Annotated in this window: 910 protein-coding genes, 11 tRNA genes and 7 pseudogenes (2 of these 928 only partly in view); 461 read left to right on the top strand and 467 right to left on the bottom strand. The window is 66.1% G+C overall.

Annotated features, from left to right (window positions below):
• A protein-coding gene (locus tag NGM06_RS15485; protein ID WP_254267829.1) for a metal-dependent hydrolase crosses the window boundary here: on the bottom strand, window positions 1-651 show its 5' portion. 342 nt of this gene lie to the left of the window's left edge; only the first 651 of its 993 coding nucleotides appear in the window; its start codon is at window positions 649-651; its stop codon lies beyond the left edge, outside the window.
• Window positions 652-1247: 596 nt separating this feature from the next.
• Between NGM06_RS15485 and NGM06_RS15480 the strand changes: the two genes are divergently transcribed.
• Window positions 1248-2438, top strand: coding sequence for a pyridoxal-phosphate-dependent aminotransferase family protein (locus NGM06_RS15480; protein WP_254267828.1), 1191 nt, complete (start codon window positions 1248-1250; stop codon window positions 2436-2438).
• A gap of 79 nt (window positions 2439-2517) precedes the next feature.
• Here the strand turns inward: NGM06_RS15480 and NGM06_RS15475 are convergent, their stop codons facing one another.
• Genes NGM06_RS15475 through NGM06_RS15465 form a run of 3 tightly spaced genes read right to left on the bottom strand, consistent with a single transcriptional unit; the run spans window position 2518 to window position 3698 of the window.
• Entirely contained in the window at window positions 2518-2838 is a 321-nt protein-coding gene (locus tag NGM06_RS15475) for a DUF7116 family protein (RefSeq protein ID WP_254267827.1), read from the bottom strand.
• A gap of 44 nt (window positions 2839-2882) precedes the next feature.
• Window positions 2883-3416, bottom strand: coding sequence for a hypothetical protein (locus NGM06_RS15470; RefSeq protein ID WP_254267826.1), 534 nt, complete (start codon window positions 3414-3416; stop codon window positions 2883-2885).
• Window positions 3417-3458: 42 nt separating this feature from the next.
• On the bottom strand, window positions 3459-3698 hold the full coding sequence (locus NGM06_RS15465) for a DUF5816 domain-containing protein (RefSeq protein WP_254267825.1): 240 nt from the start codon (window positions 3696-3698) through the stop codon (window positions 3459-3461).
• Window positions 3699-3813: 115 nt separating this feature from the next.
• Between NGM06_RS15465 and NGM06_RS15460 the strand changes: the two genes are divergently transcribed.
• Complete coding sequence (locus NGM06_RS15460; RefSeq protein ID WP_254267824.1) at window positions 3814-5184, top strand: bifunctional metallophosphatase/5'-nucleotidase; 1371 nt, start codon at window positions 3814-3816, stop codon at window positions 5182-5184.
• Window positions 5185-5211: 27 nt separating this feature from the next.
• Window positions 5212-5616, top strand: a complete 405-nt coding sequence (locus tag NGM06_RS15455) for a universal stress protein (protein WP_254267823.1) — start codon at window positions 5212-5214, stop codon at window positions 5614-5616.
• On the opposite strand, the gene NGM06_RS15450 is transcribed toward NGM06_RS15455, so the two are convergent.
• Entirely contained in the window at window positions 5613-6554 is a 942-nt protein-coding gene (locus NGM06_RS15450) for a mechanosensitive ion channel family protein (RefSeq protein WP_254267822.1), read from the bottom strand. The two genes, NGM06_RS15455 and NGM06_RS15450, sit on opposite strands and share 4 nt — an antisense overlap.
• 130 nt (window positions 6555-6684) lie before the next feature.
• Between NGM06_RS15450 and NGM06_RS15445 the strand changes: the two genes are divergently transcribed.
• Both NGM06_RS15445 and trmB read left to right on the top strand, forming a co-directional pair.
• Window positions 6685-7428, top strand: coding sequence for a proteasome assembly chaperone family protein (locus NGM06_RS15445; RefSeq protein WP_254267821.1), 744 nt, complete (start codon window positions 6685-6687; stop codon window positions 7426-7428).
• A 255-nt stretch (window positions 7429-7683) separates the two neighbouring features.
• Complete coding sequence (trmB, locus tag NGM06_RS15440; RefSeq protein ID WP_254267820.1) at window positions 7684-8739, top strand: HTH-type sugar sensing transcriptional regulator TrmB; 1056 nt, start codon at window positions 7684-7686, stop codon at window positions 8737-8739.
• Between the two features lie 76 nt (window positions 8740-8815).
• Here the strand turns inward: trmB and NGM06_RS15435 are convergent, their stop codons facing one another.
• Window positions 8816-9670 (bottom strand): DUF8054 domain-containing protein, encoded by an 855-nt coding sequence (locus NGM06_RS15435; protein WP_254267819.1) that lies wholly within the window; start codon window positions 9668-9670, stop codon window positions 8816-8818.
• Between the two features lie 181 nt (window positions 9671-9851).
• Here NGM06_RS15435 and NGM06_RS15430 point away from each other — a divergent pair, with 181 nt between their 5' ends.
• The 7 genes from NGM06_RS15430 (at window position 9852) to NGM06_RS15400 (ending at window position 17042) form a co-directional block, all read left to right on the top strand.
• Window positions 9852-10829, top strand: coding sequence for an aldo/keto reductase (locus NGM06_RS15430; protein WP_368410495.1), 978 nt, complete (start codon window positions 9852-9854; stop codon window positions 10827-10829).
• Window positions 10830-11014: 185 nt separating this feature from the next.
• Complete coding sequence (locus NGM06_RS15425; RefSeq protein WP_254267817.1) at window positions 11015-12478, top strand: extracellular solute-binding protein; 1464 nt, start codon at window positions 11015-11017, stop codon at window positions 12476-12478.
• A 95-nt stretch (window positions 12479-12573) separates the two neighbouring features.
• Window positions 12574-13506 carry a carbohydrate ABC transporter permease gene (locus tag NGM06_RS15420; RefSeq protein ID WP_368410494.1) on the top strand — a complete coding sequence of 311 codons (933 nt, stop codon included), beginning with the start codon at window positions 12574-12576 and terminating at the stop codon, window positions 13504-13506.
• A 1-nt stretch (window position 13507) separates the two neighbouring features.
• Window positions 13508-14431, top strand: coding sequence for a carbohydrate ABC transporter permease (locus NGM06_RS15415; protein ID WP_254267815.1), 924 nt, complete (start codon window positions 13508-13510; stop codon window positions 14429-14431).
• A 6-nt stretch (window positions 14432-14437) separates the two neighbouring features.
• Window positions 14438-15634, top strand: a complete 1197-nt coding sequence (locus tag NGM06_RS15410) for an ABC transporter ATP-binding protein (protein ID WP_254267814.1) — start codon at window positions 14438-14440, stop codon at window positions 15632-15634.
• Window positions 15634-15837, top strand: a complete 204-nt coding sequence (locus NGM06_RS15405; protein WP_254267813.1) for a DUF8005 family protein — start codon at window positions 15634-15636, stop codon at window positions 15835-15837. The genes NGM06_RS15410 and NGM06_RS15405 overlap by 1 nt, the downstream gene beginning before the upstream one ends.
• Before the next feature lie 131 nt (window positions 15838-15968).
• Window positions 15969-17042, top strand: coding sequence for a Gfo/Idh/MocA family protein (locus NGM06_RS15400; RefSeq protein WP_254267812.1), 1074 nt, complete (start codon window positions 15969-15971; stop codon window positions 17040-17042).
• Window positions 17043-17169: 127 nt separating this feature from the next.
• Here the strand turns inward: NGM06_RS15400 and NGM06_RS15395 are convergent, their stop codons facing one another.
• Window positions 17170-19722 carry a PAS domain-containing protein gene (locus NGM06_RS15395; RefSeq protein WP_254267811.1) on the bottom strand — a complete coding sequence of 851 codons (2553 nt, stop codon included), beginning with the start codon at window positions 19720-19722 and terminating at the stop codon, window positions 17170-17172.
• Window positions 19723-20001: 279 nt separating this feature from the next.
• On the opposite strand from NGM06_RS15395, the gene cyaB reads away from it, so the two are divergent.
• The 7 genes from cyaB to NGM06_RS15360 all read left to right on the top strand — a co-directional run bounded on the left by cyaB (window position 20002) and on the right by NGM06_RS15360 (window position 25737).
• Window positions 20002-20559 carry a class IV adenylate cyclase gene (gene cyaB, locus NGM06_RS15390; protein ID WP_254267810.1) on the top strand — a complete coding sequence of 186 codons (558 nt, stop codon included), beginning with the start codon at window positions 20002-20004 and terminating at the stop codon, window positions 20557-20559.
• A 155-nt stretch (window positions 20560-20714) separates the two neighbouring features.
• A complete protein-coding gene (locus NGM06_RS15385; protein WP_254267809.1) occupies window positions 20715-21926 on the top strand; it encodes a methionine adenosyltransferase in 1212 nt (403 codons plus the stop codon).
• A 340-nt stretch (window positions 21927-22266) separates the two neighbouring features.
• The gene (locus NGM06_RS15380) at window positions 22267-23469 is read left to right on the top strand and encodes a tRNA sulfurtransferase (protein ID WP_254267808.1); all 1203 of its coding nucleotides are present in this window, start codon (window positions 22267-22269) and stop codon (window positions 23467-23469) included.
• A gap of 62 nt (window positions 23470-23531) precedes the next feature.
• Window positions 23532-24026, top strand: coding sequence for a CHRD domain-containing protein (locus NGM06_RS15375; RefSeq protein ID WP_254267807.1), 495 nt, complete (start codon window positions 23532-23534; stop codon window positions 24024-24026).
• A 52-nt stretch (window positions 24027-24078) separates the two neighbouring features.
• Window positions 24079-24537, top strand: a complete 459-nt coding sequence (locus NGM06_RS15370) for a DUF5804 family protein (protein WP_254267806.1) — start codon at window positions 24079-24081, stop codon at window positions 24535-24537.
• Between the two features lie 70 nt (window positions 24538-24607).
• Complete coding sequence (locus NGM06_RS15365; RefSeq protein ID WP_368410448.1) at window positions 24608-25030, top strand: DUF6884 domain-containing protein; 423 nt, start codon at window positions 24608-24610, stop codon at window positions 25028-25030.
• A complete protein-coding gene (locus NGM06_RS15360; RefSeq protein ID WP_254267804.1) occupies window positions 25027-25737 on the top strand; it encodes a GIY-YIG domain-containing protein in 711 nt (236 codons plus the stop codon). The genes NGM06_RS15365 and NGM06_RS15360 overlap by 4 nt, the downstream gene beginning before the upstream one ends.
• On the opposite strand, the gene NGM06_RS15355 is transcribed toward NGM06_RS15360, so the two are convergent.
• The gene (locus NGM06_RS15355; protein ID WP_254267803.1) at window positions 25734-26813 is read right to left on the bottom strand and encodes a PLP-dependent cysteine synthase family protein; all 1080 of its coding nucleotides are present in this window, start codon (window positions 26811-26813) and stop codon (window positions 25734-25736) included. The genes NGM06_RS15360 and NGM06_RS15355 overlap by 4 nt on opposite strands.
• Window positions 26814-26966: 153 nt before the next feature.
• Here NGM06_RS15355 and NGM06_RS15350 point away from each other — a divergent pair, with 153 nt between their 5' ends.
• From NGM06_RS15350 to NGM06_RS15340, 3 genes are all read left to right on the top strand, one after another.
• The gene (locus NGM06_RS15350; protein ID WP_254267802.1) at window positions 26967-28529 is read left to right on the top strand and encodes an ATP-binding protein; all 1563 of its coding nucleotides are present in this window, start codon (window positions 26967-26969) and stop codon (window positions 28527-28529) included.
• A gap of 103 nt (window positions 28530-28632) precedes the next feature.
• A complete protein-coding gene (locus NGM06_RS15345; RefSeq protein ID WP_254267801.1) occupies window positions 28633-29097 on the top strand; it encodes a CBS domain-containing protein in 465 nt (154 codons plus the stop codon).
• Window positions 29098-29120: 23 nt separating this feature from the next.
• Window positions 29121-29393, top strand: coding sequence for a hypothetical protein (locus tag NGM06_RS15340; protein WP_254267800.1), 273 nt, complete (start codon window positions 29121-29123; stop codon window positions 29391-29393).
• Between the two features lie 24 nt (window positions 29394-29417).
• Here the strand turns inward: NGM06_RS15340 and tpiA are convergent, their stop codons facing one another.
• The 7 genes from tpiA to NGM06_RS15305 form a co-directional block, all read right to left on the bottom strand.
• Window positions 29418-30062, bottom strand: coding sequence for a triose-phosphate isomerase (tpiA, locus tag NGM06_RS15335; RefSeq protein WP_254267799.1), 645 nt, complete (start codon window positions 30060-30062; stop codon window positions 29418-29420).
• Window positions 30063-30264: 202 nt separating this feature from the next.
• Window positions 30265-30792, bottom strand: coding sequence for a multiprotein bridging factor aMBF1 (locus tag NGM06_RS15330; protein WP_254267798.1), 528 nt, complete (start codon window positions 30790-30792; stop codon window positions 30265-30267).
• Between the two features lie 122 nt (window positions 30793-30914).
• Window positions 30915-31169, bottom strand: coding sequence for a hypothetical protein (locus tag NGM06_RS15325; RefSeq protein ID WP_254267797.1), 255 nt, complete (start codon window positions 31167-31169; stop codon window positions 30915-30917).
• 102 nt (window positions 31170-31271) lie between these two features.
• Window positions 31272-31880 carry a CDP-alcohol phosphatidyltransferase family protein gene (locus NGM06_RS15320; RefSeq protein WP_254267796.1) on the bottom strand — a complete coding sequence of 203 codons (609 nt, stop codon included), beginning with the start codon at window positions 31878-31880 and terminating at the stop codon, window positions 31272-31274.
• On the bottom strand, window positions 31877-32461 hold the full coding sequence (locus NGM06_RS15315) for an adenylate kinase family protein (RefSeq protein WP_254267795.1): 585 nt from the start codon (window positions 32459-32461) through the stop codon (window positions 31877-31879). Before NGM06_RS15315 ends, NGM06_RS15320 begins: the two co-directional genes overlap by 4 nt.
• Window positions 32458-33585 (bottom strand): histidinol-phosphate transaminase, encoded by a 1128-nt coding sequence (gene hisC, locus NGM06_RS15310; RefSeq protein ID WP_254267794.1) that lies wholly within the window; start codon window positions 33583-33585, stop codon window positions 32458-32460. The genes NGM06_RS15315 and hisC overlap by 4 nt, the downstream gene beginning before the upstream one ends.
• Before the next feature lie 354 nt (window positions 33586-33939).
• On the bottom strand, window positions 33940-34479 hold the full coding sequence (locus NGM06_RS15305; RefSeq protein WP_254267793.1) for a hypothetical protein: 540 nt from the start codon (window positions 34477-34479) through the stop codon (window positions 33940-33942).
• Between NGM06_RS15305 and NGM06_RS15300 the strand changes: the two genes are divergently transcribed.
• From NGM06_RS15300 to NGM06_RS15285, 4 genes are all read left to right on the top strand, one after another.
• Window positions 34450-34848, top strand: a complete 399-nt coding sequence (locus NGM06_RS15300) for a hypothetical protein (RefSeq protein WP_254267792.1) — start codon at window positions 34450-34452, stop codon at window positions 34846-34848. The genes NGM06_RS15305 and NGM06_RS15300 overlap by 30 nt on opposite strands.
• 191 nt (window positions 34849-35039) lie before the next feature.
• Window positions 35040-36719, top strand: a complete 1680-nt coding sequence (locus tag NGM06_RS15295) for an NADH-quinone oxidoreductase subunit D (protein WP_254267791.1) — start codon at window positions 35040-35042, stop codon at window positions 36717-36719.
• Between the two features lie 76 nt (window positions 36720-36795).
• Complete coding sequence (locus NGM06_RS15290; RefSeq protein WP_254267790.1) at window positions 36796-37761, top strand: TIGR03557 family F420-dependent LLM class oxidoreductase; 966 nt, start codon at window positions 36796-36798, stop codon at window positions 37759-37761.
• Between the two features lie 84 nt (window positions 37762-37845).
• On the top strand, window positions 37846-38829 hold the full coding sequence (locus NGM06_RS15285) for a DUF4349 domain-containing protein (protein WP_254267789.1): 984 nt from the start codon (window positions 37846-37848) through the stop codon (window positions 38827-38829).
• Between the two features lie 44 nt (window positions 38830-38873).
• Here NGM06_RS15285 and NGM06_RS15280 read toward each other — a convergent pair whose 3' ends face one another.
• Together NGM06_RS15280 and NGM06_RS15275 are read right to left on the bottom strand one after the other, a co-directional pair.
• A complete protein-coding gene (locus NGM06_RS15280; RefSeq protein WP_254267788.1) occupies window positions 38874-40496 on the bottom strand; it encodes a GMC family oxidoreductase in 1623 nt (540 codons plus the stop codon).
• Window positions 40493-41116 carry a gluconate 2-dehydrogenase subunit 3 family protein gene (locus NGM06_RS15275; protein ID WP_254267787.1) on the bottom strand — a complete coding sequence of 208 codons (624 nt, stop codon included), beginning with the start codon at window positions 41114-41116 and terminating at the stop codon, window positions 40493-40495. The genes NGM06_RS15280 and NGM06_RS15275 overlap by 4 nt, the downstream gene beginning before the upstream one ends.
• Before the next feature lie 268 nt (window positions 41117-41384).
• Here NGM06_RS15275 and NGM06_RS15270 point away from each other — a divergent pair, with 268 nt between their 5' ends.
• The 6 genes from NGM06_RS15270 to NGM06_RS15245 all read left to right on the top strand — a co-directional run bounded on the left by NGM06_RS15270 (window position 41385) and on the right by NGM06_RS15245 (window position 45102).
• Window positions 41385-42029 carry a hypothetical protein gene (locus NGM06_RS15270; protein WP_254267786.1) on the top strand — a complete coding sequence of 215 codons (645 nt, stop codon included), beginning with the start codon at window positions 41385-41387 and terminating at the stop codon, window positions 42027-42029.
• 217 nt (window positions 42030-42246) lie between these two features.
• Window positions 42247-42516: a hypothetical protein gene (locus NGM06_RS15265; protein WP_254267785.1), complete on the top strand. Its 270-nt coding sequence runs from the start codon at window positions 42247-42249 to the stop codon at window positions 42514-42516.
• Window positions 42517-42578: 62 nt separating this feature from the next.
• A complete protein-coding gene (locus tag NGM06_RS15260; RefSeq protein ID WP_254267784.1) occupies window positions 42579-43313 on the top strand; it encodes a metal-dependent hydrolase in 735 nt (244 codons plus the stop codon).
• A gap of 164 nt (window positions 43314-43477) precedes the next feature.
• The gene (locus NGM06_RS15255; RefSeq protein WP_254267783.1) at window positions 43478-43873 is read left to right on the top strand and encodes an OsmC family protein; all 396 of its coding nucleotides are present in this window, start codon (window positions 43478-43480) and stop codon (window positions 43871-43873) included.
• Between the two features lie 108 nt (window positions 43874-43981).
• Complete coding sequence (locus tag NGM06_RS15250) at window positions 43982-44440, top strand: DUF5799 family protein (protein WP_254267782.1); 459 nt, start codon at window positions 43982-43984, stop codon at window positions 44438-44440.
• Window positions 44440-45102, top strand: a complete 663-nt coding sequence (locus NGM06_RS15245) for a protein sorting system archaetidylserine decarboxylase (RefSeq protein WP_254267781.1) — start codon at window positions 44440-44442, stop codon at window positions 45100-45102. Before NGM06_RS15250 ends, NGM06_RS15245 begins: the two co-directional genes overlap by 1 nt.
• On the opposite strand, the gene NGM06_RS15240 is transcribed toward NGM06_RS15245, so the two are convergent.
• Window positions 45099-45254, bottom strand: a complete 156-nt coding sequence (locus NGM06_RS15240; RefSeq protein ID WP_438267634.1) for a DUF7557 family protein — start codon at window positions 45252-45254, stop codon at window positions 45099-45101. The genes NGM06_RS15245 and NGM06_RS15240 overlap by 4 nt on opposite strands.
• Window positions 45255-45644: 390 nt before the next feature.
• Here NGM06_RS15240 and NGM06_RS15235 point away from each other — a divergent pair, with 390 nt between their 5' ends.
• Complete coding sequence (locus tag NGM06_RS15235) at window positions 45645-45878, top strand: DUF7563 family protein (RefSeq protein WP_115863977.1); 234 nt, start codon at window positions 45645-45647, stop codon at window positions 45876-45878.
• A gap of 41 nt (window positions 45879-45919) precedes the next feature.
• Here NGM06_RS15235 and NGM06_RS15230 read toward each other — a convergent pair whose 3' ends face one another.
• The 8 genes from NGM06_RS15230 to NGM06_RS15195 all read right to left on the bottom strand — a co-directional run bounded on the left by NGM06_RS15230 (window position 45920) and on the right by NGM06_RS15195 (window position 54679).
• Window positions 45920-46930 carry an isocitrate/isopropylmalate dehydrogenase family protein gene (locus tag NGM06_RS15230; protein ID WP_254267780.1) on the bottom strand — a complete coding sequence of 337 codons (1011 nt, stop codon included), beginning with the start codon at window positions 46928-46930 and terminating at the stop codon, window positions 45920-45922.
• Entirely contained in the window at window positions 46927-47556 is a 630-nt protein-coding gene (gene leuD, locus NGM06_RS15225; protein WP_254267779.1) for a 3-isopropylmalate dehydratase small subunit, read from the bottom strand. Before leuD ends, NGM06_RS15230 begins: the two co-directional genes overlap by 4 nt.
• On the bottom strand, window positions 47553-48992 hold the full coding sequence (leuC, locus tag NGM06_RS15220) for a 3-isopropylmalate dehydratase large subunit (protein WP_254267778.1): 1440 nt from the start codon (window positions 48990-48992) through the stop codon (window positions 47553-47555). The genes leuD and leuC overlap by 4 nt, the downstream gene beginning before the upstream one ends.
• 67 nt (window positions 48993-49059) lie before the next feature.
• Window positions 49060-49371, bottom strand: coding sequence for a DUF7989 family protein (locus NGM06_RS15215; RefSeq protein ID WP_254267777.1), 312 nt, complete (start codon window positions 49369-49371; stop codon window positions 49060-49062).
• Window positions 49372-49375: 4 nt separating this feature from the next.
• A complete protein-coding gene (ilvC, locus tag NGM06_RS15210; protein WP_254267776.1) occupies window positions 49376-50422 on the bottom strand; it encodes a ketol-acid reductoisomerase in 1047 nt (348 codons plus the stop codon).
• On the bottom strand, window positions 50415-51101 hold the full coding sequence (ilvN, locus tag NGM06_RS15205; RefSeq protein ID WP_254267775.1) for an acetolactate synthase small subunit: 687 nt from the start codon (window positions 51099-51101) through the stop codon (window positions 50415-50417). Before ilvN ends, ilvC begins: the two co-directional genes overlap by 8 nt.
• Window positions 51098-52978 carry a biosynthetic-type acetolactate synthase large subunit gene (gene ilvB, locus NGM06_RS15200; RefSeq protein WP_379793564.1) on the bottom strand — a complete coding sequence of 627 codons (1881 nt, stop codon included), beginning with the start codon at window positions 52976-52978 and terminating at the stop codon, window positions 51098-51100. The genes ilvN and ilvB overlap by 4 nt, the downstream gene beginning before the upstream one ends.
• A 444-nt stretch (window positions 52979-53422) precedes the next feature.
• A complete protein-coding gene (locus NGM06_RS15195; RefSeq protein WP_254270039.1) occupies window positions 53423-54679 on the bottom strand; it encodes a LeuA family protein in 1257 nt (418 codons plus the stop codon).
• Between the two features lie 268 nt (window positions 54680-54947).
• Between NGM06_RS15195 and NGM06_RS15190 the strand changes: the two genes are divergently transcribed.
• Complete coding sequence (locus NGM06_RS15190) at window positions 54948-55400, top strand: ferritin-like domain-containing protein (protein WP_254267774.1); 453 nt, start codon at window positions 54948-54950, stop codon at window positions 55398-55400.
• A gap of 144 nt (window positions 55401-55544) precedes the next feature.
• Entirely contained in the window at window positions 55545-55850 is a 306-nt protein-coding gene (locus tag NGM06_RS15185) for a DUF5779 family protein (protein ID WP_254267773.1), read from the top strand.
• Window positions 55851-55945: 95 nt separating this feature from the next.
• Here NGM06_RS15185 and NGM06_RS15180 read toward each other — a convergent pair whose 3' ends face one another.
• Window positions 55946-56623, bottom strand: a complete 678-nt coding sequence (locus NGM06_RS15180; protein WP_254267772.1) for a VOC family protein — start codon at window positions 56621-56623, stop codon at window positions 55946-55948.
• 140 nt (window positions 56624-56763) lie between these two features.
• Here NGM06_RS15180 and NGM06_RS15175 point away from each other — a divergent pair, with 140 nt between their 5' ends.
• On the top strand, window positions 56764-57441 hold the full coding sequence (locus NGM06_RS15175; protein WP_254267771.1) for an MBL fold metallo-hydrolase: 678 nt from the start codon (window positions 56764-56766) through the stop codon (window positions 57439-57441).
• Window positions 57442-57607: 166 nt separating this feature from the next.
• Entirely contained in the window at window positions 57608-59698 is a 2091-nt protein-coding gene (locus NGM06_RS15170) for a CHAT domain-containing protein (RefSeq protein WP_254267770.1), read from the top strand.
• Between the two features lies 1 nt (window position 59699).
• On the opposite strand, the gene NGM06_RS24165 is transcribed toward NGM06_RS15170, so the two are convergent.
• Window positions 59700-59834: a DUF7503 family protein gene (locus NGM06_RS24165; RefSeq protein WP_256567936.1), complete on the bottom strand. Its 135-nt coding sequence runs from the start codon at window positions 59832-59834 to the stop codon at window positions 59700-59702.
• 184 nt (window positions 59835-60018) lie between these two features.
• Between NGM06_RS24165 and NGM06_RS15165 the strand changes: the two genes are divergently transcribed.
• The gene (locus NGM06_RS15165; protein ID WP_254267769.1) at window positions 60019-60432 is read left to right on the top strand and encodes a JAB/MPN domain protein-containing protein; all 414 of its coding nucleotides are present in this window, start codon (window positions 60019-60021) and stop codon (window positions 60430-60432) included.
• Window positions 60433-60458: 26 nt separating this feature from the next.
• Here NGM06_RS15165 and NGM06_RS15160 read toward each other — a convergent pair whose 3' ends face one another.
• Both NGM06_RS15160 and NGM06_RS15155 read right to left on the bottom strand, forming a co-directional pair.
• Window positions 60459-60668, bottom strand: coding sequence for a ribbon-helix-helix domain-containing protein (locus tag NGM06_RS15160; RefSeq protein WP_254267768.1), 210 nt, complete (start codon window positions 60666-60668; stop codon window positions 60459-60461).
• 215 nt (window positions 60669-60883) lie between these two features.
• Window positions 60884-61159: a DUF7111 family protein gene (locus tag NGM06_RS15155; protein ID WP_254267767.1), complete on the bottom strand. Its 276-nt coding sequence runs from the start codon at window positions 61157-61159 to the stop codon at window positions 60884-60886.
• A gap of 270 nt (window positions 61160-61429) precedes the next feature.
• On the opposite strand from NGM06_RS15155, the gene NGM06_RS15150 reads away from it, so the two are divergent.
• Window positions 61430-61738, top strand: coding sequence for a helix-turn-helix transcriptional regulator (locus tag NGM06_RS15150; protein WP_254267766.1), 309 nt, complete (start codon window positions 61430-61432; stop codon window positions 61736-61738).
• A 26-nt stretch (window positions 61739-61764) separates the two neighbouring features.
• Complete coding sequence (locus NGM06_RS15145; RefSeq protein WP_254267765.1) at window positions 61765-62169, top strand: hypothetical protein; 405 nt, start codon at window positions 61765-61767, stop codon at window positions 62167-62169.
• A 23-nt stretch (window positions 62170-62192) separates the two neighbouring features.
• Here NGM06_RS15145 and NGM06_RS15140 read toward each other — a convergent pair whose 3' ends face one another.
• The 3 genes from NGM06_RS15140 to NGM06_RS15130 all read right to left on the bottom strand — a co-directional run bounded on the left by NGM06_RS15140 (window position 62193) and on the right by NGM06_RS15130 (window position 64010).
• A complete protein-coding gene (locus NGM06_RS15140; RefSeq protein WP_254267764.1) occupies window positions 62193-62384 on the bottom strand; it encodes a hypothetical protein in 192 nt (63 codons plus the stop codon).
• 6 nt (window positions 62385-62390) lie between these two features.
• Window positions 62391-63533, bottom strand: a complete 1143-nt coding sequence (locus tag NGM06_RS15135) for an acyl-CoA dehydrogenase (protein WP_254267763.1) — start codon at window positions 63531-63533, stop codon at window positions 62391-62393.
• 81 nt (window positions 63534-63614) lie between these two features.
• On the bottom strand, window positions 63615-64010 hold the full coding sequence (locus NGM06_RS15130) for a DUF7347 domain-containing protein (RefSeq protein ID WP_379793562.1): 396 nt from the start codon (window positions 64008-64010) through the stop codon (window positions 63615-63617).
• An 82-nt stretch (window positions 64011-64092) separates the two neighbouring features.
• Here NGM06_RS15130 and NGM06_RS15125 point away from each other — a divergent pair, with 82 nt between their 5' ends.
• Entirely contained in the window at window positions 64093-65373 is a 1281-nt protein-coding gene (locus NGM06_RS15125; protein WP_254267761.1) for an MFS transporter, read from the top strand.
• On the opposite strand, the gene NGM06_RS15120 is transcribed toward NGM06_RS15125, so the two are convergent.
• Window positions 65370-65609: a hypothetical protein gene (locus NGM06_RS15120; protein WP_254267760.1), complete on the bottom strand. Its 240-nt coding sequence runs from the start codon at window positions 65607-65609 to the stop codon at window positions 65370-65372. The two genes, NGM06_RS15125 and NGM06_RS15120, sit on opposite strands and share 4 nt — an antisense overlap.
• A gap of 168 nt (window positions 65610-65777) precedes the next feature.
• Here NGM06_RS15120 and NGM06_RS15115 point away from each other — a divergent pair, with 168 nt between their 5' ends.
• Window positions 65778-66848: a phytoene/squalene synthase family protein gene (locus NGM06_RS15115; RefSeq protein ID WP_254267759.1), complete on the top strand. Its 1071-nt coding sequence runs from the start codon at window positions 65778-65780 to the stop codon at window positions 66846-66848.
• 31 nt (window positions 66849-66879) lie between these two features.
• Here NGM06_RS15115 and NGM06_RS15110 read toward each other — a convergent pair whose 3' ends face one another.
• A complete protein-coding gene (locus NGM06_RS15110) occupies window positions 66880-67740 on the bottom strand; it encodes a 3-hydroxyacyl-CoA dehydrogenase family protein (RefSeq protein WP_254267758.1) in 861 nt (286 codons plus the stop codon).
• 49 nt (window positions 67741-67789) lie between these two features.
• Window positions 67790-68386 (bottom strand): cysteine hydrolase family protein, encoded by a 597-nt coding sequence (locus NGM06_RS15105; protein WP_254267757.1) that lies wholly within the window; start codon window positions 68384-68386, stop codon window positions 67790-67792.
• A gap of 269 nt (window positions 68387-68655) precedes the next feature.
• On the opposite strand from NGM06_RS15105, the gene NGM06_RS15100 reads away from it, so the two are divergent.
• From NGM06_RS15100 to NGM06_RS15090, 3 genes are all read left to right on the top strand, one after another.
• Window positions 68656-69288, top strand: a complete 633-nt coding sequence (locus NGM06_RS15100; protein ID WP_254267756.1) for a helix-hairpin-helix domain-containing protein — start codon at window positions 68656-68658, stop codon at window positions 69286-69288.
• A 288-nt stretch (window positions 69289-69576) separates the two neighbouring features.
• Entirely contained in the window at window positions 69577-70371 is a 795-nt protein-coding gene (locus tag NGM06_RS15095; RefSeq protein WP_254267755.1) for a class I fructose-bisphosphate aldolase, read from the top strand.
• Complete coding sequence (locus tag NGM06_RS15090) at window positions 70368-71228, top strand: class 1 fructose-bisphosphatase (RefSeq protein ID WP_254267754.1); 861 nt, start codon at window positions 70368-70370, stop codon at window positions 71226-71228. Before NGM06_RS15095 ends, NGM06_RS15090 begins: the two co-directional genes overlap by 4 nt.
• A gap of 68 nt (window positions 71229-71296) precedes the next feature.
• Here NGM06_RS15090 and NGM06_RS15085 read toward each other — a convergent pair whose 3' ends face one another.
• A complete protein-coding gene (locus tag NGM06_RS15085) occupies window positions 71297-72775 on the bottom strand; it encodes a phytoene desaturase family protein (RefSeq protein WP_254267753.1) in 1479 nt (492 codons plus the stop codon).
• Window positions 72776-73116: 341 nt separating this feature from the next.
• Here NGM06_RS15085 and NGM06_RS15080 point away from each other — a divergent pair, with 341 nt between their 5' ends.
• Together NGM06_RS15080 and NGM06_RS15075 are read left to right on the top strand one after the other, a co-directional pair.
• Window positions 73117-73665 carry an NUDIX domain-containing protein gene (locus tag NGM06_RS15080; protein ID WP_254267752.1) on the top strand — a complete coding sequence of 183 codons (549 nt, stop codon included), beginning with the start codon at window positions 73117-73119 and terminating at the stop codon, window positions 73663-73665.
• Window positions 73666-73744: 79 nt separating this feature from the next.
• Complete coding sequence (locus tag NGM06_RS15075) at window positions 73745-74170, top strand: hypothetical protein (protein ID WP_254267751.1); 426 nt, start codon at window positions 73745-73747, stop codon at window positions 74168-74170.
• A gap of 77 nt (window positions 74171-74247) precedes the next feature.
• Here the strand turns inward: NGM06_RS15075 and NGM06_RS15070 are convergent, their stop codons facing one another.
• On the bottom strand, window positions 74248-74682 hold the full coding sequence (locus NGM06_RS15070) for a hypothetical protein (RefSeq protein WP_254267750.1): 435 nt from the start codon (window positions 74680-74682) through the stop codon (window positions 74248-74250).
• A 121-nt stretch (window positions 74683-74803) separates the two neighbouring features.
• Window positions 74804-75979, bottom strand: coding sequence for a D-xylose 1-dehydrogenase Gfo6 (gene gfo6 / locus NGM06_RS15065; RefSeq protein ID WP_254267749.1), 1176 nt, complete (start codon window positions 75977-75979; stop codon window positions 74804-74806).
• A gap of 54 nt (window positions 75980-76033) precedes the next feature.
• Between gfo6 and NGM06_RS15060 the strand changes: the two genes are divergently transcribed.
• Together NGM06_RS15060 and NGM06_RS15055 are read left to right on the top strand one after the other, a co-directional pair.
• Window positions 76034-77821, top strand: coding sequence for an acyl-CoA carboxylase subunit beta (locus NGM06_RS15060; RefSeq protein ID WP_254267748.1), 1788 nt, complete (start codon window positions 76034-76036; stop codon window positions 77819-77821).
• 343 nt (window positions 77822-78164) lie between these two features.
• A complete protein-coding gene (locus NGM06_RS15055) occupies window positions 78165-78539 on the top strand; it encodes a DUF5658 family protein (RefSeq protein WP_254267747.1) in 375 nt (124 codons plus the stop codon).
• 193 nt (window positions 78540-78732) lie between these two features.
• Here NGM06_RS15055 and NGM06_RS15050 read toward each other — a convergent pair whose 3' ends face one another.
• Window positions 78733-79110, bottom strand: coding sequence for a hypothetical protein (locus NGM06_RS15050; RefSeq protein ID WP_254267746.1), 378 nt, complete (start codon window positions 79108-79110; stop codon window positions 78733-78735).
• A gap of 155 nt (window positions 79111-79265) precedes the next feature.
• Window positions 79266-79748: a MaoC family dehydratase gene (locus tag NGM06_RS15045; RefSeq protein ID WP_254267745.1), complete on the bottom strand. Its 483-nt coding sequence runs from the start codon at window positions 79746-79748 to the stop codon at window positions 79266-79268.
• Window positions 79749-79909: 161 nt separating this feature from the next.
• On the opposite strand from NGM06_RS15045, the gene NGM06_RS15040 reads away from it, so the two are divergent.
• A complete protein-coding gene (locus NGM06_RS15040; RefSeq protein WP_254267744.1) occupies window positions 79910-81115 on the top strand; it encodes an outer membrane protein assembly factor BamB family protein in 1206 nt (401 codons plus the stop codon).
• 159 nt (window positions 81116-81274) lie between these two features.
• Here the strand turns inward: NGM06_RS15040 and NGM06_RS15035 are convergent, their stop codons facing one another.
• Window positions 81275-81532, bottom strand: coding sequence for a hypothetical protein (locus NGM06_RS15035; protein ID WP_254267743.1), 258 nt, complete (start codon window positions 81530-81532; stop codon window positions 81275-81277).
• A 177-nt stretch (window positions 81533-81709) separates the two neighbouring features.
• Here NGM06_RS15035 and NGM06_RS15030 point away from each other — a divergent pair, with 177 nt between their 5' ends.
• Window positions 81710-82573: an HpcH/HpaI aldolase/citrate lyase family protein gene (locus NGM06_RS15030; protein ID WP_254267742.1), complete on the top strand. Its 864-nt coding sequence runs from the start codon at window positions 81710-81712 to the stop codon at window positions 82571-82573.
• Window positions 82574-82614: 41 nt separating this feature from the next.
• Here NGM06_RS15030 and gdhB read toward each other — a convergent pair whose 3' ends face one another.
• On the bottom strand, window positions 82615-83916 hold the full coding sequence (gene gdhB, locus NGM06_RS15025; protein WP_254267741.1) for a glutamate dehydrogenase GdhB: 1302 nt from the start codon (window positions 83914-83916) through the stop codon (window positions 82615-82617).
• Window positions 83917-84233: 317 nt separating this feature from the next.
• Between gdhB and NGM06_RS15020 the strand changes: the two genes are divergently transcribed.
• Together NGM06_RS15020 and NGM06_RS15015 are read left to right on the top strand one after the other, a co-directional pair.
• A complete protein-coding gene (locus NGM06_RS15020; protein WP_254267740.1) occupies window positions 84234-85490 on the top strand; it encodes a Glu/Leu/Phe/Val family dehydrogenase in 1257 nt (418 codons plus the stop codon).
• Between the two features lie 195 nt (window positions 85491-85685).
• A complete protein-coding gene (locus NGM06_RS15015; protein ID WP_254267739.1) occupies window positions 85686-86273 on the top strand; it encodes a flagellin in 588 nt (195 codons plus the stop codon).
• A 192-nt stretch (window positions 86274-86465) separates the two neighbouring features.
• Here NGM06_RS15015 and NGM06_RS15010 read toward each other — a convergent pair whose 3' ends face one another.
• The gene (locus NGM06_RS15010) at window positions 86466-87608 is read right to left on the bottom strand and encodes an acyl-CoA dehydrogenase family protein (protein WP_254267738.1); all 1143 of its coding nucleotides are present in this window, start codon (window positions 87606-87608) and stop codon (window positions 86466-86468) included.
• A gap of 108 nt (window positions 87609-87716) precedes the next feature.
• Between NGM06_RS15010 and NGM06_RS15005 the strand changes: the two genes are divergently transcribed.
• Both NGM06_RS15005 and NGM06_RS15000 read left to right on the top strand, forming a co-directional pair.
• Window positions 87717-89180, top strand: coding sequence for an arylsulfotransferase family protein (locus NGM06_RS15005; RefSeq protein ID WP_254267737.1), 1464 nt, complete (start codon window positions 87717-87719; stop codon window positions 89178-89180).
• Between the two features lie 62 nt (window positions 89181-89242).
• Window positions 89243-90052 (top strand): RIO1 family regulatory kinase/ATPase domain-containing protein, encoded by an 810-nt coding sequence (locus tag NGM06_RS15000; protein ID WP_254267736.1) that lies wholly within the window; start codon window positions 89243-89245, stop codon window positions 90050-90052.
• A 14-nt stretch (window positions 90053-90066) separates the two neighbouring features.
• Here NGM06_RS15000 and NGM06_RS14995 read toward each other — a convergent pair whose 3' ends face one another.
• On the bottom strand, window positions 90067-90837 hold the full coding sequence (locus NGM06_RS14995; RefSeq protein ID WP_254267735.1) for an FRG domain-containing protein: 771 nt from the start codon (window positions 90835-90837) through the stop codon (window positions 90067-90069).
• A gap of 92 nt (window positions 90838-90929) precedes the next feature.
• On the opposite strand from NGM06_RS14995, the gene NGM06_RS14990 reads away from it, so the two are divergent.
• Window positions 90930-92468, top strand: a complete 1539-nt coding sequence (locus NGM06_RS14990; RefSeq protein WP_254267734.1) for an aldehyde dehydrogenase family protein — start codon at window positions 90930-90932, stop codon at window positions 92466-92468.
• A 160-nt stretch (window positions 92469-92628) separates the two neighbouring features.
• Here the strand turns inward: NGM06_RS14990 and NGM06_RS14985 are convergent, their stop codons facing one another.
• The 6 genes from NGM06_RS14985 to NGM06_RS14960 all read right to left on the bottom strand — a co-directional run bounded on the left by NGM06_RS14985 (window position 92629) and on the right by NGM06_RS14960 (window position 95902).
• Window positions 92629-93210, bottom strand: coding sequence for a DUF7344 domain-containing protein (locus NGM06_RS14985; RefSeq protein ID WP_254267733.1), 582 nt, complete (start codon window positions 93208-93210; stop codon window positions 92629-92631).
• A gap of 138 nt (window positions 93211-93348) precedes the next feature.
• Window positions 93349-93972 carry a hypothetical protein gene (locus tag NGM06_RS14980; protein ID WP_254267732.1) on the bottom strand — a complete coding sequence of 208 codons (624 nt, stop codon included), beginning with the start codon at window positions 93970-93972 and terminating at the stop codon, window positions 93349-93351.
• A 100-nt stretch (window positions 93973-94072) separates the two neighbouring features.
• The gene (locus NGM06_RS14975) at window positions 94073-94876 is read right to left on the bottom strand and encodes a nitrilase-related carbon-nitrogen hydrolase (protein WP_254267731.1); all 804 of its coding nucleotides are present in this window, start codon (window positions 94874-94876) and stop codon (window positions 94073-94075) included.
• Entirely contained in the window at window positions 94873-95295 is a 423-nt protein-coding gene (locus NGM06_RS14970; RefSeq protein ID WP_254267730.1) for an SRPBCC family protein, read from the bottom strand. The genes NGM06_RS14975 and NGM06_RS14970 overlap by 4 nt, the downstream gene beginning before the upstream one ends.
• A gap of 91 nt (window positions 95296-95386) precedes the next feature.
• Window positions 95387-95611, bottom strand: coding sequence for a DUF7123 family protein (locus NGM06_RS14965; protein ID WP_163521939.1), 225 nt, complete (start codon window positions 95609-95611; stop codon window positions 95387-95389).
• A gap of 105 nt (window positions 95612-95716) precedes the next feature.
• Window positions 95717-95902, bottom strand: coding sequence for a DUF7525 family protein (locus NGM06_RS14960; protein ID WP_254267729.1), 186 nt, complete (start codon window positions 95900-95902; stop codon window positions 95717-95719).
• A gap of 89 nt (window positions 95903-95991) precedes the next feature.
• On the opposite strand from NGM06_RS14960, the gene NGM06_RS14955 reads away from it, so the two are divergent.
• The 3 genes from NGM06_RS14955 (at window position 95992) to NGM06_RS14945 (ending at window position 99015) form a co-directional block, all read left to right on the top strand.
• Window positions 95992-97209: an LEA/WHy family protein gene (locus NGM06_RS14955; protein ID WP_254267728.1), complete on the top strand. Its 1218-nt coding sequence runs from the start codon at window positions 95992-95994 to the stop codon at window positions 97207-97209.
• A gap of 196 nt (window positions 97210-97405) precedes the next feature.
• Complete coding sequence (locus tag NGM06_RS24325) at window positions 97406-97804, top strand: DUF7528 family protein (RefSeq protein ID WP_368410493.1); 399 nt, start codon at window positions 97406-97408, stop codon at window positions 97802-97804.
• Between the two features lie 107 nt (window positions 97805-97911).
• Window positions 97912-99015 (top strand): sensor histidine kinase, encoded by a 1104-nt coding sequence (locus tag NGM06_RS14945; protein ID WP_254267726.1) that lies wholly within the window; start codon window positions 97912-97914, stop codon window positions 99013-99015.
• 289 nt (window positions 99016-99304) lie between these two features.
• Here NGM06_RS14945 and NGM06_RS14940 read toward each other — a convergent pair whose 3' ends face one another.
• From NGM06_RS14940 to NGM06_RS14880, 13 genes are all read right to left on the bottom strand, one after another.
• Window positions 99305-100333 carry a phosphate uptake regulator PhoU gene (locus NGM06_RS14940; protein WP_254267725.1) on the bottom strand — a complete coding sequence of 343 codons (1029 nt, stop codon included), beginning with the start codon at window positions 100331-100333 and terminating at the stop codon, window positions 99305-99307.
• A 57-nt stretch (window positions 100334-100390) separates the two neighbouring features.
• Window positions 100391-101473, bottom strand: coding sequence for an ATP-NAD kinase family protein (locus tag NGM06_RS14935; protein WP_254267724.1), 1083 nt, complete (start codon window positions 101471-101473; stop codon window positions 100391-100393).
• A gap of 138 nt (window positions 101474-101611) precedes the next feature.
• The gene (locus NGM06_RS14930) at window positions 101612-102385 is read right to left on the bottom strand and encodes a four-helix bundle copper-binding protein (RefSeq protein WP_254267723.1); all 774 of its coding nucleotides are present in this window, start codon (window positions 102383-102385) and stop codon (window positions 101612-101614) included.
• A 458-nt stretch (window positions 102386-102843) separates the two neighbouring features.
• Entirely contained in the window at window positions 102844-103536 is a 693-nt protein-coding gene (locus tag NGM06_RS14925) for a competence/damage-inducible protein A (RefSeq protein WP_254267722.1), read from the bottom strand.
• Between the two features lie 97 nt (window positions 103537-103633).
• Complete coding sequence (locus NGM06_RS14920; RefSeq protein ID WP_254267721.1) at window positions 103634-104404, bottom strand: DUF5803 family protein; 771 nt, start codon at window positions 104402-104404, stop codon at window positions 103634-103636.
• Window positions 104401-105129, bottom strand: a complete 729-nt coding sequence (locus NGM06_RS14915) for a DUF2110 family protein (RefSeq protein ID WP_254267720.1) — start codon at window positions 105127-105129, stop codon at window positions 104401-104403. The genes NGM06_RS14920 and NGM06_RS14915 overlap by 4 nt, the downstream gene beginning before the upstream one ends.
• Window positions 105130-105666 (bottom strand): transcription factor, encoded by a 537-nt coding sequence (locus NGM06_RS14910; protein ID WP_254267719.1) that lies wholly within the window; start codon window positions 105664-105666, stop codon window positions 105130-105132.
• Window positions 105667-105853: 187 nt separating this feature from the next.
• The gene (locus NGM06_RS14905; protein WP_254267718.1) at window positions 105854-106426 is read right to left on the bottom strand and encodes a tRNA (cytidine(56)-2'-O)-methyltransferase; all 573 of its coding nucleotides are present in this window, start codon (window positions 106424-106426) and stop codon (window positions 105854-105856) included.
• 324 nt (window positions 106427-106750) lie between these two features.
• A complete protein-coding gene (locus NGM06_RS14900; RefSeq protein WP_254267717.1) occupies window positions 106751-107557 on the bottom strand; it encodes an arylamine N-acetyltransferase family protein in 807 nt (268 codons plus the stop codon).
• A 97-nt stretch (window positions 107558-107654) separates the two neighbouring features.
• Window positions 107655-107987 (bottom strand): BsuPI-related putative proteinase inhibitor, encoded by a 333-nt coding sequence (locus NGM06_RS14895; protein WP_254267716.1) that lies wholly within the window; start codon window positions 107985-107987, stop codon window positions 107655-107657.
• A 41-nt stretch (window positions 107988-108028) separates the two neighbouring features.
• Window positions 108029-109165, bottom strand: coding sequence for a S8 family serine peptidase (locus NGM06_RS14890; protein ID WP_254267715.1), 1137 nt, complete (start codon window positions 109163-109165; stop codon window positions 108029-108031).
• Between the two features lie 221 nt (window positions 109166-109386).
• The gene (locus NGM06_RS14885; RefSeq protein WP_254267714.1) at window positions 109387-110517 is read right to left on the bottom strand and encodes a S8 family peptidase; all 1131 of its coding nucleotides are present in this window, start codon (window positions 110515-110517) and stop codon (window positions 109387-109389) included.
• A 182-nt stretch (window positions 110518-110699) separates the two neighbouring features.
• Window positions 110700-111875, bottom strand: coding sequence for a S8 family serine peptidase (locus tag NGM06_RS14880; RefSeq protein WP_254267713.1), 1176 nt, complete (start codon window positions 111873-111875; stop codon window positions 110700-110702).
• A 218-nt stretch (window positions 111876-112093) separates the two neighbouring features.
• Here NGM06_RS14880 and NGM06_RS14875 point away from each other — a divergent pair, with 218 nt between their 5' ends.
• Window positions 112094-112849 carry a DUF2797 domain-containing protein gene (locus tag NGM06_RS14875; protein ID WP_254267712.1) on the top strand — a complete coding sequence of 252 codons (756 nt, stop codon included), beginning with the start codon at window positions 112094-112096 and terminating at the stop codon, window positions 112847-112849.
• Between the two features lie 240 nt (window positions 112850-113089).
• On the opposite strand, the gene purM is transcribed toward NGM06_RS14875, so the two are convergent.
• The gene (gene purM / locus NGM06_RS14870) at window positions 113090-114079 is read right to left on the bottom strand and encodes a phosphoribosylformylglycinamidine cyclo-ligase (protein WP_254267711.1); all 990 of its coding nucleotides are present in this window, start codon (window positions 114077-114079) and stop codon (window positions 113090-113092) included.
• Window positions 114080-114286: 207 nt separating this feature from the next.
• On the opposite strand from purM, the gene NGM06_RS14865 reads away from it, so the two are divergent.
• A complete protein-coding gene (locus NGM06_RS14865; RefSeq protein WP_254267710.1) occupies window positions 114287-114529 on the top strand; it encodes a DUF8593 domain-containing protein in 243 nt (80 codons plus the stop codon).
• A 134-nt stretch (window positions 114530-114663) separates the two neighbouring features.
• Entirely contained in the window at window positions 114664-115959 is a 1296-nt protein-coding gene (locus NGM06_RS14860; protein WP_254267709.1) for an MFS transporter, read from the top strand.
• A 44-nt stretch (window positions 115960-116003) separates the two neighbouring features.
• Here NGM06_RS14860 and NGM06_RS14855 read toward each other — a convergent pair.
• Together NGM06_RS14855 and NGM06_RS14850 are read right to left on the bottom strand one after the other, a co-directional pair.
• Window positions 116004-116548, bottom strand: a pseudogene (locus NGM06_RS14855) (zinc metalloprotease).
• 68 nt (window positions 116549-116616) lie between these two features.
• Window positions 116617-117921 (bottom strand): TraB/GumN family protein, encoded by a 1305-nt coding sequence (locus tag NGM06_RS14850; protein WP_254267708.1) that lies wholly within the window; start codon window positions 117919-117921, stop codon window positions 116617-116619.
• A gap of 527 nt (window positions 117922-118448) precedes the next feature.
• Between NGM06_RS14850 and NGM06_RS14845 the strand changes: the two genes are divergently transcribed.
• Complete coding sequence (locus NGM06_RS14845; RefSeq protein WP_254267707.1) at window positions 118449-118673, top strand: hypothetical protein; 225 nt, start codon at window positions 118449-118451, stop codon at window positions 118671-118673.
• A 123-nt stretch (window positions 118674-118796) separates the two neighbouring features.
• Here NGM06_RS14845 and NGM06_RS14840 read toward each other — a convergent pair whose 3' ends face one another.
• Complete coding sequence (locus NGM06_RS14840) at window positions 118797-119252, bottom strand: acyl-CoA thioesterase (protein ID WP_254267706.1); 456 nt, start codon at window positions 119250-119252, stop codon at window positions 118797-118799.
• Window positions 119253-119426: 174 nt separating this feature from the next.
• On the bottom strand, window positions 119427-120203 hold the full coding sequence (locus NGM06_RS14835; protein ID WP_254267705.1) for a DUF4397 domain-containing protein: 777 nt from the start codon (window positions 120201-120203) through the stop codon (window positions 119427-119429).
• Between the two features lie 210 nt (window positions 120204-120413).
• Between NGM06_RS14835 and NGM06_RS14830 the strand changes: the two genes are divergently transcribed.
• Window positions 120414-120878, top strand: coding sequence for a DUF7992 family protein (locus NGM06_RS14830; protein WP_254267704.1), 465 nt, complete (start codon window positions 120414-120416; stop codon window positions 120876-120878).
• Between the two features lie 33 nt (window positions 120879-120911).
• On the opposite strand, the gene NGM06_RS14825 is transcribed toward NGM06_RS14830, so the two are convergent.
• Entirely contained in the window at window positions 120912-121796 is an 885-nt protein-coding gene (locus NGM06_RS14825) for a DUF7551 domain-containing protein (protein ID WP_254267703.1), read from the bottom strand.
• A 42-nt stretch (window positions 121797-121838) separates the two neighbouring features.
• Window positions 121839-122714 carry an extracellular solute-binding protein gene (locus NGM06_RS14820; RefSeq protein ID WP_254267702.1) on the bottom strand — a complete coding sequence of 292 codons (876 nt, stop codon included), beginning with the start codon at window positions 122712-122714 and terminating at the stop codon, window positions 121839-121841.
• 390 nt (window positions 122715-123104) lie between these two features.
• On the opposite strand from NGM06_RS14820, the gene NGM06_RS14815 reads away from it, so the two are divergent.
• The 6 genes and pseudogenes from NGM06_RS14815 (at window position 123105) to NGM06_RS14790 (ending at window position 128990) form a co-directional block, all read left to right on the top strand.
• Window positions 123105-124895 (top strand): ABC transporter substrate-binding protein, encoded by a 1791-nt coding sequence (locus NGM06_RS14815; protein ID WP_254267701.1) that lies wholly within the window; start codon window positions 123105-123107, stop codon window positions 124893-124895.
• A 68-nt stretch (window positions 124896-124963) separates the two neighbouring features.
• Window positions 124964-125134 (top strand): HEWD family protein, encoded by a 171-nt coding sequence (locus NGM06_RS14810; protein WP_254267700.1) that lies wholly within the window; start codon window positions 124964-124966, stop codon window positions 125132-125134.
• Window positions 125135-125412: 278 nt separating this feature from the next.
• Window positions 125413-126681 (top strand): cation:proton antiporter domain-containing protein, encoded by a 1269-nt coding sequence (locus NGM06_RS14805; protein WP_254267699.1) that lies wholly within the window; start codon window positions 125413-125415, stop codon window positions 126679-126681.
• A 12-nt stretch (window positions 126682-126693) separates the two neighbouring features.
• The gene (locus tag NGM06_RS14800; protein ID WP_254267698.1) at window positions 126694-127380 is read left to right on the top strand and encodes a MinD/ParA family ATP-binding protein; all 687 of its coding nucleotides are present in this window, start codon (window positions 126694-126696) and stop codon (window positions 127378-127380) included.
• A 27-nt stretch (window positions 127381-127407) separates the two neighbouring features.
• Entirely contained in the window at window positions 127408-128034 is a 627-nt protein-coding gene (locus tag NGM06_RS14795; protein ID WP_163521908.1) for an RAD55 family ATPase, read from the top strand.
• 216 nt (window positions 128035-128250) lie between these two features.
• Window positions 128251-128990, top strand: a pseudogene (locus NGM06_RS14790) (HFX_2341 family transcriptional regulator domain-containing protein).
• 508 nt (window positions 128991-129498) lie between these two features.
• On the opposite strand, the gene NGM06_RS14785 reads toward NGM06_RS14790, so the two are convergent.
• Window positions 129499-130458 carry an FKBP-type peptidyl-prolyl cis-trans isomerase gene (locus NGM06_RS14785; RefSeq protein WP_254267697.1) on the bottom strand — a complete coding sequence of 320 codons (960 nt, stop codon included), beginning with the start codon at window positions 130456-130458 and terminating at the stop codon, window positions 129499-129501.
• Between the two features lie 195 nt (window positions 130459-130653).
• Here NGM06_RS14785 and NGM06_RS14780 point away from each other — a divergent pair, with 195 nt between their 5' ends.
• The 10 genes from NGM06_RS14780 (at window position 130654) to NGM06_RS14735 (ending at window position 142466) form a co-directional block, all read left to right on the top strand.
• Window positions 130654-130833 (top strand): HVO_2753 family zinc finger protein, encoded by a 180-nt coding sequence (locus NGM06_RS14780; protein WP_163521904.1) that lies wholly within the window; start codon window positions 130654-130656, stop codon window positions 130831-130833.
• 2 nt (window positions 130834-130835) lie between these two features.
• Entirely contained in the window at window positions 130836-131102 is a 267-nt protein-coding gene (locus NGM06_RS14775; protein WP_163521903.1) for an elongation factor 1-beta, read from the top strand.
• Window positions 131103-131551: 449 nt separating this feature from the next.
• Window positions 131552-132913 carry a diaminobutyrate--2-oxoglutarate transaminase gene (locus NGM06_RS14770; protein WP_254267696.1) on the top strand — a complete coding sequence of 454 codons (1362 nt, stop codon included), beginning with the start codon at window positions 131552-131554 and terminating at the stop codon, window positions 132911-132913.
• Window positions 132910-134400 carry a pyridoxal phosphate-dependent decarboxylase family protein gene (locus NGM06_RS14765; RefSeq protein WP_254267695.1) on the top strand — a complete coding sequence of 497 codons (1491 nt, stop codon included), beginning with the start codon at window positions 132910-132912 and terminating at the stop codon, window positions 134398-134400. Before NGM06_RS14770 ends, NGM06_RS14765 begins: the two co-directional genes overlap by 4 nt.
• Entirely contained in the window at window positions 134397-136235 is a 1839-nt protein-coding gene (locus NGM06_RS14760) for an IucA/IucC family protein (RefSeq protein ID WP_254267694.1), read from the top strand. Before NGM06_RS14765 ends, NGM06_RS14760 begins: the two co-directional genes overlap by 4 nt.
• Window positions 136232-136819, top strand: coding sequence for a GNAT family N-acetyltransferase (locus NGM06_RS14755; protein WP_254267693.1), 588 nt, complete (start codon window positions 136232-136234; stop codon window positions 136817-136819). Before NGM06_RS14760 ends, NGM06_RS14755 begins: the two co-directional genes overlap by 4 nt.
• Window positions 136816-138255 carry a lysine N(6)-hydroxylase/L-ornithine N(5)-oxygenase family protein gene (locus NGM06_RS14750; RefSeq protein WP_254267692.1) on the top strand — a complete coding sequence of 480 codons (1440 nt, stop codon included), beginning with the start codon at window positions 136816-136818 and terminating at the stop codon, window positions 138253-138255. The genes NGM06_RS14755 and NGM06_RS14750 overlap by 4 nt, the downstream gene beginning before the upstream one ends.
• A gap of 2 nt (window positions 138256-138257) precedes the next feature.
• Window positions 138258-140180 carry an IucA/IucC family protein gene (locus NGM06_RS14745; RefSeq protein ID WP_254267691.1) on the top strand — a complete coding sequence of 641 codons (1923 nt, stop codon included), beginning with the start codon at window positions 138258-138260 and terminating at the stop codon, window positions 140178-140180.
• Window positions 140181-140321: 141 nt separating this feature from the next.
• A complete protein-coding gene (locus NGM06_RS14740) occupies window positions 140322-141497 on the top strand; it encodes an ABC transporter substrate-binding protein (RefSeq protein WP_254267690.1) in 1176 nt (391 codons plus the stop codon).
• Between the two features lie 3 nt (window positions 141498-141500).
• Window positions 141501-142466 carry an aldo/keto reductase gene (locus tag NGM06_RS14735; RefSeq protein ID WP_254267689.1) on the top strand — a complete coding sequence of 322 codons (966 nt, stop codon included), beginning with the start codon at window positions 141501-141503 and terminating at the stop codon, window positions 142464-142466.
• A 52-nt stretch (window positions 142467-142518) separates the two neighbouring features.
• Here the strand turns inward: NGM06_RS14735 and glnA2 are convergent, their stop codons facing one another.
• From glnA2 to NGM06_RS14705, 6 genes are all read right to left on the bottom strand, one after another.
• Window positions 142519-143856 (bottom strand): gamma-glutamylputrescine synthetase, encoded by a 1338-nt coding sequence (gene glnA2, locus NGM06_RS14730; protein WP_254267688.1) that lies wholly within the window; start codon window positions 143854-143856, stop codon window positions 142519-142521.
• 111 nt (window positions 143857-143967) lie between these two features.
• Entirely contained in the window at window positions 143968-144585 is a 618-nt protein-coding gene (locus NGM06_RS14725; RefSeq protein ID WP_254267687.1) for a class I SAM-dependent methyltransferase, read from the bottom strand.
• A gap of 107 nt (window positions 144586-144692) precedes the next feature.
• Window positions 144693-145322, bottom strand: a complete 630-nt coding sequence (locus NGM06_RS14720) for a VOC family protein (RefSeq protein WP_254267686.1) — start codon at window positions 145320-145322, stop codon at window positions 144693-144695.
• Window positions 145323-145424: 102 nt separating this feature from the next.
• The gene (locus NGM06_RS14715; protein ID WP_254267685.1) at window positions 145425-146093 is read right to left on the bottom strand and encodes an MBL fold metallo-hydrolase; all 669 of its coding nucleotides are present in this window, start codon (window positions 146091-146093) and stop codon (window positions 145425-145427) included.
• An 88-nt stretch (window positions 146094-146181) separates the two neighbouring features.
• Complete coding sequence (locus NGM06_RS14710; RefSeq protein ID WP_254267684.1) at window positions 146182-147348, bottom strand: cystathionine gamma-synthase; 1167 nt, start codon at window positions 147346-147348, stop codon at window positions 146182-146184.
• Between the two features lie 96 nt (window positions 147349-147444).
• Window positions 147445-148008 (bottom strand): metal-dependent hydrolase, encoded by a 564-nt coding sequence (locus NGM06_RS14705; RefSeq protein WP_254267683.1) that lies wholly within the window; start codon window positions 148006-148008, stop codon window positions 147445-147447.
• Window positions 148009-148183: 175 nt separating this feature from the next.
• Between NGM06_RS14705 and NGM06_RS14700 the strand changes: the two genes are divergently transcribed.
• The 6 genes from NGM06_RS14700 to NGM06_RS14675 all read left to right on the top strand — a co-directional run bounded on the left by NGM06_RS14700 (window position 148184) and on the right by NGM06_RS14675 (window position 152250).
• Window positions 148184-148474: a 50S ribosomal protein L21e gene (locus tag NGM06_RS14700; RefSeq protein WP_254267682.1), complete on the top strand. Its 291-nt coding sequence runs from the start codon at window positions 148184-148186 to the stop codon at window positions 148472-148474.
• A gap of 1 nt (window position 148475) precedes the next feature.
• Window positions 148476-148832: an RNA polymerase Rpb4 family protein gene (locus NGM06_RS14695; protein WP_163521886.1), complete on the top strand. Its 357-nt coding sequence runs from the start codon at window positions 148476-148478 to the stop codon at window positions 148830-148832.
• A gap of 44 nt (window positions 148833-148876) precedes the next feature.
• Window positions 148877-149458, top strand: coding sequence for a DUF655 domain-containing protein (locus NGM06_RS14690; RefSeq protein WP_254267681.1), 582 nt, complete (start codon window positions 148877-148879; stop codon window positions 149456-149458).
• Between the two features lie 148 nt (window positions 149459-149606).
• Window positions 149607-150503 (top strand): 16S ribosomal RNA methyltransferase A, encoded by an 897-nt coding sequence (locus tag NGM06_RS14685; RefSeq protein ID WP_254267680.1) that lies wholly within the window; start codon window positions 149607-149609, stop codon window positions 150501-150503.
• The gene (locus NGM06_RS14680; protein ID WP_254267679.1) at window positions 150500-151672 is read left to right on the top strand and encodes a mechanosensitive ion channel family protein; all 1173 of its coding nucleotides are present in this window, start codon (window positions 150500-150502) and stop codon (window positions 151670-151672) included. The genes NGM06_RS14685 and NGM06_RS14680 overlap by 4 nt, the downstream gene beginning before the upstream one ends.
• Window positions 151669-152250 carry a HemK2/MTQ2 family protein methyltransferase gene (locus NGM06_RS14675; protein WP_254267678.1) on the top strand — a complete coding sequence of 194 codons (582 nt, stop codon included), beginning with the start codon at window positions 151669-151671 and terminating at the stop codon, window positions 152248-152250. The genes NGM06_RS14680 and NGM06_RS14675 overlap by 4 nt, the downstream gene beginning before the upstream one ends.
• Here NGM06_RS14675 and NGM06_RS14670 read toward each other — a convergent pair.
• Window positions 152239-152781, bottom strand: coding sequence for a hypothetical protein (locus tag NGM06_RS14670; protein ID WP_254267677.1), 543 nt, complete (start codon window positions 152779-152781; stop codon window positions 152239-152241). The genes NGM06_RS14675 and NGM06_RS14670 overlap by 12 nt on opposite strands.
• Before the next feature lie 153 nt (window positions 152782-152934).
• Between NGM06_RS14670 and NGM06_RS14665 the strand changes: the two genes are divergently transcribed.
• Both NGM06_RS14665 and NGM06_RS14660 read left to right on the top strand, forming a co-directional pair.
• Window positions 152935-153942 carry a 5-methyltetrahydropteroyltriglutamate--homocysteine methyltransferase gene (locus NGM06_RS14665; RefSeq protein ID WP_254267676.1) on the top strand — a complete coding sequence of 336 codons (1008 nt, stop codon included), beginning with the start codon at window positions 152935-152937 and terminating at the stop codon, window positions 153940-153942.
• Complete coding sequence (locus NGM06_RS14660; protein ID WP_254267675.1) at window positions 153939-155006, top strand: methionine synthase; 1068 nt, start codon at window positions 153939-153941, stop codon at window positions 155004-155006. The genes NGM06_RS14665 and NGM06_RS14660 overlap by 4 nt, the downstream gene beginning before the upstream one ends.
• Before the next feature lie 406 nt (window positions 155007-155412).
• On the opposite strand, the gene NGM06_RS14655 is transcribed toward NGM06_RS14660, so the two are convergent.
• Window positions 155413-155739, bottom strand: a complete 327-nt coding sequence (locus tag NGM06_RS14655) for a DUF5789 family protein (RefSeq protein ID WP_254267674.1) — start codon at window positions 155737-155739, stop codon at window positions 155413-155415.
• 438 nt (window positions 155740-156177) lie between these two features.
• On the opposite strand from NGM06_RS14655, the gene NGM06_RS14650 reads away from it, so the two are divergent.
• The 4 genes from NGM06_RS14650 (at window position 156178) to NGM06_RS14635 (ending at window position 159818) form a co-directional block, all read left to right on the top strand.
• The gene (locus NGM06_RS14650) at window positions 156178-157341 is read left to right on the top strand and encodes a thiolase C-terminal domain-containing protein (RefSeq protein WP_254267673.1); all 1164 of its coding nucleotides are present in this window, start codon (window positions 156178-156180) and stop codon (window positions 157339-157341) included.
• Window positions 157338-157742 (top strand): Zn-ribbon domain-containing OB-fold protein, encoded by a 405-nt coding sequence (locus NGM06_RS14645; protein WP_254267672.1) that lies wholly within the window; start codon window positions 157338-157340, stop codon window positions 157740-157742. Before NGM06_RS14650 ends, NGM06_RS14645 begins: the two co-directional genes overlap by 4 nt.
• Window positions 157743-157868: 126 nt before the next feature.
• Window positions 157869-158972, top strand: coding sequence for a S1C family serine protease (locus NGM06_RS14640; RefSeq protein ID WP_254267671.1), 1104 nt, complete (start codon window positions 157869-157871; stop codon window positions 158970-158972).
• A 159-nt stretch (window positions 158973-159131) separates the two neighbouring features.
• On the top strand, window positions 159132-159818 hold the full coding sequence (locus NGM06_RS14635; protein ID WP_254267670.1) for a PepSY domain-containing protein: 687 nt from the start codon (window positions 159132-159134) through the stop codon (window positions 159816-159818).
• A 71-nt stretch (window positions 159819-159889) separates the two neighbouring features.
• On the opposite strand, the gene NGM06_RS14630 is transcribed toward NGM06_RS14635, so the two are convergent.
• Together NGM06_RS14630 and NGM06_RS14625 are read right to left on the bottom strand one after the other, a co-directional pair.
• The gene (locus tag NGM06_RS14630) at window positions 159890-160846 is read right to left on the bottom strand and encodes an alpha/beta fold hydrolase (protein ID WP_254267669.1); all 957 of its coding nucleotides are present in this window, start codon (window positions 160844-160846) and stop codon (window positions 159890-159892) included.
• A 124-nt stretch (window positions 160847-160970) separates the two neighbouring features.
• Window positions 160971-163007 carry a prolyl oligopeptidase family serine peptidase gene (locus tag NGM06_RS14625; protein WP_254267668.1) on the bottom strand — a complete coding sequence of 679 codons (2037 nt, stop codon included), beginning with the start codon at window positions 163005-163007 and terminating at the stop codon, window positions 160971-160973.
• Window positions 163008-163059: 52 nt separating this feature from the next.
• Between NGM06_RS14625 and mvk the strand changes: the two genes are divergently transcribed.
• The 4 genes from mvk to idsA3 all read left to right on the top strand — a co-directional run bounded on the left by mvk (window position 163060) and on the right by idsA3 (window position 167985).
• Window positions 163060-164211: a mevalonate kinase gene (mvk, locus tag NGM06_RS14620; protein WP_465260981.1), complete on the top strand. Its 1152-nt coding sequence runs from the start codon at window positions 163060-163062 to the stop codon at window positions 164209-164211.
• Window positions 164212-164976, top strand: coding sequence for an isopentenyl phosphate kinase (locus NGM06_RS14615; protein ID WP_254267666.1), 765 nt, complete (start codon window positions 164212-164214; stop codon window positions 164974-164976).
• 593 nt (window positions 164977-165569) lie between these two features.
• Window positions 165570-166922, top strand: coding sequence for a ribonuclease J (locus NGM06_RS14610; protein WP_254267665.1), 1353 nt, complete (start codon window positions 165570-165572; stop codon window positions 166920-166922).
• A gap of 1 nt (window position 166923) precedes the next feature.
• A complete protein-coding gene (gene idsA3 / locus NGM06_RS14605; RefSeq protein ID WP_254267664.1) occupies window positions 166924-167985 on the top strand; it encodes a geranylfarnesyl diphosphate synthase in 1062 nt (353 codons plus the stop codon).
• 330 nt (window positions 167986-168315) lie between these two features.
• On the opposite strand, the gene NGM06_RS14600 is transcribed toward idsA3, so the two are convergent.
• Window positions 168316-168717 carry a DUF7344 domain-containing protein gene (locus tag NGM06_RS14600; protein ID WP_254267663.1) on the bottom strand — a complete coding sequence of 134 codons (402 nt, stop codon included), beginning with the start codon at window positions 168715-168717 and terminating at the stop codon, window positions 168316-168318.
• A gap of 208 nt (window positions 168718-168925) precedes the next feature.
• Window positions 168926-171013 (bottom strand): bacterio-opsin activator domain-containing protein, encoded by a 2088-nt coding sequence (locus NGM06_RS14595; RefSeq protein ID WP_254267662.1) that lies wholly within the window; start codon window positions 171011-171013, stop codon window positions 168926-168928.
• 114 nt (window positions 171014-171127) lie between these two features.
• On the opposite strand from NGM06_RS14595, the gene NGM06_RS14590 reads away from it, so the two are divergent.
• Window positions 171128-172858 carry a glutamate--tRNA ligase gene (locus tag NGM06_RS14590; protein ID WP_254267661.1) on the top strand — a complete coding sequence of 577 codons (1731 nt, stop codon included), beginning with the start codon at window positions 171128-171130 and terminating at the stop codon, window positions 172856-172858.
• 105 nt (window positions 172859-172963) lie between these two features.
• Here the strand turns inward: NGM06_RS14590 and NGM06_RS14585 are convergent, their stop codons facing one another.
• The 3 genes from NGM06_RS14585 to NGM06_RS14575 form a co-directional block, all read right to left on the bottom strand.
• On the bottom strand, window positions 172964-173410 hold the full coding sequence (locus NGM06_RS14585) for an ester cyclase (protein WP_254267660.1): 447 nt from the start codon (window positions 173408-173410) through the stop codon (window positions 172964-172966).
• A 210-nt stretch (window positions 173411-173620) separates the two neighbouring features.
• Entirely contained in the window at window positions 173621-174472 is an 852-nt protein-coding gene (locus tag NGM06_RS14580) for a cupredoxin domain-containing protein (protein ID WP_254267659.1), read from the bottom strand.
• A 111-nt stretch (window positions 174473-174583) separates the two neighbouring features.
• Window positions 174584-175435: a helix-turn-helix transcriptional regulator gene (locus tag NGM06_RS14575; RefSeq protein WP_254267658.1), complete on the bottom strand. Its 852-nt coding sequence runs from the start codon at window positions 175433-175435 to the stop codon at window positions 174584-174586.
• Between the two features lie 181 nt (window positions 175436-175616).
• On the opposite strand from NGM06_RS14575, the gene NGM06_RS14570 reads away from it, so the two are divergent.
• On the top strand, window positions 175617-176831 hold the full coding sequence (locus NGM06_RS14570; protein ID WP_254267657.1) for a cyclase family protein: 1215 nt from the start codon (window positions 175617-175619) through the stop codon (window positions 176829-176831).
• Between the two features lie 12 nt (window positions 176832-176843).
• Here NGM06_RS14570 and NGM06_RS14565 read toward each other — a convergent pair whose 3' ends face one another.
• The 3 genes from NGM06_RS14565 to cysK all read right to left on the bottom strand — a co-directional run bounded on the left by NGM06_RS14565 (window position 176844) and on the right by cysK (window position 180389).
• Window positions 176844-177005: a DUF8014 family protein gene (locus tag NGM06_RS14565; protein ID WP_254267656.1), complete on the bottom strand. Its 162-nt coding sequence runs from the start codon at window positions 177003-177005 to the stop codon at window positions 176844-176846.
• A gap of 23 nt (window positions 177006-177028) precedes the next feature.
• The gene (gene tmcA / locus NGM06_RS14560; RefSeq protein ID WP_254267655.1) at window positions 177029-179386 is read right to left on the bottom strand and encodes a tRNA(Met) cytidine acetyltransferase TmcA; all 2358 of its coding nucleotides are present in this window, start codon (window positions 179384-179386) and stop codon (window positions 177029-177031) included.
• A 67-nt stretch (window positions 179387-179453) separates the two neighbouring features.
• Complete coding sequence (gene cysK / locus NGM06_RS14555) at window positions 179454-180389, bottom strand: cysteine synthase A (RefSeq protein WP_254267654.1); 936 nt, start codon at window positions 180387-180389, stop codon at window positions 179454-179456.
• Between the two features lie 122 nt (window positions 180390-180511).
• On the opposite strand from cysK, the gene NGM06_RS14550 reads away from it, so the two are divergent.
• From NGM06_RS14550 to NGM06_RS14525, 6 genes are all read left to right on the top strand, one after another.
• Window positions 180512-181048, top strand: a complete 537-nt coding sequence (locus NGM06_RS14550) for a GNAT family N-acetyltransferase (protein ID WP_254267653.1) — start codon at window positions 180512-180514, stop codon at window positions 181046-181048.
• Between the two features lie 171 nt (window positions 181049-181219).
• Window positions 181220-181582, top strand: a complete 363-nt coding sequence (gene rpl7ae / locus NGM06_RS14545; protein ID WP_163521861.1) for a 50S ribosomal protein L7Ae — start codon at window positions 181220-181222, stop codon at window positions 181580-181582.
• A gap of 12 nt (window positions 181583-181594) precedes the next feature.
• Entirely contained in the window at window positions 181595-181822 is a 228-nt protein-coding gene (locus tag NGM06_RS14540; RefSeq protein WP_137287534.1) for a 30S ribosomal protein S28e, read from the top strand.
• A gap of 3 nt (window positions 181823-181825) precedes the next feature.
• Window positions 181826-182017 carry a 50S ribosomal protein L24e gene (locus NGM06_RS14535; protein WP_163521860.1) on the top strand — a complete coding sequence of 64 codons (192 nt, stop codon included), beginning with the start codon at window positions 181826-181828 and terminating at the stop codon, window positions 182015-182017.
• Window positions 182014-182478: a nucleoside-diphosphate kinase gene (gene ndk / locus NGM06_RS14530; protein WP_163521859.1), complete on the top strand. Its 465-nt coding sequence runs from the start codon at window positions 182014-182016 to the stop codon at window positions 182476-182478. The genes NGM06_RS14535 and ndk overlap by 4 nt, the downstream gene beginning before the upstream one ends.
• 149 nt (window positions 182479-182627) lie before the next feature.
• Entirely contained in the window at window positions 182628-183275 is a 648-nt protein-coding gene (locus tag NGM06_RS14525) for a glycerophosphodiester phosphodiesterase (RefSeq protein ID WP_254267652.1), read from the top strand.
• An 85-nt stretch (window positions 183276-183360) separates the two neighbouring features.
• Here the strand turns inward: NGM06_RS14525 and NGM06_RS14520 are convergent, their stop codons facing one another.
• The 4 genes from NGM06_RS14520 to NGM06_RS14505 are packed head-to-tail and all read right to left on the bottom strand — an operon-like array spanning window position 183361 to window position 186104.
• Window positions 183361-183681: a hypothetical protein gene (locus tag NGM06_RS14520; RefSeq protein WP_254267651.1), complete on the bottom strand. Its 321-nt coding sequence runs from the start codon at window positions 183679-183681 to the stop codon at window positions 183361-183363.
• A 54-nt stretch (window positions 183682-183735) separates the two neighbouring features.
• A complete protein-coding gene (locus NGM06_RS14515) occupies window positions 183736-184242 on the bottom strand; it encodes a hypothetical protein (RefSeq protein WP_254267650.1) in 507 nt (168 codons plus the stop codon).
• Window positions 184232-185977 carry a sodium/proline symporter gene (locus NGM06_RS14510; protein ID WP_254267649.1) on the bottom strand — a complete coding sequence of 582 codons (1746 nt, stop codon included), beginning with the start codon at window positions 185975-185977 and terminating at the stop codon, window positions 184232-184234. The genes NGM06_RS14515 and NGM06_RS14510 overlap by 11 nt, the downstream gene beginning before the upstream one ends.
• Window positions 185967-186104, bottom strand: coding sequence for a hypothetical protein (locus NGM06_RS14505; protein WP_254267648.1), 138 nt, complete (start codon window positions 186102-186104; stop codon window positions 185967-185969). The genes NGM06_RS14510 and NGM06_RS14505 overlap by 11 nt, the downstream gene beginning before the upstream one ends.
• Before the next feature lie 199 nt (window positions 186105-186303).
• Here NGM06_RS14505 and NGM06_RS14500 point away from each other — a divergent pair, with 199 nt between their 5' ends.
• Both NGM06_RS14500 and NGM06_RS14495 read left to right on the top strand, forming a co-directional pair.
• A complete protein-coding gene (locus tag NGM06_RS14500; RefSeq protein ID WP_254267647.1) occupies window positions 186304-188682 on the top strand; it encodes a penicillin acylase family protein in 2379 nt (792 codons plus the stop codon).
• Window positions 188679-189020, top strand: coding sequence for a hypothetical protein (locus NGM06_RS14495; protein WP_254267646.1), 342 nt, complete (start codon window positions 188679-188681; stop codon window positions 189018-189020). The genes NGM06_RS14500 and NGM06_RS14495 overlap by 4 nt, the downstream gene beginning before the upstream one ends.
• Before the next feature lie 72 nt (window positions 189021-189092).
• On the opposite strand, the gene NGM06_RS14490 is transcribed toward NGM06_RS14495, so the two are convergent.
• On the bottom strand, window positions 189093-190790 hold the full coding sequence (locus tag NGM06_RS14490; protein WP_254267645.1) for an acetate--CoA ligase: 1698 nt from the start codon (window positions 190788-190790) through the stop codon (window positions 189093-189095).
• Between the two features lie 78 nt (window positions 190791-190868).
• The gene (gene aglJ / locus NGM06_RS14485) at window positions 190869-191774 is read right to left on the bottom strand and encodes an S-layer glycoprotein N-glycosyltransferase AglJ (protein ID WP_254267644.1); all 906 of its coding nucleotides are present in this window, start codon (window positions 191772-191774) and stop codon (window positions 190869-190871) included.
• 204 nt (window positions 191775-191978) lie between these two features.
• Here aglJ and NGM06_RS14480 point away from each other — a divergent pair, with 204 nt between their 5' ends.
• The 9 genes from NGM06_RS14480 (at window position 191979) to NGM06_RS14440 (ending at window position 203921) form a co-directional block, all read left to right on the top strand.
• Window positions 191979-192608, top strand: coding sequence for a flagellin (locus NGM06_RS14480; protein WP_254267643.1), 630 nt, complete (start codon window positions 191979-191981; stop codon window positions 192606-192608).
• A gap of 103 nt (window positions 192609-192711) precedes the next feature.
• The gene (locus tag NGM06_RS14475) at window positions 192712-193854 is read left to right on the top strand and encodes a glycosyltransferase (protein WP_254267642.1); all 1143 of its coding nucleotides are present in this window, start codon (window positions 192712-192714) and stop codon (window positions 193852-193854) included.
• Window positions 193855-193927: 73 nt separating this feature from the next.
• Complete coding sequence (locus NGM06_RS14470) at window positions 193928-195049, top strand: glycosyltransferase (RefSeq protein ID WP_254267641.1); 1122 nt, start codon at window positions 193928-193930, stop codon at window positions 195047-195049.
• A complete protein-coding gene (locus NGM06_RS14465; RefSeq protein ID WP_254267640.1) occupies window positions 195046-196017 on the top strand; it encodes an alkaline phosphatase family protein in 972 nt (323 codons plus the stop codon). Before NGM06_RS14470 ends, NGM06_RS14465 begins: the two co-directional genes overlap by 4 nt.
• Window positions 196014-196988 carry a hypothetical protein gene (locus NGM06_RS14460; RefSeq protein ID WP_254267639.1) on the top strand — a complete coding sequence of 325 codons (975 nt, stop codon included), beginning with the start codon at window positions 196014-196016 and terminating at the stop codon, window positions 196986-196988. Before NGM06_RS14465 ends, NGM06_RS14460 begins: the two co-directional genes overlap by 4 nt.
• A gap of 5 nt (window positions 196989-196993) precedes the next feature.
• Window positions 196994-198112 (top strand): sulfatase-like hydrolase/transferase, encoded by a 1119-nt coding sequence (locus tag NGM06_RS14455; RefSeq protein ID WP_254267638.1) that lies wholly within the window; start codon window positions 196994-196996, stop codon window positions 198110-198112.
• A 3-nt stretch (window positions 198113-198115) separates the two neighbouring features.
• Window positions 198116-199579 (top strand): lipopolysaccharide biosynthesis protein, encoded by a 1464-nt coding sequence (locus NGM06_RS14450; protein ID WP_254267637.1) that lies wholly within the window; start codon window positions 198116-198118, stop codon window positions 199577-199579.
• Between the two features lie 81 nt (window positions 199580-199660).
• Complete coding sequence (locus tag NGM06_RS14445) at window positions 199661-202816, top strand: oligosaccharyl transferase, archaeosortase A system-associated (protein WP_254267636.1); 3156 nt, start codon at window positions 199661-199663, stop codon at window positions 202814-202816.
• Window positions 202817-202946: 130 nt separating this feature from the next.
• Window positions 202947-203921 carry a DUF368 domain-containing protein gene (locus tag NGM06_RS14440; protein ID WP_254267635.1) on the top strand — a complete coding sequence of 325 codons (975 nt, stop codon included), beginning with the start codon at window positions 202947-202949 and terminating at the stop codon, window positions 203919-203921.
• A gap of 28 nt (window positions 203922-203949) precedes the next feature.
• Here NGM06_RS14440 and NGM06_RS14435 read toward each other — a convergent pair whose 3' ends face one another.
• Entirely contained in the window at window positions 203950-204594 is a 645-nt protein-coding gene (locus NGM06_RS14435) for a helix-turn-helix domain-containing protein (RefSeq protein WP_254267634.1), read from the bottom strand.
• Between the two features lie 85 nt (window positions 204595-204679).
• On the opposite strand from NGM06_RS14435, the gene NGM06_RS14430 reads away from it, so the two are divergent.
• The gene (locus tag NGM06_RS14430) at window positions 204680-205705 is read left to right on the top strand and encodes an NAD-dependent epimerase/dehydratase family protein (RefSeq protein ID WP_254267633.1); all 1026 of its coding nucleotides are present in this window, start codon (window positions 204680-204682) and stop codon (window positions 205703-205705) included.
• Entirely contained in the window at window positions 205706-206122 is a 417-nt protein-coding gene (locus tag NGM06_RS14425) for a hypothetical protein (RefSeq protein WP_254267632.1), read from the top strand.
• An 11-nt stretch (window positions 206123-206133) separates the two neighbouring features.
• On the opposite strand, the gene NGM06_RS14420 is transcribed toward NGM06_RS14425, so the two are convergent.
• The 4 genes from NGM06_RS14420 to glpA are packed head-to-tail and all read right to left on the bottom strand — an operon-like array spanning window position 206134 to window position 211756.
• Window positions 206134-207288, bottom strand: coding sequence for a Cdc6/Cdc18 family protein (locus NGM06_RS14420; RefSeq protein ID WP_254267631.1), 1155 nt, complete (start codon window positions 207286-207288; stop codon window positions 206134-206136).
• 6 nt (window positions 207289-207294) lie between these two features.
• On the bottom strand, window positions 207295-208656 hold the full coding sequence (locus tag NGM06_RS14415) for an anaerobic glycerol-3-phosphate dehydrogenase subunit C (RefSeq protein ID WP_254267630.1): 1362 nt from the start codon (window positions 208654-208656) through the stop codon (window positions 207295-207297).
• 6 nt (window positions 208657-208662) lie between these two features.
• Window positions 208663-210018, bottom strand: coding sequence for a glycerol-3-phosphate dehydrogenase subunit GlpB (glpB, locus tag NGM06_RS14410; protein WP_254267629.1), 1356 nt, complete (start codon window positions 210016-210018; stop codon window positions 208663-208665).
• The gene (gene glpA / locus NGM06_RS14405; protein ID WP_254267628.1) at window positions 210008-211756 is read right to left on the bottom strand and encodes an anaerobic glycerol-3-phosphate dehydrogenase subunit GlpA; all 1749 of its coding nucleotides are present in this window, start codon (window positions 211754-211756) and stop codon (window positions 210008-210010) included. Before glpA ends, glpB begins: the two co-directional genes overlap by 11 nt.
• 243 nt (window positions 211757-211999) lie before the next feature.
• Here glpA and glpK point away from each other — a divergent pair, with 243 nt between their 5' ends.
• From glpK to NGM06_RS14380, 5 genes are all read left to right on the top strand, one after another.
• Entirely contained in the window at window positions 212000-213544 is a 1545-nt protein-coding gene (gene glpK / locus NGM06_RS14400) for a glycerol kinase GlpK (RefSeq protein ID WP_254267627.1), read from the top strand.
• On the top strand, window positions 213545-214732 hold the full coding sequence (locus NGM06_RS14395; protein WP_254267626.1) for a DUF7973 family transport facilitator: 1188 nt from the start codon (window positions 213545-213547) through the stop codon (window positions 214730-214732). It abuts the gene before it with no gap.
• A gap of 129 nt (window positions 214733-214861) precedes the next feature.
• A complete protein-coding gene (locus NGM06_RS14390; protein WP_254267625.1) occupies window positions 214862-215254 on the top strand; it encodes an ArsR/SmtB family transcription factor in 393 nt (130 codons plus the stop codon).
• On the top strand, window positions 215251-216303 hold the full coding sequence (arsB, locus tag NGM06_RS14385; protein ID WP_254267624.1) for an ACR3 family arsenite efflux transporter: 1053 nt from the start codon (window positions 215251-215253) through the stop codon (window positions 216301-216303). Before NGM06_RS14390 ends, arsB begins: the two co-directional genes overlap by 4 nt.
• Window positions 216304-216355: 52 nt before the next feature.
• A complete protein-coding gene (locus NGM06_RS14380) occupies window positions 216356-217030 on the top strand; it encodes an HAD hydrolase family protein (protein ID WP_254267623.1) in 675 nt (224 codons plus the stop codon).
• Window positions 217031-217141: 111 nt separating this feature from the next.
• Here NGM06_RS14380 and cutA read toward each other — a convergent pair whose 3' ends face one another.
• Window positions 217142-217459, bottom strand: coding sequence for a divalent-cation tolerance protein CutA (cutA, locus tag NGM06_RS14375; protein ID WP_254267622.1), 318 nt, complete (start codon window positions 217457-217459; stop codon window positions 217142-217144).
• 331 nt (window positions 217460-217790) lie between these two features.
• Entirely contained in the window at window positions 217791-219128 is a 1338-nt protein-coding gene (locus NGM06_RS14370) for a cytochrome P450 (RefSeq protein WP_254267621.1), read from the bottom strand.
• 228 nt (window positions 219129-219356) lie between these two features.
• Between NGM06_RS14370 and pyrB the strand changes: the two genes are divergently transcribed.
• The 4 genes from pyrB (at window position 219357) to NGM06_RS14350 (ending at window position 222522) form a co-directional block, all read left to right on the top strand.
• Window positions 219357-220271 (top strand): aspartate carbamoyltransferase, encoded by a 915-nt coding sequence (gene pyrB / locus NGM06_RS14365; RefSeq protein WP_254267620.1) that lies wholly within the window; start codon window positions 219357-219359, stop codon window positions 220269-220271.
• Complete coding sequence (gene pyrI / locus NGM06_RS14360) at window positions 220268-220729, top strand: aspartate carbamoyltransferase regulatory subunit (RefSeq protein ID WP_254267619.1); 462 nt, start codon at window positions 220268-220270, stop codon at window positions 220727-220729. Before pyrB ends, pyrI begins: the two co-directional genes overlap by 4 nt.
• Window positions 220730-220881: 152 nt before the next feature.
• The gene (locus NGM06_RS14355; protein ID WP_254267618.1) at window positions 220882-221607 is read left to right on the top strand and encodes a hypothetical protein; all 726 of its coding nucleotides are present in this window, start codon (window positions 220882-220884) and stop codon (window positions 221605-221607) included.
• Between the two features lie 93 nt (window positions 221608-221700).
• Window positions 221701-222522 carry a glycoside hydrolase family 18 protein gene (locus NGM06_RS14350; protein ID WP_254267617.1) on the top strand — a complete coding sequence of 274 codons (822 nt, stop codon included), beginning with the start codon at window positions 221701-221703 and terminating at the stop codon, window positions 222520-222522.
• Between the two features lie 447 nt (window positions 222523-222969).
• On the opposite strand, the gene NGM06_RS14345 is transcribed toward NGM06_RS14350, so the two are convergent.
• Window positions 222970-223533: an NUDIX domain-containing protein gene (locus NGM06_RS14345; RefSeq protein ID WP_254267616.1), complete on the bottom strand. Its 564-nt coding sequence runs from the start codon at window positions 223531-223533 to the stop codon at window positions 222970-222972.
• Window positions 223534-223816: 283 nt separating this feature from the next.
• Here NGM06_RS14345 and NGM06_RS14340 point away from each other — a divergent pair, with 283 nt between their 5' ends.
• Both NGM06_RS14340 and NGM06_RS14335 read left to right on the top strand, forming a co-directional pair.
• Complete coding sequence (locus tag NGM06_RS14340; RefSeq protein WP_163521825.1) at window positions 223817-224017, top strand: DUF1918 domain-containing protein; 201 nt, start codon at window positions 223817-223819, stop codon at window positions 224015-224017.
• A 187-nt stretch (window positions 224018-224204) separates the two neighbouring features.
• The gene (locus NGM06_RS14335; protein WP_254267615.1) at window positions 224205-224630 is read left to right on the top strand and encodes an RNA-binding protein; all 426 of its coding nucleotides are present in this window, start codon (window positions 224205-224207) and stop codon (window positions 224628-224630) included.
• Between the two features lie 61 nt (window positions 224631-224691).
• Here NGM06_RS14335 and NGM06_RS14330 read toward each other — a convergent pair whose 3' ends face one another.
• Window positions 224692-224847, bottom strand: a complete 156-nt coding sequence (locus tag NGM06_RS14330) for a hypothetical protein (protein WP_163521823.1) — start codon at window positions 224845-224847, stop codon at window positions 224692-224694.
• 105 nt (window positions 224848-224952) lie between these two features.
• A complete protein-coding gene (locus NGM06_RS14325) occupies window positions 224953-225549 on the bottom strand; it encodes a DUF2391 domain-containing protein (RefSeq protein WP_254267614.1) in 597 nt (198 codons plus the stop codon).
• A 61-nt stretch (window positions 225550-225610) separates the two neighbouring features.
• Between NGM06_RS14325 and NGM06_RS14320 the strand changes: the two genes are divergently transcribed.
• Complete coding sequence (locus tag NGM06_RS14320) at window positions 225611-226372, top strand: SDR family oxidoreductase (protein ID WP_254267613.1); 762 nt, start codon at window positions 225611-225613, stop codon at window positions 226370-226372.
• A 320-nt stretch (window positions 226373-226692) separates the two neighbouring features.
• Here NGM06_RS14320 and NGM06_RS14315 read toward each other — a convergent pair whose 3' ends face one another.
• The 4 genes from NGM06_RS14315 to NGM06_RS14300 form a co-directional block, all read right to left on the bottom strand.
• Entirely contained in the window at window positions 226693-227547 is an 855-nt protein-coding gene (locus NGM06_RS14315) for an enoyl-CoA hydratase/isomerase family protein (protein ID WP_254267612.1), read from the bottom strand.
• Window positions 227544-228431 carry a 3-hydroxyacyl-CoA dehydrogenase family protein gene (locus tag NGM06_RS14310; RefSeq protein WP_254267611.1) on the bottom strand — a complete coding sequence of 296 codons (888 nt, stop codon included), beginning with the start codon at window positions 228429-228431 and terminating at the stop codon, window positions 227544-227546. The genes NGM06_RS14315 and NGM06_RS14310 overlap by 4 nt, the downstream gene beginning before the upstream one ends.
• A gap of 148 nt (window positions 228432-228579) precedes the next feature.
• Window positions 228580-230052: an OB-fold domain-containing protein gene (locus tag NGM06_RS14305; protein WP_254267610.1), complete on the bottom strand. Its 1473-nt coding sequence runs from the start codon at window positions 230050-230052 to the stop codon at window positions 228580-228582.
• On the bottom strand, window positions 230049-231227 hold the full coding sequence (locus NGM06_RS14300) for a thiolase domain-containing protein (protein WP_254267609.1): 1179 nt from the start codon (window positions 231225-231227) through the stop codon (window positions 230049-230051). The genes NGM06_RS14305 and NGM06_RS14300 overlap by 4 nt, the downstream gene beginning before the upstream one ends.
• Before the next feature lie 268 nt (window positions 231228-231495).
• Between NGM06_RS14300 and paaK the strand changes: the two genes are divergently transcribed.
• Window positions 231496-232791, top strand: a complete 1296-nt coding sequence (gene paaK, locus NGM06_RS14295; RefSeq protein ID WP_254267608.1) for a phenylacetate--CoA ligase PaaK — start codon at window positions 231496-231498, stop codon at window positions 232789-232791.
• 39 nt (window positions 232792-232830) lie between these two features.
• On the opposite strand, the gene NGM06_RS14290 is transcribed toward paaK, so the two are convergent.
• The 3 genes from NGM06_RS14290 to paaI form a co-directional block, all read right to left on the bottom strand.
• The gene (locus tag NGM06_RS14290; RefSeq protein ID WP_254267607.1) at window positions 232831-234189 is read right to left on the bottom strand and encodes a DUF8130 domain-containing protein; all 1359 of its coding nucleotides are present in this window, start codon (window positions 234187-234189) and stop codon (window positions 232831-232833) included.
• Window positions 234190-234290: 101 nt separating this feature from the next.
• Window positions 234291-234503 (bottom strand): hypothetical protein, encoded by a 213-nt coding sequence (locus NGM06_RS14285; protein WP_254267606.1) that lies wholly within the window; start codon window positions 234501-234503, stop codon window positions 234291-234293.
• A 90-nt stretch (window positions 234504-234593) separates the two neighbouring features.
• Window positions 234594-234995: a hydroxyphenylacetyl-CoA thioesterase PaaI gene (paaI, locus tag NGM06_RS14280; RefSeq protein ID WP_254267605.1), complete on the bottom strand. Its 402-nt coding sequence runs from the start codon at window positions 234993-234995 to the stop codon at window positions 234594-234596.
• 239 nt (window positions 234996-235234) lie between these two features.
• Here paaI and NGM06_RS14275 point away from each other — a divergent pair, with 239 nt between their 5' ends.
• Entirely contained in the window at window positions 235235-235693 is a 459-nt protein-coding gene (locus NGM06_RS14275; RefSeq protein ID WP_254267604.1) for a MaoC/PaaZ C-terminal domain-containing protein, read from the top strand.
• Between the two features lie 9 nt (window positions 235694-235702).
• Here NGM06_RS14275 and NGM06_RS14270 read toward each other — a convergent pair whose 3' ends face one another.
• Window positions 235703-236014, bottom strand: coding sequence for a hypothetical protein (locus tag NGM06_RS14270; RefSeq protein WP_254267603.1), 312 nt, complete (start codon window positions 236012-236014; stop codon window positions 235703-235705).
• Window positions 236015-236185: 171 nt separating this feature from the next.
• On the opposite strand from NGM06_RS14270, the gene NGM06_RS14265 reads away from it, so the two are divergent.
• On the top strand, window positions 236186-237067 hold the full coding sequence (locus NGM06_RS14265; protein WP_254267602.1) for an amidohydrolase family protein: 882 nt from the start codon (window positions 236186-236188) through the stop codon (window positions 237065-237067).
• Between the two features lie 22 nt (window positions 237068-237089).
• Here the strand turns inward: NGM06_RS14265 and NGM06_RS14260 are convergent, their stop codons facing one another.
• Together NGM06_RS14260 and NGM06_RS14255 are read right to left on the bottom strand one after the other, a co-directional pair.
• Window positions 237090-237410: a hypothetical protein gene (locus NGM06_RS14260; RefSeq protein WP_254267601.1), complete on the bottom strand. Its 321-nt coding sequence runs from the start codon at window positions 237408-237410 to the stop codon at window positions 237090-237092.
• Window positions 237411-237514: 104 nt separating this feature from the next.
• Entirely contained in the window at window positions 237515-237913 is a 399-nt protein-coding gene (locus NGM06_RS14255; protein ID WP_254267600.1) for a DUF8062 family protein, read from the bottom strand.
• An 87-nt stretch (window positions 237914-238000) separates the two neighbouring features.
• Between NGM06_RS14255 and NGM06_RS14250 the strand changes: the two genes are divergently transcribed.
• On the top strand, window positions 238001-238366 hold the full coding sequence (locus NGM06_RS14250; protein ID WP_254267599.1) for a DUF8064 family membrane protein: 366 nt from the start codon (window positions 238001-238003) through the stop codon (window positions 238364-238366).
• A gap of 58 nt (window positions 238367-238424) precedes the next feature.
• Here NGM06_RS14250 and NGM06_RS14245 read toward each other — a convergent pair whose 3' ends face one another.
• A complete protein-coding gene (locus NGM06_RS14245) occupies window positions 238425-239189 on the bottom strand; it encodes an enoyl-CoA hydratase/isomerase family protein (RefSeq protein WP_254267598.1) in 765 nt (254 codons plus the stop codon).
• Between the two features lie 149 nt (window positions 239190-239338).
• Here NGM06_RS14245 and NGM06_RS14240 point away from each other — a divergent pair, with 149 nt between their 5' ends.
• Window positions 239339-239731, top strand: a complete 393-nt coding sequence (locus tag NGM06_RS14240; protein WP_368410491.1) for a methylated-DNA--[protein]-cysteine S-methyltransferase — start codon at window positions 239339-239341, stop codon at window positions 239729-239731.
• Here the strand turns inward: NGM06_RS14240 and NGM06_RS14235 are convergent.
• The 6 genes from NGM06_RS14235 to paaA all read right to left on the bottom strand — a co-directional run bounded on the left by NGM06_RS14235 (window position 239728) and on the right by paaA (window position 243065).
• Window positions 239728-239934 (bottom strand): DUF2196 domain-containing protein, encoded by a 207-nt coding sequence (locus NGM06_RS14235; RefSeq protein WP_163521806.1) that lies wholly within the window; start codon window positions 239932-239934, stop codon window positions 239728-239730. The two genes, NGM06_RS14240 and NGM06_RS14235, sit on opposite strands and share 4 nt — an antisense overlap.
• A 312-nt stretch (window positions 239935-240246) precedes the next feature.
• Window positions 240247-240414 (bottom strand): 1,2-phenylacetyl-CoA epoxidase subunit PaaE, encoded by a 168-nt coding sequence (gene paaE / locus NGM06_RS14230; protein WP_205427413.1) that lies wholly within the window; start codon window positions 240412-240414, stop codon window positions 240247-240249.
• A gap of 2 nt (window positions 240415-240416) precedes the next feature.
• On the bottom strand, window positions 240417-240866 hold the full coding sequence (paaD, locus tag NGM06_RS14225; protein WP_368410490.1) for a 1,2-phenylacetyl-CoA epoxidase subunit PaaD: 450 nt from the start codon (window positions 240864-240866) through the stop codon (window positions 240417-240419).
• 80 nt (window positions 240867-240946) lie between these two features.
• Window positions 240947-241786, bottom strand: coding sequence for a 1,2-phenylacetyl-CoA epoxidase subunit PaaC (gene paaC / locus NGM06_RS14220; protein WP_254267595.1), 840 nt, complete (start codon window positions 241784-241786; stop codon window positions 240947-240949).
• A complete protein-coding gene (paaB, locus tag NGM06_RS14215) occupies window positions 241786-242121 on the bottom strand; it encodes a 1,2-phenylacetyl-CoA epoxidase subunit PaaB (protein WP_254267594.1) in 336 nt (111 codons plus the stop codon). Before paaB ends, paaC begins: the two co-directional genes overlap by 1 nt.
• Before the next feature lie 2 nt (window positions 242122-242123).
• Window positions 242124-243065: a 1,2-phenylacetyl-CoA epoxidase subunit PaaA gene (paaA, locus tag NGM06_RS14210; protein ID WP_254267593.1), complete on the bottom strand. Its 942-nt coding sequence runs from the start codon at window positions 243063-243065 to the stop codon at window positions 242124-242126.
• A 327-nt stretch (window positions 243066-243392) separates the two neighbouring features.
• Between paaA and NGM06_RS14205 the strand changes: the two genes are divergently transcribed.
• Window positions 243393-244034: a helix-turn-helix domain-containing protein gene (locus NGM06_RS14205; RefSeq protein WP_254267592.1), complete on the top strand. Its 642-nt coding sequence runs from the start codon at window positions 243393-243395 to the stop codon at window positions 244032-244034.
• 17 nt (window positions 244035-244051) lie between these two features.
• Here the strand turns inward: NGM06_RS14205 and NGM06_RS14200 are convergent, their stop codons facing one another.
• Entirely contained in the window at window positions 244052-244255 is a 204-nt protein-coding gene (locus tag NGM06_RS14200) for a hypothetical protein (protein WP_254267591.1), read from the bottom strand.
• A 92-nt stretch (window positions 244256-244347) separates the two neighbouring features.
• On the opposite strand from NGM06_RS14200, the gene NGM06_RS14195 reads away from it, so the two are divergent.
• Window positions 244348-244542 carry a hypothetical protein gene (locus NGM06_RS14195; protein ID WP_254267590.1) on the top strand — a complete coding sequence of 65 codons (195 nt, stop codon included), beginning with the start codon at window positions 244348-244350 and terminating at the stop codon, window positions 244540-244542.
• A 51-nt stretch (window positions 244543-244593) separates the two neighbouring features.
• Here the strand turns inward: NGM06_RS14195 and NGM06_RS14190 are convergent, their stop codons facing one another.
• On the bottom strand, window positions 244594-245943 hold the full coding sequence (locus NGM06_RS14190) for a bifunctional metallophosphatase/5'-nucleotidase (protein WP_254267589.1): 1350 nt from the start codon (window positions 245941-245943) through the stop codon (window positions 244594-244596).
• A gap of 29 nt (window positions 245944-245972) precedes the next feature.
• A complete protein-coding gene (locus NGM06_RS14185; RefSeq protein WP_254267588.1) occupies window positions 245973-246356 on the bottom strand; it encodes a PaaI family thioesterase in 384 nt (127 codons plus the stop codon).
• A gap of 150 nt (window positions 246357-246506) precedes the next feature.
• Between NGM06_RS14185 and NGM06_RS14180 the strand changes: the two genes are divergently transcribed.
• The 5 genes from NGM06_RS14180 to NGM06_RS14160 all read left to right on the top strand — a co-directional run bounded on the left by NGM06_RS14180 (window position 246507) and on the right by NGM06_RS14160 (window position 250597).
• Window positions 246507-247439, top strand: coding sequence for an NOP5/NOP56 family protein (locus NGM06_RS14180; RefSeq protein WP_254267587.1), 933 nt, complete (start codon window positions 246507-246509; stop codon window positions 247437-247439).
• Complete coding sequence (locus NGM06_RS14175; RefSeq protein ID WP_254267586.1) at window positions 247436-248068, top strand: fibrillarin-like rRNA/tRNA 2'-O-methyltransferase; 633 nt, start codon at window positions 247436-247438, stop codon at window positions 248066-248068. The genes NGM06_RS14180 and NGM06_RS14175 overlap by 4 nt, the downstream gene beginning before the upstream one ends.
• Window positions 248069-248191: 123 nt before the next feature.
• Entirely contained in the window at window positions 248192-249274 is a 1083-nt protein-coding gene (locus NGM06_RS14170; protein ID WP_254267585.1) for a glutamate--cysteine ligase, read from the top strand.
• Window positions 249275-249546: 272 nt separating this feature from the next.
• Window positions 249547-250047 (top strand): winged helix-turn-helix domain-containing protein, encoded by a 501-nt coding sequence (locus NGM06_RS14165; RefSeq protein ID WP_254270038.1) that lies wholly within the window; start codon window positions 249547-249549, stop codon window positions 250045-250047.
• Window positions 250048-250108: 61 nt separating this feature from the next.
• The gene (locus NGM06_RS14160; RefSeq protein ID WP_254267584.1) at window positions 250109-250597 is read left to right on the top strand and encodes a phosphopantetheine adenylyltransferase; all 489 of its coding nucleotides are present in this window, start codon (window positions 250109-250111) and stop codon (window positions 250595-250597) included.
• Between the two features lie 87 nt (window positions 250598-250684).
• Here the strand turns inward: NGM06_RS14160 and NGM06_RS14155 are convergent, their stop codons facing one another.
• Complete coding sequence (locus tag NGM06_RS14155) at window positions 250685-251005, bottom strand: hypothetical protein (protein ID WP_254267583.1); 321 nt, start codon at window positions 251003-251005, stop codon at window positions 250685-250687.
• Between the two features lie 71 nt (window positions 251006-251076).
• On the bottom strand, window positions 251077-251406 hold the full coding sequence (locus NGM06_RS14150; RefSeq protein WP_254267582.1) for a transcription initiation factor IIB family protein: 330 nt from the start codon (window positions 251404-251406) through the stop codon (window positions 251077-251079).
• A 148-nt stretch (window positions 251407-251554) separates the two neighbouring features.
• Here NGM06_RS14150 and NGM06_RS14145 point away from each other — a divergent pair.
• From NGM06_RS14145 to NGM06_RS14125, 5 genes are all read left to right on the top strand, one after another.
• Window positions 251555-251639, top strand: a tRNA-Leu gene (locus NGM06_RS14145).
• Window positions 251640-251836: 197 nt separating this feature from the next.
• Entirely contained in the window at window positions 251837-252427 is a 591-nt protein-coding gene (locus tag NGM06_RS14140) for a cell division protein CdpA domain-containing protein (protein ID WP_254267581.1), read from the top strand.
• 141 nt (window positions 252428-252568) lie between these two features.
• A complete protein-coding gene (dacZ, locus tag NGM06_RS14135; protein ID WP_254267580.1) occupies window positions 252569-253384 on the top strand; it encodes a diadenylate cyclase DacZ in 816 nt (271 codons plus the stop codon).
• Window positions 253384-254160 (top strand): mechanosensitive ion channel domain-containing protein, encoded by a 777-nt coding sequence (locus NGM06_RS14130; RefSeq protein ID WP_254267579.1) that lies wholly within the window; start codon window positions 253384-253386, stop codon window positions 254158-254160. Before dacZ ends, NGM06_RS14130 begins: the two co-directional genes overlap by 1 nt.
• A gap of 4 nt (window positions 254161-254164) precedes the next feature.
• Window positions 254165-254668 carry a hypothetical protein gene (locus NGM06_RS14125; RefSeq protein WP_254267578.1) on the top strand — a complete coding sequence of 168 codons (504 nt, stop codon included), beginning with the start codon at window positions 254165-254167 and terminating at the stop codon, window positions 254666-254668.
• A gap of 2 nt (window positions 254669-254670) precedes the next feature.
• On the opposite strand, the gene NGM06_RS14120 is transcribed toward NGM06_RS14125, so the two are convergent.
• The 4 genes from NGM06_RS14120 to NGM06_RS14105 all read right to left on the bottom strand — a co-directional run bounded on the left by NGM06_RS14120 (window position 254671) and on the right by NGM06_RS14105 (window position 258035).
• Window positions 254671-255213 carry an acyltransferase gene (locus tag NGM06_RS14120; protein WP_254267577.1) on the bottom strand — a complete coding sequence of 181 codons (543 nt, stop codon included), beginning with the start codon at window positions 255211-255213 and terminating at the stop codon, window positions 254671-254673.
• Window positions 255214-255266: 53 nt separating this feature from the next.
• Window positions 255267-255620, bottom strand: a complete 354-nt coding sequence (locus NGM06_RS14115; protein ID WP_254267576.1) for a DUF7344 domain-containing protein — start codon at window positions 255618-255620, stop codon at window positions 255267-255269.
• 146 nt (window positions 255621-255766) lie between these two features.
• Window positions 255767-257110 carry a phosphoribosylamine--glycine ligase gene (purD, locus tag NGM06_RS14110; RefSeq protein ID WP_254267575.1) on the bottom strand — a complete coding sequence of 448 codons (1344 nt, stop codon included), beginning with the start codon at window positions 257108-257110 and terminating at the stop codon, window positions 255767-255769.
• A 157-nt stretch (window positions 257111-257267) separates the two neighbouring features.
• Window positions 257268-258035 carry a helix-turn-helix transcriptional regulator gene (locus NGM06_RS14105; protein ID WP_254267574.1) on the bottom strand — a complete coding sequence of 256 codons (768 nt, stop codon included), beginning with the start codon at window positions 258033-258035 and terminating at the stop codon, window positions 257268-257270.
• A gap of 153 nt (window positions 258036-258188) precedes the next feature.
• Between NGM06_RS14105 and NGM06_RS14100 the strand changes: the two genes are divergently transcribed.
• The 5 genes from NGM06_RS14100 (at window position 258189) to NGM06_RS14080 (ending at window position 264971) form a co-directional block, all read left to right on the top strand.
• On the top strand, window positions 258189-259196 hold the full coding sequence (locus tag NGM06_RS14100; protein ID WP_254267573.1) for a hypothetical protein: 1008 nt from the start codon (window positions 258189-258191) through the stop codon (window positions 259194-259196).
• 40 nt (window positions 259197-259236) lie between these two features.
• Complete coding sequence (locus NGM06_RS14095) at window positions 259237-259422, top strand: hypothetical protein (RefSeq protein WP_254267572.1); 186 nt, start codon at window positions 259237-259239, stop codon at window positions 259420-259422.
• Window positions 259423-259626: 204 nt separating this feature from the next.
• A complete protein-coding gene (locus NGM06_RS14090; protein ID WP_254267571.1) occupies window positions 259627-261855 on the top strand; it encodes a thioredoxin domain-containing protein in 2229 nt (742 codons plus the stop codon).
• A gap of 137 nt (window positions 261856-261992) precedes the next feature.
• Window positions 261993-262754: a DUF7504 family protein gene (locus NGM06_RS14085; RefSeq protein WP_254267570.1), complete on the top strand. Its 762-nt coding sequence runs from the start codon at window positions 261993-261995 to the stop codon at window positions 262752-262754.
• Between the two features lie 36 nt (window positions 262755-262790).
• Window positions 262791-264971 carry a CHAT domain-containing protein gene (locus tag NGM06_RS14080; RefSeq protein WP_254267569.1) on the top strand — a complete coding sequence of 727 codons (2181 nt, stop codon included), beginning with the start codon at window positions 262791-262793 and terminating at the stop codon, window positions 264969-264971.
• 25 nt (window positions 264972-264996) lie between these two features.
• Here the strand turns inward: NGM06_RS14080 and NGM06_RS14075 are convergent, their stop codons facing one another.
• From NGM06_RS14075 to NGM06_RS14060, 4 genes are all read right to left on the bottom strand, one after another.
• Complete coding sequence (locus tag NGM06_RS14075) at window positions 264997-265368, bottom strand: thioredoxin family protein (protein WP_254267568.1); 372 nt, start codon at window positions 265366-265368, stop codon at window positions 264997-264999.
• Window positions 265369-265427: 59 nt separating this feature from the next.
• Entirely contained in the window at window positions 265428-267092 is a 1665-nt protein-coding gene (dinB, locus tag NGM06_RS14070; protein WP_368410446.1) for a DNA polymerase IV, read from the bottom strand.
• A 71-nt stretch (window positions 267093-267163) separates the two neighbouring features.
• Window positions 267164-267574, bottom strand: coding sequence for a hypothetical protein (locus tag NGM06_RS14065; protein WP_254267567.1), 411 nt, complete (start codon window positions 267572-267574; stop codon window positions 267164-267166).
• A 77-nt stretch (window positions 267575-267651) separates the two neighbouring features.
• Window positions 267652-268161, bottom strand: coding sequence for a hypothetical protein (locus NGM06_RS14060; RefSeq protein ID WP_254267566.1), 510 nt, complete (start codon window positions 268159-268161; stop codon window positions 267652-267654).
• Between the two features lie 145 nt (window positions 268162-268306).
• On the opposite strand from NGM06_RS14060, the gene NGM06_RS14055 reads away from it, so the two are divergent.
• Both NGM06_RS14055 and NGM06_RS14050 read left to right on the top strand, forming a co-directional pair.
• Window positions 268307-268993, top strand: coding sequence for a PHP-associated domain-containing protein (locus tag NGM06_RS14055; RefSeq protein ID WP_254267565.1), 687 nt, complete (start codon window positions 268307-268309; stop codon window positions 268991-268993).
• Between the two features lie 286 nt (window positions 268994-269279).
• Complete coding sequence (locus tag NGM06_RS14050; protein ID WP_254267564.1) at window positions 269280-269525, top strand: hypothetical protein; 246 nt, start codon at window positions 269280-269282, stop codon at window positions 269523-269525.
• 320 nt (window positions 269526-269845) lie between these two features.
• Here NGM06_RS14050 and NGM06_RS14045 read toward each other — a convergent pair whose 3' ends face one another.
• The 5 genes from NGM06_RS14045 to NGM06_RS24525 all read right to left on the bottom strand — a co-directional run bounded on the left by NGM06_RS14045 (window position 269846) and on the right by NGM06_RS24525 (window position 271988).
• Window positions 269846-270010: a hypothetical protein gene (locus NGM06_RS14045; protein WP_254267563.1), complete on the bottom strand. Its 165-nt coding sequence runs from the start codon at window positions 270008-270010 to the stop codon at window positions 269846-269848.
• A 265-nt stretch (window positions 270011-270275) separates the two neighbouring features.
• A tRNA-Trp gene (locus NGM06_RS14040) sits at window positions 270276-270455 on the bottom strand.
• Between the two features lie 45 nt (window positions 270456-270500).
• A complete protein-coding gene (locus tag NGM06_RS14035) occupies window positions 270501-270728 on the bottom strand; it encodes a DUF5795 family protein (RefSeq protein WP_254267562.1) in 228 nt (75 codons plus the stop codon).
• A gap of 114 nt (window positions 270729-270842) precedes the next feature.
• Window positions 270843-271772, bottom strand: a complete 930-nt coding sequence (locus NGM06_RS14030; protein WP_254267561.1) for a DUF5794 domain-containing protein — start codon at window positions 271770-271772, stop codon at window positions 270843-270845.
• A gap of 6 nt (window positions 271773-271778) precedes the next feature.
• Window positions 271779-271988: a DUF8099 family protein gene (locus NGM06_RS24525; protein WP_465260994.1), complete on the bottom strand. Its 210-nt coding sequence runs from the start codon at window positions 271986-271988 to the stop codon at window positions 271779-271781.
• Window positions 271989-272239: 251 nt separating this feature from the next.
• Between NGM06_RS24525 and guaB the strand changes: the two genes are divergently transcribed.
• From guaB to NGM06_RS14010, 4 genes are all read left to right on the top strand, one after another.
• Window positions 272240-273733 (top strand): IMP dehydrogenase, encoded by a 1494-nt coding sequence (gene guaB, locus NGM06_RS14025; protein WP_254267560.1) that lies wholly within the window; start codon window positions 272240-272242, stop codon window positions 273731-273733.
• A gap of 375 nt (window positions 273734-274108) precedes the next feature.
• The gene (locus NGM06_RS14020; protein WP_254267559.1) at window positions 274109-275137 is read left to right on the top strand and encodes an LLM class flavin-dependent oxidoreductase; all 1029 of its coding nucleotides are present in this window, start codon (window positions 274109-274111) and stop codon (window positions 275135-275137) included.
• A 111-nt stretch (window positions 275138-275248) separates the two neighbouring features.
• Entirely contained in the window at window positions 275249-275716 is a 468-nt protein-coding gene (locus NGM06_RS14015) for a GNAT family N-acetyltransferase (RefSeq protein ID WP_254267558.1), read from the top strand.
• Between the two features lie 33 nt (window positions 275717-275749).
• On the top strand, window positions 275750-276193 hold the full coding sequence (locus NGM06_RS14010) for an AAA family ATPase (protein WP_254267557.1): 444 nt from the start codon (window positions 275750-275752) through the stop codon (window positions 276191-276193).
• Between the two features lie 255 nt (window positions 276194-276448).
• Here the strand turns inward: NGM06_RS14010 and NGM06_RS14005 are convergent.
• Window positions 276449-276522 (bottom strand) — tRNA-Lys (locus tag NGM06_RS14005).
• 185 nt (window positions 276523-276707) lie between these two features.
• On the opposite strand from NGM06_RS14005, the gene NGM06_RS14000 reads away from it, so the two are divergent.
• Entirely contained in the window at window positions 276708-278159 is a 1452-nt protein-coding gene (locus NGM06_RS14000) for a DHH family phosphoesterase (RefSeq protein ID WP_254267556.1), read from the top strand.
• A gap of 124 nt (window positions 278160-278283) precedes the next feature.
• On the opposite strand, the gene NGM06_RS13995 is transcribed toward NGM06_RS14000, so the two are convergent.
• Both NGM06_RS13995 and NGM06_RS13990 read right to left on the bottom strand, forming a co-directional pair.
• Window positions 278284-278580 carry a PRC-barrel domain-containing protein gene (locus NGM06_RS13995; protein ID WP_254267555.1) on the bottom strand — a complete coding sequence of 99 codons (297 nt, stop codon included), beginning with the start codon at window positions 278578-278580 and terminating at the stop codon, window positions 278284-278286.
• 93 nt (window positions 278581-278673) lie between these two features.
• Window positions 278674-279840, bottom strand: a complete 1167-nt coding sequence (locus tag NGM06_RS13990; protein WP_254267554.1) for a pyridoxal phosphate-dependent aminotransferase — start codon at window positions 279838-279840, stop codon at window positions 278674-278676.
• 117 nt (window positions 279841-279957) lie between these two features.
• Between NGM06_RS13990 and NGM06_RS13985 the strand changes: the two genes are divergently transcribed.
• Window positions 279958-280413, top strand: coding sequence for a DUF7344 domain-containing protein (locus NGM06_RS13985; RefSeq protein WP_254267553.1), 456 nt, complete (start codon window positions 279958-279960; stop codon window positions 280411-280413).
• 75 nt (window positions 280414-280488) lie between these two features.
• Here NGM06_RS13985 and NGM06_RS13980 read toward each other — a convergent pair whose 3' ends face one another.
• A complete protein-coding gene (locus NGM06_RS13980) occupies window positions 280489-281157 on the bottom strand; it encodes an anthranilate synthase component II (protein ID WP_254267552.1) in 669 nt (222 codons plus the stop codon).
• A gap of 261 nt (window positions 281158-281418) precedes the next feature.
• Window positions 281419-282915, bottom strand: coding sequence for an aminodeoxychorismate synthase, component I (pabB, locus tag NGM06_RS13975; protein ID WP_368410444.1), 1497 nt, complete (start codon window positions 282913-282915; stop codon window positions 281419-281421).
• Window positions 282916-283102: 187 nt separating this feature from the next.
• Here pabB and NGM06_RS13970 point away from each other — a divergent pair, with 187 nt between their 5' ends.
• Entirely contained in the window at window positions 283103-283774 is a 672-nt protein-coding gene (locus tag NGM06_RS13970) for a DUF47 domain-containing protein (RefSeq protein WP_254267551.1), read from the top strand.
• A 169-nt stretch (window positions 283775-283943) separates the two neighbouring features.
• On the opposite strand, the gene NGM06_RS13965 is transcribed toward NGM06_RS13970, so the two are convergent.
• Together NGM06_RS13965 and NGM06_RS13960 are read right to left on the bottom strand one after the other, a co-directional pair.
• Entirely contained in the window at window positions 283944-284441 is a 498-nt protein-coding gene (locus NGM06_RS13965) for a type IV pilin domain-containing protein (protein ID WP_254267550.1), read from the bottom strand.
• Window positions 284442-284444: 3 nt separating this feature from the next.
• Window positions 284445-284924 (bottom strand): type IV pilin domain-containing protein, encoded by a 480-nt coding sequence (locus NGM06_RS13960; RefSeq protein WP_254267549.1) that lies wholly within the window; start codon window positions 284922-284924, stop codon window positions 284445-284447.
• 308 nt (window positions 284925-285232) lie between these two features.
• Here NGM06_RS13960 and NGM06_RS13955 point away from each other — a divergent pair, with 308 nt between their 5' ends.
• Complete coding sequence (locus NGM06_RS13955; protein WP_254267548.1) at window positions 285233-285946, top strand: homing endonuclease associated repeat-containing protein; 714 nt, start codon at window positions 285233-285235, stop codon at window positions 285944-285946.
• 36 nt (window positions 285947-285982) lie between these two features.
• Here the strand turns inward: NGM06_RS13955 and NGM06_RS13950 are convergent, their stop codons facing one another.
• The gene (locus NGM06_RS13950; RefSeq protein WP_254267547.1) at window positions 285983-286528 is read right to left on the bottom strand and encodes a plastocyanin/azurin family copper-binding protein; all 546 of its coding nucleotides are present in this window, start codon (window positions 286526-286528) and stop codon (window positions 285983-285985) included.
• 83 nt (window positions 286529-286611) lie between these two features.
• Between NGM06_RS13950 and NGM06_RS13945 the strand changes: the two genes are divergently transcribed.
• The gene (locus tag NGM06_RS13945) at window positions 286612-287625 is read left to right on the top strand and encodes a DUF7972 family membrane protein (protein ID WP_254267546.1); all 1014 of its coding nucleotides are present in this window, start codon (window positions 286612-286614) and stop codon (window positions 287623-287625) included.
• Between the two features lie 9 nt (window positions 287626-287634).
• Here NGM06_RS13945 and NGM06_RS13940 read toward each other — a convergent pair whose 3' ends face one another.
• Window positions 287635-288585, bottom strand: coding sequence for a M48 family metallopeptidase (locus tag NGM06_RS13940; RefSeq protein WP_254267545.1), 951 nt, complete (start codon window positions 288583-288585; stop codon window positions 287635-287637).
• Between the two features lie 106 nt (window positions 288586-288691).
• Between NGM06_RS13940 and leuS the strand changes: the two genes are divergently transcribed.
• The 5 genes from leuS to NGM06_RS13915 all read left to right on the top strand — a co-directional run bounded on the left by leuS (window position 288692) and on the right by NGM06_RS13915 (window position 295659).
• Window positions 288692-291397: a leucine--tRNA ligase gene (leuS, locus tag NGM06_RS13935; protein WP_254267544.1), complete on the top strand. Its 2706-nt coding sequence runs from the start codon at window positions 288692-288694 to the stop codon at window positions 291395-291397.
• Between the two features lie 198 nt (window positions 291398-291595).
• Window positions 291596-293404: an SLC13 family permease gene (locus NGM06_RS13930; RefSeq protein WP_254270036.1), complete on the top strand. Its 1809-nt coding sequence runs from the start codon at window positions 291596-291598 to the stop codon at window positions 293402-293404.
• 166 nt (window positions 293405-293570) lie between these two features.
• Complete coding sequence (locus NGM06_RS13925) at window positions 293571-294119, top strand: DUF5789 family protein (protein WP_254267543.1); 549 nt, start codon at window positions 293571-293573, stop codon at window positions 294117-294119.
• Between the two features lie 137 nt (window positions 294120-294256).
• Window positions 294257-295225: an AAA family ATPase gene (locus tag NGM06_RS13920; RefSeq protein ID WP_254267542.1), complete on the top strand. Its 969-nt coding sequence runs from the start codon at window positions 294257-294259 to the stop codon at window positions 295223-295225.
• A 140-nt stretch (window positions 295226-295365) separates the two neighbouring features.
• On the top strand, window positions 295366-295659 hold the full coding sequence (locus NGM06_RS13915) for an Htur_1727 family rSAM-partnered candidate RiPP (RefSeq protein ID WP_254267541.1): 294 nt from the start codon (window positions 295366-295368) through the stop codon (window positions 295657-295659).
• A gap of 53 nt (window positions 295660-295712) precedes the next feature.
• Here the strand turns inward: NGM06_RS13915 and NGM06_RS13910 are convergent, their stop codons facing one another.
• The 5 genes from NGM06_RS13910 to NGM06_RS13890 form a co-directional block, all read right to left on the bottom strand.
• Window positions 295713-297575 carry a S9 family peptidase gene (locus NGM06_RS13910; RefSeq protein WP_254267540.1) on the bottom strand — a complete coding sequence of 621 codons (1863 nt, stop codon included), beginning with the start codon at window positions 297573-297575 and terminating at the stop codon, window positions 295713-295715.
• Between the two features lie 83 nt (window positions 297576-297658).
• Window positions 297659-299299, bottom strand: a complete 1641-nt coding sequence (locus tag NGM06_RS13905; protein ID WP_254267539.1) for a DUF7519 family protein — start codon at window positions 299297-299299, stop codon at window positions 297659-297661.
• A complete protein-coding gene (locus tag NGM06_RS13900) occupies window positions 299296-300765 on the bottom strand; it encodes a DUF58 domain-containing protein (protein WP_254267538.1) in 1470 nt (489 codons plus the stop codon). The genes NGM06_RS13905 and NGM06_RS13900 overlap by 4 nt, the downstream gene beginning before the upstream one ends.
• Window positions 300762-301451, bottom strand: a complete 690-nt coding sequence (locus NGM06_RS13895) for a DUF7269 family protein (RefSeq protein WP_254267537.1) — start codon at window positions 301449-301451, stop codon at window positions 300762-300764. Before NGM06_RS13895 ends, NGM06_RS13900 begins: the two co-directional genes overlap by 4 nt.
• Entirely contained in the window at window positions 301451-304495 is a 3045-nt protein-coding gene (locus NGM06_RS13890; protein WP_254267536.1) for a transglutaminase TgpA family protein, read from the bottom strand. Before NGM06_RS13890 ends, NGM06_RS13895 begins: the two co-directional genes overlap by 1 nt.
• Before the next feature lie 210 nt (window positions 304496-304705).
• On the opposite strand from NGM06_RS13890, the gene NGM06_RS13885 reads away from it, so the two are divergent.
• Together NGM06_RS13885 and NGM06_RS13880 are read left to right on the top strand one after the other, a co-directional pair.
• Window positions 304706-305902 (top strand): outer membrane protein assembly factor BamB family protein, encoded by a 1197-nt coding sequence (locus NGM06_RS13885; RefSeq protein WP_254267535.1) that lies wholly within the window; start codon window positions 304706-304708, stop codon window positions 305900-305902.
• Between the two features lie 123 nt (window positions 305903-306025).
• Window positions 306026-306559: a nitroreductase family deazaflavin-dependent oxidoreductase gene (locus NGM06_RS13880; RefSeq protein ID WP_254267534.1), complete on the top strand. Its 534-nt coding sequence runs from the start codon at window positions 306026-306028 to the stop codon at window positions 306557-306559.
• A gap of 62 nt (window positions 306560-306621) precedes the next feature.
• Here the strand turns inward: NGM06_RS13880 and NGM06_RS13875 are convergent, their stop codons facing one another.
• Together NGM06_RS13875 and NGM06_RS13870 are read right to left on the bottom strand one after the other, a co-directional pair.
• Entirely contained in the window at window positions 306622-307770 is a 1149-nt protein-coding gene (locus NGM06_RS13875) for an ATP-binding protein (RefSeq protein WP_254267533.1), read from the bottom strand.
• A 139-nt stretch (window positions 307771-307909) separates the two neighbouring features.
• On the bottom strand, window positions 307910-309343 hold the full coding sequence (locus NGM06_RS13870; RefSeq protein ID WP_254267532.1) for an FAD-binding oxidoreductase: 1434 nt from the start codon (window positions 309341-309343) through the stop codon (window positions 307910-307912).
• A gap of 95 nt (window positions 309344-309438) precedes the next feature.
• Here NGM06_RS13870 and NGM06_RS13865 point away from each other — a divergent pair, with 95 nt between their 5' ends.
• The 3 genes from NGM06_RS13865 (at window position 309439) to NGM06_RS13855 (ending at window position 310931) form a co-directional block, all read left to right on the top strand.
• On the top strand, window positions 309439-310371 hold the full coding sequence (locus NGM06_RS13865) for a winged helix-turn-helix domain-containing protein (protein ID WP_254267531.1): 933 nt from the start codon (window positions 309439-309441) through the stop codon (window positions 310369-310371).
• 114 nt (window positions 310372-310485) lie between these two features.
• On the top strand, window positions 310486-310719 hold the full coding sequence (locus NGM06_RS13860; RefSeq protein ID WP_254267530.1) for a zinc ribbon domain-containing protein: 234 nt from the start codon (window positions 310486-310488) through the stop codon (window positions 310717-310719).
• 35 nt (window positions 310720-310754) lie between these two features.
• On the top strand, window positions 310755-310931 hold the full coding sequence (locus NGM06_RS13855; RefSeq protein ID WP_254267529.1) for a DUF8143 family protein: 177 nt from the start codon (window positions 310755-310757) through the stop codon (window positions 310929-310931).
• 20 nt (window positions 310932-310951) lie between these two features.
• Here NGM06_RS13855 and NGM06_RS13850 read toward each other — a convergent pair whose 3' ends face one another.
• The 8 genes from NGM06_RS13850 to NGM06_RS13815 form a co-directional block, all read right to left on the bottom strand.
• Window positions 310952-311773: a hypothetical protein gene (locus NGM06_RS13850; RefSeq protein ID WP_254267528.1), complete on the bottom strand. Its 822-nt coding sequence runs from the start codon at window positions 311771-311773 to the stop codon at window positions 310952-310954.
• Between the two features lie 54 nt (window positions 311774-311827).
• Complete coding sequence (locus NGM06_RS13845; protein WP_254267527.1) at window positions 311828-312856, bottom strand: DUF7972 family membrane protein; 1029 nt, start codon at window positions 312854-312856, stop codon at window positions 311828-311830.
• Window positions 312849-313091 (bottom strand): DUF4177 domain-containing protein, encoded by a 243-nt coding sequence (locus tag NGM06_RS13840; protein ID WP_254267526.1) that lies wholly within the window; start codon window positions 313089-313091, stop codon window positions 312849-312851. The genes NGM06_RS13845 and NGM06_RS13840 overlap by 8 nt, the downstream gene beginning before the upstream one ends.
• 231 nt (window positions 313092-313322) lie before the next feature.
• Entirely contained in the window at window positions 313323-313661 is a 339-nt protein-coding gene (locus tag NGM06_RS13835; protein ID WP_254267525.1) for a hypothetical protein, read from the bottom strand.
• A gap of 49 nt (window positions 313662-313710) precedes the next feature.
• Window positions 313711-314451, bottom strand: a complete 741-nt coding sequence (locus NGM06_RS13830) for a hypothetical protein (protein ID WP_254267524.1) — start codon at window positions 314449-314451, stop codon at window positions 313711-313713.
• A gap of 75 nt (window positions 314452-314526) precedes the next feature.
• The gene (locus NGM06_RS13825) at window positions 314527-315573 is read right to left on the bottom strand and encodes an ABC transporter permease (protein ID WP_254267523.1); all 1047 of its coding nucleotides are present in this window, start codon (window positions 315571-315573) and stop codon (window positions 314527-314529) included.
• A complete protein-coding gene (locus NGM06_RS13820; RefSeq protein WP_254267522.1) occupies window positions 315566-317425 on the bottom strand; it encodes an ABC transporter permease in 1860 nt (619 codons plus the stop codon). Before NGM06_RS13820 ends, NGM06_RS13825 begins: the two co-directional genes overlap by 8 nt.
• Complete coding sequence (locus tag NGM06_RS13815; protein ID WP_254267521.1) at window positions 317422-318309, bottom strand: ABC transporter ATP-binding protein; 888 nt, start codon at window positions 318307-318309, stop codon at window positions 317422-317424. The genes NGM06_RS13820 and NGM06_RS13815 overlap by 4 nt, the downstream gene beginning before the upstream one ends.
• Before the next feature lie 636 nt (window positions 318310-318945).
• Between NGM06_RS13815 and NGM06_RS13810 the strand changes: the two genes are divergently transcribed.
• Window positions 318946-319692, top strand: a complete 747-nt coding sequence (locus NGM06_RS13810) for a DNA-directed RNA polymerase subunit epsilon (RefSeq protein WP_254267520.1) — start codon at window positions 318946-318948, stop codon at window positions 319690-319692.
• Between the two features lie 113 nt (window positions 319693-319805).
• Here NGM06_RS13810 and NGM06_RS13805 read toward each other — a convergent pair whose 3' ends face one another.
• The 3 genes from NGM06_RS13805 to NGM06_RS13795 form a co-directional block, all read right to left on the bottom strand.
• Complete coding sequence (locus NGM06_RS13805) at window positions 319806-321251, bottom strand: acyl-CoA thioester hydrolase/BAAT C-terminal domain-containing protein (RefSeq protein ID WP_254267519.1); 1446 nt, start codon at window positions 321249-321251, stop codon at window positions 319806-319808.
• A 198-nt stretch (window positions 321252-321449) separates the two neighbouring features.
• On the bottom strand, window positions 321450-322016 hold the full coding sequence (locus tag NGM06_RS13800; protein ID WP_254267518.1) for a response regulator transcription factor: 567 nt from the start codon (window positions 322014-322016) through the stop codon (window positions 321450-321452).
• A gap of 142 nt (window positions 322017-322158) precedes the next feature.
• Window positions 322159-323256: a helix-turn-helix transcriptional regulator gene (locus tag NGM06_RS13795; RefSeq protein WP_254267517.1), complete on the bottom strand. Its 1098-nt coding sequence runs from the start codon at window positions 323254-323256 to the stop codon at window positions 322159-322161.
• Window positions 323257-323529: 273 nt separating this feature from the next.
• Between NGM06_RS13795 and glmU the strand changes: the two genes are divergently transcribed.
• Window positions 323530-324711 (top strand): bifunctional sugar-1-phosphate nucleotidylyltransferase/acetyltransferase, encoded by a 1182-nt coding sequence (gene glmU / locus NGM06_RS13790; protein WP_254267516.1) that lies wholly within the window; start codon window positions 323530-323532, stop codon window positions 324709-324711.
• 95 nt (window positions 324712-324806) lie between these two features.
• On the opposite strand, the gene NGM06_RS13785 is transcribed toward glmU, so the two are convergent.
• The 3 genes from NGM06_RS13785 to NGM06_RS13775 form a co-directional block, all read right to left on the bottom strand.
• The gene (locus tag NGM06_RS13785) at window positions 324807-326498 is read right to left on the bottom strand and encodes a thiamine pyrophosphate-binding protein (protein WP_254267515.1); all 1692 of its coding nucleotides are present in this window, start codon (window positions 326496-326498) and stop codon (window positions 324807-324809) included.
• Between the two features lie 119 nt (window positions 326499-326617).
• Window positions 326618-327073, bottom strand: coding sequence for a DCC1-like thiol-disulfide oxidoreductase family protein (locus NGM06_RS13780; protein ID WP_379793558.1), 456 nt, complete (start codon window positions 327071-327073; stop codon window positions 326618-326620).
• Between the two features lie 70 nt (window positions 327074-327143).
• Window positions 327144-327506, bottom strand: coding sequence for a 2Fe-2S iron-sulfur cluster-binding protein (locus NGM06_RS13775; RefSeq protein ID WP_254267513.1), 363 nt, complete (start codon window positions 327504-327506; stop codon window positions 327144-327146).
• Window positions 327507-327655: 149 nt separating this feature from the next.
• Here NGM06_RS13775 and NGM06_RS13770 point away from each other — a divergent pair, with 149 nt between their 5' ends.
• Window positions 327656-329005: an FAD-dependent oxidoreductase gene (locus NGM06_RS13770; protein WP_254267512.1), complete on the top strand. Its 1350-nt coding sequence runs from the start codon at window positions 327656-327658 to the stop codon at window positions 329003-329005.
• Between the two features lie 71 nt (window positions 329006-329076).
• Here the strand turns inward: NGM06_RS13770 and dps are convergent, their stop codons facing one another.
• A complete protein-coding gene (gene dps / locus NGM06_RS13765; protein WP_254267511.1) occupies window positions 329077-329736 on the bottom strand; it encodes a DNA protection during starvation protein in 660 nt (219 codons plus the stop codon).
• A gap of 177 nt (window positions 329737-329913) precedes the next feature.
• Between dps and NGM06_RS13760 the strand changes: the two genes are divergently transcribed.
• A complete protein-coding gene (locus NGM06_RS13760; protein WP_254267510.1) occupies window positions 329914-331053 on the top strand; it encodes a citrate synthase/methylcitrate synthase in 1140 nt (379 codons plus the stop codon).
• A gap of 52 nt (window positions 331054-331105) precedes the next feature.
• Here NGM06_RS13760 and NGM06_RS13755 read toward each other — a convergent pair whose 3' ends face one another.
• On the bottom strand, window positions 331106-332005 hold the full coding sequence (locus NGM06_RS13755; protein WP_254267509.1) for a hypothetical protein: 900 nt from the start codon (window positions 332003-332005) through the stop codon (window positions 331106-331108).
• A gap of 382 nt (window positions 332006-332387) precedes the next feature.
• Between NGM06_RS13755 and NGM06_RS13750 the strand changes: the two genes are divergently transcribed.
• The 6 genes from NGM06_RS13750 to NGM06_RS13725 all read left to right on the top strand — a co-directional run bounded on the left by NGM06_RS13750 (window position 332388) and on the right by NGM06_RS13725 (window position 338089).
• Window positions 332388-334718 carry a DEAD/DEAH box helicase gene (locus tag NGM06_RS13750; protein ID WP_254267508.1) on the top strand — a complete coding sequence of 777 codons (2331 nt, stop codon included), beginning with the start codon at window positions 332388-332390 and terminating at the stop codon, window positions 334716-334718.
• A gap of 213 nt (window positions 334719-334931) precedes the next feature.
• Complete coding sequence (locus tag NGM06_RS13745) at window positions 334932-335666, top strand: DUF7847 domain-containing protein (RefSeq protein WP_465260983.1); 735 nt, start codon at window positions 334932-334934, stop codon at window positions 335664-335666.
• Window positions 335667-335814: 148 nt separating this feature from the next.
• Window positions 335815-336210 (top strand): thioredoxin family protein, encoded by a 396-nt coding sequence (locus NGM06_RS13740; RefSeq protein WP_254267506.1) that lies wholly within the window; start codon window positions 335815-335817, stop codon window positions 336208-336210.
• Window positions 336211-336329: 119 nt separating this feature from the next.
• Entirely contained in the window at window positions 336330-336776 is a 447-nt protein-coding gene (locus NGM06_RS13735) for a DUF7552 domain-containing protein (RefSeq protein ID WP_254267505.1), read from the top strand.
• A complete protein-coding gene (locus tag NGM06_RS13730; RefSeq protein WP_254267504.1) occupies window positions 336773-337561 on the top strand; it encodes a DUF7260 family protein in 789 nt (262 codons plus the stop codon). The genes NGM06_RS13735 and NGM06_RS13730 overlap by 4 nt, the downstream gene beginning before the upstream one ends.
• Window positions 337562-337666: 105 nt before the next feature.
• On the top strand, window positions 337667-338089 hold the full coding sequence (locus NGM06_RS13725; RefSeq protein WP_254267503.1) for a DUF7552 domain-containing protein: 423 nt from the start codon (window positions 337667-337669) through the stop codon (window positions 338087-338089).
• A 39-nt stretch (window positions 338090-338128) separates the two neighbouring features.
• On the opposite strand, the gene NGM06_RS13720 is transcribed toward NGM06_RS13725, so the two are convergent.
• The 3 genes from NGM06_RS13720 to NGM06_RS13710 all read right to left on the bottom strand — a co-directional run bounded on the left by NGM06_RS13720 (window position 338129) and on the right by NGM06_RS13710 (window position 343242).
• Window positions 338129-339166, bottom strand: a complete 1038-nt coding sequence (locus NGM06_RS13720) for a DUF7544 domain-containing protein (protein WP_254267502.1) — start codon at window positions 339164-339166, stop codon at window positions 338129-338131.
• Between the two features lie 165 nt (window positions 339167-339331).
• Window positions 339332-340102, bottom strand: a complete 771-nt coding sequence (locus NGM06_RS13715) for a TrmB family transcriptional regulator (protein ID WP_254267501.1) — start codon at window positions 340100-340102, stop codon at window positions 339332-339334.
• On the bottom strand, window positions 340102-343242 hold the full coding sequence (locus tag NGM06_RS13710; RefSeq protein ID WP_254267500.1) for an MMPL family transporter: 3141 nt from the start codon (window positions 343240-343242) through the stop codon (window positions 340102-340104). The genes NGM06_RS13715 and NGM06_RS13710 overlap by 1 nt, the downstream gene beginning before the upstream one ends.
• Before the next feature lie 242 nt (window positions 343243-343484).
• On the opposite strand from NGM06_RS13710, the gene ddfA (NGM06_RS13705) reads away from it, so the two are divergent.
• On the top strand, window positions 343485-343769 hold the full coding sequence (ddfA, locus tag NGM06_RS13705; protein ID WP_254267499.1) for a DdfA family disk-determining factor: 285 nt from the start codon (window positions 343485-343487) through the stop codon (window positions 343767-343769).
• Window positions 343770-343870: 101 nt separating this feature from the next.
• Here ddfA (NGM06_RS13705) and NGM06_RS13700 read toward each other — a convergent pair whose 3' ends face one another.
• From NGM06_RS13700 to NGM06_RS13680, 5 genes are all read right to left on the bottom strand, one after another.
• Window positions 343871-344668 (bottom strand): rhodanese-like domain-containing protein, encoded by a 798-nt coding sequence (locus NGM06_RS13700; protein WP_254267498.1) that lies wholly within the window; start codon window positions 344666-344668, stop codon window positions 343871-343873.
• Window positions 344669-344761: 93 nt separating this feature from the next.
• On the bottom strand, window positions 344762-345292 hold the full coding sequence (locus NGM06_RS13695; protein WP_254267497.1) for a DUF7504 family protein: 531 nt from the start codon (window positions 345290-345292) through the stop codon (window positions 344762-344764).
• Window positions 345276-345620, bottom strand: a complete 345-nt coding sequence (locus NGM06_RS13690) for a hypothetical protein (protein ID WP_254267496.1) — start codon at window positions 345618-345620, stop codon at window positions 345276-345278. Before NGM06_RS13690 ends, NGM06_RS13695 begins: the two co-directional genes overlap by 17 nt.
• 5 nt (window positions 345621-345625) lie before the next feature.
• Window positions 345626-345910: a hypothetical protein gene (locus NGM06_RS13685; RefSeq protein WP_254267495.1), complete on the bottom strand. Its 285-nt coding sequence runs from the start codon at window positions 345908-345910 to the stop codon at window positions 345626-345628.
• 112 nt (window positions 345911-346022) lie between these two features.
• Window positions 346023-346553: a GNAT family N-acetyltransferase gene (locus NGM06_RS13680; RefSeq protein ID WP_254267494.1), complete on the bottom strand. Its 531-nt coding sequence runs from the start codon at window positions 346551-346553 to the stop codon at window positions 346023-346025.
• A gap of 161 nt (window positions 346554-346714) precedes the next feature.
• On the opposite strand from NGM06_RS13680, the gene NGM06_RS13675 reads away from it, so the two are divergent.
• From NGM06_RS13675 to NGM06_RS13655, 5 genes are all read left to right on the top strand, one after another.
• The gene (locus NGM06_RS13675; protein WP_254267493.1) at window positions 346715-347083 is read left to right on the top strand and encodes an ArsR/SmtB family transcription factor; all 369 of its coding nucleotides are present in this window, start codon (window positions 346715-346717) and stop codon (window positions 347081-347083) included.
• The gene (locus NGM06_RS13670) at window positions 347076-347942 is read left to right on the top strand and encodes an arsenite methyltransferase (protein ID WP_254267492.1); all 867 of its coding nucleotides are present in this window, start codon (window positions 347076-347078) and stop codon (window positions 347940-347942) included. The genes NGM06_RS13675 and NGM06_RS13670 overlap by 8 nt, the downstream gene beginning before the upstream one ends.
• A gap of 82 nt (window positions 347943-348024) precedes the next feature.
• Entirely contained in the window at window positions 348025-348315 is a 291-nt protein-coding gene (locus NGM06_RS13665) for a hypothetical protein (RefSeq protein WP_254267491.1), read from the top strand.
• A gap of 57 nt (window positions 348316-348372) precedes the next feature.
• The gene (gene arsN2, locus NGM06_RS13660; protein ID WP_254267490.1) at window positions 348373-348822 is read left to right on the top strand and encodes an arsenic resistance N-acetyltransferase ArsN2; all 450 of its coding nucleotides are present in this window, start codon (window positions 348373-348375) and stop codon (window positions 348820-348822) included.
• A gap of 80 nt (window positions 348823-348902) precedes the next feature.
• On the top strand, window positions 348903-349934 hold the full coding sequence (locus NGM06_RS13655; RefSeq protein ID WP_254267489.1) for an NAD(P)-dependent alcohol dehydrogenase: 1032 nt from the start codon (window positions 348903-348905) through the stop codon (window positions 349932-349934).
• 2 nt (window positions 349935-349936) lie between these two features.
• Here the strand turns inward: NGM06_RS13655 and NGM06_RS13650 are convergent, their stop codons facing one another.
• Both NGM06_RS13650 and acs (NGM06_RS13645) read right to left on the bottom strand, forming a co-directional pair.
• Window positions 349937-351046, bottom strand: coding sequence for a phosphotransacetylase family protein (locus NGM06_RS13650; protein ID WP_254267488.1), 1110 nt, complete (start codon window positions 351044-351046; stop codon window positions 349937-349939).
• Complete coding sequence (gene acs, locus NGM06_RS13645) at window positions 351043-353178, bottom strand: acetate--CoA ligase alpha subunit (RefSeq protein WP_254270035.1); 2136 nt, start codon at window positions 353176-353178, stop codon at window positions 351043-351045. Before acs (NGM06_RS13645) ends, NGM06_RS13650 begins: the two co-directional genes overlap by 4 nt.
• A gap of 319 nt (window positions 353179-353497) precedes the next feature.
• Between acs (NGM06_RS13645) and NGM06_RS13640 the strand changes: the two genes are divergently transcribed.
• The gene (locus NGM06_RS13640) at window positions 353498-355024 is read left to right on the top strand and encodes a phosphoenolpyruvate carboxykinase (ATP) (RefSeq protein ID WP_254267487.1); all 1527 of its coding nucleotides are present in this window, start codon (window positions 353498-353500) and stop codon (window positions 355022-355024) included.
• Between the two features lie 29 nt (window positions 355025-355053).
• Here the strand turns inward: NGM06_RS13640 and NGM06_RS13635 are convergent, their stop codons facing one another.
• The 4 genes from NGM06_RS13635 to NGM06_RS13620 all read right to left on the bottom strand — a co-directional run bounded on the left by NGM06_RS13635 (window position 355054) and on the right by NGM06_RS13620 (window position 357244).
• Window positions 355054-355269 (bottom strand): YgaP family membrane protein, encoded by a 216-nt coding sequence (locus NGM06_RS13635; RefSeq protein ID WP_254267486.1) that lies wholly within the window; start codon window positions 355267-355269, stop codon window positions 355054-355056.
• A 109-nt stretch (window positions 355270-355378) separates the two neighbouring features.
• The gene (locus tag NGM06_RS13630; RefSeq protein WP_254267485.1) at window positions 355379-356269 is read right to left on the bottom strand and encodes a mechanosensitive ion channel family protein; all 891 of its coding nucleotides are present in this window, start codon (window positions 356267-356269) and stop codon (window positions 355379-355381) included.
• Window positions 356270-356362: 93 nt separating this feature from the next.
• Complete coding sequence (locus NGM06_RS13625) at window positions 356363-356797, bottom strand: GIY-YIG nuclease family protein (RefSeq protein WP_254267484.1); 435 nt, start codon at window positions 356795-356797, stop codon at window positions 356363-356365.
• Between the two features lie 30 nt (window positions 356798-356827).
• Window positions 356828-357244 (bottom strand): DUF4149 domain-containing protein, encoded by a 417-nt coding sequence (locus tag NGM06_RS13620; RefSeq protein WP_254267483.1) that lies wholly within the window; start codon window positions 357242-357244, stop codon window positions 356828-356830.
• 165 nt (window positions 357245-357409) lie between these two features.
• Here NGM06_RS13620 and NGM06_RS13615 point away from each other — a divergent pair, with 165 nt between their 5' ends.
• Window positions 357410-358033, top strand: coding sequence for a trimeric intracellular cation channel family protein (locus tag NGM06_RS13615; protein WP_254270034.1), 624 nt, complete (start codon window positions 357410-357412; stop codon window positions 358031-358033).
• Between the two features lie 40 nt (window positions 358034-358073).
• Here the strand turns inward: NGM06_RS13615 and NGM06_RS13610 are convergent, their stop codons facing one another.
• From NGM06_RS13610 to NGM06_RS13590, 5 genes are all read right to left on the bottom strand, one after another.
• A complete protein-coding gene (locus NGM06_RS13610; RefSeq protein ID WP_254267482.1) occupies window positions 358074-358550 on the bottom strand; it encodes a YbaK/EbsC family protein in 477 nt (158 codons plus the stop codon).
• A gap of 124 nt (window positions 358551-358674) precedes the next feature.
• The gene (locus NGM06_RS13605) at window positions 358675-360015 is read right to left on the bottom strand and encodes an MFS transporter (protein WP_254267481.1); all 1341 of its coding nucleotides are present in this window, start codon (window positions 360013-360015) and stop codon (window positions 358675-358677) included.
• A 45-nt stretch (window positions 360016-360060) separates the two neighbouring features.
• Entirely contained in the window at window positions 360061-361542 is a 1482-nt protein-coding gene (locus tag NGM06_RS13600) for an alpha,alpha-trehalose-phosphate synthase (UDP-forming) (protein ID WP_254267480.1), read from the bottom strand.
• Between the two features lie 189 nt (window positions 361543-361731).
• The gene (locus tag NGM06_RS13595; protein WP_254267479.1) at window positions 361732-362709 is read right to left on the bottom strand and encodes a carbohydrate kinase family protein; all 978 of its coding nucleotides are present in this window, start codon (window positions 362707-362709) and stop codon (window positions 361732-361734) included.
• An 85-nt stretch (window positions 362710-362794) separates the two neighbouring features.
• Window positions 362795-363625 carry a carbon-nitrogen hydrolase family protein gene (locus NGM06_RS13590; protein WP_254267478.1) on the bottom strand — a complete coding sequence of 277 codons (831 nt, stop codon included), beginning with the start codon at window positions 363623-363625 and terminating at the stop codon, window positions 362795-362797.
• A gap of 214 nt (window positions 363626-363839) precedes the next feature.
• Here NGM06_RS13590 and NGM06_RS13585 point away from each other — a divergent pair, with 214 nt between their 5' ends.
• Window positions 363840-365270, top strand: coding sequence for an aldehyde dehydrogenase family protein (locus NGM06_RS13585; RefSeq protein WP_254267477.1), 1431 nt, complete (start codon window positions 363840-363842; stop codon window positions 365268-365270).
• Between the two features lie 45 nt (window positions 365271-365315).
• On the opposite strand, the gene NGM06_RS13580 is transcribed toward NGM06_RS13585, so the two are convergent.
• Window positions 365316-366611 (bottom strand): glycoside hydrolase 5 family protein, encoded by a 1296-nt coding sequence (locus tag NGM06_RS13580; protein WP_254267476.1) that lies wholly within the window; start codon window positions 366609-366611, stop codon window positions 365316-365318.
• Window positions 366612-367079: 468 nt separating this feature from the next.
• On the opposite strand from NGM06_RS13580, the gene NGM06_RS13575 reads away from it, so the two are divergent.
• The 3 genes from NGM06_RS13575 to NGM06_RS13565 all read left to right on the top strand — a co-directional run bounded on the left by NGM06_RS13575 (window position 367080) and on the right by NGM06_RS13565 (window position 371716).
• Entirely contained in the window at window positions 367080-368294 is a 1215-nt protein-coding gene (locus NGM06_RS13575; RefSeq protein ID WP_254267475.1) for a Cdc6/Cdc18 family protein, read from the top strand.
• Between the two features lie 209 nt (window positions 368295-368503).
• Window positions 368504-368797 (top strand): hypothetical protein, encoded by a 294-nt coding sequence (locus NGM06_RS13570; protein ID WP_254267474.1) that lies wholly within the window; start codon window positions 368504-368506, stop codon window positions 368795-368797.
• A 357-nt stretch (window positions 368798-369154) separates the two neighbouring features.
• A complete protein-coding gene (locus NGM06_RS13565; RefSeq protein ID WP_379793554.1) occupies window positions 369155-371716 on the top strand; it encodes an efflux RND transporter permease subunit in 2562 nt (853 codons plus the stop codon).
• A gap of 46 nt (window positions 371717-371762) precedes the next feature.
• Here the strand turns inward: NGM06_RS13565 and NGM06_RS13560 are convergent, their stop codons facing one another.
• From NGM06_RS13560 to NGM06_RS13550, 3 genes are all read right to left on the bottom strand, one after another.
• Window positions 371763-374693, bottom strand: coding sequence for a hypothetical protein (locus NGM06_RS13560; protein WP_254267473.1), 2931 nt, complete (start codon window positions 374691-374693; stop codon window positions 371763-371765).
• A 745-nt stretch (window positions 374694-375438) separates the two neighbouring features.
• Window positions 375439-377784, bottom strand: a complete 2346-nt coding sequence (locus tag NGM06_RS13555; RefSeq protein WP_254267472.1) for a COG1361 S-layer family protein — start codon at window positions 377782-377784, stop codon at window positions 375439-375441.
• A gap of 75 nt (window positions 377785-377859) precedes the next feature.
• Window positions 377860-378501 carry a cupredoxin domain-containing protein gene (locus NGM06_RS13550; RefSeq protein ID WP_254267471.1) on the bottom strand — a complete coding sequence of 214 codons (642 nt, stop codon included), beginning with the start codon at window positions 378499-378501 and terminating at the stop codon, window positions 377860-377862.
• Window positions 378502-378641: 140 nt separating this feature from the next.
• On the opposite strand from NGM06_RS13550, the gene NGM06_RS13545 reads away from it, so the two are divergent.
• The 3 genes from NGM06_RS13545 (at window position 378642) to NGM06_RS13535 (ending at window position 381045) form a co-directional block, all read left to right on the top strand.
• A complete protein-coding gene (locus NGM06_RS13545; protein WP_254267470.1) occupies window positions 378642-379439 on the top strand; it encodes a sugar phosphate isomerase/epimerase family protein in 798 nt (265 codons plus the stop codon).
• A gap of 151 nt (window positions 379440-379590) precedes the next feature.
• A complete protein-coding gene (dpsA, locus tag NGM06_RS13540; protein WP_254267469.1) occupies window positions 379591-380124 on the top strand; it encodes a DNA starvation/stationary phase protection protein DpsA in 534 nt (177 codons plus the stop codon).
• Window positions 380125-380205: 81 nt separating this feature from the next.
• Complete coding sequence (locus NGM06_RS13535) at window positions 380206-381045, top strand: hypothetical protein (protein ID WP_254267468.1); 840 nt, start codon at window positions 380206-380208, stop codon at window positions 381043-381045.
• 28 nt (window positions 381046-381073) lie between these two features.
• On the opposite strand, the gene NGM06_RS13530 is transcribed toward NGM06_RS13535, so the two are convergent.
• Complete coding sequence (locus tag NGM06_RS13530; RefSeq protein ID WP_254267467.1) at window positions 381074-381772, bottom strand: DUF7504 family protein; 699 nt, start codon at window positions 381770-381772, stop codon at window positions 381074-381076.
• A 126-nt stretch (window positions 381773-381898) separates the two neighbouring features.
• On the opposite strand from NGM06_RS13530, the gene NGM06_RS13525 reads away from it, so the two are divergent.
• Entirely contained in the window at window positions 381899-382987 is a 1089-nt protein-coding gene (locus NGM06_RS13525; protein ID WP_254267466.1) for an NADH:flavin oxidoreductase/NADH oxidase, read from the top strand.
• A gap of 17 nt (window positions 382988-383004) precedes the next feature.
• On the opposite strand, the gene NGM06_RS13520 is transcribed toward NGM06_RS13525, so the two are convergent.
• A complete protein-coding gene (locus NGM06_RS13520) occupies window positions 383005-383235 on the bottom strand; it encodes a hypothetical protein (RefSeq protein WP_254267465.1) in 231 nt (76 codons plus the stop codon).
• Window positions 383236-383348: 113 nt separating this feature from the next.
• Between NGM06_RS13520 and NGM06_RS13515 the strand changes: the two genes are divergently transcribed.
• Window positions 383349-384548, top strand: coding sequence for a GNAT family N-acetyltransferase (locus NGM06_RS13515; RefSeq protein ID WP_254267464.1), 1200 nt, complete (start codon window positions 383349-383351; stop codon window positions 384546-384548).
• A 53-nt stretch (window positions 384549-384601) separates the two neighbouring features.
• A complete protein-coding gene (locus NGM06_RS13510) occupies window positions 384602-385600 on the top strand; it encodes a DUF7547 family protein (protein ID WP_254267463.1) in 999 nt (332 codons plus the stop codon).
• On the opposite strand, the gene NGM06_RS13505 is transcribed toward NGM06_RS13510, so the two are convergent.
• On the bottom strand, window positions 385601-386155 hold the full coding sequence (locus tag NGM06_RS13505; RefSeq protein ID WP_254267462.1) for a metal-dependent hydrolase: 555 nt from the start codon (window positions 386153-386155) through the stop codon (window positions 385601-385603). It lies immediately after the preceding gene.
• Window positions 386156-386292: 137 nt separating this feature from the next.
• Entirely contained in the window at window positions 386293-386673 is a 381-nt protein-coding gene (locus tag NGM06_RS13500) for a MaoC/PaaZ C-terminal domain-containing protein (RefSeq protein WP_254267461.1), read from the bottom strand.
• Window positions 386674-387009: 336 nt separating this feature from the next.
• On the opposite strand from NGM06_RS13500, the gene NGM06_RS13495 reads away from it, so the two are divergent.
• Complete coding sequence (locus NGM06_RS13495) at window positions 387010-388443, top strand: alpha/beta hydrolase (RefSeq protein ID WP_254267460.1); 1434 nt, start codon at window positions 387010-387012, stop codon at window positions 388441-388443.
• Window positions 388444-388477: 34 nt separating this feature from the next.
• On the opposite strand, the gene NGM06_RS13490 is transcribed toward NGM06_RS13495, so the two are convergent.
• On the bottom strand, window positions 388478-388843 hold the full coding sequence (locus NGM06_RS13490; RefSeq protein WP_254267459.1) for a Zn-ribbon domain-containing OB-fold protein: 366 nt from the start codon (window positions 388841-388843) through the stop codon (window positions 388478-388480).
• Complete coding sequence (locus tag NGM06_RS13485; protein ID WP_254267458.1) at window positions 388844-390001, bottom strand: thiolase family protein; 1158 nt, start codon at window positions 389999-390001, stop codon at window positions 388844-388846. It abuts the gene before it with no gap.
• A 97-nt stretch (window positions 390002-390098) separates the two neighbouring features.
• Between NGM06_RS13485 and yciH the strand changes: the two genes are divergently transcribed.
• Window positions 390099-390404, top strand: a complete 306-nt coding sequence (gene yciH, locus NGM06_RS13480) for a stress response translation initiation inhibitor YciH (protein WP_254267457.1) — start codon at window positions 390099-390101, stop codon at window positions 390402-390404.
• Here yciH and NGM06_RS13475 read toward each other — a convergent pair.
• Complete coding sequence (locus NGM06_RS13475; RefSeq protein WP_254267456.1) at window positions 390336-390857, bottom strand: hypothetical protein; 522 nt, start codon at window positions 390855-390857, stop codon at window positions 390336-390338. The two genes, yciH and NGM06_RS13475, sit on opposite strands and share 69 nt — an antisense overlap.
• Before the next feature lie 117 nt (window positions 390858-390974).
• Between NGM06_RS13475 and NGM06_RS13470 the strand changes: the two genes are divergently transcribed.
• Window positions 390975-391976: an asparaginase gene (locus NGM06_RS13470; RefSeq protein ID WP_254267455.1), complete on the top strand. Its 1002-nt coding sequence runs from the start codon at window positions 390975-390977 to the stop codon at window positions 391974-391976.
• 32 nt (window positions 391977-392008) lie between these two features.
• On the opposite strand, the gene NGM06_RS13465 is transcribed toward NGM06_RS13470, so the two are convergent.
• The 4 genes from NGM06_RS13465 to NGM06_RS13450 form a co-directional block, all read right to left on the bottom strand.
• On the bottom strand, window positions 392009-393190 hold the full coding sequence (locus NGM06_RS13465) for an ATP-binding protein (protein WP_254267454.1): 1182 nt from the start codon (window positions 393188-393190) through the stop codon (window positions 392009-392011).
• 95 nt (window positions 393191-393285) lie between these two features.
• Window positions 393286-394923: an acetate--CoA ligase gene (locus tag NGM06_RS13460; protein ID WP_254267453.1), complete on the bottom strand. Its 1638-nt coding sequence runs from the start codon at window positions 394921-394923 to the stop codon at window positions 393286-393288.
• A gap of 102 nt (window positions 394924-395025) precedes the next feature.
• A complete protein-coding gene (locus tag NGM06_RS13455) occupies window positions 395026-395205 on the bottom strand; it encodes a hypothetical protein (RefSeq protein ID WP_254267452.1) in 180 nt (59 codons plus the stop codon).
• 96 nt (window positions 395206-395301) lie between these two features.
• A complete protein-coding gene (locus NGM06_RS13450; RefSeq protein ID WP_254267451.1) occupies window positions 395302-395484 on the bottom strand; it encodes a hypothetical protein in 183 nt (60 codons plus the stop codon).
• Between the two features lie 112 nt (window positions 395485-395596).
• On the opposite strand from NGM06_RS13450, the gene NGM06_RS13445 reads away from it, so the two are divergent.
• From NGM06_RS13445 to NGM06_RS13420, 6 genes are read left to right on the top strand one after another with little or no spacing between them, the layout of a single operon-like run.
• Entirely contained in the window at window positions 395597-396760 is a 1164-nt protein-coding gene (locus tag NGM06_RS13445) for an alpha-1 4-glucan-protein synthase (protein WP_254267450.1), read from the top strand.
• A gap of 59 nt (window positions 396761-396819) precedes the next feature.
• Window positions 396820-397968, top strand: coding sequence for an extracellular solute-binding protein (locus NGM06_RS13440; RefSeq protein ID WP_254267449.1), 1149 nt, complete (start codon window positions 396820-396822; stop codon window positions 397966-397968).
• A complete protein-coding gene (locus tag NGM06_RS13435; protein WP_254267448.1) occupies window positions 397968-399620 on the top strand; it encodes an ABC transporter permease in 1653 nt (550 codons plus the stop codon). The genes NGM06_RS13440 and NGM06_RS13435 overlap by 1 nt, the downstream gene beginning before the upstream one ends.
• Entirely contained in the window at window positions 399613-400836 is a 1224-nt protein-coding gene (locus NGM06_RS13430; protein WP_254267447.1) for an ABC transporter ATP-binding protein, read from the top strand. The genes NGM06_RS13435 and NGM06_RS13430 overlap by 8 nt, the downstream gene beginning before the upstream one ends.
• 22 nt (window positions 400837-400858) lie before the next feature.
• Complete coding sequence (locus NGM06_RS13425) at window positions 400859-403033, top strand: ArnT family glycosyltransferase (RefSeq protein WP_254270032.1); 2175 nt, start codon at window positions 400859-400861, stop codon at window positions 403031-403033.
• Window positions 403034-403061: 28 nt separating this feature from the next.
• The gene (locus NGM06_RS13420) at window positions 403062-403580 is read left to right on the top strand and encodes an NUDIX hydrolase (RefSeq protein WP_254267446.1); all 519 of its coding nucleotides are present in this window, start codon (window positions 403062-403064) and stop codon (window positions 403578-403580) included.
• Between the two features lie 188 nt (window positions 403581-403768).
• Here NGM06_RS13420 and NGM06_RS13415 read toward each other — a convergent pair whose 3' ends face one another.
• Together NGM06_RS13415 and NGM06_RS13410 are read right to left on the bottom strand one after the other, a co-directional pair.
• Complete coding sequence (locus tag NGM06_RS13415) at window positions 403769-404710, bottom strand: ring-cleaving dioxygenase (RefSeq protein WP_254267445.1); 942 nt, start codon at window positions 404708-404710, stop codon at window positions 403769-403771.
• Between the two features lie 72 nt (window positions 404711-404782).
• On the bottom strand, window positions 404783-405547 hold the full coding sequence (locus tag NGM06_RS13410) for a dolichyl-phosphate hexose transferase (RefSeq protein WP_254267444.1): 765 nt from the start codon (window positions 405545-405547) through the stop codon (window positions 404783-404785).
• Between the two features lie 382 nt (window positions 405548-405929).
• Here NGM06_RS13410 and NGM06_RS13405 point away from each other — a divergent pair, with 382 nt between their 5' ends.
• Genes NGM06_RS13405 through NGM06_RS13390 form a run of 4 tightly spaced genes read left to right on the top strand, consistent with a single transcriptional unit; the run spans window position 405930 to window position 407493 of the window.
• Complete coding sequence (locus NGM06_RS13405; RefSeq protein ID WP_254267443.1) at window positions 405930-406685, top strand: DUF7124 domain-containing protein; 756 nt, start codon at window positions 405930-405932, stop codon at window positions 406683-406685.
• A gap of 43 nt (window positions 406686-406728) precedes the next feature.
• A complete protein-coding gene (locus NGM06_RS13400) occupies window positions 406729-407007 on the top strand; it encodes a hypothetical protein (protein WP_254267442.1) in 279 nt (92 codons plus the stop codon).
• 1 nt (window position 407008) lies between these two features.
• Complete coding sequence (locus NGM06_RS13395; protein ID WP_205427403.1) at window positions 407009-407158, top strand: hypothetical protein; 150 nt, start codon at window positions 407009-407011, stop codon at window positions 407156-407158.
• The gene (locus NGM06_RS13390) at window positions 407155-407493 is read left to right on the top strand and encodes a hypothetical protein (protein ID WP_368410489.1); all 339 of its coding nucleotides are present in this window, start codon (window positions 407155-407157) and stop codon (window positions 407491-407493) included. The genes NGM06_RS13395 and NGM06_RS13390 overlap by 4 nt, the downstream gene beginning before the upstream one ends.
• Window positions 407494-407527: 34 nt before the next feature.
• Here the strand turns inward: NGM06_RS13390 and NGM06_RS13385 are convergent, their stop codons facing one another.
• Window positions 407528-407725, bottom strand: coding sequence for a hypothetical protein (locus NGM06_RS13385; RefSeq protein ID WP_254267441.1), 198 nt, complete (start codon window positions 407723-407725; stop codon window positions 407528-407530).
• Between the two features lie 89 nt (window positions 407726-407814).
• Here NGM06_RS13385 and NGM06_RS13380 point away from each other — a divergent pair, with 89 nt between their 5' ends.
• Window positions 407815-407988: a hypothetical protein gene (locus tag NGM06_RS13380; protein WP_254267440.1), complete on the top strand. Its 174-nt coding sequence runs from the start codon at window positions 407815-407817 to the stop codon at window positions 407986-407988.
• 3 nt (window positions 407989-407991) lie between these two features.
• On the opposite strand, the gene NGM06_RS13375 is transcribed toward NGM06_RS13380, so the two are convergent.
• Window positions 407992-409218: a DUF7405 family protein gene (locus NGM06_RS13375; RefSeq protein WP_254267439.1), complete on the bottom strand. Its 1227-nt coding sequence runs from the start codon at window positions 409216-409218 to the stop codon at window positions 407992-407994.
• A 143-nt stretch (window positions 409219-409361) separates the two neighbouring features.
• Here NGM06_RS13375 and NGM06_RS13370 point away from each other — a divergent pair, with 143 nt between their 5' ends.
• The 3 genes from NGM06_RS13370 to NGM06_RS13360 are packed head-to-tail and all read left to right on the top strand — an operon-like array spanning window position 409362 to window position 410061.
• Window positions 409362-409502: a hypothetical protein gene (locus tag NGM06_RS13370; RefSeq protein ID WP_254267438.1), complete on the top strand. Its 141-nt coding sequence runs from the start codon at window positions 409362-409364 to the stop codon at window positions 409500-409502.
• Window positions 409503-409505: 3 nt separating this feature from the next.
• On the top strand, window positions 409506-409829 hold the full coding sequence (locus NGM06_RS13365) for a hypothetical protein (protein WP_254267437.1): 324 nt from the start codon (window positions 409506-409508) through the stop codon (window positions 409827-409829).
• Complete coding sequence (locus NGM06_RS13360) at window positions 409822-410061, top strand: hypothetical protein (RefSeq protein ID WP_254267436.1); 240 nt, start codon at window positions 409822-409824, stop codon at window positions 410059-410061. The genes NGM06_RS13365 and NGM06_RS13360 overlap by 8 nt, the downstream gene beginning before the upstream one ends.
• Before the next feature lie 13 nt (window positions 410062-410074).
• Here the strand turns inward: NGM06_RS13360 and surE are convergent, their stop codons facing one another.
• The 3 genes from surE to NGM06_RS13345 all read right to left on the bottom strand — a co-directional run bounded on the left by surE (window position 410075) and on the right by NGM06_RS13345 (window position 413828).
• The gene (surE, locus tag NGM06_RS13355) at window positions 410075-410872 is read right to left on the bottom strand and encodes a 5'/3'-nucleotidase SurE (RefSeq protein WP_254267435.1); all 798 of its coding nucleotides are present in this window, start codon (window positions 410870-410872) and stop codon (window positions 410075-410077) included.
• A gap of 67 nt (window positions 410873-410939) precedes the next feature.
• Window positions 410940-411566: a TorD/DmsD family molecular chaperone gene (locus NGM06_RS13350; protein ID WP_254267434.1), complete on the bottom strand. Its 627-nt coding sequence runs from the start codon at window positions 411564-411566 to the stop codon at window positions 410940-410942.
• 42 nt (window positions 411567-411608) lie between these two features.
• A complete protein-coding gene (locus NGM06_RS13345) occupies window positions 411609-413828 on the bottom strand; it encodes a 4Fe-4S dicluster domain-containing protein (RefSeq protein WP_254267433.1) in 2220 nt (739 codons plus the stop codon).
• Window positions 413829-414014: 186 nt separating this feature from the next.
• Here NGM06_RS13345 and NGM06_RS13340 point away from each other — a divergent pair, with 186 nt between their 5' ends.
• Genes NGM06_RS13340 through NGM06_RS13325 form a run of 4 tightly spaced genes read left to right on the top strand, consistent with a single transcriptional unit; the run spans window position 414015 to window position 419636 of the window.
• A complete protein-coding gene (locus NGM06_RS13340; RefSeq protein ID WP_254267432.1) occupies window positions 414015-417314 on the top strand; it encodes a molybdopterin-dependent oxidoreductase in 3300 nt (1099 codons plus the stop codon).
• A gap of 59 nt (window positions 417315-417373) precedes the next feature.
• Window positions 417374-418021 carry a 4Fe-4S dicluster domain-containing protein gene (locus NGM06_RS13335; RefSeq protein WP_368410488.1) on the top strand — a complete coding sequence of 216 codons (648 nt, stop codon included), beginning with the start codon at window positions 417374-417376 and terminating at the stop codon, window positions 418019-418021.
• Window positions 418018-418644 carry a hypothetical protein gene (locus tag NGM06_RS13330; protein WP_254267430.1) on the top strand — a complete coding sequence of 209 codons (627 nt, stop codon included), beginning with the start codon at window positions 418018-418020 and terminating at the stop codon, window positions 418642-418644. Before NGM06_RS13335 ends, NGM06_RS13330 begins: the two co-directional genes overlap by 4 nt.
• On the top strand, window positions 418641-419636 hold the full coding sequence (locus NGM06_RS13325) for a cytochrome b/b6 domain-containing protein (RefSeq protein ID WP_254267429.1): 996 nt from the start codon (window positions 418641-418643) through the stop codon (window positions 419634-419636). Before NGM06_RS13330 ends, NGM06_RS13325 begins: the two co-directional genes overlap by 4 nt.
• Window positions 419637-419674: 38 nt before the next feature.
• Here NGM06_RS13325 and NGM06_RS13320 read toward each other — a convergent pair whose 3' ends face one another.
• Window positions 419675-420073, bottom strand: coding sequence for a hypothetical protein (locus tag NGM06_RS13320; RefSeq protein ID WP_254267428.1), 399 nt, complete (start codon window positions 420071-420073; stop codon window positions 419675-419677).
• A gap of 2295 nt (window positions 420074-422368) precedes the next feature.
• On the opposite strand from NGM06_RS13320, the gene NGM06_RS13315 reads away from it, so the two are divergent.
• Window positions 422369-422785: a DUF5805 domain-containing protein gene (locus NGM06_RS13315; protein ID WP_254267427.1), complete on the top strand. Its 417-nt coding sequence runs from the start codon at window positions 422369-422371 to the stop codon at window positions 422783-422785.
• Window positions 422775-423836 carry a tyrosine-type recombinase/integrase gene (locus NGM06_RS13310; RefSeq protein WP_254267426.1) on the top strand — a complete coding sequence of 354 codons (1062 nt, stop codon included), beginning with the start codon at window positions 422775-422777 and terminating at the stop codon, window positions 423834-423836. The genes NGM06_RS13315 and NGM06_RS13310 overlap by 11 nt, the downstream gene beginning before the upstream one ends.
• A gap of 117 nt (window positions 423837-423953) precedes the next feature.
• On the opposite strand, the gene NGM06_RS13305 is transcribed toward NGM06_RS13310, so the two are convergent.
• Together NGM06_RS13305 and NGM06_RS13300 are read right to left on the bottom strand one after the other, a co-directional pair.
• Complete coding sequence (locus tag NGM06_RS13305; protein ID WP_254267425.1) at window positions 423954-424862, bottom strand: ABC transporter permease; 909 nt, start codon at window positions 424860-424862, stop codon at window positions 423954-423956.
• Entirely contained in the window at window positions 424859-425971 is a 1113-nt protein-coding gene (locus tag NGM06_RS13300; protein ID WP_368410442.1) for an ABC transporter ATP-binding protein, read from the bottom strand. Before NGM06_RS13300 ends, NGM06_RS13305 begins: the two co-directional genes overlap by 4 nt.
• 84 nt (window positions 425972-426055) lie before the next feature.
• On the opposite strand from NGM06_RS13300, the gene NGM06_RS13295 reads away from it, so the two are divergent.
• Window positions 426056-426676, top strand: coding sequence for a TetR/AcrR family transcriptional regulator (locus NGM06_RS13295; protein WP_254267424.1), 621 nt, complete (start codon window positions 426056-426058; stop codon window positions 426674-426676).
• A 65-nt stretch (window positions 426677-426741) separates the two neighbouring features.
• On the opposite strand, the gene NGM06_RS13290 is transcribed toward NGM06_RS13295, so the two are convergent.
• The 3 genes from NGM06_RS13290 to NGM06_RS13280 form a co-directional block, all read right to left on the bottom strand.
• Window positions 426742-427641 (bottom strand): phosphoribosyltransferase HisG-related protein, encoded by a 900-nt coding sequence (locus tag NGM06_RS13290; RefSeq protein ID WP_254267423.1) that lies wholly within the window; start codon window positions 427639-427641, stop codon window positions 426742-426744.
• Between the two features lie 120 nt (window positions 427642-427761).
• Complete coding sequence (locus tag NGM06_RS13285) at window positions 427762-428784, bottom strand: sensor histidine kinase (protein WP_254267422.1); 1023 nt, start codon at window positions 428782-428784, stop codon at window positions 427762-427764.
• 42 nt (window positions 428785-428826) lie between these two features.
• On the bottom strand, window positions 428827-430899 hold the full coding sequence (locus NGM06_RS13280) for an AAA family ATPase (RefSeq protein ID WP_254267421.1): 2073 nt from the start codon (window positions 430897-430899) through the stop codon (window positions 428827-428829).
• Window positions 430900-431128: 229 nt separating this feature from the next.
• Between NGM06_RS13280 and NGM06_RS13275 the strand changes: the two genes are divergently transcribed.
• Window positions 431129-432112: a WD40/YVTN/BNR-like repeat-containing protein gene (locus NGM06_RS13275; RefSeq protein WP_254267420.1), complete on the top strand. Its 984-nt coding sequence runs from the start codon at window positions 431129-431131 to the stop codon at window positions 432110-432112.
• Between the two features lie 225 nt (window positions 432113-432337).
• On the opposite strand, the gene NGM06_RS13270 is transcribed toward NGM06_RS13275, so the two are convergent.
• The 4 genes from NGM06_RS13270 to NGM06_RS24320 all read right to left on the bottom strand — a co-directional run bounded on the left by NGM06_RS13270 (window position 432338) and on the right by NGM06_RS24320 (window position 435662).
• On the bottom strand, window positions 432338-433171 hold the full coding sequence (locus NGM06_RS13270; protein WP_254267419.1) for an MBL fold metallo-hydrolase: 834 nt from the start codon (window positions 433169-433171) through the stop codon (window positions 432338-432340).
• Between the two features lie 48 nt (window positions 433172-433219).
• Window positions 433220-434758: a DUF8593 domain-containing protein gene (locus NGM06_RS13265; RefSeq protein ID WP_254267418.1), complete on the bottom strand. Its 1539-nt coding sequence runs from the start codon at window positions 434756-434758 to the stop codon at window positions 433220-433222.
• Window positions 434759-434845: 87 nt separating this feature from the next.
• Complete coding sequence (locus tag NGM06_RS13260) at window positions 434846-435247, bottom strand: YlbF/YmcA family competence regulator (RefSeq protein WP_254267417.1); 402 nt, start codon at window positions 435245-435247, stop codon at window positions 434846-434848.
• Window positions 435248-435386: 139 nt separating this feature from the next.
• Entirely contained in the window at window positions 435387-435662 is a 276-nt protein-coding gene (locus NGM06_RS24320) for a CPBP family intramembrane glutamic endopeptidase (protein WP_368410487.1), read from the bottom strand.
• A gap of 73 nt (window positions 435663-435735) precedes the next feature.
• Between NGM06_RS24320 and dph2 the strand changes: the two genes are divergently transcribed.
• Window positions 435736-436785, top strand: coding sequence for a diphthamide biosynthesis enzyme Dph2 (gene dph2, locus NGM06_RS13255; RefSeq protein WP_254267416.1), 1050 nt, complete (start codon window positions 435736-435738; stop codon window positions 436783-436785).
• Here dph2 and NGM06_RS13250 read toward each other — a convergent pair whose 3' ends face one another.
• Window positions 436786-437781, bottom strand: coding sequence for a hypothetical protein (locus tag NGM06_RS13250; protein WP_254267415.1), 996 nt, complete (start codon window positions 437779-437781; stop codon window positions 436786-436788).
• 124 nt (window positions 437782-437905) lie between these two features.
• Here NGM06_RS13250 and NGM06_RS13245 point away from each other — a divergent pair, with 124 nt between their 5' ends.
• Genes NGM06_RS13245 through NGM06_RS13235 form a run of 3 tightly spaced genes read left to right on the top strand, consistent with a single transcriptional unit; the run spans window position 437906 to window position 439183 of the window.
• Window positions 437906-438304, top strand: coding sequence for a DUF7961 family protein (locus NGM06_RS13245; protein ID WP_254267414.1), 399 nt, complete (start codon window positions 437906-437908; stop codon window positions 438302-438304).
• Window positions 438305-438364: 60 nt separating this feature from the next.
• Window positions 438365-439003, top strand: coding sequence for an METTL5 family protein (locus tag NGM06_RS13240; protein WP_254267413.1), 639 nt, complete (start codon window positions 438365-438367; stop codon window positions 439001-439003).
• Window positions 439004-439039: 36 nt separating this feature from the next.
• Window positions 439040-439183: a hypothetical protein gene (locus NGM06_RS13235; RefSeq protein ID WP_163521627.1), complete on the top strand. Its 144-nt coding sequence runs from the start codon at window positions 439040-439042 to the stop codon at window positions 439181-439183.
• A gap of 4 nt (window positions 439184-439187) precedes the next feature.
• Here the strand turns inward: NGM06_RS13235 and NGM06_RS13230 are convergent, their stop codons facing one another.
• Entirely contained in the window at window positions 439188-440834 is a 1647-nt protein-coding gene (locus NGM06_RS13230; protein WP_254267412.1) for a rhomboid family intramembrane serine protease, read from the bottom strand.
• Window positions 440835-440889: 55 nt separating this feature from the next.
• Window positions 440890-441108 carry a hypothetical protein gene (locus NGM06_RS13225; RefSeq protein WP_254267411.1) on the bottom strand — a complete coding sequence of 73 codons (219 nt, stop codon included), beginning with the start codon at window positions 441106-441108 and terminating at the stop codon, window positions 440890-440892.
• 168 nt (window positions 441109-441276) lie between these two features.
• On the opposite strand from NGM06_RS13225, the gene NGM06_RS13220 reads away from it, so the two are divergent.
• Window positions 441277-441561: a DNA-directed RNA polymerase subunit L gene (locus NGM06_RS13220; RefSeq protein ID WP_254267410.1), complete on the top strand. Its 285-nt coding sequence runs from the start codon at window positions 441277-441279 to the stop codon at window positions 441559-441561.
• 284 nt (window positions 441562-441845) lie between these two features.
• Window positions 441846-442667, top strand: coding sequence for a hypothetical protein (locus NGM06_RS13215; RefSeq protein ID WP_254267409.1), 822 nt, complete (start codon window positions 441846-441848; stop codon window positions 442665-442667).
• A 60-nt stretch (window positions 442668-442727) separates the two neighbouring features.
• On the opposite strand, the gene hisF is transcribed toward NGM06_RS13215, so the two are convergent.
• Together hisF and NGM06_RS13205 are read right to left on the bottom strand one after the other, a co-directional pair.
• The gene (hisF, locus tag NGM06_RS13210) at window positions 442728-443543 is read right to left on the bottom strand and encodes an imidazole glycerol phosphate synthase subunit HisF (protein ID WP_254267408.1); all 816 of its coding nucleotides are present in this window, start codon (window positions 443541-443543) and stop codon (window positions 442728-442730) included.
• Between the two features lie 98 nt (window positions 443544-443641).
• On the bottom strand, window positions 443642-444067 hold the full coding sequence (locus tag NGM06_RS13205; RefSeq protein ID WP_254267407.1) for a hypothetical protein: 426 nt from the start codon (window positions 444065-444067) through the stop codon (window positions 443642-443644).
• Window positions 444068-444240: 173 nt separating this feature from the next.
• On the opposite strand from NGM06_RS13205, the gene NGM06_RS13200 reads away from it, so the two are divergent.
• A complete protein-coding gene (locus NGM06_RS13200) occupies window positions 444241-444567 on the top strand; it encodes an EthD family reductase (protein ID WP_254267406.1) in 327 nt (108 codons plus the stop codon).
• A 324-nt stretch (window positions 444568-444891) separates the two neighbouring features.
• Here the strand turns inward: NGM06_RS13200 and NGM06_RS13195 are convergent, their stop codons facing one another.
• On the bottom strand, window positions 444892-446658 hold the full coding sequence (locus tag NGM06_RS13195; RefSeq protein ID WP_254267405.1) for a glycoside hydrolase family 13 protein: 1767 nt from the start codon (window positions 446656-446658) through the stop codon (window positions 444892-444894).
• Between the two features lie 72 nt (window positions 446659-446730).
• Between NGM06_RS13195 and NGM06_RS13190 the strand changes: the two genes are divergently transcribed.
• The 3 genes from NGM06_RS13190 to NGM06_RS13180 all read left to right on the top strand — a co-directional run bounded on the left by NGM06_RS13190 (window position 446731) and on the right by NGM06_RS13180 (window position 449694).
• Window positions 446731-446970 carry a DUF7550 family protein gene (locus tag NGM06_RS13190; RefSeq protein ID WP_254267404.1) on the top strand — a complete coding sequence of 80 codons (240 nt, stop codon included), beginning with the start codon at window positions 446731-446733 and terminating at the stop codon, window positions 446968-446970.
• Between the two features lie 219 nt (window positions 446971-447189).
• A complete protein-coding gene (locus NGM06_RS13185) occupies window positions 447190-448578 on the top strand; it encodes a hemolysin family protein (protein WP_254267403.1) in 1389 nt (462 codons plus the stop codon).
• A 246-nt stretch (window positions 448579-448824) separates the two neighbouring features.
• Complete coding sequence (locus NGM06_RS13180) at window positions 448825-449694, top strand: universal stress protein (RefSeq protein ID WP_254267402.1); 870 nt, start codon at window positions 448825-448827, stop codon at window positions 449692-449694.
• A 141-nt stretch (window positions 449695-449835) separates the two neighbouring features.
• Here NGM06_RS13180 and purL read toward each other — a convergent pair whose 3' ends face one another.
• Entirely contained in the window at window positions 449836-452043 is a 2208-nt protein-coding gene (gene purL, locus NGM06_RS13175; RefSeq protein WP_254267401.1) for a phosphoribosylformylglycinamidine synthase subunit PurL, read from the bottom strand.
• A 681-nt stretch (window positions 452044-452724) separates the two neighbouring features.
• Here purL and NGM06_RS13170 point away from each other — a divergent pair.
• A complete protein-coding gene (locus NGM06_RS13170; protein WP_254267400.1) occupies window positions 452725-453411 on the top strand; it encodes a CehA/McbA family metallohydrolase in 687 nt (228 codons plus the stop codon).
• Window positions 453412-453428: 17 nt separating this feature from the next.
• Window positions 453429-454541, top strand: coding sequence for an asparagine synthase C-terminal domain-containing protein (locus tag NGM06_RS13165; protein WP_254270029.1), 1113 nt, complete (start codon window positions 453429-453431; stop codon window positions 454539-454541).
• Between the two features lie 81 nt (window positions 454542-454622).
• Here NGM06_RS13165 and NGM06_RS13160 read toward each other — a convergent pair whose 3' ends face one another.
• Window positions 454623-455144 (bottom strand): hypothetical protein, encoded by a 522-nt coding sequence (locus NGM06_RS13160; RefSeq protein ID WP_254267399.1) that lies wholly within the window; start codon window positions 455142-455144, stop codon window positions 454623-454625.
• 223 nt (window positions 455145-455367) lie between these two features.
• Here NGM06_RS13160 and NGM06_RS13155 point away from each other — a divergent pair, with 223 nt between their 5' ends.
• Complete coding sequence (locus tag NGM06_RS13155; protein WP_254267398.1) at window positions 455368-455616, top strand: hypothetical protein; 249 nt, start codon at window positions 455368-455370, stop codon at window positions 455614-455616.
• 17 nt (window positions 455617-455633) lie between these two features.
• Here the strand turns inward: NGM06_RS13155 and NGM06_RS13150 are convergent, their stop codons facing one another.
• The 3 genes from NGM06_RS13150 to NGM06_RS13140 form a co-directional block, all read right to left on the bottom strand.
• A complete protein-coding gene (locus tag NGM06_RS13150) occupies window positions 455634-457439 on the bottom strand; it encodes an asparagine synthase-related protein (RefSeq protein ID WP_254267397.1) in 1806 nt (601 codons plus the stop codon).
• Window positions 457440-457844: 405 nt separating this feature from the next.
• Window positions 457845-459338 carry a hypothetical protein gene (locus NGM06_RS13145; protein ID WP_254267396.1) on the bottom strand — a complete coding sequence of 498 codons (1494 nt, stop codon included), beginning with the start codon at window positions 459336-459338 and terminating at the stop codon, window positions 457845-457847.
• A 115-nt stretch (window positions 459339-459453) separates the two neighbouring features.
• Window positions 459454-460935: a flippase gene (locus NGM06_RS13140; protein ID WP_254267395.1), complete on the bottom strand. Its 1482-nt coding sequence runs from the start codon at window positions 460933-460935 to the stop codon at window positions 459454-459456.
• Between the two features lie 371 nt (window positions 460936-461306).
• On the opposite strand from NGM06_RS13140, the gene NGM06_RS13135 reads away from it, so the two are divergent.
• Window positions 461307-461942 carry a hypothetical protein gene (locus NGM06_RS13135; protein WP_254267394.1) on the top strand — a complete coding sequence of 212 codons (636 nt, stop codon included), beginning with the start codon at window positions 461307-461309 and terminating at the stop codon, window positions 461940-461942.
• Window positions 461943-461959: 17 nt separating this feature from the next.
• On the opposite strand, the gene NGM06_RS13130 is transcribed toward NGM06_RS13135, so the two are convergent.
• Both NGM06_RS13130 and NGM06_RS13125 read right to left on the bottom strand, forming a co-directional pair.
• Window positions 461960-462442 (bottom strand): NUDIX hydrolase, encoded by a 483-nt coding sequence (locus NGM06_RS13130; RefSeq protein ID WP_254267393.1) that lies wholly within the window; start codon window positions 462440-462442, stop codon window positions 461960-461962.
• Window positions 462443-462687: 245 nt separating this feature from the next.
• A complete protein-coding gene (locus NGM06_RS13125; protein ID WP_254267392.1) occupies window positions 462688-463656 on the bottom strand; it encodes a transcription initiation factor IIB in 969 nt (322 codons plus the stop codon).
• Between the two features lie 288 nt (window positions 463657-463944).
• Here NGM06_RS13125 and gatC point away from each other — a divergent pair, with 288 nt between their 5' ends.
• Together gatC and gatA are read left to right on the top strand one after the other, a co-directional pair.
• On the top strand, window positions 463945-464223 hold the full coding sequence (gatC, locus tag NGM06_RS13120; protein ID WP_254267391.1) for an Asp-tRNA(Asn)/Glu-tRNA(Gln) amidotransferase subunit GatC: 279 nt from the start codon (window positions 463945-463947) through the stop codon (window positions 464221-464223).
• Between the two features lie 31 nt (window positions 464224-464254).
• Window positions 464255-465529, top strand: a complete 1275-nt coding sequence (gatA, locus tag NGM06_RS13115; protein WP_254267390.1) for an Asp-tRNA(Asn)/Glu-tRNA(Gln) amidotransferase subunit GatA — start codon at window positions 464255-464257, stop codon at window positions 465527-465529.
• A 58-nt stretch (window positions 465530-465587) separates the two neighbouring features.
• Here the strand turns inward: gatA and NGM06_RS13110 are convergent, their stop codons facing one another.
• Both NGM06_RS13110 and NGM06_RS13105 read right to left on the bottom strand, forming a co-directional pair.
• Window positions 465588-466274, bottom strand: a complete 687-nt coding sequence (locus NGM06_RS13110) for a ZIP family metal transporter (RefSeq protein ID WP_254267389.1) — start codon at window positions 466272-466274, stop codon at window positions 465588-465590.
• A gap of 131 nt (window positions 466275-466405) precedes the next feature.
• Window positions 466406-466588, bottom strand: a complete 183-nt coding sequence (locus NGM06_RS13105; protein WP_254267388.1) for a hypothetical protein — start codon at window positions 466586-466588, stop codon at window positions 466406-466408.
• A gap of 51 nt (window positions 466589-466639) precedes the next feature.
• Between NGM06_RS13105 and NGM06_RS13100 the strand changes: the two genes are divergently transcribed.
• A complete protein-coding gene (locus NGM06_RS13100; RefSeq protein ID WP_254267387.1) occupies window positions 466640-467455 on the top strand; it encodes a hypothetical protein in 816 nt (271 codons plus the stop codon).
• Window positions 467456-467492: 37 nt separating this feature from the next.
• Here NGM06_RS13100 and NGM06_RS13095 read toward each other — a convergent pair whose 3' ends face one another.
• The 3 genes from NGM06_RS13095 to NGM06_RS13085 all read right to left on the bottom strand — a co-directional run bounded on the left by NGM06_RS13095 (window position 467493) and on the right by NGM06_RS13085 (window position 469649).
• Entirely contained in the window at window positions 467493-468410 is a 918-nt protein-coding gene (locus tag NGM06_RS13095) for an MOSC domain-containing protein (protein ID WP_254267386.1), read from the bottom strand.
• Between the two features lie 98 nt (window positions 468411-468508).
• Window positions 468509-468853: a helix-turn-helix transcriptional regulator gene (locus NGM06_RS13090; protein WP_163521607.1), complete on the bottom strand. Its 345-nt coding sequence runs from the start codon at window positions 468851-468853 to the stop codon at window positions 468509-468511.
• A 25-nt stretch (window positions 468854-468878) separates the two neighbouring features.
• Window positions 468879-469649 (bottom strand): NRDE family protein, encoded by a 771-nt coding sequence (locus NGM06_RS13085; RefSeq protein ID WP_254267385.1) that lies wholly within the window; start codon window positions 469647-469649, stop codon window positions 468879-468881.
• A 149-nt stretch (window positions 469650-469798) separates the two neighbouring features.
• Between NGM06_RS13085 and NGM06_RS24160 the strand changes: the two genes are divergently transcribed.
• Entirely contained in the window at window positions 469799-469921 is a 123-nt protein-coding gene (locus tag NGM06_RS24160; RefSeq protein ID WP_256567935.1) for a hypothetical protein, read from the top strand.
• Window positions 469922-470017: 96 nt separating this feature from the next.
• On the opposite strand, the gene menE is transcribed toward NGM06_RS24160, so the two are convergent.
• The 6 genes from menE to NGM06_RS13055 form a co-directional block, all read right to left on the bottom strand.
• Window positions 470018-471580, bottom strand: a complete 1563-nt coding sequence (menE, locus tag NGM06_RS13080; RefSeq protein ID WP_254267384.1) for an o-succinylbenzoate--CoA ligase — start codon at window positions 471578-471580, stop codon at window positions 470018-470020.
• Complete coding sequence (locus NGM06_RS13075) at window positions 471573-472691, bottom strand: mandelate racemase/muconate lactonizing enzyme family protein (protein WP_254267383.1); 1119 nt, start codon at window positions 472689-472691, stop codon at window positions 471573-471575. The genes menE and NGM06_RS13075 overlap by 8 nt, the downstream gene beginning before the upstream one ends.
• Before the next feature lie 5 nt (window positions 472692-472696).
• Window positions 472697-473629 carry a 1,4-dihydroxy-2-naphthoate polyprenyltransferase gene (locus tag NGM06_RS13070; protein WP_368410441.1) on the bottom strand — a complete coding sequence of 311 codons (933 nt, stop codon included), beginning with the start codon at window positions 473627-473629 and terminating at the stop codon, window positions 472697-472699.
• Between the two features lie 160 nt (window positions 473630-473789).
• On the bottom strand, window positions 473790-474815 hold the full coding sequence (locus NGM06_RS13065; protein WP_254267381.1) for an NAD(P)/FAD-dependent oxidoreductase: 1026 nt from the start codon (window positions 474813-474815) through the stop codon (window positions 473790-473792).
• A gap of 159 nt (window positions 474816-474974) precedes the next feature.
• On the bottom strand, window positions 474975-475280 hold the full coding sequence (locus NGM06_RS13060) for a hypothetical protein (RefSeq protein ID WP_254267380.1): 306 nt from the start codon (window positions 475278-475280) through the stop codon (window positions 474975-474977).
• A gap of 132 nt (window positions 475281-475412) precedes the next feature.
• Window positions 475413-476306, bottom strand: a complete 894-nt coding sequence (locus tag NGM06_RS13055; RefSeq protein WP_254267379.1) for a 1,4-dihydroxy-2-naphthoyl-CoA synthase — start codon at window positions 476304-476306, stop codon at window positions 475413-475415.
• 383 nt (window positions 476307-476689) lie between these two features.
• On the opposite strand from NGM06_RS13055, the gene NGM06_RS13050 reads away from it, so the two are divergent.
• Window positions 476690-477895, top strand: a complete 1206-nt coding sequence (locus tag NGM06_RS13050; RefSeq protein ID WP_254267378.1) for a pyridoxal phosphate-dependent aminotransferase — start codon at window positions 476690-476692, stop codon at window positions 477893-477895.
• A 270-nt stretch (window positions 477896-478165) separates the two neighbouring features.
• On the opposite strand, the gene NGM06_RS13045 is transcribed toward NGM06_RS13050, so the two are convergent.
• From NGM06_RS13045 to NGM06_RS13030, 4 genes are all read right to left on the bottom strand, one after another.
• Complete coding sequence (locus NGM06_RS13045; protein WP_254267377.1) at window positions 478166-478540, bottom strand: DUF7522 family protein; 375 nt, start codon at window positions 478538-478540, stop codon at window positions 478166-478168.
• A gap of 93 nt (window positions 478541-478633) precedes the next feature.
• Window positions 478634-480502 (bottom strand): 2-succinyl-5-enolpyruvyl-6-hydroxy-3-cyclohexene-1-carboxylic-acid synthase, encoded by a 1869-nt coding sequence (gene menD / locus NGM06_RS13040; RefSeq protein WP_254267376.1) that lies wholly within the window; start codon window positions 480500-480502, stop codon window positions 478634-478636.
• Window positions 480495-481847: an isochorismate synthase gene (locus tag NGM06_RS13035; RefSeq protein ID WP_254267375.1), complete on the bottom strand. Its 1353-nt coding sequence runs from the start codon at window positions 481845-481847 to the stop codon at window positions 480495-480497. Before NGM06_RS13035 ends, menD begins: the two co-directional genes overlap by 8 nt.
• Before the next feature lie 126 nt (window positions 481848-481973).
• Window positions 481974-482570 (bottom strand): sulfite oxidase-like oxidoreductase, encoded by a 597-nt coding sequence (locus tag NGM06_RS13030; protein ID WP_254267374.1) that lies wholly within the window; start codon window positions 482568-482570, stop codon window positions 481974-481976.
• Between the two features lie 229 nt (window positions 482571-482799).
• Here NGM06_RS13030 and NGM06_RS13025 point away from each other — a divergent pair, with 229 nt between their 5' ends.
• The 4 genes from NGM06_RS13025 to NGM06_RS13010 all read left to right on the top strand — a co-directional run bounded on the left by NGM06_RS13025 (window position 482800) and on the right by NGM06_RS13010 (window position 486654).
• A complete protein-coding gene (locus tag NGM06_RS13025) occupies window positions 482800-483084 on the top strand; it encodes a hypothetical protein (protein ID WP_254267373.1) in 285 nt (94 codons plus the stop codon).
• Between the two features lie 196 nt (window positions 483085-483280).
• Window positions 483281-483499, top strand: a complete 219-nt coding sequence (locus NGM06_RS13020; RefSeq protein WP_115795808.1) for a ribbon-helix-helix domain-containing protein — start codon at window positions 483281-483283, stop codon at window positions 483497-483499.
• Window positions 483500-483570: 71 nt separating this feature from the next.
• Window positions 483571-483849 carry a UPF0058 family protein gene (locus NGM06_RS13015; protein WP_163521594.1) on the top strand — a complete coding sequence of 93 codons (279 nt, stop codon included), beginning with the start codon at window positions 483571-483573 and terminating at the stop codon, window positions 483847-483849.
• A 390-nt stretch (window positions 483850-484239) separates the two neighbouring features.
• Window positions 484240-486654 carry a DUF7527 domain-containing protein gene (locus NGM06_RS13010; protein WP_254267372.1) on the top strand — a complete coding sequence of 805 codons (2415 nt, stop codon included), beginning with the start codon at window positions 484240-484242 and terminating at the stop codon, window positions 486652-486654.
• Here NGM06_RS13010 and NGM06_RS13005 read toward each other — a convergent pair.
• On the bottom strand, window positions 486651-486956 hold the full coding sequence (locus tag NGM06_RS13005; protein ID WP_254267371.1) for a hypothetical protein: 306 nt from the start codon (window positions 486954-486956) through the stop codon (window positions 486651-486653). The genes NGM06_RS13010 and NGM06_RS13005 overlap by 4 nt on opposite strands.
• A gap of 260 nt (window positions 486957-487216) precedes the next feature.
• On the opposite strand from NGM06_RS13005, the gene NGM06_RS13000 reads away from it, so the two are divergent.
• From NGM06_RS13000 to cysS, 6 genes are all read left to right on the top strand, one after another.
• Window positions 487217-488581, top strand: a complete 1365-nt coding sequence (locus tag NGM06_RS13000) for an adenylosuccinate synthase (protein WP_254267370.1) — start codon at window positions 487217-487219, stop codon at window positions 488579-488581.
• Window positions 488582-488745: 164 nt separating this feature from the next.
• Complete coding sequence (locus NGM06_RS12995) at window positions 488746-488979, top strand: UPF0058 family protein (protein ID WP_254267369.1); 234 nt, start codon at window positions 488746-488748, stop codon at window positions 488977-488979.
• A 324-nt stretch (window positions 488980-489303) separates the two neighbouring features.
• On the top strand, window positions 489304-489495 hold the full coding sequence (locus NGM06_RS12990; RefSeq protein ID WP_254267368.1) for a methytransferase partner Trm112: 192 nt from the start codon (window positions 489304-489306) through the stop codon (window positions 489493-489495).
• Window positions 489496-489528: 33 nt separating this feature from the next.
• A complete protein-coding gene (locus NGM06_RS12985; RefSeq protein ID WP_254267367.1) occupies window positions 489529-490104 on the top strand; it encodes a DUF7524 family protein in 576 nt (191 codons plus the stop codon).
• 46 nt (window positions 490105-490150) lie between these two features.
• Window positions 490151-490648 (top strand): DUF7523 family protein, encoded by a 498-nt coding sequence (locus NGM06_RS12980; protein WP_254267366.1) that lies wholly within the window; start codon window positions 490151-490153, stop codon window positions 490646-490648.
• Window positions 490649-490740: 92 nt separating this feature from the next.
• Complete coding sequence (gene cysS / locus NGM06_RS12975; RefSeq protein ID WP_254267365.1) at window positions 490741-492189, top strand: cysteine--tRNA ligase; 1449 nt, start codon at window positions 490741-490743, stop codon at window positions 492187-492189.
• A gap of 129 nt (window positions 492190-492318) precedes the next feature.
• Here the strand turns inward: cysS and NGM06_RS12970 are convergent, their stop codons facing one another.
• Window positions 492319-493671 carry a DUF8593 domain-containing protein gene (locus NGM06_RS12970; protein ID WP_254267364.1) on the bottom strand — a complete coding sequence of 451 codons (1353 nt, stop codon included), beginning with the start codon at window positions 493669-493671 and terminating at the stop codon, window positions 492319-492321.
• Between the two features lie 220 nt (window positions 493672-493891).
• On the opposite strand from NGM06_RS12970, the gene NGM06_RS12965 reads away from it, so the two are divergent.
• Window positions 493892-494359 (top strand): SPW repeat domain-containing protein, encoded by a 468-nt coding sequence (locus tag NGM06_RS12965; RefSeq protein WP_254267363.1) that lies wholly within the window; start codon window positions 493892-493894, stop codon window positions 494357-494359.
• Window positions 494360-494399: 40 nt separating this feature from the next.
• On the opposite strand, the gene NGM06_RS12960 is transcribed toward NGM06_RS12965, so the two are convergent.
• Window positions 494400-494633 (bottom strand): hypothetical protein, encoded by a 234-nt coding sequence (locus tag NGM06_RS12960; protein WP_254267362.1) that lies wholly within the window; start codon window positions 494631-494633, stop codon window positions 494400-494402.
• A 210-nt stretch (window positions 494634-494843) separates the two neighbouring features.
• Here NGM06_RS12960 and NGM06_RS12955 point away from each other — a divergent pair, with 210 nt between their 5' ends.
• The 3 genes from NGM06_RS12955 (at window position 494844) to corA (ending at window position 496685) form a co-directional block, all read left to right on the top strand.
• Window positions 494844-495482: a DUF6517 family protein gene (locus NGM06_RS12955; protein WP_254267361.1), complete on the top strand. Its 639-nt coding sequence runs from the start codon at window positions 494844-494846 to the stop codon at window positions 495480-495482.
• Between the two features lie 64 nt (window positions 495483-495546).
• Complete coding sequence (locus NGM06_RS12950; RefSeq protein ID WP_254267360.1) at window positions 495547-495708, top strand: hypothetical protein; 162 nt, start codon at window positions 495547-495549, stop codon at window positions 495706-495708.
• Window positions 495705-496685 carry a magnesium/cobalt transporter CorA gene (corA, locus tag NGM06_RS12945; RefSeq protein ID WP_254267359.1) on the top strand — a complete coding sequence of 327 codons (981 nt, stop codon included), beginning with the start codon at window positions 495705-495707 and terminating at the stop codon, window positions 496683-496685. The genes NGM06_RS12950 and corA overlap by 4 nt, the downstream gene beginning before the upstream one ends.
• Window positions 496686-496695: 10 nt before the next feature.
• Here corA and NGM06_RS12940 read toward each other — a convergent pair whose 3' ends face one another.
• The 3 genes from NGM06_RS12940 to NGM06_RS12930 all read right to left on the bottom strand — a co-directional run bounded on the left by NGM06_RS12940 (window position 496696) and on the right by NGM06_RS12930 (window position 498987).
• Entirely contained in the window at window positions 496696-497025 is a 330-nt protein-coding gene (locus tag NGM06_RS12940) for an ATP-binding protein (protein WP_254267358.1), read from the bottom strand.
• A 57-nt stretch (window positions 497026-497082) separates the two neighbouring features.
• Entirely contained in the window at window positions 497083-497811 is a 729-nt protein-coding gene (locus NGM06_RS12935) for a sensor histidine kinase (protein ID WP_254267357.1), read from the bottom strand.
• Window positions 497812-498126: 315 nt separating this feature from the next.
• Window positions 498127-498987, bottom strand: coding sequence for a DMT family transporter (locus NGM06_RS12930; RefSeq protein ID WP_254267356.1), 861 nt, complete (start codon window positions 498985-498987; stop codon window positions 498127-498129).
• Window positions 498988-499055: 68 nt separating this feature from the next.
• On the opposite strand from NGM06_RS12930, the gene NGM06_RS12925 reads away from it, so the two are divergent.
• Together NGM06_RS12925 and NGM06_RS12920 are read left to right on the top strand one after the other, a co-directional pair.
• Window positions 499056-499970 (top strand): DMT family transporter, encoded by a 915-nt coding sequence (locus NGM06_RS12925; RefSeq protein ID WP_254267355.1) that lies wholly within the window; start codon window positions 499056-499058, stop codon window positions 499968-499970.
• A 388-nt stretch (window positions 499971-500358) separates the two neighbouring features.
• On the top strand, window positions 500359-505116 hold the full coding sequence (locus NGM06_RS12920) for a PKD domain-containing protein (RefSeq protein ID WP_254267354.1): 4758 nt from the start codon (window positions 500359-500361) through the stop codon (window positions 505114-505116).
• An 89-nt stretch (window positions 505117-505205) separates the two neighbouring features.
• Here NGM06_RS12920 and NGM06_RS12915 read toward each other — a convergent pair whose 3' ends face one another.
• Window positions 505206-505784: a hypothetical protein gene (locus tag NGM06_RS12915; protein WP_254267353.1), complete on the bottom strand. Its 579-nt coding sequence runs from the start codon at window positions 505782-505784 to the stop codon at window positions 505206-505208.
• A gap of 302 nt (window positions 505785-506086) precedes the next feature.
• On the opposite strand from NGM06_RS12915, the gene NGM06_RS12910 reads away from it, so the two are divergent.
• Entirely contained in the window at window positions 506087-509359 is a 3273-nt protein-coding gene (locus tag NGM06_RS12910) for a COG1470 family protein (protein ID WP_254267352.1), read from the top strand.
• A 34-nt stretch (window positions 509360-509393) separates the two neighbouring features.
• Here the strand turns inward: NGM06_RS12910 and queC are convergent, their stop codons facing one another.
• Window positions 509394-510092: a 7-cyano-7-deazaguanine synthase QueC gene (gene queC, locus NGM06_RS12905; RefSeq protein WP_254267351.1), complete on the bottom strand. Its 699-nt coding sequence runs from the start codon at window positions 510090-510092 to the stop codon at window positions 509394-509396.
• Between the two features lie 195 nt (window positions 510093-510287).
• Between queC and NGM06_RS12900 the strand changes: the two genes are divergently transcribed.
• A complete protein-coding gene (locus NGM06_RS12900) occupies window positions 510288-511133 on the top strand; it encodes a DUF7847 domain-containing protein (protein ID WP_254267350.1) in 846 nt (281 codons plus the stop codon).
• Window positions 511134-511224: 91 nt separating this feature from the next.
• On the opposite strand, the gene NGM06_RS12895 is transcribed toward NGM06_RS12900, so the two are convergent.
• The 6 genes from NGM06_RS12895 to NGM06_RS12870 all read right to left on the bottom strand — a co-directional run bounded on the left by NGM06_RS12895 (window position 511225) and on the right by NGM06_RS12870 (window position 516493).
• Window positions 511225-512037: a 7-carboxy-7-deazaguanine synthase QueE gene (locus NGM06_RS12895; protein ID WP_254267349.1), complete on the bottom strand. Its 813-nt coding sequence runs from the start codon at window positions 512035-512037 to the stop codon at window positions 511225-511227.
• Between the two features lie 2 nt (window positions 512038-512039).
• A complete protein-coding gene (locus NGM06_RS12890; RefSeq protein WP_254267348.1) occupies window positions 512040-512492 on the bottom strand; it encodes a 6-pyruvoyl trahydropterin synthase family protein in 453 nt (150 codons plus the stop codon).
• 103 nt (window positions 512493-512595) lie between these two features.
• On the bottom strand, window positions 512596-513576 hold the full coding sequence (locus NGM06_RS12885) for a hypothetical protein (protein WP_254267347.1): 981 nt from the start codon (window positions 513574-513576) through the stop codon (window positions 512596-512598).
• Between the two features lie 165 nt (window positions 513577-513741).
• Window positions 513742-514176, bottom strand: coding sequence for a DUF3006 domain-containing protein (locus tag NGM06_RS12880; RefSeq protein ID WP_254267346.1), 435 nt, complete (start codon window positions 514174-514176; stop codon window positions 513742-513744).
• A complete protein-coding gene (locus NGM06_RS12875; protein ID WP_254267345.1) occupies window positions 514169-515692 on the bottom strand; it encodes a lamin tail domain-containing protein in 1524 nt (507 codons plus the stop codon). Before NGM06_RS12875 ends, NGM06_RS12880 begins: the two co-directional genes overlap by 8 nt.
• A gap of 150 nt (window positions 515693-515842) precedes the next feature.
• Entirely contained in the window at window positions 515843-516493 is a 651-nt protein-coding gene (locus NGM06_RS12870) for an AIM24 family protein (protein ID WP_254267344.1), read from the bottom strand.
• Window positions 516494-516784: 291 nt separating this feature from the next.
• Between NGM06_RS12870 and NGM06_RS12865 the strand changes: the two genes are divergently transcribed.
• Window positions 516785-517243 (top strand): RDD family protein, encoded by a 459-nt coding sequence (locus NGM06_RS12865; RefSeq protein ID WP_254267343.1) that lies wholly within the window; start codon window positions 516785-516787, stop codon window positions 517241-517243.
• A gap of 306 nt (window positions 517244-517549) precedes the next feature.
• Here NGM06_RS12865 and NGM06_RS12860 read toward each other — a convergent pair whose 3' ends face one another.
• From NGM06_RS12860 to NGM06_RS12840, 5 genes are all read right to left on the bottom strand, one after another.
• Complete coding sequence (locus NGM06_RS12860) at window positions 517550-518272, bottom strand: hypothetical protein (protein ID WP_254267342.1); 723 nt, start codon at window positions 518270-518272, stop codon at window positions 517550-517552.
• Between the two features lie 405 nt (window positions 518273-518677).
• Window positions 518678-519934, bottom strand: a complete 1257-nt coding sequence (locus tag NGM06_RS12855) for a hypothetical protein (RefSeq protein WP_254267341.1) — start codon at window positions 519932-519934, stop codon at window positions 518678-518680.
• 371 nt (window positions 519935-520305) lie between these two features.
• Window positions 520306-520380 (bottom strand) — tRNA-Glu (locus tag NGM06_RS12850).
• 284 nt (window positions 520381-520664) lie between these two features.
• Entirely contained in the window at window positions 520665-521894 is a 1230-nt protein-coding gene (locus tag NGM06_RS12845) for a helix-turn-helix transcriptional regulator (protein WP_254267340.1), read from the bottom strand.
• Between the two features lie 51 nt (window positions 521895-521945).
• Window positions 521946-523103 (bottom strand): metal-dependent hydrolase family protein, encoded by a 1158-nt coding sequence (locus NGM06_RS12840; protein ID WP_368410486.1) that lies wholly within the window; start codon window positions 523101-523103, stop codon window positions 521946-521948.
• Between the two features lie 134 nt (window positions 523104-523237).
• Here NGM06_RS12840 and NGM06_RS12835 point away from each other — a divergent pair, with 134 nt between their 5' ends.
• Both NGM06_RS12835 and NGM06_RS12830 read left to right on the top strand, forming a co-directional pair.
• Window positions 523238-524089 carry an alpha/beta fold hydrolase gene (locus tag NGM06_RS12835; RefSeq protein WP_254267338.1) on the top strand — a complete coding sequence of 284 codons (852 nt, stop codon included), beginning with the start codon at window positions 523238-523240 and terminating at the stop codon, window positions 524087-524089.
• Between the two features lie 106 nt (window positions 524090-524195).
• Window positions 524196-524936 (top strand): annotated as a pseudogene (locus NGM06_RS12830) (SDR family oxidoreductase).
• A 38-nt stretch (window positions 524937-524974) separates the two neighbouring features.
• Here NGM06_RS12830 and NGM06_RS12825 read toward each other — a convergent pair.
• The gene (locus NGM06_RS12825; protein WP_254267337.1) at window positions 524975-528043 is read right to left on the bottom strand and encodes an FAD-binding and (Fe-S)-binding domain-containing protein; all 3069 of its coding nucleotides are present in this window, start codon (window positions 528041-528043) and stop codon (window positions 524975-524977) included.
• 101 nt (window positions 528044-528144) lie between these two features.
• A complete protein-coding gene (locus NGM06_RS12820) occupies window positions 528145-529137 on the bottom strand; it encodes a DMT family transporter (protein WP_254270028.1) in 993 nt (330 codons plus the stop codon).
• Between the two features lie 261 nt (window positions 529138-529398).
• Here NGM06_RS12820 and NGM06_RS12815 point away from each other — a divergent pair, with 261 nt between their 5' ends.
• The gene (locus tag NGM06_RS12815; protein ID WP_254267336.1) at window positions 529399-529884 is read left to right on the top strand and encodes an Lrp/AsnC family transcriptional regulator; all 486 of its coding nucleotides are present in this window, start codon (window positions 529399-529401) and stop codon (window positions 529882-529884) included.
• 31 nt (window positions 529885-529915) lie between these two features.
• Here NGM06_RS12815 and NGM06_RS12810 read toward each other — a convergent pair whose 3' ends face one another.
• Both NGM06_RS12810 and thyX read right to left on the bottom strand, forming a co-directional pair.
• Window positions 529916-530599, bottom strand: a complete 684-nt coding sequence (locus NGM06_RS12810) for a hypothetical protein (protein ID WP_256567934.1) — start codon at window positions 530597-530599, stop codon at window positions 529916-529918.
• A gap of 43 nt (window positions 530600-530642) precedes the next feature.
• Window positions 530643-531386, bottom strand: a complete 744-nt coding sequence (gene thyX, locus NGM06_RS12805; protein WP_254267334.1) for an FAD-dependent thymidylate synthase — start codon at window positions 531384-531386, stop codon at window positions 530643-530645.
• A 102-nt stretch (window positions 531387-531488) separates the two neighbouring features.
• On the opposite strand from thyX, the gene NGM06_RS12800 reads away from it, so the two are divergent.
• Both NGM06_RS12800 and NGM06_RS12795 read left to right on the top strand, forming a co-directional pair.
• Window positions 531489-532067, top strand: coding sequence for an MBL fold metallo-hydrolase (locus NGM06_RS12800; protein ID WP_254267333.1), 579 nt, complete (start codon window positions 531489-531491; stop codon window positions 532065-532067).
• A 43-nt stretch (window positions 532068-532110) separates the two neighbouring features.
• Window positions 532111-532620 (top strand): Rieske (2Fe-2S) protein, encoded by a 510-nt coding sequence (locus NGM06_RS12795; protein WP_254267332.1) that lies wholly within the window; start codon window positions 532111-532113, stop codon window positions 532618-532620.
• A gap of 168 nt (window positions 532621-532788) precedes the next feature.
• Here NGM06_RS12795 and NGM06_RS12790 read toward each other — a convergent pair whose 3' ends face one another.
• Together NGM06_RS12790 and NGM06_RS12785 are read right to left on the bottom strand one after the other, a co-directional pair.
• On the bottom strand, window positions 532789-533604 hold the full coding sequence (locus NGM06_RS12790) for an ATPase (RefSeq protein ID WP_254267331.1): 816 nt from the start codon (window positions 533602-533604) through the stop codon (window positions 532789-532791).
• Window positions 533601-533879 carry a DUF5827 family protein gene (locus tag NGM06_RS12785; protein ID WP_254267330.1) on the bottom strand — a complete coding sequence of 93 codons (279 nt, stop codon included), beginning with the start codon at window positions 533877-533879 and terminating at the stop codon, window positions 533601-533603. Before NGM06_RS12785 ends, NGM06_RS12790 begins: the two co-directional genes overlap by 4 nt.
• 184 nt (window positions 533880-534063) lie before the next feature.
• On the opposite strand from NGM06_RS12785, the gene NGM06_RS12780 reads away from it, so the two are divergent.
• Entirely contained in the window at window positions 534064-534495 is a 432-nt protein-coding gene (locus NGM06_RS12780; protein ID WP_254267329.1) for a DUF7522 family protein, read from the top strand.
• Between the two features lie 156 nt (window positions 534496-534651).
• On the opposite strand, the gene NGM06_RS12775 is transcribed toward NGM06_RS12780, so the two are convergent.
• The 3 genes from NGM06_RS12775 to NGM06_RS12765 form a co-directional block, all read right to left on the bottom strand.
• Complete coding sequence (locus NGM06_RS12775) at window positions 534652-535755, bottom strand: PstS family phosphate ABC transporter substrate-binding protein (RefSeq protein ID WP_254267328.1); 1104 nt, start codon at window positions 535753-535755, stop codon at window positions 534652-534654.
• 305 nt (window positions 535756-536060) lie between these two features.
• Window positions 536061-536672 carry a superoxide dismutase [Mn] gene (sod, locus tag NGM06_RS12770; protein ID WP_163521549.1) on the bottom strand — a complete coding sequence of 204 codons (612 nt, stop codon included), beginning with the start codon at window positions 536670-536672 and terminating at the stop codon, window positions 536061-536063.
• 193 nt (window positions 536673-536865) lie between these two features.
• Window positions 536866-537498, bottom strand: a complete 633-nt coding sequence (locus NGM06_RS12765; RefSeq protein WP_254267327.1) for a superoxide dismutase — start codon at window positions 537496-537498, stop codon at window positions 536866-536868.
• A gap of 188 nt (window positions 537499-537686) precedes the next feature.
• Between NGM06_RS12765 and NGM06_RS12760 the strand changes: the two genes are divergently transcribed.
• Complete coding sequence (locus NGM06_RS12760; protein ID WP_254267326.1) at window positions 537687-537917, top strand: hypothetical protein; 231 nt, start codon at window positions 537687-537689, stop codon at window positions 537915-537917.
• Window positions 537918-538041: 124 nt separating this feature from the next.
• Window positions 538042-538524 carry a peroxiredoxin family protein gene (locus NGM06_RS12755; protein ID WP_254267325.1) on the top strand — a complete coding sequence of 161 codons (483 nt, stop codon included), beginning with the start codon at window positions 538042-538044 and terminating at the stop codon, window positions 538522-538524.
• A gap of 24 nt (window positions 538525-538548) precedes the next feature.
• Here the strand turns inward: NGM06_RS12755 and NGM06_RS12750 are convergent, their stop codons facing one another.
• The 4 genes from NGM06_RS12750 to NGM06_RS12735 form a co-directional block, all read right to left on the bottom strand.
• Window positions 538549-539988, bottom strand: coding sequence for a cryptochrome/photolyase family protein (locus tag NGM06_RS12750; protein WP_254267324.1), 1440 nt, complete (start codon window positions 539986-539988; stop codon window positions 538549-538551).
• Between the two features lie 74 nt (window positions 539989-540062).
• A complete protein-coding gene (locus tag NGM06_RS12745; RefSeq protein ID WP_254267323.1) occupies window positions 540063-541292 on the bottom strand; it encodes an alpha-hydroxy-acid oxidizing protein in 1230 nt (409 codons plus the stop codon).
• A 25-nt stretch (window positions 541293-541317) separates the two neighbouring features.
• Window positions 541318-542460, bottom strand: coding sequence for a putative sulfate/molybdate transporter (locus tag NGM06_RS12740; RefSeq protein ID WP_254267322.1), 1143 nt, complete (start codon window positions 542458-542460; stop codon window positions 541318-541320).
• A gap of 84 nt (window positions 542461-542544) precedes the next feature.
• A complete protein-coding gene (locus tag NGM06_RS12735; RefSeq protein WP_254267321.1) occupies window positions 542545-543177 on the bottom strand; it encodes a S26 family signal peptidase in 633 nt (210 codons plus the stop codon).
• A gap of 165 nt (window positions 543178-543342) precedes the next feature.
• Here NGM06_RS12735 and NGM06_RS12730 point away from each other — a divergent pair, with 165 nt between their 5' ends.
• Together NGM06_RS12730 and NGM06_RS12725 are read left to right on the top strand one after the other, a co-directional pair.
• The gene (locus NGM06_RS12730) at window positions 543343-544347 is read left to right on the top strand and encodes a TIGR04024 family LLM class F420-dependent oxidoreductase (protein ID WP_254267320.1); all 1005 of its coding nucleotides are present in this window, start codon (window positions 543343-543345) and stop codon (window positions 544345-544347) included.
• A gap of 192 nt (window positions 544348-544539) precedes the next feature.
• Window positions 544540-545004: a VOC family protein gene (locus NGM06_RS12725; protein ID WP_368410485.1), complete on the top strand. Its 465-nt coding sequence runs from the start codon at window positions 544540-544542 to the stop codon at window positions 545002-545004.
• Here the strand turns inward: NGM06_RS12725 and NGM06_RS12720 are convergent.
• The gene (locus tag NGM06_RS12720) at window positions 544974-545279 is read right to left on the bottom strand and encodes a hypothetical protein (RefSeq protein WP_254267318.1); all 306 of its coding nucleotides are present in this window, start codon (window positions 545277-545279) and stop codon (window positions 544974-544976) included. The two genes, NGM06_RS12725 and NGM06_RS12720, sit on opposite strands and share 31 nt — an antisense overlap.
• 185 nt (window positions 545280-545464) lie before the next feature.
• Here NGM06_RS12720 and NGM06_RS12715 point away from each other — a divergent pair, with 185 nt between their 5' ends.
• Complete coding sequence (locus NGM06_RS12715; RefSeq protein WP_254267317.1) at window positions 545465-546436, top strand: quinone oxidoreductase family protein; 972 nt, start codon at window positions 545465-545467, stop codon at window positions 546434-546436.
• A gap of 124 nt (window positions 546437-546560) precedes the next feature.
• On the opposite strand, the gene NGM06_RS12710 is transcribed toward NGM06_RS12715, so the two are convergent.
• From NGM06_RS12710 to NGM06_RS12690, 5 genes are all read right to left on the bottom strand, one after another.
• A complete protein-coding gene (locus NGM06_RS12710; RefSeq protein WP_254267316.1) occupies window positions 546561-546875 on the bottom strand; it encodes a HalOD1 output domain-containing protein in 315 nt (104 codons plus the stop codon).
• Between the two features lie 102 nt (window positions 546876-546977).
• Entirely contained in the window at window positions 546978-547628 is a 651-nt protein-coding gene (locus tag NGM06_RS12705; RefSeq protein ID WP_254267315.1) for a helix-turn-helix domain-containing protein, read from the bottom strand.
• Window positions 547629-547772: 144 nt separating this feature from the next.
• Entirely contained in the window at window positions 547773-548483 is a 711-nt protein-coding gene (locus NGM06_RS12700; RefSeq protein WP_254270027.1) for a 6-hydroxymethylpterin diphosphokinase MptE-like protein, read from the bottom strand.
• A 105-nt stretch (window positions 548484-548588) separates the two neighbouring features.
• Window positions 548589-549740: a dihydropteroate synthase gene (gene folP, locus NGM06_RS12695; RefSeq protein ID WP_254267314.1), complete on the bottom strand. Its 1152-nt coding sequence runs from the start codon at window positions 549738-549740 to the stop codon at window positions 548589-548591.
• Between the two features lie 78 nt (window positions 549741-549818).
• Window positions 549819-550316: a hypothetical protein gene (locus NGM06_RS12690; protein ID WP_254267313.1), complete on the bottom strand. Its 498-nt coding sequence runs from the start codon at window positions 550314-550316 to the stop codon at window positions 549819-549821.
• A gap of 211 nt (window positions 550317-550527) precedes the next feature.
• Between NGM06_RS12690 and NGM06_RS12685 the strand changes: the two genes are divergently transcribed.
• The 4 genes from NGM06_RS12685 (at window position 550528) to NGM06_RS12670 (ending at window position 555353) form a co-directional block, all read left to right on the top strand.
• Window positions 550528-552672, top strand: a complete 2145-nt coding sequence (locus tag NGM06_RS12685) for a DEAD/DEAH box helicase (RefSeq protein ID WP_254267312.1) — start codon at window positions 550528-550530, stop codon at window positions 552670-552672.
• 336 nt (window positions 552673-553008) lie between these two features.
• Window positions 553009-553611 carry a DUF8114 family protein gene (locus NGM06_RS12680; RefSeq protein WP_254267311.1) on the top strand — a complete coding sequence of 201 codons (603 nt, stop codon included), beginning with the start codon at window positions 553009-553011 and terminating at the stop codon, window positions 553609-553611.
• Entirely contained in the window at window positions 553608-554369 is a 762-nt protein-coding gene (locus NGM06_RS12675; protein WP_254267310.1) for an RNA methyltransferase, read from the top strand. Before NGM06_RS12680 ends, NGM06_RS12675 begins: the two co-directional genes overlap by 4 nt.
• A gap of 162 nt (window positions 554370-554531) precedes the next feature.
• The gene (locus NGM06_RS12670; protein WP_254267309.1) at window positions 554532-555353 is read left to right on the top strand and encodes a phosphatase PAP2 family protein; all 822 of its coding nucleotides are present in this window, start codon (window positions 554532-554534) and stop codon (window positions 555351-555353) included.
• Between the two features lie 524 nt (window positions 555354-555877).
• Here the strand turns inward: NGM06_RS12670 and gatE are convergent.
• The 4 genes from gatE to NGM06_RS12650 all read right to left on the bottom strand — a co-directional run bounded on the left by gatE (window position 555878) and on the right by NGM06_RS12650 (window position 560385).
• The gene (gene gatE / locus NGM06_RS12665; RefSeq protein ID WP_254267308.1) at window positions 555878-557749 is read right to left on the bottom strand and encodes a Glu-tRNA(Gln) amidotransferase subunit GatE; all 1872 of its coding nucleotides are present in this window, start codon (window positions 557747-557749) and stop codon (window positions 555878-555880) included.
• Window positions 557750-557785: 36 nt separating this feature from the next.
• Window positions 557786-559294, bottom strand: a complete 1509-nt coding sequence (locus tag NGM06_RS12660; protein WP_254267307.1) for a PH domain-containing protein — start codon at window positions 559292-559294, stop codon at window positions 557786-557788.
• The gene (locus NGM06_RS12655; RefSeq protein WP_254267306.1) at window positions 559291-559755 is read right to left on the bottom strand and encodes a PH domain-containing protein; all 465 of its coding nucleotides are present in this window, start codon (window positions 559753-559755) and stop codon (window positions 559291-559293) included. The genes NGM06_RS12660 and NGM06_RS12655 overlap by 4 nt, the downstream gene beginning before the upstream one ends.
• A gap of 105 nt (window positions 559756-559860) precedes the next feature.
• A complete protein-coding gene (locus NGM06_RS12650) occupies window positions 559861-560385 on the bottom strand; it encodes a hypothetical protein (RefSeq protein ID WP_254267305.1) in 525 nt (174 codons plus the stop codon).
• A gap of 129 nt (window positions 560386-560514) precedes the next feature.
• Between NGM06_RS12650 and NGM06_RS12645 the strand changes: the two genes are divergently transcribed.
• The 3 genes from NGM06_RS12645 (at window position 560515) to NGM06_RS12635 (ending at window position 564133) form a co-directional block, all read left to right on the top strand.
• Entirely contained in the window at window positions 560515-562446 is a 1932-nt protein-coding gene (locus tag NGM06_RS12645; RefSeq protein WP_254267304.1) for an ABC transporter ATP-binding protein, read from the top strand.
• A gap of 41 nt (window positions 562447-562487) precedes the next feature.
• Window positions 562488-563255 carry a hypothetical protein gene (locus NGM06_RS12640; protein WP_254267303.1) on the top strand — a complete coding sequence of 256 codons (768 nt, stop codon included), beginning with the start codon at window positions 562488-562490 and terminating at the stop codon, window positions 563253-563255.
• A 176-nt stretch (window positions 563256-563431) separates the two neighbouring features.
• The gene (locus tag NGM06_RS12635; RefSeq protein WP_254267302.1) at window positions 563432-564133 is read left to right on the top strand and encodes a TMEM165/GDT1 family protein; all 702 of its coding nucleotides are present in this window, start codon (window positions 563432-563434) and stop codon (window positions 564131-564133) included.
• Between the two features lies 1 nt (window position 564134).
• On the opposite strand, the gene NGM06_RS12630 is transcribed toward NGM06_RS12635, so the two are convergent.
• Together NGM06_RS12630 and NGM06_RS12625 are read right to left on the bottom strand one after the other, a co-directional pair.
• A complete protein-coding gene (locus NGM06_RS12630; RefSeq protein WP_254267301.1) occupies window positions 564135-564530 on the bottom strand; it encodes a hypothetical protein in 396 nt (131 codons plus the stop codon).
• Between the two features lie 173 nt (window positions 564531-564703).
• Complete coding sequence (locus NGM06_RS12625) at window positions 564704-566119, bottom strand: class II fumarate hydratase (RefSeq protein ID WP_254267300.1); 1416 nt, start codon at window positions 566117-566119, stop codon at window positions 564704-564706.
• A 285-nt stretch (window positions 566120-566404) separates the two neighbouring features.
• On the opposite strand from NGM06_RS12625, the gene NGM06_RS12620 reads away from it, so the two are divergent.
• The 5 genes from NGM06_RS12620 to NGM06_RS12600 all read left to right on the top strand — a co-directional run bounded on the left by NGM06_RS12620 (window position 566405) and on the right by NGM06_RS12600 (window position 571787).
• Complete coding sequence (locus NGM06_RS12620) at window positions 566405-567025, top strand: hypothetical protein (protein ID WP_254267299.1); 621 nt, start codon at window positions 566405-566407, stop codon at window positions 567023-567025.
• A gap of 139 nt (window positions 567026-567164) precedes the next feature.
• Window positions 567165-568541: an ABC transporter substrate-binding protein gene (locus NGM06_RS12615; RefSeq protein WP_254267298.1), complete on the top strand. Its 1377-nt coding sequence runs from the start codon at window positions 567165-567167 to the stop codon at window positions 568539-568541.
• Between the two features lie 27 nt (window positions 568542-568568).
• Complete coding sequence (locus NGM06_RS12610; protein ID WP_254267297.1) at window positions 568569-569636, top strand: carbohydrate ABC transporter permease; 1068 nt, start codon at window positions 568569-568571, stop codon at window positions 569634-569636.
• Window positions 569633-570574 (top strand): carbohydrate ABC transporter permease, encoded by a 942-nt coding sequence (locus NGM06_RS12605; protein ID WP_379793550.1) that lies wholly within the window; start codon window positions 569633-569635, stop codon window positions 570572-570574. The genes NGM06_RS12610 and NGM06_RS12605 overlap by 4 nt, the downstream gene beginning before the upstream one ends.
• 49 nt (window positions 570575-570623) lie before the next feature.
• On the top strand, window positions 570624-571787 hold the full coding sequence (locus NGM06_RS12600) for an ABC transporter ATP-binding protein (protein WP_254267296.1): 1164 nt from the start codon (window positions 570624-570626) through the stop codon (window positions 571785-571787).
• A gap of 22 nt (window positions 571788-571809) precedes the next feature.
• Here NGM06_RS12600 and NGM06_RS12595 read toward each other — a convergent pair whose 3' ends face one another.
• The 3 genes from NGM06_RS12595 to NGM06_RS12585 all read right to left on the bottom strand — a co-directional run bounded on the left by NGM06_RS12595 (window position 571810) and on the right by NGM06_RS12585 (window position 573328).
• Complete coding sequence (locus NGM06_RS12595; protein ID WP_254267295.1) at window positions 571810-572355, bottom strand: hypothetical protein; 546 nt, start codon at window positions 572353-572355, stop codon at window positions 571810-571812.
• A gap of 223 nt (window positions 572356-572578) precedes the next feature.
• Complete coding sequence (locus tag NGM06_RS12590) at window positions 572579-572833, bottom strand: BolA family protein (protein ID WP_254267294.1); 255 nt, start codon at window positions 572831-572833, stop codon at window positions 572579-572581.
• A gap of 219 nt (window positions 572834-573052) precedes the next feature.
• A complete protein-coding gene (locus NGM06_RS12585; RefSeq protein ID WP_163521511.1) occupies window positions 573053-573328 on the bottom strand; it encodes a MarR family transcriptional regulator in 276 nt (91 codons plus the stop codon).
• Between the two features lie 174 nt (window positions 573329-573502).
• Between NGM06_RS12585 and pan1 the strand changes: the two genes are divergently transcribed.
• Window positions 573503-574717, top strand: a complete 1215-nt coding sequence (gene pan1 / locus NGM06_RS12580) for a proteasome-activating nucleotidase Pan1 (protein WP_254267293.1) — start codon at window positions 573503-573505, stop codon at window positions 574715-574717.
• Between the two features lie 111 nt (window positions 574718-574828).
• Here the strand turns inward: pan1 and NGM06_RS12575 are convergent.
• The 3 genes and pseudogenes from NGM06_RS12575 to NGM06_RS12560 all read right to left on the bottom strand — a co-directional run bounded on the left by NGM06_RS12575 (window position 574829) and on the right by NGM06_RS12560 (window position 576604).
• Window positions 574829-575818: pseudogene (locus NGM06_RS12575) on the bottom strand (bile acid:sodium symporter family protein).
• Between the two features lie 303 nt (window positions 575819-576121).
• Complete coding sequence (locus tag NGM06_RS12565) at window positions 576122-576259, bottom strand: hypothetical protein (RefSeq protein WP_170977446.1); 138 nt, start codon at window positions 576257-576259, stop codon at window positions 576122-576124.
• Window positions 576260-576406: 147 nt separating this feature from the next.
• Window positions 576407-576604: a DUF5800 family protein gene (locus tag NGM06_RS12560; protein ID WP_163521508.1), complete on the bottom strand. Its 198-nt coding sequence runs from the start codon at window positions 576602-576604 to the stop codon at window positions 576407-576409.
• A 114-nt stretch (window positions 576605-576718) separates the two neighbouring features.
• Here NGM06_RS12560 and NGM06_RS12555 point away from each other — a divergent pair, with 114 nt between their 5' ends.
• The 8 genes from NGM06_RS12555 to NGM06_RS12520 all read left to right on the top strand — a co-directional run bounded on the left by NGM06_RS12555 (window position 576719) and on the right by NGM06_RS12520 (window position 586587).
• Entirely contained in the window at window positions 576719-577969 is a 1251-nt protein-coding gene (locus tag NGM06_RS12555) for a polymer-forming cytoskeletal protein (protein ID WP_254267290.1), read from the top strand.
• A 251-nt stretch (window positions 577970-578220) separates the two neighbouring features.
• Window positions 578221-579072, top strand: coding sequence for an electron transfer flavoprotein subunit beta/FixA family protein (locus NGM06_RS12550; protein ID WP_254267289.1), 852 nt, complete (start codon window positions 578221-578223; stop codon window positions 579070-579072).
• Between the two features lie 2 nt (window positions 579073-579074).
• Window positions 579075-580700: an electron transfer flavoprotein subunit alpha/FixB family protein gene (locus NGM06_RS12545; RefSeq protein ID WP_254267288.1), complete on the top strand. Its 1626-nt coding sequence runs from the start codon at window positions 579075-579077 to the stop codon at window positions 580698-580700.
• On the top strand, window positions 580693-582360 hold the full coding sequence (locus NGM06_RS12540) for an FAD-dependent monooxygenase (RefSeq protein WP_254267287.1): 1668 nt from the start codon (window positions 580693-580695) through the stop codon (window positions 582358-582360). Before NGM06_RS12545 ends, NGM06_RS12540 begins: the two co-directional genes overlap by 8 nt.
• Before the next feature lie 39 nt (window positions 582361-582399).
• Window positions 582400-582789: a DUF8055 family protein gene (locus NGM06_RS12535; RefSeq protein ID WP_254267286.1), complete on the top strand. Its 390-nt coding sequence runs from the start codon at window positions 582400-582402 to the stop codon at window positions 582787-582789.
• Between the two features lie 109 nt (window positions 582790-582898).
• Window positions 582899-583630, top strand: coding sequence for a bifunctional helix-turn-helix transcriptional regulator/GNAT family N-acetyltransferase (locus NGM06_RS12530; RefSeq protein ID WP_254267285.1), 732 nt, complete (start codon window positions 582899-582901; stop codon window positions 583628-583630).
• A 152-nt stretch (window positions 583631-583782) separates the two neighbouring features.
• Window positions 583783-584211 carry a hypothetical protein gene (locus tag NGM06_RS12525; RefSeq protein ID WP_254267284.1) on the top strand — a complete coding sequence of 143 codons (429 nt, stop codon included), beginning with the start codon at window positions 583783-583785 and terminating at the stop codon, window positions 584209-584211.
• Window positions 584212-584433: 222 nt separating this feature from the next.
• On the top strand, window positions 584434-586587 hold the full coding sequence (locus NGM06_RS12520) for an alkaline phosphatase PhoX (RefSeq protein WP_254267283.1): 2154 nt from the start codon (window positions 584434-584436) through the stop codon (window positions 586585-586587).
• A 107-nt stretch (window positions 586588-586694) separates the two neighbouring features.
• Here NGM06_RS12520 and NGM06_RS12515 read toward each other — a convergent pair whose 3' ends face one another.
• The gene (locus tag NGM06_RS12515; protein WP_254267282.1) at window positions 586695-586910 is read right to left on the bottom strand and encodes a dodecin family protein; all 216 of its coding nucleotides are present in this window, start codon (window positions 586908-586910) and stop codon (window positions 586695-586697) included.
• Window positions 586911-587065: 155 nt separating this feature from the next.
• On the opposite strand from NGM06_RS12515, the gene NGM06_RS12510 reads away from it, so the two are divergent.
• Both NGM06_RS12510 and NGM06_RS12505 read left to right on the top strand, forming a co-directional pair.
• Window positions 587066-588247 carry a redox-regulated ATPase YchF gene (locus NGM06_RS12510; protein WP_254267281.1) on the top strand — a complete coding sequence of 394 codons (1182 nt, stop codon included), beginning with the start codon at window positions 587066-587068 and terminating at the stop codon, window positions 588245-588247.
• A gap of 166 nt (window positions 588248-588413) precedes the next feature.
• Complete coding sequence (locus NGM06_RS12505) at window positions 588414-588959, top strand: hypothetical protein (RefSeq protein WP_254267280.1); 546 nt, start codon at window positions 588414-588416, stop codon at window positions 588957-588959.
• 1 nt (window position 588960) lies between these two features.
• Here the strand turns inward: NGM06_RS12505 and NGM06_RS12500 are convergent, their stop codons facing one another.
• The gene (locus NGM06_RS12500; RefSeq protein WP_254267279.1) at window positions 588961-589893 is read right to left on the bottom strand and encodes an alpha/beta fold hydrolase; all 933 of its coding nucleotides are present in this window, start codon (window positions 589891-589893) and stop codon (window positions 588961-588963) included.
• A gap of 53 nt (window positions 589894-589946) precedes the next feature.
• On the opposite strand from NGM06_RS12500, the gene NGM06_RS12495 reads away from it, so the two are divergent.
• Together NGM06_RS12495 and NGM06_RS12490 are read left to right on the top strand one after the other, a co-directional pair.
• A complete protein-coding gene (locus NGM06_RS12495) occupies window positions 589947-590378 on the top strand; it encodes a hypothetical protein (protein ID WP_254267278.1) in 432 nt (143 codons plus the stop codon).
• A gap of 60 nt (window positions 590379-590438) precedes the next feature.
• Window positions 590439-590705 (top strand): hypothetical protein, encoded by a 267-nt coding sequence (locus tag NGM06_RS12490; protein ID WP_254267277.1) that lies wholly within the window; start codon window positions 590439-590441, stop codon window positions 590703-590705.
• A 60-nt stretch (window positions 590706-590765) separates the two neighbouring features.
• On the opposite strand, the gene NGM06_RS12485 is transcribed toward NGM06_RS12490, so the two are convergent.
• The 4 genes from NGM06_RS12485 to NGM06_RS12470 form a co-directional block, all read right to left on the bottom strand.
• The gene (locus tag NGM06_RS12485) at window positions 590766-591443 is read right to left on the bottom strand and encodes a DUF7282 domain-containing protein (protein ID WP_254267276.1); all 678 of its coding nucleotides are present in this window, start codon (window positions 591441-591443) and stop codon (window positions 590766-590768) included.
• Between the two features lie 162 nt (window positions 591444-591605).
• Window positions 591606-592235 carry a DUF7282 domain-containing protein gene (locus NGM06_RS12480; RefSeq protein WP_254267275.1) on the bottom strand — a complete coding sequence of 210 codons (630 nt, stop codon included), beginning with the start codon at window positions 592233-592235 and terminating at the stop codon, window positions 591606-591608.
• Window positions 592236-592529: 294 nt separating this feature from the next.
• Window positions 592530-593381 carry a UbiA family prenyltransferase gene (locus NGM06_RS12475; protein ID WP_254267274.1) on the bottom strand — a complete coding sequence of 284 codons (852 nt, stop codon included), beginning with the start codon at window positions 593379-593381 and terminating at the stop codon, window positions 592530-592532.
• Between the two features lie 159 nt (window positions 593382-593540).
• On the bottom strand, window positions 593541-594662 hold the full coding sequence (locus NGM06_RS12470) for a pyridoxal phosphate-dependent aminotransferase (RefSeq protein WP_254267273.1): 1122 nt from the start codon (window positions 594660-594662) through the stop codon (window positions 593541-593543).
• Window positions 594663-594892: 230 nt separating this feature from the next.
• Here NGM06_RS12470 and NGM06_RS12465 point away from each other — a divergent pair, with 230 nt between their 5' ends.
• Entirely contained in the window at window positions 594893-595645 is a 753-nt protein-coding gene (locus tag NGM06_RS12465; protein WP_254267272.1) for a M23 family metallopeptidase, read from the top strand.
• 120 nt (window positions 595646-595765) lie between these two features.
• Here NGM06_RS12465 and NGM06_RS12460 read toward each other — a convergent pair whose 3' ends face one another.
• Together NGM06_RS12460 and NGM06_RS12455 are read right to left on the bottom strand one after the other, a co-directional pair.
• The gene (locus tag NGM06_RS12460; RefSeq protein ID WP_254267271.1) at window positions 595766-596305 is read right to left on the bottom strand and encodes a CBS domain-containing protein; all 540 of its coding nucleotides are present in this window, start codon (window positions 596303-596305) and stop codon (window positions 595766-595768) included.
• Between the two features lie 247 nt (window positions 596306-596552).
• Window positions 596553-596930 carry a DUF555 domain-containing protein gene (locus tag NGM06_RS12455; RefSeq protein ID WP_163521488.1) on the bottom strand — a complete coding sequence of 126 codons (378 nt, stop codon included), beginning with the start codon at window positions 596928-596930 and terminating at the stop codon, window positions 596553-596555.
• A gap of 322 nt (window positions 596931-597252) precedes the next feature.
• On the opposite strand from NGM06_RS12455, the gene NGM06_RS12450 reads away from it, so the two are divergent.
• Both NGM06_RS12450 and psmB read left to right on the top strand, forming a co-directional pair.
• Window positions 597253-597420 carry a hypothetical protein gene (locus NGM06_RS12450; RefSeq protein ID WP_254267270.1) on the top strand — a complete coding sequence of 56 codons (168 nt, stop codon included), beginning with the start codon at window positions 597253-597255 and terminating at the stop codon, window positions 597418-597420.
• A 117-nt stretch (window positions 597421-597537) separates the two neighbouring features.
• Window positions 597538-598266: an archaeal proteasome endopeptidase complex subunit beta gene (gene psmB, locus NGM06_RS12445; protein ID WP_163521487.1), complete on the top strand. Its 729-nt coding sequence runs from the start codon at window positions 597538-597540 to the stop codon at window positions 598264-598266.
• 66 nt (window positions 598267-598332) lie between these two features.
• On the opposite strand, the gene NGM06_RS12440 is transcribed toward psmB, so the two are convergent.
• From NGM06_RS12440 to NGM06_RS12415, 6 genes are read right to left on the bottom strand one after another with little or no spacing between them, the layout of a single operon-like run.
• Window positions 598333-599145 (bottom strand): hypothetical protein, encoded by an 813-nt coding sequence (locus tag NGM06_RS12440; RefSeq protein ID WP_254267269.1) that lies wholly within the window; start codon window positions 599143-599145, stop codon window positions 598333-598335.
• On the bottom strand, window positions 599142-600371 hold the full coding sequence (locus NGM06_RS12435) for an outer membrane protein assembly factor BamB family protein (protein ID WP_254267268.1): 1230 nt from the start codon (window positions 600369-600371) through the stop codon (window positions 599142-599144). Before NGM06_RS12435 ends, NGM06_RS12440 begins: the two co-directional genes overlap by 4 nt.
• 44 nt (window positions 600372-600415) lie before the next feature.
• A complete protein-coding gene (locus NGM06_RS12430; RefSeq protein WP_254267267.1) occupies window positions 600416-601963 on the bottom strand; it encodes a glutamate-cysteine ligase family protein in 1548 nt (515 codons plus the stop codon).
• Between the two features lie 49 nt (window positions 601964-602012).
• A complete protein-coding gene (locus NGM06_RS12425; protein ID WP_254267266.1) occupies window positions 602013-602570 on the bottom strand; it encodes a DUF7965 family protein in 558 nt (185 codons plus the stop codon).
• Complete coding sequence (locus NGM06_RS12420) at window positions 602563-603060, bottom strand: hypothetical protein (RefSeq protein WP_254267265.1); 498 nt, start codon at window positions 603058-603060, stop codon at window positions 602563-602565. The genes NGM06_RS12425 and NGM06_RS12420 overlap by 8 nt, the downstream gene beginning before the upstream one ends.
• Entirely contained in the window at window positions 603061-603213 is a 153-nt protein-coding gene (locus NGM06_RS12415; protein WP_254267264.1) for a hypothetical protein, read from the bottom strand.
• A gap of 170 nt (window positions 603214-603383) precedes the next feature.
• On the opposite strand from NGM06_RS12415, the gene ligA reads away from it, so the two are divergent.
• On the top strand, window positions 603384-605288 hold the full coding sequence (gene ligA / locus NGM06_RS12410) for an ATP-dependent DNA ligase LigA (protein ID WP_254267263.1): 1905 nt from the start codon (window positions 603384-603386) through the stop codon (window positions 605286-605288).
• Between the two features lie 202 nt (window positions 605289-605490).
• Here the strand turns inward: ligA and NGM06_RS12405 are convergent, their stop codons facing one another.
• Window positions 605491-606468, bottom strand: coding sequence for a sodium:calcium antiporter (locus NGM06_RS12405; RefSeq protein ID WP_254267262.1), 978 nt, complete (start codon window positions 606466-606468; stop codon window positions 605491-605493).
• A 126-nt stretch (window positions 606469-606594) separates the two neighbouring features.
• On the opposite strand from NGM06_RS12405, the gene NGM06_RS12400 reads away from it, so the two are divergent.
• Window positions 606595-607329, top strand: a complete 735-nt coding sequence (locus NGM06_RS12400) for a class I SAM-dependent methyltransferase (RefSeq protein WP_254267261.1) — start codon at window positions 606595-606597, stop codon at window positions 607327-607329.
• Between the two features lie 102 nt (window positions 607330-607431).
• On the opposite strand, the gene NGM06_RS12395 is transcribed toward NGM06_RS12400, so the two are convergent.
• Complete coding sequence (locus tag NGM06_RS12395; protein ID WP_254267260.1) at window positions 607432-607785, bottom strand: hypothetical protein; 354 nt, start codon at window positions 607783-607785, stop codon at window positions 607432-607434.
• A 195-nt stretch (window positions 607786-607980) separates the two neighbouring features.
• Between NGM06_RS12395 and NGM06_RS12390 the strand changes: the two genes are divergently transcribed.
• The 6 genes from NGM06_RS12390 (at window position 607981) to NGM06_RS12365 (ending at window position 612420) form a co-directional block, all read left to right on the top strand.
• Window positions 607981-608754 (top strand): MBL fold metallo-hydrolase, encoded by a 774-nt coding sequence (locus NGM06_RS12390; protein ID WP_254267259.1) that lies wholly within the window; start codon window positions 607981-607983, stop codon window positions 608752-608754.
• A gap of 58 nt (window positions 608755-608812) precedes the next feature.
• On the top strand, window positions 608813-609151 hold the full coding sequence (locus NGM06_RS12385) for a DUF8070 family membrane protein (RefSeq protein WP_254267258.1): 339 nt from the start codon (window positions 608813-608815) through the stop codon (window positions 609149-609151).
• A 56-nt stretch (window positions 609152-609207) separates the two neighbouring features.
• Window positions 609208-610029, top strand: coding sequence for an alpha/beta fold hydrolase (locus NGM06_RS12380; protein WP_254267257.1), 822 nt, complete (start codon window positions 609208-609210; stop codon window positions 610027-610029).
• Between the two features lie 74 nt (window positions 610030-610103).
• A complete protein-coding gene (locus NGM06_RS12375) occupies window positions 610104-610544 on the top strand; it encodes a hypothetical protein (RefSeq protein WP_254267256.1) in 441 nt (146 codons plus the stop codon).
• Between the two features lie 182 nt (window positions 610545-610726).
• Window positions 610727-611299, top strand: a complete 573-nt coding sequence (locus NGM06_RS12370; protein ID WP_254267255.1) for a hypothetical protein — start codon at window positions 610727-610729, stop codon at window positions 611297-611299.
• Window positions 611300-611463: 164 nt separating this feature from the next.
• Entirely contained in the window at window positions 611464-612420 is a 957-nt protein-coding gene (locus NGM06_RS12365) for a zinc ribbon domain-containing protein (protein ID WP_254267254.1), read from the top strand.
• Between the two features lie 90 nt (window positions 612421-612510).
• Here NGM06_RS12365 and NGM06_RS12360 read toward each other — a convergent pair whose 3' ends face one another.
• The 3 genes from NGM06_RS12360 to NGM06_RS12350 all read right to left on the bottom strand — a co-directional run bounded on the left by NGM06_RS12360 (window position 612511) and on the right by NGM06_RS12350 (window position 616956).
• Window positions 612511-613602, bottom strand: coding sequence for a DNA topoisomerase IV subunit A (locus NGM06_RS12360; RefSeq protein WP_254267253.1), 1092 nt, complete (start codon window positions 613600-613602; stop codon window positions 612511-612513).
• On the bottom strand, window positions 613599-616007 hold the full coding sequence (locus tag NGM06_RS12355; RefSeq protein WP_254267252.1) for a DNA topoisomerase VI subunit B: 2409 nt from the start codon (window positions 616005-616007) through the stop codon (window positions 613599-613601). Before NGM06_RS12355 ends, NGM06_RS12360 begins: the two co-directional genes overlap by 4 nt.
• A gap of 160 nt (window positions 616008-616167) precedes the next feature.
• On the bottom strand, window positions 616168-616956 hold the full coding sequence (locus tag NGM06_RS12350) for a hypothetical protein (RefSeq protein WP_254267251.1): 789 nt from the start codon (window positions 616954-616956) through the stop codon (window positions 616168-616170).
• Between the two features lie 226 nt (window positions 616957-617182).
• On the opposite strand from NGM06_RS12350, the gene NGM06_RS12345 reads away from it, so the two are divergent.
• From NGM06_RS12345 to NGM06_RS12335, 3 genes are all read left to right on the top strand, one after another.
• Window positions 617183-617992, top strand: a complete 810-nt coding sequence (locus NGM06_RS12345; RefSeq protein WP_254267250.1) for a DUF6498-containing protein — start codon at window positions 617183-617185, stop codon at window positions 617990-617992.
• Between the two features lie 253 nt (window positions 617993-618245).
• The gene (locus tag NGM06_RS12340) at window positions 618246-619049 is read left to right on the top strand and encodes an ABC transporter ATP-binding protein (protein ID WP_254267249.1); all 804 of its coding nucleotides are present in this window, start codon (window positions 618246-618248) and stop codon (window positions 619047-619049) included.
• A 31-nt stretch (window positions 619050-619080) separates the two neighbouring features.
• Entirely contained in the window at window positions 619081-619836 is a 756-nt protein-coding gene (locus NGM06_RS12335; RefSeq protein WP_254267248.1) for an ABC transporter permease, read from the top strand.
• A 6-nt stretch (window positions 619837-619842) separates the two neighbouring features.
• Here the strand turns inward: NGM06_RS12335 and NGM06_RS12330 are convergent, their stop codons facing one another.
• Genes NGM06_RS12330 through NGM06_RS12320 form a run of 3 tightly spaced genes read right to left on the bottom strand, consistent with a single transcriptional unit; the run spans window position 619843 to window position 622323 of the window.
• A complete protein-coding gene (locus NGM06_RS12330; RefSeq protein WP_254267247.1) occupies window positions 619843-620244 on the bottom strand; it encodes a hypothetical protein in 402 nt (133 codons plus the stop codon).
• Between the two features lie 58 nt (window positions 620245-620302).
• Window positions 620303-621196 (bottom strand): ABC transporter permease, encoded by an 894-nt coding sequence (locus NGM06_RS12325; protein ID WP_254267246.1) that lies wholly within the window; start codon window positions 621194-621196, stop codon window positions 620303-620305.
• The gene (locus NGM06_RS12320) at window positions 621196-622323 is read right to left on the bottom strand and encodes an ABC transporter substrate-binding protein (RefSeq protein ID WP_254267245.1); all 1128 of its coding nucleotides are present in this window, start codon (window positions 622321-622323) and stop codon (window positions 621196-621198) included. The genes NGM06_RS12325 and NGM06_RS12320 overlap by 1 nt, the downstream gene beginning before the upstream one ends.
• A 177-nt stretch (window positions 622324-622500) precedes the next feature.
• On the opposite strand from NGM06_RS12320, the gene NGM06_RS12315 reads away from it, so the two are divergent.
• The 4 genes from NGM06_RS12315 to gyrA all read left to right on the top strand — a co-directional run bounded on the left by NGM06_RS12315 (window position 622501) and on the right by gyrA (window position 628890).
• Window positions 622501-623217, top strand: coding sequence for a hypothetical protein (locus tag NGM06_RS12315; protein ID WP_254267244.1), 717 nt, complete (start codon window positions 622501-622503; stop codon window positions 623215-623217).
• A gap of 224 nt (window positions 623218-623441) precedes the next feature.
• On the top strand, window positions 623442-624335 hold the full coding sequence (locus NGM06_RS12310) for a mechanosensitive ion channel family protein (protein ID WP_254267243.1): 894 nt from the start codon (window positions 623442-623444) through the stop codon (window positions 624333-624335).
• Between the two features lie 132 nt (window positions 624336-624467).
• Window positions 624468-626387 carry a DNA topoisomerase (ATP-hydrolyzing) subunit B gene (gene gyrB / locus NGM06_RS12305; RefSeq protein WP_254267242.1) on the top strand — a complete coding sequence of 640 codons (1920 nt, stop codon included), beginning with the start codon at window positions 624468-624470 and terminating at the stop codon, window positions 626385-626387.
• Window position 626388: 1 nt separating this feature from the next.
• Complete coding sequence (gene gyrA, locus NGM06_RS12300; protein ID WP_254267241.1) at window positions 626389-628890, top strand: DNA gyrase subunit A; 2502 nt, start codon at window positions 626389-626391, stop codon at window positions 628888-628890.
• Window positions 628891-628912: 22 nt separating this feature from the next.
• On the opposite strand, the gene NGM06_RS12295 is transcribed toward gyrA, so the two are convergent.
• A complete protein-coding gene (locus tag NGM06_RS12295) occupies window positions 628913-629578 on the bottom strand; it encodes an HAD family hydrolase (protein ID WP_254267240.1) in 666 nt (221 codons plus the stop codon).
• 157 nt (window positions 629579-629735) lie between these two features.
• Here NGM06_RS12295 and NGM06_RS12290 point away from each other — a divergent pair, with 157 nt between their 5' ends.
• Entirely contained in the window at window positions 629736-630248 is a 513-nt protein-coding gene (locus tag NGM06_RS12290; protein ID WP_254267239.1) for a hypothetical protein, read from the top strand.
• 64 nt (window positions 630249-630312) lie between these two features.
• Here NGM06_RS12290 and rocF read toward each other — a convergent pair whose 3' ends face one another.
• On the bottom strand, window positions 630313-631233 hold the full coding sequence (gene rocF / locus NGM06_RS12285; RefSeq protein ID WP_254267238.1) for an arginase: 921 nt from the start codon (window positions 631231-631233) through the stop codon (window positions 630313-630315).
• A gap of 155 nt (window positions 631234-631388) precedes the next feature.
• On the opposite strand from rocF, the gene NGM06_RS12280 reads away from it, so the two are divergent.
• Entirely contained in the window at window positions 631389-631616 is a 228-nt protein-coding gene (locus NGM06_RS12280; RefSeq protein WP_254267237.1) for a hypothetical protein, read from the top strand.
• Between the two features lie 91 nt (window positions 631617-631707).
• Here the strand turns inward: NGM06_RS12280 and NGM06_RS12275 are convergent, their stop codons facing one another.
• Window positions 631708-632637 carry an NAD-dependent epimerase/dehydratase family protein gene (locus NGM06_RS12275; RefSeq protein ID WP_254267236.1) on the bottom strand — a complete coding sequence of 310 codons (930 nt, stop codon included), beginning with the start codon at window positions 632635-632637 and terminating at the stop codon, window positions 631708-631710.
• A gap of 150 nt (window positions 632638-632787) precedes the next feature.
• Here NGM06_RS12275 and NGM06_RS12270 point away from each other — a divergent pair, with 150 nt between their 5' ends.
• Window positions 632788-633321, top strand: a complete 534-nt coding sequence (locus NGM06_RS12270) for an Rrf2 family transcriptional regulator (RefSeq protein ID WP_163521454.1) — start codon at window positions 632788-632790, stop codon at window positions 633319-633321.
• Between the two features lie 169 nt (window positions 633322-633490).
• Window positions 633491-634648, top strand: coding sequence for an NAD(P)/FAD-dependent oxidoreductase (locus NGM06_RS12265; protein WP_254267235.1), 1158 nt, complete (start codon window positions 633491-633493; stop codon window positions 634646-634648).
• A 6-nt stretch (window positions 634649-634654) separates the two neighbouring features.
• On the opposite strand, the gene NGM06_RS12260 is transcribed toward NGM06_RS12265, so the two are convergent.
• The 3 genes from NGM06_RS12260 to NGM06_RS12250 form a co-directional block, all read right to left on the bottom strand.
• Window positions 634655-636238: an outer membrane protein assembly factor BamB family protein gene (locus NGM06_RS12260; RefSeq protein ID WP_254267234.1), complete on the bottom strand. Its 1584-nt coding sequence runs from the start codon at window positions 636236-636238 to the stop codon at window positions 634655-634657.
• A gap of 200 nt (window positions 636239-636438) precedes the next feature.
• On the bottom strand, window positions 636439-636873 hold the full coding sequence (locus NGM06_RS12255; protein ID WP_254267233.1) for an FAD synthase family protein: 435 nt from the start codon (window positions 636871-636873) through the stop codon (window positions 636439-636441).
• Window positions 636874-636889: 16 nt separating this feature from the next.
• Window positions 636890-637402 (bottom strand): Mov34/MPN/PAD-1 family protein, encoded by a 513-nt coding sequence (locus NGM06_RS12250; protein WP_254267232.1) that lies wholly within the window; start codon window positions 637400-637402, stop codon window positions 636890-636892.
• 285 nt (window positions 637403-637687) lie between these two features.
• On the opposite strand from NGM06_RS12250, the gene han reads away from it, so the two are divergent.
• On the top strand, window positions 637688-639631 hold the full coding sequence (han, locus tag NGM06_RS12245; RefSeq protein WP_254267231.1) for a Hef-associated nuclease: 1944 nt from the start codon (window positions 637688-637690) through the stop codon (window positions 639629-639631).
• A gap of 47 nt (window positions 639632-639678) precedes the next feature.
• Here the strand turns inward: han and NGM06_RS12240 are convergent, their stop codons facing one another.
• On the bottom strand, window positions 639679-641469 hold the full coding sequence (locus NGM06_RS12240) for a phospholipase D-like domain-containing protein (RefSeq protein ID WP_254267230.1): 1791 nt from the start codon (window positions 641467-641469) through the stop codon (window positions 639679-639681).
• Window positions 641470-641548: 79 nt separating this feature from the next.
• Between NGM06_RS12240 and NGM06_RS12235 the strand changes: the two genes are divergently transcribed.
• Window positions 641549-641791 (top strand): hypothetical protein, encoded by a 243-nt coding sequence (locus NGM06_RS12235; protein WP_254267229.1) that lies wholly within the window; start codon window positions 641549-641551, stop codon window positions 641789-641791.
• On the opposite strand, the gene NGM06_RS24465 is transcribed toward NGM06_RS12235, so the two are convergent.
• From NGM06_RS24465 to NGM06_RS12225, 3 genes are all read right to left on the bottom strand, one after another.
• Window positions 641780-641935 carry a DUF7837 family putative zinc-binding protein gene (locus NGM06_RS24465; RefSeq protein ID WP_438267627.1) on the bottom strand — a complete coding sequence of 52 codons (156 nt, stop codon included), beginning with the start codon at window positions 641933-641935 and terminating at the stop codon, window positions 641780-641782. The genes NGM06_RS12235 and NGM06_RS24465 overlap by 12 nt on opposite strands.
• A 132-nt stretch (window positions 641936-642067) precedes the next feature.
• Window positions 642068-643354, bottom strand: a complete 1287-nt coding sequence (locus NGM06_RS12230; protein ID WP_254267228.1) for a HEAT repeat domain-containing protein — start codon at window positions 643352-643354, stop codon at window positions 642068-642070.
• Window positions 643355-643411: 57 nt separating this feature from the next.
• Complete coding sequence (locus NGM06_RS12225; RefSeq protein ID WP_254267227.1) at window positions 643412-644152, bottom strand: protein sorting system archaetidylserine synthase; 741 nt, start codon at window positions 644150-644152, stop codon at window positions 643412-643414.
• Window positions 644153-644248: 96 nt separating this feature from the next.
• Here NGM06_RS12225 and NGM06_RS12220 point away from each other — a divergent pair, with 96 nt between their 5' ends.
• Entirely contained in the window at window positions 644249-644788 is a 540-nt protein-coding gene (locus tag NGM06_RS12220) for a pyridoxamine 5'-phosphate oxidase family protein (RefSeq protein WP_254267226.1), read from the top strand.
• A gap of 63 nt (window positions 644789-644851) precedes the next feature.
• Window positions 644852-645283, top strand: a complete 432-nt coding sequence (locus NGM06_RS12215) for a plastocyanin/azurin family copper-binding protein (RefSeq protein ID WP_254267225.1) — start codon at window positions 644852-644854, stop codon at window positions 645281-645283.
• Window positions 645284-645285: 2 nt separating this feature from the next.
• On the opposite strand, the gene NGM06_RS12210 is transcribed toward NGM06_RS12215, so the two are convergent.
• From NGM06_RS12210 to NGM06_RS12190, 5 genes are all read right to left on the bottom strand, one after another.
• Window positions 645286-646023 (bottom strand): LolA family protein, encoded by a 738-nt coding sequence (locus tag NGM06_RS12210; RefSeq protein ID WP_254267224.1) that lies wholly within the window; start codon window positions 646021-646023, stop codon window positions 645286-645288.
• Between the two features lie 162 nt (window positions 646024-646185).
• Entirely contained in the window at window positions 646186-646821 is a 636-nt protein-coding gene (locus tag NGM06_RS12205; protein ID WP_254267223.1) for a 30S ribosomal protein S3ae, read from the bottom strand.
• The gene (locus NGM06_RS12200) at window positions 646818-647138 is read right to left on the bottom strand and encodes a KEOPS complex subunit Pcc1 (protein WP_368410440.1); all 321 of its coding nucleotides are present in this window, start codon (window positions 647136-647138) and stop codon (window positions 646818-646820) included. Before NGM06_RS12200 ends, NGM06_RS12205 begins: the two co-directional genes overlap by 4 nt.
• A complete protein-coding gene (locus tag NGM06_RS12195; protein ID WP_254267222.1) occupies window positions 647135-648343 on the bottom strand; it encodes an exonuclease RecJ in 1209 nt (402 codons plus the stop codon). The genes NGM06_RS12200 and NGM06_RS12195 overlap by 4 nt, the downstream gene beginning before the upstream one ends.
• Window positions 648344-648811, bottom strand: a complete 468-nt coding sequence (locus NGM06_RS12190; RefSeq protein ID WP_254267221.1) for a 30S ribosomal protein S15 — start codon at window positions 648809-648811, stop codon at window positions 648344-648346.
• Between the two features lie 501 nt (window positions 648812-649312).
• Between NGM06_RS12190 and NGM06_RS12185 the strand changes: the two genes are divergently transcribed.
• The 8 genes from NGM06_RS12185 to NGM06_RS12150 all read left to right on the top strand — a co-directional run bounded on the left by NGM06_RS12185 (window position 649313) and on the right by NGM06_RS12150 (window position 655127).
• Window positions 649313-649384: transfer RNA gene (locus NGM06_RS12185), tRNA-Ala, on the top strand.
• Between the two features lie 278 nt (window positions 649385-649662).
• Complete coding sequence (locus tag NGM06_RS12180; RefSeq protein ID WP_254267220.1) at window positions 649663-649923, top strand: hypothetical protein; 261 nt, start codon at window positions 649663-649665, stop codon at window positions 649921-649923.
• Window positions 649920-650429, top strand: coding sequence for a PD-(D/E)XK family putative nuclease (locus tag NGM06_RS12175; protein ID WP_254267219.1), 510 nt, complete (start codon window positions 649920-649922; stop codon window positions 650427-650429). Before NGM06_RS12180 ends, NGM06_RS12175 begins: the two co-directional genes overlap by 4 nt.
• On the top strand, window positions 650426-650941 hold the full coding sequence (locus tag NGM06_RS12170) for a DUF488 domain-containing protein (protein ID WP_254267218.1): 516 nt from the start codon (window positions 650426-650428) through the stop codon (window positions 650939-650941). Before NGM06_RS12175 ends, NGM06_RS12170 begins: the two co-directional genes overlap by 4 nt.
• Window positions 650938-652620 (top strand): DNA cytosine methyltransferase, encoded by a 1683-nt coding sequence (locus NGM06_RS12165; RefSeq protein WP_254267217.1) that lies wholly within the window; start codon window positions 650938-650940, stop codon window positions 652618-652620. Before NGM06_RS12170 ends, NGM06_RS12165 begins: the two co-directional genes overlap by 4 nt.
• Window positions 652613-652936 carry a hypothetical protein gene (locus tag NGM06_RS12160; protein ID WP_254267216.1) on the top strand — a complete coding sequence of 108 codons (324 nt, stop codon included), beginning with the start codon at window positions 652613-652615 and terminating at the stop codon, window positions 652934-652936. Before NGM06_RS12165 ends, NGM06_RS12160 begins: the two co-directional genes overlap by 8 nt.
• Entirely contained in the window at window positions 652933-653271 is a 339-nt protein-coding gene (locus NGM06_RS12155; protein ID WP_254267215.1) for a hypothetical protein, read from the top strand. The genes NGM06_RS12160 and NGM06_RS12155 overlap by 4 nt, the downstream gene beginning before the upstream one ends.
• Window positions 653268-655127 carry a hypothetical protein gene (locus NGM06_RS12150; protein WP_254267214.1) on the top strand — a complete coding sequence of 620 codons (1860 nt, stop codon included), beginning with the start codon at window positions 653268-653270 and terminating at the stop codon, window positions 655125-655127. The genes NGM06_RS12155 and NGM06_RS12150 overlap by 4 nt, the downstream gene beginning before the upstream one ends.
• Before the next feature lie 571 nt (window positions 655128-655698).
• Here NGM06_RS12150 and NGM06_RS12145 read toward each other — a convergent pair.
• From NGM06_RS12145 to NGM06_RS12060, 18 genes are all read right to left on the bottom strand, one after another.
• Window positions 655699-656100 (bottom strand): helix-hairpin-helix domain-containing protein, encoded by a 402-nt coding sequence (locus tag NGM06_RS12145; RefSeq protein ID WP_254267213.1) that lies wholly within the window; start codon window positions 656098-656100, stop codon window positions 655699-655701.
• Window positions 656097-656384 (bottom strand): hypothetical protein, encoded by a 288-nt coding sequence (locus NGM06_RS12140; protein ID WP_254267212.1) that lies wholly within the window; start codon window positions 656382-656384, stop codon window positions 656097-656099. The genes NGM06_RS12145 and NGM06_RS12140 overlap by 4 nt, the downstream gene beginning before the upstream one ends.
• 4 nt (window positions 656385-656388) lie before the next feature.
• Window positions 656389-659721 (bottom strand): hypothetical protein, encoded by a 3333-nt coding sequence (locus NGM06_RS12135; RefSeq protein ID WP_254267211.1) that lies wholly within the window; start codon window positions 659719-659721, stop codon window positions 656389-656391.
• A gap of 180 nt (window positions 659722-659901) precedes the next feature.
• The gene (locus tag NGM06_RS12130) at window positions 659902-661200 is read right to left on the bottom strand and encodes a hypothetical protein (RefSeq protein WP_254267210.1); all 1299 of its coding nucleotides are present in this window, start codon (window positions 661198-661200) and stop codon (window positions 659902-659904) included.
• Window positions 661197-662207: a hypothetical protein gene (locus tag NGM06_RS12125; RefSeq protein ID WP_254267209.1), complete on the bottom strand. Its 1011-nt coding sequence runs from the start codon at window positions 662205-662207 to the stop codon at window positions 661197-661199. The genes NGM06_RS12130 and NGM06_RS12125 overlap by 4 nt, the downstream gene beginning before the upstream one ends.
• Complete coding sequence (locus NGM06_RS12120) at window positions 662207-663898, bottom strand: hypothetical protein (RefSeq protein WP_254267208.1); 1692 nt, start codon at window positions 663896-663898, stop codon at window positions 662207-662209. The genes NGM06_RS12125 and NGM06_RS12120 overlap by 1 nt, the downstream gene beginning before the upstream one ends.
• Window position 663899: 1 nt before the next feature.
• Window positions 663900-664112, bottom strand: coding sequence for a hypothetical protein (locus tag NGM06_RS12115; RefSeq protein WP_254267207.1), 213 nt, complete (start codon window positions 664110-664112; stop codon window positions 663900-663902).
• Window positions 664112-664549: a hypothetical protein gene (locus NGM06_RS12110; protein ID WP_254267206.1), complete on the bottom strand. Its 438-nt coding sequence runs from the start codon at window positions 664547-664549 to the stop codon at window positions 664112-664114. Before NGM06_RS12110 ends, NGM06_RS12115 begins: the two co-directional genes overlap by 1 nt.
• 2 nt (window positions 664550-664551) lie before the next feature.
• Window positions 664552-664986 (bottom strand): hypothetical protein, encoded by a 435-nt coding sequence (locus NGM06_RS12105; protein ID WP_254267205.1) that lies wholly within the window; start codon window positions 664984-664986, stop codon window positions 664552-664554.
• A 60-nt stretch (window positions 664987-665046) separates the two neighbouring features.
• A complete protein-coding gene (locus NGM06_RS12100; protein ID WP_254267204.1) occupies window positions 665047-665349 on the bottom strand; it encodes a hypothetical protein in 303 nt (100 codons plus the stop codon).
• 4 nt (window positions 665350-665353) lie between these two features.
• Window positions 665354-665854 (bottom strand): hypothetical protein, encoded by a 501-nt coding sequence (locus tag NGM06_RS12095; protein WP_254267203.1) that lies wholly within the window; start codon window positions 665852-665854, stop codon window positions 665354-665356.
• A gap of 49 nt (window positions 665855-665903) precedes the next feature.
• Window positions 665904-666290 carry a hypothetical protein gene (locus NGM06_RS12090; RefSeq protein WP_254267202.1) on the bottom strand — a complete coding sequence of 129 codons (387 nt, stop codon included), beginning with the start codon at window positions 666288-666290 and terminating at the stop codon, window positions 665904-665906.
• Between the two features lie 37 nt (window positions 666291-666327).
• The gene (locus tag NGM06_RS12085; protein WP_254267201.1) at window positions 666328-666756 is read right to left on the bottom strand and encodes a hypothetical protein; all 429 of its coding nucleotides are present in this window, start codon (window positions 666754-666756) and stop codon (window positions 666328-666330) included.
• 13 nt (window positions 666757-666769) lie between these two features.
• A complete protein-coding gene (locus tag NGM06_RS12080) occupies window positions 666770-668305 on the bottom strand; it encodes a hypothetical protein (protein WP_254267200.1) in 1536 nt (511 codons plus the stop codon).
• Window positions 668302-668448, bottom strand: coding sequence for a hypothetical protein (locus tag NGM06_RS12075; protein WP_254267199.1), 147 nt, complete (start codon window positions 668446-668448; stop codon window positions 668302-668304). Before NGM06_RS12075 ends, NGM06_RS12080 begins: the two co-directional genes overlap by 4 nt.
• On the bottom strand, window positions 668445-668876 hold the full coding sequence (locus tag NGM06_RS12070) for a hypothetical protein (protein ID WP_254267198.1): 432 nt from the start codon (window positions 668874-668876) through the stop codon (window positions 668445-668447). The genes NGM06_RS12075 and NGM06_RS12070 overlap by 4 nt, the downstream gene beginning before the upstream one ends.
• Window positions 668873-669295: a hypothetical protein gene (locus NGM06_RS12065; protein WP_254267197.1), complete on the bottom strand. Its 423-nt coding sequence runs from the start codon at window positions 669293-669295 to the stop codon at window positions 668873-668875. Before NGM06_RS12065 ends, NGM06_RS12070 begins: the two co-directional genes overlap by 4 nt.
• The gene (locus NGM06_RS12060) at window positions 669292-669453 is read right to left on the bottom strand and encodes a hypothetical protein (RefSeq protein ID WP_254267196.1); all 162 of its coding nucleotides are present in this window, start codon (window positions 669451-669453) and stop codon (window positions 669292-669294) included. Before NGM06_RS12060 ends, NGM06_RS12065 begins: the two co-directional genes overlap by 4 nt.
• A 158-nt stretch (window positions 669454-669611) precedes the next feature.
• Here NGM06_RS12060 and NGM06_RS12055 point away from each other — a divergent pair, with 158 nt between their 5' ends.
• Both NGM06_RS12055 and NGM06_RS12050 read left to right on the top strand, forming a co-directional pair.
• On the top strand, window positions 669612-669839 hold the full coding sequence (locus NGM06_RS12055; RefSeq protein WP_254267195.1) for a DUF8053 family protein: 228 nt from the start codon (window positions 669612-669614) through the stop codon (window positions 669837-669839).
• Between the two features lie 2 nt (window positions 669840-669841).
• Window positions 669842-670129 carry a hypothetical protein gene (locus tag NGM06_RS12050; protein WP_254267194.1) on the top strand — a complete coding sequence of 96 codons (288 nt, stop codon included), beginning with the start codon at window positions 669842-669844 and terminating at the stop codon, window positions 670127-670129.
• A 615-nt stretch (window positions 670130-670744) separates the two neighbouring features.
• Here the strand turns inward: NGM06_RS12050 and NGM06_RS12045 are convergent.
• Window positions 670745-671377: a tyrosine-type recombinase/integrase gene (locus NGM06_RS12045; RefSeq protein ID WP_254267193.1), complete on the bottom strand. Its 633-nt coding sequence runs from the start codon at window positions 671375-671377 to the stop codon at window positions 670745-670747.
• Between the two features lie 131 nt (window positions 671378-671508).
• Here NGM06_RS12045 and NGM06_RS12040 point away from each other — a divergent pair, with 131 nt between their 5' ends.
• Both NGM06_RS12040 and NGM06_RS12035 read left to right on the top strand, forming a co-directional pair.
• Entirely contained in the window at window positions 671509-672153 is a 645-nt protein-coding gene (locus tag NGM06_RS12040; RefSeq protein WP_254267192.1) for a hypothetical protein, read from the top strand.
• A gap of 48 nt (window positions 672154-672201) precedes the next feature.
• Entirely contained in the window at window positions 672202-672777 is a 576-nt protein-coding gene (locus NGM06_RS12035; RefSeq protein ID WP_254267191.1) for a hypothetical protein, read from the top strand.
• A 24-nt stretch (window positions 672778-672801) separates the two neighbouring features.
• On the opposite strand, the gene NGM06_RS12030 is transcribed toward NGM06_RS12035, so the two are convergent.
• Window positions 672802-673059, bottom strand: coding sequence for a winged helix-turn-helix domain-containing protein (locus NGM06_RS12030; protein WP_368410484.1), 258 nt, complete (start codon window positions 673057-673059; stop codon window positions 672802-672804).
• Window positions 673060-673716: 657 nt separating this feature from the next.
• On the opposite strand from NGM06_RS12030, the gene NGM06_RS24155 reads away from it, so the two are divergent.
• The 6 genes from NGM06_RS24155 to NGM06_RS12000 all read left to right on the top strand — a co-directional run bounded on the left by NGM06_RS24155 (window position 673717) and on the right by NGM06_RS12000 (window position 677216).
• The gene (locus NGM06_RS24155; RefSeq protein WP_368410439.1) at window positions 673717-674604 is read left to right on the top strand and encodes a helix-turn-helix transcriptional regulator; all 888 of its coding nucleotides are present in this window, start codon (window positions 673717-673719) and stop codon (window positions 674602-674604) included.
• Window positions 674601-675014: a DUF7344 domain-containing protein gene (locus NGM06_RS12020; protein WP_254267189.1), complete on the top strand. Its 414-nt coding sequence runs from the start codon at window positions 674601-674603 to the stop codon at window positions 675012-675014. Before NGM06_RS24155 ends, NGM06_RS12020 begins: the two co-directional genes overlap by 4 nt.
• A 152-nt stretch (window positions 675015-675166) precedes the next feature.
• Window positions 675167-675412: a hypothetical protein gene (locus NGM06_RS12015; protein ID WP_254267188.1), complete on the top strand. Its 246-nt coding sequence runs from the start codon at window positions 675167-675169 to the stop codon at window positions 675410-675412.
• Entirely contained in the window at window positions 675409-675612 is a 204-nt protein-coding gene (locus NGM06_RS12010; protein WP_254267187.1) for a DUF7835 family putative zinc beta-ribbon protein, read from the top strand. The genes NGM06_RS12015 and NGM06_RS12010 overlap by 4 nt, the downstream gene beginning before the upstream one ends.
• The gene (locus tag NGM06_RS12005; protein ID WP_254267186.1) at window positions 675605-676189 is read left to right on the top strand and encodes a J domain-containing protein; all 585 of its coding nucleotides are present in this window, start codon (window positions 675605-675607) and stop codon (window positions 676187-676189) included. Before NGM06_RS12010 ends, NGM06_RS12005 begins: the two co-directional genes overlap by 8 nt.
• Window positions 676182-677216, top strand: a complete 1035-nt coding sequence (locus tag NGM06_RS12000) for a tyrosine-type recombinase/integrase (RefSeq protein ID WP_254267185.1) — start codon at window positions 676182-676184, stop codon at window positions 677214-677216. Before NGM06_RS12005 ends, NGM06_RS12000 begins: the two co-directional genes overlap by 8 nt.
• A gap of 358 nt (window positions 677217-677574) precedes the next feature.
• Here the strand turns inward: NGM06_RS12000 and eif1A are convergent, their stop codons facing one another.
• The 3 genes from eif1A to NGM06_RS11985 all read right to left on the bottom strand — a co-directional run bounded on the left by eif1A (window position 677575) and on the right by NGM06_RS11985 (window position 678629).
• Window positions 677575-677862 carry a translation initiation factor eIF-1A gene (gene eif1A / locus NGM06_RS11995; protein WP_163521405.1) on the bottom strand — a complete coding sequence of 96 codons (288 nt, stop codon included), beginning with the start codon at window positions 677860-677862 and terminating at the stop codon, window positions 677575-677577.
• Between the two features lie 139 nt (window positions 677863-678001).
• Entirely contained in the window at window positions 678002-678193 is a 192-nt protein-coding gene (locus NGM06_RS11990; protein WP_254267184.1) for a hypothetical protein, read from the bottom strand.
• Window positions 678194-678299: 106 nt separating this feature from the next.
• The gene (locus NGM06_RS11985) at window positions 678300-678629 is read right to left on the bottom strand and encodes a HalOD1 output domain-containing protein (protein WP_254267183.1); all 330 of its coding nucleotides are present in this window, start codon (window positions 678627-678629) and stop codon (window positions 678300-678302) included.
• A gap of 228 nt (window positions 678630-678857) precedes the next feature.
• On the opposite strand from NGM06_RS11985, the gene NGM06_RS11980 reads away from it, so the two are divergent.
• Window positions 678858-680666, top strand: coding sequence for a DUF7289 family protein (locus tag NGM06_RS11980; protein WP_254267182.1), 1809 nt, complete (start codon window positions 678858-678860; stop codon window positions 680664-680666).
• A 78-nt stretch (window positions 680667-680744) separates the two neighbouring features.
• On the opposite strand, the gene NGM06_RS11975 is transcribed toward NGM06_RS11980, so the two are convergent.
• The 7 genes from NGM06_RS11975 to NGM06_RS24315 are packed head-to-tail and all read right to left on the bottom strand — an operon-like array spanning window position 680745 to window position 690307.
• Complete coding sequence (locus NGM06_RS11975; RefSeq protein WP_254267181.1) at window positions 680745-681518, bottom strand: DUF7289 family protein; 774 nt, start codon at window positions 681516-681518, stop codon at window positions 680745-680747.
• Window positions 681518-682039, bottom strand: coding sequence for a DUF7266 family protein (locus tag NGM06_RS11970; RefSeq protein WP_254267180.1), 522 nt, complete (start codon window positions 682037-682039; stop codon window positions 681518-681520). Before NGM06_RS11970 ends, NGM06_RS11975 begins: the two co-directional genes overlap by 1 nt.
• Complete coding sequence (locus tag NGM06_RS11965; RefSeq protein WP_254267179.1) at window positions 682036-683034, bottom strand: DUF7261 family protein; 999 nt, start codon at window positions 683032-683034, stop codon at window positions 682036-682038. Before NGM06_RS11965 ends, NGM06_RS11970 begins: the two co-directional genes overlap by 4 nt.
• Window positions 683022-683624: a DUF7288 family protein gene (locus NGM06_RS11960; RefSeq protein ID WP_254267178.1), complete on the bottom strand. Its 603-nt coding sequence runs from the start codon at window positions 683622-683624 to the stop codon at window positions 683022-683024. The genes NGM06_RS11965 and NGM06_RS11960 overlap by 13 nt, the downstream gene beginning before the upstream one ends.
• A gap of 1 nt (window position 683625) precedes the next feature.
• Window positions 683626-684168: a DUF7287 family protein gene (locus NGM06_RS11955; protein WP_254267177.1), complete on the bottom strand. Its 543-nt coding sequence runs from the start codon at window positions 684166-684168 to the stop codon at window positions 683626-683628.
• Between the two features lie 2 nt (window positions 684169-684170).
• Entirely contained in the window at window positions 684171-686192 is a 2022-nt protein-coding gene (locus NGM06_RS11950) for a type II secretion system F family protein (RefSeq protein WP_254267176.1), read from the bottom strand.
• A complete protein-coding gene (locus tag NGM06_RS24315; RefSeq protein ID WP_368410438.1) occupies window positions 686189-690307 on the bottom strand; it encodes a type II/IV secretion system ATPase subunit in 4119 nt (1372 codons plus the stop codon). Before NGM06_RS24315 ends, NGM06_RS11950 begins: the two co-directional genes overlap by 4 nt.
• Before the next feature lie 348 nt (window positions 690308-690655).
• Here NGM06_RS24315 and NGM06_RS11940 point away from each other — a divergent pair, with 348 nt between their 5' ends.
• The 4 genes from NGM06_RS11940 (at window position 690656) to NGM06_RS11925 (ending at window position 692141) form a co-directional block, all read left to right on the top strand.
• Window positions 690656-691036, top strand: a complete 381-nt coding sequence (locus NGM06_RS11940; RefSeq protein WP_254267175.1) for a hypothetical protein — start codon at window positions 690656-690658, stop codon at window positions 691034-691036.
• Between the two features lie 159 nt (window positions 691037-691195).
• Window positions 691196-691381: a hypothetical protein gene (locus tag NGM06_RS11935; RefSeq protein WP_254267174.1), complete on the top strand. Its 186-nt coding sequence runs from the start codon at window positions 691196-691198 to the stop codon at window positions 691379-691381.
• 1 nt (window position 691382) lies between these two features.
• Entirely contained in the window at window positions 691383-691919 is a 537-nt protein-coding gene (locus NGM06_RS11930; protein WP_254267173.1) for a hypothetical protein, read from the top strand.
• Window positions 691920-691928: 9 nt separating this feature from the next.
• The gene (locus NGM06_RS11925; RefSeq protein WP_254267172.1) at window positions 691929-692141 is read left to right on the top strand and encodes a hypothetical protein; all 213 of its coding nucleotides are present in this window, start codon (window positions 691929-691931) and stop codon (window positions 692139-692141) included.
• A 29-nt stretch (window positions 692142-692170) separates the two neighbouring features.
• On the opposite strand, the gene NGM06_RS11920 is transcribed toward NGM06_RS11925, so the two are convergent.
• From NGM06_RS11920 to NGM06_RS11870, 11 genes are all read right to left on the bottom strand, one after another.
• Window positions 692171-692431 carry a hypothetical protein gene (locus NGM06_RS11920; protein ID WP_254267171.1) on the bottom strand — a complete coding sequence of 87 codons (261 nt, stop codon included), beginning with the start codon at window positions 692429-692431 and terminating at the stop codon, window positions 692171-692173.
• Window positions 692432-692469: 38 nt separating this feature from the next.
• A complete protein-coding gene (locus NGM06_RS11915; protein ID WP_254267170.1) occupies window positions 692470-692916 on the bottom strand; it encodes a hypothetical protein in 447 nt (148 codons plus the stop codon).
• Window positions 692909-693391, bottom strand: a complete 483-nt coding sequence (locus tag NGM06_RS11910; protein ID WP_254267169.1) for a hypothetical protein — start codon at window positions 693389-693391, stop codon at window positions 692909-692911. Before NGM06_RS11910 ends, NGM06_RS11915 begins: the two co-directional genes overlap by 8 nt.
• Window positions 693392-693480: 89 nt before the next feature.
• Entirely contained in the window at window positions 693481-694848 is a 1368-nt protein-coding gene (locus tag NGM06_RS11905; RefSeq protein WP_254267168.1) for an ABC transporter ATP-binding protein, read from the bottom strand.
• Window positions 694824-695969, bottom strand: a complete 1146-nt coding sequence (locus tag NGM06_RS11900) for an ABC transporter ATP-binding protein (RefSeq protein WP_254267167.1) — start codon at window positions 695967-695969, stop codon at window positions 694824-694826. Before NGM06_RS11900 ends, NGM06_RS11905 begins: the two co-directional genes overlap by 25 nt.
• Window position 695970: 1 nt before the next feature.
• Complete coding sequence (locus NGM06_RS11895; protein WP_254267166.1) at window positions 695971-696930, bottom strand: ABC transporter permease; 960 nt, start codon at window positions 696928-696930, stop codon at window positions 695971-695973.
• Window positions 696930-697919, bottom strand: coding sequence for an ABC transporter permease (locus NGM06_RS11890; RefSeq protein WP_256567933.1), 990 nt, complete (start codon window positions 697917-697919; stop codon window positions 696930-696932). The genes NGM06_RS11895 and NGM06_RS11890 overlap by 1 nt, the downstream gene beginning before the upstream one ends.
• A 182-nt stretch (window positions 697920-698101) precedes the next feature.
• Window positions 698102-700174 carry an ABC transporter substrate-binding protein gene (locus NGM06_RS11885; RefSeq protein ID WP_254267165.1) on the bottom strand — a complete coding sequence of 691 codons (2073 nt, stop codon included), beginning with the start codon at window positions 700172-700174 and terminating at the stop codon, window positions 698102-698104.
• A 144-nt stretch (window positions 700175-700318) separates the two neighbouring features.
• Window positions 700319-700597 carry a hypothetical protein gene (locus tag NGM06_RS11880; RefSeq protein ID WP_254267164.1) on the bottom strand — a complete coding sequence of 93 codons (279 nt, stop codon included), beginning with the start codon at window positions 700595-700597 and terminating at the stop codon, window positions 700319-700321.
• A 51-nt stretch (window positions 700598-700648) separates the two neighbouring features.
• Complete coding sequence (locus NGM06_RS11875; protein WP_254267163.1) at window positions 700649-701341, bottom strand: type 1 glutamine amidotransferase domain-containing protein; 693 nt, start codon at window positions 701339-701341, stop codon at window positions 700649-700651.
• A 469-nt stretch (window positions 701342-701810) separates the two neighbouring features.
• A tRNA-Met gene (locus NGM06_RS11870) sits at window positions 701811-701885 on the bottom strand.
• Between the two features lie 295 nt (window positions 701886-702180).
• Between NGM06_RS11870 and NGM06_RS11865 the strand changes: the two genes are divergently transcribed.
• Window positions 702181-704556: a DUF2298 domain-containing protein gene (locus NGM06_RS11865; RefSeq protein WP_254267162.1), complete on the top strand. Its 2376-nt coding sequence runs from the start codon at window positions 702181-702183 to the stop codon at window positions 704554-704556.
• Between the two features lie 206 nt (window positions 704557-704762).
• On the opposite strand, the gene NGM06_RS11860 is transcribed toward NGM06_RS11865, so the two are convergent.
• The 9 genes from NGM06_RS11860 to NGM06_RS11820 form a co-directional block, all read right to left on the bottom strand.
• Window positions 704763-704984 carry a DUF7576 family protein gene (locus NGM06_RS11860; RefSeq protein WP_438267626.1) on the bottom strand — a complete coding sequence of 74 codons (222 nt, stop codon included), beginning with the start codon at window positions 704982-704984 and terminating at the stop codon, window positions 704763-704765.
• Window positions 704985-705031: 47 nt separating this feature from the next.
• Window positions 705032-705361, bottom strand: a complete 330-nt coding sequence (gene ddfA / locus NGM06_RS11855; protein ID WP_254267160.1) for a DdfA family disk-determining factor — start codon at window positions 705359-705361, stop codon at window positions 705032-705034.
• Window positions 705362-705473: 112 nt separating this feature from the next.
• A complete protein-coding gene (locus NGM06_RS11850; protein ID WP_254267159.1) occupies window positions 705474-708779 on the bottom strand; it encodes a PAS domain S-box protein in 3306 nt (1101 codons plus the stop codon).
• 223 nt (window positions 708780-709002) lie between these two features.
• Window positions 709003-709551: an iron transporter gene (locus NGM06_RS11845; protein ID WP_254267158.1), complete on the bottom strand. Its 549-nt coding sequence runs from the start codon at window positions 709549-709551 to the stop codon at window positions 709003-709005.
• Window positions 709552-709864: 313 nt separating this feature from the next.
• Window positions 709865-709935, bottom strand: a tRNA-Gly gene (locus NGM06_RS11840).
• 42 nt (window positions 709936-709977) lie between these two features.
• The gene (locus tag NGM06_RS11835; protein ID WP_254267157.1) at window positions 709978-710697 is read right to left on the bottom strand and encodes a class I SAM-dependent methyltransferase; all 720 of its coding nucleotides are present in this window, start codon (window positions 710695-710697) and stop codon (window positions 709978-709980) included.
• 95 nt (window positions 710698-710792) lie between these two features.
• Window positions 710793-712940, bottom strand: a complete 2148-nt coding sequence (locus NGM06_RS11830; RefSeq protein WP_254267156.1) for a type II secretion system F family protein — start codon at window positions 712938-712940, stop codon at window positions 710793-710795.
• On the bottom strand, window positions 712940-714595 hold the full coding sequence (locus NGM06_RS11825; RefSeq protein ID WP_254267155.1) for a type II/IV secretion system ATPase subunit: 1656 nt from the start codon (window positions 714593-714595) through the stop codon (window positions 712940-712942). The genes NGM06_RS11830 and NGM06_RS11825 overlap by 1 nt, the downstream gene beginning before the upstream one ends.
• Before the next feature lie 204 nt (window positions 714596-714799).
• Window positions 714800-715300 (bottom strand): DUF7549 family protein, encoded by a 501-nt coding sequence (locus tag NGM06_RS11820; protein ID WP_254267154.1) that lies wholly within the window; start codon window positions 715298-715300, stop codon window positions 714800-714802.
• 232 nt (window positions 715301-715532) lie between these two features.
• Between NGM06_RS11820 and NGM06_RS11815 the strand changes: the two genes are divergently transcribed.
• Complete coding sequence (locus tag NGM06_RS11815) at window positions 715533-716006, top strand: DUF5793 family protein (RefSeq protein ID WP_254267153.1); 474 nt, start codon at window positions 715533-715535, stop codon at window positions 716004-716006.
• Window positions 716007-716095: 89 nt separating this feature from the next.
• On the opposite strand, the gene NGM06_RS24150 is transcribed toward NGM06_RS11815, so the two are convergent.
• Window positions 716096-716218: a hypothetical protein gene (locus tag NGM06_RS24150; protein ID WP_256567932.1), complete on the bottom strand. Its 123-nt coding sequence runs from the start codon at window positions 716216-716218 to the stop codon at window positions 716096-716098.
• Between the two features lie 193 nt (window positions 716219-716411).
• Here NGM06_RS24150 and NGM06_RS11810 point away from each other — a divergent pair, with 193 nt between their 5' ends.
• The 7 genes from NGM06_RS11810 to cdd all read left to right on the top strand — a co-directional run bounded on the left by NGM06_RS11810 (window position 716412) and on the right by cdd (window position 724893).
• Window positions 716412-717773 (top strand): phosphohexomutase domain-containing protein, encoded by a 1362-nt coding sequence (locus NGM06_RS11810; RefSeq protein ID WP_254267152.1) that lies wholly within the window; start codon window positions 716412-716414, stop codon window positions 717771-717773.
• Between the two features lie 123 nt (window positions 717774-717896).
• Entirely contained in the window at window positions 717897-719027 is a 1131-nt protein-coding gene (locus NGM06_RS11805; RefSeq protein ID WP_254267151.1) for a BMP family lipoprotein, read from the top strand.
• Between the two features lie 117 nt (window positions 719028-719144).
• The gene (locus NGM06_RS11800; RefSeq protein WP_254267150.1) at window positions 719145-720221 is read left to right on the top strand and encodes a BMP family lipoprotein; all 1077 of its coding nucleotides are present in this window, start codon (window positions 719145-719147) and stop codon (window positions 720219-720221) included.
• 103 nt (window positions 720222-720324) lie between these two features.
• Window positions 720325-721881: an ABC transporter ATP-binding protein gene (locus NGM06_RS11795; RefSeq protein WP_254267149.1), complete on the top strand. Its 1557-nt coding sequence runs from the start codon at window positions 720325-720327 to the stop codon at window positions 721879-721881.
• On the top strand, window positions 721878-723158 hold the full coding sequence (locus NGM06_RS11790; protein ID WP_254267148.1) for an ABC transporter permease: 1281 nt from the start codon (window positions 721878-721880) through the stop codon (window positions 723156-723158). The genes NGM06_RS11795 and NGM06_RS11790 overlap by 4 nt, the downstream gene beginning before the upstream one ends.
• Window positions 723155-724210, top strand: a complete 1056-nt coding sequence (locus NGM06_RS11785; protein WP_254267147.1) for an ABC transporter permease — start codon at window positions 723155-723157, stop codon at window positions 724208-724210. The genes NGM06_RS11790 and NGM06_RS11785 overlap by 4 nt, the downstream gene beginning before the upstream one ends.
• A gap of 296 nt (window positions 724211-724506) precedes the next feature.
• Window positions 724507-724893, top strand: a complete 387-nt coding sequence (gene cdd, locus NGM06_RS11780) for a cytidine deaminase (RefSeq protein WP_254267146.1) — start codon at window positions 724507-724509, stop codon at window positions 724891-724893.
• A gap of 33 nt (window positions 724894-724926) precedes the next feature.
• On the opposite strand, the gene NGM06_RS11775 is transcribed toward cdd, so the two are convergent.
• On the bottom strand, window positions 724927-725862 hold the full coding sequence (locus tag NGM06_RS11775) for a DMT family transporter (RefSeq protein ID WP_254267145.1): 936 nt from the start codon (window positions 725860-725862) through the stop codon (window positions 724927-724929).
• A gap of 110 nt (window positions 725863-725972) precedes the next feature.
• Here NGM06_RS11775 and NGM06_RS11770 point away from each other — a divergent pair, with 110 nt between their 5' ends.
• Window positions 725973-726794, top strand: coding sequence for a nucleoside phosphorylase (locus NGM06_RS11770; protein ID WP_254267144.1), 822 nt, complete (start codon window positions 725973-725975; stop codon window positions 726792-726794).
• 6 nt (window positions 726795-726800) lie between these two features.
• Here NGM06_RS11770 and NGM06_RS11765 read toward each other — a convergent pair whose 3' ends face one another.
• From NGM06_RS11765 to ribH, 4 genes and pseudogenes are all read right to left on the bottom strand, one after another.
• The gene (locus tag NGM06_RS11765; RefSeq protein ID WP_254267143.1) at window positions 726801-728222 is read right to left on the bottom strand and encodes a sugar porter family MFS transporter; all 1422 of its coding nucleotides are present in this window, start codon (window positions 728220-728222) and stop codon (window positions 726801-726803) included.
• Window positions 728223-728369: 147 nt separating this feature from the next.
• Window positions 728370-728884 (bottom strand): annotated as a pseudogene (locus NGM06_RS11760) (universal stress protein).
• A gap of 85 nt (window positions 728885-728969) precedes the next feature.
• Window positions 728970-730112, bottom strand: a complete 1143-nt coding sequence (locus NGM06_RS11755) for a pyridoxal phosphate-dependent aminotransferase (RefSeq protein ID WP_254267142.1) — start codon at window positions 730110-730112, stop codon at window positions 728970-728972.
• A 1-nt stretch (window position 730113) separates the two neighbouring features.
• Window positions 730114-730515 carry a 6,7-dimethyl-8-ribityllumazine synthase gene (gene ribH, locus NGM06_RS11750; RefSeq protein ID WP_254267141.1) on the bottom strand — a complete coding sequence of 134 codons (402 nt, stop codon included), beginning with the start codon at window positions 730513-730515 and terminating at the stop codon, window positions 730114-730116.
• Window positions 730516-730595: 80 nt separating this feature from the next.
• Here ribH and NGM06_RS11745 point away from each other — a divergent pair, with 80 nt between their 5' ends.
• The 24 genes and pseudogenes from NGM06_RS11745 (at window position 730596) to NGM06_RS11630 (ending at window position 756351) form a co-directional block, all read left to right on the top strand.
• Entirely contained in the window at window positions 730596-732365 is a 1770-nt protein-coding gene (locus NGM06_RS11745) for a flippase activity-associated protein Agl23 (RefSeq protein WP_254267140.1), read from the top strand.
• 82 nt (window positions 732366-732447) lie between these two features.
• The gene (locus NGM06_RS11740) at window positions 732448-733719 is read left to right on the top strand and encodes a 5-(carboxyamino)imidazole ribonucleotide synthase (protein ID WP_254267139.1); all 1272 of its coding nucleotides are present in this window, start codon (window positions 732448-732450) and stop codon (window positions 733717-733719) included.
• Window positions 733716-734348 (top strand): 5-(carboxyamino)imidazole ribonucleotide mutase, encoded by a 633-nt coding sequence (gene purE, locus NGM06_RS11735; RefSeq protein WP_254267138.1) that lies wholly within the window; start codon window positions 733716-733718, stop codon window positions 734346-734348. The genes NGM06_RS11740 and purE overlap by 4 nt, the downstream gene beginning before the upstream one ends.
• Window positions 734349-734813: 465 nt before the next feature.
• The gene (locus NGM06_RS11730; RefSeq protein WP_254267137.1) at window positions 734814-735224 is read left to right on the top strand and encodes an NADH-quinone oxidoreductase subunit A; all 411 of its coding nucleotides are present in this window, start codon (window positions 734814-734816) and stop codon (window positions 735222-735224) included.
• Window positions 735221-735925 (top strand): NADH-quinone oxidoreductase subunit B, encoded by a 705-nt coding sequence (locus tag NGM06_RS11725; protein ID WP_368410483.1) that lies wholly within the window; start codon window positions 735221-735223, stop codon window positions 735923-735925. The genes NGM06_RS11730 and NGM06_RS11725 overlap by 4 nt, the downstream gene beginning before the upstream one ends.
• Window positions 735922-737592, top strand: a complete 1671-nt coding sequence (locus NGM06_RS11720; RefSeq protein ID WP_254267135.1) for an NADH-quinone oxidoreductase subunit D — start codon at window positions 735922-735924, stop codon at window positions 737590-737592. The genes NGM06_RS11725 and NGM06_RS11720 overlap by 4 nt, the downstream gene beginning before the upstream one ends.
• Window positions 737592-738692, top strand: coding sequence for a complex I subunit 1/NuoH family protein (locus NGM06_RS11715; protein ID WP_368410437.1), 1101 nt, complete (start codon window positions 737592-737594; stop codon window positions 738690-738692). Before NGM06_RS11720 ends, NGM06_RS11715 begins: the two co-directional genes overlap by 1 nt.
• Window positions 738692-739153: a NuoI/complex I 23 kDa subunit family protein gene (locus NGM06_RS11710; RefSeq protein WP_254267134.1), complete on the top strand. Its 462-nt coding sequence runs from the start codon at window positions 738692-738694 to the stop codon at window positions 739151-739153. The genes NGM06_RS11715 and NGM06_RS11710 overlap by 1 nt, the downstream gene beginning before the upstream one ends.
• Before the next feature lie 52 nt (window positions 739154-739205).
• Entirely contained in the window at window positions 739206-739472 is a 267-nt protein-coding gene (locus NGM06_RS11705) for an NADH-quinone oxidoreductase subunit J (protein ID WP_254267133.1), read from the top strand.
• 32 nt (window positions 739473-739504) lie between these two features.
• Window positions 739505-739900, top strand: a complete 396-nt coding sequence (locus NGM06_RS11700; RefSeq protein WP_368410482.1) for an NADH-quinone oxidoreductase subunit J family protein — start codon at window positions 739505-739507, stop codon at window positions 739898-739900.
• Window positions 739900-740202 (top strand): NADH-quinone oxidoreductase subunit NuoK, encoded by a 303-nt coding sequence (gene nuoK / locus NGM06_RS11695; protein WP_254267131.1) that lies wholly within the window; start codon window positions 739900-739902, stop codon window positions 740200-740202. Before NGM06_RS11700 ends, nuoK begins: the two co-directional genes overlap by 1 nt.
• Before the next feature lie 4 nt (window positions 740203-740206).
• Entirely contained in the window at window positions 740207-742261 is a 2055-nt protein-coding gene (nuoL, locus tag NGM06_RS11690; protein ID WP_254267130.1) for an NADH-quinone oxidoreductase subunit L, read from the top strand.
• Entirely contained in the window at window positions 742262-743791 is a 1530-nt protein-coding gene (locus NGM06_RS11685; protein WP_254267129.1) for a complex I subunit 4 family protein, read from the top strand.
• Window positions 743792-745282 (top strand): NADH-quinone oxidoreductase subunit N, encoded by a 1491-nt coding sequence (locus NGM06_RS11680; protein WP_254267128.1) that lies wholly within the window; start codon window positions 743792-743794, stop codon window positions 745280-745282.
• Between the two features lie 255 nt (window positions 745283-745537).
• Window positions 745538-747055: a DHH family phosphoesterase gene (locus NGM06_RS11675; protein ID WP_254267127.1), complete on the top strand. Its 1518-nt coding sequence runs from the start codon at window positions 745538-745540 to the stop codon at window positions 747053-747055.
• Between the two features lie 72 nt (window positions 747056-747127).
• Window positions 747128-747955, top strand: coding sequence for a CBS domain-containing ParB/RepB/Spo0J family partition protein (locus NGM06_RS11670; protein WP_254267126.1), 828 nt, complete (start codon window positions 747128-747130; stop codon window positions 747953-747955).
• 203 nt (window positions 747956-748158) lie between these two features.
• Window positions 748159-749175, top strand: coding sequence for an ABC transporter ATP-binding protein (locus tag NGM06_RS11665; RefSeq protein WP_254267125.1), 1017 nt, complete (start codon window positions 748159-748161; stop codon window positions 749173-749175).
• The gene (locus NGM06_RS11660; protein WP_254267124.1) at window positions 749172-749951 is read left to right on the top strand and encodes an ABC transporter permease; all 780 of its coding nucleotides are present in this window, start codon (window positions 749172-749174) and stop codon (window positions 749949-749951) included. Before NGM06_RS11665 ends, NGM06_RS11660 begins: the two co-directional genes overlap by 4 nt.
• 37 nt (window positions 749952-749988) lie before the next feature.
• A pseudogene (locus tag NGM06_RS24145) lies at window positions 749989-750192 on the top strand (ATP-binding cassette domain-containing protein); the annotation flags it as partial.
• Window positions 750193-750380: 188 nt separating this feature from the next.
• Window positions 750381-752081 (top strand): acyl-CoA mutase large subunit family protein, encoded by a 1701-nt coding sequence (locus tag NGM06_RS11650; protein WP_254267123.1) that lies wholly within the window; start codon window positions 750381-750383, stop codon window positions 752079-752081.
• A gap of 93 nt (window positions 752082-752174) precedes the next feature.
• On the top strand, window positions 752175-753014 hold the full coding sequence (locus NGM06_RS11645; RefSeq protein ID WP_254267122.1) for a DUF7537 family lipoprotein: 840 nt from the start codon (window positions 752175-752177) through the stop codon (window positions 753012-753014).
• Window positions 753015-753074: 60 nt separating this feature from the next.
• A complete protein-coding gene (locus NGM06_RS11640) occupies window positions 753075-753293 on the top strand; it encodes a DUF8015 family protein (RefSeq protein WP_254267121.1) in 219 nt (72 codons plus the stop codon).
• A gap of 172 nt (window positions 753294-753465) precedes the next feature.
• A complete protein-coding gene (acs, locus tag NGM06_RS11635) occupies window positions 753466-755457 on the top strand; it encodes an acetate--CoA ligase (protein ID WP_254267120.1) in 1992 nt (663 codons plus the stop codon).
• Window positions 755458-755556: 99 nt separating this feature from the next.
• Entirely contained in the window at window positions 755557-756351 is a 795-nt protein-coding gene (locus NGM06_RS11630; protein WP_254267119.1) for a hypothetical protein, read from the top strand.
• Between the two features lie 15 nt (window positions 756352-756366).
• Here the strand turns inward: NGM06_RS11630 and NGM06_RS11625 are convergent, their stop codons facing one another.
• Entirely contained in the window at window positions 756367-756666 is a 300-nt protein-coding gene (locus NGM06_RS11625; protein WP_254267118.1) for a hypothetical protein, read from the bottom strand.
• A 308-nt stretch (window positions 756667-756974) separates the two neighbouring features.
• On the opposite strand from NGM06_RS11625, the gene NGM06_RS11620 reads away from it, so the two are divergent.
• The 7 genes from NGM06_RS11620 (at window position 756975) to NGM06_RS11590 (ending at window position 764655) form a co-directional block, all read left to right on the top strand.
• Complete coding sequence (locus NGM06_RS11620) at window positions 756975-758594, top strand: long-chain-fatty-acid--CoA ligase (protein ID WP_254267117.1); 1620 nt, start codon at window positions 756975-756977, stop codon at window positions 758592-758594.
• Between the two features lie 236 nt (window positions 758595-758830).
• A complete protein-coding gene (locus NGM06_RS11615; protein ID WP_254267116.1) occupies window positions 758831-760156 on the top strand; it encodes a substrate-binding protein in 1326 nt (441 codons plus the stop codon).
• A gap of 128 nt (window positions 760157-760284) precedes the next feature.
• Window positions 760285-761238 (top strand): branched-chain amino acid ABC transporter permease, encoded by a 954-nt coding sequence (locus NGM06_RS11610; RefSeq protein ID WP_254267115.1) that lies wholly within the window; start codon window positions 760285-760287, stop codon window positions 761236-761238.
• Window positions 761235-762419 (top strand): branched-chain amino acid ABC transporter permease, encoded by a 1185-nt coding sequence (locus NGM06_RS11605; RefSeq protein WP_254267114.1) that lies wholly within the window; start codon window positions 761235-761237, stop codon window positions 762417-762419. Before NGM06_RS11610 ends, NGM06_RS11605 begins: the two co-directional genes overlap by 4 nt.
• Entirely contained in the window at window positions 762419-763177 is a 759-nt protein-coding gene (locus NGM06_RS11600; RefSeq protein ID WP_254267113.1) for an ABC transporter ATP-binding protein, read from the top strand. Before NGM06_RS11605 ends, NGM06_RS11600 begins: the two co-directional genes overlap by 1 nt.
• 13 nt (window positions 763178-763190) lie before the next feature.
• Window positions 763191-763943 (top strand): ABC transporter ATP-binding protein, encoded by a 753-nt coding sequence (locus NGM06_RS11595; protein WP_254267112.1) that lies wholly within the window; start codon window positions 763191-763193, stop codon window positions 763941-763943.
• A 40-nt stretch (window positions 763944-763983) separates the two neighbouring features.
• Window positions 763984-764655, top strand: coding sequence for a thioredoxin (locus NGM06_RS11590; RefSeq protein WP_254267111.1), 672 nt, complete (start codon window positions 763984-763986; stop codon window positions 764653-764655).
• A gap of 26 nt (window positions 764656-764681) precedes the next feature.
• Here the strand turns inward: NGM06_RS11590 and NGM06_RS11585 are convergent, their stop codons facing one another.
• The 7 genes from NGM06_RS11585 to NGM06_RS11555 all read right to left on the bottom strand — a co-directional run bounded on the left by NGM06_RS11585 (window position 764682) and on the right by NGM06_RS11555 (window position 770299).
• Window positions 764682-765080, bottom strand: coding sequence for a universal stress protein (locus tag NGM06_RS11585; RefSeq protein ID WP_254267110.1), 399 nt, complete (start codon window positions 765078-765080; stop codon window positions 764682-764684).
• Window positions 765081-765244: 164 nt separating this feature from the next.
• A complete protein-coding gene (locus tag NGM06_RS11580; protein WP_254267109.1) occupies window positions 765245-765517 on the bottom strand; it encodes a DUF7520 family protein in 273 nt (90 codons plus the stop codon).
• 362 nt (window positions 765518-765879) lie between these two features.
• Window positions 765880-767652: a cbb3-type cytochrome c oxidase subunit I gene (locus tag NGM06_RS11575; RefSeq protein ID WP_254267108.1), complete on the bottom strand. Its 1773-nt coding sequence runs from the start codon at window positions 767650-767652 to the stop codon at window positions 765880-765882.
• Between the two features lie 173 nt (window positions 767653-767825).
• A complete protein-coding gene (locus NGM06_RS11570; protein ID WP_163521336.1) occupies window positions 767826-768053 on the bottom strand; it encodes a DUF6684 family protein in 228 nt (75 codons plus the stop codon).
• An 81-nt stretch (window positions 768054-768134) separates the two neighbouring features.
• Window positions 768135-768494 carry a DUF7541 family protein gene (locus tag NGM06_RS11565; protein ID WP_163521335.1) on the bottom strand — a complete coding sequence of 120 codons (360 nt, stop codon included), beginning with the start codon at window positions 768492-768494 and terminating at the stop codon, window positions 768135-768137.
• A 114-nt stretch (window positions 768495-768608) separates the two neighbouring features.
• Window positions 768609-768920 (bottom strand): DUF7410 domain-containing protein, encoded by a 312-nt coding sequence (locus tag NGM06_RS11560; protein ID WP_254267107.1) that lies wholly within the window; start codon window positions 768918-768920, stop codon window positions 768609-768611.
• Between the two features lie 2 nt (window positions 768921-768922).
• Complete coding sequence (locus NGM06_RS11555) at window positions 768923-770299, bottom strand: hypothetical protein (RefSeq protein WP_254267106.1); 1377 nt, start codon at window positions 770297-770299, stop codon at window positions 768923-768925.
• Window positions 770300-770401: 102 nt separating this feature from the next.
• Between NGM06_RS11555 and NGM06_RS11550 the strand changes: the two genes are divergently transcribed.
• On the top strand, window positions 770402-770671 hold the full coding sequence (locus tag NGM06_RS11550) for a hypothetical protein (protein ID WP_254267105.1): 270 nt from the start codon (window positions 770402-770404) through the stop codon (window positions 770669-770671).
• Here the strand turns inward: NGM06_RS11550 and NGM06_RS11545 are convergent, their stop codons facing one another.
• On the bottom strand, window positions 770672-770935 hold the full coding sequence (locus NGM06_RS11545) for an MTH865 family protein (RefSeq protein ID WP_254267104.1): 264 nt from the start codon (window positions 770933-770935) through the stop codon (window positions 770672-770674).
• A gap of 416 nt (window positions 770936-771351) precedes the next feature.
• Between NGM06_RS11545 and NGM06_RS11540 the strand changes: the two genes are divergently transcribed.
• Window positions 771352-772860: a hypothetical protein gene (locus NGM06_RS11540; protein ID WP_254267103.1), complete on the top strand. Its 1509-nt coding sequence runs from the start codon at window positions 771352-771354 to the stop codon at window positions 772858-772860.
• A gap of 242 nt (window positions 772861-773102) precedes the next feature.
• On the top strand, window positions 773103-774197 hold the full coding sequence (locus tag NGM06_RS11535) for a DUF354 domain-containing protein (protein ID WP_254267102.1): 1095 nt from the start codon (window positions 773103-773105) through the stop codon (window positions 774195-774197).
• 124 nt (window positions 774198-774321) lie between these two features.
• Here NGM06_RS11535 and NGM06_RS11530 read toward each other — a convergent pair whose 3' ends face one another.
• Window positions 774322-775311 carry a glycosyltransferase family 2 protein gene (locus tag NGM06_RS11530; RefSeq protein ID WP_254267101.1) on the bottom strand — a complete coding sequence of 330 codons (990 nt, stop codon included), beginning with the start codon at window positions 775309-775311 and terminating at the stop codon, window positions 774322-774324.
• A gap of 271 nt (window positions 775312-775582) precedes the next feature.
• On the opposite strand from NGM06_RS11530, the gene NGM06_RS11525 reads away from it, so the two are divergent.
• Together NGM06_RS11525 and NGM06_RS11520 are read left to right on the top strand one after the other, a co-directional pair.
• Window positions 775583-776623, top strand: coding sequence for a M42 family metallopeptidase (locus NGM06_RS11525; protein ID WP_254267100.1), 1041 nt, complete (start codon window positions 775583-775585; stop codon window positions 776621-776623).
• A 156-nt stretch (window positions 776624-776779) separates the two neighbouring features.
• Window positions 776780-777355: a plastocyanin/azurin family copper-binding protein gene (locus NGM06_RS11520; RefSeq protein ID WP_254267099.1), complete on the top strand. Its 576-nt coding sequence runs from the start codon at window positions 776780-776782 to the stop codon at window positions 777353-777355.
• A 65-nt stretch (window positions 777356-777420) separates the two neighbouring features.
• On the opposite strand, the gene NGM06_RS11515 is transcribed toward NGM06_RS11520, so the two are convergent.
• The 3 genes from NGM06_RS11515 to NGM06_RS11505 all read right to left on the bottom strand — a co-directional run bounded on the left by NGM06_RS11515 (window position 777421) and on the right by NGM06_RS11505 (window position 778750).
• Window positions 777421-777951 (bottom strand): SRPBCC family protein, encoded by a 531-nt coding sequence (locus NGM06_RS11515; protein WP_254267098.1) that lies wholly within the window; start codon window positions 777949-777951, stop codon window positions 777421-777423.
• Window positions 777952-778111: 160 nt separating this feature from the next.
• On the bottom strand, window positions 778112-778492 hold the full coding sequence (locus NGM06_RS11510; RefSeq protein ID WP_254267097.1) for a DUF8159 domain-containing protein: 381 nt from the start codon (window positions 778490-778492) through the stop codon (window positions 778112-778114).
• 36 nt (window positions 778493-778528) lie between these two features.
• Window positions 778529-778750 (bottom strand): hypothetical protein, encoded by a 222-nt coding sequence (locus tag NGM06_RS11505; protein ID WP_254267096.1) that lies wholly within the window; start codon window positions 778748-778750, stop codon window positions 778529-778531.
• A gap of 114 nt (window positions 778751-778864) precedes the next feature.
• Here NGM06_RS11505 and NGM06_RS11500 point away from each other — a divergent pair, with 114 nt between their 5' ends.
• Together NGM06_RS11500 and NGM06_RS11495 are read left to right on the top strand one after the other, a co-directional pair.
• On the top strand, window positions 778865-779296 hold the full coding sequence (locus NGM06_RS11500; protein WP_254267095.1) for an SHOCT domain-containing protein: 432 nt from the start codon (window positions 778865-778867) through the stop codon (window positions 779294-779296).
• A gap of 81 nt (window positions 779297-779377) precedes the next feature.
• Complete coding sequence (locus tag NGM06_RS11495; protein ID WP_254267094.1) at window positions 779378-779752, top strand: hypothetical protein; 375 nt, start codon at window positions 779378-779380, stop codon at window positions 779750-779752.
• Between the two features lie 50 nt (window positions 779753-779802).
• Here NGM06_RS11495 and NGM06_RS11490 read toward each other — a convergent pair whose 3' ends face one another.
• Both NGM06_RS11490 and mvaD read right to left on the bottom strand, forming a co-directional pair.
• The gene (locus tag NGM06_RS11490) at window positions 779803-781011 is read right to left on the bottom strand and encodes an NAD(P)/FAD-dependent oxidoreductase (RefSeq protein ID WP_254267093.1); all 1209 of its coding nucleotides are present in this window, start codon (window positions 781009-781011) and stop codon (window positions 779803-779805) included.
• A 291-nt stretch (window positions 781012-781302) separates the two neighbouring features.
• A complete protein-coding gene (mvaD, locus tag NGM06_RS11485) occupies window positions 781303-782283 on the bottom strand; it encodes a phosphomevalonate decarboxylase MvaD (protein WP_254267092.1) in 981 nt (326 codons plus the stop codon).
• A gap of 143 nt (window positions 782284-782426) precedes the next feature.
• On the opposite strand from mvaD, the gene NGM06_RS11480 reads away from it, so the two are divergent.
• Together NGM06_RS11480 and nth are read left to right on the top strand one after the other, a co-directional pair.
• On the top strand, window positions 782427-783221 hold the full coding sequence (locus tag NGM06_RS11480) for a right-handed parallel beta-helix repeat-containing protein (RefSeq protein ID WP_254267091.1): 795 nt from the start codon (window positions 782427-782429) through the stop codon (window positions 783219-783221).
• A gap of 58 nt (window positions 783222-783279) precedes the next feature.
• Window positions 783280-783966, top strand: coding sequence for an endonuclease III (gene nth / locus NGM06_RS11475; RefSeq protein ID WP_254267090.1), 687 nt, complete (start codon window positions 783280-783282; stop codon window positions 783964-783966).
• Between the two features lie 95 nt (window positions 783967-784061).
• Here the strand turns inward: nth and NGM06_RS11470 are convergent, their stop codons facing one another.
• On the bottom strand, window positions 784062-784550 hold the full coding sequence (locus tag NGM06_RS11470) for a DUF7321 family protein (RefSeq protein WP_254267089.1): 489 nt from the start codon (window positions 784548-784550) through the stop codon (window positions 784062-784064).
• Between the two features lie 143 nt (window positions 784551-784693).
• Here NGM06_RS11470 and NGM06_RS11465 point away from each other — a divergent pair, with 143 nt between their 5' ends.
• The 11 genes from NGM06_RS11465 (at window position 784694) to NGM06_RS11415 (ending at window position 791658) form a co-directional block, all read left to right on the top strand.
• Window positions 784694-785635, top strand: a complete 942-nt coding sequence (locus NGM06_RS11465) for a GAF domain-containing protein (protein WP_254267088.1) — start codon at window positions 784694-784696, stop codon at window positions 785633-785635.
• Window positions 785632-786297 (top strand): DUF7504 family protein, encoded by a 666-nt coding sequence (locus NGM06_RS11460; protein WP_254267087.1) that lies wholly within the window; start codon window positions 785632-785634, stop codon window positions 786295-786297. Before NGM06_RS11465 ends, NGM06_RS11460 begins: the two co-directional genes overlap by 4 nt.
• Window positions 786298-786363: 66 nt before the next feature.
• The gene (locus tag NGM06_RS11455) at window positions 786364-787260 is read left to right on the top strand and encodes a DUF7319 domain-containing protein (protein ID WP_254267086.1); all 897 of its coding nucleotides are present in this window, start codon (window positions 786364-786366) and stop codon (window positions 787258-787260) included.
• A gap of 85 nt (window positions 787261-787345) precedes the next feature.
• The gene (locus NGM06_RS11450) at window positions 787346-788005 is read left to right on the top strand and encodes a plastocyanin/azurin family copper-binding protein (protein ID WP_254267085.1); all 660 of its coding nucleotides are present in this window, start codon (window positions 787346-787348) and stop codon (window positions 788003-788005) included.
• 2 nt (window positions 788006-788007) lie between these two features.
• Window positions 788008-788394, top strand: coding sequence for a DUF7318 family protein (locus tag NGM06_RS11445; RefSeq protein ID WP_254267084.1), 387 nt, complete (start codon window positions 788008-788010; stop codon window positions 788392-788394).
• 2 nt (window positions 788395-788396) lie between these two features.
• Window positions 788397-789245 (top strand): ubiquinol-cytochrome c reductase iron-sulfur subunit, encoded by an 849-nt coding sequence (locus NGM06_RS11440; protein ID WP_254267083.1) that lies wholly within the window; start codon window positions 788397-788399, stop codon window positions 789243-789245.
• Between the two features lie 3 nt (window positions 789246-789248).
• Window positions 789249-790052, top strand: a complete 804-nt coding sequence (locus tag NGM06_RS11435; protein ID WP_254267082.1) for a cytochrome b — start codon at window positions 789249-789251, stop codon at window positions 790050-790052.
• Window positions 790053-790055: 3 nt separating this feature from the next.
• Window positions 790056-790835, top strand: coding sequence for a cytochrome b family protein (locus NGM06_RS11430; protein WP_254267081.1), 780 nt, complete (start codon window positions 790056-790058; stop codon window positions 790833-790835).
• A gap of 19 nt (window positions 790836-790854) precedes the next feature.
• Complete coding sequence (locus NGM06_RS11425) at window positions 790855-791175, top strand: DUF7315 family membrane protein (protein ID WP_254267080.1); 321 nt, start codon at window positions 790855-790857, stop codon at window positions 791173-791175.
• On the top strand, window positions 791168-791422 hold the full coding sequence (locus tag NGM06_RS11420; protein WP_254267079.1) for a DUF7314 family protein: 255 nt from the start codon (window positions 791168-791170) through the stop codon (window positions 791420-791422). The genes NGM06_RS11425 and NGM06_RS11420 overlap by 8 nt, the downstream gene beginning before the upstream one ends.
• A gap of 89 nt (window positions 791423-791511) precedes the next feature.
• A complete protein-coding gene (locus NGM06_RS11415) occupies window positions 791512-791658 on the top strand; it encodes a hypothetical protein (RefSeq protein WP_254267078.1) in 147 nt (48 codons plus the stop codon).
• 152 nt (window positions 791659-791810) lie between these two features.
• Here the strand turns inward: NGM06_RS11415 and NGM06_RS11410 are convergent, their stop codons facing one another.
• The 3 genes from NGM06_RS11410 to NGM06_RS11400 form a co-directional block, all read right to left on the bottom strand.
• The gene (locus NGM06_RS11410) at window positions 791811-792251 is read right to left on the bottom strand and encodes a DUF7313 family protein (protein ID WP_254267077.1); all 441 of its coding nucleotides are present in this window, start codon (window positions 792249-792251) and stop codon (window positions 791811-791813) included.
• A 95-nt stretch (window positions 792252-792346) separates the two neighbouring features.
• Window positions 792347-793177: an NAD(+)/NADH kinase gene (locus tag NGM06_RS11405; RefSeq protein ID WP_254267076.1), complete on the bottom strand. Its 831-nt coding sequence runs from the start codon at window positions 793175-793177 to the stop codon at window positions 792347-792349.
• Window positions 793178-793403: 226 nt separating this feature from the next.
• A complete protein-coding gene (locus NGM06_RS11400; protein ID WP_254267075.1) occupies window positions 793404-794714 on the bottom strand; it encodes a M28 family peptidase in 1311 nt (436 codons plus the stop codon).
• 209 nt (window positions 794715-794923) lie between these two features.
• Between NGM06_RS11400 and pdhA the strand changes: the two genes are divergently transcribed.
• On the top strand, window positions 794924-795994 hold the full coding sequence (gene pdhA, locus NGM06_RS11395; RefSeq protein ID WP_254267074.1) for a pyruvate dehydrogenase (acetyl-transferring) E1 component subunit alpha: 1071 nt from the start codon (window positions 794924-794926) through the stop codon (window positions 795992-795994).
• A 189-nt stretch (window positions 795995-796183) separates the two neighbouring features.
• A complete protein-coding gene (locus NGM06_RS11390) occupies window positions 796184-797035 on the top strand; it encodes a cytochrome c oxidase subunit 3 (RefSeq protein ID WP_254267073.1) in 852 nt (283 codons plus the stop codon).
• Window positions 797036-797050: 15 nt separating this feature from the next.
• Here NGM06_RS11390 and NGM06_RS24310 read toward each other — a convergent pair whose 3' ends face one another.
• From NGM06_RS24310 to coxB, 3 genes and pseudogenes are all read right to left on the bottom strand, one after another.
• On the bottom strand, window positions 797051-797380 hold the full coding sequence (locus NGM06_RS24310; protein ID WP_368410480.1) for a prolyl oligopeptidase family serine peptidase: 330 nt from the start codon (window positions 797378-797380) through the stop codon (window positions 797051-797053).
• A gap of 65 nt (window positions 797381-797445) precedes the next feature.
• Window positions 797446-799125: pseudogene (locus tag NGM06_RS11385) on the bottom strand (prolyl oligopeptidase family serine peptidase); the annotation flags it as partial.
• 120 nt (window positions 799126-799245) lie between these two features.
• Window positions 799246-799968, bottom strand: coding sequence for a cytochrome c oxidase subunit II (coxB, locus tag NGM06_RS11380; protein ID WP_254267072.1), 723 nt, complete (start codon window positions 799966-799968; stop codon window positions 799246-799248).
• 170 nt (window positions 799969-800138) lie between these two features.
• Here coxB and cyoE point away from each other — a divergent pair, with 170 nt between their 5' ends.
• The 3 genes from cyoE (at window position 800139) to NGM06_RS11365 (ending at window position 802910) form a co-directional block, all read left to right on the top strand.
• Window positions 800139-801518 carry a heme o synthase gene (gene cyoE / locus NGM06_RS11375; protein ID WP_254270022.1) on the top strand — a complete coding sequence of 460 codons (1380 nt, stop codon included), beginning with the start codon at window positions 800139-800141 and terminating at the stop codon, window positions 801516-801518.
• 18 nt (window positions 801519-801536) lie between these two features.
• A complete protein-coding gene (locus NGM06_RS11370) occupies window positions 801537-802208 on the top strand; it encodes a DUF7546 family protein (protein WP_254267071.1) in 672 nt (223 codons plus the stop codon).
• 81 nt (window positions 802209-802289) lie between these two features.
• On the top strand, window positions 802290-802910 hold the full coding sequence (locus tag NGM06_RS11365; protein WP_254267070.1) for an SHOCT domain-containing protein: 621 nt from the start codon (window positions 802290-802292) through the stop codon (window positions 802908-802910).
• Window positions 802911-802934: 24 nt separating this feature from the next.
• On the opposite strand, the gene NGM06_RS11360 is transcribed toward NGM06_RS11365, so the two are convergent.
• Window positions 802935-803204, bottom strand: a complete 270-nt coding sequence (locus tag NGM06_RS11360; RefSeq protein ID WP_254267069.1) for a hypothetical protein — start codon at window positions 803202-803204, stop codon at window positions 802935-802937.
• An 84-nt stretch (window positions 803205-803288) separates the two neighbouring features.
• Here NGM06_RS11360 and NGM06_RS11355 point away from each other — a divergent pair, with 84 nt between their 5' ends.
• Together NGM06_RS11355 and NGM06_RS11350 are read left to right on the top strand one after the other, a co-directional pair.
• The gene (locus tag NGM06_RS11355; protein ID WP_254267068.1) at window positions 803289-804257 is read left to right on the top strand and encodes an ABC transporter ATP-binding protein; all 969 of its coding nucleotides are present in this window, start codon (window positions 803289-803291) and stop codon (window positions 804255-804257) included.
• Window positions 804254-805054 (top strand): ABC transporter permease, encoded by an 801-nt coding sequence (locus NGM06_RS11350; RefSeq protein WP_254267067.1) that lies wholly within the window; start codon window positions 804254-804256, stop codon window positions 805052-805054. Before NGM06_RS11355 ends, NGM06_RS11350 begins: the two co-directional genes overlap by 4 nt.
• Before the next feature lie 79 nt (window positions 805055-805133).
• Here NGM06_RS11350 and NGM06_RS11345 read toward each other — a convergent pair whose 3' ends face one another.
• The 3 genes from NGM06_RS11345 to NGM06_RS11335 all read right to left on the bottom strand — a co-directional run bounded on the left by NGM06_RS11345 (window position 805134) and on the right by NGM06_RS11335 (window position 807243).
• A complete protein-coding gene (locus tag NGM06_RS11345; protein WP_254267066.1) occupies window positions 805134-805664 on the bottom strand; it encodes a hypothetical protein in 531 nt (176 codons plus the stop codon).
• A 62-nt stretch (window positions 805665-805726) separates the two neighbouring features.
• Complete coding sequence (locus NGM06_RS11340) at window positions 805727-806626, bottom strand: fructosamine kinase family protein (RefSeq protein WP_254267065.1); 900 nt, start codon at window positions 806624-806626, stop codon at window positions 805727-805729.
• Window positions 806623-807243: a DUF420 domain-containing protein gene (locus NGM06_RS11335; RefSeq protein WP_254267064.1), complete on the bottom strand. Its 621-nt coding sequence runs from the start codon at window positions 807241-807243 to the stop codon at window positions 806623-806625. The genes NGM06_RS11340 and NGM06_RS11335 overlap by 4 nt, the downstream gene beginning before the upstream one ends.
• Before the next feature lie 260 nt (window positions 807244-807503).
• Between NGM06_RS11335 and NGM06_RS11330 the strand changes: the two genes are divergently transcribed.
• The gene (locus NGM06_RS11330) at window positions 807504-807920 is read left to right on the top strand and encodes a cobalamin B12-binding domain-containing protein (RefSeq protein ID WP_254267063.1); all 417 of its coding nucleotides are present in this window, start codon (window positions 807504-807506) and stop codon (window positions 807918-807920) included.
• Complete coding sequence (gene meaB, locus NGM06_RS11325; protein WP_254267062.1) at window positions 807917-808966, top strand: methylmalonyl Co-A mutase-associated GTPase MeaB; 1050 nt, start codon at window positions 807917-807919, stop codon at window positions 808964-808966. Before NGM06_RS11330 ends, meaB begins: the two co-directional genes overlap by 4 nt.
• Before the next feature lie 17 nt (window positions 808967-808983).
• Here meaB and NGM06_RS11320 read toward each other — a convergent pair whose 3' ends face one another.
• From NGM06_RS11320 to moaA, 16 genes are all read right to left on the bottom strand, one after another.
• A complete protein-coding gene (locus tag NGM06_RS11320; protein ID WP_254267061.1) occupies window positions 808984-809577 on the bottom strand; it encodes a hypothetical protein in 594 nt (197 codons plus the stop codon).
• 166 nt (window positions 809578-809743) lie between these two features.
• On the bottom strand, window positions 809744-810535 hold the full coding sequence (gene rpsB / locus NGM06_RS11315; RefSeq protein WP_254267060.1) for a 30S ribosomal protein S2: 792 nt from the start codon (window positions 810533-810535) through the stop codon (window positions 809744-809746).
• Complete coding sequence (gene eno, locus NGM06_RS11310; protein WP_254267059.1) at window positions 810532-811743, bottom strand: phosphopyruvate hydratase; 1212 nt, start codon at window positions 811741-811743, stop codon at window positions 810532-810534. The genes rpsB and eno overlap by 4 nt, the downstream gene beginning before the upstream one ends.
• Window positions 811740-811919, bottom strand: a complete 180-nt coding sequence (locus tag NGM06_RS11305) for a DNA-directed RNA polymerase subunit K (RefSeq protein ID WP_254267058.1) — start codon at window positions 811917-811919, stop codon at window positions 811740-811742. Before NGM06_RS11305 ends, eno begins: the two co-directional genes overlap by 4 nt.
• Entirely contained in the window at window positions 811919-812119 is a 201-nt protein-coding gene (locus tag NGM06_RS11300) for a DNA-directed RNA polymerase subunit N (RefSeq protein WP_163521271.1), read from the bottom strand. Before NGM06_RS11300 ends, NGM06_RS11305 begins: the two co-directional genes overlap by 1 nt.
• Window positions 812120-812166: 47 nt before the next feature.
• Complete coding sequence (locus NGM06_RS11295) at window positions 812167-812565, bottom strand: 30S ribosomal protein S9 (protein ID WP_254267057.1); 399 nt, start codon at window positions 812563-812565, stop codon at window positions 812167-812169.
• Window positions 812559-812996 carry a 50S ribosomal protein L13 gene (locus NGM06_RS11290; protein ID WP_163521269.1) on the bottom strand — a complete coding sequence of 146 codons (438 nt, stop codon included), beginning with the start codon at window positions 812994-812996 and terminating at the stop codon, window positions 812559-812561. Before NGM06_RS11290 ends, NGM06_RS11295 begins: the two co-directional genes overlap by 7 nt.
• Entirely contained in the window at window positions 812993-813346 is a 354-nt protein-coding gene (locus tag NGM06_RS11285) for a 50S ribosomal protein L18e (RefSeq protein ID WP_254267056.1), read from the bottom strand. Before NGM06_RS11285 ends, NGM06_RS11290 begins: the two co-directional genes overlap by 4 nt.
• 33 nt (window positions 813347-813379) lie before the next feature.
• Window positions 813380-813464, bottom strand: a tRNA-Leu gene (locus tag NGM06_RS11280).
• A gap of 164 nt (window positions 813465-813628) precedes the next feature.
• Window positions 813629-814375: a DNA-directed RNA polymerase subunit D gene (locus NGM06_RS11275; protein ID WP_254267055.1), complete on the bottom strand. Its 747-nt coding sequence runs from the start codon at window positions 814373-814375 to the stop codon at window positions 813629-813631.
• 3 nt (window positions 814376-814378) lie between these two features.
• Window positions 814379-814771, bottom strand: a complete 393-nt coding sequence (locus tag NGM06_RS11270; RefSeq protein ID WP_128477869.1) for a 30S ribosomal protein S11 — start codon at window positions 814769-814771, stop codon at window positions 814379-814381.
• The gene (locus tag NGM06_RS11265) at window positions 814768-815292 is read right to left on the bottom strand and encodes a 30S ribosomal protein S4 (RefSeq protein WP_254267054.1); all 525 of its coding nucleotides are present in this window, start codon (window positions 815290-815292) and stop codon (window positions 814768-814770) included. Before NGM06_RS11265 ends, NGM06_RS11270 begins: the two co-directional genes overlap by 4 nt.
• On the bottom strand, window positions 815292-815813 hold the full coding sequence (locus NGM06_RS11260) for a 30S ribosomal protein S13 (RefSeq protein ID WP_254267053.1): 522 nt from the start codon (window positions 815811-815813) through the stop codon (window positions 815292-815294). The genes NGM06_RS11265 and NGM06_RS11260 overlap by 1 nt, the downstream gene beginning before the upstream one ends.
• A gap of 18 nt (window positions 815814-815831) precedes the next feature.
• Window positions 815832-815916, bottom strand: a tRNA-Ser gene (locus tag NGM06_RS11255).
• Window positions 815917-816061: 145 nt separating this feature from the next.
• A complete protein-coding gene (locus NGM06_RS11250) occupies window positions 816062-816370 on the bottom strand; it encodes a hypothetical protein (protein ID WP_254267052.1) in 309 nt (102 codons plus the stop codon).
• Between the two features lie 95 nt (window positions 816371-816465).
• Window positions 816466-817503, bottom strand: coding sequence for a GTP 3',8-cyclase MoaA (gene moaA / locus NGM06_RS11245; protein ID WP_254267051.1), 1038 nt, complete (start codon window positions 817501-817503; stop codon window positions 816466-816468).
• A 141-nt stretch (window positions 817504-817644) separates the two neighbouring features.
• Here moaA and NGM06_RS11240 point away from each other — a divergent pair, with 141 nt between their 5' ends.
• Together NGM06_RS11240 and NGM06_RS11235 are read left to right on the top strand one after the other, a co-directional pair.
• A complete protein-coding gene (locus NGM06_RS11240) occupies window positions 817645-818679 on the top strand; it encodes an Mrp/NBP35 family ATP-binding protein (protein WP_254267050.1) in 1035 nt (344 codons plus the stop codon).
• 3 nt (window positions 818680-818682) lie between these two features.
• Window positions 818683-818895, top strand: coding sequence for a DUF7976 family protein (locus NGM06_RS11235; RefSeq protein WP_254267049.1), 213 nt, complete (start codon window positions 818683-818685; stop codon window positions 818893-818895).
• 6 nt (window positions 818896-818901) lie between these two features.
• Here the strand turns inward: NGM06_RS11235 and NGM06_RS11230 are convergent, their stop codons facing one another.
• The gene (locus NGM06_RS11230; protein ID WP_254267048.1) at window positions 818902-819834 is read right to left on the bottom strand and encodes a hypothetical protein; all 933 of its coding nucleotides are present in this window, start codon (window positions 819832-819834) and stop codon (window positions 818902-818904) included.
• A complete protein-coding gene (locus NGM06_RS11225; protein WP_254267047.1) occupies window positions 819831-823196 on the bottom strand; it encodes a PKD domain-containing protein in 3366 nt (1121 codons plus the stop codon). Before NGM06_RS11225 ends, NGM06_RS11230 begins: the two co-directional genes overlap by 4 nt.
• Before the next feature lie 236 nt (window positions 823197-823432).
• On the opposite strand from NGM06_RS11225, the gene NGM06_RS11220 reads away from it, so the two are divergent.
• The gene (locus tag NGM06_RS11220; protein ID WP_254267046.1) at window positions 823433-825331 is read left to right on the top strand and encodes a 2-oxoacid:acceptor oxidoreductase subunit alpha; all 1899 of its coding nucleotides are present in this window, start codon (window positions 823433-823435) and stop codon (window positions 825329-825331) included.
• A gap of 2 nt (window positions 825332-825333) precedes the next feature.
• Complete coding sequence (locus NGM06_RS11215) at window positions 825334-826269, top strand: thiamine pyrophosphate-dependent enzyme (protein WP_254267045.1); 936 nt, start codon at window positions 825334-825336, stop codon at window positions 826267-826269.
• A gap of 67 nt (window positions 826270-826336) precedes the next feature.
• On the opposite strand, the gene NGM06_RS11210 is transcribed toward NGM06_RS11215, so the two are convergent.
• The gene (locus NGM06_RS11210) at window positions 826337-826543 is read right to left on the bottom strand and encodes a hypothetical protein (protein ID WP_254267044.1); all 207 of its coding nucleotides are present in this window, start codon (window positions 826541-826543) and stop codon (window positions 826337-826339) included.
• Between the two features lie 209 nt (window positions 826544-826752).
• Here NGM06_RS11210 and lrpA1 point away from each other — a divergent pair, with 209 nt between their 5' ends.
• Window positions 826753-827181, top strand: a complete 429-nt coding sequence (gene lrpA1, locus NGM06_RS11205; RefSeq protein ID WP_254267043.1) for an HTH-type transcriptional regulator LrpA1 — start codon at window positions 826753-826755, stop codon at window positions 827179-827181.
• A gap of 211 nt (window positions 827182-827392) precedes the next feature.
• Here lrpA1 and NGM06_RS11200 read toward each other — a convergent pair whose 3' ends face one another.
• Complete coding sequence (locus tag NGM06_RS11200; RefSeq protein ID WP_254267042.1) at window positions 827393-828550, bottom strand: pyridoxal phosphate-dependent aminotransferase; 1158 nt, start codon at window positions 828548-828550, stop codon at window positions 827393-827395.
• A gap of 201 nt (window positions 828551-828751) precedes the next feature.
• Between NGM06_RS11200 and NGM06_RS11195 the strand changes: the two genes are divergently transcribed.
• The 6 genes from NGM06_RS11195 to NGM06_RS11170 all read left to right on the top strand — a co-directional run bounded on the left by NGM06_RS11195 (window position 828752) and on the right by NGM06_RS11170 (window position 833774).
• Window positions 828752-830008, top strand: coding sequence for a substrate-binding domain-containing protein (locus NGM06_RS11195; protein ID WP_254267041.1), 1257 nt, complete (start codon window positions 828752-828754; stop codon window positions 830006-830008).
• 36 nt (window positions 830009-830044) lie between these two features.
• A complete protein-coding gene (locus NGM06_RS11190) occupies window positions 830045-830971 on the top strand; it encodes a carbohydrate ABC transporter permease (protein WP_254267040.1) in 927 nt (308 codons plus the stop codon).
• Window positions 830968-831888 (top strand): carbohydrate ABC transporter permease, encoded by a 921-nt coding sequence (locus NGM06_RS11185; RefSeq protein WP_254267039.1) that lies wholly within the window; start codon window positions 830968-830970, stop codon window positions 831886-831888. Before NGM06_RS11190 ends, NGM06_RS11185 begins: the two co-directional genes overlap by 4 nt.
• A 10-nt stretch (window positions 831889-831898) precedes the next feature.
• Complete coding sequence (locus tag NGM06_RS11180) at window positions 831899-833026, top strand: ABC transporter ATP-binding protein (protein ID WP_254267038.1); 1128 nt, start codon at window positions 831899-831901, stop codon at window positions 833024-833026.
• A complete protein-coding gene (locus tag NGM06_RS11175; protein ID WP_254267037.1) occupies window positions 833023-833208 on the top strand; it encodes a hypothetical protein in 186 nt (61 codons plus the stop codon). The genes NGM06_RS11180 and NGM06_RS11175 overlap by 4 nt, the downstream gene beginning before the upstream one ends.
• Window positions 833209-833279: 71 nt before the next feature.
• Entirely contained in the window at window positions 833280-833774 is a 495-nt protein-coding gene (locus NGM06_RS11170) for an SRPBCC family protein (RefSeq protein ID WP_254267036.1), read from the top strand.
• A 13-nt stretch (window positions 833775-833787) separates the two neighbouring features.
• Here NGM06_RS11170 and NGM06_RS11165 read toward each other — a convergent pair whose 3' ends face one another.
• A complete protein-coding gene (locus NGM06_RS11165) occupies window positions 833788-835029 on the bottom strand; it encodes a tripartite tricarboxylate transporter permease (protein ID WP_254267035.1) in 1242 nt (413 codons plus the stop codon).
• Between the two features lie 157 nt (window positions 835030-835186).
• Between NGM06_RS11165 and NGM06_RS11160 the strand changes: the two genes are divergently transcribed.
• Window positions 835187-835432 (top strand): hypothetical protein, encoded by a 246-nt coding sequence (locus tag NGM06_RS11160; RefSeq protein WP_254267034.1) that lies wholly within the window; start codon window positions 835187-835189, stop codon window positions 835430-835432.
• A gap of 139 nt (window positions 835433-835571) precedes the next feature.
• Here NGM06_RS11160 and rpl12p read toward each other — a convergent pair whose 3' ends face one another.
• Genes rpl12p through NGM06_RS11145 form a run of 3 tightly spaced genes read right to left on the bottom strand, consistent with a single transcriptional unit; the run spans window position 835572 to window position 837627 of the window.
• Complete coding sequence (gene rpl12p, locus NGM06_RS11155) at window positions 835572-835916, bottom strand: 50S ribosomal protein P1 (protein ID WP_254267033.1); 345 nt, start codon at window positions 835914-835916, stop codon at window positions 835572-835574.
• Window positions 835917-835940: 24 nt separating this feature from the next.
• Window positions 835941-836987, bottom strand: coding sequence for a 50S ribosomal protein L10 (locus NGM06_RS11150; protein WP_254267032.1), 1047 nt, complete (start codon window positions 836985-836987; stop codon window positions 835941-835943).
• A gap of 1 nt (window position 836988) precedes the next feature.
• Window positions 836989-837627 carry a 50S ribosomal protein L1 gene (locus NGM06_RS11145; protein WP_254267031.1) on the bottom strand — a complete coding sequence of 213 codons (639 nt, stop codon included), beginning with the start codon at window positions 837625-837627 and terminating at the stop codon, window positions 836989-836991.
• Between the two features lie 155 nt (window positions 837628-837782).
• Between NGM06_RS11145 and NGM06_RS11140 the strand changes: the two genes are divergently transcribed.
• The gene (locus NGM06_RS11140; RefSeq protein ID WP_254267030.1) at window positions 837783-838517 is read left to right on the top strand and encodes a hypothetical protein; all 735 of its coding nucleotides are present in this window, start codon (window positions 837783-837785) and stop codon (window positions 838515-838517) included.
• Between the two features lie 46 nt (window positions 838518-838563).
• Here NGM06_RS11140 and NGM06_RS11135 read toward each other — a convergent pair whose 3' ends face one another.
• Window positions 838564-839652, bottom strand: coding sequence for a pyridoxal-phosphate-dependent aminotransferase family protein (locus NGM06_RS11135; RefSeq protein ID WP_254267029.1), 1089 nt, complete (start codon window positions 839650-839652; stop codon window positions 838564-838566).
• A gap of 409 nt (window positions 839653-840061) precedes the next feature.
• On the opposite strand from NGM06_RS11135, the gene NGM06_RS11130 reads away from it, so the two are divergent.
• Window positions 840062-842698, top strand: coding sequence for a methyl-accepting chemotaxis protein (locus tag NGM06_RS11130; protein WP_254267028.1), 2637 nt, complete (start codon window positions 840062-840064; stop codon window positions 842696-842698).
• A gap of 54 nt (window positions 842699-842752) precedes the next feature.
• On the opposite strand, the gene NGM06_RS11125 is transcribed toward NGM06_RS11130, so the two are convergent.
• Window positions 842753-843670 (bottom strand): glycosyltransferase family 2 protein, encoded by a 918-nt coding sequence (locus tag NGM06_RS11125; RefSeq protein ID WP_254267027.1) that lies wholly within the window; start codon window positions 843668-843670, stop codon window positions 842753-842755.
• 87 nt (window positions 843671-843757) lie between these two features.
• Between NGM06_RS11125 and NGM06_RS11120 the strand changes: the two genes are divergently transcribed.
• The 5 genes from NGM06_RS11120 (at window position 843758) to NGM06_RS11100 (ending at window position 848764) form a co-directional block, all read left to right on the top strand.
• A complete protein-coding gene (locus NGM06_RS11120) occupies window positions 843758-845263 on the top strand; it encodes a sulfatase-like hydrolase/transferase (protein WP_254267026.1) in 1506 nt (501 codons plus the stop codon).
• 131 nt (window positions 845264-845394) lie between these two features.
• A complete protein-coding gene (locus NGM06_RS11115) occupies window positions 845395-846528 on the top strand; it encodes a glycosyltransferase family 4 protein (RefSeq protein WP_254267025.1) in 1134 nt (377 codons plus the stop codon).
• 76 nt (window positions 846529-846604) lie between these two features.
• A complete protein-coding gene (locus tag NGM06_RS11110) occupies window positions 846605-847159 on the top strand; it encodes a hypothetical protein (RefSeq protein ID WP_254267024.1) in 555 nt (184 codons plus the stop codon).
• Window positions 847160-847212: 53 nt separating this feature from the next.
• Window positions 847213-848355, top strand: a complete 1143-nt coding sequence (locus NGM06_RS11105; RefSeq protein ID WP_254267023.1) for a Gfo/Idh/MocA family protein — start codon at window positions 847213-847215, stop codon at window positions 848353-848355.
• 112 nt (window positions 848356-848467) lie between these two features.
• Window positions 848468-848764, top strand: a complete 297-nt coding sequence (locus NGM06_RS11100; protein WP_254267022.1) for a HalOD1 output domain-containing protein — start codon at window positions 848468-848470, stop codon at window positions 848762-848764.
• Window positions 848765-848789: 25 nt separating this feature from the next.
• Here NGM06_RS11100 and NGM06_RS11095 read toward each other — a convergent pair whose 3' ends face one another.
• From NGM06_RS11095 to NGM06_RS11070, 6 genes are all read right to left on the bottom strand, one after another.
• Entirely contained in the window at window positions 848790-850025 is a 1236-nt protein-coding gene (locus NGM06_RS11095) for a glycosyltransferase family 4 protein (protein WP_254267021.1), read from the bottom strand.
• A gap of 1 nt (window position 850026) precedes the next feature.
• Entirely contained in the window at window positions 850027-851316 is a 1290-nt protein-coding gene (locus NGM06_RS11090; RefSeq protein ID WP_254267020.1) for a glycosyltransferase family 4 protein, read from the bottom strand.
• Window positions 851317-851318: 2 nt separating this feature from the next.
• A complete protein-coding gene (locus tag NGM06_RS11085; protein WP_254267019.1) occupies window positions 851319-852623 on the bottom strand; it encodes an inositol-3-phosphate synthase in 1305 nt (434 codons plus the stop codon).
• 365 nt (window positions 852624-852988) lie between these two features.
• Window positions 852989-854383 carry a glycosyltransferase family 4 protein gene (locus NGM06_RS11080; RefSeq protein WP_254267018.1) on the bottom strand — a complete coding sequence of 465 codons (1395 nt, stop codon included), beginning with the start codon at window positions 854381-854383 and terminating at the stop codon, window positions 852989-852991.
• Window positions 854383-855933: a sulfatase gene (locus NGM06_RS11075; RefSeq protein WP_254267017.1), complete on the bottom strand. Its 1551-nt coding sequence runs from the start codon at window positions 855931-855933 to the stop codon at window positions 854383-854385. Before NGM06_RS11075 ends, NGM06_RS11080 begins: the two co-directional genes overlap by 1 nt.
• An 83-nt stretch (window positions 855934-856016) precedes the next feature.
• Window positions 856017-856952 (bottom strand): glycosyltransferase family 2 protein, encoded by a 936-nt coding sequence (locus tag NGM06_RS11070; RefSeq protein WP_254267016.1) that lies wholly within the window; start codon window positions 856950-856952, stop codon window positions 856017-856019.
• Window positions 856953-857120: 168 nt separating this feature from the next.
• On the opposite strand from NGM06_RS11070, the gene NGM06_RS11065 reads away from it, so the two are divergent.
• A complete protein-coding gene (locus NGM06_RS11065; RefSeq protein WP_254267015.1) occupies window positions 857121-857720 on the top strand; it encodes a hypothetical protein in 600 nt (199 codons plus the stop codon).
• 134 nt (window positions 857721-857854) lie between these two features.
• Here NGM06_RS11065 and NGM06_RS11060 read toward each other — a convergent pair whose 3' ends face one another.
• Window positions 857855-858136 carry a hypothetical protein gene (locus NGM06_RS11060; RefSeq protein ID WP_254267014.1) on the bottom strand — a complete coding sequence of 94 codons (282 nt, stop codon included), beginning with the start codon at window positions 858134-858136 and terminating at the stop codon, window positions 857855-857857.
• 180 nt (window positions 858137-858316) lie between these two features.
• Here NGM06_RS11060 and NGM06_RS11055 point away from each other — a divergent pair, with 180 nt between their 5' ends.
• Window positions 858317-859633, top strand: a complete 1317-nt coding sequence (locus NGM06_RS11055) for a phosphoribosylamine--glycine ligase (RefSeq protein WP_254267013.1) — start codon at window positions 858317-858319, stop codon at window positions 859631-859633.
• Between the two features lie 45 nt (window positions 859634-859678).
• On the opposite strand, the gene NGM06_RS11050 is transcribed toward NGM06_RS11055, so the two are convergent.
• Window positions 859679-861196 (bottom strand): PAS domain-containing sensor histidine kinase, encoded by a 1518-nt coding sequence (locus NGM06_RS11050; protein WP_254267012.1) that lies wholly within the window; start codon window positions 861194-861196, stop codon window positions 859679-859681.
• 202 nt (window positions 861197-861398) lie between these two features.
• Between NGM06_RS11050 and NGM06_RS11045 the strand changes: the two genes are divergently transcribed.
• The 5 genes from NGM06_RS11045 (at window position 861399) to NGM06_RS11030 (ending at window position 867125) form a co-directional block, all read left to right on the top strand.
• A complete protein-coding gene (locus tag NGM06_RS11045; protein WP_254267011.1) occupies window positions 861399-862436 on the top strand; it encodes a hypothetical protein in 1038 nt (345 codons plus the stop codon).
• Between the two features lie 139 nt (window positions 862437-862575).
• The gene (locus tag NGM06_RS11040; protein WP_254267010.1) at window positions 862576-863337 is read left to right on the top strand and encodes an SDR family NAD(P)-dependent oxidoreductase; all 762 of its coding nucleotides are present in this window, start codon (window positions 862576-862578) and stop codon (window positions 863335-863337) included.
• Between the two features lie 283 nt (window positions 863338-863620).
• Entirely contained in the window at window positions 863621-863752 is a 132-nt protein-coding gene (locus tag NGM06_RS24140; RefSeq protein WP_256567931.1) for a hypothetical protein, read from the top strand.
• Window positions 863753-864008: 256 nt separating this feature from the next.
• Entirely contained in the window at window positions 864009-865469 is a 1461-nt protein-coding gene (locus NGM06_RS11035; protein WP_254267009.1) for a PAS domain S-box protein, read from the top strand.
• A 258-nt stretch (window positions 865470-865727) separates the two neighbouring features.
• A complete protein-coding gene (locus NGM06_RS11030; RefSeq protein ID WP_254267008.1) occupies window positions 865728-867125 on the top strand; it encodes an FAD-binding oxidoreductase in 1398 nt (465 codons plus the stop codon).
• A 214-nt stretch (window positions 867126-867339) separates the two neighbouring features.
• Here the strand turns inward: NGM06_RS11030 and NGM06_RS11025 are convergent.
• The 3 genes from NGM06_RS11025 to NGM06_RS11015 form a co-directional block, all read right to left on the bottom strand.
• Window positions 867340-867414 (bottom strand) — tRNA-Arg (locus NGM06_RS11025).
• 73 nt (window positions 867415-867487) lie between these two features.
• Window positions 867488-867661 (bottom strand): hypothetical protein, encoded by a 174-nt coding sequence (locus tag NGM06_RS11020; protein WP_254267007.1) that lies wholly within the window; start codon window positions 867659-867661, stop codon window positions 867488-867490.
• A gap of 141 nt (window positions 867662-867802) precedes the next feature.
• Window positions 867803-869095 (bottom strand): geranylgeranylglyceryl/heptaprenylglyceryl phosphate synthase, encoded by a 1293-nt coding sequence (locus NGM06_RS11015; RefSeq protein WP_254267006.1) that lies wholly within the window; start codon window positions 869093-869095, stop codon window positions 867803-867805.
• 166 nt (window positions 869096-869261) lie between these two features.
• On the opposite strand from NGM06_RS11015, the gene NGM06_RS11010 reads away from it, so the two are divergent.
• From NGM06_RS11010 to NGM06_RS10985, 6 genes are all read left to right on the top strand, one after another.
• Window positions 869262-870377: a BTB/POZ domain-containing protein gene (locus NGM06_RS11010; protein ID WP_254267005.1), complete on the top strand. Its 1116-nt coding sequence runs from the start codon at window positions 869262-869264 to the stop codon at window positions 870375-870377.
• 147 nt (window positions 870378-870524) lie between these two features.
• On the top strand, window positions 870525-871181 hold the full coding sequence (locus NGM06_RS11005; protein WP_254267004.1) for an RAD55 family ATPase: 657 nt from the start codon (window positions 870525-870527) through the stop codon (window positions 871179-871181).
• Window positions 871182-871277: 96 nt separating this feature from the next.
• Window positions 871278-872567 carry an OFA family MFS transporter gene (locus NGM06_RS11000; protein ID WP_254267003.1) on the top strand — a complete coding sequence of 430 codons (1290 nt, stop codon included), beginning with the start codon at window positions 871278-871280 and terminating at the stop codon, window positions 872565-872567.
• A gap of 504 nt (window positions 872568-873071) precedes the next feature.
• Window positions 873072-873305, top strand: a complete 234-nt coding sequence (locus NGM06_RS10995) for a DUF8015 family protein (RefSeq protein WP_254267002.1) — start codon at window positions 873072-873074, stop codon at window positions 873303-873305.
• 239 nt (window positions 873306-873544) lie between these two features.
• Entirely contained in the window at window positions 873545-874543 is a 999-nt protein-coding gene (locus tag NGM06_RS10990) for an ornithine cyclodeaminase family protein (protein WP_254267001.1), read from the top strand.
• 376 nt (window positions 874544-874919) lie between these two features.
• Window positions 874920-875195 carry a hypothetical protein gene (locus NGM06_RS10985; RefSeq protein ID WP_254267000.1) on the top strand — a complete coding sequence of 92 codons (276 nt, stop codon included), beginning with the start codon at window positions 874920-874922 and terminating at the stop codon, window positions 875193-875195.
• Window positions 875196-875235: 40 nt separating this feature from the next.
• Here the strand turns inward: NGM06_RS10985 and NGM06_RS10980 are convergent, their stop codons facing one another.
• Entirely contained in the window at window positions 875236-876255 is a 1020-nt protein-coding gene (locus tag NGM06_RS10980; RefSeq protein ID WP_254266999.1) for a presenilin family intramembrane aspartyl protease PSH, read from the bottom strand.
• Window positions 876256-876431: 176 nt separating this feature from the next.
• Here NGM06_RS10980 and NGM06_RS10975 point away from each other — a divergent pair, with 176 nt between their 5' ends.
• On the top strand, window positions 876432-879245 hold the full coding sequence (locus NGM06_RS10975) for a DUF7282 domain-containing protein (protein ID WP_254266998.1): 2814 nt from the start codon (window positions 876432-876434) through the stop codon (window positions 879243-879245).
• A 49-nt stretch (window positions 879246-879294) separates the two neighbouring features.
• On the top strand, window positions 879295-879615 hold the full coding sequence (locus NGM06_RS10970) for a hypothetical protein (RefSeq protein WP_254266997.1): 321 nt from the start codon (window positions 879295-879297) through the stop codon (window positions 879613-879615).
• A 28-nt stretch (window positions 879616-879643) separates the two neighbouring features.
• On the opposite strand, the gene NGM06_RS10965 is transcribed toward NGM06_RS10970, so the two are convergent.
• The 3 genes from NGM06_RS10965 to NGM06_RS10955 all read right to left on the bottom strand — a co-directional run bounded on the left by NGM06_RS10965 (window position 879644) and on the right by NGM06_RS10955 (window position 881374).
• Window positions 879644-879871, bottom strand: coding sequence for an H/ACA ribonucleoprotein complex subunit GAR1 (locus NGM06_RS10965; RefSeq protein WP_254266996.1), 228 nt, complete (start codon window positions 879869-879871; stop codon window positions 879644-879646).
• Window positions 879871-880152, bottom strand: a complete 282-nt coding sequence (gene srp19, locus NGM06_RS10960; protein WP_254266995.1) for a signal recognition particle subunit SRP19 — start codon at window positions 880150-880152, stop codon at window positions 879871-879873. The genes NGM06_RS10965 and srp19 overlap by 1 nt, the downstream gene beginning before the upstream one ends.
• Window positions 880153-880213: 61 nt before the next feature.
• Window positions 880214-881374 carry a PGF-CTERM-anchored ABC transporter substrate-binding protein gene (locus NGM06_RS10955; RefSeq protein ID WP_254266994.1) on the bottom strand — a complete coding sequence of 387 codons (1161 nt, stop codon included), beginning with the start codon at window positions 881372-881374 and terminating at the stop codon, window positions 880214-880216.
• Between the two features lie 61 nt (window positions 881375-881435).
• Here NGM06_RS10955 and btuC point away from each other — a divergent pair, with 61 nt between their 5' ends.
• The 3 genes from btuC (at window position 881436) to NGM06_RS10940 (ending at window position 885127) form a co-directional block, all read left to right on the top strand.
• On the top strand, window positions 881436-882536 hold the full coding sequence (btuC, locus tag NGM06_RS10950; RefSeq protein WP_254266993.1) for a vitamin B12 ABC transporter permease BtuC: 1101 nt from the start codon (window positions 881436-881438) through the stop codon (window positions 882534-882536).
• Window positions 882537-882804: 268 nt separating this feature from the next.
• Window positions 882805-884082, top strand: a complete 1278-nt coding sequence (locus tag NGM06_RS10945) for an ATP-binding cassette domain-containing protein (protein ID WP_254266992.1) — start codon at window positions 882805-882807, stop codon at window positions 884080-884082.
• 49 nt (window positions 884083-884131) lie between these two features.
• Window positions 884132-885127 (top strand): hypothetical protein, encoded by a 996-nt coding sequence (locus NGM06_RS10940; protein ID WP_254266991.1) that lies wholly within the window; start codon window positions 884132-884134, stop codon window positions 885125-885127.
• Window positions 885128-885194: 67 nt separating this feature from the next.
• On the opposite strand, the gene NGM06_RS10935 is transcribed toward NGM06_RS10940, so the two are convergent.
• A complete protein-coding gene (locus NGM06_RS10935) occupies window positions 885195-885503 on the bottom strand; it encodes a hypothetical protein (RefSeq protein WP_254266990.1) in 309 nt (102 codons plus the stop codon).
• A 147-nt stretch (window positions 885504-885650) separates the two neighbouring features.
• Here NGM06_RS10935 and crtID point away from each other — a divergent pair, with 147 nt between their 5' ends.
• The 3 genes from crtID to cruF are packed head-to-tail and all read left to right on the top strand — an operon-like array spanning window position 885651 to window position 888868.
• Entirely contained in the window at window positions 885651-887156 is a 1506-nt protein-coding gene (gene crtID, locus NGM06_RS10930; RefSeq protein WP_254266989.1) for a bifunctional phytoene desaturase/3,4-desaturase, read from the top strand.
• Window positions 887157-887160: 4 nt separating this feature from the next.
• Window positions 887161-888021, top strand: coding sequence for a prenyltransferase (locus tag NGM06_RS10925; RefSeq protein WP_254266988.1), 861 nt, complete (start codon window positions 887161-887163; stop codon window positions 888019-888021).
• Window positions 888014-888868, top strand: a complete 855-nt coding sequence (cruF, locus tag NGM06_RS10920) for a bisanhydrobacterioruberin hydratase (RefSeq protein WP_256567930.1) — start codon at window positions 888014-888016, stop codon at window positions 888866-888868. Before NGM06_RS10925 ends, cruF begins: the two co-directional genes overlap by 8 nt.
• 42 nt (window positions 888869-888910) lie before the next feature.
• Here the strand turns inward: cruF and NGM06_RS10915 are convergent, their stop codons facing one another.
• Window positions 888911-889867 carry a phytoene/squalene synthase family protein gene (locus NGM06_RS10915; protein ID WP_254266987.1) on the bottom strand — a complete coding sequence of 319 codons (957 nt, stop codon included), beginning with the start codon at window positions 889865-889867 and terminating at the stop codon, window positions 888911-888913.
• Window positions 889868-890158: 291 nt separating this feature from the next.
• On the opposite strand from NGM06_RS10915, the gene NGM06_RS10910 reads away from it, so the two are divergent.
• The 3 genes from NGM06_RS10910 to NGM06_RS10900 all read left to right on the top strand — a co-directional run bounded on the left by NGM06_RS10910 (window position 890159) and on the right by NGM06_RS10900 (window position 892499).
• On the top strand, window positions 890159-890902 hold the full coding sequence (locus NGM06_RS10910) for a hypothetical protein (protein ID WP_254266986.1): 744 nt from the start codon (window positions 890159-890161) through the stop codon (window positions 890900-890902).
• Window positions 890903-890951: 49 nt separating this feature from the next.
• Window positions 890952-892040 (top strand): saccharopine dehydrogenase family protein, encoded by a 1089-nt coding sequence (locus tag NGM06_RS10905; RefSeq protein ID WP_254266985.1) that lies wholly within the window; start codon window positions 890952-890954, stop codon window positions 892038-892040.
• A gap of 120 nt (window positions 892041-892160) precedes the next feature.
• Window positions 892161-892499, top strand: a complete 339-nt coding sequence (locus tag NGM06_RS10900) for a twin-arginine translocation signal domain-containing protein (RefSeq protein ID WP_254266984.1) — start codon at window positions 892161-892163, stop codon at window positions 892497-892499.
• Window positions 892500-892620: 121 nt separating this feature from the next.
• On the opposite strand, the gene NGM06_RS10895 is transcribed toward NGM06_RS10900, so the two are convergent.
• The 3 genes from NGM06_RS10895 to NGM06_RS10885 all read right to left on the bottom strand — a co-directional run.
• The gene (locus NGM06_RS10895) at window positions 892621-893088 is read right to left on the bottom strand and encodes a GNAT family N-acetyltransferase (RefSeq protein ID WP_254266983.1); all 468 of its coding nucleotides are present in this window, start codon (window positions 893086-893088) and stop codon (window positions 892621-892623) included.
• Between the two features lie 164 nt (window positions 893089-893252).
• Window positions 893253-893327: transfer RNA gene (locus tag NGM06_RS10890), tRNA-Thr, on the bottom strand.
• A gap of 65 nt (window positions 893328-893392) precedes the next feature.
• Window positions 893393-894075: the 3' portion of a class I SAM-dependent methyltransferase gene (locus NGM06_RS10885; RefSeq protein ID WP_254266982.1), read on the bottom strand. It continues 340 nt past the right edge of the window; 683 of the gene's 1023 nt are visible here — the last part of the coding sequence; the start codon falls outside the window, past its right edge; it ends in the stop codon at window positions 893393-893395.

Raw genomic sequence — 894075 nt, 5'->3', positions numbered from 1 at the left:
GACCGCCAGCAGGTTGAGCGTCGGGTCCGACAGCAGGACGACGCGCTCGGTCAGGAGTCGCAGGTCGAACGGGTAGAGGAACCGGGGCGGCCCGCCGGTGAACACGTCGCCGAACGGGTGACTGAGGAGACCGAGCAGCGCGGCGGCGAGCACCTCGCGCGGTCCGAGGGCGGCGGTTCTCGCGGCGACCGCGGCGACTACGAGACCCGCGACGAGGAACGCGAGCACGACCGCGCCGCCGAGCGCGCCGCTCTCGACGTACGCGACGGCGGTGAGACCCGCGACGAGCGAGACGGCGAAGAGTCGCGACCACCGACCGGCGACAGTGCTGGTCGCGCTGTCACCGTCTGTCGGACCGCGACCGGCGACGCTCGCGGCGAAGGCCGCGGCCCCGACCACGCCGACGACGAGCGAGTGGGTCACCGCGCGGTGGACGACGTGGGAACTCGACCAGAACGCGTCGGTCATGGTCCAGACGCCCGCCAGACCGACCTGCGCCAGTCCGAACACGGCGTAGAGCATGTCCACGTCCGGGACCGCCGCGAACGCGCCCGCGGCGACGCCGAACGCCAGCGCGCGCTCGCCGGGCCACCGCCGGGCCGTCAGGGCGGTGGCGAGGGCGAACGCCAACATCGCGTGTCCGACCATCATGGGTGCGACTGTTGACGCTCGGGAGATATAAGCCTCTCCCCGCGAGCGTGGCTCTGTGTCGCACAATTCGGGACGAGAGACTCCGAGACGCCGAATTTGGCCTTCCGACCGACGTACTCGGTCGTACGGGACACGGTAAGACAGACTCTGGCCTCGCGGGCAGAACCTCCGAAAAGACGGCTCGGGACGCCCCCGAGGACGGCAGCGGCCGACGAATCGGCCCGGCTACGGGCCGTGGTCGTCGTGCCCGCACGGGGCCGAACCAACCTCCCCCGTTTAGCTCGGCCCTCGTGCGCGCGTTCTCGGCCGTCCGTCGGACTGCGGTCCTCGAATCCGGTCGTGCCGTTTCGAATTTCTCGCCCGGCGAACGCGCCCCCATCGCGTCCGTCGGGGCGTTACCTCGTACAGCGGAGTGCCGAATAAACCGGTGCGACTGTTTTGTTCGTTCAGTCCGGGAAACGACCTGTTTCCTCGCGGTCCGTGGCTTCACGGCGGGTCAACGCCGGGTTACGACCGCGCGAGCGGCCCACAACAACGGGATAACGCGCGACGTCGGGTGGAACTTTTTAAGTCCTCTCGGGTGGATACCACGCACCATGGTGGAGAAACCGGACGTTGGCGAGTTGACACCGCCGGACAGAACGCTCATGGGTCCCGGACCGAGCGAGGTCCACCCGCGAGTGCTTCGCGCGATGAGTACGCCGCTGGTCGGCCACCTCGACCCCTCGTTCATCGAAATCATGAACGAGGTGCAGGACCTCCTGCGGTACACCTTCAGGACCGACAACAAGTGGACGATTCCGGTGTCGGGCACCGGGTCGGCCGCGATGGAGGCGGCCATCGGCAACGTCGTCGAACCGGGCGACACGATGCTGGTGCCGACCAACGGCTACTTCGGCGGTCGGATGGAGGAGATGGCGACGCGCGCTGGCGGTGAAGTCGTCCACGTCGATGCGCCGTGGGGCGAACCGCTGGCCCCCGCCGACGTGGCCGAAGCGATGGACGAGTACCAACCCGACGTGTTCGGGTTCGTCCACGCCGAGACGAGCACGGGAGTTCTCCAACCGCAGGTGTCCGAGTTGACCGACGTGGTCCACGACCACGACGCGCTCGTCATCGCGGACACCGTGACGTCGCTCGGCGGCGTCGAGTTGAAGGTGGACGACTGGGGCATCGACGTGGCGTACTCCGGCCCGCAGAAGTGTCTCTCGTGTCCGCCCGGCGCGGCCCCGCTCACCCTCAACGACCGCGCGATGGACAAGGTGCTCTCACGGGAGGAGGACGCCCGGTCGTGGTACCTCGACCTCTCGCTGCTCGAAGGCTACTGGGGCGACGACCGGTCGTACCACCACACCGCGCCCATCACGAACGTCTACGCGCTCCGGGAGGCGCTCCGCCTCGTCGCCGAGGAGGGCATCGAGGAGCGCTGGGAGCGCCACCGAGAGAACGCCAGCGCGCTCAAAGCGGGCGTCGAGGCGATGGGACTGGAGATGAACGCGCCCGACGACTACTGGCTTCCGAGTCTCAACGCGGTTCGGGTGCCCGACGGCGTCACCGACACCGACGTGACCGACTACCTCATCGACCGGTACGACCTCGAAATCGCCACCGGTCTGGGCGACTTGGACGGCGACATCTTCCGCATCGGATGCATGGGTTACTCCTCGCGCGCCGAGACTATCTCGTACCTGATGGCGGCGCTCGGCGACGCCCTCGACACGCAGGGCGCGGACGTGGACGTGGACGCCGGACTCGCCGCAACCGCCCGGGCGCTGGGCGAGCAGTGACCTCGGCGAGTCAGGAACGCACGGTGTGTCAGAAATAGCGCGGCGCGTCGGCAGGGTCCGCTGGTCGGAAGGGTCGGCGTTACACTGCCGCCGTCGCGCACGGCGGCGCGCGAAGGACTTCGTAGTCGCCGCCCTCCCGGACGCTGATTACCGCCCACTCGTACTCGGGGTCGCTCCGTCGGAGTCGATTACGGAGCTGTGACGCGTACTCGTTCCACGTGACGAAACATCGGAGGTCACCGTCGTCGGGCGTCTCGTCCGAATCGGTTACCGCCGTGACGCGGACGACTCGCCACTTCCGTTCGGCCCGGAACTCCTCGCCGTCGCCGGAGACGGTGTATCCCAAATCGTCGAAGATAGTCTTCGCGTGGTCGATGGGCGGTGTGCTAACAGTGGCCATCCACGTGGGGCTACCACCGACCGGGTAATAAACCTTCTTGCGACCTACGCGAGCTTGATGGTCGGATTGCGGTGTTGGGACGCGAACTCCTCTATCTCACCGTTCTTCCGCAGTTCTTTGATTCGGTCGCGGGCGTCGTCTCGGTCGATGCCCGCCACGACTTCTCCGACGTGGAACACCTTCTCCTCCGGGACGCCTCGCTCCTCGCTGACCGCCTCCCACATGTCGCCCTCGGCCGCCGTGACCTCGCGCTGGATTATCTCGACCACGTCGCGGATGTCGTCGGTGCTGGCCATCGTCTCGTGCCAGTCTCGGGGGTAGATGCTGATGCGACCCTCGCCGAGGTCGTAGAAGCGCCCGCCCTCGCGCCACTCGTCGCTGTCGGTCGTGCGGTCGTCCAGCGAGTCGAGGTCCACGTCGTACCGCACCGCGTCGGCGTACTCCTCGACGAGTTCCCGCGGGACGCCGCGGCCCTCGTTCGCGTGGTGTGTCTCGATGACTCGGACGAACTCTCGGAGTGTCATGACCTCGCTCTCGTGGTCGAGTTCGGCGACCACGTCCTCCCGTACTTCGGTCATAGTGGGACGTTCGGGAAACCCGGCCAAAAGCAGACTGGCCGACTACTCGTGGGCGGCGTCCCACTCGGTCGGCTTGCGGATGTTGCCACAGACGTTGCACTCGATGCGACCCATCGAGTCCATCGCGTTGTCGATGCGCTCGCAGTTGCCACAGAGGTACCCGTACCGGTTCTCGCGGTTCTCGTCGCCGTAGACGACGAAGAAGGGACCCTTCGAACCCCGGTCGCCCTCGTCGCGGGAGACGTAGACCGTCCGTCCCTCGGTCGTCGTGGTCGCGTCCATCACCCGCCAGTTGTTCTTCGAGGGGTTTAGGCGTGCTGACTCCCGGCTGGGTCCGGAGAGAGTCGGCGGTTCCGTGCCGAAGGAATCATACTGCCCGCATCGAAATCCCGAACAAATGGCTCCCCGTCTCGTCCACTACTCCGACGTGGAGAACGTCTACGACTCCCCCGAGCGCGTCGGTCGCCTCGCCGGACTCCTGCGGGACCTCCGGGGCGACGACGCGATTCTGGCCGGGTCGGGCGACAACACCTCGCCCGGCGTCCTCGCGCTGGTCGAAGACGGCGCGCAGGCCCTCGACCTCTTCGACGCCGTCGCGCCCGACGTGGAGACCTTCGGCAACCACGAGTTCGACCACGACCTGTCGGCGCTCCGCCGACTCGTCGCCGACTCGCCCCAGACGTGGGTCAGCGCGAACGTCTGGCGCGACCGAACTTCCGGCGAGCGATTCGGCGCTGACGCCGGTGTCGTCCCCGCGACCGTCGTCGAGGCCGACGGCGCGTCGGTCGGGTTCGTCGGCGTCACGACCGAGCGAACCGCCTCGATAAACCCCGCCGCCACGGCCCTCGAATTCACCGACCCGATCGAGGCCGCACGCGACGCGCTCGCGGACCTCGACGCCGACTACACCGTCGTCCTCTCGCACCTCGGACAGGGAGACGAACGACTCGCCCGGGAGGTCGAGGCCGACGCCATCCTCGGCGGCCACGTCCCGACCGAGCGCCGCGACCGAATCGGCGACACCGTTCTGACTCGACCCGGAGACGGCGGGTCGGTGGTCCTCGAAGTGGACCTCGCTGGCGACGTGACCCGCCACCGCGTCGCGGACGCGCCGGTCCACGAGGGCGTGGCCGACGCGATGCGCGAGCGACTCGCCGAGACCGGCCTGAACGACGTGGTCGGGACCGTCGAGGAACCCATCGACCGCGCGGAGACGACGCTGTTCGGCGGCGAGTGCAGACTCGGGAATCTGGTCGCCGACGCCTACCGGTGGGAGACCGGCGCGGACGTCGGTCTCCAGAACAGCGGCGGAGTCCGGACCGGCGAGGCGCTGGCCGGGGAGGTCACGGCCGGGGACCTCGTGAGCGTCACGCCGTTCGAGGAGCGCGTGGTGGTCGCGGAGGTGCCCGGGGAGGCCCTCCGGGACGCCTTCGAGTGGGCCGCCGGTCCGGACCTCGGGTTCGCCGAACCCGACTGGTGGCACGCGCAGGTCAGCGGCGCGTCGGTGGCGTGGAACCCGGAGACCCACGCGGTCGAGTCCCTGCGCGTCGGCGGCGAACCGCTCGACGACGACCGGACCTACTCGGTGGCGCTGTCGGACTACGTCCTCCACACCGACGACGAGTTCCCTTCACTCCGAGAGGACCACCGCGTCACGACCGCCGGAATCCAGTACGAGGTGCTGGTCGAGTACGCCCGCGAGACCGGAATCGACCCCGAACTCGACGGCCGAATCGTCGAGGTCGGGACGCCACCGACCGAGAGGTAGAAGGGTGCGGATTCCCTCGTTTCGAACGTGACCCGCGTCGTCGTTCCAGTCCGCTATCCGCTGACAGACCACTCGGAGCGAACGCTGTCGGAGGCGGTCCGAATCGCCGAGGACCGCGACGCGGCGCTGACCGTCCTCCACGTGAATCTCTACCATCACGGCGGAGAGGTGTCCCGTGCGGACCTCAAGCGCGCGGTCGAAGCCGAGTTCGGTCGGGTGCCGAACGCCATGTACGTCGTCCGCGACGGGTTCCTCGTCGAGGAGACCATCCTCGAAGAGGTCGCCGCCGAGGAGGCGGACGTGGTGGTCATCGGTCACAAGCAGGCCGGGCGTTGGCGGCGCGCGCTTCGGAAACTGACCGCCGACCCGGGCGTCGAAGCGTACCTCCGCGAGAAACTCGACGCCGAAATCGTGACGGTCGGGCGCGACTAGTCGGGCGCGTCGAACTCCTCGGGGCGGGGGTTGCGCTCGTCCTGTCCGAGTTCGACGCGTGCGGTGCCGCTGTTCTCGTCGAACACGAGGTGGCTGTGGGGGTAGGCTATCTCCACGTCGGCCTCGTCGAGGTCGTCCCAGATGCGTTCCTGAATCTTCGACCGGACGCGGGGCATGTAGTAGGGGTCTTTCACCCAGTACCGGAGGTCGAGCAGGACGCCGTGGTCGGCGAAGTCCTTGATGTACGCGACGGGCGCGGAGGGGTAGCGCGCGCTCCCGATGCGGATGTCCGGGCCGCCCTCCACGACCTCCTTGGTCTCTCTGGCCGCCCGCTCCATGATGGCGCGGGCCTCCTCCACGTCGCCCTCGTAGGTCACCAGCACTTCGAGCGAGAGGCGCGACCGGGTGTCCTCGGCCGAGTAGTTGATGACGTCCCGGTCGCGCATGTTCGAGTTCGGAATCACGAGGAACGTGTTTTCGAGCGTGAATATCTTGGTGTACCGGAGCGTGATGTCCTCGACGTAACCCCGCTTGTCCTTGTCCACGAGTTCTATCATGTCGCCGATTTCGTACGGCTGGTCGGCCAGCAGGAACAGGCCGTTGATGACGCTCCCGATGATGGGCGCGAGGACCAGACCGAGGACGGCCGAGAACACCGTCACCGACAGCAGGATGTCGCTCGCGCGGAAGCCGAACCCGACGTTCACCGCGACCGACGCGGCGACGACCATCACGACGGCCCGAATCCCGCCGAGGACCGTCTTGGTCAGACTCGGCCGCTGAAACCGTCTCGCGACCGGACGGCCGAGAAACCGGATGAGCAGTCGGCTGCCGTACCAACTGACGACGAGTATCACCACGGCGTAGAGGACGCCGCCGACCGGCGACGCCAGTATCTCGTCGGCGACCGACTGAATCCGGTCCAACACGCTCGCCATGGCGGTATCTCTCTCGCGGTTGAGGAAAACGTTAGGGGTCGCCGTGGTCGGAGGTCGGCAGTCGAAGGACGCCGAATCCGGGGACTCCGTCCCGCAAAGAGATAAGGAGCGCGTGGACGTAGCCCCCGGCATGAACGGACAATCGGGTCCCGCGAGCGCTTCGTTCGAGATAACCGCCGAGAATCCTCAAGAGACGGTCGTCGCCGGGTTCTCCCACTTCGGTCTGGCGGGATTGACCGCGGCGAACTACCTCGTGGATCACCTCGAATTCGAGCAGGTCGGTCACATCACCGCCGACCAACTCCCCGCCATCACCCCGTTCGAGGACGGCCACCCGCGCCACCACACCCGCGTCTTCTCCCACGAGGAGGCCGGACTGTCGGTCCTCGTCGGCGAACTGTTCGTCCCGCCGTGGGCCGCCCAACCGTTCAGCGAGGCCGTACTGGAGTGGACCGAGACCGAGGGCGTCGACGAGGTCACGGTCCTGCAAGGTGTAACGATGCCCCACGCGCCCGACGACCATCAAGTGTTCTACGTCGCCACCGACGACTACCGGGACCACCGCCTCGCGGACGCCGACGTCCCGCCGATGGGGCAGGGGTTCCTCGACGGGATGAACGCCGAACTCGTGGCACGGGGGATGGAGTCGGACCTCCGGACCGCGGTGTACGTCACGCCCGTCCACGAGCAGGCCCCGGACGTGGACGCCGCGATTCGCCTGCTGAACGCGGTCGGTCGGGTGTACGACCTCGAAATCGACACCGGACCGCTGGAGGAGTTCGCCGCGGAGATTCGCGGCTACTACGAGGAACTCGCCGAACGGCTCTCCGAGCGCACCGAGACCGAGGGGTCGGAAAACCGGATGTACATGTGAACCGGTCGCTGCGGTCGAACGACTCGAATCGAGAGTCACGCCGCTCCGAGGAGTTATAAACAAAGCCGCGGCAACCCCGTAACGTGCCGACCTTCCGGTTCGTCGTCGAACTCGATTACGCGCTCTTTAGACGCTCTCGACCGCGAACAACCGGCGAGCGTCCCGAGGTTACGGGAAGGATGAAACGCGTTTTCGCAAACCGGTGCTACTCGAAACCGGATAAATCATTTACCCCTCGGGAGTATGTCGTCGTATATGACCTCCGACGACTTGCGCGTGACCATGGAGCAGGTCGGCGACCGGTTCGACCTCGGGGAGTACGAAATCGACGCGTACCTCACCGTCCTCGAACACGGCGACCTGACCGCCAGCCAAATCGCCGACCGGACCGACATCCCGCAACCGCGGGTGTACGACACGGTCCGGAGCCTCAGCGACCGCGGACTCGTGGAACTGCGCGAGTCCCGACCGATGAAGGTCATCGCGGTGGACCCCGAAGAGGCGTTCTCCGGCGTCCAGACCTCGCTGATGGACATGGTCTCGGAGTTGGAGGCCAGATACACCGCGCCCGCCCGCGACACCGAGGCCGTCTCGCTGGTCAAGTCACGCTCGACCATCCTCCGGTACCTCGAAGAGGTCATCGACGCGGCCGAGTTCGAACTCGCGCTGTCGCTGACGCCCGACCTCCTCGACCGATACGAGGACGAACTCAGTGCCGCCATCGACGCGGGCGTCAGCATCGAGTTGCTGGTCACGCCCGCCTCGGAAGCGCCCGACCCCGACGAGTTCGACTACCACGACGTGGCGACGACGGCCCGCGCTCGGCGGGGCATCACCACGCCGGTCATCGCCGTCGCGGACGGCGAGTACTCCATCTACGCCACCCAAGACGCGCTCCGGGACGACGAGGACCGATACGGCGTCATCTTCAACCGCTCGGCGCTGGGGTTCCTCGTCTCCGGGTTCTTCGGCACCGTCCTCTGGACCACCGCCGAGCGCACGCTCGCCGCCAACGGCGAGGACCGCCCGTTCCCCCGACGCTACTCGTCCATCCGGCGCTGCGTCAAGGAACTGCAGGAACTCGAAGGCGACTTCTACGCGACGATAGAGGGCCGAGACATCGAGACGGGGTCCTCGCGCGTCGTGCGAGGCGAAGTGGTCGGCTTCTCGTTCGAGGCGGGCGAGCGCGTCGCCGGGATGAAGATTCGGACCGACGACGGCGTCGTCACGGTCGGCGGGCAGGTCGCGGCACTGGAGGACGTGGAGGCCCACGAAATCCGGGTCGGGCGGAACAGTCCGCCCGAGCGGTGAGCGCGACGGGGTCGTCGGTCGCGCGCCGACCACGCGGACGATTCTGATTACTACCGGCCGCGGGGAAGAGTACCGACTACTGGAACGTGTAGAGGCGAGCACCGCAGTCGTCGCAGGCCAGCACCTCGTCGGGGGCGTCGGGCCGCGTCCCGCCCGGTCCGCCGCAGCACTCGACCGCGGTCGTCTCCACGACCGGCCCGTCACAGACCGGGCAGCGTTCGATGAGAGTCCGAAGCGGTCCCGCGGCCTGCGCCCGACGAGTCGCGGGCAGGTCGGTGTCGTCGGCCAGCGCCCGCACCGCGGCCGTCTCCGCGACGGCGACGGGCCGTGTGAGCCACTTCTCGTTCGCGGGGTCGTCGCTGCCGTCCGAGACAACGAACCAGCGGTCGCCGTCGGGTTCGAGCGGGGCGTTCGCGCTCGGGGTCACCACTTCCACGACCCGGCCCTCCGGGGCGGCCGCTCGGAGCGCGCCCGCGAGACCATCGTCGTCGCGCTCCCGGAGGTCTCGAATCTCCGCGCGCCACGACTCCCGGAAGTCGTCGTCGAGCGACACCCTCTCGCCGTCAGCGACGACCGCACCGGCGTCCACGAGGGCGGCGAGGACCGCTTCGCCGGGGTCGTCGTCGTCGCCGAGCGACCCCGAGGAGTCGGGGGTCTCGCGGCCGTCGCCGCCGTCGGCGTGAAAGAGGTTCGTCGGGAGCCGCGAGGCGAGTCCGGGCGCGAACCGGGGTGTGTAGGGGACCAGATAGCCGCGGAGCGTGATGGCGGCCGCGCCGCCGACGCCGAGCGCGGCGGCGAGCGCACGTGAGCGCCGCCGCGCGACGCCCGCGCAGGCGAGGAGCAGTAATACGGCGTTGACTGACGTGCAGGGCCAGCATCGACGCTCGCCCGTGTGGTCCGGGTTCCGAAGGTGGTCGTAGAGCGACCGCATACCTCGCACGTGGAGGTCGCGCGGCTTGAGGCTTTTCCGTGAACTGGTAGTTTCTCGTGGCGAGGTCGTCTGCTGAAGACTGGTCGCCCGGAAGTCGGTCGCTCTCGGAAGCGGTCGCGGCGATTCACCCCGCACCGTTTTGTCGGCCTCCGTCGTACACTGCGTCATGCCCGACACGGAGATGGAGTACACGACTCTCGGCGACACGGGTCTCGAAGTCTCTCGGTTCTGCCTCGGATGCATGAACTTCGGGAGCGACCGCGAGTGGATGATCGGCGACGAGGACGAGAGCCGCGAGATAATCGACCGCGCCATCGACCTCGGCGTCAACTTCCTCGACACCGCGAACGTCTACTCTCACGGCGAGAGCGAGGAGATAGTCGGCCGGGCCATCGAGGAGTACGACCGCGAGCAACTGGTTATCGCGACGAAAGTCTACGGGTCGATGGGCGAGGGACCGAACAAACAGGGCCTCTCGCGCAAGCACGTCCTCGACCAAGTGGAGGGGAGCCTCGAACGCCTCGGCACCGACTACATCGACCTCTACCAGATTCACCGCTGGGACGAGTCCACGCCGATAGCGGAGACGCTCCACGCGCTCGACCACCTCGTGGAGACCGGAAAAGTGCGGTACATCGGGGCCTCCACGATGGCGTCGTGGCAGTTCACGAAGGCGCTCTACGAGAGCGACCTGAACGACTACGCCCGGTTCACGTGCATGCAACCGCAGTACAATCTGGTGGACCGCCAAGAGGAGGAGAACGTCCTCCCGGTCTGCGCCGACCAAGGAGTCGGCGTCATCCCGTGGAGTCCGCTCGGCGGCGGGTTCCTGACCGGCAAGTACGACCGCGACTCGGAACCCGAGTCGGGCCGGGCGGCCACCGACGAACACACCTACGAGCGATTCACCGACGAGAACTGGGCGGTGCTGGACGCGGTCCGAGAGATAGCCGACGAGAAGGACGTCACGCCCGCGCAGGTCAGTCTCTCGTGGCTGCTTCACAAGGAGGTCGTGGACGCACCCATCGTCGGTCCCCGGAGCATCGACCACTTGGAGGAGAACGTCGCGGCGCTCGACGTCTCGCTCTCTCGGGACGATATCGAGCGACTCGAAGCGCCGAAAGACCCGGTGTGGTCCCGAGACATCGCGGATACGTAACACGCCCGCGAGTAAATATTACGGGACGGCGGGGCGATTAGGCCGCGCTGACCCTGACACAATGCCGACAGCCGAGACGAAATCCCCGTCCCCAGCCTAGTTTTTTTCCAATCACTTCCGTTGGAGGCTGGCCAAAGCTGTTATACGGAGGTTTGCCGTTACAGCGTGTGGGGGAGTGAGAGATAATGACAAATGAGGGTAGCGGAACTTCTAGGCGACGGTTCGTCAAAGCTGTCGGTGCGTCGGGAGCGGCGGCGGGCCTGACAGGATACGTAGACGACGGGGCGGTCGGCGACGTTCAACAGGGCGGGACGACCACGGTCCAGTGGGCGACGGACCCGGACTTCCAGGGTTCGACGTGGAACCAAGAGCTACAACCGGTTCTGCACAACAACGGTCTCTCGAAGGACATCGAGGTCGAAGTTCTCGCGGGACCGTCGGTGACCGACAACCGCCGCGCGCAGTACCAGCAGTGGCTGTCGGCGGGGCGGTCGAACCCCGACATCCTCTACATGGACAGCGGGTGGACGATTCCGTTCGTCGTCCGGAATCAGTTGATGAACCTGAGCAAGTCGGGGAGCTTCCCGCAGGAGCGGATTCAGCGCATCGAGAACCAGTACTTCGACGCCAGCGTCTCGACTGCGAAAGGGCCGAACGGCGACCTGTACGCCGTGCCCCTGTTCCCGGACTTCCCGACGATGCAGTACAACCAGAACTACTTGAAGAACGCCGGGTTCGGGCAGTCGGACTTCGACAAGTGGGCCACCGACTCGATGACGTGGCAGAAGTTCTCGCAGGTGACCAAGCAGGCGATGAACAACAACGACGTCGAGTACGGCTACACCTTCCAAGCGAAGGCCTACGAGGGGCTGTCGTGCTGTGACTTCAACGAGTTCATGTCGAGTTGGGGTGGGGCCTACTTCGGCAACCCCGAGCAGTACCTGTTCGGGCCGGTCGGCGACCGACCCATCACCGTGGACGAACCGCAGGTGGTCAACGCCATCAAGATGGTGCGGACGTTCATCCACGGCTCGGACGCCAACAACACGCTCGACAAGTATCAGGGCGGCATCGCACCGCAGGCCGTGATGCAGTGGGTCGAGGAGCCGTCCCGGAAACCGTTCACCAACGGCAACGCCGTCATGCACCGCAACTGGCCCTACGCCATCAACATCAGCGGTGCCGAGGACGCGCTGGGTCAGGACCTCGGCGTGATGCCGATTCCGTACGCCAAGACGCCCGACGAGGCCCAGTACCCGATGACGGGAGGGCCGGTGGCGGCGCTCGGCGGGTGGCACAACGCCATCAACCCCAACTCGAACAAGACGGAGGCGGCCGCCGAGGTGCTGAAAGCGATGATGAGCGAGGAGTTCAAGTACAAACTGTTCGAGGTGCTGGGATTCCTCCCGCCGGAACCCAAACTGCTGACCACCGACCGGGCCAAGCAGGTGCCGATAATGGGTCGATACCTCGAACCGCTCCGCGTCGCGGGCGAGAACGCGATTCCGCGCCCGGTCACGCCGGTCTGGCCCTCGGAATCGTCCAAAATCGCCCAGCAGGTCAACGGCGCCTTCGCGCAGGGTGGCAACCCCAGTCGGGCGATGAGCCAACTCAAAGCGCAGTTAGAGGTGATCGAGAGCAGCGCGTGAACTAGCGTCAGACCTCACAATCTTCAATGGCAACAACCGAAGAGGAGGCCCCGGACTCCCGGCGGTCGGGACCGTACGTCTCGGCAGTGCGCTGGATGGAGAACCTGAGCGACACGCAGTTCGCGTACCTGCTGCTGACGCCGGTACTGCTGTTGCTCGGACTCATCGCGTTCTGGCCGCTACTGAGCACCTTCCGGATGTCGCTGTACGCCGACAACCTCGTCGGGAGCGCTCCGCTCGGCGAGTTCGTGGGTCTGCAGAACTACGTCGCGCTGTTGACGGGCGAGCGCAACGCGCTGTTGGTCCGGCCGTTCTTCGACCTCTCGACGCCGTTCAGGAGCGCGCTCACCGTGACGCTCATCTTCACGCTGTTCAGCGTCTTCTTCGAGACCATCGTGGGGTTCGCACAGGCGCTGGTCCTCGACCAGGACTTCCGCGGGCGACGGTGGGTCCGGGTCGCTATCATCATCCCGTGGGCGGTGCCCATCGTGATTCAGGGGATGATCTTCTTCCTGATGTTCCAGCCGGGCATCGGGTTCCTCGTCGGCACGCCGGAGAACCCGGCGTTCCTCAACCAACTCGGAATCCTCGGATTCACGCCGCTATCGACCCCGTCGGAGTCGATGCTGATACTCATCGTCGCCGACGTCTGGAAGACTTCGGCGTTCATGGCGCTCATCATCCTCGCGGGACTCCAGAGCGTGGACCGGAGCCTCTACGACGTGGGGAGAGTCGCGGGGGCCTCGAAGTACCAGCAGTTCAAGATGATAACCCTGCCGCTGGTCCTGCCGTCGGTGCTGGTGGCGATGCTGTTCCGGACCATCGGCGCGATGCGAATCTACGGCCTCATCGAGACGGTCGTAGGATGTAACACGGTGCCGTCGCTGTCGTGTCTGGTGGTCACGACCTTCCGCGGGTCGCGGATGTACGGCACGTCGGCGGCGGTGGCGTTCATCACGGCGGGACTCATCGGTCTCGTGGTCTCGGTGTACATCGTCAAGTACGCGGACACGGAGACGGGAGGATAACATGGCTACGGAAACAGATTCCAGTCGAGGCGCGTTCTCGCGGTGGGTGAACTCGGCGATACAGAACCCCAAGAAGGTGTACAGGGCGATGTTCTACGTCGCCATGCTGTTCTTCCTGTTCACGACGCTGTTCCCGTTCTACTGGCTACTGGTGCTGGCGCTCACTCCCAACGAGGCCATCACCAGTTTCGGCTTCCCGCCGGTGCCACACGGGTTCAATCCGGAGGCGTTCGTGACGGTGTTCACGAAGGTGCCGTTCCACATCTACATGTTCAACAGCTTCGTGCTGGGCATCGCCACGACGGTCGTCGTGCTGATACTGGCGAGTCTCGCGGGCTACGTGTTCGGCAGACTCGACTTCCCGGGGAAGGGACCGCTGATGCTGCTGATACTGGCGGTGTCGTACTTCCCGCCAGCGGCGTTCATCATCCCGCTGTTCCGGCTGTTCACCGGCAACGTCTCCGTGCTGGGCGTGTCGAGTCCGAGCCTGTTCAACACGCCGTTCGCCATGATACTGCCGTTCAGCGCGCTGTTCATGCCGCTGTCCATCTTCATCCTCTCGACGTTCTACGGCCAGATTCCGGACGGGTTGGAGGACGCCGCGCGAATCGAGGGGACGACGCGTCTGGGCGCGCTGTTCCGGGTCATCATGCCGCTGTCGGCACCGGGCGTGGCGACGGCGGGGGTGCTGACGTTCATCTCGGTGTACAACGAGTTCTTCTTCTCGTTCCTGATGACCTCGGGCGAGGCGCGCAGTTGGGCACCCATCGTGTGGGGCATCCTGAGCTATCAGGGCCAGTACACCCAACTGTACAACCTCATGGCGGCCGCGAGCATCGTCGGGGTCCTGCCCGTCGCCATCCTCGTGGTCGTGGCACAGGAGAAGATAGTCAGCGGACTGACCGCGGGAGCGCTCAAGGAGTGATTCACAATGGGTAAAGTTATCTTAGACGGCGTCACGAAACGCTACGCGGACGTAACGGCGGTCGACGACATGAACCTCGAAATCGAGGACGGCGAGTTCGTCACGCTCGTCGGTCCCTCGGGGTGCGGCAAGTCCACGACGCTGGAGACCATCGCGGGGTTGACCCTCCCCAGCGAGGGGACCATCACCATCGCCGACAGGGACGTCACGAACCTGCCGCCGAAGGACCGGGGCATCGCGATGGTGTTCCAGAACATCGCGCTGTTCCCGCACATGGACGTGTACGAGAACATCAGTTTCGGCCTGCGGCTGCGCGACTACCCGAAGGACGAGATCGAGCGCCGCGTCGAGCGCGCGACCGACATCGTCCAGTTGGAGGGGATGCTCGAACGGATGCCGGACGAGCTCTCGGGCGGGCAGCGCCAGCGCGTCGCCATCGCGCGGGCAATCGTGCGCGAACCCGAGGTGTTCCTGATGGACGAACCGCTGGCGAACCTCGACGCGAAGCTCAGAGTCCACATGCGGACGGAACTCCAGCGCCTCCACAAGGAACTGGACACCACCATCATCTACGTCACTCACGACCAAGCCGAGGCGATGACGATGTCCGACCGCATCGCGGTCATCGACGGGGGTCAACTCCAACAGATCGCCCCACCGCTGGTCTGCTACAACGAACCCGCGAACCTCTTCGTCGCGGGGTTCATCGGGTCGCCCTCGATGAACTTCGTCGAGGGCGAGGTCACCGCCACCGGTCTCACGACGCCCAACTTCGACGTGGACTTCGACCCCGGACAGTTGCCGGGAGTCGCGGAGGGCGACCACCTCACGCTCGGGGTCCGACCCGAGGACGTCTACCTCGACCACACCGGCGGGGACATCAGTAATCCGACCCAACCCATCCCCGCGAGGACCGACGTGTTGGAGCCGATGGGCGACGAGATATTCGTCTACCTGTTGACCGGCGAGGCGGCCGACACGAGTATGGAGGGCGACCCCGCAGGGGCCGAGAACCAACTCCTGATGAGCATCGACCCCTCCTCGGACATCGAGTCCGAAGAGGACGTCGAGGTGGTTCTGGACCGCGAGCGCGTCCACCTCTTCGACACCCAGTCGGGCGACGCCATCAGTCACACCCTCGACTTCGCGGCGGTCGAACCGGGCACGCGAGAGACCGAGCGGGAAGCGGAGGGCGACGACTGATGGTCACGCCCCTCGGGTGGTTCTATCTGGTCGGCGGGACGGTGCTGTTCTTCTTCTGGGCGTACGGCATCGTCTCGTTCGCGCTCGACTGCAAGCGCAAGTTCCTCCCCGCGATTCGGGCGTGGCTGTCCGCACGACGGAGCGCCGAACGAGAGGCGGAACGCGAGACAGAACGGGACGAGACCGAGCGGCAACTCTACTGAGATGCACGGCGGTCGGACGACGCCGGACGTAGCGCAACCGACGTATCACGCCGCGTCAGGTTCCCGAATCCTGATAGACCACCGAACAGAAAAACCTAACAACGACTCACGGTTGGCTACCACTAGTAACTATGTCTAGAACGAATGAGCCGGTCCGAGTCGGCTTCGTCGGTCTCGGGAACATCGGTCACTATCACGCCGACCGTCTCCTCGACCTCGGCGGCATCGAAATCGTCGGCGGCGTGGACATCAACCCCGACGCGCGCGCCCGCTTCGCCGAGAAGTACGGCGTCGAATCCTTCGAGAACTACGAGGAACTCTACGGGACGGCGGTGGACGCCGTCATCGTCACGACGCCCAACAAGTTCCACGAGGAGTACGCGGTGGCGGCCCTCCAGTCGGGACTCGACGTGCTACTGGAGAAACCCCTCGCCCACTCGCTGGAGAGCGCCGAGCGCATCGCGGAGGCGGCCCGCAACGCCGATGGCTTCTGCATGGTCGGGTTCCACAACCGGTTCCGGAACCCGGTCGAGGTCGTCAAGTCGTATCAGGAAGAGGGTCGGTTCGGCCGGACCCGCCACGTCGAGGCCAACTTCATCCGGCGGCGCGGGATTCCGGGCCGCGGGTCGTGGTTCACCAACCAAGAGATAGCGGGCGGCGGCGCGCTCATCGACATCGGCGTCCACGCCATCGACCTCGCGCTCCACTTCCACGACTTCCCGACGGTGCAGGAAGTGTCGGGCACCATCCGGTCGCAGTTCGGGTCGCGCGACGACTACGCCTACCTCGAGATGTGGGGCGAGGACACCAACTCCGGCGAGTTCTCGGTGGACGACTCCGTCAGCGCGTTCGTCCGGTGCGAGGGCGGCAAGACGTTCTCGCTGGAAGTGGCGTGGGCCGCCAACCGCTCGCCGAACGAGGAGTTCGTCGTCCGAGGGACCGAGGCGGGCGCGAACTTCGACAAGGCCGACGACTCGCTGACCATCTACGAGTCGGGCCGACAGGGAACCGACCACTTCTCGGACTCCGAGATTCAGACCCGCCACGAGGACCCGCACAAGGCCGAACAGCGCGTCTTCTTCGAGGCGGTCCGCGACGGCGTCGCTCCGGCCCGCAACACGGTCGAGCAGGCGCTCGAAGTCCAGCGCGTCATCGACGGTATCTATCGGTCTCACGAGCAACAGCGCGCGGTTCAGTTAGGGTAGTCCACTTCGTCGCTCCCGGCGACTCTCGTCTCCGTTTCTCGGCCGGGACCCGCGAGCGTCACAGTTCTCCGCGAACGTCGGGAGACGTTCGGCCAGAGCAGGCCCACAGCGGGACCGACCCGACTCGTCATCGGTCGCGTTCGACGTTCCTGAACTCGAACCGCGCCCCGCCGTCCGCGCTCTCGGTCACCGCGCACTCCCACTCGTACACCTCGGCCAACTCCCGGACGAACGCCAGTCCCAACCCGGTTCCACCGTGTTCGCCCGCGGTCGTGTACCCCGCCTCGAACACGGTGTCCCAGTCGTCGGCGGGGATACCGCACCCGTCGTCGGCCACGTAGAACCCCGACGGGAGTTCGCCGACCGTAATCGTGACGCCGCTTCCGCCGTGTTCGACGGTGTCATCGTCCTGCGGACGATTGCCCGTGGAGCCATGCTCCACGGCGTCCTCGTGAGCCTGCGAACGAGGACTCGTCGAACCGTGTTCGACGGCGTTCTCGAACAGGTTCCGGAACAGGTGTCGGATGTACGTCTCGTCGGCGCACATTTCGAGGTCCAGAGCGACGTCGAGGGTCGCCTCGGGGGCGTCCACCTCGGCCCACCCCGCTCTCGCCACGTCCGCGAGGTCCACCGGCGTCTGCTCGCCGACCGCCTCGCGGCCCCGCGTCAACACCAGCATGACGTCGATGATGTCCTCGATGCGGTCGAACGCCTCAGTGACGTACTCGACCGCTTCCGTGTCTACACCGGCTTCCTCCGAGTCCGCATCGACCGATAACTGCTGGCTGTATATCTGGCCGACCGTGACCGGGTTCCGAAGTTCGTGAGCCAGCATGCTGGCGAACGATTCGAGTCGCTCGTTCTGCTCCTGCAGTCGCCGCTTGCGCTCCTCGCGCTCGGTGACGTCGGTCAGGGTGACGACCGCGCGATTGACTTCGCCGTCCGCGTCCCGGACCGGCATGCCGTGGTTCAGGACGGTGCGACGCTCTCCGTCGAACCCCTCGATTTCGACCACGGCGGGGTCCGTGACCTCCTCGCCCCGTAGCGCCCGAGCGAGCGGCCACTCCTCGGGGTCGAGGGGTTCGCCCGTGTCGGCCCACCAGCCGTCGTACTCCTCGTACTCGGCGACCGACTCGGACTCGGCGACCTCCCCGCCCCAGATTTCCTCGGCGGCCTCGTTCCACTCGACGATGCGACCGTCCGCCTCGGCCACGAAGACGGCGACCGGGAGCAGTTCGACGAGCGCCCGAAGCTGATTCTTGTTCTTGCGGAGCGCCTGCTCGCGCTCGATACGCTCGGTGATGTCCTGCACTATCAGTATGCCCGCGGAAGCGTCGCCGTCGTCGTCGCTGACCGGGACCGTGTGTGCCAGCCAGTGCCGGTCGTGTAACTCGAACTCGAAGGTGCTCGTCTCGCCGTCGAGGGCGGCCCGGAACCTCGGTTCGAGTTGGTCCGCGACCGCCGCGGGATAGCGTTCCGAGACTGTCTGACCGATGACCTCGTCGGCAGAAACGCTGATGTCGTCCAGAACCTCCCCGCCGGTGACCGTGTACTGGATGTCCTCGTCGAAGAGCGCGACCGCCCCGTTCGGGAAGTGTTCGACCAGCGTCCGGTACCGGCGCTCGGACTCCGCCAGTTTCCGCTCGGCTTCGACGCGTTCGGTGACGTCCTGAGACATCCCCAGCGCCGCGAAGATGTCGCCGTCGTCGTCCCGAATCGGTACGACACGGAACTCGAAGGTTCGGCCCTCGAACGCGGCCTCGAACGTACTCGACTCGCCCTCCAAGGCGGTCTCGTACCGCGGGACGAGTTCGTCGGCCAGCGTCGGCGGGAGCGCCTCCCGAACCGTCTGGTCCGCTATCTCGTCGGCCGTGACGTCTGCGACGTCGTGGGGAGTACCGCCGACGGTGCGGTAGCGTAGGTCCCGGTCGACGAGGGCGACCGCACCGTTCGGGAAGTGTTCGACGAGGGCGCGGTAGCGGCGCTCGCTCTCGTCGAGTTTCCGTTCGCGCTCCTTGCGCTCGCTGACGTCCTGAAAGTACACCGACAGGCCGGTCTCCGAGGGATACGCGTGGACCTCGTACCACGACGCCAGCGGTTCGGGGTAGTAGAACTCGAAGGTGGTCGGCTCTTGGGTCCGCATCGCGGTCCGGTACTCCTCGCCGAGTTTCGACTCGGCGGCCCACTCGAACACCTCCCAGAAGTCCCGGCCGACGAGACCCTCGCCCCGATAGTCGATGAGTTCCTCGGCGCGTTCGTTGACGTGGGTGAACTGCCACCGGTCGTCCAGCGCGTAGAAGCCGTCCGAAATGCGACCGAAGACCTCCGCGAGTTCGGTTTCGAGGCGCTGGCGCTCGGCGGCGTCCGAGACGATGCCTTCGAGCGTGACGGGAGTCGCTTCGAGAGCGTCGTCGGAGGTACCACGCTCCGGATGGGCAGCGACCGCACCGTCCGAGAGCCGTTCGGGGTCCGCGGGTCGCCACCACACGCGACTCCGCGAACCGACCTTCTTGCTCCGGACGTCGCCGCGCTCGGCCAACTCGTCGAGTTTGTTGTACGCGGTGCGCCGGGTACAGTCTAATTCCTCCGCGATATCGTTCGTCGTGACGGGTTCGCGGACCAGCGCCTTCTCGTCACAGATGGCGAGCACGTCGTCGGTCGTAATCCGACCGGAATCCATTGTCCTCCGTTCGGTTGTAGAGCGCATAAGAATTTCCCTCGTGGGAAATTCGGTCACGGCCTCCGATATCCGGAGTAGCTAGAACGACTGGTCCGGGACGAGAGTCGGACATCTCCGCCTCACGGCGAGCGCGCCGGTTCGCGTATCGGCGCTGGGCGCAACGAGTGCGGTTCATGAGATGTCTCGCGCGACCGGACCGCGTGAGTCGGACCGAGCAGAAGCGCAGGACGCTCAGAAAGCGCAACCCCGAAACCCCGGAGGACCGAACCACCGCGTAGCATGTACGAGGTCGAAGTGAAGGTCCGAACAGACCACGCCAGCGTCCGCGAGCGCCTCGTCGAACGCGGGGCCGAACCGGTGAACGAAGTCACCCAGGAGGACACATACTACGACGCGCCCCACCGCGAGTTCGCCGAGACCGACGAGGCCCTGCGCGTCCGCCGCGAGACCCCGGTGGACGCCGAGTCGTTCGCGGAACTCACCTACAAAGGTCCCCTCGTCGAGACCGAGTCGAAGACCCGTCGGGAGGTCCAGACCGGCGTCGAGGACGGCGGGGCTACCGCCGACATCCTCTCGGCGCTCGGGTTCGACCCGGCGGCGACCGTCCGGAAGGAGCGCGAGCGGTTCGCGCTCGACGGGTTCACGGTCACGCTCGATTCGGTGACCGGACTCGGCGAGTTCGTGGAAGTCGAGACCGAAGTTTCCGGCGAGGACTCCGTCGAGTCGGCCCGCGAGGACGCGTTCGAGATTCTACGGGACCTCGGTCTCGACCCCGACGACCAGATTCGGACCTCCTATCTCGGTCTCCTACTCGACGCCGAAGACGCCGACGAGTAACGCCGACCGTGAGGGTCCCCGAGAGGACGGTCTCAACCCCGCTGTTCGACCGCGACGTGAGACTACTGCTAACTCGGGAGATAACTGTTGGTAATTCCCGGTACCCGACTTCGTTTCCGCAAGTTATAGAGTCCGTGACCCGATAGGTGGGAGTAATGACCGACCGGAACATCGAGGTCGAACCCATCGACCGACCCGCGGTAGAGGACCAAGAGATAGAGATTGTAGAGCGAAAGGGACTCGGACACCCCGACTCCATCTGCGACGGTATCGCCGAGAGCGTCTCGCAGGCGCTGGCCAACGCCTACCTCGACCGGGTCGGCAAAGTCCTCCACTACAACACCGACGAGACACAACTGGTCGCCGGACGGTCGAACCCGCAGTTCGGCGGCGGCGAGATGATAGAGCCAATCTACCTCCTCATCGTCGGTCGCGCGACCACGCAGTACGGCGACCAGACCATCCCGACCGAGACCATCGCGCTGGAGGCCGCCCGCGACTACCTCGACGAGAACTTCCCCGAACTCGAGTTCGGCACCGACATCGTCGTGGACGTGAAGATGGGCGAGGGCAGCGGGGACCTCAAAGAAGTCTTCGGCGAGGACGGCGTGACCGTCCCGATGGCGAACGACACGAGTTTCGGCGTGGGCCACGCGCCCCTGACCGAGACCGAGCGAATCGTGCTGAACGCGGAGCGCCGTCTCAACGGCGAGTTCGCCGAGGAACACCCCGCTCTGGGGCAGGACGTGAAGATAATGGGCAAGCGCGAGGGCGACGCCATCGACATCACGGTCGCGGCCGCGATGATAGACCGCTACGTCGAGGACCGCGCCGACTACGACGACGAGGTCGAGAGCGTGCGCGAATTCGTCCGCGACGTGGCCCACGAGTACACCGACCGCGACGTGAGCGTCTACGTCAACACCGCCGACGGCGACGGAACCGACGAAGAGAGCGTCTATCTCACGACCACCGGCACAAGCGCCGAGATGGGCGACGACGGGTCGGTCGGCCGCGGGAACCGCTCGAACGGTCTCATCACGCCCAACCGCTCGATGTCGATGGAGGCGACCTCCGGCAAGAACCCCGTCAACCACATCGGGAAGATATACAACCTGCTCGGGACCCAAATCGCCGAGTCGGTCGTGGCCGAGGTCGACGGGATTCGGGACCTCCGGATTCGCCTGCTCAGCCAGATCGGCCGCCCCATCGACCAACCGCACGTCGCCGACGCCGAAATCGTCACCGAGGAGGGCGTCGCCCTCTCGGACATCGAGAGCGACGTGGTGGACATCGTGGACCGCGAACTCGCCGACGTGACCTCCATCACCGAGCGCGTCATCGACGGCGAACTCACGACGTTCTGACGGCATTCGGCCGTCAGAGCACGGGAGAGGTGTCTCCCGACGTTTTGACCGACCGCTCGTACTCGGACCTTCTTCGGCCCCCGGACCGCGAACCGCGCCGAAGTGATAGCGCGACCGTTTCGACCCCGCCAGTCCGAGGCGGTTTTCCGTAGTGTTCGAGGTGGTTTGCCCGCCTCGCGTTACGAGGCGGTTTTCCGTAGTGTTCGAGGTGGTTTGCCCGCCTCGCGTTACGAGGCGGTTTTCCGTAGTGTTCGAGGTGGTTTGCCCGCCTCGCGTTACGAGGCGGTTTTCCCACCTCGCAACCGAAGCCCGTTTATTCGCCTCGCGTCTATCCCCGGCCATGAAACCGCCGGGAGCCGACACCGTCCTCGTTCGCCACGCCGACATCGGCGTCAAGAGCGGGAAGGTTCAGGCAGAGATGGAGCGACGGCTCCGGGACAACATCGAGGCCATCGTTCGCGACCGCGACGTGGACGCCGAGGTCGAACGACGCTGGTCGCGCATCCTCCTCCACGCCGACGCCGAGAGCGTGGACGCCGCGACCGACGCCGCGGCCGACACCTTCGGCGTGCGGTCGGCCAGTCCCGCGGCGGTCGTCCCGGCCGAGAAAGGACCTATCGTGGACGCGCTGGCCGGGACCGCCCGGGAGTACGCGGACGCCGCGGCGCGCGGAGACGAGGACCTCGGCGACACGTTCGCCGTGCGCGCCCGTCGCGCCGGTAACGCGGACGCTCACCCCTTCACGAGCGAGGACTTGGAACGGGATGGCGGCGCGGCCGTCTTCGAGCAACTCCCCGACCCCGAGGTGGACCTGACCGACCCCGACGTCACTTTCTCCGTCGAGTGTCGCGAGGACGAAGCGTTCGTCTACACCGAGCAGCGGCCCGGTCCGGGCGGTCTCCCGCTCGGGTCGCAGGCCAAGGTAATCGCGCTGGTCAGCGGCGGCATCGACTCGCCCGTGGCGGCGTGGGAAGTCATGAAGCGCGGGGCACCGATCGTCCCGGTCTACCTCGAACTCGGCGACTACGGCGGGCCGGACCACGAGGCCCGCGCGATGGAGACGGTGCGGCGTCTCGCCGACTACGCCCCGAACTTCGACACGCGCGTCCGGAAGGTACCCGCTGGCGACGTGATGGACCTGCTCGCCGCGGAGGTCGGTCCCGCCCGAATGCTGGTCTACCGCCGGTTCATGTACCGCGTGGCCGAACACGTCGCCCGCGAGACGAACGCAACCGGAATCGTGACCGGGGAGGCAATCGGCCAGAAGTCCTCGCAGACCGCCCGGAATCTGGGCGTGACGAGTCGGGCCGCCGACCTCCCGATTCACCGACCCCTGCTCTCGATGGACAAGAGCAACATCACCGAGCGCGCCCGCCGAATCGGCACGTTCCGCGACTCGACGATTCCGGCCGGATGCAACCGCATCGCGCCCGACTACCCCGAGACCAACGCCACGCTCGAAATCGTGGAGAACGCCGAACCCGACGACCTCTTCGAGCGCGCCGAGGAGGCGGCCGCGAACGCGACCCTCGTGGACATTTAGCCCCCGAACCCGGGGGAACTGCTTTCACGCCGACCGTCGGACCTCCGGTCGGGGGAAGGGGAATGACACGGACATCCAGACGGCGGGTCCTGACGCTGCTCGGAACCGGCGCGTTCGGTCGGTCGGCGCTCCGACGGCGACGAGGACTCCGCACCGAAACGTTCGGCGCGTGGCTGACCGGCGCGAACGAGGTCCCGCCGGTGGAGACCGACGGTTTCGGCTTCGCGCTCTTCAGAATCAGACCGGAGGAGCGAGCCATCGACTATTGGCTGGTCGTGGCCGACGTCGAGAACGTCGAGGAGTCGCACGTCCACAAGGGACCGCCCGACCTGAACGGTAACGTCGTGGCGTACCTGTTCGGTCCAGCACAGGACCCGGTGACGAGGACCGGCCTGCTCGCGTCGGGGCGACTGACCGACGACGAGATGATATGGCCGCTGACCGACGTCGCCGACATGGTCGAACAGATGCGCGCGGAGAACGTCTACGTGAACGTCCACACCACCGCGCGTCCGGCGGGCGAGATTCGGGGACAAATCCGGCCACTCGACGGCTGAGCCCTCGCCACGGAACGAAATCGCTTTACGACGGTGGTGCCTTCGACGACGTGTGACTCAGGTCTGTCTCGTCGGTTCCGAGGGCGTGGACCTCCGCACCGAACTCGTCTCGCGCGAGACCGCCCGCGAGGCGCTGGCGACCTACGACCTCCGGGAGGAGTACGAGAACTCGCTGACCGTCGAAACCATCAGCCTCGGCTCCGCGGTGGCGCTGTTGAACGACCTGAACTGGTATCTCGTCCGGTTCGCCGACGACTCGCTGGTCCTCGAACCGAGTGTGAGCGAGACCGAGTGGCTCTCGCGTGACCTCGCGGAGGCGGTCCGGGACGGCGGAGTGGAACCGGAGACGACAGACCGCTATCTCAAGGTTTACGGCCTGACCGCGGAAGGCCGACTCGTCGAACCGATGTTCGTCGCCCGCCGCGAGGACGGCGAGATACCGACCTACGACCTGCGGGACGTGGAGGACACCGTCGTCGTCCGAGTCGCCGAGGACGAGTTCGGCGGCTGAGAGTCGGTCCGGATTTCTCAGTTCCGGAAGACCGGAAGGTTAAACTACTGTCATTGGGGTGTGTGGACGTATGGCTGTCGGTCTTGTGAGTTGTTCGAGTTCAAAATCATCAGAAGCAAAACGTCCGAAAGAGCTCTACATGGAATCGGTTCTCTTCGAGAAAGCTCGTAACCACTGCGAGCGATTCCACGATAGTTGGTACGTTCTCTCGGCTAAACACGGTCTACTAGAGCCCGATGGTTCGAAGATAGAACCGTACGACCTCGCCCTTTCGGATCTCGACGCCGAGGAGCGACGCAAGTGGGGTTCCGAGGTTGTGACGGAACTCCGCCAGCAGAACGTGACCGACGACCGACTCGTGATTCACGCCGGAAAAGACTACTACGAACCGCTGTTAGAGGCCCTCGGTGAAGTCGAGTACGAGATTCCGACGGAGGGGCTTCGGTACGGTGAGTCGCTCGCGTGGTACAACGAACAGATTGAGGACCTATGACTCGACGAACGGACCTCGACCGATTCTACGAGCTACTTCGCGAGCTTCGAGAGCGGGTCGGTGGATACCGCTTTCTGGCGAACTCGACCGGCCGTATGGACTGGCCCGAGCGCGGCGTGTACTTCTTCTTCGCTCGCGAAGTGACCCGCGCCAACGACGACCAGCCCCGGGTCTGTCGAGTCGGTACGCACGCCGTCTCGGTGGGGAGCGGTACCACGCTGTGGGACAGACTCAGAAGCCACCGCGGGACGTTCCGCGGCGGTCACGAGGACGGAGGCAACCACCGAGGCTCCGTCTTTCGACTGCGAGTCGGAGAAGCACTCATCGACCGCGAGGGGTTGGCCGACGAGTATCCGTACTGGGGTGAGGGTTCTAGCGCCCCTAAAGAGGGACTCAGAGACGAGGAGTACGACATGGAGAAGCGGGTCAGCTTCTATGTTCGCGGCATGCCGCTGCTCTGGGTGGAGATAGACGACGACCCGGGTCCCGAGAGTGACCGTGCCTACGTCGAACAGAACGCGATAGCGCTACTGAGCAACTATCGGCGCGAGTCGCTCGACTCCCGTGATACCCGGTGGCTGGGGACGAACAGTTCGAGTCCGGAGATTCGTCGCTCGGGCCTGTGGAACGTGAACCACGTCGAAGAAGACTACGACCCCGCATTTCTGGACGTCCTCGAACGCTACGTCGGCGAGATGGGCGGCTAGTCGAACATCCCGGTCGAGAGGTATCGCTCGCCGCTGTCGGGGAACACCGTCACGACCAGCGGGCAGTCGTCGTAGCCGTCGAGCGCGCCACCGTCGGGCCGCAGCCCCGACGAGGCTCGCACCTCACCGAGGTGCTCACCGCCGTCCGATTGAACCTCGGTAGCGGTGCCTGCGGCCGACCCCGATTCGCCGCCGTCGGAGGCGACGAGGTCCTCGATTTCGTCGGGGGTCTCCGGGCAGTTCAGTTCGGGTTCGGCGATGCGCTCGGCGACGCGACGGGCCGCGACCGCCGCCGCGCCCGACGACTGGCCGACGAGGATGCCCTCCTCGCGGGCGAGTCGCCGGGCCTCGCGTTCGGCGTCCTCCAGCGCGACCGTCTCGACGCTCGTGAGGAGGTCGGTGTCCAGCAGGTCGCTGACGAATCCCGGTCCCATCCCCTGATACTCGTCGTGGCCCGACTCGCCGGTCGAGAGGACCGCGTTGCGCTCGGGTTCGACCGCGACCACCTCCATCTCGGGGAACTCCTCCAGCAGGCGCGAGGCGGTGCCCGTGATGGTGCCGCCGGTGCCGACCCCGGCGACGAAGGCGTCGATTTCCCGGCCCTCGACCTGTTCGAGTATCTCCTCGGCGGTCGTCCGGTAGTGGGCCTCGGCGTTCGCGGGGTTGGCGAACTGCCCCATCTGGACGACGCCGTCCGCCTCGGCGAGTCGGTCGGCGCGCTCGCGGGCGTCCTCCATCTCGCCTTCGACCAGTTCGAGGTTCGCACCGTACGCCTGCAGCAGTTTCCGACGCTCGGGTGACTTCGACGCGGGCATCACGATGGTGAGGTCGTAGCCGCGGGCGGCGGCCGCCACGGCGAGACCGATACCGGTGTTGCCGCTCGTGGGTTCGACGAGGTGGTCGCCCGGCGAGACGTCGCCCGCCCGCTCCGCGGCCGCTATCATCTCGCGTGCGGGACGGTCCTTGGCCGACCCGCCGGGGTTGAAACCCTCGACTTTCGCCGCTATCGTCGCGCCCTCGGGAGCAGAGACGCTGACGAGCGGCGACCCCACTGCGTCGAGGATTGAATCCTTCATTACCTCCGTCTACGCAGGCGACGTATAAACGAATGGCGACTGCCGACACTTCGTGCCGGGAATGTCAGTATTTGCCGGTTTTCGGAGTCCGGCCCGCCGGTCCCGCGACCCCCGACCGTTTATGAGGGGTCAGTGAGAGGTAGCCGCCAAGAGATGTCCCAGGAGACCATCGACGTGGCCGAGGTGAGCGCCGGGAAGGGCGGCGAGGACGGCGAACCCGGCGACCCGGTCGAGTTGCCCGTCGTGGAGGTGCTGACCGGTCGGGCGTTCATCACCGGCAAGTCCGGGTCCGGAAAGTCCAACACCATGAGCGTCGTCGCGGAGAAGCTCTTAGACGGCGGCTACCCGGTGATGCTGGTGGACACGGACGGGGAGTACTACGGTCTCAAGGAGGAGTACGAACTGCTCCACGCGGGGGCCGACGAGGAGTGCGACATCCAAGTCGAACCCCAGCACGCCGAGAAACTCGCGTCGCTCGCGTTGGAGGAGAACGTCCCCATCATCCTCGACGTGTCGGGCTATCTGAACGAGGACGACGGCAAGGAACTGCTGAAGGCGGTCGCCCAACAGCTGTTCGCGAAGGAGAAGAAGCTCAAGAAGCCGTTCCTGATGGTGGTCGAGGAGGTCCACGAGTACATCCCCGAGGGCGGCGGGATGGACGAGTGCGGCCGGATGCTCATCAAGATCGGCAAGCGCGGGCGCAAGCACGGACTCGGCATCGCGGGCATCAGCCAGCGCCCGGCCGACGTGAAGAAGGACTTCATCACCCAGTGCGACTGGTTGGTGTGGCACCGTCTCACGTGGAACAACGACACTAACGTCGTCGGGCGCATCCTCGGCACCGAGTACGCCGACGCCATCGAGGACATGGGCGACGGCGAGGCGTTCATGACGACCGACTGGTCCGAGGAGACCCGCCGGGTCAAGTTCCACCGCAAGCAGACGTTCGACGCCGGGGCCACCCCCGGTCTCGACGACTTCGAGCGCCCCGACCTCAAGTCGGTCAGCGACGACCTCGTAAGCGACCTCCGAGAGATAAGCGAGGAGGAGTCCCGGAGGGAGGACCGAATCGAGGAACTCCAGCAGGAACTCCGCGAGAAGGAGAACCACATCGAGGACCTCGAACGCCAACTGGAGGAGGCCCGCGAGATGGAGGAGGTCGCCGACAAGTTCGCCAAGGCGATGCTCGACACCTCCCGGAACCAGCGCGCCAACCCCTACGTCGATACCGGCGGGGCGAACTCGGGCGGGCGAGTCGTCGGCGGCGGCCAGCGGGTCCAGCAGGCCGACCTCGGCGGCTTCGAACAGGCCGAGGCGGAGGACGCCGAGAGCGAGACGGACGACGACCCGGCCGAAGCGGACGAGACCGACTCCGGGGACCGCGAACCGCTCGAAGCGATTCGAGCGGAACTCGACGCGCTCGACCCCGTCGAGCGCGGGATGCTGGCCTACTACCTCGGCGAGGGACCGGCGAGTCCGGTCGAGGCCCACGTCGTGGCGGGCGGGGCGGAGGACCGCGAACTCGCCTACAACCACAACCGGACGCTCCGTCAGCGCGGGTTCGTCCAGCACGCCGGGCACGGCGAGTACGTCGCCGCGTTACCGAGTCTGCTCGCGGCGCTGACCGACGGCGAGATGGACGACGACACCCGGAGCGAGGCGCTGTCGGAGGTCGCCGCGGAACTCCCCGACGTGGAAGCGGAGGAGTCGGCGTAGAGACGCTCCGCGACTCGGCAGGCCGGTTCTCAGTCGATAGAAATCCGAGTGGGGTTTTTAAGACCGGACCGTCCATCACCCAGACATGTTAGTCAGGGAATTGATGACTGAATCTGTCGTAACGGTCGAGAGTGGTTCTTCGGTCCAGCAGGCGGCGACCCAGATGCTCAGGCACAGCGTCGGCAGTGTAATCGTGACTCACGCGGGGACGCCCGCGGGCATCGTCACGAAGTCCGACATTCTGTACGCGGGGGTCGCGACGGGACGGCCGTACGACCGAATTCCGCTCGACTCGGTCGTGAGCCATCCCGTAGTGACGATTCGGCCCGACGACACCGTCGTCCGGGCGGTCGCGGTGATGAAGGAAAACGCGACGAAGCACCTCCCCGTGACGGTTGACGACGAACTGAAGGGCATCGTGACCACCACCGACATCGCCACGCACCACCGAGACCTGTTCGACGACGTTCGGCGGATTCAGTCGGGCGGCCGGGAGTTGTCGGACGCGGAGGGTCGCCCTCTCGACGGAGACGACCAGCAGGTGGGCCACACGCCGGGGGAGTTTTAGGTCGGTTCCGGCTATCTGTTCCCATGAACACGCTGGCTCGGGCGGGCGAGGACGAGTGGAGGCTTCCCCAGCACGCCTACGTGGTCGTCTACGACGAGCGGGAGACCGAACTGCTGACCATCTACGACTGCGGCGCGGCCCAGAAACCGCCGTCGGCGCGGGTCCTCGGGAACCTCGTCCGCGTGAAAGCCGACCACGAACTGGAGAACACCGTCACGGGGTACGTCGTCCGGATGCGGGAGGAGTCGATTCTGGAGAAGCAGGACGACGACCACTGGATAATCGTCGCCGAGTAGTACGGCGGTTCGTCTGCTCGGTCTCTACAGCGGAGCCACCAAGTCCTCCAGCGCCGCCTTCGGGTCGTCGGCCTTCGCCACGCCGCTGGCCAGCAGGACGCCCTCCGCGCCCAACTCCCGCGCGGAGGTCAGGTCCTCGCCGGTCGAGATTCCCGCGCCGCAGTACACCGCTACCGAGTCGTCTACCGCCTCGGCGGCCTCGACGGCGTCGGTGACGACGTCGGGGTCGGCCTTGCTGACGGGCGTGCCGGTGCCGATGAGTTCCGGGGGTTCGACGGCCACGGCGTCCGGGCCGAGCGCAGCGACCGCCCCTATTTGGTCGGGATTGTTCGCGCAGACGCACGTCTCGAGGTCCGCGCGCTCGGCCGCGTCGAGCGCGCCGTCGATGTCCGCGAGTTTCAGGCGGCGCTCGGAGTGGTTGAGCAGGGTTCCGGTCGCGCCAGCCTCGGCGGCGGCCTCGGCCAGCGTCGAACCAGTGTGACTGCCGTGTTCGACCGGGCCGACGTGCTGTGCCCACGTCTCGACGCCCGTCTCGGCGACGCGTTCGAGGTGCGCGGCCTGCGGCGCGACGGCGATGTCCACGCCCGACGCGTCGCTGACCTCGCGGGCGGCGGTGGCGACTTCGACCGGGTCACACGGGTACGCTTTCAGATTGACGACGACCTTCATGTCCGAACCGACCGCCGGGCGCGACTAATAGGTTGCGAGACTTCCCGAGAGACACCAGCTATCGGAGTGGAAAAAGCGAACGGATAAAACCGACCGTAACGACCGAACGGGCGTACGGTCGGCGGGCGGAGTACCGTGCCGTGAGTGCGGCCGACGACTCTCGGAAGCGGGTCCGTCCTCCTGTTTCGTCGTCGCGGCGTCTCTAGTCCTTGCGCTTGACCACGTCGCCGAGCGTGTACTCGCCCGACGAACTGCCGCCGCTCCACTCCTCGTCGTCGGCGGAGCTACCGGCGGTCAACCGGATGTCGAGTTCGCTCTCGAGTTTCTGGCGTACTTCGTCGCTGGGGAGGACGTCGCCGCGCTCCAGTTTCCGGATGAGGCTCGCCTTCTCGTTGAGTTCGTCGGCGAGGTCCTCTTGGGTCATGCCCTCGCTCTCGCGGGCGTTTCGGATGCGGTCGTCGTAGTCCTGCGCGATTTCGTCCATGTCGTCGAACATGTCCGAGCGCCGCGACTGGGACGAACTCGAAGACGTACTCGACGAGGAGGACGACCCGGAACTCCCCGACGACGAGGAGGTCGAGTACTTGGTCGAGGTGGAACTGGAGGTGTCCTGCGTCTTGACCTCGGTCCCGAAGTCCGAGCAGTTGTCGCAAACGTCCAACTCGGCCCCCTCGACCTTGATGGTCTTCGGGGACCCCGTCTCGGCACCGCACATCTCACACTGTACCATGAGGGAAGGTAGTCTGTCGCCGCTCTTAAATTCCACGCCGTGGTGACCGGTCCGACGGCCGTCCGTTCGAGTATCGTCGTCCGGTCGCTCGCAGAGAGTCCGCGTATCGAACGAACCGGGGTCTACGGCAATCGGTCGTCGTCCTGCTGGTCGCGGAGATAACTGAACCCCTGTTTGACCTCCTCGCTCCGCTCGAAGTACTTCAGGACCCGTCGGCAGGTCTCACGCGAGAGTCGCGTCTCGCGGCTCAACTCGAACAGCGAGTCCACCTCCTCGGCGACTTCGAGAAACTCGTCCATGCTGATGTGGCTGTTCGCCGGTAGTATGTCGTCCAGGTCCACGCTGATACCCGATTCACCCGGTCGTTCGTCCGTCATAACACTTCGCTACCTCTGTTCCTTTCGACATTACCGATTGTGAAAAAGCTAACTAACCGACAATCAATTAAATCGGTTGCACTGCCGGAAGTTGCCGTCAGCCTACGACAGCGCTCGCCAGGAGTAGTAGAACCGCTGCACCGCAGTGAAGTGGCCGACGACAGCGAAGACGACGAGTAACCATGCGACGACCGAAAGCCCCGCGGGGGTCGCCGATACGACGGCCGCGAGGACCCCAGTCACGCCGACGAGCGCGAGTCGGTCGGCGCGCCCGAGCAGGCCGCCGTACACCCGGTCGAGTCCGACCGCCTGAGCCTGTGTCCCGAGGTAAGAGGTCATCAGCACGCCGGTCACGGCCGCGAGACCCAGCGCGTAGCGGTCGATTCCGGCCGCGAGTCCCGCGATGATGACGATGTCGGCGTACCGGTCGAGGACGTGGTCCAGCAGGTCGCCCGCCTTCGAGTCGGTGCCGAGCTCCCGCGCCAGCGCGCCGTCGAGCAGGTCGAGCCACCCGTTCAGGAAGACGAGAACGGCCCCCGCGAAGTACCAGACCGGGTCTTGGCCGCCGAGGTAGAACGCTCCCCCCGCCCCACCGGCGAGCGCGAACGCGACGACGCTGACCGCGTCGGGGGTCAGGCCGAGTCTCGTCGAGAGCGAGACGAACGGGTCGAGCATCCGGTCGGCCACGTGACGGAACTGGTCGAGGGTCATAGGTAATCGAGGTAGGACACCGTTCCGGCGCTGGGTTCCCGGTCGCCCGAGACGACTGCCGCGATTTCGGCGGCCACCTCGTCGGGGTCGCGGTCGGTCGTCTCGATTTCGTACACGTTCTCGACGCCGTGTTCGTTCACTGCCTCGGAGAGAATCACGTCGAGCGCTTCACTCTCGGCGTTCTCGCGCGCTTTCGCTTCGGACTCTCCGCGGCCGGTGAGCCTCCGCTCCAGTTCCTCGGGGTGACACCGAAGGACGACCACTCTGTCGGCGTCCTCAGAAACGTCCGTTTCTGATGGGCTGCGAGAATCGCCCCGCGATTCTCGAACGTCGAGGTGGTGGGCGAGGTGCGACTCCACGAGCAGGTCGTCGCGGTCAGCCAGTCGCTCGGCGACCGCGTCGAGGTCGGCGACGAGACTGTCGCGCTCCTCGTCGCGCTCGCTCCAGAGGTCCTCGTCCCGAATCAGTTCGTTGAGGTGGACGACTTCGAGACCGGCGTCGGCGAACTCGGGGTCTGCTTCGAGCGCCTCGACCGCGGAGGTCTTGCCGGTGCCCGGCGTCCCGGTGACGACGACTCTCACGACGATAGCACCTCGTTGAGTTCGGCGACCGCGCGCTCGGTCTCGGCCTCGGTGCCGCAGGTGATGCGAACGCACTCCGGGAGGCCGAAACTCGTGCAGTCCCGGACGATGACCCCGCGGTGCTGGAGTTCGTCGGCGACTTCGCTCGCCGGGCCAGAACGCTCCGAGTTCTGGCTGGCTCTCGAATCGTCTGATTCGAGAACATCTCCGACCTCCGCCAGCACGAAGTTCGCGTGGCTCTCCCACGTCGGCGCGTCGAGGTTCTCGTAGACGTACTCGCGCGCCCACGCCGCCGTCTCGACCGTCTTCTCGGCGTGGTCGTCGTCGTCCAGCGCGGCGAGTCCGGCCCGACAGGCGATTTCGCTCGCGGCGAACGGGGTGTTCACTCGGGCGTACGCGTCGGCCCACTCCTCGGGCACGATGCCGTAACCGAGGCGGACCCCGGCCAGCCCGTACACCTTCGAGAACGTCCGGATTACCGCCACGTCGTCGCGCGTCCGGACGAGTTCGACCGCGCTGGGCGCGTCGGCGAACTCGCCGTACGCCTCGTCCACGACGACGAGGGTGTCGTCGCTCGTCTCGTCGGCGATCGCCTCGACCGCGTCGAGGTCGAACCGCTTCCCGGTCGGGTTGTGCGGACTCGTGAGGTGGACGATTCGCTCGCCGTCGTAGTCCGAGAGGACCGTCTCGGCCGTCAGCGCGAAGTCGTCGTCCTTCGAGAGGTGGTACTCTTCGACCTCGCCGTGGTGGAAGCGCGCGCTCATCCCGTAGTAGGCGAACCCGGGGTCCGGGACGAGGACGGCGTCGCCCGGTTCCAGCGTGGCCCGAGCGAGGTAGTCGAGGACGCCGTCCCCGCCGTTGCCCAACCAGACCTGTTCGGACGCGACGTCCCAACGGTCGGCCAGTTTCTCGGTGAGGTCGGCGTGCGACGCTTTGGGGTAGGAGCTAGCCGACGCGGCCGCCTCCCGGATGGCCTCGACTGCGGCCGGACTCGGGCCGAAGGGGTTCTCGTTCGAGGCGAGTTTCACGAGGTCGTCGGGGTCGAGACCGAGTTCCCGAGCGACCTCCTCGATGCCCCGTCCGGCCTGATAGACGGTGTGCGCGGAGAGGTCCCGTGGTTGCATGTGAGAGAGGTGTGGGCGACTCGCCTTAAGAGTGCTTACCTCGGGTAGCTCCGCCCCGGAGGCGAAGGGACGGCGGCGCGACTGCACACCGCTCCTGCGCGGAGTGGGACGCCGGTGAGAAGCGGACCGAGGAACTGGCAGACTCTCGACCGCCGTCGGACTGTGCAGAGTCACGCTCGGTCGCCGAAGTACCGAATCGGGGCGTACAACCGTTAGAGGCGGTTTAAACCCGACTTAGAGGCAGTTCTGTCAATATCCGCCCAGTACAAATAAGGAGAAACCTGCCGACTACCCGACGGGGAGACAACGATGGCACGAGACAATAGTAACCGGTGGGGAAGAGGGAGTCACGAGTCAGACCGTCAACAGCGAAGCGAACAGGGCGAAGGCGACACCCGGGGCGGCCGATACTCCGCGGGCGGCCGAGAGTCGGCGGGTGGCGGCGACCGACGAGGCGAGTCCGAGCACCGACAGTCCGGTCAGCAGAACGTGCCCGGCCAGCACCAGACCGGCCAACATCGAACCGACCAGCGACAGGGCGGTCAACACCAGACCGGCCAGCACCAGACCGGTCGCCACCAGATGGGTGAGCACGACATCGAGGAACACGGCGGCCAGCAGACGGGCCGACAGTCCGGCGAGCAGCACCACCACCATCATCACCATCATCACGGGAGCGACCAACAGCAGGGCCGACAGGGCGGCCAACAGATGGGCCGCGGCCAGTCCGGCCAGCGTCAGCAGTCGGGTCGAACCGGCAACCGATACGGCAGTAACCGCCAGCAGTCGGGCCAACGCGGAGGACAGCACCGGCAATCCGGCCAGCGCAGCAGTCAGCACCAGCAGTCGGGACGCGGCCAACAGATGGGCCGCCACGAGAGCAGTCAACGCCACGAGGTCGGACAGAATCAGGGACGCGGTCAGTCCCGGCAACAGGGAGGTGACGTACACGAACTGAGCCAGCACGGCGGAAGCGGCGGCCAGTACACGGGGCACGACCGCCAGCAGTCCGGACAGCACGGCGGCCAGCAGCAGCAATCCGGACGACACCAACAGTCGGGACAGCATCAGCAATCCGGACAGCACCAGCAGACCGGTCGCCAGTCCCGACAGCAGGGCGAACAGGGACAGGAACAGAACCAGTACGGCGGTAGCTCCGAGAGCGAGTTCAGCCCGGTTCAGCAGACCATGATGCGCGGTCAGGAGCAACACGGCCGCCAGAGCGACCGAGAGCGCGGCGACGAGTCACAGCGCCGACGGTAACCACCGAGACCGGAACGGTCACCCGCACCACCAGTAGCGACGCTACCGCCCGGGACTGCCTTTTTACACGGTATCCGACCACGGTGACAGACGTTAGCCCTAATGGCGTTCGGGGCCGAGGAAGGGTAGGGGATGGGAATGTTCGAGCTATATACTACTGACAGCCGAGTGCGGCGTCGAGGTGGGATACGATGAGCGACGCTACGGAGACCGACTCCGAGGTACCGGCGTCACAACAGCGCGGGGCCGTCGATTACGACGAACTCGAAGCGCTGCTTGGCGACCGAGCGACTCGACGGGAGGACCACGTCAACTCCGGCGGGTTCGTCGTCCGACCCGACGAGGTGGAGGAAGTCTTGGCGACGCTCAAGGAGGAGGCTGGCTTCGACCACCTCTCGTTGCTGACCGCCCAAGAGTACGAGGACCGCTACGAGAGCATCTACCACCTGACCAAGTACGACGACCGGACGCAGGAGGTCAACGTCATCGTCCCGACCGGCAAGGACGACCCGTGGAACGAGTCGGCTGCGTCGGTGTACAAGACGGCGGAGTGGCACGAACGGGAGGCCTACGACCTCGTGGGCATCGAGTACGAGGGCCACCCGGACCTGCGGCGCATCCTGCTGCCCGAGACGTGGCAGGGCCACCCGCTCGCGCTCGACTACGACCAAGACCGGCCGCAGGTCGTCTCGCTGGAGGCACACGTCAACCCGATAGCCGAGAGCCAGAAGGGCACCGAGACGGAGTCGGACACGATGTTCCTCAACATCGGACCGCACCACCCGGCGACACACGGCGTCCTCCACCTCAAGACGGTGCTGGACGGCGAGCAAGTCGCGGACGTCGAACCCGACATCGGCTACCTCCACCGCTGCGAGGAGCAGATGTGCCAGACCAAGAACTACCGCTACCAGATAATGCCGTACCCCGACCGGTGGGACTACACGGCCAACATGCCCAACGAGTGGGCCTACGCGCGTGTGGCCGAGGAACTCAACGACATCGACGTGCCCGAGTACGCCCAGATACTCCGGACGATGTCGGTCGAGTTCGGCCGCATCATGGGCCACATGCTGGCGCTCGGGACCTTCGCGCTCGACGTTTACGGCGACTTCACGGCCATCTTCATGTACGCCATCCGCGACCGGGAGATCGTCCAGAACATCTTGGAGGACCTGACGGGCCAGCGCATGATGTTCAACTACTTCCGCCTCGGCGGGGTCGTCTGGGACCTGCCCGAACCCCGCGAGGAGTGGTTCGACAAGGTCAGGGAGTTCCTCGACGGTCTCCCCCGGCGCATCGAGGAGTACCACGACATGATGACCGACAACGAGATATTCCAGAAGCGGACCGTCGATACCGGGGTCATCTCCGCGGAGACGGCCAAGGCGTACGGTTGCACGGGACCGGTCGCCCGCGGGTCGGGCGTGGACTACGACCTGCGTCGCGACGACCCGTACGGCTACTACGACGAACTCGACTGGAACGTCGTCACGGAACCGTACGGCGACAACTACTCGCGCGTGCTGGTCCGGATGCAGGAGGTCGAGGAGTCGGCCAAGATAATCGGTCAGTGCATCGACCTGCTCGAAGACTGGCCCGAGGACGAGCGCAACATCCAGAGCAACGTCCCGCGGACCCTCAAGCCCGAACCCGACACGGAGATTTACCGTGCGGTGGAGGCCGCCAAGGGCGAACTGGGCGTGTACATCCGGTCGGACGGCACCTCCCAACCCGCGCGGTTCAAGATTCGGAGTCCGTGCTTCAACAACCTCCACTCGCTGGAGGCGATGGCCGAGGGCGAGTACGTCCCCGACCTCGTGGCCGCACTGGGGAGTCTGGACATCGTGTTGGGGTCGGTAGACCGGTGAGAGAGGGGCGGGTCGCCGACTCCGCCGCTCTGCGGGTGGCCACAACCGCCTTACCGAGGACTGCCGTGCCACTTCTATGGTCGAACTCGGTTACGCGCTCTCCAGCGAGGAGCATCGCCCCAACGACCTCGTGGATTACGCGGTCCGCGCCGAGGACGTGGGCTTCGACTTCGTCTCGATTTCGGACCACTACCACCCGTGGCTGAGCGACCAAGGCGAGTCCCCGTTCGTGTGGTCCACGCTCGGCGGCATCGCTCGCGCGACCGTCGACATCGACGTGGGCGTGGGCGTGACCTGTCCCATCATCCGGTACGAACCGGCGGTCCTCGCGCAGGCCGCGGCGACCGTAGCGACGATGCTCGAAGACGACGGCCAGCAGTTCTACTTCGGCGTCGGAACCGGAGAGAACCTGAACGAACACGTCACGGGCGATCACTGGCCGCCCCACCACGTCCGACTGGAGATGCTCGAAGAGGCCGTCGAGGTGATTCGCAAACTCTGGACCGGCGAGATGGTGGGCTATCACGGCGACCACTACACCGTCGAGAACGCCAAACTGTTCACCCTCCCGGCGGAGAACGCACCCATCTGCGTGTCGGCCTACGGCGACCAGACCGCGAAGAAGGCCGCAGACATCGGCGACGGCTTCTGGTCGGTCGGTCCCCAAGACGTGGTCGAGACCTTCGAGGAGGAGGGCGGCGAGGGACCGAAGTTCAGCCAGTTGACGGTCTGTTACGCCGACGACGAGGACGAGGCGGTCGAGACCGCTCACCGGGTGTGGCGCAACAGCCTCCTGCCCGGACAGTTGGCCACGGAACTGGAGACCCACAAACTCTTCGAGCAGGCCAGCCAACTGGTCACGAAGGAGAAGGTGCGCGAGTCCGACAGCATCGTGACCGACCCCGACCCGCAGACGCACGTCGAGAACCTCCGGAAGTTCACCGACGCGGGCTACGACCACGTCTACGTCCACCAAGTCGGTCCGAATCAGGAGCAGTTCTTCCAGTTCTACGAGGACGAGGTGGTGCCCGAGTTCGAGTGACTCGGTCGCCCGTTTCGAGCGAATACTGAAACGGTCCTTTCACCCATCCGGAACTTTACGGGGTCTCGATATGATGGGTACTTTATGGCACGCGACACGCGACGATGGCTGGTTCCCGTGGCGCTGGCACTCCTGCTCGTTCTCGCGGGATGTTCCGGCAGCGGTAGTGACGCTTCGCGGCAAGCGACCGCCGCAGGCGACCCGAGTCTCTCCAGCGACGAGGCGGCGACGCAGGCGGCGTCGGACACCTCGAATCCCGACTTTCGGGGTCAGAGCGCGCAGGTCGGCCAGCGAGCGCTGATTCGGACGGGCACGGTGTCGGTCGAAGTCGAGGACTACGACGACGCTCGGCGGAACCTCTCGCGGGCGGCGGAGCGACTCGGCGGGTTCGTCGGAGACTCGGCCGAGGAGGTCCACACTCGCGGGAATCGGTCGTGGACTACCGGAAAACTCGTGGTCAAGGTCCCGAAGGGGAACTTCTCGGCGCTCGTCTCGCGGGCCAAACGAACCGGCGAGGTCCGGAAGGCCAGCACGAACACGAAGGACGTGACGAAGAAACTCGTGGACGTCGAGGCCCGACTGAAGAATCTGCGGGCCCAGCGCGAGAAACTCAGGAGCCTCTACGAGGAGGCCAACGACACCGAGAACGTCCTCGAAATCCAGCAGCGACTCTCGGAGGTCCAGTCCGAAATCGAACAACTTCAGGCCCAGCGCAAGTCGCTGAAGCGGCAGGTCGCCTACTCGACGCTGACGGTCCGACTGAACGAGCGCCCGCCCGACTCCGAATCGCCCGACGAGGACCGGGACGCGTGGTACGACACGGGGTTGGTCTCGGCGTTCCTCGCGTCGGCCGACGGCGTCGTAGTCGTGGTGCGCGGTCTCGCGGTGGGACTGGCCTACGCGATGCCGTACCTGCTGGCGTTCGGCGTTCCCGTCGGCGGCGCGGTCGCGCTCTGGCGACGACGGTCGGCCGACCCCGCGGGCGCGAGTGCAGGTGCAAATCTCCCCGACGCGCCGGAACCTTCGGAGGCCACCGACGCGCCGGAGACGCCCGACGAGGACGACTGACTGGAACGAACGACAGTCCTCCGAAGGCCGAATCCGAGTTTCGACTACAACCGCTCGTCCACGTGGTCGGCCGCCTTCAGTGCGAGCGCCGCGATGGTCAGCGTCGGGTTCAGCGCACCGCTGGTGACGAAGACGCTGCTCGACGCGATAGCGAGGTTCCGGAGGTCGTGGGTCCGCAGTCGCGGGTTCACCACGCTCTCGTCGCTATCGGTCCCCATCCGCGTCGTACCCATGTGGTGGAACGCCGGGCCGGTGTTCTCCGGACCGACGGACCACGAGACGTCCGCGCCGAGTTCGTCGAGTATCGCGCGCTGGATTTCGTTCGCCCGCCGGAGCGACGACTTCGTCCGGGCGTCCACCGACCAGTGTATCTTCGGGACGGGGTTCCCGTGGTCGTCCGTCGTGGAGGAGTCGAGCGTGACCCGGTTGGCCTTCCGCGGGCGCTGGCCGACGAGTCCGCCCATCGCTATCGAGTTGCCGTACCCCTCCCGGAGGGTGTCGAGCAGGTCGTCGCCCCACTGGTCGCCCGAGAGCGCCATCTCGACCGGCGAGGGACCGGCGTAGTTCAGGAACTCCAGTTTGATGCTGTCGGGGGCCGGTTCGTCGCCGGAGTCGGTCCACTCGGGGACGCCGCCGTCCCGACCCTCGGTCCCGCGGGTCGGGTCGTCGTAGAACTGGTGGCACTCGCTGGTGATGAACCCGACGTGGTTCTGGCGGGTCTCTCGGTCCAGCGTCCCGCCGACGCCCGCGAACAGGTGGTCCATGAAGTACCGGCCCACCGCGCCCGAGGAGTTGGCGAGTCCGTCCGGGTACTGGGCCGACTTCGAGAGCAGCAGGAGGCGGGGAATCTCGACGCCGCCCGCCGCGAGGACGAACTCGCGGGCCTCCTGCCGGTGGCTCTCGCCGTCGGGGGTGGCGTAGACCGCCGCGGTGACGCGTTCGCCGGAGTCGTCGTGTTCGAGTCGCTGGACCGGCGCTCGGTCGACGACTCGCGCCCCTTCGCTCTCGGCCTTCTCGACGTGGTGGTCTGCCGAGTACTTCGCGCCGGAGGGACAGACCGGCTTGCAGGTACCGTAGCCCACGCAGGCGCTCCGGTCGTCGTAGGCCTCGGAGTTCCGCGCGTTGGGCACCGAGTGCATCGTGACGCCGAGGCGCTCGCAGGCGGCCGCGAACAGCGAGTCGCTGTGCGAGGGCGGGAACGCCGACATCGGGAACGGTTCCTCGCGGGGCGGGGCGTAGGGGTTGTCGTCCGCGCCCGCGACCCCCAGCGCTCGCTCGGCCTCGGCGTAGTACGGCCGGAGGTCCCCGTAGTCGAGCGGCCACGACTCGAAGTCCGACTCGTGGAGACGCATCACCATCCCCTGCCAGTGGAGCGTGGTGCCCCCGACGCCCTTGACGCGGGCGCGGTTCAGCGGGTAGAACCGCTCTCCACTGGAAGTGTAGGCGTCTCGCGGGCCGCCCATCTCCCAGACCGACAGCGGGTCGTGACCGGGGCGAATCGCGCGCTCCATCCGCCGCTTACGGTCCTCGAAGTCGAAGCGCTCTCCGACTTCGAGGACGACTACGTCGTAGCCCCGGTCCGCGAGTCGGTGGGCCGCGAGCGCGCCCGCCGGTCCGGCCCCGACCACGCACACGTCGGCGCGTTCGGACGGGTTCCTGTCCGTCATTCTCCGCCCCCACCGGTGTTCGGTTCGCTATCGCCGGCGCTCGATTCACTCCCGTCGGCCTTCGACCTGTCCTCGTCGGCGCTCGGTCCGCGCCGATAGCTTCCGGTTCCGCCGGGGTGGCCCTGCGGGTTCTCGATGCCGACCGACCTCCCGCCGGTCGGCGAAGTGTAGAGCGCGTACAGCAGTTCGTTGACGAGGTAGTACCGGACGCGGGCCGGGTCGCTCCCCTCCGGGTCCGGCTTTGCGGTGTCCACGCCCATCTGGTCCAGCACCGACTCGCGTGTCTCGGCGTCGAGGTCGCGGAAGTCGGCACCGTGCCACGTCCGCGCGTACTCGTCGAGCGTCGAGAGGGCTTCGACCATCCCCTCGCGGTAGTCCGCCCGGTCTTTCGTCCGGCCGAGTGCGTAGGTCCGGACGAACTCCTCGACGCCCGCGACTGCGGAGGGGTAGACCACGTCGGCCACTGCGAGCAGCGTGGCCATCCGGTCCTCCGGCGAAGGGGTCTCGGCGAAGGGATTCCGGAGTCGCCCGTCCGCGTCGGTCCCGACGACCGCGCCGGTCCCGACCGCGACGCCGCTGGCCGCGAGGGCGGCCAGCGCGTCCCGACGAGTCAGTTCCATCTGGGCCGAGTTAGGTCAGCCTAAAACTTAGGGGTTGCTACTTCAACTGAAGACAAATTGGTGCTCTGGCACATCGAATCATGTAATGTATAGGTGCGGAATAGCGCAGTAAATATTATCCACGCAATATAGAAAAATACATTCCTATGCAGTTAGGAATCTTATATGCAAGTCTGAAAAGACTACCCGACGTAACGTCCTGAAGACGCTCGGCGCGTCAGCTATCGCAAGTTCCGTGGCCGCTTTCCCCGCTAGCGCGGCAAGTACTGTGGACTATCCGATCGTATACATCTCCCAGAACGTCAAGAGTAAATACGAAAGAGGGGATGTCATTCGACCCGTTACGGGTACGATGCTGGATGCCCTCGTCGACGCCGGAAACTACCAAGTGGGTACTGCACAGGGGGACAAGAAGCCCGACGTTTCATCGGCTTCCTCCCTCAGTGAGGCACATAGTCAGTTCAAGACGTATCTGAGCAACACAGCGGATAATCCGTCGAGCGAGACGAACGTCCTCATCGTCGACGAGACGAAGTTCGATAGTGACGTGGTCGAGGCCGACGCGTTCGGAGGAAACGCGACCACCGTCGCTGGAGCGAAAATCTTCGGAGAGTACTATCGACAAAACGGAAGTCCGGACAAGCACGGTGACAGTGAAGTCTACGAGATCCTCTGGAAGATGCTCGGTGGTGTCGGACAGAACTACAACTGCTCGTACGGGCAGGGCGTCACTTACAAGGACAGTTCGGTCACGGACCAGTACGACTACGTTCGAACGCCGATGGCGAAAATCGGTTCGGGAGGCGAGACGACGAACGAATGCGGTGACGCGACGACGCACACCAGCAAGATTGCGACGAAGGAACTCCGATACTCCGACTGTTCGCTAACGACTATCGAGCAGAACGTCTGACGGAAGAGACGGACGGTATCGGGGTTCTATCGAGTACACAACCAAATCCTTATTTCGAGCGATTGATTGCGATATTAGGTAGCATTCCGAAAGTCGGTCGTTTCAGACTCTTTATCTGCTAACAAAGAGGTTGTTCAGTTCGGTTGAAGCCGGTAGAGTGATTGTCAGACAAACATTTATCGGCGGTAGCGACGAAGCCCTCCGTCAGGGAACGACCATGAGTGACTCACTCCGGACGGCGAGTCGGTTCCTCGACGACCACTGGGTGCTGAAGTGGTTCGTCGCGCCGATACTGTTCATGGCCACGATACTGTTCGTCCTCGGCATGTTGGTTACGGCGACGGCGGGCGAAACTGCGCAGTTAGCGGGACTGTTCGTTGCCACCTCGTTCGCGGTAGTCACGCTCGGACTCGTCCTCGATTGGGTAGCCCGAAACGTCGTCGGGTGGAATCTCTTCACGTCGAACCGGGACCGCGAACGCCAGTGAGGGCCTCCGGTCTCTCGCGCCAACACCCTTTAAGTGCCAAACGAGTGTAGTTCGAACCGCATATGAAACTCACTTGGTACGGCCACTCGACGTGGCACGTCGAGGTAGACGGAACCGACCTCCTCATCGACCCCTTCTTCGACAACCCGAAGACCGAGACCGACCCCGAGGAACTCGACCCGGACTACCTGTTGCTCACCCACGGCCACGCCGACCACATCGGCGACGTGGACCGCTACGAGGGGACCGAACTGGTCGCCACGCCCGAGGTGGTGGAGTACTGCCGCGACGAGTTCGGCGACTTCGAGGCCGTGGGCGGCATGGGGATGAACCTCGGCGGGACCGTCGAGTGCGACGACGCCTTCGTCACGATGGTCCGGGCCGACCACACGAACGGCATGGACACCTCCTACGGCGCCTCCGGCGGGATGCCCGCCGGGTTCGTCGTCAGCGACACCAAGCCCACCCAGATTAGCGACGAGGAGAGCCAGTCGTTCTACCACGCTGGCGACACCTCGCTCCAGACGGAGATGCGCGAGGTCGTCGGTCCGTTCCTCGAACCCGACGCCGCCGCGGTTCCCATCGGCGACCACTTCACGATGGGACCGATGCAGGCCGCCGTCGCGGTCGATTGGGTGGACGCCGACTACGCGTTCCCGATGCACTACGACACCTTCCCGCCCATCGAACAGGACCCCGAGGACTTCCGCAAGGAGGTCAAAGGAGCAGGAAGCGACGCCGACGTGCAGATTCACGACGGCGACGAGACGTTCGACCTCGGCGCCGAACTCTACTGACACACCGGTGCTCGACTCCGAACGGTTTCGCTCTCGTTTCTTTCCTGTCCGGCCGTGCTATGGTCGTCGTACTCGCGGCGTACTCGGTCCGAACGTCACGTATCGTTTCACGCACCTCGGCCGAGAGCAATACTTAGGGGTCTGGCGGGCGAACGTCCGGGCGCATGACGAAGGAAGTCACAACTGTCTCCGAGGAGGGGTACAAGTCCGAGAATCAGGTACGCGACTTCGAGGTCACCATCGACGCGACGGGCGAAGACGCGCCCGACACGCTCGAAAGTCTGCTGGCGGCGTACGGTTCGTGCTACGTCCCCGCGCTCCGGGTCGGCGCGGAACAGCGAGACGTGGGCGACCTCGGCCGCATCGAAATCGACGTGAGCGGCGACCTCAACGACGACGACAAACTCGACGCCGTGCAGTTCACGGTCAGGACCGAGGCCGAAATCGACGGCGGGAAGGCCGACGAGGTCGTCGAGCGCGCCGACGAACTCTGCAAGGTCCACGACGCGCTGAAGGGCGAGTTGGCCGCCGACGTCACGGTCGAAGGCGGCGCGTTCTGAAGACCGGCGTTGGACTCTCCGTCGGAACGCTCTTTTTCCGAACCCCGAGTTCGCGGGTCCCGTCACGCAGGAAAACCCTCATACCATCTCCAACCGAACAGTCCGGATATGACCGAACGCGCGTGGCAGGACCTCATCGTCGGCGACCGGATGACAGTCGATCAGGAGTTCGCACAGCGGATCACCGACTCGCAGTTCTCCCGTCAGGAGTGGGGTCTCATCATGACCGCGGTGGAGTTCGAGATCGAGAACCCCGGAGACGACGAGCAGGCGCGAATCGTCGCCGACACCTCGAAGGTCGAGCAAGTGATGCCGGAACTGGAGAACATCCGGAACCAGATGAACTCCATGACCGGTGGCGGCGGTGGCGGTAGCGGCGGCGGCGGCGGCGGTGGCGTCTTCGACTCCGTGAAGAGCGCCCTCGGTCTCGGCGGCGGCGGTGGCGGTGCGGACCGCGACCGAATCGAGGCGGCCGACCGTCTCGCGCAGGAGTACGCGGGCGAACTCCAGCAGCGACTCGAATCGCAGGGCAAGTGGTCGCAGGTCCGCGACGCGGCCGCCGAGTGATGGACAGCCAGCGAAGAGACGGTCGCCAGCGACTGCGCAGTCGATTCACGCCGGGAGCGTGGCGGTACGCCCTGCTGGCGCTGGCACTGGCGATACCCGTCACGATACTCTCGCGTCTGACCGACCGGTCGCGGCGCTGGAGCGTCGCGGCCCCGCTTCTGGCGGTCGGTGCGCTGCTGTTCCACCGCGACCCCGACCGAACGCCGCCGGACTCCGGCGTCCTCGCGCCCGCCGACGGTCGCGTCTCGGTCGTGCGCGAGGAGGACGGTCCGGACGGAGCGGGCGAAAGAGTTCGAATCGGCGTGTTCATGAACGTCACCGACGTCCACGTCAACCGCGCGCCGTTCGGCGGCCGCGTCGAGGCGGTCGAACACGAACCCGGCAAGCACCGCCCGGCGTTCTCGAAGGAGTCGGACAACAACGAGAAACTCCACGTCCGGTTCCCGGACCACGAGGTGACGCTCATCGCCGGAGCGTTCGCTCGCCGCATCCACCCCTACGTCGAACCGGGTGACGAACTCGACCGCGGCCAGCGACTCGGCCACATCTCGTTCGGCAGTCGCGCGGACGTGTTGCTCCCGGAGTCGTACGACCCCGCGGACGTGGCCGTCGAACGGGGTCAGAAAGTCCGGGCGGGCGAGACGGTAATCGCCGAGCGCTAATCGCCGCTGTAATCGCCGCCGTGGAACAGCGTGCGCTCCTCGGCCTCGTAGATGTTGATTAGCTCGCTGACTATCTCGTCGAAGGACTCGTCCTCCACCCGGAGACTGTCGAGACGCTCTATCGTCTCCTCGTCGAGTTGTATCTCGGGCATCGTCACGAGGTATGCCATCAATCCTCTTAAGCGACCGGGGGCGTCTCACGGCCGAGACTGCGAGCGCCACGCGCCGCCGTGCGCGAACGACGACCACGGGGAGTCGGTCGCTTGTGGACACAGACTCGGTCACGCGGTTCCGACGTCGGACGCTACCGAATCAGCCTCGGACCGTTCTTCGACTCCCGTCACGGCAGGCCGGACCTCGCTCGCGGAGGCGGTCGTCTCGATTCACACCCCTCTGTGTTAAATTACGGGGTCGTTTGCGGAACATCCCGAGGGGTGGATGACCGCGTAACAATCGGTTACTGGGTCCGCTAAGGCCCGGTTACAGGGGTGTAGGTACTGGATAACAAAGTGGGTAGGATTGTGTGTATCTATCGCGCAGACATGACCACGACCGACAACCGACTCACCAACGGCGACGACACGATGGCCGAGAACCGATGCCAGAGCTGCGGCTCCTTCGTTACGCGCGACTTCGCTCGCGTCTTCGGGAACAACCACAACGAAGTCTTCGGCTGTCTGGAGTGCATGACCGCGACAGAGGTCAAGAAAGGAGGCGCGCGGGCCGACGAGGTAGACACGACGAACCTCATCGGCGGCCGCGAACCGCTTCGATAACCGCTCGGAACGATTTCCGGAACGGACTACGTTCTCCTAGGTCAGAGTTTCGCCAGCACCGCCTCGGTCACGTCGCTCGTCGTCGCGTCGCCGCCGAGGTCCGGCGTGTGCGGTCCGGACTCCAGCGTGGCCGTCACGGCCGAGCGGACGCGCTCTCCGGCGTCGTCGTAGCCCAGATACTCCAGCAGCATCGCGGCCGACAGCATCACCGCGGACGGGTTTGCGACGCCCTGCCCCGCGATGTCGGGCGCGGTGCCGTGAACCGGCTCGAACAGCGCACGCTCGTCGCCCACGTTCGCGCTCGGCAGGAGACCGAGACCGCCGACGAGACCCGCCGCGAGGTCCGACAGCACGTCGCCCGCGAGGTTCGGACAGACCACGACGTCGTACTCCTCCGGACGCTGGACGAGGTGCATCGCCAGCGCGTCCATCAGCGCCTCGTCGGCGTCCACGTCGTACTCGGCTCCGACCCGGCGCGCGGTGTCGAGGAACAACCCGTCGGTCGTCCGCATCACGTTCGCCTTGTGGGCTATCGTGACGCGCGACCCGCGCTCGGCGGCGTACTCGAAGCCGTAACGCGCGATTTCTTCGGACGCCGACTCGGTAACGACCCGTGTCAGCGTCGTCACGCCCGGCGCAATCTCGGACTCGTGTCCGGCGTAGACGCCCTCGGTGTTCTCCCGGACGAACACGAGGTCCGTGCCCGGTTGTAGGGCGTCCGTACCGGGGTAGGCCCGGACCGGTCGGACGTTGGCGAACGAATCGACCGCTCGCCGGAGCGGGATGATGACGTCGGCCGCGGTCTCACCCGCCGCGCCGAACAGGGTGGCGTCCGCGTTCGCGGCGAGGTCGCGAGTCTCCTCGGGGAGGGCCTCGCCGGTCTCCGCCTTCACCGCGTCTCCGGCGTCGGCCTCCTCGAACTCGAAGTCCGGCCCGACCGCTTCCAGCACCTCGCGGGCCGCGGGGACGACTTCCTTCCCGATTCCGTCGCCGGGAATCACGACGATTCGCTCGGGTCCGTCGGCCGCAGTCCCTGCGGAGTCGTCGGTCATTCGGCTTCCTCCACGTACGGCAGGTCACGGGCTGTCTGGGCAACCGACTCCGGGTTCGACCCGAGCAGTGCAGTGGTGTCCCAGACGCCCTCGACCAGCGCCTTCCGCTGGGCGTCGTCCACCGTGGCGTCGATTTCGGTCCCTCCGTAGCTGACCGTCTCGGCGGTCACGTCGACGTCTATCTCGGCGTCGGGGTTCTCGTCCACGAACGCCTGCAGGGCCTCTATCTCGTCTTGGTCCGCAGTGACGGTCGGAATCCCCAGCGCCAGACAGTTCCCGGCGAAGATTTCGGCGAAGCTCTCGCCGACGATGGCGTCGATTCCCCAGCGCATCAGCGCCTGCGGGGCGTGTTCGCGCGAGGAGCCACAGCCGAAGTTGGCGTTGACGACCAGCACCGAGGCGTCGCGGAATCGGTCCTCGTTGAAGGGGTGGTCTTTCGGTTCGTCGTCGTCGGTGAACCGCTGGTCCTGAAAGGCGAACTGGCCGAGACCGTCGAACGTGACGGCCTTGAGGTAGCGGGCCGGGATGATCTGGTCGGTGTCGATGTCGTTGCCGCGGAGCGGGATGCCGGTCCCGGAGACGCGCTCGACCGTCGCGATGTCGGTCTCGGTGGTCTGTCCGCTCATGCCCGCGTCACCTCCGAGTCGTCGACGTCGGTCGCAGGCAGTTCGCGGGCGTCGGTCACCTCGCCCTCGACGGCGGCGGCGGCGACCATTCTGGGGTTCATGAGGACCGTGCGGCCCTCCTTGCTCCCCTGTCGCCCGACGAAGTTGCGGTTCGAGGAGGAGGCCGACGCCTCGTCGCCCTCCAGTTGGTCGTCGTTCATCCCGAGGCACATCGAGCAGCCCGCGCCGCGCCACTCGAATCCGGCCTCGCTGAATATCTCGTCCAGTCCCTCCGCCTCGGCGGCGGCCTTGACGCGCTGGCTGCCGGGGACGACCATCGCGCGCACGTCGTCGTGGACCTCTCGGCCCTTCACGAGGCGGGCGGCCCGCCGGAGGTCCGGCAGGCGCGCGTTGGTGCAGGAGCCGAGGAAGGCGACGTCGATGGGGTAGCCCTCCATCGTCTCGCCGGGTTCGACGCGCATGTGCTCCTGCGCGCGCCGAGCGGTGTCCTGTTTGTCCGCGGGCAGGTCCTCGGGTTCCGGAATCGGTTCGGTGATGCCGACGCCCTGCCCGGGCGTGGTACCCCACGTCACCATCGGTTCGAGGTCGTCGCCGTCGATGACCACCTCGTCGTCGTACTCGGCGTCGTCGTCGGACGCGATGGACTCCCAGTAGGGTTTCAGTCGCTCGAACTTCTCGGGGTCGTCGCGGAACGCGTCGGTCTCTTCGAGCCACTCGTAGGTGGTCTCGTCGGGGTTGACGTATCCCGCGCGAGCGCCGCCCTCGATGGACATGTTGCAGATACTCATCCGGCCCTCCATGTCGAGGCTCTCTATCGCCTCGCCCGCGTACTCGTAGACGTAGCCGACGCCGCCGTCGGTACCGAGTCGCCGGATTATCTGGAGAATCACGTCCTTGGCCTCGACGGCGTCGCCGAGTTCGCCCGTGACTCGAACTCGGCGCACGTCCTTCTTCTCCATCGCCACGGTGCCGGTCGCCAGCACGTCCCGAATCTGGGAGGTGCCGATGCCGAACGCCAGCGCGCCGAACGCGCCGTGAGTCGAGGTGTGGCTGTCGCCACAGACCACGGTCATCCCGGGTTGGGTCAGGCCCTGCTCCGGACCGATGACGTGGACGATGCCCTGATTCCCGGTGTCGGGACTGGAGAACTCGATGCCCGCGTCGCGGACGTTCTCCTCCAGTTCGGCCATCATCTCCTCGGCCGCGCCCTCGTACGGTCGGTCGCGGCCCTCGGTGGGCACGATGTGGTCCACGGTGGCGTGGGTGCGCTCGGGGTAGGCGACGTCGAGGTCGCGCTCGCGCAGCATCCCGAAGGCCTGCGGACTCGTCACCTCGTGAATCAAGTGGAGGCCGACGAACAGTTGGTCCTGCCCGGTCGGGAGTTCCGTCACCTTGTGGCGGTCCCAGACTTTGTCGTACAGGGTGGCTTCGCTCACGCGGACCACCCGCTATGCGTCTCGTCGTCGAAGAAATCGGTTCGTACGTTCATCGGTAGCTACTGGCTCACTCTTCGGACTCTACGGGTTCGTTCTCGTTCCCTCTCACGAAGACGCGGTCCACGCCGTCGCCGTGGGGCGGGGAGTGGTTCACGTCCTTCATCCGGTCGGAGTCGTCCTCGTCGTCCTCCTCGCGGGCGTCGGCGTCGTAGGCGTCTCTCTCACCGCCGTCGGCGGCGACTATCGGTCCGCGCTCGAAGGGCCGGTTGACGGTGCCGCGGTCGGCGTGGGGATGGGTGTGGCTCACCTCGCCCATCTGAGTCGATTCTCGGTCTGTCGGGTCGTCGGTCGTCGGGTCGTGTCGGTCGGTTCGGTTCATGGTCTCAGTCGTCCGCAGTCACTTTCTCGGTCGATTCGTCGTTCTGCTCGTCGTCTGCCCACGCGAAGAGGTCGCGGAGTCGCGCGCCGACGTCCTCGATGTCGTGGTTCACGTCCGCCTGCTTCCGCTGGCGGTACACCGGGCGTCCGGTCTGGTTCTCGGTGATCCACTCGCGGGCGAACTCGCCGTTCTGTACCTCTTCGAGCGTCTGCTCCATGTTCTCGCGCACGCCCTCGTCGATGATTTCGGGTCCCTGAGTCAGGCCGCCGTACTCGGCGGTGTCCGAGACCGAGTCCCACATCTCGCGCATCCCGCCCTCGTACATGAGGTCCACGATGAGCTTCATCTCGTTCAGACACTCGAAGTAGGCCATCTCGGGGCTGTAGCCCGCGTCCACGAGCGTCTCGTAGCCGACCTTGATGAGTTCGGTGATGCCCCCGCAGAGGACGGCCTGTTCGCCGAACAGGTCGGTCTCGGTCTCCTCGCGGAAGGTGGTCTCGACCACGCCCGCGCGCGTACATCCGATAGCTTCCGCGTACGCGAGGGCCTGCTCCTTGGCGTCGCCGGTCGCGTCCTGATACACCGCCAGCAGGCCGGGCGTGCCCTCGCCGTTCTCGTAGTTGCGCCGGACGAGGTGGCCCGGCGACTTCGGGGCTATCATCGTCACGTCCACGTCTTCGGGGGGTTCTATCTGGCCATAGTGGATGTTGAACCCGTGGGCGAACTGGAGGGTGTCGCCCGACTCCAGTTCGCTCTCGATGTCGGCGTAGACGCTCGGTTGGACCGTGTCGGGCACGAGGACCGACACGACGTCGGCCTCGCTCGCGGCCTCCGTCGGCGTCGCCACGCGGAGTCCGTCCGCTCGGGCGGCGTCGCGCGACGAGGAACTCTCTCGCAGGCCCACGATTACGTCTACCCCGCTGTCGGCGAGGTTCTGGGCGTGGGCGTGGCCCTGGCTTCCGTACCCGAGGACCGCGACCGTCGCGTCCTCGATTTCGGTGCTGTCCGCGTCGTCGTCGTAGTAAACCGTGGTGTTGAATTCGTCAGTCATCGTTGTCGGTGTTCTCCGCCGTCTGTTGAGTGTTCGCGGTACTCTCTGCGGACGCCGCGGGCGACTCGCCCGGCGTGGTCGGCGTGTCGCCGCGGGCCAACGCGGTCTGGCCGGTCCGGGCGATTTCGATGATGCCGAACTGCCGGAACGCGTCCACCGCGTCGTCTATCTTCTGCTGGTCGCCGGTTATCTGGACCGTGATGGTCCGGGGTCCGGCATCGAGCGTCTGGCCCTCGTACATCTGGGTGATGGCGTGAACCTTGTCGGGTTCCTCGCCCCGCACCTTCAGCAGGACCAACTCGGCGCAGACGGCGTCGTCGCCGAGTTCGCCCGCCGCGATGACGGGGACCAACTTCTCGACCTGCTTCTTGACCTGTTCGATACCGGCGTCGGTCTCCTCGACGACCAGCGTGATTCGGGCGTGGCCGTCCACCGTCGTCGGACCGACCGTCAGGCTCTCGATGTTGAACTGCCGCCGGGAGAACAGCCCCGACACCTTCGCCAGCACGCCGGGTTCGTGTTCGACCAGCACCGAGACTTCCGCGGTCCGGGTGTCCTGCTCGGCGTCGGTCGCCGAATCGACGCGCTCGCCGTGTCGGTTCCGACGACCCTCGGGTTTCGGTCGCTCGTCGGGCGTCGGTCCGCGCAGCCCTGACGTTCGGTTCTCGCTGTCGCTCATAGCTGGTCCTCCGACAGTGCGAACTCGCCGTTTGCTCCGCCCGAGGGAACCATCGGGTAGACGTTCTCGTCGGGGTCGATGCGGAAGTCCACGACGGAGGGACCGTCGTGGGCCATCGCGGACTCGATGGCGTCGGGCACCTCGTCGTACGAGGAGACCGAGAGGCCCTGCGCGCCGAACGCCTCGGCCAACTTGTCGAACTCGGGGCACCACGAGTACTCGGAGGCCGAGTGGCGGCCCTCGAAGAAGGCGTCCTGCCACTGGCGGACCATCCCGATGTACTCGTTGTTGAGGACGGCGACCGTGATGTCCAGATTCTCGCGGACCGCCACGGCCAGTTCCTGAATCGTCATCAGGAACGAGCCGTCGCCCTCGAAACTGACGACCTCCCTGTCGGGGGCGGCCAGTTTCGCGCCGATGGCGGCGGGCAGGCCGTAGCCCATCGTGCCGAGTCCGTGACTCGACACCCACGTTCGGGGTTCGCGGAAGGTCCAGTACTGGACCGCCCACATCTGGTGCTGGCCGACGCCGGTGGTGACGATGGCGTCGTCGTCGGTCGCTTCGTCCAGCGCCTCCACGACGAACTGCGGCTTGAGCGGTTCGCCGTCGGGGCGTTCCGCGGTCTTCGACGAAGTCGAAGGCTCGTCAGAACTCGTCTCTGACGGCGTCCGGTAGTCCATCGGGTACTCCGCTTTCCACTGCTGGCACTGGTCGCGCCACTCCCGATAGCCGTCGGCGATGTCGTCCGGGTCGGCCCCGGTTTCGCCGCCCATCTCGTCGTCCAACTGTTCCAGCACCGTCGCGGCGTCACCGACGAGGGGAACGTCCGCGTAGACGTTCTTCGAGATTTCCGCGGGGTCGATGTCCACGTGGACCACCTCTGCGTCGGGCGCGAACGTCTCCACGCCGCCGGTGAGTCGGTCGTCGAACCGACAACCGACCGCCAGCATCACGTCGCAGTGAGTCGTGGCCATGTTCGCGTAGCCCGTGCCGTGCATCCCCACCATCTCGACGGCGAGGTCGTCGTCCTCGGGGAACGCTCCCACGGCGGGCATCGAGGTGGCGACCGGAATCTGGTATCGCCGGGCGAACTCGCGCAGTTGCTCGCTGGCCTCGCCCTTGACGACGCCGCCGCCCGCGAGGACGACGGGTTTCTCCGCGCGTTCGAGCGTGCGCGCGGCAGCGGCCACCGACTCCTCCTCGGCCACCGTCTGCGGGTTGTAGGTCTCGGGCGTCTCCGCCTCGCCCGGTTCGGCGTCGGTCTCGGCCTGCGTCACGTCCTTCGGCAGGTCCACCAGCGTCGGTCCGGGTCGGCCCGCGCCCGCCAGCGCGAACGCCTCGCCCACGGTGTCGCCGACGTCGTCGGCGCGCTGGGCGAAGTAGTTCGTCTTCGTGATGGGCGCGGTCAGGCCGGTGGTGTCGGTCTCTTGGAAGGCGTCGTTGCCGACGAACTCCGTGGGCACCTGACCGGTCAGCGCGACCATCGGGTCCGAGTCCATGTCGGCGTCTGCGATGCCGGTCGTGAGGTTGGTCGCGCCCGGCCCGGACGTTGCCAGACAGACGCCCGGCGTCCCCGAGACGATGCCGTAGGCGTCTGCGGCGTGGGCCGCGGCCTGCTCGTGGGCCATCGTGACGTGCCGGAGGTCCGAGTCGTAGAGCGCGTCGTAGACGGGCATGATGGCCCCGCCCTGCACGCCGAACAGCGTCTCGGCTCCGGCGCGTTCGAGCGCCGTGACGACGGCCTCCGCGCCGGTCGTGGGACCGGATTCGGTCGTCTCGGGTTCGGTGCGCGCGTCGTCCGCCGTCACCTCGGTCGATGACTCCTCGGCGTCGGCGTCGTCGGTCTCGGGGAACCGCGGTTTCGCGGGTTCACTCACGGTAGCCACCTCCCCGAACGGTTCGTCTGCGGGTGGTCTCTGTCGATGCGTCTTGGGTTATCGGCGTCGTGCGATTTCGTGTCACTGGTGGTCGAGCGCGTGCTGGTCGGTCTGAAAACGGTGCGAAAACGCGGTTCGGAGAAGTGGTAGTGTAGGGGCTCAGGCCCCTACAATAATCACGCGCTCGACAGTCGCACTGCTCGCGGCGTGGGCCGCTCGCGCGCCGACCGACGCGAGACGCCCCGCGTCGGTAGCAGTGGGTGACTGTCGCATCGTTATTGCGTACGTTCTGGCGGCGACGCTCATAACCTTTGCGTGCCGTGCAACCTTTGCGCGAAGGTCGCGGGCGTCCCACACCGGCGACCGCTCGCCGACGGGGTCGCGCTCCTCGTTCGGTCTCCGCCGCGCGCGGCTGGCGGGCGGAGGCGACTCCGACGGTCGTCATCAGGCGCGGACCTCCGATTCCTCGTGGGTGATGCCCACCTCGCGGGCGAATCGTTCGAGGTCGGCGACCGTCACGGCGTTCTTCTCCGCGCCGTAGTCTTTGACTCGGCGCGTCACCGTCCGGACCTCCTCGTCGGTCGGGACGAACCCGCTCTCCTCCAGTCGCTTGCGGACGGAGTTCGCGCCGGTGTGTTTCCCCAGCACGAACTCGCGCTCGGCACCGACCATCTCGGGGGTCATCACGCCCGGTTCGAAGGTGTCGGAGTTCTCGATGACTCCGGCGGCGTGGATGCCGGACTCGTGGGCGAAGGCGTTGTCGCCGACCACCGGCTTGTTCGCCGGGACCGGCACGTCGCTGTACTCCTCGACCATCGCCGAGAGTTCGGAGATGCCGGTCGTGTCGATGCCGGTATCGACGCCGTACACCGACTCGACCGCCATCGTGACCTCCTCGTAGGCGGCGTTACCGGCCCGCTCGCCGATGCCGTTTATCGAGACTTGGGCTTGGTCGGCCCCGGCCTCGAATCCGGCGATGGCGTTGGCCGTGGCCATGCCGAAGTCGTCGTGGGTGTGAACGTCGATTCGCGCGTCGCTGTGTTCGTCCACCGTCCGCACTACGTCGCCGAACCGACTCGGCGTGGCGACGCCGCACGTGTCGGGGATGTTTATCCAATCGACGCCGACCGCCGAGACCGCTTCGACGACCTGCTTCAGGTAGTCTTCGTCGGTCCGGGTGGCGTCCATCGGCGAGAACATCGCCGTCGCGCCCGCCTCCTTCACGCGTTCGACCGCGGCGACGGAGCGTTCCACGACCTCCTCGCGGGTGGCGTGCATCGAGTCCTCTATCTGCACGTCGCTGGTCGAGGCGAAGACGTGGACCATCTCGACGCCGGAGTCGAGCGCGGCCTCCACGTCCTTCTCCACGATGCGCGCGAGACCGCAGGTGGTCGCGGACGTGCTCGCGGCGATGTCGCTGACGGCCTCGAACTCGGCGTCGGAGTTGACCGGGAACCCCGCCTCTATGACGTGGGTGCCCATCCGGTCCAAGGCCTCAGCGATAGTTCGCTTCTCGTCGTATGAGAAGGAGGTGCGGGGAGCCTGTTCGCCGTCGCGCAGGGTCGTGTCGAAGACCCGTGCGGACTCGAACTCGGTCTCAGTAGCTAACGTGCCATCGAAGAACTCGACCCGCCCGGCTGGTACCGGACGAGCCCATGTCGTTGTCGGACATCGTAACTCAGGGTGGCGCCCTTCTCCTATTTAAGAATGTCGCTGAAACAGGTGGTTTCGGACGGGTGACATCACGACGGGAACCGGACGGATCGCAAAACCGCCCGACTGAAACGTCCTGTAATCATTCGCATCCCCTTAATTCTCCTAATATACATTTTATCACCGCGGACTTGCGAGACGTGGCGAGAGAGTTAATTGCTCACACACCGAGCGGGAAATCTCTCGGGCGCGGGTTCGGCCGACTCGTTGTCGTCGCCGGAACAGTAAGAAGGCTGGCGGACGTACTACCGGTCGTATGACATCTCAAGAGGTCACGGACCTGCTCAAGAAGGCGTACAGCGACGAAATCGAGACGGTGATGAACTACCTGACAAACTCCATCATCCTCGACGGCGTGAGTGCCGAGGAGGTCAAGGAGAGCCTCGAAACCGACATTCAGGAGGAACTCAACCACGCCGAGATGCTGGGCCAGCGACTCAAGCAACTCGACGAGCGTCCGCCCGCGTCCTACGACTTCGAGGCCCGACAGGAGAGTCTCCAACCGCCCGAGAACAGCACCGACGTGCTGTCGGTCATCGAGGGCGTCCTCGACGCCGAGGAGGACGCCATCGAGACGTACCGCTCGCTCATCACGGCGGCGGGCGACGAGGACCCCGTGACGGAGGACATCGCGGTCACCATCCTCGCGGACGAGGAGGCCCACCGGACCGAGTTCCGCGGGTTCAAGCGCGAGTACGACGAGGACTGACGACTCTCGCTGTCGCTCGTTCTCTCGGTAGCGAAACCGTCTACCAGTGACGACTCCGGTCGGCGATTCGCGCCTCGGGACAAAACGAGCGTCGGCCGACCGCCGGGGGCAAGGACTTTCCCGAGGGAGTGTGAGCGAGCGGGTATGACCAGTGGTTTCGACCTCGACCTCCAGACAGTCGAACAGGAGATAGAGGACAGCGACGACGACCGCGAGCAGGGCGACCGGCGAATCGTTCTCGGCGAACTCGACGGGAGTACCGACGAGCGCGAGTGGTTCGAGGTCATCGAACGCGGCGACGTTCTCGTGCTGGCGATCGAAGGGGACCTGCCGGAACTGGCGGCCGACCTCGCGCCGCGAGTCAAGGAACGCGGCGGGAACCTGATTCACTTCCGCGACTTCCTCATCGTGACCCCCACCGACGTGAGCGTGGACGCCGACCGGCTCTGAGGCGATTCCTCCCGCCTACCGGGGCGTGTCGGACCACGACCGACGCGACGGTCCGAGTACGAACGGGCGACCAGTCCGGACTCCGGTCTCGACCCTCACTGAAACGTCAGGTAGTGGCCGTCCGGGTCGCGCACCCGGACGCCGTCGTCCCTGCGCTCGACTTCGCAGACGCGGTCGCGCACCGTTTCGGCCGCCGCGTCCGGGTCCTCGGCCGCGAACCCGACGTCGACGTGGAGACCGCCCCGAGCGTCGGCGATTCCCAACTGGGGTTCCCAGAGTTCGAGGTCCACCGGACCGCCGAGGCGAACCCGGCGGCGCTGGTCGCCGCGGTCCACCACCTCGAAGCCGAGCGAGCGATAGAGCGACTCGGCGCGCGCGAGGTCCTCGACTTCGAGGACGATTTCGAAGACCTCGGTGATGTCGGCGTCGCCCTCGCCGACGCTACCGATTTCGACGCAGTTGCCGTCCGGGTCGTAGAAGTACAACGACTTCGCACCGCCGAAGTCGAACTCGGTGAGGTCGAACGACTCGTCGAGGCGGTCGTACCACGCGTCGTAGCGGTCGGGCGGCGCGGCGAACGCGTAGTGGGTGTGGACACCGCCCCGAGGGACCTCGCCCGGTTCCCGGAGGACGAGGTCGGTTTCGCCAGCGTCGAGGACGACTTCGCCGTTCCCCTCCCGGACCACCGTCATGTCGAGGTGCGTCGCGTAGAACTCGCGGGCACGGTCGAGGTACTTCGCTTCGAGCGCCAGCCATCGCAACCCCGAGAGCATGGATTCGAGGTACGCGGTCCCGGCGCATAAAGCCCGCGCGTGACGAAGCGTCGAGAGAGCGATCTCCGCCCGCGCATCCGGTTTCCCCGTCTCTCGTCCGCGTCGGTGGGGATTTGTGGCTTCGACCCGTACCCACGAGCATGCCACTCAAGAAGTCGCAGCCAGCGACGGACTACGAGGAGATAGATCGCTGGGAAGACGGCGTCGGCTGGATTGCCCACCCGAACGAGGCGATGTTGCGTGCCAGTCACGCTCTCGCCACCGAATCGGGCGTCTGGGTGGTAGACCCCGTCGATGCACCCGACATCGACGACCTGTTCGCGGAGTTCGGTGACGTCGCGGGCGTCGTCGTCCTCCTGAACCGCCACTACCGGGACGCGGACGCTATCGCGCAACGCCACGACGTTCCGGTCTACGTCCCCTCGTGGTTCGACGACGTCCCGGAGACCGAGGCCGAACTCCGGCGGTTCGACGCCACTTTGCCCGGGACCGACTTCCGGGTCCTGAAGATCTTCGACTCGTTCGGGTGGGCGGAGGCGGCGCTCTACGACGACGAGAGCGGGACGCTCGTCGTCCCAGAGGGCGTCGGCAACGCGCCGTACTTCACCACGCCCGGTGAGCGAATCGGCGTCCACCCGATGCTGCGACTGACGCCGCCGTCGGCGCTTCGCGGTCTCCGACCGGAACGCGTCCTCTTCGGTCACGGACGCGGCGTACTGGACGACGCGACGCGTGCGCTCGACGACGCCCTCAGCGGGGCGCGACGAGCGACGCCGAAACTCTACGCGGAAAATCTGCGACTGTTACTTCAGCGGTAGCACGAGTTGGCTATCGTGCGGGCGACGAGTTTAGTGAACGAAAGGCGATAGTGTAACGACGCAGAAACGTAACGGACGATAAATTTTTGGAGTAGGACGTTAAATTGAATCCTATGCGTTTCCTCCGAGGGGTGGATTCGGCGCAGAGACGGCGGGAGGTGTGGCCGTGAGCCTCTCGTTCGAACCGACGTCGGAGCGACCGGGAATCGAGATTCGGGACCACATCGAACACCGAACGTACGCCGTTCGCACTCCGTCGGTCGTCTCGCCGACGCCCACGGACACCCGACGCTTCCGGTTTCCGGTGGACGAAGCGGTGACCATCACGACCGATGCCGTCACGCTTCCGACGTTCGTGGCGTCTTACGTCCGGAACACGGACGGTGAGATGCGCCTCGAAGTGAACCCGGGGACCGACCGACGACTCCCGTCGGGCGCGTACGACGTGGAGTTGTGTACGCCGATGAAACTCTACCTCGCAGTCGAGGGTGCACTGTCGGTGACGGCGACGGACGACCGGATTCGGTTCGAGTTCGACCCCGAGACGGAGGTCCGAGTCGGTGCGCGCTCGCACCACGCGCGTCCCGCGGCGACGGTCATCACGACCGAGAACCCCCGTGACGTGATGACTGCGCTCTCGACGTTCGGGTCAGCGTTGAAGACCACGTCGCCCGAACGGAGTTTCCCGACGCTACGAGGGCACCCACCGCTGGTCGAAGTGGGCGAACAACTCCACGTCCCGGACGAACTCGACGTGCCCGACACCGGCGTTCGCGTCGAACTACCGCCGGACCTGAGCCACGCCTACGTGGCCGCACCGCTCGCGTTCTATCTCGGTGCCGAGTTAGTCCCCAGTAGTACCCCTCGAATCGCCACCGACAGGGGGTTCGAGTACTCGCTCGACGGGCCGCAGGGGTTCGAAGAGGAAGTGGCCAGAACGCTTCGACAGACGTTCCTGCTGGACTGCGTCACGCGAACCGAGGGGTACTATCCGGTGGAGTTACACGAGCGGGCGGCAGTCGAACCGCTGGTCGAGTTGGACTTCGCCGACCTCTACGACCGGCCGCTGGCCGAGCGGGTCGAAGCCTACCTCTCGGTCCCGTTCGAGGTGGTCGCCGACCACGTTCCGTCGTGGAAGCTGACCACTCACGTCGAACCTGCGCTGGAGAACGTCTCGTCGCTCCCGTTTCTGGTGGACGACCTCGCGGTCGTCCGAACGCCGGACGTCCGCCAGACCACGGCTCAGACTTCGGCCGCGACCGTCGGGGAAACCACCCGCGACGGCGACGCGGCGAACGACGGTGATTTCACTCGGAGTACGGCCGAGTCCGGCGAAGACCTTCCGGTGGTCGAACCGGAGCGAACCGACTCCGTGGAACAGGCGTGGCTCGGCGACCACGCTCCGGTGGACGCCAGCAAGGCGACGACGACCGCGTTTCGGAACCGCCTCGAACAGGAGACCGAGGCCGACGACGTCGAAATCGCGGTGGTGTGCAACGACGTGGAGATGGACGAGGAGCGCGACATCGCCGCCGAGGTGTACGGGTCCCGCGAGAACCTCCCGTTCGAGGTGACGGTCCACCGAGACCTGACGACCGCACAACTCCGAGCGGTGCTGGCCGAGGAGACCGCGTTCCTCCACTACATCGGCCACATCGACGACGACGGGTTCCAGTGTGCGGACGGCCACCTCGACGCGGCCGAGTTGGAGTCGGTGGGTGCCGAGGCGTTCGTGCTGAACGCCTGTCGCTCCTACGAGCAGGGGATGGCGCTGGTCGAGGCGGGGAGCGTCGGCGGCGTCGTCACCCTGAGCGACGTGATAAACAGCGGCGCGGTCAGAGTGGGCAAGACGATGGTTCGACTGCTGAATCGCGGGTTCCCGCTCCGGGCCGCGCTGTCCATCGCTCGGGGCCGGAGTATCGTCGGCAACCAGTACATCGTCGTCGGCGACGGGAACGTGGACATCGCTCAGACCGAGAGCGGGGTGGCGGTCCTCTGCGCCATCGAGACAGGCGACGGAGGGACCGACGAGTTCGAGCTGTCGGTCCAGAGCTACGTCTCGGGAGACGGTGGCATGGGCGGCTTCTTCAAACCGCAGTTGGAGGACTCCGGGCGGTATCGACTGGCCTCGGGCGAACACGGTCCCTTCACGCTGACTCGGGACCAGTTACGGACGACGCTCGCGCTGGAGAACATTCCGCTGAAAATCGACGGTCAGTTCACGTGGAGTCGGTCGGTCGACGTGGACGAACTCTGATTTACGGCCCGTAGCACGCGACTGCGAATCCTCCCATCGCGCTTCCTGCTTGTGAGAGCAGTAGCAGCATCGCGAACAGGACACCCATCATCCGGGGATTCTCGACGAGGTACGAGGTCATGTCAGTGTCGGCCATTGCAATTAGCAGTAATAGCTATTATAATATAAAAAATTCTATATATTTCGAAACATGTCTGCGTCTGACGTAAGTCAGACGCACGTCGTCATAAATGAAAGGAGTTACCATTCGGCACGCGGACCGCCGGTCGAGAGCCTCCTCAGGGCAGTATCGTTAAACACCGAGGCCCCCAAGGTCGAACGTGGTGTACGTAACTCGGGGGTTGGTGAACGTGTTACTCGACTTCGCGGCGGAGTCGGAACCGGACGAGTTGACCGTCTCCCTCGCAGTAACGCCCGCCGCGGAACTGGAGGGCATCGAAGACGTACCGCCGGAGGCCCCCGTCTTCACGCACTTCTATCCGCCGGACGCCGGAAAGTCACTGACCGCCGTGTTCGGCGTCGACCTGTCGGTCCCCGCCGGACAGACGCAGGGCCGGTTCGTCTCTCATCCCCGCGGCAACCTCGAAGTCGCCAAGACCGACGACCTCCACGAGGCGATATTCGTCGCGGTGCCGCCGTGGGACGAGTCGTCGCTGGCAGCGTTCGACCGTTCGGGCCGCAGGCAACCGCTGGAAATCGTGGACGCGGAACCGCCTACGGAGTCGCTGGTCTGAGACCGAATCCGTCGCTGGACGGGGCGTTACTCCAGATACCCCAGTTCTCGAAGTTGACCGGTAATCTCCTCGAACTCGGACTCGGTCAGCTGGCCCTCTTTCTGATGCTGGATGACGATGCTCCGGAGCAGGAACCGCACGAGGTCGCTCGTACTTGAGAAACTCGTCCCCTCGATAGTCTCGTCCACGCGGTTCGCGAGGTCCTTCGGAATCGAGACGGTGGTGTACTCTGTCATGCGAGAGAATGGGGCCGCACGCGGGATAGATGTTGTGTCCTCCGGCGCGCTGGCGTCGTCCTCCCTCTAACGTGATTTCCCGGGCGACGCGAGTCTCCCGGTGGTGCGCCAACCCGCAGTAGCGACGAGAGGTGGGTTCCCCGAGCGAGTGAATCGGTCGGGTCGATACGGCACCTCCGCCGGGTCCGACACTCGGAGTCGAGACTCCGCCTCGGTCACATCCCCATGTCTTCGGCGTCGGCCGGAACCGGCAGGTCGTGCGGCGCGACGCCGAGCAGTTCGGCGGCGTGGTCCAGCGCCATGTCGAACCCGTAGTAGCGTTCGAGTTCGTCGCCGTCGGCGCTCGGCCGGACTTTCAACATGGCGTACCCCTCGACGTTTTGGGCGATGGCCGCTGTCGCGCGGTCCCCGTCGAACTCCAACACGCGCTCGTCGTCGGTCTCGTAGTACCGTGCGGTGACGCCCGCGTTCTCGGCTTCCTGCTCGGTCATGAGTGGAGGTTTGGGGTGGTGACAGTCGAAGGTACCGATTCGTCTCTCGGGAATGTGGAGAAACTCGATCGGGCGTAGAACGACGGTCAGAGTGATAGTGACGGTCTATCGAAGCCCCCGCCCGGTCGCGGTCGTCTGAGCGACCCCTTCACCCCACTCACGGGAATTGGTCGGTCGGGCGCATCCCGGCGGTCGGTCGGGCGTCCGTTCGCCTCGTGGGTCCGCCGCCGAAGCGCAAGCGTCGTAGTCGTTCGGTCCGACGCCACGACCATGACCAGATGGCTCCAGAGCGGGCGGCGACGCGACCTCTGCGTCCTGCTGTACGAGACCGACCAACTCCGCGGCCAGAGCCTCAAGACCCGACTCGAAGACCACTACGACGCCCACTTCGACTCGAAGTCGTTCTACGGCGCGCTCGACTGGCTGATTCAACAGGGGTTCGTCGAGAAGCGCACCGAGGGGATTCACGAGGCGTACTCGCTGACCGAAGCGGGCGAGCGCCGGGTCGAGGAACACTTCGAGTGGATGCGGGAGAAAATTGAGCCAGCGGCAGACACCTCCGACGATGCACAGCATTAACCGACAGTCGGTGAGTAACCGAAGTCATGTGCCGAGGCGTCGAGTACGACGATTTCGAGCAACACGTCCGCGACATCCTCACGGAAGCGACGGGTTACACCTGTGAGAAGCAGTTCGAGGTGGGAAAGTCCGGCAATCGGTGGAAGGTCGATTGCGTTCTCCTCGACGAACACGACCTTCGGAAGGGCTACGTCGAGGTAAAGGAGACCTCGCGCTCGTCTAACAAGAGTACCTACATCAACCACATGCGGCGGGCCTACGCGGAAATGGGCGACTTCAGGGACATGGAGGTACCGAAAGCCGTCGTCGTGGCCGAGAAGTGGGATTCCGGACGGATGGACTGGGATGCGATGATGGACTCTATCGACTGTATGCTCGTGGATATAGACGAAATCGAGCGGTTCGTCGCCGAAATCGACCCCAGGGAGTAATCACCCGGGAACGACTCCCCGGCCTACTGGGAGAAGACGGATAGCAACCCCGCAACCAGCATCACAGAAACGGTCAGCGACCCCGCGGCCACGATTCCGACCCCGCCACTGACCGGAAGGAAGCCCACGCCGACCAGCACTGAACCGAACAGCAGACCGACCGCCGGGAGCCACAGCAGGCGGACCCGCAGAAGCGACCGAAAAAGGGGAGACACCGCTTCTCAGTCCAGTAGTTCGTTCGCGATGGTGTTCCGCAGAACCTCGCTCGTCCCTTCGTAAATCTCGTTCAGTTTGGCGTCCCGGTAGTAGCGTTCGGCCGGGAAGTCCTTGGTGTAGCCGTAGCCGCCGTGAATCTGGATGCCCTCGTTGGCGACCTCGCGGCTGACCTCCGAGGCGTAGAGTTTGGCCTGCGCGGCCTGCTTGATGTAGTCCTCGCCGCGCATCTTGCGGTCGGCCGCGCGGTGCATCAGCATCTTGGCGGCCTGCACCTTGGTGTCCATGTCGGCCAGTTTGTGCTGGATGGTCTGGAACTCCGAGATGGGCTGGTCGAACTGCTCGCGGTCCTGCGAGTATTCGAGGGCGTCTTCGAGCGCCGCGCGGGCGAGACCGATGGACCGCGCCGCGATGGTGATCCGCCCGCCGTTGAGCGTCTTGAGCGCGTGGACGAACCCGCGGCCCTCCTCGCCAAGCAAGCGGTCCTCGGGGATGCGCATCTCGTCGAACCGGAGTTCGGCGGTCGGACAGCCCTTGTCGCCGAGTTTGTCCTCGGTGCCCTCGACGTGGAAGCCGTCGTCCTCCTCGGGCCGGACGACGAACGAGGAGATGCCCTTGTTGCCCGCGTCGGGGTCGGTCTTGGCGAACAGCGTGACCGTGTCCGCTACCGAACCGTTGGAAATCCAGAGCTTCCCGCCGCTGACGACGTACTCGTCGCCGTCCTTCTCCGCGGTGGTGTCCATCGCGGGCACGTCCGACCCCGCGCCCGCCTCCGAGAGCGCGAACGCCCCGATCTCCTCACCGCGGCTCAGCGGCGTGAGGTACTCCTGCTTCTGGTCCTCGTCGCCGAACTCGTAGAGCATGTTGCCCGCGAGACTGGTGTGGGCCGCGACGACGGTGCCCAGACCGCCGGACCCGCGCGAAATCTCCTCCAGTCCGATGGCGTAGGAGTGGTAGTCGAGTCCGGCCCCGCCGTACTCCTCGGGGAACGGCATCCCCATCAGGCCGAGGTCGGCCATCTGGTCCACGAGGTCCTGCGGGAACTCGTCGTTCTCGTCGATTTCGGCTGCGCGGGGCTTTATCTCCTCGTCCGTGAACTCCGCGACCATGTCGCGTATCTGGGACTGCTCGGCTGAGAGACTGAAATCCATGGGCGAAAATTGGGGAGGAACCGCCCTTTAGTTTTCCCTTCGAAGCGCGAGTCGGACCCCGGTCGGGCGACGAGTCCGCCCTCACCGCCACGGGGGCGTCAGGTGGACGTGGAAGAGTTTCTCGCAGTTCTCGTCGCCGCAGACCGGACAGGTCTCCTCGGCGGCGGTCGATTCGCCGGACGCTTCGGCCGCGGCGTGGGGGTCTGCAGCGGCGACGACCCGCGACCCGGCGTGGCCGAGTTCGTACCCGCCTTCGGTGTCGCGGACGAAGTACGAACAGAGTTTCGTGAGGTGGTAGTTGAACTTCCCCGTGTCTCGGATACCCACTCGCTCCCGGAGTTCGGTGAACGACAGCGGACCGTCGGCGTCCGCGAGTTCGCGCAGGATGGAGACGCGAATCTCGTTGCCGAGTACTTCGAGTGCGTCCGTCACGTCCTCCGAGTTCGCCATGCCGGTCGTTGCTTCCGCCACGGCCATCAAACTCACGAAAATAGTTATTTAATTTACAGAAGTTCAGTTCGCCGAACGCTGAAGGTACCGCCGGGCGTCGGCCACGACCGTGACAGGACACGGACTTCGCGCGGCGGCCCGCCGCAGGACGGCGGTCCTCCGCAACGCGGACCTGCGCAGGATGCTCGCCGGACACGCGGTGAGCGTCCTCGGCGACGGTCTCTACGCTGTCGCCGCGATGTGGCTCGTCTACGACCTGACCGGTTCCACGGCGTACACCGGACTCGCGGGGTTCCTGACCCGAGTTCCGGGCGTGCTGAAACTCTTCGTCGGCCCGGTCGTGGACCGACTCCCCCTCGGTCGGGTGCTCACGCTCTCGGAGTTCGCGCAGGCCGTCCTCGTCCTCGGCGTGCCCCTCGCGGCCGCGCTCGGACACCTGAGCGTCGCCGTCGTGCTGACCGTGATGCCGCTGCTCGCGCTGGCGAACCTCCTGACTGGACCCGCCCAGAACGCCACGCTACCCAGACTCGTCTCGGACGAGAACTTAGTTCGGGCGAACTCGGCGGCTCAAGTCACCGCGAAGACCGTGGACGCCGCCGCCCGAGGCGTCGCCGGGGCGCTGGTCGCCGTCGGCGGTGCGGTCGCGCTCTACGTCGTCGACGCCGCTACGTTCGTCGTCGCGGGTATTCTGTACTGGTCGCTGTCGGTTCCGCCGCGCGACGGAGAGAACACCGTAGAGGGTCTCGACCTCGATAGCTACCTCACGGACCTCCGAGAAGGCGTGGCGCTCCTCGGCGAGTCGGTCGTCGGCAAGATGCTGGTCGCGAGTCTGTTCGCCAACTTCCTGACCGGCGTCACGCTGGCGGTCCTCCCGGCGTTCGCCGACGCCGTCGGCGGTCCCGAGACCTACGGGCTGCTGCTGGCGGCGACCACGGTGGGAATCGTCATCGGGTCGGTCGCGGCCTCGGCGGTCGACGAGTTCCCGCTGGGCGCGACGACCATCGTCGGGTTCGCCTCCTCGGGCCTCCTCTGGACGCTCGCGGTGGTCGTCCCCGGCCGACTCGCCACGGTCGCGCTGTTCGCGCTCTCGCGGGTTCCCGCTGGTGTCTACAACGTCTCCGTCTCGGCGACGATTCAGACCGGCGTGCCCGACGACCTGCTCGGGCGCGTGACCGCGGTCGTCGGGAGCGCGTCGAGTCTCGTCGTCCCGGTGGGGATGCTCCTCGGCGGTCTCGCCGGGTCGCGGTTCGGCAGTCGAACCGTCATGCTCGCCAGCGCCCTCGGGTCGGTTCTGGCCGGGGCGTACTGGCTCGGCGTCCCCTCGCTTCGGCGATTCGGGCCGCCGACGCGCGTCTCGTCCGGTGAGTTCGGCGGTTCCGGGGCGAGTTAGAACAGCTTCCGGCGGATGTCGTCGGCGGTGAGCGCGCCCTGGAGCAGCCACGACGCCGCCGGATGTTTCGGTGCGACGCTCGCCGCGCCGAGCAGGAGGAACGCCCGCTTGTGGTTCCCGTTTCGGAGCGCGAGCGCGGCCTGCAGGACGAACGACGCGACGTTGAGCCTGTTCTTGTGGAACTTCAGGGGTTTGCCGACGAGGACCTTCGCGGCGTCTTTCGGCGTCGGTATCATACCTACTCCGACGCGCCGAGTCAGAATAAACGTTGGGTAGCCGACCTGTCTCGCGGCAGAACGTCGCCACTCCGTTCGGATTGGGGGCTACCTTGTGCCGCGTCGGCGGTAAATCCTATGGTATTTGCTCAAGCTTTTCACTCTCGGGTCCTAAGGACCCAAAAGTCAATGGACACGGAGCCGCCTACCGAACGTCTCGCCGACAGCGACATCGACTGGTGTTTCGACGCTGTGCAGGGCGTTTCGAGGACGTTCGCCATCACTATCGACGTGCTGGAAGAGCCGATGGCCTCGTACATCTGTGTCGGGTATCTGCTCTGTCGCGTCGCCGACACCGTCGAGGACGCCGGACACATCTCGCCCGACGAACAGGCGCGACTCCTCCGTCTGTACGACCGGGCGCTCGACCCCGACGACGAGGCGAGCATCGAGGAGTTCCGAACTGCAGTCGAACCGTGGCTTCCCGCCAACACCGACGAGGTCGATGCCGACGAAGACTGGGAGGTCGTCGCCGAGTCGCCCCGCGTCGTGGCCACCTTCCGGTCGCTCGGCGAGGACGCCCAGTCGGCCATCTATCCGCCCGTGAGCGAACTGGTCTGCGGGATGGCCGAGTTCGTCCAGCGATACGAGGACGACGGAGGACTCAGAATCGGCACCATCGACGAACTGGAGGAGTACTGCTGGTACGCCGCGGGGACGGTCGGCGAACTCATCACCAATCTGGTCGCCCAGGACGTGGACGACCGGCGCGCGGAGATTCTCCGGGCGAACGCGAGAGGGTTCGCACTGCTGCTGCAGTTGGTCAACGTCGCCAAGGACGTGTCCGACGACTTCCGCGAGGAGAACAACGTCTACCTCCCCGCGACGTGGCTCCGCGAACGCGGCGTCAGTCCGGCGAACGTCACGGCCCCGGAGAACCAGACCGCGGTCGCTGGCGTCATCCAGCGCGTGACTCGCCACGCGCGGGGGTACATGGACGACGCCCAGCGGTACCTCGAAGCCCTGCCGGAGTCGCGGGGCAACACCCTCGAAGCGTGGGCCATCCCGTTCCTGCTCGCGGTCGGCACCAGCCGCGAACTGCTGGAGCGACCGGAGGACGTCGTGCAGGAGGGCGGCGTGAAGATATCGCGCGCCGAGGTGATGGCGGTCATCCAACTGTTCCAGTCCGGCGGCGTCGAGCGCGAGAACATCGGCGAACTCCGTGCGCAGTTGGAAGAAGAACCGTACTCGCCGTCCTGAGAACGGTCGCCGCGGCCGTCCGAGACGACTCTCAGTACTCGTAGAAGCCCTTCCCCGTCTTCTTCCCGAGGTCGCCCGCGTCAACCTTCCGCTTGAGCAGGTAGGCCGGTTTGTAGCGGTCGCCCAACTCCTCGTGGAGCGTCTCGCTGGCGTCGAGACAGATGTCGAGTCCGATGTGGTCGGCGAGTTCGAGCGGTCCCATCGGGACGTTCGTGCCGAGTTTCATCCCCTTGTCGATGTCCTCCTTGGTGGCGACGCCCTCGTCGTAGGCGCGGATGCCTTCGTTGAGCCACGGCATCAGGATGCGGTTGGTGACGAACCCGGGTTTGTCGTCGGACTCCCACGTCTCCTTGCCGAGGTCCTCCGCGAACGCGTGGGCGAACTCGACCACCTCGTCGTCGGTCTTCTCGCCGACGACGACTTCGACGCCCGTCATCACCGGAACGGGGTTCATGAAGTGGAGACCGACGATTTGCTCCTCGCGCTCCGTCGCGGCGGCGATGGTCGTGATGGAGAGCGTGGAGGTGTTGGTCGCCAGCACCACGTCGTCGGGAATCGCCTCGTCGAGGTCGGCGAAGATGTCCTGTTTGACCGCCATGTCTTCGACGGCGGCCTCGACCACCACGTCGCAGTCCGCGAGGTCCGCGAGGTCGGTGGTGCCCGTGATACGCTCGGTCGCCGCCTCGGCCTCCTCCGCGGAGAGTTTCTCCTTGCTCACGAAGCGGTCGAGGCTGTCCTCGATGGTGTCGAAGCCGTTCTCGACGAACTCCTGCTTCACGTCGCGCATCACCACGTCGTAGCCCGACTGGGCGGCGACCTGCGCGATGCCGCTGCCCATCGTTCCCGCGCCGACGACGCCGATACTGTCGATGCTGTCGAGGTCCCGTACCATGTCCGGCAATTCTTGCGGTCGGGCCGTAAGCCTACCGAAGGGCGGCGGGTCACTCCAGCGACCGAACGACCGCGTCGCTGTCCGCGATTCGGGCGAACTCCCCCCGGAGGTGCGCCAGCGCGACTCGGTGGCTCAGGTCGGCCGGAATCTCCTCGCCGTCGGGTGCCTCGCGGTCGAAGGTCGCCGTGGCGTCGGAGACGACGACGGGTCGAAAGCCGAGGTTGTCGGCCATCCGGGTCGTCGTCGAGACGCAGTGGTCGGTCGTCAGTCCCGCGACCACGAGCGTCTCGCACTCGCGCTCGCGGAGCCACGACGCCAGTTCCGTGCCGACGAACGCGCTGTTGACCCGTTTGACGATTTCGACCTCCACACTTCCGTCGTCAGACTCACTGCCCCCGGACTCGGCCGGTTCGAGACCGGGCTTGAACGCGAACCCCTCGCGGTCACCTCGCAGCGGCGAATCGGTCTCCTGCGAATCGTGTCTGACGTGGACCACCGGCAGTCCCCTTCGACGCCACGCGTCGAGGAGGTCCCGCGCGCGTTCCTCCGCGTCGGGGTTGTTCCGGTCGCCCCACGACGGCGCGTCGAACCCGCGTTGGAAGTCCACGAGGATCAGCGCCGCGTCGTCGGGGAGTTCGGTAGTCACGCGTCCACCCCGGTAGGACGGTTCACCGTCGGGTGATTCCGGGTCGCTCGAATCGGGGATTTCCCGGGGACCCGCGTCTGGTCGCGCGGTCGGTCTACGGGCACGTGAGACCTGTATCCGTTCACGGCCGTTAGTCCTGAACGCGCGATTGTGTATGTTTCGCCGCGAGGCCACGGATAATTTCGTCCGTCGTTCTCGGAATTCGATTCGCCCCATGCAAAACATTCAAGCCGTGTCAGTGTGAGTCGGATACAAACTGGTGACGCCCCGTGAGCCAAAACGACGCCCCCGACGACGAATCGACTGACGGCGTGGCGGAGCTGACAGACATCCACTTCGTCGGCCCCGCGACCGCGGAGGTGCTGGCGGACGTGGAGTTCGACGCGACCGGTATCGTGGACAAGTCGGTCTCCTACGAGATGCTCGTCGAGGCGGGCGTGAACCCCGGCGTCGCCACCCGCCTCCGGAAGGAACACTCGCTGCACTGGTCGTTCGGCGGCAGCGACGAGAACGAGGACTCGCTCGAACGCCGCTCGGAGAAGGTCCGCGGACTGCAGGACAACGAGCGCGCGTGGGTCGCCGCGAGTAGCGGCGACTGGGAGTCGAACGAACCCGAGACGGCCGACGTGACGAGCGGCGACTGGACGCCGACCGGGGAGGCGTCCACCGACGGAAGCGGGGCCGCCGAGGAGGCCGAGGCCGCGTGGCGCGAACGGAGCAAACCCGACCCCGTGACCGACGTTCCCGGCGTTGATAAGCGGACTGCCGAAATCCTCGCCAACGGCGGCGTCACTTCCGTCCGGAGCCTCGCGACCGCCGACCCGGAACACGTCGCCGACTCGCTGGGACTCGACAGGGAGCGCGTCGCCGAGTGGCGCGACGCGGCCCGCGACCTCGCGTAGCTGTTTCTCGGTGCGATTCGTCACGGAGTATCGGTCAGCTTCGTCCGTTCGACAGTCGTTCGTGGTGTCGACTGGCGGGTCCCTCTCGACCGAGCCGGTGTCGCCCGGCGTTCGATTGCCGCGTTTCGACCACGGTCGCTGGATTTTAACTATCTAAGTAGTAATACTCTCTACGAGTATCCGGCGTCTCAGGGGATTCCTTACGCCCCGAAAACGGTTCTAAGGTAGTTTATGAAAATATGGGCCGACCATTAGACTCTTATACGATGTTATCGGAGATTGAAACGGATGATACCACTCGAAGACTCCCCGGTAACGCGCGACGGCAAGGCCCTCATCCTCGCTTACGACCACGGTCTGGAACACGGTCCCTCCGCGGACTTCGACTCGGTGCCCGAGACCCTCGACCCCGAGCAGGTCTTCGACATCGCCACCCACGACGCGGTCACGTCGCTGGCGGTCCAGAAGGGGGTCGCCGAGACCTACTACCCCTCCTACGACGACGACGTGAACCTGCTGGCGAAACTCAACGGGACCAGTAACCTCTGGATGGGCGAACCCCACTCGCCCCAGAACTGGTCGGTCGAGTACGCCGCGGAACTCGGCGCGGACGCGGTCGGCTACACCGTCTACTCCGGGTCGAACAACGAGAAGGACATGTACGAGGACTTCCGCGACGTGCAGGAGGAGGCCCACAGCGAGTACGACCTGCCGGTCGTCATGTGGTCGTACCCGCGCGGACAGGGACTGAAGAACGACACGAAGGAGAGCGTCATCGCCTACGCCACCCGCATCGCGCTCGAAATCGGCGCGGACATGGCGAAGGTGAAGTATCCCGGCAACCGCGAGTCGATGGAGTGGGCGGTCCGGTCGGGCGCGGAGATGCCGGTCGTGATGTCGGGCGGGTCGAAGGTCAGCGACTACGAGTTCCTCTCGAGCGTCGAGGCCGTCATGGACGCTGGCGGTGCCGGTCTCGCTGTCGGTCGGAACGTCTGGCAACGCGACGAACCCGAGCGCATCCTCGACGCGCTCGAACAGGTCATCTTCGAGGAAGCCACCGCCGACGAAGCGCTCGACGAATGAGCGACGCGGTTACCGAAGTCGTCGAGACCGTCGCTCGCGCGGCCCCCGAAGTTCGCGGCGGTCTCTCCGGCCGTCGGCGGAAGACCGACGCCGAGAACGCAAGCGGCGAGACCCAACTGGCCGCCGACGTCTGGGCCGACGAACTCCTCGCCGAGCGCCTGACCGCCATCGACGGCGTGAGTCAGTTCGCCAGCGAGGAGCGAGAGGACGTCCTCGAATGCGGAGAGAGCGGTGGGTACGCCGTCACCGTGGACCCCCTCGACGGCTCCTCGAATCTGAAGTCCAACAACTCGATGGGGACCGTCCTCGGGGTGTACGACGCGGAACTTCCCGCGAAGGGTTCCCACCTCGTCGCCGCGGCTTACGTCCTCTACGGCCCCATCACGACGATGGTCGTCGCACGCGACGGCGAGGTGACCGAGTACGTCGTCGAGGAGACCGACGAGGGAACCGCCGAGCGACGCGCGGTCCGCGAGGACGTGACGCTGCCCGACGACCCGACGGTCTACGGGTTCGGCGGGCGCGTCCCGGACTGGACCGACCGGTTCGCCGACTACGCTCGCGACGTCGAGGACGAACTCAAACTCCGGTACGGGGGTGCGATGATAGGCGACGTGAATCAGGTGCTGACCTACGGCGGCGTGTTCGCCTACCCCGAGTTGGAGTCCCGACCCGAGGGCAAACTGCGCCTCCAGTTCGAGGGCAACCCCATCGCGTACGTCGTGGAGTCGGCGGGCGGCGCGTCCTCGAACGGCGAGGAGTCGCTGCTGGACGCCGAGGCCGACGAAGTCCACCAGCGCACGCCGGTCTACGTCGGCAACGAGGAGCTAATCGAAAGGCTCGAATCGCGGTTCTGACCGGCCGACCCTGTCCGGGTTCTCTGGGGTCACCGGTCCGGGTGGTCTTCCAGTCGGAGAGTCTACCTTCAGTTCAGGACGTGGTTCGCGGCGATGCGGCTACCCGTGAGACAGGCGACCGTGCCGAGTCCCGGCCACGTCGTGTCCCCGGCCAGATAGAACCCGTCGATGCCGACGTCCTGCGGAACCGCGTTCTGGTTCGCGTTCGTCACCGTCTGTCGATAGCCGCCGATCGCTCCCCTCGGCCTGTTCGTGAACGCCTCGTACGTGACCGGCGTTCCGATTTCGTACACGACCGGGTCCGTGGCGAGGTCGGGGTACACCGTCCGAGCCACCGATATCAATCGCTCGCCCGCGTTCTCCTTCTTCAGTTCGTACTCCGATTCGTCGAGGTCGCGCCAAGGTTCGACCTCGCAGTGGGTGGAGAGGATGACCGCTCGATGACCGTCCGGGGCGCTCGTCGTGTCGCCCGGGGCCGAAACGGAGACGAACATGTTGTTCCCGTTCCCGAGCGGTTCGTCGTAGTCCTCCAGTATCTGGTGGTGCGTTACCTCGCGATGGGCGACCTCCTCTTCCGGGACGCCGAGCAGCGCGACGATGGCTCCGCCTTCGTGTCCGCGCAACCTCGAGACGTGTTCGTCCAGTCTGGTCCCGACGACGGAGGGCGCGATTCGCCTCGTCAGTTCGATGGGAACCGCGCTCACGACCTGATTCGCGCGATACCGCCCGGTGTCGGTGACCACTCGGAAATCGCTCTCCCGACCCGCGACCTCGGTGACCGTCTCCCCGGTCTCGACCGTCCCGCCCATCTCGACGTAGCGGTCCACGAACGCGGTCCAGAACCCGTACATCCCGCCGGTCGCTCTGCCGAGACCCGCCTTCCGGATGGTGACCCCGAGTACGGCGTTGAGCAGGGGTGCTTCGTCGAGCGTGGCGTGAACGGTGTCTTCGACCAGAACGGCGAGCATCTTCCGAAGCGCGACGTCGTCGTACACGCCGAACTTCTCGAGGGCGTCCTTCATCGTCCACCGGAGATATCGGACCAGCGGCAGGTTCGTCACCCCCACCGCCCGGCAGTTCCGGACGACGTCTCCGACGCTCTGGACCGGGAGTTTCACGTCCCGTCGAGTGATGTCCCAGAGCGTCTCGGATGTCCGGTCGAGGAACCGATAGAACTCCCGGTGGTTCGCGTCGTCGCCGAACGTGTCGCGCAGTTCGGCCCGCCACTTCTCCGGGTCGTGATAGAGCCTCACCGTCCGGTCGGGTAACCACAGGTCGTACGCGTCCTGAACGTCGATGTCGGGCGGCTCTAACCCGATCTGGTCGAGCAGTTGCCCGCCGATGCCGCCCGGTCCGAAGTCCACGAGCGTCGTCGCGCCGACGTCGAACGCGAAGCCGTCGCGACGGTAGTATCCCGCGCACCCGCCGACGTGGTCGTGTTGTTCGAGTACCACGGTCGATAGCCCCTCGGACTGCAACCGGGCCGCGGTACTCATGCCAGCGATGCCGCCTCCGACAATCGCCACGTCGAACTGGTGGTCGGTCACGCGTCACCCGCTCCTCGCGTCCGTGATTGCCGTCCTCGGTCTCTCACGGAGGAGGAGGAGTCGAACCCGGAACCACGGTTGTCTCTCATCGTTGTGACAGGTGTTCAAAACCGACACTCTTCAAACTGTCTACGCGTTCGGCGACTCACCTACCGATCGGTGCCCGCCGAGTTCTCGTTCCACTCGATGATACCGAGTCCCCTCCGTTTCCGACGACTCGTAATTCGGTCCGACGAATCCCGTCTCGACTCGATGTTGAATGACCGTCTGATACTGTCGTCTCGCCCGAAATTCTAGCTGAACCGATACGTTATTGTAATATCCGAGACGTCGGGACACGCATGGCTGACGACGCCGAACCGTTCGTCGGGAAGATAACGCAGAAAGCGATACTGTTCGGCCCGGACGGCGACGTTCTCGTCACTCGGGTCGGCGACCACTGGGAGCCACCCGGCGGGACCTTCGAGTTCGGGGAGACGCTCGTCGGCGGACTCCGACGAGAACTCCGCGAGGAACTCCACGTCGACGCTGCGGTCGGGCCACCAGTCGAGGCGGTGTACGGCGGGTGGCTCGACAGCGAGACCGCGGACCCGATGGTGACGCTCGTCTATCGGTGTGAAACCGACCAGCGCGGCGTCTCGCTGAATCACGAACACGACGATTACGAGTGGGTCACGGTCGAGACGGCGGCCGACCGACTCACCCCGCCGTTAGGTGAGCGATTTAGTCGCGCGATAGAGCGCGCGGCCGAACTCGACGACTCCGAACCGTTCGACGCCGTAGACGACCCTTATGCCGGGTCCGACGACACGGCCACCGAGGACGTGCTGGCGGAACTCGCCGCCGCGCGGGCCGCCGACGGACCCGAGGACCTCGAACTGGAGGAGTAATCGGGCGACCCGACCGCCGTGCCGTCTCTCGGATTCCGAAACAGTTGAGTAAGCCCGACCGACACCGCTGTCAACGTCGATGCAAAGCGTCCTCCACGCGTTCAAAGTCGGTCTCGCCCTGCTCGCCACCCTCGCCGTGGGAATCTGCGTCCACGAACTCCTCCACGTCGTCCCGCTCTCGCTGACCGACGCCGAGTACGCAGTTCACGTCCTCCCGTCGGGCGACGGGTCCTCGCTCCAGACGGCGTTGACTGGGGGTCTGGTACGCGTCGAGGTCACTCACCTGCCGGACGCGACGCCGGAGTGGCTGCTCCGCGGGAGCGCGCTCGCCCCGCTCCTGTTGGCGCTGCCGCTCGCGCTGGTCGCGGCGGGGGTCTTGCCGAACCCCCTCGCGGCGGACGACCACCTCCGGACTGCCGTACTCGTCGCGCTCACTGGCTGTGGCCTCCCGAGTCCGGCCGACTGGTCGGTGGTCTGGCACGGGTCCGACCTCGCCGAGAGCTAACTACGAGCGCGTCAAGAGTTCGTCTTCCCGCTTCGAGACTCACGGAGAATTTTCCAGCGCCCTCGACAGTCGAGCGCTCAGGCGCGCGACCTGCGGAAGTGGCCCACTGCGGCCCCGGCGAGACCGTAGAGACCGATGGAGACGCCTTTCGTCACCGCACCGTACCCCACTCCGAAGATGACGGTGACGAGAAAGCCGTCGAGTCGGACGGGCGCGACGAGGAGAGTGGCCGCGCCGCCGACCAGAAAGCCGAGTCCACCGGCGGCACCTGCGGTCGTCGCGAATCGGCCGAACTCCGCGGGGAGATCGACTCGCCGACCGGTCCGGTAACCGACCCACGCCACGACGACCGTCGAGAGCAGGAAGAGGACACCGCCGAGCAGGGCCACGCCGGGGCCGAGCGTGGCTAGCCTCGGTCCCTGCAACAGCGCCGGGGCGAGACTGTTCAGTTGACCGACCGCGCCGAGAACGACGCCGAGGAGAGCGAACGCGAGGGGGACTGTTCGGTCCATGGCGTTGCGGTGGGGTCGTAATGATATAAATCCAAGAGTAATCCGGGGGTATGAGGATGGTTCCCGCCGCGGAGAATGGAACTCGACGAGAGCGAGTCCGGGAACCGAGAACCGCGGAGCGTCACGGGCCGACCTCTACTCGCCGACCGGTTTCCGCCGACTCGTAGATGGCCTCGACCGCCTCCATGTCGGCCACGCTGTCGCGGCCGTCGGGGTCGGGTCGGGCGTCCGTCAGCACGCAGTGGGCGAAGTAGTCGAACTCCTCGGCCACCTCGTTGACGAACGGGCCGGTGTACTCGACGCGCTGGTCGCCGCGTTCGACGGTCAGCGTCGGGGCGATCTCGGAGTCGAACGCGGGAGCGAGTTCGGCCTGCCCCTCGGTGCCGACGAGTCGGAGGCGGTCGTCGGCCTGCGCGTGGTAACTCGCCGAACAGGAGGCGCTCCCGCCCTCGGGAAACTCCAACTGGAAGGCGACGTGCTCGTCCACCCCCTCGAACTGGTCGTGTGGCGTGGTGGTCGTCGCCCGGACCGCGACCGGTTCGGCGTCGAGCAGGAACCGGACCGCGTTCAGGGGGTAGACGCCCACGTCCATCAGCGCGCCGCCCCCGGCCATCTCGGGGTCGAGTCGCCACTGGTCGGGACCGCCCGCGTCGAGGATGTGGCCCGTGAACCAGCCGTGGAACGTCACCGGGTCACCGAGGACGCCGTCCCGGACCATCTCGCGGAGACGACGCATCGCGGGTTCGATCTGCGGGCGGTAGCCGACCATCAGGGTCACGCCCGCGTCCTCACAGGCCCGGACCATCTCGCGGGCGCGGTCCGCGCTCGTCTCGATGGGTTTCTCGCAGAGGACGTGCTTGCCGTGGTCGGCCGCGGTCCGGGCGTAGTCGAGGTGGAGCGCGTTCGGTCCCGCGACGTACACCGCGTCGAAGGCATCGGCGCCCTCGCCCGCTTCGAACTCGTCGTAGGTGAGGACGGTGCCGACGCCGTGCCGGTCGGCGACCGAGTCGGCCTTCTCGGGCGACCCGCTGTTCAGCGCCGTGACCTCGCAGAACCGCGTGCGGTCGGCAGCGGCGTCGCTTCGAGCACCGACGTTACTCGCGTCGCTCGCCAGCGCAGGCAGGACGTGCTCGCGGGCGAACCCGCCGAGTCCGAGCAGGGCGATTCGGACCGTCCCCTCCGCGGCGGTCTGCCAGTCGCGGGCCGCGAAGTTCCCGAAGTAGTCGTCGAGGTTCACGTCCGACTCGTCGGGCCGGACGCCGGAAAGCCTACCGGCGTCGCGTTCGGGCGGCGGCAAAATTCGCCAACCTAAAGGGAAAACTGTTTGAAATCGCTAACCGGAGTCATTCACATGAAAGTCCGCGTCAGCGACGGTGCGACCGACGAAGAGGCCTCCGCCATCGCGGAGGCGCTCGCCCAACACGTCCGCGACGAAGTGGAGGTGTTCGTGGGCGACGCCGATTCGCCCGCGGTCGTCCGGCGAGCGCCCGTCGCCGCGACGGCGTCAGACGGGTCCGCCGCGGAATCGACCGACGGGGCCAGCGACTCCGACGACCTCGGACCGACCGAGCGCGAGGAGGCGCTCTGGGCCGAAATCGAGGACATCGAGTTGGGCGGTCCCGAGAAGTACAAGCGGCGACTCGAAGAGCAGGGGAAACTGTTCGTCCGCGACCGCCTCGACCTCTGGTTCGGGGAGGACGGGATGCTGTTCGAGGACGGCAAGTTCGCCAACTTCGACGCGTGGCACTCCGACAGCCCCGAAGTAGACGCCGAGGACAACGACGACCGACTCCCCGGCGACGGTCTGCTCACGGGCGCGGCCGAGTTCGAGGGCCGCGAGGTCCACTTCATGGCGAACGACTTCACCGTCAAGGCGGGGAGCATGGCCGAGAAGGGCGTCGAGAAGTTCCTGCGGATGCAACAGCGCGCTCTGAAGTCCGGCAAGCCGGTCCTCTACCTGATGGACTCGTCGGGTGGGCGCATCGACCAGCAGACCGGGTTCTTCGCCAACCGCGAGGGCATCGGGAAGTACTACTACAACCACTCGATGCTCTCCGGGCGCGTCCCCCAGATATGCGTCCTCTACGGTCCCTGTATCGCCGGGGCGGCCTACACGCCGGTGTTCGCCGACTTCACCGTCATGGTCCGGGACATGTCCGCGATGGCCATCGCCTCCCCGCGGATGGTCCAGATGGTCACGGGCGAGGACATCGAGATGGAGGAACTCGGCGGTCCGGACGTTCACGCCAAGCACTCCGGCAGCGCCGACCTCGTGGCCGACGACGAGGAACACGCCCGCGAACTCGTCGCCGACCTCGTCTCCTACCTCCCGGACAGCGCCGACGAGAAGCCGCCGAAAACCGAGGGCAGGGAACCGCTGAAGTCCCCGAAGGGTATCGACTCCATCGTCCCGCAGGAACCGAACAAGGGCTACGACATGACCGACGTCATCGACCGCGTGGTGGACGAGGACTCCTACTTCGAACTCAAGTCGGAGTACGGCAAGGAGATCATCACCGCGTTCGCCCGCATCGACGGCCGTCCAGTCGGCATCGTCGCCAACCAACCCGCCCAGCGCGCGGGAGCCATCTTCCCCGACGCCGCCGAGAAGGCCGCGGAGTTCATCTGGACCTGCGACGCCTACGAGATTCCCCTGCTCTACCTGTGTGACACGCCCGGGTTCATGGCCGGGTCGCAGGTCGAGAAGGACGCCATCCTCGAAAAGGGCAAGAAGTTCATCTACGCCACGTCCTCCGCGACCGTCCCCAAGCAGACCGTCGTCGTCCGGAAGGCCTACGGCGCGGGCATCTACGCGATGGGCGGTCCTGCCTACGACCCCGAGAGCATCATCGGACTCCCCTCCGGCGAAATCGCGATAATGGGGCCGGAGGCGGCCATCAACGCGGTGTACGCCCGCAAACTCTCCGAAATCGACGACGAAGAGGAGCGCGCGCAGATGGAGCAGGAACTCCGCGAGGAGTACCGCGAGGACATCGACATCCACCGCATGGCGAGCGAAGTCGTCGTGGACGAAATCGTGCCGCCGAGCACGCTCCGGACCGAACTGGAGAACCGCTTCGAGTTCTACGAGGGCGTCGAGAAGGAACTGCCGGACAAGAAGCACGGCACGATTCTGTAGTCCGGCGGCTCCGCGGTCGCTCTGCCGACAGCCGTCGGGTCGCACACTTCCGACCCGCCGTCGCAGGTGTAACGCTTGCTGACGTAACGCTTGCAGATGTAGCCACAGCAGTTGCTCGTACAGTCGGCCTCGTAGACCACAATTGTGCGACGTTATCGCCGCGATAACGGTCGACGCGGTGTCCGACGTACTCGTCGTCCGAATCCGAATACTCGGTTCGCGGCGCGAAGGCGACCTATCGCTCGATTACCGCTCCCCGTCGAGAGCGAAGGAGCCGTATAACAATAGCTCGTCTCGTCGTCCGTTCGTCCGTGATTGGGCGCACCTCGCGCCGGTTCTCTCCATGAGTTCGGACGGACGCTACTGGCCGACGCTGACTCGCACGGGCCGACGGCGAGTGACCGCCGCGGTGGCGGACGTTTCGAGGACTGAGCGACTGCTCTGGCTTCTCGTGGCGGTCGCGCTCGTCGGGGACCTGCTCACCACGTACTACGGTCTCCAGATGGGGCTGTCGGAGTCGAACCCCGTCGCCCGCGCCGCCATCGAGACGTTCGGTTTCTCGGCGATGGTGGGTCTGAAACTGTTCGCGGTCGGGGTCGGACTGGGTTGTCGGCGACTCCTGCCCGACCGACACGGCCTGCTCGTGCCCGCAGGACTCGCAGTCCCGTGGACGGGAGCGGTCCTCGTCAACCTCACGCTGTACGCGATGGTGGTATGAGTCGGCGCGGACCCACCTCGCTCTCGTCTGGGCCGTCGCTGCTGTCCCCGACGACAACGTCGTCTCTCGTCTCGGCGGAGCCATCGTCCGCCCTCGCCGCCGAGTCCTCGCCGACCGCGAATCGGTTCGGTTCCGGTCGATAGCTTCGGGGCGACCGGACCGGTCACCGCGAGCTAATTGGCGGCGGTTCGATTCAACAGTCGGGACAGCACGTGGTCTGCTCGGGGTTGTCCACCTGACTGCAGCACGAACAGATGTTGCTGCCGGTATCACAGCAGTAACACGCACACCCGCAACTACTGCAATCCGGCGGACAATCCTGACAACACTTCGGGAAACAGGTGCCGTCGGGCGTCACCACCTGCTCGTCCTCGCTGATTTCGTCGTGGAGTCGGTCGAACTCCTGCATAGTCGGGTTCTCCACGGTCCGAACCCGCTCACCGTCGCGGACGACGTGAATCGCGTCGAGGTCTTCGGGGTCGATGAGCACCGGTTCGGCACTGGCGATACCGCTTCCGAGGCCGAGGACGCTTCCGGCCGCCACGCTCTTGACGAGTTGTCGCCGTTTCATGGCCAAGAGACGTTACGCACCATTATTACATAAGATTTTTCTAGAAATTAATTTATTTGGTCGGTGTTGCGGAGTCGCCTCGGACGGCCCGCTCACCGACGGTGTGACAGCCAACTGTTCCGGCGAGCCGATTCGACCCGGCCTCGGAGTGTCCGTCAGGCGTACTCGCGCTTGAGCGACAACACCGTCCGGTCGAACTCGCAGACCAGCGTCTCGCCGTCTCCCTCGGTACCTTCCTCGTCGCGGTTGACGACGAACGCCTCGACGCGCATCGTCACGACGCCGCGTTCCCCGTCGCTGGTCTCGCGCTTGTCGGTCACGGTCGACTGAGCGCGGACGGTGTCGCCGTGGAACACTGGGTTGGGATGCTCCACCTCGTCGTACGAGAGGTTGGCGACGATGGTCCCGTCGGTGGTGTCGGGAATCGAGAGTCCGACCGCCAGACTCATCGTGTAGAGTCCGTTGACCAACCGCTCGCCGAACTGCGTGTCCGCGGCGAACTCCGCGTCGAGGTGGAGCGGTTGCTGGTTCATCGTCATATCGCAGAACTGCTGGTTGTCGCTCTCGCTTATCGTCCGGCGCTTCTCGTGGTCGATGGTCTGGCCGACCTCGAACTCCTCGTAGTAGAGTCCGCTCATGGCCGAGAGGTCGGCGCGATTCGGCAAAAATCCCGCCGGTTCGGGCCGTCCGCTTCGGCCGCGACCGGGAGTAGGTCTCGCCTGAGGCCCAGTAATGGGAGCATAACAAAGGCTAACACGCGAATACGTCGGGGCGCAGTCAGTCACAGTCGAGGCTTACCATGTCTGAAGACGCAAGCCGGTTCGAGTGGGCGCGACCGCGAACAGGGGACGAAAGCGTCGGCTCGGCCACCGGACGCGAAACGGCGCAGGGGACGCCGCGGGGCGCGATGCCCTCGTCCGGTGGGTCGGACGCACGCGAGTCGCACGCGCGACCGTCGCGTCGGCGTCCGACGAACTCCGACGCACCGCACGACCGGCGACCGACGGACGACGGGACCGACCGGCGACTGTCGCCGGACCGGGTGCGATTCCGGTTTCGGGCCGACGGCCCGGCCGAAACTGCGCCCGTGGTCCGAGACGGGACGGTGTACCTCGGCTGTGCGAACGGCTGCACGTACGCATTCGACAGTGATAACGGGACGAAACGCTGGGCAGTCCGAGCGGGCGGTCGGGTCACCGGTCCTGCTCTCTCGGACGACGTGGTGTACACCGGAACGAGTCGCGGCACGGTCCTCGCGCTCGATGCGGCCACCGGCGACCCCCGGTGGCAGTTCACGGTCGATGGCGACGTACAGGCGTCTCCGGCAGTCGCCGACGGGACGGTGTTCGTCGCGGCCGACGACGGCCGCGTGGCCGCCCTCCACGCCCGAGACGGGTCCCCGCTCCGGACGTTTCGGAACGCCTCGCGGGCGCTGTGTGCGCTCGCCGTGGACGACGAGCGACTCCTCCTAGCGAGTCTCGACGGCGGCGCGTACGCCCACGACCGGACCGACGGCCGCGAGCGCTGGCGGTTCGTGCCCGACGTCGCAGTCCGCGGTGCGCCCGCGGTCGGCGACGAGACGGCGTACGTCGGGACGGTAGACGACGGCCGGGTGTACGCCGTCTCTGCGGTCACGGGACGCGAGAAGTGGCGCGCCGAGACCGGCGCGGGCGTGTGGGCGTCGCCGACGGTGGCCGACGGGACTGTCTTCGCGGCCAACGGAGACGGCTTCGTCTACGCCTTCGACGCCGCCGACGGGACGGTGGCGTGGCGGGCGGACCTCGGTGCGCGAATCTGGGCGTCGCCGACGGTGGCCGACGGGACAGTGTTCGTCGGTACGGACGCGGGAGCGGTGTACGGGATAGACGCCGCGGACGGGACGGTGCTGTGGTGGTACCGGGCGGACGACGTCGTGGTTGCCCCCGTGGCCGTCGCGGGCGAGACGGCCTACGTGGCCGACTGCGGCGGGACCGTCACTGCGCTTTCGCTCACTGACGCGAACTGAAGCGACCGACGAACGGGTCTCCGCGAGGTCGGCGAAACGCGTTACGGTGAAGCGAAAGAACGAGTCGGTCCGCTGGTGACCGGACGTTCCGGTCCGGCGCTACGGACGGGTTGTCGCTCCTGTTCGGCACTCGGTGCGCTTCTGTTGGCCAACACTACCTCAACAGATGCAGCAGTAACACGGGCACGCACACCCGTCTTTCACCAGACAACAGTCAGAGAGCGTCGCGTCGGTCTGGGACAGGGGCTTCTCGACTCGCTCGCCGGTCTCCTCCTCGACGACGGACACCATCGGGTCGTCGTCGAGTTCCTCGGGGTCGAACTCTCCCTCGGCGGTCGCGGCCGCGGCGACGCTCGTCGCGCCCAACGCCAGCAGGCCGGTCGATGCGGTGTTTCTGAGTAGCTTACGTCGTTTCATGACTGCATCCCCGGATACAGGATAAATTACAATAAATTATTCTATAATATAAACTAGGCTCGTTTCGTGCGTTCGATGCAAGCACCGACCGCCGCTCCGGCCGAATCCGCGGAGAGCGCTCTGCACTTCGTGAGCTATTCCACGAAGTTGAAAGCCCACGCCGTCGTTCCCACGCACATGCCACGACGAAGCCTACTGTTCACGCCGGGCGACCGCCCGGAGATGATGCGGAAAGCGCCGACCGCGGGGGCCGACGTCATCGCGTTCGATTTGGAGGACGCGGTCGCTCCCGGGAGCAAGGCCGACGCCCGAGAGTCGGTGCGGGCGGTCCTCTCCGACCCCGAGTTCTCGCCCGACTGCGAGGTCTGCATCCGGGTGAATCCGACGGGTATCGCCGCGGACGACGACCTCCGAGGCGTACTCGGCGACGGCGACGACGCGGCGGCGACGCTCGACGCGGTGATGCTCCCGAAGGCCGAGTCTCCCGCCGACGCCGAGACGCTGGCCGACCTGTTGGCCGAACACGACGCCGAAGTACCGATTATCGCGCTCGTGGAGACGGCCGCCGGAATCCTCGCCGCCGAAGACATCGCGGCAGTCCCCGAAGTGGACGCGCTGGCATTCGGCGCGGAGGACCTCGCGGCGGACATCGGCGCGACCCGGACCGACGAGGGAACCGAAGTCCTCCACGCACGCGAGCACGTCGTGCTGGCGGCCAGCGCCGCCGACGTGGACGCTATCGACACGGTGTACACCGACATCGAGGACGCGGAGGGTCTCCGCGAGGAGACCCGGTTCGCGGTCGAGTTGGGGTACGACGGGAAGATGGCGATTCACCCCGGACAGGTCGGGCCCATCAACGAGTCGTTCACGCCCGACCCCGAACGCGTCGAGTGGGCCGAGCGCGTACTGGCGGCAAAGGCGGAGGCCGACGCCGAGGGCCGGGGCGTCTTCCGCGTGGACGGCGAGATGATAGACTCACCGCTGATAGCGCAGGCCGAGCGCGTGCTGGCGTACGCCGAGGCCGCCGACCGAGACTGACCGCAGAAGCGGAGACGTTTCGTCTCTCGAACGGCCGACTATCAGGGCCAGAGACCGCGGGTCGTCTTGGCCTCGGCGATGCGCGACAGCGCGACGACGTAGGCGGCGTCGCGCCAACTTACGTCGCGGGCCTCGACTTCGCTCCGCACGTCGCCCCACGCCGAGAGCATGTGTTTCTCCAGTTCGTCGTTGACGCGTTCGAGCGACCACTGACGGCGGTTGATGTCCTGCAACCACTCGAAGTACGAGACGGTGACCCCGCCCGCGTTCGCGAGGATGTCCGGGATGACCTCGACGCCGTTCGCTTCGAGGATGGAGTCGGCGGCGAACGTGGTGGGTCCGTTCGCGCCCTCGACCACCACGTCGGCCTGCACGTCGTCGGCGTTGTCGGCGGTGATGACGTTACCGATAGCCGCAGGAATCAGCACGTCCACGTCAAGTTCGAGAATCTTCTCGTTCGAGAGTTCCTCGGGCGCGTCGTGGGTCATCACGGCCTCGGGTTCCTCCTCGTGGGAGGGGACCGCGTGCGTGTCGAGTCCGTCGGGGTCGTAGATGGCCCCGTTCACGTCGCTGACCGCGACCACGTTCGCGCCCCAGTCGTCGAGCAGGCGGGCCGCGTTCGCGCCGACCGACCCGAAGCCCTGCACGGCGATAGTGGTGTCTTCGAGGTCGTAGTCGTAGTAGTCCGCGGCCTCGCGAGCGATGATTGCGACCGAGCGACCGGGTGCCTCCTGACGACCCTCGCTCCCGCCGACGACCGGCGGTTTCCCGGTGACGACGCCGGGGATGGTCTCGCCCTCCTGCATCGAGTAGGCGTCCATGAACCACGCCATCGTCTGGGCGTCGGTTCCCATGTCGGGGGCCGGGATGTCCTTCTTCGGACCGACGAACTTGCGCAGTTCCTCGGCGAACCGGCGAGTGAGTCGTTCGGTCTCGTCGTCGCTCAGGTCCTTGGGGTCCACCACGATGCCGCCCTTCCCGCCGCCGAACGGCAGGTCCATCACGGCGCACTTCCACGTCATCCACATCGACAGGCCGACGCACTCCTGTTCGCTCACGTGGGGGTGGAAGCGCAGGCCGCCCTTGTACGGACCGCGCACGTCGTCGTGCTGAGCGCGGTACCCCGTGAACACTTCGACCGACCCGTCGTCTCGCTTCAGCGGGACTGCGACCCGGTGGACCTTCGTCGGGTGCTTGAGTCGCTCGATGACGCCCTCGTCCACGTCGAGGTGGGCCGCGGCGTGGTCGAGTTGCCGCCGCGCGGTTTCGAGCGCGGACTCCGGTTGTTCGGTCGTTTCGTCGCTACTCTTCTGGTCCGTGGTTTCGACAGTTCCTGAAGGCATGGTGTAGTCGTCACGTCGACTGCTCGACTCGTTTGTCGGGCCGTCTCCCCCGCCGTATTTCGCGGAGACCCCCGAATCCGACACGAGTCGTCGCGGCGACGCATCGTAGCCGTAGATTCCCGCAGGCGTATAAAATATTAATGCTATAGATTCATCTTAGGACCTTATACACACACTTACGCTGCCACGCAGATGGGGGATTGGTTAGACAAAACCGCGAAATTGCGGCCGGACGACGCCGCAAATAACGGTATCGTTCCGGAAACTGTATGAGTCGCTACGGAGAAATCGTAAGACGACGGTAGAGTTTACCACTCATGTCCGAGCAAGCAAATCCCTTCGAGAGTCTACAGGAACAGATAGACGACGCGGCCGAGTACATGAACGTCGGCGACGACGTGCTGAATCGGCTGAAACACCCCGAGCGCGTGTTAGAGACGAACCTCTCGGTCGAGACCGACGACGGTGACGTCGAGGTGTTCAAGGCGTTTCGGTCGGAGTTCAACGGCGACCGCGGTCCGTACAAGGGCGGCATTCGCTACCACCCGAACGTCTCGCGCGACGAGGTGAAGGCGCTGTCCGGGTGGATGGTCTACAAGTGCGCCATCGTGGACATCCCGTACGGCGGCGGGAAGGGCGGTATCATCATCGACCCCGACGACTACAGCGAGGACGAACTCGAACGCATCACCCGGTCGTTCGCCAAGGAGCTTCGACCGTTCATCGGCGTGGACAAGGACATCCCGGCCCCCGACGTGAACACGGGCCAGCGCGAGATGAACTGGATAAAGGACACCTACGAGACGCTGGAGAACACGACCGAACCCGGCGTCATCACCGGGAAGTCACCCGACAGCGGCGGGAGTGCGGGCCGCGTCGAAGCGACCGGACGCTCGACCATGCTCACCGCCCGCGAGGCGTTCGACTACCTCGACCGCGACATCGAGGGCGCGTCGGTCGCCGTGCAGGGGTACGGGAACGCCGGATGGATAGCGGCCAAACTCATCGACGAACTCGGCGCGAACGTCGTCGCCGTCTCGGACTCCAGCGGGGCCGTCTACAAGGAGGGCGGCTTCGACCCGGTAGACGTGAAGCACCACAAGAAAGAGACCGGCAGCGTCGCCGGATACCCCGGTGCGGACGACGAGTTCTCCAACGAGGACCTGCTGACGCTCGACGTGGACCTGCTCGTGCCCGCCGCGCTCGAAAACGCCATCGACGGCGACCTCGCGCGAGACGTGCAGGCAGACGTGGTAGTCGAGGCCGCGAACGGCCCGCTCACGCCCGAGGCGGACGACGTCCTCTCGGAGGCGGACACCTACGTCTTCCCCGACATCCTCGCGAACGCGGGCGGGGTCACCGTCTCGTACTTCGAGTGGGTCCAGAACCGTCAGCGGTTCCACTGGACCGAGGAGCGCGTCAACGAGGAACTCGAACGCATCATCACCGACGCCTTCGACAATCTGGTCGAGACCTACGAGGAGACCGGCGCACCCAACATGCGGACGGCCGCCTACGTGGTCGCCATCCAGCGCGTCGTCGATGCGTACGAAGAAAGCGGTAACTGGCCCTGAGACGACGGCCACTCCGCGCCGGATACATTTTCTTCCGAAGTAACGTATTTGACCGGCCCTTGACACCATCTCTGCAAAATCGGACGCTACCACGGATTTAGACTCTGAGACGGAGGTTCAGTCCTATTTTCAGCTGTGATAATGATATCGGGGTTTTATGTCCTACGTCCGAGAAAAGAAGGCCAGAAGAGAACCATGTTCGACATCGAAAACGGGCGGGTCGACCGCGGTCAGGTCGGCATCGGCACCCTCATCGTGTTCATCGCGATGGTGCTGGTCGCCGCAATCGCGGCGGGCGTCCTCATCAATACGGCGGGCTTCCTCCAGACGAAGTCCGAGCAGACAGGCGAGGAATCGACGGCACAGGTAACCAACCGCGTAAACGTCGTCAGTACGACCGGGACCGTCGGTAACGACGATTCGATCCACACCGTGGACTTGACGGTGATGAAGAGTTCGGGGTCCGGCCACGTGAACCTCTCGACCGCCACGGTCGAGTGGCTCGGTCCCGACAACGCGGCGATTCTGACGAAGGGCGACACCGCGACCGACACCAACTTCAGCGTCACGGCGATCAAGGACATCGGCGACACCGCGCCGGTCCTCGTCGATCAGGCCGACAGGTTCCGAGTCACGCTCGACGCCACGCAACTGACGGACAAGTCCCACGGTCTCAAGGAGAGCGAGGACTTCACCATCAAAATCGTCACCTCCGCGGGTGCGGTCACGTACCAGCACAGTGTGCCCCAGACGCTGACCGACCAGAAGGCAGTGCAGTTGTAGGCCGCAGTGCGTTTCCGTTTTTACTTCTCCTTTCCCGGGCGAATAGTAGTACCGCCGGACGGCAACCCGTTCTGAGATACCGAGTTACCAGACGTAACTGGTCGAACGGATACAGTCGCCTCAATAGTGGTTTCTTGGTCGAAAACGCCGACAACGTTTCTAATCGGCTCGTTTCCACGAGGACGCAGACGTTCAGAGACCGAGTTCGCGACCGATGACGAGATGCTGGATTTCGCTGGTTCCCTCTCCGATTTCCATCAGTTTCGCGTCGCGGAAGAACCGCTGGGGCGCGAAGTCCTCGGTGTATCCGTACCCGCCGAGGGTCTGGACTGCCTCCTCGGCTACTTCCCGAGCGGCCTCGCTGGCGTCGAGTTTGGCGAGGGCGCTCTCGTGACTGACCGACTCGCCCTGATCGTACTTCCACGCCGCCCGGTGGGTCAGCAGGCGGGCGCGCTCGATTTTGCGGTCCATCGAGACGACCTTGTTGCGAATGGCGTCGAACTTCGATATCGGCTGCCCGAACTGCTCGCGCTCCTTGCTGTACTCCTTGGCGGCCTCGTACGCGCCCTGCGCGAGACCCGTCGAGAGCGCCGCGATGGAGATGCGGCCGCCGTCGAGGGTCTTCTTCGTCTGGTCCCAACCGTCGCCCTCCTCCCCGAGCAGGCGGTCCTCCGGGAGACGGACGTTATCGAGTTTGATCTCGCAGGTCGGCGAGGCGTTCAGCCCCATCTTGTCCCAGACGGTCGTGACCTCGAAGCCGTCGTCCTCCTCGGGGTCCACGATGAACGTCGAGATGCCGTCGTAGCCCGCGTCGGAGTCGGTGACGGCCTTGACGAGGACCGACCCGGCGACGTTGGCGTTGGTGATGAACTGCTTCGTGCCGTTCAGTACCCACTCGTCGCCCTCCTTTTCGGCCATCGTGTCCATGTCGCTGGCGTCCGACCCGCTCCCGGGTTCGGTCAGCGCCCACGACCCGAGGTACTCGCCCTCCGCGAGCGGGCGGAGCCACCGTTCCTTCTGCTCGTCGGTGCCGAACAGTTCGATTGGCTTGGAGGCCAGCGAGACGTGCGCGGCGTACGAGAGACCGATGGAACCCGAGACTCTGCCGAGTTCCTCGGTGACGAGCGCGTACAGCAACTGGTCGCCGCCCAGTCCGCCGTACTCCTCGCTGACGGGCACGCCCATCATGTCGAGGTCGGCGAGTTGGTCGAAGATTTCCTCGGGGAAGCGGTGTTCGTCCTCGATGTCCTGCGCGATGGGTTCTATCTCCTCGTCGCAGAACCGACGCACCTCGTCCCGAATCATCTGATGTTCGTCGGGAAGGCTGAAATCCATACGCAATTTTTGCGCGAGTGGCGATATAAAATCTCCGAACCCACACACAGGTTTCGGCCGCCGACACCGCCGAAACGCTGTTATCGTCCTTCGTCGTATCCCGCCCTCGTGAACGTTCGTACGCCGACTCGCGCCCTCCTCGGCGTCGTCGCCCTCGGACTCGTCGTCGCGCTAGCGTCGGGGTTCGTGACCGCCGGAGTATCTCCGAACGAGCAGTACGACCGGTCGGCCGACCGGCAGGCGGGAGCGCGCGAGCGCGTCGTCGGTTCCCGGTCGGGCGTCACCGTCGTCACGGTCCAGCGCGGCGATATGCGCGACCTGTCGGGCGAAATCGTCGCGTTTCGTTCCAACGGAACCGTCCTCTACCACTCCGACCGATACAGTTCCTATTGGGACGTGGACCCGACTCCCAACCGCACTCGCACGGTCACCTACGTCGCCACGAAGTGGCTCAACGAGTCGGTCTGCGGCGGTGGCCCCCTCCTCGAAGACCGGGGCGACTGCCGCCGGAACGTGGTCGAGCGTCTGAACCTGACAACCGGCGAGCGCACACGACTCTACAGCCACCGGATGGAGGGCGGTCGATGGCACGACGCGGACGTGATTAACGACACCCACGTTCTCGTCGGCGACATCGGCAACGAGGCGGCGTTCGTCGTCAACACGTCCTCGGGCGTGCGCGAGTGGACGTGGACCGCCGAGAGCGACCTGCCGATAACCAGCGGCGGGAGCTACGACGAGGACTGGGTCCACCTCAACGACGTGGAGATGCTCCGCGACGGCCGGGTCATGGTGGACCTGCGGAATCAGGACAGAGTGGCCTTCCTCGACCGGAGCCGCGGTATCGTCGGCAACTGGACTCTCGGAAGCGAGAACGACTACAGCGTCCTCCGCGAACAGCACAACCCGGACTACCTCCCGGCGTCCGCGGGCGGTCCGGCGGTCGTGGTCGCCGACTCCGAGAACGACCGCCTCGCGGAGTACCGGCGAACCGGCGAGAACGGAACCGAGGCCGGGTGGGAGCGAACGTGGGTCTGGTCCGACGACCGGATGCAGTGGCCCCGCGACGCCGACCGCCTGCCCAACGGCCACACGCTCGTCACCGACACCATCGGCGACCGCGTGTTCGAGATCGACCGACAGGGCGAAATCGCGTGGACGCTCCCGATAGACCGGGCCTACGAGGCCGAACGCCTCGGGACCGGCGACGAGAGCGCGGGCGGACCGAGCGCCACGAAGGCGGGCCTCCGCTCCCATACCTCGGTGAGTACCGACGGCGTCGCCGACCGCTTCGAGGAGGCGGTGCGCGGAGTGGTCCCAATCGGGGTTCAGAACGGTCTGCTGGGCTACTTCTTCCCGTGGTGGATGGGGTTCTACGACGTGCTGGCGGCGCTCGCGCTAGCCGGTCTGCTCGGAGTGTGGGGTGGTCTGGAGGTGTGGTGGTCGTCGGTCACCGTCTCCGTCCGGTCGTGGCTCGGAACCGACTCGCTTCCGTCGCTCCGGTCGATTCTGTTCCTGACGGCACTGGCAGTCCTCGGCTACGTCGCGTCGGTCGTCGCCTCGCTGGTCTGACTCCGGGTCGGAACCGACACGGGCAAGTGGCTTTTTCACGGCCGGACGCATAGTCGCCCCCGATGAGCATCCGGCGGCTGGTTCGAGGAACTATCGAGTGGGAGCGACTCGAAGCCGTATTCGACGAGATGGCACGGCGCTACGACCAGCCGCAACTCCGTATCGAGTTCCTCGACGCCGACAACTGGCTCTCGACGCCCTGCGTGGTCAACGACGAGTGGTTCGTCAAAATCGTGACCGGCCAGAACTCGCTGGTCCACGCCCTCTTCACCGGCGCGCGCAACCTCGGGGCCTTCTCGTCGGGCACCGAGGGCTTTTTCGAACACTTCGCGGACCCGATGGAGATGTGCGAACACGAACTAGACGCGACACGGCGGATGCGCGAAATCGGACTGAACGTCCCCGCGCCGATAGAGGCGTTCGAGGTGGACGGCATGGGCGTCCTCGTGATGGAGTACCTGCCGGAGTTCCAGATTCTGGACGACCTCGCGGCCGAGGAGGTCGAACGCTTCGCGCCCGAGGTGTTCGGGGCGCTGTCGGTGATGCACGACAACCGACTCGCTCACGGCGACCTCCGGGGCGAGAACGTCCTGCTACAGGACGGGGAGGTCTACTTCATCGACGCGACCAGCGTCCGGGAAGACGCCATCGAGGAGGCCCGGTCGTACGACCTCGCGTGCGCGCTCGCGGCGCTCGAACCGCTCATCGGTGCGCGGACGGCGGTCGAGTCCGCCGCCGAACACTACACGCCCGAGCAACTGCTGGCGGCCCGGGAGTTCCTCGACTTCGTGAACATCAGGCCCGACCACGACTTCGACGCCGTGAGCGTCAAAGGCGAAATCGAAAAGCTGGCCGAGGCCGAGCGTCACTGATTCGAGCGTCCGTCCTACCGTTGCAGGCGGTCGGGATGGTAGTAGCGAGTGAGCCAGTCGGTCAGTCCGTCCAGACCGGGAAACAGGACGCGCTCGTTGACGTTCGCCCGGTCGAGGTTGTTCCGAATCTCCCACTTCACCTCGGCGGGGATGCGTATCTTCCGGACGAACTCGGGGTGGTCTTCGAGCCAGTCGTCCAGCAACAGTTCGGGGTCCGACGTGAGCGAAGACAGGGCGTACTGATTGACGATGCGCTGGTCGAGCGAGGGCGGTTCGAAGAACAGCGGGAACGGTTCGTCCGCGAGACTCCCCAACTCGTCGAGTGACTCGGCGACTTCGTCCAGCATCTCGACCGTGAACACGTTCGCGCCCTCGCGGTCCAGTTGCCGCCGTAACGGCCGGGGGAGTTGCAGATTCACCTCGCGGGCGTCTATCTCCCAGACGAGGCCAGAGGTCGAGGAGTCGGGACTGGGGAGGTCCGCGGTGGCGAAGTGGGCCGCGACCAGCGGCGAGTAGGTCCAGTCGAGCAACCGAGTCGGCAGACCGTGGTGTTGGGCCACGGAGAGCCAGTGCCAGACCGAATCGGCGTCCACGTCCTGACGGGCGTACTTCCGGAAGTTTCGCAGGAGGTGGCGCTCTACGTCTTTCGTCTCACCGCCGAGTCGGAGGAGGCTGGTCTCCAGTCGGTCGAAACCCGCGCTCGGGACGCCGCGGTAGGCGTACCACTCGCCGGTGAACAACTCCTCCTGAAGGTCGACCCAGCCCTCCACGCGTACTTCCTCCATGGTCGGACGTTCGGCGAGCACGGTCTTACGATTCCGGGCCGGTCTGAAGTGAGAGTCTTTTTTATTGTGGCCGTCCCAAATTTCGCCAGAGCATGAGCCAGCAAACCAGCGAACAGACGTACGGCCACTACATCGGTGGCGAGTGGACAGAAGGTTCGGGCGACGAGACGTTCGAGAGCGTGAATCCGTCGAATCAGGAGGTCCTCGGCGAGTTCCATCGCGGAACCGAAGACGACGTGGACGCCGCCTTCGCGGCCGCGAAGGCGGCCGAAGACGAGTGGGCAGACCTCTCGTACATCGACCGCGCGGAGTACCTCTGGGACGTGTACCACGAACTGAAAGACCGCACCGACGAACTCGGCGAAATCGTGACCAAGGAGTGCGGTAAGGAGATTTCGGAGGGGAAGGCCGACGTGGTCGAGGCCGCCCACATGGTCGAGTGGGCCGCGGGCAACGCGCGTCACCCCCACGGCGACGTGGTCCCCAGCGAAATCGGGAGCAAGGACGCCTACATGCGCCGGAAGCCCCGCGGCGTCGTCGGTTGCATCACGCCGTGGAACTTCCCGGTCGCCATCCCGTTCTGGCACATGGCGCTCGCACTGGTCGAGGGCAACACGGTCGTCTGGAAACCCGCCGAACAGACGCCGTGGTGCGGCCAGATCGTCGCCGAGATGATGGTCGATGCCGGTATCCCCGACGGCGTGTTCAACATGGTACAGGGCTTCGGCGACGCGGGCAACGCCATCGTCGAGGACGAGCGCGCCGACACGATTCTCTTCACCGGGAGCAGCGAAGTCGGCCACAAGATTGCGGGCAAGGTCGGCGGCGAACCCGGCAAACTCGCGGCCTGCGAGATGGGCGGCAAGAACGGTATCGTCGTCACCGAGAACGCGGACCTCGACATCGCGGTCCACTCTGCGGTGATGTCCTCGTTCAAGACGACGGGCCAGCGCTGCGTCTCCAGCGAGCGCCTCATCGTCCACGAGGACGTCTACGACGAGTTCAAGGAGCGATACGTCGAACTCGCCCGGAACGTCTCCGTGGGCGACCCCCTCGACGAGGACACCTTCATGGGTCCGATGGTCAACGAGGAGCAGGTCGAGAAGTTCGGTAAGTACAACGAACTCGCCCGCGAGGAGGGCGCGAACGTCCTCGTGGACCGCGAGGAACTCGACGCCGACGAGATTCCGGACGGCCACGAAGACGGCTACTGGGTCGGCCCGTTCGTCTACGAGATCGACTACGACGAGGACCTCCGCTGCCTGCAGGAGGAGGTCTTCGGACCACACGTCGCGCTCGTCGAGTACTCCGGCGACATGGACCGCGCTATCGAAATCCACAACAACACGCCCTACGGACTCGCGGGCGCAGTCATCTCCGAGGACTACCGGCAGGTCAACCAGTTCCGCGACGAGGCGGAACTCGGACTCGCGTACGGTAACCTGCCGTGCATCGGCGCGGAGGTCCAACTGCCGTTCGGCGGCGTCAAGAAGTCCGGTAACGGCTACCCCAGCGCCCGCGAGGCCATCGAGGCAGTCACCGAGCGCACGGCGTGGACCGTGAACAACTCGAAGGACATCGAGATGGCGCAGGGACTGTCCGCAGACATCAAGACCGAGAGCGACGATTAGACTACGAAACCCGCCGTCGCGTGGTTGAGTAAGTCTAATCGGCGTTCTCGCAGAATCCGACGACTGACGGAGTAGACTATTTCGTTTCGTCCGGACGCGCCGGTTCGGACGCGGGGCCCACGCCCATCCGTACGGACTCGCCGCGAGAAGAGGGAAGGGGTCAGTCTCCGACGCCCAACAACTTCTGGCCTTCGACGGCCATCACGAACGAGACGCTGAGCATCATGAACGTCACCGTGAGCAGGCCGTAGAGTTCGCCGGTGCCGAGATGGGTCGCCGGGGTCGTGCCGAGCCAATTCCCCGCGATGGCGGCGCTCCCGACGACGGCGGTCCAGAGGAAGTAGCGACTCCACTGATACGAGAAGTGGCCGCGTTCGGGTCCGTCCACGTCGAGGAACCGGCGGAGTCGGTCGGCGTCTCCAGTCAGTCTGACGATTCGGTCGTCGGCGTCGTACGCGACGATGCCGTGTTCGCTCAGTCGCGGGATGTGCGTCTGGTAGAGCGACGAGTACACTTGCTTTCGCTGGCGCGACGAGAGGTCCGGAACACTGGTGTCGTTCTCCCACGCCGCGATGCGTGCGCTCAGGTCGGTCAGGGTTATCTCGCGTTCGTCCAGCAAGTGCCGGAGGACTCGCCGACGCCGCGAGTTGCCGAGCAGGTCGAACATCACCTCCCGTGAGGGACTCGGCGGGGTCTCCCCACCCACGTCGGGAGCGGCGGTACCGGTTGTTGCGTTAGCCATTTACCTATTATTGTCTATATTATTCCGGCGCGTAATTAATGTTGGGGATTTCATTCTTGTGGCCGCGAGATAGAGAGCGAGAGCGTCGTTACGGCCGATTGGCGGATTTCGATTCGCAGACGCGTCGTGCCACCTCGCTCACTGCGTGACCTCGTTCGGGAGTTCGTGGACGTAGAGCCGGACGTACCCGCCGTCGCAAGACTCACCGCCTGCCGACCGATACCCCTCGTCGGTCGGCAGACGACCGACGGTAGCAGGTGCGAAGATTCGCGTCCCGACGATTGCACCGACGTTGCCGGTGAGGGCAGTCGGGAGGTCTATGCCCTCACCGCCGAGTATCTGGCGGAGACGTTCGACGGCTTCGTCGTCGCCACCGAACAACTGGAACGCTTCGGTCGCATCGATCAACACGCCGTCGTAGACGTTCGATCCGCCTCGGAACTGGTCTTCGACCTGTTTTTCGGCCTGGGCGAAACAGCCAGAGAACGGGTTCTCGTCTATCTGTCGTCTGAACTCTGTCACGAAGAGGAACTTGTTGACGTAGTCCGACTCGACGATTCCTCGGTCGGGGACCACGAAGTTGTAATACTGGACACCGGGTTCCTCCTGCGTCTGGACGCTGGAATCGCCTCCGGGGACGATACTGGAAGTCGCTGTCTCGCCGAGACCGAGTCCGATTCCCACGGACGCGACGGCACTTCGCTCGACGAACGTCCGACGGTCCATCGACTTCGCGTTCTCGCTTGGTGTCTCTCGTGTCATTCTCTTCCCACCCGAGTCTGCGTAACCGACACACGCGAAAAGTCGTTTCCGTAGCCGAACTAAAGTTACCAGAAGTCCGAACGATAACTCGACCGCAACGTTACGTCCGCCGGTCGTGCCACGCCGGGAACTCCTCGCGAACGGTCTCCACACGGTCGAGGTCCACGTCGGTCACGACGAGGTCCGGGTCGTCGCCCGTCCCCGCCAGCGTCGTGCCCCACGGGTCGTACACCGTCGAGCGACCGAGCAGCGACGCGTCCTCGAAGTCGCCCGACCCGTTGACGGTCGCCACGAAGAACTGGTTCTCGACCGCACGGGCGCGCGGCAGGAGTTTCCAGTGCTCGACCCGGGGGTACGGCCACGCGCTCGGGACCAGAACGAGGTCCGCGCCTTCGGCGGCTATCGAGCGGTAGAGTTCGGGGAACCGGAGGTCGTAGCAGGTCGTCATCCCGACCGTCGCGCCACCGAATTCGGCGATACCGAGGCTCTCGCCGGGCACGAGAAGCTGGGCCTCCGCCGACTCGTAGCCGAACAGGTGGTGTTTGCGGTAGACCGCGAGTCGCTCGCCGTCGCGGTCGAAGAAGACGGAGGTGTTGGCGAGTCCCTCGTCGGCGGGCGTCTCGACGCTCTCGGTCCGGGCGAGGTCCTCGACGATGCTTCCCGCGAGCACGCCGATATCGTGTTCGCGTGCGGCGTCCGCGATGCGAGTGAGCGTGGATCCTTCGACGGGTTCGGCCGCGCGTCGGTAGGTGTCGAACGAGAAGTACCCCACGTTGAAAATCTCGGGGAGCGAAACGAGGTCCGCGCCCGCGTCGGCGGCCTCGGCGATGGCCGCCTCGGCGCGCTCGCAGTTGTCCTCCACCGCGCCGTCTTCGATGTCCAGTTGGGCGAGCGCGAGTCTCACGCCGTCGCCTCCCCTCGAAGCGCCGTTTCGAGGTTGTCGAGTTCCTCGTCCAGATTCTTCTTGAAGTAGCGTTCGATGCCGGGGACTCGGCCCTCGACGGTGAACCGGTTGACCAGTCGGCTCCCGGTCTCGGTCTCCTGAATCTCGTGTTCGCCGGTCACGCGGAGCGCCGACGACCGCCCCACGAACTTCACGTAGCGAGGCGGGTCGCGCTCCACGTCCTCGGTCTCGACGGGGACGGTCCTGTCGAGGAACGGAATCGGAAGTTCGATGTGCCAGATAGACGTGTTCTCCCCCGTCTTCTCGTAGTCCGAGACCACGCTGATGACGCTCGCGCGTTTCTCCGGGTCCGCGATGAAGTTCCACACGTTCTCCGGCGAGACCGCGAGATCGAACGTTCGCTCTACCCGGACTGTCATAGGTGTAGTTCGGACCGCGGTGTCAAAAACCCGCCGGACCTCCCGTCGCTTTCGCCCCGGACAATCTTATCCATCGGACCCCCTCCCCGAACTAGCCCGGCGTGACCTTCCAAGTGGTGGAGCGCGCCCGCCCCCACTTCTCGATGTCCACCTCTTCGGTCTTCTCTGCGAGTTCCGGGAGTCTGACACCGACTTGCTTGGACGAGAGACCGAGTTGTTCGGCGATGTTCTTCGAGCGGAAGTAGCGCTCGCCTTTGGAGACGCTCTCGCGGAGATACGCGACGATTCGTCGCTCTTCGTCGGTGTAGTCGGTCATCTTCGATACCGTCTAGGGGATTAGGACCCTTAACGATTTCCCGGCAAAAGTGAATCGCGTTTTGCGGCGACCAACGTGCCAGTGACGACGTGGAACACCCCGTTACTACCAGTAGATGTGGACCGCGGCGACGGCGAGGACGCCCGCGGTCACGGCGGCGGCGAATCCCCACGCGGCGAGTTCAGTGCCCGGTGCGACGAACATCGCGATAGTGGCCCCGGCCGCCAGCAGCGTGAACAGCGTGGCGAGTCCGATACCTTTGTCGCTCGCAACCGTCTCAGTTTCGGCCATACCCAGCGTTTCCCGCGGGCGCAACTTAGTTCATTCTACTCCGAGTCGGTGTCGGTAGCTTTTACCCGACCCAGCGACGGCTACCGGATATGGCGGGGATGTTAACGTCGGCGTTACTGGGGAGTAAGCTACGTGTACTGTTGACGCTACTGCTGACCGTCGGCGTCGTGGTCGGCGGCGGTCTCACGCTGGGCGTCCTCGGGACGCCGAGCGTCACCAGCACGCAGAACAGTTTCGGCAACGTGACCGACGAGACGACCGAGATTCGGACCGAACTCGTGGTCGAGAACCCGAATCCCGTCGGCGTCAATCTCGGCGGCGTGTCGGTGTCCTACGACGTGCGGATGAACGACGTGGCGATGGCGACCGGGACCAAAAACGGTCTCTCGTTCGACAGCGGGAACAACACCGTCGAGTTCAGCACGCAGATGGACAACGACGAGATTCCGACGTGGTGGGCGAGTCACGTCCGGAACGGTGAGCGGACGACGCTTCGGGTGGACGCTTCCGTTCGCTCGAACACCCTCGGCCGGACGGTTCAGGCCCCGCCCGTGAAACGACAGATTTCGACCGACGTCATCTCGCAGTTCAACTCCTCGGAGTCTCGGCCCATCGACGCGAACCAACCGCTGGTCTCGGACCCGGTCGGGTACGTCAACGAGACCAGCGGTCGGTGGGGCGAGGTCACGAAATCCGAGACGCCCATCGACATGCGTTTCACGGTCTACAACGCCAAGCGACTCCCGATGGCCGTCACGGAACTCGGGTACACCATCAACATGAACAACGTCACGGTCGGGAACGGGTCGAGTCAGACCGGCCATCTCATCGAGGGCCGCACCACCGAGACCATCGAGACCCGGACCGCGATTCGGAACCAGCGACTCGACGAGTGGTGGGTCTCGCACCTCGAGAACGAGCAGGTGACCCACCTCCGTATCGACTTCTACGCGAAAATCGAGTTGGGCGGCGAGACGGTCCGCGTCCCGCTCGACGGGATGACCTACACCGAGACCATCGAGACGGACATCTTCGGGACGAAAGGCGAGTCCGACGACGCGAGCGACGCCAGCGAGGCGACCGCTGACGGCGAGGAGACAGGGTCGAACGAGACGACCGGCGACGAATCGACCGACACCACCGCGACGACCGGCGACGGAACTGCGACGACCCCGGACGGCGGAACGGTGACGACAGCGGACGAGACGACGACCGACTCGGACGGAGACGTGACTTCCACGTCCGACGGTGAGACCACGACCACCGACGACGGTCTCCTCGCGCGGAACCCGTCCGGCGTTCGATGACGACGTGGACGACCGACGGCGAGCGCAGAAATTCGCACTCGTCGATAGAATTTTATACCCGGCAACGCGAGATACGTTCGTATGACACGGAGTGTAGACGCTCCTGATCGCGTTCTTCTCGGGCGATGAGAACGACGTATCGATCCGACGAGACGGTGAATCGATAGTTCTGGCGGTCGACGGCCACGACTACGAACTGAGTAGAGACGAGGCTACCGACCTACAGGAGGCGGTCGGCGACGCGCTGACCCGGCGACGAGAGTTCTTCCGGACCGCGGGCGTCCACCGCGAGGACGGGAGCTACGAGGTCGCACGGAGGGGCGCAGACTCGGCGGGGAACTCGAAGGTGTTCGAGAGCTTCGAGGTCCTGCGCCGGATGTTCGACCGACTCCCCGACGAGTTCACGGCCGACGACGTCGGTCGGACCGGAATCACGGGGTCGCGTCGCCACATGCTGGTGCGCCACTTCGCCGAGCATCCGGCCTTCGACTGCGGTATCACGCGCCGCAACCCCCTGACCGCCGAAAAGACCGCGGAGACGGCCGAGGAATCCGACACTGATACGGAGGAGGTCGAAGTAATCAGCGCGGACTGAGGCTCTGCCGCGTCCGAAAGCGTAGAATTTCAGCGTGGAATCGTATTTTATCGACAACTTCCGCTATCCATCAATGGTTTAATGGAGAATCGTCGCCACCGCCACGTATGAGTAGTCGCGAGACCGTCCTGCAGTGGTCCGTTACCGCTCTGGGATGTCTCCTGTTGGTCGTCGTGGTGGCGGACTTGCTGACGGCGTCGGGCAGCACGGCCGTGAAGGGGGTCGAGCGAGCGCTTCCCGCTCTGCTGGCGCTCCTACTCGCCGGTCTGGGCGTCTGGCTTCGGCGTCGAGGAGTCGCAGGACGCGACGTGGGAATCGTGTCGCTCGGAGTAGTGGGAGGCGCTGCGCTGTTCGTCCTCATCGACTTCTGGCTCGTGTTCATCATCAGTCTCGGCGGTCCGATTCCGAAGATGACGGCGTACCCGACGCTAAACCTCGTCGCCATCGGCGCGACGGGAAACGCGGTGTTGACTGCACTGTATCTCCGACTCCGCCGCCAGAACGAGAAACTGCAACGACTGACCGAGCGACTGGAGGAGCGAAACGAGCGGTTAGACCACCAGACTGCCAAGTTGGAGTCCCAGAACGAGCGTCTGAACCAGTTCGCGGGTATCGTGAGTCACGACCTCCGCAACCCGCTCAACGTCGCCGCCGGGCGTCTGGGTCTGGCCCGCGAGACCGGCGACGAGGAACACTTCGAGGCCGTCGAGCGCGCTCACGACCGCATGGACACGCTCGTCACCGAGACGTTGTCGCTGGCCCGTCACGGAAAGACCGTCGAGGAAACTGCTACGGTCTCTCTGGCGTCGGTCGCGGAGTCGGCGTGGGGAACCGTTCCGACCGGTGAAACGACGCTCAGCGTGGTCACGGACGGTCGCTTCGAGGCCGACGCGAACCGACTTCAGCGCACGTTCGAGAACCTCTTCCGTAACGCCGTCGAACACGGCGGCACCGTTGGGACCGTCCGCGTCGGTCTCCTCGACGCTGGCGGATTCTACGTCGAGGACGACGGCGACGGAATTCCCGCTGCCGACCGCGAGGCGGTGTTCGAGTTCGGTCGTTCGAGCGCGTCCGACGGGACCGGCTACGGACTCGCGGTCGTCGAGGCCATCGTGGCGGCTCACGGCTGGAGCATCGACGTGACCGAGGGTACGGACGGCGGTGCGCGCTTCGAGGTGACGACCGACGGAGCGGACGCGTTCGGCGTGTAGCAGTGACGCGTCCGGACGCGTGTCGAATCTGCCGACCGCCTCCACGTCGTCGGACCCGCAGTTCGGACAGTGGTCGAGCGGTCGCTCGAACGTCTCGCCGCAGTCGGTACGCTTCGGTCCGACGCCGGTCTCGGCGTCCGAAGTCAGCATCTCTTCGAGCGAATCGACGATACCTATACGAACGCCTGCGCATCCGGCGCGAAAGCGATTGTTGCCGGGTGGAGTACCCCGGAGGAGCGCCGAACCCTCGTCGGCGAGGCGGAGTAGTGACGGCCGAAAAGAGGTCGGGTCAGTTGATGGTCGTGTGTTCGCTCTCCTCGTTGAGGGCGAGGTTGGCCGCGATTTCGGCGTTCCGCATGGCGTACTGGGCGGTCTGCTGGAGACTGACCAGCACCTCGCGGACCGCCAGCAGGGCGTCGTTGTCCATCTCGGGCAGGTCGGAGAGAATCTCGCTCTCTCGGTCGCCGATTTCGTGGAACAGCGCCCGGACTTCGAGGGTCTTGTCGTAGTCGCGTTCGACCGCGGCCTGAACCGCCTTCGCGGTGATCTCGTCCACTTGGTCGGTGAACTCCCGGATGCGGCGCATCGTCTGGCCGTCCACTTCGAGCGTGTGGCCCTCCGCTTCGAGCGCGATTTCGGCGATGTCCTCGGCGTTGTCCGCGGTGAGTTCGAGGTTCTTCGCGATGGAGCGGTAGCCGATGAGCGGGAACCCGCTGTCGAGGTCCACTGCCCGGGCGAGCGTCGGATTCTGGTAGGCCGTGAAGATGAGGCGTAGTAACAGGACGAAGATCTTGTTGGCCTGTCGCTCCCGGTTCAGCGCGCGTTCGGCGAGGTCCGGGTTCCCGTGCGCGAGCGCCTTGACCGCCTCGCCGCGCATGGTCGAACCGGTGTTCTCGAGACGTTCGAGCAGGTTGTCGAGGCTGAAGTCCTCGGGGTCGACCGAACACCGGATAGCGATGCTGTCGGGCGTCTCCTCGACCACGCCGAGACCCATCAGTTGGGTCTCGGCCTTGTACACCGCGTTGATGTGGGCGCTCTCCAGCGTCTCCTCGCTCTCGACGTGGATGACGCGCCGTCCGAGGACGTACTGGGCGACGATGGCCCGCTCGACCGCGTCCGCGTCCAGATTCTCGGCGTGGATGACGGCCTCGGACTCCTCGGTGTGAGCGGACTCGGGCAGGACGGTCAGCGTCCCCTTCCCGCCCATGCGCAGCGAGACTTCGTCGCCCTTCTCGACGTTGTTCTCCGACGCCCACTCCGCTGGCAGGGTCATCGCCAGCGTCGAGGGACCCAACCGCTGTACCTTTCGGGTTTCCATGTGTGTTCTCTCGACCCCCCATGACCTTAAACTTCACTGGGAAACGATTAGTGTCCCTTAAACGACCTTCATCATACGGCGCTCGAACCGACCGACCCGCACCTTCCGCCACCCGCGCAGGGAGTCGTCCACCTCGTCGTCGCCGGTATCGACGCGGAGAACGCCGATACCGTCGAGTTTCGGTTTCGAAGCGACGACCTCCACGTCGGCCCGACGAATCACCGCGGGAGAAATCTGGTCGTTTCCGCGGCCGAAGACGAACCCCTGTCCGCCGATGGGCGACACCACGACGACGTTGCGCTCGCCGAGGTGCGTCAGAATCTCGTCCGCGCTGGCGTCGGTCGCGAGGACCTCCCCGTCGCGCCACACGTCCACCCCGAGCGGCGACCCCTCGAAGCCGAGTTCGGATTTCACCGCGCCCACGGTGCCACCCGGTCCGAGAACGTACGTCGTCCCCTCGTCGGCCCGGGCGTCCTCTGCGACACCGAGGGCGAGACTCTCGACGGTGCCGCCGCCGACCTGCTTGCTCGACTGGAGGTCCTCGGCGACGGGCACCTCGGCCACCGCCTTCAGTTCGGCCCTGACCTCGCCGTCGCGGTAGGCGTCCTCGTCGATGTCGTTGACCTCGCGGGTCTCGGACCGGTCGAAGTCTGCCGCGACTCGGCCCGCGGCCTCGGGCGTGACCGCGAAGACCGCGGAGTAGACCTTCACGCCCGCCGGAACGCCCAGTATCGGAATCTCGGAACCGTCCTCGTCCAGCGTCTCGGCCACGTCCACCGCGGTCCCGTCGCCGCCGACGAAGAGTATCAGGTCCGCCCCCTCGGCGACGAATCGCCGGACCGCCTCGCGGGTGTCCTCGGCCGTCGTATCGTCTCCGCCCGCGGGACCGCCGACGACTCGGGGGTCGAGTCCCGCCGCCCGGGCCTCGCGCTCGCCCATCTCGCCGCGGTAAGTCAGGAGTTCGACGCCCTCGGAACCGACGCGCTCGGCCAGCGCGCGCAGGGCCGCGACGGCGCGGTCGGGCGCGCGCGCCTCCGCACCGCGCTCGCGGGCCTCCTCGACCTTTCCGTCGGTGCCTTTCAACCCTACTCGGCCGCCCATTCCGGCGATGGGATTGACGACGACGCCGATGGTTCGCATGGCCGAGAGTACGCGCGTCGGGCGCAAAAACCGTCCGATACCGGGAGTTCCGATTCCCGGGACCCTGTCCTCCGTCAGTAACGCCCACGAGCGCACGGGGCCGAAAAAAGACGCTATCGACGCAGTCTCAGCCGGTATTCAGTACGACTGAGCGCCCTGAAAGGACTGGCCCTGCGGCTGCTGGAACGACTGACCCATCTGTCTGCCCTGCTGACCCGTCTGTCCGCCCTGCTGGCCCATCTGTCCGCCCTGCTGGCCCATCTGTCCGCCCTGCTGACCCGTCTGTCCGCTCTGTTGACCCGTCTGTCCGCCCTGCTGGCCGACCTGCTCGCGGATGCCGACAGTCTGGCCGGTCTGACCGCCGCCGATGGAGTGCAGGAGCTTCTCCGTCGCGTCCATGGCCTGCGTGACCGCCTCGTACGTCTCTTGCACGTGGGGCATCTGCTGGTGTTGCTGGAGAATCGGGAGTCCCTGCTGGGCGACCCGCAGGAACGCTTCGGCGATTTCCGGACCGTTGATGGAGTCGCGCGCGATGAACTTCTCGTTCAGCGACGCGAGGTCCGAGAGGTCCTCGCACAGTCGCGCGCACTCGGCCATCTGCGGCCCGCTCTCGATGCACTTGTCGGCACACCACTCGGCGATTTCGACCACGCGGTCGAAGGATTCGAGCGCCTCGGTGAGTTCGGGAGTCATCTCGGACTCGAACTGCTGGCCGACGCGATGGTGGGTCATCTGGTGGCTCTGGCCGGTCTGCGTTCCGCCCATCTGGCCGGACTGCGTTCCGCCCATCTGGCCGGACTGCGCGCCGCCCATCTGTTGTGACCCCTGCATCGGTTGTGTCTGGTGCTGGCCCGTCTGACCGTGTGTTTGCTGTCCCATGCTCCCCGTCGGCTGTTGGTACTGTTCTGACATGATTTCTCACTCCCCGCGTAAGCGTCTCCTAACCGCCGAGACGCCGCTCACGGGCAGTCGGTGGTTCGTCGGAAATAGGGATAAACCGGACCGACCGTTAGCGATTGTTCAATCGGGCAACCGTGTATTTCCGACCGTACGGCGTCGAAAAAACCGATTTCGAGCGAGAAAGAAACGGCGGGTTACACCGACGTTTCCCGACTGTTCGCGCGAGAAACGAGACGTTTCGACCGGGGGAGGCCGTGCGTGTCGGCGGGCTTGGTAAGCGTTAAGGGACCGGCACCGGAAACGTCGGGCATGTTCGTACTCGCAGAATCGGCGGCGGTTCCGGCCAACGCCGCAGGTATCGCTACTGGCGTCCTCGGACTCCTGATTACCGCGGCGTGGCTGGCGTACTTCTACCGATAGTCCGCCCGCACCCCGGAATCCGGAACACGGACCCGCGGTCGAGAGACGACTCAGTTTTCGGTCGGTTCGACGCGCTCGCGGAGCCACGCGGCTGCGCGTTCGAGTTCCGCTTCGTCCGTACTCTGTAACTTGAGGCGCACGTGGTCGCCGGGGTAGCTTCCCACGGTCACGTCGAATCGGTCCCGGAGGTCCGCCAAGCGCTCGACCAGCGCGCTCTCGGGTTCGTCGGCCTCGACGGTCCTGACGTGGCGGTACTCGCCGGAGAACTCGTCGGCGACGGTCTCGAACATCGCCTGCATCTCCTCGGGGACGCCCGGCAGAACGTAGACCCCTTCGATGGCGCACCCCGGAGCCACGCCCTCCTCGTTCGGGAGCATCCGGGACCCCTTCGGGAGGTGGGTCGTCCCCTCGACGAGGTCGCCGCGTTCGTAGTCGGTGTGGTCGGTCACCCACGCCACGGCCTCGTCGTGTTCCTCGACCGGGACGCCGACCGCGGCCGCGACCCCCTCCATCGTCAGGTCGTCGTGAGTCGGACCGAGACCGCCGGTGACCACGACCGCGTCGTACTCGGCCCGGAGTTCGTTGACCACGCGAGCGATGTCGCCCACGCGGTCGGGGACCACGACGACGCGCTCGACGCTCGCGCCGCGGTCGGCGAGTCGCTCGCCCAACCACGCGGCGTTCGTGTTCACGGTGTCGCCCGTCAGCAGTTCGTCGCCGACGGAGACGAGGGCTACCTGCATGGCGTCGGGTAGGGGTTCCGAAGATAAAAAGTGGGTGTTACCGCGACCGACTGCCGAAGATTACGAAGATAGCGCGACCGACTACCGACGGGAGGCTCTACCCCATTCCCGGCGGCGGGCCTTGGTCGAACTCGTCGTCGCCGGTATCGACGTTGAGGCCCATCTCCTCGCGCTCGCGTTCGAGTTGCCGAATCTGGAGGCGGAAGTAGGCCACCCCGAGCAGCGCGACGAGGATGCTCGCGCCGATGATGCCCACGAAGATAGTGAGGTCGCGGGCGAGGTAGTACCGAACGACCACGTTGTCGGCGGTCACCTCGGCCCACGTGAGGTGGACGCGACCGTCTATCGTCGTGGTGTCGTCGGCGGTCGGCCGAACCTGACTCAGAATCGGCGTCCCGACTCGCATCCCCTTCGGGAGGATGACCTCGTAGGAGTCCTCGACGTAGACCGGCGTGCTGAAGGACTTCCCGCGGTGGTCCGCGGTGTAGGCGAGTTTCCCGCTATCGGCGGGCAGCGAGACCACCGTCTTGGACTTCTTCTTCTGGACGTGTTCCTGCCCGAGCGAGACGACGGTGCCGTTCGGGTACCGGAACCGGACCGTCCCGATTGGAACCGGCGTGCGCTCGCCCAGCGACTCGCGCTCGAAGAGGCTGAGTTCCGACCGGTTCGAGAAGGTGTACACCGCCTTGTACTCGCCCCCGGTCACGTTCAGCGTGACCGCTGCGGAGTTGTTCCAATTGTAGGTCGCGTTCGAGTCGCCTGCGAGACGCTTCTCGCTTATCTGGTCGCCGCCGAAGATGCCCGTGCATCCCGCGGTGGCGGCGAGCAGCGCGACCGACGCGAGGGCGAGTAGCAGTCGTCTGTTCATGGAATAACGCAACGAATCTCCGCCGGGAGATAGTCGCCGATGGCCGCCAGTAGCCCCGGCGGGTCGGTCTCGTCCTTGCAGACGATACTCTGTTCGAGGAGGCCGAGTCGTTCGACCGTCACGATGTCACGAGCGTGGCCCGCGCGGTTGACCGTCGCGCGCACTTCCCCGCGGGTCGCGCTGTTGACGTTGACCCGGCCCGCGCCGCGCGTCCACTCGTAGAGGCGGTCGCGCTCCTCGTCGGCGAGTCGGTGGCGACCCGTCTCGCTCGCGTCAGCGCCATCCGCGTCGGCGTCTTCCGCCTCGGAATCGTCCGCGTCGCCGCCGTAGACGAACCGGAGCGGCACGTGCTGGACGAGGCCGAAGCGCTCGACGATCTGTACGGGCGTCCCCTGTCCGAGTCCGAGTTCGCTCGCGGGAATCCGAACGTCCTCGCCCGCGTCGAGGACGAACCCGTCCTCGTCCCACGATTCGAGGGTCCCGACGTACGTCTCTCCGGCCTCGAAGTCGGGGGTAATCTCGCCGAACTCCTCACGGAGGACGTTGCGGGCGACGACCTCGTCGTCTCCTTCGATGGTGACGACCGCGAAGTCGTCGCGGCGCACGCCCACGGTGTACTCCACGTCGAGGTCCTCGATTTCGTTACCGACGAGCGACCGGAGCGCGTCGAGCGAGCGCTCGCGCGCGTCGCCCTGTACGTACACCTTGGTAGCGAGTACGACCATCTATGCCTCGGCCTCTTCGAATTTCTCGACGTTGAGTTCCTCGCGGAGGTTCTCGATTCGGTGCTCCATCGCGTCGATGAGTCGACTGTTCTCCATGGATTCGAGCGGCGACCCGCACTCGGGACACTCGAAGCCGAAGTCCATCGCCTCGCCGAACTCGAACCGAATCGAACAGACTTCGCACAGGTAGAACTGGTGCTGGTACTCGTACTCCTGGCGCTTTTCGAGCGCGTCGAGCAGTCGGTACATCTCCTCTTCGAGGTTGTCCGGGATGTTCTCGTACTGGAACGTCCAGAGGTACGTCAGCCACCCGGAGTCCTCGTCGCGCAGGCGGCGGTACGTGGCGAGGTCGTTCTCGTAGAGGATGAACAGCGCACGCCGGACGTCGTTCAGTTCGAGGTCCAACTCCTCGGCGAGTTCCTCGTCGGTAACTTCGCCGTCCGGCGGGGCCGCGGCGACGGGCATCCCCTTCGGACCGACCAATTCGTGAAGATATTTCTGAATTACTGGGTCCTCCAGTAAGTCCTCAAAAGCCATTATCGTACACTGGGGCGTTGGAGCGTTTAAAACCATCGGGTACGCGACGTTCTCGGCGACGCTGGACGCTGTGACCCGTCGACCGACCCCGGTCGGTCCAGATTGCCGACGGTTCGACTGACGGAGCTCTCGGGTCCGAACTCCGCCCTCCCGCGAGAGTGTTCGTCGTACCTCGACGTGACGGGGGCTACTCCTCGTCGGTCGGAACGACCTTCTTCCCGGTCGCCTTCGGAATCACGGTCCGGTCGGCGTCCTCCCACTCGCGGTCCAACTCCCGGCCCTCGAACAGTCGGTCCAGAAACACCGCGAGTCCGGCCACTTCCGAGTGGGGTTGGTTCGTCACGCCGACGTTCCAGTCGGCGGCCTCGTACACGTCGAACGAGACCTTCTGGGACCCCACGACGACGAGGACGGGGTCGCCGCCCGCGCTCCCACTGTCCGCGCTCCCGCCGCGGTGGGCCGTCCGAATCTCGTCCTCCACGTCCTGTACACGCTCGCCGTACATCGTGAGGTGGACGACCTGTCCCTCCCAGTCCCGGATGACGGCCTTCGGACTGTCGGTGAGTTCCACCTCGAAGGGACCGCCGAAGCGGTCGGTGATGTCCGTGACGGTGCCTCGGGACTTGCTGGCGTCGCCCGCCAGAATCGCGCGGTCGGCCCCCAGCGCCCGCGCGGTCAGACCGACGTGGGTCGTCATCCGCTCGTCGCGGCCCGGTCGATGGCCCAGTCGGAGGACCGCCACCTCGGGTTCGCCTTGCATGTCAGGGCGTCGGTGGTCCGCGGGTTAGGGGGTTTCGGAACGCGGTTGAGACGACGCGAGTAGGCGGCGCAGTAAGGTGAGGATGACGAGGAACCTGAACAGTAGGGCGTGCAGTCAGAGCTGAGTGACTAGAATTCGACGGAAGAGCTAGCTACTGCCGACTCCAATGAGTACCCCACCGCCCATCACCGCAACCGTGTGCCTCGTGCCTCCCCAACCTCCTGCGCTTCTCGCTCCCTCCGGTCGCTGTGATGCTCGTCCCCCGCGCGGATGGACGCGACCACGAGGGTCGCGCTCGCACGCGCCGGTGGAGTCGCAGGGGACTCACGCCGAGTCGTATCGCAGGCCGAACGCCGATTCGAGCAGGTCGTGCCACTCGTCCTCGGTAATCTCGCGCTCGCTCCGGTCGCCGCGCTCCGAGCGCGTCAGTTTCGCCGGGGAGAGTTTCAGGTGGCCGCGCTCGGTCGCAATCGAGACGGTCGGGTCGCCGGTGAACCCGGACTCGGGCGCGGTGGCGAGGTGGTCGCAGGTGGCCTCGAAGTAGCTGAGTTTGCGGGGCGTCGTCTCGAAGACGTAGCGGTCGGTCCACTCCTCGTCGCCGGGACTCCAGTACTGGGTCAGGAACTCGGCGTCGGGGCGTTCGCTCTCGACGACGCGCCACTCGACGCCCGCGGCGTCCGAGACGGCGGTTCCGTCGAGCGGGAGCGGTCGTCGCATCGACGGGACTCCGCACCCCACGTCCGCGACGTACCGCCGGTCTAGGTTTACCACGTGTGAGTGGTGGTTCGCGGGCGGTCGGGGGTCGCCGTCGTCGCTCAGCATCCGAGCGGCGATTCGGTCGGCGTCGAACCCGAGTTCCGCGAGCAACCACCCGAACAGTCCGTTGAGTTCGAAGCAGAATCCGCCGCGCTCGCGTTCGACGATTTTCTCGTAGAGACGGGGCAGCGTCAGCGTCACTCCCTCTCCCGGGTCAGGGCCGAAGGGGTCGCCGGTCACGGCGAGCGTCTCGAACGGGACCGACGTGACGTGCGCTCGCTGGACGGTTTCGAGGGTGTTCCGGTCGGCGGTCCGGACCGGTCTCGGGTCGAGTCCGATGCGCGAGAGGTACGATTCGATGTTCGGTGACGACACGTGTCACTCCTCCGGTCGAACCTTCGGGGACGACCCCCTTCAACTCTCGCTGAAACGCGGCTTGGTAATCATATTGATAACTCAACCGAGTCAGCAATCACACCGAGAAGTCGGTCCGCGCTTCCGCGTCGCCGTCTGTCGTGTTCAGTTCCGCGACGACCGCGTAATCGCCGGGAGACGGGTCGTCCCACTCGCCGGAGAAGGTCTCGCTGTCACCGGGGTCGATAGTCTCGGTCTGGAGCATCTGGGCGAACATCTGTCCCTCGCTCGCTCGCCAGACCTCCTCGCCGCCGTCGAGAACGGCGAAGTCGGCGGTCAGGGTGCTCCGGAACGTCAGTTCGACGGGGTCGTCGCCGACGTTCTCGACGGTGTACTCGAAGGCGACGCGGTCGGACTCGACCGTCGCGCTGACGGAACTCTGGAGAGTCATACTTTCTACTGCAGTTCGAGGGTCTGAAAACTTTTCGTCGGTCAGTCGTCGCTCGAATTCAGACCCAGCGCCGCGGCCGCGTCCACCAGTCCGTAGCCCTGCTCGTCGCTCGACAGGCCGAGGTCCTCGGCGGTGTCGCGCAACCGAGTTCGTGCGTCGGTGTTGGAGCGTCCCTCGGCCATCAGGAGGGCGGCGACGCCCGAGACGTGGGCGGTGGCGAACGACGTGCCCGAGAGGGTGGTACAGGACCCGTCGGACCCCACCGTACGGAGGTCTGTTCCGGGCGAGACGACCTCTATCTCCGGCCCTCGACTGGAGAACGACGCGAGCGCGTCGTTCCGGTTGGTCGCGCCAACGGCGACGACCTCCGAGTAAGCGGCGGGATAGCCCACGCAGTCGTCGCAGGGACCGCTTCCGCCCGCCGCACCGACGAGCAGGACGCCGTGGTCCTGCGCGTACACGCAGGCGTCTTTCAGCACCGACGACCCGGAACTACCGCCGAGGCTGAGGTTGGCGACGTCCCAACCTTGGTCGGCGACGTACTCGATACCGGCCGCGATGTCGGAGTACGAGCCACCGCCCCAGTCGTTCAGCACCTTCACGGCGTGGAGCGTTGCGTCGGGCGCGACGCCGGTCGTACAGTCGCAACTCCGACTCGCCCCGATGATGCCCGCCACGCTCGCCCCGTGTCCGTTGTCGTCGTTCCACGGCGCACAGCAGTTCGAGGCGCAGTCGGTGAACGCCTTCCCGGTGCCGACGTTCGGGAGGCAGGGGTCGTCACACGGCAGTCCGGTGTCGATGATGGCCACGTCGGCACCGTCGCCCGTGACGCCGTTCGCGTTCGCCACGTCGGCGTCGATACGGTCGTACCCCCACGATGTCGAGAGTGCGTGGGCGGTTCCGTCGCGTTCGACGTATCGGACGTCCGCGCGTTCGGACAGCGCGGTGGCGGCGCGCTTCGGCAAGCGAAGCGTCGCGGCGTCGAAGGCGTAGTCGCGGACCACCTCGTTCGCGGCTTCCCGGGCGGCCAGTCGGCCACTCTCGGACTCGAACCCGACGTTGACTCGTACTGGGTCACCGGGGTCGGCGGCGGCGAGACCGGCCGAACCGATGGCGAGGAGCGACCCGCCGGTCGTCTTCAGCACGGTGCGTCGCGTGAGTGGGTGCTCGGGGGACATCTATCGACTAGAGAGACTCGGACGACAAAATAATTTCGGGAATAAATGTTGGAAATTAATACAGAGCGCCTCTCGGCGGTAGACACGCACGGAAAACAGAGTGGGAGTACGCCGACGGAGTTACGGTCGGAAGCTTGCGCCGACGGAACCTCACGTCGAACCGAGTCGGCGGGCACACTCCCGGGTCGCGAATCGGTTAGCGGGTGGAGCCGTCGCGGAGGTCAGTTCGCCGCTCGCTCCACGTCGAGCAGTCCGTTGCCCTGCTCGTTGCCGGACAGACCGATGTTCTCGGCGGTTCGCAGGAGACGGTCCTTCGCCGCGGCGTTGGAGTAGCCCTGCGCACGCAGGATGCCCGCTGCACCCGCGACGTGCGGACAGGCCATCGAGGTGCCCGAGAGCGTGTTGTAGCCGCCACCGACGTAGGTGGAGTAGATGCTGCTACCGGGCGCAGCGATGTCCACTTCGGGACCCGTCGAGGAGAAACTCGACAGGTCGTCGTTGGAGTTGGTCGAACTGACCGCGATGGTCTCGGGATAGGCGGCCGGGTAGCCGACACAGTCGGTACAGGGTCCGGAGTTCCCGGCCGCGGCGACGAGCGTGACGCCTCGGCTGTCGGCGTACTGCACGGCGTCGCGAATCGTTCTGGACGCGCTCCCGCCGAGCGAGAGCGACCCGACGTCCCAGCCCTGGTTGGCGACGTACTCGATACCGGCCGCGATGTCGGAGTACGAGCCACCGCCGTTGGAGCCGAGGACTTTCACGGCGTGGAGCGTGACGCCGGGAGCGACGCCGACGATGCCCCGACCGTTATCGACGCCACCGGCGATACCGGCGCAGTGGGTGCCGTGGCCGTTGTCGTCGCCCCAGTTGTAGGTGCACTCGGCCGAGTAGGAACTACAAGAGACGGCGGCCGCACCCGCGCCGAGGTTCGCTTCGAGGTCGGGGTGATTCCCGTCGATACCCGTGTCGATGATAGCCACGTCCGCGCCGCTCCCGTCGGCGGCCGTGCGGTCGGCGTCCACTCGGTTGACGCCCCACGGGACCGACTGAGCCAGCGCGTGCATCGTCCCGTTCTCTTCGACGTAGCGGACGTTCGGACTCGCGTCGAGTGCGGTCGCCGCTCGCTTCGGAACGCGAACGGTAACGACGTCGAGGGAGTCGAACTCCCGGACTACGTCGTTCGCGGCCGCGAGCGCCTTCTGACGGCCCTCGTCGGACTTGAAACCGACGTTGATTTCGACCGTGTCGTCGGGTTTGGCTGCGGCGAACCCGGTCGCACCCATGGCGGCCAGCGAGCCACCAGCAGTTTGCAGAACTTTCCGTCGAGACACGCCGTTATTTACATCGAGCATCGCATTTTTACTATTATCAAGTTGTGCAATAAAGTTTTATTCTAGTTCTAGACATTGTAATTTATAGTGGGCCGGTCGTCGCGACGTGAACCGACGGCGGAGAACACGCCGACTCGAAGGGACGTGACGTCCAGACCGGCTGTCCCAACATCGAAAAAGAAGCCGTGGCAGAACGGCGGCGCTTACGTGTCGTCACTGGAGTCGTACCCGAGCGCGGCCGCGGCGTCGAGCAGGCCCGCGCCGGACTCGTTGCTGGCCAGACCGACGTTCTCGGCGGTGTTCTTGAGTTGGGTCCGAATGTCGCTGCCGGTCGTCCCGTTCGACGCGAGCTGACCCGCGACGCCCGCGACGTGGGGCGTCGCCATCGAGGTGCCCGAGTAGGTGTCGTATCCCGCGTTCGACGCGATGGTCGAGTAGATGTCGGTACCGGGAGCCGCGATTTCGATTTCGGGACCCGTACTGGAGAAGTCCGAGAGGCTGTCGTCGCTGGCGGTCGAACTCACGGCCATCACCTCGGAGTAGGCGGCGGGGTAGCCGACGCAGTCCGAGCAGGGGCCGGAGTTACCCGCGGCGGCGACGAGGAAGACGCCCTCGTTGGTGGCGTACTCCACGGCGTCCTTCAGCGCGGAGGAACCTGAACTGGCACCGAGCGACATCGACCCGACGTCCCAGCCCTGATCTGCCACGTACTCGACACCGGCCGCGATGTCGGAGTACGTACCGCTGCCGCACTTGTCCAGCACCTTCACGGCGTGGAGCGTCGCGTCGGGTGCCGCACCGACGATACCCTGACTGTTGTCGTCGCCCGCCGCGATACCGGCGCAGTGTGTGCCGTGGTTGTTGTCGTCGGTCCACGAGTAGTTACACGTGTTGTCGGCGGGTTTCGCGCCGTACCGACAGCCACCTTTGGTGTTGCAGGAGACGAACGCCTTCCCCTTGCCGAGGTGGTCGGTCAGGTCCGGGTGGTCGTCGTCGATGCCCGTGTCGATGATGGCGATGTCCGCCCCGCTTCCGAGTTCGCCGTTGGCGTGCAGGACGTCGGAATCGACCCGGTCCTGTCCCCACGGCAAGGTCTGGGCCAGCGCGTGCATCGTCCCGTTCTCCTCGACGTAGCGGATGTTGGGGTTCTTGTCCAACGCCTGCACGGCGCGTTTGGCGGCGCGGATGGTCACGACGTCGATGGAGTCGAACTCTCGAACCACGTCGTCCGCGGTCGCGAGCGCCTTCTGGCGGCCCCGTCCGGACGCGAACCCGACGTTGACCTCGACGGTATCGTCGGATTTCGCCGCCGCGAGTCCGGACCCCGCCGCCGTGGCGACGGAGGCACCGGCGACTTTGAGAACGTTTCGCCTCGACATTTTATTGTCATTATTTAGCATCGCATTCGTAAAATAGGGTTCCTAGCACATAATATTTTCCTAAAAGTAAGAAAAATAACTGCGCTAAGGTTAATTAACCTACTTTCCCCCTGTTATTATTGGGGGAGAGAACCGAACGACACGGGGGTACCGCGGAGTCCGAACACCGCGTCCGAACAAACGGCACGTCTATAGGAGGCAAGCCCGTAGCCGCGGGCGTGCAAATCGTCGGTTACGAGACGGAGCGCGACGGCGAATCGCCGGGGCTGCTCGTGGCGGACGACCGGGAAGTCCGCCGGGAGTCGCTGGAGTCGGGTGAGAGCCTCGGCTACTCGCTGGGCGAGCGCCGGTGCGCCGGGGCGCTCGACGGGACGACCCACTTCGACTGCGAGAACGACGACGCGCCTCACTGCGACCACCACACCAGCACGTGGGTCTGCGCCCGGTGTACCGGCACCTGTCTCAAGGACGAGATGGACTGTTACGACGACCACGCCGTCTACCTCGCGGCGTTCGCGCCCGCGACGTTCAAGGTCGGCGTGACCAAGGAGTGGCGACTCCGCACGCGTCTCCGCGAACAGGGTGCGGACCGCGCCGCCCACCTCCGAACCGTCGAGAACGGCCGCGTCGCGCGCGAAATCGAGTTCCAGATTGCCGAGGCGTTCACCGACCGCGTGCGCGTCCCCGCAAAGATTTCGGGACTGCACCGCGAGGTGGACCCCGAAGCGTGGGAGTCGACGCTTGCCGAGTTCGACGCCATCGAGACGTACGGCTTCGACTACGGGTTCGAGTTGGACGCCGCGCCGGTGGCCGAGACGCTGGCGACGGGCGAGATAGTCGGCGTTCAGGGCCGCGTGCTGGTGCTGGAGCGCGGCGGGACCACCTACGCCGTGGATATGCGGGACTTGGTGGGCTACGATATTCGCGAGGAGGAGAGCGAGCGGGAGTTACAGTCGAGTCTGGCGGCGTTCTAGGACGAGATTTTGATGCGTGGCGCAGTTGACGGGGCATCGGAGTGACGTAGTCGAGTTCTCCGGCGGGGTTTCGGCGGTCGAATCGTTGGTTGTGTTTCGCCGGTAGTCTCGTTGGCGGTGTCTTCGGAAGCAAGGACGAGTAGAAGCTAGCTTCAGGCTCGAACGAAGGAGTCTCCGCACCGCCGAGCGTTTATACCCGAGAACGGGACGAACCCGTAACGTGCCCACCGACGCGACGACTCAGTTCAGTTCGAGTCCGCGAACCGCGACTGCATCGCCTTCCGCGACCTCGCCGATGATTCGGCCGTCGGTCTCGTCGGCCAGCGACTCGGCGTCGTCGGCGGGGAGCGCCACGACGAACCCGGTGCCCATGTTGAACGTCCGGTGCATCTCCTCGTCGCTCACGTTGCCCTCCGCCTGCACGAACTCGAAGACCGGGTGGGCGTCGAACGGGTCGGTAATCTCGTACCGGAACTCGCCCATCCGCGAGAGGTTGGTCCATCCGCCGCCAGTGACGTGGGCCGCGGCGTGGACCTCCCGGCCTCGGAGGTGGTCGAGCAGGTAAGTGTAGATGCGGGTGGGTTCGAGGAGAACCTCGCCGACCGACCGGCCTTCCTCGCCGTCCTCCGCGTCGAGCGGGAACGGGTCGTCGTAGTCGTAGTTGCGCGTGGCGGCCTCGCGGGCGAGCGTGAGTCCGTTCGAGTGGATGCCGCTGGCGGGGAAGCCGACCAGCGCGTCGCCCGTCTCCGCCTCGCCGGGGAACACCGCGTCCTTCGGCGCGAGTCCGACGCACGCGCCCGCGAGGTCGAGTCCCTTGATGACTTCGGGCATCACGGCCGTCTCGCCGCCGACCAGCGCGACGCCCGCCTCCTCCGCGCCCGCCGCGAGACCGTCGCCGACCTGCTGGGAGAACGCTTCGCTCGGTTCGTCCACCGCGAGGTAGTCCACGAAGGCGACCGGTTCGACCCCGGACGCCACGAGGTCGTTGGCGTTCATGGCGATGCAGTCGATACCGACCGTCGAGTAGTCGCCCAGCGCCTCGGCCACGAGCAGTTTCGTGCCCACGCCGTCGGTCGCCAGCGCGAGGTACCGGTCGCCGATGTCGAGCAAGCCCGCGTACTCGCTCTCGTCGATGTCGCCGACAGCGCCGACCAGCGCCGACGTTGCGGCCTCGCTCGCCTCGATGTCCACCCCGGCGTCCGCGTAGGTGAGTTCCTCGTCGTCGCTCATGGTCGAAGCGGCGCGACGCGCGAGTAAAGTTCCACCGTTTATGAGTCGGGTCGCGCACGCCACGTCGGAGCGTACCGTCGCTTCGACCGACACCACCCACACCCGGTGAGAACGCCCGCGCACTCACCAACGTCGTCCGCGCGCCGAGTCGGTTCCTACCAGCTAACGCCCACAGTACTCTTGGCCGGACCGAACGGCAATTCAACTATGAATCCGACACTCACCGAGGACGACGAAGGGAAGCGAGTGGTCGGTTCCGAGGGCGAGGTGCTCGGCACCGTGGACAAAATCGACGCGGGCGTGGCCCACGTCGAACCCGACGCGGGGGATTACGATACCGTCAGGCGATACCTCGACGTGGAGGACCCGGACGCCGAGGTCTACACGTTCCAAGAGACAGCGGTCGAGGAGGTGACCGCCGAGAAGATAGTCCTGCGAGGGAAGGAGTGAGTTCAGACCGACCGTCCCGACGACCGACCGACTGCTACGCCGACCCGCTCGCCGGTCTCCCCGTCCGCAATGGTGTTCCGTGTCGATACCGGAACGTGTAGTATGATGGGGCCAGACGCGGTGAATCACGGCTGATGTCGAACCGGCTGGGAGTCGATCCGCAAGTCGTGACGCTGGCACTGGCGCGCATGACCGAGTCCGTCGGCAACTCGTTTCTCATCGTCGTCCTGCCGCTGTTCATCGGGAACGAGGCCATCTCCGGGGCCACTTTCGGACTGAACGAGGTCGCCGTCACCGGCATCGTGCTCTCGCTGTTCGGGTTCGTCAACAGTCCGTTACAGCCCTTCACGGGACGACTGTCCGACCGAACGGGACGCCGCAAGGTGTTCGTACTCGCTGGCCTCGTCCTCATCGGTACCGCGAGCTTCTCGTACTCGCTGGCGTCCACCTACTGGCACCTCGTCGGACTCCGGGCGCTGCAGGGAGTCGCGGGCGCGCTCATCATCCCGACGACTGTCGCACTCGTCAACGACCTCGCGTCCTCGTCGAATCGCGGCGGGAACATGGGGACCTACAACACGTTCCGTCTGGTCGGCTTCGGCGTCGGCCCCGTCGCGGCGGGCGTCGTGGTCTCGGCCGGGCCGTACGCTATCGACCTCGGCGCGCTACGAGTCGCGTTCAGCGGGTTCGACGCCGCGTTCTACTTCGCCACGCTGACGGCGACCATCAGCTTCTTCCTCATCCTGTTCCTGATTCGGGACCCCGAGGTCCCGGCGACCGACGAGGACGACCGCGGTCTTGGTGGAATCGCTATCCTCGACCGTCGCGGTCGCGGGATACTCGACCCCGTGTTCACGCTCGGCGTCGTCTCCTTCTTCATGGCGGTCGGCATCGCGCTGTTCGCCACGCTGGGCGACATCATCAACGCTCGACTCGACCAAGGGCCGACGCTGTTCGGTCTCCAGTTCGCGGCGTTCGTCCTCGCTCAGATACTGCTGCAGGTCCCCGTCGGACGCGCGACCGACTTCTACGGGCGGAAGGGCTTCATCGTCGTCGGGACGATACTGCTCGTCCCCACGACGTTGGTCCAAGGGTTCGTCTACGACCCGTGGCTGATGTTCTCGGCCCGGTTCGTCCAAGGCGCGGCCGGAGCGATGGTGTTCGCGCCCGCGCTCGCGCTCGCCGGTGACCTCGCGCCCGAGGGGCGGTCGGGGACGACGCTCTCGGTGTTGACGATGGCGTTCGGGTTCGGCGTGGCGTTCGGTCCCCTCGTGTCCGGATTCCTCGTCTCGTTCGGCTTCGCCGTCCCGTTCGCGTTCGGCGCGGCGCTCGCGGCCGTCGGCGTCGTGCTGGTCTGGACGCAGGTGGAGGAACCGACCACGCCCCAACGGTCCCTCTCCTCGCTCTTCTCGTTCTCCTCGGGCGACTAACCGCCGTTAGCGAAGTAGTACGGAGGAGGAAAAGCGACCGCCTCTCAGACGAACGAGAACCCGAAGAGCGCCCACGCCGCCAGCGCGAAGCAGGGGAGACCGAACCCGACGAACGCGCCGAGACTCCACTTCTTGACGGTGTTCCCGTCGAGCGGGCCGAACGGAATCATGTTGAACCCCGCCAGCAGGGAGTTGATGCGGACGCCCAGCGCCGCGACGCTCCCGAGCGCCCCGCCGAGAAGGAGTTCGAGCGGGAAGAACGCAATCCCGAGCGCGACGTTCGTCAGCGGCCCGGCCAGCGCGATGAGACCGTTCTCCCGGAGCGTGGCCCGGCCACGGTGATACACCGCGTCTGGCGCGGCGAACAGGAACCCGGCGAGCGCCCCGGCGACAGCCAGAAACAGCATGCCGTAGTCCGCGCGGAACTCCGCGACCTGCCCGAACCGGATCGCGGTGACCTTGTGGGCATCTCGTGGAGCAGGAAGCCGAGTCCCGCCGTCACGAGACTCGCCGGGAGCAGACCGAGCAGGACGGTCGGCCGGTAGATGACCGTCCGGCCGCCGCCCGCGAAGAACAGCGCGAACGCCACGCTCAGGGCGGCCCACGCCACCGCGATGTCGAGCAGTTCGCGAGTTCCGAACCGGATGGTTCCGACCTTCATGTGAGCGTCCGGACGATGAGGTCCGCGCTGTTCTGCGCGCCCTGTATCATCAAGTCGGGTATCTGGTCGACGCCGACCTGCGACCCCAGCAGCGGCAGGACGACGAACGGGAACGCGAAACTCGCTATCATGCTGCCGACGTTGGTCATCGCCACGATGGCGATGAGTCGGAACAGCGGGACGTCTATCATCTGCCGGAGGAGGTCCCGAATCGGGGTCTCTTGGTCGCTCAGAATCTCGTTGAGTTCGGCGATGTCGCCGACGTTGACCGAGGTGTACCGGAGTTCGACGTACCCGGCGAACCACCCCGGCGCGAGCAGGGGGTTGACGCTGGTGAGCCACGCCACCGCTCCGCCGACGCCCGCCGAGGTCCAGCGCGCGCCCGCCAACTTCGCCAGTCCGAACGCGAAGATACCGTTGAACAGGAACCACGCCCCGAACACCTTCAGCAGGAGGGTGTTCTGGACGCCAGCCATGAACAGCAGGAAGAAGAACGTCAGAAATCCGGCCGCCATCAGGTAGCCGAAAATCTTGAACGGGGAGAACCGCCGCCCCGACTCGGTCCCGACGAGGTCCTCCATCGGCGGCAGGCGCTCGGGGTGGTCGAGGTACTCTTCGATGCCCGCGCGGTGGCCCGCGCCGACGACCGCGACGACGTCGTGGCCCGCCCGTCGGAGCGCCACGAGTCGGTGGGCGATGAAGGCGTCGCGTTCGTCGATGAGGGCTTCTGCCCCGCCGGGAGAGAACTGGCGGAACTCCTCCATCATCGCGGTCACCACGTCGCCGTCGGTCAGTTCCCCGACGTCGAAGTCCTCCTCTTCCTCTCCGGCACCACCGACGCCGACCATCGCCAGACAGAGTTCCCAGACCATCCGGAGTTTCTCGAGGACCGACATCCGCGCCCAGAAGCGCTGGATGGTCATCTGGATGTCGCGGTCCACCAGCGCCACCTCGCTACCGATAGCCTCGGCGGCGTCGATGGCCGCCTCCATGTCCGCGCCGGGTTCGATGTCGAACCGGTCGCCCATCTGGGCCTGCACGTACGACAGCATCCAGTAGGCGATGAACTGGAAGACGGTGTTGCCTTCGAGCAGGTCCGAGGGTTCGAGGTCCTGAGCCACTTCGCCTTTCATCTGGCGGTAGCGCCCCTCGTCGAGTTCGACGGCGACCACGTCGGGGCGTCGCTCGTCGATGGTCTCGCGGACCTCCTCGACGCTGTCCGCGGAGACGTGGGCGGTCCCGACGACGTGGACGCTGCCGCCTCCGTCGTCGCCGGCGTCTAACTCGGCTGAATCGCTCATCGTTCGCCTTACACGCTATCCCTTTTTACCGTTGTCGGTGCCGAGAGAATTACCAACGGTCCGAGGGTTCCGCCGGGCCAGACCGAAGGGGTTCCGTGACCGTGCAGTTAACGAACGAACAACCGACGAGAGTCCCGTCGGCGACCGGAATCTGTCAGTCTCTGCCCAGTACCCCTAAGGACAGTCCGGTGGTGCAACCGACCGGAGAGACGACTATGGCACGGAACACTCGGAGCCGTTGGGGAGGCCGTCGAGGACACAGACAGTATCAACGCGAAGAGATGGACGACCGGGAGCAAGGAACGCAGAATAGCTCGGGTGGTCGGGACCGGTCGCGGGGGGCCAGACCGGAGGGAACGAGCCAACACCACGAGTCCCACCAGCACCAGAACGTCGGGCACGGACACGCCCAGCACCAGCAGTCCGGCCACGAAGACGCCCAGCACCAACAAACCGCGCACGGACCCACCCAGCACCAGCAGTCCGGTCAGGGTCTAGAGAGTCACCAGACGAGTCAACACCGTCCGGTGCAACGCGGTCCGCAGCAGACCGACCAAGGACAAGCCGAAGCGAGGCGGGCCGAGGCGGGCCAGACCGACACGCGCCAGATGCGCGAGGGCGAACACATGAACCGCCAGTACGGCGGCGGTGACGACACGCAGCGCAGGCAGGGCCGACAGGGCGGTGAACAGCACCACCATCACCATCACCACCACCATCATCACCACGGTCGAGAGAGCACCGAGAACTAGCAGGGCCGACAGCGATAGCGCGGCCACCTACTCCGAGTAGTGGAGTGCAGGTGGCCGAGACAGGGAAGGGGGAGAGCGAGAAGAGGAGTATCGAGTCCGGGACTACCACCGCAGGAAACTACGCTACGCCCCGTTCGGAATCTCCGCTTCGCCGCTGAGCGCTTCCTCGCGGAGTCGCTCGCCCTTCTCGCTGTTCACCGTCAGTTCCGGGACCGGCGACGGGTCGTGGTCGTCGTCGATGGCGACGTAGACGAAGAACGATTCGGTCGTCAGTTCGGTCTCGCCGGTCTGGGGGTTCTCGCGGAAGGCCTTGAGACGAACCCGAACGCTCGTCTCGCCCGCCCCGTACGCGTACGCCTGTATCAGCGCCGTCTCGCCGACCGGAATCGGCTGAACGAAGTTCATCTGGTCCATGCGGGCCGTGACGCAGGTCTGGCCCGCGAATCGCATCGCCGAGAGCGCCCCGTCCACGTCCATCCACTTCATGACGTTTCCGCCGTGGGCCATGCCGAGGTTGTTGGTGTGGTTGGGCTGAATCAGGTGGCGGTTTTCGATGTAGGTGTCCATCAAGTCGGTCATGGTAGCGGGTTACGCCAGCGGAACAATGAACGTACTGAACTCCCCCGAGCGAACGGCGGTGGTCGAATCGCTACCGGAGCCCGCCAACGATGCCGGGAGCAGGCGAGTGCGGTATCCGAAAAATTGAACGGCGACTGCTGTGCGCACGCCGTAGTCGATTCCGTCTCGTCGTCGTTACATCTCGGCCGTCGTCTCGTTCGCCATCGTCTCACCGCCGCCGTCCGTCGTCACGATGAGATCGAACGGAACGTTCGCCGGTTCGTCGTCGGGCGTGAGGTACCCCGACGCTATCGCCGAGTACGCGGTTCCGCTCTCCAGCGAGACGTTGTACGTACCCACGACTTCGCCGTCGTTGTTCTCGGTCGCGGGTCGGACTTCGAGCGTGTAGTCGCCCGCGGGCACTTCCACGTAGTCGGTCGCGTTACCGAACGTCACGTTGTCGTAGAGGACCGCGCCGGACCCCGCGACGGTCACGTCCACGGTGGGTGCGTCGGGTGAGGCGTGAATTAGCCGGACCGAGGCGTTCTCCTGTGTTTCCTCCGCGTCGTCGACGAATATCGCCGGTCGGAAGGTCTCCTCGCTGACCTCGCCGATGGCCGCGACGGTGTACATCGTCCCGGCCTCGACGCTGACGTTCCCCTCGAAGACGACCGTCTCGTTCTCGTCGGTCCGTATCGTCACCGTGTGTTCGCCCGCCGGGACCTGCAAGTAGTCGCTGATTGTACCGTACTCGACGCCATCGAGCGCCACGTTCCCGTCGACCAACACGTCGACGGCAGGCGCGTCCGGCGAGAGGTGCGCCACTCGGACCTGCGCTGCCCCCGAGTCGGTCGCTCCCGAGTCAGTCGCTCCCACTGTTACCATGCCGACCCCCGCGAATCCAGTCAACACCAGCACGGCGACGCTTATCGTCGCCAGTCGTCGTGTCGTGTTTCTCTCCGTTTCAAGCATACTGCGACCGGCCCTCAGGACGAAGTCTCCTTAAATCTCCACGACCATTTATCGAGTAATGGGCCGTAGCGGTCGAGAAACGTGGATTACGCCCGGATTAGTCGTTCAACCCGGACCCTCACGCACTCCGGCGGAAATCACCCCGTAACGCGAGTTGTTGGTCTCCTCGGTAGACGAACGTTTATCCGCGTTCCGCACTATCTGGCGACCATGGGACTCGACGCTGCCGTTCCGGACCCGCCCGAACTGTCCGAAGGGACCGACATGCAGGAGTACGACGACGTGGAGGTACAGGGCGACACCGACTACCGTCGGGAAGAACTGGAGGCGTTCCTCCGGGACGGCGCGTGGGACGAGGCGTTCGGCGAGTGGTCCGAACACACCGACCTCGACGAGTCGGAGTTCGAAATCGCCCGGGAACTCGGCCTGTTCCGCGAGTTCGACTTCTTCTGGGACGACTTCGCCGACAGGGTCGGCTACCACGCGCCGGGCATCCCCGAGGACTGGAAGGAGCGAGACTACCACCCCGACCTCGACTCGTGGAACGCGGTTTCGGGCATCAACGCCGCGATGACCGAACTCGGCCAAATCGTCTGCGACGTGCTGGAGTCCGACTACATCGACTGGGAGGCCGACTACGAAGCACCAGAGGACCTCCCCGATTTCGAGACGTGAGGTCTCCAGACGCCGCCGTCGCGAGAGCGGCGTTCAGCGGTTCTCCGGGACGGCGAGACTGACCGCCCGAGCGCGGTCGGGGTCGGTCGAGACGACGCACTCCCACCGACTCTCGGTCATCGCCCGCAGGTCCGCCACCGCGACCGTCTCCGCCGGGAGGTGTCGGAAGAGTTCGACCGCGAACGGGAGCGTCGGAACTCGACCCTCGGACGCTTCGAAGGCGTACTCCTCGACCGTAATTCTCCACGAGCGCCCGGTATCACCCTCCGAATCGGAATCCGCGGCGGTATCGCCGTTCGGGACGACCGCGTAGTCGCCGACCAGCGAGAGACCGTCGAGACGTGCCAGCGTCGCGCGCATCGGGTCGTCCAACCGCGACGGCGTCCCGAGTCGATTCGCGGCGGTTCGGAGGACTCGTGCCTGTCGCCCGGGGTCGAGTCTGGCGTCGATTTCGGTCGCCGCGGTCGAGAGCAGAACCAGACACAACTCGTCGGGGTCGGTCACGGACTCGGCCGAGTGGAGATACGCCTCCAAGACGGCGCGCTCGACGCTGTTCTCGCCGAGTTCCGAGAGCGCCTCGAACACCGCGGCGGCCACGTCGTGACAGAAGTCCGAAGCGGTCGCAGCGTCCAACGAATCCTCGGCCGACGGGACCGGGTCCACCGAGTCGCGGTCGCCGGGGTCCTCCGAGACCACGAGGTCGTAGTGGGGTAGCCGTGGGTCGTACCGCCGGAGTTCCGCGCGGTACTCGGCGGCGAGTTCGGCGGCCGCGACGGCGGTCTCCCGGTCGGGGAATCGCTTGCCCGCGACCGGCACCGGCCGTTCGCCCGTCCGGGCGCAGTTCACGTAGTACCGACCGCCGTCGTCGTGGTGTTCTGCGATGCGCTCTCGCAGGTCGCTCAGAGTTGCGCCGACCATTTTAGGCTAGCCTAAAAATCCGGTTCGTAAGTAAATTCCGGTTCAGTGTCCCCGTATCTTTCGCGTCCGCGGATAGCCGTCCGGCACGACAAACCCTGCGTTTCGGAGGGTCTCGCGCGCCGAGGTGAGGGTCCGAACCCACCGGCGTCCGCGGTCGGTCCGGGCGTGGGCGGCGTACCGAATCGGCGACCCCGAGACCGTTCGGTCGTCGAGCGACACGCTCGCGCTGGCGTACTCGTCGGCCAGTCGGGGGTTCGAGAAGTCGATACCGTCGGGAAGCGCGAGGAACGGGAGGTCGTGTTCGACCGCCATGTTCCGGTAGGCGAAGGCGGCGTCGAGTCCGCCCGCTTCGAGCGTCCGGAGCAGTCCGGTCTCGGGGAAGACCTGCGACCGTGCGCGCACGGCCGCGGCGTCGATTCCGTCGGCGAGGTCGAGCGCCATCACCGTCCGATAGCCGAGGGGGTCCCGGTCGGGGTCGGTCCGACCCAGCGCGAGGGCCGGGTCTGCGAGCAGGCCGCGCCAGTCGTCGCGGTCGGTCGTCTCTCCGCCACTCGCAGCGTACTCGGCCGCGGGAGAGTCGGGGTTGACCGCCACGACCAGCGCGTTCGCGGCGAAGACGGTCGCGCGCTCGGCCAGACCGTCGAACAGGCGCGGGTCCGCCAGCGCCACCGCGTCCGGGTCGCGCAGACCGTCTTCGAGGAGTCGGCGGCAGGCGACGCTGCCGTGTGCCTCGACGGTCGCGCCACCGACCCCGGTAGCGACGGTCTGGAGGCTTCCCGCGACGAGAGCGTTCGCAGTGCGGGAGTCGGCGCTCCGCTCTCCGTCGTCAGAACCGACCGAGAGCGAACCGACGCCCGCGGCGCTTCCGACCGCGAGCAGGCCCGCGCCGCGCCGGAGGACGTTGCGACGACTCGACACGAAGGTAACGATAATACGCTACGGAAAAAGGATTTCGTAACCAGTTTCACTTACACGCGGTCCTATCGCGACGATGGGCCACTCTTTCAGTCTCGAACGCGCCCCCGATTCGCGAGAGGTCGCGTCGAGTGACGCCGACTCAGCGAACGCGCTCGAAGTTACTCGACGCCCCCGATGACCGGATATTCACGTACGACGACGGAAGACTCCCTTCCAGCGACCGGACTTCTGTCGGAGAGACGGTCCTCTATCGAGGTCAGTTCTCCGGTGGTACCGTTTTGGGTGACCGCACCGTGATTTTCAGTCCCATACTCCGACGAATTAGGTAGATATTTGTCTCGAAGTTAAAATTAGAACGTACGTCCGTCGTTCGAGACGGGAGATTCCACCATGAGACCCAACGAACCCGCCACGCCGTCCTCCACGTCGCGTCGCGCCTTCCTCGGAACCGCCGGGAGCGTCGCAGTGGGTGTCGGCCTCGCCGGATGCTCCGGTAGCGCACCGACGGCCGACGACTCCGACCGAGACCGGACCTTCCAGATGGTCGGAGAACCCATCCAGACGCTCGACCCCGCTGCCACCAACGACTCCGCGACCACCACGGTCATCACGCAGTTGTTCGACGGCCTAGTCCACTATCCGAAAGGGAACATCGGCCCCGAACTGCTGTTGGCCGACGACCACAGTGTCTCCGACGACGGCACCGTCCACACCTTCGAACTCGACCCGGAGGCGACGTTCGCCGACGGGCGACCGGTTCGGGCCGACGACGTGGTCTACTCGTTCGAACGCGCCGTCGCCTCGGAACACTCCGCCTCGGCGAGCAAACTGCTCGACGTCCTCGGCGTCGAACACCGGACTGAGACAGTCGAAACCGAGGACGGCAGCGCCGAGCGCTACGAACCCGGCACGCTCGGCGTCGAGGCGATAGCCGACCGGACCGTCGAGATTCGACTCTCCGAACCGTTTCACGCCGCTATGGGCGTGCTGGCCTATCCGTCGCTCTCGGTCGTCCCGGAAGGCATCGTGGGCGACGTCGAGGGCTACGACGGCGAGATGTCCTACTCGGAGTTCGCCACCGAGAACCCCGTCGGTGCGGGTCCCTTCGAGTTCGAGACGTGGACGAAGGACGTCGAGTACGCGGTCTCCGCGCGCGACGACTACCGCGGCGACGGGCCGTACGTCGATGGGATTCGTTGGGAGGTCACCAGCACGCCCTCGGCCGAGTACACGTACGCCATCAACAAGAACGCCGACGCCTTCTGGATACCGAGCGGGAAGTTCGACCCCAACCTCGTGTCGATAGAGACTACCGACGAGAAGGGCCGGAAGGTCGGCACCTACGGACCGCTGCCGGAGAACGGCGAGACGGTCCAATACCACCAGATTCCCCAGACGTGGACCTTCTATCTCGGGTTCAACGCCGAGCGCGTCGCCAAGCCAGTGCGGCGAGCGGTCGCCTACGTCCTGAACCAGCAGATGCAGGTCGAGAAGGTCCACGAGGGTCGCGGCGAGCGGGCCGCCCACCTCACGCCGCCGAACGTCTACCCCGGCGGGAACTCGGCGTATCAGTCGGACGCCGAGGAGTACCCGTACGGACTCGACGAATCGCGATTCGAGGCGGCCCGCGACGCGCTCGCGGACGCGGGCCACGGACCTGACGACCCCGCGGAGGTCACGCTCACGGTCTACGACGCGGCGGCGTGGTTCGAGACCGGGAAACTCCTGCGCGACAAACTCGCCCGCGTGGGCGTCGACCTCTCCGTCGAGCGCGCCCCGTTCCCCACCATCGCCGAGCGCGGTCGGAACGGCAAACTGGAGGCCTTCTCCTACGGGTGGGTGATGGAGTACCCGGCCCCGGACAGTTTCCTTGAGATACTTTACCCGCCGTCGTCGGACGAGCAGTTCTTCAACTGGGGCGGCACGCCCGCCGCCGACCGCGCGAAGCAGGCTTGGGAGCGCGTGCTGTCCCACTCGTCGGCGAGCGAGGCAGACCGGCAGGCGCGGGTCGAGGCCTACCGTCAGATGGAGACGGCCAACTGGGAGGACGTAGTCGCCCTCCCCGTGTATCACCCCGTCGGAGAGGGGTTCTACTACGACTGGGTGGACGTGCCGAAGACCGGGGCCGCCGGATTCTCGATGCACAAGTACGACGACGTCCGCGTCGGGTCTCGCGACTGACCGGCGACTCCCGGAAAACCTTGTGAGAGGGGACTGGCTTAAGTGCCCGTGCGTCTTCCTCCCACGCAATGACCGAACTCGACCCGCCGAGCGAACGAGAGTGCCAGCGGTGCGGACGACGCGACGTGTGGGACGACAGCGAACGTAACTGGCGAATCGAGAGCGAAGCGTACACCGGAGACCCGTTCTGTATCCACGAGTGGGACATCAACGGCGCGTATCGACCGATTCGGGAGTAGGCGCGAACCGACACGGGGTCGGTCGCGCGAATACCCGGTTGGTTCGCGAGAGTCCGTGACATCGCCGCCAGCCGATTTATACGTTCGTCCGTGTTCACGATTCGAGACGATGAGTCCTATCGAGGGTGGTTTCGATGGACCGACCGGGACTGTCGATGGACGAACGGGGGGCGTCGATAAGCGGGCGACGCGACTACCGATTTTCGGAGGGGGTCGGGATCGCTCGACACCCTCGAAACGCCGTCTCGTAGAACCGGCGGCAGGGCCGAACTGAGACGATGGTAGCGCTGTACCGCTGGTTGTTCGCCGCCGGGGTGTTGATTCTGCTGTTGGGACTGCTACAGAAGTGGTTCGAGCAGAAGTGGTATCTCACGGAACCGCTGACGGCCGTCGCGTTGGGCGTGGCTCTCGGACCGGCGGGAGTCCAACTGCTCGGCCTCCCTTCGGCGGCCGATTCACCCCGCGTCCTGACGCAGGTCACGCGGGTGACGCTCGCCGTCGCCGACATGGGTGTCGCACTGCGACTCCCGCGGGGGTATCCCGTCGAACACTGGCGGTCGCTCGCGGTCATCCTCGGTGCGGGGATGGTGCTGATGGCGCTGGTCAGCGGTCTGCTCGTGTGGGGCCTGTTGGGCGTCTCGTTCTGGGTCGCGATGCTCGTCGGGGCCACCGTCACCTCCACCGACCCCATCGTCGCCACCACGATAGTCACGGGACCGGTGGCGGAGAAGAACATCCCGGCGCGCGTCCGTCACTTCATTTCGGCCGAGTCCGGGGCCAACGACGGTGCCGTGTACCCGCTCGTCCTCCTCCCGATACTGATGCTCACCCGGCCGACGGGCGAGGCGCTGACGCGCTGGGCCACGTACGTCGTCGGATGGCAAGTCGTCGGGGCCGTCGTCCTCGGGGCGGCGCTCGGGTTCTCGGCCGCGCGACTGTTCCAGTGGGCTGACCTCGCCGATATCGTCGAAGAGCGGGGGTTCGTGGCGTACACCCTCGCGCTCACCTTCGCGGTACTGGGTGCGGCACGACTGCTGAGCATGGACGGCATCTTGGCGTCGTTCGTCGCGGGCATCGCCTACCGGATGGCACCCGGCACGCAACAGCCTTCGAAGGAGAAGAACGTCCAGAAGGCGATGACCAAGTTCTTCGTCCTCCCGACGTTCGTCCTCTTCGGCGTCGCGATTCCGTGGGGCGGGTGGCTGACCCTCGGTTGGCGCGGAATTCTGCTCGCCGTACTGGTTCTCCTCCTCCGTCGGCCACCGGTCGTGGTGGCCCTCGCCAGCGGACTCGCTCCCCTTCGCACGCGGAAGGACGTCGGGTTCACGGCGTGGTTCGGACCGATAGGTATCTCGACGCTGTTCTACGTGATGTTCGCCGTCCAGCGGACCGGCCTGCGCCGGATTTGGCCCGTCGTCTCGCTGCTGGTGTTCGCCTCGTTGTTGGCCCACGGACTCTCGGCAACACCCCTGTCTCGTCAGATGCCGCCGGACACGGCGTCGGAGCGCGGACGGGACCGTCCACAAAGTTCAAATCCGAGAGGGTGACGAAGCGCGGGTATGTTAGCCGTCGCCGGAGGGAAGGGCGGAGCAGGGAAGACGACCACCACGCTCGGACTCGCGGCCGCGCTCGTCCGCCAGCGAAGGAGCGTCCTCGCGGCCGACGCGGACCGGGAGATGCCCGACCTCCACGCGATGGCCGGGGTGGCGCGCGACCCGGGTCTCGACGCCGTGGCCGCGGGGTGGCCGCCGCGAATGGTCGCGGGAATCGCAGACGAACCCGCGCCCGGCGTCGGTGTGATTCCCGCCGAGACCGGTCCGCCGACCGCGGACCGAACTCCCCCCGAGACGGGGACGCCCCTCGGGCGCGTCCGGGGGTGCGCCGACGCCGCCCTCTTCGACTGTCCGGCCGGGGCGGGACCGGACGCCGTCGCGCCGCTCCGGGCCGCCGACGCCGCGGTAGTCGTGACCACCGCCGAACCCGCCTGTCTGCGCGACGCGGCCAAGACCGCCGCGATGGCCCGCGAACTCGATACGCCGGTCGCGGGCGCGGTCGTAACACGCGCCGCCGACCCGCCGGACGGGGTCGGCCGCCTGCTCGACGCTCCGGTCCTCGGCGTCGTGCCGGAGGTTGAAATCGAGGCAGCCGTGACCGACGACGCCTCGGGAGGAAAACCGCTGTCCAGCGAGCGGGTGCGCGCCGCTCACGACGGCATCGTGTCAGCACTCCAGCCCAAATACTTATGAAACAACGTTCCTTAATCGTGCAAATACGTGTCACGGCGTCTTTCGACGGGTATCGAGGTGTTAGATAGGAAACTCGACGGCGGACTGCCGAGGGGGAGCATCGTCTCGCTGTCGGCACCGCCCGCGAGTCAGGCGGAGTTACTGCTTTACGAGTTCACCTCTGCCCGCCAGACCCTCTATCTCTCGACCGACCGCGACGAGACCGCCGTGACCAAAGCGCTGGAGCGCACCCCCGGACACACCGGGTCGCCCGACGTGCGCCACGTCCCGGGGGATGCGCCGCTGGACCACTCCCAGCGCCTCTTCCGTCGTCTCCCTGAGGACTCGAATCTCGTCATCGACCCGGTAGACCTGCTGGAGAAACGCGACGAAGGTCGCTACCGGAATTTCCTCAACGACCTCCAGAACCACCTCCACAACACCGAAGGCGTCGCAATTCTGCACTGCCTCGACGGCCGGTCGGTGCCCGACACCCGCGACGTGACCGAACACGTCGCCGACGTGGTGTTCCAGTTGCACACGGAGTACTCGGGCGACACCGTCGAGACCCGCCTCGCCGTGCCGAAGTTCCGCGGCGGCCGGGCGCTCCCCGAGACCATCAAACTCGAACTCGCGGAGTCGGTGCGCATCGACACGAGTCGCGACATCGCGTGAACGGACGAGAGTTCGGGTTCTCCGTCGCCGAGCGTAGCAGACGGTACTTTGGAATGGCAGTCCGCCAGACACCGCTCTCCGGGTAGACTGAAAGAGGCCTCCTGAGCGCCGTTCGTCTCTCGCTGACGGCTACGCCGGAAATCGGCTACTCTCACCCTTCGCCGACTCGAAGCCGAGAACTTAAGCCAGACGCCTGCGGCCATCGACCTGTCCCCCATGCAGACGATAGACGAGGTCCACATCGCTCCGCTCGGGTTCGAGTACGACCGCATCGTCGGTCCGGTTCGCAGACACAACGTCGACGTACTCTACCTCCTCGAACACGACGACCCCGGAAGCGGGCCCGCGTTCCACGACGACTTGCGGTCGGAGTTGGACGACCTCGAGGTCTCGGTTCGGTCTCGGAGCGTGGACGTGTTCGACATCTACGACGTATTGGGCGTCGTGACCACGCTGACCGCAGACCACGCCGACGACATCGTCCGCGTGAACGTCTCCAGCGGGTCGAAACTCTCGGCGGTCGGCGCCGCCATCGCGTGCATGGCGACCGACGCCACCGCGTACTACGTCCACCCCGAGGAGTACCCCGACCGCGAACGACTCCGGAGTCACGGCTACGAGGACGACGAAGTCCTCCCGTCTACCCCATCGAGTCGCCGACGACGGACCAAGTCGCGGTCATGGACTTCCTCGCGGACGCGAACACCGAGGCCTACACCGTGAAGAAGAAGGACCTCATCGAGTACGCCGAGGAACAGGAACTCGCGTTCATCGCCGACAACGACCCCGCGAACGACAAGGCCAAGTTCGCGCTCCTGAACGCGAACGTCGTCGATCCGCTGCTCGAAGACGGCTACGTCGAAATCGAGGACGTCGGCCGCCGCAAGCAGGTACTCCTCACCGAGACCGGCGCGGACGCCCTCCGCGCGTTTCGCCACAAAGTTCGAGACCTCTAAGCCCGTCTTCTGGCTTCGACGCGTCCCACTCGCCCCGTCGGTTCCGATAGTATGGATTGTATCTATACTATCTCTCGTTAGCGTAGTTTCGATAGTATCCGGACAGAGTTGAATACGACCGGCGGTGTAGACAGAAGTGGAGGTCGCAACCGACCTCCCCCGAACCGACCCGCCCGTCCCCCTCTCGACCAGTCAGGTCGCCCTGCGGTCCCCGCAGGTCTCTCAGGGCCCTCGTTCGCCCTCCTTCGCGCGGCACCGTCGCCGTCTGCGACACCGCCCGCGGTTTGGTCCCCGCTGGCGCGGCCACCCTCGTTCGGCCCGTTCCCCGTAGAATCGTTCGGTCCGGCCCCGAGATTCGCTCGGCCCTCCGACCCGCTGACGGTCGGCCCTCCCTTCGAAAGATTCGATTCTCCTCCGGTCGCGCGTTCGGGACTGTCGAAGAGTTACGACCGGCAGAGCGGTCGAGACGCGACGCTATCGGCGAAAAAGAAACGAAAACGAGTCGGAGTTACTCCTCGGTCGTTTCGGCGTCGCCCTCGAGTTCCTCGACGATCTCTTCCTCGTCCATGTCGGCGTCTTCGAGCGCTTCTTCGAGGTCAACGTCGCCACCGCCCATGCCGCCCATCATGCCGCCCATCGGACCCATGCCGCCGCCCTCGATGGTCTCCTGCACGATGACGCGGTCGAGGTCCAGTTGGTCCATGACGTTCTGAGCGATCTGCTGCTTCTGGAACATCCACTGCTGGTTCATCGCCAACTGCGGCGTGCTCTCGATGTAGAGGGTCTCCTTCTCGACCGTCTCGGTTTCGGTCTCGGGTTCGGCGTCCTCGTCGTCCTCGTCGGGTTCGACGACCGTCTCCTCTTCGACCTCGTCGGTCTGGATCCACATGTCGAGGTCGGCGTCGATGTACATCGAGATGAGACCTTGGGCCTGCTCGACTCGGTCGTCGACCTCGCCGACGATCTCGTAGTCGTACTCGATGTCCTCGCCCGCGAGCGGGTGGTTGAAGTCCACGCGAGCGCGGCCGCCGATGATGGTCTCGACGTGCCCGTGCTGGCCGTCCACGTCGACGTGCGCGCCGGGGTAGCGCTCGTCTTCCGGAATCTTGTTGGCGCTGACGGTCTTGACTTCGTCGGCGTCGTACTCGCCGAACGCCTCCTCGGCGGGGATGGTCGTGCTGCCCGAGTGACCGATTTCCTCGCCGATGATGGCCTCTTCGACGCTCTCGAAGATGTGACCCTCGCCGAGAACGATGACGCGCGGTTCGAACTCGCGCTCCTCTTCGTCGAGACCCTCTTCCTCGGCGACCTCGGGGTCGGTCGTGTCTACGATGTTGCCGTCCTCTACGGTGCGCGCAGTGTAGTCCAGACGGACGAAGTCGCCTCGCTGGAGTCCCTCGGTAGTCTCGTCTTCGACGTCGGTTTGTTCCTCGTCGTCGGCCACGTCGGCCTCTTGTTCTTCACTCATACCCGAAACGTCGCTCGTTCGCCCCTTAAGAATCACGTTTCGCGTTTCTGACCGACTTTCGGGGTAAATCGGGGGAGAACCACCGGCAGGGAGTGGGTCGCGTCGGGGCGTAGCGGCCACGCTCGCCTCGAACGTCGGTCGCCCGGCGGACGGGCTATCGAAACGGTTTAAAGTCGCGCACGGGAAAGAGAGGGTATGAGTCAGTCCAAACAGACGCAGGCGCGACGGTGCGTCTCCTGTGGGATCAACATCTCCGGGACGAACGCCGCGTCGTTCAAGTGCCCCGACTGCGGGCAGCAGATTTACCGCTGCGCTAAGTGCCGCAAGCAGAGCAACCTCTACGAGTGCCCCGACTGCGGGTTTATGGGACCGTAACCATGGGAAAGGTAGCTGCTAAAATCAAGGTCATGCCGCAGAGCCCCGAAATCGACCTCGACGAACTCCAAGAGACGCTCGAGGATTCGCTCCCCGAGGGAGCCAAAATCAACGGCTTCGAGCGCGACGACGTCGCGTTCGGACTCGTCGCCCTCCTGCCGACGGTCATCGTCCCCGACGACACGGGCGGGACCGAGGCCGTCGAGGAGAACTTCTCGAACGTCGAGGGCGTCGAGAGCGTGGAAGTCGAGAACGTCGGCCGAATATAAGCGAACTCCCGTTTTGCGGACTTTGAAGCCGTCTCGTCAGTAATTTCTCCACGGTCGCGATGCCAGTGCGAGGTTGGTCCCTGAACCTCCACAGCCACCTCGTGTTTTCGCGGTCCCCGGACCAGATATTTAAAGGGAGACAGGAACCCCTCTGCGCACGTCGGTGTGTCTTTCCGAGCTATTCGCCGGTTGAATCAGCACCGTTCGGTAGATTCCTCAAAGCGAATCCGTGAGCGCACGGAATTCGGAGATCCGGTCCCGCCGCGACGTTGCGTCCGAACGACTCGCCGACGATAGCCATATTTTAGGGCGGCCTAAAATACAAATACCCGAACGGAGGGAAATACTTTTCAATTTTTAGGTCAGCCTAAAATCTGTGACGCGACGAACCACGTTCCGAAACGGACGGACGACGCACCGACCACCGACCGACACGGAGTTGGTCTGAGATGGACTACTCCGACGCGTCGAACGACCGACTGCTCGACAGACAGGCCGAGCGAGAGTCGGGAGCGCGGAGTTACCCGCGATACCTCCCGATGGCGATACGAGAGGCGCGCGGCGTCGAAGTCACCGACGCCGACGGGAACACCTACTATGACTGTCTCGCCGGAGCGGGCACGCTCCACCTCGGTCACAACCATCCGGTCGTGGTCGAGGCCATCGAAGACGCGATGGCGGCCGACCGGCCGATGCACACCCTCGACATCACGACGCCGATCAAGGAGGCGTTCGTGGACACACTCTTCGACAGCCTCCCCGACGAGTTCGCCGAGTCAGCCAAGATCCAGTTCTGTAGCCCCGCGGGCACCGACGCCGTCGAGGCCGCCCTGAAACTCACCAAGACCGCGACCGGCAACCGGTCGGTCCTCTCGTTCCGCGGCGGCTACCACGGGATGACCCACGGGTCGCTCGGTCTGATGGGTGACACGGATCCCAAGGAGTCGATACCCGGGACGATGGGGAACGTCCACCACTTGCCGTACCCCTACCCGTACCGCTGTCCATTCGGCGTCGGCGAGGACGGCCACGAGGTCGCCAGCGAGTACGTCGAGCGCCTGCTCGAAGACCCGGAGCGCGGGTTCACCGACCCCGCAGCGATGGTCCTCGAACCGACGCAGGGAGAGGGCGGGTCCGTCGCCCCGCCCGCCGAGTGGCTCCGGGAGATGCGCCGAATCACGCGCGAACACGACGTGCCCCTCGTCGTGGACGAAATCCAGTCGGGGCTGGGCCGGACCGGCGAACTCTACGACTTCGAGCGCGCCGACATCACGCCCGACGTGGTGACGCTCTCGAAGGCGGTCGGCGGCGGTCTCCCGCTGGCGGTGACGCTCTACGACGAGGAGTTGGACGAGTGGGAGTCGGGTGCCCACACCGGCACCTTCAGGGGCAACCAGTTGGCGATGGCCGCCGGGAGGGCGACCATCGAGTACATCGTGGACAACGACCTGCCGAGTCACGCCGAGCAGATGGGCGCACGCCTGCGCGACCACCTCGACGCCGCGGCCGACCGATTCGCCGCGGTCGGCGACGTTCGGGGCCGGGGGCTGATGCTCGGAGCCGAGATGGTGGACGCATCGGCCGACGCCGACGCCCTCGGCGCGCGTCCGCCCGCCCCCGACCTCGCGGAGACCGTCCAGTCGGCGTGTTTCGAGCGCGGGCTACTCGTCGAACGCGGCGGCCGCGAGGTCGCGACCGTCCGGTTCTTACCCCCGCTAATCGTCTCGAAGGAGCAGGTCGAGGACATCGGCCGCATCTTCCGCGAGGCGGTCGAAGCCGCCGTCTCCGAAGCCACCGGCGGGTCGCCATGACGGACGCCGAGGACCTGTTCCTCGGCACCGAGTCCGGGAACGACGCCTATCGAGAGGCCGTCGAGCGGGCCAGCGCGGCGGTCGTCGAAGCGGTCTCCGAGAGCGCGACGCCCTACTCGGGGGCGTCTCCCGACCGCCTCGACGACCGGTTCGGTGGGGTCGAGTGCCTGCCCGACGAGGGCCAACCCCTCGCCGAGACCGTCGAGGAGGTCGGCGACCGAATCCTGTCGGACTCGGTCGGCGTCTCGGACCCGAGTTGCGTCGCCCACCTCCACTGCCCGCCGCTGGTGCCCGCGCTCGCGGCCGAGACCGCTATCGCCGCCACGAACCAGTCGCTCGACTCGTGGGACCAGAGTCCCGCTGCGACCTACGTCGAACGTCGGATGGTGGACCGACTCTGCGACCTGTTCGGCTACGGTCCCGAGGGCGACGGCGTGTTCACCAGCGGCGGCACCCAGTCGAACTTCGAGGCCCTCCTGCTGGCCCGCAACTGGTTCGGCCGCGAGCGGTTCGGTCGCCGCGTCGAGGAGACGGGCCTACCGCACAAGGCCAAGGCGATGCGCATCCTCTGCTCGGAGGCGGCCCACTTCACCGCGAAGCAAGCCGCCGCCCACCTCGGTCTCGGCGAGAACGCGGTCGTGACCGTCCAGACCGACGGCGACCACCGGATGGACACCGCGGCGCTCGACGCGACCCTCGCCGACCTCCGCAAGCGCGAACGCGAACCGTTCGCGCTCGTCGGGACCGCGGGCACGACCGACTTCGGGAGCATCGACCCGCTCGACGCGCTCGCCGACCGGGCCGACCGGCACGACCTCTGGTTCCACGTGGACGCGGCCTACGGCGGGGCGCTCGCGCTCTCGGAGACCCACCGCGAGAGACTGGCCGGAATCGAGCGCGCTGACTCGCTGGCGGTGGACTTCCACAAACTGTTCTACCAACCCATCAGTTGCGGGGCGCTCCTCCTCCGGGACGGCGACCGCTTCGACCTCGTCGAGCGGTCGGCGGCGTACCTCAACCCCGAGGACGGCGACCTCGCCGCGCCGAACTTGGTCTCGAAGTCGGTCCAGACCACCCGGCGATTCGACGCCCTCAAGCCCTACGTGACGTTCCGGACGCTCGGCCGAGAGCGACTCGCCGAACTGGTCGAGTCCACCCTCGCCCTCGCCGACGACGTTGCGGCCCTGCTGGCCGACGCGTCCGACTTCGAGGTACTCAACGACCCGACGCTCAACGCGGTCGTCTTCCGGTATCGCCCCGAGAGCGTCGGCGACGAGGAGGTCGGCCCACTCAACGCCGCGGTCCGGGAGGCGCTGCTCCGGAACGGCGACGCCGTGGTCGGGCGCACCGAGGTCGGGGGGACGACCGCCCTGAAGTTCACCCTGCTGAACCCGAAGACGACCGTCGAACGCGTCGCCGACGTGCTCGACGCCGTCAGGAATCGCGCGCGAACCATCGCGGTCGCAGACAGACAACTCCGACGATGAATCCGACAGCAATCGCAGAGTCCGCCACGTTGCACAGCTTCCTCAACTGCTACCTCCGGGAGACCGGCGACTACGAGGTCGCGGACGCCGCGGACACGCCCGCGCCGACCCACGGCCGCGAGCGCGTCGTCCGCGCGCCCCTGCCCGAACAGGGAATCACTCTGTTCGTCCCGCTACGGTATCGGTCGCCGACCGACCGCCACCTGTTCGACCTGCCGGGTTACTACCGACGGGGCGACCAGACGCTCGAACTCGACTACGTCACGCTGGCGTCGCTCGTGACCGAGGAACTCTCGCTGGCGCGCGACGACGCCGGGAACCGCAACGAACTCCTTCTGCGGGTCGTCCGGAGTTGCAAGAACGTCGCCCGGTTCGTGGAGGCTCGAAGGGACGACACCGAACAGCTCTACGGCTTCGACACGACGTTCCGCGAGGCCGAGCAGTCGCTGGTGTTCGGCCACCTGCTCCACCCGACGCCGAAGAGCAGGCAGGGCATCCCGCCCCACGAGTCGCCGACCTACGCGCCCGAACTGGAGGGGTCGTTCTCGCTCCACTACTTCCGGGCCGACCCCGACCTCGTCTGGCAGGACTCGGCGCTCGGCGCGACCGTCGAGGTCGATGCCGGGAGCGCCGACGCCGCGAGCGAGTGGGTGAAGTCGGCGCTCCGGGAGGACCCCGCGGTGCCCGAGTCGTTCGTCGCCGCCCACGTCGAGAGCGACGACGTGCTGATTCCGGTCCACCCGTGGCAGGCCGACTACCTGCTCGAACAGGACCACGTGCAGGCGCATCTGGGGGACGGACTGGAGTCGCTGGGCCGTGTCGGCCGGGAATTCCACCCGACGAGTTCGGTCCGGACGCTCTACGCCCCGGACGCCCCGTTCATGGTCAAGGGGTCGCTCAACGTCCGGATTACCAACTCCGAGCGCACCAACAAGCGGCCGGAACTCGACCGCGGGGTCGCCGTCGCGGAACTGCTGGACACCGAACTCGGCGACGACCTCCGCGAGCGCTTCCCCGACTTCCACGTCGTGCGCGACCCGGCCTCGCTCACGCTGACCGTCGGCGAGGGCGCCGAGTCTGGGTTCGAGGTCGTCCTGCGCGAAAACGCCTTCCGGGGCGCGGACGCCGAGAACGCGGGTCCGGTGGTCGCGCTCTGTCAGGACCGCATCGCGGGCGACGGGTCGCGGTTGGGCGAGATAATCGAGACCCTCGCCGAGCGCGAGGGGCGCTCGACGGAGGCGGTCAGTCGCGATTGGTTCCGTCGGTATCTCGAACGCTCGCTCCGGGCGATTCTGTGGCTCTACCTCGAACGCGGGGTCGGCGTCGAGGCCCACCAGCAGAACAGCGTCCTCGCGCTGGAGGACGGCTACCCGGCCGAGTTCTACTACCGGGACAATCAGGGCTACTACTTCCCGGAATCCCAGTACGACGACGTGGACGCCCTGCTCCCCGGCGTGGGCGAGCGCGCCGACACCGTCTGTCCCGACGCGGTCGCCGACGAGCGCATCCGGTACTACGTCGTGCTGAACAACCTGTTCGGCGTCGTCAACGCCTTCGGGACCGCGGGGCTGGCCGACGAGCGCGACCTGCTCGGGATTCTCCGCGAGGAACTGGAATACTGCCGGACGTTCGACCGCGAGTCGTCGTCGCTGTTGAACGGCCTGCTCGAAGACGAGACCCTGCCGTGCAAGGCGAACCTGCTCACGCGGTTCCACGACATGGACGAACTGGTCGGGTCGCTGGAGAACCAGTCGGTGTACGCCGACGTGACCAACCCGCTCGTGACCGAGACCGAGCGCGGCCCCGCGACCGAGTCGGAGGTGAGTCGGCGATGACCGGGGCCGGTGGCGTCGTCGCCGCGCCGTACGACTTCCAGACGTACGACCGGAAAGTCGAGAAGGCGATTTCGTTCCGGCAGGCCGAGATGGCCGACCTCGGGATGCTCCACGCGTGGCTCAACGAGGACCACGTACTGCCCTACTGGCAGTTGGCCGACCCGCTCCCCGAGTTCCACGACGCCTTGGCCGAGAAGTTGGCCGACGACCACCTGACCTCCTACGTCGGCCACCTCGACCACGTGCCGATGAGCTACTGGGAGTGCTACTGGGCGGCGGACGACCCCGTCGCGGACCACTACGACGCCGACGCCGCCGACCGAGGCGTCCACCTGCTCGTCGGGCCGCCCGAGTATCTCGGACAGGGCTACGCCGAACCCCTCCTCCGCGCGGTCGTCGAGATGCAGTTCCGGCACGGCGAGACCGAACGCGTCGTGGCCGAACCCGACGTGCGAAACGAAATCGTCCACCACGTCTTCGAGCAGTGCGGCTTCGAACCTCGGCGCGAAATCGAGATGGACGAGAAGACGGCGCTGCTGATGGTCTGCGAGCGCGACCGGTTCGAGCGGGAGGTGGTGGCGTGAGCCGGATTCGAGACGTTGTCGGCGTCGGACTCGGCCCGTTCAACCTCGGACTCGCCGCGCTCCTCGACGGCGCAGAGGCCGATGTAGACGCGCTCTTCCTCGAACAGGACGACGAGTTCGCGTGGCACGAGGGGATGCTGATAGCGGGGACCACGCTCGAAGTCCCGTTCCTCGCGGACCTCGTGACGATGGCGGACCCGACCAACCCCCACAGCTACCTCAACTACCTCCGGGAGCGCGACCGCCTCTACGAGTTCTACTTCTACGAGACGTTCCAGATTCCCCGCCGGGAGTACGACGACTACCTCCGGTGGGTCGCCGAACGCCTCGGGACCTGCCGGTTCGGTCGCCGGGTCGAGGACGTGGCGTGGCAGAACGGTAGTAGGGACGACGCCAGTGAGGACGGCCACTTCGTCGTGACCGCCCGGAATCCCGAGACGGGCCAGGAACGGACCTACCGCGCCCGGAACCTCGCGCTCGGCGTCGGAAGTCGGCCCTACGTCCCCGAGACCCTGCGTGGTCACCCACAGGCGGACGTGTTCCACACCGCCGAGTACCGGTTCCGACGCGACCGGTGTCTCGACGCCGACTCGATTACGGTGGTCGGGTCGGGCCAGAGCGCGGCCGAGGTGTTCCACGACCTGCTGGACCGCCAACCTGACGCCGGATACCGCCTCGACTGGCTCACGCGCTCGGAGGGGTTCTTCTCGATGGAGTACTCGAAACTCGGGCTACAGCACTTCACGCCCGAGTACGTCGAGTACTTCTACGACCTCCCCGACGACCGGAAAGACGAGATTCGGGCGGACCAAGACCTGCTCTACAAGGGAATCGACCCCGAGACCAGCGCCGCCGTCTACGACCTGCTCTACGAGCGGTCGGTCGGCGACCGGGACCCTGACGTGGGACTGTTCGCCGTGACCGAGGTCGAGGACATCGACGCCATCGACGCGGGAGAGGCGAGCGAAACGGGCGCGAACTACCGACTCGACTGCCGCCAGTGGCAGACCGACGAGTCGTTCGTCCACGAGAGCGACGTGGTGATTCTCGGGACGGGCTACCACCGACCGGTCCCCGAGTTCCTCGACCCCATCGAGGACCGAATCGCGTGGGACGAGAAGGGCCGGTATCGAGTCACCGAGGACCACCGCCTCGTCCTCGACGACGTGGCTGGCGACGTGTTCGTCCAGAACGGCGACCTCCACAGTCACGGCGTCGGCGCGCCCGACCTCGGACTGGGGTGCTACCGCAACTCCCGCATCGTGAACCGACTCGTCGGCCGGGAGGTCTACCCCGAGGACGCAGACACGGTGTATCAGGACTTCGCGGTCGAGGAGTTCGTGAACCGGCGCGGCCGCGGTCGGGGCGACGCGGACACGGGGAGCGGAGGCGGGGACGCGAGCCACCCCGAGTCCGCCGCCCCGGAGGGCGAGTGACGATGGACGACTTCGACGCGCTCCGGTCCGCGCTGAACGCCGAGACGTGGGAGACGGTCGAACGCGACCTGCTCCGGAAAATCCTCGCGGAGTTCCTCTACGAGGACCTGATCGCTCCCGCACGCGCCGGGACGGTCCCGGCCGACGAGTCCGACCCCGGCGAGTCGTGGACGCGATACCGCCTCCGACTCGACGACGGCGTCGAGTACCGCTTCGACGCGCAGTCTCGCCCCCTCGACAGTTACCGGGTTCGCGACCGGTCGGTGTTCCGCCGAACCGTCGGTGAAACGGCAGGCAACTCGGCCGACGCGACACGACCTGACGGCGAGTCGGCGGACGCCGACGAGTGGACCGAGGCGACCGACCCGCTTCGGTTCCTGCTGGACGCCCGCGGGTACGTCGGCATCGACCCGACGACCGCGGCCCACCTCGTCCGCGAGTACCGCAACACGCTCGTCGCGGACGCCCACATCCGGGCGCGGAAGGCAGACGCGCCCGCCGACGCCTCGATACTCGACCTCCCGTACGCAGCGGTCGAGGGCGAGATGGAAGGTCACCCGTGGTTCACCTACAACAAGGGCCGGGTCGGGTTCGGCTACGACGACTACCTGCGGTACGCCCCGGAGTCCAAGCGACGCCAGCGCCTCTCGTGGGTCGCCGCGCGGCGGGACCGGGCGACGTTCTCCGCGGTCGAGGGACTGGACCGCGACGGCCTGCTCGAATCGGAGTTGGGCGACACCGTCGGCGCGTTCCGGGCGACGCTGGCCGACGAGGGACTCGACCCGGCGAACTACCACTTCCTGCCGGTCCACGACTGGCAGTGGAACGACAGCGTGGTCCAGTTGTTCGCGGGCGACATCGCCGACGACGCCATCGTTCCGCTCGGCGAGGCCCCGGACGAGTACCTCCCACAGCAGTCGATTCGGACGTTCTCGAACGTCTCGGACCCGACGAAGCGCCACGTCAAACTCCCGATTCGGGTGCTGAACACCAACGTCTACCGCGGGATTCTGGGCGAGCAGGCCGAGGCCGCCCCGCGCGTGACCGAGTTCGTGAAGGGGGTGCGCGACGGCGACGCCTTCCTCCGAGACGACTGCGACCTGCTCCTGCCGGGCGAAGTCGCCAGCGTGAACTACGAACACCCGTACTTCTCGGCGTTCGACGACGCACCGTACCAGTTTCACGAACTCCTCGGGTGCGTCTGGCGCGAGAGCGTCGTCTCGATGGTCGAGGACGGCGAACGCCCCCTGACGCTCGCGGCGCTCATCCACGAGGACTTCGACGGGACGCCGCTGGTCTCGAAACTGGTCGAGCGCTCCGGACTGGGACTGAGCGAGTGGCTCGACCGGCTATTCGACGTGCTGCTCCACCCGCTGGTCCACTACCTCTACAAGTACGGCACGGTGTTCATGCCCCACGGGACGAACGTCGTCCTCGTCCACGAGGGCGGCGTGCCGACCCGCATCGCGGTCAAGGACTTCGTGGACGAGGTCGCCATCACCGACCGCGACCTGCCGGAACTGGACGAGGTACTCGCGGACGACCTGCGCGACGACGAGCGGTACAAGCACCACATCCTCCACCGCCTCCCGCCCGAACCGCTCTGCCAGCACGTCTTCGGGACGCTGTTCGTCGGCGTCTTCCGGTACGTCGCCGACCTGCTGGCCCGCCGGGAAGACTACGCCGAAGAACGATTCTGGCGGCAGGTCCGGTCGGCCATCGAGCGCTATCAGGCCGAGTTCCCCGGTCTCGCCGACCGGTTCGAGACGTTCGACCTGTTTCGACCCCGGTTCACCAAGCACTGTCTCAACCGGAACAGAATCGTGGACTACGGCTATCAGGACTTCAGCACCCGGCCGAAGGTGCGAGGCCACGGCACCGTCTCGAATCCGCTGTCCGAGTTCGGCGACCGTGGAGGCCACTAACGAGCCCTCACGGTCGAGCATCACCGAACGCGGCGAACGGTTCCGGGAGACTTATCAGTCCGTTCTGGAAAGTAGGATGTAACGTATTTTAGGCCGACCTAAATCGAAGCGATTAATTGTTTTTAGGTCGGCCTAAAAACTATGGTCGATAGCTCAGACGGTGACTCGACGCGGCGACGGTTCCTCAAAGGTAGCGTAGCAGTCGGTAGCGCGGCGCTCGCGGGCTGTACCGGCGGGTCCGGTGGCGACTCGACGACGACCCACGCGACGACCACGACCGACACTACGACGACCGAAACGACCGAAGAGACGACGCAGGACGCCTCGTACTCGGTCACACTGCCGCCGGTCGGCGACGTGTCGTTCGAGCAGGTCCCGGAAGCGTGGGTCGCGGAGAACGCGAGTTGGGCGGACATGGGCATCGCGCTCGGGTTGGAACCGCCGCTCGCCGTCGTTCTCACGGGCGAGTACCGCACTCACCACTACGACGACGTTCCGCAGCTTTCGGTCGATACCGACGAGATGACCTCGCTCTGGCAGGACGGCATCTCGAAGGAGTTGTTCTACGACCTCGACGCCGACGTCCACTTCATCGACCCGAACTACATGACGAACCTCATCCCGAACTGGAAGCAGGCCGACGTCGAGGAGATAGCTACGAACGTGGGTCCGCTCTGCGGGAACACGAGTTTCTCGACCTACTCGTGGCACGAGGACTACCCCTACTACGACCTCTACGAGGCGTTCGAGAAGGTCGCGCAGGTGTTCCAGCGGACCGACCGATACGAGGCCTTCTCGCAGTATCACGACGAAGTCATCGGCGGAATCACGGACCGACTGCCGGACGAGCGACCCTCCGTCGCGCTACTCTCCCCGGCGTCTACCGAACCCGAAAAATACTACCCGTACCGACTCGGCGACCGGACGGCGTACAAACACTGGAACGACCTCGGCATCGGCGACGCGCTGGCGGGGTCGGACATATCGACGTTCACCTCCGACCGGGGGACGATAGACTACGAACCGCTGCTGGAGATAGACCCGGAGGTGCTGATGTTCTACACCGACCAGCACCGGACCGCCGAGCAGTTCCGCTCGACGTACCTCGAATTCCTCCGCGGGCACGACACCGCGAGCACCCTGACCGCGGTCCAGAACGGGGACGTCTACCCCGCGGGCAGCATGTATCAGGGACCGATTACGAACCTCTCGAAGACCGAGCGGACCGCCAAGCAACTGTTCCCCGACGAGTTCGGCGAGGACGAGCGACTCTACGACCGTCAGCGCGTCGCCGACATCCGGAGCGGAGCGATTTGAGCCATGGAGTACACGACCCTCGGCGACACCGGCCTGTCGGTCAGTCGCATCTGTCTCGGCTGTCTCGGGTTCGGTGACGGGAAGGAGTGGATGCTCGACTCGGACGAGAGCCGCGAGATTATCGACCGGGCCATCGACCTCGGCGTCAACTTCTTCGACACCGCGAACGTCTACTCGACGGGCGGGAGCGAGGAGATTCTCGGCGAGGCCATCGACGGCTACGACCGCGACCGACTCGTCGTCGCGACGAAGGTGTTCGGCGAGATGGACGAGTCGAACCCGAACGCTCGCGGTCTCTCCCGAAAGGCCATCGAGCAGGAACTCTCGAACAGTCTGGACCGCCTCGGCGTGGACACCATCGACCTCTATCAGACCCACCGCTGGGACGACGACGTGCCCGTCGAGGAGACGCTCCGGACGCTCGACGACGCGGTGCGTCGGGGGTCGGTCCGGTACGTCGGCGCGAGCACGACGCTGGCCTACCAGTTGGCCGAGGCCCGACGCCGGAGCGAGGCGCTCGGACTCCAGTCGTTCGTCTCGATGCAGAACCACTACAACCTCCTGTACCGCGAGGAGGAGCGCGAGATGCTCCCGTACTGTCGCGAGAACGGCGTCGGAGTGCTGCCGTGGAGTCCGCTGGCGAAGGGGTATCTGGCTCGGCCCCACGCCGAACTGGAGACCACCGCGAGAGGACGGACCAACGACTACACCGACCTCTACCCGTATCTGGAGGGGAACGGCCGCGAAATCAACGAGCGCGTCGCGGAACTCGCCGACGAGAACGGAGTGACGATGGCACAGATCGCGCTCGCGTGGCTGTTCCACAAGGACGTCGTGGACGCGCCGGTCGTCGGAACGACCAGCATCGAACACCTCGAACAGGCCGTCGAAGCGCTCGACATCTCGCTGTCGGACTCCGACGTGGAGTATCTCGAAGAGCCGTACGAGCCGGTCCGTCACACTCTGTGACGGCCAGTGCGGACGGGACACGGAGTATCGCGCGAAACGCCGCCAACTCGTCTCAGTACACGTCTCGGAGTCGCTCGCGCTCCCAAGAGACCGCACTGTCCGTGAACGCCTTCCAATGACTCCGCTTGACGCCGAGGTACGTCTCGAAGAGGTCCGCGCCGAGCGCGTCGCGCAGCACCTCGTCGCCTTCGAGCGCGTCGAGCGCCGCGCCGAGCGTCCGCGGGAGTCGGTCGATGTCCCGCTCTCGGCGCGCCGCCGCCGAGAGGGTGCCGGGGTCGATGGAGACCGACTCCGGAGGCGCGAGTTCGCGTTCGATTCCGTCGTACCCGGCCGCGAGCAATCCCAGCAGGGCGAGGTACGGGTTCGCGGTGTTGTCGGCCGCGCGGAACTCCACCCGCGTCGCCTCGGGGTCGTCGGACTGGCCCGTCGCGGGCACGCGGACGAGGGCCTCGCGGTTCCCCCGTCCCCAGCAGACGAACGCCGTCGCGCCGAGTTGGGGCCGCAAGCGGGCGTAGGAGTTGACGGTCGGGGCCGTCAGCGCGACGAGACCGGGCGCGTGGTCGAGGACGCCCGCGACGAACTGTCTGGCCGTCCGACTCAGCCCCTCGTCCTCGTCGTGGAAGCGGTTGGTCTCGTCCCACAGCGACAGGTGGACGTGACAGCCGTTCGTCGCGTGGTCGAACGGTTTCGGGAGGAACGTGGCGCGGTAGCCGTGGTCGCGCGCGACGCTATCGACCGTCTCGCGCAGGAGGACGTGTTCGTCCGCCGCCCGGACGCCCGGCGCGTGGCCCGTGACGATTTCGTGTTTCCCGGCCGCGTACTCGGGGTAATACTTCTCCACGGCGACGTCCTGTGCCTTCAGCGCGTCTATCGTCGCCAAGACGGTCTCGTGAGTCTCGCGCGTACTCTTGGTCAGGTACGCTCCGCGTTCGTCCACGTTGCGGACGGTGCCGTCGTCGTCGGTCTCGAACAGGTGAAACTCGCTCTCGAACGCGACTTCGGGCGCGAGTCCGTCGGCCCGCAGTCGCTCGACGAACGCCCGGAGCGACGAGCGCGGGTCCACGGTCCACGGGTCGCCGTCGAGCGTTTCGACGTCGCAGAGCATCGCCCCCGTGCGTTCGGCGTAGGGGAGCGCCCGGAACGTCTCTGAGTCGGGGCAGAGTCGGACCTCTCCGGCGGCGTCGAACCGTCCGTCCTTGTCTCGGACGCCGAGCGCGTTGTACGTCTGCACCAGTTGGGAGAGCGTCACGCCGTCCTCGACGGCGGTTTCGACCTTCGAGGCGTCCACCGCGTGGGCGCGTATCGCCCCGCTCTGGGTCACGAACAGCAACCGCACGAGGTCGCAGTTCGCGTCCCGACATCGTTCGGCAATCGACTGGTTCTCCGTCATCAGTATCTCCTTGCAACGCGGTTATTTTAGGCTGGCCTAAAAACCTGTGGGATGCGTGAAACTGTCCGGAGAGCTATCGGACGCGAGTCCCTGTTCCGGCGGTGTAACGAGTCAGAGGACTCGGAATACGCGAACCGTGTCGCGCTTGCCGGGTTCGCAGAGGAGTTGGGCGGCCCCCAACTCCGAGAACACCTGTTCCCAGTCGCGGTGGTAGAGCGGAAAGTCGTCGTGGACGTGACTCACCTCGGCACCTTCGCGGCCGCGCCGGGGACTGTTACCCTCGTTCTCGGCGGTTATCAGTAAGTCGTCGGTGACACGGGTCAACTCCTCGAACACCCACGTGTTCTCGGGGTGAACGTGCTGGAGCGTCTCCACAGAGTAGACCACGTCGAACGCGTCGTCGTCGAACTCGGGGACGATGTCCTCCATCGCACCGGTGTGGAACGTCCCCGTCTCCGCGAGGCGCGGATAGTGGTCGGCCATCACGTCGAAAGAGTCGTCGTTGATGTCGATTCCCGTGAGGTTCTCGTACCCGTCGTCGAGCAGGTGCGCGAGGTGACGGCCGGAGCTACAGCCGACTTCGAGAATCGCGGCGTCGTCGTTCACGTAGTGGTCGAACACGGCGGCGAGGGTCTCCGTCACCTCGTTCTGTCCGATGTTGGCGTAGTACTCGGGGGAGAACTCCGTCGAGCGATCGGCCCAGTACTGGTGGTTTTCCTCCGGTTCCATACGCGACTCCAGTGGGCCGAGAGTAAAGAGTCCGCGGAGTCGCGCCCGAACTCGCCCGGTCGTATCGGCGTCTCGGACTCGATTCGTCGCGCCTACTTCCGGTGTCCTCAGACGCCCGACCCGGTGTCGGCGTCCGGCAGGTCGTACTTCTCGACGTCCATGCCGAGTTCGTCGAGCGCCTGTTCGATGTGGCGTTCCTCGGCGAAGTCCGCGCCGTCCTCCTCGCGGATGCGCTGGGCGGTCGCCAGTACCTCTCCCCGTCGGTCATCCGGAATCGCCCACTTGTCGGTCGAGAGTTCGATGACCAGTCCGTTGTGGTCCTGCGTGTACAGCGAGTGGAAGATGCCGCGGTCGAACTCGTTGCACCCGCGCCACTCCTCGTTGAGCGTCTCGCGAATCTCCACGAACTCCTCGGGGTCGATGCTGAACGAGAGGTGGTGGACAGCGCCCACGCCGGTGCGCTGGGGCCGCGGGTCCGAGTCGCGGTCCTCGTTCACGAAGAACGTGACGATGCGACCGTCGCCCGTGTCGAAGAAGAGGTGGGTCTGGGAGGGGTCGTCGAGGTTCGGTTGCCGGAGGACGAGCGGCATCCCGAGGATGTCGCGGTAGAACTCGACGGTGTCCTCGGTGTTGCTCCCGATGAGCGTGATGTGGTCGGTTCCGGTGGTGTGCATCGGACTGTCCGGGAGGTCGGCAGTTATCTCGAAGTCGTCGGCCTGTCGGCGTCTGTTGGACATACGTCCGGGTAGCCGCCGGGACCTAATAGGTCTCAGGTAACACCCGCGTCACCCCGCCCCCGGAACCCGTCCCGCGACTGACACTCGACCCGCGACCGACGCTCACTCCGCGAGTTCGTCGTGGATGCGGGCGATGGAGTCGGTGCCCTCGTCAACGAGTCCGCCGTGATAGCAGAGGGTCCGGTCCACGTCGTACTCGGCGAGCGTTCCGACGGACTCGGTCGCTTCGTCCATCTCCGGCGTGAACCCCTCGTTCGGTCCGGAGAGGTCGCCTTCCGGAGCAGTCAGCGCGTCGCCCGCGACGAGCAGGTCGGCCTCCGGGAAGACCAGCGAAACGTGGCCCGGCGAGTGGCCGGGCGTCCCGACGACCCGCATCGGTCCGGCCTCGGTCCGGAACGTGACGCCGTTCTCGATTTCCACGTCCACCGGGACGCCGACCGAGTCGCCGCCCTTCACGGGGTCCTTCCGGCCGTCGATGTAGGGCGTCTCCTCGCGCGCGGCGAACACCGCCGCGTCGGTTCGGTCGAGAACGTCGGGGAGCGACCCGACGTGGTCGCCGTCGTGGTGCGTGACGAGGACGGCCCACACGTCGTCCCACCCGAACCCGAGGTCGTCGAGGTGGACCGACAGTTGTTCGATTGCGCCGGGGAGTCCCACGTCCACGAGAACGAGGCCGCGCGGCGTCTCGACCGCGGCGGGGTGGACGACAAACTCGCCCTCGTCGCGCTCGAACGACAGCGGCAGTGCGTGTACCGCGGAGGTCTCCGTCATGCGCCCGGATACGGAGTCCCGCGTGGTAGTTCTACTGGACTATCGGGGTAGTGTCAGCCTCACCGAAAACGACCGTCTACGACGCGTCTCACTCCAGCGACTGCTCGAACGCTTGCTGGAGGTCGGCCTTCAGGTCTTCGACGTTCTCGATGCCGATGCTCGCCCGAATCAGGCCGTCGCGGAGGCCCGCGGCCTCGCGCTCTTCCTTCGGAATCGCGGCGTGGGTCATCGTCGCGGGTTGTTCGATGAGGCTCTCGACGCCGCCCAGACTCTCCGCGAGGGTGAACACCTCCGTCTCGCTCACCACGTCGGCGGTCTCGTCGAGCGAAGCGTCCATCTCGAAACTGACCATGCCGCCGAAGTCGTCCATCTGCGACGCGGCGAGGTCGTGGTCGGGGTGGCTCTCCAGTCCGGGGTAGTAGACCCGCGCCACGTCCTCGTGGTCTTCCAGCCACTCGGCCAGCGCGTGGGCGTTCTCGCAGTGGCGGTCCATCCGGACCGGGAGCGTCTTCGTGCCGCGGAGGACGAGGAAGCACTCGTGGGGGCCGGGCGTCGCGCCGACGCTGTTCTGGTAGAAGCCGAACTCCTCGTCGAGTTCCTCGTCGTTCGTCACGAGCGCGCCGCCGACCACGTCGGAGTGGCCGCCCATGTACTTGGTCAGCGAGTGAGTCACGAGGTCAGCGCCGAGTTCGAGCGGGCGCTGGAGGTACGGCGTGGCGAACGTGTTGTCCACTGCGCAGAGGGCGTCGTTCTCGTGGGCGATGTCGGCGGTGCCCGCGATGTCCACGACGTTGAGCAGGGGGTTCGTCGGCGTCTCGACCCAGACGAGTTCCGTGTTCTCTCGCATCGCGGCCTCCGTCTCGTCGAGGTCGGTCATGTCCACGAAGTCGAATTCGAGGTCGTACTTCTCGTAGACCTGCGTGAAGATGCGGTGGGTGCCGCCGTACACGTCCTCGCTTGCGACCACGTGGTCGCCGGATTCGAGCAGGTTCAGCACCGTGTTTATCGCGCCCATCCCGCTGGAGAACGCCCGGCCGTAGTCGCCGCCTTCGAGGCTGGCGACGTTGGCTTCGAGGTCCGTCCGCGTGGGGTTGCCCGTCCGGGAGTACTCGTAGCCGCGGTGTTCGCCGGGCGCGTCCTGCTCGTACGTGGAGTTGGCGTGAATCGGGGTCATGAGCGCCCCGGTCTCCTCGTCGGGTTCCTGTCCGGCATGAATCGAACGCGTCTCGAAGCGGAACTCGTCGTCGTCGGTCATACCCGTAGCGACGCACGGGCGGCAGGTTACTCTTGCCCTTTCGACACGCAGGACCGGTTTTCTACTCGCGGGGCGAAGGCGAACCCCGTCAGTCCGTCACTCTGAAACGGCCCCGGGTTCTCGAGCGTTCGGTTGCTCCGATTTCCAGAACCACGCTACGACGTTGATCCCCGCGCCGAGGAGGAACAGCGCGGTCGTCGCCCAGAACGATTTGTACCAGAGCAGGTCCATGTAGATGACAGGGCCTTTGACGAGGGGCCAGAGCGGTTCGATCCGGGTCGAGGCGTCGGGGGCCGACAGCATGTCGGCGAACAGGTGCGAGAGTCCCGCGACCCAGACCGCGATGACGCCCATCTCGTAGGCGTGCCTCGCGGCCCGGTCCGTGAACAGGTCTGTCTGGTTGTTCACCTTCGTGAAGACCCATCCGAGTAGCGGCCCGAAAACTAACGACAGGAGGGTGACGACGAGGACCGTGTGGAAGACGCCGTGGTGGTGGATGCCCGCGAACCAGTTCGAGAGGTAGAGGTCCACGTCCGGCAACATCCCGAACCAGAAGCCCAGTCCGACGAACACCGCCGCCGTCTTCCGTCGCTCGATGAAGTACCACGCGGGTGCGAGCCATATCAGCGCCATCCCGAGGTGTCCGAGTACGTCGACCATGCAGACGTTTCAGGGCGGCTACCGGCATAGGGCTGGTGGCAGTGCCGTGAAACGGCGGCTAGTTAGGCTGGCCGTACGTAGTCGGCGACCGGCGACGGCCGTCGTCACTAGCACCTTTTGGGAAGCGCGGAACGCACCATTTATAACGGAGACAGAACAAGAGGGACGTACGACTATGCCGAGTTCGAACGGACCCTACCACAGCACTCGTGACAAGCTCTCGAACGACCCCCGCGAGAGCGGTACGTCTCCGCCCCAGCGGGCCGTCCAGCAGTACGAGGAGGGCCAGAAGGTCCACCTCAAGATAGACCCGAGCGTCGAGAAGGGTCGCTTCCACCCGCGGTTCGGCGGCCAGACCGGTGAAATCGTCGGCAAACAGGGCGCGGCCTACAAGGTCAGCGTCAACGACCGCGGCAAGGAAAAGACCCTCATCGTCACCCCGGCGCACCTGAAAGCGCAGGAATAGCATGACGATATTCAAGGAGAAGGTCGAGGAGGAGTACCTGACCACGGCCGAGGCCAAGGACCTGCTCGCGGGCATCGAAGAGGAACGCGCTCTCGACGAAGACCGCGAGATGCGCTACGAACTGGCCCGTGCCATCGAACACGTCAACCGCTTCGCCACGCTCGAAGCCGAGGAGTCCCGCGAACTCGTCGAGGAACTGCTCGAACTCGACAAAGTGGACGAACCGACGGCGTACAAGATCACCGACATCCTCCCGAAGGACCGCGACGAACTCCGCGCGGTGTACGCCCAAGAGCGCTACACCCTCTCGGGCGAGGAACTCGACGACATCCTCAACGTCGTCGCAAAGTACGACTGATTGCCACCTACTCTTTAAGTGGGTCGTCGCCGTATTCTATGACAATGATCGAACAGAACGACGGCGACGAGCGAGTGCCAGCGGTCGTGCTGGACTATCTCCCGCACGGCCGGGCCGACGACGACCGGCCGCAGTACCAGAAACCCGCGCTGACGTACGCTCTCGGAGTCGAGGAGTTCCGACTGTTCGAGGTGACGCTCGAAGAGGACGTGAGCCTCACCATCACCGACCGCTTCGACGCCGACCGGTCGAACGAACTGGTCGCCAGCGTCCGCGAAATCGAGTTCGAGGACCTCTCCGGGGCGGCCCAGTCGGAACTCGAACACGCCATCCGAGACGTGGTGGAGTCGAACGAACGGCGGTTCGTCGACTTCTACAGCGACGCCCAACCCATCACGCTACGCCTCCACCAGCTAAATCTCCTCCCGGGCGTCGGGAAGAAACTCCGGAACAACATCCTCGAACAGCGCAAGCGCAAGCCCTTCGAGAGTTTCGACGACGTGGAGGACCGGGTGTCTGGGTTTCACAACCCCAAAGAGGTGCTGGTCGAGCGCATCCTCGAAGAAATTCGGGAGGACGACCTGAAGTACCGGACGTTCGTGCGAGTCGAAGAACAGCAGCAGTAGTCGTCCCTTTTCGTCTCCCCGGACACTCCCGTAATCAAACCTTTCGCCTCTACAGTCGTGTCTAACCGTCGTCCTCGAAATCAGTTCTCAGACACGTTCCGGCGGACTCGGTGGCTTTACCCACCTCCGGTTTCTATCCGGGGACAACATGACCGATTCACGCGATTCGGGGACCGGCCCCCGAGACCCGGACGCCCTGCTCAGGCGGGCGGGGGTCCGCGGCAACCCCGACCGCGACCAGCACTTTCTGATAGACGATAGGGTTCTCGACCGACTTCCCGACTACGCCGCGCAAGCGGGGTTCGACCTGTCTCACGTCCTCGAAATCGGGCCGGGGACCGGCGCGCTGACCGACCGACTGCTCGCGGTGGCCGACGAGGTGACCGTCATCGAGCGCGACCCGGACCTCGCGGCGTTCCTGCGCGAGGAGTTCGCCGACGACATCGCGGCCGGACGCCTGACGGTGATTTCCGGCGACGCGCTCGCGGTCGACCTGCCAGACTTCTCGGTCTCGGTCTCGAATCTCCCCTACGGCGTCTCCAGCGAACTCACGTTCCGTCTGCTCCCCCGCGGCAAGCCGACGGTCCTCATGTTCCAGAAGGAGTTCGCCGAGCGCATGGCGGCCGACGTGGGTACCGACGACTACGGCCGCCTGTCGGTGAGCGCCCAGCACTACGCCGACGTGGAAGTGGTCGAACCCGTGCCCAAGGAAGCGTTCTCGCCCCCGCCCGACGTCGAGAGCGCGGTCGTCCGAACCACGCCACGCGACCCCGACTACGAGGTCGGAGACGAGGAGTTCTTCCTCCGGTTCGTGAAGGCCGTGTTCACCCAGCGCCGCAAGACCCTCCGGAACGCGATTCGGAACACGGGTCACATCTCCGGTCTAGACGACGCCGACGCGCCCGTCGAGGCCATCGCCGACGGAAAGACGGACCTCGACCCGGACGTCCTGAGCAAACGCGCGGGCAAGATTCCGCCGAAGACGTTCGCGGCGCTGGCGACGGTGGCCGACGAGTACGGCCGCGGCGGAGGTGAGACCGAGTGAACAGCACCGACGGCGGGATTCTCGCTGCCATCGACCAGTTGGCGAACTTCACTCGGACTCAGCAGGTGGCAGCGACGGTCGGCATCCTCGTCGGTCTCGCCGTCGCGGTCTGGGCCGTCCGTCGCGTGCGGCCGGAACTCCGCAAGCGGTTCCCCCGACACGTGGGCGACGTGGTGTTGCTCGCCGCCTTCGGGACGCTCCTGTTCGGGGCGGCGGTTAGTCTGCTCGTCCTCTGGGACCGGGCGACGACCGCTACCGTCGCGCTCGACCAGATCAACGCCACCGTGGGTAAGGGCTTCAGAGTCGTGTTCGCGTTGGCAGTGGTGGCTGGTGCGTACATCGTCACCGGATTCGTCAAGAAGGCCATCGACCGGTTCACCGACGGTCACGACACGATCAGTCAGCACCAGAGCGAAATCGTCTATCGGGTCTCGCAACTCACGGTGTACGTCTCGGCCGTGGCCATCATCCTCGGAATGTGGAGCGTGGACCTCAGCGGCCTGCTGGTCGGGGCCGGGTTCCTCGGTATCGTGGTCGGGATGGCCGCCCGCCAGACGCTCGGTGCCCTGCTCGCCGGGTTCGTGCTGATGTTCTCGCGGCCCTTCGAGATCGGCGACTGGGTCGAGGTGGACGACGAGGAGGGCATCGTGACCGACATCTCCATCGTCAACACCCGCATCCAGACGTTCGCTGGCGAGTACGTGATGATTCCCAACGACATCGTGAGCGGCGAGAAGATAGTCAACAAGAGTCGGAAGGGGCGACTCCGCATCGAGGTCGAGGTCGGCGTCGATTACGAGGCCGACGTGCGGTACGCGGCCGACCTCGCCGAGGAGACGATGAAGGACTTGGACGAGGTGCTGACGGTGCCGACGCCGAAGGTCGTCCTCAAGGAGTTCGGCGACTCCGCGGTCACGCTGGTCCTGCGCTTCTGGATAGACAAACCGAGTGCGCGCAGGCAGTGGCGCGCCCGGACCGCGGTCATCGAGTCGGTCAAGGCGGCTTTCGACCGCGAGGGCGTCAAAATTCCGTACCCTCAGCGCGAACTCACCGGACGCGAGGAGTCGGGCGGGTTCCGCCTCGCCGGTGAACCCGGCATGCGTGAAGCCACCGCCGACGGTGGCCTGACCGACGACGCGTCCGACGCGAGCGAGGTGAGTCGAGAGTGACCGACCTCGCCGACCGACGCGACGTCGAAACCGAGGTGTACCAACCGGCCGAGGACTCCCACCTTCTCGCGGAGACCGCCGTCGCCGACCTCGGAGACGCCCCAAAATCGCTCGCGCTGGAGGTCGGCACCGGGTCGGGGTACGTCGCGGAGCGAGTCGCCGACGAGACCCACGCCCGCGTTCTCGGGTCCGACGTGAACCCTCACGCTTGCGTACAGGCCCGCGAGCGAGGCGTGGAAGCGGTCCGAGCCGACCTGCTCGAACCGTTCCGCTCGGACGTTTTCGACGTCGTTCTGTTCAACGCGCCCTACCTTCCGACCGACCCCGACGAGGAGCGCGACGACTGGATGGAGGTCGCGCTCTCGGGCGGCGAGGACGGCCGGGAGGTCATCGAACCGTTCCTCGAATCCGTGGGTCGAGTCCTCGACCCTGACGGAGCGGTCTACCTGCTGGTCAGCAGTCTCACTGGCGTAGACGAGGTCGCGGAGTTAGCCGCCGCCGAGGGGTTCTCCGCGGTGGCGCTCCGGGACGAGTCGTTCCCCTTCGAGACGCTGACGGTGCTGAAGCTACTCCGCTGAGGCGGTCGCGTTCACCGGGTTCGGCAACTGGTAGAGGTCTCCGGTGGTATCCTCGTTCTCGACGGTCAGCAGCAGGTGACCGTTCACCGTCACGTCGAACTGCCGGTAGTCGGTGGGCAGTCCGGTACCGAGGCGGACGTGGGTTGCGACTCGACAGCCTTCGCGGCGCGAGTCGTTCGCCGCCGCTTTGGAAACTTCCCTTCCGTCCGCGACCGTTTCGAGGGCGATTCGGTACGTCCCCGGCGTCGTCCGACTCACGTTCGCCGAGACGGTCCGGCCCGGGTCGTGGACGACGGTGGCGTTCAGCGTGACTGCGAAGGACTCGCCGACCGCGACTTCGTGGACCCATCCGCCGTGCGGGCGGACGTCGAGGCAGTCTGGACCCGACGTGCTCAGCGAGTACCCCGGCGACTCTGCGTCGGGACCGGAGTCTGCCGTTCCGACCGGCGCGCCGAACCCGGCCCATCCTATCGCCCCGGCGACGAGTCCGAGGACGAACGCGCCCGCGACTGCGGTAGTGAACTTCTCCATCAGTTAGTCGTCTGCCACGTCGCTGAAATACTTTTCTCAGTAATCGAGACGTGGCACCGCGTCGATTGTGGTGTATGGTACCACTGCACTATGATTGCGGGTAATTTCCTTAGAGGAAAATATTAAGCACCAGCATTCCGTAGGTCGGAGTACATGACCGAACACGTCGCGACGACGCCGGGGGTATACCCGCTTCCCGACTGGGCGAAAGGCGACTTAGCCGACTTGAAAGGCCACCAGAAGCACGACCTCGTCGACGGTGACGAGGGCGAAGCGGTAACCGAGGTCTACGAGCAGGCCCGCGAGGAAGTTATCGACAGCCAGCAGTCCGCCGGGCTCGACCGCGTGGTCGAAGGGCAACTCCGATGGGACGACATGCTCGCCCATCCGCTCGCAGTCCACGACTCGGTGGAGACCCGCGGCATCGTCCGGTACTACGACAACAACAACTTCTACCGCGACCCTGTCGTGACCGACGACCTGACCTTCGACGGCGACATCGCCGGAGAGTTGGACGCCGCGAGCGAGTTCGTGGACGCCGACGAGTTGCAAGCGGTCGTCCCCGGTCCCTACTCGCTCGCCGACCTCGCCACCGACGAGCACTACGGCGACGACGACGAGTTCCTCGACGCCATCGCCGACTTCCTCGCAGGCGAAGTCGAGGCGTTCCCCGAGGTGGAGACGCTGTTCGTCCTCGAACCGTCGCTGGTGGAGAACTCGCCGGACGACGGCGAGGACGAACGCGCCAGCGAAGCGGTCGATGCGGTGACGAGCGCCGCCCCGGCCGACACCGACGTCGTGGTCCACACCTACTGGGGCGCGCTGGACGAGAAGGTCCACGCTCACCTGCTGGACGCCGACTTCGACGCGCTCAGTTACGACTTCGTGAGCAACCACGAGGACAACCTGTACAACATCAACGAGTACGGCACCAAGGACTCCATCGCCGCGGGCGTCGTGGACGGCCAGAACACGCTGGTCGAAGACGCCGAGGCCATCTCCGACCGTGCCGACTGGTTGCAGGAGAACACGCCCGCGAGCGACTTCGAGACGATCTACCTGACGCCGAACACCGAACTGTTCTACCTGCCGTACTCGACGTTCGAGGAGAAACTCGCCGCGCTCGGCGAAGCGACCGACCTCGCGGAGGTGAAAGCATGACCGACACCCGAGACCAGTTCCGACCCGAGAATCACCCGACCGACCACTTCCTGCTGACGACCGTCGTCGGAAGCTACCCCAAGCCGAAGTGGGTGGACCGCGCACGCGACCTCCACGAAGACGAGGACGCCGACTTCGACGACGACGCGTGGCGGGAGGCCAAGGACGACGCCGCCCGACTCATCACAGGCGAACACGAGCGCGCCGGTCTCGACGTAATCGTGGACGGCGAGATGCGCCGCAACGAGATGGTCGAGTACTTCGCCCATCGCATCGACGGCTACGAGTTCAACGGACCGGTGAAGGTGTGGGGCCACAACACCTTCGACAAGCCCTCCGTCGTCTCGGACGTCGAGTACGACGAGACGTGGCTCGTGGACGAGTACGAGTTCACGGCCAGCGTCTCGGACCGCCCGGTCAAGGTTCCCATCACGGGACCGTACACGCTCGCGAACTGGAGTTTCAACGAGGCCTACGAGGACACCGAGGCGCTCGCCAACGACCTCGCCGACCTCGTGAACGAGGAGGTCGAGAAACTGGTCGAAGCGGGCGCTCGTTACATCCAGATAGACGAACCTGCGCTGGCCACGACGCCAGACGACCACGCCATCGTCGGCGACTGTCTCGAACGCATCGTGGACGGGATTCCGGACGACGTGCGCATCGGACTCCACGTCTGCTACGGCGACTACTCGCGCATCTATCCGGAGATTCTGGACTTCCCGGTGGACGAGTTCGACCTCGAACTCGCCAACGGCGACTACGAGCAGTTGGACGTGTTCAAGGACCCCGAATTCACGGCGGACCTCGCGCTCGGCGTGGTGGACGCCCACGTCGCCGAGGTGGAGTCGGTGCCCGAAATCAAGGAGAACATCCAGAAAGGGCTGGAAGTCGTCCCGCCCGAGCAACTGACCGTCAGTCCGGACTGCGGCCTCAAACTCCTCCCGCGCGAGGTGGCCTACGAGAAGATGGTGAATCTCGTGCGCGCCGCCCGAGAGGTCGAGCAGGAACTCGACGCTGGCGAAATCGAGGTCGAGCGGTCGGCCGTGACCGCCGACGACTGACCGATACCGACTGAATACGCCCTCGCGACGAACGTCTGCTGGCGCTCCCAGAGGTGGCTGACAGGCGGCGCGCTTGCGGACGGGAGTCCGGAACGTCGCGCGCCGCGCGACCGCAGACGCGTCCCGGCCCGGTTCAGGTCACGGGCCGGGTTCGTCCCGTCTTCGTACTTGAAACTTGGTTCTCTGAAGGGGTGTAATCTGACGGACGAGTATCCGTTCCGCCTGTCGGTACGCACTGTTGTCGTAACGGTCACCGCGCGATTGCTCGGCGGACGCGATTCGTCTTCCCTTCCGGTACTTCTCTCCACGTTCTCGTCTTCCGCGCGGTTTGCGCTTCGCCACGCGACCCGATACTAGACGCGTCACTGCCACCCGAGTACGTACGGACCAAACAGAGAGGATTCCCTCAAAGCGGAAGCGCGGCCCGAACGCGTTCGATGACGCCCGGCGTCCGGGAGTTGCGGTACCGCTCGAACACCGGGTGAAGCGCGTTCAGGAACTCCTGTTTGCTGTCGAATCGCTCGCGCTCGACCTCCGAGACGGCCTCCGAGAGCGGAACGGTGTGACCGTCCACGTCGTACTTGATTCGCGGGTCCGCCAGCGACTCCACGACTTCCGTGCCGGTCGCCGGAAAGGAGAGGTCGTCGTCGAGTTCGGCCGCCACTTCGGCGATGCCGAACTCGATGACGTCCGGTCCCTCGTCCGAGTTCGACGGCGGTGGCCTCATTCCCATGGTCGCAGGTTCAGGCTCCCGAAATGAAAAACTCACTACTCGGAATTCCAATGGATACGCACGAGACAGACGGTCTGTCGAGCGCATCAGTCGAACTACCGATTGTCGGTCGTCGTTTGGAAACGGAGCGTCCGATTCGAGTGGGTGACGGGAGAGTGGGGTCACAGCCAGAACACAGACCACCACCGACGGCCTTCTTCCCTACCGATGACTGGGACCGCAGAAGGGGGACGTCGATAGAGACGGCGTCGAACGTCCGACATCGAGGAAATGGTCGCCGCCCTCGCGCCCGCGCGGTCGGTGGAGCAGCGTCCGGCCGAACGCGGGAACCGACAGACCGGCGTCTTCGCTCGGCGACGCTGCATGGTTCCCGCCCGGAACTGACACCCGACCGATACACCGATGCCTTTCTTAACTGTCCCTCACGTAGTTACGCGCATGACAGGCGTACGAGTCGCCGGGGTCGGTCTCACCCACTTCGGCCAGCATCCCGAACGGACGGGCCGGGACCTCTTCGCGGAGGCCAGTCAGCGCGCGTTCGAGGACGCGGGCGTCCCCCGCGCCGACGTGGAACAATTGAACTACGGCAACTTCATGGGGGAACTCAGCGAGCATCAGGGCCATCAGGGACCCCTGATGGCCGAGGCCGCGGGCCTGACCGCGCCCGCGACGCGCTACGAGAGCGCGTGCGCGTCCTCGGGCGTGGCCGTCCGCGAGGCCGTCAAGGACATCCGAAACGGCGAGGCCGACGTACTGCTCGTCGGCGGGGCCGAGCGCATGAACAACCTCGGCACCGCGGGGACGACCGAGGCCCTCGCGATAGCGGCCGACGACCTCTACGAGGTCCGGGCGGGCATGACCTTCCCGGCGGCCTACGCGCTGATGGCCCGCGCGTACTTCGACCAGTACGGCGGGAGCAGGGAGGACCTCGCCGAGATAGCGGTGAAGAACCACGACAACGCGCTCGACAACGAGTTCGCGCAGTTCCAGAAGGCCATCTCGGTGGAGGACGCCCTCGACGCCCCGACTATCGCCGCCCCGCTGGGACTCTACGACGCCTGCCCCATCACCGACGGCGCGAGCGCCGCGGTCCTCGTGAGCGACGAGTACGCCGACGAACACGACCTCGACGCGCCGGTCTCGGTCACCGGGACGGGACAGGGCGGCGACAAGATGGCCCTGCAGGACAGGCAGTTCCTCGCGCGGACGCCCGCGGCCGAGCGCGCCGCCGAGGAGGCCTACGACGACGCAGGCGTCGGCCCGCGGGACGTGTCGGTCGCCGAGGTCCACGACTGCTTCACTATCGCGGAGGTCCTCGCGCTCGAAGCGCTCGACTTCTACGCGCCCGGCGAGGGTATCGGAGCGGCAGCGCGCGGCGAGACCACCCGCGACGGCGACCGGCCGGTCAACCTCTCGGGCGGCCTGAAGGCCAAGGGCCACCCGGTCGGCGCGACCGGGACCAGCCAAGTCGTGGAGATGACGCGACTGCTCCGGGGAGACCACCCCAACAGCGACGCCGTGCCCGGAGACGTCGGCGTCACGCACAACGCGGGTGGGACGGTGGCCAGTACCACGGTTCACGTGCTGGAGGTGGAAGAATGAGCGACGAAACCGGCGACGCCGAGCGCGTGCGCGACGAGGGGTTCGACGACTTCCTCGACGCTATCGAGTCGGGGGAAGGCTTCTACCTCGAATGTCCCGAGGGCCACGGATCGCTGCCGCCGCGGCGGGTCTGCCCGCACTGCGGCGCGACCGACCTCCGCGAGGCCTCGTTGCCCGAGACCGGCGACGTCGAGACGTTCACCACGGTCCACGTCGCCGCCCCCGAGTTCGTAGACGACGCCCCCTACGTCACGGCGGTCGCTGACTTCGGGGGGATTCGACTGACCGGAATCGTCCGCGGCATCGACACCGACGACGTCACGGTCGGCACCGAAGTCGCGCCCGACGTGGGCGAGACGGAGACCGCGGACGAGCGCGTGCTGATCCTCCGCGCACCCTGAGAGGAACGTCGTCACGTCCGAAATCGCGGTTTCTGTCCTCGCGGTCGTTATTCTCCCTCGGTCGGTGCTGTCGTCGCAACTACTGGCCATCACCCTTACGCATCGTTCCGTTGGCTAGCTGACTGCATGGTGGGGAGACACGAACTGACACTGCTTTTCGTGGTCGCGGCCGTCGCCGTCGCACCGATGGCGGCGCTCGGCGCGACGACGCCGACAGACAGTCGCGTGCAGGCGACGAGTCCGTCGGCCGTAGGTGGGGGACAGCTATACCAACAGGGAGAGGCCGCGTCCTGCGACTACTCGCGGCTGTACAACCAGACGATAGACTCGGTCGTCCAGATTCAGACCGCTCAGGGGAGCGGTTCCGGCTTCGTCTTCGACGCCAGTGACGCGCAGAGTTACGTCGTCACCAACCAGCACGTCGTCAACCAGACGACGAGCGTCGGCGTCCGGTTCGCCCGCGGCGAGACGCGGACCGGCACCGTGGTCGGGGCGACCCAGCTCGCGGACCTCGCGGTCGTCCGCGTGAACCAGACGCCGGGGTACGTCGAGGCGCTTCCCGTGGCGAACGCGACGCCGAATCCGGGCGACCGCGTCGCCGCTATCGGGAGTCCGTTCGGCTTAGAGACGACTATCACCTCGGGTATCGTCAGCGGGGTCAACCGAACGTCGCCGGTCGGGTTCCCGCTGCCGAACACCGTCCAAACCGACGCGCCCATCAACCCCGGGAACAGCGGCGGACCGCTCATCGCGTGCGACACCGGGTCCGTGGTCGGCGTGAATCAGGCCGGTGGCGCGGAGAACATCGGGTTCGCAATCGGCGCGTCCATCGTCACCCAAATCGTGCCCGAACTCATCCAGCAGGGCGAGTACGCGTTCCCGCTCCTCGGAGTACAGGGGGTCACACTCACCCAACCGCTCGCCGAGGCGAACGACCTCGACGTGACACGCGGCGTCTACGTGCTGGACACCATCGAGGGGACGCCCGCCGCGGAGGCGATACAGGGTGCGAACGACAGTACCGTCGTGAACGAACAGCGGATTCCCGTCGGCGGTGACGTCATCGTCGCCATCGGAAACCAGAGCGTCACGTCGCGCGAGGACCTGCTCTCGTACCTGTTCACCGAGACTCGTCCCGGCGACACGGTGGAAGTGACCCTCCTGCGCGACGGGGAACGCCAGACCATCAACGTCACCGTCACCGAGCGCCCGAGTCAGGAACAGCAGTAGTCGCGGACACTCACTCGTTTTTCGGAGGTCGTCCACAGTTCGAACGTCACTCGTAATCGCTCTCTGGCCTCCGCTGGAGACACTCTCGAGCCACGACAGCGGAATTGGCCAGCACGCTCTTGCGAGCGTTCGTCGAAGCAGGGAGCGGGATTACAGCCGATGGAGTACCACAGAATCGCGTCGCTCGGTCTCGTACTCCTCGTGGTGGGGAGTCTGGGCGGGGTCGGCGCTGCGACTTCGCTCTCGACGGACGCACAGTCTCAGTCGCACGCACTCGACGTAACTGAACGGCACGAACGTCAGGCAGGTGCAGACAGCGCCGCTAGCCGTCCGGGCGACCGAGGAACGAACGCGGCCCAGCAGGGCGGGCAGGTGAACTTGAGCGCGGTCGAGGTCCCGGCGCTCGAAGCGGTCCGACTCGCCCAGAACAGAACTGGAGGGAAGGCGGTCGTCGTGTCGCTCGGGACGCGGAACGAGACGCCGGTGTTCAACGTGAGCGTCCTTCACCGGAATCTCAGCGTCTCGCAGGTCACGGTGGACGCCACCGACGGGACCGTCACCTCGGTTCGCCCCAACACTACGGTCGTCAGAGCGCAGTTCCTCGGCGGCGAGGCGTTCGACTTCTCGAAGCTACGCACGGCGGGAGAGGCCATCAGGTTGGTCCGGAACCAGACGACCGGCACCGTGGTCAACGTGGGGCTCAGACGGGGAGAACTCGTCTACGGAGTCGCGCTCCGGACGCCCGAGGGACGCCAGACGCAGGCGCTCGTGACCGCGACGAGCGGTCCCGTTCTCGGAATCCAGACGAGGAACGCGACCACGACGCCCACGACGAACAGTTCCTGACCGCCGCATAACCTGCCGAGAATTCGCCGAAATCGTACCGAGACGGGCGACGGAACTGTAGCAACTCGTCTCTACGCTCGACCGGGTCCGGTCTCGACTTCCTCCTCGGTCAGTTCGTCCAACAGCACGTCGAGGAACGGACCCGGATGCTCGGCGTGGGGGAGTAGCTTCGCGTCGTCGAACACCACCAGTTTCGCGTCGGCGCGTTCGGCCAACGCCTCGCCATCTTCGAGCGGAGAGACCGTCGCGTCGCGTCCCCAGACGATAGTCACCGGCACGTCGAGTCTGGCGAGTTCCTCGCCCAAGTCCACGTCGGGGTCGAGGTAGCCGGAGACGAACGAGGCGGGCGCGAACCGCGCTCCGGGTTGGTGTGAGGTCTCCCACTGGTAGTCCACGTCGCGTTCGGTGTAGGAGGCCTCGGTCGAGTAGGCCTCCCGGTTGTCGAAGAAGTAGAGCGACCGCTTGCTGGTCAGGATGTTGAATAGCCCTTGCCCGACTACCGGCGACCGGAACAGCGACCGGAGCCACGTCCTGCGCGACCCGGTGTCGGCCGTGGGCGCGACGAGGACCAACCGCGAGAACACGTTGGACTGGTGTTGGGCCAGCGTCGCGTACGCGCCCGACAGCGACGTGGCCACGCAGGCGGCGTCCTCGGTTACGTCCTCGGCGAAGTCGGTGACGAAGGCGGTGTACAGCGCCGCGGAGTACGTCAGCGGCGGGCGGTCAGAGCGGCCGAATCCCGGCAGGTCCGGCGCGACGACGTGGTACGTCTTGGCGAGTTGGTCGAAAACCTGGTCGAACTCCTTGTTCGACGCCGCGGCGTGAACGCCGTGCAGGAGCAGGAGGTCGGGGTCCTCCGGGTCGCCCGCCTCGGTGTACGCCACGTCGAACCCTCGCCATCGGTAGGTCCGCTGTCGCCCGTCCAGCGCGGGTTCGAGGTCGCCCGCCTTCCAGCCCAGCAGTCGGTTGCCGAGCGCGGCGGTTCCGAGTCCGCTTGCGACTCCGACAAGCAGTTTGCGTAGCTTCATACCTGAATACTCGGCGTCAGGTAAGTTAGCCGTTGTGCCGTGGCGCACTGTGGCCCGACACAATCGCGGAGCGGTTCACCGCACCGAAACGACGTAGCCGAAAGCAGTTTTGTCTGATGTCAGGTTACGTCTCCGATACGTCTAGCTGGTCGTAGAGGAACGCCCACCTGTCGAGTTGCTCAGACACGGTCATCGAAGTCGGCTTGCCGACACCGTGGCCCGTCTCCGTCCGGGTCCGGAGGAGAATCGGCTCCTCGCCGGTGTTGGCGGCCTGCATACGGGCGGTCATCTTCCGGGCGTGACCGGGATGGACGCGGGTGTCGCCCGCTGCGGTCTCGAAGTAGACCGCCGGATACGCGCGCTCTTCGACGTTGTTGTACGGCGAGTACGCCCGGAGGTACTCGAAGGCCTCGGGGTCCTCCGGCGACCCGTACTCGACGGTCCACGACTCCCCGAGTAGGAACTCGTGGAATCGGAGCATGTCGAGCAGGGGGACGCCGCACGACGCCGCGCCGAAGAGGTCCGGACGCTGGGTGACGGCTGCGCCGACCAGCAGACCGCCGTTCGACCGGCCCATCGCCGCCAGTCTCTCCGGTCGGGTGTAGTCGGCGTCTACGAGACCCTCGGCGACCGCGTAGAAGTCGTCGAAGACGTTCTGCTTGTTCTCGCGCATGCCCTGTCGGTGCCAGTCTTCGCCGTACTCCGCGCCGCCGCGGAGGTTTGCCTGTACGTAGACGCCGCCGTCTTCGAGGAACGGAACACGGAACCGGTCGTAGCTCGGCGTGAGGTTGATGCGGAACCCGCCGTAGCCGTAGAGGACGGTCGGGTTGTCGCCGTCGCGCTCGACGCCGTCGCGGTGGACGACGAAGGCCGGGACCTCGGTACCGTCCGCGGACTCGAAGAACCGCTGTTCGACTACGAGGTCGAGGTCCGACTCGGGGTCGCGTTCGCTGATAGTGGTCGTCTCGCCGGTGTCGGTCCGGCCGTGTGCGACCCACGGCGGACGGTCGAACGTCTGAGCGCGGAAACAGAACTCCGGGGCTTCGGGGTCGCCGGTCAGGTCTCCCCGACCGACGGCGGTGTCCTCCGGCAGGTCGACCTCGCCTCGGTGGTCGCCGTCGCGGTCGTAGACGGACAGCGACGACCGGGCGTCGCGCTGGCTCTGGACGACGAGCGAATCGCCCGCCACGACCAAGTACGTCAGCGTCTCGTCGCTCTCTGGCACGAGTTCGGCGAGGTCGTCCGGGTCGGTCTCGGTCGCTGTCGCGTCGCAGGCCACCACGCGCGAACGCGGAGCCTCGTAGTCAGTCAGCATGTAGACGGTGCCGTCCGCGACGTTCGGTCGGAACGAGGCGTCGGTGTCGGCGACGAGTCGAACCAGTTCGCCGTCGGCGGGGGCGGGACCGTCCGACTCCCAACGGTACACGTCCGAGTGCGTCCACCCTGCGTGGAACGCGACGACGAGCGTGTCGTCGGTGTAGCCGAGTGACGGCCAGACGTGTTCTCCCACGTCGTCGGTGAGAACCGGATCATCGACCGCCCGGGACTCGCCAGCGTCGAGTTCGTGGTAGCGAATCTGCTTCTCCAGTTGGGTGCCTTCGTCGGCGGACCCGGAGGTGACGTAGTAGAAGTTCTCGTCCGACCACGCGAAACCTTCGGGACCCGCCCGCCCGCAGTCTCGGAGTACCTCCACTGTCTCGCCGGTCTCGGCGTCCAGCACGGTCACGTCGTACTGCTCTTCGCCGCCTTCCGCCCGCCCGTAGGCGACGAGCGACCCGTCGGGCGAGGGCGTGTACCAGTCCAATGACTCCCCGTCGGGCCACTCGTTCGGGTCGGCGAGGACGGTCGGTGCGGCGTCGAGGTCCGACCGGACGCAGAGTTTCGCGTGGTCCTCGTCGGCGGCCTCGATAGTCTGGAAGTAGCCCCGCTCGCGCGGCGTGACGACGCCGTACTCCGGGACCGCGGCCCGGGTCTCCAACCGCGGCGCGAGTTGGTCGCGGGCGTCGCTACCGAGGACTCGGTCGGCGTACTCGTTCTGACGTTCGACCCACTCGTGGACACCCTCGTTGTCGTCCTCGAGCCAGCGGTACGGGTCACGTATCTCCTCGCCGTGCATCTCCTCGACGACCTCGCGTCGCTCGGTAACGGGTGGGTCGTGCATACCACGCTTTGGGCAATGTATCGTCCTTAACGTTCCGGGAGTCTGCAGGTCGATGACGTCGGTCCGACTGGATCTCTCCGTCACTCGCGCCGAACTCGGCGCTTCTCGCACTCCGTCACCTGCAGTCGCCTTCGCAAACGAATTAACCCCCGGAGCGGAACCCTCCAACATGGTCGTTTCGAGCGCTCCGGGCAAGGTCTACCTGTTCGGAGAGCACGCGGTCGTCTACGGCGAACCGGCGGTGCCGTGCGCCATCGAGCGCCGGGCGCGAGTCACCGTCGAAGCGCGGGACGACGACCGCATCCGAGTGCACGCCGAGGACCTGAGTCTGGACGGGTTCACGGTAGAGTACAGCGACGAGAACGACGACGCGCCCGACGTGGACGTCTCGGAGTCGCTCATTCAGGCCGGAATCGGGTACATCGACGCCGCGGTCGAGCAGGCGCGCGACGCCGCGGACGCGCCCGACGCTGGCTTCGACATCACCGTCGAGAGCGACATTCCGCTGGGCGCTGGGCTGGGTTCCTCGGCGGCGGTCACCACGGCGGGTATCGACGCCGGGACCCGGGAGTTGGGCGTCGAACTCCCCGCCGAAGAGGTCGCCGAGCGAGCCTATCGGGCCGAACTCGAGGTACAAGACGGCGAAGCCTCTCGGGCCGACACCTTCTGCTCGGCGACGGGCGGCGCAGTCCGAGTCGAGGGCGACGACTGCCGGTCCATCGACGCACCCGACCTGTCGTTCGTCATCGGGTTCGACGGCGGCGAGGGCGACACCGGCGAACTCGTCGCGGGCGTGCGGGCGCTCCGCGAGGAGTACGACTTCGCGGCCGACACCGTCGAGAGCATCGGCGACATCGTCCGCCACGGCGAGCAGGCCCTCACCGAGGCCACCGGCGAGCAAGGCGGCGCGAGCGAGTCGGAGTCGCTCCGCGAAACCATCGCGGAACTCGGCGAACTGATGAACTTCAACCACGGTCTGCTCGAAGCGCTCGGGGTCTCCTCGCGGTCGCTGGACCAGATGGTCTGGGCCGCCCGCGACGCGGGCGCGCTCGGAGCGAAGCTAACCGGTGCGGGTGGCGGCGGCTGCATCGTCGCGCTGGACCCGACCGAGGGGACCGAGACCGCGCTGGAGTACACGCAGGGCTGCGAGACCGCGTTCCGTGCGCGACTCGACACCGACGGCGTGCGCGTGGAGGACGAGTAGATGGCGGGCCGCGAAACCACCGTCGTCAAACTCGGCGGGAGCGTCGTCACCGACAAGGACCGCCCCGAGGCGCTGGACGGCCCGGCGCTCGACGCGGCCGCCGACGCCATCGCCGACGCAGTCACCGGGGGCGACGTTTCGGACCTCGTCGTGGTCCACGGCGGCGGAAGCTTCGGCCACCACCACGCCAGCGAACACGGCGTCTCGAAGACCCGCGGCTCCGGAGACGCAGCGGCGGCGGTCGAGATACACGGCGCGATGAAGACGCTGAACGACTTCGTCCTCGCGCGCCTCCACGACCGCGACGTCCCCGCGGTTCCGGTTCACCCCTTCTCGGCGGCCTATCGGGACGCGGCGGCCGACCTGACGCTGTTGACAGAGCAGGTCGAGACGATGCTCGGCGAGGAGTTCGTCCCGGTTCTCCACGGCGACGTGGTGTCCCACGAGGGCGAGGGCGTGACCATCCTCAGCGGCGACGAAGTGGTCACTGCCGTCGCTACCGGTATCGACGCCGACCGCGTTGGGTTCTGTTCGACTGTTCCCGGCGTGCTGGACGACAGCGACGACGTAATTCCCGAGATTAGCACGTACGACGAAGTGGCCGAGTATCTCGGCGAGAGCGACGCGACCGACGTGACCGGCGGGATGGCCGGGAAGGTCCGGGCGTTGCTGTCGCTGGGTTCGCCAGCGACGATTTTCGGTCCCGACGACCTCCGGGACTTCCTTGCGGGCGAGGACCCCGGTACGCGAATCGACGGGCGATGAACTCGTCCCGAGTGTACTGAAGATACCCCGACGTGCGTGGCGCTGACCTTCTCTCGGTTAGCGCGGTGAATTCTGGCTCAGCTCTTTCGAGTTAGTCGGACTGGCGGTTCGCGGCCCGCACCGAGCGACCGCACGAAGCGTCCGTACCGAGTTACCTCCGTTTTCGCATTTAAACTTCGGCGAGTAGTTAGAGAGACCGGGCGAGACGGCCTATCGGTCCTTCTGCTCGTGGCTGACGGTCGTTCTCGGACTCCGAGACGGTGCCGGTCTCTACTGGATTCGTTCCGGTTCGGCTCGGTGCGTACCAACCGCAACCTTCATCACGCGATTAACTCGGTCAATCCCGGCAGTTTTTATTACCGGAGTGCGTAAAGCCCCCATAGACCGATAGCTCGGGAGTACGTGGCTGTTGCCACCCCGAGGTCCCGCCGACGGCTGCAAGACGCCGCGGACGGGACCTCGCGCCCGAGCAGGTTTACGTACGTACGGACGCCACGTGGCGTGGCTCTGCCACGAACCGACGCGGCCTTGCCGCGGGAACGGCGTGGCTTCACCACGGAAACGGCGTGGCTTTGCGTACAAAAGGTGAAACTATGGAAATCGAAATTGCAACCATCGGCGGTTACGAAGAAGTCGGACGGCAGTGTACTGCCGTGCGCGCAGGCGACGACGTTGTCATCTTCGACATGGGGCTGAACCTCTCGAAGGTTCTCCTCCACGACAACGTCGAGACAGAGAAACTGCACAGTCTGGACCTCATCGACATGGGGGCCATCCCGGACGACCGCGTCATGTCGGACCTCGAAGGCGACGTGCAGGCCATCGTGCCGACCCACGGTCACCTCGACCACATCGGTGCCATCAGCAAGTTGGCCCACCGATACAACGCGCCGGTCGTCGCCTCGCCCTACACTATCGAGTTGGTGAAACAGCAGATTCAGGGCGAGCAGAAGTTCGGCGTCGAGAACGACCTCGTGAAGATGGAAGCGGGCGAGACGATGTCCATCGGCGACTCCGGACAAGTCGAGTTGGAGTTCGTCAACGTGACTCACTCCATCATCGACGCCATCAACCCCGTCCTCCACACGCCCGAAGGGGCCGTCGTCTACGGTCTCGACAAGCGGATGGACCACACGCCGGTTCTGGGCGACCCCATCGACATGAAGCGCTTCCGCGAAATCGGCCGCGAGGGCGAAGGCGTGCTGGCCTACATCGAGGACTGTACCAACGCGGGTCGGAAGGGTCGAACGCCGAGCGAATCGGTCGCACGGCGTCACCTCAAAGACGTTATGACCTCCATCGAGGACTACGACGGCGGCATCGTGGCGACGACGTTCTCCAGCCACATCGCTCGCGTCAAGAGCCTCGTGGAGTTCGCCCAGGACATCGGGCGCGAACCCGTCCTGCTCGGCCGGTCGATGGAGAAGTACTCCGGCACCGCAGAGCGACTCGACTTCGTGGACTTCCCCGAGGACATGGGGATGTTCGGTCACCGTAAGTCCGTGGACCGGACGTTCAAGCGAATCATGAAGGAGGGCAAGGAGAACTACCTCCCCATCGTCACCGGCCATCAGGGCGAACCCCGCGCGATGCTCACCCGGATGGGCCGCGGCGAGACGCCGTACGAACTGGAAGACGGCGACAAGGTCATCTTCTCGGCCCGCGTGATTCCGGAACCGACCAACGAGGGCCAGCGCTACCAGTCCGAGCGCCTCCTGAAGATGCAGGGCGCGCGCATCTACGACGACATCCACGTCTCGGGCCACCTCCGCGAGGAGGGCCACTACGAGATGCTGGACGCGCTCCAGCCTCAGAACGTCATCCCGGCCCACCAGGACATGAAAGGATTCTCCCCGTACGTGAGCCTCTGTGAGAGTCAGGGCTACAAACTAGGCCGCGACCTCCACGTGACGAGCAACGGCAACATCATCCAACTCGCCGAGTAACATGACTGACGCGAGCGCCGAGACATTGGAAGAGCAGGTACTCGGAGCGGTCGAACACCGACGCGAAATCGTCAACGCGGCCATCGACGAGGACCTGCCGATAGACGAACCGGAGCGTCTCTACGAGGCCGTTCGGTACCTGCTCGACGCGGGCGGGAAACGCCTGCGGCCGACCGTGTTGTTACTCGTCGCCGAAGCGCTCGCGGACGTAGACGCGAACCCCGGAGACGTGGACTATCGGGACTTCCCGGACGTCAACGGTGAGGACGTGGACGTGATGGCCGCCGCGGTCAGTATCGAGGTCATCCAGTCGTTCACGCTCATCCACGACGACATCATGGACGACGACGACCTGCGCCGAGGCGTCCCCGCGGTCCACCGGGAGTACGACACCGGGACCGCGATTCTCGCTGGCGACACCCTCTACTCGAAGGCGTTCGAGATTCTCATCGAGGGCGACGCGCCCGCCGACCGCGTGGTCGAGTCGGTGGACGTGCTGGCGACGACCTGCACGAACATCTGTGAGGGGCAGGCCCGCGACATCGCGTTCGAGGGGCGAGACGACGTACTCCCCGAGGAGTACCTCCAGATGATAGAACACAAGACCGCCGTGCTGTACGGCGCGGCGGCGACCATCCCGGCCATCCTGCTCGGTGCCGACGACGAGACCATCGAGCAACTCTACCAGTACGGTATCGACGTGGGCCGGGCGTTCCAGATTCAGGACGACGTCCTCGACCTGACGGTGCCCAGCGAGAAACTCGGGAAACAGCGCGGGAGCGACCTCGTCGAAGGCAAGCAGACCATCATCACGCTCCACGCCCGCGAGCAGGGCGTGGACGTGGACGGACTGGTCGGCACCGACGACGTCGATGCCGTCACCGAGGCCGAAATCGAAGCGGCGGTCGGTCGTCTCGAAGAGGCCGGAAGCATCGACTACGCCAAGGAGAAAGCGCAGGAGTTGGTCGAGACCGGGAAGAACCGCCTCGAAGTCCTCCCCGACAACGAGTCGAAGGAACTCCTCGAAGGAATCGCGGACTACCTCATCGAGCGCGGTTACTGACCCCTCCGAATTTTCCGTCTTGTCGATGACGCAGTAGCCACGGCTAGCTGTCGTTGCGTTCATCTGTCTCTCGTCCCCTCCCTACTTGCCGTCCGTGTCCACCTGCCCGCTCAGAGGCTATCGGGACGTGTCACAGACAGAAGTCGCGCGTTAGCAGTCTGCGAGAAGCAAAGACCGGTTGGTATGAGAGAACGTGACGTCCGGAGAGCGCAGTACCAAGAGAGTCGATGAAGACGGACGGAGGGAGAAGACAGGGAAATACGGAGAACCGCGTGCGGGGAACAGCGTCAGCGGGGGACGATTCCCAGCGTGGATTGTTCGTAGCGGGGACTATTCGTCAGGAAATTCCTTGTAGTGGGTGTGTTCGAGGTACTCCTCTAGCGTCGGTTGTCGCCAGTAGCGGACGACGTCGCTTCGAGCGTCGTACTCGACGACGTCCGCATCGGCGAGACGCGGAAGGTGTTCCTCCCGGAGTTCGTCGGCAATCTCCTCTCGGAGGGACTCGGTGATCGGGTCGTCGTCGGTGCGGGCTTCCCACATCGCGACTTCGTCGGCCACCGTTTCAACGTCGGCCAACCCGTCCCCGGTTCCGAGGAGCGTGTACAGTGCGTACCGACGGCGACTCTCCGCGAGGATGTCGAAGAGCGTGTCGAACGAAGGAGTCCTGACTGCGCGACCGTTCTGGAGGGCGTGGTCGCTCTCGTTTCTCGACCGAATGGAATCGTAGTTCATGGCGGCTGACCTCCACTCGAATCGTTCGCCTGAAGGGACTAACAAACCCATGCCTCAACATTAAGGTAACCCCGAGAGAGAGTGTCAAACGCCGAATATCAACGGTTTTAGAGGTAGAACGAACGTTCACTCAACGGGTGAAGACCCTGCCGAACGAACGGTCGTTCACCCGGGCGTGAAGCGCCGAACGGACGGCCGGTACGAGCGGTCAGTTGTCGAGAAAGCTACCGACGAGTTTCCGCTGGGCGGCCCGGAGGTGCTGGTGGAGCGTCGGCGACGAGATGTCGAGCGATTCGGCGACGTCTTCGCCTGTGCTCTCGCGAGGATACTCGTAGTAGCCCGCGAAGTACGCCGCTTGGAGCGCGGTTCGCTGTTTGTCGGTCAGGTCTTCGCCGAGTCGCCGGCGGAACCCCTGCGACGTATCGACCGGTCGGTCGGCCTCCTGCTTGCTCACCAGTTCGGCGTCCGGGTACGTCGTTCGGAAGGTTTCGACGAGGTTCCGGACGTTCACGTCCGAGGACGCCTCCACGACGTACCGCGCCACGCCGTCCTCGGCCACCGCGGATTCGACGACGGTACCGGCCTCGACGAGTTGGTTGACGCCGGACTCCGGGAGGTGGAGTTCGATGAAGCTCTCGGTGTCGTCCTCGCTCACGATTCGACTCTGTTCGACCGTAGCGATGTCGTCCAACCGGTTCAACACCGTCGATGCCGACGCGCCTTCGACCGCGACGTATTCGAGCAGTCTGTCCTCGGCGACGGCGACGACGCCTTCGAGGGTGAACTTGCAGTCGAGTTCGGACGAGAGTCGGCCGAACCCGGAACTCGACCCCTCGACCCGGAACTCCAGTTCGACCGCGGTGTCCGACAGCAGCAGGTTCCGGTTCTTGACCGCGTTGATGGCGAAGGCGACGATTTCCCCGAGCGTTTCGAGTGCGGTCAGTTCGCGGTCGCTGTACGCACCGGTACACGCTCCACTGATGCCGAGGATACCGTGGTTCGTGTTCCCGTACGTCAGCGGGACGAGGACCGCGGAGGACATCTCCATGTCGAGCATCATCTCGCGCTCTCGCTCGGCGAGGAGTTCGGACTCGGCCGGGTCGCGGACGACGACCGACTCCCCATCGCGGACGACGCGCGCGAAGGAGTTCTCCTCGTCGGAGCGGGCGCTGGTCGCCGCCACGAGTCGCTCCAGTTCGCTGCGGTCGGTGCCGACGACGACGTCCGGATGCATTCGCTCGTCTTTGACCCACGGTCCGCCGGTCCACGCGAACTGGTAGAACTCCGAGTTGGCTAGCTCCTCGCAGACCGTCCGTTCTATCTCCTCGCGGGTCGCCGACCCGACCAGCGACTGGACGATGCTGTGAATCAGGCCGTTGATGCGGTTCAGACGAGTCAACGCGTCCCGACTCTCGGCGAGTCGGCGCTCGTTGTTCCGGCGGTCGGTCACGTCCCGGGCCACCCACACCACCGCCTCGCGGCCGTCGATGGTACCGCCCAGCGGTGCGACTCGGCCCTCGAACCAGCGTTCGCCCGACGCGGTCTCGGTCTCGTACTCCGTCGTCTCCACGCCGCCGGTTTCGAGCGTCTTCCGGACGAGACCGAGGAAGCGGTCGGCCTGCGACTCGGGGAAGGCGTCGTGGAGGTGCGTCCCGACTAGTCGCTCCTGTTCGACGGTCCGGAGGTCCTGCGTGTCCGGGCCGGTCATCACCTCCAGATACCGGCCGTTCTCGTCGATGACGAACGCCACGTCGGGGAACGCGTTGGTCAGTTCGCGGAGTCTGTCCACGGAGATACCCGATTCGGTCTCGACGCTGGCGGTGGCGACGGCCCGCCCGACTCGCTCCCGGAGGCGGTCGCCGCAGGTCCCTTTGGGCAGGTAGTCCGTCGCGCCCATCCCGATGGCCTCGCTGGCCACCGCCTCGCTGCCCGACCCGGTGAAGAGGACGAACGGCAGGTCCGGGTAGTGGTTCCGGACGGATTCGAGCAGGTCGAGTCCGTCGCCGTCGGGGAGGTCGTACTCGCTGACGACGCAGTCGACGCGCTCGTCGGCCGCGAGGACCTCGCGCGCGGCGGTGGCCGTCGAGACGGCCGACACCGACACGTCCTCGTCGTCCGACAGCGCCGACGGCGGGCCGTCCTCGTCCACGGAGAGGACTCGCACCGTCTTCCGCGCGCGGTCGCCCGGCGGTCGGTCCCCCGTCGGTCCGGCTTGGGTCGTTCTGTCTTCGGTCACCCGTTCGGAACGTTGTCGGTCGAGGTTCGCCCGTTCGGGGGTCTGGCGTTCGGAGGTCACTCTCTGGGTGTCCGTACGCTCCGGCGAACCTAAGGGTCCCGGTTAGTACGTCGAGGCGTTCGGGGTGAACAGAATCCGGACGAGTTTTCCCGACGACCGTCCAATCGCAACGTAATGAACGACGAACTCCGAGAGCGAATCGAGACGGAGGCAGAGAAACACGCCCTCGTCAACGCGGTCAAGCACGAGAGCGAGGCCGACGTGGGCGCAGTCATGGGACCGCTGATGGGCGAGAACCCCGACTTCCGCCAGCACGGCGACGAGATACCCGGCGTCATCGCCCCGGTCGTCTCGCGGGTCAACGAGTCGAGCGTCGAGGAGCGCCGCGAGCGACTCGCCGAACTCGCGCCCGACTGGTTGGAGGAGATAGAGAGCGAGGACGAGGGCGAGGACCAGATTCTCCCCGACCTGCCAAACGCCGAGGAGTACGACGACATCCGAATGCGCTGTGCGCCCAACCCCAACGGTCCGTGGCACATGGGTCACGCCCGGATGCCCGCGGTCATCGGTACCTACGCCGAGGAGTACGACGGCGAGTTCATTCTGCGATTCGACGACACCAACCCCGAGGCCGGAGTCGGTCGCCCGATGCTGTGGGCCTACGACGAGATTCTGGACGAAATCGACTACCTCGGCTTCGAACCCGCCGAGGTCTACCGCGCCAGCGACCGCCTCGAAACCTACTACGACCACGCCCGACGCCTCATCGAGAAGGGCGGGGCCTACACCTGCTCGTGTTCTGGCGAGGAGTTCTCCGACCTGAAGAACTCCGCGGAGGCCTGCCCCCACCGCGACAAGGACGCCGAGACGACGATGGAGGAGTTCGAGGCGATGGTCGAGGGCGAGTACGAGTCCGGCGAGATGGTCCTCCGCGTGCGCACCGACATCGAACACAAGAACCCGGCGCTGCGCGACTGGGTCGGCTTCCGCATCATCGACACGCCCCACCCGCGCGAGGAGGCCGAGGAGTACCGCTGTTGGCCGATGCTCGACTTCCAGTCGGGCGTGGACGACCACCTCACGGGCGTCACCCACATCATCCGCGGCATCGACCTGCAGGACTCCGCGAAGCGCCAGCAGTTCGTCTACGACTACTTCGACTGGGAGTACCCCGAGGTCATCCACTGGGGCCACGTGCAGGTGGACGAGTACGACGTGAAGATGTCCACCTCGACCATCCGGGAACTCATCGAATCGGGCGAACTCGACGGGTGGGACGACCCGCGCGCCCCGACCATCCCGAGCGTCCGCCGACGCGGCATCCGCGGGGAAGCCATCGTGGAGGCGATGGTCGGTCTCGGCACCTCGACGAGCAATGTGGACCTCGCGATGAGTACGGTCTACTCGAACAACCGCGAACTGATAGACGACGACGCCGACCGCTACTTCTTCGTGCGTGAGGACCACGCCGACTTCACGCTCGCCGGGGAGTTCCCGGACGCGGCCCACCCGCCGGTCCACCCCGACCACGAAGAGCGGGGCACCCGGGACATCGACCCGGGCAACCGCGTCCGCATCGAGGAGTCAGACGTGCCCGCCGACGGCGAGCGCATCTGGCTCAAGGGCTTCGGGTGCTTCCGCAAGGAAGGCGAGAAACTCGACTACGTCGGCGACGACATCACCGCGGTCCGCGAGGAGGGCGTGGACGTGATTCACTGGGTGCCCGCCGACAGCGCGACGCTGACGCAGATGCGGACCCCCGACGGCGACGTGGTCGGCTACGCCGAACCCGGATTCCGCGAGGCCGACCCCGACGAGATGGTCCAGTTCGAGCGCGTCGGGTTCGCGCGAGTGGACCGCCAAGAGGCCGACGACGAGACGGTCGTCTACTTCGCCCACGAGTAGCCGTCTCGGAACCGACGGTCGGCCGTCTCCGAGTCCAACTCCCGGCACGAAAGAGTCGAGGTTACGCGCAACGACTTCCCGGTTCGAACACCCAGCGATTCGTTCTCAGTCCTCCGTGAGTCCGAGTTGTTCGTAGATTTCCTGCTGGTCGAAGTAGGCTCGATGCTCCCGTATCGCACCGTCCGCCACGCGGAACTTGGACATCTCTCGGAACTGCGCCGTGCGTCCGGTCGGCGGGATTCCGTCGAACTCCCCCTCGTGAGTCATCGAAATCTCTCCTTCGTACATCACCAGTCCGTCGGTCGAAACGAGGTCGAGAATCGTCACCTCGAAGTCGGGGAAGCCGGTCGTAACCTCGCGAACGAACTGCTCCAGCCCCTCGGGTCCGTGAATCTCGCCCGCCGAGCCGGGAACTCCTTCCTCGGGCGCGGCCCGGTCGTGCATCACGAACGACTCCGAGACGATGTCCGGTAGCTTCGAGTAGTCCCGTTCGTTCCAGACGTCCACGTAGGTTCTCACGAGCTGTTCCGCGGTCGATTTCGCTTCCGACATCTGTTAGCTCACCCTCGTCTACCTACGGGAGAGCCTCCCATACCCTTACCCCGTGAGAATCTGTTCACGGCGTGACTGCCGGACGTGTCCCGTCTAACTGGGAGACGGGAGTACCCCCGACTCATCGGCCGTTCGACCGACACGCCCGTCGCCGTCGAGTTCACCGTCACCGTCGTCGGTTCGTTCGCGCGTTCGACAGTACTGCGCCGCTCAGTGCTCCTCGTCGGGGTCGAACGCGATGCCGAGTTCGTTGGCGACCGCCTCGAACGGTACCGACCCGCTCTCCTGTACGGCCATCGGCTTCAGCGCGTTCGTTTTGAGGACCTCGGGCGCTGTCAGCCACGTCCACTCGACGTTCTTGTTGCTGTCGCTCGTCGCGTTCAGTTCGGTTTCGAGGAGTTCCTTGCTAACCGGCGGGAACAACGGTGGCTCGGCCTCGAACGTGTCCACGTACGCCGGAACGTCGTTCTTGCCGATGTCGCCGACGACGATTCGCATCACCATGCCCGTGACCTCGTGGACGCCACAGAACAGGTCGTAGACGCCCTCGTGGTCGAACCGGTAGAGCCACGCGCCGTCCTCCGCCACGAGCGGCGACGAGAACGGCGGGACCCCCTTCGGAACTCGGCGCTGGAAGCCGTGGTCGGGATGGTACGGCGAGATAGTGTGGTTGGGGCTGGTGTAGGTGAACTGCACGATGTCGCCGGAGTGAACCTTGAGACCGCTCGGCTCGAAGTGGAAGAGAGAGGGGCGCTCGGGGTTCTCCGGGTTCTCCGGGAAGTTCCTGTGCAGTTCGACTTCGTGATCCGGTTGGATGGACGCCGGAATGGAATCGACGTCCGTCGTGGGGTATCCGAACACGGGGTCGATCTGGTGGGACGCCCTCCCCGCGTCGGCCCGGACGTTCGACGCCTCGCGGGAGGCGGTTGCGAGGCCGGTTCCGAGCGGCAGTGCCGTACCGATGCCGAGTGCCCTCAGAAGGGGTCGTCGCTCGACGCCGAACCAGTCGCGTTCGGTTCGTTCGCGCGGTTCTCGTGTCTTTCTCTCGTTGGGTTCTGTCATCGCATCACGCCCAGAATGTGGTATGGTACGGTTTGTCATACCCTTACTCCGTGAGAATCTGTTCACGGCGTGAACACGGGCACCGTCCGACCCGATTCCGTCGGCGGACCCTCACGAGGTATGCTCGGCCGACATCCGAGACTCTTCCGTGAACGTCTCGGGGGTGAGCCGTTCGGAGTTCCGTCTGTACGTTTCGATCAGTTCCCGGCCCCACGACCGTACCGTCTCGTCCGTCGTTTCGATGAACTCGCACGGGTGGCCCGAATCCGGGTCGTTGTTCGCGATGAGCACCGTCTCGTCCACGACGAAAACGTTACACGGAATGTGTCCTCGGTAGCAGTAGATGCGCGCTCCGGCTTCCACGTATTCCCGCCAGTAGGGCGTCTGTTCGGGTCTCTCACGGAGGTACCCGACGAGGTCGTCGGTGAGCACGTTCGTCGCCGTCATCCGCCCCTCGACGACGCTGTCGCGCATGCTCTGTAGCAGTGACAGTGGCGGTGCGATGTAGGTGAGAGTGCGGAACACGGAGGCCTCTCGCATCAGTTCGAGGAGATAGGTGGCTTCCGCCATCGGACTGTTGGGGGTCGTCCGTCTGACCGTCGCGTCGTCGAAGTGATGGAGACCGATGGATAGCTCCTCGTCCGGGAGCCACGCGACCGCCTCTCCGAGCGTTCGGATGGACCCCATCGCCGTGACGACTGGCCGGAACTCGCCGATAACTCGCTCGCCGACCGGAGTCGTCACGTACCCGTCGGGACTCCGTTCGGCCCAACCGCGCTCTTCGAGTTCCGTGAGGATGCGCTCTAACGTCGAACGGGACGCCTGCGTTCTCTCCTCCAAGCGTCCGGAGGGATGCGGTCCCGACCTGAGCGCCTCCAGTATCGTGATACGGTTTCTCGACCGAGACAGGTAAGCCACGTCCGCCAACGCGTCGTCGGATATCGCCTCGGTTTCCGTGGTCATACCTAGCCGGTCCATGCCAATTGGTATCAATGTTCGGCCGACGCGGTAACCCATCCAAAAAATCATAGGTGTTCGCGCAGTCGGTACGTGTGGCATTCCGTCGCGCACGGTCGTGAGGTGCAGGTCGGATGCGCGATGTATTGGGGCTGGAGCGTCTCTACGGGGGAATGCTGGGGGAGATATGACAGAGGAGAACACGGAGTCGACCTGCGACTGCACGGATAGCGACATCGACCGCCGGGAGTTCCTCCGGGGGTCGGGTGCGATGCTGGCGTTCGCGGCCGCCGGGGTCGCACCGAGCGAGGTCGTCGCCCAGTCCGACCGACCGGAGGGCGACCTCGAAGCACTGCTCGAAGACGCGCCGCGGAACTGGGGACGCTGGGGCGACGACGACGAACTCGGGGCGTTCAACTTCCTCGGGAGCGAGGAGGCGCTCGCCGGGATGGAGGCCGCCACGAGGGCCGACGCGGACGGAGTCGAGACGTTCACGCTCCAGATTTCGATGACCGGCGAGGTCGCGAACGACCCCATCTTCCCGACGAGAACCGTCGCGAGACGAACGAACACGCAGGACGAGCAGTCCTACGAGGAGGGTGAGGCCGACCCGTCCGCCGGGGGCCTGAAGTTCAGCGACGACCGATTCGTCAACCGACTCTACCCGCAGGGGACGAGTCACGTGGACGCGCCGGGCCACGCGTGGTACGGCGACCGGATTTACAACGGGTTCGACGCCAGCACGACCGCGGCGACCAAGGAGTTCGACGAACCGCTGGAGAGCTGCGACGGCGAGCAGGTGAGCGAGACCCGCGGGCTGGGGAGAGCCGACATCTCGCCCGTCGCCGACCACGGCATCGTCGGCCGGGGCGTCCTGCTCGACGTGGGCCGGGCGCTGGGCGGGGAGACCGACCGACTGGAACCCAACGCCTGCGTCTCGAAGGAGGACCTACAGCGGACCGCCTACCAGCAGGACGTGACGCTCGGGAAGCGCGACGTGCCCCTGATTCGGACCGGGTCGGCCGCGCGCGCCCGCGACGACGACCCGGAGTACGAGTGGAAACCGCTCGAAGAACCGGGAATCTGCTACAGCGAGGAGTTGGTGAACTGGGTCCACGAGATGGAGTTCCCCGTCGTCGGCGGCGACACGCTCAGCGTGGAGAAGAACGTGCAGGTCATCGACGGCGAGCAGTATCTCGTCCCGCTACACGGGGCGTTCCACCGCAACCTCGGGGTCCCGTTCGCGGAGGTGCTGTGGCTCGAAGAACTCGCGGAGAACTGCGCGACCGACGGGGTGTACGACTTCCTCTTCGCGGGCGCACCGCTGAACATCGAGCGCGCGACCGGCGCGCCCATCAATCCGGTCGCCGTGAAAGCGACGATGGACGACGAGTCAGGCTGACCGACGCCGGTCTCACGGCCACTCGTCGTCCCCGGCTATCGGGTCCGCGACCACGCCGTCCTGCTGGGCCAGCACGCGGGCGTGGGCCGCGCAGACCTCGCGGTTCTCGGCCCACGGGACGTGGAGTCTGACGGTCGCGGGTTCCGAGCAGTCCGACTCGGCGCACTCGGCCATGGCGGCGTTCTACTCGCTCCCGACTAATCGGTGTACCGGCGTTTCTCCGCCGTCGCCGCCTCGGTGCCGTACCGGTCCACCAGCGGTTCGTAGGCGTCGCCGAGCGCGCGCATGCACTGGCCCGCCGAGTGGAATCCGAGTCCGTCGGCCACCTGTCGCCACGGGTGGCCCTGCAGGACCTTCCGGACCAGCAGGCGCTCCTCGCGCGGGGAGAGCGCGTCCGAACCCTCCCGCGGGTCCACGAAGTGCTTCAGCGCCACTCGCCGGAACGGTCTCGGCGCGGCGTCGTACAGCCCCGGTCCGTACGCGCTCGACGCGACCGTTCGCCAGTCCCAGTCCGAGAGGTCGAGTTCGACCGGCGCGTCCACCGACCGCAGGAGTTCGCACACCACGTCGGCGTCGGCGTCGCGCAGGGGGTCGGCCAGCATCGACGCGACGCGGGAGGCGAACCACCGGGCGTGGCGGTCGTGGAGGGCCGCGCCCGCCTCGCTCAGCGGGTCGAGCATGAGCGCCGAGTACTCCCCGCTGGTGTCGTTGCGGGTGGTCGAGAGCTGAACCGCGCGGTAGCCGTTCTCGCGCCAGAACCGGAGGAGTTCGGGCGTCGCGCCGTAGCCGACGCCGAGCCAGTCGAGTTCGTCCGCGAACTCCCGGCGAATCTCGGCCAGCAGGCGCGACCCGAGTCCGCGGGACCTGACCGCGTGGTGTGTTGCGATGCGCATGACCCGCATCCCCGCGGTGACTCCGGCCCGTTCGTCGCGGAGTTGAGAGGTCAGCACGTCCGGGAGCATGTTGCCCCGCACGCGGCCGCCCTCGTACATGTGTTCGCGCACGTCCGCGGGGAGGTCGCCCTCCCGGGCCAGCAGCGCGACCCCGACGACGTGGTTCCGCGCGCTCGGGGACGCGGAGTCGGGGCGGACCAGCGCCCGGACCGCGAGGTTCGGCGCGTCGAGCAGTCGCGCGAGGTCGTCGGGTTCGGTCCGGTAGTGGGCCAGCACCAGCAGGCCGAACACCCCCCGGAGCAGCGTCTCGTCGGCGAGCAGGTCGTCTGGCGAGAGCGCGCGGTACTCGACGGACTCGGCGCGGGCGTCCCGAACTACCTCCTCGACCGGCGGCCGGGCGTCCAGCAGCAGTGCGTCGAACGCCCAGACCTCTACGGGGTCGCCCGCGGCGTACCGAATCGGTTCCTCCAGTCGGGTCTCGACGACCTCGTGGTCGCTCTCGGCGAGTCGGTCGCGGAACCTGACCGAGAACCCTCTCCCCGCCCCCTCGTAGCCGTGGATGGTCGTCGTGAACGCGACTCGCGGCGCGGCCAGAAATCGCTCGAGCAGTCTGACCGACAGCGCCGCGGCCTCGTCCACGAAGACGGCGTCGGGCGCGTCGTCTCCGGGGTCGCCGAGTAGGTCGGCGGCCTCGGTGGGTTCGGCGAAGCGAACGCGACCGCCGCCCCGTTCGTCTCCTCGTCCGTCTCCCCGTTCGCCCTCGCCGCGACGTTCGCCCGTGACTCGAATCTCGCGGGGCGGGTCGCCGACAGTCTCGATTTCTTCGCCCAGCGTCTCCAGCAGCGCCTCGGCCCGGACGAACACCTCGCGGGAACTCCGGTACTCCGGGGCCGTGACCAGCACGTCCGCGCCCTCGGCGGCGAGGCTCCCCGCCGCGATGCCCGCCGCGCTGGACTTGCCCCTGCCCCGGTCGGCCTCCACGACCACCGCGGCCGGGGACGCGGACGGCCCGGACCCCCGGAGCGCCTCCAGTTCCCCGACCACCGCCATCTGGTCTCGAGTGAGGCAGGCGTCGTAGGCCGCGTCCGGGAATTCGCGATTCTCGGGTAACTGCGGTACGTCGGTCCCCGTCGAGAGTCGCGGAGCGGGGCGGGTCAGGCCGTCGCGCTCGACGCGCCCGGAGTCCGCGTCCACGATTGCGACGCCGGGATGCGACCGGAGCGTCTCGGCGAAACGCCGTCGGAACCGTCCCGTCACGTCGTCGAGGTCGGCGGGCGGGACCGCCAGCGCCCGGTCGAAGTCAGTCCGGCGGTCGGGCCACTCGTCGAGCGTCGGGGTCAGGAGGACGAACAGACCGCCGCCGTCCACCGCGCCGACGACTCGGCCGACCGCGTTCGGCCGGAAGTCGGCGTGGGCGTCGAAGACGACGCAGTCGCGGGTCGTCCCGAGCAGGCGGTCGGCGCGCTTCGGGCCGACGCGCTCGCAGCCCAGTTTCCCCGTCCCGACCAGTGTGGTCGCCTCGCGGTCGATTCCGGCGGCGTCGAGCGCCCGGTCGGCCGCGTCGTAACAGGCCTCGCGTTCGCCCGCGAGGACGAGCAGTCGGCGCTCGCCGACCGCGCGGGCCTCCTCCCGGAGCGCGGCGGCGACCTCGGCGAGAGTCATGTCCGGGGCTTGGCGCGAGGCGGACAAGGGGTTTTCCTTCGCGGGTCCGGTCTCGGGTCGAGACGACCTACTCGTAGAGGTCGGTCGAGAGGTATCGCTCGCCGCCGTCGGGGAGCATTACCACGACCGTCTCGTCGGGGCGGTCGCGCGCGTACCCCGCGGCGGCCGCGACGGCCGCTCCGGAGGAGATGCCGACCGCGAGACCCTCGGTCTGCGCGACGTTCCGGGCGGCCTCCTTGGCGTCGCCTCCGGAGACCGCCCGCACCTCGTCTACGAGTTCCTCGCGGAGTATCTCGGGGACGAACCCCGGACCGATTCCCTGAACGTCGTGGCCGTCGGCGCACTGCTCGGAGAGCGTGGGCGACTCGGCGGGTTCGACAGCGACCGCAGTGAAGTCGTCCGCGCCGCGCTCCTCCTTCGCGTACTCGGCGACGCCCGTGATGGTCCCGCCGGTCCCGACGCCCGCGACGAAGGCGTCTACCTCGCCGTCGGTCGCGCGCCAGAGTTCAGGACCGGTCGTGCGCCGGTGCGCGCGGGGGTTGGCCGCGTTCTCGAACTGGCGGGCCAGCACCGCGCCCGCTCGTTCGTCGGCGAGTTCCGCGGCGCGTCGGTTCGCGCCGCCCATCCCCTCCTCGGCGGGCGTGAGTTCCAGTTCCGCATCGAGCGCCCGGAGCAGTCTGCGGCGCTCCTCGGACATGGAGGTCGGCATCGTCAGCACGAGGTCGTAGCCGCGTGCCGCACAGACCGCGGCGAGTCCGATGCCGGTGTTGCCGCTGGTCGATTCGACCACGGTCCCGTCCGGCCCGAGTTCGCCGCTCCGTTCGGCGGCGTCCACCATCTCGCGGGCGATGCGGTCCTTCACGGAGTAGGGGTTGCTCGCCTCGACCTTCCCGAAGAGGTTCTCGGCGAACGCGTCGAGGCGGAGCAGCGGCGTCTCGCCGACGAGGTCGTCTATCGACTCCGCCGCGTCGAAGGTCGTCGTGGACTCGCTCGATTCTGCCATCGGCGGAACTACCCGTAGCGAGGCGGTAATCGTTAGGTCGCACATCTTCGGCCGGTCGGGAGGCTTGCCGGAAACAGTGACGCACCGGCGGAGTTTTCAGCTACAGGTTCGTCTGCTAACGTATGCCCGGTCCGGTCTTCATCTCCGGCGAGCGCGTAGACCTTCGAGTAACCGAGCGCGAGGACCTCGACCTCATCCAGCGCGCTCGGAGCGACCCCGACATCCGGACGGCGCTGACACACACAGCGCCTCAGACCCGCGAACAGGTCGAGGAATTCTACGAGGAGTTCGTCTCGACCGACAACGGGGACGCCAGTTTCGTCGCGTGCGAGCGGGGCGGCGACCCCGTCGGTCAGGTGAGCCTGTTCCGGACCGAACACGACCACGGCGAAATCTCGTACTGGCTCCTTCCGGAGGCCCGAGGCGAAGGCTACGCCACAGAGGCGGTGTCGCTCCTGCTCGACCACGCGTTCGACACGAGCGGTCGGCATCGCGTGTACGCGCGCGTGGTAGATTTCAATGAGGCTTCGAGGGCGGTGGTCGAGCGACTCGGCTTCACCGAGGAGGGTCGCCTGCGCGAACACGTGTTCCTCGACGGTGCGTACCGCGACGTGGTGCTGTACGGTCTCCTGCGCGACGAGTGGGACGGAGCGCCGTGACCTCGGTCCCCGTGCATTCGTTTCGCACGCCGCCGGAGCATTTGAAAGCGCTTTTAAGGGGTGACGAACTACGGAAGGATACGACCTGCGCGCGGTTGATGATGCTCCTAGCCGCAAAGGATTTGCCCGGCAGGGGAGCCTGAGCCGACGTGCAGGGAGGGTGAACAACCTATGCCAGTATACGTAAACTTCGACGTCCCAGCCGACCTCCAAGACAGCGCCGTCGAGGCGCTCGAGGTCGCACGAGACACGGGTAGCGTAAAGAAAGGAACGAACGAGACGACCAAGGCGATCGAGCGCGGTAACGCCGATCTCGTCTTCATCGCCGAAGACGTTCAGCCGGAAGAGATCGTCATGCACCTGCCGGAACTCGCCGACGAGAAGGGCATCCCCTTCGTCTTCGTCGAGACCCAGGACGACATCGGTCACGCCGCCGGTCTGGAAGTCGGAAGCGCCGCCGCGGCCATCACCGACTCCGGCGAAGCGGAAGACGACGTCGATGACATCGCCAACAAGGTCGAGGAACTCCGCTGAGGTGGTTGAGTCATGAGTGCAGAGGAAACTGAAGAAGAAAGCTCCACGCCCGCCGAAGTAATCGAAATCGTCGGCAAGACGGGGATGCACGGCGAGGCCATGCAGGTCAAGTGCCGCATCCGCGAGGGCGAGAATCAGGGCCGCATCATCACGCGGAACTGTCTCGGTCCCGTCCGCGAGGGCGACGTGTTGCAACTGCGCGAGACCGCCCGCGAAGCCGACTCCATCGGAGGTCAGTAACCAATGCCCCAGACGAGAGAGTGTGACTTCTGCGGGTCCGACATCGAACCCGGCACGGGGACGATGTTCGTCCGCACCGACGGCAGTACGGTCCACTTCTGCTCGGCGAAGTGCGAGAAGAACGCCGACCTCGGCCGCGAACCCCGCGACCTCGAATGGACCGAGGAAGGCGGTGCCGAGGAGGGTGAACAGTGAGCGAGACCGAGCGTACCTTCGTGATGGTCAAGCCCGACGGCGTCCAGCGCGGCCTCATCGGTGACATCGTCTCCCGATTCGAGGACCGCGGCCTGAAGATGGTCGCCGGGAAGTTCATGCAGATAGACGAGGACCTCGCACACGACCACTACGGCGAGCACGAGGGCAAGCCGTTCTTCGAGGGACTCGTGGACTTCATCACGTCCGGCCCGGTCTTCGCCATGGTCTGGGAAGGCCAGGACGCGACCCGACAGGTCCGCAAGATGATGGGCGAGACCGACCCCGCCGAGTCCGCACCGGGCACCATCCGGGGCGACTACGGTCTGGACCTCGGCCGCAACGTCATCCACGGTTCGGACCACGAGGACCCCGGCGCGAACGAGCGCGAAATCGACCTGTTCTTCGACGAGGAGGAACTGGTCGATTACGAGCGCATCGACGCCGAGTGGCTCTACGAGTAAGGTAGCGTTCGGTTTTCCGCTCCCTTTTTCGATTGTTTCGAAGAGCGAGTAGCGTATTCTCCGCGTCGTAATCGTTCGATAGAACGGAGTGGCCGTTCGAAGAATCACGAACCCATTTTCGTCTCCGCCACCAATACGAGCGCGTGCAGGTGACTGCCCACAGAGGCTTCGGAGACCGGTATCCCGAGAACACGGTCCGCGCGGCGGAGCGCGCATCGCCGTCGGCCGACGCGGTCGAAATCGACGTGCGTCGGTGCGGGTCTGGCGAACTCGTGGCCTCCCACTGGGACAACGTGGAACTGGTCACGGACGGGCGGGGCGACGTGTCGGAACTCCCGGCGTCGGAACTCGCGTCGCTGAGCGTGGACGGGTCCGACTGGGGCATCCCGCTGTTGACCGACGTACTGGGGGCGATTCCGCCGGAGGTGGGCGTCAACCTCGACCTCAAGGAGCGCGGCATCGCCGCGGACGTGGTGGACCTCGTGCAGAGCGTCGAGAACGACGCGGTCGTCTCGTCGCTCCACCCCGACCCGCTCTGGCGGACGCAGTTGCGTGACGAGTCGATACCGCTGGCGTTCAACTTCGGCGTGCGACCCGACGCCAACTTCCTCACCGCAGAGGCCATCGACTGCGAGTACGCCAACCCCCACTGGTCGCTGTGTTTCGTCACCGACCTCGTCGAGAGCGCCCACGAGGCGGGCATGGAGGTCTACGCGTGGCCGGTGGCGACGCGGACGCTCGCGCGGGCGCTCGAACGTCGCGGCGTGGACGGACTGATACTGACCCGACCGCTGTAACTGCAGGAACCAACGTAGCGTGAACGATTCGGCCGAACGCGTCGCACGTTGGCGCAACGGGACGGAGTCACTTTTCTGGCGAACGTCACGGAACGCCGACGAACGACGTGACCGTCGCCGTGTCCACTCCGTAGCCAACGACGCCGATGACGACCAGTGCGCCGACGACCGACGCGAACAGCCAGTGCATCGGATAGTTGCGCTCGACGGTGGCGTAGAGACCGAGTCCCACCAGTCCCGGCGCGAATCCGAGCAGAAAGAGGGTCACGACGCCGACGCCCCACGTGAAGTGGTACTCGCCCGTCCGGTAGTCGGCGCGGAATTCGCGATACGCCAGAACGACGAGACCGACGGTCGCGGCCGCGACGCCGAGAACGAACAGTTCGACGGGAACGGAGAGGGCCATGGCCGAAAGTGACGCGCCGTTCGTAAAAATATACTGAGGAGTCCGAATCCAGCGTCAGTCTCTTAGCGGCCGCTCGTCACCGTCGAGACTGTCGATAATCACGTCGCCGTCGGGACGCTCGGCGAGCCAGAACAACTTGTAGGCGTCGGCGACGCGGGCGAACTCCACGTCGGGCACGTCCGCGAGTATCGACGTTCGGAGCGTCCACTTGAAGGCGGCCTCGCGGGCCTTCTCGTCGGCCTGTTCGGGCGAGAGTTCGCTCGGGAGGACCAGCGCGTCCTCGACCGTCCGGGTCTCGAACTCCGGAACCGTATCGGCCCGGAGCGCGAGTCGCCGCGAGCAGTCCACGCTGACGACGCGGCGGTCCCGCCGGGGCGACAGGAGCGGTCGGTCCACCTCGACTTCGGTCTCGTACACCCGGTAGGGGTAGGCAACCGCGCCCACCCGTCCCGACGACTGGACCTCCTCGCGGGCGACTTCTGGCGGGATGACCGGGAGTTGGACCGACTCGTGACGGTCGCCCACCAGCGGGTGGGGAGCCTCCGCGTTCTCAGCGCTCATCGTCGCTCCAGTACCCCGACGCGGCGACGTGGCCGCGGATGTTGTCGCCCTCGGTCACGACCTTCGGGGAGGTGTCGACGGCGGTCCCGCCGTCGGACAGGAGGTCCGACGAGGCTCGCGGCCCGTCGGTCCGCTCACCGCCGTCGGTGGCGTAGTCGGGCGCACCGTCGGCGTCCGCGGAGACGACCGCCGAGAGGGGTTTGTCGAACGCGTCGAAGTGGTCGTCCACGTCGCCCGGCGGTTCGGTGAACAGCGAGACGACTACGAGCGTGAGCGACGAGAGCACGAAGGCCGGGAACAGGCCGTAGACCGTGACGAGGCCGTACCAGAACGCGGCCGACTCCGGCGGCATCAGGCCGACCGCTCCGAGGACGGTCTGAAGCTGGGTCCACAGAATCATCGCGGACGCGCCGACCACCATGCTGGCGGCCGACCCCTTCGCAGTCACCCGCTTCCACCAGAGCGTGGCGACGACGGTCGGACCGATGGCCGCGCCGAGACCGCCCCACGCGTAGTTGAGGACGAGCGTGTAGATTGGCGTGTCCTTGGCGAGGAACGCGAACGCGACGCTTGCGGCACCGAGACCGAAGGTCACGTACCGCGAGTACTTCACCAGTTCCTTCTCGGAGGCGTTCGGGTCGATGAACCCGTGGTAGACGTCTTCCACGACGGCGCTGGTCGCCACGAGCAGTTGGGAGTCGGCGCTCGACATCATCGCCGCGAGCGCCGCCGCGAGGACGATGCCCGCCACCGCGCCCGGCAGGAGGTCGAGCGTCAGGCGCGGCATCGCGTTGTCGGGGTTGGCGAGCGCACCGTCGCCGAACATGGCGACGGCGTACAGGCCGACCAGCGCCGCGCCGATGTAGGCGACGAACATGAACAACTGGGCCACGAGCGCCGCGAGTCGGACGTTCTTCACCCGGTCGATGCCCATGAACCGCACCATGATGTGAGGGTTGCCGGGCACTCCGAGACCGATTGCGGCGTAACTGATGACGCCGAAGACGGCGGCCCAACCCGCGGCCCCGGCGGTGATGCTGGTCATCGACGACCCCGCCGTGGCCGCCACCTCCTCGAACGGCAGGCCCATGTTGGTGAACGCGATGACGGGCAGGAGGACGAACGAGCCGAGGATGATGGCCCCTTGGAAGTAGTCGGACCACGCCACGGCGAAGTAGCCGCCGAGGAACGTGTAGCCGATGACGATGACGCCGCCGACCACGATACCGACCCACGGCTGGATGCCGGTCAGGATTTCGAGCAGGGTCCCGGCCGCGACGATCTGCGCGCCGACGTAGCCGCCCTCGAACAGCATGAGGACGACCGCAGAGATGCCCTTGACCGCGCCCGTCTCGTCGCCGAGTCGGGTGGCGAAGAACGTCGGGAGCGTCACCGACTGGACGAGTTCGGTGTACTTCCGGAGGCGCTTGGCGATGGCCGCCCACGCGAACAGGTCGGCCGGAATCATCCCGAGACCGTTGAGGAACGCCATGATACCCGTTCCGTAGGCGTCGGCGGGTACGCCGAGGGTGAGCCACCCGCTCATCTCCGAGGCGCGCTCGGAGAACCCGGTCACGACCGGTCCGATTTCGCGGCCGCCGATGACGTAGTCGCCCACCGAGTCCATGAACCGCGAGGAGTAGAGACCGATGCCCAGCAGGACGAGCAGGTAGAGCGAGAACGCGCCCAGCACCCAGACGCCCGCCTCGCCCGCGATGCCGCCGCTACCTTGCATACTCTCCCTCCTCGTAGCGTTCCCGGAGTCGCCGCTCTCGCTTCCCCTCCCAGACGTAGTACACTATCAACAGCACGAAGAAGACGACGTACGGCCCGGCCAACCCGAGCCAGTCGATGGTACTCATAGCGGGCATAATCGGTGGGACCGTAATCAAACGCGATATTTCGGTCTTTCGGAGTCACCGTCGGCCTCTTCTACCTGACCGAGACGAACTCGTTCCAGTTACGGTCCGAGTCGCGTCCGCGGACCGTCGGCCGAAACAACGGCGAACAACGCACGGCTCGTGGAACAGCGGTTTTATGCCGGAGATGTCTCTCTCCGATATGGACATGGATACCACGCGACGTGCGCTCGTCGCCGCCATCGTCGGCGGCGGGACCGTCGGCGGGTCGCTCTCGCCGGTCCGGGGCTACCTCGACAGGTTCGCCCCGCACTCCGGGTCGGCGTGGCGCGACGCGACCGACCGGACGGACCGGCGCGTCGAGAGTCCGTACGGCGCGGCCGAAGTGCGCTACGACGACTACGGGACCGCCCACGTCGAGGCGGACGGCGAACTGGCGCTCTACTTCGCGGTGGGGTACGCGCAGGCCGCCGACCGACTGTTCCAGATGGACCTCCAGCGCCGGGTGATGCGCGGCGAGCTCTCGGAAGTCGTGGGCGAGCGAGCGCTCGACTCCGACGAGTTCCACGTCCAGATGGACTTCGCGGGCGGTGCGGAGGCGAATCTGGAACTCCTCGACGACACCCCGACCGGCGACGCGGTCGAAGCGTTCGTCGAGGGCGTGAACGCCTGTCGAGAGCGGGAGGCCCTGCCCCTCGAATTCGGGCTGCTCGACTACGAACCCGACCCGTGGACCCCCGCGGACACGATGCTGATGGAGCAACAGATTTCGTGGGGGCTGACCGGGAGTTTCTGGACGCTCCGTCGCGAACGTCTCGCTCGCGCGTTCGGCACGGACGCCGCCGAGCAGTTGTACCCCTTCCGGATGGACCACGACGCGCCCATCATCAGGGGCGATAGCGACGCTCCCGCCGCCGGTTCTCGGCGGACCGTCACGCCATCGGGCGAGGTCGGGGCCGACGCGCTGCTCGACTGGCTCTCGGCGTTCGAGTCTCCGCCGGGCGTCGGGTCGAACAGTTGGGTCGTCTCCGGGAACCAGACCCGGAGCGGGAAACCCATCGTGGCCAACGACCCGCACCTCACGCTGATGGCTCCGCCGGTCTGGTACGAGATGAACCTCCGGACCGACGACGTGAGCGTCCGCGGGGTCACCTTCCCGGGCGTCCCGTTCGTGGTCATCGGCGAGAACAGCGCCGGAGCGTGGGGGTTCACCAACTCCGGGGCCGACGTCATCGACTTCTACAGCTACGAGACCGACGACGCGGGAGACCGTTACCGATATCGGGGCGAGTGGCGCGAGTTCGAAACCGAGGAGCGCACGATTTCGGTCGCCGACGGCGAGGACCGGACCGCCACGGTCCGGAAGACGGTCCACGGTCCGGTAATCGAACGCGAGGGCCAGCGAGTGGGCGTCTCGTGGACCGGTCACACCGCGACCCGGACCTCGCGGGCGATTCACCGCTACAGCAAGACCGAGGGGATGGACGACTTCCTCGCGGCGACCCGGAAGATGGACCTGCCGACCCAGAACGTCGTCTACGCCGACAGGGAGGGCAACACCCTGTTCTACGTGACGGGGAAGATTCCGATCCGGCGGATAGATGGCGAAGAGGTGTGGGGAACGCGGGTGTTCGACGGGTCGGCGGGCGAGGCCGAGTGGGAGGGCTTCGAACCCTTCGGCGTCTCCTCGTGGGAGGGGTTCGTCCCCTTCGAGGAGAAACCGCACGCCGTCAACCCCGACTACGTCGGCACCGCGAACCAGCGCATCGAGGACGACCCCGACCACTACATCGGCGAGCAGTACGGCACGCCGTACCGCGGTCAGCGCCTCTACGAACTGCTCGACCGGCGCGCCGAGTCCGGGAAACCGATGGACCCCGAATTCATGCGACGCGTCCAGCGCGACGCCAAGTCGGCCCGCGCCGAGCAGTTGCGCGACGAACTGGTCTCGGCCGCGGAGGGGCGCGACGGTCTCGGGGACGCGGTGGCGGCGCTCCGCGAGTGGGACGCCCGGATGACCCGCGACTCGCGGGCCGCGCTCGTCTTCGCGAAGTGGGCCGAGCAGTTCCGGAGCGAGGCGTTCGCCGACGAGTTCGACGCGGCGGGTCTCGACGAGTCGTACTACCCGAACGACTGGGTGCTGGCGAACCTGCCCGCCGACAGTCGGTGGTTCGGCGACGAGGGACGCGCGGCGGTGATGGTCCGGGCGCTCCGGACGGCCCTCGACGGAATCGAGGCGGGCGAGACCTACGGCGACTACAACACCACCGAGACCGTCACCCACCCGTTCGACCAGTCGTTCCTGAACTACCCGGCGTACCCGACCGACGGGTCGCCCTACACGCTGAACAACTTCCGGAAGGAGTCGGCGGTCGGGAGCAGTTGGCGGATGGTCTGCCCGATGGCCGACCGCGAACGGTCGGTCTGCGTCCTGCCGGGCGGCAACTCCGGCGAGTACTTCTCGGACCACTACGACGACCAACTCCGACTCTGGGCCGACGGGAAGTACAAGTCGATGAGTCGGGAACTCGCGGGCGAAAGCGCCGTCCGTTTCACGGACGCACGGGAGGGCGACGAATGAGCGTCGCTCGCGCGTGGTTGACCGAGATTCGGACGAACCGCAGAGAACGGTGGTTCGCGCTGGCGGCCGGGGTCGCGGTCGGACTCGCCGCGGCACAGGTCCACTGGTACGGGTTCGTCCTCGGGGGCGCGCTCGTGGGCGTCGTCTCGAAGGACGCCAAACGCGGCCTGCTGGCCGGAATCAGTTTCGGCGTGTTGGCGTGGGCCTTCTTCGCGGGACTGGTGGCCGCCAATGGCGGCCTGCTGAAGTACGCCGGGATGGGCCGACTGCTCTACCTGAGCGTCGGGATTCCGGTCGGCCTGTCGGCGCTCGGGTCGCTGGTTCGAGGCGTCGTCTGATACGTGGGAGGAGACTGGCGCTCGCCAGTTGCAGAAAGAAGTAGCTCGATTCGGGCGAGAGCGGCGGTTTGCCTACTCCTGCTCGACCTCGGCCTCCTGCTCGGCGTCGTCCTGCAGTTCCGTCCGACGAATCTTGCCCGTCACCGTCTTCGGGAGTTCCTCGACGAACTCGATTTCGCGGGGGTACTCGTGGGCCGAGAGTTCGTCGCGGACGTGTGTCCGGATGTCCTCAGCGAGGTCGTCTCCGGCCTCGGCGTCGTCGCTCGTGACGACGTAGGCCTTCACGATGTTACCGCGCTCTCGGTCGGGTTTGGGAACGACCGCGGCCTCCGCGACCGCGGGGTGTTCGCCCAGCGAACTCTCGACCTCGAACGGGCCGATGCGGTAGCCCGACGAGATGATCACGTCGTCCGCGCGGCCCTCGAACCAGAAGTAGCTGTCCTCGTCCTTTCTCGCGAGGTCTCCCGAGAGGTACCACTCTCCGTCCGGTCCGTCCACGAAGCAGTCGGCCGTCTTCTCGGGCTTCTGCCAGTATTCGGCGAAGAAGCAGGGGTAGTCGCCGCGCTGGGCGATTTCGCCCGTCTCGCCCGGTTCCATCGGTTCGCCGGTCTCGGGGTCCACCACGTCGGCCTCGATGCCGGGCAGGGGCCTGCCCATGCTCCCCGGTTTGAGGTCCATCGTCGGGTAGTTGTTGATTATCATGTTGCCCGTCTCGGTCTGGCCGTAGGTGTCGTGGATGGTGACCCCCAGCGTCTCTTCGCCCCAGTCAACGACGCCCGCCGAGAGCGGTTCGCCGATGGAGAGCGCGTGGCGGAGGTCCAGATTCACGCCCTCCAGAACGTGGTCCTTCTCGCGGAGCATCCGGTAGGCCGTGGGGACGCTGAACAGGACCGAAATCGGGTACTCGTCGAGCAGGTCGGCCCACGTCTCGGGGTCGAACTCGCCCTCGTAGGTGAACAGCGACGCGCCCCAGAACCACGCGCCGAGGGTGTTGATGGGACCGGTGAGCCATCCGAGGTCGGCCGTGGACCAGTAGAGGTCGCCCGGTTGGAGGTCCACGGCGTACTTCTGGGTCGCCGCGACGCCAGCGACCCACCGCTGCTTGTGGCGGACGCCCTTCGCGGGACCGGTCGTCCCGCTGGTGTAGTAGAGCAGCGCGTCGTCCTCGCCGCTGGTTCCGGCCGGTTCGTACTCCCTGCTCGCGGCGTCGAGCGCTTCTCCGAACGCCACGTCCTCCGAGGCCACTCCCTCGCCCGACCCGTCGCTGCGGTCCACCGTGACGACGTGTTCGACCGAGGGCGCGTCTTCGAGCGCCGTCTCGACCGTCTCGCGGTTGTCGCTCGTGGTCACCACCACCGAGGCGTCGCAGTCGTCGAGTCGGTACGAGATGCCGTCCGGGCCGAACCGCTCGTTGACGCCGCCGAACACCGCGCCGCGCTTGAGGGTCCCGACCAGCGCGACGTAGTGCTCCGGAATCCGTGGCATGTACGAGAACACCCGGTCGCCCCGTTCGACGCCGAGGTCTTCGAGGACGTTGGCGAACTGGCTGGAGCGGTCGGCCAACTCCCAGAACGTCGTCTTCGTGAGGTCACCGTCCTCGCTCACCTGATACAGGGCGACCTTCTCCCTGTTCTCTGCGTGGCGGTCGCAGACTTCGTGGCCCACGTTGAGTTCCCCGGGCGCGTCCCAGTCGGCCTCCGCGTAGATGTCGTCCCAAGAGAACGATTCGCGCACGTCGTCGTAGTCGTGTAGGTTGTGACCGTCCACCATACGAACGTCCGTACTCAGGTAACAAAAATAACAGTACCGGCAGTTTTCAGAGACGAACGTCGTCGGAACGAAGCCCGGTCAGTCCAACCGTCGCATCTGCTCGCGGTGCAGCGTCACGATGAGGTCCGAGAGGACGCCGAACATCAACAGTTGCACGCCGAACAGGATGCCGAACGCCGCGACGACTGCCAGCACTTCGTGGGAGGTTCGGGGCGGGACGAACCACTCGTATCCGACGTACACGGCGACGCCAGCGCCGAACAGTCCGCTGAGGACGCCCATGCTCCCGAAGTAGAACAGCGGGTTGCTCGTCTTCGCCAACTGGTAGAGCGTGACGAGGATGACCCCGCCGTCCCGAATCGGGTGGAGGTTGGTGTCCGACCCGTCCGGCCGCGCCTCGTACCGGATGGGGACGACCGTCGTCGGCACGCCGTGCTTGACGCATTCGACGGCCATCTCGGTCTCGACGCCGAACCCGTCGGCGTCGAGGTAGAAGTTCTCCACGGACTCGCGGGTGAACGCGCGATAACCGCTCAGGATGTCCTCGAAGTTCTTGCCGTGGATGTAACGGAACACCCAGTTGAACAGTCCGTTGCCGAAGTGGTTGAGGCGACTCATCGCACCGTCCTCCATGTCGGCGAACCGGTCGCCGATGACGTGTTCGTACTCGCCGTTCACGAGCGGGTCGAGCATCGCGTCGGCGTCTTCCGGACGGTAGGTCCCGTCACCGTCGAGCATCAGGACGTACTCGGCGTCGATGTGTCGAATCGCCTCTCGAATCGCCTGTCCCTTGCCGTCTCCGGACTGTTGTATCACTCGCGCGCCGTGTTCACGAGCGACGTCGGACGTCCCGTCGGTGGAGTTACCGTCGATGACGAGAACGTTCTCGTATCCGCGACTGGTGAACCCGTCGATGACCTCGCCGATGGTCTCACTCTCGTTCAACGTCGGAACGAGTACGCACACGTCCTCGCTGTCGGCCATTGGAAGTGAGTGGTCACCACGAGCGCAAAAGGCTTTCCAACCTATTGCTATGACACCATTTGGCCCCGCACGTGATAGATGGTATACGGGAATCGACCCGAGCGCGTCCCGCGATTATCAGCCGTGAAAACGGACGAATGTTATATATATCGGTGGTGGTACTTGCTCGTTGGGAAAGTTCCCGAATACCATACGATCTGAAGAATGACACGAAACCATCTCTCAGCAGTCAAAGACAGAATCGAGGGCGCGGTCAACGACCGCGGCCAGGTGGGTATCGGTACGCTCATCGTGTTCATCGCGATGGTGCTGGTCGCCGCGATCGCGGCGGGCGTTCTCATCAACACGGCAGGATTCCTCCAGACGAAGTCCGAACAGACCGGTCAGGAGTCCAGCGCGCAGGTCTCGAACCGCGTGCAGGTCGTGAGTGCGTTCGGTAACGTCGGCAACGAGCGAGTGAAGGACATCAGCCTGACTGTCATGCGCGGGTCCGGGTCCGACGACATCAATCTCTCGGCGGCCACTATCGAGTGGATCGGCCCGAAGAAAGCACAGACGCTCGTGTACGACGTCGACGAGAACAAGGAAGGCGACGGTCCTGACTCGAACGCGTTCACGGTCAACACCATCAAGGACCCCGACGGCTCGAAACCCGTCCTCAACACGCAGGACGACCGCCTCGAAATCAACATGAGCGCTACGGATATCAATGGCGAAGGTCTCGGCGAAGGTGAGGAAGTCAAGCTCAAACTCACCACCCAGTACGGTGCAGTGACGCTTTACCGCGCTAACGTCCCGCAGTCGCTCTCCAAGGAGAGCGCAGTCACGGTCTAACGCGGCAGACCTTCCTCTCACATCCTGTCCGCGTTTTACTTTTGCCGTTTCACCGCGACGAGCGACCAACAGTATGTTATAGCCCGATTCCATACCCGGTCTTATGAACCCTCTCGTCGCCGTTGCCGGCGCACTCGTCGCCGCCACGGCCCTCCCGTACCTCGCGTATCTCGCCCTCTACGCGCTGGTCAGTCCGAGCGGTTCGCCCGCGGACAAGCGCGAGGCGGAACCGACCGTCAGCATCGTCCTCCCGACGTACAACGAGTCGGGCATCATCGAACAGAAACTGGACGACATCGTGTCGCTGGACTACCCGATGGAGAAGGTAGAACTGGTCGTCGTGGACTCGAGCGACGATGAGACGCCCGACCGCATCGAGGAGTTCTTCGCCGACCGCGAGCATCCCGACCTGAATCTCATCCGCGAACAGGAGCGCCGGGGACTCGCCCCCGCGCTCAACGACGCGTACGCCGCCGCGGACAACGAGATGGTGGTCAAGACCGACTGCGACTCCTACGTCGCCGACGACGCCCTCCGAGAGGCCGCCGCGAACCTCGCCGACCCCGACGTGGCGGCCGTCACGGGTCAGAACGCCGAAGTCCTCGGCGGGAGCGAAGTCGAGGCGGGCTACCGCGGCGTACAGGCCCACATTCAGACGCTCGAATCCCACCTCGACTCGACGCTCATCTTCCACGGGCCGTTCTCGGCGTTCGAGAACGACGCCATCGTCCCCGTCGACCCCAACTCGCTGGCCGACGACACCGAACTCGCCCTGAAGATTCGACGAAGTGGTGACCGAGTCCTCTTCGACCCGGCAGTCCGGTACAAGGAGGCCTCTCACTCGGACTTCAGCAAACGCAGGCTTCAGAAGGACCGCCGAGGCATGGGGCTGATTCGCCTGCTCGCACAGCACCGCGACGCCCTCGGCAGGTACGGCAACTACGGGAAACTCGTCCTCCCGTTCAACTGGTGGTTCATGGTCGTCTCGCCGTGGCTGGTCGCGCTGGACGTGCTGGCGGTCACGGCGGCCGGAATCGCGGTGGCGGGTGTCGCCGGACTCGCCGTCCCGGCCGCGCTCGTCGGATTCGTCTGGATCGGCCAGAAGGACCTTCTCGGTCCGCTTCAGGCCCTCTACGCCGTCTTCGACTCGCAGGTGTCGCTGCTCCACGCCGCCGTCGAACTCCTCCGCGGGAAGGGCGACGGGACGTGGGAAGTGGACGAGGAACTGCGGGAGGCCTTCGAATGAGGGCGGTTCCGCAGTCGCCGGGAATGAGTACAGTTAAAGCCGCGTCAGCAGAAACCGCAACCGACAGGACAGCATGAACGACCAGTCCATCGCCATCGCCCACGGGAACTACCTCGAACGGGGCGGTGCCGAAGCGTTGTCGGACGAACTCGCCCGCACGTTCGACGCACCGCTGTACTACGGATTCGGAAGCGACGAACACGCCTCCGAGGACGTGGACGCAAGGAGCCTCTACGAAGATTCGCCGCTGTCGGCGGTGAAGAAGTCGGTGTTCCTCCGCGACCTCTACTACGCGTGGAACGCCCAGCGCATCCCCGAACTCACCGACTACGACGTGGTCGTCCTCTCGAAGAACGAACTCAGTTGGTACGTCCCCGAAGACGAACAGGTCGTGATTCACTACACTCACAGCACGCCGCGGATTCCCTACGACCTGTTCCAACAGCGCGCCGACTCGCTGTTTTCGCGGCTGTACGCGTTCGTCGCCCGGACGATGTTCCTCCCGAACACGAAGTTCCCCGACAAGTTCGTGGCGAACAGCGAACTCGTCGCCCGCCGCCTCCGGCGCTACTGGGGAATCCCCGACGAGAAGATCGAGGTCGTCTACCCGCCCGTGGACGTGGACCAGTACGAGAGCCGTGACACGGCGGACTACTACCTGACCTACTCCCGACTGATTCCCGAGAAGCGCATCGACGCCATCGTTCGGGCCTTCGAGGCGCTCGACGCCAAACTGGTCGTCGGGGGAGCGGGCGACGAGCGCGAGGAACTCGAACGACTCGCCCCCGACAACGTCGAGTTCGTCGGCTACATGTCCGAGGAGGAGAAGGTCCGGCGACTCGGCGAGGCGAAGGCCGTGCTGTTCAACGCGATGAACGAGGACTTCGGTATCATCCCCGTCGAGGCGTTCGCCAGCGGGACGCCCGTCCTCGGCGTGAACGAGGGCTACACCAAGTACCAGATTCTCGACGGCGAGAACGGCCGCCTCCACGACCCGGACCCTGCGAGCATCCGCGAATCGGTCGAGGCGTTCGAGCGCGACGGCGTCGAGTGGGACGCCGACGAGATTGCGGCGTTCGCCGAGCGATTCGGGGCCGACCGCTTCAGAGAGCAGATGCGCGAAGTCGTCGCGGACGCCGTCGAGGCGGCCGCCATCGAACCGCACGAGAAGCAAACGACGATAGAACAACTATGACACTCAGTGACTGGATCGAAGAGAGTCGAGATAGAATCAGATACGACGGTGTCAAGAAGGGTGCGTACGCGTCAGCTCAGGAGTTCTGGGCCGGTGCGCTCGGTCACTTCGGCCGTCACGTCTGGAACTACGGCGAATCGATTCACGACAAAGACTGGGACGTGTTGCTCGTCCTCGACGCCTGTAGAATCGACCTGTTGGCCGACGTGGCCGACGAGACGGAGTACGACGTACTCGACGGCTTCGACCCGGACCGCGACGCGACAAACTCGGTGGCGTCGCGGTCGCCGGAGTGGATAGCGAAGACGTTCGACCCCGAAACGTACGCCGACGAGCTTTCGGGCACGGCGTACGTCACGGCGAACCCCCACTCGCGAGACGTTCCCGACCCCGACTCGCTGTATCTCTTCGACGAAGTGTGGAAGTACGGATGGGACACCGAGTACGGGGTCGTCCCGCCGCGAGCCATGACAGACCGGGCTATCGACGTGTGGCGCGACCACGACCCGGACCGGATGATCGTCCACTACATGCAACCGCACCTCCCGTTCCGGTCGCTGGTGGACGAATACCCCGAGTGGTTCCGGTTCGAGGTCGGACTCGACAACCCGGCACCCAGCCAGCACAAGACGCTCTGGCGGCGACTCCGCGACCGTGAGGTGCCCCACGACCTCGTGTGGGAGGCCTACTGCGACAACCTCGAATGGGTTCTCGACGACATGGCGTTGCTGTCCGAGAACCTCGACGCCGACACCGTGGCCATCTCCAGCGACCACGGGAACGCGATGGGCGAGTGGTGGGTGTACGGCCACCAGAGCCCGATTCCGATACCCGCGCTCAAACGGGTGCCGTGGGTCACGTTCTCCGCGACCGACACCGGGGAGTACGAACCCGAACTGGAGGCCGAAGACGTCGAGGTGAGCGAGGCGGAGTACGAGGACCGACTCAAGAATCTCGGATACCTATGACGTTCGGCGACTGGGTTGAGGAGACCCGGACGCGGTTCCAGACGATGGGCGCGAAACGAGGGGCCGTCGCCTCGGCGAACGAGTTCTGGGTCGGGATGCTCCGGCGGTTCGGCCGCGACGTCTGGAACTACGGCGAACCAATCTACGAGCGCGACTGGGACGTGCTACTCGTCCTCGACGCGTGCCGAGTGGACCTGATGCGGGAGGTCGCCGCCGAAGAGGGAGACCGCTTCCCGTTCCTCGACCCGGACTTCGAGACGTTCGATTCGGCCGCGTCGATGTCCGAGGAGTGGATGGAGAAGAACTTCGGCGACGAGTACGCCGACGAGAAGGCGAACACGGCGTACGTCTCGGGCAACCCGTTCACCCGCGACCTCGACCCCGACGAGTTCGGCCTGTTGGACGAGGTGTGGCGCTACGCGTGGGACGACGAGCGCGACCTGATGCCACCGCGGCCGCTGACCGACCGAGCGATAGAGGTCGAGCGAAACCGCGACCCCGACCGACTCATCGTCCACTATCTGCAACCCCACGTTCCCTTCCGCTCGATGCCGGACGCCGGATTCCGGTGGGGCGACCCCGAGGAGAACTTCGGAGTCAAGGACGGCGGAACCGGCGAGGAACGCGGTCCGTGGCACCGACTCCTCGACGGCGACCTCTCCCGCGACGACCTCTGGCAGGGCTACCGGGACAACCTCGAATGGGTCCTCGAAGACGTCGCGCTCTTCCTCGACAACGCCGACGCCGACACCGTGGTCATCTCAAGCGACCACGCGAACGCGATGGGCGAGTGGTGGTGTTACGCCCATCCCGACTACGTCCCGATTCCGGCGCTGAAACGAGTCCCGTGGATAGAGACCAGCGCGACCGACACCGGGGAGTACGAACCCGAACTGGAGAGAGAGGGCGACGCCGAAGACGAAACGGGAGACGACGTTGAACAGCGTTTAAGCGCGCTTGGGTACAAGTGATTCCGATGACTGACACGACACTTCTGGTCACGGTCGATTCGCTCCGCTACGACCACTACCAGTACATGACCGCGACGAGGGAGTTCCTCGGCGAGTCTCACCCCGCGACGTTCGCGACCAACACCGCCACGCCATCCTGCTTCCAGTCAATTATCGGCGGCATCTACCCCGGCGAGGTGGGCGTCGATGCGGACTCGAACGTCGGCGTCGCGCTCGACTCCCCGTACAAGTACGGCGTCTCGACGAACCGCTTCCTCTCGAACCGCTACGGCTACGACCGCGGGTTCGACGAGTTCACGGCACCGGGCCGAGAGAGCAAGGGACTCAAAGACCGGGTCGCCGAACACATGACGCCCCAGAGCACGTTGTTCGGCATCGCCTCGCGCGTCTGGAACGTCGTTCAGGAGGTCCAGCAGCGAATCTCCTCGGTGGACCGCGACTACCGCCCCGCCGCCGACGTGATTACCGAGTTCCTCGACGCGACGGAGGGCCGCGACGAGTGGTTCGGATGGCTCCACTTCATGGAACCGCACCACCCCTACAACCCCGACGACGGTCCCGTCTCGCGCGGCGAGGCCCAGCAGATAACGCGTCGCGTCCTCAACGGTCGCGCGAGCGAACGCGACGAGGAACTCGCCCGCGAACTCTACCGCGGCGAGGTCGAGGAACTCGACGACCGCCTCGCGCGACTCTGGGACGCGATTCCGGACGACACGCGAGTGCTGTTCGTCGCGGACCACGGCGAACTGCTCGGCGAGTACGGCGAATGGGGCCACCACGCGACCATGTGCCCCGAACTCCTGCGTCTGCCGCTGGCGACTAGGAACATCCCCATCGAGAGCGACGTTCTCAGCCTCGTGGACGTGCCGACGCTCCTGCTCGGCGAGGAGTACAACCACGGTTCGTTCGAGCGCGAGACGGCGTTCGCGGCCTCGAACGGGAACCACGCCGCGATGAACCGCGACCACGTGGCGACCGACGACGGCGTGGTGACCCTCGACGGCGACCCCGCCGAGGACGACGACCTACTCGCAGCGAAGGAGGAGTTCGAAAGTAGAGCGTCCAGACCAGTGCGGAAGGACGAACTCCCCCACGACGACCTCGAAGCACTCGGCTACCTCTGATAGATGAGTACCGCTGACCTCGACATCGGCAAGGAAGCGCTCGTCTCCATCGCCGCGAAGTTCACGATGTCGGCGTTCGGGTTCGTCGGCGTGATGATCTTCGCGCGAGTGCTGGGGAACGCCGGTGTCGGCCGGTACTACGTCGCGCTTTCCATCGCGCTGATGCTCGTGCGCGTTTCGGCCGGTCTCGGCAACGCCATCAAGAAACGAGTCAGCGAAGTCGAGACCGGTTCCTCGGAGTACCTCGGTCTCGGACTGGCCTTCCACGCCCTCTACGTCGGGGTCGTCACGGCCGCCTTCGTGGCGGCGGTACCGGCCCTGCCGGTCCAAGGCATCACCGCCGACGACGTCCTCGGCATCGTCCTCGTGTTCAGCACCGTCGGTTCGTTCCAGATTCTGAATCGGTTCTACGCCGGAATCGGGTTCCCCGGACGGTCGTTCTGGATAGACACGGTGCGGAGCGTCGTGACCCTCGCGTTTCAACTCGTACTCCTGCTCCTCGGGATGGAGGCGTTCGGCATCCTGCTCGGTCTGGCCATAGCGAGCGCCGTCACGGCCGTGGTCGTCGCGGTCGTCTGCGGCGTCCGGCCCGCGCTCCCCTCCCGCGAGACGTTCGCGTACACCGGCGAGTTCGCCCGGTGGAGCATCCCGACTTCGGTCGTCAACGACGTGTACAAACGCGCCGACCCGCTCCTCATCTGGTGGTTCGTCGGCACCGGTGCGGTCGGTTTCTACGAGACGGCGCTCCGACTGGTGCTTCCGGCCTCGCAGTTGACCGCCAGTATCAGCAACCCGTTAGAGGTGAAAGTCAGCGGTCGGTCGTCGCTCGGGAAGGGCGTGCGTGAGGACGTGGCCAACGCGATGACCTACGCCGGACTGCTCGGCATCCCCATGTTCTTCGGCGCGCTGGCGCTGCCGGACGTGCTGATGCGAACGTTCTTCGGTTCCGGGTTCGGGGAGGGCGGCGAGGCGCTCGTCGGCGTCGCGCTGTTCTACGTCTTCTACATCTACCAGCTTCCGCTCGAATCCGCAATCGACGGGACCGACAGACCCGAACTCACGTTTCGCGTGAACTTCGCAGGTCTCCTCGTTCACGTTCCGCTCGCAATCGTTCTCGCCCAGCGGTACGGCCTCCTCGGCGTCATCGGTGCGACGCTCGTCGCCGAAGTGTTCATGTTCCTCGCGTTCCAGTACCTCTGTCGCGAACTGTTCGGGGGGACGATTTTCCCGACCCCCATCGCGGCACAGACGGTGAGCGGACTGGCGATGTTCGCAGTCATCACCGAGGTCAGGGGGATGATCGCGCTGGACTACTGGCTTCCGGTCATCGTACTGGTCGGGGTCGGTGCGGCCGTCTACTTCGCGGTCCTCGCCGTCGCGAGTTCGCACTTCAGACTCACGCTGGCGAACGTGTTGGGACCGGTCTACGAGCAGGTGCTCGCGCGCCGCGGCCGTTCCGAGGGCTGACCCCCGCCCGAACGGTCCGCCTCGAAGTGTCGAAACTCAAAGTCACAAGGCTTATGCGCGTTTTGGCACTCCATCAACTCAATGAGCCAGCAAACTGAGCAGGTCGAGGACTCGACCGAGTCGGCCGATTCGGTCCTCGACTCGTTCGAGGACTGGTATCACGTCCCCGTACTCGCCGCGGCTATCGCGTTTATGCTCTGGGTACGGCTCCAGTCCTACGGAAAGTTCATCAGAAACGGTGAGGTCATCTTCAAAGGAAACGACGCGTGGTACCACCTCAGACAGGTACAGTACACGGTCCAGAACTGGCCCGCGACGATGCCCTTCGACCCGTGGACCTACTTCCCGTTCGGGACCAGCGTCGGTCAGTTCGGCACTCTCTACGACCAACTCATCGCCACTGCCGCCCTCGTGGTCGGACTCGGCGACCCCTCCAGCACGCTCGTGGCGAAGACCCTCTTGGTCGCACCCGCAATCTTCGGCGCGCTGGTCGCAATCCCGACGTATCTCGTCGGGAAGCGCCTCGGCGGCCGTCCCGGCGGTCTGTTCGGCGTCGTCGTCCTCGCGCTGTTCCCCGGAACGTTCCTGCGGCGCGGACTGGTCGGATTCGCCGACCACAACATCGCGGAACCGCTGTTCCAGACGTTCGCCGTGCTGGCGATGATGGTCGCACTGACCGTCGCCGAACGCGAGCGACCCGTCTACGAACTGCTGGCCGACGGCGACTTCGAGGCGCTCCGCGTCCCCCTCGGTTTCAGTACGCTCGCCGGGGTCGCCACCGCCCTGTACCTCTGGACGTGGCCGCCCGGCGTGCTTCTCGTCGGCATCTTCGGCGTCTTCTTCGGCATCAAACTCACCGCGGACTACGTTCGCGGGGTCAGTCCCGACCACCTCGCGTTCGTCGGCGCTGTCAGCATGACCGTGACGGGCCTGCTCCTGTTGGTCCCGCTCGGCACGTTCGACATGAACCCGACCCGGTTCTCGCCGCTGCAACCGCTGCTCGCGTTCGCGGTGGCCGGTGGCTGTGTCTTCATGGCGTGGCTCGCCCGCGAGTGGGACGCCCGCGACCTCGCGACCGCACTCTATCCCGCGACTATCGGCGGCATCGTTCTCGCCGTCACCGGCTTCGTCTACCTCGCGCTCCCGTCGCTGTTCAACCTCATTCGCCGGAACCTCGTCCGATTCATCGGTTTCAGCGCCGGTGCGCAGACCCGGACCATCGGCGAGGCCAAACCGTTCCTCTCGAACGTCCGACCGCGATTCGGTATCGAGTGGTACGACGTCATCATGCAGGAGTACGGTCTGATGCTGTTCACGGCCATCATCGCCGCTGTCTGGATGGTCTGGAATACCTATCGGACCGACGACCACCGGGCCGAGCAGCTGCTCGTGCTCGTGTGGGCCGCCTTCATCACCGCGGCGGCGTTCACGCAGGTGCGGTTCAACTACTACCTCGCGGTCCCGGTCGCGGTGCTGAACGCCTTCCTCCTCAAGCAGATTCTCTCTGTCGCCAACCTGACCGACCGCAAGTCGCTGACCGACATCGAGGGGTATCAGGTAGTCGCGGTCGTGTTCGTGGTCCTGCTCGTCGTCCCCGTGCTGGTCACCCCTGCCAGCCTCGGGTCGTCCGGGTACCCGTCGATCGACAAGACGAACACTGCGATGCAGACGGGGCAGTCCGGTCCCAAACCCGGCACGGTCAACTGGGCCGGGTCGCTCGACTGGTTGGCGAACAACACGCCCGCGGAGGGCGACTACGGCAACGCCAACAACGAGGGTGAACTCGACTACTACGGCACCTATCAGCAGAGCAACAACGACTTCCAGTACCCCGAAGGCTCCTACGGCGTCATGTCGTGGTGGGACTACGGCCACTGGATTACGACCCGCGGCGAGCGCATCCCGAACGCCAACCCGTTCCAGGAGGGTGCCGAGACCGCCGCGAAGTACCTGCTCGCACCGAGCGAGCAGCGAGCGAACAACATCCTCCAGACGCTCGGTAACGACAGCGAGGAGACTCGGTACGTGATGGCCGACTGGAAGATGGCTTCGGTGTACTCCAGTTCCGGCGGGAAGTTCTTCGCGCCAGCGACGTTCAACCCGAACGTCTCTCGGTCGGACTTCTACGAACCTGTCTACCAGCAGGGCCAGAACGGACCCCGGACTGCGTTCAACCTGCGAACCCAGCGCTACTATCAGAGTCAGGTGGCGCGACTCTACCTCTACCACGGCGGTCGGATGGAACCCGCACCTGTCGTCGTTGACTGGCGCGCCCAGACCTACCGGACGCCCGACGGCGAGACCGTCTCGTACAAGATCGCCGAACAGGGACCGAACGCGACGCTCGTCCGGAAGTTCCAGACGATGCAGCAGGCCCGGCAGTTCGTCGCCAACGACAGCACGTCCCAGATAGGGGGCATCGGACCGTTCCCGAGCGAACCGGTTCCGGCGCTCGAACACTACCGCGTGGTCAAGCAGAGTGAATCCTCGGCCGCGAACTCCTCGGGCTACGCACGCAACTTGCGGAGCGAGATGCGACTGCTCCAGCAGGCCGGGATGAACCCGCGCCAGATTCTCCAGACCTCGCCGTCGTGGGTCAAGACGTTCGAGCGCGTCCCCGGCGCGACGGTGACGGGTACCGGCCCGGCAAACACCACGGTCACGGCGCGCGTCCAACTGTCGCCGGTCGGCCAGTCCGGTTCGTTCGCCTACAGTCAGCAGGCTCGGACCGGTCCGGACGGTCAGTTCACGATGACGCTGCCGTACTCCTCGACGGGGTACGACAACTGGGGACCGGAGAACGGGTACACCAACGTCAGCGTGCGGGCGACCGGTCCGTACCAGTTCTTCACGTCGCGGAGCATCGAGGACGGCAACTTGACGTTCTCCAACGCCTCCGCAGAGGTGACCGAGGCGCAGGTCATCGGCGAGAGCGACGAGAACGTGACGGTCGAACTGACGAAGGAGTCAGTCTCGCTCCAGCAGAACCAGTCGGGCAACCAGACGGCGTCCGGTAACGAGACCGCATCGGGCGACCAGACGAACGAGACGGCGTCGGGCAACGAGTCGAGCGATAACACCTCGGCGCTCGCGACCCCGAGCGCACGGTCGGACGCTGATGCCGAGTCGCGTTCGACGCCCGAGAGCGCCCTGCCCGACCGCGAGGAGACCACCCCGATGCGGGCCGGTCTCGTCGGTGCCTACGCCGGTGCGCTCGTCGTCGGTCTGCGGGACTGAAACGAGTCGTCTCGGCGGACCGATTTTCCGCGGCTGATTCTACACGGGTCTCTCGGCGTCCACCGCTATCCCACGCTCTACTGCCGCGAAAGCAAACCGTTTTCCGGCGGGTCGTCGTACGAACGCGCGAATGCGAGAGTTGCTCTCCATCTACCTGAAGGGCGTGTTCATGGGCATCGCCGAAGGCGTCCCGGGCGTCTCTGGCGGTACCATCGCGCTGATAACCGGCATCTACGAGCGACTCGTGGGAGCCATCGCGGCCTTCGACCCGCGCGTCGTGACCGACCTGCCCCGAGCGTACGACTCCGAAGCGCGGGGTCGAATCGTCTCGATGCTCCGAGAGATGGACGTGGTGTTTCTCGCGGTGTTGCTGGCGGGGATGATCAGCGCCATCGTCGCAGTGACGGGCGCTATCCTCTCGGTCAAGGAGTCGAACCCGGCCGTGTTGTACGGGTTCTTCTTCGGTCTCATCGCCGCCTCAGCGGTCGCGCTCTGGACCGAGGTGCGACTCGACACGAACGCGGAACGCGCCGCCGCCGTGGTTGGGTTCGTCGCCGCGTTCCTGCTCGCTGGCGTCTCGTCCGCCACGTCGGTCCCCCACTCGCCGGTCGTGCTGTTCCTCGCGGGCGGGTTCGCGGTCACCGCGATGGTGCTACCGGGAGTCTCCGGGGCGTTCCTGCTCTTGCTGTTCGGCCAGTACAACTTCATGTCGAACGCGCTTCACGATTTCATCGACGAGGCCATCGCGGTCCTACGGGGCGGGTCGCTCGACTCGCTGGTCGGTCCCGCCGTGGCGGTCACGTCGTTCTGCGCGGGCGCGGCGGTCGGCGTCCTCACCTTCGCCCGCGTGGTCGAGTGGGCGCTGTCGAACTACCGGGAAGTGACCTTGACGTTCTTGGTCGCGCTGATGGTCGGCGCGCTCCGCCTACCGGCCGCAGAGGTCGTCACTGCGGAGGGGGCGTGGCCGGTCGCACGCGTGGCCGCGGTCGCACTCGCGACGCTCGCTGGCGGAGCGGCGGTCCTGCTGGTCGACTACTACACCGACGACCTCGACTACGTCGAGGACGAGCACACGGACCCGACCCCCGCACCGCGAAACGACTGAGACCCAATCGACTCTCACCGATTCTGCGCTACGCTCCGAACAGCGACTGTAGCACCTTCGACTCGGCTTTCCGGAGGTGTTCGGACGCGGTACTCGGCGCGCACGCCAACTCCGTGGCCACGTCCTCGTGAGTAGCGGTCCGTGGCACGTCGTAGTAGCCGACCCTCACAGCCGTCTCGACGGCCTCTCGCTGGCGCTCGGAGAGGAGCGTCTCGTACTCAGCGGACGGCCCGCCGACGCGGTCGATGTCCACCTCGATGCCGTCCGGAGCGCCACCGTGGAGGTCCTGCAGGGCCTCGGTGGTGCCGACCACCTCGAAGGTGACGCCGCCGTCGTCGGTGTGTTCGAGCGTCGAAGTGACCACGAGACCGCCCCGGTTGTAGGCGTCGAACATCGCCCGCTGGACCGGCGTCGTCTCGGCCCGGACGTGGAGGTAGAACCGGTCCTCGGCCACCGTCGTCAGGTCGTAGGCTCGGACCTCGGACAGTTCGTCGAGTGCAGCGGCGAACGCCTCGCGGTCGGCCTCGACGTAGAAGGCGTGGGTCATGGTCTCGCCCGCGTCGTTCCAGTGGACCATCTCGGCCGCGTTCACGTAGTCGCGCTCGGCCATCAGGGTGTGGAGCGGGTGGACCTCGGCGTCGGGCGCGTAGAACGTCAACTGCAAGCGACGCATACGGCGAGTCGCGGCCGCCGAAGGGATAAATCCACCGCGCAGGTCCGGCAGAACCGATACCGTCGTCCCGACCGTGCGAACTGATATGAGAGTCTTCATCGCTGGCGCGACGGGCGTCCTCGGGCGACGACTCGTGGCGGAACTCGCCGACCGAGGGCACGACGTCGTCGGCCTGACCAGAGACGAATCGGGCGACCGACTGGTCCGAGCGCGGGGCGGTGACCCCCGCCGGGGCGACGTGCTCGACCGCGAATCGCTCCGGGACGCCGCGGTCGGGGCCGACGCCGTAGTCCACGCCGCGACGGCCGTTCCCACCGAGCGCAAGCCCGACCCGGCGGACTGGGAGCGAAACGACCGCGTGCGAAGGGAGGGCGCGCGGAACCTGACCGCAGTCGCCGAGGAGGTGGGCGCACAGCGGTTCGTCCAGCAGAGCGTCGTCTGGGTCGCCCGGCGTCCCGACGGGTCTGCGTTCGACGAGACCGCAGACCCCAACCCCGACTGGACCACGCAGTCGGCGCTCGACGCCGAGCGAATCGCTCGGGAGGCGGCCGCAGAGTCGGAGTTCGAGACGACCGTTCTCAGGTGCGGGTTCTTCTACGCGCACGACTCGGCGCACGTCCGGTCGTTCGGCGAGCAACTGCTCGCCGGGAACGCGCCGATAGTCGGACGCGGAATCCTCGGGAGGAGAGACGCCGAGTTGTCGTTCCTCCACGTCGACGACGCCGCGACGGCGTTCGCCGAAGCGACGACCGGAGCGCGAACCGGTCTCTACCACGTCGTGGACGAGCGACCCGTCACGACCGCCGCGTTCCTGCGGGCCTTGGCCGACCGCCTCGACGCGCCCGACCCCCGCAGAGTACCGGGGTGGCTGGCGAAGTATCTCGCGGGCGAGGCCACGGTACGCCTCCTGACGAGTCCCATGCCCACCACCGCCGAGAAGTTCCGGCGCGACTTCGACTGGGAGCCTCGGTATCCGACCTCCCGCGAGGGCCTCGACGCGGTGGTCGAGCGATGGCGCGAGGACGGAACGCTCCGCGAAACGGCGGAGGGGTACGAGTGGCGAGGAGACGAGGCGCGGGCGAGCAGCGCGACGCCAGCCCCGGAAGCGTAGATGGCGGGGAAGACGCGGGTCGCGGCGCTCGCGCTCGGCGTCCACGTCGTCGCGAATCTTGCGCACGGCGTGCCGCACCTCGCGGCACCGGTACCGCTCGCGCCGTGGCAGTCGGCCTTCGTCGTCGGCGTGGTCCTGCTCGCGCCGCTGGTCGGATTCCAGTTGCTCCGTCGCGGACGACCGAGGGGCGGCGCGTGGCTGTTCGCCGTCTCGATGGCGGCGTCGCTGGCGTTCGGTCTCACCTTCCACTTCGGCGTCCCCAACCCCGACCACGTGGATGCGGTCGCCGCGGGACCGTGGCACCGCCCGTTCGGAACGACCGCGACGCTGGTCGCGGTCACCGACGCGGTCGGTGTGCTCGTCGGTCTCTGGTTGGTCTCGAAGATTCCCGACTCGTCGGTCGGTGTCGGTCGGTGACCGAGCGCCACTCACTCCGCCCGTAGTTCGCCCTCGAACCGTCGGAACGGAATCGTGGGGAACCGCGGGACCGTCCGACTGGGACGACGCCCGCTCCCGTCCGTGGCCTCGGTCTGAACGCGTTCGAGGACGCCGCATTCGGCGAGTTCGTAGAGGAACCGCTTGACCGTCGCCGCCGACAGGTCCGAGCGCTCCGCGATGGCGCTCGCCGCCTCGTCTATCGGCGGCGTCGCCTCGAGCGAGACCAGTTCGAGGAGGACCTTCCGTCGGTTCTCCGGCAGGGCGAAGACCCGGCCGACGTGAATCCCGTCGTCGGGCACGTCCGCGATACCGGCGTCCACGTCGCTCGCTCGGATTCGGTCGACACCGTCGGCGTCCGCGAGGTCGGCCGCCCCGAACGCGGCCGCGAGGGCGTCGTGGGCGTCGCCGCTGGCCCACTCCGCGAGGTGTCGGGCCTGCCCGAGTCGGAGGGCGCTGCTCGTCAGCGCCCGCGAGGCCCGTTCGGTCAGGATGTCCACGAGCGCGTGCTGGCGGTACTCCGGCACGTGGACGGTCTTCGAGTCCCAGTCGTCGGGGACCGCCCGGCCGACGACCACGAGCGAGGCGTCGTCGGCGACCGGCGCGAACCACTCGCGGAGTTCGCCGCCGGAGGGCGAACTCGGTTCGGCGACGTGGTCCACGGCGACGACGGCCTTGCGGGCGGGCGACGAGAACTGTTCGACCAGTCGCTCGCGGAACTCCTCGGTGCCGACGCCGCGTCGGGGGACCGACTCCTCGACGACGGCGTCGAGCAGCGTGTGGTAGAACTGGAACTCGCTGGTCGTGCGGTAGGCGTCGACGTGGACGAACTCGACCGTGTCGGTGGCTGTTCCGGCGCGAGTGGTAGTGCCGATTCGACGGTGCTGGCGGCCGAACTGGTCGTTCAGGTGGGCGAACAGCGCGCTCACCAGCGCCGACTTCCCCGCGCCTTTCGGTCCGTACACAGCGGCGTCCGGCGGGAGTCGCCGGTCGAACACCGGGTCGAGCACGTCGAGGAGGCGTTCGAGGACGGGACCGCGACCGACCGGGTCCGGGAGGTGGACCGCGGGGTTGAGGGGGCTTCGGTCCACGAACAGGTCGTCGCCCCGCGTGGCCTGCCGCCGAGCGATTCGTTCTTCGAGGTCCATCGGCTCTCAGCGGCACCCCTCGCCGACGAGGGCCTCCTCCAGCACTTCGAGGGGATGGCGAATCTCGTAGCCCGTCCCGTGTTCCATCTGCATCGCGCAGGTCGGACACTCGGTCATCCCCGTCTCGGCGTCGGTCCGTTCCATGTGTTCGAACATCTCGGACCCGATTTTCATGGACGTTTCGTATTTCTCGTCCTTCCAGCCGTAAGTCCCGGAGATGCCGGAACACGAATCTCCCACGTCCTCGGCGTTCGCGCCGTCCAGACCGTCGAGGAGTTCGACGGCCTGCCCCGCCAGCCCCTGATTCCGGGCGTGACAGGGCGCGTGGTAGGCGAACTCGCCCGCATCGATCTCGGCGTCCGCTAACTCCGCTTCGAGGTCCTCGTGGAGTCGCAGGTATTCGAGGGCCTCGTAGGTGTGGGCCGCGACGCTGGCGGTCCCGTCGTAGCTGAACAGTTCCGGGTACTCCTGCCGGAGCGACATCGAACAGGACGTGCAGGAGGCGATGACGTCGTAACCCTCCTCGACGAGGCCCGAGAAGTTCTCGACGTTGATTCCGGCCGCGCGCTTGGCGTCCTCCAGCATCCCGTTGGCGAACATCGGCGTCCCCGAACACCGCTGCTTCGGAACGACTACCTCGTAGCCGAACGACTCGAACAGTCGGACCATCGCCTTGCCGACCGCCGGGGTGTTGTAGTTCGAGTAACAGCCGTGGAAGTACGCGACCCGTTTCTCTTCGGACCGAACCTGCGGGCCACCTCGCTTCTCCCACCACTCGCGGAACGTCTCCTCGGCGAACTCGGGGAACTCGCGCTCGCTGGTGATGCCCAGCACCTTCTCGTTGAACGCCTGCACGAGCGAGTTGCCCATCACGAAGTTGGTGAGTCGCGGGAACTTGCTCCCGAGTTCGGCCATCGTCCGGTAGTTCGCCAGAATCCGGTTGCGGACGTACTCCCGAGAGAGCTTGTCCATCTGGTTCTCGACGTACTCCCCCCGGGCCGTGTTGTGCATCTGGCTGAGGGGCACGTCGGAGGGACACGCCGAATCGCACCGCATGCAGTTCGAACACGACATCACCGAGTCGTCGATGTCGGTGTCCTCCTTGCGCTTGAGCCGCCACTGCTCGGGACCTTGGAACTTCGGCCCGGGGAAGTCGTCGTCCACCTCCGCGACGGGGCAGTTAGTGTCGCAGGTCGAGCACTTGTAGCAGTCGTCGCTCCCCGGTCGGAGGTCCATGTCTTCGCTCTCGGGGAACACCTGCACCGGTTCGAACTCGTCGTCCGAGACGGTCTGTTCCGCTCGCACGTCGTTCGGGTCACTCGCTCCGTCTGGGTCACTGGGGTCTATCGGCTGTTCTGCGTCACTCATAGATAGTCACCTCGTCACCTCCCGCGCCGCGCTCCGTCCGGCCGCCACGCCGGTGGCGAGCGAGACGCCCGCCCCGGACTTCTCCGCGGCGAAGTCGTAACCGCCCAGCACCGCCCCGGCGGCCCGCAGGTTCGAGAACTCCGCGTCGCCTCCCCGGTCGAGGGCTCGCAAGTCGTCGTCGGTCTCCACGCCGAACCGCGCGAAGGGGTGGTCGCCGAACGCCTCGTCGGCGAACCAGTCGTACCGGTCGCCCGAGTGGGGCACGTGGCAGTCGAAAATCGGTTCGGCGACGCCCTCCCGGTCCGAGTCGATGCCCTTGCCTACCAGTCCGCCGGTCGCCAGCACGAACTGGTCGGCGTGGAACGGAATCGCCGCGCCGTTGCGCTCGACGCGGACCGCCGCGATTTCGTCGCTGGCCGTCCCGCTCCCCGCCCCGCCGTCGGTCTCGTAATCGACCACCGGGTTCCCGGTCGTGAAGCGCACGCCCGCGTCGCGGCAGGCCGACACGAGCGCGCCTTCGAGGCGCATCCCCGGGAGGCTCGGCGGCCCCATCGGGACCTCGAAGACGGCCGCGCCGAGTTCGGCTTCGAGCGCCTCGCAAATCTCCGCGGTGTTGTGCTGACCGAGGAGTGCCGGAAAGCCCACGCGCTCCTCTCCGCGGAGGTGTGGTTTCACGGTCTCCGCGAGGGCCTCGCGGACCGGGAGTTCCGTCGTGTAACCGTCGCCCTCGACCGCCACGCGCTCGTCGCCGTCGAGCGCGTCGGCGAACCGGGTAATCTTGGCGTCCACCCGGAAGTCGCCGGGGAACGAAATCGTCGCGCCGCGCGCGGCGAACGGGACGCCCGCGGATTCGAGGTGGTCGGCCGCCAGCGGCGCGTCGAAGTCGGTGACGCTCTCGAAGCCGACGAGGAGGGCGTTCCGGTCGTCGCTCGCCAGTCCGGCCGCCGCGCTGGCGGGGTAGCGCGCGGTCGGTTTGACCGACCCGCCGTGGGTCGGTACGAGCGCGTTTCGGTCGGTGTGACCGCCGCGATACCGGTCGCCGACGACTCCGTCGAAGAGGTCCAGCGCCTCGCGGACACCCTCGACGCCCACGGTCCGGTACGGGTGAGATTCCGGCAGGTCCGGAATCGCGTCGAACGGGTCGGCGAGTGGGCCGTCACGGGTCGAGTCCGACTCGCCGCGGTCGGCGTTCGCGGACTCCGGCGGGTAGCCCAGCACGTCCACGAGTCCGCTCGCGCTCCGGAGAGTCGAGTCCTTGTGCGAGAGCACGCGGACGTCCGCGCCCTCGCGTGCGGCCGCGAGCGCGACGGTCATCCCGGCGATGCCGCCGCCGACGACCGTCACGTCGTCTTCAATCGCCACGCTGGCCTCCGTCGGCGGCGGGCCGCCGACCGGCCGACTCGCCCGCGTCGAACGCGCCGAAGTCTACGGGGTCGGCGTCTCCGGTCTCGTCTCCCGCGCGCTCTCGACCGTCCCCGGCCGGGTCGCGGTCCCGGTTCATCGTGGTCGCGTGGAGCGCGTAGTTGAGCGCGGCCTGTGAGAGCTGTTCGCCCCAGAGGGCGTGGCGCTCGCCCTTCCAGCGCTCCTCGAACAGTTCGTCGAGCGCGGCGTAGGCCTGCGGTTCGTCGAACTCGGGGTGGAGTTCGCTCGCCATCCGGTGACAGCAGAACCCGCCCTGACAGTTGCCCATCGACGCGCGGGTCCGGATGCGGACCGCGTTGAGGTCGGTGCCCGACTGGTCGATGGCGTCCCGCACCTCCGCGCGGGTGACGGCCTCGCAGTCGCAGAGGACCGGGTTCGGTTCGACCGACGAGAGCACCTCGTCCGCGCGACTGCCGAGTCGCTGGGCGCTGCGGCGCGCGACCGGCGAGCGCAGGCCGAAGCGGTCCATCCCGGCGTCGAGGACCGACTCGTCCTCGCTGCCGGGAAGGGGGACCTCGGCGGTGCGACACGTCGCGCTGACCCCGAGCTGGTCGCAGACGTGGTCGGAAATCTCCTCGGCCATCATCCGGTAGGTGGTGAACTTCCCGCCGACGATGGACGTGAGTCCGCGGAGGTCGTCGCGCTCCTCGTGGTCGAGCAGGAAGTAGTCGCGCGTGATGTCGGTCGGGTCGGCGCTCCCGACCTCCGGCGGTTCGTACAGCGGGCGGACGCCCCAGAACGACCGGACCGTCCGGGCCTCCCCGAGGATGGGGACGAGTCGCTTCAACTCGTCTATCATCAGGTCCACTTCCCACCGTTCCTCCGGGTAGTCGTCGGGGTCCGAGACCTCCTCGTCGGTCGTGCCGAGGATGGCGGTTGTCTCGTGAGGCACCACGATGTCGGCGTCGCCCTTCGGCCGACACCGGTTGACGACCGTGTCTACCTGCCTGCAGTTCATCACGACCATCACGCCCTTCGACGGTCGGACCTCGATGTCCACGTCCGCCATCTCGCCGATCTGACCCGCCCACGCCCCCGACGCGTTGACGACGTACTCCGCGCGAATCTCCTCGGTTTCGCCGGACTTCCCGTGCGAGCGCTTGCCGGGGCCGCTGTCGTGGCGTATCTCCGCGCCGGTGACGCGCTCGCCGTCGCCCAGCAGGTCCACGACTTCGGCGTGGGTCTCGACGCGCGCGCCGTGGTTCTCGGCGCTGACCGCGTTCGCCACGCAGAGGCGAAACGGGTCGATAGCGCCGTCCGGAACCCGAATCGCGCGCTTCACGTCCTTCGTGAGATAGGGTTCCTCGTCGCGGGCCTCCCGGGCGCTGAGGACCTCCGCGGGGATGCCACACTGCCGACAGCCCTCCAGTTTCTCCTCGAAGTACTCGTCGGGGTCGCCCTCCAACTGGACGAACAGGCCGCCGGTCTCCTCGACGCAGTGGCTCGCGATGTCCCGGAGGACGCGGTTCTCCTCGATGCACTCCTCCGCGCTCGCTTGGTCGGAGACCGCGTAGCGCCCTCCACTGTGGAGCAGGCCGTGCATCCGCCCTGTCGTCCCGTGGGTCAGGTTCCCTTTCTCGACGAGGGTGACCTCCACGCCCCGCATCGCCAGGTCTCTGGCGATGCCAGTACCCGTCGAACCCCCGCCGATGACGAGAACGTCGGTAGTAGCTGTCATCCGTTTTCTCAGACGTGGGACCCGCGATACTTTACTTTACCGCCACTGTCCTTTACAGAGTAAATTCTGTCGAGCCGCCACTGAGAAACTCTTCGACGGGAGAAAATCGGCCAGTATGGGGAGTCCCGACGAAAGTTTTATAATGAAAGTCAATATTGTTTACGGGTAGGACGGTACCGTGCGTAAAGTTCGCGCGGTTGTCTGAATCCGGTAGCGACTGGCGCTCACCGACGGTGGTAAACTATGTCAGGTAATTCATACATCGGCGCGATCGACCAAGGGACGACGGGGACCCGATTCATGGTCTTCGACCACGACGGGACCGTCGTCACGGACGCCTACGAGACGCACGAACAGTTCTACCCGGAACCGGGATGGGTCGAACACGACCCGCTCGAAATCTGGGAGAACACCAAGTCGGTCGTACGGGCGGCGCTCGACGACGCGGACCTCTCCGCCGAGCAACTCGCCGCCATCGGCGTGACCAACCAGCGCGAGACGACGCTGCTCTGGGACCGCGACACCGGCAAGCCGGTCCACAACGCCATCGTCTGGCAGGACCGCCGGACCACCGACCGCGTCGAGCAACTCGAATCCGAGGGCAAGGTCGAGGAGATTCGAGCCAAGACCGGTCTCGAAGCCGACGCCTACTTCTCGGCGACCAAGGCCGAGTGGTTGCTCGACAACGCCGACCCCATCAAGACCCAGCGCGCCCGCCCGGCCGACATGAAAGAGCGGGCCGCAGAGGGCGAACTCCTGTTCGGGACCATCGACTCGTGGCTCATCTACAACCTCACTGGGAACCACGTCACCGACGTGACGAACGCCTCCCGGACGATGCTGTTCGACATCCACGAGATGGAGTGGGACGACGACCTGCTCCGGGAGTTCGACGTTCCCGCGGCGTGTCTTCCGGAGGTCCGGCCCTCCAGCGACGAGGACTACTACGGCACCACCGACCCAGACGGCTTCCTCGGTGCCGAAATTCCGGTGGCGGGCGCGCTCGGTGACCAGCAGGCCGCGCTCTTCGGCCAGACCTGCTTCGACGCGGGCAACGCCAAGAACACCTACGGCACCGGGAGCTTCTTCCTGATGAACACGGGCAACGAGGCGGTGGACAGCGACCACGGCCTGCTCACGACGGTCGGGTTCCAGCGCTCGGGCGAACCCGTCCAGTACGCCCTCGAAGGCTCCATCTTCGTCACCGGCGCGGCCATCGAGTGGCTCGAAGACATGACGCTCATCGAGGACGCCGCCGAGTCCGAGGCGCTCGCTCGGAGCGTCGATTCGACCGATGGCGTCTACGTCGTCCCGGCGTTCACCGGACTCGGGGCACCGCACTGGGACCAGCGCGCCCGCGGAACCATCGTCGGGATGACTCGCGGCACGCGCCGCGAACACGTCGTCCGCGCGACGCTCGAATCCATCGCCTACCAGACCCGCGACGTCGCCGAGGCGATGGTCGCCGACAGCGGCATCGAGATGGAGAGTCTCAGAGTGGACGGCGGCGCGGTCAAGAACAACTTCCTCTGCCAGTTGCAGGCCGACATCATCGGCACCGAAATCGCCCGCCCCGAGGTGGACGAGACGACCGCGCTCGGGTCGGCCTACGCCGCCGGTCTCGCGGTCGGCTACTGGGACGATCCGGACGAACTCCGGGACAACTGGCGAGTGGACCGCGAGTTCGAACCGGACATGAACCGGGCGGAGGCCGACCGGATGTACGACCGGTGGAGCGACGCCGTCGAACGCGCGACCGACTGGGCGCGCGACGGGGGTGACTCGTGAATGGCTTGGGGTGACCTCTGGGCCGTCGAGATGCTGCTCGCGGCGTTCGCTGGCGGCGCGTTCGGCGCGGCGCTCGGGGCGCTCCCCGCGTTCATCTTCACCGGCTTCATGGTCATCGCTGGCGAGTCGGCCAACGCCATCGGCAAGATAGTCGCCGGTGGGTCCGACGCGGGCACGGCCAGCGAACTCGCGGCGGTCGGCATCACGGGGTCCATCGCGTTCGGCCCGGTGTTCTCCCCGGCTATCAGTTTCGCTGGCGGCGCGGCCGCGGCCGCCTACGCCGCCAAGAAGGGGTACATGGACACCGACTTCGACTTCCACGAGGCCAAGAACATCGCGTTCGCGCAGGGCACCAAGCCCGACGTGTTGGCTGTCGGCGGCGCGTTCGGTATCGTGGGCTACTGGCTGACCGTCGCCTCCTCGACGCTCGGGATGCCCTACGACCCCATCGCGATGGGCGTCGTGCTGTCGGCCGTCATCCACCGCGTCGTCTTCGGCTACGACATCATCGGCGACACCAGCGGCGGCATCCTCGACATGGGACCGTTCGAGGACGGCGACCGGCGCGTCATCGGCGAGGCCGCGACGGCCGACACCGACGGGAGCGGCGAACCCGCTGCCGACGGCGGTGAGCAGCGCGAAGACGCGCGAGCCTCGTCAGAGACTCGCTCTGACGGCGGGACCGCGGAGGGTCGATTCGTCGTCGAACCGTGGCTTCCCCACCAGTACAAGTGGGCGAACGTGGCGATGCTCGGGTTCGTCGTGGGCGTCCTCGCGGCGTTCGTCGCGTACAAGACGGGCAGTCCGTTCCTCGCGTTCGGCATCAGCGCGGCGAGTCTCGTCTTCCTCAACTGCGGCGTCGAGCAGATTCCGGTGACCCACCACATCAGCCTCCCCGCCAGCACCGCGGCGCTGGCGCTCGCTCCGGCGGGAATGTCGGTCTCGACGGCCCCCATCGCGGAGGTGGCGGCCGCGATTCCGCTCGGCCCCGCGCTCGCGGTCGGTGGCGTCTTCGGACTCGTCTGCGCCTTGGTCGGCGAACTCGTCCAGCGCGTCTTCTACGCGCACGCCGACACGCACTTCGACCCGCCCGCCGCGGCCATCGTGGTCGGCACCTTCCTCGTCGCGGTACTGGCCAGCGTCGGCGTCTTCTCCCAGAGCGTCTGGGTGCCGTCGCTCGGCTTCTGAACCGGCTGTCGGAGGACACCGGCGGACTTCTTTTCGACTCGGTTCGTGAGGTGGCCAGTCACGCGACCGGCTATCTGAACAGCGATTCATTCCGCAAGGTCTATCTGAATCTCCGCTCAATCGGCGGCCATGGCAAGCACGACGACGCGGCTCCGCCGACTCGTCTCCGACGAACTCGGCGAGTGCCGGGACGCCGACCTCGACCGTCGGCTCGCGGAACTGGACGACCTCGCCGACAGCGCCTTCGCCGACGACTCGGCTCGGCCGGTGTTCGCTGTCCTCGGCGACGAGACGCGCTACCGACTCGCCCGGGTCCTCGCCGCCGCGGACGACGAACTCTGCGTCTGCGAACTCGAACCGCTGGTCGAGGTCAGCGAGAGCGCGGTCAGTCACGCCCTCTCGGACCTCGTGGACGCCGGACTCGTCCGGCGGCGGAAGGACGGTAACTGGCGCTACTACGACGCCACCGAACTCACCGAGTCGCTCCTCGCGGCCGCCGACCGAGAGGTGACCGACTCGTGAGCGACGACATCGGCGTCCTCGACCGGTATCTCACGGTCTGGATCGGACTCGCGATGGCGCTCGGCGTGGGTCTCGGCTACGCGGTGCCCGGCGTCGCCGACCTGCTGAACGCGGTCACGTTCAACGGGACCAGCCTTCCCATCGCGGTCGGCCTGTTCGTGATGATATACCCGATAATGGCCGAAATCGACTACGGCCGCATCCCGAAAGTCACCCGCACCGCACGGACGGAAATCGGGTTGACGCTCGCGCTCAACTGGCTCGTCGCACCGTTCGTGATGTACGGTCTCGCGGTCTTCTTCCTCGGCGGCCACCCCGAATTCGTCACCGGACTGGTCATCGTCGGCATCGCGCCGTGCATCGCCATGGTGCTGGTCTGGAACGAACTCGCGGCCGGAAATCAGGAGATGTGCGCGGTCTGCGTCGGCGTCAACAGCCTCCTGCAGATCGTGCTGTTCGTCCCCTACGCGTTCGTCTTCCTCACGGTCCTCCGGGGAACGTCGGTGGACGTCTCCATCGGTCTCATCGCACAGACCGTGTTGGTCTTCCTCGGTCTGCCGCTGCTGCTGGGCTATCTCACCCAACAGGTCGCGTTCCGGACCGTCGGGAGGACGGCGTACTACGACCGAATCGTCCCCCGAATCAGTCCGCTCGGACTCCTCGGACTGCTGTTCACCGTCGTCGTGATGTTCGCGCTCAAGGGCGAGTACATCGTCGAGAACCCCGAACAGATAGCGCTCATCGCGGTTCCGCTGTTCGTCTTCTTCGCGGGGATGTGGGCGCTCGCCTACGGCGCGTCCGCCGCGCTGGGCTTCGACTACACCGAGAGCATCAGCGTCGCGTTCACCGCCTCGTCGAACAACTTCGAGTTGGCCATCGCGGTCGCGGTCGCCGTCTTCGGTATCGGGAGTAACGTGGCGCTCGCCACGGTCGTCGGCCCGCTCATCGAGGTGCCCGTGATGCTGGCGCTCGTCCGGGTCGCGCTGGCGACGAAGGACCGACTGTTTCCGGAGGCCCGCGGGGCGGGCGAAGTCGCCTACTCCGACTGATGCGAGGCCCGCGAACGACCGGTTTTTGTGGTTGACGCTCCCACCGTGAGCCATGGCTCCGCCGCTCGTCCTCGACATCGACGGTACGATGACCCGGCCCGACGACTCCGTAGACCCGCGGTTCTTCGACGTGCTCCCCGAGTGGGACGCGCCCGTGGTCGTCGCCACCGGGAAGGCGTTTCCCTACCCCGTCGCGCTCTGTCACTTCATGTACGTCGAGCAGAACGTCATCGCCGAGAACGGCGGTCTCGTCCTCTCGGGCGAGCAGGTGTCGAAGAACGCCGACGGCGAGGCCGCCCGCCGGGTCGCCGAGGAGTACGTCGCGGCGGGCTACGACCTCGGGTGGGGGCCGACGGACATGGTCAACCGGTGGCGCGAGACTGAGGTCGCCGTCGCCCGGGACCAACCGCTCGGCCCGCTGGCGGAACTCGCGGCCGAACACGGACTGGAGGTCGTGGACACCGGGTTCGCCTACCACGTCAAGTCCCCCGGCATCGAGAAGGGCGTCGGCTTGGAGTCGGTCGCGCAACTCCTCGACCGCGACCCCGAGGAGTTCGTCGCGGTCGGCGACTCGGAGAACGACGTGTCCACGTTCGGCGTCGCCGGGGAGTCCTACGCCGTGGCGAACGCCGACGAGAAGGCCAAGCGCGCGGCCGACGTGGTGTTGGACGAGTCGTACTCCGAGGCGACGCTCTCGGTGCTGGACGAACTTCGGAGCCGAGCCTGAACCGCCGCTACGCTCGTCTTCGAAGCCGTCGGAGCGCCCCCCGCGCAATCGCCGCGACGGCGACGAGGAACACGCCGACGACCAGCGTCCACGGTCCCCGGTCGCGGCCCGTCATCGTCGCTCCTCCTCGCCGACTTCCCCGTCGCGCCACGCCGCGAACGAGTCGAGCATCTCGCTCTCCTCGAACCGCTCGACGCAGGGCACGTCGTAGGGATGTAGCTCCTGGACGCGCGCTTCGAGGCGGTCGTAGGCCGCGTCGGTGGTCTTGGCCAGCAACACCACCTCGTCGTCCCGGTGGACCTCGCCCTCCCAGCGGTAGACCGAGGTGCAGGGGAACCGGTTGACGCAGGCCGCGAGTCGTTCCTCCACGAGCGTCTCGGCGAGGTCGGACGCCGCTTCCGGCGGCGCGGTGACGTAGGCGGTCGGCATACCCGTAGCTCCGGTGCGGTGAATCTTAAGGCTCAGCCCTCTTTCGGCCACCTTTTTACGCCTCGGGTATCCTCGCGTCTCCGGCGCTGCGGGTACCACTCGGCGCAAAAATCTGGACCAAAAAGGCCGCTCGCTCACTGCGTTCGCTCGCGGTGGGTGACGACGTTGCGTAGCGTCAGTGAGGCAGCAGTGAAACCGAATTAGCTCAGCCCTCTCGGGGTAGTCGGACTGGCGGTCCTCGCTTCGAGCCTCCCGAGCGACCGCGCGAGGCGTCCGGGCGGGTGTCGTCCCGGCTTCGTACTTGAATCCTCGTCCGGCCGACGGCCCCGAGTCACCGCTCGTGGACGCGCATCGGCATCCCGTCTCGGGGATGCATCGTCAGCGTCGGCCGGAGTTCCAGTTTCCTCTCGCGGGCGTATTCGAGGCGGTACTGCTGGGCGGTCCGGGCGAGGATGAGTTTGGCCTCTAACTTGGCGAGGTGCTTGCCGATGCAGTGACGGGGACCGCCGCCGAACGGGAAGTACGCGAACCGCGGTCGGTCCACGTCGCGCGTCCACCGGTCGGGGTCGAACTCGTCGGGGGCGTCCCAGTAGCGCTCCGAGCGGTGCATCGCCCACTGCGAGAGCATGATGGCGGCGTCGTCCGGGATTCGGTAGCCGCCCAGTTCCACGGGACCCTTCGGTTCGCGGAACATCGTGTACACCGGCGGGTACAGCCGCATCGCCTCGTCGATGACCCGTTCGACGAAGTCGAGGTCTCTCACGTCCGCCATGGTCGGCCGGTCGTCGCCGAGTACCGCCTCGATTTCGTCGTGGACTCGACGCTCGACCGCCGGATGCTGGGAGAGCAGGTACCACGTGTACGTCAGCGTGAGCGCGGTGGTGTCGTGGCCCGCCAGCAGCATCGTCATCACCTCGTCGCGAATCTGGCGGTCGGACTGCTCGCCGCGGTCCTGCGCCCGCAGCAGAATCGAGAGCAGGTCGTCCGGTCCATCGTCGGCGGCGGCGTCGCCGTGAGTGCCCCGTCGTTCCGAGACGATGTCGTCGATGACGTCCTCCATCGTCTCCACCGCGTTTCGGTACTCGCTGTCGCCGGGCATGGGGAGCCACTGCGGCGCGGCGAACCGGACGGGGTCGGGTTCGAATCGAGCGCCGAGCGGTTCCAGTGCCTCGCGGATGGTCCGGACGCGTCGGTCGTCGAGGTCGGTGCCGAGCATCAGGTCCACGATGACCGCGAGCGTCACCTCCGTCATGTCCAGTTCGACGTTGATTTCCGCGCCGTCGGACCACTCCGCGAGTAGGTCGTCGTTGTGGGCGACGATGTCGTCGGCGAACCCCGTCAGCCGACCCGGCCGGAACGCCGGACTGGCGAGGTCGCGCTGTTCGCGCCACGTCTGGCCCTCGCTGAGCAGGAGACCTTTCCCGAGCAGGTCGCCGAGCGCGTCGTCCTGAAACTCGGGCTTGCGGAACCGGTCGGCCTCCGAGACCAGCACGCGCTCTACGTCGGCGGGGTCGGTCAGGAGGTAGGTGTTCAGCGGCCCGAGGTCGAACCGGACCACGTCGCCGTAGGCCTGTTCGCAGGCCGACAGGAAGCGGAACGGGTCGCGGGCGTACCGGCGACTGCTGCCGAACAGCGGTTCTCCGTTCGGTCCGGGCGGTGAGGAACTCATCAACACGATATTGGGCTGTATCCGGATGAATCCAGCGGTGATGTCAACCGGTAAACTGGCGTTCGCTCCCGCTGACGAGGACCGGGACGACCCTCCACCAGCGTCACGGCGGTGTCGGTCAGACGGCGGACGGTCCCCATCGGGTTGCCCGACCCGGTCGCGCTACGCCGCCTCCTCCCCGCCCCACTCCGAGAGATTCAAGGAGCGTCCCCTGCCCATACACTACCAATGCGTGACGACCACCTCATAACTGCCAAACAACTCTCGCGCGAGGACGTGGATGCGATTCTCGACCGCGCGGCCGAAATCGACGCCGACCCGGCGGCGTTCGCGGACCGCCACGCCGACGCGATACTCGGTCTCCTCTTCTTCGAGCCGAGTACCCGGACCAAGATGAGCTTCGAGACCGCCATCAAGCGCCTCGGCGGCGACGCCGTGGACATGGGCACTGTCGAGTCCTCGTCGGTCAAGAAGGGCGAGAGTCTCGCCGACACCGCCCGAGTCATCGAGGGGTACGCCGACGCGCTCGTGCTGCGTCACCCGAGTCAGGGCGCGGCCAAGATGGTCGGCGAGTTCGTGGACGTGCCGCTCCTGAACGCGGGCGACGGCGCGGGCCACCACCCGACCCAGACCCTGCTCGACCTCTACACGATTCGGGAGAACGCAGGTCTCGACGACCTCACCATCGGCATCATGGGCGACTTGAAGTACGGCCGGACGGTCCACTCGCTGGCCCACGCGCTGACCAACTTCGACGCCGACCAGCACTTCATCAGCCCCGAGAGCCTGAAACTCCCGCGGAGCGTGCGTTACGACCTCCACGAGACCGGAGCGAACGTCCGGGAACACACCGAACTGGAGGAGATTCTGCCCGCACTCGACGTGCTGTACGTCACCCGCATCCAGCGCGAGCGCTTCCCCGACGAGAACGAGTATCAGGCGATAGCGGGCGAGTACGGCATCGACCTCGAAACGCTCGAACCCGCCAAGGACGACCTCACCGTCATGCATCCCCTGCCCCGCGTGGACGAAATCGCGCCCGAGGTGGACGACACCGACTACGCGACCTACTTCGAGCAGGCCCACAACGGCGTGCCGGTCCGGATGGCGCTGCTCGACCAGATGCTGGAGGACCGACAATGAGCGACCACCAACTCCGCGTCAGCAAGATTCCGAGAGGCACCGTCATCGACCACATCCGCGCCGGGCAGGCGCTGAACGTCCTCGCCATCCTCGGTATCGACGGCGAGTCCGGTGAGACGGTCAGCGTCGGGATGAACGTCCCGAGCGACCGGATGGGTCACAAGGACATCGTGAAGGTCGAGGGCCGCGAGTTGAGTCAGGACGAGGTGGACGTGCTGTCGCTCATCGCTCCCGAGGCGACCATCAACATCATCCGGGAGTACGAAGTCGCCGAGAAGCAGTACCTCGAACGCCCCGACAGAGTGGTCGGCGTCCTCTCGTGTCCCAACCACAACTGCATCACCAACGCCGACGAACCCGTCGAAACCGAGTTCGAGGTGCTGGACGACGGCGTTCGATGCGAGTACTGCGAGACCATCGTCCGCGAGGACCTCGCGTCCCACATCGCGACCGAGTAGCCCATCGGTCGCCGACCGCCCGTCTCGTCCTCTCGACGCCGATTTCCGAGTCCGATAAGCGTCGGCTACTCCGCGTGAAACGTCTCGTTACGCCGAAAAACGGTCAGAACGGTCGTTTTCGTTTATCTTTCGTCTCGAAGTACGACAGGGACATGGATTCACGACCACCCTTCGCAGTCGCCGTCGCGGCGCTCGTCCTGCTCGCGGGCGTCGGGTCGGTCGTCGGCGTCGGTCCCGCCGAGAGCGTGGCGGCCGACGCCCCCGAACGCGTCGCCGACGGTCCGGTCCACCGGAGCGGGGACGCCGTCGCCCAGTACAAGGTGTCGCTCGACAACGTGACCATCGAGACGTGGCTCGTCCGCAACTCCACGGTGGTCAACGTGACGATTCAGAACGTCGTGGTCCGGAACGCCACGACGGCGGACGGGCGAACGACGAACGTCACCCTCTCGAACGTGACGGTCGGTCGGTTCGTCCTCGAACGCGCGCGACTGAAGAACGTGACCGCCGAGCGACTCGTGGTGCGCAACAAGTCGGTTCTCGACATCCCCGGCGGGAGCTTCATCGACCCCGACGTCGAGAACCGGACTATCGAGCGCCACTGGACGAAGAACCTGACCGTGTCCGGAGTCGTCATCGACCAGATGACGGTGGACGCCGCGATACTCTGCGGGAACGCCACGCTCGGCCAACAGGCGACCGACGCCGCTTCGTTCGACCCGACCGCCAGCGAGGACGACCCGGACATCACCGTCGAGAACGGTACGGTCGGCGAGGCGCTCATCATCAAGGGCGGCGCGACCAACTGGTCGGTCGAGTCCGTCCAGCAACCCGCCCCGAACAACGCGACGCTGCCGAAGGGCTGTAGCCGCGGATAGCGAGGGCGCTGCGTCGGTAGAAGGACCGACCCGAGTAGGAGCAAGTCCACCCCAGAGCGAACCACTTACCCCGCGCGCCCGCCAACGTGGGGTATGTTCGGCGTCGTCACGCGAAACGAGGAGGAACTCGACTGGCCGGAGTTCGACCTGCGCTTCTACGAAGTCAAGGACGTGACCGGACGCTCGGCCGAACCGGTCGCCGAGGGGGTGAACATGGTGTCGTGCTTCGGGGACAACGCCGCCGTCGAAGCCGACCCCGACCTCGCACCGGTCAACGAGGCGGGCGAGCGCGCGACCCGCGAGCGACCCTACTTCGACTGGGCCTACGTCTGCCCGACGCGCGAGGACTACCGCGAGGGCGTCCTCGAAATCATCTCGGACTGCGCGGCGGTGAACCCCGACGTGCGACTCGACGACGTGGGGTTCCCGCGAGCGGAGTACTGCCACTGCGAGCGATGCACCCGACAGTTCGAGGAGAGCGACTTCGAGGACCGGTACGCGTGGCGCGCCAGCGTCGTCACCGAGTTCGTGGCCGAGGCCGCCGACCGGATTCCGGGCAAGACCTACTTCACGCTCTACCCCGACCCGTATCCGGGCCACCTCTACGAGCGCGCCGGTCTGGACCTCGAAGCCCTCTCGGAGTACGTGGACGAGTTCGTCGTCCCGCTCTACGACATGGCGTACGAGACGACCTACTGGCTCGAAACCATCGCCAGCGGCTTCGAGGACGCGCTCGACGCGCCGTTCAGCGTCGAACTCTACGCGGTGGACGTGGACGTGGACAACCTGATTCACGCCGCGGAAGTCGCCGAGGCCTACGGCGAGAACGTGCTGTTCGGCTACGACGCCAGCAACGCGCGGGCGACGCTCCGCCGGATGAAGGCCGAGTCGCGCGACGGCGTCTCCCACAACTGAGTCGAGTCGAACCCGTGCGGTCGGCGGTGTCCTCGCTTCTGCTTCTACTTCCCTCGTCCTCGCGTCATCGCTCTACTCCCACGTACTCGGTCGATTCTCACGTCTTCGCCCGGCCTCCCCCGCATCTCTGCGGTGGCACGTGCCGGCGGACCTCCGTGTCCGCCGCGGCGCGTGAGGGACGACCGAACTGTGTCGTTCGAAAATCGAAGATTTTCGTGATGACGAGAGAGCTTTGCTCTCTCGAACCATGAGGGAGGAGGTTGGGGAGGCGTGAGGTGCGGGGCGGTGTTTGCGGTTTCATTGGCTCAAGGAGTAGCTAGCTTCTCTCATTTTCCGCCTCGCGGGACAATCGCTAGCTTCCCCGACTCTGTGCCCACGATAAGAAAAAGCGAACGTCCGGAAGCGATGGACCAGAGTACACATCTCTAACAGCGACCAGACGTTACGTCAGTCGAACGCGAACTCGCGCCACGCCAGCAGGTCCTCCCGGTCGCGGGTGTTCTCGGGCAGGTCGTCGAACCACTCGGCGTCGGTGATTTCGCCGTCCGGGTCGTCGGGGTCGGGAGTCGTCGGGTGCTCGACGCGGGCCTCGAACAGCGGGAGGACGCCCCACGTCGAGTAGTCGTCGCACCGAACCTCGACCCGGACGTTCATCGCCAGTCCGCGGTAGGACGCCTCGACGCCCGCCTCCTCGGCGAGTTCGCGCTCGGCGGCCTCCCGGAACGACTCGCCGGGGTCGGGTTCGCCGCCGGGGACGACCCACTTCTCGACGCCCGAGTGCCAGACGAGCAGGAGTTCGCCCGACGGCCGGTAGACCACCGAGTGGGCGCCGTAGGGCGCGCCGAACTCCGCGATGCGTTCGGCGAGCGTGCGAAATCGGGGTCGGGAGACTCGCCGGGCGTGACTCCGGTCGAGGAACTCCTCGTAGTCGTCGGTCAACTGGTGGTGGACCTGCTCGGCCCGCTGTTCGGCCTGCGTGGTGAGGTACCAGAGGTCGTCGATGGTAGTCATCTCGGTGACGCTGGTCGGCGGACTGCTCGTGAAGACCGTGGCGAGAGGGCGAAGGGCGTCGGGCGTCGGGTCATAATTCGAGGGTTTCGTCGGCCGCCCGAATAAGCCTTCGGTCCCCCGAAGGCTCGACGGTACGGCCGCCTCGGCGTGCGGTCTCGTCCGCAGGGACCGACCCTGCCAGCGGTGGCGCGACCATCGAAGCTGGTCCGAACGGAGCGAAGCGGTCCGCGTCGCCCGACGCCGAACCGGGTCGTTTTTATCGGCCGCGGAGTTAGTCGGATGCATGAGCTTCGAGGAAGACGACCACGTCATCCTGCACGACGAGCACAGCGACTACGACGGCGAAGAGGGACAAATCACGCAGGTGATGGACACGATGTTCGGCGACAGCACCTACACCGTCAGCTTCGAGGACGGACAGGAGACCGGTATCCCCGAGGACGCGCTGGAAGCCGCCGACGGCGACGAAGACGACGAAGAGTAGCGACTCGATTTACCGCTCGTTCTCCGAGACCGAAGCGCGGTAGTTGCGGATGCGCCGAGAGTGAATCGTGACCCTGTAGTCCAGACGGAGGACCGGAAACCTCCGCCGAGCGCACCGCCAGCGAACGCGGAGACGACCTGCGACGAACGAAACGCCTTTTTCCGTTCGGGGGTCCTACCTCCTCGCAATGGCCGAAGTTCCGTTTCACTACATCGACCTGCGGGCGTTCTGCTACGCCACCGAGGACGACAAACGCGTCGAGCAGGCCCTCCGGACCTACCTCCCCGAGGACTTCGAAATCGAGCGCGCGACCAGCGAGGGCCACCACGGCGACCGCATCCTCGTCCTCTCGACGCGCGTCGAGAACGCCGACGAGATGCGCCACGTCCTCTCGAAGGTGGCCGAGCTGCCCGACGCCGACACCCTGCTGGAGGAACTCGACGAGCGCGTGGACGAGAACTGCTCGCTGTTCCTCCGCCTCGACAAGCAGGCGGCCTACCGCGGCGAGGCGGAACTCGGCGAGGGCATCACCTTCCGCGCGAAGGTCGAGGCCTACCCCGCCGAGAAGGACGCCGCCGTCGAGAACGCCCGCGAGGCGCTGGCGGCGCTCTGAGCGCTGGCACGAAGAGCACAACTCTCGCGCATCGACCGAAGAAAAGAGGGCGGTTACCGGGTTAGTGCGCCGAGAAGCCGTCTATCATCTCGTCGCAGTCCGGACAGGAGACGAGTTCTGAACCGGTCGATTTGCTCCCGAGAGGTTCGCCGTTCCGTCTCGTCTGGGTCTTCGTTCGCCGATTCAGGTCCGAACCGCAGTGTGGACATTCTATCATACGGATCACCAGAATTCGCGTGTGAACAGATACCATTACCCGCACTGGGCTAATATACTTTGTGTCGAACTGCCGCGTCGGCGACGAGTCCGGTTCGGGCGACAGTCAGGACCCGGGCAGGATGTCGCCGAGTCCGGCCCCGAGCGCCATCGCGGAGAACGTCACGCTCGTCTGGCAGAGCGCCAGCCACGGGTCGGCCCAGTCCACGCGACCCCAGACGGTCATCATGACGACCGCGGTGAGAAACGACACGCCGACGACCCCGGCGAGCCGTCGCGGGACGAACCCGAACAGCGGCCGGTGAATCTCGACCTGCTGGATCTCGGCCACGTACAGCAGGCCGATGACCAGTCCGATGGTGCCGACGAGAGTGACCGCGAGGGAGGCCGGATGGGCCGCGATGAACTCCCCGATTTCGATGGTGCCGCCCTCGACCAGCATCGGTATCCCGAACACGACGCTGCCGACCAGCGCCTCGGCGGCGTCGTGGCGGTCGAACCCGCGGATGACCCGGCCGAACGCGCTCGGCGTCGAGACGCGTCGGGCCATCCGCATCGTCTCGCGGACCTGCTCGCGCTCCTCGGGGTCGTCGACGGCCTCCTCCAACTCCTCCAGTTCGTCGAGCAGGTCCTCCATCTCGGGGTCCTCCGACGAGTCGGACCCTGCGGAACCGAGCCGGGAGTTAGCGCTCCGGTCGCTCATGGGTGGCAAGTTACGCCGGGAAGGCATAAACGCCAAGGTCGTGGCGAGTCGGGTTCGGGGTATGCCAGCAGCACTCGTCACGGGGGCGTCCCGCGGCATCGGCCGAGCGATAGCCGAACGGTTCGCGCGAGACGGCTACGACGTGGTCGTCAACTACGTTTCGAGCGCACAGAAGGCGCGGGCGGTCGCCGAGACCATCCGAACCGAAACCGGGAGCGACGCGGTCGCGGTCCGGGCCGACGTGGGCGACCCGGACGACGCCGCGGACCTCGTGGACGCGACGGTCGAAGCCTTCGGCGGTCTCTCGCACGTGGTGAACAACGCGGGCGTGGACCAGCACGTCTACACCGAGGACCTCTCGCCCGAGGACTTCGACAGCGTGATGGACACCAACGTCAACGGCGCGTTCAACGTGACCAAGGCCGCCCTGCCCCACCTCCGGGAGGCCGCGGAGCAGGATACCCCCGACGCCGACTCCGCGCCGACGCCCTCCGTCACGAACGTCTCGTCGATTCTGGCGTACACGGGCGCACCCGTCGAGTGCCACTACGCCGCGTCGAAGGCCGGACTCCTCGGTCTCACCAAGAGCCACGCCGGGGACTTCGCGCCGGAGGTCCGGGTCAACGCCATCGCGCCGGGTCACGTCGAGACCGACATGACCGCAGACCGGACCGAGGCGGAGAAGGAAGCCGAACTGGCCGAGATTCCCGTCGAGCGATACGGCCAGCCTGCGGACATCGCCGACGCCGCGGCCTACCTCCGGGACGCCGGGTTCGTCACGGGCGAGACGCTGAACGTCAACGGCGGCGAACTCATGCGGTAGCGACGTTAGGAGGCGTATCTTGGGACACGAACCGGTCGCGCTCGGTGAGTTACTCACCCCGGCGCGTGCTGGTGCGACCCCTCGCGGGCAGCGCCATCAGCATGCGAGGGACGAGGACCGCAGGCCCGTGGCCGAGGACCGCAATCGGTTAGGGAGGCGTGAGGCCCGCGGTCGCGGTGCGGGGCGGTTTGCGGTACGATTGGCTCGAGCCTGAAGCTAGCTTTACTCCGCCCTCGTCAGGTGGCCACTCCCAGACAGAATCAGACTCTCGCGGGCGGAACCACCGCTCCTAACGACGGAACCACGCTCTCACGAACGACTCACTTCCCCTCCCACTCCGGGTCGCGATCCTCCAAGAAGGCGTCGATGCCCTCGTTCTTGTCCTCTGAGGCGAACAGGTGGGCGAACAGTTCGGCCTCGTACTCGATGCCCTGCTCCAACTCCATTCGACTGCTGGCTTTCACGGCCTTCTTGGCGAATTTCAGCGCGAGCGGACTCTTCTCGGCCATCGACTCGGCGAGGTCGTAGACGCGGTCCTCGAACGACTCCTCGTCGTGGACCTCGTCTACCAGACCGATGTCGCGGGCCTCGGTCGCGTCGACGAGTTCGCCCGAGAGAATCAGCTTCATCGCCTGTCCCTCGCCCACGAGTCGAGGGAGGCGCTGGGTCCCGCCGCCGCCGGGCATGATGCCGAGGTTTATCTCCGGTTGGCCGAGTTTCGCTCCCTCGCGGGCGATGCGCGTGTCGCAGGCCTGCGCGAGTTCGCACCCGCCGCCGAGCGCGTGGCCGTTGATAGCGCAGACGACCGGTTGGTCGAGGTCGTCCACGTACTCGTAGACGCGCGGGCGCTCGCTGGCCTCGCGCTGTTCGAGCGAGTCGCGCTCGCGGAGTTCGGTCACGTCCGCGCCCGCCACGAACGCGCCCGACTCCGCCGAACCGGTGAGCACGACCACGCGCACGTCGCTGGCCTCGATGGCGTCTAACACGTACTTCAACTCGCCGCGCAACTGGGCGTTCAGCGCGTTCCGCGCGTCGGGCCGCGAGAGCGTGACGGTGGCGACGTTCTCGACGCGGTCACCGACCGAGACGTTCACCGTCTCGCATTCGGCGGCGACCGCCTCGGGACTGCCGACTGCGGCGTCGCCGCGATCGGCGCTCTCGTCCTCACCGGTCATTCTTCGTCACCCCAGTCGTCGCTGGTCCCCACGATTTCGCCGTCTTCCCAGACGTAGAACCCCTCGCCAGTCTTCTTGCCGAGGTTCCCGGCCCGGACCTTCCGGCGGAGAATCTGGGGCGGGCGGAACCGCTCGCCGAGTTCCTCGCGGAGGTGTTCGAGGATGTCGAGGCGCACGTCCAGTCCCACCACGTCGCCCAACTCGACGGGACCCATCGGGTGGTTGTAGCCGAGTTCCATCGACTGGTCGATGTCCCGCGGACTCGCGACGCCCTCCTCGACCATCCGCATGGCTTCGACGCCGAGGGCGACGCCGAGACGCGAGGAGGCGAACCCCGCGGTGTCCCGCACTTCGATGGCCGTCTTGCCGATTTCCTCCACGAAGTCGGTGGCGAACGCGACGGTCTCGTCGTCGGTCTGCTCGCCCACGACGACCTCGACCAACTGCATGATGTGGACCGGGTTGAAGAAGTGGAGTCCGATGCCGCGTCCGGGGTCGTCGAGCGCCGAGACGATTTCGGTCACGGGGAGCGAGGAGGTGTTGGAAGCGATGACCGCGTCCGCGGGGGCCTCGGCCTCCACGTCCTCGAATATCTGCTTCTTGAGGTCCACGTCTTCCGGGACTGCCTCGACCACGAGGTCGGCGTCCGAGACGGCCTCGGCGAGGTCGGTCGTGCCCGAGACGCGGTCGAGCGCCGCCCGCATCTCGTCGTCAGTCACCTTGTCGCGTTCGACGCCGCCCCGCAGGTTCTCCTCGATGGCGGCGATACCGTCGTCTACGAGGGCACGCTCTACGTCCCGAATCGTCACGTCGTGGTCGGCCATCGCCGAGACTTGAGCGATGCCGTGTCCCATGGTTCCGGCTCCGAGTACAGCAACGTTCATGACAGTTCAAGCCGCGAGCGGAGCGCTGTTAAGCGTTTATCCCTCGGATGTTGAACAGGTGTCTCGGCCCCGCGGGACGAGTTCCAGTCCAAAGGAACGCGACGACCAGACCGAAGGCGAGGCACACGCTTCGCTCGAATCTCGACGGTCAGTTCGTTCCCTGCGGACGGACTTTGAACCCGTACCGTGTCACCCCTTCCTGCGTGTAGATGCGGCGCATCGTCGTCTCCACGGCGTCGCCAATCTCGACGGTCTCAGGCTCCGCGGCCACGACCTGTGCCGGGACGCTCGCGGAACTGTCCTCCGGTCCCTCCAAGGCAACCACGGCCACGGCGAAGTCCCCCGACTGAGCCTGCTGCTCGGCGAACTCCGGGGGTGCGCCGCCCTGCGAGATGACCGTTGCGGCCTCCACGGTGCCCTCGCCGGTGAGTTCGACTTCGTCGTACTCCTCCACGAGAATCTTACAGGAATTACAGGCACCTTCCGGCGGGAAGTTCAGACTCCCGCACTCCGGGCACCGGCCCGCGAGCAGGCGGTGACGCTGGTCGAGCGTCCGCCGCCACGACGGCACGCTGACGTACGCACCGCCGCCCTCTGGCGGTCCCGTCGTGAGTTCCCCGCGCTTGCGGAGGTACTCGGCGTAGCTGACCGCCTCGGCGTCGTCGAGCGCCGTGTTCGCGGCGACGCCGCCGGTCCCGTCGTGCTCGACCAGCAGGGCGTCAGCGCCCGCGCCGCTGCCGAACGACGCGGCCAGAATCCGCTCGGCTCCCGCCGCGAGCGCCGACGCGAGTCCGAGCGGGACGCTCGCGGCGGCCGTGTCGCCCAACTCGTGGACCGTCGCGCACCGCTGAATCGCCTCGGTATCGACGCCGAGCGCCCCCGCCGCGCGGTACGGTAGTTTTCCGTTCGGCGCTTGGACTGCCGCCGCGTCGATTTCGCTCCCGTGGACAGCCAACTGCTCGACCGCTCCCGCCAGCGTCTCGGTGAACGCCTGTCGCTCGTACCCGGTCGCGCCGAGTCCTTCGACGGACTGGGACCCCGAACGGCGGAAGCGAGTCCCGGGGTACTCGGTGGCGTACTCGGCGCGCCGCCGGACCGCCGCGTTGCCCGACCCGGAGAGGACGAATCCGGCCGCGCCCGCTCCTGCGGCGTGGTCCTCGGTGCTGTCGGGGTCGCCCCGCGGACAGTCCGCGGCCACGACCAGACCGACCGATTCATCCTCGTCGTCTGTGGCTCCGTTCTCCCACGGTCCGGCCGAGAGCGCGGCGTCGAGCGCCCGCGTCCCGGCCCGCGTGCTTCCGGTGAAGACGTGGCGCGTGGCCGCGCCCGGGACCGAGAGCATCCCGCCGAGGCGCGCGGTCAGGTCCTCCTCGGCCAGCGGGGGTGTGGTCGAGGCGAACGCGAGGAACGCCACGTCCGCGCCCGAACGGTCTGCCGCGTCGAGCGCCCGCGCGGCGGCCTCGTAGCCCATCGTCAGGGCGTCCTCGTCGGCGTCGGGGACCGCCTTCGATTCGACACCCGCGGCGTGGAACTGGCCCCACGCCTCTTCGAACACTTCGGCAGAGACGCGGAATCGCGGCGCGTACGCGCCGACGGCTTCGATTCCGGGGTCGGTCGTCATCGCCCCACCTCCTGCTCCTTCTCGAAGACGTGAACCACCGCGGCCCCGCCGCTCCCGCCGACGTTGTGGGTCAGGCCTCGGGCCGCGCCCTCGACCTGCCGGTCGCCGGCGTCGCCGGAGAGTTGCTCGAACGCCTCCGCGACCTGTCCCGCGCCGGTCGCGCCGATGGGGTGACCCTTCGATTTGAGTCCGCCCGAGGTGTTGACCGGTAGGTCGCCGCCGAGCGCAGTCGCGCCGGATTCGACCAGCTTACCGCCTTCGCCGGGTTCGCAGAAGCCCAAATCCTCGTAGGCCAGAATCTCGGCGATGGAGAAGCAGTCGTGGACTTCCGCGAAGTCGAGGTCCTCGGGGGCGATTTCGGCGCGCCGGTAGGCTTTCTCCGCGGCGCGCCGGGAGGCCTCGATGCCGGTGTAGCTGTCGCGCTGAAACAGGCCTACGGCGTCGCTCGCCGCGCCGACGCCCGCGATTCGGATGGGGTCGTCGGTGTACTCTGCCACCGCGTCCTCGCTGGCAATCAGGGCGACTGCGGCCCCGTCGGTCGTCGGACAGCAGTGGTAGAGCGTCAGCGGGTCGGCGACGGTCTGGGCGTTCTCGGCGTCCTCCAGCGAGCACTCGAAGCCCAACTGGGCGTGGGGGTTCTTCGCGCCGTTGCGGTGGTTCTTGACCGCGACGTGCGAGAGTTGCTCGCTGGTCGTCCCGTACTCGGCCATGTGGGCGTCGGCCATCTGGGCGTAGACGCCCGCGAACGTCGTGCCGGAGAGCCGTTCCCACTCGGTCTCTCCCGAGACGCCGAGCCAGTACTTCGTCGCGTCGCCGGACGTGTCGGTCATGATTTCGACCCCGCCCGCCAGCACCACGTCGGCCATCCCGGACCGCACCGCCTGCACGGCCTGCCGGACGGCGTATCCGGAGGCGGCGCAGGCGTTCTCGACTCGCGTGGTCGGGATGCCGTGGAGACCGACGTGTTCGGTGGCGGCCGGTCCGGAGAGACCCAACTGGCGGCCCCCAACGCCGAGGGTGCCGACGACCGCCTCGTCCACGGCGTCGGAGTCCATGCCCGCGGGGACAGACCCGCGGGCCGCCTCGAACGCACTGGCGAACAGCGACCGGTAGCTTTCGTCGGGGAACGACCCGAAGTCGGTCTGGGCCGCACCGACGAGATAGGCGTCGCGCATGGGTAACACGTGACGGTCTCGGTGGAAATAGTTGCCGCCGTGGGATTCTCTGGCACCGTTCCGAACCTCCGCAGAATCGAGGGGGTGGGAAAGGGGTGCTGGGTTCTCTGAGTCCCCGAAGCACTATCGTGTTCTCGGATAGTGCGTATGAGGGTAATTCACGGACCTCGCATAAAAACGCGGTATCGTTTACTCTTAAATGGATCGGAGCGAGCGACCCCTTATCGACCAAACAGTTTAGTCGGTTTCTTGCGAACTATTATCTGACATGGTCTACAACGACGTCGAGACCACCTCACGCGACGACCTTCGGGACCTGCAGGACGAGCGACTCGCCGAGACCGTGGCGTACGCCTACGAGAACGTGGACTTCTACCGGGAGGCGCTCGACGAAGCGGGCGTCTCGCCGGACGACATCGAGGGCGTCGAGGACGTTTCGAAGCTGCCGTTCACGACCAAGGAGGACTTCCGGGACGAGTACCCCGACGGCCTGTTCGCGGTCGAACACGGAGACGTGCGCCGGATTCACGCTTCCTCGGGCACCACCGGCAAGCCCAAAATCGTGAGCTACACCGACGGGGACCTCGGCGTCTGGCGGGAAGTGATGGCTCGGTCGCTGTACGCCGCGGGCGTCCGACCGGAGCAGGTCGTCCAGAACGCCTACGGCTACGGACTGTTCACCGGCGGACTCGGGTTCCACGACGGCGTCGAGGAACTCGGGGCCTGCGTCGTTCCGACCGGCGGGGGTAACACCTCGCGACAGTTGGACATGCTCCGAGATTTAGAGAGCGACGTGCTGGCCTGCACCCCGTCGTACTGCCTCTACCTCGCGGAGGCCGCCGAGGAGCGCGGCATCGACCCCCGAGAACTGCCGCTCTCGACGGTGGTCATCGGCGCGGAACCGTTCACCGACCCCATGCGCGACGAAATCGAGGAGGCCCTCGACGTGACCGCGGTGGACGTGTACGGTCTCTCCGAAATCATCGGTCCGGGCGTCTCCATCGAGTGCGAGGCGGTGCAGAACGGTCTCCACGTCTGGGAGGACCACTTCCTCCCCGAAGTCGTGGACCCCGGAACCGGCGAACCCCTGCCCGAGGGCGAGGAGGGCGAACTCGTCCTGACGACCCTGACGAAGGAGGCCCTGCCGGTCCTGCGGTATCGGACCGGCGACATGACCTCGCTGACCTACGAGGAGTGCGACTGCGGTCGCACCGTCGCCCGGATGGACAACGTCACCGGCCGGACCGACGACCTCATCATCGTCCGCGGGGTCAACGTCTACCCGAGCCAAATCGAGGAAGTGCTGGTGGACATCGAGGACGTCGCGCCCCACTACCGCATCGACCTCTACCGGCGGGGAAGCCTCGACGCGATGGAACTCACCGTGGAGTACCACGAGGACTACGAGGGGACCCACGACGAACTGGAGCGCCGAATCCGCCGGAAACTCGAAGAGACGCTGGAGGTCAAGCCCGACGAGTTAGAGGTCGTCGGGCCGGGCGTCGTCGAGCGCACCGAGGTCGGGAAGGTCAAGCGCGTGTTCGACCACCGGGGCGAGGCGTAGAGAGGCCCGACGGGTCCGCTCGATATCGTCAGACCTGCTCTACGCGACGGCGAACGAGACTCGATACCGGACAGTCGAACGCCGGGTCCGACTCGACTTCTCGGCGCTTCGCTGGCCGCGTGTCTCCCGTACGCCGAGCGACCCCTCGACGGCGTACTCGCCCGGCGGAAGGGCCGCCGGGACCGCGTACGTCTCGCTCACCGTCGCGCCGGGTTCGACGGTGGTGGTCAGTGCGACCTCCTCGACCAACCGAACGTCGCGGTCCTCGGTCCGAACGTAGTCGCTGGCGGCGTAGGCGTCGGTCCAGAGCAGGTGGTCGGTCGAAGCGTCCGGCGAGTCGGCGCGGTCGGTCGGGCCGGACGAACGATTCGCCGAGTCGGCCGGACGGCACCTGACGACGCCGAAGGGGCGGGGCGCGCCGCCGGAGAGCGTGAGCGCGGTGTCACCCTCGTTGTCGAGCGCGAGGTGGAGGCGACCGTTCTCGACTCGGGCCGACACCGAGACCGGAACCGGGCCGTGTTTCTCGACGACGGACGTGTAGAAGGTGTCGTCGAGGCGGACGTACTCGTGGGTCCGGAGTTCGTCGAGCAGGCCCGCGGGCGCGCGGTCGAACCCGTACCCGCCGCGGGTCCGTCCGGCGCGCCGGAGGAGTTCGCGGGTCCGCTCGCGGGCCGCGTCGGCGTTCCAGACCGGTCCGCCGACCGCCACCGAGACCGGAACCTCGGTCGCCGAGAGTTCGTACGGGGGACCGGAATCGGTGACTTCGACCGAGAACGAGACGACGTCGCCGTGGTACCGGGCGGCGTCGTAGGCGTCGAAGAACGCCGCGAGCGACGGCCAGACGTAGCTCAGTTCGATGCCCTCCTCGCGGGCGATACGGAGGAGGCCGCTGGCGACGTAGTCCTCGCGGGTGACCGCCCGCTCGTACTCCTCGTAGGTGGCGACGTCGCCGGTCACGTCGCTCGGCGCGACCGTCTCGGCGGTGACTCGATGGGTCGGGAAGGTGTCGTCGAGGCGGAGGTAGGTCCCGTCGCGCTCGACGAACGAGGTCGAACTGGCGAACCGACGGAGCCACTCCGGCGGGTCGCGGGTCCGGTGTGTCCCGGCGACGGCCGACCGAAGGACGGCGCGCTCCCGGTCGCTCAGGTCGGCGGCGGGAGTGACCGCGCCGGTCGGGTCGTCGCCGAGGTCGTTCAGGCGGACGACGTAGTCGAACGTCTCGACGCCCGAGACCGAGAGCGCCGGGTCGTCCGACGGACCCTCCGCGGCCGCCATCCGGGTCGCGGCGTCCGAAGCGGTCGCGTCGGTCCGTCCCGCTAACGCGTCGGACGCGCCGAGGCATCCGGCGACCGTCGCGGCCGCACCGACCGCGAGGCGGAGGAACGGGCGGCGTTGCATACCGATGGATGACACTCGCGGTTCAAAAGCATGCAGGAATTGAAGTCGTCTCGCGGGTCGTCGCGTCCGGGACCCGGCCCGACCGGCGGACACGCGGCCCGTCAGGACGACTGCGTGCCAATCTGTGGCTCGTACTGTCGTCGCTCCCCGGACCCGCTGGTGAAGAGCGCCACCAGTTTTCGAAGGGCGACGTACGCGACCACGACCGGCAGAACCGGCAGGAGCAAGAGGAGGTAGCTCGCGGCCATCGCCTGTCCGACTCGCGCCATGACGAGTTCGGCTTTGGATTTACCGAGTACTGCTCTCCTGTCCATGCTATCACCCGTCCGCGTTCGAACGATGGGTCGGAAAGGACAAGAAAGTTACCGGTTTCGAGTGTCACCGTGTTACACGCGCTACTCTCACTACTCGTCTGGATGGTAGACTCGGCCGCGGAAGGTGGCGATTTCGTCGCCGCTCTCGTCGGTGACGGCGACCCGGTAGGAGGCCGTCCGACCCCGCCGGTGGAGACGGTCGGCGTCTGCGGTCAGCGTCTCCCCGACTTCGACGGCCTCGAAGTAGGAGATGTTGGTCTCCATCGCCAGCGCGGTGTCGCACTCGCTGTTCGACGCGGCGGCGAACGCGGCGTCCGCGAGCGAGTAGACGACCCCGCCGTGGGGCGTCCCGTGGAAGTTCAGCAGGTCGTCGGTGACGGTGAGTTCGGTGCGCGCGTTTCCGGGGCCGAGGGCGGCGAGTTCGATGCCGAGTTTCTCGCAGAACGGGTCGGACTCGATGGTCTCGCGTCGGTCGTCGGACACCTCGGTCATGCAGGGGGTTCGCGCGACGGACACTTATAACCCGAGTCGCGCCGTTCCGGAACTCGAAACCCACTCTATCGTCACTCTCGGGAAGCGGAGAATCGAGTGGGACTCGCGGTAACTCCGTCCGGTACGTCCGACTGCTAGATTACCGCAGGCGCTTCCGACTCACACTTCTGGGGTCGGCCCCCTCTCTCGTTCATCAATTATACCATAGAATTTTATCGTCTCCGAGCGAAGTCGGACGTATGCCCTACAGTTACACGCCGCACCACTTCGAGGACTTCGAGGAGGGCCAGACGTTCGAGAGCGTCGGCCGGACTGTCACCGAGTACGACTTCGTGATGCACTCGGCGTTCGCGGGCGACTGGACCGAACTCCACACCAACAAGGAGTACGCCGAGGGCGAGGAGTTCGGCGAGCGCGTGGCCCACGGCCCGATGACGTTCGTGCTGGCGACGGGGTTCGTCTACCGCACCGGGATTCTGGAGCGGACCGTGCTTGCCTTCCTCGGGATGAACTACATGGACATCCCGAACCCGGTCCACATGGACGACACCATCTCGCTGGACATGGAAGTCGTCGAGACCAAGCACATTTCGAGTCGGGACGACGCCGGGTTGGTCGTCATCGACACGACGATGACGAATCAGGAGGACACGGTCGTCTTCGAGGGCGACATGAAGTTCCTCATCAAGAAGGAGTAGTTCCCGACGTTACTCTAGGTCTGTCAGTCGCCCGTACTCGTTCCACTCGCCGTCGAGCAGACGTCGATGGGCGCGCGGTTCGCACCATCCTGTCGGGGTGCGAGTCGCAGAGAGGCGGTACTGCGGGTCGTCGCCGTCGTACGGACAGATTTCGACGCGGATTCCGGCCTCGTCGCGGTCGATGCGCGACGGTCTGCCCCGAATCAGCGTCCCGCCGACGCGGGCAGTGACCTCGTCGTCTGCCGTAATATCGAACAGTCGTTCCACGAGTTCCGAGGCCGTTCTGGCTTCGGTCGGTGGTACGCGGTCGCGCCGTTTCATGAGTACCGATAACGTATAACTCGATTACGGCCGCTCTATATAAAACTCCGCGTCCTGATACGTATCCGGCTGTCTGCTATCCGTTTTTCTCTGACCGAACGGCCACCGGGGTACTCCCGGAGACTCGCCTCCCCCCAACGATTTTTCACGACACTCCGCGAACACCTTCCCATGCCGAAACTCGACGTCGTCGCCGACCACGAGGACGACTATCCCATCATCGACACCCACTGTCACCAACCGACCGAGGAGTTCCTCGAAAAGGCAGGCGGCCAGATGATGGAAGACGCCGCGAAGAAGTTCGGCGCGGAGATGGAGACCGACACCTACGACAACCTCGTCGCGGAGTACCACGAGTGCGGCATCGGCAGGGCCATCCTGCTCGGGTGGGACGCCGAGACCAACACAGGGAACCCGCCCGTGCCGAACGACTACGTGGCGGAGGTCCGCGACGAGTACGACGACTTCTTCGTCGGGTTCGCCAGCGTGGACCCTCTGAAAGACGACTGCGTCGAGGAGGCCGAACGCGCCGTGAAGGACCTCGACCTCTCGGGATTCAAGTTCCAGCAGATAGCGCAGGGGTTCGACCCGAGCGACCCCGAACACGACGACCTCTGGGCCACCATCGAGGACCTCGGCGTCCCGGTCGTCTTCCACGGCGGCAACTCCACGCTCGGCGCAGGCGCACCGGGCGGGCGCGGTCTCAAGATAAAGTACGGGAATCCGATGCTGATAGACGACGTGGCCGCGGAGTACCCCGACCTCCAGATTCTGCTCGCGCACCCGGCGTTCCCGTGGGAGAAGGAGCAACTCGCCATCTGCCAGCAGAAGGGCAACGTCTACATGGACCTCTCGGGGTGGATGCCCCGGTACATCGACGACCAAGTCCTCCACTACGCGAAGACCCTGCTACAGGACAAGGTGATGTTCGGCACCGACTACCCGATGATAGACCCCGCGCCGTGGCTGGAGCAGTTCGCGGAACTCGACTTCCCGGAGGCGGTCCAGCGCAAGATTCTCTGGGAGAACGCCGAGGAGTTCCTCGGTTTGTAAGAAAATAGTGAGAAACCGAGGGTTACTCCAGGCAGGCCGGGTCCGTCAGTTCGTTACAGTCCTGCGTGTCCACACCGTCGTTCGTGACGGAGGAGTCGGCCGTAATCGGCTCCTCGGCTCTCGGACAGAGCGGACACCCTTCCGGAGTCACCGTCACCGACCCGAGACACTCCTTCTTGGGGCTAGCGGAACACTCGACGTTCAGGTCTGCCGTGACCGGTGCGTCGGTGGTAATCGAGTCGTCCACTGTACTCGGCGCGGCGGCGGTAGCCGCCGACGCTGCCGTGGCGAGTCCAGCGAGTAGTACAACCGATGCGAGTAGGAGTTTGTGTGCCGTTTTCATTGGAATCACCTTCTCCGGCGGCACGTAGTGACGCTGCCGCCGACTGGGATAGATACCCACCGTATATAAATTTTATCCTGAACACATTTGGAAATTGAGTTGCCTTATTCCGTGCGAGACCCGGAGTCGTCGTCGCCAAAGAGCGTCGTCTCGTCGCTTCCGGCGTGGCGGAGTTCGACCGCGTGACGCGTGTGGCGGACGTGAGTTTCGGCCCATCGCGTCGCGGCGTCGCGGGCGAGTCGCTCGACGACCTCCGTGCAGTTGCGACACGTCGCGCGCCACGTGGACACGTCGTCCGGGAAGTGGCCGGTGTGGCGCTCGTGGTCGAGCGCGAACTGTTCGACGGCGTGATTGCCGACGCCCAAATCCTCGAACTCCGTCGAGAGGTCCCACGTCCGGTCGCAGCGCTGGCAACTGATAGTCGGGGCGTCGAACTCCTCGCCGGTCGAGTCGTCGCCGGTCGGCAGTTCGTCGGTCGGGTCCCAGTCGTTTCGGTCGGACACGGTTCACCGTAGCGAGGCCAGCCATTTGAGTGTCGTCACCGAGAACGGAACGAAAACGTACTTGTTATCCGGAAAACACGTTCCGATGTGGCACTCGACGCTCTCCGCTCACGGGGCCTGTCGGTCGGTCGCTTGTCGGTGGCAGTGGTCTTAGCGGCGCTGCTGGTGGCCGCTGCGATAGACGGCGACCTCAGACCGTCGTCGCTGGTACTCGTCGCTACGGGAGTCGTCTTCTTCGTCGCGAGTGCCTTCCGACGAGTCCGGCACCACGCCGCGTGGAACGTCACGGAGAACGCCGTCCTCCTCGTCTGGGGTCTCGCGCTTTATCTCGGCGATAGCGACCCGTCCGTCCTCGGGTTACTCCTCGTCGCCGCCGGACTGCTCGGCGTCGTCGTCGAGTCGTACAACTACCGCCACGGGACGACGTACGGTCGAATCAGGTGTCGAGAGTGACGACGGTTCGTGGACGGCATCGCGGGAGTGACGACGGTTCGTGGACGGCGTCGCCGGTTCACTCGAACTCGGGGTCTCGTCCCTCCAAGAACGCCGCGACGCCTTCCTCGTGTTCGGGCGTGGCGGAGGCCTGCGACTGGACCATGTTCTCGTAGTCTAGGGCCTCCCGCCACTCTCGGCCCATGTTCTCGTGGATGGCGCGCTTGGCGAGACCGATGGTTCTCGTCGGGCGCTCTCGCAGGGTGTCCAGCAGGTCCTCGACCGCCGCGTCGAGTTCGTCCTCGGCCGCGACCTCGTTTATCAGTCCCATCTCGGCCGCCTCCTCGGCCCCGAAGAACTCGCCGGTGAACGCGAGGCGCTTGGCGGTCCGGAGTCCCACGAGGCGCGGGAGCAGGAAACTCCCGCCCGTGTCCGGTATCAGGCCCACTCGAACGAAGGCGCAACTGAAGGTCGCGGACTCTGCGGCGTACGCGAAGTCGCTGACCGCCGCGACCGCCAGTCCCGCGCCGACGGCGTCGCCGTTGACCTTGGCGACGATGGGGACCGCGGCCGAGAGGGCCGCTTCCACGAGACGACCGAACGTCTCGGTGACGTGGTCGTAGTACTCGTCGGTCGTTTTCTCGCGGTCGGCCATCGACTGGATGTCGCCGCCCGCGCTGAACGCCCCTCCTTCGCCCGTCAGCACGACGGCGTCGAGGTCGTCGGAGTCGGCCTCGGCGAACACCTCGGCCAACTCCTCGGCGAGTTCCGGGGTGAAGGCGTTCATGACCTCGGGGCGGTCGAACGTGACGGTCCTGATACCATCGTCGTCTGAAATCTTCATACCGGACCCTCCCGCGCCACCACGATAAGGGTACTCCACCGACGTCGCGGCGTCGAGGCTACCACGAGAACTGCGTGTCGAAACCGGACCGAATCGGTCGCGCCAGAGCGACCGAAACCGCAAAGACCCCGCCCGACGTTCACCGACCGATGAACGTCGGAGTGTTCGGCCGAACCGTCGAACTGGACGCCGGTCGCGTCGCGGTATCGGAGGCCGAACTCCGCGCGCAGGTCGGCGAGTACGTCGCGGGCGACCGGCGGACCTTCGACGTATCGGTGGCCCTGCCGGACGGGTTCGTGGGCGACGTGATGGCCGAGATGCGGGCGATTCCGTACGGCGAGACCCGGACGTACGGGGAACTCGCCGACGCGCTCGATACCGCGCCCGTCGCCGTCGGACAGGCCTGCGGGAAGAATCCGGTTCCGTTGGTCGTCCCCTGCCACCGCGTCGTCGGCGCGGAGTCGCTCGGCGGCTACTCGGCGGGTGACGGGCCTGCGCTCAAGCGCCGACTCATCGAACACGAACGCAACGCTGGCGATTAGTCGGTGACGACCTGCGTCACGTACCCCGTGATGCCCGACTGGAGTTTGACCTTCACTCCCTGCGGACTCTCCCCCTCGTCGATGATGGTCTGAATCTCCCCTCGAATCGGGTCGGCGTCCGCGGCGTTGTCGGCGTTCGACTGTTCGATTTCGACGGTCATGCCGCGACGGAGTTCGCTCTCCGCCGGTCGGTCTGCGGACATACGCCCAACTGGGGGCGAGTCGAGTAAGAAGATGACGGCCCGGAACTGTCAGGGCTTATTTCTTAGGTTTCGGCCATAATTACTAAGCGGGTACTACCAGACGCGTAAAACGCGGTTGCGCCGTGACTCCGGTCTACGACCGAGCCGCCCGTCCTCGCCTGTCATCCGATGTCCGCGCTCTCACCATCCGCGCGGTCCTCGGGTCGTCGAGTTCCATCCTCCACTTTCGATACCGTCCGACGGACACCGCCACATGAATGCGTAACCGAATCGTGTCAGTTACGCAGACATGAAAACGGATTTGAACTTCGATTACTCGAACTTCTCGAACGGTTGTTCACAGTCGTTGCAGTAGTGCATCGACCGGCAGAGCGACGGTCCCTTCGGATGCTCGCGCTCGGTGTCGGTCGAGTCGCAGTAGGGGCACTCGGCCCCAGTCTCGTCGCCGGACGTGTCCACGCTCGGGTCGGGTCGTCGCACGGTCAGATGCTCAGGCCGAACTCGTTCAGGTCGGCCTTCCCCCGTTCGGTCACCATCTCGACGGACCACTCCGGACTCCAGACGAGTCGCAGGTCCACGGACTCGACGCCTTCGACGCCCACCACGGACCGCTCTACCTCGTCGGTCAGCATGTCCCGCGCCGGACACCCGGAGTAGGTCAGGGTCATCAGCACCTCGGCGTGGAATCCGACGTCTTCCCGTTCGGTCACTTCGACGCCGTATATCAGCCCGAGGTCCACGATGGAGACGGGCATCTCGGGGTCCTCCACGCCGTAGAGCGCGTCCCACACGTCTGCTTCGATTCCCTCCGCGCCCTCTCCGGTCGCCGGGAGGTCCTCGACTTCCTCGCCCTCGACGTACTCGGTGTACGCGCAGAGCGCCGGGTCGGCGCAGTCGTCGTCGAATCCGGGGACGTCGCCTGTTCCGGGAATCTCGGCGGCGTCGAGGTCCTCCGGGTCCTTCTCCCGGAGGTCCGGAATCTCGGGGTCGTAGGGCAGTTCACTCGACACGGTCAGGCCACCTCGTCGGGGTCCTCCATGATGCGAGTCGCCTCGTGTCGGTCGAGTTCGCGGTAGGTCGCGGTGAACTCCTCGCGGAGGTCGTTCCAGTCGTCGGTGTGGGACTTATCGCGCCCGATTTCGTCGGGGAGGTCGGCGTCCGCGTCCGCGTCGAGACCGAGGCCGTCGAGGTACGGGACCACGGTGTCGAGCCACGCTTCGCGCATGTCCGCGAGCGATTCGGTTCGGAGACCCAACTCGTCGATGCGCCCCTCGACCTCCTCGTCGGCTGGCTCGAAAATCGTCAGGGCGTAGGGGAACAGTCGGTCGAGCGCCCGCTGGACGCGCTCGCGGCCCGTTTCGTCTTCGGTGAGTCGTTCGAGCCAGTTCTCGGCGTGTTCGCGGTGGTAGTCCTCTTCGCCCTGAATCTTGCCCACGCGGTCGCGGATGCGAGAGTAGGACGAATCGACGAGGGCTTCGAGGCGAATCTCCTCGGCCACGTCGTAGAGGTACGACCGAAGGACGGGGTCGGCCCAGTCGCCCTCCTCGAACGGGAGTTCGACCATCGTGCCGTGTCGCCACTCGTCGGCGGGGCGCTCCCATATCAGGTCGGGTTCGTCCGGACCGAAGTCCTGCAATAGGTCGTACCAGAGGCGGGCGTGGCCGAGTTCGTCCTGCGCGATGTTGGCCAGCGCGAGGTCGGATTCGAGCGTCGGCGCGCGGACCTGCCACTCGGTGTAGCGCTCGGCGAGGACGAACTCGTCGTCTGCGAGGCGGAACAACAGGGTCTCGACCGCCTCGCGCTCCTCGTCGGAGAGGTCGTCGGGACCGGGCAGTCGCTCGGCGGTCGTCATCAGTCGTCACCTCCCTCGGTCTGCGCCTGTCGGCGCTCGGCCTCGGCCTGCACCTGCTCGCTCTCGGAGTCCGCGACCTCCTCGGCCGCGGCCTCGAAACTGTACGACTGCGCCCAGCGGTAGGACTTGTCGGTCGTGCCGCCGAAGTTGGCCTCCTCCGTGTCCACTTCGCCGATTTCCCTCTGGGGAACGACCCAGAGGCTGTTGGTCGGCTTGCGCCGCCCGTGCTGAACCTCGGCGAACATGAGCGCCATCTCGCGGTCGGGCGCGTGGACGTTCCCGCAGTGAGTGTGGTAGTCGCCGGACTGCTCCTGTCGGAACACTTCCCAAATCATGGTTAGTCGGCCGCCTGCGGGGTCTGGCCCGCGCCCTTCGCTTCCCAGTCGTCCAAGCTGTTCCGGACCCACTCGACGGCCTCCTGCGTGCGACGCCGCTTACCGATCTGCTCGTGGCTCCCCTCGGAGTCGTTCTTGGCGATGGTGAAGAACTCCTCCCAGTCGAGGTCGTCTTCTACGACCTCGTAGGTGCCGTCGCCGTTCTCGCGGATGCGGGGTTCGTCGGGAATCTCCAGTCCGTACTTCTCGGCCTTCGGCACGTACGCGCTGAGGAAGGCGTTGCGCAACTCGTCGTTGGTCATCGTCTTCAGGCCCACGTCGGCCGAGAAGTCGTGGTGGGTGGACTTGTCGTCGGTCGGTCCGAAGAACTGGATGATGCGGGGCCACCACGTCTCGAAGGCCGCTTGGGTCTTCTCCTGTTCGGCCTTCGACCCGGTCATGAGTTCGTAGAGGATGGCCTCGCCGTGCTTGACGTGGAACCCCTCCTCGAAGCACACCTTGTCCATCGCGTGGGCGTAGGGTTCCCAGCTACTCTGCTTGAGCGTGGCCTGTCGGCGCATCGCCGCGCCGTCCACGAAGAAGGCTATCATGGGCGTCTCGACCCACGACTCCATCGGGTAGTGGAAGCAGTTGAGGAACTTCCCCTCCCCGTTCGCCAACTCGTCGAGCATCTGCTCGCGGGTCTTGACGCCGAGCGACTCGGCGGCCCGGTAGAGCAGTTGTCCGTGACCGATTTCGTCCTGTACCTTCGCCGAGAACGCGAGTTTCCGGTCGAGGCTCGGGGCCTGCCGGATGAAGGGCCGTTCGAGGTACGCCCCCATTATCTCGCTGTTCGCGTGGAACTGAATCATCCGAGTCGCGGCCTTCCGGTACTTCTCCGGGAGGTCGTCCTTCGGACTGAACTCCCGCGGCCCGGCGCGCTCTTTCACCTGTTCGATGTCCATATACAATCATCTACAATCTATACTGACATACCGATTGACCCGTCCATGTAGCGGCTTTAAGTACTCGGCCGGACAAATATCTCGCATGACCGACGGGCCGACCGCCGTCCGCGGACGCCCGGCCAACTGCCTGACTTGGGGAAAATACGGCCCTCCGTCGGGAGGAGAGTCCGACCGCTGGCCGACGAGTGACCCCTTTTGGCGCGGGCAGTGTGGAGAGCGCCGATATGTCGGCCAGCGACCGCGAGCGACCGGGCGCTTTCTTGCCCCTCTTCACCGACGGTCGTCCGTGTCTCGGCGAACCGTCGATTCGAGGGGTGTCCGAGATTGATAGACGAGTGCCTCGTCGTGGAGTTCAGCGTGACCGGCGACGACTGCCCCCTCGCCGACGCGTCCCGCGAGACGGGAGTCACCGTCGATGCCCGGCCGCCGCAACTCCGGCGCGACGACAACGCGCTCCTCCGATTCTCCGCAGGCGACGCGGCCGACGACCTCGCCGCCGTCCTCGACGCCGACGAGCGAATTCGGTACCTCCACACCTCCCGGACCGACGGCGCGACCAACTTCCGGTGTCTCTCGAAACACCCCTGCGTCGTCCACGAACTGACCGACGCGGGGTTCATGGCCGAGACGCTCCAGTACCGTGCGGGGACCGAGCGCCACACCGGTGCGGTCGTGGGTCACGACGTGTTACAGGGCGTCCTCGCGGCGGCCGCCGAAACCGTGGGCGTCTCCCTCGAACGCGTCTCTCCGCTCGGGAGCGAGGACGACGACGCGGTCGCGCAGCGATGGGACGTGACGCCCGCCCAAGAGGCCGCGCTCCGAACCGCGCTGGAGATGGGCTACTTCGAGGTGCCGCGGGGCGCGACCGCGAGCGACGTCGCCGACGAGTTGGGAATCAGCAAGTCGGCGTTCCTGGAGCGTCTGCACCGCGGACAGGCGACGCTGTTCGCGCAGGTCTTCGGGTAGGCGGTCCGTGGACGGTCTCACCCCTCGTCCGCGGGACCGATTGGTTCCCCGTCGCCCGCCAGAATCGAATAGGTGACTGTCACGGCCACGAAACCGAGGAGCAGGGCGAGCACGAACAACCCACCGCCGCCGACGGAAATCAGCGTCAGCGCGAGCAGGACGGCAACGACGACCAGCAAGACGATAATAGCGTCGAGGCGCTTCCGGAGGGCGTCGTCCATATGCGAGTGCTCTCGACCTGACGGAAAGTAGGTTTCTAAACAGGTGGGTCCGAACCGAAGTAAAATTGTAATCTGAACAAAATGTCCGAACGATGGCCGACTCAGACCTCACGCTCACCGACGTCCCTCGCCTGCTCGAACTCGTCGCGTTCCTGCTCGCCGTCCTCGTGTTCCAGAACGGCGGCACCGTCGGCGTCTTCGTCGGCGGCGGCGCGGCGCTTCTGCTCGCGTTCGACGCCCTCCTCCGGTTCACTAAAGAAACAGATAGTAGTGCTAAAGGCCGCTAGAGCGTCCTATAAAAACGGTATACCTGTCCAAAGGGAGGATACGAATGTCTCTCACCTCTCGACAGTGATTCGACCGTCCAGCGACGCCTCGACTCCCGATTCCCGCGCGTACTCCACCAGCGCGTCGTACTGAACGCCGACGACTTCGGTCACGTCGGCGCGGGTGACGCCCGGGAACTCGTCGGTCTCGACCACGTACTCGTTCGTGGCGAGCGCGTACTCCGCCTCGGGGTCGAGGGAGTCACCGCCGACTCTGACTTCACGGACCGCACGTCCGTCGCGGTTCCAGACGACCGACATCCCGGCGAACTGGCCCCACCACGCCTCGTCGTCCGCAATCCAGGCCGCGCGCTCGTCGGTGACGACGGTCGCCTCGGCCAGTTCGCGGAGCGCCGCGCCCGAGACGCTCACCACGCAGAGGTCGGCGGCGAACGGTGCCAGTCCCATCACGTCCGCGACCGTCACCTCGCCGGACAGCGGCGGGCCGCTCCGGAGCATCCCGGTGTCGTAGTAGCCCACGTCGGCGTCGCCCGCCCAGCGGTACGCGTCCGCGAGGAAGTTCGAGACACGCTGTTCGCCCGCGAAGCACGCCCGCCGGTCGCGCTCGATGGGGTCGTCCACTGAGTCGAGGACCGCCGAGAGGCCCGTCTCGGCCATCCGCGTCCGCAGGCGGTCGGCGACCTGCTCCGCGCACGGGAACCGTTCGACCTCCCGGCGAGTCGCGCGGACCTCGTCGCCCAGTTCGACCTCCCAGACGACTCGGCCGTTCGCGCACGGCCGGACGACCAGCGTGTCGTCGATTCGGTCGCGGCGCTCGCCGTGGACGTGTCCGGCCAGAATCGCGTCGAGTTCGGCCGCCCGCGCGAGAGCGGTCAGGCGCTCGTCGTGGACGTGCGCGAGCGCGACGACCCGCTCGACCCCCTCCGCGCGGAGTTCGGCCGCCCGCTCGCGGACCGCGCTCGCGGGGTCGGCGACGGTCAGCGAGTCCGGAATCGACGATTCAGGTTCGCTCACGCCGACGAAGCCGACCCGGCGACCGTCGCGCTCGACGACGGTCACGGGGACGACACCGGCGTCCGCGGCGAAGGGGTCGCCGTCCTCGCGGACGTTCGCGCTGACCCACGTCTGGGGCGACTCGCGGACGACGGAGCGAGTCGCGTCGAGACCGTAGTCGAAGTCGTGGTTGCCGAACGTCTGCACGTCGGCGTCCAGCGCCTCGAAGAAGTCGAGCGCCTGCGCGCCGTCTTCGACCATCGGGAGGACGCCCGGCCCGATGTCGTCGCCGGTGCCGACCACGACCGTCTCGGCGTCGCGTCTGGCGGCGACGCATCCGGCGAGGCGGCCCGCGCGCTCGGGACGGTCGTAGACGTTCTCTACGTCGGAGTAGTGGAGGAGTCGCATCAGTCAGAGACGTTCCCGTTCGGCTTTTCCTATCCCGTCTTGTAGACGCCGCGCGCGTCCGCGACCTGCGTCTCGTCTTCGGCGTACACGTACACGTCCACGACGCCCACGTCGCTGCCGCACCGGACCACGTCGGCCTCCGCCCGCAGGTCGCCGGTTCCGGCTTCGAGGTAGTCGATGCGCATGTCGATGGTCGGAACCGGCTGGTCCACCAGCGAGACCAGCGCCGCGCCGCCCACCGTGTCAGCCAACGTGAAGGTGACGCCGCCGTGAGCCATCATGCGGTCGGCGTTCCACGACAGTTCCTCGCGCATCTCCACCTCGCCCTCGGCGTGGCCGTCCTCTACTTCGGTCACTTCGACACCGAGCAGGTCCGCGAACGGCATCTCCTCGAAGAAGCTCTCCACGTCCATACTGGCGTTCTGCACGCGGCAGCGGCTTAAGTATACTTCTTCTGTAACCTCGCCGACCCTATCGCCGCGGTCGCTCGCCCGACCGCCTCGCCGGGCGGCCCGCAGAGCGAGTCGCGTAGGTTTAAACGCCACGGCGCGCAATCCACGGACATGACCGACGACGGAACTCGTTCGGGGGAGAGCGACGCGCCCCGGACCGCTGGCGACGAGGGGGACGCGACCCGCGAGCGCGCCGGATGGTTCGAGGACCTCGCTCCCGACGACACCGAGGCGGGCGCGACCGGCATCCGCGAGGGGCGGGCCGACGCGCCGGACGACTGGCCCCGGCGAGCGGTCGAATCGGGGTTCGCCGACGACGAGAACGACTACTACGACAAACTCTGCGAGGCGTCCGTGCGAGCGGCGCGCGAGGCCGCGGCAGAGCGCGAGCGCGCGGACGACCAGCAACTCGTCCACGCGGTCCGAGCGATGGACGACGCCGCGGCGCAGGCCAACGAACTCGCCGAGCGCGTCGCCGAGTGGGCCGGGAGTCGGGACGCCGACGCCGGGACCGGCGTGGAGTACGCCCGGGAACTCGCGACCCGCGACCCGGCGTCGCCGACCGAGGAGCGACTGATTTCGCTGGCCCGCCGGACCGCCGACCTCGCCGACGAGAGCGACGCGCTCCGGGAGTTCATCGAGCGCGAGACCGCCGACGTCGCGCCGAACCTCGCGGCGATGGCCGGGCCGGTTCTCGCGGCGCGGTTGATGTCCCTCGCGGGCGGTCTCGAATCGCTCGCCAAGAAACCGTCAGGAACCGTACAAGTCCTCGGCGCGGAGGACGCGCTGTTCGCGCACCTCCGGGGACGCGCGTCCTCGCCCAAGCACGGCGTCATCTTCACCCACGAGTACGTCCGGGGGACCCGACCGGAGAAGCGCGGGTCGGCGGCCCGGACCCTCGCCGGGAAACTCACCATCGCGGCCCGCGTGGACCACTACTCCGGCGAGCGCAAACCCGAGTTGGACGAGGAGTTACGGCGACGCATGGACCAGATTCGGGGGCGGAGCGACGCCGACGGGACCGAACAGGAGGGTGAAGCGTGACCGACCTTCCCGAGGGCGTCGAGCGCCGCGCCTTCGACGGAAGCGAGCGTCTGGCGACGCGGGGGCCGCCGGTCTACGGCGAACCCACCGACGAGGGGTGGCGGTGCTGGGACGCCGGACGGTCGAAACTCGCCGCGATGGTCGAGTCCGGACTGGACACCGGTCTCGCGGGCGGCGAGACGGTCCTCTACCTCGGCGCGGCCAGCGGGACGACCGTCAGCCACGTCGCCGACTTCTCCGGACCGACCTACGCCGTGGAGTTCGCCCCCCGGCCGGTCCGGGATTTGGTGGGCGTCGCCGAGGACCGACAGAACCTCTTTCCCCTGTTGAAAGACGCCCGCAAGCCCGAGAGCTACGCCCACGTCGTGGAGTCCGAGGTGGACGCCATCGTCCAAGACGTGGCGACTCGCGGGCAGGCCCGCGTCGCGGTCGAGAACGCCCGGTTCCTCCGGGAGGACGGTCGCCTGCTCGCGGCCATCAAGGCCCGCAGCGAGGACGTGACTCGCGACCCGGAGGACGTGTTCGACGACGCGCTGGCCGACCTCCGGGAGCGTTACGAGGTGCTGGCGACCGAACGACTCGAACCGTACCACGACGACCACCTCGGCGTCGTGGCCCGACCGAAGTGAGGCGAGTCGTTCGGCCGGTTTGAGGCGATTCGCCCGACCGCGGTGAGCCACCGTCCCGGACGCTTTCGCCCGACCCTGCCGGGTTCGGAACTATTTATACGCCGGATTGCGAACTCCCGAGAAATGGACTCGGGTTCGGCTGAGAGCTTCGCGGAGATGGGGACGCTGGGCATCGAGGAGGAGTTCTTCGTCGTGGACCGCCGGGGCCGCCCGACGGCCGGGACCGACGAACTCGTCTACGAGCGCGACCCGCCCGAGATTCTCGACGGGCGACTCGACCACGAACTGTTCAAGTGCGTCATCGAGACCCAGACGCCGAAGATAGAGCGACTCGCGGACGCCCGCGACCACCTGCTGGCGGTCCGGAACGCGCTGGTCGAACACGCCGAAGCGGGCGGGTTCCGAATCGCGGCGGCGGGGCTTCACCCCGGTGCGAAGTGGCGCGAACTCGAACACGCCGAGAAGCTGCGGTACCGGAACCAGTTGAACCGGATTCAGTACCCACAGCACCGCAACACCACCACCGGTCTCCACGTCCACGTCGGCGTGGACGACGCCGACAAGGCGGTCTGGGTCGCAAACGAGATTCGGTGGTACCTGCCGGTGATGCTCGCGCTGTCGGCCAACTCGCCGTACTGGAACGGGTTCGACACCGGTCTCCAGTCGGCCCGGGCCAAGATTTTCGAGGCGCTGCCGAACACCGGGATGCCGACTGACTTCGACTCCTACGAGGACTTCGCCGCGTTCGAGGAGACCATGCTCCGGACCGACTCCATCGCCGACCGCGGCGAACTCTGGTACGACGTGCGGCCCCACACCGGTCTCGGTACGGTCGAAGTCCGGACGCCGGACGGTCAGCGCGACCCGGAACGCGTGCTGGCGTTCGTGGAGTACACCCACGCGCTGGTCCGCGACCTCGCCGAGCGCTACGAGGACGGCGAGCAGGGGTATCGCCACCGGCGGGAGCTACTGGACGAGAACAAGTGGCGAGCGATGCGCTACGGCCACGACGCGGCGTTCGTCCGACGCGACCGCGAGGGCGAAATCGGTCTGGGCGAGGTCGTGGACCGGGAGTGCGAGCGACTCGGCGTCTCCGGCATCCGCGACATCTACGACGGCGAGAGCGGGGCGGCCCGCCAGCGGCGGGTTCGAGACGAGGAGGGGACCGACGCCCTCTACGAGTCGCTGGTTCTGAGCGAGCGATAGCCGCCCGACCCCGAACAGCGGAGCGCCACCGCCTGTAAGCAAAGTTTTTACTCGCCCGCGGCTTGTGTCCTCGTAGAGAGGACATGTCCGGAGAAAACACAGACGACGAGAACGTGAACGTCGAGGACGACACCGTCGAAGAAGCGGAAATCGACGACGCGGACGACGACGTGACGGTCGAAGAGGAACTCGAGGTGGACGAAGAAGGCGACCTCACCGAGGAAGTGAACGTGGAGGTAGCGGGCGAAGAGACGGTGTCGGTCGAGCAGGACGTGTCTGTCGAAGACGAGGGCCGGGACCGCATCTCGAAGGGCCGCGAGCGCCTCGAAGAGGAGGCCGACCGCGCGGTGGACCAGTTCGATCAGGGCATCGTCGATCTTCTCTCGTGGGTCCTCGACACCGAGACGCGCGCCCGAATCTACGTCTACCTCCGCCAGCAGCCCTACAGCACCAGCGAGGAGATCGCCGAGGGGACCGGTCTCTACCCCTCGACGGTCCGCGAATCGCTGGCCGAACTCCACGACGAGGAGATAGTCGAGCGCCGCAAGCGCGAGAGCGAGGGCGCGGGCAACAACCCCTACGAGTACACCGCCATCGCGCCGAGCGACCTCGTCGGCGGTATCGTGGGCCAGATACAGGACGAACTCAACACGGTGTTCAATCTCGACGACCACCTCGACTCCGAGACCGACGCCGAACTAGAGTCGGAGACGAGCGAACCCGTGAGCATCAGCGTCGAGGAAGAGGAGTCGGACGACGACGACGAGGAGTAATATTCACGTCCCCGGACGATATTCCGAAGGCACTAAGCCGGGGGGAACCCTTCCCGAGGGTATGAGGGTTGCCCTGGGCGGGACCTTCGACCCGGTCCACGACGGCCATCGCGCGCTGTTCGAACGCGCGTTCGAACTCGGCGACGTGACGGTCGGACTGACTAGCGACGAACTCGCGCCGAAGACGCGCCACGAGGACCGGTACGTCCGCCCGTTCGACGAACGGAAGGCCGACTTGGAGGCCGTGCTGGCCGAAATCGCCGACGAGTACGACCGAGAGTTCGAGGTCCGAGAGTTGACCGAACCGACCGGCATCGCCACCGAACCACAGTTCGACGCGCTCGTGGTTTCGCCCGAGACGACCGACGGTGCCGAGCGAATCAACGAGATTCGGGAGGAGCGCGGCCACGACCCCCTCGACGTCGAGGTCGTCCCGCACGTCACGGCCGAGGACGGCGACATCATCTCCAGCACGCGCATCGTCAAGGGCGAAATCGACGAACACGGCGACCTCACTCCGGAACGAGACGGCCGCGACGCGGAGCGGTAGTCGGGTTTTGACACGCACATCTCGGCGTCTCACTCACCTCACCAGTCTGCGGTGACGGCGGCTACGAGTGACCGAAGGACTCCTGCTTCATCGCTCGGTGGCGACGACGCCGAGTCGCGGAGCGACGAGTACGACCGCACCGACGAACAGCAATCCCTGCAGCCAACCCGGAACGAGCGCCAGCAGTCCGAGCGACTGGGCGACGCCCATACAGACCACGAACCCGCCCGCGACGAGCGTGACGTTTCCGGCGTAACTCGCGAACACGGGCGAGGGGTCCGTACTATCGAAGGGAGCCGATCCCACGACGAGCGTCGTCCACTGGCGATACTTCACGAGATAGCCGACCGCGACGATGGCCGCGCCGAGGAGAAGAGTTGCCCACGCAGTGGATAGCACTTGAGCCATCAGTAATACGATACTTCTCTAGGAGGTCAATTAAACGACACGCTTCGCTCCGAGACGGGCCGCGTCCGTCGCTACCACGACGGCGGTTCGAGACCCGCCTCTTCGAGCAGTTGCTTCCAGCGCTGTTGGATAGTCAGTCGGGCGACCCCCACGGCGTCGGCGACCGCTCCCTGCGAGCGCTGGTCGCCTTCGATGAGCGACCCGGCGTAGAGACTAGCCGCGACGACGGCCCGCCGGGAGTCGGCGTCTCGTTCGTCGGGGGCGTCCCACTCCGAGACGGTCGAGAGGAACAGGTCGGTCGCCCGAGACCGGGCGGCCGTGTCGAGGTCGAGGCGGTCGGCGGCCTCCTCGATTTCGGCGAGCCAGCGCTGGTTCTCCACGTGGTCACGTGCCCGATACACGATACGTCGTTACGACCGAGTTCACATAAGCGTCTCGGGGTCGGGTTGCGATTAGACGGACGGCGGCGAGTTCGGCGCGTGCCGTCACCGCTCACCGGTACCGGGAGAACGACAGTTTCTTGTCGCCCTCGCCGGAACTGGGGAGTGCGCGCGGGTTGCCAAGCCAGGCCAACGGCGTAGCGCTTAGGACGCTATCCCGTAGGGGTCCGCCGGTTCGAATCCGGTCCCGCGCATTCTACTGTCGCCACTTCGCCTAGTCGTTCGTCTACTTCGCGTCTCTCCCCGAAGATTGAGGACCGCATCGGGAGTCGTGATAAGTGGTACCACTGCACATTACGATATGCTACCAAATTAGATGTGACGTAAATAAATCACCAGCATCACTTCGGTTCGGTATACTTTTCCTCTTCTATTACATATTAGTCCAAACATGTCACGGATGGAGGACGCGTACGACCCGAGAGTCCGTTGGCGGGGACTGATGCGGGCCGTACTTCTGCTCGTTGGCGGCGGGGTGGCCGCAGTCGGGGTCGTCGCGGCGACCGCGAGTCTCGTCGCGGGGTTCGGCCTCGGCAAAGCCGCCGCGCTACGGGTGGCGGTCCTCTTCGGCGGTGGGTCGCTCCTCGCGTCGTTCGTCGCGTTGTTCGTCCGCACGGCCGACACCGACTTCCCGTGGGGCGTCACGGGTCTCGGAACGCTCGTCGGCGCGACGGGTCTCGCGTTGTTCTGGACGACGGTTCCGACCGGATGGACCGGCGAACTCGCGGCGTTACCGCCTGCGGCAGTCGGGACGTACGTCTTCGGTCTACTGGCCGTGTTCGGTGCAGGCGTCACTGCCGACTCCGACGACGATGACTCGGAGTCGAACGAAGAACCCTGCCGGTCGGACGCCTTCGGGAGTATCGAAACGGTCGTGGTGTCGGCCGAAGACGAGGGAGACGACGCCGCGCGGACGGCGACCGTGGGCGACGGCGGTGAGACCGGGAGCGACCTCGAGTTCTTCGAGGACGAGAGTTCGTAAGTAGTCCGCTGGCTAGTATCAGACGACGAGTCCGAGAGAAGATACCGGGCAGTCATCGGGGAACCCAGCCGACAGCTCGTCGCAGTCGCCTGATATATACACCCACAAACCTTTTCTCCGGTCGCTGAGTCGTTTCGGGTAATGGCTGACGTGAGCGAACTCTTGGGGGACGTTACCGAGGACGCCGATGCGGTCTTTCTGTTCTCACCCAGCGGGTCTTACTACGACCGATACGCCGACCTCGACGCGGACGTGGATCTGGTCGTCGTCGGACCGGAGAACTCCGTCGGGGCCGACGAGTTCGTGGAACTACCGCTGGAGTTCGACAACGCCCGAGAGCGAATCCGGTTCGGTATCGAAGGCGGGATGGAACAGGGAATCGTCGAGGACGGCGACGTGGTCGTCTGCGCGGTCAGCATGTTCGAAGACGGGACCGACACCGTGACGCGAGCGCGTGCCAGCGATTCGATGCACTCGGGCGTCTACGACCTCTTCGCCAACTCGCGGGCCGACCCCGGCGTCATCCGGGACGTGTTCGAGGTGGCCATCGAACTCGGCAAGAAGGGCCAGAAGGGCAAGCCGGTCGGCGCGCTGTTCGTCGTCGGCGACGCGGGCAAGGTGATGAACAAGTCCCGGCCGCTCTCGTACAACCCCTTCGAGAAGTCCCACGTCCACGTCGGCGACCCCATCGTGAACGTGATGCTCAAGGAGTTCTCGCGTCTCGACGGCGCGTTCATCATCAGCGACGCGGGCAAGATAGTCTCTGCCTACCGCTATCTCGAACCGTCCGCCGAGGGTGTGGACATCCCCAAGGGTCTCGGTGCGCGCCACATGGCCGCGGGCGCTATCACCCGCGAGACGAACGCGACGGCGGTCGTCCTCTCCGAGAGCGACGGTCTCGTCCGGGCGTTCAAAGGCGGCGAACTGGTACTCGAAATCGACCCGGAGGAGTACTGATGCAGGTGGAGTTCGACGTCCTCCTCCGCGACCAGTTTCAGTTCATCCTCGCGCTGCTCATCCTCCTCGCGGGTCTGCTCGCGGGGTACGTCATCGGCCGGGTGAACCAGCGACTCCTGACCGCCGCGGGCGTCCCCGAAGCCGTCGAGCGCACGCCCTTCGAGCGCACGGCCCAGAGCCTCGGGACCGACACCGTCTCGCTGGTCTCCCGACTCAGTTCGTGGTTCATCTACGGCGTCGTCGTCCTCATCGCGCTCAACGTCGCCGAACTCCTCAACGCCCGCCTCTTCTGGAACGGCGTGCTGACGTTCATCCCCGACCTGTTCATCGCCATCCTCGTGTTCATCGTCGGGTTCGTCGTGGCCGACAAGGCCGAACTCGTCGTCGGCGAGCGACTCCGGTCGGTCAAACTCCCGGAAGTCGGCGTCATCCCGCGACTCGTCAAGTACACCATCGTCTACCTCGCGGTACTGGTCGCGCTGGGGCAGGTCAACGTCGCCATCGAGGCCCTCCTCATCCTGCTGGCGGCGTACGTCCTCGCGGTCATCCTCTTCGGCGTCGTGGCGCTCTGGGATCTCCTCCGGTCATCCGCGGCGGGCGTCTACCTCCTGCTCAACCAGCCCTACGGCATCGGCGACGAGGTCGAGGTCGGCGACGACCGCGGAATCGTTCAGGAAGTGGACGTCCTCGTCACCCGAATCGAGAACGACGGCGAGGAGTACATCATCCCCAACAGTCGGGTGTTCGAGCAGGGCGTCGTCCGGATTCGGGACTGATTCGGTGCCGGGGAGTCCGGACCCCGTTCTGGGAAGCGACGCGCTGAACGTCGGAGTCGCGACGCTCGTCGCCGGACTCTTCGTCGCGCTCCCGTACGTCCTCAGAAATCGATTCGACAGGCGGCGGCTCGCGGTCGTCGGGGGTCTCGCCTACGCGGTCGTCTGTCTCGGCGCGTGGGCCGGTGCGAGGTTCGTCGCGGACGCCTTCGTCGCCGGGATGACCGCGGACCCGGCCGTCTTCGCCGGGTGGACGTTGGCCGGTGCAGTCGTCCTCGGCGCGCAGGCCGCGGTGCCGTACTACTGCTTCGCTCGCTGGCGACTGGTCGCGCCGCTCGCGGCGCTGTTCGCCGTGACGGTACTGATACTGCCGCCGTTCCTGAGCGTACGCGGAGAATCGGACCCGCTGGCGCTCTACGCGCTCGTCTTCGGTCCGTTGTTGGTGGGACTGACTTGTCTCGGCGGCCTCGCGGAGTACGCCGTCCGGCAGGTCGCGCTCGACGGACGGTAAGGTCAGTCCGGCGACTCCTCGTTCCCCATTCGTCGGGCGGGCACTCCGGCGACCGTCTCGCCGGGCGGCACGTCCTGTGTCACCAGCGAGTTCGCGGCCACGCTCGCGCCCTCGCCGATTTCGACGCCGGGGAGGATGATTGCGCCCGCCCCGATCATGGCTCGCTCGCCGACGACCACCTCGCCGGTCCGGTACTCGTCCTGCAGGAACTCGTGGCAGAGAATCGTCGCGTCGTAGCCGACGATGGCGTGGTCCTCGACCGTGACGAGTTCGGGCCAGAACACGTCCGGCGTCGATTCGAGTCCCCACGAGACGCCTTCGCCGACGGTCACGCCGATGCTCCGGAGGAGGAGGTTCTTGAGTTTGAGGCTCGGCGAGACGCGCGCGAGGACGATGACGACGTAGTTCAGCGCGACGCGGAGCGGACTCTTGGCACGCGTCCACGACTGGAGGGAGTTGCCCGGTCCCGGGGTGGCGTGGTGCGCGATGCGGTCGTGACGTCGCGTCTCGTCGGTCTCGTCCGTCTCGTCGATGTCGTCGGGCACGGGCGGGGATTAGTGGGGTTCGGTCTTGAAAGTAGTTGGTCGCCGGAGCGGTCCTACTCGGAGTACGCCCCGTCGATGACCTCGAAGTACGGTTCGAGGTCCGTCGCGACCTCGGTCAGTTCCACGCGACTCTCCGCGGGATCGTACTCTACGACGTCGGCGTCTTCGAGTCGCGGCAGGTGGTTGTGGTGGAGCATTGTCGCGGTTCGCTCTCGCCGGTCGGCCGTCACCGCCGACGGGTCCACGTCCTCGACGCGGGCCGCGGTCGCCTCGGCCAGTCTGTCGAGGGTCGCCGACCCGTCGAACTCCCGGAGGGCCGCCACCGCTCGTCGCCGGGTGCTGTCGCCGAGCAGGTCGAACGCTTGGTCGGTCGTCAGCGATTCGGCGGAGGCGTCGTGCTTGGACATGTCCGCGGAAACGACCAGACGGCGGTTTGTTATGGGTCGCTTGGCGCGTCACAGGTCGCGGCTGAGAGCGGATAGGTCGTGACTAAGAGCGAACAGGTCACGACTACGGGAGGACAGGTCGGCACTGAACGGTGAGTAGGTCCCGGTTACTCGCCGCGGAGAGCGGCGACGTGGTCGATGCGACGCTGCACGAGGTCGGGTTTGCCGATGTCGTGGCGCACGTCGAGTCCCTCCTCGCCAGCGACCGAGAGGGCCTCTTCGGCGATCTCCTCGGCCGCGGTGATGGTGTCGGCGACGCCCACGACCGCGAACGCCCGCGAGGTGGTCGTGTAGATACCGTCGTCGCGCTCGTCCACGCTGGCGTAGAACAGGAGCGCGTCGCCCGCGTTCTCCTCGGAGATTTCGACCTTCGCGCCAGCCTTCGGGTCGGTCGGGTAGCCCTCGGGGACGGCGTACTTGCAGACCGTGGCCTTCGGCGCGAACGAGAGTTCGGGCAAGTCGTCGCCCTCGCGGGCGGCGACCAGTACGTCGAGGAAGTCGGTGTTGAGGACCGGCAGGGTGTTCATCGCCTCCGGGTCGCCGAACCGGGCGTTGAACTCCACGACCTTCACGCCGTCTGCGGTGAGCATGAACTGGCCGTAGAGGACGCCCTTGTAGCCCGAGAGCGCGTCCACGGTGGCTTCGAGAACGTCGAGCGCCTCGCGGTAGTCGTCCTCGGTCATGAACGGGAGTTCGAGTCCCGAGTCGCTGTAGCTTCCCATCCCGCCGGTGTTCGGTCCCTCGTCGCCTTCGTAGGCGCGCTTGTGGTCCTGCACTGCGGGGGTGACCCGCAGGTCGCCGTTCGCCACGAACGCCTGCACGGTGAACTCCTCGCCGACGAGGCGCTCTTCGAGGACCACGCGGTCGTAGTCCGAGTCCCGGAGGTACTCCTTGGCCTCGGCTTTCGTGACTTGGTCGCCGATGACCCGGACGCCCTTCCCGCCGGTGAGTCCGGCGGGTTTCACGGCGAGGTCGCCGTCGTACTCGTCGATGTACTCGCAGGCGGCCTCCACGTCGTCGAACGTCTCGAAGTCGGGACAGCCCGGAACGTCGTTCTCGCGCATGAACCGGCGCTGGTAGGCCTTGTCGGTCTCGATGCGGGCCTCGGCCTCGTTCGGGCCGAAGGCGTAGATTCCGGCGTCGTCCAGCGCGTCGGCGACCCCGGCCGCCAGCGGCCCCTCGGGACCGACGACCGCGAGCGTCGCGCCCACGTCCTCGGCGTAGGAGACGACCGCGGTGGCGTTCTCGGTGTCGAGCGTCTCGAACCCCTCGGCGAGCGCTGCGATGCCGGGGTTGCGGTTACCCGCGCAGGCGTAGAGGGCCGCGTTTCCGTCGGACTGCGAGTCCGACGACGTCCCGTTCGCTCCGCTCGCGGGACCGCTCTCGGTCAGCGCCCGGGCGATGGCGTGTTCGCGGCCGCCGCCGCCGACCAGCAGGACTGTTTCGCTCATGCTCGGACGATGTAGGCACGGGAGTGTAAAGGTTGCTCTTACCGGCGTAAAATGTATGCACGTACGTGGATTAAATCTCGCGACTGTTCGCAGTGCGATAGATGTAGTCGGTAAATCACCGGCGGAACGTACGTTCGCAATCGTCGTTACAGGGCGTTCAGTTACGAGTGGTGCTCTGGGATCTGATAGACTGAAACCGTGACTCTGCCCACCGAACAGCGGCCGATGTGTCGTTGTGGATCACCCCTTTGATACCGGTATCGTTCGAAATGACGAGTCCACATTCAACCCAGACGTTCGTCGTCACGATATACAGTCCGTACGGAAGCGAGTCGGCTTCGTAAAGCGAGAACAGGTCAGAATCGAGAAGGTCAGTTGTTCTGTCCTCGTACTGGGTGATTAGCTGGTCGAGCACGCCCGACGTCAGTACCATTTCGGTACTTTTCGACTCGTTCGTTACCTGGTCATGAACCGTCTTAACGTAAGACCGGAGGAAAAACGGCGATGCTACGCGGATTTGTCGGGACCGTTCGAACAGTTCGAGTACGTGAGTTATCGGCCGATTGGGTTCACTCGACGTCGATTCGATCGCCCGTGCCCCACGAAGGAACTCCGCAGATAGTGGTGCGTTTACCGACAGAGGACCCAGTAACTGGACCACTTCCTGTATACCTGCCAAGTTTGCCCGCTGTAGGCGATACTCCGACGAAGCCAGTCGACCGGCCAGAGTCGTCCGGTATCCGTCGGACGTTCGTTCGACCAGGCCATTTACTACTAACTTTCTAATGTCGCGGTCGACCGTGGAACGAGGAGTTTCAAATCTGTCGATAATGTCTCGTTTGTTCTTCGCAGGCGTGCTCTGAAGGAAGTCTAGATAGTGGACTCGGTCAAACAACACCCGAAGTAATCCGTCGGATTCCTTCATACCAATTGTAACGTCAACAATCACATATATCTACCCGTATTTAATCATATGAATAGTAGAAAAGTATATAAGAAATCGCCATTCTACGACCAATTCTCATGTAGTTAAATCAATCTTCTAGCCCCGCATAATATTAGATGGTGTTCCCACCAGATGTCAAAAAAGGATTGGCAGACTGACGCGCACCAAGAAAAGCTAAACGACCAGATTCCCGATGGGAGTGGCTGTGCTGAAACCTGGGCGGCGCTTTCGGAGATGCGTGAAGAGGACGCAACAGGTCGGAGGGACTTCCTCACTCATGTCGGACTAACGCTCGGAGTGTTCTCCGTCGGTGGAAGTACCCTCTCTTCACGAGTTAGTGCGAGCGGTGACGTCAACCCCGACATAGAGACGCGTTCACTCAAGGGACGTGAACGAGGGCAGCTGCTTCGCCGTGCGAACCGTTCCGAGGACGTGCGACAGATTGCCCGTACCCTCGGGGAGAAACCGAAACCGACTGCGGTGTTCGAGTACAGCGTCAACGACGACACTGGTTACGGCGTCACCTTCGGTAGAGAAGAGGAACGGGATACCACCATCCGTTACTACGAATCGTCCGCGTTCGACGACGGCGTCACCGCCCTCGGTGGCAAGCCCGTCGGTGACGGTATCCGTGCGGTCGACGGCAACCACAAGACGACAATGGAGTTTGGAACCCCTCTCGTGAAGGAGGTTGCGAAGAAGGTACCCGAGAATGCCGTCGAGAAAGGAACTGGCGACGGTTCGCTCGCGCGTGAGGAGGCAATCCTCCTCCGCAACTCGGAGCGGTTCGACGTTTACGTACCCATTACTCGCGGCGGCGACTTCGAGGGCCGCGTCGTTCTGACCGGGTCCGGCGAACCAACGAACGTGACGACGACCGACCTTTCGGTCGCGCCCAAACAGACTCAAGATGGCGTCTCTACGCAGAACCACATTGTCTGTGGTCCGTGGGGAACGGTGTGTACGGACTACTGCACCGTCCTCTGTTCGTCGCTCGCCGGACTGTCCGGAGCGGCCTGCACCGCCGCATGTAGCGGGACTGTCGCCGGAATCCCCATTTCACCGGGTTGCGGAGCGATCTGTGCCGGTGTCGTCGGAGGGACGTGCTACGCGACGTGTACGAACCTTACCGGACATTGATTACCCCGGCCATGGAAACTATGGCAAAGGTGGTCATTGTATGACCTCACTTGTCCAACACTCGGTAGCAGAACTGGGGTCGCTCCTCGTCATCGCCACCGTCGTCGCCGTCATGATGTGGTCCATGACGGACGTTACTGGCGTCTCTCGCACCGTAACGGCCGGGATCACGTGGGTCGTGGCGTTCGGAGCAGCAGCGGTCGGAATGTGGCTACTCCGGTCCTGATCTGCCTCCGATGCGTCTCGACAACCGTTTCGGATGTGGAAAATCGAGGCGGCCGTTGACAGTCTTCGCTCAGTGCGAAGATTCGGTCCGGCCACTCTCGTATCTACCCCCTTCGTGACGCCGGAGGGCAATTCGTCGTGTGTCGGTCGTAGTTACGTTCCGGAAAGCCCCGACTTTACGTCCTTCAAGCCCCTCGGTGGAACCATGAGCGAACCCGACGCCGACCCGACCGAGCGGAATCGCTTGGACGAGCAGAAGAGTCCGTACCTCCGCCAGCACGCCGACAACCCGGTCAACTGGCAACCGTGGGACGACGCCGCCCTCTCGGCGGCCGAGGAGCGCGACGTGCCCATCTTCCTGTCGGTCGGCTACTCGGCGTGCCACTGGTGTCACGTCATGGAAGAGGAGAGCTTCGAGGACGAGGACATCGCCGAGGCGCTCAACGAGAACTTCGTCCCCGTCAAGGTGGACCGCGAGGAGCGCCCGGACCTCGACAGCATCTACCAGACCATCTGTCAGGCCGTCTCGGGCCGGGGCGGGTGGCCGCTCTCGGTCTGGCTCACGCCCGACGGACGACCGTTCTACGTCGGGACCTACTTCCCGAAGGAGGCCAAGCGCGGCCAACCCGGTTTCCGAGACCTGCTCTCCAGCATCGCCGACTCGTGGGCCGACGACGAGGACCGCCGGGAGATGGAGCGCCGTGCCGACCAGTGGACCGACGCCATCGAGGACGAACTCGAATCAGTGCCCGACCCCGGCGAAACCCCGGGCGAGGACCTGCTCGGAAGCGCCGCCGACGCCGCGGTCCGGTCGGCCGACCGCGAACACGGCGGATTCGGAACCGGCCAGAAGTTCCCGCAGGCCGGGCGCGTCCACCTGCTCCTGCGGGCGGCCGAGCGCGCCGCTGACGCGGGCGACGCCGACAGCGCCGCGGAGTACCGCGAGGTCGCCACCGAGGCGCTCTCGGCGATGGCCGAGGGCGGTCTCTTCGACCACGTCGGCGGCGGGTTCCACCGCTACACCGTGGACCGCGAGTGGGTCGTCCCCCACTTCGAGAAGATGCTGTACGACAACGCCGAGATTCCGCGGGCGATGCTGGCGGGCTATCAGGTCGCGGACGACGACAGATACGCAAAGGCCGCCCGCCGGACGTTCGAGTTCGTGGAACGCGAGATGACCCACGAGGAGGGCGGGTTCTACAGCACGCTCGACGCCCAGAGCGAGGGCGAGGAGGGCAAGTTCTACGTCTGGACGCCCGACCAGATTCGGGAGGCCGTCGACGACGACGAGTGGGGCGGCGAACGCGCGGACGCCGACACCGCCGCCGACCTGTTCTGCGACCGATTCGGCGTCACCGAGTCGGGTAACTTCGAGGGGAAGACTGTCCTGACCATCAGCGAGTCGGTCACAGACCTCGCCGACGAGTACGCGATGGACGAGCGAGCGGTCGAGGAGACCATCGAGGACGCTCGCGAACAGGTCTTCGCCGCGCGCGAGGACCGAGTCCGCCCGCGACGCGACGAGAAGGTGCTGGCGGGGTGGAACGGCCTGATGATTTCGGCACTCGCGGAGGGGGCGCTCGTGCTGGACGACGGCGAGCGGTGGGCGGACCTCGCGGCGGACGCGCTCGGATTCGTCCGCGAGCGGCTCTGGAACCCCGACGAGGACGGCGAGTCGGGACGCCTGTTCCGGCGGTACAAAGATGTTTCCGAGTCGCGCTCGGAAGCTCGTGAGACTGAGTCTCACGGTGGCGACGTGGCCATCGAGGGCTACCTCGAAGACTACGCTTTCCTCGCGCGAGGTGCGCTGAACCTGTACGAGGCCACCGGCGACCCCGACCACCTCGGGTTCGCGCTCGACCTCGCGGAGACCATCGAGGACGAGTTCTGGGACGCCGACGCGGGAACTATCTACTTCACGCCGGAGACGGGCGAGGAACTGGTCGCGCGCCCGCAGGAACCGAACGACCAATCGACGCCCTCCAGTCTCGGCGTCGCGGCCGACACGCTGCTCGCGCTGGCCGAGTTCAGGCCCGACGACGAGTTCGCGGACGTCGCCGAGCGCGTGCTAGAAACGCGGGGACAGCAGATTCGCTCGAACCCGCTCCAGCACGCCTCGCTCGCGCTGGCGGCCGACCGATACGCGCGTGGCTCTCTCGAAGTGACGATGGCCGCCGAGCGACTACCGGACGCGTGGGTGGACGAACTCGGCGACCGGTACTTGCCGACTCACCTGCTGTCGCGCCGCCCGCCGACCGACGAGGGAGTGTCGGAGTGGCTCGACCGACTGGGACTCGACGAAGCACCGCCGATTTGGGCCGGGCGCGGCCAATCGGGTGGCGAACCCACGGTCTACGTCTGCCGGAACTTCGCCTGCTCGCCGCCGAACACGGACCTCGCCGACGCGCTCGACTGGGCCGAAGGCGGCCAGTAGCTACGACACACCGACCTCGGCACGCCGCGTCGGCCTCCCACGTTCTTCGAAAACGATAGGAAGACCGACGCCAGTCCACAGATTTCCGTCTATCGGTGCGAAAGATTATTAAACATACATATTCAACTATTCCGCGAATGAGTGCTGGGAGTTCCGGCCGTCGGCGTGACGATTCGGAAGCCGATACCACCGACGAAGACGGTGTGACGCGGTTCTTCGACGTCCTTCAGGACCTGAAGTCCGACGGCTGTAATCTGCTAGTCGTCGGCGATGCGCCGCGTCGCCTGTTCACCGAGGCGAGCGGTAGCCTCCTCGGCGGGACCGAAGAGCGCCGATACCGCCTGCTCGCTATCACCGACGCGAGTCCTCAGAGCGTGGTCAAGCGCTTGCCCGACCCCGAGGAGATTCAGGGGTCGTTCACCGAGACGACCGAAGTTATCAACCACGCCTCGCCGCCCCGGTCGGTCGTGGACGCCGGTGACCGACCCGAAGCGCCACCGTTGGCTATCTCCGAACGACGAGTCGTGGACCCCCAACTCGCGGGCTTACAGGCCGAGATTGCCGAGTCGATGGCGACGTTCAATCGCCACTCCGGCGGTCTCGCACCCGCCCAGTTGCGCGTCGGGATGGATTCGCTCGGTGCCCTGTTCGAACATTACGACCACGACGTGGTCCGCCGATGCCTAGAAGTCGTCACGGGCTACGTCCACGACTACGACGCGATGGGTCACTACGTCCTCACCGAACCGTACGGAAGCGACCGCGTCCAGAGATTGACGGACGAGTTCGACGCCGTCGTCGAGGTTCGGGCCGTCGATTCTGCGAGACACGACCACCACACCGAGGAACGCTGGCACGTCCCGAGCCGCGACCTGATAACCGACTGGCTCCCCCTCTGAGACGCCCCTCTCGATTCCTAACGGAGGTCCACCAATATGCGCCCGCGACTCGACCCGCTCGACCACGCGACGGGAGTGGAGATACTCGACCCAATCGAGAACAACCGGTACGTTCTCCACACTCCGGAAACGGTCTCTCCGACTCCCGCCGACACCGACGCGTTCGTCTATCCGGTTTCAGTCGCCTGGCGAGTCACCACCTCGGGAATCAGGGTACCGTACAACGTCCCCGTCGTGGTCGTTCGGGACGCCGACGACGGGTCCCACATCATCGACGCCGGCCACGACCGAAGCTTCGAACTCGACGCCGACGAATACCTGCTCGAAGTGGACGCGCCCGTGAAAACCTACGTCCGAGTCGCGTCGTCGCTCGTCGTCGAGGCGACCACCGAGTACGTCGAGATAGCGTTCGGTGGCGAGACCACGATAGAACTCGGCGCGCGGTCCAATCACTCCTCGCCCGCGGGGACGGTCACGGTCCCCGACGACCCGGAGGCCGTAATGGAGGCCCTCTCGACGTTCGGGTCGGGGTTGAAGACGACGACCTGCGAACGGTCGTGGCCGACGCTCCGCGGCCATCCGCCGCTCCTCGAACGCGGCGACGAACTGGCGATTCCAGACGACATCGACGCGCCCGATACCGGAGTCACGCTCCGCGTCCCGGCCGATTACGAGCACGTCTGCACTGTCGCACCGCTGGCCTACTACCTCGGCGCGACTGTAGTGCCCGACGAGAGACCGAGACTGACCGCAGAGACCGGCTTCAGCCACCCCCTCGACACGGAGCGCGGATTCGAAGACGAGGTGATTCGTGTCCTGAAACAAGCGTTCCTGCTCGACTGCGTGACCCGAACCGAGGGGTTCCACCCGATGGACATGGCCGAGCGACGCGCGGTCGAATCGGTGACCGACCTCGACTTCGCCGACCTGTACGGGGCGGCGCTCGGCGAGCAATTGGCGGCGTACCTCTCGGTCCCGTACTCGGCACTGACCGACGCGATGCCCGCTTGGAGTCGGACCACTCACGTTCGACCCGTCGCCGACAGCGTCGAACTGCTTCCGTTCGTCGCCAGAGACCTCTCTCTGGTCCGAGTCCAATCCTCCGCGACGGACCCGTCGTCGTCACCCGGTTCGACGGCATCGACGGACGGGTCTCACCCCGACCAGCACGACGCGCTGAGCGCGTTCAAGCGCGGACCGCAACTCGACGGCGGCGGTCTCGGTCTCCCGACCGACGCCGACTCCCGAGCGACGGGCGTCCCGGACTCCAGCGAGTACGTTCCGCTCCCCGAGACCGACTCCATGGAGCGGGCGTGGGTGGGCGATGGAACGCCGGTGCACGGGGCGAAACTCCTCGCCTCGGCCTTCGACCACGACAGGACCGAACCCACCGACGGCATCATCGACGTGACCGTCGTCTGCAACGACGAGCAGATGCGCGAGGAGTGGGACACGGTCTCGGAGGTGTACGGCACGCGGGACACGGTCCCGTTCGACGTCGATTGTCGGTTCGACGTTTCGACTGCCGAACTCCGGTCGCTGTTGGCCGAAGACCACGACCTGTTTCACTTCATCGGTCACATCGACGGCCGCGGGTTCGCGTGTTCGGACGGTATCTTGGACGCCGAAACGGTCGAGGAGACCGGCGCGACGACCATCCTGCTCAACGCCTGCCGGTCGCACGATCAGGGCGTCGCGCTGGTGGAAGCGGGCGCGCGCACGGCCATCGTGAGTTGGGGCGACGTGGACAACCTCGGAGCGGTCGAAGTCGGCGAGACGTTCGCGCGTCTGCTCAACTACGGGTTCGGCGTCGGCGCAGCGCTCGAAATCGTCGAGGAGTACACCGCAATCGGCCGCCACTACCTCGTCGTCGGCGATCCTAGCGTGACCATCGCCCAGTGTGCCGACGGCAACCCGCTGATTTACGACTTCGGTCTCGACTACGACTCGACGACGGTACCGGCCCCCGACGAGGAGGTCTCCGTGACCCTCGTCAGTTACGCGACCGAGGAGTATCCGATAGGCGCGGCGGCCAAGCCCCAGTTCCAGAGCGCGGAGGACCCGGACTTCTACCTCGTTCCGGGTCGAATGATGACGTTCACGAACTCCGGGGCGAAGGTCGAGGAGACGCTGAGCGACTACTCGGCCCCGGTCGTCGTCGGGGGGGAACTCCACTGGACCGACGAGTGGTTCGCGGAGGGCGACCCCGACGAGTAGCCGCGAAAAGAGGAACCGGTGGCGCTCAGACCATCACGTCGCTGTCGTGCAGTCGTTGGGCGAGGTACCGGGCCGCGGGTTGGTCCTCGCTCTCCTCGAAGCGCGCGACTTCCTCGTCGCCGCGTTCGACCACGATGGTCGGGATGAGCGTCACGTCGTACTCCTCGACCCCCTCGCCGTCCTTGTTCTCGTCCACTTCGTGGACGTCTATCTCGTCGTTCGGAACGCCCGCGGCCTCCAGCGCGGCGAAGAAGTCGGGGAGGACGTCGTGACAGTCACCGCACCAGTCGGCACCCCACACTCGGTAGGTGACTTCGCCGACGGCGGCCTCGATGATGTCTACGCTCTCGCTGTGCGCTTGGGCGTCCCACGTCGGGTCCGGTTGCGTCGTATCCATGTCCGTGTAATTGTCGCGCGACCGCTTTAGTCGCACGGGTCGCGGCGGAGTATGCGACGCTATCGGGTCGAGTCCGACTCGAAGACGCCGAGCGACACCTGCCCGTCGAGGTCCGCATCGCCGCCGGAGTCGCCGTCCGCGTCGGGGGGTGAAATGCCATCCGAATCAGCGTCACGGTCATCGTCGGCGGCGTCGTTCTCCGCTCCCTCGTCGGACGCCACGTCGTCACCGGCCCACGCGTCTCGAAGCGACAACTGACCGTCACGGTCGGGGTCGGCGGGGTCGCCGCCGTCCGCTTCGCCGTCTGTCGGAGCATTCGAGCATTTTGCGTCCGCCGTCCTCCCGTCTGTCGTCACCCCGTTCGACGACTCACCGGCCGCCATCCCTCCGTTCGACGACGCTTCCTCTGCCCTCTCCACGTCCGATGTCTCCCACTGGTCGCCGAGCGAACGTTGGGCGTCGGAGTCGTCCTCGTCGTCCGCTTCTTCGACCGACCTCCGGGATGCCGACTCGCTCCCCGTCTCGTCTGACCCCGACGAGTCGGTTTCACCTCCGTTCGTTCCCCATCCGTCGCCGAGGCTCGACTGCTCGGCGTCCGCGAACGAGAGGTTCGAGACGCGGACTCCGACCTTCCGGACCTCGACGCCCGCGAACTCCGCGAGCAGTTCCAGCGCGACTTCCTCGACCAGTCCGGGGTCGTCCACCGGACCCGGGAGCGACTTCGCGCGAGTGTTCACGTCGTAGGGCGGCGTCACCGCTTTGATGCCGATGGTCCGATACATCGCGCCCTTCCGACGCGAGCGGTCGGCCACCGCCTCCGCGAGGGTCCGAACCTGCTCGCGCTTTCGCTCGTCGTCGTCGGTCGCCTCGGTGAACGCCGACTCCCGCGAGAGGCTCTTGGGGCGGCCTCTGGGCGTCACTTCGCGCTCGTCCTCGCCGCGCGCCCGGCGGTGCATCTCCGCGCCGCGCTCGCCGAATCTGGACCGGAGGTCCGCGCGGTCGGCCGCCGCGAGGTCGGCCGCCGTCTCGATGCCCATCTCGCGCAACTCGCGGGCCGTGACGGGGCCGACGCCGTGAATCTCTCCCACGTCGAGGGGCGCGAGGAACTCGCTGACCTCGTCGGGTCGCACGACCACGAGACCGTCGGGCTTGTCGTGGTCGCTGGCGATTTTCGCGGCGGACATGTTCGGTGCGACCCCGACGCTGGCGGTCACTCCCACCTCCCGGTCGATGCGGTGCTTGACGTGGCGCGCGAACCCCTCGGCGACCTCCCACCCGGTCCGGTCGGTCACGTCGAGGTAGGCCTCGTCGATACTGACCTCCCGCACCACGTCGGCCGACTCGTGGAGAATCTCCTTGACCTCCGCACTGACCGCCTCGTAGTGGTCCATGTCCACCGGCCGGTAGTAGCCCGCGTCGTCGGGGTCTACGTCGGTGTCGGGGTCCTCGGCGTCCGCCATCCTCGGCAGGCGCTCCAGCGCGGTGCTGATGGCCTGCGCGCTCTCGACGCCGTACTCCCGGGCCTCGTAGCTCGCGGTGGCGACGGCACCGTGGGTCTGGCCGCCCTCGTACCCCATTCCGACGACGACCGGTTCGCCCTCCAGTTGCGGTTCCCGTCGTCGCTCGCAGGCCGCGTAGAAGCAGTCCATGTCCACGTGGAGGACTATCGGGTCGTCACCCTCCTCGTCCGGAGTTCCCGGTAGGTGCGACCCGCCACCAGTCATTGGACGACGTTGGTTTCCGAGGTGGGTTAAAGGTTCAGTTCGGGTCCGGTCGGTCTCCCTCGGGTCACAGGTCAGGCGATTTCGCCGTCGCGGAGCAGGTCGGCGACGACGTGGACGTAGAGGACGCCCGCCGTGAACAGCGCGTAGACGGGCGCGAACAGCGCGAGCGCCGCGACGAGCGCGCCGCCCACCAGCAGGTGGCTGAGCAGTCGGTGGACCTCCAGCGTCCGGGTGTCCACGCCCTCGAAGACCTGCTCCTGTTCGGTGAATGCGAAGACGGGGTCGGTCACGCACCGCCGGAGGTGCGACCAGTCGCCCGCGTGGTAGCGGGCCACGACGAAGTGGTCGAGATCGACGAACACCGACAGGAGGACGCCGTAGGCGAACAGGACGGCCGCTTCGAGGGGGACCGAGACCGGGAGCGTGAAGACGAGGAGCAGTGAGGCTATCGCGCCGAGCGTCGCGTGTTCGGGGGACTTCATCTGACGGGCCTTCGGAGGCGGGGCAATTAATTCGTCGGGGTTAGCGGCCGACAGGCGACCGTCCGGTCGGTATCGGGCTACGATTCCGGGTCGGTGACGGGGATATCGACGGCGTCGCTCGCGTCGGTCTCGTCGGCGTCGCCGCGGAGACTCGGAATCGAGTCCGCGTCTGGTATCCTGTCGGTGACGGTCTCCGGCACGCCGACCTCGATTCCGTCTCGCAGTCGGTAGTCGCGGTCCACCGCGCGGAACCGGCGGTAGAACTCGGCGAACGAGCGGGCCTCCTCCTCGGTTCCCTCGAAGGCCTCGGTTATGGCGTCCACGTTCTCGCCGAGGTACTCCGTCAGCGGGTGGTCCTCGCCGTACCGCCGTCGAGACTGCTCGTGGAGGAACTGGCCGACGGTGACGCCGCCTTTGCCGGTGTACGTCACGATGGTGTCCTGATTCTCGTAGACGATTTGCCCCGCGAACAGCGCCGCGCCGACGTAGTTCGTCGAGACGCCGAGTTTGGTGGCGACCGGTTTGAGGACGGTCATGGGGACGCTACTGTGTTCCATCAGCCACGAGGCGATGTGGTGAGTAGTCATGGTGGGTCTGCGTAGGTAGTGGTTTGGGACGGGTTACTGTTGTGGCAACCCGCCCGTTCTCCCGACAGCACGGGGACTGCCGAACGGACCCTACGACCGTCTTCGGGGCCGTTTCCTTTTTCATAGAGAATCGCGTCCCGGAGACATGGACCGGAGACGATTCCTCGGTGCGTCCGGCCTCGCGATAGGAATCGGTGGTCTCTCCACCGGGTTCGCAGACCGCCAGTCGAAGCGCTCGTCAAGCAGTCCGCGGAACTCGACACGGACGGACGACACTGTCTCCGCGAAGGTCGACCTCCACGCTCACCTCCAGCGGGGCGGCGGACAGCAGATGGCAGACAGGTACGCCGAGTTGGGGTTCGACGTTCTGGTGGGTACGGACCATCACGACGATATCGGTGTCGACGGAAGCGTCGAAGCCGAAACGGTCGGCGACTACTCGCATCTGGAGTTCCCTGGTCCCATCTTGAACGGGGTCGAGTTGTCCGCATCGCATCACGTCAACGTGATACAGTCCGACGACGAGATGATAAAGCAGATCAATCATCCGATGCGGTACGACGACACGGCAGACGATATCAACCAGTTAGCCGACCGAGTCGGTGCGGACCTCGTCGAAGTCACCGAACGCGGAGAGGATATTCAGGGGTATCCGACGATTGCCGACGCTGTCGAACAGTTAGACGCGACGCCGACAACCACGTCCGACGCTCACAGTCCAGAGGCAGTCGGAGCAGGGCACGTCGTCGTCGAGGTCGAGGAACTGTCCGGCGATAACGTTATTCGGGCGCTCAAGCAGGGACGCTATTCGCTCGGTGGACGGTTGTGGTAAATTAGCACCACAGATTTCACGCCGCACGGAATCGGTCGCCGAAACGTTCGAGGATTCTGCCGTCGGTCCTCGAACGACGAAGACGACGAGAGAGAGAGTCGTAGGACGATGCTGACACCGTTGGTCGTCGAGGAGTTCCTCTCGATGCTGGAACCTCGTTTGGTCGCTTCCGACGAGAGACACTCGGTTCGAGGACCGACTCCGATTCAGCGAGAGTGACACCGTGCTGCGTGTGCGCTGTGTATTTAGTGAGGACTTGAAACTCCGACCGCTCGTTCTCGGTACCGTGTTAGTCGTCGTCGGACTCGGAACGTTCGTCGCCGGGCAGGCCATCCGGACGGCCTACCGGTATCGGTCGCCTGCGATGGGTTCGCTTTCGGTCGGTATCCTCTCGCTGGCAGTCCTTCCAATGCCGATTAGTGTGATTCTCGTTGCTACTGTAAGTCTCTCTGAGGCGTTCGTCGTTGGACTCGTTCTCGGATTCGTTCTCGTCGGTGAGATCGCGATGTTTGCAACGTTGCTCTATCGGTAGCCGCCAGCTCGCGTTGGCAGGTGGGTGACCGAGAACGGATATCTCGTCCTACGAAATTAGAAAGACGCCCCCTGCTTCGAGTTAACGCCTGAAATACGAGTTCCCTGTTCCGTCGAAATCCACAGGGTCGTCCTCCTATTCTACAAGATGACCGCCTTCCCGAAGTCGCGGATTCTCCATTTCGCTGAGAAAGCCTCTATCCGGCACGACGAGCGGTCTCTCGCTCCTCAAAATTCTCCGAGCGCGGCTTACACTCGCTTACACGTTTTCTTACTGTGTCCCACCGGCAGCGAAGGACTCACGTAGGCCACGAGCGCGTACTACCCGTTGTCGGTCCCTGCGATGTACGCTTCCAGTTTCGGCTCGGCGGGTCGCTGGTCACGTCGTCTCCGGTCGATGCGGTAGACCTTCGTGCCGAGGTCGATACCGTCGCGGTGGGCGAACGCGTCGAACCCGAGGACGTTCCAGCGGTCCGAGCGGACCATCTCCTCGACCTACCTGCCTTCGCGCATGGTTCCGTCGCCGTCCACGTCGCCGGATCAGCGTACTCTAAGGACGACGTTCGCCACTACGGACTCGCCCGCGGCCTTCGGATGGGAGTTGCCTGAGTGTCGCTCACGGCGCTGGTTAGCGCAGTACTCGAGCGCCATCAGGCGATACTTCCACCGACGGAGTTGCGACTGGTGCGTGAACGACTACTAACCTGAAGTAGGTAGTGTAAAATAACGTCTGTAACGCTTAATTTCGGAGTGGGGTCGGAGGGATTTGAACCCCCGATCGACTGATATCTCCGGTGTGAGCGCCTCGGAACTCCAGAGGGTCGTCAACGCGGACCGATGATCAGTCGGCCGCTCGGTATATCAGCTGGAGTTTCGTCCCGGGCGCGTAGCCTCTGGAGTCAGTCGCCATCCCTGACTTGGCCACGACCCCGCAGGAATTCGTTGGTCCATACGCCCTAAAGGGGTTTCGATTTTCTTACTCGCGGTCAGTGTCGGACCAATCGCACTCTTGGCACTTCCAGCCGGTGACGAACGCCGTGACGCTGGGCATGTAACCCACTTCGAGTACGTCGCTGCCGCACTCGGGGCACTCTCGGTCGGCGTCTTCGATGGACTCGGCGTCCATCACGTCTTCGCCCTCTATCATCTCGGCGAGGCTCTCGGCGGTCACCATGCGACCCTGGACGACGCGATTGGCAGTCATGTCCGAACGAAGCAGGTCCTACGGGGTAAGCCTTCCCGTCGCAGGTACGTCGTCATTCGGTTCGAGAAAGTGCGTCGAAACAGCCTCAGCGAGCGAGTAATGTCGGGAGCGGCCTCAAAGCCACGGTTCTCGCTCGTCTCCGTCCTCCGAACTGGGGTAGCTGTAGCCCGCGTCGTCGGAGTCCGAACCCCCCGCACCGTCGGTGGCGACCGCCTGCGAACCGACGGGGTTCGAGGGCGACGCGTTCGCCGGGGAAGTGGTTTCTTCGTTCATCGCTTCCGTGGCCGCGGTCTCCTCTATCGTGTCGTCGGTGTCGTCTTGGGCCGAACCGGGGTCGAACGCGAGCAGACTGGTAACTACGAGTACCGCGAGCGGTGCGTTGCCGGGCGCGAGTCCGAGCAGGCTCAGCGGCAGGATGCCCAGTGCGACCGCGCTCCCGAACCGGAAGCGGTCGATGTCCACGACGCCGCGGAGCCACGGCGAGGTCAGCGCGACGGCCAGCGCGAATCCGACGCCGGTTGCGGCGGCCGCGGTGGCCTTCAGGACGAGCACGTAATCGACCGTCTCGACCTGGAATCCGGCGGGTTGGAAGCTAGCGATCATCCCGAGACCGACGATGACCGCCGGGCGGGGCAGGTACTCCCCGATGCGCGAACTCGCGGTCTTCGCTGCGATCGCCAGTATGACGAGCGCGGCGAACCGCTTGAAGGTCTTGGGGTCGAGGACGCTCTCGATAGTCGGCGCGAACGCGGCCTCGACGGCCGCGACCGCGAGGATGACGACGCCGACCGCGAGCACCGTCTTCGCCTGCTCGCGGGGCGTGCCGTCCATCTCGGCGAGGATGACCGCCACGGTGGCGCTCCCTCCGAAGACGAGCAGTCCGACCTGAAGAACGCCGGTGACGGTGTCGACGCCGCCCGCGAGGACCAACGCGGGGAAGATACCGTCTACCAGCGGAAGCCCCATGACGGTGGCGAGTAACTTCGTCGCGCCACCTACGTGTCGCTCTAGGCGCAGGGCGACCGGATGTTGTGAACTACTCATTGGACACTAGCTGGCTTGGCCGTACCCACCGGCCGAACGGTAGTGATAGTCGCGGTATCTACGATGGTCGTGGTTTCCGAGATTCCATCGTCGTCCCACGAATGTACTCTCTACCAGTGTAAGAAATTCCATCGCAAAAATCGGTTTGCAGGAGCTACCGGAGGCAGCGATCGTCTGGCCTGCAGTACGCGCAGCGATGGGACTGGTAGAGTCCATACCCGATACAAAACGGGTTTCGAGCATAAATGTTGCGTGAGAGACAACCACAATCGACTACGAATAGTAGATTTGAGCTTGAATACTAATTTGGTATCATAGTTTACTCAGTATATAATTGCAATTTTCATCTTTCGGGTTGCCGTTTCGGAGACCGTGTTGTTGCACGACTATGGATATCAAACACATCCGGGCGGTCCAAACGTGCAGTATCTCGCAACGTTTTTGACGGGGGGATACGTTCGACTTACATGGAAAAGAATTCTCGGCAAGAAGGTTCGTTCACCGACAAACTCCGCGTACCGAAGGCGTTGACCTTCGACGACGTACTTCTTCGACCTAAAGAGAGTCGCGTCGAACCCGACGAGGCCGACGTCTCGACGCGGGTCTCGACGAGCGTCGAACTCAACGTGCCGATTCTGTCGGCGGCGATGGACACCGTGACCGAGAGCGAGATGGCGATAGCGATGGCCCGACAGGGCGGTCTCGGCGTCCTCCACCGCAATCTAGAGGTCGAGGAGGCCGTCGCGGAGGTCGAACGCGTCAAGCGCGCGGACGAACTCGTCATCCGCGACGTCGTGACGGCAGACCCCGACCAGACGGTCCGCGAGGTGGACGCGATGATGGACCGGCAGGGCGTCTCCGGCGCACCCGTCACCGACGACGACGGCGACGTACTGGGCATCATCTCGGGCACCGACATCCGTCCCTATCTGGAAGTCGGCGAGAGCGACGAAGTGCGCGAGGCAATGACCGACGAGGTCGTCACCGCCGGTGAAGACGTGACCGCCCGCGAAGCGCTCGAACTCATGTACGAACACAAGATAGAGCGCGTGCCCATCGTGGACGACGACCATCGCCTGACCGGTCTCGTGACGATGCAGGGTATCCTCCAGCGCCGCGAGTACCAGAACGCCGCCCGCGACGAGGGCGGTCACCTCCGCGTCGGCGTCGCCGTCGGTCCCTTCGAGACCGACCGCGCGGTCGCCGTGGACGAAGCGGGCGCGGACGTATTGTTCATCGACTGCGCGCACGCGCACAACCTAAACGTCATCGACGGTGCGCGGGAAATCCGCGAGTCGGTCGATGCCGACGTGGTGGTCGGCAACGTCGGCACTCGCGAAGCGGCCGAGGACGTGGTGGACTTCGCCGACGGCATCAAGGTTGGCATCGGTCCGGGGTCCATCTGTACGACGCGCGTGGTCTCCGGGGCGGGCATGCCCCAGATTTCGGCCATCGCGGAGGTCGCCGACGTGGCCAGCGAGCAGGACGTGCCGGTCATCGCGGACGGCGGAATTCGGTACTCCGGCGACGCCATCAAGGCCATCGCGGCGGGCGCGGACGCGGTGATGCTCGGGTCCTACTTCGCGGGCACCGACGAAGCGCCCGGCCGGGTCATCACCGTGGACGGCAAGAAGTACAAGCAGTACCGCGGCATGGGGTCGGTCGGTGCGATGCAGTCGGGCGACGGCGACCGTTACCTCAAGGACGAACCCGAGGAGGACGAGGAGTACGTCCCCGAGGGCGTCGAGGCCGCCGAACCCTACAAGGGAAGCCTCGAAAGCGAACTCCACCAGTTGGTCGGCGGGATGCAGTCGGGCATGGGCTACGTCGGCGCGGAGACGATTCCGACGTTCAAGGAGCGCTCGGAGTTCGTCCGCGTCTCCTCGGCGGGGCAGACCGAGGGCCACCCCCACGACGTGATGATTACGGACGAAGCGCCGAACTACAGCCCTAACGAATAGCGACCGACAGAATCGGTTCGGAACCTCGAAGTCGGGCCGCCGAACCTCGACGGTCCGACCAAAGCGGGATTAGCGTCCCGCCATCTGGCACTTCGGACTACAGTACGTGTTCTCTGCCGCGCTCGCGCTTTCTTGGGCTTTGAACTCGTCACCGCAGTTCTCGCAGGTGTAGGTGTCGAAGTCCGACATCGTTCGTGATGCCTCCAACTGGAGTTATAGGGTCTCGATTTCATTGTAGTCTGCGATTCCCGTCGCAAGAATCAGACGTCGTCGTAGGAGCTACACGAACGGCCCGCGGTCCGACAGCCACTTCTCTCGTTCGACTCGGAAATGGATAACCGTGTCCGGGACCAATGCCGCGTCGAACCCCTGACAATGAAGCTCTCAATCGTCGATATCGCGCCAGTGCGGTCCGGGAGCACGGCCACGGAGGCCTATCAGCACACGGTCGAACTCGCGCAGGCGGCCGAACGACTCGGTTACTCCCGGTTCTGGGTGGCCGAACATCACGGTCTCGCCGACTCGATAGCGAGTACGACCCCCGAAGTGCTCGTCTCGCATCTCGCCGCGAAGACGTCCGAGATCCGAATCGGGTCCGGGACGGTCCTGCTCAACCACTACAGTCCGTTCAAGGTGGCCGAGACGTTCGCGTCGCTCGACGCCCTCGCCCCCGGTCGCATCGACCTCGGTCTCGGGCGAGCGACGGGGATGTCCGCGGCCGACCGCGCGCTGCGTTCGGGCGTCCCCCACCAGCGGTCCGGTGACGACCACGCCGAGAAGGTCGAAGAGACCGCGAGACACCTCTATGGAGCGTTCCCGGAGAACCATCCGTACGACGACATCGAAATCCCGCGCTCGGCGGACGCCGTTCCGGAGACGTGGGTTCTCGGGTCGAGTCCGGCGAGCGCGGAAATCGCGGGCGAACTCGGACTGCCCTACGCCTTCGCGGCCTTCATCAGGCCGACCGCGGCCCAAGAGGCGATGGAGACGTACCGCGACCACTTCGAGACGTCCGAGTTCGACGCCGGGTTGGACGAACCCCACAGCGCGCTCGCCGTCAACGCCGCGTGCGCCGAGACCGACCGCGAGGCGGCGCGCCTCCGCGCGTCGTCGGAGGCAGCGTACCGGCGGATGCGACGCGGTGCCTTCGGGCCGCCGCCGACCGTCGAGGAAGCCATCGACGAACTCGGCGGCGTCCCCGACCCGACTCCGGAGTCGCTCGCGCCTGAGGAGTGGCCGCGCGCGATTTCGGGAAGCCCCGACACGCTCGGGACGCTGCTGGAGGAGATGACGGACGCGGTGGGTGCCGACGAAGTCGTCGTCCAGAACCTCGTCGAGGACCCCGACGACAGGATTCGCTCGCACGAACTGTTGGCCGAAGGCGTCGGTCTCACCCCGCGTTGAGGTCCGTCGGCGCAGTCGAGCGGCTGACCGACGGCGAAGGCGACCACCGGTCACCGCAATCGGGGTTCCGGGTTCGAAACGTTCAGAACCGTGGAACCGGAATCCTCGCCGATGTCGTACGAAGTCCGCCGCGCCGAGACCGAGGCCGAGCGCGCAGACGCGCTCTCGGTCCGTTTCGAGGTGTTCGTCGAGGAGCAGGGCGTCCCGGAGGACGTGGAAATCGACGGGAAGGACGACGAGTCGATCCACTTCGTGTGCTACGCCGAGGGGCAACGAGGCGAGGGAACCGACGACGCCGACCGAACGCCGGTCGGAGTAGGCCGTCTCCGCGAGGTGGGTGACCGAAGGGGGAAGGTAGAGCGCATCGGGGTGCTGGAGGCCCACCGCGGCGAAGGCGTCGGCCGAACGATTGTGGACGAACTCGAAGCGACCGCCGCCGAGCGAGGCCTCTCGACGCTGGTGATGCACGCCCAGACGCCCGTCGAGCAGTTCTACCGCAACCTCGGCTACGAGACCACCAGCGACGTCTTCGAGGAGGCCGGGATTCCGCACGTCGAGATGGAGAAGTCGCTGGACTGAACGCTTTTCACCGTCTCGCCCCACGATGCGTTCGTGAAACTCCTCCTCTGCGGACCGCCCGGCGTCGGCAAGACCACCGTCGCCGAGCGACTGCGCGACGCTCTGCGCGCGGCGGGCCGGGAGCTTCGAGTACTGCACTCCGACGACTTCTCGCGGAACACGTACGAGCAGATGTACGAGCGCGTGCTGGCCGACCCCACCGCCGACTGGCTTCTCGACGGGACGTTCTACCGCCGCAAGTATCAGGAACGATTCCGGGCACTACTGGACGCTCACCTCGTCCATCTCACGGCCAGTCTGGAGACTGCGCTGGAGCGGAATCAGGCACGGGAGGACGCCATCGACGAGCGGGGCGTTCGCGTCATGCATGGACAGTTCGAGGAACCGGAGACCACGGACCTGACGCTGGACACCGAGTCGTCGTCGGTCGAGGAGACGGTGGCCGCGGTGGAGCGATACGTCTCGACGTGGACGTGACGCTATCCGTTGCCCGGAGGTAGTGGCGCTTCCGCTCCCGAGGTGGCAGTGATACGCTGTGCGGTACTCACCGAATTGCTCGCGGAGAGAATACGAGTTGGAAGGGAGTTGAACTACGCCGAGACGGTCCGGGATGCCCACTCCGTTACGCTTCCGGGCGTGCGACTCGTCTCCTTCGAATCCTTCAGCGAAGGATTGTCCGACTCACAGTGAGAGCAACAGACGACCTGCTCGCGGTGTAGTTCGCGGAAAACACGGGCCGGAAGGGATTTGAACCCCTGACCGTCTGATTAAGAGTCAGACGCTCTCCCTAACTGAGCTACCGGCCCAACGTATCACCAACTTACCGGGTGTTACATAAATACGTTTCCGTTCGGTCGAACTGTTACGGCTTTCGATTTTGCTCGAAACCCGGCGAAGGCGGGGCCTCCGAGCGACATTTATTTCTCTAATCACTCTGTCGAAAAACATCTCCGGGAACGTTAAGTGTGGTCCGAAGCTACGCCACAGTATCATGAGCGCCGGGATTACCATCTCCTCGATGTCCGACTACGCTATCTTGGGCTGCGGTAGCGTCGGACACGCGGTCGCCGAGGAACTGGTGGGGCAGGGCAAGGACGTACTCATCATCGACCGGGACGCCGACCGCGTCGAAGCCCTGCGCGACCAGGACCTCAACGCCCAGACCGCCGACATCCGCGAGGAGGACCTCTACGACACCATCGCCGACAACGAGGTCGTTCTCATCATGTCCTCCGACGTGGAGGCCAACAAGGAAGCCGTCCGGAACATCCGGGCCAACGACGGCGAGCAGTTCGTCGTCGTGCGCGCGAGCGACCCCGTCTCCGAGGACGAACTCACCGAACTGGGCGCGGACGTAGTCATCAACCCCTCGGAAGTCATCGCCGACTCCGCGCTCCGCGCCCTCGAAACCGGGGAGTTGGAGTACAAGGCCCAGCAGCTCGCGGAGGTGATAGAGGACACCGACCAGCGCCTCTCCATCGTCACCCACGACAACCCCGACCCCGATTCCATCGCCAGCGCGGTGGCGCTACAGGCCATCGCCGAGACGCTCGGCGTGGAGGCCGACATCCTCTACATCGGCGACATCGGCCATCAGGAGAACCGGGCGTTCGTCAACCTGCTCGGCATCGAACTGCTCCCCTACGCCGACGCCGACCCGGACGACTACGACACCATCGCGCTCGTGGACCACGCCAAGGCGACCGAGGCGACGTTCGACGAGCCGGTGGACATCTTCATCGATCACTTCGAACCCGACGAGGAGTACGAGGCCGAGTTCGTGGACATCCGACCGAGCGTGAGTTCGACCTCCACTATCATGACGAAGTACGTGCAGGAGTTCGACCTCAACGTCAGCGAGGAGGTCGCAACCGCGCTCCTCTACGGCATCCGGGCCGAGACGCTGGACTTCAAGCGCGACACCACGCCCGCGGACCTGACCGCCGCGGCGTACCTCTACCCCTTCGCCAACCACGACACGCTCGAACAGGTCGAGTCCCCCTCGATGTCCCCGGAGACGCTGGACGTCCTCGCGGAGGCCATCACGAACCGCGAAGTGCAGGGGAGCCACCTCGTGAGCAACGCGGGGTTCATCCGCGACCGCGACGCGCTGACACAGGCCGCGTCTCACCTCCTGAATCTAGAGGGCATCACGACCACCGCCGTCTTCGGCATCGCCGACGACACCATCTATCTCGCCGCGCGCTCGAAGGACATCCGGATGAACATCGGGAAGGTGCTGCAGGACGCCTTCGCCGAAATCGGGGAGGCCGCGGGTCACTCGACGCAGGCCAGCGTCGAGATTCCGCTCGGCATCTTCACCGGCATCGAGACCACCGACGACAACCGCGACACCCTCCTGTCGCTGACCGAGGAAGCGGTCAAGCGAAAGCTGTTCGACGCGATGGGCGTCGAGAGCGGCGAGGGAAGTAACGGCAGCTAGAACGGGTATTCCGGCGCCGGTTCTCGTCTCGATTCTCCGATACTGCTCTCGACTCACTCCGCGCGACCGACGAGGACTGGCGAGCAGCGGAACGAGTCGAAAGTGCTACCCACCGAACCGATTCTCAGACCGCGACTTCTTCGTCGCCCTCGGCGTCGGGTTGCCGGAGGCGTTCGATGGTGTCGTTGATGAGTACCACGTCGCCGACCGCGCGCACCCACCGATACGGAATCATCACGCCGTTCTCGCCGCCCACAACGTCCGAGAACAGTTCGCGGTTGAGTTCGCCGAGCGCGATACCCGTGACCGCGCACGCTTGCACGTTCAACTGTACGTCCTCGACTTCGCCGACGAAGACGCCGTTGTTGGAGTACACCTCCCGGCCGACCAGACTGGTAATCTCCTGCGGTGTTCCGTCCATGTGGACAAGGATTGTATGGGTGGGTCTTAACTTTTGGCAGAGGACGCCGAAATCATCGAGTACCGTCAGCGAGCCGAGGTATCCCGTCGGACCTCACTCACCGAGCGAGTCCAACACGTCTCCGAATCGGTCGAGACCCTCCCGAACAGTCTCGGGGTCGCGACACGCACAGATTCGGAAGCGCTCGGGGTCGTCGAAGAACCGGCCGGGGACGACGAGGACGCCGTTCTCCCACGCCGCTCGCGCGACTTCGTCGCCGTCAGATAACGCGTCGTCGTCCGCCCCGGCGTCGGCCGACTCGTGTCGCAGGAACGCGTAGGGACAGCCGGGTTCGACCCGACCCGAGAGGTCCTCGCGGTCGGCCACGAACTCCGCCAGTGCGGTACAGTTCTCGCGGATGCGTGCGCGCGACTCGTCGGCGAGTCGGTCGGCGTCGGCCAGCGCGCGCCGGGCCAGCCGCCGACTCGGTTCTGCGACCTGAGCGAAGTGGTGGTCTATCGACCGGGCGCGAGCGACGAACTCGGCGTCGCCGACCAGCCAGCCGACGCGCAGGTCGCCAAAGCCGAGGAACTTGGTCAGCGAACTCGTGACGAGCGCGTACGGGAGTCCGGCCGCCGTGGGACCCCCGAACGGACCGTCACCCGCTTCGACGTCGAACGGCGCGTACACCTCGTCCACGAGTAGCCTCGCACCCTCGTCACTGACGCGGCGGGCGACCGTGGCGAGTTCGTCTCGACTGGCCAGACGACCGCTCGGATTGTGGCGATTCGTCACCGTGACGAGCGCGGTGTCTTCGACCGTCGCGGCGTCCACTCTCTCCGGGTCGAGCGGATACCCTTCTTCGTCGGGGCGTCGGAATCGGTCCACGGTCGCCCCCAATCCCTCGGGCGTGGCGAGCAGCGGTTCGTAGCCGGGCTTCTCGACCAGCACGCGCTGTTTCTCGGTGGCCGTCCGAACGTCGCCGTCGGTATCGGCTTCGGCCGTCGCCTCGCGCTCGTCTATCGAGAGCGCAGTCGCCGCCGCGAGCGCGTTGGCGTGAGTCGCGCCAGCGGTCACGAGGACGTTCTCGGTATCGACGCCGTAAATCGACGCTAGCAGGGCCTTCAGAGTCGAATCGGGAGTCGGCGTCCCGTCGAGCGCTGGCGGGACGACGCTCCCGTCGGCGGCGGGACCGCGGCGGAGGTCCGACGACCCGAGGTCGTACTCGGCCTCGGCGGGTCGCCCGTCGATCCAGTCGAGATACGCGATGTCAGGGAACACGTCCGCCTGTAAGGCAACCGAGAAAATAACCTTCGGGATACGACTTTCACCCTGACAGTGCGTGCAGATTCCTTATCCGTGAGCGAGTCCAGTATCACGGTACGAACTCCGAAAACGATGTCTGAAGACCCAAGCGAGGCCACGCCCGAGACGCAGACAGCGACGACCGACCACGCGACGACCGGAGGCACGCGGTCGGAGAGCGCACCCACTGCGAACCTTCTCACCGGAGACGAACCCTCGGAGAAACTCGACGCCGCCTTCGACTTGCTCGCCGACCCCCTCCGGAGGGAGGCGCTCTCACACCTCCGAGCGGTCGAGAACGAGGACCGAGACGGCGAGAGTGACCTCGAACTCTCCTCGCTCGCCGACGCCATCGCCGCCGAACGGACGCCGGACGACGGCGACACCGACGCGCGGTCGCTGGCCTTCCACCTCCACCACTCGCACCTGCCGAAACTGGAGTCCCACGGCGTCGTGACGTACGACTCGGAACGCCGGACCGTTCGGTACCGCGGTCACGCGTGGCTCGACGAATGGCTCGACCACGTGGAGCGAGTGGCGTCCGAGTAACGACTCTCGGCTGGAGAGGCGTAGAGTCTCGCGATCGTTTTCGGCGCCAGCGTCGCTCGTTTTCGTCCGCGTTCGTCAGGATTCCGCGACCGAACTCGTCCGGCAGTAGTCGCAGAAGTTCTCGACAAGTCGCTCGCCCGCGTCAGTCAGGATGCTCTCGGGGTGGAACTGGACGCCGACGTGGGGCCGCTCGCGGTGGCGAACGCCCATGACGACGCCTCGCCGGTCGCCCGGCGCGTCGAAGTCGTCCGCGGCTTCGTCTCGCTCGCCGCGGTCGTTCCCGCCGTGGCCGTCTCGGTCGCCGACAGTTCGCGCAGTGACTTCGAGGCTGTCGGGCACGTCCTCGCGCTCGACCGCCAGCGAGTGGTACCGCCCGACCTCGAAGGTCTCCGGCAGGCCCTCGTAGAGTCCCTCGCCGTCGTGGGTCACGACCGAGGGCTTGCCGTGGACCACCTCCGGGGCGTGCCCGACCGTCGCGCCCTCGGCCGCGCAGAGGGCCTGATGGCCGAGACAGACTCCGAGAATTGGGTAGTCCGTGCGCTCGAACAGCGGGACCGAGATTCCGGCCTCCGCCGGAGCGCCGGGACCGGGCGAGACGACGATGCCGTCGGGGTCGAGTTCGCGCACCTCCGCGACGGTGACGGCGTCGTTGCGCCGGACCGTGACCGCCGGGTCGAACTCGCCGACGTACTGGACGAGGTTGTAGACGAACGAGTCGTAGTTGTCGATGACGAGGATGGACATTGATCGAGAGTTCGGACCTTCGACTCCGTGGTCGTTGGTCGGTCGTGAGACGGCTAATCCCCTTCGGTATCGAACGTGGAGACCAAAGAGCGAGCTACTTCCTGAGCCAATCAGACCGCACCGGCCCGCACTCCGACCGCGGACCTCACACCTCCCCAACCGCTTGCGCTTCTCGGCCACAGGCATGCGATGCTCAGCCCTCGCGCAATTGGCGGGGCATAGAGCCGCGCAAGCGCGCCGACAGCATTCGGTCGTGAACGCTCAGTCCTCGACGCGGAGTTCCGTCTCGTCGAGCGCGTCGTCCATGGCGCGGACGAGCGCCCGGCCCTTGTCCAGCGTCTCCTCGTACTCGGCGTCGGGGTCCGAGTCGTGGACGATGCCCGCGCCGACCCGGAGGTAGTAGCGGTCGCCCGCGCGGACCAGCGTCCGGATGGTCATGTTCAGGGTCGCGCGGTCGTCGAACCCGACCACGCCGATGGCTCCGGTGTAGGGTCCCCGGCGCGTCGATTCGAGTTCGTCGATTATCTCCATCGTCCGGGGTTTGGGCGCGCCCGTGATGGTCCCGCCGGGGAACACCGCTGCGATGGCCTCCGCCACCGAGGCGTCGGCGCGGCGTCGCCCGACAACCTTCGAGACGGTGTGCATCACCTCCGAGTAGCGGTCGATGCGGCGGTACTCCGGGACCTCGACCGACCCGAACTCGCAGACCTTCCCGAGGTCGTTGCGTTCGAGGTCCACCAGCATCGCGTGCTCGGCGTGTTCCTTCTCGTTGTCGAGCAGTTCACGTTCGAGTGCGCGGTCTTCCGCCGGAGTCTCGCCCCGCGGACGCGTCCCGGCGATGGGTTCGGTCACGAGGCGGTCGCCCGCGCAGTCTATCAGGAGTTCGGGACTGGCGCTCACGAGGTCCACGCCGGGGAACTCGACGAGCGCCGAGTACGGTGCCGGGTTGACCCGCCGGAGGGCGGCGTACGCCGAGACCGGGTGGATTTCGGCGGGCGCGACGAGTCGCTGGGAGATGTTGGCCTGAAACGTCTCGCCGTCTCGGACGTACTGCTTGACCTGCCGGACTCGCTCGGCGTACTCCTCGCGGCCGACCTCGTTCCGGAACGTCGCGGTCTCGCCCTCCGCGGGCGCTGGCCCGGGCGTCGGGTCTCCCTCGGTCGATCGACGGACGAGTTCCCGGGCGCGGTCGACCGCGCGGTCGTAGACTTCGCTCGTGTCGTCGCCCACCTCATCTGGGTCGTCACTACCGTCCACGCGGGGACAGCAGGTGATTCGGAGTTCGGTCGGCCCGTCGTCGCGGGGTTCGCGCCACGCCGCCACGCGGTCGTAGACGCCCAACTGGAGCCGGGGAAGACCCCGGTCGTCGTCGGTCGTGTCGGGGAGGTCCTCCAACTCGCGTGCGAGGTCGTAGGAGAACCACCCGAACGCGCCGCAGGGGTAGGGCACCTCGCAGTCGCCCCGAACGAGTCGTTCGTCGGCGAGCAGGCCGTCGAGCGCGTCGAACCCCGCGGGCGTCTCGGCGGTAGCGTCGGTCGTCACCCACCGCTCGGGGTCCGTGGCGAAGTATCCCCACCCGTCCTGTCCGCCCGTGGTTTCGAGATAGATACCGCCTTCGTCGTCGCGCGCCCGGCGGTAGGCGTCGAACGGGTCGCCGACCTCCGCGCGGAGTTCGACTGGGATTCGGGCCGGGGCGTCCACTGCGGCCGCGAGACGCTCGAACTCCTCCCGGGAAGTGATAACTCGCGTCGCGTTCACACCCGAGTGTACGGAATCGTGAGTTATCTGTGAATCGGTCCAAACTCCAGCGTCGTCGTACTCAGCACAGTCCCTGTTTCCGCTAGGTCCGTTGAAATCAGCGGCTACGTCTCTATCCCGTGGTGTCCGTTCCCAAACAGACAACTCATAGTAGACTTTTCGTCGGCAGTTCGCGCAGTATGCGTCAATGACGACCGCGAGGACCGACTACGCGACGACGGTCTGTGCGCTGACGGAGACGTACCTCGAACGAGTCACTGACACGACATCGGCCCTTGCCGACGCGGTCACCGCTTACGAGACCGACGCGGAAGCGTTCGAAGCCGCCGTCGAGCGAGTCGCGACGCGGGAATCGGCCTGCGACGACGCGCTCCGGGAACTTCGGACCGTCGTCCGGGACGCGATGCCGCCGAACTACACGGAGATGTACCTCCGAATCGACGACGTGGCCCGACTGTACGCCGCTATCGACGCGGTGCCGAACCGCGCCGAGCGCTTCGTCCGGGAACTCGACGCGATGGGTCCGACGCTGGCCGACGACCTCGGGGCGACGCTCCGCGAGATGGCGGTGTTGACCGTCGAGGCGTCGGCGATACTGGCGGACGTCGTGACGGCCTACGTCGAGAGTCTCGTCGCCGAGCGCGAGGCGGTCCGAGCGACGGAGTCCGTGGAGAAACTGGCCGAACTGGAGAGCCAGTGCGACGAACTGAAACACGACGCCCTCTCGATGGCCTTCGACTCGCTCCCCACCGCCGAGGCGCTGGTGGTCCGGGAGTTAGTCTCGACGCTGGACACCGCGATGGACGCCGTGGAGGACGCTGGCGACCAACTGCTGTTTCTGAGTAGCGGAAGCGTTTGAGCGGTCAAAGAGTCTACCTCACTCGGTTGCGGGGTCTCCACTAACTCTAAGGATGTACACGGCTAGTCCAACCTCCTCGGCAGATTCTCGTCGTGAGTCGGAGTCGGGACTGTGGAAATGGGGTTGCCGGATTAGGAGTGACTGACGCAAAAACGAAAGGTGTCGGCGGTTAGAAGCTAACTTCGGACTCGCCGATGACTGCCGTCTTGTCGCTACCGGAGGCAGTCCAGATGATTTTAACGGAATCTCCGTCCTCGATGTGTCCGTTGTCGTCGGGGTCGTAGAGTTCGACAGTCGATCCGGCAGTAATTTTGGAAGTCCCCCAGTCGTCAGTGTTCGTAGTAACCGCTATGGGCTCATTGTCTGCGTTCCAGACTGTCGTTCCATCAATATCGACTTTCAACTGACTCGCTTCTACGCCATCTCCACCATCGTGGGTGATATTGGCGAAGTTTTCATTACTGTCACTGTCATCACCAACTTCTACATCTTCGGCGTAATCGAAGCTAAACGTCGCGCTCGGCTGTGCCTGACTCACTCGGTCGCCAAGACCGAGGACGAACGTCCCGATGACAGCCGCGAGAATCACCGTAATCGCCACCATCAGGATGACGCCGATGACCGGCGACACAGCACCGTCGTCCTTGAATAACGCTTTCAGTTTCATTGGTTAGAGTGACACCTCAGATTCACCGATGACCGCAGTTTTGTCACTACCGGAAGCCGTCCAGATCACCTTCACTGAATTTCCATCTTTTATTGTTCCGGCACCAGTATCTGCAACCGAAAGCTTAGACCCGGCCGTAATTTTGTCACTGTCCCATTTATTTCCTCCAAGGTAACTGTAACTCGACTGCAGTCCTCCTTCACCTTCCCAAACTTTAGACCCACTGACAGTGAGTTTCAATTGACTTGTTTCGACACCATCACCACCGTCGTGGGTTACTGATAGCGCATTATTCGGTGTTGCGGTCTTGTTATAATCAAAAGTGAACGTCGCGCTTGGCTGTGCCTGACTCACTCGGTCACCGAGACCGAGGACGAATGTACCAATCACGGCCGCTAGAATCACCGTAATCGCCACCATCAGGATGACGCCGATGACCGGCGACACTGCGCCGTCGTCTTCGAAGAGTTCTTTGAGGTTCATGTATTCGTATTTCTCCGTTTTCCGGCACGTTATCATCCCTGAGAAGCGGCCGGATACTTTATCAGAGCCGACGAACAAGGAACATTCGTCGGCGGGGGAGCGCCAAAGCCGCCCCAGTCCGGCAATTCTCTACCGATGATACGTGCTTAATTGCCTCGTTCACAGTCGCCCTATATAAATACTTCCTTACTTGAAAACAGGATTATAGAATTTGATACGCCAACGGAAGTTACAACTAGAGTTCATTATAACGCTACCGGTTGTACGAACGTTCAAATTTAAGACTGCGCGTGCCCTTCTCGAAACCGATGAGCCAGCAAGTCTCTCCCGAGGTACTTCGGTCGGCGCTTCAGTCGCTGGCCGCGCGTCTCGGGAAGACCCCCACCGTCGTCGACATGCACGAGGAGGGTGAGTTCTCGCCGGAGCGGTATCAGGAGGTCTTCGGGGGATGGAACGAGGCGTTGGAGGACGCCGGACTCGACCCCGAGGAGATGGGGAGCAAGCGTATCCCCGACCGGGAACTGCTGGCCGAACTCCAGCGACTGTACACCGAACTGGGCACGCCGCCGACCCAGCGCGACATGACCGAGCGCGGCGAGTACTCCAATCGGACCTACCAACTCCGATTCGGCAGTTGGTCGAACGCGCTACAGGAGGCGATGCTCGACACCAACGACGGTCTCTCGGAGGCCGAACTCCTCCGAGAGATAGAACGCCTCGCCGACCAACTCGGGCGCGCACCCAAGGCCGCGGAGATGGACGAGCGCGGCGAGTACGCCCCCGTGACCTACCACCGTCGCTTCGGGTCGTGGCGACAGGCGCTCACGGAGGCCGACCTCGACGGCGACCGACGGTACGTCTCGGAAGACGACCTGCTCGCGGCCCTCCGCGAACTCGCCGACGAACTCGGCGAACCGCCCACGACCAAAGACGTGCGCGAACACGGGTCGTACTCGCTACGGACGTACTACGACCGGTTCGACTCCTTCTCCGCCGCGCGTGACCGTGCGTTCGACGGCTAGCGAATGTGACTCGCCGAAGAGCGTTCGACGAGTGTTTCACCCCGAGAACTCGCTGTAGGAGATGGCCCCTTGCTCGACGATGGCCTGCTCGGCGGGCACGTCGGCGTCCGGCGGGTCGCCCTCCACGTCGCCGGGTTCGCCGCAGACGATACGCGCGACCATCCCGAGCGTCTTGTGCGGGATACAGAAGTAGTCGTACGTCCCCGTCACCTCGAAGGTGTGGCTGAACGTCGCGCCTTGGTCGGTCAGGATTTCGCTGTTCCACGGTTCGGCGTCCCCGGGAATTCGGGTTACCTCGGCCGAGTCGAGACTGCTCGCGTAGGCCGTCGAGGAGTGCGACCCCGCCTCGTTGACCCACTCGACCGTAGTGCCGGGTTCGACGAACAGGCCGATGGGGTCGAAGAAGTAGTCGCTGTCCTGCGTGACCATACGAATCTGTTCGGTTCCGCCCCCCTCGTCTTCCGTACCCCCGTCGCCACCGGCGCGCGTCTCCGTCGCGCCATCCCCGGTCGGAGCGTTACACCCTGCGAGTCCGCCCACCCCGACGGCGCTCACCGCGCTCAAGAACGTTCGCCGTCTCATGGTCCTCGATACGGTTCCGAGGCGGAATAACCGCACGGCCGACCACCCAACGGCTTTTCCGGGTCAGAATCGTACCGAACGCCGTGGCCGAGCAGACCAGACGCGACGCGAGCGAGACGGCCGAGACGGAGGACGAAAGGGAACGCCGAACCGGCGGTGTCTCGAACTGGCTCCTCGTCGAGGGAGACCGTCGGGTCGTCGCGGGCGGTATCCTCGCGGCCGTCCTGCTGGCGCTGGTCGCGCTCTTCTGGTCATTCGGGTTCGCCGCCGTCCGCTCGTCGAGCCCCATCTACTTCCTGTTCAGTTCGCTCGTAACGGGGGACCTGACACTGGTCACTGTCGTCCTCTCCATCAACCAACTCGTCCTCTCGCGGGAACTCGGCGCGCCGGGGAACCTGAGCGAGCGCGTTCAGGGTGCGGTAGACTACCGGACGAACGTGGAGGACGCGGCGTCGGTCGCGGTCAGTCCGAACTCGCCCGCGCGGTTCCTGCGCTTCCTCCACGACGAAATCGAGTCCCGGACGCAGCGAATCGAGACGATGGCGGGCGACGTGAGCGACGAGTCACTGCGCGGGCGCATCGCCGACCTCACGTCCTCGCTGTACGACGACGTGGCTCTCGTCAATCGGACGCTCGAATCGAGCAAGGGCGTGTTCAGTGCGCTTTCGGCGACGATAGCGACCAACCACGCGAGCCAGCTCCGGCGGATAGCACAGATTCGTGCAGAGTGCGACGACTCGCTGTCGGAGGACCTCGGCGACGCTCTCGACGAACTCGAAACGCAACTGCTCCAGATAGACGTGGCGCGGACGTACTTCGAGACGGTGTACGTCCAGAAGGAACTCGCCTACCTCTCGCGCGTCATGCTCTACGTCGGCCTTCCGGCAATCGTCGTCGACGGTCTCGCGCTCGTGTTCTACAACGCGCTCGGCCCGGCGGCGGTTCCGGCGCTCGTCGTCTACGCCGTCGTGGCCGTCGGGTTCACCGTCGGATTCGCGCCGCTGGCGATTCTGTTCGCGTTCGTCCTCCGACTCGCGTGGGTGGCCCAGCGGACCGCGACCGTCGCGCCGTTCACGCCGGGCCAGTATCGGCCCTGACGACGCCACTCATCGGATTTCGATGGAGACGGCACCGCGCTCGCGGTCGGCGCGTTCGACCAGTCGGTCGATTCGGTCGTCCATCTCGGGGTGGGTCGAGAGCAGTCGCGTCAGCGCCCCCTCCTCGTCGCCGCTGACGTAGAGGGGCGACGCCATCTCCCAGCGAGGCTTCGTCGCGCGCTGAATCTTCCGGAGCGCGCGGGCGAGCGAGAGCGGGTCGCCGGTGACCTCGGCCGCGCGTTCGTCGGCCGCGAACTCGCGTCTGCGCGAGTGGGCGAGCAGGGCCAGCGTGAGCGCGAGGAACCCGACCATCACGACCCGTCCGACCCGTTGGCGGAGCGCCGCGACCGGCGCGAGCGCGTCGGTCGGTGGCCGCCCCCGAATCCAGTCGAAGGCGCGGCGCAGGCCCGTTCCGACCACGACGAAGGGGAGCGCGAGCACGACGACGACCCAGACGAGCGACTGCCCGGCGCTGTAGCCGAGCGTCTGGACGAGGCTGTCGCGCCTCTCGAGGTGCGCGAGTTCGTGGGCCAGCAGTCCCTCGATTTCGTCGGCGGTCAACAGGTGGAACAGCGACCGGTCGAGGATGACCGCGCCGCCCCGGACCCCGGCCAGCGCCATCGCGTTGGGCGCGCCGATGCGACCGACCAGCAGGCGGGGTCGGCCCGCGTCCATCCGCTCGGCGAGTCTGTCGAGTCTGTCGTGGACCGCCGGTGCCCGACTCCTCGGGAGGTCGGTCGCTTCGACCTGCGAGAGGAGTCGGAGCGTCCCGAACCGATAACTGAGGAGACTCAGCAGGATTGCGAGTCCGGTGGTCCAGAGGACGACCTCCAGCAGGTCCGCGCGCGCCAACCAGACCGCGGCCAGCAGTCTGTAGCCGAGGTACGCGGCGCTCGCGTAGACGGCGAGCAGGGCGACGCCGACGACGACCATCAAGGCGCGGAGACCGACTCGGCGCATGGGCGGGAGTTAGGTCGGCAGGCGCAAGGAGATGACGGTCTCTACGGCGTGCGGTGACTGACAGAAGGCAAAGCTATTGTATCGTGGTCGCCCGTATTTCGATATAATGGCTACTGAGCAGCGCGAACGAGGGTTCGACCATACCACGGTCGAACCGAAGTGGCAGCGAGAGTGGGACGAGGCGGACGTGTTCCGCATCGAGGACTCGGCCGAGGACCCCGAGTACGTCCTCGCCATGTTCCCCTACACGTCCGGGAACCTCCACATGGGCCACGTCCGGAACTACACCATCACCGACGCCTACGCCCGCTTCGAGCGACTCCGCGGCGAGAACGTCCTCCACCCGATGGGGTGGGACTCGTTCGGTCTCCCCGCCGAGAACGCCGCCGAGGAGCGCGACACCAACCCGCGCGACTGGACGATGAAGTGCATCGAATCGATGAAGGAGCAACTGCAGGCGATGGGCTTCGGCTACGACTGGGAGCGCGAGGTCACGACCTGCGACCCCGACTACTACAAGTGGAACCAGTGGCTGTTCAAGCGGTTCCGCGACGAGGACCTGCTGGAGCGCCAGAGCGCCGAACTCAACTGGTGCCCCTCGTGTGAGACCGTCCTCGCCGACGAGCAGGTCGAGGGCGAGGCGGAACTCTGCTGGCGGTGCGACACGCCCATCGAACAGCGCGAGATGGACCAGTGGTTCTTCACCATCACCGACTACGCCGACGAACTGCTGGCGGCGCTTGACGACCTCGACGGGTGGCCCGCCAACGTCCGGGAGATGCAGCGCAACTGGATCGGCCGCCAAGAGGGCGACAGCGTGGCGTTCGAGATTCCGGGCCACGGCGAGGTGGACATCTTCACGACGCGACTCGACACGATTCACGGCGCGACGTTCTTCTCGCTCGCGCCCGGTCACCCCGTCGCTCGGGAAATCGCCGAAGACAACGAGGAGGTCGCCGAGTACATCCACGAGGCCGAACACGCCGACGAGGACGACCTCGACGTGACCTCCGGCGTGTTCACCGGCGAGTACGCGGTCAACCCCGCCACCGGCGAGGAGATTCCCGTCTACGTCGCCGACTACGTGCTGACCGACGTGGGCACGGGCGCGCTGTACGCGGTGCCCGCCCACGACGAACGGGACCACGAGTTCGCCGAGGCCCACGACGTCCCCATCCAACAGGTCGTGGAACCGGCCCCGGACGCCGACACGGACCCCGAGGACGTGGACGTACAGGAGGAGGCCTACACCCCCGACGGCGTGCTGGTCAACAGCGGCGAGTTCGACGGCCTGACCAGCGAGGAGGCACGCGAGCGGTTCGTCGAGGAGTTCGACGGCGAACACCGCACCGAGTACAACCTCCGGGACTGGGGCATCTCGCGCCAGCGCTACTGGGGCACCCCCATCCCGATGATTCGCTGTGACGACTGCGGCTACGTCCCGGTGCCCGACGAGGACCTGCCCGTCGAACTGCCCGAGTTCGTCCACACCACGGGCAACCCGCTGGACGCCGCCGAGGAGTGGAAGCACGTGGAGTGTCCCGACTGCGGCGGCGACGCCGTGCGTGAGACCGACACGATGGACACGTTCGTGGACTCGTCGTGGTACTTCCTGCGCTACGTCTCGCCGGACCTCGACGACGCCCCCTTCGACGCCGACCGAGCGAGCGACTGGATGCCCGTGGACCAGTACGTCGGCGGCATCGAACACGCCGTGATGCACCTGCTGTACGCCAGATTCTTCACGAAGGTGCTGGACGACATCGACCTGCTGGACGGCGTGCGCGAACCGTTCACCGACCTGACCAATCAGGGCATGGTGCTGGGCGAGGACGGCAACAAGATGTCCAAGAGCAAGGGCAACGGCGTCTCGCCCGAGCGCATCATCGACGAGTACGGCGCGGACACCGCCCGCCTGTTCATCATGGAGGCCGCCCAACCCGAGAAGGAGTTCGCGTGGAGTCCCAAGGGCGTCCAGTCGGCCCACAGGTTCCTCCAGAACGTCTACACGCTGGCCGACGAGTTCGCCGACGGCGAGGTTGCGGCCGCAGACGACTCCGCGGCCGACGGACCCGCGAGCGGCGAGTCCGCCGAGGCCGTCGCGGAGTACGTCGCCCGTGAAATCGACGCGACGGTCGCCGCCGCGACCGACGAGTTCGAGGCGTTCCGGTTCAACCACGCGCTACAGGCCGTCCGCGAGATGGTCTCGCTGCTGCGTCGCTACCGGGAGTACACCGTCCCGGACGAGGACACCTTCGAGCGCGGACTGGTGGCGGCGGTGAAGATTCTCGCGCCGGTCGCGCCCCACGTCGCCGAGGAGGTCTGGGACCGACTGGGCCGTGAGGGACTCGTCGCCGAGGCCGAGTGGCCCGCCGCGGACGCGCCCGAGAACTACGACGTGGAGCGCCGCCTCGTGGAGAACACCCGCGAGGACGTGCGCGACATCGTCGAGACCGTCGGTATCGAAGACCCCGAGACCATCATGCTGGCCGTCGCGCCCGAGTGGAAGCACCGCGCTCACGACATCGCCGCGAACGCCGACGGGAACGTGGTCGGCACCGTGATGGGCGACGAACAGTTGCGCCAGCAGGGCGAGGACGCCGCCGACTTCGCCAAGGACCTCGCCGCCCAGTCCGAGGCGCTGGACGAGCAACTCCCGCCCGAGCGCGAACGCGCCGCCCTCGAACGCGCCGCGTGGCTCCTCGAACGCGAGTTCGGGGCCGACGTGGTCGTGCGGAGCGCCGACGAGGCCGACCCGGACCTCGCGGGCAAGGCCGAACCCGGCCGCCCCGCCATCGACATCGCGGAGTAGTCCGGACCGAAGCGCGGCGACACCGCCGACGCTGACATCTTCCTTCGGACGTTCCGGTACGGGCTTTCAGAGCCGTTCTTCTGAGCGTTCGACGCGGACACCAGTCCTTTTCCCGCGGTACCACCTTCGTATGGTATGGCGTTCTCCTCAGTCGTTCCGATAGCGCAGGGCTTGTCTTCGACTCCGCTCACGGTCGATATGCTCGCGGTCTTCGCTCTCATTCTTCTCGCGCTCGTGCTGTTTGCGACCGAATGGCTCCCGATAGACGTCACCGCTATCCTGATAATGGTCCTGCTGATGGTCCTCGAACCGTGGACGCGAATCTCCCCGCAGGAGGGTATCTCCGGGTTCGCCAGTCCCGCGACCATCACCGTCTTGGCGATGCTCATACTGAGTACGGGAATCAACCGGACCGGCATCGTCCAGTTACTCGGCCGCAAGATGGCCGCGTTCGCCGGGACCGACCGCCGCAAGCAACTCGCCGCGACCATCGGCGTCACCGGACCGGTGTCGGGATTCATCAACAACACGCCGGTCGTCGCCATTCTGGTCCCCGTCATCACGGACCTCGCGCACGAGGGCGAGACGTCACCGTCGAAGCTACTCATGCCGCTGTCGTTCGCCTCGATGCTCGGCGGGACGCTGACACTCATCGGTACCTCGACGAACATCCTCGCCAGCGACATCGCGGCCCAACTCGGGGCCGAGACGCCGGGTCTCGACCTGTTCGCGTTCGGGATGTTCGAGTTCACCAAACTCGGCGTCGTCGTCTTCGCGGTCGGCGCTCTCTATCTCATGACGGTCGGCGTCTGGCTGATTCCCGAGCGAATCCCGGCGGACGACGACCTCGTCGAGGAGTACGCCCTCCAGGAGTACCTCGCCGACGTCGTCGTGCCCGCGGACTCCTCGCTGATCGGTCAGACCGTCGAGGAAGCGCTGGGAGACGACGACCTCGACATCGACGCCCTCCAGTTGGTTCGGGACGGGGAACGCTTCGACGAACCGCTCGCCCGCAAGGAGATTCAGGACGACGACACGCTCCGACTCAGGACGAATCGGGGGACGCTCGAACGCATCGTGGACGCGGAGGGACTCACGTTCGCGGGCGGGCCTCGGACGGAGGACGACCTCCATCCGGACGAGGAGGACCCCGTCCTCGTCGAAGTCGTCATCCCGTCGGGGTCGTTCCTCGTCGGCGAGACGCTCGCCAGTTCGACCTTCCGACAGCGCTACGACGCGAACGTCCTCGCCTTCCGGAGTCGCGGTGACGTCGTCCGGGACCGGTTCGAGGACATCTCGGTTCGCGTCGGCGACACGCTCCTCGTGCAGGCACCGCCCGACAGCCTCCAGCGACTGGTTCAGAACGAGGACTTCATCGTCGCCCACGAGTTCGACGAGACCACCTACCGGAGCGAGAAGATTCCGTTCGCGGTCGCTATCATCGCCGGGGTCGTCGCACTCCCGGCGCTGAACGTCCTCCCCATCGTCGTCTCGGCGCTGGCGGGCGTGGTCGCGATGGTCTTCACCGGCGTTCTCGAACCGACCGAACTCTACTCGTCTGTCGAGTGGAACGTGATATTCCTCCTCGCCGGAGTCATTCCGCTCGGCATCGCGCTCCAGCAGACCGGGGCGGCCGGGGTTCTCGGGAATCTGGTCGCCTCCACCTCGACGCTCCTGCCGCCCATCGGCGTCCTCTGGGTGTTCTACCTCGCCACCGGCCTGCTCACGAGCGTCATCAGCAACAACGCGAGCGTCGTGTTGATGATTCCGGTGGCCGCCAGCACCGCCCAGTCCATCGGTGCGAACGCGTTCGCGTTCGTCCTCGCCGTCACGTTCGCGGCCTCGACCGCGTTCATGACGCCCGTGGGCTATCAGACGAATCTGTTCGTCTACGGCCCCGGCGGCTACCGGTTCTCGGACTTCCTCCGCGTCGGTGCGCCGCTGCAGTTCCTGCTGTCTATCGTCACCGTCCTCGGCATCGCGTTCTTCTGGGGTCTCAGCCCGTAACTCGTCTCGTCTGTTTCGACGCTGGAGGTTCCTGCCACACCCGCGACTCCGACCGCACCTGCTAATCGGTGACGGAAGGTTCGGCGAGGTCACTCGTCCGGACCGACGGGGCGTTCGAGAACGTCCCGTCCACAGGGTTATCCGACTACGGAGCGTATGTCCGGGAATGGCAGACGATACCGAGCGCGACGCCACGGAACTGGAGCGGGGGAACGAATCGGAACCGGTCGAGGTGGCGGACCTCGCCGACGTCGAGGCGGACCTCGAATCGCTGGAGTTCCCGGCGACGGGGACCGAGGTCGTGGACGCACTCGGCGACCGCGAAATCGAGTCGGTCGAGGGGACGTACGCCGTCGAGGAACTGATACCGAAGGTGGACAGAGAGCGATTCGACTCCCCCGGTGCGGTCCGAGTACAGATACACCGGCCGACGGTCGCCGCGGCCATGAAGAAGGTCGTGGAGGCCAACGAGACGCTCCCGAACGCGGAGTTCAGATGGTCACAGCGCAAGGCCTTCGAGAAGACGTTCGAGGCACTCAAAGCCATCGACGCCGACGACGACGACGAGGGGATACAGGTCGTCAGCGACTGGATAGTCGAGCAGATTACCGAGAAGGAGAAGCTCCCGGGGTCCCGAGGGGTCCGCCGGAGAGCGGCGAAGTTCTGCCGGTCGAACGGGTATCAGGTCCGCAACGACGAGTGGCTCGGCATTTAGACCGCCGACAGACCAACGGTCGGGAGTGGTAACCGCGCTCCGTTCTCCGGAACCGCTCCCACCGGCCGGGTCCGAACGACCGGCCAGCGATACGCGGAGGCCGAACCTTCTTTGTCTCCGCCTCCGACGCCACCGTCATGGACCAACCCACGGCGACCCAGCGGTGCGAGCGCGTCCTCGACGCCGTCAGCGCCGCCGTCATCGCCGACGAGGAGTTCCTCGAAACCGTCCTCACCGGCATCTTGGCTCGCGGGCACGTCCTGCTCGAAGACGTGCCGGGCACCGGCAAGACCCTGACCGCGCGGAGTTTCGCCGACGCGCTGGGGCTCTCGTTCTCGCGCATCCAGTTCACCCCCGACCTGCTCCCCGCCGACATCACGGGGTCGAACGTCTACAACGAGGGCACCGGCGAGTTCGAGTTCTCGCCCGGCCCGGTGTTCGCCAACGTCGTGCTGGCCGACGAGATAAACCGCGCGCCGCCGAAGACGCAGGCCGCCCTGCTGGAAGCCATGGGCGAGGGGCAGGTCACGGTGGACGGGACGACCCACGACCTCCCGACGCCGTTCTTCGTCCTCGCCACGCAGAACCCCGTTGAGCAGGAGGGCACCTTCGGACTCCCCGAGGCCCAGCGCGACCGCTTCATCGTCAAGACCGCCATGGGCTACCCCGACTTCGGGGGCGAGCGCGAACTCGTGGACCGACGCGCCGACCGGACCGCCAAGGCTCCGAGCGTCGAGTCGGTCGTGCAGGGCCGGGAGGTGGCGGCCATCCAGCGCGTCCTCGAATCGGTCCGGGTGGACACCAAACTGCGCGACTACGTCGTCGCGCTCGGTCGGGCGACAAGAGCGGACGACCGCGTCGACGTCGGCGTCTCGCCGCGGGGCATCCAGCGCCTCTTCGAGGCCGCTCGCGCACGGGCCGTCATCTCGGGCCGCGAGTACGTGGTCCCGGACGACGTGAAGCGCGTCGTCGAACCGACGTTCGCTCACCGACTCGTGCTGACCGACGAGGCGACGGTCCGAGGTGCCGACCGGAGCGGCGTCGTCGCGGACGTGCTGGACCGGGTGGACGTGCCCGCCGTGAAGTCGTCCTCCACGTCGGCGTAGCCGCCTCCCTCTCGGTCCGCGTCAGACTCCTCGAATCGGGGCAGTCGCGCTCATAATCGCTCGCCCGAACGTCATCGGGGGCGTTCCCGACCGGCGGAAATCGCCGGAGGAGATTTTCTCCCCCGACGCGACGCTCGACCATGGTCGAGAAGGCGCGACGCGCGAAGGTCGAGGAGTCGCGGCCGGACGCCGACCCCGCGTGGGAGATTCTGGCCCGCGACGAGGCGGACGACCCGCCCCGGTACGTGGGCACCGTCCGGGCGGCGGACGCCGAGGCCGCCCACGAGGAGGCGACGCGACTGTTCTGCTGGTACGCCCACGAGGTGTGGGTCTGTCCGGCCAGGGAGATTCGGAAGTTCTCGGCGGACGCCGAGGAGGAGACGGAGTTGGCGGTCCCGGAGTCGGGGACTGAGGGCCGAACACACGAACTGTAACGGGACTCGGGAGCGTTCTTGCGCGCCGCGAAAAGCGCCGGATAGACGCCGACTCAGGAGTTTCCGCGACGCCGCCCGAGGAAGTCGTCCAGAATCTCGAACGCGCGAATCTTCTGCTGGATGTCGGAGGAGCCGTGACCCTCCTCGCCGAGTTCCACGTACTCGTAGTCGCCGGTCTCGCCTTCCTCGTACCCGAGTTCGTCGAGGGCGTCCCGAAAGATTCTGGCCTGCGAGACCGGGACGCGCCGGTCGTTGACCCCGTGGAGGAGCAACAGCGGTGCCGCCAGATTCTCGGCGTGGGTGACGGGACTCCGCTCCTCGTAGAGTCGGGGGTTCTCCTCGGGCGTGCCCAGATACTTCTCCATCAGTTCCGTCCGGTAGTGGGGCATCGTGTTCTCGTACATGTCTTCGAGGTCGGTCACGCCGATCCACGCGACGCCCGCGTCGTACAGCGACGGGTACTGGACCATCTGCCAGTAGGCGGAGTAACCGCCGTACGACCCGCCGAACACGGCGACGGTGTCGTCGTCTATCCAGTCGCGCGTGTCGAGGACGTGTTCGGCCGCCCGCGCGACGTCGGCCTGTTCGGCCCCGCCCCAGTCGTCGTACAGTTCCTCGCGGAACTCCCGGCCCCGTCCCGCCGACCCGCGGTAGTTGACCCGCAGGACGCTGTAGCCCCGCGAGACCAGAAACTGCGTGAACAGGCCGAACTCCCGCTTGTCCTGCACCGGCGGCCCGCCGTGGGGGGCGACGATAAGCGGTGACGGTCGCTCGCCGGAGTCGTACAGCAGCGCCTCGATGTCGAGTTCCGTCGATGGCTCCAGTTCGACCGCCTCGGCGGGCGCGTCGGCGACGCCGTTCGACGCGAACGTGAAGAACTCCGCGTCGGCGAACGTCTCGGGGTCGATACTGCCGTAGTCGGCCTCGACCAGCGTCTCGTACTCGTCGGTCGAGAGGTCGTACAGCAGGAGTTCTGGTCGGGTCGTCGGCGTGGTGTGGACGACGAGTACCCGGTCGTCGCCGAGGGCGGCCGACCCGTGGGCCGGGTACGACGCGACGCCCTCGGGGAGGTCGAGTCTCCGGACGGTTCCGGAGTCGGTGTCGTAGACCAGTGCGACGTCCGAGGCGTCTCGGGTGCGAGTCGCGAGGAAGCGACTCCCGTCGGGGAGGAACTGGACCGGTTGCTCCTGATACCTCCCGTCGCCGTACCACGTCACCTCGTCGCTGCGCAGGTCGTACACGCCCGCTCTGGTCAGGTCTTCGGTCGTGTCGGCGACCAGCAGGCGGTCGCCCTCGGGACCCCAGTCCACGGGATGGGCCTCCGCGCCCTCCGCGCCGACGTGGAGGTTCCGCGGGTCGGACCCGTCTACGTTCGCGACGTAGACGTCCTGATTCCGGAAGTCGTCCGACTCGTTGGTCGCGTAGGCGACGCTCTCGCAGTCCGGTGAGAGCAGTCCCGCCCCGACCGCCCGGTCGTAGTCCGTAATCTTCCTCGTCTCGCCGCTCGGCAGGTCGTGGACGTAGAGGTTCATCTGCCCGTCGGCCGCCGACCCGACCAGCAGCGTCTCCCCGTCCGCGCCCACGTCGTTGAGCGTGCTCTGTCCGTCCGTCTCGACCACGGCCTCGGTTTCGCCGTCGGGGTCGATGGCGTGGACGTCGTTCTGCTCGTTCCCGTCCTCGTCCTCGTGGTAGAACACGCGCTCGCCGTCCGCGGCCCACCGGACCCACCAGCGGGCGTTTCGCGGAACCTCGCCGTCGCTCCACGTCGTCCGGTCGCCGGTCTCGGCGTCGAGGACGTGGAGTTCGTTCCGGCCTGTCTCGTCGTAGTACAGCGCGACTCGGTCGCCGTCCGGCGACGCGGTGGGATGGGCGAGCGTCGGGAGACTCGCTAACTCTTTCAGGAAGTCGTCCGTCATGTACGAAATCAGAGCACTCCCGAGATGGTAAACGTTTGCAGAAGCGGATTTCTGTCGTCCTTTTTACACTATGGGCCGACTGTTCACCGGAGCGCCATCACCAGCAGGACCGTCCCCGCGACGGACGCGAGCAGCGCGACGGAGAGACCGCCGAACTCCGCGCCGGAACCCGGTCCCGTGGGAACGACGCGCGCCAGTCCGCCCGCCGCGATTGCGGCGACTCCGCCGAGCGAGAGCGCCGCGAGCACGTGGAGGAGTTCGACCCGACGGGTCTCGGCGCGTCGGCCCACCTCCGCGCCCAGTTTCGTTGCGAACGACCCGGCGTCCCAGGCCACCAGCGCGAGGACCGACCCGCCGAGGACGACCCACAGCGGCGCGTCGAGCGTCCCCGCGAACGCCGCGGCGAGGAACAGGCCGCCCCCGGCGAGCGCGGGACCCGCCGCGCGGTCCGAGACGAACCCCAGCACGAACGACACCGAGAGCGCGAAAATCACGGTCGCCGCGAGCACCAGCACGCCCGCGGTCAGGCCGAGGACGACCGTCTCCGGGCCGTAGAACGCCACGACGTTCTCCGAGAGATTCCCGAACTGCTCGGAGAGGGGCGGTTCGAGTCGCCCGACGACGAACCCGACGAGCGCGTCGAGGACCGGTCGGTGGACCGCGCGGACGCCCGCGACGACGGCCAGTCCCGCCGCGAAGGGCGCGTAGCCGACCAGCAGGTCCTGCGCCGAGGTCCGCGAAGACCGCCGCACGAGCGCCGCGACTACTGCGAGCGTTCCCGAGACGAGCGCGACCCACCAGAGCAGGGTGCGAAGCCCCGGCGCGGCGGTGAGACCCGCGAGCAGGTCGTAGACCGCTCCGGGGAGTGCGTCCCGAAGCATCTCGGCGGGGAGTGCGACCTCGGCGAGGAACGCGGGCGGGACCGCCATCGCGGTGACGGCCGCGAACCGCCCGAGGTTCCGCCGTAACTCGGCCAGCGCGTCTGCGACCCGCACGTCGCCGACCGACGCCTCTCCGGCGAGTTCTCGCGTCGGAAGTCCACGGAGCGCTCGAAAGCTGGCGTAACTCGCGGCCGCGAGCAGGAGCGCGAAGGCGAGCACGTGGAGTCGGCCCGGTTCGGGCGCGAGCAGCCAGTCGGTCGCCGTCGAGACCAGTCCGCCGAGCGCGCCCGCGACACCGAGTTCGAGGTTCGTGACCAGCGCGTGGCCCGCGAGCGCGAGGAAGAATCCGACCGGGAGAACCGCGACGCGGGTGACGACGCCGAGACACCGCGACACCGAGCGGAACGTGGCAACCTCGCGGGCCGACGCGGCCGCGCCGAACGCGCCGACCGTACAGCCCCAGAGAACCGCCATCGCGCCGACGATGCGGAGCATCTCGCCCGAGACTCTGGTCGGCGACGGCGCGGGGAACGACGCCGCGACGGCCACCAGCGACTCGTAGCCGACCCCGACAGCGACGCCCGCTCCCGCCGGAACGAGCAGGAGACTCGCGGCGAACGTCGCGGGTGCGCGCCACCGTTCGAACGTCAACAGCCAGAGCGCCGCCGCGAGACAGACTGCGCCGGTCACCGCGACGGCCGCCCCTTTCGCGACGCCCGCCGCACTGCTCAGGGCCGCCGCTCCGCCCGCGGTGCCGAGTATCGCCACGGCGGTACTCGCGCGGGTCGGTGCCCAGTCGGTTCGGGAGCGGTCGCGTTCGGCGTCTGCGTGTTCGTCCATCATGGTCGGAGCAGTGTCTGCAGCGAGCGTTCCAGCGCGATGCCCAGCGGGTCGTCCACGTCCCAGTCGATAGTCGCCCCACCGGCCGTCCGGAGGTCCCAGAGCCGAATCGCGCGCCGCGTTCCGGCGACCGCTCGGCCGGACGACCCGACCTCGGACGCGCCAGCGAGCGACCCGCCGTCGGAGGATTCACGGTCGAGCGAGTCCCCGGCGAGCGACCCGCCGCCGGTCACGTCGGGACTCAGCACCGCGAGTTCGTGGCCCCGCGCCGCGAGCGACCGGGCCAGCGACTCCGGCCAGTCGTCCAGCACGGGCGAGACCAGCACGACCTGTGCGTCGGCGGGGAGTCGGGCGAGCAGTCGCCGAATCGTGGCGTCCTCGGGAGCCCCGCCGTCGGCAGTCGCGGTCTCCGGAGCGTCGGTCCCGAGCGGGGACTGCGACGCGGTTCCGGTCTCGCCGCCCGACCCGGTTCCGTCGGTCGGAACGTCGTCCGGCGCGTCGCGGTCGGCCGCGCGGCCCGCCGCCTCGAAGACGAGTCGAGCGCTCGCCCCCTCCTCGTCGGAGGCCGCCCACGGCAGGTCGTCGGCCGGGAGTCCGCCCGGCAGGTCCCCGTCGTCGAGACCCACGGTAGTGACGCTGGTGGCGACGTTGGCCGCGGTCAGCGCGTCGTAGAGGCGCTCGCCCGCGTAGTTACAGAGCGCCGCGCCGTTGGGGTAGCCCGCGCTCGGCGTCGTCCGGGCGACGGGCCGGGCGTCCACCACGACGACGGTCCGGGACGCCCGCTCCTCGCGGAACTGGACCGTGGTGAGTTCGCCCGACTTGGCCAACCGCCGCCAATCGACGCGGCTCATCGGGTCGCCCGGCCGGTACTCGCGGACGGAGTGGAACTCCAGTCCCTCGCCGCCGGAGTCGGTCGTGTGGGTCCCGACTCGGCGGGGCGAGGCCCGACCGAACTCAGGGTCCGAGACCGACCGCGAACACGAGAGGGTGGTCTCGCCCGCGGCCGAAATCTCGGTGGTCGCGCGGTCGGTGGCGCTGGCGGTCCGGACCCGGACCGCCGGGTCGCCGAACTCGTGGTCGCCGCGCTTGGCGACGACCGAGTACGAGAGGGTCGCCGCCTCGCCGGGTCGGAGCGCGACCGCGGCCCGGGGCGACCCCGAGACGACCGCCAACTCGTCGGGGACGCCGTCCACGACCCGCACGTCGGCGAGCGTCGAGTCGCCCGCGTTCTCGACGCGCAGGGTGACTTCAACCGCCGCGCCCGGCGGCGGACTCTCGGGGTCGAAGGTGCGCTCGATACGGGGTTCGGTCGCTCCGGACAGCGACGAGAGCGCGCCGAAGGCCACGTACGCCAGCGGGACGACCGCCGCCGCGAACAGTCTCGGTTGGGCGTACAGCAGGCCCAGCGTCGTCAGGAGGAGGGTCCCGGCGAGCGCGCCGCGGAAGCGCGCCACTCGCTCGCGGTTCACTGCGACTCACCCCCGTCGCCGCCAGCGTCGCGTTCGCTATCGGTTCGGTCACCGTCGTCGCGTTCGTTCTCGGGTTCCTCCTCTCGGTCGAAGACGCGACCCACCGCGTCGATGGTTCGCTCGACGCGCCGCCGTCGCTCGGCGGCGGGGTCGAGCCACGCCCGGAGTCTGGCCGGGAGCGAGAATCGGGGACCGGACTCGTCGGCGAGGAACGCCGCGGCGATTGGGTCGTCGGTCCACGCGCCGGTCTCGACCGCCCGGCGCGCTCGCTCGGGCGTGCGGTCGGCGGCGCGGGCGTGTGCGCCCGCGGCGGTCTCGGCGAGCGTGGTCCTGACTGCGCGCAGCGCCCGGTCGTCGCCGTCGCAGGCCGCCGCGACCCGCCGGTCGAACGCCTCGCCGGTCCGCGCCCGGTCGGTCGCGCTCACCGACTCGGGTCGGGCACCGACCCCCTCGAATCTGGCCGACGCGGAGTCCGTCGCCGGGCGCTCGGCGGTCCCGCCCCGGGCCGCCCACGCGGCGTAGGCCCCGACGACCGACCCGAGGACGAGCAGGAGTCGCTCCGGACGCCGGGATTCGAGGACCCCGACCGCCGCCGAGAGGGGGTCCGCGAGACCCGGGGCGACGACCACCGCGGCCGCCGCGAGCGTCAGGAGCGCGCCGAGACCGCCGAGGGCGCGAGCACGCATCAGTCGTCACCTCCCGCGGCGTCGGGCGCTCCGGGCGAGTCGGCGGAATCGCGTGCCTCCGCGGAGTCGGCCGCCTCGGTAGAGTCCGGCGATTCAGACGCGTCCGCGGCGTCGGGCGTATCGTCCTCGGGACGGGCCGCGCGCTCGATGGCCCCGATGGCCTGTTCGACCTCCGGGAGTCGGTCGTCGGGCGAGCGCGCGCCGTACTCCACGTCCCGGAAGGCGTCCCGGAGCGTGACGACCGGCCCGGGCGGCAGGCCGTCCTCGCCGACCGCGTGGTCGGCGAGTTCGGCGGGCGTCGAGACCGCGGGCCGCCGGACCGAGACGGTCCGAACGAACGTCTCCCACGCCTCGCGGAGGGTCCGGTAGGAGTCGGGGTCGCGCTCGTCCGACGGTGATTCATCCGCGTTCGCCGGGGGGTCGTCTGCGAGCGCGCCCAGCGAGACCGACTCGCTGGCCGCCGTCGCGCGCTCGCGGAGCCACGCCCGGAGGCGCGCGAGGAGTTCGCCGACCGTGGTCTCGCCCGCCCGGAGTTCCCGGAGCGCGTCGAGAACCGTCTCGACCGCCCGCGAGAGGCGGTCGGCCGCGCCGAACAGCGCCGCGACGACGAGACCGGGAATCGCTCGAAGGGCCGCGAGCAAGGCCGCGCCGAGTCGCCGCGGGGTCAGGCCCCGGCGAGCGGCCGCGTAACCCAGACCGCCGAGGACGAGCGCGGCCCCGCCGAGGACGCCCGCGAGGTTGCGGTAGAGGTCCGAGACGGTCGTCTGACGGGTCTGCCCGCGTGCCGAGACGACTACCGCGGCGCTTCCGCGGAACGGGAGCGACGCGGTGGCCGTGCCGTTGATGTCGGTGACGCGGGCGGTATCGCCGACCCGGACGCTGGCGTTCGAGAGGGGGTCGCCGCCGTAGGTCGCCGTGACCTCGACGGGAGTTCCGGGGAGCGCGAGCGGGAGCGCCGGGTCAGCCGAGAGTTCGAGGCGCGGAATCGAGAGGGTCCGCTCGCCGGAGACCGACCCGCGGGAGACGCCGAGGGTGACGTTACCGGGCGCGTCCGGAAGTCGGACGCGAACGCGACCGTTTCGGTCCGTGGTGCCGACCGACTCCCCGTCGAGGGTGACGGTCGCGTTCCGGACCGGCACGTCGCGGACCGTCGCGGTCACGACGACCTCGTTGCCGGTGGCCACGTCGCCCGAGACCGTGAGCGTGGCGTTGGTCGCCAGCGCGTACTCGGTCCCGTTGCCGTCGCTCCCGTTGCCGGGCGAGAGCGCGCCGGGCGCGAACTCGTCGGGGACGAGCGCGTCCGGCGGTCCCCCGTTCAGCGACATCGGCGCGTCGAAGTTCGCCGGGGGAGCGGCCACCGCCGCGGCGGAGTCGCCGTACGTGTTTCCGACGAATATCCGGAGTTGCTCCGCGTAGGGGACCCGTGCGGTCACGGTCCCCTGCTCGTCGGTGATGCCGACGCGCTCGCCGTTGAACCAGACGGGGACGCCGGTGACGACGCTCGCGTTCTTCCGGACCGTGACTTCGACGGTCGCGCCGGGCACCGCCGTTCGATTGAGTCCGACGCGGTACCCGCCGCTCGACCGGGCGGTGTCCGAGGACTCGGTCGTGGTCGTCTCGGAGGGGTCGCGGGTGCTCTCGCGGGTCCGTTCGGTCGTCTCGCCCGGTTGCGCGGTAGCCGTCTCCGACCCGGAGTCGCTCGCGGTACTCGACTCCTCGTCACCGCTTCCGGCGGTCGTAGGGGTCCCCGACTCCGGCGGCGTCGCGGTGCCGGAGTCGCTCGGTGGTCGGGCGGTCGAGGTGGTGCTACTGCCGCCGTCTCGACCGGTCGCGTCGGCCGACCGGTTCGGCGAGAACCGCTCGCCGGGACTGCCCGACTCGGTGGGCGAGTAGTCGCGGGCCTGCGAATCGGTCTGGTTCCGGAACGCCTGCTGTTCGGACTGCAGGCGGGCGCTCCCCGGCGTCGGGTCGAACCGGACCCACCCGACGTCCGGGAAGTAGGCCTCGACCCACGCGTGGGCGTTCATCGCCCGGACCTTGTAGGCGTTCGACCCTATCGACTGGCCGGTGGAGTAGCCCACGACGTACCGCGCGGGGACGCCTTGTGACCGCAGCATCGCGGTCATCGACGTGGCGAAGTACTCGCAATAGCCCTTCTCCATGTCGAAGACGAACTGCGACGCCACGTCTTCCCCGGTTGGTTGTGAGACGTTCAGCGAGTAGGTCTTGTTCGACTCCAGCCACGACTCGATTCGCGCGGCCGTCTCGTAAGGGTTGTCGGCGTCGGCGGTCAGGCGGGTGGTGAACCGGCCCAACCGAGGGTCGGTGTCCTCGGGGAGCGCGGTGTACCGGCGCTCGATTTCGGCGGGGTAGTCCCGGCCCGCCGTCTTCAGCACCGCGGGGTCGCGCGCCGGGAGGTGGCTGACGCCGGAGTAGGTCGTCCCGGCGGAAACCGGGTCGGCGGCGACGAACCCGCGCTGGTCGGTGACGTAGAGGGAGTCCGAACCGGTCCCGGACACCGAGTTGGCGCGCCAGACGCTGGGCAGCGCGGTGGCCGACTGCCGCAGGGTGACGCGGTACTGGACCTCGCGGCCACGAATCCCCTCGCCCCTCATCGGGCCGGTGTACGGTTGCCGGTCGCCGGACCGCTCCCACCCCGACCCGGTGTAGGTGTCGTACGCGCCGGTCCGCCAGTACGACGGCACCGAACTCCGGACCGTGAAGTGGGTCTCGGCGTTCTGGGACCGGAAGGCGCTCTGATTACTAGCGAGCGACCCGCCGACGGAGGTACTGTCGCCGGGGTTGAGCGCGCCGAGACCGCCGCCGCTACCCAGACCGCCGCCCCCGGACTGGCCGTACGGGTTGATGCCCGGTTGGGGGACCGCGGACCCGAGCGGCGTCTGGCCCAGTCCGGCCCCCGAGACGCCGGGGACGACGAGGCCCGCGAGGACCACGGCGAGCGCGCACGCGAGCGCCAGCGCGGCGCGGAGTCGGTCGCGCGACTGTTCGTCGTCCGGCAACAGCGGTGACGGCTTGTCGGGCATGGGAGTCGTGTGAGGGTTGTCAGCATCGGTCCGCGGACACGAACTGGCCGGACTGCACGTCGCCGTCGCGGACGCGGACCGAGAGTCTGGATGCAACGTGGGCGGAGATAGGTAAAAAGACTGGTGGAACTCAGAAGTGTTGACACGGACCATTGATTCTGGCAGACAGTAGTAGAAAACTTATCACGACCGAGCGACGGGTCTCTGTCGATGTCCGACTGGACCCGCCGCCAAGTCCTCGCGACCCTCGGCACCGCTGCGGTCGGCGTCGGCGGCTACTGGTGGTTCGAAGGGGACCACTGCATCGACCGGCGCGAACCGCACTGGACCGTCGAGGGCCGCCGCTGGTCGCCGCCAGCGACCGACGGGTATTCGCTCTACGTCTCGGAGAGCCACGGCCTGACCAGTAGCGACCGCGTATCACGAGTCGCGTCGCTGAAACAGCACGACGGAGCGCCGAATTGGGTGTTCACGGTGACCGGAGGCGGTGCCGGAGTCCCGCTAGTCGCCGACGGGAGCGTCTACGTCGGGACCGGCGCGGACTACGTCTACGCGCTCGACGAGCGGACCGGCCACGTCGAGTGGCGCTACGACGCCGGTGGCCGGGAGACCTACGGCGGCGGTGCGTGGGGCAGACCCGCGAAGGCGAATGGTCTCGTAGTCGTCGGAGTCTCCCACTCCGGTGACTCGCAGGCCGACTCGACAGACGACGGGTTCACCCACCGAGTCGTCGCGCTCGACGCCGACACCGGCGAAGAGGTCTGGGCCGGAAACGTGGACGCGATGGTCTGGACCGGGCCGGTCGTGGTCGGCGACACCGCGGTCGCGGCGACCGAGGCCGGGGGCGTCTACGGGTTCGCAGTCGGCGACGGAAGCCGACGCTGGCGGACCGCGGTCGGCGAGAAAATCTGGGACCCCATCTTCGGGAGCGCCAGCGCAGTCCACGTCGCCAGCAGTGACGGGGCGGTTGCGGCAATCGACCCCGAGTCCGGAGCGAAGCGGTGGACCGCCTCCGTTTCGGGTGAGAGAAACGGCGAGAAGGAGCGGAAGATACGGGCCACCGAGCGCGACGACGAGACCTTCTTCGTCGGCACCGACTGGGGACGAGTAATCGCCTTCCCGCGCTCCGGCGGTCCGGAGGACTGGCGGTTCGAGGGCGAAGCGGCGATAGCCGACGTCTCGTCGGACGGGTCGCTGGCCTACGTCCTCGACCAGCGCGGATACGTCAGCGTCCTCGACGCCGCGTCCGGCGAGCGTCGTGACCAGTTCCGCGTCGCCGAGAAATCGTGGGAGGACAGATGCGGGTGGAATCCGAAGTACGAGCGCGCGACCGGACTGGTCGCGGGCGAGAACTCGCTCGCCGTGACCGGACCGTGGGTCGGCCAATTCCCGCGCCACAGACGGTGATGGACGCGTTCCGGGGTTCGGGCGGGCACGGGGTCCGGAAACCGGTCGCTGGTCGTCACCGTCGCCGCTGTTCGGTAACTGCGAACACGGTTAAGGCGGTCAGCGTCCTTCGAACGAGTGAACATGGCGGGGACACGGCAATCACCGGACCGACGGACGGGGGACCGAGCGCGCGCGGGCGACCGGCGGGTTCTGGAATCGACCGCACTGCGGTTCGCCGGGCGACCGGGCGCGCCGCACGGCATCGTGCGCCACGTCGGGCGGGAGTCAGGGGAACGCCGCGACACGCCCGTCCTGACGGGGAGGGTCGGCGACCAGTTCGTACTCGCCCTGCGGTCGGGGACCGACGCGGAGTGGTACCAGAACGTCCGGGCGGCCGACGAGTGCGTCGTCGTCCACGACGGCCGGGCCTATCGGGCCGAGTCGCCGCGACTGGTGGACCCGGCCGCGGTCCCGGAGGCGTTTCCCGCCGGGGTGAACCGACTGCTGTCCCGGAGCGGTCCACGGCAGTACCTCCGGATGGACCGCGGCGCGGAGGTCCCGGCGGAGTATCGGGAGGTGACGAGGCGGTATCCGGCGCGGCCTGCGGTCGCGGGGCTAGCGGGTGCGGTGCTACTGGCCGCGGTCCTGTGGCGGGCCGTGAACCGGAGGGACTGAGCGCGTCGGAGGACCGAGTGTGTCGGAGGTCTGAACGCGTCGAGTGGTCGTCGTAGCGAGTTCTATCCGGCGTCGTGGCGGGGTAACTCCACGACGAACGCCGCGCCGCCCGCGTCGCTGTCCTCGACCCAGACGTCCCCGCCGTAGTTCTCGACCAGCGTCTCGGTCAGGTGGAGGCCTCCGCCGTGACTGCTCTCCGGGCGAGGTTCGAATATCTCGGCCTTGCGCGAGTCGGCGACGCCGGGGCCGTCGTCGGCCACGCGGAGTCGGACCGAATCGCCGCGGTTCGTGACGGTGAGTTCGACCTGCGGGTCGTCGGCGTCGATGTGTCGGGCGTCAGTGCGTTCTGCGTCGGAACGTCCGGCGTCGCCGTCTGCGGCGGCGGCCCGACCGCTCGCGGCACCGTGTTCCGCCGCGTTCTCCACGAGGTTGTTCACGACCGACTGGACCGCCTCGTTGGCGGTCACGGGCGCCTGTTCGGGCAGGTCGGTCGAGACCGTGACGTCGAACTTCTCGCCGACCCGTCCGGCGGACTCGGCGACGACGGCCGCGAGGTCGATTCGAACGAAGTCGTCGTCCTCCGCCACCGTCTCGGCTATCGCGCCCGCGTTCTCGACGAGTTCGGTCACCTCGTCGGCCTGCTCGCGGATGGTGGTCGCGGAGTCGGCCACCGATTCGGCGTCGGTCTGGCTCTCGACGAGGTCGGCGTGGGCGACGATGGCGCTCACGTAGTTCCTGACGTCGTGGCGAAAGAGGTCGTTGACGAACCGGAGCGTCGTCGTCGCACGCTCCGCTTGCCGGGCGTTCGCCCGGTTTCTGGCGTTGTAGTAGCCTGCGACGAGCCCCGCGACCGCGCCAGCGTCGGCCGCGAGCAGAAGTTGGAACGTCGGTTCGGAGACGACCCGACCTTCGAGTTGGCGGACGAGGATGCCAGCCCCGGTCGTCCCGACGAGGACCGTGATGCCGAGCAGACACCACGTCACGACCCGCCACCGGTGCTCGGGCGCGAGTCGGGAGTCGGCCAATCGGTAGCCGCCGTAGGTGACTCCCAGCGACAGCACTCCGTCGAGCGTGAGCGCCAGCAACGGACCGTTCAGGCGGTCGATTCTGCCGATTTCGGTCGCGTGGTGCGCCACGGACGCCGCGAGCAGTGCCGCGCCGATTCCGACGACCGCCACCGAGGAAGAAACCGTGGCTGACTGACGCACCATGGCGTTGGATTTCGGGGAGAGTTCTATTAGTTTTGGGAGCCGGTCGCGGACCGCGTCGAGACCGTCGCTCGCAGTTCGACACCGAAGCGGTCCTTCGCGGTTCCGCGTCGAGGTGGAGAGAGCGGACGCGGCGGCGGCCTCAGCGGGCGTCGTCGGCCGGGTCGGCCCGTACGCGCTCGCCCTCGGCAGTCTCGGGGAACATCTTGCCCGGGTTGAGGGTGTCGCGAGGGTCGAACGCCCGCTTGAGGCGGCGCATCGCTTCGACCGACTCGGGACCGTGTTCGGTCTCGAGGAACTCGCGCTTGCCGAGACCGATGCCGTGTTCGCCCGTCGCGGTGCCGCCGAGGTCGATGGCCTTCTCGACGGTGGCCTCGTACACCGACGCGGCGGCCGCGAGTTGCGCGTCGTCGTCCTCGTCCACCAGCACCGAGAAGTGGAGGTTGCCGTCGCCCGCGTGCCCGAAGCAGGGGACCAGCAGGTCGCGTTCGTCGGCGAGGCGCTTGACGAATCTGACCATCTCGGGGTAGTCGCTGATGGGCACGGTCACGTCGCCGGGGTGGAGCGCGCTCAGGTCGGGGTCCCAGACGCGGGCCGCGTAGGCGAGTTCCTTGCGGGCCTGCCAGAGGTCGGCCATCTCGGCCTCGTCGTCGGCAACGTCGAACCGCTGCACGCCGTGGGCTTCGAAGACGGTCTCGCAGAACGCTATCTCTCGTTCGACGCCGTGGTCGGCGTGGAATTCGAGGAAGACGGTGGGCACGTCCGGCAGGTCGGTGCCGGTGTAGTCGTTGGCCATCCGGGCAGAGTCGGCGTCTACGAGTTCGATGGTCGCCACGTCCACGCCCGAGCGCACGGCGTCGAAGACGGCCTCGGTAGCGTCGTCGAGCGACGGGAAGAGGGCGCGCCCGCCCCGAATCTGCTCGGGCCTGCCCGCGAGTTCGAGAGTCGCGCGGGTGACGACCCCGAGGGTGCCCTCGCTCCCGACCAGCAGGTCCGCGAGGTTGTAACCGCTGGAGGTCTTGACCGCCTTGCTCCCGGCCGTGATTACCGACCCGTCCGCGAGGACCGCCTCCAGTTCCAGCACCCAGTCGCCGACCTCGCCGTACTTGACGGTCTTCATCCCGGAGGCGTCGTTGGCTATCATCCCGCCGACCGTCGAGATGTCGCCCGAGGAGGGCAAGGGCGGGAAGAACAGACCGCGGTCGGCCACCGCCTCGTCCACCGCGGTGCCGTAGACGCCGGGTTCCACGTCTATCTGGAAGTCGTCGGGCCGCACGTCCAGCACGCCATCCATCCGCGAGAGGTCGAGGCTCACGCCGCGGTGGGCGGGCACGGCGTTGCCCTCCAGACTCGTCCCGGCGGCGTAGGGGGTGACCGGGACCCGGCGCTCGTTCGCGGCCGCGAGGACGGCCGACACGTCGGCGGTCGATTCGGGCCAGACCACGGCGTCGGGCGTGACGCCCTCGCCGCGTTCCTCGGCACCGAAGTCGGCGGCGTGGCTCTCGCGTACCGAGTCGCCGAACGACGCCTCGCCCGTCAGGTCGAGTTCCGTGAGGAACGAACAATCGTGAGTCATACGTTACCGTGGACCTATGACGGCTTAAACGTTGGAGTGGGCGCGAGTAGCGGCGACCGTGACGATTTATAATCGGCCCAACTGAATCCGGTACCATGTCCGACTCCGACGACGGCCGACGCCGGGCGGCCGACTCGTCCACGACCGGGGAGAGCGACGAGGTGGCCGTAGAGCGCCTGCCGCCGGACGAGGCCTTCGAACTCCTCGCTCACGAGACCCGTTTCCGCATCCTCGAAACGCTGAACGAGACCGACGGTTCGCTCGCCTTCTCCGAACTGCGCGAGCGAGTCGGCGTGGACGACCCCGGACAGTTCAACTACCACCTCGGGAAACTCACCGACCGGTTCGTCACGAGCAGTGACGAGGGATACGAACTCGCCGCCCCCGGGTGGCGGGTGGTCGGTGCGGTACTCTCCGGCGGCTACACGAAGGCACTGGACGCAGACCCCATCGAGACGGACGTTCCGTGCCTGTCGTGCGAGAGCGGGATGGAACTCCGGTTTCGAGGAGAGAAGGTCCAAATCCAGTGCCCCGAGTGCGACGAGACGTACACGAACATTCCGATACCGGCTGGCATATTCGAGGGCGTTTCCCCCGACGAGGCTCCCGGGGTCGTCGATAGCTGGTTGAAGCGACTCCACTCGACGGCCAACTACGGGTTCTGTCCGAACTGCGACGGCAAACTCGACCAGACAGTGCTCCTCCCAGGCGACGAGGACGTCCCCGAAGACTGGGAGACGGACGACGAGGCCATCGTCAGCTACACGTGTACTCGCTGCGGGTTCAGTTGGTACAGTTCCTTCCCCTTCCCCGCCGTCCTCCATCCCGCCGTGGTTGGGGTCTACCACGACCACGGTATCGACATGCGCGAGACGCCGTTCTGGAATCTCGACGGCTTGCAAGCCGACTCGGCGACGGTCACGAGTAGTGCCCCCCTTCGGGTCGAGGTGACGACGACCGTCGGCGAGCAGCGTATCTGCTTCACCTTCGACGAGGATATGAACGTGGTCGAGGAACGCCGAGATTGACGGCCGACTCGTGGAACCGCGTTTCTGTAACTCGGTCCGTGGAGATGCTCGTCGTACCACTTCTCCGCGACAGCATCCACAAAGCTCATGCCAATGCTGTGACGAGTCTCGGCCATGCCCTTCGAAGAAAACTCTGCCCCCGCGAACGACGACGACGGCTGTCCGAAGTGCGGTCACACCGAAACCGACGTGGGGACCATCTCCACGACCGGCGGCGGTCTCTCGAAGATGTTCGACATCCAGACCAACCAGTTTCAGGTCGTCTCGTGCCTGAACTGCGGCTACTCGGAACTCTACCGCGACACCGGGTCGGCCGGGAGCGATATCGTGGACGTGTTCCTCGGCTGAGGCTCCCGAACACAGCACTATCCTCAAACTCCACGATGGCTGCAATCGGAATTTTCGTCCTGTTCGTGCTGCTTAGCGTCGGCGGTGGCCTGCTGCTGTGGAGCGCGGTCGATTCGGAGAAGCGCGACCGGCAGGTCATGGACCGCGAGTCCGCGGAGAAGGCGGCGCGGCGCGACACCAGCGAGGACGAGGACGAGCGCCGCGGCTTCTGATTTCCGGACGGATTACCTCGTCAGTCGCCGCCAGCGGTGTCCGTACCGCCACAGACGACCGCCGACTGTCCCTCGACCGCAGTCGGTTCGCCGTCGAGTCGGTACTGGACCGTGTAGGCCGCGCTCCCGCCAGAGGCGTGGAGGACCGCGATTTGGGCCGTCCGCTGGTCGCCGCGACAGTAGTCGGCGTCGGCACCGAACGCGAACGGCGCGTAGGTCGTCTCGAACGGTGCCACCTCGCCCGGCGACACGACGAGGTCGGTTCTGGACGGCGAGAGCGGTCGGTTCCGTCCGACGCCGACGACGCCGGGACCGAGGTCGAACGACGACTCGTCGAACGAGTCGCTCTGGACGTTCACGGTGGGATTCGGAACGTCGCCGTAGATTCCGACGAACCGGACGAGCAGGGGGGCGTCGCCCTGATTCTCGACCTCGAACCGAGCGCGGCCGTCTCGGAGGACTTCGACGTTTTTCGCCTTTCCGTGGACCATCTCCGGTATCCACCGACGGACCCACCCATTCCGCGTCTCGGCCTTCACGTGGAGCGAGCGACCGACGTACGTCTCTGGCCGGTCCGGGAACACGACCGGGAAGCGCGCCGTTCTCGGCGGTCGTTCGACTGCTTCGAACTCCTCGTCGGTGGACGAATCGAAGAGGACGGCGTTCCGGACCTCGACGTGGTCGCGGAACGCGACCACGAGTTCCGTCCCGTAGAATCGGTGGTCCTCGAACACGTCCTCCGGCGACGGTCCGTCGGCGACGAAGGGGAGCGATTCGGTGCAACCGGCCGTCAGCAGAGCGCCCCCGGTTGCGAGAGCGCGGAGGAAGGGGCGGCGGTTCACGGACGCGAATAGTTCCGCTCGTGATACGTATCTTCGCTCGCCCGAACACTTTCTTCAGTCCCCCCCGTACGACTGCCGGAGGACGAACGGTCCGATTGCGAGCGTGTGCTTGGCGACGACGACGATTCGCAGGATGTAGGTCAGGAACAGCAGGAACGGCACGAGCGTGACGGTGAACGCCGCGCCGACGACCCACGTGATGTTCGGCACGCCCAGCGTGACCCCCGGAAACGTGGGCGCTCCGACGAACGCGAGCATCGCACCGGCAACGACGAGCGCCGGGACCGCGGCGTAGAGGATGTACCGCGACAGGTCCACGAGTTCCCACTGGAAGTACAGCGTCTTTATCTGCTCGCGCGCCGGTCCGAACATGGTCAGGGCAGTCTCCAGTCGGTGGAACGCCTCGCGCTCCTCGTCGTCGAGGGAGTCGCCGAACGTGTCGGTGAATCGCTCGACTTGGTAAATCTTCCACGCGTAGTTGTAGTCGAGTATCGCGTCCAACACGGCGAAGGTGCCGAACTGCTCCCCGTCGAGTTCGTCCAGCACCACGTCCGCGTTGGCCCGTAGGCTGTCGAGGAACTCGCCGACTTGCCGACGAAGTTCGTCGTTCCCGTTGTCGGCGATGCACTCTTCGAGCGCGTCGGCCCGGCGCACGTTGGCTTCGAGGAGTTGGGCGAGGAATCCCGCCGGTTCGGCTTCGGGGGCGGTCTCGAACAGTTCGGTCGCGTAGGTCCGGAAGTCCATCGCGTCGCTCATCCGCTGGCGCTGGTCGCCCAGCGGTCCGTTCTCCTGCGAGATGACGAGTTGGCTGATGGTGACGACCAGCGTCGTCCCGGTGATGACGGTGCCGATCATGGTCGAGAACATGGTCTCGATGGTGTCGGCCGAGCGAATCGCCACCTGCAGCGACGGGACGACGAGCGTGCTGATTCCGACGAACGTGGCGAAGACGGCCGCGGCGAGGAGTCCTGTAACGACGAACCGGTTCCCGCCGAGCAGGAACCAACTGTAGAACCGACCCAGACCGACGCGTTCGCGCAGCGTGTTGGCCGTCCGTATCTCGTCGCCGTCCGTCTCAGTCATCGTCCTCGGCGTCGTCGGCTTCTGCGTCGCCGGTCTCGGCCACTCCCTCCGCTGGCCGCCTGAGGACGAGGAACTTGGTCCCGCCGCCGACGTATTCGATGGTCGCGTCGAGTTCCCACCCGTCGGCCGCGGCCTCGTTCAGCGCGGTGGTCGGGTCGCGGGCCTCCTTCTTCGAGGGTTCGCGCGGTGGCTTGACGACCCGATACTCCCATCGCGGAGCCGCGTCGGGACACATTTGTCCGGACCGACGGGACAGAAGGGGCTAAACGTGATGGCCCTCGAAAGAGGGCAGCGCGGCCGAGTTGGGCCACGATGTGGAGGGCACGGGAAACGACGACCGGACTCCGGGTCCGTGGATGGTAGACGCCGTGTCCACGACTTCGTACACCTACTTCGGGACGACCGGCGTCTCCCCCGATAGCTGACGCCGCGAGGCGGATGAAAAAGGCGGGCGGCGACGACAACCTCAGTTGGTCCGGAGGTTGCTCGCGTTCTTCCGGTTGAGGTGTTCGATGAAGACGATGCATATCGAGACGAGTCCTGCGAGTGCCGGGAGAGAGATGGGAGTCGCTTCTGAACCCGGCGATAGACTCGCGTCCACGCCTGCGACGAGGTACAACGAGACGATACTGAGGGAGAGGAGGAACAGAACTACGACGAGAGCCACTTTCTTCGTCGGGACGCTTCCGCTGTTCCCCCGGCGCGTTCTCGATACGGCCCGCAGTTCGAAGGCCGTCACTCCAAGCCCGGCGAGCGCGACGAGAACCGAGACCGTGTTCAGAATAGCTGTTATCGAGCTAACCATGTATGAGGGGTTACGGATTTGCCGAACTAAAAAATAAGTTTTTGGTGGATTACTCGTCCACGCAGAGGTTACAGTCGATCTCGCTGGCGTATTTCGTGATAAGAGCGCTGGCACACGAGATGCATGCACCGCTCGCGGGGTTCATAGTCGCGGCACAACTGGCACACGCGCCGATCACACCGCCGTAGGCTCCGACGTTCTTCAGCACGCAGTCCCAATTAACGACCTTTCCCGTCCCACAAGGGTGGTGCTGGGTCGTCACATCGTCGTCTGACCTGCTGAGTGCCCCTTGTTCTATCGTGGAACTGTCGACGGTTACTGTCTCGGCGGTGTCGGACAGCGTGTACAGGTCGTGTTCCCAGTCACCGGATTCGAGTCGCTTCACGGACCGCCCGACGGGAGTGGACTCGTCCAGACTTACCCACGTAATGTACGCTTCGCGGTCGTCCCCTGTCTCGAACGGGATGTTTACCGACGTATACTCGGTGTCTTCGTCCGGAACCGTCGTCTTCTTCGGAGCGGCGTCACCGACTCGTGGCTTCCATCCCTTCTCGGTGGTGAATGTCCGCTTGAGCGCCTTGACAACCGGGTCCGACAGCGCGTCCCCGATGACTCGCTTCGCTGCGTTGTCTTCGAGGGGGACGACGTCAACGGGACTCCCAGTCGCCGCGACAGGTGACGAGAGTTTGCCTAGACCGGCAGCGACGGCCCCGCCAGTTCCGAGCATCTTGAGGGTCTTTCTGCGTGATACGTCAGTACGCGACTTGTTCAGATTTTCTTTATCTTCCATCGCATCGGAATAATCACATCCAGATAGTTTTAATATTTCTAACTTTAAAATATATAATTAAAGATAGAAAACGGCTTAACTGAGGCCGTTCGTCGCCACCAGTCGGCGAAGCCCCGCGAACGCCGCCAGCGAGACGACCAGATAGGCGACCACCGAGAGGTGGGTCACCTCGGTCGGACTCCCGATTGCGAGTTTCGCCACGGTGTTGGCGGGCGACTCGGTGAGGAGGTAGGTCGCGCTGAACACCACCATCACGCCCATCGAGAAGAGGAACTGCGCCTGCTTGCGCTCACGGAAGGCCAGCGCCGCGGCCGCGCCCATCGTGACCACGCCGACGGAGAACCCGGTCACGAGCAGCAGAATCTCGACGGGGTTGGCGATGCTCGTCCCCCGGAGCGACAGGAGCGCCAGCCACGCCCCCGCCTGCACCGGCGCGAGGCTTCCCATCGCCAGTAGCTTCCCGTCCACGATGTCGGTCGCGGTCAGGGGCGTCACCCGCAGCAGTTCCAGCGTGCCGCGGTCGTACTCCTCGGCGATGGCGTCCACGGCGATGCTCCCGCTGATGAACACCGGCAGGAACGTGAGCAGGGGAACGAGCACCGTGTAGGTGAACCCGAAGTAGGGACTCGACGACGAGTCGGGCGGCAACTCGACCGGTTGGCGGGTGAGCCGGGAACTGAGTCGCGCTCGCTCGTGGCGCTCGAACGCCTCCAGCACGCTCTTTATCTGGGTCACCACGAGCGTCGTCCGGACGTTGCCGTCCGGCGCGACCGCGCTAACGTGCGCCCGACCGTCGGCCAAGCGTTCGACCCTGAGGACGGCGTGAATCGCCCCCCTATCGAAGTCCCGCATCGCCGCCGACTCGTCGCCGTACTCCACGGCCCGCCAGCCGTCGCGCTCCTCGATGACCGGCGCGAGGTCGTCGCTCGCCTCGCCCGTGACGCCGAACTCCACGACGAACTGGTTCGACACCGACCCGGGGTCGTACAGCGAGACCAGTCCGACCGCGAGGAACGACGAGAACGCCGCGACGAACAACTGGATGAGGATGGCCAGCACGATGGTCTTCTCGCTCCGGAGCGACGCGAGTTCGCGCCGAGCGACCGTCAGGCGCTTACCCAAGGTAACTCACCACCGTTAGGTTGTAGACGGCGTGAACCAGCGTCGCCACCGCCAGCGTCCCGAGGTACCAGTTCCGGTCGCGCGTCGCGCCCGCGGCGGTAATCGTCGCCGTCACCGTGTGGAGCGCGAGCGGCGTGACGAACAGGGCGACCAGCACCAGCGGCGTGGCCTCGATGCCGAGACCCGTCACGGTGCCGAACGCCGCCTTCCCGAGTTCGAGGTTGGGCAGACCGACGAGTTGGGCTACCGCGGTCGCCTTCTCGCCGAGGAAGAAGCCCAGTCCCGAGAGGAACCCGAGCGTCGCGGCCGACCGCAGGGTCCGCTCGAACCGCGAGTGGGCGAACCCGGCGTAGACGTGGACGCTCTTGGCGACCTCCTCGACGCCCGCGATGGCGACCAGCAGGACGGGCATCGAAATCGACCCCGGGAGCGCGAACAGCAGGGCGACGACGAGCAGTTCGCCGACGAAGACGAACGGAATCGAGAGCGCGCTCAACTTCGCGACCGAGCGCCGCCCGAAAATCTGGCTGTCGAGCGCGTCGAGGAACTTCAGCGGGACCGACCGCTGGGTGAACATGTCCTCCTCGCGGTAGACGCCCGCGCCGAGCGCGAAGAGGACGCCCGACGAGAGGAACAGCGGCCCGGTCGAGAAGGCGTACTCGCCGAGCGAGAACGCGGCCCCCCGGAGCGCCTTCACCACGAGGGTCAGCGGCGAGATGGCCGCGATGGGGTGGACGTTGGTGAAGATGGCCGGGACGAACGCGTAGGAGGTCAGGAACACCGAGAGCGTGACCGTGACGAAGGTGAGTTCCTTGAACGACCGGGCGAACATCCCGCCGACGAACGACGCCGAGAGGAACAGGAGCGCGATGGGAACCACCGCGGAGACAGACTTGGCCGCGGTCGCGGCGACTGCCAGCGCGCCGTCCGAAGCGGGGGTCAGCACCGCGATGCCGACCGCCGTGACGGACGCGATGGCGACCATCCCGACGAAGTACGGCAGGGTCTTGCCCGCGATGATGTCGCCCCGCGAGACCGGCGACACCAGCAGGAGTTCGCCGCGCTCGTTGACGCGTTCGTCCAGAATCGTGGAGGCGTACGCCTGAATCACGAAGTTCATCGGGAGGACGAACGCGAACGCCAGCACCAGCGACTCGAAGGGGAACGGCGGCGCGATGTCCGACGGGGTTCCCCCCGCGGCGTTTCCGCCGAACAGCGACCCGCCGCCACCGCCGACCGAGGGTGCCTGCACGGGACCGCCGCTGCCGGAGTCCGACGAGTCGGGTCCGGAGCCACCGCCACTTCCGTCACCGCCGCTTTCGCCACTGCCGAGGCGCTTCTCGCCCTCGCGGGTCGTTCGGCCCGCGGCCGACTCACCGCTCCCGGCCGCGCGCAGGCCGGTCTGCTCCACGTAGCTGACCGATACCGAGACGGGGAAGGCGGCGGCCCTGTCGGGGTCGTCGGCCAGCAGGCGGTCGTTGTACCGCGTGACCGACTTACGGAACTCGGCGAGCGCGGCCTTCCCCTTCGGGGTGGCGTCGGCCCGAACCTGGCCGGGGTCGCACCGCGGGGTGGTCTCGGTGCAGAAGAACAGGTCCGAGCCCTCGTCTCTGGGTTCGACCGCGACGAACGTCGAATCGTTCTGGACCGGGGCGTAGTACGGACTGTCCTGCGAGACCCCGACGCGGTAGATGCCGTCGTCGAGGGTGACGCCCTCGCTGGCGACCATCGGCGTGAGCGCGCCGACCGCGAGCAGGACGACGGCCGCGACGGCGACGGTCCGGCGGTCGAGTTGGCCCGCGTTCTTCGAGACCTCCCACCGGGCGATGCGGAGGGTCTTGCGGAGGTTCACGGTCGGCCCTCCACGTCGGGGGACTCCGCGGCCAGTTCGAGGAAGATGTCTTCGAGGCTCGGGGTCTCGGTCTGGATGTCGGCGACCTCTCCGCCCGCGGCCTCGGCGCGTTCGCGGGTCTCCTCGACCGCCTCCATGCTCTCGACCGTGCGGCAGTAGCGGCCGTTCTCCTTCACCGCGCCCGCGACTTCGACCGTGGTGTAGACGCGGTACTCGGTCCGGCCGTGTTCCTCGCGGATGGTCTCGACGCTCCCGCGCGCGACGATTCGCCCGTCGTTCATCACGGCCACCCGGTCGCAGATGCTCTCGACGTGGAACAGGTTGTGGGCGCTGAAGACGACAGTCTTGCCCGACTCCGCGAGGTCGCGGGTGAACTCGATGATGTAGTTGGTCGTCAGCGGGTCGAGTCCGCTCGCGGGTTCGTCGTAGATGAGTACGTCGGGGTCGTTGACCAGCGAGCGCGCGATGGCGACCTTCCGGGTCATCCCCTTGGACATGTCGCCGATTTTCCGCTCGCGGTGTTGCAGGTCGAGGCGGTCTAACGTGTCGTGGATGCGCTCGCGGGCCACCTCTTCCGGCACGTCGTAGAGGTCGGCGAAGAACTCGAGGTAGGAGACCGCGGTCATGTCCTCGTACAGCGGCGACTCCTCCGGGAGGAAGCCGAGGTGCTTCCGCATCTCGGGGTCCTCGGCGTCGAACCCCGCGACGCGGGCGGTCCCGGAGGTCGGTTCGACCAACCCCGCGAGCATCTTGAGCGTCGTGGTCTTGCCCGCGCCGTTGGGACCGACGACGCCGAACACTTCGCCCTCGGGGACCGAGAAACTGCTCCCCTCGACGGCGGTGAACCCGCCGTACTCCTTCCGCAGATTTTCGACTTCTATCATCGGGATACTGAGGAGTGTTCACTGGAGGGACTTGATTTTGTGGTTGGCGGCGGAGAATCGACGGTCGGGCGGTAATCCACAACAGTCGTGCGTCAGGTGTCAGAACTTCGACCACGGAACTGACAGAGCGAATCTCGTGGCGGAAAGTCGTCGTCAGGTCGCTCGTACTGGCGACGCTCGTCGTCGGGAGTCTTCTCGGGTACGCGCCGGAGGCCATCCTCCTCGCCTCGTTCGCGTACGCCGTCGCGGAAGCAGTCCGTCCGCGGTCGCTGTCGAAGCGGGACACCGAATCGTTCGCCGAACTGGCCGCCTCGTCCGGAGCGGCCCCCCGGAGCGGACTCCTCTGGTCGCTCCTCGCGCTGGCAGTGTTGTACGACCTGTTAATCGCCGGGACGTTCCTGTTGGCGCTCGCCTCGGCGGCGTTCGTCTACGTCGGCGGCCTGTTCGCGCAGTCGGCGTGAATGGACTCGGTTGCCCCGACGGAATCTCTTTAAGTAGTTCTGGCGATAATGGGTAGATACGAAGGAAGACGGTCTCGTTCTGCAGGACTCGGTTCTCCGCAGTCGCGCGTCTCGACTCGGCGGCGCTCCGTCGCAGGCGCATGTTTAAACTATCCCCGCCGACTACGGGCGAGTAATGACCGAGGGGTGGACCGACCAGCAGTTGCCGACGTGGCAGTCGGACGCTGTCGGCGACGACCGCGACGTGGAGCGACCGTTCAGTCAGCGACCCGGCGACGGCGCTGTCGGCCGGGCAGACCTCCAACGTGACCAGACGGTCCGGAAGTGGGGTCCCGTCACGCCGAGCGCGACCCAGATCGGTCGCGCGGAGTCGCCGGACGCCGACCTCTCCGAGAACGTGCGCCGACTCCACGAGGAACGCCACTCCGCGATGGCCGGGCACAGCGCGCGGATGCACCGCCTCGACAAACTCCGCATCGCCCACGCGCTCTGCAACGACCTGTCGCTGACCCCGTGGCAGCGCGACCGGGTGGTCGGCATCATGTCGGACCTCGACCTCACGGCGTTCGGAAGCCAGCGCGCCATTCCGAAGGTGGCGCTGGTCGTCATCCGCCACGTCGTGGACCGCGAGCGCGAACACTACCTCGGTCTCCACGACCAAGAGTGGATTAGCGGCCTGTCGCCCGACCGATTGAACGACCTCTACGACCAGTTCCGGTCGATAACCGACGAGGAGGAGTTCTCGGCGCTCGTCGCGAAGCACGGACTGGACGTGACCAGCCTCAATCGACTCCGGCGCACGCTCAGAGACCAACTCGACGAACAGGACCTCGAAACGGCGGTGTACGGCCGGAACCCCTACCGCGACCCGAACCTGCCGAGCCTCGACGCTCGTCGCGCGGACGAAGCCCACGAGAAGTAACTGAGTGTCGTCGCACCTCGACCTTCGTCGGTAGAACAAGGAGAGAAATCGGCGATAGAGCGAAAACCGGCGAGCGAATCTTCCTCGTATCTACCCGTTGTCGCCAGAAGCACTTAAACGAGAGCCGTCGAGTCCGATTCTGGTCGTAGTCCCCTGCGCAGGTATCGCAGCACGACCGGCCACGAGTCCGCCGCCGCGACGGCGTTCGCGGCGGGCGACCCGCCGTACTCCTGACTCGTCGCCTCGCCGGTGTATCGGCGGTACGGCAGGCCGAAGACGTGTCCCGCGTCGTCGTACACCCGTAGCTGGTACGGTTGGTCGTGGCCGCGTCTATCGAGTCGGTCGATGGCCATCGCCGACAGCGCCGGAGCGGGCCACGTGGCGTCGTCGCTCCCGGCGAGCAGGACGACCGGTCCGTCGATGATTTCGACCGGGGCGACCGCTCGCCGCAGGGTCGAGGCACCTACCCATTCACGGACGGACTCGGGGACGCAGGCGACAGTCTCACACTCCTCTCGTGCGTCCTGCACCGCGCTGAACACCGTCCGGACCGCCGTCGCGTCGGCGAGCGGGTCCCCATTTCGAGTCCACGCCGACGCCCAGTCCGTGACCGCCGTGGCAGACGCGTTCACGCCCGGTCCGAGGACGCCGCCCCCGGAGTAGCCGACCACGGCCGTACTGCCGGAGAAATCGGCCGCCGCCAGTAACGCCGCCTCGACGCCCCGCGAGACGCCGACGAATCCGGCGCGTTCGTCGCGGACCCTCTCCCGTTCGGTCAGCCAGCGAGTCGCCCGGCGGAAGTATTCGACCGGGACGCCGCGCACCGACTCCGGAAGCCCTTCGCCGCCAACGTACTGGAGTGCCAGCGTCGCGTAGCCGTGACTGGCCAGCGTTCGACTCAGCGCGTGCGGAACCCGCGCGTGCGACCCGTGGAGTGCGACGACGCCCTGGTGCGGTCCCTCCGCTTTGCCCGGCGGTTCGTAGAGCCACCCGACGAGGTCCCGGTCGGAGACGGTCCGCCGGGAGACGCTCGAATCGGTGAGGACGCGAGTGGTCGTCGCCGAGGCCCGGCGCTCCTCGCCGACCCGCGCGGTGAGCGTCACGTCTACCGCCGCCCGTTCGCCCGCGACGAAGCGGTCCGGCGTCGGTGACGCGCCCGCTCGCGGCGTCAGCCGGCACAGCAGCATCTCGACGGCCGCGAGGTCCGACGACTCGAACCCCGGTCCCATCGCGGTCCAGTCTGCCGTCCCGGCGGGGTCGGTCGTCGCCGACGACAGTCGGTCCGCGACGCTCGCCGCTCCCGTTCGGTCGGTTCGGAGCGACCGCGCGGCCGAGAACTCGACGCCCCGCTCGTCGGTGGCGGTCGCTTCGAGCGTCACCTCCGTTCTCGGTGCGAACCCTGCGAGGCGGACTCGCGCCGGTCGGCCGACGAGCGTCCGGTCGGGCGCGCGGACTTCCGGATTCGGGCCGCGCTCGCCGGTTGCTAGTGTCCCCGGCGCGAGCGTGACGCCCCCGGAAACAGCGACCGCACGGAGCAGGTCGCGGCGCGTTTTCGTCATCGTCTGGACGACGTTCCGAAGCGGGATAATGATTGACGTCGGACTGACGTCTGTTCGGAGTAGCTTCGGTAGAACGAGACCGTCTCCCTCGTATCTACCCGTTGTCGCCAGAAGCACTTAAAGCGCGACGGCGGACGACGAACCGACAGTCTCGGGCACGGACCGACGGTTAGACCGGCGCGGCGAGAAACCGAATCGTCACTGCTCGCTCTCGTAGAACTCCGCGCGCAGGTCGTTGTCGTCGAGCGTCGTCGCGGTGTCCGAGAGTTGAGCGCGGAGGTCCGCGAGTTCCTGCGTGAGTTGTTCGTACTCCTCGTTGGCGTCGAGTTCCTCGGGACTCTTCTTGGTCTCCAGCGCGGCCTTCTTGTTCGCCAGCGAGAGGAACCGCTGCATCTGAACGTCGTAGGTCGAGCGTCGGATGAGGGTCTCGACGGTTTCGCGCAACTCCTCGGCCTCCGAGACCGGCTTTTCGAGATAGGCGTCGAAACCGAGTTCGAGGATGTCGAAGTCGGGTTCGACCGCCGAGACGAGCGCGACCCGACAGGTGAGTCCCTGCTCGTGTATCTCGTTCAGTACGTCCTCGCCCGAGAGGTCCGGCATCCGTCGGTCGAGCAAGACGACGTCGACCTCGTCGTCGAGTTTTTCGAGGGCCTCGGACCCGCTGTAGGCCGTCCGAACTTGGTAGTCGTCTTCCAGCCATTGGGCGTAGGCGTCCGTTATCGGCTTCTCGTCGTCGACTATCAGCACTGTAGCATCTTTTGGCATAGTTCCGGTCTCGCTTGCGCTCTGTAGTGATTCACTCATGTCCAGTCGAACTTAAACTGCCGTGTCTCGGCGACTCCGGTCGCCGGTCGCGGCGTTCGCCGGTGGGTCCGGCCGGTCGTTCGCGCGTTCGGTTCGTCATCTATCAGTCCGTCTCCTGTTCGAAAGGCGATTTCGCCGTCTCGGGTTCGTAGCCGCTCAGGAAGACGAGGTTCCCCCTCCCGACCTGTACGCGCGTGATGAGGCCCTTCTCCTCCATCTTCGAGAGTTTGCGACTGACCGTCGATTTCGACCAGTCGGTCTCCTCGGTCACGTCGGCCTGCTTCATCCGTCCCCCGTACGTGGTGAGCAGTTCCCGGATTCGGTCCTCGTCGGTCAGCATCGCCTCCTCGGGGAGGTCTTCGACGCCCGACTCCCGGCCCGACTGTGGGGCCGACCCGGACGAGGCCCCCTCACCGGCCCGTTCGGCGGACCCGCCGGTCGCGGTATCGACCGACTCCGAGCCGTTCGCGTCGGAGAACACGCCCGTCAGCGAGTCGCGAATCGACGCGAACAGGCCGCTCTCGGAGTCGGGCACGGAGACGTCCGTGTCGTGAGACTGGACGTGGTCGCTGGTCGCGGTTCGGTCGCCGTAGGTCTCGGTGACCGACCACTCCTCACCGTCGTCGGAGACCTCCACCACGGCATCGAACAGGGTCTTCAGCGTGTTGATGGTCTCCTCGTCGTGGATGTCGGGGTCCATCTGGTAGAAGCCGATGGCGTCGGCCGCCCGGACTCGGTGCGTGAGAATGTGGAGATACCGAAACGCGGTGTCGAAGTCGACGTACTCCAGAAGGATAGTCAGCGTCTGGACCGAGACGAGCGTCTGATTCCCGTTGCCGTTCCACCGGGTCAGTTGCTCGCTCAGCGGCGCGATGATGTCCATCGGCTGGTTCGGGTCCACCCGAGCGACCGACACGTCCGGCGGGAGTTCGCTCTCGTCGTGGTCGCCCGTCGTCTCCACCGTGTTGGCGTGGATGAACGCGAGTTCGTCGGGCAGACGCTCGATGTACTTCTTCCAGTCGGAAATCCACGTCTCGGGCGGCGGCGTGTACGTCACTGCGGCGACGTTCGCGTCCTCCGGCGGCGTCGTCGAGGCGAGTAGTTCGAGACACGCCCGGTTGCCCGTGGGTGTCAACGGTGCCAGCAGGAGAACGTTCGAGGACTGCTCCAGTTGTCTCCTGTCGGATGTATCGATGTTCATTCGTTGGTCATCATGTTTCGTTTTGTTTCATCAATTTGAACGTGTTCCGGAGCTATTGCAAGTAGTGGGTGTTGACGGTCCGATGGATATTAAGTCATTGCCATCGGGGTTCGGCCGAGCTTCGGCGACCGAAGATGCTGGACGAGGCGTACTGGAACAGAGAGACCCCTAGCGTAAAAACACCCGCCAGTAGGCGTAAGGGACATTAAGTGGGGAGTCGAAACCGGCGGCGACTCCGGGAGACTAAAACGGCGGTGTACCGAAGCCACGACCATGCAAGCAGTGATTCTCGCGGCGGGCGAGGGAACGCGAATTCGGCCGCTGTCGGCGTCGCTCCCCAAACCGATGCTACCGGTCGCGGACCGCCCGTTGGCCGCCCACGCCGCCGACGCCGCCGTGGACGCGGGCGCGGACGAACTCGTCGTCGTCGTCGGCTACGAGGCCGACGCCGTCCGAAACTACTTCGGCGACGAGTACGCCGGAGTCCCAGTGCGCTATGCGGTCCAAGAGTCCCAGTCGGGCACCGCCGACGCGGTGCGGGCCGCCCGCGACCTGCTAGACGGCCCCTTCGCCGTCCTCAACGGCGACAACCTCTACGACTCCGACGCCATCGCCGACCTGTTCGAGGCGGGACCCGCGGTCGGCGCGACGCGGGTCGAAGACCCCTCGAACTACGGCGTCCTCTCGACGGACGGCGACGCCGTCACCGATATCGTCGAGAAACCGTCCGACCCACCGACCGACCTCGCCAACGCCGGGGCCTACGTCTTCCCCGAGGAAGCGCGGGCGTGGCTGGACGTGCCCGAGAGCGAGCGCGGCGAACACGAAATCACCGACGTTCTCGCGCGCGCCGTCGAGGAGTACGACGTGGGCTACGCCGCGATGGACCGATGGCTCGACGTGGGACGGCCGTGGGAACTGCTGGAAGCCAACGAGTGGAAACTCGGCGAACTGGACCGCGACCTCCGGGGAACCGTCCACGAGGACGCCGACATCCGGGGCGACGTGGTTGTCGAAGAGGGCGCGACAATCGACGCCGGAGTCGTCGTCGAGGGTCCGGCGCTGGTGCGCTCGGGCGCGAGCGTCGGGCCGAACGCGTACGTCCGCGGCGCGACGCTCGTGAGCGAAGATGCGAAAGTCGGCCACAGCGTCGAGGTCAAGAACAGCGTCCTCGGCCGAGGCACGCACGTCGCCCATCTCAGCTACGTCGGCGACAGCGTGCTGGGTCGCGACGTGAACTTCGGCGCGGGGACGAACGTCGCCAACCTCCGCCACGACGACCAACCAGTGAAACTGACGGTCAAGGGTGAGCGAATCTCGACCGGTCGCCGGAAGTTCGGCGTCGTCGCCGGAGACGGCGCGAAAACCGGCATCAACACGAGTCTGAACGCGGGCGTGAAACTCTCGTCGAGTGCGACGACGACGCCCGGCGAAGTCGTCACGCGCGACCGATAGCCGCGAGTCGAATTCGGAACTGAAGTCGGACACGGGAATCGGACTCGGACCCGGAATCGGAGTCGGCCTCGGAGCCGAATCCTTTCCGAACGGACTCAGTCGTGGACCAGCACGTCTAGCACGTCCGGTCCCTCCCGTTCCAGCGCCTCGGACAGCGCCGACTCGATTTCGTCGGGGTCCTCGACCAACCGCCCGCGAGCGCCGTGGCTCTCCGCGTTCGCCGGGATGTCGACCGGCGGTTCGAAGTCCATGCCGACGAACTCGTTGTCGTCCTCCTCGCCGCCGAAGAGGTCGAGCGTGTTGTCCTTCAGGATGCGGTAGTTGCGGTTGTCCGGAATCACGACCGTCAGGTCCGCGTCGCGGCGGGCCGCCGAGTAGAGCGTCTGGGGGTAGTAGAGGTACGACCCGTCGCCGACGAACCCGACCACGTCGCGGGGGTCGTCGGTCTCCGACTCCGCGACGGCCGCGCCGACCGAGGCCGGGAGTCCGTAGCCGAGTCCGCCGCCCTTGTTCGAGATGTACTGCTCCGGTTCGAAGTCCCACCGAGTCAGCATGGCGTACTTGGCGGTGACGCCCTCGTCCACGACGTAGGCGTCCCCGGCGACTCGCTCCATCGCGTCCACGAGTTCGGCCTTCGAGGCCCGGGGGTCGTCGGCCTCGTCCTCGCCCATCTCGGCCATCCGACTCTCGACCATCTGTTTGACCGCGCCGACTCGCTCCAGTCGCTCCTCGCGGCCCTCGTCGGTGACGCGCTCGCGGAGGCGGTCGGCGAGTTCCGAGAGGACTCGGCCGGGGTCGCCCACCACGGCGGCGTCCGCCGGTTGGTTCTTGCCGACCTGCCACGCGTCGTCGCTGACGTGGACGCAGGTGGTGTCCTCGGCGACGAGTTCGCGCTCGTGGCGCGTCAGGGTCGTGTTCGTCGAACACCCGGCGAACACGAGGTTGTCCGCGCCGAGCAGTGTCGCCGCGAGGTCCTCGTCCGGCGGGACGTAGGAGACCCACTGGTCGTGGTCCGTGGGGAAGTCCACCTCGCAGGCCAGAATCTCGCCGTGGACGCGCGCTCCGGCGGCCTCCGCGAACGCCACCGCGGACTCCACCGCGTCCACCCCGGAGCGCGCCACGCCGTCACCGACGACGAGCGCCACGTCCTCGCCGGGGTCCGCGAGCAGGTCCGCCGCGAGTTCTATCTGTGTCGGGTCGCCCCGGCCAGCGTCGGGAATCTCGCCGAGTCGCTCCGGGTCGGCGTCGGTCGGAGTCATCATCACGTCGAGGGGAAGCGCCAGAAAGACCGGCCCGGTCGGCGGCGTGAGCGCCACGCGGAACGCCCGCCGGAGCATCGTCGGCAGGGCGCTCACGTCCTGCACTTCGGCGCTCCACTTGGCGAACTCGTCGGCCATCTCCACGAGGTCGCCCGACAGAATCGGCTCCTCGTGGCGGAAGTCGGTGCTGTGGTTCCCGGCGGTCACGACCAGCGGCGCTCCGGCCACGCTCGCGCCGTAGAGGTTGCCGAGGCCGTGCGCGAGGCCCGGCGCCACGTGGAGGTTCACGACGCCGACCGGCGTCACCGAGTCGTCGTGGTGGGAGTGATACCGCCGGGTGCTGGCGTAGCCCGCGGCCATCCCGACCGCCACGTCCTCGTGGAGTCCGAGGACGTATTCGAGGTCGCTGTCCCCGAGGGCTTTCATCACGGGGAGTTCCGTGGTGCCGGGGTTGCCGAAGACGTGCGAGACGCCGTAGCGCTCCAACGCGTCCACGAACAGGTCGGCTCCGGTGTACTCGTCGGACATGTGTGTTCACTGTTCGCAATCACCTGTGAAAGATGTTGGTCCCGTTCGACACTCACGGGCAGTCGAGAAGGCCGTAGTCGCGGTCGCGGTGGCGTGCCGATTCCTGTGGGAGACGGTCGCTACCGGCTCACTTTCGCGGTGTGCCACGCGTTCTCTGCCAGCGGTTCGAACGCCTCGCGCGCCCGGTCGGCCATCGGATACTCGCCGTGGTAGGGGTCGGGGTCGCCCTCCACGCCGGTCACGCTCCGGATGGCGTCGGCGATGGACTCGTAGTTGTCGCCCACTACGTCCCGAATCAACACCGGCATCCCGGCGCGTTCGCAGAGTTCGCGGGCCGCCTCGCGGCCGACGTACACCGTCTCCTCACTGCGGTCGGCGAAAACCAGCGCGAACGGCGTCTCGCCGAACTGGGCTTCGAGAAACGTCTGGGCCGGGTCGTCCTCCCACGCTATCGCGCCGACGCCCTCGACGCGCCGGAGCGCCGAGGCGGCCGCCGAGCAGAACGGACACTCGCCGTCGTACACCAGTACGCCGTGATAGTCGCTCACGCCCGGGGGTACCACGCTTGCACCCATAAACGCAGTTGCCGTCGGGTCGGGAGTTACCGCCGGAACGCCGACTCGGAGCGTCGGCGGTTCGCCGCGCTCACCGCTTCGACCGGCCCGGCGGGTTGTCGTGTTCGGCGCGGTGTTCGAGCATCTCGTCGTACTGGCAGGCCCGAATCCGGAGATCGGACTCCGGCTTGGCCGTGCAGGATAGAATCATGTCGGCCTCCTCGTCGGACTCGTAGTACCGGCGGGCGTCCGACTGGTCCACCTCGCCCTCCAGCAACTCGGCGGCGCAGGTGGTACACCACCCCTGCTGGCAGTCGGCGGGGAGCCAGAGTCCCTCGCTCCGGGCGGCCGAGAGGACGTACTCGGTCTCGGGCACCTCGATTTCGACCGTCTCGCCCGCCCGCTCCACGTCGCAGTCGTCCGGCACCTCGATTTCGACGGTGTAGCTGCTCACGGGTGTAGGTAGCGGGCACGCGAGGATGAACGTGTCGGCGTCCGCGGGAAGTGGTGCATTCTGATTCGGCCGCCGTCACCTGTCTCCGAGCAGCGAAGTGTGGTAATGCTTAACCCAACCGTCGGCGAAGTCCGCGACGAGTGGTCGTCGTGACGTTAGCAACAGTTCCGCGGTACGACAGCGACCGGACTTCCGAGCGGCGGGGCCGAGCAGTGGTCGCCGGGGCGGGCATGGCGGGCTTGCTCGCGGCCCGCGTTCTGGCCGACGAGTTCGAAGCGGTGACTGTCCTCGACCGAGACTCGCTGGCCGACGAGGTGACTCCTCGACGCGGCGTCCCGCAGGGGCGCCATCCACACGCGCTTCTCGAAGCGGGGCGCGCCACGCTGGAAGACCTGTTTCCGGGGTACGGCGAGGACCTCGTCTCGGCGGGAGGAGTGGTCGTCGATTTCGCCAGCGACGTGAACTTCTACGACGAGGGGGACTTCCTCGCCCACGGTCCGGTCCGTATGGAGACGTACTCCGCGAGTCGGCCGTTAATCGAGCAGATAGCCCGCCAGCACGTCGCCGACCTCGACGGCGTCCGACTGCGCCCGCACTGCCGATTCGTAGACTACTGCTCCGACCGGGCTCACAGGTCCGTCGAGGGCGTAGTGGTTCGGGAAAACGGCGACCGAACGGAGATTCCGGCCGACTTGGTCGTGGACGCCACCGGCCGGACGAGTCGGACGCCGACGTGGCTCGCGGACCACGGCTACGCACCTCCGACGGTGGACGAAGTCCGCATCGACTTGGCCTACAGCACCGCGTACGTCGAGCGACCCGCCAGCGACCGCCGGACGTATCTCGTGCCGCCGTCCTCGCCGCGGACCCGCGGTGGCATGGCCGCGCCCGTGGAAGGTGACCGTTGGGTGGTGAATCTACAGGGCGTCCACGGGACGACCCCACCGACGGAGTTCGCGGCGTTCGCGGAGTACGCCGCGGGCCTTCCGACGCCCGTACTGAAGCGACTCCTCGACGACCATCCCACCGTTTCCGAGACCGTCGAGTACTACCCGTTTCCGTCGAACAGACGCCACCGGTACGAGGGCCTCGACCGGTTTCCGGAGGGCTTAGTCGTCGTCGGTGACGCCCTCGCTAGCTTCAATCCGGTCTACGCGCAGGGCATCTCGGTGGCCGCACTCGAAGCGCTAGTTCTCCATCGAGCCCTCGTAACGGGCGGTCGTCGGAATCTCGCGTTCCGGTTCTTCGACCGGGCCGAAGACGTCGTGGACGTGGCGTGGATGCTGGCCGCTGGCAGTGACTTCAGGTTCCCCCAGACGATAGGCCCCGAACCGCGGGGCACCGAACTCGTCGCCCGGTACCTCTCCCGACTGACCCGGAGGGCTCACACGGACGGCGCGCTCGCCGAGGCGTTCGTTCGGGTGCTCTCGATGGAGCGACCCCCGGTTTCGCTATTTCGCCCCAACGTCCTCTGGCGGGTGTTCGGCCCGGCTACGTAGCCGTCAGCGAGACCGAGGGCGGTCGAGCGGTCCGTTTCTGGTCCCATCACCAGTTCGTCGCGTCCCGGTCGTCACGCCGAGTCGTTGATGCGCCGGTTGGTCGAGTAGGGCGCGTCGCCGGGTTCGCCCCGGACGAAGTGGCCCGCCGGGTTGATTTCGCCGTCGCGCTCCATGCTGAGGAGTTCGATGAACCACGCCTCGTGCTCTATCTCCTCCTGCAGGATGCGACTCGCCATGTCGTAGGTCCGCGGGTCCTTGCCGTGGGTCATGTCACAGATTTCGCTCCACGTCCGGATGGCGCACCGCTCGGCCTCCAGCAGGACTTCGAGGACGCCCTCGGCGTCGAGTTGCGAGAGGTCCGGTTCCTCGCCCTCGTACGGGTTCGGCATCTCGGCGTGCGGGCACGACGCCCGGCCCATGAAGTCGTCGATGTCGTAGGGCAGGTGGCCGCCGAGTTCGTACACCCGCGGCGCGACCAACTCGAAGTGGGCGCGGTCTTCGAGTCGGGCGTCCTCGGTAATCTCCTTGTAGTCCTCGTGGCCTGCGAGGTGCATCCGGAGGTTCGTGTAGTAGTAGTACGTGCTGAACTCCGCGCCGATGGCGTCGATGAGACGCTCGCGGAGTTCCTCCGGGTCGAGACCGCGCTCGCGGAGCGCCTCCATCCCCACGCGAGTGTCGGTCGTTCCCGGTTCGACGCTCCCTGAACCGTGTCGTCGTTCGTCGTCTGCCATTTGTGGTCTCCCCCACGACTCGGAACGACTCACAAACCCTTAATCATTCTTCCCAGACTGCGAACATCGGTTCGGGTTCGCGGAACGCAACCTCGCCGACGCCGGGGTCGGTCGGCGAAACCGGTGATTCAGGGGGTGAGGATAGCTATTATGTACCGAGTCGGAGATGGTTCGTACATGGTTGACAGTTCCGTCCACCGCGGACTCGAAGACGTCACCGTCGCCGAGACGAGACTGAGTCGCATCGACGGGGAGAACGGCGAACTCGTCATCGGGGGCTACCCGCTCGAAGAACTCGCGCCGAACGCGACCTTCGAGGAGACGCTCTACCTGCTGTGGCACGGTCGGCTTCCGACCCGCGACGAACTCGGAACGTTCGAGGCCGACCTCGCGTCTGCGCGGTCGATTCCCGACGAGACGGTCGGTCTCCTCCGCCTCGCGGCCGAGCGCGGGGTCCCGGCGATGGACGCGGTGCGGATGGGTATCGCCGCGGCCACCCTCGCCCCGACCGACGCGGAGCAGCGTCCCGAGCGCGACGCTCGTCTCGCGGTCGCACAACTCCCGACCGTCGCGGCGACCTACTGGCGACTCCGGAACGGAGAGGACCCGGTCGAACCGGACGAGGACCTCGGCCACGCCGCGAACTTCCTCTACATGCTGACCGGGAGCGAACCGAGCGACGACGAGGTCCGCGGACTGGAGACGTACCTCAACAGCGTGGTGGACCACGGACTCAACGCTTCGACGTTCACGGCGCGTGTCGTCGTCTCGACCGAGTCGGACGTGGTCTCGGGCGTCACCGGGGCGGTCGGTGCGCTGAAGGGACCGCTCCACGGCGGCGCGCCCGGCCCGGTTCTGGAGATGCTACTCGACGTCTCGGAGTCGGGCGACCCCGAGGGCTACGTTCGGGACAAACTGGAGTCGGGCGAGCGCCTGATGGGGTTCGGCCACCGCGTCTACGAGGTCCGCGACCCGCGCGCTGCGGTCCTGTCGGACGCCGCCGAGACGTTCTACGACGAGAGCGGCGACGCCGAGTTCTTCGAGGCCGCGAAGGAGGCCGAGCGAGTCGGCGTCGAACTCCTCGAAGAACACAAGCCCGAACTGGGTCTGAACACGAACGTCGAGTTCTACACCGCTGTCCTGCTCCACGGCATCGGCATCCCGCGGGAACTGTTCACCGCCGTCTTCGCCGTCTCCCGCGTCGGCGGGTGGACGGCCCACGCGCTGGAACAACTCGACGACAACCGCCTCATCCGACCCCGCGCCACGTACGTGGGCGAGACCGACCGGCGCTGGACGCCCATCGAGGAACGGTAGGTCGAGGCGTCTCCCGACGGCGTCTGGTTCTGCGGACGTGCCGCCCCTCGTTTCAGTTGACGGCGCTGTCGGGCGTCGTCCCACCCAGTACCTCGACGGAGGTATCGCGGTCCGCGACGGCGGATTCGAGTCGGAGGTTCACGCGCTCGGTTTCGCGCGAGACGGACTCACCGAAGGTCCACGTCCGTTCGCGTCGCTCTCCCGCAGGGACCTCGATCGCCGCTCTATGGGGCGCGTACGCCGGTCCGGCCTGATTCAGACTGACGCGGAAGACGCCGTCTCCCTCACCGGCGTTCTCGACGACGGCCGTCACGTCGAACGACTCGTCGTGGGCCACTTCCTCCGGTGCCTCGAACGAGACGAGTTCGAAGTCGGGAGGCGGCGCGCGCAGGGCGGCGAGACGGTCCTCGTCGAGCGACCATCTCCAATCGTCGTAGGTCAGGGCGACCTCGTCCGCGTCCAGCGGGTTCGGCACCTCGAAGGCGACCCACCCGGACCGACGCTTTCCGGCCCGGTAGACCGGCCCGAACTCCGAGAGTCGATGCGGACCGCCGACTTTGCCCGGCGCGAGCGTTCCCCAGAAGTACCGGTCGTCGGCGGCTAGCGCGAAGTCGCTCGGCCGAGGGGCGTCGGTTCGCGGCCGGACTCTCACGAACACGAACTGAGTCGCCTCGACCACCTCGACGTCGAGCGAGTCCGGCGTGGTGAGATAGAAGAACGACGACCGGACGTCGATGGTGTCGAGTTCGACCGTCGGGTCGCGGGTGGTCGCGGATCGGGTCGTGGACGGCGTCTCACTTGGGTCGGACGTCTCGGTGGGACTCCTGTGGGTAGTTTCGCTCTGACGCCGAACGCCGTCGGGGATATCGAGGCTCCCGACGCATCCGGCGAGACCAGCGACTGCGACCGCCCCCGCCCGAAGGAGAGCGCGTCGACTCCGGCGTCTTGTCATTGGATACAAATTTTATCCATGACCGAAATAAGGGTTGTGACATCGCACGAACGTTTCCAGTGATGGAGCGATAGAACGGTTGGACGGGCGTTCTCTGCAATCTATGCCGGTGTCGCACGAGAATTTAAGTACCAGAGCGGGACCACCCCACCACGTGACGTGAGTCCCACCGCGGGGAGGGCAGCGGTAGCGCGGCACGTCTCCTCGCGGTTCGGTCGTGCCGTCTGTTCGCTATCCACACTACTCGAACCAGTAGTCACTCTCGACCGATTCTCGCCTCAGGTTACGCGCGTTCTCCGGTCTGATCACGTTCGCGTTCGCTCCGCGTTCACTTCCGCTCCGCGGCGAAAGCGGTTAGGTACCCCGACCCTATCCCGGAATCGTGGACGAGACAATCGATTGGCTCCGGAGTCGGCCGTACTACGACGGGCAGGTCGAAGCGCACCGAACGCTGCCCGGCCGAGACGGCGACTTCCGCGAGATGGACCTCGAACAGCGACTGGAGAGCGCCCTCGAATCGCAGGGCATCGACGCGCTCTACCGCCATCAGGCCGATGCCATCGACGCGGTTCGAGACGGGCAGAACGTCGTCCTCGCCACCCCGACCGCCAGCGGGAAGAGCCTCGCGTACACGGTGCCTGCGTTCGAACGCGCGATGGACCACGGCGGGCGCACGCTCTACGTGGCCCCGCAGAACGCGCTCATCAACGACCAAGAGGAGACGCTCTCGAATCTCGCGCGGGACCTCGGGTTCGGCAGTCGCGTCTCGGTCGCACAGTACACCGGGAGACTCGACAAGGGCGAGAAGCGCGCGGTCAGAGACCGCCAACCGACGGTCGTCCTCTCGAACCCCGACATGCTCCACTACGCGCTGTTGCCCCACGCCCACCGCCTCTGGGACTGGTTCTTCAAAGGGCTGGAGACGGTCGTACTCGACGAGGTCCACGAGTACCGCGGCGTGTTCGGCAGCCACGTCGCGCTGGTCCTCCGTCGCCTCCGGCGGGTCTGCGACCGATTCGACGCCGACCCGCAGTTCGTCTGCTGTTCGGCGACTATCGGGAACCCGGTCGAGCACGCTGCGAGCGTCACCGGGACCCCGGAGTCGAGTTACCGACTGGTGGACGAGGACGTGAGCGACACCGGGCCGACCCATTGGCTCTTCTGGAACCCGCCCGAGTACGAGAATCCGCAGGCCGGAACCAGCGGTCGGCGAAAGTCGAACCACGCCGAGACCAAGCGCCTGTTCGCCGACCTCGTCTCGAAGGGTCATCAGACCCTGACCTTCACCCGTGCCCGGCAGGCCGCCGAGCAGTGGGCGATGGAGAGCGCCAGCGAACTCCGAGACCGGGGGCGAGGCGACCTCGCACCCGACGTGACGGCGTATCAGGCCGCGCTCGGGAACGACCGCCGCAAGGAGATAGAGGAGGGTCTTCAGGACGGCGACGTGCGCGGCGTCTGGAGTACCAACGCGCTCGAACTCGGGGTCGACATCGGCGGTCTCGACGCGGTGCTACTCGACGGCTATCCCGGGACGCGGATGGCCGCGTTCCAGCAGGCCGGGCGCGCGGGACGGGGTGACGACCCGTCGCTCGTCGCGCTCGTGGCGGGCGAGGACCAGTTGGACCAGTACTTGATGGCCAACCCCGAGGACTTCTTCGCCGGGGACCCCGAGCGTGCCGTCGTCAATCCCGCCAACGACCAACTCCTGCCCGACCACGTGCTGTCGGCGGCCCGCGAGACGTGGCTCTCGCCCGAGGACGAGGAGTACTTCGGCGACGCGTTCCCCGACCTCGTGGCGGATCTCGAAGCCGAGGGCCTGCTGGAGCGCCGGAGCACCTCGGACGGCCTGCGCTGGACCTACGACGGCGACGGAAGCCCCCAACACGAGATGAGCCTCCGGTCCATCGACGACCGCGAGGTGAATCTGCTGGACCGCCGAAGCGGCGAGACTATCGCCAGCCTCCCCTTCGGAGACGCGCTGACGGACGCCCATCCGGGAGCCATCTACCACCATCAGGGACAGTCCTACGAGGTGGTAGACCTCGACCTCTCGCGGGAAGTCGCCGAACTCTCGCCGACGTGGGCCGACTATCACACCAAAGTCCTCCACGAGAAGGAGATTACCGTCGAGGAGGACATCCAAGAGAAGCGACTCTCGACCCGCGAGGACGTGCCGGTCCGGTTCGCGGACGTGACGATGCGCAAGCAGATCACGGGGTTCGAGCGACGCGACCGATCCGGAGAGATGCTCGCCCGGGAATCGCTGGACCTGCCTGAAGTGTCGCTCCGGACGAAAGCGCTCTACTTCACGGTACCCGCGGACGTGGAGGCGTCGATGCGCGAGGCGGGCGACTTCGCCGGCGGTATCCACGCCGCCGAACACGGGATGATTTCGCTGTTCCCCCTCGAACTGCTCTGCGACCGCGGCGACATCGGCGGTCTCTCGACACCGATGCACCCTCACACAGGTCAGAGTACCATCTTCATCTACGACGGCTATCCCGGCGGTGTCGGACTGGTCCGAGAGGGGTACGAGACGGTCGAGAGTCTGATGGAACGGACCGCTCGGATGGTCGGAGCCTGCGACTGTGATTCGACTGGCGGCTGTCCGGCGTGCGTGCAGTCTCCCCACTGCGGGAACGCGAACGACCCGCTGGACAGCGAACAGGCGCGGTATCTGCTCGAACGACTCGTCGGTATCGACGCCGAATAGGCCGACCCAATCACGCAGCGGACCGCCCGTTGGGATGCGCCGGACGACACAGTTCTCGGAACCGTGGCGAGGAACCGACCGAACGTAGACTGTTCTCGGTAGAGTGCGGTAACAGGTAGCCGTGAACAGTGCAATCACCAGTACTGTTCGTCAGTCGCGTCCCGTCACGTCCGGAGGTAAAGATATATACTGTGTCATTATCAACGTCCAATCGTGTCTACAGAATTTAGCATTCGTCGTAGTTTAGGTTATGCGGTGGAACAACTCGCTACTCGTGGCGGCGCACTCTTGATCGTTGCCTACGCCGTTTACCAAGTCCTCACGCAGTCGGTCGTCCAGTCGTTGGTCATCGGGGCGTTGGGCAGTACCGGAGAGGTATCGCAGGTGTATCCGCTCGCTATCGGTCTCCCGGTCGCGGTCAGTACCGCGCTTACCGTCGGTTTAGTCGTCGGCGGTACCGCCCTCGGTGTCGTCGCGATGCGAGCGCTCTACGCGGATATCGACGCCTTTCCGACCCCCGACCACACTCGACGACTCGCTCGAACGGTCGGCGCGACCATCGTCGTCTCCATCATCGTGTCGATAGCCATCTTTGTCGGTTCCCTGTTTCTCCTCCTCCCCGGACTGTTCCTCGCGGTCAATCTGGTGTTCGCTGCCCTCGTCGTCGTCATCGAGGACGCCGGTATCGTGGAATCGCTCAAGCGGAGTTGGTCACTCAGTTCCGGCCACCGATTCCGGCTGTTCCTACTCGGTGTCGTCATCTCCGTCGTCACGGGTCTCGTCGGTTTCGTCGCGGGTCTGTTCACCGGTTTCGACCCGCTGGTCGGCGCTCTCGCGTCCGGAGCCGTCTCCGGCGTCGCTTCCGTGTTCGGGGTTGCCGCACTCGTCGGTGCGTACCGTCAAATCGCGGGCGACACCGCCGACTCGCTCGACGCGACGACTGTCTGAGGAACCTTTCGACGAAGGGCGTACGGGGCCTCTCGGTGATTCCGGCGACCGAGGGAGAGCGGCCGGACGAGCAGACCGCGCCACCGAATTATCGGAGATGAGAAGCGGGCTACACAACTAAGTCACCCGGTTCGCTACCCCCTCGTGCATGGACGACGAGGACCTCGAAGCGGTTCGGGAGCGCAAGAAGCGAGCGCTCGTGCAGGAACAGGGTCTCGGTGCCCCGTCAGCGCCGGTGTACGTGGACGGTTCGCAGAACTTCGACCGGACCGTTGCCGCCTACGACGTCGTGCTGGTTCACTATTACGCGGACGGCGGCGCGGGCCAACGTCTCCATCCCGTCGTGGAGTCGGTCGCGCGCGAGACGTTCGCGGCGGTGGCGAAGGTGAACGTCGTACACCACCAGAAGTTGGCGCTGGAGCGGGGCATCGAGGCGACGCCGACGTTCGACCTCTACACCGACGGCGAACGCGAGGAGCGCATCGAGGAGAGTTTGGAGAAAGACGACTTGGTGGAACTCGTCGGAGAATACACGGCGTTGTGACGCTCCGCGCTCGTCGCAACTCGTCGGCCGCCTCGTTCTCTCTATGTAAACTGGTTACACGCACCACCGTTCGAAACCTCTTTTAGGCCGACCTAACATAGATTAGGCCAGCCTAAACCATGGCCGATTCCCTCGACAGTATCCGGCAGATCATCGGCGAGTTAGCCGACGACGACGGTGATTTCTACGTCGCCTGCGCCGAAACGGACGAGTGTCCCGCGCCGCTGACCGGCAGACGGTTCCCCTCCGAGGCCGCCGCGCGCGAAGCCGCGGACCTCGCCCGTCGGTATCGCGGGACCCTCCGAGAGTCCGACACCGAACTCCCGGAACACCGTCTCTCCGTCTACGAGAACGGCGGCGAACCGCTGACCATTGTCTCGACTCGCAAACGCGCGGCGGGCCGACGCGAGAACGGTCTGCCGCGCACGTCGCGGTCGGTCGTCCTCTCGGGCGACGGCGAGCACGAGTGGCTCCGGATGGACAACGCGCCGGTCGTCCACGTCCGGCAGGACGGCGAACCGCTCCCTGACGACGCCGTCGAGCGCCAACTGGACTCGAAGCTATGACCGTCGAACTCCGGACGCACGACGCCGTCGAGCGCGCCGAATCGGAGCGCGAACGCATCGAGGGGAAAGTAGCGGCCTACGAGCGGTTCGCCGAGCGCGTCCGCGAGGCGTCGCCCGATGCGGGACAGCGGGCCGCGACGTCCACGCGGTCTGCTCCGGGCCAGTCGGCCGGAGACGCCCTCGCCGTCGGAACGTCCTCGGTGGGGAACGCCGACGGGATATCGGTCGTCCGCGAGGCGTTCCGCGACATCGTACTCCCTTACGCCGACGCCGACTCGCTCCCGGAGGCGATGGCCGACGAACTGTCGCCCGACCTCGCCGCCGCGCTCTCGCCCGCGGCTGGCGCGTTCGCCCCCGGTCTCGCGGACCAGTTGGTCTTGCGGGCCGAGACGCGCACGGAGGAGTGCCAACTGCTCGCCGACGCCACCGCGACCGAGCGCGACCGCGCCCGAGAGGTCGCCGACGAACTCGACGCCGTCACCGACTGGGTCGCCGAGACCGACGAGACCCCGCTGTTGCAACTCGGGTTCGAGGACCTCCGGGAGCGCCACGACCGACTGGCCGACCGCCGCGAGACCTGCGACCGCCTCGTCGGCGAGCGACAGGCCACCATCCGGGGGACCCGGCGCGAGGGTCTCACCGGAATCAGAGAGCGCGAACTGCTCGACCACCTCTACGGCGACTTCGAGGAGTCGCATCCGATACTGGCCGACCTCACGCGAGTGGACGACCTGCTCGCCGACTGCCAGCGCGCGGTTCGCCGCCACCTCTGTGCGCGCGTCTGAGGTAACGCGAGCGGAGATGTCTCCGGACGATTCTGTCACCGCCGCGGCCGATGGTGATTCCGAAACCTATTCACGGTTGGTCTGCCGTGTCGCACCTGAACCGCTATGTCCGACCGCCTCGAAGTCCTCCACCAGCGAATCGACGACCTGACCGACCCGGACGGCGACTTCGCCGTCGTCTGTCCCCTCTCGGGGAAGCGCCCCGTCCCGGTTCGGGGAGCCTCGTTCCCGTCGGCCGACGTCGCCGAGGAAGCCGTCGAACTCGTCTGCGAGTACCGGGACGTGCTGCGCGACGTGGACCCGCACCTCGAATCCATCCCCATCGTCGCCACCGAGACGACTCCCGCCCCGCTCGCTATCGACGACGCCTCCGAGTGCCTCGGCCGTTCGTCGCGGACGATTACTATCTCCGGCGAGAACGACGGCGAGTGGCTCCAGATGGACGACGCGCCGGTCGTCCACGTCCGCCGCGACGGCGAACTGCTCGACGACTCGACGGTCACGCTACAACTCCGTACGAAGCTCTGAGACGGACGCTCCCGCTTTTCGGCTCCCGTACTCCGTGAGCTATCTCGTCTCTCGCACGTCTCCGCGGAGTTCCGGTATCAGGTCGAAGTTACCGTCGGTGTCCCCGAGGACGAGCAGCGCGTGATACCGGAGGTAGGTCTGGACCGGGACGAAGACCGCCGCGAGGACGGCCGTCAGGAGCGCGAGGTACCCGAGCAGGAGGGCGATGCCGAGAGCCAGCGCGACCGGGTTCGACAGAATCGCTCCGGGACCGCCGAGCGCGGGGAGGGAGACGACCCCGAGCGCGGCGAAGGGTGCGAACAGTACCGCACCCACGACGCCGCCGACCACCGACGCCAGCGACCCGACGACGAGCGAGAGACCGAATCGCACGAGGACGTAGACGGCGTACTGCCGCCACTGGCCGGTCAACGTCGGCCAGAACCGCCGCCACCCGTCGAGGATGCCGACGTCCTTGAGTATCATCACCGGGACGACGAAGTTGACGGTCAACCCGTCCACGAGGGCGACGACGAGTCCGGCGAGGACGAGCAACGGGACGAGCAGTACGACCGCGCCGAGGGCCACGGACGGGCCGCCAGTAGCGAGCGACAGGCCGCCCAGTAGCAGTCCGAGTGCGGGGAGCGCGACTACCAGACCGAGGACGACCCTGAACGCGAACAACCCGAGGGCCTGCCCGAAGTGCTGGTCGGCGTACCGGCGAATCCGGACGCGTTGGCGGCGAAGCGACTCCACGAAGACGAACTCCATCACCGACCCGACGAGCGCGTACAGCAGACCGACGACGATTGCGACCGCGACGACACCGGCGATAATCGGGAGGAGTTCCCCGAACGCGAACGGTAGGTCTCCCTCCCAGCCCATCTGTCCGGGCGGACCGCCGGGACCGACCCGCGGCCCGTCCGAGGCCGTACCGGACGAACCCCCGGCGCCCGCGGATGTGCCACCGGCCCCGGTGTTCCCGAGGAAGAAGACCACGAACGCGAGTGCCAGCCACTGGCGCGCGTCGAACGGGGTCAGCAGGGCTTTCGTGGCGTCGAACGCGTCGTCGAGTGCCTCGACCGCGTACCACGGCATGGCACGAGGTACGACGTCGACCGAGAAAACTGTCTGGGTTTCGAAAATAGGAGCTGACAGGTACAGTTCTTGCCCGTTCGCGGGGCGTCGCTGTCCGTCGAATCGCGGCTCTCGTTCTACGTTTCGGAAGTCGATACCGATTCGATAAACGACGGAGGAGCGTGCCTATACCGAGAGGGCCTCGCCGAGTCCGCCGTCGATGAGTTGGATGAGGACCGCGGCGATACCCGTCCGGGACGACCAGATGGCGGTCTCCTCGTCGAGTTCGGGGTCGTCTCTCTCGTCGCGGACGCTCAGGAGTATCATCTCGCCGTCCACCACGACCACCCTGCCTACGGGGTCGTCGGCGTGGGGGTGGTCTATCGGCAGTTGCTGGACCGCGACGCCGCTGTCTGCGAACTGCTCGGCCACGTCGTCGTCACCGACTACGTTCACCGTGACGCCCGACGCCGCCAGTTTACGCAGGCAGTCGGCGATGGTCTCGCCGACCGGGTCGGCGTCCTCGCCGAGCGCGAACAGCACGCGGTCCTCGGCCTCCGCCAGCAGTTGCTCGATTCGGCCGTCGATGCTGGCCCGGCCGTGGACCGTCCAGATGTCCTCGCGGCGCTCGTCGCCGTCGCCGCGCTGTTGGCGGGCGGCCTCCAGATAGTCGAAGGCCCGTTCTTGGGTGCGCTCGAACTCGCCGCGGAGGTGCGACTCCGCCGCTTCGAGGCTGACGGGCCGGTACTGGATGGGCTTGGACTGTTGGACCTCCACGAGACCGCGGTCCTGAAGCGACTCGGCCGCGCCGTACACCTGCGACCGGGGAACGTCCGTCGTCCGATGCACGTCGCGGGCGGTGCCGGTGCCCAACTTCTGGAGCGCGGTGAACACCTTCGCCTCGTAGTTCGAAAGTCCGAGATTTTCGAGGGCCTCGATGGCGTCGTCTTCGTCCATTAGTCCTCTCTGAGACCCCCATTTGCGACCGCGGTACTCGTCTCTTTCGTCGTCGCCTCGCCGGTCTCGCCCGGCCCGAGGTAGCGGGTCCACAGCACCAGCAGACTCGGCAGGACGAGGACGCTGGCGAGGAACGCGTAGGTGATGGTGAGACCGGTGATGATACCGAACTGCTGGAGCGCGGGTAGGATGGCGAACGCGAGGACGCCGAACCCGCCGATGGTCGTCGCGGCGCTCCCGAGGAGCGCGCCGCCGGTCCCGGTCACGCTCTCGCGCATGGCGGCCCAGATGGTGTCGCGCCGCCCGAGTTCCATGGTGTAGCGCTCGCTGAGGTGGATGCTGTAGGCCACGCCGAGTCCGACCGTGAGGCTGGTAATCATCCCAGTCAGGACGTTGAACGGCATCCCGAGCAGGTACATCGTCCCGAGAATCCACGAGACGCTGAACGCCACCGGGAGGAGCGTGATCGCTCCGAGCGTGGCGCTCCCGTGGGCCAGTCGGTAGGCTATCATCAGGAAGGCGAACGTCGCCCCGAGCGTGATGACGAGGCTCTGGATGACCGTGTCGAGCAACTGGTTCTGGACGATCTCGAAGACGATGGGTTGGCCGGTCGCGGTGGCCTCCAGTCCGTCGCCGTCGATGGTCGCGGCGATGGCGCGCATCTCCTCGGTCACCGTCGAGGACGCCGCACCGCCCTTGACCGAGACGACCATCCGGACCGCGCGATACTCGCCGTTCTCGCGGTGGATGACGCCCTCGGCCTCCTGCGGGGCGACCGCGAACAGTTCGTCGTACACCTGCTCGACGTTGCGGTCGGGGACGCCGTCACCGTCTGTGTCCGCCGCCGCGAACGTCGCGTTGAACGACTCGTTCTGCGCCGCCACCTGCTCCATCACCGAGAGCGGACTCCGAATCTGCGGTTCGCCGTTCGAGAGGACGACGACCACGTCCTCCTTCTGGGCGGCCGTCTGCTCGGCCTGTTGTAACTTGTCGAGCGTCTCGGGGGTCGTCACGTTACCCTCGACGAGTATCTGGGCCTGCGAGTCCTGTCGCAGGAAGTTCTGGTTGACGTATTCGAGGTTCGCCTTCGCCGAGTAGTCGCCGGGCGCGAACGGTTCGGGCAGGTCCTTCATCCAGTTCGGCGGGTCCTCGGCGAGGAAGTCGGTCTGCTCGAAACTCGTATCGACTTGGGTCGCGCCGTACGCGCCGCCCGCCGACAGCACCAGCGTCAGCGCCAGCACGACGAAGGGTGCCTTGCGCGCGGCGACCGCGCCGACCGACAGCATCGACCCGAGCGCGCCGCCGCCGGTGCCGAACGCTCGCTTCTTCCGGTCGAAGCCTCGGGATTCGAGGAACCCGTCGATTTCGACCTTGAGCGCCGGAATTAGACCGCCGAAGACCACGAGCGCGGCCACGATACCGACCGAACTCACGATACCGAAGTCCTGAATCGGCGGCAGGGGACTCACCAGATTCGAGAGGAACCCGATGACGGTGGTCGCGGTCACCCAGACCAGCGCCACGCCGACGCTGGCCAGCGCGACCGACATGCCCTCGCGGACGCTCTCGCCCTCGTGTTGCTCGCGCTCCTCGCGGTGGCGCATGAACACGTGAATCGCGTAGTCGATGGACAGGCCGATGAGCAACACCGGCACCGCGATGAATATCTGGTTGAAGGTTACCCCCGTCCATCCCATGAATCCGAAGGTCCAGACGAGGACCACGAAGATGCCGAACACCCCGAGCAGGATGTCGAGCAGGTCGCGGTAGGCGATGAGCAGGGTCAGAATCACGAACAGCAGCGCCATCGGACCGACGATGGCGATGCTGTCGGTCATCGACTGCTCGGTCTCCTTGCTGATGAGGCCGGACCCGAACACCATGACCTCGCGGTCCATCGACTGCTGGGCGACCTGCTGGATGGCGGTCTGGGACTTCACGAGGTCGGTCGAGGCCGAACCCATGCCCTGCATGCCCTGACCGCCGACGTTCTGGAACACGACGAGCATCGTCGCGTTCGACTCCGTGCTACCGGGTTCGTAGGAGGTCGGCATGAACGCGAACGCCTGACTCGACGGCCCGTCGCCGCCCTCGCTCAGGACCGTGGTGACCGCGGACTCGACTTCCGACTGGTTCATCGAGCGGAGTTCGTCTATCTGCTCCTGTAGCGTGGGCGAGGAAGCGTTCTGCAACTGCTGGCGTTGGGCCTGTAACTTCTCGGCGTCTTCCTTGAGTTGCTGGCCGCGCTCTTTCAGTTCCGCGGCGCGCTGCTGGAGTTGCCGGTACTCGCTGGCCAACACGCCGCGCGTTCCGAGTCGGTACACCTGCTCGAACTGCGACCGAATCTCCGCCGCGCGTTCGCGGTAGGTCGATTGGTTGATGTCTCCCTGCTGGTAGGACGCGTTGAGACGGTCGAGTTGGAGTTGCAGACCCCGCGTCTGTTCGAACGCCTGCGTGAACGTGGCCGACTGGTTCGCGCTCAGGTTCGCCGTCGCCGAGGTCCGAACCTGCCGGAGTCGGGTCTCGATTCGGCTCGACCGCTGTCGGTAGGCCGAATCGTTCACCTCGCCCCGCTGGTAGGAGGCGTTGAGTCGGTCGTACCGCGCCTGCAGTTCGCGCGTCCGGTTCAACGCGTCGCTCAGTCGGGCCGCCGTCCGGTTCAGCGACTGACTCCGCTGGCGAATCTCCGCTCGCGACTCGTTGAGCGACTGGCGCCGTTGCTGGAGTTCGGCCGCCGACTTTCGGAGTTGGCTCGCCTGCTCCTCCCGGATAGCCACGGTGGCGACGACGTTAGCGACGCCCGAGGTGGGCGTGCCGTTGACCAACGTCCGGTTTATCGTCTCGTTGTTCCGCAACGCCTGCTGGAGTCGTAACGTCTCGACGAGCGCGTCCTTCGAGAGGACGTTGCCGTCCCGCACGATGAGTTGGACCGTCGTCGTGTTCTCCTGACCCGAGGTGAAGTTGGCGTCGATGTAGGAGAGTTTCTGGGCGGCCGTGCTGTCGCTCTGGAACTGGTCGAGCGAGGATGACTGCTCGACCATCGGCGCGCCCGCCCCGACTAGCACGGTCAGGACAAGGAGGACCGCGATAACTCCGCGACTGTACTCCGTAACGGCGGCGAAGAGGTCGCTCGCGTTCACGAGCCATCCCTCCGCGCGACTGTGTGTCGGAACATGTGTTCGTCGCTGTTGTTAGGATGGTACTAACAGGACGAGCATAAAGACCCGGGATTCGGACTCGGAACGGTCGCCGGTCGGCGTACTCCCTCGAAGACGGACTGCGAACCGAATCCGCCTGCGAGTCGGAACGTAAATCGGTGGTTTCGGACCGAATTTCGCAATCTGCGATAGCTTTTATACAGTCCGGCGAGCAGAAACGTGGTATGCGAGTTTCGCGGACCGCTCTCGGTGACGACGACCGAATCAGTACGAGGATAGTGACGGCGGTGGCAGACGCCGAGGGAATCCCTCCGACCGAGGTGACCCCACCGCTGTACCGCGTCGTCGACCCGGACGCGTTGAACCAACTGTTCGAGACGAAGTGGGCCGCTTCGGAGGACGGACCGCACGTGTCGTTCACGTACTGTGGCTACGAAGTCACTGTCGAGGGAGCAGGGGACATCGTCGTTCGGACCGCGGACGATTCCGACCGAGAACGAGTCGTCTGAATCAGAGCTACCGGTTCGTGCGAGAGTCGGCGTCGTACTTCTCGACGACGGTGACGACCCAAAATCGACCGTTTCGGCGTCTCACGTCGAATGAGACTCAGCTACCCCTGTACGGTGCCCGACGCGAGATTCTTCAGTTTGCCTTCGACCGTGTACTCCGGCGTCTCGACTTCGATGGTCGATTCCGGACCGACCTCGTGGAACTTGAGGTGGAGTTCGTAACTGCCGTCGTCGGTGATGTCGGTCGATTCCATCTGCTCGGTCGGTTTGTGCCTCGCCCACGCGTTCCGACCGTCGAGGCTGGCGGCGGTTTCGCCCCGGACGACCCAGTTCTTGGGCTTGTTGCCCACGTCGCTCCCGCGCATCGGATAGCCGCGTCTGTTCCACGCCCGGAACCCCTCGTCGATGACGTAGACGTTCTCGAAGCTCTCGTTGATGAGTTGGGACGCCCGAATGGACGAGAGGTGGTGGGGACAACCGCAGTAACAGACGATGCGGTCGCCCTTCGGCCAGTCCATCACGGGGTCGTTCGAGACGCGCCGGTCGGGGTCGGCCTGACTCAGTACCGCGCCGTAGACGTGGGATCTCTCGTAGGACCCTTTTCCACGAGCGTCGGCCATTCTCGCTTCTCCGCGCTTGTACCAGTAGTGCGCGACGTCGATAGGGGCGAGCGGAACCTCCACGCCGTTCTCCGTCTTGGTGCCGAACGACGAGGTGTCGATGCTGCGCTTCTCGGGGACCTCGTCGAACTCCGGCGGGTAGCCGTCCAGATTACCGTCGGTCGGAGTCACCGCGAGGTCACCGCCGCCGTCGCCGCCACCGCCACCGATTCCGCCGAGACACCCCGCGACTGCCGAGAGCGACGCCGCACTGGTCGCCACGAACGTTCGACGTTTCATCTATGCATACCCTTAGAAAACCGCGCTGTATTAATTTTACCATCAGTGCTTTCGCATTCAGCCGGTGGTAAATCAGGACGAACGCGGACTGAACTATTCGACCGTAACCGTCCGGTCACAGAGACCCTGCAGTCGAGAGTACGTCTGGTCGGTGACCGCCTCGCGGACGGTGCAGTACGCTCCGCACGCCTCCTTCTTTCGGGTGTTCGACACGACCGAGTCGAGGAGTCGAAAGACCTGCTCCTCTCGGCCGTACATCAGCAGGACGTTCACGTTATCGACGACGACCCACCCGCCGCGCATGACGTACTTCATCGCCTTCGAGAGGCGGATGCTGATGCCCGTCAGGTCGCTCGGATCGACCGGGTCCGTAGTCCACAGCGGACCCTCGTACTCGTCGGGCGACCCCGTGACGGGGACGACGCCGACCTTCTGGGGGTCGCCGCCGCGGCGTTCGACTATCGACTCCACCTTCTTCGGGGACGCGGTCGCCGACACGACCAACAGGTTCTCGAACGCGGCGTCCGGCAGGTACGAGAGCGGGGACCCCATCGACGGCACCGAGGTCAACACCTGCTCGCCCGGCGCGAGCGCGAGTCCCTCACCCTCAGTCGTCTCCGGCACTCTCGAACCCCCCGGTGGTATCGCCGACTGCGGTCGTCTCCACGGTTCCCTCGTCGAACTGGACGAACGGTCTGGCGAACTGCCAGATTCCGGCCGCGGCGAGGAGTGAGGCCGTGAGGTCCAGCACCGACGAGACCAGCGTCATGCCGAACGCGACGGCCGTGACGTAAGAGACAGTCAGCGCGAAGAACGCGCCCGCGAGCAGGAGTAAGCCCCGCGTGTGCGCGACGTTCCGGCCGTACGTGACCACGGGATACACCAGCAGAACGCAGGTGATGACCAGCATCGTGGTCTGGGCGATGAAGACGAACGAGACCAGATCGCTCATCGGCGTCATAGCTTCCTCCGTTCGGTCAGTAGGACGAGAACGTGCGCGGCCGCGACCAACGCGGCGACGGTCGCCACCGCCGACGCGACGAGTTCGTACGCCGGGGGCACGGCCACGCCGACCGCAACGTTCGCGTTGAGCGCGATGTACGCGAGAATCACGACCGGCAACGGCCGCAGGACCGAACCGAACGGCGCGCCACGGAATCCCCGGGCCGCGATGACCGCGACCGGGAACGTCCCCGCGAGGACGAGCGTCGTCGTCAGCGCGAATATGCGTTCGAGCGGCATTCGGACCGGGATTTTCGCTCCCGGACTAAATAACCCGCCGTTGCGCGCGGCTACTCTGGCGTCGAATGCCACCGCGGAGCAGGGCGACGACGCGGACTCCGCTCCGTCGTCGCTAGTTCTCCCACTCGTCTTCGAGCATCCCGAAGTACCGGATGTCCACGTACTCGCCGCCGGTGAACGCCTCGTCGCGGTGGACGCCTTCTTCCCTGAACCCCAACTTCTGCCAGATTCGTGCGGAGGCCTCGTTCGTGGCGAGGACGCGGGCCTGCACCCTGTGCATCCGGAGTTCGCGGAAGGCGTAGTCGGTCAGCAGGCGCGAGGCCTCGGTGCCGTAGCCGCGACCGTGGTAGTCGGTGTCGAGCCAGAGACCGACCTCGCAGTGGCCCGACCGCTGATTCAGGTCGTGGAGACCGATGATGCCCGCCATCTCGCCGTCCGTACAGATAGCGAGGTTCACGTCCTCCTGATTCGAGACTCGCTCCTCGAAGTACTCGCGCTCCTGTTCGGCGTTGAGGGGGTACGCGGTCGTCAGTCCCTCGCGAACGTCGGGGTCGTTGACGGCGTCGCGCATGAACTCCACGTCTTCCGCTTCGATGGTCCGAAGCGTAATCGAGTCGCCCCGGAGGAACACTGCGCCGGGCATGGGCGGTGGTACTTCGGGAGTTGACATAAGGGACGTGGTCGTGTGATACTATCTGCCGCACCGATAGCCGGTCGAACTCCGGTAGTTTTTTCGACGCAGTTCTGTCTACCGAGTGACCCGAACGTTTATATTAGCAGAGTCTAATATTAGCATGTGCTAAAATGAGTGGGCAAACGACGGACGCCGAACCGGACGACGCGCAACGAGGGACTGGCTGCTGCGAGGTCGGACACTCGCTGTCGGAGGAAGACTTGGCGGACGACGTCCAGACGCTCGCGACGCTGGGGAACGACACCCGGTACGAAGCGCTCCGACTCATCGCGGACTCCGACGACGACGTCTGCGTCTGTGAACTCGAACCCACGCTCGGAGTAAGTCAGGGCGCGGTCAGTCAAGCGCTCTCGCGGCTGTTCAGCGCCGGACTGGTCGAACGGCGAAAGGAGGGTCGCTGGCGCTACTACACCGCGACGCCGCGGGCCGAACGACTCCTCGGCGTCCTCGACGAGACGAGGTCACCCGACGATGACTGACGACGCACCGACCGCCGAGACCGACGGCGAGGGCCTCACGGACGCGGACCAGCGCACCGCCGTGCGCGAACGGTACTCCCGTATCGCCGCCGAGTCCTCGTCGACGGAGTCGTCGTGTTGCGAAGGGACGGACTCCTGCGGCGACGCCTCGGCCGACGAGTCGCGCAGACTCGGCTACTCGGACGCGGACCTCGACGCCGTGGACGGGGACGCGAATCTGGGTCTCGGTTGCGGGAATCCGACTGCAATCGCCGGTCTCGAAACGGGCGACACGGTCCTCGATCTCGGCTCCGGCGGCGGGTTCGACTGCTTCCTCGCGGCCCGAGAGGTCGGGGAGACCGGTCGCGTCGTCGGCGTCGATATGACGCCCGAGATGGTCGAGACTGCCCGCGAGAACGTCGAGGCGAACGACGCGTCGAACGTCGAGTTCCGACTCGGGGAGATAGAACACCTCCCGGTCGCCGACGCGTCGGTGGACGTGATTCTGTCGAACTGCGTCGTCAACCTCTCGCCGGACAAACCGCAGGTGTTCCGCGAGGCGTATCGCGTCCTGCGACCCGGCGGGCGGCTCGCAATCTCGGACGTCGTCCTGACCGCCGAACTCCCGGACGGGGTACGAACAGACCCCACGTCCGTGGCGGCCTGCGTCGGCGGCGCGGCGTCGATTCCCGCGCTCGACGCGATGCTGACCGACGCCGGATTCGCGGACGTCTCCATCGAACCGAAATCCGACAGCGACGAGTTCATCCGCGAGTGGGACGACGAGCGCGATTTGAGCGACTACGTCGTCGCGGCGAGAATCGAGGCCGAGAAGCCAGCGTCCAGACAGCGACCGTCGCGCGGGGACGCCGCCGAATGATGGCAGCCGTTTCGAGGAGAGCGTCGCAGACGCCGCGAGTAGCATCGCACCAACGAACACCGATTACCACACCTGATACGTAATGTACCGACCACCGTCCGATTCACGAGAGAGTGCAATAGTCGAGGAGTACACGTGGAGCGACATCCTGCTGAGTTACGCCGTGGTCGCCGCGATTCCCGCGGCGCTGTGGTTCGTCAGCCAACCGCTGACCGGCACCGTGCTCCTCGCAGTTGTCGCCGGACTCGTCGTCGCCGCGCGACGCGCCTACGAACTGGTGCGTTGCTTCTACGACTGCCCGGGTATGGCGTTCGACCTCGGCGGAAAGGCCCGAATAACGGTCACTCAGATTCCAACCGATGACTCGTGCTAACCGGCGTCTCGAACCGCAAAGGTACCGCGTACGAACTGGATACTTCACGAGGTCAGCATGACCACGCCGTCGATAACGGTTCGAGAGGCCGAAAGCGCGGAGTTGAACCGAATCGAGGAGTTGTTGGAATCAAACGGACTCCCGTCGCAGGACGTGCGAGAGAAACCGAGTTGCTTCTTCGTCGGCCGCGAGGACGCGGAGTTCGTCGGTATCGGCGGCGTTGAACCCCACGGGTCGAACGGGCTGCTCCGGTCGGTCGTCGTCGCGGAACCCCATCGCGGACAGGGCTACGGAACGGCGCTGTGCGACGCGCTGGAGGACCGCGCGCGGACGAGCGGAATCGAGACGCTCTACCTTCTGACCACCACCGCGGCGGCGTTCTTCCGGCGTCGCGGGTACGAGGTCATCGACCGCGAGGCGGTCCCGGAGAACGTTCGAGAGACGACCGAGTTCGCCGACCTCTGCCCGAGTTCGGCGACCTGTCTGCGGAAGGACCTCGGCAGATAGCTTCTGGACGAGTGAGTGAGTAGCCGAAGTAGCCACCTCGCGCACGAACCGATTTATCCCTCCGCGACCAACACCCGGCCATGCGCACGGCAGTCCTGCGAGAACCCGGCCGACTCGACATCGAGGACCGGCCGCGGCCCGACCCCGCGCCCGACGAGGTGCTGGTCGCGGTCGGCGAAGTCGGTATCTGCGGGTCGGACCTCCACTACTACGAACACGGTCGAATCGGCGACTACGTGGTCGAGAACCCGCTGGTGCTGGGCCACGAGAGCGCGGGCGAGGTGGTCGCGGTCGGCGAGCGCGTGACCGACCTCGAACCGGGCGATAGAGTCGCACTCGAACCCGGCGTCCCCTGTCGGCGGTGCGCCCACTGCAAGCGCGGCGAGTACAACCTCTGCCCGGACGTGACCTTCATGGCGACCCCGCCGGACGACGGCGCGTTCGCCGAGTACGTGGCGTGGCCCGCCGACTTCGCCTACCGATTGCCTGATTCCGTCTCCACGCGCGAGGGCGCGCTCTGCGAACCGCTCAGCGTCGGCATCCACGTCGCGCGCCGCGCCGAGGTCGGCGTCGGCGACTCGGTTCTGATTACCGGCGCGGGACCAATCGGCCTGCTGGCGATGGAGGCCGTCCGCTCCGCGGGAGCGACCGACATCTTCGTCTCGGACGTGGTTGACGCCAAACTCCGGCGGGCCGAGGAGCGCGGCGCGGACGCGACCATCGACCCCACCGAGGAGGACCTCGGCGCGGCGGTCGCGGACGCCACCGGCGGCGAGGGCGTCGATGTCGCTATCGAGGCCTCCGGAGCGAAGTCGGCCATCGCCGGGTCGCTCGACGCGGTTCGGCGCGGCGGCACCGTGGTCTTCGTCGGACTCGGCGACGAGGCCGAGGTGCCCCTCGACGTGCTCGACATTGTGGACAACGAGTTGGACGTTCGCGGGTCGTTCCGCTACCGGAACACGTACCCGGCGGCGATAGAACTGCTCGCGGACGGCGCGGTGGACGCGGCGGGCATCGTGGACTTCGAGGCCGACCTCGAAGATACGGACGACGCCTTCCAGCGTGCGATGGACCCCGAGACAGTGAAAGGGATGGTCCGAATCGGGAAGTAGCGTTACTCCTGCGGTTGGTCGGAGTCGTCGTCCGTCTCGGACGACGACGCGTCACCGTCGCCGAGGATGGCCTCCACGTCGGCGTGGTCGTGGAGCAGGTCCCGCATCGTCTCGACCGTCTCGGCGTCGCGCGTCCGACCGCTCCTGACCACGTCCTCGGCGCGCTCTATCGTCGTCAGTGTGTCCGACTGGACCAGCAGGACCGGGACGCCCTTCTCCTCGGCCTTGCCGACGATGGCCCCCGGCGGGCGGAACCCGCCGGTCAGAATCAGGCACTTCACGCCCGGCGCTTCCAGCGCGACGCGCTGGAGGTCCGGCCGGTCGCCGCCGGTTATCAGGGCGGCGTCCTTCGTCCGGCGGAGGTGGCGCAGCGCGGAGTCGCCCGACATCGCGCCCACGAGGAACCGCTCGACGAAGGCCTCGCCGGACGCATCGTTCAACTGCTCGGCCGAGAGTTCCGCGGCGAGTTCCGCGACCGTCACGCCCGCCAGCGATTGGTCGCGGGGGACGACGCCCAGAACCGGGACGCCGCGCGCTTCGAGGAACGGGACGACTTCGGTTTCGAGACCGTCGAAGTTCCCCTCCTGCACCGCGTTGAACAGCACGCCGAGCAGTCGGTCGCCCACGTCGTCGGCGGCCGCCAGCAGGTCGTCCACGTCGCCGCCCTGCTCGTACTTCGACATGAGCAGGACTTCGGCGTCGAGGAGGTCGGCCACGTCGGGGTCCGTGAGACCGACGATGCCGCCGGTGGTGAGTTTCCCGCCGCCCTCGACCACCATCAGGTCCTTGCCCTCCGCCAGACTGTCGAAGCTCTCGCGGACCTGCTCGCGGAGTTCGTCGGGGTCCTCGCGGCCGCGAATCGCCTGCTCGACGAACGTCGGCGAGTAGACCACGGGTTCGAGGTCGTGCATCTCGGCGTCCAAGTCGAGCAGTTCGCGGGCGAGCATCGGGTCCTCGTCCAGCGTCTTGCCGACGTTGCTCTGGAGTCGGGTCCCCTTGGGTTTCATGTAGCCGACCGAGAGGCCGCGCTCGGCGGCCAGTTTAGCCAGCGCGAGCGCGACCGCGGTCTTGCCTGTGCTCTCTTCGGTCGCGGTGACGAGTATCGTTTTCATAGGTTGTCGGTGTCCACGGTGAGTCGCACGTCCACGGCCTGTACGCCGTCCGGACCCGCGACGAGGGGGTTCACGTCGAGTTCGAGTATCGCGGGGAAGTCGGTCACGAGTTGCGAGAGGCGCTGGAGGCTCTCGACGACGGCCTCGCGGTCGGCGGGGTCGCGGCCTCGCGCGCCTCGAAGGAGCGGCGCGGACCGAATCCCCTCGACCATCTCGGTCGCCTCGCGCTCGCTCACGGGCGCGACCCGCGTCTCGGTGTCCTCCAGAATCTCCACGAAGATGCCGCCGAGTCCGAACAGCAGCAGGGGACCGAACTGCGGGTCGCGGTTCATCCCGATGATGGTCTCGGTCCCTGAATCGAGGTCCACCATCTCCTGTACCTGCACGCCCAGAATCGTGGCGTCCGGCTGGTAGTTCCGGGCGCGGGTCACGAGGTCCTCGAAGGCGTCGTACACGTCCTCGGGCGAGACGCCGACCTTCACGCCGCCGATGTCGGACTTGTGGAGGATGTCGGGCGAGACTATCTTCATCACCACGTCGTCCTCGATGTCCTGCGCGGCGCTGACCGCGTCCTCGGGCGTCTCTGCGACGGTGCCCTCCGGCGTCGGAATCCCGTAGGCGTCGAGCAGGCCCATCGCCTCCACGCCGAGGCGGTTGTCGCCGCGCTCCTCGGCGCGTTCGAGAATCTCGCGGGCGCGCTCGCGGTCTACGTCGAACGTCCGGGGGTCCTCGTACTCGCGCTCGCTGATTTCGCGGTAGCGCGAGAGCGAGTCGAGACTCCGGACCGCCCGCGCCGGGTCGAAGTAGTTCGGGATGCCGCCCTCGCGCAGAATCTTCTTGGCCGAGGCGGTTCGCTCGCCGCCCATCAGCACCGAGGCGACCGGTTTCCCGTGTTCGGCCTGCAGGTCGGTGATGACCCGCGCGAGGTCGTCGAAGTCGATGACCGCAGTCGGTGCCGACAGGACCACCGCGCACCCGACGTTCTCGTCGGCGAGCGCGATGTCCAGCGCCTCCTCGAATCGGTCGATGTCGGCGTCGCCGATGGCGTCGATGGGATTGTAGATGTTGGCCTCCTCGGGCATCGACTCGGAGAGCGCCGAGAGGGTCTCCTCGGAGAACGAGGCCAGCGAGAGGTTGGAGTCGCCCACCGCGTCAGTGGTCATCACGCCCGGGCCGCCCGCGTTGGTCACGATGGCCACGTCGTCGGAGTCGGGCAGGGGTTGGCCCGACAGAATCTGTGCGAAGTCGAACAGTTCCTGCACGTTCTCGACCCGGAGGACGCCCGCCTGTTCGAGTCCGGCCTCGTAGGCCTGCTCGCTCCCCGCGAGGGTCCCGGTGTGCGAGGAGACCGCCTGCGCCCCGGCCTCGGTCCGGCCCGACTTGACCATCACGATGGGGGTGTCGTCGGTGACTCGGCGCGCGGCGTCGATGAACTCGCCGCCGTCTTCGACGCCCTCCAGATAGCCCAGAATCACGTCGGTGTCGGGGTCGTCGCCCCACGCCTCCACGAAGTCGGTCTCGTCGAGGACAGCCTTGTTACCGAGCGACACCACGTCCTTGAAGCCGATGCCCTCGTCGTTGGCCCAGTCCAGCACCGCGGTGATGAACGCGCCGGACTGGCTCATGAAGGAGATAGACCCCGGAAGCGCGTTCTCGGGACCGAAGGTAGCGTTCATCCCCGACGGCGTGCTCATCACGCCGAGACTGTTCGGACCGACCACGTTGAGGTCGTACTTCTCGGCGACCTCGGCCAGTTCCCGCTCCCGGGTCGCGCCCTCGCTCCCGGTCTCGCCGAACCCGGCGGTGATGACGACCACGTTCCGCACTCCGGCCTCGCCGCACTGCCGGACGGCCTCGACCGCGATTTTCGGCGGGACGACGACCACCGCGAGGTCCAGTTCGCCCGGAACGTCGGCCACGTCGGGGTAGCACTCCAGCCCCAGCACGTCGTCGTAGTTGGGGTTCACCGGGACGGTCTCGCCCGCGAAGTCGGCCCGCAGGTTCTCGGTAATCGCGCGACCGATGGACCCCTCGCTCTCGGTCGCGCCGATTACGGCGACTCGCTCGGGCGTGAACAGCCCAGCTAACCCGCCGGAAGACTCGCTCCGCTCGACTTCCGAGGTCCGCGTCACTTCGTTTCCCGGACCGCCAGTGTTCTCGTCCACGTTCGTCAGTTCGCCCGATTCGCGCTTAAAAGTGGTGTCCTGTTTCCGGACGGTGGGAATCGGTCGCGTCGGGGAATCTTCACCGCCTCCGCCGCGCAGCGACCGGTTCGTGGCGACCGCCGTGAGAGCGAGTACGATAATCGAGACCTAAACGGACACAACCTCCGGTATCCGCCCCCGAAGAGGGATTATTTACTCGGATGTGAAATCAAAAATCCAGAGTAGAGGCGCCAACTCTTGCGTAAATGGTGCATAATTATACGTCCGGGTACTCTTGGTCCACCCGATGTCAGAATCCGGGAAGTCAGTTCAGTCGCTGGAGACAGCGCTTCCAGACCCGGCCGAAGCGGACGACGTGATATACGACCCGTCGATGGACCGCCTCCGCGAGTTCTCCGACCACCTCGAGACGACCACCGAGTTCGGTTCGCCGTCCTACGTCAGCGACGAGCGTTCTCGCAACGCCGACCGGACGAAGAACGCGGTGGACGACGACTTCGACGCGGACGACTACGCACGCATCGAGCGAACGTTCGACGCGGCTCGCGAGCGAGAGATGGTCTGCGTGGACCGCCGGATGGGCCGATACGACGACCACTCCTACGTCTGCCGACTCTACGTCCCCCGGGAGTACGGCCGCATCGCGCTGGCGTGGGCGAAGCTCTTCGAACCCGTGACGGGCGACGGGGACTCCCGTCCGGACCCGGACTTCGTGACGGTCCAGATTCCCGACGCCGACGAAATCGCCGTCAGAATCCTCCCCGACGAGGGCGTCACCGCCGTCCTCGGGAGCGACTACACCGGGGAGGCCAAGAAGTCGTTCCTCCGCCTGTTCATGTACTACGCCAAGAAGCAGGGCGGACTCGGCCTCCACGCCGGGAGCAAGCGCGTCCGCCTGACGGACGGCTCCGGCGACCTGAAGGAGGTCGGACAGGCGTTCCTCGGTCTCTCGGCCACCGGCAAGTCCACCCTGACGGCTCACGGTCTCTGGCTGGACGACCCGGAGGAGGCGACCATGCTGCAGGACGACGTGTGCGCCCTGCTGCCGGACGGGACCATCGCGGGGAGCGAGGGCAACGGTCTCTACGTCAAGACCATCGGTCTCGACGCCGACGAACAGCCCGCGATGTACGACGCCGTGACCGACGAGTCGGCCGTGCTGGAGAACGTGGACGTCGCCGAGGACGGCACGGTGGACTTCGAGAGCGACCGCTACACCACCAACGGCCGGGCCGTCATCGAACGCGAGCATCTCTCGTCGGCCGACGAGGACATCGACCTCGACGGCGTGGACCAAGTGTTCTTCATCACCCGGAACCCCGTCATGCCCCCGGTCGCCAAACTCTCGCCGGAGGAGGCCGCCGCGGCGTTCATGCTCGGCGAGTCCATCCAGACCAGCGCGGGCGACCCCTCGAAGGCCGGGGAGTCCATCCGCGTGGTCGGCACCAACCCGTTCATCGTGGGGTCGAAGGGCGAGGAGGGCAACCGCTTCCGCGACCTCGTGGCCGACCTCGACGTGGACTGCTTCGTCATCAACACCGGCCACCTCGGCGCGGAGCAGAAGGACATCGGGGTCGAGGAGTCGGTGACGATTCTGCGGGAAATCGCCCGCGGCACCGTCGAGTGGACCGACGACGAGGCGACCGGACTGACTATTCCGAGCGCGGTGCCCGGCATGGACATCGCCGCGTTCGACGTGGCCGAACACGTGGCGAATCTGGACGAGAAACTGGCGAGACTCCGGACCGAGCGCCGGACCCACCTCGACACCTTCGAGGACCTCGACGACGCAATTCGGGACGCGGTGTACTGACGCTCGGCCCGTTTTCCGTTCTTCTTCTCCTACTCCCGCGAACAGGTGTCGATTCCGAGCAGCGCGTTCACGCCGCAGAACTGCGTGGCGGCGTTGAACAGGAGTCCCGCGCCCCCGAGCACCGCGGCGACGCCGATGCCGTCACGCCCGGTGAAGAACGCGCCGACCGCTACCGCGACCAGTGCGACGCCGCCGACTGCGCGGGCGATTCGGTCGAGTCCGCCGACGTTTCGTTCGAGTGCCATGGACGAGAGTGAGGACCGGAATCAGTTAACTCTACGCCGGACCGGGACGGCGTGACTCGCCGCTCCCGGGACAACGACTCCGAGCGTCGCACCTCGCGACGGGTCGGGTCTACCGTTCGTCGGCGAAGTCGTTCTCACCTGTCGCGGACTGCTCCACGCGGAGGTCCCCGCTCAGTTCGCGCTCGGACGCCGGACTGATGGTGATTCCGGCGGCCTCGAACTGTGACTTGACCGCGAGTCCGAACTCCGAGCGGACCCGCAGGATGTCCTTGCGGGTCGGGTTTCGAATCCAGAACTGAATGTGGAGTACCAACTCGTCGTCGCCGAACTCCGAGAAGTAGACGCGGGGTTCTGGGTCCGACAGCACCGCGGGGTGGGAGACCGCCGCCTCACCGAGCAGCGACATGGCCTCCTCCACGTCGTCGTCGTACCCGATGCCGACCTCCTCGGACACCCGGAACTCAGCGCGGCCGTACTGGCTCACGATGGTACTCGTCGTCAGTTCCGTGTTCGGAACCGTGACCGTCTCGTTGCTCTCGGTCCGGACGCGAGTGGTCCGGAAACTGATGGCCTCGACGACGCCCTCGCGGTCGCCCCACGCTATCCAGTCGCCGACGTTGAAGTTCGGGTTGACGACCAGAAACAGGCCGCTGATGAGCGCCCCGATGACCTCCTGACCCGCGACGCCGATGGCCAGCGTCGCCGCGGCGACGATGAGCGTCGAGTTCGTCAGCACCTGTCCGTACCCGCCCGCCGCCATGCCGAACGTGACGCCGACCACGACGACGAGTAGATGGAAGTAGCGCCGAAAGGCGTCCTGTATCGTCGGGTTGTTCGGGTTTCGCTGTCGCACGATACGGGTGGTGGCGGGTTGGGCGACGAACCGACCGACGAGGTAGACCGCGAGGAACGCGAGCGCGAACTTCCCGAACGGGAGCAGTATCTCGCGGTACGCCTCCGCTGGCGTATCGACGGGGTCTTGGAGCGGGTCGAGTTGCATCGGCGCGTCCCCACTGATATGTCCGCCAGAATGATAATCGCCGTGGGCGAACGCCCGGTTTCGCGGCGCGTCGGGCGCGGATAGAACGCCGTTCTATCGGTCCTCCGAGTCCGCGTGGGCCGCGCGAATCGCCCGCTCCAGCGCCGCGCGCTCCGGGCCGAACTGCAGGTGCGAATCGCAGTCGTAGTCCGACGCGCCGAGACCGGCGACAGATTCGACCGCTGGACCGCCGTCACCCTCGATGGCCCGACTCACTTCGCACTCCGCGTCCTCGTCCGCCGTCTTCACCGCGTCTGCGATGCGACTGTCGGGGTGGCCGAGCAGGTAATCGACGTGCCAGTGGCGGGCGTCGCGCTCCCCGGCGGCGAGTTCGCGGTGTCGCTCGACGCGCGCGAACCCGCCGGTTCCGAACGCGCTCCCGGTGTAGGCGTACCATCCGGCGGACAAGTCGCGCTCGCCCGCCGCGCCGAACTCGACGGTGGCGTCGGCGGCGAGTTCCACGAGCAGCGTGTAGGTTCCTTTCGACATCGTCGGTGTTCCTTTCCCGTACCTCCCGTTTCAGAGGTGCGAGGCGACCAGCGCCGCGGTGACCGCGAGCATCGTCACGCCGTTCAGCGCCACCGACTGCTCGTGGTACTTGGCGAAGCCGTCGTCGCCCGCGCGCTCCATCTTCGGAATCAGGACCTGCCGGGCGTAGAGGTTGAGCGCGACGCCGACCAGCGGCAGGGCCGCGAGGAGTACGCCGCCGAGGGGACCGACGGAAACGACCAGCGCGGCGGTGGCCGCGACGAAACCCAGCGCCGCACCGAACGAGTAGTACTTCGGGAAGATGGCGTTGACCACCTGTCCCGCGTCGTCGCCCAGCACGTCGAACGTCGTCGGCGCGCCGACGAACGAGAAGAAGACGATGCTCCCGAGCCAGACGCCGAGGCTGGCGTCGATAATCGTCGCGAGCGCGGTTTCGAGGAGGCCCATGTCCGGCGGTTGGGAGGCGCAGAAAATCAAGGGTTCGGCTTCGGCGAGGCGCTCCGCTCGAACCCCGCGACGACCGATGCGCAGGTCTCAATACGTTCGCAGACGAGGCTCGGGATAGTGGTTCAGGACTTCGTCGAGGCGCTACTGGTGGACCCGTTCACGGCGATGAACACGGTCGGTCTCGTCGCGTTCGCACTCGTCGGCGCGACCAAGGCGATACGCGAGGAGTTCGACGTGTTCGGCGTCGCGGTCGTCGGGCTAGTCACGGCGTTCGCTGGCGGTGCGACCAGAGACCTCCTCGTGAATCGGGTCCCGCTGGCGCTGCGATCGGTCGGCGAAATCAGCCTCGGGATGCTCGGCGTGGGTCTCGCCGTCGTCGTGAGTATCGTCCTCGACTCCCCGGACGACCACCCCGTCACGCTGTTCTCCGACGCGGTCGGACTCGCCGCCTTCACCACGGCCGGGGCCATCGTGGCGACCGACGCGGGCGTCTCGGGGTTCGGCGTCGTCGCTATCGCGACCATCAACGCGGTCGGCGGTGGTGCCTTCGCCGACATCCTCCTCGACCGGTCGCCGTTCATCCTCTTCGACGATTTCTATGCAAGTTGCGCGGTGCTGGGCGGTAGCACGTACTGGATTGCGGTGACTGTCGGCGCGACCGGCAGTACCGCTGCGGCGGTGTGTGCGGCGGTGACGGTCGGGACGCGGATGGCGGCGGTCACCTACGGGTGGACCCTCCCAACGGCGCAGATGCTCGGACTGGCCCGCCGGGAGACCGGGAACCGATAAGGAGCAGATTGCGGTCCTAACCGCTACGTTCTGCGGCGTCTCACTCCGCCACGTCAGCGACTTCTGCGCCCGACAGTTCTCGAAGCCTCTTCGGGTCGATGGGGAAGACCGCTTCCGGGGTTCCAGCGGCGGCCCAGACAGTTTCGAACTCGGTGAGCGTCTCGTCGAGGTAGACCGGTACCTCGGCGTCGTGGCAGAACGGCGGGACGCCGCCGATGGACCACCCGAGGGTCGCCTTTATTTCGGCGGCGTCGGCCATCTCCACCTCGTCTTCGGCGAGTCCGAACAGGTCGGCGAGTTTGGCCTCGCTGACCCGGTTCGCGCCGCTGGTCACCACCACGACCAGTCGGTCCGCGGCGCGCATCGCGATGCTGCTGGCGATTTGTGCGACGTCACAGCCGACGGCGTCGGCGGCGTCCGCGGCGGTCTTGGTCCCCTCGGGGAACTCCTGCACGTCCACCTCGAAATCGTACTCTCTACAGGCGCGGTCGGCGAACTCCCTCGCTCGGTCGTGCATGGCCGTGGCTTGTGTCGGCCCGGTTCAAATAGTTCGGGGTCGGCGCAAGTCACGGTCGGCCGTCAGCGTCCAGTCGGTCCGCGCTCAGTCGGTCGGCCGTCTCCGTTCGGTCGTTCGGCTCTACTCAGTCGGTCGTCTCCGTTCGGTCGGTGGTCTCCCGTTCCGTCGATTCCGCGCCGGAACTGCCCGTCGTCGAGAGTCCCCGGAGCGCGGCGACCACCGCCGCCCCCGCCACGACGAGACCGCCCGCGATGCCGAAGGCCACCAGATAGCCGAACTCCGCGGTCCACCCGCCGAGCAGCCCTCCGGCCCCGCCCGCCGCGGCGACCAGCGCGGCGTGAACGCCGAGCGCCTCGCCGCGGATGGAGGCGGGCGCGTGACGGGTCACCAGTCCGGTTCCGGTCACGGCGATGACCGCCCACGTCACGCCGATGACGAGGAAGACGCCGACTGCACCGCCCGTCGCCACGAGTCCGGTCGCCGCGCCGACGAGCGCGACGACGGGGAACGCCGCGGCCCGAACCCCCAGCGCGGCGCTCTGGAACAGTCGCACGTCGAACCCCTCGCTGAGTTTCCCGACCGCGCCGTAGCAGGCCGCCGACGCGAGACTGGTGGCGAGATACAGCCCGAAGGTCGCGTCGCCGCCGTACCCCTCCGCGGAGAGGTAGGCCGGTAACGGTGCCCAGAACGCCGCGAACCCGGTCGAGAACAGCGCGACCGCGAGGAAGTACGCCGCCAGTCGGGGCGTGAACCGCCGGGCGAAGTGTCGGGGCCGAAGCCCGAGGGTCGTCCAGTAGAGCCGATTCGGAGTGAACGCGAACGTCGCCGTCTTGACGTTGCGGTGGGTCCCCGAGAGGAAGCGCGCGATTCGCCTGCGGTCGGCCCGCCCGAGGTCGGTCGCGGCCGAGGGCATCCACCTCGCTGCCGCCACCGCGGAGACGGCCGCGAGCGCCGCGGCGACGCCGAACAGCCAGCGCCGCGCCGAGAGCGGCGAGTCGAACTGGGGCACGAGAACGCCGAGCCACAGGGTTCCGAGGACGAGACCGCCAGCCCAGCCGAACCCCTGATAGCGGTTCAGGGCCGCGATTCGCCCCGACCACGCTCGCTCGGGCGCGTCGGCCACGACGAGCAGCGTCAGAACCGGAGCGGCGGCGGCCGAGACGAACCAGAGGACGGCGTTGACGGCGACGACCGCGACCACCGAGTCGAGGAGCGGAATCGCGCCGAGCGAGACCGCCGCGCCGAGCAGACTGGCGACGACGACCGACCGCCGGTTCTGGGTCCGGTCGGCGATGCGGCCCCAGAGTAACGCGCCGGGCGTCCCCAGCAGCGCGGCGCTGGCCGCCAGCAGGCCGAGCGCGGTCGGGTCGCCGCCGAGCGCGACGACGTAGAGCGGAACGAGCAGGGAGGCCGCGCCGAGCGCGACCGACCCCAGTCCCCACGCGTAGAGCCACCGTTCTGTCATCGACGCGACAGAGGTACCAACGACACGTAAAACTCCTGAATTAGCTCACTCGGTCGTCTCGTCCCGGAGGCCCGCCGCGGTCTCGAAGATGTCGTCCATCCACGCGTCGAGGTCGTAGGCCGTGACGAGCTGGCGCATGTGACGCATGCGCTCGCGGCGCTCCTGCGTATCGTCGGTGATGGCCCGGTGGACCGTCTCGGCGAACTCCTTGGTCGCGTACGGGTTGATGGTGTAGGCGTAGTCGCCGAGGGTGTCGTCGACGCCCGCGAAGTCCGACAGCACCAGCGCGCCCCCGTTGTCGAGCTGGGCCGCGACGTACTCCTCGGCGACGAGGTTCATCCCGTCGCGGACCGAGCTCACGAGCGCGAGGTCGGAGTGGCGGTAGAGGCCGTACAGCGACTCGGCGGGAAGCATCTCCGTGATGGCGACCACCGGTTTCCAGTCGTCGGTGGCGAACCGGTCGTTGACTCGCTCGGCGGTCTCGGAGACTTCCTTCTGAATCTCTTGGTACGCCGGAATCTCGCTCCGGCTCTCGCTGGCCTTCTGGACGTAGACGAACTCGCCGCGGAACTCGGGGTGCGAATCGAGGAAGTATTCGATGGCTCTGAGTCGCTCGGGGATGCCCTTGGTGTAGTCGAGGCGGTCGACGCCGACCGCGACTACGGCGTCGTCCGCGATGCCTCGCTCCTCGCGGAACTCGTTCCAGAACGCCTCGGCCTCGTCGCTCCCGGCGAGTCGCTCGATGCGGTCGGTATCGACGCCCATCGGGAACGACTTGACCAGCGTGGTGGAGTCGCCGCGGTGGACCTCGCCGGAGTTCCAGTCGATGGCGGCGTCGTCGAAGCAGGCGTCGACGCCCTCCAAGAACTGGGCACAGAACCGGTCGACGTGGAAGCCGAGCAGGTCGTTGGCGAGCAGGCCCTCCATCAGTTGTCGGCTCTGGGGGCACACCCGGAAGTCGTCCCACGTCGGCCACGGGATGTGCCAGAAGTGTGCCAGCGTGGCGTCGTCGCCGAGTTCGCGTCGGACCATCCGGGGTGCGAGACCGAAGTGGTAGTCTTGGAACCAGATGAGGGACTCCGGGTCTGCCTCCGCCGCGGCCGCCTCGGCGAACCGCCGGTTGACCTCCCGGTAGCGGTCCCAGAACCGCGGCTCGTACGTGATTCGGCCCCGGTCGCTGTGACAGAGCGGCCACAGCACTTGGTTGCTGTAGCCGTAGTAGTACTCCTCGACCTCGTCGTCGTCGAGCCAGATGCGCCGGAGGGTGTAGGAAGGGTCCTCGGGGGGCACCCCGACTCGGTCGTGCTCGTCGACGACTTCGCGGTCGGCGTCGCCGTCGCCCCACGCGACCCACGTCCCCTTCGCGCGTCGCATGACCGGGTCGAGACCGGCGGTCAGTCCGCCGACCGGGCGCTCGACGGTGATCTCGTCGCCGTCGAACGAGTGGCTGTACGGTTCGCGGTTCGAGACGACGACCAGCCCCTCGGTCGGCGCTGATCCGCCGTCGGACGGTAGTTCGCCCGTCATCCCCTCGGCGTTCGGTCGGTTCGGTTCGGCGCGAGGCCACCGCGTCGCCGGGTCCCCGCCCGAGCGGTCACGCCCTCGCGGGCAGACGTGTGCCGTTTCGAAGCTGGTCGAACGGCTGTCGATTCAATCATGTCCGTACCAGACGGCGTACTACCTCTTCTTGTTTGGGGATAGCTCGGGGCGTTCGATTTACTCCCGGAACTCTCGAACTTGCTCGCGGGTCGGTAACGCCGCCATAGCGCCAGCGGCCGTCGTCGTGACGGCGGCCACCGCGTTGGCGAATCCGAGAACCGCCGAGAGCGAGGTATCGCCCTCGGCATCGGCGAGCGCCGCGAGCGCCCCCGCGGTGAAGGCGTCGCCCGCGCCGGTGGTGTCCACCGGTTTCACGTCGTAACCGCCGTGGGACGCCGCGCCAGCGCCCCACGGTGCCCGGTCGGTCGCGTAAGCGAAGGCTCCGTCGTCGCCCTGCGTCAGCAGGACGGTGTGGGGTCCGGTCCCCGTGACGGCCGCCGAGAGCGCCTCGGGCGATTCGCCCTCGAACCCGGCGGCTTCGAGGTCCTCGGGGGTCGCCTTCACTACGTCGGCGAAGTCGAGCATCTCGGCGACGAGGGAGGGGAAGTCGCGGTCGGTTTGCCCCCACAGTTCCGGCCGTGCGTTAGGGTCGAAGACGACCGTCGCGCCGCGCTCGGTCGCGCGCTCGGCGAGGTCGAGCGTGGCCGACCGACCCGGGTCGGCCGCGAGCATCACGCCGCCGACGTACACCCACTCGACCGCGTCCAGCGTCTCGCCGGGGACGCCGCCGGGTTCGATTCGCGTGTCGGCGGTGCCGTCGCGGTAGAAGGTGAACGCGCGGTCGGCGTCGGCGTCGTGGCTGACGAACGCCAGCGCGGTCTTGGCCGCGGGGTCGCGCTCCACGAACCGGTCGGGCAGGTCGAACGACGAGAGGGTCCCGGCGAGGGAGTCGCCGAAGGGGTCCGCGCCGACGCGCGTCCAGAACCACGGGGTCGCGTTCAGGCGCGCGAGCGCGACGGCCACGTTCGCGGGCGCGCCGCCGGCGCGCCGGGAGAAGTTCTCCACGTCGGCGAGCGGGCCGACGCTGTCGGGGAGGAAATCGACGAGGGTCTCCCCGGCGACGAGGATGTCGGGGGTTCGCTCGGAGTCGGTCATGCGTCTCGGGGATTCGGCGCAGGACCCGAAAAGTGTTCGGCGGAAGACGGGAAGCGGACTCGGCGACGCTCCACTCCGACTGGAGTCACTCGTGGGCGTCGTCGAGGACGGGGATGAACTCCCGACACTCCGCGAGGACCGCGGGGTCGAGTTCGGCCACGAGGTTCCGCTCGCCCCGGTTCAGTCCGGCCTGCACGCTCCCGTCCGGTCTGACGACCCGGGAGCGCCCGGCGTACTCGGTCGGGTCGCCGACCGCCTTCCGTCCGGTCCGCCCGGCACCGACGACCCAGCGGACGCCGTCGAGCGCCCGTGCGCGCAGGAGGAGTTTCCAGTTCTGGCTGTGGGCCGCGGGCCACGCGCCGACGACGAACAGCGCGTCCACGTCGGGACCCGCGAGCGCCGCGCTCTCGCCCACGAAGTTGAGGTCGTAGCAGGTGAGCAGTCCGGTGGTGCCCGCGGGCGTCTCGACCGTGACGCGCTCGCGGCCGGGTTCGAGGACCTCGCGCTCGTCCGCCCAGAGGTGGCGCTTCCGGTAGACGGTCGTCTCGCCATCAGAGTCAAGGTACGCGACGGCGTTGTAGAACGTCGATTCGGTGGCGTCGGCGTCCTCGGCGGAGTTCGTGACGACGGCGGCATCGTGCGCCTCCTCCGCGAACCCGACGAGGAGCGCGCATTCGGTGGCCACTGCGAGATCGCTCAGGCGGCCGAGGGCTTCACCGTCGCGCTGGAGTGCGGCGGCATGGATTCGCTCGTCGGCGACGAACCCCGTCAGGGCGTACTCGGGGAAGAGCGCCGCGTCCACGTCCGGCGGGAGGTCGGCCACGCGCTGGCGTATCGCGTCCGTGTTCGCGTCCACGTCGAGGTCGGTGACCGCCATCTGACAGGCCGCGACGGTCGGCGAATCGGTGTCGGTCACGGCTATCGGGTCGAAGGCGAGCGAGAAAAACAGTGCGGTAGACGGCGGGAGACGCGGTCGTGTCACGTCGCGTGATGTCCGTGTCGCGTCACAGTACGTCGAATCACGGTGGGTCGTCACGTCGCGGCGCCAACCACGCAAGGGTCGAGAACCGCCGACCCCATTAATCCAATCGTGAGTAAATATTTTACCCCCGGAGCGCAAAGGGACGGGTATGTCCCAACAACCACTCCAGCGTCGAGAACGTCTCTACATCGACGGCGAATGGCTCGACGCCGACGACGTACTCGAAGTCTCCGACCTCGCTGACGGCGGGTCGTTCGCACAAGTCGCCGCCGCGAGTCCCGAGCAGGCCGACGACGCGCTCGCGGCCGCCGAGCGCGCGCAGGCCGAACTGCGCGAGACCACCATCCCCCAGCGCGTCGCGTGGCTCGAAGCCATCGCCGACGGTCTGCTGGAGCGCAAGGAGGAACTCGCCGAGGTCATCGTCCGGGAAGCGGGCAAGCCCATCTCCTCGGCGCGCGGCGAGGTCGAGAGCGCGGCCGAGCGATTCCGCCGCGCGTGCGAGGAAATCCGGTCGCTGAAAGGCGAGTTCCGAGAGGGAACGACCGCCGGACACGAGGGCTGGGACGCCATCGTCAAGCACGAACCGATGGGCACGGTACTGGCAATCACGCCGTACAACTACCCCGTCTCGACCACCGCGCTGTCGGTCGCACCCGCGCTCGCGGCCGGGAACAGCGTCATCCTCAAGCCCGCCAGCGACACGCCCGTCAGCGCCGCGATTCTGGCGGACGTGGTTTCGGAACTCGACCTGCCGGACGGCGCGTTCAACTTCGTCCCCGGTCGCGGGAGCGTCATCGGCGACGTTCTCTCGGGCGACGACCGAATCGACGTCGTCTCGATGACGGGGTCCAGCGCGGCGGGCAAGCACGTCGCCAAGGAGAGCGGCATGGTCAACCTCCACATGGAACTCGGTGGCAACGCGCCCGCGGTCGTCTTCCCCGACGCCGACCTCGCGGACGTGGCGGGCCAGTGCGCCAAGGGGTCGTTCAAGTACGCCGGTCAGCGCTGTTCGGCGGTCAGCCGAGTGCTGGCCCACGAGTCGGTCCACGACGAAATCGTGGACCTGCTGGAGGCCGAAGTCGATAGCTGGCAACCCGGCGACCTCTTCGAGGAGGACACCACGATGGGACCGCTCATCAACGAGGGGCAGGCCGAGTGGGTCGAGGAACTCGTCGAGGACGCCGTCGAGAAGGGCGCTGACCTCGTGCGCGGCGGCGAGCGCGACGGCGCACACTTCGAACCGACCCTGCTGGCGAACGTGCCCCACGACGCCCGCATCGTCCACGAGGAGCAGTTCGGCCCGGTCGCGGCCGTGACGACCTTCGAGGACGAGGAGGAGGCCGTCGAAATCGCCAACCGCGGCGACCTCGCGCTCGACGCGTCGGTGTTCACCAGCGACTACGACCGCGCGATGGACCTGAGCGACCGACTGGACGCCGGTGCGGTCCGCATCAACGGCGCTCCGAGTCACGGTCTCGGCGACATCCCCTTCGGCGGCAACAAGGCCTCCGGCATCGGTCGGCAGGGTCTCCACACGACCATCGAGGAGATGGTCCGGAAGAAGAGCATCATCCTCTGAGCGGCGGTCTTCGGTCTCTTCTCTGTTTTCGGTGAGTACGCGTCGTCACTTCTCGCGGGACCGACCGCGACCGAGCGCGTCTCTGATTCGTCGGACCAGCGACTCGTGGAGCGCGCGAAACCCCTCGATTCCGTCCGACTTCGACCGGCGACTGAAGTTCTCGTCGGAGGGGTGCGCGTCGCCGGAGCGTCCGTCACCGTCGCTCGACCGGACTCCTCCGTCGGCGACCGGGCCGGGATACGGAAACCGGTGCGCGCGCCACGACGCCGGGAGCGCGTGTCGCTCCTCCAGCGCGAGCGGTCGGCCCGCGATTGCCTCCGCGTCGCGGCGGGAGTAGACAGCGCCGTCGGCGTGAAAGAGACCGTTGACTCGACCGTTCTCGCGCGGTTCGCGCAGGTAGGCCGGGCGGAGCAGCAGACTCCAGAAGAAGTCGCCGTCGAGGGTTCCATCGGCGTGAGCCTTCTGAATCGTCGGGGCGAGACTGGCGAGGTTCGGTGCGAACCGCGAGGGCGGTTCCTCCAGCGTGCGCTGCCACTCGGTACACCAGAGCGGTTTACGGGCGTCGGTTTCCGAGGAGTTCGCGGTGCCTGTAGCTTCTGCACCGATTTCGTCGGCGAGCGCGCGCTGTTCGGTCAGGTACTCGTAGGCCTCGGCCGGTCGCTTCGGGAGGTTCATGTGGAACTGGTAGGCGTCGAGTCCGGCGAGACCGTCGAGGGCCTCACGGTCGTAGAATCGAGCGAACCGAACGTCCTTGGTGCCCATCGTGAGGGTTGCGTCGGGGGCCTCGGCCCTGACTGTCCGGAGCGCGTCGGTCACGAAGTCACGGCGGGGTTGGACCGTCCCCGGTTCGTTCATGATTTCGGTGGCGAGCAGGCGGTCGTCTTCGGCGAACTCCCGCGCCCATCGCCGGGCGAAGTGGACCGGCGACCGGTCGTACCCCTTCCAGTCGCGCGGTTGCAGTACCTCGGGACGCGACGGCGAGTGGACGCCGAAGGCCCTCTCGGGGTCGGTCTCCCGACGATTCTGCTCGGTCGGAGGGTCCGTCGGCGGTGCCTCGAAGAGGACGACGACGGGCCGGACATCGCGGGCGTCGCAGGCCGAGAGAAAGTGTTCGACGTGCGCGAAGAACGTCGGACCGTCCTCGCGCCAGTACTCGTAGGACGCGAACACGCGGACACTGTTCAGACCGACGGTGGCGGCGTAGCCGAGGTCTCGCTCGACGACGGCGTTGCGGTAGTCGGCCCACATCTGGTAGGCGTTCCAGTCTTTCTGCGGGATGTACACCGCGCCGTGAACGTCTCGGAGGCGTTCGTTCACACCGTCGTCTCGAACGTCGTCCACGAACGAGTGGAACGAGCGACTGCATAAAAGCATTCGGTCGTATTGAACCCCTTCGACTGGAGACCGAAGGGTCGGACCGGGGAGCGGTCGTGGTACGGTCAACCACCATTTCCGGTGTTTCGTCTGTTTGGGGTAATTTATAAACTCCCCCACCCCATCGTTCCGCTGAATCTCTCACGGAGGGGAGGGCGGGAATCTGTCGTATCGAAGAGTCGGAGTTCTTTCCGCGACTCGGTAGTCGAAATAGTCTAATTTGACTAGTTTACGGGTATGGTTTTCGCAACTAGGACAAGAAAGTTGCTCTTCTAGAGCGGCGCTGGGGGCACCCCCACCCTCCTCTCGCGGAATTCAGCGGAACGACGGGGTGGGGGTATTTCTTAAACGAATCGCTCACATGAATCAGCGGAATCAGCGGAACGGGTGGTTTCGATAACTTCATGAACCCGCCACAAGTGGTCCCCGAGTACCATGGGTTCCTTCGACTTCGTCCGGGAGTACTCCCCCTACACCAATCGGGAGGCGCTATTAGACGATTACACGCCGGACACGCTGGTCGGACGCGACGACGAACTGGACGAGTACCACGGCGCGCTCCAACCCGCAATCTACGGCGAACAGCCAGACAACATCTTCCTCTACGGAAAGGCCGGAGTGGGCAAGACCGCGGCCACGCGATTTCTCCTGAACAAACTCGAAGACAACGCCGAGCAGTACGAGGACCTCGACGTGCGGACCGAGATAATCAACTGCGACGGTCTCAACTCCTCCTACCGGGTCGCCAGCAACCTCGTCAACACCATGCGCAACCCCTCGAACCACATCAGCGAGACGGGCTACTCGCGCTCGCAGGTGTACGACCTGATGTGGGAGGAACTCGACGACTACGGCGGCATCATCCTCATCGTGCTGGACGAGATCGACCACCTCAAGGACGACTCCATCCTCTATCAACTCTCGCGCGCCCGCGAGAACGAGAACCTCACGGAGGCCCGCATCGGTCTCATCGGCATCAGCAACGACCTCACGTTCCGCGACTCCCTCTCGCCGAAGGTCCGCTCCTCGCTCTGTGAACGCGCCATCTCCTTCTCGACCTACGACGCCAACGAACTCCGGGCGGTCCTCGAACAGCGCAAGAACGTGGCGTTCAAGGAGGACGTGCTGACCGACGACGTGGTCCCGCTCTGCGCCGCGTTCGGGGCGCAGGAGTCCGGTGACGCCCGAAAGGCCCTCGACCTCCTGCTCAAGGCCGGGGACCTCGCCCGCGAGGAGAACGACGAGGAGGTCACCGAACAGCACGTCCGCCGGGGCCGGGAACTCCTCGAACGCGAGCAGGTCGCCCGCGGCATCGCGGACCTCAACGACCACGAGCGCCTCGTCGTGTACGCCCTCGCCACGCTGGAGGCCGAGGACGACACGCCCGCCCGTTCGCGCGAAATCTACACCCGATACAAGTCGCTGGCCGACGCCGCCGGGAAGGACTCGCTCACGGCGCGGTGGCTCCGCGAGCATCTGGACGACCTCTCGATGCTCGGCATCCTCAACGTCACCGAAATCAACGAGGGGTCGGCGGGCGGGAAGTACCGCGAGTACGACCTCCAGCAGGACCTCGCCGTCGTGCTGGACGCCCTCGAAGAGACCTTCGAGTCGATGGGCGTCCACGCGAGCGTGAAGGGCTACCTGTAGCCACGTTTCGCTGCGCTCGGTCGCTCCGGGTCTGCAGTCCGGATTCTCTCGTAAGCTAAACCTCGGGGAAACTCACCGGAAGACAGACCGCGTCTTCCGAGCAGTCGTTCGCTCCGCTCTGCGACCGCACGACTGACGGTATCCCGAGCACGTCCGTCACTACCCGTCCCCAAACTATTCGGCTCTCGACAGAATAGCCGAGCGTACACATGGTCGAGGTCGGCGAGCACTACCGCCCGACTGACGGGACGCGCGACGTCGAGGGAATGGCGCTGACCCCCGGCGTCTACCGCGTCGTGGGCGCTACCCACGAGGTGGCGCTGCTCCGCGTAACCGACGAGGAAGGTCGGCGCGCCAACACCGGAGAACTCCGCCGCGTGACGCACGAGTCGCTCGAAGCCGAGTTCGGGCGCGCGGACGACCCCGACGCGGGCCTCTCGCCGGTCCGCGAGGCGCGCAATCTGTTCTCCGGGATGTACTGGAGCGTCCGGCGGTTCTTCTGAGTCCCGGCCGTTTCGAATTCGGCGCGTTCCGTCGTTTCGAAACCTCAGTTCCGCCGAGCTACCGTGGTTCCGAGACCGGGTACTCCGTCCTCCGCCTCTCCGATTCCCGGAATTGCCCTTACGGACTCCCTGTTCGACTTCCGACCGAGCGTCTGCCCCAACTCCCACCGTCTCCTCCTCGCCCCGTCCATCACCACCCTCACCCCGTCCATCGCCACCCTCGACCCGTCCACCGCAACCCTCCACCCGTCAACCGCCCCCTCGACTATTTCCTGTTCGGCGTGGTACTCCGCCTGACTGCCGTCGCACTCGGGCGACTCGCCGTCGCGCTCGCGGCAGGAGAGGAGGGGGAAAATCGTGGCACTCGACTACCAGCGCGTCATCGACTGGCTGGACGACCGCATCGTGAACCGACCGGGTAGCGTCGTCGCCGTCTTCCTCGTCGTGAGCGCCGTGTTCGCGGTGGGCGCGATGCAGGTCTCCACCGAATCGGGCACCGAGAGCTTCGCCGAGGACGTGCCCGAGCAGACCGCGCTGGAGGCGGTGAACCGGGAGTTCGAACCCCCGTTCGGGCCGGACGCGACCACGACTCAACTCATCCAGACCGGCGAGAACGTCCTCTCGAAGCGCGGCCTGACCCGGATGCTCGCGATTCAGGAGCGTCTCGCGGAGCGCGAGGACCTCCGAATCACCGGCGTGACGAGTCCCGCGAGCGTGGTCGCCCGCACTCTGAACCCCGACGCGACCACCGCCGAACAGCAACTCCGGGCGGTTGAGCGCGCCTCTCCCAACCGAATCGAAATCGCGGTCCGAGCGGCCGCTCTCGACGACCCCTCGTTCCGGACGCTCCTGAGCGAGGACTTCAACTCCGAGTCGGCCCGCGCGACCGCTTCCATCGCCCTCGTCGAACACGCCGTCCCGGAACTCGCCAGCGACGAGGAGGCGGCCGGGACGAACCCGCTCACGTCCATCCAACGCGAGATGCAGTCGGTCACGGCGTCTGTCGGCGGGGACGTCCGCGTCTTCGGCGCGGGCATCGTGGCCGCCGAGTTCGGTACCGTCATCGGCGACACGCTGATAGTCGTGGTGCCCGCCGCCGCGATACTCATCGTCGTCTTCCTCGTCGTCGCCTACCGGGACCTCGCGGACCTCCTGCTGGGAATCGTCGCGCTCGCGATGGCCCTCGTCTGGACGTTCGGCTTCATGGGGTTCGCGGGCATCCCGTTCAACCAGATTCTCATCGCCGTCCCGCCGCTCCTGCTCGCGGTCGGCATCGACTTCGGCATCCACGCGGTCAACCGCTACCGCGAGGAGCGCGTCGAGGGGTACGGCGTCGCCGACTCCATGCGGACCGCGACCGACCAACTGCTCGTGGCGTTCTTCGTCGTCACCACCACCTCCGTCATCGGGTTCGCCTCGAACTTCACCAGCCAACTCCTGCCGATTCGGGACTTCGGACTCGTCGCCAGCGTCGGCATAGTCTTCACCGCGCTCGTCTTCGGCGTGTTCCTCCCGGCCGCCAAGGTCCTGCTGGACTACGCCCGCGAGCGCTACCCGATTCCGACGTTCAGTCAGACGCCTCTCGGGGCCGAGGAGTCGTCGCTCGGCCGGGCGCTGACCGGCGGCGTCGGTATCGCCCGGCGAGCACCGCTGGTCTTCCTGCTGCTGACCGCCGCGCTCACCGCCGGAGCGGCGGGATACGCGACCGGAGTGGACACCTCGTTCAGTCAGGAGCAGTTACTCCCGCCCGAGGAGACGCCGGAGTACCTCCGCGCGCTCCCCGAACCGTTCCGGCCGAGCGAGTACACCGTCACGCGTGACATCAACTTCCTCGAAGCGAACTTCGAGACCGGCGAGAGCGAGGAGGTCGTCGTCTTCGTCGAGGGACCGATGATCCGCGACACCGCGCTCGAAGCCATCCACCGGGCGGGTGCGGACCCTCCGGACACCTTCGTCACCGAACGGACGACGGACGCACCTCTCGACACCGGCGGGGGTCGCCGCGCCAGCGAGCGAAGCATCGTCACCGTCGTCCGGTCGCTGGCGGCCACCGACCCCGAGTTCGCCCGCCTCGTCGCGCGCAACGACCGCGACGGGAACGGTATCCCGGACGACGACCTCGACGCGGTCTACGACGCCCTCTTCGACTCCGAGTACGCCGCTCTCGCCGGTCAGTACCTCGCAGCGGACCGCCGGAGCGCACGCGTGGTCTACGCTGTGGAGGGCGACGCCGACCCGGCCGAAGTCACGGAAGACGCCCGGGCGGTCGCCGACCGCTATCGGTACGAGGCCACCGCCACGGGCGACATCGTGGTGTTTCAGGCCGTCTCGGACCTCATCTTCGAGTCGGCGGTGGTCAGTCTGGCCGTCGCGCTCGTCGGCACTGCCGTCTTCCTCGTGTTCGTCTACTGGCTCCTCGTCGGCCGACCCTCGCTCGGCGTGGTCAACCTCGTCCCCATCGTGGTGACCGTCGCGGCGCTCGCGGCGACGATGCGGTACGTCGGCATCTCGCTCAACGCCTTCACCGCGACCGTTCTCGCCATCACAATCGGTCTCGGCATCGACTACTCGGTCCACGTCGTCTACCGATTCACCGACGAACTCGGCGGGGCGGCCACGCCCGGCCGGACCGACGAGAGGGACGACGCCCTCGCCGCTCTCCGGTGGACTATCACCGGCACCGGCGGCGCGCTGACCGGGAGCGTTCTCACCACCGTCTTCGGTATCGGCGTCCTCGTTCTGGCGGTGTTCCCCGCCATCGGCCAGTTCGGACTCCTCACTGCGCTGAGCGTGGTGTACTCCTACGTCGCGTCGCTCGTGGTTCTCCCCTCGGTCCTCGTGGTCTGGGCGCGCTTCACGGGACCGAAGGCGTCGGCCGACGCCGCTGACGGTGCGGTCGCTCCCGGCGACGTCGAGTGACGAAAAAAGAACCGCGTCGGGGGTCGCGTCGTGCGGACGGCGAGCGTTACGCCGTGCCGACGATTGCCGGAGCGACTACCGACGAGGAGTTCCCGGAACTCTCGACCAGTTCACCCGGCGGCACCTCGTTGCCGTTGAGGATGAACGTGGCGTTGCTCAGGTCCCCCTGTGCCGAGACGTCGGTAATCCGTCCGACGAACTGGTAGACGTCGCTGGCGTCACCGTTGCCGATTTGACCGGTGACGGTACCGTCGTCGCTGACTTCGTCGGTCGCTTCGGCTTGGTCGCTGACCGCTTGGACGTTCCCGGCGAAGTCGATGGTGTAGTTCAGCGGCGTCCCTTCACTTCTGACTTCGAGCGTGTTTCCTGCCTGTACGTCTTCCTGAGACTGGTCGTCCGCGGCGGCGGTCGTCTCCTCGCCTACTTGGGTCTCGTTCTGCTCCGCCGCGCCGGTCTCATTTCCCGCTTCTGTCGTGGTCTGATTCTGTTCTGCTTGCTCGCCCTGCTGGCCTTCCCCCTCACCCACGACCTGGAACTGGACGATGTCGGTGTTGTCGCCGTCGTCCACCTCCAGCGTGTAGGTGCCGGGTTCGATGCCCTCGGTGCTGATGTTGACCGACCAGATGCCGTTGCGGCCCCACTGGTCGACCGCCGCCGAATCGAACTGGTCGGCGCTCGGGCCGTTGATGACTTCCACCGTGATGGTGTTGTCGTCGGGCTTGCGGTTCGTGACGCCCTCGACCACCATCGTCTGGCCCGCCGGGATGGGTTCGACGCGCGACTGGAGGCCCGGTTGCGTGGTGACGTTCGCCTCGCTCTGGGGCAGGATGGCGGATATCGAGGTCGCCGCGTCCGCGTACCTGAAGTTCTGCCGAAGCATCAGGTCGTCACTGCCAGCCTCACCGGTCGTCTCGTCCACGATACGCGCGACGACCTGATCCTTCGTCAGTCCGGTGCCGAAGCTCTTGATCCAGTTCTCGAGAGAGGCGAGGTCGGCCTGGTCCTGTCCGGGCACGACGCCGTCACCGACGACGGTGTCGCGGCCGAGACCGATGACCATGCCGGTAATCTCGCCCTCGTTGAGTTCGCGGCCGTCCGCGTTGACGAACTCGATGTCGTCCTCCTCGAAGATGTCGTTGTTGTCCACGCTGACCGTCTCGGTGACGACGCGTCCGCGCGAATCGACCATCACGACCAGCACTTCTTGGAGACCGGGTGCGACGCCCGTGACCTCCACGGTGCCGTCTTCGACGGAGATCTCACCGTTGTAGGTGCGGAACACCCACGTCGGGTTCTCGTTAGTGACGGGAGTGTCCTGCTGTATCCGCTGATCGTCGGTCGTGTTGTTGCCGTCCTGCATGGCCATGGCGGGTGCGCTAGCACCGAACGACGCGGCCAGTGAGCTGTTGTTACTCTCGCCCAGCGTCGGCTCGCTGACGATGATGGACGTCTGTTCGCTGGTGGCGCTACTGAACGCGGACGTGGACAGTTGCTCCTGGATAGTCCCGTTCTGTCCGAGGACGTCGTCACCTTCGACGACGCCGATTCGGTACCGACCGGGGATGCTCAGGATGTCGGACGCCTGCGAGAGCAGCACGTCGCGCTCCTCCCACTCGCCGTCGGAGTCCACGTTGATGAGGTCCTCTTGGGTGAACTCGCCGTCGGTGTTGATGTCGGCGAGTTCCCAGTCGCCTTGGTCGCGGACGTACACCGCGACCTCGTCCACGCCGGGTGCGGCCGACCCGGTAACGTCAACTTCCTGTCCGGCGATGTACGTGCCCGCCGGTTGGTCGAACGTCAGGCCGCCTTGGACGACGTTGAGCGTCCGGTCGTCCTCGGTGTCACCCGGGTCCTGTGCGATGTCAGTCAGGTTCACACCCTCCTGGTAGAGGTTCACGTCGACGTTGGTGTCGTCGAGGTACGAGGTGTCTATCTGGCCGACGCCGAGACCGGTGTCCTCGTTGACCTCGACCTGCGCCCACGCGAGGTCTGCTTGACCGTTGTTGTTCGTGTCGAGCGTCCCGCGGTCGACGACGTCCTCGACGCCGCGGAACACCTCCTCGTTGACTTGGTTGTTCCGGAAGTCGTTGTCCTCGATGGTGACGATGTGACTCGCGCCCGCCGTCGAACCGCGGACGGTGTAGCGAACGTTCTCGCCGCGGGTCGCTTCGTCGCCTTCGAGGTCGAGCGCGACGTTCGTCTCACCCGTCACCGAGACGACGGTGGACTGGGTAGCCGACTCCTGGTCGAGGTTGTCCCACCCTTCGACGGTGATGGTGTAGTCGCCAGCGCTCTGGTCGCTCAGGTCGATGGCCCAATACGCCGACTCGACACTGGTGTTACCTGTCGAGAGCTGGGTCTGGTTGAACTGACCGATGCCCTGAAGGTACTCGACGCCCGTGCCGGTGCCCCGCTGTCCGGGGTTGTCTATCATCTCGGGGTACTCGGCGTACGCGCCGTTGAGTTCCTGCAGTTGGTCCTGCGTGAGCGACTCGACGTTGGTCAGCACGTCGCCGGTGATCTCGTTGCCGTTCTCGTCGGTGACTTCGAGCGAGAGGTCCTCGGCCTCCTGGAAGTTCCAGTCGGCCTTGACGAGGAGCGTCTCGTCCTCCTGAACGGTCGAGCCTTCGACGTCCACGCCGCGCTCGTTGAACAGTTCGAGGTCGGTCACGCGCGGTCTCTGGACCGTGAGACCGATGTTATCGCGCTGGCCGTTGACGGCGTACTGGCCGAGTTCCTGGTCGCGCGGAATCGGTTCCTCCAGCGGGATGCCTTCGGCGTCTCCGGAGACGCCGATGAGTTGGCTGGGGTCTATCGCCTGACCGTTGTCCTGTACGAAGTTGATGTCCTCCTCACCCTGAAAGACGACCGGCTTCTCCTCCGACACTACGACGGTGTTCGGTCCGCCGACGCCCGGACTGAAAGTCGGGTCCTGTCCCCCGCGCTGTACCTCTGCACCTAAAACGGCTCCCGACATGGCGATCGTCGAGAGCACCATAAGTGCCGTAAGTACGAGTGCGCTCGTTTTCTTCTTCGATGTAAGCTTATCTATCATAGTTCGTTATTCTCGCTGATACCGGCGTTCTCGAACCCGTATCAGTACTCGACTGGCGGTACCCCCATTCGACCGTCGTCGTTCGGCAAATCGTCCTCTCCGCGCTTGACTACTACCGAGTTTCACCTCGGAAGAGAGCGACGCCGGTTTCACTGATAAAGAGGCCTGACCGTTTTCAGCCCGGTCGATTAGATATCGCTTAATACGGTTACTCCACGGCAGACTGAAGCCCTGAAACGGGGATTACTCACATAGGCAGAGAATATCTCTAGCCGTGGCCGAGGATAGGCAGAGGGTAGTATCAGGAACGGGTCATCCGAGGATTCACGAGCGTTCCGCCAGACCCTGCTCGGCCTTGGGAGAAACCCCGTAAAACACGGCGTTACCCCCACTTTTCGCCACCGATGAAGCACGCCGAACTGTCGATACGATAACTGTAATACGGGTTACTGGTTAGGGTAACCTAACGAAAATATGCGTCCGCCAGTGGTTTCATAATATCTATCATTTTGCGGGTGGCACGTACCGTCTTATATGCGATTATCCGCCGGTTGTGCCGGAGTCCAGTACGAGGTGTGCCGTCAGTCGGAGGCTAACGCCGGTAAGTCGAGATGGAGCTTCGGTCGTGAATCGTTACCGCGAAGGGTTTAAATCGAGCGCCGTCGGTTCACGGGAGCAGTCCCGCGATGGCGTCCCGCTTCCACCACGCCAGCGCCAGCGCGACGACCGCCCCACCGACCACGACCACCCCCCCAGCGGGCAGGTCGGCCGGGAGCGGCAGGCCGCGACGCTGTCGCTCGGTCACGTCTATCGGGACGCGATAGGCCTCCGACAGAACGGTGTCGCCTCGCTCGTTCTCGTAGGTGAAATCCATCGAGACCGGGTAGGTCTTCGGAATCGCGCCGCCCGAGACTCCCACGGCGAACCGGAGGACCGCCGACTCGTTCGGTTCGAGTCGCGAGACGAACGCCTCGTCGTTGTCGCTCGACAGCGGGTCGCTGGCGAACAGTTTGGCCTCCACGTCCCGGAGCGTCTCGTTGGCGGTGTTGGTGACGCGGAAGGCGACGACTTCGGAACCGCCCGACGGGACGGTGGCGTTGACGGGTTCGACTCGGAACTCGTCGCGCTCCTCGGCCACGTCCACCCGGGCGTCCAAGGTGTCGCTGACGCGCAGGTCGTCGTCCTGATTCCGGTAGCGCACCCTGAACGAGACCTGTCGAGGCCCGGCCTCGGCCTCGCCGTTCACGTCCACCGTGAACTCGAACGGGACCGCCTCGCCGGGCGCGAGGTCGCCGACAGCGAACTCGGTCTCCCGCGGGTCCACGTTGGGGTTGTTCGTCCGGAGGACCACGACCGCGCTCGAGACGGTCCGATTCCCGGCGTTGACGACCTCCCCCACGATATCGCCGGTGTCGCCGACCCGGAGGTCCCCCTCGACGCTCTCGACGCGGAACTCCTGTTCCGCGCCGACGGTGACTCTGGCGTCTATCGAGTCGCTGTATCGGACTTCGCCCTCGGCGTTCCGGTACCGGACTCTGAACGAGACCTGTCGGGAACCCGCGTCGGTGTCGTTCGGCACCGACGCCTCGAAGTCGAACGTCGCCGCCTCACCGGGTGCGAGGTCGCCGACGGCGAACTCCGTCGTTCCGGATTCGAGGCCCGTCCCCTCGGTCTGGAGGACGACCACGGCGTCCGAGACGTTCCGGTCGCCGGTGTTGACGACGGTGCCCGAGAGGTTGCCGCGGTCGCCGACCTGTAGTCCGGACGCGGTCGCTCGGAGGTCGAAACGCTGCTCGCGAGCGACCGCGACCCGAGCGTCGATGAGGTCGCTGGTCCGGGTTTCGCCGGAGGGGTTGCGGTACCTGACTCGGAAACTGACGGGGCGCGGGCCGGGGTCGGTGTCGTTGGCGGTCTCGACGCTGAAACTGAAGTTTTTCGACTCGCCGGGTGCGAGGTCGCCGACCGGGACCTCGGTCGCCCGCGGCGCGAAGTTCGAATCGTTGCTGGCGAGAGCGATCACGGCGTTCGAGACGTTGGTCTCACCGGTGTTGACGATTCGCCCCGTGACGAGTCCGGTATCGCCGACCCGGAGCGAGCTATCGACCCGTCGGACCGCGAAGCGCTGCTCGGCACCGACCGCGACTCCGAACGTGAGTCGCGTGGACCGCGCGGCGACGCCGTTGGGGTTCTCGTAGGCCACTACGGCGTCGGCGAGGTAGGTGCCCGGCGCGGTGTCCGCGCTCGCGCCGACCGTCACGTCGAACGACTCGGTCTCGCCGGGTTCGAGTCGGTCCACGAAGACGCTGGTCTGCTCTTGGCGGTCGTCGCTCCCGCCGAAGTACACCGAGGAGTTGGCCGCCGAGAGTCGGACCTCCGCGTTCGTGGCGGGTTGCGTGCCGGTGTTAGTCAGGTCGAGGCGATACGTAGTGGTGTCACCCGCGGTCACGCGCGTGAGGTTCTGGGTCTCGATTTCGAACCGTGGCTGGTCCTCGACGACGACGGTGACGTACGCCGTGGTCGACCGCGAGGAATCGCCGTACTCGGGCGCGGTGCCCGGCCCGTAGCGCACGAGGTTGGTGTAGTCGTAGGTGACTTCCACCGGAATCTCGTAGGTGCCCGGCCGAATCGAGTCCGAGAGTTCGAGGCTGAACCCGAACGGTCCGGCGACGCCCTCGGGGACGGTCCCGGCGAACACCGTCCCGGTCTCGACCTCGACGTGGCGGGCGAGTCGCTCGTCCATCCGCGACTCGTCGATTTCGAGTCTGACGTTGCGGGCGGTCGTCACCCGCTCCTCGTACGGGGCCGGACCGCCGCGATCGAGGTCACCGCTGTTTGAGACGTACACGTCGAGGACCGCCTGCTCGCCGCCCCCGAACCGGTTCTCGGTGGCCGAGAGTTCGATGTTCGGTCGGCCGACGACCGTCCCCTCGTCTTGGGCGAGTGCGGGGACCGCGGGCGCTGCGGTCCCGGCGACGACCGTCGCCACGGCGAGCGCGAGTACCGTGATTCTCATGTACTCGTCTGCGTTCCCGAAGACAATAACGGCCCCGCGGACCGCAGTCGTTGAACCGCGGAAACGTCGGGTTGACTACCGTCTAACGGCGGCCTCGTCGGTACCGTCGGACCTGCGCGAGAAGAGGAACAGCGCGAACAGCAGTGGGGAGACGAACGCGAGGGCGAGAGCGCCGACCAACGCCAGCGACTCTATGGAGGGACCGCCTTGGCCGCCCTCCAGTTCGCCGGTCACGTTCACGTCCGCCACCATCGTGGTCGGGTGAATCGTGCAGATGTACTGGGCCGCCTGCGGCGTCGCGGTGAACGTCACCGAGGCGGTCGCGCCCTCCTCCTGAATGAGTTCGGACTGGGCGATGACGTTCCCCTGAGCGTCCTGTATCGTGATGTTGTGCGGTGCGCCGTCGAGGTTCTCGAACCAGAACTCGTACTCGTTTCCGGCCTGTAACTCGACGCTCGGATTGGTCTCGCCCTCTATCTCCGGGGGCGCTCGGCCGTGCCACGCCGCCACCTCGCCGCCGAAGCGATACGTCTGGGCCTGCGCAGACGCGTCGTCGCTCCCGGCGGCGACGGTCGCCCCCGCCGCGGCGGTCGCACCAGTCGTCCGGATGAACGACCGCCGGGTCACGCCGTCGTCGCTCTCGTCTCGTTCACCCGTCGCTCCCGTCCCCTCACTCCTTGCGTCCGCAGTCTCGGCAGTCGTAGAGTCCCCCGTCATCTCCCTTCTCGGCGTAACTTGGCGGGGAATCCGTAAGAGTCCACGGGCCACCGCCACGGGAGACCGACAGTGCGAACGACGGCCGGTAGCCCCACCGCTGGCCCGGCAACGACTAACTGCTCGGCCGTCGTGGTCGCGCCATGGAGAATACGACCGGGTTCGTCACCCAACTCGGGATGGACCACGAGGCGGCCTTCGACGTCGCCGAGGAGTACGGATTCGACTACGTCGAACTGCTGATGGACGGCGACTACGAGCGTCGGGCGTTCGACCCCGTGGCGGTCCGAGAGGCGGCCGCCGCGCGGGACCTCGACCTGCTCGTCCACCTCCCGTTCGCGCTCGACGTAGGGTCGGCCTACGAACACGTCCGCGAGGGCGCGATTCGGGAACTCGTCGCGGCCGCCGAAACCGCGGCCGAGATGGGGGCCGAGAAGGGCGTGGCCCACGCAAACTCGAAGGCGTGGGGTCCCGCGTGGGACCGCGACCACCTCCGGGACATCGTCCTCGACTCGGTCCGGGAGATGGACGCCGAGACGCCCGACGACGTCGAAATCTGTTTCGAGAACATCCCCGGCGGCGCGTTCTCGACCCGGAACTTCCCCGACCTGTTCGAGGAGACCGACGCCGCGATGACGTTCGACACCGGCCACGCTCGCGTAGACGGTCTCGACTCGGCGGAGATGGCGCGGTTCGTCGGCGACCACGGCGACCGAATCTCGCACTTCCACCTGAACGACACCCGGAAACCGCAGGACGAACACCTGCCGTTCGGGTCAGGAACCATCGACTTCGAGCGAGTTCTTGGCGCGCTCCCGGCGGACTGGTCGGGGACGCTCTCGCTGGAAGTGTTCACCCTCGACTACGGTTACATCGGCGTGAGCAAGGAGTACTTGGACGAGGTTCTCACGGCGGTCGATACAGAAACGGTGGGCGAGTGAACGACCGACGAGAGACGGGCGACGAGTGAACGACCGACGAAAGATGGGAGACGAGTGAACGGCCGACGAGGAGGGACGGTCGGGACGGGGCGACCGACTGCGAACAGGTTTAAGCGGCCGCCGGTGGTACGCGACGCGGGGGAACACGAACGTGAGCCAACAGCGGCAGGTACTCCAGCAGGCGGGCACCGTCGAGGGCAACGCCGTGCGCTTCGACGCCGAGAAGGCCGAGCAGGTGGTCGAGGCGCTGAACACCGACCTCTCGGCGACGTACGTCCTCTACCATCAACTCCGCAAGCACTACTGGACCGTCACCGGAGCGCAGTCGGCCGAACTCGGCCGATTCTTCGGCGATGCCGCGGCCGAGGCGGAACGTCACGCCGACGTGCTGGCAGGCCGAGTCGCCGCCATCGGAGGAGTTCCGGTAAGCGGTCCGGCGGCGTTCGAGCGCCACAGTCCCGTCCCGTTCGAGGGCGCGGACGTGTACGACGTCCGGGCCTCGCTGGAGAGCGACCTCGACGCCTACGGCGACCTCATCGAGAGCGTCAGCAGTCACATCGAACTCGCCGAGAGTCTCGGCGACCACGCCACCGGGTCGCTCCTCCGCGAGCAACTGGTCGAACTCGAATCCCGCGCACACGCCATCCACGGTTTTCTGGCACGCGACTCGCTCTCGCCGCGTTGATTCGCCGGTTCGCGTGCCTCTCTGTGGTTCTACCGTTCGATTTTCGCGGGTGATAATCCACGAGAGATTTATTACCGGTCGGTGAGTCGTGACGAAACAGCGCCGATGGTGTCGAAAGCGTTCTTCACGGGGTCGAAGTACCTCGTCGAAGAGAACGACGGGAGACACGACTACGTCCGGTACGACGGCGAGAGATTTCTCGCGGCACTGTCGGCGGCAGGACAGAAAGTCGTCCACGCGCCCTTCGGTTCTGAGGGCCTCGACTCGTCGGACGGTCGAACGGAGTCCGAGGAGGCCGACGAAGCGAAGGCCGCGTATCTGAAGGCACTCGTCCGGGTCAACGAACGTTACTTTGCGGCCCGCGAGTACGAGGACGACGCCAAGGGGAAGTATCTGAAACACGACGAACGCGCGGAGCGTAGATTCCGAATCAAGACCGCCGAGGCGCTCAGCGACTGCGTGGACGACCTCCACGCGCTGCTCTCGGCCCACGACACGCTGGTCGATATCGCCGTCGAGACGGTCGGTCGCACGAAACCTGATTCGGAGCGTCGGCAGGCAGAGTCGGCGATTCGGTCGCGACTACTCGCCTGCACCGACCGGGCCATCAGTCGCGGCTGGTTTCCGGTCGTGGAGTCGTACTACTACAGTCTCAGTCCCGGCGAACTCGTGGCCGAAGACCGCGAGCGCCGGAAACAGCGAATCGAGGGCACTGAGGACTCTCGCGGTATCGAGGAACTCCTCGGAAAGCCGCACTTCGACCGCCTCGGCAAGGGCGACCTGCGCCGAATTCGGAAATTGAATCGGGAGTCGCCGGGGTCCGACGCTCGCGTCTGGAAGCGTATCCTCGAACAGTATCCGTGGTACGTCGGTCACGAGGACGAGCAGGCCGCTACCGCCGGAACGGGGGCGAAGGGGTAGTCGAACGGTTTTCGAACTCGCCAGGGACCTACAGCGGCAGCCAATCGGTCGTGAAGCCGGGGTCCGTGAGGTGCCAGCGTTGCTCCACGTCGCCGTCTCCGTACTGTACCTCGACGACCGCGTCGAACAGGGGTTCGACCGACCGGACCGTCTCGGAGTCGTACTCGACTGGCAGGTGGTAGTGGGCCATCCCGTCGAACCGTTCGACGGTCTCGGTCAGGCCGAGCAGGAACCGACGGACGTCTCTCTCGTCGTGGTCGGCGACCAGCGGCGTAATCGAGTCGAAGCAGAGTCGGAGTTCCGCCGGTGAGAACCCGTTCGGACCCGGATCGAACTCCGCGATACTCTCCTCGACGGTCTCCCCCAGTTCGCGCAGGTCGTCGCTCTCCACGCTCACGCGTCGGAACGGCGGACCGTCGTCGTCGAGTCCGTCGGCGGCGCGACTCCCGCGCACGTCGGCCTGCCAGTCCACGACCAACGCCTCGTCGCCGTGCAGTCCCGACTCGACGGACGCGAGTTTCGCGTCCGCCGCTCCGGGTCTGGCGTCGGTCGTCACGAACAGACGGTACCGCGGTCCCGCACTCGACTCTCCGAGTAACCGTTCGCAGGCCGCGTCGAGCGCCTCGCTGCCGACGAGCAGGATGTTGCTCCCGTTTCGCTTCAAATTCGCCAGCCGACGCCTGAATCGGACCGTCGCCTGACTCCCCCTTCGTTCCTCCCCACACATTGATTCACCAATAAAGCTAGCGCGTACAATAAGTGTTTCGGGCAGGTGAAACGCCGGTTCCGAGTCGTCGGCAAGAAACGTGGGTGAGCAGAGGCCTTTCGGACCCCGAGTGACGAGACACAGGCGATGACTGACCATCTGTTCAGTTCACTGTCGATTCGCGAGACGACGGTCCGAAACCGAGTGATGGTATCGCCGATGTGCCAGTACTCCTGCGACCGAGATGGACTGGCGACCGACTGGCACGAGGTCCACCTCGGTAGTCGCGCGACCGGCGGCGCTGGCGTCGTGATGACCGAGGCGACGGCGGTGGAACCACGAGGTCGCATCACGCCCAACGACCTCGGCATCTGGAGCGACGACCACGCCGACGCGCTCGCGCCAGTCGCCGAGTTCGTCTCCGAGCGCGGCGCGACACCCGCCATCCAACTCGCCCACGCCGGACGCAAGGCGAGCAAGACCCGACCGTGGGAGGGGAGCGAACCGCTCGCGCCGGACGAAGGCGGATGGGAGACGCTCGCGCCGAGCGCGGTTCCCTACCCATACGAGGACGGCGAGGCCGAGACCCGGAAGATGACCCGCGAGGACATCGAAGACCTGAAGGACGACTTCGTCGCCGCGGCCGAACGCGCGCTCGACGCGGGCTTCGAAATCGCCGAGGTCCACGCCGCCCACGGCTACCTGCTCCACGAGTTCCTCTCGCCGGTCACGAACCGCCGCGAGGACGAGTACGGCGGCGACTTCGAGGGCCGAACGCGTCTCCTCAGAGAGGTCGTGGCGGCCGTCCGTGAGGTCTGGCCGGGCGACCGACCGGTCTTCGTCCGGGTCTCGGCGAGCGACTGGTTGCCGGACCGCGAGTCGTGGACCGTCGAGGACACCGAGCGCCTCGCGCCCCTGCTCGCGGACGCGGGCGCGGACCTCGTGGACGTGAGTTCGGGCGGCACCCACCCCGACCAGCAGATTCCCCAGACGGGACCGAACTATCAGGTGCGCTACGCCGAACGCGTCGGCGAGGCGACAGAGGCGCTGGTGGGTGCGGTCGGCGGCATCACCGAGGCCGAACAGGCCGACGCCCTGATTCGCAACGACCGGGCGGACCTCGCCATCGTCGGCCGCGAACACCTCAGAGACCCGTACTTCGCGCTCCACGCCGCCGAGAAACTGGACGCCGACGAGGTGGAGTGGCCGATTCAGTACTCGCGCGCGGCGAAGTAGGTCGGTGCGACGGACGGTCAACGCTCCGCGAGAATTTTGTGGAGGGTAGCCACCGCGGCGGCCAGCGTCGCGACGAGACCCGCGATGACGACGAGAGTGCCGAGGAGGAACCCGAAAGGCGTCATTCCGGTCGCCACCGACTGACCGACGAGCGTCAATACCCATCCGACGACGAGGACGCCGTAGAGCTTCAGAAACTCGTCTCGTGTGGCGTATTCGAGGGCATCGCGGGCGGAGATTCGGGACATATCTCGACGTGTTACTCGCCCGACCAAAATGCTTCGCAAACGGTGCTGGCTCTCCTGCGACCCCGTCTCACACCGGAGCAACCTATTTGTCGGACCGGGACGCGCCCTACGCCATGGAGTACCGGCCGCTTCCGGACGACCGGACGGAGCAGTTTCAGGAGTACATCGAGTACGCGTTCAGTCCAGAAGACGGCCCGCAGGACGAGTACGACTGGGACCCGGACGAGCAACCCGGCGACGAGCGAGCGCTGTTCGACGGCGACAGCATGCTCTGCGTCTGTCGGCACTACTGGTTCCGGACTCGCCTCCGGGGTCAGCAGTTGGAGATGCCCGGCCTGTCGGCGGTGGCGTCCCCGCCCCACCACCGTCGAAAGGGCCACGTCACTCGACTCCTCGCCGAGTCGTTGCGGGAGTACCGCGACCGCGGCGACGTGCTGACGGCGCTCTGGGCGTTCGAGCATCCGTTCTACGAGCGACAGGGGTGGGGGTTGGCGAACAAGTGGACGCGGTACGAGTGCGACCCCGAGGCGCTGGGGTGGACCAGAGACGACTCCCTCGCTGGCGGAGAGTTCCGCCCAATCGACGCCGACGAGTACGAGCGCCTCGACTCGGTCCTCGCGGCCGCCGACGAGGGGTACGAACTCGGCATCGAGCGAACGGAGGACTGGTGGCGCGAGCGCATCTTCAGCGGGTGGCAGACCGACCCCTACGCGTACGGCTGGGAGTCCGAGGACGGCGAACTCCGGGGCTACCTCGTCTACCGCGTCGAGGACGAGAGCGAGGGGAAGCGGCTTCACGTCTCCGACTTCGCGGCCGCCGACCGCGAGGCGCGGGTGAACCTGCTTCGGTTCCTCGCCGACCACGATTCGCAGGTCGAGCGAATGAGTATCAACCGCCCGCTGGAGACCACCCTACTCGACTCGGCGACCGACCCCGCGGACATCGACTGCGAGGTCAAGCCCGGCCCGATGGTCCGACTCGTGGACGTTCCGGCGGCGTTCGAGGCGCTGGAGTACCCCGACGCGCCGGACGCATCGTTCACCGTCGCGGTCTCTGACCCCCTCGCCGACTGGAACGACGGCGCGTTCCGGGTCCGAGTCGAGGGCGGCCGGGCGACCTGCGAGCGGACTGCGCGAGACGCGGAGGCCGACGTCGTCACCAGCGTCTCCGCGCTCTCGCAGGTCTACGTCGGCTATCACTCGGTCGCGGACGCGGAGTCGCTGACCGACCTCGACGTGCGGACGCCCGCCGCGCGCGAGACGCTGTCGGCGATGTTCCCCGAGACCGAGGTCTTCCCGCGCGATCACTTCTGACTCGACCCCGGAAAGCGGCCAAACTCTTTACGCCGCGACACGTATGACCGACCATGAGAGACGACCGCGACGACCGGCGCGACCGGGACGACCGGCGTACACCCGGCGACCGCCGCGACGTAGTGGACCCCCGAGACGCCGAGACCCCCGACGACCGACGCGACTCCACGGACCGGCGCGACCCCGAGAAAATCGACGAGCGCGTCGCCGAACTCGAAGCGCGAGTGCGCGAACTCCGCGACGAACTCGGCCGACCGCCGGAGGGACCGCTCGGCCTGCCGCGACCGCCGACCCCTCGCGAAGTGCTGTCGTTCACCGGCGAGTACGCGATTCCGACCGCCATCGCCGTCCTCGAAGCCAACGTCCGCGCGCTGAAGGCGCTCCAGCAGGTCGTTCGAGTCATCGACCCCGAGCGGAGCGTCGTGAACGAGGAGCGCGACCGCCTCGAAAGCCGGGCGGCCGACGCGAGCAGACTCACCCTCGACAGACTGGAATCGGCGCTCGAAGACGTTGAGACCACGATTCGAGAGAGCGACCTGCCCCGGGAGGACGAGGCGCGGGGCATCCTCGACGACGTTCGGCGCATCAACCGGGAGATACGCGACCGCGTCGAGAACGAGCGCCGGGACGTGGACGAGGCCCGCCAGCGCGAACGCGACATCAACCGCGAGCGGTACGACACCGACTCCCGGCGGGGCGAGTCGGACGCAGACCGCGAGCGAACCGACCGCGACCGCACCGACACCGGTCTCGACGGAGGGACGACCATCGAACTCACCGACGAGGGTGCGGACGACGACGAACGCGGACGAGAGCAGGACGACGGTTCGGGCGAGGACCGAGACGGCTCCGGCGACCGCGCGGAAGTGGACGTGGAGGCGGAACTGCGGTCCATCAAGGACGAAATCGAGGACCGGAAGAGCGAGAGCGCCCGGCCGACCGGCGGTGCGGACGACGCGGAGGAGACCGACGGTGACGCGGCGGAAGACGAAGCCTCCGACGACCTCGAACCCGGAGACAGCGATTCCGACGACGACTCGAACGACGAGTAGTTACTCGGCCACCGGTTCCCGGTCGCGGAGTCGCCGGTAGAGCCGTCGAGCGAGCGACGGACGAGACCGTCTCGGCCGGGCCGCGAGCCACGCGACCGTCGCGACGCCGACCCCGGCGGCGAGCATGGCGTAGTTGGCGGCGTCGTTGGTCGCGCGAACGACGTCCAGCGTGTAGAGCGCGGGCGAGACGGGGTAGAGCGGCATCACGCCCCACGGATTGATGACGTCCGCGAGCAGGTGGGCGACGACCGACGACGACCCGAGAAAGAACGCCCAGAGCGCACCCCGAATCGCTTCGCGGTGCGGCCGGTGCCGGAGCGACGACGCCACGACCAGCACGCAGAAGACGCCGACCGCCAGCGCGAACCAGAGGGTGTGGGTCACGCCCCGGTGGACCAGAAACTCGAACTGGCCGTCCAAGTCCGGGAAGAGCGTGTACGCGAGGACGATACCGCCGCCAGAGAGCGCGTCGCGCTCGTAGCCGCGAGACGAGAGTCCGTACCCGACCACCGCGTAGAGCGCGAGCGCCATCCCGTAGTGGCCCGGCGGGAACATACCGGAAGCGGTCGCGGGTTCAATGTTAATCTACCGGTTTATGGGGTGTTGGCGGTCGAACACGCCGGGCGGGTGTCGGCCGCTGGGGGCGAGGCGAACGAGATGCTTTCGAGTGGATGCCGATGCCCACCGTCGTCTCACTTCCGGACCAGTCCCTCCACGGTGCCCGTCATCACCGTCTCGCCGTTCTCGTTCTCGCAGGTGACCGACGCGGTGAGGTCGTAGCGGTCCTCGTGCTCTTCGACCGTCTCGACGGTCATCTCGCAGGTCACGGTGTCGCCGGTGTAGACGGGGCGGAGGAACTCGAACGTCATCGACCGCCCGAGGACCTCGAAGTCACCGCCGATTTTGGTGGGCATCGTGGCCGTGAGCAGTCCGTGAACCAGCAGGCGGCCCTCCTCGTCGGATTCGAGGTGGCGTGGCTGTCGGTCGCCGGAGAGTTCGGCGAACTGCCGGACCTCCTCGGGCGTGAAGGTTCGCTCGAACGTTCTGATGTCGCCCGCCGCGGGTGCAGTCATCGGCGTCCAATTTAGCGCGTAGGATACTGGAACTAACGATTCGAGGACACTCTCGGACAGGGTCGTTCGGCGCTCGACCCGACTCCCCGCGTTGCGGAACGTGTCAACTGAACCGGTAGAATTAAGTAAATGTGTAAAGCACGCTTTACTGTAAAGGACGCTTTACGGAAGGTCCTTCAGCCATCGACCCATGACCCGAAACCCTTCGCTCCCGACTGACTGCTCGGCCTGCCGCCGAACGCGTCACCACGTTTCGCGACGGTCAGGTTGCCGTACGGTCGTCACCGCGTCGCCAGCATCGGATGCCGAACGCTCCCGACAGCGACCCGCTCATCCATGACCAATTTCGACAGACGGACTCTCCTGACCGCCGCGAGCGCGGGACTGACGGCGTTCCTCGCCGGATGCCAATCGTCCGGACCCGCGCCGTCAGACCCGACCGAAACTACGGAGACGACCTCGGCCGCAACGACGACCGCAGAACCGACGGAGACGACGACGGCCCGCACGACCGCTGACCCGGCCGAACTCGAACGCCGGACGAGGAAGTTCGTCGGTCTCATCGACGAGGGTTCCTACGAGACCGCCCACGAGCGATTCGGCCCGAAGGTGGCCCGACAACTCAGCCCGGAGCAACTGAAACAGGTCTGGACGAGGCTCGAAGAACAGAACGGGGCGTTTCTGTCGCTCTCGAACTTCGAGACCGGCGAGCAGGGCGGATACGACGTGGTGACGGCCATCGCCAACTTCGAGCGCGGCCAGCGGACGGTCGTGCTGGCGTTCGGCGCGGACGGCATCACGGGCTTCCGCGTTCGCCAGACGGCGGCCAACTGGTCGCCGCCGTCGTACGCCGACGAGTCGGCGTTCACCGAACGGTCGGTGTCGCTGAACGCGCCCGGCGACTGCTCGCTCGGCGCGACCCTGACGGTCCCGAAGGGCGTCCAAGAAGCACCCGGCGTCGTGCTGGTCCACGGACAGGGGCCGAGCGACCGCGACGGGTCCATCGGTCCGAACAAGCCGTACAAGGACCTCGCGTGGGGACTCGCCTCCCGGGGCGCGTCGGTCCTCCGGTACGACAAGCGCACGCAGGTCTGCGACGTGGACCTCGCCGAGATTACCATCGACGAAGCGGTGACCGACGACGCGCTGACCGCGGTCGAGCGACTGCGCGAGACGCCGACCGTCGCGTCCGACGACGTGGTCGTAGTCGGCCACAGCATCGGCGCGACGCTGGCACCCCGCATCGCCGCGCGCGACGGCGAACTCGCTGGCGTCGTCATGCTCGCGGCGCTGGCCCGGTCGGCACCCCGGGCGATACGTGACCAGAACCTGTATATCGCCCGACGCGACGGCACCGTGACCAACGCCGAACAGCAGCAACTCGACAGGGCGAACCGGACCGCCGAGCAGATACGCTCGCTCGACGCCCCCGACGACGAGGTCATCTACCTCGGTGGCGACGAGTACTGGCGCACGCTCCGGGAGTACGACGCCACCGCGACCGCGAAGGGTCTCGACGTGCCGCAGTTGTTCCTCCAAGGCGAGCGCGACTATCAGGTCACGGTCGAGGACGACCTCGCGCGGTGGAAGCGGGCGCTCGGCGACCGGTCGAACGTCACCTTCCAGCGGTACCCGAAGCTCAACCACTTGTTCATGCCCGGCAGCGGCAAGCCGGGCAACGAGGAGTACTTCCAGCAGAACAACGTCGCCGAGGCGGTCGTGTCGGACGTGGCGTCGTTCACCGAACGCGTCACCGGCGACGGCGGGTGACGCGGGGTTTTACTCCGGAAGCCTCGGCGTTCGCTCAGACCGATTCAAATCTGTACCCATCCCACTCGTGACTCTCCTTCTCCCGGATTCCGGCGTCGGGGTCGCGCAACTCCTCGGCGTAGACGGGGCGGACCTCGTCGCCGATTTCGACCTCGGTGTCCTCGGTCAGTTGGCCGATGGCGCGCACCGACTCGCCCTCGACACGGAACTCCACGATGGCCAGCGAGTTCGGTTGGCGGACGCCGGGCGGGGTCGCGGTGCTGGTCGTCCACGTCACGACCGACCCGGTCTCGTCGCTCAGGTCGATGGTCTCGGTCTGTTCCTCGCCGCACTCCGGGCAGAGTTCGTGGCCCGGATACGTCAGGTGGCCGTTCGGACAGCGGTGTGCGTTCAGCCTCATCTATGGCTCCTCCAGAATCGTGGTGGTCACGCAGTTGCCGAATCCGCCGACGTTGCAGGCCAGTCCGACCTCGCAATCGACCTGTCGGTCGCCCGCCTCGCCGAGCAACTGCTGGTGAATCTCGTAGGCCTGTGCGACTCCGCTCGCACCGAGGGGGTGGCCCTTCGACTTGAGACCGCCCGAGGTGTTGATAGGCAACTCCCCGTCGCGGTCGGTGACGCCCTCCTCGACGGCCTTCCAGCCCTCGCCCTGCTCGAAGAAGCCGACTGCCTCGCTCTGGAGGAACTCGAGGATGGTGAACATGTCGTGAAGTTCGGCCACGTCCACGTCGTCCGGGCCGCGTCCGGCCATCTCGTAGGCGTCGTCGGAACTCTCGACGGCCGCGCCCATGACGGTCGGGTCGTCGCGCTCGTGGACGACGTGGGTGTCGGTCGCACCCCCGATGCCGGAGACGACGGTGTACTCGTCCTCCGGGACGTACTCCTCGGCCACGGACTCCGGACAGAACAGCAAGCCCGCGCTCCCGTCGGTGATGGGACAGAAGTCGTAGAGTCGCAGGGGGTCGGCCACGATGGGCGACTCCATCACGGTGTCTAAGTCAACTTCCTTGCGGAACTGCGCGTGGGGGTTGTCGAGTCCGTTCTTGTGGTTCTTCACCGCGACCTTCGCCAGACTCTCGCGGGGCGCGTCGTACTCGTGGAGATACCGACGCGCCGTCAGCCCCGCGAAACTCGGGAGCGTGACGCCGTGCTTGTACTCCACCGGGTGGGTGAGCGAGGCGATGACGTCGGTCGCCTCGGCGGTCGTCTTGTGTGTCATCTTCTCACCGCCGACGAGCAGGGTCAGGTCGCTCGCGCCGGAGGCGACCGACTGCCACGCGGCGTAGATGCCCGCCCCGCCCGAGGCGGAGGTCTGGTCCACTCGCTGCGTGTAGGCGGGGAGCGCGCCGAGGTCGTGAGCCAGTGCGTTCGGCACGCCGGTCTGGCCCTCGAACTCCCCGCTGGCCATGTTCGAGACGTACAGGTGGTCTACGTCGTCGGGGGACGCGCCCGCGTCGGCGAGACACTCGCGCCCGGCCTGCGCGAGCAACTCGCGCAGCCACGCGTCGCGCTCGCCGAACTCGGTCATCGACGCCCCGATGATTGCTACGCGGTCCATGCGTTTGCGAAGGCGGAGTAGGGGTTTATAGCTCGGGGATGACGCATCCGCTGGTGACCGGGGAAGGCTGATTGGGCCGGACGCCATACGTCGGGACATGGGGGAAGACAAAGACATCAGCGACGTTTCGGGGCTTCCGGACGAACTCGGTATCGACGAGGACCTCGGTAGGGCCGAGCAACGACTCGCGGTCAGGGTCGAGGAGCGAACCTACGGCAAAGCGATGACCATCGTAGAGGGGTTCGACGACTCGTCGGTGGACGTCGGCGACCTCGCTTCGACGCTCAAGAGCCAACTCGCCACCGGCGGTACCGTGGACGAGGGCCGCATCGAACTACAGGGCGACCACCGCGAGCGCGTCGGGGAGATTCTCCGCGACGAAGGGTTCAACGTCGGCGAGTAACCGCACGTCGGACGGGAGTCGAACGCCGGAGGGGACGTACGGGTCCGAGACGTAGGGGTAGAGATACCGAATCCAGAGCGCGTCCAGCGGCGTGCGCCACCCGAGCGCGTGACTGAGAACGTCGTCCCACGCCACGAACAGGCCGACGACGAGGACGGTCCGTGCGAACAGTCCGTAGCGCCACCAGAACGGCCGGACGACCGAAATCGCCGTCGCGCCGCCGAGCAGGACCAGCACCCCGAACGCGCCCACCGCCGGGTAGTAAGGCCACGTCAGGGCGAACGAGAACACCGACAAGAGGGTCAGACCGGCGACGCCCCACGGTGCCGACTCCGAGTCGGGGTCGCGCACCATCAGACAGACCAGCAGTATCAGCAGGACGCCGATGTAGAAGTGATGAGGTCCGAACACCGCCCCGTCAGGTTCCGCTTCGGCGGGGAAACTTCCGAACACAGGACACGTACGACGGACCGAAATATAAAATTCCGGGTAGAAATTGAAACGCCTCTCGGAACTGAGGGATACGCGTGATTCCGTAACTTCTTGGCGTCGTCGGACGCGAATAGGCGTATGCTCCCGAACGTACACGTCGTGGCGACCGGTGGCACCATCGCAAGCACGCCAGACGAGGACGGGGCGGCCCCGAGTCTCGACGGCGAGGACCTCCTCGACTCGGTTCCGGACCTCGCGGCCCACGCCGACCCGAGCGTCGAATCGGTCTCGCAGGTCCCGGGATTCGACGTGGACTTCGAGATAATGGCGACGGTCGCCGAACGCGCCCGCGAGGCGGTCGAAGACGGGGCCGACGCGGTGGTCGTGACCCACGGGACCGACACCATGGCCGAGACGGCGTACTTCCTCGACCTGACCTGTTCGCTGTCGGTCCCGGTGGTCGTCACGGGCGCACAGCGACGACTGGACGAACCGAGTTCGGACGCGCCCGCGAACCTGTTGGCGGCGGTGCGCGCGGGGACCCACAGACGAGTTGACGACGGCGTCTACCTCGCGTTCGACGACGAACTCCACGCCGCGCGCGACGTGCGGAAGGTCCACACCCACAAACTCGCGGCGTTCGCCTCGCCGAACGACGGCCCGGTCGCCACGCTGACCCGCGACGCAGTTCGGTTCCACCGCGACCCCGCCAGCGAGTCGGTCCACCTTCCGGTTGCTGACGGAGCGGCGTCCGTCGAAGTGCCGGACGCCCGCGTCGAGATAGTCGTCTCGGCCGCGGGCGTCGACGGCGCACAGGTCGAGCGCGCGGTCGAGGCAGGTGCCGACGGTATCGTAATCGCCGGGACCGGTCTCGGCAATACGACCGGCGAACTCGGCGCGGCCGTCGTGGACGCCATCGACGCGGGCGTTCCGGTCGTGCTGACCTCGCGCTGCGGCGCGGGGACGACCGGGGCGGTGTACGGGACGGCGGGCGGCGGCAAGACCCTGCAGGACGCGGGCGCGATTCCGGGCGGCGACCTCGCGCCGTGGAAGGCGCGGGTGAAGTTGGCGCTGGCGCTGGAGGCGGTGGAGAGCGAAGGGACGGGCGACGACGTAGCGGAGTACTTCAGCGACGGATAGCGCGACGGTCGAAGCGCCGTCTGTGACTCGGACTACTGTGCGAGTCGCTGGTCCGGGGCACCCTCCTCGACGGCGGCCGTGTCGTGGGTATCCCGGTCGGTCTTCGACAGTTCGACCGTGAACACGCTCCCGTCGGGGCCGGTCTCTGTCAGTTCGACTCGGCCGTCGTAGCGCTCCGCGAGCGTCCGAACGAGGTAGAGACCGAGACCGTGACTGGCCCCGGTGTTGTCGCTGCGGTCGAACAGCGTCGCCCGGTCGTTCGCCGGAATCCCCGGCCCGTCGTCCGCGACGCGGACGAGAGCCGTCTCACCCGTCTCCTCGACGGTCACGCGGACCTCCGGACGCTCGGAGTCGTTGTGTTCGACCGCGTTCCGAAAGAGGTTCGAGAATATGCGCGCCAGAAGGTCGTCGGCCAACACGGTCACGTCGTCGGGTATCGACGCCTCGACCGTCACCGACTCGTACGTGTCGCGGAGTTGGTCGAGTTCGTCGGCGAGTACGTCCGAGAGATTCTTCGGTTTCGACTGGTCCGGTTCCGAGGTGGTCTCCAGCAGCACCTGCACGTCCCTGATGACGTTCGTCATGTCTCGGCCCTGCCGGTGAATCGTCGCGAGGTGCGCCTCGGTCGTGTCGTCGAGAGCGTCGTCGTCGAGGAGGATGGACGCGTATCCGGTGATGATGTTCGCGGTGTTCAGCACCTCGTGGCGGAGGAGTCCGTTCAGGTAGTCGAGCCACCGCCGCTGGCTCTCGGCCTCCTCGGCGCGTATCTCGGCCCGCTGGGCTTCGAGTTCGCGCTGGATGGCGCGCGCCTCGACGTACCCGACCAGCAGACCGCCCGCCGCGCCGACGTTCGCCGACCACCGTCCCCAAGAGAACCGGAACGCGAAGTCACCCGTATTCGTCAGGGCCATGATGACGACGTTGATACCGAAGAAGAACACCATCCCTCCCACGACCCACTTGGCGACCCGGAGATACCGGTCGGGCGAGAGGTCGGTCCGACCGAGCCAGTACCCACCGCCCAGCAGGGCCGAGATGAATATCGCGGAGACGGCGAACCCGGCGAGGAATCCCTTCGAGTAGAAACGCTGTACGTCGTAGACGACCACCTGTTCGGCGACGTAGACGAATAGGAAGAAGACCCCGAGACCGGTTACGAGAGCCGAACTCCACGCTCCGCCCGAATCCCCGGACCGGTTTCGTTCTCGACGCATACTCACGCCGTTACGTCCGTAGATGATAGGTCTTGTTGATAATCACTTCACAACATAGATGTGTACGAATAAATGTAGGTATATCTAACAAATAGTCACTCGCCGAACTGCTGTCGCTCCCGCTCCCGAAGCTCTATCCGGCGAATCTTCCCACTGGAGGTCGTCGGCAGTTCCGCGACGTACTCGATGCGGCGCGGATACTTGTACGGGGCCGTCTCCGCTTTCATGTACTCCTGCAACTTGTCGGTCAATTCCTCGCGCCCCTCGTAACCGTCGGCGAGGACGACGTAGGCCTTCACGACGTTGCCCCGCTCCTCGTGGGGACTCGCGACCGCGGCGGCCTCCGCGACCGCCTCGTGGCCCACGAGCGCGTCCTCGACCTCGAACGGGCCGATGCGGTAGCCCGACGAGATGATGATGTCGTCGGCCCGGCCCTCGAAGAAGTAGTAGCCGTCCTCGTCTTTCCGGGCGAGGTCGCCGGTCCGGTAGTAGTCGCCGTGGAACGTCTGCTCGTCCAACTCCGGCTTCTCGTAGTAGCCGTCGAAGATGGCGGGGCTCCCGACCGGGACCGCGATTTCGCCGGTCTCGCCCGCGTCCACTTCCTCATCGTCCTGCGTGTCGAGCAGAGTCACGTCGATGCCCGGTACGGGCTTACCCATGCTCCCCGGCTTCACGTCGATGCCGGGGTAGTTCGTCACGAGCGCGACCGTCTCGGTCTGGCCGTAGCCGTCTCGCGGCGTGACGCCGAACGCCTCCTCGAACTCCTGAATCGGTTCGCGGTTCAGCGGTTCGCCCGCCGAGACCGCCTCGGTCAGCGCGAGGTCGTACTCGCCCAACTCCTCGACCTGCGTGAACATCCGGTACTGGGTCGGCACGGCGCAGAGACGCGTCACGCCCTCCTCCTCCAGCAGGTCGAGGAAGGTCTCGGCCTCGAAGTCGCCGTCGTAGACGAACTGCGAGGCTCCGGTCGTCAGTCCCACGCCCACGGGACTCCAGAACCACTTGGCCCACCCGGTCCCGGTGGTCGCCCAGAGCAGTTCGTCCGAGAAGTCGGTGTCCCTGTCCACGCCCCACCAGTACGGACCGTTGACGAGTTCGAAGCACCGCATCCATCGGTGGCGGTGGAGGACGGGTTTCGGTTGCCCGGTCGTCCCGCTGGTGTAGTTGATGGACATCGGGTCGTCGGCCGAGAGTTCCGCCCCGTCGTGGTCGGCGTCGCGTCCCTCCAGAAGGTCGGCGAAGGCGTGCCAGTTCTCGCGCTCGGGGTCGCCGTCCGCGTCCAGCACGACGACGGTGTCGAGGGGCGTCTCGTCCAGCACGGGTTCGACCATCTCGGTGAGGTCGGCGTGGACCACCACGGTCTCGGCCTCGCAGTCGTTAGCCCGGAAGGCCATATCCTTGGGCTTGAGCATGGCCGAACAGGGGACCAGCAGCGCGCCGCGCGCGAGCGCCCCCAACTGGACGGCGAACGCGTCGGGGTGGCGCGGGAACAGGTGCATCACGCGGTCGCCCTCGCCCACACCGAGGTCGGCCAGCGCGGCGGCGAATCGGTTCTGGTCGTCGCGGAGGTCGGCGTAGGTCCGCTCGGCCTCGCCGCCCTCGTCGTCGCGGAACCTGACCGCGAGTCGGTCGCCGAACGACTCGGCGTGATCCTCGATCACCGCCGGGACGTTGTAGTCGTCCGGAACGTCCCACTCGAAGGCCTCGCGCTCGCGTTCGTAGTCGAGAGGCATATCTTGGAATCTCGACAGGCGGATATTTGATTGTATCGCCGAACCGGAACGCGGGACTACCGTCCGACGGATACCCCGAGTCCGGACAGCGAGGTATCCGACTCAGACCGCTCGCCCGCGCCGTGACAGTCCGACCAGCAACGACCCCGCGGCGAGCACGAGGACTGCCGCCGACAGCAGCAGCGTGGTGTACGTGAGGTTCAACACCAGCGGCGCGAACAGGACGAGCGCACCGACGACGATGAGTCCGACCCCGCCCCAGAGTTGCGTGGCGTCGTCCATGTCCGTCGTCTCACCGTCCGGTAACTTAGGTCCGATTGCCGCTCCCGCTGGTCTCCGGCGTCGGGGTTCGCCAGTCGTCGAGGTCGGCGCGTCGCCTCAGACCGGCCGTCCGTCCTCCGCGGTGCCGATTAGCACCGCACCGACGGCGAGACCGAGGACCGAGACTGCGCTCGCCTCGTAGACGAAGGGCAGTCCGAACGCGACTACGCCGAACAGCAGGATGCCCCCGAGGACGAGGAGTACGATGCCCACCTTCGATTGCGTGTCGTTAGCAACCATACCCGTCCGTTCGACGCCGACCCTCTTCGGTCCAGTTCCGGACATGTTCGCCCGGGACGACGAACCGAACAGACAACCTTTTAGGCCTACCTAAACCAACTCGTGGTAAGGAATGAGCCCGAGCGAGGACATCTGCGTCGTCGTCCCGACGATTCGGGAGTACGAGTGCATGCGGGCCTACTTCGAGAACGCCCGCGAACACGGCTTCGACTTGGACCGCCTGCACGTCCTGCTGGTCACCGAGGACTTCTGCGACACCGACGAGATGGCCGAGATGCTCGCCGACGAGGGCGTCTCGGGCGAAGTCTTCGACGCGAGTCGGCGCGAAGAGTGGTACGAGGCACAGGGCATCGGGGAGTACGACCACCTCGTCCCCGCCGCGAGTCACGCGGAGACGAGTTTCGGTCTGCTGTACATCTGGGCCAACGAGTTCGACTACGGCTTCTTCATCGACGACGACACCCTGCCCCACGAGGACTTCGACTTCTTCGGTCGGCACGTGCGGAATCTCGACTTCGAGGGAGAAGTCGAGGAGGTGTCCTCCGACGAGAACTGGGTCAACGTCCTCTACCAGAACTTCGAGGACCACGGTCTCTACCCCCGCGGCTACCCCTACTCGGCGATGGACGAGACCGTCGAAACCGGCACCGCGGCGGTCTCCGACGTGGTCGCTTCGCAGGGCCTCTGGACCAACGTCCCGGACCTCGACGCGGTCCGCATCCTGATGGACGGCGACCTGCAGGGACAGGCCCAGACGCGCACTACGACGGACGACTACACCGGCGACTTCGTGGCCGCGCGGGGGAACTACCTCACGGTCTGCTCGATGAACCTCGCGTTCGAGCGCGAGGTGATTCCGGCGTTCTACCAGTTGCCGATGGACGACAACCGGTGGAACGTCGGCCGGTTCGACGACATCTGGTCGGGCGTGTTCCTCAAGCGCGCCTGCGACGTGCTGGGCAAGACCATCTACAACGGCTATCCGCTGTGTGAACACAACAAGGCCCCGCGCTCGACGTTCGACGACCTGAACAACGAGGTGCCCGGTCTCGAACTCAACGAGCACCTCTGGGAAGTCGTGGACGGGACGGGGAGCGACGCCGACTCCTACGCGGGCGTCTTCGAGGCGATGGCCCGAGAACTCGCCGAGAGCGACTTCGAGGCGTACGAGAACGGCGAGTTCTTCAACTACGTCGGCGAGTACATGCTCGACTGGCTCTCGGCGCTGGACGAACTTCGACCGGTCGAGACGACGCCCGCCCCGGCCGACGACTGAGGTCCCCACGGACCCCGAATCGGTAGGTATAAGAGTTTTAGGGCAGCCTAATTCTAAACATGAGTAAGCGTCGCGGATGGACACGGCGTCGGCTTCTCGCGTCGGGTGCGGTCGGCGCGGCGGCCGGACTGTCCGGTTGTCTGAGTCAGTTCACCCAGCAGGACGAGAGCGGGTCGGACCTCGCGATTTCGGACTTCCGGGGGTCCGGTCCGCTGGTCGAATCGCGCTCCGCGCCGGGCGGCACGTCGATGGACGACCTGCCGGACCTCGACGGGACGCTGAACCTGTATCTCGGCGGGGGCGAGGGCGGTCTCTACGAGAACCTCGTCCGACTCCTCGAGCGAAAGTACCCCAACTTCACCGCCAAAGTTCGGATGGCTCCCTCGACCCAACTGGCGAACGAAATCATCGAGGTCGAGAAGGGCGGCGAAAGTCCCGCGGACGTGTTCTGGTCCATCGACTCCACGTCGCTCGGTCTCGTCGCCGACGCCGGAATCACGACGAAGCTCCCCCAGCGCGTCGTGAAGCCCGTCCCGAAGGGGTTCAAGGACGCCGACCGCTCGTGGGTCGGCGTCGCCGGACGCGCGCGGTCGATTCCGTACAACACCGACGAACTCTCGGAGTCCGACATCCCGACCAAGGTCGGGAAGTTCACGCAGAACGCCGGACTGAAGGGCGCGATGGGGTGGGCACCGACCTACGGCGCGTTCAAGTCGTTCGTCACCGCCATGCGCTTGCTGGAAGGTCCCGAGGCGACCAAGCAGTGGCTCCGCGGCATGCAGGACCAGAACGTCTCGCGCTACCCCGACGAGTTCCAAGTCTCGAACGCGGTCGCGGACGGCGAGATACAGGCCGGGTTCGCCAACCACTACTACGCGCTCCGAGTCATCTCGTCCCGGGAGAACGCCCCCATCGACCTCGCGTTCACGAAGAACGACGCGGGCGCGCTGGTCAACGTCTCGGGGTGTGAGATTCTCCAGAGTACCGACCAGAAGGAACTCGCGGCGGACTTCGTGCGCCACCTGCTCTCCGCGGAGGCGCAGGAGTTCTTCGCCACGCAGACGTTCGCGTACCCCACGGTCCCCGAGGTGTCGCCGGTCGGTCCGCTGCCGACCGTGGACGAACTCAAGCCGCCCCAACTCGACCTCTCGAAGCTCTCGAACCTCGAACCGACCCTCGAACTGATGCGCGAGGTGGGTGTCCTCTGATGGCGACCCGCGACCGTCTCCGGCGGGCCACCGCGAAACTCGGCGACGAGGAGTCACCGCCGGTCTCGCTGGTCCTGCTGGCGGGGGCGGTCGCCGCGGCGGTCGCCTTCCCGGTCGTGTGGCTCGTTCTCCGGTCGCTCGAAATCGGTTCTCAGCAGGCGCTCGACCTGCTCTTCCAGCCCTCGACGCTCGAAGTCGTGACTAACAGCGTGGCGCTCGTCGCGGGCGTCACGCTCGGGTCGGTACTCGTCGGCGTCCCGCTGGCGGTGCTCACGGTTCAGACCGACCTGCCGTTCCGCCGGTTCTGGACGGTCGTGGTCTCGCTCCCGCTGGTCGTCCCGAGCTACATCGGCGCGTTCGCGTTCGTCTCGGCCTTCGGCCCCCACGGCGTCCTCTCGGACCTGCTCGCGCCCCTCGGCGTCGAGTCGATTCCGACGATTTACGGGTTCGAGGGCGCGACGCTGGTCCTCACGCTCTTCACGTACCCCTACGTCTTCCTGACGACTCGGGCCGCGCTCCTGTCGTTCGACGGGACGCTGATGGAAGCCGCCCGGACGCTCAACCACGGTCGCTGGGCCGCCTTCCGGAAGGTCACACTCCCCCAGATAGCGCCCGGCATCGCGGCCGGGAGCCTGCTCGTCGCGCTCTACGCGCTCTCGGACTTCGGAACCCCGGCCATCATGCACTTCGAGGTGTTCACCCAGCAAATCTACGTGGCGATGTGGGAACCGAACTACGCGGCACTGCTGTCGCTCCAACTGCTCGCGTTCGCCGCGGTCATCCTCGCGCTCGAAAACCGCATCTCCGAGAGCGAGGAGGGTGCCCACGTCTCTCGCGGGTCGGGGTCGGTCCGCATCTCGCTCGGTCTCTGGAAGGGTCCGGCGCTCCTGTTCTGCGCGCTGGTCGCCACGCTGTGTCTGGTCGTTCCGGTCGGTATCCTGTTCATGTGGCTGACCCGGAGCGGTCCGGGCTTCGCTGGCGGCGGGTTCGGGTTCTCGTGGGTGTACGGCGCGAACTCGGTGTGGGTCGCGGCGCTGGCCGCGCTGGCCGCGACGCTCGCGGCGCTTCCCGTCGCCTACCTCTCGGGTCGCTCGGACTCCCCGCTCGCCACGCTGTTCGAGCGCGCGAGCTACGTCGGCTACGCGACCCCCGGTGTCGTGCTTGGTCTTGCGCTAGTCTACTTCGCGTCGTCGAACACGCCGGAGTTGCTCGGCGTCGAGGTGAGCCTCTACCAGACGATTCCCCTGCTGGTGTTCGCCTACGTCGTCCGATTCCTGCCGCAGGCGGTCGGGTCCGTCCGGTCGTCGGTCCTGCAGGTAGACCCGAAACTCACGGAGGCCGCCCGGACCCTCGGCGAGTCGCCGGGCGCGGCGTTCCGCCGCGTGACGCTCCCCCTCGTCCGGCCCGGCGTCGTGGCGGGCGCGGCGCTGGTCTTCCTGACGACGATGAAGGAACTGCCAGCGACCCTGCTCGTGCGTCCGACAGGTTTTGAAACCCTCGTCACCTACATCTGGCGAGTACAGGACGCGGGCTACTACGGACAGGCCGCCGTCCCCGCGCTCGCTCTCGTCGGCGTCTCCGCGCTCTCGATGCTCGTCCTCCTCAAGCAGGACGGCGGTCTGGTGCGCCAAGAGGGAGGGAAAGATGCGTAGCGAATCCACACACGACGACCCCGAAACGATGGACGGAACGGAACCGGAATCCACGTCGGCGACTGCACCGCGACGCGAGAGCGACGACCACCCCGACACCGACCCGGAGGCGGTGCTGGAACTCGACGACGTCGTCAAGGAGTACGCCGCCGAGACGGCGGTGGACTCGCTGTCGCTGTCGGTCCGCGAGGGCGAACTGCTCACCCTGCTCGGTCCCTCGGGATGCGGCAAGACCACTACGCTCCGGATGATGGCCGGACTCGACCGCCCCGACGCGGGCGAGGTCCGCCTCGGCGGCGAGGTGGTCGCCGACGAGACCCGGTACGTCAAGCCCGAGAACCGCGACGTGGGTCTCGTCTTTCAGGACTTCGCGCTGTTCCCGCACCTCACCGTGGCCGAGAACGTCGCCTTCGGTCTCACGGACGCCGACGAGCGCGAGACCGAGCGCCGCGTGGACGAACTGCTCGAACTGGTGGACCTCGCGGGCCACCGCGACGCCACGCCCGACGAGTTGTCGGGCGGTCAGCAACAGCGCGTCGCTCTCGCGCGGTCGCTCGCGCCCGAACCCGACATCCTCCTGCTGGACGAACCCTTCTCGAACCTCGACGTTCGCCTCCGGGTCGAGATGCGCGAGGAGGTCCGCCGAATCCTGAAGGAGGCGGGCGTCTCAGCCGTCTCGGTCACGCACGATCAGGAGGAAGCCCTCTCCATCTCCGACCGGGTGGCCGTGATGAACGACGGGCAGGTGGAACAGGTCGGCAAACCCGAGAGCGTCTTCGAGCATCCCGAGTCCCGGTTCGTCGCCTCGTTCCTCGGACAGGCCGGGTTCCTCTCGGCGTGGCACGAGGAGGGGACGGTCGTGACGCCCATCGGTAACTTCGCACCGCAGCGCCTCAACGGCCTGACGACGGAGTACGCGGGGACCGACCTCGACGTACTGGTCCGGCCCGACGACCTCCGAGCGACCGTCGTGGACGAGTCGGAGGCCGACGGCCACATCATCCACCGCCAGTACACCGGCCCCTCCTTCGTCTACCGGGTCGAACTCCACAACGGCGACGTCGTCCACTGCCAGCACAACCACGTCGAGGAACTCGACATCGGCAAACCGGTCCGCGTCGAACTCGACGCCGACCACACGCTGGCGTGGTACCCGCCGGAAGAGGAAGGCGAGTCGATTACCGAGCGCGTCTCCGAGACCGCGCGCTCCAGATGAATCGGCGACGCGAGCGATGTCGATGAACCGCGAGCGATTCCGTCTCTTCTCCGCGCTGCTCGCCGCGCTGGCGGCGGTCGTGGTCCTGCTCGTCGCCACTGAACTGTTCCCGTACCACACGACCAACCACGACGAGGCGGTCTACCTCCAGCAGGCCGCGATGCTACTGGAGGGCAAACTGTCGCTGTTCCCGCCGGTCCCGGAGTCGTTCCGACCGTGGTTCTTCGTCAGCGACGGCGGTCGGCTCTACCCCAAGTACGCGCCGGTCCCCGCGGCGATGTTCGCGGTCGGGAAACTACTCGGGAGCGCCCGGTTCTCGCTGGCCGTCGTCGCCGCGGCGAACGTCGCGCTGACGGCGGCCGTCGCCGCCGAGGCGTTCGACCGCCGGACCGGCCTGCTAGCCGGGGTGTTCCTGCTCGCGTCGCCGCTGTTCCTGATAGACTCGTCGGTGTTCCTCCCGTACGCGCCGACGACGTTCTGGAATCTGCTGTTCGCGTTCGCGTACTTCCGGAGCGCTCGGACCGAAGCGGCCGCGGGTGGACGGACCCGCGGGACGTACGGCTACGCCCTGCTCGCCGGTCTCGCAATCGGCGCGGCGTTCTTCGCACGACCCTACACTGCGGTGCTGTTCGCGACCCCGTTCCTCGTCCACGCGCTGTACTCGCTGGCTGTCGGTCCTCTTTCGGCGATTCGCGGCGACGTACGCCAGTCGTTCGGCCGTGCGTGGCGCGAGGTGCGGACGGTGCGACTCTCGCTGACCGCGCTCGGCGGTCTCGCGGGCGTCGCGGTCGCGCTCGGCTACAACGCCGCGGTGACGGGGTCGCCGTGGACCTTCCCCTACGAGGCGTTCGCACCGCGGGACGGTCTCGGCTTCGGCCACCGCGAGATTCTGGGCTACGCACGCAACTACACGCCGATGCTGGCGCTCCGGGCCAACGCCGAGGTAGTGACGCTGCTGTTCACCGAGTGGGTCGTCGGCGGTCCGGTCGGTACGCTCCTCGCGGCGGTCGGAGTCGGCGCGTTCGTCCGTCGCGTCTCGCCCGACTGGTCGGCCGAGTTCACCGACGCGCAGGCGACGGCCGTCCTCGCGGGCCTGTTCCTCTCGGTCGTCGCGGGGAACGTCTACTTCTGGGGCAACCTCAACGTCCTCGGGTCGCTGGCGAACCCCGACGACGGTCTGGTGGCCACGCTGGGACCGTACTACCACTTCGACCTGCTCGTACCGACCGCGGCGTTCGCGGCCCGCGGCGCGCTCCTCGCGTTCGACAGCGTGCGTGGGCTTGCGGCCGAGCGAGTCGAGCGCCCGCAGACGGTCGCCCGGTCGGTCGCGCTCGTGGGCGTCCTCCTGCTCGCGGGCGCGACGGCGGGCGTCCTCGCGCCGACCGTCGCGGAGAACGCCGAGATTACGGCCGAGTACGAACGGGCCTATCAACCGTTCGAGGAGCGCCACCTCTCGAACGCGGTGGTGTTCCTCCCGACGCCGTACGGCGACTGGCTCAACCACCCGTTCCAGCACCTCCGGAACGACCCCGGATTCGACGGGGAAACGGTGTACGCGCTGTCGGACGGTCCCGACGACATCGACGTGGTCGCGGCGTATCCGAACCGGACTTACTACCGCTACGGATACCGGGGCGAGTGGACGCCCGCCCACGGCGGGTCGGTGGACCCGACGCTCGACCGAGTCCGGGTGGTTCGGGGCGAACGACTGACGCTGAACGCCACGCTCGCGGTCCCCGACTACGCCGAGAGCGTGTCGGCCCGCGTCTCCACGGGCGGCGAGTCCGCCTACTACGCGGTCGAGGGGACGCCATCGAACCTCTCGGTCGCCCTCCGCGTGGGGAACGGGACGGCCCGATTCGTCGGACCCGGCGTGACGTCGGTCGGCGATACCGCGACGGTTCCGGTCGGGCGCGAGGACGAAATCGTCGTGCAGGTGTTCGTCAGCGACGCCGCGGGTGGGTTCTCCTATCGACTCGAACTTCCGGTCCAGCGCGCAGGGGAGTCGGTCGTCGCGCTCTCGCCCTATCGAGAAGTCTGTCTCGTTCCGGACGACTGCAACGGTGCGGCCGCCTACGTCGAGGATTCGATGCCCGACGGCATTCGGATGGAGACGACACTGCGAGCGAACCAGTCGGTCAGTGCGGCAGGGAGCGCCAACGCGACCGTTCGGACTGCATTCGTGGCACAATCCTGAAACCACGTCCGCGAGAACTCGTGTGCAGATGGACGAACTCGACCGACTCGCCGACCGCGACGACGTGGCGACCAGCGCGGAGACGATTCCGCTCGACGCCGAGGCGTTCGAGACGGTGCGCGAGAACGTCGAAGCGGGGTTCGACCGCTGGGTCGGCGCGCTGGTCCGGCACGGCGACGGCCGAGTCGCTCTCGTTCGGAACAGGTGGAGCGACGGCTGGGTATTCCCCGGCGGCGACGTCGAACGCGGCGAGTCGCTCCGAGAGGCGGTCGTGCGCGAGGTCCGCGAGGAGACGGGTCTCGACGCGGTCGTCGAGCGACCACTGGAGGTGTCCGAACAGACGTTCGTGGCCGACGAGTCCGACGGGTCGATTGGAGCGGAGAAGTCAGGAGTCTCCGGCTACTTCGTGGTCTTCGAGGCGCGGTCCGGCGACGCCTCGCTCGGCGACGACCTCGGGAGAGACGACGCCGAGATAGCCGCCGCCGCGTGGTTCGATTCGGTGCCCGACGAGTGTGAACACGCGGACATTCTGCACCGCCACTGCTGACGCTGGTCCTACCTCCGTGACGATATCTCTCGCGTCCCGAATTTGGCTCGGCCCTGACGGGCTACACGGACTGGCGGTCCCCGGCCCGACTCCGAGCGACCGCGAGAGGCGTCCGGGCCGGATTCGTACCGTTCTCGGAGATAAACGTTCGCCCGACCCGTCGCTCGCTAAATCCCCCAAGCAGTCCGCTATTCGGCCGATTGCTCCGGTCTTAACTCCGGAAGTCCCGCCTCGATTTCGTCGCGGCGGTCCTCCAACCACTCGGGGAGGACGAGTCGTTCGCCCAGTTCCTCTAGGTCCTCGTCCACCGTGTACCCCGGTTCCTTCGTGGCGAACTCGAAGAGGACGCCGCCCTTCGTGCGGGCGTACACCGACCTGAACCACTTCCGGTCGATTATCTCGGTCGGCCGGAGTCCGTGTTCCATCAGCACGTCGCGCCACGCCGACTGGTCCTCGTCGGTCACCTGGAACGCGACGTGGTGGACGGTGCCCGCGCCGGGTTGCCCGCGGGGTGCCTGCGGGTCTTCGAGGATATCGACCACGTACCCCAGTTCGCCGTCGGCCTCGTAGCGCCGCCGGTCGTGTTCGCTCTCGGTCTCACGGAACCCCATCGTCTGCAGAAGCGTCGCCGTGGGTTCGGCCGACTCCAGCGAGAGCGTCACGCCGAAGAAGCCCCGAATCGCGTGTTCCTCGGGGACCGGCCCTTCCGGCGGGTCGCCCGCGGGCGCGTCCTCGCGGGCGACCAGTTCCAACGGCAGACCGTCGGGGTCCCGAAACGGAATCACGGTGTCGCCGAACCGTTCGTGCGGGTCCTCGGCCTCGACGCCCTCGTCCGCCAGTCGCTCGACCCAGTAATCGACCGAGTCGGCCGGAATCAGGAACGCGGTCGTATCGACCTGTCCGGTGCCCACGCGCCCCTGCTGAGCGCCCTCGTAGGGGAAGAACGTCATGCTCGTTCCGGGACTGCCGCCGTAATCGCCGTAGAAGAGGTGGTACACCGAGACGTCGTCCTGATTCACGCTCTGTTTGACCAGTCGGAGTCCGAGCGTCTGCGTGTAGAAGTCGAGGTTCTCGCCGGGGTCGCTGGCGATGGCCGTGACGTGATGGATACCGGGGATGTCCGTCGGCATACGGTAACCTACCCGCGTTGTCGGAATAACTCTGGGGGCTTCTGGTTGGATGTGAAGGGATTGCTCGGGTAGTCACCTTCGACGCCGCCGCGCTTGCGGTTCGGACGTCCGACGCCGCCGTTCTTCGAGACAGACCGTCACGATGGACTTGGCGATGGCGAAACCGCCGGTGAAGGGATTTAGCTTGGTCTCGCCCGCGCGCTCGTCGTATTCGATGGGAATCTCGCGCACGTCGTAGCCCCGCATCAGCGGGCGAATCAGGAGTTCGGCCGAGAGTCCGGTGTTCTCGGTCCAGTCGATGTCCTCGATGACGTCCCGCCGGTACGCGCGCATTCCGGTCGTGGTGTCGTGGACGAGTTCGCCCATCAGGAGACTCGCCAGTCCCGCGAAGGCGTAGTTGCCCCACCGATTCAGGTCCGGCATCGCCTCGGCGCCCCAGTAGAGTCGGTCGCCGCTCACCACGTCGTGGCCCGCGTTTATCCAGTCGAGGAACTCCGGCAGTTGCTCCATCGGGTAGGTGTCGTCGCAGTCGGTGGTCACGACCACTGGCCGGTCCGGGGTCAGCAGGGCCTCGCGCACCGCCACGCCGTACCCCTGCGGTTTCTGCTCGACGACGTGAGCGCCCTTCTCGCGGGCGATTTCCGGCGTCCGGTCGGACGAGCCATCGACGCAAACCACCTCGGCGCGACCCCCGGTCACACGCTCTACGTCGTCCAGTACCGTGCCGATGGCGGCCTCCTCGTTGTACGTCCCCATGACGACGCTCACGTCGTCGAAGGTGTACTCCGCCGACCCCGAGGACCCGCCCGAATCAGCGTCCGCAACGTCTCTATCCATGCTGTCTATCGGTTGCGTCGGCGCGTATTTGAGCTTTTAGGTTCGCCAAAAACGGGCCGAGGTTCCGTTTCCCGCCTCGGTCGTCGTCCCCGGACCGAACGCGATGGTGTCCACCGTACCGCGTCCCGACTCCGAACGACGCGACGGCTATCGACCTCTCGGCCATCCCGACGACACCGCCCGCGATAGCGCCGAGAACCTGCCTCGGTCGGGTTCGGTCGGCGGGACCCATCTCGGTCCGAGACGCGTCGCAATCGTTGAAAACGCTGACCCTCGGTGACCGACGAGTTCGCTCCCGCCCGACCGTCTCCGGGGACAGGCTTAACCTCGTCTGCGTCTATACTGGGAATAGATAGCGTCCCACACGGCGCGACTCCAGACAATGACCGACCGAATCGATCTGGACGAACTCGACGCAGGCGAGAGCGACGAGGAGACCCCGAACCCCGGCGACTGGTTCTGGCGCGGGGAGGGCGACCCCGACGACGCTCCGGAACCCGTGACCGAGGTCCGGACCTCGGCGACCGAATCGACGTCCGATTCGTCTGCTTCGGCGCCGTCCCCCGACTCGGAAGCGGACAGTGCGGAGGCGGACGGCGCTGACCCCGTCCCCCGCGTCCCGCGCGAGAACGACGACAAGCCGGTCGGCGTTCCGACGGCGTCCGGCGGCGCTGGCGCGGGCGTCGAGTCCACCGACGCGAGCGAGGGACACGGTTCCGACCCGGACTCGGCCTCCGGTCCCCACGGCGGCGGGGCCGACGACATGACGCTGGCGTTCACCTACGCGGCCGCGACGCGCCTCTCAAACTTCGGTGCGGCCGCCCTCGACGCCGACGGGTGGGCCGACTGGGTGGGCGTCGTCGGCCGCGTCCCGGCCCACGTCCTCAACAAGTTCCAGCGCGACCGGAACGTGGACCTCGACTTCTTCAACGGGTCGAGCGCCGGACCCGGCGAACGCCTCGCTCGAATCGGTCCGCGCTCGATGTTCTACGCCGAGCGCATGGTGGTCGTCGGCGTCGAGGGCGAGGACGAGGAGATAGCGGAGACCGCCGACTGGGAGTTCGTCCCGCTCTCGGAGGCGGCCGAGAAGGCGGGGTGGTCGGTCGCCGAGGACCGGAGTCCCGACGCCGCGGAGTAGTTTTTTAGCCCCCGGCGTGGTAACGGAGCACACGGGGGTTCAAATGAGCTTACGAACCGCGGGACGACAGGCACCGATACTGCTGGTCGCCGTCCTGCTATTCGGCGCGTGGGTCGCGATGAACGTGTTCAGGGTGTTCGAGGCGATTCCGTCCTTCTGGTCCGGCGGGGGCGGTACCGCCGGTCCGACGTGGGTCGGCGGCCTCGTCGGCCTGCTGGTCATGCTCGGCCTCGTCGGCCTGCTGGCCGCGCTGTACGGCGCACTCTCGGAGTCGTCACCGGCACCGGACACCTTCCCGCCCGAACGCGGCGGTGTTCGGTGAGATGACGTACTACGAGTGCGAGGCGTGCGGCCAACTGGCCGACTTCGCCGACGCCCACGGGCGACCGCTGCACCGGGAGTGTCCGGTCTGCGAGGAGCAGTCCGTCTGGAAGACCGCGTTCACCGACGAGCGAACGGGGGTGTCGTTCTGACCGTCGCGTTCACGGTCGGCGACCGCTTCGTCGAAGCGGCCGAGGAGTGGGGCGACAACCGGATGATGGACCGCGAGGACGCCGTCGAGACCAAGGCCGAACAGGCCCTCCTCGAAGTCGAACACCTCGCGTCGGGCGCGACAGACGTGTCGTTCGAGGTCGAGGGTCGGACCGTGCGCCACGAGGCCAGCGACGAACTCGCGGCCCTGCTCGCCGAGCAGGCCGACGAGACCGGACTCGACGAGTCGGAACTACTCCGACTCCACGTGGACCTCTTCTCGGGTGCGTTCCGCGAGGACGACGCCGTGCGCCCGCCGAACGCGCCGCCGGATTGAGTGACACCGGCGAGATTTCCCGACGCCCCGCGACTCAGCGCCGCTCGGCGTCCAGTTCGTCCGCACGGCGTTGCACGTCGTCGATGGCGCGCTCCTGCTCGTAGCGAGTCGCGCCGCCGGACTCGCTGTGGCGGCCGCGGTACTGCCACGAGGGAATCGCGTCCCACACCGTTCCGTCGGCGTCGTCGGACGACCCGCGGGAACGGAGCCACGCGAACAGACGAGTGAGCATATAGTCACGTTAGTATCATAACACCTTAACGATTTGCCCTTTCGTCCGTCGGCAGAACACCTAAGTCGGTGCTCGTTGCGTGATATCGTATGACGCACGAGGACAGAGGGTGGCGGCCGGACCTCGGTCTGGAGGAGTACGGGGGCCACGAACTGTGGGACCACGGTATCGGCCCGCACGAAATCAACGCCGGGCAGACGGACGGCGACATCGAGTTCCCCGCGGAACTGAAAGAGGGTCTCGCCGTACTGGACGACGAGTAACCGTCACAACTGCGGGAACGACCGCTTCGCGCGGGGCGGGACGTAGAAGTTCGCCCGCGATTGGACGGAGACGAAGTCGAGGATGCCGTTGTTCTCGCGGTCGGTGATGTCGGGGCTGTCGTCCCGGACGTACCACCCGTTCATCGCCTTCCGCGTGCGCTCGAACTCCGACAGCGACTGCTGGAGCGAGAGGAAGTGGACCCCGGCGTGGCCGCCGTCCACGGTGTTGAAGTCCCGGCGGAGCAACAGCGGTTCGCCGTCCTTCCGCGTCTGGGCGACCTTCTCCTGATGGCCCACTACGTCGAACTCTTTGGCGTGGCCCGTCACGTCGTCGCTGAACGGAACGTCGTCGGTGAAGTTCGCAACGTCGGCGGGCGAGAACTCCGGCGAGAACATCCGGGCGACTCGTCCCGCGTCGTCGAACGCCCGGAACCACTCGTCGAGCGACTGGCGGAGGTGGCTCACGTGCATAGTCGTCCCGCCCGCGTACGCGCCCGAGTCGATGGTCACGCGGTCCTCGCTGGCCTGCGTCCCTTCGAGTCCCGACTTGAAACCCATGAACATCCGGTCGCCCTCCGAGAGGGGCGGACTCTCCGGGACGCCCTCGGCGTCGGTGTGTTCGAGGGGCAGTCCGGCCCCGCGGAACCCCGTCCGGCGCTCGGCCACGTCGAACGCGTCGCCGAGGCGGGCGTCCACTGACTCCCCCGCGAGCGCGTCTCTGTCCTCGAACATCGCGGCCTCGGCGGCCCGGAGGTTCGAGGCGGCGTCGCTCGCCAGCACCAGCGCGGCGTCGAACTCCAACAGGTCGGGGTCGTCGGTCCGCGACAGCACCTCCGGCCGCCGGACCGGAGACGAGTCCAGCGCGCCGACGCGCTCGAAGTAGCGAGTCCCCCACGAGAGCGCGTGGAGCAGTCCGTCCGAGGACCAGTCGTAGGCCGATTCGAGCGTCCGCATCGCGCGCTCGACTCGTTCGGCCGCCTCGACCGAGGGCGACTCCGCGAGGTCCAGCAGGAGAACGAGGTGGTGGCGCGGCAACTGAGGGTTGCCGTGTTCGTCGCCCCGAGAGACCGCGTTCCACGCGTGCTGTCTGCTCGGCAGGTCGTGCGGGTTCTCCGGCAGGTCGAGTGTCGTCTCGCGGTCGCCGGTCGCCCGGAACTGCGAACACCCCGCGAGTCCCGCCGCGGCCGCCGCGCCCGCGAGTTTCCCCAGCAGGCGGCGTCGTGAGGCCATCGTGGTAATCGCGTGCGCTAGCGCGGCGACGGGCAAAAGCGTTGCTCCCGACTTCTCCGTCCGCCGTCACCGCGCTCGACGACCCGGACACCGGTTCAATATAGCCGCAAATGTTTATGATGAAGACTCCCATACCACGAGTAGTGGCCGCAATCGGACCGCTCCACGGCGGGACCGGAATGGACCTACCGCTGGCGCTCGACGCCGCGAGCGCGATACTCGCGGTGGGTGCGCTCGTCTTCGGTCTCGTCGTCTACGACGCCTATCGGACCTACTGGGGGTAGCACATGCAGGGAGACCACCGTTCGCACGACCGACCCGCGCCCGACCAGTCCGCGCCCGACCGCGCGAGGACCGACCGACCCCACCGACGCCGAGCGCTGGGCGTCCTCCGGCGGTCGGTGTACGCGCTGACCGCGCTCCTCGGTCTCTCGCTGCTGGTCATCGGCACCATCGCCATCATCGCAGAGGTGAAGGGGACGTGGCACTGGTCCATCCACCTCGAATCGACGCTGAGCTACGTCGGCCTGTTCGTCCGGTACCTGCTGGCGGTCCTCGTCCCGCTGTTCGGCCTGTTCGTCGCGGTTCGCGGACGGTGGTCAGATGCGTGACCTGCCCGCCCGTCGAGCGGCGCGGGTCGTCCCCCTCGTCCTCGTCGGGGCGCTGCTGGTCGTCGTCGCGGGCGTGGGACTGGTCGCGGCCGTCGCCGAGACCCAGCAGACGTGGCGCTGGTACTTCCGGATGGAGCAGGCGGTGGCGACGGCGACCCCGGTCGCGCTCGCGCTCTCGGCCGCGTCGCTGGTCGCGCTGTTCGGTGCGGTGTTCCTGACCGTCGAGGAGTAGCCTTCGCGGGGGGTCAGACCTCCGACACACGTTCGGGGTAGTCCGCCACCAGCGGTTCGACCGCCTCGGCGTCGGGCGTCCGGTGGCGGACCGACAGCGGCGACACCGATATCTCCTCGTCCGCGACCGCTCGACGGTCGGTGCCGACGTCGTCGGTCATCTCGGCGTCAACGTCCGGATGCAACGGGTCGTAGAAGTGGTCCCACGCGCGGTAACTCCCGTCGTCGGTCTCGTCGATTCGCACGTCGAAGTGGTAGGCGGGTTCGGTGACCCGGAGTCGGGGGTCGTCCGCGTCGGCCGGGACGTTGACATTTAGGTAATCGAACCCCTCCGGGAGGTCTGCGGCGGCGAGTCGTCGGACCAGAAACTCGGCGACGCGCCCGGCCTCCGCGTAGTCCTCGCGGTCGAACTCCCGACTCCCTTCCGGCGGGTCGTACACCGAGAGCGCGACGCCGGGGATACCGAGGAACCCGGCCTCTATCGCGGCGCACACCGTCCCGGAGCGCTCTATCTTGTGCGCGCCGAGGTTCGGACCGTCGTTGCACCCCGACACCACCACGTCGAACTCCGCGTCCAGTCCGCCTCGCGCGTACTGCACGCAGTCCACGGGCGTCCCGTCCACGGCGATTCCCAGCGACCGCTTCTCGACTTCGAACTCCAGCGAGTCGGCCCGCGAGACGCCGCTCCGGTCTCCGTCGGGCGCGACCACGGTCACGTCGGCGACCGCCGAGAGGGCGTCGTGCATCGCGCGGAGTCCGATAGCGTCTATCCCGTCGTCGTTCGTCAGGAGGACGTTCGGCGAGGCGTTCATGCCGTGCTATCCCACGCAGCCCTGACGGAAACGAGTTCCTCTCGGTCGTCGGCGGTGAGAAACGGGGTTACACCATCTGCGCGACCAGTTCGTCCTCGAACTCGGCGAGTCCCGCGACGACGTTCGCCCCGGCCCGGTAGAACGGTTCGTCGGTCTCGTCCAGCACGTCCTCGGCGAACGCGTCCACCCAGTGCAGGAGGTGTTCGTCCAGAAAGACGCGCTCGTAGCCGAACGTCTCCTCGTCGCCCGCGCGCTGGCGGTCCACCAGATAGCGGAGGAACGACAACTCGACCGCGAGGTGGTCGTCCTCCTCGGGATACGCCTCCGGCGGCGACCACCCGGCCGCGGCGTAACTCGCCGACACCGCCGCGAGTCCCTCGCCGAGGAAGTCCTCGTCCTCTCGGTAGTACGTCTCGTGGGCGAGGACGGGCGGGCGCGGGCCGACGAAGACCCGAGTGAACTCGGTCGCCAGTTCGTCCTGCACGTCCTCGACCGACCGGCCCTCGTTGGCCTCGACGAAGCGTTCCAGTTGCGCGAACCCCTCGTCCATCGCCGGGTTCACCTCCTCGCCCGGTATCCGAATCTCGCCCTCCAGCAGGTTCGCCACGAACGACTCCCTCGGGGTGTCCCAGAAGGTGTCGATGGCGTAGTCGAGGAGTTCGATGCGCGCGTCGTAGAGTTGGCGTTCGTCCATGGGTCTTCAGTTGGTCGTTCGTGGTGTCGTCGGTCCGTCTCGTCACCCCTCGAAGAGGAGTCTGGCGCGGCAGTCCCCGCAGTACTCGAAGACGCTGTGGTCCGAGTCCGGCGCGAGTCCGGCCACCATCCCGCCGACCTCGCCCTCGATTTTCTCGGCCGAGGCCTCGCTGGTGAAGGGCTTGCCGCACCGGACGCACTCGCGCATCTCGCCCTCCATCACCGTCGTCCACGCGGGGTCGTCGGGTTCGCCGTCCGCGTCGCCCGACGGTCGCTCGCGGTTCTCCGGCAGGAGCGACAGGTCCAGTCCGTCCCGCATCTCGATGGCCGTCTCGGGACATCCCTCCTCGCAGAGGCCGCAGTTGACGCACCGCTCGTGGTTGAACTCCAGATTCCCCTCGCGCCGCCGAATCGCGTCGGTCGGGCAGAGGTTCGTGCAGGTCGGCGTCAGCGCGCAGTCGTCGCTGACTTCCATTCTGCCGAAGTCCTTCAGTCCGCGAATCACCTCGCGCTCGGGGTCGGCGTGGTCCAGAATCGCACGGACGCTCTCTACGGTCCAGCCGTGACTGTCGAACTCGGGGTTCGGTCGGTCCTCGTCGGCGATGCCGCCGGTCGCCTCGTACTCGCCCGCCGGAACCGGCGACTCGTCGAGACCATCGACGAACTCGTCCAGCGACTCGGCGAACCCCGCGGCGTCCTCGGGGTCGGGCGCGAGGAAAGTCGCGCGCTCGCCGAGTCCGAGGTCGGCGGACGCGCAGTTCAGTCTGTCCACGAGTTCGGCCTTCGGGTCCGGCCCGGAGTGCTGGCAGTCGCCGCCGCACCCGACCACCGCGACGCCGTCGGCACCCGCCGCCAGCGCGTGCATCGCGTGGGCCTCGCCCACCGCGTCGGCGCACGGCATCGACACCGGCAGGACGGGATGGTATTCGAACTCCGCGCCTTCGGCAGTCGCGTCGCGACCGTACTCCCGGAGCGCGCGGGCGGCCCGCTCCGAGCAGACGAACGCCACCACCTGCTCGCCGATGGGGTCGCTCCCGCCGAACAGCCACCCGCCGGAGTTGGGGTCCTCCAGCAGGGCCTCCACCTCGCGGGCGACGCGGCGGTTCGAAGGCTCCCGGAGTTTGGTCGCGCCGGTCGGGCACGCGCTCGTGCACGCCCCGCAGTCCTGACAGGCCACCTCGTCGAACTCGACCTCGTCGATTCGGGGGCGCTCGACCGCGCCGTGGGGGCAGGCCTCCACGCACTCGTTGCACCCCATCTGGCTCGATTCGCCCGACGCGCACACGTCCATGTCGAGGTCGAGGTGTTTGGGCTTCTCGACGCCGCCGAGCAGGTCTTCGACCGCCGCGACGGTCGCCGCGTCCACGGGACCGGTGTAGAACCCGACTCGACCGCCCCTCGTCTCGCGGTCCGCGCCCGGATACACAATCTGGTCGGCCGCTATCGTCCGCTCGACGCCCCCGAGTTCGATGGCGTCGGTGGGGCAGCACTCGACCCATCCGGGGGTCCCGCCGTCGGCGACCGTCGGGTCGTCTCCGGCCGCGCCGTCCTCTCCCGCTGGCGAGTCGCCGGTCGCCGCGGCCGCAGTCTCCGGCGAGATATCCACCGGGAGTCGGGTGACGCCGTCGTCTGGACCCCGCCGGACGCACTCCATGCACCCGATGCAGTCGTCGGTCACGCGCGCTTCGAGCGCGATTTCGAAGTCGCCGTAGCGCCCCTCGACGCCGACCACGCGGCCGCGCTCGACGGTCACGTCGTCGAAGTCGGCGTCGGTGTCGGCGAACTCCCGGCCGTCCGCGACCAGCGTCACGTCGGCGGTGTCGGCCAGCGCGGCCGCCGTCTCGGCGTCGCCGACGACCGCGACCGACTTGCCCGCCTCGCGAGAGACCGAGCGCGAGACGGCTTCCTCCTCCAGTGCGACCCGTCTCGCGTTGAGCAGTCTGGCGGTCTTCTCGGTCGCCGCGGGTTCGTCGTGGACCCATCCCGCGCCCTCGCGGTGGTTCACGAACGCGGCAGCCTCCGGGTGGAGTCCCTTCTGGACCGCGAACTCGCGGAACTTCCGCTTACACCGCTCCTCCGGGGCGGTCACGAGGAACTGGTCGAGTTCGTACTCGTCGACGACCTGCTCCATGGCCGCGAGTCCGTCCTCGCAGAGCAGGCGCGAACTCGCCACCACGTCCACCCCTTCGACGCTCTCTCGTACCCCTTCGAGGTCTACGTCGCACGTTTCCCCGCACGAGCAGACGAACGCCCCCGTCTTCATGCCCGTACTGATACAGTCGGTTCAGACAAAGGTCTTGCGCAGAGTCAACACGCCACATCACGATTCGTCCGTCTGACGTAGTGATGAACCGTTGTCACGCGCACCCGGACTTTAATGATTGTTAGAATTGAATCGGTTCTAGGGATTGGCAAGTGCTGACAAGGCACAGGCCACGACGGGGGTACCATGAGTACTGAACCAACGGAACCAGTTTCACTCGACCTCGACAGGCGTTCGTTCGTGAAGGCGAGCGCGCTGGCGGGGGCGGTCGCACTCGGTGGTAGCGCAACGGGACAAGTACTCGCGCAGGACGACGGGGGTGAGGAGGAACCGGAGGGCGCGCTCGGCCAGACCGAGACGGTCAAGACCATCTGCAACTTCTGCGCGGTGGGTTGCGGATTCAAGGGCGAGCGCAAGGGCGACGCCTTCGTCGGACAGGAACCGTGGCACGAGCACCCCGTCAACAACGGGTCGCTCTGCTCGAAGGGCGCGGGCATCTACGGCAGCGAACACTCGCCAAAACGGTTGAAACACCCGCTGAAACTCGTCAACGGCGAGTGGCGGAAGGTGTCGTGGGACGAGGCCATGTCGGAGGTCGGCCAGAAGCTGAACAAGTACCGCGAGGAGTCGGGGCCGGACAGCGTGATGTGGCTCGGGAGCGCCCACCACTCCAACGAGGAGGCCTACGCCTTCCGAAAACTGGCCGCGTTCTACGGGACGACCAACGTGGACCATCAGGCCCGCATCTGTCACTCCACGACGGTCGCGGGGCTGGCGAACACGTGGGGGTACGGCGCGATGACCAACACCATCAACGACTACCGGAACTTCGACCTCGACATCATCATCGGGCAGAACCCCGCGGAGGCCCACCCGATAGCGATGCAACACATCCTCGAAGGCCAGAAGCGCGGGGGGAAGATAGTCGTCATCGAACCGCGGTTCACCAAGACCGCGGCCCACGCCGACCACTTCTACCGACTCCGACCCGGCACGGACACGGCGTTGATGATGGGCCTCCTGCGCTATCTGCGCGAGCAGGGCGAACTCGACCGGCAGATGCTCTCCGAGCGCGTGAACGGTTGGCCGGACGTGGAGGCCGAACTCGACCGGTACGACCTCGACACCGTCTCGGACATCACGTGGATAGACGAGGCCGACATCCGCGAAATCGGCGACCTCGTCATCGAGAACAAGCCCAGCATCCAGATAGAGTGGGCGATGGGCGGCACCCAGCACAACAACGGGACCCAGCACATTCGGTCGTACGCGATGCTGAGCCTCGCGACCGGGTCGGCGGCCCGGTCGGGCGGCGGCCTGCAGGTCATGCGCGGCCACTCGAACGTGCAGGGGGCGACCGACCTCGGGCCGAACAGCCACATCCTGCCGGGCTACTACAGCGTGACCTCGCCCGGGTCGTGGTCCTACTGGGCCGACGTGTGGGACCAGAGTCCGTGGACGAGCGGGAGTACGTCGTTCAAGGACCTCAACAGCCGGTACGACAACATGCCCAAGCAGAAGTGGCAGGACCAGGCCGCCGAGGCCACCTCGGCGTTCATCAACGTCGGCGACGCCAAGGTCCCGAGTCGGTCGATGATGTTCCAGAAGGGGCTGACGGTCGCCCGGTGGTTCGAGGGGGCGCTCCCGAGGGAGGAGCGACTGAACCAGTCGAAGTTGTACCAACCCAACCGGCTCCGGGCCGCGGTGTTCGACGGCCACTCCGTGAACTCCATCAGCGAGATGGGCAAGCAGAAGAAGGCGATGGAGAACCTCGACCTGCTGGTCGTCGTGGACATGTTCCCGTCGCTGGCGTCGGTGATGGCCGAGCGCGACGACGGCGTCATCATCCTGCCCGCCTCCAGCCAGTACGAACACCACGGCACCGTGACCAACTCCCACCGGTCTGTCCAGTGGCGCAACCCGGTCCGGCCGCCGAGCCACAACTCCAAGACCGACATGCAGATCATTCAGGAGTTGGCCGCCGAGTTGGGCCACGGCGAGCACTTCGACTGGGGCGGCGGGCCGGAACTGTTCAACGGGAAGTCCACCTACGAGCAGTGCCTGAAGGAGATAAACCTCGGGGTCCGGACCATCGGCTACCAGCAGGACCCCCAGCGACTCCAGCGCCAGTACGAGTACGACTACGCCTTCAGTACGGAGGACCTCGAAGGCAAGTCCGGGCCGGTCGAGGGCGAGTACTGGCAACTGCCGTGGCCCTGCTGGGGCGAGGGCCATCCGGGGACGCCCATCATCTGGCGCGACGACTTGGACCCCAGAGAGGGCGGGCAGGACTTCCGCGCTCGCTGGGGCACGAAAGCGCCGACGAAGAAGGAGTGGAACGAGATGGTCGAGTCGGGCAACATCCCCGACGAAAAGCAGTACCCGTTCACGAACACGGTCCAGCAACAGGGCGAGAAGGGACTGGACATGCTCCGCGCGTCCTACAACCCGGACTGGTGGGACGGACAGGGCGACATTCAGGGCGTGCCTCAGTACCCCGGGTTCTCGACGGTGTGGCCCGAAGACATCACCAACCCGGACGCGCTCTCGGTGCCGTACGAGTACGCGCTCCGGGAGGACAAGTCGGTTCTCGACACCGCGAAGAAACTCCAGCAGATGCGCGAAAACGGCACCGTCAAGCCCAAGGGCGCGGCGTCGGGTATCAACCCGGCCGACTACCAGCAGTACGACGCCAAGCAACCCGACGCGCCGACCGGCCGCGGCAAGGCACGGGCGGTGGCGTGGAACTTCCTCGACACGGTGCCTGTCCACCGCGAACCCATCGAGAGTCCGCGGCCGGACTTGGTCGAGCAGTGGCCCGCGAACGGTACCCAGACCAACTTCTACCGACTCGACCAGAACAACGCCGCCATCCAGCAGACGGCGACCAAGAAGGCCAACCAGCAGGGCATGGACACCATCATGACGACCGGACGGCAGGTCGAGCATCAGGGCGGCGGGTCCGAGTCGCGCTCGAACGTCTTCCTCGCGGACCTCCAGCCCCACATGTACGCCGAGATTCACCCGAAGAAGGCCACTCAGATAGGCCAGAATCAGGACGGCGTCTCGGCGGGCGTGGACGGCGGGGACCTCGTGGTCGTCCAGACGACCGACCGCGGGTCCGTGCTGGTGAAGGCCCGCGTGACTCACCGGCCGAATCAGCGGGAGATATTCCTGCCGTTCCACTGGGGCGGGGTCTTCCGCGGCAAGAGTCTGGAGGACAAGTACCCCGACGGGATGGCTCCGTTCGCCATCGGCGACAGCGCGAACATCGTCACGTCGCGGGGCTACGACGCCGAGACCCAGATGCAGGAGACCAAACCAGCGATGGTGCGACTCTGGAAGGCCACAGAGTCGAAACTTAAGGACCTGAACATGTGGGAGGACGGCAAGATGGTCGGCTTCGACGCCGAGTTCCCGCAGGACCGGGAGGGCATCGGCACGCAGAAGGACTTCGACGTCCGCGACAAGGGGACCACGCAATGAGGTGGTAAAATATGTCAAAACAACAGTCACAGAACCAGTCGGGTTCCGGCGAGGAGGTCATGCGAAGCGGCGTGATGAGCACGGGCGAGGACGCGCGCATCTTCCCGGATGTGGAGGCCTGCATCGACTGCGGCGGATGCGTGGTCGCGTGCAAGCGGACGTGGGACGTGCCCCGAGACGAACAGCGAATCAGCGTCGCCACGATGATGGAGGGTCAGGAGGCCGCGCAGGGTCTCAACGCCAACAGCGCGCGGGCCCTCCAAGAGGGCAAGAAACCGGGCGAGACGTCCATCCCGATGCAGTGTTACCACTGCGAGAACGCCCCGTGCGTGTCGGTCTGCCCGACGGACTCGCTCGTGAAGAAGGGCGACGGCTTCGTGGACGTGCGCGACAGCCTCTGCGTCGGGTGTCAGTACTGCCTGTCGGCCTGCCCGTTCGGCGCGCCCCAGTTCCCCGAGTCCGACGACGGGAGCGCCCAGATAGTCGGCAACGGGAACGTGATGGACAAGTGTACGATGTGCGAGGAGCGCCAGTCCGAGACCGGCAAAGGTCCGGCCTGCGCCGAGGAGTGTTCGACCGACGCCATCCTCGTCGGGAGCGCCGACCAGATAGCGGACGAACTGGAACGCCGCGACGCCGACGTGTTCTTCAACGACGTGGCGATGGACATCATCTTCGGCGAGGACGCGGAGGTGTTCGGCGGATGAGCGACCGCACGGAGCGTGACGCCCGTAGCGACTCCGCCGAACGCGGTACGACCGACGAGCGGTCACGCGAGTCCGAAACCGCCGACGCGACCAGCGACGCCCGGACGGACGCGGAGACCGCGCGGGCCGACCCCGAGGAGGCCCGGACCGTGCGCGACGACACGCGAACCGACGACGCTCGAACCGCCCCCGAAGACCCGGACCGCGACCCCGACGGCGAGACCGAGGGCCACGACGGGTCGGGTCTCACGGGCGGCCCGGCGGTCGCCGTCGCGGCCGGTGTCGCGTTCGGCGCGACCGCTATCGCGTACCTCTGGGCCGACAACTGGTTCGGCGGGCAGGAACTGGTCTTAGAGGGCCTGTTCCGAATCGCACCCACCGTCTCGGGCGGCGGCGTCGGCACCGACTGGGTGGTCGGCAACACCGTCCCGGTCCTCGACGCGGCCATCGCCATCACCCACGCCGCCGACGCCATCATGGGCGTGTTCATCCTCGTGATGGTGTTCATCCACTGGGCGGCGTTCCGACAGCTCTCCGAACGAATGCGGCGACCGGCCGACCGGAGGACGGGCGACACCGTCGCCACCGACGGCGGCGAGCGAAACGGAGGTGAGGAGCGATGACCAACCTCGACCACGGCAAGTTCACTCGAACGACGACCATCTTCCACTCGCTGCTGGCGCTCGACGTGTTCGCGCTGTTCTTCACGGGCTACGCCGTGATGTTCAACGACGAACTCTGGTGGCTGGTCACCCTGATGGGCGGCAACACCGGCGTGCTGGCGGTCCACCGCCTCGCGGGGATGGGGCTGGTCGCGCTCGTCGTCTTCTGGATAACGCTGACGATAATCACGCCCGGCGGTCGCCGGGGCGTCAAGGCGGCGATGCCCTCGAAGAAGGACGTGGACGCCGCGATTCAGGACGTGAAGTTCGCGTTGGGCCGGGCCGAGGAGCGCCATCCCCACGCCCGTCAGTTCGCTGGCTACTCCGCCGACGAGGTGCCACTGCTGAGTTACGTCGGAAAGGGCGTGGTCTGGATATTCTCCATCGAACTCGTCCTGCTGATGCTGTCGGGCCTGCTCATCTGGAACAAGGTCGGCCTGATGCAGTATCTGGCGACCCGGACCGCGGCGCTGGCGTTCGTCACCTTCCACGGCCTGCTCGGGGTCATCATGCTGATGGGCGTGATGTTCCACATCTTCGAACACGGCTTCCACCCGGCGTTCTACCCGGTCGAACTCAAGGCGTTCGTCCCGCGAGACCTGACGCCGGAGTCCCACGAGGACGACGACCACGAGGGCACCGGCATCGAGCAACTGACGCTCTCGCCGAGTTGGAACTGGGCGGCGAACCTGATGGGCGTCCTGACCGTCGTCGGCATCGTGAGCGTCCTCGTCGGGAGCATCTTCGACGAGGGATATCCCGTGCCGCGCGAACTCACTATCGGCGGGGGGCCGACCAACGCGCTCCTGACGGTCGGCATCAACGTCGGTATCCTCGTGCTGTTCGTCGGTCTCGTCCTCTCGATGTACGGCAACGTCCTCCGGAAGCGCTACGAGGCGCAACTCCGCGAGCGCCACGAGACGCCGATGGCAGACGGGAGCGGAGACGACTGACCCGAGAACCGTCACTCACTCTCTTCGAAGACAGTTCGTCACTCGATTAGGTCGGCCGACTCCTCGGACAACTCGACGGTCACGTCCTGTCTGGTCTGCTCGCGAATCTGGTCTAGATTCCGGGTCAACACGTCGAGGATGTCGGCTGGTTCCAGATACACCAGCATGTTCTGCTGGTCGTCTTCCATCACGAGTTGGGTGTCGGTGAGGGTGATGCGGTCGTTCTCGATGCTGGCGACGACCGCAGGGAGAACCTCTTCGCCGCCGGGGTCGCCCTCGGCGACGCGGGTCACGTAGAGCGAGTCGATGCCGATGAGGTCCTTGTACTCCCGTATCTGCTCGGCCAGCGCCACCATGTCCTCGGTGATGGCCGTCTTCTCGGGATTTCCGTGGGTCCCCTCGTAGCAGTGTTTACACACCCGCAACTCCATGCGCATACCTAACACGTAACGGTGGGGTGTGTATTGACGGTTGCGCCTCGGCGGGCCTCACTTCACGACTCACGCGGATTCAGTTCCCGGCAATCGTCTACCGCCAACCGACTGCATCGGTAGTGCGGTGGAGAGTCCTCGGGCGAGTCGGCCAGATTCGAGTAGAAACCGACGGAACGGCCGGTACACGCCACGCTTCGTCCCAACGCGGCGGTCGAAATGACATTCTGAAACCCGGGGTTTCGATATATCGAAATGGAGTTTACGAGACTGGTTTCGGACGTTGCGCCAGCTCATTCTACTTAAAAATTTGCCATTAATGGGGCCACATTTAGCAAACGAGCCAATTCTGGACGGCGGTCGATCGGTACCTTCGCGAGACGAGGTGGTTCGACAGACAGTGTGAGTCGAGCGGTCAGCGGGGCGGCATCCGGCCGTTCTCGTCTCATCGAGCAGCATCGCGAAACGAGAGGATAGAACGGACGGACCGTTCGCTACGCCGGTCGCGGTAGTCGGTCTGACGGTCGTTCTCGTCGCACCTCCGGTCGTTCTCCCAGTCGTTCGAGCTGGCAAACCGTTCGAGACCGCTCGACGGGACGAGACGGCTCTCGGTTTCGTGATGATATCCGACAAGAGAGTTGACGGGAAACGACCTGACAGCCAGTCACTCACCGCAAATGCGGCGACACCATCCGCCCGGAGAATCTGGAGGTCGTCTTTCGTACCGATTGCGTTTGGCTCGTGAAGCCAATAGCCGATACGTGGGGAAACGCCGTGGAGCAGCGACACTCCCGCGTAAAACCCCGTAAACGCGGACCGACGCCCAGCCGAGACCGAACGAGCGACTCCCGATATCCCCCGAACCGGGCGAGAAACCGATAGCCAGACGGACGACGCTACCGACGAACAATCCTCCGGACGGCGGACGGCGTAGCGGAGTCGAACGCGCCGACGGGACCACCGCCCCGGTTACGGGGAGAGATGCGACTATCGAAGCTGAGTACCTGCCGTTCCGACGACGTGAGTCAGAACTTCGGTCGCTTACCGGGCATCGAATCTCCGTTTACGCCGTCTCTGACAGCGCCTCGACTGCCCTTCGATGGAGACTTTCCGGACGCCTCGACCGATAGTACCACTGACGGCACCTCCGCCCGGTCCACCGTCTCAGCGTACGGACGAGACGGTCCCGGAGGAAATCAACGACGCCGTGAAAATAATCCCTGTCCTCGTGGGTGACTGCTCGACGAGAATCGGCGATGAACCGTTTCTCGGCAGTCGGTGAAGGTCGGCCGGTCGGACGACGGAACAGGACGCCCACGCGCCTCGGCGACCAAAAGAGTCACCGACAGTATCGTCCCGTGCTGTGTACAGAAACCCACGATGGCGGTGGCACTGCACTTCGGTCGAAGCGTTCGACCCCCGCGTGAAGACGCTCTCCGAGGCGTCCGGACAGGAACGCCTAGCGGTTCTCCGTTCCCGAAGGCAACGAGTTCGTCGCTGTCTCCGAATCGAACGACCGGCCAGAGCGGCAATTCTGACGATGTGGATGCGGTTCCCGGTCCCAGTCTCGACGAGTTCGCGTCCCAGACCGGCTCCGACGGCCGCATTCCGTCTGCGGGCAGTCCGTGCGTTCCCGTCGCGGGATTCTCTTGACAGCGCTCACATCGCTTTCTGAGATGCTACGGAACGTCACTGTTTCTTCGGTGGTCTCGGAGTGACTGCGGTAATCATCAGATAGGAGCGCAGGACTCTGGACTGACTCGCCATCCAGAAGAGGCGGTTTAGTGACAGAACAAAGAGTTTAGGACAACCGACTATCGAATTATGGTGTCAGATTGGGAGACTGTGATAATGAACTGATGGGGTGGTTTCGCAACTATCGCTCGGCGAACTCTGGTCATCCACTGCCTCCGCGAACACACTGTATGGTTGATAAGAATCGTGCATAAGAGTTAGACAACTAACAATATTGGTGCGGAATTGTTACTGAACTGATGGGGTGTTTCGAGGACGTTACCCCATGGGTGGAGGGTGTCGAAACCACCCTCCGCGAAACCCCTATTTCAATAAATATATTTACATTAATTCGTTGTGGGATTTTGTGAGCCAGAACACCATGCTCTTCGAGCGCGTGAGCGAAAATTAGAGACGCGAGTGTGGGACCACTGTCCGCAGATTATAGTGCTACACTCGCGGATAACCAACTCATAGCGGGGAATACGTGGGGCAGGTCTCCCAAATAAGATTGTTTATTCTGGAGTCTGGGATACTTTGATAACGGTGGGGTGAGTCGCCCCGAACATGACTGGCGACGAGAACGTCGATACGACCCGGAAGGCCGTGAAGACGTTCGTCCCCGCGTATCAAAAAGAGGAGTGGAAGCGACACGCCGACGAACTCGACATGAGTCAGAGCGAGTTCGTGCGGACGATGGTGCAGGCGGGGCGGCGCGACTTCGACATCGAGGCGACGGAGTCCGACTCGGGTCCCGCGTCCGACGCGGACGAAGCAGGTGACGGCGAGGAGTTAGCCGACCACGTCCTCTCCGTCCTCTCGACCTCGGAGTACCTCTCGTGGGGCGAGTTAGTGGACGAACTGACGAACAACATCGAGGACCGACTGGAGGAGTCGCTCCAGCGACTCCAGAGCGAGAACCGAATCCAGTACAGCGGTCGTCGAGACGGCTACACGCTCGTCACGGGGAACGATGGCGAGTGAACACCACCCCGACGGCGAGGAAGGCGACGGCGAGGGAGGAGCGGGCGACCCGATAGCGTACTTCCTGCAAGACATGACGTATCACGGGAAGACCGAGCGAACGCGAGACGCCTACGAACGCGTCCTCAGAGAGTTCGAGGCGTTTCTGGGCACGCCGGACCGGAACCCGATGGGGACGACGAAACCCCCGTCGGCGGCGACGCGGCGCGACTGCATGGCGTGGATTCACGAACTCCGCGGGAGCGTCGCGGAGAGCACCGTCGCCACCTACGCCTCCTACCTCCACCGGTTCTACGCGTACATGAATCAGGTCGGGGAGTTCGACTCGAATCCGATGACGCTCGTCGTCGAAGAGATGGACGAGCGAATCGACACGAACCCGACGCGGCGGGACATCTCCGTGGACGCGATGGTGTCGTTCGTCGCCGACGTGACCCACCCGCTGGACCGGGCAATCGTCGTCACTCTGTTGAAAACCGGCATGCGTGCGGGCGAACTCTGCAATCTCGACCTGCGGGACGTGTCGCTGTCCGACACCGACCACGCGACGCGACCCCAGTTGGACGGCAAGGCGGACTCGATATACGTCTCGCCGGAACCGACCGTCGGCGAGGAGTGCAACGGCGAGCGCCGTCCCGCCTCCAACAAGCGAAAGCGCGAGACGGTGATTCCCGTGGACGGCGAGTTGAAGCGCGTGCTGAAACAGTGGCTCGCGGTGCGACCGGACCCGATATCGCCCGCGGACCCGGTGTTCACGACGACGCGGGAGAACTGGGGCCAGCGAGTCACGCCCGACATCGTCCACCATATCGTCACGAAGCACGCGAGCGAACGCGGTTGGCACCGGCGCGGCGGCGACGCCGCCGAGAACGTGACGCCCCACTACTTCCGGCACTTCTTCACGACGCACCTCCGGGACAGAACCGGCGACAGAGGCATCGTGAAGTACCTCAGAGGCGACGTGGCCGAGGACATCATCGACACCTACACCCACAACTGGGGCGACCGAGTGCGCGAGGTGTACGAGGCGAACGTCTACAGTCTCTGCTAGTTCCCTGAGCGTTTCCGGAGGAAATGAGACGGTATCTCGAACCTTCTGCACGCTTATCTGACGTTATCGGTACCGGGAGTCGAACGAATAAACTGTATTTCGATATATCGTCTCGTCCTACTGCACGTCGGAACTCGACGCCTTCGAGAGCATGTAAACCGCGACGCCGCCGAAGACGACGTCGAGCGCGAGTAGAACCGCCAACGCCGGGACTAAAGTGTTCCAGACGCCCCCGAACTGCGTCACCTCCACGACGGTCATCACGTCGCGATCGAGCATGAGCGCACGCGCGGCATCGACGCCGTACGTGATGGGGTTGTAGATTGCGACGGTCTGAATCCAGTCGGGGAGAAGCCGAAGCGGGAGAAACGCGGTCGAGACGAACAGCAGTGGGAACTGGAGCAGGTTCGCGCCGATGATGGTCGATTCCTGATCCTTGGTGAGGATGGCGATGGTGTTCGACAGCGAGACGAACCACATCGAGAACAGGACGCCGACGAACATGATACCGAGCGCCCCCGCGAGTCCCGTGGCGATTTCGGCACCGAGCAGGACGCCGAGTGCGAGGATGATGCCGATTTGAATCAAGATGCGGAGTATCTCGGCGGCGGTCTTCCCCAGAAACACCGCGGCCCGGTTCATCGGACTCACCAACACCTTCTCGAACATCCCGTTCTCGATGTCGTTGACCAGTCCGACGCCGGAAGTGGCCGCGGCGGCCAGCGACACCTGTACCGCGATGGCGGGCACGAGGTACGTCTCGTAACTGATACCGGCGTCGCCCCGACTGATGGCACCCGTGGCGACTTGCCCGAACACCTGCGTGAACAGCACGAGGAAGATGATGGGTTGGACGAGCGAGACGACGAGGACGAAGGGGTTGCGGACCGCCTTCAGGTTCCACCGCTTGAAGTTCACCCAGAAGTCGCCCGCGAACGAGTTGCCCGAGCGAGTCGCGTCGGCCGACCCGCCGACCCGAGCGTCGGACCTCTCGGGGTCGCTGGCGGAGTCGGTCGGCGCGCTCATCCGTCTCCCCCCTCGTGACTGCTGTCGGTGGCGTCCGCGGACCGTTCGGGACCCTCCCCGGCGGCCGTGGCCGCGACCCCGGTTTCGTCTTCGTCGGCGACCTGTTCGTCGGTGATGGCGAGGAACACGTCGTCGAGCGTCGGCGCGCGGACGTTGAACCCGGTGACCGTCAGGTCGGCGTCGCGGAGCGCCACGAGCAGGTCCGTTCCGCGCTCGCGTGCCCGCTTCGACGTGACGGTGATACCCTCGTCCGTCGTTTCGACCGCGGCGTCGGACTCGAAGAGGTCTCCGCTCCGGGCCACCTCCGCCGCGCGCTCGTTCCGGGCGACGTCGCCCTCGACGTCGATGTCGAGGATTTCGCCGCCGACCTCACGTTTGAGTTCCTCGGGCGACCCCGTGGCGACGATTTCGCCGTCGAGGATGACCGAGATGCGGTCGCAGAGTTCGTCGGCCTCTTCGAGGTACTGTGTCGTGAGGAAGATGGTCGTCCCCTGCTCGTTGATGCGCCGAAAGTAGTCCCAGAGTCGGTTGCGCGCCTTGGGGTCGAGGCCCGTCGTCGGTTCGTCGAGGAACACCAGCGGCGGTCGGTGGACCAGCGCGGTGGCGGCGTCGAGGCGCTTTTTCATCCCGCCCGAGAACTCCGTGGCCTTCTTGTCGGCCACGTCCGCGAGGTCCGCGAGGTCGAGGAGTTCGTCGATGCGCTCGCCGCGCTCCGCGCGCGGGACGCCGTAGGCCTCGCACGCGAACCGGACGTTCTCGCGGGCGGTGAGTTCCTCGTCCACGCTCGTCTCCTGAGCCATGTAGCCGATGGATTCGCGGACCTTCCGCGGGTCCGACGCGGCGTCGAACCCGTTGACCTGCACGTCTCCGCGCGTCGGTTTCAGCAGGGTGGCGAGCACCTTGATGGTCGTCGTCTTGCCCGCGCCGTTCGGTCCGAGGAATCCGAAGAACTCCCCTTCGGGAACGTCGAGCGAGACGTCTCGCACCGCCTCCGTGCCGTCGCCGTAGGTCAAGTTGAGGTTCGTCGTGCGGATCGCGGACTCGGTCGGTGGCGATTCGCTCGCTGTACCTCGCGCCGCCGTTTCTCGTGAGGAATCCGGGGGTGACATAAGTGTCTCGAACTGCGGCGATATCGCTTCACTCCATCGGAGGAGATACGAACGTATATAGCTGCTGAATAAATAGTCAATCACGTGTCCGCGTTAGACATCTTCGAGAACGACTCGGACGATACCAAGTCCGCCATCATGAGGGCGACCTACCACGCTCTCTGCGAACACGGTTACGCCAACCTGACTATTCAGCGTATCGGCGACGAGTTCGCGAAGAGCAAATCGCTCCTGTACCACCACTACGATAGCAAAGACGAACTGCTCGTGGACTTCCTCGAATTCGTCCTCGAAAAGTTCAAAGCCGACATCCCGGCCGAGGAGTACGACGACCCCTGCGCCCACCTCCGGGAGGTCCTCGACCACGTCGTCCCGCCGACGCTGGACGCCGAGCGCTACGAGTTCACCAGCGCGATGATCGAACTCCGCGCTCAGGCACCCCACGACGAGGCCTATCGCGAGCAGTTCAGCCGAAACGACCGGTTCTTCCGGCAGCAGTTCGCCGACGTCGTCCGCGACGGCGTCGAGACGGGCGCGTTCCGAGACGTGGACCCCGAGCAGGCGGCCGCGCTGTTGGTGACGACCATCAACGGGTCGATGCTCGAACGTGTCACGACCGACGACGCCGAGGACGCCATCCGAGCGACGCGGCGCGAACTCGACGCGTACATCGATTCACACCTCCTCGCGGAGAGCGGGGAGTGAACGTCACGCACCGGAGTCTGAATCGCCGATAAAGTAGAGAGACCGACGATTGCGATGCCGCCGACTCAGTAGATAGCCATCTCGGTCTCGGTCTCGGCCCGCGCGAACAGTTCCTTGACGCGCTCGGCCGTCTCGCCGGTCTCCTCGTAGTTCTCCATCAGCACCGTCTCGCTCGGGAACAGTTCCTCGCCGACGACGAGTCCGTGTTCCCGCGCGGTCGAACCGGTCACGGTGAGGTAGACGCCGACGCCCGTGTCGGCGATAGCGGCTTCCTCCTCCTCGTTCTCGCCGGGGTAGGCGAAATCGAGGGTGTCCGAGTTCCGCGTCCCGATGACCGCCTCCACGAGTCGCTCGTACCGCGGCGAGATGCAGAGTTGGCCCTCGTAGTCCCGCAGGAACTCGCGGGAGGGACTGCCCCCTTGCGGGAGCGTCTCGGGCGTCGCCATCAGCGTGTGGTACACCGTGTCGCCCATCCCGGCGACGACCCGAACGTCGGTGTCGTGCGGGTCGATGCGGGCGTTCAGGTCGGCGATGCGGGTCAGCGGGTCCGGGCGCAGTTCCACGACTTCCTCCAGCACGAGGTCTGCGCTGTCGAACCCGAGCGCGAAGTCGTGCTTGCGGAGCGCGCGGAACGGTTCCTCGCGCCCGACGAGTCGGAGGTTCACGCCGTCCGCGGAGACGGTCACGCTGTCGAAGACGATGCGACGGGGCTTCCCGGCCCGGTCGTCGCGCAGGAGCGTGAAGTCGGGTTTCGCGGGGTCGTCGAGGTTGCTGTAGTCGGCGAGACGGTCGTAAACGTCTCGGTCGGGCGTCTGGTCGCCCTTCGTGACGGCCTTCTCGTAGCGGAGCGTCGAGACGATTTCGTCCGCAACTCCCTCCGCGCCGGTCTCCTCGGCGACGCGCTGGAGGACCGCCTCCAGCGGGCGGCCCTTGCGCGGCACGGCAACCGCAATCGTGTCTGTCATTGTTCGTTCGAAGGTGAACCGGGAGTAAACGCGTTGCGCTTCGCGGTATCCGGTGACAGGACACGCTGCGCTCGGTCCTCGGTATCGTGACGGCACGCAGCTAACGCGCAGTAGAAACGCTCACTCGCGGTCTACGCCCACGAACTCGAAGCGCGCACCGCCACGGTCGCCCTCGGTGACACGTATCTGCCAGTCGTGGGCCTCCGCGATGCGTCGGACGATGGCGAGACCGAACCCGGTACCGTCGGGATGGGTGGAGTAGCCGCCCTCGAAGACGAGTTCGCGGTCCTCCGGCGGGATGCCCGGCCCGTCGTCGGCGACGTAGAACCCGCCGTCGGTCGCGCCGACCGCGACCGTCTCGCCGCCGTGGTCGGCGGCGTTGCGGAAGAGGTTCTCGAACAGCGCCCGGAGGCGACGGCCGTCCGAGACGACTCTGCGGTCGGTCTCGACTCGCAGGTCCATCCCGGGCGTCTCGACGGTGTCCCACGCCTCCCCGGCGACGACACGCAGGTTCACCGGCGTCACGTCGTCCACCATCTCGCCGCGCCGCGAGAGCGCCAGCACCTCGTCCACGAGTCGCTCCATGCGGCCGTGGGCGTCCTCGACCGCCTCGAAGTGGCGGTCCTCGCCGGTCTCGCGGGCGAGTTCGAGGTGGCCCTGCGCGACGTTCATCGGATTCCGGAGGTCGTGAGAGACGATGCTGGCGAACTCGTCGAGGCGGTTGCGCTGTTCGGCCAGTTCGTCGGTGCGTTGCTGGAGGCGACTGTAGTAGGCCCCGAGTAGACCGCCGCCGAGCGCGCCGAGCGCCACCTTCGTCAGCACGATGGACGCGGGTTGGAGCATCGGCCGACCCTCGAACGACTGGAGGAGCGAAATCCACCCCGTCAGGAGACCCATCACCACGCTCCCGGCGAAACTCCAGAGGAAGACGACGCACACGAGGTCGGCCGGTAGCTCCGCCGCTCGAAGCCAGAGTCCGAGCGCGACCACGAACAGCGAGAGCGCGACGGGGATGGCGAACCGGACGTACTCCGACGTGGCCACGCTTCCATCCACGGCGAAATAACTCGCCGAGACCGCGAGCAGACCTGCCCCGAACCCGGCGACGGACCACTTCCTGACCGGGACGGCGTAACGCGACACTCTCGACACGTCTAACCGCGAGAACATAAAAGTAGCCGTCAGTTAGTTCCCGAAGACGTCGTTGATGCGCTCGCGCCACTCCTGAATTCCTTCGAGTTCGTCGTGGATGTCGCCGACGTCGCCCTCGACGCTCTCGACGCGAGCGGTGAGGTTCTCCTCTAGTGCGTCGAGGTCCTCGGACAGCGACTCGACGTTCTCGGACACGTCCTCGACGGCGTCGGCAACGTCGCTCACCTCGCCGAGTTCGTCGCGCACCGACTGTATCTCGTCGCTGACGGTCTCCAACTCGTCGTTCACTTCCGTCACGTCGGTCGTGTTCGCGCCGACGAGGTCTTCGAGTTCCTCCAGTTGCGTTCCGAGCGTCTCGATTTCCTCGCCGAACTCACCGACGCCTTCGAGTTCGTCTTCGAGCGCATCGACCTCCTGCCGGACCGATTCCAGCGACTCGATATCCTCGCGGAGCGTTTCGATTTGAGCGACCTCGTCTCGGAGCGCGTCGATATCGCCGACCTCGCCCTCTAGGTCGCTCACCTCGCTTTCGAGACCGCTGACTTCGCTCTCCAAGTCGTCCATCTCGTCTTCGAGGCCGCCGACCTCTCCTTCCAAGTCGTCGACGTCCCCGCGGAAGTCGGACTTGAACTCGCGCACGTCCTCGCGGAGGTCGCTCTCGACGGAGCGGAGGTCGCTCTCGACGGAGCGGAGGTCGCTCCGCAGGTCGTCGAGTTCCTCGAAGTCGGCTTCGAGGTCCGAGAGGTCGGTTTCGAGTTCGTCGATGCGCTCGTCGGTCGCGTCGGTCCCGTTGCGCAGCGCCTGTACCTCGTCCTCGAACGCCTCGACGTCCGCCCGGACCTGCGCGATGTCGTCCTCGAAGTCGCCGAAGATGTCCTCGGCGACGCCGTTCTCGTCGATGAACTCCTCCAGCGCCTCGGTGTACGCCGAGAGGTCCTCGACCCGCGACTGGAGGTGGCGGATACGCACGTTCGTACTCTCGGGGGTCTCCACGTCCAACTCGCGCTGGATGGCCCGCAAGTCGTCGTCGGACACCTCGCCCGCGCGAATCTCGTCGGCGAGCGCGGCCGCCACGCTTCCGGGACTGGGCGGTGAGGTCTCGGGGTCCGCGGTCGTCGTCTCGTCGGCGGTGGCCGACGGCGGGGTCACGTCCTCGGACTCGGCCTCCTCGCCGTCGTGGTCGGCGACCGCCGGTTCCTCGTCGGCCACTTCGGTCTCCTCGGCGTCGGCTTGTTCGTCCTCGTCGGGTTCGGCCGCCTCCGGTTCGCTCGCCGCCGTCTCGTCGGCGGGTTCGTCCTCGGGGTCGAGGAAACTCTCCGAGTCGTCGGCTACCGTGTCGCCTTCCTCGGCGTCGGTCGATTCGCCGAGCGGGTCCTCCGAATCACCGAGTAGGTCGTCGCCCTCCTCCGCGAGCGGGCTTTCGCTCTCCTCGGCGAGGGGGTCGGCGTCACCGTCCACGGCCAGCGGGTCGTCTCCCTCGGCCAGCGGGTCGTCCTCGCTCTCGCCCGCAAGCGGGTCCTCGGCATCTCCGGCGAGCGGGTCCTCGGCGTCCTCGTCCAGTCCGAGTTCCTCGTCGCCCGCGACCACGTCGCGGACGAGTTGGCTGTCCTTCTCCGAGACGATGTCGGTGATGGTGTTCCCGTCAGGGCCGCCGACTTCGCCGTCGAGGTCGGGACCCGCGGTGTCCGCCTCGGGTCCCGCGGCCGGGCCGTCGTCCGCGTCGGTCGTCGCGGAGTCGAGCGTGACGGGCGCGATCTCCTCGATGGTCGGCGCGCCGAGGAACATCGACGGGTCGTCGTCCTCGGCGAGTCGGACGCCGTACACCGTGACCAGTTCCTCGCCGGGGTCGAGTTCGCGCTCGAACTCCACGCGGTGGTCCTTGTACGCGGTCCAGTTGTCGTTCTCGTAGTCGGGGTGGAAGCCGACGTTGTCCATCGGGAACTCCTCGGGAACGCTGTCCGCGAGGCGGAGGGCCGCGCGCTCGTCGCGCTCGGAGCGAACGACGAACTTGATAGCGGGGACCGCGAACTCCTCTCCCTCGAACGACTTCTCTACGACGACGCCACTCTCGGTCGTCGTCACCACCTCGGTCATACTGTCACTCATACGGTTCACATCCCAGAACGGCCATATAAATCACACGCCCATACGCGGCGAAACAGTCCCGGGCCGTCCCGAATCGTGCGGAGTTCGCGGTCGGCCGTCGTCTGGTGAACGAAATCGTTACGAGATAAAACGCTCGAAAGACGGTAACAGAGCTACTGTACCGCGTATTCCAGACGAACGATGGCCGAAAGTGTGCATATATTTGGGTGTGACGGACGTACCCACGGCTATGCTGCTCGCTGGAACCCACGACGGTGTCTACCGCGCCGACGGTCCCCGATTCGACTCGGCCGAGCGCGTGCTGGACGCCGGGCGCGTCGTGCGCGTCCGCCGATTCGACGGTTGGAACGGCGTGTTCGCGGCGACGAAGTCCGGGTTGTACCGCTCGACCGACGGCGGCGACACGTGGACTGACTTGGAGGTCCCGCGCGAGGAAGTGTACTCGGTTCTCGGCGACCCCGCGGACGGTGAGTCATCTCGAAGGGACGACGAACATCGTCGCGATTCGCTCGACGGAAAGCGGCTGTACGCCGGGACGCACCCTGCCCATCTGTACGCCTCGGAGGGCGAGGGTGAGACGTGGCGGGAGTTGTCCGGCTTTCAGGACCTCCCGTCGCGCGAGCGGTGGCACACGCCGCGCCACCGCGACGAGGCTCACGTCCGCAGTCTCGGCGCGCACCCCGACGCCGCCGACCGCGTGGTCGCGGGCGTCGAGGTCGGCGGGGTCCACCTCAGCGACGACAGGGGCGAGACGTGGACCGAGCGCCGGTCCGGAGTCCACGACGACGTACACCACGTCCTCGTGCGCGGACCGGACCACTACGTCGCCTCCTGCGGCGGCGGTCTCTACCGGACCCGAGACGCGGGCGAGACGTGGATTCGACTCGATTCGGACGTGGACCAAACGTACTTCCGGGAGTCCTTCGCGCACGACGGCACGCTCTACGCCGCGGCGGCGCAGTCCTCGCCGGGGACGTGGAATGGCGAGCGCGGTGCGGACGCGGCGCTCTTCGAGTCTGAGAACGACGGCGACACACTCGAATCGGTCCCCTATCCGGGACTCCCCGAGGAAGTCGTGCTCTCGTGGACCGCCGACGCCGACGGGCGAGTCTTCGCGGGCACGAACGACGGGAGCGTGATTCTCCGGGCCTCCGGCGAGTGGGTCGAAGCCGGGGAACTCCCCGCGGGCGTGGCGTCGCTCTGTTGGGTGTAGCAGACGCTCTCTAACTCTCAGTTGGCTCAGCTCTCTCGAGGTAGTCGGACTGGCAGTCCCCGACCCCGACTTCCGGGCGACCGCACGAGGCGTCCGGGCGGGCTTCGCCCCGTCCTCGTATTTCAACCTTCGTGCGCGAACGAGCAGGACGAGATGGCTCGCTGTTCGGGGGCGCAGCCTTGACCGGCCCGGACGTAATACAGAAGAGGGTCCAGAAACCGGATTTCAGACGTCCACGCGGTCGCCAATCTCCACGACTTCCAACCGCTGGGGGTAGTCGAAACTCCGCGCGTGGTCGTGGAGCGCGGTCGGGTCGGCTGTCAGGCCCTTCCACATGTCCCAGTGGCTGGGCAGGAAGCGGTCGAACCGGAGGTCGCTGGCGGCCTCGACCGCCTGATTCTCGTCGTTGTACCACCGCGTGCGCTGGGGTTCGCCGGTCTCCTTGTCCGGAATCCGGCCGACGCTCCCGAACGCCAGCACGCCGAGGTCGATGTCGTACTCCTCGCCGACGCGGGCGAACTCGTCGCTCGGTTTGGTGTCGCCGCCGTGGAAGAAGGTCCGGCCGTCGTACTCCACGACGTAGCTGACAGGGTGGGTCGCGTCGGGGTCGTGGGCGGGTTCGACGTGGACCGTGAACGCGCCCACCTCGAAGGTGTCGCCCTCCGCGACTGCTTCGAGTTGGTCGTCGCGCACGTCCCACTCGTCGGTCCAGTTCTCCTCCTCGCGCGCCACTTCGAGGCTGTCGTCGGGCGCGTGGAAGGTGGCGTCCGTCGATTCGAGAATGGGTGCCTGACTCGGGCCGTGAACGTGGTCGGTGTGTTCGTGGGTCGCCAGAATCGCGTCCGCCTCGGCCACGTCGGCGGGGTCGAAGGGCACCGGCACCATCCGGACCGTGCGCGGCGGGTCGCCGGTCCCGAGGTACGGGTCGATGTAGAGCGTCGTGTCCTCGGCCTTCAGGACGAAGCCGTTACAGCCGAGGTACCAGACCGCGATGCCCTCGGGGTCGGCGTCTTCGACCGCTCGCGGGAGCCAGTCTCCCCAGTCGCTGTGGATTGCCATGTAGGCCAGTGGACCGACAGAAGAGGTAAGTGTTGTTCTTCGCGGCGACTACATGCTGCGGAGGCGGACGTAGTCGTCGTCGATTTCGGCGATGCGGTCGGGTTCGACGGTGTAGGCGTCCTCGTCGTGACCCTCCCACCCGAGTCGGGTCTTGACGCGCTGGGCGAGACCCGGGTGCGGGTCCACGTACATCACGTTCTCGGCCTCGTCCACCTCGGTCACGACGCCGACCTTCTCGTCGTTGTCGTCCAACACGTCTTTGCCCACGTCGTCGTCGTCCAAGACGACCATCTCGTCCTCGACCACCGTCTCGTCTTCTCCCATCGTCGCGCTCGCGTCCGCCACCGTCTCGTCTTCGTCCGGTGAGTCGCCCATCGTGGTTCCGCTCTCGGCGGCAGTAGTCTCGGCGCTCGCGGTCGCCTCCTCGTCCGTGACGGTGTCGTCCCTCGCAATGGACTCCTCGACGGTTCCGGTGGCGGTCTCCGAACCGGTGGTGACCTCGTCGCTCATCACGGTCTCCTCGTGGTCAACGCGGACGCCCTCCGCGTCGAGTCGTTCGCCCTCGACGGCTTCGGCGGTGGCGTCGGACCCGACGAGCATGGTCTCGACGATCATGGACTCGACGGTCTCGCTGCTGACGAGTTCCTCGTCCACGAGTTCGAAGGTGAGTCGCTTGCGGTCCACGACCTCGTCCTCGACGATGCGGCGCACGTAGAGGAAGGTCTCGATGACGCCCTCGTCGGTGAACTCGCTCTCGACGTGTCCGCCCTCGATGACGTCCTCGGTGGCGACCTGTCCGCCGAGGAGGTCGCTTTCGAGGATAGTTCGCTGGACGCCTTCGAGGTCCACGCGACTCTCCAACGTGTCGGACTCGACGGTCTCGGTCCCCTCCACGTCGTGGTCCACGACTCGGCTCTCGACCCGCTTGCGCTCGACGATTTCGCGGGTCACGTCTCGGGTCTCGTCGACCTCCACCGTGATGACCTCCTGTTCGGTCAGTTCGATCTCCTCGACGTCCTCCTCCCACGCCGAGGCCTCGTAGTCCGAGACGATGGCCACGCCCGACTCGCGTTCGCCGAGGTGGATGTTCGATATCTCGCGCCGGACGAGTTCGCTGTCGATGACCTCGTCGCGGACGACTTCGCTGTCTACGACCTTGCTCTCGATGGTCTCGGTCTCTCGGACGGTCCGCTCGATGACCCTCGTCTCGGTGATTTCGGTCTCGACAGTCTCGCCCTCCATCAGGGCCTGCTCGATCTCCTCGTCGTCGAGGGTCGCGCGCTCGATGGCCTCGGTCCGGTCCACGAGTTCGAACTGTTCGCCGCCGGACCGGTCGGCGTAGCGAACGACGGCGAGTTCGTTGTCGTTGAGGTACTCGTGGAACTCGTCCCACGAGACCTCCTCGCCGTCCTCGTCGTCGGGATGACGAACGTGTAGGTCTCGTTCGCCCGACTCGGCGGTCCGGAAACCGGGTTCGACCCCGCTCTCGTCGAACCACGTTCGCATCGTCTCGCGGTCGGTCGTGATGTTGGACGGGTTCCCCCGTGCTACGCGCTCGTCTGTCTCGGTTCGGTTTTCGTCTACCATAGTTCCCCCACTGTGATAGAAATGGATTTCGGGAGACTTAGGTGTCGTTGCCAGATTTCGAAAATGAACCGGAGAAGCGGAAGTTCGTCAGTCCTCGCAGCAACCGCTCGACTGGTCGCTGAAGTCCACGGCCAGCGGTTCCGAGATGACTTCGTTGACGTTCTCTAGCTTCGCTTCGAGGTCCTCTTGGGCCTGCAGGTACTCGTCCATCACCGGCAGGGAGTGAAGTTCCTGTTGGGCTTCGCGGACCTTCTGTACGTCCTCCTGAGTCGCCTCGCCTGTCTGGCGCGCGAGCATGAACTCCTGACGCAACTGCTCGAACTCTTGGACCTTCTCTTGGGCCTCGTCGTCCTGCTCGACGGCCTCCTTCGTCTCCTCGAACCGCTGGTACTCCGGCGTCTGGGCGATGGCCTCGCCGAGTTCGCCTGCGAGTTCTTCGACGCGCGAGAGTTCGGTCGGCTCACCGTCGACGTCGGTTTCGACGCTCATACGTACGGGGTTGGAACTGTGGCGTTTTAGACCTGCCGGATGCTCACGAGTTTGCTGACGCTACTCGTCAGTAGCTCTACCCGCGACCCGCATTACCGCTATCTCGGTACCACGTTGGGAATGGTTCCGAGCATCACCGCTATCCAGTAGTCGTTGTTGATTGCGTGCGCGAAACCGACACCGACGAGATTGTCGTAGCGCAACCGCATCCCCGCGTACGCGAGTCCGGAGAGGAACGCGGAAACGACCCCCGAAACGCTCCGATGAAGACGTGAATGGCTCCGAACAGCAGACTCGACCCGACTACAGCGGCCACTGCGCCGTATCTCGAACGCAGGACGTCGAAGGTCAAACCCCGGTAGAGAATCTCCTCCGCCACAGGCGCGACGGCATCGCTAGTCAGTCCCGGTACCATCCCGCGCCGGTATCGAAGACCGATCGTTCCCAGAACATCGCCCTTAAGCGTCCTGACCGACAAACCAGTTCCAATGAGTCAAGACAGCGAGTACAGCGAGGGAGACCTCCGAAACACCGGCATGTCGCTCAAGCACGACCGGGAGTGGGACTACGAACTCGACCGCATCGTGGAGGCGGTCGAGGAGCGCGACGCCACCAAGGTCGGTCTCCAGTTCCCCGAGGGACTGAAGCGACGCGGTCCGAGAGTCGCCGACGACATCCGCGAACTCGTCCCCGACGACGTGACCGTGATGCTGTCGGGCCAGCCCTGTTACGGGGCCTGCGACCTCGACACCTTCCTGATGAAGCGCACCGACGTGTTCGTCCACTTCGGCCACTCGCCGATGAAGAACACGGACAAGGTCATCTACGTCCCCCTCTTCTCGAACGTGGACGTGTTCCCCATCATGGAGGAGTCGCTGGACGAACTCGCCGACCCCGAGGACGACCCCCACGTCGGTCTGGTCACGACCGCCCAGCACATGAACCGCTTCGAGGAGATGAAGTCGTGGTTGGACGAGCGCGGCTACGAGGTCCACACCCGCCGGGGCGACGACCGACTCACCCACGAGGGACAGGTGCTGGGCTGTAACTACGCCAGCGCCGACATCGACGCCGACCAAGTCCTCTACGTCGGCGGCGGGAAGTTCCACCCGCTCGGTCTCGCCATGGAGCATCCCGACAAGAACGTCGTCATCGCCGACCCCGTGAACAACGTCGTCACGGTCGCCGACACCGAGAAGTTCCTGAAACAGCGCTACGCCTCGGTCCACAAGGCGATGGACGCCGAGAAGTGGGGCGTCATCTTCTGCACCAAGATCGGGCAGGGTCGCTGGGAGCAGGCCCAAGAGATTCTCGACGACAACGAGAACGCCTACCTCATCACGATGGACGAGGTCACGCCCGACCGCCTGCGGAACTTCGACATGGACGCCTTCGTCAACACCGGGTGCCCGCGCATCACGACCGACGACGGCCCGCAGTTCCACAAGCCGATGCTGACGCCCGGCGAGTACGAAATCGCCGTGGGCAACAAACCCCTCGACGAACTCTCGTTCGACACGTTCCACGGCACGTGGTAGTCACGAGTGGGTCGTCTCGGTCCCTACCCGTTCTGTCTCTATTCGATACGTCTGCCCCTCGTACTCGACGTAACGCGCTTCCCCGATGTAGAAGGCCGGAAACGCGGTCGTTCCGGCTTCCAGTCGGACGGTCCGGACGCCCGACTCGAAATGGGCCAGCGCGTTCCGAAGCGGCGTCCGTCGAATCACCTGCTCGGTTAGCAGTCGCCGTGATTCCTCGGGCGCGTTCTCGACCCGGGTGACGACGTAGGCGGCGCGGTCCTCGTTCTTCTCGGGGTCGTCGTGGAGGACCACCGTGTCTCCGTCGCGCTCCGTGCGGTCGATTCCGGTCGGCGCGAGTTCGAGCGGTTCACCGGTCAGTTCGAAGCGCGCGGCGAACCCGGTCGCGTTCTCGTAGCTCTGCCCTCGGAACCAGCCGTCCGTACCGAAGGCGTAGGTTCCGGGTCCGAGTCCCGTGACGGTGACCTCCTCGGTGCCTCCAGAGTGGGGTATCGGCCGGTCGAGGTCGGTGTTGTCCACGGTCAGGTGCCACGTGTGAGCGCCACCGGGTCGCATGACCATCGCCGGTTGGGGCCAACTCCGCGGTGCGATGCGGAACCACTCGCCGTCGTCTCGCTTCCAGACCTCCCACGAGTAGAAGTTCGCGGTGAAGGCGGTCTCGGTCCCGTTGGTCAGCGTGAACGAGAACTCGGTGCGCGGGAGCGACCCCGATTGTCCGGCGGGTCCGAGCGTCATCGGCGCGTCGTCGCCGACTGCGGAAGCGCAGACGACGCGCTTCACGTCCGAGTCGAACGGCGGACACCCCTCGGGATTCCGAACACCGAGTTCCGGCGGGTCGGGTGTCTCGGTCCGCGTTTCCGGTTCGGACGTGGTCCGGCGGGTCGTTGCGACACTGGACGTGTTCCGACCAGTGGTCGCGGGGTCCGACTCGGACCCATCGAGACAGCCGCCTGCCGCTGCGCTTCCGAGGAGAGCGAGGACCTGTCTGCGGTTCATATCCGTTCTTGCCGTCGGTTCCGGTAAGTACCTTTAGGAGACTGAAACGACTCCTTCACCGAAAAATTACTGCCACGCATCTACCCAACCTTTTTGTATGAGTAACGGGTATGTGCTGGTAACGATGAGCGCCACCCGTTCCGCCGACGTCCGAACCGCTATCGAACGCTGTCGCGTCGAAGACGCCACCCCGGTCACGCTCGACGCCGACGCCATCCCCTCGACCGCCCGCCCCGACCTCCGCGAACTCAAGCGAGAACTCGACGCCGACGACTTCGTGGCCGCCCGCGTGGTCGTGGACGCCTGCTTCGGGGAGGACTGCTCGTTCGCCACCCAAGAGGAGGCCGACCGCGTGCGCGAGTACGTGCGGGCCGCGGCGTTCCTCGGCGCGAGCACGGTGACGGTGGAGTTCGACAGCGTGGGCGACGAGTCGAAGGTCCGACCCGCGCTGGCCGCGGTCGCAGAGCGCGCGCGCCGCGAGGGCGTGAGCCTCGACGTCGCCGGTCCCATCACTGTCGAGTAACGTCGCCCCGTTGCGCTCCGAATCCGAACACTCTCTTTCCTATAGCTTCTCTCCTCCCGCATGGACAAGGCCGCACTGGAGCGCCGTCTCTCGCGGGTCGCTGGTTTCGAGGACCCCAGCGTCGAGTTGGAGCAGTACCCGACGCCAGCGGACCTCGCGGCCCACCTCGTCCACCTCGCGGACGTGCAGCGAGACCTCGCCGGGAAGACGGTCGTGGACCTCGGCACGGGGACCGGCGTGTTGGCGCTCGGTGTGGCCTTTCGGGGTCCGGCGCGCGTCCTCGCGCTCGACCGCGACCCCGCGGCGCTCGCGCAGGCCCGCCAGAACGAGCGCGCAGTCGCGCCGGACGTTCCGGTCTCGTGGCTCCTCGCCGACGCGACTCGCGCGCCGCTCTGCGTCTCCGAGGACGCCCCGTCCCGCGAGGAGACGACCGTCCTGATGAACCCGCCGTTCGGCGCGCAGACGGGCAACGAACACGCCGACCGGGCGTTTCTGGCGACCGCGAGCGAGATCGCGTCGGTCTCCTACTCGATTCACAACGCCGGGAGTCGAGCGTTCGTCGAGGCCTTCTCCGACGACGAGGGCGGGGAGGTGACCCACGCGTTCGGCGCGGACCTCGACGTCGAACGACAGTTCGCCCACCAGTCCAGCGAGCGGGCGGTCATCGACACCGAGGTCTTCCGGATTCGGTGGGAGTAGCGCAGGCTTTTCGTCTCGGCGTTCGTGTCACAGCGCATGGACGAAGAGATGCGGATACGATTCGTCGGGGTCGGCGTTCAGTTGACGCTACTCGGCGGTTTCGCGGCGTTCCGGTTCGGCGAATTCGGTCTCCTGCTCGTCGTCGCGGGAACGTTCTTCACCGGTTGGGGCGTCGTGTGACCGTTCAGTTGTACGTCTCGCGCGCCGCGACCTGTATCCGGGTACCGTCGTAGACCGCGACCAGTTTCCGACCGTTCCGCTCGAATCGGATGCCGTCGAGGGTCACGGACTCGCCCTTCGGCGGAATCGGCGCGTCGGCGACGGTGGTGTTGTTCCGGGTCAGGTGGAGGGCGAACTCGCCCTCGTTCGGGACGATGGCGACCGACCGATTGGCGAGCGTCGGACCCGCGACGACCGGTTCCGAGGCGAAGGTGTGGGTCCACTCGTCGTCGTCCGGGCCGCGGAGCCAGACCTGATACGCGGTGCCGCCGCCCAGCGCCGACCAGCCTTCCCGCTTGACCTGCACGTCGGCCGCCCACCCGACGCCGCCGACCCGGACGCTGGTCCGGCCGCCGAACGCGAGGCGACCCTTCGAGACCGCCTGCGTCCAGATTTCGCGGTCCTCGTTGACCACGATGACGCCGCTGGTCGTCACGTCCGTCGTCTCGCCGAACATCGACACGTCGATGGCCGAGACCTTCTGGTTCTGGACGCTCTCGGCGTAGGTGACGTTGTAGCCCTGCACCTCGATTGCGGGACCGCCGCCGGGGACGCTGGCGTCGCCGACCGTGGTGAGGTTGACCGGAATCGCGACGCCGACCATGACCGCGAGCGGGAGCAGGAGCGCGAGCAGTCCAACCTGCTGGCGTGACACGTCGCCGAAGAGCGGTCGGCGGTCTGCAGTCGCCGCGACGGTCGTCAGTCCCGCGAGAGTCACCACGAAGAGGACGCCCAGTCCCCGGTAGAGGACGTAGGTGCTCTCGCCGCGGTACCACCAGAGCGCCCAGAGCGTCATCGACATCCCGACGACGACCGCGCCGGTCCAGAGTCGGAGCGCGCCGACGCGCTCGCGCCGCCGGTAGAGGACCACGACCCCGAGCAGGACGCCGAGTACGAGACCGAGGACGTGGCCCTGCACGGCGATGCCGAACCACCAAGGGTTGCCGAAGTTCTGGGAGGCCTGCCCCTGAATCACGGGGTCGCGCATCGCGCGGTAGACGGTTCGGATGACCCCCTGCGCCGAGACGGCGACCACGGTCATCAGCGGGTAGCGCACCAGCGCGAAACCGACGAACGCGAACGCGACGCCCGAGAAGCCGATGATGGGACCCCACGCGAAGATGCTGGTCGCGACCCCGACCAGCGCCACGCCCGCCGGGAAGACGACGAACGCCCGAACCCACGGGTTCGAGGTGCGAGAGAAGAGGGGGTTCTCGCCCCGCTCCGACGGGAAGTGGCCGAAGAAGTACTCCGCGAGCGGTGCGACCGCGAGGGTGGTGGTGAGGTTGCCGACGAGGTGGCCCGGTCCGGTGTGGGAGAACGGCGAGAGAAGCCACCCGACGGGGTAGAGGTACGACCACGACGAGAAGGGAAGCGTCACGGGATTGCGCCAGTGGTCCCACCCCTGCTGGACGAACAGGTACACCGCGAGGACGCCCAGCACCGAGACGAGGGTTCCCCACGGCACGCCGAGCAGGAACCGCGAGCGGAGTCGCTGTCCCCATCGTCCGTCCGGTCCGTCGAGTCGCCGAACCAGCGCGAGCGACACCAGAAGAGCGAGCGGGATGGCGACCTGCTCCGGCGCGGGCAACCACGGAGGCGACTGAACCATATCGGGTGTATTCGGCCACCGACGTATAAATGGATGGCAGAAATCGGACCGTAGACTACGGGTCGGCGGTCGTCTCCTCCGCTCTTCCCCCTCGAACTGCCTGCTCGTACTGCTCCGGGTTGTCGAGGAGCCATTCGAGCGCCGAGTCGAAGTCGTACGCGTCGAGTCCGGCCACCACCGCATCCGGGTCGGTCACGTCCACTCCCATCTGGCCCAGCGTCTCGAACTCGCAGTACACCTGTCGCGGCATCTCCACCGGTTCGCCGTCCCCCATACCGCCACGGTCTCCGGCCACGCACTTATCGGTCCGTGATAGTCTCGGTGAGATGTCGAGGTCGTTCCAGTTTCGGGCGCGGCGCTCGGGATTCGACGTGCGGCCCCGGCGTCACGGCCGAATCCCGGTTCCGTAATGTTGAAACGCGCAAAGCCAAAAGAGACGGGTATGGAACTACGGGTCATCGAGAAGTCCGACGACGAACTCTCCATCGAAATCGCGGGCGAGGACCACACCTTCATGAACGTGCTGAAGGGCACCCTCCTCGAACAGGAGAACGTCGGTGCCGCGACGTACGACGTGAACCCCGAGCAGTCCGGCGGCCAGACCGAACCGATTCTGACCATCAAGACCGAGGGCGGGGCCGACCCCCTCGACACGCTGGAGGACGCCGCGGGCGACATCAAGGACAAGACCGCTTCGTTCCGCGACGCCTACGAGAGCGCGGTGTAACCGCCTCCGAAAACACCGCGCCGAGTCCCGCGTTCGACGCGGCAATCTCCGTCTTTCTCTCCCCGATATCCCGGGCCGCCGAGCGACGCGTCTCGCCGACTCCGGCGGAAACTCGGCTACCGCACCGTTCACCTTCGTTTAACGCCCATGAACGACCGTTTCGGACGCGAACGCGGAAGGCCGCGGCCCACTGCGAATAAGCCCGGACTAACGGGCGTAATCGGGCGCGGAACTCCCGAACGGTTGCGCCCGTTTATTGGGACCGTCGGTAAAGGTTCGCGCGCATGAGAACACGCGCAGTAGTCCTCGCGGCGCTCGTACTGTTCGCCGGTGTCCCCGCGGCGCTCGCGGCGTCCCCGAACGCACACACCGCGTCGGCACCCTCCGCCGACGCCGTCGCGGTCCAGACCGACGCGCAGAACGAGACCGAACTGACCTACGAGAACCTGACTATCGAGCGGTTGAACCTCACCAACGCCACCGTCCGGCAGGTCGTGCTGAACGAGACGGCGCTGAGCCAGAACGAGACGACGGACGCGGGAACGGAGACGGGTGAAACGACCGCGGCCCAAGCGAACGAGACGGAAGTCGCCGGGGCCGACTCCTTCGGCACCGCCACGGCGTCGAACCTCACCGTCGTCAACGGGACGCTCCACAACGTGACGCTGCTGAACGTCACGATTCGGAACCAGACCGTCGCCGACCAGTTGTTCGGCGGCGACGCGCCCCCCGAGGGCGAGAACGCGACCATCGAGAACGCCACGCTGTCCGAGATTAGCGTCGACTCGCTGGTGGTGAACGAGAGCAGCGTCGGCGACGTCGAGGTCAACAACGTGAGCGCGGCTATCTCCCCCGGCGGCACGGGTGAAGCCACTCGAATCGAGGGCCAACCCACGGTCGAAGTCGGGCGCATGCTGGTCGGGACCGCCGTCCTCGACAGCGTCGAAGCCGACAGTATCAGCGTCGAGAACGCCTCGGTCGGTATCGGCATCCTCGGCGGCGGCATCGGCGGCGAGGAGACCACGACGGCCGGTGGCGCGGGCGGCGAAACGACGAACGGAACCGACGGCAACGAAACGGGCGCGCTCCGGGCGCCCGACCTGTAGCGCGAGCAGTTCGTACGCACCGATTTTTGCGGGGCGAAAATCCACCGCGGAGTCGCTACTTCAGAGTCGAACCGGCACGTCTCGCTCGTCCAGATACTCCTTTATCTCCCGAATCGAGTAGTCGCCGTAGTGGAAGATGGAGGCCGCGAGTCCGGCGTCCGCACCGGCCTCGGTGAACACCTCGTACATGTCCTCGGGACCGCCGCACCCCGACGAGGCGATGACCGGGGTGTCCACCGCGTCGCAGACCGCCTTCGTCAGCGGGATGTCGTACCCCTCCTCGGTGCCGTCCATGTCGATGGAGTTGACGAACAGTTCGCCCGCGCCCCGTGACTCGGCTTCCTCGGCCCACTCCACCACGTCGAGGTCGGTCCCTTCGCGGCCGCCCTTGACGGTGCACTCGAACCAGCAGGACTCGCCGTCCACCTCGACGTAGTGTTCGCCGCGCTCGTCGAACCGGCGCTTGGCGTCCACCGAGATGACGATGCACTGGTTGCCGAAGGCCCTCGCGCCGTCTTCGATGAGTTCGGGGTTCGCTATCGCGCCGGAGTTGATGGACACCTTGTCGGCCCCGGCCCGGAGCGTCTCCTTGATGTCCTCGGTCGTCCTGATTCCCCCGCCGACGGTCAGCGGGATGAAAATCTCGTCGGCCACGTCCTCGACGACGCCGAGCATGGTGTCGCGCCCGTCGGCGCTCGCGGTGATATCGAGGAAGACGAACTCGTCGGCCCCCGACTCGTTGTACGCGCGGGCCATCTCCACCGGGTCGCCGGTGTATTCGAGGTTCTCGAAGTTGACGCCCGTGTAGACCGCGGGGTTCCCGTCCTCGTCCAAGTCCACGTCGATGCACGGGATGATGCGCTTGGTGAGAGTCATTAAATAGGATTTAGCTTGGACGGGTGATAAGCGGTTGGTTTAACGTTATGACTGCCCTCGTCGTCGGGGATAGTCCTCGGCAGATGAGCACAAGCTAGTCAGTATTTCGCCGCGGTAAGTCCTAATTCGCTAAGGCTAGTCTCCCAATGTTCCGGGTTCCAAACAGCACTACAGTTTTGACACTCGAACTTTCCGCTGTCTAATATTCTCACGTTAGAAACATCTGCCTCTGCGCTCATCACCGCGCTACTAATCTTTGCCAATCCCGATGAAGAGGAGGTCTCGTTCACTAGTGCATCGACGTACTCCCCAAATTCAGGGACTTTATCGCTAGACGTTACTACTGTGACGACGTTATTTGCCGCCAAAGCGGCGACTATTCCCGTCAAATACAGGGATGGTTTCGAGTAGGACTTGATTGCAGCGTAGTTCTCAAATGGGTCTGTTCCACACTTTGGACACTGTCCGAACCGTTCGTTGATTTTATTCCACGCCTTTTTCGTTCGCGGATCAAATGGACCCATTCTATGGTAGCTATCGTCCTCAAGATTTTAAACAAGTTGTCAAACAACCGGATTAGAATTCAGAAGTGTCTACTCCCCACTCTCGAACTTGAGGTTGATAACTGCAGGTCCTCTGTGCCTCCTTTTAGAGAACCCGAACTTTCACCACCGTAGCTCCCGAATCTCTGCCTACAATGTCCTGCAAGATGGTGATTCTCGCCAGTCGAAGCGACGACACCACGCACGACGAGTGCATCGAGTACATGCACGAGGAACACGCGCCGCTGGTGAACGACCTGCCCAACCTCCGGCGGTACACCTCCTCGGTCCCCACCGACCCCGAGAAGGCGGGCTACGACTACGTGGCCCAGCTCTGGTTCGACAGCCCCGAGGAGATGAACGAGGCCTTCGAGTCCGAGACCGGACAGGCGGTCCAGCAGGACGCGACGACGTTCCTCGACATGGACGCGACGAAGATGATTCCGGCCGTGAACGAGACGACCCACTACGAGGCGGAGTAACGTTTTCGGGTCTCGTTTCCCATCGGCCGTCTCGGATTCTCCTTCGCTCTGAGTCTGTTCTGCTGAATTTGGTGGCTCTCCGTTGGGGAAACGGAAGACCTTCACAGTTGGACTGAGGTAATCGAGGCGTCAGAGAAGCTAGCTTCAGGCTTGAGCAAATCATACCGCTACCGCCTCCGCACGGCGACGGCCTCACGCCTCCCCAACCTCCTCCCTCGCTCCCTCCAGTCGCTCGGTTGTCCCTCGCACGTCCGGGCGCGGCGCACGAGAGCGCCGACGCCAGCGCGCGCCGGGAATCACGGACAAAACCTTGCGAAACGTCTCTCAGTCCAGTTCGTACACCCGCGCCTCGTAGGGTCGCATCTCGAACGAGCGCGGTCCCTCGGCGTCTACCGCGTAGTTGTGCAGGACGCACTCCGCGTCCTCGTACTCGACGCTCTGGGGGAGCGAGAACGTCGGCGTCGCCTCCGAGAAGTTGAGGACCGCGAGCAGTCGGTCGTCGCCGAGCGTCCGGAGGTACGCGTAGACGTCCGGGTCGTCCGGCAGCAGCAGTTCGTAGTCGCCGTAGATGGCCACGGGCGTCGATTCCCGGAACCGAATCAGTTCGCGGTAATAGTTCCAAATCGAGTCCTCGCGCGCCGTCGCGTCGGCGACGTTCACGGCGTCGTAGTTCGGGTTCACCGGCATCCACGGCTCCCCGTCGGTGAATCCGGCGTGTTCGTCGCCGGACCACTGCATCGGCGTCCGGGCGTTGTCCCGGCCTCTGTGGCTCACCAGTTCGAGGATGTCCTCCATCGCCATCCCCTGTTCGCGCTTGCGCTCGACGAAGTTCTTGGCACTCACGTCTCGAATCTGTGACTCGCGCTCGAAGGGGAAGTTGGTCATGCCGATTTCGTCGCCCTGATAGACGTACGGCGTCCCGCGAAGGGTGAACAGCATGGTAGCGAGCATCTTGGCCGACTCGATGCGGTAGAGACCGTCGTCTCCGAACCGCGAGACCATCCGCGGCCAGTCGTGGTTGCCGAGGTAGACGCTGTTCCAGCCCTCGCCGTGGAGTCCCTCCTGCCACTTGGTCATCACCTGCTTGAACTCGACGAGCGGGAACTCCCCGACGGTCCACCGGTCGCCGCTCTCGCCGTAGTCGAGGCTGACGTGTTCGAAGTGGAATATCATGTCGAGACCGTCGCCGTCCGGGAGGAGATACCGCTGGGCCTCCTCGACCGTCGCGCCCGGCATCTCGCCGACGGTCATCACGTCCCGGCCCGCCAGCACCTCCTCGTACATCTCGGCGACGTAGTCGTGGGCGTTCGGACCGGTCATGAAGTGCTTCGCGCCGGTCCACCCCGAGTCGGGGTCGCCGTCCGGGAGGCCGTCGGCCTTCGAGATGAGGTCGATGACGTCCATCCGGAAGCCGTCGATGCCCTCGTCGAGCCACCACGTCATCATGTCGTAGATTCGCTCGCGGACCTCGGGGTTCTCCCAGTTCAGGTCGGGTTGCTTCTCGTCGAACAGGTGGAGGTAGTACTGCTCGGTGCGCTCGTCGTAGGTCCACGCCGATCCGCCGAACGCCGACTCCCAGTTGTTCGGCGGTTCGCCCTTTCCGCCCGGTCCGTCGCCCCGCCCGTCGCGCCAGATGTAGAAGTCCCGGAACTCGCTGTCCTTCGACTCGCGGGACCGCCGGAACCACTCGTGTTCGTCGGAGGTGTGGTTGACCACGAGGTCCATGATGAGTCGGATGTCGCGGTCGTGGAGACCCGCGAGGAGTCTGTCGAAGTCGTCCATCGTCCCGAACTCGTCCATGATGGCCCGGTAGTCGCGGATGTCGTAGCCGTTGTCGGCGTTGGGCGAGTCGTAGACCGGGTTGAGCCACACCACGTCCACCCCGAGCGCGTCGAGGTACTCCAGTTTGGCTTCGACGCCCGGAAGGTCGCCGACGCCGTCGCCGTCGGAGTCGAAGAAGCTCCGGGGGTAAATCTGGTAGACGACGGCCTCTCTCCACCACTCGCGATCCGCGTCGACGGCGTCCCACGCCGGTCGCCGCGCGGTCTCTCCGTTCGCGCCTCCCGACGATTGGCTGTCGTTCGCGTCCATCGGGACACTCCTTCGAGTTCAGTCGGCTTAGGTTTGGTTGCGCTTAAGTGGGAGGACCGGGAAGGTGCGCACATGACCGACCACGACGACGAACACGTGGACGCCGACGACAGCAAGAATCTGGACGTGGACCACGAGGACTACGCAGAGATGGACGACCACACCGACGACATTCACGGTCACGAGGCCCGAGACATGGACCGAGTCACGTCGCCGATGCAGGAGTTCTCGACGTCGCAGGTCGGCATCGGCTTCGCGGTCCTCGCAGTCGGCCTCGCCGTGGCGTTCGTTCTCCCGCTCGTCGCAGCGTGAATCGACTCTCGGTAGTCTCGGCCCCGAGACCGTTTATTATCGACCGCACATCGTGTCTCCACTGACTCCTATCGACGAGTACGCGAGTGGGTAACGCGAGTCATCTGTACAGGTCGTCCCGTCGGGGGAGTCGGAACGTGTTCCACACGGGTTGACGTTACGAAACCTTCGCCCGGTTACACAAAGGTTAATCCTCTGCTCCAGAAACATTCGGAGTTGATGGTATCACCTGTGCTCGCAGCGGCATCTCGGGCCAGTATCACGCTGTACACCGTTCCGGTCGTCGGTATCGAACTGGGACGGACGCAGATCACCGCAATCGGCATCTGCATGATTCTGGTGCTCCTCCTAGGGTCGGGGTTCTTCTCGTCGTCCGAGATTGCGCTGTTCTCCCTGCCGAACCACCAGATCGACGCGATGGTCGACAAGGGCCTGCCCGGTTCGGGGGCGGTCAAGTCCCTCAAAGAGGACCCCCACCGCTTGCTCGTGACGATTCTCGTGGGGAACAACATGGTCAACATCACGATGTCCTCGATTTCGACGACGCTCGTCGGCTTCTACTTCGACCCCGGTACGGCGGTACTCGTCTCGTCGCTCGGCATCACGTCGATGGTCCTGATATTCGGGGAGAGCGCACCCAAGTCCTACGCCGTCGAGAACACCGAACTGCACGCACGTCGCGTCGCCCGAGGGCTGAAGATCGTCGAGAAAGTGCTGTGGCCGCTCATCACCCTGTTCTACTACCTGACGTCGATCGTAAACAAGATTACCGGCGGCAGTTCGGCCATCGAGTCGACGTACGTCACCCGCGACGAGATTCGAAACATGATCAAGACGGGCGAACGCGAGGGCGTTCTCGACGAGGAGGAGCGTCAGATACTCCAGCGCACCCTGCGGTTCACCGAGGCCACCGCCAAGGAGGTGATGACCCCACGCCTCGACATGGCGGCCATCTCCAAGGACGCGACCGTCGAGGAGGCCATCCGGGAATGTATGGCGGCGGGGCACGGCCGTCTGCCGGTCTACGCCGGTTCGCTCGACAACGTGGTCGGCGTCTTCGACATCCGTGACCTCGAGCAGTCCGACTACGACGACTTCGCCGCCCTCGAGGTCGAGGACGTGGTCAACCCGACGCTTCACGTCCCCGAGTCCAAGAACGTCGACGACCTCCTCACGGAGATGCGCGAGAACCGGATGCACATGGTCATCGTCATCGACGAGTTCGGCGCAACCGAGGGCCTCATCACGATGGAGGACCTGCTCGAGGAGATCGTCGGCGAGATACTGGTTGCCGACGAGGAACACCCGATCGAGTTCGTCGACGACACGGAAGTGGTGGTCCGCGGCGACGTCAACATCGACGAGGTCAACGAGGCGCTGGACATCGACTTGCCGGAGGGCGAGGAGTTCGAGACCATCGCTGGGTTCCTCTTCAACCGAGCGGGTCGCCTCGTCGAACAGGGCGAGGAGTTCGAATACGAGAACGTGACGTTACGGGCCGAAGAGGTCGAGAACACCCGCATCCAGAAGGCGCGAGTGACCGTCGACCGCGACGTTCCCGACCCGGTCGAAGAGGGGTCGCCGATCGGCGAGGAAGACTCCGATTGATCGGAGCGGTTCGGCGGCCGAGGCTCCGAACGGGCGACGCCGCTCCGCCAGAACACCGCACCGACGAATCACCGACCAGTGGAGACGTACTCCGTCCATCTCCGTCTCGCTCCGGTCTCCGGGACCTGACGAAGTTTACCACACGCCGAGCAATCGTCGGTTAGACCGCCTGTAGCGGGACGCCACGAAATCGAGGTGTGAACAAAACCATAAGGAGTCGGCAGCCGTACCCCTCCTCATCGAGTCATGTACGACAGCATCCTCCTCCCGTTCGACGGTAGCGAGGGCGCAGCCGAGGTGCTCCATCACGCCGGCGAGATCGCCCACTGGGCCGACGCGACGATCAACGTGCTCTACGTCGCCGACTCGACGCGCGACAGCGTCACCGTCGTCGAGGGCCAGACTGTCGATGCCCTGAAACAGGAGGGCGAGGACATCGTCGAGGAGGCCGCGAAAACGCTGGACACGCTCGGGGTTCCGTACGAGACCGACATCGTTCAGGGCAATCCGGCACCGACTATCGTCGACTACGCAGAGCGGTACGACCAAGATCTGGTCGTGATGCCGACCCACGGCCGCGAGGGCATCTCGCGGTACCTCATCGGAAGCGTCTCCGAGAAGGTCGTCCGCCTCTCCTCGGTTCCCGTCCTCACCGTCCGCATGCAGCCAGACGAGACGCTCGCGTTCCCCTACGACAACATCCTCGTCCCGACGGACGGGAGTGACGCCGCGACGTACGCTGCCGAGCACGTCGTCGAGTTCGCGGCGTCGCTCGACGCGACCGTGCACGTCCTCTCCGTCGTCGACGACACCGCACTCGGAGTTGACGTCCGGTCCGCGGGTTCCGGCAAGGATAGTGAAGCGGCCGCGACCGACGCTGTCGAGACCGTCGTCTCGGCGGCCGAGACGCACGGGGTCACGAACACTGTCAGCCACGTCGAACACGGAACGCCCGCCGAGGTTATCCTCGACAGTATCGAAGCGAACGACATCCACGCCGTCGGAATGGGGACGACGGGGCGACGCGGCACGGATCGTATCCTGCTCGGCAGCGTCACCGAGAAGACCGTGCGCTCGGCGCCGGTCCCCGTCATGACTGTCGCGGAACCGGAGTAGCTCCCGTCCGAAGCACCGGTTACCGACGACTATCTCGACGGCCCGCCCCGCCGGTCGATGTCGGGCTATACGACTTACTTCGAAGATAATCCGCAGCAGACCGCCGCGGAGTTCGCCGGAGACTATGGACCGACTGTCTCGTCAGTCGAGTTCGCGCGCCAACACGTCCCGGAGGGCGGCGATTTCCGCGGCGTCGTAGGTTAGCTCCTCGCCGTCGTCTCGCGGCGATGCCGCTCGACTGTCCGCGGAACTACGTTCCGCGCTGCCGACGGTCAGGTCGAGCGCGCCCGAGTCGTCCGCAGTGCCCAGTTCCGCCACCGGCGCGACGCCCGCGAAGGCCTCGCGGACCGCCTCCGGGTCGGTCGTCTCCACGACGGCGCGGCCCGGCGTCTCGGCGAAGAGCGCTTCGATGTCCTCGACTTCGACCGTCGCGCCCGCGTCCGCGGAGACCATCTCGGCCAGCGCGACCGCGAGGCCGCCGTGGCTCACGTCGTGGACCGCGAGCGTATCGGGCGCGTCGGCGACTTCTGCGAGCGTCTCCACGACCTCGCGGGGGTTCTCGGGGAGCGTCGGGAAGCGGTCGCTCCCGCCCATCTGAGCGAGGTACTCCGACCCACCGAGTCGCGTCCCGCCGGAGTCACCGACGACGAGTAGCGTGCCCTCCCCCGAGAGGGCGGCGGGCGGCGCACCGTAGGACTTCGTCCGACGAGCCTCCGAGCCTTGCTCGGAGACGTCGTACCCCTCCTTCGTCCCGGTCATCGCCAGCGTCGGCGTCGGCGGAATCGGTCCGGAGGGCGAGTCGTTGTACAGCGAGACGTTTCCGCCGACGACCGGTGCGTCGAGCGCCGCGCACATGTCGGCGAGACCGTCCACGATTCCCTCGAACCCGCCGTACACGTCGGGCTTCTCGGGGTTGCCGCCGTTGAGACAGTCCACCGCAGCGAGGGGCGTCGCGCCCTTCGCGGCGAGATTCGTCGCGTTCTCCAGTGCGACCGCGCGAGCGCCGTCGTAGGGCGCGGCCGCGGTCCAGTTGGGGTCCGCGCCAGAGGAGACGGCGAGTCCCGTCTCGGCCTCTCGGAGCGCGAGCACCGCCGCGTCGTCGCCCGGCCCGGTCGCGGTCCTGACCTGTACCTCGTGGTCGTACTGGCGGTAGACCCACCGCTTGCTCGCGGTGTTCGGGTCGCCGACGACGGCCTCGAACGCCTCGCCGAGGTCGGCGTCCGGCAGGTCGCGCTCGGGTCGGGGCGGCGCTTCGGATTCGAGGTCGTTCATCGGCGCGCCGTCGCCGAGGAACTCGGCGTTCACGTCCACGACAGTCTCGCCCTCGAACGTGCAGACGTAGTTGCCCTCGGTGACCTCGCCGATGACCGAACAGCCGAGGTCGTACTTCTCGGCGACCTGTTCGACCGCGTAGACGTTCTCCGGCCTGACCTCGTAACACATCCGCTCTTGAGACTCGGCGAGCAGGATTTCCAGCGCGTTCATGTTCGGTTCGCGCTGGTGGACCGCCTCCAGTCGAATCTCCGCGCCGAGACCGCCCTTGGCGACCATCTCGCTGGACGCGCCGCCGAGTCCGGCCGCGCCGAGGTCCCGCGCCGCCTCGACCAAATCGAGGTCCAGCAGGGCCTCGCTGGCCTCGACGAGCAACTTCTCGGTGTAGGGGTCGCCGACCTGCACCGCGGGGCGGTCCTCGGTCTCGGCGTCCTCCGAGAGGTCCTCGCTGGCGAAACTCGCGCCGCCGAGACCGTCCCGACCGGTCGCGTTGCCGACCAGCAGCAGTTTGTTGCCGGGTTCCTTCGCGTCGGCCGTGACGAGTCGGTCCGGCGAGAGCAGTCCCACGCAGGCCACGTTGACCAGCGGGTTGCCCTCGTAGTCGGCGTGGAACGCCGTGCTTCCGGCGACCGTGGGGACGCCGATGGAGTTGCCGTAGTCCGAGATGCCCTCCACGACGCCCTCCAGCAGGTAGCGGGAGTGTTCGCGGTCGAAGTCGCCGAAGTACAGCGAGTCCGCGAGCGCGATGGGGTAGGCACCCATCGAGAGCGTGTCCCGGACGATGCCGCCGACGCCGGTGGCCGCGCCGTCGTAGGGGTCCACGAACGAGGGGTGGTTGTGGCTCTCGATGCCCATCGTGATGTACACGTCGTCCGCGACTTCCACGACTGCGGCGTCGTCGCCCGGCCCGACGACGACCTGTTCGCCTTCGCTATCGAACGCCGACAGCAGCGGTCGGGAGGACCGGTACGCGCAGTGTTCGCTCCAGAGGTTCTCGAACAGCACTGCCTCCGCCGCGGTCGGCTCCCGACCGAGTTCGGTGACGACGAGTTCGCGGTCTGGCTCGGAGAGACTCATTCACCTGTCTGTACAGACACGGCGAATTAATGCCTTTCTATGTGCAGGTGCGTGCATACTTCTGCGGGTGCCGCGAGTGCGCCATGTAACTTCGGTGGAACGAGTTCTGGAGGGCCGTGCCAGCAGTCGCTCCCGACGGGCGTCGTTGGTCGTCGGAGCAGTCCGAATCTCGCCCATTCCCGAGATTCGAATCCAAATACTGTCTACTATCGGATCATTCTCCTCGCTCTGCTTCGGACATATAAACTTCATCCCGATATACAAAATCCGCAGTGATGCCGCTAGTCTCGAACGAAGACCGAAGCGAATCTCGTATCGAGGTAGACAATCAAAAGGACCAGTTTAGACGATAAATAGAACGCCCAAAAATGTCTATTTGATTCTGAGAGCACTATATTTCATTCTTACGCGCCGAACTCGTTTGTTCATTCCGAGGAGTGTTGACGCAGGGTACGACTTCCGGCACTCGTCCTCGTCCTCCTGCGAAGGTCGCTCACGGAACCCCGAGACTGAGAGTGCTCGCGGTCCGTCTGTCGTTACTGCGAACGGCCGATCGGATAACGCGAGTTACCAGCAATTCGTAGCGTCGTTAGGAAAGACGAACGCGACATTGAAGCACCGCAGACTCAGCGCGCGAAGCGGACCGAGTCGTTTTTGCTACTTCCCTGCAAACGGCCACCCGTGCTATCGGTCGAGCTACACGCCCACTCGTCGCTCTCGTACGACGGCCGCGATTCGGTCGACCTCCTGTTGGAGCAGGCCGCGGCGGTCGGTCTCGACGCGCTGGCCATCACCGACCACGACGAAATCGCGGCCAGCCTCGAAGCCGCCGAGAAGGCCGACGAGTACGGACTGGTCGGCATCCCGGGCATGGAGGTCAGTTCTGCCGCCGGTCACGTCCTCGGACTGGGCATCCGGGAGCGCGTCCCCGCCGGACTGTCGTTCGGCGAGACGCTCGACCGAATCCACGAACTGGGCGGCGTCGCCGTGATTCCCCATCCGTACCAGAAGTCCCGCAGCGGGGTGATGGCGAAGATTACCGAGTCCGAACTCGCCGAGGCCGACGCCATCGAAGTGTACAACTCCCGACTGCTGACGGGCCGCGGAAACCGGAAGGCGAGGCGGTTCGCCGAACGTCACGGACTGCCCCAGACCGCGGGGAGCGACGCCCACATCAACGAGATGGTCGGGCAGGCCGTCACCCGAATCGGCGCGGACGACCGAACTTCGGAGGCGATTCTCGACGCCATCCTCGACGGTCGGACCAGCGTCGAGGGCAAGCGCACCCCGTGGCACGTCAGTTTTCGACAGGCCGCGGGCGGGGCCAAGCGCCGAGTGAAGAACCGCCTCGGCGAGATGCTGGAATGACTCCCGAGGAGTCGCGGATGCGCGGTGCGTCGCCGAACGCGGTCGCAGAGGCGGTCGCGGCCGGAGAGTCGCTCTCCGGGACCCGCGGGTTCGCCGGACGACTGCCGGACGGTCGCCTCGTCCGCGACGTTCTCGGTCGGCAACCGATATTCGTGGAGCGAAGCGAACGCCCGCTCCGCGATGCGGACGATTGGGCGTTCTCGCCCGACGACCTCACGAATCCCGAACCGATTCCGGCGGGGCACACCGTCTCACCCGGTGAGCGGAGCGCCGAGCGCGTCTTCTCGGTTCCCGACCCCGCGCCCGCCGCGGACGACCGCGAGGCGGTCGCAGACCTCCGGCGCGCGCTCGGCGAATCGTTGGACTCCGTTTCCTCGCAGAGCGTGGCGGTCGCGTTCTCTGGCGGCGTGGACTCGGCCGTCGTGGCCAGCGCCCTCGACGCGCCCCTCTACGTCGTCGGCTTCCCCGACAGTCACGACGTGGCCGCGGCCCGGCGCGCCGCCCGACTGATGGGCCGCGAGGACGACCTTCGGGTCGTGGAACTCGACGTGTCCGACGTCGAGCAGGCGGTCGCCGACGTCGCCCGCGCGACCGGCCGAACCAACGCGATGGACGTGCAAATCGCGCTCCCGCTCTATCTCGCCGGGGAGCGCGCGGCGGCCGACGGGTACGACCGACTCGCGGTCGGGCAGGGTGCCGACGAACTGTTCGGCGGGTACGCCAAGGTCGCTCGCGCGCCCGAGGACCCCCGCGTCGAGGCCGAGACGGTCCGGGGCGCTGTCCGAGAGGTGATTCGGACCTTGCCGGACCAACTGGAGCGCGACCTGCTGGGGTTGCGCGCCGCGGGCGTGGAACCGGTCGCGCCGCTGCTGGACGACCGAGTGGTCCGGACCGCGCTCCGACTACCGGGCGACCTACTGGTCGATTCCCGCGGCGAGCGCAAGAAGGCGTTCCGCCTCGCGGCCCGGGAGTTCGTCCCCGACCGCGTGGCGTTCCGGGAGAAGAAGGCGGTCCAGTACGGGAGTCTCGTCGCCCGCGAGTTAGACCGCCTCGCGCGACAGGCAGGATTCAAACGCAGGATGGACGACCACGTCTCCCAATACGTCGCGTCCCGAGTCGAGACGGAGTAATCCAGTCGGAGACGTGGCCATCGGCCGAGAGCGCTCGACTGCCGCTACGCGGTTCGCGTCCGAGCGTACTGGACGTTCGATTCACACCGCCTCGGCCAGTTCCGCCAGTTCCTCGCCCACCTCCTCTCGGGCCGAGAACGAGAGGCGCTGGCGCTCGTTGTCGATGACGACGGTGACGGTCGCGCAGTCGGGTCCCGTCCCGACCACGGTCCGGGCGACCAGCAGCGTAACCGAGAGCAGAATCAGCGCGACCCCGCTGGTGGCGTCTTGGGTAGCGGCCAGCAGTCCGACGAGTAGGCAGAGGCCGCCGCACGCGAGGAACGCCGTCGAGAGGTCGAGTCGTTCGCCCGCGGGTTCGATTTTCACCGCCCGAACGTGATTGTAGCCGATGGAGACGGTAGTCTCGCTGGTCTCGAAGAGGATGCGACGGTCGGTCGCGGCGAAGGCGGTCGGCGAGTCGGAGGCCGTCCGCCACTGGTTCACCCAGCGAACGTCGGACCCGGTCCACGAGAGACGAATCTCCTCGGTGGACTCCAACCGGTCTCGAAACGGCGTGTCGCGCTCGCTTGGAACCTGCTCGCCATCGAGCCGACTGGTACTCATGTGGTCGGTCTGTTCGGAACCGAGATTAATTAACTTTCTCAGGTCATAAAAACTCTCGGATATTTGAAACGGGTTCGCGTAGATTCGGGTATCGCTTCGGGCGTGTCCCCGAGTTCGGCCGAACCACGAGCGACGAGTCTACTGTGGCCTAATCCGGCTTAATACGGACTTAGCGTCGGCTAACCTCTATATGTTTATTGTGCGGTACGTCGTGGGTTTCGACATGCAGAACGAGGTCCGAGAACGGACACCGATGGCGGAAATCCTTCGCCGGGCGAGCGCGGCGCGCGTCGTGGGAGTCTCCTCGGCGCGGTACTTCTCCAGCAACGTCGCCGAGATGGGGTGGCGCGACAGACTGTTACTGCCGGTCGTCGCTCTGCTGATGGTGGCGCTGGTGCTCGTCGCTCCGGGAGCACTCTCGGAGGACTCCTTCGCGGAGATGTCTCAGCACGCACCGGTCACCGGCTACTAAACCGGCGCAGTCCGCGTTTACTTCTCTTTACGGTACCCCTCTCCGTCGGTAATCACCGCGGTCTGGTCGGTTCGGACGGGACGGGCGGGCGTGTAGTTGGTGGTCGCCAACAGCGTCAGCAGGTTGTAGAGTTCTTGCCCGCGGTAGTCACCGCCGTTGCGAACGACGTCTGCGACCGCCGTGTCGTCGAACGGCGTTTCGCCCGCGCGTCGGACCTCGTTCGCCAGCGCCTCGGTAACTTCGTCGCTCGCACCGCCGTTCAGGAAGGAGGTGATGGCGTCTCTGAGGCCGGGATACCGACTGACGAGGTTGACACCGAGTAGCTTCAGTTCGTGCGTGACGGAACTCACCGGCGCGTCGTAGTTAGCGTTCTCGATGTCGCACAGCGACGGGCCCAACTCCTCGAGGAAGGCGGCCTGCAACCTGCTCCGGCGCTTCTGGTCGGCGGGCACGCTCATCGCGTAATCGAAGAATTCCGTCGCGTAGAACGGCGAGACACTCCAGCAGTAGTAGCGATTCCGGTCCTCGCCGTGGTTGAGCCAGTTCATCCCTCGTTCCCGGACGAGGAAGTGGACGTACTGGGCGTCGTAGGCCGACTCCGGGTACGAGTCCAACCGGGCCTGTACCGACTGGACGAGTCGCTCGCGCGACACCCCGGTCAGGTCTGCCGCTTCCTCCGGGTCGAAGATGCTGTGAGTGTCCACGACGTATTCGGCGAGGTCGCGCCGACCGTCGAACTCCCGCGGCGGGGTCAGGTCCGGTAGCGCCTTGTCGCCGCCGTCGCCCGTGACGTAGGTGAACTTGCCGTGGCGCGCCTCCAACTGTTCGAGGAAATCGAGCAGGAACGACATTGCGAGAAAGTTCAGTCCCTGCTTCATCTCCAGCAGGTCTTCACGGTGGCGCTCGGTCCGCTCCACGGCGTACCGCTCCCAGTCGGCGTCAAGCGCGTCGGCGATGCGCTCGGCGAGTCGAACGTCCGAACTGTTCGCGTCGTTCGGTTTCTCGAAGGTCGCCGTGAGATACGGGACGCCAACGGCGTCGTATCCGCCCGCGACGGCCCGAGAGTCGAGACCGCCGCTCAGCGAAACCACGTTCGGCAGGTCGTCCGCGGCTCGATTCGCGCAGGCCTCCTCGAACCGGGACGCCAGTTCGCGGGCGTTCTCCCGGACGTTCCGGTCAGCGTAGGGCGTTTGCTGGAAGTCGTGGCTGTGGAGGCTCCGGACGGCCACGTCGCCGTCGATGCGAACGTACGACCCCGGCGGGACGCGGCGCACCGAGTCGAAGAGCGTCCGGTTCCCGAGTTGATATCCGAAGACCAGCGTCTGGGCGAACGCGACCACGTCCGGTTCGAGCGGGTCGTCGCGGTCTCGGGCGAGACTGCGGACGAACTTGAGTTCGCGAGAGAGAACGACGTCGTCGCCGACGGTGGCGTAGTAGACCGGGAGTCGAGCGAAGGTGTCGTTCACGGCCGAGACGGCCCCAGTTTCCTTCTCGTATGCCAGTACGAGGAAGTCGCCGTCACGGTCGGCGACCCACGACCGAACCGCTTCGAGGCGCTCTTCGAGTAGTTTGGGGCCGAGGGACCGAAGTTCGCGTTCCTCGTCGTCAGTATCGTAGAGGCGGCCTTCGAGTACAAAAACTGCGTCCGAGGTTTCGACCACCTTTACAGGGTACTCGGAGTAACCGGTGGACCCGAGAAACGCGGCACTGTCGTCTACGTGGACCGTTCGGTCGTAATCGTCGCGGAAGCAGATGGTACGTAGCGAGGCCGAGGCGGCCTCTCCGACGGTCGTCTGCCCCTGAACGAATGAAATTCCGGGCATCGTGTGTTAGTCCAGAATCCATTCGCGTATTGTTATATTGTGATTGTGACTGAATCCCGCGGGCGCTCGGAGCGACAACTAGTTACTGAACCCTAACAGGATACTCGTAATTACGGCGCAGTTACCCCCGAGCTATCCGACGAGTAACGCGAGGGCGTCCCCGAGCCAGTCAGAGGCCTCGTCGGGCGTCAGGACACCCGAATACGGCCGTTACGTCGGCCGTGCAGAGCGGCGCGACCTCCGCTCTGTGGCAACGTTCGTCGCGGAAACCGACGGACTAATCGGTCCGAGAGCGTCCGCTGGTCTCGGTGTCGCCGTTCTGCCCGCGAAACGGTTTCAGCCCCACCCTGAACCTCGGCAGAGATGCTAATACCGCGGCCGACTGCCCAAAAGAGTGCGCTGCGATTAGACGTCGTCCTCGACGTTGACCGTCGCGGGGCCGTCGAGTCGGAAGCCGGTGATCTCGCCCGAGAACCGGTAGCCGTCCGTGCCGCCGATGACGCGCCCGGAGATTGTGCCGTCCGAAATCACGTCGTGGGAGTTGACCGAACCGAGCGCGGCGCTCTTGCGGGCCGTGCCGCTGAACTCCACGGTGTACTCGCTGGATTGCCGGGGCGTATCGCTCCCGTCGATGACCAACTTGTTCGGTAGCACGAGGTCGCCCACGCTGACTTCCTCGCCGCCGTACCGGAGCGTCCACTTCGACTCGTCGAGGTTCATCGAAACGATGTCGCCATCCACGAAGAAGGCGTCGCCGTAGCCGTTGCCCGACAGGCCCGAGACCGTGACCGTGCCGTCGCCGTTGTCCGAGACGGTGTCGTTGCTTTCGGCGGCCACGTCTCCCGAGGCGGTCCGCTTCTGGACGCTCCCCTCGACAGTGAACTCGTACTCGGCGTTCGAGGTGTCCGACCCCGCGACGAGTTCGAAGAGCGTTCCGGTCGGACCCGAGTCGTCGGACTCGCTCGTCGTCGAGTCCGAGCTACCGCCGTCGGTACCGCTCGTCGCGCTCGCGGCGGCCTTCGCCGTCGTCGGCACGCCGTCGGGCATCCGGTCGCGGGGAGTACCGGCCGAACTGCCGGAGATGTCGGCGCTGTCGACGTAGGTGTGGGTCCCGCCGGAGAACCGGGTGTTCTCCAACTGCACCACGGCGGGCGACTCCCACGCACCGTCGCTCGCGTAGATTCCGTTGTGAACGTCGCAGTCGATGAGTTTCGTGGTGTTGTAGAATCCCCAGTAGCCTCGACCCGAGCCTTCACACACACAGTTTTTACAGTACGAACCGTCGGTTCCGAGTCGGAAGTCGGCAGTCGGGTTGTCGGCCGCGTACGAATTGGTGATCTGGACCGTCCCGTCGCCGCCGGGGTTGGGGTGGTCGTCGTGGTTGCCGGGGCCGCTGGCGTAGACGCCGTTCCCGGCCCAGCCTTGCACGTTCACGCGGTCGATGTCGATGTGACCCGTGTGATAGGCGTGGACGAAGATGCCAGTAGTCAGTCCAGCGGGGGCGTCGTACCCGCCGTCGCCGAGGTAGACGTTCTCGATGGTCCCCGTCCCGCCGTTCGGACAGAGCGCCACGATCGGGTCGTCGACGTTGGCATCGAAGTACCCGCGAACACCGACGTTGCGAATCGCCCAGCCGTCGCCGCTGGCCGAGATGCGGTAGCCCGCGCCGGACGCGGAGATGTCGATGAGCGTGTTCTCCAAGGTGTCGCCGTCGCCGAGACTGAAACTCCGAACCTCGCCCGCGGGGACGGTAATCGTCTCGAAGTCCGCCGCGGCGGTGACCCCCGTGCCGAATGCCGTGACGGACGCCGCCGTCGCGGCAGCCAATCGCAGGTAGTTCCGTCTGTTGACGTTCGATGCCTCTTCCGATGGTTCGCGTGTCGTTTCGTCGCGTGCCATGCCACTTTCAATGCTTAACCCATCTTTTAAGTATTTTCCGATTCCATGAATGTGACGTCGAGAGAGAACTCCGCTCACCCCCGGTTCGAGGCGCTCTATCCGGGAAAACACGGGGCTACTGATCACTCAACAGGAAAGATTTCGTCGAACCGATATCTAACAGTCCTGTCCGAATCGCCAGCGCGGACCAGATGGCGACGCCGAACAGGACGACTCCGACCAGCGAGAACACGCCGGAGACGTACTGGGTGGCGACGAGGACCGGGACTCCCATCCCGGCCGTGACGACGCCGATGAGTCCGACCGGTCGGAGCAGTCGCTTCGAGTCCAACGGGAGTTCGGAGTACATCACAGACACGTTGACGAGCGTGTAGATTCCGAAGGTAATCACGGTCGCCACCGCGGCCCCGATGACACCGAGCCTCGGGATGAGAACCAGATTCAGGAGGAAGTTGGCGACCGCAGTCGAGCCTTTAGCGACGGCCCGAACGCGCGCCCGGCCGAGGAAGTCGAGGGCCTTCGTCGTCGTCTCGTTTATCGCTCGCAGGACCACGTAAATTCCCAGCACCTGCAGGACCGGCGCGGCGGACAGATACGCCTCGCCGAAGACGATGCGAATCGTCGGTTCGGCCACGATGATGACGCCGACAGCGCCGGGGAGGTAGAGCAGGAGCGTGTATTCGAGCGTCTTGCGGTACATCCGCGAGGCCTGATCGAGTCGTTCGTTCACCTTCTGCTCGCCGTAGGTCGGCGAGATGCTGAACCCGAGCGACCCGGCCAGAACCGTGAGAGACGAGGATATCTGCTTCGCGAGGGTGTAGAAGCCCACGGCGGCGGGATTGAGGAGGACGCCGATGAGGATGGTGTCGATTTTCGTGTTGAGGACGCCCGCACCGCGGGTTATCGTCATCGGCGCGCTGTATTCGAGAATACGGCGGGAGAGACCCTCTTCGCGTTCGTCGGCTTTCTCGTAGTTGCTGTAGAAGTACTTGTAGAGGACGACGAAGCCGACGCACATCCCCAGCGCCGCACCGACGAGATAGCCCAGCAGGGCACCTAGCGCGCCGAACCCGAGGACGAAGACGAACAAGACTGCGAAGACGATTCGGTTGACGTTGTTGACGACCTGCACGAGTGCGCTCCACGAGACGCAGTTGAACCCCTGAAACAGCAGCGCGTTGAAGACGCTGAGTGAGTGGAACCCCAGATACACCGAACCGACGAGCAACAGGGGTGCGACCGCGGGTTCTCCGACGAGGGTGGCGACGTAGTGCCGACCCAGCGCGAGTCCGCATCCGACGACGCCGATGAACAACAGTCGGTACTTGAGCGCCGTCTCGAAGACGTAGGGTACTTGCGAGGAGTCCGACTCCTTGAACTCCGTCACGTAGCGCGCCGCGGACTTCGCGAGGCCGAGGTCGCTGAACAGGCGCGCGACGCCGATAATCGAGAGCGCGAGAAACAGGATGCCGTACTCTCCGGGACTGAGGAGGAACCGAGTCAGCAGGACCATCAGCACCGCGTTCGACAGGACGTGGACGCTCCGCGCCAAGAACGTCATCTTCAGACCGCGCGAGAGTCTGTCCTTTACGGCCACGATTCCTCCTCCGTCGAGCGGTCCCCGTTCGCGTCGATTCTCCGACTCGCGGCGAGGCTAGATACGTCTCGGAGGCTCTGGGCCGACCAACTCATGGTGGCAGTATCATGGATTGAGACGGCTTTTGTTCTACCCACCATGTACCGCGCTTAGGGAGTCGGTACTCCGAGTCAGGCCGCGCTTGTTCCCGCTCTCACCTCCGTTCGCTTCGGCCGAGGACCGTCCCGCCGCCAGACTACTGACGAACGTTTAGGAAACGCCGTGTTTCTCCTGCAAATCCAGTCTAATCGGCGTTAAAAGCAGTTTAATCGGGATTGAGGAACGTCCCCGATTAAACGATTCGGGGTCGATGCGGGAAACGGGTTCGGACGATGACCGACGAAACACGAGAACCAGAAGCGACCGACGGGATGGACCGCCGAACGGTGCTAAAAGGGACGACCGCCGCCGGACTCCTCGGCGCGGGGATGGTCGGAACCGCGAGCGCAGACGAGTGGAATCGCCTGCGATTCAGGGCCGCGGGCGACGCGACGTTCGAGTACCGCGTCAGCGTCAGCGGCGAACTCAAGCGCGAGGCCAACCGCGACGGCTACGATACCCTCGTCGACGAGAACACCGCCGAAGGTGCGGCCAGCAAGGGCCGATACGACGATTGGCTCTTCACGGGCGAAATCACGGAGTTGAAACTCAGCGGTCCGGGCAGGGTGCTGATAAACGGCGAAGTGGTCGAGGACACGACCGAGGACGAGGAACTGACGAACACGATTACGCTGGAAGCCGAGGACAGGGTCTCGTACAAGTTCCGGGTCTCCGGCCGGGTCGAGAAGGGACCGAAGGCTGGGACGCTCGGCGTCGATACCGTCGAGGGCAACGTCGTCCGCGGCGAGGTCGGCGGGACCGTCGAGGGCAACGAGGACCCGGTGGACACGTACCGCTACTCGGGGTCCATCTCGTTCGAGGAGGCCAGCGGGCCGCTGACGGTCACGCTAGACATCGACGACTCGTAGACCGAACCGAGTGGCGACTACTCGGACCGCTCCGCTACCTTCTCGATGGCCTCCAGACCGATTTCGGCGACCTCGCTGGTGAGTTCGTCGGCCGCCCTGAGGTCCTCGCGGGCGAACCACTCCCACGCCTCGGCGTCGGCCTCGTCGTCGCCTTCGGGGTCGATGTCGCGGTCCGCCGCTCGCGCGAAGTAGACGTGGTCGATGTGCTGGTGGCCGACTTCGCCGTCCGGATAGACGTCGATGTCGAACAGCATGACGTGTTCGGCGGGCGCGAGTTCCCGGCCCGCCTCGACTTCGACGCCGGTCTCGGGTTCCAGCAGGTCCACGTCGAGACCGGTCTCTTCGCGGACCTCGCGTCGGGCCGCCTCCCGCGGGAGTTCGTCGCGGTCCACGTGACCGCCCGGCGAGAGCCACATGTCGAGTCTGTCGTGGTGGTGCAGGGCGATAGCGCCGTCGTGGACGACGTAGACGGTCGCAGTGAAGTGACGGGTCGTCTCCATGACCGGCCGAACGGAGAGATGACGCATGTGAATTTCGGTCGGAGTTCCCGTTCGGCCCGGTGTTCGGACGGAGACCCGCTACTCGGGAGGACGTAGTTCTGCACGGACTACCGGCGTTCGTCTCGCTAAGAAATGCTTCAGTCTCCGTGCGAGGCACGTTCAGTTTCTGTGAGGGCCACTTCGGTCTTCGAGAGCGCTACGTCCGTCTCGGCGGGGTGACTAGCGACGCACGCCACGAAAGAGAATTACAGTGCGATGCCGTCTTCCTTCGCTTCGAGCAGTTCGTGGTAGCGGTTCCGAATCGTGACTTCGCTGATGTCGGAGACGTCGCTGACCTCGCTCTGGGTCACCTTCTCGTTGCTGAGTAGCGCGGCGGCGTAGACGGCCGCGGCGGCGAGACCGACCGGCGACTTGCCGCTGTGGATTCCCTTCTCCGTCGCGGTGTCCAGCAGGTCTCGGGCGCGGCGTTCGACCTCCTCGCTCACGCCGAGGTCCGAGACGAACCGCGGGACGTAGCTCTTGGGGTCGGCGGGCTGAATCTGGAGGTTGAGTTCCCGGACGACGTAGCGGTAGGTTCGGGCGATTTCGTCTTTCTCGACCCGCGAGACGTTGGTAATCTCGTCCAGACTGCGCGGCGTGCCCGCCTTCCGGGCCGCGGCGTAGAGCGCGCTCGTGGCGACGCCCTCGATGGAGCGGCCGGGGAGGAGGTCCTCGTCGAGCGCGCGGCGGTAGATGACCGACGCGGTCTCTCGGACGTTGTCCGGCAGGCCGAGTGCGGAGGCCATGCGGTCGATTTCGCCGAGCGCCTGCTTGAGGTTGCGCTCCTTGGAGTCGCGGGTGCGGAAGCGCTCGTTCCACTTGCGGAGACGCTGCATCTTCTCTCGCTGGCGCGACCCCAGCGAGTTGCCGTAGGCGTCCTTGTTCTGCCAGCCGATGTTGGTCGAGAGACCCTTGTCGTGCATGGTGTTCGTCGTCGGTGCGCCGACCCGACTCTTCTGGTCCTTCTCGCTGGCGTCGAACGCGCGCCACTCCGGACCGGGGTCGATCTGGTCCTCGTCCACGACGAGTCCGCATTCGGCACAGACCGTCTCCCCGCGCTCGTCGTCGGTGACGAGGTTACCGCTGCACTCGGGACAGCGGTGTTCCTCGGACTCTCGTTCGGATTCCTCGTTCGTTCGCTCGTCGGTGTGTGTTCGGGTGCGTGTTTCAGTCATGTTGGATGGGTGGTGAGATAGCCGTGGGTAGATAGGTCGGTACTCCGCAGACGGGACGGCCGGATGACGGGATTCAGAAGACGTCTCCTAGTTGTGCCCATTGCTACTTAAAGACTGTGGCAACGACCGGTTTCTCCGATTCCTCGTTCGTCGCGTCTCCGACGGTTTCGGGCCTCCAGCCGTAATTCTCTGGGTTTTCTTCTGACACCAGAATTCACCAATGTTTAATACCTGGTTTGCGGGTCCGCTATCGAAACCCTTACCGCTGGCCCACGGGTTGTGACGAACATGAGCGACACGTCTCCCGGTCCCGAGGAGGTCCGTCGCATCGCCGACCTCGCCCGCGTCGGACTCGACGACGACGAGGTCGAGCGGTTCACCGACCAGTTCGCGGACATCCTCGACTACTTCGACACCCTCGACGAGGTGCCCGAGGTCGAACGCGAGACCGACCTCGTGAACGTCATGCGCGAGGACGAAGTCCGCGAGTGTCTGAGTCAGGAGGAGGCGCTGGCGAACGCACCGGAGACCGAGGACGGCTACTTCAAGGGACCGAACGTCTCGTAACTGCTCCACGACGAACTACTACCACGTAACCATGAGCGCAGATTACAACGTATTCATCACCGAGGAGACCATCGAGGGCGAGTCCGACGGTCCCCTCGCCGACAGGACCGTCGCCGTCAAGGACAACATCAGCACCGAGGGCGTCCGGACGACCTGCGGGTCCGAGATGCTGGACGACTACGTCCCGCCCTACGACGCCACGGTCGTAGAGCGTCTCACGGACGCGGGCGCGACCATCGTCGGCAAGGCCAACATGGACGAGTTCGGCATGGGTTCGACGACCGAGACCTCGGCGTTCGGTCCGGCCGAGAACCCGGTCGCTCCCGGCCACGTTCCCGGCGGGTCGTCGGGCGGGAGCGCGGCCGCGGTCGCCGCGGGCGAGGCCGACCTCGCGCTCGGTAGCGACACCGGCGGTTCCATCCGTAACCCGGCAGCGTTCTGTGGCGTCGTCGGTATCAAGCCCACATACGGACTCGTCTCGCGCTACGGTCTGGTCGCCTACGCGAACAGTCTCGAACAGATCGGTCCGCTCGCGCCGACCGTCGAGGAGGCCGCCGAACTGCTCGACGTCATCAGCGGGCCGGACGAGAACGACGCGACGACCCGCGAGGAGGGTGCGGACTCCGAGTACGCCAGCGCCGCGACCGGCGACGTGGAGGGCACGACCATCGGCGTCCCGACCGAACTCGTGGCGGGCGCGGACGAGGGCGTCCGCGAGCGCTTCGAGGCGACGCTCGACGACCTCCGCGAGCAGGGCGCGACGGTCGAAGAGGTCTCGCTGCCCTCGGTCGAACACGCGGTCGAGGCCTACTACGTCATCGCCATGTCCGAAGCCTCTTCCAATCTCGCACGCTTCGACGGCGTTCGGTACGGCAACTCCGGCGGGTTCGAGGGCAACTGGTACGAGGCGTTCAGCGACTCGCGCGAAGCGTTCGGCGAAGAGGTCAAGCGCCGCATTCTGCTCGGTACCTACGCCCTCTCCGCGGGGTACCACGACAAGTACTACGAGAAGGCGCAGGACGCCCGCGCGTGGGTCAAGCAGGACTTCGACGAGGCGTTCGAGTCGGTGGACGTGCTGGCGAGTCCGACGATGCCGACCCCGCCCTTCGAGGTCGGCGACAGTCTGGAGGACCCGCTCCAGATGTACCTCGCGGACGCCAACACCGTGCCGGTGAATCTGGCCGACCTGCCCGCGATTTCGGTGCCCGCGGGCGAGACCGACGACCTCCCGGTCGGGATTCAGTTCGTCGGTCCGGCGTTCGGCGAGGAGGACATCATTCGAGTCGGTAGCGCCGTCGAACAGTAGCCGCCTTCTCGACGGGACGACCGGCTATTTTCGTCGGCGTCGCGACCATAGACTGTTCTCACGTCAACACGAACGTCGTCAGGAACCCGGCCACCGTCCCGAAGGCGACGTAGGGACCGCCCGCCTCGTAGGCGTCCGGCATCACCTCGTCGGCGACCGAGGCGAGTACCGAGCCGCCCGCGAACGCCCGGACGGCCGCCAGCGGGGTCTTTCCGAACTTCGCGAACACGACGTTGCCGACGACGACCGATGCCGCCAACACGACTCCGGTGACGACCCAGACGCCGACGGCGAACCGATTCGAACGACCGTTCTCCTTCATGTTCTGGGCTCCGCCGAGCGCCTCCGGGAGGTTCGAGGCGAAGATGGCCGCGAGGAGCGCCAGAATCTGTCCCACGGAACTCCCGATGAGCGCCACGCCCAGCGCGAGGTTCTCGGGCACGCCGTCGAGCGTCACCGCGGCCACGAGCGCCCACCCCGACGACTCCTCCTCGTACTCCGCTTCGAGTTTGGCGTCGGCGAAGATGAACACCGCCGCACCGACCAGCAAGCCGCCCCCGGCGAGCCAGATTCCCCCGATTTTGAACGCGTCCTCGAAGAGGTCGTAGGCGACTGCGGTGATGAGCGCGCCCGCGGAGAACGCGAGCGCGGCGGCGACCACCTCCGTCGGCGGTCGCCAGTAGGTTCCCAACGCCGCGCCGACGACAAGCGCGCTCGACGCCGCCGCTCCGACGAGCGTCGCCATCAACAGCGACACGCACTATCACTCCCCTCGACCCTCGTGTGCGTCGAACTCGGGGTCGTCTCGACTCGGCGACGCGGAATCGACTCCGCCGACACTCTCGACCGAACGAATCGGAACGTCATCTCGACCACTTACGCCACGGGGGTAGTAGTGAACATCGGCGGAACGACTCGGTGAACCGTCTCCGGGTCACGGCCGGGGACGACCCAGCGCCGCCGAGCGCGGACGCCGGGGAGTCCGTTCGTTAGTCCGGCGTCCGGCCAAGCGGCGGCCGTCCGCACCGGCAGTGCTTCGAACAGTAACTCGCGAAACATCACCGATGACAAATAATAATTTTTATACCTGTGGTGCGGTGGACATGTCACATGTTGTTTTCAGACGTTCTGACCGTCCTCCTGCGACCGTCTCGAACCTTCGAGGAACGAAACCCTTCCGTCTCCGAGTCGGCGCTCGTCGTTCTGACAGTCGCCGCAGTGACGGCGGCGACTCGGGTCATCTCGGTCTGGGCCTATCCGGGTAGCGAGACGGTGGTCGGGTTGGTGAGCGGGTACGTGATACCGACCGTCCTGTCCTTCGTCTTCGCGTGGGTTCTGGTCGCCGGGGCGCTCGTGGTGCTCATCCCCTCGCGCGTCGAGGACCTCGGCGGGATGTTGGCAACCATCGGTTGGGGGTTCGTTCCGGCCGTCCTCTCGGCGGTGGTGCGGCCCGTCCAACTCGTCACGATGGCCATCGAGTCACGGGGGTCGTTGTGGCTGACCATCGGCGGAACTGGATACGGTCTGGTTTTCGCATTCGCCGCCGTCGCAGTCGTGTGGCAGTGGTACATCACGTTCCAGCTAGTTCGAGCGAGGTACGACGTCGAAGCCAGTCACGCGGCCGTCGCCACCGCGGTTCCGTTCGGCGCGGTACTGGCCAACGGCGTGTTCGGCCTCTCACTCGGACTCCCCAGTTGGGGGTCGGTCGGCTACAGAACACTGTTCTTCGGCCTGTCGGTACTCGTGGTCAACGACCTCCGCAACGGTACGTTACTGCAGTCGAGTCCCGACGGGTCGAAGGGCAAGCAACGGGGCAGTTACCGTAATCGGATACCGTGGCTGACCTTCGGTTCTCGGGTCCTCGGCGTCTGTTTCGGTGGTGCTGGTTTCGTGATACTCGGCGGGTCGACCTATCTCGTTGGGTAACGACTCGTCCGTTCGAGCGCCGAGGTAGAAATTGCGGTTACGCCGACTGCGTGCCGAGTCGCTCCACCGGGTCGCCCACCTCGATGCTCGCCCCGTCGGACGCCTCGGGGACGCGGGTGTTGACCATCAACCGGAACGCGTGGTCGAATCGGTCGCCCGCGGTCCACGGCGGCATCGTCCCTTTTCGTCGGCGCACGAACGTCTCCCGGAAGTCGGGCGTCTCCGCCCCGGTATCGGGGTCTCGTCCGGGAACGACGCAACGCTGACAGGGGTGGACGCCGACGAGTTCGGCGTCGCCGACGCGGAATCGGACGACTTCGCCAGTGTCGCCGAACAGGCGGTCCTCCCAGAACGGTGGGACCCCGCCGACTTCGAGGTTCGCGCGGAACCGCCGCCGCGCCGATTCGAGGTCGAAGTCGAACCACGCCGCGACCTCTCGGAGCGTCGCCGTCGAGACGACGGTCGGCCCGTGGCGCTTCCGGTCGTCGTGCTGGCCGGTCTCGTCGCGCCGGACGCTGACCTCTCGGTCGAAGTAGTCCGAGAGCCACGCGTTCAGGTCGGCGTGGACCGCGGCCTCGTCGTCCAGGGCCTCGGCGAGTTCGAACCGCCGGGCCTCGTCATCGCTGTCGCTCTGTTCTCGGAGCGTGACCGCCGGGCCGCCCTCGTCGCGGGGGTGGAACTGCGAGCGGAAACGGTGGACCGCGTCGGTCTTCTTCCCGTTGACGTAGTCGCCGCTCCCGCCGACGTCGGCCGCGTCGGGGTCGTAGGGCGCGTCGGCGGGGCGGTCGAGGACGGCCCACTCGCGGTCGCCCGCGAGGGCACCGTCTGTCGAGAGCGTCGCTCGGTCGCGGGGTTCCGCGTCGAGGGACTTGACGGGGAAGTACTGGACGTGCGCGAGGTGCGGGTCGGCCCCGCCGAGTTCGGTGACCGGGTGGTCGCCGTACCACTCTGGCATGGACGGAGATTCCACTGTCGACGGCAAAAAGCCACTGAACGGCGTAAGAACGCCGAAATCCGAACTCGTTCGGCCGATACACCCACGGGCGGGTACGATTACTCGCTGTACGCGAGGTTCATGATCCACTGCGAGAAGGCGTCGCTCTCGGCGTCTACTTCCTCTTCGCCGATGAACGGCGAGAGCATGTCGCCCGCCATCAGCAGCGAGAAGTCGAGGTCGCGCGCCGCCGGCGTGATGAGGTAGGTGTTGTGTCCGTCGTAGACCGTCTCCTCGCGCTGGACGAGACCCTTGTCGTCCAGCGAGTCCACGATGCGGCTTCCCTTCCGGGAATCGACGTCCAACTCCTTCCAGAAGTCGCTCTGGTGGATGCCGCCGGACTGCCGGACGAGTTCCAGACCCGCGCGCTCCTCCTCGGTGAGGTCCTCCTCGGATACTGCCATACCCGGAACACGGTCCCCGAGCCGTTTAAAACTGACCGTCCTCGTCGCGGGGCGTGACGACCTCGTACTCGGTCTCGCAGGATCTGCCGTCGGCGAACCAGTAGCGGCCCTCGCCGGTCGAATCGACCGCGACCAGCGACGACGACCGAGTGCCGTAGCCGTCGCGGTGGACGCAGACCTCCATGTCGTGGTCGCGCAGGACCTCCTTCGCTCGCTCGAACCACGCTTCGACGCCACCATCGGCGTCGGGGCGCTCGGCGGTCCCGGCGTCGTCGGGGTCGGTACGCTCGGCGGTCCTGTCACCGTCGGGACGGAGGGCCTCGCGGATGCTGGCGGACTTCGTCGCGGCGTCGTCGTAGCCGTCGTTGACCACGACGTGGACGCCGGGGTCCAAGTGAGTCGTCCTGAGGACGCCGTCCCACTCCAGCAGAGTCGCCTCGTCGGCATCGGCGACGACGAGGTTGAACCCGGCGTACTCGCGGTCGGCGAGGTCCGCCTCCACGTGGGAGACGGCGTCGCTCGCGCTCTCTCTGGCGAGGGCGTCGCGAACGAGCAGGCCGCGCGAGCGCTCGCCGTCGATGTCCGTCCGGCGGTTGGTCACCGCGACGAACACGCCCGCGTCGTTGTAGCCGATCCACGTCCCGCTCGCCTCTTCGTCGCTCGGCGCGACCACGGTCGGGTCGCGGTCGAGCACTCCCGGCGGCCGCGAGGGTCGGCCGAGCGCCTCGTCACGGTTCGCCGCGGCGGCGACCGGCGTCCCGTCGAACACCTGCCACGCGAGGATGAGGGTACACACGACTACTGCTACGGACCTGTCAGGCTAAAAAGTCGCGGTCGATAGCGAGATTCTGCCTGAGTGGTTCTGTGATGGCCGTCTGGCGGTCTCGTCGTGTTCTGGTCTCGGCCGTGGAACCATACAATCGTCGAGAAGGAGCTAGCTACTGCTTGAGCAAATCAGACCGCAACTGCACCGCACAGCACCGCCACCGCGCCCCGTTCCTCCCCGCGCGCTCGGGCACGAGGCCCTCGCGGCCCATCCTGCGGCGGTGTCGTCAGGCGCTCCTGTAGGGATGTCAGCAGGCGCTCCCGTAGCGGATTCATCGAGCGCGTTACTTCGAATCGTCGCCCAGTGGGTCCGGTGGTTGGCGGCACTCTACGGACCACTCAGTTCCCGGCGTCCGCGTCGCGCACGTCCCGGAGTTGTTCCCGGACCGCCTCGCGTTCGACCGTCCCCGAGGCCGTCCGCGGGAGTTCGTCGGCGAACGCGACGGTCCGCGGTCGCTTGTAGCCCGCGAGTCGGTCCTCGCAGTGCTCGACCACGTCTTCGACCGAGAGTCCCTCGTCGTCTTCGTCGGAGATATTCTCGCCCTCCTCGGCCACTACGAGCGCGGCGACGCGCTCGCCCCACTCCTCGTCGTCGAGACCCGCGACCGCGGCGTCCCGGACCGCGTCGTGGTCGCGCAGGACTTCGACCACCTCGCCGGGGTGGACGTTCTCGCCGCCGGTGATGATGCGGTCGGCCCGGCGGTTCAGCACCCAGACGCGTCCGGCCTCGTCGCGGTAACCCACGTCGCCGGTGTGGAGTCCGTACTCGCCGAAGGCCTCGGCGGTGGCCTCCGAGTCGCCGTAGTAGCCCCGCATCACGGTCGGCCCGGAGACGACGAGTTCTCCGGTCTCGCCCGCGGGCAGGGGGTCGCCGTCCCCGCCGACCACGGTCAGGTCGGTTCCGAGGAGCGGTCGGCCCACGGTCCCGCGGTGCGCGAACGCCTCGCGGGGCCGGGCCGTGGCGATTTGGGACGTCGTCTCGGTCATGCCGTACGTCGGGTGGACCGGCACGCCCCGCGCCTCGCAGCGCGAAATCAGTTCGTCGGGCGCGGGCGCACCGCCCAACAGGACGAACCGGAGCGAGTTGGCGAGCGACTCCCGCGCGGAGAGCATCCGGCGGAGCATCGTCGGCACGAGCGAGACGCCTGTGACGCCGTACTCGGCGATTGCGTCGGCGGCCGCCCCGGCGTCGAACCCCTCCTGCAGGACGACGGTCGTCCCGTAGAGGGCCGACCGCAGGACTACCGACAGGCCCCCCATGTGGTACATCGACAGGCAGAGCAGCCAGCTATCGTCTGGCGTCACGCCGAGGCGGAACGCCGAGGCGGTCGCGCTCGCCCGGAAGTTGCCCATCGTCAACTCGACGGCCTTCGGGTCGCCGGTCGTCCCGGAGGTGAACAGCATCGCCATCGGGTCCGCGCGGGACCACGACGCCGGTGCGAAGTCGGCGTCGTGCCCGCGGAGGCCGACGACCGACTCGTCTTCGGGGGCATCGACCGAGACGACGGGAACGTCCGCGACGGCAGTGGCGTCGGCCTCGGTCTCCCGCTCGCAGACCAGCAGGTTCAGGTCGGCCGTCTCGGCCTGCCGGGCCAGTTCGGGTCGGGCCAGTCTGGCGTTCAGGGGGACCAGTACCACGCCGAGGCGCATCGCGGCGTGGACCAGTCGGACGAACGCGACGCGCGTCTCCATCAGGACGCCGATGTGGTCGCCGGTCCACGCGCCGAACGACGCGAGCCAGCCCGCGGTCTCCTCGACCGCCGCGTCCAACTCGGCGTAGGTCCACGCAGTTCCGTCCTCGGCCTCGATTAGCGCGGTCGCCTCGGGCGAGGTCCGCGCTCGCTCCGCCAGCCAGCCATCTGTCTCCGCGCCGGAATCGTCCGGACTCCTGCGCTCAGTCATGGTACCCCCACGTGTCCGCGGTGCCGTTGCCCGCGCCCTGCGGCACGACCGCCCGACCGTCCGCGACCGGCGCGATGTCCGGGCCGAGGTCGGATTCGAGCAGTTTGCGCGTCGCCAGTCCGCAAGCCGGAACGTCCGGAATCGCGGCCGCGACGTGGACCGCGGCGGTCCGGGCCACCGCGCCGTCGATGGTGGTCGTCACGACCGGCGAGATTCCCTCTTCGCGGGCGCGCTCGGCGAGTTCGACCGCCCGACGGGGACCGCCCAGCGCCATCGGTTTCAGGACGACCGCCTCCGGATTCGCGTCGAGGCCGTCTTCGAACTCGACCGCCGCCAGCGTCTCGTCCAGCGCGACCGGCCCGGAGAGCGCGGCGAGACCCGCGAGGTCGGTCGCGGGCAGCGGTTGCTCCACGTAGGCCAGTCGGTCGCCTGCGGCGTCCAAAAACTGCTGGGCCTGCTGGCGGGTCCACGCCGCGTTGGCGTCGGCCCGGAATTCGACCGCGGGGAGCGCCTCACTCACGGCTTCGACTCGCTCCACGTCGGCCGACAGCGGGCGAGCGCCGACCTTCAGCTTCAGGCACTCGAACCCGGCCTCCGCGGCGCGCTCGGCCTCCGCGACGGTCTCCTCGACTCCGGCGTCGCCGACCGTCGCGTTGACCGGGACACTCTTCACGAGTGTGCATAGGTCGCTGTCGGCCGTTTCGGGGTCCGTCGTTTCGGGGTCGGACGCGCTCCGGTCGTACTCTGCGAGGTATCGGTAGAGCGGGACGCCATCGCGCGAAGCGTGCAGGTCCGCGAGCGCGAGGTCGAGCGCGTGGCGCGCGGCCGAGGTCGAATCGAGGTCGGCGAGCAGGTCGGCGGGGTCCGCTCCGCCGTCCACCGCCTCGGCGGCGTCGGCGAGGACGGACTCGCACTCGTCGTAGTGTTCGGTCCACCCCGGGAGCGGCGTCGCCTCGCCGACGCCGACCGTGACGCCCTCGGGTGCTGGTTCGGCGGCCGTATCCTCCGTTTCCAACCTGAGGAGCAGTCCGTCGCGGCGCTCGATGGTCCCCCGGGCCGTGTCGAGCGGGTCAGAGAGCGGGAGCGAGAAGGGCCGGAGTTCGGCGTTCATGGATATCACGCTATCAGGCCCAGCGCGAACAGCACCGAGTGTCCGGCCAGCAGTTTCCCGGTGCGCTCAAGCGCGGGGTTCAGCGCCTCGCCCGAACTGTCGGTGAGGACGGTCCGCGCGACCGACGCGGCGTACGGCAGGGTCGCGAGCGGTAGGAGAACTTCGAGAGAGTGACCCCGCGCCAGCCAGAACCAGACCGGAATCGCGTAGGAGAGCGCCAGCAGACCGACGAACTCGGCCCTGCTCGCCCGGTAGCCGAGCAGGACGGCGAGGGTCCGCTTGCCCGCCTCGCGGTCGGTTTCGAGGTCCCGGACGTTGTTGACCACGAGGATGTTCGTGGAGATGGCCGCGACCGGGAGACTGGCGAGGAACGCGCCGAACGTGACCGTGCCCGCCGGAATCCCCGTGGGGAAAGTCCCGGAAACCACGCTGGCGGCCTGCACGTAGAACGTGCCCATCACCGCGACGACGCCGAAGAAGACGAAGACGAACAGGTCGCCGAGACCGTGCGACCCGAGGGGGTACGGTCCCCCGGCGTAGGCGATGCCGGAGACCACGCTGGCGAGACCGACGACGAGGATGGGGAGACCGCCGACGGCGACCAGATACGCGCCGACGAGTATCGCCAACCCGAACGTGGCGTACATCGCGCGCTTGACCTCGTTCGGCGGGATGAGTCCGGATTGGGTGACGCGGGTGAACCCCTCGCGGTCGTCGGTGTCCACGCCCTTCACGGCGTCGTAGTAGTCGTTCGCGAAGTTGGTGCCGATCTGGATGAGTGCCGCGCCGACGAACGCCGCCAGCGCCGGGAGCGGCGCGAACAGGCCCTCGTGGACGGCGAGACCGACGCCGACGATGACGGGTGCCGCGGCCGCCGGGAGCGTGTGCGGCCGGGCGGCCATCAGCCACGCCTCGCGGCGGGAGTGTTCGGTAGCCATGTCGCTCATTGTCGGCAGTTACGGCGACCGAACAATAGCATCTGCGGTTTGGACGGAGCGAGCGCTGTCGAATCGAAGTCACCGAGAGAACCGCTCTTCGTTCGTATCCACTCCTTATCGCCAGAAGAACGTAAACGGAGGCGCGAATCAGGACACCCTCTCAGTCGTCGCCCGCAGCCCGGAACTCGCGGGCCGCCTCGCGCAACTCCTCGGAGATGCTCGGCACCTCGTCGGCCGAGACTCCGCCCTCGGCCTCTATCTCTTCGACGGACTTCGGGAACTCCCGGAGACCGTAGTGGATGTCGATTCCGGCCTTCGCGCCCTCGCCCATCGCCACCGGAATCTGGTTGTGGCCCGGCGTGAGGTCGCCGACCGCGTAGACGCCGGAGACGCTGGTCTCGCCCGCCTCGCCGACCGCCACGTTCCCGTCGTCGGTGCGCTCGCACCCCAACTGGTCGGCCAGTTCCGCGTTGTAGTCCGACCCGTACATCGGGAACCCGCCGCGGTACTCGCGGAAGGTCCCGTCCTCGAACTCGAACCCGGCCAGCCACCCGTCGTCGCCCTTCTCCATCCCGACGACCTCGTCCTCGACGATTTCGACCGGGTGCGCCCGGAGTTGGCGGTCGGTCTCGTCGCTCCACTCGGGGTCGTCGCCGCGGGTCAGCAGGTCCACCTCGTCGGTGAAGTTGAGCATAATCATCGCGACGTGGGCGGCCGATTCGCCGGTTCCCATCACGTACACCGGTTCGTCGACGAACATGTAGGCGTCGCAGTGGAGACACCAGTGGAGTCCGCGGCCGGTCGGCGGGAGCGGCGGGTCGGGCCGCACGTCGTTGAATCCGGTCGCGAGGACGACCCGGTCGGCCACGAGATCCGGGTCCTCCTCGCCGGTCGAGAGCCGGAAGCGGCCGTCCGCTCCGCGCTCGACCGACTCCACGAAGTCCTTGACGTAGTCGGCCCCGTACCGCTGAATCTGTTCGCGAGCGGTCCGGAGCAGTTCCTTGCCCGACACGTCTTCGGTGACGCCGATGACGTTGTGCGTGTCGGCCATCATCGCGGCCCGGCCGCCGCCGCGGTTCACGACGACCGTGTCGTGGGCCAGTCGGGTCGTGTACAGCGCGGTCGTGAGACCCGCGGGTCCGCCCCCGACCACCGCGACCTCGTACTCCCGAGAACTGTCGGTCATGAGCGACGGTTAGGACTTAACGGCCTTAAGTCGGCGGGCGAGGGCGAGTTCGGCCGCGGACGGGGTCCGGCCGACCCGTCGAGGGCGACCGACCGAGCGGCGGACGGGAGACCCGTCGACGGACGCCGAACTCACCGGTAGAGACCCGTCGCAGTCCCGTCAGCAGTCGGTCACCCAGACGCAACAGACACACATCGAGGGACAGTCCGAATGACAGAACGCCTTACAGCAGTCGGCCTGCGGGTCGGCGACCACGTCTTCGATGTCGCCGTCGATGTCGCCGACCCGCCTATCGACGCGTTCGCCGTCTTCCCACGTCGTCACGTGGACGTCGTCGTCGAGTTCTTCGACGCTGAGTTCGCTGGCCGGTTCGACTTCGGTCGCCGACGCGGTGGCGGCGGCCGAAGCGCCGAACGCGACAGCGGTACCCGACGCGATACCTCGGAGGAGTTTACGTCTTCTCATTGAGGAAGAAAATTAACACTCCTAGAATAAAAATTTATCCACTAGTTGACGGAGATGCGGACTCCGCGCTTCGGCACTACTCCGCTTCGAGCGCGTTCGGCCGCGTCCGAGAGTCGACCCGCACGAACCCACTCAGTAGTGCCAGTCGAACTCGTCGAACTCGGGGTCCCGACCCTCCACGAAGGCGTCGCGGCCCTCTTGGGCCTCGTCGGTCATGTACGCCAGTCGGGTCGCCTCTCCCGCGAACACCTGCTGGCCGACCATCCCGTCGTCGGTGGCGTTGAAGGCGTACTTGAGCATCCGCATCGCGGTCGGACTCTTCGCGTTCATCTCCTCGGCCCACTCCAGTGCGACTTCCTCTAACTCCTCGTGGGGCACCACCTCGTTGACCATGCCCATGTCCGCGGCCTCCTCGGCGTCGTAGTTCTTCCCGAGGAAGAAGACTTCGCGGGCCTTCTTCTGGCCGACCTGCTTGGCGAGGTACGCCGACCCGAACCCGCCGTCGAACGACGCCACGTCGGGGTCGGTCTGCTTGAAGACGGCGTGTTCCTCGCTCGCGATGGTCATGTCACAGACGACGTGGAGGCTGTGGCCGCCGCCGACCGCCCACCCCGGAACGACGCAGAGCACCGGCTTGGGGATGTGGCGAATCAGGCGCTGGACTTCGAGGATGTGGAGGCGGCCGCCCTTGGCGGCTTGGTCCGTCTTCCCGTCTTCACCGCGATATTCGTACCCCTCCTCGCCGCGGACGGTCTGGTCACCACCCGAGCAGAACGCCCACCCGCCGTCCTTCGGCGAGGGACCGTTCCCCGTGAGCAGGACGCATCCCACGTCGGTCTGTCGCTTGGCGTGGTCGAGGGCGTCGTAGAGTTCGTCCACCGTCTTCGGCCGGAAGGCGTTGCGGACCTCCGGCCGGTCGAAGGCGATGCGGACGGTGCCGGAATCGACCGCCCGGTGGTAGGTGATGTCGTCGAACTCCGGTCCCGCGGACTCCCACGCCTCAGGGTCGAAAATCTCGGATACCATGTGTCGGCGTGGGGTCGGTGCGAGGAAAAAGATTGCTTGTTCTGGGTGTGAGTAGCGAGATGCGGTGGTTTTGCACCGTACTCGGGTCGCTACATCGAGGATACGGACGACAACGACGTGGGGAAGAGGGTTTAGAAAGCCCCCGGTCGCTCGCGGTCGCTGAGTCGGATATTCTCGGCAGCGCTTCGCTCGCCTCGAATAGTAGCCGACTCAGACGACCACGGGCCTGCGGCCCGCGAGCGACCGGCCCCTTTATCCACCCGAGGTGGTTCGTCGGTCGGCCATCGCTGGGGGTCTCTGTTACCCGGCCCACGAGGGGTGCTTTCGAGTCCCCATTTCCGCGGAGCGAACTTACTTCACCCGCCGCTCCGTGACCTACGTCCATGTCCGACGCCAGCCAGCAGGCCGCGTCCGCCCGACTCGCCGACAGGACTCGGAGTCTCGAACGCTCGAAGATTCGGGTGATGTTCGGTCTCGCCGAGGAGGCCCGACGCGAGTCCGACCGCGAACTGGTCCGCCTCGAAGTCGGCGAACCCGACTTCGACACGCCCGACCACATCGTCGACGCCGCGGCCGACGCGGCGCGCGAGGGCGCGACCCGGTACACCGAGAACGCCGGTATCCCGCCGCTCCGGGAGGCAATCGCCGAGACGATGGCCCGCGAGAGCGGCGTCGAGTACGCGCCCGAGCAGGTGACGGTCACCACCGGCGCGATGGAGGCGCTCTCGCTCTCGATGATGGCGCTCGCCGGTCCCGGCGACGAGGTGGTCGTGCCGACGCCCGCGTGGCCCAACTACGTGAATCAGGTCCAGTTGGCCGGAGCGACCCCGGTGACGGTCCCGCTCCCCGCCGACTCCGGGTTCGACCTCGACCCCGAGCGCGTGACCGACCGCATCGGCGACGACACCGCGGCCGTGATTCTGACCTCCCCGTCGAATCCGACCGGCCGGGTCTACGACGAGGACGACGTGGCCGAGGTCGTCGCCGCCGCCGCGGCCCACGACGCCTACGTCGTCGCCGACGAAGTGTACGGCCGCCTCACCTACGACCGCGAGTTCCGCGGCGCGGCGTCCTACGTCGAGTCGCCCGAGAACGTGTTGACGGTCGGGTCCTGCTCGAAGACGTACGCCATGACGGGGTGGCGACTCGGTTGGCTCGCGGGACCTCAACCGGTCGTGGACGCGGTCTCGCACATCGGCGAGAGCACGACCGCCTGCCCGTCGAGCGTGAGCCAGCAGGCCGCGCTGGCCGCGTTCACCGGACCGCAGGAGCCAGTCGCCGAGATGAAGGCCGCGTTCGCGGAGCGCCGCGACTTCGTGGTCGAGCGCGTGGCCGAGATGCCGGTGGTCTCCTGTCCGCGGCCCGAGGGAGCGTTCTACGCCTTCCTCGACGTGAGCGACCTGCCGGGCGGGAGCTTCGACGTCGCCAAGCGACTCCTCTCGGACTACGGCGTCGTCACGGCCCCCGGCGACGGGTTCGGCGACGCCGGAGAGGGCTACCTCCGAATCAGCTTCGCCAACAGCCTCGACCGCATCGAGGAGGGACTCGACCGCATCGAGGCGTTCGTGCGCGACGAGACCGAGTCCTGACCGAACCCCTCCGGAAACTACGGAACTGTTCCGGTCGCCCCGGAACTCGGTGGCATGGCAGACCGACCGCTCGAACTGGGTGACCTCTACGACCTGCGCCGCGTCCGGAACCCTGTCGTCTCCCCGGACAGCGAGCGCGTCGCGTTCGTCGTGACGGAGACCGACGAGGACGAGGAGACCCACCGCAGTTCGCTGTTCGTCGCACCGACCGACGGAAGTCGGGACGCTCACGGACTGGTTCGAGCGTCACGACCCCGCGACGAACGAGGACTAATCGGCCATCGCGGCCATGCACTGCCCGATGAAGGTGTTGTGCATCGCGAACACCTCGCCGTCCAGCGCCACCGCGGTCCCGCTGGTCTCGTCGTGCGGGAAGTGCATCTCCACGGCTTCGCCGAAGCATCGAATCGTCGCGTTCAGCGGACCGTGTTCGTAGAGGCTCTCCTGATGGGGTTTCTCGACGGCTTCCAGTCGAACGTCGCGGACGACCTGTTCGATGTCGTCGTCGGTGTACTCGTCCACGACGTCGTCGCGGACGTACAGCACGTCACCCCCGGATTCGTCGTAGTAGATGACGCTCCGCAGGTGGTCGCCGACGCGGTCTTGGAGGAATTCAGTCAGGGCTTCGGCGGAAGTTACTGACATTCGACTCGCGCAGAATTAGCGCCACCGCGATATTAATCTTGTCGAGATTCTCATCGTGGATAACGAGACGGCGGTGCTTTCACCGACCTATCGTCACTCCAGTCGGTCGGCGACTCGGTCGGCCACCTGCTCCCGGAATCGGTGGCTCGCCTCGGCGTCGGTCGTGACCTCGACGACCTGCGTCCCTGCACTCTCGACCGATTCCCGGAACGTCGACCGGAACGCGTCCAGTTCGCCGACGCGCTCGAAGTCGAGTCCGTAGAGGTCGCCCGTGGCCTCGTAGTCGAGACCGTGGGGCGTCCGGAACTGGTCGGTGAACGGCGGGTCGAACTCCTCGATGGGGAGCATGTGGAAGATGCCGCCGCCGTCGTTGTTCACCTCCACGATGGTCGCGTCCACCCCGGACCGCTCCACCGCGAGCAGGCCGTTCATGTCGTGGTAGTAGGCCAAATCCCCCGTGACGATTACGAGGGGGTCGTCGGTCGCGCTCCCCGCGCCCAACCCGGTGCTCGCGATACCGTCGATACCGCTCGCGCCGCGGTTGCCCAGCACGGTCACGTCGGCAGACCGGGGTTCGCCGAACCGGTCCAAATCCCGAATCGGCATGCTGTTCGAGACCATCACTGTCGCCGGGTCGGGCGCGTCGGCGGCGACTGCCGAGAGGACGCCGCCCTCGAACAGTCGCTCTTCGCGCGCCGAGGAGACCAGACTCCAGTAGCGGCGCTCGGCGTCGGCGAACCTCGCGCGCCAGTCGTCGCTCCCCGAGGACTCGACGCGCTCGGCGAGATTCTCGGCGAGTCGCGTCGGGTCGGACGTGAGCAGGTCCGTCGCGGTGAACGACGCTTCGCGCCACCCGCCTGCGGGGTCCACGAGGAACTGCCGGGCGTCGCTGGCTTCGAGGTACTGCCGGAGGACCTTCGAGGTCGGCGACGCGCCGAACCGAACCACGACTTCGAGGTCGGGCCACGACTCGGCCACCGCGTCGAGGTAGCCGTCGTATCCGCCCGCGAGAAGTGCGTTCGCGGCGTCGCCCCCGTCGCCCGACAGGAGTCCGTCGTCGTGGCCGAACCGGTGGCCAGAGAGCGGGTCGGCGAGGACGGGGAACCCGGTCGCCTCGGCGAGCGCCGAGAGGGCGTCGCGGTCGGGCGCGGCCGCGTCGCCCTCGTGGACGGGAGAGTCCGCCGGACCGACGACGACGAGTCCCCTCGACGCGCTCTCGACGGCCCGTCGGACCTCGCGGAAGTCGCCCCCGGCCAACTCCGGGCGACCCCGCGCGGTCCGGACGAACGGGCCGTCTAACCCGTCGCTCCTCGTCCGGCCTTCGACGCCGAGGGGTGCCTCCGCCGCGAAGTCGGCGGGTACGTCGCCCGGCACCTCGACGGGTTCGAGGGGTTTCCGGAAGGGGACGTTGAGGTGGACCGGTCCCGGCGGCGTCCCGGTCGATTCCGCGAGGGCGCGGTCGGCCGTCGTGCGGAGCGACCGGAGTTTGCGAGCCTCGGGTTCGGGTTCCGGCAGGTCGGCGTACCACCTGACGGCGTCGCCGTAGAGCTTCTGCTGGTCGATGGTCTGGTTCGCGCCGGAGTCCCGGAGTTCGGGCGGTCGGTCGGCGGTGAGAACGAGCATCGGAACCCGGGCCTGATTCGCCTCGATGACCGCGGGATGGAAGTTCGCGGCGGCGGTCCCCGACGTGCAGACCAGCGGCGTCGGTTTCCCGGTGCGCTTGGCCCGGCCGAGCGCGAAGAACGCGGCCGAGCGCTCGTCGAGGTGGGAGAACACCTCGATGTCGGGGCGCTCGGCGAACGCGACCGTCAGGGGCGTCGAGCGACTGCCGGGGGCGACGCAGACCGCATCGACCCCGGCGGCGTCGAGTTCGCCGACCAGCGTCCGCGCCCAGAGCGTGTTGCGGTTCGGCGCGGTCCCGACGTCCGGGTCCGACCGGTCGGCGTCGTCGCGGTCAGTCATCTTCGAGTTCGTCCAGAATCGGCCGGTACTTCAACTGTACCTCCTCGTACTCCTCGTCGGGGTCGCTGTCGGCGACGATGCCGTTTCCGGCGAACAGCGTCGCCGAGCGGTCGCCCGTGACCGCCGACCGGAGACCGACCGCGAACGTGCCGTCGCCCTCGGCGTCGAACCACCCGACTGGGGCGGCGTACCAGCCCCGGTCGAAGGTCTCGGTCTCGCGGATGGTCTGCAGGGCCTTCTCGGGCGGCAGGCCGCCGACCGCGGGGGTCGGATGCAGGGCCTCCACGATGGAGAGGACGTGGCCGTCGTCGGTCAGGTCGGCCTCGACGGGCGTCCAGAGGTGCTGGATGGTCGCCAGCTTTCGGACGCGCCGGTCCGCGACCCGGACCGCGCCCGCGATGGGCGAGAGTTGCTCGCGGATGGTCTCGACGACGAGTTCGTGTTCGTGAGCCATCTTCTCGCTGTTCTCGATGCTGGCTTCGAGTTCGGCGTCCTCCTCCGGGGTGTCGCCGCGGCCGACCGACCCGGCGAGCGCGTCGGTCTCGACGGTTCTCCCGCGGAGGGTCGCCAGTCGCTCGGGGGTCGCGCCGAAGAAGGCCGCCTCGGTGGTGGGTTCGAAACAGAACCGGAAGCAGTCGGGGTACGACTCGCCGAGGCGCGCGAGCGCGTCGGGGACCGACACTTCGTCGGCCAACTCGACCGCGAGCGCCTGCGCCAGCACGACCTTCCGGAGTTCGCCCGCCTCGATGCGGGAGACGGCGGCGGCGACCTGCTCGGCCCACTCCTCGCGGGTCGTGGTCGAGTTCGTGGCGACGACGCCCGGGGGTCCGTCGCGTCGGGAGTCAGTCGCCGACTCGTCGGTCGATGTGAGCGCCTCGCTGACCTCGGTGAGTTCGTGTTCGACCGCCTCCGGTGTGGCGTCGCGTGCCGAAACCGTCAGCCACGTCTCGCCGTTCGCGCGAGTCAACTGCGTCCGGGGCAGGACGAACTCCGCAGCCCCGAACCCCAGCCACGGCGGGGCGGGTCTGTGGTCGTCGTGGAACGAGAAGCCGCCGAACAGTCGGGGGCGCGCCTGGTCCGGGCCGTCGAAATCGTGTCCGTCGAACAGTTCCTCGGCGGCCTCGCGGACCGCGTCGAAGCGGTCCGACCCGTCGGCAGTGACGCGGGCCGCGGTCCCGCCGCCGGCGAACTCGGGTCCGTAGGGGCTGGTCCAGTACGTCCGGGGTGCGTCCCGCCCGGCGAGAAACGCCCGAGGGTCGCAGTCCGGTAGCTTGCAAGCCCGGCTCACGAGGTTGGAGCCGGTCGGTTCGGCCGACACCTGTCCGTCGCGGGGCGGAGACTCCATTCAGTCGAACTGAGGATTGGCGAGCCTTTAGTCTAACTGAATTACTCGTGGTTCCATTCGCGCGGGGCACAACGGTCGTACGTCGAGTCGAGCGCTCGCAGGAGAGAGTCGGTCGGGCCTCGCCGACTAGCTGTATCGCTCCTCGTTCCACGGGTTCGCCGTGTTGGAGTAACCGCGCTTCTCCCAGTAGCCCCGTTCGGGTTCGGTCAGGAACTCGACGCCATCCACCCACTTCGCGCCCTTGTAGGCGTACTTGTGGGGCGTGACGACCCGCAGCGGACCGCCGTGTTCGGGCGGGAGCGAGTCGCCGTCGAACTCGTAGGTGAACAGGACCTCCTCACGCATGCAGTCGGAGAGCGGCAGGTTCGTCGTGTAGCCGTCGAGCGCGGAGAACATGACGTGGACCGCGTCGTCCTCCACGCCAGCCATCTCGGCGAGGTCGGGGAACGTGACGCCCGCGAACTCGCAGTCGAACTTACTCCACCCCGTCACGCAGTGGAAGTCCTGATTCTGGGTCTCGCTCGGCAGGTCTCGGAACTCCTCCCACGAGAACGTGAGTTCCTCGTCTACCGCTCCGGTGACGGTGAACTCCCACGTCTCGGGGTCCCAGTCCGGCGTCCCGCTCTTCGAGAGGACCGGGAACTTGCTGGTCTCGCGCTGGCCCGGCGGGAGGCGTTCGCCGTCGAACTCCTCGTGAATGTCGGTCACGTCCGTGACGCTCATGGGTCGTAGTCGGCGGCGAATCCAAGTAGGTCTAACGACTGCGGCCGGAATCCGCGTCGGAACCGTGCTACCAATCGCCGGTTTCCGATTACGTACTGCGGTTACGGTCGGCCAGTAACGGACCCATTACGAGAAAAACCGAATAAACTCCCGCAACTGTCCGTCGATACTCCCGGGCATCCACTGAATAACAAAGGACACGCTGTGCCAAAGTGGAGTTGCAATGTCAATGAAAGGCCAACAGCAGCAGATGGGGGAGAAGGCCACGATGGAGGCCGCCGAGGAATCGACGACGGACCTCGCAATCCTCGCGTCGGCGGCGTCGGTCGCGCTGTCGTGGTACCAGTTCTTCGGGCGCGGTAACAAGATGCAGGGACTGTTCATCGGCCTGTGGCCGCCGACGATTCTTGCGTTCGCGAGCTACTTCAATCAAAAACGAATGGAGGAGAAGCTGAGTGCGATGGGTCCGGGGCGTATCGTCAGCTCCATCGAGCAGATGCTCAGTAGCCGCTGAAAGCGCAGAATACGCCTTTCTCCGTTTTTATCCACCACCGGCGAGTATCGACGCTCGCAACTTCAGTTCGGAAAAACTGACTCTTGGTTTCGTTTCGTTTAATCATTCTTCCAGAAACGAGCGAAATCGTTCGCCATCATCCAGACTCGTCCCCGTCAGACTTATCAACACCCCTCCCGAAGCCACCAACGTTCCAATGCCGAAGGTAGAGATAACTATTCCGGAACATCTCGAAATGCAGATCGCCCAGATGGTAGAACAGGGCGAGTTCGTCAACCGAGAGGAAGCCATCGAAGACCTCCTCTCTACCGGGTTGAAAGCCTACAAAACGAGCGGTCCGATGGACGACGACGACCGCGAACCCGGTATCGAAGACGAAGGAATGATGGGTCACGAGGACGAGTACGTCTTCTAACCCTCCTTTTTCGGAGTGCGTGCGAAGTGTTCTCAGAAACCCTTAAATTGGATAGTTCCTTATCCACGGTTATGCACAAGGACGAACTTCTCGAACTCCACGAGGAGATGGTACTCATCATGGAGTACTTTCAGGAAAAGGAGCGCGTGACCGACGGTCTGTTCGACCCGTACGAGGAACTCGACGTGGACCCCTCGCACGTCCACAAGTCCAAGAGCGAACACAAACACGCCGTCTTCGTCCTCGGGAACGCGCTGGCGACCGCCATGAGCGACGACGAGTTCAGCGAGGCGGGCCGCATCGGCAAGCGGATGAAGGAACTCGCCGAGGACGCCGAGTCCAAGATTTAGATCTCTTTTTACTGCACTCAGTCCCACGAGCAGCAGGCTTGCGCTCCTTCGCCGGGAAACCACTGTATCACCTCCCCGCTTGGCGGCGTACCCCCACCCTCGCCACGTCGAAGTCACTTCGGTCTACTCGCCGTCGCTCGAAAAGCCGAACGTGCCCGAATCTGATACACTCTTGACGGACCGCATCTGACTTTCGACCTGTAACACCGCGAGGAGGGTCAGCGAGGAGCGAGCGGTCGGAGTGACCCTCGAAATGTCACAGTGCCAAATGTTCGACCGAGATGACGCCGGTCTCTCGTCGAAGGTCTGTGCGAATGCGACGCTCCTGTCGCACTCTCGGTAGAAGTTCGGGCCGCAAGATATTTGAGAGACTTGTGGCTTCCACGTAATATGGAAACGCGCACGGTCGAGCAGGTCGAAAGTTGGCAGACCCGGTCGTTCGACGACGGGTTTGCTGGCCTGCGCGAACTCTCAGACGGGGAGTTCTCGGGGGCAGTCAGGGCCGGTGGCGCGTGGTTGTTCATGCTCAACGGGCGGATAATAGGCGTCTACGAGGGGAGTCTCGACGACTTCGAAGACGCCGACGGCACCGCCTACGCCGCGCCCCATCCGTCGCTACCGCTGCTGTTCAGTATGCAGGAGCAGGGCGGCGAGACGCAAGCAAAGTACTACACGAACAAGACGCCGCTGTCGGAAGTCGATTCCACGCTGACCAGCGGGAACTTCACGGGGTACGTCGAACTCAGCGAGAACGTCCTGAGCGGGGACTACTACGTGGCCTACTACGGCGGGCGCTCGATGAGCGTCGCGTTCGTCGGCCAGAGCGAACAGGTCGTGACCGGCGACGAGGCCTTCGAGCGCGCCAACGACGAAGTGGGCATCTACGAAGTGCGGGACGTGGACGTGGAAGTCACCGACGTTCCGGAACCCGACGAACCGGACGAGTCGTCCGGCGCGGCGTCGGCCGGAGCGGACACCACCTCCGGCGGAGCAGGTGGCGCGTCCGACACGGGAACCGGCGCGTCGGGCGCGGGAACTGGCGCGTCGGGTACGGCCGACGAACCGAACGTGACCTCCGTCGGTGCGGGCGGGTCCAGCGAGTCGTCCACCGGGAAAGGTGGGGCATCGGGTGGGGCGGGTGCGACGACCGGCGCAGCAGGTTCCGGGGCCGGTGGAGTGACGGAGTCCGACCCGACGAACGCGACGCCCGCAGACGTTCCGTCGGCAGACTCCGGGTCCTCACCCGGCCAGCGCGACTCCGCACCGGCCGAGACCGACTCCGGCGTGCGGCAGACCGACCCCGAATCGACCGTGTCCGACGCGGGGACGTCCGACACGCGGACGGCCGAGGTGCAGACTGACGATTCCGACGCGATGGCGGCCGAGGCGGGCGCAGGCGTGACCGAGCAGTCGGGGAGCGAGACGAGTCCGGACGCGACGGGCGAGTCAGTGGACGCCCGATCGGACTCCAGCGCCGACGCGGGGGGACCCGACTCGACCGAGGCCCCCGCCGAGGGTGACGACGACGAGGCAGACGGCGCGAGCGCGTTCGAGGACGAGGAGGACTGGCGCGAGACCACGACGATTCCGTCGCTGGACCCCGACCGGAGCGAGGGTCCCGACGACGCCGCGGGCGCGTCGTCCGAGACCGCATCGTCCGCCGACGATACCGCGTCGCCGGGACGCACGAGTTCCGCGTCGGAGTCCCCGTCGCGCACGCAGTCCGGGTCCGACGACGGAGCGAGCGCGACGCGAACGTCTGCCGGTGGAGCGTCGGGCGCGTCCAGAGCGTCGTCGGGCCAGTCCACGCCGACGTCCGGGTCGGACGCGTCGGGCGCGTCGGGGCGCGAGCAACCCGCGGACGCGTCGAGCGAGACCGGCGGAGAGTCCGGGGCCCGCGTCCGAAAACTCCGGTCGCAACTCGAACAGCGCAAACAGCAGGTCGAGCAGTTGAAACAGCGACTCTCGAACGTCGAGTCCGAGCGCAACGAGTACAAGCGCGAGCGCGACGCCCTCCGTCAGGAGGTCGAGCGACTCGAAGCCAAACTGGAGACCACCGGCGGAACCGGGTCGGGAGGTACCAATCGACAGCTCGACCGGTCGCAGGCGTTCGACGGAACCAACCTGTTCGTCCGCTACGAGTCGAAGGGGAAGGCCACGCTCGACGAGGCCGCGAACGACGCGGCCGACGCGAGCGACGTGAACGCGAACCTCCGACTGGAACACCACACCCAGTTCGAGGCCGACGACGTGGACGTGGAAGGCGAGTCGTTCGAGGCGTTCCTGACCGACTCGTTCGAGTACCAGTTCGTCTCGTGGGTCGTCGAGGAACTGCTGTACGAGATTCGAGACACGGGCCACCGAGCCAGTCTGAAGGACCTCTACGAGTCGATTCCGAAAATCGACCGGGTGGACCTCCACGGGTCGGTGAGCGCCGGCGGTGCCGACGACGACACGCGACAGGAGTCGTTCGACGTCATCATGCGAGACCGGATGGGTAATCCACTCCTCCTCGCCGACCTCAACGGGTCGCGCGACCCCACGACCGGCGAGATGATGGGGTCGCTCGTGGACGCCGCCACCGGCGTCGCGCAGGCTCACGACGAACTATCCGGCGCGTTCCAGATCACCGAGAGCTTCTTCGAACCCGAGGCTCTCGAAACGGCCGAGTCGGCGACTTCGGGCGGGTTCCTGAGTCGGGAAAAGAGAGAGAGCTTCGTAAAACTCTCCCGCAAGCGGGGATACCACCTCTGTCTCGTGGAATCACGGAGCGGTGGCTTCCACCTGAACGTTCCGGAACTCTAGTTTTCGGCTTCCGCGGTCTCGCTAATCTTCATCTCGGCCAGACTGGACGAGATCTCGTCGATCTTGTCGTCGAGTTCGTCGACGAACTCTTGGGTACGTTCGGTCGTGATGGCTCCTTGGCTCGACGGTTCGATGAGGTTCTCCTCTTCGAGAACTCGGAGGGAGTACCGAACCTTGTGGTGCGGGTAGCCGGTCTCGTTCGACATCTTCACGATGCCGATCGGTTCGCTCTCGATAACCATCTTCAGGACCTGCAGATGGCGCTCCAACATATCGACCTCTTTCTCAAGTCTATCTATCATGGCACGTGTTAACTTGTCTTAGAGACTTTTAAAAGTTGCTGTCCGTCCGGACTGGGAGACGACCGACTCGTCGCAGTCTGGTGCGAGTAGTTAACAGGTCTGGCGTCGAGTCATATAGCGTTGTCGGTCCGCGAGAAGTACGGATGTACTCGATACTGTGTCTTTCCGGCACCGAATAACCGTTTCTATCCACGTACGTGGGTAAAGATGGCGGAGGGACCGTAATCGGTTTACCGAATGGCCGACAACCGTTCCGCGTAATGACCGTAACCATCGTCGGTTCGCAACTCGGCGACGAGGGAAAGGGCGGCGTCGTGGACCTCTGGGGCGACGCCGTCGACGTGGTCGCCCGCTATCAGGGCGGAGACAACGCTGGCCACACCGTCGTCGAGGACGGCACCGAGTACAAACTCTCGCTCGTTCCGAGCGGTGCAGTCCGCGGGAAGGTCGGCGTCCTCGGCAACGGGTGCGTCGTCAATCCCGCGACGCTGTTCGAGGAGATAGACGACCTGCGAGAACGGGGTCTCGACCCCGACGTGCGCGTGGCCCAGCGCGCACACGTCATCCTCCCGTACCACCGCGTGCTGGACGGCATCGAGGAGGACGTCAAGAGCGAGTCCGACCAAGAGGTCGGAACGACCGGCCGGGGTATCGGCCCGACCTACGAGGACAAGGCGGGTCGGCGCGGCATCCGCGTGGGCGACCTGCTCGACCCCGAACTGCTCCGAGAGAAGTTGGAGTACGTCGTCCCGCAGAAACAGCGACTCGCCGAGGACGTGTTCGGCGTCGAGACCGGCGAGGAGTTCGACATCGCCAGCCTCTACGAGGAGTACAAGCGCTACGGCGAGCGTTTGGCGGACGAGGAAATGACCGTCGATTCCGGCGAGTTCCTCACCGACCGCATCGAGTCCGGCGACCAGTTGATGTTCGAGGGCGCGCAGGGCACCCTCATCGACATCGACCACGGGAACTACCCCTACGTCACGTCCTCGAATCCCACGGCGGGCGGGGCCGCCACCGGGACCGGTCTCAGCCCCGGCGTCGTCGGCGGCGGCGACATCGTCGGCATCGTCAAGGCGTACCTCACTCGCGTCGGGAGCGGGCCGCTCCCGACCGAACTCGGCGGCGTCGAGGGTGACACCCCCGGCTACGACGAACAGGGCGAGGGCGAGAACGAGGAACTCGCCGAGTACATCCGCGAAGAGGGCGGCGAGTACGGCACCGTCACCGGCCGCCCCCGCCGCGTCGGGTGGCTGGACGTGCCGATGCTTCGCCACTCGGCGCGCACGAACGGTTTCACGGGACTCGCCGTCAACCACATCGACGTGCTGTCCGGTCTCGACGAAGTGAAGGCCGCCCACAGCTACGACCTCGACGGCGACGAGAGAGACACCGTTCCCGCCACCACCGAGCGGTGGGCCGACTGCGAACCCAACTACCGGACGTTCGACGGGTGGGAGGACGTGGACTGGAGTCACGTCGCCGAGGAAGGGTACGACGCCATTCCGGAGAACGCCCGGACGTACCTCGAGTACGTCAGCGACGAACTCGACGCCGACATCTACGCGGTCGGCGTCGGGCCGGGCCGCGAGGAGACCGTCGTGGTGGAGAACCCACTCGAATAACGACGGAGAGCGACTTTTTTGCCTTCTAGACACCTACGAACGCGTCGGCGGTCAGGCTTAAGACCGTTCGGAGGCATACTGGTACCGAAGGCTAGTCGTTGCGCGGCGTGCGAACTGGAGAGCGATGGCCACGCCGAACCCACGGCTACGCCTCTCGCGCACCTATGCGCAAAGTCGAACTCATCTACCTTCACGCGCTGCTCGCAAAGACCCACGATTACCTCGCGGTCCGCCACGACCTGCCTGAGAGGTTCGACGAGTACGAAACGGACGAAATCGGACCGTACCAGATTCAGCGCCCGAAAGACGAACACGAGTCGGCGACCCGACTGCTCGCCGAACGACTCGCCGACGAAGTCGCGGACGACGAACAAGAAATCGAATTTCAGGAAGCGTGACGATTTCACAGGCCGTCACGAGTGGACGGCGGCGACAATACCTCAACTGATTCAGGGTACAATTTGACATCCGGGGCCGGTTATCGGATAGCGGACTCACTCCTGCGAAATCGTCCATCCAAAGCTTCTATTTCTCCACAGTTACCGGATTGACGACCTCCGAGTCGACAGTAAAGATTCGATTCTATTCCTCGTCGAAGGAGACAGATACCCCTACTCGGCGTTCTGGTCTTTCGCATGGACAACTTCGAGTATCGTGTAGTTTCGTCTGCCGCGTTCACCGAACCCGTCACGCTTTTGCCCCGCCCACTCACAGGCACTATCATGAAGCAGTCGCTGATGGACATCATCTGTTGTCCGCTGGACAAGCAGGAACTCGAACTCGACGCCACCGAAACCGACGACGAGGAGGTCATCACTGGGACGCTGACCTGCACCGAGTGCGGCGAGACCTACCCTATCGAGGACGGCATCCCGAACCTCCTGCCGCCGGACATGCGCGACGTGGAGGCGTAGTTTTTTCTACCTTCGGTTAGAGGTGACGATAGCGTGCCAGACAGTCTCCCCGTCCGTCTCAACGACGACCGACTACACGACATTCAGACGCGGACGTCGTTCGAGACGGCGGACTCGTTCCCGATTCTGTTACACAACGGCGACGCGCCGGTCCACGTCCACCTGCATCTGGACGACGCGCTCTCGTCGGTGGCGTCCATCCCGGCGAACAACCACTTCGTGGACGCCAACTCGACCCAGCAGGTGGACGTCGAAGTCGCGGACGGACCCCGAGCGGTCGAGGGACAGGTCAAGATCGTGACCGGACACGGGGCGGAGACCGACTACGTCACTGTCTCGATAGTCGAACCCGAGGAGGGCGAGGAGGTCGTGGACGTAGACGAGACCCTCGCCGCGCCGGTTCGCGACGAAGACGACGAGGACGCCGACGACGGATACGAACTGCCCGACCTCTCGCTCGGCCGGAACGCGCCGGTCGCCGTCCTCGGCGTTCTCGCTATCACGGTGGCGGCGGGGTCGGCCACCCTCTCGGACAGCGTGGCGGTGCTGTTCGGTGCGCTGGCCGTCCTCGCGAGCGTCGTGGCCGCGGGCTATCTCCTCGCTCGGTAGGGACGCTATCGCATCGCTTTTGCTCGTCGCCTGCGTCACTTCGCACATGTCACTCGCCGAGGATGCCCGCGACGCGGTCCGGCGGCGGCCCTTCCTCCTCGCCTCGCTCCGGGCGGGCGTCGTCAACTACACCGCGGCGGCCCGCTTCCTGACCGACGACGTGGACGGCGACGCCGAGTCGGTCGCGACTGCGCTCCGGCGGTTCGCCGACTCGCTCCCCGACTACGAGACGGCGGCCCGAACCGCCCACGTCTCGATGGAGAGCGGACTGGGTGAAACCGACGACCCGGACGACGCCTTGCTCGTCGTCGGCGGAACCGCGCTCGCTCCGGGCGAGGGGTCGCTGACCGGCGTCGTCGCGTCGGGCGACGCGGACGCGAGCGCACTGGCGCACGTCCTCGGGCGCTTGGACGCGGCGGGCGTCGGCGTCCGGGCCGCGGGCGTCGCCGACGACGCAATCGTCCTCGCGGTCGAGCGCCGAGACGGTCCCGATACGGTTCGAGTCGTCGAGGACGCGCTGGACGCGGTTCCCGAGTCGGAGTAACTCGACGCCGAGGCGGGGTTCGAACACGACGACAGCGGCGCGTAGTGTTTCTATCGACGCTTTAAAACGGTCGCTCCGGCTACTAGTCGGCAATGACGCTCCAAGTGACGAACACCCTCACCGGGGAGCCGGAACCGTTCGAACCGCAGGATCCCGACTCCGTCCTCCTCTACTACTGCGGACTCACGGTCTCGGACTTCGCCCACCTCGGGCACGCCCGGTCGTGGGTCCACGTCGACGTGATGCATCGGTGGCTCGAACACCTCGGCTACGACGCGCGCCACGTCGAGAACTTCACCGACGTGAACGAGAAGATCGTCGCGCGCGTCGGCGAGGAGGGACTGGGCGACAGCGAGAGCGAGGTGGCCCGCCACTTCGTCTCCGAGGTCATCGCGGACATGCGGTCGCTCAATCTCAAGCGCGCGGAGGTCTACCCCCGCGTCAGCGAACACGTCCCCGAGATAATCGACCTCGTGGAGACGCTCGTCGAGAAGGGCTACGCCTACGAGTCGAACGGGTCGGTCTACTTCGACGTGACCGAGTTCGAGGAGTACGGCAAACTCTCGAACCAGAACGTCGACGAGATGGAGGCCCAAGGCGAAGAGGACGAACTGTCCGAGAAGCGCAACGCCGCCGACTTCGCGCTCTGGAAGGCCGGGGAAGCGCATCCGGACGAGGCCGAGTCTGGCGGCCAGACGTGGGACTCGCCGTGGGGCGAGGGGCGTCCCGGGTGGCACATCGAGTGTTCGGCGATGAGCATGAGCCACCTCGGCGAGACGCTCGACCTCCACGTCGGCGGGCAGGACCTCGTCTTCCCCCACCACGAGAACGAGATCGCCCAGAGCGAGGCCGCGACCGACCGGCAGTTCGTCAACTACTGGCTCCACGTCCGCCTGCTGGAGACCGGCGGCGAGAAGATGTCCTCGTCGCTCCAGAACTACTTCACGGTCCGCAACGCCGTCTCGGAGTTCGGCGCAGACGCCATCCGGATGTTCCTGCTCTCGACCGCGTACAACAACCGCCAGACCTACAGCGAGGAGACGCTGGACGAGGCGGTCGAGCGCTGGGAGCGACTGGAACGGGGCTACGAGCGGGCGGTCGAAACCGCCGACAGCGCGGCCGCCCGGACGAAAGTCGAGGATGCGGACCTGCGGGACGCCGTGGCTGCGACCCGCGAGGAGTTCGAGGCCGCGATGAACGACGACTTCAACACACGCGAGGCCATCACGGCGCTGCTGGAACTCGTCAGCGCGGTCAACAGGCACGTCGATTCCCGCGAGGAGTACGACTACCGGGCGCTCCGCGTCGCCGTCGAGACCTTCGAGGCGTTCGGCGAGGGCGTTCTCGGGTTGGCGCTGACGGGCGACGGCGAGGGGAACGTCGAACTGCTCGGCGAAGTTGTGGAACTCGTCCTCGACCTGCGCGAACGCGAACGCGAGTCGGGCAACTACGAGCGGGCCGACGACCTCCGCGACGAACTCGAAGCGCTGGGCGTCGAAGTGCAGGACACCGATTCGGGACCCGAGTTCCGCGTGGAGTAATCCGGTCGCTGTGAGGGTCGGATTCTGCCCGCAGTGACACCGTCCGCTCGACTTGGGAAACCGGACGGATTTGGCACTCGAACGAGTGCGGGCACTCGAAAGCGGTAGAACGAGAGGTGAACTACGGGACTACCTGCTGTCGTCGAGTTCTTCGTCCATCACGCCGGTCGTGACCACGATTTCGTCGTCGGTGATGCGTTCGATCGTGTCCTCGCGGAGGCGGTAGTCGTCGTCGTCCTCGTCGGCCCCGAGTCGCGCCATGATTTTCTCGGTGAGACTCGGATGCGGATCGACGTAGGCGACGCCGTCCTTGGCCTCCACGACCTCCCCTATCTGGTCACCGTGGGCGTTGACGACGGGTTTGCCCTCGTCGCTCTCCTCCGGTACGACCCGGAACTCCTCGTCGGTCCCGATTTCGGTGTCGGTCTCGACTTCCGTGTCGGTCTCGGTGACCGTTTCCGTCTCGGTGACTGTTTCCGTATCGTACGCGTCGCGCTCGGCGAGACCCGCCTCGATGTCCTCTTCCCGCACCATCTCGCGGTCGAGGAGTTCGCCCTCGACGACGTCGGTCGTGAGTCGAGTCCGGTCCGAGAGTTCGCGCTCGAACCGTCGCCGCGAGGTGAGATACGTGGTGAGGATGTCGTCGTCCGTGAACTCGCTGTCGATGTCGTACGATTCGGTATCGACTACCTCGCCCTCGTCCAGGCCACTGTCGAAGTCGATGACGTCGCTGTCGAGCAGTTGTCGGTGGACGGACTCCACGTCGATTCGGGCTTCGAGGTCCCGCGACTCTACCTCGTCGGTCTCGGTGACGTCCACGTCGGTGATGTGCGTCTCGACGGTGTAGCGGTCGACGTCCTCTATCGTGACCGCCCAGTCCTCGCGGACCTCCACGGTGACGTCGAACGGGTACTCGTCGCCCCGCCCCGCCTCCATCGTCGTCACGTCGTCGGCGACGAACCGGTCGCTCCCGTACGTCCCGAGGTAGTCGAAGTCGGCGTCCTCGGTGGTGATGTCGCAGGTCTGGCACTCGCGGTCCATCAGTTCGACGTCCACCACGTTCCGCTCGATGGTCTCTCGGTCGACGACTTTGCTTTCGAGGGTGGCCTTCTCGACGATGGTCTCCTCGACGACCGTCGTCTCGGTGACCGTTCCGGTTATCGTCTCGCCCTCTATCAGTCGCTGCTCGGCCTCGTCGCGGTCGAGTTCCTCGGACTCGGCCGTCACGCGTTCGAGCGCGTCGTCGCGGTGGGTCACCTCGAACAGTTGGCGGTCTCCCGCGTCGCCGTGATAGGTCACGACGCGGTCGCTTTCGTCTACCTCCCGGTGGAACGCCTCCCAGTCGAGACGCTCGTGGTCTCCCATCATCTCGTCTTCGGGGACGAGTCGTATCTCGTCGCCCTCGCGGACCGGTACCGCGTCGTGTTCGTCGGCCCACGTCTCTATCTCGTCGCGGTCTACTGTCAATCTCGAATTCGCCATAAGTACTCCCCCGTCCACAGTTGGGGTCTCTGCGAGGTTAAGCAGAATGGCCGTGGGTTCCGTATCCCCGGCGGACGACGTGATGGTCTCGATTCAGGGCGCTGAAACGACGCGTTTTGCGCTTCTCGGAGATAGTACCCGGTCCTACATGTAACGCTTCGAGAACGGGGCCAGCAGACTCTTTGAACCCACGACCCTACGACGACACGGGGGAGAAACGATGAGCAACCGCGACACTGACGCCGAATACGAGATGGACGAAGAGGTCGACAGAGATATCGACCCCAATCCGCACGAACGCGGGAAGTGGCTCTCGGGCATCATCGCCCTACTCGGGGTGTGGATGCTCGCGGAGGCCTTCCTGTTCGACATCGTCGCGTCGCAGTTCTGGAACGACGTCATCGTCGGCGCACTCCTGCTCGCCGTGGGGGCGTACAACTACTCGCGGCGCGGGAGCGACCGAGTCGGAAGTGTCGGTGCCGCAGCGATCGCCGCGCTCCTCGGACTGTGGCTCGTGGCAGCGCCGTTCCTGTTCGGTGCCGGCGGCGGGGCCACCGAGGCAGTGAACGACGCCGCGTTCTGGAACGACATCGTCGTGGGCCTCATCGCGCTGGTCGTCGGTGCGTTCAGCGCGTACGCGGCACGCGACCAGAAGCGAGAAGCCCAGCGACTCGGACGCGGAACGTGATGCAGGCGGACCCCACGTTCACACCGTCGTTCGTCTCGCGCTACCAGTTGGCGACTTTTTGCCGACGATACACCGCGATTTGATACCGCGTGAGTTTCACCGAGAAGGCGACCATCAGCACGGCGAACAGACCGATGTAGCCGAGCGACCCCTCGTGGACGAACCCGTTTATCAACTGCAGCAGCGCGAACACCGGAAGACCGAACGTGTAGATACCGGTCCGAACCGGGAACTCGCTCGCCATCTGCAAGAACAGGTCTTGGTCGTCTGACACCCCGTTGTTCACTGGTTCTCCCCCAATCACGTCTCGTTCACCGTCTTTCGAGGACGGGTTATAGTCTTTTTGGAGACCGCCGACGGAACGATTCGCCGCACGCCGACAGAGCGCGTGTCAGACCCGAAATTCGCTGCGTTCCGACTCCTCTGACAGGAACTGCCGCGAGCCACGAGGTTCATAACCCCTGCCCGTCAACTCGGCGAGTACATGGCACGCAGAGTAGTGGCTGGCGTCTTGGTCGCCGTACTCGTCGTCTCCAGTGGCTGTACCGGGTTCCTCTCGGGACCGGTCACGTTCTCGGCGTCGGAGGCGACGGTCAGCGACGCCGCCCTCGAAGAGACGGGGTACGAACACAACAGCACCGAGAAGATGAAACTCTCCCGAACGGTCTCGGCGGCGGGCCAGAGCAAGGAGGTCGAAGTGACCAACTGGATTTCGGAGTACCACAAGACGGTCGGCCTTCCGGGCGTCGGCGAGCAGAAGGCCGCGGTCTTCGTCACGTTCTCCAGTCCGCAGGTCGAGGTCCTCGGCAAGTCGTTCAACCCGCTGGCGAAGTACGACAACCGCCAGTTGGCCCAGCAGTTCACTACCCAACTGCGGAGCGTGAACAACGTTCGGGAAGTCGGCGCACAGAACCGGACGATGTTGGGGACATCCACGAAGGTCACGAAGTTCGAGGCCACCGTGACGACCGCCACGGGCGTCGAGTTCGACGCCTACGTCCACGTCACGAAGGTGAAACACGAGGGCGACTTCGTGGTCGCGCTCGCGGTCTACCCCCAGAAACTCCCCGGACAGAGCGACGCGGTGACTCGACTCCTCCGCGGCGTCCAACACGGCGAGTAACGCGACACGGGTCGCGTGGACCGTCTGGCAACGCTTTTCTCGGTCCGGTGTCTCACTGAATCCTATGAATACCACGCTGGTGGCTGGCGTCGCGTTCACGGCCGCCGGACTGGTCGGCTATCTGGTCGGTCTCGCGACGCAGTACCCGGGACGGGCCTTCTCGGTGACGAGCGTGATGGTCGGCATCACTCTGCTCGCCATCGGACGGGAGGGCGATTCGGCGTGACCGTCGAGGCGACCGTCTACACGTCCGACGGAACCACGACCTACACCGACCTGCAGGACGCCCGCGACGCGGCCGGGACCACGTGGGTCCGCGCGTCCGGCGCGACGGCGGAGGAGATGACTGAGGTCGCGTCGGTGTTCGACGTCCACTCGCTCTCGGTGGAGGACGTGCGCAACGGCGTCCGACCGAAGACCGAGGAGTTCGACGACCACGTGTTCGTCCTGCTGAAGACGGCTACCCTCCGTCGGGGCGAGACCACGTTCGAGGAGGAGATTCGCCAGCGGTCGGTCGGGTTCTTCGTCGGCGACGACTGGTTGGTCACGATGTCGATGGAGTCGGTGGACGCCGTCGAGCGCGTCTGGCAGATGGTCGTGCGCGAGGAGGGCCGCATCCTGCGGCGCGGTCCCGACTTCACCGCCTATCGCGTCATCGACGGCATCGCGGACGCCTACTTCGACGTGCTGGACGAAATCGAGGACCAGATAGAGCGCGTCGAGAACGAGGTGACGACCTCGACCGACCTCGAGACGCTGGAGACCATCAACAACGTCCGGCGGGAACTGCTCTCGTTCCGGAAACTACTGTGGCCCTCGCGGGAGGCCATCGGCTACCTCGCACGGGGGGACCCGGACCAGATTCAGGAGGACACCGAGAAGTACTACCGGGACGTGTACGACCACCTCGTCCAACTCGTGGACCTGACCGAGACGTACAGGGACCTCGCCAACGGTGCCCGCGACATCTACCTCAACACCCTCTCGCTATCGACCAACGAGGTGATGAAGAAACTGACCGTCGTGGCGACCATCGTCCTCCCGCTGACCTTCGTGGTCGGCGTCTACGGGATGAACTTCGCCGACGGCCCCTACAACATGCCGGAACTCGGGTGGACCTACGGCTACCCCGCGGTCATGCTCGGGATGCTCGCGGTGACGCTGATTCTGGTGGCCTACTTCCGCGAGGAGGGGTACGTGTGAGCGACCGGTCTCAGTGTCGCTGGCCTTCCGTCGCCGAGACGAGGTCCACGCCGGTGAACTCGAACCGCGCGCCGCCGTCCGGGCCGTCCGTAATCGCGTACTCCCACCCGTACGTGTCGGCGAGTTCGGCGACGAACACCAGACCGAAGCCGATACCGTCCGTGGTGTACCCCGCTTCGAACACCTGCTCGCGCTCGGCCTCGGGAATCCCGGGTCCGTCGTCCTCGACGTAGAACCCCGAGGGAAGTCCCCCGACGCGAACGGTGACGCACCCGTCGGCGTGTTCGACCGCGTTCGTGAACAGGTTCTCGAGGAGGTGCCGGAAGTGGATACGGTTCACCAATATGGTGCGGTCGCTCTCGACCACGAGGTCCGCGTTCGGAACGTCGTGGGCGGTCTACGCCCCCTCGGCCACTTCCGCGAGCGCCACCGACTCACGGTCGATATCCGCGTCCGACTCTCGGGCGATGACGAGGATGACTTCCACCATCTCCTCGATGCGGGTGAGCGCCGTCTCGACCTCCTCGGCGGCGTTTCGGTCGCCGTCGGCGGTCTGTTTCAGGTATATCTGAGCGACTGCCAGCGGACTGCGGAGTTCGTGTGCGAGGAGGTTCGCGAAGTTGTCGAGGCGCTCGTTCTGGCGCCGGAGTTGGTCGCTCCGCTTCTGGAGCGCTTGTCGCTGTCGCTGGAGTTGCTGGCGCTGTTCCTCGAGTCGGCGCTTGCGAGTCAGCGCGCGAGCGTCGTAGACACCGACGAGGAAGCCACCGGCGCTCCCGAGCGCGGTGACGAACGTGAGCGACCAGCGCGGGTACGCGACGACGACGCCCGGTTCGAGCATGAGCAGTTCGATGAGAACGAGGACGCCACCGAACCCGGCGAGACACCACCCGAAGATACGCAGATACGTGTCCGGGTCGATGTCGGTCTCCGGTAGCCGATAGCCGCCGAAGAGCAGGACGAGACCGGGGACGCCGACGAGTGCGAAGTCGACGAGAGCGGTGAGAAGCGACGCGGGTCGAGTCAGGACGAAGAGCGCACGAGCCGTCGCTATCACGACGTACAGAGCCCCGAGAGTCGAGATGGTCCGGTTGCCCCCCAGCACCGAACGCGAACTTCCCCATGCCATAACCCCGGTATGCGTGAGTGTGATTTAACTCGTTCGGACGGTTCGGTGTCTCTCGACGCGCGTTCTCGCCCTCGGCGGTGAGTCCGAGTGCCGCGGACGACGCGACGACGCGCCGAAGCAGTACGAGGGTTGAAATGCGAAGCCGCGACCAACTCCGACCGGACGCTTCGCGCGGTCGCAGGCAGATAGCTGGCGAGTCAGTCAGCACCGTCGCTCGGCGGTGTCACCGCCTCGCGGTGGCGGCGAAGCCGCCCTACCCTGCGACCGCCAGTCCGACTACCCCGAGAGGGCTGAGCAATCGTGCGCCGAGAGTCGTTACTTCGACCCGGTCTGCACCAGCAGAACGCCACCGAGGACGAGCGCACCTCCGACGGCCGTCGCTGGCGTAATCGGTTCGCCCAACACCGCCGCGCCGAGCAACAGCGTCAGCACTGGCTCGGCAGTACTGACGATACTGGCCTCGCTCGCGCCGATTCGACGGAGTCCGGCGAAGAACGCGAAGATGGGAACCGCAGTGGCGACGACGGCGATGGCGACGACCAGCGCCCACTCGTACCCGGTCGCCGGGACCGCGAGGCGGCCGGTCACGGTACCGACCGCGAGGTACGATATCGCGGCCGCTGGGAGGACGTGAGCCGTGAGGACCTGCGGGTCCACCGTCGCCAGCGCCGACCGACTCGCGGTGATGTAGCCCGCGTACACCACCGCCGCCGCGAGGACCACCGCGACGCCACGCGGGTCCGCCCCGGCGGGGTCCGCCCCGGTCACGAGCGCCACGCCCGCGAGGGCGGCGACGAGCGCGGTTACCGTCCGCCGAGTCACTGGCTCGTCCAGTCCAATCGCCGCCGCGCCGACGACGAAGACCGGATAGGTGTAGAGGACGATGCCGACCAGTCCGGCGGTCATGAACGTCAGTCCCCAGAAGAACAGGCCGCTCATGGCCGCGTAGCCGACCCCGCCGAGCAGGAGGCCGACCGCCAGCGTCCGACCCCGAAGCGGACGAAGTTCACCGCGAGCGCCGAGCAGGAGCCACACCACCAGCGTCGCGAGCAGGAAGCGGAAGGTCAACACGGTCGGAATCGACAGCCCCGCGGCCGCCGCTAACTCGCCGAAGACGCCGAGCGTGGCGAATCCGCCCGCCGAGACCAGCACTAACCCGGTTCCGACCCGGTCCATACGGTGGCTTCGGGGACACCGGCACAAAACCGATTCGCATAAGCGTCCGTCGCGTAACGTCGCTCACGATGACGTGGTTGGCGACGCTCGAAGAGCGAACGCCTCCGATGGCCGCGCTCGCGGTCTCCGTGGTCGCGATTAGCACCAGCGCCATCCTCGTCCGGTTCAGCGACGCGCCCAGCGTCGTCAAGGCGCTCTACCGGGTGGTGTTCACCACGCTCCTGCTCGCGCCGTTAACCGTCGCCCAGTACCGCGACGACCTCCGCGCGCTGTCGGTCAGAGACGGACTCGTCGCCGTCGTGACCGGCGTGGCGCTCGCGGCCCACTTCGCGGCGTGGTTCGAGAGCCTGGAGTGGACCACCGTCGCCGCCAGCGTGACCCTCGTCCAGTCCCAACCGCTGTTCGTCGCGTTGGGCGCGGCGCTCCTGCTCGACGAGACCATCAACCGCCGGATGGTCGGCGGCATCCTCCTCTCCGTGGTGGGCGTGGCGTTCATGTCGCTGGGCGGCCTGCTGTCGGGGGCCGCGCTCGCCGGGGCACGCCCTCTCTACGGCGACGCGCTGGCGCTCGTCGGCGCGGTCATGGCCGCCGGGTACGTGCTCGCGGGGCGGTCGCTCCGACAGCGCGTCGCGCTCGTTCCGTACGTCACCGTGGTCTATTCGGTCTGTGCGGTCGTGCTGCTGGTGGTCGCGCTGGCCGAGGGGGCCACCGTCGCGCCGACCGCGTATCCGCCCGAGGAGTGGTTGCTGTTTCTCGGCATGGCCGTCGGCCCGGGCATCTTCGGCCACACGGTCATCAACTGGACACTGAAGTACGTCGAGTCGAGCGTCGTCAGCGTCACCCTACTCGGGGAACCCGTCGGTTCGACCCTGCTCGCGCTCGTCCTCCTCGGCGAAGCACCCGACGTGTTCACCGTTGCCGGTGGTGCAATCGTCCTCACCGGCATCTACGTCACCGCGCGCGGACGGCCGAGCGGAGCGTAGGGGCTGTTTATCGGGTCGGCCGGGACGTACAGGCGGTGTTAACCGGAGAGTAGACCCGACCAGACGAATTACTGTTTCCGGGTAGACCTCGATTTCTGCATCCTCAGGCACTCACTTCCGTATCTACAGCTGAAGGATAACAAAGGGTCATTCTGGTTGAAACGTTGGGGTAACGATGCGCTGACGAACGACTTCGCGGTTACGATGGTCAGAACGCACCGGAAACCCGAAACTACCTCCGAAAATCTCCACGAATGCCCGATTCGAAATCCAGAAGAAGACGCCACGAAACGCCGCCGCCGTGGCGATACGCTCACGCTAGCATAGATAAGCCAACCGAAACGTGTCGGATAAACGAGAGCGACCGACGCCCGAGAGGTGAGTCGTCGTGAGCGAACGCGCTCGCAGCGTCCTGCTGACCCTCCTGCTGGTCGTGTCGTCGTTCTCGACGGTCGGCGTCGGGGCGGCATCCGCGACGACGGCCACCTCGCAGACGTCGTTCCACGTCATGCAGGCAGGGCAGTGTTACGACGTCGCGGCCTACGGCAACGGCGACAAGACCGTCGAGGAGTTCTACGACTACCGAAAACCGAACAACACCGACCCGTCCGTGTACACGTACTCCTCGCACGGGACGAAGGCCCTCCAGAAGAACCAGGTGAGTAACCTGTTCTTCTACCACGGGTCCGACGGCTACAGCGTGGTACTCCTCCACGACAAACTCGACCAGAACGAGCAGAACGGGCCGAACGCCAGCACCATCACGTTCACGCTCTCGAACATGAGCGGCGCGACGTGGGAGGTCCGCGACGACAACTACACCGACAAGCAAGGCGACCCGCAGGACGACAACTGGGACACCGACGGACCGACCCACGAGATCGACTGGATGTGGGCGTCTCACCGGACCGACGGCGGTGCCTTCAGCGGCATCGGCGACGACGGCGTCACCATCGACCCGCAGTTCAACGAGGAGGCCGACCACTGGGACACGTGGGACTACGCCAACGACAGCGCTAACCGCACAGACGCGTGGCGACTCCTCGACGCTGGCGGCGAGAACGTCTCGCTCGACATGCAGCAGAACCTGACGATTGAGAAGGGGAGTTGCCCCGACACCGCGGACCCGGACGCCGCGCTCTCGGCGTCGCCGAACCCGGTGGCCAACGACGAAGCGGTCACGCTCGACGCGAGCGACTCCACCGACGACGGCGGGTCCGGCATCGCCGAGTACCGCTGGGACTTCGACGGCGACGGCACGGTCGATAACACCACCGAGAACGCGACGGTGACTCACACGTACGCGACCACCGGGAACCACACCGCCTCGGTGACGGTCGAGGACGGCGCGGGGAACACCGACTCCGCGAACGTCACGGTTCGGGTCAAGGAGGCCGACTCCGGCGGCCCGGTCGTGACCGTGACCCATCCGAAGACGGTCGACGTCGGCGAGACGTTCGAGGTTTCGGCCAACGCGTCCGACGAGAGCAAGGTCGAGGGCTACACGTGGGAGTTCGGTTCCACGACCAAGACCGGTAGCACCGTCAACCACAGTTACGCCGAAGCGGGCGAACACAACGTGACGGTCACGTGGACCGAGTCCGACAGCGAGACCGACTCCCACGAGTTCACGATAGAGGCGGTGAAGTCCGACGACGGCGGCGACACCTCGCCGACCGTGTCGGACTTCGAGGTGACGAACCCCGAGCAGAAGACGGTCCGCGTCTACTTCTGGGGGTCCCCGTCCATCAGCGACATCGAGGTCGGCGTCACCGACGAAGGCGGTAATCGAGTCGCCACGCTGACGGAGGGCGACTTCAACGTGAGCGACGGCGGCGACCCCGACTTCTACGACGGCAACGTCACCGTCGCGTCCAACGGCACCTACACCGCGACGCTCCTCAAGGCCGCCGACTCCGACGGCGACGACGCCGCGTCCGGTCAGAACGGTTCGACGATCGTCGGTCCCGTGGACGGCGACATCACGTACATCAACGGTTCGGCCATCAGGGTGAACGGCACCTTCGAGCGGGTCGGCATCTCCGTCGGATTCTACGGACCGTCCGGCTACGGCCAGTCGCAGGTCTACGAGGACGACGTCTCCGGGACGACCGTCATCACCGCGGACGAGTCGGGCGTCAACGGGTCGATGATAAACGTCGCCACCGCGGACAAGGACTTCGACGACGCCGAGACCGAACTCCGGAAGGAGAACCCGCGTCTCGACTACTACGCCGAACTCATCGAACCGAAGCCCGTGAACGTCTCGGTCGAGAACGTCGCGGCGGTCGATAACGGGACGTACGAGGTCACGTTCGGCTACCGCAACCCGAACGACGAGGCGCTGTTCATGGACGACAGCACGCTCTCGGGGAACGTCTCCGGCGACGCGCCCGAAGAGGTCGCGCCGGGCGACCACACGTTCACGGTGACGTGGACGCCCGACAGCGACGGCGAGCGCGCGGTGTGGACGCTCAACCGGAGCAACTTCGACCAGAGCGACGTGAGCGCGCAGACGAAGACCGCTGGCGAACTGAACGGCAGCGACGGCGGTGACGACACCGCGCCGACGGCCGCCATCAGCGGCCCCGACTCGGCGTCCGTGAACGTCACGGCGACCTTCGACGCCGGCAACTCGACCGACGATAGCGGCGTCGTCAACTATACGTGGACGTTCGACGGTAGCGAGACGAAGCACGGCGAACAGGTCGAGTACCAGTTCGCCCAGAGCGGCAAACACACCGTCGTGCTGACGGTCGAAGACGCCGACGGCAACACCGACACGGCGACGAAGACGGTAACGGTGCCCGACCCCGTCGAGTTCGTCAACGCGACCGCGTTCCGGGTCAACGGCGACTACGGGACCGTGTGGGTCAACTCGGCGTACTACATGTCCGACGGACCCGCCGACTCGAACTACGATCTCGGTTCGGTCAACGGGTCGAAGGTCTTCCGCGTCCCCGACGAGGGCCACTGGGGTCCCGTCGTCATCGACGTGGCGCTCTACGAGGGCGACATGTCGGGCACTCCAGAGGTGACGAAGGAGAACCCCGACTTCGAGGCCCAGTACGACGCGGTCCGTCCCGACCGTCCGAACACGTTCGTCGAGAACGCGACGAAGGTCGACGACGGAACGTACAAAGTCACGTTCGGCTACGTGAACCCGAACAACGAAACGGTGCTAGCCACCGGTAGCGAGTTCGCCGCCGGAAACACCGCTACCGAACCGCCGGTCGAATTCGAGTCCGGCCGCCACACGTTCACCGCGACGTGGAACCCGGCGAACAACGACTCGAAACTCGTCTGGGAGACCGACTTCTCGAACTTCGGTCTCGGTACCCAGACCGCGACGAGTCCCACGCCGGACCAGATAGCGGACGGCGAGATGCCGCCGACCGCGAGGCTGACCGCCGACCCGACCTCGGTCGCGACCGGCGAGACCGTCAGCTTCGACGCATCTGAATCGTCGGACGACGGTACCGTGACCGCCTACGAGTGGGACTTCGACGGCGACGGGACGACCGACCGGACCACCGACGACGCGACGGTGGACCACGCGTTCTCCGCCGCGAGAACGTACCACGTCACCGTGACGGTCGTGGACGAGTCGGGGCAGTCCGACACCGCGACCGAGAGCGTGGTCGTCCGCGAGCGGTCCACGGACGACCCGCCGACGGCACGGCTCTCGGCCCCCGATTCGGGGAAGATGAGCCTGCTGTTCTACCCGCTCGACGCCTCGGCGTCGACCGACGACGAAGGCATCGAGTCGTACCGCTGGGACATCGACGGCGACGGCGAGGTCGAGTGGTACGACGACAACACGACCTCGTTCAAGCCGTACATGCACCTCGACGGACCCGGCACGTATCAGGCGACCGTGATAGTCGAGGACACCAGCGGTCAGACCGACACCGCCACGGTGACCTACACCGTCGAGAAGGTCGTGCCTAACGCGACCGTCAGCGCCTCCGCAGAGACGGTCTCGGTGGGCGAGAACGTCACCTTCACCGCGACGGACCCCACCCAGCAGTTCGAGGACCTCCGGCACTTCGCGTGGAAGTCCGGTCCGGAGCGAGCGACGACGTGGACCACCTCTTTCGACGACCCCGGCCAGCACACGGTCGAGTTGGTCCTGCGGACGCGCGCCGGTGCCGAGAACGTCGTGACCGAGACGGTCACCGTCACCGCCGCGGACGACGGCAACGACGGTTCTGACGACGGTAACGACGGTTCTGACGACGGTAACGACGGTAACGACGGGCAGGGCGGCTACGACGGCGGCGACAACACCGGCAGCAGAACCGGCGGCATCGGACCGGCCGACCCCGACGACTCGAACGACCAGTCCGACGGTACCGTCTCCGCACCCCTGCGGGACGCTGACGGCCGCGTCGGCACGGTCGTCGTCTCGTCGAGCGGAGCGAACGCCGACCCCGCGGTCCGCGTGACGGACTCCGCGCCCGAGGGCATCGCCGCGCCGACCGTCGAGGACGCTGGCTTCGCCGCGCTCTCGTACGTGAACGTCAGCGGCGCCGAGCAGGTCACGTTCACCGTCTCGAAGGCCCGACTGAACGCGACCGGTGCGGGACCGGGCGCGGTGAGCCTGTTCCGCTACGCGAACGGAACGTGGGCAACGGTCGAGACGGTGCAGCGTAACGCGACGGCGGACGCCTACGAGTTCCGCGCGAACGTCTCCGACGGCACCTACGCGGTCGGCGTCGGCCAACCCGTCACGAGCGTCGCGGACGTCTCGGTGGAGAGCCAGCGAGTCGAACCCGGCGACTCCGTCAGCGTGAGTGCGACCGTCGAGAACGCGGGTCGCGCCGACGGCACTCACCGCGTCGAACTGACCGTGGGCGGCGACGTCGTCGCGACCAAGACCGTCTCGGTCGAGGCGGAGGGCGCGACGGACGTCACCTTCTCGCACACGTTCGACGCCGCGGGCGTCTACGAAGTCGGCGTCGGCGACGAGAGCGCCGAAGTCACCGTGAAGAGCGTCGAGACGCAGACGACCGGCGGTTCCGACGCGGAGACCACCACCGAGTCCGAGACGACCGACAACTCGTCGAGCATCCCCGGATTCGGCGTCGGCGTCTCGCTGGTCGCGCTCCTCGCGGCCGCACTCGTCGCCCTCCGGCGGAGCTAACGCGACTCGCTAACCGACGCTGTTCTCTTTCCTTCTTTTGACGCGAGCGTTCCGACGGAGTAAGACGACCGTCCAGAGCGTCTCGTAGTTCACAGCGCCGTTCGACACGGCGAAATCGTGTCGCCGCTGACGCGCCGAGCGTCGTCGGCGGTGACGAGATAGACCGCACGCGAAGCCCCGTCGGCGGTGACGAGGGAGACCGTACGCGAATCCCCCTCGGTCTCGGTTTGCTCGGTCGAGTACGAGAAGGGGTGTGAGACCTCGACGCGAACGCCGTCGGCGGTCCGCTCGACTACCGTCGCCCGCTTCTGGGCCGTTGTGGGGTACGTCCCCCAGTCGTCGAGGCAACTCGCGTTCCCGAGGCGCTCGGTGAGGAACGCCTCCTCGGCCGCCAGTGCGCGCTCCGTAGCCGCCTCGTCGCTCACTGTGCCGGGTGATATCGTCGCCGCGGTCGTTCGCGGCGTCGCGGTGTCGTTCGCGGTCGAACCGTTCGACGCGGTGGTACCTCGCGCTGTGGACCCGCCCGGTCGAGTCGCGGCGTCTTCGGACGCGTCGTGGTCGCCCGGGGGGTCTCCGGTCTGGAGTCCGCCGAGACAGCCAGCGGTGCCGAGGACGAGGGCCAGTCCGCAGGACCGCAGGAGGGTCCGTCGGGAGTGAGTGGAGGGCACGGTGGCAGGATGACGACCGTCCGGCAAATGCTTTCTGTCGGTCCACCGACCGCGCCAGCCCGTCGTTTTCGGCGGTCGTCCGTCGCGGCGCATCGCCGGGACGGCCTCGACCTAAGCCGGAACTGTCCCCGATTAAGCACGGACGACGCCGCAGGTCCGGACGCGGCTAGCCCCGCACAGACGACGTATAACAAAGGCCGTCTCCGGGGAACGTCGGGGCGTGCCGCCTGTTCGCAGGCGCTCGAACGACACGAAACCGCGGGCGGACGGCGTCGCCCGTCGCTCGCCCACCCTCGCTCCACATGACTCGGACACGAACGAGACTCGCTATCGTCGGTATCGCTCTCCTGTCGGTCGCGGCGGCGGTCCCTCTGCCTCCCTCCGGGGGGACCGCCGCGGCCGCGGAACACACCTTCGTCGTCGAACAAGGCTCTCAGTGCTACGAGGTGTCGCCTCTCGACGGTGGCGAAGGCGTCGCGTCGTTCTACGACTACCGCAACATCGAGAACGGCGGCGGGGACGACCAATACACGTACAGTTCGTACATGCCTCGCAACCTCCCGCGAGCGGACACGAGTCGGCTCTTCCTCTACGACGGTCCCGGCGGCGTGAGCCTCGTGATGGTTCACAACACCCTCGGCGGCGACGAGGGCGACGGGAGCGCCGCGACGTTCCGGTTCCGCGGACTCCCGAGCGGCGGGGACTGGGTGGTCGAGGACGACGACTACGCCGGGCAGGACGACCGCTTCTCGCGCGACCGCATCGACTGGTCGTGGTACGGCGACCGGACCGACGGCGCGGTCTTCCGGGGTCTCGACCGCGACGGAACCGAAGTCACCGTCGTCCCGGCGTTCGACGAGCAGGCCGCCCTCTACGACGCCCCGGTGGACCGGTCGGGCGACACCCGAGCGTGGCAGTTCCTCACCGGCAGCGTCGGCGACCCGAGCGCGGTCGGACTCGACATGAACGACCCGGTGACGATTCGGACCGGCCACTGCGGTCCGGACGAGACCGCCCCGAACGCCGCGCTCTCGGGCGAGGACGGCGTGGCCGGGTACCCGGTCGGGTTCGACGCGAGCGACTCCTCGGACGAACGCGGCGTCGCGGAGTACCGCTGGGACTTCGACGGCGACGGCACGGTCGAGCGCACGACCGACGACCCGACGGTGTCCCGCGAGTTCGCCGCGGCCGGGACCTACAACGCGACCGTGACCGCGGTGGACGCGGCGGGCAACGCCGACCGCGCGCGTGTCACCGTCAGCATCGAGGCCGACGACCCGCCGAGCGCCGCGTTCCGGACCGGCGACTCGCCGACGCAGGGGTTCCCCGTCACCTTCGACGCGCGGAACGCGAGCGACGACGTGGGCGTCGCGGAGTATCGGTGGGACTTCGACGGCGACGGCGAGGTCGAGCGGAACACCACCGACCCCACCGTCACCCGGACCTACGAAGAGGCCGGTGACTACGAGGTTGGCCTGACGGTGGTAGACGGCGGCGGAAACGACGCGACGACGACCCGGACCGTCTCGGTGTCCGAGGACAGTCCGCCGGACCCGGCGATTCGCGTCGTCTCGCCCGCGACCCCCGTCGAGGGCGAGCAAGTCGTCCTCGACGCTGGCAACTCGACCGACGACACCGGAATCGCCGAGTACCGCTGGTCGCTGGCCGGAAACGCGACCGCGACCGGCGAGCGCGTGGCCTACACGTTCGACGGCAACGGCACCTTCCCCGTCACGCTCGACGTCGTGGACGAGGGCGGCAACAACGCGACCGCGAGGACCGAAATCGAGGTCCTCCCGCCCGACGAGACCGCCCCGAACGCGACTCTCTCGGCCAACGCGAGTCGAATCGAGGCGGGCGGAGTCGTCGGTCTGGACGCCGGTGACTCGGACGACGACCGGGGAATCTCGGAGTACCGGTGGGACTTCGACGGCGACGGCGAGACCGACGAGGTCACGGCGAACCCGACCGTCGAACGCGCCTACGATTCGACGGGGACCTACGACGCCACGGTCACCGCAGTCGACAACGGGGGGAACGCCGCCAGCGACAACGTGACGGTTCGAGTCTTCCCCGAGGACGAGACGGCGCCGACCGCGCGCCTCTCGGTGGGGACCAACACGACCGAGGTCGACGCCGCAGTCACTCTCGACGCGAGTAACGCGAGCGACGGCCAGACGACCATCACCGAGTACCGATGGGACTTCGACGGAGACGGCGAGACCGACGATGTCACGACGGACGCGACGGTCGAACACGCCTACGACTCGGCGGGCACCTACAACGCCACCGTCGCGGTAGTCGATTTCGGGAACAACACCGATAACGCGACCGTCCGGATGGAAGTCGAACCCGTCGAACAGGCCCACTCCGGCGGCGGGGGTGGCGGCGGAGGCGGGGCGGCCGACCTCGGCCCGCCGCCGGTCGTCACCGAGACCGAGACGCGCGGCCCGAACGCCGGGGTCGTGGACGTGCGCAACGCTCGGGGCGACGAGACGATTCGCGCCGACCTGCCCGCGACCGCGGCCGCCGACGAGACCGGCGTCGCCTTCCGGTCGGTGGCGGTGAACCTCGCCGGTGACGACCCGCACTTCGCGGTCGAAGCCTCGCGGTCCGGCGCGCGAATCGCCGACCGCGCGCTCCCGGCGGACGTGGCTCTCGGGTCGCTCTCGGTCGGTGCGAACTACGTTCGGTCCGAGCAGGTCGAGCGCGCGGCCTACGAGGTGGCAATCGAGCGCTCTCGACTCGCCGACGCCGGTCTCGCGCCCGCGGACCTGACCGCGTACCGCCGCGCGGGCGACGACTGGAAGCGAACCAACGCAACGGTCACCTCGCGCGGCGAGACGGTCGTCCTCCGGGTCGAGACCGACGCGCTGTCCTCGATTGCGGTCGGGGGCGAGCGGTCGGTGACGGTCGCGGACGCCGAACTCGACGCCGGGCGGGTCGCCGCCGACGAACCGGTCTCGGTGACCGCGACGCTCCGCAACGAGGGCGAGTCGGCCGCCGAGTTCGCGGCGAACCTCACGGCCGACGGGGAGGTGGCGGCGACCGAGACGGTCACGGTGCCCGCGGGCGAGACCAAGCGCGTCACCGTCGAAGCGACGCTCGCGCCCGGACGCCACCGAATCGCGCTCGACTCGACGCGGGTCGGCAACGTCACCGTGGCCGACCCCGCCGCCGACGTCGGCGTCGCCGAACTGTCGCTGAACCGTTCGACGGTCCCGGCGGGCGGACGAGTCGAGATTACGGCCACCGTCGAGAACACCGGGAGCGAGGCGGGCGAGCGAGCGGTCGCGCTGACTCTGTTCGGCCAGCAGGTGGCGAACGAGACGGTGCGGGTTCCGGCCCACGACAGCGCACGGGTGACGTTCGTCCGCGAGGTGGAGGCGGTCGGAAACTACACGGCGAGGGTCGGCAACGCCACGGCGACGCTGTCGGTGGTCGGCGAGGGCGGAACTGGTCCGGACGAGGACGGCCGGTCCGCACCGGGGGTTCCGGTGTCCGGGTTCGGCGTCGGCGCGGCGGTGGCGGCGTTGCTCGGGGCGGCGCTGCTGGTCGCCCGGAAGCGCGGGTAGCGAGAGGCGAAAAGAGGGTCGCGGGAGACCGGACTCAGTCGGCGTACTCGGGTCGCTCCTCGTACTCGATGGGGTCGCGCACGCCGACGTTCCGGAAGGCCTGCAGTCGGAACGCGCAGGCGTCGCAGGTGCCGCAGGCCGGGGCCTCCGCGCGGTAGCAACTCCACGTGTGTTCGTAGGGGACGCCGAGGTCGGTCCCGCGCTCGGCGATGTCGGTCTTGCTCCACTCCACGAACGGGGCGCGGATTTCGATGTCGGTGTCGTCCTTGGTCCCGGTATCGACGACTTGCTGGAAGGCCTCGAAGAACGCCGGGCGGCAGTCGGGGTACCCCGAGAAGTCCTCGGAGTGCGCGCCGATGAAGACGGCCTCGCAGTCGTTGGCCTCGGCGTAGGAGGTCGCCATCGCCAGCAGGTTGGCGTTCCGGAAGGGGACGTACGAGGTCGGCACCTCCTCGCTGTCGAGGTCCGCGTCCTCGACCGCCATCTCGTCGTCGGTGAGACTGGAGTTCCCTATCGCGGCGAGGTGGCCGGTCTCCACGCGGAGGAAGTCCGCGGCGTCGATTTCGTCGGCGAGTCGCCGGGCGCACTCGTACTCCTTGCCCTCGGTCTCCTGCCCGTAGGAGGTGTGGAGCAGGTAGAGTTCGTAGCCCGCTTCCGCGGCGACGTAGGCCGCCGTGGCGCTGTCCATCCCGCCGGAGGCGAGGACGACCGCACGCTTCTCGGTGTCGCTCATGTCCGACAACTGCGTCGCCGAACTCATGAGTCGTGCGGTCCGGAGTCGCTCCGGTCGCGAGTCGGCACGGTAGGCGTCGCTCCGGCCGAACCGTCCGACCCCGCCGGGCCGACCGGCCCGGTCGAACCGGGCGACTCGACCCGTGGCGTATCGGCCGACCGATAGGATTATGGGTCGAACGTCTGACCTGTCGGTATGGCTGTCGTTTCGTCACTTTCGACCGCGGTCGAGACGCTTCGGCGCAACCCCGTGCTGTTCGTCGCCGGTGCGGTCGTCGCGCTCCTGAACGCCGCCGTCGCGGGCGGACAGATGCTCTCGTCGGGACCGGCGAGAGTCGCGTGGAGTTTCGGGACGTTCGCGGTTCAACTCGCCTCGCTGGTCTTCGTCGCGGGAGCGTACGGCATGGTCGCGGAGGCGTTCGACGGGACGCCTCGACTCGGCACTATCCTCTCGGAGGGGAAGGCCAACTTCGCGGACGTGCTGGCCGCCACGCTCCTGCTCGTCGTCGCCGCCGTCGCGGTGTTCGTGGTGGCGATGGTCGTCGGTGTAATCGGTCTCGTTGTGGTGATAAGCAGTGAGGGCGGAGATCTCTCCCCCGTGATACTGGCGCTCGGGTTGGGCGCGACCTACCTGCTCGCGCTACTCCCGATGTTCTTCCTCCAGTTCTACCTCCCGGCGGTCGTGGTGTCCGACGAGTCACCCGCGGACTCGCTCAAGCGGAGTTACCGACTGGTCAGACGGAACCTCCTCTCGACGCTCGGGTTCGACGCGGTGCTGGCCGTCGTGACTGTGGTCGGAAGCCTGCCGGTCATCCTGCTCTACGCCCGGCACGCGGGGTCGCTGGCGACGGGAACCGCGACCCAGACGACGTATCCGCTCGCGGGTCTCTCGCCCGAAGTCGTCGTTCCGTACCTCGCGGCCACCGCCGTGCTGGGAACCGTGACGGGCACGTTCTTCTACGTCTATCAGGTGGCGTTCTATCGGGAGTGCCTGTCCGAAACCGACGACGAAGTAGCGGACACGTCCGCAGTCGGTGCCTGAGTTCCCCCTCCTGTTCTGTAGACTCGCCTCCCGTCTCGACGACTCTCGGCCGACTCTGACGACTCACGTACCGCTCCAGCGACTCGCCCGGTTACGTCTCGGGCGCGTCGTTCCAGAGGTTGACGTGGAGTCGCGGCGTGTACCGGAAGCCGTACTCCCGGGCGAGTTCGGCGGTGACGGGACGCGTCTCCTCGATCCGGTCCGCCGTCGCGCCCTCGGGCATCAGCAGCACGTCGGTGTCCCGGACCGGGACCGCGGCGGCGTCTCGAATCCGGGCGAGCAGGTCGGTAACCTCTTCCACGTCGTCGCGCTCGCTCACGACGAACTTGAGTTGGAAGTCGTAGTCCTCCACGAGCGCGGCGAGGGCGTCGAGGTCGATGCGCCGGTCCTCGTGGCGCTCGGCCCACTCGCCCGCGTCCGTCGGCCCGTCCTCGGGCGTGGGGTCGCGCTCGGGCGTCGGCGTGCTGGACGCGAGTTTGGGACTCACGCTGGCGAGGTCGATGGGCGCGTCGCGGTAGATGGTTCCGTTCGTCTCGACGGTGGTGTGGTAGCCCCGCGCGTCGAGTTCGTCGAGGAGCGAGACCACGGGGTCGTGGAGCAGGGGTTCGCCGCCGGTGACGACCACGTGGTCGGCGTCGTGGGACTCGATTTCCGCCAGAATCTCCTCGACGCGCATCGTCGCGTGGGTCGGTTCCCACGAGGTGTGGTAGGAGTCGCAGAACCAGCACCGGAGGTTACACCCCGAGGTGCGGACGAACACGCTCGGTACGCCCGCGAGGCGACCCTCGCCCTGCAACGACTCGAAGAGTTCGTTGACGGGGAGTCGGTCGCCGTCGCTCGCGGGCGAACCCTCGTCGCTCTCGGAGCGGGACTCTCCGGCGTCTACGTCGCTCGAAACCGGCATCGTCAGAACGTGGCCCCGCCACAGAGTTCGGCCGTCTCGCTCACCTGCACCGCGACCGCCGAGACGGTGTCGGGCAGTTCCTCGGCGAGGCGGCGCTCCAGTATCGCGCTCATGACCTCGGCGGTCGGCGGGTCGTCCAGCACGACCACCGCGTCGCCGTCGCCGCTCTGTTCGAAGGCGTTCACGAGGGGATCGCCGTCCTCCAGCAGGAACCTGTGGTCCCACTCGGAGAGTACCGAGGTAATATCGCCCTTGTCAACGACCCAGCCTTCCTCGCGCAACTCGCCGACGACCTTCACCGCAATCTCGTAGTTGTGACCGTGAGGACGGCTGCACTTGCCGTCGTGATGGAGGATTCGGTGTCCGGCGCTGATTCGAATCGGTCGGTCGCGTCCGACGTAGAGGGTGCGCTGACCGGACGCCGCGGTAGGAGAGTCAGGTGTTCGCTGAGACATATCCCAAGATTATCGAGCGCGCACTTAAGTTCACGCAAACGGCCCGGGACAGAGCGGAACGAGGACCGATTCGACCCCACGATACCGTCTCAGGAACGAGGTCTCAACTCGAACCCTCGGTCGTGGAAGTCGAGAGTGAGACGGTCGTTTCCCCGGAGACGTGCCCCGTGACGCTCGCGGTAACCTCGCCGTCCGACGACGTGGCGTACTCGGTGTCCACCGTCTGGGCCCACTCGACGCGGCCGTCGGGCGTGACCGATTTCCGGACGAGGTGGCTCTCGTCGTCGTCAGCGACGGCGGTGGGCCAGTATACGGCGGCGAGGAACTCCCCGGCGACCCCCGAGACGTTGTCCGCCGTCAACGACAGTTCGACGCTGTCTCCGGCGACGACCGTCGCCGAGAACGAGCGGAGTTCGAACCGGGGCGCTCGACTGGCGAGCGCCGTAGCGGTCGATTCGGGCAGTCGCCAGACCGCCGTCGCTCCGTCGTACCGACAGCGAACGGTCGGAGACTCGGCGGTGAGAGGCGACGGGACCTCGAAGGCGACCCAGCCGACGCGACTGTCCTCTCCCTGACTCGCGTACGGGTCGTCGTACTTGATTTGGCCCCGTTCCGCAAGCGATGTCGTGTACGCGCCCGTCGTCCGCTCCTCGATTTCGACGGCGGGAAAGCGCTCATCACCGGCGACGAGTTCGAAGGCGTCGTACGCGGGCGGTCCCGCGGGGTTCGCTCCCGACCCGCCGGCGCTCTGCACGGCGGCGACGACGAACTGCGTTCCGTCCGGGGCGAGAACCCCGCCCGAACCCATGACGGACTCGTACGCGACCGCGGGTCGAGCGACCGGATTTGCTACGCCGACCCGGGCGTCGCCGACAGATTTCACCGACGACGACCGAACGGCGAACGATTCCTCGTCGGCATCCGTCGCCGGGTCGGTAGTCGTTCCCCTCTCGGTCACTTCGTCGCGGGTCGTGGTCTCGTCTCCGGTCGAATCGCTCGCGTCGCCGCCGAGACACCCCGTGACCCCCGCGGCCGCGAGGGCAGCGGCGCTCGTCCGGATGAACTGGCGTCGTCGGGAGGGCATGTTTCGGCGGTACTCGAACGCCCGGCAAGTACTTTCTGTCGCGGGTCGGTTGAGTTAGCGACGTAATCTGAACGCTCGAAACGTAGATATTCAACCACTAAGTAACGATTTTCGACACACATAGAACACGTAGAAATATCGAATATATGGCGGGGCCAGCTTCGGTTATTCCTCGTCGGAACGTTCTCCGGGGCGCTCGGCCAACCTGTCGAACCGCGACTGGGCCTCGTCGGTCCTGCGCTCGGTCGCTCCGGGGTCGTACTCCATCGACACTACGAACCCGTTCCTCGCGACCAGTTCCAGCACGGCGTCCGGGTGGCGGGCGTCCTCGGGGAGTCGCCACTTCGGGGTGGTCCGCTCTGCGACTACCCTGTCGTCCGATTCGACGAGCAGGACGGCCAACTCGTCGCCGCCGCTCTCGGGGTCCGTCCGCTCGAAGCGGTCGAGGACCGCGGTGTACCGGCCGTCCGCGAGTTTCGTCTCGGCTTCGGGGGTCGTACCGTTTGCGGGGTCGCCCTCGTCCGTGTCGTCGTTGTCCACGCCGTCTCCGTTCACCTCGTCCCTGTCGGCAGTGGCGTCCCCGCCGGTGTCGTCACCCATCGTACTCGACCTCCAGCACGAGTCGGCCTTCGTCGGTCCGGACGAAAACCGTGTCGCCCGCGTTGTTCCAGACCGGCCGCCCGGCGTTCCAGTAGTAGTCGCCGCCGCCGTCGCGACCGCTCCCGGTGCGAAGCGTCAGCGTCTCGCCCGCGGCGAGGGTGGTTCTCTCGGGGAACGCGTAGGTGTGGCCCGCCTCGTCGGCGACGGTCCACCCCGAGAGGTCGAGCGTTCGATCGCCCGCGTTCCGGAGGACGACGTACTCGTCGTTCAGGTTCGCGTCCTCGTCGCCGCGCGCGTCGGCGTGGACCGCCGCGACCGTCAGCGACCCGGAGGCGGGAGTGGTCCGCGTCCCGCCATCGGAGGCGACGGTTGGAGTCGAAGACGTGGCCGAGTCCGAGGGTTCGACGGGGCTACCGCCGACCGGGAACGTCGCCCGGCGTTCGAGGAGGCCGTCCGCGCTCGGTTCGACCCGAGGCGCGGTCCGGAGTTCGAGCGGGTCGGTCGGTGCGTCGCGCTGAGTCCGGACCGCGACCCGTTCGCCGTCGGTCTCGAAGACCACCGTGCCGTGGACGCCGGTCCAGTACGTCGGAACCGCGCGCTCGGCGAGGCGACCCAACACCTCGCGGTGCGGGTGGCCGTACGGCGAGTCGTAGGCGCTCTGGACGACGACTGCCCGAGGCGTCGCCGCCGCGAGCAGGGCCGGGCCGGTGCTGGTGTTGCTCCCGTGGTGGCCCGCCGCGAGAACCGTGGCGTTCAGCGTGCGGTCGTACCTCCCGGTCAAGTACTCCTCGGCCCTGCGCTCGGCGTCGCCGGTCAGGAGGAAACTGGCGTTCCCGCGGGCCACCCCGAGGACGAGGCTGTTCTCGTTGCGGTCGCTGTCGGCGAGGTAGCCCTCCGGCGGCGCGAGGACGCGGACCGACGCGCCCGCCATCGGTATCGAGTCGCCCGCCTGCGTCCGGTAGAGGGTCACGTCGTGTCGCTCCACCGCGTCGAGGTACGCCTCGTAGGTTCGACTGGCCGCGGCGATACCGGGGTCGTATATCGCGCCGACGCCGTCGGCCTCGGTCTCGTAGTAGTCGATGATTTCGGCGTGACCGCCGACGTGGTCGGCGTCGGCGTGGGAAGTGACGAGGTAGTCGATTCGGGAGACGTTGCGCTCTCGGAGGTAGTTCAGGACGTGTTCGCCGTCGTCGTTCCAGTTGCCGGTGTCGTAGAGCAGCGTCTCGCCCGTCGGTCCCACGACGAGGACGCTCGTCCCCTGCCCGACGTGGATGAAGTGGACCGAGAGGGTTCCGGCGGACGTCGAGAGCGTCGTGGCGGACTCCGGCAGGGTCGTCACGGATTCTGAGACGTTCGTAGTGGGCGCGTTCGCGCCCGCCGACGAGGCGTCGGGGGAGGTGGTCTCTGGGGTCGAGTCGCCGACAGCACCGAACCCGCCGGAACACCCCGCGAGTACGACGACGACGAGAAGCGCCGACGCGGCGACTCGGCGCGACGGAAGGGCGCGAAGGCTCATCGAACGGACACACGACGCCACGCGACATGACTCCGTTCCATCGGTGCGCACGACGGCCGGGTGAAAGAATATCGTGGGACCGCGACGGTGGCGTTCCTTCGGACTGGCGAACGTAGTCGAACGGGCAAGCGGAACGTCACTGCTCCGTCGTCACTTCTCTTCGTGCGGTTGGATGACGACGAAGCCTTCCGAACCGGTGAACTCCATCTGTATGCCTTCGCCCGAGGTCTGCCCGATTTCGAACTTCTTGTTGGTCGCGAACGACGGTGAGAGGTTGGTACTCCACGCGACGGTCGCGTCGGGGTCGGTGAAGACCGGCGGCGTCACCACCAGCGGGTCCCCGTGAGTCAGGATGACCACCTGTCCCGGACCGGTCAGGTAGACGTTCGTGAGACCCCCGGAAGCGGCTTCCGAGAGACCGCTGATGGTGCTAATCTCGTATTCGATAGCTGACTCGAACGCGAGGATGTCGTCGCCGTTGACCGATATCGACTCTCCCTCGTCGAGATCGAGTATCTGTATCTTCTTGCCTCGGTCGGCGACGTAGAGGTGACCGCTGCCCTCGGCCTCCATGACGGGCGTCCCCTCGTTCGTCACGGCCTCCTTGAGGAACCCGGTGATGCCACCTTCGGCCGACGACTTGCCAGTGAAGGTGATATCGCCGGTGTATCCGATCATCGACCCCGCCTTCACCATCACCGTCCCGTCCACGTGTACGTCCAGCAGTCTGTTGTTCTCCTTCTGAAACTGTTCGCCGCCCTCCTCTGGAGCGTTCGATTCCGTGAATGTTTCTAAGTCCATGGTAACCAGAGTCGTCTTCGAAACGACCCGTCGGGAGTATCGGCTGGTATTCGGATAAGATTATGGATCTCTTATGTTTTGGAGCAAGGAGAACTATCCGTCTACTGCACTTTTCCGGCGTTCGAATCGAGGATATCGTGGTGGTGGAGCTAGGTAATCCTCGCCGCACTGCTCTCCGCTCGACCGAATCCACCCTCGACCCGAGACACACCGAACGAAATCGAACCACGTTTCTTTCCGCGCATTTATAAAATGATAAAATATACATGCTGGCTGTTCGTTGTCGCCGGTATGAGAAACGCAGAGAGCCGCTCGCCCGCTGGTATCGGTAGTCGGGGCGTGGCGATGGCCATCGACGCGTTCGTCTGGTTCACGTTGTTCTTCGTCGCCACGTTCCTCGTCGCCACGTTCACCGGCGAAGTGGTCTCCAGCAGCACGGGCGTGGACGCAGACTTGACGGGGACGCCCGCGCTCGTGGCGCTCGTCCTGTGGCTGGGACTCTCTATCGGCTACCACACCGTTCTAGAGTGGCGATACGGGAAGACGATCGGCAAGCAATTGGTGAACCTCAGGGTCGCGCGAGACGACGGTTCGTCGCTGACGCTGGGTTCGTCGCTGGTCCGGAACGTTCTCCGACTCGCCGACTTCCTCCCGCTGTTCTACGTGTTCGGTATCGTCCTGATCGTCCTCTCCGGTCGAAATCAACGGTTAGGTGATAGAGTCGGGAACACCGTCGTCGTCCGAACGTGAGACGGACGAAGTCCGAACTGGAGTTCCTCTTCGCATCTGAGACGCTCTGACTTTCGGCCGTCGAATGGCGAGTGACGTGAATCGACGACGCCGAACCGAAGAGGCGGAGGTCTCTCGGCGAACGAGACGTGGATGCGGCGGTTCGATTTCGGGGCCCGGCCGACGGTCGTAGCGACCCCGCAGTTCGGCACCCGCTACGAGCGTCGTTCTCTCCAAAAAAGTCGTCTGACGGGTGAAAAGGAGAGGTAACCGGACTCCTACGCCCGGCCGTCTCCCTTTGAGTTGGCTCGTTCGCTCTCGCCCGCGTTAGTCGATGACCGTGACCGAGGTCCCTGCGGACGCACAGAGCATGCAGGTGACGTTCTCCCACCCGCTCGGGTTCGCGTCGCAGAGGTCGCGTCCGAGGCAGACCTCACCGCTGGCGCCGACGTCGAGCGACGCGTCGGGGTTGGTGACACTGCCGATGCTCGCGGTCAGCGTGACCGAGACCGTCAGCTCGAACGGCACGCCGTAGAACGTCCCCTTCGTGCTGACGTCAACCGTGTTCGTCCCGATGCCGACGTTGACACCGGCGAGGCTGATACACTCGCCACCGACGCAGACGTCGAAACTGGCAGAGACGCCGCCGAGACCGACGCTGGCCGAGATGCTGAACGTGAGTTCGTCGCCACCGATGATCGGAACTTCCTCCGGAATGTCCCAAGTGAGAAGCGTCGCCGAGGCGCTGACGGAGTAGTTCTGCGTGCTCATCCCGCCGCTACTTCCGACGGAACGACTCTCGATAGCGGACGTACTCGGATCGGCGTTCTTGTTCTGGCCGACGTACACCTCCGTCTCGGGGGGTCCCGACCTCGTACCGACGGACGCAGACTGACCCTTCTCGACGTCGAGATCGACGATCCAGTCGCTGGTGTCTAACTCCTTCTCTTCGGCGGCAGCCGTTCCGGGAATGGCGAGCGTGCCACCGACTCCGGTAGCGACCGCACCACCGGCTACGCCGAGAGATTTGATAACTTTACGCCGCTGCATGTCTTTATTACTTCCTTTCTCAGGCATGCAATTACGTACGTAATAACCATTATTATTAAAATCTTCGATTATTGGATTTATTATAGATGTATAGACATCAATAGGACGAGGTACGCTCGAAGATTTCACACACTGCGTTCGATGGCGTCGGAAAGCGGTGAATAGCCGGGTACGATTCGGAATCTCCGACAAAGGCGGACCGCATGCCTCTGATTTACGTGATTATACGTAATCTTATAATCCGAATATTTATTTATAATTGACATATTTCCGTCGTCACTGTATCTCTACAGAGAAGAGAAGGCAGCGAAAGCCACTGTCGAAACCCTCCGTGGTTGGTCTGGGAAGGCGTAGAATATCGAGTTGCTGTCGGGCGACGCCGAACGGTAGCGTCGGCCGCAGAACCTATGATTGCGTCGTTACTTGGCGGAGTCGGTCAGCGACGCGTTCAGGTGTCTCGACGTACGCGAGTGTTTGCCGGTAGAATCCGTACGGCGACTGTTCGATAGCGAGATCGGTCCGGTCGAGCGTGACCGTCGCCGCGTCCCTGCCGGGCGCTCCCGTCCAGAGACCCCGTTGGACGGAAACGTTGCGAATCGCGTCCAGCGGGACACGCCACTGAACGGCGTCGAGTCGCGCGTCGTACGCGACCAACTCGTCGTCGTACAGCCGATATTCCATCGCCCCGAACGCCAACTCGAAGTGTGCGATACCCACGAGTACGAAGCTGATTACGACTACGACGAGTGCGACGACGCTCGCGACGACCGCCGCCGTCGGTCCACCAACGGACGCCACGACGAACCCCACGACAACCACTAAAAAGAGGGCGGCGAGTCGAGAAACGACGTTGAGTAGCTCCCATTCGATCCGAGGGAGGAGTCCGTCGATACCCCCCGCGATTCGAACCGCCTGCGGGTCGGGGCGAAACCGTTCGTTCGGTCGTCCCGTCGGCATCGAAAGCTCGAACGAGTCCGCTCCGGTCGGCGGTGCGTCTCGACGTGTCTCGGACGCGAGTCGCCCCACGACGAGGACGACTGCCACGGCGGCGAACCCGGCCGCCGGGTCGAAGTCGGCTTCGGCGTAGACGGTGTCGATAGCCACGACAGGAACTGCCATCAGAATCGGTCCGAGCCATCGTACGCCCGGAAGAACCTGCTCGGCGGGTGGTCGATTCGAGCGGACGAACCGCCGGAACGTCCAGCCGTGTCTCACGACGATAGCGACCCCACCAGCAACCAGTATCCCGAGCGTCGGCCACGAGCGAACAGTGAACGGCGGGTCGAGGAACGTCATCGTCAGACCGACGGCGAAGGCGGTCAGAGGCACTGCCGTGGAGAGTCCCATCACCGCTAGCTTGAGGTTGTGGACTGCGACCGGCGGTAGCCAATCGACCGGCTGGCCGGTCCCGAGTTTCGGAGTCAGAAACCGGAACGGGTTCGGGTCGCCGTTTCGGCGCATTGCCGGTGGTTCCGTCGGCGAGTATCGCTCACGTGGAGCTGCAACCACCGTCTGGCAGAACCGTCGCCCCGTCCCTCCGAGCAGGTCCCCCCAGTAGAGCACCGACACGAGATACAACGAAAACGGATGAAACAGAACCGCTACGAGCGCGACGAGATCGACGGATAACACGCCAGTGCGACGAAACGTATCAGCGGCCATATTTGTTGGTTTCTGCTCGGCAAAAAAAGCCTGTCGTCAGTCGGTGCCGCTCGGCTCAGAGGGGTCGATTTCGGAGACGCCACCGGATGTAAGGGACTCCTCGATAGGGAAAGTGGTGTCCGAGTAGTAACAACCGAAATGGAGCCACATCTGAGAGCAGTAGCCGACTAGAACACTCGGCGGAAATCAGGCACCGAAGGGGAGACCGGCGGAGCCGAAGCTGGAGCCACTTACGGTATCGAACACTGAAAGGACAACCGAGGACATAGAGGAATCTCAGAAGGTTATCGAGTTCGGTGAGCGCTCGACCTCGAAAGAAAGATGTGGTCACCGAACACCACAGCTCAAAATCGGAAGACGACGGAAGGAAGTGCTCCGTCAGGGATTTGAACCCTGGTCCTTGCCGTGAGAGGGCAAGATGATTGGCCGGACTACACCAACGGAGCGCGTCTGCACTCATTCGTAGTTGGACGGACTGTTTAACAGTTGCGTTTTCGGGCCGCCGTGTCGCGGTTCCACAAGCGGTCTCTCGGCCGCGAACCGTTCACCCGAACGAAATCACGGCTTTCCATCCGTCGAACTTCGGACACTCCGAATTACCAGTCCACGTGAACGAAGATGAACGATACACCGTCCCCGCCGCTCGCCGGAGAGAAATCAGGTCGGAACCACAGGCAGAAACACGCATGGCGGAGTCGCCTACCGAATCGCGGGAACCGACCGACGGACGTTACTCGCCTTCCAGCGGCGACCCGGCGGCGTCGGGTTCGTGGCCTTCGAGGCTGATGATGTTCTCCCTACCGACCCGGAGTTTGCTGATGTCGCCGTCCTCCTCCATCTCCGAGAGCAGCATGCTCACCTTCGACTTCGACCACCCGGTCTCCTCCACGATGTTGACCTGTTTCATCCGACCGCCGTTCTCGTCCAGCAGTTTCTTCACTCGCGCCTCGTCGGTGAGCAGTTCCTCGTCACTGACGGACGGTTCGGTCGTCGTCGGTCCGTTTCCGTTCGCCGCCGGTGCGTTACCCGCATCGCCGCCGTCGCCGCCGTGGTCGTCGGTGTCGCTGGTGAACGACCCGAAGTCGCCCTGCCGCCACGCGAACGCGGCGGAGAGACCGAGTAGGACCACCACCGCGAGAATGAATATCATCAGGGGCGACCAGTCGTCACCACCGCCTGCCGGGGGTTCGGTACCGTTGACGGGCGTGCCGGTCGTCGCCCCCGGACCGCCGTCGCCGGACCCGTTCGTCGTCGTGGTCGTCGTCGTGGTCGTTCCCTTGACCGGGTTGAACTTCACTCGGGGTCGCTGGTCGATGAAGTCCTGTTCGCCTTGCCACGTCACCGACTCGCTTGAAGCGAGCGTCTCGCCCGACGGTTGAGCGGACTCCTTCGGCCGGACCGACTCGAACGCGAGTCCCGGCCCGGAGTGGACGACTAGCGACTGGTTCGGCCCGATGTAGAGACCCCCCTCGAACACGTCGCCGATCATGATGTTCCCGCTATCGTCCTCGGAGTAGCCGAAACCGGTCCACTGGAAGGACATCTTCACGATACCCCGATTGTTGTTGACGAGTCCGCCCACGTAGGCCTTCTTCGAGAAGCTCTCGGCTTTCATGACGCGGTTGGTCGCGTTGTGGCCTGCGCTGGTCAACTGTCGGGCCTGTTGCTTGAAGTTGGTGTACAGCGCCGTCGAGTTGTTGTTGAACTCGTCGGCGAACCGCTCGAACTGCTGGCGTTCGGTGTCGTTGTTGAGCGTTCGCTGGTACGTGAACGTCCACTCCGCGGTCCCGTTCTCGTAGACGGTGATGTGGAATTCGACGCTGTCGAAGTTGTCGGTCGCCGCGAGCGTCTGCGCTCGGGGAGACATCTCGCGGGCGGAGTGAGTGCCCGATACCGTCGCTACGGGGGCCGTCCCGACGAGTAACAGGACTACGAGGGCGACAGCCAGCAGCCGTCTCATGTACCTTAATCCTCCATTGCCCGGTATAAAAGACCTTTTGACGTGGGGTTGTCACCGAACCACGGTTCCACGCCTCACGACGCGCGTTGGCGATTGCCACGACGTCACGTCCTCCAGCGGGTCGTCGTCGAGGACCACGAGGTCGGCACACGTGCCTTCGGCGACCCGTCCGACCGCATCGTCGAGGCCGAGCAGGTCGGCGGCGTTGACCGTCGCGGCCTCCAGTGCCGCCTCCTCGGAGAGACCGTGTTCGACCATCAGTTCCAACTCCTCGGGGATGTCGGCGTGGTAGTTGAACGGCGTTCCGGCGTCGGTCCCCATCGCGATCGGGACGCCAGCGTCGAGCGCGTGTTCGAAGGCCTCGGCCCACGCCTCCTTGGCCTCCTCGGCCTTCTCGACCGCGAACTCCGGAATTCCGGCCTCGGTCCCCGCGTCCACGATGCCGTAGAGTGCCTTCGCGGTCGGCACCCAGTAGGTTCCCCGGTCGGCCATCAGTTCGGCCGCCTCGCGGTCCATGAACGTGCCGTGTTCCACGCTCGACACGCCAGCCCTGACGGCGTTCTTGATGCCCGCAGTGCCGTGGGCGTGGGCCGCCGTCGGTACCCGCTTGGCGTCGGCGGTGGCGACGAGCGCTTCGAGTTCGGTTTCGTCCAACTCGGGTGCGCCGGTGAGCGCGCCCTCGGTGAGGACGCCGCCGGTCGCCATGCACTTCACCACGTCGGCGCCCCGCTTGAGTTGTTCGCGGACCGCCTTCTTCACCTCGGGAACGCCGTCGGCCTCCCGACCAAACCAGTGACCGTGACCCCCGGTCATCACGACGTTCTGACCGCAGGCGAGGACGCGCGGCCCCTCGAGAACGCCCTCCTCGACTGCGTCCCTCGCGTCGAGCGCCAGCGTACCGGCCGCACCGAGGTCCCGGACGGTCGTCACGCCCGCGGAGAGCGCGTCCCGGAGGTTGGCCGTCGCGCGGTAGGCCAGCGTGGTCTCGCTGTCGCCGTTGGCCTCGCCCGGGTCGGGCCGACCGTCCATCATGAGGTGGACGTGCGCGTCTACGAGTCCCGGCGCGACGAACTGTTCGGTCGCGTCGATTTCCTCGTCGGGGTCGTCGGGTACCTCGCCGACTGCGACGATTTCCCCGTCTTCGACCGCGACGTCGGCGTCCCTGACACCATCCGCGTCCACGACCGTTCCGCCTCGCAATACGAACATATCTGGCTCTTCGGCCCCGACGCCGTAAATCTCGGGGTCGCGGCGAACCAGTTGGTAGTCGGTCCGAGTGCCGGTGAGAACTCCTGTCAAGCACGGGCGACAGGACCTATTGACGTGGGAAGTCTGTCTGGTCTATGGCGAGTCACGAGGAGTGGACGAACGCCCAACAGCATCAGGAAGTCACGGTCGACGGGAAAGACCTCGATATGGCCTACTACGACGAGGGCGAGGGCGACCCCGTGGTCCTCCTCCACGGTATCCCGACGTGGTCGTACCTCTGGCGCGACGTCGCCGAGGCGCTGACCGACGACCGGCGCGTCGTCGTCCCCGACATGGTGGGGTACGGCAACTCGGCGATGCGCGACGAGTTCGACCGCTCGATACGCGTCCAAGAACTGGCGGTCGCCGACCTGCTCGACGGTCTCGGTCTCGACACCGTCTCGTTCGTCGGTCACGACTTGGGCGGCGGGGTCGGACTCCGGTACGCGGTCCACCGGCCGGACGCCGTGGACCGACTCGTGCTGTCGAACGCTGTCGCCTACGACGCGTGGCCCGTCGAACCCATCGTGAACATCGGCCTGCCGTCCACCGCGAAGGACAAGAGCGTCGAGGAGATTCAGGAGACCCTCGACGGGATGTTCCGCCAGAGTCTGGCGTCCGACGACCCGAGCGACGAGTTCGTCGAGGGGATGAAAGCCCCGTGGAACTCCGAGCGGGGGATGGTCTCGCTCGTCCGGGACGCGGCCGCGACGAACACCAACCACACGACCGAAATCGACCCGAGCGACATTACGGCCGACACCCTGTTGCTGTGGGGTGCCGACGACGAGTTCCAACCCATCGACTCCGCGGAGCGACTCGAAGGCGACATCGAGTCGGCCGAAGTCGTCGGATTGGACGACGCCAACCACTGGGTAATCCAAGACCGGCCCGAACGCTACGTCGAGGAACTCCGGTCGTTCCTGCTCGACGGGGAGTCGGCCTGAAGAGCGTCAGTCGAGGAACGGCTCTCGGTGCGGCGGAACGGCTCCCCGACCTCGAATGGGTGCGCCCGGCGAAAGACCCAACTCGGTCGCGGTTTCAGGTCTCGGCATGGCAGACGACCCACTCGACGGGAAGACGGCACTGGTAACGGGCGCGAGTTCCGGCATCGGCGAAGCGACTGCCCACGCGCTGGCGCGCGACGGCGCGCGAGTCGCGCTGGCCGCCCGCCGCGAGAAGGTTCTGAACGACGTGGCGAGCAAGCTAGAGCGCGAGTGAGACGCCGAGACGCTGGTCGTCCAGACCAACGTCCGCGACGAGGACTCGGTCGAGGGGACCGTCGAGACGGTGGTCTCGGAGTTCGGACAGCTGGACGTGCTGGTGAACAACGCGGGGCTCGCCCGGGGGGAGTCGGTCGAAGACATGCGGACCGAACCGCACGAGACGATGATGGAGACCAACGTGGACGGGGTGTTCTACGCGACGCGCGCGGCGATTCCCCACCTCCGCGAGACCGAGGGCAACCTCGTGTTCGTCGGGAGTTTCGCCGGGCAGTACCCCCGACCGTTCAACCCCATCTACGCCGCGAGCAAGTGGTGGGTCCGCGGGTTCGCCCACAGCGTCGAGGGCAACGTCGGCGCGGACGGCGTGGCCGTGACGGTGGTCAACCCCTCCGAGGTCCGGACCGAGTTCGGCGCGGCCTACGGCGAGTCATTCGCCGAGCGTTTCGACGAGGGTGAAGTGACCGAACCCGAAGAGGTCGCCGAGGCCATCGCGTTCGCCGCGAAGCAGGAGAAGTCCACCGTCAGCGAACTCGACATCTACCGGCGCGACAAGTTCAGCGGGTTCTGACTGTCGCCCGCGAAGGGCCGACAGTCGTAGTCGGGGATTCAGTCGAGTGACTCGGCCACCTTCTCGATGGGATGGGGCGGTTCGCTCCGAAGCCCCTCCCAGTCGCCGAGTTGCGCCCGACAGGACGCGCCGGGCGCGACCACCGTCTCGCCGTCGCTGTCGGCGACTTGGTCGAAGAGAATCTCGCCTATCTTCCGACTCATCGAGTAGTGTTCGGCCTCGTACCCGAAGCTCCCGGCCATGCCGCAACAGCCCGAATCGAGCGCGTCCACCTCGTAGCCCGCGTCGCGGAGGACGCTGGCGGCGTGGCCCTCCTTCTTGGTGGCCTTCTGGTGGCAGTGGCCGTGGTAGGTCAGCGTCTCGTCGGGGGCGTCGTACGACAGGTCGAAGTCGAAGGTGTCCAGATACTCGCAGACGGCGTAGGTGTTGGCGGCCACGCGCTCGGCGGCGGTGGCCAGCGAGTCGGAACCGTTCGCGCGCAGGCCCGCTTCCGGGTCGGCGGTCCGCGGTTCGGCGTACTGCTCGCCCGACCGACTGGCCTCGGGACCCTTCTCGCCGCCGAGCAGGTCGAGGTAGTCCGACTGAATCATCACGGCGTCGCTCGGTTCGACGACCACCACGTCCCACCCGTCTCGCGCGCGGGGCGCGAGCGCCTCCACGTTCGTCCGGGCGCGCTCCCGAGAGACGTCGAGAAAGCCCTTCGAGTGAGCGGGGCGTCCGCTGTCGGTCACGTCGTCGACGACTCGAACGTGGACGCCCGCGGCTTCGAGGACGCGGACCGCGGCCTTGCCCGCCTCTGGGTGGTTGTAGTTGGTGTACGCGTCGGGGAAGAGCGCCACCTTCCGAACCGCTTCGTCGGCCGGGACCCGCGGACCGCCCCGCGCCTCGAACCAGTCTTCGAGACTCTCGCCGTGGAACGTCGGGAGGCTCCGCTCGCTGGCGATGCCGAGGGTCTTCTCCATCAGGATTCGCGCGCCCGGCACTTCGCTGGCGACGTTCGAGAGGGGCGCGAGCGCGCTCCCGACCTTCGAGAGCGTGCCGACGTTGGCGAAGAGACGTTCGCGGAGGCTCGCGCCGTGTTCCTCGTGGTGGGCGTGTTCGACTTCGGCCTTCAGTTTGGCCATGTCCACCTCGCTCGGACAGTCGCGGGCACAGCCCTTGCACCCGATACAGAGGTCCATCACCTCGGCCATGAACTCGGTGTCGGTCTGCTCGCCCTCCGGCAACTCGCCGCTCATCGCCTGTCGGAGCATGTTCGCCCGGCCGCGGGTGGCCGTGACCTCCTCGTCGGCGGCGCGGTAGGTCGGGCACATCACGCCGCCGGTGGTGTCCTGTCCGCCGCGACAGCCGCCACAGCCGTGACAGAGTTCGACCATCCCCTGAAACCCGTTCTCGTTCTCCCAGTTCAGTTCGGGCGCGAACCCCGCAGAGAACTTGTAGTCGGGGTCGAACCGCAGGTTCTCGGTCATGTCGTGGTCGCCGCAGACGTTGCCCGGGTTCAGGAGCCAGTCGGGGTCGAACGCCGTCTTGAGGTCCCGGAACACCTGCCAGACCTCGTCGCCGTAGAGTTTCCGGTTCCACTGGGTCCGTGCGTGTCCGTCGCCGTGTTCGCCCGACACCGACCCGCCGTACTTCACCACGAGGTCGGTGGCCTCGTCCGCTATCTGCTCCATCTGGTTGACTCCGGCGGGGCTCTTGGTGTCCACCAGCGGCCGGATGTGGAGGCATCCGGGTCCGGCGTGAGCGTAGAAACTGGCGAAGGTGTCGTTGTCTTCGAGTACCTGCTGGAAGTCGGCCACGTAGTCGGCGAGGTTCTCCGGCGGGACCGCGGCGTCCTCGATGAACGAGATGTGCTTGGCGTCCGACGTTCTGGAGAGCAGAATGGGAAGCCCGGACTTCCTGAGCTTCCAGAACCGGGCGCGCTCGGCCTCGTCGTGGGCCTCCATCGCGCCGAACGAGATTTCTCCCTCCCGGTCGTCGCGCAGCGCTTCGACCTTCTTCCGGCCGTCCTCGTCGTCCTCGGCGTAGAACTCCACGAGCAGGACCGAGTTAGTCCCCTCGGGGAGCATCCCCACCACGTCGGCGAACTCCTCGGTGTCGCGCGCGAGGTCGATGAGCACGTCGTCCAGCACCTCGACCGCGGACGGGTCGTGTTCGAGGATGGGAGCCACGTCCTCCATCGCGTCGAGCAGGTCCTCGTAGGCGAACAGCGCCATCGACTTCGTCTCCGGGACTGGTTCCAGTCCGACCTCGGCCTCGGTCACGATGGCGAGAGTCCCCTCGCTCCCCGCGAGCAGTCGGGCGAGATTGACGGTCCCGTCCTCGGCCTCGTCCACCAGTCTGTCGAGGTTGTACCCCGAGACGTTGCGCTTGAGCTGCGGATACGCCTCGTCGATGGCGTCGCGCTTCTCGTCGATAATCAGGACGACTTCGGCGTAGATTCGGGCTTCGATGTCGCCGTCCGGGTCGGCCGCCTCGCGGAGTTCGGCGACCCCTACCTCGCCGAAGGTCGTCACGGTGCCGTCGGCGAGGACGACTTCGCACTCCTCGACGTAGGCGTCGGTCTTGCCGTACTTCAGCGAGTGCGAACCGGTCGAGTTGTTGCCGATAGCGCCGCCGAGCGCGGACTTGTCGCCCCACGCGGGGTCGGGCGCGAACTTCAGGTCGTGGGGCGCGAGTTCCGCGTTGAGTTCGCCCAGCACCGCGCCGGGTTGGGCGCGCGCAGTCGGGGTCTCCGCGTCGGGGGCCACCGACAGCACCTCGTCCATGTACCGGGTGAAGTCCAACACGACCGCCTCGTTGACGGCCTGTCCCGCCAGACTCGTCCCGCCGCCGCGGGGGAGGACCGGAATCTCTCGGTCGGCGCAGTAGGACATCACCGCCGCCACGTCGTCGGTGTCGGTCGGGAAGACGACACCGATGGGCGTCATCTCGTATGCGCTGGCGTCGGTCGCGTAGAGCTGTCGAGAGTAACTGTCGAAGCGTACGTCGCCGTCGACGACCTGCTGGAGGTCCGAGACCAACCCCGTTCGCGACACCTCGTCGGACTGGTAGTCGTAGTCCGCGCGGGCGTCGCGGGCCGGATCTCCCGCGTCGTGTGTAGCCATACCGCGGCATACGCACGGGGGGCCGAAAAGTGGTACGCTCGTTCGGATGGTTCAGGGCGTGACAACGATTCGACTCTCGGCGCACCGGCCTCGCGGCGAAATCAGTCGTCCGCGGGACCCGCCGTTCCCGACCACGCGTCCTCGCTCGCGTCGGCGTCGCCGGTCGAATCCGGGCCGCGCCCGAGCGACGACCGAATCGACGCCGCAGCGCCCGACTCCTGAATCGACACCGCGAGCGACCGGAACGCGTTGCGGTGGAGGACCGCGAACCCGGCGAAGATGGCGGCGAAGCCGACCAGCGTCGTGGACGACACCAACTCGCCCAGCACGGCCCAACTCGCGAGCGTCGCCACGACGGGTTCGAGGTAGCCGACGAGGTGGAGTTTCGTCGGGCCGATTCGTTCGAGGAGTCGGAAGTACAGCAAGAACGCCACGACGCCCGACAGGAGCGTCAGGTAGGCGAACGACGCCAGTGCGGTGGGCGTCAGGTGAATCGCCGACAGCGACTCGCCTCGCGCCGCGCCCGCCGCGAGGAGCAGGCCAGACCCGCCGAGCATCGCCCACGCCTGCAACGAGGCAGCGGGCAGTTCGTTCCGGAGCGGTCGGGTCAGCACCGCGCTGACCGCGAAACAGGCCGTGCCGAGGAACACGAGACCGATGCCGTACACGTTCGCCGAGAGCGCGTTCGCGGGGTTCAGGCCCGCGACGACGGCCACGCCACCGATGCCGAGCGCGAAGCCGAACCCTTTGGTGAGAGAGAGTCGCTCGTCCAGCACGATGGCGGCGAACCCGGCCGTCAGAACCGGCGAGAGACTGACCACGACCGCCGCTATCGCACCTGAAACGTGGCGTTCGCCGAGGTAGAGCAGACCGTGGTACCCCGCGATGACGAACGCGCCGACGATGGTCACTGCGAGGTACTCACCGCGTGCCCGGGGCCGCCAGCGGTCGGTCGCCACGACGGCGTAGCCCAAGATAACCGCGCCAGCGACGGCGTATCGGATACCGGCGAACACCAGCGGCGGAAAGTAGTGAAGACCGACTTCGATAGCGACGAACGACCCGCCCCAGAGTATTGCAAGTAGCACGAACATCACGGACGGCAGTGAAATTCTGCTTCCAAGATAACGCGAAATCATGATTCTGATTCAATCGTCGGCGTCTCGGACTCTTAAATCCTTCTACAAGGACACGCCGATTACTCGAAACAAAGTCGAATATCTTCCGTCGAGTCGGTCCAATCGTTAATTATTCTTCCTCACGCCGACCTGCAGTGGTCGATTCCCGACACGTTTCTGACGCTGTCTTACCGACAGAACCGAGGTTAAGTAGACGGGGACGCAACGTCACCGACAATGGACGAGCGCGACGTGACCATCCTGAAGGCCATCGCCGACCTCGGGACCGGAAGCCCCGAGAAACTGAGCGACGAGACGGACATCCCGGTCTCGACCATCCACTACCGCCTCAACAACCTGCGCGAGGAGGGCATCATCGAGAACGACCTCTACGACATCGATTTGGAGGAGGCGGGTCTCGGCGTGACCGTCGTCGTGGAGGTGCTGGCCGACTACAGCGACTCCTACGAGGAGTTCGGCGAGAAACTGCTACAGGTCGAGGGCGTCACGCAGGCGTACTTCGCCATGGGCGAGACCGACTTCATCGTCGTGGCGCGCCTCCCCGACAGCGACGCGGTCGAACGCCTCATCAGCGACTTCGAGGCCGTCGAGGGCGTCGAGCGCACGAACTCGACGTTCGTCATCTCGTCGCTCCGCGACACGGACAACCCGCTGGAGAGTTACAGTCTGGAGACGCTGGTCGAACAACTGGCCGACGAGTAGGAGCGCGGAGACGGAATTGGTACTTCGAGAACTACGGCCACTTGTATTTGAACCCGGGTGGCGGCGACCCTATCCATTCGAGCAATTGCTGTGTCTCGCCGGTTGTAAACTGGAGTTCAGTACGGGTGAAATGTGGATTAAATCCGTTTTCGGTGAACAGTTCTTGCAGGTACTCGGCCCGATCTGCTTCGTTCGTGGCTTTTATCATCACTCTGGGTTGATGATCTTTCTCCTGTGCCAGCCATCCGTCACAGACGTACCACATCTTCGCTATCGTTGGAGTAAGCGTGAGTTCGCTCGGAAATCGTTTCTCTCCCGTTTTATACCATTGTCTGAACTCGTGAAGTTGCGGGTGTGAGCGTGTTCGTAAGCCGTAGAGGTCATTGTACTTCTCTCTATTACTGACCGTGAATTTTTCGTGATCTGAATCCGCTGCCTGCCTGTACTGATACTCCGCGTCTCGGTCCAGAAAGACACCTGTAGACAGAATACCCAAACACTCATCCAAATAGTTGAGAAATTCGGGATTGGTCATTCGGACGCGAAAGTGCGGATTTTTATTAGACTGACCGTGTATGTCACCATCCCCCATTAGAACACCGACCAGAAGGTCGATTTGATGTTCTGTAAACGGTGGTCTCGTGCATTCCGACCTTGCCCAGTGAGAACCGAACCGCTCGAAATCGCAGCCACACGATGGACACGTCGCTGTCACATCATGTTTTAGTCAAATTTGACTAAAATAGCTATCGGAAAATCTATGGTGCGAGCCGGTTCTTCCGGTTCTTCATGTTCTCCTCGTAGTATTCGAAGGTGATTGGACACCACTCTTTTGCGAGGTCGAGGACCCGCTCGGTCATGTCTCGGATTTCCCACTGACTGTCCGCCGCGGCACGCATGTCGGCGACGTGCATGAGCATCCGGGCGTTCATCGACATCACCATGTTGACCTCGGTCCCGATGGGGAGGACGAACCGGGCGTCTTCCGGCGGCATCCCGAGGTCGAGCAGGTCCTGATAGTCCTCGACCGATTGCTTGACGGACTCCCGGAAGATTTCCTCGCGCTTCTCGACGGTCTCGTCGTCCACCGCGCCGCCCTTCTGATTCCGACCGATCCAGTCGGGGTCGTTCGCGGAGGGCGGGGTGACGACCATCTCGCCCTCGGCGACGTTCTCGGGGTCCACGTCGTCGAACGCGACGTAGCGCATACTCTGGACGTCGAAACTGACGTGGCGGTGACGCGTTATCTGCGCCATGCAGGACCGACTGATACCCTTCACCGCGAAGGTGGCCTGCGCGTGTTCGAAGGGACCGAAGTGGCCGTGGTTGAGAAGTTGTCCGATGAGGGTCTCTTTCTTCTCCTCGATGCCCTCGCCCTCGATGGACTCCATGATTTCCTCGAACGACTTCTCGCCGACGAACTCCGCCATGTAGTCGTTTCGCGCCGCCGAACAGATGACCTCCTCCGGGTCGTCCGTGGCCTCCAGCAGTTTGACCTCCATGCGTGTGACGAGTACCGCGGGGGTACTAAAATACGACCCCTTCGGTTCGGCCTCGCAACTGACAACGATACGCACAAACCCCCGCCGCTCCAACTGTTCTACATGATTACGAACATCGCGCGCGGCGTGCAGGCGTTCACGAGCAACGCCTTCCTCGTGGAGGGCGAGCGGACCGTACTGGTGGACACCGGGTCGAACTTCGACGCGGTGGGCCGAATCCGCGAGCGCGACGCCGAACTCGACGCCGTCGTCCTCACGCACACTCACCACGACCACGTCGGTAACCTCCAGTCGGTCGAAGACGCCTTCGGGGTCGAGACGTGGGGCTTCGACACGGACCAACCCGGGGTGGACAACGCCATCGCCGACGAGGAGACGGTCCGACTCGGCGACCACGCGTACACGGCGCTCCACACGCCCGGCCACAAGAACGACCACCTCTGCTTCTACTCGTCGGCCGCGAGCGTCCTGTTCGCGGGCGACCTGATATTCCAGAACGGAAGCTTCGGCCGGACCGACCTCGAAGAGGGCGACCGTCGGCGACTCGTCGAGAGCATCGACCGGGTGCGCGACACCGTGGACGAACACCTCGCGGAGATGCACGTCGGCCACGGCCCGAGCGTCACCACGGACCCGTATCAGGACGTGGAACTGGCGGGGCGCGCGGCCCGGATGGGGTGACCGGGCAGCCAGTTTTATCCGCCGCCGGTCCGTTCCTCGCGCCGTGACCGAGCGCACGAGACTGACGACCGTCGAGACGGTCTACGACCAGCGGTCGTGGCTGTTCACGGTACGAGACCAGTACGACGAACCCGACGAGGTCGTCCTCGTCCCCTGCGAGGACGGTCAGACCGACGCCGACGCGGACGGAGACGAGGCCGAGCGGAGCGTCGAGGCGTGGGTCAACCGCTGTACCCACGAGGCCCAGCGACTCGACCGCGGGTTCGGCGCGGCGATGCGTGACGGCCAGATAATCTGTCCGAAGCACGGGTCGATGTTCGACACCTGCTCGGGGTACTGCGACAACGGCGAGGCCGCGGACACGACGCTCGTCTCGGTCGAAGTCGCCGTCGAGGACGACGCGGTCTACCTCACCGACGACGATTACGACTTCTCCCACGAAGGGTCAATCGAAGACGGCGACGAACCCGGCGAAGAAGACGGTGGGAGCGATACGGACGACGATGACGGCAGCGACGACATGCCGAGTTCGACTTCGCACATCGGGTTCTGACGGCGGGGTCGGCGGGCACTCACGTGGCCCGACTCAGGGAAACGAGGCGTCGGGCCACGCGTTCGCGAACATCGTCGTCAGCGAACACGGGATGGGCGACGAGGCAGAAGACCACGCCGAAGATTGGAGGACCGCGACGTCTGACGGACTCGCCGTTTTTGACCGGCGCTACTCGGCGACGGCGAGCAGTTCGTCGTACGCCTCGCCGTACGCCCGCGCGACTGTGGCGGGGTCGCGCCGGTCGTCGTCGGGAAGCGCAGGAAGCGCGGCGGTCGCCTTCGGGTCGGCGAGTTCGGTCACGTCGGGCGTGTGGACCTCCAGTCGTCCATCGCGCGGACTCCCGCCCGCGACCTCGCACGCCCTCAGGAACCGGTCGCCGTCGTAGGCCCGCATTCGGCCGGGTTCGACCACGGCCACCGCGTCGAACGAGAGGCCGCGAATCGGGACCGCCACGTCGCCGTACGACTCCACGACCGCCGGACCGCCCGTCTCGGTCTGAACGCTCCGGATGCGGTCGGCGAACCCCTCGAACATCGGCAGGTGTAACTGCCGGGTAATCTCGTCGAGTCGCTCGACGGTCCCGACGCTCGGCGCGTCGGCCAGCGGAAGGTTGCGGCGGGCCGACTCCGGGACCTCGGCGCGGTCGTTCACCACGAACGACTCGCCGACCCTGTCGAGGACGTACTCCCGGTGGGCCTGTCCGACGAGACCGGTGTCCGGGCCGGGCGAGGGACGCCAGAGACGGTGGACCGGGTTCAGGTCCTCGGGCGCGAAGTCGCCGGAACTGGCGTGGGCGAGTCGCTTGGCGTCCTTGCCGTAGAGTCGACCCTCGTCTACCGCCCGGCGGTAGTCGTCGTGGTCGAACCAGTAGTCGTTACCGGCCCGGGGCTTGAAGCCGACCCCGTCGAGGCGCGAGAGCAGGCCGGTGGTGAACGTCGTCTTCCCGGCGTCCACGCGGTCGCCGCCCGCGACGAGGAACCTCATCGCTCTTCGTCAGTCTTCAGGCCGTAGTAGCCCGGTTCGTCCTCGGCGGTCGGTTCGGCGACGACGAGGTCCTCGGCGTTGTTCATCACCCACGGGATGGCCCAGTCGAGCAGGATGTCCTCGGTTCCGGCCTCCAGTTCGGCGTCGGGGTCGAGTTCCTGCAGGAGACGGGCTATCTCGTAGACGGTGTACATCCGGTCCGCGTCGAGCAGTTCCTCGGGGGTGTAGAAGTCACAGGGGTGTAGCTGTTCGAAGTCCGACTTTGGTCGGGGCATGACCGGGCGTACGGCCGAGACCGGGGTAAATCGTTCGTCTTTCGGACGCGGTCGGCGTCGGCGACCGGGGCGGCGCGCCCGCAAGGACAGCCCTTCGTTCTCGACTGCGCCGTCGCCGACTCGAAGTACCAACGCGGCGACCGTCCTAATTTTTATGTCGCCCCACGACGCAGATTCACCGACGATGGGAGACGAGAACGATGGCCAGAGTCGAGACGCCAAGTCCGCACTCGTCGAGGCGTTCTCGACGTTCGGGAGCAACGGTCTCCGCGACGTGTGGTTGTTCGACCAGACCGCCCACGAGGGACTGTACGTCCGCGAAGACGTGGAGCGCAAGATAACCGACCTCGACGTTCCGCGGTTCGTGGACAACGAGCGGTACGGCTACGTCACCCGCGACACCTACAGTGACCTCTACTACGCCTCCTACGCGTACACGGTACGGGGGTTCGACGAGTTCGAGCAGTTCCGGACCTTCCTCGGCGACGGCGACGAACGGGTGGGCGTGTTCGCCAGTTTCGACCGCCGCGAGGGCGGTTACGACTTCGGCGCGTTGCACGACGAGATTACGGCCGTCGTCGCCGACCGCCCCATCGAGTCGTTCTCGCCGGAGTGAGTAGCGCGGTCGAGGTCGAGATAGAGAACTGCGGGCGACGGCGAGGACCGAGGGTCACGGCCGACAACGAGGGCCGAGAAACGCGGAAGGTACCGAAATACGGGAGCGGTGACGTGCGCTCGGCCGACGAGTCTTCGGGCAGGTAGCCCGACCGAGTTACTGTTCCGTTTCGGGAAGGTTTCCGAGCTGTTTCTTCTGGCGCTCGTCGGTGAGCGTGGCGTAGCCCTGCGTCTTCACGTAGTTCTCCTGACCGAAGTCGCTGATTATCATCCGGAGGTACGCGGCCTCCTTCTTCGAGGTGCCCTCGTAGGTGTAGCAGTGGAGGTCGCGAGAGAGGGGGTAGTTCTCGTCGGCGAGGTTCTTCCCGGGTTCGTACACCTTGCCGTCGAACTCCAGTTTGATGGCGGGAACCTCGCTGGTGACGAACGCCAGCGCCATGTACGCGATGGCGTTGTCGGACTTCGAGACGAGGGTCTTGACCTGCTGGTTCTGCCCCTTCCGCACGTCCACACCTGCCATCTTCGCGTTGGGGCCGCCGAGCATGTTCACCCGGAACGCGGTGTCGGTCCCCGACCCTTCCGATCGACCGACTACCTGAATCTCGCGGTCCTCACCGCTGTACGCGTCTATCTCCGACCAGTTCTCTATCTCGCCCGTGTAGATTTTCCGGACCTGCTCGGCGGTCAGTTTGTCCACGCCCGCCTCCCGAATCTCCTTGCTGACCACGAGGGGTTGAGCGTCCACGCCCACGACGTGGTCGGTGTACTTCTCCAGTTCCGACTCGCTGGCGTCGGGGAGTTCGGCCTTCACGGGTGCGCTGGCGTCGCCGATGTCCACGAGACCGTTCTTGAGTTTCTCCAGTCCGGTTCCGGAGTGACTCAGTCCGACCGACACGTCGAACGGCGGTGCGGCGGTCCCGGTGGCCTCGAACCCGTACAGACCCGCCCAGTAGTCGGCGAGGCGCTTCTCGGTGTCGATGTCGTACTGGCCCGGACCCCAGTACTCCTCGTCGCTGGCCTTCGGGTTCGAAGACCAGACCGCCCCCGCCGTACTCGTAATGGGGTACACCGTCGAGGAACCGCCAGCTTTCAGTTTTTCGACAGACTGCCCGGACTCCTTCGTCTGCGCACCGGAACCGCCCTGCGCTCCACCTTCGCTCGTTCCACTGCCGCCGGTCCCGCCGATGCATCCGGCGAGTCCGAGGGTCGCGCTTGCTCCGGCCGCGGTCAGGAACGTCCGACGAGTCGGTTTCTCTGTCATCACGTGGTGAAAGCCTCGTCTACCACATAAACCCACCGAATAAAATATATATTTTCTCGATAACTATATATTGCTCTCCATTGACCCTGTTTCTCAATGATACGGTCGGGTTTGCGAACGGTTCACGGCCGTAGCCGTCGAGAGATGGCACTATCGACGGTCGGGCGAAGAGGAAACGTCGTTGTCGGATCGCTATCGGACACACGGCGTTATCGGACGCGCGACACTGGAAGACTGCACGGGACGCACACGATAGCCGCGGCTACTGGGCGAATCGACCGAAAGAAAAGCGGTAGCTCGGGAGCTTACTCGTGGTTGCCGACGGTCTTCTCGTACTGCTCGGCGACGTGGTCCCAGTCGACGACCTCGAAGAAGTTCTCCACGAAGTCGCCGCGGTCCGGACCGTAGTCGTAGTAGTAGGAGTGCTCCCACACGTCGAGCGCGAGGATGGGGTGTGCGCCCCAGAGCGCGCCCTGGTCGTGCTTGTCTACGGCAACGTTGCGGAGCTGCTTGGCGACCGGGTCGTAGACGAGGAGCGCCCAGCCACCGGCGGCGCTCGCTGCGGTCTCGAACTCGCCCTTCCAGCCCTCGTAAGAGCCGAAGTCCTCCTCGATGCGGTCGAGCAGGTCGCCCTCGGGTTCGCCGCCGCCGTTCGGGGACATGTTCTCCCAGAACAGCGTGTGCAGGTAGTGACCCGAGCCGTTGTGGGTCACGTCGCCGAGCGCGCCCGCGGTGCCGCCGAAGTCACCGCTCTCGCGGTTCTCGGCCAGCGTCTCCTCGGCGCTGTCGAGTCCGTTGACGTAGCCCTGATGGTGGGTGTCGTGATGCCACGTGAGGACCTGTTCGCTGATGTGCGGTTCGAGTGCGTCGTAGTCGTACGGAAGCGGTGGTAGTTCGGGGTTGGATCGCTCAGACATAATTGAACCTCGTACAGGTATATGTCTCTTTTCGGTCTTAAACCTTGAGAAGTCGATTGATAACAATACTCTAGCGACGACTCGAACGTCGCTACCGAGCCTTCTCGCCCGGATTTCGGGGGTGGTCGATGAAAACAATTACAGTATATACACTGTCACTTCTCGGTCAGTTCCGGGCCGCGGTGACCGGCGGCTACTGACTCCCGGTCTGCTTGGGAATCGTGTCGGCCTGTTGGGCCTGCTGGTACCGCTGTTCCACGTCGTTCCAGTTCACCACGTCCCAGAAGTTGTCCACGTACTCTCCGCGGTTGTTCTCGTACTGGAGGTAGTAGGCGTGTTCCCACACGTCGCAGACGAGGAGCGGCGTCGCGCCCTGCGGGTGCTGGTTCTGGTGGTTCTCGGCCGCCGCGACGATCGGCTTGTCGGCGATGTGGTCGTAGACCAGCATGCCCCACCCGGAGCCTTCGACGCCCTTCGCGGCCTGCGAGAAGTCCTGTTTGAACTGGTCGTAGCCGCCGAAGTGCTCGTCGAACGCGTCGGCCAACTCCCCGCCGGGTTCGCCGCCGCCGTCAGGATGCATGTTCTGCCAGAAGACGGTGTGGTTGACGTGCCCCGAGAGGTTGAACGCGAGGCTCCGCTTGACCGCGCGCACGTCGCCGAAGTCGCCGCCGCTACGCATCTCTTCGAGTTGGTCGAGGGCGGCGTTCGCGCCGTCCACGTACCCCTGATGGTGCTTGTCGTGGTGGAGTTCCATGATGCGCTGGTCTATCGCCGGTTCGAGCGCGTCGTAGTCGTACGGTAGTTCCGGTAGTTCGTAAGTAGCCATCTGCTTTCCCCCGTCTCTCGCGGCAACGGCCACGGGGTTAAGCTTTAAGCGAGTGGTCGAATCGGCGATATGCGGGTTCGCGGACAGGCACCTCGGACGCCGGTAGAACCCCGGCATGCGGCACCGGTTCGTCGGCCGGAATGGTAAACCAGACAGCATTTTTACGCTTCGGCCGAGAGCGGACGACTATGAGACGATATCTCCGCAACAACCCCGGCTTCGTCCGTCTCGCGTTGGCGACTCTCGCGGTCTGTCTCCTCGGTCTCGCGTTCGCGTCCGTCGCGCTCGGTCGCGGCTGGCAACGAGTCGAGACCCTCCTGCTCCCCGTCGCGGGGGTGCTGACCGCCCTCCTCTTGCTCAAGGCCGCCGTGGTCGCCGTCGCTATCGGACTCCGATTCGTTCTGTCGCTCGGAGACTGAGGGCGTCGAAGCGACGAGTCGCTTCTGGTCCGCGCCTCCGAGAGAGCCTCACTGCCACCCTCTGCTTTCGGTCAGTTCGGCCGCGGCCACAAGTCGCTTTGAATCCAGTCTCCTACCGTCACCCATGTCACTCGAAGGCTCCGGAGCACCCGAGTTCACGCTCGAAAGCACGTCCGGCGGCGAGGTATCGCTCGAAGAGACCCTCGAAACCGGCCCGACGATAGTCCTGATAAACCGCGGTTACTGGTGTAGCTTCTGCGCCGAGCAGTTGGCGACCTTCAGCAGAGTGTACGAGGACCTCCGGTTCAACGAGGGCGTGGACGTCCTCCCCGTGGTGACGAGCGAGTTGCCGAAACTGGTCGAGATGCGCGACCGCTTCGACTATAACTTCCAGTTGCTCGCCGACCCGGACGGCGACGTCGCCGAGCAGTACAGCGGTACCGAGCAGACCAGTCACGGTCTGACCGGCGTCGCGGGTACCTACGTCGTGGACACCGACGGGCAGGTCCGGTACGAGCAGGTGGCAGGCGACGTGAGCGACCGGACCTACGGGAACTGGACTCGGTACTTCATCCGGAACGACTTCGAGGACCCCTTCGGCGAGTGAGGTCCCTCCGGCGAGTCGGGACGCTCAGTCGTCGCCGCGCGCGTCCTCGAACATCGCGATGGCCGCCTCGCGTCGCTCGGCGTGGTCCACGACCGGCGCGGGGTAGTCGGGCGCTATCGCCTCGCGTTCGTCCGGGTCGAGTTCGTGCCAGCCGTGAACCTCCTCGGCACTCGCGTCGGCGAGTTCCGGGACGTACTCCCTGATGAACTCTGCGTCTGGGTCGTACCGCTCGCCCTGCGTCATCGGGTTGAACACGCGGAAGTACGGTTGGGCGTCGGTGCCGGTCGAGGCGGCCCACTGCCACCCGCCGGTGTCGTTTGCGGTGTCGTGGTCCGCGAGTCTCTCGCGGAACCAGTCGTACCCCTCCCGCCAGTCGAGCAGCAGGTCCTTCGTGAGGAACGAGGCGACGACCATCCGGAGGCGGTTGTGCATCCACGCTTCCTCGCGGAGCTGGCGCATCGCGGCGTCCACGATGGGGTAGCCCGTGCGGCCCTCCTTCCACGCTCGCAGGGCCTCGTCGTCGTCCCGCCAGTCAATGTCGTTCTCGTACTCCCTGTAGTTTCGAGTCACCACGTCGGGGCGGGCCGAGAGGACGTGCGCGTAGAACTCCCGCCACGCGAGTTGGCTCTGGTACTCCTCGACCGACTCGGCCTCGCTCCCTTCCTCGTCGGGGTCGCCGTCGGCGCGCTCGGCGGCTTCCGCGGTCGCTTCCCAGACCTCCCGGACGCCGATAGTTCCCCACTTGAGGTGGACCGAGAGCCGCGAAGTCGCGTCCTTCGCGGGGTAGTCGCGGTCCTCGGCGTACTCGAAGATGGTCTCCTCGCAGAACTCCCGGAGTCGGTCGCAGGCGGCCTCGGTTCCCGCTGGCGGCACGTCGGCCTCCGGTTCCTCGAAGCCGAGGTCCGCCAGCGTCGGGAGGTCGGTCGCTCCGTCCGACGCGGCGATTCGCTCGGACCCGACCACCCGTCCCGCCTCGGGCGCGTCGAACGGCGCGTCCTTCTCCCGGTCGCGCCACTTCTTCCAGAAGTAGGTGAACACCGAGTAGTGTTCGCCCTCGTTCGTCCGAATCGTGCCGGGTTCGTGGAGGAGTTCGTCGTGGTAGGCCGCCCGCGAGACCCCGGCGTCGTCGAGCGCGAGACGGACCTCGCTGTCGCGCTCGGCCGCCAGTCCGGAGTAGTCACGGTTCCAGAAGACGGCGTCGGCGTCGTACTCGTCGGCGAGTCGGGGCAGTTCCTCGCGCGGGTCGCCGCGGGTCACGAGCAGGTCGCCGCCCAACTCGCGGTAGTCGGACCGGAGCGCTTCGAGCGCGTCGAGCATGACCGCCACGCGCGGCGGACTCGCGTGGTCGAGAATCTGGGGGTCGAAGACGAACACCGGCAGTACGGACTCGCCATCGGCGACTGACTCGGCCAGCGCGCGGTTGTCCGCGACCCGGAGGTCCCGTCGGTGCCAGTGAAGGTTCATACTCGGGACGAAGGACCGGCCGACCGTCAAACGACGGGTCTGTGGTCGGTATCCGAGACGTGGTTCGCAGTCGGTCAGTCTCGCTCGACTAGTACCGACTCGTCCAGTTCCGCGACCGAATCCTGCCCGGAGAGCGCCAGCGTCAGGTCGAAGTCGGCGAGGAAGTTCCGGACTACCTCCCGAACGCCGTCCTCCCCGTCGATTGCCAGTCCGTAGACGTACGGCCGCCCGAGCAGGACCGCGTCCGCGCCCAGTGCGATGGCCTTGATGGCGTCCGCACCGCGTCGGATTCCGCTGTCGAAGAGGACTGCGAACTCGTCGCCGTCCGGCCGTTCGTCCGCGGCGGCGTCGCTCGCGGCCCGCGCGTCTTCGACTGCGGACACGACCCGGGGTAGCGCCTCGATGGCCGAGAGCGCGCCGTCCACCTGTCGGCCGCCGTGATTCGAGACGACCACGCCGTCCACGCCCCGGCGAACGGCCTCGCGGGCGTCCTCGGGGTGGAGGATACCCTTCAGGACGACCGGGAGGTCGGTCGCCGCCCGGACGCGCTCGACGGTCTCCCAGTCCATCGAGAGGTCGCCGAACTGCTCGACGAACTGCCAGAGCGCGCCCTGTTCGTCCTCCTCGGGCGGAGCGTCGAGCGAGTCCCGGAACGCCGGGTCCGAGAGGTAGTTCGCCACGCCCTCGCCGTCGAGGAACGGCAGGTAGGCGTTGGCCACGTCGCGCTCGCGCCACCCCATCGTCGGCGTGTCGAGGGTGATTACGATGGCCTCGTAGCCCGCGTCCTCCGCGCGGTTCACGAAGCTCTCGGTCACGTCCGGGTCGGCGCTCGGGTAGAGTTGGAACCACCCGGTCGCGTCGCCCAACTCCGCGGCCACGTCCTCCATCGTGGCCGAGGCCGCGGAACTGGAGACGAACGGGACGCCGACGTCGCTGGCGGCCCGCGCGCTGGCGAGTTCGCCGCCCTCGTGGATGATGGACTGGACGCCGACCGGCGCGAGCAGGACCGGCACGGGGAGTCGCTGGTCGAGAACGTCCACCGAGAGGTCGCGTTCGGCCACGTCCTGTAGCATCCGGGGGACGATGCGCCACCGCCGGAACGCCTCGCGGTTCCGGTCGGCCGTGTCCTCGCCGCCCGCGCTCCCGACGACGTAGGCGCGAGCTTCGTCCGAGAGGGCGGCCATCGCGGCTTCCTCGAGTTCCTCGGGCGAGACGGGCATCTCGGGTCGCCGGTCGGCGAGCATCCCTCCGGCGTACACCTCGCGCTGGCGATTCGGACCGAAGGCTTCTGAGGGGTCGTCCATGGTGGGATGGTCGGAGTGTGGGTTGTTATAGCTTATCGAAGAGGTGCCGGAACTGAATTCGTTCCATCACCACCGACGCCGCGATACCGACACCGAACGCGAGTCCGACGTTCGTCGCCGCGCCGAGGACGCCGACCCCGGCGGTCAGCGCGAGCGAGTCGGTGTCGAGACTCGCCTTGCCCAACTCGACGGCGACCAGCGCGAGGACGACGCCGAGCGCGGCCATCGGGAAGGCGGCGACCAACTCGACTGCGACCAGCGCGGCCGTCGCGTAGAGTCCGCCGAGGACTAGATTCGCGCCCGCGGTTCTGGCACCGAACGCGTGCTTGCCCGCGACGCCGCCGCTCCCGTGGCACATCGGGAGCGCGCCGAGCGGAACCGCGAGCAGGTTCATCGCGCCCATGCTCGTCGCCAGTTCGTCGGGCGACGCGTCGGCGTCGTAGAGGTCGCTCAGCAGGAGCGAGGTGGCCACCGCCGCGTTGCCCACCGTCATCGCCAGTTGCGCGCCGGTCGCGGCGAGGGCGTTCGTCGTCGGGTCGAACTCGGCCAGTGGCGGTGCGAACGCACCGACGCTCCCGCCGAACTCCGGCACCGCGAAACTCGGCGCGCCCGTCTCCGCGGCGGCGAGCGCGACCCCGAACGCGAGGACGACCAGCGCGCTGGCCCGCGGCCGACCCAGCGCGACGACCGCCACCCCGACGACCGCGGCCGCGAGCGCAGTCTTCGGTGCGCCCGCACCGAGTTCGAAACCCGTCCGGAGGAGGACCAGCGCGACGGCAAACTGGACGCCCCGAATCACCGCGGCGTCGATGCGCTCGGCGAGCGCGCCGAGCGCGCCCGCCGTTCCGAGTACGAGTAGAACTCCGCCAGCGAGCGTCCCGGCCGCCGCGAGTTCGGGCACCGTCAGCGACCCGGCGATTACCAGCGCCGCGAGCGCCTTCATCGGTTCGACCGAGACGGGCGCGCCGTAGCGGACGCCCCAGACGACCTGAAACGCGCCGAACCACAGCAGGAGGACGGGAAGTCGGAGGTCGGTCAGCGACGACACCGCGACCACGACCGGCAGGACCGTCACGGAGTCGCCGACCGCGCCGGTCACCTCGCCGGTCACCTCGCCGGTCGAGAGTTCGACCGCTCTCCCCCGTATCTCGGCGACCGGACGCTCCATGCGTGACACACAGTGCAGTAACCGACTTAGGTTTACTGAGAAACCGAATTTCGGTTCGAACGCGAGTTTCGTAACCGATTACGGTTACTGAAGTGCGAGACGGACGTGACCGAGGTACGGAATCCGGACCTCCGCTGTCCCGCGAATCCACGACGGTCGGACCGGGCGACTCCGTCCGACCGCTTGGTCGTAGTACCGATTAGCGTCGCCCAGGGTGACGAACCCGGCGTTCGGTGCCGGACAGTTGGTAACGTCGGCGCAACTGTCACCGGGCACGTAGTTCGGATTCGCTTCGTCGTACCAGTTCTCCGACTCGTTCACCCAGAACCGCGCCCGGTGGATGATGGGGGTGGTCCGCTCCCTGCCGTTTCGCTGGAAGACGACGACGTCGCCGTAGTCACCCGACTGCCGGTAGCCCTCGATCTCGCCGGTCCGATAGGTGACGACGCCCGTCTCTCGGGTAGCGACATCCGGCGCGAATCTGTGTTCCTCCATCAGAAATACGAGGTCGCCGCGCTGCATGTGCGGTTCCATGCTCCCGCTCTCGACGGCGACCATCGGCGGCCAGACACCGCTCGCGCCGAACAGGAGGAGACCGATTACGAGGACGATAGCCGCGCTGCTCGCGGCTTCGCGGAGCAGTTCGACGGCGACGTGGTCGGTCTCTCGGAGCCACGTCAGCCACTCGCCCAATCCAGCGGGTGTGTCGTCGCTCATCGACTCGGAACTATCGACAGCAGTCGTATCAATCTTCTGTCCAGAGTTTCCGGGTGGCGGGAGTCGCGGCGGTCCCGACGAGCCAAACCGGTCGCTCGATAAACCTCGTTCCCGGTCCCGACAGTTGGCATGGGAACTATGGGGTCCGGTTCCGTGGTCTCGCCCATGACCGACCGAACCGTCCACCTGCCCGTCGCTGCGCAACCGAGTATCGACGACATCGTCTCGCTGACCCAGCGGGCCGAAGACCGCGGCTACCGCCGGGCGTGGCTCCCCGAGACGTGGGGCCGGGACGCCGCGACAGTCCTCTCGGCCATGGCCGAGCGCACCGACGACATCGGCATCGGGCCGTCGATTCTGAACGTCTACTCGCGGTCCCCTGCGCTCGTGGGCCAGACCGCCGCGACCCTGCAGGAACTCTCCGACGGTCGGATGCGCCTTGGCATCGGTCCCTCCGGTCCCGCCGTCATCGAGGGGTGGCACGGCCAGAGCTTCGAGCGGCCTCTCCGGCGGACCCGCGAGTACATCGACATCGTCCGGCAAGTCCTCTCGGGCGAGACCGTCGACTACGCGGGCGAGGAGTTCACGGTCGGCGGGTTCCGCCTCCGGTGCGACCCGCCGGAGACCCCCGTCTCTATCGACGCGGCCGGGATGGGTCCCAAGTCGGTCGAACTCGCCGGGCGCTTCGCCGACGGGTGGCACGCCCTGATGCTCACGCCCGACGGGATTCGGGACCGCCTCGAAGACCTCCGCCGCGGGGCCGAACTCGGCGACAGGGACCCCGACGACGTGCGCGCGACGCTCTCGATGACCTGCGCGGTCTCCGAGGACGGCGAGCGCGCCCGCGAACTCGCGCGCCAGCACCTCGCGTTCTACGTCGGCGCGATGGGCACCTTCTACCGGGAGACCCTGTCGCGACAGGGCTACGAGGAGACCGCCGAGGCGGTCGCCACGGCGTGGGGCAACGGCGACCAAGCGGCCGCGAGCGCGGCCATCGACGACGACCTGCTCTCCGACCTCGGCGCGGTCGGGACCCCCGAGGAGGCCCGCGCGCAACTCCGGAAGTTCGAGGACATCGACGGGCTGGACCGGGTCGCGGTGTCGTTCCCCCGCGGCGCGGAGCAGGAAGAATTGGAGGCGACCATCGACGCGCTCGCCCCCGAGGAGTAGTTCGGCCGCTTGCGCAGTCAGAGTTGCCCGTCCACCTGTCGCTACGTTTCTACGATTTTCGCCGCCGAGAAGACCGGAGATGCCGCGTAAAGCCTATTCCGGTCGCGGTCGCAGAGGGGAACCGTGACCGATTCCGCCGAGACCGGCTCCGCCGGAACCGACTCCGACGAGGCCGACCCGGTCGAGACCGAGATGCCGGAAGTACGTGTAGACCACGTCGGCATCGCGGTCCACTCGGTGGCCGACGCCGAACCCCTGCTGGAACTGCTCGGGGCCGAGAAACTCGTCCACGAGACGGACCCGACCGGCGCGTTCCGGTGGGCCTACTACCTGCTGGGCGACGCCTCCCGGGTCGAACTCGTCGAACCAGTCTCCGGCGAGGAGTCGTTCCTGACCGACTTCCTCGCGGAGAACGGGCCGGGGATGCACCACGTCACGCTCGAAGTCGCCGACCTGAACGCCGCGGTAGCCGCGCTCGAAGCCGAGGGAGTCCGCGTCGTGGACCGGACCGACTACGAGGAGTGGGGCGAGGCGTTCGTCTCGCCGCGGAATCCGACCGGCGTCCTCCTCCAATTGATGGAGTACCGCGGCCCCTTCACCGAGGGACGACCAGACCCCGAGCGACTCTACATCGGCGGGAAGCGACTGGCGGAGTAGCGGTCAGGGTCGGCGTCGTCCGCGTCGTCTACGTCGTTTTCGTCGCCTCCTGCATCGTCCACGCCGGTCCCGCCGCGCGCCTCGTCCGTCCCGTCTCCGGTACTGGCACCGCTCCCGTCGCTCATTAGCAGTCCGAGGAAACTGAGAAGCAGACCCGCGAAGAGTCCCAAAGTGAACGGATTATCCGAGACGTCACGGACGGCTTCCGCCACGACGAAGAAACCGCTGGCGCAGATAACCGCGATTCCGAACAGCATCGTCTTGAGGCCGCGCATACGTGACCCTCACAGACCAGTCCGGTAACACTTTCGTCGCCGGACCAGCGATAACTCCGGCGACTCGAATCGCACTCGATAGGCCGTCTCTGTCGCGCCACCCGCTTCGTCGAGGACCGAAACCGAACCGGAAAAAACAGACCACGATGTGAGAGTTTATCCGGCTCGCGCTCGAAGCAGGACCCATGCGTACAGTCGAAGTGACCGAGTTCGGCGACAGCGACGTACTGGAACTCGCGGACGCGGAGACGCCCGACCCCGGACCGGGCGAGGTCCGAATCGAAGTCGAGGCCGCGGGCGTCAACTTCGCCGACATCATGCAGCGACGAGGCCACTACGTCGGCGGCCCGGAACCGACCTACGTCCCCGGCATGGAGGCCGCGGGGACCATCGACGCGGTGGGCGAAGGGGTCCAGCGCGAGGAGGGCGACCGAGTCGTCGCCATGACCGGCCGAGGAGCCTACGCGGACTACGCGCTCGCCGACGCCGACTCGCTGTTCGAGGTGCCCGAGTCGATGTCGTTCGCGGAGGCCGCCGGGTTCCCGGTTCAGTTCCTGACCGCCCACGCGGTCCTCCACGAGTGGGGCGAACTGGAGGAGGGCGAACGCGTCCTCGTCCACGCCGCGGCGGGCGGAGTCGGCACCGCGGCGGTCCAACTCGCTAGCGCGGCGGGCGCGGAGGTGTTCGGCACCGCCAGCACCGACGAGAAACTCGAACTCGCCGAGCGACTCGGTTGCGACCACCCCATCAACTACGAGGAGGAGGGCTTCCGGGAGGTCGTCGAGGCAGAGACCGACGGCGAGGGCGTGGACCTCGTCCTCGACGGCGTGGGCGGCGAGACGTTCGCGCGGAGCATCGACGCGCTCTCGCACTTCGGACGAGTCGTGGCCTACGGCGCGGCCAGCGGCGAACCCGGCGAGGTCGATACGACCCGACTCCTCTTCGAGAACAAGTCCGTCGTGGGCTTCCACCTCGGTAACTCGCTCCAGCGCGACCCCAAGCGCATCCTGCAGTCGGTCCCCGAACTCCAGCAGATGCTCGCTAGCGGGCAGTTAGAGGTCGTGGTCGGCGAGACGTTCCCGCTCGAAGACGCCGCCGAGGCCCACACCGCCATCGAGAACCGCCAGACGGTCGGCAAAGTCGTCTTGGAACCCTGAGTCCGGACGCGGCTACTCCGCCGTCTCACCGATACGCCACCTCGTTTTAATCGTCGCCTCGGTGACGGCCTGAACAGTCGCGTCGCGGACTCCGCAGTCGAATCACAACGCTACCTGTTCGGCATCACTCCGGTTCGTAAACGGCCACTGTTCCGTCCTTCTCGACACAGACGCGATGCCCTTCGTAGTCGAAGACGATGTACCCTCCACCGTCGTCCGACGTCCCGCACCACCTCCCGTCGAAGAGCGCGTCCAGCGCGTCGGGGTCTACCGCCGCGTAAATCGGGTCTAATTCGGTCTCCGGACTCCCAACGACCGAACTCATCGCCCGCACGACGGCTTCGGTCGTCGTCTCGCCGTCGCGCTGCCGGTAAACGCCCGCGGGGTCGTTGGCTGACTCTGCGGCGTCGCTAGTCGTTCGTTCGTCGTTGAGATTCATGGTACCACTGAAACCGCCCTCGGTACTTGTTCCGTCTCACCGAAAGGTCCGAGGTGGTAGCAGTACCACCGTTTTATGTGGTCGGCGATGGTCGCCGATGGGTCACTCGTCGTGAACCAACGTGTTGGCGACCAGATTCCGGTGGCCGCGGCGGAGGCGGGCGGACAGAGCGTTTCGGGAGATGTCGAGTCCGTCGGCCAGTTCGGTCAGCGTCGTCCGTCGCGGCACCTCGAAGTAACCGGCGTCGTACGCCGCCGTGAGGGCCTCCTGCTGTTCGTCCGTAACGTCGTACTCGGCTCTCTCCTGCGGGTTCTCCGCGCGGTACACGCGTTCGAGTTGGAACGAGAAGTCGTTGGAGACGCAGTAGTCGTGGAACTCCGAGAGCGCGTCCCGATTCGGAAAAAGGACTTTGAGTTGCCACGACTTGCCGTCGCTCACCGCCTCCAGAATCGTCGCTTTGGCGTCGGAGGTGGCCGTCAGGAGATTCGCGGTCTTCGCCTGCCACGTGACGCGGTAGAACCGCTCGTCACCGTCCTGCTCTTCGAGCGTCAGGATGTCCTGAATCGTCGGGTCTTCGCGGAGACCCCGCTCGAACGTCTCGAACTCCCCGCCGGTCGCCCAGAAGTACGGGGTGATGCGCTCGGTCCCCGCGACGACTCGCTTGATTTCGATTCGCATACCCGGCACGTTCGTGAGGGTGTCGGCCAGTACGAACTCGCTCGCTGGAACGGTTAGCTCCGCCAAGACGCTCATTTCGGGTCAGCTCTACTCGGGGAACGGGACGCAGCGACAAAACTGTCCGCGCCGATTCGGCGTCGGAGAACGGGCCGCGTCGGAACTCCGTTCCTCTCGCGTCGGAGGCCCGCAGACCGTCTCGCGTCGGACCCCTGCGCGACCTCACGTCGGGAACTCGCTCGCGTCGATTCCCTCGCGGCGACCGTCCAGCACGTCGAACCGCTCGCCGCGCCTGCGTTCGAGCCAGCGGAGCAGGCGCTCGGCCCACGCCAACTTTTTCGCCTTCATCTCGTCCACGTCCGGGTCCTCGAAGTCCCACCCGACGAAGACGAGTCGGCCCGCGCCGAGCGCGTCCGCGAGGAACGCCGCCCGGTCGCCGTCGGTGAACCCGCCGACGTTCCGGACGTGGGCGACCGGTCGGGCCTGCGTGGTCGGCAGGACGCTCTCGGCGTCGAACGCAGGGACCCACTCGCGGACCGCCCGGACGTTGTCGCCGTGGGCGTGGGCCGCGACGGGCGTGCCAGCCTCGGTCAACTCGCGGGCGGTCTCGGGGTTCTTGTCGAGGTCCGTGACCATGCAGTCCACTCGGACGCCCGCTTCCCGGAGGACGTCGGCGGCGGTCGAGGCCGCGAACACGGCGTCCGCCTCGCGGGCGCGGTCGAGTTCGTCCGGGCGACGGGGGTCGTCCGGGTCGGTCAGCGAGGGACCGGCCCCCGCGACGGCGACCGTCTGGCCCGACACGTCGAGGCGCGAGCAGTCGAACTCGCGAGTCAGGTCGGCCAGCGCGTCGCGGGCGCGCTCGTCGGCCTCGCGGTCGAATCCGAAGTCGTCCAGTATCGACTCGTAGACGGGTCTCCACGTTTCGTAGTTCATCATAGAACCGTCTGAGCCGGAAGTTCGCTTGCAAGTACCCCTACCCGCGAGCGCCCTTCCGGCTTCCCAATCGCGAATTCTCTCTCCCCCGGCATAAGTTTTCTCTTAACGTTCCGGCTCACTGACGGCATCGAGGACCGCCGCGAGGCGGTCGGTGACCTCGCCGGTCTCGCCCGCGTACGACCGGAGGTGAGCGAGCGCGGCGGGCGTCCCCGCGAGCAGACTGCCCGCGGCACCGGAGGCGAAGACGACTCCGGCGTCGGCCGCGACCGACGCGAGGGTCTCGCGCTCGGCGTCGGAGAGCCCCGAGAGTTCGAAGAGACGGGTCGTCGTCTCGTCGGCGAACTCGGCGTCCGCCCCGACTCGTTCGAGGTGGCGCGACGCTTCGCGGGCGGTGGACACGTCCAGTTCCTCCACGCCGACGCCGTCGGTCTCGTCGGCAAGACGGTCGCGGGCGAACGCCGCGCCGATTCGGGCGGCGTCTCTGGTCTCGGCCACGTCGTGGGTCCGGACGACGTGCGCGCCGCGCTCGACCGCCATCGAAGTCGCGGCCAGCGAGACCGGCAGCGCCTCCTCGGTGGACCGGCCCGCGAGGTCCCGGAGGAAGTTCTTGCGGTTGATGGAGACCAGAATCGGCTGGCCGAGACCGCGGAACTCCCTGAGGCGGCGGAACGTCTCGCGGTCGTCGTCCAGCGTCTTGGCCTCCGACCACCCGCCGAACGCGGGGTCCACGATGGTCTTGTCGGTCAGCCCCTCGCGCTTCAGCGCCTCGTAGATGTCGTCGGGCTTCTCTATCGCACCGGGACGTTCGAGGTCCGGCGGACTCGCCATCTTGACGACCGCGGCGTCGTGGTCCCGGCAGACGTCCGGCATCCGCGGGTCGGCGAAGCCGCAGATGTCGTTGACCATGTCGAACCCCCGCGAGAGCGCCTCGTCGGCGACCTCGGCGTACCGGGTCTCGATAGAGAAGACGGCGTCGCCGGAGACGCTCTCGATGGCTTCGACCGCGGTGTCGAGTCGGTCGAGTTCCTGTTCGGCCGAGAGGACCTCGAAGCGCTTGTTGGCCGACTCCAGCCCCACGTCAACGATGTCCGCGCCCTCCGAGATGAGTTCCGAATCGACGTACTCGGCGGCCTCGCCCGGGTCGTCGTAGACGCTCGGGTCGTAGGGCGACTCCTCGCTGACGTTCAGCACGCCCATTATCCGCGGCGGGTAGTCGTCGCCGATGCCCAGCCCCGCGGCGATGACGTTCTGCATGTCGGGTAGGCGGGGAGCGAGGGATAAAAAGGAGGTCGTTTCGGCGGCGATTACAGGTACTGGCCCTCGACTCGCGTATCACTCCAACCGCTCGACGGAGTGCTTGACAATCACTGGGACCGTCTCGGTGTGGTTTCGGCCGTCAATCGAAATCGTCGCAGTCACCGACTGCGGCGTGGCCTCGACCAGTCCATCGTGGTCCACCGACGGTTCGGAGAAGACGCTCCCGTTCCGTCCGTACGTGGTCGAGTACGTCATGTAGATTACCTTCGAGCCGTTTTCGGTCCCGACCGTGTACGACACGTCGTCACTCCCTCGTTCCAGTCTCGTCCGGACGACTTCGAGGACGTGTCTCGCACCGACGTGGGCGCACTCAGTCGGTGCCCATTCATCGAACGGTGTCGTCGCGTACCGGGGTTCGCGCTCAGTGTTCTCCCCTGCGACGAACGCTTCGTGGTCCGAGTGAACCCATGCGCTGACGTAGCGAACCGCGTCGTTCTCGGGCAGGTACTCGACAGCGTCGCGTTCGACCTCGCCCTCGACCGAGACCGGGTCGGCGCGTCCGCGGTCCGTCATGTGAACCGCTACGACCGATGGCCGCCTAAGCGTTCGGACGCGCTCGGACACAATTCCAAACTCTAGATGCGAGGAAGGGGCCGCGAGCGGGCGGCCGAAGGTCGCGGCCGGGCGAGGATGGGGAAACAATCATTCCGACCCTCGCTCTCCACAGAAATTACCAGCAGGCGGAAACCTAACGTTTAACTCCCGCTTCCACAGCGAATGTCACATGAACTTCGTCTCGTCGGGCTATCGGGCCGACCACTCCGGGACCGACGCCGAGCGCGAGGTCTGGAATCGGCTCAAGTCGGCGTTCGGTCCGTCCGACGTCGGCGTCGCCTACCACCGGTACCCCATCGTGGACCGGACCGCCGGAGAGTACGACCGGGAGATGGACTTCCTCCTCTTTCTGCGGGACGCGGGCGCGGTGGTAATCGAGTGCAAGGGCTACCAGATGGACCACGTTCGGGCCATCGAGGGCGACAAGTGGATTCTCCGGGGGACCGCCCAGTCGAGCGCCGCGCCGTACTCGCAGGCCCGCGACCAGGGGTTCAAACTGCTCTCGCACTTCACGAAGGAACCGGAACTGATGGACGAGCGCCACAACCACGAGGTGTCGATGAACCCCCTCGTCGCGCTCCCGAACATCACCCGGGAGGAGTGGGAGGCCCGCGGCTTCCACGAGGGGCCGAGCGCGCCGCCGGTCCTGACCGCCGACGACCTCACGCCGACCGCGCTCCGCGAGCGAATCCGGTCGCTCCCGGGCGACGGACTCACCGACGACGAGTACGAGGCGGCCCGCGCCGTCCTGAGCGGCGGCCAGCCGATAAGCGGTGAGCGACGCCCGAACCTCAAGGACGAGGCGACCAAGGGCGGCCTGTACGAGCGCGTCGAGAAGGGACTGAACCGACTCGACGAGAAGCAGGAGGCGGTCGGTCTCCAGATTCCCGACGGTCCCCAGCAGATTCGGGGCATCGCGGGGTCGGGCAAGACGGTGCTGATGGCGAAGAAGGCCGCCCGGATGCACGCCGCCCACCCCGAGTGGGACATCGCGCTCACGTTCCAGACCCGGAGCCTCTACGAGACCATCACCGAGAAGGTAGAGCGCTACTACGCCTTCTTCACGTCCGGCGACGCCGACCCGAACTGGGAGAAGTTCCACGTCCTCCACGGGTGGGGCGGCCGGAAGCGCCACGGTCTCTACTACCGCATCGCGCAGGAGGCGGGCGTCACGCCCCGGACCTACGGCGACGCGCAGGACGAGTTCGGCGAGGAGGACGGCAACCTGCTCCACTCGTGCTGTCTCGAAGTGTTGGAGGAGGGCGTCGTGCAGGAGTCCTACGACGCCATCCTCATCGACGAGGCCCAGGACTTCGACCCCGGCTTCTACAAACTCTGTCGGGCCGCGCTCCGCCCGCCCAAGCGACTCGTCTGGGCGTACGACGAGGCCCAAAATCTCCAGACGCTCTCCGCGCCGAGTCCGACGAACGTCTTCGGCACCGACGAGGCTGGCGACCCGCTCGTTGACCTGCGGGGGTCCTACGAGGGCGGCGTCCAGAAGAGCCAGATCATGCGGAAGGCCTACCGGACCCCGCGGTCGGTCCTGATGCTGGCCCACGCGCTCGGAATGGGTCTCCTCCGTGACGGCGGCGCTGTGCAAGCCATCACGACCCAGGAGGGCTGGGAGAACGTCGGCTACGAGGTCGAGTCCGGCGACTTCCGGAAGTACGGCGAGTCGGTCGAACTGGTCCGGCCGTCGGAACACTCGCCCCATCCCCTCGCGGACGAGACGGCGGCCAGTCCGTTCGCCACGTTCCAGTCGTTCGCCGACCGCGACGACGAGATCGAGTGGGTCGCCGACCGCATCGCCGAGGACGTGACCGACCACGCTCTCGCTCCCGAGCGAATCATGGCGGTCCCGCTCGGCGAGTACTGGACCTCCAAGCAGACCGGCGAGCGTCTGGCCGAGGAACTCGACGCCCGCGGCGTGACCCCGAACCTCGTCTGGGAGGGGAGCAAGGACGTGTTCGCCGAGGAGGGCGAAGTGACCGTCTCGCGGGTCAACCGCACGAAGGGGAATCAGGCCGCGATGGTGTACGTCCTCGGCGTCGAACACGTCGAGGACGACTCGCGGCGCGCGGACCTCGTCCAGCGCCGCAACGAGGCGTTCGTGGCCATCACCCGGACGGAGGCGTGGTGTACCGTCACAGGGACGGGCGACGACGAACCCGTCTTCCACGAAATCGAGGACATCACCCGACAGGTCTCGTGGTTCGACCCGGCCCTGACGTTCCCCGCACCGCACCCCGACGACCTCGAACGCGAGATGGACGACGGGTCGCAGGCGACGACCATCGACCAGTTCGCCGACTGAGGGCTTCCGTTCTCTACGAAATATTTGGTTTCCATCGTATTGGCGAGTTGCTTAGAGGCTGACAGACCGTCCTCTACGTCGGCGTGTGCTGTCGCGACCCGAGGTGGTCGCGCCTACCACGCGAGGGTGACCGTAGCAAGGAGCGGAGCGACTGAGAAGCGCAAGCGGTTGGGGAGGTGCGAGGGTGTCGCGGTGCGGTCGCGGCGCTGTGCGGTACCTCCTCGGCTCAAGAAGTAGATAGCTGCTGCTCGGACACGCGACGACCGCACTCCGAGACTGACGAGACGCGCGTAGAACGCGCTCTTTTTCACCTCCGAACCCGAACCTACCGAGCAAATGGGCAAAGTCAGCATCGGGCTTCGCGGCTGGCGGTTCGACGAGGACGAGGTGTTCACCGAGGACGGCGAGTTCCGGCCGATGGACGAGATTCCGAAGGGGCCGCGCAAGCGACTGATTCGGTTGCAGGCGCTGGTCAACGCGCCGTGCGACGCCTGTTGGCTCATCCACGGCGACGAGAACGTTCACGAGTGCAACGTCGCGGAGGTCGTCTACGGCGAGGCGCTCGGTGAGGTGGTCCTCTGTGCGGACCACGAACCCGACTTCCTCTACTGGTTCAGCGAAGCGGGCGGCAGTCAGTTCAAGGGCGAACAGGAGCTACAGGACGAGTTCCACGAGTGGTTCCTCGACGGGGGCCGCGCGCCGGATGGGTACGGCGGCGTCGAACACGTCGAGACCGACCCCGAGGACGTTCCGGAACCGCCCGAACCCGACCAGGAGGAACTGAACGTCGACGTCCCTGAAGACGAGCAGAAACGCATCGACCTCCGCAACATGGACGAGGACGAGAACGGGGACGGAAGCGAAACCGCCGACGAAAGCGCCGAAGGCGGCGACGAGGACATCGACGACCTCGACTTGGGTCGGGACTACCCCTCATGAAGCCGCCCGCAGTCGCCGTCGTGGAACCGAAGACGCCCGGCAACATCGGGACCATCGCGCGGGCCATGAAGAACTTCGGCATGCACGACCTCAAACTCGTGAACCCGCCGGAGTTCGGCCGCGACAGCGAGGCCTACGGCTTCGCCGGGCAGGCCCGCGAGGACGTCCTCCCGAACTACGACGACGTGACGTTCGACCACCTCGTGGAGAACTACCACACTGTGGCTCTGACCGCGACGACCAACGAGGACGCCCGCAAGCACCGCCGGTTCCCGTTCAAGACGGTGGACGAGTTGGCCGACAGTCTCCGGGACGTGGAGGCAGACACCTGCCTCGTCTTCGGCCGCGAGGACAACGGCCTGACCAACGACGAGATGGCCTTCGTGGACGAAGTGTGTTCGATACCCGCCAGTTCCGACTACTCGTCGCTGAATCTGGGGCAGGCCGCGACCGTCACGCTCTACGAACTCCGGGACCTCACCGTCGAGGAGACGCAACTCCCGGACGTGGAGCGCGAGCGCGCCGACGAGTCCGAAATCGAGGGGTTCTACGACCACTTCGGCGAGTTCCTCGCCGCAATCGACCACCCCGAGGAGAAGCGTGCGAAGACGCTCCGACTCGTCCGGCGACTCCTCGGCCGCGCCCATCCGACGGGTCGAGAGGTCCGGACGCTTCGGGGCGTCCTCCGGCGAGCCATCTACCACGCCGACGACGGTGAGAAATCAGACGCGAATCGGACGACTCCGGACCACGAGTAAGCGTTTCGCCCGAACGGTTTTCCCTCTCGCTCACGATACTCTTTGCAGTGAGAACAGTGGGGGTTCGAGTAGTGCTAAACCATCACACGACACGGTCTACGTCGCGTTCGCGCGTAGAAAGTCAAATCTTTTATCCTATCGGTTCGTAACCTATCCACGACTATGTTTGCCTCCCTGCCGCTCGGTACGCAGTTCACCCTCCTCGTCGCGGTCCCGAGCATCGCCGCCATGCTCGTGGGCAAGCGACTCTTCCTCCCGGAGGAGCGCTTTCGCACACTCCTCGTGGACTTCCTAAAGACCGACTGGAAGTACCTCGGCGTGGCGTGGGTCGTCACGGAAATCGTGAACACGCTGGCGATGCACTTCCACGTCGCCCGGACGTTCACCGGAGCCATCTACGCCGTCGAGGGCGCGACCGTCGCGGCGTTCCAAGCCTTCGCGGTCGTCCCGCTCACGGTGCTGGCGACCGGGGTGTACCTCGTCGGATTCCCGTTCATCGTGCTGTTCACGTACTTCAAACTGAAGGCGCACGACGAGGAGGAGGCCCACCGCTACGCGCTGGCGTACATCATCGTCGTCGTGACGGCGGTGCCGTTCTTCCTGCTGTTCCCGGTGAAGGTGTCGTCGCTGTACCTCTCGACGGTCGAACCGCTGATGTACGAACTCAACCCCGCCATCCAGTACGGCATCTTCTCGACGGACACGCTCGTGAAGGCGTTCCCGAGCCTCCACACCGGCCTGTCGGTGCTGGCCGCCCTCTACGCCCAGAAGGCCGACACCCGGTACGCCTACACCGCGACGGTGCTCGCGGTCGCCATCGTGTTCTCGACGCTCTACCTCGGCGTCCACTGGGTGACCGACGCCGTCTTCGCGGTCCTGCTGGTCTGGGTGGCCTACAAGCTCTCGCGCCGCGTCAGCGACCCCCGATGGTCGGTCGTCTCCCGCGAGTTCCTCTCGGGCGTCCGGCGGTACGCGCCGCTGTAGTTCCCGGACATCACTCGCGTACGAAGTCGTCCCTGTCCAGAACTCGGCCGCGTCTCTGCCTGACCTCTTCCCCGTGTTTGCCCGGTCATAATGTTCTTGACCGACCACGATGAAATATGGAGTATGTCCCGTGGTGAGTTCGTTCCCGTTCGTCTCCTACTGCTGGGTTTCGTAGGGTTCTTCCTGCCGATCTACGGGTTGGCGACGGACCGAGTGGCCTACGTTATCTACGGGTCGGTCTTCGGTGGAGTCCTGTTCGTCGTGCGGTGGCGGTGGTGGTGGGAACCGTTGCAGTCGTACCTTACGAACGCTGAGAACGGATAACCGTACCACGAGTTAACTTCGGTATCCTGGGTCAACTCCGTAGAACCGGTCGGCCTGGGTGAACAGTCCGACCGACGGCGAGACTCCTCAACTCGCATCGGTTCGTCTCAGGGACGCGGGTACGAGAGAGTAGTCGGCAGAAAGTGTCGATTCGAGTACTATCTCACGGGAAGACCGGAGTAAAAGCCGTCGATAGAGGCTCAGGCCCGCTTCTGAATCTCCTCGCGGAGAATCTCGCTCACGAGGTCGCCGTCGGCCTTGCCGCCGAGCGCTCCCATCGCCTCGCCCATCAGTCCGGAGAACGCCTGCATGCCCTGCTCCTCGACCTGTCCCTCGTTGCGCTCTACGACTTCGACCACGGACTCGCGGACCTCGTCCTCGGCCGCGCTGCCGAGACCCTCCTGCTCGACGGCTTCCGCGGCAGTCAGGTCCGGATTCGCTGCGAGCGCGGTCAGCACCTCGCCGACGTTCCCCTTGGCCGTCTCTCCCTCGGCGACTAGTTCCAGCGTCCCGAGGAAGTGGTCGTCGGTCAGGTTCTCGACCGGCACGTCGTCGCGCCGGAGTTCCGTCACCGTGCTCTCGACGGTCTGGGCGGCGAGCGTGGCGTCCGCGCCCAACTCCTCGACGGCGCGTTCGAAGAGGGGCATGCGCTGACCGTACGCGACCTGCTCGGCGAGTCCGGCGTCGAGACCGTACTCGTCCTGATAGCGCTCGACCTTCTCGGTCAGGAGTTCGGGCGTCTCGACCTCGCTCGGGTCGGGTTCGACCGGCGGCACGTCGGTCTCGGGGTACATCCGGGCCGCGCCGGGGAGCGGGCGGAGGTAGCGCGTGGTGCCGTCCTCGTTCGCGCCGCGGGTCTCCTCGGGGACGCCGTCGAGGGCGGTCTCGGCCCGTTCGGCGGCGGCCTCGATGGCGAGGTCGGCGGTCTCGGGGTCGGCGGCGACGATGGCCACCGCGTCCTGTTCGCCCGCACCGACCGCCTCGCGGAGGGCGGCGACTTCCTCGTCGGCCACGCCGTAAGCGGGGAGTTCGTCGGTGTGGAAGATGCCGCCCGCGCCGTGGCGCTTGGCGTGGTCGGAGAGTTCCGTGCCGAGGCGGCGGTCGGTCTGAATCTCCGCGCCCACGAGACCGTCGAAGCCGTAGAGCGGGACCGCCGTGACCTTCCCGCCAGAGTCCAGCGCGCCGCGGATGACGCCCGAGTCGGTGTCGGCGAAGGTGTCGGTCACGTCCTGCACGTCGCCGATTTCGGCGTCGCGCTCGCGGAGTTCGTCGCGAATCTCCAGCAGGCGGACCTGCCGGTGGACCTCGTTCTCGACGAGGTCGTCGATGTCGTCGAGGCTCTGGACGCCCTTGACCTCGACGCGAGCGCCCTCCTCGATGGAGATGTTCACGTCCTGCCGGATGGTGCCCAGACCGCGCTTGACCTTGCCGGTCGAGCGCAGGAGCATCCCGATGGTCTCGGCGGCCTCGCGGGCCTGCGCGGGCGACCGGATGTCGGGCTTGGTGCCGATTTCGACCAGCGGGATGCCGAGTCGGTCGAGGCTGTAGAGGACGCCGTCCTCGCGCTCCTCGACGCGCTGGGCGCTCTCCTCTTCGAGCATCAGGTCCTCGACGCCGACCGCGCCGTCGCTGGTCGAAATCTCGCCGTCGGAGGCCATCAGCGTCGAGCGCTGGAACCCCGACGTGTTCGACCCGTCCACGACGATTTTGCGCATGACGTGGGCTTGGTCCACCACGTCCATGTCGAGCAGTTGCGCGATTTCGAGGACGACCTCCTGCGCTTCGTCGTCCAATCGGTGTGGCGGTTCGTCGTCCTCCTCGACCAGACAGGTGGTGTCGTACGAGAGGTACTCGAACTCGCGGTCTACGCGACTCTCTTCGAGCGCCGCCTCGTCGATCTCGCCCAGTTCGCTCTTGGTCGGGTGCAGGAAGCGCGTGAATCGGTGGTCGGCCGCCTCGGGTTCCCGGAGTTCGGTCGGACAGTTGCAGAACAGTTTGGTCTCGGTGTCGAGTTGCTGGTGAATCTCCAGTCCCGCGACGAGGCCGAGTTCCTCGTAGTCGTGTTCGGTCATTACTCGCCACTGGGACCGCGAAGGGTAAAAAACCGTTCAGTCTCGGCGCGAGGCGTCCGGGTCCGAATCCGAACGCCGGTCCGCCTCGACTCGCCTCTCTGATAGACGCTCCTGTAACTTCTCTCCGACGAACTCCCGTAACTCCACCGCGTCCGCGGCGGCGAGGTCCACCGCCGCTGCCGCGCCGCCCGCCGAACTCGCGGTGTCGATTACGACGTCGGCCAACTGCCACCGTTCCCGTCGCTGGAAGAGCGTCTGGGTCTGGATGACGGTCTGGACCCGGTAGTACGGCACCACCTTCGTCGTCCGCGTCCAGAACCCGTTTCGCGTGAAGACGTGGTCTTCGCCCGTCGCGTAGCCGCGGTTGCGCCACTTGAGGTGGGCCGTCACGGGGGCGAGGAGGACGAGCGCGAGGGGAGTGAACGGGACGTACCACGCGACCGGTTGCCCGGTAACTCGCCAGAGGACCGCCAGCGCGCCGACCAGCGCGGCGACGCCCAGCGCGAACCGAATCGCGTACCGGGTCCGCGCTCGCCGGGGCGGGCGCTCGAACTCGGGCAGGTCGAACGTCTCCACCTCGCGGGCGAGTCGAAGCACTCGCTCGCGGGTCGCCAGCGGAATCGCGGCCTCCGACCCCTGCGAGGGCGACTGTCCCGGCCCGTAGCCCGCCGTCTCGACCGCGAGCGTGGCGTAGCCGAACCGCCGCATCAGGACGTTGGCGTCGAGCGTGAGCGTCTGGACCTTCGACAGCGGAATCGACCCGTCGTATCGCTGGAGCAGGCCGCGCTCGTACCGGAGTTCGTCGCCGACGCGCGTCAGTCGGAAGCCGTAGTAGCGAGCGAACGTGACCGCGGCGCTGACCGCCCAGAGCGCGACGGTGAGGAACGCCGCCAGCACGAAACCCCCGAACACGGCCAGTTCCGCCACGCCGGGCACGAACGGGAGCGCGGCCGGACCGAACGCGAGCAGCGAGACGTACCGGAAGTCGAACGAGAGCGCGCTCAGCAGGGCGAGTTCCTCTGTCCGGAGTTCGAAGAGTTCCTCGGTCTCGTCGCGCGCCTCGGCGGTCGCGGTGTCGGTTCCGTCTTCGGCTTCCTCGCCCCGTTTGAGGCGCTGAATCTCGCGCTGGAGGCGCTTGGCCTCGTCGTAGCCGACGTACCGGAGGCTGGCCTCGGTCCCGCCGCCGCCCGCCGTTTCGAGGTCGAGGACCGAGACGCCGAGCGCGCGCTGGACCACGTTGCGCGAGATGTCCACGTTCTGGATGCGGCCGAGCGGAATCTCGCGGTTGCGCCGCGAGACGACTCCCGACGCGATTTCGAGACCGTCGTCGGTGAGTTCGTACTCGAACCGGCGGTAGTAGGCGACCTGCCAGAGCGCGGCGGCGACGACGCCGAGGGCCGCGAGACCGACCAGCGCCGGTCCCGCGAGCGGGAACGGGAGCACGTCGGTCCCCGTCAGCGACTGGCCGACGAAGAACAGCATGATGCCGACGCTCGTGCCCCGCGAGAGCGCCCGGTACGGAATAGATATCGGGTGGAGTTTCATACCGCGTCGGACTCGCGCTCGCTCTCGATGGCGAGGCGACGGAGTTGCTCCTGCAGGTCGTCGGCGCGCTCTGGCGTCAGCCCCGGAATCGTCACGTCCGCGCCGCGGGACCCGGCGGTGTAGACCACGACGCTCGCCAGTCCGAGCGTGCGCTCGACCGGACCGCGCTGCGTATCGACGTGCTGGACGCGGACGAAGGGAACGACCGTGTTCACTCGCGTCAGGACGCCCCGTTCGAGGTAGAGGTCGTCCTCGCGCACCTCGAAGCGCCAGACGCGATACCGGAGGACCGCGAAGACGGCACCGAGCGCGAGCGCCACGGCCGCGACGGCCAGTCCGACCCAGACGCCGACGCCGAGCGCGAATCTGTCTATCAGTGTCGCGACGACGCCCACGACGACTGCGGTCACGACTGCGCCGACGCCCCAAGCGAGGCGGACGCGCGGATTCAACACTTCCATGCGTAGAGAAACTCCCTCGCGTCCGATAAGTTCCCCGTCTGCGCTCGCACCGGCGGCGGGTACGCTCCGAGCAGTCTCGTCCCCGGTTCAGGTCACGACCCGACTTCACCAGAGAAGCGACTCGACGACGGCGAAGAGTAGCGCGGGAACGACGAAGGCGGCCACGAGTTCGAGTCCGGCGACGAGCAACAGGAAGACCGCCCACTCGGCGACGGCCCGGAGGTGGCCCGCCGTCGCCGCTCGGCGGACGCCGAACAGTAATGCGACGAGCGCGAAGACGGCGAGTATCGAGAGCAGTTGGACGCGTCCGCCGGGGACGCCCCGTTCGACCGTCGAAACCGACTCGGCGACCATCGGGGACCCGAGGAGCAACGTCATCCCGTAGGTGTAGACGAAGAGGAAGTACGCGCCGACGAAGCGCCAGTCGGCGACCGATTCGGGGCGCTCGTCGGTCAGGTTCTCGGCGAGGGTGACGAGGTGTCGCCGAACCGTGGGAAGCGCGACCAGCGCCGGCAGCGAGACGGCCGCGACGACGCCACCACCGACGAGCGTGACTGCGACGACGACGAGGACAGCGGCTATCAGGAGCAGGGCGAATTTGAGGAGGCCGAACAGTCCACCGGACAGCATCACCTGTCAGGACGGCGGCCAGTCGGAAGAAAGCAACTCGCGTTGTCGCAGAACACTCCCGGACACTGCTGCTGATTCGCCAAGCCTTTTCAATTGGCTGGCAATATCACTCAGGGATTACCGACTCCGATGAGTACAGACGAACCCCTCGACGCGGAGTACGTCGAGAAACACCGCGAAGACGTAGAGCATCCGCTGATACAGCTGTTCGTTCGGTTCGGCGAGGGCGCTCGGCACTGGTTCCTGCTCGGCATCCTGTCGAGCATCGGCGCGCGAGGCCTCTCGCTGGTTCCACCGGTCGTCCTCGGGGTGGCTCTCGACGCCATCTTCCGGAACGACGCACCGTTCGCGCTCCCGGGCGTCCCCTCGGCGTGGCTCCCCGACGCCACCGTGGACCAGTTCTGGTTCGCCATCGGCCTGATGGCGGTGGCGATGGTCGGGCAGGCGTTCCTCAACTTCGTCCGCCAGACCTCGCTGAACCTCTTCTCCCACCGCGTGAAACACGAGGTTCGGACGGCCACCTACCAGCGGATGCAGCGACTCGACATGGAGTTCTTCGACGAGACTCAGACCGGCGAACTCATCTCCATCCTCTCGAACGACACCAACCGACTGGAGCAGTTCCTCGACTCGATGATGGGCGAGGCCATCCAGTTGGGGGTCCTGATGCTCGGCACCGCCGTCGTCCTCCTCTGGCTCAACGCCCAACTCGCGGCGGTGACGCTGGTCGTCATCCCGCTCTCGATACTGTTCACCTACTGGTACACGCGGCTCGCCGAGGAGCGCTACACCGACGTTCGCTCGTCCATCGGCGACCTCAACAGCCGACTGGAGAACAACCTCAACGGGATTCAGGTCATCAAGGCGAGCAACACCGAGGAGTACGAGGACGGCCGCGTCGAGGACCACTCCTACAGGTACTTCCGACTCGACTGGCTCGCGCTCCGTCTCAGTTTCGTCTACCGGCCCGGCCTGCAGGCGCTCACGTCGCTCGCGTTCATCGCCACCTTCGTCGTCGGCGGCGTCTGGATTCTCGAAGGGCCGCCGGGACCGTTCTCCGGGGACCTCTCGGTCGGCCAGTTGGTCACGTTCCTCCTGCTGACCCAGCGCATGGTGAACCCCCTCGCCCAGATGGGCAACATCGTGGAGCGCTACGAGGACGCCAAGGCCTCCACCAAGCGCATTCTCGGGCTGATGAGCCTGCCGGTCCGGGTCGCGGACGCGCCGGACGCGACCGACCTCGGCGACGTGGACGGCCGCGTCGTATTCGACGGCGTCTCGTTCGGCTACGACGACACGCCGGTCCTCGAAGACGTGGACTTCGAGGCACAACCGGGCGAGACCGTCGGTATCGTGGGACCGACCGGTGCGGGCAAGACCACCATCGTCAAACTCCTCTTGCGCCTCTACGACGCGGACGAGGGAGCGGTCGAAATCGACGGCCGAGACGTGCGCGGGGTTACCCTCGCCAGTCTCCGTCGGTCGATAGGCTACGTCGGACAGGACAACTTCCTCTTCGACGGGACGGTGGCGGAGAACATCACGTACGGCCGCTTCGACGCGACTCGCGAGGAGGTCGTGGCGGCGGCCGAGCGCGCCGAGGCCCACGAGTTCGTCACCAATCTCTCGGACGGCTACGACACCGACATCGGCGAGCGCGGGGTGAAACTCTCGGGCGGCCAGCGCCAGCGCGTCGCCATCGCGCGGACAATCCTCCAAGACCCCGAGATTCTGGTCTTCGACGAGGCGACCTCCGCGGTGGACACCGAGACCGAGATGCTCATCCAGCGGTCCATCGACGAACTCGCGGCCGACCGCACGACGTTCGTCATCGCCCACCGCCTCTCGACCGTGCGCGACGCCGACGCGATTCTCGTCGTCGAGGACGGGCGCATCGTCCAGCAGGGCACTCACGAGGAACTGCTCGCGGCGGACGGACTCTACGCCAACCTCTGGCGGGTGCAAGCCGGTGAGATAGACCGACTGCCCGACGAGTTCGTCGAGCGGGCCAGCGCCCGCGTCGCCCGAGAGGGAATCGGGAGCGGGGAGCCGACCGACTGACCTCCCGGAGATTTATATCGGCCGTTCGTGAAGCGCAACGTATGGGAAGCGAGCGCGAGGATAGCCTCTCGACCGACCGGAGTGTCTCGCCGGACCGCGGCGCTTCCACCGAGCGGAGCGCCTCGTCACGCCGGGTCCACGTCCGGAAACTCGACGCGGTCGATACGCTCCGGTGGTCGTGGGACGTGCTGACCGACAGGCCCGAACTCGTCGGTCTCGTGTTCGTCGTCTCGGTCATCACGGTCGTCACGCCGGACGGCGTCTCCCGAACTGCGGTCGGCGAACCCCCTCAGATCGCCGACTGGGCGTGGCCGGTGTACTTCGCGCTCTGTCTCGCGGTCGCGCTCGTCTGGGGCGTCGCCTACGCCAGCGCCGACGCCGCCGTCGAGGAGCGCCCGGCGTCGCTGACCGATAGTATCACCGACACTGCGACCCGCCTCCCGGCGTTAATCGTCACGGCGGTCCTGATGTGGCTGCTCACGGCGGTCGGTCTCCTGCTGCTGGTCCTGCCCGGCGTCTACCTCTTTCACCGGCTCGTACTGGCGTACCCGGCCTGCGTCATCGACCGAAAGGGACCGCTCGCCAGCCTCAGGGCGAGTTGGCGCGCGAGTCGCGGGAACGTGGGGAAACTGTTCGCGGTCGCGTTCAGCTACCTCGCGCTCGTGGGCGCGTCGAACGTGCTGTCGGGCGTGTTGGGCCGAGGGACGCTGGCGAGCGGGGTCGTCTCCGCCGGACTCGCCGCGGGCGCAATTCCGCTGTTCGGTCTCGCGTTCGGCCACCTCTACCTCGAAAGCAGTCGGAACTGGTAGTTCGTCCACGTGCGGTTTCGTTCGCCCGGCTTCCGCACCGTTTCGTGGCCAAGATACTATTTAGAAGGGAAGGACTTTTACTTTAGACTCGTCTAATTCCTTCCGACCATGGTCTCTGGAACTGCGGTTCCCTCTCACCGCCGACCGCCCGTCCCTCCAGCGGAGGTGCGCACTCGATGACCGGATGGCTCGAAATCCTCGTAGTGGCGTTCACCGCGCAGTTGGCCGTCCTCCCCGGCGAGAAGGTCCAGTTCATCATCGCGGGACTCTCCACGCGCTACAACCCGTGGGGCGTCGTCGCCGCGGCCGGGAGCGCGTTCGCCGGATGGACCGCGCTCGAAATCTGGTTGGGGGGCGCGCTGAAGGGCGCACTTCCGACCGTCTACCTCGACGTGTTCACCGCCGTCCTGTTCCTCACGTTCGCCGTCCTCCTCGTTCGGTCCGCCCCGGAACCGGGCGAGTCCGTCGCGGAGACCGACGGCGGCGTCGCGGCCGCGAACGAACTCGACGTGTCGGTGTTGGGCCGCGACGTCCCCAACGTCGTCGGCGGCTACCTCCCCATCTTCGCCATGATGGCGGCCGGGGAGTTCGGCGACAAGACCCAACTCGTCACCATCGGACTGGCGGTCCGGTTCGGGGCCGAACCCGCGATTTGGGCGGGCGAGATGTTGGCCATCATCCCGGTCAGCATCGCCAACGCGTTCTTCTTCCACAAGTTCTCCGGCAAGTTCGACGTGCGGAAGGCCCACTACGGCGGCGCGTTGCTGTTCCTCTTCTTCGGTCTCGACACCGTGCTGGCCGTCCTCACCGGGTTCTCGGTCTGGGAGACCGCGGTCGGGACGGTCGCCGGTGCGATTACGGCCGCGCTCCCGGTCTGAGCTATCTCCCCTCGAACGCGTCCTCGATTCGCTCGCGCACGTTCTCGGCGGTCCCGGCGTTCTCGTGTCCCTCGTCCAACTCGAAGGCCGCGAGCGCGTCGGTCACCGCGGTGGCCTCCGCGCGCGACAGTTCTACCCGCTCGGTGTCGTCGGGGTCGTTGCCGCCGAAGATGGCGTCGTTGTCGAGCCATCCCGTGTCGTCTCCCGCCGCCATCTCGCCCTTCTCGACGCCGCGGTGTTCGTCGAAGTCGAACTCGGCGGCGAGGTGGTCCTGCACGTTCTGGATTCGCATGCCCCGGTCACCGGATGCGGTCATCTCCTCGTCGGACAGCGCGGCGATGACCACACGTGCCTCGTTCCGCGTCATTCTGAAGGAAGCGGTATCCCGGTCGGTCATACGCGGAAACACGGTCGCCTGACTGAAACGAGTGGCGGGCGTTCCGGAGGCGTGGCTCTCGGTCGTCGTCCGCCGAGTCGGAGTCGACGGTGTCGCCGTCGAACTCCTCACTCCGGCGTCTTCGAACTCGACTTCGGGCAGAAAAACGAGGCAATCGAAGTGACGTGGCGTCCTCAGTCGTCGCTACCGAGGATACCGCGGTGGGTCATGGCCTCGGGGTCGATGACCTCCTCGGCCTCCTCTTCGCTGAGGTAGCCCTTCTCGACGACGACCTGCTTGACCGTCTTGCCCTCCTTCAGGGCGGTCTTGGCGGCGTCGCTGGCCTTGTCGTAGCCGATGTGGGGGTTGAGCGAGGTGGCCAGCGCCATGCTCTGTTCGACCTGCTCCTCGCAGTGTTCCTCGTTGGCCTCCAGTTTCCGGACGAACTTCTCGCCGAACACCTCCGAGGCGTTGGCGAGCATCTCCGCGGACTGGAGGAAGTTGTGGGCGAGGACGGGCTTGTAGAGATTGAGGTCTATCTGACCTTCGGCGGCCCCGGCGCTCACGGCGGCGTCGTTGCCCACGACCTGCTTGTGAACCTGATTGACCGCCTCGGCCACGACGGGGTTGATTTTGCCGGGCATGATGGAACTACCGGGCTGGTTCTCGGGTTGCTCGAGTTCGCCGAGACCGTTCCGCGGGCCGGAGGCCAGCAGGCGGAGGTCGTTGGCTATCTTGTTGAGCGACCCCGCGATGGTCCGGAGCGCGCCGTGGGCCTCGGACATCGCGTCGTGGGCGGCCTGCGCCTCGAAGTGGTTGTCGGCCTCGCGGAAGTCGACGCCGGTCTCCTCGGAGATGTACTCGGCGGCCTTCTCCGGGAAGTCGGGATGGGTGTTGAGGCCCGTGCCGACCGCGGTGCCGCCGAGCGCGAGTTCCGAGAGGTGGTCGCGCACGTAGTCGATTCGGGAGAGGCCCTTCTCGACCTGCGTACGGTAGCCGCCGAACTCCTGTCCGAGGCGGACCGGCGTGGCGTCCTGCAGGTGGGTGCGGCCGGTCTTGACGACGCCGTCGAACTCCTCCTCCTTGGCTTCGAGCGCCTCGCGGAGCGCGTCGAGCGCCGGGAGCAGGTCCTTCTCGACGGCTTCCAGCGACGCGACGTGCATCGCGGTGGGAATCACGTCGTTGCTGGACTGACCGAAGTTGACGTGGTCGTTGGGGTGAATCTCGCGGGTCCCGACTTCCCCGCCGTAGATTTCGGTCGCGCGGTTGGCGATGACCTCGTTGGCGTTCATGTTCGTGGAGGTGCCCGACCCGGTCTGGAACACGTCCACGGGGAACTGGTCGTCGTGGCGGCCGTCGATGACCTCGTCGGCTGCCGCCACGATGGCGTCGGCCTTGTCCTCGGGAATCAGTTCGAGGTCGCGGTTGGCCTCCGCGGCGGCTTTCTTCACGACGCCGAGCGCCCGGACGAACCGGCGACCGAACGTGATGCCCGAGATGGGGAAGTTCTGGAGCGCGCGCTGGGTCTGTGCGCCCCAGTAGGCGTCCGCCGGGACCTGCATCTCTCCGAGACTGTCCTCCTCTATCCGGTAGTCCTCGTCGTCAGTCATACGCGTCGAAGTTGGTCCCCTCCGGGCGTAAAACCCTCCGGAACGCACTCGGGAGCACGTCGGCAGTGCGGAGACCCCTCGAAAGGCGGAGAGTGTCTTCGTTCGACGACTGTGGACGACGTCGTTACCGTACTGACGGAGACCGTGGCAGTTGAATCCCGCGTACCGATGCCGACTACGGTAAACCGACCACTTCGCGATACAGAGTCTCTGTAGGGCCTTCTGAACTTTATTTCTAGTATACTAGAATAGATTTAAAATTATGGGGGTCATAACGACGTATGCATGCACGGTGATAACAAGCGGCTCGACCGGCGAAGCGTCCTCAAGACTATCGGTGCGGCTGCCGTCGTCGGCACCGGACTGACCACGACGACCGGAACCGTGGTCGCCGAATCCGACCGTCTCGCTCGTAACTACCGCAACGAGCGCAGACTACGGGTCGCGTTCGAACAACACGGTGCAGGACTCCGACAACAGTTGGTGGACGCGGGGTTCGTCAGCGAAGAGTTCGACTTCGGTGACGTGAACTTCGACATCGACCCGGACGTGACCGGGTTGGAACCGACCGCAGAGGACCGTCTCGCTGGCGTCACCGGAACCGTCGAGAAAGAGACGGTGACTGCGCTCGGTATGGCCTCCACGAGTAGCGATACCCACGAAATCGGCCTGTACGTTCAACCGGAGCGCGACGAAGCCTACGCCCTCGTCGAGCCGAAGGACGGCGACCGGCGGTTCATCGTCACCGACTCGGAGGTGACCCCACAGGGGTGTAGTTACACTGGCTGCGTCGAAGAGTGTTGTGCGGAGAACTACAAGAAGCAGAACACGTACAACTGCGACCAAAACTGCAGAAATTGCTACGTGTACTCCACGGACTGCGCCTGTTCGGACGACGTCTGCTGACCGAACGGCCCCTTTTCTTTTCGAGAATCGACGGAGGGCAGAGTGCTAACTGTTATCAGCTCGCAGTTTACTCGGTACTGCATTAATTTTAACAACCTTTAAGTAGCTTCTAGCAGATGCACACACCTAGGCCTACAGTATGACAGATGCCAACGAAGGTTCCGACGTTTCTCGACGCGACTATCTCAAAGTAGCCGGTGCTGGTACCATCGGCGTCACCGGACTGGCCGGTTGCATGGGTGGCGGCGGCGACGGCGAAGCGACGACCACGGAGGACGAATCGACGACCGAGTCGGACGGGTCCGGCGAGGAAACGACGACCGAGCAGGCGACCGACTACAACAAGCTCGAGGTCCAGCACTGGTGGACCGGCGGCGACGGTAACAAGGCCGTGACCGCGCTGTTCGAGGGCTTCAAGGAGAAGTACCCCGACATCGAGGTCAACCAGAACCCCGTCCCCGGCGGTGCGGGCCAGAACCTCAAGACGGTCATCAAGAAGCGCGTGCTGAACAACGACCCCCCGAGTTCGTGGCAGGCGTGGCCCGGCGCACACCTCCAGCCGTTCGTCGACGCAGACAAGCTCAAGGACATCGGTGACTCGGTCTGGTCGAAGAACAGCATGAAGAGCGCCTACAAGCAGGGACCGAAGGACGCCGCCAAGCCCGGCGGAAAGTTCGTCACCGTCCCCATCAACATCCACCGCCTCAACAACCTCTTCTACAACAAGAGCGTCGTCGAAGACGCGGGTGTGGACCCGTCGTCCATCTCGAAACCCAGCGACGTCGTGGCGGCGATGAAGAAGGTCGAGAACAACACCGACGCGGTCGGGATGGCCCACCAGACCAAGTCCGCGTGGTCCACCTCCCAGCTCTGGGCGCAGGTCCTCCTCGGCGAGTACGGGAAGGACACCTACGTCGCCTTCACCGAGGGCAAGGTCGAGGAGAACAAGGAGGCCATCAAGGACTCGCTCAGCATCGTCAAGAAGTACAAGAACTACTTCAACGACGACGCCGGTTCCATCTCGTGGACCGAAGCGAACAAGAAGATCATCAACGGCGAGGCAGCCTTCTTCCACCAGGGCGACTGGGCGGCGGGCATGTACCGCGGCCAAGACGGCTTCGAGTTCGAGTCCGAGTGGGGTCAGGTGCCGTTCCCCGGTACGAAGGGCATCTACGCGCTCAACATGGACTCGTTCCCGTTCCCGAAGAACAACCCCTCGCCGAAGGCCACGGAGAAGTTCCTGCAGTACTGTGGCTCGGTAGACGCTCAGGAGCGGTTCAACCCCAAGAAGGGGTCCATCCCGCCGCGGACCGACGTCCCCAAGGACAAGTTCGGGCCGTTCCTCAGCCGACAGATGGACGACTTCGCCAACTCCGAAGCGCAGGTCAAGTCCATCCAACACGGTCTCGCACTGCCGCCGGAGATCAAGAGCAACTTCGGCGACGCGATGTCCACGTTCACGTCGAGCTGGAACGTCGACAAGACCTACAAGCAGCTGAAGCAGGCGTTTAACTGAAGGACGTCCCAACTGTCCCTTTTTCACATGCAACGACTCAGAGACGTACTCCGACGGACAACCCCCGGAGAAAGCGATACGAGCGGGGAGCCTCGGACGGACGGCGGTGAGCGGACCGCAGATTCCGGCGGTTCGTCGGCGCTTCGTACCGACGGCGGGGCGACCGTCAGCGGCGAACCCACCGAGTCCGAGTCACGAACTGGGCGGTCGATCCTGTCGAGCGACTTCGTCCAGTCGTCACCGTTCTGGTTACCGCCGTTCCTGTTGATGGGTTTCTTCGTCTACGGAGCTATCGGGTGGAACCTCATCATCTCGCTGACCGACTTCGAGGGGCTACTGCTGCCGGAGTACAAGGTTTCGGAGTTCGACCTCGAGATGTACCGTCAGGCGTTCTCGGACCCGGGGTTCTGGACCGCGGCCCAGAACACGCTGGTCCTGTTGGTGGCGTTCACCGCAGTCTGCCTGCTCGTCGGCCTGCTGCTGGCCATCTTGGTGGACCAGGAAATCCGGTTCGAGAACACCTTCAGAACGATCTATCTGTTGCCGATGAGCCTGTCGTTCGTCGTGACCGCGAAGTTCTGGGCGTGGATGTACAACCCGGAGATCGGGATGATAAACGTCACGCTCCGCCAGGTCGGACTCGACTTCCTGACGATGCAGTGGATTTCGAACCCCGACACCAAACTGGCGGCGGTCATCTTCGCGCTCATCTGGCAGTTCTCGGGGTACGCGATGGTCGTGTACCTCGCGGGACTCCGCGCGATTCCGACCGCTCACTACGAGGCCGCGAAGGTGGACGGTGCGAGTACCGTCAAGATGTACTGGCGGGTCATCCTGCCGCAACTTCGCGCGTCCACCATGAGCGCCGCGGTGGTGCTGATGGTGTTCGCACTCAAGGCGTTCGACTTCCTCTACGTGATGTTCGGCAACAACCCCGGCCCGGCCGCGGACATCCTCGCGACGCTGATGTTCCGGGAGGCGTTCGGGTCGAACAACTGGGCGTACGGGTCCGCCATCGCCATCGTGCTGTTCGGCATGGCGCTGGCCGTTGTGACGCCGTACCTCTACAGCGAATACCGACGAGGTGAGCTATGAGTAGTCCGCCAGCCAATCCGAATCCGGAGGACCACACGCGAAGGGAGCGAATCGAGCGTGCGATGCGAGAGGCCGACAGGACCAGAGTGGCGCTCTACGCCGTTCTCGCCGGTCTCGTCGGGTTCTACCTCGCGCCGCTGGAAGCGGGGCTGATGACCGCTTTCAAGACGACCGAGGCGTTCAACCAGACGGTCCCGTTCCTCCCGCCCATCTTCGGCGGGTTCACGTTCGAACCGTGGCAGATAGCGTTCGACGCGATGTCCGGCGCGCTGATAAACAGCCTCCTGCTGGCGATTCCGGGGAGCGTCCTGTCGGCGGGTCTCGGGAGCATCGCGGCGTACGGACTGACGACCATCGACTGGAAGTACCAGATGCCGCTGGTCGCGCTGTTCGTCGCGGGCATCTTCATCCCGTATCAGGCGGTGCTGGTGCCGCTGTCGAGGCTCTACGCCATCGTGAACACGCAGGAACTGCTGTCGTTCCTCTGGGGACTCCCGCTGATGCACGACCACTACGCGAGCATCATCAACCTCATCGTGACCCACGTCGCGTACGGGATTCCCATCACGTTCCTGCTGTTCCGGGGGTACTACCGGTCGCTCTCGGACGACATGATAGAGGCGGCGAGACTCGACGGCGCGAGCGTGTTCAGCATCTACCGCAACATCGTCCTGCCGCTCTCGAAGCCGATGTTCGCGGTGACGCTCATCTACCAGTTCACCCAGATCTGGAACGACCTGCTGTTCGCGCTGGTCATCCTGCCGTCCGGCGGCGGCGCGGCCGCCCCGGTGACCATCGCACTCAACAGTCTCACGGGCGGCATCGTGGAGTCGTTCAACACCCAGATGGCGGGCGCGTTCGTCGCGGCCCTGCCGACGCTGCTCGTGTACGTCTTGTTCGGTGAACAGTTCGCGAAAGGAGTCGCGGGAGAAACGTAGCAATGCACGTAACAAAGATTTACACTACTCTACGACGGAGGACGGAACGATGGCGGAACTGACCTTAGACGGGGTAACGAAGTGGTTCGACGACGGCGGCGACCGTATCGTCGCGGTCAACGACGCCACCGTCGAAATCGAGGACGGCGAGTTCCTCGTGCTGGTCGGTCCCTCGGGATGTGGCAAGTCCACGACGCTCAGGATGGTCGCCGGACTGGAGACGGTCTCGCAGGGCGACATCCGACTCGGCGGTCACTCGATTACGAACGAACCGCCGACGGCGAGGGACATCGCCATGGTGTTCCAGTCGTACGCGCTCTACCCCCACATGACCGTGCGAGAGAACATGAGCTTCGGGCTGGAGGAGTCCACCGACATGCCCGACGACGAAATCGCGGCGCAGGTCGAACAGACCGCCGCGATGATGGGCATCGCCGACCTCCTCGACCGCAAGCCCGGCGAGTTGTCCGGCGGTCAGCAACAGCGTGTCGCCCTCGGACGCGCCATCGTGCGCGACCCCGAAGTGTTCCTGATGGACGAACCGCTCTCGAATCTGGACGCGAAACTCCGCTCACAGATGCGGACGGAACTCCAGCGGTTACAGGAGGAACTGGACGTGACGACGATGTACGTCACTCACGACCAGACAGAGGCGATGACCATGGGCGACCGCATCGCCATCCTCAACGACGGGGAACTCCAGCAGGTCGGCACGCCGCTGGAGTGTTACCACGAACCGCGGAACGTCTTCGTCGCGGGATTCATCGGCGAACCGTCGATGAACTTCTTCGACGCGGACTTGGAGAACGGCACCCTCGTCGCCGAGGAGTTCGAGTACGCCCTCTCGGACGACCTTCTCGCCGACGTGGAGGGCCACGACCGACTCGTCCTCGGCATCCGACCCGAGGACATCGAACTCGTCGGCGAGGGCGACGGTCCCCACGACTTCCGGACGCAGGTGGACGTCGTCGAACCGATGGGTAACGAGAACAACGTCTACTTGTCGTTCTCTAGCGCAGTCGGCGCTGAGTCGCCGGACGACGACGTCGAGACGTTCATCGCCACCGTCTCCGGGATGCGAAACGTCGAGAGCGGACAGGAAGTCGTCGCGCGAATACCCGAGGAGGCGATTCACGTCTTCGACCGCGACACGGGCGAGGCGTTGCACAACCGCGAGCTAGAGCGGACCGAAGTCGCACAGGCGAACTTCTAACCGCGGTTCACTCGGCCCTTTTTCACTCGTCGGTTTCGACTGCCGATTCGAGGAGCACGTCCGCGGCGGTCCGGTTCGGCGGGCCGAGCGTCTCCTCAAGCGCGAACCGCGCTATCTTCTGCTGGGCGTCCGCGACGCTAGTCGCTCCGCTCTGGAGTTCCGGCAGTAGATGCTTGTAGAGGTCGAGTTCGGCGTCGAGCGACCGCACGACTTCCGTTCGCGCTTCGCCGTAGGACTGCTCCTCGTTCACGTAGACGAAGAGCTTCGTGCTGTACTCGCGGAGTCGCTGTTTCGTCTGGTCGTTCACCGCGGGATGGTCGAGCAGGTCCTCGGCCGGGAGGCTATCGGCGTCCTCGTCGGTCGCGTCACGAATCTCGTCTCTCGCGAGCGTCTTGGCCGTGTCGTACTTCGAGGAGAGTTCGGCGCGGGTCTCCCGACTCGCCTCGGTCCACTCTTCGAGCAGTTCGAGCGCGTCGCCGAGCGTCTCGATGCGGTCGGCCAACTGTCGGCCGAACTCGGCGACGTTGCCGTCCTCGACCGTCTGAATCCGCTCAACGAACGTCGGCATGAACTGTCGTGAGAGGCGGAGATGATCGGAGCGTCGCTGTACCGGCGGCGCTGGTGTCGAACGCGGCGCAGGACGGTTTAGCACCGTGCAATCGGTCGCGGCCGCGGCGGAGGGGTTCGGTCGTTCGCTGTGCCATACTTCCGTTACGTCCGCCCGGACCCTTGGTCTCTCGGGTCGGCGAACGGACCTCGTCGCAGGCGGGGGTCGGGCCGCGTCCGACGCGTTACTCCTCGCGCTCGGCGTACTCCTCGGGCGTGAGAGTCGTCAGTTCGAGCGCGTGAATTTCCTCGGTCATGTGGTCGCCGAGCGCGTCGTAGACCATCTCGTGTTGCTGAACGAGTCGCTCGCCCTCGAACGCGGGCGAGACGACGGTGGCCGCGAGGTGGTCCTCGTCCTCGGGGCCGCGCGGATGGCTGACCGTCGCGTCGGCGTCTTCGAGGTTCCGTTCGATGAGTCGGGCTACGTCTTCGGCGTCCATACGGTCGCGTAGGTGTGGGGAAGTGAAATGCGTGTGGATGGCGGCCGAACATCGTCGGGAGACGCAACCCCTCGACGGATAGTCAGATGGGGATGTCTCTCGGTAGAAGACGAGAGAGACGAAATCGAGTAACACGGACCGCGAAATATCGGACGTTCGCTCGACGAAACGACGGACGGTATCTCCGAAGCTCCCAAATGTCAGGCTCCTCAGCGCGGTTTATTCGAGGTCTAGCGTGTAGAGACGTTTCCGGGCGTCCGAGAAGGAGAACCGGGAGGTGACGATTCCCTCGTCGTCCAATCGGTTCAGCGCGTACCGGACCGTCCGGTCGGGCAGCAGCGACTCCTCGGCGATCTGGCTCTGAGTCATCGTGTCGTTGTACTCCAAGACCTTCGCGACGAGTTTGGCGCTCGGCGGCAGGTCGCGTATCTCCTCGGTCACGTTCTCCCCCGTCAGGCGACCCTCCTCGGGTCGAGCAGTTTCTGACGCACTCATGCTATACCCCCACTTTTGGATACAGGGTAATAATATTTCCCATTCCAGTATATTACTTTGAAGCATGATTCGGTGCCGACACGTGGCACCTCGTCCCCCATAAATCACGTCAATAGTTGGCAGTTCTCACGATCACCCGAAGCCTCTTATGAGGGTGGGACCTAGAGCGTCGTGATGACTGACACCGTGGAAGACGTCGACCTCCCCTACGACGAGGAGAGCGCGTCCCAGCAGGACAAAATCGAAGCCCTCCAAGAGCGGTTGGAGGTTCTGGAGTCGCAAAACGAAGAGATGCGTGACAAGCTTCTGGATGCGAACGCCGAGAACAACAAGTACCAGCAGAAGCTCGAACGGCTGACGCACGAGAACAAGAAACTCAAGCAGTCGCCGCTGTTCGTCGCCACGGTACAGGAACTCACCGACGACGGCGTCATTATCAAACAGCACGGCAACAACCAAGAGGCGGTCACCGAAGTGACCGACGAGATGCGCGACGACCTCGAACCCGACGACCGAGTCGCGGTCAACAACTCGCTGTCCATCGTGAAGACGCTGGAGAACGAGACCGACGTCCGCGCTCGCGTCATGCAGGTCGAGGAGAGTCCCGAGGTCACCTACGAGGACATCGGGGGTCTCGAAGAGCAGATGAAGGAGGTTCGCGAGACGGTCGAGATGCCCCTCGAGAGTCCCGAGATGTTCGGCGAGGTCGGTATCGACCCGCCGAGCGGCGTCCTGCTCTACGGCCCGCCGGGGACCGGCAAGACGATGCTGGCGAAGGCCGTCGCCAACCAGACCGACGCCACCTTCATCAAGATGGCCGGGTCGGAACTCGTCCACAAGTTCATCGGCGAGGGCGCGAAACTCGTCCGCGACCTCTTCGAGGTCGCCCGTCAGCACGAACCCGCCGTGCTGTTCATCGACGAAATCGACGCCATCGCGGCCAAGCGCACCGACTCGAAGACCTCTGGCGACGCCGAGGTCCAGCGTACGATGATGCAACTCCTCTCGGAGATGGACGGCTTCGAGGAGCGCGGTGACATCCGCATCATCGCCGCGACCAACCGCTTCGACATGCTCGACCGCGCCATCCTCCGGCCCGGCCGGTTCGACCGCCTCATCGAAGTGCCCAAGCCCAACCTCGAAGGCCGCGAGAAGATATTCCGCATCCACACTCGCAACATGAACGTCAGCGACGACGTGGACTTCGACAAGTTGGCCAAGGACGCCGAGGACGCCTCGGGCGCGGACATCAAGGCAATCTGTACCGAGGCCGGGATGTTCGCCATCCGCGACGACCGGACCGAAATCCGGATGGAGGACTTCGAGAACGCCAAGGCGAAGATCGACGCCGAGGACGAGGACGAAGAAATCTCGAAGACGTTCGCCTGATTCTGCGCTCCTGCTGACGACGTTTCTCCTCGTCGTTTTCCGTTCGATTATCGGCGACGGAGCCGACTTTTACGCGACCGCAACCGACGAGAGGCGTCTCGACCGCGGGCGCTAGTCGTCGCCCGAGACAGGGGCGACCGACCCGCCGGACGCCGCCGGTTCGTTGCGCGAGAAGTACGATGCCAGCGCGGGACCGGTCACGTTGTGCCAGACGCTGAACAGCGCGGGCGGGAGCGCCGCGACTGGCGAGAAGAACGACGTCGCCAGCGCCACTGCGAGACCGCTGTTCTGGAGACCGACCTCGAACGCGCAGGTCCGCGTGCGGTCTTCCGACATTCCGGTTAGGCGTCCCACGCCGTAGCCGGTGCCGAGACCGATAGCGTTGTGCGCGACCACCGCCACCGCGACCGCCGCGCCCGCGGTGAGGATGGTCGCCTTGCTCAGACCCACGACCGCCGCGACGATAGCCACGATGGCGACGACGCTGACCGCCGGAAACACGTCGAGACCCGCCTCGGCGACGTCGGGTGCCTTCCGGTCGAGGACGTACCGGAGCGCGAACCCGGCGACGACCGGCAGGAACACCACTTGCACGATGCTGGAGAACATCTGCGCGAAGGTGACGTTCAACTGTTCGCCCGCGAGGAAGACGACCCACGCTGGCATGACGATGGGCGCGGCGAGCGTGGTCACGGTGGTGATGGCGACCGAGAGAGCAACGTCGCCTTTCCCGAGATACGTCATCACGTTCGAGGCGGTGCCGCCCGGCGCGGCCCCGACGAGGACGACGCCGATAGCGAGTTCGGTCGGCAGCGACAGCGCGACGGTGAGGGCGTACGCCGCCACGGGCATGACGACCCACTGCGTGACCGCCCCGATAGCGACGTCCCGCGGTTGCTCGACCAACCGCCGGAAGTCGTCGGGTTAGAGCGTCAACCCCATCCCGAGCATGATGACGCCCAGAAGCGGTGTGATGTACGGTTCTATCCACGTGAAAGCCGACGGCACCGCCAGCGCGACTCCGGAGGCCGCCAACACCCAGACCACGAAGTACCGATTCGCGACCTCGCTGACGCGGCGAACGGTATCGAGAGCGCTCACGGGAGTCCCCTCCCCGAGCGTGTCGTGTGCCGTCGTGACATCCTACTCCAAGCTTCTAGTTTCCGATGTTATGTCTGTCGGTCGAACAGGCCCCGGCAAATATGACTTACACGTCGGAGTTCGGTGTCGAACGGCCGTCCGGTCGATCGCAGAGAGGGAGCCGGACTAGTCACGTCCTCCTCGTCACGAGAAAAACGCCGCTCGCCCACCGGCAGGATAACGACGAGTTCCACCCCCGCACGGAGAACCGTCCGCACGACGCGTTCGGTCAGACCGGTTCCGTCGGCAGTCGCGTCAGACCCCTCACCCGAGCGCCACGAACACGGCGTAAGGCAACAGGAACAGGACGACGAACATCGCCAGCAGAATCGCGCCGTATCCGGCGAGCGTTCCGAACGCGGTCAGCCACGAGGGGTGGTCGAAGTCGGCGGGCAGGTTCATGGTCGGTTCGAGGGACGCCTGCGCCTTAATGCTACCTGATAGCGTTACGGGCGACCCACTCGCCGCAGCGAAGCACTCCGATTCGCGGCGGCGAAACTACCTGATTCGAGATGCCGGGGCTACCGTATCCCGACCGGGAAGACCACTTCACCTGATGATATCGCCGATGCGGCGCGCTTGACCGGACAAGTCCGGGTTCTTCTCTACGATTTTGAGGACTTCGTGGTCGGTCACGTCGAAGTAGGACTTTCCGGTCGCCCCCTCGATGAGGTCCTTCGAGAGTCGGAACTCCGTCCCCTCGTACACCACGTCCACGCCGTCCTCGTCGAACGCGAGCGTCGTCATACCCCCGCGTTTGACCGCGCCATTTAAAAACCCATCAGAACTGCCCCGGATACTGTCGGCTCACAGTCAGTTGTCTGACGGACGTTTATTAGGGTTGAATCGGTACGCCCCGATGTGCCGCTTGGTTCGGACCCGTTGGACGAACTCTCGATTCCAGACGGAACCACCGTCGAGGAACACGACCTCGTGACCGACGGCGACATCATCGTCGGCGGGCAGAGTACGGTCGAGTTCGGCGTCCGCGGTCACAACGTCATCGCGGGCGAGCGCGTGCAGTTCGGCGGCCACATCGAGGCCGAGGCCGACTGCCGCCTCGACATGTGGTCGGACATCGAAGACAACGTCCTCGTCGGACGCGACGCCTACCTCGGCGAACGCGTCCACATCGGCGGTCGCCTGATGGTGAGTGGCGACCTCGATATCGGCGACGACGTGGACATCGAGGAGGGGTTCGAGGCGAACGGATGGATAGTCATCCGTAACCCCATGCCGACAATCGTCTTCGTCTTCGTCTACCTCCAGCAACTCCTCCGAATCGGCGAGGAGGAGGCCGCCGAGGAGGTCATGTCCGAACTACTCGAGAACGAGGAAGTAGAGGCAGAACCCGTCGTCGTCCCGCGAAACGGCCACGTCAGCGACGACTCGTGGCGCGTCTCGACGCCCGCGACCATCGGCGACGACTGCCGTCTCCACGGCAACATCCGCGCCGAGTCCATCGAGGTCGGCAGGCGCAACGACGTGTTCGGCAGTCTGCGAGCGCGAGGCGACATCTCGGTCGCCGAAGAGACCGTCATCCACGGCGACGTGACCACTCGAAACGGAACGGTCGAACTCGCCGACGACGTGGAGATTCGCGGCGACGTCTCCTGCGAGGACCTCCACTTCCACGACGGCGCGGTCGTGGACGGGACGATGCGCGCCAGCGGGCAGATGTCGATGGTGCAGGGCGGAACCCACGAGCGAATCGCCGCCGACGGCGACGGCGGCCGGAAGCGATTCCACGGCGACCGTCCGGGTACCGACGATACGTCGGACGACGGCGACGGTGACGACGAGACCGGGAGTTCCGACGCGAACGAAGATATCGACGGAGAAGATACGGTCGAGACCGACGAAACGGACACGACCGAAACGGGCGAGAACGCCGAGACCGACGACTCCGAGAGACCCGAAGAGCCTACCGAACCCGAAGACTCCGCCGAAACCGAGACCAATTCTGAAACCGACGAACGCGGAGACGACCCCGAAGGAGAGAGCATCTCCGAGGATATCGACTCTGCGGGAGCGGTCGATGCCGAGAGCGACACTGATTCCGACAGCGAGAGCGCAGACGGCGGCGAGTTCGACTTCGAGACCGACGAGTAATCCTCCGTCCGAACCGGGATGGACTCCCAGTGAGTTCCGGTCGGTCGTGGAAAATTAGACGCCGACGGCATAGTCTGTCGAGGACACAGTTCTATTACCGAGACGAATTCCGGGTAGTGCTACTGGTCGTTCGTGTCCTCGTTCTCGCGCTCGAACCGCCATTCGCAGTGTCGGGGATAATGTAATAAACATTGAGGGTGAAATGTCCCACGGAACATGGGAGAGAGACTCACTCGCGTCAGGTGGTGTCAATGCACTCGGTAGTGTTGACGAAGGGCGTCCCCGACTTCCGAGAGGGACAGGTGTCGTTCGACGAAGACGGCCACCTCGAACGCGGCGCGACCCCCACGGTGATGAACCCCAACGACGAGTTCGCGCTGCAGGCCGCGCTCCAGACCAAGGTCAAGCGCGGCGGGACCGTGAGCGTGATGAGCATGGGACCACCGGGTTACGAGAGCGTACTGGAGGAAGCGATGAGCGTGTACGCCGACGACCTCTACTTGCTCTCGGACCGCGAGATGGCCGCGGCCGACACGTGGTCCACCTCCATCACGCTCTCGGCGGGCATCGAGAAGATGGAGACCGAACCGGACCTCGTGTTCGCGGGGTTCAAGACCGCGGACGGCGAGACCGGTCAGACCGGCCCACAGACGAGTTGGTGTCTCGACCGGCCCATCGTGACTCACGTCATCTCCGTGGATATAGACGAGGAGGCGGGCCGCCTCCGCGCGAAGCGACTCGTGGAGGGCGACGTGGACGAGATAGAGACCGTCGAGGCTCCCCTGCCCGCGTTCGTCGTGACCGACCCCGAGTTCGAACCGTCCTACCGGCGGGCCGAGCATCGACTCCGGCACAAGCGACTGAAGGCCGAGACCAAGGAGCGCGTGGCGAACTACGAGGACCACCTCACGACGTGGAGCGCCGAGGACCTCGACCTCGACCCGGACTTCATCGGTCTCGACGGGTCGCCGACCATCGTCTCGGGCGTGGACCCGATTCCGAAGGCTCCCTCCGAGCGCGAGGCGACGGTGGTCGAACCCGACGACGAGGCGGCCATGGAGGAGGTCGTCGAGACGATGCGGCCCCTCGCGGGAGGTGACTGACCGTGGCCGACGAGAACGCCGACGCGGACCTCGACCCGACCGAGTACACCGTGGACGAACTGAAGGACAAACTCGCGGCGGTCGAGAACCCCTCGGAACTCGACGCCGTGCTGGCGGCCGAACAGGAGGGAAAGGACCGCAAGACCGCCAGAGAGGCCATCCAGCGCCGCATCGACCGACTGGAGGAAGAGACGGAGGTCGAACCGGCCGACACCGACCACGAGGAGGAGTACGCCGATGAGCAAAGCTCATCGAGCCCTGCGACGCAGTCGCAGGACGCGGACGAGGGCGGCACGGACGCCCCCGAAGAAGCGACGGGTAGCGAGGAACCGGAAGGTGAGAGCGAGGCGGAAGTCAGTTACGAGGTCGAGGACCGGACCCGCGACAAGAAGCACGTCCGGGCGCTGAAGGGCGGCGACTACCGCGACATGTGGGTCTACTGCGAGACGCAGGGCGGCGAACTGCTCGACGTGTCCAAGGAGATGCTCGGCAAGGCCCGCGACCTGATGGACACCTACAACGCCGACTACGACGAGTCGGAGCGCGTCGTCGGCGTCCTCGTGGGCGACGAGGGCGCGACGACCGACCTCATCGAGGAAGTCGTCGCCTACGGCGCGGACGTGGCAGTCTACCACGAGGACGACCGACTGGAGCGGTTCCGCCACAAGCCCTACACCGAAATCGTCGCCGACATGGCGAGGGGCAGCGCGGACCCCCCGAACTGGGAGACCGGCGACCCCGGAAGCGAACCCACCGCCGATTGGCGCGACTACGACAAGCCACGGTACTTCCTCTTTCCGGCGACGAACAACGGCCGGGACCTCTCGGCGCAGGTGCAGGCCGAACTCGACTCCGGACTGGCCAGCGACTGCTCGGGGCTGTTCATCGAGGAGGAACTGATTTCGAACCCCGTGAAGACGGGCGAACCCGGCGAGAAGGTGGAGTTCGAGCGCGTCCTCCACATGAAGCGCCCGGACTTCTCGGGCTTCGAGTACTCGACCATCCTCTGTCTGGACAACCCCGGCCGGGAGTTCCACCCGCAGGGCTGTTCGGTGATTCCCGGGAGCTTCGACCCCATCGACCCCGACTACGAGCGCGAGGGCGAGGTGATCGAACACGACCTCGGCCTGCCCGACGACTGGTTCCGGGTGGACGTGACCGAGTTCGACCGCCTCGACGAGGGCGTCGACTTGACCGGCCACGAGGTCGTCGTGGCGCTCGGCCGCGGCATCGGCGACGACCCGACGAGGGGTATCGAGTTGGGACTGGACCTCGTTGACGCCTTCGAGGACGCCGCACTCGGACTCTCGCGGGGAGTGGTCACGGCCTCCTACGACGTGGACGGGCACGTCGCGAACTACGTGGCCGAGGAACGCCAGATCGGCGAAACCGGGCAGATGGTCGAACCGACCCTCTACGTCGCCGCGGGCATCTCCGGGGCGGTCCAGCATAAGGTCGGGATGGACGAGTCCGACACCATCGTGGCCGTCAACACCGACCCCGACGCGCGCATCCGGGACTTCAGCGACTACTTCGTCGAGGGCGACCTGTTCGAGGTGCTTCCCCGCCTCACCGAATCCGTCGAGGCGGGCGAACTGACGACGAAAGCGGAGGCCAGCGATGACTGACGACTACGAACACTACGAGGCGGTCGTCGTCGGGGCCGGACCCGGCGGGGCCGCGGCGGCGGCGGTACTGGCGCGCAACGACGTGGAGACCCTCGTGCTCGAACGCGGGGTCGAAGCCGGGTCGAAGAACGTGACCGGCGGCCTCGTCTACGCCGAGGAGTCCGCGCCCTACACGATAGACGGACTGTTCCCGGACTTCCGGAAAGAAGCCACGGAGCGTCCGGTCACCGACTACTACCTCCACAACGTCGCGGGCGAGAAGGTCAAGACTTTCGACATCACCGACCTCCACGAACACGACACCGAGTGGTCCGACGCGGTGCTTCGCCGGAAGATGGACTCGTGGGTGGCCGACCGGGTCCACGAGATGGCGAGCGAGACCGGCGGCGGTCTCCTGACCGACGTGCGGGTCAACGGTCTCCTCCGCGAAGAGGGCGAGATTGCAGGCGTGACCTGCGACGAACTCGACCCCATCCGGGCCGACGTCGTGGTCGCGGCCGACGGCGTGAACTCCGAACTCGCCCGCGACGCGGGCCTGATGGACTGGGAGGACCCCGAGGAGTGGTTCCAAGGAGTCAAGGCGGTCGTGGACGTGCCCGAGGACGTCATCGCCGAGCGGTTCGGCGTGAACGACGACGAAGGCGAGGCCCACCTCTTCTCGGGTGACCTGTTCGAGGACGTCCGCGGCGGCGGGTTCGTCTACACCAACGAGGACTCGCTGTCGGTCGGGTCGGTGTTCCACCTCGACAGCATCGTCGCGGAGGAGGCCGACCCCCACCGACTGCTCGACAACCTGCTCACCCATCCCCTGATGGCCGACTGGTTGGAGGGCCACTACGACGAGGTGGAGTACAGCGCGAAACTGGTCCCCGACTCGAAGAAGGCCGCCCACCCCGCGCCCCACCGCGGTCGCCTCCTCGTCGTCGGCGACGCCGCCGGGCAGATGCAGGCCCAAGGTCCCATCATCAAGGGAATGAACCACGCGGTCACCGCCGGGGCGCTCGCGGGCGAGGCCTTCGCCGAGGCCAAGTTACGAGGGAGTCCGGGGAAGGCGGGCGACCTCTACGAGCGAAAACTCCGCGAGGAGGGCGTGATGGGCAAACTCCGACCGAGGGGGTACCGGGTCGCCAGCGCCCTCGGCGAACGCGAACCGGTGACGGACCTGACCGACTCGATACTCACCTCGTCGGTCGGCCGGACCGCCGTCTCGCTGTTCGGCGGGACGCTGGAGAAACTCTACTCGTCGCCGACGCTCTCCCAAATCGTGCCCGACACCCGGACGCCGTACGTAACCCTCCCGACCGTCATCGCCGAGGAACTCGGCGAGCGCGTCTCCGGCGAGGCCGACTACGAACCGAAGGACCTCGCCGCGCGCATCGGCGACCTGACCTACGACACCGACGTGGGCAACCCCCACATCGAACTCCGGGACGACTCGATGGCGGCCAGCGGTGCGGCGGTGTACGCCTGTCCGGTCAGCGCGGAGGACTTCGGCGGCGGGTGCTATCGCGAGGAGACGGTCAAGACCAACGGGACCGAGGAGAAACGCGTCAGCCTCGACACCCAACCCTGCGTCGAGTGCGGCACTTGCGCGGTGGTCGCCGACACCGACTGGGAACACCCCCGCGGCGGCAAGGGCGTCGAGTTCAGGGAGGGGTAGTCGGATGACCTCGCCCGCTCCTGCGCCCGTGTCTCGGTCATGAGCGATTACCGCGACCGAATCGAGGCGCTGGCCGAGCGCGCCCGCGCCGACCGCCGGGGCTTCGACCTGCCCGCTGACCCGCCCGACGGAGAGCGCGCACTGCGCTACCTCCGCGACGGCGTCGGCGACGCGGTGTCGGTGTACGTCGAGGCCCGGACCGGCGAGTTCGCCCCCCTCGACGCCGAGGAGATGGACAGTCTGGAGCGGGCCGCCAACGATTGGCTCGAACTCTACGCCCGGTGTCACGGCCGCGAGATAGATGCCGAGTTCACGATGCGCGAGGTGGCCGAGGCAGTCGTCGAGACCCGGGACGTGGTCGAGAGCGCTCGACTCCTGACGGGCGTGCCGGAGCGCGACCGGACGGTCCACTGGAGAACGCGCGAGTAGATCGCCGGATCGGCCGGGTCGCACCGCGGTGAACGACCGGACAGACGCCCGATACGCGGGTCAACAGCGAGAAACAATTAAGTGACCTCGGAGTGTGTTATCATTAACCATGGAGTTTTCGGAGGCCATCGAGTTCGAACACGAGGACCGCAAACGCGTCTACGAGTACGTCGAGAGCCACGGCGCGGTGGACGCCGCGGACGTGCGCGACCGACTCCACATAGACCCCGGCGGCTTCCGCCACCACGTCGCCATCCTGAAACGCGACGGCTATCTGGAGGAGCGCGACGGGAAGTTGCGGGCCTCGTTCGACGAGGGTGCCGCCGAGGAGTACGACGTGGACGACTTCGAGTTCGTCATCCGACCCGCGCGACAGGAGGACCTCTCGGGCATCGTCGGCGCGATACGCCGGGTCGCCGAGCAGGGGAGCTACATCGTCGCCGAGAGCGTCGCCGACGAGATAGACCACGACGAGGCCCTGCTCAGACACAACGAGATAGAGTCCCGGATGTTCTTCGTCGCTACGGTCGGAGACGAAGTCGTGGGCTGGGTCCACCTCTACGCGCCGGAACTCGACAAGTTGGCCCACACCGCCGAACTGACCGTCGGCGTGCTGGCCGACTACCGCGGCCACGGCGTCGGGAGCCACCTGCTCGAACGCGGTCTGGAGTGGGCGGCGTCGAATGGGTACGAGAAGGTCTACCAGAGCGTCCCCTCCGCGAACGACGACGCCATCGCCTTCCTCGAGGAACACGGCTGGGAGACCGAGGCGGTCCGCGAGAACCACTACAAGATAGACGACGACTACGTGGACGAAGTGATGATGGCCGTGGAACTGTAACCGGTCGGAGAGCCTCGTGCCGCACTTCTACGTCCGTTTCTACTCGGACAACCGATACGCTCAACATCCGGGCCGTCGTACGTGGTTCCCGACCGACGGCGCGAATCGTCGGCAGTCACCTCCGCGATGGGGGAGCCAACGATAGCCGAACCATGGCAGAATCAGAGCAACCAGACGCCAGTGACGGCGAACGGTCGGTGTACAGGGACTACGTTCTGGACGTGCGCATCGTCGCGGTGGAACGACCGGGCGACCCCGGCGCTCGATACCGATTCGAGGCCCCCGAACACGTCGGCGCGGAGTTCGACGACCCGGACACCGCCGAACTCTACGCCGACGTCTACTTCGATACCAACGGGTTTCAGGAGGAGGGGACCGGCGAGCGCGGCGTTCCGCCGGAGGTCATCCAAGCCGGGAAGGACACCATGGCGGCGTACTTCCTCACGCGACCCGGCATCGACCGCAACTGGATGGCGTCGTTCTACGGCGTCAAACCCACGAAGATAGACCGGTACGTCTCGTGGGTCCGCGACCGGGCCGAGGAGATACGCGAGGGCGTCGCGGAGCGCGACATGGAGTGACGCCCGGCGTCGCCTGCCTCCCCGGGCCGACGGGTACTGATAGCTCGCAAATCGCAGACACGTCAGTGAGGAATCTGTTCTGTATCGGCAACGAGGTCCGGCACCGAGCGAACCGGGAGTCGGGAGCCTCTACCGAAGCGCCGTCGCAGTTCATTTTCTCCGGAGACGTATTGGTTGCTACTAGAAAATTATTTTCAACGGCACGTCGAGAGTTGACGCCGCATGGTCGAGTTCACTCGACGAAAGCTGATGGCCACGTCGGTCGCAGCGACGTTAGGTGCCAGCGTGTCCGCCGCGTCCGGGGTCGCCCAAGACGAGGACGCGGACACGCCGAAGGCGCCGCACGTGAAGGGGGAGATAAAACGATTCGCGACGACGGCGCTGGGGGCGGAAGTGACGGGACCCGAGGTCAGCGCGAACGGGACGCTGTTCTTCAGCCTGCAGCATCCGAGTCGGAAGAACCCGGCACCGTTCAACAAGGCCGGTATCGGGTACGTGCGGGGGTACAACTTCAGCGAGGGCAGCGAGTTCGACGTACTCGGCGTCCCCACCTCGAAGGAGGCCCAAGGTCAGGTCCGCGTCGCCGGTGGAACCTACGAACTGCTGGCGCAGGAGGGCGACAACATCGGCGGCAACGGGACGCTCGGCATGCCGGTCACGCCCGACGACCTCGCTGTCGAGGAGTACCCCGGCGCTCGGTACGGCAACTTCGGGTACAACCCGGACTGTAACCGACTGGTGCCGACCAACGAGGCCGAGACCCGGGGCTACCTCTTCACCAACTGGGAGGAGAGTCCGGGCAACGTGACCCGCATCCCCGTCAGTCGGAAGGGGCAGGGGCGGTGGGAGGCCGACCTCGAGAACGCGGTCAACCTCGCCAACACCGAGGCGTTGCGGAGCATCGGCGGGACCCGAATCAACTGCTACGGCGACCTCAGCCCGTGGGGAACGTACCTCTCGGCCGAGGAAGACTACGCCCACCCGCGGGTCGCGCTGACGACCACCGTGAGCGACGTCGTCGGCGACTCGGAGGGACCGGACCACCGGGGCGCGGCCCAGTTCTACAATCGGCCGAACCCCAGCGACATTCAGGAGGCCGTCGAGAAGTACTACGGGGACGACGCGTGGTTCGTCCAAGGGTACTGGGCGCTGGCGGGTCTGGAGATACAGGCGTACTACCTCGGTGCCGACGCCGCCGACGAGAACGAGGAACTGGCGGACGACGTGGACCCGGAGACGAGTCTGCGTCCCGTCGGGAGTCCGTACCCGAACCCGTACCGATACGGCCGCATCGTCGATTTCCGGCAGCCGACCGCCGAGACGCCCCAGCCAGTGAAGTACCACGTGATGGGCCGGGCGGCGTGGGAGTGCCCCGACGTGCAGGCCGACGAGAAGACGGTGTACCTCACCTCGGACGGCGACAACAAGGGGCTGTACAAGTTCGTGGCCGACCAGCCGATTCCGAGCTACGACGACCCGATGAACCTCTCGGGGACCCTCTACGCCGCGAACGTGACCAACCAGCAGGCCGCCGCGGACAACCCGCCCGCCGAGGTTCCGCTCGAAGTCGAGTGGCTGGAGATGGGGAGCGCGACCAACGCGGAGGTCGAGTCGTGGATAGCCGAGTACGACGACGTCGATCAGGTGGACTACCTCGAAACCCACGCCGACACGGACTGGCAGGAGGACGTCCAGAAGGCGCTGGAGGAGGCCGACAAGACCGTCGTGCAACAGGGGAACCAGAACTACGTCCCGGACGAGGACGTCGTCCGGTGGGCGCGACAGTACGAGCAGAACGGACCGAGCAACGTGGACGAGGAACTCCGGCGCGTCCCCTTCCTCGAAACCCGCGCGGCCGCCAAGGAGATCGGCGCGACCGTCGAGTTCCGCAAGAGCGAGGGCATCGACAGCAGGGACGGCGCGGAACCCGGCGACTACGTCTACGTCGGCGTCTCGGAGGTCAACGACGGGATGTCCGACGAAGCGGGCGACGTCGACCTCGACCGGGTGGACGGCGGTCTCGTCTACCGGGCGGAACTCGAAGACGACTACGACATCTCGACGCTGGAACCCGTTATCGTCGGCCCGGACGCGACCGACCCGGCCGACGTCGCCAACGACGCCCTGCTGAACATCGACAACGTGTTCGTGATGGACGATGGGCGAGTCCTCTGCTGCGAGGACGCCGACCAGTACGGCCGGTCGTTCCCCAACGACTGCCTCTACGTCTACACCCCCGAGGAGATGACGGGCGGGGGTGAAGCGACCGAGACGACTCCCGCCGAGGAGACGACCACGGCAACCGACGCGGAAGGGACCACGACGACTGAAGAGGAGGCGACTACGACTGCTGGAAACCAGACGACGAGCGGCTGACCGGGACCTCCGCACTCCCGGGGATATTTCGAGTAGTCCGTATCGGACGAGTTCCGGTCCGGGCGAGAGTCCGAACTCTACCGAAAAGACGGGTCTATTTACTGATTCTACTGGCGCTGTTGGTCGTGGACCGGGAACGCCACCTCGACGGTCGCGCGGTACTCCGAAATCTCGCCGTCTTCGACGTCTGCGGTCCAGTCCTCGACTTCGACCCCGGAGATGTCGTCGATGGTCTTGCTGGCCTCGCGAAACGCCTCCTCGGCGGCGGCCTGCCACGATTCCTCCGCCGAACCGGTTATCTTGACGATTTTCACTGCGGTCATGGCCACAGGCGGTACGACGCGACTCGTGTAGCGTCTTGTGGCCAACCGCCGCTTCGAGACTCCGCGTCGCTTCGACGCCGGTTCCGCGCCTCCGCTTTGGCCGACGAATCCGCGGAACCGAAAGGCAAATCCCCGACACGCCGGTAGTCTCTCGCATGATTTCCATCGCCTTGGCGGGCAAGCCCAACGCGGGCAAGTCCACCTTCTACAAGGCCGCGACGATGGCCGACGTGGACGTGGCCAACTACCCGTTCACGACCATCGACGCCAACCGCGGCGTCAGCCACGTCCGGACGGAGTGTCCCTGCCTCGAACGCGACGAGCGCTGCGGCGACGAGAACTGCCACGAGGGCAAGCGCTACGTCCCCATCGAGCTGCTCGACGTGGCCGGACTCGTCCCCGGCGCGCACGAGGGCCGGGGCCTCGGCAACCAGTTCCTCGACGAGTTGACCAACGCCGACGCCATCGTCAACGTCGTGGACGCCTCCGGCGGCACCAACGAGGAGGGCGAACCCGTCGAAATCGGGAGCTACGACCCCGTCGAGGAGGTGGACTTCATCGAGGAGGAGATGGACCAGTGGCTCGCCAGCATCGTCGAGCGCAACTGGGAGAGCGTCGAGCGCAAGTCGCGGTCGCCCGACTTCGACATCGACGACGCGCTGGCCGACATGCTGACCGGGTTCGGCGCGACGGAGGCCGACGTGGCCGCCAGTCTCCGGGAACTCGACTACCCCGAGGACCCCATCCAGTGGACCGACGACCACCGCGAGGCACTGGCCCGCGACGTGCGCGCCCGGACGAAGCCCATCATCCTCGTGGCGAACAAGGCCGACGTCGCACCGCCCGAGAACATCGAGCGCCTGAAGGAGACCGGCAAGCCAGTCATCCCGGCCACCGCGGAGGGCGAACTGGCGCTCCGACAGGCCGAGAAGGCGGGCGCTATCGACTACGACCCCGGCGACGACGACTTCGAGATAGTCGGGGACCTGAGCGACGACCAGCAGGCCGGACTGGAGAAGATTCGGGAGGTCATGCGGGAGTGGGGCGGCACGGGCGTTCAGGAATCGCTGAACTACGCGGTGTACGACTTGCTCGACCGGATTACGGCCTACCCGGTCCAGAACGAGACCAAGTGGACCGACGCGAAGGGCAACGTCCTGCCCGACGCCTTCCTCCTGCGCCGCGGTTCGACGCCCAAGGACCTCGCCTACGCGGTCCACAGCGACATCGGCGACGGCTACCTCCACGCCGTCAACGGCAAGACCAACCGCGAGATAAGCGACGATTACGAACTGGAGGAGGGCGACGTGGTGAAGATAGTCAGCACCGCGAAGTGAGTCGGCGTCGGCGACGACTACCCGCGATTTGCGGTCGAACCGGGAGGGCGGCGACGAGGGAACTGCGGTCGAATCGCGAGGACGGCGACGCGAGCAGTTCCCTATCGCCGCAACCCCTCTGAAACCTTACGCGGCGTTTTTCCCGCTCCCCGTTGCCAGAGTGGGTATGCCAGCCGTCGATGCCGACCTCGTAGAACGTCTCTCCCACCACGACGAGTACTTCACGGCGAAGGAACTGGTCAGGTTCCTCGAGCGTCACCACCCGGTCGAGGGTCCCGGCGTCCCCCGCGACCTCACGGAGGCCTACGCCGAGGAACTGGAGTACGACCTCGACCGCCTCCAGACCTCGCTGGACGACCGCCTGACCGACGCCCGGACGTGGCAGTCGGGCGAGCGACTCTACAAACTCGACGAGAACGTCAGTATCTACCCCCCGTCGTGGCACGAGCAACTCGCGGGAAGCACTGACCTCCCGAAGTACGTCGAAGTCATGCTGGAGAGCGTGCGAGCGCCCGAGGGCGTCGAAATCGACCAGAGCGACCTCGGCGTCTCACAGGAGGCACTCCTGACCGCGGTCGAGATAATCGGCGACATCGACCGCGGAACCGCCCACGAACTCCTTCGGAGTCAGCGACTGGAAGGCGACCTCGTCCTCTGGGCGTTCCAGAACCCGGAGGAACTTGTCCGACTCCCCGAAGGGACGACCGAGTGAGTCACGCCTCGAAGAACTCGACCAGCAGGTCCGACACCTCGTCCGGGTTGTCGTTCTGGACCCAGTGGGTCGCCTCCGGCAGTCGCTCGACGCGGAGGTCCGGGACCCACCGCTCCAGTCCCTCCGTCAGTTCGACGCCGAGCGCGGGGTCGCGCTCGCCCCAGACGAGGAGCGTCGGCGCTCGGACTCGGCGGTCGGGGGGTCCGCCGCCGACCAGTCTCCGCGCCTCCCGCCGCAGGTTCTCGCGGAAGAACGCCCGGTAGTAGTCGAGGGCCGACGTGAGCGCGCCCGGCCGACACGCCGCCTCTCGATACCGCCGGAGGTCGGTCTCGCTGAAGGTGTCGGGTCCCGCCGTCTCCCGGAACATCTCCGCGACACCCGCACAGTTACGGGCACCGAGGGTCCGCTCGGGAAGCCACGGGAGTTGGAAGTAGAGGACGTACGACGACCGACTCCACTGCTCGGGGTTGCGCCGGAGTTCCCGCCGATACCGCTCGGGGTGGGGCGCGTTCAGGACCCCCAACTGGGAGACCGCCTCGGGGTGGCGAATCGCCGTCTCCCACGCCACCACGCCGCCCCAGTCGTGACCGACGACGCGGGCGCGCTCACGGTCGAAGTGTTCGACCAGACCGACCACGTCGCCGACCAGTTCCGCGGTTCGGTAACTCCGGACGCCGTGGGGCTTCTCCGACCGATTGTACCCCCGCATGTCGGGCGCGACGACCCGGTATCCGGCGTCGGCCAGCGCCGGAATCTGGTGTCGCCACGAGTACCAGAACTCCGGGAACCCGTGGAGGAGGACCACCAGCGGGTCGTCCTCGTCGCCCGCCGCGACGTAGTGGAGTCGCACGTCGCCGACGACGGCCTGTTCGTGCGCCCACGGTCCCTCCGCGTCGGTCGGTGCCGCCTCGGAGTCGCGACTCTCCGTTGCCATACCGAACGTGTGAGTGACAAACGATTAAATCTTGAGGCGTCCGAGGGTTCGACGTGACCGACACTCACGGGTCCGAGTCCGACGACTGCGACGCCGCGTGCGAGAGTCCCGAATCCTTCTCGGTCGCCATCGACCGCCCGCGACCGAGCCAACTCTACCTGAACGGCCTGAAACTCTCCTTCGTGACCCAGTGGTTCGACTTCGCGGACCCGAACTACGACCCCCTGCCGGTCCGAAAAATCGGCGGTGACTGGACGCTGACCGACGGCCACACTCGCGCGTTCGCCGCCTCTCTCTCGGGGGCCGACGAACTCCGAGTCGTTCGGGACACCGACGACCTGCCGATGGACGTTTACCGGGAGTGCGTCCGGTGGTGCGACGAAGCGGGCGTCACCGAAATCGCGGACCTCGCGGGTCGGGTGCTGAACGACGACGACTTCGACGAGAAGTGGGTCGCGCGGTGTCGGGCACTCGCCGACGAGTGAAGCGTCGGGAACGCTCCACCGAAAGAACGATACCTAAGCTGTCTGTCGTGAATAGTGTCCGTGCATCGGTTCCATCTCTACCACGGTTCGATGGCGATTATCGGCGCGGCATTCGGGTCGAAGGCCCTTCTGTCCTCCGCCGCGGACGGGGTCGATGTTCCGGTCGCTCTGATGACGTTCGGCGGCGGCGGAATGGTCGTCGTGTCGATGTACAACGTCCTCACGAGTGACCCTGAGGCGACTTCGATTCCGGCGTACGCTGTCTTCGCAGTGGTTCTCGGTGCCGTCTTCTCCGTCCTCGGAGTCGTTCTTGTGGCGCTCGCCTGAAACCTGACCGAAACGACCGAAAGAATCGGAGTACCCGTCGTCCGTCAGCGTCCGATTTCCTCACGTCTCCGTCGTCGTCTCGTTTGCCGCTGCCGTGGTCGTCTCGCCGAACGTGAGGTCTATCACGTCGTACTCGACGATGATGTACCCCGTGTCGATGACGGGCGACCCGCCGCGGGTGTACGGTTCGTCGGCCTCCGGGAAGTCGTACTGCTGGTTGTCGTTCGTGTCGCGGTGAGCCATCGCGACGAGCGTCTTGCTCTCGTTGACTGTCTCGTTCAACTCCACCACGACGTTGCTGTGGACGCCCGGTTCGAGGTAGGTGGAGTTGCCGACCACGTCACCGACCGAGACCTGTCCCTCCGTGGCGAACTCGCCCGAGACGTTCGTCGCTTCGTGAATGACGACGAAGCCGCCTTCGGGGACGACGGCGCGTTCAATCAGCACCGTCGTCTGGTTCGGCTCTCCCCCGGTGAAAGTGAAGCCCGCGCTCTGATTCAGGAAGGTGATGCGCGCGCTCTCGGCGCCGACCTGCCCTTCCGCCGTCGTCGTCTCCTGTTCGGCCGTCGTCTCTCCGTCTTCCGCCGCCGTCTCGTTGTCCTCCGCTACCGTCGTGGTCTCCTGTGCGAGCGTTGCGTCGTCGGTCGCGGCGGACGGTCCGCCGCTCGCCGCGAGCGCCGCCGACGTTCCGGCGACGACCAGCGCGACGACCGCCAGAACCGCTATCTTTCGTGTCATGTGTCGCTCCGCGCGGACACACGTCGGATGGAGGGAAGAGCGTATCAATCGTTCAGCGCGGAACGACTCGATACTCGCTGTGAACGTCGCTTTACTGCACACCGACGCGGTGTCGGCCGTCGAAAAAAGGTCGAAGTAGTATCGCCGAATCGCACTCGGGTGTTACATCTCTTCGGTCGTGGTCTGAGCACCCGCCGCAGTCGTCGTCACGGCCGCGCCCGCTTCGACGGTCACGTTGGCCCAGTCGGTGACGGCCTGACCGGCCTGCGTGTAGGGTTCGTCGGCCTCCGGGAACTCGTACTGCTGGTTGTCGTTCGTGTCGAGGTGGGGCATCGCGATGAGCACCTGACTCTCTTCGAGCGGCTGGTCGAGCTGGACCGTCACGTTCTCGTGGACGCCGGGTTCGAGGTACGTGGAGTTCCCGATGACCGCACCGGCGGTGTACCGCTGGGCGGCCTCACCGGCCGCGGCGGTCGGGGTCTCCATCGCCGTCTCGGTGGCCATCTCAGTCTCGGTCATCTGAGCGGCGCTCTCGGCCTCGTGAATCGCGATGAAGCCGCCCTCGGGGACGACCACGCGCTCGACGACGACGGCGCTACCGTTGGAACTCTGGTTCTGGAAGGTGACGTTCGCCGTCTCTGCCACTGTCGTCGTCTGGCCGACTGCCGTGGTCGTCTCCTGTGCCATGGTCGCGTCTGTGGTCGCCTGCGGACTGGCACCCAGCGCCAGCGCCGCCGACGTTCCCATGGCGAGCATCGCTACTATCGCTACGATGATTAGCTTTCGTGTCATCGAAACACCTCGTCGGAGCCACTACCGAGTTCGGAAAGAAACGCGGCTATCGTTCAGCGTTGAACGATGGACTACCTCGGAACTAAGTCGGGTCTAACCCGTCGTAACCCGAGTTTCGGCGGGCGCACGGGACCGTTTCTCCAGCGCGTTCCGGATTACCGTTCCGGGGCGGCGTGAAAACGCAGATTTCGACCTCCCTCCGGCGTGGCGGGTCTCGGGGACGTCGTCTCGGTCGGTCAGGTTCGGAACAACGCCGAGACCGCCGACGCGTCCACTCCCTCGAACGTCGAATCTTCACGCGAACGGCCGGAACCACACCGCGACCAGCAACAGGGCGAGGAAGACGTAAGACCCCCGGACGAGGAGCATCGTCGCCAGTTCCGCGTCGGCGCGGCGAGCGACGCCCGCCACCGCCCCGAATCCGGCGACAGCGGCCACGCTACTCGGCGGAAAGACCGAGAGCGCGGTCAGCGCGACGACGAGGACGAGCGCGGTCGCCATCAGCGCGTAGGCCGCGGTCCGAGCGCGTCGCGGTCCCACCGTCACCGCGACGGTCCGTTTCTGGATGGACTTGTCGTAGTCGAAGTCCTGCGCGTCGTCGATGACCTTCACGCCCGAGAGCAGGACGAGGAACACCGCCGCGAAGGCGACCGCGATTGGCGCGAGCGTTCCGGCCTGCACGAAGTACCCACCGAGGATGGCGAGCGCGATGCCGAGGGGGTAGCCGGTCGTGGCGGTCACGGGGTTGGTGTCCAACTGCGGGGCGTGGTGGTAGGCGACCAGCCACGTCGGGAGCGTCAGCAGGACCGCGCCGAGACCGACCCTGAGCCACAGACCCGCCATACAGGCGGCGAACAGCGCGGTCGAACCGGCGAGCGCGGCCTTACACCCGCGCTCGGAGAGCGGGTGGTCGTCGTCCTCGTCGCGGAGGTAGAAATCGACGTAGCCGTCCTTGATGTGGGCGGTGTAGACCGCCGCGAAGATGGCCGTCGTGTGAAGCGCCCCCGCAAGCGGAGCGAACGCCCCCGCCAGCACGCCGCCGAACAGCGAGCAGGCGACCGGGGGCAGCATGAACACGGGGTGGACCTGAGACGCCAGTGCGCGGACCGCGGGCGCGATGCCGGACTCCCGGCGCGAGATAGGCATGATAGCAGTAGACGGGGGCAAGACGCATAAAATCTCAGGGCGGTAACGGGACCGACTCGGTCGCCGGAACCGGTGCGAGAGGTCTCTCGGCACCCGAATTTCACCGAAGCGGAGCGCAAGACGGAGCCAGTTACCCTCGAAACCGAGGAGTCCCCGTCTCTATCGGACCGCGTTCGTCGCCTCGCGCATGACTTCGATGGCCTCCTTCAGCGTCTCCATGTCCGTCGCGTAGGAGATGCGGGCGTACCCGTCGCCGTGGTCGCCGAAGGCGTCGCCGGGGACGACCACGACGCCGCGGTCGATGACCTCGTCCACCCACCCGTCGGGCACCTTCGGCATGGCGTAGAACGCGCCGCGAGGCGTCGGGCAGTCGATGCCCATGTCGGCCAGACCGTCGAGGAGGACGTCCCGGCGCTCCTCGAAGGCGGCCACCATCTCCTCGACTTGGTCCTGCGGTCCGGAGAGCGCGGCCTCGGCGGCGAACTGGGCCGGGGCACTGGCGCAGGCCTGCCCGTACTGGTGGACCCGGAGCATGCGCTCGATGCGGCGCTCGCTGGCGGCGACCCACCCGAGTCGCCACCCGGTCATCGAGTAGGTCTTCGAGCAGGCGTTGACGACGACCACGTTGTCCGACTCGGCGTAGGCCATCGGCGAGTGGTGGTCGCCGTCGAAGACGATGTGTTCGTACACCTCGTCGGAGATGCACAGCACGTCGTGTTCGTCGGCGATGCGGGCGAACTCCCGCACGTCGTCCTCGCTCTGGACCGCGCCGGTCGGGTTCGCGGGACTGTTGACGACGAACGCCGCGGTGTCCTCGGTGATGGCGTCCTCGACAGTCGCGGGGTCCAAGGTCAAGTCCTCTCGGAGGGGAACTGGCTCGGGGTCGCCGCCCGCGAGGCGGGTCAGCGCGTCGTAGGAGACGAATCCGGGGTCGGGGAAGACGACTTCCTCGCCCGCGTTCACGTGTGCCTCCAGCGCGATGTGGAGCGCTTCGCTCCCGCCCGAAGTGGCGACGAGGTTCTCGGGCGGGACCGAGAAGTCGTTGTCCCGGTCGTGCTTCGCGCTGATGGCCTCCCGGAGTTCGCGCGTCCCCTTGTTGGAGGTGTAGGCGTCGGCCTTCCCGGCCTCGATGGCCTCGACCGCGGCCTGCCGGGCGTGTTCCGGCGTCGGGAAGTCGGGTTGTCCGAGTCCGAGGTTGATGGCGTCCTCGCCCGCCGCCTCGAACACTTCGCGGATGCCGCTGATGGAGACCTGCTCGACCCTGTCGGAGAAGCCTGTCATACCGCGAACTCACGGAACCGGACCGGATAATTCTTCGTGTGTAGAGTGGTGACTTGGTTCGGTATTTTCCCGACGTCTCGTTCGCGCGCGACGGACCGCGATATCGCGGGACTGCCCACGCTTAGAACCTGCACGGCGGCGACAGCAACCACTGGCATCTTCAAACTACCTAAATTAATTTCCTCACACCGAAAAAAATTAATCCATCCGAGAGTAGGTTGGAACTGGATATGCCAGAGAAACTCAATCGACGTTCTATCGTCAAATCGCTCGGAATCGCCGCGACGGGAATCGCCGGAACCGCCGCGTTCGGCGGTACCGCGAGCGCGTTCACGGACGGAGAGCAGGTCGAAGCGACGACCCGTTTGAACACGCGAAAGCGACCGGGAACGGAGTCGTCCGTCGTCGCCACGGTGAACGCCGGTGAGGTCGGCGAAATAGTCAACGGGCCGACCGACGAGGACGGGTACAGGTGGTGGGGTATCCACTGGCTCAATCGCGACGTGTGGGGCTGGTCGGTCGAACGGTACCTGACATCCGCGGGCGGCGGCAGCGCGGGCACCGACATCGTCTGGCCGATGGACGGCATCATCTCGTCGGACTACGGCCAGCGCTCCAGCGGGTTCCACGGCGGCGTGGACGTCGACAACAACGTCACCGGCGTTGGGACGCCCATCTACGCCGCGCGCGCCGGAACCGCGTACACCGCCTACGACTCCGGCGGCTACGGAAACTACGTCTACATCGTCCACGAGAACGGCTACGAGACGGAGTACGGCCACCTCAACAGCTTCGCGGTCTCGGACGGCCAGCGAGTCAGCCGAGGCGACCACATCGGCGGCATGGGCAACTCGGGCAACTCGACCGGACCGCACCTCCACTTCGGTATCGAGCGGAACAACAGTCCGAAGCCAATCCCGAGCGACAACTACCAGACCGTCAGCGCCCTCGGTGCGATTCAGAAGGACTACAGCGGCCTGTAGGTCGGCGACTCGACACCGAGTATTTTCGGCGAAGCGGCGGACGAAGACGAGAATCAGCCGACGGAAACGATACGCATACCGACTACCGGGGCGGTCTGTCTCGGAGAACAGTCGGACTGCTCACGACAGTCGCGCCGCGATGTCGGCCTCGGTGATGATGCCGACCGTGTTGCCGCGCTCGGTCACGACGACCGCCTTGTTGTGGCCGAGGTCGGTGCTGAGTTCGTCGAGCGTGGCGTTCCGGGACTTGGTCGGGAAGCTCTCGCCCATGAACTCGCTGACGGGCTGGTCGCGGGCGTCCTCGCCGACGCTCATCAGGTCCTCGAAACTGATGGACCCGACCGGCACGCCGTTCTCGATGACCGGCATCTGCGAGAAGCCCTCCTCCTGCATCTTCGAGACCGCACGGTTCACCGGGTCGTCGGGAGCGACGCTGACGACGTCCTCGTGCATCAGGTCGCCCGCGCGGACGATGTCGCCCTCGGACTCGTCGAGCGCGTCCACGATGTGGCGGAGCGTCGAGAGTCTGGGGTCCACGTCGCCGCCTTCGATGCGGGCGATGAGCGGCTGAGAGACGCCCGCGCGGTCGGCCAACTCGCTCTGAGTCAGGCCGAGTTCGGTCCGGCGTTCCCGGAGGTCTTGGGGCGTCGGTAGTTCCATATTCGGGGATAACCATGGGTTATAAATAAAGCTTCGGACTACCGTTCGGCGGACGCCGCCCGCCTCGGTTACGCGGTCTCACACCCCTGAGTGTCGAAATCGTTCTGGAACTCCGACTTCGATAAATCCGCGTTCTCCCGTCCGGGGTTCGAACACCGTTTCGCGTCGCGGCGTCCGCGCTCCGTCTTACGAGGGTCGCTTCGCGGCGGGAGAATCAGCGTGAGAACAGTTCGACTGCGGGAGTCGCCTACTCGTCCTTCCCGAGTTCGATTTCCTCGTCCTCCTCGTACTCGATGGTCTCGACGACTTCGAGGGGCACGTCTCGGAGCGCGCCACCGACCTCGCTCTTGGCGATGCGCTGGGCGTGTTCCTCGCCCTCGGCGTTGAACACCTTCATCTCCAGCAGGAGGCCCACGAGCGCGGTGCCCGCGGCGATGAACGCCGAGTCGAACGGTTCCCCGCAGGCCGGGCATCCGGTCGCGCCGACTTCGACCTCGACGTAGTCCATGCTCTGGTCGTTCAGTCGCTTTCCGGCCTCGCTGACCGCGACGCCGATCGCGTCGTCGATGTCCTCTACGTCGCGTACCAACCAAGCCGCCTCCATCGCAACGAGATAGTTGCTCATATCGGGGAGTCGTCCCGTGAGGGTTCGTGTCTTTCGGTTTCCCGACGGCCAGCACCCTGCGCGTCTGACCGGCGTGTCGGCCGCGCGCCGACCGCGCACGTGAACCGGATAATCCTCATAAGTTATGCGTACACCGACCGTCGCCAAGCCGACGCCTACGTCCGCGCGGTTCGGCGTCCCGCCTCAGTTGGACGTAACGCAACCGTAATTGAATCGCAAGAGGGAAGCGCCACGAAACGACACCATAGACCATTATCTAATATATATTTCAGAAATCCTTTTATATACGGTCGGCCGACCCTCGCTCGAGGTACGAACTCCGATGCCCACCCGGTTCCACAACGCGATACTGTTCGCCCTGTACCAGTTCAGCGTCGCGGCCAGCATCCTCCTGCTGCCGCTCGCCATCGCCACCCGACAGGTCGGCTTCACGCTCCCGGCCCACAGAGTGGTGAACAAACTCGAACGGACCTACGAAACGACGACGTAAGAACCGATTTTTCACCGGCGTACTCGCCCGCCCAGCGACTGCATTCGGCTGGCGGCGTGGCGGCGTCGTTCACCTGAAGAGTGGGTTTTATCAGTGCTGGCGAACTACAAACAGCCAATGCGTAGCCCAATGCACGGTTCAGAGTTCTCCCAGAACGCCGCACGTCTCGAACCCGACGATACGAACCCGTACGCCCCCGAAATCGGCTCTATTCCGGACCGCTCGGTAGATACCGAGGACATCCAAGAACTGAAGACCGGGACCACGACCATCGGTCTGACGACCGCCGACGGCGTCGTGATGGTCACCGACCAGCGAGCGAGTCTCGGCCACATGGTCTCCTCGAAGACCGCCCAGAAGGTCGAAGCGGTCCACCCGACCGGCGCGCTCACCATCTCGGGTTCGGTCTCCGCGGCCCAGTCGCTCATCCGTAACCTCGAAGTCGAGAACAACCTCTACGAGACCCGCCGCGGCGAGGACATGAGCATGGAAGCGCTCTCGACGCTGACGAGCAACCTCCTGCGCTCGGGCGCGTTCCTCATCACGGTCCCGGTCCTCGGCGGCGTGGACGAGGAAGGCGGCCACATCTACTCCTACGACGCGCTCGGCGGCGTGACCGAAGAGACCTACAGCGTCTCCGGGTCCGGGTCGCAGTTCGCGCTCGGTGTCCTCGAACAGGACTACCACGAGGACCTCAGTCAGGACGACGCCCGCGAAGTCGCCATCCGCGCGCTGAAGAGCGCGGTCGAACGTGACACCGCCTCCGGCAACGGCATGTGGCTCGCCGAAATCGACGAGGAAGGCGTCGAAATTTCGGACTACGAAGACTACGACGCCGCGCTATAACCGGCGACGTTTCTCCCGACGCTCGGGCGTTTTTCGCCTCGATTTTTCTCCGCAAATAGCGATACGTTAGCGGTGCCGCTCCCCGGTCGATTTCACGAATACGACGGCGCAGACGGCGTGAATCGGTGCGACGACCGCGGTACTGAGGAAGGTCCCGACGACCGGAACGCTCCCGAGAAGCCACGCCGAGAGTCCGAAGAGGACGACGAGACCGAACACCGTCGCGCCCTCACCGACCGAACGCCGAGCGCTCTCTCGAACCGCCGCGCCGAGACCGCGGCCCGTGACGACCAGCGCGGGCGCGGCGAACAGTCGGACCGAGACCACCGCGAACACGACGAGTCCGACGACCGCGAACAAGCCGAGTCCGTCGAACACCGCCAACGAGCGGAGGAAGATTTTGGCGGCGACGACGAATCCGAGGTACGAGACGAGTGGTCTACCGGGCGAGCGGACCCCCCACCCGGCGTCCGCGGCCCGCGAGAGGGTGAGCCACCCCGCGACGCCCACCGCGAGGAAGGCCGCGAGCTCCGACCCCACCGCCCACGCCAGATAGCCGGGTTCGAGGTCCACCAGCGCCGCGGGGCGCGTCCCGGTCACTCGAAGCCCGGATGGGTAGAGATGGAACGCGATGCGGACGGTCATGTCGCCCGCGAGGTCGGGCATCGTCGTCGGAATCGGATCGCGGAGGCGGAGTCGACCGACCGCGGTCAGCACGAGACCCGCGACGACGAACGGGAGCGCGAGTCGAGGGTCAGTGGCGACGCGGGCGACCGACTCGCCGAGGACGCCCGAGACCGACGTATTCGGGAGGCGCTCGCGGGCGACGTTCTCCGCGTGTGGTTCGCTGGAACTCCCCGGGGAGGAGTCGGCGCTCATCGGTCCTCCTCCAGCGCGACGATTCGGCCGTGGGCCACGGCGTACAGCACTCCGTCGCCGACGGCGGGCGTCGAGAGCGGCAGGCGGGAGTCGTACCGCCAGCGAACCGTGCCGTCTTCGGTATCGACCGCGACGAGGTCGTTGTACGCTCGGGCGTAGACCACGCCGTCGGCGACCACGGGCGTCCCCTCGCCTCGAACTGGGGCGGACCAGTACTGTTCGCCTGTTTCGAGGTCTAGGGCGTGGAGCGCCCCGTCACTACCGGCCGACTGAACGAACACCCGACCTTCCGCGACCGCAGCGGCACCTTCGGTCGCGTTTCCGCCGTGGTCGAACCGCCAGCGAACGCTGCCGTCGGTCGCGTTCAACGCCGTGACGCCGGTCCGGTCGGGCACGACCACGCCATCGCCCGTCGCGGTCGGCGGGAGGACCATCTGCTCGGGGAGTTCGGCCTGCCAGAGTCGCTCGCCGGTCTCGGCGTCGTAGGCGGTCGTGTTATGGGGCCAGTTGACCGCGAACAGTCGCCCGTCGGCGACCGCCGGGCGGCGGAGTTCGTCGCCGGGCGACCGTCGCCAGCGTTTGCGCCCGCTGCTCGCGTCGAGCGCCACGACGTGCTCGGTACCCGGAATCGCGGCGTAAATCGTTCCATCGGCGGCGACCGGCGGAACGGCGCTGGGCGGGCCGAAGACGCCGAACCGCGACTCGCGGCCGGGACCGTGCCACCGCTCGACGCCGAACTCGCGGTCGAACAGTCGGATGCCGCCGCCCGCGTTCAGGCCGAACACGCCCGCCGGAGCGGTGACTGCCAGCGTGTCTGTGGTGTAGGCCTCGGCGTCGGTTCGTGCCGGACTCGACCGGTAGGACCCCTCGTGAGCGAAGCGCGTCTCGCCCGTCGCTACGTCGAGCGCGAGGAGGACCCTTCCGGTCGCGTAGAGCGTGTCACCGGACAGAATCGGCGACTCGGTTCCGCCGAAGAACGTCTCCGGTTCTCGACGCCACTTCACGCGGACGCCGTCTTTCGGCCCGGACGCATCGGGGTCGTAGCCTGTGCCCGCGGCGTCGTATCGCGCCATCGGCCAGTCGAGGTCGGTGCCGGTTCCGGAGTCCGACCGGACACCGGAGTCACCGAGCGAGTCGGCAGAATCGGCGGCCCGGACCGCGCCGAAGCCAAGCACGCCCGACGCGAGTCCGAGGAGCGCGGACCGGCGGGAGAGAGCGGAGACCATACGTCAGAGTGGTAGCTACCCGACAAGAAACTCCCGCTTGCGGATCACTCCTCGCGTTCGAGTTCGGTGTCGCCCCGGCCGACCCAGTCGGCGAACGTCCCGTCGATGAGCGTCTCGGCCTGCCTCTCGATGTACTCGGCCTGCATCCCGTACACCGCGTCCTCGAAGCCCTCGCCGTCGTCGAGTCGCTCGCGGACGCGCCCCCGCTTCCAACTCGCGGGGGTCAACCGGTGGCGGGCGCGCTGGCGGAGCGGATAGAGGTACTTGGCGGCCTCCTCGTCGCTGAGGCCCCGCGACTGGAGACCGTCCTTCGCGTGGGCGAAGATGTCCTCGTACACCGCCTCGTGGTCGGTCGTCTCCTCGCCGCTGTTGGTGATCCAGTAGATGTCGGCGTCGAGTCCGTCTCTCGCCGCGCCGTAGAAGTTGTCCTTGGCGACCACCCAGTCGAGGTGTCGGACCGGGTGTTCGCGGCGGAACATCGACTCCACGAGACCCGCGAACGCCGCCTGAAAGGCGATGGAGTCCCGGACCGTCGGTTGGGCCGCGATGGGTCGGAACTCGATGCGGGCGTTGGCGTCCGACCGGGTGGCCCCGCCGAACACCGGCCGGACCCACCGCCAGTAGGTGCCGTGTTTCAGTCTGAAGTGGGCGAACTCGTCGTCGAATCGGTCGCTGGTCGTCACCGGCATCGGGACGATGGTGCGGTCCTCCACGACGCGCTCGACGGCTTCCTCGACGCTCGCCACGTCGCGCGGGAACCGAACCTTGTCGGGGTCGTCGCCGTACCGATTCAGGACCGTCTCGAAGACGCCGATACGGTGTTCGTCCAACCCGTCGGCCAGAATCTCCTCGGGGTCGGCGTCCGAGTCGTAGATGTCCGGCGGGAAGAACGGCGAGTTGACACCGAGCGCGAGTAGCGGCCCGGCGATGCGAATCGCGTACTGGAAGTAGGTCGGTAGGTCCCGGGCGTGGGGCACCTGATAGTGGGGCTGAATCGAGGTGATGAGGCTCTCGGGCATCACGGTGTCGGCTTCGAGGTCCACGTGGGGAGCCTCCAACCGCATCCCGACGCTGGCCTCGGAGTTGGCCATCGCGTGGTAGCGCACCGAGTCGCTCATGTTCGAGGCGATGCGGACCCCGCGGTCCGCGACGCTGTCGGTCAGATACCGTCGTGCGGTCTCCCCTTCGGGCGGGATGGTCCACATGGCGTCGCTGACCAGTCGCATCCCCTCGGAACCGGTCCGGTCCTCGGCGGCCGACAGGCGGGCCTTCACCTCGGCCTCCTGTGCGGCGAGTCCGTGCGGGTTCAGCGGTTGCGGACTCGTGGACATCTCGGCGTTGTGCAGACCCAGTTCCTTCTCGAAGCCGATGAGTTCGAGGAGTCGCCGCGGGACGCGCTGGAGCGCCGACGTCTCGGCGTTCACGGCGTAGAACTCGTACTCGAAGCCGATGATGGCCTGCGGGTTGTCGAACGTTCCGTCGTCGATTTCGTCGACGATGACCTCGGCGTCCGCTTCGACCTGCGCTTGGAACTCGTCGGGGTCCACCGAGAGCACGTCTTCGACCTGCGCCGCGAGGTCGGACTCGGGCATACGGGGTACGTCACACGGGATTCCCTTGAATCCACGGGCCCGCGGTCGGTCAGGTGTCGTCGTCCCGATTCCGGCGCTCCGAGTTCGAGTCGGACGCGGGCGGAAACGGAGGTGCGGAGGTGAGACCTCTCGCCGCCCGGAACAGGGCGAGGTCGGTAGCCGCGAACAGCATGCCCACGATACCGCCGATGCCGAGCGCGAGTATCGACCCGATACCGCCGAAGGCGAGGAAGTAGAGGACGCCAGCGAGGGTGACGTCGGCCCCGGGAACCGCGACGACGAACAGTAGAAGCCAGAGGAAACAGACGCCGTTGACGCCGCCCCACCGGCCGCCAGCGCCGACGACGGTGAGCGCCGAAGCGTCGGTCCCCGCGTCGGCCACCGCGCCGAGGACGCGCCGGGTCGTCCACCACGTACTCGCCCAGAGCGCGAGGTAGAGCGCGAGACCGACGACCGTGTCGAGGCCGCCGAGTAAGTCGCCGAGCGACCCGGCGCGGTAGAGTGCGACGACCAGGACAGCGACCAGCGCGGCGACGTGGAACGTCGCGAGCGCCCAGACGACGAGTGGGTCGGCGGTCACGAGAGTGTCGTCGGTCCCCTCACCCATGCGCCAACACCTCCGCCAGCGCGACGAGCAGCGCCAGCGATAGCGCGGTCGCGCCGTAGGCGAGTCGGAGCGTTTCGGTGCCCCGACCTGCCATCCCGGTTTCCCGGCCCGACATCTCGGTGTTCCGGCCCGACTGTTCGGTCGCCGGTTCGGAATCGGCTCCGACCGCAGACCGGCGACACTGCGCGACGACGAGCGTTCGGACCACCGAAAGCGCGAGAACGAGTAGCACGACCAGTACCTTCGCCGTGAACGCCGTCCCCCAGCGCGTCTCCGCGGTCGGGACGAAGGGCGCGAGACTCCCGAGATTACCCACGCCGGTCATCACGAGGACGCCCATCGCCGCCCAGAACCCCCGCTCGTAGGCCGCCGCGACGCCCACCGCGGCCGAATCCGACGCGGCGTCCCGCCGGAACAGCCACCACGTCAGGGTGGCACCGCCGAGCGCGAGCGCCATGCCGAGGACGTGGAGCAGACGGACCGCCAGCATCTACCGGCCCTCCCGTCGGTTCCCGAGAGTGTCCTGCTTCGAGTTCTGTTCGGGGTCCCGTCCGCCGTCTGGACGGCGCTCGGGTTCGCGGAGTGACGTTCCCCCGCCGTCTCGGTCGGCCGGAGACTCGGGCGCGTCGTCGGTGGAGGGCATCGCCCGTGACTGGCACGCTCCGGCGCGAAAAGTGTTGCCATCCAGAAACTATCGCAACGCGGACCTCGAACACCGTCATCCGACGGGAGTTCTAGCCACCGTCTCCGACACCCGGAGTCCAGCACGCGGAGTCGAACCGTTTAATCCGAGGTGCCGACTACGTTCGCTCGATGAAGTTCGGGGAGTTCGCCGAGACGGCCGCCGAAATCGAAGCGTTGAGCGCCGACACCGACATCGTCGAGCGAGTCACGGCGCTGTTCGAGAGCGCGAACGGCGAGGCCGGACGGGCCTCGGGCGAGAGCGGTGAGACTGCGAGCGACGACGACCTCCCCGTGTTGGCCCGGTTCGTGCAGGGTCGAGTGTTCCCGGCGTGGTCCTCGCGGACCCTCGACATCGGGCCGAGTTACTGCTACGAGGCCATCGCGCGGGCCGCCGGGACCAACGTCTCGGCCGACGACGTGGAGGACCGTCTCGCCGACGTGGGCGACGTGGGCGAGGTGGCCGCGAGCTACGACTTCGGCGGCCAGCAGGGACTCGGTGCCTTCACCTCCGGCGGCGCGGGCGGCGGAGACGACACCGGCGGAGCGAACGACCTCACGGTCGCGGAGGTCGCAGAGAAACTCGACGCGCTCGCGGCCGCCGAAGGCTCCGGCAGTCAGGACAAGAAGATAGACGTCCTGTTCGGCCTGTTCAACCGGGCGAGCAACGAGGAGGCCCGCTATCTCGCGCGCCTCGTCCTCTCGGAGATGCGCATCGGCGTCGGCGAGGGAACCGTCCGGGACGCCACCGCGCGGGCGTTCGACGTGTCGGTCGAGTCGGTCGAGCGCGCGCTACAGGTGTCGAACGACTACGGCGAAGTGGCGCGCACGGCCCGCGACGAGGGCGAGGAGGGTCTCGACGCCATGGACCTCGAACTCGGCCGTCCGGTGCAGGCGATGCTCGCGCAGGCCGGGACCGTCGCCGACGCGCTCGACGACTGGGACGAGGTCGCCGTGGAGTGGAAGTACGACGGCGCTCGCGTCCAGATTCACTACGACCCCGACGGTCTCGCGTGGGGCGGTGCAGACGCGAGCGCGACCGGCGCGAGCGAGCGTGACGGTTCGACCGACCGCGACGTCGCCGTCTTCTCGCGGAACATGGAGGACGTGACCGACGCGCTCCCCGAAGTCGTGGAACACGTCGAGCGCCACCTCGACGCGCCCGCGATTCTCGACGGCGAAGTCGTCGCCACGGAGGACGGCGAACCGCTGCCGTTTCAGGAGGTCCTGCGGCGCTTCCGCCGGAAGCACGACGTCGAGCGAGCCCGCGAGGAGGTCGAACTCGACCTGTTCGCGTTCGACTGTCTCCACGCCGGGGTCCCCGAATCCGACGATTCGGGGGCACGCGAGACGGAGTCTCGCGCTGGCGACGACTTACTCCGCGCACCCCTGACCGAGCGCCACGACCGACTCGAAGGCGTCCTCGACGCGGGCGTCTCCGCGAGCGCGGCGAGCGGAGGCTCGGAAGGCGAGCAGCGCGAGTCTTCCGGCGTCTCGGAACTGTGGGTCTCCGACGACCCCGCGGAAATCGCCGAGATAGAGACCGAGGCCCTCGACGCGGGCCACGAGGGCATCATGCTCAAGAATCCAGATTCGACCTACTCGCCGGGCCGACGCGGAAAGAACTGGCTCAAGCGCAAGCCCGACGTGGAGACGCTGGACCTCGTGGTCACGGGCGCGGAGTGGGGCGAGGGGCGGCGAGCGAGTTTCCTCGGGACGTTCCTGCTCTCGGCGCGGGCCGACGACGCGGGCGAGGCGTTCGAGACGCTCGGCAAGGTCGCCACCGGAATCACCGACGAGGAACTCGCGGACCTGACCGAACTGCTCGAACCCCACATTCGGACTCAAGAGGGTCAGGAAGTCGAAATCGCGCCGGAGGTCGTCTTCGAGGTGGGCTACGAGGAGATTCAGCAGTCGCCGACCTACTCGTCGGGCTACGCCCTGCGGTTCCCCAGATTCCTCGGCGTCCGGGACGACAAGAACCCCGCGACCGCCGACTCGCTGGAGCGCGTCGAGCGACTGGCGGAATCGCAGTGAGTATCGGGTGGACCCTCCGGCGAAACGCGACCGTCTTTCCTCCAGTCCGGTCGCGGTGCGGTCCTCGTCGGCTCAAGCAGTCACTAACTGGCCTCTGCGTTCCTGCTGGATTCGCGGTGCGGTCGCGGTCTAACTGCTCCAACAGTCGATGGGGAGGACCGACACAGAACCACCTCCGAAAACCACTCCGAACCCCGTTACGTCACAGCAGGTAGTTCGCCGCCCAGTACCCTGCGTACACCGCGAGCAGTAGCGCACCCTCCGGACGCCCGACGCGGCCCCGGAAGAGGAACGCCAGCACGAGCGCCAGCGACCCGAGGAAGAACGGCCAGTGGACCGCGAACACCGTCCGCGACAGCGTCAGCGGGTGGACGAGCGCGACGACGCCCGCGTTGGCCGTGACGAAGAAGAGCGTGCTCCCGACGACGTTGCCGACGCCGACCTCCGGGCGGCCCTCCCGGACGGGTTCGACCGTGAGCAGAATCTCCTCCAGACTGGCGACGAAACTCATCACGGTCGCGCCGAACGCGAGTCCGGTGAGGTCGAAGGCGGCCAGCACGTCGCGGGCACCCATCACCGCCAACTCCGACCCCGCGGTCATGCCGACGACGGTGAGCAGGAGGACGCCGAGTTCGACCAATTCGCGGTCGTCCCCGTCGGTCGAGTCGGACTCCTCCCCGGCCTCCGCCTCGATTTCGTCGGCGTCCTCGGCCTCCAGATACCGGGTCGTCCGCCCTGCCTCGCGTCGGTAGACCACCCAGAGCAGCGGCGCGAAGCCGACGACCAAGACGAGTCCGTCGAAGCGCGACAGTCGGCCGTCGAGCGAGAGCAGGCCGAGGAGCGCGGGCGAGACGGCCGTCAGTACCAGATACTCCCGCGGCGTCTCGGTCTCGAAGGGAATCGCAACGCCCGCGAGTCCGACCGCCGCGCCGAGGATGAACAGCGCTTCGCCGAAGACGGTGCCCAGCGCCACGTCCGGCAGGTCGCCCGCCGCGGCCGCGACCCCCAGCACGGCGTTTTCGAGGTCGATTCCGGCCAGCACCACGGTGAGCAGGAACGTCGAGACGCCGAGGCCCACCGCGGCCTCCGCGACGTGTTCGACGAACTCCTCGACGCTCCAGACGACGACCCCGATGCCGACCAGAAAGACGACGACCGGAACCAGCGGCGAGGCGACCATGTGCCGCCAAAATTCATCGGGGAGTCGGATAAGACCGCCGGTCGGACGGGATAGCCCCGAGCGAGAGCAGGGCCGCGGCGTCCGGATACCAGTGAGGCTTTACGCTCGCGGTCCGTTTCGATACCAGTGGATTCTAACGAAGTCCGTAAGGAGTGGGCGGAGCGTTCGGGGGAGTACTCGCCGAGCTACTACGCCTACTACGGACCCGACGAGACGAGCGAACTGATTCTGGACCTGCTCGACTCGTTCGTCGGGTCGGACGCGGCCGTCGTGGAACTGGGGTGCAGTTCGGGACGACACCTCGCGCACCTCCGCGACCACGGCTACGACGACCTCCACGGCGTCGAAATCAACGACGAGGCGTTCGACGTGATGGCCGAGACCTACCCCGACCTCGCGGCCGACGGGACCTTCTACAACGACGCCATCGAGAACGCCGTCGCGGCGTTCGAGGACGACCGCTTCGACGCCGTCTTCTCTGTGGAGACGCTCCAGCACATCCATCCCGACGACGAGGCGGTGTTCGGTGAACTGGCCCGGATTACCGGCGACCTGCTCGTCACCGTCGAGAACGAGAACCGCGAGAGCGAGGCGGAGTCGGACCTCGACGGAGACCGGACCGAGGGCCGCGACACCGCGAGGGACGGCCAACGAGAGCCTCGCGAGTCCGACAGCGAACGAGAAGGGAGCGACTCCGACGGCGAACTGGCGGCGCGGCGCGGCGTCAACTACGTGGACGGTGAGTTCCCGCTCTACTACCGGAACTGGAACCGCATCTTCACCGAGCGCGGTCTCACCGAGGTCGAGTGCCAATCGACCAAGCGCGACACGCTCCGGGCGTTCCGAAGCGACGGTAACTGACCGACGCTGGCCGATTCCGTAGACACGACCAGCGACACCGTAAGTCCGACGAACGACTCCGAAACCCCGGGGGTGTTTCTGACGAGTCGGTCCGACCGCGACCTATCGCCCGACAGTCGTCCAGATGCCCCGACGTGCCGCTTTCCACGCGTAGTTCGAAACGCCGAGGAGACCGACGACCACCAAGAAGGCAGCGAGGACCGAGACGTCCTCCGTGACGACCACTGCGAGTCCGTAGACCGCGAACGCGCCCGCCTGAAGGAGGTGGTACGCGACCGTGTCGCCGAACGGTTTCAGACCGTGCGCGGCCGTGACGCCGACCAAGAGCACTATCGAGGCGGCGACCGGTAGAGACGGCCGGTAGTACCCGGACGCCGCGAGGGCGACGGCGACGAACGCGACCACGACGCCACCTGCGACCTCTTTCGGCGAGACCGACGAAAACTGTGAGGGCACGTTCTCGACACCACTCGTTACAGTCAAGAATGTAACGTTTCTCGGTCTTTCGGGACGCCGTACGCGGGGGTACTCGTCGGTTGATTCGACGGCGTTCGAGCGAAATCTCTCGGGAATCGGTCCGACCTGTTCGTCGTGCCGCCGCTCTCGCACCGATGCCGAACGATTTAGGACCGGCCACACCAACTCCCGGCCATGACGGTTCGACACGACGGACTCCTCGCGACGTGGCTCGGATACGCCGGTCTCCGACTCGAATCCCCCGACGGCACGGTCGTCTACGTGGACCCCGGTCGGTACGGGACGCTCACCGGCGAGTGGCGACCCGACTCCCCCGACGCGGGCCACCCGGACGCCCGCGACTACCGTCCGGAGGACGGCGACCTCGTCCTCGTGACTCACGACCACCACTACGACTCGGACGCGATTCGTCGGGTGGCGAGCGACGACGCCACGCTGGTGGTCTACGAGGCGGTCTACCCCCCGAAAATCGACCGGGACGTCGAGGACCTGCGCGACCTCCCGTACGAAGTCGTCCGGGTGGACGAGACCGACGACCGACTGTTCGGCGACGTCATCGTCCGGTCGGTCGCGGGCTACAACGACCCAGACGGTCCCCACACCGACGCGAGCGGCGACCCCTACCACCCCGAGGGCTTCGGCGTCGGCTACCACCTCACGCTCTCCGGCCGTGGCGGCGAGGACGTGACGGTCTTCTGGCCCGGCGACTCCGACGCGCTCGCGGGCCACGCCGAACTCGACGTGTCGCTGTTCTGCCCGCCCATCGGCGGGTCGTTCACGATGGACCGCCACGAGGCCGCGGACCTCGCCGAGGAGATGGACCCCGACCTCGTGCTGCCGATTCACTACGACACCTTCGCGGCGCTGGAGACCGACTCGGACGCGTTCGCCGCTGACGTGGCCGAGCGCGGGGTTCCAGTCGTACTGGACGAGCGCACCGACGAGTAACCGCACCCCGACGCGACCGGACGAACGTTTATTGTCGGAGATACATCCACTTTCAGGTATGGATTGGAACGCCCTGCTCGCTCCCGCCCTCCGATACACCCTCCTCGCCGCGATTGCGACTGTCGGAGTCGCCTACTTCCTCTTCAGCACCGGTCTCACTCTCCTGCTCCTCGCCGGGGCAGGCGTCCTGTTGGTCGTCCTCGGGGCGGGCGAAGCGGGTGCCGCGCCCGCCGCCGGAGTCGGCGGTGCCGAGAGCGCCGATTCTGGCAACATGGCGGAGGGGATGGAACTCCTCCCGGGGTCGAGTTCCGACTACTCTGTCCGGGCCAAACTGCTCTTCTACGGTCTCGGACTGGTCGTCTGGACTCTCGTCGGACTGGCGGTGTTGCTCCCGTAGCGTCTGACGAAGCACCCACCCGAACTTCTTTTCGTCGCGCTGTCGTGACGCGTTCCATGGGACGCGAACGCGGCGTTCTGGCCGGGTCGGCGGGGCGGTATCCGTACGTCACCTTCGGGGACGGGCCTCGGACGCTCGTCGTCTTCGCGGGACTGACCGACGCCTTCCAACCGGACCGGCCGCCCCGGCACTTCGGTCTCCTGCTCGAACGCTACTACTACCGGTCGTTCGCGGCGGACCACGCGGTCTACGTCGTCGGTCGCCGACGCGACCTGCCGGAGGGAACCACGACGCGGGAGATGGCCGCAGAGTACGCTGACGTTCTGCGGGAGTTCGACCTCGCGCCCGCCGACGTTCTCGGCGTCTCGCTCGGCGGTCTGGTCGCCCAGCACCTCGCGGCCGACGCCCCGGAACTGGTCAGGCGACTCGTCCTCGGCGTCTCCGGACGGCGAGTGGGCGCGGCGGGGAGACACACCCTCCGGCGGTGGGCCGACTGGGCCGACCGGGGTCGGTGGTTCGACGTCTACCTCGATTCGATTCCGGTCACCTACACCGACTACCGGCGGTGGCTCTATCCGGCGCTGGTTCGGACGGTGGGCCGACCGCTCCTGTCGGAACCGGCCGCCGTCTCGGACGTGGCGGTCTCGTGCCGGGCGTGCCTCGACCACGACGCGACCGACCGACTCCCCGACGTCGAAGCCCCGACGCTCGTCGTCGGCGGGACCGAGGACCACTTTTACCCCAGCGAGGTCCTCCGCGAGACGGCGGACGCGATTCCCGACGCCCGACTGAACCTCGTCGAGGGCACCGGCCACGCCGCGTTCGAGGAGCGAAAGCGGACGTTCGACCGGGCGGTGACGGCGTTTCTGGCGGGGTGACTTCCCTTCGGACGCCGTGGTCGAGTGCGATTCGAAGGAGTACGCATTTGTTGGAACGCCGCCACGTTCGAGACATGGAGACGGTCACCGACGACTGGCCATACACCGACGAACCGACCGCCTGCGCCGCCTGCGGGAGCGACGACGAGCGGTACGTCGTCGTCGATTCGCTCGGTCTGGTCTGGGGGGCGGCGATGCGAGGCGGTCCCCCGCCCACCGAGGTCGGCGACTACGGCGGGACGCTCGAATTCCGGTGCTGTCACGACTGCTGGGAGGACGGCGTGGACGCACTGCACGAGGCCCGGTCGCTCGTCGATTGGGACGCCCGGGCGACCGGCGGTGCCCCCTTCGTGCTGGACGACGGGAAAGTCGCGGCGGCCGCGCGACTCGACGCTCGTCGGGTCGCCGTCGGCGACCTCCGACCGCTGGAGTTCCGGAGCGACCCCGAGCGCGAACACGTCCGCTCGCAGGACGAGGCGGTCGAAGCGATGCTCGACGCGTGGTTCGACGACTGAACCGTCCGTCGCCCCGTGGAAATCCGGCCGTTCGTCGGTCCCCCGGTTCGACAGCACGGACCGATAGTTCGACTCGCTCGTCACGGGCGGGTTTCTCGTCCGCATTACTTCTCAGACCACCATAGCATCTAGTTCTAGAAAATAAATTTAAGTAACAATATATCGGAATGGATAGTGGTACGATGCCAAACGACACACCGAACAGTGAGCGCACGAGCGAACCGAGTCGCCGCAGCGTCCTCAAACACGTCGCGGTCGGCGCGACGGCCAGTCTCGGATTCGGCGGCGTCGCCGCGGCGTCCGACGCCCACGGCGAGTCGATGGAGTCCCGAGAGACGTTCCGGGCGGCGTTGGAGGACCACCGAGACCTGCTCGCGGACCTCGCGGACCGCGGGTTGCTCGACAGCGCCGACCCGGCCGACATCACCGTGGACCTCTCCGGCGAACTCCGTCCGGACGGTCGGGAGCGCGTCACGGTGTCCCGACTCGCAGACGGTCGGCCGATTACGGAACTCAAACTCGTGCGGAAGACGACCGACGGGTGGTTGACGGTCGGCGTCCGCCCGGAAGTCGACGACGCGTTCGCCATCGTCGGCACGAGCGAGCGCGACACGAACGTCGTCGAATCGCCGGATAGTTGCTGTGACTCGTGTCTCCGCACGTACTGTTGTGAGTACTGTGCGCCGGAAGCGAACTGCGACTGTTACGAGTACTGTACCACCTGCGACTGTACCGACCCCTGTCCGGAGTCGTAGCGCGCGACCGACTCCGGCACGCTATCCTCGCCCGGCCGCGTCGAGGTTTCCACCGGCTTCGGGGTCGGTTACGCGCCCGAGACGGGACACCTCGTGTTCGGTTCTCCGTCCGACATTCGGAAACCCGACACAATTTACTTATTCGGCCTCCAACAATTTGGAACGTGAGTTCTCGTACCACGCCCAACTACTGTTCGCAGTGCGGGTCGTCGCTGTCGCCCGGCGACGCGTACTGTTCGGACTGCGGCTCCGCCGTCGGAGAAGGAACAGTCTCGGACGCCCAGTCGTTAGGTTCGGACGCCGAACCGACCGACTCGGACGCCGAAACCACCAGTAGACGCGACCGGTCGTCGTTTCGACGCCGCGTCGAGGACCTGACAGTCGAAGGCTGGGACGTGAAACACGACTACGGCGACAGAGTGGTCATGATCGACCGCGGAATCGGGTCGATAGGCGTCCACGCGCTGTTGCTCCTGACGACGTGGGGATTCGGTAACGTCGTCTACGCGTTGTACAGTTACGGCCCGGGGGCCGACCGCGTCGAACTCCGGGACGACGGGACCGAGCGATACGTCTCGGGCGACGACGAACGCTACGAGACGACCACCGACGACCGCCACGATGCAGACGGTCGCTACGACGCGGACGACGAACGCGCCGAGTCGGACGACTCCCTCCTCGCGAACCCCGGACGACTCCTCGCCAGCGTCTTCTTCGCTCTGGTCGGGTTCTCCATTCTCGGCGACGTGACCGGCATCGCGAGCCTCTTCCTCGGTATCAGCCTACTCGCGGCCGCGCTGGTCGTGCTACCGCCGGTCCAGCGGCGACTGGAGAACCGGGAAGCGGTGACGAAGTTCGGCCGGGTTCGAGTGACCGACGAGGCGGTCGTCGACGCGCCCGACGTCCCGTGTGCCGCCTGCGCTCGTCCGGTTGGAACCGGAGTCGAGCGGACGTTCTCGGAGAAGTTCTTCGTCGCGGGGGTCCCCCTCAGCGTCGAGGAGAAGGGGAGCAATTGCTACTGTCCGTCCTGCGCGCGGGGCGACCCCTTCACGAACGACGACATCGTGGCCGACGCGACGCACGACGATAGATGGACCGACGAAGCCCAACGGGAGTTGTAGGGTCGCCCTCGTAGCGGATTCCGGTCACGAGTTTCGCAGGGCGTCGATACCGGGAGAGACCACGGTGAGGAAAGCGGTTCTCGGCCGGGACTACAGCACGCCCATCGCTTCGAGTCGCTCGGGCAGGTACGTCTCGGTGACGAAGTCTAGACCGTGGGACGCGAGCGACTGCTGTTCGGACTTCTTCTCGATGTCCAACTGAATCTCTATCTGTTCCTCCCAGTAGTCGGTCTGGAAGCGCGGGTCCTCCAGTTCCGATTCGAGGGCGTTGATGTCCGAATCGCTCAGGGGGTCGGTCGGCAGGTCGTACTCCACGATGTCCTCGGGTTGGATGCCGATGAACTGGGCCTCCGGCGTGGCGAGGTACTCGCTGAGGTGGGCCGACTTGATGGACCCGTACGCCACCGACCCGAAGATGCGGTAGGACCACGGGTCGCCGTCAGTGAACACCGTGACCGGGAGGTCGAGTTCGTCCTGCAGGCGCTTCGTGATGCGGCGGGTCGCACGCGCCGGTTGGCCCTTGAGGTGGACGATGATGGTGTTGTACTTCTCGTCGAAGCCGTTCTCGACCAGTCGGTCGCGCATCCCGCCGGTCTCCACGCAGAGGACGAAGTCGGCGTCGTTGTCGAGGAACTCGATGGTGTCGGGGTTGTTCGGAATCTGGTAGCCGCCCTCGCCCACGTCCTTCTGACAGTGAATCTCGCGCTCGCCCCGCCGGGTCTGCTCGCGGAGGTAGAGCGGTCCCATGATGGTCGCGCCCGACTCCTCGGGTCGCATGTGGAAGTCCTCTCGGGTGACCTCCGAGACGATTTCGAGGTCCTCGACCAACTGGTTCGACTCGTCCTGCGAGGAGAACTGGGCCTCGTTCACGTCCCAACTCTCGCTCAGGTAGTAGAGTTCACGCAGTGTCGAGGAGCGGTCCTCCTCCAACTGCTCGGAGAGGAAGTCGATAGTGTATATCGCCTTCAGGAGTTTACGAGCGCCCCGGACGCTGTTGGCGCTCCGCGTGCTCTCGCGCTCGCCGTACACCCAGACGTCCTCGTCTTCGTCGAAGACGATGTTGCTCTTGGTCCGGGTGGGGACCGACATCTCGGGGATTTCGCCCCGGTCGAACTGGTCGTAGAACTGCGCGGCGAGGTCGATGAGTTTCTCTTGGGCTTCTGCTTCGTTGTCTGCGCTCATTGGTTGACGGTAAGTTTGGGGTCCTCGATTCCTTCGACGCTGACGTCGAACTCTGCCTCTCCGTCGATTTCGTACTCTAGGACGGCCTCGTCGCCGCTGTCGACGGTCGGCGACCACTTGACGAACCACTCGCCGTCCATGTCCACAGCGGTCGCGCCGTCCGAGAGGTTCCGCGGTTCGGCGGTCACGATGTCGGTTATCTCCGGCGACTCGTTCGTGCTGGAGTTGTTCTCGACCGAGAGTCGTACCGTGCCGTCCTCGACGTTCCGCTCGACGAGGACGTTGTTCATGATTCGGGCCAGCGCGTCCTCGTACTCGGGTTCGCTCTGTCCGGTCACGTCGGCCAACTTCTCGGCCATCTCCGGCAGGATGGAGGCGATGACGTTCTGCTTCTTCTTTCGTTTCTCCAGCGACTTGCGCTTGTTCAGGTAGGACTTCAACTCGCGGGCGGCCTCCCGAATCGCGAGTTCTATCTCGTCCTCGATTTCGGGGACGTTGGCCACCGCGTCCTTGCTCTCGCTCGTGAACGGGACGTTCGTCGAGGCGACGTGAACCATGATGACCGCCGGGCCGTTCGGGATGCCCGACCCGCCGGGTTGGCTGAGGTTGTAGTTGCGCCACCCGATGGACTTTACTACGTCGGTCGTCGCACAGGCCCCGCGTTGGTAGACCAGCGGGACCCGGTTCGCGAAGCGCAGGACCTCGGCCTTGCCCTCCTCTTCGAGTTCGCCGCCGTAGGCGATACCGGCCTCCACGATGAAGGGGTCGCCGCCGTGAACGTCGGCGTCGCGGGTCGAGGCCGCGTAGAAGTCGGCGTCGTACTCCTTCCGGAGGCCCGCCTCCACGAGTTCGTCGGTGATGGGCGACAGGCAGTTCGTCGGCGGGGAGATGATGTCGGTCTCCTTCATCGCCTCCAGCAGGTCGCTGGCCATGTCGCGGTCGTCGGCGAACGCCGAGACCTTGGGCACCGCGTCGGGAACGGTCGCCATCCGGTTCCAGACCTCCATCACGACGTTCTCGCGGGCGGTGTCGCCGAACGTCGCGTCGTCGTACTCCTCGGTCTGGTCGGCGGCCCGGTCCACGTACTCGCGCAACTCGTCGTGGGTCGCCCGGTCGCGCTCGTGGCCCTTCTCGAACCGCTTGGCGAGGCGCTCGGCGAACCCGTGGACGGTCTCGTCGTCCTTCCGGGTGCTGGTCGCCTTGTCCGCCAACCTGTAGAGGTCGCTGCGCCGGTCGTCGGTGAGTTCGGCCCACGCGGCCTCGACCGCGTTCTCTTGGACCGTGTCGCCGAACGTCTCGTCGTGGTCGTCACCGACCTCGTCGGCGGTTTCGGCCACGATTTCGACCAGTTCGTGGTGAGCGACCCGGTCACGGCCGGAGACTCGCTCGGCCACTTCGTCGCCGAACGCGGCGGTACCCTCCTTGCTCTTGTTCGAGACCGCGTTCGCGACCGCACGCGCGAGGTCGGCCTGTTCGTGGTCCTCGGGCGGTCGCCACGAGGCCTCCCGGCCGAAGTGCCGGTCGCGGAAGTTGTCGAGGATGGAGTCGGCGGTCTTGCGACCGACGCGAGTGAACTCCTCCTGTACGAATCCAGAGACGCTGTGGGAGTCCGTGCTCGCCAGCATCTTCAGCACCGTACCCAGTTCTACCCCGTGGGGGTGGGGTCGAATCTCCTCGGTCTCGGCCGGGAGGGCCGCGCGCTCGGCGCGCCGGAACTGCTGGGGTTCGTCCATGCCCGGTTCGCGGTATTCGAGCCGAGCGTGAGGGTTGACGACCGCCGTGTGCTTGACGTAGCGCTGGAGTTGCTGGCGGGCGCGCATGTTGGCCTCCATCTCCAGTTCGATGCGGGTTCCGTGGGTGTCGTTGACGTGCTTGCCCGCGGGCGGCGAGTCGGCCTCGTCCTTGATTTCGGGTTCGTTCTCGTCGGTGTCGATGATGAGTTCGAAATACTGTTCCTTGCCGCCCTCGGTCTTGCTCGTAATCTTGGCGGGCTTGCCGGAGGTCAGTTGGGAGTACAGCACCGCCGCGGAGATGCCGATACCCTGCTGGCCCCGCGACTGCTCGCGCGCGTGGAAACGCGACCCGTAGAGGAGTTTCCCGAACACCTTGGGGACCTGTTCCTTGGTGATGCCGGGACCGTTGTCCTCGACGACGAGAGTGTAGTAATCGCCGGTGTCGTCGATTTCGATGTAGATGTCCGGCTTGATACCGGCCTCCTCGGTCGCGTCCAGCGCGTTGTCTACTGCCTCCTTCACCGCCGTCACCAGCGCTCGGGCACCGCTGTCGAACCCGAGCATGTGCTTGTTCTTCTCGAAGAACTCGGCGATGGAGATCTGGCGCTGGCTTTCGGCCAGTTCCTCGGCGATCCCCTCCTCCTCGCCGAGCGTCGACTGGATAGATGGCATTCTGTAGTACATCGTAGCCGCGTAGCCGTTAAAGGCTTCTCGGTGCCAAAGCGAAAGTAAAAACCGTGACAAACCGTAATTCGATATATGAAATTCCGGTCGTCCGTCCGTAACGGAGCAAAAACGGACTGCAATCGGAAGCCGACGACCGGCTATCCGATTACCACGGTGCTTCGATCGGCGGGGCGGAGACGCTGACGCCGGTGATGCAGTACTGGCAGTTGAACCCGGGGCACGGGTCGGTCGGCGGCGCGCAGAGGCTCACGGAACCGCCGAACCTGAGCGTGTCACCGTCGAACGTCACGTCGATGCACGGTTCGACTTCGACGGGGAACTGCGACGGAGTGACCGACATGCAGGTACCCTTGTCGCCCTCGGGACCGAGACTCCAGCCCCAGAGGACGATCTGGGTGTTCCCGACTCGGAGATTGATACTGATGTCCACCGACAGGGCCGAGATGTTGAACGTCACGCCCGCGTTGATTCCCCACGTCGTGCCGCCGATGCCGGGCACGTAATCGGGGATACTGCCGCTGACGAGGGTCACTCTCGTGTCCGACCCCATCGTCGAGACCTGTCCGTTCGTCATCGCGTCGCCGACGTTCACGACGGCCGGACCGGTCCGTCGGGTCGCGTTCTTGTGCGTTCCGAGATAAATCTCGGGGGTAGCGGACGCGTCGGCGGTCTGGGCACCAGCGGACTGTCCCTGCTTGGCCTTGGGCACGATTTCCCACTGCTCGAAGTTCGCGTGGTCGAACACGACCTCGCCGTCCTCGTTCCGCCAGTACTCCTCGTCCAGAATGTACTTGGAGTGTTCGTCCGGATCGAACGAGTCAGAGCCGTCACCGGCCGACGCCGCACCGGGCACACCGAGAAGGGCGCTACCGATGCCAGCGGTGGTCAGAATAGCTTTTCTCCGAGGAATCGTTGTTCTATCTTTATCGTTCACAGGATTAAATAATTCAGAATGCATTTAATTCTTTCTGTATCTAGATGATAGAATAGATATGGGAACGCCTACCCGGAACGAGGACGTATCCTCGCGGGACTGGCCTCGTCTCGGCTTGCGACTTCCACCCGTCCGGGGATACTCGGTATCGAACCGATGGCTCGTACCGGTAGAACGAAGTGTTGCACTTGATTTAAGAGCGTCTTCGCACAACATCACTGGTAGGATGAGCGACAGAAAAGAGTCACAGACCACCGAGACGTTTCTTCCGCTACTCGTCTCTAATCTGGTCCCGCTCGCCGGAATCGCGTTCTTCGGCTGGCGGGTACAGAGCGTCCTGTTTCTCTACTGGCTCGAAATCGGCTCCGTGGTCGTCGTCTACAGCGGTTTGACGCTGTTCGCGGAGCGAGCACCGAACACCGAGGACCGAACCGTCAGTCCAATGACGCTGTCGGTGCCGTTCCTGTCCTCGCGCTCCGGGACGACGCGCCCCGTCGAGTGGTTACCGCCGATTCACTACCGAAACGTTAGCTACGCCGCCGGACTGCTCGTCTGGGGTCTCGGATTCTGGCTGTGTCTGAGCGTGTTGATGGTCGTCCTTCCGTCGCCGGTCGTCGTCGAGAATCCGTACAGTAACTCCGAGGCGATATACGAGTACGCCGCCATATTCGCGTCCGTCATCTCACCCGAAATCCTCCTCAGTGCGCTCGCACTGCTCGTCTCTCAGTTCGATTCCGCCCGTCGGCAGTTCCTCGGTGAGCGGCGGTACGAGCGACTCTCGGCACCGATGACGGTCGAGATACCGGTCCGTCGGATGGTGTTCTGGTTCCTGCTGACGCCGGTTGCGGAGTTCGTGTTACCGTTACTGACGTTGCCGCTGGCGGGACTGTTCGACACGAGGGTTCTCTTCGAAATCGGAATCGCCACGCTCGTCGTTCTCGGGAAACTGACCGTCGAGTGGTCGTCGTTCCGCGCTCGACACCGAGAGAACCCGAGCGGCGTCGCTGGCTGGTTCACGCCCGAACGGTCGAAATAGAGTCGGGGGGAGACGCGAGGAACGAGGTGACTGTCGAAGGTCGTGCACCACCCTCTTCGGGGGTCAAACCCCCCGATGTTGTACTGGCAAACCCCTCGGCAGGACGCTGCCGTATCGAACCGACGGACAATCGCTCGCTACTCCGACGACGCGAAGACGACGGAGTCCCTCGAATCGCTAACCCGGCACACGCGAGCGGCGCGCACGGGCGTAAGCCACCTATGGCTTCGTCCCGTTACGTTCCACGAACTCGATGGTGGGAGACGAGACGAGCGCGGAGGAGGCGACCCGAACCGACCGAGCGACCGCCATCCGACTCGACGGCGTGACGGTGAATTTCGAGGACGTACGCGCCTTGGAGAACGTGGACCTGCGGGTGGACGATGGCGAGTTCGTCACGGTCATCGGTCCCTCGGGGTGTGGAAAGACCACGCTGCTCCGGACGGTCGGCGGGCTACAGGACCCGACTGCCGGTACCGTCCGGGTCGGGCGCGACTCGCCCGACGCCGCCCGTCGCGACGGGGAGTTCGGCTTCGTCTTCCAACGCCACGCTCTTCTGCCGTGGAAGTCGGCGCTCGCCAACGTCGTCTTCCTCCGGGAGATGGCCGGGAAGTCGCCCGACCGCGAGGCGGCCCGCGACCTGCTGGGGACGGTCGGACTCGCGGGGTTCGAGGAGTCGCGACCCGCCGAACTCTCGGGTGGGATGCGCCAGCGGGTCGCCATCGCGCGGGCGCTCCACCTCGGGGCCTCGGTCCTGCTGATGGACGAACCGTTCGGCGAACTCGACGAACTCACCCGCGAGGAGATGGGCGTCGAGGTCCGGCGCGTCTGGCGCGACCGGAACAAGACGGTGCTGTTCGTCACTCACAGCGTTCCCGAGGCGGTGTTCCTCGCGGACAGGTGCGTCGTGATGAGCGACCAACCGGGCGAAATCGCGGCCGTCTTCGACGTGGAACTGCCCAGACCCCGCGACGAGTCGGTGTACGGCACGACCGCGTTTCAGGAGCAGGTCGCGCGCGTCCGGACCGCGCTCCACGAGGGGTACGAACTGCGATGACCCGACGACCGAGCGTCCCGACGGCCGACCCATGAGCTACGCCGACCGGATTCCGGCCGCTGGGCTCTCGCTCCCGGTCGGCGCGCTCGCGGTCGGCGTCCTCGCGTGGTGGGCGGCGGTCGTCCTGCTCGGGATTCCGTCTTACCTCCTCCCGACGCCCGCAGCGGTCGCCGACCGACTCGCGGCGCGGCCGGGTCTCTACCTCCGAAACGGCGCTGTCACGCTCCGGACCGTCCTCGCGGGCGGTGCGGTCGGCGTCCTCGCCGGGTTCGGCGCGGCCGCCGTAGCGGTCCACTCGACGGTCCTCCGGCGGGCGCTCTACCCCTACCTCGTCACGGCGCGCGTCCTGCCGAAGATAGCGGTCGCGCCGCTGCTGCTGGTCTACCTCGGCACCGGCGCAGGGACCGCCCTCTCGTTCGTCGCGCTGATAACGTTCTTCCCGACGTTCGTGAGTTCGATGGCGGGACTCCGGGAGACGCCCGAGGAGTACCTCGACCTGCTCCGGTCGGTCGAGACGGGACCGCTCCGGACGTTCCTGTTCGTCCGGATTCCGGCCGCGCTCCCGGCGGTCTTCGCTGGCCTGAAGCAGTCGGCCGCGCTCGCGGCGGTCGGCGCGGTGGTCGCGGAGTGGATTCTGACCGACGAGGGTCTCGGGTACCTCATCCTCGTCGGCGCGGAGAACGTCCAGACCGACGCGGTGCTGGCGGCGGTGGTCGTGCTCTTCGTCGAGGAGATGGCGGTGTACGGCGCTGTCGCGGCGGTCGAGCGTCGGGTCTCGTGGAAGTGAGGGCGCTCATCGCTCGAACGCCAGAGCCGACCAACCGCTCGCGGCGAGCGCGACGACGCCGCCCGCAAGCGTGACGTACACACCAACTGCAGGCGCGAACGGACTCGCGTCGAGGCGCGGGTACGCCGAGAGTTCGACGAGCGCGAGGAGGCAGGCGACGCCGCCCGCCGCCGCGGTGGCGACTCTACTCGCCCGCCGACTCGGCCGCCAGAGCAGTGCGACCGCCGCCACGGCGAGAGGGACGATGACGAGGCCCCACAGGTCCAGTCCGGTGTTCATCCCCGGAAGGTAGACTGCCGGTACGGGACCGGCCGCGTTCGTGCGGACCCACGGGAGGTACGACCCGACTGCGAGGAGTCCCAGTCCGACGAACGACGCGGCTTCCGGGGGTGAGAGCCGGGAGTTCACGCCGAACGCGTTTCGGTGTGAGAGATGTAGTCTTTCTGCCTCTCCGGCCGCGGCGTCGCTACCCCCAGTCCATCCGACGCTCGACCAGCGCCGGGACCAGATAGAACGCGACGCCCAGCAGCGCCAGCACGCCGAGCGCGGCGACCATCCGGGCGGTCTGGAGTCTGGTCGAGGCCCGGAACACCCGGTAGCCGATGCCCGCCTTCAGGGTGAGGAACTCGGCGACCACCGCGCCCACGACGCCCGCGGCGGCCGCGATTCGAAGTCCGGCGAACGCCTGCGGTGCCGCGGCCGGGAGTCGTACCCGGAGGTACCGAGTGGCGGGCGACGCGCCGACCGAGCGCGCGAGGGCGACGAACTCCTCGGGCGTGGCGGCCACCCCCTGATAGGTCGCTATCGTCACCGGGAAAATCGCCAGCGTGCCCGCCAGCGCGGCCCGCGCGCCCACGCCGTCGCCGAACCACCGGAAGAGCAGCGGCGCGACCGCGATTACGGGGACGACCCGGAGCGCGATAACGTAGGGCCGGACCACGGCGCGAGTCGTCTCGGAGGCCGCCATCGCCACCGCCAGCGCCGCGCCGACGACCGCACCGGCGACGACGCCGAGGCCCGCCGTGAGCGCCGTGACTCCGGCGGCCTCGGCGAGCGCGGGCCAGTGCTCCGCGAGCGCCGCGGCCACGTCGCCCGGACTCGGGAGAATCACGTCCGGCACCCCGGCGGTCCGGGCGGCCACGGACCACGCCAGCAGGCCGAGAACCGCCACGGCGACCGGCGGCCATCCCCGCGCGACGACACCGGACGCGCGGGAGGTGACCGCCCGCGGCGCGGTCGGTACCGAGCGTCGCCGACTCGCGCCCGACGGGGATGCGGGCGGTCGAGAGTCGGACGACTCGCCGTCCCGCGTGCCCGCGGCGCTCGACTCCCCCGACTTCCGCGGCCCCGGACTGGTCATCAGTTCCGTCCGACTTCGGTCGTGGTCCCGGACGCGTTCCCGGACGTAGTCGTTCCGGACGCGGTTTCGCCCGAAGCGGTCGCTTCCGGCGGCGAGACGTTCCGAGCGTACTCGCCGACGTACCGGTAATCGGTGTCGAGATACTCGTTGGTCCAGACCGACGACGGGTCGGTCTCGCCCCCGAGGAGGTCGGCGTCGCGGAGCGCGCGGTACGTCGTCTCCCACGGTCGGGCCTCGCTCCACCCCCACGCATGTTGGCGGACCGTCTCCGAGAGAACGTAGTTGCTGGCCATCTCGACCCACTTCGCTCGCTGGGTGTCGGCGGTCTCGGAGATGGCCGGATTCGCCTCGACCAGCAACTGTGTCGCCCGCCCGGGGTTGTTCGTCGCCCACGCCGCGCCGCGGGCGGTCGCGTTCAGGAACCCCCGGACCGTCTCGGGGTTTTCGTCGGCGAAGTCCGCGTTCGCGCCGACGACGTGCCCGTAGGAGGGGACGGTCTCGGCCACCGGAATCGACGAGACCGACCCCGCCTTCTGGCGCGCGACCACCGCGTCGGCGAACACGCCGCCCGCGGCGTCTATCTTCCCGCCGAGCAACTGCTGGACCGTGTCGAACCCGGTGTCCACGAGTTCCACCTCCGAGAGGACGCCCTTCTCCTCCAGCAGGAGTGTCGTGAGAATCTTGACCATGCCGGGTCCCGTGCCGACCGTCTTGCCCGCCAACTGGTCCGCACCGGTCAGTTCACCGCCGAAGGCGTCCGGCGTGGTGAACACCACGACTGGACTCCGCTGCATCACGACCCCGACCGACCGCGGCGAGAGGCCGCGAGTGTTGACGTTCAGCATCTGGTCGGCGCTCGTGACGGCGAACTCGGTGTTGCCGAGACCCACCTGTTTGGCCGCGAAGTCCGACCCCTGCCCGCTCTCGATGCCGTTCAGTTGGACGCCCTGCTCCTCGTAGTACCCCTTCGCCTTCGCGGCGTAGTAGGGAACGTGAAGCCCGTTCGGTTTCCAGTTCAACAACAGGCCGACGCCCCCGGACTGGGCCGCGGTAGTGCCGACCGCCCCCGTCAGTCCGACCGCGCTGGCACCCGTCGCTCGAAGGAACTGTCGTCGTGTCTCCCCCATTCTTCCGTCGGATGTCACGACGGTCTGGGGTATAATCGTTCGGGCGTCGGTCCGTAACGCGGACTCCTCGGACCACTCCGCCGTCCCCGAGTGGGACGTCCCACTACCGGCGGGTCGGCGCGCGACACGGTCGGAACGGTCGGGTAATTTAAGGACGCTTACGTGGCGTTGCCACTGATGTTCGACACCGAACACGCGACGGTCACAGTCGTCGTACTCGCACTCGCAGTCGTCGCGCCGCTGGCAGTCGGGGCGACGGCCTCGGTCGCCCAGGACGACCGGTCGCCGGTCGGCGAAGCGTTCGGCCAGTCGGTGGACGCGCGGGCCGACGGAGACGAACCGGTCGGCGCACAGGACGACGGCGCGTCGGTCGGGGTTCAGAACCTCTCGGCCGAGTCGGTGACGCTCCGGAACGTCACGGCGACCGACGTGGTGGTGCGGAACCTGACCGTCCGCCGGATGGACCAACGCCGGAACCTGACCGTCCGGAACGTCTCGCTCCGGCGAATCGTCGTCGAGCGCGCGCGACTCTCGAACGTGACCGTCAGGAGCGCGACGATACGCAGTAGGGACCTGCTGTCGGAGTTCGGCGTCCCCTTCGCACGCGGGCCGAACATCACGGGACAGTCCGCGCAGGTCGTCCGCATCAGGAATCAGACGCTCGACGGCGCGGTAATCCGGAACCTCACGGTCCGGAACGCCAGCGGCCTGTCGTTCTCAGTTCCGACCGCCGTGACGGGCGACGCGCCGGTGAACGCCTCCGCGGCGGACATCGCGGTCGGAAACGCCAGCGTGGGCGCGGTCGAGTCGGTCCGCGTCTCCGTCCCCAACGAGACGGCGACGACGGGCGAAAACGCGACCGGGCGCGTCGGGACGACCGCCGAATCGGCGTAGTTCGCGGCGTTCGCGTTCCGACTCCGCCGGGCGAGGAGTCGTTCTCCGAGGGGTGAGCGGCGACGCTTCCGGACAGGTCACAACGAGCCGACACGACGTTCGACCGGAGGGCCGACGGTTGTACTCCCAGAACCGCCCGAAAAAGGCGTCTCGCGGCGGCCCCGAGCGTAATCGGTCGTTTCGACCCGAACTCATTTACCGCGTATCGACGAATTGGTAGGAGCATGGTACCGCTACAGCAGTTCGACTGGCCGACCTCCCTCGGGGAACTTCTCGCACAGTACGCCGGTCTGCTCTGGGACGTGGTGGCGTTCGTCCTCGCTTTCGTAGTGGTCTACGTCGTCGGCCGATACGTGATAGTGAAACTCGTCCGTCGGTCGCTGTCGGCGCGCGGGTTCGACCGGACGGTGATCCAGTTGGCGACGACCACCGCGAGGGCGGTGATCTTCTTCGTCGCCGTCGCAGTCGCCTTCACCGTCGCGGGGTTCGGAAGCTTTCTGGCGGCGTTCGCCACGCTCGGCGGCGCGCTGGCGCTGGCGCTCGGGTTCGCGGCCCAGGACCTCGTGGGCAACTTCGTCGCCGGGGTGTTCATCCTCAAGGACAAGCCGTTTCAGGTGGACGACTGGATAGAGTGGAACGACATGTCGGGCGTGGTCCGGCAGATAGACCTCCGAGTGACGAAGGTCGAGACGTTCAACAACGAGGTCATCACGGTTCCCAACTCGGAGTTGGCCAACAACGCGGTCACGAACGCGATGGCGAACGAGCGACTTCGCCTCCAGTTCGTCTTCGGTATCGGCTACGACGACGACATCGGCGAGGCCACCGACATCATCCTCGACGACGCGTGGGCCAACTCCGACGTGCTCGACGACCCGGAACCGTCGGTCAGGACGACCGAACTCGCCGACTCCTACGTCGGACTCGAATCCCGAATCTGGATCGAGGACCCCGGCCGCGGCAAGTTCAAGGAGGTGCTCTCGGACCACGTCACCGGCGTCAAGGAGCGGTTCGACGCCGAGGGCATCGAGATGCCCTACCCCTACCGCGAACTCACGGGCGGCATCTCCATCGAGGAGGTGTCGGGTCTCGAACAGGTGAACGTCACCGGCGACTGACCGGCGCGGGTCCGAGCGTCGTTCCCGACGCTACCCGCTCACCCTCGAATATTCCCGGTCCCTGACACGGATTTCGTGCGCGCGCGTGCGAGGGATTTATCAGGACGGAACTGCTACTCTGAATCAGGTTTTATGAGTCAGGAAAGTGAATACGGGGCCGGGCAAATCCAGGTTCTCGAAGGCCTACAGGCGGTTCGGAAACGCCCGGCGATGTATATCGGTTCTACCGACGCACGAGGGTTACACCACCTCGTGTTCGAAGTCGTTGACAATTCTATCGACGAAGCCCTCGCCGGTTACTGTGACTCCATTGATGTGAGTATCCACGACGATGGCTCGGTCAGCATCGCCGACGACGGCCGGGGCATCCCCGTGGACACCCACGAGGAGTACGACAAGCCCGCCGTCGAGGTCATTCTGACCGTCCTCCACGCTGGCGGGAAGTTCGACAACAAGTCCTACCAGGTCTCCGGCGGTCTCCACGGCGTCGGCGTCTCGGTGGTCAACGCCCTCTCGGAACACTTCGAGGTCGAGGTCAAGCGCGACGGCGCGCTCTGGCATCAGGAGTTCGAACAGGGCGAACCGACCACCTCGCTGGAGCGCGTCCGGGACCTCGAACCCGACGAGGAGACCGGCACCGAGATTCGGTTCTGGCCCGACGGCGAGATATTCGAGACCACCGAGTTCGCCTACTCGACGCTGGAGAGTCGCCTGCGCGAACTCGCCTTCCTCAACTCCGGGGTGGCCATCTCGCTGTCGGACCGACGCGAGGAGGACGGCCAATCTGACACCTTCGAGTACGAGGGTGGCATCCGGGAGTTCGTCGAGTACCTCAACGAGACCAAGACTCCGCTCCACCGGGAGGTCATCTACTTCGAGGACGAGGACCAGAACATCCAAGTGGAGGTGGCGATGCAGGCCACCGACGAACTGCAGGGGTCGATTCACGCCTTCGCCAACAACATCAACACCCGCGAAGGCGGCACCCACCTCACCGGGTTCAAGACCGCCCTGACGCGGTTCGTCAACGACTACGCCAACGAGAACGACCTCCTCGCCGACTTGGACGAGAATCTGAAGGGCGAGGACGTTCGCGAGGGCCTGACGGCCGTCATCTCGGTCAAGCACCCCGACCCGCAGTTCGAGGGCCAGACCAAGACCAAACTCGGCAACAGCGAGGTCCGGGGCATCGTGGAGTCGGCGATTCACGAGGGACTCTCGACCTACTTCGAGGAGAACCCCGACACCGCCGAGGCCATCGTCTCGAAGGCCGTCGAGGCCGCGAAGGCCCGGAAGGCGGCGAAGAAGGCCGAGGAGTTGACCCGGCGCAAGAACGCGCTGGCATCGACAGCGCTCCCCGGGAAACTGGCGGACTGCCAGTCGCGGGACCCGTCCAAGTCCGAACTGTTCGTGGTCGAGGGCGACTCCGCGGGCGGGTCGGCCAAGCAGGCCCGGGACCGCGAGTTCCAAGCCATCCTCCCGCTGTTCGGCAAGGTCCTCAACGTCGAGAAGCACCGCCTCGACCGGGTGCTGGAGAACGACAAGATTCGGAACTTCATCACCGCCATCGGCACCGGCGTCGGCGACGAGTTCGACATCGAGGACGCGCGCTACCACAAGATAATCATCATGACCGACGCCGACGTGGACGGCGCGCACATCCGGACGCTGTACCTGACGCTGCTGTATCGGTACATGCGGCCGCTGCTCGAAGCGGGGTACGTCTACGCGGCCCAACCGCCGCTCTACCGCATCCGACACCGCGGCGAGACGTACGACGCCATGACCGAGGAGGAGCGCGACCGCATCATCGAGGAGGAGTGCGACGGCAAGCCCTCGCAGGTCCAGCGGTTCAAGGGCCTCGGCGAGATGAACCCCGAGCAGTTGTGGGACACGACGATGAATCCCGACAACCGCATCCTCAAGCAGATCAACGTTGAGGACGCCGCCACCGCGGACAAGATGTTCTCGGTGCTGATGGGCGACGCAGTCGAACCGCGCAAGCAGTTCATCAAGGAACACGCTACGGAAGCAGAGTGGGTTGACATCTGATATGAGTTCGGACACGTCCGACCTCCCGAACGAGGTCGCAGAGCGCGTACGCAACGTGCGCGTCGAAGACGAGATGGAGCAGAGTTACATCGACTACGCGATGTCGGTCATCGCGGGACGGGCCTTGCCCGACGTTCGAGACGGGTTGAAGCCAGTCCACCGGCGCATCCTCTACGCGATGCACCGGTCGGGCATCACCAGCGGTGCGAGCCACCGGAAGTCCTCGAACATCGTGGGCGACACGATGGGTGACTTCCACCCGCACGGCGACAAGTCCATCTACGACGCGCTGGCGCGGATGGCCCAGGAGTTCTCGATGCGGTACCCGCTGGTCGACGGACAGGGTAACTTCGGGTCCGTCGACGGCGACCCGCCGGCGGCGATGCGGTACACGGAGGCCCGGATGGCCCCCATCGCCGAGGAGCTGCTGGCGGACATCGACATGGACACCGTCGATTGGCAGTCGAACTACGACGACCGGCTTCAGGAACCGGAGGTGCTGCCGTCCGCGTTCCCGAACCTGCTGGTGAACGGGTCCTCGGGTATCGCGGTCGGGATGAGTACGAACATCCCGCCCCACAACCTCGGCGAGGTCATCGACGCGACGGTGGAACTCATCGAGAACCCCGACGCCACCGTCGAGGACCTGATGGAACACGTCAAGGGGCCGGACTTCCCGACCGGCGCGAACATCGTCGGCAGGAACGCGGTCCACGCCGCGTACAAGACCGGCCGGGGTCGCATCCGCGTCCGCGCGGAGTTCGAAGTCGAGGAGCGCGAGAACGGGAGCGACCGCATCGTCATCACGGAACTTCCCTACCAGACCAACAAGGCCCGGATGGTCGAGAAGATAGCCGACGCCGTCAACGAGGGGAGCATCGAGGGCATCCGGGACCTCCGCGACGAGTCCGACCGCGACGGCATCCGCGTCGTGGTCGAACTCAAGCAGAACGCGATGACCGAGGTCGTCAAGAACCAACTCATCGAGGGCTATCTGGAGAAGACGTTCGGCGTCATCAACCTCGCGCTGGTGAACGGCGAACCCAAGGTGCTGTCGCTCAAGGAGACGCTTCGGCACTATCTCGACCACCGCAAGGACGTCGTCCGTCGCCGGAGCCAGTACGAACTCGCCGAGAAGGAGGACCGCGCCCACATCCTCGAAGGCCGACTCACGGCGCTGGAGAACGCCGACGACGTGGTCGATATCATCCAGGACGCCGAGGACCGCGACGAGGCGAAGGCCGACCTCCAGACGGCCTACGACTTCTCGGACGAACAGGTCGACCACATCGTCCGGATGCAACTCGGTAGCCTCACGTCGATGGAGGCCGCCGAAATCGAGGACGAGTACGAGGAGGTACAGGCCCGCATCGACCGCCTCGAGACCATCCTCGGCTCCGAGTCCGAACTCCTCTCGGTCATCAAGGAGGAGCTCCTGGAAGTCAAGGAGGAGTACGACGACGACCGACGGACCTCGTTCATCGAGAACACCGACGAGGTGACCCGCGAGGACCTCATCGCCGAGGAGGACGTTGTCGTGGTCGTGACCGAGCAGGACTACGTCAAGCGGATGCCTGTCTCGCAGTTCGACGCCCAGAACCGCGGCGGCAAGGGCATCATCGGCGGCGACATCAAGGAGGGCGACCGGGTGTCGAAGGTGTTCCGCGCGAACACCCACGACTACCTGCTCTGTTTCACCAACCACGGGCAGGTCTACCGGCTGAAGGCGTACGAGATTCCGGAGATGTCCCGCACCGCCCGGGGCAAGTCGGCGATAAACCTCCTCGACTTGGACGACGGCGAGGAGATTACCGCGGTCGTCAACACCGACGACTTCGAGGACGACGAGTGTCTGAGCATGGTCACCCGAGACGGCTACGTCAAGCGGACCGACACCGAGGAGTTCGACAACATCCTCTCGACCGGCATCATCGCCGCGAAACTGGAGGACGGCGACGAACTCGTGGACGTGAAGGTCACAGACGGAACGAAAGACCTGCTCATCGCCACCGCCAACGGCATGTCGATTCGGTTCGACGAGTCCGAGGCCCGCGCGATGGGCCGCAACGCGCGTGGGGTTCACGGCGTCGAACTCCGCGGCGACGACGAGGTAGTCGGGATGGTCGCGGCGGCCGACGATACCGACGAGAACTTGCTCACCGTCACCGAGCGCGGCTACGGCAAGCGCACGCCGCTCACCGAGTACCGCCGACAGTCGCGCAACGGTTACGGTCTGATGGACATCAAGACCGGCGACCGCAACGGGTCGGTCACGTCGGTGAAGGCGGTCGCGCCCGACGACGACCTCATCATCATGAGTCGAGACGGTCAGATTATGCGGATTCGGGCCGACGACATCTCGGAAGTCGGCCGGAACACGATGGGCGTGAAAGTGATGGAACTCGAAGGCGCAGACCAAGTCGCCAGCGTGGACGTAGTGCCCGACGCGGGCGACGAGGTCGAGCAGGAAGCGGAGATCGACGCGACGGAAGCGGCAGAGTAGCGGACGCCGCTCTCCGAGACGACTATTCTCCGGTCGCTATTTCCACGACGTCCCACAGGTCCCGGACCTCGTACGTCGGTTCGACCGACAGTTCGACGCCCTCGGAGTGGTCGCGCCGGACGAACGCCGAGTCCAGACCCGCGCGTCGGGCCGCCTCCACGTCGCTCTCGCTGTCGCCGACGAAGAGCGCGGAGTCGGTCCCGAGGTCGGCCAGCGCACGTTCGAGGTAGTGAGGTTCGGGTTTCTTCCGACGAATGCTCTCGACCGCTCGTTCTCGGCCGTAGTAGGTGTCGAACAGAGGCTCCCACTCGAAGAACGACAGGATGAACTCGATGGTGGCGTGCTGGTTCGAACTCACGATACCGAAGTCGTGGTCGAGGTCCGCGAGCGCCGCCACGTCGTCGTAGCGGTCCCGCTCGCCGTCGCGGAACTCCTCGCGCTGGGCGCGCGAGGCGTGGCGGTCGCGGGCCTCCCAGAACGCCGACTCGTCGAGGTCGTACGCGGCGCAGACGTCTCGGAGTAACTCGGGGGTGACGCCGTGCATCACGTCCTCGACGTGCGCTTCGTTAGCGTCGCCGACGCCGACAGCGCTGAAGGCCGACCGCGCGGCCTCTCGGAGCGTGTCGCGGGCCGGGGGTTCGACCAGCACGCCGTCGTTGTCGAACAGAATCGCGTCGTAGTCCGGCATCGTCACGTACGCCGCAGAGTACAGACTTGGTAGTGATGGTTTCAAGTTCGTCGGCCCATGCTCTCGTCGGAACGGGCTGTTAAAGTTGTCCGGACCGAGAAGAGCGTATCCGGCACGGCTATGCTAATCGAGAACGTACACCAATTTTGGTGGTGAGATGGCAGAGAAAGCTACGGTCAGGCAACCGGAACGAACGACGGAAGCCGATGCGAGGCTCCGGAACGGCGTCCGCCTGATGGCCTTGGCCGGACTGGGATTCGTCGGATACGGAGCCGTGTTCCTGTACAGAACCTTCTTCGGGTCGGGCTTCGAGTTAGGGGTCGAAACGCTCGGCGGAGTAACGAGAGCAGACCTCGCTGCGAGCAACCCCGAGATGTTACACTACATCAACCATCTCCACGTCGCCGTCTCGGGTCTCCTCATCGGGGCGGGAATCGGCGTCGCGGCGCTGGCTTGGTACGGGGTGCAGAGCGGTCAGTTGTGGGCGTGGGCCACTGCAGTCGTCGTTCCCGTGGTGTCGCTCGCGTTCGCGCTCCCGATGCACTACTTCGAACTGTTCGGCCACGATTGGCTGACGCACCTCGGACCCATCTACGTGGCGACACTCCTGTTCGTCGTCGGTGCGGGGCTGTCGTACCGTAGCGTGAAGGCGACGGACCGACCGACCTGAAGGACCTGATACAGGTTTCTCGGACTCTCCCCCGACGAGTCGGGGAATCGACTTCGAACGAGGCTCAGAGAATCCGCTTGCCGAGCGCGCTCGCCGCGAGTTCGGTCGCCAGTTCCGCCGTCTCGTTGTGGTGGTCCAGAATCGCGTTGACCTCCACCACTTCCAGCGTCCGCAGGATGTCCTCGGTCTCGTCGCGTTCGGCGACGGTCTCCAGCGCGGAGTGGGCCTCTCGGTAGGTGACGCCGCCGCGGACCGGCGTCCCGACGCCGGGCGCTTCCTTGGGGTCGAGCCAGTCCATGTCGAGGCTGACGTGGACGCCGTCGGTGCCGTCGGTCGCCACGTCGAGCGCGTCCTCCACGACCGGGACGACGCCCCGCTCGTCGATGTCGGACATGGTGAAGGCGGTCACGTCGCTCTCCCGAATCGCCTCGCGCTCGGCGTCGTCCAGACGCCGGAGGCCGACTATGGCGACGTTCTCTTCGCTGAGATTCGGGGCGTTGGCCCACTCGGTGTCGGCGAAGTCGCCGATGCCGAGCAGCGCCGCCAGCGGCATCCCGTGGACGTTGCCTGACGGCGAGGTCGCGGGCGTGTTGAAGTCGCCGTGCGCGTCGAACCAGATGACGCCGATATCGGCGTCGCGGGCCGCGCCCGTCACCGTCCCGATGGCGATGGAGTGGTCGCCGCCGAGGACGAGCGGGAACTGGCCCGCGTCGAGCGTCTCGGCCACTTCGTCGGCGAGGTCCGTACACACCTCGGCGGTCTCCTGCAGGAACTTTGCCGACCCCTCGTTCGGTTGCACGGTCTCCGGGTCGCGCTCTTCGGCGCGCGGGACCGGCAAGTCGCCCGCGTCGGTCGTTTCGACCCCTGCGGCTTCGAGTTCGTCAGCGAGTCCGGCGTATCGGATGGTAGACGACCCCATGTCCACGCCTCGTCGGTCTGCACCGAGGTCCATCGGAACCCCGATAATCTGCACCTGTCGATTCATGGTCGAAGGGTCTGTGGCCGGGGGTAAAGAAGACGTGATTTCGCTTCGTCCCGAAAATTGCGAGGCGAAAACGATGAGAGTGTGGAACAGGGACGAAATATATCTAGGTTTCTTATAGCAAGATTTTTTCGGTCACTGATTCCAGAACACGGAACGTGCACTCAAAACTCGGACCGGGACGATTGCTCGTCCTTGCATTGGGCATCATCACGATGGGCGTCGCATTGGCGGCTGTCGTCTGGGTCGGCGTGACGGAGTTCCTCCACTCCCCGCCACGAGGAGCGCCTCGCTCGGGAACGGCGACGAATCCGGCATTCTCCTACCTCGTTCTATTGCTACTCGGCGCGGGAGTCACCGCATTCGGTCTATTCGGACTTCGTTAGGAACTGTGACCGACTGGGCGTCGTTCTCTTTCCGGCCTCGACAGAGCTAGAGGATTGGAAAGTGAGTGTTAGCGCGTCAGCACCGACCCGCTTACTTGTACGGCGCGCAGACTTCCTTCAGACCCTCCTCGAAGCTTATTTCGGGTTCCCAGCCGGTCGCCTCCGTCATCTTCGAGCGGTCGGCCATGGTGTCGTGGACGAACATGTCGTCGGGGATGGGGTTCTCGACGTGTTCCGGTTCCACGTCCGAGTCGAGTTCCTCCTTCAGCATCTCGACGACTTCGTTGGCGCTGTAGGACTCGCCCGTCCCGAGGTTGTAGACGCCCGTGAGTTCGTGGTCGGCCGCGAGTTCCAGACCGCGAACGATGTCCGAGACGTGGGTGAAGTCGCGGGTGTGACTGCCGTCGCCGTAGATGACCGGCGACTCGCCGTTGGCGATGTCGTCTGCGAACTGCGAGATGATGTTGGCGTACTCGCCCTTGTGTTCCTCCGACCCGCCGTAGCCCTGATACACCGAGAAGAAGCGCATCCCCGCGACGTTCATGTCGTGGGCGTTGGCGAAGTACTCGCCGTAGCGCTCGCGGGCGAGTTTCGAAGCCTCGTAGCCCGTGCGCGCCTCTACGTCCATGCTCTCGGGCGAGGGTTCGGTCCGACTCCCGTAGATAGACGAGGTGGAGGCGTAGACCACGGTGTCACAGCCGTCCTGTCGGACCTGCTCGACGGTGTTGGCGAAGCCCTCGACGTTGACGCGGACGCCGTCGCGGAGTCCGTCGATGCTGTCCTCGTGCATCGTGAGCGACGACAGCGCCGCGAGGTGGAACAGCACGTCCACGCCTTCGGTCGGGAGGTCGCCGTCCAAGACGCTCACGTCGTGGAACTCGACCGACTCGTCGAGATTCTCGGGCGTGCCGAGGTAGAGGTCGTCCACCGCGATCACGTCGTTGTCCGCCGCGAGGTAGTTCGCCAGATTCGAACCGATGAAACCTGCACCGCCGGTCACCATGACGCGTTTGTCCTGCATAGTTGGTCGCACCGTCGCCACTGCCAAATCGCTGTCGCTCCGTCGGTCGGATGCGAGACCGTTAACTGTAGTCGGTCCGAACCCCGAAATCCCACCGTCCTTTCGTGCGGTTCGCCGCATTTAAGGCAATCTATTGCCAAGGTTTGTCTAATGTCGTCAATCGAACTGACCGCGAGTCAGAAGAAAATTCTCCGCGCGCTCGTAGACCTCCACCGCGAGACCGAAGACGCAGTCAAAGGTGAGGACATCGCCGACGAAGTGGACCGCAACCCCGGCACCATCCGGAACCAGATGCAGAGCCTGAAGGCCCTCCAACTGGTCGAAGGCGTCCCCGGTCCCAAGGGTGGGTACAAACCGACCGCCAACGCCTTCGACGCACTCGGCGTTCAGGACATGGACCAGGAGGCCGAGGTGCCGCTGTTCCACGAGGGGGAGGAAGTCGAGGAGGCGAACGTCGGTGAGATAGACCTCGCCAGCGTCCACCACCCCGAACTCTGTCGCGCAGAAATCCACGTCCGCGGGTCGGTCCGCGAGTTCCACGAGGGCGACTCGGTCCGCGTCGGTCCCACGCCGCTGTCGAAACTCGTCATCGAGGGGACGGTAGACGGCAAGGACGACACCAACAACATCCTCATCCTGAAGATCGCGTCGATGGAAGCGCCCGCCGAAACGCCCGAACACTAGCTCTCGCTCTCTTCTCTGCGACGTTCCCCGGTGGTGATCGACCGGAACCGTTCGCCCGTGCGGGACTCGTCCGAATCGGATTCACCGCCCGCTACCCCTGTTTGTCATTCTCAACCGTCCGTACGTGACTTCCAAAGCCTTTGTATCCGAGGCCTTCGGAGTTTCCGATATGACTGAGAAGGTCGTCGTACTCGGCGCCGGTTACGCCGGTGCAGGCGCGGTTCAGCGATTGGAAGAGGAACTACACCACGCCGACGCCGAGTTGACGTGGATTTCGGAGAACAACTACCATCTCGTGCTCCACGAGGCCCACCGGGTCATCCGCGACCCGAGCGTGGAGAACGACATCACGATTCCCGTCGGCGACATCGCTAGCCCGAGCACCGAGTTCGTACAGGCGCGAGTCGAGAGTGTCGATACCGACGACCAGACCGTCGAACTCGACGGCGACGACTCGGTCGAGTACGACTACCTGCTCGTCGCGCTCGGGAGCCAGACCGCCTACTACGGCATCCCCGGCATGGAGGAGAACGCGCTGACACTCAAGAACCTCGACGACGCCCGTGAGATTCACGATCAGGTCGAAGCGGCGGCCTCGCAGGCCTCGCGCAACGACCCCGCGACGGTCGTCATCGGCGGCGCTGGTCTGTCGGGTATCCAGAGCGCGGGCGAAGTCGCGGAGTACCGCGACGAGCACCGCGCGCCCATCGACATCTACCTCGTGGAAGCGCTCGAAGAGATCATGCCCGGACAGGACTCCGAGCTTCAGGGGACGGTCCGGCGACATCTCGAAGAGGCCGACGTCGAAATCCTGACCGACGACCCCATCACGGAGGCCACCGAGGACGCCATCGAGTTCGACGAGGGCGACCCTCTCGACTACGACGTGTTCGTCTGGACCGGCGGTATCACCGGACAGGACGCGCTCGACGGCACCGAACTCGACAACGAACACAACCGCGTCACCACGGAGTCGAACTTCCAGACCAGCGACGGGAGCGTCTTCGCCATCGGCGACTCGGCCATCATCGACCAGGGCGAGGACCCCGCACCGCCGACCGCGCAGGCGGCGTGGCAGGCCGCCGAAGTCGCGGGCCAGAACATCGCCCGCGCCATCAACGACCAACCGCTGAAGACGTGGACCTACGACGACAAGGGGACGCTCATCTCGGTCGGCGAGACCGCGGTCGCCCACGACGTCGATTCGGTCCCGATTCGGACGTTCAACTCCTACCCCGCGAAGTTCCTGAAGAAGGCCGTGGCCGCGCGCTGGATCGCCGACCTCACGTCGTGGCCCCGCGCGCTGAAGGCGTGGGACTCGCTGTAGCGACGACTACGAGTCTACCGTCGGTCTGACGCGAACCGCGCGGGTCATCGTGTCTGTGCGCCCGTCCGCACCGACCGCCCGCAACGTCGCCGTTTTCTTCCCCGACTCCTCGTAGGTGTAGTTGGCGAACTGCCCGGTCGCGTCCGCAGTTCCGTCGCCCGTGAAGTCCCACTCGTAGCGAGCTATCGGCCCGGTGGTGAGTCGCCCCCAGAACGTGACTCGCCTGCCGACCCGTATCTCGTGTTCGGGTCCGGGTCCCGTGTTCTCGAAGACGAAGTTGGCCTCCACGCTCGCGTCTCCGGTCTCCGCCAGCGCGTAGAGGTGGTCGCAGGCGACGTACACCGTCCCGTCCACCACCGCTGGTTGAGAGCTAGCGCGAGACATTTCGCCGAGAGCGTAGCGCCACCGACACTCCCCCGAGCGAGTGTCGAGCGCGTAGACCGCGGCGTCGTATCCGCCGACGTACACGGTGTCGCCGACAACCGCCGGGGGTGAGAATCGGTCGATGCGGGCCATCGGATTCCGGTCGGCGGAATCGACGGCGAACTGCCAGCGTTCCTCGCCTGTCGTGGCGTCGAGCGCCGTGAACGCGCCCTTCGTCGGGACGTACAGAGTGTCGTGTGCCAGCGCCATCGTCTGGTTCATGGGTTCCTCTCCGACCCACGACCACGCCACGTCGCCGGTGTTCGCGTCCAACGCGACGACCCGGCCCAGTCCGTCGTCGATGTCGTGGGACCCGCCGCCGACGAAGACCGTCTCCTCGCCCACCGTGGGCGCGATTCTGACGAACTCGCAGTCGTCCGGGTACTCGTACGTCCAGCGTCGCTCGCCGGTCGCGGCGTCGAACGCGTGGAGTCGGTGGTCCGAGACGCGCCACGTTCCCTCGCTGGCGAACACGCGTCCGCGACGGACCGCCGGTGAGTACGCGATTCCGTCGGCGGCGTCGTACTCCCAGCGGTGCGCGCCCGTCTCGGCGTCGAGCGCGACCAACCGCTGGCGACCGCCGAGGAAGACCGTTCCGTCGGCGACGACCGGCGTTCCGACGTTCGCCGCGTCAGCGTAGCGCCAGCGCTCCTCGCCGGTCGCCGCGTCGAGCGCGTACAGCACGTCCTCGGACCCGAAGGCGTAGACGGTCCCGCCGGAGACCGTGGGACGCCCGAACGACGCGTCCTCGAACGTCGCTTCCCACTCCAGTTCGCCGGTCTCGGGGTCCACCGCGTAGACGCCGTCGCTGGTCCGGTCGTCGCCCCATCCGCCCCGGCCGCCGACGTAGACGGTACCGTCGGCGACCACCGGACCGGTCGTGAACTCCCAGAAGTGCCACGTCGGGCGACCTCGCTCGGTCGGGCCGGTCGTCGCGTGGTTGTAACTCGTGTTTCCGGCGTCGAACCCGCGGGTCCGCCAGTCGGGGTGGACGCCGGACCGTTCGTCGGTGCCGTCCGCCGAGTCGCCGTCCCCGTTCTGTTCACTGCCGCCACTGCCTTCGCCGCCATCGCCTCGCACACCGATTCCGAGGTCGCCGAACGCCGCGACGCCGACGCCCGCCAGCAACCGTCGCCTGTCGTCGTCTACGTCTGTGGGGGAGACCATAGGTCGGCCTATCGGACGGTCGGAAGCGGCTTTGTTATAATCTGGCTATCAGGTATAGTCCGCGAGTGACGCCGATAGCGGCGGGATACGGAGAGTCTGGCGACGGGACGGCCACAGAACGAGTCTCCGATTGCATCGCAGTATGCAGACCGAGGGCGGAGACGACGGCGCTCGGTCGCGCGTGTCACCGGGCCGGGCCGTCAGCGGTCGCCGCGCTCGGCGAGAATCCGGTCGATGATGCGGCCCGTCGAGAGCAGTTCGCCCTCGTACTCGGGGTCGCGGGGACTCGCGCGCCGGACCTCGCAGTCGATACCGCGGCGAGCGAGTTCGTCGGCGATGGCGGTCTCGTCGTGGTGCTGGTCGTGGCCGAGGGCGATGACGTCGGGGTCGAGTTCCTCGATGGGCACGAAGATGTCCTCGGGGTGGCCGACGCGGGCGTCGTCTACAACGTCGATGGCGGCCACCACGTCGCGGCGCTGGCGGTTCGGCAGAATCGGCGGGTCCTTGTGGGTGACGTTCTCCCTGCGGGCGACGATGACGGTGAGTCTATCGCCGAACGCCGCGGCGTCCCGGAGGTAGTGGACGTGTCCGGGGTGGAGGAGGTCGAAGGTTCCCTGTGCGATGACGTGGGTCATGCTGAGTCCTCGTCGGTCATGGTGAGTCTGAATCCTCGCCGAGGTCGTAGTCCAACTCGGCGTCGATGTCGGCCTGCGTGAAGTCGAAGAACGATTCGCCCTCGGGGAGCGAGACGTCGAGAACGTCCAACTCCCGGGGGTCGCCCTCTCGGTCGAACGCCTTCCAGTCCTCGTCGTCGTAGGGGTAGCCGATGATGATGTGGACCTTCCCCTTCCCGAACGTGGCGAGGTCCTCCTTGCTCGGCTTCAGGACGCCGTTCGGGTGGGAGTGGACCGACCCGACGGAGTTGAAGTCGTTGGGTATCTGGCTCGTCTTGACGGTCGCGCTCACCGAGTTAGTCTCCGTGCCGGGGATGACTAGTACGTCGGTGATGACGGTCCCGTCTCGTTCGAGTCCGAGCGACCGGGCGTCCTCGCCGCGGAGGAAGCCCATGTACTCGTGGGGATGGGCGTCCTCGGAGGCCGCGAGGGCGAACTGGAGGGCGTCCTCGGCGATGCCGAGTATCTCGCTCGACCGGAACAACCGCATGGTCAAATCTCCGGGCGGGCGCGTTCTAAAGGTTGCGAACCGCTAGGCAGAGATGGTGGCGTTACCCGTGGCGTTGGAACAGTTCCTCGTCGGGAGTCTCTGTGCCGTCGCTCCGTGTCGTGACCGGAGCAGAGTCGGAACCGCTCCTCGAAAGAAGTTCACTTCGTGGTCTGTACGATTCAGACACGTCTGGACGCGTCGAACCTGCGATTCTCGCAGATTCGAATCCCTGATGGGCGTAGTTGCAAACCCTTAAAATCGGGCGAACCGAAACAACGGCCAAGAATGACATCTACCGATACCCCCGGCGAGGTCGTCGTCTACGACCTCGACCCGGACTGCACCCTCGAAGACGTCGAAGAGGGTAACTACTACCACGCGACGGTCAACGGCGTCGTCGATTACGGCGTCTTCGTGGATCTCTCCGAGTCGGTCTCCGGACTCGCCCACGAGTCCAACTACGACGGGAGCTACGAGGTCGACGAGGCACTCGTGGTCGAACTGACTGAGATTCGGGAGAACGGCGACCTGAGTTTCGACCCCGTCGAACTCGACGAGTACGAGACCGTCGAGGTAGACCACGACTACGACATCGCCGACGCGGGCGAACTCGGCGGCGCGGTCGGCGAGACGGTCCACCTCGAAGGCGAAGTCGTCCAGATAAAGCAGACCGGCGGCCCGACCATCTTCCACGTCAGCGACGAGACCGGCGTCGTCCCGTGTGCCGCGTTCGAAGAGGCTGGCGTCCGCGCCTACCCCGAGGTCGAAATCGACGACGTGGTGCGAGTGACCGGACAGGTCGACGAACGCGACAATTCGCTGCAGGTCGAGGTCGATTCGCTCGACGTACTGACCGACGGCGACGCCGACGACGTGCGCGAGCGCCTCTCGGCCGCGCTCGAAGAGCGCGCCGAACCTCACGACATCGAACCGCTCGTGGAGTGGCCCGCGCTGACCCAGATGTTCCCCGACCTCCAGAAGGTCGCCAAGCAACTCCGCCGCACCGTGCTCGAGAGTCGGCCGATTCGGGTCCGCCACCACGCCGACGGCGACGGGATGTGCGCCTCGATTCCGGTCCAGTACGCGCTGGAGCAGTTCATCCAAGACACCCACCAAGACCCCGAGGCCAAGCGTCACCTGTTCAAGCGCCTCCCGAGCAAGGCCCCCTTCTACGAGATGGAGGACGTGACCCGCGACCTCAACTTCGCGCTGGAGGACCAGGCCCGTCACGGTCAGAAACTCCCGCTCCTGCTGATGCTCGACAACGGGAGCACCGCCGAGGACGTGCCAGCGTACAAGAACCTCGCGCACTACGACATCCCCATCGTGGTCGTGGACCACCACCACCCGGACCCCGAAGCGGTCGAACCCTACGTGGACAACCACGTCAACCCGTACCTCTACGACGAGGACTACCGCATCACGACCGGGATGATGTGCGTCGAACTCGCGCGGATGATTTGGCCGCCGATAACCGAGGAACTCCGCCACGTCCCCGCGGTCGCTGGCATCTCCGACCGCTCGAAGGCCGACGTAATGACCGACTACGTCGAACTCGCCGAGTCGGAGGGCTACGACGAGTCGTTCCTCCGGGAGATCGGCGAGGCGCTCGACTACGAGGCCCACTGGCTGAAGTACGACGCGGGCCGCAACCTCATCAACGACGTGCTGAACGTGGGCAACACCGTCGATCCGGCGTCGAAGAGCGGTCGGAGTTCGGCCGACGGCGGCGACGGCGAGGAGCGCCACCGCGAACTCGTCGAGTTCCTCGCGGAGACGGCCGAGTCCGAGGTCGAGGACCAACTCGACGCGGCCATGCCCCACGTCGAACACGAACGACTCGACAGCGACGCCCACCTCTACCGCATCGACGTGGAGAACCACGCCCATCGGTTCACCTACCCCGCGCCGGGCAAGACCACGGGCGAAATCCACGACCGGAAGGTCCAGCAGACCGGCGAACCCGTCATCACCATCGGCTACGGCCCGGACTTCGCGGTCCTCCGGAGCGACGGCGTGCGCCTCGACATCCCCGAGATGGTCACGGAACTCAACGACGAGGTCGGCGGCGGCGGCGTCTCCGGCGGTGGCCACCTCGTCGTCGGGTCCATCAAGTTCGTCCCCGGCATGCGCGAGGAGGTCCTCGACGCGCTCGTGGAGAAGATGGCCGACGCCGAAATCGACGAGGAGTTGCAGAGTACGACGGTCGGCCACGAGCAGGACGACTGACCGCTCGGGTCTACACGTCGGCTTCCTCGGTTCTCGAACACTGCTTTTCAGTTCTCGAACACCACCTCGCGCTTCGCGTACAGTAGGGCAACGACTGCGCCGACGGCAACTGCCCCGAGCAGACCGACCGGGACCCGACCGCCGCTTCCGAACCCGTCGTCCGCGCTCGCCCGCCAGTCGGCGTCGAACGCGCGGGCGTAGAATCCGCCCGCCTCCTCGCCGCGGAGTACGACCGCGACTTCGCGGTTCGCCCTCGCGGAGTGGTTGTTCCAGTTGAGGCTTCCGACGACGGCGGTGTCGCCGTCGACGACCACGCCCTTGGCGTGAATCTTCCCGTAGCGTCCCCGCGGGTCCGCCATGCGCGCCTCCAGTGACAGACCCTCGGCTTCCGCGCGGCTATTCAGCCACTCGACCAGTTTCCGGTTGTCCTTCTCGACGTACCACGCGCTGCTCAGCAGGACTCGGACCTCGACGCCCCGACGGGCGGCCCGCAGCGTGGCCCGTAACAGCGAGTGTTTTCGCCCGCCGATGGCGACCTGTTGGACGCGAATCGACTCGTCGGCGGCGTCGAGCGTCGAGACGAGCGACGCCTCCGCGTTGTCGGGCGCGACCAACACCTCGCTCGAAGAGACGTTTACGCCGTCGGGAGCGACCGCCGCGGGGTAGGTGTCGTTCGCGGGCGCACCGTCTGCGGGGTCGAAACTCCGACCTCGTCTGAACTCCGACCACGGAGTCGCCCCGCGCCACCCCGCGTCGGCCCGGAACACCTCGGCGAGACGACTCGCGACCGCATCGCTCCGGACGACCGCTCCCCACCCGCGATTCGAGTGGCCGCCGGTCCCCGACGGCTTCCAGTTCTCGGTCAGGACCAGCGCCCGGTCGTCGGCGACGGCGTACTTCGCGTGATGGAAGTCGTAGCGTGCCCGCGGTCCGCCGAGGACACGGACCTCGACGCCGCGAGCGACCAACGAGTCGAGCAGTTTGGCCGACCTACGGGAGAGACCGCCGACCGGCGCGCCGTCGACGAGGACTCGAACTTCCACGCCGCGCCTCGTCGCGGACGCGAGCGCGTCGGCGACTCGCTCGGAGGCGAACGTGTACCCGGCGAGCAGGATGCGCCGGTCGGCCCGCCGGAGCGTTTCGAGTGGGACCGCGGGCGAGTCCGGGAGGACGAACGCGCGGGCGTTGGTCGGTCCGGTCCGGGCGACGCCGAAGTCGGTCGCGCCGAGCGGAGTCCACCGCCACACGGACGACCCTCCGGAGTCTCTCGCCTCGGGTCCTCCTCGGTCGTCTCCGCTCCGGACGCGGTGAAAGCGTTCACCTTCGGGAGCGTCTTCGTAGGTGACGGTCGCTGCGGTAGCGTTTACATCGGTCTCAGAGGTTCTCGCTACGGTTCCGTCACGGACGAGGCGAACGGTCTCGCCCCCGTTCGCCAGCGAGAGACCCCCGGTGAGCGCGATGACAGGAGCGTCGGTCAGGTTCCGTGCGGTTCGAGGGTCGCCAGAAACCGCCACCCGGCCGGAGACCGTCTCGTTCGGGAACGCGACCGTCGTTTCACCGTCCGCGAGCGACCAGTTCGAGGGGTTCGCTCGCTGGGGGAATCGAACGACTGCGAACTCCCCCGCGTCTCCGTCGGCCACGGGGTTCGGGTAGAGCGCGACGATTTCCGGCGGGTCGGTCGGGGCGATATCGACGGGAGCGTCGTTGCCGGTCGTCGCATCGTCGAGAGTCGTCTCTGCGGGCGTGTTTACGGCGACTGCCGGTGGAGTCGTTACCGTAACGACTGCGATCAGCGCGGCGGCGACGATGATCGGTGTGAAATCGGTCCAGAGCGACACGCGACGGATTGGTCCCGCCTCCGGATTTAAACTCTCGGGGACCGATGGCTTTTTGCTCGATAGGTTCGCCGGTGTGATTATGGTCGATCTCGTGCTGGCACTCGAACTCGCGGGATACGCGCTCGGCGCACTCGGCGCGGCGCTGGTCTTCTTCGAGTTCTTCCAACTACCGAGTTACGTCGAGTACAGCGAGGAGTACAACGACTACAGCGTCGATATCTCACCGATGGAAGTGACAGAACACACGTGGATCGGTCGAATCGGTGCGTTCCTCCTCATCGTCGCGTTTACAATACAGTTTCTCGCGGCGCTACTCGCCTGACGGGTGGACAACGTCGCGGCAATCGGGGCATTCCGCGAAGCGTTCGGGACGACCTTCCGACTCGTATTCGATGAGCAGGTAGTCGCGAGTAATCGCCTCGCCGCAGTTCGGACAGCGCCCGAGCGTTTGCGTATCGAAGGCCATAGTTCGGCTACGTAATACGACGAAAAGGGGGCGCTTTGTTATGGTGTGGCTACCGAGGGCTGTCGCTCGGTATTGTCGTACTACTCCGCGAGCATCGCGGTCAATGTCGTACTGAAAACCGGTACGGGGCGATTACGCCGGGGTTTCCGACCGACTCTCGACCGCTTTCTCGGCTTCGGTCTGCACGAGGTACGCCCGGTCGTCCGCGAAGGGACGGACCGCTTCGACGGCGCGTTCGGTACCGATCTGGTTGAGCGCCCACGCCGCGCTGGCCCGGACCTCGTCGGCCTCGTCGTCTTCGAGGACGTCCGTGAGCGGGTCGATGGCGCGCGTGTCGCCGATGAGACCGAGCGCGCGGGCGGCCTGACTCCGGACCGAGGCGTCGTCGGCCGCGAGTCGGTTCGCCACGTCTTGGGTCGCCTCTTCGCTGCCGATTTCGCCGACGGCCTTCAGCGCGGGCTTGGCGAGACCGGGGTCGGAATCGACGTAGTCGAGAACTGCGTCGAGTCCGTCCTCCTCGCCGATTTTACCGATAATCTTGATGGCGGGTTTGTCACGACGCTGGGCGCGCTCTTTCATCGCGTCGAGCGAGTCGGGATGGCCCATCCGTTCGAGCGCCTCCAGACAGTGTTCCTCCATGAAGTTCGACTGGAAGTTGTCGAGGCCGAGCAACACCATGTCGGCGCGCCCCCGCTTCTCCCAGACCTTCAGCGCGTGCCACTCGGGCGGGTAGTCCTTGCGGTGGTCCAGAACGTCGTAGAAGCCCTGCACCTGCAACTGCTCGCGGGTTTCGAGGTCGTCCCACTCCTCGGCGTCCTCGACGCCCGCCTGCAGGTCGGCGGCCGCCGCCTCCAGTTCGGCGATGGTCTCGGCGTCGTCGTCGGGGTCGAGTCCCGCCTCGCCGATACGGACCGCCGTGTCCTCGACTGCGGTCGTGAGGTCTTCGAGGTCGGGCGAGACCGTCACCGAGATGCCGGTGCCGAGAATCTCCTCGACCTCGGTCACGAACACGTCCACGGCGTCCGCCAGTTCCTCGCGGCCATGTTCGGTCCACTCGGTCTCCTCGACGGTGGTCCCGGCCGCCGACACGTCCTCGACGACGTCCTCGGCGTAGGGGCCGCGGGCCTCTTCGAGGTCGCTTCGAAGCGTCGAGAGGCGGTCTTCCAACTGGTCGCGCGGACTCTCCTCGTCTTCGTCCTCCGGTTCGGGGAGGTCGGCGCGCTCGACGTGGCCGTCTATCTCGTCGAGGTGGGCCTCCACCTCGTCGAGGTCCGCTTCCGTCTCCGCGGCGTCGAGGTCCGCCTCTGCCGCGTCCAGTTCCGCCTCGATCTCTTCCTCGGTGAGCGTCGCCTCGACCGACGACTCCTCGGTTTCGGTCGCCTCGGTCTCGGCGTCCGTCTCGTTGCCCTCGTCGCTCATTCGTCCCACCCCGCAAGGCTTACCGGACTCATATGGTCAAAACTCGGTGCGTACACCTCAAGAGCGTTTCCCTTCCATCTCGCGTGGTGCCACCTCGCGGTCGTCCAGTTCGCACTGGGTGTCGCGCCAGTAGAACCGCGGCCCCAGCAGGAGGTAGGCGAGCGCGGCCGCGAGCAGGAGCCGCGGGAACGCCCGCCCGAACGCGGTCGGGGCGAGGACGGCGAGCGCCTGCACGCCGCCCATCGCCAGCGCGTCGCGGGCGAAGAGGTCCGGGTACGTCACCTGTGTCACCATCAGGTATGCGAAGGCCGCAGCGGCCGCCAGCAGGACCGCGGCGTCCTCGACGCCCGCCAGCACGGCGGTCGCCAGAATCGTCGCCGCGAGCGTGCTCGGGACGCCCTCCGTGTGACCGTTTCCGACGTCGTACGCCGTATACAGCCCCAACCTGACGACGGCCATCGCCACGAACAGCGCGGGGACGCAGAACGCGGCGACCGCCATCGCGGAGGGGTCGGCCAGTCCCCACCGCTCGCGCGCAATGGCGAACACCAGCGCGGCGGGCGCGACGCCGAACGAGGCGACGTCCGCCAGCGAGTCGAGATACTCGCCCGCCGGGGTACTCCCCAACTTGCGAGCGACCACGCCGTCGAGTCCGTCCGCGACTGCCGCCAGCAGCACCAACCGAGCGGACAGTCCCGGGTCGATGGTCGCGACGACGGCCGCCAGAAAGCCGAGCGCGGCGTTGGCGACCGTCACCGCGTCGGCGACGCCGAGCCGACCGACGAACCGGGGTTCCATACGTGTCGGGTGTGCGACGGCCGTTGATACGTCTTTATATCCGGCCTACTCTCGCCCGCCGGACAGGTTATCCCGCCCGAAGGCGTACTCGCGTCGATGACCGACCGAGAACCCGAGGAGTCGCGAGACCGAGGAGACGACCGAACCGACGCCGACGCCCACCGGGACCGCCCCGAGACCGAGGCGAGCTACGGCATCCCCGACGACGCCGAGGGCACGCTGTCGTGGGAGTTCGTGACCTCCCGAATGGCCGACGACCGCACGTACTGGCTCTCGACCACGAGACCCGACGGTCGCCCCCACGCTCGGCCCGTGTGGGGCGTCTGGGTGGACGGACGATTCCACTGCGGCGGCGGTGAGCGAACTCGCTGGGTCCGCAACCTCAAGGCGAACCCCGCCGTCGCGGTCCACCGCGAGGACGGCGAGGAGGTGGTCGTCGTGGAGGGGACCGCCGAGCGAATCGACCCAGACACCGCGGAGGCCGACCGAGTCGAGCGCATCGACGCCGCCTACGAGGAGAAGTACGATATTCGCCACGGCACGCCGTTCTTCGCGGTTCGCCCCGACACGGTGTTGGCGTGGAGCGATTACCCCGACGACGCGACCCGATGGACGTTCGGCGAGAGCGACCCGTAGCCGACCGCTCGCGAGCGCCGGTCTATCGCATGACCTAAATCGTTCGCGTCCGGAGAGTCGGGCATGGACCGCCGAACGTTCCTCGCGGGGGCCGCTGGCGTCGGGTCGCTGAGTCTCGCCGGATGTAGCGCCCTCCGGGGCGGAAGCGCGAGCGCCGACGAGGCCGACTACGACATCGGCATGGGGTCGGCGTTCTTCCGCCCCGCGGAGTTCGAAGTCAAAGCGGGCGAGACGGTCGTCTGGCGGAACACGGGCAACCGCCGCCACACCGTGACGGCATACGAGAACCAGATTCCCGACGAGGCCGACTACTTCGCGTCCGGCGGATTCGACTCCGAGCAGGCCGCCCGCGACGGGTGGGTGAGCGACTTCGGCGGGCGAATCAACGCGGGTGCGACCTACGAGGTGACGTTCGACGTGCCGGGCAAGTACCACTACTTCTGTATCCCCCACGAACCCACCGGGATGGTCGGCAAAATCGTCGTGACGGAGTAAGATTACTCGGAGCGGGTCTCGGATTCGGTACCTATACAGTCTGTGGTAGAAACAATCTCCGCCTCTTCGGGTGGTTCGAAGTCGAAGACGGAGTCGTCGATACCGGAATCGAACTCTACCGACTGGAACTCGTTCGTCTCTGTCAAGACGCAGTCGTCGAGTCGATACTCTGCTTCGTGCTTCATCGGGAGCCAATATTCACTGTCTACCCAAATCTGAACGTACCGGTACTGTCGGTAGAACTGTTCTGCATCTTCTCTCGGCTCAAATCGGAGAACGTGCGTCTCTCGGTCGACTACCTCCTCGACTCCGCCACGGGAAATCTCGAAGTTACGTTTCGGCGACGATCCGATCAGAGACGGTTCTACCATCGAACCGGCCAACTCCTCCGACGTTTCGAATACGTACGAGTGGCACCTGTTCGTGTCCCTGTTGTATTTCAGCAACTCGTTCTCGTTACGGATTACCACGTGTCCTCCGCCTTCGAGTTGATTGAGCGTAGCGTTCTCGTCTATCTGTACTTCAGGGTCGAACTCCCCGACTGTTTCCGTACGCTGCACTTCGAGGCGCGATTTGTGCCACGGATTTTCCCAGATTTCCACGGTTATCTTCTTGGAGCCATCTCCACCGTATGACTGGGTTCTCAGTTGTGTTCCATGGACTTCGCTGGGATAGGTCTCCTCGTCCAAAAGTCTATCAACAATTTTATCACTATCGGTCGGTTCGCTATCTCTATTCACACCGATAATTATTATTCATCTTATAATAAGTTGTTTGCTGTATCCCATCTAATCGGTGGGCTGCACGCTGATTATCGGGTTAGAAGGTGTCTCTGTCGAGATGACGGGCGCGTTCAGACGGACGGCTTGCCCTCCCGCAGCGTAAAAATAAACGCGTGGAATTCAGACTTCGACTTCTTCTTCGTCCACGTCCACCGAGGTCTCCTCCTCGGCGGCGACCTCTTCGGGACGGGCCTCCATCGTCGCCTTCTGAATTTCGACGCGGCGCAGCGGGTAGATGGTCTTGGCCTCGCCGTAGATGGCCGACGAGAGCCGACCCTCGACCACGCTGTCGATGAGGTCCTCGAAGGTGCGGTCCTCCGCGGCCTCCTCGACGATGTCCACCATCGTGTTGCGGATGGCCTTCTCTTGGCTCGCGTCGGCGTCCTTGGTAGTGAACGCGACGGGCTGAATCTGGACGCGGTAGTCGTCGGTCGTCAGGACCGTGACGTACGCCTCGACCTTCGAGGCACCGCGGCGCACGAGGCTCCGCAGGTAGTCGCGGGTGAGTTCGTGCTTCATGAACTCGGTGTACGCCGCGTCGCTGCCCACGTCGTTGATCTTGAACGTGAGCTTGGTGTTGTTCTCGCTGGCGTCGCCTTTCAGTTCGCCCAGCGTGGTCTCGATGTTGCGACCGAGGACCTTGTCCGGTTCGTCTGCGGGGGTGCCACCGAGCTCCTGTCGGTCGAACTGCTCGGGAGCGTGGATGGTGTACCACCGTTTCTCCTGTTTCTGCTTGGATACGGATCGTTCACTCATGATTGGGTTGTGTCGTCTGCGTTCGCTCGCGATTCGCTCGCGTCCGCGTGCGAGCCGTTCGCGTGTCGTCTGGCTGCCTGTGCGACTTCCTGCGCCACCGCGAGGTTCACGACGTAGTCGTCCACCGTGGTCCGGAGACCGCCGGTGGTCTCGCGCTCGATGGACGTCTCGACGACGCCGTCTGCAGCGCGAGTGTCGATTTCGGGCGTGTTGTCGGGTCGAACCGACGCCGCCAGTATCGCGGCGTCGTCGAGTTCGGTCCGAATCGTCGCCGAGCGACCGGCGGACCCGTCCGCGTCGGATGGGGGTCCCGTCACGCTCTGGCCTCCCGGAACGCGGTGAGAAACTCCTTGGCGTCTCTCTCGTGGTCGAACTGCGCGTAGCCGCGGTCGGACGTGCCGCCGCCCGACCCGCCGACCGCCTGTGCGGCCTCCTCCATCGCCGCGCCGACGCCCGCGTCCTCGACTGCAGTCGCGGCCGCTTCCGTCTCGGTCACGACGAGCGCGACCGGTTCGGGCGACCGGAAGTCCCGCAGGAGGCGCGCGACCGTCTCGGCTGGGGCCTCGTTGGTGCGGAGCACGAACAGGCCGTCGTACCGGCCGGTCGTGGCCTCGCGGAGGACGCGGTGGGCCGCCGCGGCGTGGTCGCGCCACGCGTCGAGCGCGTCGGCGCGCGCGTCGTGGCCGAGCGCCAGCGCGACGCCCGTTCCCGGTCGCTCGCGCGCGACGGCGTTCAGCACGTCGGCGTAGCCCTCGACCGTCGCGAAGGGGGCGTTCGGGCCCGCCGAGCCGTCGGATTCGTCGTCGGGCGCGTCGTCCGCAATCGCGTGCGGTCGGAGCGCGCGCTCGACCGCTTCGGCGGCCCGCTCGGTCGCGGCGTCCGCACCGGCGACCGCAAGCGCGAACTCCGAGGCTATCGTGCGGCGGGCCGAGTCGCCGAGTCGGGCGGGCAGGCCGAGTTCGGCGAGCGCGGCCTGCACGGCGTCGGCGTCGCCCGAGTATTCCGCGTGCGCGAGCGTCGAGTGGGCCAGTCCGTCAGCGAGGTCCGCCGTCGGAACGCCGACGCCGGGTCGCCGTTTGAGACCGGCGTCGCGGGCCTGTTCGAGGACGTGAGCGCTCTCGCCCCCGCCCACGGGGTGGCCCGCGGCCGCGACGCCAGCGAGTGCTAGCACCGGGTCGGGCGACCCGCCGAGTTCGTTGGCCACGTCGAAGGCGGTCACGCTCGCGGGGGTCGCTTCCCCCGGCAAGTGGGTGTCCGCGGCGGCGTCGAGACCGATACCGACGGTCGTGTCGGCGGAGTCGGTCTCGGTGTCACCGTCGGCCAGCGTCTCGCCGAAGCGCCCGACCCGAATCTGATAGGGGACGCCGCGTTCGGCGAGCGCGCGAGCCAGCAGTCCGGCCGCGGCGAGACAGTCGCCGTCGGCGCGCGAGAGGACGCGAACGAAGTCGGCCTCGCGCAGACCGGCGGCCGCGCCGCTGGCGGACGGGGCTGGCCCGTCGTCAGTTCGACCCGAGGGAGACATTTAGTCCTCGAGGAGTTCCTTGGCGTTGTCGTAGGAGTATTTGAAGTCCTCGTCGAGTTCGTCGCCGCGGTAGTAGTCCACGAGGCGTCGAACCTTCGACTGGGTGTTCTGGAGCGCCCGCTTGTTCTGGGCGTCCTGCGGGTTCTCGTCCATGTGCTCGCGCAGGCGGACGGCCCGCTTCAGCAGGTTGCGAAGGTCCTCCGGAACGTCGCCGGTGGCGTCGTTCTCCTCGAGAATCTCGGTGACCTTCTTGCCGGTCGCCAGCTTCACGTCGGGGACCGGCGTGCCTTTGACGCCCTCGTCGCGCAGCTTCAGGCCGATCTGGCTCGGGGTGTGACCCTGTTCGGCCAGTTCGACCACGCGCTCTTCGATGGCGTCTTCGTCTACGTCGCTCCACTCCGGCGGTTCGTCTGCCACGGGCTTGTCCGAGTCGGACGAGCCGCGGCGGCGGGTGTGCATTCGTGCCATAGTTTTCTGGATTGGAACTGCACAGGCCGCTATCGCCGATTGTAAGGTAGGCGTGCTGATGCGTCGGTCTGACGCGGCGCACGTCCGTAATCCCGAGTCGGGCAAGTAGGGAGGCGAGGAACGCCTCGGACCCGACGAGTCAGATTTACGGCTGTGCTGTTCCCGTACACAGGGGAACGGTTTTACGAGGGTAAAGCTTTTCTATCTGATTCTGTCTGCACACGTCTCATCAGGCGTAGAGTACAAACCTGCCCCGGCGCGCGCCGGCGCGGTGCTGTGCGGTTGCTGTAGACTCCTGTGTTCGAGCCTAAATCCGGCTTTCCCCTTCTTCCCTTTCGGTCCTAGCGAGTTCTCGCACCACTCAAGTCCAAAGCCTGACAGCGCCAAACCACGGACTCCCCGACACCGACGAGTCGTCGAGTAATGCGTCACCCTTTCGCGGTGGTAGTCGGAATCCGAGAGGTTTATCAGTACCCCGGGACAACGAAGAGATGCGTCCAAGGGCTCGTAGATCAGCGGTAGATCATCCCCCTGGCACGGGGAAGGCCTCGGGTTCAAATCCCGACGAGTCCACTCCCATTTTACCGCCGTTCCGAGGGAAACTAAACCGACAGAGGAGCGTCTGTTCCTCCCGGAAACCGGAGAATCGCCGTTCTCGAATGCCCCCAATCGAAAGCGAGTAGCTTCGCATCCGGAACGCGGGTCGCCGCCTTCTGGCGGTCAGATTAGGGGACAGAGGTGGTCGGCGTGAGCGTCGAGTACTACGCCGCCGTTTGTACCTTCTGCGGGTGCGCCATCGAGGACCCCGAAAAACAGTGTCCTGCACTTAATAACGGGAGGTGTCGTCCCTGATGGCGATTCAGGACCGCGCCACGCAGCGGCGCGAGCGCCAACTCCTCACTGCGTGCCCGGCCTGCGGTGAAGACCTCTCCGGGAAGACGAAAACCTCGGACCACTTCCTCCGAGACCATCTCCCCGAGGACTTCGGCCTCACGCCACTCGGCGAGATACGCGAAGGCACTGCGAAACCGCTGTTCGAGGACACCAGCGAGATTAGTCCAGACAGCGCCCCGGAGAAACGAGTTCTCGCCGACGGAGGTGCGTCGCCGTGAGCGACGCTCAGGCGGTCCTCCACCCGAAGGCCGCGGGCGAGTCCGTCGAGGCCAACGTCGTCCAGCGCGTCGAGCAACTCGCGTACGTCAGCGACCGGGAGGCCGAGTGGTGCGACGCCTTGGCCGACTCGCTGCTGGCCCCGACTACGACCGACTCGGTCATCTTCTGCGGAATCAACCTGCTCGCGAAGGGAACACACGTCGAAATCAAGAGCGCTCAGGACCGTCTCGCCAGCGGCCAACGTGGCCGAATCTACGTCCGGAAGCGACAACACGAACGCCTTCTGGAAGAGAACGCCGCGTATCTCGTCGCGGTGTACGACCCCCGACCCGGCCGCAACCAACGCGTCCTCGCGATGGCCATCATCCCGGCGTCTGTCCTCGACGAAATTCTTCCCGACGGCTGGACCAGCGTCGAGGGAGACCGCTCGGAGCGAGGGTACCGGCAACTGTCGTGGTCACGCATCATTGACCCCGACGACGTCGAGGGAGGTGACCAGCGGTGACGCTCTACACCACCTACTTCGGTGGCCTCAACTCCCTCGTCCACCCCGACGATGCCGACCTCGTCCTCGGCGTCGTTCGGTATCCGCAGGACTTCGTCCAGCGCGTCACCGACCGGAACGTTCCCGCCGTTGCGCCGCCCGATGACCTACTCAACGCCTTCAAGACCGTCGAAGAGGCGGGCGACCGCGACGGCGTCGCCAACCCGAGCGCCGCCGCGTGGCGCACGGTCGACTTCGAGGACCGCTACCGCGACCATCTCGACGGTGCGGGCCAACAGCAAGTCCTCGACGAACTCCGCGGCCGCGCCGAACATCGGAACGTCTGGCTCGTCTGCTGGGAGAAGGACCCGCGGTACTGTCACCGCCGCGTACTGGCCGAGGTTCTGGCCGACGGCCTTGACGCCGAGGTCGTGCATCATCCTGACCCGGCCGACCTCGACGAACCGACCGACGAGCAGGACGGTCCGGAACTCGCCAGCCTCACCGACTTCTCGGGAGGTGAGACCGCGTGACCGACGCGCAGTGCGCAAGCGAGACCGAGCGCGAGGTCGTGGCGGTTGACCTCTTCTGCGGGGCCGGTGGGTTCAGCGAAGGACTTCGCCAAGCCTGCGACGACCTCGGGTTCCCTCTCCGTGAAGCAGCAATCAACCATTGGGACCCAGCGGTACAGACCCACGAGGCGAACCACCCAACCGCCCACCAGTACCACTCGAAGGTAGAGCAACTCCACCCGCCGGAAGTCATCCAACGACTCTCCGACGACGATACTGACCTCAACGTGGACCTACTCGTCGGTGGCCCCGAATGCACTCACTTCAGCCGCGCTCGTGGCGGTAAACCCGTTAGCGAGCAAAAGCGGATGTCGCCGTGGCACGTCCTCGACTGGTTAGAGAAGCTGGACGTCGATGCGTTCGTCATTGAGAACGTCCCCGAGATACAGGACTGGGGTCCCGTTGAGGACGGTCAGCCTGTCCGGGACGGGTCTATCTTCGACGCGTGGGTGAACGCATTGAATCAACTCGGCTACGCGGTCAACTGGACCCAACTCGTCGCCGCCGACTACGGCGACCCGACGACTCGGGAACGCTTCTTCATCATCGGACGACAGGCCGGGAGCGTCACCTTCCCAACCCAGACCCATGGTGACGACCGCGACGACCTTCCCGACCGCCGTACAGCCGCCGAGATTATCGACTGGTCGGACCTCGGCGGTTCTATTTGGACGCGAGACCTCGACGACGGCCGGAAGACACCGCCGAAGAACTCAACGATGCAGCGAATCGCCGAGGGACTTCGCCGCCACTGTAGCGACGCGGTAGCTCCCTTCGCTGACGTCCTTGAGACGCTGGGCAAAGACGACATCTATCGACTTCGAGAGGAGCGCGTCGTCCCCGCTGCGTACGCGTCAGCGGTCGCGGACATCGTCAAGGAGCCGTTTCTGGTCCCGCTCCCCGACAGTCCGGCCGTGATGTCGGCGACGCACCTCTTACGCCAGCAGGACGGCGCACATCCTTTGGATGTCGAGGAGTCGCCGGTGCCGACGATTGCGACGCGAGGCGGGCATGCTATCGTCACTACGGAGACGCGCTCGCTCGTGATGCCGCGGAACGGTCCCCGAGGGGATCTCCACAGTAACACGCTCTACCCGCCGGAGGACCGGCCGCTGCACACGGTCACTGCGAGCAACCACGACGGCCACCTCCTCACGCCGTCACTGGTCCGGTACTCGAACGGTGGTGCCGCGCTCAACGTCGCGGACCCGATGCCGACCATGGCAACCGAGAAGGGCGGCGTGGTCACACCCTCGTCGCCAGTTCTCCGTCCGTTCATCGACGACTACGAGGGACCGCCGAAGTCCCCCTACCAACTGCTCGGTACGATTACCAGTCGAGACCGCTTCGCGCTGTGCATTCCGAAGCTCTGGCCGTGGGGACTCGACGTCCAGTACCGGATGCTCCAACCGCGCGAACTCAAGCAGGCTCAGGGTTTCCCCGCCGATTACGAACTTGTCGGGACAAAAACCGACCGGACCGAGCAAATCGGGAACGCAGTACCGGTCAATCTGGCGAAGAACCTGTGCAAGCACGTCCTGACGGCCGAGGACCCGAGTCTCGCGACGTTCGGCGGCGGTCTCGCTGACGAGCCAGATGCGGACATTCCGTCTTACGAGGAGGTGGCCTCCGATGACTGAACAGTCTACGGACGGAAGTGAGTGGTCCTACGGGGACTCGACGGTCGGCCACGACGTGCCGAAGTCCGTCCGAGAAGGTGGCGCGACCGGCCCCTCACTGAAGTACTCCCTCGGAGAGAATGGCACCGCCTACGAAAACCACTCGGTCAACTTCGAGTGTACGGAGTGTGGCTCTATCCGACGATTCGCGAGCCGGTCGTTCATGACAATGTACCGCTGCGACGAGTGCGAAACCGTCCGGTGGTTCGAGTTCAAATGGGACCTGAACCGCGCTCGGTCCAGCACGACTACTGAGCAGGGAGGTGACTCGTCGTGACGGTTCGCGAGTCTGCGAGCGACCTCGTCGAACCGCGGACCATCGTCCTCATCGCCGACTACGATGCTCACCTTGACGCCGCGTTCTGCCCGTTGTGCGGGGCCGACGTGACCAGCACCATCGGCACACCGACTGTTCCCGCCGACCTGCTGGAGACGCACGTCACTGACGACCTCCCGGTCTACGGATGGTCCTGCGAGTGCCGCCGCGTCGATGTGGTCCTCCCGGCACCCGAGGAAGCCGCGCCCGACCACTTCACGACGGCCGAGGCCCACCTCGATGGCGAGACCGTGCCGGTCGCGACGCCAGAGCCAGCGCTCGCGGAGGCAACATGAGTACCGACGCGCCCACCCAGACGGCGAGCGTCTCGCTCGACGACGCCGACCCCCAGCAGAGCGCCCACATGGCGCACGACTACACCAAGAGCGGCCGCCTCGCGCCCGTCCCAGACGAGGACGCCGAACACGAGGTCCTGCTCAAAGACTACGACGAACTCGACTATCCCGACCCCATCGAACACGGTCACGGGATTCAGGCCGTCCTCGAAGACCTCCCCGATGAGGACGAAAACGATAGCGAGAGCTTCTACACTCGGCTGTGGAACGGCTGGCAGAACCTCGATATCGAACCCGAGGAGGAACCCGTCGTCCTCGCCGAGGACGTCCACAACCAGTTCGATTGGCTTCACGACGACTATCCGGCCCACCTCGTCCTCTCCTCGAAGGGCTGGATGGTCGGTCGAGACGTGGACGACGACCTCGCTGGACCGAACGCAGGCGCTGACGCGCTCATCTCGCAGTACTACGAGTACAATCTGAGCGTGATGCGCTACGACGAGGACTCGGGCAAGCTCGCGGCCGACCTCGACGGCAACCTCCGCGCTCCAGTCTCCTACCAGTGCTGGGTCCAGCCGCAGAACGAGGACCTCGTCCGACCGTCCGGCGACCCGATGGTCTGCCAGCACGGCGAAGGCTCGCGGTTCAAGACCCAGACGACCTACGCCGGTTCGAAGGAGTCGCTCGTCCGCACCGTCCAAATCACGAACCTCGCGGCGACCGCGCTCGGAGTCGAGCGCCCCGACTGGAGTACGTTCAACCGTGATTCGTGGAAGGTTTGGAAGGGCGAGGTCCACCATCGGTTCGCCAGCGAGATGATGGACGCCGTCGTCCAGCGCCTCCGCGAAGCGAAGTCGATGCTGGAGTACGGCGGCCGCGGCGACGTGGACGGCGACGGCACTATGCGCGAAGGGATGTTCGTCGAGGAGATGGTCCGCTCGGACCGCTGGAACGTCCTCGGCTTCAACGCCTTCGCACAGCGCTCGGGCATCGAACTCGGCCTGAAGGTCTACCGCATCAACGGGAGTCCCCGCGACGACCGCCTCTCCGAACCGAAACTTGAGGCGTTCTTCGCAGGCACCGACCACGACACCGAACTCCCGCACGCCGACGAGTGGGCCGCACTCCGCGCGACGCTCCGTCAGATGGCGAGCGGGTTGGCCGTCCGGTCCGGCCTGAACCTCGGCCTGTTGCGCGAAGACGACTACTACGAGCCGCGCGACCGCGAGCGCATCGACACGCTCGTCCCGACCGGCTGGCGCGCCGCCGTCCAAGAAGCCAACGAGACCCGCCTCCGGCGCATCCTCAACTCAGTCTACGGCCAATCAGGTACCCAGAGCAAGTGGGACCTTCTGTACGTCATCGCCACGATGAACGGCGCTCGCTACGAGGAACTCGCCGAGATTACCGGCTTCACGGAGGACTACGTTCAGGAGATGGTTGGGCAGTTCGTCGAGGACGACGTGCTGCTCCGGCTTAGTATGCCCACGCTCGTCGTCTTCAACAACGAGGAGCTACGGCTCAACGCACTCGATGAACTCGAAGCGATCCATCCTGACGAGGACCTCAAGGACATCCGCGAGCGCGGCGAGCAGCGTCGCAAGGACCGTCAGCAGGCCCGCGAGAAGCGCGGGGCCGACGCGGACGCCGCGGATGATACCGACGCTTCGGCGGGCGACAGCAGCAGCGCCGAGGATGACGACGACGGTCGCGACGACGCTGCCAACTGGGAGACGTTTGACGACGTCCTCCTGACTGGCGAGCAGTTGGGCGCTGCGCTCAACCGCGACCACATCGACGGTGAGCACGTCGAGATTCGGACTGACCCGTACCCGGCGATATTCACCGGAGGGTAGCGCCCTCTCGGGCCGGGTTCACGTCGGTACGTAGTGGCGACACTCTCGTTTTCGACTTTATTTCGAGAAAGTACAGAGAGATTCCTTTAGCGTTCGGGGAACTACTATTTTGCATATGGTTTTAGAGCGTCTTCATCGCGGCCTCGACGTCGCGGTCGCCAGTTTCGGCCAGTTTCCGCGCACCGCACACCCCACCATTTCCGCCGTTCTCACCACCTACAATGTCTCTATCCGGCACCTGTGGGTCCGGGCTGGGGGTCCGCCAACCCCCAGCACCCCTACGGTAGTTGCCCGTAGGCGGCTAACTCAATGCGGGCCGGGCCAGAACGGCCCGGCCCTCACCGCACTTGTCGAACCGGCCGAAACCAGACGGGAGACCGTATGAAACGAGGGTGTACACGGTCTGGGCCTCGCGGGAAATCCGACCCCTATCGCCCCTACGGTAGTGCGCGCTCGTGGCGCGCGTGAGTCTCTCGCAGTCGTCGAGGCAAATAGAGAAAAGGGGGGTCTAACCGATAGACGAGAGTCTATCTACCTGCGTTTCTGTTGCACAGACTGATAAGAAAATCAGCTACAGGCGCTCACGGAGTGCCGCAGCACGTTCCGGGCCGACGTTCGGAACATCTTCCAAGTCCTCACGCGACGCCTCGCGTAGCTCACGTTCACTCTCGAACTTCGCCGCGATGTTCAACGCCGTCTCCGGCCCGATACCGCTCACTGGCTCGACAGCGTTCCGAATCTGCTCGGTTCGCGGGTTAACTGCGACCGCCAACCGTCGCTCCATCTCCGCTTCGGTAATTCGGTTATCAGTGTACGCCAGTTGAATCTCCTCGACTGTCCGTGGGTCGTCGAGGTCAATTTCGCCGAGCCACTGTCGCACTGCGAGCGGAAAGTAGTCCTCGAACCGAGATACCATCGTTGAACATGCCCAGATAATCAGCAGGACGCTACTGACTGCGAATTCCGGCGTCATACTATCGGGAGCAGGTCGCCCAATCGGTCGAGTTCACTGCCGAGCGTCCCAAAGTTCACGCTCGCTTCAACGCCCGGAATCAGTCCGAGGACCGCCGCACTACCGAGCGCGAGGACAACGACTGCGACCCACGTCCCGAGTCGCGCCATCGTCAGTCCGAACGAGACCGCGTGAACCACGTCTTGTCCGTGACTGAACGCCGCGACTGCCATCACCGCGACCACCACGACGTGCGGCAAACCGAGCATCGAGAGGACGTCTCCGATGACCAACGGTGTCGGCATCGTCCTACGGCCCTCCTTTGTCGTCCTCGTCGTTCGAGGACCCACGGCGGAATCCTCGAACGCTGAGTTTCACGGTCTTCCCTCGTCGGTAGGCCTTGACTGCCTTGTAGACGACGTAGAGACCACCGATGGCGATGATAGGCATCGACGGGCCGAGGTTCGACAGCACCGAACTGACGACGTTCTCGCCGAGTAGTTGGAGTCCGAGGATGAGCGCGACGGCCGTCACTGCGCCGAACGCGACATGGGAGTACTGGCCGGTTCGCCGTAGCCCGAGGTACGTCGCCAGCGGGACGCCCGTCACCAGCAGCAGGAGACCAGCGCCCGGCGGGAGCGAGACACCGCCGATTGCGGCCCCGACGCCGACAACCGCGACGATGAGACTCCCGAGGACCACGTTCGAGGATAACGCCCGGCCGAACAGACCCGTGACGCCGCTCGCTCCTCGATATCGACTCCGAGCGTACCACAGCACTGCAATGCCGAGACCTGAGACGAGCAGGACCACCGGGAGATTCCCACCGCTGGCTGACTGCTTGGCGAACTGGCCCGGTGGGGGGAAGCCATCGGTCCATCCGTCACGGTTCGGCGGGTCAGAGGTTCCGCTCTCGTCAACTCGGAACACGAGTCGCTCGGCGCTGTCGTCGTCGGTCAACGTGACCGGCGAGTTCGCCGTCCCCGAGTCTCGAACTACTCCATTCGATTTCGAGTAGAGTAGGTACTTCGTGTCCGGTTTCGCGTTCAGATAGGTGAACTCCACCGTGTCGCTGGGCGCATCGCCCGGTCGAACGTAGAACTGTGGTTCCTCTTGGCGTGGTTCTAAGACCGAGACCTCGACGTCGCCCTGATTTGGGGTCGCCTTCACCGGAATCGTTTGGATTCGGAAGGTACCTCCTGCTGGCGCGCTCGGCAGGAAGAGGTCTTGCTGGCCGTTGGATTGGATGGTTGCGTATCCGTCAGCCGAGTCCCACGATTCGTTCACGGGGTAGACGATCCTCTTCGACTCGCCCGACGATGCGAACCTCAGATAGGCGTTCTCGCTGATTGAGTCGATGGAGAGTTTCGAGTCGAGTTTGTTCCCTTTCGCGGTCGCTCGTTCGACAGTGATGCTCATGTTGGAGGTCTCGACGCGCGACCCATTCGCGCGTACCTTGACGGTATCGCCTTTCGAGACCGAGCCGATGTCGGCGACGAGTTCGTTCGCGTCGGTGATGCGGTAGTTCATGGGGTCAACCGCTGTCCAGCTTCCGCCGTTCACTCGTTTCTCGACGTCTCGCATCTCGTACACCGTGTTGTCGAACGGGATGGTCATCGAGACGCCGCTTTGGTCCGAGGTGTAGCTCTTTCCGACTCCGTAGCGCACGGTGAGCGCCTCGGCAGAGTAGTTGACCGAGTAGCTGGATTTCGCGTCGTGCGAGTAATCAAGTCCGGTTGCCGGTGTCGGTGCATCCGCGCTTAGTGAACCGTCACCGACCGTGACGTTAATTTGATTCTCACCCGATTGAATCCAACTCGTATTCGTATCGAGTGCCACCGTCTCGCCGTCTGAGAGCGTTCCGGTGTAAGACGTTGTGTGTCCATTTACCGATATGCTCGGGTCGCGCGTCTCCGATACCTCTTTCAGTCGAACCTCCGCGCCTACCGTCGAACCTGCCGCGGTCGAAACCGTCGCGGACCCGTCGCTCGGGTCAAGAGACGGTATTTGATAACTCGCTGTCGCGCCATCCGATAGCTGGCCGGAGTGCGACACGTCGTTAATTCCGTCGCCGTCGATGTCGAGCGCGACATCCTCGGTAACGGTTCGTTCAGTAAAGTCGAGTTGCCAATCAACCGACCCACTCTTGAACGCCGAGAAGTCGAGCGCCGAGGATGACGTACCGACCGCGAGCGACTTGGTTTTCGTCTCGCCCGGCAGCAGTTCGCCGAACGACGCCGAATGACCATTGTTGTCATCCACGTTCACGCCAGATGGCCCCGACAAGAATGTCATGTCGAGACCACTGTTGCTAATTCCGTAAATGGAGTTTGAGAGAACCTTAGCGTTCGTTGAGGTCCCAGCGTAACCTTCTAGCTTTCCGCCAGACGATGAGGTCGTCACGAACTCGACGGTCAGATTCCCGGACGTGCTGGGTTCGTAATCTTGGATATCAATGGTTTTCTGTCCACTTCCGCCATCAATTGTCACTCCAGACCGAACCAGCGTTCCCTCGCCAAAAACTTCGTCTGCATCTTCCTCCACGAGATAGATATCCAGAGTGTGGGAACCACCATTCGGGTTCGCATAAAGCTTAATCCCCGATATGACGCTCGGAGGCCCGTCAAACGTCGCTTCTGCATTGACCAGCCCATTGTACTTCCCGCCGATTTGATAGCTGTGGTCTTGATAGTCGAAATAAGGATTCAGCTTCGAGGTCCCGCGCCCCGTCACCGTCAGCGTCGGACTGTTCGGATTCTGATTCCCATCGACCGAGACCGACGCCGACCCGCCCGGCGAGACCGACCCCGTGAGGGACTCGGACTTGGTTTGAAGGTTGCCCGTGAAAACGACCTCTGGTTCTGAAGCGTTCGGTCCGGTGACGCGATGGCCTGCAGGGTTCACTGCAAGGTTGTTTCCGTTGGCGAGACCCGTCGCCGAGACGTTATCCCATTCCGTCTGGGTTGACCCGGTCACGTTGATGTCGAAGTTATCTACCGCTGAGACGTCCGAAATGTTAGTCGTGAACGTGTCACCGTTCAGGGCTGGCGTCGCTTCGACCGACACGGTGCCCTCGAACGAGACCGCGTTCGACGAGAAGTGTTCGACATCGGCGACGAGCCAACCGTCCGCGACGGTCGTAGGGGACCGCCACGTCTCGCCCGTTTCGTTGTTCGCGATAGCGAGATACTCCGGAACGTACCCGAACGCATCCTTGATGACGCCAGCGCGGACTGCCACGCGACGGCCATCGTGATGAACGTCGTCCGAGATAACCAACGACATCGACGCGTCTCGTGAACAATCGAACTGCGGAGTCTTCCCGGCCGCGGGCGACGAGCAGACTGCCTCCTGCGCCACGTCCGATGGCGATGCGCCCTTGGCAATCTCGTCCGCTTGAGCGTCCGTAACGAGGTCCACCTCCGTCGTCGAGGCGTGTCCACTCACGTACACTGCACCGTCGAGGTCTGCCGCTGAGACGTTCGTCGTCACGCCGGTAGGCCGAATGTCGTTGATGTTGGTTTCACTGACCGCGACCATCCCGCTGGGCGGACCGCCAGCAGTTGCCGTCGGCACTACTCCAGCCAACGTCGAGACGAGCAGCAGCGCGACGAGAGCGAGCGAGCGACGACGCTCACGCATCGGTCGTCACCTCCTCGGTTGAGGCGCGATCACGCCCGCGCAGTGCTGCGGCCGAGCGCTGTCGAGCAAAGGCGCGCACCCACCCACGGGGGGTTGTACTACTCGATTCGTAACACGCGCGTGCGTCTGGTGTCGGCGAATCGAAATCTTCGCCACGACGAGCCGGTTCGACCCCGATTCTCACGTCGAACCACCTCGGTTCGAGAGTTCGACAGCGACCTTCGCCACCGTCGGCTTCGGGACGTCACTCCAGTAGAACTCCGACCAGTGGAGGGCCGTCCACCACAGCCCCTTGCCCACGTTGAAGTACTTCGTGTGCTGGTCGGTCATCGGCGCGTCCTGAAAGCCGACGACCTTGTCGCCTTCCGTCGGGTTCGGCCAGCCCGGCATCGTGATTCGCCACCGGAGCTTCCGCCGCACGAGACTGTGGACGTCGGCCTCGTTGTGGCCGAACTTGAATATCGACTTGTTGTTCTTCCGGGCGTCCACGAGCGCATCGCGGAACGCCTCTATCTTCTCGTACCAGTTGTGGTTCTTCGGCCCGGACCGCGCGGCCTGCGGCAGCAGGTCGCCGATTTCGTCGAGGAACAGCGTCAGGAACTCCGGTCCCATGAAATCGACGATGGCGACGACGAACGCGAACCACCAGTGCGACAGCGGCGTCGGCGTGTCGTACTCCGAAGAGTCGTCCATCGACGCCGTGTTCACCCACTCGAAGCTATCCGTCCGTGCCGACTGAGCGAACACGTCCTCGACGCCCTTGCCTTCCGGGTCGGGGTAGACGACGTGGAACTTCCCCGGCTCGAATCGCTCCAGCAGGTCGAAGACGTCTTCGTAGCGCTCGACCTCGCGGGCGACCTCCGTCACGTCGAGTTCGAAGCCGCCAGCGCCGTGCTGTGGCGGTTGGACCGCCACCGTGGACTCGACGCCCGCCGGGAGCAGGAGCTTCGTCCACTTCGCCAGCGGCGTCCACTCCGCTCGCGACGGCGTCCCGCGCCATACCACGGCCTCCTCGGGGTTGATGCCGAGGACCTGTCGCGCGAGGTCGCACGCCAGCGTCGATTTGCCCGAACCGGGTTGGCCGGTGCCGAGGAAGTCGGTCCCGCCGATGCTCATCTTCGAGAGCGCACGGTCGTCTGCTGCGAGCCACCGCAGGACGTGCCGTCGCGTCTCGGGATAGCCCGAGAGGTCCGGTTGGTCCTGCTTGAGTAGCTCGCGTTCGTCGCGCCGGAGGTGGATGAGACAGTCCGGCACGACGCCGGGATACTGCACGGCGTCCGCGCTCGTGTCGATTCTGGCGGCCTCGTCGGTCTCGTAGAGTTGTTTCCAGAACGGCCGGAGGCCGTGGTCTCGCCTGATACTCCCCGCGTCGTAGACGCCGTAATCGACATCGCGGTACGTCCGAGTCCGCGTTTCTGCCTCGAACGCGTCCACGATTTCCTGCGGCGTCGTCTGTAGTGACTGGTCAGTCTTGCTCATACGTCAACACCTCCCGAATGGTCGGAGGTTTCGTCGTCCGATTCACCGGCCCGCTCCGCAAGTTCGCGTACGGCGACGTTGGTCGCCGGGAGCAGGAACCGGGCCATGATGCGCTCGCGCGCCTCGACGTACCGCTGGGCGTCCGAGAGGTAGAGGTCGGGCGCGCTCTCGTCGGTGAGGAGAACGTAGTCGAACTCCGATTCGACGGCCTTGATAGCGCCGAACGTCGCGAGGTCGAGGTGGTGAAGCCACTCGTCGAGGTCGTCCTCGTTCTCGAACCCGCCATGGAACTGTGCGAGTGCGCGCTCAGTCCGCTGGTAGTGTTCGTCCAGTGCTGGGCGCATCGCCAGCGCCGCCATCTTGTCGGGGTTCTTGTCGTCGTCGAGGTACTCCGTCGCCTTCGGTCGGAGCGTCCGGAACGCATCCCGACACGCTGGCCGCAGGTACTTCGCCACGAGGCGACGACGCGCCGCCCACGCCTCCTGCGGGGTCACATCCGTTCCATCCTTCTCACCGTATGCCCCACGGTTCTCGCCCGTCAGCACGCACGCTAAGGCGGTCGGGTCGGTCGCGACGTGATGGTACCAGTAGTCGGGAAGTCGGCCGAGCGTCCGGAACTGAAGCCGTAGGAGCCACCGTAGGAGTGCCGGGCGATGCTCGACGCCCTCGTCTCGGAACTCCCGCAGCGCCTCCAGTTGCTGTTCGTTCAGGTTCGCCAACGCCGGACGCGTCGGCTGGAGTTCGTCATCGGCATCGCGGTCAACTGGCTCGAACTCCGGGAGGACGGTCTCCGCGACCTCGTCGCTCGCGGTCTCGACCTGCTCGACGTCGAGGTCGCCCTCGACGACCGCCTGAAGTTGGCGGACCGTCTCAATCATGCCCTCGGCCGCGTCCGCAGCGAGCGCCTCCGAGTCTGCTTCGTGGCTCGCAAGCGCTTGGTCTACGAGGTCAGCCGCATCGCTATCCTCAGCGAGGTCGTCGCGGTCCATCTGCGGGATGCCCGACATCAGTCGTCACCTCCCGCCGACGCGGTGGTCGGCGAGTCCGATCCGCCGACGAACTCGCCGGGCGACGTGTCTCGGCTCGACGCCTCTTTGACGACGCTTTCGGCGTCCATCTCTTCGAGCGTATCCAGCAGTTCGTCGCTGCTGTTGCGCTCCTCGACCAACGCGTTCAGCGCCGCCTCCAGCGTCTCGTAGCCGTCGATTTCGGCCTCCCGGTACATCGCCGTCGCAGTCGCGTCCTGAGCGCACCCGACCGCCGGGACGAATACTGCTCGTCCAGCTTCGGCGGTCGTGAACAGTGCGTAGAGGGCGACTCCAGCGAAGGCGAGCGCACCAGTTCGAGCGCCGCCGATGCCCGATTTCTGGAGCGCGAAGAACGCGAGGCCGCCACTGACGACCGCGTAGAACGCGACCGTCGCAGCGCCGGTCCAACTCCAGCGTTCTTCGCCGGTCTCGGGGTCGAACTCGGTCAGCGGTAGCTCGAACGAGAGCGTCTCGGGTTCGTAGTCGATGAGTTGCTCGGGGTCCTCGTCCACGAAGATGAGTTTGTCCGCGGGCGACGAGGTCAGCGAGACGTCGGGCGTTCCGAGGTCGAACTCCAATTCGAGGCGGTCGAGACCGTAGAGCGGCGACCCACCGCTGAATAGGCGGGCGATCCACGGTCGGATGCCGTCCCGAATCGCCTTCGGTCCCTCCTCGGTCTGAGCCAGCGTGACGACCTCGAACTCGCCACCTTCCGCGGAGTTTGCGAGGTCGCCGCGCGGGTTCTTCGTCTCCTCGGTGAACAGTCGGATGAGCGCGACGCGGTAGACGCCGTACTCCATCGTCTCCAGCATCACGATGCCGATTACCCCCGCGATGAGGAACGCTGCGACTGGCGGCGCGGCGGTCAGTAGACTCGCGGTCCAGACGTACGCACCGCCGCCGATGAGCGCACTTCCGAGACCGAGGACGATGGCCCAGAACAGTAGGCCCATGTTTGGCCCGCGGCCCGTCTGTCGAATGGACGCCGGAACGGCAATCGCCACGATGCCGGTCGCGGCCAGAATCCAGATGAGCAGATTCGTCGTCGTGAACTGCCAGTAGCCGCCCCACGTCGCCGGGAACGGCAGTCCCTTCTTCGAGTCAACGCTCTTGTGGGTGAACCGCCAGCGCGCGTCCGGGTTCTCCTCGACCCACATCGTAATCTGGTACGACTCGTCATAGTGGGCGGGCAACGAGATGTTCGCGAGGTCGTAGCCGCGTCCGAGCGAGACTTGGTGGTGGTAGACCGAGACGTTCGTCGCCGTCGGGCGCGTGACCGTGCCGTTCCCCGTCGAGACCTCCTTTTCGCCCTTCTGCCACGCGACGACCGTGACGTTCAGTGACTCGTCGATTTCGTCCGAGGGTGCGAGCCGAACCGCTCGAAGTGCCACTTCGTTCGAGTGAATCGTCGTCCCCGGTTCGAGGTACTTCCACCCGTTTTTGCCGGGGGAGACCGGCGTGTATCGGACGGTTGCACTGCCGTAGTCGCCGAGGAACCGCATCGACGGCGGGGCGCTCTCGTAGCGCTTGCCGTTCTCTCGGAGTTCGTCAAGCGAGTACTCGTCACTCGACGTCTGGTTCTGGCCGTCACTCGCTGCGAGAACGCCGACGCCCGTGACGGTCGGCAGGACGAACAGCACGACGAGCAGGAGCGCTGTGACGCGGCGCACGCTACGTCACCCTCGTTACTGCGGCCCCGGCGACGACCAGTCCGACGAACGGCGAGACCGCCAGCCATGCGCTCGCTGGCGTCACGATACCGAACGAGTCGAGCGCGCCAGCGAGGATGCCCGAGACGGCGCTCCAGCCGAGGCTTCCAGCGAAGAAGCCGCCGACCGTCGCGGCCAGCGCTTTCCCGCCGGTCACGAGTGATTTGAACACCATCAGGCGGCCACCTCCTCGCCAGTCCCCTCGAATCCGAGACGGGCCGTCAGCCAGTCGTACTTCAGGTAGGACAGTACGGCAAGCACTACGCCCCCGTAGAAGAACACGGCATCACCGGGCGACGGTGCTGTTGCGACACCGACGCCGAGTGCCATGTACAGTACGAACTCGCCAGCCGTCACGAGAGCCGCGACCTTCTGTTCGGTATCGTCCCTGACCCAACCAACGACGTAGAACACCGCTGGCCCGCCGCAAATCGCTCCTGCGAGTACGGCGGCGTCCGCGACCGAGGACTTGCCTGTAACGACTCCGAATGACATCGCCGCAGCGATAACGAACATTGCGGTGTGTAACACCACGGCAACTACCGTCTCAGCGACGTCGAGGGCGCGGTCGGCCCGGTCGGGAAGCCGGTCGCGCACGTCGAGGTCGAACATGGTCACGCCCGGTCACCTCCCGGCTGGCCGAACTTCGCCATCGCCGCCACGAGCAGAATCAGGATGAACGCGAACCCGAGAACCTGCGGTGAAATGTCCCACTCGATGCCGACGAACGACAGTCCGCCGTAAATCAGGTAGCCCACGATGAACGGGACACCACCGAGGAGTTCGTTCAAGTCCCCTGCGAGTTGCAGGAACTCTACCGCGACGGTCATCCCGATGGACGCGAGACCGACAAGCAGCGCTCGGAAGCCCGACAGCGCCCCACCAGTCGCGGATTCGGCCCGCGAAGTAACGCGGTCCACGGTCTCGCCGGGACTCTGATGCTCGTGTTCGTTGCGCTCGTCCCACCACCAGTACGTGAACAGCGCCGCGAGCAGTGCGCCGACGAGCCACGTCCAGTTGTTCGCGAGGAACGCCAGCTTAGCAGACATGGCGCACCTCCATACTCGTCGTTTTGCGTGCGATACAGCCGTCTGTGCGTGTGTTTCGTCTCATAGTTCGTTATCGAAGTTCTGGTACGTTCGCTTCCCAAGTCGGGCGAGGTACAGCACGCCCGAGACGGCCAGTGCCGCCATGAACACCGGCTTCAGCAACTCCAGTTTCGGGAGCATCTTCGGGAGCGTGAACGCCCCGATGGAACTGATGGTGAACAGCGTCGGTGCCGATTGCCACAACGCCAGCACGAACGCCTTCAGCACGCCCGGATGGAGCGCGATACCAAATACTCCCGCAACTGTCGATGCCGCCGCCAGCGGGTGCGCAAGCGCCTCACGAACGCGGTTGAGTCCTTTCATGTGTCTATCCGCCTCCAAACAGGAACGTCTCGATGCCCGACCCGATTGGAATCGAGTCCAGCAACGCCCGAAGCCCTCGTATCGCCAACTCGGCGAGGATAACCGTCTCGGCCACCAGCAGCGCGTACACGACCAGCGCCGCGAACGGCGTCCCCGACGGGACGACCGCTTGGTTGATGTTGATGAGTCCGCCTACGCCCATCCGTAGCAGCGCCAGCACCGGAGAAAGGGCGATGTCCACCACGAGTGGTAGCACGTCCGTCACGCCGTACGTTTTGCCTGCGCTCGGCGGATACCCCGGATACCCGACTTCCGACCCAACGAACAGGAAGAGGATACCGTCGATGATTGGCGTGAACATGTCGAGGATGCCACCGACCACCATCGGCGCGAGTTCCGACCGCAGGAACCCGATAGGGTCGTTGACGAAGGCGATGAGTGAGCCGCCAACGCCGAACAGCGTTCTGACTGTCCAGCCCTTCCGGCCAAGTTGAATCCCTTTCACCCACTTGAGGACAGTCTCCTTTGCAATTCCAGAACCGTTGGAATCACCGTCAGGAGCCAAGCTGTCTCACCCCGATTGCGAGGATGGTGAACGCCACCAGCACCATCACGAGGTTGAACGGAAGCTGGAACAGACCGAGGTTGATCTCGAACGTCCACGCCGCCGCGAGTTGTCGCGTGAACGAGTCGAAGTACCGGGTAGTCTGTCTCTCGATGGTTCCGACGAGACCGCCGACGAACAGGTCGATTGCCGCGCCGACCGAGATGACGCCCCGAACGACGCCAATGAAAATCGCGTAGACGGTACTCCCGGTTAGCGCCACGCCGAGCGCGCCCCACTTGATGTGATTGTCCCGAGTGAGTAGCGACGTGATCAACGCGTCCCGCGAGCCGCCGCCTCCGCTGCCCTGCTCGAAGTCTGGTCCCGGTGGACTCACGCCGACCACCTCCCGGAGGGACGCGCGCCAAGCATGGTTATTGCTCGTCCTCCGCGTCTTCGTCGACACCGGTTCCGAAGTAGTCGGTGAACGTGCCGGGGAGCGTGTCCGAGGTTACGTCCTGCCGGAGGTACAGCGCGATAATCGTGAACGTACCGAGCAGGACGATAGTCCCTATCGGGAGGCCGAACAGCCCCATCTGGTCAACGCCGCGCGCCGACGCCTCGCTCCCCGTGATGACCACGAGCAGCGGCTTCAGGATGAGGCCCTCGACGACGTTGGTGCCGATTTTATTGACGAGTCGGACCGGCATCAACAGGAGTTGGGTTAGCGCTTGGACGCCGAGGATGGCGCTGGTGCTGAGCGCGAACAGCCACCCGCCGATACCCTGTTTGGTGACGCTGGTCAGGGACTTCCCTTCTGCCCTGTTGATGAGGTCCATCGGATTCGGTTGTGAGGATGCCATCTGTGACACCTCGTTACCGATTCATCAGCCATTTACCGCCGAAGATTGCGCCGACGATGGACACGAGCGTCCCGAGAATCGGGATGCCGCTCGCCCAATTACCGCCACCACCCTTTCGGAACTGGCCCGCAACGCCGCCTTGGGACGTCATGTCGCCCTGCTCGGCGCTGGTGATGGGGTACTGGTAGTGGATGGCAATCTGCTGGCCGGGCTGAATCGTCGAGTCGAGCGTGACGTCCGCACCCTGTGTGCCGTACTTGCTCTTGACCGAGGTCCACGAACTGATGTTCTGGAATCCGGTGTCGCCGACGCCTTCGGCGACCTCGACCGACTGGTAGCGGCCGCTCGGCAGGTCCACCGTGTCAGTCAGTTCGGCGTTCTGGTAGCTCAGGTCGTACGCCGACGGAAGCTGAAGCCGGTAGTAGACGTCCGCGATAAGCTCGAAGTCGGGGAAGTCCCCGGCCGAGGAGAACTCCACCTGCGCGTCCATCTCCTGCGTGAGGTTCGAGGCGTGGAACTGGAGCGACTGCTCGGTGTTGTGGACTTCAGCGCCGGAGAAACTGCTCTGGAGCGATTCGTAGCTGGTAATTCGGTACTGACCGTTCGGCTCATAGAGCGTGCGGGTCTCGTCCTTCTCGCCGTCTCCGTCCTCGTCGTAGGCCTGTTCACCGAAGGTGTACTGGCCCATCTTCTCGGCGTTGATGAGCGAGAAACTGGCGTCGAGGTCGCCGTCGGTAACGCGAACCTCGACTGACTGGATGTTGTTGAAGGTGCCGTCGCCGGTACCTTCGGTCGTGATGCCGCCCATCTGCTGCTGAGTGACGTAGCCGTCGCCAGTGCTGTTCGCGATGACGTCGGCGTCGGCGGTCGCGTTGTTCGGGTCGATGACGAACGCCTTGTAGTCGCCGTCCTCGTCAACGACGCGGACCTCGGCGTGGGTGCCTGAGTCGAGCGTGTTGATGTCAACGCCGAACTGCGCGAAGCGCTTGGCCTCGTCACTGGTAATCGAGAAGTTGCTGTACGTCGCAATCCCTGTGTCACCGCTGCTGAGACTCGACGTGTTGACCCGAACTGCGTTCACACCGGGTGCAGTCGTCGCATCCTCAACGCTGAACGTCGCTCCAGTGGTGGCGATGCCCGAGGAATCGGTCGCCCACTCGGACGCGTCGAGCGCCGAAGCAGTGTTCTCGCCTTCGTTCTTCCGGGGGAACTCCCCGAAGTCCGAGGCGTTGATGTCCGTCGCGACGAGCGCGATGGGGTTCGCCTTCGACTGGTTGAGTGAGGCGTTGAGCGTCCGGGCTTCGCCGGAGTCGCTCTCGTACTGGGTCGGTGTCCAGTCGCCGATGTGGTGGACGTCCTTGGAGACCGTCACGGGAATCTTGGGGTTGTGGACGGTCGAGGCATCGTAGTTGAGTTCGGTCGGGTCGTCGATGGGGGACGGGACGTCGGCCTCTTGTGCGAGAGCGACGCCCGCGGCGCCGGTAATCGACGACGCGACGAGCAGTACTGCGATGAAAGCCGATGCGAATCGTGAGTTTCCGAAGTTCATGCTGTGGTCTGTGAGAAGTCGGTCGTTTCGCCGCCGGTCTCGGCGGGATGCAGTTCAGGCCGTGGCGGCCACGTCTCGCGCAATTCGCGGACGTACTGGTGCCAGCGCTCACCGCCGAAGTCAAGGACGCCGAACGAGGTCACGCGACGGATTCCTCCCGTTGCCGAGCGAGGATGCCCGCGAGGACCAGTCCGACGCTGATCATCACCAGTCCCGAGAAGGAGTTGGCGGTCGTGAGGAGGTAGCCGCCCCCGACGAGCGAGAAGATGGCACTGCCGAGTGCGAGGATTGCGAGGTCCTCGCTAAGGCCGACGCCTCGGGACGTGACCGCGACATGGTCCGCGACACCGCCGTCCGCGAGAACTTCATCGTCGGCGGTCGGGTCCTCGAACCGTACGTCGGCATGCGGCGGGACGCCGATCTCCGGGTCCTCGTTATCGAGGCAGATAGAAATCTGCCCGTCGAGATTCGAGGCGGCGAACGCCGTCACCTGCCCGTTCTCCCGGATAGCAACCTCGCCCGTGCCGTCATCGTCGGCAGGGTCTGCCGGACGGACTGGGGTGTCGGTCACGCGTCCGCCCCCACGCCACGCTCTGAAACGTGAACGTAGTGGTCTGACCCCTCGGCCTTCTCAGGGTCGGTCGTCTGCTTCGGTCCAGCGAAGTCCACGAGGTCGTCTATCGACCCGTGTTCGATGTGGTTCTCCCACTCTAGCAGGAGTGCGTTGAGGTCGTCCACGAGTTCGAGGACATCGTCGTAGTCTTCGCTCGATAGCCACTCTACGACTCCGACGTGACCGTCGGCTTGCACGTAGATGTCGCCCTCAGCCCATTCCTCGTCAGCCTCCTGTCCGTAGGCGTACCCGTGCAGGAAAAACCCGCAGTACTCGATTGCCTGTTGGCTGTCTTCTCCGACGTTGCCCGCAACGAGGTCGTGGAGCGACCGACCCGCTGTCGGGTCGAGTGCGTTCACTTCGGCGAACTCGGTCATGCCTGCCTCCCGACGAGGTCGTCGAGGCCGTCATCGACACGTGCGAGGTCGCCGACGGTGGTGTCGAGTACGGACTCGTGGCTTCGGTGGATACGATGCTCCTGAAAACGGTCGTGAGAGCCGCCGGTTCGACGCGGCTCGTGTGGGTCCTTGCCCATGGTTGTCACGACGGCCAGCCGCGGAGGCCAGCCGCTACAACAGCGTCATGGTTTCCAGCTTCAAAACATAAGATGTTCTATAAGATTGTCGTACGATGTTCGTGTAGCCGTCGTGGATACATCCCGAGTTTAAGGTAGAGAATCTCCCAGACTGTGGTATGCGGAAACTGTCACCAGCCGACGAAAAGACGAGCGGAACCGTCACCGTGCCGAAAGAGTACCTCGAACGCGACGGACTCGTTGACGACGACGGGAACGTCGAGAGCGCCAACATCCACTTCAACTACGACGGTGAGGGCCGCTACGAACTCGTTATCCTCGACGAGGACCGCCAACCACTGGACAAGCCCGACCGCGCCGACCCCGAGTTGGAGGTCGCCGACTGACCATGTCCGGGTCACGCTCTCCGAGTGACATTCTCGACGCGGTCGAAGATGGGTCGGTCGCCGTGTTCGCCGAGACGTCGTCGGGCCTCGACGGTCATCTCGAAGCGGGCGAGTCTCCGGGCGTCACGAACCTTCGACTGCTCGGCATCCACATCGCCACCCTCGCTGAACTGCTCGACGCCGAACCTGCGACCGTCGCGCAGGATGCCCTCCGAGCGCTCCACGAACTCGAACAGCACTCGGTCGGCGTGATTCAGGAGTTCGACGGGACCGGGAACCGACGGAAGTAGGACGAGCATGACAGAAACACTCACTTGCGGGGTCTGTGGTGAGCGCGTTTCGCTCGACTCAGACCACCACGTCGTGACAGACGAGATAACACGAATGCGCGACCGCGACGAGCAGGACGAATTCGTACTCCACGACCGTTGCGCGACCGCCGTTTTCGAGGGTTGGTGGTCGCCGTGACTCGTTGCGACGGGTGCGGACGCCAGACGGTGGTCTACACGTTCCACCGGGGGCCGTGTGCGCGGTACTGTCCGACGTGCGAAGAGTTCCGAAAAGAGAACAGCATTCAGGCAGGAGAACACGAACAGTACAAGCTACGAGCGGCCGCTTCTATCGGGGAGGACGCATGAACTGGGAAGGTCTGGACCCGTGGTGGCGCGACCTCGGCCGCGGAGGTCGGCTCGCAGCCGGAACTGGTGGTGTCGTCTTAGTTTTGGGCATCGTCCGAACGGCGCTCGGACATGTCGGCGTGATAAAATCGGCCGTGTTCCTGTCGGTGTGGATTCCGTGCTACTTGGCCGTACTCCGGTCGCTGGCCGCGAGTCGGCGTATGCAACGGATACAGAGACTGGATGTGCCCGAGAACGCAGACCAGTAGAATCTGACTCTTCTCAGAATCAAACGCGAATTAGGTTCGCGTAGAACTCCTCGGTGGTCGAGAGTCGCCGATGCCGGAGTCGCAGTGAGACCTCTTTCAGTCGGCGCTCGTCCTCGACGAACTCGCGGTAGAACAGCGAGTGTCGAAGCGAGTGCGGCGAGACGTGTTCCGGGCCGACTTGGACGTTGTCCTCGGTGCGATACGGTTCGACCTCGGCCTCGACCGAGAGCTTCTCGACGACGTTTCGGAACGCGTCGGTCGTTAGTCGGGACGACGACCGAGAGGGGAACAGCGCGGTCGTGTCTTTCCAGCGGTCGCGCAGGTAGTGGCGGAGGACTCGTGCGGTACCGAGCGACGACCGGAGTTCGATTGGCGTGTCACGAGCATAGCTCTCGCCGCCTTTCTGAATCGCAGCGGGGACGAACACGTAGGGGTCGGTGTCGTCGAGGTGGAGGTGGTCTACGTCGAGACCGACGACTTCGCTCGCTCGAAGGCCAGTGTCGTAGGCCAGCATGATCAGGGCCTCGTCGCGTAGCTGGAGGTAGCTGGGACTGGCCTGATGGACGACGTCGAGGAGCGCGTCCACCTGTTCTGGCTTGAGCCACGTCGGTACGTCCGTGTCGTCAACTCCGGGTTTCTGTGTCGCGGTCATCTCTTTATAAACGCCCTACCGTCGAAGAGGGGCGAACACTACTTCAACTCGGGATGTCTCGACTGGATTCACGGGTTCGTCTGAAGACGTAACATACCAATTAAGTAGTATCAATATATGGTTAGTTCCGTATGGCGAAAAACTCCAACAACGGAATCGATAGCGTGAATCCTCTCCTGTGGACTGCTGGGTGGCACCTCCGATTTACCATCGCAGCAGTCACAGTTCTCGGCGGAGTCATCGGCTACCTCCTCGATATGCCATTCATCCTCGGTACTCTCGGGTTCTTCGTGAGTCCGGTTGTGGCATTCGTCGGTCTCCGACACGTCAACGGAAATTACGCGGAGGTCCTCAACGAGTTCCACTCGCAGTCCCGCCGGAAAGCCGAGGACCTGCTCAGCTTCGATGAGGACAACATGGAGACGTATATGCTCCGCTCCGGGTCGGGAGAGAAAATCCTTCGGAAACCGTTCATGCAGTACTCGACGGTCACGCTGCTCGTCACTGACTACTCGCTGACTATCCACGACGGGAACCTGCTCGATATGGTGAAACTCGATACTGACATCAGCGAGAGTACCGAGGAGATATACTTCGACCAGATTGCGAGCGTGAACTTCGAACCGTCCGAGAACGACGACGAGAAGGGACAGCTTTGGGTGAATCGGTCCGACGGTCACGGAAACTCGTGGAGTACCGACCGGAAGCCCGACAACGCCCTCGACGATATTCAGCAGCGCGTCCGCGACTATAAACGGCAAAGCGCAAAGCAGTAGCGACACTTCACCGCCGACCTTATTATCACGCTCTCAGACACGGAGAGTATGGACCGCCGAAGCTTCCTGACCGCCGCGGGAACAACCCTCGCAACTGCCATGGCCGGATGTGCATCCTCGTCGAAGAACAGTTCGACGGTAATGCCCGACGGACCAGTTCACTCTACGGCGGTCAGCGAGAACGACATCGAGGTCTCGGTGGGACAATGGGGACGCAAGAGCGAGGTCCGCTACTACGACTCGGATGCTGGCGAAACTCAGATGTTAGTCGCCGAAAATGGCGCGTTCTACGCTCTCAACCCTTCGATAACGAACATCGGAGACGAGGTCCAGTCGGTCCCGTCACTCACGGACTTCAAGCTCTGGGTCAGTGGAGAAACTTATCCCCTCCTGACGGAGTTACCGGCGGGGGTGTCGTGGGACAAGCTCCGGAAGCAGGACGACCAGTTCCTCTTTGGCGAACCAACTGCGGTTCAGGATAAAATCTACGGTGGGTCTGAGATTTTCGTCGATCTTGCCTACGACGCATCAGTCGAAACACCCTATCTCAAATGGACTCCCAACGGGACAGTAGAAGGCGAAGACGCGGTCTATCTTGAATGTGGTGAACAACTCACGGGGTAGGACCGGAGAGGCTAACCGTTTGAATCATTGGTCCTCTAACTCCTCGGCATCGAGGTCGCCCGAAAGGAACTTCCGCCCTTTGTCGGACAGGCGGTAGAGTCCGCTATCATCTTGTTCTAAGATACCTTCTTGGGTTAGTTTACGACACCGTTTGCTGGTATACTGCCGGTCATAGTCGATGTTGACCGCGAGAACCTTCGGCGAGACGAGGATGTCGTGGTCCTCGAAAAAGAGAAGAATCTCGTAGTCTATTGGCGACATCCATCGCACTCGCTCGACCATCTCTTTTATGAAGCGAGTCACCATGGACGAAAAATCAACCCGATTTAGTATCAACCTGTCGATGTACGTAGTCAATAGAACACTACGAACGTCGTTAAAGTTATAACACATGCGTCTAAACCGACTGGTCACGGAGTCAAAATCGCGGACCCGTCGCTCGCCGATGGGTCCTCTGAAAAGCGGACCCCGATGCTGGTGACATCGGGTCCGCGTGAGCCTCCGTAACTGGAGTACGGAAGCCATGTTGAAGGACACGACGCGGGGTCTTGAAAGTCCCGCACGACGGCAGAATCGTCAACGGAACCGAAAAACGTTCGCTGTGACGAGTGGTGAGGTTACAGTTTCACTTTCACCGCGTGCAAGGATTCGACTTTTTATAGCCGGGTGTGTCGCTCCGGTTGGAATGTCGGAAGTGGTTCATCTCGAAGACGAGACGGATCGGTGGAAGTGGGTGTGCCCGAACGGACACCGGAATTGGGAGCCGACGAACAACCATTTCTGGTGTCAGACATGCGCTCGAAAGCGCGAACTTTCTGGGGAGTTCGACGAACTTCGGGACAAGACGACTGGTGAGGTCCATGCTCGCGACGACCTGCACCTCGTGACGCCCGCAGGGCCGTACCGAGACCTCCGGGGCGACCACCGGGAGGGGTCGGCATGAGTTTCGAGTACCCGGAGTGTCCGCACTGCGAGACGGCAGTCCTCGGCGTGTCAACATCCGGACCGTCGAAGCACACCCTCGACCCGTGTGGCTGTCGAGTCACCGGGACGACTACGCGCGACCTCGCTAGCGATGACGTCAAACGCGGTCGCGGCGTGTCGGCCGACGGCGGTGTCCGGTTCACCGACCTCCACGCGTTCAACCGCGACCTGCTGTACGCGATTCGGGCGCTGGAGCGTGATGGTGACGCGCCGAAGGGCCTCGCCATCAAGGACCACCTCGAAACCGAGTACGACGAAGAGGTGAACCACTCGCGGCTCTACCAGAACCTCGACGCACTCACCGACAAGGGTCTGGTGTCGAAGGGCACGAAGGACGACCGGACCAACGAGTACGCGACCACCGACGTGGCCCGCGAGATGCTCGACCGAGTGACCGAACGGCGGATGGATGCGGTCGGCCTCGATGTCGAGACGGACGTTACTGGTGGCGATGACCAGCGGGAGTTCGTCACCGACGGCGGACACGACGTGCAGAGGGTAGACCCCTACTGCTGCGCGCACTGTGGCGAGACGAGTCCAGACCCTTCGGCGACGACACTCCCCTGCGGCTGTTGTCGGGTGAAGTGCCCAAACTGCGGGCGGAGCGACGAACTCCACCAGACGTTCTGCCGAGCGGACGAGGTTGCTACGGACGGCGGCGTTCTCAACTGCCAAGACTGCGGTGACGAGGTCGCGGCCGACGACGTGAAGGGGTTGATACAGCCGGACGGTGAGGACGCGATTCTCATTGGCCCGGAGTGCCAGACGAAACACCCCTACGACCGGCAGTATGCGCCTGCGGACCCCTCGGCACTCCTTGACGAGGACGGTGATTCGCGATGATTCTCGGCGCTGTGACGAACCGCGTCACGGAACTGTTCCCGTTCGGCGGTCACGCGCCGGTCGGTGACGTGACGCTCGACGAGGCGTTCCAGCTTCTCCGGAACAGCCGACGCCGACACGTCGTCGAGTACGTGGCTGACATGGAACAGTCGGAGAAGGCGAGCGTCGGTGAGCTATCGACCTACATCGCCTCACTGGAGTTCGAGGTCGAACCTGACCGTGTCTCAGCGAAACAGCGGAAGACGGTTCGGTCTGCTCTCCACCAGACGCATCTGCCGAAGCTCGCCGACGTGGGCGTCATCGAGTACGACCAGCGTAAGAGCGAGGTGACGCGGTCGCCGGACGTTGACCAACTTAAGACGGTCATCGCGGCGGCGCGTGACCAGTTCCCCGTGGGTGATTCACCGTGAGTACCGAGTGGGAGTCTGCAACTTCGGCGCGGAACTACCCGAGCGGCCGGTGTCGAGCTATCTCGCTGTCTGGGCGTCGGCGCTGTCGGAACTCTGGCGGGCACGGCCCGCGCGAGCTACTGTGCGCGACGCACGCGAACGAGACCGACCCGGTGACCATCGACAGCGACCCTCGGACGCTCGTGAAGGCGGTCTCACCGGAGTATCCCGCACAGTGCCGCGCGATTCAGTACGACGGTGAGCGCTGTCCAACCGGATGCGGGCCGACCGACCGATTCTGTGCGCTCCACAAGACGATTAGCCACCCCCAAGTCACAGACCTTCTCGCCCCCGGCGAGTTGGACACCGCGCTCATCAAGCAAGCGCTGTCCGCGGTCGAGGAGGTCGAGACGCGATGAGTTCGACTGAATCGGGCATTCCGGCGGCCTCGACGGAGACCGCCGAGGACTGCGAGGAGTGCGGCCGCGAGACCGTCCACGCGGTCACGGTCGAACTCCGGGCCGAGAACCCGGACTCGACGTTCTCCCGCGAACCGTACCGCGTCAGCGAGTGTACCGTCTGCGAAACCGAGACCACGACGAGGATGAACGATGTCTGAACTTGACTGGCCGACTGGCTTCGCCCGAACAGAATCGCAGAACCGAGAGCGGAACAACCGATTCGAGGCGTCGCTGCGCGACTCCATCGACGACCTCGAATCGGAACTCGAACGTCTCGACGTGGACGACTGGCGGCTCTCGACCGACGCACGCCACCAGAAGCGGAATCCGAAGTACCCCTACGCGGACGCCAGCCCCGACGACCCGAGCGCGGTCGTTCGGTGGACGATGGACGGCGACCAGTTTGCGGTCGCCTGTGACGCTTACTCGCGACTCCGCGACAACGTCCGGACGCTCTATCTCTATATCCGCGAGAAGCGCAAGATGGAGCAGCGTCCGGTCGTCACGGGTGAATCCGAGTTCGCTAACGCGAGACTCCCCTCTGGCGACGACGGCCACGCGGTCGTTGCGCAGGAACCTCCGCACGAGATTCTCGGCGTCGAGCGCGGCGCTGACGCCGACGAGGTCCGGGAGGCGTTCCGGCGAGAGGTCCAGACGGTCCATCCGGACCACGGTGGGAGCGAAGCTGAATTCCGCCGGGTGAAGGATGCTCGGGAGGCGATGCTCGGTGAGTGAGGACCTTGAACCGCTCCCGCCTGCGGAGGCGGTGAACCTGTACCTTAGTCATCGAGAGCCGGAACTGTCCGAGAAGTCGCTGGAGAACCAGCGCTACCGCCTAAATTCGTTCATCTCGTTCTGCCAAGAGGAGAACATCGAGAATCTGAACGCGCTAACTGGCCGAGACCTGCATCGGTACCGCGTCTGGCGACGGAACGGCGAGGGTGACGGGTACGGTGACGACGGCGTCTCGAAGACGACGCTGCGTAGCAACCTCGCCACCCTCCGGGTCTTCTTGGAGTTCGCGGCGGGCATCGACGCGGTCGAGCAAGGGATGCGCGAGCGTGTTCTGCTTCCCGAAATTGACCCCGAGGAAGAAGCGAAGGACGAGAAGTTGTCCGAGGACCGTGCAAAAGCTATTCTCGAACATGTCGAACAGTTCCAGTACGCGAGTCGTGACCATGTAATCCTCGCCCTGTTGTGGCATACGGGCATCCGACTTGGAAGCCTGCGAGCGTTCGACGTCAGCGATTTTGACCCGGACGCACCCTGTCTGGAACTTCGGCATCGACCGGAGTCCGGGACTCCGTTGAAGAACGGGAAGGCGGCGCACCGGACGATAGCGGTTGGCGAGCATTACGCCGAGGTCCTTCAGGACTACGTTGCCCACAACCGCCACGAGGTGACCGACGACTACGGCCGAGAGCCGCTCATCACGAGCGAGCAGGGTCGGCTTACTGAGACGCCAATTCGTCGGACGGTCTACCAGTGGACGCGGCCGTGCATGGTCGCCGACTGTCCGCACGACGAGGACCCGAACGATTGTCCGTATATGAACCGCGACCGCGCGAGCGAGTGTCCTTCGTCGCGGTCGCCGCACGGCATCCGGCGCGGTGCGATTACGAAGCACCTCCGCGACGGCACCCCAGAGGAGATCGTCACCGACCGATGCAACGTCAGCAGTGATGTCCTCGACCAGCACTACGACCAGCGAACTGAACGTGAGAAGATGGAACTTCGACGCGAGTTCCTCCAAGACGCATGATTTCGAGCAACTCCCCCACCACGACTAGCGACACTCGGCATCGAACGAGAACCAGCGCAACCCCCGAGAAGGCTACATCCCGACGAGTCCACTTCCTCCTTCGCCCACGTGTTCACACCGATTAGACGTTGGCTCGGCGACCTTCCCGCACGAACCGCGTTTGCTCGGTCCCGATCACCCACTCTACCAGTAATGCGTGGACTTAACCAGAAACAGAGGTTTCGACATTGCCAGTTTGCGAGACGTTTACGAAAAGCGCCGTATCCGTGTTTCCCTCGGATTAGAGGGTACAACATATCGCCCTCTCGACGTACGCTCCGCTCGCTCACCGGAAGTGCAAAGCCGCAGAACAAACCGCTTAGACGTTGATGTGACCTTCGCGCCGGAGTTGGTCCTGCGCGGACCCGTCGTAGCGCCACTCGATGTCGGCCTTCTCGTCCTGCCAGTCCCACGGTTCGCACAGCACGATGTCGTCCCGTCGAATCCAGATTCGCTTTCGCATCCGGCCCGGAATCCGACCCATGCGCTCGACGCCGTCGTTACAGCGGAGGCGCACGCGGTTCTTGCCGAGCATTTCGGTCACGATAGCGAACTGCTCCGTGTCGTCGGGCATGCGGAGGTTCCGTCGCCCAGAATCTTCACTCACAACTGTTATACGTCGTGAGTCTTTTTAAAGGTTTCATCGTGCGACGAATCGGCTAGTGGTCTCCGAATCGCGTTGTCGAGCGTCGAACGGCGTCGGACTGGCGACGGTCCGCTCGGGACTCGTCTATCGACTTGGAGGCTCAGAAGTCCGCCTTCGATATCCACTCGCGGGCGACCGCCACGAACCACGCCATCCACACCGCGAACGCGACCAGCCACGCGCCGTACTGGACTAACGGATGGCGCACGACCACGTAGGCGACGCCGAGGACCACCGTGACGACCGCCAGCGCGGCGAGATTCCGATACGACGGGCCGAGGAGTTCCCGCATCTCCGGGAGGTACACGAGCCGAACACATGATTGTTGGCCGTCGCTCGTCGGCGTCGAATTGTACGATACGAATCGGCGATGGAAAGCGTCGGAGTGCGTCGGTCGGCTACCCCTGTACCACGACTCGGCCGCTCGAATGCACCGTGACCTCGTACACGTCGTAGGGGAACGACACCGAGACGTCGTCGCGCAGGTCGCCGTACCGTCGCGTGTGGAAGAGCATCTGGAGCGCGTCGCAGTCCACCACCGAACTCAGCGGTGTCATCCGGGCGGGGTCGCGGTCGAGTACGTCCGCGAGCGCGAGCGCGAGACCGGTACACACCTCCCCGCCGAGCATCTGGTCGCTGATGTCGAAGACGTACGTAGACGTGAACCCGCCGTCTTCGGACGCGGATTGTATCTCCACCGGGTCGATGTTGTTTCTCGACATGCTCATTCGGTTGCTACGCCCTATCAGGGAGGGTCGTACAAAGGCTTTCCGATGGAACTGGATTCCGCCGTAAACGGTCGAACGTGCCGGTGTGCTGGGACTTCTCGGGGAGACTCGCCGCGGAGCGGAGACGCCGCGGAGTCTGCCACCGTCAGCCGTCCCGTCAGTTCGCTAGTGAATTTTTCCCGAGGGGTGGCGGGTTAGTTTATAAGGCAGTGGTTCGATGAGGTCGGTATGACCGGCCGGTGGAGTTCGAGCGACGGCAGAGTTGGGGGACCCGAATCGCCGACGGAATCGGCGTCAGGGGCGGCGACGAGGGCACGCGGCCAGTCGGAAGTGCTGGGCGTCGTTCTCCTCCTCGCCATCACCATCACGGGCACGGGACTCATCGTCGCGTTCGGGTCGTCGGCGCTGTCGGACTCCAAGCAGTCCTCGGAGATAGACAGCGCCGAACACGCCATGACGCAACTCGACTCGAAGGCGAGTTTAGTCGGTATCGGCCCGTCGCCAGCCCAGAGCGTCTCGCTGGGCGTCGATAGAGCCACGGTGGAGAATCGGACCGGATGGATGCGAGTTCGGGTCGTCAATCGAACCGACGGAACCACCGAACACGTCGTGATGAACCAGACCCTCGGCGCGATATCCTACCGGAACGGCGACACGAGTATCGCGTACCAGGGCGGTGGCGTCTGGAAGCGAACCGCCAACGGGAGTACGATGGTGTCGCCGCCGGAGTTCCACTACCGCGGCACCACGCTCACGCTACCGCTCGTCGCCATCAACGGGAGCAAGACGCTCGACGGCCGCGTTCGGATGACCAGCGGCGGCGGTGTCGAGTCGAAATTTCCCAAGCGCAGCGACCCCGACTTCCGGAACCCGCTCACCAACGGCGAGGTGAACGTCACGGTTCGGAGCGACTACTACCGGGCGTGGGGCCGGTTCTTCGAGCAGCGAACCGGCGGGTCGGTCACGTACTACCACCCCAAGAACCGCGTCACCATCTCGCTGGTCGTCCCCACGCGGACGCGGAACGTCACGAACGCGCTGGCCGGAACGACGCCCGACCAGATGACAATCCAAGGCGCTGGCGGGTCGTCGTTCACCGACAGCTACAACTCCTCGGACGGAACGGGGTACTCGGGACCGGACGCCTCCGACAACGGGACCATCGTCACCAAGGGGAGCGTGAAACTGACCGGCGGTGCCGAAATCTTCGGCAACCTCCGGACCGGCGGCGGGACGGTGGACTTCGGCGGCGGCGTCACCATCCACGGGAACCTCTCGTACGGCGGGACGGTCAACTGCAACGGCGGTTCGCCGGGGGGCGACTGTAGCTCAGTCGAGGGGTGGCAGGCCAACAACGGCACGGCCCCCGACATCAGCCCCATCGGCGACATGGTGCAGGGGAAGGTGGCGACCTACAGCGACCCCTCGAACAACCAGAACGCTGGCGTGACGGCAATCAACGAAAGCACGGACACGTGGAACGACTCCGAATCGACGCTGACGCTCCCCTCGGGCGCGTACTACGTTTCGAGCGACGACCTCGACTCGGCGCAGACGCTCCGGTTCGACAACACCGCCGGGGACATCACGCTCGTCGTGGACGACGACATCGTGTGGAACAACGTGAACGTCGAGGTGGCCGACCCCGACGGCGGGATGGTGAAACTCTACACCAGCGGGTCGAAGTTCCACCTCAAGGACTCGACCGTCGGGGACACCGCCACCCACTACTCGCCGTCGCTGCGGGTCTACGCCGGACCGGGTCTCGACGTGACACTCGAAACGCACACCCAGTTCGTCGGCCTCATCTACGCGCCGGGTACCGACACCAACTCGGGGTCGATTACGGTCAAAAGTCAGGCCGAACTCTACGGCGGCATCGTCGGCGGCGGCAACACGCTCCTGAAGTCGGGCGGGTCGATTCACTTCGACCAAGCGCTCAAGTCGGTGGACCCCGTCATCGGGGCGTCCGAGAACGTCCCGCGACTGACGTACCTCCACATCAGCGTCGCCCGCGTGAACGTCACGAGCGTCTGAGAAGGACCCGCCGAGAACGACAGGCGGAGAAGATTTCCGGCGTTTCTCGCTATTTTACTCCCGGCCGAAACGCGACTCTCAGCCCGAAATCGAGAACTCCACCACCGAGTCCGACACCAGCAGGCCGTCGGTGTAGAACTGGTAGGTCACCTCGCCGTCGGCGGCGTCTGCCGCGGCCGGGTTCGAGTCGGGCGGCGTCATCCCCATCGACTCGAAGTATCGTCCCCACGCCGCCGCCCGCGAGGATTCGACCGTGACGTTGACCCTGACCTCGTCCGCGGCGTCGGACCCCGTGTCCAACTGACCGGCGACGCCGACCGACTGACGGTACGCGACGAGTAGGACCGTGGAACTCCCGCCCACGCCGCCGGAGTCGGACTTGGGGTAGGTGACGACCAGCGGGACGACCGACCGCCGGTCGTCCACGACCAGACCGGGTTCGGTCCGCATCGCGGCGTTCCCTCCGTCCACCCGGAACGTCGCGCCCATGGAGTACACTACCTCCCCGGACGGAGCGTCGTAGACCAGCGGCCGGGCGGTCCGCCCGACGGTCAGGTTGGCGTCGCTGTCGGTGTCGTTGGCCTGTACCTCGACTCGCACCGGGTCGCCGAACCCGAGCGTCGCGCCCGACAGTTTGAGTTCGGTCGCCCTGCTGGGCGCGCCCTCGTGGGTCACGTCGGCGACGTTGTCGGCCAGCACGTCGAACGCCCGGACCGTGTTGGTGAGTTGCTCGTCCTCGCGGGCGTCCTCCAGTCCGCCGATGCCGGTGGTGTAGACCACGCCGATGGAGGCGGTCACGAGCGCGAAGACGAACACGAAGCCGATGGTCTCGCTGACCCCGCGGCGGTCCATCACGCGCTGGTCACCTCCAGACGGTCGGGCGACGCGCCGGTGTTCAACTCGATTCGGAGGTCGCCGCCCCGAACCGTGGTCGATTCGACCGCGGTGGCGTTGCGGAACCCGACCCGCACCGTCACCTCCGGGTGGTCCGACCGGAGGAGTATCGTGGAGTCGGACGCGGTGGCGTCGATTTGCACCTCGTAGCGCGTCCCGGCGACCCGTTCGGGGAGCGTCACGGAGACGACGACCGCCTCGTCGCCCCGCCCGACTTCGGCGAGTCTGTCGGCCGCCATCAGGTCGGTGGCGACGCGCTCGCCGAGGACCGACAGTTCCGTCCGCGCGGCCGACTCCCGCCGGTCGTCCACCATTCCGCCGGTGGCGGTCAGGACGCCCCCGATGAGCAGCGTCGCCACCACGAGGTTGAGGGCGTAGTTGACCGTGACCGAGACGCCGCGGTCGTCCGCGCGGAGTCTGCGACGTATCCCGCCGCGGTCCTCGTCTCGTCCCCCGCGACGCGGACGCGGTCGGGTCACGCAGGCTCACCCCGGGCGACCCGGACGGTCGTGTGGAACGAGAGGTCCGACGTCTCGAAGTGGATATCGAACTCGGCGGCGTAGACCGCCGGGACCGCTCGCGGCGACTCCCCGGCGTCCGGCCCGGCGAAGTTCCCCGACCGCACGTCGCCGTCCGACGGCGGTTTGGCGACCGTCACGCCGTAGGTCCCGGTGGCCTCGGTTCCGTTCTCGAACGCGAGGTCGTAGGGCGTCGAGACGCCCGTCGCCCAGTCGAGGGCGGGACACCGAGTCCCGTTGACGGTCCCCGCCGTGAGGTCCACCGTCGCTTCCGGGCCGGACGCCGAACAGACCCGGTGGGGCGAGGACTCGCTGGCGTTCTGGACCGCGACAGCGACCGCCGACCCGTCGTCGTAGAGGTGGACCCGCCACTCGTCCGAGGCGGTCCGGGTCCGCACCGCGAACGCCGTCGAAGCGCTCGTACTCAGGTTCTCTCGTGAGACCGTCACCGTGACGTGACGCACGCCCGGCCCGCCTCCCTCGCCCACGTCGTCCGCGAGCGTCCAGTCGTCCGACCTGCCGTCGCTCGTGAGGGTCCGCGAGGCGTTGGTCTGGTAGAGCAGGGTCCCGTCGGTGAACGAGACCGAGTCGGTCTCGACTCGCGCGACGGTCGCTCGTTCGGCCCGGTATCCAGCGGTCAGGTCGTCGAACCGCCCGATAGCCGCGGTGACGTTCCGCTCGACCTTCGCCCGGGAGTCGTAGCCCTCCCGGTTCTCGGCGTCCACGACGCCGCCGACGCCGCCGACGACCTCCTGTCGGTAGGAGACGGCCCCGCTGTCGTCGAGTCCGGCCCCGCGCGTGGCGAGGTTCTGCGTGTAGATGACGGTGTTCAACAGCAGCACCAGCGCGACCAGCATCACCGCGATGGCGAGACCGGTCACGAGTATCAACTGGCCGCGGTCGCGGCGGCCGTCGTCGTCGCTCTCTCGGTTCGGTTTCGTTCTTACATCTGCCATACGACGATGCGCACCTCCATGACGTTGTGCAGCGACGCGTTCGGCGCGGCGTCGGGCGCGTAAAAGTTCGCCGACGAGACGTTCCCCGCACCCGGTCCGGCCAGCGGGGTCCCGTCGTACACCGCGACCGTTCGAGTCGCGGTCGCGGCGTTGTCGCTGGGCGACCCCATGTACACCATCGTCTGTCGCCGGGTCGCGTTCCCGGCGGTCCGGTACCTGACGTAGACGTTGTACGCGATGCGCCGCCCGGCCGTCGAGAAGTTCCCGAACGTCTGGTTCAACGCCGCCCCGAGGGCGTTGGGCGGGCCGCCGTTCGCGTAGAATCCCCGACTCGTCGCGCCGACGAACATGCCGTTGTCGGGGTCCCAGAACGTCACGGCCGGTCGGAGCGTCCCGTTCTCGGCCGCGGTCGTCAGCAGGTCCGCGGCCGCGGTCTGGTGTTGGTTCTCGATGTGCTGGTTCGACGTGCTGGCGGTCAGCGGCGTCACCGCAGTCGTCTGGAGCGCGAACAGCACGCCCGAGACGACCAGCAGGGCGGCGGTGAACGCCTCCAGCGTGTGGACCTGTCCGCGGGGCGCGTCGTCGCTCACGCTACCACACCCTCACGTAGAGGTCGCGCTGTTCGCCGCCGAGCAGTACCACTCGACGGGAGACGACCACGCTCTCGGATTCGGGCGGGGTCGGTCCGGCGTCGAGCGAGACCGGCGTTCCCCCCGGACTGACCGACTGCACCGTGCCGTTCTCCTCGACGGTGACGTTGACCGCCACCGCGGGGCCGACCCCGAGCGCGGCATCGAGGTCCGCGGCGTCGGTGGTGAACTGGCACCCGGCCGCCCCGCCCGCGCCGTCGCCCGCGGCGTCGAAGAACTCGGCGGTACACGCCGAGTCGAAGACCGACGGCGAGGACGGGTCGGCGAGCAACTGCTCGGCCAGCAGCGTCGCGGTCCGGTCGGCCGCCAGCACGTCGCCCTCGCCGTTGGCGGTGAACGGTTCGAAGACGCCGGGGAGGAACGCGACGACGAACACGACCGTCAGCAGGAAGACGCTCATCCCGACCACGAAATCGACGCTGGTCTGGCCTCGCGCACCACCGCGGGCGCCGTTCCCGTTCGGGTTGTCGGTTCGTGCGTGCATGGTTAGATGAACGAGAAGGTGACGAGCGCGACGGTCGGCAGTACCACCGCGAACTTCACGCCCGACAGCAGCGAGGCGTCCCGGATGTAGCCCGCGATGAACCCCGAGAGGATGGCCTGCAGGGTCACGGCGTGGAAGAACAGCATCGAGAGGAGCGTGGTGTCCACGCCGCCGCCGAACTGACTCGCGCCCGCGCCGCCCGACGAGGAGGCCTGTCCGGCGAGTCCGGCCATCACGTCGAGGAACTTGACCTTCAGGATGGCCATCACCGCGAGCAGGGTCAGGTAGGTCATGATGATGATGACGACCTGCATCCGCGAGCGGGACTTGCGCTCGCGGTCGATGTCGTCCTGATTCTCGCTGGCCTGCGCCGCGGTCGAGAGAACGTCCGTAATCTGGCTGGAGGCCTCTTGGGCCTTCGAGACCAGTTTGACCGTCCGGGCGAGGCGCGGGATGTGATACCGGTTGTTGAACTCGATGAGCGCGGCCTTCAGGCTCATCCCGTACTCGACCTTGGCGTGAATCACGTCGAACTCGTCGGCGAGCTTTCCGGTCGAGGTGTCTGCGACGGTCCGGATGGATTCGAGCAGGGTCAGGCCGGTGTCGTTCGCCGAGGAGAGCTTTCGCAGGTTGTCCGAGAGCTTGCTGATGACCGCCTGCCGCGACCGGACGTTCCACGTGTGGAATATCGCCAGCGGCAGGAAGTTGACGTACACCGGGACGTAGACGTAGATGAACGTCCCCCAGATGGGGTTGGCGACCATCTCCTGAAAGCTCCGGGGGGCCGCGCCGGTCCAGACCGCGTTGCCGACCAGCACCAGCGAGGCGGGGAACGTCAGTCCGAGGACGAACAGGGGGTGGTCCCGGAAGAAGATGTGCGGTCGCTTCAGCAGGGCCACGGTCTCGAAGGTCCCCTCGCGGCTCTTGATGCGGTCGAAGACCGAGAAATCGCCGACGTACTTCTCGATGAGGCCGAGGTGGAGGATGCCCGCGCCGGTGGTGGCCTCGAGTCGGTCGCCGCCGTCGGCGGGGTTGAGGTAGCCGTCGCCGGGGTCGTCCTGCTTGACGGTCGAGACCAACACGAGGAACCCGACGCCCGTGAGCGGAATCAGTCCGTAGACCGTGGCGTACAGCATCGACTCCTTGGCCTGCCCGAGCATCGACATGATGACGAGGATGATGATGAGCAGCAGGGGGAACAGCGAGAGGGTCATGTACATCTCGCCGAACAGTTCGAGGGTCTCCAGCGTCATCTCCTGTTGCTGCTTGGCGGTCCGCATGTGCTTGTCCTTCTTGTCGTCGAGGAAGTCGCTCATGTCCCCGCCGGAGTTGACGATGGAGAGCATGTCGGTCAGAAACTGGCCCAGTTCGTCGCTGGGCGTCTCCAGCGACCGCTTGCGAATCGCGGTCCGGTAGTCGGTGTCGAAGTACTCGGTCTCCTGCACGATGGACTGGAACTCGCGGGCCACCTCGCCGTAGGTGTCGTCGGCCATCGCCATCGCCTCCAGAATTTCGAGCTGGTTGAGACCCCCGATGGAGAGGGCGTACATGAACGAGATGGCGTCGGGCAGCAGCATGTTTATCTCGCGTTCGCGCTCGCTGGCCCGCATGTAGGGAATCCCGACGACGAACCCGAAGCCGATGCCGAAGCCGATAGCGCCGAACACCAGTCCGCTGACCGCGACCAGCGAGGGAATCTTGAACGTCTTGATTATCCACGCCACCGTCTGGTTGGGGACCGGCACGCCGATGAGGACTCCCACCTCCACGACGCCGGTCATGAACAACACGTACCCGACGAACGTCCCGAGCAACCAGAGGACGACGCCCGCGAGGACGCCTATCGCCAGCCCTCGCGAGAGGTAGAGTTCCACGGTGTCGGGCATCCGGGCCTCGGCGAGTTTCGTCTCCACGTCGTCCACGAAGTCGCCGTCCTCGTCGAACAGGTAGTCGAAGAGGGGGTAGAACGCGTCGGCCAGCGCGTCGGCCGACCGGCCGGGACTGCCCGGGTTCCCGTGACTCATCGCTCGTCCTCCTCGTCGTCGGAGTCCCGCGAGTCGGCGTCGTCAGTCTTCGACTGATTGCTCGGCGAGCGTTGCTCGTCGGCGTCGTCAGCCGCTGGTTGACGGCTCGACGAGCTTTGCTCGTCGGCGTCGAAGGCGGCCTCGAAGTCGCCGAACGAACCGTCCTCGGCCGACTCGTCCTCGTCGTAGACCTCGGGGAAGCTTCCCAGTTCCCCGGCGTCGTTGACGTTCCGGACGCTGTCCTCCGGGCCGACCGACTCGGTGTCCTGGAACGGGCCGCGCCCGTCCGAGTCACCGCCAAGAATGTCCCCGAAGGGATTGTCAGTCTCGGGGTCGGATTCGGCGTCGGGGTCGACCTCGACTTCGGCGGGCGCGTCGGTGGGTTCGGCGGACTCCGCGAGCGCTACCGCGAGACCCTCTACGTCGGCGTCGGCCCCGCGGTAGTCGTCGAGGAGTCGGTCCTCGGCCTCCGCGAGGATGCCCTTGGCGAGTTCGTAGGTCTCCTCGCCGGGGTCGGGCCGGGGCACCATCTCCTCCTTCTTCGGGTCCACGTCGATCTGGACGCTCTCCATCTCCCGGAGGTCTTCGAGGCTCTCTTCGAGTTGCTCGTTGGCCACGAGCGTCAGGATGGTGTCGGGGTCGTTGATGAACGCCTGCACCGTGGCGGCGACCTGCGTGTACTCGTTGAGACCGTTCTTGATGAGGTACGCGAGGATGACCCGGCGCTTGAGGATTTCGCGCTCCAGTCTGTCGTGGTCCCAACCGCGGTCGAACATGATGTCCTCCATGGTGTTCGACCCCGACAGGCGCATGAACTCGTCGTCCTCGGCGCGCCACTGGAAGATGTCCTGAACGTTTATCTCATCGTTCTCGGCGTTGTACTCGTTTATCTCGGTGAGCGACTTGTTCCGGCGCACCTTGCTCCCCTGCACGCGCGTCTGGGTCTGGATGGAGACCAAGTCGAGCGCGGTGAACAGCGTCTTCGAGACGTTGATGGGTTCGGTCGTGAACCGCTTCAGCACCTCGCCCACCGTGTCGGCGTGGAAGGTGGTGTAGGTCGTGTGCCCCGTGGACATGACCTGAAAGAGCGTCCGACCCTCCTCGCCCCGAATCTCGCCCATCACGATGTAGTCGGGGCGCTGGCGGAGCGCGGCCTCCAGCAGGTCGAACTCGTCCACGTCGCCCTTGTCGTCGTCGGAGAACGAGGGCCGGGTGACGCTGGCAATCCAGTTGCGCTGGGGCAGTTCGACCTCGCGGGTGTCCTCGATGGAGACGATTTTGGAGTTGCTCGGGATGAACAGCGACACCGCGTTGAGGCTGGTGGTCTTCCCGGACGCGGTGCCCCCGGCGAAGATGAGCGACTTGTGGTTCTCGATGGCGAGCCACATGAACGCCATCTCCTCCAGCGAGAAGGTGTTCCAGTTCACGAGGTCCACCGGCGTGAACGGCACGTCCTTGAACTGCCGGATGGTGTAGTTGGTCCCGTGGTCGCTCACTTCCCGGCCGAGGGTCAACTGGGCGCGCGACCCGTCGGGCAGCGTGGCGTCCACCTGCGGTTGGCGCTTGGAGATGCCCTTGCCCGAGCGCTGAGCCATCTTGACCACGAAGTCGTCGAGTTCGTCCTCGCCGTGGTAGACGTTGGAGATGACCTGCTCGTGGTCGGTGTGGTAGACGAACACCGGCGAGTTGTAGCCGTCCACCGAGATGTCCTCGACGTTGATGTCGTGCTTGATGCCGTCGATGCGCTCGTAGCCCACGAAGTCCCGTCGGAGGAAGTAGAGCAGTTTCTCGGCCTGATACTCCGAGAGCGTCTCGTCGTCCTCCTCGATGAGGACCGGTTCGGGCCGGACCGAGATACCGTCGAGGCCGCCGGAGTCGTCGGGTTCGAGGTCCTCGATTTTGGTCTCCACCGCTGTCCGGACCTGCTCGCGCAGGGTCCCCTCGGCCTCGAAGTCGAGGTCGAGGTACTCGTCGAGACGGATTCGGGGTTCGTCGTCGGACTCGGCCGTCTCGGGCAGGTCGCTCTCGCCCGCGTCGTCGGGACTCGTGGGTAAGTCGGTCTCCTCGTCGCCGTCTCCGGACGCCGCTTTCGAGTCGGGAGACGCCGGTTCCTCGGTCGTCTCGGCTGCGGTTTCGGCCTCGGCGTCCGGGCCGTCGCTGACTGCGCCGCCGTCGGCCGCGACCTCGTCGGTTGTGGCGTCGGCGTCCGGCGACGGTTCGGCGTCGTCCGTGGCGTCGTCGTCCGCCTCGGGGTCGTCGGCATCTGCGTCGCCGAGGTCTTCGTCCGAGTCTCCGTCGGCGGTTTCGGCCGTCGAATCTGTATCGTCGTCCTGTCGTCGTTCGAGCGCGTCTCGAATCGGCTCGAAGGCGGCGTCGGTCTCGGTCCGAATCCGGTCCACGTACGCCGAGACGGCGTCTCTGGTCTCGTCGTAGCGGTCGAGCAGTTCCCGGAGCTGTCGGGCGCGCTCGCCGTCGTTCTCGGCGTAGAGGTCGTAGCGGGCGAGCAGTTGGAGCGCCTCGCGCTCGATGACGTCTCCCCGTTCCTCCTCCTCTGCATCGACGACCACGTCGTCGCTGGAGTACTTGATGGACGACCGGAGCTTCTGGGTCAGGAACTCCTGCAGGTCGTCCTCGATGGGCGTGCAGTACGGCTCCACCATGTAGTACTTGGTCTCGTTCTCCTTCTCGGAGTGGAAGATGACGACGAACGAGTAGGGTTTGTTGACCCAGTAGCGGTCCACCTCCCTGAAGTGCTGTTTCTTCGGGAGCGCGACCTCCTTCTCCAAGTCGTAGCGGTTCACCAGCGTGGTGTGGCCCTCGACCGTCGAGAAGAAGGCGTCCTCGTCGAGTTCCTCGGGCACGTCGAGCGTGCGCTCGTCCTCTATCTTCAGGAGTTTCCGGGCGTCGTGTGCGCCCTCGGCGAGGAGTTCTTCGAGGTCCTCTTCGGGGAAGCCCAGCCACTCCTCCTTCTCGAAGCGGTCGATGTCGCCCTCGTCGTCTCGCGGGCGCTCGGGGGCGGTGACGTCGGTGTCCTCGTAGTAATACTCGTACTTGAAGTGTTCCCAGTAGTACTCGCCCTTCGTGACCGGCGTGGTCGCCGGGTCGAGCCACTCCTCGAAACTCGCGCTCAGGTCGGTGACGGCGAGACCGCCCTCGAAGACGCTGGCCGGGAAGTCGTCGTGACCGAGCCACTCGCCCCGGTCGAAGGGGACGACCTCGCCCGACTCGTCCCGGGGGAGCGCCATCCCGTCCTCGGCCTCGTCGTAGTAGTACTCGTAGCGGAAGTGTTCCCAGAGGTACTCGCCGAGCGCGACCGGCGTCTCCTCCGGGTCGAGGAAGTCCTCGAAGTAGGCGCTGAGTCCCGCGGCGGTCCCGGCGGCGTCTTCGACGCGTGCGCCGGTCTCGTCGGCCTCGTGGCCGAGATACTCCGCGGCGTCGAAGGGGCGTGGCTTCCCGCGCCAGTTGGTCGGGGGACTCCCGTTCTCGTAGAAGAACTCCTCCTTGAACGCCTCCCAGTCGTACTCGCCGACCGTGACGCCCGCGCTGGCTAGCTCCTCGTCGCTGATGTCGAGCGCGTCCGGCCCGTCCCCGTCTTCGGACGAGTCCGCGTCGACGCCGGATTCGGACTCCACCCCGTCGTCTGCCTCGCTCTCGACGTCGTTCCCGAGTTCTCCCTCCGTATCGTCCACTGTCTCGCTCTCGGGGTCGTCGACCGATTCGCTCTCGGGGACGTCTTCGGATTCCGTTCCGATACTGTCCGCGGATTCGTTCCCGGCATCGTCCACGGGGTCGGTGTCCTCGTCGGGGTCGGCGGTCTCCTCGACGTCGGCTTCAGTTCCTGACTCGACGTCGCTTCCGGACTCGGCGTCGTCTCCAATGCCGTCTTCTGTTACTGTCTGGTCCTCGTCGGCAGTGACGTCCGAGTCGGTCGCTCCCGTATCGGGGTTCCGACTGTCGGATTCTCCCGCCTCGGCCGGTCCCGAGTCGTCGTCCGTCCGCCGCGCGCTCGACTCGTCTGGCGTCGGCGCGTCGGCGTCGTGACCGCCGGACGAGTCCTCGACGGCCTGCGACCGTTCTTCGTCGGGGGCGTCCCCCGCGTCTCGTTCGTCGCTCATTGGCTATTCCCCTCGCCTAATGACGCAAAAAACCTCGTAACAGAGAAGAGATACGTCCTCATACTTTACTTTACATGGTCAATGGAGGCATAATGAAAATTGTGGCCGACTGGACGGCGAATTGACATCCTGCGGTGGAGTACGTGCTGAATCAGGTGACACTATAACGGCGCGATAAAGTGAAAGAATTTTGACAAATATGCGATTTAGTCAGAAGAAAAACTGTTTCTACGCCGGGACGTCGAACCGTGTCGACGAGTTCGCCCGGAGTTTCGTCCGCGGTTCGGCGTATCATCGGATCGACGTGAAACCGGAAGGCGTAAATCGTGCCACTAGCAACCACCGTGCGTGCTTTCAGTACGGTTCTTGGCGATGCTGAGTACGTTCCTGCTCGTGGTCGGGGCGCTCCTCGTGGGAGAGGCCCTCCACGGTGGGGTGGTGACCGGAGAGTACGCCGTCACCTCGCCGTGGGTCGTCCTGCGGGTCGTCCTCGGCGGACTCTTCATCGTCCTCGGCTACCGCTTCCGGACCCCGACCGAGGAGTACGTCGCCATGCCGTCCGACGAACCCGACGGGTCCGGCGGGACGACCGACGAATCGCCCGACCCGGACCAGACAGGGGAGTTCGACCCGGAGATGTCGCCCCTAGGCGGTGACGGACTCGAACACGTCCAGGCGGACGACTCCGCGCGGAGGAGCGACGAACCCTCAGACGACGTCCGCGACTGAGTCGGCCGGGTCGCGGGTAGCCAGCAGCAGTCGGCGGACCGTGTCACGTTGGAAGTGCGGAACTTTTAACCTTGGCGAATAGTACCACAAACCATGGCGATACGCGAACAAGTACCGAAACCCCTCCGTGGTCCGGCGGGTTTTGCGTCGTTAGTTATCATGCTACTCGGCATCGTCGTCGGATACATCCTCACCATGGTGGGCCTCACGCTGTACCTCGGTCTCGACCCGATCCAGCAGGGGGCCGTCAGCACCGTCGAGGCTATCAGTGTGACTGCCATCGGTATCGGCACGCTCGTGACGGGCTATCTCGGATGGCGCGGCTTCAACTACTTCGCCTACTGATATGCCGGTAGACGTTCGCACTCACCCCGACACGCCCGACCTCGAACAGTTACAGAATCTGGTGCTCGAACCGATTCCGCAGGACGAGATTCGTCGCCGCCGCGAGGACGGCCACGTCCTCGTCGAAGACGTGATAAACGACCGCGACGACCTCGACGTTCGGGCACCGCTGACCGACGAACCCGGCGAGGTCGCCGAGGGCGACGTCGGCACGGCGCTCTATCGACTGGTCCAGTTGTTCGGCACGCCGCCGTTCCCCGAGTACATGGCTGGCGAGGACATCAGCGACCGCTACGAGACGACGTACAAGTACCTCTTCCGCGTGGAAGTCCGAGACGACGCGGAGGAACTCCCCGACGAGTGGCTCCTGACGATTCGAGACTGGGAACTCGAAGTCGGCGTCGGCGTCTGCGAGTGGCGCGACGAGGAAGAAGAGACGTTCACCGCCGACTCGACCGTCGCGCTCACGTCGATGGCGCTCGCTCAGAACGTCACGAACGAACCCGTCAACTGCGACTACAAGGACATCTGGTACTGAGTCGCCGACATGAACGACCCGAAGGAGACGATACTCGTCTGGTTGACCGACGAGGGAACCAAAACTCTCCTCCTCTTCACGCTGGCGGTCGGACTCGGACTCGCCAGTCTGGCCTTCTTCTTCGACGGAACGTCGGGGTCCCCCACGCGGACCGAGTTCTCCCTCCTCGTGGCCGCGATGGTCGTGGTGTTCTACATGACCCTGCGGACCAATACGTACTGAGACCGTCAGCCAGCGTCTTTGGTCGTCGATTATCGGCCCGTCAGCCAGTGCATCAGGGAGAACGCGACCGCGAGCGAGGCGACGAGAAGTCCCGCGAACGCGGGGACGATGGAACCGTACCCGTAGAGTCCGGCCCAGTGTCCGGCGTAGGCCGCGGCGATGAACCCCGGGACCGACAGCACCAGAAACAGCGACGAGAGGTAACTGGCGAGCGTGGGGTCGTCGTTGTGGCTCGCGAACGTCCCTCGTTCGCGCACCGACTTCTCGGGATTCGGGGTGTCCTTCGACACGAGTTCACGTTGCGCGCGGTGGCTCAAAAACGCCTCGGTTAGCCTTCGAGATAGCCGCCGACGAGCACCGTCGCGAAGTACGCCCCGAAGAACGTCATCAAGTACGTGAAGATTGCACCGGCAATCGCCTGACCGAGCATCTTCGGGAGGAGCACGTCCCGCGCGAGCGGGGGATACGGCAGCAGCCAGAGCGGCGCGATCCACACCGCGACGTGGAAGGCGAGTCCGACGAGGAACGACCCCAACGCCAGCGTGATGCTCTCGGTGAGGTCTCTCGCGAGGAGATGGTTGTACGCGCCGCCGAGCGCCATGACGACGTACGCCCACGTCTGGGAGACTCCCAGCGGCATGAGCGTGTGCTTGACCGACATGAACGCCCCCATCCCGGCCACCGACCCGGTGAACAGGGTGAGCGCGAGGAGGCGGAGGTTCGTCCGGACGCCGTCGAGTTCGACCCCGGACATCGTACGCGTGCGCTCAGCCATCGACTTCGCCCTCCGTCACGTCGATTCTGACGTTCACGTCCTGAATGGTCCCTTCGAGTTGGCCGACCACGCGGAGTCGTTCGGACTCGACGGCGGCCGCGGCTTCCTCGCGAGAGCCGTCCGCGATCTCGATGCGCGCGGTAACGGTCCCGGTTTCGCCCGCGCCGATAGCCCCTCCGTCGAGTTCGACGCCGGGTGTCGTCAGCGTCCGGTTACCGACCTTCCCGTACAATCGACCGTACGATGCGGTGAACGCACTTCGGGTCGGGTTGCGGACTCGAATCTCGACGACGAGTTGGCTCCCGTCGTCCGAGGTGGCGACCTCGGTCGCCGTCGCGTCGATGCTGACCTTGTTCATCACTGCGACGTGTGCGGAGAACGTCGGTACGAACAGCATCGTCGCGACGAGTGCCACCAGCAGAAACGATCCCACTGCGGTCGGTCTCTGCCCACCGAAGGGAATACGGCCTGTCATACACTGTCAAAGACGGGTTGCCGTAACAACATAAACGTTGTCCGATGGTTTCGATCCGGTCGTCAGAACGAGAGAGCGGCGAGTGCGCGTCAGTCGTCGGCGTTCGACCGCGCCCTCCGCGTCTTCTGGTGGTCACCCTCGTAGAGGTGACACGCGGTTATCTGGTCGCCTGCCGTCCGGAGGTCGGGGTGTTCCTGCGCACAGATCGTCTGGAACTCGCCGTCGAGTAGCTCCCGGGCCGCGTCGTAGTCGCCCTCCACGACTCGTCTGGCGGTCTCCCGCAAGGTCTGCTCGGCGTCCTGCGGGATGTCGAGCTGCCGCCACTCGATGGTGGTTCCCGTCTCGCCCTCGGATTTGTGTTCCTCGGGGAGTTCGAGCGCGAGTCCGTGTTCGAGCAACTCGTCGGCGGCCCGGTCCGGTGGCGTCCCCGGACCGATTCCGAGGTCTTCCGGGTCGAGTTGCTCGGTGACCACCTCTCGTTTGAACTTGAACACGCGGCGGAAGGCGGGTTGGTCGCCGGTCCAGTTCTCGGGCGGGATTATCTTCGAACAGCGAGGGTGGAACCGACATCCAGACGGCGGGTTCCGCGGGTTCGGCACCTCGCCCGTGACGTTCGCGCGGTGGCGCTTGGACTCGGGGTCCACCTCGGGGACCGCGTCGAACAGCGCCTCGGTGTAGGGGTGTTTCGGGTCCATCACCACGTCGTCGGTCGGTCCCTGCTCTATGAGGTCGCCCAGATACATGATGGCTGTCCGGTCGCACATGTACCGGATGAGCGAGAGGTCGTGGCTGATGAAGACGTACGTCAGGCCGTACTCGTCCTGCAACTCCTTCATCAGGTTCAGGACGCCCGCCCGGATGGACACGTCGAGCATCGAGACGGGTTCGTCACAGACGACGAAGTCCGGATTGACCACCAGCGCCCGCGCGATGGCGACTCGCTGGAGTTCGCCTCCGGAGAGTTCCTTCGGGAACTCGTTGAGGTACGCCTCGGCGGGCGACAGACCCACTTCGTTCAGTACCTCGATGACGCGCTCGCGGCGCTCGTTGTACCCGCCGTACATGTCGTTGATGCGGAGCGGTTCCACGACCGACTGGAACACCGTCATCCGGGGATTGAGGCTCTCGAAGGGGTCCTGAAATATCATCTGGACCCGCTTGCGGAACTCCTGCTCCTCCTCGTTGGACATGTCGGTGATGTCGTTGCCGTCGAACCGGATGCTTCCCGAGGTGGGTTCGTGGAGTTGCACGAGCAACTTGCCGAGCGTGGTCTTCCCGCACCCGGACTCGCCCGCGATGCCCATGATGTCGCCTTCGTTGATAGTGAACGACACGTCGTCCACTGCCTTCACGGGGTTGGGATCCTTGCCCATCAGGCGGTCCACGACCCCCTGAGACATGTCGAACCACTTCGAGACGTTCTCGACTTCTATCAGTGGGTCTGCGTTTCGGTCCATGTTTTCTCCTTGGCTGCGTCTTCGCGCATCTGTTCGAGGTCGTCCACTCGGTAGCACGCCGAACGGTGGGCGTGGCGGTCGTTCGCTTCGGTCCGCGTCCCCGTCTCGGCGGCCTCCACGTCGTACATCGGCGGATGCGACGTGTGACACTCGTCCACGACGAACGGACATCGGTCCGCGAACCGACAGCCCTCACTGGGGTCGAGCAGGGTCGGCGGCGACCCCGGAATCGAGACCAACTGCTGTTGTTCCTGTTTGACCGTCGGGAACGAGTTCTTCAGTCCGAGCGTGTACGGGTTCGCGGACGACTCCAGCACGTCCTCCTTCGGTCCGCTCTCCATCATCTTGCCGCCGTACATCACGCCGAGTTTGTCGCAGATTTCGGCCATCACGCTGATGTCGTGACTGATGACGAGAATGGACACGTCGAACTCGTCCTGTAGCTCCTCTATCTCCTCGAGGATGCGGTCCTGAATGATGACGTCGAGCGCGGTGGTCGGTTCGTCGGCGATGAGCATGTCGGGGTTGCACGCCATCGCCATGGCGATGACCGCGCGCTGCTTCATCCCGCCCGAATACTCGTGGGCGTAGTCGTCCGCCCGATTGGGTTCGATACCGACCCGCTCCAGCAGGTCGCGTGCGCGCTCGTCGGCCTCCGCCTTCGTCGTGTTCGGTTCGTGGCGGAGGATGGCCTCGATTATCTGGTCGCCCACCTTGTAGACGGGGTTCAGCGCGTTCATCGCGCTCTGGGGGATGAGCGCGATGTCGCGCCACCGCACGTCGCGGATGTCTTGGTCGTCGAGTTCGGTGAGGTCGGTCTTCCCGTCTTCGCGGACGGGATACTGGTCGTCCTCGATTATCTCACGACGCGGTTCGCCGTTCTGGTCCTCCCACCTCGGGAGCGTCCCGTCGAACCACACTTCGCCTCGCTCCACGTACCCGTTCGCGTCGAGGAGGTGGACGAGCGATTTGCCGAGCGTCGTCTTTCCGCATCCCGATTCGCCGACGAGACCGAACGTTTCACCGTGTTCGACGCTGAAGTTCACGCCGTCCACGGCGTGGACCTGCGATTCTCCGGCGTCGTACCGCACCGAGAGGTCGTTGACTTCGAGTAGTGACATCTTAGCTGTCCTCCTGCGGGTTGGTCACGTCCTCCATCGAGAAGCCGACGAAGTAGAACGCGGCCGCGACGAGCATGATGCAGGCTCCCGGCGGAACGAGCCACCACCACGCATCGAAGACGTATCCGTTCGACTTGATGTTCTGGAGCATCAGGCCCCACGAGTTGGCGGTGAAGTCCGCCAGTCCGAGGTACGCCAGCGACGCCTGCGAGAGGATGGCGATGGCGGCGTCCTGCGCGAGGAAGACGAACGCCAGCGGCAGGACGTTGGGCATGATGTGTCGGAACACGATTCGCGTGTCGCTCGCGCCCGCGACCTTCGCGGACTCGACGTACGAGCGCTCCTTCAGCGAGAGCGTCTCCCCGCGGATGATGATGCAGTTGTTGAGCCACGAGGTGACCGCGATGCCGAGGATGATGTTCGTCGTCGTGATACCCCGAATCGCCACGAGGACGATGAGGAACGGCAGGAACGGCAGGCCGTACATCACGTCGACGATGCGTTGAATCATCTCGTCTATCCACGTGTTCCCGTAGAATCCGCTGAGGAGTCCGAGCGGAACGCCGACGAGACTCGACAGGAGGCCCGCGGCGAAGCCGATGTACAGTGCGTCGTCGGCGGCGTGGATGATCAGCGTCAGGATACCTTCCCCGAGGTAGTTCGTCCCGAGCGGGGCGAAGAACGGGTCGCCGAACGCAGGCCCGTGGGGAAGCGACTCGGCCTGTTCGGCCGTCAGCCGTCCGGGTTCGGTTCCCAGATACGCTCGCCACTCTAACGAGTGGGGCGCGAAGAAGTCCGGGAACAGCGCCCACGCGACGAACACGACCATGATGACGATACCGAGGACGCCCATCTTCTCCTCGGTGAACCGGTCCCACCCTCGGCGGAACCGTTCGATTCGGGGTCGCCAGCGCTCCTTCAGCGAGTCGAACTGCGAACTGCTCTCGGTTTCGGCGGCCATCAGGAATCACCTCCGAACTTGATGCGCGGGTCGAGATACGTGTACGCGATGTCCGTCAGGAGTCGCAAGAGGATGATGAGGACGGCGAGCATGAAGAACGCCGCCTGCGAGACGGGGTAGTCTCGACTCAGCACCGACGAGACGATGACCTGTCCGAGACCCGGCCAACTGAACACGTTCTCGATGATGACGCTGCCGTCGAGCAGGAACGCGACTCCGACGATGGCCTGCGTCGCCACCGGAATCAGCGCGTTTCGCGCGGCGTGCTTTATCATGACCGTCCGTTCGCTGAGACCCTTCGCCTGCGCGAGGAACACGTAATCCTCGCTGGTCACGTTGTTCATCGCGGGTCGCATGACCAACATGGCACCGACCCACGAGACGACCGCGATGCTGAAGAGCGGGAGGGTGATGTGTTTGAGTACGTCCACGATTATCGACATCGTCGTCCACTCGAAGTTGGCGAACTTGGTGAACATGTACGTGCTCGGGAACCAGCCGAGTTCGTAGTTGAACAGCCAGATGAACAACCACGAAATCCAGAACGCTGGCATCGAGTAGATGGCGAGGCTCGTCGTGAAGATGCTCTTGTCCTTCCGCGTGCCACGCCACCAACCGAGGTACATCCCGACGAGCGGACCGACGATGAACTGGGCGATGAACGCGCCGCCGAACAGTATCATCGTGCGCGGAAGCCGTCGGATGATGACGTCCCAGACCGGCTCTTTGTACGTCGGCGACCGACCGAACTGGCCGGTCTGGTAGTTAATCATGAAATCGACGTACTGTCTCCAAAGCGGTTCGTTTAGGCCCCAGGTCTCTCTCAGCCTCATGATGTCGTCCTGGTCGAGTTCCGGGGTGATCATCGAACCGATGAACGAACCCGGCATACTCCTTATGAGGACGAAGAGGAGCGACATGATGACAAGCAAGGTCAGATAGGACACGACCAACCGCTTGCCCAGGTATCTTGCACTAATTCGTGTCATTGTTTACTTCGGTTACGTTGTGGTTTCTTCTTTCGATCGTGACTCCGGCAAATACGTGCTGTTCATGGAGCAGGTTCGTTATGAATGTGATGATTTAGCACGTCACGGACCCTCTCCAACCGAGGATGTACTAGGCGTGAATCCCGTACGAAAACGACGCGAGAGAGGGAGAGGGGAGGTCGCTATTCCTTCAGGTGGATGTTGTTCAGTTCGGTGCCGAAACTCGCGTACGGCGGGTCCACGAGTCCCTCGACGAATCCACCGAACTTCTTAGTGTTGACCGGCCACTTCATCTTCTCGTAGTCCATGAGGAAGTACGGCATGTCGAGGTAGATGCGCTCTAGGGCCTTCGCGCTGAGTTTGTTTCGCTTGTCGGGGTTCAGTTCGGTCCGCGCGTCCGAGAGCAGTTTGTCGGCACTGCCGCCGGAGAGACCGTAGCCGATCGCGTTGTACAGCGTCGATTCGGCGTTGAGTTTGTCCGATTCGTGGTCCTTCTTCGAGAGGTCGTCGGCGTTGTCCGAGTGGAAGAAGGCGTAGGCGGAACTGCCGAACGGACCGGTGCCGCCCCAGCCCATCGGGTAGATGTCGAAGTCCTCCTGCTGGTACACCTTCGACAGCATGGTGTTGAACGACAGCGTCTGGGTTTTCACCGGGATACCGACGGTCTTCAGGTTGTCCGTCCAGCGCTGGATGGCCTTCGCTTCCTTCGGCGTCTTCTTCGGCGGGTCGATGAAGATGGTGATCGGGTCGCCGTCCATGACCTCGGGGATGGTCTTCCCGTCCACGCGAATCTCCTTGTCCGCGCTCTGGTGGTTCTTGAGGACCGACGATTTGACCTTCCCGAACGTGTAGTCGTACTTCGCTTCGGACTGGCTGGCTTTGACGCCCGAGAGGCTGCCGGGGTAGTCCTTGCCGGCGTACGTTCCCGAGGAGCCGTCGATGACTTTTCCGTCGGTGATGAACTTGCGGATAGCCTCCACGTCGGGCACGGCGGCCTGTGCCGACCGGAAGTCGAAGGCGTTGGTGGCGGGATGGGTCAGCATCTCGTCTTCGCTGGCGAACTGGTAGTCCGGACGCGGTGCGGGATACCCCGGGGTCTGGGCGAAGTCGCCTTTGATAGCGTTGTTCTGGAGCAGCCGTTGAATCCAGAAGTATTCGTCGAACAGGAACGTCATCGTCTGCTTGAACGCGACGTCGTCGAGCGGTTTGCGGCGACCGTTGAACCCGAAGTAGGAAAAGCCACTCCCGATACCGTTGATGAGACCCATCCCGTCGTTGTTCTTGACCTGCGAGAGCTTCGAGGTCTTCATGCTCCCGTAGTGGGTGTCGATTTCACCCTGCAGGAACGCTTGGGTCATCGCGGTCTTACTGCCGTATATCTTGAAGTTGACCTTGTCGAGGAACGGCCCGCCAGCGATGACTTGGTCGTGTTCCTTCCGCCAGTCGAGTTGGCTGAGCGTGTCGTAGTAGTGCTCGTTGTCGAGAACGAGTTGCATCGAGGTGTCGGGCTGGAACTTCGTGAGCCGACCCGGGCCGAGACCGACCGGACCGTGGTCCGGGTTGGCCTTCATCGGGTCGTACTTCTTGAAGTCCTTCCCTTCCCACTTGTGCTTGGGGAGGAGCGGAAGTCCGCCGAGGGTGTCGTTTTCCCAGTAGCCGATTGGCTTGTTGAGCTTGAGCGCGAAGTCCCAGTCGCTCTTCGAGGACTCCTTGATGCTCTCCATCGGCTCGATGATGCTGGCGTACTGGCCCGGCACGTTCTCCATGCAGTAGCGGAACGTGAACAGCACGTCCTCCTTGGTGAAGTCCTCACCGTCGTTCCACTTCAGCCCCTTCTGCATGTTGAAGTAGATGTTGGGCTTGTCGGAGTCCTCCTCGATGGTCCAGTCGCTGAAGACCCACGGTTTGACCTCGTTCGTGACGGGGTCCAGTTCGGTACCGAACTGGTAGACGCGGTATAGGGCGACGCCGGAGTAGACCGAACTCGCCACGAGAACGTTCGACGAGTCGGGTTTCGCTGACATCCCGTAGGTGAGCGTTCCACCTTCTGGGATGTTTTCGGCGTTCCCAGTAACCGTGTTCGACTCGACCTCCGTAGTCGTCTCCTCAGTCGTGTCTTCAGTCGTCGTGGTCGTCTGGTCACCGCCACCGCTACAGCCTGCAAGAGAGAGGGCGACGGCTCCAGCACCACTCGCTTTCAGGAACTTTCGTCGGCTATCGTTCGCACCATCCGATCGGTTGCGCCGGTGTGGCATACCACATTGGTATGCAATCATGCATTTAAATCTACTGATTACCGTATGAACAATCGGTAACGACGCAGGAAACGGAGTAACGGAGGCTGATCTAGTCGATTCTGTCGGGCGATTCCAACGGTACGCGGAGCTTGAATCGGCGTACTACTCTCCTAACCCCTCACCGTGCAGACCCATGTAGCCGAAGTAGACGGTAGACGCCGCCGCCATAGACGCCATCGTTATCCAGAGTTTCGGCGTGAGAACGCTCGGGTTCGACTGCGCCCAGAAGATGCTCATCACCGACCACAGCGAGGCGACGGCGAAACCGAGCGTCATTATCCACGTTCCGAGTAGCCGTCTCTCGGTTCGTGCGGCGAGGAGCGCCGCCGTCATCAGCAGGCCAGCGATGATTGCGAACACGCCGCGAGTGTCTAACGCCATCTCTTAGCGTATCGGTGGGAAGACGAAACTGATAAAAGTGTGCTTTCGATTCTACGCGGTTCTCGTGACTCCGAGCGCTTCGACGAGCGCCGTCGCGCCTGCGTGTGACGATTCCGGCCCTCGGGCGGTGAGCAGGTCCCCGTCCACGGTGACGCTCTCGTCGGCGTCGAGTTCGGCGTCCCAGTTCCCGCCTGCGGCTTTCACCTCGTCTTCGACCCAGTACGGGAGCTTTCGACCGTCTGGCATCCGGTCGTGGTCGTCCACGATTCCCTCCTCCCACTCGTTGGGGAAGCCAGTCACGTCTCTCCCGTCCACCAGAAAGCCGCCGTCACTGTCACGGGTGAACGCGAGCAGACCCACCGCGTGGCACAGGACCAACGCCTTCCCGCCGTCGCCCTCGACGGTCTCGCGGAGCAGTTGACGAGCGTGTCTGTCCTGATTCACGTCCCACTCGGTGCCGTGTCCGCCCGGGAAGACCACGGCGTCGTACTGGTCGGCGTCGGCGGTAGCTATCGGCATCGGGTTCTGGAGTCGCTGGTCGTTCGCGTGGACCTCCTTGACTCGCTCGGCGGTCGCCTCGCCCACGTTCTCGGGGTCGATGGACCGGTCGTCCACGACGGGTTTGCCCCCGCTCGGCGTCGCCACGTCCACGCTAGCTTCCGTTTCCGAGAGCGTCTCTAGCGGGTCTACGCACTCTTCGCCCCAGTACCCTTCCTCGCTCACAACGAATAGTACGGACGTCATCGTGCGCTATTGGCGCGCGATGTTCTATAAATTCGTGGCCGCTCCGGTCGCGGCGCGAGTGCGCAACAGCTGCTCGGACGAGATCGAACAAAAGCAGTTGTAATGATTTCTCCTGCGAATCGAAGGCCAAAGGCGACGCACCCTCGGTCTCCGTGCCGGTACGTCCGGTTCGACGCATCAGTAAACGCTCAGGACAGACTCGTCGGCGACGTAAATATACTGTCGAACACACGATTGGCGGTAGAATATATCTGTTGCAGTAGTCTCAGGCGTAGACCGGAGTTAGAGACGCGCCGTCTCGGCGGTAACGTTTTCGCGAAAACGTGGCGGGAGTAAACTCGTACTACAGCAGGACACGAGCGACGGAGCGCACACGTCCTGGCTCGTTCGAATCCGCTCTGCGGACGTTTGTCAGGCGGAAGACTCGATAGGATAAGAATCGCCTCGCGGAATTACGTCCGGCAAAACATAGCGGGAGGTAGATTTGAACTACCGATCTGCGGGTTATGAGCCCGCCGGAATCTCCTGGCTATCCCATCCCGCTACTATCACGTAGAGCCGTCCCACGGATAAGAATTGTGATTCCCCCGCCGTATGTGAATTTATGCCGATGCCGAGGTTCGTTGTGGACGGTGTTTTCGGGCGTGTAACATCGGGGGGAGAATTTGGCGTCGCCTCGACAGGTCGTCGTCGTGCCGAGGCGGTGGCGCTGCGTGAAACGCTCGGGGCGGCTCTTCCACAGTCGGCAGTGTACGCCCTCCTTACCCCGCAGACCCACCGAATCGGGGTTGGGACGAACCCCAAGAGGTTTATCGCTCGGTCGCACGCCTACAAACCGAATGGAGTACGCGCTCGTCCTGCTGTGGTTCGTCGTCTTTCAGGCGCTCGCGTTCGTCACGCTGCCGCTCGCCGCACGGCTGTTCCCGGGGTTCCCCGACCGTGGCGCGGCCTTCGCCCTCCCGGTCGCGCTGGTCGTCACGACCACCGTGGCCTACTGGGTCGGCCACGTCGCGTTCGGTCGCTGGACCGCGTTCCTCGCGGTCGCGTTCGTCGCCGGAATCTCGGGATTGCTTCTCTGGAGCGACCGGTCGCTACGACCCGACCGCGACGCCCACCGCGGAACGGGAATCCGTCTCCGCGCGTACGCGGAAACGATGATAGTGTTCGGTATCGCGTTCGGACTCCTCGTCGCCGTCCGGGCCGTGGACCCGTCGATACATCCCGGCGGCGGCGAGAAGTTCCTCGACTTCGGCATCCTCAAGTCGCTGTTGCGGGCCGACGCGCTGCCGCCCGAGGACATGTGGTGGGCGGGCGAACACGTCCTCTATTACTACGGCGGCCACCTCGCGACGGCCGTCCTCACAGAGCTCACGGGTACCGAAGGCGAGTTCGCGTACAACCTCGCGTTGTCGGGGTTCTACGCCATGCTCGTCACCGCGGCCTACGGACTCGCCGGGGCGATGGCCGACGCCCGAGGCGTCCCGCGCCGGACCGCGGGCGCGTTCGGTGCGTTCTTCGTCGGGTTCGCAGCCAACCTCGTCACGGCCGTGACGGGTCTCGTCTGGCTCCTCCCCGACTCGATAGCACAGGGAGTCGCCGACTGGGTGGCCCGACCCATCGCGGAATCGACCTCGGGCGAACTCGTGACCGAAGGGCTGGACTCGTTCGGCTACTGGGGACCGAGCCGAGTGATACCGGGAACGATCAACGAGTTCCCGCTGTTCTCGTTCGTCAACGGCGACCTCCACGCCCACATGGTCAGCACGCCGTTCCTGCTGTTGGTCGCCGCGCTCGGGTTCGCCTACTACCAGTCGGGTCCCGGCGCGCTCCGGCGACGACGCGCCCTCGCGTTCGGCGTCCTCCCGGTCACGGTGGGCCTGCTCGGACTCGTCAACGTCTGGAGCTTCCCGACCGGTCTCGGCGTGGTGTGGCTCGCGCTCGTGTTCTCGCCCGCCGACCCCGTGACGCTGTTCCCCGGCGTCGCGACCGACGACGCGGCCGAACCGGTCGCCGACGGCGGCGGGAGTGGCGGCACCTCGGTCGGGACGACGGTCCGACTGCTCACCGAGACCCGCCGAATCGCCGGTTCGTTCGCCGCCACCGCCGTCGTCGCCGTCGCGGCCGTCGCGTGGGTCGCACCGTTCGTCTTCGGCATCCTCCTGCGCTCGACCGGCAACCGGAGCATCGCCTTCCTCCCGGAACCCGCCAGTGCGGTCGGCCTCCTGCTCGTCCACGGCGCGTTCCTCGTCGTGTTCGCGGCCTACCTCTGGCCCAGAGCGCGCGCGGCGTTCGACGTGGACGGCGTTCGGTTCGGACTGTTGGCCGCGGCGCTGGCCGCGGTCGCGTGGGCGATGAACTACGCGGTGCTGGTGCTGGTCGTCCCCCTGCTCGTGGTCGGATGGGTGCTGCTCCGGACGGTCGGCAACGTCGCCGACGCCGACGGCGGTGTCGGTTACGAGACGGTCCTCCTGGTGGCGGGGGCCGGACTCGTCACGCTGGTGGAGTTCGTCTACGTGAAAGACAGCGCCGCCGGTGGTCGGTTCAACACGGTCTTCAAGGTGTACATGCAGGTGTGGGTCCTCTGGGCGACCGCCGCGGGGACCGCGCTGGCGGCGCTCGTCGCGTCGAACGGACCGAGCGACTGGACGCTTCCCGGCGTCGGCATCGAGCGCTCGCAGGTCATGCGCGGGCTGGCGGCGGTCCTGGTGGCTTCGACCGCGCTCTACGGCGGACTCGCGCTGGGCGGTCACTTCACCGCCGACCAGCACCGGACCGACGACCCCACGCTGGCCGGGAAGGCGTACGTCGAGGACCACCACCCCGGCGAGGCGGCCGCTATCGCGTGGCTCGACGACAAGGAGGGCCAACCGCACATCGTCTCGCCGCCGGGCCGCGAGGTGTACGCGTGGAGCAGTCCCGCCTCGTCGCTCACCGGACTGCCGACGGTCATCGGGTGGGTCTATCACGAGGGTATCTACCGCGGCCACGACACCGCGGAGTTCCGCGCCGAGACGGTGGACCTCGTCTACACCGGAACGTGGGCCGACCGGGCCGAACTGCTCCGGAAGCACGACGTGAAGTACATCTACGTCGGCCCGCGCGCCCGCGAGCAGTACTCGGCCGAGAACCTCCAGTTCGGGCAGTATCCCGGCATCGAACCGGCGTTCAGCGAAGGCGACGTGACGATATACCGCGTCGACCAGTCCGAACTCTGAGGCGACCGCTGCGTCGAATCACTGCGGGCGACTGATTCTCGGCGGACCGGCGGTCGGGTCAACGAGCAGTACCTTCGCGTGCTCTCGAAAAATAGCGGACAGCGTTCTGGATTCCCCCACTCACGAAGGACGGTCATCACTACGACGAACAGTTAGCGTCACGAGAATCGGTCTCCGTAGCGGGGACCGATTCGCAGTCCGTTCCGTCAGTCGTCGGCGTTCCGCTCGGCGAGCCACGCCGAACGACAGGCCTCGCCGCAGAAGTCGTAAATCTCGACTCGACCCTCGTCGTCGCGGACGGTCTTGACCGGATGCCACTCCCCGGAGGGGACGACGACACCGCATCGGGCACACTCGTCGCTCATAGCGTCGGCGTCACTCGGTCGCTCGTCGGACGTGGTTCGAGACGAATCACAACTACGTTGCATCGGCCCTCTGTATTCGGTGTCGCTCGTCCGTCATCGTCGGGAGTGACTCAGGAGCTATCGTCGAAACCGGTTCCGAGACGGTGAACCTCCTCGCTCCCGTCGTCGAGTTGAGTCGTCGCGTCGCGCTCGGAAACCTCCACCTCGCCGTTCCCGTGAACGACCACGTCGCACCCCGCGAAGGTGAACTCCACGTGACCGCGATTTCGGCCGCCTGCACCGGTCGCGGAGAACAGACGGTCTAGCGCGTCCGGGTCGATGACGTGGTACAGCGGTCCCACCTCGGTCGGGTCGCTGCCGGTCTCCTCGGCGACGGCGGTGATGACGCGGTGGCTGGCCGAACACTTCTCGAAGGTATCCCCACTAACACTTTGACTCATTCTCTACTCGTTTCGTGGGGTGGGTCGGGGATACCAGTTAGCGATAGATGCATAATCGTCGTTCCGTTCCGGGGGGTATACATCTAAATCGGCAGTGCGAATCGCCGCCCGGCTACTCCTCGAACAGGAGACCGAACAGCGTGCGCTCGGCACCCCGGATGTGTCTGCTCACGGTCGGTTGGGACACCCCGAGCGCCTCGGCTATCTCCTCGGCCGTACTCTCGCGGGGCCACTCGAAGAACCCGCTGAAGAACGCGGTCCGGAGCACTTCCGACTGTCGCTCGGTGAGTCGTTCGTCGAGTTCGGACTCGAAGTCCTGTCGGGTCATCACCGGTTCGTCGCGTTCCCGGCGAGCGACCAAGTCCACGTCGTCGTAGTAGTCCTCGAAGAGGTCCACGAACGTCCGCACGTCCGCGCTCTGCGGGAGGCGAATCACGAACCGGCCTTCGCCCTCGGTCGCGGTTATCGTCTTCGGCATCGCTCCGCGGTCCATCAGCGACCGGAGGAACGACCGGTCGGACAGCGCACACTCGTAGAGGCACTCGCCGTCGCGCTCGGTCACGAGTCGGACGGACTCTATCCACGGGATGGTCCCGACGAACTCCAGCGTCTCCTCCGGCGACCGGTCGCGGATGGTGAAGAAGACGTGGAGGCGGCCGTCGCTGCGCTGGACCGCGTTCTCGAACTCGAACTCGGTGTCGGTCTGGTCCACGAACTCCAGAATCGGATTCCCCGTCCCCCGAATCCGGAAGTCGAGTTCCACCGACCGCTCGCTCACGAGCGCCTGCTTCTGTTCGAGCGCGTTCAGCGCGTAGCCGATGGTCTCGCCGAGTTCGGACAGCACCGCCCGCTCCAACTCGTCGAAGATACCGGGTTCGCCCGCGTAGAGGTTGAGGACGCCCCGAAGCGTCCCGCCGTAGACGACCGGAACCGACGCGCTGGACCGATACCCCCGCTTCAGCGCCTGCTCGCGCCACGGGTCGAACGGGGGGTCGCCGAGCAGGTCGTTCTGGACCTGTATCTCCCTCGTGCGAATCGCCCGACCGGACGGGCCGCGACCCTCCGGTTCGTCGCTGGCGGCGTTCACGTCGATGGTCTCCAGATATCCCTCCTCCACCCCGGCCCACGCCTCGGGCCGGACCTCGTCGGTCGCCGTGTCGTGCGTGCCGAACCACGCGAACCGATACGGTCCCGACTCAGTCAACCGACTGCACACCGCCTGCATCACGTCTTCCTTCGACGACGCCTGCGTCAGCGCCTTGGTTATCTCCCGAATCACGCTGTTGAGGCGGTTGACCCGTTCGAGTTCCCGATTCTTCTTCTGCAGGTCATTGCGCTGGTCCCGAAGCGTCTCCTCGCGCTCGGACCGGTCGAGCGCCGACCGCAGGTTCGAACTCAGCATGTCGGCGAGAGACCTGTCGGTCGCGTCGAACGCGTCGCGGTCCGGGGACGCCGCGATGAACACGCCGTACTTTCCGAGCGGAACCGCGAGCGCGCTCTGCATCGCGGTGTCGGCGTCGAGTTCGGAACGGAGTTCGTCGTACTGCTTGGTCTCGCTCTCGACGAACGTCTGCCACGCGACGCCCTCCGCGCGACTCCCGAGGAGCGCGTCGTCGATGTCGTCCCCGTTCCAGCGCCGAACCGTCGGGACGAGCGAGTTCGTATCGTCGTCGTAGAGCGCCACGGCCGCGTTCGGGAAGCCGAGAACCTCGACAGCGGTGTCCACCCCGCACTGGCAGATTTCGGTCCGGGTCTCGGCGTCCACCAGCGACCGGAACATCTCGTTGAGCGAGGTGAGTTTCTCCTCGCGGTGTTTCCGCTCGGAGACGTCGCGGACGACGCCGACCCGACCGGTCTCGTCGCCGAGCGAGAACGGCGTGATGCGGACTTCGACGGGTATCGACCCGCCGTCGGCCGTGGGCAACGTCACCTCCGTCGTCACCACGTCCTCGCCGCCTTCGAGGACGGCCTGTATCCGCTTGGAGTCCTCGTAGAGCGACGGGCCGATTACCTTCGAGGCGTGTTCGCCCAGCAGTTCCTCGGGGTCGTACCCCGTCAGGTCGACGTAGGCGTCGTTGACCGCGACGAACCGGGAGTCGGCGTCGAGGGCGTACACCCCGTCGCCGACCGCGTCGAGCATCGCCTCGGAGCGTTCGAGTCGCCGCTCGCGCTCGCGGCGCTGGATGACGGTGGCGAGGATGTGGGCGATGCTCTGGACGAACTGCACGTCGTGGTCCGCGTAGGACTGCGGGTCGGGGTCGTGGCTCCCGAGGACGCCCCACGGTTCGTCGGGAGAGCCAATCAACGCGGAGATACCGCCGGTCGCGTCGACCGATTCGAGCAGTTCGTCGGAAGAGAACCGGTCCTCTGTGGTCAGGTCCTCGGTCACGACGGGTTCCTCCGTCAGCAGGGTGTACCCGGCTTGCGAGTCTCGTTCGGTGCCTATCGCGGCCGAATCCACGATGTCGTCGGACCACCCGGCCACCGCACGGGTCAGGAGGTCGTCCGAGTCGGCGCGATACTCCAGCACCCCGGCGTACTCCTGTTCGAGCGCCTCGGCGACGAGTTCGACCGCCTCGTCCATCAGGTCGTCGAGCGGTTCGTCGCCGAGCGCGTGCCGGGAGAACGTCGAGAGCGCCCGCTGTTGGCGAATCCGGTCGTGGAGTTCCGACTCCCGACGCTTGCGCTCGGAGATGTCTCGGACGACGCCGGTGAACCGAACCTCGTCGCCCGCGACGTACTCGCTGAAGGAGACGCTGAGCGCCACGTCGCTCCCGTCGCGGTGTCGGCCGGTGAGTTCGAGGTAGTTCCAATCGACGTGTCGCTCCCCTTCCCGGAGGTAGCTCTCGATTCTCTCGCGGTGTCGCTCGGCGAGGTCCTCGGGCATGAGTTTCGTCAGCGACTCCCCGACGAGTTCGTCGGGCGCGTAGCCGAAAATCCCCTCGACGGCGGGGTTAGCGAATCGGACGACGCTGTCGGTGTCGATGACGAGGACGCCGTCCGAGAGTCCCTCGGCGAGCGCCCAGAAGTGGTCGTCCTCGACGCCGCCGTCGGCGACGGCCTCGAACGCGACGCCGTCCACGATTCGTCGCGCGAGAGCGCGGACCGGTTCGGGTTCCCCTCCCGACAACTGACCGCCGATTTCCTCGGATGACCTCCCGACGCCGGTACTCGAGATAGTGGTGACGCTCGCGTCGGAGTCCTCGCGCCGGAGTTCGCGCTCGGACGCCGGGCCACCGACCGCCGCGTCGAGAACGACGCGGTCGATTCGTTCGGCGCGGAGCGCGGCGCGGGCCCCTTCGACGCTGGTGACGAACGAGAACGCCACGTCGGGACGTTCGCTCGCAAACAGCGATTCGAGGCGTTTCCCGAGCGCTCGGCGAGGGGTGACGTAGAGTACGCGTACCCGGCCGCTCATCGTTGTCTCGGAGTGCGAAGTACGTTCATCACTGAGCGGGTACCTACCGTGGCGTGAGTGTACGCAGTCGGGGCGGATACGTATTCGTCATTGGATACTCCGTTCTGGTAGAAAAACAACACGGCCGAACCTGTTAGATATTCTCACTCTGGCTCCGGAGAGAATCCTCCGGAACGTCGCAGTTCGATACGTCTCCCTCCGAAAATCGAGTGACTGCTCCCGATTAGCCCTGTCCCGTCTCGATATCGACGTTCTCGAAGACGGCTTGGACCGTCTCGTCGTATCGGTCGCCGTTCTTCTCGTCGTGGCGCTTGAACGTCGGCGGTTCGACGCGCACGTCGATGGTGTACGTTCCGCCCTCGGGCACCGTCAGGTTCTTGCCGTAGTGGTAGAGACCGGGGTGCCAGACGAGGGGCACCGTCGTCGGACCGACCTGTTCGCCGTCCTCGCTCGTCAGCGTGGCGACGACGGTACACCCCGGGACGAATCGACCGTCCTCGGCGTCGGCGACTGCGACTTCGAGGTGACAGTTCTCGTCGTCGGGTTCCATCCACTCCGTCTGACCCTCGTCCTTGAGGACGTACATTCCCTCGGCCTTCTCCTGTGCGAACCCTACCACGTAGTCGTCGACTTCGGCCTTGCCCCCGGTGTGGGCCACCTCGTTCGCCATGTAGTCGAGCGCCTCCTGATAGGCGTCGCCCGCCTGCCGTGCGAGGTCAAGTTGGGTCTGGTCTACCTCTTCGCTCGTCTGTTTGGCTGGATTGTCGGGCATCGCTGGGATAGGGCCACGACAGGTCCGAGATTAAGGATTGTGGCGGGCCGTCCGCGACGGAGACGGGCAGAACGGGACCGACTACGTCTCCTCGTAGTTCCGCCACTCGTGTTCGTGGAGGATAGTCCGGTCCACGCCCTCGAGGATTCGCCGACCGCAGTCGTCGCTCACGAATCGTGACCGAGAGAAGTGCGCCGACCGGGATTTGAACCGGAGCCAGAGGGTCCTGCTCACTTCGTTGCGCGGGCTTCCTCTGGCAGGGTTCGAATCCCTCCGACCGCAGTCGTCGCTAACGAATCGTGACCGAGAGAAGTGCGCCGACCGGGATTTGAACCCGGGCCATGAGCTTGGAAGGCTCAGGTCCTACCACTAGACCATCGGCGCTTGCGGCTACATTTCCCAGTTCGCCGCCCGGCATTAAGGGCCTTACTGTTTCGCCGCGCGGACCACGCCGTAACAGTTCCCGCTCGACACCTCGAACTCGGCGAGTTCCAGTCCGCTCGCGGCCACGTCGGCCTCGAACTCCGCGGGCGAGTAGATGTGGTAGAACCGCTCGACCGTCTCGCCGCCGGGGAGCGTCCAATCGACCGTGGTGTCGAATCCCGTCTCGCTGGCGTCGTCCGCTCGACTGTCCGAGGCGAGTTGCGCCTCGCTCTCCGCCCGGTCGAAGCGGTCGTGTTCGGTGCTCCACGCGCTGACGAGCGCGCGGCCCCCCGGCGTGAGGACGCGCGCGAGTTCGTCCAGACTCCCGACGCGGGCGGTCCGACTCGGCAGGTGGTGGAGCGTGGCGACGTACACCGCCACTCCCACCGTCGCGTCCCGAAGGGGTAGACGCGCGGCGTCGGCCTGTACGAGATCCGCATCGAATCCCCGGTCGGCGGCGCGCTCGCGGGCGGTTTCGAGCAGCCCGCGACTGAGGTCCGCGGCGACCACGCGGTCGGCGCGCCCGGCGAGGAGTTCGGCGTGACGACCGTTGCCACAGCCGAGGTCCAGCGCCACGGAGGCGTCGGGGGCGTCCGAGACGAACTCCTCTACCTCCGGCCACGCGTACTCGCGGGTCTCGGCGAAGTGGTCGGCGATGTAGTCGTAGGTCGCTCGCACCGCGGCGCGCCCGTCGTCCCGGAGGTCGCTGTCCGCCTCGTCCATACGTGTCCGATTGGACCGCGGGGCGTGAAAACGCCTCCGGGTTCTCGCGCGATAGTGGATGGTTCCGGGAGCGGTCGAACGGGAGAACGCGACGCTCAGAGGAACAGGAACACGACGTAGGCGACCGTGAGCAGAATCGTCGCGTGTTTCGCGCCGTTCCGAACGCTCCCCTCGCCCATCTGCCCGGCGACAAGCCCCGAGCAGACCGCCTGTACCAGCGAGGCGTGGAAGAACAGCAGCGTGTACGCCTCGGTATCGACGTTCGAGATGTCCGAGAGGGGACCGCCGCCCCCGACCGGACTCCCCGCGCTCGCGCCCGCCGAGGCCGCCTCCGTCGGCAGGTTCGGAATCAGGATGCTGTTCAGCGCCGCGACGATGACGAGGAACACCGCGAACGAGAGGTAGATGATGACGACGTAGGTCAGCATCTCCTGTCGGCGCTTGCGCTTGAGGCGACGGGTGTCCTGCGCGTCGTCGGCCGCGATGCGGAGAACTCGCGCGATGTCCCCGCTGGCGTGCATCGCGTTGGCGATGAGGGTCACGGTCCGGGTAATCGTGGGGGTGTCGAGGCGGTCCTCGAACCTGTAGAGGGCGGTCTCGGCGTCCACGCCCCACTCGATGTCGGTCCAGAGCCGCCGGACCTCGGCGTTCAGCGCGCCGAGGTTGCTTACGGCGACGCGCTCGAAGCTCTCGACCACCGACATGCCCGCCTCGTTGACGCTGGCGAGTCGGTCGAGGAAGTCGGGGACGGCCGCCTCGATGGCCGCGATTCGTCGTCGGTGGAGTTCCTGCACGACGGCGAAGGTGCCGACGACGAACAGCGCGGCCTGCACCACGAAGTCGTCGCCGACTTGGAGCGTGAACGTCCCGGCAGTGAGGTGGGGCCACGCCCGGACGAGGACCGAGAGCAGACCGAGCGGGACCGTCGCGTACAGAACCTCGACTGGGTCGTCCCGGAGGGTCGCCACCGGGTCGGCCAGCGCCTCACGCATCCACCGGACGTTCTCGAAGGCGCGGAGGCGCTCGAAGTTCGTCGCGGGGTCGCCCGCGGGACGCCCGCCGTCGCCCCGGACGCTCTCTGGCGGGGAAGCCGCGTCGTCCGGGCGCTGGACGCCCGCCCGTTCGGCAGTGGGCGCGTCCGTGCGCCTGACGCTCGCCAGCGCCGCGGCCGCGAGGTCCACGTCGCGGTCCTCGCGCGTCGCCCGGAGCGACTCGGTCACGCTGTCGAGGTAGACGACGAATCCGACGTTCGCCAGCGGGACGGCGAGGTAGGTCAGCGCCCGGAGCAGCGGGAGGGTGTCGCCGAGCGCCATCAACCCCATGATGACGAGGACGGTGATGAACAACAGGGGCGCGACCACGAACACCGAGACGTACCCTTCCGCGAGGGTGGCGAGCAGTTCGAGGAACGCCTCCTGCTGGGCCTCGGCGTCCTCCTGATAGCGCTCGTACTGGCCGTCCAGATACGCCGAGATGCTCTGCCCGCTCTGGAGGACGCTCGCGAGGTTGTCGGCGAACTCGCCGAACTTGTCGCTCGGCGTCTGGTCGGCGAGTCGTTCGATGGCCGAGAGCATGTCCAGTCCGGCGTAGTCCATCGCCTTGACCGCGACGCCGACCTCCTCGGCGGCCTCGCCGTAGACCGACTGATTCCGTGCCAGCGTCCGCAGGATTTTCGGGAACGCCATCCCGCTCCGCGACAGCGCGTAGACGAACGCCACGTTCCGAGCGATGCTCTCGTCTATCTTCCGCTCGCGGGCGTTCGCCCGGTACGAGAGGTTCTCCCACCGGAGCCAGTAGGTCAGGCCCCCGGAGGACACCCCGAGCGTCGCGCTGCTGGCGAGCAGGAGGGCGAACAACTGCCCGAGCGACAGGTCGGGGAACACCAGCAGGCCCGCGAGGAAGTGGAGTCCGGTCGGCAGCGTCGCCCGCATCGCCTCCGGCGAGACGCGCAGCAGCGCCAACACGCCCGCGACGAGATAGACGCCCAGCACGCTCCCGACGACCGCGGCGACCGCGGCGTACAGCAGGGTCTTCGCGGCGTACATCCGGTAGGTCTCGCCGACGTGGACCGCCTGCAGGAGGTCTCGGCGCTCGGTCTGTCGCCTGCCGTAGTCGGTGACCCACTCGCCGAACGCCGTCAGCGCGACCCGGGTGACGAGGTGGTCGGCCCGGCGAGAGACGGGAGCCACCGCCACCGGGGCGGCGAGAGCGACGACCAGCACGAGCGGCAGGAACCCCCACATCAGTCGAACCCGGTCGAAATCTCGGCGTCGAGGTCGATGGTGTCCATCACGCGGTCCGGGTGAGCGTAGTACTCGTTTATCATCGCGGTGAACCGCCGGTAGTCCGAGACGCCTCGCTCGCGGAGGTACTGGAGGACGCGCTTCCGGTCGCGGAGTTCGCCGAGGAGTTCGCTCCGCGACCACCCCTTCTCGTTCTGAATCTCGTCGAGGACGTTGCTGTCGTTGCGCCGGAAGGCGTCCTCGTTGGCGTCCCACGAGAAGGCCGTCGAGTAGTCGAGGTCGCCGGTCCGCTGGTTGATGCCGTCGATTTCGGCGATGACCCGGTTGCGGCGGACGCGTTCGTCGCCGACGTAGGTCAGGGTCTGGACCGAGAGGATGTCGAGGCTCTGAATCATCGCGCGCGGGACGTTGATGGGGTCGTTCTCGAGACGGTTGATGACCGTCTGGACCGAGTCGGCGTGCATCGTGGAGTAGGTCGTGTGACCCGTGTTCATCGCCTGAAACAGGGTCATCGCCTCCTCGCCGCGGACCTCGCCCACCACGATGTACTCGGGGCGGTGGCGCAGGGCCGAGCGCAGGAGGTCGTACATCGTGATGTCCGCGCTCTCGCCCCGGCGTTCGCGCGTGACCGACGAGAGCCAGTTGTCGTGGTAGAGGGCCAACTCGCGGGTGTCCTCGATGGTCAGCACCTTCGAGCGGGGCGGGATGAACATCGAGATGGCGTTCATCGAGGTGGTCTTCCCCGAGGCGGTTCCGCCCGCGAAGATGAGCGACTTGTTCGACTCGATGGCCAACCAGAGGTACGCCATCTGGTCCAGACTGAACGTGCCGTACTCCACGAGGTCGATGGGCGTGAACGGTTCGTCGGCGTACTTCCGGATGGTGAACGCCGACCCGCGGGGCGTGACCTCCTCGCCCAGCGCGAGTTCCGCGCGCGACCCGTCCGGCAGGGTGGTCTCGACCACCGGGTCGCCGATGCTGACGTGGCGACCGGACTGCTGGGCGAGGCGGACGACGAGGTTGTCGAGTTCCTCCCGGTCGTACACCACGTTGGTCTCGATGTCGGTGTACTCGTCGTGGTAGACGAACAGCGGGAGGTCGTAGCCGTCGCACGAGACGTCCTCGATGTGGGGGTCGGCCATCAAGGGATTCAGTTTGCCGAACCCGCGGAACGTCCGGAAGAGGTAGTAGAACAGGCGGTAGAAACTGGCGACGTCCACCTCGACGCCGTACATCGAGAGGAGTTCCCGGAGTTCCTCCTTCAGCACGGTCTCGGCGGTGGCAGCGTCGGCGTCTTCGCGCGTCTCCCGGCGGTGGATGAGCGAGTTGCGGATGTCCGAGAACAGTCGGTCCAGCAACTCGGTTTCGAGGTCGTCCAGTTCGGGTTCGACGACCTGATAGCGGTGCTCGTTCTCCGCGTCGTCGTAGTTGATGGAGACGAAGGCGAACGGCGCATCGACCCAGTATCGGTCTATCTCCTCGTAGCCGTCGAGTCCCGAGAACGAGACCAGCGGTCCGTGTTCGCCGGGGGCGTACTCGTCGGCCGAGACGGACGACCCGCGAAGCACCTCCGCGGTCCGCTGGAGAGTGCGCTGGAACTCCCGGATTCGAATCCGCACGTCGTCGGTCCACTCGGACAAAGGTGACTCGGACATGGTGTGTCGGGAGTCGCGGGCGGTCGGGTCGCAGAGAGCGCCCGTGACAGTTTACGCGCCACATCACAGCGGTGGTACTTAAATCACCGGACAGACGGCGCTCACTCGACTCCTCGCTACCGTCGTTCCACGGCGGTCCCACGAACCGGCGAGAACCGACACCGGAACCGAGCGACCGAATCACAGACCGCGACTGCGGAACCGCTACTCCCGGCGAGCGACCAGCAGCGTCCCGCCGAACAGGTACAGGAGGACGACGCCGACCGGAATCGGCAGACCCGGAAGCCCGCGGGTCACGAGGAGCCACGTCGCAGCGGTGAGGACGACGCCCGCGAGCGTGAGCAGTGCGCCCATGGCCCGCACCGCGTCGATGGTCGCCTCGACGCGCTCCTCGTAGAGGTAGAGCAGGATACTCAAAACCACGGCCGCGCCGACTACTGCCGCGCCGACGGCCCACGCGGCGTAGGCGACGGCTATCGTCTGTCCCTCCTGATACGCCAGCGCGCCCAGCGGCGTCGAGAACGCCAGTCCCTTCGAGATGGAGAGACCGGAGACGTACCGGACCTGAACGAACGGGAAGCGAACGAACAGCACGCTCCCGACCCCTGAGAGCGTCGAATAGGTGACGTTCCACGGCAGCAGCGCCGACAGCCACGCCAGCACCACGGCCAACTCGCCCGCGTACTCGGACCGGACCCAGACCATGCGGTGGACACCGAAACCCGGGGAGTAAAAGCTACCGGGACGGCCGGACCACCGTCGTGGAAGCGGTCGGTCGATAGCGTTCCGGGGGACTCACCGCACGCCGTTCGCTCGTGGCGAAATTTCTACCGTGGGACCAGTCTGAGTCCGGGTCCGGACGAGTTCTCGGGACAGAATTGTTTCTCGGAAGTGGCGTTACGTTCATACCGCGCCGGACCGTAGTGGGGCGTACGGAATGAGGCGCGACTACTTCACGCTGGAGGTCCGAAACGTCGATTGGGTCGAGGAGGACGCCGAAGCCAAGAAGCCGACCGTAATCATCGACTTCGAGGGTCCATCTTCGACGCTCCGCGAGCGCCTCACGGGGACAGACGACGAACTGCTCGACGCCGGGGAGACCGACGTGGCGCTACGGCTCCAAGGCCCGGTGGACGGCGACGACACCACCGGCGTCGTCAGCGTCACCAACCGAATCACGGGAGACTTCGTCCTCGAACTCAATCAGGACGCCGACGACGTCCTCAAGTTCATCACCGCGGCCCGCGAGTACGGGAAGTCGGCCGGGGACATGGACGGGCGCTACCACGTCGAAATCAGCATCAACGGGGACGACCTCGTCGAGTACGACAAGAGCACGTTCCTCGTCTACAACGACGAGGGGAATCTCCTGCGCCAGCACAGTCTCATCCCGAGCGGCGTCGAACTCTGACCCCGCCGCTCGTCGACGACCCTCCGCCAGCCCATCTGGCCGCACCGCCGCGACACGAACGACTCCTCACAGTGCGCGCCGAGACGTAACTAGAACACGCCGAACAGCAACAGGTACGCGAGGACGACCGCCGCCATCAGGATGATACCCGCGATGACAGCGTCGAACAGTTCCTCCGGGTCGGTGACAGTCTCGGTGAGACTCAGTTTCATACCCGCAGGTACGACGACTGACGGCTTAGACTTCACGGGCGTCTCGAACACGGAAGCGGTCGAATACCGTCCCTTCGAGACGACATCGCTGGTCTCGGAGGAGTCCGACCGGCGGCACCCGGGCGAGTCTCGGACAGTTCGCGCTCGCGTCGAACCGCGGAAAGCTAAGTGTCCGGCTCTCCGAACTCCCGGCATGAACCTCTTCGGAACCGCGGGTATCCGCGGGAGCGCAGTCGAGACGGTGACGCCGGAACTCGCGCTGTCGGTCGGCCGGGCCGCGGGAAGAGACGGTCAGGAGTTCGTCGTCGCGCGCGACGGCCGCGAGACCGGTCAGGCGCTGGCGGCCGCGATGGAGGCCGGACTGGAGAGCGCCGGGGCCGACGTGCGCCGGGCGGGCCAACTCCCGACCCCGGCGCTCGCGTTCGCTTCGCAGGGGCGGCGCGGCGCGATGCTGACCGCCAGCCACAACCCGCCGACCGACAACGGAATCAAACTCTTCGCGGACGGCGAGGAGTACGACCGCGAGACCGAGCGGACCGTCGAGCGCCGCGTCGAGGCGGACGAACCGCCGGTGGCGTGGGACGAGTGGGGCGACGGCGAACGCACGAGCGTTCTCGACGCGTACCGCGACGCGGTCGTGGAGTACGCGCAGGGGCACGGCGCGCCCCTCGACGGCCTTCGCGTCGTGGTGGACTGCGGCAACGGGATGGCGGCCGTGGCGACGCCTCAGGTCCTCCGCGCGCTCGGGGCGGAGGTCGTCGCCCTCAACGCCAACGTGGACGGTCACTTCCCCGGCCGGGAGAGCAAGCCGACGCCCGAGACGCTCGAAGACCTCCGGGAGTTCCTCCGCGAGGACCCCGACGCCGACCTCGGTATCGGCCACGACGGCGACGCAGACCGCATCGTCGTCGTGGACGGTGACGGCGAGGTTGTCCACGAGGACACCGTGGTCGCGGTTCTCGCCGCCCACTACACCGAGCGCAGCGAAACCTCGGACCCCGTGGTCGTGACGACGCCCAACGCGTCCGGACGCATCGACGAGCAGGTCGAGGCCGCGGGGGGGCGCGTCGAGCGCGTCCGCCTCGGCGCGCTCCACGAGGGCATCGCCACGGCACGTGAAGAAGGCGACGACGACACCGAAGTCGTCTTCGCGGCCGAACCGTGGAAGCACGTCCACACCCAGTTCGGCGGGTGGATAGACGGCGTGGTCAGCGCCGCGGTGATTCCCCGACTCGTCGCCGACGCCGGTGGTCTCGCACCACTTCGGGACCCCGTCACCGAGCGCCCCTACCGGAAGGTCAGCGTCTCCTGTCCCGACGACGCCAAGACCGGCGCGATGGCCCGACTGGAGAGCGCGATTCCCGACGAGTTCCCCGAGGCGTCGGTCGAGACCGAGTACGGCGTTCGGGCGACCTTCCCGGACGGGTCGTGGGTGTTGGTCCGCCCGAGCGGCACCGAACCCTACGTCCGCATCTACGCCGAGAGCGACGACGTGGACGCGCTCGTCTCTGAGGCGACGGACGTCGTGGAAGAGGCCATCGCAGCCGAGTCCTGAGCCGGGTCGACTCGCCGCCAGTGCGCCGACGTGTCGGTTTCGAACCACTAAACCCGGTATTTTCCATGGTTCTTGATTTGAAGCGACGGCTTTATAGCTCGGTGATGAGCTACATCGGACAAGATGGCGAAAATTGACAAACGGAAGCGTAAGATGCTCAAGGTAAGCGGTGCGGGCCTCCTCGGAACCGGACTCGCTGGCTGTCTCGGCGGCGGCGGCGGTAGCACCGAGACCACCACGACCGAGTCCGACGACGGAACGACCGAGTCCCAGACCACCACGGCCGCCGACCCGATGAACGTCGGGATGGTGTACGCCACCGGCGGTCTCGGTGACAACTCGTTCAACGACATGGCCCACAAGGGCATCAAGAAGGCCGAGTCCGACTTCGGCGTCTCCTTCAAGAACGCCGAACCGAGCAGTCCGAGCGACGTGGCGTCGCTCCAGCGCAAGTTCGCCCGGTCCCAGAACCCCGAGTACGACCTCATCAGTTGCATCGGCTTCGTGCAGTCCAGCGGCCTCAAGGAGAACGCCAAACGCTTCTCCGACCAGAAGTTCATGGTCGTCGACACCGTCGTCGAGCAGGACAACGTGTCGAGTTACACGTTCAAGGAACACCAAGGCTCCTTCCAAGTCGGCCACCTCGCGGGCCTGATGACCGACATGGACTTCAGCGCCGGTGCGGGCGAGACCAACGGCGACCTCACTGTCGGCTTCGTCGGCGGCAAGGAGGTCCCCCTCATCAAGAAGTTCGAGGCCGGGTTCAAGGCTGGCGTCAAGCACGCCAACGCCGATATCAACGTCCTCTCGGCCTACGCGGGCACGTGGAGCGACCCCGGCAAAGGCCAGTCCATCGCCAACTCGATGTACAACAAGGGCGCGGACATCATCTACCACGCCGCGGGCGGCACCGGTAACGGCGTGTTCAAGGCGGCTCAGAGCCAGGGTCGGTACGCGCTCGGCGTGGACTCCGACCAGTCCAAGAGCCTGCCGAAGTACAGCGACGTCATCCTCGCCAGCATGGTCAAGTACGTCAACGAAGCGGTCTACCGCTCGGTCGAGCGCACCGCCAACGGCAACTTCAAGGGCGGCTCCGTCCAGCGCCTCGGACTCGAGCAGAACGGCGTCGCGGCGGTGTACGGCAAGGACCTCGCCTCCGAAATTCCCGACTCCGTCAAGTCGGCGCTCAAGTCCTCCCGGAAGAAGGTCGTGGCAGGCGACATCGAAGTGCCGACCAAGCCCGAAAACGTCTGAGGTTCCACCGTCGATACCGTTCTCGTTCTACGTTTCGGTCTCTCTATTTCGGTTTCACGCGGCCCGACGGGCAACAAAGCGCCGACTATATCACGGTCGATGATGAACGTGAGGGGTATGCGGGGGAAACACGAACACAGACGACGATTCTTGCAGCTACTGGGTGGGGCGGCCGCCTTCGGATCGACCGGATTCCTGCAGGACGACACGACCAACGTCGGGATGGTGTACGCCACCGGCGGACTGGGGGACAACTCGTTCAACGACATGGCCCACAGAGGGGTCCAGCAAGCGGCCGACGAGTTCGCGGTGGAGTTCCAGAACGCCGAACCGAGCAGTCCGAGCGACGTGGCGACGCTCCAGCGGCGGTTCGCCCGGTCCCAGAATCCGGACTACGAACTCATCTGCTGCATCGGCTTCGTGCAGGCCGAGGCCCTCCAGCGCAACGCCCAGCGTTTCTCCGACCAGCGGTTCATGGTCGTGGACACCGTCGTCGAACAGCCGAACGTCGCCAGTTACGTGTTCAAGGAACAGCAGGGGTCGTTCCAAGTCGGCCATCTCGCGGGCCTGATGACCGACATGGACTTCAGCGCCGGTGCGGGCGAGACCAACGACGATCTCACCGTCGGCTTCGTCGGCGGCAAAGAGGTCCCCCTCATCAAGAAGTTCGAGGCGGGGTATCTCGCCGGAGTCGAGCACGCGAACCCCGACGTCAACGTCCTCTCTGCGTACGCGGGCGCGTGGAGCGACCCCGCGAAGGGGCAGTCCATCGCCAATTCGATGTACGACAACGGCGCGGACATCATCTACCACGCCGCGGGCGGGACGGGGACCGGCGTGTTCAAAGCGGCCCAGAGCAGTGGTCGCTACGCCATCGGCGTGGACGCCGACCAGTCCGAGAGCCTGCCGGACTACGCCGACGTGATTCTGGCCAGCATGGTCAAACACGTCGACCAAGCGGTGCTCCAGTCCGTCGAGCGAGTCGTCAACGGCAACTTCCAAGGCGGTTCCGTCAACAGACTCGGACTCCAAGAGAACGGCGTCGAAGCGGTGTACGGGTCGCAGCTCGCGTCGGAGATTCCGCAGGAGGTCAAGTCGGCGCTCGAACAGTCGAAGCAGCGAATCGTGAACGGCGAGATTACGGTTCCGACCAAGCCGTCCCAAGTCGGGCAGGCGACGACGACCACGCAGTAGTCGCCGCGAGAAAAAGGGCCGACCGCCGAACACGTACTTTATCTAAGGGTTGCTCTGTAAATCCGCGCATCTTAAGCGGGAAGGCCGAGAACACCGACTAAGAATGAGCGTAGCCGTCCATCTCGAGGGAATCACCAAGCGATTCCCCGGGGTCGTCGCCAACGACGAGGTCGACCTCGAAGTCGAGGAGGGAACCGTCCACGCCCTGCTCGGCGAGAACGGCGCGGGTAAAACGACGCTGATGAACGTCCTGTACGGTCTCTATCAGCCCGAGGGGGGTACCGTCCATCTCCACGGGGAGCCTCGTACGTTCGACACGCCGCGCGACGCTATCGACGCGGGCGTCGGGATGATTCACCAGCACTTCATGCTAGTCGACACCCTGACCACGGCCGAGAACATTGTCCTCGGCCACGAACCCCGGAAGTGGGGCGGACTGGCCATGGACCGCGCACAGGCAGAGCGAGACGTCAGGGAACTGAGCGAGCGCTACGGGTTCGACGTGGACCCGACCGCCCGCATCGAGGACGTGAGCGTCGGCGTGCAACAGCGGGTCGAAATCTTGAAAGCCCTGTACGGCGGTGCCGACGTACTGATTCTTGACGAACCGACCGCGGTCCTCACGCCCCAAGAAGTCGAGGACCTCTTCGAGGTGTTCGAGGAACTCGCCGCCGAGGACAAGACCATCATCTTCATCACGCACAAACTCGGCGAGGCGATGGAGTCGGCCGACGACATCACGGTCCTCCGAGACGGCAGGAACGTCGGGACGGTGGACGCCGACGCCACGAGTCGAGAGGAACTCGCGGAACTGATGGTCGGGCGGGAGGTCCTGCTGGAGGCCGACAAGGAACCGGTCGAACCGGGCGAGGTGGGACTGTCGGTGTCGAACCTGCGGGTCACCGACGACCGGGGCGTCGAACAGGTCAGCGACGTCGATATCACCGCCCGCGAGGGCGAAGTGTTCGGCATCGCCGGAGTGGACGGCAACGGCCAGTCGGAACTCGTCGAGGCGATTACCGGTCTCGCCGCGCCCGAATCGGGGTCGGTCTCGCTCTACGGACGGGACGTGACCGACCTCTCGCGGCGCGAGCGAATCGACGCGGGGATGGCGTACGTCCCCGAGGACCGGCAGGAACGCGGTCTCGTGATGGAGTTCGACCTCGTGGAGAACGGTCTGCTCGGGAGCCAACACACGTCCGAGTTCGCTGAGAAGGGTCGCATCGACTGGGGGCACACCCGCGACCACGCCGAAGAAATCATCGAGGAGTACGACGTGCGCCCGCCGAACCCGGACGCCGAGTCCGAGTCGCTGTCGGGCGGCAACCAGCAAAAGTTCGTGGTCGGACGGGAGTTCGCCCGCGACCCCGAAGTGGTGGTCGCCTCGCATCCGACTCGCGGGGTGGACGTGGGGAGCATCGAGTTCATCCACGAGCGCATCCTCGACCTGCGGCGCGAGGGCAAGACCATCCTGCTCGTCTCCTCGAAACTGGACGAGGTCCAACAGCTCTCGGACCGCCTCGCCGTGATGTACGAGGGCGAAATCATGGACGTCGTTGACCCCGACCGCGTGACCGAGGAGGAACTCGGCCTGCTGATGGCGGGCGAACACCCCGAGAACGCGCCCAGCATCGCCGACGCCGTGGGAGGTGAACGATGAGCGACTCCGACGACGAACGCGCCGACCCGAACCCCGACGACTCGTGGCAGGACCGGGCCGACCGCGCGCTGGCGAGACTCGTGGACGCCTCCGCGGCCGAGCGCATCCTCATCAGCCTCGCGGCGCTCGTGCTATCGGTGGTCGTCGGCGCGCTGGTCATCCTCGTCTCGGGATGGGTGGCGACCTGCGAGAGTCCGTTCTTCGCCGCGTCGGGCGTCGGGTCGTTCTGTTACGACCCGGTCGCGGTGTATCGGGTCCTGCTCGTCGGCGCGGTGTGGCCGCCGTACAACGTCGCCATCACGCTCAAGGAGACGACGCTGCTCCTGTTCACGGGGCTGGCAGTCGCGGTGTCGTTCCGCGCCGGGATGTTCAACATCGGAACGCAAGGGCAACTCGTGTTGGGCGCGCTCGGAACCGCGCTCGCGGTCCTCTGGGTCGCGCCGGTCGTCCCCGCGGGCATCGCGGGCGCGTTGATTCTCGTCTCGGTCGGCCTGCTCGCGGGTGCGCTGGTCGGTGGAATTTGGGGTGCGATTCCGGGCGCGCTGAAGGCCTACGCCGGTGCGAACGAGGTCATCACGACCATCATGCTCAACTTCGTCGCGTCCGGCATCGCGTTCACGCTCGTCTCGGAGGTGTTCAAGGACCCGGGGAGCCAGACCGTGCAGACGCGAGCGATTCCGGCCTTCGCGCAACTTCGCCCGGTGTTCTTCAACACGACGGTGTTCTCGATGGTCGCGCTGGTCGGCGCACTCGTCCTCGCGGGCGGCATCTACTGGATGCTCAACGGGACCGCGTTCGGATACGACCTCCGAACCAGCGGCGTCCAACCCGAGGCCGCCGAGTACGGCGGCGTCGATGCCAAGAAGACGATGGTGTCGAGCATGGCGCTGTCGGGCGCAATCGGCGGTATCGGCGGCGCGGTGTACGTCCTCATGGTCGCCTCGCGCTGGCGGACGGGCATCCCGTCGCTGGGGTTCGACGGCATCACCGTCTCCATCCTCGCGGGGAACAACCCGCTCGGAGTGATTCCGGCCGCACTGCTGTTCGGCGCGCTCAAGACCGGCAGTCTGGCCATCGAGTTCCAGCTTTCGGTCCCGAAGCAGTTGGTCGGGGTCCTGCGCGGTCTCATCATCCTGTTCGTCGCCATGCCCGAGTTCTTCCGGATGGTCGGCGCGCGGTTCCGGTTCGGCGACGAGCGACCCTCGGTCGCCACCGACGGCGCGGGCGAGACGACAGGCGGAAGTGCCGACGGCGACCAAGGAGGTGACGACAGATGAGTTACGCCGACCCCTCGCAGAAGCGACGGTGGCTCGGGGGTATCGCGGTTCTGGCCGCCCTCGCGCTGGTCGCGGTCGAACTGTTCTTCCCCGAGAGTCCGGTCTCCGAGATCGTCCGCATCGTGGACGCCAACTACGTCAGGTCGGTGCTTCGGCTCACGGTCCCCATCGCGTTCGCCGCGCTCGGCGGTATCTTCGCCGAGAAGAGCGGCGTCATCAACATCGGTCTCGAAGGGCTGCTCATCATCTCGGCGTTCACCTCCATCGCGGTGGCCGGAACGATAAGCAGCGGCAGTCCCACGCAACTGCAACTCTGGCTCGGGTTCGCGGTCGCCGTGCTCGCGAGCGTCCTGTTCGCGCTGCTGTTCGCGGTTATCTGCATCGAGTTCAAGGCCGACCAGATTATCGCGGGACTCGCGGTGTGGCTCATCGCACTCGGTCTCGCGCCGTTCGCCAGCAAGGTCATCTGGGGACAGGTCAACAGTCCGCCGGTCGCCACGCTGAACGACTGGACGTTCGGAATTCCGTTCACGGACGTCACCTTCTTCACGGCGAGTCCGCCGGTCGTCATGATGCTCGTCGCCGTCCCCGCCGGGTGGTACGTGCTGAACCGGACCGCGTTCGGGCGCTGGATAGAGGCCAGCGGCGAGAACCCGAAGGCGCTCGACACCGTGGGCGTGGACGTCCGGAAGATTCGCTACTCGGGCGTCCTGCTGTCGGGATTCTTCTCTGGTCTCGGCGGTGCCGGACTGGCGCTGGGCCGCGTCGGCCAGTTCATCGGCGGCGGCGCGACGATGGTCAACGGCCGGGGCTGGATCGGCATCACGGCCTACCTGTTCGGCAACTACAACCCGCTGGGCGCGTTCGGCGCGTCGTTCCTCTTCGCCAGTCTGGACGCGCTCCAGATTCGACTCCAGCAACTCGGCTACAACATCCCGAGCGAACTCATCGGAATCATCCCGTACGTGACGGTGGTCGTCGTGCTGGCGTTCGTCGGTCACACCCGGATTCCCGACGCCGCGGGCGACCACTACGAGTCCGGCGAGGAGTAGCGGTTCGTTCGTCTTTTCGAAGTTGCGACTCCTTCTTCCCGTGTGTAGCGACGGAGTTCCGCCCGCGCTGGTGGGACGGTCGAGACCCTCGAACGAGACGACGAGGATGTAACTCGGCGCTACTGGCTCAGCCGTCTCCGGTTAGTCGGACTGGCGGTCCCGTAGTGCGCGCGAACTGTCCGCTTTGGAACCGCACGGAACGTCCGTGCGGGATTCGTCCCGCCTTCGTACTTGAACCTTCGCGCGTGAGCGCCGAGCGGGAGATATTTCACCGCCGACACCCAATCCCCGCCACTATGGACGAACTCATCGAGGCCGCCCGCGAGGTGCAGGACGACGCCCACGTCCCCTACTCGGACTATCCGGTCGGCGCGGCGCTCCGGACCGCAGACGGGAGCGTCTACGTCGGGTGCAACATCGAGAACGCCAACTACAGCAACTCGCTCCACGCCGAGGAGGTTGCCGTCGCCGAGGCCGTCAAGGAGGGCCACCGCGAGTTCGACGCGCTGGCCGTGAGTTCCGCCCGGCGCGACGGCGTGACTCCCTGCGGGATGTGCAGACAGACGCTCGCGGAGTTCTGCGACGACGACCTGCCGGTGGTCTGTGACGAAGGCGACGACACGGCGGAGTACACGCTCGGCCAACTCCTGCCCGACACCATCACCGAGGAGATGCTGGAGTAACGAGAAAACCTTCCGCCACCGCGCTGCGCGCCACTACTCGTTTCGGGTCGGCGGCGTGGCTTCGACCGAGTACCGGTCCGCGAACGCGACCAGCGCCTCGCGTTTCACCAGTGCGAACCCGGCGAGGATGACCAGAAAGCCGACTATCGTCACCGGGGTCAGCGATTCGCCGAGCAGGACCCACCCTGCCACCGCCGTGACCATCGGCACGAGATAAGAGACGAGGTTCACCTGAACCGGACTGTGACGCTCCAACAGTCCGAAGTATGCGGCGTACGCCCCCGCGGTGGCGACCACCCCGAGGTACGCCAACGGGACGACTACCTGCGGGCCGAGCGCGTCGGCGAGTCGCGGCGGCTCGCCTCCGGCGAGGCTCGCCCCGTGCATCAGTATCGCACCGACGAACATCCCCCACGCGGTCGTCGCGGTGCTGTCGGTGGAGGGTCGTAGCCGTCGGAGCAGGACGCTCCCGAGCGCGACGCTGGTCGCGGAGCCGACGACCAGCAGTTTCCCGGTCGCGCCCGCGAGCAGGTTCGCGGGGTCGGGACGGACGACTAGCGTGACGCCAGCGAGTCCGACGACCAGTCCGAGGAGACCGAGCGGCGACAGTCGGTCGCCGGGGAGTAAGCTCCGGGCGAACCCCGTCGTCAGCACCGGGTTCAGGCTGTAGAGAATCGCCGCGACGCCGCCGGTCGTGTACTGCTGACCGACGAAGAGGAGTCCGTTCGCCGCCGTGATGAGGAACACGCCGACGACGAGGACCGCGAGGTAGTCGTCGCGGGTCCGGGGCAGCCATCGGTCGCGGGCGACCGCGGCGTAGACGACGAGTATGGCAGCGCCGACGTCGTACCGGAGCGCGCCGAACAACAGGGGCGGTAGCGATTCCAGTCCCACCTCGATGGCGACGAACGACCCGCCCCACGCGACTGCGAGGAACACGAACAACGCGGCGTCTCGATAGCGCGACACGCCGTGCACTCGGAACGCGTCGGAGAAAAGCCCCTCGTTTCCGTCGGCCCGCCCCCGATTTCGCCGCCGCGACGAACCCTTTAAGCCGCGCCGCCGAGTCAGCCAACGGCATGACCGGCGACAGCGAAGACCCGAACGACGACGTGCAGTATCACCTCGAAGTCGGCGAGGGCGACGTGGCCGACGCCGTCCTCCTGCCCGGCAACCCCGAGCGCATCGAGAAGATAACCCAGTTCTGGGACTCGGCCGAGGAGATGGGCCACCACCGCGAGTACCGGACCGTCACGGGCGACTACGAGGGGACGCCCATCAGCGTGGCTTCGACCGGCATCGGAAGCCCCTCGGCCGCAATCGCGGTCGAGGAGTTGGCCCGCGTCGGCGCGGACACCTTCCTCCGCGTCGGGTCCTGCGGCGCGATTCAACCCGACATGGAGGTCGGCGACCTCGTAATCACGACCGGCGGCGTCCGCCAAGAGGGTACGAGCGACGCGTACGTCCGCGAGGACTACCCCGCCGTGGCCGACTACGAAGTCGTCTCGGCGCTGGTCGCGGCCGCCGAGCGCCTCGGCTACGACTACCACACCGGCATCACGATGAGCGCCGACAGTTTCTACGCCGGGCAGGGACGCCCCGGGTTCGAGGGGTTCGAGGCCGCCGGGAGCGACGAACTCGTCGAGGGTCTCAAGAACGCGAACGTCAAGAACATCGAGATGGAGGCCAGCGCCATCATGACCCTCGCCAACATCTACGGCCTGCGGGCGGGCGCGGTCTGCTCGGTGTTCGCCAACCGGGAGACGGGCGAGTTCCTGACAGAGGGCGAGAACCGGGCCGCCGAGACGGCCAGCCTCGCGGTGAAGCTTCTGGCGCAGATGGACGAGGTGAAGGAGGAGGCGGGCGTCGAGCGGTGGCATCCCGGTCTGAGTCTGGAGTAGCGACTCTCAGTCGTCGCCGATTTCGGGCGACTCGTCCACCGAACTACCGGCCGACGCGGTGGCGACGTTCTCGCGGAGGTCGGCCTCTATCGCTTCGAGCGACCGTCCTTTGGTCTCCGGGACGACGTAATAGGTGAACACCAGCGCGGCGAGACTGAACGCGCCGAACAGCCAGAACGTGACGGAGGTGCCGACGTTGGCGGTCAGCATCGGGAACGTCAGCGAGACCACGAGGTTCGCGCCCCAGTTGGCGACCGTCACCGCCCCCATCGCGGTTCCGCGGGCCGACAGCGGGTAAATCTCGGAGATGAGGAGCCAGAACACCGGCCCGAGGCCGATGGCGAAGAACGCGACGTACAGCATGAGACTGCCGGTGGCGAACCACCCGAGCGCCCCGGAGAACCCGGGGAGGTAGAAGACGGCACCGAGGACGCCGAGCGTGACGACCATCCCGCCGACCCCGACGAGCAGGAGGGCGCGCCGCCCGACGCGGTCGATGAGCGCGATGGCGACGACTGTCATGACGACGTTGATGACGCCGATACCCACCGTCGCCAGAATCGAGGTCGCGCTGCCGAACCCTGTCGATTCGAGGACCGTCGGCGCGTAGTACATGACTGCGTTGATGCCCGTGACCTGCTGGAACACCGCGAGTCCGAGACCGACGACCAGCGCCGGGCGGAGCCACGGTTGGAGCAGGTCGCCGAGACCCGTGCCGGACTGCTTCTCGACCGTCTCGGAGATTTCGGACAGTTCCGCCTCGACGCTCCCCTCGCGGGTGCGTTCGAGGACCTCGCGGGCCTCGTCGCGGCGACCGTGTTCGAAGAGCCAGCGCGGACTCTCGGGCATCTTGACCATCCCCGCGGCGAGGACGACCGCCGGAACCATCCCGGCCCCGAGCATCCAGCGCCACGCGCCCGCGTCGGCGAACGCGTAGTTCACGAAGTACGAGACGAGGATACCGACCGTGACCATGAGTTGGTTGAGCGACGTGAGCGCGCCCCGAATCTTCGGCGGCGCGATTTCGGAGATGTAGAGCGGACCGACGATGGACGCGAAACCGATGGCGACCCCGTCGATGAGTCGGCCCAGCACGAGTACGGGGACGTTCGGCGCGACGGCCATCGTGAACGACCCCACGAAGAACACGGCCGCGCCGAGCAGGATGAGTCGGCGACGACCGATGCGGTCGGCCAGTTTCCCGCCGAGCGCGGCCCCGGCCGCGGCACCCGCCATCGCACCGCTGACTACCACGCCACGGACCAGCGGCGACATGGAGAACGTCTGTTTGATGTACAGGAACGCGCCGGAGATGATTCCCGTGTCGAATCCGAACAGCAGTCCGTTGAGGGCGGCCAGCGCGGCGGTGACGTAGATGAATCGGTTACGGCCAGCGCCGCTGGCACTCAGTGTATCGGTTGTGGGCATGTAAGGTCCAATTCGGACCGTTTCGGTCGGTCGATAACGAAGCTTTTGAATTATTACTACGATTGTAGTTAACACTCGTTCATTATGGATTCCCGGAGACGGAACCGAGTCCTATCGTCGGCCGTACTGATACGGCCTGCTGACGAACTATCGCGTGGACCGACAAAGAGACGATTGGGAGCAACCAGTCGGTCGCCGCCGAACTACGCGAACTGGCCGACGACGGGGAGTCGAGGTCGAATCAATCCCGGACGGTGACTGTTCGTGTATTCCTCGCGCGTGCGGAGAGCTGTCGGAACGTCGAACGGAGTCACTCGCCTCCGTCTCCGCCTTCGGGCGCACGTACCGACAGCACCGGAACGTCTGGGTTCTGACGACCTGCGCGGTGGTACTGCCGAGGAAGTGACGGTCGAGACCGCGATGGCCGTGGGTCCCCATGGTGAACAGGTCGACGTCGTTCTCTTCGGCGTAGTCGAGCAACCCCCATCCGGGACTCCCTTCACGACCGCGGTCTCGGCGTCGAGACCGGCTTCCGCGTCCACGTCCACGACGGCGAGGAAGTGGACCGTCGCGTCGAACGCGCGGGACAGACTCAGCGCGTGTTCGGCGGCGCGCTCGGCGTGTTCGCTACCGTCGGTAGGGACGAGCAGGGTGTCGTACATGGGCGCTACCGCTAGCTACGGCGGACTGACTGTTACGATAGCGGGGACGTTCTCGTCGGACGGGAATCGCGGAAAAGCGGTCGGCTTACAGCAGGTCGGCGTCCACGAGTCTGTCCACGGCTTCGCCGATGCGCTCCTTGCTGTTGGCGTAGGAGATGCGGGCGTAGCCCGGCGCGCCGAAGGCGCTTCCGGGGACGGTGGCCACGTGGGCCTCCTCCAGCGCGTCCTCGCACCACTGCTGGTCGTCGTCGGCGACCGGCATCATGAGGTAGAACGCGCCGTCGGGTTCGGGCGCTTCGACGCCCTCCTCGCCGAGGCGCGAGAGCAGGAACTCGCGGCGCTCGGCGAACGCCTCGACCATCTCGTCTATCGCGTCGTCGGTGTTTTCGAGGGCCTCGATACCGGCGTGCTGGACGAAGTTGGTCGCGCAGGAGACCGAGTGAGAGTGGAGCTTTCCGGCCTCGGAGATCAGTTCCTCCGGTCCGGCGAAGTAGCCGAGTCGCCACCCGGTCATCGAGTAGGCCTTCGAGAAGCCGTTGACCGTGACCGTGCGCTCGGCCATCCCGTCGAAGGTGCCGAGACTGGTCGGTTCCGCGCCGTAGGTTATCTGCTGGTAGATTTCGTCGCTGATGACGGTCACGTCGTGTTCGACCGCGAGGTCGCGGACGCCCTCGAGCGCGGCGTCGGAGTAGACCGCGCCCGTGGGGTTGCTCGGCGAGTTGACGACTAGCAGTTCGGTCTCGTCCGAGACGGCCTCGCCGAGGTCGTCCAGCGCGGGTTCGAGTTGGAAGTCGTGGGGCGCGAGGTCCACTCGGTTCAGGCTCCCGCCCGCGAGTTTGACCATCGCCTCGTAGGAGACCCACGCGGGGTCGAGCAGGACGACTTCGTCGCCGTCGTCCACGAGGGTCTGGACCGCCTCGTAGAGCGCCTGCTTCGCGCCGGGCGTGACGATGACGTTCCCGGCCTCGTAGTCGAGTCCGTCGCCCCGAAGTTTCTCGGCGATGGCCTCGCGGAGTTCCGGGATGCCGTTCGAGGACGTGTAGCCGGTGTGGCCCGCGTCCATCGCCTCCTGTCCCGCGTCGACGATGTTCTCGGGCGTCGGGAAGTCGGGTTCGCCGACGCTCAGGTCAATCACGTCCGCGCCATCGGCCTCCAGTTCGGCCGCGAGGTTGCTGATGGCGAGGGTCGCGCTCGGTTCGACTCGCTGAATTCGGTCTGAGAAGTGCATCTTAGAGTTCCTCCGCAAGTTCGACTGCCGCGTCTACCGCTTCCGTGCCTTTGTCCACGCGCTCCCGGGCCTCCGCTCCGGACATGCCCGGACCGCTCACGCCGAAGGTGACCGGCGTGTCGCGGTCGAGACTCACGTCGGTCAGGCCCTTCGCGGCGGCGTCGGCGATGACCTGATCGTGGTCCGTGTCGCCGGTCACGATGGTCCCGACCACGGCAACGGCGTCGATTTCGTCGCGTCTGGCGAGGCGGTCGGCCGCCAGCGGCGCGTCGTACGCGCCGGGGACGCGCAGCGTCTCGACCACCTCGGCACCGCGGTCGGTGGCGGCCTCGGTGGCGCGTTCTTCCATCTGCTCAGTGACGTCCCGGTTGAACTGCGAGACGACGAGACCGAGGGAAACCATGTCGGGTCCGAAGTCTGGGCGAGTAAAAGAACTACCGTTCTCCGGAAAACTTGTATCCCTCCGGATGGATTCCGGAAGTGATGACCGCAGACGAGAAGTCCGCGGACGCCCGGCGATGGCTCCCCGATTCCGTGAACGCGTTCGGTCGGACGGTCGGCGCGCGGACCGCGGCCGCCGTCCTCGGCGTGACCCTCCTGTCGCTGTCGCTCCGGTTCTTCGCGCTCGGTTCCCGGGTGTTTCACTGGGACGAGGGCCGGGTCGGCTACTGGATTCTGCGCTACGCCGAGAACGGCATCTGGGAGTACCACGCCGTCATCCACGGCCCGTTCCTCTACCACGTGAACAAGTATCTCTTCCAGTTGTTCGGCGCGAGCGACTTCGTGGCCCGCGTCCCCGTCGCCGTGGTCTCGGGACTGCTCCCGCTGACCGCGTGGCTGTTCCGCGAGCGACTCCGTCGGGTCGAGATGGTCGCGGTCGGCCTCTTCCTCGCGGCCAACCCCATCGTCCTCTACTATTCGCGGTTCATGCGCAACGACGTGTTGCTGGCGGCGTTCATGGTGTACGCGCTGGCGTTCTACACCCGACTGTTCGACACCCGAAAGCCGCGATACCTCTACATCGGGACGCTGATGCTCGCGCTGGCGTTCACCACCAAGGAGAACGTGCTGGTCTACGTCGTGACGTGGGTCGGCGCGGCTGTCCTGCTGTTCGACCACCGGCTCCAACTCGCGGACGGCAGTCGGACGGCCTACCTCCGCGGGCGAATCCGCGAGATGGTAGACTCTCCGCGGGCCATTCGGTGGGTGCTCCACCTCGTCCTCGCCCTCGTCTTCTTCTTCGCCGTCGTCATCTTCTTCTACGCGCCGCGGGCCGGACCCACCTCAGACCCCGGTCTCTGGAAGGCGTTCTCGAACCCGGGGACGTTCCCCGCAGTCGTCGAGGAGGCCACCGTGGGGTCGTGGGAGTCGTTCGTCGATAAGTGGGGCGGCGGCAACGAGTCGTCGTACATCTCGACGTTCAAGTCGCTCGGCGCGGTCCTCTGGGAGGGCGCGGCCGTCCTCCTCGCGCTGTCGGTGGTCGGGTTCGTCGCGGACCGATACGTCGGTGACCGGCCCCGAGACGTGGTGTCGTTCGCCAGTTACTGGGGGTTCGTCAGCGTCCTCGGCTACCCCGTCATCGTGGAGAACGCGTTCCCGTGGGAGGTCGTCCACGCCGTGGTCCCGCTGGCGATTCCCGCGGGCGTCGGTCTCGCCATCATCGTCCGGTGGGGGTCGGAGGCCGTCGCCGACGGGGACGCCGTGAGCGCCACGTTCGCGGCACTGCTCGTGTTGCTACTCGCCGGACAGGTCGGAGCCACCGCGGTCGACTCCACGTACCTCCATCCGGCCGACCACTACGTGGACGACGCCGAACAGGACGAGAATCTGCTGGTCCAGTACGGCCAACCCGCGGCGGGCATCCGGCCGACCCTCGAACGGGTGCGCTACGCCGCGGCGCACAACGACGGCACCGACGTGCTGTACTACGGCTCTGACTTCTACGTCGCCAATGAGTCCGAGAACGACCGCTGGGCGGCGGGCGGCGGCTGGTACGACCGGTTACCCCTGCCGTGGTACACCGAGATGCACGGCGCGGCGGTCAACAGCACCGTCGACCTCGGCGTGGTCGGGTCGAACCCGCCGCCCGTGGTCGTCGCCCGGGCCGGGGACCGCTCGCAGGTCGCCGAGCGACTCGACGGCTATCGCGCCTTCGAGGAGGAACTGACCCTCTGGGGGAGCGAGACCGTGTTCTTCGTGGACGAAGACTACCTCCCGACGGCGAGCGGCGGGGGGAACGCGACCGACGCGTAGGAATCGCGGGTGCACACGTTCTTGGACAACGCCCGTCCGAGTTGGCAAATCTTATGCAGGGGCGTCCACAACTCACGCCCAGATGACCGACACAGAGACGCTCGGCGTCGTCGGCGGTGGCCAACTCGGCCGGATGCTGGCGGAGGCGGCCACCCCGCTCGGCGTGGAAATCGTCGTCCTCGACCCGACGCCGGACTGCCCGGCCTCGCCGGTCGCCCGCGACCAGATCGTCGGCGAGTTCACCGACGAGGAGGCCGTCCGGGAACTGGCCGCGCGGTCGGACTACCTGACGTACGAAATCGAGTTGGCCGACCCCGACCTGCTGGAGTCCGTCGAAGCCGAGTACGACGTTCCCGTGAACCCCGACCCCGAGACGCTCCGGACGATACAGGACAAACTCGTCCAGAACCGCACGCTGGCCGAGGCGGGGGTCCCCGTCCCCGAGTTCCGCCGGGTTGACGACCGCGCGGACTTAGAGGCGGCGCTCGACGAGTTCGGCTACCCCGTCATGCTCAAAGCCCGGGAGGGCGGGTACGATGGGCGCGGCAACGTCCCCGTCGAAGACGAGAGCGACGTGGACGAGGCGCTGGCCGAAATCGACGCCGCGACGGACGCCGACGGCGTCCACGCGGTCGTCGAGGAGTTCGTGGACTTCGAGCGCGAAGTCTCGGTAATCGGCGTCGAGGGGACCGACGAGAGCGCCACCTTCCCGCTCGGCGAGAACGTCCACCGCGAGGAGATTCTGCGCGAGACGGTCGTTCCGGCCCGGACCGACGACGCGGTCGCGGAGCGCGCCCGGGAGGTCGCCGAGGACGTGCTCGACCTGCTCTCCGGTCGGGGCGTCTACGGTATCGAGATGTTCGAGACGAGCGAGGCGCGAAGCGCCTCGAATGCGAGTAGCGCGGAGCAAAGCTCCGCGGACAGTCGAGCGGCGGTGCCGCGAGACGACGGTGACGAACCGCGAGCGGACGGTGAGATTCTGGTGAACGAAATCGCCCCGCGACCCCACAACTCGGGCCACTACACCATCGAAGGCGCGCTGACCTCGCAGTTCGAACAGCACGCCCGCGCCGTGACCGGGCGACCGCTCGGCGCGACGGACCTCCGGAGTCCCGTGGCGTCTGCCAACTTCTTGGGCGGCGGCGAAGAGCGCCGACCGGCCGCCCACTCCGGCGACGACGCGATTCTGTCCCACCCGGGCGCGAGTCTCCACTGGTACGGCAAGCACGAGGTGTACCCCCTTCGCAAGATGGGCCACCTGACCGTCGTGGGTGGCCGCGACTCGCGCGACGGCGACGTGGACGACCTGCTTCGGACGGCCCGCGACCTGCGAGACGGGGTGACCTTCGAATGAGCGAACTCCAGCGACTCATCGACGACCTGCGAGCGGAGGCACAGCGCGACAGGGACCCCGAGGACACCCCGGAAATCGGCATCGTGATGGGGAGCGACTCGGACCTCGACGTGATGGCCGGGTCGGACGACTCTGAGGGTGCCTACGACGCCCTCACGGAGTTAGGGTTCGAGGAAATCACGGATTACGACGACCCGCCGGAGGCCCGGTTCACGTTCGAGACGTACGTGGTGTCGGCCCACCGGACTCCCGAACTGATGTACGCCTACGCCGAGACTGCCGAGGAGAGGGGTCTCGACGTGATAATCGCGGGCGCTGGCGGGAAGTCGGCCGACCTGCCGAACATGACCGCCTCGCTGGCGTATCCGCTCCCCGTGGTCGGCGTGCCGGTACAGGAGAAGTCACTGCCCTCCGTGGTCGGGATGCCCACGGGCGCACCCATCGTCGCGGTGGACGCGGGCAAGTCGTTCAACGCGGCGCTGTCGGCGGTCCAGATTCTCGCGCGCCAGCACGGCGACCTCCGGGACCGCCTCGTGACGTATCACGACGAACTGCAAGAGGACGTGGCTACCGTGTCGCGGCGACTCCACGAACGGGGGACGCCGGGATTCCGTGACGAAGAGCAGTAGCCCCGAAGCGTTCGCACCGACCGGGCCTCGGTCGGTCCAATTTACCTGTCGTAACTCTCTCCTCGCCCCGTCGAACAGTGGCGCTATCCCGGACGAAAGATAAGGTACGTCTCCGCCTACCGGCCGTTTTCCCGCCGGGTTCGTCGGTTTACTCTGCTTATTGTCAGTCCGAGGCGCTGAGAACCGCGGTGTAGCATCGGTGAAACTCGCGTGGTTCCGGATTCGGAGGGAAATATTCCGTTTCTCGACACGAACCGTCATACCGTCGAAAGGCGCGTGAGGCGGCCAGATTCGTTGGAATCGCAAGAATCAACGCTTATCTCTTGGACCATCCGCTAGAATCTTGGAATCTTTACGCTCGTGTTACCGAGCTACGCTCTAATTCGGTTATAGCGGCTCACATCGGGGAAAATCAACGCTTATAGGGGTGCGCTCATAATCTCGGGATGGTAGGAGAATATCGGCATGAATCCATGGATAGCGATTGGCGCGTTGGCGCTGGTGGGGCTGTTGATACCGCTCGGAATGATGGCGGTCTCCAGCCTGCTCCGGCCTACCGTGCCCGAGAAAGGAAAAACCGCCACCTACGAGAGCGGCGAGGTGCCGACGGGCGGCACGCGTATCCGCTTCAACATCCAGTACTACATGGTCGCGTTGCTGTTCGTCGTCTTCGACATCGAGACCGTCCTCATCTTCCCTTGGACGGTCATCTACCGGAGCGCGGTCTCGATGGAGGGCGTCGGACTGGCCAAGACCCTGTTGCCGATGTTGCTGTTCATCGGCGTCCTCGTCGTCGGTCTCGGTTGGGCGTGGCGTAACGGTGCCGTACGGTGGGTCCGCAATCCCGACCGTTCGCAACGGAGCGTGAAACGATAATGAGTAACGAACCACGGGAGACGATTCACGGTAGCACAGTACCGCAGACCAAGACCCGCGAGGCCCGGATGGAGGGTGTGGACAGTCGGTTCAACTCGAAGCTTCGGGAGGCGTTCGGCTCGACGCCGTTCATCCTCACCAAGTTCGACAAGTTCATGAACTGGGTTCGGGGGTCCTCGATGTTCATGCTGCAGTTCGGTATCGCGTGCTGCAGCATCGAGATGATGCACACCTACGCGGTGAAGCACGACCTCGACCGCTTCGGGTCGGGCGTCCCGCGCGCGTCCCCGCGGCAGGCCGACGTGATGATCGTTCCGGGGACCATCGTCTCGAAGTTCGCTCCCCGGATGAAGCGCGTCTACGACCAGATGCCCGAACCCAAGTTCGTCGTGAACATGGGGTCGTGCGCCATCTCCGGCGGTCCGTTCCAAGAGGGCTACAACGTCATCAAGGGCGCGGAGGAGGTCATCCCGGTGGACATCCACGTTCCCGGTTGCCCGCCCCGCCCCGAGGCACTCATCTACGGCGTCGTGAAGATGCAGGAGCGCATCGCCAACGGCGAGACGAGTCCCGTGACGGTCAAACCCTACGAACTGGAGCAGTTCGGCGACCTCGAACGCGACGAACTCATCGACAAACTCGCCGACGACATCGACGAGGACACCCTCGTGATGCGGTACAACTGGGCTGATTCACCATGAGTTCCCAAGAGAAAGCGCCCGAGGGAGACCTTCCGCAGGTCGAGGGCGTCGATTACGACGCCATCGAGGACCTGCTAGGCGACCGCGTGATTCGACGCGAGACTCACCTCAACGCAGAGGGGTTCGTCGTTCGACCCGACGAAGTCGAGGAGTCGCTCGAACTCCTCCGCGACGAGGCCGGGTTCGACCACCTCTCGATGCTCACGGCGCAGGACTACGAGGACCGCTACGAGAGCATCTACCACCTGACCAAGTACGACGACCGAACCCAAGAGGTCAGCGTGGTCGTGCCGACCGACTCGGAGAACCCGACCAGCGAGTCGGCGGCGTCGGTGTACAAGACGGCGGAGTGGCACGAACGTGAGGCCTACGACCTCGTGGGCATCGACTACGAGAACCACCCGGACCTGCGGCGCATCCTGCTGCCCGAGACGTGGCAGGGCCACCCGCTGAGTTCGGACTACGACCAAGATAAGCCCCAACTCGTCACGCTGGACGAACACGTCAATCCGCTCGCCGAGAGTCAGGAGGACAGCGAGTCGGACACGATGTTCCTCAACATCGGTCCGCACCACCCGGCGACACACGGCGTACTCCACGTCAAGACGGTGCTGGACGGCGAGCAGGTCGCGGACGTGGAACCCGACATCGGCTACCTCCACCGCTGCGAGGAGCAGATGTGCCAGCAGGGCACTTACCGCCACCAGATCATGCCGTACCCCGACCGGTGGGACTACTCGTCGGCGGGCCTGCTCAACGAGTGGGCCTACGCCCGCGTGGCGGAGGACCTGAACGACATCGAGGTGCCCGAGTACGCCCAGATTATCCGGACGATGAGCGCCGAACTCTGTCGCATCGCGGCGCACATGCTGGCGCTCGGGACGTTCTGTCTGGACATCTACGGCGACTTCACGGCCATCTTCATGTACGCCATGCGCGACCGCGAGAAGGTCCAGAACCTGCTGGAGGACCTGACGGGTCAGCGCATGATGTTCAACTACTTCCGCCTCGGCGGGGTCGTCTGGGACCTGCCCGAACCCCGCGAGGAGTTCTTCGGGAAGGTCCGTGACTTCATCGACGACCTGCCCGAGACGCTCGAGGAGTACCACGACCTCATCACGAGCAACGAGATATTCCAGAAGCGCACCATCGACACCGGCGTCCTCGAACCCGAGACGGCCAAGCAGTACGGCTGTACGGGACCGGTCGCTCGCGCGTCGGGTATCGACTACGACCTGCGTCGCGACGACCCCTACGGCTACTACGACGAACTCGACTGGGACGTCGTGACCGAGGACGGGTGTGACAACTTCGCTCGACTGCTCGTCCGGATGCGCGAGGTCGAGGAGTCGGCCAAGATTATCAGCCAGTGTATCGACCTGCTCGAAGACTGGCCCGAGGACGAGCGCAACATCCAGAGCAACGTCCCGCGGACCCTCAAGCCCGACCCCGACACCGAAGTCTACCGGGCGGTCGAGGGCGCGAAGGGCGAACTCGGGATCTACATCCGGTCGGACGGCACCGACAAGCCCGGCCGGTTCAAGATTCGGAGTCCGTGCTTCAACAACCTCCACTCACTGGAGGCGATGGCCGAGGGCGAGTACGTCCCCGACCTCGTGGCCGCACTGGGCAGCCTCGACGTGATTCTCGGGGAGGTGGACCGCTGATGACGGCGCTGGTCCCCCTCCAGGGACAGGCGGAACCGCTGCTCCCCGAGACCATCGGCAAGTTCCTGTTCGGCGCGAACATGGCTCCGTGGCAGGAGGCCGTCGCGGCGTTCCTCGCGGCGTTCGTCATCGGCAACATCATGCTGGCGATGACGGGCGTCGCCGGTCCGTGGGCCAAGCGGAAGATCACGGCGGCGTTCACCGACCGCATCGCGGTCAACCGGGTCGGTCCCGCCGGTCTGCTCATCATCGTGGCCGACGCGGTCCGCCTGCTGAGCAAGGAACTCATCATCCCGGACGGGGTCGACCGTCCGGCCTTCGACCTCGCGCCCATCGTGATGGCGGGGTCGGCACTGCTCGGCTTCGCGGTCATCCCGATGGGCCACATCTTCGGCGTCAATCTCCACCTCGCCGACCCCGAAATCGGGATGGCCTACGTGTTCGCGGTGGCCTCCATCGCCACGCTCGCGCTGGCGATGGCCGGGTACGCCTCGAACAACAAGTACTCGCTGATGGGCGGTCTGCGCGCCATCGCGCAGAACATCGCCTACGAGATTCCGCTGGTCGTGACCGCGGCGTCGGTCGTGCTGTTCACCGACTCGCTCCAGATGAGCCAGATCGTCGCGGCACAGCAGGAACCGCTGTTCACGCTCGCGGGCATCACGATTCCGTCGTGGTTCGCGTTCGTGAACCCGTTCGCGTTCGTGCTGTTCGTGGTCGCGAACCTCGCGGAGGTCGGTCGGAACCCGTTCGACATCCCGGAAGCCCCGACCGAAATCGTCGCCGGGTACCAGACGGAGTACTCGTCGGTGTACTTCGTGCTGTTCTACCTCGGCGAGTTCCTCCACATCTTCCTCGGAGGCGCAATCATCGCGACCCTCTTCCTCGGCGGTCCGAGCGGCCCGTTCCTGCCGGAGTCGCTGAACTTCGTCTGGTTCGTGGTCAAGATATGGGCCGTCTTCCTGTTCACGCAGTGGGCGCGGTCGGCAGTCCCGCGTCTCCGCATCGACCAACTCATCGAAGTCGGCTGGAAGGGCATGCTCGTGTTGAGTTTCGCTAACCTCGTCCTGACGGCCATCATCGTTGGGGTGATGCTCTAATGATCGGAGTCCTCAAATCAATGGCGACGACGCTGAAGCACGCACTGGACGGGTCCACGTTCACGGTCGAGTACCCGGACGTGGCTCCCGAAGTAAGCCCCCGATTCCGCGGGGTCCACAAGTTCAGTCAGGAGCGTTGCATCTGGTGTCGCCAGTGCGAGAACGTCTGTCCGAACGACACGATTCAGATCGTTCAGGACGACCAGCGCAACGGCGAGGAGTACAACCTCCACATCGGACAGTGCGTCTACTGTCGGTTGTGTGAGGAGGTCTGCCCGGTGGACGCCATCCTGCTGACCGAGAACTTCGAGTTCACGGGCGACACCAAAGACGACCTCGTGTACAACAAAGAACAGTTGAAGAACGTCCCGTGGTACAAGGACATCGACCCCCTCGAATCCCGCGAACCCGACCGTGGTGCGTGGATCGGCGAAGGCGAGGGTGAGGTGGACTACCAGTAAGTCCGTCTCGAAACGTTAAAAGGCCGATTACGAGAACTTCAAGGTGACTGAAATGGCATACGAGACACTCACGTTCGGGCTGTTCGCTCTCGTCACGATAGCGAGCAGTCTGGGCGTCGTCCTGGTGCGGGACGTTTGGCACTCGGCGTTACTGCTGGGTGTCGCGTTACTCTCCGTCGCGATCCACTACGTGATGCTGCAGGCGGAGTTCCTCGCAGCGATGCAGGTCCTCGTCTACGTGGGCGGGGTACTCGTCCTCATCACGTTCGCCGTGATGCTGACGCGCCAGGCAAAGACAGAGGAGGTATCGAACGTATGAGCGACTACGACGACGACAGGGACCGGCGCGAAGTGAGTACCGAACCCGAGGTCGGCATCGACGACAGAGGTCGGAAGTGGCCCGGCGTGGCCGCGCTGGCGCTGTTCGGGGTGCTGGCGTGGGTCTTCGTCGGTGCCGAGTTCGGCGAGGCCGCTGGCTTCCCCGACGGCGCGTCGATTACCGCCAGCATCGGGTACGCGATGTTCAACATCCCGGCGGAGAACGCGATCCCGAGCGAGGGATTCCTGATTCCGTTCGAGATCATCGACCTCGTGCTGGTCGCGGCGCTCGTCGGCGCGGTCATGCTGGCACGACGCGAGGAGAGCGGCGAGATAACGACGGCGCTCCGCTCGGACGCGGTCGAGCAAGAGTCCTCGCCGCAGGAGGTCGTCCCGGACGGGGGCAAAGCGGACGGAGGTGAGCAGTGATGGTTCCGATACAGTACTACCTCCTGCTCTCGGCCGCTATCTTCGCGATCGGTATCTTCGGCATCCTGACCCGTCGGAACGCGCTGCTGTTCCTGATGAGCGTGGAGCTACTGCTGAACGCGGCGAACATCAACCTCGTCGCGTTCTCGCGGTTCCACGGTAACCTGACGGGCCAGACGTTCAGCCTGTTCACGCTGGCGCTGGCGGCCGCCGAAGTCGCGGTCGGTCTCGGCATCATCCTCGTCCTGTATCGCAACTTCGCAGACGTGGACGTAACTGAAGCGGCAACGATGAGGTGGTGAAACGATGGCAGCACTCCCATTCGAACTGACTCCGGCCATCGCGGCCCTGCCGTTCGTATCGTTCCTGATCGCGTTGTTCGTCGGCGCGTTCGCCCCGCGACTGCTCCCCAAGGGCGGCGCGATTCCCGGCATCCTCGCCACGGGTGGCTCGCTGCTCCTGTCGCTGTGGGTCTTCCTCACGGTGTCGGGCGGCGAGACCTACCACGAGTACATCACGTGGGTCGCGGGCGCTGGCGAAGCGACGTTCGACCTCCATCTGGGCGTCCTCGTCGACCCGCTGTCGTCGATGATGCTCATCATCGTCTCGCTGGTGGCGTTCCTCGTCCACGTCTTCAGCCTCGGCTACATGAACGACGAGGGAGAGACGGGGCTGCCCCGGTACTACGCCGGACTCGGCCTGTTCACCGCGAGCATGCTCTCGTTCGTGTTCGCGGACAACCTCCTGATGGCGTTTATGTTCTTCGAGCTGGTGGGCCTCTGTTCGTGGCTCCTCATCGGCTTCTGGTTCCGCGACGACGCGCCGCCGAGCGCGGCGAAGAAGGCGTTCCTCGTCACCCGATTCGGTGACTACTTCTTCCTCGTCGGCCTCGTCGGCGTCTTCGCCACCTTCGGCACGTCGATGTTCGTGGCTGGCGGTGAGGGCGGCGAGCACGCGCTCCAGTCGTTCCCCCACATGGCCGAACTGGCCATCCTCGAGGGCGAAACCGCCGGGATAACGACGTATCTCGGTCTCGACCCGCAGGCCTGGTTCGCGGTTCTGGGCCTGCTCATCCTCGGCGGCGTCGTCGGCAAGTCCGCGCAGTTCCCGCTGCACACGTGGCTGCCCGACGCGATGGAGGGTCCGACCCCGGTCTCCGCGCTGATTCACGCGGCGACGATGGTCGCGGCGGGCGTCTACCTCGTCGCGCGCATCTACGGGTTCTACGCCCTCCTGCCGCAGGTGTTGGCGCTCATCGCGTTCGTCGGTGGCTTCACGGCCCTGTTCGCGGCGACGATGGGCGTCGTCAAGAAGGAGATAAAGCAGGTGCTGGCGTACTCGACCATCTCCCAGTACGGCTACATGATGCTCGGACTGGGCGCTGGCGGCTACGTCGCAGCGACCTTCCACCTGATGACCCACGCGTTCTTCAAGGCGCTGCTGTTCCTCGGCGCCGGGTCGGTCATCATCGCGATGCACCACAACGAGGACATGTGGGACATGGGCGGCCTCAAGGACCGGATGCCCGTGACCTACTACACGTTCCTCTCGGGGTCGCTCGCGCTCGCGGGCATCGTCCCGTTCGCGGGCTTCTGGTCGAAAGACGAGATTCTGTTCGAGGCGCTCGCCCGCGGGATGGAGAACCCCATCCTGCTGGCCGCCTACGCGATGGGGCTGCTCGCGGTGTTCTTCACCGGGTTCTACACCTTCCGGATGGTCGCGCTGACCTTCCACGGCGAACCCCGCTCGGACACCGCCCGCGACCCTCACGGCGTGCGCTGGAACGTCAAGTTCCCGCTCGCCGTCCTCGGCATACTGGCGGCGGTGGCCGGTCTGGTCAACATGACCCCGGTCGCCGAGGTGACGGGACTCCACATCGAGTACCTGCACAACTGGCTCGGCGGTCCGCTCGAAGCGACGTCGGTCCACAACTACACGCACATCCTCGAAGAGGCGGGCGTCCATCACGCGGAACTCTCGCCCATCGTTCCGGGTCTCGTCTCGCTGGCGCTCGCGCTGGCTGGCGCGGGACTCGCGTGGAAGCTCTACGCCGTCCCCTCGCCCGAGGAGCACACCGACAAACTCGGCGGTGCGAAGTCGGTGCTGTACAACAACTACTATCAAGACGAGTATCAGGTCTGGCTCGCTGAGGGTCTCACCCTGCCGCTGGCCCGCGCCGCAGACAAGTTCGACCAGGGCGTCATCGACGGCGTGGTCGACGGCGTCTCCAGCGTGAGCCTGTTCGGCGGGAGTCGCATCAGGCGGATCCAGACCGGCGTGGTGTCGAACTACGCCTTCCTGCTGACGGCGAGTTTCGTCGTGCTGCTCGTCGCTATCGGTCTCGTGGGAGGTTGGTTCTGAATGTGGATTGAAGCACTTATCGCGGTCACGATGCTGAGCGCGCTCGTGGTGTTCGTCGCCCCGAACAAGGTGGCGGAGAAGCTCGCGTTCGCGCTCAGTCTGCTCCCGCTCGCCGGGAGCCTCTGGATGTACAGCACGTACGAGGCCAGCGGTAACGCCCTCTTGGAGGGTAGCGAACTGGCCTTCGAAGAGAGTTTCACGTGGGTCACTGCGGGACCGTACGCGCTCAACTGGCACGTCGGTCTCGACGGTATCAGCATGCCGCTGGTCGCGCTGACCACGGTACTCACGTCGCTGGCCCTGCTGGCGTCGTGGACCCCCATCGACGAGCGTCAGAGCCAGTTCTACGGCCTGATGCTCTTCCTCGAAGCCAGCCTGCTGGGCGTCTTCTCGGCGCTCGACTTCTTCCAGTGGTTCGTCTTCTGGGAGATGGTGCTGGTGCCGATGTACGTCCTCATCGGCGTCTGGGGCGGTCCGCGCCGCAAGTACGCGGCCATCAAGATGTTCGTCTACACGAACATCGCCTCGCTCGTGATGTTCATCGGGTTCATCGCGTTGGTGTTCGGTCTCGGTGACTCGGTGACCACCCTCGACATGCCCGCCATCGCGCAGGCGCTGCGCGCGGGCGAACTCGGTAGTCTGGGACCGGTCGGCGCGGGTACCCTGAAGACGGTGGCGTTCGTCGCCATGTTCGCCGGGTTCGCGGTGAAGGTCCCGGTCGTCCCGTTCCACACGTGGCTGCCGGACGCCCACGTCGAGGCCCCGACGCCGGTCTCCATCATGCTGGCCGGGGTCCTGCTGAAGATGGGTACGTACGCCCTGCTCCGGTTCAACTTCACGATGCTGCCGGAGGTCGCGCAGAACAACGCGCCCATCATCGCGCTGTTCGCGGTGATCAGCGTCATCTACGGCGCGATGCTGGCGCTGGCGCAGTCGGACCTCAAGCGCATCGTGGCGTACTCCTCGGTCTCTTCGATGGGGTACGTCATCCTCGGTCTCGTGGCGTACACGCTGTACGGCATGGGCGGCGCGACCTTCCAGATGGTCGCCCACGGTCTCATCTCGGGACTGATGTTCATGTCGGTCGGCGTCATCTACAACACGACGCACACCCGGATGGTCTCGGACATGTCCGGACTGGCGAGCAAGATGCCGTTCACCGTCGCGGTGTTCGTCGCGGGCGCGTTCGGCTACATGGGCCTGCCGCTGATGGCCGGGTTCGCCGCGGAGCTGTTCATCTTCCTCGGCTCGTTCGGCGCGTTCGCTGGCTCGGTGTGGTTCACGGCCGCCGCGATGTTCGGCATCGTCGTGGTCGCGGGCTACCTGCTGTTCGCCATGCAGCGCACGCTGTTCGGGACGTTCGAGTTGGAGACCGACTACGAGGTCGGTCCGGCCGCGTTCCACGACGTGGCCCCGCTCGTGGTCCTCATCCTGCTGGTCATCCTGCTGGGCGTCGAACCGGGTATCTTCTACACGATGATTCAGGACGCAGTGAATCCGCTGGTTCCGGCGGCCGGAGGTGGTGTATAGATGGCGTTCCAACTTCCGACGTGGATGGCGCTCGGTCCGACGCTCGCGTTCGCACTGACGGGACTGCTCCTGTTGGTCATCGACAGCTTCTCGGACTCGACTAACCGCGGCGTGCTGGCCGGAACGGCGACCCTCGGGTCGCTCGTCGCGGTCGGTCTCTCGGCGTGGTACCTGTTCGCAGGGACGGGCGCGGAGCCGATTCGGCTCTATCAGAACTCGCTCGTCGTGGACACGATGAGCCTGTTCTTCGCGTTCGTGTTCGCCAGCGTGACCACGCTGGTCTGCGTCGCCAGCTACGACTACATGCGCGACCACTCGTATCAGGCCGAGTACTACGCGCTCGTCACCCTCGCGGCGACGGGCATGACGCTGATGGCCGCCGCGAACAGCCTCGCGGTGGTGTTCGTCAGCCTCGAACTCTCCAGCCTGCCGTCGTTCGCGCTGGTCGCCATCCTGAAGAAGAACCGCGGGAGCGTCGAAGCCGGGCTGAAGTACTTCCTCATCGGCGCGCTCTCGTCGGCCATCTTCGTCTACGGCGTCAGCCTCGTCTACGGCGTCACCGGGACGCTGCTGCTGCCGGAAATCGCGACCGGCGTCGCCGAGACGCAGTTGACCGGCGTCCTCGGCATCGGCATCCTGATGATGCTGGGCGGGTTCGCGTACAAGACCGCGTCGGTCCCGTTCCACTTCTGGGCGCCCGAGGCGTACGAAGGCGCACCCGCGCCCGTCTCGGCGTTCCTCTCGTCGGCGTCGAAGGCCGCCGGGTTCGCCGTGGCGTTCCGCGTGTTCACGGTCGCGTTCCCGGTCGAGGAACTCGTCATGGGCGCGACCGCGGGCGTGGACTGGGTCCTCGCGGCCCAGATTCTCGCGGTCGTGACGATGACGCTCGGTAACTTCGCGGCCGCGACCCAAGACGAGGTCAAGCGGATGCTCGCGTACTCGTCCATCGGGCACGCGGGCTACGCGCTCATCGGTCTCGCGGCGCTGTCGGGCGGCAACGACCAGTTCGTGCTCGGCGCGAGCATGGCCCACCTGCTCGTCTACGGGTTCATGAACACGGGCGCGTTCCTGTTCATCGCCCTCGCCGAGTACTGGTCGGTCGGCCGGACGTTCGAGGACTACAACGGTCTCGCCACGCAGGCACCGTTCGCCTGCGTGGCCATGACCGTCTTCATGTTCAGCCTCGCGGGACTCCCGCCGTTCGGCGGTTTCGTGAGCAAGTACTTCCTGTTCGCGGCCGCCGTGGGCGCGGGCTTCTGGTGGCTCGCCGCCGTGGGTGCCATCAACAGCGCGCTGTCGCTGTACTACTACTCGCGGGTCGTGAAGGCGATGTGGATTGAGGACTCCTCGGGCGAGTTCGACATCGAGTCCAAGCCCGTCGGTCTCTACGCCGCGCTGGCCGCGGCCGCGGTCGTGACGGTGCTGCTGCTCCCCGGATTCGGTCCGGTCTGGCAGTACGCCACCGACGCCGCGGCGGCGCTCGTGGCGTAGAACGACCGCGAACCGACGCTACCGTTCTCCGACTCCTTTTTTGGCCACTGCTGAGATACGGCCGCTGTATCGGCAGAGCCCCAGAACCCGGACGCTACGGCACGACTGAACTGCCCGACGCGACAGTGTCGGGACCGACCGACATCGTCCGCGGCCACGGGGACCGTGCCGGGACAACCAGAAATCGCGAGCTACCACCGATTTCAGCCGCTAGACGGTAGACTTTAGGCCGCGCAACAGAAAGCGCGGATTAGGATGGTCTCCCGGTTGGTGTTGGGGTGTGGAACCGTCGGTCAGAACATCGTGGAGGCGTTAGTCGACGGTCCCGGGAGCCTGTTGGTCGTCGACGACGCCGAGAGCCTGTTGGTCGTCGACGACGCCGAGAGCCGCATCGAGGCGCTCCGCGAGGAGGGCGTGTCGGCGACGCTCGGCGACTCGACCGACCACGAGACGGTGCGAACGAGCGCCGACGCCCCGGACATGGTCGTCGTCGCCGACTGCGACCCCGAGACCAATCGGCGAGCCACGGAACTCGCGGTCGAGTTGTTCCCCGACGCGTACGTCGTCAGCTATCTCGGCAGAGACTACGGCATCGACCAGCGCGAGCGCATCGTCGCGCTGGCCGACCGGGTCATCGACCCGAACGAGGCCATCGTCCAGCAGGTGTTGGGCGTCTCGCTCGGCGAACACGCGGACCTGACGGCGAACCTCCAGCGGACGCTCCGGTCGATAGACGGGACGCTGGCCGTGTTCATGCACGATAACCCCGACCCCGACGCCATCGCCAGCGCGGTGGCGCTCTGTCGTATCGCGGAGGAGGTCGGCGTCGATGCGGTCCCCTGCTACTTCGGCGACATCTCCCATCAGGAGAACCGCGCGTTCGTCAACCTGCTCGAACTGGACCTCCGGAACTTCGACGCGGGACCCGAACTCGACCTCTCGGAGTTCGGAGGAATCGCGCTGGTGGACCACTCCCGTCCCGGGGTCAACGACCAACTCCCGACCGACACCGTCGTGGACATCGTGGTGGACCACCACCCGCCGAAGGAACCGGTCGAGGCGAGGTTCGTTGACCTCCGGAGCGACGTCGGCGCGACTTCCACCCTGTTGGCCGAACACATCCAACGGCTCGGTATCGACCTCTCGGAGTCGGTGGCGACCGGTCTCCTCTACGGCATCCGCGTCGATACTAAGGATTTCTCGCGGGAGGTCTCGACGGTCGACTTCGAGGCCGCCTCCTTCCTGCTTCCCCACGCCGACGTGGGGACGCTGGAGCGCGTCGAGAGTCCGTCGGTGAGCGCCGACACCTTCGAGACGATGGCGCGGGCCATCGACAACCGCCGGGTCGAAGGCACCGTGCTGGCGACCTGCGTCGGGAAACTCTCGGACCGCGACGCGCTCGCGCAGGCGGCCGACCAACTCCTCGACATGGAAGGGATAACCACGACGCTGGTGTACGGGTTCCGCGACGGGACGGTGTTCGTCTCCGCACGCGCCCGCGGAACCGCCATCGACCTCGGCGAGACGATGCGGGCGGCGTTCGGCCAGATCGGGAGCGCGGGCGGCCACGCCGACATGGCGGGTGCCCAGATTTCGCTCGGTCTGCTCGGCGAAGTCGAGCAAGAAGAGGAGTCCTCGCTGACCGACGTCGTCAGCGACGTGATTACGGACCGCTTCTTCGAGACGATTCAGTCGTCGCCACAGACCGACGGCGAGTACGCCCGCGGCGGCGAGGCGAGTTTCGACACGACCGTCGTCGAGAACGAGGACTGACGACACCGGGCCGGAGTCTCGTCCGGACGGCGAGCGGGAATCCTTTTGACCCGCGACCGCATCCAACCAGTCATGGACGTGGCCGTAGCGGACGGCGGGACTGCCGACGGCAAGCCGAAGGTCAAAGACTACATGACCCGCGACGTGGCGACGGTATCGCCCGACGCCACCGTGGACGAGGTCGCGCGTCGCATCGTCGAAAGCGACGAACACAACGGCTACCCGGTCTGTGACGGGCGGCGAGTCGAGGGGTTCGTCAGCGCGCGCGACCTCCTGCTCGCCGACGACCGCGAACCGATATTCAAGGTGATGAGCAAGGACCTCATCGTGGCCCACCCCGACATGAACGTGAACGACGCCGCGCGCGTCATCCTCCGGTCGGGCATCCAGAAACTCCCCGTGGTGGACGACGCGGGCAACCTCGTGGGCATCATCTCCAACACCGACGTGATTCGCTCTCAGATAGAGCGAGCGACGCCCGAGAAGGTCGGCAAACTGATGCGGACTCTCGAATCTATCCACGACACCGAGGTCGAACAGACCCGCAAGGAGGTCCCGCTCGACGACCTCACTCCGACGCAGGGGAAGGTCTACGCCGACGAGTTGGAGGGCCGGACCTACGAACTCGAACGCGGACTGGCCGAACCGCTCGTCGTCATAGACGCCGCCCCGAACAGCGCCGACGGCGACTTCCTGCTGGCCGACGGTCACCACCGCGTGATGGCGGCCGACAGACTGGACGTCGAGGAGATGGACGCCTACGTCATCCTCGTGGACGAGGACGTGGAACTCGGGATGGAGAAGACCGCCGAGAAGGAGGGTCTCGACTCGCTGGACGACGTGACGGTCGTAGACTACGCCCGCCACCCGCTGGTGGAGACGACGAAGCGGTTGCAGTAGTCGGGCGCTCTTCTGGGCGTCGTGTTTCTCACCTTCCCGACGCGCCTCTCGGGAAAATACAGGTAGTTTACACATCTTGCGAACACGTCGTCGCGTTTCCGGACGACGAATACCGACCATAGCGGGACCGAACACGCCGTTCGCGCGGATTCGTTTTGATCTGAGATGGAAAATTTTACACGCGATGCGCAGTTCTCTCAAGTATGGATTCAACAGAACGCCGACAAAAACAACCGGTCCTCTCGGTTCGGGACCTGCGAAAGACGTACGGCGACGGCAGTGTCGTCGCAGTCGACGACGTCTCCTTCTCGGTGGAGCGGGGGTCCGTCGTCGGCCTGTTAGGTCCCAACGGGGCCGGGAAGACTTCGACCATCAAGTCGATACTCGGTGTCGTCCTGCCGGACGAGGGCGAAGTAGAGGTCGACGGCGTGAACGTCCACGACGGGAACGAAGAGATTTACGAGAAATTGAGCGCCGTCCTCGAGGGCGCGCGGAACGTCTACTGGCGGCTGACCGTTCGGGAGAACCTCTCGTTCTTCTCGTCCCTGCAGGGCATCGACCCGCGGGACCACCGCGAGGAACACGAGGAACTGATGGAACTGCTGAACATCGACCACAAGGCCGACGAGGTGGTCAAGGACCTCTCGCGGGGCATGAAGCAGAAGACCGCCCTCGCCTGTGCGCTCGTCCGCCAGACCCCCGTCCTCTTTCTGGACGAACCGACGCTGGGTCTCGACGTGGAAGCGTCCCACGACCTTCGGCAGGAACTCGAACGCCTCGTCACGCAGGAGAATCGGACGGTAATCCTGAGCAGTCACGACATGGACGTGATGCAGGACCTCTGTGACCGCATCATCATCATGGACGAGGGCGAAGTCGTCACCGACGAGGACGTGACGGAACTGGTACAACTGTTCCAGACGCAGGCCTACGAGGTGGTCTTCGAGGAGGCGGTTCCGACGACGCCCCGACGGGCGCTCGAAAGCGAGTTCGACGTGACCGAGTGGCGCGAGCGCGGCGACTGGACGGTCTGTGAGGTTTCGATGGACGACCGCGAGCGAGTACACGACCTGATGGACGTTCTCGAGGAGTTCGACCTGACGCCCCGGTCGGTCTCGGTCGTCCAACCCGACCTCGAAGACGTGTTCCTCGAAGTGACCGGCGAAGCCGAGTACGGTGAGACCGAGGACGCGGCCAAGAGAGTGGAGGGGCGAGCGTGAGTCTCCACCATCTCTATCTGTTCAGTCGCGCCTCGCTCCGCAAGTCGCTCACCCTGATGCGGCGGTACCTCGTCAACACGGTCTCGCGGATAGTCAGCATGTACCTGTTGTTCGCGGTGATGTTCTTCGGCGGTCAGCAGATTGCGGGTGCGGCCATCACCCGGTCGATAGAGGGCATCATCGTCGGGTACTTCCTCTGGATGCTCATCCTGAGCGCCTACTCGTCCATCGCGAACAACATCACGAACGAGGCCCAATGGGGCACGCTCGAACAGTTGTACATGTCGCCGCTCGGGTTCGACCGAATCGTGGGCGTCAAGACCGTCGTCAACGTCTCCGTGAGCCTGTTTATCGCGGCGATGCTTCTCGCCTTGATGCTTCTCACGACCGGCGTCACGCTGAGCTTCGACCTGCTCACCATCACACCGATTATAATCCTGACGCTCGCGCCCGCAGTCGGGTTAGGCTACGTCTTCGGCGGTCTCGCCCTGCTCTACAAGCGAATCGAGAGCACGTTCCAACTCATGCAGTTCGCGTTCATCGCACTCATCGCGGCCCCGGTCGAGCAGTTCGCCGCGCTCAAGTTCGCGCCATTCGCGCTGGGGAGCTATCTGCTCAGGCAGGCTATGAGCGAGCAGAAGAGTCTGCTGGAGATACCGACCGCGGACCTCGGCCTGCTCGTCGCGGTGGGACTCGCCTATCTCGGTCTCGGCTACGGTATCTTCCGCGTCATCCAAACGAAGGCCCGAGAGCGCGGCGTGCTAGGCGAGTATTAACTATCAAGACGTCGTGATTTCACACAAACTACACGATATGAATCTCTCGATATCGAATCTCGGTAAGCGGTGGGCACCCGACGTGTGGGGGCTCAGAGACGTGTTGATGGAACTCGAATCGGGCGTCGTCGGTCTACTCGGACCCAACGGTGCGGGGAAATCGACGCTCATGGAGATGAGTACGACGGTCACGAAACCGACCGAGGGGACGATTCGGTGGAACGGGACCGACGTCACTGAGTCGCCGAACGAACTGCGCTCCGTACTCGGCTACCTCCCGCAGGACTTCGACGCCTACCCGAACCCCCCTCGGGTTCAGTCTGGCAGCCGTCGCACTGCTCTGCGTCGCGCTGGTCGCTCGCCGCCGTCAGTTCCGGTAACCCGAACGAGTCACGCAGATTCATTATCCTTGGTGCAAATATTACGAGTATGTACGACGAGGACGACCTCGCGGAGATACGCGACGCGAAGGAGGAGTGGGAGGAAGAGACCCTCGGTCCCGTACTCGACGCCTACGGCGAGCGCAAGGACCGGTTCGCCACGGTGTCCAACCTCGAAGTGGACCGGCTCTACACCCCCGACGACGTGGCCGACATCGACTACGAGGAGGATCTGGGCTTCCCCGGCGAGGACCCCTACACCCGCGGGGTCTACCCCACGATGTACCGCGGGCGGACGTGGACGATGCGCCAGTTCGCCGGGTTCGGCACGGCCGAGGAGACCAACGAGCGCTTCCACTACCTCATCGACGAGGGCCAGACCGGTCTCTCCACCGCGTTCGACATGCCGAGTCTGATGGGCAAGGACAGCGACGACCCCCTCTCGGACGGCGAGGTCGGCAAGGAGGGCGTCGCCGTGGACACGCTCAAAGACATGGAGATTCTGTTCGACGGTATCGACCTCGCCGAGGTCTCCACCTCCTTCACTATCAACCCCTCCGCGCCGGTCATCTACGCGATGTACATCGCGCTGGCCGACAAACAGGGCGTCCCTCGCGAGGAGATTCGAGGCACCCTCCAGAACGACATGCTCAAGGAGTTCATCGCCCAGAAGGAGTGGGTGATTCCGCCCGAACCCAGCCTCGACATCGTCACCGACACCATCGAGTTCGCCGTCGAGGAGACGCCCAAGATAAAGCCGGTCTCCATCTCGGGCTACCACATCCGCGAGGCGGGGTCGACCGCGGTGCAGGAACTCGCGTTCACGCTCGCGGACGGGTTCGCCTACGTCGAGGACGTGATGGACCGGGGTCTCGACGTGGACGAGTTCGCCCCGCAACTCTCCTTCTTCTTCAACTCGCACAACTCCATCTTCGAGGAGGTCGCCAAGTTCCGCGCCGCCCGGCGCATCTACGCCAACGTCATGGAGGAGTGGTACGGTGCCGAGGCCGAGGCCAGCAAGCAACTCAAGTTCCACACCCAGACCGCGGGCCAGAGCCTGACCGCCCAGCAGCCCCTGAACAACGTGGTCCGGGTGACGATTCAGGCGCTCGCCGGGGTCCTCGGCGGTACTCAGAGCCTCCACACCAACAGCTTCGACGAGGCGCTCGCGCTCCCCTCCGAGAAGGCCGTGCGGGTCGCGCTCCGAACCCAGCAGATAATCGCCGACGAGTCGGGCGCGGCCGACATCGCGGACCCGCTCGGCGGGTCGTTCGCCGTCGAGAGCCTGACCGACGAGACCGAGGAGAAGGCGATGGCCTACATCGAGGAGATAAAGGAGATGGGCGACGGGTCGGTCCGCGACGGCGTCCTCGAAGGCATCGAGCAGGGCTACTTCCACCGCGAGATTCAGGACGCCTCCTACGAGTATCAGGAACGCGTCGAGGCTGGCGAGGAGACGGTCGTCGGCGTCAACAAGTACGAGATGGAGGAGGACACCCGCCCCGACATCCTCAAGGTGGACGAGGAGACCCAGCAGCGCCAACTCGACCGCCTCGCGGAAGTCAAGGCGGAGCGCGACGACGACGCTGTCGAGGCCGCGCTGGACGACCTGCAGGACGCCATCGACGACGGCGAGAACGTGATGCCCGCCATCGTCGACGCGGTGAAGGCCTACGCGACGATGGGCGAAATCATGCAGGTGTTCGAGGCCGAGTACGGGAGCTATCAGGAGACGGTCAGCGTGGCCTGACGCGACCTCGATACTCGTCGGTCACGAACAGTCGCGCGTTTCTGGCAGCAAACGGACAGACTTTTACCACCCTGAACTCAGGAATCGGTCGATATGTCGCGAAGAGAGACGGTCTGCACTATCGCAGTCATCGTAGTGCTGCTACTGGCGGGATGCAACTCGCCACTGTCCGGCGAACGACGTACCGCTGCCGAGACGACTGACACGGTGAACATCGGAGACCCGGAGACTACGACGACGCCGATGACGCTCGAAGACGTAACGTTGCCCGAGAGCGTGAACCGGCGGGGAATCGGGAACGCCACGGCGCTTACCGAGAACTACGCACGCGTCATCCGGAACAGTAGTTACACGCTTCGGTTCGACAAGTCCCGAGTTCTCGAAGACGGGACCCAAACCCACCACACCACGGAAATAGTCAAGAGAAGCCTCGAAACGGACGAAAAGTACCGATACACGAACCAGTCCTCCGAGAGAGACCGCAGAATGACCGTCTCGTATCTCAACGGGACCGATTTCTACAAGAAGTACGTCGCAGGCGAAACCGAATACAGGACTGGCACCGTTCCACCGAACTCCGTGGCGGAGTTCCAGCCGAGGACGGCGATGGTGTCGTTCCTCGAATCGCGTTTGCGGACCGGACAGTACGAGAATCCCAGCCTCGTCCGACGAGACGGGAAACTGTTCGTGAAGTACCGACTCGCGGGTCTCGACAGCGACGCAAAGTTCGTCCTCTCGGACTCGATAACGAACGTCTCGGGGTCGGTCCTCGTAAGTCGCGACGGACTCGTCCGTCGTATCTCGATGAACCTCACGAAGGGCGGACGCGGACCGGACGTATACATGCGAACCGAGTTCCGCCTCGTCGAGGTCAGTAACGTCACGGTCAAGAAACCGGAGTGGACGGACGAAGCAGTCGCGAAGGGGGACTGACCGACGCCGCCGGGGCGGCGTTACCCAACCTTCTTTCGGTAGCGTGGCGTCAGGTTTCACATGAACTACACCGTGCAGTACTACGACCTCGTGCTGGTCGCCATCTTCGCCACGATGGGAGTCGGCGCTGTCGTCGGCGTGCTGACCTCGCTCGCGCTTTCGACCGCGGTAATCATCGCGGGCGTGGTCGCCGCGCTGGTCATCGCTCACAGTCTCTTCGTCAGAGGGCCGGTGGACGAACCCGCCGACCTCACCGACGAAGTGGACGCGCTGAACTGACCGATGCGAGTCGAACGACTGAGTGACGCGGGGTCGAAGCGAATCCCGCAGGCGCTACGTAATCGCGGAGTATCGCGGCCTGCGTTCGGGAACGCGCGGCGTTCCCCGCCGTCAGGTGTGCTAACTCTCGCCAACATTTATTGCTCTCCTGAGTGAGTAGTATGACGAACCTATGCCAGACGATACCGCCGAACTCGAAGCACGGCTCGAAGAGCAGGACGAGTTCGAGCCGCCCGAGGAGTTCGTCTCGCAGGCGAACGTTTCGGACGCCTCGGTCTACGAGGAGTTCGAGGAGGAGTGGCCCGAGTGCTGGGAGCGGGCGGCCGAACTCCTCGACTGGGACGAGGAGTACGACACGGTGCTGGACGACTCGAACCCGCCGTTCTACGAGTGGTTCACCGGCGGGAAGCTGAACGCCTCGGCGAACTGCCTCGACCGTCATCTGGACGACCGGGGTGACGAGGCGGCCATCGAGTGGGTCGGCGAACCCAGCGACGAGGACGACCGCACCTACACCTACGAGGAACTCCACCGCGAGGTCAACGAGTTCGCGGCCGCGTTGAAGGAGATGGGCGTCGGCGAGGACGACGTGGTGACGATGTACATGCCGATGATTCCCGAACTCCCCATCGCCATGCTGGCATGCGCCCGCATCGGCGCGCCCCACAGCGTCGTCTTCGCGGGCTTCTCCGCGGACGCCCTCGCGACTCGGATGGAGAGCGCGGACTCCGAGTATCTGGTGACCGCCAACGGCTACTTCCGGCGGGGCGACGCGCTCGACCACTACGAGAAGACCCGCGAGGGCCTCGGCGACGTGGGTCACAACGTGTCTGACGTGGTCGTCGTGGACCGACTCGGCGAACACGGTCACGGGCACGACCTCGAATCGAACGAGCACTACTATCAGGACCTCGTGGAGGAGCAGGAAGGCGCGGAGGTCGAACCGGTGTCGCGAGACGCCGAGGACATGCTGTTCCTGATGTACACCTCGGGCACGACGGGGCAACCGAAGGGCGTCAAGCACACGACCGGCGGCTATCTGGCGTGGACGGCGTGGACGTCGCAGGCCGTGCTGGACGTGAAGCCCGAGGACACGTACTTCTGCTCGGCGGACATCGGCTGGATCACCGGCCACTCCTACATCGTCTACGGTCCGCTCGCGCTGGGCACCACGACGATGATGTACGAGGGGACGCCGGACCACCCCGAACGCGACCGCCTCTGGGAGATCATCGAGGAGTACGGGGCGACACAGTTGTACACCGCCCCCACCGCGATTCGGGCGTTCATGAAGTGGGGCGAGAAGCACCCCGACCAGCACGACCTGTCGAGTCTGCGCCTGCTGGGGACGGTCGGCGAGCCAATCAACCCCAAGGCATGGAAGTGGTACTACAAGCACGTCGGCGGCGAGGACTGCCCCATCGTGGACACGTGGTGGCAGACCGAGACCGGCGGCATGATGGTCACGACCCTGCCGGGCGTCAACACGATGAAGCCCGGAAGCGCGGGACCGCCGCTCCCGGGCGTTGACGCGCGGGTAGTGGACACGAACGGCGAGGAAGTCGAGGCCGGGCGAGCCGGATACCTGACCGTCCAGAAGCCGTGGCCGGGGATGCTGCGGACGCTCTACCAGAACGACGAGCGCTACGTGCAGGAATACTGGGCGGAGTACTCCGACACCGACAGCGACGACCCCGACGACTGGGTCTACTTCCCCGAAGACGGCGCGAAAATCGACGAGGACGGCTACATCACGGTCCTCGGCCGCGTGGACGACGTGCTGAACGTCTCGGGCCACCGCCTCGGTACGATGGAAATCGAGAGCGCCATCGTCGGCGTCGAAGGCGTCGCCGAAGCCGCCGTCGTCGGCGGAAAGCACGACGTGAAGGGCGAGGCTGTCTACGCCTACGTCATCACCGAAGACGGCTACGAGGAAGGCGACGAGATGCGCGACCGCATCGTCGAGGGCGTCGAGGACGCTATCGGTCCTATCGCGCGACCCGAGGCAGTTATCTTCACGCCCGAACTCCCTAAGACCCGCTCGGGCAAGATCATGCGCCGACTCCTCGAAGACATCGCCAACGACGAGGAACTGGGCAACACCTCCACGCTCCGGAACCCGGACGTCGTCGAGGACATCCAGCGGAAGGTCAGCGGCGACTGACGGAGGTCGGCTCGGTCACTGAGAGGACGGGGAGTAGAGACAGGCTACGTGCGGAGTAATCGGGTTTTACTTTTCGCCGACGCGCACGAACTCGCTGGCATGGTCGAAACCGACCCCGCGGTACTCCGTCTGGCCAGATTCGCGGAGCAGTACCGGCGGCGGACGTTCGGCGAGTTGGTCAGCGAGTTCGAGGTGGACCGGGACACCGCCGCCTCCGCCGACGCACGGACGAGTCTGAAACTCTTCTTCCGGGTGTACGGGTTCAACCGCGCCGGTGGGATGAGAGCCGGGTACCAGCACCGCGCAGTGTCTGCCCTCGAACGGACGGAGTCCGGAGGCGAAATCGACCCGGACGAACTGTGGGACAACTTCCGACGGGAGTGCGAGCGCACCGACACGGGCGTCTACGAGCGACTCAACCGCGGCGTCGTCACGGACGCCGCGCGACTCGCCAACCGCGAGGGCAACCTGTTTCGGTGGGTCGGACGGGAACTCGGCGACCACGGTCGGTTGACCGTTCCCTACGACCGACTCACGTCGATTCGGGGCGTCGGACCGGGCATCGCGACGTTCTTCCTCCGGGACGCCGTGTGGCTCTCGGGCGCGGCGTCCGACCTGAGACGCGAGGACCGCCACCGACTCCAACCGATGACCACGTGGGTGACGCGGACCGCACGACTGCTCTGGCCGGACCTCGGAGACGCCGACGACGAGACGCTGGCGAAGCGAATCGTCGAGGCGTGCGCCGAGAACGGGGTCTGTCCCGTCGCGTTCAATCAGGGGGTCTGGTACTTCGCGCGGGAGACCCTCGACGGGGACTCGGAACGACTCGAAGCCGAACTCCGCCGGATGCGGACGGGCGACCGGTCGCGACCGCCCCGGAACGACGACTGAGAACGGGTTGCGGGTTCACGTCCCGAGCCAGTCGTTCGCGGAGACCGACTCGCCCACGTCGCGGCAGAACTCCGCGCCCTTCTTGCGCACCCTCCGACTCGACGGCAGTTCCCTCCCGTCGCGAATCGCGGTCTCTATCCACTGCGCCAATCGCTCGGCCTCGGTTTCGCCCGCGGTTCTGCGCACTTCCTCGATGGACTTCTCGTAGACGCGGCGGCGCGACCGACCCTTCCGCTCGGACTCGTAGCGCTCGCGAGTTCCGACGGCGTCTTCGACCGCGCGGTCGATGTCGCGCATCGATTGCGTGATGCTCACGGCAAGGGTTCGCGGTTCGCGGGGGAATACTTGACGGGCGTTCCCGGCGGTCGAAACGACGTCGCAGTTGCATGGGGACGGGGGCGCGGTGGGCAAGCACGCGAGGACGAGACACGGAACCGAGAGTGGAATGGATCGCGGGATGACGAACGATTCGAGTCCCCGAGAGACTGCTCGTCGGTGTATCGAGCTGACGGAGACACGCTCCGAGACGTTCTGTCACCGACCGGACTGCGAGGGTCTCGTCGTCCGTCGAATTACTTACCGCCACCCCAATTTATATCGTGAAAGTTGATGAACTATACCGCATGCACAAACCGCTGCTGGTGACGGACTTCCTCGACAGAGCGCGGACCCACTACGGCGACCAGGAGGCCGTCGTGGCGACGACCGGCGAGCGCTACACCTACGACGAGTTGGGCGACCGGGTGGACCGACTCGCGGCCGCGCTGGCCGACCGGGGCGTCGAGAAGGGCGACCGGGTGGCCGTGCTGGACCCTAACACGCACTACCACCTCGAATCGGCCTACGCGGCCTTCGAGTTGGGCGCGGTCCACACGCCCCTGAACTACCGGCTGGCGCCGGACGACTACGAGTACATCCTGAACGACGCCGACGTAGACGCCGTGGTCGCCGACTACGAGTACGCCGACAAAATCGACGCCGTGCGCGACGACGTGCCCACGGAGGTCTTCATCAGCAACGACGCCGACGCGGCGCAGGGCGATTGGGAGGAGTTGGACGAAGTCGTCGCCGACGCCGACCCCGACGGCTTCCGGCGGCCGGAGATGGCCGAGGACGAGGTCGTCACCATCAACTACACGTCCGGGACCACGGGCGACCCGAAGGGCGTGATGCGGACCCACCGGACCGAGACGCTCCACGCGTACATCCTCTCGGTCCACCACGAACTCTACGACGACGACGTCTACCTCTGGACCCTGCCGATGTTCCACGTCAACGGGTGGGGCCACATCTACGCGATTACCGGGATGGGAGCCAAGCACGTCTGCACGCGCGGCGTGAACGCCGAGCGCGTCGTCGAGGCGATTCGGACCGAGGACGTGTCGTTCCTCTGTGGCGCACCGACCGTCCTCAACATGCTCGTCGATTACTACGAGGAGAACGGCCGCCCCGAGATGACCGGCGACAGCGACGTTCGGGTCACGACCGCGGGGTCGGCCCCGCCCGAGGCGACGATACGGGCCGTCGAGGACGAGTTCGGGTGGTACCTCAAGCACCTCTACGGCCTGACCGAGACCGGCCCGCTGGTCACCATCTCGGACGCCCGCCGACTGATGGACGCCGAGGACGACAGTCGCTTCGCCCTCAAGAAGCGACAAGGCATGGGCGTGCTGGGCACGGAGGTCGCCGTCGTGGACGAGGACGGCGAGGACGTGCCCCGCGACGACTCGACCATCGGCGAAATCGTGGTCCGGGGCAATCAGGTGATGGACGGCTACTGGAACAAACCCGAGGCGACCGAGCAGGCGTTCACCGAACGGCGCGAGGGGTGGTTCCACACCGGCGACCTCGCAGTCATCGACGACCACGGAACGGTGTCGATTCAGGACCGCAAGAAGGACATCATCGTCTCGGGCGGCGAGAACATCTCCAGCATCGAAATCGAGGACGCGCTGTTCGACCACGAGGCGGTCTCGGACGTGGCGGTCATCCCGGCCCCGAGCGACGAATGGGGCGAGACGCCCAAGGCGTTCGTGGTCCCGGCGTCGGGCGACCCCGACGACCCCGGCGTGACCGAACGAGAGATACAGGAGTTCACTCGCGAGCGTATGGCCTCCTACAAGGCGGTCCGCCGCGTGGAGTTCGTCGAGGACCTCCCCGCGACCGCGACGGGAAAGATACAGAAGTACGAACTCCGCGAGCGCGAGTGGGAGGACGAGGACCGCATGGTCGGGCAGGGGTAACTCCGAGACCAGTAGGTCTCGGACTCGGACGCGACTATTTTCCGGGCGTAACTACTTCGCTATCTAGTCAGACCCGAGACAAGAGCGGTCTCTTACGTAATAACTGTGTGGTTCAGGCAAGTGTTACGAGAACCCGCGTCACATCTTCGCTACCTGCCGATTCCACCGATATTTTACACCAGCTCGCCCGGAATATTCCCGTATAATTATTAATGATGTTCTCGTCCTGTGATAGCATGGCACGGGGAGACAAAATCGACGTGTCGCGCAGAGACGTGGTGAAGATGGCCGGAGCGTCCGGTCTCGCCGGAATCGCGGGGGTCGCCGGGAGCGCGAGCGCACAGGAGTATCCGCCCATCGGGAACTTCCCGGTTCAGGGGCAACCGACGTTCGGGTTCACGGTCCCCCAGTCCGGACCGTACTCGTCGGAGGGACAGGACGAACTCCGCGCGTATCGGTTGGCCGTCGAACACCTCAACAACGGGGGCGGTTGGGTGGACAACTGGAGCGACCTGTCGGGCGACGGGATTCTGGGCGACCAAGTCGAGTTCGTCACGGGGGACACCGCGACGGACGCCGACACCGCCCGACAGACCGCTCGTCGGATGATTCAACGCGACCAAGCCATCATGCTCTCGGGCGGGTCCTCGAGCGCGGTGGCAATCGCGATTCAGGAGTTGGCCCAGCGCGAGAAGGTCCAGTACATGTGCTGTCTGACCCACTCGAACGACACCACGGGCAAGTCCTGCGTCCGCTACTCCTTCCGGGAGATGTTCAACGCCTACATGACCGCGCAGGCGCTCGTCCCGCCGGTCACGCAGGAGTACGGCCAGAGCAACAACTTCTACCAGTTGTACGCCGACTACACGTGGGGCCAGACCGTCCAGTCGTCGATGAGCCAGTTCTTCGGCGAGGCGGGGTGGACCGAACTGAACAGCGTCGCCACGCCGCTGGGGACCAAGGACTTCTCGTCGTACCTCTCGCAGGTGCCCCGAGAGAAGACCGACGTGCTGTTCCTCGACCACTACGGGCTGGACGGGTCGAACTCGCTGACCCAGGCCAAGGAGATGGGGCTGGACCAGGACATGGAGATAATCGTCCCGCTGTACAACCGCCCGATGGCGCAGGCCGCGGGCGGGGCCATCGAGGGAGTGTACGGCACCGTCGCGTGGGACTCCCAGATAGACAACCCGCCGTCGAACCAGTTCTCGCAGGCCTTCCAGCAGAAGTACAACCGCGTCCCGTCGGGGGTCGCCCAGTTGGCCTACTCCCAGACGCTCCAGTACGCCGCCGCGGTGGAGCGCGCGGGCACCTTCTACCCGCCGGAGGTAATCAAGCAGTTGGAGGGCTACCAGTACAGTAACATCGGGATGGGCCAAGAGACGATGCGGAAATGCGACCACCAGGCCCAGCGCGCCGTCCCGGTCGTGAAGGGCCTGTCCGCGAACGAGCAACAGCAGGGCCAGTTCTACGAGATAGTCAACCTCACGCCGAAGGGCCAACTCGGATACGCCTGCGACCAGGGACCGGCCGCCGAGTGCGACCTCGGACCGTACCAGTGACGTAGCCGACCCCTTCTCGGGGTTCAAACGAAGGAACCAACCTTTATGCTTGCGAGAGGATACCACACAGACATGGTGGGGAGAACGTATCGTCGTTCGAGAGTCGGAGACAGAGCGGGGGTGAGACCGTGACGCCAGTCGGCGGGCCGCTGTTCGTCGAGGCCGTGGTAGAGACGTTCCTGAACGGACTCCAGCAGGGCGCTATCTACGTCCTCGTCGCAATCGGTCTGTCCATCATCTTGGGGACGCTGAAGTTCGTCAACTTCGCCCACGGGGCGCTCTACCTCATCGGGACTTACGCCGGACTGCTCATCACGCTCGAAATCACCCCGACCGGCGGGAAACTCGCCGACTGGGGGTACACGACGCTGGGTCTCGGGTGGGGGTTCCTCCCGGCGCTCGTTCTCGTCCCGATACTCGTGTTCGGCGTCGGCCTGCTGATGGAGCGGTTCGTCGCCCGACCGTTCTACGACCGGCCCGACACCGACCAGATTCTGCTCACGTTCGGATTGGCCATCGTGGTCCAGGAGGTGTTCAAAATCCTGTTCGGCGGCCAGAGCTACAACTTCGCCAGACCGGCGTGGGCCAGCGGACAGGTGAACCTCCCCATCGTGGGCACCTTCCCCGAGTGGCGACTGTACATCATCGGTATCACGGCCGCGGTCGTCGTGCTGGTCTACGGTCTCATCGAGTACACCGACTTCGGTCTGGTCGTGCGCGCGGGGACGCGCGACGCCGAGATGGTCGAACTGCTGGGCATCAAACTCTCGCGGCCCTACCTGATGGTGTTCGGCGTCGGCGCGGCGCTGGCGGGCGTCGCTGGCGTGGTCGGCGGGCCGCTGTACGCGGTCAACCCCAACATCGGGACGGAGGTGCTGGTCCCCTCGTTCCTCGTCGTCGTCATCGGCGGGGTCGGTTCCATCACGGGCGCGGTCCTCGGGGGCATCCTCATCGGCGAGACGCTGGCGATTATGGTCGCCGTCGCGCCCCAGTGGTCGCAGGTCGGCATCTACGTGCTGGCGGCCGTCGTCCTGCTGGCGCGGCCGCAGGGACTGCTCGGGACCGAGGAGGTGGCCCCGTGAGCGACGAACCGACCGAGACGGCCGACGCCGCCGAGGACGCCGGGACCGTCGTCGAGCGAACCGACCGCGAACTCCCCTCGTGGGAACGCGTCACCGAGAGCGAGTGGTTCGTCGTCGGCGTGACCACGGTCGCGGTCGCGATATTCCCGTGGCTGTTCGCCCGCGCGCCGGTAATCAGCGGCGTCCTCCGGGGATATCAGGACCTCGCCACGCTCATCCTCATCTGGGGCATCTTCGCCATGGGGTTCAACCTCCTGCTGGGGTACACCGGCCTGCTGTCGTTCGGTCACGCCGCGTTCTGGGGCGGGGCGGCCTACGCCGCGGGCGTGTTCAGCGCGCAGGTGTCGTCGAGTCCGATTCTCGTCATCCTCGCGGGCACGACGTTCGCGGCGCTGTCGGCGTGGGTGCTGGGGTTCGTCTCGCTCCGGCGCGGCGGCATCTACTTCGCCATCCTGACGCTGGCGTTCGGCCAGATGGCCTACTACATGGCGCTGTCGCCGCTGGCGTGGATTACGGGCGGGGAGAACGGCTTCACGGGCGTCCAACTCGGGAAGTTGCTGGGCGTCTTTCAACTCCGGTATCCGGTGCCGGGACTCGGGTGGTTGGTCGGGACGTGGAAGTACGTGCTGGTCGGGACCGTCGCGGTGCTGTGCGTGGCGGCCGCCAACCGCATCCTCCACTCGCCGTACGGGATGGTGTTCCGGGCCATCCGGGAGAACGACCAGCGCGCCGAGTTCGTCGGCCTGAACGTCTGGCGCTACAAACTGATGGCGTTCGTCATCTCGGGCACCTTCGCGGGCGTTGCGGGGAGCCTGTTCACCATCTACAGCGCGTACGTTCCGCTGTCGTCGTTCTACTGGACGACCAGCGGCGAGGTTGTCATCATGTCGGTGCTGGGCGGCGTCGGGTCGCTGTTCGGCCCGATACTCGGCGCGGGGGTGTACCTCTACGTCGAGAACATCGTCAGCGGGGTCCAGAAGCTGACCGTCCCGTTCACGGGTCCCTCGGAGTATCTGACGCTGGTCGAGGAACCCATCGTCCTGATGGACGGCTTCGGGGCGTACTGGCACCTCATCCTCGGACTGGTGTTCGTCGCGGTCGTCGTCCTGTTCCCGCGGGGCATCTGGGGTCTGCTAGAGGACGCGGGCAGCGCCCTCCGGCGACTGGGAGGTGGTCGGTGATGGCGCTGCTGGAGACCCGAGGTCTCACCAAGTCGTTCGGCGGACTCGTGGCGGTGGACGACGTGGACCTCTCCATCGAACAGGGCGAGTCCATCTCGGTCATCGGGCCGAACGGCGCGGGCAAGTCCACGTTCATCAACCTCGTGACCCGGATGCTCGACGCGAGCGAGGGCGACATCTCGTTCAAGGGCGAGTCGATACTCCGCGACGACCCCCACGAGGTGGTCCAGAAGGGGGTGAGCCGGTCGTTCCAGACTGCCTCCATCTTCCCGGAACTCACGGTCGAGGAGAACGCCCAAATCGCGGCGCTGGCGGCCGAACACGGCTCGTTCCGGTTCAACTTCCTCCGGCACCGCGACAACTACGGCGAGGTGGACGCGCTGGCCCGCCGGACGCTAGACGCGGTGGGACTGCTCGGTCAGCGCGACGTGGCGGCCGCGGACCTGCCGTACGGCGACAAGCGCCGGTTGGAGATCGGCATCGCGCTGGCGAGCGAACCCGACCTGCTGCTGATGGACGAACCCACCGCGGGGATGTCGCCCGAGGAGACCGCCGACACGGTGGCGCTGATAGAGGAGGTCAAGGAGGAACTCGGCCTGACCATCCTGCTGGTCGAACACGACATGGAGGTGGTGTTCAACGTCTCGGACCGCATCGTCGTGCTGAACCGCGGGAGCGTCATCGCCGAGGGGTCCCCCGAGGAGGTTCAGGGCGACCCGGACGTGCAGGAGGCGTACCTCGGAGGTGTCGAGGCGTGACGGGGGACCCGCGATGAGCCTGCTCGAACTCGACGCCGTCGACGCCTACTACGGCGAGAGCCACATCCTCCGGGACGTGTCGCTGACCGTCGAGGAGGGCGAGGTCTGCGCGCTCCTCGGGCGGAACGGCGCTGGCAAGACCACGACGCTGCGCTCCATCTCGGGGGCGCGCCCCCCGGACGTTCGGGAGGGCCGCATCTCGTTCAAGGACGAGGACGTCACCGCGATGGACCCCGAGGACATCTCGGCGCGGGGCATCTCGCTGGTGCCCGAGGAGCGGCGCGTCTTCCCGAACCTCACGGTGGCCGAGAACCTCCACCTCGCGGAGGTCTCGGAGAACCGGTCGAACACCGTCGGGCGGTCGCTCGGGCAGGTGCAGGTCGAACACGTCGGCATGACGACCGAGCAGGTGTACGAGGAGTTCCCGCGCCTGCGAGAGCGCAAGACCCAGAAAGCCGGGACGCTGTCGGGCGGCGAACAGCAGATGCTCGCCATCGCCCGCGCGCTGAAGCAGAACACCGACCTGCTCCTGCTCGACGAACCGTACGAGGGACTGGCACCCCAGATTATCGCGGACGTGGAGGACGCCATCCGGCGCATCAGCGACTCGGGCACCACGATTCTGCTGGTCGAGCAGAACGCCGTCGCGGCGATGGACATCGCCGACCGATGTTACGTCGTCGACCAAGGAAGCATCGTCTTCGAAGGAACCGCGGCCGCACTACGCGACAATGACGAAACGAGAGACCGATACCTCGGCGTCTGAGGCAGCGAGCGACGAACGAACTCGAACGAGAGAGACGGCGGTGACGACCGACGAAGCGGAAGCGCTGTTCGACGCGCTGGTCGCCGAGGACGTACTCGCGGTCGGCGAGGGCGGGGTCCGGACGACCGACGCGTTCGACGACACCCGCGCCGTCTACCACGACTCCTACGTCGGGGTGAGCGACGCCGAGTTCCACGAGGCGGTGGCCGCGACGTTCGGCCTGCCGGACGCCGACGCCGCGGCGGACCTCGTCGCCGAACGGGGGGTGACGCGCTCGGAGTTCGTCTGCTACCTCGCCGTGCAGTCCCACCTCGACGACGACGAGTCGCGTTCCCCGTCCGACCTCGCGGCGATGGCCGGGATGGTCCACGAGGCGGTCCCGGACTCGCCGGTCCCGTCAGCAATCCCGGACGTGACCGACGACCCCGACGCGTTTCTCGCCGGACGCGACCGAGCGGTGGTGTCGGTCTGGAAGCGCTTCTGCGACCCCTGCGAAGCGACGAAGGCCGACCTCGGGACGATTCTCGACGCGATACCCGACGGGGTCGCGGTCGCTGGCATCGACGGCGAGGTGGCGGTCGAGTTCTGCCGATGCCACGACGTGGCGTCGGCACCGGGATTCGTCGTGGTGGACGGTGACGCCCGCTCGACGGTCCGCGAGAGCGACGCCGACGCGGTGGCCGAGCGCCTACAAGCGGTCCTCGGGGACTGAGCGAGACCGTCTCGTCTGCCGCCCGCCTACTCCTCGGTCGACCCCGAGACGATGACCGGCCGGTCGGACTGCAGGATGACCGACTGGGAGACGCTCCCGAAGATGGCCTTTCCGGCGGGCGAGCGACTCCGCCCGCCCACGCAGATGCAGTCAGCGTCCTCGTTCTGGGCGAAGTCGAGGACCGTCGCCGCGGGTTCGCCGCTGCGCTCCGCGATTTCGACCTCGACACCCGCCTCGTCGAGTATCTCCTCGGCGCGGCGGACCGACCCGACCTGCGTCGCCGACGCGCCGCCGGGGTTCTCGGTGAAGACGTGGAGCAGGGTCGCTCGCACTTCGTCGGCCGCGCTGGGGAGGTCGGCGACCGCTCGGGCCTGTCTGCGCGCGCGGTCTGACTCTTCGTCCACGGCGATGACGACGTGATACATGTTTCCAACGACGAGGAAGGCGACCTTAGGTGTTGGCCTTGGAAATCGGACGTTCGAGCGCGTTCCCTTCCGGTTCGATACGCACCGCAGAAGTAGTTCGTCTTCGAACCGTCGTCCGCTCCGTCCCGGAGAATCCGACCCTGTTCGCGCGCCGCCCGCCGCGTTCAGGAGTTCTCGCCGGGGCGGTCGGCGTCGGCGCGGTTCGAGACGACGACGACCAGCGCCAGCGGGACGCCGAGCGCCAGTCCGACCGTGACCATGCCGTACACCGCGAGACCGAGCGGCGTCGGTTGGAGTTCGACCAGTCCGAGGAGTGTTACTGGGGTGAGGTCGTCGGGACCGGCCACGCCCAGCACCGCCCCGACGACGCCGGTGATGGCGACGATGAGGGCGTAGAACGCGACCACGAACGACCGTCCGCCGAACGTCTCGCTCACGGTCGAGAGTCGGGACGGCGGAAGGATTAGCCTTTTCATCCGCTCGCGCCCTACCTCCACTATGACCGAGAAGGACATGCTGGCATACATCCTCGGCGGCATCGCCATCCTCATGTTCACGATGGGAATCGTACTGGCGGTGACGTGACCGACGACGCGTCGCGGACGCCGAACCGTCTTCCCCGGACAGGCCGGGAGTCCCTCCCCGACGAGTTTCCGTAGTTAGCGCTGTCCGATACGAACGAACCGAAAATCAGAGCCCGACGCGAACAGAAAACCGCGGTCTCGAACGCCGTTCTACGCGTCTTCTTCGACCGCTTCGCCGCCGTCGGAGCGAGGCTCCGACGAGGGTCACGCTCGACCTACTCGCGTTCGCCGCCGTCGGTGGCGACTTCCTCGCCGCCGTCGGCGAGTGCGGTCTCGCGCTTGCGCTCGAACCACGTCCACTCCTTGGTCTTCATGCCGTCGTCTTCGAGGTCCCACGGGTCGCCGCTGCGGACGCGGGCACCTTCGAGCCACGACGTGACGAGGTTGTAGACGAAGATGAGTTGGCCGAAGCCCATGATGAACGCGCCGACCGTCGCGATGATGTGGAGGTTAGTGAACATCGACACCAGCTCCGAGTTACCGAAGACGTAGGTTGCGTAGCGCCGGGGCATCCCGCCGTAGCCCAGCAGGAGCATGGCGATGAACGTCACGTTGCTTCCGATCATGGTGAGCCAGAAGTGCCACTTGGCGAGAGTACGCTGGTACATCCGGCCCGTGACGAGCGGGAACCAGTAGTAGATGCCCGCGAACCCGGCGACCGCAATCGCGCCCATCACGATGAAGTGGAAGTGGCCGACCACGTAGTAGGTATCGTGAAGGACGAGGTCAACCGGAATGGACGCGAGGAAGACGCCCGTGACGCCGCCGATGATGAAGTTCTGGACGAACCCGATGCAGAACAGCATCGGCGCGGTCAGTCGGAGCCGACCGTTCCACATGGTCGTGATCCAGTTGAACGTCTTGACCGCGCTGGGTACCGCGATGGCGAGTGACACCGCCATGAAACTCGCCCGAATCCGGGGGTCGATGCCGGTGGCGAACATGTGGTGCGCCCAGACGCCGAAACTCAGGACCCCGATTGCCAGCGTCGAGTAGACCACGAACTTGAACCCGAACAGTTTCCGGCCCGAGAACCGCGGCAGGATGAGACTGACCAGTCCCATCGGCGGCAGCACGAGGATGTACACCTCGGGGTGGCCGAAGAACCAGAACAGGTGTTGCCAGAGAATCGGACCGCCACCTTCCGCGGCGAAGAACAGGGTACCGAAGTTCCGGTCCAGCAGGAGCATCACGAGTGCGCTCCCGAGAAGCGGGAACGAGAACAGGATGAGCCCCGACTGGGTGATCATCGTCCAAGAGAAGATGTCGAGGTTCTCCCAGCCGACGTCGTCGCCGCGTTCGGTGAAGATGGTCGCGATGAAGTTTATCGCACCCATCGTCGCCGAGACGCCAGAGAGGTGGAGACCGAGCAGCATCAGGTCCACGCCGGGGTTGGTCTGCTCGACCGAGAGCGGCGTGTACATCGTCCACGCGGTCTGGGCTGGTTGGACGTCGCCGCTGGTCAGCGTCGCCAGCGGGAACCCGGCCCAGATGAGAATCGCCGCGGGCGGGAGGAGCCAGAAGGCGATGGCGTTGATACGGGGGAACGCCATGTCGTCCGCGTCGATGAGCAGCGGAACGAAGTAGTTCCCGAACGCCGCGATGATGGGCGTCCCGAACAGGAACAGCATCGTGATGCCGTGAGTCGTCAGCAGGGAGTTGTAGAAGTTCGCGCCGATGAAGTTCTCGGCGGGCGCGGCCAGTTCGGCCCGCATCAGCAGGACCGCGATGCCGCCCCACGCGAACGCGAACAGCCCGTAGATACCGTAGAGTATGCCGATGTCCTTGTGGTCCACGGTAGTCAACCAACGCACGATTCCGGCAGGCTTCTCGTGATGAACCTGCCCTGTCTGTTCGCCGACGTACCCGCCGCCGGTCGTGAGGGGCGTGTAGGAGCGCCAGTCCTCGAGTCTCGAGAGGAACGCGGCGACTCCGAAGAGGAGCACCCCCATGACGACGGTAAGTGCTATTTGTCCGGCTTCTACCATACGCCGAGGTCAGGACTACAAGGTAAAGAAAGGTTAGGATACGACCCGACTGCATCGGGGAGTTTCGTGCGAACGACTGGCAAAGATTAGCGCGACGAGTCAGTCACGATTCACTATCGGGCCTTCGACGCTTGCCCGGCAATTACCGAGACGGACGACGCAGAATCCGCGGGTTACTCCGACTCGGCGTCCTCGATGAGTTTCGCCGAGAAGTAGGTCAGGTACGCCAGCAGTGCGAAGGGGACGACCAACAGTGCGAACCCGATGGACGAGGTCAGTCCCTCGATGGCCCACGGCGACGCGACGGTGAACAGCACGACGAAGAAGCCGATGATGCAGAGCGGAATGATGTTGACCGAAATGTCGAGCCACGTCTCCCGGTCGAAGATGGGGGTTGCCATGTACGACGGTAACCACGGGGGTCCCAAATAGGTTGCCGATTCGTCTCGGCCGACCCGCGCGTTCGGGCCGGGCGCGTCGGGTCAGACGCTCTGGGGTTGCCAGAACGACCCGAAGACGCCGCCGAAGAGGATGATGACGCCGCCGACGAGGATGGCGAGACCGCGGAGGTGTATCGACCCCGACGTCGCGTAGGTGATGACGCCGCCGGCAGCGAGACAGAAGACCGACGCGGTGACCAGTCCCTTCCACGGGTCGGCGATGTACCCCGACTCGCGGAGGATGCCGACGACGCTCCCGACGAACAGCAGGAGACCGCCGACCGCCACGGGGAAGAGCGGCCACACGATGCCGACCTCGAAGATGGCGAGTCCGAAGGCGACGAACAGCGGCCACGGACTCGCTTTGCGGTATTCGTCACTCAATCCGGGTTGTTCGTCCATAGCTACGACTCGGGCGAGTAGCGACTAAAGGGCACCGTTCCCGAATTACGGGGCCTTCAGGCGTCGTCCGAACGTCTTCGCGTCCGACCGAACTCGCGGCGATGCGACGCGCGTTCAGACGGGTATCACCGTGACGACGCTGTAGGGGTCCGTGGTCTCCCACGAGTAGACGAACAGGAAGACGAAGTACACCAGCACCAACAGGCCGAGCAGTTTCAGCCGGAAGGTTCGCAGGTCGTCGTTCTCCCGCTGGTAGGTCTCGCGGAACGCCTCGCGGCGCTCGTCGTCGAGTCGGTCCCAGTGGTCGATGCCCTCGTGGAGGACCAGTAACTCCTCGCTCTCCAGCGGGCGACCGCAGTACGGACACTCCGCTGGCGATTCGCCGGGCGGTACCTCGGTCTCTTCGGTGGTGGTCTCTCCGGTCATACTCAGACGAACGGCGGTTCGGCACTCGGTGCGGACACTATCCAGAGGCTCGTCATGGTGTACAGCACCATCACGACCACGAAGGGGTACTGACTCCGGACCGCCTGCAACCGGCCGGGGAACACCTCGTACGCGCTCGTGTGCGCGACCCAGACCGCCAGCAGGTGTCCGAGCAGGACGAACGCGACGGCGAGCATCCCGAACCAACTCGGCAGGACGACCACCGAGGGGTTTATCGGCGGGTTCAGGGGGTTCGACAGCGCCGCGAGCAGCGCGGGCGACAGCGAGACGAACAGGCCGAGGAAGTGCGCGAGGTGGTATCCGGCCGCGATGGGCAACAGCGAGGGCGCGAACCGCCGGGCGATGGCGTCGGGCGTCAGGTACGTCTCGGCGGTCTCGCGGGCCGACCGGGCCGCGAGCCAGTAGACGCCCAGAAAGAGGGCGTACCCGGCGAGTAGTGCGACCGGATAGAGGACGACCGCGGGGACGCCGACGCCGACCGCGGCCTGCGCTACGTCCACCCAGAGGGGCGTCCCGACGAACCCGTCGTACGTCGTGACCCATAGAATCGCCACCACGAAGGCTACCTCGTCGCGGCCGTCCGCGAGTCGAGCGTCGGTCAGCGCCGCGCCCGGCGGCCCGACGGCCAACCCGTCTTCGCCGCGCTGAATCGGCGCGACCCGGCCGTAGTACCGGAACAGTCGCGCCACCGGGTCCACGCTCCCGAACCATCGGTCCGGACCGAAGACGTGCGCCCCCGCCAGCGTGATGACCGAGTAGCCCACCACGACCCACGCCAGTAGCCGCGGGTCGTCGGCCAGCGGACTCACGACTTCCAACCAGACCAGCGCTAGGAGGCCGACCACGCTGGGCCACGCGCCCAGTTGCTCGGGGTAGGCGCGGTCGAGCGAAGGCACCCATTCGCTCACGGCCCGCCACGGGTTGAGTGCGGGCCAACTGTTGCCCACGAGGTAGACCGTGGCGACGTATCCGGCCCACCAGCCCACCCAGACGAACAGAATTGCGGCGTTCCGGAACATCGACTGCGGGCCTTCGAGACCCACGACGACGACGCCGAGCAGGGCCGCGACCGAGAGGACCCGGGTCAGCGTCACCACGCCGTCGAGGCGCATCCCCGCCACCCGACGCCAGCTGTGGACCGCGCGGATGAACGCCCGGTCGGTGACGAAACTGGCGAGCAGGAACGACGCGCCGACGACGCCCCCGCCCGTCAGCAGGAACAGCCACGTCGGTACCGAGAGCGTCCCGGCGGCCGCGCGCAGGCCGCCGCCGTGAGCGAGCGCGGTTCCGGCGAGTAGCGTCGTGGCGAGCAGTGCGGTGCCCGCCGCCGCGAGCGTCCGGACGTTCGACCGTCTCATCACCGGACGTTGGCGCGGTCGGGACTTGTCGGTTCCGGACTCGGCCCCTCGCCAGCAGCGTTTTATAGAACGCTGTGGTACCGAGCCTCGGGGGAGATTATCGTGGAACGCCAAGATACGCCGATAGGGTCAGGAGAGCGCGGTGCGGGCGAACCGACCGACGCCGCCCAACAACCGGACGACATCGCCGAGATGGACATCACCGAGCCGACCGTGACGTGGCTCGAAGTGTCCCATCCCCAACAGCCGATTCCCATCGGCGAGAAAGACCGGGTGCTCGACAGCCACTTCAACGAGCAGTACGACGTGTGGGAGGTCCTGCTGGTCGCGCTTCCGGGTGAAGAGGACGAGGAAGAAGAGGAAGACGAGTAGTTACAGCATATCCTTCTGTTTCAGACCCTCGATGAGGTCGTCCACGAGGCTCTCGACGTCCTCGTAGGGGAAGTCCTGAATGTCCGAGAGCTTCGTCGAGAGTTCCATCGCGGTGAAGTCGACGTCGCCCGCCTCGAAGCGCGTTCCCGGTCCGTTCGGGAGCGCGGGCACGAGGTCCATCGGGTTGGTGACCGGGAAGTCTGCGCCTTCGAACGCTTCGGTGAACTGGTCGCGGAGTTCGGCTTCTGCTTGTTCGTCTGCCATATCCGTTGTTGTATAGCGGTCCGGGCAAAAGCGTTCCGGAACAACACAGAACTCGTGGACTGTTTTTCCGCCGTCGGACGCACTTTTTCGACGGGCGGAGACGTCCGGCCGATCGTCCGGTCGAAAGAGATGTTGCTGGTGATTTGCTTCGGTCGTTTCCGTCGCGGCGTCACGGTGGACCCGTCCGGTTCACCACCGTTACAAGCTCGGATTACGGGTGTAATCGTCGCGTTAATCAGCCGTTGCCCACCGGTTAGACTACCGGAGATAGCAGTCTAGCGCGGCTACGGCGGTTTCTCGCTCGTCGTCTCGGGCACAGACCGAACCGGCACGGCAACTATAGGTATAAACTGATAATCCGACATTGAAGCGATACCGGAAAGTTTGTAATATAGTAGTGGAGCCTTGAAGGTGGCATGGCACGCGACGAAACAGCACGCGAATCCGAACAGCGAGACGTAACGGTGGACCGACGCTCCTTCCTCGGAGTCGCCGGTGCCGGCGTCACCGCCGCCCTCGGCGTCGGGACGCTATCGAGCGCGAGCGACGCGGTGAACGCGGCGGAGTACCGGACGGTCACGGTCTCGGCCGGGAACACCCGAACCTTCGACGTGGGGAGCGGGGAGACGCTGGAGAACCTCCTCATCGACATGACCGCCGACGGCGCGTCGGCGAAGATATACGCGAACGGCGACGGGTGGACGGTCCGCAACGTCGCGTTCAAGGGGAACCACCCCGGCGGGCACTACCTGTTCACCCCAGCCGTCTCGAAGGGCGGTACCGCCACCGTCGAGAACCTCTACATGGGCGACGGCCAGACCGCAGGGTCGGGCAAGGGCGGTATCTGGGTCAACGGTCACGACCACTACGGGACGCTGAACTTCCGCAACGTCCACATCGCGCACTTCATCGACAACGGTCTGTACGGCACCGACCCCGGCTACTCGTACCACGGGAGCCACGGCGGCGTGGTGAACGTCTACGACAGCTACTTCGACAGCAACAACATCGCCAACATCCGCGTCGGGTCCATCGACGGTCGGACCTGCTACGTCGATAACTGCGTCGTGAAGGGCGGGACCACGCGCCCGTGCGACGTCGGGTGTTCGAGTCCGGGCGCGACGAACAGCCGCGGCGTCTGGGCGTGGTGGGGTCCGGTCGAGGTCAGCAACTCCGACATCGGCAGTTCCCCCGCGCGGCGCGAACAGGACAGCCGGGCGGGCGACCCCGAAATCATCTCGAAGAACACGCGCTGGGGGTCGGAGGCCGACACCAGCAGGGTCCCGTCGGGCGTCCCCATGACGGCCGAGGAGGCCGCCAGCGGCACGTCGAGCGCGAGTAGCGGCGGTTCCGGCTCCGAACCGACGACCAGCGACTCCGACTCGGACGCCTCCGGGACGGTGCTGGAACTGGTCGCGGGATCGAACACGTCCAGCGTCTCCTACGAGTTCACGGTGGAGGGAAGCGTCACCAAGCGCACGTCGGCGGGCGACGTGGCGGCCGAGGGCAACGACAGCACCACCGACAACGGCGACGGCACCGTGACCGTCTCCGGCGTCGCGGGCAACGGCTACGGCGACTCGTTCCTCGTGGACGGCGACGTGGTGTCGATGGCCCTCGACGAGAGCGACTGGACGCTCCGGTGGGACGGGCAGGAGGTCTCGGTCTCGGACCTCGTCCTGTCGAACAAACTCGTCATCGACGGGAGCAACACGCCCGGCGTGGCCAGCACCTACACGTTCGAGGTCAGCGGTGAGGCCCGCAAGAGCGCGGCGCTCGGGTCGGTCAACGACCACGACACCGTCTCGGACGGCCAGATCTCCGGACGCGTCATCGGCGGAAAGGACGGCTTCCGGTTCTCCGGCGAGATTACGGCCTTCCGACTCGACGGTCCCGCGACGGTGAACGTCGAGGACGGGTCCTGAATCGGTTTCGCAGATAGTCGCACCGTTTCCGCGTTTCGCTGTCGGTCGTACTGTTCCTCGATTGCGCTTCGACGCTTCGCGACCGAAGGCGGTCCTCGTTTCCCGAACGGAGCAGCGACAGGGGACGGTTACCGGCAACTCAAACCGGACGTACTCCCTCCCGAGCAGTCGGTTGATTCGGGCTACCGCGGGGGAACGCGGCGCAGAACAATACGCTCGCGGATTCGATACGCGTTCGAGACATGGATTACCTGTTCTTCACGAACACGCCCGCACACGTCCACCTCTATCGCAACGCCATCGAGGAGTTGCGGGAACGCGGTCACGGAGCACTGGTGTTGGCCCGCGACTACGGGTGCACCCTCGACCTGCTCGACTACTACGACCTGCCCCACGTCGTCTACGGCGAACTGGCGACCAGTAAGTGCTCGCTGGCCCGACAGCTCCCGAGTCACTACCGCACAATCCTGCGGAAGACCCGCGAGTACGACCCCGACAAGATATTCGGCGTCGGCGCGTACGCCGCCCACGCGGGGACCGTGACCGACGCGCCGGTCTTTCTCATCACCGACTCCGAGAACACTCACCTCGACCACGCCATCTCGCGGCCGTTCGCCGACGCCTACCTCACGCCCCACACCTTCGACAAGGACCTCGGCGAGGACCACCACGTCTTCCGCGGGTTCAAGGAGTGCGCCTATCTCCACCCGGAGGAGTGGGAGCCACAGACCGACGTCCGCGATGAGTTGGGCGTCGGCCCGGACGAGGAGTTCGCCATCGTCCGGTTGAACGCCTTCGGGTCGCACCACGACGTGGGGCACGACGGGTTCACGCCCGAGAAACGCGGGACGCTCGTCGAGCGCCTCGCCGAAGACGTGACGGTCTTCGTCTCCGACGAGGGCGACGCGATGGACTTCTCGTCCGTCCCGGCCCGACCCTTCGACCTGCATCCGGCGCTGCTCCACGACGCACTGGCCGAGGCGTCCCTGCTGGTCGCCGACACCCAGACGATGGTGACGGAGGCCGCGCTCCTCGGCACGCCCGCGATTCGCTCGAACTCCTTCGTCGGTGACGGCGACATGGGCAACTTCGCCGAACTCGAACGCGAGGGGCTGATCTACAACCTCCGGGCGTTCGACGCGGTGCTGGACAGGGCGACAGACCTGCTCTCGCGAGCGGGCGTCGCCGACGAGTGGGCGCGCAAGCGCGAGGAGTTCCTCGAAGACAAGGTGAACCTCACCGACCTCGTGGTACGAGTGGCGACCGACCGGACGATGCTCAGGTCGCTGCCGACCAAGCGGACCTACAATCTGATGCCGACGGAAACGCCCATCTGACCGCCGCCGACGCGTCTCTTCTGATTTCCGACGAAGCGCCGATTCGAATCCCGACGAACGCCGGTTCGACCGGGAACGACGGTCAATCTATCGCCGATTCGACCGAGAAGGAGGGTCCTTTCGACTACTCGTCGCCGGTCACGCGCATCTCCAACTCCTCGTCGCCGTCGCGGTCCCGGTACATTGCGACCCCGAGCGACAGATAGCTCCCGACGACGAGCGCGGCGAGGAGGTCCGCGTCGCCGACCACTCCGGCGACGACGGCGGCGAGGATTCCCAGCACGCCGAGCGCGTAGCAGAGCGGCGTCGCCCGAGCGCCCGATTCGGCGAACTGAGTCCGCTGTCGGTGGAAGAAGTTAGTGAGGAGGAGCCACGACAGTTTCGGGACGAAGCTCCGGTACCGAATGGTGCTCTCCTCGTCGCCGTAGACCGCGGGAACCGCCACGTCGGCGACGGTCATCCCGTGGCAGTTCAGGCGGACGAGGAGTTCGTTGGCGAAGCCGTAATCGTCGTAGAGGCTGTCGATGTCGAGGTCCGCGAGAGCGTCGCGTGAGATAGCAGTGTAGCCGTTCTGCGGGTCGGTCGTGCGCCAGTAGCCGCTCGCTATCCTCGTGAGGACCGAGAGCAGTCGATTGCCGAACAGCCGAAACGGCGGCATCTCCTCGCGGTACTCGGCGTCGAGGAGTCGGGTACTCTTGGCGTACTCCGCGTCCCCGTTCACGATGGGGTCGATGAGTCGCGGGAGCGAGTCGGGGTCCATCTGGCCGTCGCCCGCCATCACCGCCGTCACGTCCATCCCGTCGGCGTAGGCCCGGCGGTACCCGGTCTTTATCGCGCCGCCGACGCCCCGGTTCGTCTCGTGGCGAATCGGCACGACCTTCCGGGTGAAGCCGACGCCGCCGTCCGCGAGTCTCGGTTCGCCTTCGGGTTCCGCCACGGCGCGATTGACCGCTTCGGCGTGTTCCTGTATCTCCTGCCACGTCCCGTCGGTCGATCGGTCGTCGACGACGTACGCGCGGTCTACGAATTCGGGGAGCGTGTCGATGACCTCGCCGACGAAGCCTCGCTCGTTGTACGCCGGTACGACGACGCCGACTGTGTTTCCGTTGTACATGTTCGGTGTCACGCTGGGGGTTGCCGACCGTGCGATTCGGGTCTTCGCACGGCCGCGTCGGTGCGTAATAGCCCTCTAACGGGTTTTGTTATACGCCGTCTGCCGAATCGAGGGCCGCGTGTAAACCGGAACAAGCGTCGCCGTCGGGACGGTACACACACCCAACCGTCTGGTTAACCGTTCCAAACGGCCGGGAGTCCGAACGGCGGCCGGTTTCTGCCGGGAGATTGAAAAGACGGGGTTTAAGCCCGGCGGGTCGTCAGTATCTCGCATGGATTTCGACTTCGAACTGCTACGCGAACTCACGGAGACGGACGGCGTGCCGGGGTACGAGGACCGGGTGCGCGACGTCGTTCGTCGGGAACTCGACGGCGTCGCTGACTCGGTCCACACCGACGCGATGGGCAACGTCGTCGGGACCGTGGAAGGGTCGAGCGACTACGAGGTCGCCGTCGCCGCGCACATGGACGAAATCGGTTTCATGGTGAAACATATCACCGACGACGGCTTCCTCGAAATCGACACCCTCGGCGGGTGGGACCCCGACGTGCTCCGCGCCCAGCGCGTGACGGTCCACACCGACGCCGAGGACCTCACCGGCGTCATCGGGTCCGTCCCGACCCACGTGCAGGACGACGACGAGGAGTTCTCCATCGACGACGTGGCCATCGACCTCGGACTCCCCGCCGAGGACGTCGCCGAGCGCGTCGCTGTCGGCGACCTCGTGAGCATGGAGCAGACGACGACCCGAATCGGCGACAACGTGACCGGCAAGGCGCTGGACGACCGCGTCTGCCTGCTCGCCATGCTCGAAGCGGCCCGGCGCGTCGACGACCCCGACGTGACGATTCACTTCTGTGCGACCGCACAGGAGGAACTCGGCGTCCGCGGCGCGCCCGCGCTCGGCGTGGACCTCGACCCGGACCTCGCCGTCGCGCTCGACGTGACGGTCGCCAACGACATCCCCGCGGTGGAAGACGAGAGCGGGTACGTCACCGAACTCGGCGAGGGCGCGGCGATAAAGCTCAAGGACTCCAGCGTGGTGACGACGCCGAAGGTCCACCGCCGGATGCGCTCGGTGGCCGAGGAGCGCGGCATCGACCACCAACTGGAGGTCCTCCCCTCGGGGGCCACGGACACCTCGGGGTTCCAGAACACTCACGGCGCGAAACCGGTGGGAGCCATCTCGGTGCCGACTCGCTACCTCCACACCGTCACGGAGAGCGCCCACCACGCCGACGTGGAGGCGACTATCGACCTCCTGACCGCCTTCCTCGAAACCGAGACCGGCGACCACGACTACAGTCTGTAGCCTCGCGACGACCGGATTCTCGCGCTTTACCTCGTCTTCTATCCCGACTTCGGTATCTCTTCCGCGAGCGACCGGAGGGAGCGAGCGAGGACACCAGACGAAAAAAGGTGGGTCGGTATCGAAAGTATAGAGTACCCACCACCGCTAGCCCCGACTATGAGTACGGAAGGAAGCGAGTCGGTCACGCGGCGTGGATTCATGCGTGCCGCCACGGGGACCGCGGCGGCCGCGGGTGCGGCGGGGACCGCATCGGCCGAGAGTCAGGAGACGACCTCCGGCGGCGGAGGCGGCGGGACGGAGGAGGTCGTCGTCGGTCCCGGCGGCAGCCTCGTGTTCGAACCCGCCGAACTGACCATCGCCCCCGGAACCACGGTCAAGTGGGTCTGGGAGTCGGACAACCACAACGTCGTCCCCGAGAGCCAACCGGACGGCGCGAACTGGGAGGGCACCGACGGCGGAGCGAGCAAGACGTACAACACCGGGCACGAGTACTCGCACACGTTCGAGACCACCGGCACCTACGAGTACTTCTGCCAGCCCCACAAGACCGCCGGGATGGTCGGCACCATCACCGTCCAAGAGGGCGGCGAACAGACCGGCAGTAGCGGCCCCGCGATTCCGAGCAGCGCCAAGACGCTCGGCATCGCCACCACGGCGGCGCTGGTGTTCACCCTCGGTCTCGCCTACTTCTTCATGAAGTACGGCGGCGACTACGGGCAGGCAGAGCAGTAAGCGACTCGCGACTTCTTTCGGTCTCTCGGCGGCGTAGCGGTCGGTCCGGCACGTCGAAGCGTCGGCTATATCGTATCGGGCGAGTCGTGGAGCGTCAGTTCGACCTCGCGGCGCTCGCCTTCGAGGTCCTCGACGATGCGCGCGACGACCTTCTCGGCCTCCTTCAGCACGAGCGGTCGGACCTTGCCGATTACCCAGTCGAGCGAGACGAGGCGCGGCAGGTCGAGCATGTCGGAACTCGCCGAGTCGGCGTCGAACTCGATGACCAGTCGGACCCGCGAGGCCGTCTCCCGGTCGGGCGGGGCCGCCTCGGGTTCGGGGTCGACCAGCCACTCGCCGTGCGCGCGGAGGTCCTTGACGACGCGCCACGCGATGCGTTCGGGCGGGTCGAAGTCCGTCACCTCCGACCGGACGACGTAGTTCAGTTTCCACCACTGGAGGTGGATGTCGTACTCCGTGCCGGGACCGCCCTCGCCGTGACGCGTCACCCGGTCGAGATACTCGGAGTAGTCGGCGTACCCCGGAAAGTCCGCGAGGAACTCGTAGGCCTCCTCGGGCGACACGTAGACGACGGTGCTGAGTTCGACGCTATCCACGGTGTCAGATTTGGAACGAACGCGGCGTAAAACTTCCGGCGGACGCGCTCTCGGTGGTGTTCAGTCGAGCGCGGCCGGTCGCGAGTGACGTATCCGAATCGACTGAGTGGGCTGGCTTGGGGTTCGAAATCTCTCCATCGGTCGCGGTGGCGTCGCTTCTTCACGTCTCCTCGATGGTATCGAGCACCCGCTGGGAGAGGTCCACGTCCGAGAGGTCGCCGCGGGCGTGGGCCGCCAACCACTCCTCGTCGGCCCGCCACGTTCCCCGGCGGTCGCCGTCGATGTCGGCGACGGTGCCGCGCACGTCGGTCGGGGTCCACCCGTCCTCCTGAAGCGCCAGCAGGCGATTGAGGACGCGGCCCACCTCTCGGTGGGGGACGCCGGTGCCCGGGGTCGCCGTCTCGTAGTCCACCCGGAGCGTCCCCGCCTCGGTTTCGAGGTCGGTGACGTAGACGCCGTGGCTCATCAGGCGCTGTTCGAGTCGCTCGCGGAGGTCGTCGTCGTCCAATGCCGCCTCGCCGTCCGTGCGCTCGTCGTCCATAGGTGGTGTTACGGTGCAACGAGGGTAAACGCCCCGCTACCAGAAGTCGTGGGAGTCGCGCGGTGCGACGCAGTTGCAGGTCACTGCCGGGTCGAGAACGTCGCCGACCGGCATCGCGTCCCCGCATTCGGTACAGACGATGGTCGTGTCGTCGGTGCTGCGGTACCGCCGCAGCGCGTGCGTTCCGATTACCGCTCCGGCGGCGAGTCCGACCGCCCCCGCGAGCGCCTTGTCGAGTAACCCAGTGTCGCGTGCCATGCGCTCGGGAGGTCGGCCCACAAACTTAAACCCATTGTCGGCGGAAGACCAACAGAATTCGACCGATTCGGAGAAGATGCAACCTTTTTGTCACCGTCGCCGGTAGCCAGTCGCATGGACGACTCGCTCGACGACGAAAACGCACTCGTGAACCTCACCGTGTTCGTCGTCCTCGGCGTCGGACTCACCGCGCTCTTTCTGGGGTACGAGTGGTTCTGGATGGCGTTCGTCCTCGGTTTCGGCGTTCTCCTCCCGATGGTGAAGGTCCTCACCGACCGGTTCGGCGACGACGCGGTCCCGGACGAACGCGACCACCGACCCGAGACCCGGACCGCCGACGAACCCGAGTCGAAGCAGGACGCGCTCGACACGCTCCGGGACCGGTACGCCCGCGGCGACCTCACCGAGGCGGAGTTCGAGCGGAAGGTCGAGGCCCTCCTCGAAACCGAGACGCCCGAGAGCGCACGCGACCACGTCCGACGGAGCAGGTCGCGGACCGACCGCGACGCGGACGACGCGACCTTCGAGACGGACGAGAACGCGTGACCGGCGTCGCTCTGCGCGCCGGGGCGTCGGCCGACGGACAGACGCCATCTATAAATGGCCGGTCGAAGCAAATACGACTACATGGTAGGGTTCCTGAACTACGTCATCGGATTCGTCGTGAGCCTCCTCATCGGTGCGTTCGGCATCTACGTCGGTGCGCGCGTCATCGCCGACAGAGACGACTTCGAGTACGCCATCCTCACCGCGCTCGTCGGCGCGTTCGTCTGGTGGCTGGTCACCGGACTGTTCGGCCTGATTCCGTTCGTGGGCGGACTCGTCGGCGCGGTTCTCGGACTCGTCGCGTGGGTGTACGTCATCAACGCCCGCTATCCGGGCGGTTGGGGCAACGCCATCGGCATCGGCGTGGTCGCGTGGCTCGCCGTCTGGGTCGTCCTCGTCGTACTGGAGAGCCTCGAAATCATCGCGGCCGGTGCGCTCGGCATCCCCGGTTTCTGATTCGCGGTCGTCCTCCGGTTCCGGACTGCCGCACGCACCCCCGTACCTGACTACCGCTCGTACCCTAGTTCTTCGCTCACGAGGTCAGCGGCGTTGCGTATCGCACCGACCGACGAGAGGTATCCGGCACCGACGGTCGTCTTCAGCGCTTTCGCGGCGGTCCCCGTGAGGACCGTCGGGCCGACCTGCGCGACCGCTCCGTCGCCGACCGACACCAGCCACCCCGGCGAGTCGAACGCGAACGGTTCGAGTCGGGGTTCGAAGATGTCGTCACCCTCGCGGTCGTACGCCACGAGACTGGCGACGTTCTCGGCGACCGCACGGGCCTCGCGGACCGCGGCCTGCGCGCTGGCCGGGACGGGTTCCCCGTCGGCGTCTATCACACGCGCCGCGTCGCCGACGACGAACGTGCCGTCGCCGAGTCGCAGGGTGTTCTCGACCTCTGGTCGCTCGCCGTCCAGTGCCGCGGGGCCGCGGATACCGCCGGTCCAGACGAACTGATCGTAGTCGAGTCGCTCGCCCGAGTCGAGTTCGATGGACGCGTCGTCGGCGGAGGCCACCGCGGTTCCCGTCCGTATCTCCACGTCGCGGGCTTCGAGTTGGTCGCGGACCGCGGCCTGAAAGTTCTCGGGAAACGCGGGTGCGACGCTGTCGAACTGTTCGAGCAGGGTGATAGTCACGCCCTCGCGGGACTCCGCTTCGCGCGCGAACGCCGCGAGTTCGCCCGCCACCTGCACACCCGACAGGCCCGCGCCGCCGACTACGACGCGCGCGTCCGACTCGCCAGCGCGGTCCGTCTCGCCGTCGCCGGACTCGGACGCGCTGGATTCGGAGTTGCCCGATTCCAGCGCGTCGAGGAACTCGGCGCGGATGCGCTCGGCGTGGTCCAGCGTCTTGAGCGGCGTGGCGTGTTCCTCGACGCCCGGCAGGTCGTAGAACGCGGTTTCGGCCCCGAGGCAGACCGCGCCGTAGTCGTAGTCGATGGTCTCGCCCGAGTCGAGCGAGACGACGCCCGCCTCCGGGTCCACGTCGGCGACTTCGGCCTGCCGGACCCTCGCGCGGTCCAACACGTCTTCGAGGTCTACCACGATTTCGTCGGCGAGGGACGGTCGGCGGACGACTCGGTGAAGTTCGTGCTGGACGAGGTGGCTCCCGGTCCGCTCGACCACCAGAATCTCGACGTCGTCGGGGACGGTGCGCTCCAGTTTTCGGGCGAGGGTCAGTCCGGCGTAACCCGCGCCGAGGACGCAGATTCGCATTCGGCCGGACGTAGGGACCGAGGGGGCTTAGAAGTGGGGTCGGTCCCCAGATACGGAGTGTCGCGTCTCAGCGAAGGGTGTTGTTTCTCCCGCAGTCCGACCGTCTTTCACTCTCTTCCCAGCCTCTTCGAAGGTGCGTTTCGGGGCAAACTGTGCTAACGCGGTTCGATACGACGGCCCGCGAGTAACGCGGTCGTGGACGTGGACGCGGCCCGAGAATCGGGCGGGCGCACTTCGAGTTTTCGGTAGTCGAACGCGGGTTCACGGCGTGAGTGCGAATCCGCGCAGTAGTTAGAACAGGGCCTCGTTCTCCGGGAGAACCTCGGCGGGACCGCCGACCTCCCAGACCATCGTCTCGACGCCGCACTCCGAGACGACTTCCTCGACGCGTTCGACGTGTTCGGCCGTCGTGTTGACGTAGACGCTCGCGCCCGTGTCGGTCGAGAAGTAGACCGGCACGCCCTCCTCGCGGAGGTCCCGAACCGCGTCGAAAATCTCCAACGTGTCCGGTTTCCAGTAGACCCACCCGGACGGGCCGGTCATGGTCGTCGCGGCCAGCGACAGCGAGTCGTGTTCGGCGGTCTCGAAGACGCGCTGGAAGTCGCCCTCGCGGAGCGCGTCGCGCATCTCGGCGAGTTGGTCGTGGATGTGCGCGAGTCGGGCCTCGAACATGTGACTGTCGGCGGCCTCGCGGTGGGCGTGTTCGGTCTCCTTGTAGGCGGGAACGAGTCCCGCGACGATGCGCAGGTCGTCTTCGAGCGGCGAGTCGAGGCGCTCGGAGCGACAGTCCTCGTCGTTGAGTCCGGCGTGGAGGTCGGAGAACCCGCCCGTCACGGCCCGCGCGGCCGACGACGACCCCCGGCGGGCGATGGTCGAGATTTCCGGCCGCGAGAGATCGAGGTCAGCGGCCTCGGCGAGGGCCATCGCCGCCGCAGCGAACCCGGACGAGGAGGACCCGAGTCCCACGTTCGACGGGAACGAGTTCTCGCTCTCCAGTCGGACGGGGTTCTCGACGTGATCGGCGTCGGCCAGTTCCCGCACGCGAGCGACGACGTTGGCGACGCGGTCGGCCTCGTGGTCGGCCAGTCGCTCGCCGCCCACGACGAAGGTGTCCGAGTCGAGGTCGGGGTCGAACTCGACGGTGGTCTTCGTGTGACTCGGCGCGGTGCAGACGCTGATGGAATCGTGGTAGGGCAAGCGGAGTTGCTCGTCGCGCATCCCGTGATACTTGACGAGTCCCTGAATCGGGTGAGCCTTCGCGGTCGCTTTCATGGGTGGAAGGGAGAGCGATGCCCGCTTAAATTCCCCGAAACCGACCACGCCGCTTCCCACCGGAGGGGCTACCGCGACCGGCCGCGCGAACGACCTCGACGGCCAGAACCACTTACACGCCCGACGTGCTGACACCACGCAGGATGGGGACAGAATCAGCGCGTGGAAGCGGGGACGCCCCCGCCTCGTCTCGACTGGCCGTCCTCGCCGCCGTCTCGCTGTTGGTCGCGTCGGGAGTCGCGGGAGCGACTGCGGGCGTCGCTCCGAGTACCACAGACGCGCCTACCCAACAGGCCGAGGGTGTGACCGAAGTGCGTTCCTGCACGACCATCACCGAACCGGGCGAGTACGTACTGGTCGCGGACGTCGAGAACGCCTCGGAGACGTGTATCGAAATCGAGGCCGACCGGGTTCGCCTCCGCGGGGCGGGCCACACCCTCGACGGGTCGGACTCGCGGTTCGCACGGCACACCGGAATCCGAGCGACCGGCGCGAGCGACGTGGTCGTGTCGAACGTGACGCTCACCGACTGGGGGTACGCGGGCGTCTACCTCCGGGGAGTCACCGAGTCGCGGGTGCGAAACGTCACCGTGAACGATAGCGACTTCGGAATCACGGTCCGGAGTTCGCGGGAGGTTCGCATCGCCGAGTCGAACGCGACGAACAACTCCGACGCCGGAATCGACGTCTCGACCACGCGCGAGAGCGTCGTCGCCGACAACGTGGTCGCGGACAACCAAGTGGGCATCAGTCTCACGACCGGGAGCAGGCAGAACCGCGTCGTCGGGAACGCGATTCGGGACAATCGACTGGGCGTGGTCGTGTCGAACTCGAACGACAACGTGGTCTCGGACAACGCGTTCTGCGGGAATCGGCGGGCCATCGTCAGGCCCGAACAGCCGAGGGGTAACGCGTTCGAGGACAACCGGGACTGTTGACCCGCGGCGGGAGGTCGGAGCCGAATAGCTCAAACCCCTCCCGTGCCACGTCACGACCATGGGAGAGCCACTCGACTCGCGCGACGCCCAGGTGGAGGAAGTCATCGACAGACTCTACGACGAGTATCCCGACTCGACCATCTCGCTCAACTTCTCGAACCGACTCGAACTCCTCATCGCCGTGATGCTGTCGGCCCAGTGTACCGACGAGCGCGTGAACGAGGAGACCGCCGACCTCTTCGAGAAGTACGAGACCGTCGAGGACTACGCGAACGCCGACGTAGACGAACTCTCGGAGGACATCGGCTCCATCACCTACCACAACAGCAAGGCCGACTACATCGTGTCCTCGGCACAGACCATGCTGGAGGACCACGACGGCGAGGTCCCCGACACGATGGACGAACTGACCGAACTGAAGGGGGTCGGCCGCAAGACCGCCAACGTCGTCCTCCAGCACGGCCACGACATCGTGGAAGGCATCGTCGTGGACACCCACGTCCAGCGCCTCTCGCGCCGCCTCGGCATCACGGAGGACGAGCGCCCGGAGGCCATCGAAGAGGACCTGATGGGCATCGTTCCCGAGGAGCACTGGCAGCAGTACACCCACCTGTGCATCAGCCACGGCCGGGCGACCTGCACCGCGCGGAACCCCGACTGCGGCGACTGCGTGGTCGAGGACCTCTGTCCGTCCTCGAAACTCGACCACGACGTGGACCTCGCCAGCGGCGAGGAGTGGAACTGACCTCCCGGTCGAACATCGCCGACGCTCCCACCGAAGACGGGGTCGGCAGAACCGCTGGGGCCACCGAGGCACGGAACCCCGGCCGGACCGGGCGGTCAGTACAGGACGTAGTCCATGACGAACCGAATCATCCCGACCAGCCACGCGAGAAGCCAGAAGAGGACGTACCCCACGACGCCGATGCGGAGGCGACCCCGCCACGCGCCCATGTTCTCGTGGAGTTCGCCGATGTCCGCGTCCTCCTCGCGCGCGGCCGAGTCGTACATGTCGTGCTGGTGCTTGACCTGAAAGATGCGGACGATACCCGTCAGCGCGACCAGCAGCATCGCGTAGGCCTGCAACCCCAGAAACGCGTGCAGGGCCGCGAATCCGCCGAGTTGGTCGAGGAACCGGGGGACCATCCACGTCAGCATCGGTATCGTCGTCAGCAGGAGTCCGACCACGATGAACTTGAGGTGGTGTATCAGCACGTCCCACGTCACGACCTCTTGGTCGAGGATGTACCACGCGCCGTAGAGGTAGAACGGAAAGCTGGCAGTGACGACGAGGGCGACCACGGCCGCGACCAGCGTCTCACTCGCCATGCGCGGCGGTTAGGAGCGCTGGTGGATAAGGGACCCGAAAGCGATTCGGGGCCGACCGGTTCGAAATCGAACGGACAGTTCCCCGACTCGTATTGCCAAAACTAATACACACGGAGTCGTGAGGCTCCGGACGAGCGACTCAGATGAGAACTGTACTGTGCGTGGACCCCGACGATTCGGCCCGAGCGGAAACCGCCGAACTGCTCCGGACCGAAGCGACGGACCTGCGGGTCCTTCAGGCCGCCTCGCTCGCGGACGCCGTGCGAGAACTGAACGACGAAGAGGTCGATTGCGTCGTGACGGAGTACGAACTGCCCGACGGAACCGGACTCGAACTCGCGGCACGCGCCCGCGACGTTCGTCCCGATATCGGGTGCGTCCTCTACACCGCGACCGACCGTGCGGCGCTCGACACCGACGAGACCACCGAGACCGTCACCGAGTACGTCGCCAAGGACGGCCAGAACTCCGGCGAGACGCTGTGGAACCTCGTGGATTTCACGTCGGCGTTCCGGCCCCAGACCCCGTACCCGATGCCGCAGGACGAGGAAGAACGACTCGACGCGCTCGACGCGTACGACGTGGACGCGGCGACGCTACAGACCGACGTCGAGCGGATAACCGACCTCGCGGCCCAGTACCTCGACGTGCCGATGGCGTCGGTGAACATGATACGGGAACACAGTCAGCAGTTCCTCGTATGCCACGGCGCGGACTGGACGCCGACGCCTCGCGAGGACTCCATCTGCACGTACGCGATAGTCGAAGACGGCGACGTGACCGTGATAGAGGACGTGAAGGCCGACCCGCGATTCGAACACAACGAGAGCCTCGACGACATGAACATCCGGTCGTACGCGGGGGCCGACCTGACGACCTCCGACGGACTCACTATCGGGACCCTCTGCGCGTACGACGAGGAACCCCGGACGTTCACGGACGACGACAGGGAGTACCTCAGCACGCTCGCGGACGTGACGGTCAACGTCCTCGATCTGCACCTCGAAGTCGCGCAACTGAAAGAGGACCGAACCGACGAGCGCGGCGTCCGCAACGCGGCCGAAGAGGACGGTGGTTCGACGTGACTCAGCGCCAGACCGGTCCGTACGAATTCGCCGACGACCTGCCGATCGAGGGCGTCGAACCCGGGTCGAACCTCCTCGTCGCCGGGCCGACGATGGGCGGTGCCAGAGACCTCGCGCTCCGTCTCATCACCGCCGGGAGCGACCGGCAGGAGGGGTTAGTGTTGGTCACGACGACCAAGAGCGGCGGGAAAATCCTGTCGGAGTGCGACAAACTGTGCAGAGACCTCCAGCAGAGTACCTTCGGCGTCGTGGACTGCGTCAGCAAGAAGCAGGGGCGCGAACAGACGTCGGACCGCATCGAGACGGTGTCGAGTCCCGGCGACCTGACGGGTATCGGTATCGAGTTCTCGGGACTGTATCAGACCGTCCACCGGGAGACGACCGAGCGCGTCCGGGCGGGACTGTTCTCGCTCTCGACGCTGCTGATGTACACCGAGTTCCAGACCGTCTCCCGGTTCGTCCACACGGTCTCCGGTCGCATCGGGGCGACTGACGGTCTCGGCGTGTTCCTCATCGACCCGTCCACGCAGGACGAACGCGTCGTCAACACCATCACGCAACTCTGCGACGGCCGCGTGGACGTTCGGGTGCGTGACGACGGCACGCGGGAGATGCGAGTGCGGGGACTCGCCGACCAGCCCCGAGAGTGGACGCCGTTCTGACCACCGCATCCCGGGTCCGACGCAACGTCGGGGTGTTTATGCGGCTTCAGGTCTGAGTTTCGGACAATGACCGACGCCTCGGACGACCCGGCGGGCGAATCACCCGCGGACGCGACGGCGACGCGGGGTGAGGGTAGCCCCGAGACGCGGACCGACGCCTCGCCCGACGAAGACGGCGACCGTCCGACCCCCGAGGAAGTCGAGGAGAGGTACGACTTCGAGGACTTCGGCCCGCGAGACATGGCCGAGATGAGCTACGAGGAGTGGCAGGTCGCGTTCGATCACGACTCGTGGATCACCGGCGAGCAACTCCTCGACAGGGTGGAGGACGACCTCAACAGTCGCGTCGCCGACCGCGACGTGTTCGCCGTGGTCGAACGCATCGAGCGCGAGGGCCAACCCCAACTGCTCGCGTACTCCGACGAGGGGTACGCCGTGGTCTACCCCGACGGGTCAGTCGAGGGAAGCGGGACGGTCCTCCGGGACGTGAAACCCTCGGTCGCGCTGGCGTCGATGGAGAGCTACGAGGTTCCCGAACCGCCGGAGGGAGACGTGCTTCCCGACCCCGCAGAGGTGCCCGAAGGCTCGGGGAAACTCGGCAACCAGTTGATGCAGGTTATCGCCGCCGTCCACGTTCTCGCCGGTGTCGCGCTGTTCGCGGCGTGGATCGTCGTGGGACTCCCCATCGTGGCCGCCGTGGCCGCGCTCGGGTTCCTGTTCTTCGGCGTGTTCGTCTTCCTGCTGGTGGCGAACGCTCGACTCTCCGACCGGTTCCGCGCCGAGGAGTACCGCAATCGCCTCCGCGCGGTCGGGTTAGAGGACGACGAACGGCCCGAGTTCCTCCTCGACGACGAGGGCGAGCGACTCCCGGACGACGCCGAGACCAGCGACTCGTCGCCCGACGAGGAGGGTGACGGGGCGACCGGAACCGGCGTTTCCTCGGCGTCCGACAGCGCGAATTAGGACCGTACTCGGCGCGTCGGCGTCGGAAACCCCGCTACGGCGGCATCGGTGGCTTTAAGCAATTCCTGTCCTGACTTTCTACCGTATGAAGAGGCGGGACTTTCTGACGGCAGCAACCGGTGTTGCGGGCGGCGCTGGGGCGGGCGTAACAGCCGCCGCAGCACAGGAGACGACCACCACGTCGTCCGGCAACGCCACTGCCTCCGGAAACGAGACCACGACCGCCACCAACGGGACGACGACGAGCGGAGGTTCGTCCGGCGGTGGCGGTCCGACGAAAGAGGTGACAGTCGGTCCCGGCGGGAGTCTAGTGTTCGAGCCCGCCGAGATAACCATCGCTCCCGGAACCACTATCAAGTGGGTCTGGGAGTCGGACAACCACAACGTCGTCCCAGAGAGCCAACCGGAAGGGTCGAGCTGGGAAGGGACGCCCGGTGGAGCGAGCAAGACGTACAACACCGGCTACGAGTACTCGCACACGTTCGAGACCACCGGTACCTACGAGTACTTCTGCCAGCCCCACAAGACCGCCGGGATGGTCGGTACCATCACCGTCCAAGAGGGCGGCGGCGGTGGCGGTGGCGGCGGTGGACAGGCGGAGGCCAACCCCGAACACATGGGCGTGCCGTTTCAGGCCCACTTCGTCGGTCTGGCGACCCTCCTGATGATGGCCGTCTCGCTCGTCTACACGTTCTTCCTCCTGAAGTACGGCGAATCACCGCACGCGAGTGGGGGTAATAGATAACCATGTCATCCACAGGCTCAACGTACGGCGACATTCACCGCTACGAACCCGCCCGCGAGAGTACGGCCGCGGCCATCGCCATCGTCCTCCTGACGGTGGTCGAGGTCGTGTTCGTCGGACTCTTCACCTACGGACTGGTGAGCGGTTGGGGGTACAACGAGATCGGTAACATGTACCTCGGGTTCGTCCTCGCGGTCATATTCATCGACCTCGCGTTCATCCTCCTGTTGTATCGCAAGGAGTTCCTGCCCGACGTGATGATCGTCAAGAAGCGTCGTCGCAAGTGGGAGGACCTCTACATCCGCGAAGACCAGCAATACGGTACCGAGACCCTCGGTAACGCGTGGGACCAGTTCAAGCAGGCAGTCTACCCGTACTACAAACGATAACTATGCCAGAAGAAGACGACAAGTATCCGGAAAGCACAGGTCGCCGACGCTTCGTCAAGGGCGTCGTCGGCAGCGCATCGCTCGCCGGAGTCGGTACCGCGACGGCGGCAGGTATCAACTCGGCCACCGCACCGAGCGGTGCCGGCGGTGGCATCCGACAGTTCATGGCGATGGAGAACACGGCCGGTCCCGCTCCCCGCGGCATGCCTCAGATTCCGGTCGAAGTGGACTCGGAAGGGTATCTCAAGGGCATCTGGCCCGAAGTGAAGACCAAGACCCAGCAGGGCCGCGAGATAACGGTCGCCGAGATGGAACTGGGCGGCGTCACCTACTCCAGCGAGTGGTTCCAGTACTGCGGGGTCCAGACCTACCCCGGCGTCCAACCCAAGGCCGACCAAGACAACTACTTCCGCTACAGCGGTAACTCCAAGTTCGAGTGGCAGAACGACGCGGTGAGCGAAGGCGACAAGATGCACGTCGACGACTTCAGCGACTACGAGACTTGGGGCAACGGCATCGGCCAGAGCGGTCTCGGGAAGCCCGCGCAGGGGTCGTGGCGCTCGCAGGACGTTCCGCCGAGCGGCACGATGCCGATTCAGGTCATCCGGAGCAAGCGCATCGAGAAGATGGCCCAGAACGACGAGTGGCTCTCGGCCAGCACGTCGAAAGGATTTATCGCCAACCTGAACAAATGCACGCACTTTTGTTGCGTGCCGTCGTTCAAGGGGTTGGCGGGGTCGGCGGTGGCGAGCGCACAGGACAAGATATACTGTCAGTGCCACCAGTCGGTGTACGACCCGTTCAACATCGTCAAGAAATCGTTCGTCGCGCTCCCGCGCCCGGAGGAATAATCAATGAGTATCGAACGCAAAGACGAATACGACCACGGCGAGTGGATGCAGAAGAAGGAACTCACGCCGGTAGAGACGACGTTCCTGACGGCGCTCATCTGGATGGACAAGCGCTTCCGCATCGTCGACTACCTCGAGATACTGGAGACCCTCTACTACAGGGTCAACATGCAGATGCCGAAGAGCCACACCGAGCAGTACAACCTCGACAACAAGTTCTGGTACTGGTACCCGCTGTACGCGCTCGGTAGCTTCTCGACCATCGCCTACGTGGTCGCGGCACTGAGTGGCGCGTTACTCGGGTTCTACTACGCACCGGGGACGGTTTCGGCGACGGGCGAAGCGTCGTTAGCGTACAACCAGATCGCGTTCATCATGACCGAACTGAACTTCGGGTTCATGCTGCGGTCCATCCACCGATGGGCCGCGCAGGTCATGGTGGCGGCGGTGTTCCTCCACATGCTCCGCGTGTACTTCACCGGAGCGTACAAGGAACCCCGCGAACTGAACTGGATACTCGGTATCATCCTCATTAGTCTGACGATGGTGTTCGGTTACTCCGGATACCTGCTCACCTGGGACCAGCTAGCGTTCTGGGCCAGTCAGATCGGCGTCGAGATGAGCCTCTCGATACCGCTCATCGGCGAGTGGGTCGCACAGTTGGTGTTCGGCGGGTTCAGCCCGGGAGCGGCGACGCTCCAGCGCATGTACATCATGCACGTGTTCCTGCTCCCGTTCGTCGTCACGACGCTCATCGCTGTCCACATCGCCATCGTGTGGATTCAGGGCATCGCGGAACCCCACTAAACCATGTCTGACGAACAAGCAAAAACCGACGGCAGCGGAGAAGCACAGACCGACGGCGGCGGAACGGGCATCGTCCCACCGGACGACGAGACCCCGACGTGGAGCGAGCGCAAGCAACGCACCGAGGGTCTCTCGCGGTTGACGTACGAGTACTTCGAGCGCGCACGCCGCGAGGACCAGGACCTCCGACAGGAGTCCAGTTACGTCGAGCGCGACGTGCTGGCGTTCCCGGTGTGGCCCCACGAGATGATCCGAAACCTCTCGCTGACGAGTTTCTTCGTCGGGATGATCATCTTCCTGGCGGCGACGCTCCCGCCCCACCTCGGGGCACCCGCCGACCCGAGTTCGACCCCGGCCGTCATCCTGCCCGACTGGTACCTCTACTGGTCGTTCGGCCTGCTGAAGCTCGGTCCGCTCAACCCCGAACTGGCGATTCTGGGCGGCCAGAAGCTGACGGCCGACCGGACGTACGGCGTCATCGCCAACATCATCGTGGTCGGGTTCATCGCCATGGTGCCGTTCCTGAACAAGGGGAGTGCGCGGCGTCCCGTCGAGCAGCCGTTCTGGGCTGCAGTCGGGATGGCCGGGTTCACGTTCGCGTGGACCATCAGCGCGGTGTCCATCAAGAACCTCATCCCCATCGACTCGCACCTGCTGTTCGACCTCGCGTTCCTCCTGCCCATCGTCGTCGGGACCATCACGTACGCCGTCCTGCGGTCGATGCGCGAGGGGTACATGTTCGACCTCAACCGGCGGTACTATCGGCTCCGACCGCCGAAGTAACGTCGAGGGTTCTCTTTTCATGGATTCACGCACTAACGACACCGACGCCGGTGGGGAGTCTGGCGCTCGCGAAGTAGAGGTGCCGCTCCGACTGTACAAGGTCGTCACCGTGTTCTCGACGATGTTCGCGGTGGCGTTCGTCGTCGGCGGGTTCATCGTGCTCGACACGGCGACCCAGCGCGCGGAACTCTCCCTCTCGGAGATAGACCTGCCCCTCGCCATCCTCGGCGTGGCGATGATCGCCGGGGGCGCGACGATATACGCCTTCGCGACACGGTTCCGCGCCGAGGGAATGGGAAAACCTAAAGACGACGCCGACGAACAATCGAACAATGGCTGACGAATTCGCAAAGGGATTCGGTATCCTGACGGGTGGCGGTCTCATCTGGATGGTACTGTCGGGATGGTTCACCACGCCGGGCTTCGAGGAGGCGCAACTCGTCGGCGAGATTCCCGGTAACCTCGACGCGTACGGACAGGCCGCCATCATGCTCCGGGAAGTGATGTTCTGGTTCGTCGTCGTCGGCGTCCTGACGTTCTGGGTCGTCCTCCCGGTCGTCGAACAACTTCGGAAATCGTCCGCGTAGAACCGACAGTCGCCGCTTCCTTTCGACGCTAGCGTCCGAGCGACGGCGCTCGCTCGTCCGTCTCCCCGCTCAGTCCGCGAACTGACCTCGTGAGCGATAGCGTGGCCACCACGTCCGACGACGGGCCGAGCCTCCAGTGGGCCGCTCGAACTCGCATACAGTCGCTCCTGCTCGCATCGTTCCGGAATCCACGCCTCGTCCGACTCGGTGTGCCAGCGTGGTCGGCGGGCGCGTAGACGTCTCTCACGAGTGGCGGTCTACGCCCTCGCCGACGAACGTAACACACCGAGGCGGACACGAGGTCACTATCCGCTCTATCGTTACGAGCGCCGCGAACGGCGATGTCACTCCGAACCGGAGAGACGACGCGAGAAAGTGGTGGCGTCAGTCAGACGACGGAGTTCCAGAGCGGTTCGATGATATAGAACAGGCTGATGTAGCCCGCGTAGAGGAACACCACGAACGAGGCGGTCATCGAGCCTTTGGGACTGGAGAGCCTCTCGTCCTGCCGGAGTTCGACCTCCTTGGCCTCGAACTCGAAGAAGTCCGTGAGGAACAGTCCGAGGACGAGCGTCGAGAGGACGATACCGGCGTGGTGGTGGAGCGTGAGCAGGTAGAACGACCCGAGGACGAGGACGACGTTCGACACCTCGTGGAGCACGTTACGGTCGAGTTCCTCGTCGTACTCGTCGCTCCGTGCTTGCTTTCGGTAGTCGCGGTACGCCCACCAGCGCGTGCCCATGTTGACCAACACGAGGGCGAACACCACGTACTCGATGACGTCCGCGAAGAGCGCGTCGATCGGTCCGAGCAGTGACAGCGGTTCCATACCCGATAATCGGGAAGGCGGCGTATTAAACCTTGATTTCCGAGTCCGTCGGTCGCGTTCCGTAACCAACGTCTCGTTCGCCCGCGGCGCGCCTTCTACCGCTCGAAGAACGGCCGACTCTCGGTCACCCGGACGACGTCGAGCGACCCGTCCTCGACCACTTCGACAGCCGTATGCGGCGAGACGCGCCGGACCGTTCGGTCGTCGAGCAGCAGCGAGACCTCGCCCTCGTCGCGTTCGACCGTCAGCGTCACCGGCCGGTCGGCCGACAGCACCCAGTGGTCCACGTTCACGGCGAACGGGGCGACCGGGACGACGCCGACGACGCCCGACCCGGGTTCGAGCAGGGGACCGCCCGCGTTCCGCCCGTACCCGAGACTTCCTGTCGGCGTCGAGACGACCACGCCGTCCGCGCGGAATCGGGCCACCCGCTCGCCGCGAGAGCGGACGGCGTACTCGGAGATGCGCGCGGGTTCGGCGGTGATCAGCATCACGTCCGCCAACGCGGGACCGACGCGCTCGCCGTCGACCGTGACCGCGAGGAGCGTCCGCGAGTCGGTGTCGAACTCTCGCGCGAGCAGAGCGTCGAGCGCGCTCGACAGTCGCTCTCGTTCGGCTTTCGTCGGGGTCGAGTCGTCCGTCGAGGTCGGGGTGTCCGTGGAGTCCGAATCGTCGCCGGTGGGGCCGGACTCGCTCGCGTCGAGCGAGACGCCGCCGTAGCCGGGACCGGCGTCCACGGGGAGGACCGGCGCGTCCAGACCTTCGCGGCCGAGCGCGAGCAGGGCCGACTCGCCGACCGCGACGACCGACTCGGGGTCGGCCGCGACGACCGCGCTCGCCGACGCGTGGGCCACGTCGGTCTCGGTCTCGGCGGCGTCGCGAATCCAGTCCGCGACCGCACTCTCGCCCACGATTCCGAGCGTCATACGCTTCCGACCCCCTCGACGTTCGCGCTACCCATCGGACTGCCCTTGGAGCGCCATCCGTGAAAAGGGTACGGAGTCGGCCGACCGGAGTGCGGTAGACGGAGTCTCGAAGGTGCGGTAGTGGTCGCGGAGAAGTAGTGTCGGCCCCGAAACGCTGCCTCCACGCGGTCGTTTGGTCACACGCTGGTCGGACCCCGTCCGAACGGAAACCGGAGTTCGACTCGGCCTACTCGTCGTAGGGCCAGTCGCCGATAATCTTCATGCCCTCGGCCTGATCCTCGGCTTCGAGCGCCGCGGCTATCTCCTCGGGGTCCTTGCGTTCGACTTCGAAGTCCTCGCCAGCGAGACGAACAGTCAGTTCGGTCAGCAGAATCGCCTGCTCGCGGAGGTCCCGGACTTCGAGTTTGTCGAGCGTGTCGGCGTAGGTGTGGCCCCACCCGCGGCCCTCGTCGCCGGTCTCGCTCATGACGTGGTAGCCGGGGACGCCCCACTCGACGTAGGGCCAGTGGTCGCTGTGGGGACCCTGCTCGGGAATCGTCTTCACGGGGTGGCCGAGGTCGTCGCCGACTTCCTCGGCCGCGGACGCGAGCGCGTCGAACCCGTGGGTGTAGAACGAGAGCGTGCGCCCGCGGACCACGCCGTCGTTGTTGACGATGGCCGCGACGGAGTCGAGGTCGCGGTTCTCGGCGTCGACGTTCGACCCGACGAGACCGACCTCCTCGGCACCGTAGGCGACGAAGTGCACCCTCGTGTCGAGTTCGTCCTCGCGATCCGCGAGCGCGCGGGCCATCTCGACGACCATCGCGGTTCCGGCACCGTTGTCGGCGGCCCCCTCTGCGATGTCGTGGGCGTCCACGTGGCTGGTGACGAGGACCTCCTCGTCGGTGTCGGGACCGAGTTCGGCGTGGACGTTCTGACTCGTCGCGTCGTAGATGTCAGCGTCCACGGCCACCTCGACCTCCTCGCCCTCCCAGCGCCGCGAGAGTCGGGACCCGACCTCCTTCGAGACGCCCACCGCCGGGACGTCGCCGATGGGGTCCTCGCCGGTTCCGACGCTTCCGGTCGGGGGGAGACAGCCTTCGACGTGATTCCGGAAGACGAACGCGGCCGCGCCCCCTTCGACGGCGTAGTAGTACTTCTCGCGTCGGTGGATGAACCGGTCGTAGTAGTCGGGGACGTTCGAGGCGGCCATCACGACCTTCCCCTCGATGTCGGTCTCCTCGAAGTCCTCGGGCAGGCCGTAGCCGAGGTCCACGAGTTCGCCCGCCGCGGTCGCGTCGGGGCTTCGCGGGAGCGCGATGGACGACTGGACGCCGTCGCCCGCCCGAATCTCGCTGTCGCCGCGAGTCCAGCCCTGCACGTCGAACTCCTCGATTCGGGCGTCGCGCGCGCCGACGCGTTCGAGGGCGTCCCGAGTGGACTCGGCCGCCTCTCGCTCGCCGTCACTTCCGGCCATGCGGTCGCCGATGTCCACGAGGTCTTCCAAGTGATTCCATCCGGCGTCGCTGGTGAACGTCCGACCGATCCACTGTGTCATACCACCGCATGACTCCGGCGGCGGCGTAAGCTTTTCGAATCGAAAGTTCCGACGATTCGTCACTCGACGGGCGGTTCTGAGGGCTTCGCGTAGACGAATCGAAACTCTGCTTTTAAATCTCGTGACCAGTTTTCGGCATTTCAGTTGCCCAACGACACTTTATAACGCTGGATGTATATTTTCTAACAGACGGTCGGTGATCGACGACAATGGCAATACAGGCACCAGACGTTACCCGCGTGGTCGACCCGGACGGCACTGTGGACGAACGAACGGACCCCGACCTCTCGGCGTCGGCGGTAACCGACATGTACCGGCTACAGGTACTCGCCCGGACGTTCGACGAGAAGGCGGTCAAACTCCACCGGCAGGGACGTATCGGGACGTACGCGCCCCTCCAAGGACAGGAGGCCGCGCAGGTCGGCGCGGCCTACGCCCTCTCGGAGTCGGACTACTGCTTCCCGACGTACCGCGACCACGCGATGTATCTGACGCGGGGTCTCGACCTCGAAGACGTGTTGGTGTATCTGCTCGGGGAGGGCAACTACGTGGACCGCGAGGACCCCGACGGACTCCGGACGTTCCCGCCGACGATACCCATCGCCACCCAGCTCCCCCACGCGGTCGGAACGAGCATGGCGGCCGACTACCGGGGCGACGACTGCGCCACGCTGGTGAGTTTCGGCGACGGCGCGACCAGCGAAGGCGACTTCCACGAGGGGATGAACTTCGCGGGCGTGTTCGAGTCGCCGACCGTGTTCTTCTGCCAGAACAACCAGTGGGCCATCTCGGTGCCCCGCGAGCGCCAGACTGCCTCCGCGACCATCGCCCAGAAGGCCGACGCCTACGGGTTCGAGGGCGTCCGCGTGGACGGCAACGACGTGCTGGCGGTGTACGGCGCGGTCGAGGACGCGCTCGAAGCCGCCAAGGACGGTGAGGGTCCCCGACTCATCGAAGCCGTCACCTACCGCCGGGGTGCCCACACGACCACCGACGACCCGTCGAAGTACCGCGACGACGAGGAGGTCGAGGAGTGGCGGAAGAAGGACCCGGTCGAGCGAACCCGGGAGTATCTCGCGGAGATTCACGACTGGACCGACGAGGACGAGCGCCAACTCCGCTCGTGGGCCGACGACCGGGTCGCCGACGCCGTCGAGGGCGTCGAGGACCGCACGGGTCTCGACGCGGACGACATCTTCGAACACGTCTACGCCCGGACGCCCGATTCGCTCGAACGACAGCGTCGGCAGGTCGTCGACGACCCGGAAGTCGAGCGATAGCCCCGGACGGGACTTCGGTCCGCGGAGTTCTCCCGTTTGGCGCGTTCTGCGTACTCCGCGATGTCGGGACGTTCGATACGTTATCCGTCCAGAACGGAGACACGTTAGCCGCGGCGGTACCGCCGGAGTCCACTCGTTTCGCGGACGCGTTCAGGTGCCTTTTTACTATTCGACCCGCAATCGTCTCGTATGACAGTAGCGGACGATTCAACGGAAGAGCACGGCCATCACCTTCCGGCCGTCGAGGACTGGCCGCGAGGGTTCGGCGAGGCGAGTTGGTGGCCCTTCGTCACCGCCCTGGGCGGTGCGGGCATCTACGTCGGGGCCGCGCTGTTCCTGCTCGCGCAGGGCCAGCAACCGATAGTCGACCCAATCTTCGGTCCCGTCGTCTTCATCGGGTCGGTCGGCCTGTTCCTCGCGGGCCTGTACGGATGGGTCTACCACGCCTTCGTCAAGGCGTTCTGGTCGAGTGACGGCCACGGCGACAGCGCGCTCAGATGGGGAATGACGCTGTTCCTCGGTTCGGAGATAGCCACGTTCAGCGCCGGGTTCGTCTACTACTTCTTCATCCGCGTCGGCACGTGGTCCACCGAGGGACTCCCGCACCTGCTCGGGTCGCTGGTCCTCATCAACACCGCGCTCCTGATACTGTCGAGTTTCACGCTCCACTGGGGCCACGTCGAACTCCGGAAGGGTAACCGGCAGAACTTCCTCGTCGGACTCGCGGCCACGCTCCTGCTCGGCGTCGTCTTCATCGGCGGGCAGGTGCTAGAGTACTACGAGTTCATCCAGCACGAGGGCTTCACCCTCACCTCGGGCATCTTCGCGTCCGCCTTCTACGGCCTGACCGGCCTGCACGGACTCCACGTCTCGATGGGCGCGGTCCTCATCGGCATCGTGTTCGTCCGCGCGCTCTACGGACAGTACACCGCAGACCGCCACGTCTCGGTCACGACGGTCTCGATGTACTGGCACTTCGTGGACGCGGTCTGGATATTCCTCGTCGTCGTGTTGTACGCTGGCGCGGAAATCACGGTCTGAGCGGTTCCGTCCTTTTTACTCGTCCACTCCCAACACCTCGTAGAGGAACGTCCACCTGTCGGTCTGCGCTGTCGCGACGGTCTCGGCGGTCTCGCCCCCGCCGTGACCGGCGTCGGCGGTCGTCCGCAGGAGGAAGGGACCGCCGTCGGCCTCCGCCTGTATCCGGGCGGCCATCTTCCGGGCGTGACTCGGGTGGACGCGCGTGTCGCTCTCGCCGGTCGTGAACAGGACCGGCGGATACCCGACGCCCGCCTCGACGTTGTGGTACGGCGAGTACGCCCGGAGGTAGTCGAACGCCTCGGGGTCCTCCGGGTCGCCGTACTCGGGCGTCCACGCCGCGCCCATCCCAACCGGTGGAACCGAAGCAGGTCCAGTAGCGGTACCGAACACCGCGCGGCGGCCCAGAGGTCCGGGCGTCGCGTCACGACGGCGCCGACGGACAGCCCGCCGTTCGACCGTCCGGCGACCGCGAGTCGGTCGGAACTGGTGTACCCCGCGGAACAGAGGTACTCGCCCGCCGCGACGAAGTCGTCGAAGGTGTGCCGTTTCGCCGCGCGCATCCCGTCCTCGTGCCACTCCTCGCCGTACTCGTGGCCGCCGCGCGCAGAGACGCGCGCGTACACGCCGCCGTCCGCGAGAAACGGCACTCGGAACCGGTCGAAGTCAGGCGGCCTGCTGGAGCGGAACCCGCCGTACCCGTGCAGGACCGCCGGGTTGTCGCCGTCGCGCTCGACGCTCGCTCGGTGGCAGACGAACACCGGTACTTCGACGCCGCCCGACGACTCCACGAACGCTCGGCGAACCACGAGGTCGTCGGGCGTCGCCACCTCGACGCTCGCCAGTTCCCGGCGGTCGCCCGTCGCGAGGTCGGTGCGGACCAGCGTCGGCGGCCGGTCGAAGCCTTCGACCAGATAGAACGCCGCCTCGGCGTCGGGGTCGGTCCGGAGTTTCGACACCGAGGAGGCGTCCGGAACCGGGAGGTCCCGGAGGTGGACGCCCCCGTGGTCGTAGACCGCGAGGCGGGCGCAGGCGTCCTCGGAGTAGTGGGCGACGAGGAAGCGGGGCGTCGCGGCGACCGACTGGAGGACCGCCTCTCGCTCGGGGAGGACCGTCTCGCAGTCGGCTAGCGAGACGTGACCCGCGCGGAATTCGTCGAACGAACACGCGACGACCCGCCCGCGCGGGGCCTCGTGGTCGGTCTGGACGAAGACCCTTCCGTCGCCGAACACCGCGAACGTCTCGGCGTCGCCGTCTGCGAGGACCGGCCGGAACTCGCCGTCCGCTCGAACGGTCCAGTCGGTGGCCGACGCGTCGTGGAACGCCACCGCCAGCGTCCCGGACGCGGGGTCGGTCCTCACCAGCGGCCACCCGTCTCGGTCATCGGGCGCGAGCAGCACGTCCGCTCCCCCGCCGAACTGCCAGTGGCGCAGTTCCGTGACGACGCCGCCGTCGGGTCCCGCGTCCGTGGCGACGTAGTAGAGGCCCTCGCCGTCGGCGTCCCACGCGACCGTCCCGGGACTCGCTGGGTCGTAGCCCACGAACGCGCGACTCACTCGGCCGCAGTCGTCCAGCACGGCCTCGTCCTCGCCGTCGGGAACGCTCGCGACGTGAATATCCACGCGCTCGTCGCCGCCCGCGACGCCGTAGGCGACGCGGTCACCGTCGGGCGAGGGGAGGAACCACGACATCGAGCGGGTGGGCGCGCCTCCGATTCCGGCGTCGGCGCGCCACTCGTTCGGGTCCACGAGTCGCGTCCAGTCGCCTTCGAAGGACTCACCGACCACGAGTCGTGCGTGGTCGTCGCCGGGGTCGCGGACGGTCCGGAAGTACCGGCCGTCCGCCGCCTCGACGGTACCGTACTCCGAGACCGCGCTCAGCGAGCGCATCTCAGACCGAAGGATGTCCCGCGCGGGCGCGTCGAGGTGCGCGTCGGCGTACTCGTTCTGGGCCGCGGTCCACTCCCGGACCGCCTCGTCGTCGCCCTCCAGCCATCGGTAGGGGTCGGCAATCTCGGAGCCGTGGTACTCGTCGGTGACGGGGTCGCGGCGGGTCGGCGGCGGGTCGGCAGTCCAGTCCGGGGGCGTCGGCATGCCGGGACGGTTCGAACACCCTGTCAAAAAAGCGTGTGGTACCGCGGAGGTGGTTCGCACGCGCTCGGCGACGCCGCGGCTAAACTGTCAGCGCCGGTCGGAAAAAGCGGAGAACGCGAGTTAGCTCGAACTGTTGCCCTGCTGCTCGTCGAGCCAGTTCTGATACTCCTGCTGGCTCACGACCCGAACCTCACCGAGCATCTTGGAGTGACCCACGCCGCAGTATTCGGCGCAGTAGAGCTGGTAGGTTCCCGTCTCGGTCGGCTTCGTCTTGATGGTCTCGTACTGTCCGGGGAGCGCGTCCTGTTTCAGTCCGAGTTCGGGGACGTGGAAGGAGTGGAGCCAGTCCCGCGACGTTATCCTGAGAATCACGTCCTGTCCCTTCGGCAGGACGAGGGTCCCCGTCGTCGTGACGTTCTGGCCGGTGTAGTTGAACTCCCAGAGGTACTTCTGGCCGTAGACGTCGACCGTCACGGCGTTCGAGTCCGCGGGCTCGATTTCGCCACTCGCCTGCGAGACGTACTCGTTGGCCATCACGCCGTAGGAGGCGTAGCCGACGACCAGCAGGACCAGCGCCGTGGCGATGGTCCACGAGATTTCGAGGCGGCGGTTCTCCTTGGTCGGTTTGGGGTCGTCGTTGTTACGGTACTTCCACACGGTGTAGATGAGGATGCCCTCGACCAGCACCGTGATGGGAATCGCCATGTACAGCAGCTGGGTGTTCAGCGACTGTATCAGCGCCTCCGTCGTGGAGTCGTATCCCTGCGCAAGTACCGGGTCCGCGAACAGGGCGAGCGCCGCGACCCCCAGTAGCGTTGCGAACGCTGTCCGCTTTGAACTCATGCTGGTTGCGAATTGGGACGAGACTCATAAATACCTACTGACTTCCCTGTTCGGGTCGGCGGGTTAGCCGGTCTGCGTTCCGGTCGATTCGGTTCTTCTAAATACGACGAGTCCGCAACCTTAGCTAGGAGATTCGCGTGACCGGACACCCATCTCGTCGGTTCGTCTCGATGCTCGCTGGCACCGCCATCGGCGTCTACCTGCTGGTGGTCGTCGGTGCGACCACGGCACTCACCGACGCCGCTGCCGCCTGCCCGACGTGGCCCGCGTGTCACGGTCGCTGGCTCGTCCCGCTGGACCAGCCGAAACTCGCCGTCGCGTGGGGCCACCGGGTCGCCGCGCTCGGCGTCGCCCTCGCGCTCGCGGCGACGACCGCGCTCGCGTGGGTGACTGACACCGAACGGCGAGTCCGCGCCGCGCTCACCACCTCGGCGGTCCTCTACCCGGCGCAGGTCGGACTCGGCGCGTTCGCGGCGACCACCGCCACGCCCGCGCTGCTGTCGGCGGTCCACCTCGTCGTCGGCATGGCGATTTTCGGCGGCATCGTCGTCGCGCTCGCGTGGACGCTCGAACCCGAGACGTTCGACGAACCGACCGGCGTCGAGGACCCCGACGAGGTGCCCGACGCGCACGAACCGTCCCCGTCACCGACCGCCGCCCGGCCCGACGGGCTTCTCGCCCGAGCGAAGCGAACCGGGTTCGCCTACTTCCGACTGATGAAACCCCGACTGATGTGGCTGCTCTGTCTCGTCGCGTCGGCGGCGATGGCGCTCGCGGCCGGGTCGTCGTCTGCCCTACAGGTCGAGACGGTCGTCGCCACCCTCACGGGCGGCGTCCTCTCCATCGGCGCGTCGGGCACGTTCAACCACGTCCTCGAACGCGACGTGGACAAGAAGATGAACCGGACCGCCGACCGCCCGGCGGCGACCGACCAGATTCCGGTCCGGAACGCCGTTGCGTTCGGCGTCCTGCTGGTCGCGCTCTCGCTGGGGGCGTTCCTGACGGTGAACGTGCTGGCGGCCGCGCTGGGGATGTTCGCCATCCTGTTCTACAGCGTCATCTACACGCTGTTGCTCAAACCTAACACCGTCCAGAACACGGTCATCGGCGGCTTCGCGGGGGCGCTCCCGGCGCTCATCGGCGGGGCCGCCGTCACGGGCAGAATCGGCCTGCCCGCGATAGTGCTGGCGGGCGTCATCTTCCTCTGGACCCCCGCCCACTTCTACAACCTCGCGCTGGCGTACAAGGACGACTACGCTCGCGGCGGGTTCCCGATGATGCCCGTAGTCCGAGGCGAAGCCGTCACCCGCAAGCACATCCTGCTCTACCTCGGAGCGACCCTGCTCGCGGCGGGCCTGCTGTCGGCGGTCACGACGCTCGGACTGGTCTACGCCGGAACCAGCGTCGCGTTCGGCGCGCTCTTCCTGTGGGCGGTCGTCCGACTCCACCACGAGCGAACCGAGCAGGCGGCGTTCCGGTCGTTCCACGCCTCGAACGCGTACCTCGGTGCGCTGTTGCTCGCGGTCGTCACGGACGCGCTCGTGTTCTGACTCCCGACACGACCAACTATGACACGGACACTCGACCTCTCGCTGGACCGACTGCGGCCGAGCCGCGACGCCCTGCTGTGGACCGGCCTGCTGGTCAACACCGAACTGGTCCTGACCTTCGCGTACCTGCTGCTCGCGGACGTGACCGTGACCGAGTGGCGGTACCTCGTCTTCCCGTTCGTCTGGATAAACGTCAGCGCGTGGGCGCTGCTCCGGGCCGACCCGGTGGCCGACTCGCGGCGCACTCGCTACATCGGGGCGGCGGTGGCAGTCGGTTACTTCCTCCTGCTGGCGTCAGTCGGCGGTCTCGTCAAGCCGGGCGGGAGCCACGCCCTCGGGTGGCGAATCGCGTGGCTCCCGCCGGGGTGGGGTCCCGCCGTGCTGTACACCGGGTCCGCGGTGAACCTCTCGCTGATGCCGTACAAGCTCGTGGGCTACCTGACGCTGGCGTATCTCGTCTACGACACGGTACTCGACACCGCGGGGTCGGCGGTGTCGGGTCTCGTCGGGGTGGTCTCCTGCGTCAGTTGCGCGTGGCCGGTCGTCGCCACGCTCGCGGCCGGGGTGGCGGGGACCGGAACCGGCGTGGCGGCCGCGGCCAGCGAGTGGTCGTACACGCTCGGAACGCTCGCGTTCGTCCTGACCGTCGCGCTGTTGCGGTGGCGACCCACCGTCGGCGGTCGGTTCTGACGGCGCGCTGACGCGAGTTATTTTCCGTGATAATAGTCGGCAAGTATAACCGGGTTCGCGTCAGACGTTCGTCTGACAGTCATGTCACCGACCGGCGACGACCGACGGTTCGCGTCGATGCTCGCCGCCCGCGCCGACCACCCGTCGGTCACGGCCGACCGACTGGCGGGGACGGCCGACGCCGTCAGTGACCTCGAAACGGCGCCTCTGACCCGACTCGCGGACGGCGAGGAACCCGCGTTCTGCTTCGAGTGCGGCGACGAGGGCGTCGGGTTCGGCGACCCGGAGTCCACGGTGACCCCCGAGCGGGGCGGCGTCTACCTGTTCACCGACCGCCGGGTGTCCCTCCAGTTGGGCGTCGAGGGCGGGGACGAGTCGGTGAGTCTCCCCTACGGCGACGTCGTCGGCGTTCGCTCGCGCGAGGGGGTTCGACGCCACCGAATCGACCTCGCGGTGGCAGACGCGAAGTACTTCCTCTGGCTTCCGGGTACCCTCGACGCCGACGACGTGACCCGCGCGGCCGAGTACGTGACCTACCGCTCCAAAGCCGAGTCGCCCGACACCGGGGGTGACGGGTCGGCGTCGTCGAACGACCCACAGAGTCTGCGCGACCGCCTCGAACGACTCGGCGACGCCAAGTCGCGCGGACTCATCGACGAGGAGGAGTTCCAGCGCCGGAAGGAGGACCTGCTGGACGAGTGAACAGGGCCGTTCGAGGGCCGTAAATCACGGTCCGCCGCGCAGTCTGTACTCGTCGACGTTCTCGACGTCGGCGCCGACGTATTCGAGCAACCAGTTCCACTTCTCGGGGACGCTCCGGTCGCCGGGCGCGTCGGCCATGCGCTCGGCGACGAACGGCGGACTCCACTCGACGCCCTCGGACTCTCGGAGGCGAACCGCCGCGTCGGCGACCCGTTCGGCGTCGCGCTCCGACCCGAACTCGGCCGCGATTCTGGTCTCGACTTCCCTCCGAAAGCGGTCGATGGCGTCGGTCATATCGGCCGTATCCGACCGATGACACAAATACCTACTGGCGTCGGAATCGAACCGCTTACCAGCGAACCGCCACAATCCCGGACCATGAACGACGTACTGGTCGCCGAGGACCTCCGGAAGACCTACGGCGACACCGCGGCGCTCGCAGGGGTGTCGCTGTCGGTCGAGGAGGGCGAGGTGTTCGCGCTCATCGGTCCCAACGGCGCGGGCAAGACCACGCTCGTCCGGGCGCTGACCGGCACGACCGACCCGGACTCGGGGTCGGTGTCGGTGTTCGGGACCGACCCGCAGTCGGCCGACCCCCAGCGTCTGGCACTCCTGCCGCAGGCGTTCGACCCGCCGGAGCGACTGACCGCGCGCGAACTCGTCGAGTACTACGCCGGACTCTACGACGAGGCCCGCGACCCGGAGGCGGTCCTCGCGGAGGTCGGGATGGCCGACGCCGACGACACGTGGTACGAGAACCTCTCGGGCGGTCAGCGACGCCGCGCCTGCGTCGGCACGGCGCTGGTCAACGACCCGGACCTGCTCTTCCTCGACGAACCCACCACGGGCATCGACCCGGCCGGACGGCGGTCGCTCTGGGCGCTCATCGAGGAGTTGGCCGACCGCGGGACGACCGTCTTCCTGACGACCCACTACATGGAGGAGGCCGAGCGACTCGCCGACCGGGTCGCCCTGCTCGCCGACGGCGAAGTCGCCGCGTCCGGGTCGCCGTCGGCGCTCGTGGCCGAACACGGCGGCCGGACGCGAATCGTGGTCGAGACCGACGCCGACGCGGGCGCGGTCGCCGACGCCGTCGCCGGGACCGACTTCGAGGTGGAGGCGAGCGACGGCCAACTGGTCGTCGCGGGGGTCGAACCCGAGGACATCGGCGACGTGGTCGCGGCGCTGAACGACCGCGGGGTCGCCTACGAGTCGCTGGCGTGGAAGCAACCCACGCTCGAAGACGCCTTCCTCCGGGTGACCGGGAAGTCGGTCGCGGGCGGGGCGGGCATCTCGGTCGAGACCGACCGCGAGGGCGAACCCGCCTTCGCCGGGGGCGAGCGATGAGCGCCACCGGCCGGGTCCGGGCGGAAGCGAGCGCGGCGTGGCGCTCGTTCGTCAGGCGGCGGACAGCGGTGTTCTTCACGTTCTTCTTCCCGGTCATCCTCATCCTCATCTTCGCAGTGCTGGTCCAGACCAACCCGACCGGGGGCGGCCTGTTCGCGGAACCGCCGGGCTACTACCTGCCGGGGTATCTCGCCGTAGTCGTCCTCTTCACCCCGCTCTCGCGGGTGGGGTCGGAGGTCGCACGCCACCGCGAGGGCAACCGCTTCGAGAAACTGGCGACGACGCCGCTGTCGCGCGCCGAGTGGCTGCTGGCCCACACGCTGGTCAACGTCGCCATCATCGGCATCGCCGGTCTGCTCATCCTCGGACTGATGGCGCTGGTGACGGGGACGGCGTCGCTCGCGCTCGGCCCGGCGAACCTCGCGCTCGTGGCGGCGTTCGTCGGGTTCGCGGTCGCGCTGTTCTGCGGTCTCGGCGCGGTCCTCGGCGGACTCGCCGACTCCCAAGACGGCGTCATCGCCGCGAGCAACACCATCGCGCTCCCGCTGCTGTTCCTCTCGGACACCTTCGTCACGCCCGCCCTGCTCCCGGCGTGGTTCCGACCCGCGATGAACCTCTCGCCGCTGACCTACTTCGCGCGGGGGGTTCGAGAACTGACCTACAGAACGTCGGCGTCGGGCGCTGAACCGCTCTCGGAGGCGGCGCTCGCCGGATGGGAGTCCAACCTCGCGGTGCTGGCGCTCCTGACGGTTGTCTTCTTCGCGGCGGGGACCTACGCGATTCCGCGGACGGACTGACCGTCGAACCGTTCCGGGAGGCGCGACTGTCCTCTGCAAAGAGGGACCGTGCCACGGATACCGTGACCCACCGGTCGTCTCACTCTATCTTGGCGCGGAGGCGCTCCCGGAAACCGGGGTCGTCGTCCGTGTCCGCGGTTTCGCCGACCGAGACTCCCCGGAGACGGAGTATCTCGACCGCCTCGTCGGCCTCGGTCTCGGTCGGTGTCTCGATTTCGAGGTCGTCGCGGTCGCCCTCGCACACGACTCGGAGTTCATCGTCGTCTACGCGTCGGACCGCCTCGACCTGCCGCAGCGAAACCGTCCGAGTCCGGACGCTCCGGTACGCCACCACACCGACGACGAAGGCGGCGCAGGCGAGAACCAACAGCGACAGCACGTCGGCGTTCCCCGTCAGCACGTCGCGGGCGCTCGTAATCGCGCGAGCCACGAACCCCCCAGAGCCGAGAACCGAGAGGACGAACAGCAACCGGTGGTCCGTGTCGTTGCGCTTCCAGCCGTCGCGCCACTTCTCGACGAACAGTCGCCGAACCGACCCCGAGACGCGGAGTTCGCCGTCGGTAGCGGTCGCGGTCCCCGTCACCGTCCGGAACGTCCACTCGTCCGTCACGGGTGACAATCTACCGTCACGTCCCTTAGACCCAGCGGTACGGCCGGACCGAACTGGTCGGGTCAGTAGCCGAGTTCGGTCAGTCGCGCCCCGATTTCCGCGGCGTACCCGTCGTCCTCGAAGTACAGCAGATGTTCGAGCAGCGGGACGAGTTGGTACACCTCGCGGCGACCCGCCTCGAACCCGTCGTCGATACCGCGCTCGTCGCGGTAGGTCTCGAAGAAGGCGTCGCCGAACGACCCGACGAAATCGACGTAGGCGAGTTCGACCTCCGCGTGGCCGAACGACGACGCCGGGTCGAGGAACGCTCGGACGCGGCCGTCGCGCACGACGATGTTGTTCGCCCACGCGTCGCCGTGGAGCAACGAGGCCGCCGGAGCGTCGGGGAGCCACGAGTCGAGGTCCGCTGCGAGCGCGTCGATGCGCTCGGCGAGTTCCGGCGGGAGGACGCCCGCCTCGGCGGCCGTCTCGGCGAAGTGACGGAGACGGTGGTCCCTGAAGAACGCGACCCACGACTCGGTCCACGGGTTGGGTTGCCGATACGGTCCCGTCAGGGTGTCCCGCGGGAAGCCGAACCGACCGTCCGCGGCGTCCCCCATCGCTCCGCCGGACTCCCTCGGTCGTCGCTCGTGGAGCGCAGCGAGGTGTCGAGCCACGTCGCGCTCTGCGGCCGGAGTGAACTCGCCGTCGCCTTCGACGTACTCCATCACCAGCAGGTCGTCGCTCCGGTGGAGTACGTCCGGAACCGGCAGGCCGCGGTCGGCGAGAACCGAGAGCATGAACGCCTCGACGGTGAGGGGCGTCTCGCCGGTCTTGGCCGCCACGGTCCGGCCGTCGGCGAGCGACACGCGTTCGACGCGTCCGACCTCGCCGCCGTCGAGTTCCGCGGCGGATTCGGCGGCGACGCCGAGCGCGTCGGCCACCTGCGTTCGAACCGACGGTTCGGTTCGCCGGTCGCTCATCGTCGCGGGACGAACGCGAGCGGAACGAGCGCGGTCATGTACTCGTCTACTCCGTAGACGTGGTTCAACATCAGGTAGGTGACGATGCCGAGCGCGAGGCTGAGTCCCCACGCTCCGGCCGCCCAGCGCCCCACTCTGGCGTGGGGAGTCTCCCTGAGTTCCGCGGCCGTGTGGGTCAGTCCGAGGACCACGGCGTAGACGACCACGGGCACGGCGATTACCGAGAGGGCGATGTGTATCGCCAGCATCACGAGGTAGGCGTAGTAGACGAGTCCCTCGACCGCGATGGACTTCTCGCCGCCCCCGCCGACCTTCACGAGGTAGAGCGCGAGGAAGGCCAGAATCAGCGCGAACGCGGTCAGCATCGCGGCGCGGTGTTTGCGAACCTCGCCGCGGCGAATCCAGCGCCACCCGGCCAGCAGCGACGTGAGCGCGACGGTGTTGACGACCGCGATGGCGTGGCTCAGCAGGTCCACGGTCGCGCGTTCGAGTTCGGGGTAGATGGGGAGGAGTCCGGCGAACGTCCCGAGGACGAGCACGTATCCGAGTATCGAGAGGACCGCGGTGGCGGCCCGCGGGTTGTCCTTGACCCGACGCTTCGCGGTTGCAGTGGCCATGTCCGGACGTTTGGGACTATCGTCCCAAGTGTGTTGCTGTCCGGGGACGGGCGGAGAGTTCGGACGTGTGTCCGTGGGAATCGGTGAATCGTGTGCGCTCCGTCCGAGGTGTCGGGTCGTTCCGGGCACGAGTCCGACGACTCGAACGTAGCCGAGAGGCCGTCCCGTCACCGACTCATCAAGCCCGCTTGCACGAACTAAAACGAACTTTCGGCAAGATTTCCGTAACTGTCAAAGCCGAACGTGTCGAAACGACGGCTATGAGCGCAGACCAGGAACAGCAGTCGATTCGCTGCCTCGTCGCCAAGGTCGGACTCGACGGACACGACCGGGGCGCACACGTCATCGCCCGCGCCTTCCGCGACGCCGGGTTCGAGGTCATCTACTCGGGCCTGCACAACGCGCCCGACGAAATCGTGCAGGCGGCCGTCCAAGAGGACGTGAACGTCCTCGGCATCTCCATCCTCTCCGGGGCACACAACACCCTCGTGCCCAAGGTCATCGACGGACTCAAAGAGTACGGCGCGTTCGAGGACACACTCATCCTCGTCGGCGGCGTCGTGCCCGACGACGACAAGGCCGAACTCAAGGAGATGGGTGTCGCCGAGGTGTTCGGTCCCGGCACGCCGATGGAGGAGACCATCGAGTTCGTCCGCAAGAACGCTCCCAAGCGATGAGCGCGGAGTCAGACCACGCCGAACTGGTCGAGGACCTGCTGGCGGGCGAACACCGCGCGCTGGCCCGGACCATCACCAAAATCGAGAATCGCGCGCCGGGGTACCGGGACCTCGTCTCTCGACTCCACCAACACACCGGGCACGCCGAAGTCGTGGGTATCACGGGGAGTCCGGGCGCGGGCAAGTCAACGCTCGTGGACAAGATGGCCAACTACTACCGCGAGCGCGGCGAGACCGTCGGCGTCATCGCGGTGGACCCCTCATCGCCCTTCACGGGCGGCGCGGTGCTGGGCGACCGCATCCGGATGGCGAGCAACGTCGGCGACATGGACGTGTTCTTCCGGTCGATGTCGGCCCGGGGTACCCTCGGCGGTCTCTCGACGGCGACCACGGACGCGGTGAAGGCCCTCGACGCCTTCGGCAAGGACAAGATACTCATCGAGACGGTGGGCGCCGGGCAAAACGAGATAGACATCGTGAAGTCCGCCGACACGGTGGCGGTGCTGGTCCCGCCGGGGAGCGGCGACGACGTGCAGATGCTCAAGGCCGGAATCCTCGAAATCGGCGACGTGTTCGTCGTCAACAAGGCCGACCTCGCGGGCGCGGACCGGACGGTCCAAGAACTCCGCGAGATGATTCACATGCAGAACGACCACACCGCGGGTCTCGCCACCGGCCACCACGGCGCTGGCGCGACCGACGCCGACCACGGCCGGGACGACGATGACGACGAGGAGGGGTGGGAACCCCGAATCGTCGAGACGGTTGCCAAGGACGGCGAAGGGGTCGAGGAACTGGTCGAGACCCTCGCCGACCACCACGCGTATCTGGAGGCGTCGGGACTGCTCGAAGGGAAAGAGCGGATGCGCTACGCCGAGGAGATTCGGAACCTGCTGCGCGACGACGTGGGCGGTCTGCTGGAGGAGGAGATCGACCGCCACGGTGGCATGGACGACCTGGTCGAGAGCGTCCGGCGGCGCGAGACCGACCCCTACTCGGTCGCCGACGAGATACTCGAACCGCTCGAAGACTGTCTAGAGGACTGACGACGGGTCGGCCCGCGTCAGAAGAGGAACTGCTGGAACTCCTCGCGGCTATCCAGTCCCTCACCCGAGAAGATGTGATTCTCCGCGTCCTCCTCCAGTGGACTGGCCTGTAGCGTGACGATGCGGTCGGTCTGTTCGTACAGCGAGTAGTCGTTGCTGGTCTCGTACACCTGCGGTTGGTAGAACCCGTCGGTCGCGTCGTCGTTCGGATCCACGAAGTACCCCTGTTCGGACGCGTACTCGGCGGTGAGTTCGGCCTGTTCGATGATGAACATCGGAACGCGCTCGCCGGTGTTCAGGTACACCACCATGTGTGTGTTGTACTCGTTCAGCGACGTGCCGAGGTTCTCCGGAACGTCGGGGGTCCAGTCGATGACGTCCGACACGATGACGAACTTCGCTTGCGGACGGAAGTCGTTCTGGAACGTCCCGATCTTGAACACCTCGTCGTCCACGTTGATGTTCTCGTCGTCACCGTCGTCTTCGTCCTGTCCGGCGACGCGTCCGGACCCGACGATACTCGCCCCGACGGCCGCTAGCGTTCCGTTCCTGAGGAATCGACGCCGCGACTCGCCGCCGGTCAGTCCTGAGACGATGTCGTCGTTACTCATTGGTCTCCACGGGGCGACCACCACCTCGTGACGCAAAAGTAGGGTGGCCAACTGGACCGCACCGGGCGTCGCGTTTCCGGGAGTACCGGACGCTGCGTACGTTCGGACGCGTCGCTACGGAACATGGTGAACGAAAAACCCCGCAAACGAAACCCAAAAACGTCGCTTAAATCTCGCTCTCGAAGTCGTCGAGACCGTACGTCGGTTCGGCACCGCGGCGGTCGAGCGTCTCGTTGGCGAGAAGCCAGTAGACGACCGACAGTGCCTTTCGACCCTTGTTGTTCGTCGGGACCACGAGGTCCACGTTACTGGTGTTGTTGTTGGAGTCGCACATCGCGATGACCGGGATGCCCACCGTGATGGCCTCCTTGACGGCCTGCGCGTCACCGATGGGGTCGGTGACGACCAGCACGTCCGGCTCGATGTAGCCTTCGTACTTGGGGTTGGTGAGCGTACCGGGGATGAACCGACCCGTCCGGGCGCGCGCGCCGACCGCTTCCGCGAACTTCTCTGCGGGGAAGCGACCGTACTGACGCGAACTCGTCACCAGAATCTGCTCCGGGTTGTAGTTGGCGAGGAAGTCCGCCGCCGTCCGGATGCGCTGGTCGGTCTGGGACACGTCGAGGACGTACAGTCCGTCCGTGCGAACGCGGTGGATGAACCGCTCCATGTCCTGCGTCTTCTGTTGAGTCCCGATGTGGACGCCAGCGCCGAGGTAGTCCTCGACGGGGATGAGGAGGTCGGCCTCCTCCTGGTTTTCCATCACGTTTTCGTCGAGGTTCGGTCCCTCGTCTTCCACGTCTTCGGTTGCCTGTTCGTCGTCGGCCTGCGCCGCCACGTCCTCGTCGGGCTGCTCTGCCGGCTCCGCGCCGCCAGCGCCCTCGGGTTCGGAGTCGATCTCCGATTCCGCGGCGTCGAGTCCTTCGTCGTCTACCTCTTCGGATTCGTTCTCGCTCATAATCTCGAAACGTTTTGCTCGATGCGAATGAGTTCGTTCAGTTTGGCAGTTCGCTCGCCGCCGACCGCGCCCGTCTTGATGTACGGTGCGCCGGTCGCCACGGCGAGGTGTGCGATGGTCGTGTCCTCGGTCTCTCCGCTCCGGTGGGAGATGACCGGCTCGTAGCCGCTCTCGACCGCGAGTTCCACGGCGTCCACGGCGTCCGAGAGCGTCCCGATCTGATTGGGTTTGACCAGGATGCTGTTACCGGCACCCTGCTCGATTCCGGCCCGGAGGCGCTCGACGTTGGTGACGAACAGGTCGTCGCCGCAGACGAGCGTCCGGTCGCCGACCCGTTGGGTCAACTCGGCGAAGCCCTCGTAGTCGTTCTCGTCCAGCGGGTCCTCCACGTAGGCGAGGTCGTACTCGTCCACGAGGTCCGCGATGTAGTCGATCTGCTCGTCGGTCGAGCGAGTCGTGTCGCGGTAGGCGTACTCCTCGGCGTCGTCGTCGTACATCTCCGAGGCCGCCACGTCCAACCCGAATCTCACGTCGAAGCCGAACTCGTCGGCGACGGTGTCTGTGGCCTCCGCGACGATTTCGAACGCCTCGTCGTCGTCGATGGACGGTGCCCACGCACCCTCGTCGCCTTTTCCGGCGGCGATGTCGCGTTCGTCGAGGAGGTCGTGGACCGCGCTGTGGACCGCGGCGTTGGCGAACACCGCGTCTTGGACGCTCGGAGCGCCGACCGGCACGGAGAGGAACTCCTGAATCGCGGTCGCGTCCGCGGCGTGTTCGCCGCCGCCGACGACGTTGCCCAGCGGGGTCGGGAACTCCTCACCGCGGAACGCGCCACCGAGGTGCTGATACAGCGGTGCACCGATGACGTCGGCCGCGGCCTTCGCGGCCGCCATGCTGATGGCGACGGCGCTGTTGGCACCGATCTCCGAGAAGTCGTCGGTCCCGTCGGCCGCTCGCAGCGTGCGGTCCACGTCGCGCTGGTCGCCGACGAAGACCGACCCTTCGAGTCGCGGGACGGCGTGTTCGCGAGCCGAGGCGATGGCCTCGCTCGGGTCGAGTTCGATGGCTTCGTACTCTCCAGTCGAGGCGCCGCTCGGTGCGGCCGCCCGACCGAACCCACCGCTCTCGGTGACGACGTCGGCCTCGACCGTCCGATTGCCTCGGGAGTCGAGAATCTGTCGGAGCCGAACCTCACTGACGAGCGTCATTTCTCACCTCGGCGCACCGTGAACGGCAGGACGCCAGCGTCGTACTCGTCGGCCGCGATGAGTATCGGCTCGGTCCGGTCGGTGTCGGTCAGCACGGGTGCGCCGTACGACACCTGCAAGGCGCGTGCCCCGATAATTCGAGCTTTCTCGTATCGGGAGTAGCGTTGTTGAGCCATTACTGGTAGGGAGCGACGATATCGACGAGGTCCTTGTGCGAGACGAGCATCCGGCGACAGCACTGTCGTTCGACGCCGAGTTCGTCGAGGACCTTCTCCGGGTCCTCGTCGCCCTCTTTCGTCGCCGACCGTGCTTTGAACTCTTCCCAGTACTCCCCGACGACCATGCCGCACGTGAAACAGCGGACTGGTACCATCATGGGTTATCGTGTCTCCGTTCGGAACCGCGGGTTTCCTGTCATGGTAATCAACGGTAGGACTTCTGGTAGCGGGCGCGAGCGCCGGGACCGCCCCACTTCTTGGGCTCGGAGCGCCGCGAGTCGTTGACCAGCAGCGACCGGTCGAACTCGATGAACGCGTCCCGAAGCTCGGCGTCGTTGGTGTACTGGACGAGGCCGCGGGCGATGGCGGTGCGGACCGCGTCGGCCTGCCCGCTGATGCCGCCGCCCTGCACGTCGACTTCCACGTCCACGTCGTCGCGGGCCTCGTCGCCCGCGATGCGGAACGGCTCCAGCATCTTCAGCTGTGCCGTCTCCGGTTCGACCAGCTCGACTGGCTGGGAGTTGATTCGCACGCGACCCTCGCCGTCCGTGACCGTGGCGCGGGCGATGGCCGTCTTCTTCTTTCCGCTCGTGTTGGTTACCATGTGACGTTAGCACCCAGATTTTCACTGACGTCGCCCAGTTGGACGAAGCGAATGTTCGATAGCCGGTCCAGCGACGTGCCGTCGAGGACGTCGCCGTCCTCGTCGAACGGGTTGCCGACGTAGACTCGGATGTTCTCGAACGCCTCGCGGCCGCGGTCCTCTTTGTACGGGACCATCCCGCGGATGGCGCGCTTGAAGATCATGTCGGGGCGCTTGGGATAGTACGGACCGCTGTCCGACCCCAGTTCGGCGCGCGTCTCGTAGGTCTCCATCACGTCGTCTTCGCTTCCGGTGATGACCGCGTCTTCGGCGTTGACCACCGCGACGCGTTCGCCGTCGAGTGCACGCTGTGCGACCTGGCTCGCCACGCGACCGAGGATACAGTCGCGCGCGTCGACCACTACGTCTGCGTCGAATTCTGCGAGACTCATCGGATCACCCGCACGTTCGAGCCGTCTGGTTTCTGTTCGATAGCCTGTTCGAGTTCGAGAGCCTCACCGTCCGCTTGCTGAATCTTGGTCTCCGCGCTGGACGAGAAGTCCACTGCGGCGACAGTTACCGTCTTCTGCAGGACCCCGCTACCGAGAACCTTACCGGGTACGATGACGGTCTCGTCTTCCTCGGCGTATCGCTCGATGCGACCGAGGTTGACTTCCGCGTGCGTACTCCGTGGCTTCTCGAGGCGGTCCGCGACAGTACTCCACACGTCGGCGTCCGAATCGCGGGACACCGACTTCAGGTCAGCGATGAGACTGGTGAGCCTCGGATTCGTCTTGCTCATAATACTTCCTCCTGATGGGAATAAGAACTGAAGTGCAGGGAGCAGGATTTGAACCTGCGGACTCCTACGAGACAGCGCCCTGAACGCTGCGCCGTTGGCCTGACTTGGCTATCCCTGCACGTAGAACACACGTGCAACCCTTCGCGGGCAACTGTGTGTTGTGGGTGGCCCTTCAAACCACTTTCGGTCTGGATGGCGTCCCGGCCGCCGGCCGTCACGGAGTCTTGCGACTTTCGGAGGCTTGCGAACGCCGAAACGTGGTCTGAAGTGCCCTGCATGGTTCTATAGCTGTACCGCTTCTTCGAGTTCGTCCGCGCGCTCGCCGATCGAGGCGGCGGCCGCCGTCACGAGATCGTCGATGGACAGCGACCCGTCGGTCTCGACGTGGAACACGAACGCGTTCGGCACGTCGTGGACCTCGACCTCTTTACCGGGGTAGCGGTTCGTGAGGTCGTGGTCGAACTCCTCGGTCGAGATCAGTTCGCCGTCGTCCTCGATGACGCCGCGGAGGATGTTCGTCTCCTCCTCGTCGTACTCGTCTCGGTCGCCGACGACCTCCACGCGCTGGAGGTGTCGGTAGCCGACGGCCACGCCGCCCTGATGTTTGGCGTGGTCCTTCCCCGTCGAGAGGACGGCGTCGGCTTCGAGTTCGAGTCGCTGGTCGTCTTTGAGGTCGATGATGGGGACGTTGTCGTCCGCCGGTTGGACCATCTCGTCGGAACTCACGAGGTCGCCCGAGTAGGCGGTACTCGGTCCCGACACGTCGAGACTGAGCGTAACGGTGTCGCCCTCCTCGAACTCGCCGAGCGGCGTGCTGAGAGGGACGAGACCGAGTCGCAGACCGATCTGCTCGTCGAACATCACCGACGAGTTCTCCACCATCCGAACCGTCTCGATGGAGAGGGTCGGTACGTCGGCGACGATGGCTCGACGAATCCCGTTGGCGAACGCCGGGGTCACGCCTCGAACGAGGAACCGAGCCTTTCGGTCCCCGCGTTCGACGAACTCGACCTCGTACTCTCCTGTCATGGGTTAGAATCCACTCTTGCCCTTGGGGGCGCGGGTGCCGTCGTGCGGGATGGGGGTCACGTCTTCGATGCGACCGATCTCGAGTCCGGCACGCGCGAGGGCGCGGATAGTCGCCTGCGCGCCCGGGCCGGGGTTCTGCTGGAGATTGCCGCCGGGACCGCGCACGTTGACGTGAACGCCGTCGATGCCCGCGGCCTTGACCTCCTCGGCGACCGTCTCGGCCATCTGCATCGCGGCGTACGGCGAGGACTCGTCGCGGTTCTGCTTGACGACCGTCCCGCCGCTGGACTTGGCGATGGTCTCCGCACCGGTCAGGTCAGTGACCGTGATGATGGTGTTGTTGAACGATGCGTGAACGTGGGCTACGCCCCATTTTTCGTCGTCGTTTGCGCTCATTCGTTACCCTCCGCTCGTTCGGGGTGCAGTTCGTCCGCGAGGGGACTGTTCTCGTCGAACGCGACGGTCGCTTCCTCGTCCACTTCGACCTTGTACGAGGGAGCCTTCACTCGCTGACCGTCCACGGTAACGTGTCCGTGAACGACGAACTGTCGCGCTTGGTTCGGCGTGTTGCCGAGACCCTTCCGGTAGGCGACGGTCTGGAGACGGCGCTCCAGCACGTCGGTCACGTCGAGCAGCAGCACGTCGTCCAGTTCGTCGCCGTCGTCGAGGACGCCGATTCGCTGGAGGTGGGCGACGAACTCCTCGCCGCCGGTGACCTCGTCGTCACCCTGTGCTTGCTGGGCGAGGACGTTCCGGGCTTCGCGGCGGTAGCCGCGAAGTTGGCTCTGGGCGCGCCAGAGTTCCTGCTTGTTCTGCAGGCCGTAGCGGTCCACGAGGCTGCGCTCCTCGGAGATACGTTCGCCCTGGAACGGATGGTTGGGCGTCTCGTAGAACTTCGTGTTCTGTCCGAGCGCCATTATTCCTCACCACCCTCTTCTTCGGCGGCCTCTTCGGCCGCCTGCTCCTCTTTGATCTCCTCGACGTTGACGCCGATGGTGCCTTCGGTACGGCCCGTCGAGCGGGTCCGCTGACCGCGGACCTTCTGGCCGCGCTTGTGGCGGACGCCCTTGTACGATTCGATCATCTTCATCCGGTTGATGTCCTGCCGACGGGTCATGCTCAGGTCGTTGCCCGTCTGGTGGGTCGTCTCGCCGGAGAAGTACTCGTTGCGGTGGTTCGCGAGCCATTCAGGGACCTCGTCGCCGAAGTTCTCGACGGCCTCGACGACGCGTTCGATTACGTCGTCGTCGAGGCGGCCGAACGTCGCCGTGCGGTCTACGCCGGTTTCGTCGGCGATAATTCGCGCCGCTCGGCGACCGATCCCGTTCAGTTCGCTCAGGGACCGTTCGACCGACTTCGTCCCATCGAGGTCCGTTTTCCCGATGCGGACGAAGTACTGGAGGTCCTCGTCTTCCTCCTGTGGTTCTTCCGTGCTCATAGTTTGGATTCTGGAAAGCGTCGAGGGAGGGATTTGAACCCTCGAGGCTTGACGCCACAGAGTTAGCAACCCTGCGCCGTGGGCCAGACTAGGCTACCTCGACACGCTTGCATTCACTGTCGCCCTTCCGGACTCGGGACCCGGCGCCCCTACAGGTTTGCGAGTAAACGTACCGGCGACGGGTATATAAATACAACGAAACGCCATTGCTCCGGGACGGCGTCTCACTCGTCCGCCGTGTCGCAGTTTTAGTCGTCGTTCTCACCCGCGAACTCGACCGATTCGACCTCGCCGAGTTCCTTCCACTCGGAGTCCTCACCTTCCATCGAGACGCCTCGAACCGCCAGCTCGCTCCAGCCGTCGTCGTACTTTGCAGATATCTCGTAGCGTTCGGTCGTCCCCTCCTCCGGACGGACTTCGACCCTGAGCGACTCCTCTGGCACGTAGTCGATGGGACTCACGGGGCCCTCGAAAGTAGTTCCGTCCGAGAGCGTGACGCGAACGCGGTCGTTCTGTTCGGCCTCCGCGAACGGCGCGACGAGTTCGGGTTCGCTCATGGGTCGGACTTCACCGGAACCGAGGTTAAGCGTGCGGGCCGGTCGGTCGTAACGGACAGGTCTCTACGAAAGGAACGATTCGGACGCGAGCGGAGTCAGGCCTCGGCGTTACCGACGTACTCGTCGTTGATTTCCCACTCGTCGTCGTCGCCCCGAACCATGTACTCGCCGTAGTACGGCACGCGGTTGGCCACCGTTTCTCGGAACGTCTCCCGGATCTCGTCCTTGGTCATCTCGCCCATCGAGCGGAGGTCGTCGTTGCGATTCAGGCACCCCTTGAGATATCCCTCGTGCGTGACGCGCACCCGGTGACAGTTCGCGCAGAACTGCGGATTCTCGACGGGGTCCACGATTTCGACCATCCCACCGTCGGACGAGTCCGACGGGGAGCGCGAACCCTCGGTTCGCTCACCGCCGCTCTCGCCGGACGCGGTTCCGCTCACCCAGTACCGGCGGCGGTTGTGCATCTCGCGGGTCTCCACTTCGTCGGCGATGTCGGTCAGCCAATCGTGGACGCGCTGGATGTCGATGTTCCACTCGGGCTTGCCGGTGAGTTCCGGCATGTACTGGATGAGTTGCAACTGAAGACCGTCGTTCTCGGCGACGTGCTCGACCATCTCCTCGACGTAGCCCGCCGTGTGCTCGAACACGACCATGTTCAACTTGACTGGGTCGAGACCGGCGTCCACGGCGGCGTGGACCCCTTCGATGACCTTGTCGTAGGCTCCGCTCTGTGTGACCTCCGCGAACGCTTCGGGATCGAGCGCGTCCTGCGAAACGTTCACGCGCTCTAACCCGGCCTCCACGAGTTCGGGCGCGCGACCGGGGAGGAACGTTCCGTTGGTCGTGAGCGAGACCTCCATTTCGTCGGGCGTCCGTCGGATGATTTCCTCGAGGTCTTGGCGGAGCATCGGTTCGCCACCGGTGAACTTGACCTTCCCCACGTCGAACTCGCTGGCGACCTCCAGGAATCGGACGACTTCGTCGGCGGTCATCTCGTCGTCTTGGGGGTCCATCGGACCGCGCGTGTCGCCTAATCCCTCGTTGTGGCAGTAGACGCAGTCGAAGTTACACCGGTCAGTGAGCGAGACCCGAACGCCCGAGACCTCACGCCCGAAATCGTCCTCCAACATTACTTCTGAAGGTTTCGTGTGAGAGTCCTTAAAATCGCTGTCGAAAACGGGACTGACGAAACCGATTTCGGTTACGTGAATCACCGGAACCAACCCGAGAGTTGACAAGGCTTATCGACTCCTCGGCCCAAATATCCCGGCATGGACGAATCAGAGGTACGCGACTTGCTGCGAGAGGTCGAAGACCCGGACCTCCGGGACGACATCGTCTCGCTGGGTCTCGTCAACGACGTGTCGGTCGACGGCGACACCGCCACTGTATCGCTGGCGCTGGGCGCACCGTACTCGCCTAACGAGACTCAAATCGCCAACCGAGTCAGGGAAGTCCTGTCTGACCACGGCGTCGAGGTCGAACTCTCGGCCCGCGTAGACGAGGACGTCTCCGCGGACGAGCAAGTTCTACCGAACGTCAAGAACATCATCGCGGTCGCCTCCGGGAAAGGCGGCGTCGGTAAATCCACCGTCGCGGTCAACATCGCGGCGGGTCTCTCGCAACTCGGCGCTCGCGTCGGTCTGTTCGACGCCGACGTGTACGGCCCGAACGTCCCCCGGATGGTGGACGCCGACGAAGTGCCGAAGGCAACGGAGGACGAGACCATGATTCCGCCCGAGCAGTTCGGCGTGAAACTCATGAGCATGGCCTTCCTCGTCGGCGAGGACGACCCGGTCATCTGGCGCGGTCCGATGGTCCACAAGGTCCTCACTCAGCTCTGGGAAGACGTGGAATGGGGCCACCTCGACTACATGGTGGTGGACCTCCCGCCGGGGACCGGCGACGCCCAGCTCACGCTCCTCCAGAGCGTCCCGGTCACCGGCGCGGTCATCGTGACGACGCCTCAGGAGGTCGCCATCGACGACGCCCGGAAGGGACTGCGGATGTTCGGCAAGCACGACACCAACGTCCTCGGCATCGCCGAGAACATGTCCACGTTCAGGTGCCCCGACTGCGGGTCCGAACACGACATCTTCGGCCGGGGCGGCGGCGCGAAGTTCGCCGAGGAGAACGACATGCCGTTCCTCGGGTCCATCCCCATCGACCCGTCGGTCCGTACCGGCGGCGACGAGGGCAAGCCCATCGTGCTGGACGAGGACAGCGAGACCGGCGACGCCTTCCGCGTGTTGACCGAGAACGTCGCCAACAACGTCGGCGTTATCAGGCGACGCCAACAACGCTGAACCATGTCGCACGACGAAGGCACCTACGGACCGGACGAAGAGCGTGCAGAGACGCTCCGTGAAATCGGCGAGGAAATTCGCGGTGAGAGTTCGGAGAGCAAGCTAGTCGCCGCGATTCTCTACCGCGTGAGTGACCTCTACGACCCCGACGAGGAAACCTCGCCGCGAGACATCTACGTCAACATGCGCGAGATTATCCGCACGAAGGAGTCGTAGGTCGTTTCAGCGAAGTCTCCGGAGGACTACCAACCCGACGAGGACTGCGACAGCAAGATACGCCAGTGGGACGCCAGCCACTTCGTGTCCGCCGCTGATTTTCTCGACGCGACTTCGAGCGTAACTGTCGTTGTGATACTGGTAGTGGTCGTCCATCCACGTCGGTTTTACAGGTTCGTACGAACTGTCCCACACGCGAGTCTCCGTCCCCCTTTGCCCGGCGAACTCGACTTGGTCGATAGCGCCCTCTCTCGTCGTCATGTTGCCCGTGTAAAGGCGCGCCTCGCCCGCAATTTTCGCATCGCGACCGTCGAGGAGTTCGACCGTGATGGTCCGCGAGTCACCCGGTCTGACCGACGCGGGATAGTAACTTCCGTCGGTCCCGGTAGTGTGGACCATGAGTTTGGTCCCGTAGAGTTGGTCCGAGGGGTTCACGAGGGTCACCTTGGCGACTGCAGACGGCTCACCATCGACTGTTCCCTTCGTGACGTTCACGTCCGAGATGTACGGCGTCGGTATCTGACCCGAGTCGGCGGAGTCGATATCACGGGTGAAGTTGAGATACGCGTGGCCGCCGAAGGTCGAGAACGTGACAGTGTGCTCGTCCCGATTGACGTTTATCCCCGACGTGATGTTTATCCGCTTCGTTCGGTGTTCGCCTTCGGAGAGGTTGAAATTCTCTGCATAAACCCGCTGTTTATCAACTGTAATACTATATCTTGCATGTTCGATTTCATCGTCAGACGGATTCTCGTACTCGACCAATACTGTGGAGGCGTTGGCATCGAGTGAAACGCGATATTCGACGCCACCAGACGACGAAACCTCTGCCGGTGTCTCGGTATTGTTGGGGTATCCCGTGTCTATCGCACCAACTTGTAAGCAAGTTAGTAGAGCGAGTATCATCAACGCGACGACGTACGAAGTTTTCCAGTTCATGTCAGTAGGTAGATTTTCTGCTTTGGGCAAGCAGCCTTTATTTCACACCACTTACTACCGCCTCGTTCCTTGGTTAATTTTTCTATTATGAATTCGCTCTGTCTCGCTGTTGGATATACGAGTTCCAACGAACGATAGTTTGTCCCTTTGACAAGTTCGCCTGTCTTCGAGTTGTAGTATTGCTTCGTAAACTCACCGGCGACTACTGCCTTCGTCTTCACCACTTCACTCTCGTTCGAGTACACAGAAGTCCAGAAGGACGACGTACTCTCGTTACGAACGAGAGTCCATTTCTTCACGGTCTCCCTTGCGATTCGCCAACTATCGCTAGTTCTCGCTTGCTTCCGGGCAGCGACGTAGTTCATCGTCGATGCCTTCCCTCTCCACTCGTACTGGGCGGGTTGCACTTGTTCGTCTCGCGCCACGTTGTAGTACGTGACCAGTTCGGTAGACTGTGTCTGATACCGGACTTCGAACTGTGTTTCGTACACTGCGTCCTCGACCTTCTGTCGCTTCGTTCTGCCCGTAAAGGTGTGACCAGCACCGTAACCATAACTGGCCCAGTACGTCGACGACTTCGTGACCGTGTACGTGTACGTCACGGTTACGTCACGGCATCCAAATCGGAGGCTACAGCGAGTTTCCGTTCTTGTTCCCGTCCGTTGGACATCGTATTCGTATCGGTACTGGCGTAACGTCCTGTATTCGGCGGACTCGACTTTGACGTCACGCGTCGCACCGGTTCGTTCACCGTTCTGCAAATTCGAGTCGAACCACCGTCTGGGAGATGGCGTCGTCGAAGCGTCGAACCACTTCGAGTATTTCCTCGTCCGCGTCTCCTCTTTTCGGACCGTTCCATCACGGTACCAAGATGGCGACGACGAGAGGAACATGTTCCGCTGACGTCTATCCGGGAACCTCTTTGTTACCTTCTCGTACTTCGCGTCTCGAACTTTGGTCCACTTTTCGAGGACGTATCTCGTGTCGTTCCCTACTTTCTCGACGTGGTATCCGTCTTCGAGATACTGATCGCGTCGTTCCCTCTCGTTGACTTGGACTTTACTTACGTTGTGTTTCTCCACCAAGTACGTGAGATCCTGTACGGAGACGTTGGACCAGTACCGTTCGTCTTCGACCAGAATACCGATTTCTGGGATTTGCGTACGGGCCTTCTTTCTCGTATTCTGCTCGTTGTAGATGGTGACTGTCGGTCCTTCGGAAGCGGTCGAGAGTTCCTCGGCAGGAATCTCGACGATTCCGACGTATCGATACGCGTCTTCAGTCGGTTCGGAGTGGCGACTGTTCGACGCCTCGACAGTTTTCCACTCGACAACGTTCGCAGCGGGATTCGACACGGAGATTCCCAGCGAGAAGTCGCGGTAGTACGTCTGTTTCGAAAAGTGGTACGGTTCCGTCTGCACTCGGACACGTACCGTCTCGTTCTGATAGTGCGGCCCTTCACCGAGAACGGTACTCTCCGAGACGTCCGGTACGAAGTAGTTAAGGAAGTCGAAGTTCCGCTTCGTTCTCAGGTCGTACTGGTCCTCGACGATACTCGCTGCTCGCTCGTAAGCGCTGAACTTCGCCGTCGTGTTGTCGGGTTTCGTCGGTTCAGCGCCGTATCTCCAGATGTACTTGAGGTTCGTCCCATCGGGGTCGAACGACCCGGTAGCATCGACTAGGATACCGTGTTCTCTAGTGATGTACTCCTTCGTCCCATCGTTGACTATGTTTAGTCTAAGTTCGGGTTTGCTAGGGGTGACTTTGAACTTTGTAGTGTTACTTCCAGCCCATTCCCATCTTGAATTCCTCTGTGACACACTCCATTCTGCATTTATATAATATTCTCTTGGGAATCTCCCTGACCAGTAGCTATGAATTTTGACCTTATTTTTGGAATTTGTCCTTGTTAACATGTAATCCCCTGTCTCAACCCTGCTTATAGGTGAATCACCTCCTTGGAGATCTACATCTACGTTCTTTGGATCGACACCGTTCAGGTCGATTTCGAATACGTGATGCGCTGCGTACCGTTTCGGGTCGATGCGCGGGTGGTACGAATCGACGGGGTCGTTGACGAACTCGGACCGGACGACTTCCGGTTTCTTGGTAGGGACGACGTCGCGACTCACGCGCGCCGTCTGCCCGCGCTCGTCGGTAGCGACAACTGTCACCGAGTGCTGTTCGCCGGGCGTAAAGTCGGTGTGTGAGAAATGGACCTGCCGCCGACGGTCGAAATCGAACCGGGGGTGACCATTCCGGGTCGGGCGCGCAGTTGCGACGGTCTCCCCGTCGATCTGTACGGAGAGTGTGTCCAGATTCCGATACTCGTCGATACCCGTTACACTGCCGGAGATGGAACCGTGTCCGTCGAGCGACGTGACCGAAACGCTCGGTCTGGGGTCGGCTACGACCGTCGTCGTTCCGTCGGCGAACGTGGCGACGCTCTCCGATCCGTCGGTGTACGTTACCACCGCGTACAGTTCGTGGTCACCGGGTTTCCACGTTCGAGTTATCGACCTCCCAGCTCCGACGCGGCCAGCCGCGTTTCGCCACTGGATGGAATTGATCGAGTCAGTGTCTGCGTCGAGGCGAACGGCGTACTCACCCCTGAGGGGTTCTCCCCCTGTGACGATTTTATCGCCACCTATCGTCGGTGAACTCCGGTTCGCGATGGGAGGGTTCGTTCCCGGCGACCTGTCCGGTGGGTCCGTCAGTACATCGACCGATATCGACCCCGTACTCGATCGATTATCGGCGTCGTAGACGGTCGCCGTAATCGTGCGTTCGCCCGCGGTCGGGAAGTGCTTGCTCGCCGTGTCGGACTCTTGGTCCGGCGAGAGCGTGTGGTTGGCGATTACGATACCGTCGGCAGTCCAGACGACGTACTCGAGCGAAGCGGCCCCCGAATCGAGGTTCGCAGTGTAGTTCACCGTAGAACCAGCGTCCGGGCGGTCCGGACCGGAGAGGGAGATGGTCGGTCCTTTGCCGGGCGCGACATCGACGTAGAGCGTGTCGGAACTCGTGGCACCGCTATCGCCGGTTACCGTGAGCGTGACGCGATACCGACCGACCTCGTTCGGCGTGAACCGCGTTCGAGCACAGGTTGGACAGTCGGGGGCAAGTGTCTCGTCGCTCGGCGTTCGGATCGACCAATTGTACCGTTCGATTCGCCCGTCCGGATCACGAGAACCAGTGCCATCGAGCATCACCGTCGCACCCTTCTTCACTCCTTGGTCGAGTCCAGCGTCTGCAAGCGGAGACTCGTTAGCAGGCGCACCGTCCTTTGGACTGAGTGTTCCGGAAGTGATGGGCGTCACGACGAGTAGCACGACGAGAGCGACCAGCATCCACTTCGACATGCGGGTTGTTTGCCACCTTTTTACATATAAAGTAAGTGTTTGCAGATTTGGCAATTAATCGGGAGAAGATTTGAAAACACGGACGCGCCGAGAGGGTAACACGGGGGCTAGACTTATGAGAAAGCCGACATTACTTCGTATCCCTCATGAACAATCCTTGCTAATCTATAGCAAAGGCTTTACTGATTCCCCGATTTATCTTCAATCACTGGGCCTAACGGCCGTGAGAGACCAATATGACTAACGACGAACTCATCTGGCGAATCGCGGGCGGTTCCGGAGACGGAATCGACTCGACGAGCCAGAACTTCGCCAAAGCGCTGATGCGCTCGGGCCTGAACGTCTTCACGCACCGACACTACCCGTCGCGCATCCGCGGCGGCCATACGTACGTAGAGATTCGGGCGAGCGACGAGGAGGTAAAGTCGCGGGGAGACGGCTACAACTTCCTGCTCGCACTGGGCGACAGTTTCGCCCGGAACCCCCAAGAGGAGGCCTATTACGGCAACGAGGAGATAAAGCCGCTGAGCGAGAACCTCGACGAACTCCGCGAGGGCGGCATCATCGTGTACGACACGGGCCTGCTCGACACCGACGAGATAGAGAACTTCGACGAGCGCGTCGAGGAGAACAACTGGCACGTCTACGACCTCGACCTCCGAGGTCTCGCCAAGGAACACGGTCGAGAGGTCATGCGTAACACCGCGGGCGTCGGTGCCACTGCGGCGCTGCTCGACATGGACCTCCAGTACATCGAGGACCTGATGGAGGACGCGATGAGCGGCGACGTGCTCGAAGCGAACCTCCAGATTCTCGAAGAGGCCTACGAGTCCGTCCGGGACGACTACGAGCACACGCACGACCTGCGCGCACCGACGGGAAGCCACGACGAGGAGCAGGTCCTCGTCTCCGGGTCGCACGGCATCGCCTACGGATCGCTCGACGAGGGCTGTCGGTTCATCTCGGGCTACCCCATGACGCCGTGGACCGACGTGTTCACCATCATGACCCAGCACCTGCCGGACATGGGCGGAATCTCCGAGCAGGTCGAGGACGAAATTGCCGCGGCGTCGCTGGCCATCGGTGCGAGCCACGCTGGCGTGAAGGCGATGTCCGGGTCGTCCGGCGGCGGGTTCGCGCTGATGTCCGAACCGCTCGGTCTCGCGGAGATGACCGAGACGCCGATCGTCCTCGTGGAGTCGATGCGTGCGGGCGGTTCGACGGGGATGCCGACCAAGCCCGAACAGGGCGACCTCGAACACGTCCTGTACACGAGTCAGGGCGACTCCAACCGCGTCGTGTTCGCACCCGGCGACGCCGCCGAGTGTTACGAGCAGACCCGCAAGGCCTTCGAGATAGCCTACGAGTACCAGATTCCGGCTATCGTCCTCTACGACCAGAAACTCTCGGGCGGCCACCAGACCGTCCCCGAGGAAGTCTTCGACGAAGAGCCGAACCCCGACATCGGCAGCGTCGTCACCGAGGAAGACCTCGAAGCGGCCGTGCAGGAAGCCGGTCGGTTCAAGCGGTACATGTACGACGACGACGGCGAACGCGGCGGCGTCAGTCCGCGCTCGCTCCCCGGTCAGAAGGGCGGGAACTACCTCGCCTCCGGTAACGAACACAACGAAGTCGGCCACATCAGCGAGGACCCGACCAACCGCGTCCTCCAGATGAACCGCCGGATGTCCAAGCTCGACTCCATCCGCGAGGAACTCGCGGAGAACGCGGACCACCAACCGGTTTACGGTCCGGAGGACGCTGACTACGGCATCCTCAGCTTCGGTTCCACGAAGGGCGTCGCCGAGGAGGCGGTGGACCGACTGAACGAGGCCGGTCACTCCGTCAAGGCGATGAACGTCAGCGACATCATGCCGTTCGCCAAGGACGAAGTGACCGCGTTCCTCGAGAGCGTGGACGAGGCGCTGGTCGTCGAGATGAACGCGACGGCCCAGTTCCGCCGACACATTCAGGGCCAGCTCGGTCGGTTCGGCGAGAAGCTGTACAGCCTGCTCAAGTACGACGGGAACCCCTTCGAACCGGAGGAAGTCGTCTCCGGCTTCGAGAGTCGCATCGGCGACGGGACCGACCTGAGCGAGTACAACGTTCGCATCGAATCCGCAACGGGTGATTAACCATGAGTGTATTCAACGCAATCGGCGAGGACCGCGAGATAGACCGAGACGAGTTCACCCCGGAGATCGAGCCGCAGGCGACGTGGTGTCCGGGCTGTGGCGACTTCGGCGTCCTGAAGGCGCTGAAGCAAGCCATGCCGGAAGTCGGTCGTAACCCCGAGGAGACGCTCCTCGTGACGGGCATCGGCTGTTCGGGGAAGCTGTCGAGTTACTTCCGGAGCTACGGCTTCCACTCCATCCACGGCCGTTCGCTGCCGGTCGCTCGCGCGGCGAAGATGGCCAACCCCGACCTCGAAGTCATCGCGGCAGGTGGCGACGGTGACGGCTACGGCATCGGCGGGAACCACTTCATGCACACCGCCCGCGAGAACCACGACATGACCTACATCGTCTTCGACAACGAGATCTTCGGGCTGACGAAGGGCCAGACCTCCCCGACCAGTCCGAAGGGTCACAAGTCGAAGACCCAGCCCCACGGCAGCGCCAAGCAGCCGATTCGGCCGCTGTCGCTCGCGCTGACCTCCGGAGCCTCGTACGTCGCCCGGACCGCGGCGGTCAACCCGAACCAGGCCAAGGAGATTCTCACGGAGGCGATGGAACACGACGGGTTCGCCCACGTGGACTTCCTCACGCAGTGCCCGACGTGGAACAAGGACGCCAAGCAGTACGTCCCGTACATCGACGTGCAGGACAGCGACGACTACGACTTCGACATCACCGACCGCGGAGAGGCCTCGGAGATGATGCAGAAGGCCGAGGACGCGCTCTACGAGGGCGAGGTCCTGACCGGTCGGTTCTACCACGACGAGGACCGTCCGTCCTATCAGGAGGAGAAGCAGGCCACGGGCGACATGCCCGAGGAACCGCTGGCCGAGCGGTACTTCGACGAGGACTACGAGTGGGAGCGTAGCTACGACCTGCTCGACCGCCACAAGTAACGTCGAGTCGTCGGAGCCGTCGCTTTACGATTTTTCCGCGACTACTGGAATACCGACAGCGACGGCCTCACTCGTCGGGAGCGACGGGTACGGCCCTGCTTCCTTCCTCTTCTCCGCCTTCTTCTTCGCCGCCTTCCTCTCCGCCGCCACCCTCTTCGCCGCCTCCCTCTTCTCCGCCTTCCTCTCCGCCGCCGGGCATGCCGCATCCGGCGAGACCGGCGGCGAGTCCAGCGAGCGAGACCTGTAGGAATCGTCGGCGCGAGCGTCGTGCCATGCGACCGCTTCGGTCGCGGTGTCCGAAAAAGGACCGCACCGTTCCACATCGTTCGACGGGTTGCAGTCGTTCGTCGGACGTAACGAGCCATTCCAGCGCTCACCGGCGAATCAGGCCCCGACCGACCGAGTCGAACCGGCGTTCGGTCGGAACGCAAACCGTTTTTCCATTCGGAAGGTATTTTTTCCCGTATCCGAAATAGACTGGTAATGAGTACGCAGTCTACGGAGGACCGCATTCTGTCGGTCCTCGAAGAGGACGCTCAGGCGTCCTACGCCGAGATAGCCGACCGGGCGAACGTCTCGAAGCCCACGGTCCGGAAGTACATCGAGAAACTGGAGGAGGAGGGGGTCATCGTGGGGTACTCCGCCGAAATCGACCCGAAGAAACTCTCCAGCAAGTCCATCGCGATGGTGGGTATCGACGTCGCCAGCGAGGAGTACGTCGAAGCGACTCGGGAGTTGAAGAATCTGGACGAGGTCGAGACCCTCTACTCCTCGTCGGGCGACCACATGCTCATGGCCGAAGTCCGCGCCGCGGACGGGGACGCGGTCGGAGACGTCATCAGCGGGAAGATTCTCGACATCGAAGGCGTGACGGCCGCACACCCGTCGTTCCTCCAAGAGCGACTGAAGTAGCGCCGCGGACTAACCGATTCACTCGGGGTGGACACCGCGTTCCGCATCGAAGCCGAACTGTTCGTCGGGACGCTGAGTGCCGAGTCTCTCGATATCACCGGTTCTCGGACCACCGACTGCACAAACGATAGAAAATCGTCGGCACGTACGACGGAGAACCGTCCGCCCGTAACTCGAACCACGTCTCCACGCCGAACGTCAGGAGGCCCCGTCAGTCCGCGGCCGATATCTCGACGGACTCCAGAGCGCGCTGGATGCGCTCGGACGCCTCGGCCAGTCGCTCGGCGCTGTTGGCGTACGACACTCGGAGGCACTCCTCGGCGTTCGTCCCGAAGTCCGGCCCGGGCGTCATCGCCACGCCAGCGTCTTCGAGGAAGAAGTCCGCGGCGTCGAAGGCGTCGCCCGGCAGGTCGCTCACGTCCACGAGCAGGTAGTACGCCCCGCCCGGCGTGTACCCCATGCTCAGGCCCCAGTCCTCGACTTCGCTCACGAGGTAGTCCCGGCGCTCGCGGTAGGTGTTCCGGACCTCGTCGAGGAAGTCCGCGCCGGATTCGAGCGCCGCGATACCGCCCGACTGGACGAAGTTGGGCGCGCAGATGAGCGTGTTCTGGGCGATTCGGTTGACGTGCCCGACGTACTCCGGCGGCGCGACCATCCACCCGAGTCGCCACCCGGTCATGGCGAACCGCTTGGAGAAACCGTCGAGGACGAACGCGTCGTCGGTGTACTCCAGCACGGTGTGGTCCTCGCCCTCGTAGGTCAGGCCGTGGTACACCTCGTCGGAGATTACGGTCGCGTCCGCCTCGTCGGCCAGTCCCACCAGTTCCTCCAGCGTTCCGCCGTCGAGGACCGCGCCGGTCGGGTTCGCGGGCGAGTTGAGCAAGAGCGCTTCCGTATCAGAGGTTATCGCGCGGGCGAACTCGCTCACGCGGGGCCGGAACCCCTCGTCGGCCGACAGCGGCACCGTCGAGATGCGGCCGCCGGTCTGGCGGACGAAGTTCGGGTAGCAGGCGTAGTAGGGGTCGGTCAGGACCACCTCGTCGCCGGGGTCCACCAGCGTCGAGAACGCCAGCAAGAGCGCGGGCGAGGACCCGGAGGTGACGACGATGCGCTCGGGCGAAACGTCTACGCCGTACTGCCGGTCGTAGTAGTCCGCGATGGCGCGTCGGAGTTCCGGTTTGCCCTTCGAGGAGGTGTAACTCGTCTCGCCTGCGCGGAGCGCCGCGACTGCTGCCTCGGTGACTGCTGCGGGTGTGTCGAAGTCGGGTTCGCCTACTTCGAGATGTACCACGTCGTCCATGCGATTGGCCCGTTCGAGTACGTCCATCGCGGCGAACGGGGTCGTCCGAGTCGCGCGCTCCGATACCATGTGCAGTGGAGAACGGGACTAGGCATATAAAGCTTCGATGTGACAGTCAGTATTTGCCGGGGTGCCCCGGACGTAGTACCTACGACGATACCGATATTGAGAGCGGCGACCGGCCGATAATATTACTTGTGAGACGTTGTCTTTGACCGCGGTAATTAACAACAAGGGAATCGTATCCGGGCGTTGCATCACGGGGAAGCAATGAAACAGACACGCAGAGGGTTCTTAAAGGCGACTGGAGCAACGGGTGTGGCCGGAATCGCGGGGAGTGCGTCCGCGCTGGCTCAGAACCAATCGATCACGTTCTACAACGCCGGGAGTTTGGAGTTCGACCCCGGCACCGAACAGAACATCAGCCGGTTCGAGGACGAGACCGGTATCACGGTGAACGTCAACGAGGTGCCGTGGCAGAACCTCAAGACGACGCTCATCACGCAGTGGCGAAACCAGAGCAGCGACGCCGACGCGTTCAACGGGCCGACGTGGTGGCTCGGCGACTTCGTCGCCGCCAACTGGGTCGAACCGCTCGAACTCGGTGACGACCACATGAGTAACTTTCCGGACAACCTCCGGAGCCTCGTCACCTTCGACGGACAGACCTACATGGCCCCGCAACTCGGCAAGTGGGGGTCGTACCTGTACGACGCGCAGTATCTGAGCGAACAGGGCGTGGACTCGCCGCCGAGCACGTGGGACGAGGTCGTACAGATGGGCGAGCAGTTGAGCAGCGGCGACAAGTCCGGGTTCGGCTTCACGTGGGCGAACAAGGACGTGTTCACGTTCAAGCAGTTCCTCTACCAAGCGGGCGGACAGTTGTTCAACGACAACAACGAACCGCAGTTCACCAGTGACGCCGCCGTCGGTGTCTTTCGGGACTTCATCACCCCGCTCCGAGAACGAGGGGTCATCCCCGACGGACTCCAGAGCATGGGCGAAGGCGGCGTCGGCGACGCGTTCATCGGCGGACAGTTCGCCACCGTCGAGTCGTGGACGCCGCTCGGAGCGCGAGCGCTGGGAGAAGACAACTGGGGTGCCGAACGACTCGGCGTCGCCCGCCCGCCGGAGGGACCGGAGTCCCGCGCCACCTTCCAAGACACGAACGGAGTCAGCGTCTCGGCGTTCTCCCAGAACAAGGACGCCGCCAAGCGGTTCGCGAAGTTCATGTCCACGACCCAGTCGTGCAAGACGGACATGCTCGTGGAGGGCAACCCGGCCGCGATTCCCGCGGTGTACGAGGACTCGGAAATCCGCGACAAGTATCCCGGCAAGTGGCTCGACGTGAACAAGTTCAACCTGCAGAACGCCGAGAGCGAGATTTACCGCGCGCAACCGCAGGTGGACGACATTCTGTCGAACCAGATCACGCCAGCGCTCCTCGGGGAGAAAGAACCGCAGGCGGCGCTCCAGCAGGCTCAGGAGGAGGTCACGTCGCTCTACGAGAACCTCGGCATACTGTAAGCGCCGAGGCCTCGCCTTCCGAGGTGATTTCGACTCGTGTCAGCGTCAACGCAACGATTCAAACGGCTGTTGGACCGGTTGTTCGTCCCGCTCACGCTGGGCCCGACGCTTATCTGGATAGCCGCCATCATCGTCTACCCGACGCTTCAGTTGTTCTGGTCCAGTCTCTTCTTCGTCGACCCGATAACCGGCCAACGCCAGTTCGTCGGCCTGGAGAACTTCAGGGACCTCCTGTTGGGCGACGGTCTGCTCGGGGTACTGAACCCGGAGTTCGTCAACTTCACGTGGAACACCATCGTCTACGTTGGGTTCAGCGTCTCCATCTCGTTCCTGTTGGGACTCGGTATCGCCATCCTGTTGAACAAGGACTTGGCGGGTCGCGGCTGGCTGCGCACGGCGGTCATCGTGCCGTGGATCCTCCCGTACGTGATGAGCGGGTTGATCTGGCGCTGGATGTTCCAGACCCAGTACGGCGCTATCAACGCCGTGCTCGTGAGACTGGGCCTGATCGCCGACCGCATCGCGTTCCTGTCGGACGGGACGCTGGCGATGATGGCGCTGATAATCGCGGACGTGTGGGTGTTCACGCCGTTCATCATCATCATCCTGCTCGCGGGCCTCCAGAACGTCCCGGAGCAGTTGTACGACGCCGCGGAAGTGGACGGCGCGAGTCGCTGGTCGCGCTTCTGGAACGTCACCTACCCGTTCCTCAAGCCCTCGATTCTGGTCGCGCTCACCATCCGCATCATCTTCGACATCCGCGCGCTCGACCTCGTCTGGGTCATGACGCAGGGCGGTCCCGGCAAGGAGACCGAGGTCTGGGCCTCGTGGCTCTACCGCACCGCGATGGTGTTCAACACGCCCGGGGAGGGCGCGGCGCTCGGCGTCGTGCTGCTGGCGGTCACGTTCGCCATCGTGGCCGTGCTGTACAGTGTCTTCGGTGGGTCACCCTACGAAACATGAGTACGAAAACATCGTATCTGGACCGATTGCGGGACAGTTTCGGACTCGACACGGAGAACGAGTGGCCGAGCGTCGTCCGCGAGCGACTCGTCGCCTACGGCCTGCTCGGCCTGTACGTGTTCGTGGTGTGGTTCCCCATCTACTACATCTTCGTCACCAGCTTGAAGCCGACGTCGGCGGTGGTTAGCCTCCCCGTGACGTTCTTCCCGGCCGAGCCGACGGTGTCGAACTACGTCGAAATCTTCGCCAATCGGCCGTTCGAGCTGTACACCTTCAACAGTCTCGTGGTAGCGAGCGTCACGACAGTCATCGTCGTCTCGCTCGGGACAGTCTCTGGCTACACGTTCTCGCGGTACGACTTCCTCGGCAACAAGGCGTTGCTCCTCTCCATCGTCGGCGCGCGGATGATTCCGCCCATCGCGCTCATCGTCCCGTTCTTCCAGATAATGTCTCAGCCGCCGCTCGTCGGCGGTCTCACAGGCAGTCTCTACGACACGAGAATCGCGCTCGTCCTGACGTACACGTTCTTCAATCTCCCGTTCGCGGTGTGGATAATGAAGAACTACTTCGACGGGGTCCCCCGGAGTCTGGACGAGCAGGCACAGGTAGACGGCTGTTCGACGTGGGAGGGGTTCGTGAAGATCATCCTCCCGGTCGCCAAGCCCGGCATCGCGGCGACCGCGATTCTGGCGTTCATCTTCTCGTGGAACGAGTTCGTCTTCGCGCTCGTCCTCACCTCGTCCGAGCAGGCCCAGACGCTCCCAATCGCCGTCTCGCTGTTCGTCGCCGACGACTTCGTCGATTGGGCGCATCTGGCCGCGGGCGGGATGATTGCGGCCCTGCCGGGCATCCTGTTCGGCCTCTTCTTCCAGCGGTACATCGTCAGCGGACTGACTCAAGGAGCTGTCAAGGAATGAGGGAAAACACATGGCCGAAGTAACGCTCGACGAACTGGTCAAGGAGTTCGAGGACGTGGTCGCGGTCGATCACGTCTCGCTCGACATCCCCGACGAGAGCTTCACGGTCCTCGTCGGCCCGTCGGGATGCGGCAAGACGACGACGCTGCGACTCGTCGCCGGTCTCGAACGCGCCACCGACGGTCTCGTCTCTATCGGCGGCGAGGTGGTCAACGACAGGCGCGCCTACGAGCGGGACATCGCGATGGTGTTCCAGAACTACGCGCTCTACCCCCACAAGACCGTCGAGGAGAACATGCGCTTCGGTCTCGAACAGCAGGGGACCGACGAGGAAGTCATCGAGGAGCGCGTGGCCGAGGCGGCCGAACTCCTCCAGATAGGGGAACTGCTCGACCGCAGGCCCTCGGAACTGTCGGGCGGCCAGCAACAGCGCGTGGCCCTCGGCCGCGCCATCGTCCGCGACCCCGACGTGTTCCTGATGGACGAACCCCTCTCGAATCTGGACGCCAAACTCCGAGTCCAGATGCGCGCCGAACTCAACAAACTCCACGACGAACTCGACACCACGACGGTGTACGTCACCCACGACCAGATCGAGGCGATGACGCTCGCGGACCAAATCGCCGTCATGGACGCCGGAGAGATTCAGCAGGTCGGGCCGCCGACGTTCGTCTACGCGAATCCCCGGAACATGTTCGTCGCTGACTTCCTCGGGAGTCCTTCGATGAACTTCCTCGAAGGCGACCTGCGCCGGGGCGACGCCGGACTGGTGGTCGATTACGGCACATTCGAACACGACGTGTCCGAGGCCCACCGGTCGAAGGTCGAACACCGCGTCGGCGAACGACTCGTCCTCGGCGTCCGACCGGAGAACGTCGGCGTCGCCGAGGAAGGCTACCCCGCGACGGTGGAAGTGGTCGAACCGCAGGGCGAGAAGACCGTCCTCGAGTTGACAGTCGGCGAGGACCGGACGATACACGCCTCGGTCGAACCCGACGTGGACGTGAGCGTCGGCGAGGAGGTTCGGGTCGCGTTCGACCGGTCGAAACTCCACTACTTCGACCCCGGGACCGGCGAGTCACTGACCTTCTCCGAGCAGACGTCCGACGCGGCCGACCCGGTCGCGACCGAGCGATGACGCCCCGGTGGGGCCGACTCGGCCGCCGGATTCGCTCGGCGGCGTCACCGCTGCTCGTGTTCGCCGTCGCGCTGACTGCTACCGCGGTCTACGGTTACCTTCGGGGGGCGTACCTGACCGCGATAGCCGTCGGCGTCGGTGCCGTGCTGACGAGCGTCTTCGTCCTGTTGACTCGGAACTGACGCCCGCGAGTCGCCTCTCGCCCCACCGGAGACCACAAGGATTGGGTTCCCGCAGTCCCTACACACGTGCGATGGCCACCTATCAGCGCGAGGTCCGAGTCGTCGCGCCCCTCGACGAGGTGTGGGAGTTCCACTCCCGAGTCGGCGGACTGGAGGCGCTCACGCCCGACTGGATGCACCTCCGGGTCGAGGACGTCCGCGGACGGGACGGCAGCGAGCGTGACGCCACCGCTGTGCTAGACCCCGGAACGGAGGTTCGGATGTCACTCAGGCCGTTCGACGTCGGACCCCGTCAGCGATGGACGTCGCGCATCACCCGCCGAGAGGAGGGCGACGGCACCGCCGTCTTCGAGGACGTGATGGAGGGCGGCCCGTTCCCGACGTGGCGACACACCCACTCCTTCTACGCGGTTAGCGACGCCGAGACCCTCGTCAGGGACCGAGTGCAGTACGAACTCCCGGTGGTCCGGGACCTGCTCGGGTCGCTCGGTTGGCTCGGATTCGAGCCGATGTTCCGGGACCGCCACCGCCGGACCAAACGGCTTCTGGAGACCGGCGTCCGCTGAACTCCGATAGCGCTCACGTGCCGACGATTAGCGGGCCGAGTAACACCCCCATCAGGTGGACTCGGCGCGCGCCGTACCTCGCCGGGACGAGTCCCACGAGCGTCGCCACTCCGAGGACGACGACGCCGAGGAGACCGGCGAACGACCAACTGAGTCCCGCCAGCAGAACGAGGACTCCCGTCGAGAGTCGGAGTTGGTCGAGGGCACCCACCGTCCGGAGGTAGCGGTCGCCGACGCCGAGGACGAGCAGGAACCCCGCGACGCCCGCGATTCCGGCGGTGGCGAGCAGGAGCGGGAGGTTCACCGGAGCGTTCGCTTCTCGGAGCGCCACCATGACCCCCGTTCTCGGCGTGCCGAGCGCCGCCAAGGCGAAGAGCGCGAAGACGGTGTTGGCGGTGTTGACGCCGCTGGTCGCCACCACGAACCCGCGGGCCTCGGTGGAACCGGGGAGGACTGCGAGCGCCAACACCGCGGCGACGGCGGCCGAGACGCCCGGCAGGTAGCCCACGACCGCACCGGCGACGCTCCCGGCAAGCGCGGTCACCGCGACGGTTCGCCGCGACGTCGCGACGGTGGCGTCGTCCTGTTCGGGGACGCCCGACCCGGAGGCGGCCTCCAGCAGGACCGGGGCGCCGAACAGACCAGCGAACAGCGGCGTGAGCATTCCGCCGGCGTCGAGCGGCGCGGCGGGGGACAAATCCAGCGTGGCGTGACCGAGCGTCGCGCTTCCGAGGAAGGCCGCCACGCCGCCGACGAACGCTCGAACCGATCCCTCAGTGAGCAGGAGGACGGCGACGACGACGCCGAGAACGACCGGGAGGTGGGCGCGCACGACCGGGTAGGCGACCGTCATGCCGTGCGTGACGGGAACCGCGAGGGGGACCGCGAACGCGACGGCCAACCCGCTCCCGAGCGCCGAGAGTCGCACCGCCTCCCGACCCCGTCCCGCAATCACGAGGCGGTGGCCGGGTAACGCGGTGGCGGCCATCGCGGCGTCCGGGACTCCGAGTGCGAGGGCGGGCACCGCGTCGAGGAACGAGTGGACGACGCCCGCCGCGAGCATCGCCGCGCCGACGAGTCTCGGCGGACCGGGAACCGCGGGCGCGACCGACGCCAGCAGCAGCGCGAGGTTGTTGACGTGCAGGCCGGGCGTGAGTCCGCTGACCGTCCCGAGCGCGACGCCACCGAAGACGAACGCCAGCGCCGTGGCCGACGCCACCGGACCGAACGCGAGTCGAACGCCGAGCGTCTCCATCGAGGCACTTTCGTCCCGGTTTCGGATTTAAACGTTCGTGGGCGAGAGGCCCGCCCGCTCACAGCCAGTACGGACGGCAGTATCAGTCATCTGGAGTGGCCGCCGACAACTGCTCCAACCGAAAATTTACGTGACAGTGACGGGGTACACCCGAAGTATGCCCGGAGACAGCGGTGCCCCCGGCGAGGACATACAGGCCAGCGGGTCCATCAGTCGCGTCGTCGCAATCCCGTTCGCCTTCGTCGGCGCTATCGCCGTCATCGTCCTCGTCCTGAGGGGTGCGGAGACGGTGAGCGAATACGTCCCAGAACTCCCGTTGGTCGTCGACGCCCTCGCACTGACGGCGGTCGGCGGTCTCCTGTTCTACGGCGCGTTTCGCCTCAGCGACGCGATTCGCGGGTGAGTGCCGTTCGTCCGTACTCGTCGCTCGCGGGTGACCCACCGTCGGGGGCGTCGCGACCGCTTCCATGGCTACCGCTACCCGAACTGAGCGCGAAAGAAATCGAGTTCCGTGAAATCGAGTTCCGAGAAGTCGAGACGGCTTACCCGAAGAGTTCGCCGAGACCCTCGCCGCTGGCCTCGTCGTCCTCGTCGTCGCCCTCGTCTTCCTCGGCGGCTTCCTCTTCTTCCTCGGCGGCTTCCTCTTCCTCGGCTTCCTCGGCACCGCCCTCTGCGGCAGCGCCACCCGCGGCGGCACCGCCGGCGGGCACGGCCGCGGCCTGCTCGACGGCGTCGTCGATGTCGACGTCCTCCAGCGCGGCGACGAGCGCCTTGACGCGGGATTCCTCGACGTCGACGCCAGCAGCGTCGAGCACGTTGGTGAGGTTGTCTTCGTTGATCTCTTTGCCCGATTCGTTCAGGATGAGTGCAGCGTAAACGTATTCCATGGGTAGTAGTTTTTGGGAAGTTGGTTATCCGAACATCGCACCGAGAGCGTCACCGTCGCCTTCGTCGTCATCGTCGTCGTCGGCTTCGTCTTCTTCGGCGTCGGCCTCGTCCTCGGGTTCGGATTCGGTGTCTTCGTCAGTCGATTCTTCGTCGGCGGCGCCTGCGGCGGGAGCCTCCACGTCGGAGAGTTCCTCGGGCAGGGCCTCCTCGTCGTCAATCTGCGCAGCGAGCGCGCGAAGCTGTCCGTCGGCCTTGCTCACGAGGTCCGGCACGACGTCCGGACTCTCGATTTCGGCCTGCAGGCCGAGGCTCTTGGCCTCGCCCTCGGCCTTCTGGACGAGCGTCGGCGCGGTCTGGGCAGTCGGGTAGGTCGCGTTGACCGAGAGGTTCCGAGCGCGGGCCGCGGCGGACTCGATGTCCGCGCGGTACTCCTCGACGTCGATGGCCAGTTCGTCGGCCTCGAAGAGGACGCCGTCGGAGAACACGCCTTGGAGGTCCAGTCCCACTTCCTTCGGCTCCATGCCGAGTTCCGCGAGGACGTTGGCCAGTTCCTCGGACACCTCGTCGCCTTCCTCGGCGACGACGCTGTCCTCGGTGACGTGGATGGACCCTTCCATGATGCGCGCCGACGCGCCGATGCTCTGGAGTTCGCCCACGAACGGACCCGGGTCGACGCCCGTGTCACCCTCGGGGATGAGGATGTCGTTGGGCGCGACTTCGCCCGCGCTGATCGGGGCCGGACTCTTCGACGCTTCGAGCTGTTTGTACAGTCCGAAGGGGTTGTCGTTCGTGCCGATGAGTCCGACTTCGCCGGAGACGTACTGCTTCAGCTCTTCGATACCCTCGTTCACTTCGTCGAGGGCGCGGTTGACGAGCGTGTTCCGGCTGATGCGGAGTTCGGCGCTCCCGTGAAGGTTGCGGCGCATCGTCTGCAACTGCTTGGACGGAATGCCCGCAACCTTGACGATGCCGACGCTGCTGTACCCTTCGAGCAGGTCCACGATGTCGTCGACCTCCTCTTGCTTCCACTGGGGTATGGTCTCCGTCTTGCGTTCGGCTTCGGCTGACATCTTAGGCTACCTCCACGGAGGGGCCCATCGTCGTCTTCACGTAGATGGTGTCGATGTTGAGTGGACCCTTCTCCAAGTTCGCTTCGAGGCGTCGGAGAATGACGTCGATGTTGTCGGAAATCTCCTCCGCGCTCATGTCCTCCGCGCCGACGCGGGTGTGGAAGGTTCGCCGGTCGCCGCTCCGAAGCTGAACCACGTTCTTCATCCGATTGACGGTCTCGACGACGTCGTCGTCGGGCTGGAGCGGTTCGGGCATCTTCCCTCGCGGGCCGAGGATGGTACCGAGGTACCGACCGATGTCTTGCATCAGCGACGCTTCCGCGATGAAGAAGTCGGTCTCGTCGGCGAGGTCCTTCGCTTCGTCGTCGTCGTCACCGAGGTCTTCGAGGTCGTCTCCATCGAAGACTTCGTCGGCGACGTCTTCTGCGCGCAGGGCGGTCTCGCCCTCCGCGAACACGACGATTTTCGTCTCCTGTCCGGTTCCGGCAGGAAGGACGACACTTTCGTCTACACGGTTCGACGGCTCGTTCAAATCGAGGTCGCGCAAGTTAATCGCGAGGTCTACCGTTTCGCGGAAGTTCCGCTCTGGGGAGTCCTCGAGTGCGCGAGAGACTGCTTGCTCTATCTCCTGATCTGCCATTGTTCACCTCCGTAGTACGCAGGACGCTCCTACGGGTCAGTGAAACAGGCTAGGCCTGTCTCGTTCCGGAAGAAGGGTCATCTGGAACTTAAACCCGTCGAAGCAGTGGCGAATCGGGCCGTAACTCGTTACCACGCCGTCACCGAAGACAGCGTGTGGCCGAGGTACTCTCCTCGATACTGGTCGGGTCGCTCAGCGCGGCGCTGGCGGTCGTCCACCTGTTCGCCGGTCGCCTCCACTTCCGGGCCGTCCCACGGAGCTACTGGCTCTCGTGGGCGGGCGGCGTCTCGGTGGCCTACGTGTTCGTCCACGTCCTCCCGGAGTTGGGCGAGCACCAGCGGGCGTTCGAGGAGACGGCGTTCGCGTTCCTCGAACGTCACGTCTACCTCCTCGCGCTGGCGGGGTTCGCGGCGTTCTACGGACTGGAACGCCTCGCCCAGCAGTCCCGGAGTCCCGAGACCGTCGGCGGTGAGCGGACCGAAACCTCTGCGGGCGTCTTCTGGGTTCACGTCGGGTCGTTCACGGCGTACAACGTCCTCGTCGGCTATCTGCTCGTCCACCGAACCGAGGGCGGACCGGCGAGTCTCGCGCTCTTCGTCGTCGCCATGGCGCTGCACTTCGCCGTGAACGACCACGGACTCCGCAACCACCACCACGACGCCTACGACGACACGGGTCGGTGGCTGCTCGCCGGTGGCGTCCTCGCGGGGACCGTCGTCGGGATAGCGACCACGGTCACGGCGGCGGCGGTGTCGGCCCTGTTCGCGCTCCTCGCTGGCAGCGTCATCCTCAACGTCGTCAAGGAGGAACTCCCCGAGGAGCGCCAGAGCAACTTCTGGGCGTTCGGCGGCGGGGCGGCAGTCTACGCGGCCGTCCTGCTGTTCGTCTGAACGCGCGAACGACGAGCGACGAACTCGCGCTCAGTCGAGATTGCGCTCAGTCGAGAACGTCGGCGAGCGCGTCCATCGTGCGCTCGACGCGCTCTGCGTCGGCGTTGTAGCCCATGTGACCGACCCGGAGTACGTCGTCCGCCAACTCGCCGAGACCGGTCGCGACCACGATATCGTGGTCGGTTTCGAGGCGGTGCTGGAACTCTTTCGCCCGCCCTTCGGTTCGGAACGCAGTCACGGTCGGCGAACAGAGTGATTCCGATTCGGCGAACGGTTCGAGTCCGAGGTCCCGACCGCGCTCGCGGCACTGGCGAGCGACCTCCTCGTGGCGGTCGTAGACGTTCTCGACGCCCTCGTCGAGCAGTCGGTCCAGCGACGCCTCCAGCGCGTAGAGGTTCGAAATCGCGTGCGTGTACGGCAGGTGGGGCGGTTCGTCCTCGGGCAGTTCCACGTCCTGCCACGGCGCGAGACTGGTGTAGAAGGTGTCCTGCTCGGTCTCCTCGACCGTCGCCCACGCCCGGTCGCTGACCGACAGCGTCGTCAGTCCCGGCGGGGAACTCAGACACTTCTGTGACGCCCCCAGACACACGTCGATGCGGTCGGTGGGGACCGGAGTCCCGCCGAGCGACGAGACGGCGTCGACGACGGTCAGAACGCCCGCGTCCTGCAACGTCGCCAGCACCTCGTCGAGGTCGTTCAGGACGCCGGTCGGCGTCTCGCAGTGGACCATCGTCGCGGCGGCGAAGTCGCGGTCCTCGACGATGTCCGCCACTTCGTCGGCGTCGAACCCGGAATCGGACGGCACGTCGTGGACCACGGCCTCCCCGCCGTGCATCTCCACGAAGTCCGCGAACCCCTCGCCGAAGATGCCGTTCGCTAGACACAGCACCTCGTCGCCGGGTTCGACCAGCGAGGCGACGCTGGCCTCCAGTCCGAGCATCCCCTCGCCGCTCAGCACGAGGACGTCGTCGTCGGTGTCGTAGACGGTCGCCAGTTTCTCCAGCAGACCGCGGTAGACCGACGAGAACTCGGCCTCCACGTCGGGGTTGATTAGCTGGCGACTCATCGCCTCGCGCACGTCCGGCGGGACGGCGGTCGGCCCGGGCGTCATCAGCAGTTCGTCGCGGTCGTCCATGTGCCCGAGTTGAACGCCGACCGTCTAAAGAGACCGTGTTCCGGCGAGCGGGTCGCCAGCGTTCGGTGAGGTCCGTACCTCCTCGTCTGGGGGACGGACTCCGGCGTTGGGAGGAGTTAATACGGCGTTGGCCGCGCAATCGGTCCCGAGGACAGTTACAACTGCGTGCGAAGACGTGAGACGAGGAGCTATCAGGAATACGACCTAGAGTCGCTACTGACGCCCTGCTGACAGGGACGTCCGTCGGCGCGCGGAGAACGAATTATTCCGAGACTGCCGCGTGACGGAGACGCGGAAGTCGCCGTCAGGAACCGACAGACGGACGACCCGCCGACTACCCTCTCGAAATTTTAGATAATTAAGCGGCAATTAGATTTATACAGGGACTATCGGAAAGACGAACACGTACATGGACGATGAACGTAACAGCGGGGCGACACCCGACCCGAAATCCCCGAACTCGGGCGGTCGCTCGCTGTGGAGTCGGTTCGTCGCCGCGGTGACGCCAGCGGCGGTTCGGCGGCGCTACGCGGTCAAGTTCACCCTCTCGATGACGCTGATAATTCTCGTCGTCGGCGCGGCCGGGGCGACGACGTACGTGGACGCGAGGAACGCGGCCCGCGACGAGGCGACGGCGCAGGTCGAGTCCACGGTGACGCTACAGGCCGACGCCCTGAGCGACCGGATAGCGGGACTCCGAACGCAGACTCGGACGCTGTCTGCCCAGCGGTCGCTCGCGACGGGCAACCGGACCGAGCAACGGCGGCGACTGGAGGCGGCCGCGAACCGGTCGTCGAACGGGGTGCGGGCGATGTATCTGGTGGACGCCGAGCGCGGCGTCGTCACCGCCAGTACGGAGCAGAACGTCGAAGGCCGGTCGCTCGACCGCGTGGAGGTGCCGTGGTCGAACGCGTCGGTCGCGTCGTCGTTCGAGAGCGAGGACGACGTGTGGACCTCCCACGCCTACGTCTCGAAGGCGACGCGGACCGACGAGAACTCGCCGAGGGACACGGACGACCACGAGTTCGTGGCGGTCGCCAGTCCCGTCGCGGGTGCCGACGGCACGTATCTGGTCGTGGCCGGTGGCATCGACGACAGGGTTCGCCAACTCCACCAACCGGCGACGAACCAGACGACGCTGATAGTGGACGCGGACGGCGAGACCGTGCTGAAGAGCGGTGCGACCGACGTCTCCTCCTCGGCCGTGCTGGCCGGGACCGGCGGCCTCTCGGAAACGAACGGTGACGGGTCCGCGACCGCCGAGACCACCGACGACTCCGGGACCTCGCCGGTCGCGGTGCAGGAGCGCGGGGACTACGTGCTGGCCTACTCGCCCGTCGAGGGCACCGACTGGGTCGCGGCGACGGTGATTCGCAAGCAGGAGGCGTACGCGCTGAGCACGGCGGTCGGCCGGGACATCGGCCTGCTCGTCGGCGCGACTCTGCTCTCGCTGCTGGGCGTCGGTCTGGTCCTCGGGCGTCGGACGGTCCGACCGCTGGCCGACCTCCGCGAGCGGAGTGAGCGGATGGAGCAGGGCGAACTCGACGTGAGCCTCGAAACCCAGCGCGGGGACGAGTTCGGCCGACTCTACGCCGCGTTCGCCAGCATGCGCGACGAGTTGCGCGACCAGATAGAGACCACCGAGCGACTCAACCGCCACCTCGAACGCAAGGCCGACGAGTACCACGGCGTGATGGCGGAGTGCGCCGACGGCGACCTCACCCGGCGGTTGGACCCCGAGAGCGACAACGAGGCGATGACGGCCATCGCCGAGGCGTTCAACGAGATGATGGCCGACATCGAGGCGACGATGGCCGACCTCAACGCGTTCGCCGACGAGGTCGCCACCGCCAGCGAGGTCGTGACCGCCTCCTCCGAGGAGGTGTACTCGGCGAGCGAGCAGGTCACCGACTCGATTCAGGAGATTTCGGCGGGCGCCGACAGCCAGAACGAGCAGTTGCAGACCGTCGCGGACGAACTCGGCGGCCTGTCGGCGACGACCGAGGAGATAGCCGCCTCCTCGAATCAGGTCGCCGAACTGGCGGCCGAGACCGCCGAGACCGGCCGCGAGGGCCGCGAGGCCGCGCGGGACGCGATTCGGGGCCTCGACCGGATAGAGACCGAGTCCGACGAGGCGGTCGCCCAGATAGAGCGACTCGAAGACGAAGTGACGGAGGTGGACGAACTCATCGAGTTCATCCGCGAGATTGCCACCCAGACGAACATGCTCGCGCTGAACGCCAGCATCGAGGTGTCGCGGTCCAGCACCGGCGGGGGCAACCCCGAGGGGTTCGCGGCGGTGGCGAACAAGATAAAGGACCTCGCGGAGGAGGCCAAAATCGCGGCCGAGGACATCGAACGGCGACTCGACCGAATCAAGACCCAGACCGAGCGCACCGGCGAGGAGGTCCAGTCGGCGAGCGACCAGATATCCGAACACACCGACTCGATATCCCGCGCCGTCGAGGCGCTCGAAGAGATCGCAGACTACGCCGAAGAGACCAACACCGGCATCCAGAGCATCAGCGAGGCGACCGAGGAGCAGGCCGACACCACCGAGGAAGTGGTCACGATGTTCGACGAGGTGGCCGGAGTCAGCGAGGCGACGACCGCGGAGGCGTCGAACGTCGCGGCGGCCGCCGAGGAGCAGACCGCGGCGCTCACCGCGGTCTCGCGCTCGGCCAACGACCTGACCGAGCAGGCCGAACGCCTCTCGGCGGCCCTCGACCGCTTCGAGACCGACGCCAGCGCCGAGCGGTCGCTCGCCGACGAGACCGACCTGCCGAGCGAGTCCGTGGAGGGACTCTCGCTCCCCGCGGACCCCGACGACCCGGAGGCGGTCCTCGACGGAATCGACGATGCGGGTGACGACGATGCGGGTGACGACGGCAACGCAGGAGAGGACGGCGCGGGGGATACCGGCGGCGAAGACGGAAGCGGCGACGCAGACGAGGACGGTGAGTCAGACCCGGAACGGGAAGGAAGCGGCGACGGGGTCGGTGACGACGGGGACGAACGACCGATCGAGTCGCCGGACTCGACGTAGACTCGGACGCTGACTTTCGGACCTATCTCACACGACGCCCGTCGCACCGAGCCGCTATTTCAGTCGGTCGGCCATCCGAATCCCGGGTCTCCCGAACACCGAGGCGACGGCGTCCGCGACGTACTCCGGGCGGTCCTCGGGCGTGTGGTAGGCCGCGCGAGCGAGCGAAGCCACGGCGGCGGGCGACCAGTAGTTCTCCTCCAAGTGCTTGCGGCCCTGTCGGTAGTAGGTCTGGCGGACCGCGGTCCGGCGAACCTCCGCCGGAAACCGGTCGTAGAGGTCGGCGTACTTCTCCACGAGGCGTTTCCGGCCTTCGACGTGCGCCCACGACGACGAGAGCGGGTTCTCGGGCTTGCCGCGTTCGACCAGCACGCGGTCCACGTAGTCGAAGTCCGTCCGGCGCGCGAGTTCGATTTTCATCCCGGAGTCGTCCGCGCCGTGGCGGTTGCCCAGCGGGAGCATCCCCGCCAACACGTCGGCGTCCACGAGCATCGTGGAGGGGATGGCCGGAAAGGTGTCGAGTCGGAGCGCGCGTTCGAGCGCGTCGCCCCGAACGGGGTCGTCGGGCCGAATCTCGCCCCACTCCTCGTCCCGGAGTCCGCAGTAGACGACCCCTGCGCCGTCGTCGGCGTCGAGTCGCGGCACTTGCGCCTCGAACTTCTCGGGCAGGAGTCGGTCGTCGTCGTCCAGAAACTGGACGTATCCGCCGGTCGCTCGCTCCGCGCCCAGACTTCTGGCGGCCTGCGGTCCCTCGTCGCGGTCCTGCGCGACGTAGGTGCAGTGGAGGTCCGGATTCTCGGCGTCGAAGGTCTCGACCACCGTGCGAGCGCGGGCCTCGCCGGACCCGTCCACGACGACGACCTCGACCGGGCGGTACGTCTGGTCGGCGACGCTGTCGAGCGCCGCCCGGAGTCGGTCGTTGCGGTAGTAGGTCGGCACGACGACCGAGACGGTCTCCTCGTCCCCCTCCATCGAACTCCCCGGAGTGCGTTCGACCGAGAGCGACTAAACCGCTGTGCCACCACTACTTTGGCGGTTTCCGTCGTCTCTCCTCGGAGTATGGCGTGGCAAACGGACGCGCTCGCGGCCCTCGACCGCCTCGCCGAGACGGGTCTCGACGCCGACCCCCGACTGGCCGACCGATACCGGGAACGACGCGCCGACCGCCGATTTCAATCCCAGTCGCTCCCGACCGAGCGCCCGACCGGCGACGCCCCGGACCACGTGGTCGTGGTCGTCGTGGACGCCCTCCGCGCCGACGCAGTGGAGAAAACACCTGCGGAGTCGGCGGACGACTCACGGTCCGGGGCGGCGGCCGACTCGGAGTCTGACTCGCTGGGCGCACCGACGCCCTTCCTCGACTCGCTGGTCGGAGGAACCGCAATCGCCCCGGCGACGTGGACCGTCCCGTCGGTCACGTCCATGTTGACCGGGCAGTACCCCCACAACCACGGCGCAGTCCGGCGGACCGACGACTTCGAGGATTCGGTCGCCGACGTCATCGGTCTCCCGCCGACCAGCGACGAGACGGGGGTCGCCGGGCGGTTCGCCGGGGCGGGGTACGACACCTACGCCGGGTTCGGCATGCTCGTCCCGTTCCTCGCGCTCTCGGGCCGGTTTTCGACGCACCGACTCCGCGAGGACGCCTCGGCCGACCGAGTGCTGGCCGACCACCTCCCATGGCTCGAACCCCGGCGCGACCGCCGAACGCTCTCGTATCTCCACCTCGCGGACCTCCACGAACCCGTGGCCCCGCCCGCCGACTACTGGGAAGCCCACGACGTGGACGCCTCGATTCCGGGGATTCGCGAGTGGCGCTACGAGGCGGTGACCGAGACCACGCCCGCCGCGGAACGCTACCGCGAGCATCGCCGCCGTCTCTACCGGGCCGCGGTCGAGTACGTGGACAACCGCCTCGCGGCCTACCACCGCCGTATCTCCGACCTGCTCTCCGGCGACGTCGCACTCGTCGTCGTCGGCGACCACGGCGAGGGGTTCTGGGAGCGCGCCGACCACGCCGCCCGGCGCTTCGCCGACTCCCGCCCGGCCTACTGCGTCGGCCACGGCGGCGCGCCCTACGAGGTTCTGACTCGGGTCCCGCTCCGGGTCTCGGGTCTCGACGCGTCCGCGACCTTCGAGGCGGAGCGTTCGTCGTCCGACCAAACTCCGGTCTCGCTGGTGGACGTGGCCCCGACGCTGGCCGACGCCGCGGGACTCGACCGGGACCCCGAAGCGGACCAAGAGGCCGACGGCGACTCCTTACTGAGCGGCGTCCCCGAGGACCGGACCGTGCTGGTCGAGAGCGCGCGCTACGGCTACGAGAAGAAGGCCGCCTACGCTCGCGGGTACAAACTCATCGCGTCCCGGGGCGACGACTACGCGGAGGGGTTCTCGGTACCCGACGGGGAGTCAGTCGAACTCCCGCCCGATGTCGAGTCCAACCTCCGCGACGCGTTGCCCGCGTTCCCGGGCGAGAGCGATAGTAGGACTTCGCCCCGCCGAGAGAACGAGGACTCTCCGAGCCGGTCGGTCGAGCGCCGACTGGCCGACTTGGGGTATCGGTGACGACTGAGGACGGTGGGTTATTCCCGAGCGATTTCCTCCTGACCGGCCCACACGCTTACTTTCCGCCGGAGCGTGATTCCCGTGGCATCGCTCCGAGACGGAGGCTGTCGAACGGGGACGACGACACGACTATGGCACGGATAGCAGTCGCGCACACGGACCTGATGGCGAAGGGCGGCGGCGAGGGCGTCTGCATGAACGTCCTCGAAGCCTTGCAGGACGACCACGACCTGACTCTGCTCACCCTGACCGACCCCGACCTCCAGGAACTGAACGACTACTTTCAGACCGAGGTTCGGGACGTGCGAGTCCGGACGCCCGCGTACGTCGAAGCGTTCCTCGATTGGTTGGACAACCCGCGGTACAACCTCCGGAACGCGCTCCTGAACCGGTTCGTCGCCCGCGAGCGCGACCGGTTCGACCTCGCGGTCGGGACCGACAACGAACTCAGCGTCGCGGAACCGCTGGTGCAGTACGTCCACACTCCGCGGTTCGCGCGCCTCGTCGTCTCCAAGCGCGTCGGCGAGGACGCCTTCGCCGACCACGCCTACGACCGGTTCAGTTGGCGCGTCGGCGGGTTCGACCCCGAGCGAATCCGGTCGAGTAGGGTCCTCTCGAACTCCGAGTGGATGGCCGACGTGGTGCAGGACGCCTACGGCGCGCGCCCCGAGGTGGTCCACCCGCCGGTGGACACCCGGGGGTTCGCCGAGCGCGGGGACCGACCGTGGAGCGAGCGCGAACCGGGGTTCGTCACCATCGGTCGCCTCGCCCGGTACAAGAACGTCCTCGACAACGTCGAGATAATCGACCGGGTCAGGGAGCGCGGTCACGACGTCCACCTCCACCTCGTCGGGCCGGGGTACGACGACGAGTACGCCCGCGAGGTGAAGCGCGCCGCCAGCGAACGCGACTACGTCAGCGTCGAGGGGGAGTGCTCCCGCGAGGAACTGGTCGAAATCGTCTGTCGGCACCGCTACGGACTCCACGGCAAGCGCCACGAGCACTTCGGGATGGCGGTCGCCGAACTCGTCGCGGGCGGCACCGTCCCCTTCGTCCCGGACAACGGCGGCCAGCGCGAAATCGTCGGGAGCGACCGCCTGACCTACGACACGGTGCCGGAGGCCGTCGAGCGAATCGACCGCGTGCTGTCGGACCCCGAGACCGCGAACGACCTCCGGCGGGACGCGGCCGAAATCGAGCGCGAGTACGGCCGCGAGCGGTTCCAGCGCGAGATTCGGCGGGTCGTGGCCGAGGCGCTCGGGTGAGGTCACGCGACGAGCGTGACCTCGCGTGGCGGAAAGGACTACGGACGTTCGAGGCGTGTCCTAGCGCGGTGAGGGCATGGATTCTAACGATTCCCGAGTCGGTAGACGGAGTTTCCTCAGGAAGAGCGCAGTCGCTCCCATCGGAGTAGCAGGCTGGGCCGCACAGGACGAACCCGAGCGCTCGCGGTACACCCGCCGGATGGCGCTGCGGTATCCCGAACGCCTCGGCGACGAGATACGCCGCAAGATAGTCCTGCTGACGGACCGAACCGACGACGACCCCGACGTGAGCGAAGTCGATACCTGCGGGTTCTCGAACTGGCCGCCGGAACGACTGACCGTCTGGGAGGGCATCCTCGTCGAGTGGGAGCCGCTGGCCGACGCCGTCGTCAACTTCGCGGACGTCGGCGAACTCGGTGGCTTCTTCGGGGCGAACCCCGAAGTTCGCGCCGAGCAGTTGGTCGAACGCGAGAGAATATTCGTGGACGAACAGGACACCCCGGTGGACCTCGGGACCCCGTACATCGTCAACGGGATTCAGGAGTGTCCGGGCGAGTTTCTCGGTCTCACCGCGACACAGCTTCCCGGTATCGACATCAGAACCGGTCCGGGCGTCAGTACCGACGGGTGAGACGGTCGGAGGCCACAATCCCTTTCCTCGTCTCCGTCGTTCCTCCGTCGGTCATGGCCTTGCGAACAGGAATCGTCGGCGCGGGCATCGTCTCCCGGAACAACCACCTCCCGGCGGTGAGTCGCAACCCCCGGACCGAACTCGCGGCGGTCTGCGACCGCGACGAGTCGGCCGTCCGGGAGGCGGTCGGGGAGTACGGCGGGCGGGCCTACGCGGACGCCGAGGCGATGTTCGCGGCGGAGGCCCTCGACTGGGTCCACGTCGCCACGCCGGTCCAGAGCCACTTCGACCTCGCCAGCGCGGCGGTCGAGCGCGGGATTCCGGTGACGGTCCAGAAACCCGCGACGACCACGCGCGAGGAACTCGACGACCTGCGGGCCCTCGCCGCGGAGAGGGAGGTCCCGGTCTCGGTCGTCCACAACTGGCTGTTCTACCCCGTGGTGCGCGACCTCCGGCGGTCCCTCGCCGCGGGCGAGTTCGGCGAGGTTCGCGCCGTCGAGGCCACCTTCTCCGGGGAGGGCCGCCCGGACGACACCTACCGCGGCGAGTGGGTCTACGACCTCCCCGGCGGCGACGTGGAGGAGGGGATGCCCCACTCGCTCTACCTGACGCTCGCGCTCGGCGGCGTGCCTCGCGACGCCGAGAGCGTGGACGTCCAGACCCGCGCGGTCCGCGACTACGACGGGTTCGATTACGACGGGACGACGCTCCAGTGGACCACCGACGACGACGCGCTCTGCTCGGTCACGTTCGTCGGCGGGTCCGCGCCGAACGACGAACTCCGAGTCCTCGGCACCGAGCGGTCCGCGACGGTGGACGTGCCGACCAACACCATCGACGCCCACGACGCCGACGAGGGACCGTTCCACCTCCTGAGCGAGCAACTCGGCCGGAGCGCGACCACGGGCCGGAGCGTCGTCCGCGGGGTCGCCGACACCCTCCGGGAGTACGGTCTGGACCGCGCGGAGGAGGCGCTGGACTACCACCGCGAGGACAGCGTGGACGGACACTACTACCTGTTCAACGAGGCCGCGAAGGCCCTCGAACGCGGCGACCAACCGCCGGTTCCGCTGGCGCACAGTCGGTGGGTCCTCGAACTGATGGAGCAGGTGCGCGAGGACGCCGCGGACCCCGCAGACACCGCGGGCGAGGACGCCGCGGCGGAGCGAGTGCGCGACGACGCGGCGACCGATTGAGTGCGCGACGACGCGAGGCCACCGAGCGATTTCGAATCCGGAGAACTCCGTCTCACGTCCGTCTGACGGTCGTCTGATAGGGTTTTTTGTCCGAATCTCCCCTTCTACCGACGTGGCAATCACGACACCTCCACGAGAACCCGACTCGATGCCCGTCGCCGAACGACACCACCCGCCCGCCGCGTCCGAACCCCTGAGCCGAACCGTCTTCGCGGCCCTCGCCGGTGCGGAAGGCGTCGAACCGACCGACCTCGACTTCGAACTCTACGACTACCTCGACCCGGAGGCGCTGGACGCCCTGTACCGTCACTCCTCGTCCGGCGAAGACTGGTCGGTCACGTTCGCGGTCCGCGACTACGAGGTCCGCGCCGAGAGCAGCGGGCGCGTCGCCGTCTACGAAATCGGGTGACGCGGGGCGCGACCCCGAGACGGAATCAGGTCCCGCTCGGCAGTCCGAGGTTCGCCTCCAGTTCCGCGTCCGCCCCGTCTAGCGCGTAGACCTGCTCGATTCGACGCCGGGCGTTCCGGCCGAGTCGCGCCCGGCGCTCGGGCGAGTCGAGTAGTTCGACCGCCCTCGCCGCGAACCCCGTCCAGTCGTCCGCCACCGCGACCTCAGCGCCCGGCCGGGCGTCCACGCCCTCGAACCCCGCAGCGGTCGCGACGACCGGCGCGCCCCACGCCATCGACTCCAGCACTTTGAGCCGCGTCCCTCCGCCGATTCGGAGCGGCGCGACCACCGCGGCGGCGTCTCGGACCGCCCGCCCGAGGTCGGGTATCTCGCCGACGAACTCGACGCCGGGTCTCGCGGCCAGTTCCCGCACCGAGTCGGGCGCGTCCCGGCCCGCGACGACGAAGCGGGCGTCGGGGCGCTCGGCCCGAATCCGGGGCCACGCCGACGCCGCGAACGTCGTGACCGCGTCCTCGTTCGGGAACCACCCGTACGACCCGAAGAACAGCAGGTCCGCGGCGTCCGAGTCGTCGCGGGCCGCCCGCCGGTCACGGACCTCGTACTCGGCGGGGTCGAGCGCGACGTGTTGAGTCGCTATCGGCGTCGAGACGCCCGCTTCGACCAGTTCGGCGCGGTCCTCCGACCCCAGCACCAGCACCCGGTCGGAGGCCTCGTAGACCGCGAGTTCCTCCCGGCGGAGTTGCGGGGTTTCCAGCGACAGTTCGGCCCGCGTTTCGAGGTCCGAGGCGAGAGTGCGGTACCGGCGGTGGACCGCGAACTCCACGACGTGCGCGTTCGTGACGAGCGTCGCGTCCGCCTCGTCCGCTGCGCGCCGGACCCCAGAATCCCGGAAGACCTGTCCAATGTACGGGTGCTGGGCGAGGACGGCGTCGGGCGCGAGGGAACGAATCCCGTTTCGGGCCGCCGCGACCATCGACGGCGACCCGAACATCGCCATCACGTCCGACCGGCCGGTCGCGTAGTTCCGGAGCTTTCGGAGTCGCGGCGGCAGGTCGCTCTTCGCGCGGGCGACGAGCCGAACCGACGCCGCGTGGTCCGCCAGCGACTCGGCGCGCCCGCGGTCGGACTCGTCCCCGTAGGCGACGACGTGGACCGCGTGGCCGCGCTCGGCCAGTCCGCGGACGAACCCGTGCGTGACGACCCGGTCGCCCGCGTTCGGGGGGTAGGGCGTCTCGCGCGCGAGGACGAGGACGGTCGCCACGCTACTCCCCCGCGCCGACGCACTCGGCGTACAGGTCGGCGATTTCTCCGGCGTGGTCGCGGAGGCGCTTCGGTTCGGTCACGCCCTCACGCAGGTCGGCCACGAGGTCCGGGTTCCGGGCGAGTCGCGAGAGCGCGTCCCGGAGTCCGTCGGCGTCGCCGACCGGGACGGTCAGGCCGTCCTCGCCGTCCCGGACCAGTTCGGCCATCCCGCCCACGTCGGCGGTCACCACCGGAACGCCCGAAGCGAACGCCTCCTGAATCACGAGGGGACTGTTCTCGTACCAGACCGAGGGGAGGACCAGCACGTCCATCTCGCGGTAGGGCGTCGCCCGGTCTGCGTACCACCCGTGGAACGTCGTCTCACCGTCGGCCAGTGCCGCCAGTCGGGCGTGGTAGTCGTCCGACTCGGGGTCGAACCGACCGAAGACGTGGAGGTCCGCCCCCTCGACTTCGCCCGCGGCCGCCGCGAGCAGGTGGACGCCCTTTCGCTCGGTGACGCGACCCGCGTAGCCGACCCGGAGTCGGCTGTCGGGGTCGAAGCCGGTGTCCTCGAAGCGCTCGACCCGAATCCCGTTCCGGCACTGTTCGACGCGCTCCGGGGACGCGCCGAACGCGACGAACGTCTCGCGGAGGAACCGCGAGGGCGCGACGAGTCGGTCGGTCGCAGAGAGGGCGTCCCGGAGCGCATCGTCCCGGCGCGCCACCGCATCGACCGCGGGGTCGCCGGTTGCGCGTCCCGCAGTCCCGCCGTCGGTCGCGCGCCCGTCCCCGACCGCGGCCCGCCGGTAGCAGTCGGCGCACTTCTCGACCGATTCGGGACCGGAGCAGGGTCGCTCCTCCGGTCGGTAGAGCTGTTCGCGGTGACAGATGGGCCAGAAGTCGTGGAGCGTGGCGACGCAGGCGACCCCGCGGGCCTCGCAAATGGCCGGGAGGGTCGCCGAGAGGTGCTTGAAGTGCTGGAGGTGGACCACGTCCGGGTCCCAGTCCGCGAGGACGCCACGGAACCGGTCGTCCACGGCAGGGCGCACCACCGCGTCGAGCGGTCGCCCGCCGACCGCGGGCGCGGTCTCACCGCCGGAGTCGGGCAAGTCGAACGTCTCCGCGTCGGGCCTCTCGCAGTCGGATTCGCGGAGCGAGTCGCTTCCGGACGACTCGTCCGCGCCGCGAGGTGCGGCGACAGCGACCTCGTGACCCTGCTCGGCGAGCGCCGCGGCGAGGTCGCGGGTGTAGAGTTCGGTGCCGCCGTAGGTCGCGGGCGGCAGGGCGTGGGCGACCTGCAGGACGCGCATCGTCAGTCGGTCGTCTCGGGAGCGGCTTCCGGGGTCGCCGGTCCGCCGCCAGCGTCGCCGTCCTCGGTCGCACCGTTGCCACGGTCGGTCTCGGCGTCGCCGCGCTTCCGGTCGGCGAGACACTCCCGGACGTAGTCGTCGAGCATCTCGAACTGCCGGGAGAGGTCGTGTTCCTCGACGCCGAGCGGGGCCTTGAAGAACGACGCGAGGTGGCGCTGGACGCCCGCCTCCCCGCGCTCGTCGGCGTGGGCCAGCAGGCGCGCGATGTCGAGGACGAGGGGCGCGGCCAGCGCCGAGTCCGACCCTTCCCACGTGAACTGCATCGTCATCTCGGTGTCGAGAAAGCCCTCGAAGTGGACGTAGTCCCACGCGGTCTTCCAGTCGCCCAGCGACGGCGTGTAGTCGATGCGGACCCGGTTGTGCCCGATGTCCGGCAGGATTCCCTCCAAGATGTCGCCCTTACTGGCCAGCTTTCCGGCCTTGTTGCGCTCGTCTTCGAGGACCGCGCCGTCGGTGTTCCCGAGGATGTTGTGGCCCTCCCACGACAGCACCCGGAGGTTGCGCCCCGCGAACATCGGCGCGAGCGCCGCCTTCGTCAGCGACTCGCCGGTCTTGCCGTCGTCGCCCGCGTGGGGGACGCCCTCCTCGCGGGCCATCTCGCGGAGGCCCTCCACGGAGGCCCCCGCGCTCGGCGTGAAGTTGGCGTACGGACACCCCTCCGCGAACGCGGCGTAGGCGTAGAGCGAACTCGCCGGGAGGTCGGTCTCGCCCGACTCGACTGCGGACGCCACGGCGTCGCGGGTGTCGAATCGCTCGGGGTCCGACACCTCCGGTTCGGTCGAAGCCACGTTGACGACCACGACGGTGTCGAGGCCGCGTTCGCGCCGGAAGGTCCGGAGGTCCTCGCGCAACTGTTCGACCACCTCGGCCGCGCCCCGGTCGGTCTCCAGCGGTTCGACGTCGGCGAGCTCCGCGATTCGCTCGCCGCAGTTGAGCGCGGTCCCGCGCCGGACGCGGTCGTCTATCGCCCGCAGGTCGTCGGTCACCGCGTCCACGACCGACTGGTCGGGCGTCCCGCTTCGCTCGGCGAGACGCCGGGCCGACGCGAGGACGCTCCCCTCCCGAACGTCGTGGCCCCCGAAGTCGAACGACGCCACCGAGGGGAGGTCGAGGTCGGCGTACGGTTCCCGCGCCGTCACGAGACCCGTCTCGTCGGTCTCGCCGCGGGCCACCGCGCGCGCTCCGACCATCGCCGTGGTGGCGATGTTCCCGCGTGCGCCGACGAGCCAGACGCCGATGTCGGTCACGTCGAACCACCTCCTCCGGACGGCCTGTCGTTCGCGCTGTTCCCTCGGTCGAGTGCGAGTGTTCCGTACATCGTTCCCCCGTTTGATTCCCTCGCGGCGTCGTCCGCGAACTTTACTCCGTCGGCGGACCTCCTCTGATAAATCCGTTCTATCGGTACGACACGAATCCCGATAAACACGCTGGCCGAGGTGCGGGACTCGCCCATCGCGCGGTCGGATGTCGGCGCGTCTCACGTCGAAACTGAACGGGGGTAGGAGTGATGATACGACGACGAGGCTACAGGAGGACGGTGCCGAGGCTCCCGACCGCCTCGCTCCCCCGACGACGAGGTCACTACCCGACGAACCGGAGAGTGTGATGTGGGTCAGTCGCGGACGCTCACCGTCGTCTCGGTCCGCGAGTCCGGGTCGCGACCCGCCGCCGACCGGAGGACTCGGAGGTACGACTCGACCTGCCGCCCGACCGTGAACTCCCGGCGCACTTTCCGCCGACCGCGCGCGCCGAATCGGGCCGCGGTCTCCCGGTCGGCGAGCAGTCGCCGGAGGGCGTCCGCGAGCGCCGACACCGCGAAGGGGTTCACGACGAACCCGTCCTCGCCGTCGGCCACGAGTTCGTCCGCGCCGCCGAACCGCGAGGTCACGACCGGGGTCCCGGCCGCGAACGCCTCCAGATTCAGCGTCGGAAACGGGTCGAGGTGGACCGAGGGCGTGACGACCACCGTCGCGGCCCGGAGCGCCCCGCACAGTTCGTCCCGGTCGAGCCACCCCGTCGTCACGATTCGGTCGGCCGCGGCGTCGGTTCGGTCGGTCGTCCGCGTCTCCCCGCCCGTCCGGCCAGCCATTCGCGTCTCCGCACCCGTCTGGTCAGTCGCTACACCCGCGTCCGGCCAGTCGCCAGCCTCCGCCGCTATCTCGCGCATCCGCGAGACGTAGTCGTCGTCGCCGGTCACCACGAGTCGCGCCTCTGGCACGTCCGCGACGACTTCGGCGAACGCCCGCGAGAGGTGCGCGCCGCCCTTGTTGTAGCCGGTCCGACCGCCGAACAGCGCGACCGGCGCGTCGCCGAGTCCGTGGTCGGCCCGGAACGCCGCCGGGTCGCCCGCCTCCGCGACCGCCGCGGCGTCCACGCCGTTCCGAATCGTCTCGTGACAGGGGACGCCGTTCGCCCGGAGCGCGGTCCGGAGCGCGTCGCTGACCGCCACGCCGCGCTCGACGTGACGGCGGCGGGTCCGCCGGTTCGCTGGATTTCGAAGAGGGTTGTACCGAAGCCCCTCGCGTCGGGCCTGTCGCCGCGGACTGACGCGGTACTCCTCGGCCGGAATCGGCCGGTCGCCCGCGGGCGGGTCGTCGAGGTAGCCCGTCAGTTCGCCGTAGGAGACCGTCCCGGCGTCGTGGTACGTCTCGACCACGGGCGCGCGCCGGGCGGCCGCCCGGAGACCGGCGTTCGAGAGGTAGTGGACGTTGTGCGCGTGGACCGCGTCGGGGTCGAACGCGTCGAGGACTCGCCCGATTCTCCGGACGACGAAGGGGTTGTGGAGCGTGAGGTACGGCAGGACCGACCGGGGTTTCGGCGACCAGAGTTTGCGCACCGCGACTCCGTTCGCGGTCGCCCGCCCGGCGTCGGCCCGACGCTCGACCGCGGTGAGGACCGCGACTTCGTGGCCGCGGTCGTCGTAGCCCTCCGCGAGTTGGGCGGCGATTCGCTGCGCGCCGCCGCGGTCCCACGGCGGATAGCCGTCCGAGAGCACGGCGATGCGCATCAGAGATACCCGAGTTCCCGGAGGTTCGCTTCCACGTCGTCGGGGACCGAGGGGTCGGTCTCGTTCCGGTCGCGCTCGCCTCGGTCGCTCGGGTCGTCGCGGTCCCCTCCGACACCGTCGCTTCCGGACCGAATCGCTTCGGTCAGTCGCTCCCGCACGGCGTCGGGGACGGCGTCGAGCGAGACGGTCTCGCTCTCGTTGGCGGCCCAATCGACGCGGCGAGCGCGGTACTCGCCGCCGACCGAGTCGAGTTTCCAGTCGCCAGCGATGGCGGTCCGCCGGGTCCGGAAGAGGCGCTCGTCGGTCACCCCGTCGGGCGGATGCGAGCGGACCACCCCGGCGTACTCCGCGACGGCCGCTTTCGGTCGGCGTTCGGCGCGCTCCTCGCTCGCCGAGCGCTCTCGGTCCGCGGCCAGCAGGGAGCGCGCACGGTCGTGTTCCAGTCCCGCGAGCGCCCGAATCGTCTCGGCGACGTGAGTCGTCTGGACGAGGTCGTCGCGGCGCTCACCGCCCTCGAACTCGCCGGGGTAGCGCGCGACCAGCGGAACGCGCAGGAGCGGGAACCCGACCGAAGTCTGGTGGTCGAGCAGGGTCCGGTCGTCGCCCTCGCCGAGGTGTTCGCCGTGGTCGGCGGTCACCACGACCAAGGTGTCGTCGGCGAGTCCGCGCTCGTCGAGGGCGTCCAGCATCCGGCCGACGACGGCGTCGGCGTACGCCACCTCGTCGGCGTACCGCCGCCGGAGGTAGTCGAGTTCGGCCGCCGAGAGGCGGCGCTCGCCGAGGCGAATCGCCCAGAGGTCGTCCATCAGGTCGTCGAGGTAGTCGAGTTCCTCGTCGTAGGTGGCGCAGTCGGGCGGCCGGACCGGGGACCGGAACTCCTCGGGCACGTAGAACGGCAGGTGCGGGTCCATCAGGTGGGCGTACGCGAAGAACGGGCCGTCGGCGGTACCGAACTCGGCGAACCACTCGTCGGCGATTCGCGCGGCGCGCTCGCTGGCCCGCACGTCGTCGAGCCACGCGTCCTCGGTGGCCTCGCGATACTTGTACATCGCGGCGTTGGCGAGGCTGAGCGCCGGGTTCTCGGATTCGAGTGCGCGCCGGACGACGGTCGCGTACCACTCCGGACCGCGGGCCACGCCCGCCGAGAGGCGGCGAACGTCAGCGCCGCCGTCGAAGTGGCGGTGGTCCGGGCCGGTGAACTCCGAGACATGGTGGAACTCCCGGCCCTGCGGGAGCCAGTCCCCTATCCACGTCTTCGGCGAGAGGTGGAGGCACCGATAGCCCGCCTCCCGGAGGTCGGCGGTGACGGTCCGGCCCCGGTCCATCTCGAACCCGCGCGAGTCGGCCCCGTGTTCGTGCGGGTACTTCCCGGTCAGCAGACTCGTCACGCTCGGGAGGGTCCACGGCGCGGCGCTGACCGCTCGCCGGAAGTCGGTCCCCTCGTCGGCGAGCGCGTCGCAGTTCGGCGTCTCGGCCTTCGGCCCCCGGAGGTAGTCGAAGCGACAGGCGTCGATGACTAGAAGCAGGACGTTCGGCTTCCGCTCCCCCATGGACTCGTGGGACGGCGGCGTCCGCCGTAACGCTGTGGGCCGTCCGGAGGGCCACTCGTCCCGTGGTCTCCGAACGTCCTCTCTCACCCTCGACTGGCGAGCAACTGCTCGACGCCGTAGACCGCGCCCATCCCGGCGTCGAACGCCCGCGGCGACGCCGACAGCGAGAGCGCGAGCGCCGCCGCCGCGTTCGGCCGGAAGTCGAGTTCGAGCGCGCGCCGGAGGTAGGGTCGCCCCTCGGCGAGACGACCCGCCTCGCAGTACGTCTTCCCGGCGTCCGCGAGGAGTCGAGCGCGGGCCTCCGCGGGCAGGTCGTGGACCGCGAAGAGTCGCCGGACCGACCGCGCGAGGCGGTCAGGGTCGGCCGAGACGTTCCCGGCCTCGGTGCCCTTCAGCACTAGCGGCGCGTCCACGCACTCGAACCGCCAGTCCCGGGCGAGTCGCAGGCAGAGGTCCCAGTCTTCGAAACAGCCTAGTCGCTCGTCGAACCCGCCGACCTGCTCGAACGCCGCCCGGCGGACCAGTAGAGTCGAGGTGTAGGTCGGCACCGACATGGTGCGGACCGCCTCGCGCACGTCGCCCGACGCACACTCGCGGGTCCGGGGTTCGCCGTCGCGCTTGGTGACGGGCGCGTAGACGACACCCCAGTCGTCGCTCGACGGCCCGTCGCCCGCAGTGCCCGCCTCCCGGAGGATGCGGACCTGTCGCCGGAGTTTGTCGGGGTGCCAGCGGTCGTCGGAATCGACGAAGGCGACGAGGTCACCGTCGGTCCGCCGGACGCCCTCGTTTCTGGCCGAAGACACGCCCGACATCGCGTCGCGGCGGACGGACTCGTCGCGGCGGACGTACCGGAGTCGGTCGTCGTCGAACGACGAGACCAGTTCCGGCGTGGCGTCGTCGTCGCCGTCGTCCACGACGAGGAGTTCGAGGTCGTCGTAGGACTGGCCGAGGACGCTCTCGACGGCGTCGCCGAGGACCGCCGCCCGGTGGTACGTCGGGAGGACGACGCTGACGAACATCGGCGGCGGTACGACGACTCTCCGGAAACCTGTTGTGCCCGCCGACAGCGAGTCGCGGAGTCCGTCGCCGCGCGACTGGGAACGCTCCACTTCACGCTACTCCACTCCACTTCGCGCGGCCGGAGAACACTTCCCACAGTGTCCGGTAGGTACCGACAGGTGGGGACCGTGTCACTACCGGCAATTCTCGACATCCGCGACGACCTGTACCGCGCGCTGGAGGCGACCGGCGAGGTCGACGCCGTCGCCGAGGAGATAGAGACGGTGCTGGACCGACTCGACGCCTTCGAGGACCGCGACGCCGCCGACCGGCAGGGCATCGTGGACGAGGTGGACAACCAACTGCTCCGGGTCGAGGAGCGACTGAACCAGCGCGACGACGACGAGGCCGTCCGCGCACTGCAGGCCGCCCGGAACCGACTCCACATCTACCGAGACTCGGTCGAGGAGACCGACGAGAACCTCGCGGTGGTGGAGACCGACGTCCGCCAGCACGACATCGACGACACCCACGAGGAACTTCCGGTCGGGCAGGTGACGATGACCGCGACCGTGGCCAACACCGGCGACGACGCCGAAGTGGTCGCGTTCGTCGGGTTCTACGGCGACGACGGCGACGAGATAGAGACCCTCCGGGGACCGGAGTTCGCCGTCCCCGGCGGGGGACAGGAGCGGGTAGAGATGGAAGTGGACGTGCCCGGCGACGCCAGACACTACGCGATGTCGGTCGCCGAGGTCGAGGGCGTTCGTGACGGGCAGAGCGTCTGAGCCGCGATTTTTGACGGAGTCGTGGTTGTACGAGGCGCTCACACGCCCCACGGATAGGACTCCGGCGGTTGCGTCGAGTCGGTCTCGACGCCTTCGGTGCGGGCCGTCGTTCTGTCACGCGTGGCCACGCCGTCTCAGTCCTCCCGACTCACGAACTTGCTGAAGTAACTGGTGTCGCCGTCGTCGGTCTCGTCCTGATACAGGAACGCGAGGTCGTTCTCCTCGAACGTCTCGAAGAACTCGTCCCACGAGATGTCGTCGAGATTCTCGTCGTCCTCCTCGTCCGGGAAGTCGATTCGGAGGAGTCCGCTGTCGCCGTCCTCGGTGTCCTCCACGTAGGCCGGTCGGCCGTCGCGCTCTTCGACCCACTCTCGAATCTCGTCGTGGTCTGTCGTGGTCTGGCTTTCGTCGGACATACGTTTCCCCCGACACGATTTCTCGGCACTGATTCTGTTAGGCGTGATGGCCCCGAGCGGTCTCGCCGGACCGTATTCCGTCCCCTCCCCGACGAGGTCGCCTCCGACGAACCCTCGACCGGGCGAATCCATCAACACGGTGATTGAAGTGCCGTGGTTGTGCGTACGCACTATGGACCAATGAACTCCAAGCGTTTCCTCTTCGTCTCCGCCGACGCCGCACTGATTACCGACCTCGCGTGGCAAGTCCACCGCGAAGGTCACGACGTCAAGTACTACATCGAGTCCGAGAGCGACCGCGAAATCGGGGACGGGTTCGTCCCGAAGACGGACGACTGGCGGGCGGAGGTCGAGTGGGCCGACGTCGTCGTCTTCGACGACATCTGGGTGGGTTCCGACGTCGGAACCGGGAAACTCGCTCAAGAACTCCGCGAACGGGGGAAAGCCGTCGTCGGCGGCACGCCGAACACGGACCGCCTCGAAGAGGACCGCGGATACGCGATGGACGTGCTGGAAGACCACGGGGTGAACACCATCGAGCATCAGGTGTTCCACGATTTCGGCGAGGGAATCGAACACGTCCAGCAGAACCCCGCCGCCTACGTCATCAAACCGCTCGGCGAGGTCCAGAACGTCAAGCGCCTCCTCTACGTCGGGACCGAGGACGACGGCAGCGACGTAATCGACGTGCTGAGAGCCTACGAGAAGGCGTGGGGCCACCGCATGAAGGGGTTCCAACTCCAGCGGAAGGTCGACGGCGTCGAAGTCGCCGTCTGCGGGTTCTTCGACGGCGAACAGTTCGTCGACCGAGTGAACTTCAACTTCGAACACAAGAAGCTGTTCCCCGGAAACATCGGCCCGTCGACCGGCGAGATGGGGACGGCGATGTTCTGGGCCGGTCACAACGAACTGTTCGAGGAGACGCTGGGCAAACTCGACGGCTGGCTCGCCGAGGAGGGGTACGTCGGGAGCATCGACATCAACTGCATCGTCAACGAGACGGGCATCTATCCGCTGGAGTTCACCCCGCGGTTCGGCTACCCGACCATCGCCCTACAGGAGGAGTCGTTCGAGTCATCGACCGGCCGGTTCTTCTACGACCTCGCACACGGCGACGACCCCGAGTTAGCGGTCCACGCCGGTTACCAAATCGGCGTTCGAATCGTCCTCCCGCCGTTCCCGTTCGACGACGAGGAGACGTACGACGAGAGTTCGCGCAACGCCGCGGTCGTCTTCGAGACGGAGAGCAGAGAGGGGATTCACATCGAGGACGCCAAGAACGTCGAGGGGCAGTGGCGGGTCGCGGGCGACAACGGGATGCCCCTCGTCGTGACGGGGAAGGGAGAGACGATGCAGGAGGCCCGGGACCGATGCTACGAGCGTATCGACGACATCGTCATCCCGAACCTCTACTACCGCGACGACATCGGGGAGCGGTGGACAGACGGGGAGGGCGACCGTCTCCACGCTTGGGGCTACCTCGGACCGCAGACGTAGGGCAAGCCTAACTCCGGAATCGGTCCGTGTCGGTATCTCCGACACTCACTGCTCGCTTCTCCTCTCGACACCGGTGAACTCGAAGCGCGCACCGCCAGCGTCGCTCTCGGTCACCCGCCGCTCCCAGTCGTAGGTGTCGGCCAGATGGGCGACGAAGGAGAGTCCGAGACCGATACCGCCGTTCTCGGTGGTGAATCCCGCCTCGAACACTCTGCTGCGCTCGGGTTCGGGGATGCCCGGTCCGTCGTCCGCGACGTAGAAGCCGTCTTCGAGCGTATCGACCCGGACGGTCACGTCCCGGCCCCCGTGTTCCACGGCGTTCGTGAAGAGATTCTCGAGGAAGTGGTGGAGGTGAACCGGGTCGGCCTCGACGGTCCGGTCAGTATCGACGACGAGGTCCGCCTCGTCTACTCCCACCTCCGCCCACACCTCCGTGGCGGCGTCGGCTAATTCGACCGACTCCCAGTCGATTACCGAGTCCGCCCCTCGGGCAGTGACGAGCATGAGGTCGATTAGCTCTTCGATGCGGTCGAGCGCGGTCGTCACTTCCTCGGCGGCAGACTCGTCACCGGCGGCGGCCTGCGACTGATACAGTTGCGCTATCTGTAACGGGTTGCGGAGTTCGTGGGCGAGCATGCCCGCGAACGAGTCGAGGCGCTCGGTCTCGCGCTGACGTTCGAGTTCGGAACTGACCCAGTCAGCGAGGAGGTCGACGAACGTCACTTCCCAGTCGGAGAACTGCCCGGTCCGCGGTTCGTCGCCGTAGAAGCAGACCGTGCCGTACACCTCGTCACCGACGTACACCGGCGCGCCGAGGTAACAGGAGATGTCCCACGCGCCGTCGTATCCTCGGTCGGCCAGTTCCGGCGCGTCCGCCTCGACATCTTCGAGGACGAGCGTCCGTCCAGTCTCGACGACGCGCTCACAAACCGTCGCCGTCACCGGTACCGTATCGCCCGCTCGGAGGTCGGCGTCGTCGGGCGCGTCGACCGTCTCGAACACGTACTCCCCGCCCCGTGCGTGCGACAGCGTCGCGTAGTCCGTCCCGACAACCTCTCGGACTACTTTCAGGAGCGCGTCGATTTGCTGGGGAAACGGCCGGTCAGGGTCCGCGATAATCTCGTAGACGCGACGCAGAGCGTGTTCGTGCGCTCCGATTTCCGCCTGCTGGCGGACACACCCCGTGACGTCGCGAAAGTACACCGACAAGCCCGTTTCGGAGGGGTACGCACACACCTCGAACCACGTCTCTAGCGGTTCGTAGAACCCCTCGAACCAGACCGGTTCTTGGGTCTCCATCGCGTGGCCGTACTTCTGCTCGAACGCCGACCCGACCGTCTGCGGGAACGCCTCCCAGATGGTCGTCCCGAGTAGTTCCTCGTCGGTGCAGCGAAGAACGCGTTCGGCCTGCTCGTTCAGATAGGTGAATCGCCACTCCTCGTCGACCGCAAAGACGCCGTCGGTGATTCGCGCTACGACCTCCCCTCCCACGGTGTCCGAGAGAGACCGGTCCGAGTCCGTGGTACTCCTCTCAGAGTCGCTCGACGGGTCTGTCGTAGTCATGATTAAGGGGCTAGCGACATCAAGACAAGCTAGCGTCCGATAACAGAAAACACCACCAGCATTTGATTCTGTCTCTCTTTTTGATTAATCGGGTGAACGAATCAGTACGCGCGACGGACGTGATTCTCTCGGAACGAAACGGAACGAACTGGCCGTAAGTACCGGATAACAAAGCGGAGCGCGGCCGATGCTACAGCCGTCTATGAGTAAGCGAAAATCGACGCCGACGCGGCGGACCGTGCTGTCTGCCATCGGAACCGGGTTCGCCGGGGGATTGCTCGGGCCCGGGGCGACGGCGACGGGCCGGGCAGAGTCCGAATACGTCCTCGTGCAGGGCGATACGTGCGTCCCGGTCCGGCCGATGCGCCGCCAGTTGCCCGTGGAGACGTTCTACGACTACCAACTTCCGGAGAAGTACATCAGCGACGCCAACGGCGCGTCCGTCGGGGATACCGCACCCTACGCGTCGGCGGGCACGCTGGACTTCCAGCGCAGTCAGACGAGTTTCGCCTTCCTCTATCAGGGTCCCAAAGGGCTGAGTCTCGTGGTGGTCCACGGGGCCTCCGGAGACTCGGGAAGCGGTTCGGTGACGTTCGAAGCCACTGGACTTCCCGAGGACGGTGACTGGGTCGTCAAGGACGACCTCTACCGCGACCCCAACAGCGGGGAACGAGAGAACTACGACAGGTGGCACGTCGATGGAACCGACCACCGCATCGACTGGACGTGGGGAGGCGGCGGCGCGGACGGCGGCGCGTTCCGCGGTCTGGGCGACGACTTCGAGGTCGTTATCGACCCGGCGTTCAACGAGGACGCCACCCTCTACGACGAGTACTACAAGGGCACGGTCACCGACTGGGAGTTCCTCTCCGGGTTCCCGGACGACCCCGAGCACATCTCGCTCGACATGAGCGAACCGATACGAATCACGACAGGGAGTTGCGAGCAGAGCGGAGGCGGGCAGAAAGAGAGCGGGAAGCAGAGCGAGGGTGGGGAAAAGGAAGAAGAGAAGAAGAACGAGGGTGGGAAACAGGAGGAAGAAGACGAGCAGGGTGAGAAACAGGAGGAAGAAGAAAACAAGGGTGAGAAAGAAGAGGAAGAGCAGGGGTCGTATACGGTCTGTCACGAACCGCCGGGGAATCCCGACAACGCCCACACGATTCACGTGGGAAGCGAGTCGGCGCTGCGAGACCATCTCGACCACGGCGATTCGAGGGGACCGTGTTCCGAGGACGGGTAGAGAGGCGGTAAGCGCGCGAATCGGTGTGCGACGACGACGCACGCTCTGTCCTCGGCCAACCGTACAGTTCTCCGTCGAAGGTCGGTCGAACTATCGCTGCAAGTTGTAACGTTATACGACAGGAGCGCGTAGGTAAGGCATGCGACTCGATGGCAAAACAGTGCTCGTTACGGGTGCCGCGTCCGGAATCGGCGCGGCGACTGCGAAACGGTGCGGCGAATACGGCGCGAGGGTAGTCGTCACCGACGTGAACACCGGCGGTGCCGAGGAGGTCGCAGAGACCATCCGGGAAGACGGCGGCGAGGCGGAGGCTCACGAACTCGACGTGACCGAACCCGAACAGGTAGTGAGTGTAATCGAAGCCGCCCACGAAGAGTACGGGCTGGACGGACTCTTCAACAACGCGGGGGTGGGCCACCCCGGCAAGTCCATCGAGGACGTCGAGGAGAGCGTCCGTGACTTCGTGATGGACGTCAACATCAACGGCGTCTGGAACTGCTGTCACGCCGCCTTGCCGCTCTTGAAGGAGCAGGGACACGGCTCCATCGTCAACATGTCCTCCATCGCGGGGAAACTCGGGCTTCCCGGCCAGTCGGTGTACTCGCTAACGAAAGGTGCCGTACTGAACTTCACGCGAGCTGCCGCACAGGAGGCCGGGCCACACGGCGTCCGGGTGAACGCCGTGTGCCCGGGCTTCGTCGATACGCCGTTGACCGACACGTACTTCGAGGGCCGAGATAATCCCGACCGGGCGCGCGAGCAGATGGCCGACCAGTACCCGCTCAAGCGACTGGGCGACCCCGAAGAAGTCGCGGACTGCGTCGCCTTCCTCCTCTCCGAGCACGCGTCGTACGTGACCGGGCACGGGATGGTCGTGGACGGGGGCTACGAGAGCGGGTGAGCGACTCCGAGTCGATAGCTCGGAGGTACTCCGGACTCGATTCTGGCCGTGGCTGTCCGTCTCCGGGCCACGCTCGGCTAGAAAGAGCTACCTGTCGTGAATCGAAGGCTACACCATGCGCCGGAGGTCGTGGCTCTCTTCTCTCGGGACCGGTGGGGTGGTTGGCGTGGCCGGATGCACGTCACTGCTGAGTGACCCGGTCGAGAGTAAACGGATAGCGGTCTCCAATCACACCGCCGAAGCGTATCAGGTCAGGGTTCGCCTTTACGCAGGGGGAGACAGCGTGTACGACCGAACTCGTTCGCTCCCGACACGCCACGGCGAACACGACGCTACCTCCGGCGTGTTCGACGGCCTCCCGACGGACGAACACGATTACGCACTCTCGTACAAACTGTTGGAGCGGACCGAGTGACAACGGAGGTCTCTGAACGAGATAACCGAACGCTGCCCCGAGGTTCTGCTCCCGGTACACGACGACGGATCCGGACCGACGGTCTCCTTCCGCGTGTCCGACTGCGAGTAACCGCCAATCGAACACCAGTCGTGATATCGATTCCTCACCAGTCGATCAGGGCAGAGCGTGAACCTCGGAGATGGTCCCGCGGTCTTGTCCCACAGTCGAACCTCGACCCGTGGTCTTATCATCTTGTGACGGCAATCCATTTCTCATGGGAGACCCGCCGACTGACCCCGCAGAGAAGTCCGAGGACGCGGTCCCACCCCCGAACGTCGGTACTCCAGCCGAGACCCTCCTCGACGCAGTCCCGTACGGAATCTACTCCCTCGACCGCGAAGGGTATCTCGTCGCCGTGAACGATGCCTTGATCGACCTGACCGGGTACGACCGGGACACCGTTTTGGGCGAACACATCTCCCGATTCCTCGACGTCGAGGACGTCGTCCGGGCTGAGACTGCCATACGCGACCAGATTCTCGACGGGACACAGGACGCGGTTCATCTCTCTATTCCGGTCGTCACACGAACCGGGGACACTGTTCCGTGCAAGGTCTGCTTCAGCGGACTCTGGCGGGACGGCGAGTTCTGCGGGACTGTCGGCGTCGTCCGCGAAGTCGAATCGCCCGACACCGCCGCCGAGATTCAGGCGACGGGCGAACACCGTCAGGCGTTCGACGCACTCGCGGAGGCGTCCGCCGACGGCATCATCATGCTCGACAACGACAGCGTCATCCGGTACGCGAACCCTGCCGTCGAACGCATCCTCGGCTATCCGTCCGAGGAACTCGTCGGCGGTTCGAAGATGCAGATCATTCCGGAACGACTCCGCGACGTTCACGCCGAAGCCCTCCAACGCTACCTCCAAACGGGCGAGAAGCACATCGACTGGACGTACGTCGAACTGCCGGGGTTGCACAAAGACGGCCACGAGGTGCCGCTGGCCATCTCGCTCAACGAGTTCACCTACGACGGCGAACACTACTTCGTCGGGACGTTCCGCGACATCTCCACTCGCAAGGATATCGAACGGGAACTCAAACAGCAGAACGAACGCCTCGACCGATTTGCCAGTATGCTGGCGCACGAACTCCGTAACCCGCTCCAGATAGCCCAGATATATCTCGATTTCGTCGACGACGAGGACGACGACGCGCCCATCGGTCAAATAGCGGACGCCCTCCGACGGATAGACGAACTCATCGACGTCCTGTTGGTGCTGGCCCGGAACGAGAACGAAGTCGGTGACCGAGAGGCAGTCGACCTGACGAAGGTCGTCGCGGAGGCGTGGGGGAACACCGACACCGGGAAGGCCGAAGTCGAGGTCGCGACGAACCAGACCCTCCGGGTGAATCCGGCGCATCTCCAACAGGTGCTGGAGAATCTGTTCCGGAACGCGGTCGAACACAGCGAGGGGTCGGTTACCGTTCGAGTCGGAACACTCGACGATGGGTTCTACGTTGAGGACACGGGGCCGGGAATCGACGAGTCCGAACGAACAGCGGTGGTGGAAGCGGGGTACACGTCCGACGAGGGCGGGACCGGGTTGGGGTTGACGTTCGTCGCCGAACTCGCTGATGCGTACGGATGGGACTTCTCTATCACGGAAAGTACCGAAGGCGGTGCCCGATTCGAGTTCAGAGACGTCGAGTTCGTCGCCGACGATGCGCAGTGACGCGATGGGTATCCGCAGAGAACTGGTACACGAGCCACGAGTCTCTCTTTCCGTCTATCTGGGTCGTACTACGATGTTGAGAGCACTTCCTCCGCGTCTCCGCAATCTAGATGGATTCGCAGGCCCGTGCTGAATACCCACCCTGCATTCAGCACCGTGATTTCCTCGTGTGTCACTCAGTTACTCGTAACACCATCTCGGAGTGAAATTGTCACTCATTCACGTAGTCTAACCACGTATCCCTAGACAGGATCAGAAATGTCAGAAGAAACACCCGTATCGGACAACGAAGCTGTTGACGGACTCGCAGGAACCCTACGCGGAACCCTCGTTCGACCGGACGACGAGGGCTACGACGAGGCACGCTCCGTCTGGAACGGGATGATAGACAAACACCCGGCGCTTATCGTACAGTGCGCTGGCCCTGCAGACGTCATCAGCGCAGTGACGTTCGCAAAAGAGCACGACGTCCCCATCTCGGTGAAGGGCGGCGGCCACAACATCGCTGGCAGGGCCGTCGAAGACGACGCGCTCGTGATCGACCTGTCGCCGATGAACTCGGTGCGGGTCGATCCGGACGCGGAGACGGCCCGCGTCGAACCGGGCGTCGTGCTCAGGGAACTGGACCACGAGACGCAGGCGTTCGGACTTGCCACGCCCGTCGGCTACAACTCGACGACCGGTATCGCCGGACTGACACTCGGCGGTGGGTGGGGCTGGCTCTCGCGGAAGCACGGACTGACCGTCGATAACCTGATTTCGGCCGACGTCGTCACCGCTCGAGGCGAACTCGTCCACGCGAGCGAGGACGAAAACGACGACCTCTTCTGGGGACTCAAAGGCGGCGGCGGCAACTTCGGCGTCGTCACCTCCTTCGAGTTCCAACTGCACGAGGTCGGTCCGACCGTGCTGTCCGGTCCGATCGTCCATCCGTTCGACGACGCCAGAGCGGTCCTTTCGGGGTTCCGCGAATTCGCCGCCAGTGCGCCCAACGATGCGACGGTCTGGTGTGTCATCCGGCACGCGCCACCGCTTCCGTTCGTCCCCGAGGAGTGGCACGGCCGGAAAGTCGTCATTCTGGCAACGTTCTACGCCGGCGAGATGGACGAGGGAGAGCAGGTGCTCCGGTCCGTGCGCGACATCGGCGAACCCATCGCCGACGCAGTCGGCCCGCACCCGTACGCGGGCTGGCAACAGGCGTTCGACGGTCTGGCCCCCGCTGGAAATCGGCACTACTGGAAATCCCACAACTTCGACGAGATGACTGACGGCATGATAGAGACGTTCGTAGAGTACGGCAAAACGATCCCCACCCCGGAGACCGAGATTGCCATTCCCCATCTTGGCGGCGCAATCAACGACCTGCCAGTCGATGCGACGGCCTATCCCCACCGCGACGCGGAGTACATAATGAACCTGCATACTCAGTGGGAAGATTCCGAACAGGACGAAGAGTGTATCGCCTGGGCACGCGATATGCACGAAGCGATGACTCCCCACGCGACAGGGGGCGTCTACGCCAACTTCGTCCCCGAGGAGGTCGGTGACCAGCGGGCGGCCTACCGTGAAAACTACGACCGGTTAGTCGAAGTCAAAAACGAGTGGGATCCCGAGAACCTGTTCCGACTGAACCACAACGTCGAACCGACAAAATAACCGAGTCCGAAGTAGGCGTTCGCCGAATACACCCCTGTATTCTGGTGCAAGAAGAGAACTGACCGTCAATCCGCATTGATTCTCTCGGTGCTGGCCAGTTTGGACGTACGCGAACTCCGGTGGAATTCACCTGTCGGTAACCGATCGAACGACAGTAGAATCGTATCCGTCTGATAGTCTAATAGTATCGGGTGATTATCTCTGCGAGAATGTATGGGCGCTGCAGGATTTGAACCCGCGACAGCTTGGTCCGAAGCCAAGTACTCTGTCCAGACTGAGCTAAGCGCCCGCACCTTATCCTACTGCCCCGTCCATTTTAAACGCCGCGGTTTCGACCGGGCGTGTGCTGGCGTACCGAACCCTCACCCCGAGACGACGACGTCCCAGTCGGTGCGGTCGATGGTGCAACCGCCGCAGTCGGGGCACGTCTGTCGGTCGAGCGAGAACGTCGCCCCGCAGGTCTTGCACTCGTAGGTCTCCTCGGGACCGGGGTCTGTGGCACAGACCACACGTGCGAGTTTCCGGGCGAGACTCATGCGTAGTGTACCGCCACGAACATCTGGTTAGACGAACTGCGTTAAGACGCTTTTCATTCGTTCGACGGTTAACGGGGAGTAAGACTGCCTGCTGAAGCGGTTGTAACGTCGTTCAGAGTGACGACGAGCGTCTACTGGCCACTACAGGGAGGACCCAGAGAGTGCGAAGTGGTCGGTCGGTACGTCGTCGAGAGACGAGAGACCGTCGGCGTCGCTCCGGTCGGCGACGAGTGCGAGCAGACAGCGTCGGACCAGTTCGGCGTCGTCCGACCCGAGTTCGTCGCTCGCGTCGTCGCCGAGCGTCCGCCCGAGGTCCAGACCGTTCTCCGACTGCCCCGTGGAACTCGCCCGGACGCTCGCCCCGTCTTCCACCAGTTCGCGCAGGCGGAGCCACGTTCGAACCGTCGCGGTCAGGTAGCGTTCGGCCACTCGTTCGGGGTGCAGAACGGACGGAATCGTGGCGAGGTAAGCCGCGGCGTGAGAGTCGGCGACGGCGACGTTCTCGCCGACCCACTCTCGGACCGCGGACGCGGAGGCTGCCGGACCGAGGTCTTCGGCCGCCCGCTCGCAGAGTTCGGCCTCCTCGTCGGCCACGCGGTGGAAGGCGTCGCCGACGACGATTGCGTCCGCGCCGGCGTCGAGCATCGCGGTGGCGCGTTCGCGGGAGTCGATTCCACCGCCGTACCAGAGCCGCGACCACGTCAGCCCCTCGGAGATGGTTGCCAACGTCTCCGCGGCGTCGTCGCCGCCGTAGGTGCCCGAGTATTCGAGGTAGACGAGTTCGCTCCCGAGGTGGCGCTCGGCGGCCATGGCTCGCTGTTTGGATTCGCGGGGCGTGAGCAGGTCGGTCTCGGTAACGTTCGCCTCGCGGGCCGCGGCGCTGTCTGGGTTCTGGATGACGTAGGCCTCGAAGATGGCGTCGGCGAGCAGCCACGAGGTGGCGAAGTCGGCGAGCGCCTCGACAGCGAAGTCGGGGAGCCACGGGGTCCGGTCGGCGAGCAGGTCGGGCACCATCTCCTCGCGGACGTACTCGGTGGCCTCGCCTAACTGACCGACCAGCGCCTCCGAGTCGCCGTTCAGCACCTCGGGGATGGCGAGCAGGTCGGCCTGCTCGCGGGTCCGGAGCGTGACGTGGCGGGGACCGCTGGGTTCGTGGAAGACCGGCACCGAAGCGGGACCGAGCAGTTCGAACGTCTCCTCGGTGTTGCGGGGGGTCACGTCGGCCGACCCGCCGACCGACACCGCGCTCGTGTGCCGCAGGTAGAGGGGGTACAGCAGCGGGAGTTTCTTGGCGTCCTCCGGGTCCACTTTGGTGACGTGACTCCAGTCCGCCGGAACCGGATTCGTGTCCACGGGGACCACGGTTCGAGCGGCCAACGTAACCCCGCGGGCGACGCGGCCGAGTCGGCGCGCGACGCCGTCGAAACTCGTCATACAGGCCCATAACCCGGCGTCACCCAGATAAAGAACTCGCTTCCGTGCGCGGAGAGTGACAGGTACCGGAATCGCTCCGCAGCATCGGAGACGACCCGAAAGCGGAGGACTCCCCGACGACAGTTCCACAACCCTGATATACCGCGGCGGGCGACTCTCCGACCACATGGGTAGCGTTCGGTCACGAGTTCCGGCGGCGGCGAGAGCGCTGGCGACTCACCTCGCCGAGACCTACGACCCCCGCGTGGTCGTCATGGTGTTGCTCCGCAACGAGGTCGAGTCCGAAATCGAGTCCATGACCGAACGGCTGTTCCTGAGCGTCGAGCGCGACCTCCAGCACGCACGCGAGGCGGGCGAACTCGACCCGGCACCCGGGGCGGCCGACGAGCAGGCCCAGTTCGACTACGACACGCGTCTCGTCCTGCCCGCGATGTTGACGCTCGGCCGCATCCACGTCGAGGCGGGAGACGTCCCCCTCGTGCGCCTCGGTCGAGACGTGGACCGCGAGTTCGTGGCCCGCGGCCGAGAGACCACCCGAAACGTCGTCCGGGCGCTGCTCGACGGCGACATGCGCGACGCCATCAACGACGACGAGTACGAGGACTTCGAGACGAACCTCCGGCCGCGCGAGCGCGTCGCCGAACTCGCACAGCAGAGCTTGCAGGAGGGCGTCGAAGCGTGGTTCGACGCCGACGATACCCCCGACGCCGTCCGAGCGTCCTACGAACACGCGGTCGAACTCTCGGAACGCCATCAGGACGAGGACGAGGCGTTCCGACGACTCCTCGACCGGTTCCACGACTCGGCCGCCGGGTCCGAGGAGCGCGAGGCGGTCGTCGATGCCATCCGCGAGGAGTACAAGTTCGCCGACGCCGACGCGGACCTCTTCGAGGAGGCCACCGACCTCCCGTACTTCGCGACTCAGTACGCCCGCGTCGGCGTCCTCTACGAGGACATGCTCAACATGTACGAGGCCGACCTCGGCGTGGAGTTGGGCGAGGGGTTCAAACGAGCCATCGTGCTGATGGTCCTCGGCGCACAGATCGGACTCGACGACACCGACGACTACCCCGAGGACAGGGGGACGCAGCTCACGCCGGTCACCGCGGAGTTGAACGTCGCCGAGGACCGGGCGACGGGAGTGGCCCGAATCAGACGTATCGTCGAGGCGTACCTCGACCGCGCCGACGACTGCGCCGCCGCCGACGACCACCTGACCCGCATCGCTATCGAGTACATCCGCCAGCAGTCGCTCGACAGAATCGAGGGTCTGAGCGCGTGAGGGTCCGACTCGACCGAGCGTCTGCCGAGGCCGCGATAGTAATCAAAAAGAATATAAGCGGAACAGGATATTTTACTGCCAGACGACACCGGGGCCGAGATCGGTCGAGGCTCCGCTCCGGTCGCAACTTCACCGAGAGAAATTGCCATGTATGGACTGGGTGAGGTCTGTCCGGGGGTCGAGGTCGAACCGGGGACGAATCTCCTGGTGACCGGACCACCGATGACGGGCAAACGAACTCTCGCTCTGGAGATTCTCGCGCACGGTAGCCGTCACGGGGACGGTTCTATCGTCGTCACGACGAAGGATGGCGGCGAGGACGTCCGCGAGAGCCTCCGTGAGCTACTCGGCCGCGACGAGACCGGTCCGCTCGGCATCGTGGACTGCGTCTCCAAACAGCAGGGGATGAGTCCCTCTCAGAGCGACGAAATCACGTACGCCTCCTCGCCCAAGGACATGACGGGCATCGGGATTCAGCTCTCGGAGTTCCTGCAGGCGTTCTACAAGGACGGCGGCGTCAAGCGAAACCGCATCCTGCTGCACTCGCTCTCGACGCTGTTGATGTACTCGAACCTCCAGACAGTGTTCCGGTTTCTCCACGTCTTCACGGGCCGAGTCCAGAGCGCCGACGCGCTCGGCATCTTCGTCATCGACTCGACGGCCCACGACCAACAGACGACCAGCACCCTCAAGCAGTTGTTCGACGGGCAGATAGAGGTCCGGGAGGGCGACGACGGCCAGTCGGAACTCCGAGTACGAGGCGTCGGCGAAGACACCGACTGGCGACCCTTCGCGCGGCACTGAACGTCCGGCGTCACCGACCGACAGTGACTGCGTTGGGAATCGCGAGAGACTGCCGAAAGCACAACGCTGATTGGAGCGGCCCGTAACGACCAACCAATGACAGCGTCGTCGCAGTCCGACACCGACTACGCCGCTCGGGCGCGGGACGTGCTGGGGTTCTCGCGGTGGTGGCAGGTCGCGGCCGCCGCGGTGATGATGGGACTCATCAGTCCGTACCAGTACGTCTGGTCGTCCATCGAGTCGCCCATCGCTCGGTCGCTCGAACTCGACCCGACCGCGCTCGGGTTCGTGTTCACCCTGTTCGTCATCTTTCAGGCCGGGTCGCAGTTCCCGGTCGGGTGGTACCGGGACCGCCACGGGCCGCGCGGCCTGACGCTGCTCGCGGGCGTGCTGGCGGGCGGCGGCTACCTCGGACTGGCCTACGCGACCGAACTCTGGCACCTCTACGTCCTCTACTCGGTCGGTGCGGTCGGCGTCGGCATCGTCTACACCGTCGCGGTCAACACCGCGCTGAAGTGGTTCCCCGACCGGCGGGGTCTCACCACGGGTCTCGGCACGATGGCGTTCGCCGGGGGGAGCGCGCTCGTCGTCCCCTACGTCCGGGCGAACGCGACCGTCACGGGCTACTCCGACGTGCTGCGGAACATGGGTATCCTCATCGGCGTCGGCATCCTCGTCGGTGCGCTGGTCCTCCGGGACCCGCCGACGGGGTGGGTCGGCGGGGACGTCGCTACCGACGACGAGTCCGAGGCCGCCGATGGCGAGACCGAGGCCGGTTCGGAATCGACCCGCGCCACCGAAGGGCAGTACACGTCACGGGAGATGCTCCGGACGTGGCAGTTCTGGCTGATGTACGTCATGTTCGTCTTCGTCAGCGGGGCGGGACTGATGCTGACCGCCAAGGTGGTCTCGTTCGCCCAGAACGTGGGGTTGAACGCCCTGACCGCGACCGCCGGAGCGACGGTCCTCCCCATCGCGGGCGGCGTCGGCCGCCTCGTCGTCGGCGACCTCTCCGACCGGGTGGACCGCGAGCGGGCGATGGCGATTTCGTTCACGCTCTGCGGGCTGGGCCTGTTCGCGGTGGTCTGGTTCGGCGTGACCAACACCGCGCTCGGATTCCTCGCCGCGGTCGTCCTCGCGACGTTCTTCTGGAGTCCCCAGTACACCCTCTTCCCGAGCGTCGTCGGCGACTACTACGGTCAGCGCCACTCCTCGGCCAACTACGCTCTGCTGTACTCCGGCAAGATGTGGGGCGGCATCTTCGGCGGCGGCCTGACCGGATGGCTCGTGACCCAGACCGACTGGCCCACGGCGTTCGCACTCGGCGGTGCGCTCGCAGTGCTGGCGGGGCTGGCCGCGTTGCTACTTCGGGACCCGGCTGCGTAGCGACGGGGTGGTTCGAAGGGGGAAGACTCTGGCGGCAGCCTGCGGCGTTGCGGTACTCGCCAGATTAGCTCGTCTCGCTATATTTTCTGCGCAGCCTTCGAGTGTCCGACCGACGAGGCGTTCCGCACTGAACGAGTATCCGGAGTTCGAACATTCGGATTTCGATTCGGATTCCGAGTCTGGGCACCGTGACTGCGACCGGTCGGTGGCTTTCGGGGCTATCACTCCCTAGATTTCACGCTGTACCGTGCATCGCACTCCGACTCGGTTCTGAGGTTTCGCCGTCGAGTTCTCCGCCGCGATTGGATTACTGAGAGAAATTTTCCGTGGTGCTCTGAGAACTCCCGTACTGCTACGTTCAGCATTCAACGGTGGAAAACAGTCTCGTAGCGTATCCATAAGTTATGAGAAACCCACGGAGTAGATAGGATTCGCCTATCAGAAACGCCTCGTTCAACTACGGGAAAGAATTATATACCCATACCGCATATTCTGTGATAGATTATGACTGGGTACTACGACCTCATCCTGGGACTCATTCCGCTTTCGTTGATCGGCGTAACCGGTGCGCTGAGCGTTCTCGGCGTCTCGATAACCGCCGCCGTGCCGCTCGCCGCCAGTATTCCCGTGGCGCTCATCGGACACGCGCTCTTCGTCAACAGTCCCGTCGACGATACCCAGTCCCCGACGGAGACTGTGGACGCGTCGTCCTCGGCGTCCTTCGAACCGGCCGACTGACCGATTCCGGTTGGGGTTGTCCACCCGCTCTTTTCTCGTGTCGGACGCGCGATTCTCCGTCCAGTAGTCGCTTTTAGCGAGCGGTCGAGTTTCCCACCGATTCGGCGTCGTCAGTTCGGTAGCAGTCGGCCGTTCCCCACCGATACGTCCGACGCGGTTCTCGGTATCGTCCCCCGAACTTTATGGCACGTACGAGGGCTACCTCAACCGTTTTCAGGCTGGACTGTGTTGTCACGGCCATGACGGACGCACTGTTTCTGACGAGCGACGAGGTTTCCGGACTCGCTTCGCCCGCCGAGTACGTCGAGGCTGTCCGCGAAGGCTACCGACAGCGCGGCGAGGGCGCACCCGCGAGACCCCGCGCGAAACTCACCAACGAAGACCCGCCGGGGATGCTCACCGACTACTCGGCCGTCCTGCCCGAGACCGGCGCGATGGGCGGGTACATGTACGCCGCCGGGTTCGGCGAAGAGGACGCGTGGTTCGTGTCGCCGCTGTTCGACGCCGAGTCGGGCGAACCGCTCGCCCTGCTGGACGGCGCGAGCATGAACCCGTTCAAGACCGGTGCGGCGGGCGCGGTCGGGACCGACGTGTTGGCCCGCGACGACGCCGAGACCCTCGCGCTCATCGGCGCTGGCTCGCAGGCCCGCGGGCAACTCCGCGCGGTGACGACCGTCCGGGACCTCGAAAGCGTCTGGGTCTACTCGCCGACCAAGGAGTCCCGCGAGTCGTTCGCCGCGGAGATGAACGAGCGACTCGACCCCTCGGTCGCCGCAGTCGCCTCCAGCGCCGCCGCGGTCGAGGAGGCCGACATCGTGATCACGGCCACCACCGCGAGCGACCCCGTCTTCGACGGCGACCTCCTCGCCGACGGCACGCACGTCACCGCGATGGGCCAGTACCACCCCAACAAGCGCGAACTCGACACGACGACCGTCGAGCGCGCCACCTACGTCCCGGACCTCCGCGAGCGCGTCCAGCAGGACGCCGGGTCGTTCATCGCGGCGCTCGAAGAGGGCGCGATTTCGGAAGACCACGTCCACGCCGAACTCGGCGACATCGTCGCCGGGAACGCGCCGGGCCGGGAGTCCGACGACGAAATCACGGTCTTCGACAGCGGCGGGACGGGCATCGAGACGGTCGCCGCGGCCCACATGCTCTACGAGCGAGCGAAATCGGAGGGTCTCGGGTCCGAAATATCGTTCGCGCCCGCGAGCGAGGCGCTCACGGGGAAGTAGTCGGAGAGTCCGTAGAAGGTCGTCCGCGGACCTCTCGATACGTCGCCCGCGAAATCGTCGGGAAGTAATAGAAACTGGTGGTCGTGGGGGCGAGGCTACTGTCTCAGGCCGCGATCATCATCGCCGCGATGAACGACGAGTCGGTTCCGGCCTTGGTCTCGTTCTTCTTGCGCTCTGCGTCGGACATGTTTCGGGGGTGCTGCCATTGCATACACGTATAAAATGTTCACTCACTCTTGAGTATGTTGTTTCGCATACGAGTCTGCGAGAGGCTCGCAAATCATTTGTGATGGCATACCTCACCGAGGGTTTCGAGGCCCGCCAGACACCTTCGGATAGCGACATCTTTTCCGGCCCGGAGATTCGAACCCGCTGTATGGATTCGACATCGGACGACGGTACGCCCGCCGAGTTCGACGAGGCGGCGCTCTACGGCGTCGTTCGCGAGGCCGTCGAGGATGCCATCCTCGGTGTTATCGGGACGCTGTTGCTGGTCGGCGTCGCGCTCGTAATCGTCTTGGCCGGTGTCGGAACGATGACGCGGACGGGAGGGCCGGCCGTGACGGTGTTCGGAGGTCTCGTCACCGCCCTCGTCCTCTACCTCGGCGCAGTGACACTGGGCGTGATTCCGCCGGTGAGCGAGCGGTTCTGAGGTCAGAAAGAGTGAACTGCATCGAAACGCGCAGTCCGGTCTACAGTCCCAGCGCCTGCATCAAAGTCATCCCGCTGGCCAGCGCGCCGACCAGATAGCCGCCGATAGCGCCGCCGTTCAGTAGGGGAAGCCCGGCGTGCGCCCGCCCCTTCAGGACCATCCAGAGGAGGACGAGCAGACCCGCAATCGTGCCGACCATCGATGTCAGCGCGGGCAGGTTCAGCGCGATGCCCGAGACCAGCGGTTCCGGCGGCGCGAAGAACGCCGCGCTGGCGACCATCACCGAGGGCATCACGGCGTCGCCCAGCCCGATGAAGAAGACGTCGCGCTCGTCCATCTCCGGGCGGTCGGCCTCGGCCGCAGTCTCCTCCTCCGTTCGCCCGCCGTCCGCGGCGCTGGCTTCGCTCTCTCCACCGGTCTCCCCCGCCCCGGCCCCGCCGTCGTCGTCGAGGAACGAGTAGGACGCCGAGAGCGGAATCACGAGGATGACCGGAATCTTGAGGTCCATCACGCCCGAGGCCAGCGTCAGCATGTGTTCGGTGCCGTAGACGCTGATGGCGTCGTAGACCGCCAGCACGGTCAGCAGGAGGATGGCTGGGAGCAGGCCGAAACTGATGCCGAACAGTCCGGCCGCGCCCGCGCCCATCAGGACGCCCGCGGCGTCGATGACGTACCACTCGGGGTGGACCGCCAGCGCCAGCGCGACCGCGCCCGCGGCCGCCAGCGCGACCACGTTGACCGGCGCGCCGCCGACCGAGACGACGAGCCACGCCGGAACCACGACCGAGAAGACGTACCACGAGAGCAGACCGCTCGTGAAGATGAGCGCCCCGCGGAGCAGCCACTGCACGTCGAGTTTGATGATGGCGAGCATGATGCCGGTCATGACCAGCACCGCCCCGACGTAGACCAGACTGTTCGTCGGGTCGGAGGGGTTCTCGACCTGCTGATACCCCGCCTGCTGGAACGGCTCGACCAGCACTAGCGCGCCGAGTTGGACCAGAAGGAACATCGTGACGGTCAACCCGACGGCCGCGAACACGCGCGTTCGATTCTCCATGCCGGGACGGTCGAACCCGCGCGCCTTTGTGGTTGCGGATTCGCGCGGGGTAACGGACCGATACCGGTCGGTACTGCTCGTTGTCGCCCCGACACGGCTCGTTGCCGCCGCTCGGGGCGTGCGAACGGAGCGTAACCGTTCCCGGGATTCAAACCCGAACCGACTGTGGACAGCCTATGCCATCGCTCCGACGCTTCACGGTACTGATCGTCGTCGTCTCGCTGCTCGCCGCCGGGTTCGCCCCGCCCGCCGTGGGCGGCCCGGCCGACGCCGACCGTCTCGGCGACGAAGCGGCGACCGACGACTCGCGGACTGACGCCTCACGAACCAGCGGGTCCGAACCACTCGACGCACCGCAGACGCTCCCCCAGACAGTAACAGACCGTCCCGAGTTCGACGTGGTCGAGGGTCCGCTCTCGCGTCAGGACGTGGGGAACCTCACGCCGCGAGAAGCGGCCGCGCTCGGGGCGCGTCAGGGCGCGCAACTCGCCGAGATACAGGGCGCGACCGTGACGCCCGAGCGACGGGAGGCGGCGGTTCGCGGGGCGGTCGCGGCGTCCCAGCGCGAGGCCGACGTGAACGTCGCGCAACTGCTGGTCGCCGCGCGCGGTGCGGCCCACGGCGCGCTCTTGCACTTCCAGTCGCAGGCGGCCGAGCGCGGCCCCACCGTCGCCCCCATCCGGGCCGCGGTCCGGGGAGGGACCGGCGGTGCGCTGGTACAGACGCAGGAGGCGAACGTCGCCCAGATTCAGGGCGCGTCCTACGGCGCGGCCCACGGCGCGGTGGCCCAGCGCCAGCAGGCCAGCGTCTCCCAGATTCAGTTCGCCTCGCAGGCGGCGGCCGAAGGCGCGTCGCGCTCGGCGGTTCGCCGAGACGTCGACGCGGTCGGCAAAGTTCAGGAGGCCGCACAGGGCGCGGCGTACGGGTCGCTCGCCCAGCGCCAGCGCGTCGAGGTGTCGCAACTTCAGGCGGCGGCCCGAGGCTCCGCGTCCGGGGCGCTGGTGCAAGTCCAGCGCGCCGACGTGAAACAGATACAGGTCGCGGCGCTCGGCGCGGCCAAGGGCGGCGTGAAAGAACCGAAGGAAGCGCCCGCTGAGAAGGTCGAGGCCGGGTGCAGGGGCGCGGCGACCGGGGCGGTCAGCCAGACCCAGCGCGTCACCGTCGAGCAGATTCAGTTGGCGGCCGAGGGTGCCGCGCAGGGCGCGATACTCACCCAGATTCAGCAGGTGTCCGTCCAGCAGGTGCAGGCCGCCGCGCTCGGTGCGGCCCGCGGCGCGCTCCTCCAAGTGACCGTGATACAGGTCCAGATAGTCAACGTCGTCCAGATTCAGGTCGCCGCGCAGGGCGCGGCCGCCGGGTCGCTCGCGGCCACCGTCCAGCGCCAGTCGGTCTCGGTCCGACAGGTGCAGGCCGCCGCGCTCGGCGCGGCCAAGGGCGGCGTGACGCAGGTCCAGAGCGTGAACGTCCAGCAGGTGCAGGCCGCGTGTCGGGGCGCGGCGTACGGGTCACTCGTCCAGTCGCAGGACGCCAGCGTCACCCAGATTCAGGCCGCCGCGCAGGGGGCGGCCGACGGTGCGGTCGTCGCCAGCCAGCGCCAGCAGGTGGACGTGACCCAGATACAGGTCGCCGCGCAGGGAGCCGCCACGGGGGCCGTCTCCCAGAGCCAAACCGCGAGCGTCGTCCAGATTCAGGCGGCCGCGAACGGTGCCTCGGCCGGGACCGTCGAGCAACTCGGCGAGATAGAGGCGCTCGACCCGGCCCAGACGCTCGCCGTCGCGCAGGGCGCAGCGGTCGGCGCGGCCGCGGCCGCGGTGGAAGCCGACGTGACCGCCCCGCAGACCATCGCGACGGCCGCAGCCGAGGGTGCCGAAGAGGCGACGCAGGTCGTCGCGGAGTCACCGGAGGCCGACCCCGCGCAACTCCGCGAGACGGCCGCAGCGGTCGCGACGGAGGTCGTCGAGACCGCTCCGGAACCGGAGACCACGACGACGGAGACGACGACCGCGCCCGGACCGACGACGACTCCGGTCGTCACGACGGTTCCCGATACGACCACGACGACCGCTACAGGGACCACGACCACCACTGAGCAACCGACGACGACCACGACGACCACCCAGCAACCGGACACGACGACCCAGACGACCACTGCGACGCCGACCACCACGACGACCGAAACGACTACTACCGGGACTCCGACGACCACGACGACGACCGAGCGACCGACGACCACGACTCGGACCACCACCACGACCGCTCAACCCGAGATTCAGGCGGATACGACCACGACGACTGAACAGCCTACGACGACGCCACAGACGACTACGACGACCGAACAGCCCACGACCACTACGACCGAACAGCCCACGACCACTACGACCGAACAGCCCACGACCACTACGACCGAACAACCGACAACGACGACTGAGACCACCACAACCACCGAGCAACCGACGACAACCACCACCCAGACGACCACGACTACAGAACGAACCACGACAACCACGACGACCGCAACAACTACTACCACGACTCAGCCGACCACGACAACCACGACGGCACAGACGACCACGACAACCGAACAGCCGACGACTACCACGACCACGACGACCACAGTAATCGGCGACTCGGCGGCCGTCAACCTCACCAACCAGACGGCCGACGGGCAGGTCACCGTTGCGACCGCAGACCTGCCCGAGGGCGGGTTCGTCGCGGTCTACGACCGGAGCGGGAACCTCGTCGGCGTCTCGGAGTACCTCGCTCCCGGCGAGTACGAGGACGTGCCCGTGCCGGTCAACGAGTCGCTGTCCGGCCAGCAGGTGGTGTTCGCCGCGGCCCACCGCGACACCGACGGCGACCGCACGTTCGGATTCGTCGAGTCCGGCGGGCAGGTCGATACGCTGTATCTCGACCCCGACGGCGAGATAGTCACCGACCCCGCGGTCGTCGAGTTCCCGACGGAGAACGCGACGGCGGCGACAGCGGGATAGCCCGCTTTATTTCGACGCTTCTATAGGTCGCCGGTGACCTCGTTGTGTCATGGCAAGTCACGGCAGGACCGCAACCACCGCACGGGGACCCCGGCTACCCGACGCGGTTCCGTTCGACCTGACGACCGTGACGCGACTCAGTTGGGAGTTGGGGTCGCAGGTCGTCTCGGACGCGACGCTGCTGTCCGAGTGGGAACACGTCACGTCGGGGCGGACGCTCGCCGTCTACGACGCGACCGACCACACCGTCGTCCTCGGCGTTCGGACGCCGGTCGGACGCGAACGCTTCTTCGGAGCGACGAAGGACGACGTGGACGCGAAGCGGTCGCGCCTCCGCGACGCCGAGAACTGGCGTCGATGCGAGCAATAGGGAACCGAATCGAGCGCGGGTTCGCGGTTTATCGCGCGTAGAGTTTCTTCCCGAGGAGCGGCGCGAGCGCGACTCCGTCGTCGGGCGAGACCGCGGCGTAGGGCCGCGAGACCGGACCGAAGACGTCCACCACGCGACCGACCTCGTTCAACTGCTCGTCGATGGCCTGCGTGCCGACGTTCGGGGGTTCGTCGTCGGGACACCGGACGACCGCGAGTCCCTGCGCCGTCCGGACGACTTCGCCGAGCGCCTCCATCAGTCTCGGAGCGCCGCGACGTACGCCGCGACCGCCTGAATCAGATCGTTCTTCGTCGAGTCGTCGGCGTTCTGGACCAGCACGCGACCCCGCTCGTTCCAGTTCTCGCGTGAGTAGGCCTTGTCGCGTTCGATTATCGCGTCGTAGCCTACCTGCTGGACTGCCTGAGCGATCTCGTCCACCGTCGGCTCCTCGACGGCCATCTCGGCGGCCACCCGGCGTCCCTCGTTGCGACTCTTCGCCGCGTCGAAGTACGCAGGCCACAGCACTTTCTCGACCATACGTCAACGTCTCTCCCCGGCCGTTAAACACCTTAGGAAAACAGCGAACGGAACAGCGTGTTCAGGGACGACGCGCGAGCAGGGCCGCACCGGCGAGCGCCGCGAGCGTCGCGGGGACGCCGAATCCGGGGATGCTCCCCGACGACCCGTCCGTCGCGGTCGCCGTCGTCGTCTCCGCCTGCATCGCACCCTCGTCGGTGGTCGTCTCGGGCGCGTCAGTCGTCATCTGCGTCGTTTCGGTCGCCTCGGTCGTCGTCGTGGCGTTGGCCTCCGCGTACGCCTCGGGGTGGAACGCCTTCGCCATCTGCACCACGGCGTTGACGACGCGCGGTGCTGGCTGGCTGACGTTCTCGTTAGTGACCGTGATGACCTGATCGTTCTTCACCGCCGCGGTGCCGTTGTAGGCGTCGGTCTTCGGGTAGACGCCGTACTGGCCGATCTGAACGATCCACTCGGGGTTCTGCTTGACGATGACCTCCTCGCTTATCTGGCCGTAGCCCGAGATGTTCGCCTCGGCGGCGATGTTCGTTCCCCCGGCGAGTTCGACCATGTTGCCGATGAAGGTGCCCGCACCGGCGGTGTACCCGCCGCCCACCGAGACGAACACGCGCGGTCGCTCGGAGTTCTCGACCGCCTGCCGGACGGTCTCGATTCGGTCTTTCATCGACGCGACCGTCTCGTTAGCCGCTTCGCAGTTCCCGGTGAGTTGCCCCGTCAGTCGGGTCTTGGCGTAGATGTCCTCGACCGAGGTGGCGAATCCGAACCGGAAGACGGTCAGTCCGGTCTCGCGGAGTCGCTGGACCGTCTCGTTCGAGATGACGTTCGGTGCGAGGACGAGGTCGGGTTCCGTCGAGACGACCTTCTCGACGTTGACCTGCGTCTGTCCAGCGCCCGAGACGTTGGTGCGCGAGTCCGCTCCCTCGAGATACGAGGCGTACTGCGAGACGCCCACGACCTGCTCCTTACCGCCGATCTCCCACATCGTCTGGGCCGCGCTCGGCGAGAGCGTGACGACTCGCTCGGGCTTCTGCTCGACAGTCACTTCGGTTCCCGTCGCGTCCGTCGCGTTGACGGGGAACGAACAGTCCGCCTGCGCCGCGCTCGCTCGGACCTCGGTCCCGACGTCGGCGTCGGTCCCGGTTACGGCCGTCGCACCCACCGGGGCGACGCCCGCCGCGAGCAACAACAGTACCGCAAATACGCTCGTGGCCTTCTGTCTCATGCGTTCCCCACTCCGACCGTGTCCAATAAGTATTTACCTAAAGCAAACTGGCTTTCAGGTGATGCGGCAGGGTGCACGAGTCGTCGGCTGGTCGTCGGGATTAGCCGCCGCGCTGGCGGTCGTCGTCGTGGCGAGCGCGGCAATCGGCCCGGTGCCCATCGACTACCTCGTGGTGGCGAAGGTGTTGCTGAACGCGCTCGCGGTGCCCGCGGGGGTCGGCGTCGCCGACCGGACGCTCCGAATCGCGGGACTCGCCGTCACGACGCCCGCGCCGACGGTCGAGTTCGCGTCGATATTCGACTTCGCCGTCCCCGACACCGCCCGGACCATCGTGATGACGCTCCGCCTGCCCCGAATCGCGCTCGGGGCGGTCGTCGGACTGGCGCTCTCGACGGCGGGCGTGGTGATGCAGGGGTTCTTCCGGAACCCGATGGCCGACCCCTCGATAATCGGAGTCTCGTCGGGCGCCGCGGTGGGCGCGGTGGCGACCATCGCGCTCCCGTTGGCGGTCCCCGTCTCGCTCCCGACCGCCGCCTTCGTCGGCGCTATCGCGGCCGCGTTCGGGGTCTACGCGCTCGCCACCGAGGACGGCCGGACGCCGGTCGCCACTCTCCTGCTAGCGGGCGTGGCGGTCCAGACGTTCCTCGGCGCGGTGGTCTCGTTCCTGCTCCTCCAGACCGGCGAGAGCATGGAGCGGGCGGTGTTCTGGCTGATGGGCCACCTCCACCTCGCGTCGTGGGGGGACGTGCGACTCGTCCTCCCGGTCGCGGTCATCGGGTTCGCGGTCCTGCTGGCCTACGCCCGGGACCTGAACGTCCTCCTGCTCGGCGAGGAGGACGCCCACGCGCTCGGCGTGGAGGTCGAGCGGACCAAGCGCCTCCTGCTGGCGGTCGCCAGCGTGATGACGGGCGCGGCGGTGGCGGTCACGGGCGTCATCGGGTTCGTCGGACTGGTGGTGCCCCACGTCATGCGACTGCTGGTCGGCCCGGACCACCGAATCCTGCTCCCCACGTCGGCGCTCGCTGGCGCGACGTTCCTCGTCGCCACCGACACCGTGGCGCGGTCGGGCACGGCGGAACTCCCGGTCGGCATCGTGACCGCGTTCCTCGGCGCGCCGTTCTTCCTCTACCTGCTCCGCAAGCGGGAGGTGCACGCACTGTGAACCGACGTTTCTACCGGCGGCGAAACTACCACTCCCGACAGGGTTGCGCTCGGCTCGTCGTACCACGTTCCGGGTGGACTGAAAGGGGCCGACCGGTCGCGTTTACGTGGTCGTCTGGCCAACCCCTATCTGCGTGCGGTTTGCGCAGATATGTCGGCCAGCGACCGCGACCGGTCGGGGGCTTTCTAAACGGTCTCGACGGAGCCTGTAGACCCTGCTTCAGTGCCGGAATGAACACCGAGAGGAACGTTTCTGCGGAGAACTAATCATGATAGAGATAGACGGCGTCGCGGTCGAACTCGGCGAGAACAGCATCCTCGACGGAGTGACGACCGCCGTCGAGGACGGCCAGTTCGTCGGTCTGGTCGGACCCAACGGCGCGGGCAAGACGACCCTGCTCCGGACCATCAACGGGGTCGTCGAACTCGACCGCGGCGAAGTCCGGGTCGGCGGCGACCCCGTCGCCTCGCTCTCGTCGAAGGAGACGAGTCGCCGGGTCGCGGTCGTCCCGCAGGACACGACGCTCTCGTTCGACTTCCCCGTCGAGGAGGTCGTGGCGATGGGCCGCCACCCCTACCGGTCGCGGTTCTCGGGCGGCGGCGCTGACTCGGCGGACGGTCCGTCCGACCGCGAGCGCGTGGTCGCCGCGATGGAACGCACCGAGGTCACGGCGTTCGCGGACCGCTCCATCACCGCGGTGTCGGGCGGCGAGCGACAGCGCGTCCTGCTGGCGCGGGCGCTGGCTCAGGACACGCCCGCGCTCCTGCTGGACGAACCCACCGCCAGCCTCGACATCAACCATCAGGTCCGGACGCTCGAACTCGTCCGGGAACTGGTGGACGAGGACGACAAGACCGTGGTGGCGGCCATCCACGACCTCAACCTCGCGGCCCACTACTGCGACGAACTCCGCCTGCTCTCGGGCGGCCGTATCCGAGCCAGCGGCGACCCCGAGACCGTCCTCGCGGAAGACCACCTCGAAGCCGCCTTCGACACGCGGGCGGTGGTCTCCAGCCATCCCGTGACCGGTTCGACCTACGTCACGGCCCTACCCGAGCGTCCGGTCGAACGCGAGGGCCGCGTCCACGTCGTCGGCGGGGGCGGCACCGTCTCGCGCCTGCTCTACGTGCTGTCGGCCGCGGGCTACGACGTGTCGGTCGGCGCGCTCAACGAGGGCGACTCCGACCTCGAAACTGCGCGGTCACTCGGTCTCGACGCCGTGACCGAGGAACCGTTCGCGCCGGTCGGCGACGACGCCCGCCGCGCCGTCGAGTCCCGAGTTCGGGAGGCCGACGTGACTGTACTGGCTGACGTGGAGGTCGGCGTGGGCAACCTCGCCAACCTCCGGGCCGCCCGCGAGACCGACTCCGTGGTCGTGGTCGAGGAACGGTCCTTCGCGGAGCGCAACTACGCCGGGAGCGACGCCGCCGCGCTCTACCGGGAACTCTGCGAGCGCGGGCGCGTCGTCGGCCCGGACGAACTCCTCCCGGCAGTGGAGGAGGCGGTGGACCCGCCGAGCGAGCGCGCGGGTCCGGCGACCGAGTGAGCGTTCGAAGTCACAACTGACTTGTCAGAAGTGGCGTAACTCCGCGACGATGCCCTCCACTGTCTCCCGACGGGAACTGCTGGCGGCCGGTGTGGCCGTCGGCGTCGCCGGGTCGAGCGGTTGCCTCGACGCGATTCGCGGTTCGTCTCGGGACCGGAGCGACGAGCGACGACTCAGACTCCTCCTCCACGACGAGTCGGCGACGCTCCGCGAGAAGTACGTCGCCGACCTCGAGGGGAACCGCCCCGACTGGGACGAGGAGGCCTTCGCGGCTGCACTCGACGGCGAGTCGTACACCAGCCAGTACCGCGAACCCTTCTTCGCGCGAGACGAACCCAAGTACGCCGAGCGCGACGGGACCTACTACCGACTCGGTTCCGTCGTCGTCGGCGAGGCGACGGCGACCCGTCCCGTCCTGCGACTCGCCTCGGTCGGGCGGCCCGAGGAACTGGATTCGGTGCCCGACCACGTCGCACACGACGACCTACCCGGGACCGACCGGCGGGCCGTCAAAGTCGCCCAGATGGCGGCCCGCGCTCGCGGCAACCCGGGCGGCGCTCCGCGAAGTCTGGTCCAGCGCGGCGGCTACGTCTACCGCGGCGAGAAACCGGCGGCGGACAGTCGCCTCCTCGGCGAGTCTGGACCCAGCCACGTCGAGTACCGCGGCAGAATCTACGCGGTCGAGGTGTCGCGCGAGACGTTCCACGAACCGGTGTATCGCGCCGAGGTCGAACCGGTCGCCGAGTCGCCCGCCGAGATGGAGGCGGTGCTTCGCGCACAGTTCGTCGAGGGCCGGTTCGACCGCCGCGACCTCTCCGAGGAGGAACGCTCGATTCTCCGGGCGGCGCAGGGCAACGGCGGGTACAGCGAGTCCCACCCCTACTCCGCGGCGTACCGGTCGCTGCTGAAGCGACTCGGCAAGCGCGCGTACCTCGACGGAAACGTCGAGAAGGACGCGCTCGCGGACTCGACTCGCCACGAGATACTCCGGTACGGCGACGAGTACCACGAATACTGGTTGCGGTTCGTCGGGACCGAACAGTGACCGCGTCGGCGGAAGTCGGGGGCGACGACGCCCGCCGCGACCCGCTACCCGGTCACCTCGAAAAACGCTAACTCGCCACGAGTTCGTACTGCTGGGCCAACTCGAACAGCATCAGCGCCGCGAACGTGCTGGCCGCGAGCAGCACCAACCCGGTGATGCCGACCTCGACGTTGGGCGCGGCCATGCTCGCGGTGCCGAGCAGCGCGCCCGAGACCAGCGCGGCGAGGAACCGGACCGGTCGCGGGAGGTTCGCACACCGCTGGGCGAGCGTCGGGTCGAGTCCGACGATGCGAGTCCAGACCACGTAGAGCGAAACTACGAACAGGAACGCGAGCAGACCGACACCCAGCAGGAGGGCGAACTTCGCGGGATACATCTCCTGTTTCCAACAGCGTAACGGTTTCTACATAAGTGCATCGGTGATAGGTCTGGATTCCGAGACGCCGTGTCGGAGTCGTCTCGGGCCACCGCGTGACGCGGGTTCGGCGCGGCAATTATGTGACTCGCGCCCCGAGAGGGCGGTATGAAACTCGCCGACCGTTCGGTCGTCGTCGTCGGGAGCGGCTTCGGCGGTCTCTCGACCGCCTGCTATCTCGCCGACGCGGGCGCGGACGTGACAGTCGTGGAGAAGAACGAACAGGTGGGCGGTCGGGCGAGCGTCCTCGAACGCGACGGTTTCAGATTCGATATGGGTCCGTCGTGGTATCTGATGCCCGACGTGTTCGAGCGCTTCTTCGGTCACTTCGACCGGCGGCCGAGCGACTACTACGGACTGGAGCGGTTGGACCCTCACTACAAACTGTTCTTCAAGGACGGCGACGAGATGACAGTCACCGCCGACCGCGAGGCGACCAAGGCAACCTTCGAGGAGTACGAAGACGGCGCTGGCGCGGCCCTCGACGCCTACCTCGACGAGGCCGAGGAGACCTACGACATCGGGATGGAACACTTCGTCTACACCGACCGTCCCCGCTTCCGCGACTACGTGGACTGGGACGTGTTCAGGCACGCCCGCGGACTGACGTTCCTCGGGTCGATGCAGGACCACGTCGCGGAGTACTTCGACCACCCGAAACTCCGGCAAGTGATGCAGTACACGCTCGTCTTCCTCGGCGGGTCGCCCAAGAACACGCCCGCGCTCTACAACCTGATGAGCCACGTCGATTTCAACCTCGGCGTCCACTACCCGGTGCGCGACGACGAGGAAGACTCTCCCGGCGGAATGGGCGTCGTCGTGGACGGCATCGCCGAGATGGGCGCGGAGATGGGCGTCGAGTACCGGACCGACAGCGAGGTCCAGTCCATCCTCGGGTCGGCGGGCAACTTCCGCGTGGAGGTCGAAGACGGATACCTGCGTAGCGACTTCGTAGTCAGCGACGCCGACTACGCCCACACCGAGCAGGAACTGCTCCCGCCCCAGAGCCGCCAGTACGACGTCGACTACTGGGAGTCGCGAACCTACGCCCCCTCGGCGTTCCTGCTCTACCTCGGCGTCGAGGGCGACGTGGACCCGCTGGCCCACCACTCGCTGGTCCTGCCGACCGAGTGGAACGACCACTTCGACGGCATCTTCGAGGACCCCGCGTGGCCCGAGGACCCGGCGTACTACCTCTGCGTGCCGAGTCAGACCGACGACGCCGTCGCGCCCGAGGGCCACAGCAACCTGTTCGCGCTGGTCCCCATCGCGCCCGGACTCGACGACGACCCCGAGACCCGCCAGCGCTACCGCGAGTTCGTGCTGGACGACATCGCCGAGAACACCGGCGTGGACCTCCGGGACCGCATCGTCGTGGAGGAGCGGTTCTCCGTCTCGGACTTCGCCGACCGCTACAACTCCACTCGGGGCACCGCGCTCGGACTCGCCCACACCCTCCGCCAGACCGGCCCGCTCCGGCCCGGCCACCGGTCCTCGGAGGTCCCCGGCCTCTACTTCACGGGGTCGTTCACCACGCCCGGCATCGGCGTCCCGATGTGTCTCATCAGCGGCCAGCACACCGCCGACGCCCTGCTGGAGGACTACGGCGAGTAGCCCCATGCTCGACTCTCGACCGACCGGGGCGCTGGGCTACCTCCTGACGCTCTCGCGGCCGCGATTCTGGCTCTACCTCGCGGGACCGGTCCTCGTCGGGGTCACCTACGGCGCGTCGTCGGTCCCGGACCTGTTCGCACCGAGCGCCGTCGCGCTGTTCGCGTACTTCCTCGTGCCCGCGAACGTCTACCTCTACGGCGTCAACGACGCGTTCGACGCCGACGCGGACGCGGAGAACCCGAAGAAGACGGGCGAGGAGGCGCGGGAGGCCCGGTTCCGGGGCGGGGTCGGCGTCGCCGCAGTCGTCGCGGCCTGCGGTCTCGCGGGGCTGGCGTTCGTCGCGGTTCTGCCACTCGGCGCGACGGTCTGGGTCGTCGGGTTCCTCGTCCTCGGGTACGCCTACAGCGCCCCGCCGTTCCGACTCAAGACCGTCCCGCCGCTGGACTCGGTCTCGAACGGTCTCTACGTCCTGCCGGGCGCGGCGGCGTACGTCGCGCTGGCGGGCGAGCAACCGCCCGCGCCCGCGCTTGCGGGCGGGTGGCTCTGGGCGATGGCGATGCACACCTTCTCGGCGGTGCCCGACATCGACCCCGACCGCCGGGCCGGGATTCGGACGACGGCGACGGTCCTCGGCGAGCGCGCGACGCTGGCGTACTGCGCGGTCTGCTGGCTGGCGGCGGCCGCGGCCTTCGGTCTGCTCGACGTTCGGGCCGGGGCGCTCCTGCTGGTCTACCCCCTGTTCGCGGCGGGAGTCGCGGAGACCGACGTGAGCGTCTCGCGGGCCTACTGGTGGTTCCCCGCGGTCAACACGCTGGTCGGGATGGCGCTGACGCTCGGCGGTCTCTGGGGGGTCGTGCGTGGCTAGTTCGCCGACCGACGGGTCGTCGTGGGACCGGCGGCGAGTCGAAGCGGCCCTCTCGGCGCTCGTCCGGGAGAACCGGTTCACCATCGCGGTGGTGTTTCCGCTCGTCGGGGCCGCGCTGTTCGTCGCCAGTCGCGAGGCGTGGCTCCCGGCGTGGCTGGCGATGAACCCGACGCTGGTGCTGTTCGGAACGCTCGTGATGCGACTCCCGCTGGTGGCCGGTCTCGCGCCGCTGGTGGACCGGCGGGCGGGCCTCGGCCTGCTGGCGGTCGCGGCCTACAGCTACGCCGTCGAGTACGTCGGCGTTCACTACGGCGTGCCCTACGGCGAGTTCAGCTACCAGTTGGAACTCGGACCGATGGTCGGCGGGGTCCCTATCGGACTCCCGGTGTTCTTCCTGCCGCTGGTGGTCAACAGCTACCTGCTCGTCGTCCTGCTGCTGCCGCGGGCCGGATGGCTCCGGCGGACGCTCGCGGCGCTCGGCGTCGTGCTGGTCGTGGACCTCGTACTGGACCCGGCGGCGGTCGGTCTCGGCTTCTGGCGCTACGACGGCGGCGGAGTCTACTACGGGGTTCCGCTCTCGAACTTCGCGGGGTGGGTGCTGAGCGGTCTGGTGGCGATCGCGCTGGTCGAGTGGGGGTTCGACCGGGACGCGCTGGCGGCGCGGCTTCGAGACTGCGAGTTCGCGCTCGACGACTTCGTGAGCTTCGTCGTCCTCTGGGGCGCGATGAACGTCTACTTCGGCAACTGGGTCGCGGTGGCGCTGGCGGTCGGCCTGTCTGCGGGACTGGTCCGCGCCGACCGCTTCGACTTCGTGGGGGTCGGCCGCGAGCGCCCCGAGCAGGGCTGACTGTCCCGAAGCTTCGGTCGAAAACTGACGCCTCGGCCGAACTCAGTCGGCCTGCGGCGTCCCGTCTCGATGCTCCGGACTCGCGCGAACGCCCTCGGCTTCGGGAACCGCGCTCACCGCTCGGAACACCGTCACCGGGTCCCGCGAGCGCTGCCAGTGCCACCGCGTCTTCGCCCAGAGCCACGCCGCGCGAACGACCCCGACCTCGGGCGGCGACGAGAACACGTCGTAGTCGAGCGCACGGATGAGTCGGTGGTGTTCGGCGTAGAGGACGGCGGCGTACAGCACCGCGAACTGACAGTCCTCGGGGAGGTACTCGATGCCCGCGACCCCTTTCCGGTACTTGCGCTCGGTGCGCCGGAGTTCGTGGGCCATCGCGTCCCGGAAGCCGTCGGTCGGGTCGCAACGCCGAACGTCGGCCTCCGTGACGCCGTATCGCTCGCGGGTGTCGCCCGGAAGGTAGATGCGGTCGTGGTCCTCGATGTCCTCGCGCACGTCGCGCAGGAAGTTCGTCAACTGGAACGCTTCGCCGAGCGCGACCGCGTGGGGTTTCGCTCGCTCGGGGTCTTCGACGCCCATCACCGACTGCATCATCACCCCGACCGCCGCGGCCGACCCGCGCATGTACGCCTCCAGTTCGTCGTAGGTCTCCCAGCGGCGCTTCTCGACGTCCGAGAGCATCGCGTCGATAAAGATTTCGACCTCCTCGTCGGGAATCCCGCGTCGCTCGCGCACTTCTTGGAAGGCGGCGAGGACGGCGTCGTCGGTCTCTTCCCTGCCGAGCGCTTGCGCCCGGAGTCGTTCGAGTCGGTCGCGTTGCTCCTCGGGGGGTCGGTCGGTCGCGCCGTCTACGACCTCGTCGGCCACGCGGAAGAACGCGTAGAGGACGTAGGTCGGGTGGCGGACTCGCTCGGGGAGCAACCGCGTCGCGAAGTGGAAGGTTCTGCCGGTTCGCTGCTGAATCGCCTTGCTTCGTCGGAGTTGTCGGTCGGTGACCATTCTGTCTCCTGTAGTTGTGCAAAGTCCGGCCGAACAGCAGCGCCTCGCAGACTCGGTATAAGGATTCCTCGGAGTTAATTGTTGGCGTGGGAGAAGTCCCCGCCGACGGATACGCTGCGTCTCACACCGTCGCCCCGACCGGCGGCGCGTCATACGTGGCGGAGTTCCGACTCCGGCACGTCGATGCGACCGTCTCGGCGACTATCGCGGACGCGTCTGCGGACCGTCTCCGATTCGGGAATCGACGCCTGCCATCACGCCTTTCCCCGTCGATACCCTCCATTCGTGCGCATGAGTTCTTCCAACGCCGCTTCCGAGACGGCGGACCGGAGTGGGAACGACCTCGCGGGACGAGTCGGCACGCTGGCGGAGACGGTCGGCCCGAAACTGGCGCGTCACGCCGGGTCCGGCGACCTCGCGCTCGCGTCGGGAGTCGTCTCACTGCTCCGTGCGGCCCGGACCTTCCTGAAGGGGAACCGAAAGCGCGGCGTCCGACAACTGCTCGGCGGCCTGTTTTGGGTCGGGGTCGCGCTCGCCCAGCGCCGGTCCGGCGGAGCGGACGACTCCGGCGGGTCGCGCGGGTCGAGCGAGCGCCGCTCGGGGACCGACGTCTCCGAGGTGGCCGACACCTCGCCGCACGTGGAAGACGCCGTCGAACCGGGCGGCCGCGACACCGACCACGCCACCGGCGAGAGCGTCGTGGACACCACCGACGCCGACGTCGAGGAGTCCGACACCGCGCCGGAGGTCGGCGCGTCCCCCGACGCCGCCGGTGACGTGGACGACGAGGACGTGGACCAGCGAGACGTGGCCGAGTCCACCCCGATCGAAGACGCCGCCGAGACCGGCGACGAAGACGAGACCGAGTTCCAGTCGGACGGCGACACGGAGACCAAATCGGGGTCACGAGACGAGGCGGAAACTGAGTCGGACTCGGTGTCGGAAGACGAGGGGACGGCGTCCAGTGCCGACGCCGAAGACGAGGAGGCGGCGACCGAGGCCGACGAGCGCGTCGAGACCACGTCGGGGGAGTGAGGACGCGTCGGCCCCGCGAGTTTTACGCTTCACCGTCCAATCCGGAGGCATGGCCGACGAACTGCTCGTCTACGGCTCGTACGGGTACACGGGCGCGCTCGTCGCGCGGACCGCGGTGGAGGAGGGTCTCTCGCCAGTCCTCGCCGGGCGAACCGCCGAGAAGGTAGAGCGACAGGCGACCGACCTCGGTCTCGACCACCGGGTGTTCAGTCTGCAACACCCCGAGGTGGTCGAGTCGCAGGTCGAGGAGTTCGCCGCGGTGCTGAACTGCGCGGGACCGTTCTCGAAGACCGCCGAACCGCTCTACTCGGCGTGTCTGAACGCCGGGACCGACTACCTCGACATCACCGGCGAAATCGACGTGCTGGAGGCCATCGCGGGCCGCGAGGAGGAGGCCGAGGCGACCGGCGTGACGCTGCTCCCGGCAGTGGGGTTCGACGTGGTGCCGACCGACTGTCTGGCGGCCTACCTCCACGAGCAGTTGCCGTCGGCGACCCGCCTCTCGCTGGCGATCGACGGACTCGGGACGTTCTCGCCCGGCACGGCGAAGTCCATCGTGGAGGGGTTGTCGACACCCGGTGCGGTCCGGCAGGACGGTCGGATTCGCTCGGTCCCGGCGGCGTGGAAGACCCGCCACCTCGACTTCGGACGGGGCCGCAAACCCGCGGTGTCGATACCGTGGGGCGATATCTCCTCGGCCTACTACACCACCGGGATTCCGAACGTCGAGACGTTCGCCACGGTCCCGGAGTACGCCGCTACACTGATGGCGAAGACCCGGTCGCTCGCGCCGGTCCTCGGGACGAAGCCGGTCCAGAAGGCGCTGAAAGCCGTCGCCGACGCGGTGGTTTCGGGACCGACTCCCGAAGAACGCGCCCAGAGTGTGAGTCGCATCTGGGGCGAAGTGACGGACGACGAGGGGAGTCGGGTCACCGCGCGAATGCGGACGCCCGATACCTACGACGTGACCGCCCAGACCGCGGTGGAGTCGGCCCGGCGCGTCGCCGAGGGCGAGGTCGGACCGGGGTTCCACACGCCCGCGTCGGCGTTCGGCGCGGACTACGTGCTGGAGTTCGACGGCGTCGAACGCGAGGACGCGAGCCAGCGGTCGGCGGTCGGGACCAGCGTGGGAGAGTAGCCGACTCCCGCCGAGTCGTCGCGGCCTGTACTGCTTGGGAAGTGCGCCTCGTTGGAACGATGATTGTGAATATTTTGATTAGAACAATTTAGCTTTGGACAGTAGTGAGATTTGGTTGCTATGTCGGACGAAAACGGCGTGTCGCGACGCAACGTCCTCAAAACGTCCGGTGTCGCCTTCGGGGCGGGCATCACGACTCTCGCGACGTCGGGTACCGTCTCGGCCTCGCACAACGAGTGGAACGAGGGGGACATCGTCTCCACGGACGGGAACAGGGTCCCCGGTTGGTACAGTTGTGACCTCAACGACTTAGACAAGGAAATCGACGGACAACCGGGAGAAATCGTCGGCGGTCCCTGCTACAACGGGTCGGACAAATTCTGGAAGGTCGAACTGAGCACCCTCGGCGACGTGCGGTGGTTCAATCAGGGCCTCCTCACGAGGGAACGCGAAGGATGACCAGTTCCCCCTTCTCTTTAGAGGCTTACTCGCCCGACGCGGACGGACACTTCGGAGAGCAAGTGAACGCGAGCGGAACAGTGCAGGTGAAAGCGAGCGGAACGATAGACCAGACGAATACTTACTCTAGTGGTTGCGCGTAGTCGACCTGCTTCGGTCGGAAACCCGTGTCGCGGTAGAACCGACGTGCGTCCTCGTTCCGCCACTCGCAGGAGACCTTGAGGTGGTCGCAACCCCGCTCGCGGGCTATCTCTTTCACGCGCTCGACGACTTCCGTGCCGTGGCCCTGCTTCCGGTAGTCTTCGTCGATTGTGAGATTCACGATGCGGAGATACCGTGAATACTGCCGGGAAGGGTGATTGCCCTCGCGGAGCGTGACGAAACCGATGGTCTCGCCGTCGTGGACGACGAGGTAGTCGGTAACGTCCTCGTCGTCGAGATGGGCGCGGAAGCCGTCGTCGGAGACCGCGTCGAGTTCCGTGTCGGCGAGTGTATTCAGTTCGTCGTACCCCTCCATCGCTCTCGCGAGGTCGTACCAGCGGTTCACGAGCGCGTCGAGGTCTTCGGCGGTGGCTTCGACGAGTTCCATACAGCAACCTTCCCCGACAGTCACACTTCAAGATTCTCTAGGGATGCTACTACGGGACACGATTCGGGAGGTACTATCCAGAGCCGAGACGGCTTCCCTGAGAAGAAAACTCAGGACCGACCGCTCCATCGTTTGCGGTCAGTACCGAGACGAAGCAGGAGTCAAGCCGGTGGAGGGATTTGAACCCTCGGCCTATTCCTTACGAAGGAATCGCTCTAGCCAGTCTGAGCTACACCGGCGCATCGCAGTGCGCACTCAAACATAGTCGCAAGAACGGGCTTAAGCGTTCCGAAATCGCCCGACGTTAGCGAGACAGTCGCACGTCGAGACAGACGTTGAGTTCGTGGGGCGCGTACGACCGGACGACGTGGCGCGTCTCGACTTCGACCTCGTACTCTGGGTCCGCCGCCGCCCGAATCGCGGTCTCGCCGGGTCCGAACGGGTCGTCCTCGTGTTGGATGTCGTAGTAGTGAATCACGCAGTCGTCGCCCGCGAGTTCGACCGCCGTGTCGAGGAACTCGTCGGCGCTGTGGGGGAGGTTCATCACTACGCGGTCGGCCCAGTCGCTGTACTCCGACGCGACCTCTTCCCCACCGTCGGACTCGTCCGACGACCCCGAGACGACGTCTCGCACGTCTCCCTGAATCGCGGTCACCCGGTCGGCCACGCCGTTCCGGCGGGCGTTCTCCCGGAGGTACTCCACCGCTCGCTCGTTCAGGTCCACGCCGACGACTTCCGCGCCGCGCTTGGCGAAGGGGACGACGAAGGGACCGACGCCCGCGAACATGTCGAAGGCGCGCTCGCCCGCTCGGACCTGCTCGGCGACGCGGTTGCGCTCGGTGGCGAGGCGCGGCGAGAAGTACACTTCGGCCACGTCGAGCAGGAACTCGCACCCGTACTCGCGGTGGACGGTCTCCGTACTCTCGCCGACCAGCACCTCCCAGTCGCGAACGCGCAGTTCGCCTTTGACCTTCGAGGCGCGGTTGA

Origin of the sequence: Halorussus aquaticus, assembly GCF_024218795.1 — an archaeon.
GTDB classification, from domain to species: Archaea; Halobacteriota; Halobacteria; order Halobacteriales; family Haladaptataceae; genus Halorussus; species Halorussus aquaticus.
Note: the sequence above shows the minus strand (reverse complement) of the source record. Positions and strands in the feature narration are given on the sequence as shown.

Coding starts and splice junctions, on each gene's coding strand:
- NGM06_RS15480 (WP_254267828.1), top strand. CDS start 1,248: ATGGTGGAGAAACCGGACGTTGGCGAGTTGACACCGCCGGACAGAACG.
- NGM06_RS15475 (WP_254267827.1), bottom strand. CDS start 2,838: ATGGCCACTGTTAGCACACCGCCCATCGACCACGCGAAGACTATCTTC.
- NGM06_RS15470 (WP_254267826.1), bottom strand. CDS start 3,416: ATGACCGAAGTACGGGAGGACGTGGTCGCCGAACTCGACCACGAGAGC.
- NGM06_RS15465 (WP_254267825.1), bottom strand. CDS start 3,698: ATGGACGCGACCACGACGACCGAGGGACGGACGGTCTACGTCTCCCGC.
- NGM06_RS15460 (WP_254267824.1), top strand. CDS start 3,814: ATGGCTCCCCGTCTCGTCCACTACTCCGACGTGGAGAACGTCTACGAC.
- NGM06_RS15450 (WP_254267822.1), bottom strand. CDS start 6,554: ATGGCGAGCGTGTTGGACCGGATTCAGTCGGTCGCCGACGAGATACTG.
- NGM06_RS15445 (WP_254267821.1), top strand. CDS start 6,685: ATGAACGGACAATCGGGTCCCGCGAGCGCTTCGTTCGAGATAACCGCC.
- trmB (WP_254267820.1), top strand. CDS start 7,684: ATGACCTCCGACGACTTGCGCGTGACCATGGAGCAGGTCGGCGACCGG.
- NGM06_RS15435 (WP_254267819.1), bottom strand. CDS start 9,670: ATGCGGTCGCTCTACGACCACCTTCGGAACCCGGACCACACGGGCGAG.
- NGM06_RS15430 (WP_368410495.1), top strand. CDS start 9,852: ATGGAGTACACGACTCTCGGCGACACGGGTCTCGAAGTCTCTCGGTTC.
- NGM06_RS15425 (WP_254267817.1), top strand. CDS start 11,015: ATGACAAATGAGGGTAGCGGAACTTCTAGGCGACGGTTCGTCAAAGCT.
- NGM06_RS15420 (WP_368410494.1), top strand. CDS start 12,574: ATGGAGAACCTGAGCGACACGCAGTTCGCGTACCTGCTGCTGACGCCG.
- NGM06_RS15415 (WP_254267815.1), top strand. CDS start 13,508: ATGGCTACGGAAACAGATTCCAGTCGAGGCGCGTTCTCGCGGTGGGTG.
- NGM06_RS15410 (WP_254267814.1), top strand. CDS start 14,438: ATGGGTAAAGTTATCTTAGACGGCGTCACGAAACGCTACGCGGACGTA.
- NGM06_RS15405 (WP_254267813.1), top strand. CDS start 15,634: ATGGTCACGCCCCTCGGGTGGTTCTATCTGGTCGGCGGGACGGTGCTG.
- NGM06_RS15400 (WP_254267812.1), top strand. CDS start 15,969: ATGTCTAGAACGAATGAGCCGGTCCGAGTCGGCTTCGTCGGTCTCGGG.
- NGM06_RS15395 (WP_254267811.1), bottom strand. CDS start 19,722: ATGGATTCCGGTCGGATTACGACCGACGACGTGCTCGCCATCTGTGAC.
- cyaB (WP_254267810.1), top strand. CDS start 20,002: ATGTACGAGGTCGAAGTGAAGGTCCGAACAGACCACGCCAGCGTCCGC.
- NGM06_RS15385 (WP_254267809.1), top strand. CDS start 20,715: ATGACCGACCGGAACATCGAGGTCGAACCCATCGACCGACCCGCGGTA.
- NGM06_RS15380 (WP_254267808.1), top strand. CDS start 22,267: ATGAAACCGCCGGGAGCCGACACCGTCCTCGTTCGCCACGCCGACATC.
- NGM06_RS15375 (WP_254267807.1), top strand. CDS start 23,532: ATGACACGGACATCCAGACGGCGGGTCCTGACGCTGCTCGGAACCGGC.
- NGM06_RS15365 (WP_368410448.1), top strand. CDS start 24,608: ATGGCTGTCGGTCTTGTGAGTTGTTCGAGTTCAAAATCATCAGAAGCA.
- NGM06_RS15360 (WP_254267804.1), top strand. CDS start 25,027: ATGACTCGACGAACGGACCTCGACCGATTCTACGAGCTACTTCGCGAG.
- NGM06_RS15355 (WP_254267803.1), bottom strand. CDS start 26,813: ATGAAGGATTCAATCCTCGACGCAGTGGGGTCGCCGCTCGTCAGCGTC.
- NGM06_RS15350 (WP_254267802.1), top strand. CDS start 26,967: ATGTCCCAGGAGACCATCGACGTGGCCGAGGTGAGCGCCGGGAAGGGC.
- NGM06_RS15345 (WP_254267801.1), top strand. CDS start 28,633: ATGACTGAATCTGTCGTAACGGTCGAGAGTGGTTCTTCGGTCCAGCAG.
- NGM06_RS15340 (WP_254267800.1), top strand. CDS start 29,121: ATGAACACGCTGGCTCGGGCGGGCGAGGACGAGTGGAGGCTTCCCCAG.
- tpiA (WP_254267799.1), bottom strand. CDS start 30,062: ATGAAGGTCGTCGTCAATCTGAAAGCGTACCCGTGTGACCCGGTCGAA.
- NGM06_RS15330 (WP_254267798.1), bottom strand. CDS start 30,792: ATGGTACAGTGTGAGATGTGCGGTGCCGAGACGGGGTCCCCGAAGACC.
- NGM06_RS15325 (WP_254267797.1), bottom strand. CDS start 31,169: ATGACGGACGAACGACCGGGTGAATCGGGTATCAGCGTGGACCTGGAC.
- NGM06_RS15320 (WP_254267796.1), bottom strand. CDS start 31,880: ATGACCCTCGACCAGTTCCGTCACGTGGCCGACCGGATGCTCGACCCG.
- hisC (WP_254267794.1), bottom strand. CDS start 33,585: ATGCAACCACGGGACCTCTCCGCGCACACCGTCTATCAGGCCGGACGG.
- NGM06_RS15300 (WP_254267792.1), top strand. CDS start 34,450: ATGGGCCGCCACGAGAGCAGTCAACGCCACGAGGTCGGACAGAATCAG.
- NGM06_RS15295 (WP_254267791.1), top strand. CDS start 35,040: ATGAGCGACGCTACGGAGACCGACTCCGAGGTACCGGCGTCACAACAG.
- NGM06_RS15290 (WP_254267790.1), top strand. CDS start 36,796: ATGGTCGAACTCGGTTACGCGCTCTCCAGCGAGGAGCATCGCCCCAAC.
- NGM06_RS15285 (WP_254267789.1), top strand. CDS start 37,846: ATGGCACGCGACACGCGACGATGGCTGGTTCCCGTGGCGCTGGCACTC.
- NGM06_RS15280 (WP_254267788.1), bottom strand. CDS start 40,496: ATGACGGACAGGAACCCGTCCGAACGCGCCGACGTGTGCGTGGTCGGG.
- NGM06_RS15275 (WP_254267787.1), bottom strand. CDS start 41,116: ATGGAACTGACTCGTCGGGACGCGCTGGCCGCCCTCGCGGCCAGCGGC.
- NGM06_RS15265 (WP_254267785.1), top strand. CDS start 42,247: ATGAGTGACTCACTCCGGACGGCGAGTCGGTTCCTCGACGACCACTGG.
- NGM06_RS15260 (WP_254267784.1), top strand. CDS start 42,579: ATGAAACTCACTTGGTACGGCCACTCGACGTGGCACGTCGAGGTAGAC.
- NGM06_RS15255 (WP_254267783.1), top strand. CDS start 43,478: ATGACGAAGGAAGTCACAACTGTCTCCGAGGAGGGGTACAAGTCCGAG.
- NGM06_RS15250 (WP_254267782.1), top strand. CDS start 43,982: ATGACCGAACGCGCGTGGCAGGACCTCATCGTCGGCGACCGGATGACA.
- NGM06_RS15245 (WP_254267781.1), top strand. CDS start 44,440: ATGGACAGCCAGCGAAGAGACGGTCGCCAGCGACTGCGCAGTCGATTC.
- NGM06_RS15240 (WP_438267634.1), bottom strand. CDS start 45,254: ATGCCCGAGATACAACTCGACGAGGAGACGATAGAGCGTCTCGACAGT.
- NGM06_RS15235 (WP_115863977.1), top strand. CDS start 45,645: ATGACCACGACCGACAACCGACTCACCAACGGCGACGACACGATGGCC.
- NGM06_RS15230 (WP_254267780.1), bottom strand. CDS start 46,930: ATGACCGACGACTCCGCAGGGACTGCGGCCGACGGACCCGAGCGAATC.
- leuD (WP_254267779.1), bottom strand. CDS start 47,556: ATGAGCGGACAGACCACCGAGACCGACATCGCGACGGTCGAGCGCGTC.
- NGM06_RS15215 (WP_254267777.1), bottom strand. CDS start 49,371: ATGAACCGAACCGACCGACACGACCCGACGACCGACGACCCGACAGAC.
- ilvC (WP_254267776.1), bottom strand. CDS start 50,422: ATGACTGACGAATTCAACACCACGGTTTACTACGACGACGACGCGGAC.
- ilvN (WP_254267775.1), bottom strand. CDS start 51,101: ATGAGCGACAGCGAGAACCGAACGTCAGGGCTGCGCGGACCGACGCCC.
- NGM06_RS15190 (WP_254267774.1), top strand. CDS start 54,948: ATGACATCTCAAGAGGTCACGGACCTGCTCAAGAAGGCGTACAGCGAC.
- NGM06_RS15185 (WP_254267773.1), top strand. CDS start 55,545: ATGACCAGTGGTTTCGACCTCGACCTCCAGACAGTCGAACAGGAGATA.
- NGM06_RS15180 (WP_254267772.1), bottom strand. CDS start 56,623: ATGCTCTCGGGGTTGCGATGGCTGGCGCTCGAAGCGAAGTACCTCGAC.
- NGM06_RS15175 (WP_254267771.1), top strand. CDS start 56,764: ATGCCACTCAAGAAGTCGCAGCCAGCGACGGACTACGAGGAGATAGAT.
- NGM06_RS24165 (WP_256567936.1), bottom strand. CDS start 59,834: ATGGCCGACACTGACATGACCTCGTACCTCGTCGAGAATCCCCGGATG.
- NGM06_RS15160 (WP_254267768.1), bottom strand. CDS start 60,668: ATGACAGAGTACACCACCGTCTCGATTCCGAAGGACCTCGCGAACCGC.
- NGM06_RS15155 (WP_254267767.1), bottom strand. CDS start 61,159: ATGACCGAGCAGGAAGCCGAGAACGCGGGCGTCACCGCACGGTACTAC.
- NGM06_RS15150 (WP_254267766.1), top strand. CDS start 61,430: ATGACCAGATGGCTCCAGAGCGGGCGGCGACGCGACCTCTGCGTCCTG.
- NGM06_RS15145 (WP_254267765.1), top strand. CDS start 61,765: ATGTGCCGAGGCGTCGAGTACGACGATTTCGAGCAACACGTCCGCGAC.
- NGM06_RS15135 (WP_254267763.1), bottom strand. CDS start 63,533: ATGGATTTCAGTCTCTCAGCCGAGCAGTCCCAGATACGCGACATGGTC.
- NGM06_RS15130 (WP_379793562.1), bottom strand. CDS start 64,010: ATGGCCGTGGCGGAAGCAACGACCGGCATGGCGAACTCGGAGGACGTG.
- NGM06_RS15120 (WP_254267760.1), bottom strand. CDS start 65,609: ATGATACCGACGCCGAAAGACGCCGCGAAGGTCCTCGTCGGCAAACCC.
- NGM06_RS15115 (WP_254267759.1), top strand. CDS start 65,778: ATGGACACGGAGCCGCCTACCGAACGTCTCGCCGACAGCGACATCGAC.
- NGM06_RS15110 (WP_254267758.1), bottom strand. CDS start 67,740: ATGGTACGGGACCTCGACAGCATCGACAGTATCGGCGTCGTCGGCGCG.
- NGM06_RS15095 (WP_254267755.1), top strand. CDS start 69,577: ATGATACCACTCGAAGACTCCCCGGTAACGCGCGACGGCAAGGCCCTC.
- NGM06_RS15090 (WP_254267754.1), top strand. CDS start 70,368: ATGAGCGACGCGGTTACCGAAGTCGTCGAGACCGTCGCTCGCGCGGCC.
- NGM06_RS15080 (WP_254267752.1), top strand. CDS start 73,117: ATGGCTGACGACGCCGAACCGTTCGTCGGGAAGATAACGCAGAAAGCG.
- NGM06_RS15075 (WP_254267751.1), top strand. CDS start 73,745: ATGCAAAGCGTCCTCCACGCGTTCAAAGTCGGTCTCGCCCTGCTCGCC.
- NGM06_RS15070 (WP_254267750.1), bottom strand. CDS start 74,682: ATGGACCGAACAGTCCCCCTCGCGTTCGCTCTCCTCGGCGTCGTTCTC.
- NGM06_RS15060 (WP_254267748.1), top strand. CDS start 76,034: ATGAAAGTCCGCGTCAGCGACGGTGCGACCGACGAAGAGGCCTCCGCC.
- NGM06_RS15055 (WP_254267747.1), top strand. CDS start 78,165: ATGAGTTCGGACGGACGCTACTGGCCGACGCTGACTCGCACGGGCCGA.
- NGM06_RS15050 (WP_254267746.1), bottom strand. CDS start 79,110: ATGAAACGGCGACAACTCGTCAAGAGCGTGGCGGCCGGAAGCGTCCTC.
- NGM06_RS15045 (WP_254267745.1), bottom strand. CDS start 79,748: ATGAGCGGACTCTACTACGAGGAGTTCGAGGTCGGCCAGACCATCGAC.
- NGM06_RS15040 (WP_254267744.1), top strand. CDS start 79,910: ATGTCTGAAGACGCAAGCCGGTTCGAGTGGGCGCGACCGCGAACAGGG.
- NGM06_RS15035 (WP_254267743.1), bottom strand. CDS start 81,532: ATGAAACGACGTAAGCTACTCAGAAACACCGCATCGACCGGCCTGCTG.
- NGM06_RS15030 (WP_254267742.1), top strand. CDS start 81,710: ATGCCACGACGAAGCCTACTGTTCACGCCGGGCGACCGCCCGGAGATG.
- gdhB (WP_254267741.1), bottom strand. CDS start 83,916: ATGCCTTCAGGAACTGTCGAAACCACGGACCAGAAGAGTAGCGACGAA.
- NGM06_RS15020 (WP_254267740.1), top strand. CDS start 84,234: ATGTCCGAGCAAGCAAATCCCTTCGAGAGTCTACAGGAACAGATAGAC.
- NGM06_RS15015 (WP_254267739.1), top strand. CDS start 85,686: ATGTTCGACATCGAAAACGGGCGGGTCGACCGCGGTCAGGTCGGCATC.
- NGM06_RS15010 (WP_254267738.1), bottom strand. CDS start 87,608: ATGGATTTCAGCCTTCCCGACGAACATCAGATGATTCGGGACGAGGTG.
- NGM06_RS15000 (WP_254267736.1), top strand. CDS start 89,243: ATGAGCATCCGGCGGCTGGTTCGAGGAACTATCGAGTGGGAGCGACTC.
- NGM06_RS14995 (WP_254267735.1), bottom strand. CDS start 90,837: ATGGAGGAAGTACGCGTGGAGGGCTGGGTCGACCTTCAGGAGGAGTTG.
- NGM06_RS14990 (WP_254267734.1), top strand. CDS start 90,930: ATGAGCCAGCAAACCAGCGAACAGACGTACGGCCACTACATCGGTGGC.
- NGM06_RS14985 (WP_254267733.1), bottom strand. CDS start 93,210: ATGGCTAACGCAACAACCGGTACCGCCGCTCCCGACGTGGGTGGGGAG.
- NGM06_RS14980 (WP_254267732.1), bottom strand. CDS start 93,972: ATGACACGAGAGACACCAAGCGAGAACGCGAAGTCGATGGACCGTCGG.
- NGM06_RS14970 (WP_254267730.1), bottom strand. CDS start 95,295: ATGACAGTCCGGGTAGAGCGAACGTTCGATCTCGCGGTCTCGCCGGAG.
- NGM06_RS14965 (WP_163521939.1), bottom strand. CDS start 95,611: ATGACCGACTACACCGACGAAGAGCGACGAATCGTCGCGTATCTCCGC.
- NGM06_RS14960 (WP_254267729.1), bottom strand. CDS start 95,902: ATGGCCGAAACTGAGACGGTTGCGAGCGACAAAGGTATCGGACTCGCC.
- NGM06_RS14955 (WP_254267728.1), top strand. CDS start 95,992: ATGGCGGGGATGTTAACGTCGGCGTTACTGGGGAGTAAGCTACGTGTA.
- NGM06_RS14945 (WP_254267726.1), top strand. CDS start 97,912: ATGAGTAGTCGCGAGACCGTCCTGCAGTGGTCCGTTACCGCTCTGGGA.
- NGM06_RS14940 (WP_254267725.1), bottom strand. CDS start 100,333: ATGGAAACCCGAAAGGTACAGCGGTTGGGTCCCTCGACGCTGGCGATG.
- NGM06_RS14935 (WP_254267724.1), bottom strand. CDS start 101,473: ATGCGAACCATCGGCGTCGTCGTCAATCCCATCGCCGGAATGGGCGGC.
- NGM06_RS14930 (WP_254267723.1), bottom strand. CDS start 102,385: ATGTCAGAACAGTACCAACAGCCGACGGGGAGCATGGGACAGCAAACA.
- NGM06_RS14925 (WP_254267722.1), bottom strand. CDS start 103,536: ATGCAGGTAGCCCTCGTCTCCGTCGGCGACGAACTGCTGACGGGCGAC.
- NGM06_RS14920 (WP_254267721.1), bottom strand. CDS start 104,404: ATGAACAGACGACTGCTACTCGCCCTCGCGTCGGTCGCGCTGCTCGCC.
- NGM06_RS14915 (WP_254267720.1), bottom strand. CDS start 105,129: ATGGTCGTACTCGCTACCAAGGTGTACGTACAGGGCGACGCGCGCGAG.
- NGM06_RS14910 (WP_254267719.1), bottom strand. CDS start 105,666: ATGGCTTTTGAGGACTTACTGGAGGACCCAGTAATTCAGAAATATCTT.
- NGM06_RS14905 (WP_254267718.1), bottom strand. CDS start 106,426: ATGCAAGGCGAACCCGAGGTGGCGGTCCTCCGACTGGGCCATCGACCG.
- NGM06_RS14895 (WP_254267716.1), bottom strand. CDS start 107,987: ATGACTCTCCAGAGTTCCGTCAGCGCGACGGTCGAGTCCGACCGCGTC.
- NGM06_RS14890 (WP_254267715.1), bottom strand. CDS start 109,165: ATGTCCCCCGAGCACCCACTCACGCGACGCACCGTGCTGAAGACGACC.
- NGM06_RS14885 (WP_254267714.1), bottom strand. CDS start 110,517: ATGCTCGATGTAAATAACGGCGTGTCTCGACGGAAAGTTCTGCAAACT.
- NGM06_RS14880 (WP_254267713.1), bottom strand. CDS start 111,875: ATGTCGAGGCGAAACGTTCTCAAAGTCGCCGGTGCCTCCGTCGCCACG.
- purM (WP_254267711.1), bottom strand. CDS start 114,079: ATGAGCGACGACGAGGAACTCACCTACGCGGACGCCGGGGTGGACATC.
- NGM06_RS14865 (WP_254267710.1), top strand. CDS start 114,287: ATGAATCCGACACTCACCGAGGACGACGAAGGGAAGCGAGTGGTCGGT.
- NGM06_RS14860 (WP_254267709.1), top strand. CDS start 114,664: ATGTCGAACCGGCTGGGAGTCGATCCGCAAGTCGTGACGCTGGCACTG.
- NGM06_RS14850 (WP_254267708.1), bottom strand. CDS start 117,921: ATGAGCGATTCAGCCGAGTTAGACGCCGGCGACGACGGAGGCGGCAGC.
- NGM06_RS14840 (WP_254267706.1), bottom strand. CDS start 119,252: ATGACCGACTTGATGGACACCTACATCGAAAACCGCCACCTGATTCAG.
- NGM06_RS14835 (WP_254267705.1), bottom strand. CDS start 120,203: ATGCTTGAAACGGAGAGAAACACGACACGACGACTGGCGACGATAAGC.
- NGM06_RS14830 (WP_254267704.1), top strand. CDS start 120,414: ATGGGACTCGACGCTGCCGTTCCGGACCCGCCCGAACTGTCCGAAGGG.
- NGM06_RS14825 (WP_254267703.1), bottom strand. CDS start 121,796: ATGGTCGGCGCAACTCTGAGCGACCTGCGAGAGCGCATCGCAGAACAC.
- NGM06_RS14815 (WP_254267701.1), top strand. CDS start 123,105: ATGAGACCCAACGAACCCGCCACGCCGTCCTCCACGTCGCGTCGCGCC.
- NGM06_RS14810 (WP_254267700.1), top strand. CDS start 124,964: ATGACCGAACTCGACCCGCCGAGCGAACGAGAGTGCCAGCGGTGCGGA.
- NGM06_RS14805 (WP_254267699.1), top strand. CDS start 125,413: ATGGTAGCGCTGTACCGCTGGTTGTTCGCCGCCGGGGTGTTGATTCTG.
- NGM06_RS14800 (WP_254267698.1), top strand. CDS start 126,694: ATGTTAGCCGTCGCCGGAGGGAAGGGCGGAGCAGGGAAGACGACCACC.
- NGM06_RS14785 (WP_254267697.1), bottom strand. CDS start 130,458: ATGAGTGAAGAACAAGAGGCCGACGTGGCCGACGACGAGGAACAAACC.
- NGM06_RS14780 (WP_163521904.1), top strand. CDS start 130,654: ATGAGTCAGTCCAAACAGACGCAGGCGCGACGGTGCGTCTCCTGTGGG.
- NGM06_RS14775 (WP_163521903.1), top strand. CDS start 130,836: ATGGGAAAGGTAGCTGCTAAAATCAAGGTCATGCCGCAGAGCCCCGAA.
- NGM06_RS14770 (WP_254267696.1), top strand. CDS start 131,552: ATGGACTACTCCGACGCGTCGAACGACCGACTGCTCGACAGACAGGCC.
- NGM06_RS14765 (WP_254267695.1), top strand. CDS start 132,910: ATGACGGACGCCGAGGACCTGTTCCTCGGCACCGAGTCCGGGAACGAC.
- NGM06_RS14760 (WP_254267694.1), top strand. CDS start 134,397: ATGAATCCGACAGCAATCGCAGAGTCCGCCACGTTGCACAGCTTCCTC.
- NGM06_RS14755 (WP_254267693.1), top strand. CDS start 136,232: ATGACCGGGGCCGGTGGCGTCGTCGCCGCGCCGTACGACTTCCAGACG.
- NGM06_RS14745 (WP_254267691.1), top strand. CDS start 138,258: ATGGACGACTTCGACGCGCTCCGGTCCGCGCTGAACGCCGAGACGTGG.
- NGM06_RS14740 (WP_254267690.1), top strand. CDS start 140,322: ATGGTCGATAGCTCAGACGGTGACTCGACGCGGCGACGGTTCCTCAAA.
- NGM06_RS14735 (WP_254267689.1), top strand. CDS start 141,501: ATGGAGTACACGACCCTCGGCGACACCGGCCTGTCGGTCAGTCGCATC.
- glnA2 (WP_254267688.1), bottom strand. CDS start 143,856: ATGACGGAGAACCAGTCGATTGCCGAACGATGTCGGGACGCGAACTGC.
- NGM06_RS14725 (WP_254267687.1), bottom strand. CDS start 144,585: ATGGAACCGGAGGAAAACCACCAGTACTGGGCCGATCGCTCGACGGAG.
- NGM06_RS14720 (WP_254267686.1), bottom strand. CDS start 145,322: ATGTCCAACAGACGCCGACAGGCCGACGACTTCGAGATAACTGCCGAC.
- NGM06_RS14715 (WP_254267685.1), bottom strand. CDS start 146,093: ATGACGGAGACCTCCGCGGTACACGCACTGCCGCTGTCGTTCGAGCGC.
- NGM06_RS14710 (WP_254267684.1), bottom strand. CDS start 147,348: ATGACCGACGACGACGAGTTCCGCTTCGAGACGCGTTCGATTCATGCC.
- NGM06_RS14705 (WP_254267683.1), bottom strand. CDS start 148,008: ATGGTCGACGTACTCGGACACCTCGGGATGGCGCTGATATGGCTCGCA.
- NGM06_RS14700 (WP_254267682.1), top strand. CDS start 148,184: ATGCCGAGTTCGAACGGACCCTACCACAGCACTCGTGACAAGCTCTCG.
- NGM06_RS14695 (WP_163521886.1), top strand. CDS start 148,476: ATGACGATATTCAAGGAGAAGGTCGAGGAGGAGTACCTGACCACGGCC.
- NGM06_RS14690 (WP_254267681.1), top strand. CDS start 148,877: ATGATCGAACAGAACGACGGCGACGAGCGAGTGCCAGCGGTCGTGCTG.
- NGM06_RS14685 (WP_254267680.1), top strand. CDS start 149,607: ATGACCGATTCACGCGATTCGGGGACCGGCCCCCGAGACCCGGACGCC.
- NGM06_RS14670 (WP_254267677.1), bottom strand. CDS start 152,781: ATGGAGAAGTTCACTACCGCAGTCGCGGGCGCGTTCGTCCTCGGACTC.
- NGM06_RS14665 (WP_254267676.1), top strand. CDS start 152,935: ATGACCGAACACGTCGCGACGACGCCGGGGGTATACCCGCTTCCCGAC.
- NGM06_RS14660 (WP_254267675.1), top strand. CDS start 153,939: ATGACCGACACCCGAGACCAGTTCCGACCCGAGAATCACCCGACCGAC.
- NGM06_RS14655 (WP_254267674.1), bottom strand. CDS start 155,739: ATGGGAATGAGGCCACCGCCGTCGAACTCGGACGAGGGACCGGACGTC.
- NGM06_RS14650 (WP_254267673.1), top strand. CDS start 156,178: ATGACAGGCGTACGAGTCGCCGGGGTCGGTCTCACCCACTTCGGCCAG.
- NGM06_RS14645 (WP_254267672.1), top strand. CDS start 157,338: ATGAGCGACGAAACCGGCGACGCCGAGCGCGTGCGCGACGAGGGGTTC.
- NGM06_RS14640 (WP_254267671.1), top strand. CDS start 157,869: ATGGTGGGGAGACACGAACTGACACTGCTTTTCGTGGTCGCGGCCGTC.
- NGM06_RS14635 (WP_254267670.1), top strand. CDS start 159,132: ATGGAGTACCACAGAATCGCGTCGCTCGGTCTCGTACTCCTCGTGGTG.
- NGM06_RS14630 (WP_254267669.1), bottom strand. CDS start 160,846: ATGAAGCTACGCAAACTGCTTGTCGGAGTCGCAAGCGGACTCGGAACC.
- NGM06_RS14625 (WP_254267668.1), bottom strand. CDS start 163,007: ATGCACGACCCACCCGTTACCGAGCGACGCGAGGTCGTCGAGGAGATG.
- mvk (WP_465260981.1), top strand. CDS start 163,060: ATGACGTCGGTCCGACTGGATCTCTCCGTCACTCGCGCCGAACTCGGC.
- NGM06_RS14615 (WP_254267666.1), top strand. CDS start 164,212: ATGGCGGGCCGCGAAACCACCGTCGTCAAACTCGGCGGGAGCGTCGTC.
- NGM06_RS14610 (WP_254267665.1), top strand. CDS start 165,570: ATGGAAATCGAAATTGCAACCATCGGCGGTTACGAAGAAGTCGGACGG.
- idsA3 (WP_254267664.1), top strand. CDS start 166,924: ATGACTGACGCGAGCGCCGAGACATTGGAAGAGCAGGTACTCGGAGCG.
- NGM06_RS14600 (WP_254267663.1), bottom strand. CDS start 168,717: ATGAACTACGATTCCATTCGGTCGAGAAACGAGAGCGACCACGCCCTC.
- NGM06_RS14590 (WP_254267661.1), top strand. CDS start 171,128: ATGAACGACGAACTCCGAGAGCGAATCGAGACGGAGGCAGAGAAACAC.
- NGM06_RS14585 (WP_254267660.1), bottom strand. CDS start 173,410: ATGTCGGAAGCGAAATCGACCGCGGAACAGCTCGTGAGAACCTACGTG.
- NGM06_RS14580 (WP_254267659.1), bottom strand. CDS start 174,472: ATGACAGAACCCAACGAGAGAAAGACACGAGAACCGCGCGAACGAACC.
- NGM06_RS14575 (WP_254267658.1), bottom strand. CDS start 175,435: ATGACCACGGAAACCGAGGCGATATCCGACGACGCGTTGGCGGACGTG.
- NGM06_RS14570 (WP_254267657.1), top strand. CDS start 175,617: ATGACAGAGGAGAACACGGAGTCGACCTGCGACTGCACGGATAGCGAC.
- NGM06_RS14565 (WP_254267656.1), bottom strand. CDS start 177,005: ATGGCCGAGTGCGCCGAGTCGGACTGCTCGGAACCCGCGACCGTCAGA.
- tmcA (WP_254267655.1), bottom strand. CDS start 179,386: ATGACTCTCGCCGAGGTCGCCGCCGCGCTCCGGGAGGAGGCCCGCGCG.
- cysK (WP_254267654.1), bottom strand. CDS start 180,389: ATGGCAGAATCGAGCGAGTCCACGACGACCTTCGACGCGGCGGAGTCG.
- NGM06_RS14550 (WP_254267653.1), top strand. CDS start 180,512: ATGCCCGGTCCGGTCTTCATCTCCGGCGAGCGCGTAGACCTTCGAGTA.
- rpl7ae (WP_163521861.1), top strand. CDS start 181,220: ATGCCAGTATACGTAAACTTCGACGTCCCAGCCGACCTCCAAGACAGC.
- NGM06_RS14540 (WP_137287534.1), top strand. CDS start 181,595: ATGAGTGCAGAGGAAACTGAAGAAGAAAGCTCCACGCCCGCCGAAGTA.
- NGM06_RS14535 (WP_163521860.1), top strand. CDS start 181,826: ATGCCCCAGACGAGAGAGTGTGACTTCTGCGGGTCCGACATCGAACCC.
- NGM06_RS14520 (WP_254267651.1), bottom strand. CDS start 183,681: ATGGCCCTCTCCGTTCCCGTCGAACTGTTCGTTCTCGGCGTCGCGGCC.
- NGM06_RS14515 (WP_254267650.1), bottom strand. CDS start 184,242: ATGAGCGCTGAGAACGCGGAGGCTCCCCACCCGCTGGTGGGCGACCGT.
- NGM06_RS14510 (WP_254267649.1), bottom strand. CDS start 185,977: ATGCAAGGTAGCGGCGGCATCGCGGGCGAGGCGGGCGTCTGGGTGCTG.
- NGM06_RS14505 (WP_254267648.1), bottom strand. CDS start 186,104: ATGAGTACCATCGACTGGCTCGGGTTGGCCGGGCCGTACGTCGTCTTC.
- NGM06_RS14500 (WP_254267647.1), top strand. CDS start 186,304: ATGGACATGGATACCACGCGACGTGCGCTCGTCGCCGCCATCGTCGGC.
- NGM06_RS14495 (WP_254267646.1), top strand. CDS start 188,679: ATGAGCGTCGCTCGCGCGTGGTTGACCGAGATTCGGACGAACCGCAGA.
- NGM06_RS14490 (WP_254267645.1), bottom strand. CDS start 190,790: ATGGTGGACGGTCACAACCTACACGACTACGACGACGTGCGCGAATCG.
- aglJ (WP_254267644.1), bottom strand. CDS start 191,774: ATGGCCGACAGCGAGGACGTGTGCGTACTCGTTCCGACGTTGAACGAG.
- NGM06_RS14480 (WP_254267643.1), top strand. CDS start 191,979: ATGACACGAAACCATCTCTCAGCAGTCAAAGACAGAATCGAGGGCGCG.
- NGM06_RS14475 (WP_254267642.1), top strand. CDS start 192,712: ATGAACCCTCTCGTCGCCGTTGCCGGCGCACTCGTCGCCGCCACGGCC.
- NGM06_RS14470 (WP_254267641.1), top strand. CDS start 193,928: ATGAACGACCAGTCCATCGCCATCGCCCACGGGAACTACCTCGAACGG.
- NGM06_RS14465 (WP_254267640.1), top strand. CDS start 195,046: ATGACACTCAGTGACTGGATCGAAGAGAGTCGAGATAGAATCAGATAC.
- NGM06_RS14460 (WP_254267639.1), top strand. CDS start 196,014: ATGACGTTCGGCGACTGGGTTGAGGAGACCCGGACGCGGTTCCAGACG.
- NGM06_RS14455 (WP_254267638.1), top strand. CDS start 196,994: ATGACTGACACGACACTTCTGGTCACGGTCGATTCGCTCCGCTACGAC.
- NGM06_RS14450 (WP_254267637.1), top strand. CDS start 198,116: ATGAGTACCGCTGACCTCGACATCGGCAAGGAAGCGCTCGTCTCCATC.
- NGM06_RS14445 (WP_254267636.1), top strand. CDS start 199,661: ATGAGCCAGCAAACTGAGCAGGTCGAGGACTCGACCGAGTCGGCCGAT.
- NGM06_RS14440 (WP_254267635.1), top strand. CDS start 202,947: ATGCGAGAGTTGCTCTCCATCTACCTGAAGGGCGTGTTCATGGGCATC.
- NGM06_RS14435 (WP_254267634.1), bottom strand. CDS start 204,594: ATGCGTCGCTTGCAGTTGACGTTCTACGCGCCCGACGCCGAGGTCCAC.
- NGM06_RS14430 (WP_254267633.1), top strand. CDS start 204,680: ATGAGAGTCTTCATCGCTGGCGCGACGGGCGTCCTCGGGCGACGACTC.
- NGM06_RS14425 (WP_254267632.1), top strand. CDS start 205,706: ATGGCGGGGAAGACGCGGGTCGCGGCGCTCGCGCTCGGCGTCCACGTC.
- NGM06_RS14420 (WP_254267631.1), bottom strand. CDS start 207,288: ATGGACCTCGAAGAACGAATCGCTCGGCGGCAGGCCACGCGGGGCGAC.
- NGM06_RS14415 (WP_254267630.1), bottom strand. CDS start 208,656: ATGAGTGACGCAGAACAGCCGATAGACCCCAGTGACCCAGACGGAGCG.
- glpA (WP_254267628.1), bottom strand. CDS start 211,756: ATGACAGCTACTACCGACGTTCTCGTCATCGGCGGGGGTTCGACGGGT.
- glpK (WP_254267627.1), top strand. CDS start 212,000: ATGTCAGGTAATTCATACATCGGCGCGATCGACCAAGGGACGACGGGG.
- NGM06_RS14395 (WP_254267626.1), top strand. CDS start 213,545: ATGGCTTGGGGTGACCTCTGGGCCGTCGAGATGCTGCTCGCGGCGTTC.
- NGM06_RS14390 (WP_254267625.1), top strand. CDS start 214,862: ATGGCAAGCACGACGACGCGGCTCCGCCGACTCGTCTCCGACGAACTC.
- NGM06_RS14380 (WP_254267623.1), top strand. CDS start 216,356: ATGGCTCCGCCGCTCGTCCTCGACATCGACGGTACGATGACCCGGCCC.
- cutA (WP_254267622.1), bottom strand. CDS start 217,459: ATGCCGACCGCCTACGTCACCGCGCCGCCGGAAGCGGCGTCCGACCTC.
- NGM06_RS14370 (WP_254267621.1), bottom strand. CDS start 219,128: ATGAGTTCCTCACCGCCCGGACCGAACGGAGAACCGCTGTTCGGCAGC.
- pyrB (WP_254267620.1), top strand. CDS start 219,357: ATGCGTGACGACCACCTCATAACTGCCAAACAACTCTCGCGCGAGGAC.
- pyrI (WP_254267619.1), top strand. CDS start 220,268: ATGAGCGACCACCAACTCCGCGTCAGCAAGATTCCGAGAGGCACCGTC.
- NGM06_RS14355 (WP_254267618.1), top strand. CDS start 220,882: ATGGATTCACGACCACCCTTCGCAGTCGCCGTCGCGGCGCTCGTCCTG.
- NGM06_RS14350 (WP_254267617.1), top strand. CDS start 221,701: ATGTTCGGCGTCGTCACGCGAAACGAGGAGGAACTCGACTGGCCGGAG.
- NGM06_RS14345 (WP_254267616.1), bottom strand. CDS start 223,533: ATGACTACCATCGACGACCTCTGGTACCTCACCACGCAGGCCGAACAG.
- NGM06_RS14340 (WP_163521825.1), top strand. CDS start 223,817: ATGAGCTTCGAGGAAGACGACCACGTCATCCTGCACGACGAGCACAGC.
- NGM06_RS14335 (WP_254267615.1), top strand. CDS start 224,205: ATGGCCGAAGTTCCGTTTCACTACATCGACCTGCGGGCGTTCTGCTAC.
- NGM06_RS14330 (WP_163521823.1), bottom strand. CDS start 224,847: ATGATAGAATGTCCACACTGCGGTTCGGACCTGAATCGGCGAACGAAG.
- NGM06_RS14325 (WP_254267614.1), bottom strand. CDS start 225,549: ATGAGCGACCGGAGCGCTAACTCCCGGCTCGGTTCCGCAGGGTCCGAC.
- NGM06_RS14320 (WP_254267613.1), top strand. CDS start 225,611: ATGCCAGCAGCACTCGTCACGGGGGCGTCCCGCGGCATCGGCCGAGCG.
- NGM06_RS14315 (WP_254267612.1), bottom strand. CDS start 227,547: ATGACCGGTGAGGACGAGAGCGCCGATCGCGGCGACGCCGCAGTCGGC.
- NGM06_RS14310 (WP_254267611.1), bottom strand. CDS start 228,431: ATGAACGTTGCTGTACTCGGAGCCGGAACCATGGGACACGGCATCGCT.
- NGM06_RS14305 (WP_254267610.1), bottom strand. CDS start 230,052: ATGACGACCGACCCCGGAATCGAAGCCGTCGGCGCGTACGCGCCGCGA.
- NGM06_RS14300 (WP_254267609.1), bottom strand. CDS start 231,227: ATGCGCGACGCCTATCTCGTCGGTGCGGCCCAGACCGACTTCGGGTCG.
- paaK (WP_254267608.1), top strand. CDS start 231,496: ATGGTCTACAACGACGTCGAGACCACCTCACGCGACGACCTTCGGGAC.
- NGM06_RS14290 (WP_254267607.1), bottom strand. CDS start 234,189: ATGCAACGCCGCCCGTTCCTCCGCCTCGCGGTCGGTGCGGCCGCGACG.
- NGM06_RS14285 (WP_254267606.1), bottom strand. CDS start 234,503: ATGGACAGGAGAGCAGTACTCGGTAAATCCAAAGCCGAACTCGTCATG.
- paaI (WP_254267605.1), bottom strand. CDS start 234,995: ATGACCGAGGTGTCCGACGACCGACGCGAGACCATCGAGTCCGACCCG.
- NGM06_RS14275 (WP_254267604.1), top strand. CDS start 235,235: ATGCCCTACAGTTACACGCCGCACCACTTCGAGGACTTCGAGGAGGGC.
- NGM06_RS14270 (WP_254267603.1), bottom strand. CDS start 236,014: ATGAAACGGCGCGACCGCGTACCACCGACCGAAGCCAGAACGGCCTCG.
- NGM06_RS14265 (WP_254267602.1), top strand. CDS start 236,186: ATGCCGAAACTCGACGTCGTCGCCGACCACGAGGACGACTATCCCATC.
- NGM06_RS14260 (WP_254267601.1), bottom strand. CDS start 237,410: ATGAAAACGGCACACAAACTCCTACTCGCATCGGTTGTACTACTCGCT.
- NGM06_RS14245 (WP_254267598.1), bottom strand. CDS start 239,189: ATGAAGATTTCAGACGACGATGGTATCAGGACCGTCACGTTCGACCGC.
- NGM06_RS14240 (WP_368410491.1), top strand. CDS start 239,339: ATGAACGTCGGAGTGTTCGGCCGAACCGTCGAACTGGACGCCGGTCGC.
- NGM06_RS14235 (WP_163521806.1), bottom strand. CDS start 239,934: ATGTCCGCAGACCGACCGGCGGAGAGCGAACTCCGTCGCGGCATGACC.
- paaC (WP_254267595.1), bottom strand. CDS start 241,786: ATGACGACCGCCGAGCGACTGCCCGGTCCCGACGACCTCTCCGACGAG.
- paaB (WP_254267594.1), bottom strand. CDS start 242,121: ATGATTTGGGAAGTGTTCCGACAGGAGCAGTCCGGCGACTACCACACT.
- paaA (WP_254267593.1), bottom strand. CDS start 243,065: ATGGACATCGAACAGGTGAAAGAGCGCGCCGGGCCGCGGGAGTTCAGT.
- NGM06_RS14200 (WP_254267591.1), bottom strand. CDS start 244,255: ATGGACGACGCCCTCCGGAAGCGCCTCGACGCTATTATCGTCTTGCTG.
- NGM06_RS14195 (WP_254267590.1), top strand. CDS start 244,348: ATGGCCGACTCAGACCTCACGCTCACCGACGTCCCTCGCCTGCTCGAA.
- NGM06_RS14190 (WP_254267589.1), bottom strand. CDS start 245,943: ATGCGACTCCTCCACTACTCCGACGTAGAGAACGTCTACGACCGTCCC.
- NGM06_RS14185 (WP_254267588.1), bottom strand. CDS start 246,356: ATGGACGTGGAGAGCTTCTTCGAGGAGATGCCGTTCGCGGACCTGCTC.
- NGM06_RS14180 (WP_254267587.1), top strand. CDS start 246,507: ATGACCGACGACGGAACTCGTTCGGGGGAGAGCGACGCGCCCCGGACC.
- NGM06_RS14170 (WP_254267585.1), top strand. CDS start 248,192: ATGGACTCGGGTTCGGCTGAGAGCTTCGCGGAGATGGGGACGCTGGGC.
- NGM06_RS14160 (WP_254267584.1), top strand. CDS start 250,109: ATGAGGGTTGCCCTGGGCGGGACCTTCGACCCGGTCCACGACGGCCAT.
- NGM06_RS14155 (WP_254267583.1), bottom strand. CDS start 251,005: ATGGCTCAAGTGCTATCCACTGCGTGGGCAACTCTTCTCCTCGGCGCG.
- NGM06_RS14140 (WP_254267581.1), top strand. CDS start 251,837: ATGTCACGGATGGAGGACGCGTACGACCCGAGAGTCCGTTGGCGGGGA.
- dacZ (WP_254267580.1), top strand. CDS start 252,569: ATGGCTGACGTGAGCGAACTCTTGGGGGACGTTACCGAGGACGCCGAT.
- NGM06_RS14130 (WP_254267579.1), top strand. CDS start 253,384: ATGCAGGTGGAGTTCGACGTCCTCCTCCGCGACCAGTTTCAGTTCATC.
- NGM06_RS14115 (WP_254267576.1), bottom strand. CDS start 255,620: ATGTCCAAGCACGACGCCTCCGCCGAATCGCTGACGACCGACCAAGCG.
- purD (WP_254267575.1), bottom strand. CDS start 257,110: ATGAGCGAAACAGTCCTGCTGGTCGGCGGCGGCGGCCGCGAACACGCC.
- NGM06_RS14105 (WP_254267574.1), bottom strand. CDS start 258,035: ATGAAGGAATCCGACGGATTACTTCGGGTGTTGTTTGACCGAGTCCAC.
- NGM06_RS14100 (WP_254267573.1), top strand. CDS start 258,189: ATGTCAAAAAAGGATTGGCAGACTGACGCGCACCAAGAAAAGCTAAAC.
- NGM06_RS14095 (WP_254267572.1), top strand. CDS start 259,237: ATGACCTCACTTGTCCAACACTCGGTAGCAGAACTGGGGTCGCTCCTC.
- NGM06_RS14090 (WP_254267571.1), top strand. CDS start 259,627: ATGAGCGAACCCGACGCCGACCCGACCGAGCGGAATCGCTTGGACGAG.
- NGM06_RS14085 (WP_254267570.1), top strand. CDS start 261,993: ATGAGTGCTGGGAGTTCCGGCCGTCGGCGTGACGATTCGGAAGCCGAT.
- NGM06_RS14080 (WP_254267569.1), top strand. CDS start 262,791: ATGCGCCCGCGACTCGACCCGCTCGACCACGCGACGGGAGTGGAGATA.
- NGM06_RS14075 (WP_254267568.1), bottom strand. CDS start 265,368: ATGGATACGACGCAACCGGACCCGACGTGGGACGCCCAAGCGCACAGC.
- dinB (WP_368410446.1), bottom strand. CDS start 267,092: ATGACTGGTGGCGGGTCGCACCTACCGGGAACTCCGGACGAGGAGGGT.
- NGM06_RS14065 (WP_254267567.1), bottom strand. CDS start 267,574: ATGAAGTCCCCCGAACACGCGACGCTCGGCGCGATAGCCTCACTGCTC.
- NGM06_RS14060 (WP_254267566.1), bottom strand. CDS start 268,161: ATGACTACTCACCACATCGCCTCGTGGCTGATGGAACACAGTAGCGTC.
- NGM06_RS14055 (WP_254267565.1), top strand. CDS start 268,307: ATGGACCGGAGACGATTCCTCGGTGCGTCCGGCCTCGCGATAGGAATC.
- NGM06_RS14045 (WP_254267563.1), bottom strand. CDS start 270,010: ATGGTCCGCTCGGACCGCTGGAACGTCCTCGGGTTCGACGCGTTCGCC.
- NGM06_RS14035 (WP_254267562.1), bottom strand. CDS start 270,728: ATGACTGCCAATCGCGTCGTCCAGGGTCGCATGGTGACCGCCGAGAGC.
- NGM06_RS14030 (WP_254267561.1), bottom strand. CDS start 271,772: ATGAGTAGTTCACAACATCCGGTCGCCCTGCGCCTAGAGCGACACGTA.
- NGM06_RS24525 (WP_465260994.1), bottom strand. CDS start 271,988: ATGGACTCTACCAGTCCCATCGCTGCGCGTACTGCAGGCCAGACGATC.
- guaB (WP_254267560.1), top strand. CDS start 272,240: ATGGAAAAGAATTCTCGGCAAGAAGGTTCGTTCACCGACAAACTCCGC.
- NGM06_RS14020 (WP_254267559.1), top strand. CDS start 274,109: ATGAAGCTCTCAATCGTCGATATCGCGCCAGTGCGGTCCGGGAGCACG.
- NGM06_RS14015 (WP_254267558.1), top strand. CDS start 275,249: ATGTCGTACGAAGTCCGCCGCGCCGAGACCGAGGCCGAGCGCGCAGAC.
- NGM06_RS14000 (WP_254267556.1), top strand. CDS start 276,708: ATGAGCGCCGGGATTACCATCTCCTCGATGTCCGACTACGCTATCTTG.
- NGM06_RS13995 (WP_254267555.1), bottom strand. CDS start 278,580: ATGGACGGAACACCGCAGGAGATTACCAGTCTGGTCGGCCGGGAGGTG.
- NGM06_RS13985 (WP_254267553.1), top strand. CDS start 279,958: ATGTCTGAAGACCCAAGCGAGGCCACGCCCGAGACGCAGACAGCGACG.
- NGM06_RS13980 (WP_254267552.1), bottom strand. CDS start 281,157: ATGTCCATCCTCGTCATCGACAACTACGACTCGTTCGTCTACAACCTC.
- NGM06_RS13970 (WP_254267551.1), top strand. CDS start 283,103: ATGACGACCGCGAGGACCGACTACGCGACGACGGTCTGTGCGCTGACG.
- NGM06_RS13965 (WP_254267550.1), bottom strand. CDS start 284,441: ATGAAACTGAAAGCGTTATTCAAGGACGACGGTGCTGTGTCGCCGGTC.
- NGM06_RS13960 (WP_254267549.1), bottom strand. CDS start 284,924: ATGAACCTCAAAGAACTCTTCGAAGACGACGGCGCAGTGTCGCCGGTC.
- NGM06_RS13955 (WP_254267548.1), top strand. CDS start 285,233: ATGAGCCAGCAAGTCTCTCCCGAGGTACTTCGGTCGGCGCTTCAGTCG.
- NGM06_RS13950 (WP_254267547.1), bottom strand. CDS start 286,528: ATGAGACGGCGAACGTTCTTGAGCGCGGTGAGCGCCGTCGGGGTGGGC.
- NGM06_RS13940 (WP_254267545.1), bottom strand. CDS start 288,585: ATGCGCCGAGTCGGTCTCCGCGCCTTGATGGTCGTCGTCGGCGTCGCC.
- leuS (WP_254267544.1), top strand. CDS start 288,692: ATGGCTACTGAGCAGCGCGAACGAGGGTTCGACCATACCACGGTCGAA.
- NGM06_RS13930 (WP_254270036.1), top strand. CDS start 291,596: ATGCTCGCGGTCTTCGCTCTCATTCTTCTCGCGCTCGTGCTGTTTGCG.
- NGM06_RS13925 (WP_254267543.1), top strand. CDS start 293,571: ATGGCAGACGATACCGAGCGCGACGCCACGGAACTGGAGCGGGGGAAC.
- NGM06_RS13920 (WP_254267542.1), top strand. CDS start 294,257: ATGGACCAACCCACGGCGACCCAGCGGTGCGAGCGCGTCCTCGACGCC.
- NGM06_RS13915 (WP_254267541.1), top strand. CDS start 295,366: ATGGTCGAGAAGGCGCGACGCGCGAAGGTCGAGGAGTCGCGGCCGGAC.
- NGM06_RS13910 (WP_254267540.1), bottom strand. CDS start 297,575: ATGACGGACGACTTCCTGAAAGAGTTAGCGAGTCTCCCGACGCTCGCC.
- NGM06_RS13905 (WP_254267539.1), bottom strand. CDS start 299,299: ATGATGGACGAACACGCAGACGCCGAACGCGACCGCTCCCGAACCGAC.
- NGM06_RS13895 (WP_254267537.1), bottom strand. CDS start 301,451: ATGCGTGCTCGCGCCCTCGGCGGTCTCGGCGCGCTCCTGACGCTCGCG.
- NGM06_RS13890 (WP_254267536.1), bottom strand. CDS start 304,495: ATGCCCGACAAGCCGTCACCGCTGTTGCCGGACGACGAACAGTCGCGC.
- NGM06_RS13885 (WP_254267535.1), top strand. CDS start 304,706: ATGTCCGACTGGACCCGCCGCCAAGTCCTCGCGACCCTCGGCACCGCT.
- NGM06_RS13880 (WP_254267534.1), top strand. CDS start 306,026: ATGGCGGGGACACGGCAATCACCGGACCGACGGACGGGGGACCGAGCG.
- NGM06_RS13875 (WP_254267533.1), bottom strand. CDS start 307,770: ATGGTGCGTCAGTCAGCCACGGTTTCTTCCTCGGTGGCGGTCGTCGGA.
- NGM06_RS13870 (WP_254267532.1), bottom strand. CDS start 309,343: ATGACTCACGATTGTTCGTTCCTCACGGAACTCGACCTGACGGGCGAG.
- NGM06_RS13865 (WP_254267531.1), top strand. CDS start 309,439: ATGTCCGACTCCGACGACGGCCGACGCCGGGCGGCCGACTCGTCCACG.
- NGM06_RS13860 (WP_254267530.1), top strand. CDS start 310,486: ATGCCCTTCGAAGAAAACTCTGCCCCCGCGAACGACGACGACGGCTGT.
- NGM06_RS13855 (WP_254267529.1), top strand. CDS start 310,755: ATGGCTGCAATCGGAATTTTCGTCCTGTTCGTGCTGCTTAGCGTCGGC.
- NGM06_RS13845 (WP_254267527.1), bottom strand. CDS start 312,856: ATGACTGAGACGGACGGCGACGAGATACGGACGGCCAACACGCTGCGC.
- NGM06_RS13840 (WP_254267526.1), bottom strand. CDS start 313,091: ATGTGTCCCGACGCGGCTCCGCGATGGGAGTATCGGGTCGTCAAGCCA.
- NGM06_RS13835 (WP_254267525.1), bottom strand. CDS start 313,661: ATGGTTAGCTCGATAACAGCTATTCTGAACACGGTCTCGGTTCTCGTC.
- NGM06_RS13830 (WP_254267524.1), bottom strand. CDS start 314,451: ATGGAAGATAAAGAAAATCTGAACAAGTCGCGTACTGACGTATCACGC.
- NGM06_RS13815 (WP_254267521.1), bottom strand. CDS start 318,309: ATGATAGAAGTCGAAAATCTGCGGAAGGAGTACGGCGGGTTCACCGCC.
- NGM06_RS13810 (WP_254267520.1), top strand. CDS start 318,946: ATGACCGAGGGGTGGACCGACCAGCAGTTGCCGACGTGGCAGTCGGAC.
- NGM06_RS13805 (WP_254267519.1), bottom strand. CDS start 321,251: ATGACGAAAACGCGCCGCGACCTGCTCCGTGCGGTCGCTGTTTCCGGG.
- NGM06_RS13800 (WP_254267518.1), bottom strand. CDS start 322,016: ATGCCAAAAGATGCTACAGTGCTGATAGTCGACGACGAGAAGCCGATA.
- NGM06_RS13795 (WP_254267517.1), bottom strand. CDS start 323,256: ATGAACATCGATACATCCGACAGGAGACAACTGGAGCAGTCCTCGAAC.
- glmU (WP_254267516.1), top strand. CDS start 323,530: ATGCAAGCAGTGATTCTCGCGGCGGGCGAGGGAACGCGAATTCGGCCG.
- NGM06_RS13785 (WP_254267515.1), bottom strand. CDS start 326,498: ATGTCCGACGAGTACACCGGAGCCGACCTGTTCGTGGACGCGTTGGAG.
- NGM06_RS13780 (WP_379793558.1), bottom strand. CDS start 327,073: ATGGGTGCAAGCGTGGTACCCCCGGGCGTGAGCGACTATCACGGCGTA.
- dps (WP_254267511.1), bottom strand. CDS start 329,736: ATGGCAGACGACGAACGACGACACGGTTCAGGGAGCGTCGAACCGGGA.
- NGM06_RS13760 (WP_254267510.1), top strand. CDS start 329,914: ATGGTTGACAGTTCCGTCCACCGCGGACTCGAAGACGTCACCGTCGCC.
- NGM06_RS13755 (WP_254267509.1), bottom strand. CDS start 332,005: ATGACAAGACGCCGGAGTCGACGCGCTCTCCTTCGGGCGGGGGCGGTC.
- NGM06_RS13740 (WP_254267506.1), top strand. CDS start 335,815: ATGGACGACGAGGACCTCGAAGCGGTTCGGGAGCGCAAGAAGCGAGCG.
- NGM06_RS13735 (WP_254267505.1), top strand. CDS start 336,330: ATGGCCGATTCCCTCGACAGTATCCGGCAGATCATCGGCGAGTTAGCC.
- NGM06_RS13730 (WP_254267504.1), top strand. CDS start 336,773: ATGACCGTCGAACTCCGGACGCACGACGCCGTCGAGCGCGCCGAATCG.
- NGM06_RS13725 (WP_254267503.1), top strand. CDS start 337,667: ATGTCCGACCGCCTCGAAGTCCTCCACCAGCGAATCGACGACCTGACC.
- NGM06_RS13720 (WP_254267502.1), bottom strand. CDS start 339,166: ATGCCGTGGTACGCGGTCGAGGCACTCGACGACGCGTTCGACGCCACG.
- NGM06_RS13715 (WP_254267501.1), bottom strand. CDS start 340,102: ATGGACGAAGACGACGCCATCGAGGCCCTCGAAAATCTCGGACTTTCG.
- ddfA (WP_254267499.1), top strand. CDS start 343,485: ATGCGAGTTTCGCGGACCGCTCTCGGTGACGACGACCGAATCAGTACG.
- NGM06_RS13700 (WP_254267498.1), bottom strand. CDS start 344,668: ATGAAACGTCGAACGTTCGTGGCGACCAGTGCGGCGTCGCTCTCGGCA.
- NGM06_RS13690 (WP_254267496.1), bottom strand. CDS start 345,620: ATGAGCGATCTGGTCTCGTTCGTCTTCATCGCCCAGACCACGATGCTG.
- NGM06_RS13685 (WP_254267495.1), bottom strand. CDS start 345,910: ATGCCGCTCGAACGCATATTCGCGCTGACGACGACGCTCGTCCTCGCG.
- NGM06_RS13680 (WP_254267494.1), bottom strand. CDS start 346,553: ATGCCCGGCGCAGTGTTCCTCCGGGGCGACTCGATTACGCTTCGGACC.
- NGM06_RS13675 (WP_254267493.1), top strand. CDS start 346,715: ATGAGTGGGCAAACGACGGACGCCGAACCGGACGACGCGCAACGAGGG.
- NGM06_RS13670 (WP_254267492.1), top strand. CDS start 347,076: ATGACTGACGACGCACCGACCGCCGAGACCGACGGCGAGGGCCTCACG.
- NGM06_RS13665 (WP_254267491.1), top strand. CDS start 348,025: ATGTACCGACCACCGTCCGATTCACGAGAGAGTGCAATAGTCGAGGAG.
- arsN2 (WP_254267490.1), top strand. CDS start 348,373: ATGACCACGCCGTCGATAACGGTTCGAGAGGCCGAAAGCGCGGAGTTG.
- NGM06_RS13655 (WP_254267489.1), top strand. CDS start 348,903: ATGCGCACGGCAGTCCTGCGAGAACCCGGCCGACTCGACATCGAGGAC.
- NGM06_RS13650 (WP_254267488.1), bottom strand. CDS start 351,046: ATGAAAACGATACTCGTCACCGCGACCGAAGAGAGCACAGGCAAGACC.
- NGM06_RS13640 (WP_254267487.1), top strand. CDS start 353,498: ATGTCAGAATCCGGGAAGTCAGTTCAGTCGCTGGAGACAGCGCTTCCA.
- NGM06_RS13635 (WP_254267486.1), bottom strand. CDS start 355,269: ATGGCACTCGAACGAAACGTCGGCGGACTCGACCGAATCGCCCGCGCA.
- NGM06_RS13630 (WP_254267485.1), bottom strand. CDS start 356,269: ATGCAACTCGACCCGCTCCAAGACCCCGTCGATACGCCAGCGGAGGCG.
- NGM06_RS13625 (WP_254267484.1), bottom strand. CDS start 356,797: ATGTCGAAAGGAACCTACACGCTGCTCGTGGAACTCGCCGCCGACGCC.
- NGM06_RS13620 (WP_254267483.1), bottom strand. CDS start 357,244: ATGGGCCTCCTCGAAACCGCGCTCGCGACGATTATCGACGCCAGCCTC.
- NGM06_RS13615 (WP_254270034.1), top strand. CDS start 357,410: ATGAACACGGTCGGTCTCGTCGCGTTCGCACTCGTCGGCGCGACCAAG.
- NGM06_RS13610 (WP_254267482.1), bottom strand. CDS start 358,550: ATGCACGACCGAGCGAGGGAGTTCGCCGACCGCGCCTGTAGAGAGTAC.
- NGM06_RS13605 (WP_254267481.1), bottom strand. CDS start 360,015: ATGACAGAACGGTGGCTCTACGCGTGGGGACTGGGGTCGGTCGCGCTC.
- NGM06_RS13600 (WP_254267480.1), bottom strand. CDS start 361,542: ATGACGGGCGAACTACCGTCCGACGGCGGATCAGCGCCGACCGAGGGG.
- NGM06_RS13595 (WP_254267479.1), bottom strand. CDS start 362,709: ATGACCGACTCCGAGCGAACCCCCGACATCCTCGTCGCCGGGGAGACC.
- NGM06_RS13585 (WP_254267477.1), top strand. CDS start 363,840: ATGTCCCAACAACCACTCCAGCGTCGAGAACGTCTCTACATCGACGGC.
- NGM06_RS13575 (WP_254267475.1), top strand. CDS start 367,080: ATGGGTTCCTTCGACTTCGTCCGGGAGTACTCCCCCTACACCAATCGG.
- NGM06_RS13570 (WP_254267474.1), top strand. CDS start 368,504: ATGGTCGAGGTCGGCGAGCACTACCGCCCGACTGACGGGACGCGCGAC.
- NGM06_RS13560 (WP_254267473.1), bottom strand. CDS start 374,693: ATGTCGGGAGCCGTTTTAGGTGCAGAGGTACAGCGCGGGGGACAGGAC.
- NGM06_RS13555 (WP_254267472.1), bottom strand. CDS start 377,784: ATGAGAATCACGGTACTCGCGCTCGCCGTGGCGACGGTCGTCGCCGGG.
- NGM06_RS13550 (WP_254267471.1), bottom strand. CDS start 378,501: ATGACGGGGGACTCTACGACTGCCGAGACTGCGGACGCAAGGAGTGAG.
- NGM06_RS13545 (WP_254267470.1), top strand. CDS start 378,642: ATGGAGAATACGACCGGGTTCGTCACCCAACTCGGGATGGACCACGAG.
- NGM06_RS13530 (WP_254267467.1), bottom strand. CDS start 381,772: ATGTGTGGGGAGGAACGAAGGGGGAGTCAGGCGACGGTCCGATTCAGG.
- NGM06_RS13525 (WP_254267466.1), top strand. CDS start 381,899: ATGACTGACCATCTGTTCAGTTCACTGTCGATTCGCGAGACGACGGTC.
- NGM06_RS13520 (WP_254267465.1), bottom strand. CDS start 383,235: ATGTCCCGAATCTCCGCCCGCGATGCCCTCGAATACGCCACACGAGAC.
- NGM06_RS13515 (WP_254267464.1), top strand. CDS start 383,349: ATGGAGTACCGGCCGCTTCCGGACGACCGGACGGAGCAGTTTCAGGAG.
- NGM06_RS13510 (WP_254267463.1), top strand. CDS start 384,602: ATGAGAGACGACCGCGACGACCGGCGCGACCGGGACGACCGGCGTACA.
- NGM06_RS13505 (WP_254267462.1), bottom strand. CDS start 386,155: ATGTTCCCGCCGGGCCACTACGGGATGGCGCTCGCGCTCTACGCGGTG.
- NGM06_RS13500 (WP_254267461.1), bottom strand. CDS start 386,673: ATGACTGCACCCGCGGCGGGCGACATCAGAACGTTCGAGCGAACCTTC.
- NGM06_RS13495 (WP_254267460.1), top strand. CDS start 387,010: ATGACCAATTTCGACAGACGGACTCTCCTGACCGCCGCGAGCGCGGGA.
- NGM06_RS13490 (WP_254267459.1), bottom strand. CDS start 388,843: ATGAGGCTGAACGCACACCGCTGTCCGAACGGCCACCTGACGTATCCG.
- NGM06_RS13485 (WP_254267458.1), bottom strand. CDS start 390,001: ATGGACCGCGTAGCAATCATCGGGGCGTCGATGACCGAGTTCGGCGAG.
- yciH (WP_254267457.1), top strand. CDS start 390,099: ATGGGGGAAGACAAAGACATCAGCGACGTTTCGGGGCTTCCGGACGAA.
- NGM06_RS13470 (WP_254267455.1), top strand. CDS start 390,975: ATGCTCCCGAACGTACACGTCGTGGCGACCGGTGGCACCATCGCAAGC.
- NGM06_RS13465 (WP_254267454.1), bottom strand. CDS start 393,190: ATGCGTCGAGAACGAAACCGGTCCGGGGATTCGGGCGGAGCGTGGAGT.
- NGM06_RS13460 (WP_254267453.1), bottom strand. CDS start 394,923: ATGCCTCTCGACTACGAACGCGAGCGCGAGGCCTTCGAGTGGGACGTT.
- NGM06_RS13455 (WP_254267452.1), bottom strand. CDS start 395,205: ATGGACGACGCCACGCAACTCTGGGGCGGGGTCGGACTCATCGTCGTC.
- NGM06_RS13450 (WP_254267451.1), bottom strand. CDS start 395,484: ATGGTTGCTAACGACACGCAATCGAAGGTGGGCATCGTACTCCTCGTC.
- NGM06_RS13445 (WP_254267450.1), top strand. CDS start 395,597: ATGAGCCCGAGCGAGGACATCTGCGTCGTCGTCCCGACGATTCGGGAG.
- NGM06_RS13440 (WP_254267449.1), top strand. CDS start 396,820: ATGAGTAAGCGTCGCGGATGGACACGGCGTCGGCTTCTCGCGTCGGGT.
- NGM06_RS13435 (WP_254267448.1), top strand. CDS start 397,968: ATGGCGACCCGCGACCGTCTCCGGCGGGCCACCGCGAAACTCGGCGAC.
- NGM06_RS13430 (WP_254267447.1), top strand. CDS start 399,613: ATGCGTAGCGAATCCACACACGACGACCCCGAAACGATGGACGGAACG.
- NGM06_RS13425 (WP_254270032.1), top strand. CDS start 400,859: ATGAACCGCGAGCGATTCCGTCTCTTCTCCGCGCTGCTCGCCGCGCTG.
- NGM06_RS13420 (WP_254267446.1), top strand. CDS start 403,062: ATGGACGAACTCGACCGACTCGCCGACCGCGACGACGTGGCGACCAGC.
- NGM06_RS13415 (WP_254267445.1), bottom strand. CDS start 404,710: ATGCCGACGGACATCCCCGGTATCCATCACGTCACGGCCATCGCCAGC.
- NGM06_RS13410 (WP_254267444.1), bottom strand. CDS start 405,547: ATGGATAGAGACGTTGCGGACGCTGATTCGGGCGGGTCCTCGGGGTCG.
- NGM06_RS13405 (WP_254267443.1), top strand. CDS start 405,930: ATGACCGACCGAATCGATCTGGACGAACTCGACGCAGGCGAGAGCGAC.
- NGM06_RS13400 (WP_254267442.1), top strand. CDS start 406,729: ATGAGCTTACGAACCGCGGGACGACAGGCACCGATACTGCTGGTCGCC.
- NGM06_RS13395 (WP_205427403.1), top strand. CDS start 407,009: ATGACGTACTACGAGTGCGAGGCGTGCGGCCAACTGGCCGACTTCGCC.
- NGM06_RS13385 (WP_254267441.1), bottom strand. CDS start 407,725: ATGCTCACTCGTCTGTTCGCGTGGCTCCGTTCCCGCGGGTCGTCCGAC.
- NGM06_RS13380 (WP_254267440.1), top strand. CDS start 407,815: ATGACGCACGAGGACAGAGGGTGGCGGCCGGACCTCGGTCTGGAGGAG.
- NGM06_RS13375 (WP_254267439.1), bottom strand. CDS start 409,218: ATGGCCTCACGACGCCGCCTGCTGGGGAAACTCGCGGGCGCGGCGGCC.
- NGM06_RS13365 (WP_254267437.1), top strand. CDS start 409,506: ATGCAGGGAGACCACCGTTCGCACGACCGACCCGCGCCCGACCAGTCC.
- NGM06_RS13360 (WP_254267436.1), top strand. CDS start 409,822: ATGCGTGACCTGCCCGCCCGTCGAGCGGCGCGGGTCGTCCCCCTCGTC.
- surE (WP_254267435.1), bottom strand. CDS start 410,872: ATGAACGCCTCGCCGAACGTCCTCCTGACGAACGACGACGGGATAGAC.
- NGM06_RS13350 (WP_254267434.1), bottom strand. CDS start 411,566: ATGGACGAACGCCAACTCTACGACGCGCGCATCGAACTCCTCGACTAC.
- NGM06_RS13345 (WP_254267433.1), bottom strand. CDS start 413,828: ATGAAGACGGGGGCGTTCGTCTGCTCGTGCGGGGAAACGTGCGACGTA.
- NGM06_RS13340 (WP_254267432.1), top strand. CDS start 414,015: ATGAGTACTGAACCAACGGAACCAGTTTCACTCGACCTCGACAGGCGT.
- NGM06_RS13335 (WP_368410488.1), top strand. CDS start 417,374: ATGCGAAGCGGCGTGATGAGCACGGGCGAGGACGCGCGCATCTTCCCG.
- NGM06_RS13330 (WP_254267430.1), top strand. CDS start 418,018: ATGAGCGACCGCACGGAGCGTGACGCCCGTAGCGACTCCGCCGAACGC.
- NGM06_RS13325 (WP_254267429.1), top strand. CDS start 418,641: ATGACCAACCTCGACCACGGCAAGTTCACTCGAACGACGACCATCTTC.
- NGM06_RS13320 (WP_254267428.1), bottom strand. CDS start 420,073: ATGCGCATGGAGTTGCGGGTGTGTAAACACTGCTACGAGGGGACCCAC.
- NGM06_RS13315 (WP_254267427.1), top strand. CDS start 422,369: ATGACTGGCGACGAGAACGTCGATACGACCCGGAAGGCCGTGAAGACG.
- NGM06_RS13310 (WP_254267426.1), top strand. CDS start 422,775: ATGGCGAGTGAACACCACCCCGACGGCGAGGAAGGCGACGGCGAGGGA.
- NGM06_RS13305 (WP_254267425.1), bottom strand. CDS start 424,862: ATGAGCGCGCCGACCGACTCCGCCAGCGACCCCGAGAGGTCCGACGCT.
- NGM06_RS13300 (WP_368410442.1), bottom strand. CDS start 425,971: ATGTCACCCCCGGATTCCTCACGAGAAACGGCGGCGCGAGGTACAGCG.
- NGM06_RS13290 (WP_254267423.1), bottom strand. CDS start 427,641: ATGACAGACACGATTGCGGTTGCCGTGCCGCGCAAGGGCCGCCCGCTG.
- NGM06_RS13280 (WP_254267421.1), bottom strand. CDS start 430,899: ATGAGTGACAGTATGACCGAGGTGGTGACGACGACCGAGAGTGGCGTC.
- NGM06_RS13275 (WP_254267420.1), top strand. CDS start 431,129: ATGCTGCTCGCTGGAACCCACGACGGTGTCTACCGCGCCGACGGTCCC.
- NGM06_RS13270 (WP_254267419.1), bottom strand. CDS start 433,171: ATGGCAATCCACAGCGACTGGGGAGACTGGCTCCCGCGAGCGGTCGAA.
- NGM06_RS13265 (WP_254267418.1), bottom strand. CDS start 434,758: ATGGTAGACGAAAACCGAACCGAGACAGACGAGCGCGTAGCACGGGGG.
- NGM06_RS13260 (WP_254267417.1), bottom strand. CDS start 435,247: ATGAGCGTCGAAACCGACGTCGACGGTGAGCCGACCGAACTCTCGCGC.
- NGM06_RS24320 (WP_368410487.1), bottom strand. CDS start 435,662: ATGGTACCGGGACTGACTAGCGATGCCGTCGCGCCTGTGGCGGAGGAG.
- dph2 (WP_254267416.1), top strand. CDS start 435,736: ATGAGTCAAGACAGCGAGTACAGCGAGGGAGACCTCCGAAACACCGGC.
- NGM06_RS13250 (WP_254267415.1), bottom strand. CDS start 437,781: ATGAACCGCAGACAGGTCCTCGCTCTCCTCGGAAGCGCAGCGGCAGGC.
- NGM06_RS13245 (WP_254267414.1), top strand. CDS start 437,906: ATGAGCGCCACCCGTTCCGCCGACGTCCGAACCGCTATCGAACGCTGT.
- NGM06_RS13240 (WP_254267413.1), top strand. CDS start 438,365: ATGGACAAGGCCGCACTGGAGCGCCGTCTCTCGCGGGTCGCTGGTTTC.
- NGM06_RS13235 (WP_163521627.1), top strand. CDS start 439,040: ATGGACGAAGAGATGCGGATACGATTCGTCGGGGTCGGCGTTCAGTTG.
- NGM06_RS13230 (WP_254267412.1), bottom strand. CDS start 440,834: ATGGTTCAGTCGCCTCCGTGGTTGCCCGCGCCGGAGCAGGTCGCCATC.
- NGM06_RS13225 (WP_254267411.1), bottom strand. CDS start 441,108: ATGGGGGACGGCGAACCGGTGGAGATGCCGCGACAGGTGTACTGCGAG.
- NGM06_RS13220 (WP_254267410.1), top strand. CDS start 441,277: ATGGAACTACGGGTCATCGAGAAGTCCGACGACGAACTCTCCATCGAA.
- NGM06_RS13215 (WP_254267409.1), top strand. CDS start 441,846: ATGAGAACACGCGCAGTAGTCCTCGCGGCGCTCGTACTGTTCGCCGGT.
- hisF (WP_254267408.1), bottom strand. CDS start 443,543: ATGACTCTCACCAAGCGCATCATCCCGTGCATCGACGTGGACTTGGAC.
- NGM06_RS13205 (WP_254267407.1), bottom strand. CDS start 444,067: ATGGGTCCATTTGATCCGCGAACGAAAAAGGCGTGGAATAAAATCAAC.
- NGM06_RS13200 (WP_254267406.1), top strand. CDS start 444,241: ATGTCCTGCAAGATGGTGATTCTCGCCAGTCGAAGCGACGACACCACG.
- NGM06_RS13195 (WP_254267405.1), bottom strand. CDS start 446,658: ATGGACGCGAACGACAGCCAATCGTCGGGAGGCGCGAACGGAGAGACC.
- NGM06_RS13190 (WP_254267404.1), top strand. CDS start 446,731: ATGACCGACCACGACGACGAACACGTGGACGCCGACGACAGCAAGAAT.
- NGM06_RS13185 (WP_254267403.1), top strand. CDS start 447,190: ATGGTATCACCTGTGCTCGCAGCGGCATCTCGGGCCAGTATCACGCTG.
- NGM06_RS13180 (WP_254267402.1), top strand. CDS start 448,825: ATGTACGACAGCATCCTCCTCCCGTTCGACGGTAGCGAGGGCGCAGCC.
- purL (WP_254267401.1), bottom strand. CDS start 452,043: ATGAGTCTCTCCGAGCCAGACCGCGAACTCGTCGTCACCGAACTCGGT.
- NGM06_RS13165 (WP_254270029.1), top strand. CDS start 453,429: ATGCGCGGTGCGTCGCCGAACGCGGTCGCAGAGGCGGTCGCGGCCGGA.
- NGM06_RS13160 (WP_254267399.1), bottom strand. CDS start 455,144: ATGAGTACCAGTCGGCTCGATGGCGAGCAGGTTCCAAGCGAGCGCGAC.
- NGM06_RS13155 (WP_254267398.1), top strand. CDS start 455,368: ATGCAGAACGAGGTCCGAGAACGGACACCGATGGCGGAAATCCTTCGC.
- NGM06_RS13150 (WP_254267397.1), bottom strand. CDS start 457,439: ATGCCCGGAATTTCATTCGTTCAGGGGCAGACGACCGTCGGAGAGGCC.
- NGM06_RS13145 (WP_254267396.1), bottom strand. CDS start 459,338: ATGGCACGCGACGAAACGACACGCGAACCATCGGAAGAGGCATCGAAC.
- NGM06_RS13135 (WP_254267394.1), top strand. CDS start 461,307: ATGACCGACGAAACACGAGAACCAGAAGCGACCGACGGGATGGACCGC.
- NGM06_RS13130 (WP_254267393.1), bottom strand. CDS start 462,442: ATGGAGACGACCCGTCACTTCACTGCGACCGTCTACGTCGTCCACGAC.
- NGM06_RS13125 (WP_254267392.1), bottom strand. CDS start 463,656: ATGACTGAAACACGCACCCGAACACACACCGACGAGCGAACGAACGAG.
- gatC (WP_254267391.1), top strand. CDS start 463,945: ATGAGCGACACGTCTCCCGGTCCCGAGGAGGTCCGTCGCATCGCCGAC.
- gatA (WP_254267390.1), top strand. CDS start 464,255: ATGAGCGCAGATTACAACGTATTCATCACCGAGGAGACCATCGAGGGC.
- NGM06_RS13110 (WP_254267389.1), bottom strand. CDS start 466,274: ATGGCGACGCTCGTCGGAGCGGCGGCGTCGAGCGCGCTTGTCGTCGGC.
- NGM06_RS13105 (WP_254267388.1), bottom strand. CDS start 466,588: ATGTTTCGCGAGTTACTGTTCGAAGCACTGCCGGTGCGGACGGCCGCC.
- NGM06_RS13100 (WP_254267387.1), top strand. CDS start 466,640: ATGTTGTTTTCAGACGTTCTGACCGTCCTCCTGCGACCGTCTCGAACC.
- NGM06_RS13095 (WP_254267386.1), bottom strand. CDS start 468,410: ATGCCAGAGTGGTACGGCGACCACCCGGTCACCGAACTCGGCGGGGCC.
- NGM06_RS13090 (WP_163521607.1), bottom strand. CDS start 468,853: ATGGCAGTATCCGAGGAGGACCTCACCGAGGAGGAGCGCGCGGGTCTG.
- menE (WP_254267384.1), bottom strand. CDS start 471,580: ATGACTGAGCGCAGGAGTCCGGACGATTCCGGCGCGGAGACAGATGGC.
- NGM06_RS13075 (WP_254267383.1), bottom strand. CDS start 472,691: ATGAACGCCGAACTCCGGCCCTTCTCGCTCCCGCTCTCTGACCCGCTC.
- NGM06_RS13070 (WP_368410441.1), bottom strand. CDS start 473,629: ATGGCTACCGAACACTCCCGCCGCGAGGCGTGGCTGATGGCCGCCCGG.
- NGM06_RS13065 (WP_254267381.1), bottom strand. CDS start 474,815: ATGACCGACAGTTCTCGGGAGTACGAGGTCGCGGTGGTCGGGGGCGGA.
- NGM06_RS13060 (WP_254267380.1), bottom strand. CDS start 475,280: ATGAGAAGACGTAAACTCCTCCGAGGTATCGCGTCGGGTACCGCTGTC.
- NGM06_RS13055 (WP_254267379.1), bottom strand. CDS start 476,306: ATGGTATCCGAGATTTTCGACCCTGAGGCGTGGGAGTCCGCGGGACCG.
- NGM06_RS13050 (WP_254267378.1), top strand. CDS start 476,690: ATGTCCGACGCCAGCCAGCAGGCCGCGTCCGCCCGACTCGCCGACAGG.
- NGM06_RS13045 (WP_254267377.1), bottom strand. CDS start 478,540: ATGTCAGTAACTTCCGCCGAAGCCCTGACTGAATTCCTCCAAGACCGC.
- menD (WP_254267376.1), bottom strand. CDS start 480,502: ATGACTGACCGCGACGACGCCGACCGGTCGGACCCGGACGTCGGGACC.
- NGM06_RS13035 (WP_254267375.1), bottom strand. CDS start 481,847: ATGGAGTCTCCGCCCCGCGACGGACAGGTGTCGGCCGAACCGACCGGC.
- NGM06_RS13030 (WP_254267374.1), bottom strand. CDS start 482,570: ATGAGCGTCACGGACGTGACCGACATTCACGAGGAGTTCGACGGCGAA.
- NGM06_RS13025 (WP_254267373.1), top strand. CDS start 482,800: ATGAAAGGCCAACAGCAGCAGATGGGGGAGAAGGCCACGATGGAGGCC.
- NGM06_RS13020 (WP_115795808.1), top strand. CDS start 483,281: ATGCCGAAGGTAGAGATAACTATTCCGGAACATCTCGAAATGCAGATC.
- NGM06_RS13015 (WP_163521594.1), top strand. CDS start 483,571: ATGCACAAGGACGAACTTCTCGAACTCCACGAGGAGATGGTACTCATC.
- NGM06_RS13010 (WP_254267372.1), top strand. CDS start 484,240: ATGGAAACGCGCACGGTCGAGCAGGTCGAAAGTTGGCAGACCCGGTCG.
- NGM06_RS13005 (WP_254267371.1), bottom strand. CDS start 486,956: ATGATAGATAGACTTGAGAAAGAGGTCGATATGTTGGAGCGCCATCTG.
- NGM06_RS13000 (WP_254267370.1), top strand. CDS start 487,217: ATGACCGTAACCATCGTCGGTTCGCAACTCGGCGACGAGGGAAAGGGC.
- NGM06_RS12995 (WP_254267369.1), top strand. CDS start 488,746: ATGCGCAAAGTCGAACTCATCTACCTTCACGCGCTGCTCGCAAAGACC.
- NGM06_RS12990 (WP_254267368.1), top strand. CDS start 489,304: ATGAAGCAGTCGCTGATGGACATCATCTGTTGTCCGCTGGACAAGCAG.
- NGM06_RS12980 (WP_254267366.1), top strand. CDS start 490,151: ATGTCACTCGCCGAGGATGCCCGCGACGCGGTCCGGCGGCGGCCCTTC.
- cysS (WP_254267365.1), top strand. CDS start 490,741: ATGACGCTCCAAGTGACGAACACCCTCACCGGGGAGCCGGAACCGTTC.
- NGM06_RS12970 (WP_254267364.1), bottom strand. CDS start 493,671: ATGGCGAATTCGAGATTGACAGTAGACCGCGACGAGATAGAGACGTGG.
- NGM06_RS12965 (WP_254267363.1), top strand. CDS start 493,892: ATGAGCAACCGCGACACTGACGCCGAATACGAGATGGACGAAGAGGTC.
- NGM06_RS12955 (WP_254267361.1), top strand. CDS start 494,844: ATGGCACGCAGAGTAGTGGCTGGCGTCTTGGTCGCCGTACTCGTCGTC.
- NGM06_RS12950 (WP_254267360.1), top strand. CDS start 495,547: ATGAATACCACGCTGGTGGCTGGCGTCGCGTTCACGGCCGCCGGACTG.
- NGM06_RS12935 (WP_254267357.1), bottom strand. CDS start 497,811: ATGGCATGGGGAAGTTCGCGTTCGGTGCTGGGGGGCAACCGGACCATC.
- NGM06_RS12930 (WP_254267356.1), bottom strand. CDS start 498,987: ATGGACCGGGTCGGAACCGGGTTAGTGCTGGTCTCGGCGGGCGGATTC.
- NGM06_RS12925 (WP_254267355.1), top strand. CDS start 499,056: ATGACGTGGTTGGCGACGCTCGAAGAGCGAACGCCTCCGATGGCCGCG.
- NGM06_RS12910 (WP_254267352.1), top strand. CDS start 506,087: ATGACTCGGACACGAACGAGACTCGCTATCGTCGGTATCGCTCTCCTG.
- queC (WP_254267351.1), bottom strand. CDS start 510,092: ATGAGCGACACCGAGAAGCGTGCGGTCGTCCTCGCCTCCGGCGGGATG.
- NGM06_RS12900 (WP_254267350.1), top strand. CDS start 510,288: ATGGCTGTCGTTTCGTCACTTTCGACCGCGGTCGAGACGCTTCGGCGC.
- NGM06_RS12895 (WP_254267349.1), bottom strand. CDS start 512,037: ATGCCGGTTTCGAGCGACGTAGACGCCGGAGAGTCCCGCTCCGAGAGC.
- NGM06_RS12890 (WP_254267348.1), bottom strand. CDS start 512,492: ATGTCTCAGCGAACACCTGACTCTCCTACCGCGGCGTCCGGTCAGCGC.
- NGM06_RS12885 (WP_254267347.1), bottom strand. CDS start 513,576: ATGCCCTCCCGACGACGCCAGTTCATCCGGACGAGCGCCGCTGCCCTC.
- NGM06_RS12880 (WP_254267346.1), bottom strand. CDS start 514,176: ATGGGTGACGACACCGGCGGGGACGCCACTGCCGACAGGGACGAGGTG.
- NGM06_RS12875 (WP_254267345.1), bottom strand. CDS start 515,692: ATGAGCCTTCGCGCCCTTCCGTCGCGCCGAGTCGCCGCGTCGGCGCTT.
- NGM06_RS12870 (WP_254267344.1), bottom strand. CDS start 516,493: ATGGACTTAGAAACATTCACGGAATCGAACGCTCCAGAGGAGGGCGGC.
- NGM06_RS12865 (WP_254267343.1), top strand. CDS start 516,785: ATGAGAAACGCAGAGAGCCGCTCGCCCGCTGGTATCGGTAGTCGGGGC.
- NGM06_RS12860 (WP_254267342.1), bottom strand. CDS start 518,272: ATGCAGCGGCGTAAAGTTATCAAATCTCTCGGCGTAGCCGGTGGTGCG.
- NGM06_RS12855 (WP_254267341.1), bottom strand. CDS start 519,934: ATGGCCGCTGATACGTTTCGTCGCACTGGCGTGTTATCCGTCGATCTC.
- NGM06_RS12845 (WP_254267340.1), bottom strand. CDS start 521,894: ATGAGACGGCTGCTGGCTGTCGCCCTCGTAGTCCTGTTACTCGTCGGG.
- NGM06_RS12840 (WP_368410486.1), bottom strand. CDS start 523,103: ATGTTCGTATTGCGAGGCGGAACGGTCGTGGACGCGGATGGTGTCAGG.
- NGM06_RS12835 (WP_254267338.1), top strand. CDS start 523,238: ATGGCGAGTCACGAGGAGTGGACGAACGCCCAACAGCATCAGGAAGTC.
- NGM06_RS12825 (WP_254267337.1), bottom strand. CDS start 528,043: ATGGCTACACACGACGCGGGAGATCCGGCCCGCGACGCCCGCGCGGAC.
- NGM06_RS12820 (WP_254270028.1), bottom strand. CDS start 529,137: ATGTTCGTGCTACTTGCAATACTCTGGGGCGGGTCGTTCGTCGCTATC.
- NGM06_RS12815 (WP_254267336.1), top strand. CDS start 529,399: ATGGACGAGCGCGACGTGACCATCCTGAAGGCCATCGCCGACCTCGGG.
- thyX (WP_254267334.1), bottom strand. CDS start 531,386: ATGGAGGTCAAACTGCTGGAGGCCACGGACGACCCGGAGGAGGTCATC.
- NGM06_RS12800 (WP_254267333.1), top strand. CDS start 531,489: ATGATTACGAACATCGCGCGCGGCGTGCAGGCGTTCACGAGCAACGCC.
- NGM06_RS12790 (WP_254267331.1), bottom strand. CDS start 533,604: ATGAGGTTCCTCGTCGCGGGCGGCGACCGCGTGGACGCCGGGAAGACG.
- NGM06_RS12785 (WP_254267330.1), bottom strand. CDS start 533,879: ATGCCCCGACCAAAGTCGGACTTCGAACAGCTACACCCCTGTGACTTC.
- NGM06_RS12780 (WP_254267329.1), top strand. CDS start 534,064: ATGGGAGACGAGAACGATGGCCAGAGTCGAGACGCCAAGTCCGCACTC.
- NGM06_RS12775 (WP_254267328.1), bottom strand. CDS start 535,755: ATGACAGAGAAACCGACTCGTCGGACGTTCCTGACCGCGGCCGGAGCA.
- sod (WP_163521549.1), bottom strand. CDS start 536,672: ATGTCTGAGCGATCCAACCCCGAACTACCACCGCTTCCGTACGACTAC.
- NGM06_RS12765 (WP_254267327.1), bottom strand. CDS start 537,498: ATGGCTACTTACGAACTACCGGAACTACCGTACGACTACGACGCGCTC.
- NGM06_RS12760 (WP_254267326.1), top strand. CDS start 537,687: ATGAGACGATATCTCCGCAACAACCCCGGCTTCGTCCGTCTCGCGTTG.
- NGM06_RS12755 (WP_254267325.1), top strand. CDS start 538,042: ATGTCACTCGAAGGCTCCGGAGCACCCGAGTTCACGCTCGAAAGCACG.
- NGM06_RS12750 (WP_254267324.1), bottom strand. CDS start 539,988: ATGAACCTTCACTGGCACCGACGGGACCTCCGGGTCGCGGACAACCGC.
- NGM06_RS12745 (WP_254267323.1), bottom strand. CDS start 541,292: ATGGACGACCCCTCAGAAGCCTTCGGTCCGAATCGCCAGCGCGAGGTG.
- NGM06_RS12740 (WP_254267322.1), bottom strand. CDS start 542,460: ATGGAGCGTCCGGTCGCCGAGATACGGGGGAGAGCGGTCGAACTCTCG.
- NGM06_RS12735 (WP_254267321.1), bottom strand. CDS start 543,177: ATGAGCGACGACACACCCGCTGGATTGGGCGAGTGGCTGACGTGGCTC.
- NGM06_RS12730 (WP_254267320.1), top strand. CDS start 543,343: ATGACCGACCGAACCGTCCACCTGCCCGTCGCTGCGCAACCGAGTATC.
- NGM06_RS12725 (WP_368410485.1), top strand. CDS start 544,540: ATGCCGGAAGTACGTGTAGACCACGTCGGCATCGCGGTCCACTCGGTG.
- NGM06_RS12720 (WP_254267318.1), bottom strand. CDS start 545,279: ATGCGCGGCCTCAAGACGATGCTGTTCGGAATCGCGGTTATCTGCGCC.
- NGM06_RS12715 (WP_254267317.1), top strand. CDS start 545,465: ATGCGTACAGTCGAAGTGACCGAGTTCGGCGACAGCGACGTACTGGAA.
- NGM06_RS12710 (WP_254267316.1), bottom strand. CDS start 546,875: ATGAATCTCAACGACGAACGAACGACTAGCGACGCCGCAGAGTCAGCC.
- NGM06_RS12705 (WP_254267315.1), bottom strand. CDS start 547,628: ATGAGCGTCTTGGCGGAGCTAACCGTTCCAGCGAGCGAGTTCGTACTG.
- NGM06_RS12700 (WP_254270027.1), bottom strand. CDS start 548,483: ATGAACTACGAAACGTGGAGACCCGTCTACGAGTCGATACTGGACGAC.
- folP (WP_254267314.1), bottom strand. CDS start 549,740: ATGCAGAACGTCATCGCCGCGGGGCTGGGCATCGGCGACGACTACCCG.
- NGM06_RS12690 (WP_254267313.1), bottom strand. CDS start 550,316: ATGACGGACCGCGGACGCGCCGACCCGGTCTCGGTCGAGGGCGAGGTC.
- NGM06_RS12685 (WP_254267312.1), top strand. CDS start 550,528: ATGAACTTCGTCTCGTCGGGCTATCGGGCCGACCACTCCGGGACCGAC.
- NGM06_RS12680 (WP_254267311.1), top strand. CDS start 553,009: ATGGGCAAAGTCAGCATCGGGCTTCGCGGCTGGCGGTTCGACGAGGAC.
- NGM06_RS12675 (WP_254267310.1), top strand. CDS start 553,608: ATGAAGCCGCCCGCAGTCGCCGTCGTGGAACCGAAGACGCCCGGCAAC.
- NGM06_RS12670 (WP_254267309.1), top strand. CDS start 554,532: ATGTTTGCCTCCCTGCCGCTCGGTACGCAGTTCACCCTCCTCGTCGCG.
- gatE (WP_254267308.1), bottom strand. CDS start 557,749: ATGACCGAACACGACTACGAGGAACTCGGCCTCGTCGCGGGACTGGAG.
- NGM06_RS12660 (WP_254267307.1), bottom strand. CDS start 559,294: ATGAAACTCCACCCGATATCTATTCCGTACCGGGCGCTCTCGCGGGGC.
- NGM06_RS12655 (WP_254267306.1), bottom strand. CDS start 559,755: ATGGAAGTGTTGAATCCGCGCGTCCGCCTCGCTTGGGGCGTCGGCGCA.
- NGM06_RS12650 (WP_254267305.1), bottom strand. CDS start 560,385: ATGCTGTCCGGTGGACTGTTCGGCCTCCTCAAATTCGCCCTGCTCCTG.
- NGM06_RS12645 (WP_254267304.1), top strand. CDS start 560,515: ATGAGTACAGACGAACCCCTCGACGCGGAGTACGTCGAGAAACACCGC.
- NGM06_RS12640 (WP_254267303.1), top strand. CDS start 562,488: ATGGGAAGCGAGCGCGAGGATAGCCTCTCGACCGACCGGAGTGTCTCG.
- NGM06_RS12635 (WP_254267302.1), top strand. CDS start 563,432: ATGACCGGATGGCTCGAAATCCTCGTAGTGGCGTTCACCGCGCAGTTG.
- NGM06_RS12630 (WP_254267301.1), bottom strand. CDS start 564,530: ATGACCGACCGGGATACCGCTTCCTTCAGAATGACGCGGAACGAGGCA.
- NGM06_RS12625 (WP_254267300.1), bottom strand. CDS start 566,119: ATGACTGACGACGAGGACTACCGGATAGAGGAGGACAGTCTCGGAGAG.
- NGM06_RS12620 (WP_254267299.1), top strand. CDS start 566,405: ATGCACGGTGATAACAAGCGGCTCGACCGGCGAAGCGTCCTCAAGACT.
- NGM06_RS12615 (WP_254267298.1), top strand. CDS start 567,165: ATGACAGATGCCAACGAAGGTTCCGACGTTTCTCGACGCGACTATCTC.
- NGM06_RS12610 (WP_254267297.1), top strand. CDS start 568,569: ATGCAACGACTCAGAGACGTACTCCGACGGACAACCCCCGGAGAAAGC.
- NGM06_RS12605 (WP_379793550.1), top strand. CDS start 569,633: ATGAGTAGTCCGCCAGCCAATCCGAATCCGGAGGACCACACGCGAAGG.
- NGM06_RS12600 (WP_254267296.1), top strand. CDS start 570,624: ATGGCGGAACTGACCTTAGACGGGGTAACGAAGTGGTTCGACGACGGC.
- NGM06_RS12595 (WP_254267295.1), bottom strand. CDS start 572,355: ATGCCGACGTTCGTTGAGCGGATTCAGACGGTCGAGGACGGCAACGTC.
- NGM06_RS12590 (WP_254267294.1), bottom strand. CDS start 572,833: ATGGACGCCGAAGACGTAGCCCGACTCATCGAACGGAACCTCGAAGAC.
- NGM06_RS12585 (WP_163521511.1), bottom strand. CDS start 573,328: ATGAGTGCGTCAGAAACTGCTCGACCCGAGGAGGGTCGCCTGACGGGG.
- pan1 (WP_254267293.1), top strand. CDS start 573,503: ATGACTGACACCGTGGAAGACGTCGACCTCCCCTACGACGAGGAGAGC.
- NGM06_RS12565 (WP_170977446.1), bottom strand. CDS start 576,259: ATGAACCTGCCCGCCGACTTCGACCACCCCTCGTGGCTGACCGCGTTC.
- NGM06_RS12560 (WP_163521508.1), bottom strand. CDS start 576,604: ATGACGACGCTCGCGTTCGACGAGGACGGCGTGGACGTGGTGTACGAG.
- NGM06_RS12550 (WP_254267289.1), top strand. CDS start 578,221: ATGCACTCGGTAGTGTTGACGAAGGGCGTCCCCGACTTCCGAGAGGGA.
- NGM06_RS12540 (WP_254267287.1), top strand. CDS start 580,693: ATGACTGACGACTACGAACACTACGAGGCGGTCGTCGTCGGGGCCGGA.
- NGM06_RS12535 (WP_254267286.1), top strand. CDS start 582,400: ATGAGCGATTACCGCGACCGAATCGAGGCGCTGGCCGAGCGCGCCCGC.
- NGM06_RS12530 (WP_254267285.1), top strand. CDS start 582,899: ATGGAGTTTTCGGAGGCCATCGAGTTCGAACACGAGGACCGCAAACGC.
- NGM06_RS12525 (WP_254267284.1), top strand. CDS start 583,783: ATGGCAGAATCAGAGCAACCAGACGCCAGTGACGGCGAACGGTCGGTG.
- NGM06_RS12520 (WP_254267283.1), top strand. CDS start 584,434: ATGGTCGAGTTCACTCGACGAAAGCTGATGGCCACGTCGGTCGCAGCG.
- NGM06_RS12515 (WP_254267282.1), bottom strand. CDS start 586,910: ATGACCGCAGTGAAAATCGTCAAGATAACCGGTTCGGCGGAGGAATCG.
- NGM06_RS12510 (WP_254267281.1), top strand. CDS start 587,066: ATGATTTCCATCGCCTTGGCGGGCAAGCCCAACGCGGGCAAGTCCACC.
- NGM06_RS12505 (WP_254267280.1), top strand. CDS start 588,414: ATGCCAGCCGTCGATGCCGACCTCGTAGAACGTCTCTCCCACCACGAC.
- NGM06_RS12500 (WP_254267279.1), bottom strand. CDS start 589,893: ATGGCAACGGAGAGTCGCGACTCCGAGGCGGCACCGACCGACGCGGAG.
- NGM06_RS12485 (WP_254267276.1), bottom strand. CDS start 591,443: ATGACACGAAAGATAGCGGTTCTGGCGGTCGTCGCGCTGGTCGTCGCC.
- NGM06_RS12480 (WP_254267275.1), bottom strand. CDS start 592,235: ATGACACGAAAGCTAATCATCGTAGCGATAGTAGCGATGCTCGCCATG.
- NGM06_RS12475 (WP_254267274.1), bottom strand. CDS start 593,381: ATGCCTATCTCGCGCCGGGAGTCCGGCATCGCGCCCGCGGTCCGCGCA.
- NGM06_RS12470 (WP_254267273.1), bottom strand. CDS start 594,662: ATGACAGGCTTCTCCGACAGGGTCGAGCAGGTCTCCATCAGCGGCATC.
- NGM06_RS12465 (WP_254267272.1), top strand. CDS start 594,893: ATGCCAGAGAAACTCAATCGACGTTCTATCGTCAAATCGCTCGGAATC.
- NGM06_RS12460 (WP_254267271.1), bottom strand. CDS start 596,305: ATGGAACTACCGACGCCCCAAGACCTCCGGGAACGCCGGACCGAACTC.
- NGM06_RS12455 (WP_163521488.1), bottom strand. CDS start 596,930: ATGAGCAACTATCTCGTTGCGATGGAGGCGGCTTGGTTGGTACGCGAC.
- NGM06_RS12450 (WP_254267270.1), top strand. CDS start 597,253: ATGCCCACCCGGTTCCACAACGCGATACTGTTCGCCCTGTACCAGTTC.
- psmB (WP_163521487.1), top strand. CDS start 597,538: ATGCGTAGCCCAATGCACGGTTCAGAGTTCTCCCAGAACGCCGCACGT.
- NGM06_RS12440 (WP_254267269.1), bottom strand. CDS start 599,145: ATGAGCGCCGACTCCTCCCCGGGGAGTTCCAGCGAACCACACGCGGAG.
- NGM06_RS12435 (WP_254267268.1), bottom strand. CDS start 600,371: ATGGTCTCCGCTCTCTCCCGCCGGTCCGCGCTCCTCGGACTCGCGTCG.
- NGM06_RS12430 (WP_254267267.1), bottom strand. CDS start 601,963: ATGCCCGAGTCCGACCTCGCGGCGCAGGTCGAAGACGTGCTCTCGGTG.
- NGM06_RS12425 (WP_254267266.1), bottom strand. CDS start 602,570: ATGGGTGAGGGGACCGACGACACTCTCGTGACCGCCGACCCACTCGTC.
- NGM06_RS12420 (WP_254267265.1), bottom strand. CDS start 603,060: ATGCTGGCGGTCCGTCTGCTCCACGTCCTCGGCATGGCGCTCGCGCTC.
- NGM06_RS12415 (WP_254267264.1), bottom strand. CDS start 603,213: ATGCCCTCCACCGACGACGCGCCCGAGTCTCCGGCCGACCGAGACGGC.
- ligA (WP_254267263.1), top strand. CDS start 603,384: ATGAAGTTCGGGGAGTTCGCCGAGACGGCCGCCGAAATCGAAGCGTTG.
- NGM06_RS12405 (WP_254267262.1), bottom strand. CDS start 606,468: ATGGTCGCCTCGCCGCTGGTTCCGGTCGTCGTCTTTCTGGTCGGCATC.
- NGM06_RS12390 (WP_254267259.1), top strand. CDS start 607,981: ATGACGGTTCGACACGACGGACTCCTCGCGACGTGGCTCGGATACGCC.
- NGM06_RS12385 (WP_254267258.1), top strand. CDS start 608,813: ATGGATTGGAACGCCCTGCTCGCTCCCGCCCTCCGATACACCCTCCTC.
- NGM06_RS12380 (WP_254267257.1), top strand. CDS start 609,208: ATGGGACGCGAACGCGGCGTTCTGGCCGGGTCGGCGGGGCGGTATCCG.
- NGM06_RS12375 (WP_254267256.1), top strand. CDS start 610,104: ATGGAGACGGTCACCGACGACTGGCCATACACCGACGAACCGACCGCC.
- NGM06_RS12370 (WP_254267255.1), top strand. CDS start 610,727: ATGCCAAACGACACACCGAACAGTGAGCGCACGAGCGAACCGAGTCGC.
- NGM06_RS12360 (WP_254267253.1), bottom strand. CDS start 613,602: ATGAGCGCAGACAACGAAGCAGAAGCCCAAGAGAAACTCATCGACCTC.
- NGM06_RS12355 (WP_254267252.1), bottom strand. CDS start 616,007: ATGCCATCTATCCAGTCGACGCTCGGCGAGGAGGAGGGGATCGCCGAG.
- NGM06_RS12345 (WP_254267250.1), top strand. CDS start 617,183: ATGAGCGACAGAAAAGAGTCACAGACCACCGAGACGTTTCTTCCGCTA.
- NGM06_RS12340 (WP_254267249.1), top strand. CDS start 618,246: ATGGTGGGAGACGAGACGAGCGCGGAGGAGGCGACCCGAACCGACCGA.
- NGM06_RS12335 (WP_254267248.1), top strand. CDS start 619,081: ATGAGCTACGCCGACCGGATTCCGGCCGCTGGGCTCTCGCTCCCGGTC.
- NGM06_RS12325 (WP_254267246.1), bottom strand. CDS start 621,196: ATGACCAGTCCGGGGCCGCGGAAGTCGGGGGAGTCGAGCGCCGCGGGC.
- NGM06_RS12320 (WP_254267245.1), bottom strand. CDS start 622,323: ATGGGGGAGACACGACGACAGTTCCTTCGAGCGACGGGTGCCAGCGCG.
- NGM06_RS12315 (WP_254267244.1), top strand. CDS start 622,501: ATGTTCGACACCGAACACGCGACGGTCACAGTCGTCGTACTCGCACTC.
- NGM06_RS12310 (WP_254267243.1), top strand. CDS start 623,442: ATGGTACCGCTACAGCAGTTCGACTGGCCGACCTCCCTCGGGGAACTT.
- gyrB (WP_254267242.1), top strand. CDS start 624,468: ATGAGTCAGGAAAGTGAATACGGGGCCGGGCAAATCCAGGTTCTCGAA.
- gyrA (WP_254267241.1), top strand. CDS start 626,389: ATGAGTTCGGACACGTCCGACCTCCCGAACGAGGTCGCAGAGCGCGTA.
- NGM06_RS12295 (WP_254267240.1), bottom strand. CDS start 629,578: ATGCCGGACTACGACGCGATTCTGTTCGACAACGACGGCGTGCTGGTC.
- NGM06_RS12290 (WP_254267239.1), top strand. CDS start 629,736: ATGGCAGAGAAAGCTACGGTCAGGCAACCGGAACGAACGACGGAAGCC.
- rocF (WP_254267238.1), bottom strand. CDS start 631,233: ATGAATCGACAGGTGCAGATTATCGGGGTTCCGATGGACCTCGGTGCA.
- NGM06_RS12275 (WP_254267236.1), bottom strand. CDS start 632,637: ATGCAGGACAAACGCGTCATGGTGACCGGCGGTGCAGGTTTCATCGGT.
- NGM06_RS12270 (WP_163521454.1), top strand. CDS start 632,788: ATGTCGTCAATCGAACTGACCGCGAGTCAGAAGAAAATTCTCCGCGCG.
- NGM06_RS12265 (WP_254267235.1), top strand. CDS start 633,491: ATGACTGAGAAGGTCGTCGTACTCGGCGCCGGTTACGCCGGTGCAGGC.
- NGM06_RS12260 (WP_254267234.1), bottom strand. CDS start 636,238: ATGGTCTCCCCCACAGACGTAGACGACGACAGGCGACGGTTGCTGGCG.
- NGM06_RS12255 (WP_254267233.1), bottom strand. CDS start 636,873: ATGACCCACGTCATCGCACAGGGAACCTTCGACCTCCTCCACCCCGGA.
- NGM06_RS12250 (WP_254267232.1), bottom strand. CDS start 637,402: ATGCGGTTGTTCCGGTCGAGCGAGATACTCGGCATCGCCGAGGACGCC.
- han (WP_254267231.1), top strand. CDS start 637,688: ATGACATCTACCGATACCCCCGGCGAGGTCGTCGTCTACGACCTCGAC.
- NGM06_RS12235 (WP_254267229.1), top strand. CDS start 641,549: ATGGTCGATCTCGTGCTGGCACTCGAACTCGCGGGATACGCGCTCGGC.
- NGM06_RS24465 (WP_438267627.1), bottom strand. CDS start 641,935: ATGGCCTTCGATACGCAAACGCTCGGGCGCTGTCCGAACTGCGGCGAG.
- NGM06_RS12230 (WP_254267228.1), bottom strand. CDS start 643,354: ATGAGCGACGAGGGCAACGAGACGGACGCCGAGACCGAGGCGACCGAA.
- NGM06_RS12225 (WP_254267227.1), bottom strand. CDS start 644,152: ATGGAACCCCGGTTCGTCGGTCGGCTCGGCGTCGCCGACGCGGTGACG.
- NGM06_RS12220 (WP_254267226.1), top strand. CDS start 644,249: ATGACCGACCGAGAACCCGAGGAGTCGCGAGACCGAGGAGACGACCGA.
- NGM06_RS12215 (WP_254267225.1), top strand. CDS start 644,852: ATGGACCGCCGAACGTTCCTCGCGGGGGCCGCTGGCGTCGGGTCGCTG.
- NGM06_RS12205 (WP_254267223.1), bottom strand. CDS start 646,821: ATGAGTGAACGATCCGTATCCAAGCAGAAACAGGAGAAACGGTGGTAC.
- NGM06_RS12195 (WP_254267222.1), bottom strand. CDS start 648,343: ATGTCTCCCTCGGGTCGAACTGACGACGGGCCAGCCCCGTCCGCCAGC.
- NGM06_RS12190 (WP_254267221.1), bottom strand. CDS start 648,811: ATGGCACGAATGCACACCCGCCGCCGCGGCTCGTCCGACTCGGACAAG.
- NGM06_RS12180 (WP_254267220.1), top strand. CDS start 649,663: ATGGCGATTCAGGACCGCGCCACGCAGCGGCGCGAGCGCCAACTCCTC.
- NGM06_RS12160 (WP_254267216.1), top strand. CDS start 652,613: ATGACTGAACAGTCTACGGACGGAAGTGAGTGGTCCTACGGGGACTCG.
- NGM06_RS12150 (WP_254267214.1), top strand. CDS start 653,268: ATGAGTACCGACGCGCCCACCCAGACGGCGAGCGTCTCGCTCGACGAC.
- NGM06_RS12145 (WP_254267213.1), bottom strand. CDS start 656,100: ATGACGCCGGAATTCGCAGTCAGTAGCGTCCTGCTGATTATCTGGGCA.
- NGM06_RS12140 (WP_254267212.1), bottom strand. CDS start 656,384: ATGCCGACACCGTTGGTCATCGGAGACGTCCTCTCGATGCTCGGTTTG.
- NGM06_RS12135 (WP_254267211.1), bottom strand. CDS start 659,721: ATGCGTGAGCGTCGTCGCTCGCTCGCTCTCGTCGCGCTGCTGCTCGTC.
- NGM06_RS12130 (WP_254267210.1), bottom strand. CDS start 661,200: ATGAGCAAGACTGACCAGTCACTACAGACGACGCCGCAGGAAATCGTG.
- NGM06_RS12125 (WP_254267209.1), bottom strand. CDS start 662,207: ATGTCGGGCATCCCGCAGATGGACCGCGACGACCTCGCTGAGGATAGC.
- NGM06_RS12115 (WP_254267207.1), bottom strand. CDS start 664,112: ATGGTGTTCAAATCACTCGTGACCGGCGGGAAAGCGCTGGCCGCGACG.
- NGM06_RS12110 (WP_254267206.1), bottom strand. CDS start 664,549: ATGTTCGACCTCGACGTGCGCGACCGGCTTCCCGACCGGGCCGACCGC.
- NGM06_RS12105 (WP_254267205.1), bottom strand. CDS start 664,986: ATGTCTGCTAAGCTGGCGTTCCTCGCGAACAACTGGACGTGGCTCGTC.
- NGM06_RS12100 (WP_254267204.1), bottom strand. CDS start 665,349: ATGAAAGGACTCAACCGCGTTCGTGAGGCGCTTGCGCACCCGCTGGCG.
- NGM06_RS12085 (WP_254267201.1), bottom strand. CDS start 666,756: ATGGCATCCTCACAACCGAATCCGATGGACCTCATCAACAGGGCAGAA.
- NGM06_RS12080 (WP_254267200.1), bottom strand. CDS start 668,305: ATGAACTTCGGAAACTCACGATTCGCATCGGCTTTCATCGCAGTACTG.
- NGM06_RS12065 (WP_254267197.1), bottom strand. CDS start 669,295: ATGACCGAGTTCGCCGAAGTGAACGCACTCGACCCGACAGCGGGTCGG.
- NGM06_RS12060 (WP_254267196.1), bottom strand. CDS start 669,453: ATGGGCAAGGACCCACACGAGCCGCGTCGAACCGGCGGCTCTCACGAC.
- NGM06_RS12055 (WP_254267195.1), top strand. CDS start 669,612: ATGCGGAAACTGTCACCAGCCGACGAAAAGACGAGCGGAACCGTCACC.
- NGM06_RS12050 (WP_254267194.1), top strand. CDS start 669,842: ATGTCCGGGTCACGCTCTCCGAGTGACATTCTCGACGCGGTCGAAGAT.
- NGM06_RS12045 (WP_254267193.1), bottom strand. CDS start 671,377: ATGACCGCGACACAGAAACCCGGAGTTGACGACACGGACGTACCGACG.
- NGM06_RS12040 (WP_254267192.1), top strand. CDS start 671,509: ATGGCGAAAAACTCCAACAACGGAATCGATAGCGTGAATCCTCTCCTG.
- NGM06_RS12035 (WP_254267191.1), top strand. CDS start 672,202: ATGGACCGCCGAAGCTTCCTGACCGCCGCGGGAACAACCCTCGCAACT.
- NGM06_RS12030 (WP_368410484.1), bottom strand. CDS start 673,059: ATGGTCGAGCGAGTGCGATGGATGTCGCCAATAGACTACGAGATTCTT.
- NGM06_RS24155 (WP_368410439.1), top strand. CDS start 673,717: ATGAGTTTCGAGTACCCGGAGTGTCCGCACTGCGAGACGGCAGTCCTC.
- NGM06_RS12020 (WP_254267189.1), top strand. CDS start 674,601: ATGATTCTCGGCGCTGTGACGAACCGCGTCACGGAACTGTTCCCGTTC.
- NGM06_RS12010 (WP_254267187.1), top strand. CDS start 675,409: ATGAGTTCGACTGAATCGGGCATTCCGGCGGCCTCGACGGAGACCGCC.
- NGM06_RS12005 (WP_254267186.1), top strand. CDS start 675,605: ATGTCTGAACTTGACTGGCCGACTGGCTTCGCCCGAACAGAATCGCAG.
- NGM06_RS11990 (WP_254267184.1), bottom strand. CDS start 678,193: ATGCGGGAACTCCTCGGCCCGTCGTATCGGAATCTCGCCGCGCTGGCG.
- NGM06_RS11985 (WP_254267183.1), bottom strand. CDS start 678,629: ATGAGCATGTCGAGAAACAACATCGACCCGGTGGAGATACAATCCGCG.
- NGM06_RS11980 (WP_254267182.1), top strand. CDS start 678,858: ATGACCGGCCGGTGGAGTTCGAGCGACGGCAGAGTTGGGGGACCCGAA.
- NGM06_RS11975 (WP_254267181.1), bottom strand. CDS start 681,518: ATGGACCGCCGCGGGGTCAGCGAGACCATCGGCTTCGTGTTCGTCTTC.
- NGM06_RS11965 (WP_254267179.1), bottom strand. CDS start 683,034: ATGGCAGATGTAAGAACGAAACCGAACCGAGAGAGCGACGACGACGGC.
- NGM06_RS11955 (WP_254267177.1), bottom strand. CDS start 684,168: ATGCACGCACGAACCGACAACCCGAACGGGAACGGCGCCCGCGGTGGT.
- NGM06_RS11950 (WP_254267176.1), bottom strand. CDS start 686,192: ATGAGTCACGGGAACCCGGGCAGTCCCGGCCGGTCGGCCGACGCGCTG.
- NGM06_RS24315 (WP_368410438.1), bottom strand. CDS start 690,307: ATGAGCGACGAACGAGACGCGGGGGACGCCCCCGACGAAGAACGGTCG.
- NGM06_RS11935 (WP_254267174.1), top strand. CDS start 691,196: ATGCTACTCGGCATCGTCGTCGGATACATCCTCACCATGGTGGGCCTC.
- NGM06_RS11930 (WP_254267173.1), top strand. CDS start 691,383: ATGCCGGTAGACGTTCGCACTCACCCCGACACGCCCGACCTCGAACAG.
- NGM06_RS11925 (WP_254267172.1), top strand. CDS start 691,929: ATGAACGACCCGAAGGAGACGATACTCGTCTGGTTGACCGACGAGGGA.
- NGM06_RS11915 (WP_254267170.1), bottom strand. CDS start 692,916: ATGGCTGAGCGCACGCGTACGATGTCCGGGGTCGAACTCGACGGCGTC.
- NGM06_RS11910 (WP_254267169.1), bottom strand. CDS start 693,391: ATGACAGGCCGTATTCCCTTCGGTGGGCAGAGACCGACCGCAGTGGGA.
- NGM06_RS11905 (WP_254267168.1), bottom strand. CDS start 694,848: ATGGACCGAAACGCAGACCCACTGATAGAAGTCGAGAACGTCTCGAAG.
- NGM06_RS11900 (WP_254267167.1), bottom strand. CDS start 695,969: ATGTCACTACTCGAAGTCAACGACCTCTCGGTGCGGTACGACGCCGGA.
- NGM06_RS11895 (WP_254267166.1), bottom strand. CDS start 696,930: ATGGCCGCCGAAACCGAGAGCAGTTCGCAGTTCGACTCGCTGAAGGAG.
- NGM06_RS11890 (WP_256567933.1), bottom strand. CDS start 697,919: ATGACACGAATTAGTGCAAGATACCTGGGCAAGCGGTTGGTCGTGTCC.
- NGM06_RS11885 (WP_254267165.1), bottom strand. CDS start 700,174: ATGCCACACCGGCGCAACCGATCGGATGGTGCGAACGATAGCCGACGA.
- NGM06_RS11880 (WP_254267164.1), bottom strand. CDS start 700,597: ATGGCGTTAGACACTCGCGGCGTGTTCGCAATCATCGCTGGCCTGCTG.
- NGM06_RS11875 (WP_254267163.1), bottom strand. CDS start 701,341: ATGACGTCCGTACTATTCGTTGTGAGCGAGGAAGGGTACTGGGGCGAA.
- NGM06_RS11865 (WP_254267162.1), top strand. CDS start 702,181: ATGGAGTACGCGCTCGTCCTGCTGTGGTTCGTCGTCTTTCAGGCGCTC.
- NGM06_RS11860 (WP_438267626.1), bottom strand. CDS start 704,984: ATGCAACGTAGTTGTGATTCGTCTCGAACCACGTCCGACGAGCGACCG.
- ddfA (WP_254267160.1), bottom strand. CDS start 705,361: ATGAGTCAAAGTGTTAGTGGGGATACCTTCGAGAAGTGTTCGGCCAGC.
- NGM06_RS11850 (WP_254267159.1), bottom strand. CDS start 708,779: ATGAGCGGCCGGGTACGCGTACTCTACGTCACCCCTCGCCGAGCGCTC.
- NGM06_RS11845 (WP_254267158.1), bottom strand. CDS start 709,551: ATGCCCGACAATCCAGCCAAACAGACGAGCGAAGAGGTAGACCAGACC.
- NGM06_RS11835 (WP_254267157.1), bottom strand. CDS start 710,697: ATGGACGAGGCGGACAGCGACCTCCGGGACGACGGGCGCGCCGCGGTG.
- NGM06_RS11830 (WP_254267156.1), bottom strand. CDS start 712,940: ATGTGGGGGTTCCTGCCGCTCGTGCTGGTCGTCGCTCTCGCCGCCCCG.
- NGM06_RS11825 (WP_254267155.1), bottom strand. CDS start 714,595: ATGTCCGAGTCACCTTTGTCCGAGTGGACCGACGACGTGCGGATTCGA.
- NGM06_RS11820 (WP_254267154.1), bottom strand. CDS start 715,300: ATGGTCTGGGTCCGGTCCGAGTACGCGGGCGAGTTGGCCGTGGTGCTG.
- NGM06_RS11815 (WP_254267153.1), top strand. CDS start 715,533: ATGAGGCGCGACTACTTCACGCTGGAGGTCCGAAACGTCGATTGGGTC.
- NGM06_RS24150 (WP_256567932.1), bottom strand. CDS start 716,218: ATGAAACTGAGTCTCACCGAGACTGTCACCGACCCGGAGGAACTGTTC.
- NGM06_RS11810 (WP_254267152.1), top strand. CDS start 716,412: ATGAACCTCTTCGGAACCGCGGGTATCCGCGGGAGCGCAGTCGAGACG.
- NGM06_RS11805 (WP_254267151.1), top strand. CDS start 717,897: ATGGCGAAAATTGACAAACGGAAGCGTAAGATGCTCAAGGTAAGCGGT.
- NGM06_RS11800 (WP_254267150.1), top strand. CDS start 719,145: ATGCGGGGGAAACACGAACACAGACGACGATTCTTGCAGCTACTGGGT.
- NGM06_RS11795 (WP_254267149.1), top strand. CDS start 720,325: ATGAGCGTAGCCGTCCATCTCGAGGGAATCACCAAGCGATTCCCCGGG.
- NGM06_RS11790 (WP_254267148.1), top strand. CDS start 721,878: ATGAGCGACTCCGACGACGAACGCGCCGACCCGAACCCCGACGACTCG.
- NGM06_RS11785 (WP_254267147.1), top strand. CDS start 723,155: ATGAGTTACGCCGACCCCTCGCAGAAGCGACGGTGGCTCGGGGGTATC.
- cdd (WP_254267146.1), top strand. CDS start 724,507: ATGGACGAACTCATCGAGGCCGCCCGCGAGGTGCAGGACGACGCCCAC.
- NGM06_RS11770 (WP_254267144.1), top strand. CDS start 725,973: ATGACCGGCGACAGCGAAGACCCGAACGACGACGTGCAGTATCACCTC.
- NGM06_RS11765 (WP_254267143.1), bottom strand. CDS start 728,222: ATGCCCACAACCGATACACTGAGTGCCAGCGGCGCTGGCCGTAACCGA.
- NGM06_RS11755 (WP_254267142.1), bottom strand. CDS start 730,112: ATGCACTTCTCAGACCGAATTCAGCGAGTCGAACCGAGCGCGACCCTC.
- ribH (WP_254267141.1), bottom strand. CDS start 730,515: ATGGTTTCCCTCGGTCTCGTCGTCTCGCAGTTCAACCGGGACGTCACT.
- NGM06_RS11745 (WP_254267140.1), top strand. CDS start 730,596: ATGACCGCAGACGAGAAGTCCGCGGACGCCCGGCGATGGCTCCCCGAT.
- NGM06_RS11740 (WP_254267139.1), top strand. CDS start 732,448: ATGACCGACACAGAGACGCTCGGCGTCGTCGGCGGTGGCCAACTCGGC.
- purE (WP_254267138.1), top strand. CDS start 733,716: ATGAGCGAACTCCAGCGACTCATCGACGACCTGCGAGCGGAGGCACAG.
- NGM06_RS11730 (WP_254267137.1), top strand. CDS start 734,814: ATGAATCCATGGATAGCGATTGGCGCGTTGGCGCTGGTGGGGCTGTTG.
- NGM06_RS11720 (WP_254267135.1), top strand. CDS start 735,922: ATGAGTTCCCAAGAGAAAGCGCCCGAGGGAGACCTTCCGCAGGTCGAG.
- NGM06_RS11715 (WP_368410437.1), top strand. CDS start 737,592: ATGACGGCGCTGGTCCCCCTCCAGGGACAGGCGGAACCGCTGCTCCCC.
- NGM06_RS11710 (WP_254267134.1), top strand. CDS start 738,692: ATGATCGGAGTCCTCAAATCAATGGCGACGACGCTGAAGCACGCACTG.
- NGM06_RS11705 (WP_254267133.1), top strand. CDS start 739,206: ATGGCATACGAGACACTCACGTTCGGGCTGTTCGCTCTCGTCACGATA.
- nuoK (WP_254267131.1), top strand. CDS start 739,900: ATGGTTCCGATACAGTACTACCTCCTGCTCTCGGCCGCTATCTTCGCG.
- nuoL (WP_254267130.1), top strand. CDS start 740,207: ATGGCAGCACTCCCATTCGAACTGACTCCGGCCATCGCGGCCCTGCCG.
- NGM06_RS11685 (WP_254267129.1), top strand. CDS start 742,262: ATGTGGATTGAAGCACTTATCGCGGTCACGATGCTGAGCGCGCTCGTG.
- NGM06_RS11680 (WP_254267128.1), top strand. CDS start 743,792: ATGGCGTTCCAACTTCCGACGTGGATGGCGCTCGGTCCGACGCTCGCG.
- NGM06_RS11675 (WP_254267127.1), top strand. CDS start 745,538: ATGGTCTCCCGGTTGGTGTTGGGGTGTGGAACCGTCGGTCAGAACATC.
- NGM06_RS11670 (WP_254267126.1), top strand. CDS start 747,128: ATGGACGTGGCCGTAGCGGACGGCGGGACTGCCGACGGCAAGCCGAAG.
- NGM06_RS11665 (WP_254267125.1), top strand. CDS start 748,159: ATGGATTCAACAGAACGCCGACAAAAACAACCGGTCCTCTCGGTTCGG.
- NGM06_RS11650 (WP_254267123.1), top strand. CDS start 750,381: ATGTACGACGAGGACGACCTCGCGGAGATACGCGACGCGAAGGAGGAG.
- NGM06_RS11645 (WP_254267122.1), top strand. CDS start 752,175: ATGTCGCGAAGAGAGACGGTCTGCACTATCGCAGTCATCGTAGTGCTG.
- NGM06_RS11640 (WP_254267121.1), top strand. CDS start 753,075: ATGAACTACACCGTGCAGTACTACGACCTCGTGCTGGTCGCCATCTTC.
- acs (WP_254267120.1), top strand. CDS start 753,466: ATGCCAGACGATACCGCCGAACTCGAAGCACGGCTCGAAGAGCAGGAC.
- NGM06_RS11630 (WP_254267119.1), top strand. CDS start 755,557: ATGGTCGAAACCGACCCCGCGGTACTCCGTCTGGCCAGATTCGCGGAG.
- NGM06_RS11620 (WP_254267117.1), top strand. CDS start 756,975: ATGCACAAACCGCTGCTGGTGACGGACTTCCTCGACAGAGCGCGGACC.
- NGM06_RS11615 (WP_254267116.1), top strand. CDS start 758,831: ATGGCACGGGGAGACAAAATCGACGTGTCGCGCAGAGACGTGGTGAAG.
- NGM06_RS11600 (WP_254267113.1), top strand. CDS start 762,419: ATGGCGCTGCTGGAGACCCGAGGTCTCACCAAGTCGTTCGGCGGACTC.
- NGM06_RS11595 (WP_254267112.1), top strand. CDS start 763,191: ATGAGCCTGCTCGAACTCGACGCCGTCGACGCCTACTACGGCGAGAGC.
- NGM06_RS11585 (WP_254267110.1), bottom strand. CDS start 765,080: ATGTATCACGTCGTCATCGCCGTGGACGAAGAGTCAGACCGCGCGCGC.
- NGM06_RS11575 (WP_254267108.1), bottom strand. CDS start 767,652: ATGGTAGAAGCCGGACAAATAGCACTTACCGTCGTCATGGGGGTGCTC.
- NGM06_RS11570 (WP_163521336.1), bottom strand. CDS start 768,053: ATGGCAACCCCCATCTTCGACCGGGAGACGTGGCTCGACATTTCGGTC.
- NGM06_RS11565 (WP_163521335.1), bottom strand. CDS start 768,494: ATGGACGAACAACCCGGATTGAGTGACGAATACCGCAAAGCGAGTCCG.
- NGM06_RS11560 (WP_254267107.1), bottom strand. CDS start 768,920: ATGACCGGAGAGACCACCACCGAAGAGACCGAGGTACCGCCCGGCGAA.
- NGM06_RS11555 (WP_254267106.1), bottom strand. CDS start 770,299: ATGAGACGGTCGAACGTCCGGACGCTCGCGGCGGCGGGCACCGCACTG.
- NGM06_RS11545 (WP_254267104.1), bottom strand. CDS start 770,935: ATGGCAGACGAACAAGCAGAAGCCGAACTCCGCGACCAGTTCACCGAA.
- NGM06_RS11540 (WP_254267103.1), top strand. CDS start 771,352: ATGGCACGCGACGAAACAGCACGCGAATCCGAACAGCGAGACGTAACG.
- NGM06_RS11535 (WP_254267102.1), top strand. CDS start 773,103: ATGGATTACCTGTTCTTCACGAACACGCCCGCACACGTCCACCTCTAT.
- NGM06_RS11530 (WP_254267101.1), bottom strand. CDS start 775,311: ATGTACAACGGAAACACAGTCGGCGTCGTCGTACCGGCGTACAACGAG.
- NGM06_RS11525 (WP_254267100.1), top strand. CDS start 775,583: ATGGATTTCGACTTCGAACTGCTACGCGAACTCACGGAGACGGACGGC.
- NGM06_RS11520 (WP_254267099.1), top strand. CDS start 776,780: ATGAGTACGGAAGGAAGCGAGTCGGTCACGCGGCGTGGATTCATGCGT.
- NGM06_RS11510 (WP_254267097.1), bottom strand. CDS start 778,492: ATGGACGACGAGCGCACGGACGGCGAGGCGGCATTGGACGACGACGAC.
- NGM06_RS11505 (WP_254267096.1), bottom strand. CDS start 778,750: ATGGCACGCGACACTGGGTTACTCGACAAGGCGCTCGCGGGGGCGGTC.
- NGM06_RS11500 (WP_254267095.1), top strand. CDS start 778,865: ATGGACGACTCGCTCGACGACGAAAACGCACTCGTGAACCTCACCGTG.
- NGM06_RS11495 (WP_254267094.1), top strand. CDS start 779,378: ATGGTAGGGTTCCTGAACTACGTCATCGGATTCGTCGTGAGCCTCCTC.
- NGM06_RS11490 (WP_254267093.1), bottom strand. CDS start 781,011: ATGCGAATCTGCGTCCTCGGCGCGGGTTACGCCGGACTGACCCTCGCC.
- mvaD (WP_254267092.1), bottom strand. CDS start 782,283: ATGAAAGCGACCGCGAAGGCTCACCCGATTCAGGGACTCGTCAAGTAT.
- NGM06_RS11480 (WP_254267091.1), top strand. CDS start 782,427: ATGGGGACAGAATCAGCGCGTGGAAGCGGGGACGCCCCCGCCTCGTCT.
- nth (WP_254267090.1), top strand. CDS start 783,280: ATGGGAGAGCCACTCGACTCGCGCGACGCCCAGGTGGAGGAAGTCATC.
- NGM06_RS11470 (WP_254267089.1), bottom strand. CDS start 784,550: ATGGCGAGTGAGACGCTGGTCGCGGCCGTGGTCGCCCTCGTCGTCACT.
- NGM06_RS11465 (WP_254267088.1), top strand. CDS start 784,694: ATGAGAACTGTACTGTGCGTGGACCCCGACGATTCGGCCCGAGCGGAA.
- NGM06_RS11455 (WP_254267086.1), top strand. CDS start 786,364: ATGACCGACGCCTCGGACGACCCGGCGGGCGAATCACCCGCGGACGCG.
- NGM06_RS11450 (WP_254267085.1), top strand. CDS start 787,346: ATGAAGAGGCGGGACTTTCTGACGGCAGCAACCGGTGTTGCGGGCGGC.
- NGM06_RS11445 (WP_254267084.1), top strand. CDS start 788,008: ATGTCATCCACAGGCTCAACGTACGGCGACATTCACCGCTACGAACCC.
- NGM06_RS11440 (WP_254267083.1), top strand. CDS start 788,397: ATGCCAGAAGAAGACGACAAGTATCCGGAAAGCACAGGTCGCCGACGC.
- NGM06_RS11435 (WP_254267082.1), top strand. CDS start 789,249: ATGAGTATCGAACGCAAAGACGAATACGACCACGGCGAGTGGATGCAG.
- NGM06_RS11430 (WP_254267081.1), top strand. CDS start 790,056: ATGTCTGACGAACAAGCAAAAACCGACGGCAGCGGAGAAGCACAGACC.
- NGM06_RS11425 (WP_254267080.1), top strand. CDS start 790,855: ATGGATTCACGCACTAACGACACCGACGCCGGTGGGGAGTCTGGCGCT.
- NGM06_RS11420 (WP_254267079.1), top strand. CDS start 791,168: ATGGCTGACGAATTCGCAAAGGGATTCGGTATCCTGACGGGTGGCGGT.
- NGM06_RS11410 (WP_254267077.1), bottom strand. CDS start 792,251: ATGGAACCGCTGTCACTGCTCGGACCGATCGACGCGCTCTTCGCGGAC.
- NGM06_RS11405 (WP_254267076.1), bottom strand. CDS start 793,177: ATGACGCTCGGAATCGTGGGCGAGAGTGCGGTCGCGGACTGGATTCGC.
- NGM06_RS11400 (WP_254267075.1), bottom strand. CDS start 794,714: ATGACACAGTGGATCGGTCGGACGTTCACCAGCGACGCCGGATGGAAT.
- pdhA (WP_254267074.1), top strand. CDS start 794,924: ATGGCAATACAGGCACCAGACGTTACCCGCGTGGTCGACCCGGACGGC.
- NGM06_RS11390 (WP_254267073.1), top strand. CDS start 796,184: ATGACAGTAGCGGACGATTCAACGGAAGAGCACGGCCATCACCTTCCG.
- NGM06_RS24310 (WP_368410480.1), bottom strand. CDS start 797,380: ATGGGCGCGGCGTGGACGCCCGAGTACGGCGACCCGGAGGACCCCGAG.
- coxB (WP_254267072.1), bottom strand. CDS start 799,968: ATGAGTTCAAAGCGGACAGCGTTCGCAACGCTACTGGGGGTCGCGGCG.
- cyoE (WP_254270022.1), top strand. CDS start 800,139: ATGCTCGCTGGCACCGCCATCGGCGTCTACCTGCTGGTGGTCGTCGGT.
- NGM06_RS11370 (WP_254267071.1), top strand. CDS start 801,537: ATGACACGGACACTCGACCTCTCGCTGGACCGACTGCGGCCGAGCCGC.
- NGM06_RS11365 (WP_254267070.1), top strand. CDS start 802,290: ATGTCACCGACCGGCGACGACCGACGGTTCGCGTCGATGCTCGCCGCC.
- NGM06_RS11360 (WP_254267069.1), bottom strand. CDS start 803,204: ATGACCGACGCCATCGACCGCTTTCGGAGGGAAGTCGAGACCAGAATC.
- NGM06_RS11355 (WP_254267068.1), top strand. CDS start 803,289: ATGAACGACGTACTGGTCGCCGAGGACCTCCGGAAGACCTACGGCGAC.
- NGM06_RS11350 (WP_254267067.1), top strand. CDS start 804,254: ATGAGCGCCACCGGCCGGGTCCGGGCGGAAGCGAGCGCGGCGTGGCGC.
- NGM06_RS11340 (WP_254267065.1), bottom strand. CDS start 806,626: ATGAGCGACCGGCGAACCGAACCGTCGGTTCGAACGCAGGTGGCCGAC.
- NGM06_RS11335 (WP_254267064.1), bottom strand. CDS start 807,243: ATGGCCACTGCAACCGCGAAGCGTCGGGTCAAGGACAACCCGCGGGCC.
- NGM06_RS11330 (WP_254267063.1), top strand. CDS start 807,504: ATGAGCGCAGACCAGGAACAGCAGTCGATTCGCTGCCTCGTCGCCAAG.
- meaB (WP_254267062.1), top strand. CDS start 807,917: ATGAGCGCGGAGTCAGACCACGCCGAACTGGTCGAGGACCTGCTGGCG.
- NGM06_RS11320 (WP_254267061.1), bottom strand. CDS start 809,577: ATGAGTAACGACGACATCGTCTCAGGACTGACCGGCGGCGAGTCGCGG.
- rpsB (WP_254267060.1), bottom strand. CDS start 810,535: ATGAGCGAGAACGAATCCGAAGAGGTAGACGACGAAGGACTCGACGCC.
- eno (WP_254267059.1), bottom strand. CDS start 811,743: ATGACGCTCGTCAGTGAGGTTCGGCTCCGACAGATTCTCGACTCCCGA.
- NGM06_RS11305 (WP_254267058.1), bottom strand. CDS start 811,919: ATGGCTCAACAACGCTACTCCCGATACGAGAAAGCTCGAATTATCGGG.
- NGM06_RS11300 (WP_163521271.1), bottom strand. CDS start 812,119: ATGATGGTACCAGTCCGCTGTTTCACGTGCGGCATGGTCGTCGGGGAG.
- NGM06_RS11295 (WP_254267057.1), bottom strand. CDS start 812,565: ATGGTAACCAACACGAGCGGAAAGAAGAAGACGGCCATCGCCCGCGCC.
- NGM06_RS11290 (WP_163521269.1), bottom strand. CDS start 812,996: ATGAGTCTCGCAGAATTCGACGCAGACGTAGTGGTCGACGCGCGCGAC.
- NGM06_RS11285 (WP_254267056.1), bottom strand. CDS start 813,346: ATGAGCAAGACGAATCCGAGGCTCACCAGTCTCATCGCTGACCTGAAG.
- NGM06_RS11275 (WP_254267055.1), bottom strand. CDS start 814,375: ATGACAGGAGAGTACGAGGTCGAGTTCGTCGAACGCGGGGACCGAAAG.
- NGM06_RS11270 (WP_128477869.1), bottom strand. CDS start 814,771: ATGAGCGCAAACGACGACGAAAAATGGGGCGTAGCCCACGTTCACGCA.
- NGM06_RS11265 (WP_254267054.1), bottom strand. CDS start 815,292: ATGGCGCTCGGACAGAACACGAAGTTCTACGAGACGCCCAACCATCCG.
- NGM06_RS11260 (WP_254267053.1), bottom strand. CDS start 815,813: ATGAGCACGGAAGAACCACAGGAGGAAGACGAGGACCTCCAGTACTTC.
- NGM06_RS11250 (WP_254267052.1), bottom strand. CDS start 816,370: ATGAGCGAACCCGAACTCGTCGCGCCGTTCGCGGAGGCCGAACAGAAC.
- moaA (WP_254267051.1), bottom strand. CDS start 817,503: ATGTTGGAGGACGATTTCGGGCGTGAGGTCTCGGGCGTTCGGGTCTCG.
- NGM06_RS11240 (WP_254267050.1), top strand. CDS start 817,645: ATGGACGAATCAGAGGTACGCGACTTGCTGCGAGAGGTCGAAGACCCG.
- NGM06_RS11235 (WP_254267049.1), top strand. CDS start 818,683: ATGTCGCACGACGAAGGCACCTACGGACCGGACGAAGAGCGTGCAGAG.
- NGM06_RS11230 (WP_254267048.1), bottom strand. CDS start 819,834: ATGAACTGGAAAACTTCGTACGTCGTCGCGTTGATGATACTCGCTCTA.
- NGM06_RS11225 (WP_254267047.1), bottom strand. CDS start 823,196: ATGTCGAAGTGGATGCTGGTCGCTCTCGTCGTGCTACTCGTCGTGACG.
- NGM06_RS11220 (WP_254267046.1), top strand. CDS start 823,433: ATGACTAACGACGAACTCATCTGGCGAATCGCGGGCGGTTCCGGAGAC.
- NGM06_RS11215 (WP_254267045.1), top strand. CDS start 825,334: ATGAGTGTATTCAACGCAATCGGCGAGGACCGCGAGATAGACCGAGAC.
- NGM06_RS11210 (WP_254267044.1), bottom strand. CDS start 826,543: ATGGCACGACGCTCGCGCCGACGATTCCTACAGGTCTCGCTCGCTGGA.
- lrpA1 (WP_254267043.1), top strand. CDS start 826,753: ATGAGTACGCAGTCTACGGAGGACCGCATTCTGTCGGTCCTCGAAGAG.
- NGM06_RS11200 (WP_254267042.1), bottom strand. CDS start 828,550: ATGGTATCGGAGCGCGCGACTCGGACGACCCCGTTCGCCGCGATGGAC.
- NGM06_RS11195 (WP_254267041.1), top strand. CDS start 828,752: ATGAAACAGACACGCAGAGGGTTCTTAAAGGCGACTGGAGCAACGGGT.
- NGM06_RS11185 (WP_254267039.1), top strand. CDS start 830,968: ATGAGTACGAAAACATCGTATCTGGACCGATTGCGGGACAGTTTCGGA.
- NGM06_RS11180 (WP_254267038.1), top strand. CDS start 831,899: ATGGCCGAAGTAACGCTCGACGAACTGGTCAAGGAGTTCGAGGACGTG.
- NGM06_RS11175 (WP_254267037.1), top strand. CDS start 833,023: ATGACGCCCCGGTGGGGCCGACTCGGCCGCCGGATTCGCTCGGCGGCG.
- NGM06_RS11170 (WP_254267036.1), top strand. CDS start 833,280: ATGGCCACCTATCAGCGCGAGGTCCGAGTCGTCGCGCCCCTCGACGAG.
- NGM06_RS11165 (WP_254267035.1), bottom strand. CDS start 835,029: ATGGAGACGCTCGGCGTTCGACTCGCGTTCGGTCCGGTGGCGTCGGCC.
- NGM06_RS11160 (WP_254267034.1), top strand. CDS start 835,187: ATGCCCGGAGACAGCGGTGCCCCCGGCGAGGACATACAGGCCAGCGGG.
- rpl12p (WP_254267033.1), bottom strand. CDS start 835,916: ATGGAATACGTTTACGCTGCACTCATCCTGAACGAATCGGGCAAAGAG.
- NGM06_RS11150 (WP_254267032.1), bottom strand. CDS start 836,987: ATGTCAGCCGAAGCCGAACGCAAGACGGAGACCATACCCCAGTGGAAG.
- NGM06_RS11145 (WP_254267031.1), bottom strand. CDS start 837,627: ATGGCAGATCAGGAGATAGAGCAAGCAGTCTCTCGCGCACTCGAGGAC.
- NGM06_RS11135 (WP_254267029.1), bottom strand. CDS start 839,652: ATGGACGACCGCGACGAACTGCTGATGACGCCCGGGCCGACCGCCGTC.
- NGM06_RS11130 (WP_254267028.1), top strand. CDS start 840,062: ATGGACGATGAACGTAACAGCGGGGCGACACCCGACCCGAAATCCCCG.
- NGM06_RS11125 (WP_254267027.1), bottom strand. CDS start 843,670: ATGGAGGGGGACGAGGAGACCGTCTCGGTCGTCGTGCCGACCTACTAC.
- NGM06_RS11120 (WP_254267026.1), top strand. CDS start 843,758: ATGGCGTGGCAAACGGACGCGCTCGCGGCCCTCGACCGCCTCGCCGAG.
- NGM06_RS11115 (WP_254267025.1), top strand. CDS start 845,395: ATGGCACGGATAGCAGTCGCGCACACGGACCTGATGGCGAAGGGCGGC.
- NGM06_RS11110 (WP_254267024.1), top strand. CDS start 846,605: ATGGATTCTAACGATTCCCGAGTCGGTAGACGGAGTTTCCTCAGGAAG.
- NGM06_RS11105 (WP_254267023.1), top strand. CDS start 847,213: ATGGCCTTGCGAACAGGAATCGTCGGCGCGGGCATCGTCTCCCGGAAC.
- NGM06_RS11090 (WP_254267020.1), bottom strand. CDS start 851,316: ATGCGCGTCCTGCAGGTCGCCCACGCCCTGCCGCCCGCGACCTACGGC.
- NGM06_RS11080 (WP_254267018.1), bottom strand. CDS start 854,383: ATGCGCATCGCCGTGCTCTCGGACGGCTATCCGCCGTGGGACCGCGGC.
- NGM06_RS11075 (WP_254267017.1), bottom strand. CDS start 855,933: ATGGGGGAGCGGAAGCCGAACGTCCTGCTTCTAGTCATCGACGCCTGT.
- NGM06_RS11070 (WP_254267016.1), bottom strand. CDS start 856,952: ATGTTCGTCAGCGTCGTCCTCCCGACGTACCACCGGGCGGCGGTCCTC.
- NGM06_RS11060 (WP_254267014.1), bottom strand. CDS start 858,136: ATGTCCGACGAAAGCCAGACCACGACAGACCACGACGAGATTCGAGAG.
- NGM06_RS11055 (WP_254267013.1), top strand. CDS start 858,317: ATGAACTCCAAGCGTTTCCTCTTCGTCTCCGCCGACGCCGCACTGATT.
- NGM06_RS11050 (WP_254267012.1), bottom strand. CDS start 861,196: ATGACTACGACAGACCCGTCGAGCGACTCTGAGAGGAGTACCACGGAC.
- NGM06_RS11045 (WP_254267011.1), top strand. CDS start 861,399: ATGAGTAAGCGAAAATCGACGCCGACGCGGCGGACCGTGCTGTCTGCC.
- NGM06_RS11040 (WP_254267010.1), top strand. CDS start 862,576: ATGCGACTCGATGGCAAAACAGTGCTCGTTACGGGTGCCGCGTCCGGA.
- NGM06_RS11035 (WP_254267009.1), top strand. CDS start 864,009: ATGGGAGACCCGCCGACTGACCCCGCAGAGAAGTCCGAGGACGCGGTC.
- NGM06_RS11030 (WP_254267008.1), top strand. CDS start 865,728: ATGTCAGAAGAAACACCCGTATCGGACAACGAAGCTGTTGACGGACTC.
- NGM06_RS11020 (WP_254267007.1), bottom strand. CDS start 867,661: ATGAGTCTCGCCCGGAAACTCGCACGTGTGGTCTGTGCCACAGACCCC.
- NGM06_RS11015 (WP_254267006.1), bottom strand. CDS start 869,095: ATGACGAGTTTCGACGGCGTCGCGCGCCGACTCGGCCGCGTCGCCCGC.
- NGM06_RS11010 (WP_254267005.1), top strand. CDS start 869,262: ATGGGTAGCGTTCGGTCACGAGTTCCGGCGGCGGCGAGAGCGCTGGCG.
- NGM06_RS11005 (WP_254267004.1), top strand. CDS start 870,525: ATGTATGGACTGGGTGAGGTCTGTCCGGGGGTCGAGGTCGAACCGGGG.
- NGM06_RS11000 (WP_254267003.1), top strand. CDS start 871,278: ATGACAGCGTCGTCGCAGTCCGACACCGACTACGCCGCTCGGGCGCGG.
- NGM06_RS10995 (WP_254267002.1), top strand. CDS start 873,072: ATGACTGGGTACTACGACCTCATCCTGGGACTCATTCCGCTTTCGTTG.
- NGM06_RS10990 (WP_254267001.1), top strand. CDS start 873,545: ATGACGGACGCACTGTTTCTGACGAGCGACGAGGTTTCCGGACTCGCT.
- NGM06_RS10985 (WP_254267000.1), top strand. CDS start 874,920: ATGGATTCGACATCGGACGACGGTACGCCCGCCGAGTTCGACGAGGCG.
- NGM06_RS10980 (WP_254266999.1), bottom strand. CDS start 876,255: ATGGAGAATCGAACGCGCGTGTTCGCGGCCGTCGGGTTGACCGTCACG.
- NGM06_RS10975 (WP_254266998.1), top strand. CDS start 876,432: ATGCCATCGCTCCGACGCTTCACGGTACTGATCGTCGTCGTCTCGCTG.
- NGM06_RS10970 (WP_254266997.1), top strand. CDS start 879,295: ATGGCAAGTCACGGCAGGACCGCAACCACCGCACGGGGACCCCGGCTA.
- NGM06_RS10965 (WP_254266996.1), bottom strand. CDS start 879,871: ATGGAGGCGCTCGGCGAAGTCGTCCGGACGGCGCAGGGACTCGCGGTC.
- srp19 (WP_254266995.1), bottom strand. CDS start 880,152: ATGGTCGAGAAAGTGCTGTGGCCTGCGTACTTCGACGCGGCGAAGAGT.
- NGM06_RS10955 (WP_254266994.1), bottom strand. CDS start 881,374: ATGAGACAGAAGGCCACGAGCGTATTTGCGGTACTGTTGTTGCTCGCG.
- btuC (WP_254266993.1), top strand. CDS start 881,436: ATGCGGCAGGGTGCACGAGTCGTCGGCTGGTCGTCGGGATTAGCCGCC.
- NGM06_RS10945 (WP_254266992.1), top strand. CDS start 882,805: ATGATAGAGATAGACGGCGTCGCGGTCGAACTCGGCGAGAACAGCATC.
- NGM06_RS10940 (WP_254266991.1), top strand. CDS start 884,132: ATGCCCTCCACTGTCTCCCGACGGGAACTGCTGGCGGCCGGTGTGGCC.
- NGM06_RS10935 (WP_254266990.1), bottom strand. CDS start 885,503: ATGTATCCCGCGAAGTTCGCCCTCCTGCTGGGTGTCGGTCTGCTCGCG.
- crtID (WP_254266989.1), top strand. CDS start 885,651: ATGAAACTCGCCGACCGTTCGGTCGTCGTCGTCGGGAGCGGCTTCGGC.
- NGM06_RS10925 (WP_254266988.1), top strand. CDS start 887,161: ATGCTCGACTCTCGACCGACCGGGGCGCTGGGCTACCTCCTGACGCTC.
- NGM06_RS10915 (WP_254266987.1), bottom strand. CDS start 889,867: ATGGTCACCGACCGACAACTCCGACGAAGCAAGGCGATTCAGCAGCGA.
- NGM06_RS10910 (WP_254266986.1), top strand. CDS start 890,159: ATGAGTTCTTCCAACGCCGCTTCCGAGACGGCGGACCGGAGTGGGAAC.
- NGM06_RS10905 (WP_254266985.1), top strand. CDS start 890,952: ATGGCCGACGAACTGCTCGTCTACGGCTCGTACGGGTACACGGGCGCG.
- NGM06_RS10900 (WP_254266984.1), top strand. CDS start 892,161: ATGTCGGACGAAAACGGCGTGTCGCGACGCAACGTCCTCAAAACGTCC.
- NGM06_RS10895 (WP_254266983.1), bottom strand. CDS start 893,088: ATGGAACTCGTCGAAGCCACCGCCGAAGACCTCGACGCGCTCGTGAAC.